The following is a 720810-nucleotide window of genomic DNA, read 5'->3' as shown; positions in this document are numbered from 1 at the left end:
GTTCGGAGTGTAACCGTGGACGCCACGCCGACCTGAACGCGTCGGAGAATATCGCACAACGGGAGGGTGAACCATGCACGGCCTAACACTTTGGGTGAGGCGAACCGTGCTACCTCGCTGGTTGAATGGCCAGCCGTCGCTGACGCCCGCTGTATGCGGGGAGGAAGGCCCCATTGACAGGGCTACACACGCTGGAAAGCACGTCCTTGGTCACAACTGGACGGCGACCATTGACGGCCCACGCGAAAGCGTACTTGAGGCCCGAGGAAACGCGCAACCTGAATATCCCCTTCGGGGAATCTTCGCCGTTTAGCGCGGGGAGGATGTCAACCCGCTGTCGAGACGATCTTGATGACGTCGCCCTCTTCGAGTTCGTGCTCCTCTCCGATCCGGCGGTTCGCCCGCCCGTCGACCGCGTGGAGATACCCCTCGCCGATGTCCGAGTGAACGGCGAACGCGAGATCCTTCGGTGTCGCCCCAGCCAGGAGCAAGAACGCGTCCGGGAGGACGTTCCCCTGCCCGTCCGTCCACCGCGTTTCATTCTGGACGGGGTACACCGTGATCCGATCGAGGAGGTCGTAGACCGCGTCGTCGAGCGCGGTCTGCACGCCCGTGCCACCCCACTCGGCCATGACCGTCCGAACGCGTTCGAGCCCGTCGCGTTGGGTCTCCGAAATATCGCCCGTGACGGTGAACGTCTCGTCGCCAGGATCGTAGTCGATCGCGCTCGCTTCGACCGCGCCGCGCAGGGCGAGTTCGCCCTCGGCCGTGCACGGGACGACCCGTTCGGCCGCCTCCTGCAACCGTTCGACGTTCCCCGAGGGTGCGACGTCGGCTTTGTTCGCGACGACGACGATCGGTTTCGTCCGGACGCGGACGAGCCGAGCGAGTTCCTCGCGGTCGGCGTCGTCCCAGGCCATCGGATCGTCGACGTAGTCGAGCTCGCGGAGGATTGCCGCGACGTCGTGCTCGCTCGCGCCGACCCCGGTGAGCATCTCCGTCAGCGACGCCTCGATGTCGAAGTCGGGCGAGCGCGACTGCCGTTCGATCGTCTCCCAGTTCCGGTCGACGATGCCCGCGAGCCACAGGTCCATCTCCCGTTCGATGAACTGCACGTCGTCGACGGGGTCGTACGAGCCCACCTCGACCGGCTCGCCCTCCGCGTTCGTGCCGCCCGAGGCGTCGACGACGTTGAGGATGACGTCGGCGTTCGTCAGCGCGTCGAGGAACTGGTTCCCGAGTCCCTTCCCCTCGTGTGCGCCCGGGACCAACCCGGCCACGTCGAGCAGTTCGATCGGCACGTAGCGTTTGCCGTCGTGGCAGTTCTCGTTGCCGCAGCGCTCCTCGAGATCGAGACAGGGACATCGGGTCCGAACGTGGCTGACGCCGCGGTTCGGATCGATCGTGGTGAAGGGATAGTTGCCGATATCGACGTCCGCCCGCGTGGCGGCCTTATAGAACGTCGATTTGCCGGCGTTTGGCTTGCCGGCGAGAGCGACCGAAAGCATACCCCGGCTACCCGAGCCATTCGTATATGTGTCCCGGTCGCAGCCGACCCGTCACCGCCCGTCCGGTCCGGGATCGACTTCCGCGTCGGCGATGATCGCCGCGACGTCGTCCGCTCCGCTCCCGTTCGACCGCCGATCGTCGAGCGCGTCCCACTCGATGTCGTTCTCGCCGAGGGGGACGACCGCGGCGATCCGGTCGGCACCGGGATACACCTCCGCCGCCGTCTTCAGGGTCGCGTTCGAGCCCGACTCCGGCTTTGGAAGCGCGCCGTCGCCGATCGGAACGACCGCGGGCGAGACGGCTCTTTCTGACTCGGACCCGTCGTCCCCATCGTCCGATCCCGCACCGTCTTCGCCGTCACCGTCCACCTCCCGATCGGGCGGTGTCTGAGACGACGCCCCATCGGCACCGGTTTCGACGGCTCTGTTCGGCGGTTCCTCGAATCTGATCCCCTCTCGCGCTCGGATCGTCCCGTCGACGTCGGCGATCTCGGAGAGCTCACACCGGTCACACGAGATGTCGCCGCGGACGTGAACGCCAGGCTCGATGGTCACGTCGCCGCCTCGGGTCGTCACGTCGCCGTGAACGACTGTCCCGTTGCCGATCCGAATCGGACCCTTCGACCGAAGGCTGCCGAACACCTCGGTGTTCCGTCCGACCTCGATCTCGGCGGCGCGGATGTTCCCATGAAGCCGGCAGTCGTCGCCGATCGACGCCGGCGTCGAGACGCGCCACGCGTCGTCGGACACCCGCGATCCGCGCGGAATGGTGGCCGGCTCGGCGTCGCGGTCGTCGAACGCTTCGGCCGCCACCTCCTCTGCGGCCTCCTCCTCGCCGATGTGGAGTAAGTGCGAGAGGTAGACGAACAGGAAGACGATCGTCGGCATCGGGTTTCGGATGACGATCCATCCGTTGGCCTCGAAGCCGCGCTCGATGTCCACGTCGTCGCCGATATCGAGGTCGCCCGAGACGATAAGCTGTCCCGTGATGTGGACGCGCTCGCCGAGGTAGGCGTCGCTGCCGACGAGGACGTTTCCGTCGACCTCACACCACATATCGAGTCGGCAGTCGCCGTCGGCCTCGATGTCGCCGCCGAAGGTGACGCGTTCCCCGGCGAGGACGCTGCCGCCGCGAACTCCGAGTTCGACGACGCTTTGGCCGCCGACCAGCACGTCGCCGTCGGTGACGAGGTCGCGTTCTTTGACGTGCGTCCCGTCTGGGATCGCGAGCGCTTCGAGTGGATCCGACCCGAACACGCTCGGAGTGTGTTCCGCAGGCGTCTTAACCTCTCCGGCGGCGTCTGACGTGGGTCTGACGCGTTCCTCGTCCACTCGTGGCCCTTATATTTGACAGCGACCAACTCGGGGTATGACCGTTCTCTCGTTCGACCAGGAAGGCGTCGATGTCATCTACGAGGGCACCGAGTTTCGCATGGAGAAGACGCTCATCGAGGAGGCCGCGGAGAAGCCGTACCCCGACGTGACCGATCACGAAGTTCTCCAAATGATCGAGGAGAATCCGTCCCTTTCGGGCGAACCGCGGCGAATCACCGAAATCCTCGGCTGACCCCGCCGAATCGCGCCGTGCGGCCTCGCGGAGCGACACATATAAACGAACGCGTTCGCACACTCGTGTATGAACGCCGCCGATCTCAAATCAGAACTCGACCATGCCTCGTTCCGCACCGCGGGGAGCACCGTCGCCGCCTACGTGCTCATCCTGTTGGGGATGACGCTCGTGCTCTTCGGGATCCCGTACCTGATCTTCTCGCTGTTTTAATCCCGCCGTCGTTCGGGATTCACGCGGTCTCCGGAACGCTACTCGAGTGACTTCGCACGGTTTTGAAACTCGCCGCCGCACTCGCACTCACCGGGGTGGGTCTTCGCTTCGAGGAGTTTGCCGCACTGCATACACTCGTACTCTGAAAGCGATTCCGGATCGTTCTCGCCTTCGATGTCTTGTCCGTGGGGCATACACGCCGTTTCAGAATCCACATGAATATCTATTTTGAATTCCAATCGACTATGTAGGCGGCTTACGTTGGCCCCTCGAAAACAGCGGGCGGACTCAGGCGAACGTCTTCGAGATCTCGTCGTCGTCCTCGTCGGTCTGTTGGATCTTCCGCCAGGCCTGCTCGAAGTCCTCGGTGGCGACTTCCAGGCGATCGTCGCGGATCGCGTACATGCCGGCCTCGGTGCAGATTGCCTTGATGTCGGCACCCGACGCGCCGACAGCGAGTTCCGCGAGTTCCTCGAAGTCGACGTCGTCGGCGATGTTCATGCCGCGGGTGTGGATCTCGAAGATCAGCCCTCGACCTTCGGCCTCCGGCTTGGGGACCTCGATGAGCCGATCGAAGCGGCCGGGCCGGAGGATCGCGCGATCGAGCATGTCGAAGCGGTTCGTCGCCGCGATGATCGAGATCTGGCCGCGTTCCTCGAAGCCGTCCATCTCGGCGAGCAGCTGCATCATCGTCCGCTGGACCTCGGCGTCGCCGGAGGTCTTCGATTCGGTCCGCTTGGCAGCGATGGCGTCGATCTCGTCGATGAACACGACGGCCGGCTCCTGCTGGCGGGCGAGCTCGAAGAGATCGCGGACGAGCTTCGCACCCTCGCCGATGAACTTGTGGACGAGCTCGGAGCCGGCCATCTTGATGAACGTCGCGTCTGTCTGGTTGGCGACGGCCTTCGCGAGCATCGTCTTCCCGGTCCCCGGCGGGCCGTATAGCAGGACGCCCGACGGCGGGTCGATCCCGACCTCGTCGAACATCTCCGGGCTCTCGATCGGCATCTCGACGGTCTCGCGGACCTCCTCCATCTGCTCGTCGATGCCGCCGATATCGGCGTAGGAAACGTCGGGCGACTGATCGACCTGCATCACTCTCGCGCGAACGTCCGTCTCGCTGTCGAGCTGCTTGACGATTGATAGTGAGTTGTTCACCGCGACGCGAGCGTCGGGTGAAAGCTCCTCTCGCATCTCCGCTGTGACCTCGGTGAGCGCCTCCTGATTGTTCCCGTGCTGTTTGATGATGACGCCCTCGTCGGTCAACTCTTGGACTGTCGCGACGAACAGCGGCGACTGCTTGAGCTTCTTGTTCTCGTGAGTCAGTCGTTCGAGCTTCTGTTGGTACTTGTTGTTCTCCGCGTTGGCATCGAGGAGTTTGTCCCGCATCTCGTCGTTCTGCTGTTCGAGAATCTCGAGACGCTCCTCGAGCACCTCCACCTTTTGCTGCTGTGACGCACCGTCCTCGTACGGCAGGTCGGCGTCGTCCACAGTGTCGGTCATTACCGGATTGATAGCGCCTGTACTCATAAGAGGCTTCGGGTCATGGGGATGATCGTTTGCGTTGCACACCGTGTTGTCCCGGAGTGGCGGTGTCCACCCGCGCCGCTCCTCCGCCTGCTTGCCGTCTAAAATAACTCACAATGATAAAAAAGGATAGTAAGTATTATTGGTTCTCATGAAGAAGGTGGCACAATGAGTGCAACCGAATTCGAGGTGGACGCCGAACCGGTCGGCTGGGACGCCGTCGCCGATCTCCCACCGAGTGCGAAACTGGTCGCGAAGGTGCTCGAGTACAACGACCGACTCACACAGAGTCAACTGGCCGACGAGACGATGTTGCCGCCCCGAACGGTTCGGTACGCGCTCACGCGGCTCGAAGACGTCGACGCTGTCGACTCCCGGTTCTCCTTTACCGACGCCCGAAAGCGCGTCTACTCGCTCGCCGTCGAGTGAGCGTCCCGGTTTCGGATCGATCGGCGAACGGTTTTTATACAAAGAGGCAACCATCGACGACCACTGTGGTATCCGAGGACCCCGCCGAAACGGTACGACTGAAAACCTCGCTGAGTCGCCTGGCCGGTCCGGACGAAGCGACCGTCATCGAACGCGCCGCCGAGTCCGTCGACGATCTCGACGCCGCGGCGCGGTTCGTCGAGACGATCGGTCTCGGGCAGCTCGAAGCGGCGGTCGAGGCGACGGACGATCCGGAGCTCGAAGCACGGGGACGCCGAACACTGACCACGTACCGTCGGTTTCGTCGGGCCGCCACCGAGTTGGCGACCGACGACCACTTCCACCGCGGTCACGGAACCGATTTAAGAGCAGACGGCGAACGTCCACGCCAATGACACGGGTGCTTCACACCGCAGACACCCACATCGGGTACCGACAGTACCACAGCCCCGAGCGCCAGGTGGACTTTCTCGACGCGTTTCGGCGAGTCATCGCGGACGCGGTCGAGTCGGACGTCGACGCCGTCGTCCACGCCGGGGACCTCTTTCACGATCGGCGACCCGACCTCTCCGATCTCCTGGGGACGCTCGACGTGCTCGAAACGCTTTCCGACGCCGACATCCCGTTTCTCGCCGTCGTCGGCAACCACGAAACGAAACGATCGGCGCAGTGGCTCGACCTGTTCGAGGCGATGGGGCTTGCGACCCGCCTCGGCGACGAACCGGTCGTCGTCGGCGAGACGGCGTTCTACGGGCTGGATTTCGTCCCACGCGCCCAACGGGCCGACCTCGACTACGAGTTCGAATCTCACGAGGCTGAATCCGCCGCACTCGTCTCCCACGGCCGGTTCGAGCCACTCGTTCCCGACTACGGCAGCGTCGAGTGGGACGTGGCGGAGATACTCGATTCCGCGTCCGCCGAGTTCGACGCCGTGCTCTTGGGCGACGAACACGTCCCCACGACGCAGGAGGTTTCGGACGTGTGGGTCACCTATCCAGGTTCGACCGAGCGAGCGAGCGCGGGCGAGCGCGAGGAGCGGGGGTACAACCTCGTCGAGTTCGAGGGGGACGGCGACGTGCGGATCTCCCGTCGAGGCCTCGAAACGCGGCCGTTCGTCTTCGTCGATCTGGAACTCGGCGAACACGAGGGCGTCGAACGCGTCCGCGACCGACTCCGTGAGCACGACCTCGAAGACGCGGTCGTCCACGTGTCGCTCGAGGGGGACGGCGAATCCGTCTCCCCGGCTAGCATCGAATCGTTCGCGACCGACGAGGGCGCCCTCGTGGCTCGAGTGAAAGACCGTCGGGAACTGGCCGATGAAGCGGTTGACGCCGACGTCTCCTTTGCGGACCCGGACGAGGCCGTCAGAGAGCGGCTCCGGGAGATCGAACTGAGCGATGCGGCCCGCGATCTCGACGAGACGATTCGGTCGGCCACGATCGCGGACTCGAACGTCGCAAGCGAGGTCGAGCGGCGTGTCGAGGAACTGCTCGCCGATCCGGACTCGTTCGGGGGGTCACAGGGGGAGGCAGCGTCCGATTCCGCGTCCGAGTCGGCCGCAGCTTCGACCTCGGACTCTCGACTCTCCGCCTCGGAGTCGGACTCCGATCATCCATCTGTCTCCGAGACAGACTCCGCGCCAGTCTCCTCCCCCGAAGCGGACGCGTCGCGCCCAGAATCCGACGACTCGTCGGACGGCCAATCCTCCATGGGTGAGTACCTGTGAAGTTCGAGCATGTCCACATTCGGAACTTCAAATCACACGCCGATACCGACCTCTCGCTCGGGCCGGGCGTCACCGTCATCCACGGTGTCAACGGCAGCGGGAAGTCGTCGCTGTTGGAGGCGTGTTTCTTCGCCCTCTACGGTGCATCGGCGATCGACGGCACGCTCGACGACGCGATCGCGAACGGCGAAGAGGAGATGTCGATCGTGCTCTCGTTCACGCACGGCGGCGCGGACTACCGCGTCGAGCGAGAGGTGAAGGTCAGGGGTGAAACGGCGCAAACGACGACCTGCGTGCTCGAAACCCCAAACGGCCCGATCGAACAGGTGACCGAGGTCGAGGCCCACATCGAGGAGCTCCTTCGGATGGACGCCGAGGCGTTCGTCAACTGCGCGTACGTCCGCCAGGGGGAAGTGAACAAACTCATCAACGCCTCGCCGAGCGAGCGCCAGGACATGATCGACGAGCTCCTCCAGCTCGGAAGGCTCGAAACCTACCGCGAACGCGCTAGCGACGCCCGCATCGGCGTCAAGCGCGTCCGCGATCGAAAGCGCGAGCTGCTCGCCGACCGCGAGGAGACGATCGAGGCGAAGGAGGCCAAGGAGCTCCACGAGACACTCAACACGCTGGAGTCGGAGCTGTCTTCGGTGACCGACGAGATCGAGACGAAAGAGCGCGGCTGTCTCGCCGCCGAGAAGACGCTCGAAACGGCCGAGGGGACGCTCACGGAGTACGAAGCCCGGCGCGAGGAGATCGACGACCTCCAGATGGATATCGAGGAGCTGACCGCGACGATAGCCGAGGCCGAGCGCGAGCGTGAGACCATCGACGACCGCGTTCGCTCGCGGCGCGAAACCGTTGAGTCGCTCGAATCCGATCTCGACGACCAGATCGCGGAGACGGACCTCGACGCGCCGGACCGAAACGCCGTCGCCGAACGCATCGAGGCGATCGACGACGAGATCGATTCGGTTCGTGAGCGGATCGAGGAGCGCCGGCTGGAGGCGAAAGACCACGCGAACGACGCCGAGAACGCCCGCGAGCGGGCCGAGGAACTCCGCGAGCAGAGCGGAGACAAACGGGAGACGGTGGATCGACTCGAAGCCGAAGTCGAGTCCGAACGCCAAACGCTCGACGAACGCGGCGAGCGCATCGGGGAACTGGACGAGCGGATCGAGACGCTTCGCGCCGCGATCGAGGACGCACCGGTCGAACGGGACGAACTCGACGCACACCACGAGTCCGTGCGCGAGGAGCGCTCCGAGCGACGCGAGCGAGTCGCCGAACTGCGAACCGAGTTGAAGAACGCCCGCGAGTCGGTTCGGGAGGCCGAGCGTCTGCTCGACGAAGGGAGGTGCCCCGAGTGCGGGCAGCCGACCGACGGCTCGCCGCACGTCGACGGCATCGAGAGCGACCGAGAGCGGGTCGCCGAACTCGAATCGGAGCTTGAGGCGGTCGAATCAGAAGTCGAAACGCTCGATGTGCGCGTCGAACGCGCCGACGAGTTACGCGAGACGGCGGCCGAACTGGACCGGCTAATCGAGAACCGTGACAACGTCCGGACGCTGATCGAACAGCGCCGCGAGACGGTGCGTGACACGGTCGAGCGGATCGAATCCCTTCGGTCCGAGGCCGAGGAGGCCGAGACGCGTGCCTCCGAGTTCGACGACCGGGCGGCGGAGTGCGAGGACGAAGCCACGGCGTCTCGCGAGGCGATCGGTGAACTGAACAGGGAGAAGGCACGACTCGACGACCGGAGAGACCGGCTCGAACGGATCGACGAGCATCTCGACGAGATCGCCGAGACCGAACGAGACATCGAGACGCTGCGCGAGCGCCGGGCGAACAAGGCCGAACTCAACGAGCAGCGCCGGGAGCGGCTGGCGGACAAACGCGACCGGCGCGAGAAACTCGAAGAGGAGTTCGACGAATCCGCTGTCGAGGCGGCCAGAGAGAACAAGCGGAAGGCAGAGGCGTACCTCTCCGAGTTCGAGCCGTATCTCGAGAAGAAGCGGGTCGAGCGCGACGAACTCCAGAACCGGATCGGGGGCGTCGAGAACGAACTCGACGAACTGTCGTCGCTCAAAACGCAACGCGAGGAGCTCGCGGCGACGGTCGACCGGCTGGAGTCGCTCTACGATGAGGCGATGCAGCTACAGGAGACCTACGGGACGCTCAGACGCGAGCTCAGACAGAGAAACGTCGATCGACTGGAGACGATGCTCAATGAGACGTTCGATCTCGTCTACCAGAACGATTCGTACGCCCGAATCGAACTCGACGGCGAGTACGAGCTGACGGTGTACCAGAAGGACGGGACGCCGCTCGATCCCGAACAGCTCTCGGGCGGCGAGCGGGCGCTGTTCAATCTCTCGCTTCGCTGTGCGATCTACCGACTCCTCTCGGAGGGGATCGAAGGCAGCGCGCCGACGCCGCCGCTCATCCTCGACGAGCCAACGGTGTTTCTCGACTCGGGACACGTCTCGAAACTCGTCGAACTGATCGAGTCGATGACCGAGCACGGCGTCGAACAGATTGTCGTCGTCAGCCACGACGAGGAGTTGGTCGGCGCTGCGGACGACCTCGTTGCGGTCCAGAAAGATCCGACGACGAATCGATCGAGCGTCGAACGATCGGCGACGGCCGAAACCCTACCGTAGGGCTTCGAGTCCCTCGCGTGCCAGTTCGGTCGTGGCGTATCCGCGTTCGCCGTAGTGTTCGGCCTCCCGAACGAGCCCGGCTGCTCGAAGCTCCGCGACGTGGCCGTGGAGATCGGACTCACAGAGGTCGTACCGGTCGAGGAGCTCGCGGACCGATAGCGGGCCGTCGTCGTCGAGTTCGACGAGCAATCCGAGGAGGCGTTCGGAGTGAACCGCCGTCAGGATCCGACGTTGTGGTTCCGGCACGCTTCGAGCGGCGACCGCCAGCGGTGCCTCGCCGGTCACGGTCAGCTCGTCGTTGGGAAGATAGCGCTCGGTACCGGTCTTGGGATCTCGGACGAGGCTCGATTCGCTCGATCGCTTTATCAACAGGTACTGCTCTCCGTCGTGTTCGATCGCTCTCATTTCGCGCCCTGATCGGTCGAGTCGCCCGTTCTGTCGCTGTCGGCGTTTTTTGATCCGCTATACCGACCGGCTTTGACGCCCCAGTAGTACCGGAGGGTGGCGAGTCCGGCGACGACCCCGACCAGCAACACCGGAACGCCGGTTCCGTAGTCGCCGCGGAAGTAGATCAGCATCGCACCGATAGACAGGGCCGCAAGCGCGACGTTGAAGAAGAGAACCGCCGCCCAGAACGCCCGAAAGAGCTCCTCCGGTACGTCGGCGCTCGCGCCGATCGATTCACCGAGGGTCGGCGAGGAATCCGGGATATCGGGCCCGAGACTGTCGGGGTCGAACTCTTTCGGCTCGTCTGGCCACGCATCCGATTCGTCCTCTTCAAGTGGAGTCACGGACGTATCGAGGGGCTTGGGGAGCAAAAATCACGCGGACGAATCGAGGTCGACGACGTGGTCCGAGAGCATCCACGCCAACGGGTTTTCGGCGTCGTAGAAGACCATCCCATCGACGGTCTCGTAGGATTCTATCATCCGGATCGCATCGGCTACCGTCGATGCATCGTTACGCCCGACGTTGCTCGGCCCCATTCCCGCGGTGTTCGTATCGCCCACGATGTGTCACCACCCAGCGGTACGATCTATCACGGTATAGTCGTCGACTCAATGTCGGGCGGTGACACGGCTTCCGAAGGCGGGCGTCGATTTATATACTCGCCCGCGGACCATCGGGTTTTTAGCGCCGAGGAACAAGGAGTGAACCCATGGAGCAGGGAACATTCGGGGACTTCGGCGGGTCGGGCGACGACGGTGGTGAGCGGCCGGCGGCGGAGGCTGCGGCGGTCGCGGGTGGCGACGACGACCACGCGCCCGTCATCGAGATCTCCGAGCGGGAGTTTCCCGACGCCGATGGTGTCGTCGAGTTCGCCGTCACGCAGGTTGATTACACCGTCGACGGCCGCGGCGACGACGAACACCCCGTCCTCCACATCTTCGGCCGGGTTCCCGCAGGCGACGGTAACGGCGGCGACCGGCAGATTCACGCCCGCGTGTACGGCTTTCGGCCATACTTTTACACCCCGCTCTCGGCGCTCGACCTCGCCGTCGACGCCGAAGACCCGCTCACGCAGGCCGACATCGTCGATTCGCGACTCGATCACGAGCGACTGACGGGGCTCGAAACGTACGGTGATCGGGCGGCGGCGGGTGTCGACATCGGCGATCGAGACGACGCGGAACTCGTCACCTACGAGTCGATCCGCGGGGAGGCGCTCGTGAAGGTGTTCGGCCAGACGCCGCGCGACGTCGGGCAGCTCCGGGATCGATTCGACCACTACGAGGCCGATATCCTCTTTCCGAACCGACTGCTCATCGACAAGGACATCACGAGCGGCGTGCGGCTGCCGGCTCGGCGACTCGACGACGGGAGTCTGAAGGTCCACCACACCGACGTCGAACCGGCCGACGTCGACGCCGAGAGCCGCGTTCACACCCTCGACATCGAGGTCGACGACCGCCATGGCTTCCCGGAGGACGGCGAGCAGACGATCATCTGTTTGACGGCGCACGATTCCTACCGGGACGAGTACGTGATCTGGCTCTACGAGGACGCTGACGGGTCGCCCGTCCCGGATTCGGTTCCCGGATACGACCCGATCGGCGAGGGCGAACTCTCTGTGGGCGTTCGAACATTCGATGACGAGGCCGCGATGCTCGTCGACTATCTCGACTACATCGACGCGACCGACCCGGACGTGCTGACGGGATGGAACTTCGACGACTTCGACGCGCCGTACCTCATCGATCGCATTGACCGGCTCTCCTCGCGACACGACCACCTCGATTCCGATCGGCTGTCGCGCATCGACGAGGTCTGGGACTCGGGATGGGGCGGGCCGAACATCAAGGGACGGGTCGTTTTCGACCTCCTCTACGCGTACCAGCGCACCCAGTTCTCCGAACTCGATTCGTACCGCCTCGACGCCGTCGGCGAGGAGGAGCTCGGCGTCGGCAAAGAGCGGTATCCGGGCGACATCGGCGACCTCTGGGGGGACGACCCAGAACAGCTGCTCGAGTACAACCTCCGCGACGTCGAACTGTGCGTCGAGTTGGATCGCAAGCAGAACATCATCCCCTTCTGGGAGGAGGTCGCGACGTTCGTCGGCTGCAAGCTCGAGGACGCGACGACGCCCGGTGACGCCGTCGATATGTACGTCCTCCACGAGATCCACGGGCAGTTCGCCCTCCCCTCGAAGGGTCAACAGGAGAGCGAGGAGTACGAGGGCGGCGCGGTGTTCGATCCGATCTCCGGGGTCAAGGAGATGGTCAGCGTGCTCGACCTGAAGAGCCTCTACCCGATGTGCATGGTCACGATTAACGCCTCCCCGGAGACGAAGGTCGACCCCGACGCCTACGACGGCGAGACGTATCGCGCGCCCAACGGGACGCACTTCCGGAAGGAACCGGACGGCATGATCCGAAAGATGGTCGACGAGCTGTTGGCCGAGCGAGAGCGGAAGAAGGGGCTGCGGAACGAACACGACCCCGGCTCCGACGCGTACGACACGTACGACCGCCAGCAAGCGGCCGTGAAGGTCATCATGAACTCCCTGTACGGCGTTCTTGGATGGGATCGGTTTCGCCTGTACGACAAGGAGATGGGCGCGGCCGTCACCGCGACCGGTCGCGAGGTCATCGAGTTCACCGAGCGGGCCGCGGACGAACTTGATAGGGAGGTGACGTATGGCGACACCGATTCCATCATGCTCGAGCTCGGCGGCGAGATCTCCAAAGCCGAGGCGATCGAGCAGTCCTTCGAGATCGAGTCGCACATCAACGACGCCTACGACGAGTTCGCCGCCGACCTCAACGCCGAGAGCCACCGGTTCCAGATCGAGTTCGAGAAGCTCTACCAGCGATTCTTCCAGGCGGGCAAGAAGAAGCGATACGCCGGCCACATCATCTGGAAGGAGGGCAAAGACGTCGACGACATCGACATCACCGGCTTCGAGTACAAGCGCTCGGACATCGCGCCGATCACGAAGGAGGTGCAAAAGCAGGTTCTCGAGATGATCGTCACCGGCGAGGATCCCGACGAGATCAAAACGTACGTCCACGAGGTCATAGAGCGGGTCGGGTCGGGTGACGTGAGCCTCGACGAGATCGGCATCCCCGGCGGGATCGGGAAAAAGCTCGAGAACTACGACACCGACACGGCGCAGGTCCGGGGGGCGAAGTACGCGAACCGGTTTCTCGGGACGAACTTCAGGCGGGGCTCGAAACCCAAGCGGCTCTATCTCAAGAACGTTCACTCGTCGTTCTTCCGCGAGCTGGAATCCGAGATGGAGCTTGACCCGTCGACCGATTCGCTCTACGGGGAGTTTCGACGGGAGGCCGAAAGCGGCGACGCGGTCATCTGCTTCGAGTTCGAGGACCAGGTTCCCGACGCCTTCGAGGTCGACTACGAGACGATGCTCGACAAGACCCTGAAGGGACCCATCGCCCGTATCCTCGAAGCGCTCGACATCTCGTGGGACGAGGTCGAAAGCGGTCAGGAGCAAACCGGACTCGAGAGCTTCATGTGAGGCCGCGCCGCTCCGATTCGTTCCACTCGATCGACACGTGATAGCTTCCGACGCGAAAAATATTTTGTGAATCAAAAAGGCAAATCACGTGTAACTCGAAACTATTATGCACTTCACGACACCATATTGGGGTAGACGATCCTATGGCCACGTTAGAAATCAAAAACCTGCACGCATCGGTCGCTGAAGAGGGCGGTGAGGAGATCCTCCACGGTGTTAACCTCGAGGTCAACTCCGGGGAAATACACGCCCTAATGGGGCCGAACGGCTCCGGAAAGTCCACGACGGCAAAGATCATTGCCGGTCACCCCGCCTACGAGGTAACCGACGGCGAGGTGCTCCTCCACATCGAGGAAGACGAGTTCGAGGGCGTCGACATCGACGACGACCAGCTCACCTGGAATCTGCTGGAGCTCGAACCCAACGAGCGCGCCGCGCTCGGCATCTTCCTCGGCTTCCAGTACCCCGCCGAGATCGAGGGCGTCACGATGGTGAACTTCCTCCGGACGGCGCTCAACGCCAAACTGGAGGAGCGCGAGGAGCTCTTCGAGGGCGAGGACGGCGACGACGAAGTCGAGGAGGCCGGCTACGACACCTCACCGATGGAGGGCAACGTAGACGACGGCGAGGTCGGCGTCGCGGAGTTCCAGGGGATCCTTCAGGAGAAGATGGAGATCCTCGACATGGACGAGAAGTTCGCCCACCGCTATCTCAACGCCGGCTTCTCCGGCGGCGAAAAGAAACAGAACGAGGTCCTCCAAGCGGCGATTCTCGAACCCTCGATCGCGGTGCTCGACGAGATCGACTCCGGGCTGGACATCGACCGACTGCAGGACGTCTCCGACGGGATCAACGCCCTTCGCGACGAACAGGGCACCGGGATCCTCCAGATCACCCACTATCAGCGAGTCCTCGACTACGTCGAACCCGACCACGTCCACGTGATGCTCGACGGCAAGATCGCCAAAAGCGGCGACGCGAGCCTCGCCGAAGAGCTCGAGGACAAGGGCTACGACTGGGTCCGCGAGGAAGTGTACGAAACCGCGTAACCGCTCACCGTTACGCACAACCCTATAAACACACAGACGTAATTACAACCAATGAGTTCCGAAGAACACCTACAAGAAACCGACACCGAGGCCCGATTCGAGTTCAAGAAAAAGGAGTCCTCCGCGTTCAAGACCGAGAAGGGTCTCACCGAGGAGACAATCCGCGTCATCTCCGAGGACAAAGACGAACCGGAGTGGATGCTGGAGCGCCGCCTTCGCGCGCTCGAACAGTTCCAACAGATGCCGATGCCGACCGACTGGCCCGGTCAGCCGGATCTCTCAGAGGTCGATGTCGACGAGATCGTCCCATACATTCGACCCGACATCGAGACCCGCGGCGGTGCGGAGAGCTGGGAGGACCTCCCTGAGGAGATCAAGGACACCTTCGACAAGCTCGGCATCCCGGAGGCGGAGAAGAACGCGCTCTCGGGCGTCGGCGCGCAGTACGAGTCCGAGATCGTCTACCAGAACATGCAAGAACAGTGGGAGGAGAAGGGCGTCATCTTCTGTGACATGGACAAGGCCGTCCAAGAGCACGAAGAGCTCGTCCGCGAGTACTTCATGACGAAGTGCGTTCCCCCATCCGACAACAAGTTCGCCGCGCTGCACGGAGCGATCTGGTCGGGCGGCTCGTTCGTCTACGTCCCTGAGGACACGACGGTCGACATGCCGGTCCAGGCGTACTTCCGGATGAACTCCGAGGGGATGGGCCAGTTCGAACACACGCTCATCATCGCCGAGGAGAACTCCGAGATGCACTACATCGAGGGCTGTTCGGCTCCAAAATACTCGGCGTTCAACCTCCACTCCGGCGGCGTCGAGGTGTTCGTCAAGGAGGGTGCCCACGTCCAGTACTCGACGGTGCAGAACTGGTCGAAAAACACCTACAACCTGAACACCAAACGCGCGATCGCCGAGAAGGACGCGACGATGGAGTGGATCTCCGGGTCGATGGGGTCGAAAGCGACTATGCTGTACCCATCGACGATTTTGAAGGGCCCCGGTGCGACGGACAACCACATCACCATCGCCTTCGCGGGCGAGGGCCAAAACATCGACACTGGTGCGAAGGTGTATCACAACGCGCCGAACACGAAATCGACGATCGAGTCTAAGTCCATCTCGAAGGACGGGGGTCGCACCAACTACCGCGGACTCGTCCACATCGCAGACGGTGCCGAGAACTCCTCGACGGCCGTCGAGTGCGACGCGCTGATGTTCGACAACGAGTCGACCTCCGACACGATGCCGTACATGGAGATTGAGGAGTCGAAGGTCGACGTCGCCCACGAGGCGACCGTCGGCAAGATCGGCGACGAGGACATCTTCTACCTCCAGTCGCGCGGACTGGACGACGACGACGCAAAGCAGATGATCGTCGCCGGCTTCATCGAGCCGATCACGGAGGAACTGCCGATCGAGTACGCGGTCGAACTGAACCGACTCATCGAGCTCGAAATGGAGGGCTCGCTCGGATAACATGAGCACGCAGGTACACGCATCCATCGACGAGGCGACGGTCAAACAGATCTCCGAGCAACTCGACGAGCCGGAGTGGCTCCTCGAAACGCGTCTCGACGCGCTCTCTGCGCTCGACGACCTCGGCTTCCCGGACGTCATCCAGACGCCCAGCCAGAAGTGGACGAACCTCGACGCGCTCGACTTCGAGCGCCTCGTCGATCCGCTCGAAGCGGCCGAAGAGAAGGATCAGGTTGGTCCCGAGGGTATCGAGGTCCTCCCGTTCGCCGAGGCGCTCGACACCCACGGCGAGCTGATCGAGGAGCACTTCGGGAGCGTCGTCGATCCGCAGACGAACTACCTGACGGCGCTCTCGACGGCGCTGTTTACCACCGGTACGGTCGTCCACGTCCCCGAGGGTGTCGACGCCGAGGACGTGACGATCCGGACGACGATGAACTCCCGGTCGCTGTTCAACTACACGCTCGTCGTCGCCGAGGAATCCTCGTCGGTGACGATCCTCGAACGACAGGAGTCCGGTAGCTCCGTCGATGGCAATCGCTACTACAGCGGAATCACCGAGATCGCTGCCGCCGAGAACAGCTACGTCCAGTTCGGGAACCTTCAGGACCTCGACGAGACGACGTACGTCTACTCGCTCCGGGAGGCCGATATCGACACCTACGCGACGGCCAACTGGATCGAGTGCAATGTCGGTTCGCATCTCACGAAGTCCTCCGTCGAGAGCCACCTAAACGGCGACTCCTCGGAGTCGAAGATCACGGGGGCGTTCTACGGCCACGATGATCAACACTTCGACATCGACGCCCGCGTGTGGCACAACGCCGAGCACACCACGGCCGACCTCGTCACCCGCGGCGTCATCGACGACGAAGCTCGCTCCGTCTACGAGGGCGTTCAGCACGTCGGTCGGGACGCGTGGGACACCAGCTCCTACCAGCGTGAGAACACGCTTATGCTCTCCGACGAGAGCGAGGCCGACGCGTCGCCAAAGCTCATCATCAACAACCACGACACCGAGGCGTCCCACAGCGCAACAGTCGGCCAGGTCTCCGAGACCGACATGTTCTACATGATCTCCCGCGGCCTCAACGAGCGGATCGCGAGAAACATGCTTGTCGAGGGGTTCTACGTGCCGATACTCGAGGAGATCGAGGTCGATGAACTCCGAGAGGACCTGCAGGGACGCATCCAGGATCGACTCCAAGCGCGCGAGTAACGGGACTCAGATCGAACGACCACGCCTTTTTCGGGCCGATGCCGACGGGTACGCTTATACCCGTGGCTCCCCGAAGCATCGGTATGGCTGTTCCGGAGGGACTTCCGACGTGAGCCTCACCCATCCGGTCGCGTCGGATCACCAACTCGCGCGACTCCTCCAGATCGGGATGGTGCTCGAGGAGGTCGTCGAGGCCCGTGCGAACAAACATCACGAGACGCTCGGCGACGATGAGCTCGATCCGGAGACCGTCGCGTTGCTCGAGGGCGCTGCTACCGAATCCGCCGAGCACCGACGGCGGCTCGAATCGCTCGTCGACGAACTCGACGTCGAGCCGGTCGCCTACGAGGAGATCGAGATGCTCGTCGCGGCCCGCTACGAGTCCGACACCGACTTCGATGGCGTGCTGTACGATCAGCTCTGCAACGAGGAGACGGCGTACAAGTTCTACGACGACCTGATCACGGCCATCGAAGGCTCCGAGGTCGAATTTACGATCGAGCGCGAACGATTGCTGAACGTCCTTCGGGAGATTCGCGAAGATGAACGAGAAGGGGTTGAAGAAGTGACCGAACTCATGGAGCGACGAGAATGAACACGCAGGCACAGTATCTCAAGACGATATATCTCGTTCAACAGCAGGAGGACGGCCCGGCCTCCACCGGATCGATCGCCGACAACCTCGGCATCAGTCCGGCGAGTGCAAACGAGATGATCGGTAAGCTCGAAGATCGGGAGCTCGCCGAGCACGAGAAGTACAAGGGCGTCTCGCTGACCGACGAGGGGATCGCCCAAGCGCGCGACGCGCTCCAGACGTACTGCATCATCGAGCGGTTCCTCTGGGAGGTCCTCGAGGTCGAGGAGTTCCAGACCGAGGCCCGCCAACTCGAGAGCGTGATCGACGAGACGGTCGCCGAACGACTCGACACCATCATCGACCGGCACGATTGCTGTCCCGACTGTTTCGACGCCCAGACGGACGCCTGCGGGCTGTTGGAACTCGAACTCCCCTCCGAACCCGCCGACTGAACGGCGACAAAGAGTAAGCCTATTGTGCCGGTGGGGTGTAGCGACGATTGCAGTCCCGTGGTGTAGTGGCCAATCATAGCGGCCTTTGGAGCCGTTGACGGCGGTTCGAATCCGCCCGGGACTATTCTGCTGCGAACATATTCGTGAGCAGCAGATATCCTCGGCGGTTCGAGCCCAGAGGACGAGAGGATTCGAGTCCCCGCGGTTCGAATCCGCCCGGGACTATTTTGCCGCGAGCAACTCCGCGAGCGGCAAATACGCCCAGCGGATTCGAAGCAGGGAGCGAAACGGAGTGGAGCGACCGTGGTTCGAATCCACCCGCGCTTCTAAGACATTGAGACTCCCCGGCTCAGTTATCCCGCAGCGCGGCCTCGCGCTCGGTCGCTTCGAGCGTCTCGGCCTCGACGTCGGTCGCGACGACGGCCGGTTTGTACGCGCCGCCGTCGAAGAGGTCGTGTTCGCTGACGCTCGATTCGACGAAGCGGCTGAACGCCCGCCGTTCCGGCGGGAGTTCGCCGTAGATGATCTCCTCCCCGACCAGATCGTACACCGGGATCCGCGGCGTGAGGAGCGTGTTCTCGCCGACGATGCTCCCCTCGCCGACGACGAATCCGGAGGTGACCCGACAGCCGGCACCCAGCGAGACGCCGTCCTCGACGACGACGGGCGCGGCCTCGACCGGTTCGAGGACGCCACCGATGAGCGTGTTCGCGCCCAGTTTGACGTTGTCGCCGATTTGTGCGGCCGAGCCGACGGTATCACACGAATCGACCAGCGTGCCGTCGCCGACGTGCGCGCCGATGTTGACGAACGCGGGGCTCATCAGGATGGCGTCGCCGCCGACGTACGCCCCGCGGCGGACGACGGTCCCGTTCGGCGTGTTTCGAGTGCCGCGCTCGGGGAGGTCCGCGGTGTCTCGGAGCGGGAGAACGTCGTGATATTCGACGCCGCCGTGGACGTGCGTCTCGATGTTTCTGAGTCCGAAGTTCAACAAGATCCCCTGCTTGACCCAGCCGTTCGCGACCCACTCGCCATCGCGTTTCTCGGCGGCGCGGATCTCCCCGGCCTCGAGCGCGTCGAGAAACTCGTCGAGGAGGTCGAGTTCGTCGGTCCCAATCTCGGCGGCGCTCAGGCCGTCGTCGTAGCGTCGCTGCAGCCGTTCGATGTCGTCGCGGAGTACGCTCATTGTATTCGCGGACGGAAACGAGCGACTTGTCTCTGTTGGAATCGTTGCCCTACTCGGAATCGTCGGACCGCGACCGAGCCCGCTCGAGCGCCTCGTAGTACGTCGACGCGTCGGCCTCGTAGATAAACTGCGCCAGCTCCTCGTGACCCAGATCCTGCGCCGCGAATCCCGCGCCCATGTGGTTGTGTTCGTGGTCGAGCAGATCGGCGTTGAGCACGTCTCGGAGCTGTTCGACGACCGCGTCGGTGATCGGGACGCGACTCATCCGATATACCTCAGGTCCTCCTCGGTCGGGGTCGGACCCTGCTCCATCTGCCGGATCCGCTTGACGACCTCCTCCATCTCCTCGGCGCGTTCGGAGAGCGAGTCGTAGCCGATTTCGAACGGAACGGCCGATTCGAGCACTTCCAGCACGACTCGGGCGCTCTTCGGATCGACGAGATAGCCGCTCGTTTCGCCCATAAGGCAGGCGGCCTCGAAGCCGCGTCGCTCGCCGAGTCCGAGCAGGAGTCCGGAGACGCCGACGATCCCGCCCGCTGGCTCGTTCTCGCGAAACTCGACGTCGACGGCTTCGAGCTCCTCGATGAGTTCGTCTGTGGTCGCCGCGCCGACCACGTCGGGTTCGTCGACCAACTCACCCGTCGGGACGCCGCCGAGCGCGTAGATGCGCTCGACGTCGAACGCGGCCGCGACATCGAGAACCGCCTCGGTGAGCCGGTAGTGGCCCGGCCCGTCGCCCGCTTGATGATCGCCGGTCAACACGAGCAGATCCCGCTCGGCGTCCCGGATCGCGTACACCTCGGCGCAGGCGAGTCGCGTTCGCCCGTCCTCGATCGTGACCTGTGGCGGGAAGTGCTCGGAGTGGATTCGCCGAACCAACTCGGCGTCGAACTCCTCGAGTAAGTGCTCCGCGGCGAGCTTTCCGACGTGGCCGACGCCGGGCAATCCCTCTATCAGTACGGGGGCATCCAACTCGGGATCGGCTGGTCGGTCGATATCGAACTCGTCCATAGCGTCCACTGGGCAGCCACCGACATAAGAACACGGCGATACACGCCCCCGAATCCCGATCCGCGACCGCCTACGCGCGGCGCCGACGCGCTCGCCGCCGGTACTCGCCGTAGGGATCGTTCGGGTTGAACCGGGCCGGCGCGCTGTTCGTCGCGGTCGCACCACACTCCGGACACCGGTCCGAGAGCGTGTACACCGGACGCTCGTGTTCGTCTCGCCACGCCGAACAGACGCGGATATCGGATCTGACCATCCGTCTACTCCTCGTCGGTTCGTCGTTCGCGGTGGAACTCGGCGGAGCCCCCCGTGGCCCCGATCGCCTCGCGAGCGCGTCCGGCGCTCGCTTCGAGCTCGTCCTCTGCGGTCTTGTAGTTCGGTGCCTGCACGCGGATTCGATACTCGGGTGCGCCGACGTACGTCACTTCGAGATCGATCTCCTCCGGAATCTCGCCGTTGCCTTCGGCGGCCTCCAACGCCTCGCGGACATCCTCGACACCGTCGCTGTCGGGCGATCGAAGATCGACGTAGCCCGTCACCGTCACGTACGGGACGGAGACGTTCTCGCGTGCCGTCTCGACGATCGCGTCGATCTCGTCATCGTCGAGATCGGTTCCATCCAGCGCTTCGGGACCGTGAATGGCCGCCTGTTCGAATCCGGCGTACAGCGATCCGTGGCTGTCGATCAGTTCGTTGGCGATGCGGCGGAAATCGTCGTCGTCGATCCCCTCGCTGAAGGCGATCTCCATCCACTTGTCGGCTTTCTGTTCGTTCTTCCAGTCTTGGATCTTGTCGGATCGCTGGTGATCATTGACGTCCTTGATCGACAGGTCGACCTGCTGTGCGCTTTCGTCGACCTCGATCACCTTACAGACGACCATCTGGTCGACGTTCACGTGATCGCGAACGTTCTTGATCCAGCCGGAAGCGACCTCACTGACGTGGACCAGCCCGCGTTTGTTCTCGTACTCCTCTAGATCGACGAAGACGCCGAAGTCCTCGATCTCGTCGACGCGTCCGACGACGAGTTCACCGGGGGTGGGCCAGCCGCTGTATTTCATACGATGAACTATCCATCTGACGAGAATAAAAGCACCGTTGTCGCCCGCCGGTCGATCCTTACCGTGCTTCGACGACTTCGACGACGTCGCCGTGAAGCATCGCCTCGCCGCCGGTCGGGGTTGCGAGCGTCGAGCCACAGACGGCGCAGTTGACGGTGCTCGCCGCTTTCCCGAACAGCACTTGTTCGTTCTCGCAGTCGTCACAGCGGACGCGGATGAATGCTCCCGCCATGATTACTCCTGGAAGATGAGTCGACCGGCGCGCCATCCCTGTCGAAGGTGGGCCTTGCCGCACTCGCTGCAGCGGTACTTCAGATCCGTCTTCTTCGTCGGCTTGTCTCCGCCAGGCACCTTCGAGAAGCGCCCCGCGTTACCGATGACTGCCTTGCCGCGTCGGGTCCGGCGAGCGTCCCATTTCGTCCCCGAGGAGCGCCCGGATCGAACCTTTTCGACCTCGTGTTGGTGATGGGTATGACAGTGCGGGCAGTACGTGTTAAACCGGCGTGGCATTTCCATAGGTACCGATCGGTAGTGGACGGTGGGTTAAAACGGGTTTGGTTTTTATCGCCGACGGCGTTCACGTGCCGGTGCGAAGCGCTTAACCCACGTTCGTCCGAACCCGGCGGTATGAAGAAGTTCATCATCCACGGCGATCCGGGAATCCGGAAAGGTGCTGTCATCGAGCACGACGGCGAGGAGTACGTCTGCTTCGGCATCTCGCGACAGGGTGAGTGGCACGGCCCCGAGGAGGTCCAGTTGTGGTGTACGGTCGGCGCGGCCGACGAGCGCGAGGACTTCGAGCAGCGAAATTACATTCCGATGCGCCTCGACACCGAGGCTGTCGACGCCGAGACGATCACCGTCAAGCAGGCCAAAGGCGACCCCGCAGCGGTCTGAATCCGAATCGCGGGACGCGCTACGTCTCGTTCGACGCGTCAACCGTCGGCCCCTGCCCTTCCCCGTCCGCCGTCTCACTCTCGTCGTCGGGCGTGATCGATTCGCCGTTATCCCCGCTCGCGCCGCCGTTCGCTTCGGTTTTCGGGATTATCACCTGAAGGGTCCCGTTCTGGGTGAGCGTCGCCTCGGCGTGGTCCGCGTCGACGGCCGCATCCGGCGGGAAGGTGACGGCCCCATCGAGAGAGAGCCCCCGACCGGGAAAGACCAGCTCGTATCCGTCGTGAAACGCTCTGAAGCGGTCGATGTGTACGATCAGCGTATTGTCTTCGAATCTGACGGCGATGTCCGTCACTTCCGCGCCCGGCGCGTCGAAGACGGCGAGGTAGGCGTCGTCGTTCTCGAGCAGATCGGCGGACAGCGACCGATGCTCTTGGAGGCTGCTTATTACGCGGCCGACACCGTCGAGGACGGTTCGACTCAGCGATGCCCCCACCTCACGGATCATACCTGTCGCTCCTCCAGTCCGTCGCTCTCCCCGCAGTACGGGCAGGCGAACGATTCGACACCGGTCCCGTCGGGCATCGAGTATCGGTAGTGTAGTTCCATCATGTCGAGATCGCACGCGTCACGCGTACAGACGACTTCGAGCGTTTTCGGCATGCGTCCCCCTACGGGCGAGACGCTAATCAATTCCCCGGCGATGTTCGGGTAGCGCCAGACCCGACGGTCCCCGACTGAGACGAAATCTATATTAAATGACCGCCGAAAGCGTCTGGCATGGTCGAACTACTCGAACTGGCTTGGGGTATCGGATTCGGACTGTTCATCGGTGCGTTCTTCGGATTCGTCCTAGCCCGCGGTGACATCCTCTTTGCCGGCGTCGGGGCCGTCGTCCTCGCCGCCGCCACAGTGATCTACGCGTTCACGCTCGGTCGATCGAGCGACCTCGGCAGCACCCGCCCGAACGCGCACTGATCGGCGAGTTCCACCGACAGCCGTCCTTTCCTCGGACGATATCTCCTCTCGCGCAGACGATCGCATCCGTTTTATCCGTCGATACCCTGGCTTCGCGCATGAAAGATCCGGCGGCTCTCGACGTCACGATCGTCGACGGCTACGTCGACGAGCCGGCGCACTTCGGCGTTCCGCCGTATATCTCGACGTACCCGCGCTTTGCGGCCGGCGCAGCCGTCGACGCCGGCGTTCCCGCCGACTCGATCACCTACCACACCATCGACGGCCTCCGCGAGGACCGATCGAAGTGGCGCGACGTGGCCGATGCCGACCTGTTCGTGTACGTCGGCGGGATGACCGTCCCCGGCAAATACGTCGGGGGCACGCCCGCCGAACCCGACGAGGTCAAAGAGCTCGCGTGGGCGGCCGAGGGGACGAGCGTGATGGGCGGGCCGGTCCGGTTCGGCGTCGGCGAGGCCAACGAGGGTGCGACCGAGACGAAGCGCCAGAACCTCGATTACGACTTCCTCGCTATGGCCGACGTCGAGGCTGCGGTCTACGACCTCGTTCACGGCGGGCTGGAGGGGTTCGAGGACCGCTATCGGGACAACGCCGAACTGGACCGATGGGCCTCGAAGGGTGCGTTCGTCATCGAACAGCACCCCGACCACCCGGACTACCTCATCTGCGAGCTCGAGACCTCGCGGGGCTGTCCGTACCGCTGCTCGTTCTGCACCGAGCCGATGTACGGCGATCCGAGCTTCCGGGCCCCCGACTCGGTCGTCGGCGAGGTCGACCGACTCTCCGATCACGGCGCGAGACACTTTCGGCTGGGCCGACAGGCCGACATCCTCGCCTACGGTGGGAACGGGGAGGCGCCGAACCCCGACGCGCTCGACGCGCTCTACGGCGGCATTCGCGAGGCGGTGCCGGATCTCGGGACGCTCCATCTCGACAACATGAATCCCGTCACGATCACGGAGTACCCCGAACTGTCCCGCGAGGGGATCCGCATCATCGCCGAGCATAACACGCCCGGCGACACCGCCGCGTTCGGGCTGGAATCGGCCGACCCCGTCGTTCAAGAGCAGAACAACCTGCTCGTGACTGCCGAGGAGTGTCTCGAAGCCGTCCGGGTCGTCAATGAGGAGGGTGGTTGGCGCCCCGACGAGGCGGCCGACGGTGAGCGCGCGTACGGTCCCTCCCTCGATCCGAACGCCGACCGACTGCCGAAGCTGTTGCCGGGAATCAACCTCGTCCACGGGCTCGCGGGCGAGCGAACGGAGACGTTCGAGCACAACAAGCGGTTCCTCCGAAATGTCTACGAGGAGGGACTGATGGTCCGTCGGATCAACATCCGACAGGTGATGTCCTTCGAGGGCACCGAGATGGCCGAAACGGGCGCGGAGATCGCTCGCGATCACAAGAAGCTGTTCAAGCGATACAAACGCGAGGTCCGAGAGGAGATCGACAATCCGATGTTACAACGGGTCGCGCCGCCGGGCACCGTCCTCCCGAACGTCTACCTCGAGTATCACCAAGACGGCAAGACGTTCGGCCGCCAACTCGGCACCTACGCGCTGTTGGTCGGCCTCCCCGGCGAGCGTGAACTCGGCCGGACGGTCGACGTGGCGGTCACCGACCACGGGTTCCGGTCGGTCTCGGGAGTCCCGTACCCCCTAGACGTCAACGCCGCCTCGATGGACGAGCTCCGGATGCTCCCCGGCGTCGGCAAACAGCGCGCCGGCAACATCGTCGTGGGCCGCCCCTACGACCGAGCCGACGAGGCGGCCGACGATCTCGAGCTCTCGCGGTTCTGCACGGCCTCCGTCGTCGAAGGCGCGGACTGAAGCCGAACCGACGATCGGCGCGATCCCCGCGCAGTATATAAACTCCTCCGCGAACCGGGTGGCTTTTTATAAACGGGCCGCGCGGCCCCTGCCGTTGAAAAAACGATCGGCGATCCCTCGGGGCGTCACGGACTGCCCCGACGGGCTCACCGGCTCCCGCGCTTGTTGGTGTTCACCCCGAGTACCCGATTGATCACGCACTGCTGTGTGTATCCGGTGATGAGCAGGACCGCCCCGATCACCGCGAGGACGATCGCCGTCAGCGCCTGCGGCGCGGGGCCGACGGCGACGGGTATCGCCCCGGCGTAGCCGGCGACCCCCACGACGACGAGGATCGCCCCGATCACGAACCGTCCGATTCTATCGTATCCACCGACGTTCTTTTCCATTGGTCTCCCTCCGGAGGAGGTTAGTTCTCCACCGATATAATCCCACGGCTCAGCCGTACAGCCGTTTATATCTCGCCCGGGGTCCCAGGCGGTCCGAAGCAATCGATCAATAAACGCTTGCAGCGGTAACTGGATATATACTCTGTGGGGATCACAACTGGATATATAAATAACCGGGTGACGATGGTCGTCGGGTATATAAATTCGCGATCGGGACGACGGGCCAATATTTCCGTACTCCACCGACGCGCTCGCGACGGGGTCCCGCGAGATTCAAGTTCTAGGGGTCGGTACGCACGATCAGTGGCAGTTTCGTTCGATCTCTTCGACACGCTCGTCTCGGTCGACACGCCCGAGGATCCCGCGGCGGCGGTCGCCGCTGAGCTTCGCGATCGCGGCGTCTCGGTCCCGTCGGACTTCGGCGACGCCTACCGGGAGGTCCACATCGACGCGCCGGCAGGCGCGGAGGTCCCGCTCCCGGCTCACGTCGCCGCGGCGCTCTCGTCTCGGGGCGTCGACGCCCCGAACAACGCTCCTCGACGGGCAGTCGTCGCCGCCTTCGACCCCGAGGTCGAGCGACGCCGGGACGCGCTCACGGCCATCGACGCCGCGGCCGAACGCGGCCCAGTCGCCCTATGTTCGAACTGCAGCGTTCCCGAACTCGTCGGCCGGACGCTCTATCGCGGGGGGCTCCGCGGCTCCTTCGACGCGATCGTCACGAGCGTCGGCTGCGGCTGGCGAAAACCGGATGCCAGGATGTTCGAACACGTCGGTGCGCAACTCGATGTCGAGCCGGATTCGATCGTCCACGTCGGCGACGACCCCGAAACCGACGGCGGTATCGAGGCCGTGGGCGGCGAGTTCGTGAACGTCGCCGAGACGCCGCTTTCGGACCTCCCGGCCGCGCTGGAGTCCGTTCCGTGATTGATCCCGGACTCGCGCTCGTCGTCGCAGTCGGGTTCGCCGCCGGCCTCGAAACAGCCGTCGGCGAGCCGCCGGTCCGCGCGCATCCGGTCGCGCTCCTCGGGCGCGCGATCGCGTGGCTGGAGCCGAAGCGCTTCGGCGCCCCCAAACTGAGCGGTACGGTGTACGCGCTTGCCGTCCCGATCGGCTGTGCGCTCGTCACCTACGGGATCGTGCGGCTCGCCGAGACGGCTGTACTCCCGCTTGCGGGCGCGCTCCTCGCGGGGTTCGTCCTGTGGATCTCCTCGAGCGTGCGGATGCTCCTCGGGAGCGCCCGACGCGTCGTCGAACTGAGCGACGAGGACGTCGACGCCGCCCGGGACGCGCTTCTCGCGCTCGCGGGTCGCAACGCAGACGAACTCACGCCGGAGCTCCTACGGAGCGCCGCCGTCGAGAGTCTCGCGGAGAACTTCTCTGATGGCCACCTCGCGCCGCTCTCGGCGTTCGTCGCCCTCTCGTTCGTCTCGATTCCCGCGGCGGCCGCCGGCGCGGCGTTCGTCAAGGGGGCGAACACCATGGACTCGATGCTCGGCTACCCCGGAGCGTTTGGGTGGGCGAGCGCGCGCCTCGACGATCTGGTCATGTTCGTCCCGTCCCGGCTCTCGGCGCTGTTCGTCGGCCTCGCCGCGGGCGATCCGGACGCTCCGCTTCGGGCGCGCCGGTACGCGCACAACACACCTTCCCCGAACGCCGGGTGGCCGATGGGCGCGCTCGCGGCCGGGCTGAACGTTCGGCTCGAAAAGCCCGGCGTGTACGTCCTCAACGATGTTTCGAGCTATCCGACGATCGCCGACGGGCGCGACGCGCTCTTGGCGATCCGTCGAGCCGCCATCGCCGCGTACGGCTGCGCCCTCCTCGTCGGGGTGATGCGATGGCTCTGAGCTCGATCGTCGGCGGGGTGCGAGGCGGCATCGCGTTCCTCACGAGACTCCCGGTCGAGACCGGGGAGGCCGACTGGGACCGGTTCCGATCGTTCCCGGCCGCGTTCCCGATCATCGCATACCTCGTCGGCGCGATCGCGTCACTGCCGTTCTTGTTCGGATTTTCCGCCCCAACGGCTTCGTTCGGCTATCTCCTCGTTCTCGTCGTTCTCGTCGGCATCCCCCACCTCGACGGCGTCGCTGACCTGGGCGATGCGATGGCCGCACACGGCGAGGACGCGACGAGGCGCGCATTGAAAGACACCGACACGGGCGTCGGCGCGATCGTCGCAGTCGTCGTCGTCGCGGGCGGGCTCGTTCTCGCCGGACTCGCGCTCGCGACCCTCCCGCCGCTCGCCGCCGTCGGCCTCGTAGTCGCCGCGGAGGCCGGCGCGAAACTCGGGATGGCGACCGTCGCCTGCCTCGGAACCGCGGCGCACGAGGGGCTCGGCTCGGCGTTCACCGAGCGCGCGGACTCGGGGGTGCTCTTGGGGCCGATCGTCGCCACGCTCCCGGCCGCGCTTTTTGCGCCGTTGCCCGCCGGTCTCGCCGCCGTCGCAGTCGGGCCGCTCGTCGCCATTCTCTCGATCCGGTGGGCGAACCGATCGCTCGGCGGCGTCAACGGCGACGTCTTCGGCGCGACGAACGAACTCGGTCGCGTCCTCGCGCTGCACGTGGGGGTGATCGCGTGGACGCTCTGGTGATGTGCGGCGGCGCGGGGACGCGCCTCGACCGCGGCGAGAAGCCGCTCTTCGAGGTCGGCGGCGCACCGATGATCGACCGCGTGCTCCGCGCGGTCGAAACGAGCCGGATCGACACTGCCCACGCCGTCACGTCACCGTTGACGCCCGAAACGATCCGGCGGCTGGACGGCCGGGTCCCGATCATCGAGACGGACGGTGACGGCTACGTCACGGATCTCACCGCGGCGCTCGACCGCGTCGACCGGCCGGTGTTGACGGTCGTTTCGGACCTGCCGCTCGTGACCGCCGAACTGATCGACCGAACGATCGACGCGTACGCGGACGGCGCGCTGACCGTCTGCGTTCCGACCGAACTCAAACGCCGACTCGGCGTCGGCGTCGATACGACGCGCGCACACGGCGGTCGCGAGCTCTCGCCGAGCGGGCTGAACGTTGTCGGCGAGGACGACGCGGAGACGATCCGCGTGAGCTACGACGCCCGCCTCGCGATCAACGTCAACCGGCCCTCGGACGCCGCGGTCGCCGACGAGTTCGCTCGAATACTCGACGGGGAGGCGATGGCGGATGGATCCTGACAGCGTCGACGGGGCGGGACGCGTTCCGCACGGATCGAGCGACGATCCTGACGTCCTCGACCTGAGCGCGAACATCAATCCGCGCGTGCCCGGCGGAACGCGACGGGCCTATCGTGCGGCGTTCGAGGACGCCCGCTCGTACCCGAACGACGCCTATCCGGCGTTCCGGGCCGCCGCCGCCGATTACGTCGGTTGCGACCCGGAGCAAATCGTTCCGACCGCCGGCGGGCTGGCGGCGATCCGCCTCACGATCGGGGTGACGGTTTCGCCCGGCGATCGCGTCCTCGTGCCCGCGCCCTCCTTCGGGGAGTACGTCCGAGAGGTGGAGTTGGCGGGCGGCGAGGCGGTCGTCGTCCCTCACGGCGAGCTCCTCGATCGCGATCCCGCCGAGTACGCGATGGCGATCGTCTGCACGCCGAACAATCCGACCGGCGAGTGCTACCCGACCGCGGCCCTCCGGGCGTTCGCCGATCGCTGTGAGGCGGCCGAAACGACGCTTTTGGCCGACGAGGCGTTCTTGGGGTTCACCGATCGGCCCTCGTTGGCCGGCCGCCCGGGCGTCGTCGTCGCCCGCTCGCTCACGAAACTGTTCGGCTTGCCGGGCCTTCGGGCCGGGTTCGTGGTCGCGGACGGCGTCGTCGGCGACCGCCTCCGGACGGCCCGGCCGGCGTGGTCGCTTGGCGGCCCCGCCGCCGCGGTGGGCGCACATGCGATGCGGGATTCGGCGTTCGTCGAAGAAACTCGACGGCGCGTCGAGCGCGAGCGGGCGTTCCTCCGGTCGGGGCTCGACACCCGCGGATTCGACGCGTTGCCCTCCGACGCACCGTTCGTCCTTTGCGACGTCGGCGAGTCCCCAGCCGACCTGCTCGCCTCGTGTCGGGAACGAGGCGTCGTCCTCCGCGACGCGACGACGTTCCGGGGCCTCGACAGCCACGTTCGAATCGCGGTTCGGGATCGCGACGCGACCGAGCGGCTGTTCGCCGTCCTCGACGAGGTGCGCTGATGTTCGCCTACGAGCGGACTGACGATCGACTGACGCTCCGCCGCCCCGACACGCGATGGCTCTCGAACGGCTTCGACGGCGGCTACGCCACCGCCGCTGCCGCCCACAACCTGACCGTCGAGGAGGGATTCGACCGGACCGATCTCGCGGCTTACGCGGCCGAGCGGCTCGGATATCGCCCTGTCGGCCCGACGCTTTTGACCGGCGTTCGGCAGACGAACGCCCGCGGCGCGCGGCTCGGTCCGATCGAAGCCGTCGTGACGGCGGGGTTGTCGAACCCCGCAGTGCTTCCAGTGGAGGCGTCGGACGACCCGCGGTCGGCCACCGCCGCGGTGGCTGATTCGGGGGTCGAGCCGGGAACCGTCAACGTCCTCGTCGGGTCGAGCGAACCGCTCACCGATGGAGGGTTGGCCGGATTGCTCGGCACGATCGTCGAGGCGAAGACGGCGACGCTCCTCGAACTCGCGGGCTGTACCGGAACGACGAGCGACGCGGTCGTCGTCGGTTGTCCGGCCGGGGCCGGCGGTGCGGCGTTCGCGGGTAGCGCGACCGAGATCGGGAACGCGGCGCGCGTCTGCGTTCGGGACGCCGTCGCGGCCGCGCTGGACGCTCGATACGGGGACGACCCCCCGCCCGCCCCCCGCGACGCGCCGTACGGCATCGTCACCTCGGAATCCGCGACCGTCTTCGAGCCGTGAGCGCCGCTCACAACTCGTCCATCGCGGCTCCGGCCCCGGCCGCGACGAGTGTCGCGGCCAGCACGAGCGCCAATCCCGGCGCGAACGAGCCGGTCGCATCCCGAAGCGCCCCGATGACCACCGGGCCGAGGAAACCGCCGATCTCCCCGACGGCGAAGACGAGGCCGACCGCGGTGCCGGTCAGCGCGGGCCCAATCCCGTCGAGTTCAGCGGGGATCGCCCGGATCAACGGCGCGAGCCCGCCCATCCCGATCCCGACGATCGCGACCGGGGCCGCGAGCAGAACGGCGATCGACGGCTCGAAGAAGAGTCCGCCGACCCCGATCCCGGCCCCACAGCCACACGCGATCACGGCCCCTCGCGTTCGATCCATCCGCTCGGCGATCGCGGGGATCGCGAGCACGCCGACGACCTGGCCGGCCACGAGAATCGCGGTCACGCCGCCGGCGAGACTCGGATCCACGCCGCGCGCCTCGAACAGCGTGACGAGCCACCCCTGGAGCCCGTGGTTGATGAACAGATACATCATGCCGAGCACGACTAACAGCCTGAGATCGCGGTGGGAGAACACCGCGCGAACGTCGTCGGTGAGCGATCCGAGCGCGAAATCGCCGCTGCCGTCGATCTCGTGGCTCCCGGCCGGGATCGCCCACGCGAGCAGCGCCCACGCGACGGCGAGCGCGACGGTCGCCGCGCCGCTCGCGAGGAACAGCGGCCGCCAGCCGCCCAGCGCGGGACCGATCACCGGTCGCCCAAGCGCGAACGTGCTCGCGCTGCCCGCGTAGGAGGCGACGAGGTAGACCGAGGCCGCCCGCCCGACGAGTTCGGTCGGATACAGTTCGGCGGCGAGCTTCGGCAGCCCGAACGTCAGCCCCGTCGCCCCGACGCCCATCAACAGCGTGAACGCGAGCATGCTCGGGAAGTCGGGGGCGCTCGCTCGGCCGAGCTGTCCGAGCCCCGCGAGCGCGACGCCAACGCCGATCCCGACACGCGCGCCGACGCGGTCGATGACGAGCCCGCTCAGCAGGCCGAGCGGGATGTAGGTGAGCGGAATCGCGCCGGCCAGCACGCCCGCCTGCGTCCCGCTCAGCCCCAGCGCATCGATGATCGGTCCGAGGTACGCGGGCAGCGAAAACCACACGAACAACAGCGCGCCGTACCCGATCCCGCCCACCGATAACAGGGCCGCGTTCTCGATCCTCGTCGGTCGTCGTCCCATCGACTGCGCGTTCACCCCCTCGGCGTAAATGGTCTGCTATCGCCGACCCGTCTAGACTCACATCGCCCGCGGCTCGTGCCGACGGTCTTGTGCAGTTGCAGGTCAAAGCTGCCGTATGGCAGCCCCTTACACGTGCGACGGCTGTGGGGCCTCCCTCGGCTCCGTCGACGACCTCCACCGCGAATCGACCGTGACGGGTCGGCTCTGGTACTGCGCGTACTGTCGGACGCCGGTCCCCTCGATCGTCGCCGAACGACTCGCACACCGCCGAGACGGGTCGCCGACGGATCGTCGCTAATCCCGTAACCGAACGGAGACGCCGGCGAAGCCGCACGACTCACACGATGGTATCGTCCGCTCACCGAGCGTGTACGTCGACAGCGCCGACCCACACCGCGGACAGCGATCGCCAGGCGCAACGCGGCCGTTTTTCACCCCCGCGAGCACCAGTCTGGCGCGGATTCCGTCCGCCATCGAGTCGTCGATCGAGCCGCCCCAGATGACGTGCGCGTTCGGTCCGACGTGTGCTCGAACCGTCGAGACCGCCTCGCTGATGTCCGCGACGGACATGCCGGGCGGCCCCACCAGATCGACGAGGACACCCCTGGCCGGATCAGTCTCGATCCCGGCCGCCAGCGTTCCGAACGCGTTTTCGACCGCCGTCGCCGGATCGCCGATCGAGCTCTCCCCGACGCAGAGCGCTCCCGTCCGTACCGACCGAAACACCGTCTGTGCATCCGCGAGATCGATGTTGACGATCCCAGACTCGCGGACGATCGACACGAGCGCTCCGACAGCCGCGGTCAAATCGACAACGCCGCTTCCGGTCGCCACGATGGTCGCGTCGACGCGTTCTGCGATCGCGTCGAGTGCGGCCTGTTCGCCCGCACTCGGTCGATTCGGGACCGTCACTGCCGCGAGGCACATGGGGGCAGTCGGTGTCTCGGGGAGTTCGACCGCGGCGTTCGCGTCGACGGCGGACCCGTCGGCCGCGACGATGACCGCGTCCGGCGTCTCCGCGGCATCCGTCGCCGGCAGGTCGCCGTCGGCGACCCGAGTTGTCGCCGTCCGGCCGGCCGATCCGTATCCGACGACGAGTATCGACTCCCCGAGCGCGTCGACGGCGAGTCGCAGCTCCTCGTCGGTCGTCATGGTCACAGTATGACCACCGGGCGCTATGACCATTGTGGCTGTGTCCACCGGCGAGGATCGGTCACTCACCGACCGCCGATTCGGGACGGTACCCGCGGCTGACGCGCTTCCAGATGCCGGTTCGGAACCGATAGTAGTTCAGCGCGGCCGGGATCGACGTCTCGGCGAAGAAGGCGAGATACAGTCCGTAGATCCCCAGCGGCGTGGTCGCACCGAGATAGACGAGCGGGATCGACGCCCCGAACGCGCCGACGGCCTGGCTCGCGAACGGCCAGCGGGTGTCGCCGGCCGCGTTCAGCGGCCCCGATGCCCCGCCGGAGACGCCCTGAAACACGATCGCACCGCAGGCGACCCGGACGAGATCGATCGCGATCGGCACGGCCGGAGCGGTCGGATCGTCGACGAACAGCGCGACGATCGGGTCGGCGAAGGCGAAGACGAGCGCCGCCGAGATGGCGTATACCGCGACGGAGAACCGGATGATCTCGCGGCCGTACGCCTCGGCGGTTGCCTCCGAGCCGACGCCGAGCTCTTGGCCCACGAGGCTCGACGAGGCGAGGCCGAACCCCCAGCCGGGGGTGTTCATCAGCCCCCAGATGCGGCGGGCGATGACGAACGCGGAGACCACGTCACGGCCGAAGACGTCGAGGATCGCGAACATCGGGAACTCCGCGACGGTCCACACGAGGTTGCGGCCCATGACCGGCAGCCCGATCGCGACGAGGTCCGCGACGGTCGCGGGGTCGACGTACGTCTCGGCCGGATCGATCGTGACCGGAAACGCCCCGGCTCCAGGGAACCGGCCGGCGGTGAGCCCGATGGCGAACGCCGTCGTCACGAAGACGTTCGAGAGGATGGTCCCGAGCGCCGCACCGACGACACCCATCCCGAATCCGAAGATCAACACGGCGTTCAACGCGACGTTTACCGCCGCTCCGCCGGCGCGGAGTTGCATCGCGGTGTACGCGTCGTCACAGCCGACGAGCGTTCGGCTCGCGACCAGATTGAGTCCCGCGAACGGGATCCCGAAGGCGACGACGCGGAGGTACGATCCCCCGGCGTCGACCACCGCGGGATCGCTGCTCAACAGCCCGATGAGCGCCGGTCCGAACCGCCAGAACCCCACCGTGACTGGAATCGACGCCGCGACGACGAGCAGCGCGCTCGATCGGACCGCCAATCCGAGGTCGTCGCGTGCGTCCGCCCCGTAGCGCTGGCTGACCAGTGCGATCGTCCCGCCCGCGACGCCGCCGCCGACGGCGAAGGCGAGCCCCCAGAACGGCCCGGCGATCCCGACGCCGGCAATGGCTGACGATCCGACCGCGACGCCGACCATCGCGACGTCGACTGCGTTCTTCGACATCCGGGCGATGCCCGTGACGATTCGGGGCCACGCGAGCTCCGTGGTCCGCCGTGCGCGCGCTTCGGTGACGAGTCCGACGCGAGCGAGCGCGAGGCCGATCCAGAGGATTCCCAGCCGGATCGGATTCGGTACGGAGGACACGTCGTATGGATATCTGATCGGTCAGCCGGGCAAAACGCTTTCCGTCCGAGCCGAGACGCAATAATCACGTACCCCCCGTGCGTAGCGCCGATACGACATGTCAGAGAACACTTCGACGTACGGAAAAACGGGTGCTGCGAGTCTCTTTGCGGCCGTTCTCGTGTGGGCCGCCGCCGTCACGCTCGGCGAGACGGGGACGAACCCGGACGTGATGACCCGGAGCATCGGCTACCTCGGCCTCGCGCTGCTCGCGATCGGCGCGGTCGCACTCGCGACGATGCTCGTTGGTATCTACACCGACGCCGACCTGTAACCGCCCCCTTCGAGCGCGGTATCGATCCGCTACGGGCGGTTCCGCACCCGTCCGAGCGCCCCTTCTACGACCCCTATCTCTTTGCTTCGACGCCGATAGGCCGCCGTCAACCGATAAGCGGCGGCGTAGCCGGCCACGGTGAAGAGCACCGCGAGAATCAGGTTGCCGAGGAGGAGCCGAGCGACGACCTCCGGTGCGGCCGACAGCGACAGTGACAGCTCCGAGCGACTCACGCCGTCGACGGGGCCGAGGAGCACCGATCCGAGCCAGAAACTCGTCCCGTAGACGCCCCACTTCACCGCCGGGTTCAACACGATCACCGACGAGAAGAGCGCGAGTTTCGAGACGCCCGAAAACAGGTACGCGATGAGGACGAACAGCAGAAACCCTGTTCCGAGCGTCGGGAGCGCGGTGATGAAGACGCCCAGCGCGAAACTGCCGGCGACCTGCTGTGGGGTGTACTCGCCGTCGAGGGAGGCCTCCAGCTCCCCCTTGAGCTCCGCGCGTATCGAGCGCACGTACGCTCGGAGTCGATCCATTGTGCCACCGTACCACCCCCGAGGGAAAGAATCTATCGAGGGTTACGTCGTCTCGCCGGATTCGACGTCGAGGCTGAGCAGGTACGTCTCGCCCCGGAACCGGACGTCGAGTTCGACGTGCTCGTCGGTCGTTAGGTCGACGCCTGCGTGCGATTCAATTCGATCGCCCAACTCTGCCAGCCCCGTCGACGGCCCGGTTTCGTTCCGACCGGGTTCCCACGATACGCAGCGTTCGACGTGTTCGTCCTCAATCGCGGTCTCGGCGACGACGACGGCCTCCGCCGACAGCGACGCGGGATCGAGCAACAGCGGCGACTCGGCGGACGATATCGGGCGCATCGACACCCGGACGGTCGCCCCGCGACAGCTCGCGCCGGGATCGGACACGCATCCGGCGACCGCGGCGGCGGCGAGCGTACAGACGTCTCGGCGGGTTGGCCTCACGTCCGACCCTGCGGGATCGACCGCGAAGTGCGTTGTGGTCGCGGGAGGTTCCTCACTCGGCGAGATGTTCGAGGACCGCTTCGGTGCTGTTGGCCACCGGTTCGGGATCGCTGCCGGCCGCGGCGGCGGCGTCGGGGTCCTTCAGCAGGTGGCCGGTGGTGAGACAGACGACGTCCTCGTCGGCGTCGACGACGCCCTCCTCGCGGAGCTTTCGGAGGCCGGCGACCGAGGCCGCCGAGGCCGGCTCGACGCCGACGCCCTCCTCGGCGAGGTCGCGCTGGGCGGCCGTGATCCCCGAATCGGAAACGGAGACCGCCGTGCCGCCGGTCGCGCGGATGCCCGGCAGCGCCTTCGGCGCGTTCACCGGGTTGCCGATCCGGATCGCGGTCGCGATCGTCTCGACGTGCTCCCAGCGGCGCGTGTCCTCGAGGCCCTCCTCGATGGCCTCAACCATCGGTGCGGCACCCTCCGCCTGCACGCCGGTCAGCTTCGGCACGTCCTCTTCGGCGAGGTCGCCCCCGGCGACCAGTTCGCGGAAGCACTTGTACAGTGCGGCGGTGTTGCCGGCGTTACCGACCGGGAGGACGATCCGGTCGGGGAACCGACCGTGGTCGTCGCGGAACGCCTCGAGTATCTCGAGCCCGATCGTCTTTTGGCCCTCCAATCGGAACGGGTTTAGCGAGTTGAGGAGATACGCTTCGCCCCGATCGGCGAGGCCCTGGACGATGTCGAGACACGCGTCGAAGTTGCCGTCGACTTCGAGGATTCGTGCCCCGTGGAGGCTCGCTTGGGCGATCTTGCCCGCGGCGACCTTCCCGGCGGGCAACAACACGAGCGTCTGCAGACCCGCCCGCGCGCCGTAGGCGGCGAGCGCGGCGGAGGTGTTCCCGGTCGACGCGCATGCCAGCCGATCGACGCCGAGTTCCTCGGCCACGCGAACGCCGACCGTCATCCCGCGGTCCTTGAACGAGCCAGTCGGGTTCATGCCCTCGTGTTTGATCCGGAGGTTCCGAACCCCGATCGACTCGCGGAGGCGCGGGACCCGGTGTAGCGGCGTGTCTCCTTCGGGAAGCGTGACACCCGCCTCGAACGGCAACGCCACGTTGTACCGCCAGACGCCGCGTCCGTCAAACCCGTCGAACGTCGGGTATCGGTCGTATCGCGCCTCGAGGAGCCCACCGCAGTCCGGGCAGGTGTAGATGATGTCGTCGAACGGCGCGTGATCGCGCCCACACTCGATACAGTGGAGCCACACGCCGTCGTCTGCCACGCCGGGCGCGTCAGGTGCGTCGGGAAGTGCGAGGTCTGCCATTGTGTATCGTCCGTAGCCGAGTCGCAAAAAGGGGCCGCTTTCGGCTCGTCACGTCGAACGGTCGGCGACCGTCAGTTCGGATCGTCGCGCGCGAAGCCGAGATTCTCGATGCACTCGCGCATCTCCTCGGCGTCAGTGTGTTTGTGCAGAATCGTCGGTGAATCACAGTAGTAGATCTCGCCGTCGAATCGCAGCGTTAGCTCTTCGAGCGAGCCCAACACCTCCGTTTGGACGATGAATCGCTTGCCGGCTTGCAGTCCGGAGAGTAGTTCCTCGGCGGTTCGTTCGCCCGGCTCGATGACGGTCGATTCGTTCATGCCTCACGCAAGGAGCCGCTGCTACTTTATTTGATTCCCGCCCGGCCTAAAGGCCGGGATTCCGTCGCTGTTTAAACACGAATGGGTCATGATAACGTTTATCAACCAAGCAGCCGAACTGTTCCGTGTATGGCGACTTCGCCCGTGATCCGCAATGTCCGCACCACTCGAAAACGATCCTGACGGTGACAGCCCGCCCCAACAGGGTGGCGAGTACGTCGAGTTGACGCTCGAAACCGGCGAGATCGTCATCTATCGAGCGGACAACCCAAGCGCGTGGATCCAATCGGACACGGCTGTCGAACTCTCCTCGTCCGCGTGATCGCGCTCGATCCCGTCGATCACGGGAACTCGTCGATCCGCTCGTGGACGTAGGCGGCCCACTCGTTCAGCGTCTCGTGCATCAGTTCGCGGGCCTCCTCCGGCGCGGTCGCTCGATACTGATAGACGTGTCCACCGCTGTCGAGTAGTCGACGGCGGCGATCGACGAGGTGTTTCTCCATGAGCGTCGTGAGTCCACGGTTGACGTTGCTCCGATCGCGATCGACGGTCTCCGCGAGCTCCGCGACGGTGCTGTCGGGGGCGTTCAGGAGTTCGAGATACAGCCGCGCTTCGTGGTCCTGTATGCCGAAGACGCACCGAAGCACCTCCTCGAAGCCGGGCTCCGAGTCGAGCATGAGATCGCGAAAACGCGATGGATCCGGGTCGGGTTCCATGCGACGGATTGCTACCGAAGCCGATAAAGTTCATCCGGTACCGACCGCGGCTGCGATCGGAGCCAACGCTCCCCCGGTACGTCGGCCGCTTTAGATCCATCCCTCGAGCCACGCCACCACGTCGGTGATCTCGTCGGGTATCGTTCCGTGCCCCACGCTGTACGTCTCGAAGCGGACGTCCGAACCGCCGGATTCGAGCAGTTCGGCGGCTCGCTCGGCGCGGACCGGCGGGATGACCTGATCCATCGAGCCGCAGCCGATGAAGACTGGTTTGCCGGCGGCCTTCTCAACGTCGCCCTCGTGTGATTCGGCGAGATAGCCGTTGAGCGCGACGACCCACCGATACGCCTCGGGACGTTCGAGCAGCGCCGACATGCTCGTGATCGCGCCCTGACTGAAGCCCAACAGACCGATCCGGTCGGGATCGAGGTCGTAGCGCGCCGTCGCCGCCTCGACGAACTCGTGGAGGAGATCGAGGCTTCGGCGGAAGCCGTTAGGATCGGGCTGGCTGGCATGTAACCCGCCCGCCGAGAGGTCGAGGTCGTACCACGTGTAGCTGTTCGGGCCGCCCATCGAATTGGGCGCTCGAACGCTCAGCACGTGCAGTTCCTCCGGGAGTTGCGCTCCGATCGACAGGAGATCCCGTTCGTTCGTGCCGCGGCCGTGGACCAACACGACAGCGGGTGCGTTCGACTCGACGGTCCCCGAACGGCTGACGTGTACGAGCGGTAGCTCCTCCGAAGCGTCCATGGCACCTGTACGATCGCCTCTGATAAAAGCCGCCGGTATCCAGAGTGCTACGCCCAGGTCAACTACCTCACCCTGCTTCGCTCACCCCGATGAGTGGCGTGGATCGCGTGCTGCCTCCCGAGGCCGGTGTGTTCGCGCACATCGTCGTAGGCGAGGGGTTGTACGTCGCTCTTCGTGTTGCATTTGTCCCACGCGATGTCAGTGGCGATTTGGCACCCACGCGTCCACTCAGAGATAGTTACCTCAAGCAACTGCCGTTGCTCACCGTCTACTGAGAGACGAGTGATCGCTGTCCGACGCACGTGGTCGTATTCTGGGCTTTGGTGAGAATCGTTTGAGCCCCCGTCTCGACCGTCTCCTTGAGATCGGCGGTGAACCGCTCGTGCCAGTTCCGCCACAGTGTCGATTGGTCCGGGATCGTCTCGAACTCCAGGTGCCCACAGAGTTCAGGACGGTTCCTGAGGTGGCCAACTAGTGCTGTTTCGTGTGCCCATCCGTGGAGTTCTTTGACCAGAGTCGAGAGCCAAGGACACAACGAGACCCTCATAACACAATCGTCAAGAGCCCATCCACCTGGCCGGTACGGGGACTGCGACAAGCCACTTCATTTCTATCAAGAGAAATACTATGTGTCTTCACGAACAGCATAACGTATGAGCTCAGCTCCATCTCTCACACAGGTTCGGGACGTGTTCGAGGCGCTTGGGCCGCCTGGCACACCGTTTACGACGCCTGAGGTCGCCACAAAATTCGACTGTACTAACCGAACGATCTACAACAGACTCGAGACGCTCGTCGAAGATGATGTGTTGGAGACAAAGAAAGTCGGAGCTCGCGGTCGTGTCTGGTGGCACCCGGTAGAAAAACACAACGCGGAACGGGGCAATGAGCAACGGCTCGGAGCCTTGGTCAAAGCCACCATGGAAGGGGTTTATCGGGTAAGTCCTGATTGGTCCGAAATATACCAACTTGCTGGAGAGGGCACTGTCTAGTTAAGGATTTTTTCAGCTGGTGTTCGATTTTCGAGTGATTGATGCGGCCGTTGGCGGTTGTAATAGTGTACGAACTGTTCAATACATTTTCGAACGCTCCGCTGACTGCCCACCCACGAGTGATAGAAGCGGTCGATACGTTGTTTCAGAGTTTGAAACCACGTTTCGATGAGGTTTCGGTCGGTATAATTCCGCCGACCGCTCAGCCCTAACCGGGCAAGTGCAGTCTCATAACCGAAGCCGTCGACGAGAAACACGGTCTCGGAGAGATCGTGTTTCTCGGCAAGGCGATGAAGAAACGCAGCCGCCGGGTCAGTGCCATGGCGTCCAAACAATTCAGCATCAATAATAAGCTTTGAGTCAAAGTCTATTGCAGCATACACCCAACACAGCTCGCCGTTAATGTTGACAGCGGTTTCGTCGACGGCGACCCGCGTCGGCTTCGCCTCAGGCGGGTCGGGAACGCTATCAGCGACCTGATGAACCCATTGCCAGATCGCTTGATGAGAGCGTTCCACGCCGAAGAGTCGAAGAATTTCTTATGTCTCTCTGAGAGAACAACCAGTCGTGTGGAGCCGGACGGCGAACGCCCTGACGGGCGTCCTCAGAACGCTTTGCGTTCTGATGGGCTGCACAAGAGCTCCGCTCTTGTGAACGTCGCCGTCCGCTCTCGCTCCCAACATTCAAGATTCGTGGTTTCTGACGTCTCTCTGAGCAGTTCTTCGTTGAGCATGAACACTTAAACCATTGATCTGCTCACTTCTCAAACTGGCTTAACTAGACAGTGCCATCTTATTTTAGTTATCTTCTACTTGGTACTTGCTTAGTACAGAGGCCTGTGCATCGACGAACTCAACATTCGTAATCTCAAACCGTGTTCCGTCGTCCGCCCCATCTGTAACACGAATGTGCCAATCGTGGGCAGTGACGATCTGTTCGACGATACGCAGTCCGAACCCGGTTCCGTCAGTCGACTTCGAGTAGCCGGCCTCGAAGACAGCATCGCGCTCGTCGGACGGAATCCCTGGACCATCGTCCTCGATGTAGAACCCGTCGTCTAGTCCCCCAACCGTCACAGTCACGTCCGTCCCGCCGTGTTCGACTGCGTTCCGAAACAGGTTCTCAAACACCTGTTTGAGGCGACTTCTGTCTGCCCGAACGCCTCGATCGATAGTAGTGATTACTCTTGCCTGATTCGTCTCGACGTTCTCCCAGCACTCGTCGGCTATCATAGCGAGGTCGACCGGCTGAGCGTCGGTCACCTCTTTGCCTTCCCGGGCTAGCGTTAGGAGCTCATCGATCAGCGCCTCCATCCGGTCAAGCGCATCTTCGAGGTCGCCGAGGTGATCGCTGTCGCACTCCTCGGCTGCCAGTTCGAGCCGCCCGGTGGCAACGTTCAGCGGGTTTCGGAGATCGTGTGAGACAACGCTCGTGAACTCTTCGAGCCGCTCGTTCGCACGCCTGACCGACTCACGTTCGCTGATGTCGATATACATCGCTACCGTTCCGATGATCTCGCCGTCGGTCCTCCGGCGCGGAACCGCACGCAGAAGCGCTTCGATGACCTCACCGTCGATAGTTAGTAGCTCGCGTCTCTCTCTGGTAAACTGTCCGTCAAGTGCCTGGCTGTACCCCTCCGATTGCAGTCTTTCAGCATATTCGGGTGTGTAGAACTCCGCGAGTTCACTGCCGATTATTGTATCCGCATCGTATCCAAGGGTCTCGACGAACTGGCTGTTACAGTCATCGATGATCGGTCGGCCGTCCTCGGATCGCGTGAGAATCGTCATCACCGGGGCCTCCTCAAACAGTGTTCGGTACTGGGTTTCGTATTTCGTCGCCAGTTGCTCCAGTTCCTCAGTTTTGTGTTCCAGTTGCTGTTCGTGTTTTATCTGTTCGGTAATGTCGGTTGAAACACCGGTGAGCTGCGACGAGTCGCCGTTCTCGCCAGTAATCGCGTCGAGGCGTGCCTGCACCCACCGCACACCACGGTCGGGGTGGTCGATACGAAACTCCTGTTCGCGTGACCAGTCGGACGTTTCGTCCTGCTGGGCTTCCATCTCCGCAAGTAACTCGTCCTTGTCGTCGGGATGGACGTGTCGGAGCCATGCCATTGAGTCGTCGTATGCCTCTTCCGGGGTGATCCCGTAGATCGTTTCCACTGCCGGATTCACGTACTCGGTTTCGGAGTAGTCGGTCGGCAACAGGAAAAACGCGTCCTCAACGTTGCTCGCGAACCGCTCGAACCGTTCGCGGACCATTCGAAGCTCCTGCTCGCGCTCCTTGCGCTCGGTGATGTCCTGAAACGTCCCTTGAACGGCGATGAGTTCATCATCCTCATATACCGGTTCTCCGAGCGCGCGAACCCAGCGCACGTCGTCGTCGACTGTGACGATCCGCAATTCCACGTCATACGGTTCGCCCTCGGATGTTAGACGGTCAACAGCATCCCGAATCGTGTCTCTATCGTCGGGATGATAGAACTCGATGGCGTCTTCAATTCTCACATCGGCATCCGGTGGCAGTCCGTGGATCCGATACACTTCGTCTGACCACCGCAGCGACTCAGACTGCACGTTATATTCCCATCCACCGATCTGTGCGACTTCTTGTGTCTCTTGTAGGAACTGGCGGCTCCGGTCAAGTTCCTGCTTTCGCTGCTTGCGTTCTGTTACATCACGATATAGCCACAGGTGTGCCTCGCCCTCGGGCAGGGTGTACGGCACGTAATCGCGTTCGAGCACACGACCGTCTGCCAGGGGGAGTTCCTCGTTTTGAGCCGGCTCTCTCCGTTCGATCCGTCCGGTAACCCCTTCAATAAATCCCTCAGGATCGGCGAACAGGTCCTTGAGTTCTTCAGCCGTCGCGGCGCAGTCACGCCCAGTGAGTTCATCACCGCCGATCGGTCTGCCAAACGTCTCCCCCAACAGGTCATTTGCCATGAGTATGTCGCGTTCAGCATCTTCGACGAGCACGCCCATCGGCAGGTTTTCGACTATCGTTCGGAGGATGGTGTTTGTCCGACGAAGCTCCTTTTGCCGTTCTTTGCGCTCGGTGATGTCAACGAGGTATCCTAACCGATGGGTAATCTCACCGTCCTTCCGGACGTTTTTCGTGTGATCGAGTACCCACCGAACGGTTCCATCAGGGGCAACAATGCGATACGGTTCGTGGTTGAACTGGTCGGTCTCTCTGTCGCTGTGTTCGGCGACTTCCTCAAATACCCGCTCGCGGTCCTGATCGTGGATGACGTCCGCGTAAGCTACGGCTCCCGACTGGAACTGTTCGGCCGTGTACCCGAGTACGTCCTCGACGTTCTCCGAGACGTGCTCGACAGGCCATCCCTCCGCTTCTCGCCAGTTGAAGACGACTGCGGGACCCTGTGTGAACATATCCCGCTCTTCTTTCAGTTGTTGTTCGTACGTCTTGCGGTCGTCGATATCGAGGTGGATGCCGACGGCCCGAGCCGGCTCGCCGTCTTCGCCTCGCTCGACGACCTGCCCGATGTCTCGGATCCACCTGTAGTCACCGTCGGCAGTCTGCATCCGGTGCTCCGTGTCGTAGTACTCGGCCTCGCCTGCGATGTGTCTCTCAAGGGCCTCCTCAACGCCGTCGAGGTCGTCGGAATGTACGCGTGTTTCCCATGCCTCAAGACGCGGCTCAATCTCGTCGAGAGAGTAACCGAGCAGTTCGGCCCACTGCTCGTTGAACTCCACCCCATCTGTAGTCATATCCCAGTCCCAAATCCCCAGATTGGCACCCCCGACAGCAAGGTCGAGTCGCTCTGTGAGTTTCTGAATTTCGCGCTCCCGCTCTCTACGCTCAGTAATATCAAAAAAAGATGACACCACTCCGACCGGGGTACCGTCGCTGTTTGTCAGGTGGCTGTTCACTCCTCTGGCGTAGAACGTTGACCCATCTGCCCGGACGGCTTCGAGTTCACCTTCCCAACGTCCCAGTTCTTTGACCGTCTCCAGCACAGACCGTGCCTGCTCAGGATTCTCCCACAGATCTATGGCTGAACGTCCGATCACATCGTCTTCATCATCGTACCCCCACATATCGAGAAATGCAGGGTTCACATCGGTTAATTCGCCGTCAAGATCTACTTGTGCAATCCCGCTGAGGGCTGATTCATACGCATACTGGTACTGCTGGAGCATATTCTCACGCTTTTTACGCTCGGTAATATCCATCGAGACACCGAGCACAGCGTCACCGTCTGTCTCAACCGGGTCGTAGGGGATCTTCGTCGTTTCTAAGAGCCGTGTTTCACCGTCTGCGGTCGTCAGCGACTCCTCGGGAATGTACTTGGGCTTGCCGGATTCGATGACGGCCTGATCATCGGCACGGAACTGTTCAATTTCGGCCTTGGAGTCGGCGAAGTCGGCATCTGTGGCTCCCTCAAGATTGCCGACGGTTGTCCCGTACGCCTCAGCAGTAGCCTCGTTTGCTAGCAAGAACTCGCCGGCCTCGTCTTTGACGAAGACGAACTGTGGAAGCAGATCGATGATCTGGCGCAAGCGATTGCGAGTCGCTTTGGCACGCTCCTGTTGGCGGTATCCCTCGACAGCATTGCGAATTTTATTAGCGAGGACGGTATACTGGCTCGTCCCGGATTCTTTTTGTAGGTAGTCCGTCACACCGGCAGCGATCGCATCGCTCGCAACCGTTTCGCTCCCTTTGCCAGTATACAATATAAATGGCAGGTTGAGGTACTTTTCGCGTACGGTTTCGAGGAACTCGATACCGTTCTGGCCGGGCATCTCGTAGTCGCTCACGATACAGTCGAAGCTATTTGCGGCAAGTCGATCCAGTCCCTCACTGGCGTTTATCGCTGTCTCGACGGTAAATTGAGCCTCGTGTTCTGAGAGCATCTCGACCGTCAGATCCGCGAAGGCGGGATCATCATCAACGTGAAGAACTGAGATCCCAGACGCTTCTGTCATATATACGTCAGCCAATGCTAGCGTGCAGTATAGGATTTATGACCTGATTTTCACGTGAGATACTGCCGAATGGATGGGATTCGCATACCGACAGCGTGTCCTGAGTTGGATCCCTGTGAAGTCGTCCGGGACTGGTCGAAACTGAACAAGGTGGGAAACATAACGGCATAAAGCTTTGAGGAACTGATTTCCCTGCTCTATTGAAAATGCGGTACGGCAGTGGGATGATAACGTTTTGGCGAGCTCCTTGAGATTGTTGAGGGTGAACACAAGGACGATTTCACGGAATTGTCGGTACCAGAATCGCGAACGCAGGGTGGAGTCCTGCGTTCGCCTGACCGTCGAGTAGGATGTCTCGGACATCCACCGCTGTGTGTAGCCTTTCGCCCGGATAAGTGCGTTATTCGCGGTTGCTTTCGGTGTTGAACCGCGGTAGTGAACGAGGTACTTGATGTCCAGTGCAGCGATCTCGTACTCGGTGTGTCAGTTTTGGAAGCCATTGTCGGCAGCCACGGCCCGCAGGTCGTCCGCGTTCCGGCGGACGACCCGTGGGCCAGCCTTCGTGTCGTGTTCACGCTCGACACAGCAATGCGCGTCCAGTACCGCCAGCGACTCTGTATCAGTCAGTATTGTTGGTTTGACCGTTTTCACGTTCTGTCCGCGCCGCTGGCGGTAGTACCGCGAGGCTTGGTTGCGTTGGAAAAACGTGCTGTCCAGTGCGGCGGGACCAGACTGCGGGTGTTGCTGCGCATCTCCGCGCAGCGACGCCCACCAGATGTACATCGCGTAACGGTCGAAGGGGTGGTGGAACGTGGTTGGATCAGGCGGCGCGTCCGGGTGGACGCCGAGGCGGTCGCACACAGCTGGCATGAGACTCATTCGATCAACGAGTTCGACGTAGGTTCCCCTTCCTTGCGAACACAGTGTGCGACGATGTGAGCCTCGTGGGCAAGCCCACCCGAGTCGGGCTTGCCCGCTCGTTTCCCCAACGCTTGTTTGGCTACACGTAGTGCTGTCTCAACGAGGTCGAGTAAAGCGACGCCCATAATTGTCTTCTCGACCTCATTTCCTCAAACCGTTACGGAATAGTAATCTCGTTGCTGTCTTCTATTTTCAATAAAGCACCATTTGTCAATTTTGATATGGATACTGTTGGTCCATCTCGTCGAGAAGCGGTAAGGGTCTGACGAACTGGACACGCTACGGTTGATAACTGAACCGAGAGGCGGAGGTCACGCTGATGTATATAGATGATAAAAAGAAGCGCTCTGCAGGTGGCTCCCGATTTGTTGCAACAAAGTACTACAAGCGTCTCTAAACCTGACAAGACGGTAGGGCTTGAACGGCCTGGTTTCGGGTAGTACGGTCGACCCGTGGAATAACTGTTTACGATTTGCACAAGGGATCCAGGAGGTATCTGACGCAACGGACCATCAGGCGGCGACAACAGAGGAAGTTGCAAGCATGGTCGACGCGCTAGTTGCCGATCTCGATGAGGTAGCCGAAGAAGTCGAGACCATTGCCGCAGCGAACGAAGAGCAAACCGCGCAAATACACGAGATTGCAGAGACAGCTAGACAACTCGGCTCGGAATAACACCCTTCTTACCGGCGGAGCATACCAATGTTTATAAATTAAATTGCGTTATAAGTACAATACTCGCTCAGATAATCCTATATATAAACATAACGTACCGAATAGTTTTTAATGTTTGTATGATTTCGCCTTAGTTAATTACACGATATAATCGAGGCAATGTCTTTATCAGATTCATGTTAGCGGTAGTATGTAGATGTCTACGAAAGAGACACTATCTGCGATCGCTCGGTACATCGAGAATACACCGAACGGCACCGAAATCCCTGACGAATCGTTCACTAAACGCCATCGAGGGATCCTGGTTTTTACCACGGCACTTGTGCCGTTTGTGTTCGCCGTCAGCAGGCTAACTGGCGTCCAGTCCGTTACTGGCGCTGAACTTCCAGCAATCCCGCTTGTACACTCGGTTGCCGGAACTGGTCTTATTCTGGGGTTACTGCTTACGGCTGCAGTCCCATTGCTTCCGCGCCGAGCGCGATCCGCTCTTGCCGCGCTCGCGTTTATGACACTCGGCTCCGTTCTTGCATATTTTACTGGTGGCTTTATCGAAGCACACTTTTTGTATTTCATCGGGGTCGGAGTGGTTGCGCTCTATGAAGACTGGGTGCCCTTCGGTATCACAATCGGCTACGTCGCAATCCAACACAGCGTGTTTGGCCTCATCGAATGGTTCACCGTCTACAATCACCAGGCAGCTATGGCCAACCCCGTCGTCTGGGGGGGAATCCATGCGGTCGGTGTCTTGATGCTCGCTACTACGATCACGTTCCTCTGGCAGTCGCTGGCCATCCAGCGTCAACAGGCCCGCGAAAAAATTCAAGAGAAACTCGACGAAGTCGAGGAGGCAAAACAACTCACCGAGAACAAACAACAGGAAGTTGCCCGACAAAAAGAGGAGATGACTGTATTAAACAACGAGTTAGAGGCGACTGCCAGCGAGTTCCAGTCTGCGATGGTGGCCTGCGCTGATGGAGATCTTACACAACGGTTGGATGACTCCGTTGACAACGACGCAATGGCATCCATTGCACGGGCGTTTAACGACATGATCGACGACTTCGAACAGACAGTGCTCGATATCCAATCGTTCGCCGATACCGTCTCAATCGCCAGCGCCGATGTCGCCGATCGATCGACGGAGATCAAACAAACAAGCACTGATGTTAAACGGTCCGTATCGGATGTTGCGACGCGCGCTGAAGAACAGGATGAGCAACTGCAAACTGTTGCTGATGAGATCGGTGACTTGTCGGCTACGGTTGAAGAGATCGCCTCGTCGTCGGAAGAAGTTGCAGCAACGGCCAGTACCGCCGTTGACCTCGGAGACACAGGGCGTGAACACGCTAGTGATGCTACAGCAGAGATTGCGGCCATCAAATCCCAGACAAACGATGTTGCAGAGGAGATCACGGCACTGAACGAACAGATGGACCAAATTGGTGAGATAGCTGACATGATCAGTGACATAACCGAGCAAACCAACATTCTCGCGTTGAACGCCTCGATCGAGGCCGCCAGAGCCGACACTAACGGCGACGGGTTTGCGATCGTCGCGAACGAAGTCAAAGGATTGGCTGAAGAAGCCGCTGATGCGACCGATGAGATTGAGCAACGCATCGAAACCGCGCAAGCGGTGACGAATGAGACGGTTGCGAGCATTGAGGATATGAGTGGTCGTGTCCAGACGGGCGCAGAGACGATCGACGGCACGATCAGTATGTTCGACGATATCGCCGCGGCAATCGAAGAAGCGGAAAGTGGGATCACCGAGATCAGTAACGCGACTGACGACCAAGCCGCGTCTGCAGAGGAGATCGCATCGATGGTTGATGACGTTTCGAAAACGAGTCAGTCAACCGCTCGTGAGTCGACTGATGTTGCCGAGAAAACTGCTGGGCAGGTAGACTCTTTAGATGAGACTACGGCTGATGTCGGGAAACTGGCCGATATGGCGACTGAACTCTCGGAACAGGTCGCCGTATTCACCACAACAGCTGATCACAACGCAAATAACACTGTGAGGAGCCGGGCTAGGTCTACGAACACACAACAGCCGCCAACGGGGTCATTATCCAGGCCACCAGCTCAAGCTGATGGCGGCCACTCAACGGAGTGAAAAGAACTCACCCTACCATGTCCGCTCACCTCCCGTCGCTACTGGCTCGTTTGTCGGTTTGTATTCCGGGACCTACGGCACTAATGACACATATAAAATGGGGTAAGCGGATGGAGCAAGCACGGATTAGAATACTTCATCTCGACGGCGAGCCGGACGTTACGGACCTCGTAAAGACGTTTCTGGAACGACACAATTCTCGGTTCGAGATCACGATAACGGACAACGCAGCCGACGGGTTCGAGGAGATACGGACGGCCAGCGAGAGCCTCCAAAACGGCCAGCTGGATCAGGATATCGACACCGACAAGCCCGGCAACTATGGTCAGATACTGGTCTCGCTCGACGCTGGAATCGGCCAGCTCAACGAGAGCCTCGTGACCGTCCAGCGGATCACCGAGGAGGTCGCTGAAGCCAGCGACGAGACGGCAACGACCGCGACCGAACTCGACGACGCGAGCGCCGAAGTCGCGACATCCGTCGAAGAACTCCAACAGGCAAGCGAGGACGTCGCAAGATCTGTCGAGGAGATCAGCGCCGGTGCCGACGAGCAAAGTGACGACCTCCAGCGCGTGGCCAACGAGATGAACGACCTGTCTGCGGCCGTCGAGGAGATCGCCTCCTCGGCCGAGGAGGTGGGGATGACCACACGGAACGCTGTCGAGCGGAGTCGGGAGGGCCAAAAGGAGGCCTCGGAAGCGACCGAGGAGATTACCGCTATTGAATCGCAAGCGGAGAAAGCGGCCACACAGGTCAAAACGTTGGACGACAAAATCACCGAAATAAACGAGATTGTCGATCTCATCACCAGTATTGCCGAGCAAACGAACCTGCTCGCGCTGAACGCCTCGATCGAGGCAGCCCGCGCCGGCGAAGCTGGCGAAGGGTTCGCCGTCGTCGCCGAGGAGATCAAAGGACTCGCCGAGGAGGTCGGGGAGGCCACGGGCGAGATCGAATCCCAGATCGACGACATCCAGTCGACGACGGCCGAGACGGTCGAAGGGATGGAGACGATGACCGAACGCGTTGATCGGGGCTCAGAGACGATCGAGGACGCGATCGAGATGTTCGACGAGATCGCACAGGCGGTCGACGAGGCCGAATCGGGGGTTCAGGAGATCAGCAACGCGACCGACGATCAGGCCGCCTCGACCGAGGAGGTCGTTTCGACGGTTGAAGAGGTAGCGAGCGTGAGCGATCAGGCCGCGACCGAAGCGAGCACGGTTTCGGCGGCCACTGAAGAGCAAACCTCGTCGCTGTCGGAGGTCGCACAAACGGCCGAACACCTGTCGAACCTCTCGGATGCCTCGACTGCAGAACAGCTCTCGACGGCGGCGGAGACGCTCCGCGAGCAGGTCGCAGCATTCGAACTCGATACTACGGCAACAGTCGATTCAGTACCAACCGACGCATCGAGTGCGACGCAGCCGGTCAGTGCGACGGACGGCGGCGAAAATCGACCACCGGCACAGACTGACGACCAATAAGAGGCGATAAGCGGCGAATATCCACTCCGCAGGATGAACGACAAAGCAGTGCGACAACACATCAGCAAATAATACGCAAGAATGACTGACTCAAGTACAATCCAATTTGATACAAAAAACTACCAGCAAGTACAACGAGAGGATGCTAGATCTACCTTGTGCATAGGGGTAGCTGACGAAGCTGACCAAATCGACGTTCTCCACGTGGATGACGACGAGAGCATCTTAGATTTGTCTGCCACGTTTCTCGAAAAGAATCACGATCTGTTGTCGATCCACAAAAAACTCGATGCCGAAGAAGCGCTCGACTATCTCGAAACGACCGAGATCGATTGCATCGTCTCCGACTACGATATGCCCGGTCTCAACGGTATCGAGTTTCTCGAACAGGTACGCGAGACGCATCCTGATGTCCCGTTTATATTGTACACTGGCAAAGGATCTGAAAAAGTCGCAAGCAGGGCCATCTCGAAGGGAGTGACCGACTACTTACAAAAAGGGACGGGCACAGAACAGTACGAACTTCTGGCTAACCGGATCGACAACGCCGTTGCTCAGCGCCGGTCGGAGCAACGCGCCAGCAGAATCGAACGCTGGCTCATAGAACTCGCTGAGGAGACCACGAACATACTCTGGATCTTCACCGCGGATATGGACGACGTGATATTCATCAACTCCGCTTTCGAGGAACTCTACGGTATCCCCATAGACCGACTCCGCGACGATCCATTGTGTTTTCTCGAGGCAACTCACCCCGAAGAACGACAGCGCGTGGCACAGGCCGTCGAACGGCTTCGAGACGGGCAGACCGTTGAAATTGAACATCGAGTCAATGAAAGCGAGGACTACCAACGCTGGGTATACGTCCAAGGAAAGCCGATCCATACTGACGACGGCGAAGTCACCCGAGTCGTCGGCTTCATCACAGAGATTACCGGGCGCAAAGAACGCGAACAGCAACTCCGAAAGTTCCAGCGTGCCGTCGAATCCTCCGGACATGTCATGTATTTCACCGATCTCGACGGCATCATCGAATGGGTCAATCCGGCCTTCGAAGAAAAGACAGGGTACTCAGCCGAGGAAGCGATCGGGGAGAACCCGCAAATTCTTCAGTCAGGTGAACACGATCAGGCGTTCTACGAAGATCTGTGGGAGACTATTGCCACTGGCCACGTCTGGCGCGGCGAGGTGATCAATCAACGAAAAGATGGCGAACACTACACCATTGACCAAACGATCGCCCCGGTGACCGACGAGTCCGGAGCGATTACCCACTTCGTCGCCGTCAACAGCGACATTACCGAGCAACGAGCCACCAAGCGCGAACTAGAGACTCTCCAGACAGCGATCGACAACGCTCATTCGCCACTCATCCTGACTGATCCGCACAAAGAGGACAGCCCGATGGTGTACGTCAACGAGGCGTTCGAAGACCTCACGGGCTACACAGAAGCGGAAGCGCTCGGCCGGAACTGTCGGTTTCTACAGGGCGACGATACCGATCCCGAAACTGTAGATCGGTTGCGAGAGGCGATCGACAGCGAAAAACCGATCACCGTCGAACTCCGCAACTACCGGAAGGACGGGACGCTGTTCTGGAACGAACTAAGCGTCGCGCCGGTGTACGACGCCGATGGCAACCTCATCCGGTATCTGGGGACGCAGCGAGACATCACCGACCGGAAAGAACACATCCAGGAGCTACGACGCCAGAACGATCGTCTCGACGAGTTCGCAAGCGTCGTCTCCCACGACCTTCGCAATCCACTCAATGTGGCCGACGGACGGCTTCAGCTTGCCAAAGACGAGTGTGAGAGCACGGAGCTATCGCACGTCGAGGGGGCCCTCGATCGAATGGGGGCGCTAATCGACGATCTACTGACGCTGGCTCGCCAGGGAGAAACGATCACTGATTTCGAGTCCATCGAACTTGCGGCACTGGTCGAGAACTGTTGGGCCACTGTCGAAACAACGAGCGCCTCTCTCGTGGTCGAGATCGATAGTGGAACTTCAATCCAAGGGGATGCGAGTCGGCTGAAACAGGTGTTCGAGAACCTGATGCGAAACGCGGTCGAACACGGCGGCCCGGATGTCACGGTGACGGTCGGCGAACTGGACGGCGGGTTCTATGTAGCGGATGATGGGCCTGGAATCCCCGAGGAGGATCGAAGTCAGATCTTCGATGCCGGGTATTCGACGGCGAACGCAGGAACCGGGTTCGGCTTGAGCATCGTCGACCAGATCGTCGGTGCGCACGGGTGGAACATCCAGGTTACCGAGAGTGAAGCGGGTGGTGTTCGCTTCGAAATTACCGGCGTCAGCGGTGCCGGGTCTGCTAGCTATGAACGAGTTGGAGGAAACAATGGGGATAGCCAAGAGTATGACCGCAGCACACCTCCCCCCTCGGATGAAAAAACGGTGATAGAACTCTGCGAAGCACTCGATGAACAGGATGTGGACTTGGACAGTACCCCGTTGCACCAGTATGTTGATCCGGAAGCATTGGAACGAGTTGTTAATTCGCTAGACGACGACTTTGAAATTACCTTTGCAGTCGACACCGTTAGTGTCACTGTGACACCAAATGGTGTTCACACACATTGCCGCGAGTGAACAGTGTAGCTATGACGTCGGGCGATCTGGCTAATTTTCGCCGTAACATGGTTTTATTCGATTGTTTCGTATACAGATAATTCGTATTATGACAGGACGTAATACTTGTAGAGGATCTCCAAACAGGAGATGTAGCAGACTCCTGCTAGTGGCACATGGATTAAAACGACCTGTCTCAACTACTGAGTGCCACGACACAGCCCACCGTGACACAATATACCACAAAGCTTAGTACCGATGTCCTCGAAGTGATATTCGTATGGCGACCGCGAACGACATTTTCGACGAGTTCCTGGACGAACGGGGCCACGAGACCGAGACGCCGTCGTGGGAGCGCGATTATAACAAAAAACGGTGTCCGGACTGTGGCGGCCTTCACGGACTCGACGCGGTGACGTGTTCGGTCTGCGGCTGGCACCCGAACTGATCACCTCGAATGCAAACCGGCTATTTATAGTTGCGGGCGGCATTACGCGAACAATGGCTACGCCCACGCACGTAACACGACTCTTTGGGGGTCCGGGGAGCGGGAAGACGACGGCGTTGCTCGACCGCGTCGACGGCATGTTGGACGACGGGGTCGAGATGAACGATATCCTCATCGTCTCGTACACCCGCGCCGCGGCCGCCGAGGTCCGCGACCGCCTCGGCGAACGGCTCGGTCGGTCGCCGAAGTCACTTCGCGGCAACGTTTGTACGATGCACGCGAAAGCCTACGAACTGTTGAACCTCTCGCGAGGCGACGTCGTGGGCGAGAAACACAAAGCGGAGTTCTGCGAACAGTACGGCATCGAGTTCGAGGACGAGAACAAGGCCGCCCACCGTCGCTCGGCCCGATCGACGACGCTTGGGAACAAGATCATCGCGACCTCCCAGTGGCTCCAACGGACCGAGCGGGACGTCGCCGACTGGTACGACGTGCCGTTCAAGTGGAACGAGGAGGAGATCCGACTGCCGCCGGAGATCGACGAGCGCGCCCAGACCGGCAACAAGTACACGCCCACGTGGCCGAGCGACGACGACCGGATCGATATCCCCGAGGCGATCCGCGGCTGGCGCACCTACAAGGGCGAGGAAGGGGTCGTCGGTTTCGCCGACATGCTCGAACGCGTCCAGCAACGCTCGCTGTTGCCGAGCGTCGATCACCTCGTCATCGACGAGTTTCAGGACATCACGACGCTGCAGTACGGCGTCTATCAGGAGTGGAAACCGCACATGGCGTCCGTGCTCATCGCGGGCGACGACGATCAGGTCGTCTACGCGTGGCAAGGGGCCGACCCGAACCTCCTGTTGGACGAGGAGGTCGACAACGACGTTATCCTCCCGAACAGCTACCGACTCCCATCCCGCATCCTGAACGTCGTCAACACCCAGATCAGCCACATCGAGAAGCGGCAGGACAAGGATCTCAAGCCGCGCAAGGAGGGCGGCTCTGTCGACGCGGTTCGGTCGCCGTCGATGCGCGACCTCGTGCGTAACGTCCGGATGACGCTCGAAGAGGACGAGGACGGGAGCATCATGTGTCTGTTCCGCGCCCGCTATCAGATGTTCCAGTTCATGGACGAGTTCATCGGCGAGGGGATCCCCTTCACCTCCCTGACGGATCAGCGGATGTGGACCGACCGACTGCGAGATTACGTCACCGCGATCGAGTCGCTGGACGAGAGCGAGCCGATCCACGGCCTTCAGGCCCGGCGACTCGGCGAAATGCTCGCCGACAGCGCGTTCGGGACGGGCGAGCGTGACGACTATTTCGACGCCCTCGACGCGCTGCAGGACCGCGAGAGCGTCGAGGACCTCACGGATCTCGAAGTCGCCCCCGGCTTCCTCGACGAGCACGCCCCGTTCGCGCCGGGACCGCGGTCGGCCGCCGACATGCTCACTCGCGTCTCGAACTTCCAGGAGCGCTCCGTCGATGCCTACTTCGGCGGCAAGTACCGCGGGATGGATCCGAACCGCGTCCGCGTCGGGACGATCCACTCCGCGAAGGGCCGGGAAGCCGATCACGTCTTCATCGCGACGGATCTCACGGAGAAGGTGGTCGAGCAGATGGCGGCCTCCGTCGAGGACCCCGAGGCCGTTCCGGGTGCGGAGCCGTTCACGAAGCGCTCCGATCCGGTGCCGACGATGACCGACAACGAGCGCCGGGTGTTCTACGTTGGGATGTCCCGCGCCCGCGAACGGCTGGTCATCATGGAGGACCTCGTCGACGGCGCGCCGACGCTCCCCATCGACGTGCTCCTATTCAACGAACCCGTCGACAAATCGCTGGAGGACGTTCTCATCAGCGCCCAAGAGCAGGGAACAGAGCTGAAAGTTAACTGATCGCTGCGCGGGCGATCGAACCGGTCACTTTTCGCGCTCTCGAAGCCGCTGTCTCGTGAACTGCGGCTGGGCGTCGATCCCCTGCCGACGCCGTCGGAACGACCGCCAAAGCGACACCCCGAACAGCGTCGCGAGCGCGAGCGCGACGGCGGCGGTCGTCGTCGTCGCGAAGGCGTACAGCACTGACGCCGAAATGAGTGCCGCCGTCAACAGCGCCGCGAGAACGAGGCGCTTGGCCAACACGTCGAACGTCCGCTCGTCGGGTTCGAACTCCACTTTGAGCGTGACGTTGCCGCGGTCGAGGTCGTCGAGCGTCGATTCGAGTTTCGGCGGGACGCGGACGAGCGACTCGCCGAACTGTCGGACCTCGTCGGCCCGGTCGGCGACGAAATCGCGGGCGCTCTGCTCAATTAGCCCCTCCTCGCGGAGATAGCCGGTCGCCACGGAGATGAAATCGAAGTTCGAATCGAGCGTGACGCAGACTCCCTCGACGACCGTTGCGACGCGCAGGACCAACGCGAGGTTGGGCGGCAACCGGAGCGGGAAATCGTAGATCGTATCCTCGACCTGCTCGATGATCTGTTGGACGCGATACTGCTCGATGTCCTCGCCGCGGGCATCAGCGATGGCCAGCTCCATGATGTTCGCCATCACGTCACGATCGGCTTCCGGGCTGAGTGTGCCCATCTCGATGAGCGCATCGAGGATCGCATCGGTGTCCTGCGCCGCGATGGCCATGTAGAACTCGATGATCTTCTCCTGGATGAACGGATCGACGCGACCCGACATGCCGAAGTCGTAGAAGACGATCGTGCCATCGTCTCTGACCGCGAGATTCCCCGGATGCGGGTCGGCGTGAAAGACGCCGTCTTGGACGATCATCTGTAGGTACGACCGCTGTAGCGTCTCGGCGAGTTCCGTCCGGTCGATCCCCAGCCCGTCGAGGTCCTCGACGTCGGAGATCTTCGTGCCCTCGACGTACTCCATCGTCAGTACTCGCTGGCTGGAGAGCTCCGGGATGGCCGCCGGGACACGAATCCGCTCGTTGTCGGCGAAGTTCTCACGGATCTCGACCAGCATCTCCCGCTCCCGCCGGTAATCCATCTCCTCGCGGATCGTCCGCTCGAATTCGTCGGCGATCGTCTCCAACGAGAACGAGCGCGCCTGCCCGACGAATCGCATGAGGATCGGCAGCGACCACCGAACGACTCGCAGGTCGGCTTCGACGAGCGGTTCGACCCCCGGCCGTCTGACCTTCACCGCCACCTTTTCGCCGTCGACGCTGGCGACGTAGACCTGCCCGAGGCTCGCGCCGCTTATCGCCTCGTCGTCGAACGTCTCGAACACCTCGTCGACCGGCCCGAGATCGGCCTCGACGACGGCCTTCGCCGCGTCCCACCGTGCCGGCGGGACGTCGTCTTGGAGGCGTTCGAACTCGTCGATGTACTCTGAGGGCAACACGTCGGGTCGCGTCGAGAGCAGTTGGCCGAGTTTGATGAACGTGGGTCCCAGCGTCAACAGCGAACTCAGCAGCGACCGCGCACGCGCCCGTCTGACCTCGGAGGAGACCTGTCGACGCCCGCCGAAAAACACGAATCGTTTTCGATCCCGGGCGTAGGCGAGCAGCAGCGGCAGGAACTGGTAGGCGACGACGACGAACCGTCGGTAGGCTCGAAACATCAGCTACGACCCTCGTACGGACGTGTCATCGGTGACCGATCGCTCCCGTCACGAGATGGGGATCTTCATCCCGCCGTCGGCGGACGATTTCGGAAGGGTGAGCGTCAGTACCCCGCGCTCGATCCGTCCCTCGGCGTCGGCCCCCGTCGCGTCGCTCGGGAGCGGCAGTTCGGCGTCGAGAAAGAGGTCACGCTCCTCGGAAACGTACCGGAATCCCTTCGGAACGGCCTTTTCGCGTCGGGCCTCGATCGTCAGCCGCCCACCGTCGACCGTGATATCGACCGTTTCGGCGGTCGCCCCCGGCAGGTCGACGATGAGGAGGTAGGCGTCGTCGTCCTCCAACAGATCGGCGAACACCGTCTCCGGGAGATCGTCGAGCGCCTCGCGCAGTTGCATGTGCCGCGGTACGAGCGCAAGCGCGTTAAAGCCCCCGATGCCGGTCATCGAGCGCTGTCTCGTGCGGTGGCGATCCCTCCACCGCCACAACACCCATGTTCCGACCGGCCCGAGGCGTATCCATATGTCCTCCCGCCCGGAGCGCGCGCTCGATCGCCCGACGTCCGAATCAGGACCGCCGTCCCCGTCCATCGTGGCTCGCCCGGACGCCGACTTTCGGTCCGCGTTCGGGGTTCACCTCAGCGTCATCGCCGTCGGATTCACGCCGTCCGTCGCGTCGACGACCGGAATCGCCGGTATGGACCGGCTCTATCCGCTCACGCTTGCGGTCTTCTCGGTCGTCGCCGTCCTCGGGTGGTACGCCATCGGCCGCTGGCGAGGTGTCCCCGAACGCCTCGGCTCGACCGCGGCCCGGTATGGTTTCGCGGCCGTTCCCGTCGGCTGTTTCGCCGCGCTCGTCGTCGGAGCACCCGTTTTCCACACCCCGTCCTCGGGCGTCGGGGGCGCGCTCTTCGGCGGCACGGGATCGTTTTTCACCGGGCTGCTGCTCGCGATGATGGCTCGGAGCCGATACGTCGCGGCGATCTGCGACGACCGGGAACCGCTGGCGGCCTGGCGAGCCAAGACCGCACCGCGGGCGCGTCGCCGCCACTCCGTGGTCGGCGGTCTCGGGTTCGCGCTCGGGGTCACACTCGCGATCGTGGGGTCGTTCTTCGACCATCCGATCGTCGGCGCGGGCGGCAACCTCCTCGTGGGCACGAGCGCTGCGACCGTCGGGGCGATCGTCCGAGACGACACCTTCCGCGCCCACGCGTTCGGCCTCGAGATCGTTCCGCCGATCGGCCGACGGTTCCTCCCGTGGGATCGAATCGTCGGCTACCGGCTCACAGACGACGAACTCCGACTCGAACGTCGCTGGCGACCGGCGTACCGATGCGATCGCACCGAAATCGAGGATGTCGATGCGGTCGTCGCCGCCCTCCAGCGGGTTCTGTGACGCGCGTCACTCCGTTCGGCGTGCGCGTCCGGTCACGTCGCCCTCGTATACCACGCCCCGTTCGCCGTCGACGGTGACGACCGCCCCGTCCTCGGTCGTCGCCGGTACGGTGACGCCTGAGACCATCGGGACGCCCAGCTCGCGGGCGACGATCGCCGGATAGCCGGTCAATCCGGAGTCGGCTGCGACGATGCCCGCGATCTTCGACACGTCGCCGTCGAACTCCCCCTCGAAGTCGGCAGGGAGGACGAGGATCGACCCTCCGGAGATCTCGCTCAACTCGCCCCGTTCGCTCCTGACGATTGGGGCCGCCACCTGTCCGGCGACGACCGCCCGGCCCGTCGCGATCGTCTCGGCGACGACGTGTACCTTCAGCGTGTTCGCCACGTCCGCCTCCGGGAACTCGCTCATCATTCCGGCGAGAACGACGATCGTGTCGCCGCTCGCCGCGACGCCGGCGTCGACCGCGCTTTCGACCGCCGTCTCGATGATCTCGTCCGCGTCGGCCGCGTACGCCGCATAGCGCGCGTCGATCCCCCACGAGACGGCGAGCTGTCGCCGCACGTCGTCGTTGGGCGTCGCAGCGACGATCGGCACCGACGGCCGGAACTTCGCGGCCTTGCGGGCGGTGTACCCCGATTCGGAAACGGCGACGATCGCGCTCGCGCCCACGTCGCTCGCGAGGTAGCGCGCGGAGCGAGCGACGGCGTCGGTTCTGACGCCCCGATCGGCCGCCGGGACTCGGCTGTCACGCGTGTCAGCGTACTCGCCGCTCTCCTCGATCCGCTCGGCGATCGCCGCCATCGTCTCGACCGCCTCGACGGGGTGTTCCCCGACAGCGGTCTCGCCGGAGAGCATCACGGCGTCGGTTCCGTCGAAGACTGCGTTGGCTACGTCCGAGGCCTCAGCTCGCGTCGGCCGCCGCGACCTGATCATCGACTCGAGCATCTCGGTCGCCGTGATGACCGGTATCCCGGCGTCCACGCACCGCCGGATGATTCGCTTCTGGATGATCGGCACGTCCTCCAGCGGACACTCGACGCCGAGGTCGCCACGGGCGACCATGACACCGTTCGCCGCGTCGACGATCCCGTCGATGTTGTCGATCGCCGCCGCGCGCTCGATCTTCGCGATCACCGGCGTGTCCGGCGCGCCGAATTGCTCCAGTGCGTCCGCGATCTCGTAGACGTCGTCGCCGTCGCGGACGAACGACGCTGCGACGAGATCGACGCCCTCCTCGGCGGCGAGTCGGAGGCTCGCCTCGTCTTCGGGGCCGATGAGTTCGAGGTCGAGGTCGACGCCTCGCGTCGTCACACCCGACCGCGAACCAAGCTCGCCGCTCGAATCGACGCGCGCGAGGACTGTCTCGCCGTCGACGCGCTCGACGGTCGTCTCGATCCGACCGTCGTCCAAGAGCACCGTGTCCCCCGGTTCGACGGCGGCGATCGAGTGGCTGAGACCGATTCGCTCCGGGGAGACCGTCGTTCCCTCGACGAACTCGACGGCGGTTCCGGACGCGAACTCGGTCGGGGCGTCCGTCTCGGCCGTCCTGACCTCTGGGCCACGCAGGTCGAGCATGACCGCGAGCGGCGTGTCGGTCCCCTCGTCCACCGAACGCACGTCCGCGACGAGCGCTCTGCGACCGGCCGGGGTGCCGTGGCTCGCGTTCAGCCGGGCGACGGACATCCCCGCGTCTGCGAGGCGACGGATCGTGGCTCGATCGTCGGAGGCGGGTCCGAGCGTGGAGACGATCTTGACGTTTCGCATACACCGTCTGATGCGACTGAGGATAAAAATCCGAGGTTCGGTGACCGTCGCACTGTACGTCGTCGCTGCCCGGCGCTATTCGCGGAAGCGCGTGATCGCTTCGAGCTCGGCTTCGTCGACGTCCTCGAAGGCGTCACGGGCGATGACGTGTCGGTGAACCTCGTCCGCGCCGTCGACGAGGCGGAACTGGCGGACGCGCTCGTAGAAGTCCGAGATCGGTAGGTCTTTTGCGATCCCGTTGCCGCCGCAGAACTGGAGGGCGGTGTCGATGGCTTCCTGAGTGGCGTTCGCGGTGAACGTCTTCGCCATCGAGACGCCGACGCGTGCCTCGCCACCGGCGTCGATCTCGTCGGCGACCTGCCGGACGAGCGCTCGCGCCGCCGCGAGCTCGGTTCGCCGGTTGGCGATCTCGTGTCGCGGGGCCTGCTTGTCGGCGATCGGCGTGCCGAACGCTTCCCGCTCGGACATGTACGCCTTGGCGATGTCGAGCGAGCGCTGTGCCATCCCGGAGTAGCGCATGCAGTGGGTCAGGCGAGCGGGGCCGAGCCGCTGTTGGACGTGCGTGAAGCCCTTGCCCTCCTCACCGAGGAGGTGCTCTTCGGGGATGCGGACGTCGTCGAACGTGATCTCGGCGTGGCCGTGAACGTCGATCGCCGCGCCCATGTGCGGAATGTTTCTGACGACTTCGACCCCATCGGCCTCCGCGGGGACGATGAACATCGAACAGCCATCGTAGGGATGGGCCTCCTGATCGGTGCGGGCGAACACGAGGAGAAAATCGGCGCGGATGCCGTTCGTCGTCCACCACTTGTGGCCGTTGATGACCCAATCGTCGCCGTCCTTCTCGGCGGTCGTCTGCAACATTTTGGGGTCGGAGCCGCCGCCCTGCATCGGTTCGGTCATGCAGAATCCGGAGACGAGCTTACCCTCGACGAGCGGTTTCAGGTACTGCTCCTTTTGCAGCTCCGTTCCGAGGAGTTCGAGCGTGTGCATGTTCCCCTCGTCGGGCGCGTCGACGTGCATCGCCTCCTCGCCGAGGATGCTGCGGCCGGCCTCCTCGAACAGCGGTAACGCGTCGCGGAAACTGTACCCCATCCCGCCGTACTCCTCGGAGATCTGCGGACAGTACACGCCGTAGTCGCGCGCCGCGTCCCGGAGTTCCTCGATCGTCCCCTCGGAGACTGACATGCCGCCCTTTAGCTCGCGTTCCTTCGGGAGGACGACCTCTTCCATCAGTTCGTGGGCCCGCTCGGCCAACTCGACGGCCTCGGGTGAATCGTCGTACGATAACATACCGTCGTCTACCGCCCTGCTGGTAATAAACATGTGGCATATAGCTCACAATGTTAGGTCGTCGACGAATCGGCCGATAAAACGGTAACCGTCGAACCGGTACTACCGGTTCGACCCGTCCGACGCGCGCGCCCGACGGCCGTCGATCAGAACACCGAGTCGGCCGTCGCCGCCCCCACGACGCTGAACACCGACCCAACCGCGATCGCTTTCGCCGTGACCACCAGCCGTTCGAGCCCGGAGAGGGCTGCGAGGAACGTCCCCGGGGCGCCGAACGCGAGCGCCAGAACGATGACGGCCCCGTAGGCGACCAACATCAACGAGAGGAACCGCGCCGGGATGCCGCCGACGTCGAACTCGTCGTCGGGGTCCCGGCCGGCCGCCTTGTACAGCGCGGCGTAACCGACGCCGAACACGATCATGACGGTCACGAGCGTCTGGACGGTCGACATGTTCTCCGCGAGCACCCACACCTCCTCCGTGACGACGAACGGTCCAGCGAGCAGGAAGCCGCCGACGATCTGTTGGGCGGAGTCGGCGATCCGGAACGGGCGCCGAGAGAACCGTCGCATACGCCGCCGAACGGCGTCGGCGTTTATATCCGTTGTCGTCTCATCCCCGCGTTCCAACGCCGAAAATCGATCACAGCTCGATCCGTTCCAGATCGAGTTCCAACTCGGCGACGTGGTCGTTGTAGGCGTCGACGAATCCCGAAAAGCGCGACGCGTACTCCCGGACGTCGGTCGCCGACGGCGGCCCGTACTGCGAGAGCAGATAGACGCCACCTGAGCCGCCCGCCCGGAGGTACGACACCGTATCTCGCTCGCGCTTCAGCTCCCACCGTGTCGCATCGACGCGGGCGGCGAAGGTCCCGTAGTCGGTCCCCTCGTAGCGGTAGAGTTCGCCAGCCATCTGATCGCAGCACGCCTCGATCCGATCGACGATGCGGTTGCGCTCGGCGACGACCGATCCGGTCGATTCGACGCTCGGGAAATCCGCGTCCACACCGTCGAGGACGCCGTCGAGCGAGGCCACGTAGTCGTTGTACGCCGCGACGAACGGCGCGTAATCTTCGAGCGCGCGCGCCAGCGCCTCCGGTTCGGCCGGCGACTGCGTCGAGACGACGTACGTCTCGCCACCGCCGCGGGGATCGTAGCGGACGAATTCGATGTCGCCCGCCTCGTATTTGACCGTCCACTCGCCCCGATCGGTCGAGAACGATCGTCGGCCGTAGTCACCGCCTTCGATGCGCGCGACGTTGTAGGCGATCTGCCCGGCGTGATCTTTGATTGCGGCGAGCAGTTCGTCCCGTCGTTCGGTGACGGCCGCGACGTCCGCGGCATCGAGATCCAGTTCCGACAGTAGCGTCATTGGGTGGATCGATGCGCGCCGTCGGGATAACCGATCCGAAGCCGACTCCCCCGTATCTGTCGGCCCCGGAGCAGGTTCAGCTACGAATATATAGTACCTTGGTGTACATTCACGAATGTCAGTAGGACAGGAGTTGTTGGACGTACCGCTTCCGGAGATGGTCGCGAAGTTGGGTGCCGGAATCGCCGACGCCCAACACCAACTGGATATGAACTCAGTCGAGGTCGCGAAGACGCTCGCCGAAACCGAGATCGAAGTCGTCCCGGCGATCACCCGGACCATCAGCGCCGACGGAAGCGTCGACTACTCCGCCGCCGAGCCGATCGACGTCTCGCTCCTGCAGGCCGGCCTGTTTCCGACGTTCTATCAGTTCTCGGAGGCGACGATCGAGGTCGAGATGGACATCAAGACGACGACCGAAACCGAGACGAGCATCGACGTCAGCACGGGTGGGAGCGTCGGATTCGGTCTGTGGAGCGCCCGAATCGACGTCGACGTGAGCCACAACCGGAAGTTCGGCAAGGAGGTCCACGGGACGAGCCGCCTCAACACGACGATGGTCCCGGTACCACCACCGCCGTATCTCTTCCCCGAAGTGGAGACCGTGGACAACCGATCGACGGACGAGTGACCGCTATGTCACACTACGCTCGCCGTGCCGGGAGGGGGCCCGCCGCCTGAGATGCCGATCAGACCACGCGATCTCCGCACACGCGGCGTCCCGTCCCGAAAACCGGTCCGTCCGGAGCGAGAGTTGCCGTTCGACGATATGCTCTATCTGCTGGCCGAGAGCGTCGCGACCGCGCAGGCGAAGCTCGATCTCTCGACCGCCGAGGTTCTGGAGACGCTCGCCGAGACGGAAGTCGACGTCGTCCCACAGCTCACGCGCCGAATCGACGGTGAGGGACGCGTGCGCACGGACGCCGCACCGGCCGAGTCGAGGTCTTTGCTCGATCTCGGTTTTACCCCGACGCGGTATCAGTTCTCGGAGGCGACGATCGATATCGGACTCGACATCAGCGTTACCGAAGCGGAGACGACCGACTCCGAATCGAGCGGCCGGGAACTCGGCCTTCGGGCGGGGACCTACGAACTCACAGAACAGCGAAAGTTCGACCGAAACGTGACCGCGAATGCACAGATACGCGCCGTTTTGCAGCCGGTCCCGGTCCCGATCGGTCTCCAGCCGGCCGAATCGAGAGACGACGGCGGTGAGTCCTGATGGCGACCGAACGGTGGCTCTCGCGGCCGCTCTCCGAACTCGTCCGCAGCGTCGCCTTCTCGGTCGCCGAGAGTCAGGAGGCGCTCGATCGACGGTCGGCGCGGGTCCAGCGGGACCTCGAACGCGCCCTCGCCGACGACGAACTCGACTACGCAGTCGACGCTTCGTGGCTCCGGTTCTCGGAAGTCGAAGCGGACCTCCGAATCACCGTCTCGATCGAGGGGGAAGAGATCACCGACGACCGGGGCACAGTCCGCGGATATCGACCGAGACTCAACGCGGCCCCGCTCTCGCCGCGAACCCGGTCGGCCCATGATGTGAATGCGGAGATCGCGAGTGACGTTCGGTTCCGGCTCGCGCCGAGCGTCCCCGAACGGATCGATCCGACCGGCCCCGGACCGGAACGCACCGAGCCATGACGTGGGATCTCCGAACCCGCGATCTCGCCCTCGACGAGTCGGCGTTCACCGTCGAGGAGCTTCCGTACCTCGAAACACAAAAGCTCGACCTCGCCGAACGGGCGGCGATCGAACGTGCCGTCATCCAGCGCGAACGAGTGATTACGGACCTTCAGCGCGGCGTCCTCGAACTCCGCAGCGAGCGTGACACGCTCGCGGACCGCCTCTCACAGCTCGAATCCGAGCGGTCCGAACTCCGCGATCGCCTCGACGAATTGCGGGCCGAGCGACCGGCGATCGAGCCGAAGCGACTGTTCTCGAGCTTCGAATCCGCGTTCGACGGGCTCGACGCCGACATCGGTCACCGCGGCCTCTCGATCGGCGATATCGACGTCACGCTAAAGGCGAACGTCACCGAGTCGGACGGCGACGTTCGCTTTTACCTCCCGTCGCTCGACGAGCGGTCCGCGACCGAAAACCTCAGCCAACTGTCGTTCACGATCCGTAGCGACGCGTCCGACCGATCCGACGATCCTGGGTACGTCGACATTCCGGACCTCGTGGGCACGTCGCACGACGTCGCGGCTCGCCGACTGACGGCGGCCGGCTTCGACGTCGGCGAGATCACGGTCGTCGACGATCCACGCCTCGCCGTCGGCACGATCGTCGACCAGTTCCCCAAGCCGCTGGCGGTCGCCCCGCCCGGTTCGCCGATCGACCTGACAGTCGTCGGCGAGCCCAGCGACGGCGGCGAGTCCGATGACGGCTCAGCGCCCGAACCGAACGCATCCGAGACGACGGAGGAGCGACCGCAGGACGGTGACGAGGATATCGAGAACGGCACGCCAATCGAGCGCCGTGACGAGCCCGTCGTCGGCGAGGATGCCGATCTGCTGTCGGCGTTCAAGCGGGCCGTCGAGCGCGGTCGGCTCGATCCCGAAACCGAGTTCGCGGCCCGGCTTCGCGATGTCGGCATCAACGATCTCGGCGGGATCGCCGAGCGCTCACCCGAGGAGCTCGCCGATGCGCTCGGTCTGTCTCCGGAACCGATCGAACCGCTCACCGAACGGATCGATGAAGCGCGGCGAAACGAGTTGTCCGTCGAGGCGATCCATGGGATCGGGCCGACGTACGCTGGGCGGCTGGCGGACGCCGACGTTCGGTCCGTTGGCGAGTTCGTCCGCCTCGATCCCGAATCGATCGCTCGGCTCACGAAGGCGTCCGAAAGTCGTGCCGAGGGGTGGCTCGAACAGGCCAAGCGGCTGGTGGCGTAGCGATGGATATGGCCCAAGCGTTCGGCGCGACCGTCTCCGTCGAGGGACCGCCGTCCGACGCCGAGGGATACGTCTTCGTGAAGCGTCGCCCGGAGGTTGATCACGAGGTGTTCATGGTCCGACTGCTCGCCGACATCGGCGCGCCGGATCGGCTGCTGTTGCATCACCGCTCGGGATTCGCCGTTGTTCGGCTTCCCTTCGGTCGAATCAAGCGACTCCGATCCGATCCGCTCGTCGAAACGGCCGGCGGCATCCAGTTCGACGCCGAACGGTTCGCGGCCGTGACCGGGTCGGGGCCCTGATCGTCGCGTCCGGGTCGGTCACCGCCGATAGCCGGCCAGCGACTCGAAGATCGCGTCGTTCCTCTCGATCGCCGCGGCGAGTCCCTTCACGCCGTCTTTGTCCGCCCGCGTCTCGTCGGCGACGACGGTGACGCGTTCGGTTCCGCAGGGGACGAACCCCATCCCGAGCGTTTCGGCAGTCGCGCGCAGTCCCAACCCGGCGTCCGCATCCCCCGCCAGAACCTTTCTGGGTGGCGATTCGTGCGCTCGAACAGCGATCCCGTAACCGCCGATCGCGTCGGTCAGTTCGCGTCGGTCGACGCCGCGCTCGGCCGCGAGATCGTCGAGCGCCGCGTCGAGCGTCGAGCGCAGTCCGGCGTCGGTCGTCCGGTTGACGAACCGCACGTCGCCGTCTACGAGGGCTGCGAGGCCGTCGATCCCGTCGGGATTGCCGGCGGGAACGACCAGCCCCCACTCGCGGCTCCAACTGCCCAGTTCGGTTCCGTCGGGAAGCGATTCGCCCGTCACGACCGCCACGTCGGTGACGCCGTCCCGGAGCCGTCTGCGCCCTTGCCGGCTGCCGATCGCGAGATAGCGCGGCCGGTCGACGCGATCGAGCAGTCGCGACAGCGCCGGGTCGTCCTCGCCCGCGCCGAAGACGGTCGGTGGGCGAACGTCGGGCGAGAAGAGTTGCACATCGACGCGCTCACCGACATCCAAGTACTCGACGTCCGGCGGGACGGAGACGATTCCATCGGCTTCGACGAGGCTCGTCGTCGCGCCGCTGCCCTTGTCGACCGGGTAGACGAGCGTCTCGCCGTCGCCGTCCATGACGAGCCCGACGGGCATGTATCTGAGCCGACCCTCGCTGTACCGCTCGCGGTGGGCCATCCGCCCCTCGACCGTCGCCGTCTCGGGCTCGGGGACGCCCGCCGCCCGCCTGATCGCCGGGGCGACGAATGCCTGAAAGATCGTCAGCGCCGAGACCGGATACCCCGGCAGCCCGACGTAGGCGCTCCCGTTGAGCCGCCCCACGAGCATCGGTTTGCCGGGCTTGACCGCGACCCCGTGGAGGAGGAGTTCGCCCGTCTCCTCGACGACGCGGTAGATGACGTCGACCGCCGACGCCGAGGTCGACCCCGACGAGAGGACGAGATCGCACTCCGCGGCCGCCTCGCGGAGCGTCGCCTCCATCGCGTCGTAATCATCGCCTGCGTGGGGGTATAGTCGCGCCTCGCCGCCGGCGTCCTCGACCGCGGTCGCGGTCGTGTAGCTGTTGACATCGTATATCTGTCCGGCGGCGCTATCGAGCGGGTTGCCGGGACGGACGAGTTCGTCGCCCGTCGAAACGATCCCGACGGTCGGCCGCCCGCGGACCGGCACCGACTCGACCCCGATCGCCGACAGCAGTCCGATCTCTCGCGGCGTGATCGTCGTCCCCGGCCCGAGCGCGCGCTCGCCGGCGGCGATGTCAGCCCCCGCGAACATGACGCGATCGCCGGGCGCGAGCGACGTTCTGACGAGGATCGTCTCGCCGTCAGCGGCGCTGTCCGTCCGTTCCACCATCACGACTGCGTCCGCGCCCGGCGGCAGGACGGCCCCCGTGGAGATCTCCGCGCACTCGCCGGGACCGACGTCGACGGTCGGTTCTACCCCCGCGTGGACCTCGCCGATACACCTCAATTCGGCCGGATCGGCCTCGTCGGCACCGAACGTGTCGGCCGCTTTGAGCGCGTAACCGTCGACGCTCGCTCGATCGAAGCCGGGCACGTCGAGGTTGGCGTCAACCCGTTCGGCGAGGATGCGACCGCGGGCTTCCCGGAGCGGGACTGTTTCGGCGTCGGATTCGAGGTCCAGCGAGGCGATCGCCTCCCGGGCCGCCTCGGGCTCAGCGAGGTCGCGAAACTGTTTTCTATCCATTGTACTCCCAGTTTTCGACTGCGACGGTCTCGCCCGCCGGAATCCCCTCCCGACTCTCCTCGACGACGACCCATCCATCCGCGAGGGCGACGCTCGAGAGAACGCCGGAGCCGCTGGCGCGCGTCGGGGTGGCTTTGAAGCGCGTCCCGTCCGCATCGTCGCCCGCTTCGAGCGTGACGCGCACGAACGTCCGAACGCCCGGTTCGCTGCGGATCTTCCGTGCGAGCGTCGCCTCCCGCGTCGGTAACGGCTCCGGATCGGTCCCACCGAGGTGTTTGATCAGCGGCCGGAGGAACTGGACGGCGTTGATGATGGCGGCGACCGGATAGCCGGGGAGCATGACGACGGTGATGCCCTCGACGCGGCCCAACGCAACCGGATGCCCCGGCTTCAGGGCGACGCCGTGGACGAACACCTCGCCGAGATCCTCGACGACCTCGGGGATGAGATCGCGCTCGCCGACCGAGGAGCCGCCGGTCGTGACGACGACGTCGCGGACGAGATCTCGCTGGATCGCTGCCCGGAGCGCGTCGCGGTCGTCGGTGACGATCCCGCGCCGCGTCACGTCGGCACCCCATCGCTCGGCGAGCCGGGAGATGGTAAACCGGTTGGTCTCGACGACCTCGCCGGGGTCGGGATCGGCCTGCACGAGCTCCTCGCCCGTCGGGATGACGGCGACCTCCGGGAGCGCAGCGACCTCGACGGTGTCGATGCCGGTCCCCTTCAGCAGGCCGAGGTCCGAGGGCCGGAGTAAATGTCCCGGTTCGTAGAGCCGCTGGCCGGCCTCGACGTCCTCGCCGACCGGGGCGACGTTTTCGCCCTCGCCGACGGCGTCGAACACCTCCAACTCGTCGCCGACCCGTTCGGTCTCCTCGATCATCACGACCGCGTCCGCGCCGTCCGGCAGTTCACTCCCCGTGTGGACGCGGACGGCCCGGCCTGGGCCGATCGTCTCGTCAGGGCGAACGATCGCGGGTGAGCGACCCGACGCGCCGAAGGTGTCCTCGGCGCGGACGGCCCACCCGTCCATCGCCGCGCGGGCATAATGTGGAACGTCTCGGAGCGCGTCGACCGGCTCCGCGATCACGCGGCCATCCGCCACGGACAACGAGAGCCGCTCGGTCCGATCGATCGGCGGGACATCGAGCAGCGACTCGCGGGCGTCGGCCACCCGGGTCCGCTCTTTGAACCCTGCTGTGCGTAGATCCGTCATAGGTTCACTCGGTGCTCCGTCGGCAAAAAGGGTCAGTTCCAGCCGCGTCCGCTCTCCCTCGTCTTCGTCGCACCTGACACACGAAGATACTGCCTCCCGTCATCAGACAGAGAGTCGGCTGTCTTCGCACGCCGCAGGTCCGTCACTCCGCGGCCGAAAGCTTACCACACCTCCACACCACGTGACCGTGTGGAGCGAGTCGAAGTCAGTACCGTCGTCTACGTGCCGCCCGAGGAGGTCTATGAGTTCCTGTTGGCCTTCCGCCGCTATGCGAACTACTCGGAGCATCTCCGATCGGTCAGACAGTTCGGCGATGGCGGGCCGGGCACCGAGTACGAACTCACGTTCGCGTGGTGGAAACTCACGTACACCGCTCGCTCGAAGGTCACCGAAGTCGACTCGCCGAACCGCATCGAGTGGGGAGTAACGAAAGATATCGACGCCGCTGGCCGGTGGCTCGTCAAACCGCTCGTGGACACCGACGGCGAAGCCGAGGAGGTCGAAACCGAGGTAACCTTTGTCGTCGAGTACGCCCCCGGTTCGACCGACGACGGAATCGTCGACCTCCCGCGATTCGTCTCGCTCGGCTGGGTCGTCGAGAAGATCAAACCGAAGATCCGCGCGGAGGCCGAACGGATCGTCCGGCGGGTGGTGGCCGATCTCGAAGGCGAAGAGCGCGACGTCGAGTTGCGGATCGAGACGCGTTGAGTCGGGCCACCGCGGGTTCTCAGCGCTCACTACCCGTCCGGGGGCGGTGACTCTGTCGCGCTATCCGCCACGGTGACTTCCCCGGAGAGCAACTGCGCAGAGGGGGGTGCGATCGTGATTCCTTCCTCGTCGAACCGATGCTTCACCGCTCGGCGGAAGTCGGAGCGAACCACGGGGACGTCTCTGCGTCGCGGATCCCCGATCCAAAACGCCGCCTGCACCGTGATCGCGTTCTCCCCGAGTTCGAGAATCCGCGCGTTCGGCGCTGGCTCGTCGAGGATCGACTCGTGGTCGATCGCGACCCGCTGGAGCTCCAGCAGCGCCCGCTCGGTATCTTCGTAGTAAGCGACGTACACCCGCTCCGTAATCCGATACCGATCGCGTCCGTAGGGTCGGGTGATCGCGTTGCTCGTGAGCTCCGTGTTGGGTACCGAGACGGTCTCGTGATCCGGCGTTCGCACTCTGGTGACGCGGAAGTCGACCGCTTCGACGGTCCCCTCCCCGCCCGGCCACTCGATCCAGTCGCCCACGTTGAAATCCGGGTCGGCGACGAGGAACATCCCGCTAATGAGCGATCCGAACACCTGCTGTCCGGCGATCCCGAGGACGAACGTGAGTGCCGCGATGATGACCGCCGACTCCGAGAGCACCCGTCCGTAACCGGCGGCGATGATGCCCGTCAGCGTCGCGAATCCGATCACGACCACCCGAAAGTACGTTTTCGTGGCCGTCTCGATTGTGGGGTTGTTTCGGTTGCGCGATCTGACCACTCGGGTGGCGAACGGGATGAGAAACACCTGGCCGACGAAGTAGATGATCCCAAACCCCACGACGAACCAGAACAGCTCCGACAACACCTGATCGTACGCCGATAGGATGCCCGCGAGCCAGTCGGGCGGGAAACTCTGGCCGATCATGTACTGAGGTTTGAACGCACCTATAAAAGTAACCCACCGCCGACCGCAGTCACGATGGTTTTTAACCGGGGGCATCGAACCCCCATCGATGCTCGCGGGCACAAACGTCGCCTTGGGCGTGTCGGGTTCCATCGCGGCGGTCAAGACGGTCGAGTTGGCCCACGAACTCCGGCGGCAGGGCGCCGAGGTTCGGGCCGTGATGACGGACGCTGCACGGGGGATCATCCACCCGTGGTCGCTGGAGTTCGCGACCGAGAACCCGGTCGTCACCGAGATCACCGGCTCGGTCGAACACGTCGAGCTGTGCGGCTACGACGGCTGGGCCGACGTCCTCTTGCTCGCCCCCTCGACCGCGAACACGATTGGGAAGGTCGCCGCCGCCGTGGACGACACCCCTGTGACCACGACGGCGACGACGGCGCTCGGGGCCGACGTGCCAGTCGTCGTCGCCCCGGCGATGCACGAACCCATGTACGACCATCCGGGCGTCCTGGAGGCGATCGAGCGCCTGGAGTCGTGGGACGTCGCGTTCGTCGAGCCGCGGATCGAGGAGGGGAAGGCCAAGATCGCGACCGAGGGGGCGATGGTGCTCGACGTCGCGCGGGCGGTGGGCATACGACCGCTCGCCGGGAAGCGCGTCGTCGTGACCAGCGGTGCGACGACCGAGGCGGTCGATCCGGTTCGCGTGCTCTCGAACCGGGCCTCGGGACGCACCGGACGGGCGGTGGCGAAGGCCTGCTACGTCCGCGGCGCGGACGTGACGCTCGTCCACGACGGCGCGGCGGTGCCGTACGCCGACACGATCGCCGTCGAGAGCGCGACCGAGATGCTCGACGCCGTGCGGTCGGCGGTCGAGGACGGGGCTGACGCGCTCGTGTCGGCAGCCGCGATCGGCGATTACACGGTCGACACCGCGGCCGAGAAGATCCGCTCCGGGCGGGAACTCACGCTCGATCTCGAACCGACGCCGAAGCTAATCGACACGATCCGAACCGAACATCCGGAGCTCCCGATCGTCGGGTTCAAACTCGAGACCAGCGGCGACGACGCGATGATCGAGCAGGCCAGAAAGACGCTCGACCGCGCCGAATTGACGTTCGTCGTCGCCAACGACGCCAGCGTCATGGGATCGGATCGGACGCGCGTGTTGTTCGTTTCAGCCGACGATGTCGCCGAACACGAGGGCGACAAGGAGGCTATCGGCGAGCGGATCGCGGACGCGCTGGCCGACGAGTTGGCGTGATCGGGTGCAGGCGATCGTCGTGGTGCCAGGGAACGTCCGGTCGCGACTACCACGATCGATTCCGTTCCGCCGACCGACTCGTCCAGCTCGACCGCCAGCAGCGGTGCGCCGGTCTTCAGCGTGTACGTGTGCTCTGTGACCGTCCCAACTCGCGGTCCGCCGTCGACCGAGACCCAGTCGCGGCGTCCGTCCATACGCGCACTTGTCGCACCGTCCCGGTGTACCCATCGATCTAAGCTCGATTGGTTCGCCCGCATCTACCGTTTCCGCGGCTGAAACGACCCAAACCGCTATCACCGGGTCTTCGGTACTACGGGTATGGCGACGGGATCGGCAACCGACGAGACCTCCGAGCGATTCGGACGGGTACCGTCGGTTCGAGCGGGTGGCCGGGCGCTCCTCTCGGCGCTCGTGTCGGCCCCCGGACGGAGCACGGCGACGATGCTCGTGGCGGTTCCGTACCTGTGGTTGGGGTACTACGTCGTCGGCACCGTCAGCGGTCGACTCGGCGACGTCATCGTGGGCGGCGATTGGTTGACGCTCATGTTCACGGCGTACGCGCTGTTTTCGTCGCTCGCGCTCGCACACCGAATCCTCCAGATCGGGCTGACGGGATTGACCGTCGAGTATCTCCTCGATACCGTCGTCCTGACCTGGCTCACGGCGTTTTATTTCGTCTGGATGCTAGCGCGGGAGCCGGTCGCCACGAGCACGTCGGTGACGGAACTGTACGCGCCGATCCTCGCTCGGGAGGGGGCAGCGGTCCTCTTTGCGGGTACCGCCGGTCTTACTGCGATCGTCGCTGCCGGAATCATCCTCGTTCCCCGCCCCGAGAGCCGACCGTTCAAGAATCAGTTCCGGACCGCGCTCGTGACGTACCCCGTCGCCGTCACGGCGCTGGTGTTGCTGTTTCGGCCGGGGGCCGAGTCGTTGCTTTGGCCCCTCGTCGTCGGGATCTTCATCGGGACGCTCGTCGGTGGCGTCGGACGAATTCACGCGATCACGGGCGCGATCGCGAAGGGGAGCTTTGCGGCGCTGTCGCTCGGCGTGTGGGCCGTCGGTGCGCTCGGGTGGCTCGTCGTCTACCGGCGACGGCCACCGACGGATCACGTCATTCTCGACCACGCAGGATGGGGGCGCGAAGACACGACCGACCGTCGAGAGGACCCCCGTAGATGACGGCGCTCGACATTCACGCCGAGCGCCATCGACTCAAACAGCTCACCGACGACGGCGACGGAACGCTGTTCGAAAACCGTGACGGCGTCGACTGTCCCGCGTGTGGCGCGCAGTTCGTGCGGATGTTCGCCACCACGCGGCGGACCGTCTCGTTCCCGGAGAACGACGGCTCGCGGTTCTGTTTCGTCAGGAGCGACGAGACAGTCCAACTGTTCAGACATTGAGCGATCACCGTGTCGATTTATACGCTTGGGCCGCAGTAAGACGGTCGACGGAGTTCGCCGATTGCACCGATAAATCGGCATACTGCAGCCCTGTCTAACTTCGATTTCATCGGCGACACGGGCGCCGAAACGCCCCAAACTTAATTAGTGGATATGGACGTACGCGAAAGCAGCACGGCCATGGGCGACCCTCCCCCGTCGGGATCCCCGACGCGGGCGTCGTCCACGGGGTGGTATCGGCACAGAACCGAACCGGCCCGGGCTACACGAGGAACTCACAATGATCGATAATCTACTCGGCGGCGGCGATGACGACGATGATCCCGGAGAGAGCGACGTCGACGACATGGACGGTGGGCTCTTCGACGACGGCGACGATCTGATGGGTGACGGGGACGATCTGATGGGTGACGGGGACGATCTGATGGGTGATGATGATGAGTTGATGGGCGACGACATGGGATTCGACGACATGGACGGTGGGGGCGCAGCGACGTCGGCGGAGGTCGACAACCGGATCGACGAACTCGAAAACGAAGTCGCGTCGCTATCTTCGACGGTCAACACGGTCAAAAGCGAGAACGAGCAGATAAGCGAGTCGGTCGGTAACGTCGAGGAGAACGTCCGAAAGCTGCTCGAGGTGTACGAGATGGTGACGCGCGGCGTGAACCCTTTCATCGACGAGAGCGACATGGGCGATGGCTTCGGCAGCGGAACGATCGGTGACGGCTCGATGGGGCTGTTTGGCGACGACGAGGAGGAATCGGAGATCGACAGCTCGGTCGCGGATGCGAGCGCAGACGAGTTCTTCGACGAGGATTTCGAGGACGGGGAGGAGGACGACTTTGATGACTTCGATGATTTCGACGATGACGGGGGGTTCGACGACGAACTGGAGGACGACTTCGACGGGGATTTTGAAGATGACTTCGACGAAGAGTTCGAGGATGATGAAAGCGAAGACGGCGGAAAGTCCTTCGAGGAACTCAAAGCGGAATACGATTCAGGGGAGGCTGAGTGGGACGACGAAGCGGCAACGGACGCTGACGAGCTGGACGATACTGAAACGGACGATCCGGAAATCGGTGAGGATAATTCGGATTTCGATACATCGGCCTCCGACCCCGATCCGAATCTCGATGACCGTAATGACGAGGGAGATATCGACGCCACCGACAATGACGAGGGAGATATCGACGCCACCGACGATGACGAGGGAGGTATTGACGCTATCGACGACGAAGCGGACTCGTCGACGGTCGGTACCGATTCGCCGATCGACGGCGGGAAGCCCTACCTCGAAGCGTTGCCGTCGGGGTACGCCGCCGATATCGTCGTCATGGACTGGCTCGAATTCCTCGTCGAAGAGGCTGGCGTCGACGGGGCGGCTCGAACGATCGCGTACTACGAGACTATAGAGTGGATCGACACTGTGGCCGCCGACGCGCTGCAGACGTTTTTGAACGGCTTCGGTGGCGGAGTCGAGGCTGCCCCCGACCCGCAGTCCTCGTTGACTGTAGAACACCACAACGCGAGCCTCCGATACATCAGCCGTATCGCGAACCCGGACATGGGGATGGTCGCCTTCGACGAGCGAACCGATCGAGGGGGACCTCACGCGAGAAGCGGTATGGGGCGAAGTGGGAGGTATGCCGAACGATCGTTCGATCCGAGCGGACGAGAGCCTGCGAACCGGGAAGTCGAATCCGACGGCGGGCGTGAGATCGACGGATCGGATGACCCCCGAATCATGCGACACTGTCCACCGGATCGCTCCGAGCACGACGAACGGAACGCCGGGGGATTCGACTGGCGCGACGACAACGTTGAGTGACGCGACATCATGCAAAATACACGAAACATACGATCGCTCGGACTCGACGATCACGACCGACTGAACAAAGAGCTCGGCGGGGGGATTCCGCGCGGAAGTATCGTCCTCATGGAGGGTGATTACGGTGCCGGGAAGAGCGCGATCTCTCAGCGGATGGCCTACGGATTCTGCCAGGAGGAGACGAGCGTGAGTGTCCTCTCGACGGAACTGACCATCGGGGGCTTCCTCGACCAGATGAACTCGCTGTCGTACGACGTCGTCGACCACATCCTCAACGAGCGGCTGTTGTTTCTCCACGCCAACCTCGATACCGGTGGCGTCCTCTCCGGTGGTGGCGAGGAGAATCGAATGGATCTCCTCACCAGACTGATGGAAGCAAAGACGATGTGGATGGCCGACGTGGTCGTTATCGATACCTTCGATGCGATCCTTCGAAACGACCCGACGTTCGAGGCGTTGATCCGCAAAAACGAGGAGCGACAAGCCGCACTGGAGATCATCTCCTTTTTCCGCGACATGATCTCCGAGGGGAAGATCATCGTCCTGACGGTCGATCCCTCGACCGTCGACGGTGATGCGATCGGACCGTTTCGAGCGATCGCGGACGTGTTCTTCGAACTGGAGATGGTCGAAGTCGGCAACGACGTTCGGCGACAGATCTCGGTCAAGCGGTTCGCGGGAATGGGCGAGCAGGTGGGTGATTCGATCGGCTACTCCGTTAGATCGGGTACCGGAATCGTCATCGAAAGTCGAAGTGTCGCCTGATAATGACCGAACATGGAACAGCCCAACCGTCCGACGAACTCAGACAGGCCGCGGCAAACAGACCGCACCTCTGGGAGCATCTGAAGAAATTCAAACAGATAACCGGGGAGTTTCCCCTGTTCATAGAGGAGGCTGACGGCGAGTACGAGACGAATCGGCCGAACGTTCTCTACCCGGTCGGGGGGCCGATATACTGTCACATCTACGGTGACGTCGGCCGCGACATGAAGTACTACGCGATCGAGCCGACTCTCTCGGGGGACGAAATGCAGATCTTCGAAGGGGTAAAAGACGAACTGCTGCGGCGCAGCGTCACGAAGAAGGCTCCGACGGGGGAGTCCGAATACGGCGACCAAATCGAGGAATTGCTCGCGGAGTCGACGCGAGTGGATGGGCGGGAGCCAGCGGACCTCCTCGAACGAATTCGGTTCAAGATCGACCCGAATATCACGGAGGTCTCACAGGCGACGTTCGAGAACATCCGATACCGGCTGAACCGTGATATCGTCGGCCTCGGTCCGCTCGAACCGGTCATGCGCGATCCGGCTAACGAGGACATTCACGTCATCGGTCCCAGCGAGTGTTACGTCGATCACGAGGTCTACGGGATGGTGAAGACGACGGTCGACTTCGGAACAGAAGCCGAGTTCGACAGCTGGCTGCGAAACATGGGCGAGCGGATCGGCGATCCGCTGAGCGACTCCGATCCGATCGTCGACTCGACGCTCCCCGACGGCTCCCGGCTGAACGTCATTTACAGCGATGACGTGAGTCTGAAGGGCCCGAGCCTGACAATCCGACAGGGGAGCGAGGTGCCGCTGTCGGTCAACCAGATCACGAACTGGGGAACGCTGTCGCCCGAACTCGCGGCATACCTGTGGCTCTGTCTGGAGAACGAACAGACGGTGTTCGTCGTCGGCGAGACGGCCTCCGGGAAGACGACGACGCTGAACAGCATCATGTCGTTCATCCCGCGGGACTCGAAGATCTACTCGGCAGAGGACACCGCGGAAGTGATGCCGCCACACGACACGTGGCAGCAACTGCTCACCCGCGAGGGCGGCGGCGAGGACTCCCAAGACGTCGATATGTTCAATCTCGTCGAGGCTGCGCTTCGATCCCGCCCCGAATACATCATCGTGGGCGAGGTCCGAGGCGAGGAGGGACGAATGGCGTTTCAGGCCGCCCAGACCGGCCACCCGGTGATGTTGACCTTCCACGCGTCGGACATCGTCTCGATGATCCAGCGTTTCACCGGTGAACCGATCAACGTCCCTGAGACGTTCATGGATAACGCCGACGTGGCGTTGTTCCAGAACCGAGTCAAGCAGGGTGACGACGTGCTTCGGCGAGTGACGAGCGTGCAGGAGATCGAAGGGTACTCCAAGGAGATGGAGGGCGTCGTCACTCGGCAGGTGTTCTACTGGGACCCCGTCGAGGACGAAATCGTCTTTCAGGGGATGAACAACTCCTACGTGTTGGAGGATCAAATCGCCGAGCTACTCGGATACCCGGACACGCGGAAGATCTACGACGATCTCCAGTACCGCGCGGACATCATCGAGCGGATGATTCAAGAGGACATTCTCGGGTACCACGAGGTCAACCAGGCGATTGAGGCGTTCCAGCGCGACGGAATCGAGGGACTTCCGTTCACGGTTCCGCGGAGGGACTGACGGATGGGCACTGCCGGACGAACTGTTCAGGTGACCGAGCTCGTCAGTTCGATCCTCGACGCGTACGATCGGATGGAGATGGAGTCGCGGACGTACGTTCTCGCCGTGCTCCTTCCCACGACAGTGCTTTTCATCGGAACGATCACGCTCGCGATCGTCTGGGAGACGTTGTTTATCGTCCAGGTGTTGTTGCCCGTCCTCGGGGCGGTTTTTCTTCTCACCGGCGTGGCGTATCCGAAACTGGCGGTCGATCGGCGGCGGATCGAGATGGAGAATCGGTTCCACCTGATGGTCACGCACATGACCGTCCTCTCGACGACGAATATCGATCGCATGGAGGTGTTCCGCAAACTCGCGAACGAGGATGAGTACGGGGAGTTAACCGTCGAGAACAGACGCGTCGTTCAGCTCGTCGATACGTGGAATCAGAGCCTCGACGACGCCTTGAGACGGCGTGCTAAGGAGGTCCCGAGCGATTCGCTGACCGACTTATTCGACCGACTCGCATACACGTTGGGGGCGGGCCAAGAGATGTCGGATTTCCTCTTCGAAGAGCAGACCGTCATCATCGAGAACTACTCCACGATCTACGAGCAGTCCCTGGAAAATCTCGATGTAATGAAGGATCTCTATCTGTCGATGGTCCTCTCGATGACGTTCGCGTTGGTCTTCGCCGTCGTGCTCCCGATCCTGACCGGAACGAACCCGACGTGGACGGTCGCGGCGGTCATCGCCATGTTCGTGTTCGTCCAGATCGGGTTCTTTCTCGTCATTCGTGCGGTCGTTCCCTACGATCCGCTCTGGTATATCGAGGAGGGCTACAGAACGCGGTCGAAGCAGCTGCTCGTCGGGAGCTCGGCCGTCGCAGTGGCCGGGTTTTTACTGATCGTACTCTCGATGCTCGCGAGCACGTTCGGCGTTGCGCCGTTTACCACGTTGGTACCGATGGAATCGATCCCGACACCGCTGTATCTTGCGATTCCGACGCTTCCGTTTCTGTTTCCGGCGCTCGTCTTTCGGCGGGAAGAAAAGGCGATCGTAGATCGGGACACCGAGTTTCCGAGTTTTATCCGCGCTCTCGGAGCTAGCGAGAGCGCGAAACAGTCGACGACCTCAGTGGTGTTGAGAACCCTCCGAAAGAAGGACTTCGGGGCGTTGACGCAAAACCTCAACGACCTGTATCGACGGCTGAACATGCGCATCGACACCGAGAGCGCGTGGCGATATTTCGCCGAGGATACGAACTCGTACATCATCCAGAAGTTCAGCGAGATGTACCTTATCGGCCGCGAGATGGGTGGTAATCCGAAAGTACTCGGCGAGTTGATCAGCCAGAACATGAATCAACTCGCCCAGCTGAGAGAGCGACGGCGACAGGTGACCGTGACGCTAATCGGGCTGTTGTACGGCATCAGCGCAGCATCGGCGTTCGCGTTCTTTACCGGGCTCGAGGTCGCAGTGATAATGTCCGGATTCGACATCGACATTGGAAGCAGCGCCGCCAGCTTCGGGCAACTCCTGCACACGGACATGTATAACGTGCCGCTTCTCAGATATCTGTTGCTCCTCATTTTACTTTTTAACGGAGTTATCTCCTCGCTGACGATCCGAACCGCCGACGGCGGACACTACGGAAACGCGTTCCTCCACTTCGTCGCGCTGATATGGGTCGGCTGCCTCACGGCCGTCGCGACCGAATCGCTGATTAGCGTGCTCCTAGATGTGGACGTATGAGCGGGGACGAACGCGCCGTCGCCGATTTCGTCGGGCGATTTGTGAGGAACCCGTCGGCCGGGTCCATCGAACATCCCGAGACCGGTCGTATCGTGATGAGCCAAATGCGGCTCGTGATCGCGGGTGACGACGAAAAGCTAACGACCCCACTATCGAACGTTGTCGATGTCGTCGTCGGGAACGCTCCACCGGATCTCCGGGATATGTTCGACTCCGCCGTGACCGTCGGATACCGGGCAGACGGAGACAGGGTCGAAACGGTCGTCATCGAGGGGGGCTCGGAGACGATCGAACGGTTCCGGACGGTCCTGTTCAGATGTCTCCTCGGTGGGACGAAAGCCTATATCAGGCATCCAGCTCAGGTTGGCGGGCGCGTAACCGATACCCCAATAAAAAAGGCGAAGTTATCCATATCGTCCGACGGCGTCGCATTCAAAACGGGGACGGCGACGTTTCGGATCGCGATCGAAAACGTCATTGGCTTCGAACGCGCCGATCGATCGATCGGCGGTGGAGACGGCCCGACGCTACTGATCAGACACGCCGACGACGGAGAGGTGACAACCTCGCTCGTCTCCCCGCTTTCGACCCGACGACTGAACATTCTCGGCCGATATCTCCGTATCGAGTACGGGACGCTCCTGAGCGACGTAGCCGAGATTGATCTCAGCGAGTCCGAAACACGGTTGTTGGTCGCCGTGTACGCAACCGGCGGCGATATCGACTTCGCGAGCGTCCTCGACGGGGATGCCGCCCGAGCGACGAACGCCGTGAACGCCCTCCGCGAGAAGGAACTGATCGAGGACGGGCCGACGGGTCTTTCGCTGACGACGCACGGCCAAGTCATGGTGAACCAGCGACTCGAGGACGTAAACGTCTGACTTTCGCGACGAGGTCGGAATGCTATGGCGATGAAAAACGCGGCGGTCGTCCCGGATCGGGAGCGTTATTGCTGGTTCATGGATTCGCTCGCGATGTTTCTTCCCCGTGGCTTCAGCGCGACTTCGCGCCGAATCCGGACCTCCTGGAGCACGTCTAACTCGACGAGTTCTTCGTAGATCGATTCGACTTCGTCGGGGTCCATATCGAGAAACTCCGGGACCTCGAAGGACGAAACACCCGAATACAGCGCCATCAACACCTCGGTTTCGGCCGTGCTCAGATCGATCGACGAAGAGTTCCGATCGGCACCGCGACGGAGCACCGACCCCAACACCGAGCAGTGTTTTTCGTTCCCTGAGAGGTACGTCTCGACGCTCGTTCCGTCCTCCGTGTGTTCGGCCTCGAGAACCGGACGCTCCTTCGATCGAACGGATCTGGAATCCCGCTCGACGGTCCCGACGTCGTCGATTTCTATCGGGATGAATGAGCCGTCCTCGACGGCGAGGTTGACGGCACCGTCACCGAGTTTCACGCGGGCTTTCTTCCAGTTGACGCTCTGGACGACGCCCCCCTCGATGGCCGGGTGCTTGACGAGGACCATACTGCCGTCGACGATCGTCTTGTGCAGCGTACGCTCGAACTCTTCGGAGTCACCGGTCGAAACCACGTAGACGTCTCGGCCGACCCGAATACTCACATAGTTTGAGACCTGTGCAATCGCCTTGTTGACGTCGTATCGTCCCTCGACCGTGTCGATATTCGAGACCGAGACCGTCCGCTTTCCGTTCGCCCCAGCGAGGATGATCCGCCGGTTAGAGAGGAGTATTCGCCCATCCGTCCAGTCGACGTCGGTGGTCTTCGAGCCGTCCCGAACGACCTGTGCGAACCGTCCGGTCGTATCGAGCAGTTTTCGCTCCGATCTGCTCACTGGCGACCACCTCCGCCGAGCCCCCCGAGTTTCGAGAGCGCCGAAAACGCCCCCTCGCGGAGCTCGTCGTGTTCGGTGCTGTCGACCAAGTCCTCGAGCTCCGATCGCGTTTTCTCTCCGCCGATTTTACCGAGGACGAAAAGCGCCTTCGACCGCGCTTCGAGGGGCGCACTGGGATCGATACACAGCTCCAGTAGCTCGGATTCGAGTGACGGACCGGAAAGCCGTGCTAGACTCGTCGCCGCGAACTGTGCCGTCATCGTATCGTCGTCACTCAGCGCGTCGACGAGCGCCGTCCGAGCCGTTGGCTCGTACTCGTCTCCGAGGACGCGACCCAGGAGCCACGCGGCGTTCCGTCGTTGTGGCGCGCCCGAGCTCTCGGTCAGTATTTCTGCGAGCGGCGGTATGACATCGTCTGCAGTCGCCGAACCGAGTCGATCCGCGGCGGCGTTTCGCACGTCATGACTCTGCTGTGGGGGAGCGTTTGACAGAGTCTCGACCAACGAGAACATCGCGGTCCGGCGGACCGTCTCGTCGTCGTCTCCCAGTAGCCTGACCAGTGTGTCGACGGGCGTGACGTTGCCAAACTGTCCGAGCGCATCCGCGACGACGCGACGGATCGTCACAGTTTCATCGTCGGCTGCCTCCAGCAGGACGCTCAATGCGCCCTCCGTTCCGATCTCACCGAGGGCGTCCGCCGCGCCCCGCCGAACGTCGACGCTCGGATCGTCGTGAAGGCGGTCTTCGAGCGCTTCGACGGCCTGTGGATCGCCGATGCGGCCGCAGGCGACAGCCGATCGAGCCCGCACCCGTGAATCGGGATCCGAGAGTCGTTTTACCAGCGCGGGCGTCGCCTTCGAGTCACCGATTCGCCCCAGTCCGCTCGCGGCGGCCATCCTGAGCTCGGGGCGGTTATCCGAGAGCGATTCGACGTACGCCTGTGCGGTAACCCACTCGGCCGCCGACCCCAGATCCGTCTCGGAAAGCTCATCGATCACCCGCTCGAGCGACTCCGCCCCGTGTTTATCAAGTGCATCGATCGCCGCCGCTCGAACCTTCTTGTTCGAATCGTCGGTGACCGTAGAGACCAGTACGTCGATGACGGAAGATCGATCTGAATCCCCCTCGTTCAGTTCCGGATCGGTCGAAATCGATGTATCCTCACCCACCAAGAGGTCGTCATTGTCGAAGTCTTCGGACTCGAACAGGCCGCCGATAATCTGGGCGGCTCGAAGCCGGATGGAGGGATTCCCGCTCCGCTCCAGCGTCTCGGTGAGGGTCTCGAGGTCACCGTCGCGCTCCAACTGATACAGCGACATCTCAGTCCCTCCGGTAGATATGCGCCCCTCTGTCGTACGCCTCGTAGTGTTCTCTGAACGAGTGCGGGAGCGTCTCGGATTTGCCGATCGTCAAGAATCCGCGATCGTTGAGGGCGCTGGTAAGCATCTCGAAGATCGGCTCCTTGTACGACCGATCGATGTATATCAGCAGGTTCCGACAGAGGACGAGGTCGTAGCCGCGCTTTCGGGGGCCGCTTATGAGATCGTGCTGTTCGAACGAGACCATGCGTTTGACCGACGGCCGGATGGAGAACGACCGGTCGCCGTCGATATCGACGTGTTCAGCCGGGGACGAAAGCGACGCGAGTTGGCTCTCGATGTCCGTCGTCCGGGTTGATTCGTACACGCCAGCGCGGGCCGTTTCAAGAATCTCAGCGTCGATGTCCGTGGCGGTAATTTCGATCGATTGCTCCCGGATCTCGGGGTCGTCCCGCGCCAGCATCGCGATCGAATACGGCTCCCGGCCGTCTGCGCAGGCTGCGCTCCAACACTGGACGGTACGTTTCGACGCGGTTAGCTCGCGAAGCACGTCTCGGAGGCGCTCCCACACCTCGGGGTTTCGGAAGAAACTCGTGACGTTGATGCTCAGCGCGTCCAACAGCGCCTCGCGTTCGTCGCCGTCCGTCGAGAGTACGTCGAGGTACCCCGTGTACGCCGAGCAGTCGGTCCGTCGCATCCGCGCCGAGATCCGTCGGTCGAGATACGACTCGTTGTACGAAGAGGGCTCGAACGCCATGCTGTCGTCGATATATTCGATGACGGCCGACAGCCCCCGATCGGTTCCGGTACGGTTCATTCTTCGAGACTCACCACGTCGAGGATCGGAACGATGTTTCCGTCGCCCAAGATGGCCGTGCCGCCGATACCGGGTATCCCGCTCAGTGGTCCTTCGAGCGGCTTGACAACCACCTCCTCCTGATCACTGAACGAATCGCACCGAAGCGCAACCGGACGGACCGACTGCCGGATGCGAACGAGCATCTCGTCGTCGTCATCCGAGGCTTCAGCGAGCGTACCGCCGTCCGCGGCCAACGTTTCGCCGTCGGCGAACGCCGCCTCGCCGTCGAGATGGAGGGCGTCTCCCAGTTCGATGACCGGATACACCTCGTCGTCGTGTCTGACGACCTCGGTGCCGTGGACGGTCTCCGTCTCCGCCGCGTGCGTCAGCTCGTCGATGTTCTTGATCGGAATGCCGTACTCCCGGTCGCCGACCGCGACGAACAGCACATCGACGATGGCGACCGAGACGGGGAGTCGGAGTTCGACGGTGGTCCCCTCGCCGAGTGCGCTCTCGACGTTCACCGTCCCGTCGAGCTGTTCGACCGTGCTGTGAACGACGTCCATACCGACGCCCCGCCCGCTCACGTCGGTGACCTCTCCCGCGGTCGAGAACCCGGGATGGAAGACGAGATCGTACGCCTCGTCGTCCGACAGCGTTTCGGCCTCGGATCGGGGGATGACGTTCTCCTCGGCCGCCTTGGCTCGCATCTCGTCGGGATCGATTCCACCGCCGTCGTCCGACACGGCGATCGTCACGTGGTCTCGCTGTCGCGACGCGCGCAGTTCGATCGTCCCCTCGCGCGGTTTTCCGGCCGCTTCGCGTGCGTCCGGCGATTCGACGCCGTGATCGACGGCGTTTCGCAGGATGTGGATCAGCGGGTCCTCGATCTCGGTCAGGATCGACCGGTCGAGCTCGATGTCCTCGCCACGCATCTCGAAGGAGACGTCCTTGCCTTGGCTTCGCGCGACGTCACGGACGACGCGGGGGAGATTGCTCACGACGCGCCGAAGCGGGATCAACCGCATGTCCATGACGGTGTTTTGGAGCCGGGACGTCATCTTGTCGAAGTCGTTCAGGCTCGTCGAAGCCATCTCGGTGTCCCCCTCCTCGATCGCGCGTCTGATCGTGATTCGACCCGTCACCAGTTGCTCGACGAGCCCGTGCAGTTCGTCCAGTCGGTCGACGTCGACGCGGACCGACGAGATGTCGTTACCGCCGGTCGAACTGGTTGTGCGCTGATTCTCCTCGTCCCCGTCGTCGCCGGGTGGCGCGCTGTCGGGGGCGTCGGTGTCGGTCCTCGGCGTCCCCGTCGACACCTCGAACGACTCGACCGCACCGATACCGTCGAGCTCCTCACCGAAGGCATCGGCGGAGACATCGGGGACGAACACGTCGAAAGATCCGTCGTACGCCCCTTCTTCGACCTCATCCCGTGGCGGCACCGTCCGGAATTCCCCAAACGCGTCCGCAAGCGCTTCGAGGATCAACAGTGCGTCGACGCCCAGCATGCCCTCCGGATCGACACTGATCCGGCCGTGGGCGAACTTATCCGCGTCATCCATCGGCGGCGGTGAAACGGCGCTCGAAGCGCCCACTTCGGCCCCACTCGTCGAGTCGCCGGTATCGCTAGCAGCCTTGTGGGCGGCCCCAGCGTCGATCGCCGCCCGAAGTCGCGCCGTCGTCTCCACGGGGTCGGTCGCCGATTCACCGTCCCGATCGATCTCGCCGACGATCGTCTCGATTCGGTCGACGCCGTCGAACGCGGCGTCCATGATGTCGGGCGTGACCTCGATCTCGCCGCCGCGTATCTCGTCGAGGAGGTCCTCGAGCACGTGTGCGAGTTCGCTGGCGTTCGAAAAGCCCATCGCGCCGAAGTTCCCCTTCAACGTGTGCGCCGTTCTGAACACCGATTCGATCGCCTCGTCGTCGTCCGGATCGTCTTCGAGGGCGAGAAGCGCGTTGTTGAGATCGGTGATGTTCTCGCGACACTCGGAGACGAACGCGTGTATGTGGTCGTCGTTCATCGTGCCTCCCGCGTTGTGATGGTGTTCACGATCCCGGTAACGAGTTCCTCACGCGGCCGAACGTCGTCGGCTGCGCCCGTCTCGATGGTCCGCTTCGGCATCCCGAACACCGCCGATGTTCCCTCGTCCTGTGCGATCACCGCTCCGCCGGCCGCGCTGACCGCCCGCGCGCCCTCGGCACCGTCGGCGCCCATACCGGTCAGGATGGCGACCGAGAGTGGCCCGTCGACCCGCTCGGCGGCAGTGCGAAGCGTCACGTCCACCGCCGGTCTGACGCTGTGTACCGGCTCGCCCTCGGTGAGCGAGACGCGAATCCGTCCGCCACCGTAGCCCGAGACGCGGAGATGTTTGCCGCCGCGCGCGAGCAGTGCCTCGCCCCCACCGATCCGATCGCCGTCGGACGCCTCCCGAACCACGTACTCGCTGGCCTCGTCGAGCCGTTTGGCGAACCGACCGGTAAAGCCCTCCGGCATGTGCTGGACGATCAGAATGCGTAGATCGGCTTCGATCGGGAGTCCCGCGAGTACCTCCTCGACGACCGTCGGACCGCCGGTTGAGGCTCCGATAACGAGCGTCGGTCGTTCGAGGTATCGGGCTGAATCATGCGGGTCAGTCGATACGCTCACCCCCGACTCGACGGTCCGCTCCGGCGCAGACACGTCGACGCTCGCGACCGATCGAACGGTCGAAACCAGCACTTCCCGTTGTTTTTGTAGCCCGACCGACACCTCGCCGCTCGGTTTTTCGAAGAAATCGACCGCACCATTTTCCAGAGCCTCGAATGTCAACTCGGCGTCGTCGGCGGCGTATGCCGAGAGTATCAGTACGGGCGTCGGACACTCGGCCATGATCCGTTCGACTGCCTCGATGCCGTCGACGTCCGGCATTTTTAGATCCATCGTGACGACATCTGGGGCGTGGGCTTTGACGGCCTCGACGCCGCGCTCACCGTTCGATGCGGTCTCGACGACGGTGATCCCGCCCGCGTCGAGCATATCCGAGATCAGCGTTCGCATGAACTGGGAGTCGTCGACAACGACGGCTCGGACGCCGCGGTTTGACCTCGGTTCTGCGGCCTTCGTGGAGGTCATCTCTCCGGAAACACCGTGATTCTCGATGAGCGCGATTCCGCGATCCATTTGCGACGAATTCGTCCGCGAACCCCTGTCTCCGGGCGACACGTTCCTACCGACTCAATCATACCGGAAAGAGCCCCGGTACATATATGAACGCTGGTTCGAACTCACCGTTCGTCACGGGTGCCGATAGTCGGTCTCGGGACCGTCCCACGACGTCCGGTCGAAGCGGCTCGTCGACCGTGGCGTAAGCTATTGGACCGGTGGCGACGAACGATCCGTATGACCACGTTCGAGGTGGGCGACATCACGTTGCGGGAGATCCGCGAGCACGTCTGGGAGATCCCGAAGGAGGGCGATATGCGCGTTCCGGCGCGGGTGTTCGCGAGCGAGTCCCTCCTCGAGGAGATCGCCGAGGACAAGACGATTCAGCAGTTGCGCAACGCGACGCACCTCCCGGGAATCAAGAAGTACGCGCTCTGTATGCCGGACGGTCATCAGGGGTACGGATTTCCGGTCGGCGGCGTGGCCGGAATCGACGCGGAAGACGGCTGTATCTCCCCCGGAGCGATCGGCTACGACATCAACTGCGGGATCAGGATGGTGAAAACGAACCTCACGTACGACGATCTCAACGGGCGCGAAGAAAAACTGGTCGACGCGCTCTTCGAGGCGATCCCGTCGGGGCTCGGCGGCGGCGGCGTCATCGAGGGCGACCACGGCGAACTCGACGCGGCGCTCGAACGCGGCGTCGAGTGGTGCGTAGAAGAGGGATACGCCGTCGAGTCCGATCAGAGCCACTGCGAGGACAACGGATTTCGAGCGGACGCGACACCCGAGACGGTTCCACAGAAGGCGAAAGACCGCGGTCAAAACCAGATGGGATCGCTCGGCTCCGGCAACCACTTCCTCGAAGTTCAGCGCGTCGCGGACGTGTTCGACGAACCGATCGCCGAGGCGTACGGCCTCCACGCCGATCAGGTGGTCATCCTGATCCACTGCGGCTCGCGGGGGCTCGGCCACCAACTCTGCACGGAGTATCTCCGCGAGATCGAGAAGGCGCACAGCGGACTGCTCGCACAGCTTCCCGACCGGGAACTCGCCGCGGCACCCGCCGGGTCACAACTCGCCGAGGACTACTACGGCGCGATGTGCGCGGCGATCAACTTCGCGTGGGTCAACCGACAGCTCATCACTCACCGAACTCGGTCGGTGTTCGAAGACGTGTTTGGGGAGCCGTGGGAGGATCTGGGAATGGAACTGCTCTACGACGTGGCGCACAACATCGCCAAAAAGGAGGTTCACGACGTCGACGGGGAGCCGACCGAGCTGTACGTCCACCGAAAAGGTGCGACCCGGGCGTTTCCCGCCGGACGGCCGGAGGTCCCCGACGCGTACCGAAACGTCGGTCAACCGGTCATCGTCCCCGGGAGCATGGGCGCCGGTTCGTACGTACTCTGCGGCGGCGAGAACTCCCTCGATGTCTCGTTCGGCTCGACGGCCCACGGGGCTGGGCGACTGATGAGCCGAACGCAGGCGAAACGTGAGTTCTGGGGCGAAGACGTGCAGGACGAGCTCCGCCGGCGGAAGGTGTACGTGAAGGCCCAAAGCGGCGCGACGATCGCCGAGGAGGCTCCCGGAGTGTACAAGGACGTTGACGAGGTCGTCCGTGTCTCCGACGAGCTCGGGATCGCCCGCACGGTCGTCCGCGTCGAACCGATCTGTAATATAAAAGGGTAGCCGATGAGGACCATCCAGCTACCGTTCGGTGCCAGGGCGATCGATGTCAAGCTATCGGACTGTGCCGTGACCGTCGCGGAGCCCGCCGGGGGCGAGCCGATCGACGTGCGGAGCGCGGCGAAAGCGGCGCTCGACGATCCCGCTGCCCCGGCGCTCGACGAGTTAGCCGAGCCGGACGACACCGTTGCGATCGTGGTCACCGACGTGACGCGCGCGACGCCGGACGGCGAATTGGTCGATCTGTTGCTCTCAACGCTCCAGTCTGCGGGCGTCTCACGCGATCAGGTAACCGTCGTCGTCGGACTGGGGCTCCACCGCCCGATGACCGACGCCGAGTTGGAGACGATGCTCGGCGAGCACGCGAATCTCGCGATCAACCACGACCCGGCCGAGACGGTCGGCGTCGGCGAGGTCGACGGCGTCACGATCGAGTGCAACCGCCGGGTCACCGAAGCTGATCTGGTCCTCGCGACGGGCATGGTCGAACCGCATCAGTACGCCGGCTTCTCCGGCGGCGGGAAGACGGTCGCGATCGGTGCGGGTGGGGAGTCGCTCATACGGTACACTCACGGCCCGGAGATGCTTTCACGACCCGGCGTTCGCCTCGGTCGAATCGAGGACAACCCATTCCGGGCGGCGGTCGATGCGGCCGGCGAGCTCTGTGGGCTCGATTTCTGCGTCAACGTCACGCACGGCCCAGCGGGGATTCTCGATGTGGCCGCTGGGAAGCCGCAAGCCGTCGTCCGGGGGCTCGCCGACAGCGCCCGAGACGCGCTTTCGGTCGAGGTCGAGGACGAGTACGACGCCGTGCTCGCCGGTGTCGGCGCGCCCAAGGACGCCAACCTCTATCAGACGACCCGCGCGGCCACGTACGTCGCCTTGGGGGCGAAGACCCCGCTCCGAGCGGGCGGCCGCATCGTCATTCCCGCAGCGCTCTCCGAAGGAGCCGGCGAGGGGACGGGCGAGCGGCGCTTTTATAAGTGGCTCTCCGAGGCCGAGAGCGCCGAGGAGCTTTACGAGCGAATGCGGTCGGGCTACGAACCGGGGGCTCAGCGGGCGTTCGTCGTCGCCCGCGCCCTCAGAGAGCACGACGTGTATATCACGAACAGCGAGGCCTCGGACGTGGTCGACGACTGCTTGATGCACGCCCACGATCGCGTCGAGGACGCGATCGAACCCGGAAGCGACGTGCTCGTCGTTCCGGACGCGTTAAATACACTTCTCGTCTGATGCTCGGACGATCGGTCCGGATCGCGTTCGTCGCGATCGGTGCGGGGTTCCTCGCGGTGAGCGTGTTTCTCGCGGTGCGACTCGGGCCCGCAGCGGCAGCGTCGGGAGGCCCCGTCGGCGGCGCAGCCATCGCCATCGTCGTGTCGGCCGGATTCGGCCTCTTTTTCCTCGTGAGCGGTATAAAAGGAACGGTGGAGTGAACGGCGCATCGTTCACGCAGCGAGTACGCAGTTCACCGCCGGTCCTTATAAGCAAGCGCGGAGAAGCGTACAACCATGGCAGATCGAAGTCCCTCCACTAGCGACGATGACGCTTCGGACATCCGGATCGATGGATCGGGCGGACGGCCGCTCGGCGTTCACATCGCGACGCGGCTGTTCGGCCTCGGCATCGTCGTATTTATAGGATATCTGACTCGACCGCTGTGGCACGGATTCGTCTACGGAACTCTTTATTCCCCTGGCTTGTTGGTGTTCGGTGGCGGAACGGCCCTCGCAGCCGTCGCTCTGTGGCTCGCCCCACCGTTCGACTCCGAGACGACATCGGAGTACTCGGTCGGACGCGTGCTCAGAGAGGCGGAGAACCCCGTTGACGTGCTGTTGGGCCTTCAGGGTTCACCGGGGCGAAAGATACGCCTTCTCGTCACCGCCGTCGTTGTATTGGGTGCCGTTTCCGTACTCGTGAGCGTCCCTGCTGGAATGTTCGAACAACGAACGTTGGCCCAACAGACGATGGCCGACGCGACCGAAGTCGACGAGTTTCCGCAGGCGAACCCGGATAATCCACGAGTCGTCCCCAGACAGGTGGCGGACATCACGACACGAGGGTCAGTCTCCTATCGCCAACACCGACTCGGGACGAGTGACATCGCCCGCACCGAAGAGGGCTCGTTGGCCTGGTCGTACGCGATCCAACCGGACGGGTTTCGAAACACCCTCATCGAACACCAACGCGGCGTGCTCGTCACGGATATGACGCGGATGGACGACAGACAGATTGCGGTCTACGAGGAGGACTTCGTGTACGGCGAGGGCATGTTACTGCACCGATCCGCCGACTGGAACCTGAAGAAGACGGATTACTTCGCGAAGTACGACGACGACGCCGTCGAGTTCAGCCACGACGGTCGGCCGTACATGTACTACCCGAAAACCGGCCACGAATGGCATCTGACTCCGTTTCCCCACACGACACCGACGTGGGACGGCGGAGCCCTGGTCCATCCGGACGGGACGATCGAGCATCTCAGTCCCGAGGAGGCGCGATCCAATGCGATACTCGATGGTCAGCGGCTGTATCCGCTCACGATCACCCGCGATGAGATGGGGTCGCTCGGCTATCGGAACGGAATCATCAACCAACTGCCCGTCGTCGGGGCGCACGAGGGTGAGATCGAGATCGCTCGGCTCCCCTCCGGAGCCGACAACGCACAGCCGTTCGTCATCGATCTGGAGGGCCAACAGATGTCGTACGTGACCGCCATGGAACCCTACGGCGAGGACACGCGGGGGCTCGACGAGGTGTGGTTCGCCGACGCCGATACGGGCGAATATCGGTACTTCGGGACCGGCGACGAGACGCTGACCGGACCGGAGCGCGCGATGGGGATCGCACGCTCGGCCGACTCACGAACCAACTGGGGCGAGAACTTCGTCGTCACCGAACCGGTCCCTGTCACGATCGACGGCGACCTGTGGTGGCACATCAAGGTCACGCCGATCGATTTCACCGACGTGACGCGTAACGTGTTCGTCAACGCCGACACGGGGCGCACGATCGAGATACGGGACGACGACGCGGTCAGGTCGTTCATCCGCGGAGCGGTAACCGAAGACGATCTCGATCCCGTCGATGGGGACGACGGGGATCGGGACATCGTGTACTACGTCCTCATCACGGACGGGGACGGCAACGTGATCGAACGGATCCCCGTCGAGCGCGGCCAAGATGCGACCATCGTCGGCCCGAGCGACGAGCGAGCGCGAGACAACGCAACGGCAACTACTATCGGGTCGCGACCGTCGTGATTAGCCGTCGGTATCCGAACCACCGCTTTCGCCCCTGGCTTCGCCGCCGATCTCGTTCATCACGCGATCGTGGAACGCCTGCAGGACGGCGGAATCGTCCTCTGCGAGGACCACGTCGCTCGCCATAAGCGTCGCGAGACCGAACGCGCGCGGTGACGGCGAGCCCACCCGAGCGACGAAAAGGTCCATCTCCCCGGCTTCGAGCGCCGAAAGGAACGCCGATATCGCGTCGACGTTCAGTTTGTCCTCCAAGATCTCGCGGTAGGTCTCCTCCATGACGGCGAACCCGTCCTTGTCGTCGGCGAAGCCGAGCAGCATCTCGCTGGACACCTGCTGTTGGCTCGCCGACTTCTCGTACCCCTTGTACCGCTTGAGGATCATGAGCGCCCGCGTCGCGTTGATCCGGAAGTACCGCTTGAGGAGATCGGTCCCCGAGAGCGCCGCGCGGAGATCGGGTCGCACCTCGTCGGGAGCGATCTCTCTGACGATGCGATCGAAATCGACCTTTCGGTTCAGCGGCATCGAAAGCGTGAACCCGTTGTCGGCGACTGCGACCTTGACGTTCGCGTTGGCGCGTTGGGCACACCGGTAGGCCAGCAGCCGCGAGAACCCATCGTTGAACCGCCGGCCATAGTTCGAGTGGACGTGGTAGTTCCGCCGGTAGTCGTCGCGGTCGAGTTCGACTTCGATGGCGAGTCGCCGATCGGTCGAGACGCTCCCGTCGCCCGCGTATCGTCGCTGGGCGTCGAACATCCGCGTCACGGCGCGGACGGTGTTCTCGTCGAGCGGGAGCGTCCTGAGCCACCGCCGGACGCCGGGCGGTCCGTCCGCCTCGAAGCGATCGAGTAGCTCCCGTTGAAACCGCAGGATCTCCCGACCGAGGTCGTAGCTCAGCGGCAATCGCTCGGAGAACCACGAGGGGACCGTCGGGCGGGCGCTCGTCGGATCGACGTACACCTTCGAGCCCCGGCGGTACCGGTACTCGTAGCGCGCGCCGCCGAGCACGAACACGTCGCCGGCTTCGAGCGTATCGAGATACGACTCGTCCAACTGGCCGATCCACTCGTCACCGGAACGGGTGAACACGTCGCAGCTGAACGAGTCGGGGATCGTTCCGATGTTGGTCATGTAGATGACGCGAGCCAATCGGCCGCGCTTGCCGACGAGTGGCGTTCCAGGCGCGAAGTCGTCGTGGTGGTGTTCGCCGCCCGGCGGGTCGTTCTCGTCGCGCCACACCTTCGCGTAGACGTTCTTTTCTTCCATTCCGTCGTAGTCTGCGGTGAGATACCGGAACAGCGACTCGTACTCGTCGCCGGTGTAGTTCCGATACGGGTAGGCACCTCGGAGCGTCTGGCGGACCTCGGCCTCCGGAAGCGGGCCGTTGATCGCCATCCCGTACACCTGTTGCGCCGCGACGTCGTGGGCGTTCTCGGGGATGAACACGCGATCGACGAACCCCTCTTCGGCCTTCTTCAACATCACCGCACACTCGACGAGCTCGTCTCGATCCAGCGCGATCACTCGCCCCTTCACCGTCCGGCCGAGTCGGTGGCCCGCCCGGCCGACGCGCTGTAACAACGCCGCGACGCTCTTCGGCGAGCCGACCTGCACGACGAGATCGATGTACGGCATGTCGATACCGAGTTCGAGCGACGTCGAGGTCGTCACCACGTCCAACTCGCCGCGTTTGAGCCCCTCTTCGATCTCGGTCCGGCGGTCTTTCGAGAGCGACCCGTGGTGACACCCGGAGTTCGACTCGTCGTAATCGCCGCGCTCGCGGAGGTTGTGGAGGACGCGCTCCGCGCCGGACCGCGTGTTCGTGAAGACGAGCGTGTTGGTGTGTTCGGCGACGAGTTCGTCGAGTTGGGCGTAAAACCGGTCCGTGATCACGCCGCGAGGCGTGTGTATCAGATCGTCCGTCGGACAGCGCAACTCGATGTCGAACCCGCGGACGAACCTCGCGTCGACGATCTCGAACTCGCGGGGCTGCCAGCCATCGGGGGTCAGTGTGCCGCCGACCAGAAACTTTCCGACGGCGTCGAGCGGTTCGACAGTCGCCGAGCACCCGATCCGGGTAGGGGACCGATCGCAGAGCCGTTCGAGCCGTTCGAGCGACACCGCCAGATGCGTGCCGCGTTTGTTCGCCGCGAGCGAGTGGATCTCGTCGACGACGACGTATTCGACGGTCTCGAGTTTCCGCTTGAACTTCGGGCTGTTCAGCAAAATCGCGAGCGTCTCCGGCGTCGTGTTGAGGATATGCGGCGTCTCCTCCAGCATCCGCTGGCGATCCGCGTCGCTCGTGTCGCCGTGTCTGATCGCGTGCCGAATCTCGACGGATTCGCCCCGCGCTTCCAGCCGCTCGGAGATCCCCTCCAGTGGTTCGGTCAGGTTCCGATGGATGTCGTTCGCGAGCGATTTCAGCGGTGAGACGTACAGACAGTAGACGCTGTTTTCGAGGCCGTCGTCGCGCTCCTCGGCGCGCTCGAAGAGGTCGTCGATGATCGCGGTGAACGACGAGAGCGTCTTCCCGCTGCCGGTCGGCGCACAGACGAGGGTGTTCGTCCCCTCGTCGATCAACGGGATCGCCCCCTTCTGCGGGGGCGTGAAGAGGCCGCCGTTCTCGGGGACGAACTCGCCGAACTGCTCGATCCACCACGCTCGCACGTCGGGGGAGAGCCGACTGAACGCGTCGGCGTCGTCGATGTCGATCGCCTCCGAGTCGTAGTCGAAGCCGCGTCCCGAGAGCTGTTCGCGAACAAACGTCTCGGCCGAGCCCTCGACGGCCGACGATCTCTCTCCCATCCGTTCTCAGGTACGTCCCGCACGGTCAAGTGGGTTTGGCCTGCCGAACCGGACGCGATCCGGCGGGTCGGTGTCCAAGAGGGGAGACCGAAACGACGCTTTGAGGTATCCCAAGCGTTACCCACGCACCCGTCCCACGCTCGATATGGGCATCGACGACGAGAGCGGAATCGAGCGCGAACGAAGCGGCCTCCCGACGGGTCAGTCCATATTTATCGGGGCTCTCGCCGGCGTAACCCACGGAATCGTCGCGCTAGCTCTGTGGGAGTTTTTCGGGTTCGAGCGTCCCGAACGAACGCTCTCGACCGAACCGCTGTTCGTGGTGTACACGCTCCTCGGTATGTTCGCGCTCGGATTCGTCCCCGGGCTGCTCTATGAGACGTGGCGATCCGTCTCCCCCGGACTCGTGATCGGCGGACTGCTCTGTCTGTCGAGCTACGGGACTTGGACGACGGTTCGAAGCGGTGCAACGCCCGTCGATCCCACGCCGTTCGGCTGGTACGCGCTTTTGTGGGTTGGGATCGCGATTCCCGCTGCTGGAGCGGGGGGGCCGAACAGCGGTGGCGCACGTAAGCGAGCGTATATCAACATACTTCCCCGAGGACGCCGATCGCTCCGCCATGCGCGTGACCTTTCTCGGCACGGGATCGGCCATGCCGACCGGCGAGCGGTTTCAGACCGGTCTGTTGATCGAGGACCCCGACGGCGACGCTGAACCGCTGCTCGTCGACTGCGGCAGCGGCGTCCTTCACGGCCTCGCGTCGACGAACGTCGGCTACGAGGGGATATCGACCGTCCTGTTGACTCACCATCACCTCGATCACGTCTCCGATCTGATGGCGCTGTTGAAGGCCCGGTGGTTGGCCGGCGAGACCGAGTTGACGATCGTCGGCCCCGATGGCACCGAATCGCTCCTCGACGGCCTCTTGGACGTTCACGAGTACATGCAGGGACGGATCGACCTCACTGTCCGGGAGGTCGGCCCCGGATCCACGACTGTCGCCGGCTACGACGTCCGTGCCGTCGAGACGGTACACTCGATGTACTGTCTCGCTTACCGGTTCGAGAGCGAGGACGCGATCTTCACGTTCTCGGGCGACACCGAAGCGATCGATGCCGTCGCGGATCTCGCCGAGGGATCGGCCGTCCTCGCTCACGACTGTTCGTTCCCCGACGAGATCGACGTGGAGAACCATCCGACGCCGAGCACGCTCGGATCGGTGCTCGCGGGACACGAGATCGGCCGCGTCTACCTGACGCACCTGTATCCCCACACGGACGGGCATCACGAAGAGATGATCGAGGCGGTCGAGGAGCAGCTCAACGGCGACGTTCGGATCGCAAGAGACGGGTTGACGGTCGATCTGCGTCGGACGAACGGATGATCACCGACGGTGGGAACCAAGCCTCAGTCGGCGTCCGGACGGGGCATCGATTCGAGTTCTTTGATTTCGCCGGTTCGCTGTACGCGAGCATACTGCCGTTGCCACGCGTCTTCGGGGAACAGATCGTTTCTGTCGAACAGTTCGCGGGCGTCGGACGTCAGTCGATAGAACTTGTACGGATAGCCGCGGATCCGCTCTCCCGGTTCGACGACGAGCGCTTCGACTACGCCGACGTCCTGAAGGATGCTGAGGTGACGACGGATGGCATCCGCCGCGAGTCCCGGATTCATGTAATCGAGCTCCCGGACGCTCGGTGCCCCCTTCGGATGACCGACGATGTCCGCGATCACGTTCGCTCGCGTCCTGTCGGTCGATTTCTGGAGTGCGGCCCAGGGTTCGAACCCGCTCGCCCCGTCGTCGACACCGCCGCCAGTAGTTGGCATCGATTTCGGTTTCATGCGACCCAGTACGGCTGCAATGGATATAAACACTTGGTGAATGGAATCAACTAATAATATAAACAATTGCACAAGCAATATTCAAAGTAGTTTTTCAATCGATATCACTAATATACCTCGTAAGCGACGTGAGACACACGATGACCGGCGCCAATCCCCGGGACGACGACCCCCCGTTCGGCGGCGTCGACGAGAGCGAACTGTACGGCGAAGATCAGCTGAATCCGACCCCCGAGCAACACGAACGGCTGAAAAACGGATTGCACGGCCCGCTGTTTGACGATATCAGACGAGCCGAGCGCCGATACCTGGTCGTCGGTAGCGGCACCGGCGAGACGGGGGAACGACGGCGAGCGGTGTGTAATCGATTGGACCGGCGTCTGGATGCGATCGCGTTCCGTCTGGAGGACTTCGGGTTCACCGGCGACGAACTCGACCTGTGGGCCCCCGCGTTCGACGTCCTCTCGGGGATGGCCTCACATATCGTCGGCGTCATCGAAGATTACGACGGCGGGCACGTCTGGGAGCTCGGGTTTCTGTATCACCAGCAAACGACCGTCCGCGATCACCTCTGGGTTCTCAAACGGATCTACGACGACGAGACGGTACATCGCGAGCGATACGACAACGGGATGGCCGCCTCCCATTTGACGGCGCTCGAAAACGCCGTGGGCGAGCGCGTCCTCACGTGGCGAGACACCGACGAGCTGTTCGACGCGATCGATTCGCTTCCTTGAGCCGGCGGCTTAGCTCAACCGGTACCGAAGCACCGCCGCGATCCCCCCGAGGTTCGCGAGTTGTTGTCCCGGGTCGAACTCGTGGGAGAAAACCGTCACCTCGCCGCCCTGTCGCTCGACGTTCGCGATGATGTCGTTGACGTCGAGGTCCCACTCGCCCTCGCCCGCCCGCTCTTCGCGGAGCCGTTCGTCGAGCACGAGCAGCGTTTCCACGGCCCCGAACTCGGCGGCTTTCGCCACTTCGTCGATCCCGTAGGCGGCCTTGGCACCTTCGGCAATCTGCGCCATCAACTCGTCGATGAGCTCGGCTTCCTTCGAGATGCGCGTCTCCGTCTGGATACGGTCGACCGCCCCGCGTTTCAGTACCTCGTGGACGCCCCGGTCGCCGACGCTCGCGGTGTCGACCATCTGGATCTTCTCGGCGGCTTCGGGTGCGGCGTCCTCGATATGATCGAGCGCGTCCTGTTTCGTGAAGCCGGGGCCGGCGAGGATGATCGCCTCGACGTCGAGCCGTCGGACGATCGACGCCAGTTCGTCGAACAGTTCGTCTCGACCGCGGGCGTACTCGCCCTTCCCGGTCGTCCCGGTGATCGTCGCGCGTTCCTCGACGCCGTACTGGGCGACGGTGTGGATGTGCGCTTCACCTTCCTCGACGGAGACGATGGCCACGTCGGGCTGTTCAGCCGTTTCGACGGCCTCTTGTAGGCGTTCGAGTTGGTCAACCTGCCAGACCTTCTCGATCGTCAGTTCGTCGTGTCCCTCCACGTTGAACGTGTGGTGAAAGCCGAGCTGGTCTTCCCGCGAACAGTCGACGATCTCGCCGCCGACGCGGAGCCGGTTCGCGAACTTGGCGAACTCGACGTCCGTCACCTCCAGTTCGATCCACATCGGTTCGCGCTGGCCACCCGTGTCACGCGTCATGTCGTCGTCGCGTTGGATGCGGCGAGTGGTGTCGGCCGAGACGGCGTCGCCGGGTTCGAGAACGTAGGTGAGATGCCACAGATCGTCGAGGCTCTCGGGGACGACGGTGATCCGTTCGCGTCCCCCCTCGACACTCGTGCGGTCGGCAATACGCATACAGACGCTCGGTCCGGCAGCGGTAAGTGCCCTGCCATTTGGGCGTCAGAGAGCGATCATCGTTCCCGGCGGGCGGGCCACGAGCCCTCATCGATCCGTCTGATTGCCGGGGCGAGTTCTTGATTGCTCGAACGGTGTCCGAACCGCTTGGCACGCGTCGCGTCGTCGAGCCGCGTTACTGCTGGGCGAACCTTCCAATCGCTCGGATCCTGCCGTTCGTGCGACGCCGGCACCGGCTCCAACCCGAGCGCCGCGCCGACGCCCTGCCCGTAGCAGTACCGGACGCCCGACGAGACGAGAAACTGCAAGAAGAAGCCGACGAGGAGGATTCGAAAGAGGAACGCGATCGGCAACAACAGCGCCTGTAGGACGATCGAAACCCCCCACGCGATGGCGTAGTCCTCGGTCGTCGCACCTGCGACGACGGTTCGAAACTCGAACGCGGCCCTAAAGTCGTCGGTGTGAGCGAACCGAGCGACAGCGACCGGAAGCACGTAGAACGCTCCGATGAGAAACATGAACGCGACGATAGCGAGGACGCCGGCGATGGAGACGACGACGAGCGACACCGATCCCGGAATCGACCCGGGAAGGCGTGCCGCGAGGTCGAGTTCGAACACCTGGATCGCGATCAGCGGTCCGAGGACGGCGACGCCCGGCAGCAGATAGACGGCCGCGATGCATATCGCCGTCGCGCCGTCCCTCAGCAGTCGGCGAACGTCGTCGAATCTTGGCGGCGTCGGGCGGTCGCGACCGATCGTCGTGCGGACGACCCGAAGGTAGTAGCCGCGGACGAGCAGCCACGGGAGAAGCCCGAACACGGCGAGATACGCGTAGGGCGGTTCGAGCCCGGTGACCGCGACGAAGGCGGCGACGACGATGAGCGTCAGCCCGCCGAGGATGACCGATCGGCCGCCTTCCGTCGGCCGCGTCGGATAATCGAGCGCCTCCCGGAACATATCCTACTTGACACGCCCGCCCCGTTTATATTTCCTGAAGGCGGCGATGCATCCGATTCGACCGAGGCGAGGACCTCCCGCGCCTCACTCGTCGATCATTCGACTGCCGCCGGGCGGACAGAACTCCTGAATCCGGTCTGCGCTCGCGATCTTGCGCACGAAACTCGTGTCTTCGAACCGCTCGCGGAACGTTCGATAGAGCCGTTTCGCGATGTCGTTTTGGGCGTACTGGCCCGGTTCGAGCCGGATCGACGTCTCGGTGATTGGCTCGATCGCCGACGGCGGGCCGCCGACAACGCGCGTGTCCGGTTCGCACGTGATGCCCACCGCGACGCCGACGGCCACGTCGCGGTAGTACTCGCGATCACCGCGGATGACGAAGCTCCCTTTCTCGATGTACTCGCCGCTCTCGGGCGTCTTCGACACCTGATCGGCACCGACCTCGTAGACGTCGCCCTCGAACTTGCCGTCCTTCCAAACCGACGAGTACGACACCGCGAACTGCGCGGCCTCGCGTTTGCTCCGATCCGGGATGTCGACGTCGCGCGCCGGCTCGTCCGGTTCGGTCGCTTTCAGTATCGTGACCGGCGCACCGTGGGCCTGTGCGTGGAAGAACCGATCCGACGGGTCCATGTACTTCTTGACGAGCTCCTCGTTCTGGTCGGCGTTGCGCCCGCCCAACACGAGGAAGCCGTCGCTCGTCCGGAACCACCGGAACCGCTCGAACCACTTCTCGTCGTATCTGACCGGAACCGAGGCCATGGCCGTGTAATCTGTCTCGAACGCCTCGCCGTCGTCGTCCGGCTCCTCGTCGCCGTCCTCGTTCTCCCACTCCTCGCGACGGCGTTTGACGTCCGCAAGATTCTCTCGCGTGTCCTCGATCGCGGCCTGTGCGCCCTCCTTTTTCTCCCGAACGCGCTTGGCCTCGGTGTAGAGCCGATCCGCGTTCTTTTCGACGCCGACGAACGGGTCGAGTTCGATGTGTCCCTCGCCGAGATCGATCGTCACCGTTCCCTCGGCGGCGGCGATAGATACGACGGCTTCGGCGGCCTCGATTCCCTGCTCAGCACCGGTTTCGAACGTCGCTTCGATCTCGTCCCACGGAACGCCCTCGTCGCGCGCGCCTCGGATCGTCGAACAAATCTCGTCGACGAGATCGTAGTTGCCGTAGAGGGATTCGGCTTTTTGCTGTTCCTCGTCGGCCTGCTCGTCGTACGCCTCGATCGCGCCCTCCTGCTGTTCGATGATGCGCTCGTACTTCTCGATCTCCGATTGGAAGTCGGGGCCGTCGTCGCCGGTCGCTTTGGGCTCGTCCGACTCGGTTTCGAGGCGATGGAAGTACTCGTCGATCGCGCCGTTGAAGCTCTCGAAGGCGGTCGCGACGTAGCCAGCCGCCTCGTGCTCTTCGAGGGGCAGCGGCGTTGCATCGACGACTCGCTCGTCGTCCTCGTAGAGCCTCGGTTCGGTCCGTCCTTCCAGGATCGGCTCTCGAAGCCGCTCGAGCGCGCCGAACAGCGCCTCGTAGTGCGCCTCGGTCGCCTCGGCGATATCGACGGTCTTCTCGACGCCGGCTCGGGTACATAGCTCCTCGGCGTAGAGGCCGCCGAAGTTGAGCTGCGTCGCGAGCGTCCGAACGAGATCGGTGTCCGATTGGGCCATCTTCGCGGCGAAGGCCTCGTAGTCGCAATCGAGGGGACTGAACCGCTCGTCTGGATAGTCGTACTGCGAGCCAGGGGCGACGGTCCGAGAGGTCAACCGGACGGTGTCCAGACAGTCGATCACCTCGCGGTCCTCGTTCATGACCGCGACGTTGCCGTCGCCGAACAGCTCCGCGACGATGAGCGTCGTCGCGTCCTCGCGCTCGAACCGGAAGGTGAGGATCCGATCGAAGCCGTACTGCTCGACGCCTTCGAAGTTCGCGCCGGCGATGCGGTTTCGGAGCATCATCGCGAAGTTCGGCGGCCGTCCGGGGGCGTCGGGGACGTACTCCGGGACGGCGACGTGCGCGCGCTTCGGATCGCCCGTCTCGATGACGAGCTCGATCCGCCCACGATCGTAATCGCGCATCTTCAGCCGGACGAAGTCGTCGCCGTAGAGGTACGCCTTGTCGACGACCGCGCCGGTGTACTCCCGCAGCTCGCCGACGAGGGCGGCGAGGTCGACGCTCGTCATCGCCCGCTTTTTGTCCATACGGATGGTTCCAAGCGGCCCGAAGAAATGCCTACCGCCTCGTCACCGCGAACGGACGAAGGGGTCGGCTTCCGATCGGCACCTATCAGCTCACTGCGGCAGCGCTTTCAGTCCGTACCGGGGTACGTCCTCCTCGACGTAGATCCGTCGGGGGACGGCGCGAACCGTCTCTCCGACAGACGTGCCGCCGACGACCTGTATCGGGAGCGACACCTCGCCGTCCCCGGCGGGAAACCGGACAATCGCGACGCCGAACGCGCCCTGTTTGGCCTGCTGGTCCGCGAACTCCGGCGGCGCGCCGCCCTGTCCGATCGTCGTCGCCGCGTCGATCGTGCCGGTCAGTTCGGGTGTTACGGGCTCGAACTCGACCAGTTCGAGACACTCCGGACACGCGCCTTCGGGCGGAAAGACAACCGCTCCACACGCCGAGCACATCCCGGACTCGTGACGGTGCCGTTGCGCCGCGGCCCGGCGCCACGTCGGCACGGGGACGTGCGCCGCGCCGCCGTCGGGCTTCTCGCCGACGATGTCGCCGCGTCTGCGCAGGTACGCCGGGTAATCGAGTTCCGAGTCCCCGTCGAGGGACGCCTCCACCGGGGCGGTCCCTTCGACGACGAGCGCCGTCGCGCCCGCGCCGGAGCCCCACCCGACGGCCAGCGTCCGGCCGTGATCGGCCTCGAACGCGGCCGCGAGCGACAGCGGCGCGCTCGCAGCGGCCGTATCTCCGAGTGACGAGACCGTCTCGACGGCCGCGATGGCTTCGTTGTCCAGGGCCGCTCGATACGGGAGCTTCCCGTTCGGAGCCTGCAGGGCGATCGCGTCGAACTCGTCGGCATCGGCATCGAGCGCGTCGACGGCGGCCGAGACCGGTTCCGTGAACGCCGCTCGGTCGTACGTCCCGGTGTCGAGCCCCGTCACATCTGCGTCGCCGTGGCTCCTGAACCGCGTTCCGGGCCGAACGTCCGTCTGGGAGGCTCGATCGGTGATCGTCGTGGGCGCGCCCTCGCTGACGAGGAAGGCGACCGAACCCGCCCCGGCGGCGTGTTCACGGCTATCGTCGGGCTCGCCTTCGGGGCAGTCCGAGGCGATCACGAGCGTCGAACCGTCGGCGTCGACCGCGTCGAGCAACGCGTCGACGCCGACGCGGGTGCTGCCGGTGTACGTCCGCCGATCGGCATCGGCCGGCACGTGCAGATACGAGCCGATCCGCGCGGTGAGGTCTTCCTCGGCCAGCGGCGGCGTCGTGGTCGCGAAGTGTACGCGATCGACATCAACGCCAGCACCGTCGCCGGCCGAGAGCGCACGACGGCCGGCCTCGACGGCCATCGTCAGCGCGTCCTCGTCCGCGTCCGGGACCGCCTTCGTCTCGACGCCGGGCGCGTCGAATCGGCCCCACGCGTCCGAGAATGCTTCGGCCGAAACGCGGTTCTCTGGAGCGTACGCGCCGACACCGGCGATTCCGCGGCTCATGCGTCGATCACCTCGTCGTCCCGTTCGAAGACGTGAACGACGGCGGCACCGCCCGAGCCGCCGACGTTGTGCGTCAGGCCGATCTTCGGGTCATCGAGCTGCCGATCGCCGGCCCGCCCGGTCAGCTGATCGAACGCCTCGACGACCTGTCCGGCACCGGTCGCGCCGATCGGGTGGCCCTTCGATTTGAGGCCGCCGGAGGTGTTGACCGGCAGCTCGCCGTCGGGGCGGGTCGCGCCCGATTCGATGTACGGGCCGGCCTCTCCGGCGGGACAGAAGCCGAGGTCTTCGTAGGCCATCAGCTCCGCGATGGCGAAGCAGTCGTGGACTTCGGCGAAGTCGAGGTCGTCGACGGTGATCCCCGCCTCCTCGTAGGCTGATTCGCCCGCGGCCTTGGCTGCCGGGACGGAGGTGTAGGTGTCGCGCTGGAACAGCCCGACCCGGTCGGAGGCAGCGCCGACGCCCGCGACGCGGACCGGCGTATCGGTGTACTTTTCGACGACGTCCTCGCTGACGATGAGCGCCGCCGCCGCGCCGTCCGTCGTGGGACAGCAGTGATACAGATTGAGCGGATCGGCGACGGGCGGGGCGTTCACCGCATCCTCGAGAGTGCAGCTGAACCCGAGATGCGCCTTCGGGTTCTTCGCGCCGTTGGCGTGGTTCTTGACGGCGACGTGGGAGAGCTGTTCGGTCGTCGTCCCGTACTCGCGCATGTGCGCTGAGGCCATCTGCGCGTAGACGCCGGCGAACGTCGTCCCGCTCATCCGCTCCCACTCCGTCTCGCCCGACACGCCGAGCCAGTAGCGGACGGCGTCCCCGGAGAGGTCCGTCATCACCTCGACGCCGCTGGCGAGGGCGACATCGACCATGCCGGACCGGACGGCCATCACGGCCTGTCTGACCGCGTATCCGGAGGCTGCACAGGCGTTTTCGACGCGGGTCACCGGAACACCGGCGATCCCGACGTGCTCGGTGACCGCCGGCCCGGGGAGGCCGAGTTGCCGCCCGCCTACCCCGAGGGTCCCGACGTAGGCCTCGTCGACCTCCGAGGTTTCGATCCCGTGGTCGACGCTCGATACCGTGTTCTGGACGGCCGTCTCGAACAGCGACCGATAGCTTTCGTCGGGAAAGGAGCCGTACTTCGATTGGCCCGCACCGACGACGTACGCATCACGCATATCGAGGGCTTAGAGGGGGACGGCATAAACGCAGCGACACCGGTGTCTCGATCTCCCACGATACCGGTTGTCGCACGCTCTCTGACCGGTGGCGAGGCTCGTCGAATCACCCGTGTAACTGACGACGGGACGGACGATGGGCGGACGATCGACAACCGACCTACTCCCCCGCGGCCTTGATCGCGGCCACGACGACGTCGGATCGGCTCTCGTAGCCCGGTGACAGGCGGAGCCGATCCATCCGTGCGAGGAGCCCGTCGTCGAAGGCGACCTCGATATCGACTGACTCGTTAGGCGATGACATACAGCCCCTCACACCGAGTGAAGTTAAAATGGTATCGGCCCGACGCGGCGAGGCTATTCATCCGAGGCGAGCGCCGTCCACGCCGCGTCCGACAGCGTTCGCTGAACGACCTCGGTGTCGACCGCCTCTGCGAGCGTTCGGAACCCGGCCTCCTCGGCGCGGTCGTCGGCGTTCGCCACGAGTCGAGAGACGATGAACTCCGGCGTCGATCGGCCCACCGCGCCGAACCGCGGCTGGTAGTCGACCTCGAGCTCCAGATCGTCGGTCAGCCCCTTCGCGAAGATCCCGTCGATTCGAGCCGTCTGGGGCAGCGGTTCGAGGTCGTTCGCGAGGTGGGTGACGAAGGTGCCGATCGCCCCCTCAGTGATCGTCAGGCGGACGAGCCCGCCGAGCAGATCCGCGGCCCGTCCCGGCTCCGTGATCGCCTCGAACTCGTCGACGAGCATGAGCGTCCGGTCGCCAGAGACGAGCGGCGGGACGACTGACTGTAGCGTCGATTCGAGTACGCCCGCGTTGAAGCTCGCGTGTCGTCGGTGGAAGACCAACCGATCGAGCGTCGAAAGCTCCGCCGCGTCGGCCGCGACCGGCAGTCCCATGTGAGCGAGAATGGCGATCTCACAGAGCGTTTCGAGGAGCGTCGTCTTGCCGCCGCTGTTGGCTCCCGTCAACACCGTCACGCGCTCGCCGACGGGCGCGTCGATCCCGTGGTCACCGATCGCGTAGGTGATCGGTTGGATCTCCGCCCCGCCGTCGAGCATCGAGAGGTTTCGCGCGCCGACGACCGCGAGTCCCTCCCCGTCGACGTATGCCGGCCGTTCGAGGTCGTAGGCCGCCGCGAACCGGCCCAGGGAGAGCTCCCTGGCGACTGTCGTCACCGCCGGTCCGGCCCGATCGACATCCTCGCCTGCGGCGTCGATCGCCAATTCCAACTGGGCTCGAACCTGTTCAGCTCGTCGGTCGATCGACTCGTCAAGCTCCGTGCGGAGCGATCGAAGCGTCTCCGAGACGAACCCTGTGGCGTCGACTGCATCCTGCGCCATCGCCGACCGAACGCGTGACGCGTCGATCGTCGTCTCCTCCCTGAGGAGTTCGACCAGCCCCTCGCGGAACGCGGCCGTGTCCTCGACGCCGCCGGATCGCAGTTCCTCGAGAACCGCGTCGGCGTTCGAGGCTCGCCGATCGACCGCCTCGCGAGCGTCGCGTAGCCGATCCAGTTCCTCGTCGGCACCTCTGTCGATCCGATCTTCGCCCAGTGCGTCGAAGGCAACCGCGGCGTCGGCCAGCGCCTCGGTGTCGAGGTCGTCGATCGGGTCGAAGACGGCGCTTGAAACGCCGATGTCGGCCAGTTCGACCGCCGTTTCGACCGCCGCGAGCCGTCCGTCTGGCGCGTCGTCGTACCGCTCGAACGCGTCGAGGACAGCGACTCTGGCGTCGTCGTCTAGTGCATCCCACCCGGACTGTCCCCGTTCGACCGCGTCGAGACGCGTGTTCATCTCGCCGCGATCGATCAGCGGTGTCAGCGTCCGAAGTCTATCGGCGGCAGCCTCGCTCACCGCGTGCGACGCGATCGTTTCGAGCAGCCCCTTGTAGACGAGACGTGCGTCCCGCGTCGCCAACAGCGCCATCCCCTCCGCGCTGTGGGCGTGCCTGAGTACGCGCGTCACTCGACTCCGGTCGACGCCGGCCTCGGTGAGCGTTCGTACGTCTCCGGATTCGATCGCCCCGATCGCCGCTTCGGTCCCGATCGAGGATTCGAGCGCCTCGCGCGTCTTCGGACCGATCCCCCAATACGCCTCCAGTTCCATGGGCGTGGAACGGCCAGGGACGGTATTAGACTGACGGACGATGCTACCACCGGCCGGAGCGGACGTAAAGAGTTTTGTTCGGGTTGCTCGAAACTGGTGTCATGACCGACTACACCGTCGAGTTCGTCGGGACCGGCGAGACGATCACGGTCTCGGACAAACAGACGATCCTCAAGCGATGCATCGAGGAGGGCATCGCCCAGGAGTACTCCTGTCGCGTCGGAATGTGTCTGGCCTGCTCGGCCGAAATCGTCGAGGGCAAGGTCGCACAGCCGGCAGCGCGCGGGCTGACCGAAGAGGAGCGCGAGTCCTACGCGCTGACCTGCATGGCGCGTCCACAATCGGATCTCAAGCTCGATCGTGGGAAGTACCCACCGAGCATCGAGGACACGGTCGCCGCCGACGGGACCGACGCGGCCGCGGCCGACGACTGAGGCGCGGGTCGACAACTGCGGCTCGTCCCCGGTTCCGGAGCTTTTAAACGACTCGCTGGCGCAGTTACGACAATGGCTTTTGAGGAACTACTGAACGACCCGGTGATTCAGAAGTACCTCCACGAACTCGTCGGGCCGACGGGGATGCCCGTCGCCGCCGCGCCGCCGGATGGCGAGGTGACCGACGAGGAACTCGCGGAGGAGCTGGGACTCGAACTCAACGACGTGCGCCGGGCGCTCTTTATTCTCTACGAGAACGATCTGGCCTCGTATCGTCGGCTGCGCGACGAGGACTCGGGATGGCTGACGTATCTGTGGACCTTCGAGTACGACTCCATCCCCGAGCAGCTCGAATCGGAGATGCACCGTCTCCTCGACGCGCTGAACGAACGTAAGCAGTACGAGCAGGACAACGAGTTCTACCTCTGTGGGCAGTGTCAGCTTCGGTTCGAGTTTGGCGAGGCGATGGAGTTCGGCTTCGAGTGTCCCCAGTGCGGGAGCCAACTCGAGACCATGGAGAACTCCCGGCTCGTCGACGCGATGGAGCGGCGGATCGAGGAGCTCCGCGAGGAGCTGAACATCACCGACGAAACGGACGCAGACGAGGTCACAGACGCGTAATGGTCGTTCTCGCCACCAAAGTGTACGTTCTGGGCGAGGGCCGTCGGCGGGCGATGGACTCGCTCGAATCGCTCGTCGAAAACGAACTCGGCGAGCTCGAGGTCGAGTTCACCGTCGGGCTCCGCGACGACGGGTTTCCGTCGGTGACGGTGACCGGCGAAGACGCTCCGGTCGCGCGGAACCTTCTCGAGGCCGAGTGGGGTGCGATCACGCCGCACCGAACGTCTGGCGAAACGTACGTCGGAACGCTCGAATCGTGGGACGACGACGGATTCGTTCTCGACGCCGGCGAACCGGTTCGAATCCCGGCCGACGAACTCGGTCTGGGCCAAGGGACTCCGGCGCAGATCCGTACTCGGTTCGGCCTCGTTCAACACATGCCGCTTCGGTTCGTCGAGGGCGACGAGGAGCCGAATCGCCTCGCGGACGAGGAACGGGACCACCTCTACGAGTGGACTCGCGGTACGGGGCGCGTCAACGCCAACAGCATAACGCGAGCACAACTTCGGGCCACGGTCAACCGAGCGGGCCACGCGGATGATATCATCACCGTCGAACGGCTCGGGTTGCTCGAATCGAGCATCATCTGTAAAGATAACACGGACGCTCCGGGGCTGCTCGCCGATATCGGCCCCTATTTAGAAGCTGAACTGCTCGCAGTCGTTCCATAGATGTCATGAATCGCCGCCTGCTCGCTACGCTCGCGTTCGTCTTCCTTCTCGCCCTCGCCGGGTGTACGACTATCCTCGGCAATGACGTGGGCGATCCGGCCTCCCTCTCGGCGGACGCGCAGTACGACTACGATACCGAACGGGACGCTTCCATCACGATCAACCGGGAGAACTACACCGCCGTCTACAACGTGTCGGCGAAAGTGACGGGGGACAACGAGACGATCGAACTGTGGCGGACGAACGCGCTAACGCTCGAGACACCGCTCGAGATATCGGCGCTGCAGTTCCGCTATCCGAACGGGACAGTCGTCCGGTACGTCGATGGGGAACCGGTCGCAATCCACGAGGACGGAACCGAGGAGACGACCGACGCGCTCGCCGTCAACACGACCCGACAACGAACGATCGTTCACCTTCCGGCTGAGGAGGGTCAACTTGCGTTCACGGCACCCAAGACCGGCAAGGAACTGATCATCAGGCCGGCCGTTCACGGGAGCTACGAGATCGCGTTACCCCCCGACCGAGACGCACAGATCCCGCTGTTGTCGCGCGTCCGACCGCCCAACGACGACCGAGTGGTCGTCGACGGTCGCGTTCACCTCCGGTGGGAGCAGCTCGACTCACCCGCGATCGCTGTCCAGTGGTATCTCGATCGCGATCTGTGGCTGTTCGGCGGCTTGGCTGCCGTCGCCGGCCTCGTCGGCGTGCTCGGCGTGATCTACTACTATCGGAAGATACAGCGGGCCGCAAAGCGCCGCGACGAGGAGGGGATCGACGTCGACTACGAGGACGACCGGAAGGGGCCGCCACCCGGTATGCGGTGACGACTCGTCCGATAGCTCCCCGTCGTCACCGCGTCATTGCACTTATTCGCGCCGGGGCCGAACGCTGGACATGAACGTCGCGTTGGTATCGGTCGGTGACGAACTGCTATCCGGGGATACGGTCAACACGAACGCCGCGTGGCTCGGCGAGCGACTCACGAAGCGGGGCGCGTCGGTCGAGCGCGTCACGGTCGTTCCGGATCGGGTCGCAGATATCGCTCGCATCGTGAACGAACACGCCGCCGAGTACGACGCGGTCATCGTCACCGGCGGGCTGGGACCGACGCACGACGACCTGACGATGGAAGCCGTCGCCGCGGCCGTCGGACAGCCGCTCGAACGATCGGAAAAAGCGCTCGAATGGCTCGACGAAAACGGCGGGTACAGCCGCTCGGAGCTCACGAAGGGGACCGCCGATCTGCCGGCCGGCTCTCGACCCCTGCACAACACCGTCGGAGTCGCCCCCGGTTGTGCCATCGAGAACATCTACGTGCTCCCGGGCGTCCCCGCGGAGATGCAGGCCATGTTCGAATCGATCGCCGACGTGTTCGAGGGCGAGCCACGGCACGTCGAATCCGTCACCCTCGACGAACCCGAGAGCGCGCTGGTCGACAGACTTCAGGAGCTACAGGAGCGCTTCGAGGTCAAGGTCGGGAGCTATCCGGGCGAGAACGTGCGGGTCAAAATCGAGAGCACCGATCGAGCGGCCGTCGAACGCGCTGCCGGGTGGCTACGGGAGAACGGGATCGTCGCGAAAACGGAGTCGTAGCCGACTACCGGTAGAGATACCAGAGCCACCCAACGGTGATGACGAGGCTGGCGAGCAGCACGACCCAGCCCATGGCGTCGATGATGAACGGGCTGTCTTCGAGAGCCTGCATGATGAGGTTCATGTACCGCCGTTGCCGCCCAGGGGTTATTAATCGGTTCCTTTCGCTCGATCCCCATTCGATCGGGACTCTCACGGCCACGGGTACGTGCACACCGGTCGGTTTTTCCCTCGGCGACGCCCAGACGGGGTATGCGACGCGTTGGGCTCGTAGTGAATCCGATCGCCGGCATGGGGGGCAGAGTCGGGCTGAAGGGGACCGACAACAAGGTCGAGGAGGCCCGCCACCGCGGCGCGGAGCCGCGCTCGCCGGATCGCGCCCGCGAAGCCCTCGAACACCTCAAGAACCAGCCGGAGTCGGTGGCGCTGTACACCTATGGCGGCGCGATGGGTGAGGACGAATCGGTCGCCGCGGGGTTCTCGCCGACGGTCGTCGGCGCGCCCGAGCGCGAGGAGACGACCGCGGCAGACACCCGCACCGCAGTCCGTCGGTTCGTCGAGGAAGGCGTCGATCTCATCCTCTTCGTCGGGGGGGACGGAACGGCGGTCGACGTCGCCGAAACGCTCGAAGCCCTCGACGACGAGACGCCGATCCTCGGCATTCCTGGTGGGGTGAAAGTGTACTCGTCGGTGTTCGCTGTCACGCCGCGGGCAGCCGGTCGCATCGCGACGGCGTTCGATCGCACCGAGGTTCGCGAGGTCAACGACATCGACGAGGACGCCTACCGGGGCGGGGACGTCAACACCGAGCTGAAAGCGCTCGCGACGGTCCCCGTCGGCGACGAGGTCCAGTCCTCGAAACAGATCGGCGGGGGAACGGTGGAGTCGCTCGCGGCCGCCGTCGCTGCCGAGATACGCGAAGACGACGCGACGTACGTGTTGGGTCCGGGGTCGACCGTCGACGCCGTCAAAACTGAACTCGGGATCGATGGCTCGCCGCTTGGCGTCGACGTCTGGCGTGACGGAAACGTACTGGCTCGCGACGCCGGCGAAGCAGCGATCGTCGAGGCGCTCGGCGAGCGGAACGTGATCGTGGTCTCTCCGATCGGCGGGCAGGGCTTCATCTTCGGCCGCGGAAACGACCAAATCTCGCCACCGATCATCCGCCGCTCGGAGATCGAGGTCGTCGCGTCCAAACAGAAGCTCTCTGATATCGGCGTGCTGCGCGTCGACACCGGCGATCCGGAGCTCGACGAGTCGTTGCGGGGCTGGCAGCGCGTTCGGGTCGGAAAGTTCGAACGACAGCTGTTGAAAGTCGTCTAGCGCCCGACCGGCGAGCGCGCACCGCAGGCCGTGCAGTGACGGATCTCTGCGCCGTTTTCGGTTTCTAGCCGCGTGTCCGGGAGGCCACACGCTGGACAGAGCACGTACCTCTCGGCGTAGGCTTCGATGGCGGTCTCGATCCGGTCGTGACCAAACTCCCCCGTCAGTCGGAGTCGTCCCCGATCGTCGATGGTTGCGCTCGTCCCGAGTTCGGTCTGGATGAATTTCATGAGGTGTGTGGCCTCACGATCGAGGGCGTCGAGCGTCGACTGGAAGTTCTCGTACACGGTGACGTTTCCCTCCTGACGCACATCGGGATCGGGAATCGAAAACCGCCCCGTCGATCCCTCGACGTCCGACGTCGATTCGATCGCACGGTCGAGCCCGTCTTCGTACTCCATACATACAGTTGACTAGCCGGGAGGAAAAATGTTGAGCAGTGCGCGACATCGGGCGGGGCGGCCGGCGTGAACCGGTCGAGCCCAAACTATCGAATGTTGCCGCGTCGGGGCCACAGAAACGTGTTAACTTGTGTCAGGATACTACTATATGCCCTGAGTCGCTACGCGAAGATGACCATGAAAAAGCAGGAGCTCATTCATCTCCACGGCCTGCTCGCGGAGGTATGTAACCACTACGAGCAAATGGCAGAGTGCAACGTAGAGCACGCAAAATACACCGAACTCGGTGTCCGACCGACCTCGATCCACAAATCGAAAACCGATCACAAAACGGCTGTTTTTGCCCTTGCGGACGGTATCACTGACGAGATGGAGCGCGAGACGGAGCCGGCCGTCTCGGCTGCCGCCGACTGAATCGCCGATCGCGTCGTTCTGCGAACCGCAACACAACCCACCAACGAGCGACGGCGCTGTGGCTCGGCGAGTGTAGCCAGACGAAACGAGCCGCGTCACCGCCGATCGATCACTCGTCCAACAGATCCTCGAACTCCGGTAGCACGTCGTTTTCGTCGTCTTCGGCGTGCTGATCCGTCTCCGAATCATCCTCGTCGTCGTCTTCGATCACTTCGACCTCGATCACTTCGAGCGGGATGTTTCGGAGCCGCTGTCCGATCTCTTTGCGCGCGATTCGCGACGCGTGTTCGTCGTGTTCGACGTTGAACACGGTCATCTCGAGCTCCAGAGCGACGAGCCCTTCGTCGGCAGCGATGAACGCCGGCTCCTGGGATTCCCCGCAGTGTGGACACGTCCGTTCCCCCATGTTGATCTCGACGTAGTTGAGATCGGGGTTCAACATCTCACCCGTCTTCGAGATCGCAATACGAACCGCCTCGTCGGCCGTTCCGACGTCGTACACCGGGACCGCAGCTTCGACGACAACTCGGCAGTCCATGGTACGGTGTTGCGTCCCCTGTGACAAGAACCTTCGCACTACCGCTAGACGCGTCGGTATGCTGACATCGAAATCGGTCCGCGCGTCACTTCGAAAGGTGAAACATCACTCGACCCGAGAGGCGGATATGGAGACCGGCAGCCGCCCGATCGAGTCCTTCGACGGTGGATTCGACCTCCGAACGACGCTCGAAAGCGGCCAGTCGTATCTGTGGCGACGCGACGACGACCGGATGTATCGCGATTCGTCGGCCGACGCACCGTGGTACTACACCGTCCTCCCGGAGACGGCGACGGAGACGAACGAATCGGAGATCCTCCGCGTTCGGCAGACGGATCGACGACTCGAGTGGGAATCGTCGACCGCGAACGCGTACGAGCGGTTGGAACACCTGCTTCGACTCGACGACGACCTCGATTCGATCATCGACTCGACGCCGGAGGACCCGCTCATCGACAGCGCCTACGGCGCACATCGGGGGATGCGGCTGGTTCGGGACCCGCCGTTCGGCTGTCTGATCTCGTTCATCTGCTCGGCACAGATGCGCGTCGGGCGGATCCACCGGATGCAGATCGCGCTCGCCGAGGCGTACGGTGAGTCGATCCGGTTCGACGGGGCCGAGTACAGCGCGTATCCGACGCCCGATCGGCTGGCCGAGGCGACCGAATCGGAGCTTCGCGACCTCTCGTTGGGCTATCGCGCGCCGTACGTCCAGCGAACAGCCGAGATGGTCTCCACGGGCGAAGCGCATCCGAACGACGCCGTCGGACTCAAGTACGAGGCTGCCCGCGAATCGCTGACCCGGTTCGTCGGCGTCGGCGACAAAGTGGCCGACTGCGTACTCCTGTTCTCGCTCGGCTATCTGGAGGCCGTCCCGCTCGACACGTGGATCCAAAGCGCGATAGAGGAGCACTACCCCGACTGCGAGTGCGGGAGCTACGCCGAGACGTCCAGGGCCATCAGAGCGCGGCTCGGCGGGACCTATGCCGGGTACGCGCAGACCTACGTCTTTCATCATTTGCGGACCGGCGGCGACGTCTAAGCATCGCACCTTGCCGGACGCTCACAGCTGCCGGAGGAACTTTGCCTTCGACCCCGAAACGGGATACGTATGGCCGATCGAATTCGCGCCCACGTGTTCATCTCCGGCCGCGTACAGGGCGTCTACTATCGGGCGACGACGCGGGGCACCGCACGCGAGACCGGCGTCGACGGGTGGGTCAAAAACCTCGACGACGGCCGCGTCGAGGCGGTCTTCGAGGGTGACGACGACGCGGTCGAGGCGATGGTCGAGTGGTGTCACACCGGAAGCTCGAACGCGCGGGTCGACGACGTCTCGGTCGAGTACGGCGACCCGGTCGATCTCGAGGGGTTCGAAATTCGCCGGTAGTCGATCCGCGGCGTGCTGCTTCGACCCGACCGCGACGGCACAACGGTTAGTGCGCTTCGGTGAGAACGTCGATGCATGATTTCGAGCACCGAGATGGCCGTCGTGGACGAGAACGCCGAGGCGCTCGGCGTGCCGCGAAAGCAGTTGATGGAGTCGTCGGGGAACGCCGCTGCGCGCGCCGTTCGCGAGATCGCGGATCCGGGGGCGTCCGTCGCGTTGGTCTGCGGGCGCGGGAACAACGGGGGCGACGCGTTCGTCGCGGCTCGGTTTCTGTCGGCGTACGACGTGACGGTTCACCTCCTCGGTCGACCGGAGACGATCTCGACGGAGATCGCACGGGAGAACTGGGTGGCGCTCGAACGGGCGGAGATCGACCGTCGGACCGTCGAGGATTCGACCGCCATCGACCTCGCTACTCCCGATATCGTCGTCGACGCGATGCTCGGAACCGGCGTGACGGGAGCGCTCAGGGAGCCGGAAGCGACCGCGGCAGAAACGATCAACGCCGCCGACTGTCCGGTCCTCGCGGTCGACGTGCCCTCGGGGATCGACGCCGACACGGGTGAGCGCGAGGGCATCGCCGTCGAGGCCGACCGGGTCGTCACGTTTCACGACGAAAAACCCGGGCTCCGGGACCTCGACGCCGACGTGACGGTCGGTGATATCGGTATCCCCGACGCCGCGGAGCGGTTCGTCGAGCGCGGGGACCTCCGTCGACTTTCGCGGGACTCCAACGCACACAAGGGGGACTTCGGGCGCGTCCTCGTCGTCGGTGGCGGCCCCTACACGGGCGCGCCGGCGCTGGCAGCCCAAGCCGCGCTCCGTTCGGGGGCCGATCTGGCCTACGTCGCCTGCCCGGAGACGGTCGCGAGGGAGGTACAGGGATACAGCGAGAATCTGATCGTCGAGCCACTGGCCGGCGAGCGCCTCGATTCGTCGAACGTTCAGCAACTGTTGGCAGTCGCGTCCCGAATGGACTGCGTGGTGTTCGGTCCTGGCCTCGGGGACGCGACGAAGTCCTTGGACGCGGTCGAGGCGTTCCTCGAAGCGTTCGCCGGAACCGCGGTCGTCGACGCCGACGCCCTCCAAGTAGTTCCAAACGTCGAAACCGAGGCGACGCTCGTGTGTACGCCACACCAAGGTGAACTCGAATCGATGGGTGGAACGACCGCCGCGGATCCCGACGACCGCGCCGAACTCGTCGAGTCGTTCGCAGCCGAGCTCGACGTGACGCTTCTCGTGAAAGGGGCGTACGACGTGATCTCCGACGGGACGCGGACGAGGCTCAACCGAACGGGCAATCCGGGCATGACCGTCGGAGGCACCGGCGATGTCCTCGCCGGCGTGACGGGCGCGATGGCCTGCGTCCTCGACCCGATCCACGCGGCGGCGATCGGGGCGTACACAAACGGTCGTGCCGGGGACATCGTCGTCGAGGACAATGGGTACGGGCTGGTGGCGACGGACCTCCTCGGCGCGTTGTCGGCGGCGCTGTGGTCCGAGTCGGTCGCATGAACCGCGGTCGCCCCGGTGGTTTCTTCGCCACGCGGCCGAAGGGACACGCATGAGCGACGAACCCGACCTCACGCACGTCACCGACACCGGCGACGCACAGATGGTCGACGTCGGCGATAAACCGGACAGCGCGCGAAGAGCAGTCGCCCGCGGCCGAATCGAGCTCGCTCCATCGACCGTCGAGGCGATTCGGGCGAACGAACTGGAGAAGGGAGACGTCCTCTCGGTTGCCCGCGTCGGCGCGATCAACGCGGTCAAACACACGTGGGAGACGATCCCGATGTGTCACCAGATTCCGATCACGAACGTCGAGACCGAGTTCGTCGTCGACGACGCGAGCGTCGACCTCACCGTCGCCGTCGAGACGACCGGAAAGACCGGCTGCGAGATGGAGGCGCTCGAAGGCGTGACGACTGGCTTGAACGTCGTCTGGGATATGGTGAAAGCCGCCGAAAAGGACGCGGACGGTCAGTACCCACAGACGAAGATCACAGGCGTCGAGATTCTCTCGAAACGCAAAGCGGAGCCGTAGGCGAGGTCACTCGACCGGCGCGACCGACAACTCGCTCGCCTTCGCGCGCGCCTGCTCGACGATCGCCAGCCGGGCTTCGAATTCGAGGAGAACCTCGTCGCCGTACTCGACATCCTCGACGTGCGCGTGATCGTGCACCCACGACACCAGGCTCATCGTCTCGTCGATCATCGGGACCACGAGCCGTTCGCGGCGCCACGCGGGGAGTTGCTCGTCGATTCGGGTCCGCAGTTCGTCGATCCCGATGCCCGCCTTCGCGCTGATGACGATCGGGTCCGGTGCGAGCGCAGAGAGCGCGTCGCGTTTCGTCTCCAACTCCTCGTCGTCGACGAGATCAGCCTTGTTCAACACGGTGACGATCGGCGCTTCGTTGCGCTCGTACAGCGTGTCGTGGCACGTGACGAGTTTCTCTCTGATCTCTTCGACCGGATCGGACACGTCGACCACGAGCAACACGAGGTCGGCTCGATACACCTCCGAGAGCGTCGATTTGAACGACTCGACGAGCCAGTGCGGGAGATCGGAGACGAAGCCGACGGTGTCGGTCACCAACACGTCGCGTCGGTCGAACTCAGCCCGGCGGGTCGTCGTTCCGAGCGTGGTAAACAGCTCGTTTTCCGACTCCGCGGTCGAATCGAGGTCCGGGTGGAGCCCATCGTTTTCGTCGATCGAGAGATCGCTCGCCAGTCGCCGCAACAGCGTCGACTTCCCGGCGTTCGTGTAGCCCGCCAGCGCGACGAGGTCGAACCCCGACTCGCGACGCTGTTCGCGGCGGTGGGCCTCCGTCTGCTCGATCCGTTCCAATTCGTCGCTGATCCGGCTGATCTGTGCCTTGATGTCCTGCTCGCGGGACTCGTCGTACTCGCCGAGCCCCATGAATCCCGGCCGCTCGTCGCGTTTGGCGAGCGACGCCTTCGCCTCGGCTCGCGGCAGCTCGTACCGGAGTTCGGCGAGCTCGACCTGGAGTTGGGCCTTCTTCGTCCGGGCGCGCTGGCCGAAGATATCGAGGATGAGCCTGAATCGGTCGATAACCTCGACACCGTCCGGTAGCTCGGTCCCCAGATTGAACGTCTGGTACGGCCCGAGGCGATTGTCGAAAATCACCGTCCTCGCCTCCGTGTCGACGACGATGCTCGCGAGTTCGTCGACTTTCCCCGCCCCGAGACAGAGCGCCGGATCCTCCGCGCGTTCCTGTGTCACCTCGCCCACGACCGTGTAGCCGGCCGCTCGGGCGAGGTCCCGTATCTCCGTCGTGTCCGGGTAGCCGTCGTCGACGCGCTTTGCGACGACCGCCCGGCCGTTCGTTCCAGTCACTCGGTCGATCTACGTCGTCACGCTATTTAACGTTCGGGCGAGTCGGTCGACGCGCGTTCCGACCGCCACATCGGCTCGGTTATCGCGTTCCGATCTCGTCTTCGTCCTTGACGATCCGGGTTTCGGCCTCGCCGCTCGTGTGCTCGTTGACGAGGTCGTAGAACTCGTTTTGTAGCCCGGCGGGAAATCGGACGACGCCGACCCACGACCCGTCGGACTGCCACTCCTCACGTTCGAGTTCGCCGAACTGTCGGACCTGTGCCTGCGCACTACCCGCGTACTCCGCCGGCAGTTGGACGGCCATCACGATCTCGTCGAACCGGATGGGGAGGACCGGACGAAGCGCGTCGAGCGCGTCGTCGACTTGGTTTTCGACCGGCTCCATTGGATCGATCTTGAATCCCGCCTCCTCGAGGGCGCGCTCGATCCGCTCGGGGGGATGCGGCGCGTCGTCCATCTGCGGATTGACCGCGTTTCGCGAGATCGTGTTGACGAGCTGTCTGTGTTTTTGCTCCTGCATCTCACGGCGCTGCTCGGCGGTGATCTGTATCTCACCGCGGGTGATGACCTCAGGGATGATCTCGAGCGGATCGGTCGTATCGAAGACCTCTACGAGCGAGTCCTCCGGCGGTCGGTCCCCCGTCGACGCGTCCTCGAAGACGTCCTCGGCCGCGATCACGTCCTCCAGTTCGCCGTCGAACTCCCCGCGTTTGATCGCGAGCGCGGCGTCCGGATCGACGAGCACTTCGAACCGTTGGCCGTGGGATTCGAGCCGGGCCGTCACCGCCTCGTCAAGAGATATCATACGTACTGGTAGGCGGGATGGAAAATAAAAGATGTTCCCAAAACGTCTCGCAGCCGTGTCGCTATTCGTCGGTGTCCGTCTCCTCGTCCGCTTCAGCGGCGAGGAGTCCGTGCTCCGAGAGATACGCCTCGATCTCCTCGTCGGTTCGCTGGCGGAAGCCCTCTTCGCCGACGGAGATCGTCGCGAGTCCGATCCCTTCGGGGGTGAGCTCACCGTCGTTGACGGATGCGAGCGCCTCCAGTGCGAGGCCGACCCCTGCGTCGAGATCGATCTCTTCGCTGTAGTGTTCCTCGAGGTAATCTTCGATGTCACCGCGGTCGGCACCGACGGCCAGCGCCTGCCACTCATACGGCGTTCCGGACGGGTCCGTCTCGTAGAGCCGTGGTTCGCCGTCCTCGATGCCGCCGATGATCAGCGCGACGCCGAACGGCCGTGCGCCGCCGACCTGCGTGTACTGTTGGATGTGGTCGGTGACGGCCTTTGTCAGCGTTTCGACGCCGATCGGCTCGTCGTAGCGAAGTTGATTGACCTGTGCCTGACGGCGCGCGAAGTCGATCAGTTGGCGGGCGTCTGCGACGTGGCCGGCGCTCGCGATACCGATATGGTTGTCGGCCTTGTGGATCTTCTCGACGCTGGTCCGCTCCATGAGCGGCGAGCGGATGCGTTTGTCCACGACCAACACGACACCGTCCTTGGTCCGGATGCCGATGGACGCCGTGCCTCGTTTGACCGCCTCTCGCGCGTACTCGACTTGGTACAGACGGCCGTCCGGGGAGAAGATGGTGATCCCCCGATCGTACGCCTGCTGCTGCGATTGTCCCTGCATTGTTAGTTGTCGCGGATATCGAGTGCTGTCGCACCCACGGGGCCGTCCGGAAGCTCCACGTCGATCCGGTCGTTCCGGATGACGGCGGGCCGGGAGGCGTCCGCGAACGCGACGGTTCTCTCTTTAGATCTTATCTGCGGACGCCGTATATACTTTTCTTCACAGGCTCGAACCGTCCCGCTAACGCCGCGGACGAACAGACCGATCGGCTGTCCGTCAATCTCGTCGATGCTCGCCAATACGGCCCGAAGTCGGTCGACTTCGCCACGACGAACTCGGATGACCGCGGTCCCGTCACCCTCCTCGAATCGAAACCCGAACAGGTTCGTATCGAGCGCTGCACTCCCGACGTCACCGATGAGGTTCTGCGTCGCGAACCACAGCGTGCGCTGGAACGAACGACGGTCGATCTCCGTGTCGGGGTGCGATTCGAGCTCGATCGCGAGATACCGCCACCGCGGACGCACGTGCTTCGGGAGGTGTTTCACTGGATGGCATTCGAGGACGATAAACAAAGCTTCGGCGGTCGACGAGGGGCGACCGACTGCCGCTGATCTACCTGTCGTCCTCTCTCTGGACCGTTCGAACCCCGGGTTCGACGAACGCGTCCGATTGTCGCTCCCGATTTCGCGATGCGATCTCGCCCCATGCTCGCAGTCCGGTGACCATCGCGTCCTGGTCGAACCCGATCGTCTCCCCGAGCGCGATCAGTTCGCGCGGCCCGCGAAGTTCGAGATGCGAGCGCGCATCCGCGGACACGACGTAGGGCGCGCCGTACTGCTCGACGAGCTCGCGAAGCTTGCGGAGATCACCGATCGCCTCGACCCGAGGACCGCCGTCGGCTCGGAGCACTCGGGAGAGATTGAACTCCACGTGAACGCCGTTCTCGGCCGCGCTCTTCGCCAGGACGTGGTTCACGTCGCCGCCGTCCATCGGGTGGGCAAGTACGTCGACCTGCGGTTGCTCGACGGCGAATCGGTTCAACGCGCCACCGTGGACGCAAACGACAGTCCGCTTCGAGCGATAGTTTCCGATCAATCCGCTCGCCTGTCCGGGGTCGTTGGTCCGTATCTCGATTCCGGGAACGATCTCGATTCCGTACGCTTCGGCGATGCGGTCGGCGTCGTAGGTTGTCTGTGCGTTCCCGTGGTTTCGAACCACGATACCGTCGTACCCGTACCTCGCTGCGGTCTTCACGAGGCGGGCGACCGTCGCCCGTCCGTCTGGATAGGCGTGGACGGCTTCGTACATACGGTCCCGTGGACGCTTCGGCCCTTTGCTGTTGTGTCTCGTCGTCCCGCTAGGCTGTGAAGCGAAGAATCAGTATTCGAGATCGACGGTGTAGCGGTCGAGCAATAAGACGGCGACCACGCCGAGGACGGCCGGGACGACGACGACGAAGACTGTCGTCGATGAGACGGCCGCAACGTTGTCCGTTACCTCTCGGATCGGGAGTCGAAGCGCGCCGACCATGAGGCTCACGAGAAAGACGAACGTGTCCTCGCGATACCTGTTCAGCGCGGCGCGGACGGCGTAAGCCACCGAGAACAGTCCGACAAGCGCACCGGAGACGAAGACGACGAACGGGACGAGCGAGTCCACGAGCGGATCGACGTTTCCCCCGAGCGCGTCGAGAAGCCCTGCGAACACTCGTCTCGGAATCCCACTCACGTACTCGTATTGGCCCATGAGGAGGAGTAGGAACGCTCCGGAGATCCCGGGGAGGATCATCGCCGAGATCGCGATCGCACCCGCAGCGAACAGAACCGGCAGTGTCGTCGTACTCGTCCCAGCGAGCGATGGATCGGTGATCGAGAACGCGACGAGAAACCCGATCGCGGCCACGGCGATCCGTCGCGGCGTGCCGATCTCGACGTACCGGTAGAGAACGATCGCTGACGCGCCGATGAGTCCGAAAAAGAACGCGTACGTCGGGGCGGGATACCGCGTCACCGCGACGTGCATCACGGTCGCGACGGTCGCGGCGGCGGAGAGCGCACCCGCGCCGAGTGCGAGGAGAAACGGAACGTCAGCACGACGAAGATCAGCGGCGAGCGCCGACCGGCCCTCGGTCGTGTGGAGCGTCGGGAGATGACGCACGATGGCGGGGTCGAGCGCCGTCAGCGCCGCGATCAGCCGCTCGTAGATACCCAAGATGACAGCGATCGTGCCGCCGGAGACGCCCGGGACCGTGTCTGCAGAGCCCATGCAGACGCCCTTGAGATAGATCGCGAGCCACGCGCGGAGTCCCGTTGGACGGCTCATTCAGCTGTCCGAACGGTCCGGCTCGATCGGGTATCGCCGCCGGATCCGCCGTCACCGTCGGTCGAGTTGCCCTCATTGTTGCCGCCGCTCGGCTGGATCTGAGGCGTCTGGAGTTCGACGGTGACCGGCGTGTCGTCGTCACCGACGACCTGCGCCTCGGTCACGTCCGCGGTCCCGATCGCGGGTGCCTCGGGCGCGATGAACTGATAGCTGCTGTTGGCTCGAACGTCGACGTTGGTGTGGCCGTTCTCAGGGCCGTACTCGTCGTAGCCGGTCGTCGAGTACGGGAGGGTCATTTCGAAGCTGCCGTCGGCGTCCGTTTCGGCGTACTGGGTGTAAATGAACGTCTGCCCGGTCGAGCGGATCTCCATCTCGACGGACGCCTGCACCTCGGTGTTGGCCGGGCCGGTCCCCTCGACGGTCGCCCCGTCGACACGTTCGAACGTCTTCACCCACTCGTCGTACCCGTTGACCGGCTGTTGGCCGAGGACACGGTCGAACGGCGACGACGCGACCGGTCCGCCGGCGTGGACTAATCGGAAGTGTTCGAGCGCCTCGACCCGTTCGGACGGCTGACCCAAGACGCCGCCGCGGAAGACCGTCGGGTCGTTCTCGGCGGCTTCGCGGGCCGCCTCGACGCTGTCGTGCTGTTCGTAGATGTCATCGACGGTCGTGGCGTCCTCCGGTAGCGTGGCGACGCCGCCCTCTTCAGAGTACTGGCCAAAGTTGAGCGTGATCGTCCCTGGCTCCCGTGCGCTGCCGTGGAATTGGTACATCCGCACGCGCATGCTCTCGTAACCGCGCTGGGTGTGCGCGCCGTACAACGGTTGGAACTGTCCCGTCTGGGGGTTCTGCTGTCCGACGCTGATACCGACATCGCTACTCGACACGTTGTGACGCGATTCGAACGCCGTCGGAGCGCCGTACTTCCGCGTCCCGGCGTAGCCGAGCTGGTAGTCAACCATCACGTACCGGACGCTCTCACCCTCGGGTTGGTCCTCTTCGAGGATCTCAATCGCTTCGTCTTCCTCGTCGGCGAGCAGGAAGTCGGCCGACTCGGTCGCGTGTTGCTGGAAGGGGTTCGCGACCGGGACACGCTCACCGCGGGTCGTTATGTAGTGGCCGTAGTCCCACCACGCCAGCACGCCGTACTCGCCGGCCTCGTACTCGAAGTCGTCGGTATTCTCGTAGGTGCCGTAGAAGTCGAGTCTCGGATCATCTCCGCTGCCGTACGATCCGACCTCGGGTGTCTCCTCGGAGAGCCAATCGAGGCTCTCGGTCCACTGGCCCATCTCGCCGGGCTGGGATGCCCTGTCGACCGTCGTGACCGTCGCGCCCGTCGCGACGAGCGGGCCAGCGATGACGAAGAGTATCGCGACGACGATCAGTGTTTGATACGGTTTGACCGTTCTGATGTCCTCACGAACGTTGTCGAGATCGACGAACTGGTAAATCCAGCTGACGACGTAGGCGTTACCGGCACCGACAGCGATAACCAGGTAGTAATCGAACCGGAGTTGCGTGAGCGTAAAGAGCAGCATGATCGCCGCGAACACCGTGATAAGTACGTGTTCCGCCCGGGGGCGTTCGTCTGCGAGCGTGCGGTACGAGAGTAAAAGAAACCCGCCGATCGCGGTGTACAGCGCGAACCCGTAGTTTCCGTAGAAAAACGAGACGGGATTCGACGGCGACTGTGCTTCCCCTATCGTCGCGGCAGTGTCCGTCGTCCCCAATCCGGCGACGCGCCGGAACTGACTGACGAAAAAGTCGAACACGTCCGGAAGCACGACGGCGACGACGGCAACGCCGACGAGTCCCATACCCACAATGCCGACAGGGTAGGCGATCCTCGGGAGATCTCGACTCTCCCACAGCCTTGCGATCCCGGCCATGAACGCCGCACCGCCGGCGACCGCGAGCGCGAAGAGCGGGTGGAGGAGCGAGTAGTCGGTCACATCTAATCCCATCGAGACGACGAACGGAGAGACGAGCACGGCGAAGACGACCATCGCGATCGCGGACGGAATCGCGACGTGATCGGGGCTGTGGCCGCGAACGAACTCGACCGAGAGGTGGACCAAGAGGAACACAGCGAATATACCGAACAGGAACACGGCGGGCGGCCAGACCAGCACCGCGACGACAAGCGACGCGCCGAACGCGGCGGCCCACTTCAGCGAATCACCGATCGGTTCGAACTCGCGCGTGCGGAAGAATTCGTATATCGGACGGTCACGCTGTGCAACCGTCACCATAACCATCCCGAAGACGAGGGCTACGAGCGTCGCAAGCACCTCGGCGACGTGGTGATCGTAGGTTCCCACGACGCTCCGAGTGAGGAACTGACCGGCCGACAGCGCCAGGACGACGACCGCGATGATGCCGCCGAACCGGCCACCGAGCCGACGGCCGATGACGTACATCGGGATCGCACACAGCGTCGCGATGACCGGTGCGGTCAAAAGCGTCGTTGCGATGATTGTGCTCTCGGATGGTGAACCGAGCCCGACGATCATCGCGGCCGTCGCCACTACCTGATCGAATATCGTCCCGAACTGACCGGCACGAGTCCCGGCGTCGAAGCCGGTCCACGGATCGAACGGCATGGTGAACGGGTAGTGCTCGACGACGTATCGGGTCGACCGGTAGTGGTAGTAGGGATCGTTCCCCCGATAGAGCGGTCTGCCGTCCGAGCCGACGTGATTCGAGTAGTGTCTCACCCGGATCCACAGCATGAACGCCATGAGGGCTGCGAGGACGGGGATGTGATACAGACGATATACAGTGTCGATCTGCGACTCGTAGTCGTCGAGCCGCTCTTCGATCGCCTCAAACCGCTGGCTCATTGAGCGGACACACTGTCAAAACGCGCATAAGCCTTTTCCATTACGCTTCAAAAGGGGGTAGCCCATCGGCCGTGCAGCGCTCACGCATCGTGGTCACCACTTCGGTGGCTCGAGGCCAGCCGCTTCGAGCAGGTCCTTCCACCTGTTTTGTACGGTGAGTCTGGAAACGCCGACGGCGTCCGCCACGGCCGATTGTGAGCGGCGGTTTCCCGCGATGAGCGCGCCTGCATAGAGACTGGCCGCCACGGTCGCTCGCTTCGAGCGGTCCGCCACGGGAACCGTCGAGAGAAACAGATCCGTGGCGCGAGACTTCGCCTCGCCACCGAGGTCGAGTCGCTCGGCCGCGTCGTCGATGGTCGCGAGCCACTCCTCGTTTTCGACCTGATCTCGGGCGCGGTACATACGTCACGTTGGGACGGAGACGTATATAAATGATTCCGGCCGGGGCGAATCGGACTCGGTGCCGCTGCGGCAAACCGGACGATGCACGCGCAAACCCGCGCTCTTTTATACTCGCCGAATGAATCGGGATGCGTACGCGAGATGACCGACGAACGTGGTAGGCGTGGGATGGCAGCCGTTCCGTGGGATTCCGCGGCGCTGTATCTGATACTCGCGAGTTCGCTCATCGGGGTCATGGGCGTGTCGCTCATCAGTCCGATCCTGCCGGAGCTTCGAACCGCCTTCGATATCTCCGACTCGCAGGTCGGCCTCGTCATCACCGTGTACACCCTTCCCGGCGTATTTTTGACGCCGTTCGTCGGCCTCCTCGCCGACCGGATCGGCCGACGCCGAGTCATCATCCCGCTGTTGATGATATTCGGGATCGGCGGGGCGGGGATCGCCTTCACCGAGAACTTCGCGCAGGTACTCGTCCTCCGATTTCTGCAGGGAGTCGGTGCGGCCGCTCTGGTCACGCTCGCGATGACGCTCATCGGCGATTTCTACGACGGCACACAACAGAACGCAGTGATGGGGCTCAACTCGAGTACGATCGGGACCGGCGCGGCGATGTACCCCCTGATCGGCGGCGCGCTGGCCGGCATCCGGTGGAACGCGCCGTTTCTGTTCTACGGGATCGGCATCCTCGTCGGCCTCGTCGCCGTCGCGTTCCTCCCCGAGCCGGACGGGAGAGAAGCGAGCGACGTTCGGACGTACCTCGCCGGGCTCCGTGACGTCGCCGTCGATCCGAAAGCGCTCGCCGTGTTCAGCGCGATCTTCGTCGTTTTCTTCGTCTTCTACGGTGCCGTCCAGACCGCCCTCCCGCTGCTTTTGAACGACGAGTTCGCGCTCTCGCCGGCCGAAATCGGTCTCCTGCTTGCGATGGTGTCGATCGCCAGCGCGGCTATCTCCTCGCAGTACGGCCGAATATCGGAGTGGCGCAGCGCCCCCGAACTGATCGCGCTCGGGTTCGTCGCCTACGGGTGCAGCCTGCTCGGTGTCTGGATCGCCCCGTCGCCGATCGCCGTCGGCGGCTCGCTGCTGGCGTTCGGCGTCGGATTCGGCCTCGTGATGCCCTCCATCGACACCGCGATCATCACCGCCGTCTCCGGGCGACTTCGGGCTGGGATGATGGGGGTGCGAACGAGCGTCCTCCGGCTCGGACAGACGCTCGGCCCGGTGTCGTTCACGTACCTCGCCGAGGAGGGATTCGCGACGCCGACCCGTGGGTATCGCCTGCTCCTCGTTCTGTGCGGCGTCGTGATCCTCCTCGTGGGAGCGAGCGCGTATCCCATCTTACGCAGCGGATCCTGACAGCTGAGTCGAACGGAGTCGAAAAGTTCGGGCGCGCGGGGAGGATGGGGAAATCCGAGGCCGTCGGAGCGCGCCCAGCGGAAGGACGGTTCCAACGGGCATAAATCCACGTCAGACGGGCGCGTGACCCGCGTACGATGGCGTCTTGAGAGAGAAGAACGCACCAACCAACGTAACCGTATTCAGGCACTCGAATGCGTGAGAGAAACGTATACAACTTCTGAAAATACTCTTGTTCAACCGAATTCAACTGAACACGTGGCACTTTCGTCGCGTCTCTCGCCGTTTCGGACGTTCGAGATCAGCACCGGAGAGCTGACCGGCGCGATAGGAGATTCGATTACGGTGCTCCCGCTCGTCGTCTCGCTGGGGGTGTTGACGCCGGCCTCGCTCCCGCATCTGCTCGTCTGGTTCGCCGTCTTTCGGGTCGTCTGGGGAATCCTCTACGGCGTTCCGCTGTCCGTCGAACCCATGAAAGCGATCGCTGGGCTGGCGATCGTCGGCGGAATCACGTACGGTGAACTCGCCGCCGCGGGGTTGCTCGCTGGAGGTGTGTTGCTCGTCGTCGGCTGGCGAAACTGGCTCGAACACATCGACGGCGTCATCGGCGAACCGGTGGTCCGGGGCGTCCAGTTCGCCGTCGCGTGCATGCTCGTCGTCGCCGCGGTCGAACTGGTCGTCGCGGCCCCCGCGGTGGCCGGTGCGGGGCTCGCCATCGCCGTGACAGTGGCTCTCGTCTCGCGTCGTGCGGTCGCGCTCGTGCTCCTCGTCGTTGGTGGGGTGTGGGCGGCCGCGACCGTCGGCGTTCCGCAGCCGACGCTGCCGGAGATGGGGCTCTTTCCGACCGGCGAGCCATCGGTTTCGATCGCTGCCATCGAGGGGCTCACCGCGCAGCTCGCGATGACGGTCGGCAACGCCGCGATCGCCACCTCGCTCCTCCTTTCGGACCTCTACGACGCGGACGTGTCGTCGGACAGACTCGCCGGAAGCATGGGCGTGATGAACCTCGCGGCGGTTCCCTTCGGCGCGCTGCCGATGTGTCACGGGTCCGGCGGGCTCGCGGGAAAGCACGCCTTCGGTGCGCGAACGGGAACGGCGAACCTCGTCGCGGGCGCGCTGTATCTCGGGCTCGCATTCGTCGCCGACCTTCTCGTCGCGTTTCCGATGGCGCTCCTTGGCGTCCTCCTGTTGGTGGTCGCCGCCTCGCTCGCCCGCGTCGCGCTCGGGGCCACCGATCGGCCGCTGTTCGTCCTCGCGATCGGCGGCGTCTCGATCGTCACGAACGTCGGCGCAGCGTTCGTGGCCGGCGTGGTGTGGTGGCGACTCCGCGGGTGAAGTTTTTGTTCCGTCCGCGACTCCGTGTTCGTATGTCGTGGACGAAGCTGTTCGAGCGAGCCGACGCCTACGGGACCGACCTCGACGAGATACAGCGTGTCCTTCGGGAGCGTCGCGACCGTGCGTGACGATCGCGAGGCCGATCCGACGCGCATCGTCGTCGATGCCGACGTGCTCGCCGCCGATCTGCTCGTCGGCGGAGCCGCACGGGCGGTGATGGACGTGCTTCGAACCCACTCGTGGCTCGAACTCGTCGCGACCGACCCGCTTCTCGACGACGCCGAGGCGGTCATCGAATCCCTCGCGGATCGGGAGCTCGCGAGAGCGTGGCGAGAGGAGATCGAGTCGCTCGCCGTCGTCGTTGAACAGCCCCCCGAGGACCATCCGGCGCTCGCGGCCGCCTACCGGGGACGCGCCTCGCACGTGGTCACGTTCGACGAGGGGCTTCGCAGCCCCGAGGCGGGAGCGAGCCTCCGCGGCGTCTTCGACGTGAGCGTCCGTTCCCCCGACGCGTTCGTCGCGGTGGTCGATCCGGCTGCGATCTACGAACTCGCCTTCGAAGACGAGTATCTGGGCCCCGACCGAGACGGTCGGTGATCGCGGTCGGTACGGGCGTCGGTTCGGCCGACGCCGCTCAGTTCGATCGACCGCTCGATCGAAGGGCGGTCCAGACGCACAGTCCGCCGAGAACGCCGAGTAGCCCGAACACGAACAGTGCGGGACGGTAGCTACCCTGCGCCTCGAACCAAAGCCTCGCGGCGGGCGGCGAGATCAGCCCCGCGACCGCGAACGAGGACGACAGGACGGCGAACAGGGTGTTGATCGACCGATTTCCGAAGAGGTCGGCGGTGACGGCACCGATGAGGCCGCCGCTCCCGGCGTATCCGAGTCCGAAGAGCGCAACGGCGATGAGGAAGGGAGCCGCTGACGACGCCACGGCCAACGCCGCGGTCGAGCCGCCGAGAAGGAGGCTACTCGCGATAAACGTCCGTGGGCGTCCGAACCGATCCGAGAACGGACCGACGCCGAATCTGGCGACGCTCGTCGCGATTCCGATCACGGCGATCGACAGGACGCCGACCGATCGCCCGATCCCTGTCTCCGAGGCGTGAACGACGATGTGACCGAAGATAACGTACATCGGCGCGAAAATCAGCGTCCATCCGACGAAGACCAACAAAAACCGCGAGGAAGTCACGATGGCGAAGACGTTTCGGTCGGGTGCCGCATCGGTCTCGACGTCGGAACGGTCGCCGAACTCGCGGCTCAGGTCGGCACCGACGTCGTCTGGATCGGTGGCAAAGAGAACCACGGTGACGATCGAGACCAGGGCGATGAATCCGGCGAGTACGACCACCGCCGTCCGCCATCCGAACGCCGAGATCAGCGCATCGGTGCCAGGTGGGATGACGACCAGCCCGATTCCGAGGCCGGCCGAGGCGACTCCGGTCGCAGTCCCGCGACGGCGATCGAACCACTGGGGGAGCGTGGCGTAGCTGACGTTGTAGAGGCCGGCCATCCCCAGTGCGGCGACGACGCCGAACGACGCGAGTAACTCGACGTACGACTCCGCCGTCGCCGTCCAGAGCAACCCGACGACGAGTAACACCGAGGAGAGTGCGAGGATTCGACGCGAGCCGTATCGCTCGACCAGACGGCTCACGACGACGCCCGCGAAGTACAAAAGTGCGGTCTGGATGCCGAACACGACGGCGAGGAGTGTCTCTGAGCTCTCGAACGCGGTAATAAAGGAGTCGTAGAAAACGCCGAACGCGTAGGTCGTTCCGAAGACGATCATCGACGCCAAGAAACATCCGATCACGATGATCCAGCCGTAGTAGACGCGCCGGGCGAGCGCGCGACGCGGATCGCCCAGCACGTGATCGGAGTCGAGTGTCATCGACACGCGAATGGCACTCCGGCGGGGGTGATAGGCCTTCGGCTTTCGGTGGGCGATCACTCCGACTGGGAGGGTGTTTACCGCCCGGCGAACCACTCAGCGAACTTCCCGAGCGCTCGACCCCGATGGGAGATGGCGTTCTTTTCGGCCGCCGTCATCTCCGCGAACGTCGTCCCGTCGTGTTCGAAGATCGGGTCGTAGCCGAACCCGCCGTTTCCTCGGGGCTCGACGATCCGACCGGGAACCGCACCGGTGAACAGTTTGACCGGGAGGGCAGTTCCGGCGATAGTGTCGTCCGTCGTCGCCGTCGAGCGCGCCTCGGCGGAGAGATCGTGGCCGCGACGGTCGTCGAGGTCGACCGGCTCGGGCGAGGCGTCGAACGGCTCGCCGTCGCAGTAGGCGATCACACACCGGAACGCGGCTCGCGGCTCGTCCTCGCGGCGGGCGAGACGGCCGACGCGCTCGACGCCGAGGGTGTCCTCGACGTACGCCGAGTACGGCCCCGGAAAGCCGTCGAATCCGTCGAGAAACAGCCCCGCGTCGTCGACGATGACCGGCTCGCCGACGTGTTCGAACGCCTCGCGTGCGCCGTGAGCGGCGACCGCTTCCAGCGAGTCCGCCTGAATCTCTGTGTAGTCGTACTCGAACGCGTCGACTTCATCGCGGAGGTACTCCTCGGCCTCGCGAACCTTCCCCTCGTTCGTCGTCACGTACCGAAGCATGCGCGGCGCTTCGACGTCACCAGGAAAAGCACCATCGGTACGTCGCGGCGGCTACGCGCAAAAACAGTCGGTGCCGCGTCAGTTCCCGACGTCCATCGCGCGCTCGACGACCGCCTCGTCGTACAGTTCGGCGAGGTCGTCGTGCTGGTCCGGGCGATTCTCGTAGACGTCCTGAAACAGCGTGATCGGGGTTTGAAGCGCCTGATACGTCGCCTCGTCCCACATCCGATCGCGGCTGACGTCGACCTGCACGCCGTCGATCTCGACCGTCGCCGACTGGGTCATCGCGATCGCGCCCTTGCCGGACTCCTTTGCGGCCTCGAACTCTTCCATGGAGTCGACGATGTCGTCGAGGCTCGGGACGTAATCCAGCAGGTCCAGCAGTTCCTCCTGCAGTTCCTCCTCGCTGACCTCGAGGTCGTCTGACCCGACAGAGAGAACGTAGCCGTCGTCGGTCTCTTCGAGGGAGACGCGGTTCCCGCTGTAGACCTCGACGCCGTCCTCGCGTTCGAGTTTGACCTCGCGGCCGTCAGCGTCGAGGAGCCAGTAGCCCGCCTGCGGCGGGAGCGGGGACGTGTTGGCTTCGACGACCTGTCCGGGCGTGAGCGACCAGATGCCCAGCATGCCCTTCGCCTGATTCTCGGTCATCCGCTCGCGGTAGCCCTCGACGTCGCGGATGTCGTCGTAGGGGCCGTCGACCGCAATGAGCCCGTTCGCGCTCGCGCCGCGGGAGGTGTTGTGTCGCAGTTCCGGCCACGCCGGAAGCCCGCCGGTCGGCGTGATCGCGCGCATGTCCTTCGTGTAGTCGACCTCGCCGTCGACGAGGAGGAACATCCGCTGGAGGTTGTTGGTCGGTTTGCCCATCTCGTCGCGGAGCTTGCCCATCGCCAACTCGGCGGCCCCGCTCTCGATGATGACGGACATCTTGAGGCTCCCCTCCTCGAGGCCGTGCTCGTTCTCGATGATTGTGAAGAACTCGTCGGCTTTCTTCCAGTCGTCGATGTCGCCGACTTCGGGGATGACGAACCCGTCGATGTACTCGACCGCGCCGTTGTCCGGATCCGTGATCTCGAGCATTCGCTGAAAGCCCTGATACCGTGTCGACGGACTGTCGCGGTGCCAGACGACGCGCGGATGGATCTCGCCAGGGTAGTCGGGGCCGTACTCCGAGACGACGTCGATGATGTTCTGTGCGCCCTCGTCGCGCATGTTCGGCGCGGTGGCGTCCTCGTTGTCCGGAACCCAGACGTCGGGGGCCTCCATCCCGCTGAGTCCCGCGGCACCTTCCAGCATTTTCGCCGAGTCGTCCTCGCCCTCGACGGCCGTCGGGGTGGTAAAGAACGTCCGGACGAATTTTCGCTCGTGTGTACGCTTGTCGATTGCAGCCATGAGTCGTTCGTACCGACTGAAGGGTGCATATTAAAACTGGCCGAATCGATCGTTCGTGCGGCTTTTAGACTCCATAACGCCGGTTTAATGCGTCTATCGGGGCGCTATCCATCACATTCGATGCTGTAGGTTGCCCGCGGTGCGTTCGCAATGATGAAACGCGAGACGGCGGGTGTTCGATTCGGTCCCACACAAACTCCCCAAAAGATGTGTTCGGCGCATCCCACCACCCCACGCCCAGCCGAGCTCCGATCTCAGTCGTCGCCCGAAGTCAGCGGATCGCTCTCTTCCTCTGTGAATCCGGCGGACTGCTCCATTCGTGCCTGTGCCTCCGGATCGAACTGCGCTTCGATGTTCTGGAATCGCGAGACGAACGAGAGTTCGTGGTGGCTCTCGGTCGGGTGGTCGAGATAGCGGCCCTCCAGGTCGAACTGGGCTTCCTCATCGTTCTCGGCGATGTTGGCCATATCCTCGTAGACCGCGTGTGCGCCGGAGTGGAGCGCGTATAGCGTGATGAAGATGTACTGGTAGCCGAGGTCACCGAGCTCTTGGAACGTGAGCGGATCCTCCTCTTTCGACCACGCGAAGGAACTGGAGTAGTTGAACGCGAGGTCCAGTTCGGGGTGCGTCTCGTGGATCGTCTCGGCGTAGTTGACGGCGTCCTCGCGGGACGGATCGGGCATTTCGGGCCAGACCAGATCGACGCCCGCGTCGGCGTAGATGCGCCCGCGCTCGAGGTGTTCCTCCCAGTCGCCGTTCGCGGAGCCGTACGCGTCCGTCCGGGCGATGACGATCGTATCCTCGGACTGCTTGGCGTCGACGGCGGCGGAGAAACGCGCTTCAGCCTCGTCGCGCGGGATGATCTGCTTGCCGGCGATGTGTCCGCAGCGCTTCGGCGTCGTCTGGTCTTCGATGTGGACTGCGGCGACGCCGGCTTTTTCGTACTCGCGGACGGCACGGCGAACGTTGTGAACGCCGCCGTACCCGGTGTCACAGTCGGCGACGACCGGAAGGTTCGTCGCTTCGACGATCCGCTTTGCGTTCTCGACCATCTCGGTCATCGTGACCATCTCGAGGTCCGGGAACCCGAACTGGCCGAGCACCGTCGAGTAGCCGGACATGTACGCGGCGTCCAGCCCGGCCATCTCCGCGAGCCTCGCGTCGAGGGCGTGGTAGAGACCGGGGGCAAAGGTGAAATCCTGCTCGTCGAACTTCTGACGGAGTTCGCGCGCCGCGGGGTTGTCGACGTCCCTGACGATCGATTCGGTGTTCTGAACGCGACTGGCGACTTCGTCGGTTCCGTCGTTGTCCTGCGTCATTGGTGTGCGTTTGGGAAGAACGGCGAGGGGTATAAATTCTTTATGAACTATAATGATAATATTAAATATACTGTTTCTATTCCTTGGTGGCACTTAACCTATATAATGGATTGTCAGTATCTAGCATGAACGATCGTGTAGTACAGGTAGTGTTGGCGGTACAACTATGAGAGTCGCGCGCGAGGACACCGACGGAACGATGGCTACGAAGACGGACTCCGAAACGGGGCGAATCTCGCGGCTCGGGCGAATACTGTTCGGACTCGGACTGGCGCTTCAGGCATCCGAGGACTTTCGCGATATGGACGACACCGTCGAGTACGCGAAGTCGGCAGGCGTGCCGATGCCAGAACACGCGGCACCGTTCGCTTCGGGGATGATGGTCGTCGCCGGGGCGGGGATCGCCCTGTGGCGACTCCCGAAGGTCGCGACCGGCGCGGCGACGACCTTTCTTGCGGTCGTCACGCTAACCATGCACGATTTCTGGAACGCCGATCCGGACGACCGCGACGGCGAGCGACTTGCGTTCTTCGGAAACCTCGCGATGTTCGGGGCGGCGCTCGCGTTCCTCCGCGAAGCGTATCGGTAGCCGCGATACGAAAACGTCCACGTCGACGACGGTGGTCTAGCTCAGATCGGGGGCTTTCTGCGTCCCCGGCTCCTCGAGCGGACCCGGATTTGGGAACTCCGCGAGATCTTGGGTTTCTTGATACAGCGCACACCAGTCCTGCGACCGAACGCGTCCCTCGACGATCGCACACGCGCCCACGTCCTTTTTGTCGTCGGTTTCGTCCGGTTTCCCCGGAATGAAATACCGGCAGTTCGCGCAGAGTTGGTACCCCTGTGGGTGACACTGATAGGCGGCCTCGCTCCGCGGCGTCATGTCGTCCGGGTCACGGACGATACCGTCGATGCTCTCGGCGGTCAAAAACACTTCCGGGACGTCGGTGTTGTTCTCCTCGACGCACCAATCGTCGGCTCGACCCGAGAGGTCCCCGCTACCGTCCGATGATCCACCGAAGCCGAGACATCCCGCGGTCGCGGTGACCGAAGCGCCGCCCACCAACCCTAGCAGTCGTCGGCGGCGGATGGTTTCGACGGTCCCCTCGTTTCCCGTACCCTGTGAGTCGCTGTCATCGACCATTTACGCTAAACCGTTCACGCCCCATGGTGATAATAGTTGTCCGAACATCGAAACGTCGATCCAGTCGCTCCGTTAGCCTCGGTCCAACAGCCGCTGAAAAAGGATTCGATCCTGCTGGCTGTAAACGTGGTACGCCGACGCCGCCATCAGTCCAAGACAGAAGACGCCGGCGAGGGCGGTCGAATCGATTGCCGACGCGCCGGGGACGCCGATCCGAACCGCAACCACCGCCAGTATCCCCAACAGTCCCCAGCCGAAGTAGAACTCACCCCACGACAGGCCGTACGCCGGGACGACCTCCATGTACACTTCGACCTCCCGAACGCGATCGAGCAATCGAACGTGCCCGCAATCCGAATTGTACGCCACGATATCCAGCGAATTGAGTTTGGGGAGGTGCGTCTGATGCAGCGAGACGTAGACCGATTGGCGCTTGTTCTTCGGTGGGGGATCGTCTCCAACCTCGCGGGCGGCGACCACCTCCGCGAGATCGCCGACCGTCGCCGTTCCGTCCCCCTGTTGAAGCGCCTCGATAACCAGTCGGCGGCGATCGTTCCGAAGCACGTCGTGAATCGTGGCCTCATCGAGATCCTCGGTCGCCGACTCGTCCCCCACAGTCCTTGCCACACCGTCCGTTACAGAGCGAGTCTATTGAAATTATGGAATTCTGCGGTCGAAAGAAGATGCGAACGGACTCCCGAAGCGGCGGGACGGCGGAAACGAACGCCGAAGGGGACCGATCGACCGTCGTCTAAAGCCACTCGTCGGGCTTCGTGTCGTAATCGACCTCGGTAGCGGCGATCTCCTCAACCTCCGCGTCCGACAGCTCCTCCTCCTCGAACGATTCCCCGTCGAACCGGATGAGGATTCCCCGCTCGATCGGCTCCGGTTCTCGGCCGCGTCGTCTGGCCACGTCGACGTCGTGTTGGTCGAACTCCTTTCTGATCGTCTTCAGGGCGACCGGCCGACCCCACAGCTCGAAGACGCGTTCCAACGTCTGTTTGGCCTCTCGAACGTCGAGGTGGACGCCGTTGTAGTGGTGTGCGAGGAGCAGCTCGTTTCGGTTCCGGAAGTTCGCGTCGTGAATCGCGACGGTCGGTTTGCCGAAGTTCGTGAACTGCAACATCAGCTTCTTTTTCACGTCCGCGGCGGCCGTCGACGTAACCCTAAAGTCCTCGGTCATGCGGCTGTACTCGTAGGTGAAGTAGTCGTTTTCCTCGACGAACTCGTCCGTGAGGAACGCGTCGAGGAACGTCACGTCGTTGTGGCTCTCGCGGATCTCGAACATCCGCTCCCATCCCGCCGTCCGATCGACCGCCGTGACGGCCTCCTCGACAGAACCGTACCGTTCGGTATCGAACAGATACCGGGCGATCCGTTCGAGTTCGGCCTGCGTGACCCGCTTGAGGAACCCGCGATTCGACCGCTTCGTGAGCGAGTAGTGGCGTTCGGCCATGCCCTCGTAGGTAAGCAGTTTCCACGCCCGTCGGCTCAGGTCGGACAACGCTCCATTCCGAGCTCGTTCGAGCGCCTCCGCGTCGATCCGCGGATCGCTGGAATCGAGCGAATCGAGGTTGCCGACCGGATCGGCGACGATCGGATCCGGCTCCAGATGCTCCAACACGAGGTCGAAATCGACCGTCTCAGCGAAGTTCCGCCAGGTTACGCCGTCGACGCGGAGCAGGTGTTCGATCACCTCGCGGCGGTTGCGGCGGTTCTCCACGTACTGCCAGAGTTCGAAGCCGAGTTTGTACGGATTCAACCCCGGCGAGCCGAGAACCTGCGCCATGTGATCCGCGTAGGAGACGAACTCGTCGTCGCCCGCGAAGTTCTCGTCAGCCATCATCCGCGATTCGTGGTAGACGGCCCACCCCTCGTTCATCACCTTCGTCATCTTCTGCGGCGCGAAGTAGTACGCCTCCTTGCGCAACAGCTCCAACACCTCCCGCTGCCACTCCTCGAACTCGACCGCTTTCTCCGACTCCTCGTCGTAGGCCATCCCGTGCGAGGCGAGGAAGGCAAGTAGGTCCCGTTCGGGATCGGCCGGAAACCGCGCGCCGTCGCGTTCGTCGGCCATCGAATCCACCCACGCCTCGTCGAACACTTCACGACGAACCTCCTCGGACAGATCGAGTTCGCCCAACCGCTCGTCGAGATCCGCCGTCGTCGCCGAGGAACCGTCCCACTCGCGCGTCGCCGTGAACGGCCGGTGTTGATCGATGTTGTCCTCCAGACAGAGGACGTGATCGATCCACTCCTCGACGGCCTCCCGCGAGACGTCCGGATTCTCCATGTACTCGGCGATCGCCTCTGCGTGTCGCTCCAGCATGGCGGCCGCGTTCGGCGACTCGCCGAACATCCGGAACCACTCGTTGTGCTTGAAGAAATCCGAGTGGGCCTCCACGTGCGTGATGACGGCCTTCTGATCGGCCAGCGAGTTCGATTCTTGCAAGAACGCGTTCGAGGGGTCGTCGTTGTTGACGATCTCGAAGGCCTTGCCACCGAGGAACTGCCGCTGTTTGCGCTGGCGATCGTAGTTCATCCCCCACCGCCAGTGGGGGTACCGCCGCTGGAAGCCGCCGTAGGCGATGAGTTCGTTCATCTCGTCGTAGTCAACGATCCAGTAGTTCACTTCGAAGGGATCGAGCCCCAGCTTGCGCGCGAGTTCGTTCGCCTCGCGAGCCGGCGTTTCGAGCCCCCTCGCGATACGCTGCTTGTGGAATCTGTCGTCGGTGCTCATGAGTCTTCCTCGGTGCTGAGTATCGTGTATATCGCGTTCACGACGTCCTCGGGTCCCTGCACGTACGCGACGGCGACGTTCGAGTCGTCGGCGAAGTGGCTCTCGACCTCCGAGGCGTGGGTCGCGTTGATCGCGTTGCCCGATGGTTGCGTCTCCACGTAGGCGTGGAGATTCGCCGGGATGGATTCCATCAGCGGGATCACCCGGTCGTCGGTGTCGTTCGAGGAGTTCTCCGAGTCGCCCGCCGCGAACACGTATCGGTTCCAGTCGCTCCACGGGTACGCCTCCTCCAGTATCTCCGCGGCGAGTTCGTAGGCGCTGGAGATACGCGTCCCGCCGCCCGAGCGGATGCCGAAGAACTCCTCACGTTCTACCTCCCAGGCGTCGGCGTCGTGGGCGATGTAGACGAACTCGGCGTTATCGTACTTGCCCGTCAGATACCAATCCAGCGGCGTGAACGTCCGCTCGACCAGTTCGCGTTTCGCCTCGCGCATCGAGCCCGACACGTCGCGAATGTTGACCACGACCACGTTTCGCTCGCGCTCCTCGACGATCTCGGGGAAACGGTATCGCTCGTCCTCGCGTCTGAGCGGAATCTCGTCGATCCCGTCGCGACGGATACGGGTCGCTGTGGACTCCCGCTCGACGTTCTCGTTCATTTCCTCGATCGACGACCACCGTGAGCGCTCTGACTCGGGAATGGATTCGTAGGCATCCTCGATCCACGCCCGCGAAACCGGGATGCGTTCGCCGCGCGCCCACTCGAAGACCGTCGCCGGTCCCCACCCGTTCACGCGGAGCGCCTCCTCGACGTACGATTCGTCGAAGTCCATCGCCAACGTCCGCTTGAGTCCCTGCTTGAATAGCCGTTCGAAGTCGAGGGTGCTCGCTGGACCGGTACGGGTGATGTCGGTGTAATCGCCTTCCTTCTCCTCGATTACCTTCTTGCCCTTCGGATCGAGGTCGAGGCCGAGTTCCTCGTCGAGTTCCCGAGCGAACTCCTCGGGATCCATCTCGTAGTACTCGTGCTCGCCGCCCTCTTCGCCCGGGTCGCCCGACTCGTCGCCGTCCCCATCGCCGTCACCGGGTTGCGGCTCGCCAACGGGGTCGCCCACGCCCGGCGTCCCGCCCTGTCCCTGGCCGACGCCGCCCAGGTCTCGCGGGTCGTAGACGAACGCCGGCAGGTCGACGATTTTGATCGGGATCTTGATCTCGTCGGGACGGGAGTTCCCGAGGTCGCCGTACTGGATGAACTCGGCGAGGTCCTGTCGCTTCGCCTCGCCGACTTCGCGATACCGTTCGAGGTCGTCTTTACGTCCCATGATCACACACCGTCAGTCCCATCTGTAGCTCACCTGGCCCATGACGTGCCGGCTCGTCAGCTCCGCGGAGGCCGCGGAGTAGCCGAACATCTCCTGGAGGTTCCGCAGCGTTCGCGCCTTGATCGCCTCCGTCTCAGTCCCCGAGGGCGGGTCGTCCCACTGATCCGGGTCGAAGTCCTCGAACGTTCGACCGACGGCGTCCCAATCGTGGCTGCCAAGCACGGTTCTGATGACCGGGATCTCCCTTGGATCGACGTCGGACACGCGGAAGTCCTCGTCGCGGTTCCGCCACGCGTGGCGGTTCAACGCCGTGATGATCTTCTCAGCGCGGAACGCTTCGACGTCCTCCGTCGGCTCGGAGCCGTCGTAGTCGCTCCCGTCGAATCGGCCGAGGTGTTCGATCTCGAACACCTTCATCTTCAGCGGATCCGGATCGACGGTCTCGCCGCGGTCGTTCTCGATTCGTTCGCCCTCGACCCACGCGTACACGTGTTCGATGTACTCCTCGACGGTCGCCTCGTCGACTCGCTTCTCGCGCATGATCGCGTCGATGACATCGGCTTCCTGACAGCCGAAGACGTGGTTTTTCACCGGGACGAGCCGGTTCTCGTACTCGGTCCGTTCGTTCGGCGAGAACACCGGCGCGTCGTCGAGCCCGTCGACCATCGCGTTCAACACGTCCCGCGGCATGATGACGTCCTCGACGGCGAGCGACGGGTGCCGACGCTCGGGGTCCTCGTGGAGCAAGTCGGCGAGGACGTCGCGCGTGTACGTGACTGGGATGCCGCGGGTTCCGTCGTCGGGCGCGCCGAAGTCGAACTCCTCGCGGTAGCGCCGTTCGTCGCCGTCTTGTAGGTAGCCTCGGTCGTAGAGCAGCGCCTTGTCGACGAGATCCACGCCCGGCGGCAACACCTCGATGTCGAGACGCGAGCCGACGGCGTACAGCGCCGCCGCCTCGATGGCGTGCGGGGCGAGTTCACGGTTACGGACGGTGCCGTCGGCCCCGCGGACGGATATTCTAACGGGTTCGCGGACCATCGATTCGAGTTCCTCGTAGCTGTCGGCCTCCCAGATCGACGTCTCGTTCGTGAGCTCGCGACGGAGCAGTTCCGCTTCTAACGAGAGGTTCGTCAGATAGGCGAACTCGTGTTTGTCCAGCCGGCGTTTGAGCGCCTTCAACGGATCGGACCCCTCCATGCCGGTGTGTTGGTTCAGCTGCGCTTCGAGATCGGGGTTCGAGATGATGACCATCTGGGTGTCGAGATCCATCCCGATCCCCTTGTCGAGCTTCACCGTCCCTTCGTCGGGGACATTCAACAGCTTCTGGAGCAGATCCGCGTGTTGGGCGGCGTCCTCGATGATTGTGAGGAGCCCGTTCCCCTGTGAAAGGACGCCGTCGTAGCTGAACGCCTGGGGGTTCTTCCGGCCCCTCGAATCGAGCTGTTGGAGCATGCCGGCCATCCACGAACCGACCAGTCGCTCCTTCGGCGAACCGTCGTCCTCGCTGTGGAGGACGCCGATCCCTTGGCCGACATCGACGACGTAGTTCTTCACCCGGAGGTGTCGCTCGTCGGTGACCGCGGAGAACAGCTCGTCCGTGTTTCGCCGGCGATACTGCTCTTCGAGGTGGTCGTAGGCTTCGCGACTGAACGGATCGAGACGGGTGTCGAGGTGGATCGGGATGTGGTCGTCGAGAGCGTCGTTCAACTCCGCGAGGAGCTCGTCGCGGACCGACTCCGGAAACACCGAAAGCGGGTGTGACTGGACGGGCGAGACGTACCAGTCGTCCTCGTCCGGCGCGGAGACGTCACCGTAGGTCATCCCCGGCGACGCGTCGGCACCCGCGATGTTCCACTCGACCGTGTAGCGACGGCCGGGATCGGTCTTCGAGTACTCGCGAAGCCCGTTTATCAGACAGCGTTTGAGTTCCGATTTGCCGGTCGCCGTCGGGCCGTCGAGCCAGAGGATCTTCTCCTCTTTGCCCCGGCGTGCGGCGATCGACCGGAGGTCGTCGACGAAGGCGTTCAGCACCTCCGTGTTGCCGAGGATGGCGTGTTCGCCGTCGTTGTGCGGATCGTCGAAGAAGCGATAGCGCTCCTTTCGTTCGCCTTCCTCGACGACGGTGCGCGTGCCCGCGGCTTCGATGGCCGCCAGGAGGTACTTCGAGGCGTGGGCGGCCGATCCGGGCCGCTCGATGACCAGATCGACGTACTCGGCGAGCGACATCGGCGGTTCGTAGGTCTCCTCGAGCGCCTCGTCCGCACGCCGGACGTACGCCTCGCCGCTCGTTCGTCGTCCGTACTCGCCGCTCATTCGTCTTCCATCTCCGCTTTCGCGACTTCGGCACCGGCGAACTCGAGCACCTCCTTCGCCCCGTCCGTGCTGTACCCCTGCTCCTCGAGCGCGTCGATCCAGGCGTTCCGTTCGTCGTCGTCGAGGTCGCCGCTGGAGACGAGCGCCGAGAAATTGATGTTGTGCTTTTTGTCCTCCCAGAGCTTCCGTTCAAGGGCCCGGCGGAGCCGATCGTTGTCCTGCGGTTCGAACGTCTCCCCCTCGCGGGCGCGTCGGCTGACCCAGTTTGCGACCTCCTGTCGGAAGTCGTCCTTCCGGTCGGCCGGCACGTCGAGTTTCTCCTCAACGGCGCGCAGGAACGTCTCGTCAGGCTCTTGATCGCGGCCGGTGATCGAGTCCTCGACCGTGTCGTCGTCGATGTAGGCCATGACGTGGTCCATGTACTTTTCGCCCTGTCTCCGGATCTCGTCGAGATCGTACGCGAGGGCGTGGCGAACGTCCTCGATCGCCCGGTCTTTGTACTCCTCGCGGACCGACTCGAGGTATCGGTAGTAGTCCTCGAAGTTCTCTTCGGGGATCGAACCGTGATTCTCGAGGTTGCCTTCGAGGTGGTTGAACGCCGTCAGCGGCGAGAGGAACAACCGACCGCGATGCATCGAGTCCATGATCGCCTCCGCGATCTCGTCGCCGATGAACCGCGGTGAGACGCCGTCCATCCCCTCGCCGATGTCGGCGGTTTCGGCGCCCTCGTCGCGGAGCTTCTTCACGTCGATATCTTCGCCCTCGTCGATCTCGCCGTTGTAGGCTTTCGCCTTCTGAACGATCGAGACGGTGCCGCCGTCGGGCTCTTCGATCCGGGTCAACACGCCGAACAGGCCGGCCATCTCCAGGGTGTGCGGCTCGACATGTATGTCCGGCACGTCCGCGTTGTTCAGCATCTTCCGGTAGATCTTCGCCTCTTCCTCGTATTGGAGGACGTACGGGAAGTCGATCCGCTTGGTCCGGTCGTTGAACGCCTCCATCTTCTCGTCGCCCTTCTTGTCGCGGTACTCCGGCATGTTCGTCCGGCCGACGATCACCTGATCGATGTCGATCCGGGGATTGTTCTTCGGCTTGATAGTCTGCTCTTGGGTGGCGTGGAGGAAATCGTAGAGGAACTCCCGCTGGAGCTTCAACAGCTCCTCGCCGGAGAAGATTCCGCGATTGGCGTTACAGAACGCCCCCGAGTAGTCGAACGCCCGCGGGTCGGATTCGCCGTAGACGGCGATCTTCGAGTAGTTGACGTCGCCGGTGAGCTCGGTTTCGTCCTGGTTCTTCTTGTCCTTCGGCTCGAACGTCTCGACGGCCTGTCGCTTATTCTCGTCGGCCAGCAGTCGGATCACCTCGACGTGGTTTTCGAGGACGGCCTGCAGGTCGTCGTCGTAGTGCTCCAAGAGCGCGTCCATGTAGAACTCGCTCGCCGGATCGAGCGACTGCTCGTTTCGGATCGTGTACGGCGCGTCGAGCACCTCGTTCAGATCGTCGATGACTCGCTGGCGGCCCTCGTGGGGAAGGAGGACGATCGGGTCCTGGTTCATCGGCGAGCGCACGACGTCGTCGGCCGGGTCCTGATCGGGGAGCACGTCGCAGAGGCCCGTCCAGCGGAAGGTGTACATCCGGCCCGCGTCGGTGGTCGTGTAATCCTCGAAGTAGCGTCTGATCTGCCGGTCGAAGTCGGACTTCCCGGAGCCGACGGGGCCGAGCAGGAGCTTGATCCGCTTTTCCGGGCCCAATCCCCGAGCGCCGGATTTCACCTTGTTGGTGAACTCGTGGATCGCCTCGTGGATGACGCGGCCGTAGAAGGTGTTCTGGCCGTCGCCGAGCGGATCCGCGGAGGCGATCTCGTACTCGACGATTCCGGCCTCCTCATCGTATGAGGTCCCGTAGTGGTCGAACATGTCCGCCAACCGCTGGTGGGCGTTGCGGGCGACCTTCGGGTCCTCGTACAGCTCTTCAAGATACCATCCGAACGAATGCGTTCGACGGAGGTCCGATGGGATCGTACTTCTGTACTCCTTGCTGAGTTCCTCGAGGGTTTCCATATCGCTCATTCTATCACGGAGACGCACAGGGCGTCCCACCCGGGATTCCGGGCTGGCCGCAGCGATATCGAATCACGCTCGCCGTCTGGACGGACTCAGCCTTAGGCGACGTGACGACGCAACAACGACCGACGGCAGATGGCGATTCGATACCGGTACCGTCTTGTACATGAGTACCGGATACATTTAAGTATTGTTACCGCTGGACATGACATCGAAGACCAATACGGCGTGAAAACCGGCAAACGAAGCCCGTTTTTTCTCCGGCCTGACGATCGCTGATTTGACGAGCGTCGACGGGGATTTATAAACCACGAACGTGATACGCCGTCGTATCTAAGAAAGCCCATGTTCGAGGACGCGACGCTTGGAACCGGCTGGCAGGTCTGGAACGCCGATGACGAACGGGCAGTCCTCGCGTACCGACCGGACGTGTTCGACGGCTCGACGTTCCCCGCCCCGTGTCTGCCGACGGTGTACGTCAGTCGCGGCCGCCTGACGCGTCGGCCCGAAGGGAACCGGAACCTCCCGCCGGACGCCCCGTGGCTCGTCAGGCTTCGTCTGGAACCGGACGTCGAACGCGCGCCCGATGCGTACGAATCGAGAGGCGACGCCATCGAGGGAACCGAGCGACTGACGCACCGATTTTCGACGGGCGAGATCGACTACCGCTCGCTGTACGAGGTGCCTCGTGAATCGTACCTCGACGCGCTCGATGCGCTGCTCGACGGGTGAGCCGCGGTCAGGTAGCTTTATCCAGCCGCCGCGTAAATCCGCGGACATGACGTGGGATACCGTCGATCTCGAGTGGAGCGGTGACATCGCAACGGTGACCGTCGACCGTCCCGAGGCACTCAACGCGCTGAACGTCGAGACGATCGAAGCAATGGGTGAAGCCATCGCCGAGGCGAGGACCGAGGAGGCGCGGGTGCTCGTCGTCCGCGGGGCGGGTGACGACGCCTTCATCGCCGGGGCGGACATCAAGTACATGAAAGACCTTTCGACCCCCGAGGGGCAGGCCTGGGGTGAACTGGGTCACAGCGTCGCGAACGCGCTCGAACGATTCCCGGCGCCGACGATCGCCGTGGTCGACGGCTACGCGTTCGGCGGCGGCTGCGAGATGGCGATGGCCTGCGACATCCGGGTCGGCAGCGAATCCGCGCTCATCGGCAACACCGAGATCGATCTCGGCATTATCCCAGGCTGGGGCGGCACCCAGCGGCTCCCGCGACTCGTCGGCGAGGAGACGGCGAAGCGGATGATCTACCTCGGCCAGCGTCTCGACGCCGAGACCGCCCGCGAGGAGGGGCTTCTCGGCGAGGTGGTCCCTGACGACGAGATCGACGACCGCGTCGCGGAACTCGCCGCGGAACTCGCCGAGAAACCCGCCTTCGCGCTCCAGGCCGCGAAAGACGCGATCGCACAGGGGTACAGCGACATCGGTGGGCTCGACTACGAGAAACGGACGTTCGGCGGTCTGTTCGGCACGCCCGATCAGCGCGAGGGGATGGACGCGTTCGTCGAGAACCGCGAGCCGGACTTCGAGTAACCGTTCTTCGACGATCGCGACGATTTCCCGTAAAAAAGCCGTTTCGAGCCGCTACCCCTGCCCGACCATCGAGTCCTCGTCCTCCCACTCGCGCTCTCTGAGTTCGTACTTTTGGACCTTGCCGGTCGCCGTCGTCGGCAACTGTGCGACGAACTCGACTCGGCGGACGACCTTGTAGCTCGCGAGGTTGTCGCGGGTGAACTGCGTGAGCTCGTCCTCGGAGATGCCCGGATCGTCCGGATCGCCGCTAGCGGGGACGACGAACGCCTTCGGCGTCTCACCCCACTCCTCGCTCGGGGAGGGGATGATCGCCACGTCGGACACCTCGGGGTGTTCGAACAGCGTGTCCTCGAGTTCGATCGAGGAGATGTTCTCGCCGCCGGAGATGATGATGTCCTTCTTTCGGTCCTGGATCTTGATCATCCCGTTCTCGTCGACTGCGGCGAGGTCGCCCATGTGGTAGTAGCCCTCGATTCGGTCGTTGAACGCCTCCTCGGTCGCCTCGGGCTTGCCAAGATAGCGGTCCATGACCTGGTTGCCGCGAACGACGATCTCACCGATCGTCTGGCCGTCCTCGGGCACGTCGTTGCCGTCCTCGTCGACGACGCGGACCTCGGTGCCCAGGTAGCCGATCCCCTGGGTCTTTTTGACCGCGAACCGGTCCGGCGAGTCGTCGTCGAAGTACCGGCGGGCGTCCGATGTGGTGATGAGCGGCCCTGTCTCCGTCGCGCCGTAGACGTGTTTGAGATACCAACCGAACTCGTCCTCGACGGTTCGGATGGTCGCCTCCGGCGGCGCGCTACCGGCCGTCGCGACGCGGACATCGGCGTCGCCGCTCGTCTCGACGTCGTGGTCCCCATAGTAATCGAGGAGCATGTTCAACACCGTCGGCGCGGCGCAGAGATACGAGACGTCCTCCGATTGGATGGTGTCGAAGATCCACTCGGCGTCGATGCCGCGCGTGCAGACGTGTCTCGCGCCCAGCCCGGTGACGGCGTAGATGTGCCCCCAGCCGTTGACGTGGAACATCGGCAGCGTCCACAGGTAGGTGTCGTCGTCGCGGATCTCCTGGTGGATCGAGACGAGATACGCGTGGATCGTCTCCGTTCGGTGGGTCCGCATGACGCCCTTCGGATCGCCGGTCGTCCCCGACGTGTAGTTGATCGTGATCACGTCGTCCTCGTCCATCTCAGGGGCGTCGTACGTCGGTTCGACCTCACCGATGACCGTGTCGAAGTCCTCCCACTCGCCCTCGACCGCGTCGCCGTCGTTCGTGATGAACACCTCGGTCGGGACCGAGTCGCGGACGGCCTCGACCTTCTCGGCCAGCTCGTAGTCGGCGATGATCGCCTGCACGTCGGCGTCGTTGAGGATGTATTCGAAGTCCTCGGGCAGCAGCCGGTAGTTCAGCGGCGTGTGGATCGCGCCCAACTGCATGATCCCGTAGGCCGATTCGAGCTGGTAGTGGGTGTTCGGGTCGAGGACGGCGACCGAATCGCCCTTCTCGATGCCGCGTTCCTGCAGCGCCGCCGAGAGGCGGTCCGCGCGGTCACCGACTTCCTCGTAGGTGAAACGCTCTCCGGTCGTCGCCACGACGGCCTCGTGATCGCCGTAATCGCGACGTGCCCGGTCGAGAAACTGCGTCGTCAGTAGTGGTTTTCGCATACACCGCACGTCTCGGAGTCCGCCGTAATAATTCATGTAGGTACTCGCTCGCGGAACGCCGATCGTTTGACCAAAGAATTATCGGAGGGCGATCGGTATCGCGTGACACGATGGCACAACCAGTAATCGCTGCCGTCGGCTCCTCGCCGATCGGCCGATCGGAGCTCCCCGGCCGCGATCTGTTCTCGATCGCGCTCGCGGAGGCGTTTGACGGACTGCCCGATCCGGCTGAACTCGTCGAGGCGGTCTACGTCGGCAGCCAATCCGAGAGCTACGAGCACCAGATCATGTACGGTACGCTGTTGGCCGAGTGGGCCGGCGTTGGGACGGTTCCCGCCGAGCGCGTCGAAGGCTGTGCCGCGGCGGGCGCGCTCGCGCTTCGACACGCGGTCAAGGATGTCCGGAACGGCGAGCACGACGGCGTCCTCGCCTGCGGCGTCGAAAAGATGACCGCCGGCGGAACGGGCGGCGCGACCGACGCGCTCTCGGCGGCCTTCGATCGCGCGATCGAACAGCGGTCGGGCGTGACCGCGCCGAGCCAGTACGCGCTCCTCGCCCAGCGATATCTCCACGAGACGGACGCGACCGAGGAAGACCTCGCGAGGATCGCGGTCAAGAACCACCGCAACGGAGCCGCGAACCCGCGGGCGCAGTTCCAACAGGAGATCGACGTCGAGACGGTGCTTGACTCCCCGCCGGTCGCACCGCCGATGAAGCTGTACGACTGCGCCCCGGTCGGCGACGCGGCCGCGACGGTGCTCGTGACGACCGCCGAGATCGCCGACGAGCTCGGCCTTCCCGCGGTGACGGTCGACGGGACCGGCGCGGCGGCGAACAACATCGCCGTCGCCGAACGGAACTTGACCGATATCGAGGGGGCGGCGATCGCCGCCGAGACCGCCTACGAGGAGGCCGATGTCGGGCCGGCAGACATCGATATCGCGGAGGTCCACGACGCGTTCACCGTCAGCGAGGCGCTTTTGGCGGAAGCCGTCGGGTTCGCGCCGACGGGCCGCGGCTTCGAGAGCTATCGGCCGGCCGGCGAACGCAGCGACGGGTGGACCGACGTCGAGATGAGCACGAGCGGCGGGCTCAAGGCCCGCGGCCACCCGATCGGGGCGACGGGGCTGTTGCAGGCGACCGAGGCGTACGAGCAACTGACCGGGGCGGCGGGTGATCGTGCGGTTCCGGGCGCAGAGCGCGCCTTGCTGCTCAACGAGGGCGGCGTCGCGGACGCGATAACGGTTACGCACGTCCTCTCGGCGGAGGGGGTACGATGAGCGACAACGACGTCGCGCTCGACGCCGACAGCCCCCTCACGCTCCCCGGCTTCTTCGACGCGCTCGCCGACGGCGAGCTCCTGGGTGGCGTGTGCGCCGACTGCGGGCAGGTGTTGCTTCCTCCGCGTCCCGCCTGTTACAACTGCGGAAGTCGATCGATCGACGTCGAGGCACAACCCCGAACCGGGCGGATCTACACCTACACCGAGGTCAACACGCCTCCACCGGCGCTGGAAGACGACGCGCCGTACACGATCGCGATCGTCGAACTCGACTCCGGCGGCCGACTTACTGGACGGGTCGACGCCCCGTACGACGCCGTCGAGATCGGCGATCGGGTCGAACTGCGTGTCCGCGAGCAGACAGAGGGGGAACGATCGCTCGCGTTGGAACACGAACAGGAGTGGCCGTTCCACGTCTTCGAACGCGTCGAGTGAGCCCTGGACCGGAGCCGCTCGGCGACGGTCTTAACACGTCACCACCGAAACGGGGGGTATGGCGAAGGTCACGCTGCTCGGTGAGCATCTCGCGTCGGTGGGGACCGAGTTCGTATACGGCGGCGAGTCGACGGCGTGCGAGGGCTGTCCGTACCGAAATCAGTGTCTCAACCTGACCGAAGGACGGCGATATCGCGTGACCGAAACCCGCGATTCCGGAACGCTCGAGTGTGCGGTCCACGCGACCGGCGTGACGGCCGTCGAAGTCGAGCCGGCACCGGTGCTCGCGAACGTCGCCTCCAACGCGGCCTACGCGGGGAGTAAGGCCGAACTGCAAGGGCCGTGTCCCTACACCGAATGTCCGAGCCACGACCTCTGTGAGCCCGCGGGTGCGGAGTTCGACACCGAGTATCAGATCGCGGAGGTAATTGGCGAACCGCCGCACGACCACTGTATGCTCGACCGAGAACTCACGCTCGTCGAGTTCGCGCCGGAAGGGGAGTAACGCGTGAACCGGCGTCAGCGCGTTCCGCTCTCGACCTGCGCTGACGTGCCGTCAGCCCGGTGCGCTGGCGGTTCGCCGTCGAGTCGCCCGACGAGCGAGCCCCTGTATCCGAACACGTTCCGGTAGCCGTACGCCGACAACAAGATGGGGTAAAACGGGGACTCGGCGACCAGCGGTTCGCCATCGATCGCGGCGAACCGTTCGCCCGTCGCGACCCGTTCGAAGTTCTCGACGAAGACCTCGTACGCGTCGGCTTGGCGTTTGGGGATCTGTTCGTCGAGCCGAAAGACCGGAAGCGGGTGGTGTCGCGGCGGTGTCGACTCCCCGGTGAGCGCTCCGACAGCGACGAGGAACTCCCTGACGAGTCGGGTCGCGTTATCGGCGGCGGCGGCCGACTGCTGGAGTCCACACTCGAGTTCGACGACGTCCGGATAGGCGATCAGTCGTCCGTCGCTGTACTCTGCCGTCTCTACCAGCGCTTCGACGGACAGGTACGGACAGACCGCTCGCGCGTGGCCGTCGAGCTCGTCGACGAGCGCGAAGGGGGCCGCGTGGGAACGCGTCGAGTGCAACGAGAGGATCTCACAGCCGCGAAGCTCCGAGAGCAGTTCGTGGGCGAGACGCCCCTCGTACGTCTCGGCGTCGGGCGAACCGGGGAAGGCGCGGTTCAGGTCCTCGTCGACGTATCGGACGCCGCGCTCGAGGGCGCGTTCGTTCGCGATGATCAGCTTGACGGGGCGCTCGACATCCGGTTTCTCCTCGGCGAGCGTTTCGACGGCGATCCGACCGCAGGGCTCGTCACCGTGGATTCCCCCGACGATCGCGAATTCGGGCTCGCCGTCCCCCAGCGTCTCGACGCGCATCTACGCGGTCGTAGCGTCCCCGACTGTATGAACCCCCCGCTTTGGGTCGGACTCGGCGGGAGCAACAATCGCGAAAAGTGCGTCCGAGACGTCTACAGCTTGCCGGCCTTCTGCAGCTTCATCAGGTCCTCGGTGTCGAGGGTTTCGCCTTCCTTGAACTTCTGGTAGATCTCCTCTGCTTCCTCCTTTGCGGCCTCGCGCTTCTCGGCGCGCTCGTCCTTGCGCTCAGCTTCCTCTTCCTTGTCGAGTTCGCGCAGCCGCTTTTGCACGCGGACGAAGTCCTCGTGGTGGCGGTCGGCGGCCTCTTGGGCCTCGACGAACTTGTCGTGCCACTCGTCGGCCTCGTCGCGGATGTCGTCGGCCTCGCGGTAGGCCTCGATCATCTTGTTGTGGTGCTCTTGGGCCTTGTCAGCCAGTTCGGTGACCTTCTGGTGGTGGGTCGACGCTTCGGCGCGGACCTCCTGTGCCTCGGATTTAATCTCTTCGAGATCGCCGCCCTGATCGAGCTTCTCCTTTCTGTCGGAGAGCTTCTCGCGTTTCTCCTCGATCTTCTCGATCAGTTCGCGCTCGTCCTCGCTGGAGAGCACCTCGGTCTGCTGTTTGAACTCCAGATCCTCGATCTCCTCTTTGAGCTGGTCGACGCTTTTGCCCTCATTGAGCTCGAGGTCGTCCTTGAGTCCGTCGACCTCGTCGAAAAGCTCGTTTGCCTTCGCGTTGAGCTCGTTGCGCTGTTCTTTGTGCTCTTGGACTTGCTCGTTGAGCTCGTCGCGCTTCTCGCGGTGCTCTTGAGCCTCGTCGACCTTCTCTCGCGTCTTCGCGTTGAATTCGTCGCGTTTGGAGGCGCGCTCTGAGGCCATCTGGTTCAGCTCGTTTCGCCGGTCACGGAGCTGGCCGGCTTTCTTGATGAGCTGGCCCTTGGATTTGTTGTCGAGGTCGTCGTCTGTCAGTTCTACGTTGTCGGATTTGTCAATTGACTCTGCCATGGTTGATCACGTTACTCCATTACCGCTCCGGCCGCGGACAGCAACCGCTGCTGAAAAATCGGTCGCCGTATGAGGAAGGTTCCCTGTCATTCTGGTCGGCTGACGATGCTGCCGAACGCCGGATGCGTTCTGGTGTATGGGCTTATGATATATTTGTATTTAAATATTTTGGTGGCCAGAACCCCGTGTAAACAGCAACCACAGTGGGAGAGACGCCTTCGACAAGGTTTCACACACCCCTTCCACGAGTATATAAATGAGACTCCCGTTCGAACGGTCATGGAACAACGGATTCGGGCGCTCGGCCACGAACACGTCAGCGCCGAGCACACGAGCACGTTCGAGTTGACGAGCGACGATTGGTTGACACCCGCCGGGGACTGCATCCTCGGCATCGGGGCCGACACGACGCCGGTGGCGTTCGACGACGCGTTCGTGGCCGCGTGTCGATCGCACGAGGCGGCGATCACCGCCACACTCTGCGCGGGCGAGTTCGAGCAGACGATCGAGGGGCACGGCCACCCGGACCTCCGCTTCGAGAACGATCGGAGCATGGTCGTTCGAACAAGCGAGTACGTCGACGACAGGACCGTGATGGTCGGTGCGGATACCGCCGCGGCGGAGATCGATCGCGACCTCGTCACCGAACTCGAAGCCGGCGCGGAACTGGAGTGCGTCCTCCGAGTCGACGTCGAGTAGCGTCGAGCCGACCGGCACGAATGCGTATTGGTACGGAGCGCTTTTTCGGGAGGGAACACAACGCCACGCATGGACGACGAACCAGCCGAGAACATCTCCGGGGGAGAATCGGGCGGCGGCGCGGTCGCCCAGTTCGATTCCGCGGGTTCGAGGACGCGAGCGGAAGCCGTCGTGGATCGGCTCGGCGAACTGTACTGGCGGAAGCGCTACGGCGGCCGCGACGGTTTCGAGTGTCTCGTCCGGACGATCCTCAGCCAGAACACCTCCGACGTGGCGAGCCAACCGGCCCACGACGCGTTGATGGACCACTACGGCCACGACGACCTCGCAACCGCGCTCGCCGAGGCAGTACAGTCCGAACTCGCCGAGACGATCTCCTCGGCCGGGCTGTACAATCAGAAGTCCGAACGGATCATCGCGATCGCCGAGCGCGTCGTCGACGAGTACGGAAGCACCGAGGCGTTCGATCGCTTCGTTCGCGAGGAGTCGCCGAGCGAGGTCCGGGGAACGCTGCTCGACATGAACGGCGTCGGTCCCAAGACGGCCGACTGCGTGCTCCTCTTTGCGGGCGGGCGTGGAGGCGTCTTCCCCGTCGATACACACGTTCACCGCATTGCGCGCCGGATGGGACTGGCGCTAGCCGACGCCGACCACGAGGGGGTTCGCGAAGCGCTCGAAGCCGCCGTTCCGGCGGAGGAACGTCACGCCTCATCGAGCCAGTATACCGACGTACACCAAGAGGAGTTCTCGAATGGCGGGACGTACGACGTTGGCGGAGCGGAGATCACGTTCGCTCATGGCGGTGTCCCTCCGGAAAAATGCGGATTCGGGCATACGGCGACGATACAGTTCGGACGGGAGTACTGCACTGCCCGTAAGCCGGCCTGTCTCGACGGACCTGAATCCTGCCCGCTGTACGATTTATGCGACCGCGTCGGTGTCTACCCCGAGACTGGCGAGGTCTTCGACCCTTCTGAAACGAAAATAACCGACTGAGTGCCGGATATTCATCGTTCGTTGTAGAGGGATGGTCGACTGCGGCGGTCAGTCTGTGATATCGGACCGTGAGCGTGGTCGCGACAGCGTCGACGGTCCCCAGTAGGCGACGACTGCAGCGGTCGCCGCGGCGAGTGCGATCAAGAGCGTAACGCTCGCTGGGTCTGATTCGAGCACCGGGAACATTCCGTTCGCCCAATTGAACGCCGTGTGCATGAGGAGGGCAGGCAAGAGGCTGCGATTGGTGTTGTTGTACAGCCACGTGTGGAGGACCGAGAGGAAGGCGGTGGAGACGAAGAAGCCGAACATTGGGACGTTGTAGTAGATGGTCTGACTCGGAATGTAGAACAGCGGAAGGTGCCAGACGGCCCAGACGAGACCGATGGAGAGGCCGGCGACGGTAGCGCCGAGACGGTCCTGGAGCGGGTCCAACAGGTATCCCCGCCAGCCGAACTCCTCCTGGACGGGGCCTCCGAGGAAGAAGATGAAGACGAACGCGATGGGCAAGACGCTGGGCGTCTCTGCCCATGGGTACGATGGCTCTGTGCCCGTGACGTAGGCGACGGCGAGTGCTGCAGCCACGACGCCAATCGGGAGCAGTAGGGCAACCGCCAGCCACCGTGTGGGATAGTCAACCTGGACGGCGCGGGCAAAAAGGCGGCCGACACCCATGATCCCGTCTGCGTATGCGACAAGTACGACCGCTGCGACAGACGGGCCGAACGCACCGAGTTCTGGCAGGACTGGCAGGCCGTCTAGAAGACCGAGGCCCGCGAGTGCCTTCGGAACCCAGAACGCCCAGGACCAGCCGAACGCGAGCGCGAGGAACGCCGCAATGGCTCGCCAGTCCGCCCCGTCGCCACGATTCGGAGCAGGTTCCATAAGGGCGATTTCGGTGTAATCGACAAAATATGTCGGTTTCGACAGAGTCCCGATAGTCGGCTCGATTCAGCGGTCGGTGGTCGGTTTCCGAGTGAACGGTGTCAGGACCGAAACAGAACCCTTTCGAAGTGAGGCTTCGGCCACACGGCGAAGATACAGACACCTGTCCGATGGCGGACCTCCGCGACCAGGTCGGCGTCTCCCCCGAGAGCGGAGAAGTCGCCGGTCCGGTCGACGCGCCCGAATCCGGCCGATGACGTCAGTCTGAGTGTCCGACGCTCGCAGTCGAGCTGCTCGGACCGCTCCCGTAGGCCGCATAAAGTATCAACCCGGCGATGACGAAGTCGATCGAGTGGGCGATCAGGTGGTGAACGGGCATCGAAACGGCCCCGGAGACGGTACCCAACCCGACGATCGACCGGAAGAACAGCATTCCGATGGCGAGGGTGACGAGCGCGTACGTCCGTGTCCGGCGGCGGTTGTAGACGACGAGCGAAAGCACCAGGAGAACCCCGGTCCCGATCCCCGCGAGCGCGAGGACGGCGAACAGCAGCACGGACTCCGGGTACTCGATCCAGTCGCCGGCCGCCTGGAGGGGCAGTGCGATCGATTCCATATCCGAGGTACGGGCCGACTTGGATATCAATCCACGGGCGACCGCGGCAGTCGCAGTCGGTCCTCGTCCCGCGGCGTTTTTGTCCACCCGCGACCGAACGCCGGTATGCTCACCAAGGACCTGCTCCGCGTTTCGCGGGCCGGCGGGGGGTACCAGCCCCGATTCACCGACCCGTCCGACGAGGCACTCGCTGCGCGGGTCCTCGGCGTCTATCAGGGGCACGTCGGCGAGTCGAAGCGCGACCTCGACGACGCGCTCGCCGAACTCGAACGGGAAGCCGACGATTTCAAGCTGGTCCGGGGGTTCGCGAAGCTTATCCACCGCGACGCACGGTTCGCCGTCGAGGCCCCCGTCTCGCCGCGGCGCGCGCGAACCGCCGCCTTCGAGGCCGCTGAGGCGGTCGGCGTCGTGACAGATGCGGATCGAACCGAGGCGCTCGCCGCGGCCGCCGACCGGCTCGACGCGTCCCCGGACGAGGTCGACGCGTCGCTGTTCGCCGATCGGGAGATCGAGTCGGTTCTTTACGCGATCGAAACGAACTACGATCCCGAGTCGCTCCGCGAGCAGTACGACCTCTCGCTGGCGCAGACGGCGCTGTTCAACGCTGTCTCGGTGCGGGTCGAAACCTCGGAGCCGAAGGCGCTCGTCTCGGCGATCAAGCGGCTCCGGCTGATGTACGAGATCCGACGAACCGACGAGGGGCGGACCGTGATCGTTACCGGTCCCGACGCACTCTTTCGCCGGTCGAGGCGCTACGGGACGCGGTTCGCTCGGCTACTCCGAACGGTCACGAAGGCCGCCGAGTGGACCCTCGAAGCGACGATCGACGATCGAGGCACCGAGCGGACGCTCCGGCTCGACTCGGACGATCTCACCCATCCGACGGCCGAACCGGTCGTCGAACCGACCTTCGACAGCGGCGTCGAGTCGGACTTTTACGCCCGATTCGATGCGCTCGATCTCGATTGGCGACTCCGTCGGGAGCCAGATGCACTCGAGGCCGGCGAGTTCGCAGTGATCCCCGACTTCGCCTTCGAGTGGCGCTACGGCGACTTCCGCGTCTTCTTCGAGATCATGGGGTTTTGGACGCCGGAGTACGTGGAAAAGAAACTCTCGCGGTTCGAGGCGCTGGAGGACGTTGCCTTCCTCGTCGCCTACGACGAGTCGCTCGGCGTCGGCGAGGCCATCGAGGCGCTCGGCCACCGCGCGATCCCGTACACGGGGACGGTTAGCGTCGCCGACGTTCGGGACGCCTTGCGTTCCTACGAGTCGGAACTGCACGCGGAAAGCGCCGCGACGCTCCCAGCGCGGATGACGCCCGACGCTGACGTGATCGCCATCTCCGTGTTAGCCGAGGAACGCGGTGTCCCCGAGCGCGCGATCGAGACCGTCGATTTTCCCGACCACGAACGCGTCGGCCGGACGCTCCTCAGGCCCGCAGTGTTGGAGACGCTTGCCGAGGAGCTGGAGGCAGGGATGGATCTCGACGACGTGGAGACGGTGCTCGGCGAGCGCGGCATCGAGGAAACCAGCGCGGTTCTCGCCCGCCTCGGGTACCGGGTCGAGTGGGAGGGGCTCAGCGGCGGGACGATCGCCGAGCGAGATTAGAGGTCGCGCTGCCGCCCTTTCGGCATCTGCGATCGGAGCTCGTCGTAGATGTACAGCCCGACGCCGATCGGTTCGATCGCTCCCGCGATCCGGTGGGCCGCGATGAGGTAACCCCAGTCGCCGTCCCACTCGGGCTCGGTGTCCTCGCCGCGGAGGAAGGCTCGCGCGTCCTCGTCGTCGAGGACGACGACGTTCTTCGTCGCCCCGCGACCGAACCGCTGGACCGCGTCCGTGGTGGGTTTCCAGTGTTCCTGTCTGGTTCGGAGAAAGGTCATCCCGAGCCCCTCGACTTCGGCCGGCGAGTCGATCTCACCGGCGAACGCCCAGATCTTCCCCGACCCCTTCTCCCAGAACGTGTGCCCCGCGAACCGCTCGGGGTCGAGATCGAAGCGTTCGACCCACCAGCCGACGACCGCCTCGCGGGTCGCTCGGCCCTCGACCTCGCGGTCGGCTGCCGTTTCGGGCAATCGATCGAATCGTTGTCCGACGTTGCCGTCGTCGTCAGTTCCGCCCCCGTCGCCACCGCTCATTCTCCCACCTCCAGTTTCGCACAGAAGAATCCGCCGGTGTCGTTGTGGTGTGGGTAGATCCGCTTGGCCTTCCGCATCGACTCGTCGAACGTCTCGTCGTCCCACTCGACGAGTCCCGAGACGTGTTCGAGCGGGAGGTCGTACTCGACGAGCCGACAGCCGGTGCGGTCGAGCGCGTACTGGAGCACCGCCTCGTTCTCCTCGGGAGCGAACGTACACGTCGAGTAGACGACGGTGCCGCCCGGCCGGGTGATCTCGATCGACCGTTCGAGGATCCCCTTCTGGACGCCGGCGATCCCCTCGACGTGATCCATCGACCAGCTGTCGACCGCGTCGGGATTCTTTCGGATCGTCCCCTCACAGGAGCAGGGCACGTCGACGAGCGTCCGATCGAACGGCTCCGCACCGAACGGTTTCAACGAGAAGTTCCGCGCGTCCTGTCTGGTCACGACGAGGTTCGTCACGCCGCAGCGTTCGGCGTTCGACCGGAGCGCAGACAGGCGTCCGAGGTTGTTGTCGTTGCCGACGAGCGTGCCGCGGTCGTCCATCCGCGCGGCCAGTTGCGTGGTCTTGCTTCCCGGTGCCGCACAGCAATCCAAGACGCGTTCGCCCGGTGATGGGTCGAGCGCGATCGCCGGAACGGCGGACACCTCCTCTTGACCGTACACCCAGCCGTGGACGAACGGCCAGGAGTTCCCGGGCGACTCGCCGTCGCCGAGTCGAAAGAGGCCGTCGTGCCAGTCGACGGGGGCGTACTCGACGTCCGCCTCGTCGAACGCCCGTCGAACCCGATCGGGCGTCGCCTTGATCTCGTTGACCCGGACGACCGACGGCAACGGGCGCTCACAGGCGGAGTGAAACGCCGACGGGTCGCCGACGATGGGGTCGTATCTCGAAAGCGGCTCCATGCGCACAGTCGACCCCGAGGTGGTTTGTCGGTGTCGATCACGGATCGCGTGGAACGGCGATCCGGCGTGGCGATGCCCTGATCGGCTCACTATTATGATGCTCGGTCACGTCGGTCGGCGTATGGCACGCATCCAGATTATCGACGAGGGGATCGAACTCGAGTCGCCGACGCTCATCGAAGGCCTTCCGGGTGCCGGTCTCGTCGGGAAGATCGCCGCCGATCACCTCGTCGATGAGTTCGACATGGCGTACTACGGCGCGCTGCTCTGTGAGGGGCTGCCGCGCGTCGCCGTCTACGGCGGGGACTCGCCGGACCTGCTGCCGCCGGTGCGGTTGTACGCCGACGAGACGCGGGATCTCGTCGTCCTCCAGAGCGACGTTCCGGTGTCGCCGAAACAGGCGACCGAGTTCGCCAGCTGCGTCACCGGCTGGATCGACACGAGCGACGCGTTTCCGCTGTACATCAGCGGGCTGGCCGAGGAGAAAGCCGACGTTCCGAAACTCTACGGCGTCGCGGCCGGAAACGGTGCGTCGATGCTCGATGACGTCGACATCGTCCCACCGAGCGGCGGTGGCTTGATCTCGGGGCCGACCGGGGCGCTGTTGCACCGAGCCGTGGAGACGGAGCTCGATGCAGTCGGCCTCATCGCCCAGACCGATCCGCGGTTCCCCGATCCGGAGGCCGCGCGGGTCGTCCTCGAGGACGGGATCACGCCGATCGCGGGCATCGACGTGAGCACCGACCGACTGGTCGACCAAGCCGACGAGATCCAAGCGGCCAGAGAGCAGTTAGCGAAGCGGCTCCAAGAAGTCGATCGCGACGAGAGCACGCAGGCGCAGCCGATCCGCGGCTTCCAGTAGCCCGCGACGCCGCTGGACGCCAAGACATATAGCCGACGCGGGACGAGTCCGAGTATGCGACCGATCCATGCGGCTCAGCGCGTTGCCGTTCTCGCGGACTCACAAAATCTCTATCACGCGGCGCACAGCCTTTACTCGCGTAACGTCGATTACACCGCGATGCTCGACGCCGCCGTCGACGACCGCGAACTGGTCCGGGCGCTCGCCTACGTGATTCGGGCCGAATCGCCCTCTGAGGAGGACTTCTTCGACGCGCTCCGCGGCATCGGATTCGAAACAAAAATTAAGGACATCAAGACGTTCGCCGACGGCTCACAGAAAGCTAACTGGGATCTCGGAATGTGTCTCGACGCGGTCACGCTCGCGGGGAAGATCGACACGTTCGTCCTGTGTAGCGGCGACGGGGACTTCGCGCGGCTGTGTACGCACCTCCGGCACGAGGGCGTCCGGACGGAGGTGTTCGGGTTCGGCGGATCGATGGCCGAGGAGCTTGTCGAGGCCGCCGATTCAGTCGTCGACATGAGCGACGATCAAGAGCGATACCTGCTGTAGCTACGGCCGCGTCTTCGAAGCCTCGACGATCGCCTCGGTGAGGACGTCGACGCCCAGCGTGAGCGAATCCTCGTCCACGTCGAACGTCGACGTGTGGTGACCACCGGGGTGGTCGGTTCCGATGCAGGCGTACGTCGCCAGCCCGCCGTGTTGCTGGACGCGCTGCATGAGAAACGTCGCGTCCTCGCTCCCGCCGATCGAGCCGCGTCGGGTCGCGCGCTCGACGTCCGGGTGCGCTCGGGCGGCGTCGTGGATCGACTCGACCAGTTCCTCGTCGCTTTCGGCCGAGGGGGCCTCCCCCTCGATGGTCACGTCCGCGCTGCAGTCGTGGGAGATGGCCGCACCCTCGAAGACCTGTTTGGCCCGTCTGAAGGTGTAATCGCGGATGTCGGTCGTCTCGCCCCGAACCTCGCCGTGGATGAACGCCTCCTCGGGGATGATGTTCGTCGCGGTGCCGCCGCCGACGCGACCGGCGTTGACGCGCGATTCGCCCTCGCTGTGGCGCTCGATACCGTAGAGGTTGCCGATGGCCGTCGCCATCGCCTGCACGGCGTTTCTGCCCTCCTCGGGGCGCGCGCCGGCGTGGCCCGGATGCCCCTCGAACGTGGTGTAGAACTGGGTGACTGCAAGGAAGTCGTCGATCCCGCCGATGATTTCGCCGGTCGGATAGTCGAGGCCGATGTGGATCGCAAAGAGGTAGTCGACGTCGTCGAGGTGGCCGGAATCGGCCATCGGCTTGCCGCCGCCGATGATCTCCTCTGCGGGCTGGAAGAACAGCTTGAACGTCCCCGAGAAGTCGCTCTCTTTGACCGATTCGAGGACGCCGAGGCCGATCGTCGCGTGCGCGTCGTGGCCGCAGGCGTGCATCGCGCCCGTCTCGGATCGGAAGCCCTCACGTGCGGGTTCGTGCCGCTCGTCGGTCGACTCTTCGCGGGGGAGCCCGTCGATGTCGACCCGCACCCCGACGGTCGGGCCGTCGCCCTGATGCACCACCGCGACGGCACCGGTCCAGCCCCCAGAAAGTTCGTCCAGCACGTCGGGGTCGGCACCGGCCTCACGGGCGCGGTCCATCCACACCTCCAGTTCGTCCTTATCCGGAACCGCGAGTCGTTCGTCGGCCAGCGCGTCGCGGCCGACGTGGAGTTCGTCGACGCCGATCCGTTCGACCTCGGAGACGATTTTGGCGGTGGTCCAAAACTCCCGCCAGCCGGGCTCGGGGTGACGGTGAAACTCCCTACGCAGTTCGACCAATCGGTCGCGTTCGACGCTCATGGAGGGAGGTGGTTCCCGCACAGTATAAGCCCCCGCGGTTCGGCACCCCCGAGCTAGCGACTGCCGGGGGCGGAGACGCGTTCGACGTCGACGTCGAGGTGAATCCCCTCGGGGAACGCCTGTCCGGCGACATCGCGGGCGAACTCGTCGTGGCCGACGATCTCCATGCGGCGTTCATAAACCGTATACGCCCAGTGTCGAAACGACCGCCCGCCCGCGTCGAGTCGCTTTGACTGCGGAACCGAGATATCCGCCGGTGACTCGGCGTGTGGGCCGCGGAGTTCGACTCCTTTACGCTCGGCTCGGTGTTTTATATCCCCGACGATCCGTTCGAGGACGTCTCGATCTCCGCTTTGGAGCATCAGCGTGGTGACGAAAGGCATGTGCATCCGTGGACGCTCGACCGCTAAAAACGCATCCATCGTCGTTGGCGTGTCGATGGCGATCCGAATCACCGTCACCACGGCCCTCCGACACCCATTTATAACATGACCGTTTACGACTGGGTAATGATAGAGGCCACGAGCGCGGGAGCCATCCTCTTTCGCGATACGCGTGGCCGGCGTGAGTACCTGCTACTCAAGTCCCGACCCGGTGATTGGGAGTTTCCCAAAGGCGGCGTCGAGGGCGACGAGGAACTACAGCAGACCGCTATCCGCGAGGTGAAAGAGGAGGCCGGAATCGACGACTTCCGGCTATTGAACGGCTTCCGTGACGATTACGACTACGTATTCGAAGCGAACGGCAATACGATCCACAAGACGGTCCACCTGTTCATCGCGAAGTCCTACGAGGCGTCGGCCGAGCTCTCGTCGGAACACCGCGATCTGCAGTGGCGCGACTACGAGCAGGCGATCAACACGATCACTCAGGACGGACCGCGCGAGATACTCGAGGGGGCACACGAGTTCATCGACGAGGAACTCGAGGAGTAGCGCAGTCGGTGCAGCGACGGCCAGCGCCGACAGCGACGCGTTTCGACTCAGGCCGCATCATTTATACGTCCGAGCGGCCGTATTTAAAACGGCCATGAGGAGACTCGTGGAACGACATTCACCACCATCGCCCGGAGACGGGCAGTTCATCAATGCAAGACACAGCGAAATATCTCGTACACGCGGATATCACGGCGGAGGGGATCGTCGAGCGCTCGGACGTCGTCGGGGCGGTCTTCGGACAGACCGAGGGCCTCCTCGGCGACGAACTCGACCTCAGGGAGCTACAGGACGCCTCGAAAGTCGGCCGGATCGACGTCGAAATCGACTCCCAAAACGGGCAGTCGTTCGGCCGAATCACGATCGCGACGAGCCTGGACCAGGTCGAAACGGCAATCTTGGGGGCGGCGCTCGAAACGATCGACCGAGTCGGTCCGTGCCGATCGACGATCGAGGTCCGAAAGATCGAGGACGTGCGAGCGGCCAAGCGCCGGGAGGTCGTCGAGCGCGCGAAATCGCTCCTCGGAAGCGCATTCGACGAATCCATGCGTTCCAGTCGGGACCTCGTCGAGGAGGTCCGTGAGTCGGTCCGAATCGAGGACATCACCGACTACGAGGGGCTCCCCGCGGGCCCCCGCGTCACCGACTCGGACGCAATCATCGTCGTCGAGGGGCGCTCGGACGTGCTCACACTCCTCCAGTACGGCATCAAAAACGCCGTCGCCGTCGAGGGGACCGACGTTCCGGACGCGATCGCGAAACTGACCGAATCGAAGACCGTTACCACCTTCCTCGACGGCGATCGCGGCGGCGAGCTCATCCGGCGGGAACTCGCCCAGGTCGGCGACATCGATCACGTCGCGTCCGCCCCCGAAGGACGTTCCGTCGAGGACCTCGCCCGGCACGAGGTGATGACCGCGCTCCGCGAGAAGATTCCGTACGACCAACTCGAACAGTCGGACGCGCCCTCGGAGCCCGAAGGCGACCCCGAAGGCGACGAGCAGGAGCCGATCGAAGCGGATGCCGAATCCGACGATACGGGGGCTACCGAATCGACCGTCGAAGCCCTCGGTAACGTCGGCGACGGAGAAACCGACGGGATGGTGGACGCGTCGCACTCGGGGACGCTTCGGGAGCACACGCGCGCCGTTATCGGCGAGGAGACGGGGCGCGTTCGACTCCTCGACGAAGAGTTCGGCGTGATCGCCGACGGTGACGCGGCGGACGCGTTCGATCTCGTGGTCGAGGAAGCCACGGTGCCGACGGCGATCGTCGTCGACGCCGAGTTGAGCCAGAAACTCCTCGACGTCGCCGCCCAGCGCGGCGTCGATCACGTGGTCGCGGCGTCGATGGGCGAGTTCGTCAAGCGTCCGACGAGCGTCCGGATCCGGACCGTCGATCAGCTACTCGCGCCGAGCGAGGCGTAACGCGTCCGCGCCGTCGGCGTAAAATCCGTCGCACGTGGCGTCGCACTCGAATCCGAGTCTCCGGTAGAACCGTCTCACCCCGCGGTTTCCGGTCGGTGTCGTGACGACGATCCGGTCCGTATCGATCGCAGAGACGACCGATTCGACGAGTTCTCGACCGTGTCCCTCCCGACGGGCGTCGGGCGCGACGACGAGTTCCGTGAGGGTCGCCGGATCGCCAGGGAACGCGAGGGCGTATCCGACGAGCCAGTCGCAGGCGACGGCAACGCGACCGAGAAACGGCCCGCGAACTGCGGCGTCGATGCAGTCCGGATCCGCGTACTGAAGATGGCTTTGTAGTGCCCGGACTGTCGGACGATCGGCCGGCTCCAGCGGGCGAATCATACGAAGCGAACGAGTGCCACCGTCGCGCACCCGAGTCCGGCCGAGAGCGTCGCGAGCAGATTGACCGTCTGGTTTCCAACTCGATCCCCCTCGAGTGTCGCGCCCAGAAGGCTATCGACGACCATCCCGAGGACGCCCGCACCGAAGACGGTGAACGTGGCCAAGGGGCCGAAATCGAAGAAGAACAGCGCGAGCGCAGCGATGAGGCCCGAGCCGGTCGCCCCGGCGACTGCGCCCTGCCACGTGACGCCGCCGTCGGTCCCCGGGGCGACGGGTTCGAGCGTCGTGATCAGCCGTGGGGAGTCGAAGAGGCCGCCGAACTCGCTGGAGAACGTGTCGGCGAGCGCGGCCGCGACCGCACCGGCGAAGGCGAACTGGAAGACGACCGGGGCTATACCCATTCCCTCTGCGGCGACGTACGCGACCACGGCGACGAGGGCGACCGCGGAGTTTGCGAGTACGTTGCTGCCTCCGCGCGCACCCTCGTTCTCCTGTGCGATACCGCGGGCGAGTTTTTCGTCGTATCGATACTTCGACGCCAGCCCGCCGAGGCCGAAGAACGTGATAAGGAGCGCGAACCAGCCGTAGCCGCCGAGGACGATCGCCCAAAGCGAGAGCAACACCCCACTCAGGGTACCGGTGACAGAGGCCGTCCCGAGCGCGTAGGCCACGTATCCCAGCGCGATCGTCACCGACAAGCCGATTGCCAACCGTTCGAGGGACGGCTCGACACCCAGTCCGAGCAGGAACCATATGACGAGCCCGACCGACAGCAACACCAACGAATCGTCGAACGGTGACAGCGTCGTCCGAACGAGCGCACCGATGAGTGCGCCGCTCGCGACGACGAAGAGGACGGTCGGCGATGTGGGCACCGTCCCACCGAGCCGTCCGGCGGCGAACACCGCCGCGGTCGCGGCGACCGTTCCGAGCGCCGCGAAGGCCGAAGCTCCCGCGACGGGTGTGGGAATGCGAGAGACCACGACGCGTTGTCCGAGATTTCCCGCAGTCAGGACGAACACCGCGGCGACGAAGGCGGCGAGTGGAAGATCGAGCGCGACGAAGAGGAACGCCAACGCCGCGACGGCGAAGCAGAACGATGCGAGACTGTGTAGCCGGTCCTCGTCTCGATCGCCGTCGCGGGCGAAGAGTTCGAACAGCGGTCCATCAGTCGAAACGAGCGCGACGGCTGCGAGCAGCGCGAAGGGAGCGATGGTCCCGATGGCTGCGATCGTTTCGTGTACTCGCCCGTCCAAGACCGGAGCGAGGAGCGTCGCGCTCCCGACGAGGAGGTAGCCGATGGCGCGCGCTATGTCTCCGGTCACGCACCGAGATATCCCCGTTGATCACTTAACCTTCCCGAAGAGCGGACCGACACGTTCAGGCCGACGGGGACGAACGTCCGCTCGTGGGACTGTACGATCGCTATCTCGCCGCACGGATCCGCCTGAGCGACGGTGGGGTTCCGAAACGGATCGCGCTTGTCATCACCGAGCACGACCTCCTCGAACAGGGCGCGTACGACACGCTCGCGTCGTTCCTCCGGTGGGCGTTCGAGATTGGCGGCGAGGAGGTGTTGATTTATGTCAGCGTGCTCGACGAGGCGGTGATCCCGACGCTTCGAGCGGCGCTGTCGAAACTCGACAGTCCGCGCAGCGTCGCGATTCGCGAACCCGGCGCGGAGAGCGTGGCCGACGCACCGGTACAGGTGAGTATCGGACTCGGCGGTCGCCAGGAGTTCGCCGCCGCAGTCCGTCGAATCGCGAGGGACGCGGCGGACGGAACGTTGGATCCAGAGGACGTGGACGAATCCGAGATCGAACGGCGGCTCGTGTTTCAGTCGCCACCGGATCTCGTGATCAAAACCGGCGCGGAACGATTGTCCGATTTCCTGATCTGGCAGTCGGTGTACTCCGAGCTATACTTCACCGACGTCAACTGGCGGGACCTCAGGCGGCGCGACTTCTTGCGTGCCGTCCGCGAGTTTCAAGAACGGAAGCGTCGGTTCGGCCGGTGACTGCCGATCAGATGACGGAGGAATCCGGATCGGTCGGGTCCTCGATCTCCTCTCCGCCGTGCGTCGCGTCGTCGAGCCCGGTAGTATCGTTACGCTCGATATCACCGGCCGCCCGGATAAGCGCGGCCGCCCGCTGAGCGCGCGTCTGCCGCCAGGATTCCTGTCGGGACTCGTACGTCCGAATCGCCCGCAGGAAGTCCACGCGCGAGAACTCGGGCCAGTACGGGGTGCAAAAATACACCGCAGCCTCGTTCCCGTTCGCGTGCCACGGCAGGAAGTTCGACGTTCGCTCGTCGCCGCCGGTCCGGATGATGAGATCGACCACCCGCGTCGGCCCCGTCGTCAGACGAGCTTCGATCTCCGAAACGGTGACATCTTCGGGGTCGCACGCGCCGCTCGCGGCTTCGTGGGCGATCTCGCGGGCGACGCCGAGTAACTCGGCGCGCCCGCCGTAGGCGAGCGCGACGTTCAAGCGGAGCGAGTCGTAGCCTTCGGTGCGCTCCTCGGCGTAGGTGATCGCCTCGCGAACGCGTTTGGGGAGCCGCTGTATCTCGCCGATCGCGCGGATCCTGACCTCGCGGTCGTGCACTTCGGGGCGGTCCGCGAACCCGCGGAGTTTCTCTGAGATCAGATCGAAGAGCGCCTCCCGCTCCTCGCGGGGGCGGTCGAAGTTCTCCGTGGAGAATGCGTACAGCGTCAACTCCTCGACGCCGAGATCGGCACACCACTCCAGCATCCGTTCGGTCGTGTCCGCACCGGCGCGGTGTCCCGCCGTCTTCTCCTCACCGTGTTCGCGCGCGTATCGGCGGTTACCGTCCTGAATGACGGCTACGTGCGTCGGCACGCCGGATACCTCGCGCTCGAGCAGTCGTTCGTAGAGCCGTCGAACCGCTCCCCGGAGCCGGTGGCGCATCTATCCGGCCTGAGGGCGGGCGAACGGATGAGTGTTGTTTTTCGTCGGTTGTGCGGGGCAACATACCGTCACCGTCGCGACTGCCGCAGAGTTTTTATATCATAACGCCGTCCGTCCGGACGCAATGGCGAAAGGCGTGGTTGATTTCTTCAACGATACTGGTGGTTACGGCTTCATCGAAACCGAGGACTCCGACGAGGACGTGTTCTTCCACATGGAGGACGTTGGCGGCCCCGATCTGGAGGAGGGTGACGAGGTCGAGTTCGACATCGAGCAGGCCGACAAGGGCCCGCGCGCGAAGAACCTCAATCGGCTGTAAGGCGGCGTTCGACCCCAGTAACGGCACAGCACTTCGATAGCGGCGCGGTGCGGGCAGTACCGCCACGGACCGTGACCTGTATTACTCCGGATAGCGATGGGTTCGGTATGAGCGAGGCCATCGACGACGATCTGTATCAGCGGACGAAGGCGCTGTTGGAACCCGGCGATATCCGGCTCAACGGCGTCATCGTCGACACCGAACTGACGAACGAGGAGGAGCCAACACTCCACCAGGCGACGCTCGACATCGGCGACGTCATCGCCGAGGCCGCAGGCATCGAGCCGACGGACACGTACGTCTATTCGGGGAACGACGACGATCGGTTCGGTGTCAACCAACACCAAGGGCTCACGCTCGACGGCGAGGAGTTCGTCTGGGAGTGCCAACAACTGATTCGCGACTCGACGTACGACATCGTCTTCTATTACGAGGCCGACGCCGATCAGGCGGCGATCGTTCGCGGCGTCGAGGAACTCGGATTCGGCGCGACGGGCGTCGAGGGCGAGTAACCCTTCACACGTCACGATCGACGACGAACTCGGCGAAGGCGGCGAGCTTCGACGCCGGTTCGGGTTCGAGATCGAGCCCCTCGAGGCGGGCTTTCGACGACTCCGAGAGCTCTTCGGCGACCGATCGGGCGTACTCGACGCTCCGCACCGACTCGAATATCTCGACGACCTCGCGGACGTCCTCGTCCGTGTTCTCGTCCGCCCACAGAATCTCCTCGAGGCGCGCGGCGTCCTCTGGGGGTGCGTTCTCCGCAGCGTGGATCGCCATCAGCGTCTTCTTTCCCTCCCGAATGTCGTTCCCGACGCCCTTACCGAAGTCGCCGCCCTCCTCGAGGGCGTACTCCACGTCGAGCACGTCGTCGGCGATCTGGAAGGCAATAGCCATGTCTTCGGCGTACTTCGCGACGGCCTGCTCGACGCCCTGATTGTCGGTCACGATCGCGGCCAGTCTTGCCACGATGCGACTGAGACAGCCAGTCTTGCACGCGCACATTTCGAGGTACTCCGCGTCGGTGATCTCGATCTCCTTTTGATTGTGCCACCGGATGTCCATCCCCTGGCCGAGGTGAGTTCGGTTGAGTTCGTACATCAGCATCTCGTAGGCGTCGAGCCGAACGTCGGCTCTGAGATCGCCTGGATTCCGCGTGATGATCTTCAGCGGCAGAAAGTACATCGCGTTACCGGCGTTGAGCGCGATATCCATCCCGTGAGTGTGGTGGAGCGCCGGTTCACCCCGTCTGTGCGTCGCGCCGTCCTCGACGTCGTCGACGATGATCGTGCCGTTGTGTAACACTTCCGGGATCACGGCGTATTCGAGATACGCCTCCGGGTCGTCCCCCAACGCTTCGACGAACAGCAAGAATAGGATCGCACGCCAGCGTTTTCCCCCCCGATCGAGGAGCTCCCAGATCGGATCCGAGAGCGCCCCCTGCAATGCCGCCGAATCGTACGAGTAGGTCGGCTCACCGAAGAAATCCGCGAGATAGGCGTCGTCGATCGTTCGAGGAAGCAACGACTCGATGGTCTCGTCGACAACGGGCCGCCACTCCTCAAGCACGCCGTACATGTCACGAGGCTTGCGGTGACAGAATAAAAACTCTCCCGTGTCACCGTGGCCGCGAGCGAGGCGCAAACGCCCCCCGGCATCGACGGAGAGACTTTTCATCCCCCCGACCCTCGGTCGGGTCGATGAGCGGACAGCGCGTCGGGATCGTCGGCAGCGAACGAGTGACCGAGGCCATCGAAGCCGCGGGGGGAGAGCCAGTCGACGACGACAGAGCATTCGATACCGTGGCATTCGTCGTCGCGGAGACGGAGTCGGCGATCACCGATCTCGCCAGAGACGGCCTCGATGCCCCGATACTGGCGGTCGAGGTCGAGGGGATTCCGTCGGTCCCGATCGATCGCCTCGAAGCGTCCATCGAGCGCATCCGTCACGGATCGGTGCCGACGATGCGTCATCCCGTCGTCACCGCCGCTGGTTCGTTCGATCCGATCGGAGCCGTCTTCGACGTCGCACTTATGGCCGCCGAGCCGGCCCGGATCTCGGAGTTCTCGGTTCACTGTGCCGGTGAGGAGATCTCCAGATTCCGAGCGGACGGCGTCGTCGCGTCGACGCCAGCGGGAAGCGTCGGCTACAACCGTAACGCCGGTGGGCCGACCGTCGCACTGGGTACCGGCGTCGCCTCGATCGTGCCTATCGCCCCCTTCGCAACGGCGGCCGGCGACTGGGTCCTTTCGATCGACGACGTCGAACTCCGCGTCGAGCGCGACGAAACGCCGGTCGAACTGCTCGCCGACGGACGCCGGGAGCTGCCCGTCGCGGCCGACGATGCGATCGCGCTGTCGACGGCCGGAACGATCGAGACGTACGCCCCTCCAGGGGCGACGGGGGCGTTCGGGGATTGGACCGGGACGGACGGGGACTGACGGGGATCGACGTGTGGCGCTCGCCGATCCGTCGCAAGCGGGAACTGTAGCCGACACGAGTTCGTCCGACGCGCGACGACTGCGTTTATCACCCGCGGGATCGCAGCGTGTCGTATGTCTGGCGACTTCGATTTCGATCACGAACTGCTCGCGGACCTCGTCGAAACGCCGGGCGTCCCGGGGTACGAAGACCGCATTCGGGCGCTCGTTCGCGCCGAACTCGAACCGCACGTCGATCGAATTCGCTCCGACGCGATGGGCACCCTCGTCGGAACGATCGAGGGGGCGAATCCGGCGTACGATGTCGTCGTCGCCGCCCACGTCGACGAGATCGGGTTCATCATCAAGTACGTCGACGACGAGGGGTTCCTCGAACTCGACGCGCTCGGCGGCTGGGATCCGCGGATCCTCCGCGCTCAGCGCGTCACCGTCCACACCGACGACGAACACCTGCCGGGAATCATCGGCGCGGTCCCGCCGCACACGCTCACGGAGGAACAAAAGGAGTCGAAACCGGAGATCAAAGACGTCCGTATCGACCTCGGACTCGACGCCGAGGCGGTCGCAGAGCGCGTCTCCGTCGGTGACCTCGTCACGATGGACGGTCGGCTCGCGCGCGTTGGCGAGTTCGTCACGGGAAAATCGCTGGATAACCGCGTGTCGGTACTCGCGATGATCGAGGCCGCGCGTCGCCTCGACGCCCCGGACGTCACCGTGCACTTCGCCGCGACGGCTCAAGAGGAGGTGGGTCTCCGCGGCGCGTCGGCGCTCGGTGTCGATCTGGACGCTGACCTCGTGCTCGCGATCGACACCACGGTCGCGAACGATGTCCCCGGGTTCGAACCAGGCGAGCGCGTCACCCAACTCGGAGAGGGGGCCGCGATCAAGCTGAAGGACTCGAGCGTCATCACGAACCACAAGCTGCACCGCCGGATCCGCCGAATCGCCGAGGAACGGGATATCGACTACCAACTCGAAGTGCTCCCGGCCGGCGGCACGGACACGGGAAGCCTCCAGCGGGCCGGGGGTGCGCGACCCGCCGGTGCGATTTCCGTGCCGACGCGGTATCTGCACACGCCGACCGAGAGCGTTCACCGTGACGATCTAGCGGCGACGATCGACCTCCTCGTCGCCACCCTCGAAACCGAGGACGGCACGCACGACTACACACTCTGAGCTCCGTCCCGTTCACTCGGCGTTGCTGCCGTTCCCGCCGCCCTCATTGCCGTTCGATCGCGGCCGAATCAGGTCGGCGAGCGTGACGACGAATCCGAGGAACCACCCGAGCGGGGTCGCGATGCCGACCCACATCAGGACAACGCCGATCCCTTCGAGGCTGAAGTTCGCTCGGAGATACTCGTTGGCGTCGTACACGTACAGGAGGTTGTCGAGGAGGAAGATCGCGAGCGACTCGCTTCGTTGGAGCACGCCGCTGAGCGAGGGATCGTACAGCGCCGCGACGACCGGGGGGAGGAAGACGGCGTTCATCGCGAACGGATAGCCGAAGACGACCGTCGTCCCGCGCCCGCCGACGCGGGTGAAGATGGCGGCCAGTCCCGCCGACACCACGGCGACGGCGCTCGCTGCGCCGACCGCGAGAAAGCCGTCGAATTCGAGCCGTACGCGAGCGAGCGCCGTCAGTCCGCCCCACAGCAGCGCCGTGAGGAGCACCACGCCAACGACGCCGAGTCGGGTCGTGGCCGTGTTGAAGCGGCGCGCGTTGAACCGCGCGGCGAAGCCGACGAGCAAGAACGGGTACAACAGCGCGACGAGCGGGACCCCGATCGCGGCCCAGATCCGATACTTGATCGCGTCCCCCCGCGTCCGAGGCTTCCACTTGCCGAGCACCCGATGGACGGCCGTCCGCTGTCGGGGGAAGACGAGTTCCATCCAGGTCTCGTGGAGCCGCACGACGTCGATCTTCAGTCCCTCGATGAGGCCGCCATCGGTCATACTACTTCCTTCCGTGGGGCGTAAAAATAGGTTCCGGCCTCCTCACTCGGTGGATCGTCCGAACGCGCTCACGCCTCGAGCGGGCTACCACGCGCTCGGACCGAAGTCGGGATTGACTTTCCGGCGCTCGGTGTCGATCGAATCGATGCGTTCGATCTCGTCGTCGCTCAGTTCGAGCGATAGCGATGCCCAGTTGTCGCGGATGTGATCGGAGCCGGTCGCTTTGGGGATCGGCGTCACTGCCTTCTCGCGGAGCCACGCGAGGCTGACCTGCGCTTCGCTGACGCCGTTCGCGTCGGCGATCTCCGACAGTACGTCGACGTCGAAGACGTCGCCGCGGGCCAGCGGCGAGTACGCGACCAGCTCGATTCCCGCGTCGGCACAGATCTCGCGGAGTTCACGTTGTTGGAGCAGCGGGTGCATCTCGACCTGATTCGCAAAGATCGGCGCGTCGATGGCGTCGCGGGCAGCTTCGAGATGCTCCGGTTCGAAGTTCGAGACGCCGATCCGCTCGATGCGGCCGTCGGCTTGGAGTTGTTCGAACGCCGACAGCGTGCCCTCGGGATCGTACTCGCCGGAGGGCCAGTGGACGTATAGCAGGTCGAGGTAGTCGGTCCCGAGGCGTTCGAGGCTCTCTTCAGTCGACTCGATCACGTCGTCGTGTGCGAGCTTGTTGGTCCACACCTTCGTCGCCAAAAAGATCTCCTCGCGGTCGACGTCCGCCGCGGCGAGGCCGCGACCGACCGCGGCCTCGTTGCGGTAGATCTGGGCCGTATCAACGTGTCGGTACCCGATATCGAGCGCGGTTCGGACCGACTCGGCACAGGCGTCCGGGTCGTCGTTCTGCCACGTGCCGAGGCCGAATCCCGGCATGCCGTTCCGATCGGGTATCTCGCGGTGTTGATTTGCCATAGGGAAAGTGGGGCCGTCGGTCTGAAAACGATTGTGGATACGGGACGATCGGTTCGAACGGACCACTCAAACCGGCGAGATGACGAGAGGACCGAAAGGGTGTTTCTCGCGGGCGGGAAACGTGGGGTGTCGTGCAGTATCGATACGTCGCCTTGGCGCTGTGCACCCTCGCGTTCACCGCGACGATGGTCGCCCGCCTCGTCATCAGTCCGGTCGTCCCGCAGATCACGGCTGACTTCGCCGTCTCGAAGGGGGCCGTCGGCCTCGCGCTGTCGGGGATGTGGGCGGCGTATGCCGTCTCGCAGTTCCCGAGCGGCATCCTCTCCGATAGACTCGGCGAGCGTCGGGTCATCCTCGCCGCACTCGGGCTGACCGCCTCTACGAGCGTCCTGTTGGCTCTCGCGCCTTCGTATCCGGTGTTCGCGATCACGGCGGTGGTTCTCGGTGCCGGTGCCGGCCTGCACTACAGTGTGGCGACCTCGTTTTTCGCCCGACACTTCGATCAGGTGGGTCGGGCGATCGGAATCCACGTGACCGGGGCCCCAATCGCCGGACTTGTCGCGCCCGTCGCGGCGGCGGCGGTCGGCGTGCGCTACGGGTGGCGGCCGGCGCTACTGTTGGGCGCGGCGGTCGCGATCCCGATCTTCGCGCTGTTTTGGCTTCAAATCGACCGGACGCCGCCAGCACGACCCGACGTTCGAATGCGCTCGCAACTCGAGATCGGCCCGCTCCGCGAGCTACTCGGCCGACCGCAGATCAGATACACGATGCTCCTCTCGGTCGGTGGCGCGTTCTCCTGGCAGGCGACGGCGTCGTTCCTCCCCACCTTTCTCATCGAGCATCACGGATACTCGGCGGCGGGCGCGAGCCTCCTGTTTTCGGGGTATTTCGTCGTGCACGGGGCCACACAACCGCTCTTGGGAACGCTCTCGGATCGATTCGGCCGCGACGGGATCGCCGCGCTCGCGTTCGGAAGCGGCGTGGTCGGCTACGGATCGCTCGTGGCCGGCGCGGAAGCTGTCGTGCTTGCAGCTATCCCACTCGTGGGGATCGCGATGTCGTGGGGGGCGCCGGTCCAATCGCGATTCATCGACGTCCTCGGTGCCAGCGAACAGGCCACCGGGTTCGGACTCGTCCGAACGGGTTACATGATGGTTGGCGCGCTCGGAAGCGTCGTCGTCGGGACGCTCGCGGACGTGTTCGGGTGGCAAGCCGCGTTCGGTGCGGTCGTGGCCGTGTTGGTGTTCGAGTGTCTGCTCGCGGTGCTGTTGACACTCCGCGACCGACCGTGAGTCGACCCCACAATGAAACGTCGATAACGGATGGGTTATTTATGCCAGACCGTGTAATCCGACAATATGTCCCCCGAATCGTACGACATCGTCGTCGTCGGTGGCGGAACATCCGGGTGTTTCGCCGCGGCGACGGCGGCCCAGAAAGGCCTTGACGTGGCCGTCCTCGAGCGGAAGACAGCCGAAGAAGGTGGCCGAATCGCCTGTGGCGATGCGATCAAAGGAACCAGTACGTTCCCCGACGTGATCGATCTCGACTACCTCCGCGAGGAGTCGTTCACCAACGAGGGGATCACGCTCGCGCGCTTCGAGAACCCGAAGACGAACGAGAACCTCGATATCGGCTTCCGTGGCGGAAGCGGCGCGATCGTCGACAGAAAGCGATACGGCGAGGTGCTCTTGGAGGAGGCCGAACGCGCCGGCGCGGAGATCCACTACGAGACCGTCGTCCAGGACGTCGTCCAAAACGGCGCGGTTCGCGGCGTCACGGCGACGAAGCGCGGCTCGGTCGTCGAGTACGAAGCGGACGTGGTGATCGACGCCGCCGGATCCCTGTCGCTCCTGCAGGACAAGGCCGATTTCGACGGGACGACGTTCGACACGAACGTCAACTACCAGCAGTTCTGTTCGGCCTATCGCGAAGTGATCGAACTGGACGATCCCGTCGATTGGCACAACGCGATCGTGTTCAAACCGACCGCCGAGCTCGGCTATCTGTGGTACTTCCCGCGCACGCCGACTGAAATCAACGTCGGATTGGGCTTTCAGATGAACAAAGAGCCGATGGAGCTGGTCGAACACCTCAAACGCGATGTCCAAAGCCGCGAGGAGTTCGAGGGCGCGACGGTGAAGGACAAACTCGGGGCCGCCCTCCCGACCCGTCGCCCGCTCGATTCGGCGGTCGCACCGGGCTACATGGCGGTCGGCGACGCGGCCGCACACGTCAATCCCTGTACCGGTGGCGGAATCCCGGGCGCGGCGAAGGCCGGGACGTGGGCCGCGGAGGCGGCGATGGAGGCCATCGCCGACGGGACGACCGACGACGAGGACGCACTCTGGGAGTACAACCGTCGCGTCCAGACGGACTTCGGCAAGCGCTTCGCCGCGATGGATCTGTACAACATCTGGGGCGGCACCTACGACGTCGACGAACTCGTCGACATCGTGAGCGCGATGCCGGGCCAACAGCTCGCTGACGCGCTGGCGCTCGAAGGAACGGCCTCGATGAGTTGGCCGCTGAAGATCAAGACCGCGGTAAAGACGTTCGGCCACTGGGGAACGCTCTTCGAGCTGAAAAAGCTCAACGACCTCGCGACCGAACTCAAATCGGTGTACGACGACTATCCGACGACGAGCAACGGATTTGACAACTGGCAGTCTCGGCGGGATTCGCTCATGGACGATCTCTACGAGTTGACCGGCGCTGACCCGAAGTACTGACTGAGTTCATCGACCCGACGCTGGGGTGGGCGAATTCTCCGAAACCCACGCCGCGAGATCGTCGCCGCTGATGAATCCATCCGCGCGCCGAGCCGCCGGTGAACCGTCTACGAAGAGGACGAAAAGTGGGACGCTCCGGACGTCGAACCGTTCGACGAGGGGCGGATCATCTCGGGGGTTTATCAGGCCGACTGCGGCGTCGAGTTCGCGGGCGAGGTTACCGAGCACCGGCTCCATGCTCCGGCAGATGCCACATCCCTCCGTGTAGAACTCGACCAACGCGACGTCTGACCCCGAAATGAAGGCGTCGAGGTCGTCTTCGTCGGTGATCCTCGCCGGCCGATCCACCGACGACGGTCGCTTCGCGGACTCACTGTTGCCCATTGTGTACAATACTACGCGGCGAACGCATATAAATGCTCGTCGGAGGTTCGCGCGTCGAGTCGGCTGCGAACGCCGTCACGGGTAGACGCTCAACACGCCGTATCCGATCGCGAACGCGAGGAGGAACGAACCGATCCACGCGCCGACGGTGACGCCGATCTTTCGCTTGCCGATGACGTCGGAGCCGCCGACGGCGACGCCGGCACCGACGATCGCGCTCACGACGATCTGGTTGAACGAGACGGGGATCCCGTACAGGACGGCGACCTGAGCGATGGCGAACGAGGGAAACAGCGCCGCGATTGACCGACGCGGTCCGAGCGACGCGTAATCCTGTGCGACCGCCTTGATCATCCGCGGGGCGGCGGTCCACGAGCCGAGGAGCAACCCAACACCGCCGCCGGTCGCGAGCGCCGTCACCGTGATCATCGTCCCGTCGACCAACGGCACGAGCGGTCCGACGGCGAGTCCAACCTGGCTCGCGCCAGCCGAAAAGGCGACGAGACCGCCGAGGACGAGCAAAAACGACCGGAGTCCGTTGTCGATGGCGACGGCGATGCGCCAGTAAACGACCGCGAGCGCGACGCCCGCGGCCGCACTCGTAACCACGATCCAACCGATCCACGGCGTTGGAAACGCGGTCCCGACGGTGGCGGCCACCGACGCCATCTCCTCGCCGGACGCGAGCAGCGCGAACTCGACGTTGACGACAATCGCGCCGACGGCGGCCGCGAGTATCGGAACGCTGAACCGCTCTGGAACGTCGTCTCTCGGGAGAATACGTGCGATCCCGAACGCGAGTCCGCCGCCGACGATGGGAGCGAGCAGCCACATCGTCGCGATCTCGGCGTACTTCTCCCACGCTGGATCGCCGCCGAGCGCGAGCCCGGACCCGATGACGACCCCCGTGACGGTGAAGGCGGTCGCTATCGGGTAGCCGGTCACGATGCCGATGGCCATCAACCCGGCGGCGGTCACCAACACGACGATCACCGCGACGGTCGGGAGTGTCAGCCCGACGATCAACTCGCTGCCGACCGCTTCGGAGACGCTCGCCCCCTGTAGGCTCGCGCCGGCGAACCCGAGAAAGCCGACGAGAAACGCCGCGCGCATGATCGAGATCGCGTTCGCGCCGACGGCCGGAGCGAACGGCGTCGAACCGCTGGAACCGGCGCCGAGCGCCCACGCCATGAACGCGCTGGCGACGAGGGCGATTGCAAACGGGAGGATGAACCCCGTCATTCGGTACGGCCCCTCCCGCCACAGTATGAGCGGACGTGTTCGTCGGCGGGTCCCGTGTCCGTGACCTCACCGCCGCTATCGACCGGTGGCATAGACGCTCGTCTCTCGCTACTCATGTCGAAAATGAAGATGTTCGCTGTCAGTCGTCGCTTGGAACGGCGGCGTTCGTGGTCACGTTCCGGCTCCGCCAGACGCCCTGGGCGTACGCACCGAGGAACATCCCGCCGATCGCGTAGAGGATCACCCAGTTGCCGACGCCGAGGCTGGCGTAGGCCGCGCCGGGGCAGATTCCCGCCAGTCCCCAACCGACGCCGAAGACCGACCCGCCGATCAGGACGTTCCGGTCGAACGGCTTCAGCCGGCGTCCGTACGGTTTGCCGGTCAGCGGCGCACTGTCCCGAAGCCGCGGGAGGGTCCAGAAAGCGATTCCGGCGACGATCGAACCGCCGAACATCACGAACAGCAGGCCGAAGTCCTCGAACGTCAGGAAGTTGATGACGACCTCCGGACGCGCCATGTGGCTAAATCCGAGTCCGAACCCGAAGATCAGCCCGCCGACGAGGATCAACAGCATGAACAGCGGATTGCGATCGGATGTCATGGCGTCACCCCCGCGGCCGCGACGAGGTTCGCGGTGATAATCGCGACGATCAGGAAGGTCGCGACCCCGACTAGCGAGGTTCGAGAGACCGATCCGACGCCGCAGATCCCGTGACCGGACGTACACCCCTTCCCGATCCGGGTTCCGATGCCGACGAGGATCCCGCCGAAGAACAGCCGCCACGGCTGTATCTCGGTGACCCACGCGCTGCCCGTCAGCGACCACGGCTCACCCTGATAGATCAGGGCGTAGATCGCCGCGCCGCCAATGATACCGATCGTGAACACGACCCGCCAATCGCGGGACGGTCGATACTGCTGGAACCGCTCTTGATCCGAAACGTACGACAGCGTCGATTCGAGAAACGTGCTCGCCCCGGCAGCGATCCCGGTGCCGAAGTAGATCAACGCGGTCGCTGCACCGACGAGGATCCCGCCGACAGCGTAGCGGTAGATCCCGTTCGGAAACAGCGTCTCGACCGCCCCGGATCCGAGGAGTTGCGTGATCATCGATGTGCACCCATCTTAGCCGTCATCGGTATCGCGCCCTCAGTCACTCGTGAGCGCATCCTGGCTTGCGGCGCAGTTGTTCGGCCCCAACTCGAGCGTGAACGCTTCCTCGTCGTCGATCTCCTCTTGGCCGAGGTTGGTCGCGATGATGTTCACGTAGTTGGCCGGGCGGGGCGGCATATCCGAGAGTACCAGTTCGACGAAGTCCGCTTCGTCCATCGAGAGCGCATCCATCCGTGACTTCAGCTCGCCAATCGGTGCCGTGTAGGTACCGTCTTCGGCCGCTTTTGCGGCGTCGCTGAAGTGGGCACCGCCGACGAGCACGTCGTCGTCGAGAGTGAGGACGCGATTCTGCAGGGAGTCGTACAGCATGCGCGCCGCGTCGGGTGCGCCCTCGTCGCCGTCTTCAAGGTCAGGACGAGCGACGCTCTCGATGAAGAGGCCGTCGCCGGTCGCGAGTAACGATCCGTCGACGAGGTAGGAGGTCATCCCGGTCGTGTGTCCGGGGGTGAACACCGTCTCGATGGTCGCGTCGCCGACTTCGAAGGTGTCGCCGTCGGTCGTCAGCGTGACATCGTCCGCGTAGGTGACGCCTCGATCGGCGGCGGCTTCGGGGAGGACCGCTTCGACGCCCGCTGCACCGAGATTGCGAAGTCCGGAGATGTGGTCGGCGTGAATGTGGGTGTCGAAGGCGTATTTGAGCTCGACGCCGAGTTCCTCGGCGTCCGCGAGATAGCGGTCGGTGAACGCTCGAAGCGGATCGATCACAGCGGCCTCGTCATCGTCGTAGACGAGGTAGCCGAGACAGCCGCTCGAGGGGCGTTGGTACTGCAGGAGCGTCCCACTACCGTCGTACTCGGAGACCTCGTGGGCCTCGTAGATCGACGCCCAGCCGTTCATGCCTTCCTCGAGGTGATCGACGTCGTATCCTCGGTCCGCAAGCGCACCCGCGACGTATTCGCTCGCGCCGCCTTTCGCACAAAGAACGGTCACGTGCTCGTCGTCGGGTATCGATGCGAGCACGTCATCATCGATCTCCTCGTCGAGGAATTCGAAGTACGGAACGTTGATAGACTCGACGGTCTCGCCGTCGATTCGCCACTCCTCGTAGTCGCCCGCCATGCGCGCATCGAGGACCGTCACGTCCTCGCCGCGATCGATGCGTGCCTTGAGTGATTCCGGCGTGATCGATTCGACGTTCGATTCGGGGGTCGGGAAGTCCATCGCTTCTATGTCCATCTGTACTACCCAGTATTCACCAGACCAACTTAAGAGTTTGCATAGTTATTCAACTACTCCACAATACAACATCCCATTACTGTCGCGTTGAGCCACTCTTAGAGCGCTCGTGCGTGAGTATACTACCGGACAGCTGGTAGCAGTATATTTTGGTTGTTCAAATACTCTGCAAACATCGACACACTTATGACGGCCGAGCCGATATTGTGCAATAACCCCAATACAGGGGAATCAGAACAATGAGTACGGAAACCACATCCGAGACGCTCGACGTGAAAGGACAGAACTGCCCGATGCCGGTCATCAAGACGAAAGGCGCCTTCGAGGAGCTCGCTGCGGGCGAGTCCCTCGAAGTCGTTTCAACGGACTCCGGAAGCATGAGCGACATCGCCGGATGGGCGAACTCGACCGACGACGCCGAGTTGCTCGATCAAGTCGAAGCGACCGAGGGCGGCGAATCGGTGTACAAACACTACATCCAGAAGGCGGAGTGAGCATGAGTACGGACACACAACCGGGATCGGACGCGACGCTTTCGGCCGAGGAGGTCGCCGAACTACAGGCCCGCGTCGACGATCTCGAATCCGAGCTGTCGGACGTTCGAACGGCGGTCGACGACGACACGAAGAAGATGGTCATCATCGCGACGAAGGGAACGCTCGACATGGCGTACCCGCCGCTCATCCTCGCGAGCACAGCCGCCGCGTTCGGCTACGATGTGACCGTCTTCCACACGTTCTGGGGGCTCGAGATCCTTCACGAGGAGAACTCGAAGGACCTCCAGTTGAGCTCGGTTGGGAACCCGAACATGCCCGTCCCGAACGCGATCGCCGCCCTTCCGGGGATGGACCGGATGACTACCCGGATGATGCGGAATAAGATCTCCGACAACGAAGTCGCGAGCGTCGAGGAGCTGATCGATATCTCCCTCGACAGCGGCGTCGATCTGCAGGCCTGCCAGATGACGATCGATCTGCTTGGCTACGACGAGAACGACTTCTACGACGGCGTCACGACCGGCGTCGGCGCCGCCTCGGCGTTCCAAGAGATGGTCGACGCCGACATTCAACTGCTGGTCTGAGCGGACTTTTCGAACCGTTTGTTTTCCACCGCCGAGAGCGCCGCTTCGAAGTGAGCCGACCCGATCTCGATCTCGGTGGCCCGCTCCGTAGCCGCCTCCGGGCCGACTTCGTCAGCCAGTTCGCGGATCGCTCGCATGGATGCATCGCGGACGAGCGATTCGAGCTCCGCCCCCGAAAAGCCGTCCGTTCGATCGGCCAGATCGTCGAACGACACGTCCTCACCGATCGGTTTTCCGGCGGTGTGAACCGCCAGTATCTCGCGTCTGGCATCGACGTCGGGGGTCGGAACCTCGACGTGTGATTCGAGTCGACCGGGACGCAACAGCGCGTGATCGAGCGCGTCGCGACGGTTCGTCGCCGCGATGACGACGACGTTCGGGTTCTCGGAGAGCCCGTCGAGCTCCGCGAGCAGCTGCGAGACGACGCGTTCAGTGGCTTCGCTCGCGTTGCCTCGAACCCCGGCCAGCGCGTCGATCTCGTCGAAGAAGACGATCGCCGGGGCCGCCTGGCGCGCGCGGTCGAACACCTCGCGGACGGCCTTTTCGGACTCGCCGACGTACTTATCGAGCAGTTCCGGCCCCGCGACGGAGACGAAGTTGACGTCGCTCTCGCCCGCGAGCGCTCGGGCCAACAGCGTCTTACCGGTCCCGGGCGGCCCGTACAGCAGGATCCCGGAGGGTGGATCGGTGTTCGTCGCCTCGAAGAGCGCCGCGTACGAGAGCGGCCACTCGACCGCCTCGGTGAGGACCCGCTTGGCTTCCTCGAGCCCCCCGACGTCCTCGAACGTCGCGTGCGGCGTCTCCGCAACGTACTCCCGCATCGTCGACGGATCGACGGCCGTCAGCGCGGCCTCAAAATCGGCCCTCGTGATCGACAGTTCCTCGCGAGCGTCCCGATCGCGGAGCGCGCGCATCGCCGCCTCGGTGGCGAGCGAGTGGATGTCCGCACCGACGAACCCGTGCGTTCTAGTGGCTAGATATTCGAGGTCGACGTCGTCGGCCAGCGGCATCGTGCGGGTGTGCACGTCGAGGATCTCACGTCGCCCCCGCTCGTCGGGCGCGCCAATCTCGATCTCCCGATCGAATCGACCGCCGCGCCGCAACGCGGGATCGATCGCGTCCACCCGATTCGTCGCGCCGACGACGATGACTTGGCCCCGATCATCGAGCCCGTCCATGAGCGTCAACAGCTGGGCGACGACCCGATTCTCCATGTCGGCGTCCTCGTCGCGGGTGCCGGCAATCGAGTCGATCTCGTCGATGAAGACGACCGCGGGCTGGTTCTCGACCGCGCGCTCGAACACCTCTCTGAGTCGCTCTTCGCTCTCGCCTTTGTACTTCGAAACGATCTCCGGGCCGTCGATAACCTCGAAGTGCGCGTCGACCTCGTTGGCGACGGCCTTCGCGATGAGTGTCTTGCCGGTCCCGGGCGGCCCGTACAGAAGCACGCCGGACGGCGGCTCGACGCCCAGTTTCCGGAACAGCTCGGGTTCGGACAGCGGGAGTTCGATCATCTCGCGGACCTGTTCGAGTTCGTCGTCCAGACCGCCGATGTCCTCGTACGTGACGTCCGAGGTTGGCTCGGGGGCGGCACGCTCCGCCGCGTCCGTCTGCACGCGATCCGTTTTGGCGTCGTGTGGGGGTCGTTCTCGTACTCGTACGGAGGTTTTTCCTGTGACGCGGACGGTTCCGTCCGGTGCCGCCTCGACGACTGTCGCCCGAACGCCGGGGCGTTCGAGGCGGATCGTTTCCCCCGTCCGAAGCGGTCGATCACGAAGATCGCTCGCGATCGCATCGAGCAACTCGTCGTCGGCGCTCACGGGGATCTCGACGACGACCCGGTCAGCCTCGGCGATCGAGACGGGGGCGACGGTCACCGTCTCGCCGATTGTGGCGTCGGCGTTGGCGCGCGTTTCGGCGTCGATCCGTACGATCCCGTCTGTCCCGCCCGCGGGCCACACCTTCGCAACGGTCGGTCGACCCCCCTCGATGACGACCGTGTCACCACTCAAGACGCCGAGCGAGCGCCGCGCGGATTCCGGCAGGCGGGCGACGCCGCGCCCCGCATCCCGTTTTTCCGCACCCTTCACCGTCAGCGTGACCTGCCGGGCCATGCAAGTCACTCCGTTCGCCGGACGCTTTACCGTTCCGCCGCGCTGCAGCCCACTACCGCTCGGTCAGACCGGGCGTCGTCGTCGCGCCGTCTCGGGGCAACGGTTATACGGGATCATATCGCACCATTAGATATGGTCGCGACCACAGAGCGGGACGGTTCGACGTGGTACGAGTGCGAAAAGTGCGGACTACTCTTCGACGACCGGACGGACGCAGCACAACACGAGGAGAACTGCGACGCCGAGGGGCCGAGCTACATTCAGTGACTCACCGAGAGGCCAATCGATCGCGGTGTTCGTCAGCTAGGCGCTCTGCTTCCGCGCGGTTCTGTGTCGTTTGCCACCGAACCCGTCGTCCGTCCCCGTAGGCGAGCGCCTCCTTCAACTCGTCGCGCAACGGGCCGTGTTCGACGGCGATGACGACGCCGTCGTCATCCCCGAGTTCATAGACACCGTACCGGTCGGGAACTCCGGCGACCGTCGATCGTTCGAGCGGCTCCCAGGCCTTTTTCAGCGGCATTACGCTTCCCCCGTCGTCTCGATCGTGTCGTTGGAGTCGGACGCTTCAGCCCCGTCGTCCGATGCGACGAGTTCGTAGGACGCCTCCCCGGTCTGATCCTCCGCGAAGACGAACACGCGACCGCGGGCAACCGTCGGGTCGGCAGTGACCTCGATCCGGTATCCGTGATTCGCCGCCTCGACGCCCGGAAAGAGCGAGGTCTCCTCACCGCGTTCCAGGATGACTCGCCCGACGCCGGTCGATTCGAGGATCTCGTCGTGGGTGCTTCGATCGTTGACGTACACCATGACACCCTCCGTCTCCGCGGGGGACGTGACGAGCACGTGCACGTCACGACCGGGTGGGCAGACGACGCTTTCGTCGCGTTTCTGTGGGACGCCGTGGTAGAACACCGATCGGCCGTCGAGATACTCCACTTCGACGCCTTCGGGTTCGAGGGAAACGTGAAGCGTCTGCGGTGCGATGTCGCTTCGCTCGGTCATTGCGTCAGGGTTCGCCTCGCCCGGACAAAAGGGAGGCGATACGACTCAGTTTCGAAAGCCCAGCAGTCGGAGGCCGTTCAGGGAGGCGAGAGCGGTCGATCCCTCGTGCCCGACGACGGCCAGCGGGAGCTGGATGCCCCGGGTGAGTATCGCGACCACCATGATCGCGCCGGAGGTGATGGCGAGAGTGGTCACGAGCCGCCGTCGGGTTGCGCGACGCAACCCGAACGCCGACGGGATCCCGTCCAGCTCGTCGGACATCAACACGACGTCGGCGGTTTCGAGCGCGACGTCCGTGCCAGCACCGCCCATCCCGATGCCGAGCGTGGCGGTCGCCAGCGCCAGCGCGTCGTTGACGACGCCGCCGACCATTGCGACCGCGCCGTAGCGGGCGATCAACTCCTCGATGCTCGTGACCTTCTGCTCGACGAGCAGTTCCGCACAGACCTCGTCGACACCGACTTACTCACCGACCCGTCTGGCGACCCGCTCGCTATCGCCGAAGCCGATCGTCAGACTCCACGGCGACCAACACGCTCGCCTTCCCCTCCGCTCGAGCGCGATGGCGCACGATTCACAGCTTCGACTGCCCATCCCATCGACGTGCATCGTGCAGTGGGCGTCTCGATCAGTCGCGACCGTCGCCATTCGCCGAGCGAACTGTTCGACATCCCCGCTCGTCAGGTGTGTGGAGTCGTACGCGACGGAGATTCGACCACGCTCCGTGTCCACTTCGACCGACCCGATTCCGGGAGGCATCGAGCCGTCGCCGCAACCGGCGGCCGTTCCCGACGAGGCGTCGTCGGGAGCGGAACCGGACGGCTGACGCATGAATGGCGGTCAGTTGTCAGGAGTTCCGCTTGAACGCCTCGGTGGGGTGTACGAGGAGGGAACGAAACGGGAAGGCGTTCACCCCGGTGCGACCGGGGGCGTTCGATTCGAGTTAAATTCGGTCTGAAACGTCTCGTCAGTAGTTTATATAACCGAACAACAAAAGTGGGTCGGACCGGAGTTGAACCGGTGACCTCCGCCGTGTGAAGGCGGCGTCGTAACCGGGCTAGACCACCGACCCAGCGGTCGAGAGTATCGCCGCCCCAGACTTAACCCTTTTCAAGCGAGGATCGGGCGTCCGATCAGGCGTCGCTTCGGTCGCCGCGGTAGCTGTCGATCCGCTGGCGAGCGTCGGCGATGGCTTCGCGGGTCTCGCCCTCCGCTTTGGCCTGTAGCTCCTTGAGATCCTGTCGGACCTCGTCGAAGCGCCCCGGTTCCGGCTCCTCTTCCTCGCGGTCGACGAGTTCGTCGACCCGTTCGCGGATCGGTTCCAGTTCCTCTGAGACGCCCGCTTTGGCGGTCTCACCGGCCCGTTTCAGGTAGTATTTGGCGTCCTGGAAATGTTTATTCATAATACGTGCAGAAATACGACGAGAACGAATAAAACGGTTGTGGCGGCGTTGACGTATCGTATCGATCGAACGTTCGGCACTCTCGCGTCGGTGGGCGTTAGTGTTATTGACCTCGCCACTATACAGTGGGATATGAGCCAAAGCGTCCAGCCGGACGACCCCGTATCCGTGACCGAGGCGGCGGCCGATCAAGCAATCTCTCTCATCGAAAACGAGGGGTACGACACCGACGAGGCCGGGCTCCGCTTGTTCGTCCAGCAAGGCGGCTGTGCCGGACTCTCCTACGGACTTCGCTTCGACGTAGAACCGGAGGAAGACGATGCCATCACTCGCCACCACGGGCTCAGAGTGTTCGTCGATCCGGCGAGCCAAAAGTACATCGACGGTTCGGTCCTTGACTTCGAGGGCGGTCTCCAGGGCAAGGGGTTCAGCGTCGAGAACCCGAACGTCGAAAGCGAGTGTGGGTGCGGCGAATCGTTCCGGACCTGAACAGTCGTCACGTCTCGTCGACCGGATCGACTTTTTTCCCGGTCTCCTTCGGAACGACCCGATGGGTCGCGTTCTCCCACTCGCGCGCTAACTCCTGGCCTTCGAAGAGCCGATCGAGAAAGACCGCCAGCCCCGCCACCTCCGAGTGCGGTTGGTTGGTTACGCTGACGTTGTACTCCGCTCGTTCGTAGACGTCGAAGGGAACTTTCTCGGCACCGACGACGATCAAAAGCGGCCCGTCTGTGAGGTCGCGCCGAACGTCGTCCTCGATGTCCTGTATCGGCAGTCCGTACATCGTCAGATGAACCGTCGTCCCGCCCCACTCGCGGATCACTGCCCGTGGACTGTCGGTCAGTTCGACGTCGAAGGGGCCGCCGAACCGATCCGTGATGTCCTCGATCGTCTCTTTGGACCCTGACGCCGATCCGGCGATGACGACCCGGTCCGCGCCGAGCGCCCGAGCGGTCAGACCCACGTGGGTCGTCATCCGGTTGTCCCGCCCCGGACGATGCCCCAAACGAAGGACGACGACCTCGTGTTCGGCTTGCATGGGCTCCCTTTCGCCGGAACGCGTTAGGGGGTTTCGGTCGGCGGGCACACACACCGTCGCCGAAACCGACTTACCAGCGCCAAGGGAACTCACGCCAATGGAGAAAACCGGGTCGAGCGTTTGCATCACGGGCGGCGGCGGATTCGTCGGATCGCATCTGGCAGATAGACTCGCCGCGGACGAGGAGGTCCTGGTCGCTGATCACTTCGAAAACGGCCGGCGCGAGTGGGTTCCCGACGGCGTAGCGGTCGTCGATGGCGATCTCGCGGAGTCGGCCGTTCTGGACGCGGCGATCACGGAGCAGACGGACACCGTCTTTCACTTCGCCGCCGACAAGGCCGTCGACAGCGACGATCCGAACGCGCAGTTCCGCGAGAACACGTCGATGACCGCGTCGGTCCTCGAACGCATGCGCGAGGTCGGCTGCGATCGGATCGTGTTCACGTCGTCGTCGACGGTGTACGGCGAGGCCCCGCGCCCGACGCCGGAGGACTACGCCCCGCTGGAGCCGATCAGTATGTACGGGGCCGCAAAGCTCGCCGAGGAGTCGCTGCTGTCGGTGTACGCCCACAGCTACGGGTTCGAGGTCTGGAACTTCCGCTTCGCGAACATCGTCGGGCCGAGACTGCAACTCGGCGCGGTCATCCCGGACTTCATCCACAAACTCCGCGAGGATCCGACCGAACTCGAGATATTGGGCGACGGCCGCCAGGAGAAGTCCTACATGCACATCGAGGAGTGTCTCGATGCGATCGAACACGTCGTCGAACACGCGGACGCCCCGATGAACACGTACAACCTCGGCACGCGAACCACGACTTCGGTCCGCCGAATCGCCGACATCGTCGCCGACGAGATGGGCGTCGAGCCGACGTATCAGTTCACCGGCGGCGAGCGCGGCTGGGTCGGCGACGTGCCGAGAATGCGGCTCTCGATCGAGAAGCTCGCGGCGACCGGCTGGACCCCGGACCTGTCGTCTGACGACGCCGTTCGACGGGCGGTTCGCGAACTGCTCTGATGGGGTTCACACTGAAAAGGGCGTTCGAGCGGACACCGCTCGCTCGCGGACTCGCAGCGTCGCCTCAGCGGTGTAATCGCCCGGCGTTGGGTCGGGCCACACCTCCTCGAAGGCCGCCGTCTCGCCGGGCTGTAGCTCCGCGTCGGTGAGCGTCTGGGCGAACGCGCGTCCGTCGCTGTATCGCCAGACTTCGACGCCGTCGGCGAACACCGCGAAGTCGGCCCTGCACGCATCGGCGAAGGTGAGTTCGATGGGCGTATCACCGGCGTTGACGATGGAGAAGCGAAAACTGACGCCATCGCCGACGGTCACCTCCAGCGCCGTCTCGAGCATAACGCCCATTCGAGCCGTCGAGCAAAAGGATTGCCCCGATTCGGGAACGGTCGGCAGCAACCGATAAACCGTTCGGTCGACTAGGGAGATCACGTGCAGATCGTCGGCTACGAGACGGGCGCTGGAACTGACCGGGAGCCGTCGCTCGTCGTCTCGAACGGCGGCGATATCGAACACGAGTCGCTCGCAGTCGGTCACGAACTCGCCTACACGCTCGGCGATCGCCACTGCGCCGGAGCAGTGGACGGAACCGGACACGTTTCGTGTGACGACCCGGCGGCACCGTACTGCGAGTCTCACGACTCGACGTGGATCTGTGCGCGCTGCACCGGGACGTGTCTCAAGGCGGAGATGGACTGCTATCGCGAGCACGCGATATACATCGCGGCGTTCGCCCCCGCAACGTTCAAAGTCGGCGTGACCGGGCGCTCCGATCCGACCGTTCGACTTCGCGAGCAGGGCGCGGATCGAGGCGCGATACTCCAGTACGTCGAGGACGGTCGGATCGCGAGAGAGATCGAAGCCCGGATCGCCGCGGAGACCCCGCTTCCGGACGCCGTCCGCGTATCGAGGAAGATCGACGGGATGAGTCGCTCGATCGACGAGGACGCGTGGCGGCGTCTTCTCGACCGGTTCGACGTCGAGGCGATCCACGACTTCCAGTACGGCTTCGATCTCGACGCCGCGCCCATCGCCGAAACGCTCGCGTCGGGGACGGTCCTCGGAACGAAGGGGCGTCTCCTCGTGCTCGAACGATCCCGCGCGCGGTTCGCCGTCGACATGCGGTCGTTGGTCGGCCACGACGTGGAGCCCGGAGCGACGCCGCGAGCGCTGCAATCCGACCTCGGATCATTCGGTACGTAGCCTGCCGGTTCCATAACCTGTGGACTTTTTTATCGTGAGCCGAAAGGGAGGGCTATGACGGACGAGGAAAAATCAGAGACCGACAGCGAAGGCGAGGAGAAATCGTTCCGCGAGCGCGTCGAGGAGATCCGACAACAGCGAGCCGAGGAGGGCGAAGGCGAGGACGGCGAGGAGCTGAGCCGTGAGGAGAAGATGCAGGAAATGATGGGCGGTGGCGGCCCCGGCGGCATGGGCGGCGGCATGGGCGGAAGCCCCTTCGCACAGATGATGGGCGGTATGATGGGTGGTGGCGGCCCCGGCGGCATGGGTGGCGGCCCAGGTGCCCCCGGCGGTCGTCCCGGCGCAGCCGAAGAGGAAGGCGGCAACGAGGAGGTCGTTCGGGAGGTCCGGAAAGTTCGAGACGAGCTCCACGACATCCGGCGAGAGATCCAGCGGATCGCCGACGCCCTCGAGGAGTAGTTGTTAAACCCGTCGAGAGACTCAACAAGGTGTTTTTTGTTCTCCGCTAGCACAGTAGTAAATAGCCGGAAGTGAGGTATCTATGTCAAAGGGGAAGCTGGGGATGTCGGGGATCGAAGCGCTCCAAGCCACGCCTGATCTGGCGTGTATCGTCGATCGTAGCGGACGGTTGCTGTGGTGGAACGGCCGTTTTGAGACGGTGACTGGCTACGAGGCGGACACGCTAGCCGACGGCGACGTCTTCGATCTCGTCACACCGGATGACGAAACGGTCGTCCGCACCGCCATCGACCGGATCGACGAGGAATCGCCGGGTCGAACGGTCGCGATCGACGTTCTCACGAAGGACGGCGACCGACGACCGTACGAGTTCAGCGGACGACCCATCGAGACCGCTCGCGGCTCGGGAATCATCTGCATCGGTCGTGAACTCACCGGCCGAGACAAGCGCGAAATCGAGATACGTCGACAAAGGGACGAACTCGAGACGCTGAACCGGATCAGCGAAACCGTGTACGAGGTAATACACGCGGTGATCGAGGCTGCGGACCGTGACGAACTCGAGGCGGCCGTCTGTGAGGGCCTCGTCTCGTCGGATCTATACCAGTCCGTTTGGATCGGTCGAAACGAACCCAATTCGGAGATCGAACCCACCACGGGCGTGGGTCCGTCGGACGATTTTCTCTCCCGAGTGGAATCGATCAACGAACTCGACTGGGAACGTCCAGCACAGAGGGCACTCCGGACGGGGATGACCCAGACCGTGCGGGAGATCCCGGATAGTGAGCTGCCGGAGGAAATAAAGGATATCACGGACGACTTCGAGATCAGGTCGGCGATCTGCGTTCCGGTCAGGTACAATGAGACGCCCCTCGGCGTGCTCGTTGTCTACTCGACCCGGTCGCGTGCGTTCAACGAGCGCGAACGGGCCGCGTTCGAACGGCTCGGAGAGATCATCGGCTTCGGCATTCACGTCATTCGGACACAACGGGTGGTGCTCGCCGAGACGGCGACGGAGCTGACGCTTCGGACCGAAAAGCTGGAGACGCTTCTCGGGGAACTGTCGTTGGAGGCGACGGGCGAGTGTACGTACGAGTGGTCGCAGTCGACGGGCGTCGGCACGTATCGACATCTGATTACCGTACGTGGACTGGAACCTGACAGAGTCCTCGAAATCGCCAGAAGCCGGCCGGATGTCGAGGAGATCTCCCACGTCTCGGGGGACGGCGAGGAAGGGATCTACGAGTTCGTTCTGACGAACCCGCTCATCGAGCAGTTCTTCGATGCCGGCGCGGTGCTGGCTTCCATCACCGCACAGGACGGTGTGGCGACGTTCGTCGTCGAATCTCCCGGCGACGCGGACACTCGAACGTTCGTCGAGATGGCGCAGTCCCGCTACGATGCGACCCTCGTTTCGAAACACGACCTCGATCGGCCCGTGCGCACGGCTGGAGAGTTCTGGAAGACTGTCTCGGATCGGCTCACCGAGCGGCAACGAACCGCACTCCGGCACGCGCATCTTCGCGGATATTTCTCGTGGCCGCGCGATGCGACCGCTGAGGAGATCGCCAGTTCGATGGGCATCAGTTCGCCCACGTTTCACTACCACATCCGGAACGCACAGCGGGCGCTCGTCGAGGCGTACTTCGATAATCTAGAAGACTAGAGCGACGGTTGATACACGTCCGAGACGCATCGATACGTGGGAGGGCGTGAGCCTGACGCCCGTCGGGACGCATCGTCATCGATCCGCCTGACGCGGCGAAGACTTCCGCCGACGGTCCAGTGAGGGCCGGGGATGCACCACCCGCGGCATCGATCGAGTGGCCATTCGGCGTCGGACCGGCCGGTCGATCGGCGGCGCTGCGGATCGTTCTTTACAGGTATCCGGCGTCGGCGAGTCGCTCGACGCCCTCGCGAAGCCGTTCCTCGCTGGCGGCGTAGGAGAGTCGCGCGTAGCCCGGCGTCCCGAACGCGCTGCCGGGGACCGTCGCGACGTGCGCCTCCTCGATCGCGCCCTCACACCACGCCTGATCGTCGTCGCCGACGGGGAGCATCATGTAGAACGCGCCGTCCGGAACGGGAACGTCTATTCCGTGTTCGGCGAACAGATCGACGAGCATGTCGCGACGGCCGTTGAACGCATCGCGCATCTCCGCGACCGTCTCCTCGGTGTTTCGCAGCGCCTCGATACCGGCGTGTTGAACAAAATTGACCGCACAAGAGACCGAATGCGAGTGGAGCTTGCCGGCCTGCTCGATCAGCGGTTTCGGCGCGGCGAGATAGCCGAGCCGCCAGCCGGTCATCGAGTACGCCTTCGAGAACCCGTTGATCGTGACCGTGCGATCGCCCATCCCGTCGAGGGAGCCGAGCGAGGTCTGCGCCGTGTCGTACGTGATCGCGTCGTATATTTCGTCGGAGATGACCGTGATATCGTGGTCGACGGCGAGGTCTCGTACGCCCTCGAGCGCCGCGTCGGTGAAGACGGCCCCCGACGGGTTCGACGGCGAATTGATCACGAGCAGTTCGGTGTCATCCGAGACGGTCTCCGCAAGCTCGTCGAGTGCGGGTTCGAGTTGGAAGTCGGTTTCCGAGAGGTCGACACGGGAGAGGCTGCCGCCGGCGAGTTTGGCCATCGCCTCGTAGCTGACCCACGCGGGATCGAGCAAGACGACCTCGTCGCCGTCGTCGATGAGCGTCTGGAACGTCTCGTAGAGCGCCTGCTTTGCGCCGGGCGTGACGATGAGTTCGTCGGTGCCGTAGTCGAGCCCGTCGGCGTCGAGTTTCTCGACGATCGCTTCTTTCAGTTCGGGGATGCCGTTCGACGGCGTGTAGCCGGTGTGACCCGCGTCGAGGGCGTCTTTGGCGGCTTCGACGACGTTTTCGGGGGTCGGGAAGTCCGGTTCGCCGACCGAGAGATCGACGACGTCGACGCCGTCGGCTTCCAGTTCCGATGCGAGGTTGCTGATCGCGAGCGTCGCGCTGGGTTCGACCCGGCCGACGCGCTCCGTGAATTCCATTGTCATTGTGTATCGAGTTCCTCCGCAAGTGAAATAGCGCTTCGGACGGCGCTCGCGCCGTGGTCGACCCGCTCTTCGGCCTCGGCCTGACTCATGCCGGGGCCGATGATCCCGAGCGTGACGGGCGTATCGCGGTTCAGCGACACGTCCGTGAGTCCGGCGGCGGCCGCGTCGGCGATCACCTGATCGTGGTCGGTGTCACCCGTGATTATCGCGCCGAGAACTGCGACGGCGTCGATATCGTCACGACGCGCGAGCCGATCCGCCGCCAGCGGCGTGTCGTAGGAGCCGGGGACCTCGATCGTCTCGACGATCTTCGCATCGGCCTCGGCCGCCGCGTCGCGGGCGCGAGACGCCATTTCGCGGGTCACCGGCCGTTCTTTGTTGAACTGCGCAACGACCAGTCCGAGCGCTACCATACCGGACGGTCGGTTTTGCCACGTAAAAGAAGTGCCGAAACGCGCCCCGCCGAGACCACCTGTTCGACGTGATCCGGGGGAGGGGCCACAAAAACGCCCGTTCCGTTCGCTTTTTACGCCGTTTGTCTCGGCTACGCTTCAGGCTCTGCCTCAGCGAAGTCACAAAAACACTCGCTTCGCTCGTGTTTTAAGCCGTTTGACTCGCTCAGGCTGCCGCCTTCGCTCCGTCAAACGTATCGTCGAAGTCGCCGCGCTCGAGCCGCTCGTTGAACGTTCGGGCATCCTCGCCCTCGACCGTGACGCCGAGAGAGGCACAGGTACCAGCGACTTCCTTCGCCGCGTTCCGCGCGTCGTACGCCAGTAGGTCGGGGAGCTTCTGCTCTGCGACCTTCTTCAGTTGTTCGGCCGTGATGTCGGCGACGAAGTCCTCGTTCGGTACGCCGGAGCCGGTCTCGAAGCCGACTTCGTCCTTGATGAGCGCGGCCGTCGGCGGGACGCCGACCTCGATCTCGAAGGAGCCGTCGTCATCGTACGTGACGGTCACGGGGACCTCGGTGCCGTCGAACGCCGCAGTCTGTTCGTTGATCTCGTTGACGACCGCCTGCACGTCAACCGGTGTCGGACCAAGCTCGGGGCCGAGCGGCGGCCCAGGGTTGGCCTGCCCGCCGGGGACGAGCACTTCGATAGTTCCAGCCATACACCGACCGAGTGTCGCGGCGAGTTTAAGCGTTACCGATTCGCCTCGGCGTGGTAGCCACTCCCCCGCGACGCACAATCGAACGCCTTTTTCGGTATCGGCGACACGTCACACCTAATGGGGCTCAAAGAGGAGATCGAGGCGATCGAAGAGGAGATCGCCAACACCCCGTACAACAAATCGACCGAACAGCACGTCGGTCGGCTGAAGGCCAAGCTCTCGGAAAAAAAGGAGACACTCGAACGTCAACAGTCCTCCGGGAGCGGCGGCGGCGGGTACGCGGTCGAGAAACACGGCGACGCGACGGTCGCGCTCGTCGGCTTTCCGTCCGTCGGAAAGTCGACGCTCCTCAACGCCCTCACGAACGCCGAGAGCGAAACCGGCTCCTACGAGTTCACCACGCTCGACGTCAATCCCGGGATGCTCGACTACCGTGGGGCGAACATCCAACTGCTCGACGTGCCGGGGCTCATCGAGGGGGCGGCAGACAACCGCGGCGGCGGCCAGGCCGTTCTCTCCGTCGTTCGAACCGCTGACCTCGTGCTCTTCGTCCTCTCGGCGTTCGAGATCGACCAGTACGAGCGGCTCCGCACGGAGCTGTACAACAACAAGGTCAGACTCGACACCGAACCGGTTCAAGTTACGGTCAGAAAGACCCACAAGGGCGGGATCAATCTCACCACCTCCGACCGGGTGACGCTCGACGACGAGACGATCATGGCGGTGCTCAGACAGTACGATTACATCAACGCCGACGTGACGATCCGCGACGACCTCACGATCGACCAGCTCGTCGATTCGCTTCAGGACAACCGCGAGTACCTCCCCTCCGCTGTCGCGGTCAACAAGGTCGATCTCATCGATCCGAGCTACGTCGACACCGTCAAAGAGAACCTCCGCGCTCACGACATCGACCCCGAAAAGGCCGTCTTCATCAGCGCCGAGGACGGGCGGGGCCTCGATTCACTCAAGCAGACGATCTGGAACAGACTCGGACTGATCCGGATCTACATGGACAAACCGGGCCGCGGCGTCGACTACGACGAACCCCTCATCCTGACCGAAACCGAGAACACTGTCGACGACGCGCTGCGGAAACTCGGCGGCAGCTTCGACGACCGGTTCCGATTCGCCCGCGTCAGCGGACCCTCCGCGAAGCACGACGAACAGCAGGTCGGGCGCGGCCACGAACTGCGAGACGAGGACGTGTTGCGAATCGTCGCCACGAAGTAGGCGTCAATCGTCCGATCCGGACCGGGCGATCGTGCGGACACACCGCCACCGACAATAAAGCATATACGGATCGTTGCGCATCTTTTCGGTAATGGCGTTCCCGCTGCAGTCGCTCACCGAGTTTTCGGTGCTGCCCTACACCGACGTGCTCGCGTGGATCATAATGGCCGTCTTCGTCGGCGGCGTCATCGCTGACCGGCGCGGACGACGGGACCTCGCACTCCGCGTGACGACCGCCGCCTGGGGGCTGTTCGCGATCTTTTGGTTCCTCTTGATTCATCACTTCGCGTTCATTCATCGAAGCGCGATCCAGACCGTCCTCATCGTCATCGCCGTCCCGGCGTGTCTCTACGTCGGCTGGCGCGTCTACAACGGCCGCGACTCGCTTTTGACCCTCTCTCGGGCGATCGCGTTCATGACGATCATCTACCTTCCCTTCGAGACGTCCGCGTTCGCCCGGACGATGTTGATCGAGACCGTCGCCGTCCAGACGTCCGTCGTGATCGATCTGCTCGGGATCGGCGATGGGATTCAATTTATCCAGGACCCTGCCCCGGGTTCGACAGTGATGAACACCTTCTGGGTCCCCGAGACCGGCCAGGCGTCGCGGATCGTCTTCGCGTGTACGGGTATCGAAGCGATGGCGATCTTCGGCGGCCTCATCGGGGCCGTCGACGCGTCGCGGCGCAAGAAGGCGATCGGGATCGCCGTCTCGATCGCGATTATCTGGGTGCTCAACATCGGCCGAAACGTCTTCATCGCGGTCGCGAACGGCTACCAGTGGTTCGCCGGCTCGTGGCTCGAAGGGCCGGTGATGTTCCTGTTCGGCATCTCCGATCCCGCGCGCGTCTCGTTTTTCGTCGCGGATCGGGTCATCTCCCAAGGGCTCGCAGTGTTCGCGCTCGTCGGGATCGCCTTTCTCGTCTCGCGGTGGGTGCCGGAGCTGCTCGACGTCGGCGAGGAACTCCTCTCGGTGCTGTTGGGCCGCAACGTGACGCTCCGATCGCCAGAGACCGCCCCCGATGGGGGTGAACGAGAGTCGTGAGCGAGGATCGAGCCGACGGGACGGACGGTCGCGGCAACGGCGGGAACGAGGCCGATGAAACCGACGACGGCGAAATCACTCGGCGACGGATGCTGCTTGGCGGCGGCGCGTCGCTCGCCACGATCGGGGGAGTGCGGGCTATCTACAACACGATCCTCGGCTACGGCCAGTTGGGGATGGGCACGAACCTCGAAGACCAGGATATAGAGTCGGTCGCAACGGAGCATCTGACGCCGCGGTACGACGAGGAGATACAGGGGACACGGGTTCAAGCGGACACCAACGCCGTCTTCGTCGGCGACGAGTGGGTGTCGTTCGAAACGGGGACGGCGGACGAGGCCGCCGACCTTGATGTCGAGTTCGGCCTCGACGGCCGGTTTCAGTCGCTCTTCGCCGATCTCTCGGCGTTTCATGCCGACGAGTACGCCTTCGAGTTCCACGATCCGGCGACGTTCTTCGAGCGCTTCGGTGACGGCGACCCACGAGTCGAGGTCGTCACCGCGATGCGGCGGTACGCGGATCGGACGGTCGATCCAGCGGTCGTCGAACGTTTTACCGGCGAGGATCCGGCGGCGATCGACGCGCTCGTCGAGGGACTCGTCAGGGGCTTTCGAAAACACACCGACTACGACGTCCCACGCTACCTCGCCGGATCGGTCGAGGACAACGTCATCTTCGGGGCGGTCGATCTCCGGAAGTACTTCGAAGACGACGTTTCGTTCGAGGCGCTGTTGGATGCCGGCGAAACCGGCATCTTCTGTTGGGAGTTAGTGTACCGGTCCATCGAGGCGTTACAGGCGCTTCGGCCGATCGAGCAGTCGGTCCCCGTCGCGGCCTGCTACGTGAGCGACCGGCGGCACAAACACGCCTTCACCGGGCTCGTGGGCGCGCTCAGAGTGGACGGCGACCTCCGGTTCCCGATGACGTTTCTCGACTACACCCACACGACGATGTACGACGACTTCCGGCTGACCGGGATCTTGGGCGAGGGACTCGCGGCGTACGACGACAGCCACCGCGCGGACGAGATCTACTGGTGAGTCGATAGAAGTCCTGAGACGACGGTCCGAAAGCGTCAGACGGGGTCGGGAAGTGCAGACGTGGGTGCGCCGGCGAGTTCGGCGAGGGCGTCCCGTTCGATAACGTGGAGATCGCCGGGGAGTATCAGCAGATGCAGCGGCTCGCCGAACGCCCGACCCGCGAGCGCGGAGAGTTGATCGGCGGCGACGACCGGATTCGGACTCCCCGCCCGGGCAACGGCCACGCCGAGCGCATCGAGTTCGTCGGCCAGCCGGCCCGCCGCGTGGTCGGCGGTCATGTACTCCTCGTGATCGGGATCTCGCCCCTTCGGGCCGATTCCGACCTTGATGTCGAGGTAGACGAGCGTGTGGAGGCCGCGATCGCGGTTGTCAGTGACGGTGTCGACGACGCTCCCGGGAACGCCGTCGCCGCCGTGGGCGTAGGCGAACGGCAGCGTCGTAGCCTTCCCGAATCGGTAGTTCTGCAGCCCAGTCAGCGAGGCCGCGGCCGCCTCGGCGGTCGTCCCGTGGATCACCCGGGTGTCGATTCCGCGCTCGGCCGCCCGGAGGCGCAAGTCGACGTGGGTCGTCGAGATCATCGTATCCCCGGCCGTGAGAAAGACGGCGTTGCCGTCGGCCGCGGCGTCGAGGATCGGCTCGGGATCCTCCTCGACGCCTGGGCGATCTCGTACTTCGATCGCGGTGTCGTGGTACGATTCGAGATCCTCGACGGTCGCGCCGACGAGTTTGCTGGTGTAAAACTCCGCGAAGACGCGGTCGGCGTCGGCGACGGCCTCGCGGCCCTCGACCGTGATCGACCGCTCGTCGTAGAGTCCGAGGCCGACGAACGTGAGCATACGTCCGTTCGATCGGCGGCGGGCAAAAGCCCCGCGTTTTTCGAGTCGGTTGAGACGCCGAGACGGAGCGGTACACTTACCGCCCACGCTCTCTGACGGATCGGTATGCCGGTTCGTTGCGTTCGCGCGGCCCGCGAAGACGGCGAGGAGATCCGCCAGCGGCTCGTCGAAGTGGACGCGCTGTCGGCGGAGTACGAGATCGAAGTCGTCGACGGCGAGATCTACATCCCGCTCGATCCGGCAGCCGATCCCAGGTCGATTGACCCCGATCTGGAGGTCGTCGAGCGCGACCTGGCGCGCCGGCAGTCACAGACGTTTCCGGCGGATATCCTCGGCTTCGAGCCCTCTTACGAGCGCCTCGGCGACATCGTCATCGTCGACGAGGACGACGACGCGACCGCCCGCACCATCGCCGACGCGATACTGGCGTCGGACGTGCGAGCGAGGACGGTCGTCAACCGAGCGTCGCCGATCGAGGGTGAACTCCGCGTGCGCCGGTGGGACGTGCTGGGTGGCAACGGGACCGAAACCGTCCACCGCGAGTACGGCTGTGAGTTCGAACTCGATATCTCCGAGGTCTACTTCTCGCCGCGGCTCGCGACCGAGCGCCACCGCGTGATCGAGCAGGTCGCCCCTGAGGAGCACTTCTTCGACATGTTCGCCGGGGTCGGCCCGTTCGTCGTTCCGGCAGCGAAGCGCGACGCGGAGTGCGTGGGTGTCGATCTGAACGCGGCGGCGATTGAGTATCTCCGACGAAACGCCGAACGAAACGGGGTCGCCGATCGAGTGAACGTGATTCACGGTGACGTTCGGTCGATCACCGGCTACGACGGCTGGGCCGAGCGGCTCGTGATGAACCTCCCCCACAGCGCGGACGAGTTCCTCGATACCGCCGTCGAACTCGCTGGCGACGACTGCCGGCTTCACTACTACGACATCCAACACGATGCGGACCCGTTCGGTCCCGGCGAGGCGGCGATCCGCGACGCCGCGGAGCCCGACTACGACGTCGAGATCGAGACGCGACACGAGGTTCGTTCGTACGCCCCCCACGAACTAAACGTCTGCCTCGACGCTCGATTGCGGCAGCGATGACCCGAGGGCGGCCGGACGAGTTCGCAACCCTTATTTGGCGTATGCCCCCAGTGTCGAATACGTGCCGGAGTAGCTCAGCTGGCAGAGCGAATCCTTCGTAAGGATTAGGTCGAGGGTTCAAATCCCTCCTCCGGCTTGCGTAAAAGGGTTCAAATCCTCCTTGCGATTCGGATATATGAACAGCGGTCGCCATCGGTTTCGATCGATCCACTTGCAGAACTCACAAAAGTCCTTCGCGCCGGCGTCCGCAGCGATTCCGCGAAGCGTCCCGATCCGCACGCGATCGTGAAGCGGGACACTCACAAAGGTGCAAGGAGGAAGCCCACGGCTTCAGCCGTGGGGGGAATCCGACACCCACCACGACCAAGAGGAAGTATTCTACGTCCAATCGGGGGAAGCGACCTTCGAGGTGACCGACGCGCCCGACACCGAGGCGGCCGAAGCGGTCAGCGTCGGTGCGGGCGAAGTGATCCGGTTTCCCGCCGGGGAGTTCCAGACGGGATACAACGAGGAGACAAACGATGAGCCGGTCGTCGGGTTCGCCCTCGGCGCGCCGGCACCGAAACACGACTGGGACGAGATAGAGGCGGCGATCCCCTGCCAAGCGTGCGGCGAGGAAACCGGTCACGGCGTCTCGCTGAGCGACGGGGGAGCGTTCGAGTACACCTGTCTGACGTGTGGCAACCAGTTTGCGATCTAAGCGAAGATCCATCCCCCCGACGTCACACCGATCGGACCACCGGGACGTATGGTTCACGGGATGGGGAAAGATATTTGACACTCTCTTCGAGAGTGTATGGTATGCCACACTGCCGCAACTGCGACGCGTTCGTGACGGACAACTACGTGCGCGTGTTCGCTCCGCAGGGAATGTCGACGGTTCGCGTCTGTCCGAATTGCGAGGATAAACTTCGAGACGGTGCGGAAGTCCGAGAGGCCCGTTCGACGCGGCAGAACTGACCGACCGTTTTATTGTGGCGGCGTCGGCTCGGCCATCATCGAGCCGACCCGATCGAGTAGATCGCGCTCACCGACTGCGTGGACCCCGATCGGGGGATCAGAAACCTCTTCGAGCGCGAACACCGGACTCGACATCTGCACGAATCGTTCGTTCGGGCCGTCGAGCGACCCCGCGACGACGGTCGCGTCAGCCGACGCGACGTGTGACTCGACGGCCGCGAGGCGGTCGTCGGGGATCGGTTCGAAGGCCGGTGCCGTGACGACGTCGCGGGCGAGGCCACGAGCGGTGATCGCGGCGACGTCACCCTCGGGGAGCACGCCGGCCGTGACGGACACGCCCGTATCGACGAGTCGGCCGATCGTTCGCGCCGCCCTCTCGCCGGCACCGAGAACGTGGACGTGCGTGTCCCCTGGCGGCTCGTCCGAAAGCGGCGTCACCGCTGGCGTCCCGGTGACGGGATTCGTCGCGATGGCCGTCCGAACGTCGAAGGCGGCCTCGAGTCGCCCCGACGTGAGCACCGTCTCGGGCGATCCCTCCGCGAGAAGCGCCCCGTCCGAGAGGAGGGCCATCCGGTCACAGAAGCGCGCCGCGAGTTCGAGATCGTGAATCGCCGCGACGACCGTTCGCCCGTCGTCGGCGAGCGCTCTCGCCAGCGCGAGCATCCGGACCTGATGATTGATATCGAGACTGGCGGTCGGTTCGTCGAGGAGCAGTATCGGTGCGTCCTGTGCGAGCGCGCGCGCCACCATAACGCGCTGTCGCTCGCCGCCGCTCAGTTCCTCGACGGACCGTTCGGCGAAGCGCACCGTGTCCGTTCGTTCGAGCGCGTCGTCCACGGCTGCGCGGTCAGCGTCGTCCGCCGGTTCGAACCGCGATCGATGCGGCGTCCGGCCCATCTCGACGATGTCGGCGACCGGGAACTCGAACGCGACCGTCGTCTCCTGTGGGACCGTCGCGACCAACTGTCCGATCTCACGGGCCGAACACTCGGCGACGGGTCGGCCCCCCACGTAGACGTCGCCGCGATCCGGCGAGAGCAGTCCGTTGCACGTTCGCAACAGCGTGGTTTTCCCCGCGCCGTTCGGCCCGACTAACGCGAGGAATTCCCCCCCGTCGACGAACAGTTCGATGTCGTCGAGGACGGTTACGCCCCCGAAATCGACGCCAACATCGTCGAACTCGATCACAGCGCGTGCACCTCCCGCTTGCGGAGCAGATACAGGAAGAACGGCGCGCCGAGCGCCGCGGTGACGATCCCGACGGGGATCTCGGCCGGCCCCGACCGGGCGACCGTGTCGGTCGCCACGAGGAACGTCGCGCCCGCGAGCGCGCTCGTCGGGAGGAGAACCCGGTGGTCCGGTCCGACGACGAGTCGCATCATGTGCGGGACGATGAGTCCCACGAACCCGATCACGCCGGCGACCGCGACCGCCGCCGCCGTGACGACGCTCGACGTCGCGAGCAGGACCCGCTTCGTCCGTTCGACCTCAATACCAAGGGTATGGGCGTCGTCTTCGCCCAACAGCAAGACGTTGAGGTCTCGCGCATACGCAATCAGAATCGCGAAGAGGAGCACGACGACGGGCAGCGCCAGCCGAACACGACCCCACGTGCTGTCGTGGAGATGGCCCATGAGCCAGTAGACCGCTGTTTCGAGGTTGTCGCCCGCGTTCAACAGCAGAAACGAGATGACCGCCCCGAGGAACGTCTGGAGGGCGACGCCAGCCAACAGGAGCGTCGCGACGGGCGTCCGGCCGCCTTCGGTGGCGATGGCGTACACTGCGAAGGCAGCGACGAGCGCGCCGCAGAAAGCGAATGCGGCTCGACCGAACGGCACGGAAAGCGGAAGCACGATGAACGCGACGGCACCCACGGCCGCGCCCGAGGAGACCCCGATGATGGAGGGATCGGCCATCGGATTCCGGAAAAAGCCCTGCATGACGGTTCCCGCGAGTGCAAGTGCGAAACCGACGATCGCCCCCAACACGATTCGCGGGAGCCGAATCTGCCGAACGATGAGCGCGGTCGACGATGCGACCTCGAAGTGGAACGGCCGCGTCCACACCGGCGACGTTCCGTCCAGCCCGGGGAGCCGAATGGCGTTCAACAGAACGTACGCGACCTCCAGGGGGCCGATATCGGCATACCCGAGGGCGGCGCTCACGACGACGACCGCGACGAGCAGCGCGCTCAACGCACTCGACCAGATGAGCGTCCGCGGAAGGGACATGTTCGCAACTGCGTTTGCATTAGTCAAATACTTATTGTCCTCGTCGCTGTGTCCGAACGATGCGTTCTCGAACCTCGCTGCTTCTCGTCTCGATACTCGTTGTCGCGTCGATCGCCGCAACCGTCCCGATGGCGGCCGCCGACACGCACGCGTCGGCCTGTTCGTTCCCGGTGTCGGAGACCGACGCGACCGGCGAAACGGTGACCGTTGAGGAGCGCCCCGAACGAATCGTCGTGTTACAGCCGAGTGCCGCACAGACCGTCTGGGAACTTGGTGCCCAAGGTCGCGTCGTCGGTGCTCCGGTCGCGCCCTACACGGACTACCTCAAAGGGATCGACGAGAAACAGAACGTGTTGAACCTCGACGAGTTCAGCGTCAACCGCGAGGCGGTCGTCGAGCTGGACGCCGATATCGTGCTCGCACCGAACATCGTTCCGAACGAGACCGTCGAGCAACTCCGAGGGGCGAATCAGACCGTGTTCAAATTCGGGGTCGGAACGTCGCTGGAGTTCATCGCTGACAAGACCGAGTTGACCGGGCGACTGATCGGCTCCTGCGAGGAGGCCGCCAACGTGAACGAGGCGTACTGGGATCGCATCGAATCTGCGCGGGCGGCTACCGAGGGCGGCGACGCCCCGCGCGTACTCCACTACACGGACAACTTCACGGCCGGGTCGGGGACGTTCATTGACGAGATCATCGCGGCCGCGGGCGGCGAAAACGTCGCAGCGAAAAACGGCATCGAGGGCTACGGACGGGTGAACGACGAAGCGGTGGTTCGGTGGAACCCCGAGGTCATCCTCGTCGCGGACGACGGACCGGGCGTCCCCGAGACGGCCGCGTTCGAGTCGACGTTCGCCGTCAGAAACGAGCAGGTCGTCGTCGTCGACGGCAACTACCTGAGTCAGCCGGGACCGCGGATCGCCATCGCGATCGAAGAACTCGCGACAGCTTTGAGCGACGCGACACTCGAAAGCGACGATGCCGCGGAGACCGACGCGATCGACGACCGGACATCGACGCCGACGCCCATGGCTTCCGCACCTGAAGACCAGACCGGGTTCGGCGTCCTCTCGGCGCTCGTCGCGCTCACGGCGCTCGGGCTGTTCGCCCGGCGTCGATAGCGCTCGACGGCGACCGCGGACCGCCCGCTTTTTAGGTTCCCAACGCGCAGGCTCGGATATGGTCGAAAACGTCATCTGGCCCGCCTACCTCGACGCCGAGCGCTCTCGGAGCGAGGGGAGACGGGTCCCGCTGGATCTCGCCGTCTCGGAGCCGACCGTCGACGAGATCGCGAGCGCGGTCCAACAGGTCGGCTACGACGCCGTCATCGATCGGGATCGAACGTACCCCCGAGAGTACGAACCGCGCGGACGCGTCGTCGTCAAGGGGGCCGACGACGCGTCGAAGTCCGATCTGCTCGGGGCGGTCGCCGCGTACGTCGCCGCCCTCCGCGAATGAAGCGCGTCGGCGAGGTCGTCAGGACCGCACAGGGACTGGCCATCGTCCGGTCGCCGGACGACTCACACCCGAAGATCGGAACGGAACTCCTCAGTTCGGACCTCGACGCCGTCGGTCGCGTCGTGGACGTGTTCGGCCCCGTCGATCGCCCGTACGTCGCCGTCTCACCGGATCGGAACGTCGCGCTGGCGACGTTGCTCGGCGAGAAGCTGTACGCCAGGTGACCTTCTCCTCGCGGCAGCCGGCGGGACTTCCCACTGCACCGCACCGCTGGGTTGGGATGTTTGCTGGTTTAGGAGCTGTCGGCATGACGGGCCGATGGCGGGGCCACACCGCCGGTACTCCTCTCCCGGCTGGGGACTCGGAGGTATTTTGATGGAGACATCACAGCGGTTCGGGAGGGTGTCTCGAACGTTCTGGGCCTCGGAGTCCCGATATTGTGCATTTGAGTGGGCGGTCTGACCGCTTCGGTGTACGTCATGGTACCTAACGATTCCACGTACCTATCCGTATTGCTGTTGAACAAGGTTCGTGTCGGCGTTGTCCGATTCACGCCCGTCGTGAACGACGGGGTTCTCTCCTTGAACAAAGATAGATAGGGGTTGCTCTCAGAGTCGCCGCTGTCAAATAGTTTTACACAATCGGCGTATAAACCCTAGATAAATTACCCTTCGTCAGAATCCCAATTCGACTGCTGTCCGTCGTTTATCCCGTGTTGATTTTGCTCTATCTTGTTCAGTTCGATCAGCAGCCGAAAGATCGCCTTCACGAGGTTCGCGTCCACGTCGAACTGTTCGGCGTTCGCTCCGGCCCGTTCCATTACTGCTTCCTCCTGGGATTCGTCCGTCGTCGGCAGCCCCTTTTCGCGTTTGACTGCGGCGATGCTCTCGGCGACGTACGTCCGCTGGGCGATCCGTTCGACGATCTCTTGATCGATCGATCTGATCTCGTCTCGGAGTTCGTCGAGATCCATCTCCGCGGGATCGTCGCGCATCATCGTCTCGTTGCTCCCGTCCGTTGTGTCGTTGTTAGCCATGTGTGTCCCTCTCGTTGACTCCAGATCGCAGCCAGTTCCTCGAGCGTCTCGCGGTCGCCGACCGCGGTGTAGCTCGGTCCGGTCCCCGACAGCGAGGCGGCCGCGTCGGGCAGTGCCTCGACCAGCGGTTCCGGAGAGTGGTCCAGCGCCGCACAGAAAGCGAACCCGTTGACGCACATCGCGTCGAGATACGCCCCATCCATCGCGAGGTCGTAGACGACGTCCGCCATCGGCGCGATTCGCTCACACCGCGAGACGTCCGCGTCGGCAGAAAACCCCTGTTCGTCCGGCGTGTACACGAGCACGTCCCAGTCGGGCTCCTCGCGCCGGAGCAGTTCGTCGGTCGTGTTGTCGGTGACGGTCACGCCGCCGAGCATCGACGCCGACGCGTCGTCGAACGCGCCAGTCACCGTCACGCCCACCTCCCGCGCCGCGTCGACGCCGATTCGACAGGCGTCCTCGCGGTCGAGATCAACGTCGAGCGCGTCGAGGGTCGCGAGCACGGTGGCGTTGGCGGCCGCGCTGGAGCTTTTCAGCCCCGACGCCATCGGGATCTCGCTCTCGGTTCGCACGTGGCCGCCCTCGCCGTCCCCGACCCGCTCGATCACCGATTCGACGCAGCGTTCGACGAGTCGGGTGTCGCCGTCCGGTTTCCCCGCGATTTTGGCGGTGATCGCTCCCGTGTCGTCGAGTTCGACGGTCGCCTCAGTGTAGGCGTCCTCGATCGCGAACGCGGAGCCGTAGCCGTTCGCGAGCGCATTCAACACGGTTCCGGCCGCCGGGGCGGCTGCACGACCAACCATTGTATCCCTCTCTCCGTGGGGGCTACAAAGCGGTGACGGTCGTCGGTGTGGATCCTAGGCACGTTGGTACATCGAGAGCACGCACCAGTAGCAACTGACCACCGATAGCCGCGAGGCTCCAGAAAACGGTCCACCAAAGATGTGGATGCTCGCTAGGGGATTTGAACCCCTGTCATCGGCTCGAAAGGCCAATATGATTGGCCGGGCTACACCAAGCGAGCGACGTCTTCGAGTCCGGTTTGGGACGGTATAAAACTGTCTGTATCGATCTGCGAATCGGACGCTTGCGCGGGATCTGGTGCGCCTTCGCACACCACATCGGGGCGTCCCTCGTCGGGGATACCGTCGCCCATCATTCACACGTCGAAGACGACGTAGGCGCGCCATCCGGACGGAGTCCGTTCGAGTGCCATCTCGGAGTACGTCACCGCCTTGATCTCGCGGGCTTCGATGTCTCCGACGGGGACGCCGCGGGCCGACGCGTCGAGCGTGAGTGTCCCGTCTTCGTCGATCGAAACACGGTGGTCGACCGGCAACACCCCTCGAACGTCGCGTTGATAGATGAGTTCGTCGAGATAGTCGAAGAGGAGCGCCTCCCTCGATTCGGCGCACACGGTCACGGTGAACCGATCGCCGGTTTCCGGGATCGACTCACAATGAGCGGCCGAGAGTCCGCTGGCGACGGCCTCGAAGACGTCAGCGAGCGCTTCGCCGGTCGCTTCGACGGCGACATCGGCCGTGTGGTCGCGTAACTCGAAGGTCATGGCTCCCCGTTGTTCGACTCCCCTGACGGTGACTCAGTTCGCTTATGATCGGATCGACTCGCTGAGACGATCGACCCGGTGCCGGTCCGCCGTATCTCCGAACCGTCGACGTACTCCGCGTTGGCGATGACACCGAGGACGATCGAGATCACGAGCAGCGTCACAATGAGCGACAACAGAATCGTCAACCCGCGGAGGAACGCCTTCCGGAGTTCCTTCGTCATCTCCGCTCGCAACCGAATCGATCTCCCCCGGTGTGTACGGGCCATTGCGTTCGAACTCACGCTGCCCGGCCGAAAACCTTGTGCCGACGCTCGCGGGAGGGCGGTGGAGTTATATTCGACCGAATCGTACGCTGTGGCAGTGAGTGTCACCATCGATCTGCGCGCGTTCGGCCCCGGTGACGACGCGTTCCTCGAGGAGGCGTGGGCGCTGAAAGAGCGCATCCGGAAGCGGGAAAACGTCCTCAAACAGCGCCGCGGCTTCTTCACCGACGCCTATCGCCGCTCGAAGGTGTACGCGCTCGTCGAACCGGGGTACGATTCAGAGACGCTCGTCGGCTTCGCGTCGACGCGGCGCGACGGGTATATCCTCTTTTTGGCGGTCGCACCGGAGTACCGCGGCGAGGGGTTCGGCCGACAGCTCGTCGCGGCGGTCGCCGACGAACACAGTTCTGTCACGTGCCACGCGCGATCCACGAACGACGGCGCGCTTGCGTTTTACGAGCGCATCGGCTTCGAGATCGAACGCCGGGTGGAGAACTACTACGAGGACCGCGGCGACGCCTATTACCTTCGACTCGGGGACGGCGGGCTGGCGGCGAAACTCTCGCGGTTCGTCCCCGGTGCGTAGCCCCGACCGGACGGCAACGCTTTTTCACCCCCCTGTCCAAACCGGGGTATGGACGGCCGGACTCGCGAGTATCTCAAGGGCCGCTTCGGCGACCACTACCGCCGAGCGACGATCTCGCCGCCGCCGGCCGGCAACGAACGCGAGTGGGGCTACATCACGTGGGGGGCGGGCGGTACGACGATGGTTCGACACAACTCGTTTCTCGATCTCGCCGGTGGCGGCAGCATTGAGGGGTTCTTGGCCGGCGAGCGCCCGCGTCACGTCTACTTCTCGGCGGGGCGATACGACGATCCGGGCGCGGGATCGATGGGACAGAAGGGGTGGCGTGGTTCGGATCTCGTCTTCGATCTCGACGCCGACCACCTGCCCGGCGTCGACCCCGAGACGACGAGTTACGAGGTAATGCTCGACGCGTGTCAGGACGCACTCCGTCGGTTGCTCGACCTCCTCGAAACGGACTTCGGCTTCAACGACCCCGAGATCGTCTTCTCCGGCGGCCGCGGATACCACGTTCACGTCCGGCGAGACGATGTCGCCGGATTGAGTCGACGCGCGCGAAGGGAGATCGTCGAGTACGTCCTCGGCGAGGGGATCGAGTTCGGGGACATCGTCTCGACGCGGGCCGTCAGCGGGAGCGCCGGCCGCAGCTCGCCCGCGCAGAAACGAACGCTGCCGGACGGCGGGTGGGCCGGACGAACTCGGCGCCGACTCGACGAGTTCGTCGACGACTTGCTCTCGATGGACGAGTCCGAGGCGATCGCCAGACTCCGGGAGTTCGACGGTATCGGCGAGGGGAAAGCCAACGCCGCGCTCAACGCAGCGCGGAACAATCGGGAGGAACTCGCCCGCGGAAACGTCGACGTCCACCCGGCGATCCACAGCGTCGCCCGCCTGCTGTTCTCGGAGGTCGTTCGGACGCAGTCGGCGCCGATCGACGAGCCGGTGACGACCGACATCAACCGCCTCATCCGGCTGCCGGGGAGCCTCCACGGAGGGACGGGACTCGAAGTCGTGCGCATCGACCGCGCGGCGCTCGACGGGTTCGATCCGCTGGTGGACGCGGTTCCCGACACGTTCGTCGGCAACGAGATCAGGGTGTACGCCAGCGAGGCAACGACGGTCGACCTTCGGGGCGAAACATTTACCATCCAGGAGGGAGTGAGTTCCGTCCCGGAGTACGTGGGTATCTTCGCGATGGCCCGCGGACACGTGAGCAAGGCAGGAGAATGAATCTCGACGAACTTCAGTCCGCGCAGGCGCGTGAGCGCCAATCGAGCGACCTCCAGCACCTGCGCTCGTCGTTCTATACGGAGGTCGGCGACTTCATCGGCGAACTCAACGACGAGCGCGCGCGAGTCGTTGAGGCGGCGGACGATCCGTTCTCCGAGCCCGAGGTCAGACGCCTCACAGACGACATCGAGACCGCCGAGGGAACCGTCGAGGCCATCTACGAACGCCGCGTGGGAAAGGTCGTGAAAAAAGCCTCCATTGCGGCGGCGGGGATGCCGGTCGAGGAGGACGGCTTGACCCGAGAAGAAGAGGCGCTTTTCACCGACCTCGTCGCCCGCATCGAGCAGAACCGCGAGCAGGTTCTCTCGGTGCTCGACGGCGAGATGGCGACAGTCTCCTGTACGATCGACGACGAAACGACCGACACGGCACCGGATTCCACCGAGCCCGATCCGGAGACGTCTGACCGGTCGCCCGCGGACCGATCACCGGTTACTGACCCCGACTCGGCTTCGAACGTCGATTCCGGTGTTTCGGCCGATAGCGAGGGGATAAACGCGGCCGACCTGATGGGCGGCACAGCGGACGGCGGCACCTCGGATTCGGCTCCTAATCCCTCAGGAACGACCCCGCCGGACCCGTCGACGGCGCCGTCGGCTTCGCCGGTCGACTCGACGCCCGGGCGGAACGGTGGCCCGTCCGGCGAAGCCGTTTCACCGGACCCATCACCGGTCGACACCGGATCTCAGTCCCGATCGGCCGGCAGCGCTGACGTGAACCCCGATGCGATCCCCGGTCTGCCGCGAACGACGGTGCGGATCACGGCGGATGTCGGCGAGATCGTCGGGGCTGACGATCGCGATTACGACCTCGGTCCCGAGGACGTCGTCACGCTTCCGGAGCCGAACGCCGACGTGCTCGTCGAGAAGAACGCGGCCGAGCGGCTCTAGTCCGTCGGCTGCCGTCGAGTGCTCACCGCCGAGCTACCACTTTTCGTACGGTCCGTTCGAGAATCGTAGCAGCAAACTGGGGTGTGAACCGCAATTCTACCGAACGTCTCGCAGGCGCTCTCTGCTTGCGGTTTGGGAAGAAACTTTTAAATAATTTGGAGACTAACTCGTAGTTAGTATGACTGAATATACGCAGTCGATTCGCGGCGATATCGACGCGGTGGCTCGTCACTACGAGTACGACGACAGCGCCATTATCGTCGCCGATTTCGGGTTCGTCACCGGGAGCGTCGACGTCGTCGACGGCACCGCAATCGTCGTCATCGACGACGACCAATACGAGTTCGACGTCCCGGCCGGCGTCGACCGTGCGGTTATGAACAACGGGGTCGTCAGTATCGAGGTGGAGCGATAATCCATGAAGCTCACCGTCAAACCGTTGAAGCAAAAAGACGCCGGCCGAGGGCTGGCGGCGATCGACCGGGCCGCGATGGACGAGCTGGGTCTCGAAAACGGCGATTACATCGTCATCGACGGCGGTGAATCGCGCGCTGTCGCCCGCGTGTGGCCCGGCTATCCGGAGGACCAGGGTCGCGGCGTCGTCCGCATCGACGGTCGGCTCCGACAGGAGGCCGACGTCGGCATCGACGACAAGGTGCAGATCGAGCCGGCGGACGTGAACCCCGCCAAACAGGTCACCGTCGCGCTGCCGCAGAACCTCCGAATCCGCGGCAACATCGGCCCGCACATTCGTGATAAGCTCAGCGGCCAGGCAGTCACGACCGGACAGAACGTGCCGTTTTCGCTCGGCCTCGGGCCGCTGTCCACCCAGAGTGGCCAGCGCATTCCACTTCGTATCGCCGAGACAGATCCGAGCGGGACCGTCGTCGTCACGGACTCCACAGAGATCAAGATCAGCGAAAAGCCGGCCGAACAGATCACGCACGCCGGCTCCGGTAGCGGGCGGGCCGCAAGCGGCGGGACGCCATCGGTGACCTACGAGGACATCGGCGGCCTCGACGACGAGCTCGAACAGGTCCGTGAGATGATCGAACTGCCGATGCGCCACCCCGAACTGTTCCAACAGCTCGGCATCGAACCGCCGAAAGGCGTCCTCCTGCACGGGCCGCCTGGCACGGGGAAGACGCTCATGGCGAAGGCCGTCGCCAGCGAGATCGACGCCCACTTCACGGATATCTCCGGTCCGGAGATCATGTCGAAGTACTACGGCGAGTCCGAAGAACAGCTCCGCGAGGTGTTCGACGAGGCTGCCGAAAACGCGCCCGCGATCGTCTTTATCGACGAGATCGACTCGATCGCGCCCAAGCGGGGCGAGACGAGCGGCGACGTCGAACGCCGCGTTGTCGCCCAGCTTCTGAGCCTGATGGACGGCCTCGAAGAGCGCGGCGACGTGATCGTCATCGGGGCGACGAACCGCGTTGACGCTCTCGATCCCGCGCTGCGACGCGGCGGGCGCTTCGATCGCGAGATCGAGATTGGCGTCCCGGACAAGGACGGCCGCAAGGAGATCCTGCAGGTCCACACCCGCGGGATGCCGCTCGCCGACGGAATCGACCTCGATCAGTACGCCGACAACACCCACGGGTTCGTCGGGGCCGATCTGGCAAGTCTGACGAAGGAGGCGGCGATGAACGCTCTCCGTCGCATCCGCCCCGAGCTCGATCTCGAGCAGGAGGAGATCGACGCCGAGATCCTCGAATCGATGTCCGTCACCGAGGGCGACTTCAAGGACGCGCTGAAGGGGATCTCCCCCAGCGCGATGCGGGAGGTGTTCGTCGAGGTGCCGGACGTGACGTGGAACTCCGTCGGCGGTCTCGAGGACACGAAAGACCGACTCAGAGAGACGATCCAGTGGCCGCTCGACTACCCCGAGGTGTTCGAAGCGATGGACATGCAGGCCGCCAAGGGCGTCCTGCTGTACGGCCCGCCGGGGACCGGGAAGACGCTGATGGCGAAGGCCGTCGCTAACGAGGCCAACTCGAACTTCATCTCGATCAAGGGTCCCGAACTCCTCAACAAGTACGTCGGGGAGTCCGAGAAGGGCGTCCGCGAGGTGTTCGAGAAGGCCCGCTCGAACGCCCCGACGGTGGTGTTCTTCGACGAGATCGACTCGATCGCGGGCGAGCGCGGCCAGCGGATGGGCGACTCCGGCGTCGGCGAACGCGTCGTCTCACAGCTGTTGACCGAACTCGACGGTCTCGAGTCGCTCGAAGACGTCGTCGTCATCGCGACGACCAATCGACCGGACCTCATCGATTCGGCGCTGTTGCGCCCCGGCCGCCTCGACAGACACGTCCACGTGCCCGTCCCCGACGAGGACGCTCGACGCGCGATCTTCGCCGTTCACACGCGGAACAAACCGCTCGCCGACGATGTCGACATCGACGAACTCGCGGCGGAAACCGACGGCTACGTCGGCGCGGACATCGAAGCGGTCTGCCGGGAGGCCTCCATGGCGGCGACGCGGGAGTTCATTCACAGCGTCTCGCGTGAGGAAGCAGCACAAAGCGTCGGTAACGTGCGGATCACTCGAGAACACTTCGAGGAAGCGCTCGACGAGGTCGGTCCGAGCGTCGACGACGAGACCCGAGAGCGCTACGAGCAGATCGAAGAGGAGTTCACTCCCGGCGACGAACCGACCGAACCCGAGATCAGCCGAACATTCCAGTAGGGTTCGGGTCCGCACTCGTCGGTTTCGGACGCGAGCGCCAGCAAACATTTATTCGTCGATCACCCAGTACCAAGTAATGACTGACGAACCACTGCCTCCAAGCCGAGACACGCTCTCGAAGGCCACGCTCTTTTGTCTGGCCTGCGACCGGACGGCACCGATCGACGACGCCTGGTCGCTCGCGAAACGCGACGGCCGAACGGATCTCTCGTGTCCCGACTGCGGAGCCGTGATCGTGAGCCAGCCGGACTTCGACGCGGACGAGTCGAAACGCCTCCTCGCCGCCTGACGCGTCGACGGGCGACGAACTATCCCTCTCCCATGCCAACCACGTGTGAACTATGCCGCCGCATCGTCCCCCACGAGCGGATCGACGACCCACAGGTCGTCCAGGAGCACCACCTCCGTCCGGAGGAGCGCGCCGACAGCCCGACCGCCACGCTCTGTCGACCCTGTCACGAACAGATCCACGCGACCTTCAGCAACGAGGCGCTCCGCGAACGCTACGACACGATCGAGGCGCTCCGGAACGCGCAGGCCATCTCGGCGTACATCGAGTGGATCCGCGGGACGAACAAACTCGATATCAAGGTGTGTCGGGGTGACTGACACGGATGCGGCCTGCTCGATCGCCGGACGGTTTGAATCCTCATGGGGCGCTCCTCACGTCCGACGCGATTAACCCGCTCGACACCGGCGCATCGACTCGATGACCGCTCTCCAGCCTCTCGGAACACTCGCCTGTCTGGGCGGGATCGCCGCCGTGTTCGCCGTCGCGACGCGGCGGGACAACGTTCCGGCGATGGTCAACGCGACCATCTCGCTCCTGTTGGTGTTCGTCCCGATCCTCGTCGACCTCACCGCCACCCGAGCGTACGGCGTTTCGCTCGGACTGGCGCCCGAACTTCCGCTGTGGGTCGCCGTCGCCGGACTGATCCACTCGTACGGGATGCTCGGCATGTACGACGATGTCTGGTGGTGGGACCACCTCACCCACACGCTGTCCGCCGCGCTGATCGCGGCCCTGTTGTACGCAGCGATCCTGGCCACGATCGATACCACGGCAATCTCCGTGGGACGGGATGTCGTCTGGACTGTCGTCGTGTCGGCGACGCTTCTCGCTGGCGTCTTCTGGGAACTGGTGGAACTGCTGGCCCGTGACCTCGCGCGTCAGTTTCGCGTCCCCAGCGTGCTCGACCACTACGGGCGGCGCGATACGGTCATCGATCTCGGCTTCGATGTCGTCGGTGCGCTGCTCGTCTTGGTCGTCGACGTTCGGGTGTTCGTCCCGATGGCGACCGCCTCACCGACGGGCACGGTGACGGCGCTCGCGTGGGTACTCGGGCTGTTGACAGTCGGCTCGCTCGTCCTTTCGTTGGTCGTCGTCGTCCAATATGCCGAGTGAGCCCGCGCGTCCCCGCAGGCTCTCCGGTCGGCTCGGCTCACACCGTGGCGTCAGCGTTTATTATGATGGCACCTGAACTATCGGTATGGAGTTCTCGCTCGTCGGTCCCGTCGTCCTGATCGGGATCCCGCTCTTTTGGCTCTGTGTGATGACCGGGTACGCCTACGTCGATGCACCGACCCACGGAATGTCTCCGAGGAAATGGGCGGCTGTCTCGTTTTTCGTCCCGCTGTTCGGGTTCTTCGCGTATCTCTTCGAGCGCGAGGCGCGCACTGAGTCCCCAAACTCGACCACGTTCGTCGGCGGATTCGAGATCCACGAGTCGAAAGCCGACGATATCGGGCTCGATGGTCCCACTCACAGTGAGCGCGACGACGTCGGCGACGCTGACGACGACGCTCGATGAGAGGTGGTTACTCGATCCGTTCGATCCCCGACTCCGTTATCACCGCATCGAGCAGGTGGAGCGGCGTTGTGTCGTAGGCCGGATTGCCGATGTCGAACCCCTCCGCCGGTTCGCGCATCACCTCCGAGGAGGATCGGAACTCGTTCTCGAAGATGAACCCGTCCTCGATCCGCTTTTCGCTCGCGCCCACGACCGACACTGGGACGGCGAACTCGGCCGCCGTCGCCGCGATCGGCAACGTTCCGACCCGGTTGTACAGCTCGTCGTCGACGATCGATGACATGCCGAGGAGGACCCGATCGCAATCGTCGAGATAGTGGCCCGCGGCCCCGTCGACGATGAGCGTGGTGTCGACGCGATCGATCTCGGCGAGCGTTCGAGCTGTTTTCCGGCCGAGATATCGCGGGCGAGCCTCCGTGACGTACACGTCGAGGTGGTGGCCCTCGCGAGCAGCGAGTTCGATCGCTTCGACGACCGTCGAGGAGTAGTCGTGCGTCAACACCGTCGCCCCGTCGGGGAGGAACTCGACTGCGTTCGCCGCCGCGCCGTGTTTGGCGGTTTCGACCGACTCGACGACGGCCTCGATCGCCGACTCGGTCTCGGTCTTCGCCGCCTCGATAGTCTCGAACGCCCCGTCTTCGACCCTCGAGACGATCTCTCGCTGGGTGTTGTGTAGTGATGCGTGGGATGGCTGGGCGCGTCGAAGGGCGCTCGAGTTCCGACTCAGCGAGCGGACGTACTCCTCGACGGTCGCGAAGTCCCGATCCAACAGCTCGCGCAGCGCCTCGGCCGCCTTGACTGCGACAACCGACGACGAGTGCGTCTGCATCTCTCGTATTTCGTCGACCGTTTCGTCGATCATGCCGGTAAAATCGGCCGGCGGCGGCATATGCCTTCGGGCACGTCTCACGCGTCTGCCGCATGAACGTGCGCTATCTGAATCCCACTCGCATCCGTCTCCGGTAAGGGCCGGGCGTCTCGGGTCCGAACGAGCCGTTTATTCCGTTGGCGACGCTACGACAGTCGATGACCGATGGGGTCGCAGCGGCCGATGAGATGGACGCGTTTTCGTACCTCCACGCCGACGTTCGCGCGGCGCTCTCCGAACGGGGTTTCACCACGCCGACGGAGCCACAACGAAAGGCAATCCCGCAGTTGGCCGACGGCGATCACGGGCTGATCATTGCCCCGACCGGTTCCGGAAAGACCGAGACGGCGATGTTGCCCGTCTTCTCGGCGATCCGCAGCCGCGAGCCACGACACGGGATACAGGCGCTCTACATCACGCCGCTTCGGGCGCTGAACCGAGACATGCGCGAACGACTCGACTGGTGGGACGAGACGCTCGGGATCGAGGTCGCGGTCCGACACGGCGACACCACCGATTACCAACGGCAAAAGCAGGCCGACGATCCGCCGGACGTGCTCGTGACGACGCCGGAGACGCTGCAGGCGACGTTCACCGGCAAGAAGCTCCGCCGGGCGATCGCCGACGTCGAACACGTCGTGATCGACGAGGTCCACGAACTCGCCGCCTCGAAGCGGGGCGCACAGCTCACGATCGGGCTCGAACACCTCCGCGAACACGCCGGATCGTTCCAGCGGATCGGCCTCTCCGCGACGGTCGGCGATCCCGAGGAGGTCGGGCGATTCCTGACCGGCGATCGGGGCTGTCGGATCGTCGAGGTCGAGGCGGGGTCGAACATCGACGTGTCGGTGCTGACGCCGGAGATCACCTCGGCGGATCGGAAGGCCGCCGGCGAACTGCTGACCGACGCGGAGGTCGCGAGCCACGTCCGGGCCGTCGACGAGCTCGTCGCGGCGCACGACTCGACGCTCGTGTTCGTCAACACGCGGCAGACCGCCGAGGGGCTCGGCTCGCGGCTGAAGTCATACGGCACCGACGTCGGGATCCACCACGGCTCGCTGTCGAAGGCCGCCCGAATCGACGTCGAGGACCGATTCAAGACGGGCGAGCTGGACGCGCTGCTGTGTACCTCCTCGATGGAGCTCGGGATCGACGTCGGACGAATCGACCACGTCGTCCAGTATTCGAGCCCCCGAGAGGTCAGGCGGCTCCTGCAGCGCATCGGGCGCGCTGGCCACCGTCGTGACGAGATCTCCTCGGGAACGATCATCGCGACGACACCCGACGATGCCTTCGAGACGCTCGCCATCGTCGATCGAGCCGAGCGTGGTGAGGTCGAATCGGCCGGCATCCACCACGCGAGCCTCGACACGGTCGCGAACCAGATCCCGGGGCTGCTCATGGGGTTCGGCGAACTGTCCGCCGCCCGCGCGTACGACATCGTCACGCAGGCGTATCCGTTTCGAGACCTTTCCGAAGCGCAGTTCAAGGCGGTCGTTCGGGAGCTCTCCGGCAATCGACTCCTCTGGCTCGACGAGGATGCCGATCGGATCGAGAAATCCGGCGGGACGTGGCAGTACTTCTATGCGAACCTCTCGATGATCCCCGACGAGGCCAACTACGTGGTCAAGGATATGGCCTCGGGGGACTCCGTCGGCACGCTCGCCGAGCGGTTCGTCGTCACCTTCGCCGCGCCGGGCGAGACGTTCGTCCAGCGCGGGGAGATGTGGCGGATCACGGAGATCGACGACGAAACGGAGGAAGTGTTGGTCTCGCCGGTCGGCGATCCGACGGGCGAGGTCCCGTCGTGGGTCGGTCAAGAGATCCCGGTCCCCTGCGACGTGGCCCAACACGTCGGGCGGACGCGAGCGGAGGCCAGAGCCCGGTTCGACGACGGGGTGGGGCGTGCGCACGTCGCCCGAGCGCTCGCGGATCGGTTCCCGACGGACGAGCACACCGCAAGCGAGGCGCTCGCCCCGGTCGAAGCGCATGAAGGGCCGGTTCCCTCCGACCGCCGGGTCGTCGTCGAGGGGTTCGGTCGCGAGATCGTCATCAATGCCGCGTTCGGACACACGATCAACGAGACGTTGGGGCGACTGCTGTCGGCGCTCATCGGGCAGCGGACCGGCTCCTCGGTCGCGATGGACGTCGACCCATACCGGATCGAACTCGAAGTTCCCCCGGGAATCACCATCGGCGACGTCGTCGAGATACTGGAGACGACCGATCCCGATCACGTCCCGACGCTCGTCGAGTTGAGTCTGAAGAACGCCGACGCGCTGAAGTTCACGCTGGCGCAGGTCGCCGCGAAGTTCGGCGCGCTGAAACGCTGGAAGGGGAAGGGGTCGAGCCAGAACCGGTTCGGGAAGGATCGGCTGCTCAAAGCGCTCGAAGACACGCCGATCTACGACGAATCGGTCCGGGTCGTCCTGCACGAACAGCTCGACGTGGACGGCGCAAGCCGGGTGCTCCGACGGGTTCAGGTGGGCGGCATCGACCTCCAGACGGTTGGCGAACGGACAGCTTTGGGTCGAGCCGGCCGTTCGTCGGGTAAGGAGCTGCTCTCGCCGGAGCACGCCGACGCATCCGTCGTCGAGACGGTCAAAGAGCGGATCATGGAGGATCGCGTGCTGCTGGCGTGTTTGCACTGCGACGAGTGGGATCGAAGGCAGACCGTCGATCGCGTTCCGGAGAAACCGGAGTGTCCGAACTGCGGCTCGACGCGGATCGCGGCGCTGAACCCGTGGGCCGATGAAGTGCTGCAATCCGTTCGGACCGACGAACGTGAGAAGGACGACGAGCAGCGAAAGCAGACCGAGCGAGCGTACAAGGCCGCGAGTTTGGTCCAGAGCCACGGCAAGAAGGCGGTGATCGCGCTTGCGGCGCGGGGTGTCGGCCCCCGAAACGCCGCTTTGATCATCAACAACCACCGCGAGAACGAGATGGATTTCTACCGCGACATTATCGAGCGCGAACGCCAGTACGCCCGAACGAAATCGTTTTGGGATTGAGTTTCTCGGTCACTCGGCCGCAGAGGCGTGTCGACTGTGCTTCGCTCGGAGTGACAGCACCGAGGTGTAGAGGATCGCCGCGGCAACAATGACGGCGGCTCCGATGACCATGATCAGCCCGGCCATCTCCAGCAGCTCGCTGCCGATGTACGTGCCGACCTCACCGATCCCGACCGCGATCGAGCCGACCAACAGCATCCCGCCGAAGTAGATCTTGATGCCGTCGGCGTCGACGACCGCGGTCGCGGCCGACCCGATGCGGGCCCCGAGCGCGCTGCCGAACAACAGCGGGGCGACGATCGAGAGATCGACGCCGCCGCCCTGTCCGTACAGATAACTCCCGATCCCGCCCGAGAAGACGATCTCGAAGAGGTCCGTCCCAACGGCGACGGGAACCGGCACGCCGATCGCGTAGATCATCGCGGGCATGCGGATGAACCCGCCGCCGACGCCGAGGAATCCCGACAGCAGTCCGGTCAGGAACGCCACGGTCGTGATGACCCACAGCGAAACCCGAACGTCGCCGCGGAGCGTCACCATCGGCGGGATTCGGACCGTCTGTTGAATCCGCTTTGCGATGTCGGGGACCTCGTAATCGCTGATGTCCGCGTCGGCTGCGTCGTGATCGATTCCACCCCCGCCGCCTTTGAGCGCCTCCTTGGTGACCAGCAGACCGATTCCGCCGAGCAGTACCACGTACGCGACGCTGATGACACCGCCGGCAAGCCCGATCGATTCGAGGTAGAAGACGCTCGCGCGCCCGACCTCGATCCCGAGGGTCGTCCCGGCAATCATGATCGCGCCGAGTTTGTAGTCGACCTGCCCGAGGTCGTGGTGTTTCAGGGTGGCGATGACAGCCGTCCCGAAGACGAACGCCATCCCGCTTCCGACCGCGACGCGGGCCGGATAGCCCATCATCAAGAGAGCGGGCGTGACGAGAAAGGAGCCGCCCATCCCGAAGAAGCCGAACAGGATGCCGACGACCAGCCCGAAGCCGACGAAGAGCGCCAGCAGTTCGGGTGACCCGCCGATGGCAGCGAGGCTACTGTCCAGCATCGCTGTCACCCCCAACGAGGACGTTCATCAGTTGCGGACCGACCAACCGTTCGAGGCCGGCGTACCCGACGTAGAGGACGACCGCCTCGATCAGGATGGTCCCTATTAGGAGCGCAGTCTCTGGGTCCCACGTCGGTACTTCTAGTCCTGCCATCGTTCCCCCGTCCGATTCGTCCGTTCGGTTGTTTGGAGTTGATCCATTTTCGCTCAATATATCGTACCCGCTGGGGGAATATAACGGTTGTGTCTATATCGTACAATACTATATTCCCGTAACCCCTGTCTCGCCATAGGTAACTTCTGCATAAGTTATCGGTCGACATCGCATTTTCGCGTCGCTCTCTAGAGAGAAATCACTATGTCGCGAGCGCCCAAACTTCGGTCATGCGAGCGCTCTGTGCGACCGACCTTTCGGCGGCCAGCGAGGTGGCGATTCAAAATCAGACGTGTCTGGACTGCCTCGGCCGCATCGGCGTCGACGAGATCCACCTCGTGACTGTCGTCTCGTCGAACGTACACGCGGGGATGCCGGGCATCGATTTCGAGAGTCGGCGAGGGGCGGCGCTCGACCGATACTGCGACGTGATCACGCGGGCCGGATTCGAAGTCGAGACGCACGTCGTCCGGGGGACGCCGCACCGGCGGATCAACGGGATCGCCGAGGCGATCGTCGCAGACCTCGTCGTCGTCGGCTCTCGCGGGAAGAGCCCGCTGGAAAATCGCGTCATCGGCTCGACCGCCCGGAACCTGGCGCGGACGACGGTCGTCCCGCTCGTCGTCAACCGCATCGAGCGTGGTGACGAGGATCTCGCCCCCGTCCGGAAACACCTCTTTCGACATGTCCTGTACGCGACTGACTTCTCAGAGAACGCGTCACGCGCCTTCGAGGCGTTCACGTATCTTCGACACGCGACGCGTCGCGCGACGCTCGTGCACGTCAGAACGCCGAAGGACCCTGAGCTGACGGCGGCGGAACACCCCTCGGCGATGGATCGGTTGCGGGAACGAGCCGAGACGCTCGAGGAGTGGGGCATCGAAACCGAGATCGACGTTCGCGAGGGTGATCCGGCCGGTGAGATCCTCCGGTCGGAAGCCGCCCACTCGCCGACGATAACGCTCGTCGGGTCGCGCGGCCAGAGCCGGATGCGCCGACTCCTCTTGGGAAGCGTTTCCGAGCAGATCGTCGCGGAGGCGGACGCGAACGTGTTGCTCGTTCCCCCGTCGAGGGCCTGAGGCGGCATTCCTCTCCGGACGCTGCGTCCGCCTCCACCGCTGCGACGTATTGCATAGTATTGTGTGAGATATCCAAAACTATTATACGCTCGCGATCCCTACCCAATACCGTATGAGTTCCAACGCAGAAGCCGTCCCGACCGAACCGATTCAGCTGACCGATGCGGACGGCCTCGACGATGCCGTCTCGAGCTACGACGTCGTCCTCGTCGACTTCTACGCGGACTGGTGCGGCCCGTGCCGGATGATGGAGCCAACGATCGAGTCGATCGCGAACGACACCGACGCCGCCGTCGTCAAGGTCGACGTCGACCGATTGCAGGGGTTGGCATCCCAGTACGGTGTCCAGGGAATTCCCACACTGCTCCTCTTTGCGGACGGCGAGAACGTCGAACGGATCGTCGGCGTGCAGTCGGCCGACCAGCTCTCTGACCTGATCGGGGGATACGCGGCGTAAATGTCCGCCGACACCCGCGACATCGTGATCGTCGGCTCCGGCGTCGCCGGTCAGTCGGCAGCGATCTACGCCGCTCGCGCCGATCTCGATCCGCTCGTGTTGACCGGCGACGAGCCGGGGGGCCAGCTCACGCTGACGACCGGCGTCGAGAACTACCTCGGATTCCCCAACGGCGTCGGCGGTCACGAACTGGTCCGGCACGGGCGCGAGCAGGCCGAGTCGTTCGGGGCGTCGTTCGAACACGCTTCGGTGGTCGACGCCGACCTCGAGGACCGGCCGTTTCGGCTGTCGCTCTCGAACGGCGAGACGATACCGACGCGCGCCGTCGTCCTCGCGACCGGCGCGAGCGCCCGCACGCTCGGTGTCCCGGGCGAGGACGACCTCATGGGATACGGACTCTCGACGTGTGCGACCTGCGACGGCGCGTTCCACCGCGATCACGACGTGGCCGTGGTCGGCGGCGGGGACGCCGCGATGGAGGAGGCAATCTTCCTCACCAAGTTCGCCGACAGCGTGACCGTCGTCCACCGCAGAGACGAGCTTCGGGCCTCGGAGATCCTGGCTCGACGCGCCGCGGAGCACGACGATATCGAGTTCCGGTGGAACGCTGAGCTCGCCGAAATCCATGGCTCGCAATCGGCGGGTGTCACGGGCGTCACGCTCGTCTCCCATCCAGACGGACACCCCGTCCGACGCCGCGCCGAGGGCGACGAGCACGTCGAAGTCGAGCAACTCGACGTGCAGGGAGTCTTCTACGGGATCGGCCACGAGCCGAACACCGGTTTCCTCGTCGACACCCCTGTCGACCTTGGCGAGAACGGATACGTGCGAACCGATCCGCGAACCACCGCGACGGCGGTCGACGGCGTGTTCGCCGCAGGCGACGTCGCCGATTCGCGGTACCAACAAGCCATTACGGCGGCCGGAACCGGCTCGATGGCGGCGCTCGACGCCGAAGCGTATCTGGACGAACTGACCCACGAACCCCAACTCCTCGCATGACGCCCGAGGACGTGCCCGCACTTCACGAACCAACGTACCTCAACTCTACCCCGACGGCTGCCGACGTGGATCCGGTTTTCGACGCCACCGGAGGTCGCCTATGACGGAGACGACTCGGGTTTGGATGGTCGAACGGACGTACTCCGACGACGAACAGAACCTCATCATCCTCACGTACGCGACGCTCGACGGCCGCCGATACTTCCGGAAGGAGCGGGCGCTGACGAGTTTCACCGGCGATTCGAGGACGACGCCGGCGAGCCTCGATGTCGACACGTCGAACCTCGGGGACGTCGATGAGCCCGAGACGCGCCAGCGATACGCCGATGAGGCGGCCAGAATGGCTGAAAAGTACGATCCGGACGAGACACTGTAACGGCCGGGAAGGCGGCGTAATTTCGGGTGAAGCAACGGTATTTATGCGGCTTCGGTCGCCTTGGCTTGTATGGGTGCCGACAATCAAGAACCGATGGCTCGACCGGCGGATCCGCCGGGCGACCCGTCGCCGTTCGAGCGAGTGCCGGGGAAGACCGTCTCGGCGTACGTCGATCTCGCGTCGGATCTCGAGGCGGCCGTCTCCGGTGCCGTCCGATTCGACGAGTACGCGCAGATCCTGTACGCGACAGACGGGAGCATCTACCAGGCGCGGCCGGCGGGCGTCGTCTACCCGACGGATATCGACGACGTCCGCGCGGCCGTCGAGATCGCCATCGAGCACGAGACGCCGATTCTCCCGCGCGGTGCGGGGTCGTCGCTCGCGGGCCAGACCGTCGGACCGGGCTGTGTCGTCCTCGACATGTCCCGACACATGGACGGGCTGCTCGAGATCGACGCCGAGGCACAGCGAGCGCGAATCCAGCCGGGAATCGTCCAGGACGACCTTGAGGACGAACTCGCCGACGTGGGGCTGAAGTTCGCCCCCGATCCGGCCTCCTCGAACCGCTCGACCGTCGGTGGCGGGATCGGGAACAACTCCACCGGTGCGCACTCCGTCCGGTACGGAATCACGGACGCCTACACCGAGGAAGTGAAAGCCATCCTCCCCGACGGCTCGCTGTTGCACGCCCGCGAGATCGTCCTCGACGGCGACGAGTACGACGAGATCGTCTCGAAAGACGACTGCGAGGCCGAGATCTACGAGACCGTCCGCGGGCTCATAGAGGAGAACGAAGCGGCGATCGAGGCCCGCTATCCCGAACTCAAACGGCGGGTCAGCGGCTACAATCTCGACCGCGTCATCTACGAGAACGACGACGGCGAGACGGTCATCAATCTCTCGAAGCTCTACGTCGGCAGCGAGGGGACCCTCGGCGTCATCGTCGAGGCGACTGTTGGGCTCGTGACCGTCCCAGAGGAGACGGCGCTCGCGCTGTACTTCTTCGAGGACCTTGTCGACGCCATGAAAGCCGTCCCGGAGGCGCTCGAGTTCGACGTCAGCGCCGTCGAGCTGATGGACGACGAGGTGTTCCGGCTGGCCGCCGAGTCCGACGGCTACAGCAAGTACGCCGAGCCGATCCCCGAGGGGACGGCGGCGGCGCTCATGCTCGAATACGACTCCGAGCTGCACGACGACTTCGAGGCGGCGGTCGAGACGACGAACGCCCACTTCGTCGAGGACGGCGACGCCTTCGACGTCCTCGAAGCGTACACCGACGAGGACCAAACGGACATCTGGTCGCTCCGGAAGGCCGCGATTCCGCTGTTGATGGGGCTGCAGGGCGATCCCAAGCCGTACCCATTCATCGAGGACGCGACGGTGCCGCCGGAGGAGTTAGCGGAGTACGTCGTCGGCTTCGAGGAGGTGCTGGAGGATCACGACACGTCGGCGGCGTACTTCGCCCACGCGGGAAGCGGAACGCTGCACATCCGACCCATACTGAATCTCAAGGAGGAGGAGGGCATCGAGAAGATGCACTCGATCACCGACGACGTGACTGATCTGGTGTTGAAACACCACGGCGCGTTCTCCGGCGAACACGGCGACGGGATGGCCCGAACCGAGTTCAACCCGAAGATGTACGGCGAGGACCTCTGGAACGCGTTCAAGCGGGTCAAGACGGCGTTCGACCCCGAGTGGTTCATGCATCCCGGAAACGTCGTCTACCGCGACAGCCCCGAGGATGTCGGCCCTGACAACGACCGCGGCGTCGGCGCTGACATGCGCGAGAACCTCCGTTACGGACCGAATTACCAATCCCTGGAGCCGCAGACGAAACTGGACTTCTCCGAAGAGGGCGGCTTCTCGCACCTCGTCGAACTCTGCAACGGCTGTGGGACCTGCCGACAGACCGACGAGAACACGATGTGTCCGACGTTCCGCGCTTCGCGCGAGGAGGTCCAAGCGACCCGCGGCCGCGCGAACACGCTGCGTGCGGCTATCAGCGGCGAGCTCCCGGAGGACGAGATCTACTCCGACCGCTTCCAGAAGGAAGTGCTCGACCTCTGCGTCGGCTGTAAGGGGTGTAAGTCGGACTGCCCGACCGGCGTCGATTTCGCGAAGCTGAAAGCCGAGGTCAAGCACAAATATCACGAAGAGGAGGGGACGAGCCTCCGATCGAAGCTGTTCGGCAACGTCGACCGCGTCAACGCGGTCGGCAGCGCGCTCGCCCCGGTCTCGAACTGGGCGCAGCGCCTCCCCGGCTCCGACCTGATTGCCGAGAAGGTGCTCGGGATCGCGCCGGAGCGCGACCTCCCGACCTTCTCGAACGAGACGCTCGTCGGCTGGTTCGAATCCCGCGGGCCACAGGTCGCCGAGGCCGACGCCGAGGATACCGTCCTCCTCTTTCCCGACACCTACACGAACTACAACTATCCGGCCCCTGGCAAGGCCGCGGTCGAACTGCTCGAAGCCGCCAACGTCCACGTTCGCGTCGCCGACAAGAACGAGGTCGCCGCGAGCGGGCGGGCGGCCTTCTCGATGGGGCTGCTTGACGAAGCGGAGGAGCGCGCCCAAACGAACCTCGACGCGCTGCTGCCCTATGTCGAGGACGGCTGGTCCGTGCTCTTCGTCGAGCCCTCCGACGCCGTGATGTTCCAAGACGAGTACGTCGATCTGCTCTCGGACGACCGCGTCGAGGACCTCGCCGTCGCCGCCTACGGCGTCTGCGAGTACCTCAACACCTATCGGGTCACCGACGACGTCGAGTTCGATGCCCCCGGTGAGTATCTGACGTATCACGGCCACTGTAATCAGAAGGCGCTCAATCGCGACCACCACGCCGCAGCCGCGCTGTCGGCGGCCGGCTACGAGGTCGACGCGCTCGACTCCTCGTGTTGCGGAATGGCCGGCTCGTTCGGCTACGAGGACGAACACTACGAACTCTCAAAAGCGATCGGCGAGATCCTCAACGAGAAAGTTCGTGAGAGCCCCGGGAGCGAGGTCGTCGCCCCCGGTGCGTCCTGTCGATCCCAGCTGTCCGACGACGACTTCGAGGGCGAACGCCCCGCCCACCCCGTCGAGAAGCTCCACGAAGCGCTGGCCTGATCGGCTCGAGATTCGCGTCGGCCTTTGCCCCGAGACGCCACGCTTTTAGCCCGATCGACGCCTACCCGACGGTATGCCCAGACCACGCGAGGAGTTCGACGACCTCCGCGAGTTCGAGTTTCGCGACCCCGAGGAGGTACTCGACGCCGAGCAGTTGTACACCGTCTACGAGATCGCCCGCCTGTTACAGGGGCTCGCCCCCGGCACCGATCTCGACCCCGCGACGGAGGATATCCTCCTCGATTGGGCGATCCCGTGGATGCTCGACCACAGCGAGTCGTTCGTGTTCGCCGAACCCGAGGCCGACGACGAACCGGGGTACTACGGCCTCCGATGAAACTGCTCGTCGCCGGTAGCGCGGAGGTCGACGCCGGCAAGACGACGTTCACCACGGGGCTGATCGAGCGGACGGGGGTCCGCGGCTACAAACCGCGCGCCGGGAACGGCTACTGGTACGATCAGGGCGACTACCGGCGCGCCGTCGACGAGGGGCGACTCTACGGCAAGGACGCGAAGAAGATCGCGGCGGCGAACGGTGACGTGCGCCCCGAGGCGATCAACCCCGTTCACCGACTCTGGCTCCCCACGCCCGGTCGGGGAAAGGGGATCTTGGGCCGCGACGGCCGACGTTTTCTGTTCGATCGCGTGACGCGTGATTCGGACGACACGTACGTCGTCAACGGGCAGACGGAGATCCCGCCGGCGGCCGAACGGGCGTTTCCGCTCGACTCGGCACCCAACGTGGGGTCGCTGTCCGAGCTCAACGAGCTAATGGCCGATTGTCACGCGCCCGCACTCGGTGCGCTCGCCGAGGAGATCGAAACGCGCGACGGCGCGATCGTCGAGTCCTACGCGGACATCGCCCGCCCGCTCTCGGCGTTCGTCCCGGACGCCGTCGCGGTCGTCGAGCCGCGTCGATGCCGGATATACGACGGCGGGCGGTACGCGAAGGCCTGCGACGTGGCGAGCGGCAGCGCCCACGAGGGCAGACTGGAGGAGCGTGTCGAGTCGGTCGTCGGGCTTCTCGACCCGGAGGCGTCGGTCACGTTGCCGGCGCTGTCGAGTGAGGAACGGGACGATCGGACCGTCATCGCCGACGCGTACCAAGACGCCTACGATGCACTTCTCGCGTCGGTCTGACGGTGAGGCGACGGGCACGCCGCGGCCCGGTTCGACGCTCTTAAGTAGCTCATTCCCGTCGCTGCGAACGAGACAGGCGTAGCCTGTTTCACGCCGTAGTAGCTCGTAAGGCTCCAACTACGGAGGTGAACGATGGCAGATTCGATAGAGGACGCAGTATCCCGCGCACTAAGCGATGCACCCGAGCGGAACTTCCGCGAGACGGTGGACCTCGCTATCAACCTGCGCGACATTGACCTAGCAGACCCCAACAACCGGGTGGACGAGAGCATCGTCCTACCATCGGGTACGGGCCAGGACACGCGTATCGTTGTCTTCGCGGAGGGCGAAACCGCCCTCCGAGCCGAGGACGTCGCAGACGAAGTACTCGACAGCGACGACCTCGAAGACCTCGGAGACGACGATAACGCGGCGAAAGATCTAGCCGACGAGACGGACTTCTTCATCGCGGAGGCCAACATGATGCAGAACATCGGTCGCTACCTCGGGACCGTGCTCGGTCCCCGGGGGAAGATGCCGACCCCGCTGCAACCCGACGACGACGTCGTCGAGACGGTCAACCGGATGAAGAACACCGTTCAGGTCCGCTCCGGCGAGCGACGCACGTTCCACACGCGCGTCGGCGCCGAGGACATGAACGCTGACGATATCGCCACCAACATCGACGTCATCCTGCGCCGACTGTTCACGGACCTCGAGAAGGGCCCCCAGAACATCGATACGGTGTACGTGAAGACGACGATGGGTCCGGCGGTGGAGGTGCCCGCATGAGCGCCGAGGCGGAACGCAAGACCGAGACGATCCCACAGTGGAAACGCGAGGAGATCGACTCGATCGTCGAGTTCCTCGAGACCTATGGATCGATCGGCATCGTCGACATCACGGGGATTCCGAGCCGCCAGTTGCAGGACATGCGCCGTGAACTTCACGGCACTGCGGCCCTGCGCGTCTCGAGGAACACCCTGATCGTGCGAGCGCTCGAGAACGTCGACGGGCTCGAAGACCTCGTCGAACACGTCGAGGGACAGATCGGGTTGATCGGCACGAACGACAACCCGTTCGGGCTCTACCAACAGCTCGAAGCCTCGAAGACCCCCGCCCCGATCAACGCCGGGGAGGTCACGCCGAACGACATCGTCATTCCGGAAGGCGACACTGGCGTCGATCCGGGGCCGTTCGTCGGCGAACTCCAGACGGTCGGAGCGAACGCTCGGATCGACGGCGGGTCGATCAAGGTCGTCGAGGACTCGACGGTGCTCTCGGCCGGCGAGGAGGTTTCGGCCGATCTCGCGAACGTCCTCAGCGAACTCGGTATCGAACCCAAAGAGGTCGGACTCGACCTCCGTGGCGTGTTCTCCGAAGGCGTGCTGTTCTCGCCGGAGGAGCTCGACATCGACGTCGACGAGTACGTCGCGGACCTCCAGTCCGCATCCAGCGCCGCACGCAACCTCTCTATCAATGCCGAGTATCCGACGACGCGAACCGCGCCGGCGATGCTCGCGAAGGCGGCCGGCGAGGCGAAGTCCGTCGGTCTGTCGGCGGCGATCGAAAGCCCCGACCTGGCCGACGATCTCGTCTCGAAGGCCGACGCGCAAGTTCGCGCGCTCGCGGCCGCGATCGACGACGAAGAGGCGTTGCCTGAGGAACTCCGCGGCGTCGAGGCCGCCGCTCCCGCGGCGGAGCCGGCCGACGACGATGACGACGCGGACGAAGACGGCGATGCCGACGCAGCAGACGAATCGACTGAAGAAGACGACGCCGAGGACGACGCCGACGACGGCGGCGATGCGCTCGGTAACATGTTCGGGTAACTACCAATGGAATACGTTTACGCAGCACTCATCCTGCACGAAACTGACGAAGAGATCAACGAAGACAACCTGACCGGCGTGCTCGAAGCCGCCGGCGTCGACGTCGAAGAATCCCGCGTCAAGGCGCTCGTCGCCGCGCTAGAGGACGTCGACATCGAGGAGGCCATCGAGACGGCCGCCGCGGTTCCGGCCGCGGGTGCCGGCGGTGCCGCCGCGGGCGGTGCCGACGACGGCGACGCAGAGGCCGAGGCCGAAGAGGAGGCTGAGGAAGCCGACGCTGAGGAAGAAGACGAAGAGGAAGACGACGACGGCGGCGAAGGTCTCGGCGAGCTGTTCGGCTAAACGCGGCACTCGACGTTTTATTTTATTTCGAGCGCGTAGCGGCGCGGCTTCGGTCCCGGCCGGAGAGCCGAGGACGCCTCCGAGTTTCATTTGTTGAGAACCCCCGACGGTACTGAAATCGTACGGCGGTGAATGGCTATATGTGCGATACGATAGCGTGTGAACGTACATATGGCACGCGTTCGTACTGTACGTATCGACGGTAGACGGTGCCCCCGTTGACTCTCCCGCATAACATGAGTGGATTGATTCGCCGGTATCTGGTCGTTTGCCTGCGGTTTCTCCCCTTTTCGCTCGCGTTTCTCAGGGATCGCCGACGATACGTACTGTTCGGCCCCAGACGGAACGTCTCCGACGGGGAACACCGACGGAGGGCCGAACGGATCCGCGACACGATGCTCGAACTCGGCCCGACGTTCATCAAGATCGGACAGGTGCTCTCGACGCGCCCCGACATCGTCCCGCCGATCTACGCCGAGGTGTTTCAAACGCTCCAAGACGAGATCCCCGAAGACGCGGGGGGAGATCCCAAGCAGATCGTCGCGAACGAGCTCGGCACCGAACTCGACCCGTCGACACTCGACCCGATCGCCGGTGGGTCGCTCGCGTACGTCTATACCGCCCGCTACCGAGAGGAGCGAATCGCGCTGAAGGTACGCCGTCCGGGCCTGAAACCCCTCATCGAGCGCGACCTCCGGGTCGTTCGTGGGCTGATTCCGCTGGTCGGTCTCTTTGCGGCCGAACGCCAGCAGTATTCGGTCCGGAACGCTGCCGACGACTTCGAGGAGATCATCTCGAACGAGCTGGACTTCGACCGGGAGCGACGGATCATGGACGAAATCGGAGCGAATCTCGCCGCCGACGACCGAGTCGTCATTCCGGACACCTACGAGCGGCTGTCCTCGGAGCGAGTGTTGGCGATGGAGTATCTGACCGGCCGAAAGGTCACCGACGAGGACGCGTTCGACGACCTCGACGTCACGCCACACGAGATAGCGACCCGAATCCTCGAAGTGTACTTACGGATGGGTCTCGTCGATGGTGTCTTCCATGCAGACCCCCATCCCGGCAACCTCGCGGTCACCGACGACGGTCGCCTCCTACTCTTCGACTTCGGTATGAGCGAATGCATCACGGCCACCGTCCAAGAGAACATCGCCGGGCTCTACCGGGCGCTCGTTCGCCGCGACGTCGATGGAATGACCGACGCGCTCATCGCCCTCGACGTTCTCGAACCGCACGTAAACCGTGCCAAAGTCAGCCGGGTACTCGAACTCGTCATCGAGAACCTCGAGGGACGAGCGGAGATCACCTGGCGGACTATCATCACCGAGCTGACGACGAGGCTCCGGGCGTTCCCGTTTCGCATCCCGCCGGACGTGATGTTACTCATCAGGGTCGGAACCGTCGGGGAGGGCGTCTGCCGGCAACTCGATCCGGAATTTGACTTCCTCGCGGTCGTTCGCTCGTTCCTCATCGAATACGGTTTTCTCGAGAGCGAGCTCGATGCGATCCTCGAAGCGACCTGGGCAGACGTGCAGCAATCGTTTCCCGCTCTCGTTCGGCTTCCGACGCGCGTCGACCGGACGCTCTCCCGCCTCGAACGCGGCGAGTTGACGCTTCGAGCCGACCCCACCGTCGAAACTGGAGTCGGCGATCGAAACCTGGGATATGCGGTCCTCGCCGGGTCGACTCTCGTCACGGCCGCTATTTTGGCGTTCCACGATCGCCCCTACGAGATCCCCGTCCTCCTCGCCGCCATCGCGTTTCTCATCGTCTACCTCGCCCGTCGCCGAACGTCGACGTGACGGGGCTCGCGTACCACGGTCGCGAGGGTCACTGGCGTACACCGCTCTCGCCCCCCGAGACGGCGCGTGTCCGGACCGCCCAGATCCGCCCAATTTCACCCGAAGCTTGACAACTGGATGTGGAGTACCCACGAGGTGGGATGGTCGAGATCGTCGGCTCACTCTTCATTCGTCTCCTCGTCGCCGTCGGCATCGGGGCGCTCATCGGACTGGAACGAGAACAGGCGGAGTCCGGCGGAACGTTTGCGGGCAGTCGCACGTTTCCGCTTCTCGCCCTAATCGGCGCCATCGTACAGGCGTTCTTTCCCGGACTGCTCGCCTCGGCGCTGCTCGTCACCGCGATCCCGCTGACGGTCGCGTACATCGCGAAGGTCCTGACGGAAGGCGATATCGGACTCACAACGGTGGTCGCTGCCGTGCTCACCGTTCTCCTCGGAGCGCTCACGGTCGCCTCGGAGCGCGGAACGCTCGTCGCCATCATCGTCGGTGGGATCGTTACGGTACTCCTGTCCGCGAAGCCGACGATTCATCGGCTGGTCGACCGGATCGACGAGCGCGAACGCCGCGCCTCGATGAAGTTCATCCTCGTCGTCGTGGTCGTTCTACCGCTCCTGCCGGATCGCGAACTGGAAGTCCTGTACGGGCTCAATCCGCGATTCATCTGGATCATGGTCGGATTCGTCACGGGACTGAGCTTCGTCGCCTACATCTTGAGTCGGGTCGTCGGCGCCAAACGTGGGATCGCTCTGACCGGCATTCTCGGTGGGTTCGTCTCCTCGACCGCGACGACCGTCTCGATGGCCGGACGGACGCGAGAGAGCCCCGATCTCTACGGGATCGGGACGTTCTCGATCGTCGTCGCGTCGATCGCTATGTTCCCTCGAGCGCTCGTCGAGGTCGCCGTCGTCAACCCCTCGCTGCTCCCTCGACTCCTCGTCCCGCTCGGGGCGATGACCGGTCTCGGAGTTCTCGTCTCGGCGGTCGCGTACTGGGACTCACAGACAGACTCGGGAACCGAGGCCAATCTCGAGAATCCGTTCCGACTCCGCCCGGCGCTGTTTTTCGGCGCCGTCTTCGCGATCGTCCTCTTGGTGTCCCAATCGGCTCACTCGTGGTTCGGCGTTTCGGGGGTCTACGCGACGGCATTCCTCTCGGGGCTGGCCGACGTGGACGCGATCACGCTCACGCTGAGCACGCTCGAGGCCGACGGCGAGATATCCGCCTCGGTCGCGACCACGGGTATCGTCATCGGCGCCATCGCGAACACGCTCACGAAGATCGGACTCGCGTGGCTGTTGGGAACCGCGGCGCTCGGCCGGCGAGTGACGGTCTCCCTCGGGGCCGTTTCGGCCCTCGGCGTCGCCGCCGTCGCCCTCTGATCAACCGTCACGACCGCGGACGTGGCCTCACGGCGCATGTCGGTCATTCAGCGGCTCGGGGGCTGAACGACGTCACCCAGCATTTTCATCTCGCCCCACGGTGCGTGGTAAGACGTTCTAAGTTGCTGAGAAGGACCCTTACGGTACTTGTGCTCACGTACCGAACTCTGACGTGGAGGCAACAGCAATGCCGATTCAAGATCTTGCCCGAGAAGACGTCATCCGATCGACCCCCGAGACACCGGTTTCGGAGCTCGCCCAGCAGATGCGAGACGAAAACGTGGGAAGTGTGGTCATCGAGAACGAGAACAGTCCGGCCGGGATCGTCACCGATCGCGATCTGACGACTCGCGTACTCGCCGAAGAGGTGAACCCTGACGACCAGACCGCCAACGACGTCATGTCGACGGACCTGTGTGCTGTCGGCCCAGACACGGGTTTTTACGAGGCTGCACAGATGATGAGCGAAAACGGCGTGCGTCGCCTGCCCGTTTGCGACGAGACTAACGAACTCGTGGGGATCATCACTGCCGACGACCTGACCGAACTCCTCTCGGACGAAACTCAGCAGCTGGCGTCGGTTATTCGAGCACAACGACCCGAATACTAGCGGTCGCACCCGCGCGTGGCGGGCCGCCGCCTCGATTTTCCCGTGGCGTATTGCGGATGCCCGTCGGGGTGTCAGCGGGACGCTTTGATCCCGACGAAGGAGCCCTCGCCGTACCCCGAGTCGATCGGCTCGGGTTCGTCGGTCTCGTCCGGCCGGTGGTAGATCGTCTGCACGAACTCGAACGCCGAGAACCCCGCCGTTTCGAGCGCCTCGACCAGTTCGTCGGTCGAGACGAACACGGCGTCCCGATAAAACGGGCTTTCCGACTGCTCTTCTTGGTACATCCGACCGACGGGGCTGTCCCTGTCGATGTATCCGATGACGAGCTCGCCACTCGGACGCAGGATCCGTCGCGCCTCGGCCAGCGTCTGGGGGATATCGTCGACGAAACAGATCGTCGTGACGATCAGCGCCGTGTCGAACGTCCCGTCGTCGAACGGGAGGCGTTCGGCGACCCCTCTGACGACTTCGATATCGCGTTTGCGAGCCAACGAAAGCATGCCAATCGCCGGGTCGAGTCCGACCTGCATTCCGAGCGGGGCGGCGAACCGGCCGCTCCCGACGCCGATCTCGATTCCGATCCCCGGCCGTGGGATCAGTCGCTCGAGCGCCTCGACCTCCGATCGGTAGGCCGCCTCGTGCGCGTCGAACCACCCCTCGTATCGTTCGGTGTATCGCTCGAACGGCTGTGATTTCGGCATGGTGGTCTTTGGATCGACAGGCCCTTACGAGTACTGGCGGCCGCGCAGTCGCGAACGTTCGCGGAGCCCCCGTCCGTGTGTCGCGTTTCACCCATCCACATCAGTTAGCACGGCTCGTCGTCGCCACGGTTTATATACCACGACGCGGCCACTTCCCTTCGATGGAGGTGACATTGGCCCCGGCGGCGACCGCAGTTGCGCTTTGTTTCGTCGCTGGCGGCGTCGCGCTCGGGGCGATCAGCGGACTCGTGCCTGGCCTGCACGCGAACAACATGGCGCTGCTGTTAGCTGGCGTCGCGCCGTCGATTCCGGGACCGCCGCTGTACGTCGGGATGGCGATGCTCGCGGCCGGCGTCGTCCACACGTTCCTCGAGATCGTCCCGACGCTCGCGCTCGGCGTGCCCGATCCGGCGATGGCGGTCGCGGCGCTGCCGGGACATCGGCTCGTGTTGGAGGGTCGCGGTCGGGAAGCGTTGCGGCTGTCGGCACTGGGTAGCGCCGCGGCGGTCGCCCTCGCAGCCCCGCTCGCGATCCCGATCACCCGCGCGATGGTTCGGCTCTGGCCGACGCTTCGAGCGAATCTGCCGCTCGTCCTCGGGTGCGTCGCCCTGACGCTGATCGCGACCGAACGCGGCGTCGCGTCCAAGGTCGTCGGTGCCGTCTCGTTCGCGTTGAGCGCGCTGTTGGGGATCGGAACGCTCGATATCTCCCCGGAGGCGCCGCTCGCGGCCGGCGGGATGCTCGCGCCGCTTTTCGCCGGGCTGTTCGGCGCGCCGGTGCTCATCGACGCGATCGGCGGCGACGGCGTCCCGCCGCAAGACGGGGCCGGAATCACCGCCTCGAAACGGAGCGTGTTCGGGCTGTCGGGGCTTGGCACAGTCGCCGGCGCGATCGTGGGGTACGTCCCAGCGGTGTCGAGCGCCGTTGCGGCGACGCTCGCGCTCCTCGCGGTTCCGGGGCGCTACGGCGCGAGGGGCTTTATCGTCGCGACATCGGGCGTCAATACGGCCAACACCATCTTCGCCCTCTTCGCGCTCGTCGCGCTCGGATCGCCGCGAACCGGCGTGCTCGTCGCCCTCGAATCTGCGTCGGTGCCGCTGTCGATTCCCCATCTGCTCGCCGCAGTCGTGATCGGAGCGAGCGCCGGGCTTCTGGGCGTCGTAACGCTCGGTGACCGGTATCTCGTCGCAGTCGGTCGATTGGATCCCACCAGCCTGTCCGTGGCGCTGCTTTGTGCGCTCGCCGGCATTTCGTTTCTGTTCGCGGGGGGTGTCGGCGTCGGTGCGTACGCCGCCGCGACTGTCGTCGGGCTCGTCCCGGCGCGGTTTCGCGCCCGACGAGCGAACCTCATGGGGGTGCTCATCGGGCCGATCATCGTCGGGTGACGTCTCTGCGACGATCAGAGCCGATACGTCGGGCCGTCGTCGGTGTCTTGGACCTCGACGCCGAGGGCTTCGAGATCGTCGCGGAGGTCGTCGGCACGGTCGTAGTTGCCCTGCTCGCGCTCGCGCGCTCTGAGTTCGAGCACCAATTCGACGAGTTCACCCGCGAGCGTCGCCTCTCCCTCCGCGCCCCCGTCGAAATCGAAGCCGAGGACGTCCCCGCCGAACGCCTCGAACGCCTCGATCGATCGCCGGAGCCCACGGTAGTCGTACTCGTCGGCCTCGTCGAGGTGGCGGTTCGCCGCGGCGGCGAGATCGAACAGCGCCGCCAGCGCCTTTCGCGTGTTGAAATCGTCGTTCATCGCGTCGGTGAACGCCGCTCGCGCCTCGTCGACGGCCTCGCAGAGTGGCGATTTGACCTTCGTTCGGGCGTCGGGGCCGTCGGCCGCGGCGACGATCCGGTCGTAGGCCGTCTCGAGTCTGTCCCACCGTTCGAGCGCCTCCTCGATCGCGGCCTCGCTGTAGGTCTGCGTCGAGTTGTACGAGGCTGAAACGAAGAACATCCGGAGCGGGTTGACGCCGAAGCGCTCGACGGCCTCGCCGACGGGGATGAAGTTCCCGAGGCTCGAGGACATCTTCTCGTCACCCATCTGGAAGAGATCGGCGTGCAGCCAGTACCGGGCGAACCGCTCGCCGGTCGCCGCCTCGCTCTGAGCGATCTCGTTTTCGTGGTGCGGGAAGACGAGATCGCGGCCGCCCATGTGGATGTCGATCGAACTGTCGAGGTGCGTCATCGACATCGCCGAACACTCGATGTGCCACCCCGGGCGACCTTCGCCCCACGGCGAGTCCCAGGTCTCGCCCTCGGGCGCGTCGCAGTCGTACTCGCGGTCGTCACGTCGGTGCTCGGCGACCGCGCTCTCGGAGACGCCGTCGGCCTTCCACAGGGCGAAATCGGACGGGTGGCGCTTCTCGGAGCGCTCTTCCTCGATGCCTTGGGCCTCGACGTCCTCGATCGACTGGTTCGAGAGCTTCCCGTAGTTGGGGAACTCCGTCACGTCGAAGTAGACGGAGCCGTTCGACTCGTAGGCGTACCCGCGGTCTTCGAGCGTCTCTATGAGCTCGATGATCTCGGGAATGTGCTCGGAGACGCGGGGGTACACCTCGGCGCGCTCGAGATTGAGCGATCGCATGTCCGCGAGCAACTGCCCGATGAACGTGCGAGCGACGGCCGATTCGTCGTTGCCGAACGTTTCGCCGTCGCGGCGCTCGCCGATGCGAGCGACGATCTTCTCGTTCACGTCGGTGATGTTCTCGACGTGTCGGACGCCGTAGCCGAGGTGTTCGAGCCAGCGGTGGATCACGTCGACGTGGACCCACGTCCGAGCGTGGCCGAGGTGGGCGTAATCCGACACCGTCAGGCCGCAGTAGTAGAGGAGAACGTCGTCGGGGTCGGCCGGTTCGAACGCCTCACGTTCGCCCGAGAGCGTGTTCGACAGACGGAGCGTCATTGTCGGAGCCTCGCTCGGCGTCGGTTTCAATGCGTCGCTTACGGGTTCGAAAGTGCGTCCTCGACGAGGCGGACGGCGTCCGGTCCCGCCCGCCGCTCGACGACGACTGCGACGTGGCCGTCGGTGCCGGCGGCCGCGATAGCGTTGATTTCGGCCGTTCGAAGGCGACCCAACACCACTTCGAGGTCTGGGAGTTCGACCTTACCGACCGCGACGATCGCCGTCAGATCGCCGCCGTCATCGACGAAGGTCCGATCGCCGATCGACAGCAACCCGCCGTTCGCTTCCTCACCGCTGTCCTCGTCGACGCTCTCGACCCCGGATTTCATCGAGACGCTGACGCGTCGCGTCGTTCGTTCGAGCGCGTCGAGTTCCTCCGCGTACCGACGGAGGGCAGCCGCGACGGCTTCGATATCGCCGACGCCGAGAAATCGCGCCGCGGCGGTGTAGTTGACGATGTTCGCTCTGAGTGCAGTGTGTAAGAACGGGTGTTCGCGGACGGCGGCCCGCGTCTCGGCGGCGACGGTCATATCGAGGCCTCGCTCGCGGCGTTGAAGGGAGTGTCGGTCGCACGTGGGACGGGCTGCAGTCGTCGGAATTTCCCGAAGGCCCTAAGGCCGTCCTCGCCCACTCATAACGCATGCAAGCGCTCGTTATCGTCGCCCACGGATCCCATCTGAACCCCGACGCGAGTACCCCGACGTACGATCACGCCGACACGATTCGGGAGACCGGCGTCTTCGACGAGGTACGGACGGGCTTTTGGAAGGAGGAGCCGTCCTTTCGCGAGGTGCTTCGAACGGTCGAGAGCGACGAGGTGTACGTCGTCCCGCTTTTCATCTCGGAGGGCTACTTCACCGAGGAGGTGATCCCCCGCGAACTCCGGCTCGACGGGTGGGACCTCGACGAGTGGGACTCCGACGGCACGAGCGCGACCCACGCCACCTTCGAGGCGACGGACGTCGGCAAGACGGTCCACTACTGCGGGCCAGTCGGCACCCACGACGCGATGAGCGACGTGATCGTCCGGCGCGCCGAGAGTGTGACCGGTGATCCGGACGTCGGCCCCGGCTTCGCGCTGGCGGTCGTCGGGCACGGCACCGAGCGCAACGAGAACTCCGCGAAAGCGGTCCACCTCCACGCCGACCGGATCGCGGATATGGATCGCTTCGAGGAAGTGAAGGCGCTGTTCATGGACGAGGATCCCGAGATCGACGATGTGACCGAGTTCTTCGAGACGACGGACGTCGTCGTCGTCCCGCTGTTCGTGGCCGACGGCTACCACACCCAGGAGGACATCCCCGAGGATATGGGGCTGACCGACGACTACCGGACCGGCTGGGAGACGCCAGCCGAGGTCGACGGCCACCGGATCTGGTACGCCGGCGCGGTCGGCACCGAGGCGCTGACCGCCGACGTCGTCATCGAGCGGGCGGCCGACGCCGGGGCGGACGTCGGAAGCGCGATCGAGGACGTCCGCCGTCGGACCGGCGAGGCGACGCCCGACACCGAAGCGGGGGCGGGTGACTGACGTGAACGACGAACAACTCGATGCCCTGGTGATGGCCGCCGAGTCGGGCGTCGCGTGCGACGGCTTGATCGTCGAGCGCGAGGCCGACGGCTATCGATTCGAGACGCCGGATGCGACACACACCGGGCTCTCTGAACCCGAACTTCGGACGATCGCGTCGGAGAACCCGTGGTTCGTCTCGAACTGGCACGTCTGGAACCGAACCGACCGGCCGGACACCGAGCGGGCGTTTCTCAGACATCTCGAGGGGGCGGACGAACGTTCCGTCCCGGCGCGTTACGAGACGTTCGCCGACGGCGCAGTCGTCGCGTCGTGGGGGCAACTCCGGATCGATATCGGCCTCGCGTCGGATGGGAACCGAACCTACACCGTCCGAAATGAGGCCGACGGCGACCGGCGACCGGAGTCGCTCGACGTGTTGACCGATCCGCTCGACGCACGAGAACTCATCAAAACCGACGATCGGGGGCGATACCGGCCGCTGAAAACCGCGCCAACGCTGCCCACTGGGTGGGCGTTCGTCGACCTCGATGGTCGCTCGCTCGCCGAGACCGTCGAGTACGTCTACCCCGCGACGATCGCCAACTGGTATCTCGAACGGCGGGGGGAGTTGGATGTGAGTAACTGGCGCGAGACGATGGAACGACAAAGCGGCATCTACGGCGTGATCAAGACCTGGGACCGCGGCGAGGGCCACGAACACGTCGAGTGGGTCGCCGAAGCCTGCTGTGCGGACAGTCAGTGTCTCAAGCGCCGCGAGTGGCAGTACGACGACGACACCGATCTCGCGGTCGACGGTGGCGACGGGCAGTTCCCCTGCCGCGAACCGTGTTCGCTCGTCGTCACCGCGGCGCGCAAGTGGACGCAGCTCGAGGCCGAACGGGAGCGGACCTACGAGTTCGATCTGACGCCGAGCGAGAAAGCGCAGATCGAGGCGATCATCGACGCGGTCGCCGACGGCGAGGCAGACGATATCCGCGAGGCGGACATCTACGAGGGTGCCAATCGCTACCGGACGAGGTTCCTCCGAGCGAAGCGATTCGACGAGGAGGGGCGGCTGTGCGGCGTTCCGACCGGCGAGGACTAACCGAGCAGGTAGTACGCGGCCGCCGCACAACAGGCGGCGGCGACGATCGACAATCCCCCGATGACGACGTCGATGCCGCCGCCGGTGAACACCGCGCCGACGGCGAGGACGAGCGCGACGCTGCCGAGCGCGACGACCGGGACGAGTTTGGCCAACGGCGGTAGCTCCGGCTCTGAGTCGCGGTTCGGTTTGCCGAGTTCTGGATCGACGCGGACCGTTCCGTTCGCGGCCGTCCGGTCGACCGTCACGTCCACGTAGTGCGTCTCCTGGCCGTGACCGACGACGACTTTGAGCTTGCCGCGGATCGTATCGCTGGGCCATCTAGACGGCTCTCTCGTCTCGACAGTTATACTGCGGCTCTCACCGGCTTCGACGTAGTGGTTCGTCGCCCCGATCCGGGCGATCTCCGAGAGTCGGTCGTCGAGGTTGAGATGGACGTGTGCCGCCTCGCCGTGGTTGTGTACCCTGACGGCGAACGGGCCGCTGGCTTCGAACTCCGTCGGGACGGCGAGCGTGTGTAGCCCGTCACGGTTGACCGCGACGGCGAGCGAATCCGTCACGTGGTCACACACTCCCGGTGAGTTTAAAAAGTGTACTGGTCGTTTCCTACGCCGTCGCCTCGTCGCGCATGTCCGGCGGGAGGAGATTCGGGATGCCGTCCTCGATCGGGTACTCCTCGCCGCACTCGGTGCAGATGAGCCGCCCCTCGAGGATCTCTTCGTCGTCCTCGCGGATGACTTCGAGTTCGAGTTCGGCCTTGTCCAGGGGGCAGCACAGAATGTCCAAAAGCGTCTCCTTCATACCCACGTCTCCGGCGGCGGCGATGAAAAGTATGGCGGGTCGCTGCTCGTCGTCCGCTTCGACCGGATCGCCGGCCGACACCGTCAGCTACTACACGCCGTCGGCGCAACCGTCGGCCGTGACTGGCGGTACCTACACACTCTGTATCGACCTGCGCTGGCCCGTGACAATCGAGATTGGCGCACTCGGGGAACACCGGCTCCCGGCCGGCACATACGCCTACACCGGCAGCGCATTCGGAACCGGCGGCTTCAGTCGCGTCGATCGTCACTACGATCTCGCGGCCGGAAAAAACGAGACGCGTCACTGGCACATAGACTACCTGCTCGGGCACGACGCCGCCACGGTCGCCGGGGACGTTCGGACGCCGGAAGCGGACGTCGAATGTGCCGTCGCGGACCAGCTACCGCCGTCACCGGTCCCGGGATTCGGCGCGTCCGACTGCGACTGTTCGACACATCTCGCCTATGATGAGGACGGGGATCGGCTTCGCGAGGCCGTCGCGTCGGCGCATCGTCGCGCGAAGGCGGGCGAGTGAGGGCTCGCTAGGCGCGCGCTGCGGCCGTCACGTAGATCCCCGCGAGGACGACGAGTCCGCCGGCGACCGTCGCTGAGCCGGGCGTTTCGCTCAGCAAGAGCAACGCGAGGATCGTCGCCCCGACGGGTTCGCCTAACAACGAGACGCTGACCACCGAGGACTCGACGTGTTCGAGCGCCCAGTTGATCACGGTGTGACCGAACAGTCCCGGACCGACCGCGAGGGCGAAAAACAGGAGCCACTCGCGACGGCCGTAGCCGGTCAACGGGAGGTCCTGTGCGACCGCAACGGCGAAAAGCGTGAGCGCGCAGGCGGTGTAGACTACGAGAACGTACGGAACGACGGCGACGCGCTGGCGGAGCGATCGCCCCGCGAGCACGTACACGGCCGCCATGAACGCCCCGAGGACGGCGAGTCCGTTGCCGTAGAGCGGCCGGGACCCCGCCACCGCCGCGCCGGCGAGAAACTCTCCGGCCGACATCGCGACCATGCCGGCGATGGCGACCGCGATGCCGAGCGCCTTTCGCGTCCCGATTCGCTCGTGCAAAAACGCCGCCGCGCCGACGGCGACAAAAAGCGGCTGCGACTGCACCAGCGTGACGCTCGCGGCGACGCTCGTCCACGCGAGGCTCTCGAAGTACGCCGCGAAGTGAATCGCGAGGGCCGCGCCGGTCAGCGTCGCGACGAGGACATCCCGTCGGTCGAACGCCGAGAACGCCCCGCGGTATCTCGTGAACGCGAACGGGGCGACGAGAAGCGTCGTCAGGAGGACGCGGTAGAGGGCCAACACGACCGACGGCGCGTCGCTCCAGCGGACGAGGATCGCGCTCGTCGAGACGGCCACCACGGCGACGGCCAGCGCGACCGTCGGTGGCGTTCGCGCTTCGAGAACATCGAGCACACGACGGCTGCGGCGGCCACCGGCAAATCGGTTTCGCAAGCTGATCGATCCGGTCCGCCAACCGCCACAGCTATTTTCCGCCGTCTCGAAGTATCTGGCGAGTCAATGTCTCGCAAGGTGTCCGAGGATCAGGCGGCCGGTACCGGCGATTCGCCACTCGACTTCGATCCGGTCGAAATGGCGTTTTTGCTCTTCACGCTGGCGCTCGCCGGTATACACCTCTATCTTGGGCTCTTTGATCCGACGGTGGCGGGTGACCGGAGCGTGCAGTTTCTCCTCATCGGCGCGGCGTTTCTCGCCGGCTTCGTCGCCCGAATAACGCCGTACTGGCATCCAACGCTGTATCTGCTGGGTGCCGCGTTCGCGGTCGGCCTCGGTGTCCTCTGGCTCCTCGGTGGCACCGACCAGTTCACCCTCGGTATCGCAACCGGGGCGGTGGCGAGCGCGTTCATCGTGGTGGCGCTGTATCTGTTCGTTCGCGACGAATCTCGCTCCGTTCGGCGGTGACGGTGGTCGTTACTCCAAGAGTCGCTTCGTCGTCCGATGGCGGCCGCGAAACATCGGGGCGAGACCGATCCGTCCGAGCGGCGAGAGCGCCCGGCCGACCCGCCCGCCGGGGAGGCTGTACTCGACCCGATCGACAAGCACCGTCTCGTCTCCGTCGGCGAAGAACTGATGTGTGTGATCCCACGAGGCGAACGGCCCCACCTCCATCGCGTCGCGAAACATCCCGGCTTCGTCATCGAGCGTTCGCTCGGTGATGACCGAAACCATCCGCTGTCTCGGACCGATCCCGAAGGGTTGGATCGAGAGTTCGATTCTGGAGCCGGCGTCGAGCTCATCGGGATCGGCGTCGCCGTCCGGTCCGGTCACACGTTCGACTTCGAGACGCATGAAATCCGGAGTCAGCGCCTCGAGACCATCTGTCGTCGAGTGAAACCCCCACACCTCATCGAACGGAGCCTGAATACGTGTCTCGCGGCGATACGTGGCCATACGTCCGATACGGTGGCTGTGGGGAAAACTGCGTGGGTGGCGGAGACGGAGTCGGGTAGACGTTATTTGAGCCGTTCTTGAAGGAAAGACGGATGGGCCGCTTCGACGCCCTCGATCGAGAGGATCCCGTCCCGGATGATCTCACCCACTTTATCGCCGTCCGCGGCCCGGACTTCGGCCATCAGCATGTGGTCGCCGCTGGAGGTGTACAGCGATTCGACGGCGTCGAGCTGTTTCAGCTTCCCGGTGACCTCGACGTAACGTTCGCTCGCGACGTCGATGCCGACCATCGCGATCGATGTGCCGGCAAGCTTTTTCGGGTCGATGTCCGCCGAGTAGCCGACGATCACACCCTCGGATTCGAGCTTTTGGATGTATTTTCTGGCTGTCGGTTTCGATACGTTTGCTCGTTCTGCGATCTCGGTGTACGAAGCCTGGGCATCGTCCTCGAGGACGGCGAGAATCCGATCCTCCGTCTCCACGCTCATACCATATGGTTTTACGTCCGTGAAAAAATATCTTCCGAAGTGAAAAACTTCGTCCGAATGCCTCGATATCAGCGTTTCGAGGCCGCACCCGGCGCGTGAACGGTCAACCGCGATCCCACTGCACCCCGTCGATGATCGCATGGGGCACGCTTAAGACGCAGCCACCGACAGGATCGAACGTATGTCCATGGATGACATCGGCCACGTGGCCGTTCTGGGGGCTGGAAATATGGGCCACGGGATCACCGAAGTCGTCGCGCTCGCGGGGTACGACGTGGCGATGCGTGACGTCGAGACGGAGTTCGTGAACGAAGGGTACGAGAACATCGAATGGTCACTAAAGAAGCTCCACGAGAGCGGCCGGCTCGAGGAATTGCCGGACGAGGTGTTGGCGCGGATCGAGACGACGGTCGATCTCGAAGCCGCGGTTTCGGACGCCGATCTCGTCATCGAGGCCGCGCCCGAGGATCTCGATCTCAAACGCGAGATCTTCGCCGATCTCGACGAGTACGCCCCCGACGGGGCGATCTTGGCATCGAACACCTCCTCGCTCCCGATCACCGACATCGCCGCTGCGACCGATCGCCCCGAGTCGGTCGTCGGGACGCACTTTTTCAACCCGCCCGTGAAGATGGATCTCGTCGAGGTCATCTACGGCGAGCGCACGTCGGAGGAGACGGCCGAAACCGCCCAGGCGTTCGTCGAATCGATCGACAAGACGCCGATCTACGTCCGAAAGGATGTCCACGGGTTTGTCGTCAACAACGTGCTCGGCCCCCTCGGCGAGGAGGCGGCCTGGATGGTCAGCGAGGGTGTCGCCGAGATTCGCGAGGCCGACGCCACGATGGTCCACGAGCGAGGCTACCCGATGGGACCGTTCGAACTCGGCGATCTCACCGGGATCGACGTCAGCTACCGGGTTCGCGCCGAGGCCGGTCGCCCCGTCCCGCCGATCCTCGAATCGAAGGTGGGCGCGGGCGAACTCGGCAGAAAGACCGGTAAGGGGTACTACGACTACGAGAACGGCGACGGCGTCGATTACACCCCCGAAGACGCGTCGGAGGACTTCGACTGGCTCCGCATCGAGGCGCGGATCCTCAACGAGGCGGCCAAGCTGATCGACGACGACGTGGCGACCCCCGAGGCGATCGATACCGGGCTCAGACTCGGTGCCGGCTTCCCCGAGGGGCCGTGTCGGCGCGCCGACGAGGTCGGCCTTGACGCTGTGCTCGAGAAACTCGACGAACTGTACGAGGCGTACGGCGAGGATCGCTACGAGGCCTCGCCGTACCTTCACGACCTCGTCGAGGCGGGGCGAACTGGCAAGACGACCGGCGCGGGCTTTTATCAGTACGCCGAGACGGACGGCGGTACCGACGCCGACGAGAGCGGCGTCTTCCACGAAATCGAGGTCGGCGACACCGACGTCACCGACGGTCGGACGATCACGGAAGCCGACGTGGCGAACTTCGCGGGCGTCTCGGGGGACTTCAATCACATCCACATGGACGAAGAGCGGATGCGCGAGTCGATCTTCGGCGAGCGCATCGCCCACGGGATGCTCGTGTTGAGCGCCGCGACGGGGCTCATCTGGCAGTACCGCTCGATCGAAATGCGCGATTCGGTCGTGGCCTTTTACGGCCTCGACGACCTTCGGTTCCGAAAACCGGTGTATATCGGGGACACGATCCACGTCGAGATGGAAGTCGTCGAGACGACGCCTCGGCCGGAGGGGGCCGGAAACGGGACCGTCACGTTCGCCCTCGAGATCAAAAACCAGCGCGACGAGGTCGTCATCTCCTGTGAGATGACCTCGCTGTTGGAGTAGCGAGGGATCGCTCCGCGGTCAGTACTCCTCGTACGCCAGCGTCATGACCCACTGGGAGAACGCGTCGCTTTGGGGATCGATCTCCTCGTCGCCGACGAACGGGGAGAGCAGATCACCGGCCATTAAAAGCGAGAAATCCAGATCGCGCGGATCGAGGATGGGCGTGATGTGGTAGGTGTTGTGGCCCTCGTAGACGGTTTCGCTTCGCTCGACGAGCCCAAGATCCTCGAGTTTGTCGAGTATCCGGCTCCCCTTCCGCGAATCGACGTCGAGTTCCTTCCAGAAGTCGCTCTGGTGGATGCCACCGGTCGTCCGTATCAGTTCCAGCCCTTCGCGCTCTACGTCCGAGAGATCGGCTTCGGCGGCGGTACTCATCGTATCGAGGTTGACCAGCGAGCGATTTAAATCATTGCTTGTCCGTCCGCCCCGATCCTCTCGCGAGGGCTCCCGAACCGCTTTGCGCTCACCGCGAGGGACCCAAAGCTACTCTTTTTTCCGGGACGGAGCGTGGGTATGTCAGACGCCACGACGTCTATAGATCTGCCGTCGACCGCCTCGCTGTCGGCGATGGTGACGCCGTTCGACGCGGACGAGTCGGTCGATCACGACGCCCTCGCCCACCTCGCTGCGTGGACGATCGACGGGGGAATCGACGGGCTCGTTCCCTGCGGAACGACCGGCGAGTTCGCGGGTCTCACCCGCGAGGAGCGGCGGGCGGTCATCGAGACGACGGTGGAGACGGCAGACGGCCGCGTCCCGGTCGTCGCCGGGACAGCCGCCACGACCGTCCCTGACGTTCTCACGTTCGTCGACGACGCGGCGGCAGTCGGTGCTGACGGCGCGTTGATCACGCCGCCGTACTTCCACGCGGCGAACGATCCGGCTGGCAACCGATCCTTCTTCGAACGGATCGCCGCCGACAGCGCGTTGCCGATCTACCTGTACAACATCCCCTCGTGCACCAGCGGTCCGCTAACGCCCGAGACAGTCGAGGCGCTCGCGTCCAACGACGCCATCCGCGGGATCAAGGACACGAGCGGCGATTTCAGCACGATCGAACGGTTCGTCGCACGTACGCCGGACTCGTTTCGGGTCCTGCAGGGCTACGACGACCACTTCGTCGGCGCGCAGGTGATGGGCGCGAGCGGCGGGATCAACGCACTGGCCGGCGTCCTCCCCGGCGCGTTTCAGTCGCTCTGTGGGGCGATCGACGACGGCGACATCGGCCGGGCGAGGGGCGTTCAGCGTGATGTCCTCTCGCCGGTGTTCGAAGCTACACTCGAGTACGGCTTCGCACCGGCGGCGAAGGCGGCGCTGTGCGAGCGCGGCGTCCTCGATCGCGCGACCGTCCGTCCGCCGCTCGTCGAACTCGACGAGTCGGCGCGGGCGGCCGTGGCCGAGGTCGTCCAAACGGCTCTCTCGTCGCTTAATTGATCGGCCACTCCGAACTCAGACGCGCTCCTCGACTCGGCGGAACGGCGTCTCGCACGGCGGCCCGTCGGCGTACTCGAAGACCCGGTCGTTCCCCAGTCTGAGCAGCGACGAGGACCGAGTGCCGAACCCGTCGCCGTGGATACAGACGCCGTAGTCGTGATCGCCGAGGATCGATCCCGCCCGTTCGGTCCACTCGGCAGCGGTTTCGCCGGGACGGGGCCGGAGCTCCTCGTCCACTCGTTCGGCGTTCGCCGCTTGCTGGCGGCCGACCTCCGGCCGCAGTTCGGGGACGAACCACTCGCCGTCGAAGCCCACGTTGACGACGACGTGGACGCCGGGAGACAGCCGGTGGGTTCCGTCGCCCTCCGAATCGTGGGCGACGAGCAGACAGCGTTCCTCGTCGGCGACGAGCAGGTGAAACGGCGCGTACTCTCGCGCTTCCAGTTCGGCCTCGATCCGGTTGATCGCCTCTTCGGCCGATTGCGCCCCGAGTGCGTCGTCGACGAGCAATCCGCGAGAGCGCTCGCCGTCCCCCGGGACCCAGCGGTTGGTGACCGCGGCGAGCACGCCCTCGGCGTTGTAGCCGATCCACGTCCCGCCGGCACGCTCGTCTCGGGGGGCGAGGACCGGACGATCGCCCTCCCGGACGCGCGGCGGAGACGATGGTCGGTCGGTCGCCTCGTCACGGTTCGCGGCGACACAGACCGGCGCGTCGTCGAAGACGCGCCAGGCGACGATGAGGGTGCACACGAATCCGCCTTGGATCGACGGCGAAATAAAACGGTCGCGTGGTGGCGGTCACGCCTCGCCGTCGCGAAGCCGATCGACGACGGCGTTTCGATCGACGGTTCCCGAGGCCGTCCGCGGTAGCGCCGTCTCGAAGCCGATCGTCCGCGGGATCTTGTACCCCGCGAGACGCACTCGACAGTGCGCGTCGAGCGCCTCGATCGACGGATCCGCCCCGTCGGCCGGAACCACGAGCGCGCCGACGCGTTCGCCCCACTCCTCGTCGTCCAGTCCGACGACGCTACAGTCGGCGACGTCGGGGGACGCTCGAAGGACAGCACGTACTTCCTCGGGATCGACGTTCTCGCCGCCGGTGACGATCGTTCCGTCGGCGCGCCCCAGCACGTACACCCGTCCGTCATCGTCTCGGTATCCCCTGTCGCCCGTGCGGAGTCCGCCGTTCACGAACCGCTCTGCCGTCGCTTCGTCGTCCAGATACCCCGGCGTGACCATCGGCCCGGAGACGACGAGTTCGCCCGACTCGCCTGGTTCGCACGGCGCACCCAGGTCGTCGACGACGGAGAGTTCGGCGAACATGAGCGGGTGACCGACCGACTCGGGTGCTTCCTGTGCATCCTCGGGGCGGGCCGTGGCGATCTGGGAGGCGGCTTCGGTCATCCCGTAGGTCGGCGCGACCCGAACGTCGCGCCGCTGGGCGCGTTGTAGCAGTTCGGGCGGACAGGGCGCGCCGCCGAGGAGGACGAAGCGGAGGCCCGGCACCGAGCCGGCGTCGAGCAGTCGGCCGAGCATCGTCGGGACGAGCGACACCGCGGTCGCGTCGGCCGCCCGGAGCGCTTCCAGCGTCGCGTCGGGATCGAACTCGCGCTGCACCGAGAGTGCGGTTCCGTACAGGACCGAGCGATACACCGGAGCGAGGCCGCCCATGTGATACATCGGCAGCGGATCGTGCCAGCAGTCGTCCGGTCGGAGGCCGAGCCGGAACGCCGACGCGGTCGCGCTGGCGAGGACGTTCCCGAGCGTCAACACGACAGCTTTCGGATCGCCCGTGGTCCCCGAAGTGAACATGACGACGAGCGGGTCGTCGAGTTCCCACTCCGGGAGGTCGAACGGTTCCGGCGATCGCTCGTCGAGCGCCGTCGCTTCACCCACTGGTTCGTCGAACGACAACACCGTTCCGTCGGTCACCGTCTCGACCGTCGCCTCGGTTGTCCGTTCGCAGACGACGACGGTCGGCTCGATGCGCCCGAGTCGACCCTCCATCTCGGCCGGCGTGAGGCGGGCGTTGATCGGGATCAAGACAGCACCGAGTCGCTGGACGGCGTGGACCGCAGTGACGAACTCCGGTCGGGTCTCCGAACAGATCGCCACCAGATCGTCGACGCAGACGCCGACTCCCGCGAGCCGACCGGCAAGCGTCTCGACGCGGTCGTTCAACTCCGCGTAGGTTCGGTCGGTATCCAATGCCCCCGCGGCCCGGAGCGCCGTTGCTTTCGGCGTCGAGTGAGCACGGACGGCCAGCCAGTCCCGCATCGTTCCGTCCGCCCCTTCAGCGTGGTGGGATATTGCCTTTTCCCTGTGGAACGGCGATCCACCCGTCTGCGGCGGACTCGACCGCGTCCGTGAGGTCGCCGGCGAGCAGCTCCCCCGTCGCGAGCCCGCAGGGCCTCATCTTCGGGACGGAGGCGGCCAGGTGGACGGCTGCCGCGCGCGCGATCGACCCGTCGATCGTCGTCGTGACGAGCCCATCGATCCCGAACTCGCGCGCGGTGTCGATCAAGCTCCGTGCGACGTCGACCCCGCCGAGCGCCATCGGCTTGCAGACGAGGAGGTCGGCCGCCGCCGCGTCGACGACCGCTCCGACGCCGCATTCGACGAGCGATTCGTCGAGGGCGATCTCGACCCCGCGATCGCGCAACCGGGCGTGCGCGTCGAGTCGGTCGGCGGCGAGGGGCTGTTCGACGACCGCGACGTCCAACGCCGCGAGCGCCGGCAGTACTTCTTCGGCCGTGGACTCGTCCCATGCGCCGTTCGCGTCGACTCGTATCTCGACGTCGGGACAACGCGCCCGGACTGCTTCGAGCCGAGCGAGATCCGCGGCGGGCCCCCGGGCACCGACCTTGACCTTGATCGCCGGAAAGCGCTCATCGACAGCATCGACTGCGGCGTCGGCGGTCGCGGTCGCTGATCCGTCCCCGATCGTCGCGTTGACCGCCACCGATTCGACGCGCTCGTCTCTCCCCAGATACCGATACAGCGGTCGACCGGCCGCCCGCGATCGGGCGTCGAGCACCGCGAGGGAGACGCCGTGACGGGCGGCGGGTACGTCGGCCAGTCGACCGCCGTCGAGCGCCGAGGCAGGATCGTCGACGGCTCCCAGCGCCCGCTCACAGTCGGCGAGCGACTCGGTCCACCCGGGTAGCGGCGTCGCCTCTCCAACCCCGACCGTTCCGTTAATCTCGACTCGAACGCGGAAGCCGCGGCGCATCTCGATCCGTCCCGCGGCGGTCTCGAGCGGCCGCGAGAGCGGGAGCGAGAACGAATCGATGTGCATCGGCGCGACCATCGTCAGAGCAGCGCCGGTGCGGCGAGCCCCGCCGCGAAGAGCGCCGAATGGGCGAACAGTAGCTTCCCGGTTCGTTCGAGCGCGGGATTCAGCGCCTCGCCGTCGGATCGACGCCAGACCGTCGCGCCGATTCGGACGGCCAACGGTGCGGTCAGAATAGCCAACAGAACGGCGACGTGGTGGCCGTCAAGCCAGAACACGACCGGAATCACGTAGGCGAGACCCACCATCGCGGTCCATTCGATCCGACTCGCCCGGTAACCGAGGAGCACCGCGAGCGTCCGCTTGTCCGAGGCGGCGTCCGTCTCCCGATCTCGGATGTTGTTGACGACGAGGATCGCCGTCGAGAGTCCGGCGGCCGGAAGTCCGGCCACGATCGCGGCCGCCGGGACCGTTCCGTCTGGGATCCACAGCGGGAACTTCCCTGCGACACCGACGACCGCCTGCACGTAATACGTGCCGGCGACCGCGACGAGGCCGAAGAAGACGAACACGAACAGGTCGCCGAGTCCGCGATATCCGTAGGGGAGCGGGCCGCCGGTGTAGGTGATCCCGGCGACGACGCTGGCGAGTCCGACGATGAGGATCGGCACGCCGCCGACGTAGACGAGATATGTGCCGATCAGGATCGCCAGCCCGAACGCCGCGTACATCGCGCGCTTGACTGACTCGGGGTCGATGAGTCCGCCGGCGGTGACGCGGGTGAACCCCTCGCGGTCCTCGGTGTCCGCGCCCCGGACCGCGTCGTAGTAGTCATTCGCGAAGTTCGTCCCGATCTGCAAGAGGAGCGCGCCGACGAGCGCGAAGGCAGCTGGAATCGGCTCGAAGACGCCCGCATCGATCGCGAGCCCGGTGCCGACCAACACGGGCGCTGCCCCCGCCGGAAGCGTCTGCGGACGCGCCGCCATGAGCCACGCCTGCCGCGTGGATACCGCCGCTGTCATTGCCGGATGTCCGGGCGGATACGGTATAAGTGCGCGGTGTTTGCCCCTGCGGTCGCTCGTCGTCCGGTCAGTCCGTCCTGGAGTATCAAAGCCGTATTTGTGCTTTGCAGGACGTTATGTGGTAGGCGACCCGCGTTCCGGTATGCGCCGCCGATCACCCCTCTGCGCGCTCGGAACGGGTGAACTCGCCGGCATCGCCGGCTGTAGCGCGTTCGGCTCCGACCGCGACCCCCTCGAGGAGGAACGGACGGTCGATCCCGCGAGCAGCGAACTGTCAGCTTGGGGATTTCAGGCGGTCGCCGCCGAGACGCACGACGGTTACGCGGCTGGTGGCGTGTGGGGGCGCGGCCAGTCCGAACCCGACCACGAACTCGATTTTCGGGGTGCGTGGTCTGTGACGCTCCCGCACCGAGACGGGGCGACGTCCGATCACCTCCTCGCGATGTACGCCCTGCCGCCGGCCCCCGATGGGACTCGATCGTCACAGGTGTGGCTCTGGAGCGGCCTCGATCCGGCCGACTGGACGTGCGTCCACCGGCTCAGCACGGGTATCTCGCTGTCCGGGGACGACTCGAGTCTGGGAATCTACTCGCCTGCGCAGGATTACGACGCCGACGACGTATCGAGCTATCGCGTCGAGAGCGGCCGCCTGGACGCCGCCACGCTGGCGGCGACGATGCCGCTCTCGAACGGTTGGATCGGGATCGACGAGCGAACGCGGATCGGCGACGGCGGCGCGTACGTCCCCGTCTGGACGGGCGAGAGCGAGACGCCGCAATCGCTCGCTGCCACCACCGAAGTCAGGTGGCCGGCGGACGGCGACGTCGAACTCACGTGGACGGTCGCGGCCGAAACGTCCCGGTGAGCGGCGTCGACGGTACACCTTTTTCTCGCCCCGGTCCGCATCCTCGACAATGGTCTCGAAACTGTTCGACGCGTCCCGCTGGGAACCGATCACTGACGAGTTCGAGGACCTCACGTATCACCGGTCGACGGAGACCGGCGCGGTCCGGATCGCCTTCGACCGCCCCGAGGTCCGCAACGCCTTCCGTCCGGAGACCGTCGACGAACTCTACACCGCTCTCGATCACGCGAAGCGGCAGACCGACGTCGGCTGTGTCCTGCTCACCGGAAACGGCCCTTCCTCGAAGGACGGCGGTTGGGCGTTCTGCTCGGGCGGCGACCAACGCATCCGCGGGGACGCGGGCTACGAGTACGAAGACGAGGATGACGGAGACACTCCCGAGGCCGAACAACAGTCCGCGCCGCGGCTCCACATCCTCGAAGTGCAGCGGCTCATCCGTCACATCCCGAAACCCGTCATCGCCGTCGTGCCGGGATGGGCCGTCGGCGGCGGCCACTCGTTGCACGTCGTCTGTGACATGACGCTCGCCTCCGCCGAACACGCGAAGTTCCTCCAGACCGATCCGGACGTGGCCTCCTTCGACGCCGGGTTCGGCTCGGCGTATCTCGCCCGGCAGGTCGGCCACAAGAAAGCCCGCGAGGTGTTCTTCCTCGGCAAGACCTACTCCGCCGAGGAGGCCGTCGAGATGGGGATGGCGAACGAAGCCGTCCCCCACGGGGAGCTCGAATCCACGGCCCACGAGTGGGCCGAGACGATCTGCTCGAAGTCGCCGATGGCGATCCGCATGCTCAAGTACGCGTTCAACATGGATTCGGACGGCCTCGTCGGCCAGCAGGTGTTCGCCGGGGAGGCGACCCGACTCGGCTACATGACCGACGAGGCCAAGGAGGGCCGCGACGCGTTCAACGAAAATCGCGATCCGGAGTTCCGCAAGTTCGAGTGGCACTACTGAGAGAACCGTTCGGTCGAGACGACTGTCGCGTATTTTCGGTGGTGCGTAAAAACCCATCCGTCCGGACCACCAACCCCGACCATGCGTTTCGGCCGCGTCTTCGAGGCGATCCACCGGTGGCAACGGCTGTTCGAACGGGCGGACGCGATGGCCACGGCCCGGATGGATCGGTGGGGCGTACCGGTGTTGCGGGCCGCGCTCGGGATCGTCTTCGTCCGGTTCGGGGCGCTCAAAGTCGTTCGGCTCTCGCCGGCCGACGAACTCGTCGCGGCGACCGTCTACGTCGTGTCGCCCGAGGTGTTCGTCCCGGTCCTCGGCGTGTGGGAGGTGCTCATCGGGCTCTGTCTGCTGTATCGCCCGCTGATCAGGCTCTGGCTGTTGTTGCTGTTCTTTCAGCTACCGGGGACCTTCCTCCTGGACGTGGTCTACACGACGTTTCCCTACGGACTCACGATGGAGGGACAGTAGATCATCAAAAACCTCGTCATCATCGGTGCCGCGCTCGTGATCCGCGGGACGGTTCGATCCGACGATCGTTCGGTCAGCCGGGTGTAGCGATCGGCGGCGGTGTCGTCCGATGTGGCGGATCAGTCGCCGCTCACGGCCACTTCGGACGCCGAACCGTCCATCGAACGCTCGTCGAGATCGATCGACTCATCGCTTCTGACGGTCACCTCGTACCCTGCGTAGGCGAACGAGACTGTACCGTTCGACATCCGGTCGACGAGCGCGTCCAGCGCGTCCGGATCGATGGCGTCGTACAGCGGTGGGAGTTCCACCGGATCGCTGTCGGCCTCCGTCGCCACCGTCCGAACGATTCGCTCCGATGTCCCCATCCTCTTTGTCGCCATGCGCTCACATAGCCACGGTCTTACATAAAAGCGCGTCAGACGTATATAAATTATTTGATATATATAATGCGTCCGTACGTGCTCCGAACTATCGGCGGACCGTGTCCGTGTTCGTCTCACTTCTCGCGGCCTAATATCTCACGTTCGGCGCCCTCGCCGCTGGTCTCAGTGACGGAATCACCGAAAGGCAAACCTCTAGAATAAGTATTCATGTATTTGCTTTTTACTTGAATATATACGAATTTGACACGAGATACACCTGCCGATTGTCACTCTTCGCGAGAGGTGCGATTCACCTCCTCCGATTCGTGATCTCCGGGCTTCCGAGTGTGGTCTCACGCCTGGACGGTCGTATCGATCTGGCCCGAATCGGCGTCGTTCGAATCGCCGGTGATCGAGCGTGAGTACGAGCGGGGTCGGATCTCGTTACCTGCGATTATGGTCGCCGTTCGACGGCGATGGATGTCCGTACCTGTTCAGGTTAATCTCCGCCTTTCCACTCTTCGTATCAAATTATTTACCTCATTTCGAGGGAGAGATATATGCCATTTCAGCCGCCTCTTTGGCCAATTATGGCCGGTATATACAAATTTTGAGATGCTTATTATAATTTTTAATATATATTAAAACCCGTCATCGCTTAGACGGATTCTAACTAATAGTCCAAAAGACCAGAGTGGCGATAATGCGTAAAGCCGAACGTAACCAGGGCGTTGGAGGAGGGACTACCGTATCGGACGGTACTTCAGTTACCACATCGAACGACGTTAGACACCATCGTTCGCTCTCGTCGTTGGCGACGTCGGAGGAAACGATTCCACGCGACCTCTGGTTCATGATCGCGTTCTTCGCGTCGGCCGTTATACTGCCGCTCATATACCTCGATCAACCGCTGCACTTCGACGAGGGTATCTTTCTGACCATCGGGAACCAGTTGGCGTCCGGCGAGACGCTGTACGCAGATATCGCGGATCACAAACCGCCCGGCGTATTCTTCGTCGCCACGGCGGTGTATCACCTGTTCGACGCCCCCGTCGTCGCCGCTCGCTTATTCACATACGGCGTCATCGCTGGTTCCGGACTGCTGGTGGTCCGTCTCGGACAGCAGTTCCGCGGTCGGCTGGAGGCGCAAGTGGCTGGCGTACTTTTCGTCGTCATGTCGTATCTCCCTCACTTCGACGGATTCTACTTCATGACCGAACCCTACGCCGTCCTGGCAATGCTCGTCGCCGCCGTGTCGTTCACCCGCGACTCGGCGATCTCGAGGGTCGGTGCCGGCGTCGCGCTGGGTATCGGGGTCCTGTTCAACCAGACCGTCTTCCTGTTCGGCGCCACGATTCTACTCTATCACCTCCTCAAATTGCGGTTTCCGGAGGCACGCACGCGCGACCACGTCGTGGAGACGACGGAACGCATACTCACAATCGGCGCCGGATTCCTGGCGACGATGGCGGCAGTCGCGACGGTGCTTTACTCCTGGGGTATCCTCCGCGAAACCTTCTACTACGCGCTCGTGGTCCCGTTGACGAACTACAGCACACCGTTCGATCTGTGGGGACACATCCTCGCCTTTGCGACGCTGCTTCCCGTCTGGCTACTCGCCGGCGGAATGGTGCTTCTGGTCGGCGCGGCGGTGGTTCGCGGCGTCGCGGTCGACGACCGACAGCTGTTCGTCGCCCTCTGGGCCGTCGTGATGAGCATTCCCGGCGCGAGGGCGTTCTCCGGCGATCACAAACTCCTGTTCGCCTTTCCCGCGCTGGCGCTTCTCACCGCCATCGCGTCGACCGAGATATACCGTGCGGCGGTGCGGAATCGAGACCAGTTCCGGGATGTGCGCGCCGGGTTGCCGGATCGATCCGCGCTTCTCGCAGGGCTGTTGATCGTGGTCGTGTTCTCGACGACGTCGGTCGCCGGTGCCGGGACCGTCTACTACGCGTCGAACGTCTTGGAGGACGACATCGCGGAGGAGCGAACGGCGGCGGAAAACGCCCTTGACGGGATCGATGGACCCGTGTACGCGTTTAACGTCGAAGCGAGCCTGTACGTCCACACCGACACCGAGCCCCGGACCACCTACCTCGGAACCATATACAGCGACCGGATCGCCAACGACAAGATATCGGATCTCCAGCGAAACGACGTTCGGTACGTAGCGGTTCGCGAGTTCCACGTCACGGACGGGAACGTCGTTAGCGATCGGTACTGGTCCGACCACAAGTCGATAATGACCGACTACCTCAATCGTAACTACGAGCCCGTCGATACGCGGGGAGGGTACGTGATTTTCGAGCGAGTCAAGGGTGAGGGAGGGCAGCCTCGGCGATGACCGACCGTTCGACGCCGACCGCAGATCCAACGGGCAGAGCGAATCCATCGATCGGTATCACCATCCCGGCCTACGATCCGGATATGCTGCGGCTCGAACAGTTTATCCACGACATCGAGGAAGTGCTCGACCCGGAGATCGTTCGCATCGAGATCGACGCCCCGCGGCGGACGCACGTCGATCGCCTCGAGGACGCCGTCGACGTCGTGAACGTCTCGAACGAGCGGCGGGGAAAAGGGGGAGCCATCACGGAGGGATTCGACGCGCTGGAGACGGATATCTTCATGTTCGCCGACGCCGACGGATCCGTCCCTGCCTCGTCGCTACGACACGTCCTCCAGCAAACGATCGACGGGACCGCTGACGTGAGTATCGGCTCGCGTCGACACCCGACCTCGAATATCGTAGCCCACCAGACGATCGCCAGACGGTTCCTCGGCGACACCTTCGCCTTCGTGGCGCGAAAGATGCTCCCGACGGAGTGTCGGGATTACCAGTGCGGCGCGAAGGCCGTCCGGCGGGAGGCGTGGGAGAAGATCGGTCCGCACTGCTACGAACCGGGGTTCGCCTGGGACCTCGAGTTCATCTCGGTGGCCGGCGCGCTCGGGTACGAAATCGCGGAAGTGCCAGTCGAGTGGGAGGATCATCCCGATTCAACGGTCGATCCGATCTCGACGCCTATCGAGCTGGCAACCGCGCTCGTCGACGTTAAGCGTCGGACCGGCGCGATCGCGACGAGCCCTCGATTCCGCGAGATCACGGAGACCAACCGATCGACGCTGACGATGCTCGAGGACGACGATTGATCGCCCCGACGGTGGCAGCCATCTCCTCAATCGCTCACGCGGTTCGTGCCGAGTCGATTCGATCTCGCTGCCTGAGCCGAGAGGCCGTCATCCCGAGAGGTAATCGACGACGGCCCGTTCGAGCCGTCGTCGTTCCTCGTGGTTTCGCCCGCTGTCGGTTCGGACTTCGATCAGTTGGGTTCCGTCGCGCTCGACCGAGTCGGCGTACCGCTCGCGGAACTCACCCCGATCGTCGGTACGGGCGAACGCCAGATCGTACAGCGCGGCCGAGTGCTCGAACTCGAGGCCATGCGGCGTCCGGAACCACTCCTCGAACGTTTCGTGTTCCTCGATCGGCAGGAGGTGGAAGATGCCGCCACCGTCGTTGTTGACGCAGACGATCGTCGCGTCGACGCCCGCCCGCGAGACGGCGAGCAACCCGTTCATGTCGTGGTAGTAGGCGAGATCGCCCGTGACGAGCACCAGCGAATCGTCCGTCCCGTAGCCCGCGCCGAGCGCGCTCGACGTGATCCCGTCGATCCCCGAGGCCCCGCGGTTTCCGAGCGCGGTCACGTCGGCGTCCCGGGGGCGGCCGAACCGATCGAGGTCTCTAACCGGCATCGAGTTCGAAACGAAGAGGGTCGTCGGATCGGGCGCGAGGGCGACAGCGTCGGCGAGGATCGCCCCTTCCGGCGGTTCTGACCCCGCCACGAACGACCAGTAATCGTCCTCTGCCGCTGCGAGCGCGTTCGCGTACGCTCCCCGCTCGCGGTCGACGGCGTCGGCCAGATCGACCGCGAACCGCGTCTCGTCGGCGACGACGAGGTCGGTCGCGGTGAACGTCGCCTCGCGCCACCCGCCGGCCGGGTCGACGACGAACTGTCTGGCTCCCGAGTCACGGAGGTAGCGTCGGAGCGGCTTCGACGTGGGCGACGCTCCGAACCGGATGACGACGTCTGGGATCGTCTCGATGGCCGAGAGATAGCCGTCGTAGCCCCCGCAGATCGTCACGCCCGCGTCGTGCGCTCCAAAGCGGTGTCCCGAGAGCGGATCGGCGAGGACGGCAAAGCCGGTCGAGCATGCGAGCGAGTCGAGGGCCGCCCGCGTCAGTCCCCCGTCGTCGGCCGGTCCACAGACGATGAGCCCGCGTTCGGCCCGCTCGACGGCGTCGGCGATCCGCCGGCAGTCAGCGTCCGAGAGCCCCGCCCGCCCGCGAACGGTTGCGACGAACGGGCCGTCACGGTCTGCGAGGCTCGCCCGATCGCTCCCCTCGAACTCCTCCGGGAGCGCGCCGTCGGGAACGCCCTTCGGCACCGATTCGGCGGTCGCGTTCGGCTCCAACGGCTTTCGAAGCGGCACATTGAGATGTACCGGGCCGGGCATCACACCGGTCGCGGTGCCGACCGCGCGCGCGACCGTTGTCCGAAGGGATCGGAGCTTCCTGTCGGCCGCTTCGGGCTCCGGGAGCGTTCTGTAGGCTCGAACAGAGTCGCCGTAGAACTTTTCCTGATCGATCGTCTGATTCGCGCCGCTGTCGGAGAGTTCCGGCGGCCGATCCGCGGTGAGCAGCACCATCGGCACCCGCGCCGAATCGGCTTCGACGACCGCGGGATGGAAGTTCGCGAGCGCCGTCCCGGAGGTGCAGACCAGCGGTGCCGGGGCTCCGGTTCGCTTCGCGTAGCCGAGCGCGAAGAAGGCGGCCGACCGCTCGTCGAGGTGCGACGCCGTCTCTATCGCGGGATGCTCCGCGAAGGCGATCGTCAGGGGCGTCGAACGCGATCCCGGAGCCAAGACGGCGGTCTCGACGCCCGCCTCGGCGAGTTCGTCGGCGATGAGTCGGCCCCACAGCGCGTTGAGTTCCCCGACCACCGAATCACTCCAGTGCGTCCAAAATGGGGCGGTATTTGAGCTGTACCTCGTCCCACTCGCGGTCGGGGTCGGAGTCGGCGACGATGCCGACGCCGGCAAAGAGCGTCGCGGTGTCGTCGCGAGCGACCGCCGAACGGATCGCGACCGCGAACGAGCCGTATCCCGCCGCGTCGAACCACCCGACTGGTGCCGCATACCAGCCGCGCTCGAACGGCTCGGTGTCGCGGATCGTCCGGAGCGCCTCCTTCGGGGGGAGCCCGCCGACGGCCGGCGTTGGATGCAGCGCTTCGACGAGCTCCAGGACGTGTACGTCGTCGGCGAGTTCGGCGGTAATCGGCGTCTCGATGTGTTGGACGGTCGCCAGCCGCCGGATCGCTCGCTCGCCGGCGCGTATCGAGGCTGCGTACGGTTCGAGTTGGGTCCGAACTGCGTCGGCGACGAGTTCGTGTTCGTGGACGTTCTTCTCGTCCGCCAGCAGTTCGGCCGCCAGCCACTCGTCCTCCTCGGGCGTTTCGCCCCGTCCGGTCGTCCCCGCCAGCGCGCCCGTCTCGACGGTTCGGCCGTGACGACCGACCAGCCGCTCCGGGGTCGCTCCGAAGAATCCACCGGCTCCGTCGTCCGGTTCGATCAAAAACCGATAACAGTCCGGATATCGCTCTCCGAGTCGAGAGAGCGTGTCCGAAAGCAAGAGCGGTCGGGCCAAGGTGACCCGAAGCGCCTGCGCTAGAACGACTTTCCGCAGTTCACCGGCGGCGATCCGGTCGGTCGCAGCGGTGACGCTCCTGCGCCAGTTGGCCTCCGAAGTGGTTCGAGTCCGGTCGACGATCCCCGGCGGCCCCCCGCCAGCGTCCGGGGAGGAGATCGAACGCAGGCGCTCTACCTCGGCGTCGAGACGACGCTCGACGCGTTCGGCATCCGTGTCGACCGCGTTCACGGTCAGCCACGTCCCGTCGTCGGTGTACGTGAGCTGCGTTCGGGGGAGGTCGAACTTCGCTCTCGGGTACCCTCCCCAGGGCCCCGCGCTCGCGTGCTCGTCGTGAAACGAAAAGCCACCGAACAGTCGAGGACGGGCCGCGAGCGCTCCGGCGTGGACGTCGCCGGCGGAAAACAGTTCCCGGGCGGCGTCCTGCACCGCCTGGAACCGATCGCGGCCGTCGGCGCGGATCGTCGTCGCCGATCCGCTCCCGACGACGGTCGCCTCGCCGGGAGCCGCCCAGAACGTCCGCGGTGTCTCCGCGGTCGCCAGCGCGACGCGTTGATCTGGCGCAGCCGTTAGACGGATCGTCCGACTCGTGAGCTCCCTGTCGAGTGGAGCCGTCTCCTCGCTACCCAACGGTTCCATTATTTCCAGTTGTATCTCCACCGTCTTAGGTTGCGTGTTCGCCGGTCGCGGGGGCTGAGCTACAGCTTGGATTCGGTGTCCTCGGCGAGTTCCTCCATCCGCTTTCCGATCCGACCGGCGTCGGAGAACTCGTCGTCGGCCATCACCTCTGCGAGGGCGTTTCCGAGGACGAACACCGCGTGTTTGTGCTCGCTCTTCGATTTGTGGACGTCGTCCGGCGTCACGTCGAGTTCGTCGTAGACGTCGAAGACCGATCCGTCGATCTCGTCCATGCCGCGGAAGTGCTCCATGATCGATACCATCTTCGCGTGTAGCTCCAGAAGCTCGTCTTTGTGCATGTTTGTGTGTATTACAACCGACTGTTTAACCCTTGTGCGAGACTGAGGCGCACGCGCCGCTAGGCGTGTGCTATCGACGCTAGCGCCCGATCGCCACGGGCGGACACCTCTGCTTGGGCGCGCGGTTTGTGGCGTTTTCAGCTCTCTTCAGCTGGTCAAAAATTTCGTAGCGCGGCGGCTGTCGAGCGGAGTGGCCGTAACGCACTCTAGAAGACGTACTCGTCGTCGTGTCCCATCATCCCGTCCTCCTCGAACCCCGGTTCGTCGTCGTCGATCGGGCCGCTCGTCTTGTACGCTCGGAGTCCCGTCGATAGCAGTTCCTCGATCGCTTCCTCGCGATTGACGAACTCGCCGTCTTCGACGAGTTGTGCGATCTGCATCTCGAGATGCTCCGGAACGATGAGTTTGACCTTCGGCATCGGAACATCCGGATTTCGGGGATGGGGTATTTAACCCTGTCGAGGGGTTTTTGCACCGAATAAATTCGTTGCGGTACACCGGAAGGATATTTTCGCATTTACCACCTGTTTTGTCCGATCGGACGAACCCGCTGACGGAACGACAGGTCTACCTGCTGGCCGACGTAGACCGGCGTATGAGAGATGTCACGGGGCTGTACGAGGAGTTCGGCGACGAGCGACTACCGCCCGGACAGCGAGAAACATCGCATTTTCCGGTTCTCTCGAAGGGAGAGACACCGTCCGTTCCGGCCGATTCGACGCTCGACGTGTGGGGTGCAGTCGACGACGAACTCTCCCTGTCGCTCGACGAGCTCAAACAGCTCGAAAGCGAGCGCCAGCGCCAGGACTTTCACTGCGTAACCGGGTGGTCGCGCTTCGATTGTGTCTTCGACGGCGTCCCGTTTCCCACTCTCGCCGAGCGCGCTGGCGTTCACGACGACGCCGTCCACGTGCTGTTTCACGCACACGACGGCTACGCGACGGATCTGCCGCTGTCCGATTGCCTCCGAGAGGAAGTCCTCGTGGCGTGGGAACTCGACGGCGAATCGCTCCCAGGGGACCACGGCGGACCGCTTCGCGTCGTCACGCCGCACAAGTACGCGTACAAGGGTGCCAAGTGGCTCTCCGGTGTCGAGTTCCTGATCGACGCCGAGCGCGGCTACTGGGAGAAACGCGGTTACTCGACGACGGCGAATCCCTGGAACGAGGAGCGATACGTCTAGTCGTAGAACCAGTCGTTCAGGACGCCGATTCGGGCGGAAGGATTATCTTTTCACAAATCGGGGTTCGAATATGGCCGGTCCCACGCGCGTGCTACTCGTCGACGACGACCCCTCCCTCGCCGATCTCATGGCGGACCAACTCGGCGAGCTTCGCGAGGAGTTCGTCATCCGGGTCGAGACCGACCCGAACGACGCACTCGACGCAGTCGAGACCGGACGGATCGACTGCATCGTGAGCGACCATCACATGCCACAGATGACCGGCCTGGAACTGCTCCGATACGTCCGAGAGATGGACCCAGACGTCCCGTTCATCCTGTTCACCGCCCGGGGGAGCGAAGAGATCGCGAGCGACGCGGTTTCGGAGGGCGTGACCGACTACTTCCGAAAGCGGCGGGGATCCGATCAGTGGCACGTCCTCGCGAACCGGATTGAGAACCTCGCCGCGAGGTACCGCGCCGAAGAGGCGGTACAGCGGCGCGAATTTGCGCTCAGACAGCTGACTCGGACGGTCATCGACAGCGTCTCGACGCCGATCGAATCGCTCTGTGAGCTCGGTTGTGAGACGCTCGAGGTCGAGTACGGCGCGCTGGTTTCGGAGGACACCGATTCGGAGGACCCCGTCGAGATACTCGTCGAAACCGTCGAGAGAGACTTGCCGTTCGATACCGCCCATGGGGTGCCGCTCTCCGACAATATCGGCGATCTGACCGTCGAGGGGAACGGCATCGTCGCCGTCACCGGGGGTGTCGACACCAGCGATGCCGGCGGATTCTCCTCGTACATTGGGGCTCCGGTGTACGTCGGCGGGCGTCGATACGGAACGCTCTGTTTCTGTGACCGCGGCGATCGGACCGAGTTCACGGGCTGGGAACGCGCGTTCGTCGAACTGCTCGGCGACTGGCTCGGTCACGAACTGACGAGCGAATGGGCTCGCGACCAGAGCGAAACCGTCGCCACGGCGCGGACCCGCCTCCGGTCCGCCGTAGCGATGCTCGATGACGGCGACGATATCCGCGAGGAACTCGTCGCGATCGCGGAACTACTCGATCGCGAACCGCCGTCGACCACGCCGGTTTCGATCGAACTCTCCTGAGCTAGTCCCGACGCTCGCGTTCTTCCGCTACACAGTCCTCCAACGGACCCATGAGCTCGTCGGCGATGGCGTAGGGGTCCGTCTCTCGCGCCACCACCCGGTCGACGTACGCGTCGAGGCCGCCGCGGGTCGACAGCTCATCCTCGAGAAGCGACGCCGTGTCCTCCCTGAGGAGCGTCTTGATCTCGGCCTCGTAGCGCTGTCTGGTCTGCGCTTCCAACTCGCCGCTCTCGACGAGCCACGCGACGTGCTCATCGACGGTGTCGAGGAACCCCTCGATCCCCTCCCCGGTTTTCGCGATCGTTTCGACGATCGCCGGCTTCCATCCCTCGTCGTCCTCCTCGCCCTCCTCGGGTCCGTGGTCGAAGACGTCCGCACCGTGGTGGCCGGCCATCGGCGACGCGTCGCGCATCCCGACCATCTCGCGCAGTTCCATCACCGTCCGGTCCGCGCCGTCCATGTCGGCTTTGTTGACGACGAAGATGTCGGCGATCTCGAGGATCCCCGCTTTGAGCATCTGGATGTCGTCACCCGATCCCGGCGGCACCAACACCGCGACGGTGTCCGCGGTCTTGACGATTTCGATCTCGTTTTGGCCGGCGCCGACGGTTTCGACGATGACCTTGTCCTTGCCGAACGCGTCGAGCGCCTTCACCGCGTCCGTTGTCGCGGTCGAAAGCCCGCCGAGCGAGCCCCGCGCGGACATCGATCGGAAGAAGACGTCCATGTCGCCGACGTTCGACGCCATCCGGATCCGATCGCCCAGGACGGCCCCGCCGGTGAAGGGTGAGGAGGGATCGATTGCGATGACGCCGACCGTCTCGCCGCGCTCGCGGTAGGCGGCCGCCATCTTGTCGACGAGCGTCGATTTGCCGGCTCCCGGCGAGCCCGTGATGCCGATGACTTCGGCGTTGCCCGTGTGCTCGTGTAACTGTGAAACGAGCTCACGATAGCCGGGCGAGCGGTTCTCGATCTTCGTGATCACGCGGGCGAGCGCTCGGTGTTTACCGCCCAACAGTTCGTCGATGAGCGTGTCCTCGGACATCTATCGCTTGGGTGCGTTCTCGCGGACGAACTCGATCGTCTCCTCCATCGAAGCGCCGGGGCCGAAGATTTCGCTCACGCCGGCCTCGTAGAGTTCCTCGCGGTCGTCGTCGGGGATGATCCCGCCGACGAGGACGAGCGTGTCGTCGAGGGCGTCGTACTCGTGAAGTCCGTCGAGAACCCGCGGGACGAGCGTGTCGTGCGCCCCCGAGAGGATCGAGATGCCGAGGACGTCGACGTCCTCCTGGACGGCCGCCTGTACGATGTCGTCCGGCGATTTGTGTAGCCCCGAGTAGATGACCTCGAATCCCGCATCGCGGAACGCCCGCGCGATGACGTGGGCCCCCCGGTCGTGGCCGTCGAGGCCGACTTTCGCCACCAGACATCGAACGGTTCGCTGCTCGTGCTCCGTGCTCATACTCCACAATACCGGGGGTGGGTGTTTGAGTGTAACGGAGCCTGATCGCTAACTCGGTCGATTTGGGCTACTGCAAGCGTAGTTGTATTCGAGTGCGAGGAATACGCACGGGCCCCGCCGCTTCGATGGGTTTATGAATCGTCTCGGGATACTAACGCTTGCAATCGAGGGCTCGTAGATCAGCGGTAGATCACTCCCTTGGCATGGGAGAGGCCCCGGGTTCAAATCCCGGCGAGTCCACTTCTTCCCTCACTTCGTTCGGTCAGTCGTGGCCTCGCCGACCCTCGCGAAGCCTTCGGCTTCGCTCAGTCCCGGCGAGTCCATAGCAGCAAAAGGTTCAGGTGGTTTTGTTTCCTCAATCACGCATTAGTCGTATCCTGTTGCCGGTCGGGTACACCGACGGTGAGGAGAGTATCGAGCGCGCCTCTAGTCGTGCGGTATCCTTTGAGCTGTTTTGCTCGCCCGACTCGTCCGGTGGCAGTATTTCCAACGGACCAATCGGTCGAAAATCGGAGTGTCGATTGCGATATGGTCGGACATAACATCCAGCGTATCACACGTCCTCGTGTGAGGGGGCCACCGCTCGGTGTCCACGCTACGTGTGTAGAGTCGCCAGTCCGAGCACAGCTCAGTCCGTTTCGTTAGTCACCGCATAAATTTCTGAGACACTATGTACGTAGCGTCAACAGTCAAGTCGACCCCCGAACGCTGGTTTGACGTGTTCAACCCGATCGAATTCCGTAGACGTGACGTCCTCTCCGGCCTTTCGGTCCTCGGAGCGATGTCGCTTGCCGGCTGCTCAGACGTGACGAAACAGCAATTCGAATCGACCCCACTCGAGTTGCCGCCCTCCGATCAAGAAGGGCTGCTACTGGGTGAAACAGCCCGTGATTCCGCGAGCGTCTCTCGAACTGGGCTGAACGGGGACTTCGAAATCACCGTCACCAGTCACTTCGCCTCTTACAGCAGAGAAAAAGGAGTCGCTGAGAACGGTGCGGTACGAACGGCGGTCGGGCAGTACGTGAAGAATCTGAACGGCGGACAACTCAGGGACGGTGCGACGCTCACATCCGGGAGCGACCTCGATTCGGGCGACCAGACCGTCTCAGTCTTCGGGTCGGACGTCGAGATCGATCCTGCCGCGATCGCGCTCCTCGCGCCCGCTGGATTGCGTTCCGAGGCGAGTGGGAGCCCGATTTCGGTGTTCAGCGGGGGCGCTCTCGAGCGAGAGACCGTACGGCTCGAGGAACTGGGTGGTGTGACCGCGTTCGAAGTCCCGGGACGAAACTTCTATCCGGGGAGCATGTGGCTCACGGACGAAGAACTGTATCCGGGTAGCATGTGGTATCCGGGTAGCATGTGGTATCCGGGGAGCCAGTGGTATCCGGGAAGTATGTGGATCGCGGAGACTGGCTGGTATCCCGGGCGGACGTGGGTCCCCCGCTCACAGACTGAGGGCTCTGTGACCGCATCCGGGTCGTCCGACGAGCAAGAGCGGGTTGCGGCTCCGACGCTCGTGTTCCTTCGGGAAAGTCAGTCGTTCGCCGACGTCTTCGGCGTGGATCTCGCTGCCGTCGGGGGACGTCCCGTCGAGCCTGGAGAAACGTTCGACGTGCAAACTCTGACCGTCGCGAGCGTCGGGGACGCACTGTTCAGTTGGGAATTTCCTGACGGGTACGGAGTGCTGTTCAGGAACGGTCGCCCGGCCGCGCTTGGGGGTGCCGTATTCGATCTTGGCGTACTCTCCACGCCGTCGGCGTCAATCGGGGGCGCCGAAGCAAACCCGATCGTTTCGATGGATTCGAAAACGTTGCTAACGGACGACACCGCGCGAACGCTCCTCGGAAATGCTGGCGTTTCCGATGTGGACGACGTTCGATGGATCGACGGTCCGAAACGGCTCTCGCGGGAGGGTTATCTCGCTCTTGACGCGGAGATTGCGGACAACGCGCCTGAATCGTTGCGGCCAACGGAGCCGTCGATCATCGACGAACCGACGGCCATCGAGACGTACGCGGGCGTGATCAGCGGCCGGAATGGACCCTGGGCTGTCGGCGTACACATCGTACGCGCGACACCGGACGATCACGTGATGGCTGTCGGTACGCAACGAGCACCGCTCGAATCCGTCGGTGGGAATACTGACGGGGAGGAAGTAGAACCGCCGATACCGTTCCCGATCATCAGTTGGAAAAATTGGTATCTCGATGCCCGAGCAATGATGCAGGTCGTCGTTCCACGGATTACCGCCCGACGTGATTGACAACACATGAACAGACACGCACCCTCGCAAATGGCTACTCCGACCGGTCACGAACCACTCGCGCTCGGCGTTACTGCCGTGGAGCGTTATCGATAATGCCCCGAAGCTGGCAGGTGGTGTTTGTCGGGTTCCTTGCCCAATTAGGGGTTGGTGGTGTGCTGCTCGGTTCGGAGATGACCGGTACGCCCGAGAACGCGAGTGCCATCATGCGACTCTTTCTCGGAGGAGGCATCCTCGTCGTGACCGCGGCCGCGTTCCTCGTGACACTCCCCGCGATCTATCTCCTGTATCGCGAATCGTATCGGCTCGTTGCGACTACAATCCTACTCATCGTTGGGGCGCCGTTCCTCGTCGGCAGTGTCGCATCCCCCGTCGTCGCGATTCTCCCCGCGTTTCTGTTCATCGGGGCCGTACTGTCGTGGCGTGAACGGGGAGACTCGTAAGTCCAATCTACCCCCGTCGAAGTGTGTTTTCTCTCACCAGTGAGTCACCTCAGGAACTCCCATCTTGGAGGGGGAGCTCAATCGGCAGCCTCTGGATCGAACAGATCGGCCATGATCTGATTTTCGGCTTTCCTGAGGTGGGCGTGGAGGGTCGATGCCGAAATGTCAAGAACGCCAGCAACTTCCTCGGCCGTGGAGTCTCGTGGCCACCCGAAGTAGCCGGCTCGATAGGCCGCTTCCAGCGCTTCCGCCTGCCGGTCCGTGAGATTCTGTAGACTGTGCTCGGAAATTTCGTCGGCACGTTCGACGGGATGAGTGCGTTCCCGTTTCGCCACTATCCACGTGTCGGGGAACTGCTTCTCGACCGCGTCGACCAGTGCTCTGACGTTCGACTCGGAAGCGATTTCGAGGGTGTAGCTGGCACGACCATCCTCGACAGTGGCATGCTGGACGTTCGCGCCGATGCCGACGAGCATTCCGAGGAGTGTGTCGCCTCTTGTCTGCCATTCGAGGACCCCGTCTGTCTCGCCATCGTGGATTACTCGCACTTCGCCCGATTGCTCGAGTTCGTCGGCGACCATCGAGATGTCGCCATCCTCGAGGCGGAGATAGGCGACGTGACCCGCCTCACCCCCCGGAACGAGACCTGCGAGTTCGAGGTGGCACTCTGCGGCAATCGACACGAAAATGAGCGAGTCGCTATCGTCAGTACTCTCCAGTTCGACCTCGGTAACTGCCTCGGCCGAGAGGAGTTGGCGCACCTCGGCGGAATTGAGAGCGTAGCCGACGATTTCGCCGAGTTCACCAAGGACCGCTCGCTCACGGTCGCTAATTTTCCCGCGGTCGGTGTAGAAGCCGAGGACCCCATGCACAGTACGGCCGTAGACGACAGGAATAATTGCCCAGGTACCGTCCCCGGTCGTCGACTCGGGTGCTATAGTCTGCTTTTCGCTCCGTTCGAGTGCCCCGTTTTCAATGTAATCATCATCAAGAGTAGGGGGGGACAGATCGACCTGATCTCCTGCGACGAGCCAGCGATCGGCCTTGCCTGTCCACGTGGTGACATCGGCGACACAGGCGGTCCGGTAGAGTTCGGAATCGGCGATCCGCTCGCAGACGGCGCGTTCGACAGCTTCCCGGCTGGACGCCGAAACGAGTGCCTGGTTGACGCCACGAATGACAGCGTTCAGTTCGTTGACAGTAGCAAGTTCATTACGTTGCTCAGCCAGTTCCCGTACCCGCCGCTTTCTGTCGGTGATGTCGTTGATGATGAACGTGTGGCCGATCTGACGGTCAATCTGGTCGGTGATCGGTGAGGTTCTGACTTCGTAGACGTTCGCGTCGATTTCGAGTTCCGCAAGGGCGTCTTCAGTCTCGAAATCAATCACGGTGCTGTTGACGAGTGACCGAATATCGTGGCCGAGTACATCAGCACGTTCGCAGCCGATCACGTCGACAGCAGCCCCATTGGCGTAGACGATGCGGCGGGCGTTGTCCACGATCACGACCCCCGTGTCGAGCTGGCTGATAGCTGCGTTTCGGCCGAGCTGTCGGGTTGCGGGGACGAGATCGAACAGCTGTCGGCGAAAGAGAGCGTACCCGAACGTGAGGCCGGTCACCGTGAATGCATACGGCGTTGGGTCAATGAGAACGTTTGACGCCCAGAAAAAGTTATCGGCGACGTTCCCGAGCAAAGGTGTGACGATTCCTACGAGGAGGAGTGCCGACTGGTCGGTGTACAGATAATCAGATTGGAAAACAAGGCGGAGCAAGAGAACCATCGCAATCGTGATCAACGTGTACCCGTATATGATGTCCACCCAAAAAATCGGTCCATAGGTAAAATCGATCAGCGCAATGCCGTCTACGACTTTCACCTGGGCGGTACGCCAGAGGAGATGGTGGAGCGGATTCGTCCACGCGCCAATGATGGCGAGTAACGGAATAATAAAGAAGCCAATAAGATTCCGTTTAGTGATGAATTCGTCGTGGCCGGTGTAGGAGAGCGCGAACAGGAACAACCAGACGTAGACAGTCGCGACGCCAAACCACTGCACGCGCGCCCAGAACACCCGCCAGATTGGGTCGAACGTGATGGCGCCAACGGCGTAGCAGCCGGACCAGATGGTCAACGACACCATCAACATACCAAACCACGTGGCACCTGGTTCCTGGCGGTTGTGGAAGGCGTAGACCGCCAGGGCGGTCGTCGTTACCGCGGAGAGTGCGAGCAGGCTAATCTGGGCGAGGATACCGCTACCTACCATGTCCTCACCATTTGGCAGGATCGATCAGTAGCGTCCCACCACGTGTCCGTGTTCATGTATCAATCGATGTGAGTGTCACCCGATGATAAGTGAGCGAATAAATATCGAGAGTGCAAATTAAACCTTTGCAATTGCGCTCCTGAGAGATTTCCTGGTAACTCCTCGGGCTCTGCAAAACCGCTACCCTCGAATTTCCCGCGAAACGAAACGGACGCCACGGGTATAACCTCGACTGTGTTTGCTAATAGCCTATCTCGAGTCCCACAGTCTAGCTACGCGAACGAGAAGGTCGTCTCGGGATTTGCGCCGAGCGATTCGACCATCGCCACGACCATGTCGTAGTCCGGTCGTGGCTGGCTGTCACAGGTCGTTTTGAACGTTGAGACGAACTCCACGTGGGCCAGACGCTCCCCGTGGGTGACGGTAGCGTGGGCGGCGGTTCCGTAGGCTGCCGAAGACGGCGACGAGACGAGGGCGGTCCGATCCCCGTCGTCGTACTCGTAGCCCACGTGGTCGCAGTTGCCGCTGGTCCGCATCTCCTCGAGGAACCCCTCCTCGGGGTATTCATCGCTTGCCTCATGCCTGGACACTGCCCTGGCTATGGGAGCAGATTTTCCCATCGAGTCATCACGTTCTTTCCACCAATTTCAGCGATTTTCAACAGGGCCTCCGAAATCGTCTTCCAATGGGGAATCAGGGGGCGATCGTATCGAGTTTGGCCGTTAACTCGCGATCCATCGCCGGAGTCGTCCATGCGGTGACGGCCACCATCGCCGCCGAGAGCGGTCTTCTCCCAGGCCCCCGCGGTGATGCCACGCGTGACCCGTGAGTCCACCCGAAATCACTGCTGCGATGGACAGCAAAAATACGTGGAATCGAGCCGGGGTGAACATAGCGGGAAGACGAATTAATGTCATATTAAATGTCAGACAGTTGTGGGAACCACCTCTGGTGTTTCTCCGCGTAGGATAACGCTAATCACGTAGCGCCCCCCTCTTTATCGAGATCACCCGGAGAGACGTGTGTATGTTACCGCACCAAGAAAACGGTCGCTTGACGAGCGACTCATCATGACTTACGATGGAACTACACTGCGGACGGGGTCGAGACCGATCTTACGGTGGCTCGCCGTCAGTGCGATGGTTATCAGTCTACTCGTCAGTACCCTGTTTGGCGCAGGTGTCGGGGTCGCATTGGCGGACGAGTCGGACGCGAAGATCGAGGATACAACAATATTCAACAGGGAAGACGTAGATGGGGATGGCTACGTGTCCTCGTTCCAGATCAGAGTGGAAGCCGATACGGACTTCCCCGAAGTCGGCGGAGTGGGGAAAGCGAATCCGGTGATGGAGGTCGTACTGCATCTTGAGGACGGCGGAAGCTCAGTCGCGAAGAAAGCACCCGTCGGGAGGGACCGCGACGGGACGTTTATCTTCCAGATTGACGGTGACGAGGTCTTTGCGCAGGGCGGCGGCGACACCGATCCGATAGCTGTCAATCCCACATTCTCGGTCGTGGAGGTACGATTGCTCGATGAGGACGTGCTCACCTACCAGAGCGTCACTAGTCTGAATCACCTGCTTGTGTCCGATCCGCTCAAGATCGAACGACCGTCCGATGACGAATACAGAGACGTGACGGTGACCTCAAACGTGGACAGTGCGGACGTCTACGTCGATGGCGAACGACGGGGAAAAACGCCGTGGACGGGGTCGTTCGCTGTCGACCACGGTGATCGATACGGTGATACGCGGATCGAAGTACGCAAGGACGGCTATGAGACGGCGGGCAAGCGGGTAAAACTGGACTCATCGCAGGTTAGCTTCACCATGGAGAAACGGACCAGGCCAGTTGCTGTCACGTCGGAACCGGACGGATCGACCGTCTACGTCGATGGACAGGCGGTCGGGACAACACCCTGGATCGGCGAGTTCTGGGTAAAAGGTTCGCACACCGTTCGAGTCGAGAAATCGGGATACCACAGCCAGGAGTTCACGAACGTCTCACATTCCCGAACGATCCACGCCTCGCTGCTGTCGTCGAGTCCGCAACTCTCGAGCGTTTATTACCCGAACGCCGTCTATACAAACGTCACTTTCGACAACAGTTCGGACACGAACGATTCGAGCGCGTCGCAAAACGAGAGACAGGTCATCGACACCGGTGCGCTCGATTCGTCGCCGATCGTCACCGGCAGTTCGACGGTCGATCTCCCCGAATACCTCCCGCGCATCGTCGACACCACGTCCGCGATCGACGACGCGATCAGCGCCAGTGTGACATCTACTCCCGCTGAACCGCTTTCCTCGGAGACCGTTACCTTCGATGCGTCAGACTCGTATTCGCTCTTCGGGTCCGTCGACAGGTATAGCTGGACGTTTGGAGACGGGACGACTGATCGCGGGCGGCGTGTCACTCATAGCTTCGACACACCGGGGACATACGACGTTGAAATCGAGATCGAAGACACGGAAGGGAACCGGGACACGGTCCACGACCGGATCACAGTCGAAGACAGATCTCCGAATGCAGTGTTCGTCTCTTCGCACGGGACTGTCGAAGCCGGCCAGCAGGTACGGTTCAACGGTTCCGGATCGTTCGATCAAGAGGGCTCGATTACGAGCTACGAGTGGGACTTCGGAGACGGCACCGTTCGCAATGGGGCGACACAACGTCACAGCTACGCGTCCGCTGGAGACTACGACGTTACGCTCACCGTTGCCGATTCGAGCGGAACCACGGCGACTGTAACGAGAACGATCTCCGTCCGTGTGCCGAACGACCCACCCTCCGCATCGTTCGACGTGTCGAAGGCAGACTCGGGAGCCGACTCACGGATCGAGTTCGACGCATCGAGTTCAGTCGATCCCGACGGGAAACTGCAGGCGTACGGCTGGGAGTTCGGGGACGGGACAAACGCGACTGGAGAACGTGTCGTCCACGAGTTCGAATCCCCAGGCACGTACACGGTCGAGTTGAGCGTGAGAGACGACCGCGGGATCGTTCGGAAGACGAAAGAAGAAATAGATGTGAGCACTCCCTCGAGTTCCTCGAACGTAGCCGACGAGTCTGAGACCCCCGACGAAAGTGGCAGTGTGCCCACGTCAATCGTGATTGCGGCAGGTGCCGCGGTAATCCTGCTCGGTGGCCTAGGGTTCCTCCGGCGCTGAGCTGCTCCGAAACCGCTCGAGTTAGTTAGGTGGCTCAAACGTTTCTGTTTCGACGTGCGTGCTGAGCAGTTCGAAAGCCCCTGACTGTCGAGGGGAAACAATCACGCGGAGCGCGTATCTATAACCGAATCGCGCCGATCAGAACAGTCCCGACAGCGACTTCACCACGCTGACGCCGACCTTCACCGCGCCGATCTTCACTCGGTTCGTGACGCCGACGCCGGTGACCTCGATGTCGCCGTTCTCGTACGCTTGGTTGAACGTCGCAGCCGGATCGTCCGAGGTGATAACGTCACACGTCGTCGACTCGTCCGTCTCCACGCGGACCGTCGGATCCTCGGCGACGGCCTCTTCGAACTGTGTTACGCGCCCGTCAGAATCGGTCGAGACGGCGAATCGCCGCTCCCCGTCGGCGGCGTCTATCCGAACGTCGATGCGTTGATCGGAGAGTTGCCCCTTGACGAGCCCGGGCACCTGATCGAGATTCTCGTTGTACACGTCGACGAGCGGATTCAGTTGGTCCGCATCGAGACTGCACTCTTGGGCGGACACCGTCCCCACGGGAAACATGAGCAGCGTCATCACCAGCAATCCGCTGATGATCACGGTTCGTCGGTTAGGCATGGTATGTGTACCGTTTGCCATCATATTTATTTATTGGCCGGACTCCCCGGCTGGCGTGTAGATCGCGTTAAAAATGATGTCGAACCGAATCTGCCAGACGTTGCGGATGGTGGTCGTTCCGTCACTCCTCGCCGGGTGCGGCGTCCTCGGGGACGGAGCCGTCGAGTAGCGACTCGTCGGTGTAGCTCTCGCGAATGTCTTTCTTCGAGAACTTGCCCGTCGCGGTCTTGGGAATCTCGTCGATGTACTCGATGGCGTCCGGGAGCCACCACTTGGGGTACTCCTCGCGCAGGAGGGCCATGATCTCGTCGTCGAGCGTCGCCTCGTCGGCGCGCTCCGTCGGAACGACGAACGCGACCGGTCGTTCCTGCCACTTCTCGTGGGGAACGCCGACGACGGCCGCTTCGGCGACGTCGTCGTGCGCCATGATCGCGTTCTCGAGTTCGACCGAAGAGATCCACTCGCCGCCGGATTTGATGACGTCCTTCGCGCGGTCGACGATCTTGATGTACCCCTCCTCGTCGACCGTGACGACGTCGCCGGTCTTCAGCCAGCCGTCCTCGAAGTCCTTCTCGTTGGCGTCGGGGCGTTTGAAGTACTCGGTGGTGACCGAGGGGCCGCGGATCCACAGTTCGCCGAACTCCTCGCCGTCCCAGGCGGCCTCGTTGCCGTCCTCGTCGACGACGCGCATCTCGAGGCCGGGAACGAGGATCCCCTGCTTGGATCGGTGTTCGAGCTGGGTCTCGTAGTCGGCGTCCTCGAGGTTGTGTTTGAGGTGCGCCGCCGAGCCGATCGGCGACATCTCAGTCATCCCCCACGCGTGGAGGAGTTCGACGTCGCGGTCGTCGAACCAGCGGATCATCGATTCAGGAGCCGCGGAGCCGCCGACGATGACGGTATCGAGCGAGGAGAGATCGAGATCGTTGTCCTCGGCGTAGTCCATGAGGCCGAGCCAGACGGTCGGGACGCCGGAGGTGATGGTGACGCCTTCCTCTTCGATGAGCATCGCGAGGTCCTCGGGGTTCGGCGACGGGCCGGGGTAGACGTGCTTCGATCCGGCGGCCGTCGCGGTGAAGGGCATCCCCCACGCGTTGACGTGGAACATTGGGACGACGGGCATGACGACGTCGTCGTCGTTCATCGGGATCCCGTGCGGCGAGAGGGTGGTCATCGTGTGGCTCCACAGCATCTGCTGGGTGTACTCGACGCCCTTCGGGTTGCCGGTCGTCCCGGAGGTGTAACACATGCCGGCCGGCTGGTCCTCAGAGAGTTGCGGCCAGTCGTACTCGGTCGAGTGCTCGCCGACGAACTCCTCGTAGGGGGTCGCGTCGATCGCGTCGACCGCCGTTTCGCCCATGACGACGAAGTCGACGCCGTCGAACTCCGGCGCGTCGGCCGCCGCCCCGGCGAGTTTCGGCGCGAGCGACGGGTCGACGAAGATCAGCTGATCGTCGGCGTTATCGACGATGTACTGGATGTGCTCGTCGGGCAACAGCGGGTTGATCGTGTGCAGCTGCGCGCCGATCGAGGGGACCGAAAAGTACGTCTCGAAGTGACGGTGGTGGTTCCAACAGAACGTCCCGACTCGGTCGCCCTCCTCGATGCCGTACTTGTCGAGGGCGTTTGCCAACTGCGCCGTCCGGTCGTCGTACTCGCTGTACGTGTAGCGCTCGATCCCGTTGTGGGTTCGCGAGACGATCTCGCGGTCCGGATAGAGATTTGCCGCACGCCACAAGAACGGCCGCAACGTCTGGTCTGTTCCTCCTGGCATACTCGGCGAATACGGCCAACGATGACTTCATTCTTTACAAAATATGCCGTGATTCGTGGGTCACATTTCCCCGAGAGAACGCTGCCAAAGGGTGCTGCCTTCCGACGTTGTGACCGCCAAGCGATACTTGCGGATGGTCGATTCGGCTGTCCCGCCGTGATCAGGCCACGCGCCGGCTGACCGCGAGCCCTTCTCCGAGGGGCAAAAGCGTGGTCTCGAACGCGTCTGCCGACCGGACGTGATCGAGATACGCGGCGACCCCTCGCGCCGCGCCGACGTTCGGATCGTCGATCCCGTCGGCATCGACATCGTCGACCAACGCCGAAAGCGCCTCGAACTCGAAGGGGCCGCGAACCGCGTTGTCGGCGACCACGATCCCGCCGATCGGTATCTTCGATCTGATGGCCTCGAACGCCTCCGTGTACCGGCGCTTCTCGTTGTCGATCAACGCGATGTCGAACGGCCCATCGTACTCGTCGATGATCTCGATCGCATCGCCGTGTTCGAATCGGGCTCGCCCGGCGACCCCGCCACGCTCGAGGTTGCGTCGGGCGTCGTCGAGCTCCTCGGAGTCGATCTCCGTAAGCACGATCTGTCCGGATTCGTTCATTCCGCGGAGGAACCAGTACGCCGAGTAACCGAAGCCGGAGCCGAACTCGAAGACCCGCTTGGCACCGAGCAGGCCGGCGAGCTGTTGGAGCCAGCCGCCGATCGCGGGACCGACGGTCGGAAAGCCGGTTTCCTCGGCGCGCCGATCCATCTCCACGAGGACCTCGTCCGGTTCGGGACCAACGGTCGCGGCGAATGCTTCAACGGCGTCGGGAACGGCCATACCGTAACACGACGCCCGGCGAATTTATACTCTGCTCCCGACCGGGCGTCGGCTGCGACCGAGCGGCAGCTCGTCCGGATGGTCGTTCGAACGTGGGAGTGATCCGCTCTCGACGGCCGTTTTCACTCGCGTCGCTTGATCGAACAGCCGCGCGACGGCTCGAAGGTCACCTCGGGCGTCTCACCGGCGAGGACGGAGTCGATCGCGTCGCGCATGTCCAGTCCCGGCTCGCCCGACGGCTCGTCGTCCGGGTTCAACGCGTCGTCGAACCGGCCGTGGTACGCCAGCCGGAAGATATCATCGTCGTTGCGAAGCAAGAACGGGTCGGGCGTACAGACCGCGCCGTACGCACGCGCTACATCGCCCGTCTCGTCTCGGAGGTACGCCGTGATGTCGATCTCCCCGCGCTCGACGTACTCGATCATCGTCTCGAAGGAGTCCTCCGGATACTCGGTGTCGTCGTTGGGATTGATGCCGACGACGGCGACCCCGTCGTACCCGGCAGCGATCTCGTTCATCGTCTCGAACTTCGCCTTCGCGTACGGGCAGTGGTTACACGTGAAGACGATCAAGAGCGCGTCGTAATCGTCGAAGTCACCGAGCGAGTACGTCCGTTCGTCGGTTCCCACGAGTTCGAAGTCCGGCGCGCGTTCATTGTACTCCAACACGTCCGGTTCGGATTCGAGTGCCATGTGGTACCGTTCGCGCTCCGTGGAGAAAAACTACCCCTCGAACGTCGTCAAAAAGACCGCGACGAGCGCGAGGGCGACTCCGGCGATCTTTCGGGCGGTCAGGGTCTCGTCGAGAAAGGCGATTCCGACGACGGAACTGGCGACCAAGAACAGTCCGAAGATCGGCACGACGACGCTGACCGGTCCGGCAGCGAGCGCCCGATAGTACGCGATGATTCCGACGGTGAGACAGATTCCGGCGGCGTACATATAGGGGGCGTGCTCGTGGGTCAACGCCGACGCGACCGGCCGATCCGTCGCGATCACGAGCGCGAGCGCGGAGACCGCGAGCATCCCGTTCGTCACGAACGCGACGGTGTCCGAGGGGATCTCTTGGGTCGCGAGCTTCGTCAGCGGCGCGACCAGCGTGTAGGCGAGGAGGGCGACCAGCGCGTACCAGAGATACTGCATACCGGTCGTGACGCCGGGACGCGAAAAGCAGTATCGATCGGCGTCGCCCTTTCCGAAACCGTCAAACCCGGACGTGGCCAATTCGTATCCAACGAATGACGCTCACGAAACGGATCATCCCCTGCATCGACGTCGATCTCGACGACGACGGGAACGCGGCCGTCTACACCGGTGTCAACTTCGAGAACCTCGAGTACACGGGCGATCCCGTCGAACTCGCGAAAAAGTACAACGAGGCGGGCGCCGACGAGTTCGTCTTTCTCGATATCACCGCGTCGGCGGAGGGGCGGGAGACTATGCTCGACACCGTCTCGGCGGTCGCAGACGAGTGTTTCATCCCGCTGACGGTCGGCGGCGGCATCCGAACGAAAGCCGACATCAAGGAGACGCTCCGCGCCGGCGCGGACAAGGTGTCGATCAACACCGGAGCGATCGAGCGCCCCGAACTGATCGAGGAGGGCGCGGCGGCGTTCGGCAGCCAGTGTGTCGTCATCTCCGTCGACGCTCGCCGGCGGTTCGACGGGGACGGCGAGTACTACGCCGAGGTCGACGGGGAGTCCTGCTGGTTCGAGTGCACCGTCAAAGGGGGTCGGGAGGGAACCGGTATCGATGTCGTCGAGTGGGCCCGAGAGTCGGCCGACCGCGGTGCCGGCGAACTGTTCGTCAACTCGATCGACGCCGACGGGACGAAGGACGGCTACGACATCCCTCTCACGAAGGCGGTCTGCGACAACGTCTCGACGCCCGTCATCGCCTCCTCGGGGTGCGGATCACCGGCGCACATGGAGGAGGTGTTCAGCGAGGCGGGCGCTGACGCCGCGCTCGCCGCATCGATCTTCCATTTCGAGGAGTACTCCGTCGACGAAGTGAAACGATACCTCGCCGAGCTGGGAATCCCGATGCGCCTGTGAGCGTCCACGTGCGAAAGCCTTTATTCTCCCGTAGCCCCTCCGGTGAGCCGTGAAGTGGCGGTGTGCGTGGTGCGGCCGTGAGTACGACGCCGAGGTCGACGCGTGTGACACCTGCGGTCACGAGCGCGTCGAGGCGGTCTCGGAGGATTCGGATTCGACGTCGCCGTTCGACGCTGACGCGTTCGTGTGGGTCTGTAGGAGCTGCGGCCGCGAACACGTCAAACACTCGCCACCGTGCGCCCGCTGTGGCAACCACGATCTCGAACGCCGCGAAGCCGCGGACGTCGAGCCGGGAGAGCTGTCGATCCCGAGCTACCTCGCCGTCGGCAAGCCGTACATCCTCGGCGTCATCGCCGTCGTCGCGCTCGTCGCGCTCGCCCTGACGGGCGTCATCCCAATCCCAGGGCTCTCCGGGCCACCCGCTCCGCCGGACGCTCCCGGCGATGCGGACCGAAGCGCCGGAGTGGAACTCGCCGCCGTCGAATCTGAGCTTTACGATCGCTTCGAGGCGGCCCGAACCGACGCCGGTTCGACGGGCCGTGAGCGCGACGCCGGACTTGACGCGTACGCCGAGTACGCGACGCGACATCACGTCGCCGAGCGGTACGACCCCTCCTACGACGGCTCGGTACCCGAACTCGATGCGTTCGACCCACGGTGTACAGTCTCGCCCGCGTTCGGGATCGCGGAACCATCCGTCGACCTCTCGGAGCACGACGACGCGGCCGCCGCCGATACGTTGGCCGAGGCGCTGTTGGGCGACGAGCGGTTTGCGGAACTTGTCGTCGACGATCGTCGGTCGGAAGGAATAGACGTTCACGCCGGCCCGAACGGGACCGTGTTCGTCGGCTATATCGCCTGTTGATCGGGATCATCGTAGGTATTCGTGGATCTCCGTGAAGAAGCAGACCCTGCTACTTAAGAACACGTATCGGGCCTCCGGTTAGCTACGATACTCCCGATGAGTCACGCCGCGGACTCGAAGGAATCGCGGAAGGCGTCGGTCTTCGATTTGACGCCCGCCGCGCCGGCTTCGAGCGCGTCGAGCGGGTCGATGCTGCCGTCGGTCTTGATAGTCACGACGGGATCGGTCTGGCCGCCAGACTGCTCGGGGTTCATGTCGTAGGTCGCAGTGGTGACGCCGTCGACCTCCAAGAGCGCCCCCTTTAGCACGTTCACGAATGTGTGATCCTCGCCCTGAATCTCGATCGACAGTTCGTTCTCCAGGTTCTCAATGACGCGTAGATCCATTATCGAACCGTATGTGTATCGCCCGTATGAGCGTTACGGAGCCGCGACGATACGTGAGGAGTCGTCCTGCCACGCCGGTGTTGCGTCCGACTGCGACACCCCGGTAGCTCCGTCGGGAGGGACCGTACGAACTTTTGCATCCCGATCCGAGGCGCAGGTATGGAACTCGATCTCTCCGGTCGGACCGCCGTGGTGACCGGCGGCTCGCGGGGCATCGGACGCGCAATAACGCTCGGTTTCGCCGACGCGGGGGCGAACGTCGTGCCGCTCTCGCGGACGGAGTCGGACGTCGAAGCCGTCGTCGGGGAGGTCCGCGAGCGCGGCGTCGACAGCCGCGTCGAGACGCTCGACGTTGCCGACACCGACGCCGTGGAAGCCTGTTTCGATCGGATCGACGACAACCTCGGCATCGACGTGGTCGTTAACAACGCCGGGATCAACCCCGCCAGCGCGCTCGGAGATCCTGAGGACGTCTCAGACGAGGGGTTCGAACTGGTGACCGACGTGAACCTAGACGGCGCGTTCGCCTGCGCCCGCGCCGCCGAATCGCCGCTGAAGGCGTCCGGCGGCGTGCTGATCAACGTCGCGTCGGTCGGCGGGCTCGTCGGCCTCCCGCGACAACACCCCTACGTCGCCTCGAAACACGGGCTCGTCGGGTTGACGAAGAGCCTCGCGCTCGATTGGGCTCCGAACGTCCGGGTCAACTGTCTCGCGCCAGGGTACGTCGCGACGGACCTCACCACCGGCCTGCAGGAGAACGACGATCTGCGGGCGTCGATCGAACGCCGGACGCCGCTCGACCGGTTCGCCGACCCCGAAGAGATCGCCGGCCCGGCGGTCTTCTTGGCGAGCGATCTGGCCTCGTACGCGACCGGCGAGACGTTCGCCGTCGACGGCGGCTGGACGGCACGGTAGGTCTCGAACGCGAGGCGTCGACCGTTCAGCGTCGACCCCCCGCCACTAGTAAAGAGTTTTGCGCCCCCGGCGTTGAAACACGGACATGACCACATTCGAGTACGATGTCGCCATCGTCGGGGCGGGGACCGCCGGCTGCTACGCCGGGGCGACCCTCGCCGACGCCGGATACGACGTCGTCATTGTCGAGCGCAAGGACGAGGCCGAGGCGGGTCACATCGCCTGCGGCGACGCGCTCAAGGGTGCCGACAAGTTCCCAGAATCGATCCCCAAATCGCAGATCGAAGACTCCTTTACCAACACCGAGGTCGACCACGGCCAGTTCGAGATCCCCCAGGAGAACGCCGTCCTGGACATTCCGGTGCCGGGCGAACTCGCCGTTATCGACCGCTACGCCTACGGCCGGCGGATCATCGGGGGTGCCGAGCGCGCCGGGACGGAGTTCCACTACGACACCGTCGTCCAGGACGTCCTGCAGGACGACGACGGGCGGGTGTACGGCTTCGAGGCGACGAGGAAGGGCGACCACGCACGATACGAGGCCGGGGTCGTCCTCGACGGCGCGGGCGCGCTCTCGCTATTACAGGACAAAGCCGACTTCGAGGGAACGACGTTCGACACGAACGTCCGGTACTCGCAGTTCTCCTCGGCGTACCGGGAGATCATCGAGGTCGACGAACCGGTGGAGTGGTCCGACGCGCTCGTGTTCAAACCGACGAAGCGATCCGCCGGCTACCTGTGGTACTTCCCGCGAACGCCGACGGAGATCAACGTTGGATTGGGCTTTCAGATGAACGAGGAGCCGATGCAGCTCATCACCGACCTGCGCGAGGACATCAGCCAACGGCCCGAACTCAAGGGGGCGACGGTGACGGACAAACTCGGTGCGGCGCTGCCGACGCGCCGTCCCTACGACTCGGCGGTCGCGCCCGGATACATGGCGATCGGCGACGCCGCCGCTCACGTCAATCCGGTCACAGGCGGCGGGATCGCTGGCGCCGCCTACGCGGGTCAGTACGCGGGCGAACAGGTGATCGAGGCGATCGAGTCCGATGACGTGAGCGAGAACGCGCTGTGGCGGTACAACGAGCGCGTCATGGATCACTACGGCGGGCGGTACGCCGCGTTGGACATCTACAACATCTTCTCGACGGCGTACGATCTCGACGACCTGCTCGGGCTGTTGGCCGCCCTCCCCGCCGAGAAGCTCTCGGACGCGCTCTACTCGGGCTCCGCGAAGGTCGGACTCGGTCTCAAACTGCAGGTGCTAATAAAGAGCTTCGGCCACTGGGGAACGCTGAAGAACCTCTACGACACGAAATCGCTCGCCGACCGCCTGCTCGATCACTACGGAACCTACCCCTCCTCACCTGACGGGTTCGACGCGTGGCAGCGCGAGCGCGATCGCATCATGGACGAAATCTACGCCAGAACCGGCGCCGACGCGAAGTACTGAAGGCACCCCCCGCGCCGACCGGAGCCACCCGGTATGCTAAAGGTTCGGGCGCGTTTGCGGTCGGTATGGTCGTCGATGGGGTGACCACCGGCGTGGTGGTCGTCCTCTGTATCATTCTCGCGGCGCTCGCGCTCTTCGTCTCGGAGGTGATCCCGAACGACGTCACGGCGATCGGCGTCATCGGGGCACTCGTGATCTTCGAGCCGTGGACGGGCGTCGGAGCCCGGGCAGCGATCTCCGGGTTCGCCAACCCTGCGACGGTGACGATCGTCGCGATGTATATGCTGAGCGCGGCTATCCAAGACACCGGCATCGTCCACCGGCTCGGCGTGTACCTCGCCGACTTCACCGCCGGAAATGAGTTCAGAGCGCTCGTCGCGACGGTCGGGACGACGGGGCCGATCGCTGGCTTCATCAACAACACGCCAGTTGTCGCCGTCTTCATTCCGATGATCTCCGATCTCGCCGACGAGGCGGCGGTGTCACCCTCGAAGCTCCTCCTACCGCTTTCGTATGCCGCCATCCTCGGCGGCACCCTGACGCTGATCGGCACGTCGACGAACATCCTTGCGAGCGAGTACGCTCGAACGCTGATCGACGGTCGATCCGGAATCGGGATGTTCGAGTTCACACCGCTCGGGATCGTCATCCTCGCCGTCGGCCTCGCGTACCTGTTGACCATCGGCCGTCGGCTCACGCCCGCCCGAATCCCCGCCGAATCGGATCTCGTCGAGGAGTTCGATCTCGACGATCACCTCGCCGTCGTCTCGGTCTCGCCCGACTCACCCGCCGTCGGGATGAGCGTCGAGGCGTTCAGCGCCGAGTATCTCGTGGAGACACGGATCCTCCAGATCAGGCGCAACGGAGAGGTGTTCGCGGCACCGCGCACCGACCAGCGGATCGAGGCCGGCGACCAGCTCGTCGTTCACGGCACCCTGCAAGCCGTCAACCGACTTGGCAAAGTTACCGGCCTCAAACAGATCCTCAGAGAGGACGTCACCGAGGAGACGTTCATCGAACCGACGGTCGACGAGACGCTCGCGCGGGCTGTCGTCCCTGAGGAGTCCGCCTACGTCGGCGAGACGATCGCCGAAGCCCGGATCGCGGCGTTTCACGACACGACGGTGCTCGCGATACGCCGCGGGGACGAACTGCTTCGGACGGACCTCGACGAACGGACGCTCCGCCCCGGGGACCTCCTCTTGGTGTGGACGACACCGACTTCGATCGAGTACTTCACCGACTCAGGCGAACTCGTGATCGCCCACGAGGAGGCTTACGACAAGCTCGCCAAAGCCGATGTGGCAAATATCGCCCCACTGTCGTCGAAGACGCCGATCGCCGTGGGGATCATGGCGGGCGTCGTGGGCGCGACGGCGCTCGGTCTACTGCCGATCGTGATCGCCGCTCTCGTCGGCGTCTTCGCGATGATCGTCACCGGCTGTCTCTCCGCACCCGACGCCTACGACGCCGTCTCCTGGAACGTGATCTTTCTGCTGGCCGGCGTGATACCGCTCGGAGTCGCAATGGAGGCGACAGGCGGGGCGGCGTTGCTGGCGGAACTGGTCGTCGTCGCCGCCGGGTTCGTCCCGCTTCTCGCCGTGTTGTTCCTGTTCTATCTCGTGACGGGGCTGCTCGCCAGCGTCATTACGCCAGTCGCGACGATCGTGCTGATGATACCCGTCGCCGTCGACGCCGCGGTCAGGCTGGACGCCAACGCGTTTTCCTTTGTCCTCGCCGCGATGTTCGCCGCCGCGACATCGTTCATGACGCCGGTCGGCTACCAGACCAATCTCATGGTGTACGGCCCCGGTGGGTACCGATTCAGCGACTTCCTGCGGGTCGGCGGGCCGCTGCAACTCCTCATTTCGGTCGTGACGACTCTCGGCATCGCCTTCCGCTGGGGAGTGTAACCCCGAGCGTCTGTTTATGCCCGTTCGGGCCGTAGATGCGCGTATGGCGTACCGATTCGTCCGAGCGCGACCGATCACGGACCGACTGGCCGAGTTACGCGAGCGGTTGGACAGCGGCGAAATAGCGGAGATGAAGCCGTTCGGAACGGGGATGACGACCGCGTTGAACGACGCCAAGTACGATCCCGACACCGGCGACGCGGTCTGGATCGAGGAGGATTACTGCACGCCGCCGCTCGCGATGGAGCGGGAGGCAGTGCTGGACGACCACTTCGGGGCGATCACGATCGTCGACCCGGATGTCGACGAGAGTGCCGGGTGGGAACGCATCGACGGGCTGCCGTCGTTGTGGGAGCGGGTTGAGGCCAAGCCGTAACGCGTGACCCAGTCGCGGTGGCCCCACCGTCGCCTCGAGACGAGAGTATACGTCGGTGTGCGGACGACCCGCGTGCATGGACTCGGAACTCGCGGATCGATTCGAGATTTAGGAGCTGAAACACGAGTACTGCTACGCGACGGACGACCTCGATGTCGATCGGATCGTCGCGACGTTCACCCCCGACGGCGTGTTGGATGTCCCGATCCACGAGCACATCGAGGGACACGACGGGCTCGCGGCGTACTTCGAGTGGTTCGCCGAACGGGAGTACCAAACTCGGGCGCACAACGTGTTCAACCACGTCATCGACGTTGACCGCGACACGGCCACCGGGGAGTGGTACTACATGGTCTTGTACACGCTCCCGGGAAGGAACGCCGAGACGAGTCACGGGCACGACGACGTCGAGTTCGTCCGGACCGATGATGGGTGGAAGCTCTCGTCGACATCGGCGAGACGGCGCATCACGCGGGAGGTCAGCGCCGACGCGATCGAGTGAGCGCTCTGCCGACAGAGCGCGGGTGAGGAATTATCAACGCCTCGCTCAAACGGCCCGTATGGACATCGGAACCACGCTGCCGACCGGCTGTACGGGGGACTACCAGGTCGCCCCGGACGCGCTTCGAGACTGGGCGACCGCCGCGGACGACGCCGGGTTCGCCGGACTGTGGACGCTCGATCACCTCGTCACGCCCGAGCCCTACGTCACGAGCGTGCTGAACCCGCTCGTTGCGCTGTCGCACGCCGCGGCCGTCACGGACGACATCCCACTCGGAACGTCGATTCTGCTGTTGCCGCTTCGCGGGGCCACGAACACCGCCGACGCGGCGCTCTCGCTGCAGTATCTCGCGGAGCGTCAGGTCACGTTGGGGCTCGGCGCGGGCTACGTCCCCGACGAGTTCGAGGTCACGGGCGTCCCCCGAAACGAGCGCGGCCCGCGGCTCTCCGAGGGGATCGATGTCCTCCAGGAACTGTTCTCCGGAAACGGCTCCTACGACGGCCGATTCCATCAGTTCGAGGACATCGCGATGGACCCGGTCTTGGACGACCCGCCGCGCGTTCTCGCCGGCGGCTCCTCGCTGTACACCGGCGGCGAGATGCCCAAGCCGATGTTGGATCGCATCGTCCGTTCCGACGGCTGGATCGCCCCACCGCTCGCCCCCGAACGGGCCGAGAAAGACTGGGCGGCGATCACCGCCCACGCCGAGGAGCGCGGCGTGGACCCGGACGGCCTCGACCGCGTCACGCTCAACTACTGCTACGTGGTCGACACCGAGGACAGCGAGGCCGCGTACGAACGCCAGCGCGAGGCCTCCGCCGAGTTCTTCAGCCCCGAGCGGGGGTTCGATCACGCCCGCGAGAACTGCCTCACCGGCTCGCTTTCGGACATCCACGAGCAACTGACGGCGTACGAGGAGTTCGGGTTCGATCAGGTGATCGCTGGTACGCCGGCTCACGCTCCCGACGACCTCGCGGCCCAGATGGAGCTACTCACGGCGGAACTGCTCGACGCGTGGGGCTGACTCGACCGGGACGCTCATTACCGTCCCCGTATGTACGTGATACACAATGTCACTCGAAGGTACCGAGGCGGCGGACGTTCAGCCGCGCGAGGCGGTCATCGAACTCGTCAGCGAGGCCGAGGCGACCGGACGCGTCGACGAGCTGTACCGGGAGATTCGCGAGGCGCGCGACGGCGAGCTCGAGGAGGATCTCAGCCTCAGCAAGCTCTGGTTGATGTACGGCAACGACGCTGATCTGCTAGATATCGTCTGGCAGCACATGGACTGGACGTACAACCGAGGATCGCTCCCCTTCGAGCTCAAATCGAAGATCTCGCTGGTCGTCGCTTCGGTCCTCGAGTGCGAGGGGTGTCAGTTCTTCCACGAGTCGGCGCTCTCGGAGCTGGGCGCGGACGCGGCGGAGATCGACGCGCTCTCCGAACTCGAGATCGCGGAAACCGGCTTCGAACCCGCCGAGGAGATCGTTCTGCGCTTCTCGCAGAAGGCGGCCACCGATCCCCACGCCATCACCGACGACGACTTCTTCGCGCTCCGGGAGTTGGGGTTCTCCGAGCCGGAAATACTCGAAATCATCGACTGCATCGCCCTCCACGTTTACACGGCGTTCATCCAGGGCATGTCAGGGATCGTCTACCCCGGAATGAGCAAGGAGACGTGGACCGAGCCGGTGTAGCTACCCGCGATTCGAGCTGACGACTACCAGTTCCACGGACCGTGATCCGGATCGATGATCCGCTCGTCGTACTCGAGTGAATCGATCGTCGCGATGTCTTCGTCGTCGAGGGCGAGGTCCGCAGCGGCGAAGTTCTCGCGCTGGTGGGCTTCGCCGCTGGATTTCGGGATGACGGCCACGTTCTCCTTCGAGAGGAGCCACGCGAGACTCACCTGCGCCGGCGTCGCGTCGTGTTTCTCCGCTATGTCCTGTATCTCCGGCACGTCGTAGACCTTTCCGCGGGCGATTGGGCAGTAGGCGACGAGCCAGTGGCCGTGTTCTTGGGCGTATTCAAGCAGCTCGTCCTGTTGGAGCAGCGGGTGGAACTCGACTTGGTGTGCGGTGAGCGGCGCGTCGAGGATCTCTCGCGCCTCGTCGAGCAGTTCCGGGGTGAAGTTGCAGACGCCGACGCGGCCGATGACGCCGTCATCGCGCGCGGCGTCGAACTGCGGGAGGACGGTCTCCGGCTCGTAGACGTCGCTCGGCCAGTGGACGTAAAACAGATCCACGGAGTCGAGGCCGAGGCGATCGACGCTCTCGTCGATGGCGTCGCGGACGCCCTCCGGCCGATCGGGTCCGTCCGGGTAGACCGTCTTGGTTGCGACGAACACGTCATCGCGATCGACGGCGGAGGTTCGAATACCCTCCCCAACGTACGCCTCGTTGTCGTACATCTGGGCGGTGTCGATGTGGCGGTAGCCGATATCGAGCGCTGTCCTAACGGCCTGGGTCCACTCGGGCGGGTCGTCCGAGACCGTTCCGAGTCCGATTTGTGGAAGTGCGGAATTTGCCATCGCGCCTCAAAGGCGGAGCGAGAACTTTGTTCTACCGGGAAGCTGAGACGGGCCGCTCCGCGTTCACAGCTGTGATTCGATCGCCTGAACGATGCCCGAGTAGCCGAGTCGACCGTCCGGCGCGGGATTTTCACCGTTGACGAACACCGTCGGTGTGCCTCCGACACCGCGGTCGATCCCGTTATCGCGATCTGTTTCGACGGTCTGCCGATAGCGGCCCTCGGAGACGGCCGACTCAACGACATCGCCGTCGACGCCGACTTCAGCGGCGAGATCGACGTACGTTTCCATACCGAGCGATCCCTGATTCGCGAAGAGCAGCTCCGAATACTCGAAGAACGTCTCGGAGCCCGCCTGCTTCATCACCGAACGAGCGGCCTGCGGTGCCTGCCACGAAACCGTTTCGTCGACGGGAATCGGGAAATCGTAGTGTTCGTAGGCGACGTCGCCCGGTTCGACGTACTCGGATACGAGTTGGGGTGTCACGTCCTCGTTGAACGTCCGACAGTGCGGACACGCGAAGTCCTCGTACACCGCGACCGTCACCGGGGCGTCGGAATCGCCGAGCGTGGGTCGCTCGGTCGTTTCCTGTTCGCCGTTGCCGGTGCCACCGTTGCCCCCACCGAGACAGCCAGCGATTCCCGAGACGCCGAGCAGTGCTCCCGTCTGCAAGAGCCGCCGCCGGGACAGACGCGTCGTCCCGCGTGAACGTTTCATGATCCCGCTAGGGCCCCGTGGTACATAACCGTGGCACTTCGACGACCGGTCGTGTGTCCCCGACGGTCGGTCGTCCGAGACCGACCCCAACCGTCAGTAATTTGCATCCGACCCCGATTAGAGACGGTATGAGACGACGCCGCGTTCTGGTCCTTCTCTCCATATTCCTCCTCTGTGCTGCCGCCCTCGGCGCGCTCGCAGTCACCGCGGACGATCCGGTCGAAATAGACGGCGACGAGAGCGAGCGGTACCCTGGCGACACGCTGATCACGGTCCAGTCGTACGGTTGGTTCGGCAATCACAACGGTGACGCATTCATTGTCGGCGAGAGCGGCGAACGGGTCTGGGAGTACCAACCGGATGACGCGACCGTCTTCGACGCGGAAATCGTCGGCGACGGTAACGTAATGGTCTCCTACGGGCAGCGGATTCCCGCTGCAGACTGCCCCGAGGCGTTCCGAGGCGGCGTCGCGGACGATCACTGCATTCGAAACGTCGTCGAGGAGGTCGATCGGGAGACGAACGAGCGGGTGTGGGCCTACACCTGGTACGATCACTTCATGTCCTACCACGAGGTCCACGACGCCGACCGACTCGACAACGGCGAGACGGTCATCATCGACATGGGCAAGCACCGGACGTTCATCGTCGACGAGTCCGGCGAGGTCACGTGGGAGTGGTCCGCGACCGAACACCTCGACGAGGGAACGGAGTTTTGGGCGTCACACGTCGAGGGGACCTCCCGCGAGGACCACCACTACACCGGGGGGAGTCAGGACTGGACGCATATGAACGACGTCGACCGACTCGACAACGGCAACTTCCTCATGTCCATCCGGAACTTCGACGTCCTCATCGAGGTCGATCCCGAGACCGACGACACCGTGCGGGTGATCGGCGAGCCGGGGAACCACTCGATCATGCACGAACAGCACGATCCGAACTACCTCGAAGCGCACGATCACGTGATCGTCTCCGACAGCGAGAACAACCGGATCGTCGAGTACGACGTCGACACGATGGAGGAAGTCTGGCGCTACGAGGGAACCGGGCCCGGCTCGCAGGAACGACTGCAGTGGCCGCGCGATGCCGACCGCCTCCCGAACGGTAACACGCTGATCGCCGACTCCAGACGATTCCGGGTGATCGAGGTGAACGAGACGGGGTCCGTCGTGTGGGGCCACGACCTCGGCGACGAACGGGGAATCATCTACGATGTCGATCCACTCGGTCCGAACCGCGAGCTATCGGAGGAGCCCGAAGCCGTCCCGGCTGGTGACGAACTCGACGGCACGAACTACAGCGGCGGCGTCTCCGAGCGAGCCGCGTTCGCCGAGTCGTGGCTCGGCTTCGTCCTTCCGCAATGGGTCGGACTCCCTGGCGTCGCCGTTATCGCCGCCATGGTCGCGTCGCTTCTCGGGCTCGTCTGGGAGGGTATCTGGCTGTATCGAAACGAGTGATCCGGGCCGGCGAACGGGGAGTTCACACGACCAGATGTCCGCCGACGAGATAGAGCCCGGCGAGGATCGACTGAAAGGACAGCGAGCCGAGCGCTGAGAGGACGACGAACGAGCGAGCGTTCATCTCGGACAGGCCGGCGGGGATCGTGAGCAGCCCGCGGACGAACAGCATCGTGTTGCTGCCGGCGACGGCCACCGCACCCCAGCGATCGAACCAGCCATCGAACCGATCGAGCCGCGACTCCGTCGCCGGGAACCACCGCTTTTGCAGGACGTACTCCCGTCCAGCGCACCGAACGAGACTGAACAGGAGGAACTGTCCGATCGTCGTTCCGACGACTGCGATGACGACGATCGCGATCACCTCCGTGGTCGAGGTGCCGATCAGCGCCAGCGCGCTCGGGACGACGAGTTCGCTCGGCATGAACCGCAGCATCATGATCCCCTCGAGAACGCAGAGCCCGAACAGGACGGCGAACGCCAACTCCGAGGCGAAGAACGATTCCGTCCAGGACGGAATCCGTCCGATTTGCAGCGGGACCATCACCGAAGGGTAGACGCTATCGAGTATAAGAGTTGGTGGTGGAGAGCGGAGCGTGGCGATGGGAATCGACGGCCGCGCTCGAACGGTTGCGCGTCGTCACACCGCCCTGATGCCGAGCACCGAGACAGTCGTGCCGCCGATCACGACCGGCATCCAGTAGATCGCCCCCCGAAAGATGAGGACGGCGGCGGTGATCGACGCTGCGCCGATACCTGTCGTCGGTATCAAGAGGGCTATGAACGCGGCTTCGATCCCACCCAACCCCCCCGGAAGCGGCGCCGCTCCGGCGAGGTTTGCGAGCGGAATGACGAACACCAACACGGAAAGCGGGACGCTGTATCCGACCGCGTCGAAGGCCGCCATGAGCGCAGCCGCTTGAAAGAGCCAGCCGGCCAGCGAGAGCGCGACGACGACGGTGACGTTGCGCCGGTTCGTCGCGATCCGCTCGATGTTCTCGAAGAACCGCTGCAGCCGATTGGTGATGTCGGCTTCGACGGTCGCGGTCTCAACGCGCCCCCGCCTTATCCGCCGGATGTACGGTGCCAGTCTGCTCGGTAGACGCTCGACCAGGACGTGGCGATATCGCCACACGAGCACCATGGCGAGGGCGATGGCTCCGATGAGTACGATCGCTGAACCGACAGCGGTTTCGACTCGATCGCTCACCGCGGACGCCGTCGCGTAGTAGCCGACCCCGACGAGGATGAGCGAGATGGACGGCACGACGTTGAGCACGTCGACGCTCGCGATACTGACGAGCGCGGTTTCGTAGCGCGTCCCTGACACCTTCGAGATGAGCGCCGCGGCGACCGGTTCGCCACCGGCCTGCCCGAACGGGGTCACATTGTTGGCGAAGACCGCGCCCGTGTAGACGAAAAACGACTCCGGGATCGAGATCTCCGCATCGAGGGTGGCCAGCACCGTCCGAAGCATGAGGCTCCACGCCGCCAGCCAACAGAGCGCCAAGAGGAAGGTGAGCGCGACCGTCGTCGGCTCTGCCGAGTTCAAAGCACTCAAAACGCGATCAACGCCGATAACGGCGGCCAACACGACGAAGATGAGAATCGTGCCGAAGAGCCCGGTGACGAATGCCCGCCGTTTTCGTCCGTCCATGCTACGTGTATCGCACTCCAGGGCTTGAAACGTCTGATTGCCGTCCATTAGGGAGGTCGTTCGCCACGGACTCCAATCGTTTTATCTGGCTGGCTCTGGCTATGCCTAGCGATGGACGATTCTCGTCAGTCCAACGTACTCTTCGTCGTCCTCGATACGGTTCGGAAGGACCGCCTCGGGCCGTACGGCTACGACCGGGACACGACGCCCGAGCTATCGGCGTTCGCCGAGGAGGCGACGGTGTTCGGCTCCGCGGTCGCGCCCGCCCCGTGGACGCTTCCGGTTCACGCGTCGCTTTTCACCGGGCGCTATCCGAGCCAACACGGGGCCGATCAGGGGAGTCCGTACCTCGATGGCCACACCACGCTGGCCGCTATCCTCTCAGCGGCCGGGTACGATACCGCGTGTTACTCCTCGAACGCCTGGATCACGCCATACACCGGGCTCGTCGACGGCTTCGACGATCACGATTCGTTCTTCGAGGCACTCCCCGGTGACGTCCTCTCGGGACCGCTGGCGAGCGTCTGGAAGACGATCAACGACAACGAGTACCTGCGAACGCTGGCGTCGAAACTCGTCCGACTCGGGGCGGTCGCCCACGCCAAACTCGCGAGCGGGGAGAGTGCCGACTCGAAGACGCCGGCGGTCATCGACCGAACCAAGGCGTTCATCGACGGGAGCGAGAGCGAGGAGGGGTGGTTCGCGTTCGTCAACCTGATGGACGCTCATCTCCCGTACTATCCGCCGGAGACGTATCGCGAGCGCTTCGCGCCCGGCGTCGATCCCGATGAGGTGTGCCAGAATTCGAAGGAGTACAACTCGGGAGCGAGAGGGATCGACGACGAGGAGTGGGACGCCATTCGCGGGCTCTACGACGCCGAAATCGCGCACATGGACGCCGAACTCGGCCGGCTGTTCGAGTGGCTTCGCGAGACGGGCCAGTGGTCGGAGACGACGGTGGTCGTCTGTGCGGACCACGGCGAACTTCACGGCGAGCACTCGCTGTACGGCCACGAGTTCGCCCTCTACGACGAACTGATCAACGTTCCGCTGTTGATAAAACACCCCGACATCGAGGGGGATCGACGCGACGACCTCGTCGAGTTGCTCGATTGCTACCACACCGTCCTCGACGCTCTCGGCGTGGATGCGAACGCTGTCGAGATCGCCGGCGACGCCCTCGACCGCGACCCGACGCGTTCGCTACTCTCCAAGTCGTACCGCGAGTTCGACGACGCCGGGTCGGCCGACCTCGATCCGGGGCAGCGAGCGGTCGTCGGCGGCGAGCGCGATCACGCGTTCGTCGAGTACGCCCAGCCGGTCATCGAACTCCACCACCTCGAGCAGAAGGCCAGCGAGGCGGGGATCGAACTCCCCGACGACCATCGGGCGTACGCTCGCCTCCGCGCCGCTCGAAGCCTCGACGCGAAGTACGTTCGGGCGGATCGGATCCCCGAGGAGGGGTATCGACTCGACGAGGATCCCGACGAGTCCTCCCCGATCGACGCGGCGGACGACGACCTCGTCGCCGACGCAGAACGCTCCCTCTCACGGTTCGAAGCGGCCGTCGGGGGCGCGTGGGACGGCCCGACGGACGCGCCGTCGGACGGGGAAGACGTGCTGGCCGAAGCCGACGAGGGGACGCGCGACCGGCTCCGAGAACTCGGGTATCTCGAGTAACGCTCCGTCCGATTCGGTCCAACTCGCCCACGCCATCTCGTTGAATCCACATCGAACGCGGCCGTGTTCACGGGTCGCAGGGAGTATCAATACACATAAAATACGCTGCCACAAACTGCGACCCAAGTGATGGACGATCAGGACTTTCTGGGTTCGGACTGGGATCACTGCATCGTGTTGGATGCGTGTCGGTACGACACCTTCAGCGACGTGTACGACGAGTATCTCGACGGGACGCTGGAAAAGCGCCGGAGCACCGGCTCGTCGACCCCAGAATGGGCCTACCGAACGTTCACCGGCGACCACGACATCGCGTACTTCTCCGGAAACCCGTTCATCAACAGCCTCGGAATCCCGCTGAACGAGCTCAAGTGGGGGGCAAGCTGTGATTACGAGTGGACGGCGACGAATCACATCAGCGACGTGTTTGACGTGTGGAAGACCGGATGGGACGACGATCTCGGAACCGTCCCTCCAGAGAGTCTCGAAGCGGCGTATCGTGCCAATCAGGACGCCGTCGAACGCGCGGACAGAACCGTCTTCCACTACATGCAACCGCACGCACCCTATCTCTCTCGTGGCAAGGGAAAGAAGCTGAAACAGATCCAGAAGGGGATCCGAAGACAGGACGAGGCGGAGACGGCCGCCGCCCGCGGGAAGCGCTCGTCGATCGGAGCGTCGATCCGGCAGAGCGTCGAGAGCGCCCTCGATTCGAGCGAACTCGCCCAGAAGATCGGCCTCTGGCTCGAACTCGACCCGACCGACCTGCTCCGAAACGGCACCCGAGAGGCCGCACTGGAGCTGTACGAGGAGAATCTCCGAATCGCACTCGATGCGATCGCAGATCTGTCTTCGGAGCTCGACGGGCGAGTCGTAGTGACCGCCGACCACGGTGAAGCGTTCGGCGAACAGGGTGTTTGGGAACATCACATCGAGACGCACATCGCACCGCTCATGGAGGTGCCATGGCTCGAACTCGATTGACGGCCGGTGACAGTCACGCGACGACAACGCCCCGGATCGGACGCCAGTATCGGATTCATCCATGAGTTTGGAGCGCTCGGACACCGGGTCGATACCCCCCGATCACGCACCGGTCGTAAGCCATTATCTAGAGTTCGAGTCCCACGTCACCGGCGGTATCCGAGAATCGGTCGCCCACCAGCGGAAAATGCTCGACGAACTGGGCATTCACTACACGACCGATCCATCGCTCGATGTCGACGTGTTTCACTGCAATCTCGTGGGGCCCCGATCGCTGTGGTACGCGAAACGGGCCCGATCGAACGGAATCCCAGTCATCGCACACACGCACGTCACTGCGGAGGACTTCGGAGACAGCTTCCGGTTCACAAACGCCATCTCGAAGCCGCTGAAACCCTATCTCGAATGGGCGTACGGACAGGCGGATCTGTTGGTCTGTCCGTCCGACTACAACCGTCGGTTGATCGAAACGTACACCGATACGCCGACGACTGTCATCTCCAACGGGGTCGATCTGGAAAAACTCGACGGCTTCGAGTCGCTTGCCGACGAGTATCGTCGACGATACGGGCTCGAACCGCCCGTCGTCTTCCTCGTCGGCCACGTCCTCAAACGCAAGGGGCTCGAAACCTTCGTCGAACTCGCCCGTCGCCGCCCGGAGATCGATTTCGCGTGGTTCGGTCCGCTCGATTTGGAGATGAAAGGTCGAGACACCACCCGATTGATCCGCGAGTCGCCGGACAACTGCACGTTCACGGGCTACGTCGACGACGTTCGCGGCGCGTACGCGGCGGGCGACATCTTCTGTTTTCCCACCCACGAGGAGAACGAGGGCATCGCGCTGTTGGAGGCGATGGCGGCCGGAAAACCGATCGTCGTCCGCGACATCGAACCGTTCTCGTGGCTCGACGACGGCGAGGAGTGTCTCAAGGTCGATGCCCCGTTCGGAGACCTCGACCCGTTCGTGGACGCACTGGAGCGACTCGACGACCCCGAGCTGCGCCGTCGGCTCGGCTCGAACGCCGCCGCTCGGAGCGAATCGTTCTCGCTCGAATCGATCGCAGCGGAGTATCGAACGCTGTACTCGGAGGCGGTCTGAATGAGGATCGGCTTTTTCACTGACAGTTACTTTCCCGAGATCGACGGCGTGACGTACACGATCAAACTGTGGCGTGAGGCGCTCGAAGGCGAGGGCCACGAGGTGTACGTCGTCTACCCCGACGGCGACTACGCCCCCAGCGATCGAGAGCTCCCAGTTCGGTCGGTTCCCAACCCGTTTTATCCGGGGTATCGGATCCCGCTCGTTCGGCGTCCGTCGACGCTTCCCGAACTGGATATCGTCCACTGTCACGGCCCGGCAACTGTCGGTCGACTCGGACGATACTACGCGAAAAAACGCGATCTGCCGTCCATCTACACTCACCACACTCCGATCGAGGAGTACTTCTACCAGAACGTCAGGTTCGAAGCGGTCGCGAACGCCCTCAAGCGGCTTTACGTCCCCGTCGAAACGTCGTTTCTCCGGAGTTTCGACGTCGTGACGGCGTCCACGGATCGGATCGACCGAGACGTACCGCACGTTCGACTCCCCGTGGGGATCGACACGGAGTTCTTTTCGCCGACCGCAAAGGACTGGTATCCCGACCGCACGGTGATCGGCTACAGCGGGCGGCTCAGCATGGAGAAGAACGTCGAGGAGATCCTTCGTGTCGCGGAGACGCTGCCGGAACACGAGTTCGTCATCGTCGGAGAGGGTCCCCGGCGAGCCTGGATCGAGGGGAACGCACCGTCGAACGTCGAGGTTCGCGACTTTCTTCCCCGCGAATCCCTGCCGGTGTTCTACTCGTCCATCGACGCGTTCGTGACCGCCTCAACGGCCGATACGCTCGGGTTGTCGCCCTTGGAAGCGAACGCCTGTGGAACCCCGGTTGCGGCGGCCGACGTCGCGCCGTTCGATCAAACGATCGGATCTGCCAACGGCCGGCGGTTCGAGTACGGGAATCTCGAATCGATGGCCGACGCGATCCGAGCGTGCCTCGATTCGACGTCTGATCCGAGGGCGGCTATCGACCCCTACGACATTCGCCACACGGTGTCGAACCTCATGTCGATCTACGACGGCGTCCGTTCGTCGCCCGACCACGCCCCAACGGTGAGCGCGGATCTGGAACTTGCCGACGAATAGCGGCGTTCTTCGGAGTGATCGTCAGTCTAGGATCGAGCGACAGCATGCTCGTCCGGCGAACGTGGTTCCCAGAGGTACTCCTCGTCGAGCCCAGCGTCGTCGGTCGCTGCCGCTTTTGTCGACTTTCGCCGCCGCAAGGGCTACCATCCGTGCACAGTCACGTGGGGCGGAGCCGAACTCCGCTGGTGGCTCGCCTCGACTGGCGTCAGGGTTCGCTCGCCCCTCCACCGCGGGGACTCAGAAGAATAAGCCAGGGGAGGGATTTGAACCCTCGAACTCCCGATTACAAGTCGGGTGCTTGAACCACCCAAGCTCCCCTGGCGCTGCGCATTAACCGCTATCGGACGTGACGAGGTCGTCGTTGATGGGCTTTTCGAGTTCGATCCGGTGGGCCGCATAGCCGTGTCGGTCGTAAAACGCCCGTGCGTCGGCGTTGTCGGCCATCGCCTGCAACGCGACGATGTCGACTCCCATATCACGTAGCGCGTCCTCCGCCGCGTCCAGCAGGCCGCTGCCGATCCCCTCGCTGCGGTCGGGATCGCGCACGTAGATGTTGTGAACGATCCCGCGGACCGCATCTTGGCGGTAGCGTCCCGTCTCCACCCCGAACGTCACGAACCCGACGAGGTCGCCGTCACGCCGCGCGACGATCGCCGTGTCGGTGGCGACGTGATGCCGCATCGCCTCCAAAATCCGTGATCCGTTGTCGGCCGCGAGCAGATGCGAGCCGTATCGACGCTGATCAGCCGCGAGTTCGACCCACAGCTCGGCGAGTGTGTCGACATCCGAAGCGTCCGCCGGTTCGATCGTCACGTCGGTCGGGTGCTGCATACGGCTATCGGTCGAGCGCTTCAACGCCCACCAGCGTGTCGCCGGTCAGCATCTGTAGCGCGGCGCCGCCCCCCGTCGAAACGTGGTCGAACCCGTCCAAGAGCCCGAGCTTTCGGAGCGCGGAGGCGGTGTCACCACCGCCGACGATGCTCGTTTCGGCCCGCGTCGCCGCTTTGTACAGTTCGAGCGTTCCGGTCTCGAAGCGGTCGTCCTCGAACACCCCCGCGGGGCCGTTGAGTATCGCGGTGCCAGCGTCCTCGAGAATTTCGGCGTACGTGGCGACGGTTCGAGCGCCGATGTCCATCGCCGAACTGTCGCTCGGCAGTTCTTCGAGGTCGAGTTCGCACCGTTCGCCATCCCGTTCGATGGCGACATCGCGGGGCATGTAGATGCGATGGCTGAAGTCGTCGAGGAGGTCACCGGCGTTCTTGACCGCATCGTGACTCCGTTCATTGACGACCGCTGCCGACGCCGCCCCGAGTGAGACGCCGTCCGCGAGCAAGAACGCGTTACCGACGATCCCCGCCGTCAGGACCGCGTCCGCGAGACCGCGTTCGAGCACGGATCTCGCCACGTCGATCGAGTCGTCGACCTTCGCACCGCCGAGGACGTAGATCCGCGGTTCGGGGCTCCTCGCAATGTTCCCGAGCACGTCGAGCTCGCGTTCCATCACCCGACCGGCGAACGACGGGAGTCGCTGGGGGAAGCCGATGATCGACGGCTGCCGACGATGAGACGTCGCGAAGGCGTCGTTGACGTACGCGTCGAGTGCGGGGGCGAGTCTGCAGACGAGGTAGGTGTTCACAGCGTCGTCGGGGGTGAACGACATATACTCCTCCGAATAAAAGCGAGTGTTCTCCAACAGCACCGCCGTCCCAGAATCGAGCGCATCGATCCGTGCTCGGGCGTCCGACGAGAACGTCGAATCGCAGTACTCGATCGGCGCATCGACGAGTTCGTCGAGGCGTTTCGCGTGGGCGCGTAGTTCAGTAAAATCCTCACCGCCCGGTCGTCCCTGATGAGCGAGAAGCGCGACGCGCGCCCCACGCCGACACAGTTCGGAGATCGTATCGACGTGCGCGAGCAGCCGCGCATCGTCGGCAAGCCCCCCGTCTTCGCCGATCGGGCTGTTGATGTCAACGCGGACCCCAACCGCGGCCCCCTCGGCATCGAGATCGTCGAGCAACCGTATCATGCTCGGAGTTCCCGACGGACCGAGCAAAGTCCTTTCCGTTCGGATTCCGCCGTCGAAGCGGAACAAAGAGTTATTTACTCTTGGGTGTCCCACCACCAGCAAGTGACGCGCATACATGGGCACAACTGAATCAACAGTCACCGGGTCGATACGGGAACGGCCGGGGCTCGTCGTCGCTGTGCTGTTCGGCGCACTCCTTCTCGTCGATCTCGTGGCGAAACTCGCCGGAATCGAGGTCGGGCCGATCGGCGGCGCGCTCTCGACGGGGCGACTCAGGTCGAATCTCTGGAACGGCATCGTCATCGGGCTCGTGATCGGACTGGCCGGAATCGGGCTCTCGATGACGTACAGCATTCTCAACTTCGCGAACTTTTCTCACGGCGACCTCATCACGACCGGCGCGTTCACCGGCTGGGGCGTCGCGTTCGTCGTCGCCGCCGGGAGCGAGATCCCGCTTCGTGCGCTCTTGACGGTTCGCGGCGCGGGCGATGCGACGCCGGGCGATATCGGCGCGCACATTCTCACCACGCCCCTGGCGATCTTGCTCGGCTTGCTCGTGGCGTTCGTCGCCACCGCGCTCATCGCGCTCGCGCTTGATCGGGCGTTCTACAAGCCGATGCGAGACCGGAGCGGCATCTCGATACTCATCGCGTCGATCGGTGCCGCGTTGATCGTCAGATACCTGCTCCAGTTCGTCTACGGCGCCAGCAGCCGCGGGGTCACCGCGAGCGTCGAGGCGTCGAACCTCGCCTTTGCCCCTCTCGGACTGTCGGTCAACGCCCACCAGTTGACGCTCGCCGTCTCAGCCGTCCTGTTGATGCTCGCGATGCACTTCATGCTACAGAACACGAAACTCGGGACCGCGATGCGGGCGATGGCGGACAACAAGGACCTCGCGCTCATCACCGGGATCCCGGCCGAACGGGTCGTCACGGCAACCTGGATTCTCGGCGGCGGGCTCGCGGGTGCCTCCGGGTATCTCTACGTGATGTTGCGTGGGACGATCCAGTTCGACTTCGGGTGGCTGCTCCTCTTGCTCATCTTCGCGGCGGTGATCCTCGGCGGGATCGGGTCGATCTACGGCGCGATCGCCGGCGGGCTCGTTATCGGGATCGTCTTCACCACCTCGACGATCTGGCTCCCCTCGGACTTCAACGACGCCGCCGTCTTCGCGGTGATGATCCTCGTGTTACTGTTCCGTCCGCAGGGCATCTTCGGAGGTGTTTCGACGGCATGACCGACCGGGACGAACCGACGAGCGCGACGCGCGCCCTGTGGAACGCTGTACAGGAGAGCAGTCTTGGGGTCGTCCTCCTCACGCTCGGACTCATCTACGTCGCCGCGACGCTTTTGACCTTCACGAACGGCCTCAACAGCGTCGTCGGGCTGATGCGGACGCTCACATTTCTCGGGTTGGTGTACGCACTCTCGGCGCTCGCGCTCAACCTCCACTGGGGCTACACGGGCCTGTTCAACATCGGCGTCGCCGGGTTCATGGCCGTCGGCGTGTACACGATGGGGATCGTCGTCCGACCACCCGATCCGGCGTTCGGTCCGCCGGGTCTGGGGCTCCCGTTGCCGGTCGGGATCGTCGCAGGCATGGCGGTCGCGGCGCTCATCGGGTTTTTCGCCGCTCTGCCGGCGCTTCGGCTGCGGGCGGACTACCTCGCGATCGTGACTCTCGGCCTCTCGGAGATCATCCGCCTGACGCTGCAATCGGCCACGTTCGACACCTTCCTTCGAGAGACGTTCAACGTCGGAACCGGGGGCGGTGGCGGCATGGGAATGCCGAGGAATCCGGTCCGCGAGCTGTTTCTCGTCGACGGACAGGCCGGAACCCCGACCGCGCTCGGAGAACTCGTCTTCGGGACGCTCGGTCAGGACGGGCTCGGTATCTCGAACAACATCCTCATCGGCTGGGGATACATCTTCGTCCTCGCCGCGTTTGTTGTCGCCTTCTACGTCATTCTCGAACGGCTCGGGAAATCGCCGTTCGGTCGGATTCTCAAGGCGATTCGGGAGGACGAACTCGTCGCGGACTCGCTCGGGAAGAACGTCGATCTGATCAAGATCAAGGTGTTCATGATCGGCTGTGCGCTGATGGGACTCGCCGGCATCCTCTGGTTCGGCAGCCAGGGGAACGTCTCGCCGACTCCGCAGTTCATGCCGCTGTTGACGTTCTACATCTTCGTCGCCGTCATCATCGGCGGCTCCGGCTCGAACACGGGGGCCGTTGTCGGCGGGATCGTCTTCGCGGCCGTCCTCTTCGAAGGGCCGCGGCGCGTCGGGTCGGTCGTCCGGGACACGATCGATGCGCCGACGCCGAACTCGTTCGCCGACGCCCTCGCCTCGCTCGACCCCGTGGCGTTTCTGGCGTTCGCGACTGACAACATCGCGCCGCTGCAGTTCGTCTTTCTCGGCATCGTCTTGATCTTCATCATGCATCGCCGGCCCGACGGGCTCCTCGGCCACCGAATCGAGACGGCGGCGGCGGTCGATCTCTCCGAACGGTCGCGTTCCAACGGAGGTGACGGCGATGAGTGATCCGAGCCCGGAGGCGAAATCCCCGGACGAGCTCCCCGAAACGGAGGACTCACTCACCGAGGAGGCCGCCCAGACGACGCCGCCCGGACTCCCGCTCCGCGTGGACGGTCTCGTCAAGAAGTTCGGCGGCGTCACCGCCGTCGACGGAGCGACCTTCGAGGTCGAGGAGGGCTCTCTGACCGGGCTTATTGGTCCGAACGGGGCTGGGAAGTCGACCACGTTCAACTGCATCACCGGCGTTCACGAACCGACGGCGGGCCACATCTACTTCAAGGACGAAGAGATAACGGGACTCGATCCCTACCAGATCGCTCGGAAGGGGCTGGTCCGTACGTTCCAAATCGCCCGCGAGCTCGGCGAGATGACCGTCCTCGAGAACGTGATGTTGGCACCGAAGAACCAACTCGGCGAGTCGGCCATTCGGTCGGTGACGCCGTGGCTTCGAGGGGCCGTCGTCGAAGAGGAGCGCGCGCTTCGAGAGCGCGCGTGGGAGATGTTGGAGTTCTTCGAGATCGACCACGTCGCCACCGAACACGCCGAAAACCTCTCCGGCGGGCAGCGGAAACTCCTCGAGATGGCTCGAGCGCTCATGACCGATCCGGAGGTGGTGCTGCTCGACGAGCCGCTCGCGGGTGTCAACCCGACGCTCGAGGAGAAACTCCTCGAACGGATTCACGAGTTGCGCGAGGACGGATACACGTTCCTCCTCGTCGAACACGACATGGACGTCATCATGAACAACTGCGGGCACATCATCGTTATGCATCAAGGAAGCGTGTTGGCCGAGGGAACCGCCGAGGATATCCGAAACAACGAGCAGGTCATCGAGGCGTACCTCGGGGAGGACATATGAGCGCTGAATCGACGGGACGATCCGATGATTCCGAAATCGTCGCCGGCACGACTCACACCATCGACGAGGACGCGCTCCTCCGGATCCGCGACCTCGACGCCGGATACGGCGACCTCCAAATTCTCTCAGACGTGGATCTCGACGTCGCGAACGGCGAGTACGCAACTATCGTCGGCCCGAACGGTGCCGGAAAATCGACGGTGATGAAGACGGTGTTCGGCCTCACGACCTACATGGCCGGCACGGTCGAGTTCGCCGGTGAGTCGATCCACGGGCTTTCCCCCGAACAGATCATCAGCAAGGGGATCGGGTTTGTCCCGCAGAACGACAACGTCTTTCCTGGACTGAGTGTCCGGGAGAACCTCGAGATGGGAGCGTACATCCTCGATAGCGTTCCGGAGGATCAGATCGAGGCGATCTACGACCGGTTCCCCATCCTGCGCGAGCGTGAGCAGCAGAAGGCCGGCACCCTTTCTGGCGGCCAACAGCAGATGGTCGCGATGGGTCGGGCACTGATGCTCGATCCTGACTTGCTGCTCCTCGACGAGCCCTCGGCCGGGCTCGCACCCGATCTCGTCGCCGACATGTTCGACCGTATCGATCGGATCAACGACTCGGGGACGGCAATTCTGATGGTCGAACAGAACGCGAAGGAGGCCCTTCGACGCTGCGATCGCGGCTACGTCCTCGTCGACGGCGAGAACCGCTACACCGACCGCGGGGACGTACTGTTGGGCGACGACGACGTTCGACAGGACTTCCTCGGCGGCTGAGAACCTGATCGCCTGCTGATTTGTAATAATATCGTCAATTCAATGGTTTGTTTCTCAGGTAGAGAAGCGCCGCTGCCGTCGTATCCGTCCGCCGATCATCATGAGGACATTGCCGGGGGGCGGTCGCTTTTGCGAGAACCACTCCGACACCGTTTCGTCGTTCCTCATCGTTGTCTGTGTCGATGCTCCCGATCGATCCGATCGTCGTCGCGATCATACTGTTGCTCGTCGGCATCGTCGCGAGCTTCGCGCCGCTGATTCCGGGAGGTGCGGTGTCGACACTCGGGGTTGCATACTACTGGATGGTAACAGGGGACCTCGGAACCATCGCGTTTCTCGGGTTCGTCATTGTGGGCGTCTTAACCGTCGCCGTCGATCTCCTCGAAAGCGCACTCTCGGCACAGATCGGCGGGGCATCGATGCGAACGACCATTGTCGCCGCTGTCGCGGCGATCGGACTCCTGTTCGTCCTGGGTCCGCTTGGCGCGCTCCTCGGGGTCGTCGGGGTGGTGTTCTCCTTAGAGTATCTTCGACACGGAGATGTCCGTCGAGGGGCCCAGACTGCGGCGGTCACAGCCATCGGGATGCTTGCGTCAACGGCGATACAAGTCCTGCTCACCGTCTCGATGCTCGTCGGGTTTCTGCTCCTCGTGTGGGTCTAGGTAGTTTTCGCTCAACGTGTGATCTGTCTGTCGTGGGCGCTTCGACAATTCCCATCGACGTTCACTCCCGTGCAAGATACGCGCCCTGTATCCAGCAGGGCTCCGCCAAACTAACAGCGGCTGAGGGTTTCAACAGAGCGAAAAAATCGGGTCGCGTTCGTCCGAGTCGCCTCTACAGTTCCAGCACGTTCGTCCACTGGCTCGAGTAGGACGGCTGCTCGGGTTCGAAAGAGATGCGCTCTCGAACCTCGCCGCCCTCCTCCTCGAACGCGGCGGAGTACTGCTCCTCGAGCGCCTGTCCGTAGGCGTCGTTGAGGTACATGGTGCCGGAGCTTTCCGCGCCGACGCGGTCCCCGCGTGCGAGTTGGGCCATCGCCGGACCCTGCAGGAGGTCGGACGGACACGTCCGGTAGATGAAGTCGTTGTCGTCGAGGTTGGTCACGTCGGGGTCCGTCGAGGACGGCGAGATACCGACGACGGCGTTCGGGATGAACACCTGATCGGCCACCTGAAGGTTGACGTTCGACGCCGCGGGCCCGACGACGGCGGGGTAGCCGGCGTTGACGAGCGCTTCCGCCCCGGAGATCCCGGCCTGCGGATCCGTCTGCGTGTCCTCGACACGGGTGTCGACGGTGACGTTGATGTCCGCGTTGTTGACCTGCTCCGCTGCGAGTAGCGCACCGTCGCGGATCGGTCCGCCGAGCGGACCGAGGTCGCCGGTCTCGGGCATCAGGACGCCGACCATCGCTTCGAAGCTGTCGACGCCGACGGGGGCTTCGGCCGTCGCGTTCTGATCTTCTTCGGTGAGTCCCGCGCCGAACTCGAGGGTTTCGAGGGTCTCCAACTCGCCGTCCTGGAAGTCGATGACGTCGTAGGCGGCGGTAGCGATGTCACCGTTGACATCGAAGTTGACGCTCGACGACGCGCCGATGTAATTGATGTCGTCGCCGGCAGCGACGGCCTCGACCGCGCCGACGAGGTTCTCAGGACCGAACTCCTCGCCGTCGGGATTCGCGACGGTTCTAACGCGATCACGGATCGCCGTGCCGTCGTTCTCGCCGGCAGCCGTCGCCGCGAGGACGTTGACCGCCATCGCGTCGTACGCCTGCGCGGTGAATACGCCCGGTTCAGAGTCATAGGTGGCTTCGTACTCGGACTGGAAGAACTCCGCACCGGGACCGGCCGCGGAGGGGGCGGTCCCGATGACGTTGTTCATGTCGTTGTCGACCTCACCAGGGAGTTCGGAGTCGATGAGTCCGTCGGGGACGACGATATCGAGATCCGGCACCTGGTCGGCGAAATCAGAGTAGAAATCGCGGAACAGTTGGATTCCGGACTGCGGGAACCCGACGACCATCACGGCGTCTGGCGCGTTGGCACCACCGTTGCCGTTGCCATTTTCGTTCCCGCCACTTCCGTTTCCGTTCCCGCCGTTTCCGTTCCCGTTTCCGTTTCCATTCCCGTTGCCGCTGCCGTCGTCGGTCGTACACCCGGCGATGGTGGCGATTCCCGCAGCACCCGCACCCTTGAGTACGTCTCGACGTTGGATCTTTCGGACCATGCTGTGGCCTCCTACCATATCTGTGGGTATAAATGTATTCACATTCCGAGCAGCCACGGGAGAAATAAATCTCAGATACTCCGAAATAGTTGCAAAAACCGAAATATATACACGCACGTCCACCCATCAGCGGAGCGTGTGCTACGCCTCTCGCCTGACGGATCACCGCCGGTCGAGTCTCAGGCGAATTCGACGTCTGTCCGCTCGTCCCGACAGGTTTCGAGCGCGTGTTTGGCAGCCATCCCGGCTGCCTGTGCGGTCCGATCGGTGCCGACACCGACCTTCAGATCGACGCCGACGGCCTCGCGGACGTGTTCGATCGCGTCGAGATATCCGGTTTCGTCGACCGCATCGCAGACGACGATGATGTTGTCACCACCGACGAAAAACGAGAGCGAGTCGTGCGCTCGCCGCATATAGCGCATCAGCTCGGCGTACCCCTGTTCGATGTTGATGAACGAGTCGAACTCGTTGAGCTGATCGGTATACTTGCCGGTCGCGTCGTTGACGTCGAAGTGCGCGATCTGAACGTCGTCGTCGGTCCGGCGTTCGGGTGGGAGCGGTTCTCCTCGTAGAACCTCGGTCCGTTCGCCGTCTTGGGCGCTTCCGGCGTCCTGTAGCTGACTCGTCGCGGTCCCGAGCGCCGCCGCGGGGGCCGGATCGACGGCGATACTGAGGCTCACCGTCACCGGATAGCGGTTCCCGACGGATTCCTGTATCAGGGCATGTGCGTCGGCGTCGAGCCCGTTGGTGACGGCGACCATGTTGTCGAAACGAGTGAAGAAGACGTAGCCCTCGCGGTTGCCGAACAGCTGTGAGAGGTCGGCGTACAGCCGCGATTGAAGGGTCTGCAGATCGACTTCCCGGCGCGGTTCGGGGGTGACCGTCCACGGCCCGTAGTTATCGATCTGGATGAGCGTTACCTGCGCGTTTGTCACGCGTGGTGGTTACGCCCCGGTCAATATTTGCCTTGCCATCGACGACGGGGCTACCGACTCGGGGCGAGCGCGGCTCAGGCGTGGGCGTCGACGTCGATTTCCCACATATCGGCCGCACGCATCGCGCGACCGACGGCCTTGTGAAACGCGACGATGTCCTCGAACTCGTCCTCCTCGACGTGTTCGAAGATGTCGGCGACGCTGACGACGCGAGCGTGGTTCAATCGAACGGGTTCGTCGCCGTGCTCTTCGACGAACTCCGCCGCCGAGAGCGGAAATCCCTCCTCTTCGTCGAGCTTCTTCGCCAACACGGCCTGTCCGTACTTTCGCATTCCTTCGGAGCCTTCCTCTCCGTCGGGATCGTGGGGCCACTCCATGTTATCCAGTCCGGCACCCGGGATCAAAGCGTTTCCGCTCTCGGCGTATCCAGCGGTGAAACGTTCGCAGGGTTAAGTACGTCCCCCGACGAAGGGCGGATAACCGAACTCGTGCGCCCGCCCGTCGATTCTCTGGGATCGGCAGCGCGTGAGCCCCCCGAAAACGATGACTCCAGAACAGACCCAACACACGGACGCGGAACAGGTGCTCGAATTTCGCCTCGGCGATGAACGCTACTGCGTCAGTATCGACGCCGTTGTGGAGATCGTCGACATGGGCTCGGTGACGCCGGTCCCGAACGCCCCGTCGCACGTCGAGGGCATCATCGATCTCCGCGGGACGACGACGTCGATCATCGATCCGAAGGTCGGCCTCGACGTCGACGGCGACCTCGGCGATCGAGTCGTCATCTTCGATCCCGCGATTTTCGATGACGAGCGCTCGATCGGCTGGGCCGTCGATCGTGTCGAGGAGGTGGCCGAGATCGGCGACAGTCCCGTTGACGACGCCCCGATCGACGGCGACTACATCCGCGGACTCATACGGCGCGAGTCGGGATTCGTCGTCTGGATCGATCCACGACACCTAGACGACGTGCTCAACGCGACCGAGGGTGCGGCGATCAGCGTCGGTCAACAGTAGTCGGGGCGCGCTTCGAGACGCTCCATCGCGGAGGAGCGGCAGCGATTACAGCTCCGACTCGTCGGCGTGCGACCGAACCCACAGCTCGCCGATGCGCGAAAGCCTCGTCCGATAGGACTTGCCGTGCTCCTCGCGCTCGATGTAGCCCTTGCCGCCGGGACCGAGCCGATCCACGTTGTAGATGACCTTCGAACGGAACGCGTCGGTGTACTCCTCCCCGAGCTCGCGCGCGAGCGTTCCGGCCAGCTCGGAGACCGATTCGAACTCGCCGTGATCGCCGAGCGTGAAGAGGATCAGCTCCTCGAACGGTTTGACGTTCGAGAAGGAGGCGACCGGGAGCTCGATGATGTGGCCGTCGCCGAACCGCTTGGCTCCGATCGTGGTCCCGCGTTCGTCGAACTCCGCGAGCAGTTCCCGATTGCTCTCGAGCCGATCGGCGATTCGCTCCTCTTCGACGGTACCGTCGAGAAGTTCCGAGAGGAGTTCACACTGGCTTCGGAGCTCCTCGGCGAGTTCCGTTTCGAGGTACTTCTCGGGGACCGTATAGTAGGTGTGGATCCGGTCGCGGTCGCCCTCGCGTTCGACCATGATCGAGTGGGCGGCGGTGGCGAACGCGAAGGAGACCGTCCGCGGCATCGCCGAGACGTTGACCCACACCTCGCTGCCAGTGTCCAACTCGCCGTTGATCAGGTCGTAGGCCTGCTCGAACGCGGCGTCGTAGTCGTAGACGTCCTCGACGACGTACTCCTCGGTTTCGGCGCCCAGTAGGTTCCGGAAGTCCTTCTTGAGCTTGCTCGCGAGGTTTTTCGAGTACTCGACGTTCGCTTCGCTGCCGACCGCACCCTCGAGCAGGACGACCCGGTCGACGTCGAGTTGATCGCGGACCAGCGGCGCGATGAGCCGGTCGTAATCGAACCCGACCGGGACGATGTGGGTCTGCATACGCGAACGAGCGACGCCCACTCACAAAAAGGGTCAGACTCCACCCCGCGGGAGTGGGGTAGTGTTCAAATAAGCTGATTCCATGCGAAGCTGAACGATCTGAGCCAGTCGTCGGCAGTTTCCGCGTTGGTGTTGCTGAAACAGTTTGAGATGCTGGTCGTTCGACGTTTTATCTCTCGAAAGACACGTTCGACGCTGTTCCGATTTCCGTGTTTTTCGTATCTGAAATCGAGGCCGTGACGACGGCAGGCGCCTTTCAACGAGTGTGAGCCGTCGATGAGAAACACCGCATCAGAACCGTCGTGTTTCTCGCGGAGCTCGGCAAAGAACGCGTGAGCGAGAACGTTTGTTCTGGTTGCTTCAAGCTTTGCGTGGAGTAATTCATTTGTTTCAGGATCGACAGCGGCGTACAGCCAGTAGCGTTTATGGTTGATGGCGTCGGAATTCCCGACGACGGAAAGGAGATGCTCAACGATTCCGAGAGGCGCTATGAGGGTCGCTCCGGGATTGGGACAGGGCTGTACCTCGCGACGTCCGTGCTCGAACAGGTCGACGGCGAGATCTCGTTCGCTGACGATTACCCCCGCGGAACGGAAGTGACCGTGGGGCTTCATCCAGTGACGGAATCCGAGTAGCACGTGGATGAACGGGCTGGCAGGGACGGCGAGGATATCCGGCTGAGTTGACGCGAGACAGACGGTGACTACGAAGAGAGTGGATATGTAGTGACATCCTCCCCGTCGTGAATCGTGGGTCGATATAGGGATATTTGATGTGATTTAGTATATATTTCCACCACATCAGATATATGTTCTAGTGGCGTGTACTCGTGAGTATGACCACGGACACAACCGACGACGCAAGTGGGTCGATGACTCGTGGCGAACGGATTCGGGCCGCTGCCCGAACGCTTCGAACCCCGCGAAGTGCTTCATGGGTCGCCGACGAAACCGAGGTATCGATGAAGACTGCCCAGAAGTACCTCGACCAACTCGTCCAGGACAACGTCCTCCGACGCATCGAACAAGGTGGACAAACCCTCTACTGTGTCGACCAGTTGATGGCCACCTACCGTGAGGTCGCCTCCCTCCAACGGGAGCACGACCGCGAATCGCTCACCGATGCCCTCGAATCGATGCGCAACAAAATCACCGAGTGGAACGCCACCTACGACGTCGAGACGCCGGGAGAACTCCGCGGCAGTATCGCCGACCTCGAAGGTGCCGACGAAATCGCACGGCGGCGGGAGATATCCAGCGAGTGGGAACACCTCGCCGACCGCATCCCCGTCGTTCAGGCAGCGCTCAACGAATACGACTGGGCCGACGAACGCGACAGCCTCCCCGCCTAGCGCAGATGGGGCTATCAGGAACCACAGACAGTTCAGTCTACGAGGGACTCCGAGATGTGCTGAAACGCCATCCTGTCACCACGAACGTCGTCTACAAGCCAGATAGTATCGCCAAACGGTATCTGCAGGCCGAAGTCGATCCCGACCGTGTCATTCCGCCCGCCGGACCTGAGACACCGACGCTGGCTGTCGAATGGCGATTCACCGGTGAGGAAGCGTTCTATCGGGTTCACTACGCCAATCCGAATACCGGATTCAATTGTGGGTGGCACCGAGACGACGACCATCCAGAGCTTGGCCCACTGCATTTCCAATACGAGAATCCGCAGAACGGCGACGACGGCCACGAGCGGGCGCGGTTCAGCAAAACAGTTCCAACGGAAATCCTCTGGACGGCACTTGACCGGCTGTTCGAGGAGCGAATTCCGACTCTCACCGCCAAATCGTGATTCAAGGAGCGTGACTGGGGCTGACTCGCGGCTGTATATTACCACTATCAAGAAAGTTTCACCGACGAGTGCGCCAACGCCGCCGTTGACCGAACGGTGGGCCATCTCCTCGAATGCGTCGACTGCAACTGAACTAATCGTGACTAATGGCTTTGTATTCGTCCCAGAGGCGGCTGGCTCATAGCTGCTTTCACCTCCTACCCCGCGGTCAGAGCCGAGTGCGAGGCGGCAGGCTACTCGTGGGTTGACGGCGTCGTCACGGACCGAAACCTCGTGACGGGGCAGGCGTGGCCGGATCACCCCGAGTGGCTCGCGGGGTTCATCGAACTGCTCGGCGACGAGGTGACCCACGGGGAGGCGGTCGCGGCGGCCGACGACTGACCCCGGTCGAATCGACGCTCGGGAGCGCGTTCCCACCGCGTCGCATCCGGGACAAGCGATATATCCGGTCGTCGATTAGCGCCGCTGTGCACATTCTCTTTCCATTTCGCGTCGCGCCGTCCGGCGAGGGCGCGCTCCGATACCTCGTGGAGACGTACGGCGACGATCCGTCGGTGACGGTCACCGCGATCCACTTCACCGACCGGGATCCGGATCCACCCGCGGACGTCGCGACCAAGGAGATCGAATCGAAGAGCGACAAACACGCGTTCGAGGTCGAGACGGTGGTGAAACGGTTGTCGAAGGAGACGAAAGCGAGCGTCCGCGACGGCATCATCGCCGAGACGAACGCCAGAGACTCCGATCTGGTCGTGCTCGGACACGAACTGTCGTCGTTTTTCGACCGGGCGCGGGGAAAGCGGGTCGAGGATCGACTGCTCGAGGAGTGTCGAGTGCCCGTGACGATCGTTCCGAAGCCGTAGGTCTCTTGTTCCGGTTCTCAGTCGGCGCGTAGCCCCTCGAAGTATATCTCGGTGTCCGACGCTGCCGTCTGCGACGTCACCGCGGAGACGAGGACCGTCACGACGAGTCCCACCAGCATACCGTAGATCGAGATCCCCCAGCCGAGATAGGTGTCCGAGAACAGGACGACCGAGCCGACGGCGGTCTCGGGGAGGAAATTGAACGCGAGATAGACGACCTGCGAGACGACGATCCCCGCGGCGAGTCCGCTCCGGGTCGTTCGCCGCCAGTAGAGGGCGACGATCACGGGAAGGGCGAGCTGGGCGAACCCGCCGAAAGCCAGATCGCCGATCTCGACGAGGATCGAGCCGACCGTCGCCGCCCCGAAGGCCTCGGCCTCGGCCCAGATACTCGCCGCGAGCGCGCCAGTGGCGAAGACCACGACACCGATCCGACCCAACCGATCTTCCTGCGATTCGGTGATCCCATCCTCGACGAGCGTGCGGTACACGTCGCGCGTGAAGTACGACGACCCAGAGAGCAACATCGAGTCCGACGATGACATCATGGCGGCGATCGCGCCGGCGACGACGAGCGCAGCGAACCACGCCGGGGTGAACTCCGCCAGCAGGACCGGCAGAATGCTCTCGCCGGCTCCGACCTCGGCCTCCAACCCGAGTCCGCGGGCCCACGTTCCGAGGAGGAACGCGGGCACGAAGAGCAACAACACGAGGACGGGCCACAGCGCGAACGAGCGTTTGAGCACGGTCTCCGAGGACGCGGCGAAAAAGCGCTGGTTGACCTGCGGGAACATCGCCACGCCGAAGGCGATCGAGATGGCGAACGTGAGCATCGTGCCAGGCGTGTAGAAGTCGCTGCCCAGCGCGAGGAACTCGGGATTCGTCGCTTCGAGTCCCGCGTTGATCGTCCCGAGCCCCCCGTCGACGGCGACGAGCACCCACAGGAACGCGGCCCAGACCATCGTCATCATGAACGCGCCCTGCAGCGTGTCAGTCCAGGCGATGCCGCGCATTCCGGCCAACACCACGTAGAGGATCATGAAGACGGTCACGAGTGTCGCCCCGGCGGCGAAGGGAACGGCACCCTCGGTCAGCGCGGCCAACGCCCCGCCCGCCCCGATCTGCTGGAGCATCACATACGGGAAGAGCCAAAACAACGAGACGACGGCGACGAGCGCGCGGATGGCTCGCGAGCCGAACCGATCGCCGAGCATCTCACCCAGCGTGACGTAGCCGTATCGCTGACCGAGCAGCCACTGTTTGTATCCGACGACGTACCAGAGGACGGCGAATATGACCCCGTCCATGAGCCCCATCACGAGGATCCACTCGGGGCCGAACGAGTAAGCGGTGTCCGGTCCGCCGAAGAAGGTGAACGCCGACAGAAGCGTCGCAAAGACGGTGAAAAGCAACACCACGGTTCCGAACGTCCGACTCGCTAGGTAGTAGTCCTCAGCGACGCGCTCGGTGACCCGGTAGGCGGCCAGCCCCACGCCGAGCGCAAGAAACAGGTAGCCGACGATGATCGCCAGCTGGATGGTCGCGCTCATGCTTTCTCCCCTCGTTCGTCGACGATCCAGACGCCCCACGCGTGCCGTGTGAATAGCCAGAATACGGCCGAAGCGAGAACCATCCAGCCGACGTGCCACCACAGCCACAGCGGTAGTCCGAGCAGGAGTCGGGCGTCACCCCAGAGGAACCAGGGGATGGTAAATGCTATTAATAAAGCCATCAACGCAATCCATCCATAACGCTTCACTTTCGAACTCATATATTGAAGCTAGTTCACAACTCATTGAACTTAACAATGTCGATAACTCATCTTAAAAGACTATTGAAGAATTATTTTTATCAAAACGACCCGGTGCGGTCACGGCGTGGTAACCACCGGTCCAGCCACGATCATCGATGACGACTCAGCGACACCCAACTATCTGGAGAACGAAGTCCCGTGGCGGACGGGATCGGTCCGCTATCCGTCGATGTGGTCGTCGCAGTCGTGTCGAGGAGCCTCCCGCGGCCATTCAACGGCTATCTCAACGGTCATCTGAATCTCGACTTCGGAGCCCCTCTTCACATCTCCGCTTCGGCCACCAGCCGCTCGGGATTCTCGACGTGTCCAGCGAGCGATTCGAGGAACCGTCCGGCGTCAGCCCCGTCGACGATTCGGTGATCGAAGGTTAGGTCGACGTTCATCGTCGACCGGAATTCGACCCCCTCACCGGTCGAACGAGCGCGCTCGCGAATCCGGTTCACGCCGAGGATAGCCACCTCCGGTGGGTTGATGATCGGCGTGAACGAGTCGACGTTGAGGACGCCGAGATTCGTGACCGTGATCGTCCCGCCCCGGAGGTCGCTCATCGAGTGATCATCGGCCTGCACCAGTTCCGTCAACCGACGCCGTTCGCGGGCGATCTCGGCGACTGACATCGAGGCGACGTCCCCGAGAACCGGCGTCACCAGTCCCGCGTCGATGTCGACGGCGACGCCGACGTTGTGCTCTACGTATCGACGGTGAACGCCGTCCTCGAACGTGGCGTTGAACTCCGTGTGTTCGTCGAGCGTCTCCGAGAGCGCTCCCAACAGAACGTCGAGCACCGATACGTCGACGTCGAATCAGTTCTCGGCGGCCTCGGTGGCCGTCAAAAGCGCCTCGACGTCGAGTTCGCGACTCACCGTCACGTGGACGGCCTCCCGGTAGCTCTCCTGGAGACGTTTAGCGATCGTCCGGCGCATCGGTCCCAGCTCGCGCTCGTCTCTGAGCGTTCGCGGGGCGGGCGCGGTGCGGCTCGCCGTCGGCTCGGTTCCTGCGTTCGAATCGGTGTCGTCTGCGGTCATGGATCGGTGGCTCCTGAAATTCGATTGAGGTCGCTCATTCCGAACGAATCCACGCGAGCGTGTCGCCACGGCCGAACTCCGAATCTTCGCCGCGGACGACCTCGACGAGCTCGCCGCTCGCGGGCGCGAGCACGTCGACGCTCACTTTCTCGACCTGGATCTCACAGAGGGTGTCACCCTCCTCGACGCTCGCGCCCTCGCGGACGAACCAGTTGACCACGACCCCCTCGTCCTCATCGGTGTCCTCGGGCCAGATGTCGTCGACGGCGACGGCGACGCGCTCGTCGCTCATCCTTGGACCATGCGAACGGCGTCCGCGATGTCCTCGACGCCGGGGATGACCTCGTCTTCGAGGGGCCGCGAATACGGGATCGGCACGTCGGGGAGCGCGAGTCGCTCGACCGCTTCGAGATCCGCGAGCGCGTCTTCGGCCACGGTCGCCACGATTTCGCCGGTGACGCCGTACGATCGGTAATCCTCGTCGACGACGACCAGCCGCCCCGTCTTCCTGACGGACTCGAGTACGGTATCGGTGTCGAGCGGTTTCAGCGTCCGGAGATCGATCACTTCGGCGTCGATCCCGTCATCGGCGAGCGTCTCGGCGGCATCCAGAGCGCGGTGGACGTGCAACCCGAGCGTCACGACGGTCACGTCGCTCCCCTCGCGTTGCACGCTCGCCTCGCCGAACGGAATCGTGTAGGGATCCTCCGGTACGCCCGTCTTCGGTCCATCCGGGGCAGGCATCCAGCCGATCCCCATGAGCCGCTTGTGGAACATGAAGACGACCGGATCGTCGTCGCGGATGGCGTTGTGCATCAGCCCCTTGGCGTCGTAGGCCGTGCTCGGGACGACCACCTTCATGCCCGGGAGATGCGCGAAGGTTCCGTACAGCGTCTGGGAGTGCTGGGCGGCGTCGTTGTAGGTACCGCCGACGGCCGTCATCAACACCATCGGGACGCTGAACGCCCCGCCGGACATGTAGGTGTTCTTCGCCATGTTGTTGTAGATCTGATCCATGCAGACGCCGAAGAAGTCGGCGAACATCAACTCGACAATCGGTCGCATTCCCGACTGCGCCGCGCCGACGCCGGCCCCGATGAACCCCGTCTCGGCGATCGGGACGTCCATGATTCGCTCGTGACCGAACTCATCGAGAAGCCCCTGCGTGGAGTCGAAGATGCCACCGTAGTCGGCGATGTCCTCGCCCATCACGAACACCTCCTCGCTCTCGCGCATCTCGGTCGCGATCGCCTCAACCATCGCCCGGCTCATCGTCAGTTCGCGCTCGGCCGACTGGGTCTTCTGCGCCATCACTCGTCACCCCCCGTGGCTTCGAGCATCGGCTCGATCTCCTCGACGCCCGACGGTGAGTTCGTGAACACGTCCTCGTAGGCTTCCTCAGGGTCCGGTTCGGGTTGGTCCTTGGCCCACTCGATGGCCTCGTTGACGCGGTCGTGCGCCTTCTCGCGTATCGATTCGATCTCATGGTCCTCGACGCCCTGCTCGCGCAGATCCGCTTCTATACGTTCGATCGAATCGCGTTCCGTCGCGCGCTCTTTGTCCTCGTCGGGACGATACGCCTGCGCGTCGCCCATGAAGTGTCCCATCCGCCGGTGGACTTGCACCTCGATGAGCGTCGGGCCGTTCCCGTCCCGTGCGCGGCCGATCGCCTCTCCGGCGGCCTCGTAGACGGCGACGGCGTCGTCGTGGTCGACCCGAACGCCCGGCAGGTCGAACCCGTCCGCCCGTCGGGAACCGTCCTCGACGTCGGTGACGCGCGATTTCGGCATGCTGATCGCCCAGTCGTTGTCCTCGACGACGAACACGACCGGCAGCTCTTGGACGCTCGCGAGGTTCAGCGATTCGAAGAAGCCGCCCTGATCGATTGCTCCTTCCCCGAGGAACGCCACGGCGACGCTGTCCTGATTGCGCTTTTTCGAGGCCAACGCGGCCCCCACCGCCGGCGGACAGCCCTGGGCGATGATCCCGCTACAGGCGAAGTTCACGTCCGGATCGAACAGGTGCATGTGGCCGCCTTTCCCCTTTCCGAGGCCGGTCTGTCGTCCGAATATCTCGGCGGTCATCCGCTTGAGATCGACTCCCTTGGCGATCGCGACGTGGTGTGGCCGATGCGGCGCGGTGACCGTGTCCACATCGCGAAGGTGCCGGCAGACGCCCGCCCCCGATGCCTCGTGACCGGCGGCGAGGTGGAGTTCCCCCGGAATCGGCCCCGCCGAGATGTCGAACGCCGGCTGTTTTCCCTCCAGGTACTCCTCCTGTAAGCGCTCCTCGTAGTATCTGGCCGTTACCATGTCGTCGTACATCCCGGTGAGTACTGCTGTGCTTGGCATTGTGTCTCTCCCGTTGGGGAGAACCACAGCCCCTGTCGAGATATATCGCTCCGACGTTCTCACGCCGTGATACTGATGGAAACAGACAGGTCGTCGGTCGATTCGTCGTCAGGTTCGCCCAGGTGTGAATACCGAGTGACCGGTTCGCGTTCGAACGCCCGTCCGTTCGAAACGCCACGGGGGCGATCACAAACGAAGCAGTTCGCCGCTACACCACCCTCGAGATCAGTTCACCCAGACGGTCTTTCGGTTGACGAACTCCTTGATCCCGGGTTCGGAGAGCTCCCGCCCGTAGCCCGACTCCTTGATGCCGCCGAACGGGACCCGCGGGTCGGATTTCACCAGTTCGTTGACGTAGACGCAGCCCGCGTCGATCCGTCGGGCGATCGCCTCGCCGCGGTGGCGGTCCTCCGTCCAGACGCTCGCGCCGAGCCCGAACTCGGTGTCGTTGGCCTTCTCGATCGCGGCCGCCTCGTCGTCGACCTCGTAGACGGACGCCACCGGGCCGAACGTCTCCTCGGTGTCGGCCGGACAGCCCTCGGGGACGTCGGCGAGCACCGTCGGCGGATAAAACGCCCCGTCGCCGTCGAGCGGTTCGCCGCCCGTCAGCACGGTCGCGCCGGCCTCGACGCTCGCTTCGACCTGCTCGTGGAGCTCCGTCATAAGCCCCGCGCGGGCCTGCGGCCCCACGTCGGTGTCCTCGTCGGTCGGATCGCCCACGACGAGCGCTTCGACCTCCGAGACGAACCGGTCGACGAACGCGTCGTACACGTCGGTGTGGACGATGAAGCGCTTCGCGGCGATACAGGACTGTCCGCCGTTCAGGTTTCGCGCCCACGTGCCGGTCTCGACGGCGGCCTCGATGTCGGCGTCGTCGAGAACGACGAACGGGTCGCTGCCGCCTAACTCGAGGACGGTCTTTTTCAAATTATCGCCCGCGGTCGACGCGACCGCTCGACCAGCGGGGCCGCTCCCGGTCAGCGTGGCGGCCCGAACCCGGTGGTCAACGAGCACGTCCTCGACGGCGCTCGACGGGATCAACAGCGTCTGGAACACACCCTCGGGGAACCCGGCCTCCCGGAACACCTCCTCGATCGCGAGCGCCGAGCCGGGGACGTTCGAGGCGTGTTTCAAGAGGCCGACGTTCCCGGCCACGAGGTAGGGGGCGGCGAACCGAAACACCTGCCAGAGCGGGAAGTTCCACGGCATCACCGCGAGCACGGGGCCGAGCGGATCGTACACCGTTTTGACCCGTGTTCCCGGCGGACTGGGGTGGCCGTCGGGTTCGAGATACGCGCTCGCGTGTTCGGCGTAGTGATCGCACACCCACGCGCACTTTTCCACCTCGCCAATCGACTGGGAGATCGGCTTGCCCATCTCCTCGGTCATCGTCTCGGCGTACTCGTGTTTGTTCTCGCGCAGCACCTCGCCGGCGCGCGCGAGGAGCTCCTCGCGTTCGCGGAGCGGGCGATCCCGCCACGTCTCGAACGCGTCGGTTGCGCGATCGAGTTTGGCTTCTACCTCTGCGCTGCTGTCAGTTTCGTACGTCTCGACTGTTTCGCCGGTCGCGGGGTTGACGACGTCCATAGACGTGGTTCGGCAACCGGGCTGATAGTGTTTCTGACGACGGCGTTTTCGGCCAGTTTCAATCGTTTTGTTGTGGTCTCGTGTAGCATGGGGTGCTACGGGTTCGGTGAGATGCCGTCCCCGAGCCACAAGGGGTGGCGAACCAGCGGTGGTTCGTACGGCAATGACACGGATTCCGAGGGGTCGTCCGAGAGACGGAGTCTCTCGTGGTCACGAACATCTCTGATTTTCGAACGACCTCTTTGAGCGGGCCACAGCCCTATACAGGGGAGGAAACGAGAGTTCCTCGGGTGTGCTGCCGGTTCCGCTTGCGTGCGGGTTGGTACCTCGAACGCCACACTCGGCGGAACTCCGGTGGCCGGATCCCACGTCGTTCAGGGCGTCGAGGAGGTCAAGTTACCCACTTCGTTCGGTAGAAGTGCGCCATCCGGGATTCTCGTGAGTGAAACGAACGAGAAGTCGGACGGCAAACGGCTGGGGGGGATTGCGCCAGCCGGGATTCTCGTGAGTGAAACGAACGAGAAGTCGGGCGGTAAACGACCGAAAGAAGTGCGCCGTCCGGGAATTGAACCCGGGCTATTGGCTTGGGAAGCCAATGTCCTACCACTGGACCAACGGCGCGCACTCGAACGATACCGACCGGCCGTACTTGAACGTAGCGTCTCGGCGTTAGGGCACCCTGCCGGCAGCCGAACCGGACGGGCGTCCAGAAAGATTGCGCGAACGATAGGGTATTAGTGCCGAGCGGCCGAACTGGTTGGCAATGACGGATTCGAAAGCCTTCGTGGAGAAAACGGGGATCGAACTGCGCTTTTCCGACACCGAACTCGAAGCATATCGCGAGCACATCGTCCAGTTCATCGCTGATCTCGTCGAGGACGCCGGCGCTGACGGCGCGGTACTCGGACTGTCGGGCGGGATCGACTCGACGACCATCGCCTACCTCGCAGCCGAGGCGCTCGGTGCGGAGAACGTTCACGGACTCGTATTGCCGAGTTCGGTCAACCCCGACGCGGACGAGACGGACGCCGAGCAGGTCGCCGAGACGCTGGGTATCGAATACGACACGATCGAGATCGGCCCGATCGTCAATGCGTTCGTCGAGGCGGCGCCGGAGCACGCCGCCGAAGACCGGATGGCGCTCGGCAACGTTCGAGTCCGCACTCGTGGGGTGTTGAACTATTTCGTCGCCAACGCCGAGAGTCGGCTCGTCCTCGGGACGGGGAACCGATCCGAGGCGGCGACGGGCTACTTCACGAAGTACGGAGATCAGGCGGTCGACTGCAACCCCATCGGCAACCTCTACAAGTGTCAGGTTCGCCAACTCGCCCGCGATCTCGGCGTGCCGGACGACCTCGTGACCCGAACACCCACGGCGGCGATGTGGGAGGGCCAGACCGACGAGGAGGAGATGGGACTGAGCTACGACGATCTCGACGCTATCTTGGCGCTGCACGTCCACGGTCCGCTCTCGAAACACGCGACGATCGAGACGCTCGACGTGCCCGAAACGGCGGTCGATCGCGTCGTCGAACTCCACGAGACGAGCGCGCACAAGCGATCGATGCCACCGGCCCCGGAGCCGCTGTAAACCGACCGTCCCGTCACTCGCCGAACTGCTGGAGTTTCTCCGCGTGCGTCTCGACGAGCGTCCGGAATGACTCGATCTCCGCAGCCTCCTTGTCCTCCTTATCGCCCCGATCTCGGATCCGAGCTTTGATGTGACGGAGCGCCGCCGGATCGTTGTCGGCGACTTCCTCAGCGACCGAGCGAGGATCGTCGACGATCCGCGAGATGAGGCCGATCCGGAGCGCCTCCTCCGCGTCCAACACCCGACCAGACAGGGAGAAATCGAGCGCGTCTCCCATACCGACGATCTCGGGCAGGCGAACCGTCCCGCCCCACGACCCGAACAACCCGAAGGTCACGCCCGGTTCGCCGAACGTCGCATCGAGGGTCGCCACCCGCAGGTCGCAGGCGAGCGCGAGTTCGATCCCGCCGCCGCGAGCCGCCCCGTCGATGCCGGCGATGACGGTTGCGGGGCTGCTCTCGATCGCGTCGGCGGTCCGCTGCCCCTGCCGAACGAACGGTTCGACGCCGCCTTCGGTCGCGAGGCTCCCAACGGTCTCGAGGTCGGCACCGGCACAGAACGCCACACCCGAACCACGGAGATAGATGACGGGCGTCGGTGGGTCGCGCACCGCGACTTTGAGCGCTTCGAGGCCAGCCAGCGTGATCGCGTTCCGTCGGTCGGCCCTATCGAGGGTGACGACGCGAACGTCGCCCTGGTCGTCGATGTCGATCATTACCACAAGGCCGACGGTGAGGAGGGTAAGTGCTACGATCCGTCCGGTCTCGTCGGCCGATCGATGGGCCGTCCGTGCGATCTATCCGGCAATCGACGCATCAACGCTTTCCAAACTGATTTGGCTCTCCCGTCCCTACACGGCGATAGATGGACGAAACCGCGCACGCTCGGGCCGCGTTCCGCGAGGGGATCGACGACATCGGTCCCGACGCCCTCCGGATGCGGCTCGAGGAGGTGCTCGAGTCGGCGTCGATGACCCCCGGTGCGCTCACGGTGCTGACCGCGATGACGCTCGACGACGCCGTCGAACTCGACGTGGCCGCACGTCGCAGTGCCGGCGTCCAGATGAGTTACGAGGGGCTCCGACTCTCACGCGAGCTCATCCACACCGACCCGTGGACGACCGGCGATCGATCCGAGGGCGATCTGAACGTCATCGCCGCCGAGGTGCTCGTCGCCCGCGGATTCGAGTATCTCGCCCACACGGGCGTCGCGATGGATGTCGTCGAGGCCGTCCGGCAGTTCGGCCGCGACCAGACGCGCCGCGAGACGGCCGCCGAATCCGAGCGTGCGTCGCTCGACCGACGACTCGAAGCCGACTTCGTCCGTACCGCGGTCCGTGCGGGAGCTGACGTCGCCTTCGGGACGATCACCGATCCGATCGACGCGGTCGCCGACGGGCTCGCCGAGGAACTGGGGACCGATCCGCTTCCGGGCTCGGAAACGGCGCTCGTCGGCGTTTCCGAACGACTTTCGACCGCGGTCGCAAGCCCCGACACCACCACGCCCGGCGAGTTCTCCCAGTCCTCGGGGACGTAGTGTGAGTCCCTGGCGGTGGCGAAACCGTCTCACGGCGCGCGGGAATCGAAACGACTAACAATAAAACCCGGCTACCAGAGAGTGCCTGCCTGGGTAGCTTAGCGGTAAAGCGCGTCCTTGGTAAGGACGAGAGCCCGGGTTCAAATCCCGGCCTAGGCTTGCGCCTGCGGCGCAGACTGTAATTCACAGACAGCGCCCTTCTATCATAACTCTATCGCCGATAAGAGCCGCGAATGCCACCCGTTTCTCGGCGTGTTTTGCCGGTGAATAGCGTCTGGAAAGGAAGCCCGTAAGCGCAATCCCCCGTGTGCGTGCGGCGGTTTCGGAAAATGACGAAAAGTAACTCCAAACGGTCTACTTGATATTACTGCGGAGCATCCTGCACAGGGGCGGTTCGTCAATCCCCGAAAACAACCGAATCGGGCGGGAATCTTCGCCACAACATCGGCTAGAATCTCGATGGAGTCACCCACGGTTGCCCGAACTGACCGTCACCGATGAGGAACTGGGTTTATCATAGGGTTTCACTGGGTCGATAACGGTAGTAAGCTTGTCCCGATCTGAGAGTCTAGCACAGCGGGAACTCGCCGCGTCCACGAGTTCGTCAATCCGAATCCTGATCGCCGTGATTATTCCGATAGAACACACCGAGGGACGCCCAAATCCCGGCCTTCCCTCTAAGGGGTTCCCACCTCATCACCCTCTTTCCGCCCTATCGAATAGCCGGGGGTATATATAGGGTCTCCTGCCGAGTCTGTAAGGCCCCTTCTACGTGAGGAATTGGGCTTGGAACTTGGTATACTCGCTGGCAATTTCTGACTCAGTAAATCCCTCCGTGTCGGCAAACCAATTACAGACAGCGTCACGGCGATCTCGGGGCTGATTCGGGTGGTAGTTCCTGTCGCAATAGTCGCCGTGATGCATAATCACAGTAGCGACAGAGAAGGCCGTGAGACCCGCAAACACACCCTTATCGCCAAGATTGAGCCGCAGAAATTCCGCGTGGACACGCTTGCGGAGTAAACGCGGGAGTTCAAGTTGGGAAGTGACAGCTCGGATGAGGTGACGGTTGAACTGCCAATTTATTCGCGCTGTGTCGTTCCACTTGAGGTTAATCCCGCTGTTGTAGAGGTCAAGACGTTTCCACTTCTTTGCGTTTTTCTGATCTTTGAATCCCCCTTCTGGGACGATCTTGGTGGCGTTGTTAGTATCTGGGCGGTATATCGGATTTCCGAACCACTGAATTATCTTGTCGTTGGTCGGTGCGTTCCCGCCAACTAGGGCGCTCCAATCTCGAAAAACCGGTTGCTGGTCGCTGGTGCTCATTGTGAATTAAGGAGGACTGGTCGAATCCGACCCCCCATCCCGACCGCGTCAGATAATATAACCTTACCGCCTAAGGCAACCAGAGGCACCCAATCAGTACGTCGAACCGGTACTGTCTTATCGGACGAGAAGCCCTTCCTGATGCTTATATTGCTCCAAGAAGCCCTTACGCGCCCGGTAAACAGCCCATCTCCGCGAGGCAGGTAACGTTGATTCGGAAGACCTCTTCCAGATTCATGTTACAACCGGCAGAGAGCGTTCCCGCTGATTACTGAAACCCGGACGAATCTTTTTGGATGTTCTACTATCAGATACAATAATGGCCACAAGCAGAGAGAAGTTGGAAGAAGTGGAGGAAAAGATAGACCGTCTTGTTGAGGAGATTGAAGAGATAAATAGTACGTTGTATAATCTCGCGCAGGACTCGACTTCTGCGAAGAAGATTAAAACAGACCGAATAGACTGGGGAATTGTTGACGAAGTTGATGAAGAGTATGAGATTTGGTACAACCAAGCCTTAACGTTAGTTTCTGAGTATATGCCAGAAAGGGAGGGAGATTTTAGACGTACTTATTCGGATATGGATGAACTGCTACATTTCGATGGAATGGAGTATACAAAGGCAGACAACTACTGTGGGATTCTCCGACGAGTCATTTCCAAACAAAAGAACATACTCCTTTCAATTCCGTCAAAATTAGAGACGGAACGGCTGAAGGTCAGAAAAGGAATCTCGGATGAAATCATCACAGAAGAATTGTATCAAGCCAAAGACCTCTGGGATGAAGGAAATGTTAGAGCCGCTGGAGTAATCGCTGGAATAGCCCTTGAACGCCACTTACTTACTCTGTGTAATGTATCTGAACGGGATTTGAAATATGAGTATTCGGACGGGATTCGTTCTCTTGCTGAAACCCTATCTGATGCAGGCGAAATTACGAACGCAAAGAGGAGTCAGTTGGGCTATCTTGCGGACATAAGAAACAACTGCGCTCACGCAAATGAGGAAGAACCAGATAAGCGGGAGGTTGAACGGCTGATCAAGCAAGCAGAAGACCTCGTTCGGGAGATATAAGATTCAGCTAATTTTCATTTGGTATGACAGCACTCCTTTGCCTACGAAGGAGTACACAAATGGGTATCGCGGACATTTTAAAATGAAAGACAATACACTATGTCACGATGAGCGAGAATTCTATGCAGGCCGATCTCCCTGACAATACAAATTCTTCTCTCTTAGAAGAGACACAGCGTGTTCTCGGTGAACAAATTAACATAGTGCAAGAACAGCAAGCTCAAGCTACGAGAATAATACGTGTCGCGTTGACCGTGGGCGGTCTGCTTCTGACAGGTATCTCAATATTTGTTTCATCACCCTTGTTCCCCAATCAAGGGAATTTGTCGAATATAGAGACTTCAACCCTTGCGCTGATGTCTCTTATTGGACTCTACCTATTTCTATTCCTTCTTATTATATTCGGCAAAATATTTGCGTCAGCACTAGTTGTTCTTTCACCAGATTCAGGAGGTCTCTCGATACTTATAAATAATCCTGTGGCACCTTTGTTGAGCTTCTATCGTCAATATTTCCTTCCACAACCATTCTCTGACTTCTTAGTTGTGGACGAAGAAGGTGATCAAATGTCACTTCGACCGGGTGTAGATAGTGAGGAAATACAAAAAATACTAAGAAAAGAAGAGTCTGGTGATGCTATCGTTGAGAGAATCATCTCATACAATGCCGGATGTATTCAAGGAAACGAACAACTGATAAATGATAACCGTGATAGACTGTCTGACATTTATGGAATTGGGGTATTTGCAATACTCGTTATTTCGCTAGCAACTCTTGGTGGTTTCAGTTTCATCTTCCTAAGGTTGTTATAGGCACTCATATGTCTTTGAGAAAATCCTTTCTCCTATTCGCCTTCTCTGCACTTGTCCCCTTGTCGTAGTGTTTTTCTAGTACCTTTCCACTCATATTGACCCGTTCTCCTGTTACGTCCTTGGGCTGTCCTGCGTTCCGCGCCGCCGTGACATAGCCCCGACGAAGGGCGTGCGGGCTGACCGAGCCCGGACACTTGCACGAGCCATTCCATGACATGGCCTCGCACTCTTCGGGATTCCGGTCAAACGGGCAGTTCCCGCCGTTGTAGTAGCAGGGACGGGTGGCGGTGTACACGTACCGCTGGATGGTTGTCTCCACGGCGCGCCCGTTCTGTGAGGCGAGGAGCGGCTTCCTGCCGTGTTCGTCTGTCACGTCTGGGCGAGTCTGCTTGATGTAGTCGGAGAGAATACCAGCGGTCTCGGGTGTGATGAGAACGTCCCGCTCGCCCCTCTCCTTGTTCTTGAGTGGTGTCCCAGTGTTGGGTCGGTGGCGAAGTTCGAGCGCTGGCCGTCCCTCATCGAAGTCTTCAATATCGAGTGCCCGGAGCCCGCTCATTCGCATCCCGGTTTTCCAGAGAACAAGCAGAGTGACGTGCCGGTTACTGGCGTACTCGTACTTGTTGAGGAAGTCTAGTACAGCGACCGCCTCATCCCGCGTGAGGAGGTCGTCACAGATCTCGTCGTTCTCGCTGACCGAGGGTATCCGAACCATATCGGCCATCCCACGCGGGACGGCGGCAATGTGTTCGCAGAACTCGATGAACTGCTTGACGGTCATCATATCCTGTCGTGCCGTAATGACCTTGACCTTGGACAGCCGGAACTCCTTGTACCGCTGGATGAGTTCGCTGTCGAGGTTGCTCAGGTTCGTGAGTTGCTGGTCGTCCAGCCAGTCGCAGAACTGCCGGAGACTGGTACGGTAGTTCTTGAGCGTCTTCCGGGTAACGCCCGGCTTCTTGTCGTTGAGGAATCGGTTCTTGGCTTCGTGCGGCGGCGTTGGTTTTAGGCTCATTGTGGCTGTCTGGGTACAGCCTGCGTAAATGGCCCGTCCGTTGGTGACTCAGGGCGTGAAACGCCCGGTGGACGAGACCCCGGATTCAAATCCCGGCCTAGGCTTGATTCGCCGACACATCTTTTATACACTCATCCTCCACCCTTCCGACGAAGGTCTTCCTCATTCATATATACTTCTCGATCATTCCTCGGTGAATACTCTTCAGCTGATGAACATCTCCGCAGCTCGAGCCGTTAAGCTCGACATTCTCCAGTTATGGACTGACTTCGCATACATAGATTTATTCCGACAGGTGTCCATATTTAGCCGGGTTGATCAACAATGGCAAATAAAACCGCTGAGGAGACGACCGACCGAGACATCGAAACCGATCACACAGCGAGCGGCTTGGAACCGAACCTCGCCGGCGCGCTGAGCTACCTGCTCGGCCCGATCACCGGCATCCTGTTTTACCTGTTGGAAGACGAGGACGAGTTCGTTCGATTTCACGCCGCACAGAGCACCATCGTCTTCGGGGGGCTGTTCGTGCTCTCGATCGTGCTGTCGGTGGTCGTGACCGTCTTGGCGTTCGTCCCCGTCGTCGGCTGGATCTTCGGGGCGCTCGTCGGCCTCGTGACGACCGTTCTCTCGCTGATCGGCCTCGTGGCGTGGCTTTTCTTGATGTACAAAGCCTACTCGGGGGAGACGTACGAGGTGCCGTTCGCCGCGCCGCACGCGCACCGATACGCCGAGAAGTGAGCCGCGCCGAGACGCGTCGCCGGGTCGCGTCCGGCCGCGATCGCGTTATTCGTACCCCATCTCGGCGTCCAGTTCGACGCGGCTTTTCGCGAACGTACCGGTCCCGCGAGCCAGTTGGGTTCCCTCGTCGTCGTAGAGAACGCCGTCGGCGATGAGCTGCTTCGGGTGATCGTTGACCACAGTCGCCTCCGCGACGAGGTCGCCCTCGGTGACCGGCTGGGTGAGCTGGAGGTGAACGTCGGTCGTCAGCACGAACACGTCCTTGACGAGCGAGTTGGCGGCGAAGAACGTCGCGTCGTCGAGCGCCTTGAAGTAATACGAGCCGTGGACGCCGCCGGCGGCGTGGTGGTCGGATCCGTCGACGCCCAACCGGATTTCGGCCTCGCCGGCATCGGTCACGGAGAGCGCGATGTCGAGGTGATCGTTACACCGTGAGCCGTGGTACATCCGTTCGAGCTTCCGGTAGTGATCCATGCCCGGATTCGACCGCCGCGGACCGTATCGGTTCCCGTCCACCGCCAACTTTGTGCGTTCCCGTCCGCTGCTATCGACCGCTCGAACTGCCACGATGGTTTATACGGCGACCGCCCCAATGTCCACTATGCGAGTACTGGTCGTCGGCGGAACCGGATTCATCGGTGCGCATCTCTGTCGGGAACTCCACGAACGCGGCCACGAGGTGACGGCGCTGTCGCGGTCGCCGGAGGACGATACCCTTCCCGCGGACGTTCGAACGGCGATGGGCGACGTGACCGCATACGACTCGATCGAGGGGGCTTTTGAGGGACAGGACGCGGTCGTCAACCTCGTCGCGCTGTCGCCGCTGTTTCGGCCCTCGGGCGGGAACGAGATGCACTACCGCGTTCACGAGGAGGGCACGGCGAACGTCGTCCGCGCGGCCGAAGAACACGGCGTCGGGCTGCTCGTCCAGATGAGCGCGCTCGGCGCTGATCCGAACGGCGAGACGGCGTCGATCCGTGCGAAGGGGTTGGCGGAGGGAATCGTTCGCGAGTCGGATCTGGAGTGGGTCATCTTTCGCCCCTCGGTCGTCTTCGGCGACGGTGGCGAGTTCCTCCGGTACACGAAACAGCTCGCCCTTCCCTACCTCACCCCGCTCCCCGGCGGCGGTAAAACCCGGTTTCAACCGATCTGGATCGGCGATATCGTCCCCATGCTCGCCGATGCCGTCGACGGTGGTGAGCAGGGCGCGGATCGAAGCGACGGCGCAACCGGCGGGAATCCGCACGTCGGCCACGTCTACGAGATCGGCGGCCCGGAGGTCCTGACGCTCGCCGAGATCGCCGAACTCGCACACGGTGCGGACGGTCGATCGGCCGAAGTCGTCTCGATCCCGATGCCGATCGCATCGGTCGGCCTCAGATCGCTCGATTTCGTCCCCGCCTCGGTGCTCGATGCGCTCCCTGGAGTTCCGCGAATGGGATCTGACCAGTACCGATCGTTGAAGTTCGATAACACCGTCGACGAAAACGACGTGACCGCCTTCGGCGTCGCTCCGGGTGAACTCCTGACGCTGGCCGCATACCTTGCGGACAGCGCTGCCGAGTGAACCAACCCGTGCTCGTGAATGACTGTGTCGGCTCAGCGTCTGACGTTAGCCGAAAGCTTATCAGTTCCGTAGGTCGGTATTTGCACAAGGACTGATATGAAACTTGCAATGATCGGCTTCGGGCAGGCCGGCGGGAAGGTTCTCGACCGGTTCCTCGAGTACGATTCCAGCCGAGGGACCGGGATCATCGGCCACGCCGTTGCGGTCAACTCGGCGAAGGCGGATCTGATGGGTCTCGACTACGTACCGAACGAAAACCGGGTGCTCATCGGCCAATCGGTGGTGAAAGGACACGGCGCGGGTACTGAGCCTGAACTCGGAGAGGAGTGCGCGACCGAGGACATCGAGGAGATCCAGACCGCGATCGATCGAATGATCTCGAGCGAGATCGACGCGTTTCTCATCATCGCCGGGCTCGGCGGTGGGACCGGCAGCGGCGGCGCGCCCGTGCTGGCCGAGCATCTCCAACGACTCTACGTCGAACCGGTATACGGCCTCGGGATTCTCCCGAGCCGGGATGAAGGGGGCATCTACAACCGCAACGCCGCCCGGTCGTTCCAGCGTTTCGCCGGATCGGTCGACAATCTGTTGACGTTCGACAACGATGCGTTCAAAACGGGGGGTGAGAGTCTCGACCAGGGATACTCGGAGATCAACGACGAAATCATCACCCGATTCGGAGCCCTCTTCTCGGCCGGCGAGGTCGAGGCGCTCGGCGACAACGTCGCCGAAAGCGTCGTCGACGCCTCCGAGATAATCAACACGCTCGGTGACCACGGGATCACGAGCGTCGGTTACGCGAGCGAACTCGTCGATCCCCACAACGAGAGCAAGGGGCTGCTCGACCGACTCCGCGGCCGAAACGAGGACAACGGCTTTGCCACGCCGGGCGATGCGACGAATCGGATCACCTCGCTCGTCCGGAAGGCGACGCTCGGGAAGCTGACGCTTCAGTGCGAGGTCGACAGCACCGAGCGGGCGCTCCTGTTAGTTTCGGGACCGCCGGAGGCGCTCAACCGGAAGGGGATCGATAAAGCGCGCAAGTGGCTCGAAGACCAGACCCAATGCATGGAGGTTCGGGCCGGAGATTACCCGCTCCCCAACGAGCAGAAGGTCGCCGCGATCGTCGTCTTGGCCGGCGTCACCGACGTGCCGCGCGTCAAGGAGATGCAGCGGATGGCGATTGAGGCCGAAGAGCGGCGCAAGGAACTCCAGTCACAGAGCGAAGGTGATTTAGAGGACCTCTTGGAATACGGCGACAATGAGCAGTAGGAAGTCTTTTGCCGTCGTTCTCTTTGCCGTGCTGTTGTGTAGCGCGCTGTTCGCCGGTCCGGCGGCGGCAGTCCAGAGCGAGCCAACCGACCTTCCCGAGGAATCGGAAGTCGGATCCGATTTCGAGGCGACGTTCGAAGTAACCGAACTGTTCGACGAGTTCGAACGGTGGACGCTCGTTTCGAGCACGGAACTCGAGAACGCAACGTGGACGATCAGACAGTACAACCAGGCCGACGACGAGCTCTCTCGCGAGGATATCGACGGCCAGAACGCGACCCAATCGGTTGACATCGACGACGGAACGGCCCGAATCGAGGTCCGCGTTACCGGGACGACACCCGAGATCGAGAACTTCAGCTACGATCCGCCGGACCGGTTCACCGCCGCCGCGTTCACGCTGGAGCGCGAGGGTGGCACCGAACAGCCGGTCGACTCCCATGAGAGTCACCACTTCACCCAAGAGAGTGACGACGCGCGAAACGCGATCGACAACGCGCGAGACGCCGTCGAGGGATCGGGATCGGACGAAGCGCAATCCTCGCTCGACAGCTCGATCTCCGCGTACGAGAGCGGGAACTTCGAGAACGCGATCAACAACGCCGAACGGGCCCAAGGCGAGGCATCACAGAGTCAACTCGTCCGGAACGCGCTCCTCGGTCTCGGTGCCGTGATCGTCCTGGCGCTTCTCCTCGGGGGCGGCTACTGGGTGTACAAATCCAGACAGCAGGGACCGAGCCGGCTCCGGTGATGGACGCCCTCGTCCCGTTCGCGGCCCGCGAGCCGAAGACGCGACTCGCGACCGTTCTCGAACCGGACGAACGAGTCGAATTCGCCCGCACGATGCTCCGCGATGTCTGTTCTGCGATCGATGCGACCGACGCGTCGCCGACGGTGCTCTCGACGGACCCGATCGACAGCGAATGGCCGGTCGTCGTCGACGATCGACCGTTGACCGCCGCGGTCAACGACCGACTGGACCCCCCCGTCGCGGTCGTCATGGCCGACCTCGCGCTCGCGACGCCGGACGCGCTCTCGCGGCTCTTCGGAGCCGAGGGCGAGGTCGTTATCGCACCGGGACTCGGCGGCGGGACGAACGCGCTCGTCGTCCGGGAGCCAGACTTTCACACCGATTATCACGGTGCCTCAGTGGCCGATCACCGGCGCATCGCGTCAGAAGTCGGCGTCGAGGCGACGGCGGTCGACTCGTTTCGGCTCGCCGTCGACATCGACGAACCCGAGGATCTCGCCGAACTGTTGTTACACGGCTCCGGTGAATCCGTCGAGTGGCTCCGATCAGCCGGCTTCGAACTCTCGACCCCCGACGGACGCGTAACCGTTCGCCGCCAAGCGCGGTAGCTCCGAGCGCCCTCGGATAGCGATTCTTTTAATGTCCCCTCCCCCCGACTGGGAGACGTGTTTGGCGCGGAGGACTACGGGGTCGATATCGAGATTCCGACGGCGGACGTGGATCGGTTGGTAGACGTGACGCCGTCGGCGGTCGAGCCTGCGGACGAACTCTCCTTCGCGCGAAACGTGTTCGTCCCGCTGACGACCGCGTGCCGGTACACCTGCACGTACTGTACCTACTACGATCCGCCCGGAGCAGCGTCGCTGTTGTCGCCCGACGAGATCAGCGACATCTGCGAGCGGGGCGCGGCTGCCGGCTGCACGGAGGCGCTTTTCACCTTCGGTGACGATCCCGACGATCGCTACACCGAGGTTCACGACCAGCTCTCGGAGTGGGGGCACGATTCGATCCACTCGTATCTCCGGGAGGCGTGCGAAATCGCCCTCGAGTGCGGACTCCTCCCGCACTCGAACCCCGGCGATCAGACCCGCTGGCAGATGGAACTCGTCGCCGACGTGAACGCCTCGATGGGCGTCATGCTCGAAACAACCGCCGAGGTGCAAGCCCACGGCGGCCCGCGCGCGAAGGATCCGGGACAGCGGCTCGCAACGATCGCGACGGCCGGCGAGTTGGGGATGCCCTTCACGACGGGGATCCTCGTCGGGATCGGCGAGACGATGCGCGACCGCGCGGAAAGCCTGCTCGCGATTCGGGAACTGCACGAACGCTACGGGCACGTCCAGGAGATCATCGTCCAGCCGGTCGTCCAGAACGAGCGGTGGCGCGAGGACTCGCCCGACCTCGAAACGATTCGTCGCGTGACGGCCATGGCTCGGGTCGCGCTGCCCCCGGAGATCAGCATCCAGTCGCCGCCGAACCTCGCGCCGGTCGAAGACCTTCTCGACTGCGGCGTCGACGACTTCGGCGGCGTGTCGCCGGTCACTGACGACCATATCAACCCCGAGTACGCCTGGCCGGCGCTTCGGGAACTCGAGGATATCGCCGAGACGGCCGGCGTTCCGCTCTCCGAGCGCTTGCCCGTCCACGAGCGATACGTCTCCGAAGCGTGGCTCTCGCCGCGAATCGAGGCGGCGATCGAGGCCGACGGACCGGCCGGCCGGCGCTATCGCGCGCTGTTGGATCGCGCCGACTAAATCGCGCCGTCGCCGCGGACCAGCCTCCGAGAACATCGGAATACACGATTCCGTTGAGTGACCTTTTCGGACTCGCCCATTCAAATCGAGTGGTAGAATCAGCTTTCGTCGACCGGCTTCGTCATTCGGTGAGCGGCAGCACGATACCGAACACCACCACCGAGAAGAATCCACTGACGACACCGAGGACTTCGTAATAGAAGAATAGCTTCCCCTCCCACGTCGGTATCGGTTCAAAGAACGTATGTCCGATGATTTCTGTTGCACAAGACACACTCCCTCAGCAGATATGCTGGCCGATTCAACCCGAAACGTCGTCGACGGCTACGGATCTCAACAGGTCCGAACACGCTTGCGGCAGTTCACGCGTCGATCGAAGGGGTCCGCACCGTCGAAGGAGTTATAAAAGCGGCGTGCCGTCGGCTTTCGGCCCGAGCGTCGGCCCGAACGGCCCCGCCTTCGGATCGATCCGGCGACGCATCTCATAATCGGTCGATCGCTCGACCGGCACGCGCCCGATGGAGGTGATCATGTCTACGTACTCGCGGACGGAGCGGAACTCGCCGAATTCGCCGCCGGCGCGTTTCGTGATCTCCTCGGAGAGGATCGTCCCCATGAAGTCGTCCGCGCCGCAGGTGAGCATCTTCAGCCCCTGCGCGTCGCCGTATTTAACCCACGACGACTGGATGTGGTCGATGTTGTCGAGATACAGCCGCGAGACGGCGATCATCAGCTCGTCCTCGTGGATTGACGCCCCGTCTTCGACCATCCCCTGTTCTTTGAGCGGCGTCTCGTGATGGATGAACGACAACGGTACGAACTCGGTGATTGCGTCAGTTCTGTCCTGTAGCTCGCGGATTCGATCGAGATGCAGCGCCCGGTGGGCCTCGTTCTCGACGTGGCCGTACATGATCGTCGCCGTCGTCCCGAGGCCCACCGACGCGGCCGCTTCCATCGCTTCGAGCCACTCGTCAGTCCCGATTTTCCCGGGGCAGATGACCTCTCTGACCTCCTCGACGAGGATCTCGGCCGCGGTGCCGGGGACCGAGTCCAGCCCCGCGTCGCGCAACCGCTCGAACACGTCCTCGTAGCTCCAGCCGGTTCCGCGGCGGGCGTGATAGGCCTCTTCGGGCGTCATCGAGTGGACGTGAACCCCGTCGACGCTCATCGCGTCGATTTGTTCGAGATACGTGCCCGGATCGACCTCGTAGGCCGCCGGCGGCTTGTAGTTGTGTTCGCCGTCGAGCCCAGAGAGGATCTCGTGGTGTTCGTCGTCGAGCGCCAGCGCTGGGTGGAGCCCCGATACCGACGTGACCTCGTAGACGCCGCGTTCGACCGCGTCGCGGACGATCTCACGGGACTGACCGGGGGTCTTGGTGAACCCCTCGTTCTCGCCGTCGTGGCTCGATTCGAACCGCTGTGCCGCATCCTTGAAGTTACAGAACAGACAGCCGACGTTGCAGGCGGTGGTCACGTTGTTGTTGATGTTCGTGACGAAGGTGACCTCTTCGCCGACGACCTCGGCGCGGCGGCGGTCGGCCGCTTCGAGCACCTGCTCTTTCCGCACGAGATCGATCCCAGCTGTGTCGGTCCCCGTCGTCAGCAGTTCGATTGCGTCCTCGACGTCGAGCCGAATCCCTGATCGCGCCTTCTCCAGAGCGTTCTCGAACGGCTGGTCGGTCTCGGGCCGGTGGTCGAACTCGAATCCAGCTCGCGGGACATTGGTCGACGCCTCGAACGCATCCATACCACCCCTCCCAACTGAAAGGTAATAGAGATTATCGTCCGCACAGGTTTCTTCCGGGGTCGAGTCGGTCAAAAATCCCCAAAGTCGGTCTGCTCCGCCGACGCTCGGATCGAATCGCACGTCGCCCACGACCGACGGGTCGGCGACGGGAACTCGCCGTGTTCTCCGAAGTATCGGGACAGAAACGCTCGCGTCGTTTGATCGCTCGGATAGCCGCTGCCGATCTCACCGAACCGATCCCGAAGCGAATCGACGTGCGCTTCGCGTTCGCTCTTGGCGATAATGCTCGCCGCTCCGACGAGCGCGTCCGACTCGTCCGCACGGTGAACCGCGTCGACCGCGACGGACGTCGATATCCGTGCTTCGACCCGCGACCCGAACCGATCGGCATCGACGTCCCCTGCGTCGCAGAGCCCCGCGTCGCCGGCTTGAACGACTGCGTCGGCCGCCTTCGCGTGCGCCGAGACGACAAGTTCGTTCATGTTGCCGGCGTCGATCTGTTCGGGCGTGATCTCCGCGACGCCGATTTCGACGTTCGGATTCTCGCGCAGACGAGCGGCGAGGTCTTCACGCCGTTGCATCGTCAGCCGCTTCGAGTCGCCGATCCCGTCGGGCAGCTCCGCTCTCGATGCCCGTATCGCCGCCGCAAACATCGATCCCAACACTGGCCCCTTGCCGGCTTCGTCGACGCCGAACTCCATGGCTGCAGTTCACACAACGGCACTAAAACCGTTGTTCAACGGTTTCGGGTCGCTCGTCGTGATCGGTCACCTCTGGCGGCGCGGAACGAATATCCAGCCGACAAGCCCGGTGACGGCGAGCAACGCGAGGAGCGCCGCCGTCGGCCGATCGGGTATCGATCGAACGATCGAAACCGCGCTGTCGTCGGCTGACTCCCGTGTACTCTCGTTCGCTTGTCTCGTCGCGTTCCCATCGGCTCCACCGGTGTTTTTGTGGGGTGAGGTCTCAGTCGACTTGCCCGATGTCGCGGTTCGTGCGGGGGCGACCGATCCGGCGATGACGAACTGCGAAAACCCCGGCGTCTGGGCCTCGACGAGGATACCGTCGTCGACCTCAGTGGTTTCCGTCGGCAGAGGTTGCCACTCGGCCGTCCTTTTGGGGAGCCGATAGACGGTCAGTTCGCCCGCTCGGAGGCCGTTTGCCGCCAGCCATTCACGATCGACGGTCGCCCGAACGATCGCCGGATCGTCCCGGTGGACCGGTGGAACGGTGATCAGCGACACCGAAGCGATCCGAAGGTCGTTCGGGAGCGGCGGCGACCCGTCGGCGAGCGAGTCGAACTCCCACACCGACAGCTCGCCGCTCGCCGAGCCGTTTTGCAGCACGATCTCGTGGAGCGGTGGCTCGTCAAAGGCGACGGTGGTCCCAGACGCATTCGGTGCGTCGTCGTCGATATCGAACCTTTCGTGGGTGATCGGGTCGTCGGGAATCTCGAATCCACCGCTCGTTTCGTCCCCGGGAGAGCGCGCTGGGATCGACTCCGAGTCCGGCTCTTGATCGCCACCGTCGGATACGGATCCGCTGCTCGACCCGCCGCTCGATCCTCCGGTCGACCCGCCGCTCGATCGCGCTGCCGACTCCCCACCAGTCGTTTCACCGCCGGTTGAACCACCGCCGGTCATCCCGTCACCAGCCGAGGCCGATTCGCTCGACGCACTCGGCGCTTCGGGCGTCGGGGTCACCTGCGTCTCCGTCGTCCCGCCGCTGTCGCCTTCGATTCCGGAACCACCCCCCAGCTCGGAATTCGAACCGTCGCCGGTGGCTGCTGTCGTTTCGAGCGTCGGATCGACGTCGAACGTCGTGTGTGTCCCGTTCGTTCGCTCGTCTCCGTCAGTAACCCGAAGTTTCACGTCGTACGTACCGCTTTCGTCGAACCGTCCAGACACCACCTCTCCACTGAGCGTTGCGACGTCCTCGCCGTCCCGCTCGATCGACCATCGGTACGTTTCGATTCCCGCCCCTCCGTAGGCCGTCGAATTGGACCCATCGAGCGCGATCTCCTCACCCGGGGCGACCGCCGTCGGTTCGGCGTTCGCGACCGCATGCGGATCGACGTACTCGACGGTAGCCGCGGGAAAGGTCAAGTTCCTCTCGAAGACGCCGGGGTGCAGTTCGACCGATCCGGCGCTCGGGCCGTCCGAATCGGCAAATCGGAAGGTCACTCTGTCGCCGGCCGCGCTGTCGATTCGCAGCTTGTCGTCGAAGGCTCTCTCACCGCCGTACTCGCCGGCTGGCTCGACGGTGATCGTTCCCTCCGATTCGCCGTTTACCACGGCGACGATTGTGCTTCCGGCGGGCAGCGCGTCTCCGTTCTCGTCGACCGCCGTGCCGAAGAACGATGCCGGCTCTCCCGGTGCCTCACCGCTGGCTCCCACGACCTCGGGGGCGACACCGATACCGAGCGCAGCGACGATCACGAGACACACGAAAAGACACCGGAACACGGCGGCTTTCCGACGCAGACGCGACTCGCTCGTCCAATTCACTCGTCTCCCCCCTCGCTCCTCGAGTACGTCGGGGAGACGATCCGTCGGACCAGGGGATCGTCGGTTTCCTCCACCTCGATCCAGTAGGCGTCGTCGTGTCCGATCGGTTCGTCGGCGCCGTCGATTTCGATCCCCGACGTGGTGTCATGAAGCCGATCGGTTCGGTCCTCGTCCCAGATGACGAACGCGTCGTCCGCGTTGCCGAACGTGTCGTCGACCCAGTTCGCGTCGCGTTCAAGTCTTCGCGTCGCATGCGTCGAAACACCGTAGTTCGAGCTCCCGAAGTGCCATCCCGGTTCGAGTTCTATCGAATCGGTGCCGATCGCCTCGTCTGCGGTTGTGACGTACTCGAAGCCGATTCGAAGCGAACCGGATTCGGCGTACGCGTACATCCCCCGATGCAACTGTTCGTGTCCGATCCGGTGGGATTCGAGCGTATCCGAGGAGCCGTTCGCCGAGATCCCGACGTAGGTCCCCGTTTCGGGGTTCCACTGGGCGAGATCGCGCGACCCTTCCGCATCGACGTACAGCGTCGCGGGTTGGCTGATCGATCCGGTCCGCCACGCGCCTCCGGAACGCTCTATCGCCCGGTGGACCAGCGTGAGATTCGTCCGATTTCGCTGCGTTCCGTCGGCGACCTCGACTGTCACCTCGGCGTCGGTCCCGATCTCGACCGCACCGCCGTCGATCGTCGTCGGATCGACCTGCACCGTGGTCGACGATTCACCCGCGACCGGACTGACATCGCCGATGTCAGTGTTTCCAAGCCCCACCGGTACCGCCTCGTCGGTGTTGGTTATCGCGTTCCCGTTCGCGTCCTCGAACCCCTCGAACTCGACTCGGACGCCAGCTCCCTCGTCCGCGTCGACGCCGACGAACTCGTGACCGGATCGCACCGAGACGTTCGAGACGGCGTCGATCGATCCGGTGGCCACGATCTCCGTCCGATCCCGATTCGCCCCGCCGGGGTCGGTGGAGAGCGAGGTTGCCACCTTCGATGCGTCGGGCACGAGGCGACCCTCGGACGGCATCACCGCGACGCCGATTTCGTATCGGTCCGCCACGTCGGCGTCGAGGACGTACCGCCGGGTGCCGCCGTCGAAATCCGCCGCCGTGAGATCGCGCTCGATCATCCAAGCGTTCTCCTGTCCGAGGTGTCCGTCGCCCCCGTAACCGGTCTCTTCCCACGGATCGGTCGCCGTCGGCGCGCCGCCGTCGCGCTCGAAGCGCACGGTCCCGTTGCCGCCCTCGCGGCGCAGTTCGAGATCGAGCCGATCGATGCGTTCGTCCGAGACGCCGAGATCGACTTCGACCTCGATCGTGGCGTCACCGTCAACGTCGAAATCGCGATACTGCGTCGTCGTCTCGAGCGTCACGTTGTCGGGATACACGCCGACCCCTGACGCGCGCTCGGTGACGTCCGAGCCGGTGTTTCGCGACTGCGTGGCCGGCCCCGGTACGTCGATCACCTCGACGGACAGATCGAACGCACCGACCGGAGCGTCGAGCGCTCCGTCCTCACCGACGACTATCCCGTTCGTTCCATCGGTCGCCGTCCAGACCCCGTCGTACGTGTACGTCTCGTGACCACTCAGCGTGATATTCACCTTCGCGCGTGGAATCTCGTTCCCGAAGCGGTCGTCGACCCCGTCGATCGAGAGTCTCCGGCCCTCCCCGATGCCGAACTCGTCGCCCGACTCGATCCCGTCGAGTTCGAATCCGTCCGATCCCGCTTCGCCGGGATAGATGTTCAAGACGACCGGTGATTCGGTCCGTACGTCGCTATTTTTCGTCAACGCGGCGTTGTCCTCCCCCTCGACGTCGACGGTGAGAAAGTCGGCATCGCGGTAGCGATCCGCAGCTCGCTTCATCGATTCGGTCTCGACGGCCAGTTGGACGCCGACGGCGACCGCTTCGCCCGACACCAGCTTCGGCTCGCCGTCGACGGTGTTGACCGTGATCGTGATCTGGTCGTCGTGTCCGTCGAGCACGTTGGCATCGCCGGAGGTGGCGACGTCGATGCTGCTTATGTTTTGATCTAAAGTAGATCTTTCAGCAGCATTTACAATTCTAAGACCATCCTCATCACCTTCGCTAATAATTTTCGGGTTGACTGAGAGATTGATCGTGTCTCCGTCGTCCACCAACACCGAATCCTCAGAAAATGTTAAAACAAACTGATCGCTGTCAAGTGTTTGCAGATTTTCCCCAATCAAATCTTGATCAATAGTGTCCGCGTCGAATTCGATCTCGGCCCGCCCGTCGACGGTGACGCGCATGACGGCGTCGCCGACGAGATCGCCGCTCGTCTCGTCGGCCGTCACCGACGCGATCGGGGTCGCATCGTACGTCGCGGCACGACCGGCGACGGCGTCCGTGGCGGTGAGTTCGACGTCGACCGAAACGTTTGTGTCTGAGAGCGCGTCTTTCCCGCGCAGATCGGTGAGCTCGATCTCGATCGCGTCGGTCGTCGCCGCGGGCGAAATCCCGATGTCGTCGCCGGTCGCGTCGGTGACGCCCGACACGTCGAACCCCGGATGATCCCCGTCGAGTTCGATCCGGAGCGTGTCGCCCTCTTCGGCGTTCCCGTTCGGCGTGAGCGTCAATCGGGCGCTCCGCGTTGCGGAGTCGTCGATCAAGAGGTCGCTGGCGTCGTATTCGTAGTCGGCCGTCTCGACGTTCGCCGCTGCCGCTGTGGCGGCGGGCACAGAGACCGGGACGGCCACGGCGAGCACGCTGAAACAGAGAAACAGGACGCAGATCCGAACGCCCGGATGGGGGGGACTCATCGACCGCCGCCCAATCGTCGATCGTCGCGATCCGATTTCACGATCGGACTCGGATTCGACGTCGGTTCGGCCGGAGCGACGGGTCTTTTGGTCCGGAGTCGAACGCGGGCATGGCGTCGTTTTTTCGCGGTTGAGTCACGTCTCACTCGAGCCTTCGAGCGTTCACGCAGCGAGTCTGGCATCATCGAATGTAATAGTATATACTTATAATACCTACTGTTAGTATATATTCTCGAAACGAGACGTGAATTGGTGTCATCGTTCCCCGAATGATCGGTACAGAGGCCACGAGGCGTCGTCAGGTCGCTGTCTTCACCCACAGTCGTTCGGGGGGTGCCGGTCGGCGGTGCGTCGATCCGACTCAGTTCTCGAGTTTCGATTCCAAGAGCGCCTCGAAGTCCGTCTGTTCGTCGTGGTACGCCTCTCGGTGTCGGTTCGCGAGCTTCCCTTTTTCGGTGATCTCGTAGAGCCCGCTGTTCGGGGCCGGACCGATGCGTTCGAGCAGTCCTTGATCGGCGAGGATCGGCAAGCGGGTGTTGATGTATGCGCGGTCGCGATCGATCTCGATCGCGATGTTCGCCGCCGTGTTCCGCTTTCCATCGGAGAGCGCCTCTAATACGTCGAAGTCGGTGGGGGATGCCAATTTCATCGTCGGGGGTGATGTCTGTTCGGGCGTCCCGGCTTTTATATTATCGGCCGTCTTGTGATCACCGATCGTCCACGAACGCGTTCGACTCGATCTCCGCTGCGGCCAATTCCAACTGTTCTATGACCTGTTCGTGGTGTTCGATCGATCGCTCGAGAAACGAACGGATCCGCTCGGAATCGCCGACTACGTCGGGGTGCGTCGCGACGAGGAGGTACTCTTCCATCGCTCGCATCGACGCACCGTTGGCCGCCTGAATAGATTTCAGGACCGTCCAATCGACAATCTCGTCTTCGTCTCCATCTTCATCTTCGGAACTCATCTGTACGTACTGTTGGATGCGAACGCGTCTCTTTAAAAAGGTTGTTTTCTCAGCCGTGTGGACGTAATTATCACCGCATCAGTCGTATCATTCGGCCGCCGTTTCGTCGGGCGATGCCGCATCGGGAGCACTCGCCGGCTCACCGTTCGGGTCGAGTCGGAATTCGGGCAGCAAGAACGGCTCGTCGACGCCCTCGACGTCGACCACGTCGAGTGCCGAAACCGTCGCTTCGACGCCGAGAAGCCCAGCGAGGCTCGGCTCCGTTCGCCCCTCGTCACCGCTGACGAGTTCCTTTATATACAGCCCCCCCTCGCCGTGGACCTCCACCGTCGCGGTGTACTCGTCGGTCAGCGATCCATCGATCCCGATGACGGTCCGCTCCCTGACGAGATCCGCCCGTCGGTGATCGACGCGGTTCGGGGTCCGCTGCTGGATCGTCGCGCCTTCGAGCGCGTCGACCGCGGCCTCGAACGCCGATTCGTCGACTGGTTCGAAGAACTCGACCGTGGCCCGATAGGTCTTCGAGGCGTCGTGTTCTTTGACGCGCTCGATCATCTCATGGGTGGCGAACGCCAACGCCTCGATCTCGACCTTTCCGTTGGTTCCGCCGTTCACCGCCGCCTGCAGTTCGTCCAGATCAGCCATCCGACGGCGTGGTTCCTTGATTTCGAGGACGAACGGCCGACCGGACCCCAACATCAGTGCGTCGACGTCCTCCCGACCGGCACCGTGAAAGACCGCGTCGGTGCCGCGGAACGCGCTCAAAAACGGCGGCGCGACGAGTTCCTCGACGCTCTCGTCGAATTTGTCCCATTCGGTCTGTGGGATGTCGCGTTCGAGCTTCCGGTAGCGGCCGTAGATCGAGACGGAGTTGCGTTGGACCTCGATCGAGTCGGACTCCACGTCGACGAGAAACTGCACATCCGGGCGGTGAAAGTCCACCTCGACACCGAGACGGCGACCGATCCGTCGGCCGACCTCGCGATTGAGTTCGCTTCCCAGATCCTCGCCCGCGTCCGGTTCGAATCCTGCGTCGATCCGGAGCAGTCGATCGTTTTCCTCGAGCAGCGGCGGGATTCGACTCCCCACTTGGTAGGTGTACAGCTCGGTGTCGCCGAGCGCGTCGATCGCGCGCGTCGCGAGTTCGTCGAGCCGCTCGCAGAGCTCCTCACACACCCAACACGGTTCGTCCGGTTCGACGTACGGTTCGTCGTCGGCCAGCGCGACCGTCGTCCGCACCGCGCGCCCGCGATCGGCGTTCGTCAGGCCGAAACTCCGATCGGCGACGGGCCGACCCAGACAGGCATTACAGAGCGGCCCGGTCGCCAACAGGGCGCGCGTATCGTCGATAAGACTCATTGGGTACGCTCGCCGCCGTGTGGCCTTCGGTGTTGTGTTCTCGGGCGACCGTGGTGGTCCCGGCTAGGATGACGCCGGCAACGATCCCGACAAACGTTCGGATACGTCGCTCCGAACGTGATAATCGTCTTTTCGCCGCCCGTCTGCCGATACTTTCATCCCCCGGCGGGCGGTGGATTACGTATGGCGATCACCACAGGAATCGTCCTCGCTGCGGGGGAGGGGACTCGACTTCGGCCGCTCACGGTGAATCGGCCGAAGACCATGCTTCCGGCCGCCGATCGGCCGATACTCGAACACGTTCTCGACGTCCTCGTCGAGTGCGGAATCGAACGGCTCTGTCTCGTCGTCGGCTACCGTCGCGAGCGCGTGCAGGAGTACTTCGGCCACAGCTACCGGGGCGTGCCGATCACCTACGTTCACCAGCGAAAACAGCTCGGTAGCGCCCACGCGCTCGGGACCGCGGCCGACGCTGTCGAGGGCCCTGTCCTCGTTCTCAACGGCGACCGTGTGATCGAAGAGCGGATCGTCGATGACGTCCTCGACGGGTTCGATGGCGACCCTACGCTCGCAGTCTTGGAACACTCGACGCCCTCCGAGTACGGGGCGGTACGGATCGAGGGCGAGCGGCTGACCGAGTTCGTCGAAAAACCGAACTCCGACGATTTCAGGCTGATAAACGCCGGCGTCTACGCGTTCGATTCGTCGGTCTTCGACGCCATCGATCGAACTCCACGCCACGAGGGAGAACTGACGCTTCCGGACGTCATCGAAGCGCTGATGCACGATGGGACGGTCCACGCGGTCACGACCGACGGATTGTGGGTCGACGCGACGTACCCGTGGGATCTCCTCTATCTCATGCGCGAACTACTCTCGAGGGGGCTGGTATCCCAGCCGAAAGTCGATGCACAGGTCTGGGTCGCCGAGAGCGCTCGGGTCCATCCCGATGCGACGCTTCAGGGACCGGTTGTCGTCGGTCCCGACTCGGAGATCGGTGCCGGCGCGGTGCTCGGGCCGAACGTCGCCGTCGGTAGAAACGCCACGGTCGGCGCGAACGCGACGCTCCGGGACGTCCTCTTGGACGGGGATTGTCGAATCGAGGCGGGGGCGACCCTGCTCGACTGCGTCGCCGGCGAAACCGCGACCGTGGGCGCTGGCACGGTGGTTCCGGGCGGCCCCGGAGACGTTCGCGTCGGGGACACGGTCTTCGAGAACCAACGACTCGGCGCGGTGCTCGCCGACAGAGTGTCCGTCGGCGGCGGCGTCACCTTCTCCCCGGGAACGCTCGTCGGCGCGGGCGTCGACATCGCTCCCGGCGTGTACGCCACCGGAACGATCGCCGACGGGACGGAGGTTGTCCGCTGATGTGCGGGATCATCGGTTGCGTCGGCCGCGACGACACGCTCGACACGCTCATTCACGGGCTTTCGAAGCTCGAGTACAGGGGCTACGACTCCGCAGGGATCGCGCTCGCGGGAAACGGCGCGCTCCACATCCGTAAACGGGCCGGCGAACTCGACCGCCTTCGCGAGTCGATCGACGGTGAGGACGGCCTCTCGGGGACGATCGGTATCGGACACACCCGGTGGAGCACCCACGGCCCACCGACCGATCACAACGCGCACCCCCACGCCGACTGTACGGGTACCGTCGCGGTCGTCCACAACGGGATCATCGAGAACTACCAGGCGCTCAAAGACGAACTCGAAGCGGCCGGCCACACCTTCGAAAGCGATACCGACACCGAGGTCGTCCCGCACCTCGTCGAGGCCGAACTCGCCGCGGGTGCCGCTCCAGGAGAGGCGTTCCGAGCCGCGATCGACCGGCTCGACGGCAGTTTCGCGATCTCCTGCGTGCTCGACGACAGCGACTCGGTGTTCGTCGCGCGAAACGACTCGCCGCTTGTCCTGGGCCTCGGCGACGACGAGACCTACCTGGCAAGCGACGTGCCCGCGTTTCGGGCGTTCACCGATCAGGTCGTCTACCTCGCCGACGGCGAGTTCGCCGAGCTGCGACCCGACGGCTGGCGCGTCATCGATGCGTCGGGCGAACCGATCGAGAAGTCGGTCGAGACCATCCAGTGGGACGCCGAAGACACCGGCAAGAGCGGGTACGACCACTTCATGCTCAAGGAGATTCACGAGCAGCCGCGTGCGTTGCGCCAGTGTCTCCGCGGTCGCGTCAGCGAACTCGACGGCGACGTGACCGTTCCGGAACTCGGGGACATCGAACTCGAACGTGTCCACCTGGTCGCCGCCGGAACGAGCTATCACGCGGCCGTCTACGGCGCACAGCTGCTGTGCGACGCCGGAATCTCCGCACAGGCGCACTACGCACACGAGTACGCGATCTCGCCGCCCCCGATCGAGAACGCGACCGTCGTCGGCGTCTCCCAGAGCGGTGAAACTGCCGATACGCTCGCGGCGACGCGGGAGGCCAGACGGCTCGGTGCCGAGACGCTCGCGCTCACCAACACAGTCGGCTCGACGATGGCCAGAGAGTGTGATAAGGCGTTTTATATCCGATCCGGCCCGGAGATCGGCGTCGCGGCCACGAAGACGTTCGCGGGCCAACAGACCGCCCTCAATCTGCTGGCCGAGGCCGCCACGCCCGGAGCTGGTGATCGCGATCTGGTGTCGGCGCTTCGGGACCTGCCGGGAAACGTCCAGGAGATCCTCGATGAATCCACTGCCGAGTCGGTCGCCGAGGCGTACATCGACGCCGACTCGTACTTCTTCATCGGGCGCGGGCTGAACTTCCCCGTCTCGCTCGAGGGGGCGCTGAAGATGAAGGAGATCAGCTACGAACACGCCGAAGGGTTCGCCGCGGGCGAACTCAAACACGGCCCGCTCGCGTTGGTCACCGCGAACACGCCCGTGTTCGCGACGGTCACGGGCGACGGCGAGTACGCGAGGAAGACGATCGGCAACGTCAAGGAGGTCGAAGCCCGCGACGCGCCGGTCGTCGCCGTCACCGACGGCAGATCGAACGTCGGGCGATACGCCGACCACGTCCTCGATGTGCCGCAGACGCATCCACGGGTCGCGGCGATCCTGGCCAACGTGCAGCTCCAGCTCGTCTCCTACTACACCGCCGCGATGCTGGGTCGATCGATCGACAAGCCGCGAAACCTGGCAAAAAGCGTTACTGTAGAGTGAATCCGCCGGGGCGTCACGAATGGGAGATGCCCTGACGCGCGGTCGATCACGCGTCAGTCGATTCCTCGCTTGAGCCCCACGATTCCTCGACCGCTTCCGACGATTCTTCGAACTCGACGTCGACGATGGCCATCCCGTGCGGCGAGAAGATGTCGACCGATTCGGCGAGGTTGTCGCGGACGTGCGCCGTCCACGTCGCCATCGCCTCGTCGAGCCACGCCTCGATCGTGGCGTCGTCCGGCTCCTCTTCGTCGAGCTCTTCGATCGCGAGCCGCCGCGTCGGGCGTTGGTCGATCACCTTTCGTCCATCGAAGACGAGCCTGAACGGCCGGAGGTGAATCTCTCCTTCTTCCTTGCTCTCTCTCGAATCGTCTTCGAGGTGGCGAAGCGCCGGTTCCATCGTCTCGGTGAATGGCGGGGTGAGGCTGAACACCACTTTCCCCTTCCGGCCGATCTCTTCCTGTCCGTTGTACGCGAAGCTCCGCACGAGTTCGTCCGGATCGAGCACGATCCGCTCGATGTTCGAGATCGACGCCGGATCGTACTCCTCCTCGTCTTCCCCGTCTCCCTCGTCGGCCGTATCGGGCTCGTCGCCTGATTCGTCGTTCCCCGGGTGGTCCCCGTCGACGTCGGTCGGATCATCCGTCGCCTCATCCACCTCCGCGGGCTCGGGAGACGCCTCCGTGTCGGCTGGGGTGCCCGATTCGCTGTCGGCGTCCGTTGCACCGGTGTCGGCCGCCCCCCTCCCGACCGAGCCGGAATCGTCGTCGAATGAATCGTTCGGTGGCATACCGATCGGTAGGGTCGAGAGACACATAAATCGGCTGCACTCCGGCCAGGTCCGCCGGTCGCCGCGGTGACACGGAAAGGTTGGACTTATCCGGGTGCCCGAATTTTGAGTAGCCATGAGCCAAATCGTCGTCACGTTACCGGACGGCTCCGAACTCGACGTCGAGGCCGGGTCGTCCGTCGAGGACGTGGCCTACGAGATCGGGCCGGGGCTCGGTTCGGATACGATCGCGGGTATCGTCGACGGGGAACTCACCGATAAGGACGAACCCCTCTACGAGGACTGCGAACTCGTCATCGTGACCGAGCAATCCGAGGAGTACCTGCAGGTGCTCCGCCACTCCGCGGCCCACATCTTCGCGCAGGCACTCCAGCGACTCCATCCGGACGCCAAACTTACCATCGGCCCGCCGACCGACGAGGGCTTTTATTACGACGTGACGGGCGTCGAGCTCTCCGAGTCCGATTTCGAAGCGCTCGAATCCGAGATGGAGGCAATCATCGATGCCGACTACGAGATCGAGCGCGTCGAGCGCTCCCGCGATGAGGCACTGGAGCTCTACGCCGACAACGAGTACAAGCGAGAGATCCTCGAGACCGAGGCGGCCGACGAGGAGACTGTCTCCTTCTATGTGCAGAACGACTGGCAGGACCTCTGTCGCGGCCCGCACGTCGACTCGACGGGCGAGGTCGGCGCGGTGAAACTGCTCTCGATCGCAGCGGCGTACTGGCGCGGCGACGAGGACAACGACACCCTCACGCGCGTGTACGGAACCGCCTTCGAGAGCGAGGCCGACCTCGAGGCGTATCTCGACCGGCGCGAGCAGGCGAAAGAGCGGGATCACCGGAAGCTCGGTCGAGAGCTGGACCTGTTTTCCATCCCTGACGTGACCGGTCCCGGACTCCCGCTGTATCATCCGAACGGGAAAGCGATCCTCCGCGAGCTGGAGGCGTTCGTCGACGGGCTCAACGACGCCCAAGACTACGATTTCGTCGAGACGCCACACCTGTTCCGCACGGAGCTGTGGAAGCAATCGGGCCACTACGAAAACTACGTTGACGACATGTTCCTCCTCGACGTGAACGACGAGGAGTACGGCCTCAAGCCGATGAACTGCCCCGGCCACGCGACGATCTTCCAGCAGGGCAGCTGGTCGTACCGCGACCTTCCGATCCGCTACGCCGAGAACGGGAAGGTCTACCGGAAAGAACAGCGCGGCGAGCTCTCGGGGCTCTCTCGCGTGTGGGCGTTCACGATCGACGACGGCCACCTCTTCGTGCAGCCCGAATCCATCGAACGGGAGGTAAACGTCGTCATGGACCAGATCAACGCGGTGCTCGAGACGTTCGACCTCGACTACGACGTCGCCTTGGCGACCCGCCCCGAGAAGTCCGTCGGCTCCGACGAGATCTGGGAACAGGCCGAATCGCAGCTCCGGGACGTGCTCGAAGCGAGCGGGATGGACTACGACGTCGAGGCGGGCGACGGCGCGTTTTACGGCCCGAAGATCGACTTCTCGTTCCGCGACGCGCTCGGCCGCAACTGGGACGGTCCGACGGTACAGCTCGATTTCAATATGCCCGAGCGCTTCGACCTCTCGTACACGGGCGAGGACAACGAGGAGCACCAGCCGGTGATGATCCACCGCGCGCTCTACGGCAGCTACGAGCGCTTCTTCATGGTGCTCATCGAGCACTTCGACGGCAACTTCCCGACGTGGCTCGCCCCCGAACAGGTCCGAATCCTCCCGGTCTCGGACGACAACATCGGCTACGCGAAACAGCTCAAGAACCGCTATCTGGGCGATTTCCGTGTCGAGATCGAGGACCGGTCGTGGACGGTCGGCAAGAAGATCCAGGCCGCCCACGACGACCGCGTCCCCTACATGCTCGTCGTCGGGGACAACGAGGAAGAAGCCGGGACCGTCTCCGTGCGGGATCGGTTCGAGGAGGAGGCCAAGGACGTCGACATCGAAACGTTCCGCGCACATCTCGAAGGTGAAGTCGACGAGAAGCGAATCGAACCGGATTTGGTCGAGTAGATCGATCAGTTCCTACTCGTCGTCGTTTTTGAGTTCATCGAGTTCGGCTTCGATCTCGGCGTCGGTCCCTTCGGTTTCGGTCTCCTCGTCGAGATCGACTGCGACGTCGTCGCCGTTCCCGTCGTCCTTTCCGGCCTCGGCCTTCAGCGTCTCGAGTTCGGCCTCGACCTCGCCGCTTTGGCGCATCTCCTCCAGTTCGCGGTCGAGGTCGTCCCCCTCGGAGAGAGCGTTCTCGAACGCGCCGCTCTCCTCGAGTTCGTCCATCGCCGCGGCGCGCGCCTCCATGTCCTCGGTTCGTTCTCTGGCGCGCTCGATCGACCGGGAGATGTTGCCCATCTCGTCGCCGGCACCCGTCATCGCCTCGCTGACGCGGGCGCTGGCTTCGGCGGCCTCGTAACGGGCCTTCATGCTCTCTTTTTCTGTGCGGAACTCCTGAATCCGGTTCTGCAGCTCGTTTTTCTTCTCGACGAGGTTGTCTTGGGTTCCCTGCAGGTCCGCGATCTGCGATTCCAAGTCCTCGATCTGGTTCATCTTCTGTTTTTTCTTCTCGAGCGCCTGGCGCGCGAGGTCGTCGCGGTCCTGCTCGACGGCCTGTCTGGCCTGTTGATTGTGCTTTTCGACGTTGTCTTCGAGTCGGCGTTTTTGAATCTCGAGTCGCTTTTTCTGCGTCGTCAGGTCGGCGATGCCCTTTTTGACGTCCTGCAGCTCGTCTCGGAGCTGTTCGTAGGAGTAATCGAGCGTTTCGTGGGGGTCTTCGGCCCGATTCAGGACGGAGTTGACTTTCGATCGAATGACGTACGACGCCCGCGAGAGGATACCCATATGCCTCACGTTTGTGGCCGGAACCCTTAAAACGCTACTCCGCTTCGCGATCGGTCCACCCTCGAGTGGACGACCTCGCCGTCGACGACCGTCATTTCGACCTCGACGCCGGCGATCGTCGACGGATCGACTTCCCACGGCGACTCCGAGAGGATCACGAAATCGGCGCACATGCCTGGAGCGATCATCCCGAGCCGGTCCTCGTCGTGGCCCGCGTAGGCCGCGCCCGACGTGTAAGCTCGAAGCGCCTCGGTGACCGACAGCTGCTGGCTCTCTCGCGGTGCAGTAACCACTTGTTGGACTCCGTACAGCGGATCGAGCGGCATGCAGTCGCTCCCGAACGCGAGTGGGACGGCCGCGTCGAGGACGTCCGAAACCCGGTTCGAGGCGGCCGTCCGTTCGTCCCCGAGGCGGGTCTCGTAGAGGCCGCCCTCGCGGGCCCACCGCAAGAAGTTCGGCTGCATCGAGGCGACCGCGTCGAACGCCGAGAGGTCGTCCGGGAGCAGCTCCGCGTGTTCGATCCGATGTCGGAGCGCGGTGTCGGCCGGCAGCGCGTCGAGCGTCTCGGCGATCGCCTCGTCGCCGATCGCGTGGACGGCCAGCTGAAGATCGAGTGCGGTCGCCCGTTCGACGATTCCGGCCAACTCCTCCGGGGGGACGACCCACTCGCCGGTCCCGTCGCGGTCGGCGTAGGGCGTCGAGAGCTTCGCGGTCCCCGCGCCGATGGATCCGTCCGTGAAGGTCTTGACCCCGCCGACCTCCACGTACTCGTTGCCACCGTTCGTGACGAGGCCGAGTTCGTCGATCGCGTCGAGGTGATCAGCCCAGTAGTAGAGGCGAACTCTGAGATCGAGATCGCCGTCGCGCGCCAACTCGCGGTACGCGGCCGGCGCGTGGGAGCGCCGAACCATGTCGTGGACGCCCGTTACGCCGCGTTCGTGCGCGTGGTCGCGGGCGGCCTCGACCAGCCGTTTTGTCTCCGCGCGATCGGGCGCTGTTTCCGCTCTGAGGAACTCCGCGGCGTCATCGGTGATCACGCCCGTCGGTTCGCCCCTTTTGCGTTCGACGCCCGATTCAGGTAGCTCGTCGGCGTACCGGTCGAGAACGACGGAGTTGGCGGACGCGGTGTGTAGATCCTCTCTGAACGCGACCACCGGCCGTTCAGTCGAGACGGCATCGAGTTCATTGCGGGTTAGGTACCACCGATCGTCCCACGTCGATTCGTCGTAGCCGTAGCCGAGAACCCACTCGCCGCTCGATTCTGCTCTGAGGAGGTCCAGTGCTTCCCCCCGACCGGTCGCCGCGCCGAGGTCCGCATGAAGCAGTCGCCGGCCGACGACCTCCATGTGCGTGTGCGCATCGATGAACCCGGGTAGCAGCGTCCGCCCCGCACAATCGATCACGTCGGTTTCGACGCCCTCCAGGAACCGAACCTCGTGATCGCTGCCGATCCGAACGATCCGCCCCTCGTATACAGCGACGGCGTCGAACGACTCGTCCGTCGGACCGAGGGTGTGGCCGTCGGCGTTCTCGAAGATGCTGTCCGCCGCGTGTGTCATACCGGAACGGCGGCGGCCAGCGCCTTGAATCCAGCCGTCCGACCCGATCCGGTTTCGACGGCCGACGGAAACCCCTTTGTCATCCGACACCGACCCGCCGGTATGGATGTCGACGCGCTCGTCGCCGCCGTCAGGAACGGCGACGTGCGGTTACACGAACTCGAACAGCACGCCGACGCAGACGACGCAGCAGCGGCCAGACGGCGACTTCTCGCCGAAGAGACCGGCGCAGAACTCGAAACCGTCGGCGCGTACGCCTTCGATGCGGCCGTCGCCGAACCGAACATCGAGAACATGTTCGGCGCGGCGCAGGTGCCGATGGGGATCGTCGGCCCCATCGCCGTCGACGGTGGCGCGGTCGACGGACCTGCGCACCTCCCGCTCGCAACGACTGAGGGGGCGCTTCTCGCCTCGGTCAACCGCGGCTGCGCCGCGATCCGGGCGGCCGAGGGCGCGACCGCCCGCGTGTTGAAAAACGCAATGACGCGCGCGCCAGTCTTCCGGGTCAGCGACGTGGCGGAGGCGAGCGAAACCGCCGCGTGGGTCCGCGAGCACGTCGATCGGCTCGCAGAGGTCGCCGAATCGACGACGAGCCACGGCGAACTGCGCGGCGTGACGCCGTACGTGGTCGGCGACAGCGTCTTCTTCCGGTTCGCCTACGACACGAAGGATGCGATGGGGATGAACATGGCGACGATCGCCACCGAGGCCGCCTGCGAGACGATCGAGGCCGAGACGCCAGCCGAACTCGTCGCGCTTTCGGGCAACCTCTGCAGCGATAAGAAGCCGGCAGCGATAAACAGCATCGAGGGCCGCGGGCGAACGGTTGCTGCCGACGCGTTGATCCCGCGCGAGGTGGTTGAGAGCTACTTCGGCACCACGCCGGAGGCGATCGCCGAGGCGAACACGAGAAAGAACCTGGTTGGCTCGGCGAAAGCCGGCGCGCTCGGTTTCAACGCCCACGTGGCCAACACCGTCGCCGCCGCGTTCCTTGCGACCGGCCAGGACATCGCACAGGTCGTCGAGGGATCAAACGCGATCACGACCGCCGAGACCCGCGATGACGGACTCTACGCCAGTCTCACGATCGCCTCGCTCGAAGTCGGGACCGTCGGCGGCGGGACGAAACTGCCGACCCAGCGGGAGGCGCTCGACATCGTCGGCGTCCGCGGCGGCGGCGATCCGCCCGGTTCGAACGCCGACGCGCTCGCGGAGATCATCACGACTGCGGCGTTGGCTGGCGAACTCTCGCTACTGGGTGCGCTCGCATCGAATCACCTGGCGAGCGCGCACGAAGAGTTGGGGAGATAGCGCCGGCCGATCGTCCCCGTTTCGGTTACTCCTCGTCCCCGTCTCCGTAGACACCCTCTCGAACGAACAACACCGGGCACGACGAGTTCATCATGATCCGGTGGGAGGTGCTCCCGAACACCGCCTTTCCGGTCGGCGACCGCTTTCGACCGCTTATAAACAACAGATCTCCGTCGACCGCCTTGGTCGTCTGCAGGATCGTCTCTCCCTCCGCGCCGATCTCCCCTCGAACGTCGTAGCTGATGTCCGCGGCGCTGAGCGCTTCCGAGAGCAGGTCGATCCCCTCGAGTCGCTTGGCGAGTTCGTCGGGTGACGGCGATTCTTCCGGGTCGAACCCAGCCTCTTCGATCCCCTCATCGTACGCCCGTTCGCTGAACGCGTGGAGGAGGACAACGCTCGCGTCGGCCGGAACTGCCACGTCGAGGACCGCTTCCGCCAACTCGTCAGTCCGGGTGTTGTCGTTCGGTCCGACCGCTACGACGAGTGTCTCCAGAGCCATACGAAACGCACACACTCCTGGCTAAAATACCGCGCGGTCCCGCGGCTCCGATAGGAGGTATTTTCTGGCATGCCGGTGTAGTGGAGAGTACCTCAATGGACGACGAACAGGTTTCTTCGGGGGAAGAATCCGTCCGCGATGCGGTCGAACGATCCAGAAGCGGTGCGCCGGCGGTCGGCGAAGTCGTCCGCGACCGTTTCGACACCGACGAGGTGTTTCAACGGATCATCGCGGCGGCCGACGAGGAGATAGACACCGGGACGCGCGAACTGTTTTTCAGCGCGCTCGCGGGAGGGTTCGCGATCACGCTCACCTTCTTGATCTACTCCTCGATGAACGCCAAGACGGACAGTCCAGTTATCGCCTCGCTGCTGTATCCGATTGGGTTCATATACATCATCCTCGGCGGCTATCAGCTCTACACGGAGAACACGCTCCCGCCGGTCGCGCTCGTGTTGGAGCGGCTGGCGAGCTTTCCGGCGCTGATGCGAACGTGGGTTATCGTCGCGATCGGGAACTTCGCCGGCGGCGCGATCGGCGCGCTCGTCCTCGCGTACACCGGCGTCTTCTCACCCGAGGCCGCCACCGCGGCGATCGGACTCTCACAGAAAGGGATCGAAACTGCGCCGATAGACCTCTTCTTTAAGGCCTGCTTCGCCGGGCTGATCGTCGCCGGCGTCGTCTGGCTCGATTTCGCCGCCCGCGATACGATCTCGCGGTTTTTCTTAGTGTACATCGCGTTCCTCATGATACCGCTCGGGGATCTCTTTCACGTCGTCGTCTCCTTCACCGAGCTCATGTATCTCTTTTATGTCGGTGAGGCGGCGCTCGCCCCCGGCCTCTTCGGGTTCGTACTCCCCGTCTTCCTCGGGAACACCATCGGCGGCGTCCTGCTCGTGACCATCGTCAACTACTTCCAGACCACCGAACGCCGCCTCGAATCGGCTCGCGAGGACGGCATCGAACGGCAACTCTCCGTGCGGGAGTGGCTCGGCGGCGGTAGCGTCGGCCGGACGTACGTGCCGGTCGACAAACCGCGGCGGCGCGACGACGAGGACGAGTGATAGGAATTCTCACCGGGGCGACGCTGACGCTCGGTCGCCGGATCACCCGTGAGAATCGGATTCGTTCGTAGTCGTCGGTTCGATCGGGAACACGCGCGTATCTGGCGCGTCCAGCGGTATATATATTCCATGTTCTCGTCCCCGGAGTGGAGGCTAAACAACGAGCTCGCGATTGCCGACGGCGCGTCTACCGACCGGTTGTTTCAGGCTGATCGCACACCGCTAGAGGATCACACGCTCGTAAAAATCGTCCGACGATTTAAAACGGCGCTTCGAGCCCGTCGTCGCCAGCGTCCGGATCGGCGTCGACGCCGAGTTCGTCGGCCAACTCGCCTCGCTGGTGGAGCTCTTCGAGGATGTCGCTGCCGCCGATGAACTCGCCGTCCACATACGTCTGTGGGATCGTCTCCCAGCCGCTGTGTTCTTCGAGGGCGGCTCGATAGGCGTCCAGCGCCGGAAGCACGTCCTCTGTGATGATCTGTTCGCTGTCGTGGTAGCGACCGAGGATGTCGAGGGCTTTCTGGGAGTACCCACACTGGGGCATCAGCTTGTTCCCCTTCATGAACAGAACGAGCTCGCTCTCCTCGATGAGTCCGTCGACGCGGTCCTGTACGTTCTGGGGGTCGACACCGCCGCTGGGATCGAATGTCATGGAGGCGAGTTGGGACGCGAACGGCAAAACAGTTGTGCAGCCGACCGACTCGAGCCGAGTCGCGACCTCACTCGTCGGTTTCGAGTGCGCCGCCCTCGCGCTCCCACTCGGTGAGGCTCCCCTCGTAAAACGACACCTCGGGGTAGTCGAGCGCCCGAAGCACGGTATAGGTGTGGCTGATCCGGCGGGCGGTGTTGCAGTACAGGACGATCCGCTTCTCGGGGTGGATTCCGCGCTCCGCCAGCAGTTCCTGAAGCGCCGATTCGGGCCGAATCGTTCGCGCATCGGTGTCGACGAGTTCGCGCCAGTCGAGCCGAACCGCGCCGGGAATGTGCCCCTCCTCGTACTCCCACCCCTCGCGGGTGTCGACGATGACTGCGTCCGGGTCGCCGACGGCGTTCTCGACCGTCTCGCGCTCGATCAGCGGGCCGTCGACGCGGAATTCGGCCGGATACTCGGTCGGCTCCCGGTTCGGTGTCTCGGTCGTCGTCGGTTCGGCGCGGTTCCAGACCGAGTAATCTCCGTCGAGGAGGTGGAGTCTGTCGGGGTCGTGTCCGTACAGTTCCGCCGTCACGAGGAGTCGGGCGGCGAACACGCCGTGGGTATCGTCGTAGGCGACGATATCGTCGTCGGGAGCGACCCCCGCCGATCCCATCAGCTCGGCGAACGCGTCCGCACCGGGTAGCATCCCGGCCTCCGCCGCGCCGTGCTCGTCCGCCCGAAACGTATCGAAGGGGACGCTGATCGCGCCCGGAACGTGTCCGATCCCGTCGTACTCCCACGCGTCGCGGACGTCGACGACGGCCACTCCGGGAGTCCCGAGTCGTTCCGCGAGCCACTCGACGCCGACGATTCGATCGTTCATTGGCGAAGCGTTCGGGGCTGCGGGCTAATAGGGATTCTCGTCCGTCATCGATCTCCAGCCGGAGGGAACGCCGGGGGATTATCCCCCGCATAACTATTCGCCGGCTGAATCAGGGTCTGGTATGCGATCGTGGGTCGTCGTGATACTCGTCGCCCTCGTCCTGTGCGTCGGCTGGTCGGCGAGCGCGGCCGCTAACGACGAGGTGTCGCTCACGGTTTCCGTCGTTAATCAAAGCGGAGCCGGTGTCGGCGACGCCACCGTGATCGCGACGTGGGACGGCGGCGAGGCGACCGGAACGACGGCGAGCAACGGCAAGGTGTTCATCGACGTTCCGAACGGCGCGGACGTGGAACTCGACGTCGACGACGACCGCTACGTCAGAAATCGCCGGCTCTCGATCTCGGACGCCGACGAGCGCGAGATCGAACTGCCGGTCGTTCCGCAGGGGACCGCGACCGTGACCGTCACTGATTCCGACGGGCAACCGCTGTCGGACGCGACCGTCCGACTCCGGCAGGACGACGAGACGGTCGCCTCGGGCGAAACCGACGGGAATAGGGCGTTCCGAACCGACGCCATCGAACGCGGCGAGTACCGGTTGTCGGCGGTCAAACCGGGCTTTTTCCGGAACGAAACCGATCTCACCGTCGGCCTCGAGACCGAAGCGACGGTGGCTCTACAACGGGGCCGCGTCACGCTCGATATCGAGGTTGTCGACGATCACTTCGAGCCGCCGCGGACGCTGACCGAGGTTCGCGTCCGTATCGGGGCGGACAACTTCGACGCCAACGTGAGCACGAGCGACGGGACCGCGTCGCTGAACGTGCCGGCCAACACCCGGTACCGGATCGTTGCGACGAAGGACGGGTACGAGAGCACCCCGAACGTACAGACCGTCCGCGAGGCGTCGGCGTCGGTGATCGTGGCGGCGCAACGGATTCACGAACTGACGGTCACGACGTCGAACGATCGGGTGATCGTCGGGGAGACGACGCGGATCGAGGTAACGAACGCCTACGGGGAGCCGGTTCAGGGGGCGAGGGTCCGGATCGATGGCGAAGGGGTCGGTGAGACGGACGACCGTGGCGAAATGACCATCGAGATCGAGACGGTCGATGAGCGGACGATCGACGCCACCGATGGACAGGTCGACTCGGAGCCGATCACCGTGACCGGGTTCGACCCCGACGCCGAGACGGGGACGTCCGAACCGACGCCGACGGAGGCTCCGGCGGAGACGCCCGGGTTCGGCGTCGTGGTGACCGTCGTCGCGTTGGCCTTCGCGTTCGCGGTGCGAGCGGCGCGGCAGCGGCGACGAAGCGTCGAGTGAGATCGAGACACTGCACGTCACTCCGCCCGAAGAATAAGCAACAATGTCCGGAATATGCGAACGGATTGCCCGTCTCCGACGGCCGTATCCCGCACTCCTAGAGCCATACTGCTTGCGTACGGCTGAACGTACGAGTCGTCTCGTCACCTAAGTAGGGGCGTACGTTGCCGTGACCGGTGAGGTGCGGCGGAGTGTGCCGTCACGAACGATCGTATATGTGTGGCCGTCGTACGTGCGAACGCAATGAGTAATTCCGATTACGCCAACGACGTACTTGTCTCCGCCGACTGGGTCGCGGACAATCTCGACGACTTCGAGGGCGACGATCCCGCCTATCGCCTGATCGAGGTCGACGTGGACACCGAAGCCTACGACGAGTCACACGCGCCGGGAGCGATCGGCCTCAACTGGGAAACCGACCTCCAAGACCAGACCACGCGCGACATCCTCGACAAGGCAGACTTCGAGGCACTCCTCGGCTCACACGGCGTCACCGAGGACTCGACGGTCGTCCTCTACGGCGACAACGCGAACTGGTTCGCCGCCTACACGTACTGGCAGTTCAAGTACTACGGCCACGAAGACGTGAAGCTGCTGGACGGTGGCCGCGAGTACTGGCTCGAACACGACTATCCGACGACCGACGAGGCCCCCGAGTTCTCCACGGTCGAGTACGAAGCCGCCGGTCCCCGCGAGTCAATCCGCGCCTACCGCGAGGATGTCGAGAACGCGATCGAGCGGGGCCTGCCGCTCGTCGACGTTCGCTCGCCCGAGGAGTTCAGCGGCGAGGTGCTCGCCCCACCGGGACTCAACGAGACGGCCCAGCGCGGCGGCCACATCCCCGGCGCACAGAACATTTCGTGGGCGGCGGTCACGAATGATGACGGGACGTTCAAGGACGCCGACGAGCTCCGTGAGCTCTACGCCGAGCGCGGCATCGATGGCGACTCGACGACGGTCGCGTACTGCCGGATCGGCGAGCGGTCGTCGGTCGCATGGTTCGCGCTGCACGAACTGCTCGGCTACGACGACACGATCAACTATGACGGCTCGTGGACCGAGTGGGGTAATTTGGTCGGCGCGCCGATAGAGAAGGGCGAGGCTGAGTGACGCCGGAACGAAGCCTCGAAGCGGAGCGGTGACGAAGGAGCCGCGTAGGAAGGGCGAGGCTGAGTGACGCCGGAACGAAGCCTCGAAGCGGAGCCGATGAATGACCTTTTCGACGAACGACTACTACGATCAACAGCCGTCGATTCGAGTCGACGACCGCTGCATACAAACCGGATACGACCGTAGCGAGCATATGAACACCGACGAATTCCTCGACGCCGTCCGTGACGAGAACCAGACCGCGCTCTCCCGGCTCGGCTCCTCGAAGTCCCTGTACGCCGACACGGACGGGGAGATGGAGACCGAGACGGTGCTCGCCGCCGCCGCAACGGCCGAACATCACGCCGCGGAGACCTACGACGCGTGGGCCGACGCCGAGACGGGCGCGGTCGCCGACGCGTTCGCCGAAACCACGGGCGAGGAGCGAGACCACTACGAGACCGTCGTTGGCAGACTCGATTCGCACGAACCGGGCGACGTACCCGCGATTCAGGCGTATCTCCGTGATCTCGACGACACCGTCGAGCGACTCGGCGGGTTCGTCGGTCGGACGCTCGCCGCCGAGCAGTCGAAAACGCAGCTCACCGGCTTTTTCGTCGGCAACGCCGATCCGAAGACTGCGTCGCTGTTCCGGGGGATGGGCGACGATCTCGACGCCCAGCTCGAACGGGCCGGGGAACTGCTCGCCGCCGAGTGCGGCGACGACGAGTCGTGTTGGAAGCGCGCGATCGCGGCCGCGACCGGCGCGATCGAGGCGGCGTACGGCGAGTACACCGAATCGCTCGAATCGATGGGCGTCAATCCGAAGCCGGTCTGTTGAGCGGGGCCACGCCTCGCGACGCGGACGGACGCGTTCTGCATCCACGTTTATGGTCTCGCGCCGAGAGAATTGACCATGCGAGCCGTTCGAATCGCCGATCACGGCGGCCCCGAGGTACTGCGCGTCGAAGAGCCCGATCGACCCGAGCCGGGCGGACACGAACTCCTCGTCGAGGTCGAGGCGGCCGGCGTCAACCCCGTCGACACGTACTTCCGCGACGGATCCTACGTGCCCGTCGGATTGCCGTTCACGCCAGGAGTTGACTTCGCCGGCACGGTCGCCGGCGTCGGCGAGTACGTCGACGGGTTCGAGATCGGCGACCGCGTGTACGGAACCGGGATCGGGAACGGTGATCATCAGGGATCCTATACGGAGTATGCGACTGTCCCGGACGATCGCGTCGTCGAACTCCCCGATGGCGTGGATATGGTACAGGCCGGCGCGGCGGGCGTCGTCGCCTGCACGGCCTGGCGGGCGTTGGTCGACCACGCCGATCTCGGTCCCGCCGAACACTGTCTCGTTCACGGTGGGTCCGGGGGCGTCGGCCACGTCGCGGTCCAGATCGCGGCGGCCGTCCACGCGCGCTGTATCACTACCGCCAGCCCGGACTATCACGGCGAGTTGGCTGCGTTCGGCGCGGAGACGGTACTGGACTACGGGCGTGAAGATCTCGCCGATGCGGTTCTCGAGGCGTCCGACGGCGGCGTCGACGTGATCTTGGACCACCGGCTCGACGACTACCTCCAGTTCGACGCCGACGTCGCGGCGACGGACGCGACCGTCGTCGGGATCGGGGAGAACGATCCCGCCCCCGGGTTCTCGGCCGTGGCCGGTGCCCGCGCGAAGGACGTCGGCTACAAGATGATGAGCATGTTCAACACGCCCGACCTGCGAGTGCCGCTCCGGGGGGTCGCACACCTGATGGACGCCGGTGCGCTCGAAATCGAGGTCGCCCGCACGTACGACCTCGGCGAGGCCGACGACGCGCAGCGCGACGTGATGGAGGACAGCTTCTTCGGCAAACTCGTCGTCGAACCCTAAGCCCGAACGATCGAGTACCACACACGCCATGATCCCCGATTACGGCCCAACGTACGACTCGGAGGCGCTCTTTTCGCCGATGGAATCGGTTTCGTCGACGGAGGGCGTTCCGGAACTCCCGCCTGCGGTCATCCTTGGCGTTCAGGAAATCCTCCACGAGGCGGCCCAAGATATCGGGACGCCGATCGACCCCGTCACACAGCGCCCGTTCGAGTACCACGCGCTGTCCGATTCCGTTGGATTCGTCCCCGTTCAGCAGATCGGAGTGGGTGCCCCTGTCGCTGCGATCGCAACGGAGAAGGTGATCGCCGCCGGTGCCGAGTGCGTCGTCATGCTGGGCGGAAGTGCGGCGCTACAGCCCGACTTCTCACCTGATGCAGCCCTGTTACCGACGCGAGCCGTCAGAGACGAGGGGGCGTCGTATCACTATCTTCCGCCCGATAAGACGCTGTGTCCGACTCCGGAACTGCTGAACGGACTCGGGGAGACGTTCTCGGAGCACGGGGTCGAGACCCACCGCGGTCCGACGTGGACAACGAGCGCGCTGTTCCGCGAGACGATCCCACAGCTCGAGCACTACCGACGGGAGGGATTCGTCTCGCTGGATATGGAGACATCGGCTATCTGGGCCGTCTGTCGGTATCGGGGTGTCGATACCGCCACCATCCACGGGATCGACGGGTACGCCGTCCCGGGCGAACAGGTGCCGACGGAGGCGCTGACACGCCGCCTGCCGGCGCTGCTCGACCCGACGGTCGAAGCGCTCGAAGCGCACGTCGAGCGGGGCTGAGTCGGAGGCGACACCGAACCGCATCGAGGAACGCCTATACGTGCCGAGAGTGAGGGGTGACCATGAGCGAGAACACCCACGCGGGGTGGTTCAGCGGCGTCGATCCGGACGACCTCGACGGTGCCCGCGAGGCGATTGAGGGCGGCTCCGCCGACGAACCGCGGGCGTGGCCGGCGCTCGCGGTCGAATCCGGATTCGCCGCCGACGAGGACGAGTACTACGAACGCCTCCACGAGGCGACCGTGTACGCGACCCGCGAGGCCGTCAGAGAGGCCGAAATCGCCGATGACAAACAGCTCATCCACGCCGTCAGAGCGATGGACGACTGCGAGCGCGTCGCGAACGAGCTGGCCGAACGCGTCGCCGAGTGGGCGGGAAGCCGCCGCGAGGATGCCGGAACGGGGATCGAGTACGCGAGACGGCTCGCGCAGGACGACGCTTCCGACGATCCGCTCGTCTCGCTCGCCCGTCGGGTTCGGGATCTCGCCGACGAGACCGACGCGCTTAGATCCCACGTCGAACGGACCGCCCCCGAGGTCGCGCCGAACCTCGCCGCGCTCGCGGGCCCGGTGCTCGCTGCACGCCTCATCGCCCTCGCGGGTGGGCTGGAGCAACTGGCTCGAAAGCCCGCGGGGACGGTACAGGTGCTCGGCGCGGAGGAAGCGCTCTTCGCGCACCTCCGCGGTCGGGCCCCCTCGCCGAAACACGGCATCATCTTCACCCACGAGGCCGTGAGCGGAACCCACTCCCAACACCGCGGCTCGGCCGCGCGGGCGCTCGCCGGAAAACTCGCGATTGCGGCGCGTATCGATCACTACGCGGGCGATCTGCGCCCCGAACTCGAAGCCGAGTTGCACGGCCGGATCGAGACGATACAGGGGCGTGACACCGAATGAGCCTCCCGGAAGGTGTCGAACGGCGCTCGTTCGGCGGGAACGAATGGCTCGCCACGGAGGGTGAACCGGTCTACGGGGAGCCGACCGACGGCTCGTGGCGGCGGTGGGATCCGCGGCGGTCCAAACTCGGCGCGATGTTCGAGCTGGGGATAGATACCGGACTCGACGGTGACGAGACCGTGCTGTACCTCGGGGCCGCCGCCGGAACGACAGTCAGCCACGTCGCGGATTTCGCTGGGCCGACCTATGCCGTCGAGTTCGCCGCCCGCCCCGCGCGAGAGCTGCTCGACGCCGCGGCGCCTCGCGGGAACCTCTTTCCGCTGTTGAAAGACGCACGGAAGCCGGAAACGTACGCCCACGTTGTCGAGCCGGTCGACGCGATCGTTCAAGATGTCGCGACTCGTGGCCAGGCGAAGGTCGCGCTCGCGAACCGTCGCTTTCTCGAAGACGACGGACGTCTGTTGTTGGCCGTCAAGCCCCGAAGCGAGGACGTAGTTCAGGACCCGTCCGAGGTTCGCGCCGAGGTCGTCGAGACGCTGGAAGCGTGCTACGAGATACTCGAAACCCGATCGCTCGAGCCGTTTCACGGCGATCACTTCGGGATCGTCGCCACGCCACGGTGAGTCGTCGGTTTCGGCCGCTGTCACATGGTATTTAACGGCGCACGCTGAAGTGCTCGACGATGGATCTGGGTTCGCGCGACGCCTTCGACCGGATGGGGACGCTCGGCATCGAGGAGGAGTTCTTCATCGTCGACGCCGACGGACGCCCGACCTCCGGGACCGACGAACTCGTCTACGGGAGCGAGCCGCCCGAACTACTCGACGGGCGGCTCGATCACGAGCTCTTCAAATTCGTCATCGAGACCCAGACGCCGACGATCGACTCGCTCGACGAGGCGCGCGAGGCGCTGACGGCGGTTCGCTCCGCGCTCGTCGACCACGCGAGCCGCCACGGCTTTTCGATCGCCGCCGCCGGCTTGCACCCGGCCGCGAAGTGGCGAGAACTCGATCACGCCGAAAAGCCCAGGTATCGAGCCCAACTCGACCGGATACAGTACCCACAGCACCGGAACACGACCGCCGGACTGCACGTTCACGTCGGAGTGGACGACGCCGACAAGGCGGTGTGGATCGCCAACGAGCTCCGGTGGTATCTGCCGATCATGCTGGCGCTGTCGGCGAACTCCCCGTACTGGAACGGCTTCGACACCGGGTTGCAGTCGGCGCGGGCGAAGATCTTCGAGGGGTTGCCGAACACCGGCGTACCGACCGCCTTCGAGGATTTCGAGACGTTCCAGCGGTTCGAGCGAACGATGGTCGAGACCGGTTCGATAAACGATCGGGGGGAGCTGTGGTACGACGTTCGACCGCACTCATCCCACGGCACTGTCGAGGTCCGGACGCCGGACGGACAGGCCGACCCGGAGCGCGTCTTGGCCTTCGTCGAGTACACCGAGGCGCTGGTCGAAGACCTCGGCGCGCGGTACGACGACGGCGAATCGGGACACGATCACCGACGGGAGTTCCTCGACGAGAACAAGTGGCGCGCGCTGCGACATGGTCATGACGCCGAACTGCTCTCGAGGGACTTCTCCAAATCGATCCCGTTGGGCGAGCTCGTCGATCGAGAGCGAAGCCGGCTCGGCGTGTCGGGGATCGGTGGAATCTACGACGAGGGGAGCGGTGCGGAACAGCAGCGTCACCTCCGGGACGTGGACGGGATGGATACCCTCTGTGAATCGCTGCTGATCGGTTGATCCGGTCGCGAGTCGTCTCTCTCGCTACCTGCTGTTATCACGGCTCATTGGTCCGAGAAATAAAAGATTATCACCGATGCGGCCGGTAGATTTATTATCACATGTACGAACGCAGATCGGTATCCGGTTGGTCCCCGGCACCTCCATGCTCCTACAGAACGGACCACAGTTGGCGGGATAACTGATGCACAGAACCAGAGCGCTCTCCGTCGCTCTCGTTGCACTGCTCGCCGTTTCGATCGTCGGCCCCACCGTCGCGTTCGCACAGACGAACGACCCGCTGTTCGTCCAGGGCGAACCCGATCTGACCGTCGACGTTCCCGACGCGACGGTGACACCAGGATCGGTCTCCGAACTCGGCCTTCAGATCTCCAACGACGGCCGGATCATCCGCGGTTCGCCGGCCAACCGTGAGATCGTCACGTTGGCGCGAAACGTCCGCGTCGAGGCCGATATCGAGGGGCCACTTGAGGTCGAGACCGGCCAACAGTCGGTCGGAACGGTCACCGAGAACCAACCACGAAGCGCCCCCATCGCGGTTACCGTCCCCGACGACGCCGACCCCGGCACGTACGAACTCGAAGTCGAACTCCAATACCGTCACACCTCACAGCTGTATCAGCGGACCGGGATCACGAACGAACGGCGTCGAACCGTCACGCGGACCGTCGACGTCGAGGTCGACGACGCGCCACGGTTCGAACTCAACTCGACGTCGACCGACACGCGGATCGGCGACAGCGGCGTCATGGAAACCACGATCGAAAACGTCGGCAGCCAGCCCGCGACAGACGTCCGGCTCTCGCTGGAATCGACGAGTCCGCTGTTCGCCTTCGGGAGCGGTTCGACCGGCTCCGTCCGCGCCGGATCGCTCGCCCCCGGCGAGAACGCGACCGTCAGGTTCGATGTCGTGGTCGACCCGAGGGCCTCCGTTCGAGAGTTCGCCCTCGACGGAACGGCTCGGTACTCCGATCCCGATGGGGTCCCCGGAGTCGACGAGGGGCTCTCTACGGGCATCGAACCGGCACCCGAGCAGCGTTTCAGTTTCGAAACCGTCGAGTCGACGCTTCGGGTCGGCGAGGAGGGCGAACTTCGCGGCACGGTCAGGAACGACGGCCCGGCCCCGGCCCGGAGCGTCGTCGTCCAGTTCGCCGACCAGTCGCCGAACGTCGTCCCGATCGAGTCGTCGGTCGCGGTCGGGTCGCTCGCCGCGGGCGAGACAGCCGAGTTCCGACTGCCGATCGAACTGACCGAGGAGGCCGAACCGATCCCGCAGAACTTCGATATGGCTGTCGCGTACCGAAACGAGGAGAACGAACGCCGACTGTTCGAGGACATCGACGCGTCGGCGAGCGTCGAACCGAACCGCGACGAATTCCTTCTGGAGGTCGAAGACCGAGAGATCGCCGCCGGGTCGTCGACGATCGTCGAGGTGAACGTGACGAACAACCTCGATGAGCCGGTTCGGAACCTCGAATCGAAACTGTTCACTGACGATCCGATCGCGAGCGACGACGACGAGGGGTACACCGAGTCGCTCGCGCCCGGCGAGACGACGACCGTCTCGTTCAGCGTGAGCGCCGCGTCGGGCGCGACGCCGCGCACCTATCCGTTGCAGTTGGACTTCCGCTACGACGACGAGAGCGGCACGAGCAAGATCTCGGACACGTACCGGACCGCGGTCATCGTCACCGACGCTGAGGAAGGCGGGATCCCGTGGTTGCTCATCGTCGGCGCGGTCGTCCTCGTCGTCGTCGTGGGCGGCGCACTCTACTGGCGACGGCGGGACTAATCCCCAATGGCACCCGGTTCGTCCTTCGACGCGCTCGTCGACCGAGTGAACGAGACGGCCCTCCAGCGGCCGGTCGCAGTCTTGGCTGTGTTCGCCCTCCTGACCGCGGTGATGTTCGGCGGGTTGCCGCTCATCGTCGTCGATGAGGAGGCCACCGAGGCGTTCACCGAGGGGCTCCCCGAACAGGAGGCGCTCGACGCGATCAACACCGAGTTCGGCGACCGGTTCGAGGAGGACGGCGCTTCGACGCAGCTCATTCACGTCGGCGATAACGTCCTCGCCAAGCACGAACTGATCCGGAGTCTGACGGTTCTCGAGCGGACCGATCAACGCGCGTCGCTCCGATACGAGGGGGCCGCCGGTCCGGCCGTGCTCGTCGCGCAGGCTATCGATCCGACCGCCACGACGCCGGCCGAGCAACGCCGCGTCCTCGAACGTTCCTCCGAGAGCGAGGTTCGGACCGCCGTCCGGGGGCTGGCCGACGAACCGCGGTTCCGGTCGCTTCTGTCCGAGGACTTCAACCCGACCGCTGCCTCGGCGTCGGCGTCGATCACGGTCGTGAACCACGACGTGCCGGCGGGCGGTTCCCAGGGACCGAACGGCGGTGGTGGCGGCCAGATACAAGAGATTCAGGTGTCGATGCAGTCGATCACCGACGGCGTCGGCGGCGACATTCGCGTCTTCGGCTCGGGGATCATCAGCGAGGAGTTCGGGAACATCATCGGCGATTCGCTGACCATCGTCGTCCCGGTCGTCCTCCTGTTGATACTGGCGTTTCTCGTCGTCGCCTACCGGGACCCGATCGATCTCGTCCTCGGGTTGGTCGCGCTCTTGATGACGCTCGCGTGGACGTTCGGGACGGTCGGCTACGTCGGCATCCCGTTCGATCAGAACATGATCGCCGTGCCCGTGTTGCTGCTCGCCGTGGGGATCGACTTCGGGATTCACATCATCAACCGGTATCGCGAGGAGCGCGTCAAAGGGATCGCCGCTCTGCCGGCGATGACCGAAGCGAACCGGCAGCTGATCGTCGCGTTCCTCATCGTCACGGTCACGACGGTGTTCGGGTTCGGCGCGAACGTCATCAGCGATCTCGGTCCGATCAGCAACTTCGGGCTGGTCGCGGCGATCGGGATCTCCTACACCTTCTTCATCTTCGGCGTCTTCCTGCCGGCGCTGAAGGTCGTCACCGATCGCGTTCGGATTCGGCTGTCCGTTCCGACGTTCGGGACGAATCCGATCTCCTCGGAGGATTCCACGTTCGGTCGGGTGCTGTCCGCGGGCGCGACGGTGTCTCGGGTCGCTCCAGCGTTTTTCGTCGTCCTCACGCTCGTGATCGGCGGGGGGGCGGCGGCGTACGGGCAAGACGTCGATCGATCGTTCAGCACCGACGATTTCCTCCCGCCCGAGGAGCTTCCGTCGTACATCGCCGCGCTGCCGGAGCCGTTCGCCCCCGGCGAGTACACCGTCACCGGAAACCTCAATCTGCTCGAAGAGCGCTTCGGCGCGAGCCAACAGGACACCGCGATCCTCTACGTCGTCGGGCCGTTCGAGGAAGATCACGCGCTGGAGTCCATCTACAGGACCAATCAGGATCCGCCCGACTCCTTCGTCGCGACCGAGCGGCGAGCCGACTCACAGAGCATCATCACGGTGATTCAATCGCGTGCCGAACGAGATCCCGAGTTCGCCGCGCTCGTCGCGCGCAACGATCGCTCCGGAAACGGCATTCCCGATCGAAACCTCAAGTTGATCTACGACGAACTGTTCGCAGCGGACGGCGGCCGGGCCGGGGAGTTCCTCACCGAAGACCGGCGCGCGGCGAAGATCGAGTACACCATCGAGAGCGACGCCGACCAAGCGGAGATCGCGTCCGACGCCCGCGAGTTCAGCGAGGAGTTCCGGTTCAGCGCGACACCGACCGGCGGCGTCATCGTGTTCAGCGCAATCTCCGACACGATCTTCTCGTCGGCCATCGAGAGCCTCGTGATCGCGGTCCTGCTCACGACGATCTTCTTGATCATCGTTTACGGCGCGCTCGAGCGTCGGCCGCTGCTCGGTCTCGTCAATCTGTTTCCCATCCTCGTCACGGTCGCGTTGCTTCTCGCGACGATGCGGGCCATCGGGCTCCCGTTGAACGCTCTGACGGCGACCCTTCTCTCGATTACCATCGGGGTCGGCGTCGCCTATTCGGTCCACGTCACCCACCGATTCATCGACGAGTACAACGAGACCGGAGACACGTATCGCTCCCTCTTGATCACGCTCAGCGGTACCGGCGGCGCGCTGACCGGCAGCATGCTTACCACGTCGATTGGGACCGGTGCATTGGTGTTGGCGATCACGCCGGTACTGGGTAACTTCGGGCTGTTAATGGCGGTGAGCGTCTTCTACTCGTATCTCACTTCGATCCTCGTCCTGCCGGCGACGCTGCTCGTGTGGGGCCAACTCGCGACTGAGTAGCCGCCCCCACGGGCCGACCGTCACAGAGTTTATATCCGGCAACACCTTGTCTCCGGCTGAATACAACGCATGTCTACGGATGATCCTTCCGGGGACGGCCACGAGACGGCCGCTGAGGAAGACAGAGAGGGGGTACGGGACAGACTGGAACAGGAGGCCGACCGGGCCGTGGAGGGGTTCGACGACGGGATCGTCGACATCCTCTCGTGGGTGCTCGACACAGAGACGAGAGCGCGTATCTACGTCTACCTCCGTCAGAATCCGGGGAGCACGAGCGAGGAGATCGCGGACGGAACCGGGCTGTATCCGAGCACGGTCCGGGAGGCGCTCGCGGCGCTCACTGAAGAGGGGACACTCGACCGTCGAAAGCGGGAGTCCGATGGGGCCGGTAACAACCCCTACGAGTACACCGCGATGGCGCCGAGCGAGCTGGTCGGCAGCGTCGTCGGCGAGATTCAGGAGGGTCTAAACACCGTGTTCAACCTCGACTGTCACCTCGGTGTCCGAACTGACGAGAACGATGATCCGGTCCAGATAACGGTCGAGGACGACGAGCGCGATTCCTGACACACGCGCGGTCCGGGCCGATCGCCACCGAAGCCACTAAACCGCGGCCGATCGACTCCGATCATATGGATGTCGTATTGGGCGGGACGTTCGATCCGGTGCACGACGGCCACCGGGCGCTGTTCGAACGCGCGTTCGAACTCGGGAACGTAACTGTCGGTCTGACGAGCGACGAACTCGCCCCCAAAACGCGGAGCATCGATCGGTTCGTCCGTCCGTTCGACGAGCGGCGCGCCGACCTCGAAGCGGAACTTCGGACGCTTGCTGACGAGTACGACCGCGAGTTCGAGATCCGAGAGCTGAACGAACCGACCGGGATCGCGACGGAACCGGGATTCGACGTCCTTATCGTCTCGCCCGAGACGAGAGCCGGCGGGGAGTTGGTCAACGACGAGCGGATGGAAAAGGGGCTCCCGCCGCTCGACATCGAGGTCGTCGACCACCGATACGCCGACGACGGCGACGTCATCTCCTCGACGCGCATCGTCGCCGGTGAGATCGACGAACACGGAAACCTCACGCCCGACGCCGACGGCAGATCGCCGGTCCGAGATCAACGTCGGTGATGCCGACCGAACCCGCTGTTTTTTCACCTCCGGTGTCGCACGACCTGACGATGCCTAACCGCACGGACGTCTGTGTTCTCCTCCCGACGCTCAACGAGGCCGAAACTATCGGCTCCGTTGTCGATGGTTTTCACGACGCGGGCTTCGAACACGTTCTCGTCATCGATGGTAACTCCAGCGACGGGACGCGAGACGTTGCGGCAGAACACGGCGCTCGCGTTCGCGTGCAGTCGGGGAAGGGGAAAGGGCAGGCGGTTCGCGAGGGCGTTCGAGCGGTCGATCGACCGTACGTGTTGATGGCCGACGGCGATGGTACCTACCGGCCCGAGGACGCCGACGCGATGCTCGAACCGCTGTTCGATGGGCGGGCCGACCACGTCATCGGCGATCGGTTCGCCGACATGGAGGCGGGCGCGATGACGCGACTCAACGCGGTCGGGAACTCACTGATAAACCGGCTGTTCGCGGCCGTGCACGGCCGGGACCTCCGCGACATCCTCTCGGGGTATCGGGCGTTTACCCGGTCGTCGTTCGAGCGGTTCAACCTCGACGCCGACGGCTTCGGTATCGAGACAGAGTTGGCCGTCGAATGCGTCAGACAGGGCGTCTCGACCGAAGTGGTCCCGATCCGATACGAGGCGCGTCCCGGGGGATCGGAGACGAACCTCAACCCGATCGCCGACGGCGGACGGATCATCCTGACGCTGTACACGCTCACGAAGACGAACAACCCGATCTTCTACTTCGGAAGCGTCGCCGCTATCGGGACGCTCTCCGGATTCGTCGTGGCGGCGTTCGTCGCGTATCGGTACTTCGTCGTCGGGATCTCCCACGAGGTGCTCGCGTTGCTCGCGGCGTTTTTGATCCTGCTTTCGGTGCAACTGCTCATGCTGGGCGTCCTCTCGGACATTATCGTCTCGGTGAACAGAGAGCAGACGCGCCGTCTGGAGGAAGTCGCGGACAAACTACGGGACCTCGAGAAGTAACTGCGCGAGCGCTATCGTTGGGCAACGACGTGTGAAGCGTCGACCCCGCCCCGCTGTCCGCAGCGATTTAACACGTGTACCACGGTTCGGTCGTCTCGTCCGGATGTAGCGTGAGTCCGATATCCTCCCGTTCACAGTCGAAATCCACCGGCAGATCCGGGTCGTACCGCCACGTGTGGTCGACGCCAGTCGAAATGAACGCCCGCACACTCGTTGGGTCGTCTCGATAGCCCCGCGCAAAATGATCGTCTCGACGTCGAGATGCGTGAGTCTCTCCGCGACCGGCCGATGCGCGGTTGGAGGGCTTCGCCGTGTACGTGGTCCCTCGACGAGATAATACTACTGGCTCACGCACGGCGAACGCTTTGGTAGCCGCAGGGATCGATCGCCCCGCCGCGGCTACCCTGATCCGAAAGGCAGGAGCGACCGAAGTTGTCCGACGAGGCTGTTGTTCGCGCGTTCGCGCCGCTCCTCGAAGACCGGATGAAGCGCGTTCATGCATTCCTGTCGCGTCTCGAACGTCGAGTGCGGCGTCGCGTCGAGCGCCTCTGACAGCCGCATTTCGCTCCCCGCCGCGTCGTAGGGAACGCTCGGATCGCCCAACGTTTCGAGTAGTTCATCGCTGGCCATCGGGAAGGTAACATCGGCCCGTTCGAGGTGTTCATCGAGCGCCGCGATGCCGAACGCAACGATCTCGGGACCGCCGTCATCGCGCTGTGGTGGTGGCCGGACTCCCATTGTCGTCCCGTAGAGACCACAGCCACCTAAAGACCCCCGTCTCGACGGCGGTAGACAGACATATTCGCCTCGATCACGACTGGACGAGTATGACCGACTACACCACGGTTTCGATCCCGAAGGCGCTCTCCGAACGCGTCGAGGAGACGATCGAGGGCACGAGCTTTTCGTCGACCAGCGATCTCGTCCGGTTTCTGCTCCGGAGCATCGTCATTCAACACGAAAAACAGGGATCGCTCACGGAGGCGGAGTTCGACGAAATAACCGAGCAGTTGCGCGATCTCGGCTACCTCGAATAGCTCACTCCGAAAGGTCGATCCCGTCGGACGGCGGTTCGGCGTCGACGATCACCATCGATCGCCCGGCCCCCGATCGATCGAACGCTCGCACGTCGTCGATCCCGTAGGGCGGGACCGCGACGAACACGACCTCGTGGAGGTCGTCGGCTTTCGTCACCGCGAGCGTGCCGTCCGGATGCGTGATGAACCGACCGGCCGCTCCGGGCGTCGACAGATCCATCCCGAAGACCGCGGTCACGGATCCACCCGTTTCGGGGAGGTACATGTCGGTGAACACGACCCGATCCGACGGCAGCGCGGCGTCGAGTTCGCTCGCCGGCGTCACCGCGAGCGAGACGGTCACGGAGGCCGGATCGCGATCCTCGGCGAGTTCGAGAAGCGCCGTCAGGAGCGCTCGCGTGATGTGGACCACGGCGACGGTTCGGCCGTCGCGAATATAGGGGTACCGTCCGCGCAGTTCGGTTCAGGCCAATCTGTCGACGGCGCTCTCACCGTCGACGACGAGGTTGTACGCGCCCTCGTCGTCGTTCCAGAGCACGAGGACGTTCTCGAACAGGAGCAGCGAGCCGTAGGGCGCGTCCGCGAGCGTCTCGTTGAGCGCGGAGCGGTCCGTCAACACGGCGTAGTGGTCGACCGCTTCGGAACCGTCGCTGATCTTGAACAGCGGGTGCCCGTCCTCGGCGAGGTCGGGCGACAGTTTCAGCGCGGCGAGGTCGATCCGTTCGGTGACGTGTCGTTCCATCTCCGCCATCTTCGCCACCCGATCGGGGTCGGGTTCGTACTCGATCGCCCGCTGTCCGTCCTTCCGGAGCAGCAAGTACGCGAACTGAACGACCGATTTCGTGTAGGTTCCGTCTCCCGGCGTCGAGTCTCCGTCGACCGACCGATCCTCGTCGAGGCGACGCTGGAACGCCGGCACGTCGACTTTTGGTTTGCGGGTGAACGTCCAGCCGCAGTCTGTCGGTTCGTATCCGTCCCACAGCCGGATCGTCGGGGCGTAGACGGTCAGGTCGGCATTGCGATCGACGACGTCCCGCTCGATCCGCCGAAGCCGCGTCGCGGTCCGCTCCTCAGCCGGCGCGATGGCGAGGACGGTCCCGTCCGGGGCCAGCGAACGGAGATACCGCCCGACGACCTCGACTGGCGACGACAGCTCCGAGAGTACGTTTCCGAAGACGATCAGGTCGTACTCCCCCTCGGGGTCGAACGCCTCGGCGGTTTCGCGGTGAACGGTCGTCGCGAAGCCGCTTCGAGTCCCATCGAGCATCGCCTCGAACACGTCGGCAGCCGCGCTCGGTTCGACGGCGTGGTACTCGACGAGCGTGTCGTCGGGGAGGTAGTCGTGTATCCCGAGCGCCGGTCCGCCCGTGCCAGCGCCGATCTCCAACACACGAAGGTGGCAGGACAGACGTCCGGCGCGGCCGAGTTCGTCGAGCGCGTACTGAATCGCAGCGTAGTAGTCGGGGAGATGATACAGCGCGTACGCGAGCGCGGTCTCCTCGTCGTACGTGACGGACTCGTCGGCGAAGTACGAGACTTTCAGCTGATCGATCAGTTCGCGGAGTCGATCGCCCGACTCGCTGCTCGGCCACCCCGGCCCGTACCGCTCGACGAGTAGCTCCTCGAACCGCCGCGCGTACGCCTCCGGAAACGCCGTGACGCCGCGGAAGGTCGGTCGGATCGTGCCGTCCTCTATCGGGACGAAGGTGCCGTCGTCGCGTTCGCGGATGCCCAATTCGAAGGCGTGCTCGCGCAGCGTCTGTCTGACGACCGCCGGGTGTGGCGTCCTCTCGACGTACTCGAAGATTTCGTCGGGATCGATCGGGCGGACGTTGCGGAGGTACTTCGCCGTGTCGACGATCGACTCGTCGGTCGTCACTGTCCGGCCTCCTCGTACAGTTTGATGAACGTCTCCCGATCGGCCTCGGCGATTCGCGCCGCGGCCTCGGCGACCGAGGTACCGCCGTCGAACCGCGCTTGGATCTCGGCGTACACCTCCGGCGTGTTCCCCACGACGCCGTCGACGAGTTCCGAGAGCGGCCCCGAAAGCGACGTGTGAAATCGTGGATCGACGTCGTCAGCGGCCAGCGCGTACGCCAACACGGCTGTGTGCGCTTTCGCTTGGACGGTCTCCATCGCTCGGTCGTGCGCCGACGGCGTCGTTTCGAACACGTCGTTGCCGGCCCCCGCGAGGGATTCGCGGATCCGATCGATCGTCTGCCCCCCTCGATCCACGACGACAGGGACGTTTCCTGGCGCGTTCGAGGCCGAGAACAGCGGGTGAAAGCTCGCTCGCTCGCGCCCCTCGGCGTGTGATCGCAGCGCGGCCACGGAATCTCGCATCTCGCCGGAGACGTCGACGACGGCTTCGGTCGCTCTGTGGGCGTGCTCGGCGATCGCCCCCGGAACGGCGGACATCGGGACGGCGACACAGACGACGTCGAACGCTTCGTCGGTGTCCAACGGCACGGCGCGTGCGCTCTCGATCGTCGTCGCCGCGGCCCGCGCCGTCTCGGGCTCGCGATCGGCGAACGCGACCGCGGTGGGGCCGCTGTGGCGGGCGAACCATCGGCCCATCTCCCCGGCCCCGACGACCAACAGTTGCATGCACCTCGGTTACTCCCGGTCGTTCAAAAGGAGTTCGTCTTGTTACCCCAGGGTATCCACGCTCGGTATCGGAATGGCGGCTCAGAGGTGGGCGTCGTCACACGGGGCTCGGAGCGGGGGTAAACGCGTCATCACAGCCGCCGCGTGTCGGTACGCGACGGCGGGGTTTGTAGCTTACCGACTCTCGACTGCGAGCGCTTTCGGATACTCGGTCAGGTTCTCGTGGCCGTCCTCGGTGACGACGACCAGATCTTCGATCCGGACGCCCCCGACCGCTGGATCGTACAGCCCCGGCTCGACCGTCACGACGTTTCCGGCCTCGAGTTCGATCGGTTCCTCGGAGATCCGCGGATACTCGTGGATGTCGAGCCCGACGCCGTGTCCCGTCGTGTGGATGAACCCGGTTTCGGTCGTCTCGTCGGCTCGAAGCGTCGGGAGGCCGGCCGCTTCGTACACGTCGCAGACGGCGTCGTGTACGTCGCTCGCCGAGACGCCTGCCTCGATGGCGTCGAGCGCCGCAGTCTGCGCTTCGAGGGTGAGATCGTACCACCGCTCGATGGTGTCGGAGGGCTCGCCGACGCAGAACGTCCGCGTCATGTCGGCGTAGTAGCCCGTCTCCTTCGAGCAGGGGAAGATATCGACGATGATCGCCTCGTCGGGTCGAAGCGGACCGGAGCCTCGATCATGCGGGTCGGCGGCGTCCGCACCGCAGGCGACGATCGTCTCGTCGAGCGCGCAGTCGTTTCGAAGGAGTTCGATCTCGATCTCTCGCTTGACGCGCTCTGCGGTCAGCGGTTCGTCGTCGAGAGATAGCGTTCCGTCGACGGTCTCGGCTGCGGCGAGCAGTTTCTCCGCGCGAGCCATGGCCGATTCGTTGGCCCGCTGAGCCGCTCGGATGTGTTCGACCTCCTCAGCGTGCTTTCTCGCCCGGATCTCCCCGAGTACGCCGTCGATGTCCGCCTGTACGGCCACGTCGCAGCGTCGGAGACCGTCGGCGGTACCGATCGGGAAGTCGGCCGGCACTGCGACCGAGCCGGCGCCGTGAGCGTCGAAAAACGCCGCGAGGGTGCGATACTTTCCCTCGTGAGAGCCGTACTCGGCGACGTTCGATCGGTGGTCGTAGTCGGCGTGTCGCTCGACGGTTTCGGCTCGGGCGGTGCGCTTGGCGCGACCGTACTCCAGCGCGGAGACGAGGAGATGCGTCTCCCCCGTATAGAGCGTGACGAACGGATCGGGCGCGGTGAAACCGGAGAGGTACCGCTGATCAGCGGCGTCGCCGTCGGCCTCAATCAGGTAGCCGTCGACGTCGACCTCGTTGAGGAAGCCGTCGAGTTTCGATAGATCGGGATCCATACGGGTACCCCGCCCGGCGAACACAAAGCGCTTGCCCGAGTCGGCAGGCATTTGCCGGCCGCACGCAACGCGGCGAGTATGGACCTTCGGATCTCACCCTCGCGCGTTCGCGGCACCGCACGCGCCCCGCCATCGAAGAGCTACACGCATCGGGCCGTCCTCGCGGCCGGCTACGCCGATGGCGCGCTCGTCACTAATCCGCTTTTCAGCGCCGACACGAAGGCCACCGCTCGCGCGGTCGAGGCGTACGGTGGGTCGGCCGAACGCCGCGACGGCGACTGGGAGATAACCGGCTTCGACGGCGCTCCTGAAACGCCGGCGGACATCATCGATTGTGCCAACAGCGGCACCACGATGCGGCTCACGACCGCGACCGGCGGGCTCGTCGACGGGCTCACCGTTCTGACCGGCGACGGGTCGCTACGGTCGCGCCCGCAGGGGCCGCTCCTCGACGCGCTGGATCAACTCTGCGTCCGGGCGGATTCGACCCGTGAGAACGGACAGGCACCGCTCGTCGTTGGGGGCGGCACCTCGGGCGGCGACGTGTCCATCCGGGGCGACGTCTCCTCGCAGTACATCACCGGCTTGCTGATGGCCGGCGCTGTCACCGAGGACGGGGTCGCTATCGATCTGACGACGGAGCTCAAATCCGCGCCGTACGTCGACATCACGCTCGACGTGCTCGACGCGTTCGGCGTCGAAGCGACGGTCGTCGGCGGCGACGACTCGGAGATCCGCGCCTCGGGTGCGGACGGCTTCGAGATCGAGGGCGGACAATCCTACGCGCCCGACGGCGGCAGCTACGACGTGCCGGGCGACTTCTCGTCGATGTCGTACCTGCTCGCCGCGGGGGCGATCGCGGGCGACGACGAACTCACCGTCGAGGGCGCGTATCCGAGCGCACAGGGTGATTCGAAGATCGTCTCGATCCTCGAATCGATGGGCGCGGCTATCGAGTGGGATCGGACGGCCGGAGCGATCGCGGTCGGTCGATCGTCCCTCGAAGGCATCGAGGTCGAGGTCGCCGACACGCCAGATCTCTTGCCGACGATCGCCGCGCTCGGCGCTGCAGCCGAGGGGACCACGCGGATCACCGATTGCGCGCACGTTCGACTGAAGGAGACGGATCGGGTGGCCGCCATGGCGACCGAACTCGAACGGATGGGTGTCGAGACGGAGGAGTACGAGGACGAACTCGTCGTTCACGGCGGCGGTCTGACGGGTGCCACGGTTCGCGGTCACGAGGACCACCGGATCATCATGTCGCTCGCGGTCGCGGCGCTCGTCGCCGACGGCGAAACGACGATCGAGGGTGCCGAGGACGTGGACGTGTCGTTCCCGAACTTCTTCGACGTGTTCGCGGCGCTCGGCGTCGAGTGTACCGAGGCGTAGCCCCGACTCGGCCGGCGCGCTCCTGTACCCGCTCGGGTTCGTCTGCACCATCATCGGCGGCTATCAGCTGTACACCGAGAACGCGCTCCCGCCGGTCGCGCTGACCTTACAGCGGCTGGCGCCGATCCCGACCCTGCTCCGCCACTGGCTGATCGTGCTGGCGGGCAACTTCGTTGGGGACGGTCTCGGTGCGCTTGCGCTGGGGTACGGCGGCGTGTTCGACGACGCGACCCCCGAGGTCGAACTCCTCCACGTCGTCGAGGCAACGACCGATCGCCTGGCGGGCGAGCGGTTCCTCACAGAGTAGGCCACCGATTACGAACTGGACGACCCGACAATAACTGTCGGCGATTCCGGGAACATCGACCGGGCGATAAAACGGCGTACGTCGGATTGTAGGATGCTGTTGCTCGGCGTGACCGAGCAGGGACTGCTCTCGCGGTTGGTGTACGACTCGCTGCACTTCGACGTCGTCAAGTAGGCCGATTGCTCCGTGCTCCTCGCCGAGCGTCTCTCAAAGCGATCCCTCCGCGATCGGCTGTTCGGTCAGGGTGCCGGCGAACAGCGCCCCGGCGAAGCGTTTCGAGACCGGACCGAGGACGCCGTCGCGGAGAACTGATCGCTCTCCCCGGTCGGTCACAAAGGTGCAAGGAGGAAGCCCACGGCTTTAGCCGTGGGAGGAATCCGACGTGGTTATCTCGTCCGGGCGAAGCCGTGCGCCCCGTTTCGACCCGCCGTGGTTTCACGCACTTTCATGAACTCGGCGTTCCCTCTGGCGGTCTCGAGGTCTCGGGCACCGCCGTAGGAGAGCCCGGACCTGATCCCCGCCGCGAACTCCCTGAGTCGGGGACCGGCGGGACCGACGTACTCGGTGACGGCCTCGACGCCTTCGGAGGCTTCGACCGTGCTGTCTTTATCCTCGCGGTCCTCGGCGGCGGCGGCGGTCGACATCCCCCGCGAGCGCTTGTACCGCTGGCCATCGTTCTCGATGATCTCTCCGGGCGACTCCGCGCAGCCGGCGAAGTAGCCACCCATCATCACCGCGTCCGCGCCGACGAGGAGCGCCTTCACGGCGTCCCCGGAGGTCCGGATCCCGCCGTCGGCGATCATCGTGACGCCGCACTCCCGGGCCGCGGCGGCACACCGCTCGACCGCGGTGAACTGCGGGACGCCGAACCCGGTGACCTCCCTGGTCGTACAGTGCGACCCGGGGCCGACGCCGACCTTCACGCAGTCGGCCCCGGCGTCGGCCAGATCCTTCACGCCCGCTTCGGTGGCCACGTTGCCGGCACAGATCGACGTGTCGGGGAACGCGGCCGCCAGTTCGGCCGTCGCCTCGATCGTGCGCTCCATGTGTCCGTGAGCGACGTCGAGGACGAGCAGCGCGGCCCCGGCGTCGACGAGCGCCGCCGCGCGGTCGAGGTGGTCCTCGGCGATCCCGATCGCGCCGGTCGCCGGAACGTCGTCTTCGACGACCTCCCTGACCATCCGCGCCTGTTCGTCGATCGGGAGGAACCGGTGGATGACGCCCAAACCGCCGGATTCACCGATTACGCGCGCCATCTCGGCCTCGGTGACGGTGTCCATCGCGGCGGTCACGACGGGAACCGAAAGTTCGAGGTCGTTCGCCAGTTCGGTCGTCAGATCGACGTCGTCGCGGCTCCCGACGGGCGAGCGCTGTGGAACCGCCAGCACGTCGTCGTAGGAGAGCCCCGTTTCGTATGACATGTGCAAACCCTCACAAGGTATCGGTTCCACTGTGATAAGCGCGTCGGTCGTCACGTGGCGTGTTCGCTCTCGCGGCACACGACTGCACAACGATTTTGACTCCGCTGACCGATTCGCCAGCGATGAACGACTCGGCCTCGCTCTCGACGATGCAACTGTACGGTGCGACGATCGCGATCGTTTCGGGACTCTACTCGGCGTATTTCTCGGTTTCCGGAGCGCAGATGAGCACGGGCGCGTGGTTCATGCTCGCGCTCGGTCTCGTGGTCATCGCCCACGGGATTGTTCTGCTGACTCCCACCGCGACCCGGCTCGGCGCTGCGAGCGGTCCGCTCATGCTCGGCTACGCGGGACTCATGCTCCTCAATCAGCTTCGGCTCTCGATGAGTTGGACGGTCGCGGGGATGGGCGGCGGTGGGATGGATGGAATGGGTTCATCGAGCATGCGAATGGACGGGATGGCTCCCGCCAGCGAGATGGCGATGATGGGTGCCGACGCGGGGATGGTTGCCATCGCCGTCATCATGCTCGCCAGCGGCCTCATCATGACCGTTCGACGCGGGATGATGGCGACCGGCGAGTGAGCGTCCGGCGCTCGTCGGATCTCACGAGTAGAAAACCTAAACCGTCCCCGTCCGTACGGTCCGGTAATGAACGGAAATCGATTCGGTCAGCTCTTTCAGGTGACGACCTACGGCGAGAGCCACGGCGAGGCGATGGGCGTCACGGTCTCGGGCTGTCCGGCCGGCGTCGAACTCGGCGAGGACTCGATTCAGCACGAACTCGACCGGCGAAAGCCCGGCCAATCGAAGATCACGACGAGCCGCGGCGAACCCGACGAGGTGACGGTCAACTCCGGCACGCAGGACGGCTACACGACCGGGACGCCGATCGGGATGGTCATCCAGAACAAGGACGCCCGCTCGGGCAAGTATGAGCCGTTCATCACGGCGCCGAGGCCGAGCCACGGCGATTTTACCTACTCCGCGAAGTTCGGAACCCGGAACTGGGGCGGCGGTGGTCGCTCCTCTGCGCGCGAAACGGTCAACTGGGTCGCCGCGGGCGCGGTCGCCCAGCAGGTGCTCGACCAGTCCGACCACGACGTACAGATCAAAGCTCACGTCAACCAGATCGGCGATATCGAAGCGCCCGACGTGAGCTTCGAGGAGATGCTTGAACACACCGAGGAGAACGACGTTCGGTGCGCCCACCCCGAGACGGCCGAGCGCATGCGCGAGCTGATCGACGAGTATCAGAAAGCGGGCGATTCGATCGGCGGCTCGATCGCCTTCGAGGTCCGCGGCGTCCCCCGCGGCCTCGGCGCGCCGCGGTTCGACTCGTTCCCGTCGCGGCTCGGGCAGGCGCTGTTCTCCGTCCCCGCCACGACGCACGTCGAGTTCGGCTTAGGCGCAGACGCCCGGACGGTCGCCGGCTCCGACAGAAACGACGACTGGACGTTCGACGAGGGCGACCACCCCGACACGGTCAGCGAGGCGGGCGACCCCGTGCCCGTCGGCAACGACCACGGCGGCCTGCAGGGCGGCATCACGACCGGCCAGCCGATCTGGGGCGAGGCGACGTGGCACGCGCCGACTTCGATTCCCAAAGCCCAACAGACCGCCGACTGGGAGACCGGCGAGATCGTCGACGACGCGCAGGTCATCGGCCGCCACGACCCCGTGTTGCCACCGCGCGGCGTCCCGGTCGTCGAGGCGATGCTGTACCTGACCGTGCTCGACTTCATGCTGTTGGGCGGCCGGATCAATCCCGATCGGATCGACGATCGTCCGGGCGAGTACGACACCGACTACCACCCATCGAGCCCGCGAAACGAGTAGACCGACCGCGAACGGCACGGCCGCGTGAGCGGTCGGTCACGGTACCGCACAGTCTCGTTCTCGCTGATGGATAACTCGCCTACACCGTTTATACCGCTTACTGCGAACCAGTCGTCGGATGGGGCCGCTGGAATGGATCATCGGGTCGACGATCGGGATCAGCCTTACCGCGTGGGTCGGCGTTTTGACGCTGTTCTTCCGCGAGGAGTTGCTCGACAAGGTCCTGTTGGGACTGGTCGCGCTGGCCGCCGGCAGCCTCCTCGGCGGGGCGTTCATTCACCTCCTCCCCCGGGCGATCGCCGAAGCCGGGACCGCCGATACGCTACCGCTGTTTCTGTACCTCCTCGGTGGCTTCTGTCTATTTTACGTGCTCGAACAGTTTCTCCACTGGCAGCACCACCACTCGGCTTCGCACGAACGCAAGCCGGTTTCGTATCTCGTGTTGGTCTCCGATACGTTGCACAACTTCATCGACGGCCTCGTCATCGCCGGCGCGTTCCTTGTCGGGACGCCGCTGGGGGTCGTCACGACGCTGGCCATCGCGTTACACGAGATCCCACAGGAGATCGGTGACTTTGGCGTCCTCGTCTACGGCGGGTTCGAGCGGCGTCGGGCGCTCGTTCTCAACTACGCGACGCAGTCGACAGTCATCCTTGGCGGGATCGTCGGCTTCTGGCTCAACGACGTGCTCACCGGGCTGCCGGTGGTCCTCCTCCCGTTCGCGGCGGGGAACTTCATCTATATCGCGAGCTCCGATCTGATCCCCGAGATCAAATCGGAGGCGAACGTGATCCGATCGACGCTGTACTTTCTCGTCTTCCTCGTCGGTATCGCGCTCATGCTCGGCGTGCGGCTGCTTCGCGGTGCGATCGGGTGACGGGGCGGGCGTTTCGACGGTCGTTCACAGCAACTCTTCGAGCGCGGACAGCACCTGCCGATTCTCCGCAGGTCTGGCCGTCGTAAGTCGCATGAACCCCGACCCGAGACGCGCGTCGTCGAGCGGCTTGACGTAGATATCTCGCTCGCGGATCTTCGAGGCGATCTCGCTCGCGTCGTGAGGGGCGAAATCCGCGAGGAAAAAATACGTCTCGGACGGGAACGTCCGAACGCCCAACGCCTCGATCTCCGTTGCGAACTCCTCTCGCCACGCGCGCAACCGGTCGATCCGATCGCGAATCGTCTCCTCGTGCCGTAGCGTCGCGACCGCGGCCGCTTGACTCGGACGGGTGAGCGGGTAGGCGTCGTTACGTCGATCGAACTCCGCGGCGACCGATTTCGGAAAGACGCCGTACCCGACCCGAAAGCCCGCCAGGCTGTGCGCTTTCGAGAGCGTTCGCGTGACCAGCAGGTTCCGGTGGCGAGGGACCAGATCGACGACGGATTCGCCCGCCACGTCGATGAACGCCTCGTCGACGAGAAAGCGGGTGTCGGGGTGGCCCTCGAGCAGTGCCGGGAGCCGCGCCATGTCGAACGTCCCGCCGTTCGGATTGTTCGGATTGACGATGACTGCCAGCGTGGTCCCGTCCGGCACTTCGAGTCGACCGAGATCGTACCGAAAGTCGTCTTCGGGCCGGAGTCGGGTTTCGGTGTAGCGTTCGGCGATCTCCGGAAACAGCGGGTACGTCGGGGTGAGTAAGTGGACGTGTTTTCCGAAGCGATCGAACAGCTGTCGCAAGATCAACTCCGAACCGGCGTTGACGTGGAGGTTCTCCTCGGGGACGTCGAGCTTCTCGGCGAGGAGCGTCCGAAGCGGCTTCGAGTGCGGTTCCGTGTAGTAGTTGCTCCTCGGCACTTCGTCGACAGCGGCGTCGATAGCGGCCTCGATCGGCGGTAACGGGTTCTCACAGAGCAGCAGTTTGATCCCCTGGAACGTTCCACCCCCCTTCTCGATCGTCGATGGGTCGTCCATACGCATACATTGGTGGCTGGTAGCAAGTAGCTAGTCCCGAACTCCGGGGCGACCGGCGCGGCGATTCGGATGGCTGGTTTGATGTAGCGAGCCGCTGAATGCCGAGCTATGTCATCACAGACGAGCCGCGACGTGGTGTTACCGTTCGGCCAGTACGACGACGTGTCGGGTCCCGTCGAACTCGCCCAGTACGCCGAGGACCTCGACTACGGCTTCGTGACGACCGGGGAGACGACCGGCTGGAACGTCCCGATGATCCTTGGAGCCATCGCCCGCGAAACCGACGAGATCGGCATCACGAACGACGTGATATCGCCGTATTCGCGGTCGCCGTCGCTCATCGGCCAGACCGCCGTGACGATGCAGGAACTGAGCGGCGGCCGATACAGACTTCGGATCGGCGCATCCTCGCCGGCGCTGGCCGAGCAGTGGCATGGGCTCGAGTTCGACCGGCCGCTCCGTCGGATCCGCGAGGCGGTCGAGATCGTGCGGCAGGTCCAATCCGGCGAGCGCCTCGAGTACGACGGCGATATCTACACGCCCGACGGGCTGGCGCTGAGCTGTGAGCCCCCCGATGAGCCGGCCCCCGTCGACGTCGCTGCCCTCGGCCCGAAATCGACCGAGATGGCGGGGCGATTCGCCGACGGGTGGGTCCCCCAACTCATCCCCTACGACGGCTTCATCGACCGACTCGACGACCTCGAGCGCGGGGCGGAACTCGGAGACAGAAGCGTCGACGACATCCGAGTCGCCTACACGATCCGATGCTGTGCGCTCGACGACGGCGAGACGGCGCGTGACTACGCCCGGTCGCAGGTCGCGTTCATGATCGCGCTGTACGGACCCTTCTACCGGCAGGCGATCGCCGACGCCGGGTGGGAGGACGTGGCGGAGACCGTCCGCGAAACGTGGCTCGACGGCGACAAAGCCGAGGCGATCGCCGCGGTCCCCGACGAACTGTTGGATCAGGTAGCCGCCGCCGGAACGCCCGAGCGCGCGAACGAACTGATCGAGCGCTTCGAGGCGATCGACGCAGTCGACGCGGTGCAGATCGGGTTCTTCGACGGAATGGACGAAGACGAGCGACGGCGGACGCTCGACGCGCTCGCGCCCTGAGACGCCCGTGGATCCGGGTGGATGTATCATCTTCCGCTGCGCCGCCGCTTCGTCGCGTGCGTCTCGGCGACCACCGTTCGCCCCGCGGGAGACGGCGGGGCTTCCCACGCCCGCACCGCAATGCGCTGGTTTGGGAACGTACGTTTACGACCCGACGTGCCGATGGGAGTGCCACGCCCCCGTTACTCCTATTCCGTAGGGACTCGGAGGTACCTGATTGTTTAACGTCGGTCTGGTTGTCCGAAGGCTTACTTTTTGATGAGGCAAAGACCAAGTCAACTGCCAGTTTGCGGACAGTCAATCACGATGAAGAACCACCGCAACGACAATCCCAGAAACGCAGTGTGGGCACTTGTGCCTTTAGTTGCTCATTCGAGCCGCTTGCAGCGCGAGTTCGACGTGGTGAATCGGGTCGGCGTCGACAGTGGGACCGTGCCCGACATACATCGTCGAGAGCGAGCCGTCGACCGCCGACAGCAGGTACTCGATGCTTTCGATCAGTTTGGTGTGGTCGCCCTCCGGCAGATCCGTCCGACCGAAGCCGCCGTTGGCGAACACCAGATCGCCCGCGAAGAGCGTGCCAGCGGCCGGCGAGTGCAAACAGACGTGGTCGTTCTTGTGGCCGGGCGTGTGGAGTACGTCGTAGCGGTCGTCGCCGATCGCCACGGCGTCCCCGTCGGCGATCGCGTGATCGACGAGGTCGCGGTCTGGGTCGAACCCCCAGACGGCCACCTCGAACGCGTCGACGACCGATTCGACGTTGCCGATGTGATCCGGATGTGTGTGCGTGAGGACGATCGCATCGAGCGCGTCGACCGCGTCGCCGATCCGATCGACGGCGTCGAAGTTGCTCCCGGCGTCGACGAGGACGGTCCTGTCGCCCTCGACGAGAAAGGCGTTGCTGGTGAACGAGTGGACGCCGCGCGCGATGTTTCGAACGGTGGGCATACGATGGGTATCGAGCCAGTCCGCTTTTGTGTTTCCACTGACGGTTACGCCGAGCGGAGCCGCGCGATCGGAACGGAGAGACCGAGGGCGGATGCGGCGACTGCGGCGATCGCGACGAACGCGGCACCGACGCCGACCGTTTCGATGACGTAGCCGAACACCGGCGGGGCGACCACGCCACCGGCCGAGATCCCGAGCGTGATGAGCGCGAAGTTCTTTCCGACATCCGTCCGCTGCGATGCCATGTCGGTCAGGGTCGCCCGTGCTGGGCGGGAGAGATCGACCGTCGCCGCCAGAAGCGAGACGGCAGCGACCGCGGCCAACATGGGTAGCCGTCCGATCCCGACCACCGTCGTGAGCGCGACGAGCGCACTATACCCGACGAACAGCATCGCCATCGGCCCGACTCGATCGGCGAGGTACCCGCCGCCAAGCAGCACGACCGCCCCGATGACGAGCATCGCGGTCACGACGGTGTTGGCAGCGCCGGCCGAGAGGCCGTATCCGAGATCCAACAGCGTCGCGGCGTAGGTTCGGATTCCCCAGATCGAGACGCTATTGACGAACCACAGCGCGGTGAGAAGCAGGACGAGCGGCGACGAGACGAGCGTTCGGCCGTAGCTTCCGAGCCGACCGCTGAGCGTCTCTTCGTCCGACGATCCGGTCTCGTCGGCCGCTCGCGCGTCCGCCCCCGCGTGGGAGATCGAGCGCGGGATTCGTCGAACCGCGAGTACCGTCAGGAGAGTGTATACGAGGCCCAGCGCCGCGACCGCCGCGACCGCCGCTCGCCACCCGAGTCCGATGGCGACCGCCGCCGACACGACGGCAAACGGGAGCGCCAGTCCGAGCGCACCGGCGAATCCGTGAATACTGTACGCGCGCGATCGGTATTCGTCGGTGGTCGCCGCCGCGATGAGCGGGTAGTGCGCTGGGTGGTGACCCGAGACGCCGAGACCGATGACGACGGCCGAGGCGATGAGCCACTCGTAGGTCGGCGCGATCGCAGCGAGGACGCAGCCGACGGTACCGACAACGAGCGAGCCGACGAGAACGGCCGTGTGGCTGTACGTATCGGAGACGTACCCGAGCGGGAGCTGGCCGGCCGTGACAGCCATGTTCACCACCCCGAGTGAGAGGCCCACCGCGGCGAGCGAGACGCCGAACTCGGCGCGCAGGAGGGGAAAGGCCGGCGCGAAAAGCAGCATGTACGCGTGGTTAACGACGTGAGAGCCGGCGACGAGCCCGATGACGAACTGGACCGGTCGGCGTGTCACGACGGTCGTTCGAAACGGCCGGACAAATCGCTTCGGATCTCCGTGTCGGGGCCAGGTCGATCCGATCTAGTGGGCAGTAACGGACACCCGTTCGACGGATGTTCTGGTGGGCACGACCGTGCCCCCGGCGCGACGGACGGCACGGCGAAGACGATCGGGGGTGACGCCAGCTTGGCTGGCCGCCGTCTGCAGATCCAGTGTCTCGCCTTCGTACAGTGCCATCGCGGTCTGCAACGCGTGCTGTTTCATATCCACACTGACGATCGTGGAGATTATAATAGTATCGAGAGATAATATATCAACCAATGACATTATATTTCAAACTGTATTATAGATCATTATATTAATACTGCCGCGTGTTCGGGCCTCGACTACCCCACGGTGGCTCGCAACGTTTTAGTTGGCGCTGCGTTCGTATTCTGTATGGAGCACGCCGACGAACTGTTGGAGCTTCTGTGTGAGAACGCCCGATACGAGACGTCAGATCTCGCTCGACTCACCGATCTCTCGGAGGCAACAGTCGAGGAGACGATCGCGGAGCTCGAAGCAGACGGTATCATCCAGGGGTACACGGCAGTCGTCGATTGGGACGCGGTCAGCGACGACCGCGTGCAGGCGCACGTCGAACTCAACGTCACGTTGGATCGCGAGACCAGCTACCGCGATGTCGCCGAACGCGTCGCCGGGTTCCGCGAAGTGCAGGGGCTCCGGCTCGTCTCCGGCGACTACGATTTCGCCCTCGAAGTCGAGGGTGAGAACATGCGCGAGGTGTCCCGGTTCATCAGCGACAAGGTCGCCCCGCTGCCGGAGATCACCCAGACGGTCACCCACTACATCATGGAGACGTACAAACAGAGCGGTCATCGTTTCGACGACGGGGACGACGACGATCGTCTCTCGGTCACGCCATGAGCCTGACGCCGTCCGAGCGGGTCGTGGACGTGCCGCCGTCGGGGATCCGCCGCTTTTTCGAACTCGCAGAGGAGATGGACGACGTCATCTCGTTGGGGGTCGGCGAGCCGGACTTCTCCACGCCGTGGTCCGCTCGCGAGGCCGCGATCACCTCGCTCGAACGCGGGCAAACGTCCTACACCGCCAATCGAGGCAAGCGCGAACTCCGCGAGGAGATCGCGTCGGACGTGCGACGGTGGAACCTCGAGTACGACCCGGACACCGAGATCCTGGTCACCGCCGGTGCGAGCGAGGCGATCGACCTCGCGTTCCGCGCGCTGGTCGATCCCGGCGACACCGTCGCCGTCGCGCAGCCGTCGTACGTCTCGTACGTCCCCGGTGTCACGTTCTCGGGCGGCGAGGTGCTCGACGTCCCCACACGCGTCGAGGACGAGTTCAAACTCACCCCGGAGGTTCTCTCGGCGGCCGGCGCGGAGGTGGCCGACCTGCTCGTCTACTGCTATCCGAACAATCCGACGGGGGCGACGATGAACCGCGAGGAACTCGCCGCAGTCGCCGACTTCTGTCTCGAACACGACGTCGCGGTCCTCGCCGACGAGATCTACGCGGACCTCACCTACGAGGGCGACCACGTCTCGATCGCCGAGTTCGACGGGATGCGCGAGCGAACGGTCGTGTTCAACGGCTTTTCGAAGTCCCACGCGATGACCGGGCTCCGACTCGGCTATGCGCTGGGGCCCGAGCACGCCATCGCCGCGATGAACCGGGTCCATCAGTACACGATGCTCTCGGCCCCGACGACGGCCCAACACGCCGGCATCGAGGCGCTTCGCAACTGTCGGGAGGACGTCGTCGATATGCGGACCCAGTACGACCGCCGTCGCCGGTTCGTGCTCTCGCGCTTTTCGGAGATGGGGATCGACTGCTTCGAGGCGACCGGCGCGTTCTACGTCTTCCCGGAGTGCCCGGGCGACGACGCCGAGCAGTTCGCCGAGGATCTCCTCGAAGCCGAGTCCGTCGCGATGGTGCCCGGTAACGCCTTCGGCGTCGGCGCTGATGGTCACCTCCGGGCCTCCTATGCGACCGGCCTCAGTGATCTCAAAGAGGCGATGGATCGCCTCGAACGCTTCGTTTCGTAGCGTCGAAGTCGAGTAAAACACCGCCTTTTGAACGACTCACGTATCGATTCCGAGTCAACCCTTTTTCAACGAGACGGTGAACAACGAGCATAATGGCGACTAACGATTCGGACGAGGGAGCCGACGGGAACTCGCTCCCCGAAACCGGCGAGGGACCGGCGTCCGAATCGACCGAGGAGGGGACGTCTTCGACTGTCTCCGACGACCCCGACGCGGACGCCGCTGCGGGCATCGACCAAGACGTTGACGAAGATACTGACGAAAACACCGACGCCGATTCCGCTGCGATCGACCCCGATACCGATATACAGTCCCACTCTGACTCCGACACCGAAGACGACGCCGAGGACGACACGGATACCGAAGACGAGGACGATCTCCTGCCACCTGTCACCGTCGGCCGCTACGGCTGGGAGGCGTTCAAGCGCGAGTACTACTACGACGAGGAGGGGAATCCGCCCGAGGAGGGAAAGCCATCCGAGGTGGTACCCTTCGACCCCGAACCGTATCTCGGGTTCGACCCGGCCGAGACGGAACCACGACTCGGGAGCGGCGCAACTGCGTCCGAACTGCTCGCAGAGATCGAAGACGAACGCACCGTCCGTGTCGACCCCGATCTCGACGAGGACGAGTTTTTTTCGAACGCCGACGGGACCACCACCGTCGTCACCCGGTACGATCTGGAGAAAGCCGTCCCGAGCGAAAAAAAGGGACACTTCCGCGAGGTCGACCGGTACTGGGTTCACAAGCCGTACGCGTTCGTGGTCATCTTTCACTCCGAAAAGGAGAACGAGAAGAAGTACTACCTCGTCGACCCGTATCTCACCGACATCGAGTCCGAGCTGCGGGAGTTCCTCGTCGGGAAGCTCAAGACCGCGATTAAGTACTCCGACGACGACGTCGTCGTTCAGGGCGATTCTGACGCTAGAGCCGAGGTGATCGAGACCGAGACGCACACGCTCCTCGAACGGTATGGACTGTACGCCGAGGAAGCTCGTCCGGACTCCGGCGGCCTGCTCGATTCGGCCCGCGACCTCGTCGGATTCGGCTGCGAGGAGGAGGACGCCGAGGACGGGCCACAGGAGCTACAGGGTATTTCGGTCCGTCCCGAGCCCGCGCTCATGGAGGAGGATTCCCCAACGCTCACGGAGCACCAGATCGAGAAGCTCTCTTACTATCTCAAACGTGATTTCGTCGGCTTCGAGCGGATCGACGGCATCAAACACGACATCAACGTCGAGGACATCTCCTGTGACGGATACAACTCCCCGGTGTTCGTCTACCACTCCGAGTACGAACAGATCATCTCGAACGTCTATCACGGCGAAGATGAACTCGACGAGTTCGTCGTCAAACTCGCTCAGCGGTCCGGAAAAGGGATCTCGAAGCGGAGCCCGCAGGTCGACGCGACGCTGCCGGACGGCTCGCGGGCCCAGCTCACGCTCGGCCGCGAGGTCTCAGACCACGGAACCAACTACACGATCCGGCAGTTCAAGGACGTCCCGTTCACGCCGATCGACCTGATCAACTGGAACACCTTCTCGCTCGACGAGATGGCCTTCCTCTGGCTCTGCATCGAAAACCAGAAGTCGGTCGTCTTCGCCGGCGGGACGGCGTCCGGGAAGACCACCTCGCTGAACGCGGTGTCGCTTTTCATCCCGAGCAAGGCGAAGATCGTCTCGATCGAGGACACCCGCGAGGTCGAACTCCCGCAGCGAAACTGGATCGCGAGCGTCACCCGCCCGTCGTTCAGCGACGACGACAAGGGCGACGTCGACGAGTTCGACCTCCTCGAAGCCGCGCTCCGACAGCGCCCCGAGTACATCGTCATGGGCGAGATCCGGGGCGATGAGGGTCGAACGCTGTTTCAGGTCATGTCCACCGGCCACACCACGCTGACGACGTTCCACGCTGACTCCGTCGGCGAAGTGATAAAGCGGTTCACCACCGAGCCGATCAACGTCTCGAAGACGATGTTCACCGCGCTGGATCTCGTGTCGATCCAGACGCAAACCCGCGTGCAGGACAATAAGGTCAGGCGGAACAAATCGCTCACCGAGATCAACCACTACGATCCCGAAAACGACGAGATCAACGTCCAGGATGTCTACCAGTGGCAGGCGGAGACGGACGAGTACCTCAAGATGGGCCAATCAAACACCCTCGACGGGATCGCCTTCGATCGCGGGTGGCGCTACGATCGACTCGAGAGCGAACTGCTCGTCCGCGAGATCGTCCTCGCGTACCTCATTCACGAGGGACTAAACACGTACACGCAGGTCGCGGCGACCCTGCAGGCGTTCCTCAACGACCCCGAGACAATCCTGACGCTCATCGCAACCGACGACCTGGAGCGCTCCCTCGAGGACCTCCGCGAGATGGAGTCCGTCGAGATCGACATCGACCCTGACAAGGAGGCGATGGTCCCGCGACCGGACGCGAGCGAGGAGATGCTCGAGGAAACGAAGAGGATCCTCGAAAGAGCCGATCCGGTCCTCGAGGAGTATCGCGGCCCCGAGCCCGGGGTCGACATCGTCGATGCACTCGACATCGACGCTGTTGACGACATCGAGGTGGGCGGGTTCGGCGACGACAGATCGGAATCGGCCGACGACGGCTTCGAGTCCGGCGCGGAATCGGATCTGCGGACGGAGTTCGATCTCGATTCGGGATTCGGCGCCGAGTCGGACGTCGACGCGGGGTCGGACACTACCTCCAATCCGGGTTCACCGTTCGGCGCTGGATCGGAGTCCGCCGACGGATCGGACATCCCTAACCTCGATGATCTCCGCTCTGGTGGGGACGACGACACCGACCCATGAGCGTCGAATCCGCACCGCGATCGAGGTGGATGGACGTCCTCGCCGACGTGTGTTACCCGCTCACCCGGCGACTCTTCGACGACGGGAGCGACTTCGTCGGCAACCTCGAACGGAAGCTCGCGGAGGCACGGATCGCTCAGACCGTCGAGTTGTATCTCTCGAAATCGCTCGCGATCGGGCTCATCGCGGGCGGCGTTCTGTGGCTCCTCGGGACGCTTCTCGGGTGGCTACTCGTCACGCTTGTCATCACCGAGCCGCCCGTCCTCCTTGGATTGCCGTTTCCGGAGCCGTACCTCTCGATTGTCAATTCGTTAAAACTACCGCTGTTGATCGTGTTCTCCGGGCTCGTCTTCGGCTCGATCGGGTTCGGAGCGGGGTTCGGTGGGATGATCGCCAAACCGTACCTCGACGCCGACGCCCGAAAGCGCGAGATCAACGTCCTGCTCTCGGACTCGGTCTCGTTCATGTACGCGCTGTCGGTGGGCGGGCTCAACCAACTCGAGATTCTTCAGTCGATGGCGCGCGCCGACGACACCTACGGCGAGGTGGCAAAGGAGTTCCAGTCGATAGTCCTCGAGACCGAGTATTTCGACACCGACTACCGGACTGCGGTCCGGAATCAGGCGATGCAGACGCCCTCGGATGAGCTGAGCCAGTTCCTCACGGACATGCTTTCGATCATCAACTCCGGCGGCGACATGGAGCGATTCCTGGAGGATCAAAAAGAAAAGCACATGCGGACCTCGAAACAGGAGCAGGAGGTCGTCCTCGAGACACTAGAACTTTTCGGGGAGATGTACATGACGCTGTCGCTGTTCCCGCTGCTTCTCATCATCATCCTCGTCATCATGTCGATGCTCGGTGAGGCACAGGATACGCTGCTATACGGTACGGTTTACGGACTCATCCCGCTCATCGGAGCCGGCTTTCTGGTACTCGTCTCGACGGTCGTCGCCGACGAGGTCGGCGATGGCTACCTCCGTGGGGACGACGATGCTCCCGCCGAGGGGTCCGGCGGCATGTTCTCGCTCGGCCTCGTCGAGGCGTACGCCGGTCGGTACTCGGTCTTCGATCGGATCAAGTCCCGGGAGGGCACGTACGTCACGGGCAAGATCCTCAAACAGCCGCACCTGTTCTTCCGGGATCACCCCCTGGCGGTGCTCGCGATTACGCTCCCACCCTCGCTCGTGCTCGTCACCGTGTCGGTCACCGCTGGGGCGGCCCCGACCTCGGTACAGGGGATGATCGACGAGCCGATCCTTGGAACGTTTCTGTGGGTCTACCTCCCGCTGTATCTCAATCTCATCCCGCTCGTGGCGTTCCACGAGTGGAACGTCCGGTCGCGCCGGAGGGTCACCAACAACCTCTCGGACAACCTCCGGAAGCTCTCGAGCGCCAACGACACCGGGATGACGATCCTCGAATCGCTGAAGATCGTCGCGGACACCTCGTCAGGACGACTCTCGAACGAGTTCCGGATGATGTACGCGAAGGTGAACTACGGAACGAGCCTCCGGACGGCGCTCCGGGAGTTCAACAACCGATACCACATCCCGCGACTTGCCCGGACCGTCAAACTCATTTCGAAGGCCCAAGAGGCCTCCAGTCAGATCACCCAGGTCCTCTCGACGGCGGCGCAGGCCTCCGAGAACCAGGACGATATCGAACGCGATCGGAAGTCCAGAACGCGGATGCAGATGGTCATCATCATCATGACGTACGTCACGCTGCTCGGCGTGATGGCGCTTCTCAAAGTGGAGTTCCTCGATACGATGGCCGCGCTGGTCGACAGCACCGGTGGTGGAGGCGGCGGCGCGCCGGGGGTCGGCGGCGGATTCGGCGGCGGCCTCGACATCGACGAGCTAACGATGCTGTTTTTCCACGCCGTCACGATACAGGGGATCATCTCAGGCGTCATCGCGGGCTACATCCGCGAGGTGAGCATCCTGGCCAGCCTGAAGTTCGTCGTCGTGTTGCCGACGCTCGCGCTGGTGGTGTTCATGTTCATATGAGAGGACGAGCGCGCGGACAGACGACGCTCGATTTCGCTGTCGGAACCGGCGTGTTCCTCCTCGCCGTGCTCTTCGTCGTCACCTACGCGCCCACGATGTTCGACCCCTTCACGAGTGGGACGGGGACGAAGCTCATCGTCGCCGATCGAGCGGCGACGACGCTCTCGGGCGACGTGCTCGCCACCTCGACAGCGGCCCCCGGAACGCTCGCGCTCGGTTGTGTCGCCGAACTCTTCGATGAGTCCGTCGACGGGGCGACCTGTTCTGCGACCGCCGACTTCGACGATCTCGATGGGCTCCTCTCGCTCGACGGGCGGCACGCCGAGGTGACGATCCACGAACTCGGGAACCCGATCTCGACGCCGGCATCGCCCGGCTGGGCGACCGGCGACCTCCAGCGGGAGACTGACGATTCGACGCCGACCGACGCTGCCGTCGCGGCGCGGACTATCTCGATCGACAGCCACCGGTATCGACTCACGGTTCGGGTGTGGTAGCATGCGCGGACAGGCGCATACGCTCGAGGCGTTCACCGCCGCGGTGTTGATCATCGGCGGACTGCTCTTCGCCACGCAGGCGACGGCCGTGACGCCGCTCTCGGCGAGCACGTCCAATCAGCACATCGAGAACCAACAGCAGGCGTCCATCGAAGGATTGCTTTCCGCGACGGCGGCCAACGGGACCCTCTCGGAGGCGGTGTTGTATTGGGACGCCCAAAACGAGACGTTCGCCGGGACGCCAGATCGCGGCACCTACGCAGAGGGGCCGCCGAACGCGTTCGGTGAGGCGCTGAACGATCTGCTCTTGGATCGCCGGATCGCGTTCAACGTCAACGTTCGATATCCGGCGCCGAACGCCGAAGATGAAACCGATGTCGAGGAGATGGTTCGGATGGGCGAACCGAGCGCGAACGCGGTGGCTGCGACCCGATCGGTCGGCCTCTACGACGGCTCGAACCTGTCGGCACCGGACGACGATCGGTCGCTCGAAGCCGTCCAGTCCGACCCCGACGCCGAGTTCTACGCCCCCGAAACGGACACTACGAGCCGGCTATACACCGTCGTGGAAGTGGAGGTGGTCGCGTGGCGAAAGTGAACGGCGCACGACGCGAGCGCGGACAGATGATCCTCGTCGCGGGGATCGTGCTCGCGCTTCTCTTCGTCGCGCTTGCGCTGCTCGTCAACGCCGCGATATACACCGACAATCTCGCGACCCGCGGCGGTGATTCCGCCGCGGAACCACTCGAATATCGGGCCAGCGTCGTCGATTCGGTCGGTGGGTTGATCGACGCCGAAAACGCCGCACAGACGGATCTCGGAATCATCACCTCGAACGTCACGAACGGGACCGAGGCGATCGACGACACCCTCCGTCAGTATCACCTCAGACGGGGCGCAACGACGAACGCGTCGGTCGTTCCGGGAAGCGTCAACGACGGACTCCTGATCCAGGAGACTGAGACCCCCGGATTCACCAGTTGGAGCGCAAACGCGAGTTCGGTCAGAAGTTTCGCGATCGAACTTGACACGACGGAGATGGCTGCCGGTTCCCCGTTCGTGATCGATATGAACGGAACCACCATCGACGTGGCGGTAAGCGGAGACGGCAATATAACCGTAACCGGCGGGACCGAGAACGTCGGATGTGAGGTCCCACCCGATGCCAACGGCATGGTTCGACTCGACGTGACGCGCGAGCGACTCGGTGGCGAGCCCTGCAAGTTCGGTTGGCCGACGCTCGATAGCGACAGCGAGGTCGGATTGACGAACGCGGCGAACGGCGCTGGCTCCTACGAACTGACGATCGATTCGGCCGATTCGACTGGGGAGTTCCCGGTCGGAATGGACGTGAAAGAGGCGCTCTACAGCGTCGAGGTCGCTCTACGAATGGACACGGCGAAACTGCGGTACGAAACGACGGTGCGAATCGCACCGGGTGAACCCGATGTATGACGACGAGCGGGCCGTCTCGATAACCGTCGGCTACGTGTTGAACCTCTCCGTGGCCGCGCTGTTGATCTCCGGGCTGCTCGTCGCCGGTGGCGGGCTCATCGAGGGACAAACCCAGCAGGTGACTCGGGACGAACTGGCGGTGACGGGCCAAATGCTCGCCGAGGAGCTCTCCAACGCGGATCGCCTCGCCCGTGCGGGCAAATCGACGCCGTCGACGCTTTCGATTCGCGTCGATCTCCCACCGCGAACGGCGTCGGGGGGCTACGCCATCGAGATCGAACACACCGGTCCCGAGGGAACGATCGAGCTTCGGACCACGAGCCCGGCGGTCTCGGTGAAGATCCCGTTTCGAAGCGAGACGGGCGTCAACGAGGTGACTGTCGACGGCGGGCCCGTCCGGATCGAGTACGCGGGCGGATCAATGGAGGTGACCTCGACGTGAGCGCGCGTCCCGGCGGCCTCGAAATCGATCACCGCGGCGTCAGCGACGTCGTCAGCTACGTCCTCGTCTTCTCGCTCATCACCGCCTCGGTCGGCGTCGTCACGGTCGTCGGCTTCGGGGCGATCGACGACCGACAGGCCGCAGAGCGGGTCAACAACGTCGAACGGGCCTTCGACGTGTTCGCCGCCAACATGGAGAACGTCTACCGGGACGGCGCACCGAGCCGGGCGACGGAGATGCGGTTGGCCGGCGGCTCGCTCGGCCTCGGCGATCCGGTCGTCATCACGATCGAGGCCTCGAACGGCGACAACGTCACCGTCTCGTCGAATCCGCTCGTCTACCGCGACGGCGACACCGAAATCGTCTACAGTTCTGGAGCGTTGCTCCGATCGGAGGGGGATTCGTCGGTGATGCTTCGGGATCCGCCGTTCCGGACGGACACAACCACAGCCTCGTTTCCGATCGTCGATACGTACGTGTCCTCGGGAGCGACGACCGTCTCTTCGGACGGGCCCATCCGCGTCTCGAGTGCGGCCCGAGGTGTCAACACGACCGTCCCCTCGTCGTTCGGAAGTTCGGGAGCGTACAACGTTACGGTCGAATCCTCGCGTAGCGATGCCTGGGAACGGTACTTCGATGCTCAGCCGAACACGAACGTCCGCGTCCACGACTCCGACCGCGTCGTCGCCGAGGTCACCACGGCCGGGATCGTCGCGCCGCGATTTCCGGTTCGACTGCGTTTCTCGCAGTGAGGTGAGACACGTCGGTCGGCGGTCAGTCGAACTCGATCTCGACGGTATTCTCGGTAACGTGGAGGTAGGTGAGCGGACGGTCGCCGCCGCCGATCTGGTATTCTTCGAGTTCCGGGTCTGGTTGGAAATCGAACTTGTTGATGCTCCCCTTGATGTCCATATCTTCGGCGACGAGCGCCCCCGTGTACGAGATGGCCGGCGCACCGTTGAACCGCATGTCCGACTTCGGCGCGTAGATGATGCCGGTGTAATCGGAATCCCCGTCGAATCTGACAGATCCGTCGGAGTGAACGAGCGTAACGAGTTGTGTCGCGCTCCCCCCGTCGTTCACCATCGAATCGACCGTGAGTTCCCCTCGGACGTACAGCGTGACGTTGCCGCTCCCTGTGATCGTGATGTCGTTGAGCTCGACGTCCCCGTCGGTGACCACCGTGATGTCACCGTCGGTCGTGTTGAACGTCTTTCCATAGAGCGCGGTCGTCCCGGAGGCGTCGTACGCGCCTGAGCTGAGTTCGGACGCCGATACGTCGGCACATCCGTCTGTGGCGCACGATTCGAGCTCGGCTTCGACTTCGGGACTGATCGAGGGTGCGATCGTGCCTTCGGTCCATCCATCGGGGATCTTTTTGCCTCCTCCCGGTCCACCACCTCCCGTTGGATTGATCGTCTTGGCTATCACTGCATCCTCACCACTGATGGTGAACGGCACGGTTAGATCGACCACGAGCGTGTCGTCCGCTCCACACGATTCGGTGATCGAGCCCTCGGATCGCTCGGTGAAAAACGCCTCCCAGCCCGCACAGTAGCGGCTCTCGACCTCGACGAGAATCGTCCCGTTCTCCAGCGGATTCGACCGAGTTTCGCTACCTTGTATGGGATACCAATCGCTGGACTCATGGGTCGAACGCACCGTACCGCGCACGCTGCCGCTCGACCCGCCATCTCCGTCGACGGTCATGATCGGAAACGTGAGTGTCTCCAGTCGGTAGTGGTACTCCGGCGGCGAGAGCATCCAATTCGATTCGCCACGCCGTTGCCAGACGCCGCCGCCCTGATACGCGATTTCCGTGTCGCCGTCGCGGTAGACGACCGCTCCGAGCGCGGTACTATTGAGTTCCTCCCTAGATCCACCGTCCTTCTGGAGGTACAGCGTCACGCGCCCCCCGTCCGGTCGCACCTCCACGTCGCCTTCGGAGACTCGCCCCAGCGAGAACCGCTGGTTACCGGACTCGCCCAGCCCGACGAGGCTCGCCTTTGAACTGAAACTCGACATGGCGTTCTCCATCTGCGATCGCTCGGCGTCGGCGCGCGTCTCGTCGATCACCGTTCCACCGACCACCATCAGCGCGCTCACGGCGGCGATCGTCATCCCCAAGAGGAGAACGACACCGATGGTACTAGAGACGGCGCGATCGTTCATTCGGAACCGCTACGCCCGATCGTATTATCAATGTCGGCACCGGTTCACGGATCGAAATCGGCCGCCTCTCGGTTTGTCTTTATTTATAAGCCCGCGAGATTGAAGGGGATGGCCCCCACCTAGCGGTGTATGGAGCTCGACACTGACGAACTGTTGGCGTCGTTGACGCCGCGCGAGGAGAACCCGGCGATCAAGACCTACCAGAACACGGTTTCGGTCGCCTGCCCGGCGTGTGAGAAACCGTTCGACGATCTCGTCGTCTGCAAACAGAACCCGACGAGTCTGAATCTCTCGAAACAGCTCGATCTCTGCGTCGGCGTGGAAGACGAGCAGGCGTTCATCTTCACGCACAAACCCTGATCAGCCGTCCTTCTGCGGGTCGGATTTCGACGGCGTCGCCCACGGCCCGACTCCGAAGAGTCGGCCGACGGTCCATCCGGCCAACAGCGGCGTGACGACGACCAGCCCGATGACCCCAACGTATCGCACTGGTGGCTGCTGCAACGCCAGATACAGGAGGTACGCCGACCCCACGAACGGCCACGCAGCAGAGAGGATCGATCGAACGGATCCGAGCATACCCACCAGTGCCGGCGCGTCGCCCTGAACGTTCCGAAGCCGACCGGTGGGTCTGGCCCGTGATCGAACCGACGCTACTGGATCGGCAGCTCTTGGCCGCACTCCGGACACTCCTCGTCGACGATCCTCACAAAGGTGCAAGGAGGAAGCCCACGGCTTTAGCCGTGGGGGGAATCCGACAAGCCTTGAATCAAACCACGAACGATAGCAGGCCGACTCCCCATGATAGTCGAAGAACTTATAAAGAGACAGTAAAATATGTGAAACACAGATGGAGGACGTGATTCGCACCGTCAAAGTCAAACTCGATGTACCCACAGAGCGGTGCGACGACCTTCATCAGACGAAAAACCAGTTTCTCTACTGTGCCAATACGACGGCCGCGTGGGCATGGAGGCACCCGAACGACTACTGCATAACCTCGAAACAGAACGCCGAAAACGCCCTCTACGAGCGACTTCGCGATGAAACGGAGTTGACCGCAAATCTCGTCCAGAAAGGGATTCGACGCGCTATCGAAGCGACGAAAAGCGGTGTCGCCCGACTCAAAAAGGGAGATACCACCAGTCAACCCTACTTTAACGCGTGGAGCGTCGTCTACGACAAACGCTCTGCGACGTTCCACCGCGACCACGTATCTCTGTCCACGGTGAACGGTCGTGTTGAGTGCGACTACGTGCTTCCCGACGACCCTGAGGGAACGCCGATCGGTGAGTACCTGCTGAACGAAGACTACGAGTTCCGTATGTCCACGCTCCAGTACGACCGCTCCACGGAGTCGTTCTACCTCCACGCACGGATGCGCCGAACTGAAAGCGACGAGCAAGAGCAGTCGACGGCTTCTTTTGATGCCAAGCACAGAACAGTCCTTGGCGTTGACCTGAACGTGGACGGCTCGCTCGCCGTGACTTCGACAGGCGCGTTCATCGGAAACGCCGACGAGATGAACCATCGACGCCGAGAATTTGAGAAGACTCGCGGGTCGATGCACCAGACAGGAACGCGGTCGGCGCACCTGTCGATGCAGTCGATGAACGACCGCGAACACCGCTGGATGCAGGATGAACTCCACCGGGCGTCAAACCAGATTCTCGACGAAGCCCGTGCCCACGACTGTACGCACATCGCGTTCGAGAATCTGACCGACATCCGCAAGCGGATGGCAGGTGCGAAACGCTTCCATGCATGGGCATTCCGACGCTTGTACCAGTACGTCGAATACAAGGCCGAGATGTACGGCATTGCGGTCGAACAAGTGAGTCCGGCGTACACGAGTCAGCGGTGTTCGATGTGCGGGTTTACGCACGAATTGAATCGACGATCGAAACACCAGTTTGTATGTCAGAAGTGCGAGTACGAACTGAACGCGGATTATAACGCGAGCAAGAACATCGCTCGGAAACTGCTCAAACGACTCCACTCGGGGCAGACGTCTTCGAGTGGAGGCGCACCCTGTCAGTGTGCGCTGACGTCAGGGACGCTGAACCTGAACGGCGAGTTCCACGCCTCCGTCGATTCGACGGCAGAAGGGGAGTCCACTGACAAGCCCACGAGTTCACTCGTGGGTCACTGACCTGCGCATCACAGTCCGGACACATCGCCCGATAACAGGCCCTCTCGCCCGTGCGTCGAAATGTACCGGAACACACGAAAAACGATGGGCACCGTTCAGTAATTCGGCTGTGGCGGCCCTCGTCCACGCTTCGCGTCGAGAAATTCCTGCTCGGCCGTCGAGAGGTCACGCGATCGATACTCGTCGAGGCCCTCCTGATACGTCTCCGTCGAGCGGGTCGCCGGGACTCGGTCGGCCGGGCGTTCCAGCACGAGTTCGGCGATACCGGTCGTTTCGTCGGTAAAGGAAAATCCGGCCCGGTAAAGCGCCTCGTAGGCGAACGGATTGTTCACCGCGATTCGCACCCGGTCGTACCCCCGATCGTCCGCTCGGTCGACGGCGAACCGGCAGAGCCTCGCGCCGAGCCCCTCACCCCGTCGATCATCCCTGACGGTGACGAAGCGGAGCCACAGCGTCGTCGAATCGGTTCGGTCGGCGTTGAACGCGACGGCTGCCAGCACGTGGTCGTCGAACTCACTATTCGCTGTCCCCGATCGCTCAGGGTCGCGGATGATCGCCTTTCCGGTGTTCGACATGACGAACTTCCCCGCGTAGCTGAACCGTCGATAGTCGAGTCGGAGCGTCGGCCCGTCGGACGGCCACCCGAGGAGGACGGGATCCATACCGATCGGTGGAGGGCAACGGTGTTATGTCCGGCGCTCGATACGCTCCCATGCGCTGGGACGTGCGAGCGTTCGATCTGTTCGCGCCGCTGTACGATCTGGTCATGCCGTCGGCCAACGAAGACGCCGTTAGAAAGGGCTTGTTCGTCGCCGACAGGGAGCTCTCGCGGGTCCTCGAAATCGGCGGCGGATCGGGTCGAGTCGCGAGCACGGTCGGCGCGACCGTCGTCGATCCCGCTGCGGGGATGTTGCGCCGCGCGCGCCGCCGGGAACTCGAAACGGTGCGAGCGAGCGCGACCGATCTCCCTCACCCGGACGATTCCGTGGACGCGATCCTCGTCGTCGACGCCTTCCATCACTTCCCCAAACAGTGGCGGTGTCTCGAAGAGATGGCCCGCGTGCTCGCTCCGGGCGGCATCCTCGTGGTTCGGGAGTTCGACCGCGACACGCGACTCGGCCGAGGGCTGGTCGCCGCGGAGAAGCTCGTCGGGTTCGATTCGACGTTTTACACGACCACGGAACTGGAAGCTGCGATCGAAGCGGTCGGCCTCGACGTCAGGCCGATCGACTACGGATTCGAGATGACGATCGCCGGGGTCAAACCGGTTACCGGAGCTTGAAGTACAGGAGCCGCCAGATAGACAGGGCGAGCGCCCCGCCGACGAGCATGATGACGGCGAACACCACTTCGACGCCGCGGTCGGGGAGCGCGAACTGCCGGATCAAGAGGCCGACGATCGCCGCGGGGAGCCACGACCGTATCGCGAGCGGGATCGAGGAGTTCGGCGCGGAGCCGCCGCCGGGCGAGTACGCCCCGACCAGCGGCGCACAGAGCAGCCACCCGACGATGAACGGTCCGGCCGCGAGGAGATAGATCGCCGGGTCGGCGCTCAACTGCTCGACGCTCGAATGCTGGAGCGTCCCGACGAGCAGGAAGGCCATCAGGGCGACGAGATCCCCGGCCGCAATCGGCCAGGTACTCGCGTCGAGACGCTGTTCGAAAAACGACTGATCTGCCATGCTACCTAGTCGTTCGACGGCGCCCTTTCAAATCCTTGCGGATTCGATCACGCGTTCGGCCCCGCACCGTCTGGAACAGCTCCCGACGGCGGGCGGAGGACGAGCGCCGCGAGCCCGGCCGCGAGGGCGAGCGCGCCGCCGAAGGCCACCGTCGGAACCCAGCCGAACGCGGCTACGAGGACCCCGACCACCGTGCCTGCGAAGACGCCCCCGCCGACTTTCGCGGTGTACAACACCGCGTAGTTGCCTGAGGAGTGTTCGGCCCCGTAGTAGTCGGCGACGACCGACGGGAAGTAGACGTACAGCGGCGACGAGAAGAACATCGAGCCGACGACCATCGCGACGAACGCGATCGGTGCGCCGGCCGTCCCGGCCCCGACCAACCCGAATCGAAAGATACCGGCGAGAACGAACGAGGCGGCCATCACGTGAATTCGGCCGAACCGGTCCGAGGCCTCGCCGAGTATCATCCGCGAGACGCCCGCGGCGAGCGGCAGGAGGGTTGCCGCGGCGGTCGCGACGACGGCGGCGAGCCCGAGGTGTTCGGCGAACCGGACGACGTTCGCGATGACGATGAGGTCCGCCGCGGCGGTCGCAACGAACATCGCGTACAGGAGCCAGAACTGCCACGTCCGAAGCATCTCGGCCGGTTCGTAGGCTCGTCCGCGGAGCGACACGGCGAGATCACGCATCGCCGTTCTGTTCGTTCGTCCGTCACCGTCGAGCCAGTCGTCCGGCGGATCGCGAAGTACGACGGCACCGACGAGTAACACGACGAGGATGGCGAGCCCGACGGTTCGGAGCACGTCGGGGTAGCCAGCGACGGTGGCGTTCGCCCGAACGTACGGGACGACGAGCGCGCTTCCGCCCGCGAACGCCATCGTCCCGAACCCAGTTGTGAGCCCCGTTCGATCAGGGAACCACTTGACCGCGGTGTTGACGGCGACCGTGTAGATGATCCCGACGCCGATCGCGCCGAGCGAGTAGAGGACGTACAGCTGCCAGACGGTCGTTGCGTACGCCAATCCGACGTATCCACCACCCGCCAGAACCGCCGCGAGGTAGGTGAGATGGCGGGGACCGCGTCGGTCGCGCCACCAGCCCGCCGGAAGCTGCGATAGCGACTGGAAAACGACGTAAAATGAGAAGACCGCCCCGAGTGCTGGCAGACCGATATCGAGCCGTGCGGCCAGCGGCCCCTCGATCGAGGACCAGACGTACTGATAGGGACTGACGGCGGCCATCATCGCCCCTGCGGCGACGATCTGCCACCACCGCGAAACGCCGAGAATCTCCTTTGCATGTTCGGCGTAGTCGACGCTCCGATTCTCCTCCATTGGTCTCGGCTTCTCGTCGGGGCATGGTTAAACTGGCTGTCTCCGTCGCCGATCCCGTCGCTTCTATAACTTATGAAGTACGTATTCAAATGTCACCCATAATAGTCATTTATGTGTCGAGTAAAGTATCAGCACGCGATAAAAAAATTTTTATGTGAAATTCTATCGTAGCTTCCGTTGGATCATGACTGATTACTACGACATCGTTTTGGCGCTCATTCCCGTATCGCTTGCCGGCCTGACCGCCCTGCTCGTGTCGCTCGGGATGTCGGTGTCAGTCTCCATCGCGCTGGCGTCGACCGTCACGCTCGGACTGATCGCTCACGCGATGTTCATCAACGGGCCGACCGTTACGCAGACCGGCTCCGAGGTCGGGGCCGATGCCTCGGCGGATTCGGCGAGACACGACGGGAACCCGCAGAGGAACCGCCTCTCCGTCGAGTAGCCGGAGCGACTATACCGAGCGCGGACGAAACGCAACCATGACCGACGTTTTGTTCCTCCAGAGCGACGAGCTTTCTGGCCTCGCGACGCCCGCGGAGTACGTCTCGGCAGTCAGGTCGGGGTACGAGAGCTACGGAAACGACGGGAGCGCCGAGCCTCGAACGAAACTCGCGTCCGAGGAGCCGCCGGGGATGTGTACCGGCTATCTCGCGATGCTCCCCGAACTCGGCGCGATGGGCGGATACACCTACGCCGCCGGCTTCGGCGACGAGGACGCCCACTTCGCGCTGCCGCTCTTCGACGCCGACACCGGGCGCATGCTCGCGCTGTTGGATGGCGCGTCGATGAACCCGTTCAAGACCGGCGCGACGGGCGCGCTCGCGGTCGACGTGTTGGCGCGCAACGACGCGACGACGTGTGCGGTCATCGGGTCCGGTGCGCAGGCGCGCGGCCAGCTCCGGGCGACCGCAACGGTCCGAGACTTCGAGGCGGTGCGCGTCTTTTCCCCGACAGCCACCAGTAGAACGGCGTTCGCCGAGGAGTTCGACGACCGGCTCGCCGCCGACGTGACGCCCGAATCGAGCGCCGCCGCGGCCGTCGAGGACGCCGACGTCGTCATCACGGCGACGACCGCGACCGACCCGGTCGTTCGAAACGCCGATCTCCCCGACGGCGTCCACGTCACCGCGATGGGCCAGTACGACCGCGGAAAGCGGGAACTCGACGCGGAGACGATCGCCCGCGCCACGTACGTCCCCGATCTCCGTGCCCGGGCGTTTCAGGATGCCGGGTCCTTTCTTGCGGCCCGCGACGCCGGGCTCGTCGACGACGACCACGTCCACGCCGAACTCGGAGAGATCGTCGCCGGACACAGGCCCGGACGGACCGCGGCCGACGAGGTCACGGTCTTCGACAGCGGCGGAACCGGCATCGAGACCGTTGCCGCCGCGTGGATGCTCTACGAGCGGGCGAAAGAACGGGGGATGGGCGAATCGATCGAGTTCGCGCCCGCCAGTGAAGCGCTGACCGGCGAGTGATCAGACGTACGGCGCGAGTCCGAACGCATCGACCAGCGCGATTCCGGCCGCCATCGCCCCGATGAGGTAGCCGGTGATTGCACCGCTATTCAACAGCGGTAATCCGGCGTGTGCGCGCCCCTTCATCACCATCCACAGCAACGCGATGAGCCCACAGAGCGTTCCGACCATTGCGCCGAGCGCGGGGACCGTGATCGCGATGCCCGGCACGTCCAACAGCGCCGCGTCGCCGGGGCGGAACACGGCAACGGATGCGACGAGAACCGTCGGGATGACCGCGTCGCCCAGCCCGATGAAGAATGCGTCGCGGGCGAACGGATCGTCCGGTTTGTCGGGGGCATCCGTTTCGTCCCCCTCGTCGCCATCAGCTAGGGCCTCCCTGTCTTCCCCGCTGTCGAGCGTCTCGGGCCCGGTTTCGGCGAGGAACGAATACGAGAGCGTCAGTGGGATCACGAGCACGACCGGGAGTCGAAGATCCATGACGCCGGAGGCGAGCGTGAGCATGTGCTCGGTCCCGTAGACTGAGATCGCGTCGTAGACCGCCAACACGACGAGCAACACGAGCGCGGGCAGGGGGCCGAAACTGATGCCGAAGAGGCCGGCCGCGCCTGCGCCCATGATGATTCCCGCGGTGTCGATCACGTACCACTCTGGGTACACGAGGAGTCCAACGCCCAGCGCGAGCGCCGCGACGACGGCGGGGACGTTGATACCGGCCACGAAGACGATCGGCGGGACGACGATAGTGAAGACGTAGAAGGCGAGAAACACCGACGCGAAGACGATGAGTCCCTGGAGGAGCCGATCGACGCCGAACTTCATCGCCGCGAGCATCACGGCCGTGGCGACGAGAATCGCGCCGATGTACAGCAGGCTGTTCGTCGGATCGGAGGGGTCCTCGACGGTCTGGTAGCCGGCGTCGATGAACGGCTTGACCAGCGCGAGCGAGCCGAGTTGGATGAGGGCGAAGAGCCCCACGGTGGCGACGACGGCAACGGCGGCCCGGTTCATACGATACCGTTCTTCGGTGGTCGTTTGGAGGTTGCGGTTCGGAGATGACGGAGGGGCGACGACGGATCTGGATCTATCTTTGTTCAAGGAGAGAATCCCGTCGTTCACGACGAGCGTGAATCGGACAACGCCGACACAAACCTTGTTCAGCAGCAATACGGATAGGTACGTGGAATCGTTAGGTACCATGACGTACACCGAGGCGGTCAGACCGCCCACTCAAATGCACAATATCGGGACCCAGCCTATCGCCCCTCAAGTATTGTACCCACGGCTCGTTCCATGACTTTCGACTACGGAACCACGTCGAAATCCAGTGACGACCGAAATGAGGAGCCATAGACCGAAACTCGTGATCCTGGTCATACTCGTACTCTGGACGCCAGTTATTGTTCCAGAGGACCTGTACGATCCCTCATCGTTGCACGTCTAGTGGATATTGGTCAACCCCGCCAACTCACGCGGCAGTTTCGGAAGGTTGCGAGTCGAGATCAGAGGAACGTTCTTCGAGCGCTTCCTGTAGACGTGTGAGGAACCAGACCGCGGCTGGATTGTGCAGCGGTTCGTTGTCATCGCCACAGTTTTCCTCCATCGAGCAGGCGGGGCATCCAGTCACTTCACCGCAGTTACAGCCATCAATGAGCTCCTTTGTCGTCTCTGAGAGGAGTTGGAGGCGGTCGTAGATAGAATGGGAGAATCCCACCCCACCCGGAACACCATCGTAGATGAACAGTCCAAGTGCAGACATGGTCTCTGGGTGATTAATGCTGCTGAGCCCGCCGAGGTCGCGCTTGTCCATCATCATTGTGAGCGGAGCAGCACCTATCATTGCGTGTTCTGCAGCGTGCAGGCCACCGAGTACGATATCGGTTTCAACGGTGGTCGGCATCTGACGAACGCCTTCTTCGTGAGCGTCAAGCGCGAAGGGACTGTCTTCTGTTCCGAGTTCTTTGATGCTCTCCGGTTCGGCGAATTCGCGAAGCATCTCGCGACCGACCTCCGCAGTTGGCTCGGCCCACATGATGTGCGTCTGCATCGCAAGCGGAGGGTTCCCTGTCTGATATCGTCCTAGACGGGCGTTGTCTTTGATACGGCGCTCTTCGTAGGTGCTGAGATGGGTGACGACTTCAGCATTCCCCCGGTGGATGATGAAATCACCAAGTTCGATGGATTCGACTGATTCGAGATCGTTTACCTGAACGTCGCGCTGTGTTCGTGTGTAGTAGGTGATGTTTTGTTGCTGAGAGAGAAGGACGTACGGTTTGACCGTATCCTCGTTTAGCTCCTCAACGACGTACTCAAGTCCGTTGTGGAGGACGACTGCGCCTTCGTGGAAGTCACGGTACGCCCGCGTTCGCTCGATGGGGTCGTGGTCGATGTCTCCGTCCTCGACGCGCACTTCGAACGCCTCGTCGCCACCTGTCGTGTAGAGGTCCACGTCTGACTCTGGACGGCCGTTCCGCGTGTACTGGACACCAGTGTCGAGCGTTCCAGTGAGTAGACCGGCAGTCTTCCACATCTCCGTAACTTGTTCAAGCCGTTCTTCGTCGCCGAAGTCATCGGCATCCCCCCATGTGAGCGGTGATTCGTTCGCTGCACAGAGGATGTGTTGGGCGTAGACCTTGTTGTTCTCGAGGTCGATGACGGCGTTCTCGACACTCTCCTCGAAGATGTACTCGGGGTTCCGGACGATGTACTGGTCAAGCCCCGTGTAGTCAGCGACAAGGATACTCATTGACCGGTCTGTGCCCCGTCCGGCTCGTCCGATACGTTGCCAAAAGCTCTGTCTGGTGCCAGGGTAGCCCGCGAGAACAGTTGCATCGAGCCCGCCGACGTCGATACCGAGTTCGAGCGCGGAGGTACTGATGACGGTATCAATAGTCCCGTCTCTAAGCCCTCGCTCGGTCTTTCGGCGTGTTTTCTGCCCATGCCCCGCGTGATACGACTGAACGGAAACCCCCGCCTTGCTGAGCGATTTGACACGCTTTAGCCCGACCTCTGTCATCGTTCGGGAGTCCGTGAATAGAAGTGTCTGTATCCCCTTGCTGGCGAGAATTGACGTGAGTTCGTTCGAGACGAAGCTCGTTGACGCACCGGTATCAGAGTCTTTGGGGTCTGGTCCGGCTTGCGGGTCGAACGGTGGGTTCCAGAAGATGATGTCACGCTCTCCCTGTTCGCTTCCATCGTTGTCGACAAGCTCTGCATCCTCACCGGTGAGCTGTCGGGCGTGGTCGATGGGATTTCCGGTGGTTGCAGTCGTCAGAACGTACTGTGGATCGCCGCCGTAGTTTCGGACGATGCGCTTGAGGCGGCGAAGGATCCACGCGACGTGCATCCCGTGGATACCGCCGTACTGGTGGCTCTCGTCGATGACTATGAGGTCGAGATTTTGGTAGATGCGTGCCCACTTCTGGTGATGGGAGAGATAGTGGTTGATACCGGCGAAGTTCGTGAGGACAACGTTGCAGTTCGCGCGAATCTCTTTCTTCCGCTCGGTGCTCGTGTCTCCGTCGTAGACCCCGATGTCGATATCCAGTCCGAGCGTGTTGTTGAGCAGGTCGCTGATGTTGTCGAACTGATTGCGCGTGAGTGCACGCATCGGGTAGACAAACAGGCCGGTCACGACCGGATTATCGACATACCGGCGTGCGATGTCGAGCGCGTAAATGAGGGTCTTTCCGGACGCTGTTGCCGTGGAGACAGTAACGTTCTCGCCCTCACTCAGTACATTAAGCCCGTTTGCTTGATGGGCGTAGGGGTCGAACGAGAGCTTATTGGCCAACTCCGGGGGAAGGACCTCGTCGACAGGTACTCGTTCAGCGGGCTTCTCTGGCTCCGTTCGGCTGAACGCGATGTCATCTGTGTAGTTGAAGCGTGATTCGTAGATTCGCCGGAGTTCGGTGGAGTCGATGCTGGCCATTAGTAATCGAACAAGGTACCCTGCTGTGTGTTTTCATCGGTAGGGCGGTCGGTATTCTGTTCTGAGAGCACGCGCCCCGAGTTGAGCAAGGCTTGGTACACGTGATGGAGTGCCAGCACGTCTTCACGGCAGTACGTGGTGTGGCGGTCCCAGTCGAGTTCGGTCTCCCCACAGGGGTTCTGCATCCACCGCTGGTAGGCGTGTGCTGTGGTCGCCCCATCCAGTCCCGTGTGTTCACGCTCGTAGCCCACCGCATCAGCGACAGCCTCGATGCCGTTCCCTCTGCTTGGAAATGCAGCGTGTCCTTCGCGGACGACCCAGTCGTACGGGTCAACTTTGTAGGTGCTTTCCCACGTCTGGCTGTACTCCGGGGCGCACTGGTGGAAGAACTCCGTTAGATGCGGGAAGTCGAATTTCCACCCGTTGTACGCGACGACTGCCCGGCCATCGAGGTTGTTTCGGAGCCATGCTCCGAACTCACGGAGAATCTCTCCCTTCTGTGTTGAGTCCTTTTGCAGGAACGCATAGGTCTCGTCTGCGCGGGGGTCGTACAGACCAATCTGCCAGATGATACTTGGGTTGAGCCCGTCGGTCTCGATGTCGATGTGGACGACATCCTGTGGAAGCGACTCGTCGTCGGTGAATCGAACTACCTCGCGTTCAACGAGCGCGGTGGATTGCTTGGTGAACTGCTCGGCGCGATGGTCGCTGACGCCCTTGATGCTGAGCAGGTCAACCATCTCGGCTCGGTAGATATCCTCAACGGTTTTGTAGCCTGCTTGCTTGAACCGGGCCGCATAGGTCTCACCCATGCCGGTGAGAGCACGAATCCCAAGTTTACCTTCAGCGAGTGATTTGACCGTAACAACCCCGTCGGAGCCGAGGTAGAAGCAGGGGATTTTGACGTTCCCTTGTTTGACGACGCCAAGCCCGCGGAGGTCAATGCCGTCATGGTCCACCCAGTAGTCAGAGGCGAGTTGCCCCGAGAAGACGGTAAGTGGCGTATCGTGGCCACCGTAAGGGTCAAGTCCATCGACGGAGGCCGTGAGGGCTATCATGTCCATCTCGACGCTGACAGCCTCTGTGAGGACGTAGGTGTGGCTTCCGTCCCCGGGAAGGTATGATTCGACCTGTTGCGTGGACAGCTCATTCGGAGCGATGAGGACCGTTCCAGCGTCGGTTGTAACGGTTCTGGGGTCGGATTCAGCAATAGCGTGGAGCCCGACACCGTCGGGAATGACCCGTTCAAGTTCATAGCGAACCTGTTCGACGGTGAACGCGGGTGCGTTGCCGCGGATGAGGACGACACCGTCCGGGTCGAAATAGTCGATGAGGTCTTCTATCTCGTGAGAGTCGAGTCTGTTGACCCGAGAGGCTTCGAGGACGACGACTGCGTATGACTCATGTCCACTCATTCGTTTGGATGCAATTCCACGTACAGGAACTGCCTACTAGGTGAAATGACTGGTAGGCAATAATAGATTGCATCGTTGTCTCCCAGACTACAGATGAGTGCAGAATTGTTAGCTGACGACTCTATTCGCTACTTATCAACGTGAAATCAGTGAACGCTGCTTACCGGCTGCCGGACCGTGTAGTCGCTTCATTACTGTGTTAGAGAGTAGATACACGGACGCTTAGGTGTCCGTTCATGAGTGGATCCGAAGAACTGAAAACACAAGTAGAGGAGACGAACAGACGGGTGTTCAGCAACGGCGAGTTCGAGTGCATCGACGACGTCTACGCCGAGGACATGGTGATGCACAACGTCGCCCACGGCGAGGAGTACGAGGGGCGAGAAGCGTTCAAGGGGTGGGTCGAGGGGCTCCGCGAATCCTTCCCCGACTTCGAGGTCGAACTGTTAGAGACCATCGTCGAAGGCGATACGGTCGTGACCAGATACCGCGCCCGAGGTACACACGAGGGGCCGCTCCCCCCATTCAACCTCGAACCGACCAACGAGAAAGTCGAGTTCGAGGGAGTCTCGATCCACAAGATGGACGGCACGAGGGCGACGGAGGCGTGGTGGTGCTACGATCAACTCACTACTCTCAGCCAGCTCGGACTCGTCCCCGAGACGCCCCGATGTGAAGGGTAGTGTAACCGTTCGCCACGGTCCGCCGCTCCGCTCGGAGCGGTCGATCGAGATCGTCGAAGTGAGCGTCGGTGAGCTGCTCGATCACTCTCGTCTTCGCGCGCCGGTCTCGAAAAGTGGAGTGTGCGATCGTTCGCGAGTTCGGGGGCGAGCACCGAGTCGAACGATCGGTAGCGACAGCTATTTTTGCGTGACTCCGGTACGGTAGGGTGCGCGCGGGTTGCCGAGCCAGGCCAAAGGCGCAGCGCTTAGGACGCTGTCCTGTAGAGGTCCGCCGGTTCAAATCCGGTCCCGCGCACTCAACCCTTACGCAGTCTCGTGGTTTTGCTTGTGCATACAATCATGACAGCCAAGCGAAACGGACGCTGTGACATTCAAATCGAGCCCGGTCGAACGATAAAGTTAGTCCCTGAGCCGAACGCCGAGTACCTCAACGATCAGCAACTGGTAGACTATTCGGACCACCGAGATCGATTCATCCAGTGGATGAGAACTCGCGGAAAAACTCCTGAAAAGGGAGTGGGCTACAGCGATTACACTACGTACGAAACCGCGTACCGCACTGCTCGGTTCGACCGGTGGGTATGGGCCCGCCATGACCGATACTCAATCCCACCCGAACCCGCGCGGGCGACAGAGTACATCGAAGAAGACGTCATTTATCGAGACGTGAGCAACGCTACGAAAGGCAAGACCGAGGAAGCACTCGCTCGGTACTACCGGTATCTCGAAGACAACCACCCCAATTGTGAGTGGGAGCACGACCAACGGTTTTCGTCGAGTGGCGACGACGCCCCACGCGACTACCTTACTCGGCGCGAACGCAGGCTGATTCGTGAGGCTGCGCTCGCAACGGAGAGTTGGCGCGAAGCGACAATCATCCTTACAAGTCTAGACGCCGCGCTCCGTCCCGTGGAGGTCTCTCGTGCCCGGCCAGGATGGGTTGATATCGATAATCGGTTGCTACGTATCCCCCGGGAAGAGTCGAGTAAGAACACAGATAACTGGCGCACAAGCTTGACAAGCCGCACTACTGACGCATTGACCCAATGGCTGGAAGAGCGGGCCGAGAATCCAGCTTACGACGACAGCGACCGATTATGGCTTACGAGGGAAGGAACACCGTATTCGTCCCGATCACTCGCCCGGCTCCTCCGGCGATTATGCGCTGATGCGGGTATCGACACGGGCGGTCGCACAATGACCTGGTATAGTATCAGGCATAGTACAGGTACTTTTCTCGCAGCGGAACGAGACCTCAAAGCGGCTAAGGACCAACTCCGGCATCAAACTCCTGTCACTACAATGAAATATGATCAGGTTCCCGCAAGTCAGAGACGCGACGCGCTCGATAAAATGTGATGAAGCTGAAAGCACCGAGTCTGAAAATGACTGCCAACAGCCGCAAAAATAACCCGGGCGACGGGTCAGCCTCATGAACGAACTATCGGACAGAGTGTAAGAGGACTCTTACACTACCCTGGATAACATCCGAACCACCGAATATATTCTAAGTCGCTTAGAACTCTTAACACTGCTTAGGAAGTGAGAAAGCGGGATCTCGACAGCTTGTTTCTTGACGCATTTTACACTCATCGAAGGGTATGCTATTCTCGGATCTCTCCTCCTTCTTCTTCAAGGGCGGTTGAGATGTAGCGGGCACACGCCTTTGTGAGATTCAGAGCAAATTCACTATCTCGCCGGAGTGCGGGGGTGATGGCGGTTTTCTCCTCAGCATGAGCCAGACCGCCAGCGAAGCCTTTCTCGAACTTTCCCATTATATCGTCCAGATCGTCGTACTTGCGTTTGTGGAGTACGTCGCTGGTTTCCTCGATGGTACGAAGCGCCTCAATCGCTCGACGACACTCGACAACAGTTGATGGGTAGTCGCCTGTATCATGCTTCTGCTGTGCCCGTTCGATTTTCCCATGGGCCGTAACTAACCGGTCTCGGATGCGAGGATTCTCGACACCGAGGTTTAGCTCGACATCCCGTTTATTGTGATAGTCAAATGCGTCGAGTATCCGGGTCCACTCACCATCGATTAGTCCCTCAGTCAACTCGAATCGGCCTTCCTCCCGGTTGTCGTTCCGGTCCCCAACAATCCAGAGGTTCAACTCCAGTTCGATGTCGCCGCCTTCGCGGTATTCCTCGATGGTATCGAGTTCTTGGCGCGAGAACTCGATGAAGAGTTTGAACGTCGACCCTCGGCGCTCGAATTCAGAGGTCTGAGCGAGTGGAACCGTTGGAATCGAGCCTTCAATATGCTTGTTGTTCTTTGGGAACCGAAACGTCACCTCTGGCGAAATTTGCTCAACCAGTATGTCATTGTTGTTGGATGGACCAGCTGATATCTCGACATCCAACCGAGGTCTTGTAGTTCCATGCGCTGGCGAGACGTCTTTGACATTGAGGTCCAGACGATTCGGAAGATCGCTCATACTCCTTCCCTTTCATTGGAGGGTAAATAGAAGGTTGGTATCTTCTAGCTTGTGCGAGATTCGTGCGCTCGAACCTGCACGCATTGATCTCGGTGACACCGTCTAAGAGGAGATCAGTGATTGAGATGATCAGGGAACACGCCAAACAGCCATCTCAAAGCGGTCGAATGTCCTGCAGGGCGTCGAGGGTCCAGGAATCGATTCAAGCTCAAAGGCATCGCGGATACATGGTAGTTCGATGGGTTCGTCAACGTGGTCGCAGTGCGTTGTCGTCTACTTCACGTTCAGCCAGAGCAGAATCACGTTTTAGCGGAGAATGAAGCGCTCCCGAGAATGGCGTGTCGAGAACCGTGGCGCGGTACAGCGAGCCAACACGGCACCATGTTCAACGAATCGGAGGAGGCGTGGCTTCGGGAGGGAATCCATCTCTCCTCCGCTACTGACTGGTTGTGTTTTCAGCAAGGGTTCAGCAGGGCCGATCTTTCAGGAGATGGGTTATGACGCCCCGACGTTCATAGATGGGGTGAACAGTTGAAATGGGGAAAGCGGTATCGGTGGAGTGGCTCAACTGATCTCCAGACAGAGTATCAATAACCCAAATAAACCGGCCAACTTACGATATTTACTGATGGGAACAGGGTGACCAGACTATTCTACGGGTACAGAGTCATGTCAGTTTCAGTCGTGAATAGGTGTGAGAGAATTATTTCACCAGGTTTATCCTGTGTGTTAAAGGATAGTATTTGGATTATGCAATCCTGAACCAATCCTCCCATTTCCGGAGCGTAACCGTCGTAAAACAGGGTTTTTGTCATTCATCTTATGGTGGCAGATGCGGGCATGTAAACGGCGGTATTTTCCCTGTTACACTGTTCAGTTGGTTTGTTTATATAATAGTGCCGATGATATAGATGGCGAAATTACACACGATTCATTGAAGATTTACATTGAGGCTACGTGTTGCGATCACGCATCATTCATCGAGAATATACAATAAGCGAAATTTCGTAGCGTCATGCGATTCTTACTATTCCATCGGAGATATACAACATGGACTTTCTCCCAAACCTATCTGAATACTTAGTAATAGAAAACACGGTTAATAACTGAGCCGAACTGGCACTAATTAGACCCTCCACCACAGCTCGCCTGAAATCTCACGTCCTTTGATTCTAGATTATCCATCGCACAATTACATTAAACAATAACCCGGCCTCATCTTGCGGTTCCGCCTAACTCGATGTGTTATTCTATAGATTAATAACACGTGAATTCTGCAACCACTTTCGCCCTAGTTCCCGCGAAAGCCTCGAACACGAGAAATCCCCAAATCTACCCCGTCCACGCACTGCGATTTCTACCGGATCATGGTAGAATTCTATAGAAAATAAGCACAATAACGAGCGCAGAGATCTCATGACGATTTACCCGCATAGCTTCTAAGAGCTTTAGAAGCAGTGCGAAGCAATTTCCCACCGTAGCTTGGAACTCGCACAGCTCTATACCCCCTCAAAATTTCCAAAGAGGGTAGGTCTAATAGATGGCTGAGAGGGATTTACCCCCGTAGCCTATATCGCAGGTGCCGATGGGGCAACCACTTTCAAACGCCATGTGGCCAGGCTTGACTACAGAATACTTATCAATTTTAGTATATTACTGTGACAACTGTACACGAGGGGACCGGTACGGATTATTTCCTTGTGGAGTTCGGAGGGAACCCCGAGGGTCGTGTGGTACAGTAAAGCTTGGTCGTCGAGCCAGAAACGAGCGGTAATCGTAACTGCCCCCAATTTTTTCTGTGTGATGGGTGTGAGAATAATACCCTTCGCCATAGGTGCGTGCAGAGGAGTACATAGCGGAGAGGACCGACCCCACGACATGAACGCCGGTGAGCAAAGAGGAGGGATTGGAGAAACTCGCTCTTCCGGTGCTTAGAGTACTATCACGAACCGATCGCTTCGTCGGAAAGTACTGCACGGAAGGTAACTGTGGTAGCCTCAGTGCATAGGATACTGACGCTACCACAGGGACCGGGCGTGCGGACTGTGCCGGACGTAGCTTGTCCGCGACAGTTCCCTACCGTTCCTTGTGCAGCATAGGTAGCGTTCGAGCCTATCAACACTCACGTACCTCCGTCAGTTACAGCGCCTTATGCCACTACTCCAACACACGTTCGTGAGCCGCGAGCACTGCGTTCGGTGACTCACGTACCTGATCCACCTATTGTTCAATATTCACGTGAGTTACGAACTCTACCGAACGCACCGCATGTCCAGTAGCCACCTGACTGGAAACAGGGAGTCGTGCCGCTCGTCGATGTTAGCACGGTGTTCTGACATGCTTGTTGCAGCAAATCAATCCTGCGCAAGTCACGAGCGACCGTGACCAGTGATCGGGTGATGCCGAATGAGATCCCTCACCACGCGCGCAGTCGCTCAGCTCATATACTGATAGACTGCCGTCGGGATACGGGTCGCTTACCGACTACGCATGCGTGACGGGGGTTCGCGCTTTCATTCCATCAGGACAGCTCACTGCTGACCGTACCGCATTCCGGATGCCCCCCCTCGCTCATCAGGAGGAGGAGGCCATGGTCGAACTGTTCCGTCCTCCAACAGCGTGGAGACCGCCACACTGTTGCCGCTGCCGCGCCGACGGCGGTTCGAGAGGGCTACAGGATCCCCTCAATCCTCCATGAGACTACACGACGACCGGTAACCTCCCTCGTGACGTTCGTTTCTCTTGACGGTGATTAAGGTTGATTCGCTGCCACTTCGGGACCGGTTCTATCGGACGCACTCTCCAAGGGCGGGACAGGGGGTTTTCCGTGCGTCGAAACTGGTGACAACGAGGTCGTGACGGTCAGAAAAACCGGCGTTAAAGACGATGAGAACCGTTTCTTCGACCATGACTTCGGGCACAGACGAGCGGAGGTGGATGATGTGGTCTTCACCACGAGATCGAGTGAGAGCATGGGCTTTGACCGACGATGCGCCGCGGTCAGCGACCGGGATCGCTCTCTCAACGAATGTCCGCGTGGACCGGACAAGACAAATTCTCGCCAACCTCGTCGCTGAAGGTGTAGTCACTCGTGCCGAACGCCACGGAGTCGTCCGGTTCGGTCCTGACCGTGAGCGTATGCAAAGCGAGGCTGAGGAGGTACTTGCTGACGCTGACGGTGACGAAGAGAAGCTCCGCGATCGCCGCGACACATTGGTACAACGTCTCCACGATACCAATGACCCGGTCGTGGAACGGTTGGCCGTGTACTGGTTGCGGGTCCTTGACATCGCTCTCAGGAACGCCGAATCCGGGAAATGGGCTTGACAATTGTCGAGGCTCAACTATTCACCGGGCCGAAGGTTCCGAATGCAGCGGAGGTCATGAAGTGATCCTTGGATATTCATAGGTTGGGTGGTCTCTCGCCAAAGGCTTCCTTTTTTACAGGACCAGAATATCGGTGGAAGGAATCTGTTACACGCTCCTTCCATCCTCTGTCCATGACTGAGAAGTCCTCAAAACTTGGTTGCTGCTCGGACTGTGGTGAGCGTATCCCTTCCGCATGAGTCCTTATCGAGTACCAGAAAGATGACGGAGCAACAGACATGTGGGCCGAGTGTCCGAACTGTGAAGAGGTTGTGAGCCTGAAGTGATGGCGTGTCTTTGTGACGGGCTTGAACTAGTGCTCTGTCAATCGTAGAGTGATGGCTTTGGAATCGCCCTATCTGAACTAGTGGGTCAGCGGCATTTCTCTTACCGCGGGCAAGATTCAGAGAGTAGATGCACTACGGTGAGAGTGTTCTATACAGATAGGTACGACTGGATCATCCGTGAGGTGGCGCTGGCAATCAAGAAATACGTCCACCGATAGACCATCTCGTCAAGCAGCTACGATTGAATTACAAGCTTCTATTCCACTGTGGAGCCACTAGTCTCGTATGCCGGATGATGTAACAATCTTCGCCGGAAATCCCAAGCAGTTACGGATTCTCAACTATCTCTCGAAGGGAGGCGCGGTCACATGCTATCTTGTTGTGTCCAGTCCGCTGCACTATACGCCCGTCGTGTTGAGTGACGAACTTCCCACTGAGTGTGATCACGATCGACCACTCGATATCGTACACGACGCCCATCGGTATGTCCCCGGTGCCGAAGAGTACATCCTCTACGTGGCGGATTACCGTGTGTTCGTTCCATGGCCTGGCGATATGAGCGACAAATCTCAGATCCATGCTGTTGATGAGGCAGGCGAAATAGAGGAGTACGCTGAATATGAGTTACGCGTGGAACGTATCGATTAGTCGTATCACTCTATATCGAACGATTCCAACGCCCACGCTCGGGAGCAACTGAATTGCGAGACCTGGACGTTGTATCCATCACACCGGTTCTGACAGATAGAAGTTCGTTCGAGTTCCGTGGGCAGGGCAAACAGCCCACCGAACTCATCAATCGACGGTTGACGAACCACTAGGGTAGCTGGCTTCAGACAGCAGAATCAAGTACGCAGGCCCGCGTATCCGGTGGATGAGGTCTACTAATGGAGATCTCGGATCAACTTCGTTGTGTGTTTTCTGCACAAATTGAAGATCAGGGCGGATCCTATCGATTGGAAGTGCCGGAACAAGAAATTCTACTCGGCGATATCCAACCTGGCGAAACGTATCGAGTTGCCATTGTATCCTCGCCCTCAAACGATAGTAATGAGGACACAGGAACGGAACCTGAGCGTGAACGTGGCCCACCAGAACCACCTGTCGAACAGGGTGAAACGCGCGACGTCGAGATAGAAGATATCGGAGACCAAGGTGACGGTATCACCCGTGTTGAACGCGGGTTCGTCGTCATTGTTCCCGACACTGAAGAGAGCGAACGGGTGAGTATCGAGATCACTGACGTGAGAGAAAATGTCGCGTTCGCTGAGGTGGTTGATCGGCTGAGCTACTACGACTGATTGATGAGTTCGAGGCTGTTAGGAAGTGGGAGGATTATCGACCCAAAACAAAGACGGAGAGAGGACCGAGAAAGACACGGCGACTGATAGCATGGTGAACCGATTGACAGCACGACCGTATCGTCGAAAACGCGGTGTTGAGTTTGTGATTCCGTCAATCAATATCTGACCTGCGAATCGTATCCCCTCCTCGTAATAAGACGTTCTTGGCAGCTCTATTCACGATCTGTTCGAGGTCTGATGCCACCGCACCTTCCGTTGCGCCGGCTAAGTCTTCGATATCTGTCTCTGAGAGGTTGTGTTTCCTGTCGGTCAGCTGTGCACGGAGAATAGCTTTCCGCGCCTTAGCGTCTGGTTTACCGACGTGGATTTTTTTATCGATCCGGCCGGAACGAGTCCCCGCTTCATCGAGGGCTTCCATGCGGTTAGTCGCACCAATGAACACGATGTTGTGGTCTTTCGTGTCTTGAAGGTGGGAGAGGAACTCGTTGACGACCTTGTTATCCTCTTCGTGCGAGCTTTCGCTCCCGGCCCGGTCTTTGAGCACCGAGTCTAACTCGTCGATGAAGACGACCGCGCCGCCTTCTTTCGCGGCCACACGTCGCGCTTCGGTGAACAGGTTGTTGACCTTGGATGCGGACTCGTTGATCCATTTCGACGTGACGTCTGCGCCGCTGAGCTTGGCGAACGGGAGCCCAAGTTCGGTGGCTAACGCTTCGGCTGTGTACGTCTTTCCGGTCCCTGGTGGGCCGTGAAATACGATATTCGGTGCTGACACGCCAAGTTCCTCGGCCTTCTCACGGTTTTCCAATGGCGTAATTACCTCTGCACGGAGCTCGTCCTTCAGGTCGTCCATACCGCCGATGTCATCGAACCCCACATTGGTTTCTACCCGCCAGTGGAACTCCATCTCTGACGTGTCAAGACCTCGGCTCCCTTGAGCAGGTCGGGGTCCTTTCTCACTTGGGTCAGTGTCGGTCTGTCTTTGTTCGGATTGGGATGAGTGGTTCTGACCGCGTGCGCTGGTGGGTGGATCTTGTCCTGGAGGGAACGCCGGATTGACCGCGGCTTCCTCAGACCATCTTTCGGTGCGTTTCTTCACAACTTCGGCGTCCATATTACGGGTATCGTTGACCCGTGTAGTGGTCGGTACTGATATCGAGTGGGAGATCTTGTAGCCAGCGTACGCGATAGGGGCCGCGAAAGCCGTCAGTACAATCACCGACACTCCAGTTCCGAGTGAGCCTATTCCACCGAATAGTCCGGTACCGACGACAGCGATCGCGGTCGAAACGACAACGACAACCGTCGCAGTCCGGACTGACGAGCCTGATTCAACCATGGCAGACCTGGACTAGCGGTGGCAGTGTCAGTTCCTCCGGGTCGACGACGTAGTTCTTGCGGGTGCCCGGATGCCGGTACGGCGTTTTGGATTCTACCTGTTCCTGCGTCGCGTAGCCGTGGACTCGGACTTGAGCACCGCCTGGACCCCAATTGATGATATGGGCTACAAAGTACAAGTCTGCAGAAAGAGGGTTGTCCTCGCAGATCAGAAGTTGTGGGTACTGCATTTTATTCGTTGTTGTCGATTTGACATCAGCAGAAGCATCCCACAAATCGAGGTCGACTCCCCCGTCGCCGAATTCGTACGTTTCAGCATCTATATCAGTAGCGTAGAGTTCGGCAACGGCCATCTCTCCGAGGATACCGGTCTGATGGCTTGTCAGCGCGTCATTGTTTCCGAAAACGGTGCCTCCGTCGATATTCCGATAAGACTCGTTGCGGTCGAGTGCTAATTCGCTGGAGCGGCGGATGTACTCAGCGTTGAGTTCAACGACGGGCAGTTGGTTGATCGGGACAGCGATTGGAGAGATCGTGCCGAGGGTTTTTTCTCGGTGCGAGCTTGAAGTTGTCATTGCTGTTTGCTTTCCGGCGAACAGCCCGGTCGCGTGCTACTACACGCGGCCCTTCTGTGACGACGTCACCAGGGCATCAGGCTGTATGAAACCGTAGGACATCTAGTTAAAAGTACGTATGTATTTCTACTCAGCTACCCCCGATTCTTCCCCAAACTTGTCTTTAAGAATAGCGGTTGAACTCACAGTTCAGTGTCGCCAGACTCAGAGCGATTTACGAACGACATCGTCCAGTTCGATCAGGATTTGCTCGGGAACGAACTGCTCAAACGTCACACGCCCGTCGGGGAATCGAATCGTCACGCGTGGATGAAGTCGTTCGCCGTGCTCAATCGACTGAACCGTGGTAGGGATAGATACCAGTCCTCCTGCTTTTTCTAGTTCGATGTCCCCCCGCTGTAGCAAGTCTTCAACGATTGCATCAGGACGGACATCAGATACGTTTCTATCCCCGGATTCTTTGGATCGCACCTCTATCTCCTTCGTGTTGGCCGAAGTGGTTGTATGGCGAAGCTGAACCGTGGAATAACCATCGACACACGCATCCTCGAACCTTTCACGGAATCCGTCGTCCAAGAACGAGACCCTAGAGGCATCCTCTAATCCGAGATAACTCAACACAGCCTGAGCTGTTGCATCTGCAGTGCCGTCATCAGGGGAACGGACTGCGAGAAGTTGCGTTCTCGGTTTGAAGGTGGCAACGGTTGTTGGACGGTCATCTTTCGAGAGTGTGAGCTGTGTCTGCGATCCAGTCTTGGGTACATTACAGACGACGTAGATCCGATTGTGCTCTCTGAGAGCTTTCTGAACTTCGGGGCCGTATGCCCCCGGAGAGCCGACGTCCCCGACACGGCCGACCGCGCCATCCGGTGAAACCTGTTGGAGGTCCTCAACACGATAGTAGTAGATCGTCCTGGCACCTGCGAAGCGTAGCTGTGATGCCGCTCGCCGGAGTTCGATTTGAGAGAGTTCTTCCAGCATCTCAGTGAAGCTCTGGTCGTCAACGTCAATGGAAAGGTCCGCTGCTTGGAGGACTCGACGGCGAGCGGCTTTGGAGGGGAGTTCCTGGATAAGCTCTTGCGGTGATAAGTCGTTTTCAGTTGGATCGATTGGGAGATTCATTATCTGGTTATCGGAGGGGTCCTCTGCTGATTTGCTACCTAACGAAGTACTCGCTCGCTTTCGTCAATTTGTTCAGTCACCTCAATCATCGGTACTGCTGCTGACGTACCGATCTATGAGAGTTTTCTTGATCAGTTCCTCCCGTCTTTCAGTGAACGCCGAATAATTCTCTGGTGACATCTGAACGTCGTCCGGGTACAGATTGGATTCCCGGTATCGTCTCTGTTCACCCTCAGAAAGATCACCAAGCCAATCTAGTGGCCACTGAGTTCCTTTTTCGTTGTTATTGACTCTGTGATGAAGCAGTTGGAGATTTCCAAGTCTGTGAATGTTCACCTCGTCACCGGCTTCTGCTTCAACCTCATCAGCGCGACTGGAAGGGAAGATATGGTCAACCTCGTAGTCACTGACGTTTCTATCTCCATACACACCATCAAGTAGGCCGAGAACCGCAGCAACGTTCCGGCTGGTGAAGGTAACCGTGCCTGTGGCATTCGGGTTGTATTCCGCGTGTTTGACTACTCGTTCGATATCTTCCCGAGCCGGACTAACTCCTAACGTATTGAAGAGCTCTAAAGCGGGGAACGTGGAAAGTTCACCTTTGTTTTCAGAGAGTACCGATAATGTGGTGCGCGCTTTCGTCCGTCGAAGCAGCCCATGGCTCTCGTTCAGCAAAAGTAGAATGGCAAAAAACTTGAAAATGTCATTACGAATTTCAGCTGCGGTATGGTCAATAGATGGGTTTTCGTAGAAGAACTTTGCAAGAAGTGCAATGTGACTCTTTGAACCCATCGTATACTCTGAAAGCCCGATATCGATCAGGCTCTGTACGGAGTTCTCCATGGCTCGGGGGAACCACTCAAACGGTGCAAACGAATATTCTTCAGGACCATCCATCCACTTCGTTCGTAGGGTCTCCAGATCCGATTCAGAGAGATTGTTGACGGATGACTTGCCAGCAAGGTCGTCATCAAGAAGCATGTAGGAATACCGCATGAAGAGGTCTCGGTCTATCTCGGTCTCGTACTCTGAAAACTCGCGCTTGAAGTCCTCGATCCAGTTCTCAACCTTCTGTCGAGGATTGAACGGTCGGTCTTCCATATACGGCCACGTGCTCATCAACTTAGACAGCATGAGTTGATACGGTCGTGGCTCTTCTCCCTGGATATTGATACGCTGAAAAATCTCCTTGATGTGGTGGTTGTCCTTCTTGATCGTCTCCACTGGCAGTTCGCTTTTCATCACGTTGTGATAGAACTCGTCCATGACCAGCGAAGCCGAGTCCTTCAGGGCATCACGCGTATCCTCGTCCGCTTCCATTGTTGTCGAACGAACCCGGTCCTTTGCTGCTGCTCTGAGGTCGGATTGCTCTAACAGAAGTCCATCATTGGCGATAGCAGCAGAAAGTGGGAACCAGTAGCGATGTGTGCTTCCGCGGTGTTCATAGCCGAATTCGTCTTCCTCCGCGAATAGATCTGATTTCTTGAAACTGAACTCGTAGTCACCCGATAGCCCATCCCGGTCATGCTGCGGGTGACCGAAGAGGTTCACACAGAGTTTCTTTTCATCCCAATACCGGGACTCTTCCCTTGTCCTCCCGCTACCTCCGGTATAGGTTGCAATGCTACCGTATAGTCCGATGTAGAGTGAATTGAGTCGTTGTTGTCCATCGATAATTAGTGAATCAGCACCGGAGTCATCGACCCCCTCATTGTTTCGCGCGAATCCCTGATCAGTAATTGGTCGAGGAACACCGCCGTCGTCAGCGATGTAGTTCGGAATGAATTTGTAGGCATAGTAGTCGTCCCGAGCACGACGGATATCCCATTTAAGCAGCACCCCAATCGGATAGCCCCGTATGAGTGAGTCAAAGAGCGTCTCTATCTGGTTTGGTGACCAAACGAATTCACGCTGAAGACCCGGAAGAAAGACATCTGTATTGATGTCTGCCAGAAGGTCTTCAATTGTTTCGGACATACCGACCGTGTCTCAGTCAAACAATGTGAATATTACTCTTGAATGAGGGTAGCCACAGTTATTGGATATGTGATATTCTAGTTGTCTTCGCAACAATCGAATTCAGTCCTGTTCGTCGTCATCAGGCAGAAGGTTTCGATGGGAACTCATCTAACAACTCGATTGCTTGCTCTAACTCGCTCTCTGACTGCGGATAGACCGGTAACGGCCTCTCGCTCTCCGGTGCAACCGGGACCTTGACTTCCTCTCCGTGTTCGAAAATCCCGAATCCAAACAGTCGAAGCTGCTCTGACTCACTCGGCTGAGACCACTCGATATACTTGTAGTCAGTAATCTCACTTCCGTTGCCGTAGCAGTCGCGGTAGGTCTGAACCGTGTGGTCGGTGCGTGAGTTCTGCTGCGCACCGAGGGAATCTGCTCCGTCAGTACCCGATGTAAGACGCTTCTCTAGCTCATCTTGCCATCGGTCGCAAACCGAGTTATCACCGTCTTCCACACTCGCGTCCGGCGAGGAGAGTACATGGTCAACTGTGGCCTTCAGCAAACGAAGGGACTCGTAAAGTTCCGTAACCTCAGATCGAGGTGGAAGGGCAACAGGAAAATCATTGAGGCGCTCCGCTGGAAGTACGATACCGTCATCGACGTCGTATCGTCGCTCCACCTCCATCGTTGTTAGCGCAGCAAAACCGGCGGTACCGATTCCAGGGCTCCAAACCCTATCAAGTTCAGCAGAGAGATCATCAGCGATCTCTATCGGTTTGTCGCCTGGAATGCCGAAGGTAAACGTATCCTCGGTTGGGGTCTTGAGATAGACGAACTTGTTGTCAGCCCCGAGTACCTCTCGTTCGCGTTCTTGGCCATCATCGACATCGAACGTCGCTACTTCACGAAGATATCGGATCTGGAGATCTGCACAGAGAGCGATCTCTAGTGAGTTCCCGCCGTCGTGAACCAGCTTGCTGTACTCCAGGATGGTTTCAAAACTGTATCCGGCTGATTCCGCGATATCCTCTACCAAAGGCTGTAGGGTTGCTGTGGACTGATCAAGGATAGAGCAGACCCATTTCGCCGTTTCACCGGTGTACAGTTCCTCGACTCCGTGGGTCTGGACGATTTTTCTCGCCACCTGAACGCGGTCTTCTACAGAGAGAGCTTGGTATACCTCACTTGGTAGGTCTTGGCCGATTATCTCGCCACCGGTCTCACCGGAGTTTTTCGTCGAGAGGTGACCGAGGTCGTAGAGTAGGAAGAATAGCTGGTCTGGAAAGAATTCACCGAGTTCCCGGCCGCTACTTTTGACGATCTCGGCTCCCCGGTCAGTGACCTGGAAGGTGTTGATCGGATTTTCGTCGCCGGAGGCATGGAGGTAGTAGCCCCCGTCTTTTCGCCGTTTCAGTTTCGGCACGTGTCTAAATGGTAACTACGGAAGATAAACTTGGGGCACCGGGCCACATCGTCAAAAGCGAGTAGATGGTCTGCGGCCGAGTTTTGGACAGCAGTTACGTATTTTTATAAGGTTCCTGCGGAAATGCCTGGTAAGGCTGACTCATGTCTAAGCAGGATCAATCTGAGAAGTCGGAGGGACGTCCTGAACTCCCCATCGAGCGTGGATTTCCTATTGAAAAGATAAATAAAATCGCCGAGAAAGAAAGTCGTGCCAAACAGTACTATCGCCCAATCTATACGATGCATAAGTGGTGGGCACGTCGCCCGGGTTGTCTTTTTCGTGCGATCTCTCTATATTCACTACTAGATGATGATACGAGTCTTGAAGAAGTAGAAGTCTATGAACCCGGTGAGAATGAGACCCTCGGACAAAATGGCCTTAGTAAGCAAGACATCATTGATGCAATTAGCGAGGTGGATATGGATGATCCGGAGCCTCTGTGGGACTTCTATCCGAAAGATGTGCGAATCAAAAATAAAAAGATCCTTGATCCATTCATGGGCGGTGGTACATCGCTTGTAGAAGCCTCTCGTTTCGGTGTTGAGACTCATGGTATGGATCTCAATCCGGTCGCATGGTTCGTCACAAAGAAACAGCTTGAGGCAGGGCAAACTAGTGTGGATGATCTGGAAGATGCATTTGAACAGGTAAAGGCCGACGTCGCGGATGAGATCCTGGAGTACTACCGGACTCCCTGTCCGAATGGCGATCACGAAGCGGATGTGATGTATGACTTTTGGGTCAAGGAGCTTGATTGTGTCTCTTGTGGGCACACCGTTCCGCTTTTCAAGGATTATCGGGTGGCGAAGGAGAGATACAGTGACGAACCAGGCTATAACGTCCTATGTCCAGGTTGTGGAGCCGTAACTCTCGTTGATGACTGGCAAGATGATAGCGACTGTAAGGAATGCGGCAACTCCTTTGTTCCAAAGGAAGGGAACGTAAGCCGAGGCGGATATTACAACTGCCCGAAGTGTGGCCAAAAAGAATCTATAACAGATGGGATCCAGGATCAGGGTGGGTACAATCTACGGCTATATGCCGTCGAATATTACTGTGAGGAGTGTGACCAACAGGGCTTGGAGAAGAGTGATCACAAGGGGTACAAGCAAGCTGGAGCCGCTGATAAGCAACTCTTCGAAGATGCGAAGCGAAAATGGAACACCCGGACTGATCTCCACGATTATGTTCCGGATGAAGATATCCCGCCAGGTCATATGACGTCCGAGCGGAATCCGGTGTTTGATCATGGCTATAGCCAGTGGACAGATATGCTCAATGAACGTCAGCTACTATGTCTATCAAAGATTTTGAAATCGCTGTCCTCGTTGAATGATCAAAATGCTGCTGAGTACCTGTTACTTGCTTTAACAGACGGGCTACGGTATAATACAATGATGGTAGGATATCATCAAAGTAGAAATCATATTGATAATCTAATGCGCACGAATTCTTTCGATCCACCAATGTATCCTGCAGAGAACAATATATGGGGGATTGAGCATGGATCTGGAACATTCACAGCGATGTTTGATCAAGTCAAGAATGCCGTGGAATATGCTGCTGCCCCGACCGAACGGTATATCGATGATGGTGACACCATAGAAACTTCAGAGTTCGCTCAACCTATTGGTCTGAATTCAGAGGTTCGACAAGGAGATATGCGGAATATATCTTCAGAGGATACCTATGATGCAGTTATCACTGATCCCCCATACTATGACAATATCATTTATTCAGAAGTCGCCGACTTCTTCTATGTCTGGCAGAAGATTCTTTTAGAAGATGTCCATCCTGGCTTTGACCAAGAGAAGACACCAAGAGCCGAATCAATCGTAACAAATCCATTTCTCGACAAGACTGCCGAAGACTTCGAACATGAAATGGGCGAAGCTCTTGCCGTTATCAACCGGGCTCTCAAAGAAGACGGCACGCTCACTTTCACTTATCACCACAGTGACGAGGAATCTTGGGGCGAACTTCTTGAATCGCTCTGTAACAATGACTTTGAGGTAACAGCGACGTATCCAATCAACTCCGACCTGAACAAATTCATCGGCGGAGAGGCAGTGTCATTCGACATTGTCATCGTTGCTCGCCCGACGGAAGAACGCACGCCGATCAGTTGGCGGAATCTCAAAATAAATATTATAAATCAACTTGAAGAGATTCAAGAAAGCCTCGAAGAGAACCGAGACCTGACCGAGGGTGACATCGGCGTGGTTGAGATGGGTGCGTGCTTCTCAGAATATTCGAAACATCATGGCGCAGTACACCGAAGTGGCGATATCATGAAAGCGAAGGAGGCTGTCCAAGAAATCTACGGTATCATCCAGGACAACGCGCTCGGTGAGCAGGATCTCTTCCTCGCCCTGCAACGGAACCCATCGCCAAGCTACAACGACTTCAACAAGCTACTCCGGCGGAGTGAAGCCTCCGAAGAAGAGATGCGAGAGAAGGCACTATTCCGTATGGACGGCGACGACTTTATCCTCGGCGACTGGAACGATAAACAACGTCAAGCCTACCTTCAGACCAAAGTCGCGGAGGGGAACGGATCCCTCACAGTCCTGGACAAGGCCCATTTCCTTCGCTACTACTACCAGGAAGGTAAATCGACCAAAGAGTACCTTGAGGACTGGTCGACTGATGATCTCGAAGAGCTATGTGAAGGGCTTGCAGAGGCCACGCAGGACGAAACCTATCTGAAGATGATCGGTGTCGACACCTCGCTTTCGGAGTTCTCCGACGACTAGTCCTCTTCCCGCGTCTTCTGGCAGTTGAGCCCATCAGTTGATAATGCTCACTTTCATAAGCCAGTCAGCCATCCCTTTGGACATACATGAGTGCGGAAGGAACTCTCGATACTGAGATCGACGATATACTGACGCTCAGTCAGGAACTCACGGAAGGTGACGGCCTCATTAAGGGCCAAATTCGCCTCTACGACGTCGATAGCGACGAAGATACACTGGAATCTAATCCTGGCCGGTTTTTCAATCGTACACTGCTGACCGACGGCTTAGAGGACTCTCTCAAGCGATTACGAGACACGCTCCAGGGCGAGGACAACACGCGCATCCACGAGATGTACGGTCCGTACGGGACCGGGAAGTCCCACCAGATGGTGGCAATGTACCACTGTTTCAATTCGCCCGACGTCGTCGAGGAGTGGGCCGACGGCCGGGTTGAGGGGCTCGACGGAACTCTCCCACGGGACGCGCTCCCTGTCGTTGTTTCTCTTCAGAAGGAACAGTCCGAGTATCTTTGGGAACCGCTATTCGACGCGCTGGACTACGAGGTTACTGAGGAAGACTACGACGAAGAGGGTGGCTACCCGACTATCGACGTGATCGAGGAGGCTGTCGGCGATCGAACTGTCGCCTTCTTCATGGACGAGCTGGAGGACTGGTTCGGAACCCTCGAAGGACGCCGTGAGAGCGCCAACAAAGGGTTCCTGCAGGCCCTCTTGGAAACTACCTCTCGCACGAATCTCTACGCTATCGTCTCGGTGCTACGCGAAGGATCGGCCGTCCACGACATTCTCTCTCGACAGACCCGAGTCGAAGTGAACATGTCCAACCAGGTGGATATCAAGGACGTCCTCCGCCACCGGTTGGTCGAACCCGATTCCATCGATATGCGTGCCGTTGAGACGCTCGTCGACAAATACATCGATGCCTATCACGGGACGGACTATGTCGATATGCCTGACGGCCTCCGGGAGGAGATGCAGGAGACGTACCCGTTCCACCCGGAACTTATCGAGTCGCTCAAAACGCGATACTTTGCCGAGACAGAATCCGGTGCGACTCGCGGGATGCTCTACCTCTTTGCGAAGGTGCTCGTGGACAAGCACCAGAAGACCGATCTCATCACCCATGGTGAGGTTGATGCAGTCGAGTACAACGACGAAATCGGACGGATCAATGTTGCTCATGCCCGTGCCGACCGGTGTTACGACGACATCGTCGACCGACTGTCCAATACCGATATCTCGTTCGGCCGTCCGATTCTCAGCACGGTTCTCATCTATTCGCTCACCCCTGGACTTGCTGAAGGAGCGACGACGTCGGACATCATCATCGGAACGTACCACGTTGGAGATCGCATCAACGACATCATCGTCGACCTCGAACGCCTGCAAGGCGAGGTGTACCACCTCTGGCGTTCGGACGAGCGCTTCGTCATACGAGAGGACGAAAATCCCCGGTCGTTAGTGAAGAACGCTGCCCGTGACGTCGAAGACGAGGATGCGATGCAGCTTATCGGCGATACAGTGGAGTCTGTATTTGGCTCGGGTGCGTATGCTGTCGGTTTCAATACCGATGGTGAACTGGAGAGCGTCCCGGACAGTCAAAATATCAAGGTGGTGGTGAAGAATGGCCCCTGGAGCGAGGACGAGGTCGGCGAGATCATCAAAAATCAGCCGGCGGGTCGCCAGTGGCGGAATACGCTGGTGTTCGTCCAGCCGAAAAATGAGAAGACGATTTCGACGACCAAGCAGCAGGAGAAATTCCTCGGCAAAGCGAAGGAGGTTATCGGCGCGAAGCTCCGACAGGACGATCCGAGTTTGTCTGACGAAATCCAGTCCGAAATCAAGAAGCTCCAAGGTGAATATGCAGATGACCTGGAAGACAGACTGGAGAGTGCCTACGGAGAGGTCATTGACGGTGACAATCTACTGAGTGCGTACGACGATGCGGCGGAAATGTCGCTGGAGAACTTCACGGCGGCAGAAGACGAGCTAAACGCTAGTAACATAGCTGCGGCAGCCGAAGCCGACCCCTTCGATCTTCAACGGAATGTCTGGAGTATTGTCCAAGACCGGCTGAACAGTCGGTCAGAGACGACGATCGATGACGTTTACGAGAAGTTCCTGATGGACCCGACGTATCCGATTCCGGGGAGTGTTCAGGCCGTTGTCGACGCAGTCGAGGACGGACTTGAAGAAAAACCTGTCCTTGCTCACGATGGGACGGGATTCCAGAGCGAAATGGACAATCTCGATCCAGATTCAGTTCTGGTGCTCAGTGAGAATGTTGACCGGTGGTCGGTCGACGATATCGAATCGGAACTCCAGCGGAACTTCAGTGGCGGCACGAAGAAAGTAGATGTGGGAACGTTCGAACTCGAAGTGCTAAACCGAACGGACGTGTGGGTCGACAGTGACGACCCTCATGACGACATTATGCGGGCAGTCGGACGACTTGCCAACGAGGATCAATACGTCCTTGTCAGCGGGAGTGAGGTAATCACGAAAGCCCGATCGGACGCCACACTTCGTGATGTCTCAAACGCGAAGAGGATTGGCTCAGGTGAGGTTCAAAGTCGTATCCAGGAAGCAATCGAGGATGCCGACGAAGCCGATACTGGTCAAGTCCTAACTGCGATCCGGAACGATGTCGAGGTCTATCTCCCGTCCGAAGAGACTAAAACAGCGTTTACGGGAGCTGTGAGTTCGCTCCTCGGCGACGGGTATCGGATCAAAACGATGGGCGACTATGTGAGTTCTCTCGGTGATCGAGACCCACGGTCTGTCGTAGTTGCTCCGATGGTGCCTGACGAAGTTGGGGATAAAATACTCGACTATATTGGGGATCTCGATGTGGAGGACACGTTCGAAGTCGGCGATATACAGGCCGAGTGCGCACCTGAGGAGTCTGAAGCTGCGATTCGGCATTTCCTGTTGGACAATCTCGGTGATGACGATCCCGAGTACGAATTCAAGACAACGAGGACACAAGATCCGACTGACTGGTTCCGGGGTATTGGTTTCCGGATCCCCGATGCCGACGAATGGGAGTTCCTCTATGAAGGAGAGAGTTTGTCAGACCTCCTCTCAAAGTGGCAGAGTTCACATGAGTCCGGTACTGTCACCTATGGATCAGTGTCGTTTACTGCCCAAAATGCCGACGCAGCCCCCGAGAAGCTCCAGAACGTGGCGAGCTTCGAGATAGGGCACACGGAACTGCAACTGACAGAGGGACAGTCGCACGAGACAGTCGCTGACTTGTTAGAGAAGATTCCGAGCAGTGCGACTAACATCGATATCACGATCGAGTTCGAATGAGCCTGAGGTTCAAATACGAGTACACGGCCATGAGACGGTATGTCTGATTCAAACTCCGATGTCCCGAGGGAACGCCCGATAGAGCGTGGATTCCCAATCGAACAAGTGACAGAGTTAGCTACCCGTGAAGGGCGTGCGAAGCTCTACTACCGACCGTTAACCACGATGCACAAGTGGTGGGCTGGAAAGCTCGGGAGTACCTTCCGGGCGGTTTGTCTCTACACGCTGCTAGACGATCCTGACCGGGTGACCGTCCAAGATGAAACAGTCGGCAACGCATCACTCTCGGCATACACATCCGGTGATGACAAGAACGAGTACGATCTGAGGGAGCTAATTCAGGCGGTAGATTTGGAGAATCCCGAGGCACTTTGGGATCTCTATCAGCGGGACGTGCAGGTTGAAGACGTCGAAGTACTCGACCCGTTCATGGGGGGCGGGACAAGTCTCCTAGAAGCCTCCCGATTCGATGCGTCTGTTACGGGAGTCGACCTGAACCCGGTCGCGTGGTTTGTGACGAAGAAAGAATTCGAAGCACACGAGGTTGAGATCGATGCACTTCACTCGGCGTTCGAGCGCGTTGAAGACGAAGTTGCTGCGGAACTCGCCACACAATACGAGACCGACTGCCCACACAATGACGAGCACATCGCTGATATCGTCTATGCCCTTTGGGTTCGGACTCTCGACTGCATCTCATGTGGCGAGACGATCCCACTGTTCAAGGACTACCGGGTGGCAAAGGGCAGATACGCAGACAGTGACGGATACCATGTCCTTTGTCCCGATTGCGGTGGGATTTCTCTCACAGATGATCTTTCGACGAACTCAGTCTGTTCAGAGTGTAGCTACGAGTTCGTTCCAGAGAATGGCCCGGTTTCACAAGGAGGAAAGTATGGTTGTCCCTCCTGTGGACTGAAATACCCAATTGTCGATGCGATCGCGGACGGTCAGTCGTACTCGGAGAAGCTCTTTGCAGTCGAGTACTACTGCACGGAGTGCGATGATGAGGGGAAAGATCGTGCAGTCTACAAGGGATTCAAGAAACCGTCAACTGCGGACAGAGAACAGTATGAATCCGCTTCAGATCAGTGGCAGACTGACGACAGTCTCCAAGAATACGCACCGGAGGGCCCTATTCCAGAGGGGGCAATAACAGCTGCATCTCGAATCAGCGGAAACGACATTTTCCAGCACGGCTTTCAAAAATGGCGGGATATGTTCAACGACCGCCAGCTCTACTGCCTTTCAACGCTGCTCCGGGCAATCGACGATATAGATGACCAACAGATTAAGGAGTATCTCCTGTTAGCGTTTAGCGACTCGTTATTGTTCCAGAACAGCTTTGGCCGGTATAATAGCGCAGGGCGCAAGATCGAGGGTATACTCGGCCGAAACTCGTACACGCCACGAGGGACCTACGCGGAGAACAACGTATGGGGGACACGGGCGGGGCGAGGAACCTTCACATCGACGTGGGAAAAGATCAAAAACGGAGTTGAATTTGCCCACCACCCGACAGAACGGTACTTGAAGGATGGAGAGCTGGAGGAGACGAATCCATTCGAGAAGTCAGTTAGTGGTGACTACACCCTCCATCAAGGGGATATGCGCAATGTTGACCTCGATACAGAGTATGATGCGATAATTACCGATCCACCGTATTACGAGAACGTCATCTACTCTGAGGTTTCTGACTTCTTTTACGTCTGGCAGCGTGTTCTACTATCCGAAGATTACGACTGCTTTGAAGAAGAGACGACTCCACGCCAGGAGAGTATCGTGTCGAATCCTGCAATCGGGAAAGATGACGATCAGTTCGAATTGGAACTCGGGGAGGCTTTCGCTCGAATGCGTGAGGTGCTGTCTGACGATGGCATCTTGGCATTCACGTACCAACATGGTGGGGCGGAATCGTGGGGGGCACTCCTCGACGGACTCTGCGGATCTGGATTCGACATCGCTGCAATGTACCCGGTTTCGGCAAACGCCAGTGAGCTATTCGGGGACGATAAACTCAACTTCACCGTGGTGGTCGTCGCCAAGCCCGCTGACTCCCGGGAACCGATTAGTTGGTCGTCGCTTAGACGTGAAGCCCATCGCTCCGCGACTGAAGCCCGCAACCAGCTCGAAAATAGTGACCAATCTATTTCAGAAGGCGAAATGGGAATTGTTGAGCTAGGCCGCTGCTTCAGGGAGTATTCACAGTACTATGGGAAGGTTCATCGTGAAGGTGGCGTGTTAGATTCTACAGAGATTGCTGCTGAGATGCATGGACTCGTGGCCGGGGATGTAACGCCCGACGAAATTTATCTCACTCTGCTTGGGATGGATGATCCGACTCAAACTGACCTCCATCGTCTCTGCTATGGCACCGATGTCTCTCCCGAGGAGGTTCGAGAGAAGGGCCTGATCCGGGACGAGGATGAATTTGAGATACTGGATTGGAACGATGAAGACCGTGTTGCGTATTTAAAATCCACCACAGAATCGGATTTAACAGCTTTAGACCGGGTTCAGTTGCGCCGTTGGTATGCCGCGCAAACGGGGGAGATTACCGGTCAGCAACAGGAAATAGAAGAAACGAGTGAGATGGTTGAACTCACAAACGACCTTGCAGCGCTTACTAATGATGAAGGATACCGATCTCTGCTCCATGACTAATCATCCGAAACAGTTCCGAAGGTGTTCCGAGACATGAATGAGATCGATGCAGTTGCCGGGATGTACAACGTCATGGAACGAGGCAAGTGGAAAACTGCGGACTACCAGCTTCCCATCGAGGAATTCGTATCCAGTCTCGATGAGCGAGACTTGCCGAAGGAGGTTTGTGTTGTCGGGTTAGAGATGGCACTTGCCGAAGAGGAAGAGCTTCGTGAACGCCTCGTTTCAGTTATGCGAGCTGAGATGGACTATCTCAACAACCAGCATCCGTTGCCGACGATACAGTTCACCCTTGGTGGAAACTTCCAGAGTGTTGGGGACACATTCGAAGTAGCGATCGACAGTGAGTCCTACTCGCTCCAGACTATCTTTGGGCGACAGATCAAACGTCGACGTGACGGGTGGCTAGTCACCCCGTTCAGAGTGTGAAGACACCGATTATATAAGCGAAAGCGATTCTTCGAGTTTAGTTATCAAGCCATCCTCTTCTTGTCTGAAGAAATTCAACGTGATCGTGCCATGGCCGGTATCGCCATCGGGTGTATAGACCGGAACACAGGTGGTCTGATCTTGTGGATACATTGGACGATCCTCATCGTCCTTCTTGTTGCATCTCTCAATAATTCGGGATTTTGTCCATCCCCCGCTGTTCTCTAGCTCTAATTTCCCGGGCCCATGGGTCGAGAATGAGATCGCCGAAATCACTTTCGACGCGAACGTAGACGGGTTACTAATTCCGAAGGGGCCCTCAACCTCTGTAATGGCCGCAAGGTCTTCCTCTGAGACGCCTTGGAGACAGAGCATTCCCTCCCGGACTGAATTGAAAACGCCGATTTCAGGATACCGTAGTTCAATCGTCTCAAGGAGATACTCGTGGAGTAAGGATTCATAGGATTCACAACTAAATCCACCATTTGGAGAGAGAATATCGACCGATGCATCGATGTTATTCACTACTAACGTGGTCCGGTGGAATTGTGGGCAAAGAAATGCCATCCGATCGGTCTCGGTGAGATAGGCATAGGAAAACATTCGGGACCGAGAGTTCGTTTCATTGGCGGGATTTTTTCCTTCCTGGTAATACTTCGAATCCAGCACCGCAAGCGTCACATCATTGTCGACGACCAGGTGGTCTGGATAATAGCTCGCCTGATTGTTTCCTTCAAAAGGCTCTAGCGGCGGCTCTGCATCGATTTCGAGGTTCGTGAGCTGGTCGAGGTGATCTATCTCTGCAATGGATTGGAGGCCACGCTCCAGAACCTTTTGTGAATAATCCTCGAAAAGAGCGTTCATGCTTAGTGCATAGTCAACAAGTAGTTCTTCGGGGCCACTTCCAGTCTGTGCAAGTAGCGTAGACGCTAGAACGGAGTGTGCCGTGTGAAGCGCGCGCTGGTAATAGTGACGTTGCCGAGGAAGGGCATTCAGCGTCAGTTGCCTGTACTCGCCTAACCGTTGCTGTCTGCTCCCGATTCCAAGGTCTTCCATCCTTTCGACCTCTTGATGAACCATAGAGAGAAGCGCCCCATGGCCAGGATGCTGCTCCTCCTCAGAGTCCCGGTGAAGGAGACGAAGAAGGAGCTTGCCCGCCATATGAATTGCTTCGTTAACGACGTTGCTGTAATCCACCTGCGACTCAATCCAAGCAGGTTCCGGTTTCCCGGTCGCTTGGTTCATCAGCGTTTGTGACATATCGATAGATCCGATCCCCTCGAAGCCATTTCGTCGCTGAATGTTGAGATCGCGGATGAATCCTTTTCGTTTGATCGTCCGAACACCGTGGACATAATTGATAGCCAAGATAGCGATAATGCGGGACGCTTCAATGCCACCTGAGGTCAGCTCTTCGAGCGGAATTCCGTATGGCGTTTGTGTCCGGTCAATATCGTAGACCGTCAATAACATCCGAACAACATCGCCCCACTCAATTTTCGGCTCGATCTGTACACTCATCCCGGGCACGAGACCGACTATACCAATGACGTCTGAAGGCTCGACGTGGAGTGTGTCCTCCGCCACCCGGACCGCGAGTACCTGTAGTGAATCGTCCTCATCATCCGATGCATTTGACCGCAATCTGGCACGGCGCTTAACAAATCGGGCATCATTTCGCTGAAAATTCGCCGCTTCGAGTTCTTCCCGGATCGTAGCCGGGTCACAGTTCTCAACGACTAGTTTTTGGTCCTCTTGAACCGTGCACAGGGATGTCCCGTACTCGTACCTAACTGCATCACTCATAAGCGTTGACGCCCATCTCACGCTCCTCTGCTTCGGCTTGCCGACGAGCAAGATCGGCAGGGGCACTCAAATCGAAGGAAAACTGATCGTCAAGCGAATCGTAGTGGCTTGCCAACCGGTTAATCTGTGGTAGTGAGGCGGTGTTCAGAAGCCGTGGCGCGATATAGGTCGCAAATGCTTGTCCGACTGCCAGGCTCGCCTCTCCCGAGTATGGCCCGCTTGGCTTGCAGGCGTGCTTCAGGAACTTTGTCACGTCGATATAGTGCATCGGACCGAACTCCATAATCCCACCTTCGGCACTCGTCGTCGTCCCCTCATTGATTCCTCGATGATGGCGCTCGAACAGTGTATGTAATTTTCTGAGATCGATATTTAGGTCCGGGCCTGATTCTAATTCTCCAATCCAGTCATCGAATAACGCTGCCCGATCATCGTCGTCGTAACGACTCAACTCGATCATTGCGAACCGACGGGTAATGGCGTTGTCAAGCTCATTGACAGTCCGGTCAGACATATTCATCGTGCAAATGAGCTTCAAATCATCGGTCAAGGTGAGTCCGTCTCCATCGTCATCACGGAAAATCACCTGTTTATCGTCCTCGATAGCCGTGTACAACGGACCGAAGACTTGTGAGATGTCGGCGCGGGTGATCTCGTCGATAATGACAGCGTAGTTGTCGCCGTATCGCTCTGCCTCTTGGATTCCTCGGGAAACACAGCCTGCTCGCCGGTGGTACGTAATCTCTCCGTCATCCGTCTCAGGCTGAATACTCCCCGTGATATCCGCTGGCGTCCACGTCGGCGTCGCGGTATGCACTTCGTAGTCGATACAGGTTTCCAGTGCAAGTTGTTTGGCAAAATACGTCTTTCCAGTTCCTGTCGGCCCATAGAAAACAATTGGCTTGCCGACCGCAAGAGCGGTTCGGGCATTGCGCTCGACGGTTTCTGGCACAATAATGTCGTCCAGGTCTACGTTGCGTTGTGCGACGGTTTGCTTCACATCGAGCGGTGCTGTCTCAGAGGTGAGGATAGCTTCCTTTATCTTGGTGCCAGCGCCAGGGACGTCGACGTCGATCGTATGTGTTTCAACTAGATAGCGGATTGCCTTCGGGTCGGTTGTCTGCTTGATGAAGTCCTCTGCAGTCGGCGCGTTCGTCAGGAGGAATCCGCTATATTCTTCCGCTTCATCGCGGTCGTACTCTTGAAACCGCGGCTTCCCGCTACTCATTTGCTGATTAATGTGACCCTCTACTAATAAAAACCCGCCTAAGACGAGAGTTAGAATGACAAAACCTCTATACCATTCGACAGGGTTCTTCTACTATATGGATGAGCAAGACCTCGTCGATATTGAGGTCACGCACGACAACGCAGAGGACATTGTTGATTCCTATTCTTCTGGAGTTTCGGATTTTTCGTTCCACCGGCAGACGGTCGTTGCAAATCGGCTCTTAGTTGGCCAACCAGACACCGAACTCCGATCGCTCTCCCACGTTGACGAGGAGCAAGTCAAGCTCCTCGAACATCAGGTGGACGCGGCCTATCGAGCACTCTTCGAGATGGACGGGAAAGCGCTCCTCGCTGACGAAGTCGGCCTCGGGAAGACCATTGAGGTTGGCATGATTCTGAAGGAGATGCACTACCGTGAGACCAATGACTCTGTATTGATTCTCACTCCCGCACAACTGGCAAAGCAATGGCAGGCCGAAATGAGGGAGAAGTTCGGTCTTGAATTCGTCTGCAACTATGATAGCGAGTTTGGTGGTTTCGATGCTCACGACTACATTATTGCCAGCATCGATACGGCCAAGAGCGACAGATTCAGGCACACTGTTCTCGCCCGGGAGTGGGACGTGCTTGTGCTCGACGAGGCTCACTACGTCAAAAACGAGGAGACAGACCGCTACGATCTCATCGACAAGCTGACGTACGATTACGCGTTCTTCCTCACCGCGACACCGATTCAGAACGAACTCACTGACCTCTACAATATCGTTTCTCTCCTCCGACCCGGGTTGTTTGGAAGCCGGGATACGTTCCACCACTACTTCGTAAACCGAAACCAGAAGACGCTGGTAAACCGGGACGAGCTTCAGAATCGGTTGGGGCAGGTGATGATCCGCAACCGGCGTGAGGATGCAGACATCGACTTCACCGACCGTATTATCGACACGCGGACGTTCGAACCATCGGCTGCCGAGATGGACCTATATAATTCGGTCTCAGACTATGTCCGTGAGGCTTACAGCCAAGATCAAGGTCAGAAGTTGGTGTTGATGCTTCTTCAGAAGGAGGTCGTAAGCAGTCCAGCTGCGCTAGAACAGACAATCAGGATGCAGCTGGAGGAGCGCAACGAGCTGACGCACCGCGATGAACTCCGGACGATCCTTGAAAAGATCGAGGCCATCGATACCGTCACGAAGCAAGAGCGGCTGTTCGACATCGTCGAGGAGGCCCGAGTGCACGTGGACATGGGGCGGGTGATCGTCTTCACACAGTTCCGGCCGACCCAACGGGAAGTCATCAAGGCATTAGATAAGCAGGGATACACGACTCACGCCTTCCATGGTGGTCATTCGAGTCAAGAAAAAGAGGACATCGTCGAGCGCTTCGAAGAGAAGGGCGGTGTACTCGTATCCACTGATGCGATGAGCGAAGGTCGCAATCTTCAATTCTGTAACATTATGGTGAACTATGATCTGCCGTGGAATCCGATGCGAGTCGAACAACGGATCGGTCGCATCCATCGCATCGGGCAGAAACGAGAGGTCTACATCTTCAATATGGGACTGAAAAACACTATCGAGGAGTACGTACTCGACAGGCTCTACCATAAGATCGATTTGTTCCAACAGACAGTGGGAGAACTAAGTACGATACTGAGCAGACTCGAAGATTCCGGCAGGAGCTTCGAAGATGAAATCTTCGAACGGTTAGTGAACGCGGGTTCAGAAGTCGATTTGGAGAACGATTTTGACGCAATGGCGGTTGATCTTGAGGAACAGAAGGAACTGGCACAGAAGGTTCAGAACTTCAATAGTGGTGTCTTCGAGGGTTTTGACCTAGGGCCAGACGATGACTGATGCATCGCATCCAGTGACACAGCGGGTTATAAAGGGGTTCACGAAGTCCTATTTGCGAACGATCGGTGCCTCGATTCGAGACGAAGGGCACAGGTGGCATATTCAACTTCCCTCTCATGTAGAACTTGACTTCCTCGAAGAGAAGGAATTCGACCTGCTGATCGAAGTTGAAGAGACCGAGGCTGGTGAGGGTGAATGGGCTCTCTCACCGGATAGCCGATTTGCACAGCAACTTCTTTCTGAGGTGGCCGATCAGTTTCCCGTCGGAACGATAACCGTCACCACCGAACAGGTTGAGGGAGACTATTTGTATCCTGACTGGATACTGGAAAGTGACGCGCAGGTTGAGTCAGCGAACTTCGTTCCATACTATGACAGAACGGCGCTCTTTGTACTGGTCGAGATCGGAGTAGAAACAGTCAGCGAATATCAGAGGGATTTACTTGAAGCCGTCACTGTCGATACGAACTCCTCAGAAGTTCTGCCGAACTTGACAACTACAGTGTCGGAACTCATGTTTGACCTTATCATGGACCCACTGGAGCCGACATCCGAGGACGGCGGTTCGGAAATCTCGATTGAGTCATTAGAAAAACCACTCAAGGACGCGCAAGATATCGCTTTAGACGCTGTGGAGGAGGTACTACAACAAACCCGAGAGGAGGCGACACGAGCTGCGGAAAGAGAATTTGAAGAATACCGTCAACTCCAAGAGCAACGACTTGACGACGTCCAAGACGAGATTTCCTCGCTCACAGATCGGGTCCAAGATTTAGCCAGAGAAATCAACGACGTGACCGAACAGCGAAAACGGGTCGAACTCCTCCAACAGCGCAACGAACTCCAGTCCGAACAAGAGTCCCTTGAATCAGACCGGGAACAACTCCTCGAAGAGAAGCAAAATGGGTATCGTGAGAAACGAAACCAGATTTTTCGACGGCATTCGCTAGAAGTGAGTACTGTTCCCGCTACGGCGACTATCGTTACCTACGAACGTGGGGAATTAGATATTCATCTCCAGCAAAGAAACCACTCCAAGTCGATTCGTGTACCGTATGCTGTCGGCGAAGGAGTCACAGGATCGGTCGCTTGTGAGAACTGCGGGGAACAATTGAATGGGATGAATCCAATTCGGCTTACAACCGAATCTTCCGGCTGTAACTCCTGCCAGTAGATGTTTTCCTCCGGCTACTATATTTGTATTTTCTACCACTCATAGAGGATGAGTTAGAGACCCTACTTAAGGACTTCCTCGGTCATGTCTATAACAACGTCTACGTCTGCTTCACCTCGTTCAGGGCAATCCTCTTAGCGGAAGTCACCTACAGGGATGCGCCAGTCCCTGAAACCGAATGGGGCGTGCATGATCCCCGTCCGTGAGCAGTCGAAGTGCCGCCGAATCAGTACAACAGGTATTGGGATTATACAAGATCTATCACGATCCCCCGACCAAGCCCAAGACGCCCTTCGAAGCAGCACAGGAGATGGCGGTGCCAAGTTCGGAGAAGGACCTGCTGATTCATAGGGAGGTTCGTCACCAGGTTCTTCAGTGGAATCTGATCCTGTGGAGTTGTCTGAAGGCCAGTCGAATAATAGCGACTCGTGGCCGGACTGTCCGTTAGATCAGGAGGAACTTGATCGCCTCCAGGACATCATTGAGCTGGCTCCGACCAGTAACAATGAACTCGCGGACCAGTGGGGATATGAGTCTGGTTCAGACGTCTATCAGTACCTCTCGACCAAGCTTGATGAATACTACACTCGAAATGCTGAAAAGTTTATTTTCCCGATAGAACCGTGCCGAGAGATCATTAAGGAGATGTTCTGAGTGCAAATATCAAGAATGGTTGAGATCAATGCCGATAACCCGACTACCGGCTAACTTAACCAACTCCGCTCACATTTCCCTTTAGGACACATACCAGAGAGACGTGAGTTGATCACACATATATGAACAAACCCTCCAAAGTATGAGTAATTTAATTAACACCCCGTGAGGGGCTATCTACATGACTCCCGATGAGGAATTCAGCGATGCGGATGTTGAGGATCGGATCGTTGGCGAGTTTATGCGGCAATTGCAGGAGTCTGATGTTGATTTTGAGATTGTCGAGGAGATGGAAGGGTTGCTTGACGAGGAGGATTTCGGCGGTGAGGAGCGTATCATTGAGAGAGTTGAGGAGAGTGTTTTGAACGATGAGGATTGAGAGCCTCACAATTTCGAACTTCCGAGGCATCAACGGCGAATTCACACTTGATCCGGAAAGAGAGAATGTAGTTCTTGTCGGGCCTAATGGCTCAGGGAAGAGTTCGGTGATTGCTGCTATTGATTTTCTGCTTACTGGATCGATTCGTGAACTTTCAGGGGAGGGGTCACAGTCACTTACTGAGCGGCGGCATGCGCCCCATATTGATGCTGACCCCGAAGAGGCATGGGTAGAGGCCGAAATCGCTGTAAACGGTGACCGAGGGACGATACGGCGAAGCGTCGAAGGCCGGACCGACCCGTCTATTGAAGATGACACCGGTGATCTGGAATCGGTATTCGAGTCGGTAGAAAGCGCGGCTGATCGCGGCCTTCATTTACTTTCTCGGGATGAAATTCTGGATTTCATTACTGCAAAGGAAGGAGATCGTTCAGAGAGCATTCGCTCGCTTCTCAACCTTCGTAACATCAAAGATCGGCGGCTGGCCCTTGGCAACGCAGCGGATCACTTTGACAGTGAGGCGAGTAGACTTGAACGGGAAGCGAAAAGTCGCCGTGACGGCCTTTATTCTGCCTTAGAGGTTGATCAAGATTCTGGCGCGGTGCTCTTGGAAAAAGTGAACGAACTTCGGGAATGCCTCAATGGAAATACGATTGATGAGTTAGAGGAGGAGTTTGATAGAGGGATAGAGTCACCCTCACGGAGAGTCGTTGCATCCCCGTTGCTCAGGACGGATGGTCGCCAGCGGATTGACGAACTGCAAGAGTGGTTCGGAAGTGGTGCAGAGGAGTTTCTCGAAGCGGCCGAGTCGTTCCTTGAATCCTGCCGAGAAATCGAGGCTGACGAAGATGTACTGAGAGATCTTGAGCGGCAGCAACTCATCGAACTTGGTAAAGATGCTATCGATCCTGAAGCCGGACGGTGCCCTCTGTGTTGGAAGGATTGGGATCCGGGAGAGCTCAATGAGTTTCTCTCTGACCGGATCGACCAGGCTGAGGAATTACAGTCGAAACTCAAAGCTCTTGAAGAAGAACAAGAAGGAGTACAACAGTTGTTAACTGATGTCCGTGTGACTGCTGAGTCACTCCGTGAAACACTCAGTGACGTTGATGGATTTAATTCAGGCTCCCTCACAGCGTTCGTAGAGTCTCTAGAGGAGTGGGAGGAAGAGTACAACAATGGTGCGTTATCACCCCCTCAGCAAGCGAATTTAACGGATGATGAACGAGAGGCCCTGGTTCAACCAGAGCAGGTCGAAGCAATGCTTGCGGATCTTGAGGAACACATTGCGGACGGACCTGTGTTAGACGAGTTAGAAGAGGCGTGGCAGACACTTCAAGCAGCGCAGGAACGTTACGATGAGATGATTTCGTTGAGCCGGCGTGCTGGTGAGTCACGACGAGTAGCCAGTGACATGGAATCCGTTCATGAGCAGTTTATCTCGGCTCGTGACTCCGTCTTAAACGCGATTTATGACGAGATAGAAGACCAGTTCGAAACATATTATACTGCTATTCACGGGGATGAGTCCGATTTCGACGTTGGGTTGGACCCGACAGAAACAGGGTTAGATATGCAGGTTGATTTCTACGACCGAGGGCGCCATCCACCGCATGCTCTCCATAGCGAAGGCCATCAAGATAGTATGGGCATCTGTCTCTATTTCGCACTGTTTGACTGGCTCCAGGATCAGGAGGAACTGTCTGTAATGATGCTTGATGACGTTGTAATGTCTATCGACGCGGAGCACCGACGGCCATTAGCTAGATTGCTAGCGTCAGAAATAGCAGGTGAGGACTGCCAGATGTTCATTACTACGCATGATGACCTTTGGCATCGTCATCTCCGCTCCTCCGGAGTAGTCACCTCTGATAATGCAATTCAACTCTCTGGTTGGGATATTGTAGAGGGTCCACAGACGCTCGGTCGGCCAGAAATGGAGTGGGAAACAATAGAGGCAGAACTTGGTGATGGTAACGTCTCGATTGCAGCTCACCAGACACGGCGGATGGCTGAATGGTTCTTACGAGAAGTATGTGACAGAATTGATGCAAAAGTCCCTTTCAAGGCAAATAGCCGATGGACACTAGGAGATTTTCAACAGGGTGTGATCTCTCGATACAAATCGTTAGTGAGAGAAGCAAAAGCCGCAGAGCAATCATGGGGACGGGACATTGCCCATTTTGAAGATCTTGATGACGAGATGACTAATATCGCCGATAGAATAGCGACAGATGGCACAGCGCTTAATCCGAACATTCACTGGAATGAATCTGATCGTGATTTTGCGAATTGTACACCCGCAGAATTAGAACCAGCAGTAACTGTGTATCGGGACTTGTTTAATCTACTTTGGTGTGAAGACTGCAACTCCTGTATTAGCACCGTGCAAGAAGGCAATTCAGACGTCAGCGTCCGGTGTAACTGTTCTTCGATTAATTGGAACCTGAATAGGGCAGACTAGCTATAACTAAACAGAGGTGAAATTAGTCGAGCTTGGCTTCGCAAAGGTATTTCAAGTGGTCGGTATTATGTCACTACCACTGTCGATACTTACTTGAATTAACAGTATGTGGTGCTCCGGCGGTTTTATACGATTACCAGATAGTTGTGAGTCTATGGTTCTGAAGGACGAGGGACAAATCCGCGATGTTTGGGATGCGTTTGCTGACGCAGGGTTTCAGTATGCGTCTGATAGTGGGGAAGTGTTTGCGTTAGGGACTGCGAATGAGGAACGGCGAGAGCGGCTTCCGGTTCGACGCAGATTCCTGCAGGAGTTTCTTGATGGAGAAATGGGGGCCGAGGACCTTCGGAGTGAAATGGCGAGCGAGTCGGGACAACACAAGCTGTGGGGGTATTCCGGAACGAGCGGAGGGATGTTTTTCAATATGCTTCTATCAGCGGCTGAGTCTGAGGACGACATCGATCTGCAGGGAGTGCTCAGAGAGGTGCTCGTGGCTCCAGGAGATGGTGAGACGGCACTGGAGTACTCACAACAATTGGAGGAGGTCGTTGAGGAGTTACGGGCGCGGGTTGCGAATCCGCAGCAAGCCCCGCAAACAGGGTACATTCCATATTTCCTCTCTTACTTTTGGCAGTTGCAGGAACCAGACACGTACCCGATTTATTATCGGTCGATGCGGGATGCACTACGGGATATCGGCGAGTGGACGCCAAGCGGGGATATTGCTAAGGATTACGTTGCGTTTTGGGAATTGAATGAGGAGATTCGGTCAGTCCTAGACGATCACGCTGAACGAGAGATTCACTTGTGGACGATCGAGCGGATGTTTTTATTTTGGAATAGTCGAGAGGATCTGACCGACACGGAGTTGACGGACGAGCAGGTTGAGATTCTTCGGCAGTGGGTTACTGCTGCAGGGCAAGTGAGTCAAGCGCGGCACTTTGACTTCGTAGACAAATACACGCCGTCGGATGCTCGTGATCGAGCAGCGGAATTTGTGTCGTCACCGGACCGTGAGACGTTTGAAGCGTTGTGGGATCCGATGCACAGCGCACAACGAGCCGGTTCTGCTGATGTCATTTATCAAAAATGGACTGACGAGTATGGACGGTCTGCAGAGGAATTAGCAGAGGTGATTGGGGAGATGCGGGCAGCTGAGGAGTATGATGAGTCGTGGGAGCAGAGACTCGGCGCGAAGCGAACCATATGGGAGTTATTCGGGTTACTGCACATCGAAGAGTTCCCGATTCTGAACGGGTCGACTGAGCGGGGATTGGGATTTTTCGGGTATGATTGCCCGCGGGACTATGAAGGATGCGTTGAGCAGTTCAATACGTTCAAATCAGAATACGGGCAGATGGTCGGACGAGTGACTGAGGGGACGGCATATGAAGTGCCTTTGAATTATGAGATTGATCAATTGTTAAACGTAATTGATAAAGTCGGTAAAGGGGATCCGGCGGAAGAATCGCACTCCGCAGCAGCTGAACTATACAAGACTGTCCTGGAGGCGCAGTCCATTGGTTCGGCTGCGGAGTACGATGGGATTGAGGAGGCGGTGACGGATATTCGTTCTCGGCTGTCGGTTGACGGAGTGAATGAGAATTGGGTTGGGGAAATTATCCTTGGTTCGGTGGTCCGTGAGTGGACGGAGGTGTTCCGGCGGAATGACCTCGGTGAGGGAGACATTGCGTCGGGGGATGTGTCGACGGTGCGGCGGATCCTTGAATTGTATAGAAATAATGAAACCCGTTTGGAAGAGCAGTCTGAGGAACTCGGATCAGGGTGGGTGCCGCCTCTAACGAGAGCCCAAACGCTGTTCGTGGTGTTGCTTCGTGAGTTGCAATCACAAGCCGGGGTTGAAAGCCCCAATTTTGACCAAGTTCAAATGGCAGGGATCCTCGACGGTGGATTCGGTGAAGACACGCCGGAACCACTCGCCGCTTCGCCGACTCGGCCGGCTGATGCCGAACGAATCGAGCGGCAACTCAAGCAAGCCCATCAGCTCGTGTTTCACGGCCCGCCAGGCACGGGGAAAACGTACACAGCGCAGCGGTTTGCGCGATGGTGGCTTTCCAAGGAAACCGAGCATCCGACAGAGTCACAATTAGAAACTGTCACGTTCCATCCGTCGTTCACCTACGAGGATTTCATCGAAGGGTTGACCGCTGAGAAATCAAATGGAGGTGTCGAATACAAAATCAAAAGCGGTGTATTCAAGCGAATTTGTGACCGGGCTCGGTCAGCGTATCAAGATGCCGGGGCCGATGCGAAGCCATACGTCTTAATCATTGACGAGATCAACCGTGGGAACCTCGCTCAGATTTTCGGAGAGACGATCACGTTACTAGAGAATGACAAACGCCTCGGCGCAGAGAATGAAACGGTGGTGACGCTCCCACACTCAAAAACTGAGTTCACTGTTCCACCGAATATCTACGTAATTGGGACGATGAACACTGCGGATCGCTCGATTGCCTTGGTTGATGCGGCGCTTCGACGTCGATTCCGGTTTATCGCTTTCCCACCAGATTATGAAGTGCTATACGACGAGTATGGGTTTGGAGGCGAAAAAGCCGCAGAGACGGCTGCATCGTCCAATCAAGACTTGGACACAGTTCTTCAAGCCTTATCGATCAAAGCCCTACACACTGTGAATGAGGCGATTCTGGATGCGCCTGACTTAGGCAAAGGAAAGCAAATCGGGCATTCATATCTACTTGGTGTCTCCGGGCCTCAGGAGGCGGTGGACGCATGGAAGTATGACATCTTGCCGCTCTTAGACGAGTATTATTTCGGGCAGTTCGAACGAATCCGACAAGACATCTTTCACGGTGCTGGAACCGAACTCTTGGATTGGGAGCGGGAACGCATTCGTGACTTTGATGCTTTCGATTTGGTTGAAGCGTTGGCTACTCTAACAGACGTTGAACCAGAAGGGTCGTTACAGATTGCGTCGTCCTCGGAGGGCGAATCGGAATCGTACTCGACGTATCCCGGTGCCCTAGAGGCGGCGCAGTCCGAAATATTCCCACGGATCAAAGACATGCTCCACGCAGATGTCGTGTCGGAAGTATCGTCAACGGAATACGATCGTCGCGCACTGGAATTCACGTCTCAACACCCGGATCACCCTGAGGAGATAACGTATCTGTTTAAGCCTGCACCGGAACGGAGCGGATCGCTTGCTGTCCGGTTGCACACAAAAGGAGAGGACGACCAACACTTCGACTTCATCACCCAAAACGCGGGTCAATTCGAAGAGGAGGGGTTCGATGTCCGACCTCCGGAGGACTCTGCGACGACATACCGCGTAGTAACGAAAGAATATGATATCGAGGATGTCGATCGTGGTGAGGGACCGCGTATCGTGGAAGAATTACGCGGCTCAGAACTGTTCCAGAAAGCAATCGACGATGTCGTGGACCTGGTCGAGATCACCCACTCGCTGTACACCGAGACACAGGGCCGTAAAGTTGAGAGTGATGACTGACACGCGGAGGTCCTACTCATGAGCATTGACCGACGTACCGACCCGGACGCTGAGACAGATCACTCTGCGGAGCCCCTCCAGACGGACTTAACGATGTCTGAATGGAGTGAATCGGAGCCACTCGATTTGACAGATCGTGACATCGAGATGATCGAGTCAGAAATTAACAAACAGCGTACTCGGCTCAATTATAATTACACCGCTGACGGGTCAGTTATTCTCGGGAGTACGCATTACGTGGGCATATTCTCGCTTCCGGACGGTCCGACGGTGGAAGTCCGACCAAAAGCAGCCGGGACGAACCTTCTTCATCTTTACAGGTATGCCCGCGGGGTTGCCGCACCCCCGCTGGACTCCCAAAGCAGTGTCGTGGCGGGACGGCGATTCGTGGATGCACTTGCAACCTTATATTTGGAAGAGTTGGAGACAATTTGGCGGTCAGGCCTCCATACCGGTTATCGCCATGTCCAGGAAACAGAGGAGCATCTTCGTGGCCGATTAAATTTACAGCGTCAATTGCAACGCCAGGGACCAACGGGGATGGAGTTCGAGTGCGACTACGACGAGTTGACCGCTGATACAGTGGAGAACCGTGCCGTGTTATATGCTACGAGGATACTGGCAAGTCTAGTCCAGAGCAACGGTCTACGCCGTGAACTCCAACAGCATGTAACCCGATTCCGGCGACGAGTAACCCTCGTTCCGGTCCAACCACATCAACTGGATCAGATCGAGCTCACACGGCTTAACGACCACTACGAAGATGCACTCCGATATGCCGAATTGATTATTAACGGGATTTACATAGACGATTTCCAAAGCGGAACGCGTCCAACCCTTGCAGTCCTGATAGATATGAACCGGATCTTCGAAGCTGTTGTAGAACGTGCTGCGCGAGAGGCAATACAGGATATGGACGGGCTTCGAGTGAGGGGTCAAGGTAAGGTGCGTGGATTGGTCACAGGTGGGAAGTTCCCGGTTCGAATGCGCCCGGATTTTGTGATTCGAAACCACACGGACGAGGTCGTCTTCGTCGGTGACGCAAAGTGGAAAACCGGCTCACCGAACCAAGCCGATCTGTACCAACTGACTGCCTATCAGCTTGCAGACGACGTGCCCGGGATCCTCGTCTATCCGTCTCAATACCAGTCCATCGAGACTGAATACACTATCCAAGATACCCACTCTCTCCGACTGGTAGAACTGCCCACAGCTGAAGGGGATAGAGATTATCGTGAGTTTGTTGAGGACTTCAAAACCACTCTTTCTGGCCACCTCGAAGACCTGATCCAATAGGGAAAGAGCCCTTAGCGGATTTTAATCAGAAGTTGTACTGTCCTCTCTCCGTTGATGAGCATGCTGTAACCAGTGCTGTTCACAAGCAGAAATCACCCCGCCGATTTCGCCAGCGATCGTAGAGATTAGATTCCGAAAGCATCAGTTTCGCTCCTGCTCCCTCATAGAGACGCTTCTTACGAGGTCCCGTAGTCGATCCTGTGAAAGCGGTTCGATAAACTCTCGCTCGCCTTCCGCCGTGTAGAAGAGACTCGTGGTCACGGTCTTGTCCGGGAAACACTCCAATAGGACGTGATAGTAGGCGCTGAGTTGCTTTCGATACTCTGGTTGGCCGCGCCTTGTCCGGTCGGTTTTGAAGTCAATGATCTCTATCTCCGTGGGTGTTTCGTGGACGAGGTCAACGATGCCTGAGATCGTTACGCGCTCATCGTCTACCTCCAAGGGGAGTACGGCTCGTTCCTCGACGTGAAGCTCGCCCGGGAGACTGTCGAGAAATGCTTTGACGTGTCGCTCGTCGTCGGCGTCGTCAATCGCCGGCGTGACGTCCTCGCCGAGTGCATAGGCCTCTGCGAAGTCATGGATTCGTGAGCCAAAGTCCCGACCACGGAACTCGACTGCCTCGGTCTCTGTACCATCGTTGGCGAACACGTTGCTGTCCATAAGGGTGTGTGGCGTGTGGCCTGTCGGGCCGTCCGGCTGGACGATTGAAAACGGGAGTTGGGTTTGGGCTGTCGCGGTTCGATCTACTGTTTCAACTGTCGGGTCAGCTTCGCGTGTGGGGCAGGGAAGTTCCTCGAAGAACGTGTTTGGATCCTCGCCGCCAGTGAACAGCACGTGGCTCTCGGCTCGCGTGATGGCGACGTAGAGGAGACGTCGTTCCTCGTCGTTGTCACGAGAGAGGCAGTGACGGACGACGTCGTGACGCCAGTTGTCGTAGACGTGTGGATGCTCGGCCACAGTGGCGTACTGCTTGCGCTGGCGGAGTCCGACCGGCTCAGAGTACTGGATGACACTCGACCCGCCGCCGTTGGGCGGGAACTTCCCGCTGTTCATATTCGCAAGAACGACGATCGGGTACTCCAGCCCCTTCGCCGAATGGATCGTCTGAACCGTGACCGAGTCGACACCGGCGCTCGTGAACACGTCGTGGGTGCTGCCATTCTCGATGCCGCGCTCGATGAACCGAATCAGGTCGCCACGGGTGAGCGTCGAGGACTCGTGGACCGACTGGATCGTGTGCAAGATGACGTCAGCGTATTCGCCGCTGAACCCGTAACGGTCAAACACCGCTCTGGCCACTGCCCCGACCGCAGCTCGCTCGTCGAGCTCGTCACGAAATGTGGCTATATTCGCAGGGTAGTCACCCGTATTAAGGATGTGGTCGATTTCGTCGAGCACATAGCCTGCTTGTTCAAGGACGACCGCCCATCCCCTGTCAGCATCCGCTTCGAGGATTCGGAGCCAGGCGAGCAGCAATTTCGCCTGGTCAGTTCTGAACAGTTCTATCCCTCCGTCGTAGGCCATCGGGAAGTCGTACTCGTCGGCGACGGTCAACAGTTCCCGACCGAAATCCCGCGTTCGCGTGAGGATAGCAATGTCGCCGTACGTCGGCGTCCGCTGGTGACCGTCTTCATCTTCTACGGCATACTCCTCGTTCCCGACGACATCCTGGATCGTCGAGAGGACGGCCTCGTGTTCGTCGGGATCGTGCACCCCTTCGATGGTGGTGTTGTCGAACGTAGCGTTGGAAGAGAGCGAGACAACGTCATTCAGCACTGAGTCGTCAACGTCGTCTCGATCGGTAGCGGGGACGACGAGCGCTTCCTCGGAGAAATCAAGTACAGTCTGTGTCGACCGGTAATTCTCGGTCAGCTCGATCCGTTCGATCTCGTCCACCTCAAACTGGATGCGCTCGCGTTCCTCGTCGAGGTCATCGGTAAACCGATCGAGACGTGCTTCAAATTCGCGGATGTTGTCGACGTCGGCGTACTGGAAAGAGTAGATGCTCTGTTTCCAGTCGCCCACGACGCAGATGTTGTCAGTCCCTGCAAGCAAGAGTGCGAGTTTGAACTGGATCTCACTCGTATCCTGGAACTCGTCGACCATCACGTAGTCGTACGCCACGCGTTCCCGGAGCACGTCGTCCTCGCATAACAGGACGAACGCGAACAACTGGAGGAATCCGAACGTCAGATAGTTACGACCGAGCGCGAAGTCGAGGTATTCGATGTAGACGTCGTGGATGAACGCCTTGAGGCCCTCCCGGTCTTCGTCAAAGACCAGTTCGGTGACTCGCGCAGGGACCTGTTTTGTGCCGTCGCCTCGCAACTCCGCTTTGGCCGGTGCTTCGGGGAGGTACGTCTTGTTGCGCCCGTAGCGATTGAGTTTGCTTCGGAGTCGGGACTGTTTGCGGCCGTCGTTGCGTGGTTGGTTGACGTCGTCGAAGAGCGATTTGAACGCGTCGAAGTCACCGTCGAGGGCAGTTTCGCCGTCTCGGTACCACCCTTCGGTTGTCGGGAAGACGCCCTTGGACGCGAGTTCAGACACAACATCGAGTAGTTCGAGCGGGGCAGACAAAGCGCGGAATACGTCGGCGTACCCGGGGTGGGTGTCGCGGAACTGGTCGATGAACTCGCGGAACAGTTCGTTCTCGACGAGTTCGTCCTCGACGACGCGTGTCGAGCCAGTGATCCGCTCGTCCAGTCCGAGGTGTGTCGGTGCTCGATACCCGTGCTCCTGCAGGATGTCGAAACAGTGTGAATGAAAGGTCTGGATAGATCCGTCGGCAAGTTCCCGCAGGGAGTATGTGGAGTGGTCGACTATGCGTTCTTTCATCTCGGTCGCTGCACTCCGCGTGAACGTCACGAGTAGGACGTCCTCGGGTTCGACCGCCGGTTGATCGACGATCTCCGCGTATCGATGCGTGATAGCGAATGTTTTCCCGGTCCCGGCACCGGCGTCGACGACGTAGATGCCGTCAGTGTTCTCGATGAGTTGCTGTTGGGCAGGATTGGGCGTCGGTTCAGTCATCGCTAGTCCCCTCCAGAAGCAGGTCGCGGTGGTCGATGCGACGGTAGTTCGGTTCACCGCCGATGCCCTCGACCGGGAACCGGTCGTCACCGCGCCGATAGCTGTTCAGCTCTTCGATCCGGTTGTCGACGAACCGCTCGATCGCGTCAAGATCCTCCCGGAAGAACGACTTCTTGCGAACCCCGTTGAGCTCGCGGATTGCCTGGTCACAACCCTTCTCCGCGTTGATGTCGTCGCCTGTCCGGTCGTCGACGGCCGCGGTGAACCGGGCGGCGAAGTCCGACTCCCGGAGTTCCGCTTTCTCGGTCGTGTCGGGGAACGACAGTCCCCCCATGATCTCCGTGTACGCCTCGAATCCCAAGTCCTCGAACGTGGCCACGCAGTCGTTGTACCCGTCGAGTAACGTGTCGTAGGCCTCCCGCGACCCGACGTGTTCGTCGAAGGTCCACGGATAGTACCGGACAGTCGTGAGCGTATCGTCGAGGTCGGCGTCGCCGGTGATGACGTCGTCCAGCGTTTCCAGAAAGTGAAAGAAGGTGAATGCGATCGGTTCGTCAGGGTGTTTCGTCCGGTAGTGGCAGAGGTACAGCGCAGCCTGAAAATTCGGCGTATCGTTTGGCGGATCGATCGCGGCCTGTTGAACGACTTTGTGCCGTGATTTTTTCCGACCGCTCTTGAAATCGAGCAGGTGGTCCGGCGCTCTGACGAGGTCGATCTTGCCCTTGATGCCGAGTGACGTGTTGTCGAACCAGCGTTCCGTGAGTGGTGAATCGATTGGTTCGTCGAAGTACTCCGCGAAGAAATTCCGCCCCCACCCGGACGCTGGCGTCAGAAAGTCCTGAGCCTCGGGACCACGGGCATCGAGATACTCGACGATCGTCTCAAGGCCGATCAGGTAGGTCCGGCGGCGCAACGGCTCGTCGGTCCCCGCGAACAGTGGCCGCGCTTCCTCGACCATGACGTCTACCACGTCCACGAGAGCATCGGCGTCAACGACGTCCGGATGGTTCACGTAGAACTCGGCGAAGTCGTGGAACAGGTTCCCCTCGGTGAAGTAATCCTTGTCGGGGCCGTCGACCAATCGGCTGAAGAAGTAGTCCCGTGGACTGTTGACGTAACTGTTGAGACTCGACTGGCTGATCGCTTCGACTGTCTCGGCCTCGACGTCGGTCTCCTCTTTCTGGAACCCCGTCTCTCCGTCGACGACTGGCCTGCGGTGGGAGACAGCATCGAGATCGCTGAACTGGTCATAGTCATCGTCCAGTAGTTCGCCGAAGTACAGACACGGGGTGACCGGCTGGCCGCCCTGCGTGTCCTGGACGAGATAGTACTGCTCGACGCCACTCTGGATCAGAAGCTGGAACTGGTCGAGATACCGCTGGAACTGTCCCGCGGTGTCGACCCACGGCCGCTGTGGCGGAGAGTGAGTCCAGTCCTCGTCTAGACCGACGTGGAACACGACCGGTCGGTCCACGTAGCCTGCGGACTTCGCATCGGCGAGCAACACGCCCTCGTTCTCCCGGTCGACCGGGACCTCGTAGGTCTGGAGGTAGTACGCGAGTTCGTCGACCGTGTCTGCAGCGACCGGTGTGTCGGCTATGCCCAATCTGGCGAGTTCTTCCCGGAACGACGTCAGAGTGGTCTCGGTCTGTGACTCGTATGCTTCGAGTGCGTCCGCGAACGTGTGTGCGGTAATCGACTGGCAGAATTCACGAATCCACGTTGTTTCCGGGATCACTGTTTCGTAGAGCCGCTTGTTGTCGTGATCGATGGGGACGTCGATACCCATCTGCGTGAGCACGGGTTTGACGTCTCCGACCGTCGTCTCGCCCCCACGAAACCCTGTCCGACAAAGGTTGAGAAACGCACGATGGTGGGGCTCGTCGACGAATCCCGGTCCACCGTAGTAGGGAATCCCGGCTGTGTCAAACGCTGCTTCGATGAGCGACGAATATCGACTACTGGCGTCCAGCACAACAGCGACATTACCTGCTGTCGTGGCGGTGACGGTGTCGAGAATCGCATCGACGATGTCGGCAGACGAGTCGAAGATGTTGAACGACGGATAGTCGAACGTATCGGTCGTGAAGAGGTCTACCTGGTCGTACTCCTTGGGGAGGATCGCTCGCTCCAGTGTCGTCAACTGTTGTTCTCCGATGACTGCGAGCGACTCCGCGTCGATAGTGTACTCCGTCAGCGACCTCGATGTCGACTGGAGCTCCGCCATAATCTCGACGACGTCACCGGTCTCTTCGTCGACATAACTGTCGTGTTCGAGTATCGATTCGATGGTTCCCTGGTGCTCCCAACACTGCAGAACGTTCCCGATGGCGTAACTGATTGATTTCCAGTCGTGGTCAGTGCAGTCGATGACTTCGAGAAACGCGCTCCGGTCTTCGGCTTGTTCTCGCCGACCTGCCGCGAGCCGTCGCGGCGTTGTCGCAAACGTCCCGAACTGCGGGACGTCTACCCGACGGTTGATCGCACTCGCCAGCGGCGCGTCCGGGGTGAGGACTAAATCGTAATCTGCGACATCCTTGTAGAGACTTTCGACCGGCTTGGCGCGCTGAATAGGCACACCTCTCTAATGCGCAACTATCTGGTAAAAAGTTAGTGTCGATGAATAACATCAATGGATGAACTAGTCACTCGTTTACCCTACTCTATGTTCCTCGTATGATTCGACGATCGAGAGATCGCCCTCCAACTTCGAATCGAGCGTCGGACTGCGTGCATCTACTTTGACACGCTCGTGTTGCCAGTCCAGCTCGTTTTTCCCGCGCCAGACACCGTAAATGGTCGCGCTCGGCACCTCGATGATACCGAACACGATAGCGAGCATGTAGAGGAGGATCTCAATTTCTCGCCAGCTTGCTGTAGCCGTATCCGGGAATTCATTGGGGAGGTCAACTCGCTGGCCGAGCATCCGGTGGGCCCGCGCCCGTTCGACGAAATTCCGGTCGTTACTGAACAGTAAGATGTCGCTCCGGTATTCACGGTCGTACTCGTCGTACGCATCGATGATCGCCTCGTCCCCCTCAGTACTTTGAATCTCGACTGCCTGTTCGATGTCCCGAATCCGTCGATAGGTAAGCAGGCCGATCCGTCCGATTCGCGCCGAACCGAGTGGCTGGTTCCAGTAGTCCTTGTAGACGTCACCGAATGCGTTGACGAACGGATCGGTATCGTGGCACTTGTAGTCCCAATCGAGCTCGTCACGAACGCCTGTTGCGAGCGCGAACCCGTTGACGTACCCAATTCCCTTGTCAGCATCGTGGAGCCCGAGGATGCGATCGATCCGCCACGGCATCAAGTTCGTATCGAAGCCAGCAATCGCGGGCGGATGCCCCGCCATCAGGTCGGGATCCCCGTACCGTTCCAGAAACGTCTTGATATCGTCCTGATTCGCGGGTTCGAGAATCCCACTGGACAGTACCGCATTCCGGAATTCCGATGCATCCGGGAGGTCCTCAACAACCGTCTCGACATATTGTCGCCTGACGTCATCTCGTGCGTCGGCATAGCCCTCAATATCGGTACTAAACGTGATCGTACACGCGTCGTAGTCCCCGAGTTCGATGCGGAGGAGCTCACCGATTTCCCGAGACGGGTGTTCGACCGCGATTACATCGTCACCGCGGTCGTACAATCGGTTCAACAGGACCGTCAGATGCTGGCGGTGGATTCGCATCAGACCACCTCCGTGAAGTCAATCAGATTGATTGCTGTCCGGGGAATCGTTGGATACGTTTCCCCGAAATACTCCTCGGTTTCGACGTGTGAATAATAGAGGTGTTCGACATCGTGCGTGAGACCAGCCTGAAAGCTGATGACTGACCAGAATCGCCGGCCGGGCGTGATGTCGACCGCGATGTCGGCATTCGCGTCGTCACCTGCTTCAATTGCCGACTGGAGGTAGTCAGTAATCGCCTCGAAGTCAGTCTCTTCACCGATCGTTTTGATTGTGATAGACGGTTCGTCGTTACCATGTGCGGTAACGACCGTCTTCATCAAGGACGTTGCAGCGTCCGTGACATCATCGATGATTGGATTGTTGAGGACGTAGATATCAGTCGGAGCGTAGCCGTCATGACATGCAGCGATGAGTGGATTGACGACCGGAGCGATCCGTGTCGACCCGTTCGTGATCCAAACCCGATCCATAGTGCGTGCTCAAACCATTGATGTATCAATCTAGGGGGAACTCGGTTTGGCTCAGGGGCTAGGTAATTTGCACAGCTTAGGACGAGTCAAATACTTGCGTCAGTTTCCAGGACTGCCAAAGATGGGCGGCAGCAACGTTCCACACCCCGATGTCTTCGCCAGCAATCGCGCAGGTGGTGACGAGAATCTGCACGGCGCGTCGTTGAAACAAGGAACCCTGCCTCAAAGAATGAGTGAGGATACCCACAATTGAGTGGGCAGGGTTAGTTCACAGTGGATCTTCACCTTGTGTGTCCAGCCCGTATGGGAGAAGACTTCGGTGGCGAAGTACATCGGCATCTACTGTGAAGACAACTAACATATGCGCGTCCCAATCCATTATCAATCCGTCTTCCGCCTCTATCCACAGGCAGTACTGTACGATATCGCCAGTTTCATCCGCATACTGATGCGCCGCATTCACGAAGTCGAAGACTGGTCTTGCACTGGCTTCGCATTCAAGAAGGTACTCTCCTGAGCGACTTGAAACGCCGAGAATACCTGACGCTTTGGGATCCTCGTTATCTGAATGCAGTCGGAATGTAACCTGAGCTGGATCTGGCCACAGTTGTGCTAATCCAGTTTCTTTGAGGAATCGCAAACATTCTGAACTGTGGCCTTTGAAGGAGATCCGCAGTGTTGGCTGCTTTGGCTGGTGATTATTTCGAGCCCATTCTGTGTTTTTTGTACTAACTGACCAGGGGTTCCCGTGTATTTTTACCATGGATTTGGGTCAATATGAACTAATGACGGGGGGAGAGTTTTGATGGTGTGTGAATAGGAAATGCTGCTATGAGATTTTGAGAATGGTTATCCATGAGATCCAACCGACTACACCGGATAGAGTGTGTAATCCCCACCATTCTATATGAAAATTAATAGAAACTCGTTTATATACTTGTTGTGCGTGCGAAGTTATTAGCGGAGGCTATCTAAGTTCCGGACGTTCAACATCCGCACAATCAAGACAGAGCGATACTTCTTCGAGATTCGCTGTCCATACCTCACCGAGATCAGAACCACACTTCGAACACTTATCCGGGGCTTTCGGGGATCGATATGCATCGAGAATAGCGAATGACTCCCGTGCAGAGGCAATCTTCGTCTTCGCCGATTCAACACTACTTAGCGAAAAGGATCGCTCCTCAACCCCACGTTGCCCCTCAATGACGTAGCGAATATATGCTTCAGCCTCCAGCGACGATAGAAACCCCGCATCCACAAGTCCACTGATTGCTTCTTTCCGTCGAGGCCGAGCTGGATTCTCAAACACATCCTCAGGGTCTAAGGATTCAACAAAAGACCGACTTTGACGATTTGAACCATATCCATGGGTTCGCACGTGTTCACTGTCGTCTGCCCTACTAGTGGAATTCTGTTCTGGCATGTCGTATGTTTTCACTCTTCTTTTTTAAACCCTCGTGCTACAACCAGCAGGAAAGCTGTGGAACTGCATAAGGACACGGCAGCCGCATTTCCATCCAACTTCGATTCTCGTGACGTTCCACCAGAAAATCGTAGTTAACGAAAAGACTCCTCTTGTGTTTACGGGATGAACGGAGGAGATCAGATCATTACCTATCTCTCTAGGGCTTCACATTGACCGTGGAAGCCCTGCATCTCATGAATTCATCGAATTCATCCAGTAATTCATCGAATTCAAGATGCGATGCCTCCTTCTGGTCGGAGCCAAATTCGGTACTGTCAGTGACAAGCCACAATGCTGTGAAATCAGCAACAGATCACTGTTTCACGAATCAGTCCCCCATGTGCCTGGCACCAGGTGCCAACTCTGGCACTATGTGCCAGTTTGTCACCGAGATCGAAGGAGGACGGCACCACTCGTTGTCGACGACCTGGTGGAACCATCACTTCCCTATTGTTCGGATCACCAATGCAGGAAATACTCGCGTCTACACGCTATCGCCGTTGGGGGAGTACTGCCGTCCGCAAGTGTACTCTGAGCTCCTTTCGCTATACACAGCCGCTTCTGGAACAAGTGCTGAGCGTCGGTTGTGGAATCGTGATTTATCGTGGCAGCCAGGTCCGATGATTCCATAGATTCCATTGTTATTGCTTTGTCGTGTCAGCAGTCGCCTCATGCCGGACTCTCATTCTGGAGAACTATCCGCGGGAATATAGGGTGGAGCAGGCGAGTCCCCCGTATCACTGGAGTCGAAACTGCCTGCGCACCGCTATGCAACGAGGGTTTTTAAATATGTGAAAGATAAGAGAGGTGGATGATCCGAATAATCGACCGCAAACCGTACGATACTGAAGAAGCAGAACCGCTCGCTCAGTTCATGCCGAATACTGTACCCGGGGCAGTACCTGGCTTGAGAGAAACTCTCTACAAGAGGAGCGAGGACGATTACTTCCTGCATGTGGAAGAGTGGAACACAGCAGAACACTACGTCATCAACTATGACGAAATGGACCCGTCGTTTGAGTCGATCGTCCCGTTTACAGACGAAGAAGCAGTAGACTGGTGCGAGGACCGAGTAATCAACGGAGAAATCGTCATTGAGGAATTTGATAACGTACTTGACACGTAGCCGCTGAATTTTGTCACGCCCTCAGAATAGAAACTGCACGAGCGGGTCTCTCACGTTGCGTGGAGGGTGATCGTATTGCGCGTGAGCTAGGATTCCGGCCGAAGTTCGGCAATTAGTGGAGCGTGATCGCTACAGCGAAAGCCGTCGTGATCGTACCAGCACGCCTCCGGATGCAGGTCGTGTGAAGCGATCAGGTGGTCGAAGCGTTTCCCTTCCACATCCGCTGGTGGAACCGCCAGTGGATCATCTGTCTGCGTGGCGTGACTCACATCGAGGATGTCGAGGTCTCCATAGCCGTGTTGCTCACGGAACACATCGACCATGCCGTTGTCTTCCAATCCACGCAGGATATTCCGCTCCGCTGTGACCCACTTATCTGCGATGTCTCCCCCCTGGTCGTTTCGCCATGGAATGAGCGTTCCGTCTGCCAGTTCCCGGTCGGGAGCATTGAAATCGCCTGTGAGCAGACACGGTGACTGGCAGCCTCTCCGGATCCTGTTGTACGTATTATTCAGAATCTTGATTTTCTCTTCTCCATGCATACTTCCTGGAACCGCCCGGACGTTCCAGATATCAAGCGTCGAATCGGCCAGCTCCACGGTCGCGTGCAGAATTTTCTCAGGCATATTGGTATCCCAATCTTTCAGATCTGCCCCATCCCATGGTCCGTTACGAATGCTCGGAGACAATCGAGTCAGAGAATGCACATGAGATGACTTATGGACCGCGGTGAGATTTCCATTTACGTGGTTGAAATCTTGGTGGGGCGGTACATCGCTCTCTCCTAATTCTTCAGCCCAATCAAGCGTGTGAACGAGTTCCGTGTACCCGAGGTCCGTTAACTCATCTACCCACATATCACGCCTGAATCGATTGACCTCGTTCAGTGCGATGATATCCGGATACTCAGCCGACTCCCGAATATACTGAATCTGGTTTTCAATACGCTCAATCGGCGTGTAGTATGGAAATGCTCCCTGGACGTTCCATGACAGTACTTTCATTGTATTGGTGGATAGATTGTCTGACTCTCGAACATCTGTCGGTTAATAGTATGTCGTAAATTAGATATCCATACGTTTTTCTTTAAAACTATACTATGACTGAGTATGCGTGACACTCCGGTTGCAACTCCGTTCACAGACACAGAATACAAATCGTTCGTCGAACATATTATTGATCCTTGGGAGCCATCTCGTCATCCAGAACAGCAACACGACATTGTGATAGATCATCCTGATGGCCGTCAAATCCGAATTGATAGTGCCCATTACCGTATTTCCTACCGGTATCGCCCGGATGATCATTGGGGGCTTCGGGAGAAGAAAGTCTCAGATCTAGAGGGCGCAACGGAGAAATTGATGACCGTAGCGATGTTTATAGATATGGTTGAGATCCGGCTTCTCGGGTTAGATGGCCATCCAGAGAAACCGGAGGAGGCATCGATTGAGTAACGTCTGTGGATTAGCTGATAGGAAATAAGTCTACGGACAACGCTGACAGCTACCTTAGAGCAGCGATCATCACGAACGAACAGCCCGGAAAACTACTAGGCGGCGTTTTCATGGCTATAGCTAACCCACACGATATCTCCGTTACGGAGTCGTGCCTTGGGGGGCTGGTTCAATAGGCCAAGGAGCGATTTGATATCGAGCAGTATGCGGCTGAACTTCGCGGAGTTGGTTTCATCCGTGATTCGATGAACCAGTCATTAGTAGAGTGTGAGAATTGAACAATAGCCGGCGTTCTCGGGCACCGCCTATGAACATTTGACCCTGTCCTCATGTCATCTTGAATCTCGCTGTTCTCTGTCGCCCGTGGACTTTTGCTCTGTGCGGCGAACTAACAGATATGCCGCTCAGCGCAACGTGGCACAATCTGCTGGATACTGCCGAGGAACTGCCAGCTGATGCAACGCTGCTCACGCCGCTGTCTCGCACGCCGTTCCGGATTACGGACGTGCAGGAACATCGGATTCTCATCACGTACCGAGACGATGACGGGGTGATCCCTCTGCAACGCGAGCAGTTCGAAACGCTATTTCAGCGGGTCGAAGACGCCACCGGTGGGTTCGATCTTGACCGCCTCCCACCCGACTCCGAACCGTACGCAACCGTGGTGAGTCTTCATCCACGGTTCGAGCTTGACGACCACGAGGGGATACTCCAGAAAACTGAGACGCCGTCAAGCTCCCCCTTGGTTGACGCCCACGAGGTAGCCAGCGAGACAGGAAACGGCGACCGGGAAGAACCAGACATCCCCATCTACGCTGATGCACTGCTCTTGATTGACGCGCTCGAACGGAACGACCCATCGGATCTCGACGGGATGGACACGCCCGCACTCGTGAACCTCTACACGTTGCTCTCGGATGTACAACGGAACGCTAACGACCTGCGGCAAGACGCCCGGAGCGTCCTGCTCGACCGGCTCCACCACGACCAGCCCGTCAGCGGGCAGTACGGGTCAGTCCAGCGTACGTCGCGGCGGAACCGCTCGCTTAAGGACGAAAAGGAAGTGCTGGAGCGACTGGAGGCCGTCGGGATTGACAGAGAAGACGTGACCAGCGTGGACGCGAGCAAGGTCGATGACGCGCTAAACGTGACGGAACTCGCCGAATCAGACGTATACGAGATTGAAGAAAGCGAATATGTCCGGAAGGCCGAGGTCAACGATGAACAGAAGGAAACGCGGCTGCAGGGGTTGAAAGACAAACTCGCGGCGACCGACGAGGATACCGAACAGCTCCAACAGGAAATCGAGGAACTGGAAACCCGGATTGAGGAACTCACCAGCTTCGATGCTGCTTCTCGATTATAGACCGGTACAGCAACGCGTTATACGCCGTTCAGCACCTCCCACGGACAGGGCCGGCGGTCGATCCGTGCCGTCCCCCCGGGTTCATCGGTTTTCGATGAAATAGGTGGCGGCTGACGCGCTCGTAGCGGGCTGTCCTAAAGAACCTCATCACAAACTGCGTAATAACCCCGACTGAGATCGGCCTCGTTGGTCGAATTGCAATGCAACGAAAATTCCAACCGATCAGGGCGGTGAACCCCACACAGGGCGACCCGCTCCAGTTTCGTCACGACGCGCTGTCGTGTCGTCCGCCATTGAATCAGTCCCCTACGCGCGTGGCACTAGGTGCCAGTTCTGGCACCATGTGCCAACAGGTTGCCGGGTCGAGGGAGTACATCACTACTAGATGCCGACGGTCCGGGGGACGCATGCCTGATCCTGGCCGAGAGGTCAAAGAAGAATTGGGTTTCGACAAGCGGGGCGAAGTCTCAACTCACGTACGAAGGTACCGAGACAATCGTGCCGAGGTTGAGTTGCTCGCAGATCACGGGTCCGAGATATGACTGACTACGAACCTGCGGACAGCGACCAGGATCCGCACGCCGGCCAGGTCGTCTTCGAAGTGGTAACCCTGACTCATGGGTCCTTCCGCGCTGGCTACTCGCCAGAGTCGGCATTGGCGCTGGCTCGGGACCTCGACCGTGCGACGACGATCGTCGCCTGCCGGGAGGGGCACGATATCATCCCAATCACTGGTGGTATCCCGAAGCGTGAAATGCCGCGTTGCGGTCGCTGTAACCGTAAAGCGGTTGGCGTCGTTAAGGTTGAGGTGGTGGCTGTACCAAACAGCGACGATGATGAGAGTGTAGAGTAACGCTCTTTCGCTCTTGGGTAGACTGGCGGAATTCTCTGTTAACAAGCCCAACTAGGCGTGTGTGACGGGCTGAGACGCCGGAATTCGTGAGGAAAGAGATTCATCACCCCATTCCTAGAACCAGTTCCGCTGTACTGCCGAAGTGCGTGTTAATTTGAGGCGCGACAGAGACGAGTTGGATACCGTTCAGTATCGCCCGCGGTTAGGGTCGGCAGCTGAACCATGCCATCTCGCCCGGTTCATCGGATTTCGATGAAATATGTGGCGACTGGCGGGGTGGTAGCGGGCTGTCTTAAAGAACCTCATCGCTAACTACGTAATAATCCCGACCGAGGTCGGTCACGTTGGTCGGGTTGAAATGCAACGAGCATTCCAACCGATAGACTCGGTCGAGGCGGCGAGCGCCAAACGGGGCGACCCGCTCCAGTTGCGTCAGGACGTGAGGTCGTATCATCCGTTCTCGAACCAGTCCCCCACGCGCGTGGCACCAGGTGCCAGAACTGGCACCACGTGCCAGCACATTGCCGAACTGGAGAGGAAACAGCACTACTCGATAACGACTGCTCGGAGGGGAGCATGACTGATCCTGGCCGAAAGAACTTGCGACTGACCGAAGACGTGTGCGAGCGGATTGAGGAAGTCGCAGAGCAACGAGGTCTCGCGCAGAGTGAGTTAGTCATTGAGATCATCGAGAAGACGCTCGGAGTTGACGAAGACAGCGAGGCGTATCTTCGTCGCCGCAGCGAAACCCTGGCTGATAGAGAGTCACGGCTCCGTGATCAGATTCAGACACTCGTCGGAGAGTTACAAGACGTCCGGCAGGAGCACCGTGAAATTACGGAGCGGTTGCAGCGGATTGAGGAAGAGCGCAGGGACCTCACTGAGATATTCGACATCATATTGACCGACATGGACCAGAATCCGAACAAGACGATCGAGGCCTACAAGAGTCGCATTGAGGACGCAATTCGCGTGAAGCATGATTCCGGGCCATCGGAGACAAAGCGTGACGACATTATCGCAGATATCCGGGCGCGAGCGTCTGCCCATGATGATATTAGTGTCGCCCCGGAGCGTCTGAGGCGTGGCGTTGGTGGCTCGCAGCAATCGACAGATGTCGGAGCCAGTAGTCAAAAACACGAGTTGAAGAGCGCGCAGAAGCGCAACGGTGGTGATTCTGATGCCCGATAATCCGATAGATCGGACTGTATCTGCACAGATTGCAGACTTTCTTGAGGAGACGCATCAGGTTGAGATTGACGCCCTCATCGAACAGTGGGCAGACGGCTACCGGTCACTGGTTATCGACTGCGGCCAAGTCGCACGCTTCAATCAGGATCTCGCAGATGATATCGTGCAGTTTCCGAATTGGATGCGTGACCACTTCGTTGACGCGCTGCAGATGTTAGACGCAACCGACCCGATCGACGGGGATGAGATCTCCAGCGGGGTTACGATACGGTTCAGGAACGTCCCGAACCAGCGAGAGGTTGGTTGTTATCGACCGGAAGACACGGGGACGGCAATGACGGTCGTCGGCCAACTCGCACAAATAACCGCTGTCAAGCCAGTGTTGCTCAAAGGTTCGTTTGTCTGCCAACGGTGCGGTACTACAACGCAGATTTCTCAACCGAAGCAGAATGACCGGCTGACGGAACCCCACGAATGCCGGGGTTGTGAACGTCAAGGGCCATTCAAGGTAGATTATGAGAGCTCGGAATTCCGCGACCGACAATTGGTCCAGATCAAGACCCCTCCTGAGGATGCTACTGATGGCGAAAGTCAGATTACAGCGATAGTGAAGGGTAGGTTAGCTGGTGAGTATACAGGCGATGTCGGGTCGCGTGTAGCAGTTACTGGCGTCCTCACGCTTGATGGGTCCAACCCCGAGTCAACGGAATACCCGTATCTCTTGGATGCAGAGGACATCGAGCTGCGTGATGGAACCGGTGACAAGGACGTGAGTGACGAGGAACTTGCCGTGCTTACTGAGTCAGACACGCCGATTGGAGACCTGAAAGCGTCATTGTTACCGGGAATCCAGACAACGGACAAGCTCGAACTGATTAAAGAAGCGCTCGTGCTACAGTTGGTTGGCTCACCGCGAGCAGATCACGAGGACGGGACACGGATTCGCGGTGATTGGCATATGTTGCTCCTCGGTGATCCCGGAACGGCGAAGTCAGAAACCGTTGATGAGGCCCATCAGTTGGCCCCACGGTCAGAAATAGTCGGCGAACGGGTCACAGCTCCCGGCATGACAGTGTCGGCGACTGATGATGGCTTTGGGGGGTCTCAGTGGTCGATCAAGGCGGGGGTGCTGGTTCGTGCGAACGACGGGCTCTGTGCTATCGACGAGATCGATAAAATTAGTGATGACGCAATTAAGGCGCTCCATAACCCGATGGAACGACAGAGAGTAGATGCGTCGTTAGCAGATCAGAGCGTATCACTACCCGCCTATACGGCCATTCTAGCAGCTGGTAATCCCAAGTATGGACGGTTCGATAAATACGAACCGATTCCTGATCAGATTGACTTCAAAGGGACGCTGTTGTCACGGTTCGATCTCATCTTCTTGCTTCAAGATGAGGTTGACGCTGAACACGATGCTGCGGTCGGCGAGGCCATTGCGAAGAGTTTCCTCGGGTCATTAGAGATAGAAGCGACCGGAGAGACTGACCGTGATAGGGCTGAACGGAACATCTCGTCACGAATTATTCGTGGATACATCTCGCGTGCACGAGAGCTTGTCCCGACAGTCGAAGACGAGCGTGTGTGGAAGAAAGGGGTCGCAGCTTATACAAATCTCCGCCAACAGGGTGATGACGACGGAAATCCGAATGCTGTGCCGGTAACAGCGCGGAAGCAAGAAGGAATTTTCCGCCTGGCTGGATCGTCAGCACGTGCCCGACTATCTGAGACGATCGAGGTTGAAGACGTCGAGCGGGCTGTGAAATTAATCCGGCAGTCACTGGAAGATGTCGGAATCGATCCGGAAACTGGAGAATTTGATGCCGATGTCATAGAAACCGGGACTTCGATGAGTCAGAAGGAACGGATGAAATCTGTCAAGCAGGTTGTCAAAGAACTCAATGATGGGAGTGCTGGCAATGGCCCGACTGTCGAGGAGATCGCTGCAGAACTAGATGTCCCTGTTGAAAAAGCAAACAAGGCCTTGGAGAAGTTAGCTCACCAGGGCGAAGTGTTCACTCCCCAAACAGACCACTACAGAACAACGTGATAGGCTGATTGACTGAGACAACGGCTTAGGGTTGGGCCGTAGAGGATTATCTTCAATCAATCCAACAGCAGATCGTGTGTTATTCACCAATCTCTTCATATAAGACCTAGTAATTGTACGATGTTTTCGTTGAATGCCGTATTCGATTTATAATACTTCGCTTCTGTTTTAACTCATGTCAGCTACATCACCTTCAAAATCTTTGTAGTCCTTTAGATTTTTATTAGCCGTCTCATGGCGCGCAGAGATACGCTCGTGGATTTGACGTTGAATCATTGCCTGCAAGAAGAAGGCAACATCGTCATGATCTCCGATATCACCGGGTGATTGCTTGTTAATCTCTCTCCATTGATCGGTCTCTAGCTCTGCCCGGATGTCCTCATCATCAGGAAATTCGAATAGATAGGCATTCGAAGCCACAGTGACGATATCTGGCGGTTCTTCCTGTGGATTTTCGAATTCAGACTTTCCTCTTGCAACACCGGTGGTTAATGCGTTCCGGAAGGCAAGGAATCGCTCCACTGAGGTCTCTTTAGGGCCAGCTGCAATATGGTTCGGATCTGTTGTTAGATCGCTGAACCCCTTGTACAAGAACTCAATTACCGAAGCAGCCTCATCTGCCCCGTGTGATTCTGATTCTTTGGAGAGTCGTTCAAAAATTTTCCGTCGATCATCTTCAGGTAATTCGTTAGCTAGGAGCTCGAAGTCAGTTAACGATTGAAACACTCGTTCTCTGATATTCCGCCTCTTATTGCTCTCAGTTTTATTACCCGCGTACTCTTTTTCACCTCGGAGGAATTCTCGCTCTGTCTCAGTTAGGATTCGATCCATGGCACCGATTTCTAAGTACGTTTATTTAAATTCCCCATGTCAAGCGACCTCTTCACTTAATTGAGCCCTTCATAGAGTCCGCTCAAATGGCGAAAGTGGTGGGTATTCTACGTAGAGACGGAATGCAACGAGAAAACGACCTTGATCCGAGAGTTTACCAGGAGGGCACCAATGCCTGACGTCGACGACCACGTGACCGACACCGTAACAGTCGGCGATCTAGAAGCGCATTACGAGGGAGGTGACTTCACCGCCGCGGATCCATCGAAAGACCATTTCATCTGTGATGGATGCACAACGGGCGTGCCCTACACGACGAGCGACCGAGTGAGTCAGTACATCGTCAACAACGTCATTAACGACGAACACCCGATCTGGCAACAGGCCATCGTCCGCTCAGGCACCCGGCCGTTCACACCGATGGCGACCTACTGCGCAGATTGTACAACGCGGCTACTGTTGCTTCCCTGTGAAGGCTACACCGAAGTACGCCTTGCGTTCGACATGGGCGATGACCGCACCTACCGTAACGTGGAAGTCACAGACTTCTCCCCTGAAAAAGACGGGATTCCGTGGAACCCCGCAGAACTATCCGAACAAATAACGGGCGTCCCCTTCCACAAGAACGCACTACTGGCGGCATCCCTAGGTGCCGATCTATGGGCCCCCGAAGACATAGTACGGGTGTTCCAGTCAATCGGGCCGCACCTCGACATCCGCAGTGCCATCCGCGCAGACGGCTCTTTCAACCCCCGAGAACTAGACCGAGCGCGAGAAGCATATGACGAATTCGCCCAAAAGTTGCAGCGCAACGACTTCTCACGGAAATGGTTCCGCGACCACACACGCCAAGATAATTAGTAACAACACGCTCCACACAGCCAGTATCGGCCGTTCACGGGTGACTGGAGCAGGCATTGCGAACTTCTATGACACGCTCTCTTTACTGCTGAGAATCACCGGACTCTTCCCCTTCATCATCCTCGTCGCTCTCTTCGTCATTATCTTCGTCAATAAACGAGTCAAGATCCATCTGTCCCTCTTCCTGGAGATACCCTTCCACGGGTTGTTCACGTACTGTCTCCACAATTCCTAAGATCTCATTCATATGTTCGACCGAGAATGAATAGACGTGGTCCCGGTCGTTGTCAGAGACATCGTCGCACGCTTCAATCTCACTGAGGAAATACAGTACCCGCTTGATTCGTCCCATGGGGATCGCATGGCGTGGTGCGAAGTGTGATCGAATGTCCGAGGGCGTAACCTCAACAGGGCCTGAGGCAGCATCGTACCCCCAAATCTGACAGACTGCGACTGCCAGACTCTCTTTTTCCCATCCTTCAGTGATGGCGAACTCCTTTTGTGGAGTTTCGGGGAGCTGTATTCCTCGTTCGAAGAGGGACTGAAGAACAGACGAGTCGAATTCTCCAGCGAGAAGCTGTAGTGAGTCACCCGCGCTTTGTCCAAGGATTGCTGTTTTCTCTTCGAGTTCTTCGAGTTGTTCACTACAGTTAGGCCACTCGTGACGGCACTTTTCAATATAGCCTTCGTCCAGCCCTGCGTAGGAGATGCAGGTCTCTACTTGGCTAACATCCCCATTATAGGACGTTTTCTCTTGGACTTCCGCATCTTTCAGGTATGTCTCGGCACGCTCGATAGTGACCCGATTACATTCCTCCATCTGCTCGATATGCTCATCTTCGATATTGTCGCCTTGCTTGACTTCTACCAACAGGCAGATTTCTCCATCGTAGAGCAAGAAATCAGGGTGCGCTTGAACATTCTCTCGTTGTCCTTCGATTTCCGGGAAGCTTACGGGTGCCTCAAACCCTTGCCGGGTAAGTGGAGGGTCAGCGCGAGCGGTGAGTGCCGAAAAGAAGACATTATACGACTGGATCTCGCGTTCTTGTCGGCTCCAATGGTTCTGCTTCCCTGTCATCCTACTACCCGGCTATCCTGTTTTGCCGCTTCTGAACCGAATAGGTCGAATCAAACTCATCAATGATATTCTGGCAGAAACTTCGGAGGCTAAGTGCCGAAGTTGACTCGCGGGCATATAGGATAATATCCGGTGGTTCAAGCCCCACTTCGAAGATTTCCTGATGTTCTGAGTCGTGAACGAATATCGTGTCTTCTCCCCACCGGCCCATATCATACTGATTGCTGCTCAAGATTTCCTCCTGGAGTTCAGCTGCGAGATTGGGCGCTGAATCACGGTCAGGATCCGTGAGTTCGATAGCTGTGAAGCCGTTTACTGAGAATCCACCGTCCTCAAGAACAGTTCGTTCTGCGGGATACTCGACTTCGAATGTTTCGCGGTCCTTGTTTTGGAACTCTTCTGAGAGACCGATGAGCGTGGCAACAGCTTTTGCTTCTGAGCCGTCTTTGACGCTCTCTATGGAGAGTTCGCCATCGTTAGCTTGGGAGCCCTGGATAGCAGCTGCAGGGGAGTTTGTTTGGTCGAATTCGATACGAGTTGGCCTGGCTTGAAAGGCCTCCTCGGCTTTGTCTAGATCGTTTTCCTCTGCACCGTGGAAAACAAGCGTTGCATCGCGGGTGCGGTTAGGGGAGTGGTACTTAGCAGTGAACCCACTCACGTATGCATCATCGAGATCCTCCACCATATCTTCCAGAGCTTCGGAGGACAGATAGAGTCGCTCGACGTCGGGCAGATACTTGATGAGGTTTTCAACCGTCTTTTTCGCCCATTCTTTCCGTTCTGTAGTGAGTATCCAGAGGTACCCGTTGTTTTGGATGAAGATGAAATCATCAGTACGGTTTGCTGAGGGGGTGCTAATTTTGACAAGGGAGATGTCCTCACTGACCTGGTTTTCGTCGATAACGTGGTCCGCGATGAAGCTTTTAGCGTTCTTGCCGGTATTGTCACTAGAAGAGAGGAACTCGATTGTCGGATTGAGTTGTCCGATTTCGAAGCCCTGGTTGTCTAGGAGATAGAGTTTGAGGTCCGTCGTTTTTCCGCCACGTGTCTCCTTTTCCTCGACCTCTTCTTCTGTCTTGACGACGTGTTCGACGAGATCGTGGATGATCTCCTCTTTATCCTTGTCTGTGAGGTTATCGAGGCTGATGTCCATGAATACTCTCTCCTGGTGGCGGTGTGGATGATGGCGCGTTCGGTTGGTATCTGTCAGACGTCTCTCGCAACTGGTTAATAACACTAACTAAGTTAGAATGATAGGTAAGCATCAGATCACTCCATTCGAACCCAAATTACGCTACGTTTCCCCGGTTTCTTCTTCCGGATCCTATTATTCTCGGCCAGTTGGTTCAGATAATGGAGAGCTGTCCGGTGAGGTAGTCCAAGTCGATCGGCGATCTCATTCGTACTATAGGGTTCCAGTGGCTCCATCTGCTGGAATACATCATTTGGTGATGCACTCGCCTGGAATCGACCCTTGTCATCGCGCGTTCGGTCGGGTTGAGCGTCGCTCATAACTAGGTGTTCAACAAGGGTGCAGATAAGCCCTTGCCCTTTGACGCATGGGCTGCCAGAACAAATTCAGAGGGCCTATCGGTCGTTATTCGCAGGGGACTCTTCAGATGTCTCCTCTTGGAGGTTCATCCTGCCGCTCGGAGGTGCATGGTAACACCCAATCATGTCTTCCTCGGCGCTGGCCGACCCAAATGAGATCGTCTGTGTGAACTTGGCGAGGAGATAGTGCCACTCGTTATCTCTGAACTTCAGTTAGTGTCTTCGGGCGTGGATCCTCGGGATCGACATTATTCTCGGTCATACTTCGTTCGTCTCTTGTAGGTATCGCTCACGGCGGTCCCATATGTTCCGAGCCGTATCCTTGTGGACGCCGGTCCGCTCAGCAATATTTCGCCAGGAGACGCTGTCTCGCCGGTGCTTGATGACGTCCAGTGCCTGCTGGAAGTCGCTTACCTCGCCGTTCTCCGTCTCTCGGTCAGGAACCCACCGCTCGCCAGCGTCGTCGTAGGTGAGGCCGTAAGGCGGTCTGCCTTGATCGTGTCCTTGTTCCTGTCGCTCCGCCATGGCTGCCCGCGACTTTTCGATCTCGCGGCGCTTGACATCGCTCTCAACTGCGCGCTGGACGCGGAATGTGAGGCTATCCTCAGGAGGCTCCTCAACAAAGGCCAGCTCGCACCCACCGAGCAGCGCAGCACGCTTCAATTCCCAAAAGAACTGGTCGCGGGCGAGACGTGTGTCGTCCCACGCACAGAGATAGTCGTACTCGCCGGCGCGGAGTCTCTCTAACAGGGCGAGGACATCCTCATTCGTGTCGATCCGCTCCTTACTATCTGGCCGCATGTGGATGCTAAACCCGGTGTGAACGCCGAGGTCCACCTCCTCAACCTCGTCCGCAAGGTCGGTGGCGAGGTCGCCTACACGGTCTCGCTGCAATTGGAGAGAGACGTCATCCTCGGTACCCTGCGACTTCCGGTAGAAGGCGACCGCTCTACTCATCTACCCGCTCCAGGGAGAGTTTCGATGAGGACTCGATACCCCACTCCACCTCTTTACCGGCGAGGTCGAGAGCGTCTCCCATTGCCTTCGGAATCGTGACCTGATACTGACCATTATCGTTCTGAGAGACTGTCGTAGTGGTCCGTTTCGGCATAGTTGCCACAAACGTTATTCTGAATGTTAATTCTAACGTTAATTCGGGGTGTGGCTAAAAGGGGGGTATCTAAGACACTACGGGTCGTTTTCTTCCGAGGACGTCCCTGCGGACTTATGCGGCCGCGTCAAAGTGACTCGCCGCTGGAGATGTGAGCACGAACTAGATGCCACTCGAATCCCGTCCCGTCGTCACAAACCGAAGTATTACTAGGGGAAATTAATAGGGTATCATAGCACAGTTGGCGTACCTGTACTGCCTTCCCGAGAATCACTCAGCGTAGGAGATCAAGGTATCACATCACAGGCGAAAATGGCCCTGTTGAAACCCTGAGTCGGTGATAGGCTTCCGCGACCCTGCTGAATACACAGCGCGAATCTCGCACGGTAGCAACCCCTGAGCGTGGACAGTAGATCCGGTAAAAGCGAAGGGGACAATTCAAACCGGAACAACCTTACGCAGGATCGCTGAGACGGATCGTTCCGTCACCGTTCACGGATACCGCCACGTTCTCGTACTGGAACGTGACCACTCCCTTCAATCTCCGGCCGGTCCTGGACGGGTCGAAGAGGGCATCAAGTGCGTCCGAATCGATAACCGAGTATAGCGGGTCGATATCTGTAGATTCGACTTCGTAGAACGTGGCGACGGCTTCGACAACTCGTAGAGACACGGGACCATCCGTCGGGTCGAATGCTGACTCGAAAACCACAGCCTCCGTATCGTCGTCAGCGGATGCCATACAACCCGAAGGCGGTAGCCGGACTTATACCTGTTCGGTCGGCGTGCCGGTCCCGAGATCCGCCTGGCGTGCCGGCTCAAGGAAAGGGTCAAGAGAGTCGGTGTCGTCGGTAAGGGCGATTTCCCCGGGGTTGGCCTCGTAGGTGATGACGCCGAGATCGGCTAGCTTCGGCAGGTGCACGTGATACAGGGCTGTGCGCACCTCGGCGAGGGTTTCGTCGTCGACGGCGTCCGGTTCGCTGTCGGTGTCCCAAGCAGCAGCTTGAGTGGTGAGGCTGTCGAAGCTGACCGGGGCCTCCTGGTTTGTGAGGTAATACAGGACGTACCGGCGGACGGGGTCTGTCAGCGCGGTGAAGGCGTCGGTTACTGCCCCGGTTGTTTCGGTCATAACGTGGCATGGGGGGTACTACCGGAAAAGCCCTTCTTTGAAGAGAATTGGGGTGTTTGAATATTCCAATACTTTCAGCAAATTCGTGGGTATATTGAAACCAAATTCGAATAGAAGCCCCTCAAGAAGCCGTTTTATTTGAATATTTCAAGAGTTCGGCCTGCTATTCTTGATCGGTGGGCGACTCGTCGTCGTTGTCGTCTTGGCGCGCGTCGGGGCCCGCCCGTGGATAGAAATGATCCCATGGCTGGACCTGCGTCTCGGAGATGATCTCGGAGCTGTTAATCGTCAGGCCCAAGTTAGCCACTTCGTTGCGAATCTCTTCGATCTCGTGTACCGTATCGGCGACGACCTCGGCGTGGAAGTTCCGCTCGCCTCCGAGCATCTCCCGGGCGCTTACGACCCCGCGAATGTCGAGGCTCTGTTCAGCCACCGAATCTAGCTCGTTCGGGTCGACCGTGCAGACGAACAGGACGTGGAGGGGATACCCCGCGCGCTCGTAGTTGATCTCGGGGTGGTAGCCCCGGATCACGCCCCCGTCTTCGAGTTTGTCGAGGCGGTTCCGGACCGTCGTGGAGGTCACCTCCACCTCCTCACCGATTTCAGTATCGGTCTGGCGGGCACTGAGTTGCAGTTGGTGCAGTATGCTTCGGTCCACGTCGTCTATCGAAGGATCGTCCATACCGTGTCCTTGGACGGGGCGAATGAAAAGTCTGCATGGGCCATTCATCGAATTCGCTCGATATGGCAGTTCGCGTGATGTTGAGAATCTCGCGCCGTTGTGCAACCCCCACTACGAAGACTACTGGCACATGTTCACAGAATCCTTGTCCCACCAGAGTGGGCCAAGATCCGCAGTGCGGACTAGCGAGAAATCGCTACAGAACGTCGGGCTCAATAAGCCTACAGTTTCATCGGCGTATCGAGCTGTGAATCGGCATCAAGAATCGTAGACAGGGTCAGCTACACCTGATCGAATTGCTCGGTCGGTACCACAAGCTGTTTCTCAGGATCATAGTTTATGAGTCCTTCTGAGGCCAACTTCGGGAGGTGGACATGATATAACGAGAGGCGAATCTCTGTTAGGACATCCTCAGACGCCTCTGTAAGTGGCGTCTGATGATTGTACTTGAGGACGGCCTCCGTAAGGTCGTCGAGCGTTAGAGACCGCTGTTCTCCTGCGAGTGTCCCAAGCACGATCCGCCGGTGCTAGTGTTGACACAGATCGAGTACCGAATCGAAGGCGAGAGAATCCACACTCATCATCCTAATACAGCCGACCGACGAGAATCACGGTGACTCTTTCATACACAAACCGTTTAAGCACCCTATCAGGGTCGGACTGTAAGGGCGGAGAGCGTGTTCCCGAGGACGTGCTTGATCCCCCCTCGGAGGCGGGAACCGACGGCCTGCTGTGAGATGCCGAGTTCTTCGCCGAGGGCTTCCAACGTGACCTCGCGGGGGGACTCGAAGTACCCACGCTCGTAGGCGAGCACCAGCGCCTCTTGCTGCGTGTCAGTGAGAAGGGATTCGGTCGCCGTCTTAACCGGCGTAAGTGCGTTCAACGTCGTCAACGTGACCGGGATATCCAGCTCTCGACACCGTCGTTGAAAGGCAGCAATGCCGCTTCGATCATCACCGCGGATTTCGAACGTCCACTGTTGTTTGGTACCGGTGGCCTCGATCAGTGGAACCGCTGTCTCTGCCAGGACGGTTAGCACGTCGCCGTAGTCCAGCGCCCACTCGACGCGTAACAGGTACTCGTCCTCGACAGAGTCGACGAGCCGAATGTTCTTCACGCCCGGGTGCTCGGTGAACGCGCTCTCGATGTCGTCGACTTCCGTTCCCCGCACCCAAAAATAGGGGATCACCACGTCCTGTGCGGGGATAAGTCGCTCCAGCGTGACCGTCACGTCCGGCAGTTGGTGGAACACTGTCCTAAGGGGAACTGGTCTGACGAAACCGTGAACGTCGCCTCGGTAGCCATCGTTCGTATCGTCGGCTTCCAGCTGTAAAGGTCTGCTATTGCTTGTTCTGTGTTCATGCCGCCACTGTGCCCGGACACCTGATCTGTTGGCCCAAGAATGGGTGCCAAGTGCATCTTGACCCACACAATGGGATCACCGATACGCGTCCAAGGTCCTTGCCAGCATCCTCTATACGTAACACCGAAGGCTGAGAAGGTCGGGTGACTGCGCGCCCTGTGTTCGGCAGACCCCTGGCCGACCTACCTGATTTCTGCCAGGGGTGGAGTGCTGACTACAGAGGATGAGTTTAGCAGGAAACGCTTCGCCTCACAGGATGTCTACAACCCGCGAACCGTGAACTTTGCCGCCTTGTCCTATACTATTTTGATTATTTGGGTGAAAAACGGTTCACATAATTTTGCCCGGCACGAAGTGCTCTTGTGGAGTACGAGATCGGCGCGGACGAATCGGTGAGCACGGCCGTGGTACGTGCGGTCAGCGCTATCGAAGGTCGTGAGCCGCCTTCCCTGCGCCCACTTTCGGACGTGCTTGATCCAGATGCCCTAGACGCCCTATTCGAACCGCGGTCCAACGGACGACCACGGATCGGTGGCCAACTCTCGTTCATTTACTCCAACTGCGTGGTCACCATCGACAACGGCGAATATCTCACCCTCGACCTGCTCGAAACGGCACAGTACGAGAGGCAGGAACGGAAATCGAGTCACCGTCACCCCGACTGACTATCGGATTCGATGGTCGTCCGTTACGAATCATGTTCCGGGGTCACGAGCGGTCAATAGTCCTTGGGCCATGAGCCTGCGCGCGATTACGATGAGACCGTTCCCGAATCCATCACCGAAGATCGCCTGTTCCTCCTTTGTCTCGGGCATGATCGAGCTCACCAGGATTGTCGATCGGTCGACCAAGACGAGCCGACCGATCGCCGTGTCGTCTTTCATGGCCTCCTCGCCGTGTAACCACTCCAGACCCGAGATGAACGTTGTTGCGTCCGGCACCTCGTCCTGAATCCGGTCCTGAATGGATTTCGTTAACGCGCCGATGACCAGGTTTACCCCATTACCGACCTGATTCAACACGTCGACGAGATCGGGCGTCAGGAGTGACTCATCACCGATGACCAGTACGACCTCGTCAGTCGCCTCTGAAATAAGCTGGTCCGTCCGGTTCTCGATCGCCGTCCGCCCGGACATCGCCCACACCTGCTGGATGGCTGAGTCGTCGTCCGAATCAATGATCTCGACCGGGTCTAACGCATCATGGAGGCGTTGGACGCGGGCCTCGTACTGATCCCGGAGTGTTTCGGTCGCCTCGTCAAGCGGGACAGCGCGAAACCGTTGTGGACTCGAATGCTGGATTTCGACGAGCCCTTGCGCCTCCAGCACCCGAATCGCATCGTAGATGCGCGTTCGAGGCACCTCGGTCATGTCGCTGAGTTGCTTTGCTGTTCCCGTCTCTAGCTGTGACAGGCCCACGAAGCATCGTGCCTCGTATTCTTTCAGCCCGAGTTGCTGGAGGACTTCGATCGCTTCCTCCAAATTATCTGTTGTAGCCATGTGTCCCAACCCCGGAGTATCCGGGTCTTCTCTGAAGGGAGAACCTCGGGATAGAAAGGTATTGTCACTACCGCCATGACGATTGACGAGCGGGAACCAGGGTTATACGGTCCGACGCTGTTGGTTTATCCGGTCGCCAGAATCGACGAAGAAAGTGTGTTATGAGATTCGTTACAACAGTATCGAGCTGCGAAAACACAGAATAGAACTCCGCTGGCCGGGAAACGTAGATTGTCACCCGTTTAATCACAAAACCATTATGCCCGGGGACGTCCTATCGTTCGACAGGCATGCAGTCAAGTTCTGTGTCCCAACCACCTTACTTCTGCATGCCGACTCGCCACCTCCCGTGGCGGGGTTCGGGACAAACGGAATCCATAGATGAGTAGTGATCCGAGCGAGGACCCACAGGCTGCTGCGGTCGAACAGCTCGAACGGTTCGGGTTGAGTAACTACGCTGCGCGGACGTTCGTTGCACTTGCCAGCCTCGGCACGGGGACAGCGAGGGACGTAAGCGAGGTCTCGGAGGTGCCCCGTACCCGCGTGTACGATGCTATTGACGAGTTACACGACCGGGGTCTCGTCGATATTCAGAACTCCTCGCCCCGGAAATTTTGGGCGATCTCTGCCGAAACTGCAAGTCGATTGTTCGAACACGAACTGCAACATCGGACGGAGCTCCTCCGGACGGCTCTCGGTGAACTCGAACCCGTCGAGCGAAAGGCGGAACAGCGCGGTGTCTGGACGGTCGACGGGCAAATGCCAGTTACGACACGAGTCCTGGAGTTCTTCGACAGCGCGGAGGAGGAGATCGTCTACATGACCGTCGAGGACCTCCTCACTGAGGAGCTAATCGAGGGGTTAGCAGACGCGGCAGACCGCGGTGTTTCGATCAAACTCGCCGGGATTTCACAGGAGGTCCAGGACCACATTCAGGATACTATTCCCGGTGCGACGATGTTCGAATCGCTGTGGGTGTGGTCGGATACGCCGGCCGGCCGGCTCATGATGGTGGACGGGAAGAAGACGCTCGTGAGCGCGCTCGTCAACGGGGCGGAAGCGAGCCCGTCTGACCCGCGGTCGGAGACTGCCATTTGGGGTGAGGGTGAGTCGAACAGCCTGGTCGTGGTCCTGAAGGCAATCTTCACCTGGCGACTCGATAACGTCGATCCCGACTAGAGAGAATCAGACGGTGAGTACCACCAACTTCGTTCACATGAATCCAGAACTAATACTAACCGCCTCCATCCAGGACGGGTATCAGACATGACTACGGCAGATCGACCGGATGAACCCGACACTCCGCCAGGGAAGGACGGCGCGATTCGGACCAAATACGATTGGACATCCACGACGCCGAGTACCGCAGTTATTGAGACGGTCGCGGTCGCTTCCGATCGTGAGCCGGTGGGAATTGAACCGCTGTACGAGGTCATCGATCCGGACGCGTTGGACGCACTCGTCTGCTCGAATGGGGACGAGCCAGCGGGTGACGGAGTTACTGTTACGTTCGAGTTTGGAGGGCAGTCCGTGACCGTTCACGATGGCGGTTCGGTGGAGGTCCGACCTGTTGAGCCACGATCGGAAGCCTAAGAACGAGCGAGACAATCGGCGTCAATCGGCTTTCCCAAGCTAATCAGGAGCGGTCGATTCAGAAACGGGTGACGTGTTCGTTCAGGGGTTGGCAAGCGACGGTTCTTCGGGAAGCCCCTCTAACACAGTCTCGATCTGGTTGTCGGGCCGATACTTGATGGTTTCGCGTTCATGATTGTGTTCGATGACGCCGTGATCTGCTAACTTCGGCAGGTGGGAGTGATTGAGTTGAATGGCGAGTTGGTCCCGATTCATCTGTCGATCATCGGCGGCGGCCAGTTCGGCCTGGTACAATTGATCGACGAGGTCATCGATCCGCACCTCCCCGTTTCCGTTGTGCCGTAGGTGTTCGAGGAGTCTTCGCCGGCGTCGATCAGCGACGAGTGTGAGACATGCATCGAGACTGGTGCCATTCATGGTGTTCTTTTCCATGACTCCTGAATCCTTTAATGAGCGACATTTTCACACTCCAGGGGATTTTGATTATTCGAGTTACAGCGTGGCGGAGTGTATTGGTCATACTGCCCGTAATCAAGCGCTAGCATGAACGAGGGCCACACAATAACTTGGGTTGGCCCTTTCCATCGTCGGTCTTAAGCAACGGTGGTTACTCTAGCGGAGGCGCGCTCAATGGTTCTGCAAAATAAGCACGTTGTATCATCACGACCAATCCATCAGCTACAGGAGGATACATCGGCCAAGTGTATGAGAAATTCTGCTAACCCTAATCCCTATTAGTAGCTTGTGAGCGCTGCTTTCGCTGACTGCGGTTCTCCGTGAACGATTTTCTCCGCGTCATCCAGCGACTCGACGACTCTCCACTTCACCGCGACTGCCTGTCGGGTCAAGTCGTCGCGGAACGCTGATTCTTGCTGAGCCCCCATCGCTCGCATCGTCACACGCTCCATGATATCGTTCAGTCGTCGCTGCAGTTGTTTCCCGTCACTGATGTCTTCGTTGAATGGGACGATAATGGGGAGTGCGCGGTTTCCTTTGTATTCCGTCGTCTCTTCTATCAACACGAGTGTTTGGTCGCGTAGCGGGCGATAACGACCGTGAATCGGGATGCTGATGTCTGCAGCTCGCGTCGGATCCTTCTCACGGATCCACGCGTCTACCTGCAGGATTCTCCGCGCGGTGCGTTCGACGTCGTCAGGGAGTTGATCAGTGATATCATCGAGGTGTTGTTCGATGACCGCGGGGTCCGTGACTCGGTTGGTTGACAGCATGCCTTCTGTCCGCGCGATCCTTGTTTCGTTCTCGGTAGCGGTAAGGTCAATGTGGGTGTCGTCGTTCAGGGTGATGCAAACGTTCCCACGCCCACTGTCGAGTGGTTCGTGGTCGATGTTGGTGACTCGGGTCACTCTTCGCCTCCGTCGGTCATGACGGCATGCTGTGGGTCCGTGCGCCCGTCCACACTTGTCTCCGTATCAGAGTCCGTGTGCTCGTTAAGGAGTGTCTGAGCGCGCTCAGACCGCGCAACGACTTCTCTGTCAGTTGTGATGAAGTCGATCCCGTCTGACCGACCGGTGAGGTAGTAGATCGTCTTCCGTGCGGTTGTGTCGATGTACGTTACGTCAACTTCGAGCGCGTCACCGTGAGGGATGTCGATGACTGCAGTGCCTGATTTGTCGATGCTTCCCGTAGTCTTATTGTTCGTTGAGTTCGGATGCGTCATTGTGTGCTTCCGTGCTTAAGACGGCACACAGGCGGCGCGGTAGTGACGCGCCGTCATTCCTTACTTCCGAGGTTCAGGTCTGGAGACCGCCGTGAGCGACTGTCTTACCTGGATTTATCTACCAGTCACGTAAGTAACCTTGCCGTCAAGTTAGTCGAATCTAAACACGACTTCCGAACCTCTTCGCAGGAAATATAAAATCGAGTTACCGTCAGCCCTGATGGGGCGTCGGGATGTCACTCCGCTCGTAAACACCGTCGAACGCTGCCCGGAGCACGCGCCTCTTCTCGACTTCACGCCGGTTGAAGTTATCCGACGTGGCGCAACACTAGACAGGGGCAGACGGTTATTCACCGAAACAAATACACGAAATTCATCTATATCATCCAAGCGATTGAGGTGAGAGAGTATGGCAACTGATGAACCCATATGGACACGGAAGAAGCCTTCCATTGGCAACTGAAGCGCCTTGTCAACGAAGCCGCTTCGAAGGGGATCGACGTTGAGGGGCCTGGCCCGTCCTGAATGACGAACCGGATCTCCCGGATTGGGGCCTCGAAATTATGGCATTAGCCAAGTCGGAGGAGTAGTCACCGAGATCTGTGTGCCAGATAAGTGCCCTGTCTTCAACAGACCTCTGTCCTCGCATAATACAGCTGGAATTCCAAGCGGTTATCCCGGTCGACTCTATCGATTTTCAATACAATAGTGTCTATTAGTGATTTCTGGATGTGGAACGCCCGTATTCTAGCCTTTCCACCTCTGAGATCTTATTCTATAACCCCCGAAATTAGACGCTTCACGGCTAAATGAACGACTCGTTTGACAGTCGAACCGGTACCCGCAGCGCGATTCGACTGTGGAGAAGACGAGTGCCAGCGAGTCTTCTAGGTTTCAAATCGATCCTGTTCGCTCCGCTCCTCAGTGCGCGGGACCGGTTTCGAACCGGCGGATTCCTGCGGGACAGCGTCAAACACGTCCGGGCAGGCAAGCAATTTGACCGCGCGAGTGGTAACATCGCAGAACGCTGTGCCGGGCCTCGTATTTAAGTGGATGGCGTGAGACCCGGACATTTACAGGCAAAGCTCACGCGACGCTAAGGTCCGAGAACGCGGGCAAGACCGGCGCACGAAGTGCTTCAGCGGCGATTCGTGCTTCCAGACGCGCACGACGCTGGACTGCCAAGACCTAAGCGCTGCAAAGCAGCGCTTAGGACGCTGTCCCGTAGGGGTCCGCCGGTTCAAATCCGGTCCCGCGCACTGAGCGAGTTTTCGAGCGGAACGAGAAGCCGAGCGAAGGAGGAGGACCGATTTGACCCCCGCCAGACGCACACAGCGAGCACGTCTGAGTCCGGTTCAAATCCGCTCCCGCGCACGAGCGACCGTCGAGGGCGAAGCGGCGCCACGGGTGTCTCGACACACGCGTCGGCCAGGGAGATGTTCTCGCGTCACAAGCAAGTAAGGAGCGTTTACCGATCTACTCGAATACAAGTGCAAACGCGAAGGCACGCACTTCGTGGAAGTCGAGCCGGCTGGAACGACCAAAGAGTGTGCGTCCTGTGGCGTCGAAACGGACAAACCGCTGTGGGTGCGTGAACACTCCTGTCCTGCCTGTGGGTTCGAAGCCGACAGAGATGCAAACGCGGCGTGGAATATCCTTTCTCGCGGACTCTCGCAACTAGGAGTGGGTCACTCCGAAGGAATGCCTGCGAAGACTGCGCTCCCTACGGGAACTGCGGTTGTTCCTGCAAAGCGAGTCGTTGAACCAGGAAGCCCCTGCCTCAAGGAGCCGCCGAAGGCGGCGAGTAGGCAGGGGTAGTTCACTTTTCGGCGTGGAGGTTCGTGACTGTCATCACGGATTCGAGCGGTTCGGTCTCGAAATCGCCGTCTGCGACTACGTATTCGTCCCCGGTTGATCGGGCGGTTGCGGCGATCATGGCGTCCCGGTGAGAGAGTTCACTCCCGTCTTTGATCGATGCGTCTTGTAGTCGTGCAGCTTCGAGGGCGAGTTGTTCGTTGAATTCGAGCGCTCGAACACCGCTGAATTTCTGTCGTTCTTCGATCGGATCGAAGTTCGGAGATCCTACGGGGCCGTTCAGTACCTCGAAGATGCAGATTGTAGAGGTCCACCACGGCTCTCGCTTGTCTAAGTAGTCGATAACGGTTTGATTGTTGCGTAGGTACTCGATAATCGTCGAACTATCGAGGAACGTCATCGCCAATTCTCTCGCGACTTGCGGATGGAAGCTTTCGCGCGGTCTGCCTGCTCGTCGGACCACGCACCGGCTTCGATCGGTTCCTCGGTCGTCGTAATCCGCTCTAAGAATTCGTCCCACGTCTCGTTATCTCGCTTCAAGCGGTCTAACCGCTCTTTGGTGGTCGAATCGACAGGGATCGAAGTTCGGCTCATATGAATTCGTAGTGAATTCATCAATGTAGGTGTTTCGCCGCCATCGCTTCGCCGATCCGCTTCTCGGTCGGCTCTGCGAGGTACGGTTCAATCGCTTCGTAGTCGGACCAACCGCCGATGCTCATCATGGTTCGAACATCTACCTGCCGCTCTACGAGGTGGTACGTCGCCCACGAGCGCCGGAGGTTGTGACTCGATACGTTCAACCACCGTTCATCTCCTGTCTCCTGTGCGACCGTCTCAGCCGTTTCTTTGACCCACCGACGTATGGACGGCGTCGAAGCGTCGACCCACCTATCGGTTGCGACGAGGCCGCGCTCACGGCTGTACTTATGCACGTCGTCGGCTACGTCCTCCGGCATCCACACATCGCGTATCTTCGGGTCGCCGCCTTTCGTGTTCTTTCCACGAACCTCGAATAGCCATATGTCGCCGTCCTCGGACCAGCGAAGGTGCTTGTCGGCCGGGTAGCTCACCTCGGACGCTCGAAGGCCACAGCGTCCCATCAACTGCATAGCGATCTCTCGATTCCAACCGTCGTGCCCGGCGGTCCGTTCGAACCGGTCGAGTTCGTCAGGTGAGAGCCAGCATTTCGTGACGCTCGCCGAATCGTCGAGTCTAACTATAATCGAATTTTTCGAAGTTACAAGGCTAAAACCCCGTCCTTCAGGGCGGGGATACAGCCGACAGTTCCTCCACTAACCACGTTCGATGGTATAATCGGATATTCCACGTCCCAGTCGTTACTTTTAATACCCTATTTTTTATAAGTGCTTATGAACACAGTCTGATGCTGGAGACAACCCGCACCTATCGAGCGAAAATCGTCAACCACCAACAGGTGAGTGACGACCTCGATGACTGCGGGCACTCAGCCTCGAAACTGTGGAACGTCGCACGCTCCCACATCCAACAAGAGTGGGATGACACTGGCGAGATTCCGTCCGAAGCCGACCTCAAGCGCGAGCTAAAAGACCACGAACGATACAGTGACCTCCATTCTCAGTCAAGTCAGCGAGTTCTCGAAGAGCTTGCTGAGTCGCTCAACGGCTGGTTCGAAAAGCGCAAGAACGGCGACACAGACGCGAACCCACCCGGCTACCGCAAGCAAGGCGACAATCACCCACGCTCCACCGTGACGTGGAAGCAGAACGGCATTAAGCACGATTCGAAGCACAACCAACTCCGTCTGAGCAAAGGGTTCAATCTCAAGAACCACCGCTCGGACTTCATCCTCGCAGAGTACGAGACTCGACCGGACGTGACCGTGGAGAACATCCAGCAAGTTCGGGCCGTGTGGAACGGCGATTACTGGGAATTTCACCTCGTCTGCAAAGTCGAGATTCCCGTCGAGGACGCACCCGGCGACAACACCGCTGGAATCGACCTCGGTATCAGCAACTACCTCGCTATCGCCTACGATGACGGTGATGCAGAGTTGTACCCGGGGAATGTGCTGAAGCAGGACAAGCATTACTTCACCCGCGACGAGTACGACACCGAGGGCAATAACGGCCCGTCACGCCGTGCGCTTCGCGCCCGGCAAACCCTCTCGCGTCGGAAAGACCACTTCCTACACGCCCTCGCCAAGCACACCGTTGAGCAGTGTATCGACCACGAGGTCGGTCGCATCGCTGTTGGCGACTTGAGCAAGATTCGAGAAGACGAAAATGGTGACGCTCGGAACTGGGGCAAGCGTGGGAACAAGAAACTCCACGGCTGGGAGTTTGACCGCTTCACCACGTTGCTCGAATACAAAGCCGAGGAACACGGCATCCTCGTTGACCGAACGAGCGAACGAGATACGTCGAAGGCGTGTTCGTGCTGTGGTCGGAAGCAGGATGCGAATCGCGTGGAGCGTGGTCTGTACGTCTGTGAGTCGTGCGGTGTGACGATAAACGCAGACGTGAATGGTGCGGTGAACATTCGCAGAAAGATAACTCAGAATCCTCCTACGGGGGATACGAGTAACGGTCGTTTGGCACGGCCAGTAGCCTACCTGTTCAATCAAACCTCGGGGCGTTTCGCACCGAGCGAACAGGTGGGTTGCGAATCTTAATATCCCAACGCTCGGGAATCCTCGCCCTTTAGGCCGGGGAGGATGTCAATAGACTCTAACTTTGCCTCGTATTCGCGGGGAGAAGAAAGCCAATTACTAATGCGTTCGAACATGTTACAAACACATTCTTTTTTAGGTTACTTAATTTTGAGGGGGAGTACAGAGGTACGAGATAGGTGATATTACAGGATCACAGCAGCGTACCGATGAAGTAGCCGACCAACACGCCCCCGAGCGCGTACCACGGTTCCTCTCGGATCTCGCCGGCCGCTGGGATCTCGTCGGTCTCTCCAGACAGCCGCCCGATCTCGACTGCGCTGTTCGTTACGAGGTCGATTCCGCGGCGGATGACGGCGCTCTTGCTCACGTCGTTCTCGTCAAGGTACTGGTTGAACCGCTCGCGTCGAGACCCCGAGAGGCGAGCGCTCACTCGCTCGTAGTTCTCGTCGGGGGATTCCATCCGCGGCATTCAGTATCCCTCCCGTATGACAGACGCGACGTTTTTATGACGCCATCGAACCCGCATACGGTGGCGGGATTCGGGGGTGTGACCGGAGTATGTATGACGCCCCCCACGGGGTGCGCTCGCCGAACTCGCGCGAGCGGGCGGGTGCGTGCGTGCGCGATTCACCGGCGGATCCTCCGGGCGCCGTCGGCGCGGACCGTCTCCATGTCGTCGTGGTGGTCGGCAAGCTCGTCGTCGAGATCGCGGTTGACCCGCTCGATGCTGACGGGGGTTCCGTTCACGTCGGGGTAGCCGATCGTATCGGCCTTCCTGATCGTGCAGAGATGGGCGCACGGTCCCTCGTTGTACTGAAAGCCCTCGCAGGTACAGCGGCCGATGTAAACGCCGTAGTCTTGAATGAGAGTGACGTGATGGGTGCCGTCGCCGTCGGGAAGTGAGACGGTCCACGACTGCGGTGATCGCTGCTCGATGAGCGAGGCCGTCGGATCGGCGCGCTCGAAGCTCGTCGTCTCCTGCTCGCGTTCGGCGGTGAAGTTGAGCGGGCGGCTCGCGGTCATCGGACGGTCACCTCGGGGAGCATCGCTCCACAGCGAGCACAGTAGCGGCCGCCGGACTCGTCGTACCGGGCGGTCGGGGCGTACTCACAGCGGCAGGGGCTCATGCTGCACCCCCGGTTTCGGCTAAGAGAATCGCACGACGTGAGGGGTGGGCGTTAGGTTTGCTGTTGGGATCGGGTGAAAAGCGGCGCTGCTCGAAAGGTGGTATCGCCGGAAATTGGTTGGCTGGGGAGGTCTGCGCCCGTTTTGTGAACGGCCAAAGACCGTTCGGAAACGTGATGGGCCAACTCGGATTTGAACCGAGGACCTCCCGGTTATCAGCCGAGCGCTCATACCTAGCTGAGCTATTGGCCCGTTGTTGGGCGCGTTTCACCGTAGCCGCGTGGGTCGTTTAAACGTTTCTTTTCGGTCGAAGTTCGTCGGGCCGTGGCACGATTATCGCCGGGAGAATCCGTCGCCGGTGGACTCGGCGTCGGAATCGTCGTCGTCGGCGTATCCATCGTCCGAGACGTCCTCGAATTCGTAGTCGTCCTCGCCCATGTCGACCGTCTCCGCGCCGTCAGAGCGTCCCGCGTTGGGGCCAGCGCCGGGCCCCGATGCGCCGCCGAAACCGCCCTGAAAGCCGCCGCCTTCGCCGTCGCCGCTCGGAAAGCCGCCGATGTAGACGTTGCCGGTTGCGAAGCCACCGGTTTTGCCGTCGAGGTACGGCGTCACAACGTAGCGCTTGACGACCAGTCGGATCGGGTAGCGCGTCGGGGGGAGCACCAAGAGCAGTCCGATCAGGTCGGTGATCAGTCCAGGAGTGAGCATCAACGCCCCGGCGACGAGGAGGAACGCGCCGTCGAGCAGCGCGTTCGTCGGCGGCTCCCCTTGGGCGAGTTGGCGCTGAATCTTTCGAACCGTGTGTCGACCCTCCGCGCGGACCAAGAGCAGTCCGAGCAACGCGGTCAGAACGACGATCGCGACCGTCGCCGCAGGGCCGAGGGTGACCGGTCCCAGCCCCGTCGCGAGGACGACGAGCAACAAGACGTCCACGAGCGGGACGAGCAGGAAAAGCCCGATGAGCCGCAGGTACATACCCCGGGCTACCGGCCGACCCGGGAAAACGTTTCCGAGAACCGAAGCGCCCGATCGCGCGGACGTTCAGAAGCGATATCGCCTTAGGTAGGCCGCCGCTTGCCCCACGTAATGAAAGCCGCGCTTGTGATCCTCGACGGCTGGGGCCTCGGCGACGGCGGCGAGAGCGACGCCGTCTCGGCCGCCGAGACGCCGGTGTTCGATCGACTCCGCGAATCGGGGGCCTTCGGAACGCTCGAAACGCACGGGAGACGCGTCGGCCTCCCCGAGGGCCAGATGGGCAACAGCGAGGTCGGCCACCTCAACATCGGTGCCGGCCGCGTCGTCAAACAGGACTCTACGCGAGTGACGGACGACATCGCCGCCGGCGCCTTCGCCGACAACGAGGCGATCGGCGGGGCGTTCGACCACGCGAGCGCCCACGGCGGTCGGGTGCATTTCATTGGGCTCGTGAGCGACGGCGGCGTCCACTCGTATCAAGCACACCTACACGCGCTGATCGAACTCGCTGCTGGGCGAGGCGTCAATGCGGTGACGCACGCGTTCACCGACGGGCGCGATACGGCACCGAAGAGCGGAGCCGACTTCCTCGCCGACCTCGAGGCGACAGTGGCCGAGCACGGGACGGGAGACGTCGCCACGGTCTGTGGCCGCTACTACGCGATGGACCGGGACCGAAACTGGGAACGGACGAGGCGCGCGTACGACGCAATTGTCCATCGAGAGGCACCGTACCGCGCAGATTCGGCGGTCGACGCCGTCGAAGCCGCGTACGAGCGGGGCGAGACGGACGAGTACGTCGAGCCGACGGTGGTCGGTGACGACGCGGCCGCGCTTTCGGACGGCGACGCGGTCGTCTTCTTCAACTTTCGAGCAGATCGGGCCCGACAACTCACCCGGCTGCTCGCGGACGTCGACCCCGAGTGGCCTTTCGAGACGGACCCGCGCGCGGTCGAACTCGTCACGATGACCGAGTACGACGAGACGTTCGATCTTCCCGTCGCGTACCCGCCGCTCGCACCCGAGCGGACGCTCGGTGAAGCGCTCGCCGAGGCCGGACTGACGCAGCTTCGGGCCGCCGAGTCTGAGAAGTACGCCCACGTAACGTACTTTTTTAACGGCGGGCGCGAGACGGCCTTCGAGGGCGAGCGGCGTGAGATCGTCGACAGCCCCGACGTCCCGACGTACGACCGGAAACCGGAGATGTCGGCCGCTGAACTGACCGACGTCGTGATCGACGCGATCGAGCGAAACGATCCGGACGTGCTCGTGTTGAACTACGCCAACCCCGACATGGTCGGCCACACGGGCGACTTCGACGCCGCCGTCGCCGCCGTCGAGGCGATCGATACGCAGCTCGGCCGCCTCGAGCGCGCCGTCCGTGAGGCGGGCGGGCACCTCTTCGTCACCGCCGACCACGGCAACGCCGACGACATGGGAACGCCCGAGCACCCACACACCGCGCACACGACAAATCCGGTCCCGTTCGTCTACCTCGCGAGCGACGGCACGGACGGCGGCCGAACGGTTAGAGCGGGCGGGACGCTCGCCGACATCGCGCCGACAGTCCTGTCGACAATCGGCGTCGCGATCCCCGAGGCGATGAGTGGGGAGTCGCTGCTCGAATGAGCGAGTCCGTCGTCGTTCCCTCGGATCGGGACGTGCGCGGGACGCTCGATTCGCCCGAAGGCGATCGCTGCGTGGTCGCCTGTCCGCCGCATCCGCAGATGGGCGGCAACCGGAGTGATCCCCGACTCCGGGCGGTCAGCGACGCGCTCGAGAGTGCCTGCCTCCGGTTCGACTACGGGCCGTGGGACGAGGGTCGCGGCGAGCTGGCCGACGTCCGAGCCGCGTACGCGTGGGCGGGCGGAAGATACGATCGCGTGAGCCTGTTCGGCTACAGCTTCGGCGGCTGTCTCGCGCTGGTCGCCGCGGCCCGCGAGTCGGCCGCTGGGACGCCGCCCGAACGGGTCGTCGCGCTGTCGCCGGCCGCACGACTCTCCGAGGGGATCGACGCGGTCGCCGCGGTCGACGAGATCGACTGCCCAGTCGGGATCGTCTACGGCGAGCGGGACACGACCGTCGACGCCGAGGCGGTCGCAGCACGGGTCCGAGCGCGTGGCGGTCGCGTCGAAGTGATGAGCGCGGACCACCACTTCGTTGGGCAGACGCCGAAGGTCGGCGAACTGGTGGCGGAGCTGTTGAGTATATAAACGGACGATCGGGTGTATACTCGGCCGAGAATATAAACTGAACATCCACACGGGGACGACCCGAACGCGATCCCTTCATGTACAAGCCGAAAGAGTATATAAACAATCACGCCAACTCGTTAAACATGGAACGGCGAACGGTTGCCGGCGTCGATTGGGCCGGAGGCACGTGGTTGGCGATCGTATTCGACGGCGGGTCGTATTCCGACTGCGTCGTGGAAGGCGATTTTTGGCGGTTCTGGGAACAGCACCGACCCCTTGATCACGTATTCATCGACGTCCCGATCGGCCTTCCGGAGGACGATGAGACGGTCATTGAGCGCGAAACAGTCGATTCACTGGCCCGCTCTATCACCGGCCGGCCATCCAGCGTCTTTCCGGTTCCGTCGCGAACCGTCGCCACGGAGGTATATGAAAACGGGGCCCAGTACGACGAGGCCGCAAAGCAGAACGAATCTGATATCGGTAAAGGACTGTCCTCCCAATCGTACCACATCACCGATGGGATCGGCGAGATCGATGCGATACTCCGAGGGGACGAACAGTTAAAAGGAGTGATACTCGAATCACATCCAGAAGTATGCTTCCGCGGGTTTCTCGGCCGAGAACTTCAACATTCGAAGAAAACTGCCGCTGGCGTCGGCGAGCGTCTGGAGGCACTCGGCGAGCTGGTGGACGAACCTGGGGCGTTGCTCCGAAGGGTCACGGACGATCTGGCGAGCACGCCGGGCGCGGACGGCGTCGAGGTCGACGACGTGCTCGATGCGCTCGCGCTCGGGATCGCCGCGCACGAGACGGCCGGGGATCCTCGGACCCTCCCCGAAAACCCCGAAACGGACCGTGCGAGATTACCGATGCAGATGGCCTACTGGGCCCGCGAACCGATCCACGAAGAGCTCGAGCCTTGAACTGAACCGCGAGTCTCCGCCGGAGGGCGCCCGACGGTCGCCCGAAGGCGGTTCCTCCGAGCGCGACCGAAGGGAGCGCTCGGCAGCGCGCATTGAATGAAAGCAGCCTCCGGCTGCCGGAGGAGTACGCGCTATTTTTGATCGACGTTTTTGCCGCGAAGGCGGTCGCGCGCCAAGCTGCGCGCGACCACCAGAGCGTGTAAAAACATCGTTCGAAATTGTTTTGTCCGACGCTCGCGCACCGTCGGTATGCCGACGGAGCTTACTGACTACGATCCCACTCTTGGGAGAAAATTCATTTTCGTCACCGGCGGTGTGATGTCCGGACTGGGCAAGGGCATCACCGCAGCGAGTACCGGGCGTCTGCTCGCCAACGCCGGCTTCGACGTGACGGCCGTGAAGATCGATCCGTACCTCAACGTGGACGCGGGAACGATGAACCCCTATCAACACGGCGAGGTGTACGTCCTGAAAGACGGCGGGGAGGTCGATCTCGACCTCGGGAACTACGAGCGGTTCCTCGACATCGATATGACGTTCGACCACAACGTCACGACGGGCAAGACCTACCGCCACGTGATCGAAAAGGAACGGGCTGGCGACTACCTCGGCAAGACCGTCCAGATCATCCCGCACATTACGGACGACATCAAGCGGCGGATCCGGGAGGCTGCGGAGGGTCACGACGTCTGTATCATCGAAGTCGGCGGCACCGTCGGCGACATCGAGGGGATGCCGTATCTCGAAGCCCTGCGACAGTTCGCCCACGAGGAGGACGACGAGGACATTCTGTTCACCCACGTCACGCTCGTCCCGTACTCGAAGAACGGCGAACAGAAGACGAAACCGACCCAACACTCCGTCAAGGAACTCCGCTCGATCGGCCTGCAGCCCGACATTCTCGTCGGGCGCTGTGACGACAGACTCGACCCGGAGACGAAGGAGAAGATCGCCCTCTTTTGCGACGTGCCGGTCGACGCCGTCTTCTCGAACCCCGACGTCGAGGACATCTACCACGTCCCGCTGATGGTCGAAGACGAGGGGCTCGACGAGTACGTCATGTCGAGACTCGGCCTCGACGACGAGGCGATCCCGAAGGCCGACCGGGAGAACGAGTGGCGCGAGATCGTCACGCAGGAGGCGACCGACGAGATCGACGTTGCCCTCGTCGGCAAGTACGCGCTCGAAGACGCCTACCTCTCGATCCACGAATCGCTGAAGCACGCCGGCTTCGAGACGAACACGAACGTCAACGTCCTGTGGGTCGACGCCGACGAGATGGACGACGCCCACGCGGATCGGCTCGAACGCGCCGACGGCATCATCGTCCCCGGCGGGTTCGGGGCTCGCGGCACGAGCGGGAAGATCGAGGCCGTTCGATACGCGAGAGAAAACGACGTACCGTTCCTTGGACTCTGTCTCGGCTTCCAGATGGCCGTTATCGAGTTCGCCCGAAACGTCTGCGGGTACGAGGGCGCACACTCCGCGGAGATGGACGAGACGACCGCCCACCCCGTGATCGACATTCTGCCCGAGCAGTACGAGGTCGAAGACATGGGCGGGACGATGCGGCTCGGCGCCCACGAGACCGACATCGACACCGCGACGTTGGCCCACGAAGTGTACGGCGAAACCTCCTGTACTGAGCGCCACCGCCACCGCTACGAGGTCAATCCGGAGTACATCGAAGAGCTCGAAGCCGCGGGGTTGGTCTTCTCCGGGCGTGCCGGAAACCGAATGGAGATCCTCGAGTTGCCCGACAACGAGTTCTTCTTCGGGACGCAGTTCCACCCCGAGTTCCGCTCGCGGCCGGGGCGGGCCTCGCCGCCGTTCGTCAGCCTCGTCGAGACGATCCTCGGACACGACGATGCAGAGACGGACCACGAGGAGGTGACCGCCTGATGGTCGATACCGAGTCGTTCACCGAGGAGAAGATCGCGGAGATCAGCGAGGCAATCGGCGATTCGAACGCGGTCATCGCTCTCTCCGGCGGCGTCGATTCCTCGACGGCGGCGGCGCTCGCGTACGAGGCCGTTGGCGATCAGTTGACGCCGGTCTACGTCGACACCGGGCTGATGCGGAAGGGCGAAACCGAGGAGATCCGAGAGACGTTCTCCTACATGGAGAGCCTGCGCGTCGTCGATGCCCGCGAACGGTTCCTCGACGCGCTTTCGGGCGTCATCGATCCCGAGGAGAAACGGCACGTGATCGGCGAGGGGTTCATCCGCGAGTTTGAGACCGTCGCCCGCGAACTCGACGCCGACTACTTGGTACAGGGGACGATCTATCCGGACCGCATCGAGAGCGAAGGGACGATCAAATCCCACCACAACGTCGGCGGACTCCCTGAGGTCATCGACTTCGAGGGGATCGTCGAACCAATGCGGGACCTGTACAAAGACGAGGTTAGAGAGGTCGCGCGCGCGCTGGATCTCGAGGAAATCGTCTCGGAGCGAATGCCGTTCCCCGGCCCCGGACTCGCCGTCCGCGTCCTCGGCGAAGTGACGGAGGAAAAGCTGGCGGTAGCCCGCGAGGCGAATCACGTCGTCGAGGAGGAACTCGAAGAACACGAGCCGTGGCAGGCGCTCGCGGCTGTCCTCGGCAAGGCGACCGGTGTGAAGGGCGACAACCGCGTCCACGGCTGGGTCGTCGCCGTCCGGTCCGTCGAGTCGCGCGACGGGATGACCGCCCGGGCACAGGAGGTCGACTGGGCGACGCTCCAGCGAATCCAATCGCGGATCACGGGCGAGAACGAGAACGTCTCCCGCGTCGTCTACGACGTGACGCACAAACCGCCGGCGACGATCGAGTATGAGTGAGGTCGTCGTCGCCGGCGGCGATCGGGACAGGCTGGGAGCCGCACTCGAGGCGGCGGGTGCGACGGTCAGCTACGCCGAGGGAACAGCCGATCGTCCGTCGCTCGAAGCGGCCGGTATCGAGGCGGCGGACGTCTTCGTACTGACCGACGCCGGACTCGCGACGTCGGTGACCGTCGCGCTCGACTGCAACCCCGCGCTCCGAGTTGTCGTGTACACCCGCGACTCGGTTCCGGAGTTCGTGAAGGGACAGATCGGCCACATTGTCGATCCGGCGCTACTCGATCCGGAGACGGTCGCGGAAGAACTGCTTCGATAGCGTGGCGGCCGCTACGGCCGCGGTGCGGCGTTCTGGAGGGCGGTTTCGGCGATGTTGCCGCCGTAGTCGGCGCTTCTCGACAGCGAGTCGACGATCAGCCCGAGCAGCTGCGCCTGTTGGGGTTCGAGCTCTCGAATGGTGTCGTCGACCACGCGTGCGAGTTCGTCGATTCTGGTGACGCGCTGTCGGGCGTCGTTGGCGAGCGTCGTCGCGCGGTCGGAGTCGTCTTGCAAGAGCGCATCGATCGCCATCTCGACGATCTCCGTCGCCTCGGCGTGGAGTTCGGTGATCGCCTCGGCGGCGTCGTCCGGTGGGGCGTCGAGCGTCCCGGCGTGGGTGGCGATCTTGGCGGCGTGGTCGCCGATCCGTTCGAGTTGGCGGGCGCTCGAGTGGTAGTCGAAACAGGTCTCCCGATCGAGGCCGATCCCGGCCACAGCCGACGGATCGCGAAGCACCGATCGGAACACCCGCGAGACCATAGACCAGAGCCGGTCGACGTCGTCGTCGCGCTGGACGACGTCCGCCGCGAGGTCGTCGTCGTCCTCGATGAGCGCCGCCACGGCGTCGGCGAGCATCGTCGTCGAGACGAGTTGCATCCGGGTGATCGCGTTGTGCATCGACAGCTCCGAGGAGTCGAGGAGATCCTGCAATCGAACGCGCTCGGACGTTTCGCCGATGACCTCGAGGCCGACGAGTCCCTGGGTTGCCTCGCGGATCGTCCGGCGCTGTGCGGCGGTCACCTGGGTGGTCTCGAGCGTGATAATGTCGAAGCCGCTGACGTACATTGTCACGACCGCGCGCATCAACTCGTCGCCGTCCAGGCCGGTGATGTCGAGCGTTCCCTCGACTTTCTCCTCCTCCCGTTGGGGCGTCAAGAGGAGCGTATCCTCCTCGGGGTGGAACTCGACGACGCTGCCGCCGTGGACCCCGTTGTCCGTCGCCCATCCCTTCGGGAGTGAAACAGTGTACGTGGACCCACCTGTCACCTGAACTTTTCTCGTTTCCATACGTTGCGTACAAAACCAGTACATAAATATTTGGCGAGATATATAGAAGATGGCGGCCCGTTTGACGCGATTTCCAGCGAACGGTTGGGGTTTCAGGCGATCGATCGGATACTGTCCCGTTGTATAGCCAAAATTATATACTTCTATATATTCAATGTGGGTTCACAGACGTTCCGACAAAATCGCGGCTCCGATGACCCCCAGAGTGGCGCGTGGGACGACGCGCGTCAGACGCTCCCCGAAAAGCCATACAGGAGAAGCGACAAGCGAAACCAATGGCACGCAAAGGATTCCAACAGCAGCTGACGGAACTCCGTGAGAACGTGCTCTACATGAGCGAGATCGTTCTCGAACGGATGCGAAAGGGGCTTCGAGCGCTGGACGAAAAAAACGAGGCGCTCGCGAGGGAGGTCATCGAAGGCGACCACGAGATCAACGAGATTTACCTCGAGTTGGAGCAAGACTGCATCGATCTGTTCGCGCTCCAACAGCCCGTCGCCGGCGATCTCCGGTTCATCGCTGCCTCGTTCAAGATCATCACCGACCTCGAACGGGTCGCCGACCTCGCGACGAACCTCGGCGATTACACGCTGCAGGCCTCCCGGGACATGTATCCCGACGTCGACATTCAGGGGATCGGTGTGGACGTCATCGAAATGGTCGAGGACGCGATGGACGCCTACGCCGAGGAGGACACCGACGCCTGTTTCGAGATCAACGACCGCGACGACGAGGTCGACGCCCGCTGTGAGCGCGCATCCAGCATCGTCGTCCGGGACCTCATCGAAACGGAGATTGACAGCGATTCGTCGGACGCGGAGATCGAGGCGCTCATGGCCGAGGTGTCGCGACTGCTCCTCACCATTCGTGATCTCGAACGCGTCGGCGACCACGCGGTCAACATCGCGGCGCGGACGCTGTACATGGTCGAAAACAGCGACGAGCTGATCTACTGACTCCATCGTAACTCATCGTTCGCACGCGAACGCCCGGACGGGGGACCCGTTGCCCTCCGGCAGCGAGAGCGGGACGGCGAACAGTCGACACCGATCCAATCCGGCGAGGTTCGTCAGGTTCTCTACGATCAGCAGTCCCTCGCCGAGCAGCGCTCGGTGGGCCGGAACCCCTTCCGGCGCGTCGGTGGCGTTCGCACTCGGGGTCGGGTCAGGGTTCAGCGTGTCGATGCCGACGGACCACCCGGCGTCGAGACAGCGATTAACGCAATCGACGCTGAGGTACGGATGATCGAGGTACCGTGAGGTGCCCCAGTGGTCGTCCCAGCCGGTTCGAAAGACGATCATGTCGCCGCCGTCGTCCGGCAACACCGTCGAATCGATCGCTTCGCGCGCGCCGAACGCCGTGCAGTCGACGACGGTCGCATCGAAGACGAACCGATCGAGGTCGAACACGTCGAGCGACTGGTCGAACCCGACGTGGCTCGGCGCATCGATGTGCGTCCCGGCGTGAGAGCCACAGTGAATCTCCGAGACGTGATAGCCGTCGGTTTCGACGGTCGCGGCCGGTTGGACTGAGACGTCAGGATCGCCGGGAAACGTCGTCATACCGGTCTCGATCGGATGGGAGAGGTCGCGATACATCGCGTGGTGAGAAACGTCGAGTATCGGTCGTTACAGGTAGCCTTCTTCCAACAGCAGTTCGCCGTTCAGAATGCTCGCACCGGCCGCACCGCGCATCGTGTTGTGTGCCAAGCAGTTGTACTGGATCCCGTTCGAGGTCGTCTCGATGCCGCCGGCCGAGACGGCCATCCCGCCACCGAGGTTCCGATCGAGTCGAGGCTGCGGGCGGTCGAATTCCTCGAACACCTCGATCAACTGCTCGGGCGAGGAGTGCAGATCGATGCTCGGGTACGAGCGGAACGCCTCGGCGACGGCCGCTGGATCGGGGTCGTCAGCGAGATCCGCCCAGACGTTTTCGAGGTGGCCGTCGAGCGTCGGGACGCGGTTGCACGACGCAGAAACGTCCGCACCGTGGAGTTCGATCCCCGCGCCGTCGAAAGAGCCAAGAAGCTTGCGCGATTCCGTCTCCATCTTGTCGGCCTCGCCGCCGATGTGGGGGATGACGTTGTCGATGATCTCCATCGAGGTGACGCCGGAGTAGCCGGCGCCGGAGACGGCCTGTAGCGTCGAGACGTGGACGCGTTCGAGGCCGAACTCGTCGAGCGCCGCGAGCGTCGGTACCATCGTGATCGTCGAGCAGTTGGGGTTCTTGAGCAGCGCGCCGTCCCAGCCACGGTTGTCGCGCTGGACCTCGATGAGATCGAGATGGTCAGCGTTGATCTCGGGGATGGTGAGCGGGACGTCGTCGTCCATGCGTCCGTTCGAGGAGTTCGAGGAGACGACGTATCCCTCCTCGACGAACGCGGGTTCGACCGAGGCACCGACGTCGGACGGGAGCGACGAGAACAGCAGATCGACATCGTCGGGGACCTCGTCGGGATCGGTGCCGACGACGGTGATGTCGGCGACGTCGTCCGGGATGGGCGTGTCGACACGCCACTTCGCGGCGTCGCGATACGTTCGGCCGGCGCTGGACGACGAGGCGGTGAGCGCGGCGATCTCGAACTCCGGGTGCGGTACGAGCAGTTGGATGAGCCGTTGCCCGACGGCGCCGGTCGCGCCGAGGACACCTACGCGGGTGGACATTGACGGTGGTATGACGAGCCATAGGAAAACGGTTGTGAAAAGCGGCCGCTCTCCGACGGTCGAAAATGAACGATCGTCAAGAATACGGAGTTATGCGGTCTGCGGGACGCGCTGCTTGCGGGTGACGTAGCCGGCGATCCGGTTGCGGACGCCCTTCGATTCGATGTTGGTCAGCTCCTCGACGAGGGCTTTGTTGTGTTCGAAGTCGTCACCGAACGCCTTCGGATAGCGTTCCATGAGCAGCGTCGCCGTCTTCTTGACGTAGGCGGGTTTGATGGCCATTGATACTGCCTGATACTGCTGTGGCACCTAAAAAAGATTCGAAAGGGTGCCGCACGGACGGCGAGCGAGCGATCGGCCCCGATTCGACCGACGAAGGGGACTCAATCCGCCGGATCGTCCGCGGCCGCCGGGGCCGAGTCGACCGCGACCGTCCGTTCGGCCTGTAGTTTGCCGAAGAGGACGGCGACGACGTAGAGGCCGACGGCGACGAGGACGATCGTTCCGCCGGCGGTCGCCTCGTAGTGAAACGAGAGGGTGATCCCGATCAACACTGCGAGTTCCGCGAGGATCACCGAGGCGAGGAGCGCCTCGCGGAAGCTCCGGGCGACCTGCGTCGCGCCCGCGACCGGCACCACCAACATCGCGGCGACGAGGATGACGCCCATGATCTGCATCGCCCCGACGACGACCATCGCCGTGAGCATCGCCACGACGCGGTTGTACCAGGGGACGTTGATCCCCGCGACCCGGGCGGCCGTCTCGTCGAACGTGACGTACAGTAGCTGTTTGTACGTCACCGCGACCACGAGCGAGATCACCGCGAAGAGTCCGAGGAGCAAGATCGTGTTCTCGTTGGACACCGTCGAGAGGTTCCCGAACAGATACTGGTTGACGCCGACGGCGAGGCCACCCGAGTTGAGGCTGATGAGCACCGCCCCGAGCGCGAAGCCGGTCGACAGCACGATCGCCATCGAGACGTCGTTGTACGCGTCGGTCACCTCCGAGATCAACTCGATCGCGAGGGCGGCGAGCATCGCGACGACGACGGCGGTGAGATACGGCGAGATGCCGGTTCCCAGGACTGCGTTGACGAACAGCCCGACGGCGACGCCCGCAAAGGCGGTGTGGGCGAGCGCGTCGCCGATCAGCGCGAGCTGTCGATGGACGAGGAAGGTGCCGATAAGCGGGGCCATCACCGCGATGAGGACGCCGACGAGAAACGCCCGGTGCATAAACCCGTACTCGAGCATGGTGATACCGAACAGATCGGCGAGAATCACCATGAGCCCGCTCCACAGCCCGAGCAGCCACAGCGCCAGCTCGTAGAGCGCTCCGACGACGCTGACGGCCGCGACCGCGCTCACGCGATCGTTACCCCCTCACCACGGCGGACGTTCGTCCCGTAGGCCCGATCGAGGGCGTCGCTCTCGGCGAACTCGACTGGCGGACCGTCGAAGTACAGTTCTCGGTTGAGACAGACCACGCGACCTGCGTGTTCGAGGACGGCACCGATGTCGTGCTCGACGAGCAGGATCGTCATGCCGTCGTCGTTGAGCGCGTCCAGGAGTCCGAAGAACGCGTCGACCGATTCGGCGTCGACGCCAACGGTCGGCTCGTCGAGGACGAGCAGGTCCGCCTCGCCGGCGAGCGCGCGGGCGATGTAGGCGCGCTGGCGCTGACCGCCAGAGAGCTTCGTGATGCGCCGATCGGCGAGATGCTCGATGCCGACCGTCCGGAGCGCCTCGCGCGCGAGTTCCCGGTCCTCGGTCGTGATTCGACCGAAGCCGGCGTGCGGAAACCGGCCCATGAGGACGACTTCTGCGACCGTGATTGGCATCCGCTTGGTGTTCTCCGTGACATCCTGGGCGACGTAGCCGACGCGCGCGCGGTCGACGAACGCGCCGGCCGGCTGACCGAACAGGGTCGCCGTGCCGTCGTCGGGGTCGTGAAGTCCCAAGATGAGTCGGAGGAGCGTACTCTTCCCGGAGCCGTTGGGTCCGATGAGTCCGACGTACTCGCCCGAGTCGACGGTGAGAGAGATATCCCGAATGACGGGGCTCGCCGTGTAGCCGAACGAGACGTTTTCGAGAGCGATGTGTGTCATGGTGGTGTGGATGTTGGATCGTGTCGTGTGATCACTCGAAGTTCCGCCACTCCGCGTCGAAGTCGGGGTCCGGTTCGGCGGCGTCGAGGACGATCTCGAACGTGGGCATGTTGATCTCGCGAGCGATCTCGAAGTACCCCCAGCCGCGGTCGACCCACGTTTGCGTCGTCCCGGCGTACGGCGTCACCGGGTAGTACGCCTCGACGTCGGTCTGATCGCGGAGTTGCCGAGCGGGGCGTCGGGGCTCGAACACCGCCGCGCCGATGTACCGGATGTCGTGTGCTTCGATCGTGTCCTGTGCGCGTCGCATGTCGGCCGGTCGGACATCGTCGTTGGCGGCGAGGTTCGTCACCAGCGGCTGGATCGTCGCCTCGTAGCGCTTTCCGACGTACTCGAAGGCGTTGTGCGCAGCGAGAAAGACCACGTCGCGCTCGGCGGCCCCGAAAATCGCCTCCCACTCGGCGTCAATCGCGTCCAGTTCCGCGTTGACTGCGTCCGCGTTCTCCGTGAACGCCGACTCGTGCGCCGGGGCGATCTCGGCGAGGCCGTCAGCGATGTTGTCGACGGACTGTTTCGCCAGCCCCGGATCGAGCCAGAAGTGTGGGTCTTTCCCGGATTCGACCGCCTCGTCCTCACCGACGGTGTCGGCGAGATCGAGCAAGTTGATTCCCTCGCGGACGTTGATCATGTGCGTGTCCGCCCCGTCGTCGCGGACCGTCTGGATCGCGCGATCGGCCCACGGCTGAAACCCCGGACCGACGTTGACGAACGCGTCCGCGTCGATGATAGCGCGGGTGATCGAGGGATCGGGCTCCCACCCGTGGCCGTGGAGCCCGGTCGGAACGAGATTTTTGACCGTTACGGGCGTCCCGTCGGCCACCTTTCGGGCGAAGTCGTAGAAGGTGAAAAACGAGGCGACGACGGTGATATCGCCGTCTGACCCGTCGTTACCGTTGCCACTCGAAACGCTTCCGACGCACCCGGCGAGTCCGAACGCGAGGCCGCCGGCGCTCGCGAGCGCGAACTGCCGGCGCGAGAGCGACCGAGATCCGGTCGGTTCCGTTTTCATGACCACACATTTGACACGACTACATATTAAGTTTCTGTATCACATCTAAAGATTAGACGCGTCTAAACCATGGGAGGGGATCCGTCCCCGAGGTGACCGAAAAGACGTAGCACGATACTCAGTCCGTGAGATCGACGTGCGAACGCAACCTTCGGAACGCCTCGCGCTCGCGGGGGCCGCCACAGCGCTCGACGACGCGCTCGAAGTACCCGATCCGGTCGTGAAGTTCCGCCGGATCGTAATCGGGCACGTCCAGCCGCGAGGCGGCGACGGTCGCCTCGACGACGGCGTAGTACCCACGGTTCGTCGTCGGGACGGTCCGGCGTTCGATCACCGCATCGGTCGGCGTGAGCGCCCACTCGACCCACTTGGTTTTGCCCTCCGTCCCTCGATCGATCGCCTCGACCTCGACGTTCGTCCAGGCGTCGACGCTCGCCAAGATCGGCTCGTCCTCCTCGCGAATCGAGCAGGCTGCGTCGACGAAGTCTACGGGATCGCTCGAAAACTGGACGTACCCGTCGCCGCGTTCCTCGAAGTTCCGCCTAGTCCGAGTTCGCCCCCACGTCCGAGCCGTCACGGGGTCACCGGCGAACAGACCGAGCGCGGCGACGTTCCAGCGGCCGTTCGGGCCGAGCGTGGTCACGATGGACTCCGTGACACCGCGGAGTTCGACCGGCCACTCGGCGCGCGTCACCTCACACCACCAACCCGCGTTCGAGGGCGACGAACAGCGCCCCGGCGACGATGTCGGCCGTCGTCCCCGGGTTGATGTCGCGGTCGACGAACTCACCGGCGAGCGCGTCGGCGTCCTCCGCGCCGTCGAGAACTGCGCGTGCGCGCTCGGTCGCTTCCGCCGCGGCGTCCGCCCCGTTTCGCGTGACGACGAACGTGTCCTCCTCGTCGGCGAGCAGTCGGAGGAACGTCCGCGAGACGCGCCGGTCGATGGGGCCGCTGTTTTCGAGCAGCCAGGTTGCGGCCTCGAAACTCCGCTCGAATCCCGAGAGCCACTCGGCGGCGACGCCGTCGTGATCGGCGGACCGTTCCATCACGTCGTACAGCGTCATCTCCCGCCTGCGGAGCGTCTCGACGGCCGCCGTGCCGCGTCGAACGTCCAACGCCGCCAGGTCCTCTGGCGGATCGTCGACGGCCACATCGACGTGCTCGAACGCCCGGTAGAACCCGCAGGCGTCGTCGACGGTCGTCCGCCTCACCGTTTCCGCGACGCCTTCGGGCGTGAGACGGTGCGTCGCGGCCGCCCGGACCAGCGGCACGGTGAGCAAGAGCGCGCCGAACTGGGTGTTCCCGCCGGACTGGTCGGCCATCCCCTCGACTGCCCGTTCGAAGGCACGACCGATCGGCTCGCCGTCGGCCGCCGCGCGCAGCCCCTCGAACGCCCCGACCGCACCGGCCATGAACTGCTCGAAGCGGAGGTTCTCGTGGTCGCGGCGTCGGTCGACGTTTCCAGGCTTGGGCGTCCCCGTCACTTCGAGCAACAGCGCGAGCTGTGCGTTCTCGGCCGGGTCACGCATCGGGCGTCACTCCGGGGTCGGCTGGCTCGGTCGCCTCCGCATCGAACCAGCCGTCGACGGCGGCTTGGACGCGCTTCAGGACTGCCGGATCGTCCGAGGGGCGACCTACGGAGACGGCATCTGCACCGTATTCGAGATACTCGTGGGCGCTCCGCCGATCCCGGACGCCGTTGTTGGCGATCACGAACGCCTCCGGGGCGGCCGAGACCACCTCGGTGACGATCGGTTCGCTGTCCATGGCGTCGATATGCAGGGCGTCCGCGCCCGAGTCGACGAGCGCTCGGGACAGGCGGGGCAAGTCGACGCCAGGGACCTCGGCGCGGACCTTGGCGCTGACCGTCGCGCCAGCGTCCGACGCCGCGGCGACCTGTTCGCGGAGGCGCTCCTCGTCCCTGAGCAACGTTTCGCCCGCGTCCGCGTCGCACATCTCCGGCTGCCGGCAGTGGGCGTTCACCTCGAGAATCGCGCCGTGATCGGCACAGACGGCCGCGGCCTCGGCGGTCGCCGCGGGATCGACGCTCCGGACGTTGAACGCCGGCGTGAGGTCGACGTCGGCCAGCGACGAGAGCTGCCGATCGAGAAAGCGGATCGGCGAGTCGGGGAGGAACTCGGTGCGTTCGCGATCGGCGAGCGCTCGGGCGGCAGCGCGCGTGGGGGCATCGAGTGCCAGCCCGCCGAGAAAGGCACAGCCGACATACGGTTCGGCGGTCAGCGCCCACTCGGCGTCGGATTCGCCTGATAGTGAGGCGACTGCGACGCGCGGTTCGAACATCAGGTGACCCCCACGTCGATCGCCTCGAAGGCCTCGCGGACGGCCCGACAGACGCGCAGTCCGTCCTCGGGGTCGCCGAGTTCGGTGTCGGTTCGGACGACCGGCCGGTCGAGCTCCGTCCCGTCGTCGTCGTCGAGGACGAAGGCGTCGGCGAAGGGGTACGCCGCGGCGACGCCGGTCGTCGACGGATCGTGGCCCGTGGCGGCCAGCAGATCGCCAGCCGGTCCGGAGAAGACCCGATCTTCGACGAACGGTGAGACGGCGACGACGGGCGTCGATTCGAGCGCCGACCGAAACGCGTCCATGGCGAGCATCGGGCCGAGACTCGTCACCGGGTTCGAGGGACCGATCACGACGGGCGCGTCGAGGACGGCCAGGGCGGCGTCGGTCGGTTCGGCGTCCTCGGCACCTCGGAACTCGACGCGCTCGATATCGGGGTCGGCCCGCCGATCCACCCAGAACTCCTGAAAGTGCATCGGCCCCTCGTCGGTGTGGACGATCGTGGCGACGGGGTCGTCGCTCATCGGCAGGACCGGGCGCTCGAGGCCCAGCGCGTCCGCGAGCGTCTCGGTCACCTCGGTGAGGGAGTTCCCCTCGTCGAGCAGACCGGTGCGCGTGACGTGAATTGCCCGATCGCGGTCGCCCAGTTCCATGAACTCACCCACGCCCGAAAACCGCCTGTAGCGGGCGATGTCGCGTCCGCTCGTCTGGGCCTCCGGAGGGAGATATCGCGGCCCCCCTGACAGTCCGGCCGCGTCGGTGAGCCGGCGTATCTCCGCGTGCGTCGCCGTGGTGTCGCCGTCGATCCCCCACCACGTCTCGTGGTCGAGGAGGCCGCCTTCGGAGAACAACACGGTGTCGATATCGGGGCAGACGAGGACGCCGCTCAGTTCGACGTCGTCGCCCGTGTTACAGACGGCGGGGGTCTCCTCGGGGGCGAAGACCGGCTTCGATCCCCGGAGGAGTTTCGGCGTCCCCGTACCGCCGGCGAGGAAGGTTACCATACTACCGCTATCATGTGGACGGATTTCAATCTGACCGTCGGGGGTCGGATCGACAGCCACGGATTCGGCGCGACCGTTTTTAACGGATGGCGACGAACCTTGACGCGGATGGTCACGATCAAGGACAGCGTTCACGACCACATCACCGTCGAGGGAGTCGCAGCGGAGCTTCTGGATACCCCTCCGGTCCAGCGGCTCAGACGGCTCAAACAGCTCGGGACCGTCGGGCTGGTGTATCCGAGCGCGAACCACACCCGGTTCGAGCACTCCCTCGGCGTCTATCACCTCGCGGACGCCGCGCTCGACGGATTGGGGATCGAGGGGGCGCAGGCGGAGCGGCTCCGGGCCGCGGCGATCCTCCACGATGTCGGCCATACGCCGTTCAGCCACAACATCGAGTCGATCATCGCGCGGCTGACGGGGCGGATGCACGACGAGGTCGACGACCTCCTCGAGGAGGGCGAGATCGCCCGCGTGCTCGCGCTGCACGACATCGATCCGGGGGCGGTCGCGGACCTCATCGCCGGCGATGGTGAGTTCGGCCAGCTCGTCTCGGGGGAGCTGGACGTCGATCGGATGGACTACCTCGTCCGCGACGCCCACCACACGGGCGTCCCGTACGGAACGATCGACACCGGGCGATTGATCCGCGAACTCCGGTTCGTCGACGGGGAGCTCGTGCTCGGCGAGGGGAACGTGCAGACGGCCGAGTCGCTGCTCGTCGCGCGGGCGCTGATGAACCCGGTCGTCTACAATCATCACGTCGCCCGGATCTCGAAGGCCATGCTCAGACAGGCGACGGAGCGGCTGCTAGAAACCGAGGAGGCGACCGCCGAGACGCTCCGCAGGATGGACGACGCGGCGTTGCGCGTCGCGCTCCGCTCGTGTCCGGAGACGGCGGCGTTTGCGACCCGTCTCGACACCCGCTCGCTGTACAAGCGGGCGATTTGGGCGGAGCTTCAGGACGTTCCGGACGAGCTCCTCGACGCCGATCACGAGGCGCGCGGCGAGTTCGAGCGGCAGATCGCGACGCGGGCCGGCGTTGAGCCCGACGCCGTCATCATCGACGTCCCCGATCGCCCCCGGATGCGCGAGTCGACGAGTCGGGTCGTCGTCAACGGCGAGGTCCGGACGCTGGGCACCCAATCGACGCTCGTGGACGCGCTCCGGCGGGTGCAACAGGAGCAGTGGCGACTCGGCGTGTACGCGCCCGAGGAGGCGACGGACGCGGTCGGACGGGCGGCCGAGGAGACGCTTGGACTGGATCTGGACGCCCTCGTCGTCGACGTTCGCAAGGGGATCAACACGACGCTCGACGAGTTTTGAGCCGCCTGGCCGGACGAAAGCTACAAGCGATTTAACCGGGGGGATCCAGGGACCCGTATGGAGCTTTCGGGAACGATACTCGCCGGCCCCGAGTACGAGCCGGTCGAGGGCCGGGTCGTCGTCAAGGACGGCGAGATCACGGCGATCGAGGAGGCGGAAACCGCGTCGTCGGCCATCATCTGTCCGGCGTTCGTCAACGCGCACACGCACATCGGCGACTCAATCGCCAAGGAGGCCGGCCGCGGCCTCTCGCTCGACGAACTCGTCGCACCGCCGGACGGGCTGAAACACCGGCTGCTTGCCGAGGCCTCGCGTGAGGAACTGGCCGAAGCGATGCGGCGCTCGCTGGAGTACATGATCGCCGGCGGAACCGGCGCGTTCATCGAGTTCCGAGAGGGCGGTGTGGCGGGCGTCGAGGCGCTCTCTGCAGCGGTCGAGACGCTCGACATCGATCCGATCGTGATGGGTCGAGACGAGATTGACGTCCTCGACGTCGCCGACGGCTACGGCGCCAGCGGCGCGCGCGACGGCGAGTTCTCGGCCGAGCGGACCGCGGCGAGAGCGCAGAACAAGCTGTTCGGCATCCACGCCGGCGAGCGCGACCCCTACGACATCAACTCGGCGCTCGACCTCGATCCCGACTTCCTCGTCCACATGGTCTACGCGGAACGGCTGCACCTCGAGCGAATCGAGGACAGCGAAATTCCGGTCGTCGTCTGCCCCCGCTCGAACCTCGTCACGGACGTGGGGGTCCCGCCGGTCGCGGAGCTCGTCGAACGGACGACCGTCGGACTCGGGACGGACAACGTGATGTTGAACAGCCCGTCGATGTTCCGCGAGATGGAGTTCGTCTCGAAGCTGTGCGACGTCTCCGCCCCCGAGGTGTTGCGGATGGCGACCGCTGCCGGCGCGGAGATCGCGGGACTGAACTACGGCGTCATCGAACCCGGACGGGACGCCCGACTCCAGGTCCTCGACGGGGATTCGGACAACCTCTGTGGCGCGCGTGATCCCGTCCGAGCCGTGGTCAGACGCGCCGGCGTCGACGACGTTACGAACGTTATATTGGGCTAAATCGACCGATAGACGGCGCGTGAACGGTCGAAACCGGTTTGTAGGCGGAAGACATATTATCATGTGGTGTGGTACCTATGTTTGATACGATACTCGTCCCGACTGACGGATCGGAGGGGATGGCCCGGGTGATAGACACCGCCTCGGAGCTCGCCGACGTTCACGGTTCGACCGTCCACTTCGTGTACGCCGTCCATACAGCGTCGTTCGCGAACCTGCCGATGGAGACCTCGTGGGAGAGCGTCGGCGTGATGCTCCGCGAGGACGGGGACGCTGCGCTCGAAGCCGCCGAGAGTCGGTCGACGGCCGATCGGGTCGAGACGGCGATGGTCGACGGCCCACCGAGCCGTGAGATCCTGACGTACGCCGAGGAGATCGGCTGTGACCTCGTCGTCATGGGGACACACGGTCGAGGCGGACTCAACCGCCTGCTGCTTGGGAGCGTGGCCGAGCGAGTCGTCCGTTCGGCGACGATCCCGATCATGACCGTCCGGGTCGGCGAACCCATCGAACGGCCGGCGAAAGCCACCGACGAACAACCGGTCACGGCTGATCCATCGGTGACCGAAGCGCTCGAATAGGCCGAAACAAAGCCAACTCTCAGGTCGGGCGGAGGTGTTCGCAATCGCCCGCGGAGACGCGTTCCTCCCCGTCGTCTGTCGCCACGACGAGCGTGCCCGGGAACTCGATATCGAGCGCCTCCCCGACGACATCCCCGCCGGGAGTCTCGACGCGAACGCGCTGACCGAGCGTGGTCGCCGTGTCGCGCCAGGCCGACAACACGGATTCCGGCGCGTTCCGTAGCTCCTCGAACCGCTCGATCAACGCGCGCGTCAGTGCCGCCCGGTCGACGTCGCCGATCAATTCGCGGATCGTCGTTGCCGTGTCCGGCACGGCGTCGGCATCGACGTTCGCGTTGATCCCGATCCCGACGACGATCCACGAGACCCGATCGGCCTCACCCTCCATCTCGGTGAGGATCCCGACGAGCTTTTCGCCGTCGACGAGGACGTCGTTGGGCCACTTGATGCCCGCGTCGACGCCGACGTCGTGGAGGACTTCGGTCGTCGCAACGGCCGCGGCGAGCGTGTAGATCGGCGCCTGTGCCGGCGGGAGATCCGGCCGACACACGAAACTGATCCAGATCCCCCCGGACGGTGACGAGAACTCGCGATCGAGCCGCCCCCGAGCGCCGATCTGCTCGTCCGCGAGCACAGCGACGTTCGACTCGCCCGCTGCGGCCAACTCCCTGGCTCGGTCGTTCGTGCTCCCGATCGAATCGTGGTACTCGATATCGAACGGCGCGTCGAGGCCGTATTCGACGCTGGCACCGCCGAACTCCGGCGTTCCCAACAGGACGTATCCGTCCTCGCGGCTGTCGATCTCGAATCCCCGTTCTCGAAGCGCTTCGATGTGCTTCCAGACTGCGGCGCGCGAAACGTCGAGTTCGTCGGCGAGCGTCGGACCCGAAACCGGGGCCTCGGAAAGCGACTCCAGGATTCGTCGTCGAGTGGCCTGCATATGCGGTGGTTCACGCGGCGCGTACGGATAACGGTCCCGAGAAACGCGCGTTTGAAAATCGTCGTCGGGCTCCGGTCACGCGTCGCGACTACTCGAGGACGACGAGCGGATCGTCCTGATCGACCGAGTCGCCCTCCGAAACGGCGATTTCGGTGACCGTGCCGCCCGTCTCGGTGACAACGTCGTTCTCCATCTTCATCGCCTCGAGAACGCAGATCACGTCGCCGGCGGCCACCTCGTCGCCTTCCTCGACGTTCACCGAGAGGATCGTCCCCTGCATCTCCGCGCGGACGACCTCACCGTCCGCCGAGATCTCGGGACCGTCGTCGCTGCTGTCGCCTCGACCGCGCGAGGGCCGCTGCGCCGTGGGGCTCGACGTCGGGTTGCCGCCGCCGGCCATCGCAGCGAACGCGCCGCTCTCCTCGAGGTTGACCTCGAAGCGCTTGCCGTTGACCTCGACGGTGAACTCCCGCTCGACCGTCTCCTCGTCCGAATCGCTCGATTCGATGTCGCCGCCCCACTTCTCTTGGGCGGTGTCGATCCGCTTGGGGTCGAGTTCGTTGTCGAGATACTTCGTCGTGTGCGTCCCGGCCGCGAACGCCTCGTCCTCAAGCATCAGCCGGTGGAACGGGATGATCGTCGGAATCCCCTCGATGTCGTACTCGGCCAGCGCCCGCTCCGAGCGGGCGAAACACTCCTGACGGTCGCCGGCGTGGACGATGAGCTTCGCGATCATCGAGTCGTAATCCGTCACGAGATCGTCCCCCTGTCGGAGCGCGTCGTCGAGGCGAACGCCGATCCCGCCCGGCGGGTCGTAGGTTTCGAGCGTGCCGCCCGTCGCCGGCGCGAACTCCTCGGCGGCGTTCTCGGCGTTGATCCGGAACTCGATCGCGTGGCCCTCGAGTTCGACGTCGTCCTGCTCGAAGTCGATCTCCTCGCCCGCGGCGACCCGCAGCTGCCACTTGACGATGTCGATGCCGGTCAGCTCCTCGGTGACGCAGTGTTCGACCTGAATCCGGGTGTTGACTTCGAGGAAGTAGAAGTTCGCGTCGGGACCGAGCAGTTCGTCGTCCGCCCGATCCTCCTCTTCGACGAGGAACTCGAACGTCCCGGCGTTGTAGTAGTCGGCCGCGTCCGCGCCGCGGCGGGCCGCCTCGCCGATCTTCTCGCGGAGTTCGTCCGAGAGCGCGGGCGATGGGCCCTCCTCGATGACCTTCTGGTGGCGGCGCTGGAGCGAGCAGTCGCGCTCGCCCAAGTGGCGGACGTTGCCGTGTTCGTCGGCGAGGATCTGGACCTCGATGTGACGCGGGTTCTCGAGGTAGCGTTCGAGGTACACGGAGTCGTTGTCGAAGTACGCCTCCCCCTCGCGCTTCGCGGCGTCGAGTTGGGCTTCGGCCTCTTCGGGGTCGTGGACGATCTTCATCCCGCGGCCGCCGCCACCGCCCTCGGCCTTGATCGCGATCGGGTAGCCGTGTTCGTCGCCGAACGCGTGGACCTCGTCGGCGGACGTGACCGGGTCTGTCGTCCCCGGGACGATCGGCACGTCGGCGGCGTCCATCACCTTGCGGGCCTTCGTCTTCTCGCCGGCCTGCTCCATCGACGTCGAGGAGGGGCCGACCCACGTCACGCCGTTGGTGGCCTCGACGGCCGCGGCGAACTCCGCGTTCTCCGCGAGGAAGCCGTACCCCGGGTGGATGGCGTCCGCACCCGCCTTCTCGGCGGCCTCGATGACGGCGTCGTGATCAAGATACGAGTCGGCCGCACGCGCGGGACCGACGTTGTACGCCTCGTCGGCGTATCGAACGTGGCCGCTGTGTTTGTCCGCGTCGCTGTACACCGCGACGGTGTCTACGCCGAGATCGGCACAGGCACGCATCACGCGAACCGCGATCTCGCCGCGATTTGCGACGAGCACCTTGTCGAACATGTTGTCGAATCGGTGTTACGGCGAGCACCTTATTCTATCGATCGACACCGAACCGAATGTCCGGAAAAGTTAGAATCGGTCGGTGCGCCCGGCGGCCGCCCAGTCGTCGCGCGGCGCGTCGATCGGCGCGCGGACCCGGCGGCTCTGGAGGGCCTCGATCCGGCCGGTGAACCCCCACCGGTCCCGCGGCGGTTCAGTCGAGCCCTGGCTCACCGCCGCCTCGGCTTCCGCAGCGAGCGTCCGGAAGACGGCGGTGATCGCGGCAGCCTCGGCTTCGTCCGCGTCGTCGGGGATGTCGAGGTGCATCGTCACAGCGGGATGTTCCCGTGCTTCTTGTCCGGCTGATCCTTGCGCTTCGATTCGAGCATCTCCAGATCGTGGATCAGCCGCGGGCGGGTGTCCTTCGGTTCGAGCACGTCGTCGACGAAGCCGCGCTCGGCGGCCGTGTAGGGGTTCGCGAAGGTGTCTCGGTACTCGTCGATGAGCTGTTCGCGGCGGGCCTCCACGTCGTCCGCGTCGGCCAGTTCGTCGCGGTAGAGGACGTTGACAGCGCCCTTCGGCCCCATGACCGCGATCTCGGCGGTCGGCCACGCGTAGTTGACGTCCGCTTCGAGGTGCTTCGACGCCATCACGTCGTACGCGCCGCCGTAGGCCTTCCGGGTGATGACCGTCAGTAGCGGAACCGTGGCCTCGCTGTAGGCGTACAGGAGCTTCGCGCCGTGTTTGATGATCCCGTTGTGCTCTTGGTCGGTGCCGGGCATGAACCCAGGGACATCGACGAACGTGACGATCGGGATGTTGAACGCGTCGCAAAAGCGGACGAACCGCCCGCCCTTCAGCGAGGCGTCGATGTCGAGTGTGCCGGCGTTGACGCGCGGTTGGTTCGCGACGATGCCGACGGATCGACCGTCGAGTCGGCCGAACCCTGTCACGAGGTTTCTGGCGTAGGCCTCGGCGACCTCGAAAAAGGAGTCCTCATCGACGATCCGGTCGATGACGTCGACGATGTCGTAGGGCTTTCGCGGCTGATCCGGGACGATCTCCTCGAGTTCGTCGTCGCGACGATCCGGATCGTCCCACGGTTCGACGCGGGGCGGGTCCTCGACGTTGTTCGAGGGGAGATACGAGAGGAGGTATCGGATATCGTCGAGCGCCTCCTTCTCGTCGGCCGCCGAAAAGTGCGCGACGCCCGAGTCGGCGGTGTGGGTTCCAGCTCCGCCCAGCTCCTCGAAGCCGACCTCCTCACCGGTGACCGTCTCGATCACGTCGGGGCCGGTGATGAACATGTGGCTCGTCTCCTGCACCATGTAGATGAAGTCGGTGATCGCGGGCGAGTAGACCGCACCGCCCGCGCAGGGACCCATGATCGCCGAGATCTGCGGGACGACCCCCGAAGCCTTCTGATTGCGGTGGAAGATGTCGGCGTAGCCCGCGAGCGAGTCGATCCCCTCTTGAATTCGGGCTCCGGCGGAGTCGTTGAGCCCGATGATCGGTGCGCCGGTCTCGACGGCGCGGTCCATCACCTTACACACCTTCTCGGCGAACGCCTCGCCGAGCGAGCCGCCGAAGACGGTAAAGTCGTGTGCGAACACGAAAACGGTTCGACCGTCGACCTCGCCGTACCCGGTGACGACGCCGTCGCCGTAGGGCTTCTCGGCGTCCATGTCGAAGTTGGTGCTGCGATGCGTCTTCAGTTGGTCGAACTCCTCGAAGGTGCCGTCGTCGAGGAAGTAGTCGATCCGCTCTCGGGCGGTCAGCTTCCCCTTCTCGTGTTGCTTTTCGATGCGCTCTTCGCCGCCGCCGAGTTCGGCTTCGCGCTTTTTGTCGCGTACCTCGTCGATGCTTTCGTCCATAGTCATGTGTTGGTCTTGCTCGGGAAACGACCAGCACCGAAAAAGGCGTTCCGTTATAGAATCGCCGCGCGGCCGGAGCGACAGATCGACCGTCCGGGGGCAAGATAACTTCCACCCTACGGCGCGGATTTATATACGTGTTTGAACCGTCGAGGTCGTGGTCGGCCACTGCCGGTTCGCGTGCCGTCACGGGGCGATCGAGCGCCGCACCGAGACGACACGCACTTACCGGTTCCGCCCGACACGGCGCGTGTATGCGTCTCATCGCGCACCGGGGATTTCGATCGGCGTATCCGGAAAACACCCTCAAAGCGGTCGAAGCCGCCGCAGCCGTCGCCGACGAGGTCGAGATCGACGTTCGGCGGTGCGGGAGCGGTGAGCTGGTCGTCATCCACGACGAGACGATCGATCGAGTCTCAGACGGCCACGGTCCGGTAGCCGAACACACGCTCGCTGAGCTCGAGGCGCTGGACGTCCTCGGGACCGGAGCGGGCGTCCCGACGCTCGAGGAAGCGCTGCGAGCGATTCCGTCGTACGTGGGCGTCAACATCGAGCTCAAGGAGCGGGGGACCGGAGGGGACGCGCTCGAACTGATCGACGCGCATCACCCACAGGCGATCGTCTCGTCGTTTTCGCGCGACGTGCTCGCGGACTGCCGTGAGATCGACCCGACGGTACCGCGTGCGTACCTGACGGACGACGCGGCGGCCGAGGGGATCGAGATAGCGATCGATCTCGATTGCGAGTATTTCCACCCGTCGATGGAGCGCTGTACCGGTCGGGTCGTCGCGGACGCCCACCGAGCGGGAATGAGCGTCACGGCGTGGTCGATCGACTCGTCCGACGAAGCAGAGACACTGGCGCAGGCCGGCGTCGACGGCGTCATCGCCGATCGACCGGACGTGCTCACCGGATCGATGGCCTAACGCGATGGCGTGATTTGCGGGATCTTCGACGCGACGAGAGCCGATCGGTTCCGGTAATACTAACTCCGGGTCGTTCGAGGTTTCGGGCGAACTAGCGATGAAACTTCACGAGTACCAAGCGAAAGGCGTGTTCGCCGACGCTGGGATCCCGGTTCCGGACTCGCAGCTCGCCTCGACCGTCGACGACGCGGTCGAGGCGGCCGGCGAGATCGGCTATCCGGTCGCAATCAAAGCGCAGGTACAGGTCGGCGGCCGCGGCAAGGCCGGCGGAATCAAACTCGTCGACGATGCCGAGGAGGCTCGCGAGGCGGCCGACGAGATTCTCGGGATGGATCTCAAGGGACTGCACGTCGACCGCGTGCTGGTTGAGGCGGCCGTCGACTTCACCGACGAGCTCTACGTCGGCGTGACGATGGACCGAACCGAGGGCAAGCCCGTCGCGATGGTCTCGACCCGCGGCGGCGTCAACATCGAGGAGGTCGCCGAGGAGGCCCCCGACGCGATCGTTCGAGAGCACATCGATCCCGCGTTCGGCATGCATCCCTACCAGGCCCGAAAGGCGGTCTTCGACGCCGGCGTCGACCGCACGGTCGCGAACGACGTCGCGTCGATCCTCACCCAGCTCTACCAGCTGTGGGACGACAAGGACGCGACGGATATCGAGGTCAACCCGCTCATGGTTACCTCCGACGACGAGGTCATCGCCGCGGACGCGGTGATGAACATCGACGAGGATGCGCTGTTTCGGCAGCCCGATCTCGCGGAGATGGAGGAGGAGGCCGCGAGCGACGAACTCGAAGCCAAGGCAAACGAGTACGGATTCGACTACGTTCGACTGTCGGGCAACGTCGGCATCATCGGCAATGGTGCCGGGCTCGTCATGACGACGCTGGACCTGGTCGATTACTACGGCGGCGAACCCGCAAACTTCCTCGACATCGGCGGCGGCGCGAAGGCCGAGCGCGTGACGAACGCCCTCGACATGGTGTTCTCCGACGAAAACGTCGACAGCGTGGTGTTCAACATATTCGGCGGGATCACCCGTGGCGACGAGGTCGCGAAGGGGATCAACGAGGCGCTCGAACAGTTCGATGAGATCCCGAAGAAGGTCGTCGTCCGACTCGCCGGGACCAACGCCGAGGAGGGCATGGAGATTCTGAACACGGACCTGGTAACGGTCGAGGGAACGCTCGAGGACGCCGTCCAGCGCGCCGTCAGCTACGCGGAGGAAGAACAATGAGCATTCTTGTCGACAACGATACGCGCGTCGTGGTACAGGGTATCACGGGCGGTGAGGGGAAGTTCCACACCGGCCAGATGCTTGAATACGGAACGAACGTCGTCGCGGGCGCGGTGCCCGGACGCGGCGGCCAAGAGGTCGAAGGCGTCCCGGTCTACGACACCGTTCACAAGGCCGTCCGGGAGCAAGACGCCAACGCTTCGGTCATCTTCGTCCCGCCGGCCTTCGCAGCCGACGCGATCTTCGAGGCGCTCGACTCGCCCGTCGATCTCGCCGTCGCCATCACTGAAGGGGTCCCCCAACAGGACATGGCGAAGGTCTACCGAAAACTCAGCGAGACCGACACCCACCTGATCGGGCCGAACTGCCCCGGCCTCATCACCCCCGGCGAGGCCAAACTCGGCATCCTGCCGGGCAACATCTTCGCCGACGGGAACGTCGGACTCGTTTCCCGATCCGGGACGCTCACCTACCAGGTTGTCGACAACCTCACCCAGCGCGGGATCGGGCAGACGACCGCGGTCGGGATCGGCGGCGACCCGATCATCGGAACGGACTTTATCGACGCTCTCGAACTGTTCGAGAACGATTCCGAGACCGAGGCCGTCGTGATGTGCGGTGAGATCGGCGGCGAGGACGAGGAGGAGGCCGCAGCGTTCATCGGCGAACACATGGACACGCCCGTCGCCGGCTTCATCGCCGGTCGAACCGCGCCGCCGGGCAAGCGGATGGGTCACGCGGGGGCCATCGTGTCGGGCTCCGGCACCGGCACCGCCCAATCGAAGATCGACGCCCTGAACGACGCGGGCGTTCCGGTCGGTGACACGCCCAACGAGGTCGCCGACCACATCGAAACGTTCATCTGAGGCCGGATCTCGAACCGGGCGTTCGGTATCCTGGATTTCTTCCGCTTCGGTTCAGACGACGACGAACCCGGCGTTTATTGGTTGGCTCTGCGTAGCATGACGCATGCTCGCTCGCGTACTGGTGCCGATGGACGACTCCGCGCTATCGGAAGAAGCGCTCCGACACGCGCTCGATGCGCATCCGACGGCTGAGATAACCGTTCTGCACGTCGTCGGTGGACCCTCCTCGATGATGGGGGAGGCGGCCAACGTCGCACTCGCCGATGACCCCGAGGCGGAAGCGAGCGACCACGCGAAGAACGTGATGGCGCGCGCCGCCGAGATCGCCGCCGAGCACGACCGGGAGATCGAAACCGAAGTGCGGATCGGGCATCCGGCGAGAACGATCGTCGACGTGGCGGAGGAGTTCGACGCGGTCGTCATCGGGAGCCACAGCGGCACGCTCGCCGAGCGATTGATCGTCGGAAACGTCGCCGAAACGATCGTCCGTCGATCGCCAGTTCCCGTCACCGTCGTTCGGTGAGGACGGAACGTCGACGGGGAGAACGGGCACGGCAGTAAAAGGACAACCGCGCTACTGCGACTCGTCGTCGCCCTCGTCAACTGCTTTTTTAACGGTTTCTTCGACTTTTTCGTCGACGGTTTCTTCGACCGTCTCCTCCACAGTTTCTTCGACCTTTTCGCCAACCGTCTCCTCCACAGTTTCTTCGACCTTTTCGCCAACCGTCTCCTCCACGGTTTCTTCGACCTTTTCGCCAACCGTCTCCTCCACGGTTTCTTCGACCGTCTCCTCCACGGTTTCTTCGACCTTTTCGCCAACCGTCTCCTCGACGGTCTTCTCGACCGTCTCACCGACCGTTTCTTCGACAGTCTTCTCGACTGTCTCACCGACTGTCTCCTCGACTTTTTCGCCCACAGATTTCTCCACTTCCTTGCCGACGGTGTCCTCGACGGTCTTCTCGAACTCCTTGCTCACCGTGTCCTCGACCGTCTTTTCGACTTCTTTGCTCACCGTGTCGCTGACGGTCTTCTCGACTTCTTTGCTCACCGTGTCCCCGACGGTCTTTTCGACCTCCTTGCCGACCGTCTTCTCGACCTCCTTACCGACCGTTTCGCCGACCGTCTTCTCGACCTCTTTACCCACTGTGTCGCCGACCGTCTTCTCGACTCGATCCGCGACCTCTCTCGTCATCCAGTCCGGATCGAAGCGGGCCATCTTCCACACGATGTGGATGACGTACGAGAGGATCACACCGAGCCCGAACGCGATACCGATCCCCGTCTCAACGACGACGATCAGCGCGATGGCGGCGAGGATCGCGACACCGTAGGCGAGATCGACGATGAAGTCGACGCGTTTCGGGTTCATCGGATATCGACCCCTGCCAGTGTAGTCGTTGATGTCATACCCGAACAATCGGTCCCGTGACGGGAAAAGGCCTCCATTCGCGTTCGTGCCCTGACGCGGATGGGGTCGTTTAATAGCGTCCGACGAGTGTTTCTAGTGTGTTCGAACTCCTCTTGCTTGCCGTCGGTATCGTCGTCGCCCTCTTCGTGGGGTTCAACATCGGTGGGGCGACTACGGGTCCGGCCTTCGGTCCGGCCGTCGGTGCGGGCGCGATCTCGAAGACCGGCGCTGCTGCGCTGATGTCGGCCTTCTTTTTGATCGGCGGCTGGACGATCGGGAGACAGGTCGTCGACACGCTGGGGAACGACTTGGTCACCGACCCCGGCGTGTTCACCATCGAATCCAGCATCGTGGTGCTGTTTTTTATCGGCGGCGCGCTGTTCGTCGGCAACTACTACGGCGTGCCCGCGTCCACGTCGATGACTGCCGTCGGCGCGATCGCCGGGCTCGGCGTCGCTACGGACGCGTTGAACTGGGCCGTGATGGGCGAGATCGCGGTCTGGTGGATCGTCGCCCCGATCGTGGGGTTTTGGGTCTCCGGGATGGTCGGACGCTACTTCTACACGCGGATCAACAGATGGGTGGCGATCACCACGACGCCCGGGCCGTTGGTCGAGATCGACCGAACCGGGGTCGTCCCACGACCGACGCCCGGGCCTAACACCACCCGACGGGAACTCACGGGGGCCGTCATCGTCGTCGGTATCGGCTGTCTGATGGCCTTCTCGTCGGGGACCTCGAACATCGCGAACGCCATCGCACCGCTCGTCGGGGCCGGCGTCGACATCGACCTGATGATCCTGCTCGGCTGCGCCGCCGTCGCGGTCGGCGCGTTCACCATCGCCCGACGGACGCTCGATACGCTCGGCAATGACATCACGGAACTGCCGCTGACCGCGGCCATCGTCGTCGCGATCATCTCCTCGACGATCGTCGTCGGGCTCTCGGCGATCGGTATTCCGGCCTCGTTCGTGATCATCGCGACGACGTCCATCGTGGGGCTCGGCTGGGGGCGTGCAACCCGAACATCGACCATCCCAGAGGTCGTCCGCGGAGAGCAGGAAACGAACGTCTCCGTCGGTGCGCTGGCCGCAGAACAGCCCGGGGAGAAAGCGCCGCCGATCGGGGAGGAAGACCCCGCGGACATCCCGGGCGCAGCGGATCTGTTCGACCCCACGACGACCGGGCGCGTGATAATCATGCAAAACGTCGTCCCGATCATCTCGACGGTCGGGGCCTACGTGGCGTTCACCGCGCTGTTTCGGTTCGTCTGGTAGCCCGTTTCGCGACACCGCCCGGCGGGGAGATCAAAACTGGTAGCGGCGCGCGTTGTCGTCGTTGGTACGTCGGAGTTCGATAACACGACACAATTAGTAATCAAAGAGGGTGTGACGACGGTTCATGAGGCCCCCGAAGAAAACCAGCGGCAACTAGAGGAGGGGAGATAGTATGAGCGGATTGCCGACGTGTCCGACTGGAGCGTGATCCGGTCGGCGCTGGGCGCTCGCGGCCTCGGCGTCGGCGCGATCGGTCACCTCCCCGAGGTCGGCCTCGATAAAGTTTAATCGATTTTAATACGGATGGGGGCCGAAAAATAGTATGCTCAAGCGGTTTATGAAGCTTCCGTGGCCGGTGATGCATACGATTTCGTTTCCTATCGCCGTTGTGTTAATAATAGCTTCTAGGATCAATAACCCCATTGGCGAACTGTTTGCCGCAGTCGGGTGGTTGTTTTTTCTTGCTACAGTCGTTTCGGGATTAGCATCATTTTTCACCTACTGGAGAACCGCAGGCGACAATAATATCGCGTGGTCTCAACGGGCGTGGCCGTGGATCATCGGCCAGTTGATCTTCACATCGTGGCCTGTGACCCTCCTGTGGGTCGTCATGCGGTGGTCATCGACAGGGCGAGTGTTCGAGAACTAACCGGTAAAACGAGGTCGGCCTCAAGCAGCTCCCATCAGCAAATAACTAAATCACCGTCTCCTACAATTTTAGATGACTCCAATCAATCCCAATAGCAAGCCATCGGTCTATCAAGTAGATCGGGGCGGCGACAAATGGTGTTATTAAGAAGTGACCGATAGTATAAAGCCACGTTCCCGGCACCCAGTCGGCGTTGTTTTCTTTCATGATTCTGGCTTCGGCATGGTAGCCGATTAATGACCCCCAGACTGCAATAAAAGCCACACCCACCAAACTGAATAGAAGCGTATCGGCGATAGCCACCGGGAGATATGGAGTTATTGCAAGAGCAATAAAAATAGCCGGAATGTACATCGTGATTATAAAATGAAATATCCACCACTTACTCTCCGCGGCTAAGTTTACTCTCTGGGTTGCTGGTTTACCATCTGAGCCGAATTCTTCCCCATACCGATTTTAGTAAAGCGTCAGATTATATATCTTAGGGGTAGCGAAAGTACCGGCGTGCAGTCGTTGTAACCTCTATTCAAGAAGTGAAAAGTAGAGTTCTATTTCGTCGTCTCCTATCGACGATTCATCACCCCCGACTTGCGTAAGGGGGATTAAAAACCGCCAATTTGTACTTTCAGGGATATGGTTTTCAGTAATCTGCCCCGCGTGTGTCACCCACCCAGAATTAAATGTAAGAACCGTTGCCTGAATTGCCGTTTCGCTGTCGCGGTCGAGGGGGGCAATACCCGTAACTCCGGGCACACTTTGATCAATATCAAGTGATTCGACGGGGAGGTCATCCATCTCATATTGAGGGTCAAATTCGACATACCCATCAAAACTATCAGTCTCAAAGGGCACCGAGGATTCAATTTCTATGAGCCATGCAGTTTGTGGAGGGAGAACCGGTAAGGACGCTTGATCACTCCCGATATAATTCCCGTTTGCATCAAACCATTGAACGACCAGCGTTACCCGACCAGCCGGAGCCTCACCGACATTACTTAGAAGGAATTGAGATATTTTCCCGTCAATAATCCATTCAAATTGTTTAATTTCGACATCCCCCACCGGACCGCTCTCTGGTGATTCTTCTTCTGATACGTTTTCGGGGGGGCGAGGATCATCGGGGTCGGGGTCGGGTCCTTGAATTTCATTACAACCCGCGAGGAGCGCCGCCCCCGAAGTCGCCACGAACTTCCGGCGTTTCATACTGCTAATGTACCTTTTAATGGTATTATATTTTGGATTAGAGTAACCATCTGCTCCGAACCCGCCGACTTTGGCCTCGGCGACAGTACCGGCGTTCAGTCGTTGTAGCAAATCCACTCACCCCTTGGTTTTTTATGTTTCATTTCATCAGATAAACCATGTCTCGGGGAAGTAGAAGTTCGCGGGGAACGACGATCCGAAAGGGGACCGGGGAACAGAATTCACGGTCGTGCAATCAATACTTTCGCCGATAGATCCTAGAGGTAATGCGGATGAACCGTATGACCTGCTTTGGGATTTCGTTTTAGAATACGGAGATAATGCCCGTGAAAGAGAAAAAGAGGCAATTGATAATCAAGACGACTAACCTATTATAAATTCTTTCTCGCTGTGTATTGATTCCATATCAGGTTCGGATTTTACTAGCCGAACATTTAGCCGTCTGTGTGTATAAAAGGACAATAACGGGGCAATAGCGGGGGAATTAGACCCCCCGTTCGGGGCAAAAGTGTAAATATTATTAAGATAAGCATTTGAGAGTTTATAAACATATATAAATAGATGTCACTAGGGAATAATCAGCAGCTTGCACGTAAGGTCGCATCAGCAATCGAACACTGGAATCCTTCAAAGGCATATGGCCACGAGTCTAAGTTTCAAAACGAGTTACAGGAGTATTTAGATCAGCGATTAAACGAAGGTAGTTCCATGATGTTTGCAGAAAAAAACGATATTATTGTAGAACGTGAACATGGCAACGTCAATGGAGATGTGGTCGTTAATGGGTCAATTGGTATTGAGCTAAAGCGCGATCTCAATAATAGCCAGACAAAGAAACTGCGTGGACAGATTGAGGAATATAAAAAAGAGTATACCCACGTAATTGCCCTTGCATGTGGAATTGATGATATGGATGGTTGGAGGAAATTAAAAAATGATTATGAAAATGGATCAAACATGGGAATGGATCCAAATTCTGCACCAGTAAAGTTTATTCATAAATCCAAATCGAATTACGGCGAGGGTAAGGCAGCAGACAGTTATTTATCTGACAAGACTGCGGGCTCAGCAGGTGGCCTTGATGACAGTGATGGGATTGAAGAGGTCGCCAAAACAATTGTACGGGGGATAGAGGGATACAATTCACTAACAGGAGACGGGTCTATGGGTTCGGGGGAAGCGGTTCTCGCGATTATACAAGCTACTGTAATTATTGGTGTTATTGTAGTTGGTCTTTTTGCTGTTATTTATTATTTAATACTATAACCACACATAGGCTCAAATCGTTTTAAATTCATATTGTGTGTTGATATGGCCATTTTAATTCTGATGACTAATTCACACCATCTTACACAATCTCTACCAAGTTCTTGATTAAAATGCCTTATGTGGCAAACCTGTGCCACTAGAACCACGCTGAACATAGTTCTTTTATACACATCTTTGTTCGATTACAACTCAAACACAACGCTGAGGATCAGACAATGTTGCTGAATCTGAGCTAACCATTATGAAATTTAATGTTTTATAACAAACAATTGGCTAACGAAGATGGATATATGATCTAAATAGGAGACAGCCGATCGAGGTAGTTTGTATGCTACAAATCGCACGAGAAGCACCACTCTGAGCTATCCGACACTTGCGCAAGGGATTCCACCCTCTCGCGCCAAGCGTCTGTCTGAATTGTTCGACGTGCATTCCGGTGAGTTCGGAAACGTCGTTCAACTCTTGCTCCTCGGTGAAGTCGAGAAATTTGTTCAGTCGATACTGATGCTTGTTCCTCGTGACTTCGATGTTCTGCTAAGTGCGCCTACAGCGGGTTGATCGTTCCATTCGACGTATCGCCCTCGGCAGCCGGCCCGTCGTCCGGGTGGTAGCCCTGTTCAATCGCCATGCACTCGGCTTCGGCCTGCTTCCCTTCGTAATAGTCGCTCTCCGGCAACCGATCCAGATACCCATCCGGCGATTCTAGTGATTCGCGCGCGGTTTTCGGTCTCCATTTCTTCCCGCCACTGGACTAACACTTACACAGTTGGAATACTAATCAACAGATAAGTGTGTGATAAAGAACAAATAAGCACCGCTGATTTGAGCCAAACGCGGTGAATTCGGCTTTTTCAAACCATACGACCCACAGCCACACCGACTACGAAATTATGATTGAACAGCTAGATGAATCCATTGATACTATGATGGCTATCTGGGGCGACTGGCGTAAATCGGTTTACGCATTTTACACCCGTTTTACATGGGGGTGTAAAACGCTATTCGAATTTCTCAACCGCTCTAACCCACGGTATCAAGGGATTAGTGTACCGGTTTACGGATTTTACGCTCTTGTGGCAGAGGCATCTCTGGCACGCGCGGGAACACGCACCTGCAACACATACCCCTCCAACACAGAAGTGTAAAATGCGTAAAGTGGTGGCTTGATTGTATCGCACTGTTGTGGTTTTTCGTTTTACACCCCTGTAAAATGCCGTAAAACACCCCCGTTGAGTTTTACACTGGTGTAGTCAGCGGTTGTTGTTTCTGTTCACTAATCTCTCCGAACCTCCACACCCGGATTCAAAATTGATATCGGCGAGCGTTATCGTCTTGGGGAGGGTATTGTTGTTGCTGTGGTTGTTCGTTGTAAGTATCCATCGTCATGCCCATTAAATACTCGTCGTACGTTACGTCGTAGCCGCTTCGAAGGTGAAAGTCGAGATTGCCGGTGTCGACGGCGGTCTGGAACAGCATGTGGATCGCGCGTCGGACGAGTTCGTCCGTCTCGTCTGGATCGTAGACACTTTCGAGCATCGCCAGTTCGTTCCGCGTTTCGGTGTCGAGTGCCACCGAGAGCTCCTCGCCGAGGTCGGCGTACGTCGCGTCGATATCGTCGGAGAGTTCGTCGAGTCCCATACCCGCGGGTGGGTCGGGCGCGCGGAAGTGGGTTTCGTTCCGCTCGACCGCGGCGACGGAAATGAACGCTTAAGCGTCGGACTCGATAACTCCTGCGTGATGAGGGCTGTCGAGTCGCGGGGGGATCGATGGCGGTGACCGAGCGATGACCGAATGGTTCGAGGTACTCGTCATCGCGTTCGTCGCCCAGTTGGCGGTGCTGCCCGGCGAGAAGGTGCAGTTTATCATCGCCGGACTCTCGACGCGATACAATCCGCTCGTCGTCGTCGCCGCGGCGGCGAGCGCCTTCGCGGGCTGGACCGCCCTCGAAGTCTGGTTCGGCCAGACACTCCAACGCGTGCTTTCGCCGCTCGTCCTCGACGGGATCACCGCCGGGCTGTTCTTTCTCTTCGGCGTCCTGCTGTGGCGATCGATGCCAGAGCGAAACGACGACGGGACCACGACCGACGGCGGACTCCCGGGCGTGGACGGCGAGATCTCCGTCCTCGGTCGTGAGATACCCGATCGGTTCGGGACGTTCCTGCCGATCTTCGCGATGATGGCCGCGGGCGAGTTCGGTGACAAGACCCAACTCGTCACGATCGGGCTCGCCGCACAATACTCGGCCGGATCGGCCATCTGGCTCGGCGAGATGCTCGCGATCATTCCCGTGAGCCTTGCGAACGCGTTCTTCTTCCATCGGTTCGCCGGCCGCTTCGACGTGCGGAAAGCGCACGTTGCGGGCGCGGCGATGTTTCTGTTCTTCGGCGCGGACACGGTGTTGGCCATGACGATGGACGTCTCGGTCTGGGAGACCGTCGTCGCGGCGATCTCGGACGCCGTCACGCTCGTGATCTGAGACGTCCTCGCGATCGACCGCTGTCGGATCGCCACACACAAGCCAGAGACACACCTACCACGGCTCGATGGCCGACGCTACGGACTGGACTCGCCCGGACGACCTCGATGCGATCCGAGAGACGCTCGTCGAGTGGTACGAAGCCGACCACCGGACGTACCCGTGGCGCGAGACGGACGACCCGTACCGGATCCTCGTTTCGGAGGTGATGAGCCAACAGACCCAACTCGATCGGGTAATCGAACCGTGGCGCGAGTTCGTCGAGGAGTGGCCGACCCCCGAGGCGCTGGCCGCCGCGGACAGAGCCGATGTCGTAGGCTTCTGGACGAGCCACTCGCTCGGCTACAACAATCGCGCGAAGTACCTCCACGAGGCGGCGCAACAGGTGGTCGAGGAGTACGACGGGGCGTTCCCAAGGACGCCGACCGAGTTGCAGGAGCTGATGGGCGTCGGCCCCTACACCGCGAACGCGGTGGCCTCCTTCGCGTTCAACGACGGCGACGCGGTCGTCGACACGAACGTCAAGCGGGTGTTGTATCGGTCATTTTCGGAAATCCATAATGCGGACGATCCTGACTACGAATCCGTTGCGAACGCCCTCATGCTGCCTGGAGAGTCCCGAATCTGGAACAACGCGATTATGGAACTCGGCGGTGTCGCCTGTAAGAAGAGACCGAAATGCGACGCTGCGGGCTGTCCGTGGCGCGAGTGGTGTCACGCCTACCAGACCGGCGACTTCACTGCGCCGGACGCACCCACACAGCCGAGTTTCGAGGGAAGCCGTCGGCAGTTCCGTGGACGGATCGTGCGAACGCTCGGCGAGTGCGATGAGATCGGAATCGACGAGTTGGGCCACCGGATCCGCGTGGACTACTCTCCGGACGGTACCCACGGTCGAGAGTGGCTCCGTGAGTTACTGTCAGATCTGGCTGAGGACGGGTTAATCGACGTTGTCGAGGCCGGCGAGGAAACCGCCGCTCGTCTCCGGGAGTGACGCCGTTGCGATCCCGGAGCTGTCGATCCCTGGGTACGAGAAACACGCTGCGCTTTTCCAACGACACCGTGAGCGGAGCATGTAACTCCCCGCTGCCGGTGGCGCGGGAGACCGCCGGATCGGCCACCGGCGGAGCGGCGTCCCGATGCGGCCTCGATTCGATAAACACATCCGCTGCACTCAGCACGCGGGCCCGGTCGCTCACACGGTCGGCGGGTCGATTTCCTCCTCGGCCGCGTCGCGCCACGAGTGCGTCGGCGTCCAATCGAGCAATCGCTCGGCTTTCGACGTGTCGTACACGGACGCATCGCCGACGACGCCGCAGTCGTCCGGTAGACTCCCGTAATACTCCTCCACGAGCTCGGCGAGGGTTTCGCCAAGGGCGTTGTCCGCGGCCGCGCAGTTGAACGCCTCGTGACCGTCGATGTCGGCGGCGAGCGCGGCCACGACCATGTCGACCACGTCGCGAACGTCGACGTACGACCAGAAGTTCCCGGCCCCGGCCGACCGATCCGAGACGTACGAGTCGTCTCTACAGGGGTACGCGCCGGGCTCTTGGATCCACGTGGGGCGAAGCGACGCGATCGAAACGCCGTCGCGTCGGGCGATCGTTTCGCCGATCTCCTCCGTGACGACCTTCGAGAGTCCGTACGGATCTTCGGGACGGCATGCGTGCGCTTCCGGGACGGGGATCGAGTCGGGCACGGGCGTCTCCTCGGCGAAGAAGAACCCGTACGCGCCGTCGGAGGAGGCTTGCACGACTCGCGCGCCGACGCGGCCCGATGCCGTGAGAACCGAGTGCGCCGCGAGGGTGTTGTTCCGGTAGAGGTCGACGCCGGGGTGTGTGCCCGCGACGGGGATCGCCGCCCAGTGGACGACCGTATCGGGGTCGATATCGGTCATCACGTCGAGGACGCTCCCGGCGTCGGTGAGGTCGAGCGCATAGTACTCGACGTCCGAGTGGCCGTCTCCGTCGGGGGGCGATCGATCGAGACAGACGACCCGATGCTCGTCGGCGAGACGATCGACGATCCAGCGGCCGGTCGTCCCACGACCGCCGGTGACGATGATGTCCATATGCAGATCCGTCGACGCCCCCGATAAAAAGTCGGCCGACTCACCGACGCACCGTCGACGACCGAATGCGGAGTCTTTAATCCGATCTGCCGAAAGCTACGCCTATGGCACAAACAGACGAGGACGATCCGCTGTCCTGGGCGCGCGATTACACCCCCATTCTCGCCGCGTATCAAGCGGAGTACGGCGAGACGACCCCGCTCGACGGCTACACGATCGCGTTCGCGTCACACCTGGAGACGAAATCCGGTGTCGCCATCGAAACGCTCCACGAGGCGGGCGCGGACGTGCTGTTCGCACCGAGCGAACCGCAGAGCACCCACGGCCCCGTCGTCGACGCCCTTGACGCCAGAGAGGGGATCACCGCTTTCGCGTGGGAGGGCATGACCGACGACGAGTTCGACAACGCCCAGCACGAACTGCTGGAGGAGGAGCCGGACTTCATCCTCGACGACGGCTGCGAACTCATCGCGAAGGTCCACGCCGAACACCCGGACGTGGCCGCGAACGTCATCGGCGGCGGTGAGCAGACGACCGCCGGAATCACCCGTCTCGAAGCGATGGAAGCCGAGGACGTCCTCCAGTTTCCGGTGTACGGCGTCAACGACACGCCAATGAAGCACTTCTTCGACAACGTCCACGGGACCGGCGAGTCCTCGCTGACGAACATCGCGATTACGTCGAACTCCATCATCGCCGGCAAGGACATCGTCGTCTGCGGATACGGCTACTGCGGCCGCGGCATCGCGAACAAGGCCCGCGAACTCGGCGGAAAGACGATCGTCACCGAGGTCGATCCGCGCAAGGCGCTGCAGGCGCACATGAACGGCCACCGCGTGATGGACATGGACGAGGCGGCCGAGGCCGGCGACCTGTTCATCTCCGCCACGGGCAACCGAGACGTCATCCGCGCCGAGCACTTCGAGCGGATGGACGACGGCGTCATCCTCGCCAACTCCGGGCACTTCGACGTCGAACTCGATCTGGACGGGCTGGAGGAACTGGCCGAGAAAACGACGACGCCGAAGGAGGGCGTGACCAGATACCACATGCCCGACGGCCGTCGGCTGAACCTACTCGCCGAAGGGCGACTCGTCAACTTGACCGGACCGTATAGCCAGGGACACCCGGCAGAGGTGATGGACACCACGTTTGCGATGATGTTCGTGGCGGCCTACGACATGCTCGTCGACGATCCCGAGTTGGAGCCGGGGCTGTACAACATTCCGGACCGCCTCGACCGCGAGGTCGCGAGCATGAAGCTGGAGACGCTCGGCCTCTCGACGGAGAAGATGATCGAGAGCCAGCGCGCCTACGGTGAGGAGTGGGAACACCCTGACAGCAGTTTCTAACGCTCTCCGCGGTTCTGACGCCCCTAAGTGATAAATTATATCAGCGTCCGATGGGTGCCATTCGGCATGGTTTCACGGCGTAACGTGCTCAAAACGAGCGCGATCGGATTGACAGCCGGTGTCGCGGGTTGTACAGGTAACGGCGGCGGCAACGGAAACGGCGGCAATGGAAACGGGAACGGAAACGGTGGAAATGGCGGCGGCAACGGAAATGGGAACGGCGGCAACGGCAATGGGGACGACGCGTCGGGATCGGGCTCCGACGTCAACGTCGGGATGATCTACGCCCTCGGCGGGACCGGCGATCAGTCGTTCAGCGACGCCGCGAATCGCGGCATCAACGAAGCGGTCGACGAGTTCGGTATCAGTTTCCAGGACGCGGGGCCGCAGGACAGCGGCGACTTCGGATCCTATCAGCAGCAGTTCGCACGATCGAGCGATCCCAACTACGATCTCATCATCTGTCTCGGCTTCGAGCATGTCTCGGATCTCGAAGAGAACGCGGCGCAGTATTCCGATCAGAAGTGGGCGCTTCTCGACGATTCGATCGACGCACCCAACGTCGAAAGCTGGGTGTACGCCGAAGAGCAGGGCGCGTATATGGCTGGCGAGGCCGCGGCGAAGCTCTCACAGCAGGAGTTCTCCGCCGGTGGCGCCGAGACCGATCCCGAGAACAAGACGCTCGGGTTTATCGGTGGCGTCGAAGTGCCTGTCGTGCAGGCGTTCGAAGCGGGCTTTCGCGCCGGCGCACAGAGCGTTGACGAGGAGTTCGAGGTCCTGAGCAGCTACGTCGGCGGATTCGCCAACCCGGGCGCGGTCGAGGAAGCGGCGATCTCGATGATCGACAACGGCGCGGACGTACTGCTTCACGGGGCTGGAGCCGGCGGCTCTGGCATGTTCCAGGCCTGCCAGAACCGCGGTCGATTCGCCTTCGGAGCCGACAGTCGACAGTCCGAGACGGCCTCGGAGTTCGCGGACGTCATACTCGGAAGCATCATCAAGGGCGTCGACGCGAGCGTCGTTCGCGCTGTCGAACGCGTCGTCGAAGGTGAGTTCGAGGGCGGTCGAACGCTCGAGCTCGGTGCCGGCGAGGGCGGCTTCGACCTCCCGTGGGGTGTCGAGATCGGCGACGAGATCCCACAGGAGATCAAAGACGAGGCGGCGGCCACCAAGGAAGCGATCGCCAACGGCGAGATCGACGTTTCGGCATAGCCGTAGGCAGGGTCGACGCCTCGGGGTCGACCCCACAGGTGAGAAACCGGCGGTCCAGACCGGCATACAATGCTCCGCATGACCAAGGCAGTCCATTTACAAAACATAACCAAGCGGTTTCCGGGAGGCGTCCTCGCTAACGACGGGGTCGACCTCGCGGTCGAGAAGGGCACGGTGCACGCGCTGCTCGGTGAGAACGGTGCGGGAAAGACGACGCTAATGAACGTCCTGTACGGGCTCTACGAGCCGACTGACGGGACGATCCGCGTCGACGGCGACCCGGTGGCGTTCGACTCGCCGCAGGACGCCATCGAGCACGGCGTCGGGATGATTCACCAACACTTCACGCTCGTGGATCCGATGACGGTCCTCGAAAACGTCGCGCTGGGCTGGGAACCGGTCAAGTACGGCGGGGTCGCGGTCGACGACGACCGCGTCGAGTCGGAGATTCGAGCGCTGAACGAGCGCTACGGGTTCGACCTCGGGGACGTGGTACGCACGCCGATCCAGGAGTTGAGCGTCGGCGTCCAACAGCGCGTCGAAGTCATCAAGACGCTGTACCGCGGGGCGGACGTGTTCATCTTCGACGAGCCGACGGCCGTGTTGACGCCGCAGGAGGCGACCGACCTGTTCCGGATCTTCGAAGAGCTGACCGCACAGGGCAAGACGATAATCTTCATCACCCACAAGCTCGACGAGGCGCTGAGCGCGGCCGACGAGGTCACCGTCCTTCGCGAGGGCAGGAACGTCGAGACGGTCGCCGCCGACGAAACGAACGAGGAGGCCCTCGCACAGAAGATGGTCGGCCGGGACGTCCTGTTGGACGTCGAACCGCGCCAGACGTCGAAGGGGAACGAGCGGCTCTCGGTGTCGAATCTGACCGTCGAAAACGAGCGCGGGATCGAGAAGGTAACGAACCTCGATCTCTCTGTGCATGCCGGGGAGATCCTTGGGATCGCCGGCGTGGACGGCAACGGTCAAACGGAGCTCGTCGAGGCGATCACGGGGCTGCAGGACGTCGCAGCCGGCACGATCGAGTTCGACGGCGACGATGTCACGAACGACTCGCGTCGAACGCGCATGGCGCGCGGACTGTCGTATATCCCGGGCGAACGGCAAGAACGGGCGCTCGTCCTCGATTTCGACCTGGTGAAAAACGCGGTGCTCGGGAGCCAGCGTCGGTCGGCGTTCAGCGACGGGCGGCGGATCGACTGGGACGCGGCCAGATCGCACACTGAGGAGATCATCCGCACCTACGACGTTCGACCGCCGGACCCGACCGCGATCGCGCGGTCGCTGTCTGGGGGAAATCAACAGAAGTTCGTCGTCGGACGTGAGTTTGCCCGCGATCCGGACATCGTAGTCGCGGCCCATCCCACGCGCGGCGTCGACATCGGAAGCATGGAATTCATCCACGAACAGCTCTTGGAGATGCGAGAACGCGGCGTCGCAATCTTGCTCGTCTCGGCGTCGCTTGACGAAGTGACCGGCCTCTCGGACCGGATCGGCGTCATCCACGACGGCTCGTTCGTCGACGTGGTCAGGCCGGACTCGGTCACCGAAGAGCGGCTTGGACTGCTGATGGCCGGCGAACGACCCGAAAGGACGGTGAACACCTCGTGACGTCCGTCTGGGACCGCCTCGAGCGCCTGTTCGATGCGTTGCTCGGACTCTCGGCGAGCGAGCGAATACTGCTGAGTCTGGCCGCCGTCGTCGCGGCCATCGTCGTCGGGATGGGGATCATCCTGGCCGCGGGGTCGATGGCCGCCTGTTCGTCGCCGAAGCTCGTCGTCTTCGGCGTGCAGTTTTGCTACGATCCGATCGAGGTGTACACCGTGTTGATCGGTGGCGCGTTCGGGAACTCCTACAACGTCGCCGCCACGCTTCAGCGCACGACGCTGCTTTTGTGCACCGGATTGAGCTTCGCCATCGCGTACAAGGGCGGCCTCTTCAACATCGGAGCGCAGGGGCAGTTCGTCCTCGGATCGCTGGCGACGACCGTCGTCGTCCTCGCGCTCGCCCCGTTGGCACCGACGGGCGTCGCCGGGGGCGCGCTGCTCGTTTCCGCTGGGGTACTGGCCGGCTGTGTCGTCGGAGGACTGTACGGCCTCTTGCCGGGATTCTTGAAGGTCCAGTACGACACCAACGAGGTCATCACGACGCTGCTTTTGAACTTCATCGCGACGGCGGTCGCGTTCGTCCTCGTCGACCGATATTTCAACGACGAGACGGTGCAGGGAACCGCGACCGAATCGATCCCGGACGTGGCGACGCTCGACCCGCGGGTGTTCCCACAGGGAAGCGAGTTTTCGCTGCCGGTCTTCGTCCTCGCGCTCGTCGTCGTGGGGCTGTTCTTCTACTTACTCACGCGGACGACGATCGGCTACGACATTCAGTCGGTCGGGACGCAGCCAAAGGCGGCCGCCTTCGGCGGCGTCAGCGAGCGGTTCACCACGCTGTTTTCGATGACGCTCGCCGGCGTGATCGCCGGACTCGGTGGTGCGATCTTTATTCTGATGGTGCTCGGCCGGTGGCAAAGCGGCGCGCCGTCGGTGGGGTTCGACGGGATCGCCGTCTCGATCCTCGCCGGAAACAACCCGATCGGGCTGATACCGGCTGGACTGCTGTTCGGCGCGCTCGACAGCGGCAGTCAGGCCATCGAGTTCCAACTCGACGTGCCCGGTGAGCTCATCGGCGTGTTGCAGGGACTGATTATCCTCTTCGTCGCGACGCCGGAACTGTTCCGGATGCTCGGTAGCCACCTCGACCGACGCGGAACGGTCGACCTTCGGAACGAGGGGGCGGACCGATGAGCGTTCTCGGCCGAACGACGCTCAAGTGGGGACTGCTGGTCGTCGCGGCGATCGGGGCGCTGTTCGTCGGACAGTTCCTCGCACCGGCGGGCTCGGTGACAGCACAGGTGTTTGACGCGCTGCTCACGACGAGTTACGCCAGCGCCGTCCTCCGCGTCAGCGTGCCGATCGGCTTCGCGGCGCTCGGCGGCATCTTCGCCGAGAAATCCGGCGTCATCAACATCGGTATCGAGGGATTTCTCGTGCTCTCTGCGCTGAGCAGCGTCGTCGCGTTCCACGGGCTCGCCGAGGCGGGCGTCGGGACGACCGCGGCGCTTTGGACCGCGTTCCTCGCGGGCATCCTCGTGAGCGTCGCCGCGGCGGCCGTGTTCGCCGTCTTCGTCATCCGGTACGAGGCCGATCAGGTCATCGCCGGGCTGGCGATCTGGCTGATCTCCCTCGGCGTCGCGCCGTTCGTCTCGCTCGTGCTGTTCGAGAGCGTCAACAGCCCGTCCGTGGAGACGTTCGGGACGTGGCGGATCCCGCTGCTCGCGGACATTCCCGGAATCGGCCCGGTGTTGTTCGACGCGTCGCCGATGGTGTATCTGCTGCTCGTCGCGACGCCCGTCAGTTGGTACGTGCTCAGACACACGCGGCTCGGCCGGCGAATCAGAGCCAGCGGCGAGAATCCCAGAGCGCTCGATACGGCCGGAGTGAGCGTCAGTCGGACCCGATACGTCGGCGTCTTGCTCTCCGGCGTTCTCTGCGGTATCGGCGGCGCGGGCTTCACGCTCGGCCAGCTCGGCCGGTTCGTCGGCGCGGGCCAGACGAGCATCGACGGCCGCGGCTTCCTTGGAATCGTCGCGTACCTGTTCGGCAACTACAATCCGATCACCTCGCTGGGCGGCGCGCTCCTGTTCGCCAGTTTCGACTCCCTGCAGCTTCGGCTCCAACAGATCTCCGAACTGGACGTCCCGAGCGCGCTGTTCGGCGTCTTGCCCTTCATCGTCGTCATCGTCGTGTTGACGCTCATCGGTGGGACCCGCCTGCCGGCGGCGCTCGGCCAACACTACGACGACGAGGAGTAGCCACCGTGAACGTCTTTGTCCCGACCCGCGAACTGATCACCCATGACCGAGATACGGGTCGCAGCACTCGTCGGCAGCCTGCGTGACGGCAGCTACACCCGGCCGGCGTGTCGGCACGCGCTCGACGAGGCGGCGACGTACGAAGCGGTCGAGACGGATCTCGTCGATCTCCGCGACGTGTCGTTGCCGGTGTACGACGCCGCCGACGACGAGGCGGGCGACGCGGCCGAACTCAGAGCGCGGCTCCGCGATGCTGACTCGATCATCCTCGGGAGCCCCGTCTACCACGGCTCGTACGCCTCGGCGCTGAAGAACGCGCTCGATTACTGCGGCTTCGACGAGTTCGAAGACACGACGGTCGGACTGCTGTGCGTCGCTGGGGGATCGTTCCCGACGACGACGCTCGATCACCTCCGAGCCGTGAGTCGCGCGCTCGACGCGTGGGTCGTCCCGCATCAAGTGGCGATCCCGAGAGCCCATCGCTGCTTCGAGAACGGCGAGATCGTCGACGAGGACGTTCGCGATCGCGTGGAAGTGCTCGGCCGCCGGATGGTCGAGTACGCGAGTATCGAACCGGATCCGCGGACGATCGAGTCGACCCAAAACGTTGGCGCAAACGATCGGTGAGGCCACCGACAGCGGGGCGCGTGGATTCCGACAACCGTTTTAAGCCCCAACTGTTGTGTTCCGCTAATGGGTAACTGTATCATTTGCGGCACGTCCGCCGACGGACCGATCTGTGAGGTCCACCAAGAGGACGTCGTCTTCGAATTCACTGGAAACCAACCGTCGCAGCTGACGCCCGGACGCTTCTATCTCGGGAGCGTCGACGGCTACGCCGATTTCGGTGTGTTCGTCAACATCGGTCACGTCACCGGATTGCTCCACAGAAGCAAGCTCGATCGACGACTCGAGAGCCTCGATTGGGAGGTTGGCGATGAGGTCTGTGTGCAGGTCAACAACGTTCGCGACAACGGCGACATCGACCTCAACTGGTCGATCCGACAGTCGCCGGACGACTTCCGCGGGCGACTCGTCCAGACGCCCGAGGGCGACGAACTCCCCGAGAAGGACGACGAGGACGAGCCGCAAGCGGAACCCGACCCCGAGCCGGACGCTGACGCCGATGCCGACACCGACGACGAACCCACGGCCGGAGAGCCGGGGACGACGGGCGGCGCCGACGAGCAAAGCGGCGGCAACCCGAGCGACGCCGAACTGGCGGAGCTGGCGACTGATTCCGACGCGGCCGAGGCAGCGGCCGAGGCGGCCGACATCGAGCGCGTCGAAATCGACTCACTCGAAGATCGCGTCGGCGAGATGGTTCGGCTCGAAGGGACGCTCGCCTCGGTCCGACAGACGTCCGGACCGACGGTGTTCGAACTCCGCGACGAAACCGGTATCGTCGACTGTGCGGCGTTCATCGAAGCCGGTGTCCGAGCGTACCCGGACGTCGACGTCGACGATGTCGTGCGGTTGGATGGCGAAGTGCAGCTTCGACGCGGCGAGATCCAGGTCGAGACCGAATCGCTCGTCGCGCTCGACGACGAGGCACAGTCGACCGTCGAGACGCGGATCGACGACGCCCTCGAGGACCGCGCGAGTCCCGAACCGTTCGAGCCGATCGCGGACGATCCCGAGATCGCGGCCGTCGTTGATGACGCCGAGGCCGCCGCGACGGAGATCCGTCGCGCGGTGATCGAGTCTCGTCCGATCGTCGTTCGCCACGACGCGACGGCCGACGGCTACGTCGCCGGGGCGGCGATCGAGCGTGCCGTCCTCCCGCTCGTCGAGGCCGAACACGGGACGGCCGACGCGGTCTATCACTACTTCGACCGCCGACCGCTCGAGGACGGCGTCTACGACATGAACGACGCGACGAAGGACGTGACGCGCATGCTCTCCGACCGCGACCGTCACGGCGAGACGCTGCCGCTGTTCGTGTTCGCCGCCGCCGGCTCGACGGCGGCTTCGACGGACGGCCTCGAGCTGTTGGACATCTACGACGCCCCGCGCGTCGTCCTCGACGGACGCAGCGCCGACGAAGCGGTCGCCGAGCGCGTCGACTCGCTCGTCACGGTCGAGGATCGGACCGCCTCGACCGTCGCCGCCACCCTCGCCGCGGCGGTCAACGGCGACGTTCGCGATGACGTGCGCCACCTGCCGGCGGTGAGCTACTGGGCGGACGCCCCAGCAGTCTACGACGAACTCGCCGTCGAGGCCGGCGTCGACGCCAAAGCAGCGAAGCAGCTTCGCGAATCGATCGCGCTGGAGGCGTACTATCAGTCCTACGAGGACAAACGCGAGCTCATCATCGATCTGCTGTTCGAGAAGCGGACCGGCCTCGCCGCGCAGGTCTCCGAACAGTTCGGGACGAAACTCGACGCGGAACTCGACACAGCCGTCCCGAACCTCGACGAGCGGACCGTCGACGGCGTCTCGGTGGCCGTCCTCGACACGGACGCGTACACGCACCGATACGACTTCCCGCCGACGCGACTCCTGCTGGACGAACTCTCCCGTCGGCTCGACTCGGCTGCGGTCATCGGCGTCGGCACCGACGAACTCCACGTCCGAACCAATGGCCAACTGGATCTCGGCGCGGTCGTCGCTCAGCTCGAATCGGCGGCACCGGACGCCGGCATCGCCGACCCCGGCGCTCGCGAGCCGAAAATCGAGTTCCTCGTCGGCGAACGCGACGTGGTCATCGAAGTTGCTGTCGAAGCTGTCGGGGCGGCAATCGCGACGCCGTCGGCGTAACCCCGAACCGCCGGCACCGATCGAACTTTTATCTTTCGCGCTCGTATTCGCGGACATGCACCGTCGAACGTTTCTCGCAGGCGTCTCGGCGGTCGTTGCGGGCTGTAGCAGTCGCGAGGAGCCGGACGTGCTACGCCCGACTGTCACACCGGTCGAGGTACCCTCGGATCCGCGTATGGCGGGCGCTGCGATCCCGGTCGGCGAGTCGCAGTTCGGTGCGGACGTACGCGGACCCGATGGCGTTACCTGCTTTCACCGGCTCGACGACCGATCCGAATCGGCGTACGTCGCGCCCTCTAGAGAACGGTTCACCCCGAAGAATCCGGCCGGGTCGATGTACGTCACGAACGGGAACACGGCCGAGCTCGTGGTCGAAACCGGCTGGGAGCTGCTGAAAGACAGCGGTCATCGGTGGGTGCCGATCAACGCACCACAGGCTGGACGGAGCGAGATCTCCGTGCTCGCCCCCAACGACCGATGGCGACGGGGACACGTCGTACGGCAAGTGTTCGGACTGTCGGTGTTGGGGCCGGGGCGATACGTCCGCGTCGAGTCGGTGCGCCGCAGAGGCGACCGCGAACCGCAGTCGATTGGCGCGCTGTTCGAGGTCAACGGAACGCAGTTCCGCATGGTCCCGAGACGGGAGCCGACCGCCCGCGGTGACGACGTCGTCCGAATCGACACCGGATTGCGGGCCGAGATGGATCTCGTCTTCGAACGGGTGGACGACGCGGCGGACGCCGTCGAGCTCGTGCCGGAGGCGGTCGGCGCGATCCCGATGTTCTGGGACTCGATCCCCCAACTTCGCGACGTGTCGACCGTGCGGTTTCGAAACGCCGGGGCAGATGTGGCGTTCAGATACCTCGACTCGGCGACGGTCCGGGACGAACCCGTCGGTCCCGGGGACCTCCTCGCCGTCGAGGACGTGACCTTCACCGTCCGAATCGTCGAACACAACCGCTAGCCATTTCCCGTCGCGCCCCGTTGTGCCGGTAGCGAATGAGTACCGACGTCGATCCCGCGGAGTCAGAGGCGTTCGAACGCGTCTGTGCGTCGCTCGTCGAGTCGATTCTCGCCGGCGAGATCGACCGCGACGACGTCGAGAGCGCGAAGATGGACGCCTGCCGCGAACACTCCGCGCCGAAAGTGCCGAAGAACACCGAACTGCTCGACTACGCGCCCGACGAGCACCGCGAGGAGCTCGAATCGGTGCTCCAGCGGAAACCGGTCCGGACGGCGTCGGGCGTCTCCCCGGTCGCGATCATGACCTCGCCGCACACGTGCCCGCACGGCAAGTGTCTGTACTGTCCGGGCGGGCCGGCCTCTGAGTTCTCCTCATCGCAGAGCTACACGGGCCACGAGCCGGCGGCGGCGCGGGGCGTCCAAAACGACTACGACCCGTACGGGCAGGTAACGCTTCGGCTCCACCAGCTTCGGGAGATCGGTCACCCCGTCGACAAGGTCGAACTCATCCTGATGGGCGGGACGATGACCGCGCGGAGCCACGACTACCAGGAGTGGTTCGTCAAGCGCGCGCTGGAGGCGATGAACGACTACGACCTCGACGCGTCGCCGGCACCGAGCGAATCCGAGTCGTTCAAGCCGGATCCCAGTGACGCCGAGTTCAGGTACCTCGAGGACGTGATCGCCGAAAACGAGACGAACGAGATCCGGAACATCGGGACGACGTTCGAGACGAAGCCCGACTGGTGTGACCCCGAACAGATCGACCGGATGCTCGCGCTGGGCGGGACGAAGGTCGAGGTCGGCGTCCAGACGACCTACGAGCGGGTCAACCGTGAGATGCACCGCGGCCACGGCATCCAGGCGTCGCTCGACGCGAATCGTCGGCTCCGTAACGCCGGGTTCAAAGTCGGCTTTCACATGATGCCCGGCCAGCCGGGAATGTCGGCGGAGATGTGTTTGCAGGACTTCCGTGAGCTCTTCGAGAACGCCGACTGGCGGCCGGACTACCTCAAGATCTATCCGACGCTCGTCGTCCGCGACACGATCACCTACGACATGTGGCGGCGCGGAGAGTACGAGCCGCTCACGAACGAGGAGGCCGCGGAACTCGTCGCAGAGATCAAATCGATGATCCCGCGGTACACCCGGCTCCAGCGGGTGCAGCGCGACATTCCCGCGGACTTCATCGACGCGGGCGTCTGGAAGTCGAACCTCCGCCAGCTGGCTCGACAGCGGATGGAGGAACACGGCTGGACGTGCGAGTGCATCCGCTGTCGGGAGGTCGGGATGAACGATGCCGAGCCGGACACCGTCGAGCTGGACGTACACACCTACGAGGCCGCCGGCGGGACGGAACACTTCATCTCCGCCGAGGACTTCGAGCAGGACCTCCTGATCGGCTTCTGTCGGCTCCGGTTCCCCGGCGGCTCGCCCGACGAGGGGCCGCTCCCGACGGACGACCCGATCAGGCCCGAACTCGAAGGCGCGGCCGTGGTCCGCGAACTCCACGTCTACGGCAGCGAGGTCGGCGTCGGGGAGGCGAGCGGCGACGACCACCAACACCGGGGCTACGGCCGTCGATTGCTCGAAACGGCCGAGGCGATGGCGGCGGACGCCGGCTTCGAGAAACTGTCGGTCATCTCAGGGATCGGCGTCAGAGAGTACTACCGCGAGAAACTCGAGTACTATCAGGATGGCCCGTACGTTTCGAAGCGGCTGTAAGCCGAGATGTCATCGCGGTTAAATGTCCAAAATCGCGTCCATCAACTTCGACTGGGACGCCGCCAGGTGCTCGGAGAACGTCGAGGTGGTGATCCCGAGTTCGTCGGCGACCTCGCCGGCGTTCGCCCCTTTCGGATGCTCGAAATAGCCCATCGAGTTCGCGGTTTCGAGCACCTCGCGTTGGCGTTCGGTGAGTCGGCTCCGGTCGAGCAACACCAGATCGTCCTCGGGCGCGTCGTGTTCGCTGCGGAGCAGCCGTCGCACGTCCACCGCCGAGTACCGGTTCCGGAGCGTCACGATCGTCTCCTGAAGCGTCTCCATGTCGGTCGCGTGGAAGACGAGGTACAGCGAGCCGTCGCGTGCGTGGAGGTCGACGATCGGGCAGTCGAACAGCTCGACGGTTTCGCATGGACAGCCGCGGCCGCGCTCGCGGCTGAATCGGTACATCGTCTTCGCGCCGTAATCGAAGATTTCGGTCAACTCGACGCTCGCTTCGGGGTCGCCGCCGCTCTCGAGCATGAACTCCTCGTTGACCCGGTCGGGCGCTCCGCCCGTGACGCCGCGCGCGATTGTGTATGACGGCGAACCGAGATCAGACGACGCCTCGACGATCGGGCAGGTCCCGTCGGCGGCGACGCGGATCTCAGCGCGGATCCCCGAACCCATCGAGCGGGCTTGAATCCGGACGCACCTAAGTCTGTCTGCTGTCGCGAATCCCTCGGCCGCGTTATAAAATACCCTCTATACTGAGGGATGGATTACGCCACCGGACAGGACGTTGCGTAAGACACGACAATGGCAGCCGAAGTTCACCCGAGAGATGGCCTACGAGCGACGACGAAGGACCGTTCGAGCGTGGCCGACTGCGGGGCGATCCTGGCCGCGCTTGAGGATCCCGACTGCCGGGCGCTGCTCGAAGCGACGACTGACGAGGCGCTGACCGCGGGCGAGCTGACCGAGCGGTGCGACGTCCCGCGCTCGACGACCTACCGAAAACTCGAACAGCTGACCGAGGCGGGGCTCGTCGAAGAGCGCGTTCGGCTCAGCACCGACGGCAAACACGCGAGCGAGTATCGGCGAACGTTCGACGACGTCACCATCTCGCTCGGGGAGTCCGAGGGCCTGACCATCGGGCTCTCCTCGAGTGTCGCGACGCCAGAGGCGGCCGACTGACAGTGTCGACTTTCGGCGCTTCCGACCCGAATCGCACGAATCGACTGCCGCAGCCGTCCGAAACCCAATCGATATATCACATAGAATGTCGTACACGCGAAACGACCGCACGCCCGGTGGCCGAGATCCGACAATGAGTACGTACATCTTCGTCTGCCCCGACTGCAAACAGGAGATCGAGGTCAACGCCTCGATGCGAGAGGCGATCCTCTCGAGCGGCTGTCCGGTGTGCATCGAGTCCGTGAGGGCGACGCACTTCGAGATGGCGTGACCCGGGCAGCCAGCGCGCGGGCTACTTTTCGCGGGAGATTTCGATGAGACGGCCGCTGAGCGTCTCCGGGTCGAGCCGGTAGAGTTCGATATCGAGTTCCCCCTTCTGTTTCGGCCATATCTCGAAGAGCGGCCGCTTGGCGTCGCCGTACTGTTGGACATCTTCGACGGTCAGTTCCTGCGGGTCAATCCGAACGAGCGTCCCGGTGGCGATGACGCTCCGATACGTGTCGCCGTCGGCCTCGTAGACGACCAACCGTGCGTCCGGATTCGAGTCGAGAAATCGTCGCTTTTCGCTCTCCGGGGTCGAGACCAATCGCGTGTAAAACTGCCCGTTCGACGCATCGTACCCGTACGATATCGGGATCGCGTACGGCTCGTCCGTCCGCGCGAGCGACATCACCCCCGTCTCGTGGGATCCGAGGAAGGCATCGGTCTCCTCGGGCGACATCTTGGTCCGGCGATCGATTGCCATACGCCGAAAACCGTCCCCCAATACTTATCATTGACTTATGCTGGTGGTCAGCGCCACGCCGAGAGCTCGACGATCACTCCTCGGTCAGCGCTGATCCACTGGGTGAGCCGCTCGTCGCCGTCCGCATTCTGCGGGACGAACGTGTACTCGCCGTTCGGATCGTCGGGACCGTTCGGGAGCACTTCGAGGGTGTAAGGGTGTCCCGATGCCCGACCGCGCTTCGATCCGAACCCGCTGGTGGAGTCGGTCATGTGCGACGGTTGGAGGCGCGGCACATAAATCGCCCCGGGGGATCTCAGGCGGCGGGATCGCGCCGTCCGAACGTGTTCGGCAACGGCGTCTCGGGAGGTGAACGGGTAGCCGAGCGTGCATGTCCGGTACCACACTCGACGTTCGAGACGTCCCGCCGGCGGAGCGCCACCCAAAGATCCACTCGGCCTTTGGGGAGTGGTCGCCCGGCGAGACGCTGACGATCCTCGAGGACCACGAACCGAAGCCGTTGTTCTGCGAGTTCCAAGCGGAGGTTGAGGCCTTCGACGCCGAGGGCTACGAGGTCGAACAGCGACATCCGAACGAGTTCGTCGCCCGATTCCCGAAGCGGTAACGGCCTAACGGCTACTCCCAGATCGCGGTCACGGCGCTGTCGTCAGTTTCGATCGTCGCGTAGGTGTATCCTCTGTCATCGAGCTTCGGTAGAGAAACTGCGGCTCTCGGTCGTTGAGCTGTACCACGGTCACGTCGTCGTCCATTTCGGCAGCCGTTCGCGGGCGTTCGCGACCACCGGGGACCCGCTCGCGAGCGATCCGCTTTGCGCGTACGTTCCGGCAGGGTACGACTGCGATCTCCCGGCGGGCGTCGAGGACGCAAACGACCGTCGAGGTCCGATGTACCGGCAACGTCAGGACTGAGATCGGCAAGCACAGCTTCGAGTACACCTTCGAGGGATCGACGCTCCGGGACTTCTTGAAGGTCTTCTTCGAGGAGTACGACGTCGCGGACATGCCCATCGCCGAGACCGAAGCGGACGCGACGACGGGCGGCTGGGCTCCGACCGACGGCGACCCGTCGGGGACCCGGAAGAAGAACCCCGAGGGCGAACGGGCGCGCGCGTTCGCTCGCGTGGCGATCAACGATCGAAGAACGACCCCACGATCGCGGGTGTGACTCCGAGCGCGAACCCGGCGACTGTGTCGATGGCGTGGCTACCGACGACCCGGTACGTTCGGGCCCGGTCGAATGTCAAGGTGAACGCTGACGGACCGAGACTCGGGAAGATGAACGGCCGGCCGCTCGCCCACGGGAGCAGCCCGAGCGCGGTGAACAACACCCCGGCGTAGAGGCTCGTCCCGAGCCGCCGTCTGACCATGGTCGTCCTCCATCGATGAGGGTTCTAATCGTTGGGATACGCCGTCGCGGATGACCGCGAAACCGGTGTTTTAGTGCGTTCGGCACGTCCGGAGAGGTATGCAAACCATCGGGATCGTCGGTGCCGGTGCGGCCGCCGCCGCCGCGGCGTTCACCATCGAACGAACCGTCCCCAAGGCCGACGTGACCGTCCTCGAGAAGTCCGGCGGGCTCTGCGGCCGCGCCGCGACTCGGCGAGGCGACGGCCTCATCTACGACTACGGCGCGAACTACGTCAAATCCGACGACGAGCGCGTCGTCGAACTCCTCACCGAGACGCTGGAAACGGACGGAATCGCGGATATCTCCGAGCCGATCTACACCTTCGATAGATCGGGAGCAGTCTCGCCGGGGCGCGACGCGGACGGTCACAAGTGGAGCTACGAAACCGGCCTGACCCAGATCGCAAAGCGGCTCTTCGAGCGGGCCGAGGCGACGGTTCACCGACGAACGCCCGTCGAGACGATCCGGCGAGATGGCGAGAGCTGGACGCTCGTCGACGCGGAGGGCGGCTCGTGGGGACCGTTCGACGTGTTGTGTCTGAATCCGCCCGCGCCGCAGACGGCCGCGTTGCTCGACGACGCCGAGTGGGACGACGAGCGTGGGGACGCGCTCCGCGAGGCGGCCGCAGCGGTTCCGTATCGGACGATTTGGACGGCCGTCCTTCGGTATCCCTTCCGGCTCGATCGCCCGTACTACGGGCTCGTCAATCCCAAAAAGGACCACGCTGTCGGGTGGATCTCCCGCGAGGAGTGCAAAACGGGGCACGCCCCCGAGGGCGAGTCGGTGCTCGTCGTACAGGCGGGCGGCGAGTGGTCGAGCGAGCACTACGACCGCGACCCCGCCGAGAACGTCGCCGAGTTGGCCGAACTCGCGGCGGACATCGTCGGCGACGAGCGCCTCGGAGAGCCGACGTGGAGCGATCACCAGGGGTGGCGGTACGCGCTGCCCGAGGCTGGCGTCGCGCGCGACCCTGTGCTCGCGGCCGAAGCGGCCGACCTGTACTGTCTCGGCGATTGGGTCGCCGGTGAGGGACGAGTCCACGCGGCGCTTTCGAACGGCCTCGACGTCGGCGAACGAGTCGCGCACTCGATCTGATCCGAGGCCTGGACGTGAGGAGAGCGTCGCCGCCACCCGTCGGTTCAAGACGGCGAGCCCCCTACGTTGTCTATGTCCCTGTCACCGGACCTGAGCGGACGCACGGCGCTCGTGACCGGCAGCGCGAAACGCGTCGGTCGGGAACTACTGCTTCGGATCGCCAACTGTGGTGCGAACGTCGCGGTCCACTACAACGAGAGCGACGCTGCCGCGGAGGCCACCGCAGCGGAAGCGCGCGAGCGCGGCGTCGACGCCGTCACCGTCGGCGCCGACATCACTGACCCGGACGACGTCGACTCGATGTTCGAGGCCGTCGAGTCGGAACTGGGACCGGTCGACGTATTGATCAACAACGTCGGCGACTTCGACGCCCGACACTGGACGAAAATAGAGTGGGAGTCGTGGCGAAACGTCGTCGAAACGACGTTTTACGGGACGGTGCTTTGCTCGCGGCGTGCGCTCCCCGCCATGTGCGAGTCCGGGTGGGGCCGGATCGTCAACGTCGGCTTCGCCGACAGCGACCGGATGCACGCTCACCCGGTGAACTTCCCCTACTTCGTCGCGAAGACCGGCGTGTTGATGTTCACTCGGATGGCGGCCGCCGACACCCAAGACGACGGCGTCACGGTGAACGCCGTCTCGCCGTTCGCCGTCGAGAACACCGTCTCCGACGTGTCGTCGTTCCCGCGTGGGCGGGCGGCCAGCTTCGACGACGTCGCCGCGCCGACGCTGTTTTTCCTGAGCGACGCGGCCGAGTACGTAAGCGGCGAGAACGTCGCGATCGACGGGGGGCGCTTGCCCGAGCGCTGAGGGCTCTGCCGGGACGAGATACGAGATCGCGAGCCATCGGGCCGGAAGACGGAGGCCGCTGGAACCCGTCGTGCGAACATGGCCGAACGCTCCGGGACCTTCCGCGTCTATCGCGTCTTCGAGTCGGTGCCCCACTACAACCTCCAGTCAACGGACGCGCCTACGCTCTACACCGTTTACCAGTCCGGCTACGGCGGGTTGCAGCCATCGGTCGACGAGCTCCGAACCGGCGATCGGATCGAGGCGACCCTCGAGGGCGATCCCGCGGCCGAGTCGGAGCCTTGGCGGCTGACGGCGCTGGAACGGCTCGACCGCGTCGACGCGGGCTTTGCCGTCGGCGTCACGCCGCCCGACGTTGCCCGGGAGGCCTGGGAGCCAGGAGCGACGGAACCCATCTCGGTCACCATGACCGCGGGCGACGACCCGGTCGGGGTCTGCTGTCTGCAGCCCCGCGAACCGCTGCCCGAAGGCGCGTTCGTCCCGAACGTGTTGACTGGGCTGTTGCCGCTCGAGGACCTCTTCGAGTCGATCCCTGGCGTCGGCGATCCGGCCGCCGAGGCGGTGTTCCTCGATCCAGACGAACTGGGCGCGTCGACGCACACGGAGCCCTACGGCGTTCTTCTGCTGTTTTCGGCGGCGGGCCGCGAGCTCGCCGACCGGTTCCGAGCGGAGTACGACTGTCCGCGGGGGACGGACACCCGCCCGTCGTTCGATCCCTACGGGATCTGACCCCGATCCGTCGACGTTGGGTGTGGGGCGGTCACTGCTCCGCAGTCGGGCGCGAACACCGCAGACAGAGCGTGTTCTCGGCGGCCCAGTTGACGTCGGTGCTCCCGCAGTCGGGACAGCGGTGGTGGTCGGTCGAGTACTCCGTCGTCCCGCGGGGGGCGGCGAGGACGCCGGCCTCGGTCACGCGCTCCAACAGCCCCGGGAATCGCTGTCGCTTGTAGGTCGGGCGCGCACCGAGGAAGGCCCCGAGATCGGCGGGGTCGGAGCCGTGGAGGTCCTCCCAGGTGACGGCAATTTCGCCGTTATCCAGGGTTCTGGCGACCTGTTTGATTGGCGCGGCGGCGGCCTCGAAGAGGGGCGTCGTCCCCCAGTACTGTGGCCCCCGCTCGTCCGGCGGCGAGGATTCGTAGGCGTCGGCCGCCTCGTCGTACGCGGTGGCCGCGTCGCCGGTCCCCCCGATCACCCGGAAGTCGGCGACGAACTCCGCGAGGCAGGCCCGCTGGACGGGGCGATCCAGGCCGGCGGCGAGGTCCCGCGCGACGGCGATGCCCTCGACGCTCCGTCGAGTGGCTCGCTCGCCCGCCCCGGCCACGCGGTAGCAGACGGCGGCGGTCGCCAGATACCCGATCCCGATGCCGACCCAGCCCTTCGGGTCGGAGGCGAACGGGTCGACGTCGGGGCGGGGGTCGGCGAGGACGCGCCTCCCGGCGCGGGTGTATCTGTCGCCCGCGGTCCCGTACTCGCGGTCGGCAATAGCCGCGACCGCCTCGCTGCGGTGTCCGCCATCGGATGTACTCATACGTTCGTGTGGGGCCACGGGGTCACAACTGTTGGCTAACCAGACGAACGTGCCGGGATCGCCGGAGGCGTCTCGTCGCTACCGGGTGGGAAAGACCGATACCGCTTGCGATCCAACGGACGGTATGAGCCGCGATCGAACCCGGACTCGGGATCGTTCCGGTGACGGCGATGACGAGTTCCACGCCGAGTTCGAACTCGCCCCGGAGTTCGAGACCGACGCCGACGGACAGCGACCGCGGGCGAGGACCGAGAAGGCGTCGGGAGGCCTCCGTGCCCGCGCCGCCGAGCGCGCCGGGACGCTGTTCGCGCCCCGGATCTTCCTCGCGGCGTTGCTCCTCACCGCGGGCGGCGTCTTCGCTGCGGGCACCGTGATCCCGCTTCCCGGTGCCGGGCTCCTCGGGATCTTCGCCGCAACGTTCCTGTTCGGACTCGTCACCTCGGAGCGCAGATACGCCGAGACAGCCCTGGCGGGCGGACTCGCCGCCGCCGTGAGCACGCTCCTCGACTTCGCCGTCGTGGCTTTCCTCGGCGGCGTCGGGATCTCGCTCGCGGCGCTCGCGGGCGGGATCGGCGCAATCGTTGCAGCGGCCGGGATGTACTTCGGCCGGGACCTCCGAGACGGGCTGACAAGAGAGCTCTGAAGGGCCGGTCAGGGCTCGCCGGCGACGAGTCGCCAGTGGTCGCCGTCGCGGTCGACGACGCCGTGCGCCGAGAGCCCCTCGAGCGCATCGCGGACGATCTCCGGCGGCGCTTCGGCCTTCTTGGCGAGACTTTCGGCCGTTTCCGGGCCGCATGCGAGCCCGCGGAGGAGGTCGCCGTAGAAACGCCCGTCGACCCCCTCGAAGTGTGCGCTGATTCGATCCAGCGTGTCCGTGAGCCGACCCTGCACCCATCTCTGGGCCATCGAGAGCTCGTTTTCGAGTTGTTCGAGCTGTTCGAGGTCCGCAGCGAGGGCGGCGATGTCGCGGTCGTCGGCCCCGCTGTGCGCGTCCTCACGCCCGTCTCTCGCCGCGTTCGCGCGGTCGACGTGCAACGAGACGTGACGCCAGGAGGTGATGTCGAGGTTCGGAGAGGCCGAGTAGGCGCTCTTCGTCCCGAACTCGTACGGCGAGACGTTCACCTCCAGTCGGAGGTTTCTGGCGATCGAGAAATACTTTCGCCGGCCATCGTCGACGTGCGATTCGACTAGCCCGGCCTCTTCGAGCTTTCGGAGGTGGTCGATGACCGCCTTCGGACTCACGCCGAGGTACTCGCTGATCTCCGTAACGTAACAGGGCTTCCGCGAGAGCAATCGCAGGATCCGCCTACGGTTCTCGTTGCCGAGCAGATCGAGCAGTGCGGCGGAGTCCATCTACGACCGCGTAGGAGGCGAGAACGAAAAAGCGTAACGCGAGCGATCGCGGTAGCGGTCGACGGCCGCGTGCTCGGATCCCCGTCGTCCGGACATTGAAACGGTTATATGGCGCGGGGGGCCACAAAGGATAAGGGGCTTTTCTATGTCTGAATCCGACACCACCGACGCCGGAGACGGCACGCAGTTGCGGACGCCGATCGTGGCCGTCCTCGGCCACGTCGATCACGGAAAGACGAGTCTGCTGGACGAGGTCCGCGGCTCCGCCGTCACGGCGGGCGAGGCCGGAGCGATCACCCAACACATCGGGGCGACCGCCGTCCCGCTCTCGACGATCTCGGATATCGCCGGCAGCCTCGTCAACCCGGACGATTTCGACCTGCCCGGCCTGCTGTTCATCGACACGCCGGGACACCATTCGTTCTCGACGCTCCGTTCGCGCGGCGGCGCGCTCGCCGATATCGCCATTCTCGTCGTCGACGTGAACGACGGCTTCCAGCCGCAGACCCACGAGGCGCTCGACATCCTGAAACGCACGCAGACGCCGTTCATCGTCGCCGCGAACAAGATCGACACGATCCCCGGCTGGAACCCCAACCCGGACACGCCGGTGCAGGCGACGCTCGAACGCCAGAGTGATCGGGCGGAGTCGCGGCTCAACGAGAAGCTCTACGAACTCATCGGGGAACTCTCCGAGGAGGGCTTTTCGGCCGACATGTACTGGCGCGTCCAGAACTTCCGTGAGAACATCGGCGTCGTCCCCGTCTCCGCCGAGACCGGCGAGGGGATCCCGGACCTCCTGACCGTCCTCATGGGCCTCTCACAGCGGTATCTCAAATCCGAGATGTCGATCGACACCGAGGGGCCGGGGATCGGGACCGTCCTCGAGGTCAAAGAGGAACGCGGCTTCGGCGCGACGATCGACACCGTCCTCTACGACGGGACGCTCCGGGGCGATGACACCATCGTCGTCGGCGGGAAGAACGAACCGATCATCACGGACGTGCGGGCGCTGCTCCAACCGCGACCGCTGGCGGAGATCCGGACCGAAAAGCAGTTCGAACAGGTCGATATCGTCCGGGCGGCCGCGGGTGTCAAGATCGCCGCGCCGGACCTCGACGACGCGATGGCGGGCGCGCCCGTCCGCGTCGTCCGGGATCGGAACCTCGAGGAGGTCGTCGCGGAGGTCCGCGCCGAACTCGCCGACATCGAGGTCGTCACTGAAGAGCAGGGCGTCGTCGTCAAGGCCGACACGCTCGGCTCGCTCGAAGCGATCGCCGCGGCGCTCGGCGAGGCCGAGATCCCGATCGTCCGCGCGGAAGTGGGCGACGTGGCTCCCCGGGACGTGGCCGTCGCCTCCACGGCCGACGAACCGAAACACGCCGCCATCCTCGCGTTCAACGTCGACGTCCTCGACGACGCTGCTCGCGAGATCGAGCAGGGGAACGTCAATCTCTTCGCTGACGACGTCATCTACCAGCTCATCGAGGAGTACGAGGAACACGTCGCCGCGATCGAGGACGCCCAACAGGAGCAGATCCTCGACAAGATACAACGACCCTGCCGATTCCGCATCCTCGAAGATCACACCTTCAGACAGTCGAACCCGGCCGTCGTCGGCGTCGAGGTTCTCTCGGGGACCCTCAAGCGAAACTCCCGCGTCGTCAAGTGGGCGGGCAACGAGCCCGAGCGCATCGGCGAGCTGAAGTCGCTGCAGGACGCTGGCGAAGACGTCGATTCGGCCCGCGCCGGCGAGTCGATCGCCGCCTCCATCGACGGCCCGACGGTCGGCCGCCAGATCGAGGAGGGCGACGAGCTGTGGACCGAGCTCCCCGAAAAACACGCGAAGATTCTGGAGCAGGAGTTGGCCGACGAAATCCCCGCCGACGAACTGGAGGCGCTGCGGATGTATCTAGACAAACGCCGCAAGCGTGACCCGTTCTGGGGGAAGTAGTCTGTTAGCCGCCATCACCAGCCATATCGGCGATGTTTGCTAAATCGCTACAACGACTCTATAGGAGAACAAGCTATTATTATCCTGTCGGAGTCAAGCCTGTGAAAAATTGCGTATCAAGATGTCGTATATTAGTACGAAGGTATGCCCGACAGTATCAACGCCTCGAAGCTCCGTGAGTCAATCCGGCGGGTCTTCGGAAGAAAGCTTGGTAGCGAGCGTCTTCGCGGTTTCGACACGCTCAGTCGCCGCTTGATCCCCCGTCTCTTTGACGTTTTCCAGTAGCGAGACGATGTGTGTCGCGCGGTTCCGGATCAGTTCCCGATCAGTCGGTGCATCGATAAGATCGGCCGCGATCGCTTCCGCTTCGCCGATATATCTGCTGGGAGTTTGTTCGACGGGTCGCTCCGCTGTTGCGGCTAATTCCTCGTGTAGTTCGAAAATAATCTCTGAGTGATCTGCTTCGTCGCCAGTAGGGTTCTCATCCATATATGCTGTACGAAACGGAAGTGCAAAAGCCGAGTGGCAGACGGGTAATTCGATTTTTATAAGCTGAACAGGCGAAATACCACGCCGTTCACGGCGTGGATACGCTCCGTCACTCTGTGGAACAAACTACCACTACAACTCGTGGGTAAGATCTCTTGTCCCCGCAAGCTAAGAGATAGACAGTATGGACGCCAGTTATTTTCTCGCTCGCCTGAAACGACCGTTGCTCTACGTGATGGCCTTGAGTTATATCATCGCCGGAATCACCCATTTCATCATCCCGGAAGCGTTCGCACAGATCGTCCCCCCAATGCTTCCCTATCCGCTTGTGCTTGCGTATCTCTCGGGCGTCGCCGAGATTGCTCTTGGCGTCGGATTGTTGTCCTCACGGACGCGAAAACTCGCTGCTTGGGGTGTTATCGCCCTCCTGATTGTCATCTTCCCGGCGAACATCTATATGGCCGTCAGTGACGTGACGGTGACGGGTGTGTTTGGTTGGACGCTTAACCCGTCTCCGACCGCCCAATGGAGTCGGCTTCCGCTGCAAGGCGTCCTCATCCTGTGGGCGTGGTGGTACACGCGCTCGATGCCTGGGAAGTAATTGAACTACTGCCTGCTGCACTCCTTGTTCGCTGGCGTTGACTGCGGTACTGTTTAACAAGGAGACGTATCGGCTGCAATCTGCCACTGATCTGCGTCTACGGATTTATATCAGCGTAGAGTCTCCTCTATGGCCCCATTGTGTGGTGTCGGATCTGTCCGAAATGTCTCAGCGAACGTTGAGTAATCGACAACGAACTGTCCTTTGTACATTTCGAGTGTCTCACGCAACTCACGCATTTCAGCTGAGAAGGTTGACACAGCACGGATCATCTGATCTGTGTCATTAGTGCACTCTCGGTAAGAACGAACTCACCGCAGGTGATCAATACGCTGTTTGATCGCGTTCATAATTGTCGAGTAGACTTCGAGCGGATGCACAGACGCAAGTTCAACCTCAATAATGTCCGCTCCTGATGGCGGTTCATGAAAGCGTAATCGGGTTCTGTGGGCGTTTGGGTGCCGATCCCGTTGACACTCCCAGGTGTCGTTATCCGCTCGTGTTTCGACAGAATGAATCGAAAAACCGTCCGTCGCAAACCACCGAATATCGAGGCGTGCAGCAGTCACTGAGTCTGGATACTGGTCAGCATCAGGATGTATTCCAGCGTCATACTGGTAATGTCCAGACCCTTCTTCATCATTCAAGCCCAGTACTATGTATGGACAAGACGCTGATTAGGGAGTTGCTCGCTGACCACTCACGAAATCCCCGGAACTACGGGACGCTTACGGATCCAGATATCGAGAATGAAACGAGCAACCCTCAGTGTGTCGGCCCGACACATCCCGATGGTGATGAAATAGCAATAACGGTGAACCTGTCCGACGAGACACCACCGGTCGTCGAAACGGTCCAGTTCACTGGTCGAGGCTGTACACTCTCACAGGCAACGGCCTCACTGCTCTCCGAGCAAATGATCGGGGCACCGGTCACCGAGATCGTTGAATGGGATAGTGAAACGCTTGAAGACGTAGTCGGGATGGATCTGACACCGTCACGGCTCCGGTGTGCCGAACTGGCGCTTGTCGCGTTCCGAAACGCCGCCGAGGACTGCTAGCCGATCACCAGCGGCTGTCCTCCAGTTCCGGAAATGTGACGACCTGTTCAGCAGACAGTGTGTACTTAACTCTCAAAGCCCTGACTGGGAGTACTGTGCCGAGAGTTCTATCAGATGTCGATCGGCAGAAGATCGATACCAGTGACGACACGCATTTTTACGAGTCACCTCGATTCGTCACTCACGCAGACGATGCATTCACGACTCGGCTAACGACAGTATACGAATCGGAGATGACGCCGGGAGATCGTGTCTTTGATGCGATGAGTAGCTGGGTGTCGTTTCTCCCGGACATCTCACCGGGGTACGTTGTTGCCCACGGCCTCAACGAAGCTGAACTCGAAGCAAACGACTGTCTAGACGAATATTTCCTGCAGGATTTCAATAGCAACCAGACGCTCCCACTCGAAGAAGATTCGTTCGATGTCGTCTGTTGTGCCTTGTCAGTACAGTATCTGCAGTACCCCGGTGACGTGTTCAGCGAATTCGGCCGCGCCCTCACGGCTGACGGCGCTGCGATCGTGAGTTTCACCAACCGAATGTTTCCGACAAAAGCGATTCGGGCTTGGCGAACCCGATCGATGGACGAACGAGCGGCGCTCGTCGAAGAGTACTTTAAGGCTGGGGGATTCGGAGCGACGGAGCGAATCATCGACCAACCGGGGACGGACCCATTTTATGCGGTCATCGGTCGACAGCCGCCGGAATGAGCGAACAGTCCAGTTGCCCGATCCGCTTAGCCTGCGACAGCAATTTGCACGAACGGTCCCAATCCACTACTGTGCTAGGACTCAGATATTTCGTCTGCGAAGGGTGTGAGACGGTGTACGCAGATGTCGAGAAGCCACCACGGTGCAGCAACTGTGATGCCGATCCGATCGTCGAAGTAAAGCCTGAGATCCAAGCCGTTACCTACTTCAGCGGATGGTGAAACTCGTGTTGCCGATCTTCGGTGGGCCCTGAAGGACGGTGACCAGAGTATTGATTTCTTGTCGGTGATGTCTTTTGTCGCGAACGCGTACCAATATACGATGCAGCGGCGTGTACGGCAGCTGCTCCGCACGTTTCACCGGAGGTTCAGACCCATGACACCAACACCAACCGCGATACGCGAGTACGACACGCAGGCACCAGCCAGTGAGCTGACCGAGACAGCAACGTTTGGGGTAGGGTGTTTCTGGGGACCGGATGCGAAGTTCGGCGCACTGGACAGCGTTGTCCGAACACGAGTCGGATGCGCGGGGGCACGAAAACCGACCCGACGTACCATTCGCCTGGCAACCACACTGAAGTGTTTCAACTCGATTTCGACACCGATGTCATCAGCTATTCCGACCCCGTTGATCACGTCTTCCGGAGCCACGACCCTCGCTCGCAGACGCGGAAGACGCAGTATCAAAATATCGCACTCACAGAGATGGCTGCTCAACAGAACGCGCTTGAAGCGTTCCTACAGACACGGGGGCTTTCGACGGACGCAATCGACGCTCGGATCGAACAGCTCTCGCAGTTCTACCCCGCCGAAGACTATCATCAAAAGTACACGCTCCGCTCGAAACGCGTTTTCATGGACGCGTTCGAAGAGCTAGGATACGATGCTACACAACTTCGTGAGTCTCCCGCAGCGGCCAAACTGAACGGATACGCGTCAGGACACGACTCGGCTGTAATTGGCGAGTTAGAGAAGAATAGCGCTGCTGAACGTGATAGTTTCTGACGGCGGCTAACGCAACGCGTTCAGTTGAGACAGATAAACAGCGGTTGTCACCGGAATAACGATTCGGTAGAGTCGTTTGGAATAGTCACAAAGAGACAGTTCAGCTTCTTTCACCACCAGATGTAGAGGACAACACCGAGTCACTCCCCCACGACTCACCGACCCAGATCGACTCGAGCCCCCGCCCTTCTGCGAGAGCGCCGTAGTTCAGTATTTCCTCTCGGCTCAGATCTCCGAACGTGATGCCATTTGCGAGCATATATTGACCACACACGGGTATCGCGGTCCGTTTTTATATTGGTACCGCACCCCGGCGGCCGGCGAGCGGTTCGGGATCTGCCACACGGTCTCCACGCTCGATACGGACTACATCGTCCGTCGTCAATCGCTCACCACGAGCAGCGCCGTGTTCCCCCGTTCGTCGGCGTACTCGCTTCCGGCCGGCGGCTTGACTTCGAACTCGACCGTCCCGTCACCCTGATTCGGGCGGAGTTCGGGCGACAACTCCAGCTCCGCGACGCCGTTTTGGTCGGTCGTCGCCGCCTCGACGCCGTCGAGGCGTGCCGAGCCACCGCGGGCGATGACCGTCGCGCCCGAGATTCCCGAGATCATGTTCATCATCACCGAGAGGCTCGCGACGCCGACGACCAACGCGATGACGAGTCTGACCGGCATCCCTTCGATCCCTCGCGTATCCGAGTTGAACCGCTGTATCCGTCGCATGAGCCATCCGGTCCCGTCTCGATATATAAACCATCGCCCCTGCAGGAGAGTCGTACCCGAACCGCTGTCGTCACACGACGTGGATCGAACTCCCGAGGTACTTCTTCATCGCCCCCTCGACCGTATCCGCCCTGAACGCATCGAGGTTGGCACCGATCGCATCTCGGAACGCGTCGAGATACGCCCGATCCGTCCGGAGTTCGCTGAACGAAATCGACGTCACTGGTACACCGAGGGCATCTTCGGCGATCTCGCGTAGGTACGGTTCGTCCCCCACGTCGCCGCGCCAGAGATGATCGCGGAAGAAGAGCCAGCCGGCTTCCCCCGGAGGGTCCGCCGCCCAGTACAGCGTCGTCTGGAACTCCGCGGGATCGACCGACACCTCCGGTATCAAGGGTTCGACTCGGAACCTGATCTTGAATACGTAACGAGCAGTCCCCGTCGGCGAATCACTGGTGTCCATACCCGTACTTTCGGCTGCGTCTCGAAAAAGGCGGCTCCGGTGAACCATCGCTGATCGATCGCTGTCGGTCGGCTTCTGCGGCGCGTTCACGACGTTCTCGTCGTTCGCCGTCGAGACGGTTCGACTCGCTCGGAGACGCCGCCTCAAAAATCTGGAACGTCGCACGCTGGACAGCCGACCGCATCCGGGACGCAACCGGCGAAATCCCAGATGAAGGAACACTCAAACGGTCCCGACCGATGCCCACCCTGTCAACACTTCCACCGAGTCCACGGACGACAGAGTAATTCCCCAGCTATCTTATACCGTACCGCCAATTGAGGAGTCGCACGGGGAATCAAGTGTGGCAGGAGATCTACTGATCCCGCTTGTTGCAGGTATCATCGGGCTTGGCATCCTTGCCTAGGTGCTTGCTGTTCGCCTCCGGATTCCGAGTATCATCTTCTTCGTGCTTGTCGGGTTGATTATCGTTCGGCTGGGCCCCGGGATCGTCACGAACGCGAGTTTCGGTGACGCCCTCCCAGCAGTCGTTGGCCTCGCAGTAGCGATTATCGTGTTTGAGGGAGCCTTCCACTTGGAGTTTGAGCGGATTCAAAAAACCCCACGTGCGGCCGTCCAGCTCGTTACCATTGGTTCTATCGCATTGGTTGGAACTGCGGTAGCTGTTCGCCTCTTGGAAGGAGTGCCGTGGGGGCTCTCGTACGTGATCGGCGCGCTATTAGTCGCGACGGGGCCGACAGTTATCACCCCCACCCTTGATGTCGTCCTGGTTAGAGATCGGGTATCTGCCGTCTTGGAGACCGAGGGAATCGTCAACGACGTAACGGCAGCGATCACGGCGGTCGTGCTCTTTGAGACGGTGAGTCCAACGGTGTCCTCCGAGGGACTGATTCAGGGGTTTGCTCTCCGTCTCGGCGAAGGACTGCTCGTCGGACTCCTCGTCGCGGCACTCCTCTACTACCTGCTTCGGTGCGTTGATCACTCACCCGGCGCAGCACCCCGGAATGCGCGCTTGCTCGTACTCGCTGGAGCGTTGGCTGCGTATGCAGGCGCGAATCAACTGGCAAGCGAGGCCGGGGTCGCGGCGGCCGCCACTGCTGGGTTAGCTCTAGGGAATTTGGACATTCCCTACAAAGTGGAGATCACCGATTTCAAGGGCGACATCACGCTCCTCGTCTTGGCGTTTGTGTTTATGGCACTCGCCGCCCAACTGCCACCAGAGGCGATATTTGACGTCGGGGTCGCTGGACTCGGTGTGGTCGTCGTGGTCACAGTAGTAATCCGCCCACTATTAGTGTTCATCTCGACTGTCGGCGACCGGTTCACCATTCCGGAGCGATTATTTATTAGCGCGATCGGCCCACGAGGGATCATTCCAGCGTCAGTCGCGACGCTCTTCGCCACCGAACTCAGAACGGCTGCTACGGAACTCAATAACCCAACACTAGCGCAGCAAGCGGACTTGTTACTCGGAACGGTGTTTCTGGTCATCTTTGTTACAGCCCTCGTTCAGGGAGGGCTGGCACGCTACATCGCACAATACCTCAATGTGATACCCATGAGAGTCATCATAGTCGGAGCCGGACAGGTGGGTCGCGCGCTCGCTGAACGCCTCGAAGACCGAGGCGAAAACGTCGTCATCATTGAGCGGGATGAGGCGACTATCGAATCGTTACGAAATGCCGGCTTTAGTGCCCTCATCGCCCCGGTTTCGCTCCATCACTTGATAGAACTCGGTTGCGACGTACTGAGAGGGGAACACGATACGCTCGCCCTGAAGGATCTCTTCGTGAAGCTCAACTGCCCACGGCTCGGCCTCGTTGGCCATGTAGGCCAGTAGTTAGGTATCCAGAATGTCCAGCGTGGCCTCCATCAAAAATCGGGCTACCGGGGAATAGCGGATTCGTACCGTTCGTCGTCACCTGACGAAACGTCACCAACGTCTCGGCGAGTTACGACTGCGTCCGGAGAATCTACTTCCCTATCGAGAAAGCGATGACTGACGCGTCGATTCCGGTCACACAATCCGCAGTAGAAGAGTTTACAGAACGATATATCCGATCGATCGGTCACTGCGTCTATTTTTTACACCAATGATGGAACTTGTCATACTATTACCCCACTCGATACGGCGGCTCTCCGAGAGCTAGTGCTAACACATCGTGCGTTAGTGACCTCCGACTGACATCGTGAGATTCCACTTCGTACCGCTGTGAGAATCGAGAAAGTGGCGACTGAACTAACACCCCACGGCTCCCCGACTTACTCGATGCCACTCGACTATACACACTTCCTCATCAACTTCAAGCGCTACGAGGGGACGGCTGGCGACGCCGGCCTCGACCTCGCGCAGACGATCGAGGCGGTCGGCTCGCGGACCGACGCCACCTTCGCCGTCGCGCCGCAGACGCCCGACGTTCGCCTGCTCGCCGAAGAGACCTCGCTCCCGATCGTCGCGCAGGCGATCGACGCCGTGGAGCCGGGGCGCGGAAACGGGGAGATATCGATACAGGCGGTCGCCGCGGCGGGAGCCGACGGCGTGCTTATTAATCACCCCGAGAGCCCGGATACGCTCACGGACGTCGAGGCGTTCGTCGCGGAGTGTGCGTCCTTCGGCCTCGAATCGATCGTCTGCGTCGACAGCGTCGAGGCGGGGCGGGCGGCGCTGGCGTTCGATCCGGACTGTCTGCTGTTCGAGACGCCCGCGGACATCGCGACGGGCCGCGCGATGACGCGGAGTCACCCCGGGCGAGTCGAGGCGTTCGTGGCGATGGTCGACTTGGAGAACCCCCGGACGCGCGTGCTTCTCGGCGGCGGAATCACCGACGCGGCGGACGTCGCGGACGCGCTCGATAGCGGTGCGGACGCGGCCGGGGCGGCGTCGGCGTTTATGAATGCCGACGACAGGGATGCGTGGCTCTCGGCGGTCGCGGACGCCCTAACGAGCGGCTGAGGGTCGTCGACCGGCCGGTCGGGTGTTTATATACACCTCGTTGGGAGTTTATATAATATATAAATAGTCCCACCGCCGTCACCACGGCACGGCTACGCCGTATACGGCTCGTGCGCCACGTCGTAGCCGTTCTCGACCGCCTCGACCGACCCGATAGTATATAAACGGATCCGCCGCTCCTGCTTCGTCGTGACGGGGACGTCGTAATGCTCGGCGTCGTACGCGAACGTCTCGCCCTCGGCGCGCCGTTCCTCGACGAACCGCTCGTGGCGGCCGAGGCGGGCTTCGGCGGCACGCCGCGAGATCGTTTTTATATCCGCCACGGCCTCCTCGAAGACATTTATAAACCCTTCGTCGAGTTCGTAGCCGACGGAGTTCCGGGCGGCGGCCATCGCGGCGATCGACGTCGTTCCCGTCCCCCAGAACGGATCGAGCACGGTGTCGCCGTAGACGCTGTACATGTGTATCAGGCGCGACGGGATCTCGAAGGGGTAGGCTGCAGAGCGCTCCCGGAGGTCACCGTCGGCTCCCTCGTCTGTCTCGATCGTCTGCACCGTCCCGCGGACGTCCATCCACAGGTCCGAGAACCACTCGTTTCGCTCCTCCCAGAAGTACGCCGACTCGTAGCGCCGCTCGGCTCCCGGCTCGAAGGATCGCCGCTCGGTGCCGTTTCTGAACACGAGGAGGTACTCGTGTTCGAGCGTCGCGTAGGCGTTCGGCGGGAGCATCCCCGATCCCATGAACTTCGCCGCGGAGTTGGCCGGTTTTCGCCAGAGGATGTCGGGCAGCGGCTCGAAGCCCAGCGCGTCGAAGGCTTCGACGATCCGGGCGTGGTTCTGATACACCCGGAAGCTATCCCCGACGGTCCGCGTCGCGTCGCCGACGTTGACGCAGGCGACCCCGCCGTCGACCAGCACGCGGGCGAGTTCGTCCCACACGTCGCCGAGCGCTTCGTGCATCAGCTCGAACGCCCGCCGCCCGTCGCCGTCGTCGAGGGCGTTCCCGACGGCCGGATCGAGCGACCGAAACAGGTCGTCCCACATCTCGATCATCGGATACGGCGGCGAGGTGACCACGAGCTCGACGCTGTCCTCGGAAAGTGCCGTCATCTCCCGGGAATCGCCGACGAAGGCGCGGTGGGACGTCTCCATACCCGAGGCTGTCGGCGGAGCCCCCTATACCCTTCCTTCGACGGCCGTCAGTCGGCGTCCGGGTACGGGATCTCGACGACGTCGCCATCTTCGGGGACGAACGCCTCCTCGCCCGAGAACGCCTCGCGCGCGTTCCGCTCGATCGGGTCGGCGTTGCCGGCGTATCGAGAGGAGATATGGACCAGCGCGAGCCGTTTCGCGTCGGCGCGGTTCGCGATGTTCGCCGCCCGCTCGGCCGTCGAGTGGCCGGTCCGGCGGGCGCGCGTCTCGTGGTCGGCCGCGAAGGTCGCGTCGTGGATCAACAGGTCCGCATCGCGGGCGACTTCGACGGTCCGCTCGGTTGGGCGCGTGTCGCCGGTATAGACCACGCTCCGGCCGGGACGCGGCGGCCCGACGACCTGCTCGGGCTCGACGACCGTCCCGTCGTCGAGTTCGACCGCCTCGCCGGCGTGCAGTTGCTGGAACATCGGGCCGACGGGAACGCCGAGCTCCTCGGCGCGCTCGCGATCGAATCGGCCCTTGCGATCGTCCTCTCTGAGCGCGTAGCCGACCGACGGGGTGTCGTGGTCCGTGCGGAAGGCGGTGATCTCGTAGCCGTCGCCGTCGAGGACGGTGTCGCCGTCGTCGACGCCGTCGATTCGGAGCGGAAACGAGGGGCGGCCGGCCGCGGCGTCGATGAACGCTTCGAGCCGGCTCCGCGCCGCCGTGGGGACGTGTATCGACAGCGCGGCCTCGCGCTCGTTGAAGTCCATCGTCTGGAGCAGTCCCGGAATCCCGAGGGTGTGATCGCCGTGGATGTGCGTGACGAAGATGTGCGAGACGGTGAACCCGGTTCCGAAGCGCATCATCTGGCGTTGGGTCCCCTCCCCGCAGTCGAAGAGCAGCCGATCGCCCTCCCGGCGCAGAAAGATCGAACTCGTGTTTCGGCGGGTCGTCGGCACGGCGCCGCCGGTCCCCAGAAAGGTCACGCGAAGCGACATACACCAACGAACGGCGGCACTGATAAACCGACTTCGGTGTCACGCCACGCGTCGACACCCGATGTCGGTTTTTCGACGGGCTTATACCCCCTCCACGGCAAGACTACTGGGAATGAGTAGCCCCGAACTCGATGTCGTTGAGTTCCTGTTGACTGCGGCTATCTACACCGAAAACCGCGATCTCGACGAACGCGATCTTCCCCCCCGATACCGGCAGGTCTTCTGGAAGGACGGGACGGTCGAACGACCGTTGACGACGACGACCAACACCATCGCCGCGGCGACCGGCGTCGAACGACCGTGGGACGCGATCTCCGGACTGATGTTCACCGACCGCGACGACTTCTCCGGGAAGATCGAGTTCACCGACCGCGAGATGGCCGAATCGTGGTTCCTCGATCGGACGTCCGCCGACGCGCTCGGGGAGAACCCGACGCTCGCGTACGCCTTCGGCGACCGGTTCGACAGCGAGGTCGACTACGAGGCCGCCCGCGAGACGAACCGCCCGATCCACGCCGACCGCGTCTGGATCGACTCGCTGTTGGAGGAGATGTTCGACGAGGACGAAGAGGAGATGCTGGACCTCGTCGAGATCCGCGCGCCCGAAGAGATCGAGATGACGCTCGACGATCTCGTGTTGACCGCCGATCAGGAGAACGAGATCCACAAGATCGTCAAGGCGATCGAACACCGCGACTACCTCGCGGAGATCGGCCTCCGAGAGATCGGTAAACTCCTGTTCGTCGGCCCGCCGGGCACCGGCAAGACCTCGGTCGCCCGCGCGCTCGCACAGGACCTCGATCTCCCGTTCGTCGAGGTCAAACTCTCGATGATCACGAGCCAGTATCTCGGCGAGACGGCGAAGAACGTCGACAAGACGTTCGAGATCGCCAAGCGACTCTCGCCGTGCATCCTCTTCATGGACGAGTTCGACTTCGTCGCGAAGACGCGCGCGTCCGACGAGCACGCGGCGATCAAGCGCGCCGTCAACACCCTGCTGAAGAGCATCGACGAGATCTCGCTGATCCAAGACGACGTGTTGCTCATCGGCGCGACGAACCACCCCGACCAGCTCGACGCGGCCGCCTGGCGACGCTTCGACGAGATCGTCAACTTCCCGAAGCCCGATGCGGGAATGCGATCGGACATCCTGCAGATCGTCACCCGCCGGATGGACGTCGAGGACTTCGACCCCGATGCGCTCGCCGACGAGACGGAGGGGCTGACCGGCAGCGACCTCCGACTCGTGCTTCGTGAGGCCGTCCTCGACGCGCTGACCGAGGAGCGAATCACCCTGACGCAGGCCGATCTGATGGAGGCGATCGCCGGCTTCGAGGAGCGCGATAATCTGAAGAACATGGATATGATCGAGGGTGACGCCGACGTGCTCATCGCCGGCGGGTCGGACGGTCACGACCACGATCACGATCACTGATGGAAGTCACGCTGCTCGGCACCGGGGACACGACCGGGACGCCCACGCCGAGATGCGACTGCGACACCTGCGAACGTGCCCGCGACCTGGGGGTCGAGCGGACCCGCTTTTCGGTGCACGTGCACAACGAGCGAACGGGGGAATCGCTGCTCGTCGACGCGAGTCCCGATTTCCGCTATCAGTTTCTCACGCAGGACGTGTCGCTGCCGGATTCGATCATCGTCAGCCACGTCCACTTCGACCACCTCGACGGGCTCGGCAACGCCTACCGACTGCTGGACGACGTGCCGGTCTTCGCGGCGAACGAGACGGATCCCCAGACGGGACAGAGTGTCGCGGAGACGGTCGACGAAAAGTACCACTACCTCGATACGATAACGGTCCGCCCCAAGACGCCGTTCGAGCCCTTCGAGACATGCGGCTTCGAGGTGACGCTCGTCCCCGTCGAGCACCCGCCGTTGGTCTGTTACGGGCTGGCCATCGAGGATCCCGAAACCGGCGGGACGCTCTCGATCTCCGGTGACACGAACTACGGGATATCCGATGCGTCCCGCGACGCGCTCGACGATCCCGACCTCTGTTTCGTCGACGGGATCGTGCCGGCGAAACACACCGAATATCACCCGCTCGGTGGCGACCATTCCGACGAGAACGGCGTCTACCGGACGTTCGGGACCAAGCACATGACGATCGAGGGCGCGCGGGCGATGGCCGACGATCTCGACGCCGACGAGTACCGCCTCGTCCACCTCTCACACTACATTCCGACCGAGGAGGCCTTCGACGACGACATGGCGGTCGACGGCGAGCGGTACCGGTTGTGAACTCTGACACCACCCGGACGACGCGAACGGCAGCCTTTAGGTCGGAGACACCCGCGGTTTTCGTATGATTATCGATGCGGTGGACGTTCGCCGTCGGTACGGCGAGACGGTCGCCCTCGACGGCGTGTCCTTCTCCGTGGACGAAGGCGAGATCTTCGCGCTCATCGGCCCCAACGGCGCTGGGAAGACGACGCTCGTTCGCGCGCTGTCGGGGACGACCGACGCCGAGGGGACGGTCTCGGTCTTCGGTGGGTCGCCCGCCGAGGTCGCGCGCGATCGGATCGGCCTCCTCCCACAGGAGTTCACGCCGGCCGACCGGCTCACGGCCGGAGAGCTCGTTGCGTACTACGCGGGGCTGTACGACGAGTCACGGGATCCCGAATCGGTACTCGCCGACGTCGGACTCACCGACAGCGCCGACACGTTCTACGAGAACCTCTCGGGGGGACAAAAGCGCCGCGTCTGCGTGGGGACGGCGCTGGTCAACGACCCCGAACTGCTCATGCTCGACGAGCCGACGACCGGGATCGATCCGACCGGCCGTCGCGACCTCTGGGAGCTGATCGAGGGGCTCGCCAACGGCGGGACGACTGTCGTGTTGACGACCCACTACATGGAGGAAGCCGAGGAACTGGCCGACCGCGTCGGGCTGTTGGCCGACGGCGAACTCGTCGCGCTCGGCTCACCATCGGAACTCATCGATCGATACGGCGGTGAGAGCCGCCTCGTCATCGAGGCCGAAGACGACGAGGCCGCCGTCGACGCGCTGACTGACGCCGGCTACGAACTCATCTCCGAGGACCGCCGCGTCGCGGTCCCCGCTGAGGCGACGGAGATCCCGTCAGTCGTCGAGGCGCTCGCCGAATCGGGCGTCGTCTACGAGGGGTTGGCCTGGCGACAGCCGACCCTGGAGGACGTCTACATCGCGCTGACCGGGACGGACGCGGGTTCCGCCGACGCGATAGCCTCGGGGGGAGTGGCGTGAGTCGGCTCGGCCGGATCGCCGCCGAGACCCGAGCGTCGTGGTACGCCTTCGTGCGGCGGCGGACGGCGGTGTTTTTCACCTTCTTCTTCCCGATTATCCTGATCCTCATCTTCGGCGCACTGATCCGAACCGATCCGACGGGCGGCGGCCTGTTCGCCGAGCCGGCGGGCTACTACGTCGCCGGCTACCTCGCGGTCGTCGTGCTGTTCACCCCGCTGTCGCGCGTCGGCAGCGAGGTCGCCCGCCACCGGGAAGGGAACCGCTTCGAGAAGCTGGCGACGACGCCGCTATCGCGCCCCGAGTGGCTCGTCGCGCAGACGCTCGTCAACGTCGCCGTCATCGGCCTCGCCTCGCTCGTCATCCTCGCGATGGTGTTACTCGTCACGGACGCGAGCTTCGTCGCCTCGCCGCTCGTCGTTCCTTACGTCGCGCTGGGCGTCGCGCTCTTCTGTGGGTTTGGCGCGGTGCTCGGAAGCGTCGCCGGCTCACAGGACGGCGTCATCGCGGCCTCAAACGGCGTCGCGATCCCGCTGTTGTTCCTCTCGGAGACGTTCGTCCCGCCGGCGCTGCTCCCCGAGTGGTTCGTGCCGTTCATGCAGCTGTCGCCGTTGACGTACTTCGCGCGCGGGCTTCGGTCCGCGACCTACGGAGCGCCGGCCGATGTGGGAGCGAGCGGGGCGGGACTCGTCGGGACCGATCCGCTCCTCAACCTCCTCGTACTCGCGGGGCTGGCGGTCGGCTTCTTCGCCGTCGGCGCGTACGCGCTCCCGCGGACGGACTGACACGAAACCGGACAGCGAGACGGGAAAGCGAAGCGACCTTTGTTCGGGGTGCCGAAGGGGAGGTATGTCAACCGTACGCCGCCCGCAGTTCGCTCGGGAGCACCCACGCGCGTTCGCGGCCCTCCTGACGGTCGTCGGGTACGTCGTCGTGATCGGGACGCTCTATGGGGATCTCGGGATCTACCCCGAGATTTCCGAATCGACGGTCGATCTGCTCGCACACGCGATCTCGGTCGTCAACGCGGCGACGATCGTCTGTCTCGTTCTCGGGATCCGTTGGATCAAACGCGGCGAGATCGAGAAACACCGCGCGGCGATGCTCGCGGCGTTCGGGCTCATCCTCCTGTTCTTGGTGATGTACCTGCTGAAGACCGGCGGCGGCGGTCGAAAGGAGATCATCGCGGGCGCGCCACTCCGGAGCCTCTATCTCGGTAGCCTCGGTATCCACATCTTCCTCTCGGTACTGGCCGTGCCGTTCGTCCTCTACGCGATCACGCTCGGGCTGACGCACACGCCGGCCGAACTCCGTCAGACCGCCCACGCGACGGTCGGGCGAGTGGCGGTGACAGCGTGGCTCGTGAGCCTCGTGTTGGGACTGCTCGCCTACGGCATGCTAACGTTCTACTACGGTCCCGAACAGATCGAGTTCGTCCGCGGAATAGCGTAGGATGGTCGACAAGGACGCGATCAGAACGCGGCTCTGGGACCGCCTCGAACGCGACGGAATCGCGCGCTTTCCCTTCCCGCCGCACGGCCGCATCAGCAACTTCGACGGCGCGCGGGCGGCGGCCGAGCGAGCGATGGCGCTCCCGGAACTCGCGAGCGCCGCCGCGGTCAAGGCCAACCCCGATGCCCCGCAGTTGCCGCTCCGTCGTCGGCTGTTGAAGAACAGGACGACGGTGTACATGGCCGTCCCGCGGCTTGCCGATGCGGCGTGTTTCGTCGAACTCGATCCCGCCGAGCTATCCGACCTCGACGCCGCACCGACCGTCTCGCATATGGACGACCACGGGACGCGACTCGGGCCGGACGCCCTCCCGAAACTCGACGCGATCGTTGTCGGTAGCGTCGCCGTGGACGCCTCGGGAGCGCGGATCGGAAAGGGCGAGGGCTACAGCGATCTCGAGTACGCGATTCTCCGGGAGTTCGGTCTCGTCGACGGCGACACGACGACGGTGACGACCGTCCACGACACGCAGGTCGTCGAGGAGACGCTCACGACCGACGCGCACGACGTGCCGATCGACGTCGTCTGTACGCCGACCCGAACGATCCGGACCGACGCCGGACCGAAGCCGGCAGGGATCGACTGGTCGGCGCTCGACGAGGCGCGCCGCGAGGAGATCCCGATCCTCGATCGGCTCGCTCCGTGAGGGTTCGGGAGCCGGTCCAGCAGTTTTTGCCGTATTCTTTATCAACAATCATTACATTTAAGACCATGACGGTTGTTGATTGACGTAGATGTCCCGAGACGAGATCGAACCGATGGTCCCGATCATGCCGACAGACGACAGCCCTGCGACGACCGTTCGCGCCGACGGCGGCCAGAAACAGCGCTACGATGTCGGTGAAGTAGCGGCACCGCTCGTCCCGGATCTCCGCTGAGGAACCGGCTTCTCGCGTTCCCCCGATCGGCAGCGACAGCACCGCGACCGGTCCCTTTTTCGCCGCCGCGACCGGATCGATCGACATGCACACGCTCGCGTTCGACGGCCGGACCGGGGCCAGCGGCGACATGATCCTCGCCGCGCTCCTCGCGGTCGGTGCGAACCCCGACGCGCTCTCACCCGTCGAGGCCGCCCTCCCCGTCGAGTACCGGATCGGCGAGACGACGAAGAACGGGATCGCCGCCACGACCGTCGACGTGCTCGTCGAGGAGACGAACGGCAACGAAACCGCCGCAGACGACGGTCACGAACACGAACACGACCACAGTCACGAACATGGCCATCACGACCACACGCACGATAGCGAGGAACACGCACATCACCACGGGCACGATCACAGCCACGAACACGAGCACACACACGCGGAGGGGGCAGGTCCGAACCGAACGTACGCCGAGTGCCGAGAGATCGTCGCCGAGATGGACCTTCCCGAACCGGCCGAAGCGGACGCGTTGGCGATCTTCGAACGCCTCGGCGAAGCCGAATCGCGCGTCCACGGTACCGACCTCGACGCGACGCACTTCCACGAGGTCGGCGCGGACGACGCGATCGCCGACATCGTCGGTGCCGCGCTCCTCGTCGACGACCTCGGCGTCGGGCGCGTCGTGACGACGCCCGTCTCGGCCGGCGGCGGCGAGGCGTCGATGAGTCACGGGACCTACCCGGTGCCGACGCCCGCGGTCACCTACATCGCCGAGGCGGCCGCTTGGACGCTGCGCGGGGGACCGATCGAGACGGAGCTGTTGACGCCGACCGGGGCAGCGATCCTCGCGCACTTCGCCGACGGCGTCGAGTCGCTGCCGCCGCTGTCGATCGATCGGGTCGGCTACGGCGCGGGCGATAAGTCATTCTCCGACCACCCGAACGTCTTGCGCGCGACGGTCGGCGAATCGTCGGGGGGGCTCGTCCGCGACGAGATCCGGGTGCTCGAAACGAACGTGGACGACGCGACGCCCGAAGTCCTCGGCGGCCTCCACGAGCGACTCGCCGACGCCGGCGCGCGCGACGTGAGCGTCGTCCCGACGACGATGAAAAAGTCCCGGCCTGGGCACCAGATCCGGGTGATCGTCAAGCCGAGCGACGTCGCGGAAGTGGCCCGGTCGCTCGCCGCCGAAACCGGAACCCTCGGAATCAGAGAGACGTCGGCCACGCACCGCTGGATCGCCGAGCGTTCGATCGAATCCGTCTCGATCGACGTCGGAGGCGACAGCTACGAGGTATCAGTCAAAGTCGCCAGCGACGACGCCGGGAAGACCTACGACGTGAGCGCGGAGTACGACGACTGTGCGGCGGTAGCCGCCGAATCCGGCGCGCCAATCCGCGAGGTGATCAGGTGCGCCGAGTCGACGTACCGGGAGTCGAACTGAGCGTCACGGTCCCGATCACTCGCCGCCGCGCACGTTCTTCACCCGCCGCAGGCCACCGAGCGTCCGGCTCGTCAGTCGGATGTATATATACTCGCTGACGAGAACGAGGCCGAGCGAGGCGAGGATGAAGAACGCGCCGAGCGCGGGTCGCCCCTCGAGGACGTTGAACACCCCCACCATGCCGATCGGTCCGGCGACGACGAGCGTCGCGGCAAGTTGGAGGGTTCGGACGATACCGAGGGCCATACCGCCAGTTTTCCCTCAGTCCTTATAGGTCTCTTCGTCACGGGCGTCGGAGTCCTCAGTGACGATGTCGGCGACGGTGTCGGCCACGATCCCGTTTACACTCGGTTTGAGGTATCCGCCAACGACGAGCGCGAGCGCGACGAACAGAAAGCCCGCGCCCGCGACGAGCCGCCCCTCGACGAGGAACTCGACGCCGAGGAGACCGATCGGGGCGGCGAGGACGACCGTCCCGAAGAGCGTGATCGTATCCAGCAGCTTCATTTATATACGAGAGGGCGGTCGCGAACAAAAATCCGCCGTTCGATCCGGGAGCGACGATGGCCGTTTCGAGCGGTGAGTTCGATCGTGGGCATATATATGCGGGGATCGATCTGGTGGGTATGGTTGGGGGAGAACTACAGGTATCGGAAGGCGTCGTGCGGGCGGTCGCGAGGAGAACGCACCGAGACGAGACGGAACTTCCGCCGCTGTACGATCAGATCGATCCTGGCGCGCTCGACTCACTTATAAACGGGATGACGGACGGCGAGGTGTCGTTCGCGTACGCTGGCTGTGATATCACGGTCGGTAGCGACGGATCGGTTCACGTCGGGGATCGCCGAACCGTCGGACCCGGCAGCGTCCCCGCGAGCGGCGACTGAACGAAGCGAAGCCGACACACCGCCGCCGGTCGCCGATGACGATAGCCTTTCGGCATCGACGACCCAAGCCGACGGTATGTTCACCGGAATCGTCGAGTCGACGGGCGAAATTGTCTCGATAGAGGACACCGACGAGGGACGGCGGCTTCGCGTCACCGCGCCGTTCTGTGACGAACTCGAGTACGGACAAAGCGTCGCGATAAGCGGTGCCTGCCTCACCGTCGAGGAGTTCGACGACGACACGTTCGAGCTGTATCTCTCGGCGGAGACGCTCGAGCGAACGTACCTCGACGCCGTCGCGGTCGGCGACCGGGTCAACCTCGAGCGCGCGCTTCCCGCAGACGGGCGCTTCGACGGCCACTTCGTGCAGGGACACGTCGACGGCGTCGGCGACGTCACCCACATCGAGCAGGTCGGCGGCGACTGGACGTTCGGCTTCTCCCTGCCGGACGAGTTACGGCGGTACGTCGTCGAGAAGGGCTCGATCGCTATCGACGGCATCTCGCTGACTGTCGCGGCGCTCGACGAGGAGGAGTTCACTGTCGCGATCATCCCGGCGACCTACGAGCTGACGACGCTCTCGGAGAAGTCGATCGGCGATCCCGTCCACCTCGAGGTCGACGTGGTCGCGAAGTACGTCGAGAGCCTGACCGAGGGCTATCAGTAGCGAAAGGGTGCGACTAGCCGTCGAGCTCGTCGCCGATCGAACCCTCGTACTTCTCGCGGTCGGATTCGGGGAGATAGGCGCTCTCCCACTCGAGGACCTCCGGAAACCCCGAGAACTCGTGGAGACTGCCGACTGGTGTCCCTGAGAACGCCTCGTCGACGCGCCGCATCGACTCGACGGGGTCGTCGGCGAACACCGACAGGTCGGCGTGGACGTTCGCGATCGTCGATAGCGTCGAGACGATCGGGAACAGCACGATGTCGAAGCCCCACGACTCGAGGTCGTCGAGATCGACGTACGGCGAGGTCCCGAGGTCGCCGACGAAGTTGTACACGAGAGGGCCCTCGACCGCTCGGCCGACGCGTTCGAGTTCTGCCTCGTCCGTCGGCCCCTCGACGAAGGCGACATCCGCCCCCGCGTCGAGAAAGGCGTTGACCCGCTCGATACCCTCGTCGAGGGAGCCGCCGCCCGTCCCGCGAGCGTCGGTCCGCGCGATGATGACGAACCCCTCGTCACGCTCGTCGCGGACGTCGGCCGCAGCCGCGATCTTGCCGACGGCCTCCTCTCTCGGGATCACCTGTCGGCCCTTCGTGTGCCCGCAGCGCTTCGGGAACGTCTGATCCTCGATGTGGATCCCGCCGACGCCGGCTTTGATGTACTCTCGGACTGTCCGAATCACGTTCGTCGCGTTACCGTAGCCGTTGTCCGCGTCGGCGATGAGCGGCACATCGATCCGCTCTTGGATGTTTCCGGCGTTCTCGATCATCTCGGGCATCGTGATGAAACCGCCGTCGGGGTAACCGATCTTCGACAGCGAGGTCCCGTAGCCGGTCATGTAGATGACGTCGAAGCCGACGTGGTCGGCCACCGCGGCTGTCAGGGGGTCGTGGACGCCCGGACAGACCAGCAGTTCGTCGCGCGCGAGCCGGTCTCTGAGCGTGTCGCCGTACGTCGTCATAGCGTCGATTCCCCCTCGTTCGTCAAACCGATATCGATCGAACCGTCGGCAGTCACGATCCCTCACCGTCCTCGAGGTGGTCGATCACGTCCGCCGACGCGACCACGTCGCCGTACTTCGCGTCGATGTCGAAGAGGTTCGCCCGGTGAGGCTCGTCGGCCCGGTCGCCGACGGCGTCAGCGGGGACGATCGTCCGATAGCCGTGTTGCAGGCTGTCGACGGCCGTCGCCCGAACGCAGCCGCTCGTCGTCACGCCGGTAACGACGAGCGTGTCGACGCCGTCGGTGGTCAGTTCGGTGCTCAGATCGGTGCCGAAGAAGGCGCTGGCGTACTTTTTTAGGATCACCCGTTCGTCGCCGATCGGCTCGACTCGGTCGTCGACCTCGACGGCCTCGGTGCCGAGCCGGAGTTCGCGGAGCGCCGGGACCTTCTCGACGAAGCGACCGGCGTCGCCGTACGAGTCCTCGAAGGCGATCGTGGTGAAGTACCGGGGCAGGTCGTGTGCGCGGAACGCGTCGAGGAGTACGGCGACCCGATCGAGCATGCCTCCGAGCTCGGAGCCGAGATTGGTGTCCGGGTCCGTGAAGGCGTTTATCAGGTCGACGACGACGAGCGCCGGTCTGTCGCCCACTCCGACGCGCTCGCCGAACGCGCCGACCCCGTACCGCTCCCGCACTTCGGCCGTCGTTTCCGGATCGGTCATCGCTTCGCCATCACCGGTCTCCGTCCTCGAACTCGCGGCGTTCGGCGGCGATCTCGGCTTCGAGGTCTTCCTCGTCCGGGAGCGGGCCGTAGTCGAACTCCGGCGGGTCATCGCGGTCGGCGCGGATCGCCTCGCGGCGCGCCTCGGTCGCGTCCGCATCGACCGCGCCGTCGGACAGGACGACGCCGTACGCCGATTCGGCGGCCGATTCGGAGACGAGCCCTCGCCGGACTTCGGTCGCCACGACGTCGGGGTCGCGGTCGAGCGGATCGCCCAGGCCACCGCCACCGGCGGTGCTGAAGACGAGTTTGTCGCCAGCCGCGACCGGGACGTTCTCGACTTTCGACGGCAATGTCTCCTCGGAGCCGTCGGCGCGGACGAGGCGCTTTTGGCTCCGCTCGGCGTGTGTACCGCCGTCGACGCCCCACGGATAGGTGTGTGCGCGGTCGTCCTGGAAGGTGATCGCGCCCGGCTCCTCGAAGGTGTACACCTTCGTGATGCCGTGGCCGCCGCGGAACTCGCCGGGGCCGCCTGTGTCGGCTCGAGTGCTGTACTCGTCGATCGTCAGCGGGTAGTACGCCTCCTGGTACTCCGCGGGCACCGTCCGGAACAGCGGCCACCACGAGTGGCCGTCGAGGCCGTCGCCGCCCGGGCGGGCCGGGATCCCGCCGTAGAGGATCTCGAGCATCTGGAAGTCGTTGCCCTCCGAGTCCGTACCGGCGTAGACGAGGTTTGGCGAGGTGCCGTAGCTGCCGGCCACGGAGAAGCCGTCGATGAGCTTCGAGAACGTCGCCTGCAGCACGTCGAACTGCCGGGCCATCATCGGCAGGCGGTTGCCGAGCGCCGCCGGGAACTCCGGTTGGACGACCGACCCCTCGGGCAGCGTCACCTCGAAGAGGTCGTAGTAGCCGTCGTTGAACGTGAGCAGCGGGTCGAACGCCATGATGAGAAAGACCCCGGTGAACATCTTGAACATCTTCTCGTTCAACAGGAAGTTCACCGTCCCCGGGACCTGCTCGTCCGTGCCGGTCCAATCGAGGTGGACGGTGTCGCCCTCCCGGTAGATCTCGAGGTGGAGTTTGATCGGCCCGTTGCCCATCCCGTCGTCGTCGACGTAGTCCTCGAACGTGTAGCGTTCGCCCTCCGGGACGAACTCGCGGATGAGATCGATCATGCCGTCACGGGTCCGATCGAGGATGGCGTCGCACCCTTCGACGTACGTCTCCTTGCCGAACCGATCGCAGAGCCCGTGAACGCGCGTTTCGGCGGCCTTCGTCCCCGCCGCGAGCGCCTTGATATCGGCCTCGGCGTGCTCGGGTAGGCGGGTGTTGTGCGCGAACGTCTCCAGCAGTTCGGAGTCAAACTCCCCCTGTTTGTACAGCTTGACGGGCGGGAGCCGCATTCCCTCCTCGAAGATCGTCCGCGCCTGGACGGGCATGCTGCCCGGCGTCTTCCCGCCGACGTCCATCAGGTTCCCCCACTGGCTCGAGTAACCGACGAGGTCGCCGTCGTAGAAGATCGGCCGGAGCAACAGCATGTCCGGCGTGTGTGACACCGCGCCGGCGCACATGTACGGATCGTTGGTCGCGATCACGTCGCCGTCCTCTAAGTCGTCGACCTCGAACGGCGAGTTCTCGATGATCGTGTCGATGGCCGAGCCGAACTGCCCCATCACCATCCGACCCTTCCGGTCGGCGATGAGCGGGAACTGGTCGGACTGCTCGCGGATGACGGGGCTGATCGCCGTCGTCTCGACGACCCGGTCCATCTCCTCTCTGGTGTTCGCGAGCGTGCTCTCGATGATGTCGAGTGTCGTCTGATCGATGTCGTGGTCGCCGACGAAGTCGGGCGTGGTGCTCATTGGGACTCACCTCTGTTGATCTCGATGTTCGCGTAGCGATCGATCGTCGCGACGTGATCGGGCTGGACGACGACCGTCGAGTCGTCGTCGACGACGATGGCCGGGCCCGACAGCTCGTTTCCGGGCAGCAGATCGGTTCGGTCGTACACCGGCGTCTCTCGATACTCACCGTCGAAGTAGATCGACTCGGTGCCGACCTCGGCGGCGCTGGGATCGGCGTCGGCGAGCTCGTGTTCGTCGATCGCGACGCCCTCGACGGTCCCCTTGCCGATCACTCTGAGATTGGCGATTTCGAGCGGCGCGTCGAGCGCGAACCCGAACTGGCGCTCGTGACGCGTCTCGAAGTCGTCTTTGATCTCCGCGAGGCCGGTGTCGCTCCGCAGGTTGTCGACGTCGACGGGGATCGACATCCGGATGTCCTGACGGAAGTACCGACACTCCGCGTAGTACTCGAAGGCGTGGTCGGCCTCGTCGACGCCCTCCGAATCGAGCCACTCCGTTGCCTCCTCGCGGAGCGTACGGAGTTCGTCGTGGACGTCCTCGCCGTCGACGTCGAGATCCGTCTCGAGGTAGGTCTCGGCGAACTCGTTTTGGATGTCGGAGGTGAGAAAGCCGAACGCCGACATGACGCCGGGGCCCGGCGGAATGATGAGCGGATACGCGCCCATCACGTCCGCGAGGGCGTTGGCGTGCATCGGGCCCGCGCCCCCGAAGGCCACGAGTCCGAAGTCGCGGGGATCGTAGCCGCGCTCGACGGAGACGACTCGGAGCGCGCCGTGCATGTTCTCGTTGACGATGTCGAGGATCGCCTGGGCGGCCTCCTCGACCGAGGTCCCGCGCTCCTCGGCGATCGTCGCGATGGCCTCGTGGGCAGCGTCCCGATCGAGGTCCATCCGCCCGCCGAGTTGGACCGTCGAGGGGATGCGACCCAGGACGACGTTCGCGTCGGTGACGGTGGGCTCCTCGCCGCCCTGGCCGTAGCAGGCCGGACCGGGGTCCGCGCCCGCCGACTCGGGGCCGACCTGCAGCGAGCCGCTCAGCTGGACGCGAGCGATCGATCCGCCGCCCGCGCCGACGGTGTTCACGTCGACGGAGCGGGATTTGAACTCCCGATAGCCGACCTTGGTCTGTCGGCTCGTCTCGGGGGTGCCGTCCTCGACGAGCGAGACGTCCGTCGAGGTGCCGCCCATGTCCAGCGTCAGCACGTCCGGGACGCCCTTCGTGCCGGCGATCGTCGCGGCGCCGACGACGCCACCACTCGGTCCCGACAGCGCGAGTTCGACGGGGTGGTTCTTCGCCGCGCGCGAGCTCATCAGCCCGCCGTCCGAGCGGACGACGTTCATCTTCGCTGACGACCCCGCGGCCTCCAGCGAGTCGTCGAGGTCGTCCAGATACCGGATCACCTGCGGGCGGGCGTAGTCGTTGATCACCGTCGTGAGCGTCCGTTCGTACTCGCCGTACTCGGGGACGATCTCCGAGGAGATCGACACCGGTAGATCGGGCGCTTCCTCCGCGACGATCTCGCGGATCCGCTCCTCGTGGACAGGGTTGAGATAGGCGTTGAGCAACGCGACGGTCAGCGACTCGACGCCCGAATCCGCGAGTTCGTTGACGGCCTCTCGGACCTCGGTCTCGTCGAGCGATTCGGATACCGCCCCATCGGGGGAGCTGATCGAGCCCGAGACGCCGCGAGTGTCGACCAGGTCCGCCAGCGGGTCCGGCTTCTCCATGGCCATCCAGCCGTACAGCGGTCCGGGCGTCCACGCGCGGGCCAAGTGGAGGATGTCCTCGTGGCCCGCCGAGGTGATGAGCCCGACGCGGGAACCGGTCTCCTCGAGTAGCATGTTCGTCACGACGGTCGTGCCGTGAAAGAGGAGATCGAGCTCCGAGACGGTGGTGCCGGCCTTTTCCGTGGCGGATTCGATGCCCGTGAGTACGCCCTGCGAGGGGTTTTCAGGCGTCGAGAGGACCTTCTCGATGGTGAGGTCGTGGGTGGTCTCGTCGAAGACGATCACGTCGGTGAAGGTCCCACCGACGTCCACGCCGAGGTTGTGTGTCATGTGATATCGTACGCTTTGAAAGACTCGCGAGCGGGGGGTAAGCGTTCTCCCAACACCTGTTGGCTCTTTTTATGGTGTATGCGGTGGGGGCTTCCAGAGACCGAGAGTCGATCGATACGCCGGAACCGGCCGACGGTGAGCAGTTCGGACGATCCGAACGCGGATGGGCCGATTCGCCACCGACGGCCGCAGACTTTTATCCGTTCGCGCCGATGCTTACGGCGACGCACCGAGATGTTCACCGCGACGATCCACTTCGAGCAACACCGCGAATGCATCCTGCGCCGGCTCACGGCCGACGCCGACGACCCCGTTCCGATCGAGATCGAGGAAGTTCGCGACGGCTCGGTCACGTTCGTCCTCCGGGCGGGAGCGGAGACGGACGCGAACGCCTTCCAGCGAGAACTGGAGGCGGCCGACCACGTCGAGCACGTCGATCGGCTCGACGAGACAAACCTGCTGGTGACGAAACCCTCCTGTGGAGCCTACTCGGCGATCTATCGCAACCACGGGACGTTGCGACGGTCGAACACCATCAAGGGCACCCACCGGGAGTACAACGTGTTGCTATTCCGCCGCGAGGACCTCAAGGCGATCATCGAGGACCTGTCGTCGTTCGGGACGGTGACGCTCGGAAAGCTCGAGGAGTTCGGCACGGGGCGAGAGCCGTCGATGACCGACCGACAGCGAACCGTGTTGGCCGAGGCGCTCGATCGCGGCTACTACGAGTGGCCCAGAGATATCAAGAGCGCCGAGCTCGCCGAGGCGCTCGACATCAGCCGGGCGACGCTGCAAGAGCATCTCCGGAAGGCCGAGCGGACGTTGCTCTCGACGGCGCTCGATCGGGACCGCGGGGTACGTGGCCGACGCGCCACGCCGAAGCGGCGGCGGTGAACGCGGTCCGGGCCGCTTAACAGCCTCGGGGCGCTACCGTGCGCAATGAGTTCCGGGTCACGATCGGGCGAGTTCTGTCCGCGCTGTGGCGACGAGATCGAGCGCGCGCCGGAGGTCGACCTCCCCGGCGGGCCGCGCGATCCCGACGCCGTCCTCTGTGACGGCTGTTACTTCGAGTCGTTCGACCTCGTCGACGCCCCCGATCGAATCGAGATCCGAGTCTGCAGTCAGTGCGGCGCGCTCCACCGCGGCAACCGGTGGGTCGATGTCGGCGCGCGCGACTACACCGAGGTTGCCGTCGAGGAGACGGCCGAGCGGCTGTCGGTCCACGTCGATGCCGACGAAGTGGAGTGGGGCGTCGACCCCGAGCAGGTCGACCAGAACACGATCCGGATGCACTGTCTGTTCGGCGGCCGCGTCCGCGAAACGCCGATCTCCGAGGAGGTGACGGTGCCGGTGTACATCGCGAGACAGACCTGCGATCGGTGCGGCCGCATCGCCGGCGACTACTACGCCAGTATCATCCAAGTTCGGGGGACGGACCGCGAGCCGACGCCCGAGGAGAACGACCGCGCGGTCGAGATCGCCGAATCCTACATCGCCGATCGGGAGGCCACGGGCGACAGAAACGCCTTTATTACGGAGACGACGCGAACCGACGACGGCGTCGACATGAAGATCTCGACGAACCAGATGGGCCAGGGGATCGCAAAGCGGATCGTCGCCGAGTTGGGCGGATCTGTCTCCGAAGCGCCGACACTCGTCACCGAGGATGGCGACGGCAACGAGGTCTATCGGGTGACGTTTACCGCACGATTGCCGCCGTACACGCCGGGCGACGTGATCGATCTCGACGACGACGGCGGTCCCGTGCTCGTGCGGAGCGCCCACGGCAATCTCAAGGGGACGCGGCTGGCGACCGGCGAGCGCTACGAGGCCTCGTTCGAAGAGGGGATCGACCCCGAAGCGCGCAAACTCGGCGAGCGCGCCGACGGCGAGGAGACGACGGTCGTGACGGTCGAAGACGAACGCGCCGTGCAGGTGCTCGACCCCGAGACGTTCGAGGCGAAGACGATCCCGCGTCCGTCGTATATGGACCCCGACGCCGACACGGTCAGAGTGTTCAAACACCGAAACGGGCTCCACGTCCTCCCCGACCCAGACGACGATGAGTGATCTGGCGGCGATCGTCCGAAAGTCGCGAACCGAATCGGTCGTCGAGTCGCTCCGCGCCGAGGGCGTCTACGATTCGAGTCGTCGGATCGAGCCGTACGACGACGACAGCACGGCGGTCCCGGTGCTGGACGCGCCGACCGAGGCCGAGATCGACGATCTCGTCGAGACCCACCTCCCGCCCCGCGAGCGCGGCCTCGGTGACCTCCTCAAAGCGCGCGGGACGGCCGACGACGTCGTCGACGCCGCGCCCTCGTCGTGGGCGGTGATCGGCAGCGTCGTGCTGGTCGATTTCGGCGACGTGTCCAACGACGAGACGATCGATCGGCCCGCTCGCGAGGCGATCGGCGACGCGCTCCTCGAACTGCACGGCGAGGCCGACACGGTGGTGGCGCGCGGCGGGATCGCCGGCACGCGCCGGGACCCCTCGGGGGAGGTCGTCGCCGGCGTGGGCGAAACGGAGACGATCCACACGGAACACGGCACGCGATACGCCCTCGATCTCGCCGAGGTGATGTTCTCGCCGGGGAACAAGGTCGAGCGCGCCCGGATGGGCGAGGTCGTCGAGTCGGGCGAACGCGTCTTCGACATGTTCGCCGGCATCGGCTACTTCGCGCTCCCAATGGCCCGCGCTGGCGCGTCGGTGACGGCGGCCGAGATCGATCCCGTCTCGTATCGCTGGCTCGTCGAGAACGCGCAGTTGAACGGCGTGACCGAGAACGTCCGCGCCGTGTTAGGCGACTGCCGGACGGTCGAGACGACCGCCGACCGGATCGTGATGGGGTACTACGAGGCCCACGCGTATCTGGAATCGGCGCTCGACGCGCTCGTTCCGGACGGGATCGTCCACCTCCACGAGGCGACGCCCGAGCCACGGTTTCCCGAGCGCCCCGTCGAGCGGCTCCGGACGGCCGCCGCCGCGGCCGGGCGCACCGTCGACGTGCTCGACACTCGGCAGGTGAAGACCCACAGCGCCGGCGTCCTCCACGGCGTCGTCGACGCTCGCGTGGACTAGCGGCCGAATTACCGTCGGACGGCAGCGGCGAACGAGGCGAGGCCAACGACAGCGACGAGCGCCGCGGCGGCGAACACGGCGCGGACCCCGAACGGCGCGACGAGAGGGCCGAACGCGACCGGCGAGACGAACTGACCGACGTAGCCGGCCATGGCGACGTAGGAACCGAACTGCCCCTGTTGTGCCGTGGGAGCCAGCGACTCGACCCAGACGAACGTCGACGGGAAGACGAGACCGATCCCCACCCCGATCAGGACGACGGGAGCGAACGCCTCGAGGGGGGATGCGACCACAGTTGCGAGCGCGAACGCGACGATCCACAGCCCGAACGCCGCCGCCACCAGCGGGTGGGCGCCGAACTGCCCCTTGAGGCGACCGTAGAGGACGCCCGCGACACCCCCCGCGATCCCGTTCGCCGAGAGATACAGGCCGATTCCGAACGACGAATCGATCCCGATCCCGGTGAGCAGCTGCGGGTAAAAGACGACGACCGCGTACAGAAGCGCATTCGCCGCGAAGTAGAGAAGATAGACGGCGAGGAGCGCGGGGCGACGACGGAGGACGCCGAGCGCGCCGGACCGCTCCGTCGCGGCGCTGAGTCCGTCGCCGTCCGTGGCCACGTCGCTCCCGCCCCGTCCGGTGTTCGGGATCGCCGCCAGCGCCACCACGCCGAGCGGGACCGCGAGGAGATACACCGCGAAGGGGAACTGCCAGGACACGACGCCCAGCGCGCCGCCGACGAGCGGCCAGACGGCCGCGCCGGCGCTGTTCGCCCCGCTCCGGAGTCCCAGCGCGCGGTCCATCCGATCGCCGCGGTACAGGTCGTAGATCAACACTGTGATCGCCGTGTAGACGAACGCGACGCCGACGCCAAGTATCGCTCGAGAGGCCAAAAGCGGGAGGAACGAGTCGATGAAGAGCCCCGCGCCGCCGCCGAGCGCGTAGATCCCGAGCCCGGCGAGATAGGGGCGACGCGGGCCGTAGCGATCGATGAGCGCGCCAGCGATCGGACTCGCCAAGACGATGAACGCGCCGTGCGTCGTGATGATGAGCCCCGCGAGCGATTCGGAGACGCCCACCCCGTCTTGGATCCCCGGAACCACCGGCCCCAACACCGCCCCGGCCATCACTGTCAGCGTCGCGGACGCGACGATCACCGGGAGCGTCGCTCGGGTCGGTCCGTCTCGCATCGATGGATCGTTCCGATGGAACGCCAAACCGCCTTTCGGTTCGGCCCGCCGGATTGAGCGGGGGAATTATATCAACTGGAGGAATACAAGGCGGTATGGACAGACAGAAGATTCTCGCTATTTTCTTCGCTCTGCTGATGGCGATGTGGCTCGTCGCGACGGCGGCGACGCTGTTGTGAGTACCGATTGCCGGGGGCGATGCCGAGGTCGGCTGGTGCCAGGATAGGTCGATCGAGTCGAATCAGTCGGTCGCACCGAGCGCATAGAGCCGCCCATCGTCGCTCCCAACGTAGACCGCCCCGTCAGCCACTGTCGGTGCCGATCGAACCGCATCGTCGGTCGTGAATCGCCACCGCTCGTTCCCGTCGCTCGCACGGAGCGCGGTTACGGTTCCGTCCGTTTGGCCGAAATAGATCGTTTCAGCGGTGATCGATGCGGGCGTGCTGACGGCGGCACCCACGTCGACCTGCCACCGTTCGGTGCCGTCGGTCACATCGAGGGCGTAGCACCGGCCGGCGTTCGCGTCGCTGCCGACGTAGACCGTCCCGTCCGCCACGGCGGGCGTCGCTGCGGTGCCGTTCGTTTCGACGCGCCAGCGTTCAGCCCCATCGGCCGTCGCCAACGCCGCGATCCGCTGGTCGTTGCCGCCGACGAAGACGGTCTCGTTGGCGATCGCCGGTGACGAGAGAACGGGTTGTTTGGTCTCGATGCGCCACCGTTCCGTCCCCTCGTCAACGTCGATCGCGTACACGGCAGCGTCCCAGCCGCCGACGAACACGGCTCTATCCGTCACGGCCGGTGAGGAAACCACACGGTACTCGGTCCGGAACTCCCACCGCGTCGATCCGTCTGCCGCCCTCAGTGCGTACACGCGGCCGTCGGTCGCTCGACTGGCGACGTAGACGACGCCGTCAGCGATCGACGGCGACGCGTCCACTGCCCCGTTCGTCTCGATGCTCCAGCGCTCCGTCCCGTCAGCGGCACCGAGAGCATACACTCGGCCGCCGCGGGTGCCGATATAGACCGTTCCGTCGGCGACCGCCGGCGAGGCGTACACGTCACCGTCCGTCTCGAACGACCACAGCGGTTCGCCGTCGACCGCATCGAGGGCGTACAGCCGGTTCCCGCCGCCGACGTAGACGACGCCGTCGACGACTGCCGGGGACGAGCGGACCTGACCGGCCGTCTGAAACCGCCAGCGCTCGTCGCCGACTCGTGGCCCAGCCGCAGTCGCCCGCCCGGTGTTCGAGCGGTCGTACTGAAACATCGGGACGTTCCCAATCCCCGGATCGAGCGGTTCCCGGCGGGGCTCGTCTCGGTCGTCAGCCCCGAGACAGCCGGCGAGGGCGGCGGACAGTCCCGTGGCGAGGCCCGAGAGCCACCGACGACGGTTCATCGAACGACCCCACGCATCGGCGATTGGCGTTGTGTCGTCTCCACGACGACTGATCGGGACGAAGCGGCATAAACGCTCCCAAGCGAGGCCCCGTCGATCCGGACGCTCCCGGATCGGCGTCCCGTCGTTTCAATACCCTTTTGCCGTCGCGCCCAGTTTCATCGCGTATGGCAGACTTCCAGGTCATCGTCGGCGACGACGACGGGACCACGTACTCGTTCGAGGTTGACGGACAGGACGCGAACCGATTCATCGGGCGATCGATCGGCGAGACGGTCGACGGCGACGCGGTCGGCCTGCCGGGCTACGAGCTCGAGATCACCGGCGGCTCCGATAAAGCCGGCCGACCGATGCACAGCGAGGTCTCCGGCGACAGGACGAAACAACTCCTCTCGACCGGCGGCATCGGTTTCAAACCGACCGTCGAGGGCGAGCGAAAACGAATCACCGTCCGCGGCGCGGAGGTCTCCGACGAGACGCGACAGATCAACGCGAAGATCGCTTCCCAGGGCGACGAATCGATCGAGTCGATACTCGGCGAGAACGAAGACGGCGGCGAGGACGAGTAACGCCGATCGTTATGTTCGATCGCTACACGGAGAGCGCAGCGTCCGCAGGCTCTGGGGGGAGTATCGATGGGTGACGAGGAGGGGGTAAACGAGGACCGGTATGCCGCGTTCCTCCGCGGGGAGCGCCCCGACGACATCCTGATCTACCTCCACGAGGAGGGCGTCGGATCGATCGAAGAACTGGCGGAGATCGGCGTTCGCGTCGACGACGGCGTCGTGTTGGTGCTTCCGGGCGACGACGGACGCGCCGCGTTCCAGCGAGCCACGGGCCTCGACGCGATGGATTTCGCCGGGATGGCGATGAACACGGAGGGCGAAATCGACGACGACTGCACGGGCGGGACGTGCCCCGACGCCGACGGCTCGGACGACCACTACGTCAAGTTCGTCTTCGCGTTCGTCGAAGAACAGAACGAGGCGGTTGGCGGAATCTACGCCGAAGGCGACGTGTGTCACGGCTACGCGGCCTGCGCCTGCGGGACGACCTATTCGGAGAAATCGGTGCTCGACGCGCAGTGAACTGACGGACGATCCCCCGAGGGGCGCCGTCGCCGCCCGGTTCACTCGGCGATCGCGGAGACCGCGATCAGGAGGCGACCGTCGCGATCGTCGTTGCAGGGTTCGCGATCGAGGAGCTTCGATTCCGTGTTGGATTTTCTGGTCGTCGCGACATGATCGCCAAGACGCCGAGGACGAGCCCCGCGGCGTTTCAATTCGGTGTTGTGTTAGACTCACCTGGGTCCGCTCGACATCAGCAGTCCCCTTTCACATCCTCTCCGCGCTGAAGGGCGGGGATTCCCTCGTGGGACAGCACGCCGGTCGTTCCTCCGTCCCCGAAGGCACTCTGACCGAGACCATCGAGGGCTCGGCTGTGGTTCGTGAGTAGTGCGTCGGGCCTCGTTTGAGGCGTGGTGTGCTTGGACATCCGCTTGTACCTCACTGGCCGTGCCATCGACCTGACTCGACCACGCTGGTCGAGTAGAACATCCGACGCAGGGTTGCTTTGTGCCAGTGGAGACCCCAATCCAACTCCAATTTTCGTCCGATGTGCTTACCCAACGATGTGCTGTCAGGTATTATAAAACTCGTGGAGAGCGTCCCTATCGTCGGATTCATCCCCGCGATAACGCACGGGGCTTTCTCCTCGATCCTCCGTAAATCCGGACGTGGACGACGTAGTGTTCGAGAACGAGGGGTAACCGAGTATCAGTCCTTTCGCTTGACGACGTCGCCGAGCGTCGTCCCGCTCGTCGATGACCCGGCCGACCACTCGGCATCGTCGTCGCCGGACCCCCCCATCGTGAGATCGATACCGAGTTCCCGCTCCAACTTTCGCTGGACGCTATCGCTCGGCAACACGTCGCCGCGTTCCAGTTTCCGAATGAGGCTCGCCTTTTCATTGAGCTGTTTTGCGAGCTCCTCTTGGGTCAGCCCCTTCGATTCCCGAGCCGTGCGAATCCGGTCGTCGTAATCCTGGACGACCTCGTCCATCTCGTCGAACATGTCTCGGCGCTGGCCGCTACCACCGCCGCCAGACGTCCCGGACGATCCACGCGACGACGCCGACGATCCCGACCCCGAGGAGGACGAGGTCGAGTACTTCGTCGACGACGACGACGGCTGCTCCGTCCGGACCTCCGTCCCGAAGTCGGCACAGTCGTCACACACCTCGAGTTCGGCCCCCTCGATCTTGACCGTCTTCGGCGACCCCGTTTCGGTGCCGCACATCTCACACTGGACCATATCTGGACTTACCGCGTCGGCACAAAAGGGTTTTCCGCCTACGCCGTCCGGATGCCGTCTCAATCCAGCGCGCGCATCGAACCGTAGAACCGCTGGAGCGCAGTCAAGTGTCCCACGGCCGCTAGGAAGACGAGGAGCCAGCCGACGAGCGTCAAGCCAGCGAACGTGGCAGTGAAGACGCCGGATACGGCCGTCACGACGCCGATGATCGCGAGTCGGTCCGCGCGACCGACCAGTCCGCCGTACACTCGATCGAGCCCGACGGCCTGCGCCTGTGTGCCGAGGTACGAGGTCATTAACACGCCCGTGATCGCGAGAAAGCCGATGAAGAACGATTCGATACCCGCCGCGAGCCCGGCGATGATAACGATGTCGGCGTAACGATCGAGGACGTGATCCAATAGGTCCCCCGACATCGAATCGGTTCCCTGCCGTCGAGCCAAGGCACCGTCGAGGAGGTCCATCCAGCCGTTCAGGAAGACGAAGAACGCGCCGGCGACGTAGAGAGTCGGTGACGGGTCGTAGCCTGAAACCGGTGTCCCGGCGGCGGCGTACGAACCGCCGGCGAGGACGGCGAACCCGAACGCGATAACGCTGATCCCGTCGGGCGTGAGACCGACACGATCCGCTCCATCGACGAAGGGTTCGAGCAGCCGCTCCGCCAGGTGGCGGAGTCCGTCGAGCGTCATAGATACCCGGTGAAATCTACCGTTCCGGCCGACGCCTCGCGTTCGCCGAGCAGCACGGCCTCGATCGACTCGGCGACCGACTCGGGCGATCGATCAGTGGTGTCGATCTCGTAGACTGAGTCGAGGCCGTGGCGATCGACCGCCTCCGAAAGTATCACGTCGATCGCTTCAGCTTCGGCGTTTTCAGCGGCCTTCTCCGCTGACTCTCCGCGTTCGAGCAGGCGCGATTCGAGTGCGTCCGGGCGACAGCGCAACACGATCACGCGGTCGGCGTCGAGATGGTGTGCGAGGTGGGACTCGACGAGCACGTCGTCTCGACCGGCGAGTCGATCGGCGACCGCGTCGAGATCCGCGATGAGACTTCCGCGGTCGGCGTCCGTGCCGCTCGTCAGCCCCTCGTCGCGAACGAGATCGTTCAGATTCACGACGTCGAGCGTGGCGTCGACGCGACCCGTCGCGGTCGTCTTTCCCACGCCCGGCGTGCCCGTGACGGCGACCCTCATACGAGGCCGTTGAACACCTCCACTGCGCGCTTCGTTTCCTCGCGCGTCCCGCAGGTGATCCGGACGCACTCGGGGAGCCCGAACGACGTCGTATCGCGGACAATAATCCCCTCTCGCTGGGCCGCCTCGGTCACCGCGCCGCCGTCACCAACCTCACAGAGAACAAAGTTCCCGGCACTCTCCCAGGTCGGCCCGTCGAACGTCTCGTAGATGTACGCTCTGGCCCACGCGGCCGTTTCGATGGTCTTTTCGATGTGCTCGTCGTCGTCGAGCGCGGCGAGGCCGGCCCGACAGGCGATCTCGGAGGCCGCGAAGGGCGTGTTGACGCGGGCGTACGCATCCGCCCACGCCTCGGGCACGACCGCAAAGCCGAGCCGGAGTCCAGCCAGCCCGTACACCTTCGAAAACGTCCGAATGACCGCGATGTCGTCGCGGCCGTCGATGAGTTCGATCGCCGAGGGTGAATCGGAGTACTCGACGTACGCCTCGTCGACGACGACGAGCGTCTCCTCGTCGGTGTCTGTCGCGATGGTCTCGACGTCCGAGGCGGACATCTCGCTGCCGGTCGGATTGTGCGGACTCGTGAGATAGACGATCCGTTCGCCGTCGTAGTGGTTCAAGACGGTTTCGGCCGACTGCTCGAAGTCCTCGGCCTTTCGGATCGGATACGTTCCCACCGATCCGTGGTGATACCGCGAGCTCATCCCGTAGTAGGCGAAACCGGGATCGGGGACGAGAACCCCGTCACCGGGGCGGATCATCGCTCGGGAGAGACAGTCGATGGCTCCGTCGCCGCCGTTGGCGAGCCATATCTGTTCGGACGCGACGTCGTGACGCTCGGCCAGCCGCGCTCTGAGATCTGCGGCCGAGGACTTCGGATAGCTGTGTACCGACGGCGCGCGCGCTTTGATCGCCTCGATCGCCTTCGGTGCGGGGCCGAAGGCGTTCTCGTTCGATGAGAGTTTTATTAGGTTCGCGGGATCGATGCCCAGCTCGCGGGCCACCTCCTCGATCCCTCTACCAGCCTCGTAGGCGACGTGCTCCGACAGATCCCGTGTGTGCATGGATTTAATAAGCGGGTCACAGGCCTTAAAACGTGCTCAACGAACCGAGAGCCAACCGTTCGGTGCCAACGCTTATCACTCGTCCATCTAACCGTCGGGTATGTCTGTGACGGGGGACGACTCCGCCCCGACGATCCGGGTGTCGGCCGACACGCCCGACAGGACTGTCGTTCTCGAGGCCGCCGAAGCGGCCGCCGAGGGCACGGTGTCGGTGCTCTCGGTCGGCCCGACCGGGTCGCCGAGTTCGCTGGGGCTATGTACGATCGACGGAACGACCGCGTTTCACGCGACCCCAACGCCCGAGGAGGCGTTCGACCTTGTCACCGCCCTTGCGGCTGGCGACGTGTCGACCGACGCCGCCGACGCGGTCGTCGAACACGATCCCGAAATTAAAACGCTCCCAGTTCCCGACTCGGGACCGCTCTCAGTCGGTACTCGGCAGATTCTCGGTCCGTGCGGGTGGATCGCCCCGACGGAGACGCCGCGACCGACCGCCGACGAGCACGAACCAGACACGATCCGCTCGCGAGTCACCGCGGCGGGGCTTCTCGGACGCGGACGCGCGGACGGAGCACGGGATGCGTCCGTCTCAGATCTGTGGGAACGCGCTCGGAACGCGTCGGGCGACCCGGTCGTCGTGGTACACGCGGCCGATACGGACGCCCCCGCGGACGAACTATTGTGTCAAGGGGCGGCCGGACACGTTCTGGACGCCGCGTCGATCGTCGCCGACGCCGTCGGCGCGCCGGACGTCGTCGCCCTCGCGAGCGACGGAGCGAGTGAGCCCCTCGACGCCGTCGAATCCGAGGTCACGATTCGGACCGCGCCGGCGTCCTTCCGCGTCGGCGAGCCGACGATGGCGCTCGAAGCGCTGGAGGGGAGCGACCGAATCGAAGCCAGACGGCGGCCGCCGGGGCCCGAGAAATGGGGCCTATACGGTCGGCCGACGATCGTCCACACGCCGCGGACGCTGTTACAGATCCGCGCGCTGCTGGCGGACGACACCGCCTCGGTCAGCGATACTCGGCTGTTCACGGTTCGAGGTGCCGTGTCGACGCCCGCGGCGGTCGAACTATCGTCGAATTGTCCACTTTCCGACGCGCTGGACGCCGTCGAGACGGACGGTGATCGGTACGTGATCGGCGGCCGCTTCGGCGGCGTGACGGAGACGCTCGACGTTCCGGCGAGCGCACCGGCGCTCGAGGCCGCGGACCTCGGAACGGAGGGCGTCATCGAGGTCCTCGCCCCCGACGACTGTGTCGTCGCGACGGTCGGGGAGCGCGCGGCGTTCGCCCGCGAGGAGAACTGCGGGCGGTGTGTTCCCTGTCGGGAGGGCTCGAAGCAACTGCACGGTGCGCTCCGTGAGATCTACGACGGCGACTTCGACGCCGACGGACTGCGGACGCTCGCCCGCGTCATGCGGACGACGAGCCTCTGCGCGTTCGGGGCGGCGGCCGCTCGCCCCATTCGAACGGCCCTGGACGCCTTCGAACCGGAGTTTCGAGCCCACGCCGAGGGACGCTGTCCGACGGGATCCTGTGAGGGGTTCAGATGAGCGCCGACGAGCCAGTCGACGCGCCGATGCCGGGCGTTCCGGAACTCAACGACTCCCGCTCGGGAACGCCGCTGACGGAGACGTTCCGGTCGGGGACCGCATCCGACCCGCCGCGGCCCGAGCGCCGGGACGACCGGCGTCCGGGAGCCGACGCCCCGGTCACGCTCACCGTCGACGGCGAGACGGTCGTCGTCCCGTCGGATGCGACGCTGCTGGATGCGATCGAAACCGCCGGACGAGACGTGCCCGCGCTCTGTCACTACGACCGCAACACCGAGGCCGCCGAGGAGATCGGCCCGCGATCGACCTGCCGAACCTGCGTCGTCCACCTCGACGGCGAGGGTATCGTCGCGGCCTGTTCGACCCCGGCGACGGACGGCGCGGTCGTCGACACCGAAGCCCCGGCGGCCGCGGAGGCGCGGTCGGTCAACCTCGATCTCGTCCTCTCGGATCACAACCTCCGCTGTACGACTTGCGGGAAGAACGGGCGATGCGAACTGCAGGACACGGCGATCGAGGCGGGCGTCTCACACCCCAGATACGGCGTCTTCGACGACCGCGACGCGTACGAACCGCTCGACGCGACGGCCGCGATCTACATTGACCGCAACAAGTGTATCCTCTGTAACCGCTGCGTCGACGCCTGCAACGACGTGCAGGTCGAGGGCGTCCTTCGCCTCGAAGGTTCGGGGGAGGACACGCGGATCGGCTTTCAGACCGACGCCGAGACGATGGCCGATTCGGAGTGTGTCTCCTGTGGGCACTGCGCCACGGTGTGTCCGACCGGCAGCCTCGTCGAAGACGGACTCGTCGACGCGACGACGCTGCCGCTGCCGGGATTTACGCAGCGAAATTCAGTCGGAAGCGAACTGCGGTCCGAGCGGGATCGAAAGCGAGACGCCGAGGCCGGCGAGCCGGCCCCTACCGGCGTCGCGGGATTCATGCACCGAGCGAAAGACACCGTGGGATCGATCGCCCGCGCAGCCGGCGATCGCGCCGTCAAAACGGGCGAACACGCCGCCGAGAGCGTCGCCGCCGATGTCTTTTCGGAGGGGATCCTCTTCGGGATCGCAAAGCGTGTCGGCGACGCCAGGCTGCACCGACTCGATCGGACCGAGACGACCTGCGGGTACTGTGCGGTCGGCTGTCGGTTCGAACTCTACAGCGACGACGAGCGGGTTCTCGGAGTGCGGGCGACCGATCCCGACGCCGCCCCCGCAAATGACTTCTCGACCTGCGTGAAGGGGAAGTTCGGCTACGGGTTCATCGAGCGGGACGACCGGCTCGACACGCCGCTGATACGCGACGGCGACGGCTTCCGCGAGGCATCGTGGGCTGAAGCACTCGACAGGGTGGCGTCGGAACTCGAAGGGGCGCGAGACGACTACGGTCCCGACTCGATCGCCTGCTTCGCCTCCTCGAAGTGCACGAACGAGGAGGACTACCTAATGCAGAAGTTCGCCCGCGCGGTGCTCGGGACGAAGAACATCGACAACTGCGCGCGGCTGTGTCACTCCTCGACGGTGGCGGCGCTCCTCGGTACCGTCGGCTACGGCGCGATGTCCAACAGCATCGAGGACGTCTCGAACGCCGACTGCTACCTGTTCTCTGGGACGAACACGACGGAATCACACCCCGTGTTGGCGACGAAGGTGAAACGGAACGTCCGCGACGGCGCGGAGCTCGTCGTCGTCGATCCGCGGAAGGTCGGGATCGCCGAGCACGCCGACCAGTACCTGCGACCGAAGCCCGGCTACGACATCGCCTGGATGAACGGGATGGCTCGCCACATCATCGAGGAAGGCCTTCACGACGCCGAGTTCGTCGAGGCGAACGTCCGCGACTTCGACGCGCTCCGATCGAAAGTCGAGCCGTTCACGCCTGAAGCGGTCGAGGAACTGACCGAGATTCCGGCCGACGAACTGACCGAGGCCGCGGAACGGATCGCGACCGCAGGTTCGGTCGTCTTCGGGTGGGCAATGGGGCTCACACAGCACTCTCACGGCACGAACAACGTCCGGGCGATGGCGAACCTCGCGTTGCTCACGGGCAACGTCGGGAAGCCAAACGCCGGCCTCTCGCCGTTCCGCGGGCACAATAACGTCCAGGGCGGCGGCGGGGACATGGGAACGCTGCCGAACACACTGCCCGGGTACCAGGACGTGACCGACGAGGCGGCGCTGGATCGGTTCGAGGACGCGTGGGGCGTTCGACCGCCGGACGAGGTCGGTCTGAAGGTCACGGAGACGTTCGAAGCGATCCACGACGGCGACGTTCGCGCCCTCTACGTGATGGGCGAGAATCCGGCGCTCTCGGAGCCCGATATCACGCACGCCCGTGAGGCGCTCGACACGACCGACTTCCTCGTCGTGCAGGACCTGTTCATGACCGAGACGGCTGAACACGCCGACGTCGTCCTACCGGCCGCCGCGTTCGCGGAGAAATCGGGGACGTTCACCAACACCGAGCGACGGGTCCAGCGGGTCGGCAAGGCGCTCGACCCGCCGGGAGGCGCGCGGCAGGACTGGGAGATCCTCCAGTCGCTCGCCGACCGGATCGACCACGACGGCGATCGTTGGGACTATCGGAATCCGACGGAGATATTCGACGAGCTGACCGACCTCACGCCGATCTACGGCGGAATGAGCCACGAACGGATCGAGCGCGAGGGCGGGATTCAGCGGCCCTGTCCGGACGCGGATCATCCGGGGACGCGGTTCCTCTACGGGGACGGCTTCAACTTCCCCGACGGGAAGGCGCGGTTCGTCCCCGCCGACATGGGCGAACCGGGCGAACTCCCCGACGAGGAGTACCCGCTGACGCTGACGACGGGGCGGCTGCTGTATCACTTCCACACGGGGACGCTCACCCGTCGCGTCGAGGAGATCACGGACCACGCTCCCGAGAGCTTCGTCGAGATCCACCCCGAGACGGCGGAGGCGTTGGGCATCGACGACGGCGAGACGGTCCGCGTCGAATCCGAGCGCGGGCACATCGACGTGCGAGCAACCGTCACGGATCGCCCCGGGGAGGGCGTCGTCTTCGTCCCGATGCACTTCGCAGACGGAGCGGTCAACACGCTGACCGGCGAGCGGTACGATCCGACGAGCGGGATCCCCGAGTACAAGATCGCGAGCGTGCGGATCGATCCGATCGAAGCCGACGAAGCCGGAGCAGACGGATCATGACTCGACGGAGTGGCGTAATCGTCGCCGGCGGACGGTCGGTGCGAATGGGCGAACCTGAAAAGACGGTCGTGAGCGTCGCCGGCACACCGTTGATACGACGCGTCGCGGATCGGCTGGCCGCGGTGACCGACGAACTGATCGTCAATTGTCGCGACGACCAGCGCGAAGCGATCGCCGAGGCGCTCGACGGACTCGACGTAGAGACGCGATTCGCCGTGGACGACGTTCCCGACCGCGGCCCCGTCGCCGGTATCGAGCGGGGGCTCGAAGCCGTCGAAACCGAGTACGCCGTCGTCGTCGCCGCCGACATGCCGTTTCTCGATCCCGACCTCATCACGCACCTCTTCGAGCGTGCGACCGGACACGACGTGGCCATCCCGCGGCCGGATGAGTGGTTCGAGCCGCTCCACGCCGTGTATCGGGCAGAACCGGCCGTCGAAGCGTGTGACCGAGCGTTACAGCACGAAAATCCGCGGATCATCGAGCCGATTTCGTCGCTCGACCGAGTGGTCGTCGCTCGCGATGAACTGCTCGAATACGGCTCACTCGACAGTTTCGACAGCGTCGACACCCCCGAAGACGTCATGTGGGCCGACGGTCGGCTGTCGTAGCCGCACGTCCGGCTATTCGACGACATCGACCGCTCGTCCTCGATCCATCCGTCCGAGTACGACCCGGTCGATCCGTGGGTGCGAGAGAAGCTCGGTAGCGACCTCACGCCCCGTCGATACCAGCGTCTCATCGTCGACCATGTTTATCAGCGGGACGACCCGAGCGTCCGACGGAACGTGTTTCAGACCGCCTCGATCGTGCGTCAACACCGTGACCAGATCCTCAGCACGAACCGACTCACCGACCGTTCGTCCGGTGATCGCCGCGACGCGCTCGGGGCGATGGACGCGCCGCGCGTCGAGTGACTCCCCAACGACTCGAGCGCTCGCGACCGGAATCACGAGGTCGGTCGTCGACGGGATCTGCGGCTCGTCGTCGTTGGGCGCTTTGAGCCACCGGGTTCGCGCTCCGTCAGCTTTGAGCAAAATGGGCGCGTCGGTCGCCGACGCAAGCACGTCGACTGTTTCGAGATCGTATCCGAGGTACCGCTCGCGGTCGTCGTCACGTCCGGGAACGACGCCGAGGGGCCACGCGTCGTTCGTCCGGACGGTTCGCGCGGGGTCGCCTGTGACCACGAGCCGCTCGACTCGATCGTCGAAGACGGGAATTCGGACCGTCGCGGTGACGACGGCGCGCTCCAACTCCGAGGCGAGCGCGTACAGCGTCGATTTCTTCCCGCCCGCTCCGACGATCGAGACGACGCCGCTCGGGCCGAACGCGTCCCGGAGGTCCATACCGAACGATGCGAACCGTCGCATAAAAGCGCCGCGGGGCGGTTCCGAGACGATGGCTTATAAGATGGTCCCGGACGCGGACCTCGTATGGTTGTAGATACTGCGATGTACACCGTCCACACCGCCTTCGCGGCGCTGTGGGCTGGATCGGTTCTGTTCGTCGCCGCGGCAGTGCTTCCGCTCGCGATCGACGGTGAGCTCTCCCCCGAGGCGTTCGGTGGGGTCGTCTCGAAGCTCCAGTGGGTCACGCGGATCAGCGCACTCCTGTCGTTCGTCACTGGCGGGCATCTCGCCGGCACCCTGTACTCGGCGGAGACGCTGACCGGCACGCCGAGCGGCTACCTCGTGTTGACGATGCTGGCGCTGTGGCTCGGTCTCGCTGCGCTCGTCGAGATCGGGAGCGCCAAGGCGAACCGCGGCGTTGCCGAAAAGAAGATCCGCGAGCCGGCGCGAAACGCCAGACCGTTCTACCGTCTCGCCGCCCTCTTTGCCGTCGGACTCCTCGTCGTGGCCGGACTGCTCGGTAGTCCCGCTCCGCTCTTCTAGCGGCCTGAGATGCTCAGGGAATTCGAACCTGATTTTCGAGCGTCCCGACGCCCTCGACCTCGATCTCGACTGTGTCGCCGTCCGCGAGCGGACCGACGCCCTCGGGCGTCCCCGTCGAGATGACGTCGCCGGCTTCGAGGGTCATGTACGCCGTGATCTCCTCGATCAGTTCCGGGACCGAGAAGATGAACTGGTCACGCGAGCCGTCCTGTCTGAGTTCGCCGTTGACGCGACAACGGACCGACGCGTCGTCCGGCACGTTTTCGGGGGCGGCGATGACTGGACCGATCGGTGCCGAGTCGTCGAACGATTTTCCCCTGACCCAGTTCGTCTCGCGCCGCTGGTCGTCGCGGTTCGAGATATCGTTGACGCAGGTGTATCCGGCGATGACGCCGTCGGCGTCGTCGGCTGAGACGTGCCGACAGCGCTCGGCGATGACGACGCCGAGTTCGGCCTCGTGGTCGAGCGTTTCGATGCCCGTGAGGAGTTCGACCGTCGACCCGTGGCTCGCGACCGCGTTCGGTGATTTGAGGAACAACAGCGGCCGGTCGGGGATCTCGTTGCCCATCTCTTCGGCGTGATCGGCGTAGTTCCGCCCGACACAGACGATCTTGGAGGGATCACACGGTGGGAGAACCTCGATCGACTCCATCTCGAACGTCTCGACCGCGTCCGTGACGCGACCTGTCCGGATCGGATCGGCACGGATCGTCCCGTCGTCTATCAGCTCACCGTATCGAACGTCGCCGTCCGGATCTCGGAAACGAATCTGTCGCATACCCGGGTCGACGGACGGCGCACTATAAGTACTCCCGGGCGACTCGACCAGTCACCGAAGCACCTTCGTCATCTCTCGATGCGGGATGCCGGCGTCCTCGAACTCCTCGCCAACCGTTTTGTACCCGAGTTCCGTGTAAAATGAGACGACCGGGACCTGTGCGTGTAACACGAGCTTCTCGTATCCGATCTCGCGCGCGGCGCGCTCGACGGCGCACATCAGATCGCGACCAATACCCTCCGCGCGACGCGCCTCGATGACGGCGACCCGCTCGATTTTGGCGGTCGAACGGTCATCCCCATCGTACCGACGGAGACGCGCGGTCCCGATCGGCTCGTCGTCGTCGTACGCGACGAAGTGCGTCGCTTCTGCGTCCATCCCGTCGAGTTCTCTGTGCTCGGGAACTCCCTGTTCGTTTATAAACACTGTTCGACGCACCGAGAGCGCGTCCTCGAGTTCGGCGTCGCTGTCGACCCGTCGTATTTCCATACGCGCCCTCTCGTGGTCGTCGGTTCTAACTCCGACGGTTACGCCCCGATGTACGGCCCGGCACCTACTATTAAGGCGATGTGTGGAGTAGTTCGGTCCGTGATGGAACTCACTTGGCACGGCCACTCAACGTGGTACGTCAGCGTCGATGGCACCGATCTACTCATCGATCCGTTCTTCGACAACCCGAAGACGGAGCTGGATCCGGACGACGTGGACGAGCCCGACTACGTCCTCTTGACGCACGGCCACGCGGACCACATCGCGGACGCGGACGCCTTCAGCGACGCGACGCTCGTCGCCACGCCCGAACTCGTCAGCTATGCGACCGACAACTTCGGCTTCGAGGACGCCGTCGGCGGTATGGGGATGAATCTCGGTGGAACCGTCGAATGCGGCGACGCGTGGGTCACGATGGTTCGAGCCGACCACTCGAACGGCATCGAAACGGATTACGAAAGCTCCGCCGGGATGCCGGCCGGATTCGTCATCTCCGATAAAAAGCCAACACAGGAGTCCGACCCCGATAGCACGGCGTTCTATCACGCTGGCGACACTAGTCTCATGGTCGAGATGCGCGAAGTCATCGGCCCGTTCCTCGAACCCGACTTCGCCGCGTTTCCCGCCGGCGATCACTTCACCATGGGCCCGGCGCAGGCCGCGATTGCGGCGGACTGGGTGAGTGCCGATTACGCCGCGCCGATGCACTACGATACGTTCCCGCCCATCGAGATCGACACCGAAGACTTCGAGCGGGAACTGAAAGCTGCCGGTGCCAAGGCGGAGCCCGTTATTCTCGACGGCGACGAATCGTTCACGCTCGAGTAGTCGGACGAGCAACGCGTCCCGTTGGCGTCGCGCGTCGATCGCGTCGATCCGGCGTATCTTTTTATGTGTTCGCCGAGCATAGACGGTTGCTATGGCCGATATCGAGACGACCACCGTCAACGAAGAGAAGTATCACGCACTGAGCCGAGCCGGCGAATTCGAGCTCAGCATCGACGCCACCGGGGGAGACGGGCCGACCCCGAACGAAGTGTTGGTCGCCGACTACGCCTCCTGTTTCTCGTTCGCCTGCAGAGCGGGGGCGAACCGACGGCTCGACATCGACCTCGGGAAGATCGAGACGTCCGCGGAGGCGGATCTCAACGACAGCGACGACCTCACCGGCATTCGGTTCCACATCTACGTCGAGGCGGATCTCACGGACGAGGAGGTCGACGACGTGATCGAACTCGGCGAGGAGATCTGTCACATCCACGACGCGGTGAAGGAGTCGCTTCACGCCGAAATAGAACTCACACCGGACGCGTTCTGAGCCCCGACAACGCACGGTCGCCCCTCGCGATCGGGTACTCCGTGAACGACCATTTTTATACCAAAACGCGGCCAGATCCGGTATGCCCGACTCAGCGGCTGTCCGACATTCGACCTAGCGTGGCCGTCGGACAGTCTCCGCGCCACCTGTTCGCCCACGATTCGCTCCGGTAGCTCGCTCCAGAGCGCCCGACTATAAGACCACGGGGGAACTACGCCGTCGTATGACCGATTGGCAGGACATGGTCGTCGGCGATCGGATGACCGTCGACGGCGAGTTCGCATCGCGGATCGAGAGTTCACCCTTTACCCGTCAGGAGTGGGGGCTCATCATGACCGCGACGACGTTCGAAATCGAGAACCCGGAGGACGAGGACGCGGCGGAGATCGTCGCCAGAACGGATGAACTCCGTGGGATGATGCCCGAAATCGAGAAGGTCGCGAACATGACCCCGATGGGAGCGCCGGAATCCGAATCCGGCTCCGATGGCATACTCGGATCGATCCGAGACATGCTCGGACTCGACGGCAACGGCGGCTCCGGCGGCGTCGACGAGGACCGGTTAGAGACCGCGAAGCGACTCGTCTCCGAGTATGCGGCCGAACTCCAGGCACACCTCGAATCGCAGGGTCGCTGGGACGAGGTTAGAGCTGCTGCAGCTGACGACTAGTAAGATCAGATCAAAAACGTCTTCGAACGTCTACAGCTGATCGACGATCGCCGCCGTCACGTCCGTCGTCGAGGCGTCGCCACCGAGGTCAGGCGTCCGCGGACCGTCGGATAGGACGCCTTCGACCGCCGCGGTGACCCGATCGGCGTCTTCACCGTAGCCGAGATGATCGAGCAGCATCGCCGCCGAAAGCACCGTCGCCGCGGGGTTCGCGATCCCCTGTCCGGCGATGTCGGGTGCCGAACCGTGAACCGGCTCGAACAGCGCGTTCTCCTCGCCGACGTTGGCGCTCGGAAGCAAGCCGAGGCCGCCAACGAGTCCGGCCGCGAGATCCGAAAGCACGTCCCCGGCGAGGTTCGGACAGATCACGACGCCGTACTCCTCCGGCCGGAGGAGGAGGTGCATCGCGAGCGCGTCCATGAGCGCGTCGTCGTACTCGTATCCCTCCTCCTCGGCGACGGCGACCGCACTCTCGAGAAACTGACCGTCCGTCATTCGCATCACGTTGGCCTTGTGCGCGACCGTCACGTCGTCGAAGCCGTTCGAATCGGCGTATTCGAAGCCGTACCTGGCGATCTTGCGCGACGCGTCGTCGGTGATGACGCGAGTCAGCGTCGTCACGCCCTCTGCGATCTCGCTCTCGATGCCGCTGTAGACGCCCTCGGTGTTCTCCCGGATGAAGACGAGATCCGTCTCCGGACGAAGCGAGTCGACTCCGGGGTACGCCCGGGCCGGCCGGACGTTCGCGAAGGAATCGACCGCCTCGCGTAGCGGCAAAATGACGTCCGCCGCGGTCTCGCCCGCCGCGCCAAACAGCGTCGCATCGGCGTTGGCCGCGAGTTCGTAGGTCTCCTCCGGAAGCGCCTCACCACGAGCTTCGAGGACCGCATCGCCCGCGTCGCCCTCGACGAACTCGAACTCGACGTCGAGCGCTTCGAGCACCTCAACGGCGGCCGGGACCACTTCCTGGCCGATCCCGTCACCGGGGATGACGGCTATCAGCTCAGTCATCGGCGGCCTCTTTGTTCACCTCGCTGCCGACGTACGGCAACGACGCCGCGGTCTTCTCGATGGCCTCCGTGTTAGATTTCATCAGCGCCGTCGTATCCCAGATCCCGTCGACGAGGGCTTTTCGCTGTGCCTCGTTGACCGTTACGTCGATCGTCTTCCCACCGTAGGTGACAGTCTCGTCCGCAACGTCGACCTCGATGGTCCCGTCCGGATTCGCTTCGATCCACTCCTGGAGCGCTTCGATGGTTTCGCTGTCGGCCGTGACCGTCGGAACGCCGAGCGCGAGGCAGTTGCCCGCGAAGATCTCCGCAAACGACTCGCCGATGATCGCATCGATGCCCCACCGAACGAGCGCCTGCGGGGCGTGCTCGCGCGAGGAGCCACAGCCGAAGTTGGCGTTGACGACCAAGACGTTCGCGTCCTGGTACTTGTCATCGTTGAACGGGTGCTCCTTCTGGTTGTCGTCGTGGTCGAATCGCTGATCGAAGAAGGCGAACTCCCCGAGACCGTCGAAGGTGACGACCTTCATGAACCGGGCGGGGATGATCTGATCCGTGTCGATGTCGTTGCCGCGGACCGGAATACCGCTTCCCTCGACGTACTCGACGCTCGGGATCTCGTCACTCGTCATGCTTTCACCTCCGCCTTCGGTAGTTCACGAACGTCCGTGACCTCGCCTTCGATCGCTGCGGCGGCGACCATGACCGGGCTCATCAGGACGGTGCGACCGTCCTTCGACCCCTGCCGTCCGACGAAGTTGCGGTTCGAGGAGGAGGCCGACGCCTCGTCGCCGACCAGCTGGTCGTCGTTCATGCCGAGACACATCGAACAGCCGGCGTCGCGCCAGTCGAACCCGGCCTCGATGAACACGTCGTCGAGTCCTTCGCGCTCGGCAGCCGCTTTGACTCGCTGGCTCCCCGGAACGACCATCGCCCGAACCGATTCGTCGACCTGCCGCCCCTCGACGATTTCCGCTGCCGCTCTGAGATCGGGCAGCCGCGCGTTCGTACACGAGCCGAGGAAGGCGACGTCGATATTGTACCCGTCCATCGTGTCGCCGGGTTCCACTCGCATGTGTTTCTGTGCGCGCCGAGCTGTCTCTTGTTTATCGGCCGGCAGGGAATCAGGTTCGGGAATCGGTTCGGAGATTCCGATACCCTGCCCGGGCGTCGTTCCCCACGTGACGACCGGCTCGATCTCCGAGCCGTCGATCGTCACCACATCGTCGTACTCGGCGTCGGCGTCCGAGGCGATCGACTCCCAGTAGGCTTTCAGCTCCTCGAATCGCTCGAGGTCGTCTTCGAACTCGTCTGTCTCCGCCAGCCACTCGTAGGTCGTCTCGTCGGGATTGACGTACCCCGCGCGAGCGCCACCCTCGATCGACATGTTGCAGATCGACATTCGACCCTCCATGTCGAGGTTCTCGATGGCTTCACCGGCGTACTCGTAGACGTATCCGACGCCGCCGTCGGTACCGAGGCGGCGGATGATCGTCAAGATCACGTCCTTCGCGGTGACGCACTCGCCGAGTTCGCCCGTGACCTCGATTTTTCGGACCTTCTTTTTGTCCATCGCGATGGTCTGGGTCGCCAATACGTCGCGGATCTGTGAAGTGCCGATCCCGAACGCCAGCGCGCCGAATGCACCGTGCGTCGCCGTGTGGCTGTCACCGCAGACGATCGTCATGCCCGGTTGGGTGAGCCCCTGCTCCGGGCCGATGACGTGGACGATCCCCTGGTTGCCGGTCGTCGGATCGTCGAAATCGATGCCCGCTGCGTGGACGTTTTCCTCGAGCTCGGCCATCATCTCCTCGGCCGCGTCGTTCGCGAACGGTCGGTCTCGGGCGTCGGTCGGGACGATGTGATCGACCGTCGCGTGCGTCAGATCGGGTCGAGCGACCTCGATATCGCGCTCGCGAAGCATGCCGAAGGCCTGCGGGCTCGTCACTTCGTGGATGAGGTGCAGCCCGACGAACAGCTGATCCTGTCCGTTCGGGAGCGTCGTCACCCTGTGGTTCTCCCAGACCTTGTCGTACAGCGTTCCCTCGCTCATTCGGACTCACCACGGTCGAACGTGCGTTGTACCCCGTCCGTCCCCTCGGCCGTCGTGTGGGGGACGTCGGCCAGCGTCTCGGATTCGTCGCTCGAATCGGCCTTACCGCCGTCGGCGGCGACGACTTTCCCGCGTCCGTACGTCTGCGTCTCCCCGAACACCTGTCCGGTGTACGGGTTGGTGTGGCTGATCTCTTCCAGTGTCTGTGAATCGTCTGTCATCGCTTGGTTACTCTCCGCCCCACGCGAACAGCGCGCGCAGGTCTTCCCCGACGTCCTCGATGTCGTGGTTTTTCTCGGCCTCTCGGCGCTGTTTGTAGCTCGGTCGGCCGGCCTGGTTCTCGGTGATCCACTCGCGCGCGAAGGTCCCGTTTTGGACCTCCTCGAGGATCTCCTCCATCTTCTCTCTGGCGTGGTCGTCGACGATCCGATCGCCGCGGGTCAGGCCGCCGTACTCGGCGGTGTCGGAGACCGAGTTCCACATCTCCATGTTGCCGCCCTCGTACATCAGGTCGACGATCAGTTTGAGCTCGTTGAGACATTCGAAGTACGCCATCTCGCGGCTGTACCCGGCGTCGACCAGCGTCTCGTAGCCGGTCTTGACGAGCGAGGTGACGCCGCCGCACAGCACCGCCTGCTCGCCGAAGAGGTCGGACTCGGTCTCCTCGCGGAACGTCGTCTCGATAACGCCGGCCCGTGTACACCCGATCGCCTTCGAGTAGGCCAATCCGATATCGTGGGCGTCGCCCGTGGCGTCGCGGTAAATCGCGAGCAGTCCGGGCGTCCCCTCGTCGCTCTCGTAGTTGCGGCGGACGAGGTGGCCGGGCGACTTGGGCGCGACCATCGTCACGTTGATCCCGTCGTCGGGCTCGATCTGGCCGTAGTGGATGTTGAAGCCGTGAGCGAACTGCAGCGTGTCGCCTTCGGTGACCACGTCTCGGATCTCCTCGTAGAGGTCCGGCTGGACCGTGTCGGGGACGAGCACGCTCACGATGTCGGCCTGTTCGGCTGCGTTTCGCGGCGTCGCCACGTCGAGTCCATCCGCTTTCGCGGCGTCTCGGGAGGACGAACTCTCCCGAAGGCCGACGACCACGTCGACGCCCGAGTCGTCGAGGTTTTGCGCGTGGGCGTGCCCCTGGCTCCCGTAGCCGAGGATGGCGACCGTCTTGTCGTCGAGTACTGTGCTGTCCGCGTCGCCGTCGTAGTAAATCTGTGTGTCTTCGTCCATGTGTGTTATGTGTGTCTCTCGTCGACTCTCGCCGTCTCCTCTTCGCCGCGCGCCAGCGCAGCCTGTCCCGTCCGTGCGATTTCGCGAATGCCGAACTGCTTGTACGCATCGATCGCGTCGTCGATCTTGCCCTCTTCGCCGGTGATCTGAACGGTGATCGTTCGGGGTCCCGCGTCGAGCGTTTGTCCGTCGTACATCTCCGTGATGGCCTGCACTTTGTCCGGCTCGTCGCCGTCGACTTTGAGCAACACCAGTTCGGAGGCGACCGGATTCGAATCCAACTCCCGAACGTGAACGACCGGGACGATCTTGCTCAATTGCTTTTTGATCTGATCGATCCCCGGATCGGGTTCCTCGACCACGAGCGTGATCCGCGAGTACCCCTCGTTCTGCGTCGGGCCCACGGTCAGCGACTCGATGTTAAACTGTCGGCGGTGGAACAGCCCGGACACCCGCGCGAGCACGCCGGGCTCGTTATTCACGTACGCGGAGATCGTCGTACGTCGCGGTTCGTGTTCGGCTTCGATCTCCGGATCGATTCGGATTCCCTGTGAGTTCCGCCGGCCGACGGGGCGAAGTCGCTCCTCCGGTGGTGGCCCTTCGAGGCCGGTCCGGTGGACGTTCTGTCGACGGCTCATAGCTGTCCCTCCGTGAGGGCGAACAGTCCGTTGTCCCCGCCGCTCGGGACCATCGGATAGACGTTCTCTCCGGGATCGATGTGGACGTCGATGACGCTCGGCCCGTCGTAGCCAAGCGCCGCTTCGATGACCTCCTCGACCTCGTCGTAGGTGTCGATCCGGAAGCCGCGCGCGCCGAACGCCTCGGCAAGCGTGTCGAAATCCGGGATCCACGGGTACTCCGAGGCCATGTGGCGCTCGCCGAAGAAGGCGTCCTGCCACTGGCGGACCATCCCGATCGCGCTGTTGTTGAGTACGACGACCGTGATGTCGAGGTTCTCTCGGACCGCGACGGACAGTTCCTGACACGTCATGAGGAACGAGCCGTCGCCGTCGAAACAGACGACGTCCTGCTCGGGCGCTGCGAGCTTCGCACCGATCGCCGCGGGCAACCCATAGCCCATCGTCCCGAGCCCATGGGAAGTGACCCACGTTCGGGGCTTCGTCCACGTCCAGTACTGCCAGGCCCACATCTGGTGTTGACCGACGCCTGTCGTGACGATCGTGTCGTCGTCGGTCAGCTCGTCGAACCGCTCGACGATGTACTGCGGTTTGACCGGCTCGTCGTCGGGGGCCGCGTAATCCATCGGGTACTCCGATTTCCACGTCTGGCACTGCTCGACCCACGACTCCGTCGCGGGCGAACCGACCATCGAATCGGCCAGCTGGTCCAACACGACCTTCGCATCGCCGACGAGCGGGTGATCGGCCTCGATGTTCTTCGAGATCTCCGCGGCGTCGATATCGACGTGGATAATCTCGGCGTCGGGGGCGAACGTCTCGACGCCGCCCGTGAGGCGGTCGTCAAAGCGCGTCCCGACAGCGAGCATGCAGTCGGTCACCGTGATCGCCATGTTGGCGTATCCGGTGCCGTGCATGCCGGCGATCTCGAGTGAGAGCTCGTGGTCCTCGGGGAACGAACCGGTCCCGGGCATCGTCGTGATGACCGGAATCTCGTGCTCCGTGGCGAAGGCGCGCAGTTCGTCGCTGGCTTCGGCCTTGATCACGCCGCCGCCCGCGAGGATGACTGGCTTCTCCGCGCGTGCGAGCGCCGTGGCCGCCTCCGAAACCGCATCCGAATCGGCTTTCTCCGGTGGGGCGTACGTGTCGGGTAACTCCGGGGCACCCGGATCGTCCGTCGTCTCGCCGTTGGTCACGTCCTTCGGGAGATCGACGAGCGTCGGTCCCTGCCGCCCGCGATTTGCCAGCGCGAACGCCGTGCCGACGTCGCCACCGACGGAGGTCGGATCGTCGGCGAAGAAGTTCGCTTTCGTCACCGGACTCGTGACGCCGACCGTGTCCGTCTCCTGGAAGGCGTCGTTTCCGACGAACTCCGTCGGCACCTGTCCGGTCAACGCGACGAGCGGGTCGGAGTCCATGTTCGCGTCGGCGATCCCCGTCACGAGGTTCGTCGCGCCCGGACCGGACGTCGCCATGCAGACGCCCGGATCACCGGTGACCGTGCCGTACGCGTCCGCGGCGTGGGCCGCTCCCTGCTCGTGGGCCATCGTGATGTGCGCCATCTCTGAGTGGTACAGGGCATCGTAGACGGGCATGATCGCGCCGCCCTGGACGCCGAAGACGTGTTCGACGCCCGCGTTTTCGAGGGAGCGAACGACCGCGTCGGCTCCCGTCTCTATCTCTTTGGGAGTCGTGTCGGTTTCTGTTTCGGGTGGTGATTGCGCCTGTTCCCCGCTCATCGTTCCGCCCCCGTTCGATACCGTCGATTGGTGTCTCGTGTGTACATTGTTTCAGCTGTGGAGTGGTCTACGTCCGATGCGAACCGCGATCGTGAGAAGTGTGGTATAGGGGCTAGGCGGCCCCTACAATAATGGTCGCGAGGCTGACGGCGCCAGCGAGTGTGGCCGTTCGAACCGTCGCGTCCGTCATCACTGTGATCCTTGTATCGCGGATATTCATAAACGTTCCGCGTCACGGGTCCGCCGGCCGTCGCAACGCCTTCGACCACTGGTCGCTGTGGGCGGGAGCGAACGGCCGAGGTCGGCATCCTTAGATTCGAACCTCCTCGCGTCGGACCCCGACCTCTCGGGCGAACTCCTTGAGGCGCTCGAAGGTGACCTGCTCCTTTTGCGCACCGTGATCTTTGACCAAGCGTGTCACCTCGCGAACCTCCGCGTCGGTCGGTTCGAATCCGGCGTCTTCGAGCCGCTCTCGAACCGAGTGTGTACCGGTGTGTTTGCCGAGCACCAGTTGACGGGTGGCACCCACCATCTCGGGCGTCATGACTCCGGGTTCAAACGTGTCGGAGTTCTCGATTACGCCCGCGGCGTGAATTCCAGACTCGTGAGAGAACGCGTTGCTTCCCACGATCGGCTTGTTCGCCGGGATCGGCATGTCGCTTTTCTCCTCGACGACTTTGGACAGTTCGGTGATCCGCCGGGTGTCGATGCCGGTGTCGACGTCGTACAGCGATTCGAGCGCCATCACGACCTCCTCGTAGGCCGCGTTACCGGCGCGCTCGCCGATTCCGTTGACCGACACCTGCGCCTGCGATGCCCCTGCTTCGTACCCGGAGATGGCGTTTGCGGACGCCAACCCGAAGTCGTCGTGGGTGTGGACATCGACGCGCGCATCGGTGTGGGCGACGACGTTCTCGACCATGTCGTAGAAGCGTCTCGGCGTCGCGACACCGACGGTGTCAGGTAGGTTGATCCAGTCCGCTCCGGCCTCGGAGACGGCCTCGACAACCTCGTTCACGAACGATTCCTCGGTACGCGTGACGTCCATCGGCGAGTACATGCAGGTCGCGCCGGCCTCCTTGACGCGCTCGACGGCATCGACCGAGCGTTCGAGCGCCTCCTGGCGGGTGGCGTGCATTGAATCCTGCAGCTGTACGTCGCTGGTGGAAGCGAACACGTGTACCATCTCGACGCCTGAATCGAGGGCGGCGTCGATATCTTTGTCCACGACGCGGGCGAGCCCGCACACCGTGGTCGACGTCGCGTCGGCGATGTCTCGGACGGCTTCGAACTCCGCGTCGGAGTTCACCGGGAAGCCAGCCTCGATGACGTGGGTCCCCATGTCATCGAGGATGGACGCGATCTCCCGTTTGTCCTCGTAGGAGAACGAGGTTCGGGGGGATTGTTCGCCGTCGCGCAGCGTCGTGTCGAAAATTCGGGCCTCACTGATCTCTGAGGTACTATCTAGTGTGCCCTGGAAGAACTCGATCCGCCGGCGAAGCCGACGAACCCTCGTGCTGTGTCATTGCAGTTCGTCCAAGCGTCTTCGAGCTATTTAAACTTGCCTGTCGAGTGTCCGCAATCTCGGACCGAACGGTCATCGAATCGAACAGTTGGCTGACGTAGGACCATCATACTCCCCCAAAGCGTGCGTCGAACCGACCCGAAGCGTCGAAGTGGTGGCTGGTAGACGAAACCTACTATATCCGTGCACCTGAACGTATCAGGAAATGGGTGGCGAACCGACCGTCGTGATCGCCGAGGACCAACCCGATCTCAGAAAGCTCCTGGTGTACACGCTCGAATCCGAGGGGTACACCGTGGAGGCGTTCGGAGCCGGGGACGACTGTCTGAAACACCTCCAGGCTGAGCCGGTTCCGGCGCTCGTCATCCTCGACATCATGATGCCGGGAATGGACGGCGTCGACGTTCTCGAGCGTATCCGCGAGGACGATCGACTCGCGGATATCCCAGTGGTCCTTCTCAGCGGACGCGGACGGGAGTCCGATGTCGTCGCCGAGTTCGAGGCGGACGCCGACGATTACATCACGAAACCGTTCAGTCCGAGCGAACTTCGGGCTCGCGTCGCCCGCCTCCTCTGATCGTGTCCGCCGCCTCGCTCTCGAAGCCGGCTCCGAGACGGATCGTCCCGTGAGAAACAGCAGGCGCTCGGCTGGCAGGTGTTGCTCGAGGAATCGCTTTTTGATGCTCGCAGGGGGGCTCCGGTCCTTCGCCGACCTCGAAACCCATTCGGGGAGCGATTGAGCCACCCGCTCTTTCGCGAACGTTTACCACCGGGCGGTCCGTCGCTCGCCGTATGATACGGAGTTTCGACGGATACGAACCGGAGATTCATCGGGACGCCTACGTCGATCCGGCCGCCGTGATCATCGGCGACGTGACCATCGAGGCGGACGCGAGCGTGTGGCCGAACGCGACGATTCGCGGCGATCACGGTTCGATTCGGCTCGCGGAGGGTGCGAACGTCCAGGACAACGCCGTCCTCCACGAAGGCGTCGAGATCGGCCCGTACGCGACCGTTGGGCACTCAGCGATCGTTCACACGTCGACGGTACACGCGCGAGCGCTCGTCGGGATGAGTTCGACCGTTCTCGACCGATCGGTGGTCGGCGAGCGGGCGATGGTGGGGGCGAACAGTCTGGTCACCGAGGACACTCAGATCGAACCGGAGACGCTGTACGCCGGCGTCCCCGCCGAGTTCATCAAGAACGTCGAGTCGTCTCCGTGGACCGAAGCCGGCGATCGATACGTCGAACTCTCGCGGAAACACGCCGAAACGTCCGAACGTCTCGATTAATCGTTCGCCGGGTGAACGGTGTCCCGGATCGCGGCGATGGTGGCGAGATTTGTGCCGGGGATCGCTCGAATCGCGTCCGAAGCGACGAGGAGGGCGACGAGGAGTCGGCGGACCATACAGCTCGTCGACACCGTGTATATGTATGTTTTTTCCACCGGTACGGATCGCCGAACTGCTCACCCACCCGATCGCTACCGGGGAACGGTTCATCGGGATTTTATATCCGCCCGCCGAAGCTTGATCCATGAAACGGGGGATCCTCGACACGATCGGGTCGCCGCTGGTACAGGTCGAATCGCCGCCGGGATCCGTCATCGCGGCCAAGATCGAATCGAAGAATCCGGGTGGGTCCGCGAAAGATCGGCCGGCCCTGGCGATGGTCGAGGCCGCCGAAGCGGCCGGTGAACTCGAAGCCGGCGATCGGATCGTCGAACCCACCTCGGGGAACACGGGGATCGGTCTCTCCGTCGTCGCCGCGGCGAAGGGGTACGACATCACGGTCGTCATGCCGTCTTCGAAATCGCCCGAACGGCGGCAGATAATGAAAGCCTACGGCGCCGACCTCGACCTCGTCGACGGGACGATCTCGGACGCGAAGGACCGCGCCGACGAGCTCGAAGCCGACGCTGGGATGGTCCAGCTTCGGCAGTTCGAGAACCCGGCAAACCCCGAAGCGCACTATCGGACGACCGGCGAGGAGATCCTCGAACAGGTCGGCGACCGGCGGATCGACGCGCTCGTCGCCGGGATCGGCACCGGCGGGACGATCTCGGGAACCGCAAGACGGCTCACCGAGGCCTTCCCGGAGATGGCGGTCGTCGGCGTGGAACCCGACGAAAACGCGGTCCTCTCCGGTGGCGAGTCGGGCGACGACGACTTTCAGGGGATGGGACCGGGATTCGTCTCGCCCAACCTCGATCGGGATCTCCTGACCGACGTCGAGACCGTCGACATCGACGCCGCCGAAGCGGAGTGTCGGCGACTCGCTCGCGAGGAAGGGATTCTCGTCGGCCAGTCGTCCGGTGGGTCCCTCGTCGTCGCAAAGCGCGTTGCGAGACGACTCGCCGCAGAACGGGGCGTCGATCCGGATCGGTGTCCCGGCCCGAACAACGAGGTCGGCGTGCTCAGCGACAGCCCACCGCAGGAAGCGCCGATTGACGACGACTGCCCGCTCGTCGTCACCGTCTTTTGGGACTCCGGTGAGCGTTACATGTCGACCGGACTGTTCGACTAGCCCGTCTTTCGAGCGCTGTATCGGACCGGGGAGTTACTACGTAGCCATACGCGCTCGGCATATGGATCGCGTAGGAACGCCGGGGGCGGCACCATCGCCTCGAGTCGCTCGATGCATCCGAGATCGTCCGACCGCCGAGCGAGCCGTGCGGAATAGCGCCCGATGAGAATCGCCATCCGGCATCTCGAAGCGTACAACCGTCTCGCAACGAACGGTGCGAGACAGGCCGCTCGGGCACTCTCGCAGATGATCGGCATCCGGATGACACACGACGTGACGGACGTCAGTCTCATTACAAACGACGCGCTCTCGGACGTGTTTGGCGGCCATCGTCACGTCGCCGTACAGGTCGGGCTCTGCGGCGGTCTGTCCGGGGAGACGGTGTTGATCTTCGATCCGGACTCGGTCGGCCGGCTCCGGAAACGGCTTCGATCGACTGGCGGGCGGAGTTCCCTCGCCGGCGGCCCGTTCGCCGAACTGGGCAACATCATGATCGGCGGGTTCATCGACGGCTGGGCGAACCACATCGACGCGCAGATCGACATGACCCCGCCGACGTACATCGAAGCGACCGGGACCCGTATTCTCCCAAAGATCACGAGACAGGACGCGGCCGAAACCGGCGTGTTTCTGTTCAAGAGCGAACTCACCGCGACCGATCGCGAACTGACCGTTCCGATCTACCTGATCCCCGAGTACAGCGAGTTCGTCGATCTGCTCGGGACACGGTCGGACCGGCTCTCAGTGCCGGCCGAAAAGCTCCTCGTCTTCGACGGGTTCGCGACGCGAAGCGCGGAGCGGGCGTCGAGACAGATCGCACAGATGACCGGACTCGCAACCGACGTCTCGGTGAGCCAACTCAGATTCACATCGTTTTCGAATATCGCGGCTCACGTCGGGGACGACGAATACGTCAGTACCATCTTCGAACTGAACGGGGCGCCAAGCGGCTTCTTCGTCGCGCTGTTCGGCGAGCGATCGGCCGACCGTATCGCATCCGCGATGCTGCCAGCCGGGACCGATCTCGGGGACGAGATGGCGGACGGGGCGATAACGGAGTTGGGAAACATCATCACCAGCGGGTTCATCGACGGCTGGGCGAACACCCTCTGCAGCAGCATCGAGCACACGCCGCCGGAGCTCATGCGGGACTCGGGGCAAAACATCGTCCGAGCCGTCCAACGGCGGATCTCGGGGGAACAGGAGTACGCCTTCACGATCGATACGACGATCGAACTCGACGATCGGGAGGCCGAGGTTCGGCTCTACGTGCTCCCGAAAACGGCCGAATTGACCGAAGCCCTGAATGCACTACCGGCGCCTCGGCCGTGACGAGGGCGGGTGATCCGGTGTTCTCCGAAGCAGAGGAACTTTACCGTGTTAACGGCGATCTCGAATCGATGACCGACGACGTTCCGAAAATACCGATCGTGTGTCCGGTCTGTGAAACGCGAGCGAAGATCCCGTTTTCTAACGTCGAGGAGACGGTCACCGATCACAACGAACGGCTCCACGACGGCGACCCGGTTGCGGCGGTCGACCCGGATGTTTTCGATCACCTCGCAGATCAGGTCGCGGTCGATCTGGGACTGCTCGAAGGGTGATCGGCGACGCATCCCCAGCGATCCCCATAGCCACCGTCGATTGACGGGGAAGCTTCGAACCGCGTCGTTGCCGAGCGTCCCGCTATTGTATATATATGTACTCCGGTCGTGCGGCTGTGTCGTCCGATCGACGGACCATTAACTCGGTTCGACGAGTCGTCGGAATCGATGGTAGATCCCAAATCGGCAGTCACATCCCTCCCGCCGAGTGCTAAACTCGTCTACAAGACGCTCCAGTACGAAGGGCCGATGACGCAGGCCCAGTTAGCGGATGCGTCATTGCTCCCCCAGCGAACCGTTCGGCACGCCCTGAAAAAGCTCGAAGACGTCGACGTCGTCGAGGAGTCCGTCTATCTCATGGACGCCCGAAAATCGAACTACCGACTCGCGGGGGACGACGCGGCCGCGGAACCGCCGCTTGTCTGAGGATCCCCGGGTTACCGTGCCGGTCGATCGTCACCGGAGGTCAGCCGTTCCACCTGCGCGGTCAGTTCGTCTATCGCGACGGTTTGGGTTTCGGCTTCCTCGACGATCTCATCGGTCTCCGAAGCGACCTCAAGCGCGTTTCCTCGCACGCTGTCGACCGTCGCGGTCACCTCTTCGACGGTCGATGCCTGTTCGTCGTTCGCTCTCGCGACCTCGTTGATGCCCGCAGCCGCGTCGTCGACGCTCGTCGAGACATCGCTCAGCGCCGATAGCGCGCGGTCGATCCGCTCGTCGCTCGCTTCGATCCGCTCGTGGGCGCGCTTGACCTCCGAGACGGTCTCGTCGGTCCGTCCCTGGATGGCTTCGACGAGATCACCGATCTCCTTGGTGTGTTCTTGGGTCTCATTGGCGAGTGTCTTCACCTCTTCAGCGACCACGGCGAACCCGTCGCCACCCGCATCGACCCTCGCCGCTTCGATGTTGGCGTTCAACGCGAGGATGTTCGTCTGATCTGCGACGTCCGAGATGATCTCGACGACGTGTTCGATCTCCTGCATACGGTCGTCGAGTTCGGTGACGGAGTTCACCAATCGTGCGCTTATCTCCCGTACGTCGTCGGTCGCTTCCCTCGCGTTTTTACCCGATTCGACGCCCGATTCAACGCTTTCGAGGGCGTCCTCGGCCGCGGTTGCGACCTCGCTCGAACTCGTGGCTACCTCCTCCATCGTCGCGGAGAACGATTCCATCTCCGCGCTGACCTCCTCGAGCGCTTCGTGTTGAGCGTCGACTCGCTCGTCGATGGCATGGGCGCTATCGGCCGCGCGATCGATAGAGACAGATAGGGCGTCGGTCTTCTCCTCGACTCGGCCCACGAGCGCTTCGAAGCTTTCGGCCATCTCGTTGACTTCGTCGGTGACGCTCAACAATTCCTCACTGACGACGCCGTATTCGTCCTCGTACTCGGCGCGGGCCGAGAGATCACCCTCCCCAATTCGTTCCAGCGTGTCGGTGATCGCCGTCACGAGATCGGTGATCGCCTGCTCGTGGCGGACGTCCGCGGACCGATCCTCGATGAGTTCGAGAACAGCGAGCAGCTGCCCCGAATCGTCAAACATCGGGATCGCAAGGAACTCGATGTGAACCGCCTCTCCCCGCGTGTTTACTGAGACGCTACTATCCCCGTACACCGGCCCGTCGTCGAACTCGAAATCGTCGTCCAGCCGTTCGATGTCCCAGTTGGCTTCGGGGTCGTGCGGCGTCTCGACGATCTTGTCTGCGAGCGTCTTGTGCCGCGAATCGTCCGTGTACGTTGCGGCTGCGATCGTGTCCCGACAGTCGAGTCCGATGTACTCGCGGTGTCCAGATTCGAGACCGAGTTGCTCGTTGATGTTCGAGTTGTACTCGAGAACGGTGTTCTCGTCGTCGATGAGGAATGCCGAGTACGGGAGCGCTTCGATCAGCGCGCGAGTCGTCAGTACGCTCGAGGCCCGTTCGTCCGTCGGGGCGTCAGCAGCGCCCTCTGTGATGAACTCGTCGACGCCGAGCTGCGCATCGACCATCGCGGCTCGCATCGTGGTTCGGAGCGACGTCTCGACGTCGTCGGCCGACTCACCCGCTCGGATCTCGTCGAACGCGCGTTCGACCGCCTCCTCGAACAGCGGCACGAACGAGGCGACGTACGACGACGGAGGGACGTGTGCTTCGGCCAGTTGGCTCGCGGCCGAGGTGACCCGACGCGCTCGGTCGAGATCGATCGGCCGTTCGTTCACTTTCGACCGATTTCTCGCCTGCTGTGCGAGCGCCTGTCCCGCGGTCGAGTCCGGATAGTAGCGCTCGAGATCGACGGCGGACACGTCGAAGGGATCGCCGCCGTCATCCGCCGCGGCGGCGTCGATCCCCACGGCGTTCCGTGCGCGCTCTACGCGCTCGTCCAACCGGTCGGTACCGGGAGAAACCGTCGTAGGCGCTTCCCCGGTCTCTTGAGGGCTCGAACGACTGCCGACCACGCTCGCCAAGTGGGGAATGAGGCTATCAAACATGGAGTTACCCGTCGATCGATACCGGAGACATATGATTGTACGGGCGGTTTGAACGCATATATTACGTGATGGATTTAAATATGAGTGGGTCTGCAGACACCGTTCAGAACGGGTAGTCTGGAGCGAACGGGCCGCAGAGAACGGACGTGGCGGAATTCGAACCGCGGTCGGACGTGCTCGCTCATCTTGTTCGCTGTACGCGACCTCCCTGCTTCGAATCCCTCAGCCCGTTTTCACTGCTCACTATCGTTCGAAGGAAAACGGACGTGGCGGGATTCGAACCCGCGATCTAGAGGTTAGGAACCTCTCGCCCTGATCCGCTAGGCCACACGCCCGCAGGTCCAGAACGATCGATCACCGGTTAAGCGGTGCGGTTCAGTTCGTCTCTTCGTCCGCCTCGGCGTCGTCGATATCGAGTTCTGTGTCGTCGTCGGAGTCGACCGCATCGTCGTCGTCGGTTTCGATCTCCGGCTCCGACTCGTCGTCGGTTTCGATCTCCGGCTCGTCGGCGGCCGTCTCTGGAGCGCCGGTGGCACCCTCGCGCATATCCTGTAACTCCTGTTCGACCTCTTCGCGTCCCTTTTGGAACTCACCCATCGCCTCGCCCGTCGACCGCGCGAGTTGCGGGATCTTGTTCGCGCCGAACAGCAGGACGGCGATGAGCAGGATGATCAGAAGCTCCGGTCCGCCGGGGATCCCGAACTGGAGGGGAAGTGTGGATGCCATTGCTACCGGACGCTAGTCCAGTCGTGATTATAGGCTTTTTCCTCGGACGCGGCGGCGATGGTCGACAGTAGCGTGGGTACGAAGCGGGCGAGAGAAACGGGCTGTGCGAGTCGATCTACGCGCCGGATCGATCGGGGTCGGCGTCCGACTCCAGCTCGGCGTCCGCATCTGGCTCGAGTCCGGGTTCGGGCTCGTCCTCGACTGTCGGTTCGTCCGACGGCTGCGCGCCCGAACGCATCTGTTCGAGTTCGCCCTCGACCTCTTCGCGGCCCTTCTTGAACTCGCCCGTGGCGGTTCCCATCGACCGCGCGAGCTTCGGCAGCTTGCTCGCGCCGAACAGCAGGATGAACACACCAGCGATCAACAGCAGCTCCGGCGGACCCAATCCACCGATGAACAGCGGCAATGTCATACTTCGTCGTTCGCGCGGGTACTTGTATGCCTTTCGCCGTCGGCCCCGGAGACGACGAGCAGACCGGTCGGAACCGTCTCGAACCGAAAGTAACACAATATTACCACCCATCGTTGGAGATATGGTACAAGTAGGCGACACTGCACCCGATTTCACCGCACCGATGCGAACACCAACGGGCGAAATCACGGAGTTCACGCTCTCGGACGAACTCGGTGACGGCCCCGTCGTCTTGGCGTTCTTCCCCGGTGCGTTCACGAGCGTGTGTACCGGCGAGATGACGACGTTCCGCGACCGACTCGACAGCCTCGCCGACGCCGGTGCGTCCCTCTACGGCGTCAGCATCGACTCGCCGTTCTCGCTCGGCGAGTTCGCCGAACAGAACGAACTCAACTTCCCGCTGATCGGCGACACGAACAAGGAGGTCATCGAGGCGTACGACGTCGTGATGGACTTCGCGGACCTCGGGATCTCCGGCGTCGCCAAACGATCCGTTTTGGTCATCGACGACGACGGCGAGATCACGTACGCGTGGATCTCGGACGACCCCGGTGTCGAACCCGACTACGACGAGGTCGAATCGGCGGCCAACGACGCGTAAATCGTCGGATCCTTTTTGCGGTCGCCCGGCGACGCAGTTCACATGAGCGATGGCACCGATTCGAAGAACGGCCGACACTACGATCCGAAGGCAGAGCATTGCTTCCCTGATGGGCCGCTCAACGACGTTCTCGAACTGATTCGAGCCGACGAGGAGATCAACGCGTACCTGGAGGCACAAAACGTCAACCCGGTCGCACGGATGGGCTACAACGATCACGGCGCGAAACACATCGAGATCGTTCGAAACGCTGCGCTCCGTCTCTACGACCTGTTGAAGGCCGGCAACGTGGCGTTCAACGGTGCGCTCGGGCAGGGCCTCGAGGAGGCCGACGAGTCGGTCATCATCGCGCTCGCGGCGACGTTACACGACATCGGACACGTCGTCCACCGGGAGGATCATTCATACTACTCGATTCCGCTCGCGGTGGACATCCTCGACCGAATTCTTGACGAACTGAACCGATACGATGTCGCAGACCGCGTCAAGCTGAAGGGAGAAGTTCTCCACGCGATACTCTGTCACCACGCGGAGGAGACGCCGCTAACGCAGGAAGCGGGCGTGGTGAGGGTCGCGGACGCGCTCGATATGGAGCGCGGCCGGTCGCGGATCCCCTACGAGAAGGGTGGGCGTGGCATCAACACCCTTTCGAGTCAGGCGATACGGCGGGTGTCGCTACAGCCGGGAGACGAGACGCCCGTGCTGGTGGAGATCGAGATGACCGATGCCGCAGGCGTCTATCAGGTCGACGAACTCCTCCAGCACAAACTCCTGGACTCAAGGATCGAAGAGTACGTCCGCATCGTCGCGATCAACACCCACAGCGGTGGCGACTTGGTCGAGCGGATCGAAATGTAGGGATGGCAGCCAGATCGTCTGCCCTACGGCTCGAATCCCGTCCCCGCTATCGACACGCCGCTCTCGTCGATAGACGCCTCACAGTCGAACACCGCACGGATCGTGTTGTGCGCCTTCTCCTCGTGCATCGTCGGATCGAGCGAGAAGGCACCGAACATCCCACCTGATCTGATTCGGGCGGTGAACACGTGTAAAAATCGGAACATGGTCCGGAGTTCGGTGTACATGAGTGCGGTTGATACCGATATGATACCGACGCGCGCTCGAACGGATTGGTTCCCGCTGTCCTGATCGAGTAGTTTCGCGAACTCGAGGCTGATCCCCGTGAGATCACCGGGCGAGTTCAACTGCCGAACCGGGACGCCCTCGACGTTGCTATCGGCGTTCGTGCAGTCGATGATACCGATCTGGTCACGTGCCACGCCACGACGTTCGAGTTCTTTAACGACTGTCTCCGCGCCCGTCGTCATCGTGATGACGATCACCCGTTCGTCTGCTTCAGGGGTGACGACGTCGAGAACGACCTCATCGGTCAGCGTGGACGGGCCGGTGAGCAAAAGGCTCACTCCGCTGTCGAACGACGAGATCGCCTGCAGGTCGTCTACTCGATAGCTCACCGATCGTCACCCTCGATCGTCGAGGATTCGTCTCGCGGTCGGTCGGCCTCGATGTCGCGTACCATCGCGACGAACTCGTCGTCGTTCATCTCCGGCAACGTCGTATCCAGATCGTCGCGAAGTTCGCGGATCCTCCCTTGCAACTGTCCGAATTCGTCGTTGTCCTCGAGTTCCTCCTTCGGCTTCGATGCGCGAAGTGCGGCCTGCTTCGACGAGAGCGCGTAGAGTTCCTGCTCGATCTCGTCGAACTGCGATCTCGAGAGCAACCGTTGGATCGTATCGAGCAATTCCTCGCGTTCGACGGGTTTCGTCAGGTAGTCGTCGAATCCCATCGTGATGACGTCGAAATCGGGTTCGACAGCGGTCACCATGGCGACCTTACAGGTCGACGCCCGTGATCGAATCTCCCCCAACACCTCGTCGCCGCTCATCCCAGGCATCAGTCGATCGAGCAACACGACATCGACCTCGGAATCGAACGTTTCGAGTGCTTCCTCACCACCACCGGCGGTCAAAACCGTATACTCATGATCTAACCACCGAACGTACAGTTCGATGAGTGCCTGCTCGTCCTCGACGACGAGAATCGTCGGCTGGTCATCTCGATCGGCCATTCTCTACGACCCCTTTTTGTGCGTCTGTGTGATATGTATTCCGGCGTGTCGCTGTCCGTCGATCTATTCGGACACGAGGTCGGTGGCGGATCGAGCGTCGAGCGCGTAGTACACCGCGAGAACTGACGTTACGATGAGGCTCAACTCGAGACCGTGTCCGAGGAGGTGGAACAGCCCGTGTGCGTGGGTTCCGAGCGCCTCCACGCCGACTCGTGTGCCACCGGCGATCATCGCCGCGCCGAGGAGTGCGCCGACGCGCGACCACCCGTCTCTCGTGAGTGCGAACGCGCTCGCAAGCACGACGACCGCGAATGTGAGGATGAGTACGGATTCGTAGAACTGGTGCCCCGAGTGCAGCAGGTACATACACCACGATGCGCGTGGGGAAGCTACAACGTTTTGATCCGTTTCTGTTTCACCCGCTATCTGAACGACGGGATTCCGACCACTTCGCAGTCTCGATGGACCCCCTATCTTTCTGCGAGGGCGTACTCATTGTAGCTCGCTCGACTGTTGGAAATTTTGACATAAATGGGTCTTCTTCTGTGGTATTTGTCTCGATGATTCGGTAAATACGTCCGACTTAGATACTTTACAGCGACTGGTGTTGGGTATTTCGAAATGTGAGTTTTCGACGGAAGTCCTACTCCCACACCCCGTTATCGATTTGTTCGATTAACCACTGTAGTGCGGTTTTACATTTTATAAGTTATAAATACCTGAATTTGCCCTTGTGACACAACCCTCAACCCCACCGTCTCAATGTGGAACAAATCGATAACGGGGTGTGTCTCTGGTTGATAACTATCTATGTCTCCAGAATCTTTTCCCTTGTCTCGACACACGTATTATTAGGTCGGGCCGTCAAAAGTCAGCCAGTACGCATTGCACATGCACCCAACTGACTCGTTACCGTATCGCGCTTGGGGTGGATTCTGATGAAACGGTTCCTCCGATATGTCTTCTACCGGGAGCTGTACAAGTGGCTTCGGAACGTTGGAAAAGACGACGCTAATTCGACTCAGCGTGATTCAGCGGGGACCACGAACTCGCCTGCGGGGCAGATTGAGGAATTACCGCTTGATGAGGGCCCGATTGAAAACACAGGGGAGTTGAAAACGGTCCTCCAGCAGATGGATCCGTACGACTTCGAGCACTTCATCGCGGACCTCTGGACTCGAATGGGCTGGCAAACCGATGTCTCCACTGCGTCGATAGACAAAGGTGTGGACGTCACTGCTCGCAAACAACAGCCATACGAGCAGACGACGCTCATTCAGGCGAAGCGGTACGGGCCAAACACGACCGTTGGGTCCCCTGATATCCAGCAGTATGCGAGCCTCAGTCAGCAGTACAACAACGTCGATAAGGTCGTCGTGGTGACAACGAATGAATTCACGAACCAGGCTCGTGAACTCGCTGACCAACTCAATGTAAAACAGATTGACGGGGATGATCTCGCGTCTTTGGTGGTTGAACAAGACGCACTTGATCTCGTTGATGATTATCTTGAGTTCGTGACGATCGCTGAGTCCGATCAGCCCTGTGACCAACCGCAGCAGGGTACCGACGGAACAGACGGTGAACAGCGAGTAGCAACTGAACCCGGAGCCGACGACCGCGCAGTAACACCAGACAGAGACTCTGTTGCGGTGTCGTCTACCGTGTGGGAGAAAGCGATTATGATCGCTATCCCGGGCTGGCTCGTCGCGTTCTTTGGTATTGAATTTCTCCCTGAAGCACTCTGGGGAATCGTTTTCTTTGCTGTTTGGCTTGGGCTCCCGGTTGCGCTGTTCCTCGATGCGAGATACGTTCGAGAACGTCGAGACTGGCCGCAGTACTGGTGGGCGTACGTCGGTACGTCACTCGTCTGGCTGCTTGCGATCATCCCAGCTGGCCTGTACTTGTGGCGACGTCGGTCTCTCTCGTAATTGCGCACTGGTCACCAACAGAACCGAAGATATCGAGCATATCATCGATGTAAAATCTGTAATGTGAGGAGCAAGGACGGTTCCACTAGAGGCCTTTCAGACCGAGACTGTATTCGAGGGCATCATCGACTTCTTCCATACGGGAGTCAGGAATGGAACCAACATTGTCCGTAATGCGGTGTTCGATAGAGACAGTACGAATCTGACTACAGAGGGCAACTGAGTCTTCTCTCAAGGAGCACTCATCGGCCGAGACTAGAACTTCGAAAGGATACAGCTGGTCTCCACGGGATGTCGTGAATGGGACGACAATCGTCGTCGGGGCGTTCTCGTTCCCAACGTCGTTTTGCACGACGAGACATGGGCGTGTTCCACGCTGCTCCGAACCTTCCGTCGGGTTGAGGTCGACGATAACGATGTCCCCTCGTCGGACGTTCATCAGCTACCAATCCGGCGCATCGCCGAGATATTGATTACTCTCTAGGGACACGCCGGCCATCTCTTCTTCAAGGGCTTCCGACTCTGCTGCGTACTGGCGATAGCCTTCGGCGAGTACGTCTCGGCTTACTGGCTTCTCGATAGTGATTTTCCCGTCCTCCTCGTGGATGATTACCTCGTCGCCCCCGTGAATGTCGAACTTCTCCCGGAGCTCCTTCGGGAGGGTGACTTGCCCGCGTTCCCCGACCTTGCGCTCCTCGCTGCGGCTCATACATACTCATATCATATTCATACTGAAAGCGCTTTCGGCCTTTATTCACGTCCATCACGAATATCGATGCAAGCGGAGGCCGAGTCCATTTGATAGGGGTTAAGCACACTCACGCCCGTTGACAGCACCATGCTTGATGATTTTGAGATGGACCGGTTTGAGTGGTTTCTAGTTCTACAGGCGTTCTACGAAGAGAATCTTGGGTTCGAGATAAGCTACCTGACTACGCCAGAAGAATTATCTCGTTCTCGCCACAGAATCCGAGCGGACAAATCACTCCTCGCCGGTATCACTAGGTTCCAACGGAACCCTCGAAACCTCGATATTCTCGTAATCCTTCTCCGAGGAGAGCACATCTAACCGTCTTGTTTCTGCGGTCGCTGCGTGGAACGCGTCGAACGGAGTCATTCCCTCTTCGTAGTAGTTCACAGCTTTGAGAACTACCTGCTTCTCCTCCTCGTCACGGACGGGAACTAATTCGAGCAGATTGGCCACGAGCGGAACGTAATCGAACTCGTAACGTTCCCGAGCGAGGACGAGTTCGAGATACGAGAACGCCGATGTTTCGACTTCGTGTTCGTCAAGCGCAGCTTCTGCCGACTCCTGTAGCCTATCGGTGTCCTTCGCGAGCGCGAGAAAAAAGCCTGTTTCGACGTACACCGTCATCTACCGCCCTCACTCCGGGCTTCCGCCTCCGCCTCGTCCTCGATATCCTCTCGTATCTCTTCCACAGACGCATCCCGGAGCTCGCCTGCCGCTGCGCGGACAGCCGCGAGCGGGTCGTCTGCGACCGGAATGAGTTCGATTCTATCCTCGTAGGTCACGATGTGGTACCGCTCCCCGTACTTTTCTCGTACCCCTTTGGGGATGTAGAGGCGACCCTGCTTGTCCGTCTCTGCTGACATGGATGAGTGTTGGGTGGCACAGTCGAAAAATCTTTCCACGAAGTTGGGAACAGTATCACTATATTAATTGATTCGAGAAGATGTATCGTGGAATCTATCTACCTGAACAAGGTGGAGCAACGGGAAAGCCGCTGAGGGAGAAGTCGTTCAGTTCACGCTCTTCGAGAGTTCTGCGCCCGTCTTGAATTTCACCTCGTTAGACGCACTCCCAGCGATAACCAAATGAAGCACCGGCGCATCCAACGGACAATGCGTCACCACAACGTCGCCGTCAGCTCCATGGGTGTCTCCGCAGCTACCAGACTCCGCCTTTGAGGAAGACACCTTCCCCCAACAATACACTTCTCCATCCGCCAACACACCAGCCTCAACCAACTCTTCCACCGTGGCCGAATCAATCCGCGCCCCTCGACGAGCCCGCTCACCCGATACGGCTCGCGATAAAAAGTCACTGAGCCCATCACCATCATGGTCGCCACCAACCCCACTAGCGTCCACACCGACCACCTGCGTCTCACCAGCCACCGTCAACGCAGTCACCGACTCCTCGAACAGCCCTGCTTCGTCAAGAACCCACCCACCCGTGTAGACGAGTTGCTCGTTACTCCGACACCGCTTCACGTACAACAACGCCCGAACCGGTACCGGGCACTCCGGCGGCTGTACCATCACCTGACAGACGATAGTCGGCGTCTCCGAACTCTCGCCCGACTCCGAGCCCCACCCGCTCAAGTCCGACGGCTCGTACGCTTCACTATCAACAGGGCACACGAGCGTCGACGGGCCCATATCAGTTTCTGATACCGTTGGCGGGGTATTCACTACGGTTACCGTCACTGTCCCACCACCATTACTCAGAGACACCAGCCCACCACCCGTCTCAACTGGCCCCGAAATCGCAGCCGACAGATGCTCGGTATCCCCACATACCTGCCCCGGATGGATATCAGGGTCCGTATCGTCACAGTCCTCACCGCCATCAGCCGCCTTCGTGTTGTTCCCCCACGCGTACACCTTCCCGTCATCACTAGCCCGCCCCGTCATGTACTCGATGAACCGCTGCGGAGTCACTTCCTGAGCAAGACTTTCGTTTCCACCCGGCACTTCCGTATCAGGCAGACACACGGCGAACCGCTCCCCAACCATCGGCGAGCCATACAGATACTCGACGAGCGCGTCTCGCTCCTCGTTACTGGGGTCGACTCCCGGGGCGACGAGGTAGTCACCGACAAGGATGTCGTTCCCATCTCCACCGACCGCTTCGACTGCCTCACTCCACTGTTCGTCCGCAACGTGTTCTCTCGCGTGGCTCACCTCGTCCTCAATCTCCGCAACGTTCTCTAAAGCCTCGACACAGGACTCATCAGAACATCGCTCTAACTCGGCTCGAAGCGCAGCGAGGTGCTCGTCCATCTCGTCTATCGCTTCTGTAATTTCCTTATCTGTCTCTGGATTCCGTCCTGTTCGTGCACTCCGCTTCGATATCGCTAGGACTGCCCTGTCAGCAGCATCCTGAACCTCGGCTTCCAACTCCAACGCCGTTCGAAACGTCTCGTCGTCTTCATCAACGTCGTCATCGATGATGTCGACTGGTTTGTAGGCCGACCGATTGTTCCGGGGAGAATTGTAGTCCTCGCCTCGAACGTCGTCGTCGGAGTCAACTCCATCTTCGACTCCGTCGTCATCCAAATCAGGGTCGTCTATATCAGCAATCGACCGATTACTCCGTGGACTGTTGTAGTTCTCCATAGCGATGGCCGTGACCCACGCTTCCAGCTCCACGTCCCCCGAGAACAGTCCAGACCCGCCAGATAACGTCGGAGTCAAGCGACTCACGTGCGGCTCGCCGACCGACTCGTCGTCTCCTGCAAACACAGCCGCTGGAGACGCACCTGTATTCGTCACCTGCGACGCCACTCGGCTCGCACAGCCGCTTAGCCCACCAGCCACGACGACGCCGGTCATTGCGAGAAGATGGCGACGACTAATGATACCGCGTGACATTTGATGGGTGCCAACCTCCGGTCTTCGTGGGTTCATAATCATTTACCCGAAGCGAGGTGATAGTATAAGCTTTCTTATAAAATTGGTTCGGCGGTGTCCAACGGGCTTACTTCGGACTTCGTCGTTGGATTCGAGTTCTACCGTCAGAGTCGCGAGGCAGAGCGGAATAGCGACAATATACGCATTCCCTGTTACATCAGTTGGCTACCTGAACAAGGTGGGGCAGCAGACGACTCTGTGAAAAGCTCTTAGCGCGCGCAGCTATAGTCGTCCATGGGCCAATACCGGCAGTAAGTTTGTTATAAACCACGGTAATCTTGACTCTAGCAAATCGCACGACGGAGGAGACCGCGATGACGGGACATAATGAACTCTACTCCAATAGAGGGGAAGAGTTTAAATACACCCCGCCGCCGTCTGTTGACTCCTAGGTGTTATGCGGCAGGATGGGCGCTGCAGGATTTGAACCCGCGGCAACTTGGTCCGAAGCCAAGCACTCTGTCCAGACTGAGCTAAGCGCCCGTACGACTCCGTATCCACCACCGCCGCTTAAGTCCCTTGGTTTGCGATCGGAAAAAGTCGCGGTGCTTATACCGCAGGCCGGGGACGGGCCGGATATGAAAACAGCCCGCGGGGCGATCGAGCTGATGCGGCCGGGGAACGCCATCGCGGCGGGCGGCCTGACGTTCATCGGTGCGTTCGTCGCGGGGGGAGCGGGGACGCCCGTACTCGCGTCACTCGCCGTTCTCGCGACGACATTCGCCACCAGCGGCGGGAACGCGATCAACGATTACTTCGATCGAGAGATCGACGCGATCAACCAACCGAACCGACCGATCCCGCGAGGAGCCGTGCCGCCGAATATCGCGCTCGGATTCAGCGTCGCGCTGTTTATTGGCGCCATCGCACTCACCCTTCTCCTCCCGCTTGCGGCGATCGTCATCGCGGTGATAAACCTGATCGCACTGGTCGCGTACACGGAGCTATTCAAGGGCCTGCCGGGGGTCGGAAACGCACTGGTCGCGTATCTGACCGGGAGCACGTTCCTCTACGGTGGCGCGGCGGTCGGCGGCGACCTCAGGACCGTTCTCATTCTCTTCGTCCTCGCGGCGGGCGCGACGATGGCGAGAGAGATCGTCAAGGACGTCGAAGATATCGAGGGCGACCGCGAAGAGGGGCTGAACACGCTCCCGATCGCAGTGGGGAAACGGCCGGCGCTCTTTGTCGCGGCCGTGTTCGTTGGATTCGCCATCGTCGTGAGTCCGGCCCCGTACCTGCTCGGGACGTTCGGGAGCACGTACCTCCTCGTGTTGGCCCCGACGATCGCGGGACTCGTAGCTGGGATGTACCGATCTTTCACCGATCCGACTCGCGGGCAGTCGTTGCTCAAGGCGTCGATGTTTCTCGCGGCGATCGCGTTCGTCATCGGGCGGATCGCTGTGGTCGTCTGAGCGCTCGGCACCGCGTCGGTGCGGTTTTTATGCCTCCGTTGCGTAGCGTCGGTTATGCCCGTCGAAAGTGACGACGAACTGCGGGAGATCTTCGAGCTCGAAACGATCGCCGTGGTCGGCTGTTCGGCGACGCCACACAAACAGGCCCACGCGATCCCGAAGTTCATGCGTGATCGCGGCTACGAGATCATTCCGATCAACCCCTATGCCGACGAGATATTCGGCGTCGAACCGTACGATTCGCTCTCCGACGTCGAGGCAGAGATCGACATCGTCGATATCTTCCGGCCGAGCGACGAGGTCGCCGAAATCGCCGACGAGGCGATCGAACGCGACGACGTGAAAGTCGTCTGGACCCAACTCGGCATCCGCGATCGAGAAGCCGGTGAGCGCGTCGAGGCGGCCGACAAACGGTACGTCGAGGACCGATGTCTCAAGGTTGAATACCAACGACTGATGGGGTAGATTTAGTCAAGTAGACCGCGAGAGGGAATCATGACGCGTCGGTGCGGGATTCAGCGTCGGGAATCGAATCCGTCGCGTCATCACCCACTTCGTCGCAACCTTCCGGTTCGGCCTCCTCGATCGCGGTTTCTGTGAGGAGTTCGTCGACGTCGATCCCTTCTGAGTCGGCGAGCGCTTCGATGATCGCGGTCTGGCCGTCGACCTTGTTTTCGAGCGTGGCAACGCGTTTGTCGGTCTCTTTGACCGTCTCGTGTACCTCGAGCATCTGCTCGCGGAGTTCGCTGATCCGGCTGTACAGTTCTTCACCCATGTCTGCGACCTTCTGAAGCTTTCTGGTCGCGCCTCCGAGTCCCATACCGCCTGGTTTGTCTCGGCCCGTTGTGTGCCTTGCGGTCGGGTCGGGCGGTCGAACGCGGTTGGATACTGGATAAAGTTTCATAAGTGATATTAACGAACACAAAGTGATGGGTAACACGCCCCGAGACGAGCTAGAGATGGAACTCCTCGCCGAGATGGTCGAGGCGGTCGGCGTCGGCGTCGCGATCTACGACGACAGCGGTCGATACCAGTACGTCAACGAAGCCTACGCTGACATCCTCGGGACAGATCGCTCGTCGCTCACCGGTATCGGCATCTGGAAGGTCGTACCTTCGTTCAGACAGGAGCGCTTCGAGGACTACTGGAGTTCCTTCGAGGACGGTGAGACGCGCCTCGCGGAGACCGAACACCTCATCGATGGAAACTCGACACCGGTGAGCACACTTACGACTCGACGCCGAATCGGCGGGAAAGCGTACAACTTTGGGACGATCCGAGATCGCACCGAGCGGAAACGGCGTGAACAGGAACTAAGCGAGAAAAACGAACGGCTCGAGGCATTCGCCGGGATCGTCTCCCACGACCTCCGGAATCCGTTAAGCGTTGCAACGGGGTATCTCGAATTGCTTCAATCCGACGTTGATCGGGACGAGATCGAATTGATCGAGAGCGCGCTCGATCGGATGGACACTCTCATCGAGGATCTGTTGACGCTGGCTCGCGAAGGCCGTTCGGTGCGTAATACCGAGCACGTTTCCATCTCGGCCGTGGCAAACGACGCTTGGAAGCAGATCGAAGCACGTGACTCGAGTTTCGAAGCCGATTGTGAGGGGACCGTCGTCGCTGATCGGGGACGGATCCAGCAGCTGCTAGAGAATCTCTTTCGGAATTCGATCGAACACACCGACGCTTCGGTAAGTGTCCGGGTCGATCGACTCGACGCCGATGAGGGCTTTTTCATCTCGGACAACGGGCCCGGAATCCCCGAATCGGAGCGCGAGCGAATCTTCGATCCAACGTACTCGACGGACGAAAACGGAACCGGCTTCGGATTAGCCATTGTCACCGAGATCGCCTCGGCACACGGCTGGTCGATTACTGTCACCGAGAGTATCGAGGGCGGCGCGCGATTCGAGTTCCGGACGTCGGAGTCGCCCCAACAGCAGTGACTAGCCGATAAAGATCGAATGAATGGTGGACCCGGGGGGTGCCCGGCCCGCTCGATACGGGGAGTCCCGCGTGCCTCCTCCACCCCGCGACCCTACGGGCGACAGCTGTTCGCGGGCCCGCTGCTCACTTCCGTGCCTGACGGATTACCCGCGGTTAACCGCGCCCGAACGTCCCTGCAGACGCTGGCACACGGACCGCTGCCCTCGTAGGACGAGGCTTCGACGTTAGCTTGCGGGGCCCGCACCGATTGGTCCGGACGTACCCCGGCTTCGGTCCCCGCTAAAGACCATAGCGCGGGTTGTGAGCGGGGCCTAACCGCCCGACCTAGTCCGTTTCGGACTAAACGACTCCGACATAAGGATCTTTCGGCTCCCAACCGGTCGCTGTCGGTCGATCGGGCGCGATACACGCGACGGAAAACGGGAGCGGCTACTCGCCCGCGACCGGACCTTCGGCGATATCGATGCCGCCGGTCAGGGTTCGGTGCGGATAAGGGATATCGATACCCGCCGCATCGAATCGCTCTTTGACCCGCTGGACGTACTCGGCGCGGGTTTTGACGAAGTCGGCGCGCGACGGGTCTTCGATCCAGATCCTCGATTGGAGCCCGACCGACGAGTCGCCCAGTTCCGTCAGCCGAACGGACGGCTCCGGATCGTCCATGATTCCCGGATGATCCCGCGCCTCCTCGAGGATGATGTCCGTCGCGGCCTCGATATCGTCATCGTATCCGATCCCGAAGACGAACTTGAGTCGGAGCTTCTTCGCGTCAACGGGATTCTTGACGACGTTATCCGTGAGTTGGTAGTTCGGAACCGTCAGCAGTTCGTTGTCGAACGTTCGGACTCGGGTGATGCGGAGACTGATGTCCTCGACGACGCCGACATTGTCGTGCCACTCGATCCAATCGCCGATCCGGAACGGCTTTTCCGTGAAGATGAACACGCCCGAGACGAAGTTCTTCAGTACGTCCTGCATAGCGAACCCGATGGCCAGTGTCGCCGCGGCGGCGATCGTGGCGAGCGAACGCAGGAAGCCGTTGTACCCCGCGGCCCCGAACGCGATGGTGATCCCGACGAACAGATACAGAATCCAAGCGAACCGCCGTATCGGCGTCCGGGCGTGTCGGTCCAGGTCTCTCGAATTCAGCAGGCGATCGAGAAGTGGAAGAACCCCCCGCTTGCCGAGCAGATACAGCACGATGAATGCGGTGACGAAGAGAATGCCGCCGACGATCGCGTCACCGGCGGACGCGGCGATCTCCGGCGGGACGCCGAACGCTTCGAGCTGCTCGCCGAGCCACGTGCTTACGCCGTTTTGCAGCGCGATCATCGACTATACACGGCCGTGTGGCCGCGCGTCTGGACGAGTTCGGCGCTCGTCCGCTCGGCGAGTTCTTCGGCGAGCGAGTCGGTCGTGGTTCCGCCCCGAGCCGCTCGAAGGAACTTCACCTTCACGAGGTCCGCCCCCATCAACTGATCCGACAGTTCGTCGGTGACTGGATCGAGCCCGGACTTTCCGACCCAGACGGTTACGTCGAGGTCGTGTATTTTCGCTTTTCGATCGCGCTGCGACATACCCGCGGTTCGGTTCGCGCTCATAAAAATCTGACACATTCGATCGGCTACACGGCGTCGTCGCTGTCCGGCCGACGATACGGGTATCGTGCGTGTCCCCCACAACCACACGTCACGACGACGTGGCCGTCACGGGTCCGAACGCGGGCGTTTCGACCGGGGACGAGATACGCATCACACCGATCGCACGTGAACCGCTTGAACCGGCGCGGGAGCGCAATCCGGTTTCGCTCGGCGATCCGTCGTGCGCGACGCACGTATTGCCGGGCGAGATCCGCTTCGCCAGCGCGGGCCGCATCCCGCGCGAGTTCGGTCAATCGATCGATGCGTTCCTCGGCGACGCTCACGCTCTCGGGTTCTCGTCGGATGCACAAAGACGTTCTGCAACGCCGACAGCGGACTGCAGCGACGATCAGCTCGCGGAGCTGTGGGTGTCTCTGGTGGCGTGTTTCGCCTCGAACACCGCGCTCGCGGCGAGATCGCGTGCCAGCGAATCGACGGCATCGGCGTCGGCGTTTTCCGGATCTATACCCGCCGAAACGACGGATCCAACGGGGGGTTGGACCGCGATCGTGGCCCGGAGCGACCCGTCGTCGCCGTCGGAGATCTCGCCACCGACAACGAACTCATCGGAGAGCAACTCCCGTGTCGACGCTGCGACACTCGCGAGTTCCCGTCGGAGCGTTCGACGACGCTCGGGTGTCGGCTGGGCATCGGCCGTCGGCGAGCCGGCGTATGGCGTGTTCCCGTGCATTGGACGGCTCCGGCTACAGGGGATGTGAATAAAAAGCCGTCGGCTTCACTGTTATTCGGTGTCACGGACACTTAGAGGATCGACCCACTCTCACCGTACACCGCGAGGACGACCGCCGTCGTATGCCGATTCGGGCTCGACTCGGCGACGACGGTCCGCCGCCCGTCGTCCTCGAACGCCCAGTCTCGAAGCTCCCTTCCGGCAGCGAGGCCGGCGTCGATACGGCTTCGAACCGCGTCGGGGTCCGTCCCGGACGTCTCGTAGAAGATTCCCGGGCCATTCGCCTCCCGCGACCAGCCAAGGCTCGCGACCGCCGGCTCTACGTTCCCTGGTGCGATGGTCGATCGTCCCTCGACGACGGTCAGCCGCTCGCCCGGTGGTCCAAGATCCGGTGCCTCGCCGACGACCTCGATCTCCGCGTTTGCCGGGATCACCGACGAGACGGAGACGAGATTGTAGTTGTGGACGTTCGCGGCCGCGAGCGCGGCGTCGTAGGAGGCCATCGCCGTCGGCCCGGCTGCGGTTCCCCAGACGATCCGAATGCGTCCCATTGTCCAGAGATCGGCGACGGGCGAATAAAAACGTCGGGAAACGATCCAGGGACCGTCCCGATCGCGTTCAGCTTCCAGCCGACAGCTTGTCGAGTCCGGCGGCATCGATGTCTTCGCCCCCGACGGACGACCGGAGCGCGTCCATCCCGTCGTTGCGATCGATGCCGAAGCCGTCGGCGTACAGCGCCTGCACGCGGTCGTACTCGTCGTCCGAGAGCGCGGGAACGTCGCTCGCCGCGGCCCACTCGTCGATGTCCTCGCGCGTCCGGAACGTCGGCGTTACTGTCGCGACCGAGTCGTGGTACAGGAGCCACTGGAGCGCCGCCTGTGCCATCGTCCGCTCGCCGTCGCGCTCGAGGAACCGAAGCGTTTCGAGTTTCTCCCACCCCGTTTCGTACCATTCGTCGGGGCGGTACGCGCGGTGATCCCCCTCGCCGAGTTCCGTTTCGGGGCGCACCTGCTCGTTCAACAGGCCCGACGAGTGCGGGACGCGCGGGATCAGACTCGTCGTCGATCCGGTCCGCTCGATCGTCTCGAGAAAGTGGTTTCCGACCTCCTGTTCGAAGGCGTTCCAAACGAGTTGAACCGAGTCGAACTCCTCCTCGATCGCCATGTCGCCCTCCGCGAGCCAGCCGATCGACGGCCCAAGCGCCCAGCCGACGGCGTCGATCCGGCCCGCTGATTTGAGATCGTCGAGCAACGCTAGCACCTCGGCGTCGACCTCGTCGACGTTCGCGTTGTGCAACTGGAGCACGTCGATCCGTTCGAGCCCGAGCCTGTCGAGTGATCTCTCGAAGGCCTCCTCGAGGTAGTCACGATCCATCTCCTTGGGCAACTCGCCGTGTCCGGCCTGCGGGTTGTTGTAGAAGTCGTAGCCGATCTTCGTCGCGACGGTCACCTCGTCGCGAACGCCCTCGAGCGCGCGCCCGATCAGCTCCTCCGAGGCGCCGTGCCCGTACACATCGCCGGTGTCGAAGTAGGTGATTCCTTGGTCGATCGCGTACTGGACCATCTCGATCGCTTCCTCGTCGGTTCTGTCGCCCCACCAGTCGCTACCGACGACCCACGCGCCGAAGCCGATCTCCGAAACCTCGACCCCGGACGTCCCGAGCGTTCGGTGATTCATACGCCCTCATTGGAGGGCGTCCCACTTATCGCTCGTGGTTCGTCCCACGACGCTGGAAACGTTCGGGACCGGGTTTCGTCGGGAAGGCCCATGATTTCCTCGCCCCGGTCGTGGGTACAGTCGGTCGTCCATACCTCGACAGCAATCCATAACAACCACGCAGTCCTCGGGAGAGATATGACGAAGCGCCACGTCTCGCTGCCGGTCGACGCCGAGGAAGGACTCAAGGCGTTCATCTCCGGAGTGGATAACCGGCTGTCAAGCGACGAAGACACGTGCGCCGTCGTCGAGGACGTCCTCGTCGACCTCCACGGCGATCGGGAGGCCTATGAGCGGTGGCAGGCGGGTGAGGATGTTTCGGCGGCCCAACGGGTTCGACTACAGGGATACGACCCGTGTAACGCCACGCTCGAAAGCGAGTACTACGCCGAGAAGGACGAGGACGCGTTCAAGCGGTCGAAGCACCTCCAGTGGCTCTGGCGGCAGTTCGACGCCACGCCGATGGCGGACAACGTCGAGTTCGCGCTCCGGTTTCGGCAGATGCTCGCGAACCATCTCTTCGACGAGTGCGGCGACGGCTGTCGGTTTTTCAAGGGGATCACCTTCACGTACGGCCACAACATCTCCGTCGGTGACAACGTCGTCATCCACGACGACGCCCACCTCGACGACCGCGGCAGATTGACCATCGGTGACCGCGTGTCGATCTCCGACGGCGTCCACATCTACAGCCACGATCACGATATCGTCGACCAGACCGCCGTCGACAACTACCACACCACCATCGAAGACGATGTGCGGATCACCTTCGATGCCATGGTTCGAGCGGGCTGTAAGGTTGGCGAGAACTCGATCGTTGGGGCACGGAGCGTCGTCCAATCTGACGTTCCCGCTCACCACGTCGTCGTGGGGCAACCAGCCCAGAGCGTTCGCATCAAGCCCGGATGGGAAGATGTCGCCGAACCGCTCGACGGAGACCACCCGGACGGCCGCGCGGATCGACAGATCGAGTACGACCTCCCCGACGATCTCGACCAGTTCGACGAGTTCCAGCGGGATCTCGATCCCACGAGCGGTCGCTGAGACGCAGGTCTTAGTTCCCAGTGGTGTGCCGGCTGTTTCGTGTTGCCCCGTGGCTGATCCCCTGTTTCGCGTTATGCGCCGCTCACCACCGACTCAAAAAATACGTCAAAACGGAGTTCGCGTTATTCGAGCTCTTCGGCGATCTCGTCGGCATCGATGTCGGCCTCTTCGAGCGCCTCCTCGATGTCGACATCGTCAGGGACGCCGCCACCGCCCATGCCGCCCATCATGCCGCCCATACCCATTCCCATGCCGGCCCCGTCGAGGACCTCCTGGATCAGGATTCGATCGATGTCGGTGAGGTCGACGAGCTGTTGGGCGATCTGCTGCTTTTGCATCATCCACTGCTGATTCATCGACAACTGCGGCGTCGATTCCACGTAGAGGGTGCGCTTTTCGACGGTCTCGGTGACCGTCTCGGGTTCGTCGTCCCCGTCTTCGTCGTCCTCGTCGGGTTCTTCGACGCGCGTCTCCTCGACCTCGTCGTCCTCGATCCACATCTCGAGATCGATGTCGAGGAACATGTTCAGCAGACCGCGGGCCTGTTCGAGATCATCGTCGACTTCCTCAAGCAGCTCGTACTCGTACTCGATGTCCTCGCCGGCGAGCGGATGGTTAAAATCAACGCGCGCGCGACCGCCGATGATCGTCTCGAGGACGCCCTGCTGGCCGTCGATCTGGACGCGTGCGCCGGGGAACCGGTCATCTTCGCCGATCTTGTCCGCTGAGACGGTTCGGACTTCGGACTCGTCATAGGTGCCGAACGCTTCCTCGGCGGTGACGACGACGCTACCGGTGTCACCGACCTCCTTACCGCGGATGTCGTCTTCGACCGCGGCGAAGAGGTGACCCTCTCCCAACACGATGACGCGGGGACTGAACTCGCCCTGGTCGGCGACGCCCTCCTCCTCGGCGACTTCCTCGTCGGTCGTGTCGACGAGTTGGTCGTCTTCGACCGTCCGGGCGGTGTAGGCGATACGGACGAAATCCCCGTCCTGAAGCCCTTCGACTTCGGCCTCCTCGGACGATTCTTTCTCCTCGGTCTCGGGTTCGGTTACTGCTTCGTCGACCGCTTCGGTCTCCTCGACCTCATCGGATTCATCGCTCATACTCCCCACGACAGCCGTCGCACCCTTAACAATCACGTTTCGACACGATCGAAGTCATTGCACTTTTCAAGCCCTGTAGCGTCGAATTTGGCATGTACGAGGTCGAATTGAAGCTTCGAGCCGACCACGGCGAACTCCGCGAGCGGCTGGCGGCGATCGGTGCCGAGCTGATGGGGACGGTCACGCAGGTCGACACCTACTACGACCATCCCGTTAGGGACTTCGCCGAAACCGACGAAGCCCTCCGGATCCGGCGCGAAACGGACGAGTCCGGCGAGAGCGTAAAAGTCACCTACAAGGGACCGCTCGTCGACAGCGCCTCGAAGACACGTGAGGAACGCCAAACCGGCGTGGGCGACGGGGAGACGATGGCGGCGATCCTCGAGTCCGTCGGATTCGAGCCGGCCGCGACGGTCGAAAAGGCTCGCGAACGGTTCCGCTGTGGCGAGTACACGGTGACGCTCGATCGGGTAGCGGGACTCGGCGAGTTCATCGAGGTCGAAACCGAAGCGGAGGAGATCAATCCGGCGCGCGAGGGCGCAATCGACCTCCTCGAAAGCCTGGATCTGGATCCCGAGTGCGGCATCCGCCGATCGTATCTCGGGCTTCTCCTCGATGCGAACTAAATGCACTGTAGTAATTTAATGATGTAGTTTGGTTTCCGTAAGTTATAGAACCGACCGAAAGCAAGGGGAGGTAATGACTGACCGAAACATTCGCGTCGAGCCGGTCGTCGGTCGCGCGGTCGAAGCCCAGGACGTCGAGATCGTCGAGCGGAAGGGGTTGGGCCATCCGGACTCCCTGTGCGACGGGATCGCAGAGCACGTCTCACAAGCGCTGGCCCGCGAGTACATCGACCGAGTCGGGAAGGTTCTCCACTACAACACGGACGAAACACAACTGGTCGCAGGCAGTTCGGCCCCGGAGTTCGGCGGCGGCGAAGTCGTCGATCCGATCTATCTTCTCATCACCGGTCGGGCGACGAAGGAGTACGAGGGGACGAAGATCCCAGCCGAGACGATCGCTCTCCGGGCCGCCCGCGAGTACATCCACGAGCAGTTCCCCTTCATCGAGTACGGCGTGGATATCATCGCTGACGTGAAACTCGGCGAGGGATCCGGCGACCTTCAAGAGGTGTTCGGCGAGGACGGCAAACAGATCCCGATGTCGAACGACACCTCCTTCGGCGTCGGTCACGCGCCGCTGACCGAGACCGAACGCATCGTCCTCGAGACGGAACGGCAGCTCAACGGTCGATACAGCGACGACAATCCCGCCGTCGGTCAGGATATCAAGGTGATGGGCAAACGCGAGTCGGACACCATCGACGTGACCGTCGCCGTCGCAGTCGTCGACAGTTACGTCGCCGATATCGACGAGTATGACGAAACAATCGACGGCGTTCAGACGTTCGTCGAAACCCTCGCCGCCGACTACACCGACCGCGACGTTCGAGTCCACGTCAACACCGCCGACAACTACGAGGAAGACTCGATCTATCTGACCACGACCGGTACGAGCGCCGAGCAGGGTGACGACGGCTCCGTCGGCCGCGGTAACCGCGCGAACGGGCTCATCACGCCGAACCGTTCGATGTCGATGGAGGCCACCTCGGGGAAGAATCCCGTCAACCACATCGGGAAGATCTACAACTTGCTCTCGACGGAGATCGCTCGGACGGTCGTCGCTGAGGTCGACGGCATTCTCGAGGCTCGGATTCGACTCCTCTCGCAGATCGGCCAGCCGATCGACCGCCCGCACGTCGCCGACGCGAGCCTCGCGACGGACGATGGCATCGAAGTGGGCGATATCGAGGACGATGTCACCGCGATCATCGATTCGGAGCTCGAAAACGTCACCGCGATCACCGAGCGCGTGATCGCCGGCGAGCTGACGACGTTCTGATCGGGGGAACGAAACCGCTTTTTCGGTCGGTCCGTATGTCGATCCATGACGCGAGTGTGTCTCGTCGGCGACGACGACGTCGAACTGCGATACGAACTCGTCAGTCGCGAGACCTCGCGGGACGCGCTCGCGACCTACGACCTCGCAACCCCCTACGAGAACTCGATCTCCCTGGAGACCGTCTCGCTCGGCGCGGCCGTCGCGCTGTTGAACGATCTCAACTGGTATCTGGTCCGATTCGTCAACGAAGCGCTCGTCTTCGAACCGTCGGTGAGCGACGAGGAGTGGCTCTCGCGGGCGCTTGCGATCGCCATTCGCGACGACGAACTCGACCACGCCGATTCCGGACGATTTCTGAAGATCTTCGGCGTCGACGACGGCCGGCTGCTCGAACCGATGTTCGTCGCGCGGACCGGGCCGGAACTCCCAGCGTACGACCTCCACGACGTGAGCGAAACGCTCGTCATTCGGGTCACAGAGTCGGAGTTCGGGGCGTGAGTGCCGATCGCGGTCCGATCGCCTTCGGGCTCGGATCTCGACGCACCCAGTTCAGATCTCGACGCCGCTCGGGATGAGGCTTCGGTCGCGGAGTATCTCGCCGCTCTCGCCGTACACCAACAGCGTCGATTTGTCGTACGCCGCGAGCCGTTCCTCGCCGTCGGTTTCGATCACGAGTCGGTAACCGCCGATCCCGTCGTGATCGCTGCGGTCGGAGGCCTCTGCGGTGACGGCGAAGATCGAATCGGCATCGACGTCAACTTCGAGGATATACTCGCCCGTGACCCGATCCGTAACGGCGAGGACGCCCATCACGTCGGTCCCGGCAGCGTCTCGGATCCGGTAGGTGACATCGATCCCATCGTCGTCGATCACTCGGTCCTCGGGGTCGAGGCGCGTTTCGAGTTCCGACCTCGGCCCCTCGTAAGTCACGCGTATGACTGGCCGTCCCGATTCGTCGGCGGTCGCGCCCGTCGTGCTCAAGGTGAAATAGTCACGGCGCATCCCTGCTTGCAAACGGGTACGTTCGCTGGACGCATGAACGTAACGCCCCCGTCAGGACTCTCAGTCCCCGCGGTGACCACGACGAAAATCCGTACCGGTCAACGTCGATTGTGCGCAGCCGAACGCAGCGGAGCTTTATTTCGTCGGCTCGCATACGGTCCGTTGACCGAGCCGATGAACGGACACGAGCCGTTGAATTCCGACCCCGACCGCGACGAGCGCTCGATTCGCGAGCGACTCGCGCGGTCGATCGAGACACTTCGCGGATCGACGGTCCCGGACGCGCCGTATCGGCCACGAGAACACGGACATGTCGTCGGAGATCGGACGTTCGAGGACCGCGAAGTCGAACGGTACTGGCTGAACGCCCCGTTCTCGTACGCCGCCGTGACGCACGACGACGACCTGAATCAGTACCACTATCACGTCGTCGAGCCGGAGCTCGATCGCTTCGAGCGCGACCTCCTCGAGATGCTGTACGACGACGTTCGGGTATCGCTGCTGTACACCACGCGGGACGGTGACCCCCAGGAGGTGCTCCGGTCTTCGCTTCGGGATCGGCTCGAACGATACGGCGTTGAAGTGGCTGCGGATGGATTCTACCGGCTGTATTACTATCTCTACAGGAGATTTCAGGGGTTCGGAGCGCTCGATCCGCTGATGTACGATCCGCGGATCGAGGACATCTCGTGTGACGGCTACGGGATCCCGCTGTACGCCTACCACGACACCTACCAGGACATCGAGACGAACGTCTCGTTCGAGCGCACGGAACTCGACAGCTACATCGTGCGGATGGCACAGCAGGCCGGGCGACATATCTCCGTCGGCAACCCGATCGTCGAGACGACGCTTCGGGACGGCTCCCGCGCCGAGTTGGCGCTCGGCGAAGAGGTGACACCGCACGGGTCAGCGTTCACGGTGCGGAAATACAGCGACGAGCCGTTCACACCGATCGATCTGATCGACGTCGGAACGTACTCGATCGAACAGATGGCGTACCTGTGGCTCGCGATCGAGCACAACAGAAATCTCGTGTTCGCCGGCGGGACGGCATCGGGGAAGACGACCTCGATGAACGCCATCTCGATGTTCATTCCCCCGCGATCGAAACTGATCACCATCGAGGACACCCGTGAACTGTCGCTGCACCACGACAACTGGCTGTCCTGTGTGACGCGTGAGCGACTCGACGAGGGGGCCGACGTGACGATGTACGATCTCCTGCGGTCGGCGCTCCGGCATCGCCCGGAGTACATCATCGTCGGCGAGGTCCGTGGCGAAGAAGCGATCACGCTGTTTCAGGCGATGAACACCGGCCACACGACGCTCTCGACGATGCACGCGGATTCGGTACAGACCGTCATCAACCGACTGGAAAACGAGCCGATCAACGTCCCCCGGCCGATGGTCCAATCGCTGGACGTTCTCTGCGTCCAGACGCTCGCCCGCGTCGGCAACGATCGCATCCGACGCGCGGAGACGATCGCCGAGATCGAAGGTATCGATCAGCGAACCGGCGAACTCGACTACACGGACGCATACCGGTGGGACTCGTCGACGGATCGGTTCGAGGAAGGTAGCAAAACGCTCACCGAAGAGATACGGGCCGAGCGCGGCTGGTCGAAATCCGACCTCTTGAGAGAACTCAATCGACGGCGGCAGTTCCTCGAGTTCCTCCACGAACGGAACATCTCACAGTATCAGCAGTTCACAGCGATGGTGGATCGGTACTACGCTGCCCCCGACGAGGTGATGGAGCGGATCGAGAACGCCGAATCGGATCCGAACCCGACGAGAACGCCCGACCCCGAGACGGCCTCGGACGGGAAGGGCAGGCGGGGCGGGTGAATGCTTGCGTTGCTACCACTCGCGATCGTGCTCGTCGTCCTCTCGGTGTTCGTTGTGGCAGCGTTCGACGATCGAATCAACGCGTGGCTCGCCCGGATATCAATCGCCGCGTTCGGCGATCGGGGAGCCGAATCCGAGATCAAACGGACCCGTCTCCTTCGGGCCGCGTCGATCGGGACGCCGTATCGCGAGTACGCCGCGAAGACGCGGCTATACTCGGTGGGCGTCGGCCTCTGCGGTGCGATCGCTGGTGTCTACGTGGGTGCCGCGGTGGTCACCATCGTCGGTGCATTCCGAGATGGGCGCGGGCTAATAGTGGAACCGGCGGTGTTCGATGTGTCGTCGCTCGGGGGATCGACGCTCGCGATGGCATCGGTGATCGGGCTTCTCATCGGTGGGATGACGGCGTTCGCGATGTACGCGGCCCGGTGGCGACTTCCGTTAGTTCGCGCCGATGCCCGTCGCCGTCGGATCGAGGCCGGATTACCGCGCATGGTCGCGTTCACGTACGCACTCACCCGGGGCGGCATGTCGTTTCCCGACGTGCTTCGGACGATATCGGCGAACGAGCGAGTGTTCGGCGAGAGCGCGGCGGAGGTGAGGATCGCCGTCCGCAACATCGACCTGTTCAACGTCGACATCGTGACGGCGATACAGGACCTCTCGGACACCACGCCCTCGGAGCAGTTCGGGACGTTCACGGAGAACCTCTCCAGCGTACTCCGAAGCGGCGGTGACGTTTCGGCGTTTCTTCGCGAACAGTACGAGCGCTACCGCGAAGAGGCAGAGGATCAGCAGACGGAGATCCTCAACGTTCTCGCGACGACCGCGGAGGTGTACGTGACCGTCGTCGTCGCCGGGATGTTGTTTCTGGTCACGATACTGTTGATAATCGGACTCACTGTCGGCGATACGTTGATCATCATCCGAGTACTCGCCTACGTCGTCATCCCGGCCGGGAACGTCCTCTTTCTCGCGTATCTGCTCGATATCACGCGACCGTTGCGAGTCACCGGGGACGCGCGACTGGACAGCGACGAGAACCCCGAAACGCGACGCGCCATCCGATCGGTCGAAACCGACGGCGGCTACACGCGGCCGAAATCTGCGGTCAACCACGGTCGATTGATCGCCTACCGGCGACTTCGATCCCTCCGTGAGACGCTCGCTACGCCGCTCGAATCGTTGGTTGCTCGGCCACGGCTCGTGCTGTACGTGACGGTCCCACTCGTCGTCGTCGCGACCGCTGCTCGGTCGCCCGCCGTATTCGCCGATGGCACCGTTGACGTTCGCGTTCTCGACGATTTTCTGGTGCAGGGTGCCATCGCGTTGATTGGAACGTTCGCGATCGTGTACGAGTACAGCAAGCGACGGCTCAAACGGCTCGAGGGGGCGCTTCCGGACCTGTTGGAGCGCCTCGCCAGCCTCAACGAATCGGGAACGTCGATCGCCACGTCCTTCGACCGCGTCCGAGAGAGCGACGTGGGAGCGCTGGACGACGAGGTCGACCGCATCTGGCGGGACATGCGGTGGGGATCAACCGCCGAGCGTGCGCTGTTGCGGTTCGAAACGCGCGTTCGGACGCCATCGATCACCCGTGTCGTCACGCTCATCACGAACGCGATGAACGCCTCGAACGAGATCGGACCGGTCCTCCGCATCGCCGCCGATCAGGCTCGGTCCGACATCCAACTTCGCAGACAGCGAACCCAAGAGATGTTCACGTACGTGGTCGTCGTCTACGTCTCGTTTCTCGTCTTCCTCGTCGTCATCGCGGCGCTCGAGTACGTCCTGATACCGAGCCTCCCGGACGTGAGCGCACTGGGTGAGAGAGCGAGTGCGACACCGATCGGTGGGTTCGCGGACGTCGACCGGGACGCCTACCGGCTCGCGTTTTTCCACACCGGATTGATCCAGGCGGGACTCTCGGGGCTTGTCGCCGGCGTCATGGGTGGCGGCGCGATCGAGGACGGGTTGAAACACGCGGCCATCATGCTCTCGATCACGTACGTCGTGTTGACGGTCTTCGGCTGAGCGGGGCCGACGGCACCCGGCGCGCATCGCCGTGCTCTTATTCGTGGCACCGAAACGGCGGACATGAACGACCGGCCGGGCGTGCGGGACACGTACGATCGGATCGCCGCCCACTTCGCGAAGACGCGAGAGTACCCCTGGCCGGAGGTCGAATCCTTCTGCGCCGGTCGGTGCGCGGACACCGGGCTCGACGTGGGCTGCGGAAACGGCCGCCACACCGAACTGCTCACCGAGCACGTCGACCGGGCTGTCGGCCTCGACGCGAGTCGCGAACTGCTTTCGATCGCACGCGGGCGGGCTCCGGACGCGACGTTCGTCGAAGGCGACGCCGCGACGCTGCCGATCGCGAGCGATACCGTCGGGATCGCCGTTTTTGTCGCGACGCTTCACCATCTCCCGGATCGGCGGCTCCGACGGCAAAGTCTGGACGAAATCGCGCGTGTGTTGACGCCGGACGGTGCCGCGCTCGTCAGCGCGTGGAGCACCGCTCACGATCGCTTCGAGGCGGACGCGAACGCGGACTCGGGCTTCGATACCGAAATCGATTGGACGCTTCCCGGCGGGGAGGTCGTCCCGCGATACTACCACATTTACGCGCCCGCGGAATTCGACGCGGATCTCGATGCGAGCAATCTCGTCGTCGTCGACTCGTTCGTGTCGAGCGGGAACTGCTATGCGGTCGTCGAAGCAGCGTGACCGTAATAAACACGCGCCACGCACCGAAAGTGTGGCGTCGGTCAGTGGAGAGGAACGAAAAGATCCTTATACGGCGTGATGGTACGGCCTAATGTGCGCCGGTGGTCTAGTGGTAGGACCTGAGCCTTCCAAGCTCATGGCCCGGGTTCAAATCCCGGCCGGCGCACTCCCTTCCGGTCGTTTGCCGCCCGACTTCTCGTTCGTTTCACTCACGAGAATCCCGGCCGGCGCATTTCTCGAACGAAGTGAGAGAAATCGCCGAGGGGATTTTGAACTCCGGAAGTCGCAGCCCGCGCAGCGAATGGGGTGCGTTCGCCCACTCGCGACGTAGACTGAATCTGTGACTAGCGTAGGCGACTCCTGGACAGCACGAGTAGGAACCGGAGTAGCCGCCCACAAACGGCCGCTCGACAGAATCTCTGCTCGATATATTACACGTCTTATTTCCCGACATCTGGCTGGGTTTATCAATATTATTTGACAGTCAAGAAGGAAGTGTATAACAAAAAGACTATATCATATATACGTGTAGTTAGGAGGTTTCTAACGGTTATTCAGCCGAATTGAAAGGGAGTCGTTGACATGGCTCAACGGGTGTTTATGTATCCTCAGTCCGTACATTAGGCTTGTATATGAAAGAGTTCAGCCGACGTCGATTCGTACTCGGTACAGCTGCCGCCGCGGCGACTGGTGCCCTCGCGGGATGTTCGGGCAACGGTGGCGGAAACGGGAATGGAAACGGGAATGGAAACGGTAACGGCAACGGTAACGGCGGTAGCAGCGGTCCGACCGGTCGCGCCGAGACGTTCCTCAGCGAGAACGAGGCCAACACCTACGATGGCATGGAAGACATGACCGGTCAAGACGAGGTCATCGTCGACACCGGTGCCGGTGACGGCTTCGCGTTCTCCCCCGCTGGAATCGTCGTCGACGTCGGGACGACGGTCGTCTGGGAGTGGACTGGCGAAGGTGGCGGCCACAACGTCTCATCCGAGATGGACAGCGACTTCGAGTTCGAGAGCGAGCGAACCGACGAGGCTGGTTTCACCTTCGAGCAGACCTTCGACGAGGCTGGTGCCGCGCTGTACGTTTGTGTCCCCCACCGCGCACAGGGGATGTACGGCGCTGTCGCCGTCGAAGAGTAACGTCGATCGACATCCACGCCGTTTTTATTACCCACTCGCCTACTGACAGGTGTGGAGCGAGTAACGGATCGCGTTTCGAACCCCTTCGGTATGCGCGCCCCCGGCGAACCGGCGGTGTACGGCTACGGCGACGCCAACGCGGATTTTCACGTGATCGGCGCTGACGCGGAGACGCACGGCGGAACCGAAACCGGCGTCCCGTTCACCGATTCGCTCGCCGGCGAGCGGCTCCAGTCGGTGCTTCATGCCGTTGGCTTCGCCGCAGAACCCTACAGCGACGCGCCGGAGTTGACGAACTGCTATCTCTCGTATCTCAGGATATCCCCCGGTGATCCCGACGATCTCGAACGGTACATCGACGCCGAGCTGCGCGCGTTGAACGCGCACATCCTTCTCCCGATCGGCGACGAGGCGCTGGAGTACGTTCTCGCGGAGTTCACCACGCAGGCTCGTTCCGTGCCGGCCGACTCGACGCGGTTGCACGCCTCGGAGATCAGAGGTCGTGGGTTCCTCGTCATTCCGGTTCGGGAACCCACAGAGTGGGTTTCCGGTGACGAGGCGGCACTGGCCGATCGCCTCGAAGCGATCTTGGACAGCGACTATCGCCAGACGAAGGGCGTCGCGACGCGAATCGGCTAATCGCCGCATGACCGACGGGATTCCGGCACGCGAAACGTTTTGTGCTATCGAAGTCCCTCTCTTGGGTATGGAAATCACCTTCGAGTTCCGCACGGCGCTTCGAACCGCCATCGACCGGATCGTCGACGAGACGGATCACGTCGGTCCAGCGATGGCGGTGATGCGATGAGCGATCCAGCGCTCGGATTCGAGTTGGGCGTCCTCTCGCTCGGCAACACGGCGTTCGAGGGGAACAACAGCACGTACCTCCTCGGCCTCGAGCCGAACGCCACCACGACACTGATCGATACGGGTATCTCGATACCCGAAACGCGCCAGGAACTTCGCGACGGACTCGGTCGATACGACCTGTCGTTTTCCGATATCGAGCGGATCCTCTTGACGCACCATCACGCAGACCACGCCGGGCTGACGGGCGAGATTCAGGCCGAAAGCGGGTGTCAGGTCTTCGCCCACGAGGCCGACGCACCGCTCATCGCACACGATCCCGACGCGGTAGCCGCGGAGTCGGATCGGATGCAGCGGGTGATCGACGAGTGGGGGATGCCGGACGGAAAGCAGGCGGAACTGCTCGCATTTCTCGACTCGACGTCCGATGTCCGCGGAGCGGCTCCGGACGTGACGACGTTTTCCGACGGCCGGACGTTCGACCTCGGCTCGGTCGAACTGGAGGCGGTCCACATGCCGGGGCACGCGGCTGGACTCGCAGGTTTCGCGTTCGAGGGGCGCGACGGCGAGGAGGTGTTCAGCGGCGACGCGCTGTTGCCGTACTACACGCCGAACGTCGGTGGCGCGGACACGCGCGTCGAGATGGCACTCGAGGCGTACCTCGAAACGCTCGTTCGGATCATCGATCGCGGGTACACGCGCGCGTGGCCCGGCCACCGCGGGCCGATCATCGATCCAGCCGGGCGGGCGGCGGACATCGTCGTTCATCACCGCGAGCGGACCGAGCGAGTGCTCTCGGTGCTCGATGCCGGCTCGGCGACGCCGTGGGAGGTCAGCGCCGAACTGTTCGGCTCGCTCTCGTCGATCCACATCCTCCACGGGCCGGGCGAAGCGTTCGCCCACCTCGAACATCTCGCGGCCGCGGACGTGGTATCGAAAACCGGTCGGGCGTTCGAGCGGGTCGATCCGAACCCGGATCTCGATTCGCTGTTCCCGGACGTATCCGACGCGCTGGGGCCCGCTGGGAGATGAACTACGACGAACTGTTGTCGATCGCTGCGCGCGGGAACCGCAGCTGAAACCGTGTCCCGTTGGGCGAGCGGTCAGACATCGAAATACTGCCGTCGTAACTTTTGACGAACTTTCTCACGAGATAGAGACCGATTCCGTCCCCCGGGCTCACGTCACCTCGGACGCCGGGATCGAAAAGGTCTTCGCGAACGTCGTCCGGGATTCCGACCCCATCGTCCTCGATGGCGACCTCCACCGCGTCGTCGACGACAGAGCCCGTAACGGTGACTGTGAGATCGTCGGACGGGTTGTGAACGACGGCGTTCTCCAGGAGGTTTCTGAACACGTCACCGACGAACCGATCGCATTCGACGTACAGCTCGTCGGTAAGTTCCACGCACAGATCGACGTCGGGGACATCGGCGCGGACGATGTTCGCCTGCTCTCGAATGACCGACGAGAGATCGACGCGGTCGAAGCTTGTATCGCCCGTCTCCGATTCGAGCACCACGTTCGCCGTCTCGAGGAGTCGCTCTATGTTCGCCGCCCGCTCCTCGATCGCCTCGGATGGCGTGGGTGAGGGATCGAAGGTCGACGGCCTGATCGAGCGGGCGTGGTTCGAGATGGCAAAGAGGTGGTTGCCGATGTCGTGGTCGAGCAACCGCAGCAGAAAGACCAGCGTCTCCTCGCGGGTTTCCTTCTGTGAGACGAGTTCCCGATTTCGGATCGCTTGTCCCCGATTCAGTCCGACGAGGACCCCGGCCGCGGCCCCGACGGATCCGATGAGGACGAGTTCGTTCAAGATCCCCAAGAGGTTAGCTCCCGCTCTGAGTTCGGGGAGGGCCCGCCAGACGGCCAGAAGACCCATGAACGCCGCGCCGCCGAAACACCACTTGACGGCGGTGACGCACTGGTGTATGGAAAACTTGTTGCGAGCGATACTGACGCCCGCCATCATGACGACGTAGCCGAACAGCACGTGAACGATGATGCCCAACACGGCCTGATTGAGCGCCGTCGTCTGCGGTCGTATCAGCACGAACCACAGCGTCAGTCCCGCGACGGCGAACGCGACGCCGACCGTCACGAGCAGTGCGACAAAAAACGTTCGCCGCTGGCGATCGAACATCAGCGAGCGAGGCTCCGTGATGGGGGCGCGGAGCGTTGTCTTCGAGCGGAGTCGATGAATCGAATCACGGTTGCTCACCGCTGAGAATCGTCCGTTGGGGGTCGACGTTGAGTGTCGCCCGCCGCTCGAGTCGGCGCGTGCCGATCCGGCGTCACAGCCGACGATCGATCGCCCCACGAGTCGAGCGCCAGCGATTCGTCGGTTCGTTGAATCCGGTTATCGAGAGCGCACGCACACATGAACACCCCTACCGCACGAGGGCATACCGTCGTTGTGCGTAATTCGAGGTTCGTTTCGTCGCTCGAAACGGACCGTGCCCGGTGCGAGTCGCTTCGCGGACGGGTCGGCGGATTCAAACCCCACCCACCCCAATGGGGTCCAATGGGTAATGCGGATCTCAGGCAGTTGGCGGTGATCGAGCCCAAGCCGTTCGCGGAGCTCACCGGTTCGGTCGTGGCGATCGATGCCCACAACTGGCTCTATCGGTATCTGACGACCACCGTCCGGTTCACGTCGAGTTCGATATATACGACTCACCAAGGGGTCGAGGTGGCGAACCTCATCGGCGTCGTTCAGGGACTCCCGAAGTTCCTCGAAGCAGACATGACACCGATCTTCGTCTTCGATGGCGGGGTCACTGAGCTGAAGACCGACGAGGTCGAGAGCCGTCGAAACCAACGCGAGCGGTACGAATCGGAGCTCGAAGCGGCACGGGCGGGCGAAGCGGACGCGGCGGAAATATCGACGCTCGAATCCCGAACCCAACGGCTGACCGAGACGATCCAAGAGACGACCCGGGAGTTATTAAAACTCCTCGACGTTCCGATCGTTGAGGCACCGGCAGAAGGGGAAGCGCAAGCGGCGCACATGGCGCGGTACGGCGACGTCGATTACGCCGGTTCGGAGGACTACGACACGCTCCTGTTAGGCGCGCCGTACACGCTTCGGGGGCTGACAAGCAGCGGTGACCCCGAGTGTATGGATTTCGAGCGGACGCTCGAATCGCTCGAGCTGACCTGGGAGGGACTCGTCGACGCCGCGATCTTGATGGGGACGGACTTCAACGAGGGGATCGCGGGTGTCGGGCCGAAGACCGCCGTGAAGCTCGTTCGCGAGCACGGCGATCTGTACGGCGCACTCGACGCGCGCGGCGAATCGATCCCGCACGCTGACCGGATCCGCGCGATGTTCTTGGATCCGGCGGTCACGGACGAGTACGGCTACGACACGGATATCGACCCCGATATCGACGCCGCTCGAACGTACGTCACGGAGCAGTGGGAGATCCCGGCCGACGAGGTCGAGCGGGGGTTCGAGCGGATCGAGGACGCCGTCGTCCAAACCGGGCTCGACCGCTGGAGCTAATTCCGGTTGCCGACTCGCTCCCGGCGGGCTTTTGGTCACGGCGATCCGAACGCCGCGTATGACTCCAGAAGAAGTTCAGGCTCGAATCGAGGACGCGATCGAATCCTGCGAAGCGACGGTCGAGCGCGCCCGCGGCGAACACGACGACGACCATCTGCGCGCGACGGTCGTTTCGCCGGCGTTCGAGGGGCTCTCGCTCGTCGAGCAACACCAACTGGTGTACGATTCTCTCGGCGACGCGATGACGACCGACATCCACGCGCTGGAGCTCACGACCCGGACGCCGGACGCGTAGGCTCGTTCGTCACGCCGCCCCCGCCTCTGTCCACCTGATCTCGTATTCGAGTTCGTACCGCATCTCGCCGGTTTCCGAGTCAGTCAGGCGCTCGAGTTCGACCTCGAACAGCGGCCGTTCGGGGAGCGCCACACGCTGCCTCTCGCTTTCGTCTTTGAGGTCGACGGTTCCGGACTCGATCTCCTCGGCCGCGGCGACGAGCGCTTCGGCGATCTCGGTACGAGTTCGTCGGGCTTCCGTTTTGAACAGTTGTTCCTCGGGCATCGATCGAATGCACGTGCGCATCGATAAAGATATCCGAGGCAAATCCCAACGAGCGATAACTGCCTCGCCCCGAGCGAGGTTTCGATGCCCTTTACGTATCGGCGTGTGAGCGTTCACCCATGACGGACGAAGACACGGACTACCGGATCGAACGCGACAGTCTCGGCGAGATGAACGTCCCCGCGGACGCCTACTGGGGCGCACAGACCCAGCGAGCCGTCGAGAACTTCCCGGTTTCCGGGATCGTGTTCGGCCGGCGCTTCATTCGCGCGCTCGGCATCGTGAAGAAGGCGGCCGCCGAGGCGAATCTCGAGCTCGGGCTCCTCGAGGAGGACAAAGCCGAGGCGATCGTTGAGGCGGCTGACGAGGTCATCGCCGGCGACCTCGACGACCAGTTCCCGGTCGACGTGTTCCAGACCGGCTCGGGGACGTCCTCGAACATGAACGCGAACGAGGTGATCGCGAACCGCGCCACAGAGATCTACGGTGGTGAGATCGGCACCCGCGAGATCCACCCGAACGACCACGTCAACTACGGCCAATCGAGCAACGACGTGATCCCCACAGCCATGCACGTGGCCGCGCTCGAAGCCGTGGAAAAAGATACCATCCCGGGGCTCGAAGTGCTCGCCTCGGAACTGGCCGAGAAGGAGGATGCCTTCAACGATGTTGTAAAGACGGGGCGAACGCATCTTCAGGACGCGACGCCGGTGCGTCTCGGTCAGGAGTTTGGCGGCTACCGGACACAGATCGAGAAGGGGATCGACCGGATCGAAGCGACCCGCGAGCGACTCGGTGAACTCGCGCTGGGCGGCACGGCGGTCGGCACGGGGCTCAACACCCATCCGGAGTTCCCCGAACTCGCCGCCGCAAACATCGCCGATGAGACCGGCCTCGCGTTCCGCGAAGCCGACAACCACTTCGAGGCGCAGGCGGCACACGACGCGATGAGCGAGGGTCATGGCGCGCTCCGAACGGTCGCCGGCTCGATGAACAAGATCGCGAACGATCTTCGGCTGCTGGCGTCGGGGCCGCGAAACGGCCTGGGTGAGGTCGAGCAGCCCGAAAACCAGCCTGGAAGCTCGATCATGCCCGGCAAGATCAACCCGGTGGTCGCCGAGTCAGTCAATCAGGTCCACAAGCAGGTCGTCGGCAACGACGCGGCGGTCGCGGCCGGCGCCGCACGCGGCGAGATCGACCTGAACCTCTACAAGCCGGTGCTCGCGCACAACTTCCTCGAGAGCGCCGAACTCATCGCCAACAGCGCCGAGACGTTCGGTGAGCGCTTCGTCGGCAAGCTGCAGGCCAACGTCGACCACTGCAAGAAACAGGTCGATCAGTCGATGGCACTCGCGACGGCGCTCAATCCGGCGATCGGCTACGATAAGGCCTCAAAGGTCGCAAAGCAGGCGCTCGCCGAAGGGAAGTCGGTTCGAGAAGTCGCGATCGAGGGCGGTTATCTCACCGAAGACGAGGCCGACGAGGTCCTCGATCCACGCGCGATGACCGAGCGCGTCATCCTCGGCGACGACTGAACCCATAGGGGATCCGTCGGTTATCGAACGTCTTTTTTCGAGACTTTCACGGAAATGTGATAGTCATATATAAATATAGTGGTCCTTATTCCAGCCTTGAAAACGCTAAACTCGCATTATATGGGTAGGGACCATCGGAGGATACATGACGAAGATGACGTCACCAACCCAGATCGGCTCCGAGGACAGCCCCCACTCGATCACCGTTTCGCAGCTCCGCGCGGAACTGAACGGGACCGGACAGACGGACGAACCCGGCACGGCGGCCTCGGAGATCGTTTCCGAGGTCGAATCGTCGCTTTTCGGCTCGGAGTCGTTCTCGTTCGACGAGACGCACGTCAAATCCTCGCTCGACGAACTGCTCCTCTCGCTAGTCGCGCTCCGAACGGCCGACACGCACGGCAAGCAGCTGCTCGACGACCTCGCACAGGAGTTCGACACGATCCTCAGTCCGGGGACGGTCTACCCGCGACTTCACGACCTCTGTGACGCCGACGTGCTGGAACAGCGCGAACTCGTCAAGACGAAGGAGTACACGCTCCACGACGCCGAGACCGCGCGATCGAACGTCGCCGCGGCTGCCCGACAGCACCTCGCGTTGGGGATGGTCCTCCGCGCCGCCCTCGAACGCGGCGATTTCGAGTAGTTCGGTCGCCGATCGGCGGTCGTCGCTCGTTCGACTGGATGGTGTCTTTTTTGACGGTCCGCGCCGCATCGAGTGGTAATGACCCACGACTACGAGGATCTGGGGCTCGTCGCCGGGTTGGAGATCCACCAACAGCTCGACACGGCGAGCAAGCTCTTCTGTGGCTGCCCGACCGAGCGACGTGAGCCCGAGGAATCGGTTCGATCCTTCACCCGCTATCTCCACCCGACGAAGTCCGAACTCGGGGAGCTCGACGAGGCCGCCCTCGAGGAGTCCCGCGTCGATCGGGAGTTCGAGTACCTCTCGTTCGACACCACGTGTCTCGTCGAGGAAGACGACGAGCCCCCGGGACGCCTCGATGCCGAGGCGCTGGAGACGACCCTCGAGATCGCGGCGCTCATGGACTGTACAGTCGTCGACAGCGCCCACGTGATGCGAAAGATCGTCGTCGACGGATCGAACACGTCCGGGTTTCAGCGCTCGACGCTCGTCGCCACCGACGGCGAGATCGAAACCGAGGACGGGTCGGTCGGCATCGCGGACATGCTGTTGGAGGAGGAGTCCGCGGCACGGATCGAAGAACACGACGGCGGAGTGACCTACGGGCTGGACCGCCTCGGTATCCCCCTCGTCGAGATCGGGACGAAACCCGACATCAGCTCGCCGGAACAGGCCCGCGAAGCGGCCGAGCGAATCGGCATGTTGCTCCGCTCGACGGGGAAGGTAAAGCGCGGGCTCGGCACCATCAGACAGGACGTGAACGTCTCGATCGAGGAGGGCGCGCGCGTCGAGATGAAGGGCGTTCAGAGCCTCGACGACATCGACGACCTCGTCGAGGGCGAGGTCGGACGACAGGTTGCGCTGCTCGAAATCGCAGCGGAGTTGCAGACTCGCGACGCGGCAGTCGCGGAACCGACGGCGGTCACGGAGGTCTTCGCGGAGACCGACAGCGGCGTCATCGCCGGGGCCGAAACCGTGTTCGCCGTCAGATTGGACGGCTTCGACGGACTCGTCGGTCGGGAGATACAGCCGGACCGCCGTCTCGGGACGGAACTGTCGGATCACGCCAAACGACACGGTGCGGGTGGCATCTTCCACACGGACGAACTGCCGGCCTACGGAGTCACGGAGGCCGAAGTCGCCGCCCTCCGGGAGGCCGTCGGGGCCGGCAGCGAGGACGCGGTCGCGCTCGTCGCGGACGACGAGGCCACGGCGAGGCGAGCGATCGACGCGGTCGCTGACCGGGCCGAAATCGCGATCGACGGCGTCCCCGAGGAGACGAGGGGGGCGAACGAGAACGGGACGTCCCGCTATCTCCGCCCGCTTCCCGGCGCGGCGCGGATGTATCCCGAGACTGACGTGCCGCCGGTCGAGCCGGACCCGTCGGACGTCGAGGTGCCGGAACTGCTCACGGAGAAGGTCGAACGCTATCAGACGGCCTTCGGACTCGGTTCGGGGCTCGCACGACAGGTCGCCTATGGCCGACACATGCCGACCTTCGAGATGGCTATCGAGCGCGGCGCCGATCCGACCACCGCCGCGAGCACGCTTGAATCGACGCTGACGGAGCTTCGACGCGACGACGTCCCGGTCGAGAACCTGACCGAGGAGCACCTCCTCTCGGTTCTGGAACTCGTCGAAGCGGGCGAGTTGGCCAACGAGGGTATCGGACCGGTCCTCACGGAACTCGCCGAGGACCCACGCCTCTCGGCAACGGAAGGGATCGAGGCTGCGGGCCTGGCCGGCGTCGACCGAGAGAAAGTCAGAGAGACCGTCGTCGAGGTCATAGAGCGGAACGAAGCGCAGGTCCGAGAGGAGGGGATGGCCGCGTTTTCGGGGCTCATGGGCGAGTGCATGGGCGCGCTCCGCGGCAAGGCCGACGGCGAGGTTGTCTCGGAGCTGTTGCGCGAGGAGATCGGCAAGCGATCCGACTGAGGGGAGACGAACGTCGAACTCGGGGAAGCTTATTTGACACCCTCGGTCGATGAACGGGTATATGAGTGAAACGGAAGCCGAGACTGACGAAACCGATACCCACGAGCAGGCGGACACGGAACCGGAACCGTCGGACGACGCCGTCGTCCCGGTCGGCGTCAAACTCGGCAGCACGCGAACCGTCATCGTCTATCCGTCTCCGGACGGCGAGGACACCGAAACTGTTCGAACGCTCACCTGTCTCGCGACCTACGAGGACGTGCTTACCGGCGAGGAACGGATACTCTACGGCGAGGAGGCCGCGACCGAGTACCCCGACACCGTGGAGTTCATGCTCCGCTCGGGACTCCCAGAGGACGAGGAGAGCGCCGAATCCGCGGCGACGTTCTTCACAGAACTGTTAAAATCGAACGACGTCCCGGAGAACAGCGCCGTCGTCTACGCGATTCCCACGATCGACAACGAGGCCGGGCTGGCGAACCTCGAATCCGTCGTCGAGGGAAGCCACATCGGAACGGAGCTCGTCCGCAGCTACCCCGAGTCGCTCTGTGGCGCCCTTCCGGCGTTCGAAGACGGCCTCGGCGCGATCAACGACATCTTCGTGACGATCAACATGGGATCGACCAATCTCGAAGTGTGCGCCTACCGACGCGGCGAACAGCTCGTTCCGCTCTCGACCGGGTCGATCACCGGCAACGAAGTCGACCGTCGAGTCGCGAACTACGTCGAAGAGGAGACGCAGGGACGCGTCAACATCGACCTCACGACGGCACGAGAGTACAAAGAGGAACACGCCGATTTCGAGGCGTTCGAGCCGTTCACCGACGTGATCCAACAGCCCGGCGGCGGTTCCCACGAGTTCACTATCGAACACAGCGTGATGGACGCCTGCGACGAGTACGTCGACGAGGTCGTCGACGAGGTCGCAAACAGCTTCCTCCCCGAACTGGCGAACAGCTACATGAAGGTCTACCAGCTCGCGCTCGATCAGCCGATCGTGGTGACCGGCGGGATGGCGTGTCTCCCCGGAATCGCGGCGGAGATCGAGCGGCGACTGACCGACGAACTCCAGCGCGACGTCGAGATCGTGCGGGCTGACCGTCCGGACCTGGCCGCGGCGGAGGGTGCCCACGAGATCGCCAATCACCTCGCGGACGGGTTGTAAGACGTCCATAACCGGCCCAACCGGGTCGGCTTCGGCGGCCGAAATCGACCGTATCTACTTTTCGCCCGACGCGGAACGTCAGACAAATGAGCCAGCGTTCGGTCCCGACCCCGGGAATCATCAACCGGATCGACATCGATCGGGAGGATCCCGAGCCAGCCGACTGTCTCCCGGCGGGAGAGCCGCCGATTACGACCGCGACGCTCGCCCCGGGCTGGGTTGCGCTCACCGACCTGGCGTTTCTCAGCTATCACCCCGATCGCGATCCGGCTCTGGTGCGGACGCCGAGACAGAACGTCACGGGGATCACGCTCCGACGATCCGGCGGGCGGGGACTCCTCCGGTATGCGCCCGGCGCGCTCTTGTACGCGCTTATCGCGCTCGGAAGCGGCGTACTCCTGTTGATGATTTCACCGACGGATCTCATCGCGGTACCCGACGCCCCCGGCGTCGGCGGGCTCGAAACGATCGTTCAGACACTCGGCTGGGCGAGCCGGTTGCTCGGCATCGTACTCGTGTTCAGCGGGATCCTCGTCGGCCTCGGCGTGGCGGCGATCGTCGGGTACTGGTTCGCCTCCAGCGAGGTCGCGCTCGTGTTCGAGCGCGGTACCGCGGACCCGATCGAGTGTCCGACGGACCGACACACGGGTACGCGGGCGATCAGCACGCTCCGGGACGCGCTCTCGCCGTGACTCCGCTCTCGAAACGACCGTGGGTCTGATGTAGGGGCCGGTCGATCCGACCAGTATGCCTGGTTCATCGTTCTCGGACGACGTCGACGGGACGTTCCTCGCAAACGACCGCGCGATGGGTCAACTCGCGGTTCTCGGCATTCTCCTCGGGAGCGCGTTCGTTCTCGTCGCGGCGCTGGCGGTGTTCATGCTCGCCGGCCCGTAAGCAACGTCTCGCGAACCCACACAGCACAAGCTACATACCCGTCGCCCGGCTACCACGGGACATGACTGACGAGGCCGAACACCGCCGGCTCATCATCGCCGGCTCCGGAATCGCGGGACTGACCGCGGCCATCTACGCCGCGCGATCGAACAACGAGCCACTCGTGCTCGAAGGTCCCGAACCCGGCGGGCAACTGACGCTGACGACCGACGTCGCGAACTACCCCGGCTTTCCGGAGGGGATCGGCGGCCCCGAACTCGTGAACAACATGAAGTCGCAGGCCAAGCGGTTCGGAGCCGAGGTCGATCACGGCGTCGTCGTCGATGTCGATCCGGGGACGCCGCATCGCGTCGAGCTTCAGGACGGGACGGTGTACACCGCGGACGCGTTCATCGCCGCTTCGGGGGCGTCGGCGCGGACACTCGGCGTTCCGGGAGAGGACGAACTCATGGGCTATGGGGTCTCGACGTGTGCGACCTGTGACGGTGCGTTCTTCCGCGACGAGGACATGATCGTGGTCGGCGGCGGCGACGCGGCCTGCGAAGAGGCCGCCTTCCTCACCAAGTTCGCCGATACTGTCTACGTCGTGCACCGTCGCGAAGAGTTCCGCGCGGAGGACTACTGGATCGACCGGCTCCGCGAACTCGAAGCCGAGGGCAAAGTCGAGATCCTCACGAACACCGAACTGCTCGAGATACGCGGCTCGCCGGAGGCGGGCATCGAGGGCGCGTCTTTGGCGCGTCATCCCGACGGCCACCCGACCGAGAAACTCGACGATGCCGACACCGAGCGATTCGAGATGGCCGTCGGCGCGGTGTTCATGGCGATCGGCCACACGCCAAACACCGATTACCTGGAGGGGACCGGCGTCGAGATGGACGAGACGGGGTACATCGAGACGATCGGCGGCGACGGCGGCGGGCAGACGAAGACCGGGGTCGACGGTATCTTCGGCGCGGGCGACGTGGTGGATCACCACTACCAGCAGGCGATCACGGCCGGCGGGATGGGTTGTAAGGCCGCGATCGATGCCGACGGCTATCTCGAGGATCTCGAACGCGCGACGGAGGCGTCCGTCGACACCGCGGCGGCGGACGACGACTGAAGACGCTCGGCTGTTCTACGTAGCTCCGAGGTTGCCGGTGCATCACACCGCAAGGGCCTTCCGTTGGCGTCCGGAACTTGACGTATGGCAGACGATACGATCACGCTACGGATCGAAGGCGACGACGAGACGGACGAGGTCACGCTCCCGGCCGAAATGCTCGACCTGATGCGGGAGAACGACGAGAGCGACCCCGAGATCGTCGGCGACCTCGCGCTCTTTTCGTGCGCCCAACGGATCCACGCGACGGTCCACCACGCCGACGGCGGCGACACCGAGCAGTACCGCGCGATCGAAGAGTTGACCATGGAGCTGTTCGAGGACCGCTTCGGCGCGAGCTACGCCGAACTTACCGGTCACCAACACTAACACGTCGAAATTCTACGAGACGTGCCAGGCGAGAACGACGCCCGAATCGATCCGCTCGACCGACGTCAGTTCGAGTTCGGGGAACGCCTCGACGAACCCGTCACCGTCGGCGAGCGTCGGTGCGTCCCGACCGCCGATCACCGTGTTTCCGATGTAGACAGTTATCTCGTCGACGAGCGCCGCCTTGAACAGCGAGAAGATCAACTCACCGCCGCCCTCCACCATCACTCGTTCGATACCGTGCGTTTCGATGGCAGCGAACGCGTCGGTCAGATCGACTCTCTCTTCTCCCGCCACGAGCGCCGTGGCACCGGCGTCTCGAAGCGCCGTCAGTCGGGATTCGGGAGCGGCGTCGCTCGTCAGGACGTAGGTCTCCGGATCCCCCGCCAGGATCGCCGCGTTGGTCGGCGTCCGACAGGACGAATCGACGACGACGCGGGCGGGCGGTGATGCGGTTTCCCCCCGAATCGACGTCCGGTGCGTCTCGTCGTATCTGACGAGGGACGGATCGTCGGCGAGCACCGTCCCAACCCCGACGACGACAGCGTCTGATTCCGCTCTGAGCCGATCGACGCGGGCGAAATCGTCGTCGCCGCTTATTGCGATCTGTTCGCGTCGTCGCGAGGAGAGCTTTCCGTCGGCGCTCACGGCGGCGTTTACCGAAACGTGCATGTGGTAGCTGTGACGCCCGCGGGCAAAACAGTTGGCTGTCGGCTCATCGATCGCCATCGCCGTCTTGTCCATCGTCGGAGGGGCGGGGGATCTCACCCGTCGATCGCATCGCCCCTCGACGGAGGACGCCGCGCATCGTCCGCGCCTCTCGACCGGTCGGATGCGCGCGCGCGATGAGGCGTCGAAACAGCCGCTCTGTCTTCGGGATCTTCTCACCCGGGTAGCCAACGTCGTGGAGATACTCCGAGAAGGTCGCATAGAGTCCCTCCAGTTCGCGTTCGTCGGCACGTTCGTGGGCGTCGGGCGGGTGCTGGGTCGACTCGACGGTCAGCGCGCGGAGCTCGTAGAGCACGACGGTCGCGGCCTGTGCGAGGTTCAACACGGGGTACGAGCCGCTCGCCGGAATCGAGCAGACCCGATCCAGTCTCGCGAGTTCGTCGTTCGATAACCCGACGCTCTCGCGGCCGAAGACGATACACACGTCGGCGTCGATGTCCCCGATCTCGTCGACCAGTTCCTCCGGCTTCAAGAAGGGATACCTGACGTGGTTTCTCGCGTCCTGATTGGTGGTCGCGGTGCAGGCGACGGTGTAGAAGTGCTCGACGAGGTGGTCGAAATCCACGGTCGTCGCGTTCGGAAGCACGTCATCTCTGGCGTGCCCGGCGAAGGCGTAGGCTTCACCGTCGGGGTCGAGTTCGGGCGGATCGACGAGATACAGCTCCGAGAGTCCGAAGTTCTTCATCGAGCGGGCGATGGTGCCGACGTTCCCGGGCGTCTCTGCCCCGACGACGGCGACGGCGATATCCGACATCGGTTCGGCGGTACGCGGTCGAGTCGTATAAGAGCGTTCGTCTTCCGACCGAACGGTTCCGGTATCGGTCGGTTTTACCCGCGAGCGCGCGAACCGACCGTATGCGAACAGTCGACGCCGCAGGGTTAAAAATCGGTGACGAGTATCCGCCACGAATCATGGGCGTGCTGAACGTCTCCGAGGAGTCCCCGTACGATCCGAGCGTCTTCGACGATCCGAGCGAAGCGGCGGCGTACGTCGACGAGGCACTGATCGACGAGGGCGCGGACATCGTCGACGTGGGGCTCGAATCGGCGAACAAACGCTTCGAGGTGCTCTCCGCCCAGGGCGAACTCGACCGGCTGGAGACGGCGATCCAGACGCTCGAATCGACGTCCGGGGACGCGGTGTGGTCCATCGAAACCCGGTATCACGAGGTCGCCGAGGCCGCCCTCGACGCGGGGTTCGACATGGTCAACGACATCTGTGGGTTCGCGGATCCGAAGATGCCCGTCGTCTGCGAGGAGTACGACGCGGCGGTTTCGAAAATGGCCTCGCCGCCCGACCTCGAACGCCCCGGTGCAATCGAATCGGTCGACGACATCTACGACGCGCTGGCACAAAACGGATTCACGGATAAGACGATCGTCGATCCGGCCTTCGGCGGCTGGTCGGAGGCGAAGACGACGGGCGACGACAGGGAGACGTTGGACAGACTCCGGGAGTTTCGCGGCTACGGGCGGCCGATCCTCGTTTCGATCAACCGGAAGAATTTCCTCCGGGAGGTCGCCGGACGGAGCACCGACGAAGCGCTGTCGGTGTCGCTCGCGGCGACTTCGATGGCCGTCGAGCGCGGCGCACACGTCGTTCGGACTCACGACGTCGCCGAAACGCGTGACGCGGCGCTGATCGGGCACGAATTCACGCGTGAACGAAGCCGAGATTCGGGGCTCGGCGTCGAGGAACTCGACGTGACGACGGATCGGGAGTTCGCTCGGCACAGCCGCCGAATCGGCGACGGAAACGAAGATCCGGCCGTCGTCCCACACGCGGTCGAGTTCACGCTTCCCGGTCCGTCGTCGAGATTTCTTTCGGACGCGGCCGAGCGGATCGAGATGGGCGTCTACGGCGGCGAGAAGGTGTTACTCGTTGGGACGGTCACGGAATACAGAACGCTTCTATCGGCGATCAGCGACGGTCCGAAGCCCGCTATCGATGCCGTAGCCGGGGTTTGCGACGATCTGACGGCGTATGACGAATGACTGACAAACGGCTCACAGTACAAGAAAGCTTATGCCAGATGCCCCGAAAGACCTGGTTGGAAGCCCGGAGGGCACATCTGGGTAGGGGTACCTTGGTGTGCTTCGGGCCCAGTCTTTACACCGCTTAGTGGCCATGCTATTCGACGAGTGGGAACCGGTCTACGAGGCGATACTCGACGACTTCGGCTACGAGAGAGCAGCCGACGAGCGTGCGCGCGATCGATTAGCGGCGCTGGTCGGCGACGCCGATCCGCCCGGGGTCGACGACGTGAGGCTATCGGGGAGTGTCGCGATCTGCGGAGCCGGCCCCACACTCTCCGACGAACTCGACGTTGCGAGACGAGCCGATAGCGTCATCGCCGCCTCGACGGCCGCCGACGTCTGTCTCGACGCCGGGATCGGGGTCGATTGCATGGTAACCGATCTCGACAAGAACCCAGACACCGCGCGAGCGCTGTCCGAAAGCGGGATTCCGGTCGCAGCGCACGCCCACGGCGACAACGTCCCCGAACTGGAACGATACGTTCCCACGTTCGTACTCGATTCCGTCCTCCCCACGACACAAGCGGCGCCGGCACCGCCCGTTAGCAACCCCGGCGGCTTCACCGACGGCGATCGGGCGGCGTTCCTCGCCGACGCCTGCGGGGCCGACCGACTCGTCTTTCCCGGGTGGTCGTTCGACGATCCGTCAGTGAGCGCCGAGAAGGCGCGAAAGCTCCGATGGGCCGAACGATTGCTGCACTGGCTCGAAGAGCGTCGCGGGGAGCGGTTCGACGTCCTCGACGGTCGCCGGGATCGGATCGATCGCCCGTGGGGAGCCGAGTGATCCACCGGCTGTGATCGGAACCAGCCAGCGTTATTACGCGCAGTCTCGAAAAACGGACATGGGTTTTCACACCTTCGATCCAGACCAAGCCGACCGACTCGAGGACGTGAGCCGGTATCGGTGGTGTTCGAACGAGGAGTTGTTCACCTATTTGGCGCCAAGTCCGGACGACGAAGTTGCCGACCTCGGGAGCGGGACCGGATTTTACACCGATTTCGTCGCCGACCACGTCGAGACGGTGTACGCGGTCGACGTCCAAGCCGAGATGCACGAGCGCTACGCCGAGAACGGGATCCCCAAGAACGTCGAAACCGTCACCGCACCCATCGACGAGTTACCCCTCGACGACGACGCGCTCGATAGCGCTTTCACCACGATGACGTATCACGAGTTCTCCGGGCCGGCGGCCATCGCGGAGATCGGGCGCGTGCTCCGACCGGGTGGCCGGCTGGTCGTCATCGACTGGGCGCGCGAGGGCTACGGGACGGACGGCCCGCCGCTCGAATCGCGGCACGATCTCGGACACGCGATCTCCGCGCTGAGCGAGGGCGGATTCGTCGTCGATCGCGCCGAGTCGAGGACCGAAACGTTCGTCTGCGTGGCTCGAAACGAGTCGGACCGGAGATAATCCCCGGAACGCGTCGTCTCGAGCGCTCGCACTCACCCGTGTAACACCGACCGGATCTCCTCGAGCGACGCCTGTTCGGCGATCAGAGCGACGTGGTCGCCCGATTCGATCTCCGTCTGCGGGAGCGGGATCGTCATCGGTTCGCGACGCCGGCCGTGGGCGTACACGCGGGCCCCACCGGGAAGGTCGAGCTCGACGACGCGCCGACCGACGACCGGCGATCCGTCCGGAATCTCGAGACTCGTCGCTGTGAGATGCTCCGTGAGGTCACCGAGAACGTTCAGATCGCCGCCCAAAAGCGCGGTTTTCGCACCGGCAGCCCCCATCCGCTCAGGGTAGACGACTTCGTCGACGTCGGCCGCGTACTTTCGGTAGATCTCCTCGCGGTAGTCCTCGTCGATCCGGAGAACCGTCCGGCAGTCGTGGCCGGCGGCGATCATGCAGGCGGTGAAGTTGACGTTGAGATCGCTCGTCAGCGCGGCGATCGCGTCGGTGTCGTCGAGCCCGATCCGTTCGAGCACTCGTTCGTCCTCGCCGCTCCCCCTGACGACCGTGTGTCCCTCGTCTACGGCCCGCTGTGCCTTCGTTTCGTCCGTCTCGACGACGGTGACTTCGTGCCCCTCGGCCCAGAGTATGTCGGCCGTACGCGCCCCGACGCGACCGTATCCGACGATGGCGAACTTCATTACCCACGGTACGACACGCCATGACAAAAAGCTGACCGCCGCCGGGGACTCGTTCTGTCGCCTCAGGCTCGATCGACGATGCGCGTTTGCTCGTGGGCGGGGAATATCTCCTCGACGGCGTCGCGTCCCCACCGCGATTCGATTCGAGCGCGGAGTTCGGTCTCGTAATCGCCCTTCTGTATCTCCCCGCTCGGCCCCGATCGGACGACCAAGCGATCCTCGACCAACCGGTCGATCGCCCCGCGACCGAATCCCGAGAGCGGTGCGACGTACTCGACGCCGTGGCGATCCTCCACACTCTGTGCGACGGCTCGCGAGATCGTCGGGACGCGATCGTCTCGCCGCGTTCCGTCGGCGACGACGTCGTACTCCGACGCGGTTGCCTCCAGCGCGGCCTCGTGGACGCGCTGGATCCCGGCGCGTGGATACCCGTCGGCGCGCATCCGCTCGACCGCCTCGTCAGCGATCTCCGCGGGCAGTTCGATTCGATCGAAGGGAAATCCGAGTGCCGCGGCCGCGCGTTTGGCGTGTTTCCAATCGTCGGTGATGTCGAAGTGCGCCGTCACAAGCGTTACGTCGTAAAAATCTTCCAACAACAGCGCGGCCAGCGACGAGTCCTTGCCGGCGCTAAACAGCAGTCCGCACTCCATTACCGACGCTGGATGTCGAAGCTCTTGGACTCGGGTTTCATTTCTTGGAGGAGCTCCTTCATTTTTTCCTCGTCGATCTTCCCGCCGAGCCGTCCGCTCTGTGCCAGGGCGACGATCTGCTGTTCGACCTGGTCGCCGAACTCGGGTTTCGACATCTGGACCGTGTTGAGCCGCTTTCTCGCACCGTCGGTCAGCGCCTTCCGGAGGACCGCCTTCTTTTGGGCCTCCGCTTGCTGGCGTTGGGCCTCGGCGGCCTCGGAATTCTCACCGCCCTGCTGTTCTTTGAGCTGTTCCAGCTTCTCCTCGCGAAGCTCTTGCAGTTTCTCGTCTGAGGGGTCGCCACTCATGTGTGATCGTTATCGCCCCAAACACAAAAACCGTTACCACTCTGCTTTTTCACCGCGCATCCCGATGGGTCGGTATGGCCGTTTCCGAGTGGTACGGTGCCCACAACGTCACCGATCCCGAAGATGCCGATCCGCATCTCGCGACGATCCTTCGGTTCCCGATCAAGTCGTTAGACCCAGAGCGACGCGATCGCGCGACGCTCGTGGCCGACGGAGCCCTCTCAGGTGACCGACGGTGGGCGATCATCGATCTTCCGCCCGAGGAACCGTACGACCTCACGACTGCGAACGTCGGCGGAAACGGGGACTACGTCAACGGGAAAAAGACCGACGCGGTCCACCGTCTCCGATCGCGGTACCACCCGCGCGAGGAGGGCGGGCCGGCCGTGACCCTCCGAGCGCAGGCTGCACCGTCGACCGACGAACGTCGGTTCGAACTCCACGACGGCGATCGAAACCGGACCGAGGCCGACGTACACGCCGACCTGAACGCGTGGCTATCGGATCACTTTGGCCGCCCGGTACACGTCCGTCGGGACGAAGTCGGACAACACGACGACCGGGATCGACACGGACCGACCGTCATTTCGACGGCGACGCTTCGAGAAGTCGCTGCATGGTTCGACATCACGACTGATTCGGCTCGGCGGCGGTTCCGAGCGAATCTCGAAATCGGTGGCGTCCCGCCGTTTTGGGAGGACAACCTCTTCGCCGATACCGGTTCGGTCGTCGCGTTCCGCGTCGGCGACGCGATCATCGACGGTGTGCACCCCTGTCAGCGATGCGTCGTTCCCGGACGCGATCCCGACACCGGCGCGACGACGCCGGGCTTCCGCGAAACGTTCGTCCGCAGGCGTCGAGAGACCCTACCGCCGTGGACCGATTGCGATCGGTTCGACCACCCGTTCAGACTGATGGTGAACACGCGGGTGCCGGCCGAATCGGTCGGTCAGCGCGTCGCCGTCGGCGATGCGATCGAGATCTTGGAGCAAAAATCGGTGTGAGAAGACGTTCGGCGTTAGTCTGACTCGTCTACGTCCTCGTCGTCACTCTCGACGTTCGGCACGACGTCGACGCCGGCCACGTGATCGTCGTCGTCGAGGCGCATGACGACGACGCCCTTCGTGTTGCGGCCGATCCGCGAAACCTCGCCGACGTGGGTGCGCATGATCTGACCGGCTTCGCTCATGATCACCAGCCCGTCGCCCTCCGAGACGGCGTTGATCGCGCAGACGGGGCCGTTTCGGTCGTCCGTCTTGATGTCGATCAGGCCCTTCCCATAACGCGATTGCCGCCGATACTCCGATAGCGGCGTCCGCTTGCCGTAGCCGTTCTTCGTCACCGTCAGCAGGTGGCGGTCGTCGTCGGCCGTGGCCGCGACGAGCCCCGCGACTCGATCCTCACCTTCGAGGTCGATTCCGTTGACGCCGCGCGCGGATCGTCCCATCGGTCGGGCGTCCGATTCGGCAAAGCGGATCGTCATCCCCTCTCGCGTGCCGAGGAGAAGGTCGCCGTCCCCCGGCGTCACTTCGACGTCGACGAGCGAATCGTCGTCTTCGAGCCGAAGCGCCCTGATCCCGCCGGAGTGGACGTTCTCGAACGCGGAGACGGCAGTTCGCTTGACGTATCCGTTCCGCGTCGCCATGGCGAGATACCCCTGGTCGACGTCGTCCGTGTTGACGACGGCGGTGATCTCCTCGCCGTCGTCGAGATCGATGATGTTGACCGCCGAGGTCCCGCGAGCGGTTCGACCCATCTCCGGGAGTTCGAACACCTTCAGCCGATAGACCTGCCCCTGATTGGTGAAACAGAGCAGGTAGTCGTGCGTCGAGGCCGTGAACACCGTCGATATGCGGTCGCCCTCCTTCGGGCGCGAGCCAATGATCCCCTTGCCGCCGCGGTGTTGCGGGTCGAAATCCGAGAGCGACATCCGTTTGACGTAGTCCGACTCCGAAACCGCGACGACGACCTGCTCTTCGGCGATGAGATCCTCACGGGTGACGGAGCCGGCGTCCTCGATGATCTCCGTGCGGCGCTCGTCGGCGTACTCCGCTTTAATCTCTTGGAGTTCGTCCTTGATGACGCCCAGCAGTTCGCTCTCGTCGTTCAGGATAGTTTCGAGGCGCTGAATCTCGGCTTGCACGTCCCCGTACTCGGCTTCGATCTCACCGGCCTCCATCGACGTGAGCGATCCGAGTTGCATTCGAACGACGTGTTCGGCCTGCGCTTCGGAGAGTTCGTACTCGGTCCGGAGGCCGGCCATCGCCGCGTCCCGGTCCTCGCTGTCGCGTATCAGTTCGACCACGCCGTCGACGTTGTCCAACGCGATGAGCCGACCCTCGAGGATGTGCGCTCTGTCCTCGGCCTCGTCGAGTTCGAACTGCGAGCGACGCCTGACGACCTCGCGGCGGTGCTCGACGAACTGTTCGAGGAGTTCCTTGAGGTTCAAAACGCGGGGCTGACCGTCGACCAGCGCGAGCGAGATGACCGAGAACGTTCGTTCGAGGTGGTGTTCGAGCAGCTGGTTTCGAACCACGTCGGCGTTCGCGCTGCGTTTGCACTCGATGACGACCCGGATGCCGTTCCGGTCGGATTCGTCGCGGATATCGCGGATGCCGTCGATCTTCTCGTTTTGCACGTCGTCGGCGATGCGTTCGATTCGCCGCGCTTTGTTCTCCTGATAGGGGAGTTCGGTAATGACGATTCGATCGCCGCCGGAATCGGCATACTCAGTCTCGATATCCGCACGAACTCGGAGCCGTCCGCGTCCCTCGGTGTAGGCGTTCCACAGTCCCTCCCTGTTGACGATCTTCGCCCCCGACGGGAAGTCCGGACCCTTGATGTACCCGTCGGAATCAGGCGTGTCGATCAGATCCGCGACCGCGCAGTCAGGGTGGTCGATGAGGTGGATCGCGGCGTCGATCACCTCGCCGAGGTTGTGCGGCGGGAGGTTCGTCGACATGCCGACCGCGATCCCCGACGCGCCGTTGACGAGCAGGTTCGGAACTGCGGCCGGCAACACCGCCGGTTCGGTCAGCCGATCGTCGTAGTTGCCCTCGAAATCGACGGTGTCCTTGTCGATATCGTCGAGGAGCTCCTCGGCGATCGGAGCCATCCGTGCCTCCGTGTACCGCATCGCGGCCGGCGGGTCGCCGTCGACCGATCCGAAGTTCCCCTGGCCGTCGACGAGCGGATACCGAAGCGAGAAGTCCTGCGCCATCCGAGCGAGCGCGTCGTAGATCGCAGAGTCGCCGTGCGGGTGGTAGTTACCCATCGTGTCGCCGACGATCGACGAGGACTTTCGGTGGCTCGACCGCGAGGTGACGCCCATCTCGTGCATCGCATAGAGGATGCGTCGCTGGACGGGCTTGAGCCCGTCTCGGGCGTCGGGGAGCGCGCGCCCGACGATGACGCTCATCGCGTAGTCGATGTACGATTGCTCCATCTCGTCTTCGATGCGGACGGGCTCGACTCGTTCGGCGGGCACGTCAGGTGTGTCGGGGACGTCCGAGCTCATATGTCGATCCACTCCGCTTCCTCGGCGTGCTCTTTGATGAACTGTTTACGGGGGCCGACGGCGTCGCCCATCAGCACGCTGAACATGCGATCGGCCGCCGCCGCGTCCTCGATCGTGATCTGTTTGAGGATCCGCTTGTCGGGGTTCATCGTCGTCTCCCACAACTGCTCGGGGTTCATCTCGCCCAGGCCTTTGAACCGCTGGACCTGCGTCGGATTGCCGTCACAGACCTCCTCGACGATCTTCTCGCGTTCGGCCTCGGTCATCGCGTCGTAGGTCTCGCCCCCGTATCGGATCCGATAGAGCGGCGGTTGAGCGGCGTAGACGTAGCCCGCCTCGATGAGCGGCGTCATGTGCCGATAGAGGAACGTCAACAGCAACGTCCGGATGTGCGCACCGTCGACGTCGGCGTCACAGAACAGGATGATCTTGTGATAGCGGGCCTCGTCGATGTCGAACTCCTCGCCGATCCCGGTGCCGATCGCGGTGATCAGGTTTCGGATCTCGTTGTTCTCGAGGATGCGGTCGAGCCGGTGTTTCTCGACGTTGAGGATCTTCCCACGGATCGGAAGAATCGCCTGGAACTCCGGGTTTCGGCCTTGTTTGGCGCTCCCGCCGGCGCTGTCCCCCTCGACGACGAACAGTTCTGCCTCCTCCGGATCGCGGGTCCGACAGTCCGCGAGCTTCCCGGGGAGCGAAGTCGATTCGAGCGCCGACTTCCGGCGCGTCAGCTCCTCGGCCTTCTTCGCGGCCTTCCGGGCCTTTGCCGCCTCGACGGCCTTTGAGATGATCGATTCGGCCGTGTCGGGATGTTCCTCCAGATAGGTCGCGAGCTCCTCGTGGACGGCGCTCTCGACGATGCCACGAACCTCGCTGTTGCCGAGTTTCGTCTTCGTCTGTCCCTCGAACTGCGGATCGGGATGTTTGACTGAGATGACCGCAGTCAGCCCCTCGCGGATGTCCTCGCCCTTCAACGTCCCGTCGATATCCGACAGCATTCCGTTCGTGGTCGCGTAGTCGTTGATCACGCGGGTTAGGGCGGTCTTGAATCCGGTCAGGTGGGTGCCGCCCTCGCGGGTGTTGATGTTGTTGGCGAAGGCGTGGATCGAGCCCTGAACGCCGGCGGTCGCCTGCATGGCGACCTCGATTCGGATGTCGTCCGCCTCGTCCTCGAAGTAGATGATGTCTCGATGGAGGACGTCACGGGATTCGTTGAGATACGCGACGAACTCCCGGATACCGCCTTCGTACTCGAAGACGGACTCCGATCCGTCCTCGACGCGCTCGTCTCGGAGCGTGATTTCGACGCCGGGGTTGAGGAAGGCGAGCTCTCTGAGCCGCGATTCGAGCGTCGAATAGTCGAACGCCGTCGTTTCAAAGATCTCGCTGTCGGGTAGAAACCGTATCTCGGTGCCGGTCTCCTCGCCGGGATCCATATCGCGGATCCGTTCGAGGTCACCCGCTGGCTCGCCGTGATCGAAGCGGTGCCGCCAGACCGCGCCGTCGCGTTTGATTTCGACGTCGAGCGACGCCGAGAGCGCGTTGACGACCGAGACGCCGACGCCGTGTAGCCCGCCCGAGACCTGGTAGGACTTGCTGTCGAACTTCCCCCCGGCGTGGAGGACGGTCATGATGACCTCCACGGCGGGCCGGTCGTACTCGGCGTGGGGGTCGACGGGGATCCCCCGTCCGTCGTCCCTGACGGTCACCGATCCGTCGTCGTTTATCAGCACTTCGATGGTGTCACAGTACCCGGCGAGCGCTTCGTCGATGGAGTTATCGACGACCTCGTAGACGAGGTGATGTAAGCCGCGTCCGTCCGTCGATCCGATGTACATCGCCGGACGCTTCTGGACGGCTTCGAGCCCCTCCAGTACCTGTATCTGTCCGGCGCTGTATTCGCTATCCTGAGACATCTGATACCTGACTCCGCTTACAGTCCTGCACGCATAAAGCTCCCGCACGCGCGCGAGGCCGCGGCCGGCTTCCGACCGCCGGGGCCCTACTCGAGGTACGTCCATTCGATCTCGCTGTCGGCGTTCAGTAGCGAATTCACCCACGAGGTCGTCCACTCCAGAACCGTGATGACCGGTGAGAGGACGGACTCGACGACCGACACCACGAGACGCGGATCGGTCTGTGACCCGATGGCAGAGCAGAACACAGCCGCGAAGATGTCCCGAACCAGCGCGATCAACGTCTCGATACGTCTGACGTGTGACGTCTGTCCGAACGCCGCACCGACGATGAAGGCGACGATCGCGTCGCTAACACGCAAGGCGAGTCACCCCCCAGCAGGGAGCGCCGTCACGCCGAGGACGCCGAGCAAGAACAGTTCGTTCGAACGGATGTCGAAGGCTCGGTCCAACCACTGCCAACCGTAGTACGCGAGGAGGGTCAAGAGCGCGGGGACGACGGCTGCCTGCCCGAGAGTGCGGCCGAGCGTCGCGACGTCGGCAGCACCCAACAAGACAGCCGACAACACCGTGAAGACGGCCGCCGTGAGGACATTCTCGATGACCACGACCCCGAGGATCGCCTCGCTCTCGAGATTGACGATCCACTCCAGATAGAGGAGCGATTTCGCGATGATGACCGTAGAGGAGTTGAACGTGATAAGTCCGACGAACAGCGATTCGAGACGTTCGAACCCGAAGCCGAATTTGAGGAGGATCCCGAGCGGAAAGCTGGCCAGAACGTCGATAGATCCGGCACGAGCGAACTGCGACCGCTTCCGGATCAGCGACGCCAGACTCAGTTCGAGTCCGACGAAGAACAACAACAGAACGACGCCGAGGTCAGCCAACAGCCGGACGGATTCTATCGAATCGGTGAGGGTGAACGACATGCCGCCGACTGGCGGCGTGAACGTACCGACCAGGGTGCCGACGAGGATGTAGGCCGGGATCACGGATTGGCCGATCCGAGCGGCGAAAAGTCCGGCGACGGCGAGGATCACGGGGAAGATCCCCGCGATTAGAACGGTCCCGATCACGAGTGTATATACCACGGTCGGTGGGAGATTATTGTTGTAGTGCCGTTTCCCCCGAGTACGTGACTCGCAGCGCGCGCCGTTTACTTTCACCCCGGTCCCGACGGGGTTTTACGTTCCGGGGGGTTTAGCTCCCGGTAGATGACTTCGTTTCAGTCGCAACTCGGGGAGGGCGGCGGTGACTCCGTCGCCGAGGAGCTCGCCGAGAGCCAACGCTCCATCTCCATCGCCGAGTTCTTCGAGAAGAACAAGCAGATGCTCGGCTTCGACAGCGGTGCGAAAGCGCTCGTCACCGCGGTCAAAGAGGCCGTTGACAACGCCCTCGACGCAACCGAAGAGGCCGGCATCCTCCCGGACATCTACGTCGAAATCGAGGAGGTCGGCGGATACTACCGGCTCGTCGTCGAGGACAACGGTCCCGGAATCACGAAAGAGCAGGTGCCCAAGGTGTTCGGGAAGCTGTTGTACGGCTCGCGCTTCCACACCCGCGCGCAGACCCGCGGCCAGCAGGGGATCGGAATTTCGGCCGCCGTCCTGTACTCACAGCTCACCTCCGGCAAGCCGGCGAAGATCACGTCGAAAACCGAAAACGGCGGCGGGGCCCGCTACTTCGAGCTCACGATCGACACGGACACGAACGAGCCCGAAATCGAGGTCGAGTCGGACGCGACGTGGGAGCGCCCACACGGGACGAGAATCGAGGTGGAGATGGAGGGCAACATGCGGGCCAGACGGCAGCTCCACAACTACATCAAATACACGGCCGTCGTCAACCCGCACGCCAGAGTCGAGTTCCACGAGCCGAACGACTCGTTCAAATTCGAGCGGGCGACGGACGAACTGCCGCCCGAAACCGAGGAGATCCGGCCGCACCCGCACGGGGTCGAACTCGGCACGCTGTTGAAGATGCTCGACGGGACGGAGTCGTACTCGCTCTCGGGGTTCCTCCAGGAGGAGTTCACCCGCGTTGGCGCGAAGACCGCGACGAGCGTCCTCGACAACTTCCGGGATAGACAGTTCGGCCGCGAAATCGCGTGGCAGCCGCCGCGAACACGCGACGACGCCGACGTCGAAGCCGCCGTCTCAGATGCCGTGGTGAACAAGAGCGCGTCGGCAACGACCGCCATCGCCGAGCGGCTCGCGGACGCGCTCGACGGCCGAGAGCGGATTGCCCACGCCGAACTCGTCGACTCGGTGATCGAACTCGCCGACGAGGTGGAAGCCGAGTTCGACGAGACGTTCGGAGCGACCGTGCGGGAGAACGCGATCGACGCCGCGTGGAATGAGATCGTCGCCGATCGGGCCGCCGACTGTTATCGACTCGTCGACGAGGCGACGACGAGCCGAAAGGACGACGCGGCCGTCGAGGGGCTCGCGCGCCGGTTGGCCGACAAGTTCGACGAGCAAGAGGACGTTCGGAACCGCGTGACTCGCGACCGACTTCGAGAGTTCGTCGATCGGGCCGCCGAGGCCACAGAGGAGTACGACGACGCGACGTTCGGGGAGACGGCGCGCGAGAACGTCGTCGGAGCGGTCTGGGACCGCGCTGTGACCGTGCCGGACGATCCGCCGAAGGTGAAACGGACCGCGGACGATCGCGACACTGCGGCTCGACTCCTCGACGCGATGCGCGAGACGGACATCCTCGCGCCGCCGACGGACTGTCTCGCGCCGATCTCCGAAGAGCTCGTCCTCGCCGGACTGAAAAAGGAGTACGGGGCCGATTTTTACACGTCAGTGACCCGCGACGCCGCCGTCCACGGCGGGGACCCGTTCGTCGTCGAGGTCGGGATCGCCTACGGCGGCGAGATCGAAGCCGAGGGAGGCGCCGAGGTCCTTCGGTTCGCGAACCGCGTTCCGCTCGTCTACCAGCGCGGCGCCTGCGCGACCGTCGACGTGTTGAAGAACGTCAACTGGCGGAACTACGGGCTGGATCAGCCGGGGGGAAGCGGAATGCCGAACGGCCCGGCCGTGATCATGGTTCACGTCGCCTCGACGAGCGTTCCGTTCACCAGCGAATCGAAGGACGCTGTCGCGAACATCCCCGAGATCGAGGACGAACTCCGTCTCGCGCTGCAGGAGGCCGGCCGGACGCTCCAGTCGCACCTCAAGAAGCAGCGGTCGCTCGAAAAGCGCCGGCGCAAGCAGAACGTCATCGCCGATATCCTCCCGGAAATGGCCGAGAAGCTCTCGGAGGTGACTGGCCGGGAACCGCTCAACGTCGGCGATTCGCTGGCGCGGATCATGAACAACGTCCTCGTCGAGCGGACGGTCGAGGACTCGACGGTTCGGCTGTCGATTCACAACTTCGGCGGGACGAACGTCTCGCCGGACGTGACGGAGATCGTCTCCGCTGACCCCGGCGAACCGGCGGACGCGACCGTCGTCGAGATGGACGGCGAGTGGTTCCTGAAGTGGTCGCCAGACGTCGAGAGCGGCGACACCGCGACGCTCGAATACGAGACCGACCCCGACGCGGAGTTCGACGTCTCCGTCGACGGTATCGAAGCCGAAAAACTCACACTCAACGCATAATATGAGCACCGATTCAGATTCAGACGCGACGGACGAACTCGCCCGCGACCGACTCATCGACCTCGCCGGCGAGTTCTACGACCAGTTCGCAGCGGGGAACGTCCCGGCAATGGAGATCCCGACCCGGACGAAGAGCAACATCGTCTTCGACGAGGACAAGGATGTCTGGGTGTACGGCGATCGGACCTCGACCCGGTCGGCCAACAGCGTTCGGGGCGCACAGAAGCTCCTGAAGGCGATCTACACGATCGACTTCCTCGCCGAACAGCTCGACCAGGATCGCTCCTCGACGCTTCGGGAGCTGTACTACCTCTCCGAGTCGTGGGACGAGGAACGCGCGCAGTTCTCCGATCAGGACGAGTCGAACCAGCTCGTCGAGGACCTCGAGATAGTGAGTGAGGTCACCCGCGAGGACTTCCACATGCGGCCCGAGGAGTCCGGCGCGACTATCATGGGGCCGCTGTATCTCCGCGAACAGACCCGACGGGGCGAACGCGAGATCCACTGTCAAGAGGACGTCGGCGAGGGCGGCTACCAGATCCCGAACAACCCGGACACGATCGAATTCCTCGATCACGACGCCGATTTCGTCCTATGCGTCGAGACCGGCGGGATGCGCGACCGGCTGGTCGAGAACGGGTTCGACGAGGAGTACAGCGTCATCGTCGTCCACCTCAAGGGACAGCCCGCGCGGGCGACCCGCCGGATCACGCGCCGGCTCAACGACGAACTCGACCTCCCCGTCGTGGTCTTCTGTGACGGCGACCCGTGGTCGTATCGGATCTACGCGTCGGTCGCGTACGGCTCGATCAAATCGGCGCACCTCTCAGAGTACTTGGCGACACCGACGGCCAAGTACATCGGCATCCAGCCGGAGGACATCGTCACCTACGATCTGCCGACCGACCCGCTCAGCGACTCGGACATCAACGCTCTCGAGAGCGAACTGGACGACCCGCGGTTTCGGGACGACTACTGGACCGAACAGATCGAGCTACAACTGGAAATCGGTAAGAAGGCCGAACAGCAGGCGCTCGCATCGCGCGGACTGGATTTCGTGACCGACACGTACCTCCCCGAGCGGCTCACGGAGATGGGCGTCATCTGAGGCCGCTCTCAGGCGCTGTCGATACCGAGCACGCCCGGCACGTCCGCGAGCGAGTCGACGACGTGGTCGGGCATGACATCGCTCTCTGCGAGGTCCGCGTCGGTCGTGACGCCCGTTCGGACGAGCACGGTCGTCATCCCGGCCCGTTCGCCGAGTTCGATGTCCGTGTTCAATCGGTCACCGACGACGAAGCAACGCTCGGGAGCCAACTCAAGCGCATCGAGCGCCGCGAGCCGCGCCTCGTCGGACGGTTTGCCGAGAATTTTTTCTGGCGCACGCTCCATCGTGCCGCCGACGGCGTTGATCATCGCCCCGGAGCCGGGAACCATTCCGCCGGTGGTGGGGATCACCAGATCTGGGTCCGTCCCGTAGAACGTCGCTCCGGCGTCGAGTGCCCGATAGCCGGCCAGCATGTCGCCGTAGCCGAAGTCGCGAGTCCACGAGACCACCAGCACGTCGGCGTTGGTCGCGTCGCCGACGAGGTCGACGCCGGCGTCGTCGAACTGCGCTTCGAGCCCCGGATCGCCGATCAGGAACGCCGAATCGCCACCGTGTTCGGCGGCAAGAAATCGGGTTGTCACCGTTCCGGCGGAGAGCACCTCGTCCGGCTCGGCTTCGATGCCGAGTCCGCTGAGCCGTTCGACGTACGCAGCTCTCGACTTCGTCGGGTTATTGGAAAAGAAGAGCGGTTGAACGTCGGCCGCTCGAAACGTTTCGATCGTCTCGGCGACGCCGGAGAGTAGTTCCTCGCCGCGATAGACCGTCCCGTCGAGATCCAACACCGCGCCTGCGTATTCCATACCTGGCGTTGGCGTCGAGCCGTGTTAAGCATCCGCTTCGCGGCCGGCGATGGTCGGTTCACCCGTGTGAGATTCAGACCGGCTCCCCGGACGTCTCGTGGAGTTCGGCTTCGATCGAGCGTAGCCGTTCCTTGCGGCGTTGGCTTCGGCGGCGGCGGACCGTCTCTTGAAGCCGGTCGGCGACGGTTTCACGAAGCTCCGCAGCGCGGTCGTCGTCGACGTCGAGCGCCCGCGGTTGTCGGTTCGTGATCCCGCTGGAACCGGCCGTGTCGACTACGAGCGACGAGAGCCGTCGCCCGCGCTGGAAGATTGTCTGAGAGTCCAACACGGTCTGCACCCGATAGTAGGGAACGACGGTGATCGTCCGGGTCCAAAACCCCTCGCGGAGGACGACGTACTCGGACTGCACGTCGTAGCCGAGATTCACCCACTTGAGGTGTGCGGCGACCACCGCAAGCGGGAGGAGTGCGAGCGTGACGTACCACGCGAAGGTGAGCCCGGTGTACCGATCGGCCGCGAACGACACCGCGATCGCGAGCGACGCGACGATCCCGTACCGGACGATGTACCGCTCCCTCGCGCGCTTGGGCGGCCGTTCGAACGAGATGTCGTCGAAGGACTCGATCGACCTCGCGAGATCGAAGACGCGACGTCGGTCCGCGAGCGGGACGGCCGACTGCGATCCCTCGTCGCTCGGCGCGTAGCCGGCTGTTTCGACCGCGAGCGAGGCGTACCCCAACGCTCGGGCGATGACGTTCTCCGAGACCGTCAGCGTCTGTACCTTTTCGAGCGGGATCGTCCCGCTGAACCGCTGGAACAGTCCGCGTTCGTAGAGGAGTTCGTCGTTTCGCCTCGCGAGCCGGAAGCCGTAGTAGTTCGTGAGGGCGAGAACGCCGCTCACGAGCGCAGCGAGCGCGACGATCGCGGCGGCGGCGAGCGGAGCCGTCACCGCGAGTCCGACGAGCGGATCGCCGAACCGCTCGCGAAGCGACGGCGAGATGACTGGGAGGACGACCGTCACGATCGACAGCAGTCGGAGATCGATGCCGATGATCCCGAGGAGGACGAGCTCCTTTCGCGTGACGGCGAACAGTTCACGTTCAGGGGACGGTTCGGTCATCGTCTCGGACGCGTCGCCCCGTTTCAGCCGGCCGATCTCCGACTGCAGCCGCTTGGCCTCCTCGAAGCTGACGTATCGGAGGGAGGCCTCGGTGGACGATCCGCCGGCCGTTTCGAGATTGATCTGCGCGACGCCGAGGGCGCGCTGGACGACGTTGCGGCTAATGTCGACGTTCTGGACGCGCCCGATCGGAATCTCCCGATTCCGCCGCGAGATCACGCCGGAGGCGATGTCGAGCGTCTCCTCTGTGAGTTCGTAGTCGAACCGCTGGTAGTAGACGAGTTGGTAGGCCAGCGCGATCACGAACCCACCGACGACGACGGTCACGAAGCCGGATACGCCGCCGAACGTCGGCGATCCGATGAGGGCGAACACGAGGATCCACGCCAGTCGAACGACCGATTCGCCCGCCCGGACGGGGATCGACAACGAATCGAGCTTCATCAGACTGCGTCGTCACCCTCGGCGGCGATCGCGAGGTGTTTCAGCCGAGTCTGGAGGTCGTCGGCTCGTTCGGGTGTCAACCCCGGAATTGAGACGTCGGCACCCCGAGAGCCCGCCGTGTAGACGACGGTCGTCGCGAGGCCGAAGGCGCGTTCGAGCGGTCCGCGACGGGTGTCGACGTGTTGGATCCGGACGTACGGTGCGACCGTCGTGACACGGGTGAGAACCCCGCGACGCAGAAACAGCGAATCGGCGCGTACCTGGTACATCCAGATCCGGTACTTGAGCGTGGCGAAGACGATTCCCAGCACGAACGCGACGGCGAACACGACGCCGCCGACCCACGCGCCGCCGGGAGCCGTAACGGAAAACACGACCGTGGCGATGACGCCCAAAACGGCGGCAGAGATGGCAGATTGGATCGCCCAGACGCCTTGTACGGCGGGATCGAGTCGCTGTGGATCGCCGGTTAGCGTCTCAGTATCTGGGGGCTGATGACCCGAGGGCTGGTCCGAGCCGACGCGTCGGATCGCCGGCGTGAGATCGTCACCGAACGAACTCATGGTCGTTCGATCGCCGTTGGCGTCGTCCATCGGTGGGGACTCCGGGCGCGACGTATATAGTAGGCCGTGTCCGTGAGCCCGATGGTTCTTGCTATCGAAAGACATGGTTTAATCTCGAAGCGGCCGTTATTTTCGGCATGGAGTTCACCGTCGCTCGAGGTGACATCGCCGAACAATCCGCCGATTCGCTCGTGAACGCCGCGGGAACCAGCCTCCGGATGGGTTCGGGCGTCGCCGGCGCGCTTCGCCGCGTCGGTGGGCGAGGACTCAACGAGGAGGCGACCGCGAAGGGACCGGTCGAGCTCGGTGACGTCGCCGTCACCGACGCGTACGCTCTGGATGCCAACTACGTGATTCACGCCGCGGCCATGCCGCACTACGGAGACGGGCAAGCGACCGCCGAGAGCATTCGGGACGCAACTGGAAACGCGCTCGCGGCGGCCGACGAACGCGGCTGTCGGTCGCTCGTGATCCCGGCGCTGGGCTGTGGCGTGGCGGGGTTCGATCTCGAAGTGGGTGCCAGACTCATCGGCGAGGTGATCGATGACTTCGAACCGTCGTCGCTGTCCGACGTCCGATTCATCGCCTACAGCGAAGACGAATTCGAGACGCTTCGGACGGCGACCGCTGCGTTTCGAGACGAGTGACGGCTGTCGTGTGCCGGGCGAACCCCGAACCGCGTCACTCGTGTCCCGAGATCGGTACCGGCTCGTACGGCTCCTCGAGGTACTCGAGGTCGGTCTCTGAGAGATCGATTTCGAGCGCTTCAACGGCGTCCTCGAGGTGCTCGATCTTCGAGGCCCCGATGATCGGAGCGTCAACCCACTCTTTGTGCAAAAGCCACGCGAGGGCGATCTGTGCCATCGACACGCCCTCGTTGGCCGCGAGCTCGCCGACGCGTTCGTTGATCTCCTCGCCGCCGTTTTCGGCGTACGGGTGGCCGTGGGCGAGTTCGTCCGTTTCGCCACGTTTGGTTGACATGTACTCGTCGTGGGGACGGGTGAGATACCCGCGCGCCATCGGACTCCACGGGATCACGCCGAGCCCCTCGCGCTCACAGAGCGGGAGCATTTCCCGCTCTTCCTCGCGGTAGACGAGGTTGTAGTGGTTCTGCATCGTCGCGAACCGCTCGAGTCCGAACTCGTCGCTCGCGCTGAGCGACTCGGCGAGCTGGTGGGCCCACATCGAGGAGGCACCGATGTGTCGGGCCTGCCCGCGACGGACGACGTCGGTCATCGCCCGGAGCGTCGTCTCGGTCGGCGTCTTGTAGTCCCAGCGGTGGATCTGGTAGAGATCGACGGCGTCCATCCCGAGGCGGTCGAGCGAGGCGTCCAGTTCCTGTTCGACGGTCTTCCGTGAGAGCCCGCCGGAGTTCGGGTCGTCGTCGCGCATTCGGAAGAACAGCTTGGTCGCGACCACGGCCTCCTCGCGGTGCCCCTCGAGCGCGTCGCCGAGGATCCGCTCGCTCTCGCCGCGCGAGTACATGTTGGCGGTGTCGAAGAAGTTGATCCCGAGATCGAGCGCGCGCTCGACGAGTTCGTGGCCGAACTCCTCGCCTCGAACCCACTCGCGCCAGTCGGGGTCGCCGAAGCTCATACAGCCGAGACAGATCCGCGAGACGTTGATGCCGGTCGAACCCAGCGTGGTGTACTCCATGGCGGGGCGACGGCGGGTGAAGACAAAAAGCTATGCCGGGCGAGGAGTGTGCGTGTAGCGAACCCCGCGTTACCGGGCGCGCGACGCGACGCTGAAATCGCCTACCGAGTGGAGGTCGTCTCCGAGTCCCGCACCGTCACAGTCGTCGTTCGGGCAGCGATAATGCCAGCCGTCGCGAGTGGCCCGCCGCTCGGGGAACTGTTCGCCGCAGCGTTCGCAGATGAGCGCTTCGGACGAGCAGACGTCGCGATGCAGTTCGTACTGAAGTTCGTTCGTAAACGTCCGTTTGCAGTGTCTACACGTGTGAGTCATGGCTAGATCTCTACCACCAACCGTATTATAGCTACTCGTTCGTTCATCGGTGATAGAGCAGCTGAGCCCACCGATGGCCCGAAGCGACGCGCCTACAGCCCGACGTTGAGCGCGTACGGCCACGCTACTCCGGCGAGCGCGAGAAACGCCAACGCACCGCCGGCCCCGAAGACGTTCTTCAAGAACGAGGTCATCTCGTTCTGTGCGTCCTCGCCCTCGGCGTTCCAGAAGTCATGCATCGTGACCGCGGAAGCGAGCAGGAACAGGGCGAGCGCGCCTGCCCCGACCGAGGGAACGATCCCCGTAATCACCGAGAGGCCACCGAAGACGAGCAGTCCGCCGCTTCCGAGGACCGAAAGCGTCGGGGCCGGCAGTCCCTTGAACTCCGCGTAGCCAACCATCGGCTCCACGCTCGTGAAGTGATTGAGTCCCATGAACGCCAGAACGCCGCCGAAGAGCACTCTGGCCAGCAGGAACGCGACATCGGCTCCCGCGGTTTCGAACATTATCGCACCTCCGTCAATGGGGTCGTCTTCGAATTGATGCGTTCGGAACGCAGATTTAGTAACATCACACAATCAGGTACGCATTGGAACCGTTATATCACTTCGGCAACATAGGGGTTACCCGGTAACGGTCGGGTTACGGGATCGTTCACTATATGTCCCGTGTGAACACGCTACAGCAGTCCGACCACCCGAACGTTTTATCGGCCGTCTCGCGGAACGACGCCCATGGACACGGCCGAACGGACCGAGCTGGTTACGCGGTTCACACAGGAGGTTATCGAGGAAGCCGAGGTAGCGGCGCTGTTCGAGGGGGAGACCGAGCCGACCGCCTACATCGGCTACGCGCCGACCGGCGAGATGCACATCGGCCACTTCACCACGATGCGAAAGCTGGCCGACTTCATCGACGCCGGGATCGACGTGACGGTGCTCGTCGCCGATCTCCACGCGCATCTCGACGACGCGAAGAGTCCGTTCGGACTGTTGGACGCCCGATCCGACTACTATCAGACGGCTATCGAGTCGATGATCGCCGCAGCGGGCGGCGATCCGGAGGGCGTCTCGTTCGTCCGTGGCACGGAGTTCCAACTCGAGGAGCCGTACACCTTGGACCTCTACCGAATGTTGGCCGAGACAACGCTCTCTCGCGCTCAGCGCGCCGGCAGCGAGGTCGTCCGCCAGTCTGATAACCCGAAGCTCGGCGGCCTGGTTTACACGCTGATGCAAGCGCTCGACGTCGCCGCCCTCGATGCCGACATCGCGTACGGCGGCATCGACCAACGCGGGATCTACATGCTCGCGCGCGAACAGCTACCGGCCCATGGCTACGACAAACCGACCTGCGTGTTCGCGCCGCTTCTGTCCGGGCTCTCGGGCGGGAAGATGTCGGCCTCCGAGGCCGGGTCGAAGATCAACCTCACCGACGACGACGACGACGTTGCGGACAAAATAAACGGCGCGTACTGTCCGGCAGGAGAGACCGAAGAGAACGGCGTCCTCGAGTACCTCCGCTACCTCGTGTTCCCGATCTTCGGCGAGCGCGACCAGCAGTTCGTCATCGAGCGACCCGAGGAGTACGGCGGCGACCTCGTCTACGATGACTACGATGCGCTGGAGGACGACTTCGTCTCCGGCGAACTCCACCCGGCGGATCTCAAACCCGCCGCCTCCGCGGCTATTTCGGACGTAATCGACCCGGTCAGAACGCGGTTGCTCGACGATCCGGCGCTGTTGGCGTCGGCCTACCCCGAGCGACACGGTTGAGACGTCTTTCCGCTCACAATCCGTCGAGCCAGCTGTCGGCCCACGCCTCAATCTCGTCGAACACCGGACAGAGCGACCGCCCCTTCGGAGTGAGCGAGTAGTACGTCGCGACGGGAGCGTCCTCCTCCAGGCGGCGTTCGACGAATCCGGTTTCTCCGAGATCGTCGAGCACGCGCGAGAGCGTCCGCGAGTTGGCGTTCGTCGACCGTTTGATCTCGTTGAACCGCTTTTCACCGTCCTGAAGGTCGTGGAGGACGAGCAGCCGCCACTTCGAGCCGATCTGTTCCATCGACTCGACGACCGGGCAGGCTGCTTCGACCTGTTGTTGGGCGTTCGACATGGGATTCGGTAGGTCGTCCGCCGGTAAATAACCATCCCGTCGTCAGCGTCGAAACTGCCGAGGACGATACATCCAAGCGTCCGATCCCCCTACAGTGAACCATGTACACCGGGCGGACGGAGAAGCCGTGCTGTCTCTGTGGGCACCCCGAGACGGCCCACTGGATCGAGATCCCCCCGCGGACGATCCAACTGCTGAAACACGCCGACCCGATCGCCTGGCGCGACATCGAGGGGTCGGTGTCGCTGTACTTCTGTCGGGACGACTGGGAAACCGTCCGGGATCTCGTCCTCGAAACGGGGATGAGTCCGCTGCCTCGATGCAACGCCGGGAGGGCGTCGTTCGTGCTTCGCGAGGATTTCGAGGCGTTCGTGAACGCGAACCGATCGGAACCGGACCAACGACCGATCGAACGGGACGCCGTTAGAGATGCCGAGGACGTCCTCGAACGACACCACGCCGGCGATCCGCTCGTCGAAGAACGCGATCTCGTCGAAGCGAGAATCGTGACGTGGGCGCTGGCGGATCTCGGATCACCGGCAGTAGCCGACGACTGAGGCGGACTGTTGTAAGGTTTTGTATCCCCGGGGGCATACACACCACGTATGAGCGCCGACGCCGAGCCCGAACTGACCGCACCGGAGTTGACGATCGACGACGTGTTGCGTCCGAACGACTCCCGGTTTCACACCGAAACCGTAGCCATCGTCACCGGCGCAGCATCGGGGATCGGGCGGGCAACGGCGCTCGCGCTCGCCACGAACGGGCTCACGGTCGTCGGGGCGGATATCGACGACGCTGGGCTCGACGAGACGGTCAACCGCGCGTCGGAACTGGGGGTCAAAGGGGACCTGCAGCCGATCACGACGGACCTCACTGACGACGTCGAGGTGCAGGCGATGGTCGACACCGCGGCCGACGCCGGCGATCTCCGATACGTCGCCAACATCGCTGGGATGCAACACATCGCCTCCATCCCCGATTTTCCAGCCGAACAGTACGATCGCCTGCTGGACGTGATGCTCCGAGCGCCGTTTATCACCGCGAAGTTCGCCATGCCGCACATCCGCGGGACCGACGACGGCGTCGGCGCGATCGCGAATATGTCGTCGATTCACGGCCGATACGCGACGAAAGATAAGGCGGCCTACATCACCGCGAAACACGGCTTGAACGGATTGACGCGTGCGATCGCGGCCGAGGGTGAGGGAACCCTCCGGAGCTTTTCCGTCAGCGCCGGCTACGTGCTGACTCCCCTGATGGCCAACCAGATCGAGGACACGGCCCGAGAGCGCGGGATCACGGAGCGAGAGGTCGTCGAGAACGTGATGCTCGGACAGGCCAGAACCACAGAGCTGATGACGCCCGTCGAGGTCGCGAACCTCTTCGTGTTCGGCTTTTCGAGACACGGCAAACACCTCAACGGCGGCGATCTACTCTGGGACGGCGGCTACACTCTGACCTACGAGTGATGCGTTCGACCGCCAGTCAGACCTCGACCGCGTCGAGGTACTTCTCGTTGAACGTCCATTCGCCGTCCTCGTCGCGGACCATGTACTCGCCGTAGTACGGGACGCGCTCGTCGACGGTCGCTTCGAACGCCTCGCGGATCTCCGCTCTCGTCATCTCCCCCATGCTCTTGAGGTCGTCGTTACGGTTGAGACAGCCCTTGAGATACCCCTCGTGCGTGACGCGGACGCGGTGGCAGTTGGCGCAGAAATCGGGATTCCCGACGGGGTCGACGATCTCGACCATGCCGCCCGGCAGCGCCGGATCGTCCTCGCCGACGTAGTACCGGCGTCGACCGTGCATCTCGCGGCGCTCGATTCGATCCGCCTGCTCTTCGAGCCACTCGTGGACGCGGTCGATCTCGATCGCCCACTCCGGACGACCGGCGAGTTCGGGCATGTACTCGATGAGTTGGAGCTGGAGCCCCTCGTTTTCGGCGACGTGATCGACCATCTCGGGGACGTATCCCGCGGTCTGTTCGAAGACGACCATGTTGAGTTTCACCGGCGTCAGCCCGGCCTCGAGCGCGGCGTCGATGCCGGCGAGCACGTCGTCGTAGGCGGCGCTCTTCGTGACCTCGCGGAACGCCTTCGGCGAGAGCGCGTCCTGAGAGACGTTGACGCGTTCGAGCCCTGCGTCGACGAGCGCCTCGGCGCGCTCGGGGAGGAAGGTCCCGTTCGTCGTCAGCGACGTTTCGATCCCGTCGGGGGTTCGTCGCACGATCTCCTCGAGATCGTCACGGAGCATCGGTTCCCCGCCGGTGAACTTCGCCTTCTCGACGCCGAACTCGGCGGCGACCTCCAGAAAGCGGACGACATCCTCTGTCGACATCTCACCGTCGGCCGGTTCCATCGGCCCACGCGTGTCACCCAGCCCTTCGTTGTGGCAGTAGACGCAATCGAAATTACACCGGTCGGTGAGCGAGATCCTGACGCCGGAGACCTCGCGACCGAACCCGTCTTCGAGCATATTCGGGGGTTCGGGTGGAGGTGCTTAAAATCGACGACGTAAACCGGATTTCTGCAACTGTTTTTGGTTACGCACACCCGGGTCGGCCCCGAATCGGCCGTGGAGGGTCACAATCCTTATCGGCGGTTGCGACCCTACCCAACCTATGGACGAACAGGAGATTCTCGACCGACTGTCGGGGATCGAGGATCCCGCGCTTGGCGACGATATCGTGTCGCTCGGCTTGATCAATGACGTACGCATCGACGACGGGACGGTCACCATCGACCTGGCGCTCGGCGCGCCGTACTCACCCGCTGAGACGGCTCTCGCCGGGAGCGTTCGGGACGCGCTCTCGGAGACGGGACTTGAGATCGAACTCTCGGCGAGCGTCGACACCGGACTCGCGTCCGACGAACAGATCCTCCCCGACGTCGAGAACATCATCGCGGTGGCGTCCGGCAAGGGCGGCGTGGGGAAATCGACCGTCGCGGTGAACCTCGCGGCCGGCCTCTCGGCGATGGGCGCTCGCGTCGGTCTGTTCGACGCGGACGTGTACGGGCCGAACGTCCCCCGGATGGTCGAAGCCGGCGGCCGACCGAAGGCGACGAAAGAGGAGACGATCATCCCGCCGGAGAAACACGGCATGAAGCTCATGAGCATGGACTTCCTCCTCGGTGAGGACGACCCGGTCATCTGGCGGGGACCGATGGTTCACAAGGTGTTGACACAGCTGTGGGAGGACGTCGAGTGGGGAGCGCTCGACTACATGGTCGTCGATCTCCCGCCGGGGACCGGTGACACGCAGTTGACGCTCCTGCAGTCCGTTCCTGTCTCCGGTGCGGTCATCGTCACGACGCCGCAGGAGGTCGCGCTGGACGACGCCCGGAAGGGCCTCCAGATGTTCGGCGAGCACGAGACGCCCGTGTTGGGCATCGTCGAGAACATGTCTGGGTTTGTCTGTCCGGACTGCGGCGGCGAGCACGACATCTTCGGTAGCGGCGGCGGGGAGGCGTTCGCCGAGGAGGTCGACATGCCGTTCTTGGGCCGACTCCCGCTCGATCCGGCGGTTCGGGAGGGCGGCGACACCGGTCGCCCGATCGTCCTCGAAGACGACGGTGGCACCGCCGACTCCTTCCGCGAGTTCGCGGAGACGACGACCGACATGCAGGGAATCGTCAAGCGTCGCATGGCGTCTGACGCCGGCCGATGACGGGTGAGGCGGACGCCGAGATCGAGCCGGATCCCGAAACCGCCGCCCTGGTTCGGTCGGTCGCCGAGGACGTCCGCGGGGAAAACTCGGAGCGCGAACAGCTCGCGATGATCCTCTATCGGGTCTCTGACCTGTACGATCCCGGTGAGGAAGCGACCCCCGAGGAGATTCACCGAAACGTGCGGAACATCCTCGAGATCAAGGCGCGCGGTGGGTTACCCGATCGGGACGGATGATACCGCTGAACGAGTATCGTGGCTACGTGGCCGGGTGACACGGGTGCGGGACTTTCGTACAGTTTAAGTACCGGGGTCGGGTATCGACGGTTGCAATAGATGTAGGGGCGCCGGCCCCGAGTCCGGAAGGGCGAGGATACGCGAACGCGAGTCGTGGTAGCCAAGCCTGGCCCAAGGCGCAGGGTTGCTAACTCTGTGGCGCAAGCCTCCGGGGTTCAAATCCCCGCCACGACGCTAACCCAACCACACATGAGCACCGAAGAACCCAACGCGGACGACGACGGCGAAGACATCCAGTACTTCGTCCGAATCGGCCGGACCGATCTCGACGGGACGAAAAGCGTCGAGCGGGCATTGACCGACATGAACGGTATCGGTCGACGCGTCGCTCGCATCATCGCAAACAAGGCAGACGTCGATCGCCGCGACGTACTCGGCGCGCTCGACGAGGAGAAGATCGACGATATCGTCGATCTCGTCGAGGGATACGCCGACGAAGTCCCCGAGTGGCTCACGAACCACCAGCGGGACTTCTTCACGGGTGAGACCACCCACGAAACTGGCAACGATCTCCAGATGAGCCGCCGACAGGACATCAACCGCATGCAGATGATCGACTCCTACAAGGGTGTTCGTCACCAGCGCGGCCAGAAGGTCCGCGGACAGCGAACCAAATCCACCGGTCGAACTGAAGGGACGATCGGCGTCAACATCGAGGCGATCAAAGAAGAGCAGGCCGAGGAGGCCGAGGACGAATAATGGCGCTCGGAAAGAACACCAAGTTCTACGAGACGCCGAACCACCCGTTCCAGGGCGAGCGAATCGCCGAGGAGGGCGATCTCCTCTCTCGGTACGGACTCGCCAACAAAGAGGAACTGTGGCGAGCGCAGTCGGAACTGCGCGATTACCGTCGCGAGGCTCGACGCCTCATCGGTGAGGCGCAGGGTGACACCGAGGCCGCCGAGGACGCGGGACAGGAGTTCCTCTCGCGGCTGAAGCGTATCGGCGTCCTCGACGATGGCGACAGCCTCGACGATGTCCTCTCGCTCGACGAGACGGACATTCTCGAACGGCGACTGCAGACGGTCGCGTATCGGAACGGTCTCGGCAACACGCCAAAGCAGGCGCGGCAGTTCATCGTCCACGGACACATCACCGTCGACGGCGCTCGCGTGGGCGCACCGTCGTACAAGATCGAGGTCGCCGAGGAGGACCTCATCGAGTTCGACGAGACGAGCCCGCTCGCCGACGATCTCCACCCCGAACGCGCGGAGGGACAATAACAATGGCAGACGAAACCACCTGGGGCATCGCACACGTCTATGCCTCGTTCAACAACACGATCATCACCGTAACAGACCTGACCGGCGCCGAGACGATCGTCAAATCGTCCGGCGGCACCGTCGTGAAACAGAACCGAGACGAAGCGTCGCCGTACGCGGCGATGCAGATGGCGGAGGTCGTCGCCGGCGAAGTCCAAGACGCCGGTATCGACGGCGTCCACGTCCGTGTCCGCGGTCCCGGCGGGAACCTGCAGAAGAACCCCGGACCGGGCGCGCAGGCGACGATCCGAGCGCTGGCTCGCGCCGGCCTCGAGATCGGCCGTATCGAGGACGTGACACCGACCCCGCACGACGGTACACGGGCCCCGAAAAACGCCGGGTTCTAACATGACTGACCAGTATGAGGTAACGTTCATAGAGCGCAACGAACGGAGCGCGAAGTTCCTCGTTCGGGGCGTGACACCCGCGTTCGCCAACGGCATTCGCCGAGCGATGATCGCGGACGTGCCCACGCTCTCGATCGATTCCGTCCGGGTCATCGAGAACTCATCGGTGATGTTCGACGAGCAGATCGCGCTTCGACTCGGTCTGGTGCCGCTGACGACGCCGGACGACTACCGACCCGACGACCTCGTCACACTGGCGATCGACGTCGAGGGGCCGGCGACGGCGTACTCCGGCGACCTCGTCTCCAGCGACGAGCAGGTACAGCCGGCCGACGAGAACGTCCCGATCATCGATCTCAAGGAGGGACAGCGACTCGAACTCGAAGCCGACGCACAGCTCGGCTACGGGAAAGATCACGCCAAACACCAAGGTGGTGTGGCCGTCGGCTACCGGCACCTCCAACGGATCGACGTCCACGGCGAGAAGGGCGACTTCGAGGACGACAAGGCCGAGATCATCCGGGGCGTCATCGAGGAGGACGGCGAACTCGTCGAGGCGGAGGCCTTCGACAACGATCTCAGTCAGCGATACCCCGGCAAGGAGGTCACCGTCGAGGGCGTGCCGAACGCGTTCATCTTCGACGTCGAAACCGACGGCTCGATGTCCGTAGACGACCTCGTCCTGAAAGCGGTCGAGACGCTTCGGCTCCGGGCGGACGAACTCGAAGACGCGGTCCGGTTGTAACACAGCGTACGATGACATCCCCACACCCCAAACACACGACGATCGATTCGGACCCGAACGGCGGCACAGCCGCGCGCTCGGCCACCGAAACGATCGAAAAGGGCTTTAGTGGGGATGCAAAACACATCACTGCACGCAGGGATAGCCAAGTCAGGCCAACGGCGCAGCGTTCAGGGCGCTGTCCTGTAGAGGTCCGCAGGTTCAAATCCTGCTCCCTGCATCCATTTCTCAGGAGCAATAACGATGAGTAGCAAGACGAACCCGAGGCTAACCAGCCTCATCGCCGACCTGAAGTCGACCGCCCGCAACGGCGGTGGCGAGGTCTGGAGCGATGTCGCCGAGCGCCTCGAAAAGCCACGGCGCACGCACGCGGAAGTCAACCTGGGCCGCATCGAGCGGTACGCACAGGAAGACGAAACCGTGATCGTGCCCGGCAAGGTGCTCGGGTCCGGTGCACTCCAAAAGGGGGTCACCATCGCAGCCGTCGACTTCTCGTCGACAGCCCAGACGAAGATAGAACAGGTAGGCGAAGCAATCGAACTCGAACAGGCACTCGAAAACAACCCCGACGGTTCCAACGTGCGGGTGATCCGATGAGTTACGCGGAATTCGACGCGGACGTCGTCATCGACGCCCGCAACTGTATCCTCGGCCGTACCGCATCCCAGATTGCCGAGCTCGCGCTCGATGGCGAGCGAGTCGCGGTGATCAACGCAGAGGGGGCAGTCATCACCGGCAGCGAGGAGGACGTCATGTCGGTGTACCGAAAACGCGATGCGGTCGGTTCCGACCGCGGACCGCACTACCCCCGCCGGCCGGATCGGCTGTTCAAGCGGGCCGTCCGCGGAATGCTGCCGTACAAGACGACGCGAGGGCGAGAGGCCTTCGAGAACGTTCGGATCTATCTTGGCAACCCCTACGATGACGGGGACATCGAACCGACCGTCCTCGACGGAACGTCCCTCGACCGACTGTCGAACATCAAATTCATCTCGCTCGGCGAGATCGGCGAGAAACTGGGTGCTAACGTCACATGGTAACAAACACATCTGGAAAGAAGAAGACGGCGGTCGCCCGTGCGACGGTTTCGGAGGGGACGGGCCGCGTTCGGATCAACGCCGAACCGGTCGAGCTCGTCGGACCCGAGCAGGCGCGGCTGAAGATGCTCGAACCGTTCCGCATCGCGGACGATGAACTCCGTGATAGTATCGACATCGACGTCACCGTCTCCGGCGGCGGCTTTGCCGGACAGGCCGATGCCGCCCGAACGGCGATCGCTCGCGGTCTCGTCGAGTACACGAACGACCCCGAACTCCGGGACACGTTCATGTCCTTCGACCGGTCGTTGCTCGTCAACGACGTGCGCCAGTCCGAATCGAAGAAGTGGGGCGGCCCCGGCGCACGGGCACGCTACCAGAAATCCTACCGCTGAGGTGATACACGCATGATGGTACCGGTACGGTGTTTCACGTGTGGTAACGTCGTCGGCGAGCACTGGAAGGAGTTCAAAGAACGCACGCGCGAGGGAGACGAGGACCCAGCGGAAGTTCTCGACGAACTCGGCGTCGATAGGGCCTGCTGTCGTCGAATGCTCGTCTCGCACAAGGATCTCGTCGACATCGTCTCCCCATACCAATGAGAGGAACAAACCGATACGAGAAGGCACGGATTCTCGGGGCGCGAGCCCTGCAGGTGTCCTACGGCGCGCCGGTACTCATCGAGACCAATCAGACGGAGCCGATCCTCGTCGCCGCGGAGGAGTACGACGCGGACGTGCTCCCGTTTACCGTTCGCCGAGGCGAGACATGACGCTCATCACCGAGGTGCGACTGCGACGGATCCTCGACAGTCGTGGCAACCCGACTGTCGAGGCGGAAGTTCGGACCGAAAGCGGCGGCTTCGGACGCGCCGCCGCACCATCGGGAGCGTCGACCGGCGAGTACGAGGCGATCGAGCGGCCGGCGGTGGAATCGATCGCGACGGCGCGTGAGATCGCCGTGCCGCGGCTCGAAGGACAGGTGTACGCCGGCGACCAACGCGGCGTGGATAGCGCGCTTCGCGCGGCCGACGGGACCGACGACTTCTCGGAGATCGGCGCGAACAGCGCGGTCGCGATCTCGATGGCCGCCGCGAAGGCCGCGGCCGACGTGCTCGGTGCGCCGCTGTATCAGCATCTTGGCGGGGCGTTCCGGGGCCGCGACTTCCCGGTCCCGCTCGGAAACGTCATCGGCGGCGGCGAACACGCCGCCGACTCGACCCACATCCAGGAGTTCCTCGCGGCTCCCGTCGGTGCGCCGTCGGTCGCTGACGCCGTCTTCGCGAACGCGCAGGTCCACGGCGAAGTGAGCGACATCCTCGCCGACCGCGGCGTTTCGGCCGCGAAGGGCGACGAGGGCGCGTGGGCTCCGTCGATCGACGATGCAACGGCGTTCGAGATCATGGGGGAAGCAGTCGAGTCGGTCGCTGACGAGGTCGGCTTCGAGATCGGATTCGGCCTCGACGTGGCCGGTGCCGAACTCTACGAGGACGGCGCCTACCACTACGGCGACGAGTCGAAGACGCCCGACGAGCAGGTCGACTACATCGCCGAGTTGGTCGACGAGTACGGGCTCGTCTACGTGGAGGACCCCCTCGATGAGGACGACTACGACGGGTTCGCCGAACTGACCGAGCGAGTCGGATCGCGGACGCTTATTTGCGGTGACGACCTGTTCGTGACGAACACCGAGCGGTTGGCGCGCGGGATCGAATCGAACGCGGCCAACAGTATCCTCATCAAGCCGAACCAGATCGGGACGCTGTCGGACACCTTCGATGCGATCGAGTTGGCGGTCCGAAACGGCTACGATCCGGTCGTCTCCCATCGCAGCGGCGAGACCGAAGACACGACCATCGCACACCTCGCTGTGGCGACCGACGCCCCGTTTATCAAGACGGGAACGGTCGGCGGCGAGCGAACTGCAAAGCTGAACGAACTCATAAGAATCGAGGCAAACGCATGAGCGATAACGAAGAGGGATACGACGCCTCCGAACTCGACGAGGAACTCGAGGAGCTCGAAGACGAGCTCGACGGGGAACTCGAAGACTCGGAAGCCAACCCCACAGCGGACGAAACGCCCGCCGACGACGACGCCAGCGAGGCGGCCGACGCGGCTGAAACGGAAACGGGATCCGATCCCGAGGACGCGGTCGACGAGGAACCGGTCCTCGACGAGGACGTCATGCCCGACGACGAGGCAGACCTCCTCATCCCGGTCGAGGACTACCTCGCGGCCGGTGTCCACATCGGGACCCAACAGAAGACGAAGTCGATGAACCGGTTCATCCACCGGGTGCGGACGGACGGGCTGTACGTGTTGGACGTCTCCCAGACCGATCGACGAATCCGGACGGCGGCGTCGTTCCTCGCGAACTACAACCCGGAGCAGATCCTGGTCGCGTCCTCGCGACAGTACGGCCGATTCCCGGCCGAGAAGTTCGCCGAAGCGGTCGGCGCACGAGCGCGCACCGGACGATTCATCCCCGGGACGCTCACCAACCCCGACTACGACGGCTACATCGAACCCGACGTCGTGGTCGTCACCGACCCGATCGGTGACTCACAGGCGGTCAAGGAAGCGATCACCGTCGGCATCCCGGTCATCGCGATGTGCGACTCGAACAACACGACGTCGAACGTCGACCTCGTGATCCCAACGAACAACAAGGGTCGGAAAGCGCTCAGCGTCGTCTACTGGCTGCTCGCCAACGAGACGCTCGATCGTCGCGGTGCGGAGCCGACCTACGCGCTCGACGATTTCGAGACGGAACCGTAGCGGGCTCGCTTTTCCGGGGCGACACGACGCCTAATTTACATCCGTTGTCCGTCCCGCCCGTCGAGCGGGAGCTCCGAGAGCTGGTCGTAGGCCAGTTCCTCGGGCGGTTCCTCGGCCCACCGGAGCGCCACGGGCGTTCCGTCGGGTGCCACGGATGGCCTTCCAACAGCTGTGGGTTCGCCCCCCGGCGTCTGGCCGCCGTCCGTCCCCGGGTTCGGCCCCGACCCGATCGTGTCCGTCGCCGCGGCGTCCGCGTCCGGAACCGGTGCACCGCTGGCGATCGATCCCCTGAACGCGACGTACGGGCTCGGGACCGGCGGCCGGCCCGTCGGGTCGTCGAGATAGACGAGTTGCACCTGCGCGAGCCGCTCGATCGCGACCTCGGTCCCGGCCGTCTCCCGGACGCCGCGTTTCGCACATTCGGTGTAGGACTCGCCGGGGCGCCGCCCCGCGCCGGGTTCGATCCAGCCGTCGGCGCGCTCGTATCTGGCCAACAGCACCGCCCCGTCCCACACGATCCACACTCCGGCACCGCCGACGACGCCGAACGAGTCGAAAGAGGCGACGACTGCGTCGTGCTCGGCCGGATCGCACTCGACGCGTCGGCGGACGAGGTCGACCTCGCCGTACTCCGCGGCGAAGTCGGAGACGAGCGCGTTGACGTGACGGCGCAGTTCGATCGACACAGGTGATCTGTGAGCGCCAGGGGCTTGTGCGTTGCTGTCGTGCAGTCGCGCGACACGGGATGTAGAGACAGTAAACGACGGGCCCAAGCCGACGCCTGGATCTCCCCGGCCGCGACGACGACTCGACCGTGGTTCGTTGCACGAACGCACCAGATCGTCTTTTTTTGGGGCGTTCATAGCTACATGTATGGTAGACACAGACCGCACGGTGTCGACGCGACGCGACGTGCTCGCGGCGACGGGGGTCGGACTCCTCGTCGGCGTGGCAGGGTGCACCGGCAACGGCGACGCCCCAGCCGACGACGGCGGCAACGGAACCGAAGACGGGTCCGATAGGGGCACCGACGACCGAAACGAGGAGACGGGGGACTCGAACGGCGAGGCCAACCTGGGCAAACCAGTCGCGTTCCCCGAGGACGTCTCCTGTCCCGTCTGCAACATGATGCCGGCGGAGTACCCAAAGTGGAACGCACAACTCGCTCATACGAACGGAGATCGCGCGTTTTTCGATACGTCCGGCTGTCTGGCGGCGTACACCGCCTACACTGACCGGTTCGGCGGCCCCGACGCTGACCTCGAAGCCGCGTGGGTTACCGGCTTCGAGACCGGCGATCTCCTCCGGGCGTCCGATGCGTACTTCGTCCGCGTGACCGACCCCGACCACGTCGACGACGTCATGATGCGGAACCCGACGCCGTTTGCCGACCGGGGCGACGCCGAGGCGTTCGTCGAGGAGTTCGACGCATACGGCGACGGGGACATCATCACGTTTGAAGACTTCGATAAGGACCTGGCGATGTTCTACAGGGAACGTTTCATCCAGGGAGACGGTGGGATGGACGGAGATATGGACATGGATGGCGGCGATATGAACACGAACGACAGCTAGACAGAGCGGACGCAATTCATTCCCGGTCCCCGCTCCGCGTTCTGGCGTGTGAACGAGACGCGAGGTGTCTCGCCGACGCCGTGAACCGCTTCTTTGCCGAACCGGGCGAAACGACCGATCCGAGGCGCGTTCGGGTACTCTTTTTGTTCGGCCCCCACGAGCTACCAGTATGACCACGTCGAGCGCCCCGGGCAAAGTGTATCTCTTCGGCGAGCACGCCGTCGTCTACGGCGAACCGGCCGTTCCGTGCGCCATCGAGCGGCGGGCACGGGTCACGGTTGAGCGGCGCGAGGACGAACGGCTCCGGGTACGGGCGAACGACCTGACGCTCGATGGGTTCACCGTCACCTGGGGCGGCAGCGGGACCGATCCCCGGCCGGACGTCGACGTACCGACGCCGCTCGTCGAGGCGGCGATGGGCTACATCGACGGCGCGATCGAACAGGCGCTCGACGCCGCGGGCGAGGACGGTATCGGATTCGACATTACGGTCGAGAGCGACATTCCGCTCGGTGCCGGACTCGGCTCCTCGGCCGCTGTCGTCGTCGCTGGCATCGACGCGGCGGCGCGCGAACTCGGCGTCGAACTGGACGCCGGAACGATCGCGGACCGGGCCTATCGGGTCGAGTACGACGTACAGGACGGGCAGGCGTCGCGAGCCGACACGTTCTGCTCTGCGATGGGGGGAGCCGTCCGCGTGCAAGGGGACGACTGTCAACGTATCGAGGACGTCCCGACGCTGCCGTTCGTGATCGGTTACGATGGCAATACGGGCGACACCGGGAAACTCGTCGCCGGTGTTCGGGAGCTGAAGGAAGCGTACGGCTTCGCTGCCGACACCGTCGAGTCGATCGGTGACATCGTTCGGTCGGGTGAGATCGCGCTCGACGACGGCGACGTCGAGGAGATCGGCCGGCTGATGAACTTCAATCACGGCCTCCTGTCGGCGCTCGGCGTCTCCGCACGATCGCTCGACACCATGGTCTGGGCGGCTCGCGAGGCCGATGCGCTCGGCGCGAAGCTGACTGGATCCGGTGGCGGCGGCTGTATCGTCGCGCTCGACCGGACCGAACAGACGCACACCGCTCTGGAGTACACGCCGGGCTGTGAGGACGCCTTCCGAGCCGAACTCGACACGGAGGGGGTTCGACGCGAACGATGACGACCGTCCTCAAACTCGGGGGGAGCGTCATCACGGAGAAGGATCGACCGGAGGCCATCGATCGGTCCGCGCTCGAACGGGCAGCAGCGTCGATCGCGACGATCCCCGGGCGTGTCGTCGTCGTCCACGGTGGCGGCAGTTTCGGCCACCACCACGCCGCGACGCACGGCGTCTCGACGACTGACGGGACCCGCGACGCAGACGCGGTTCGGGGGATCCACGGCGCGATGAAGCGGCTCAACGAGGTCGTAGTCGACGCGCTCGCCGACGCGGGCGTCGAAGCGGTCCCCGTCCATCCGTTTTCCGCGGCGAGCCGAAGTGCGGACGGAGCGTTGCGATTGGAGACACATCCCGAAGCGGCGATGCTCGACGAGGCGTTCGTTCCGGTGCTTCACGGCGACACGGTGGTACAAACGGGGGCCGGCGCGACGATCGTCTCCGGAGACGAGCTCGTCGTGGAACTCTCGGCCGCCATGGATGCCGACCGTGTCGGCGTCTGTTCGGCGGTTCCCGGTGTCTACGATGTCGACGGGAACGTTCTCGATCGGATCGAGGCGTTCGACGACGTCGCCGACGCGGTCGGTGAGAGCAATGCGACGGACGTCACGGGCGGGATGGCCGGGAAGGTCCGAGAACTGTTGTCGCTCGACGCACCGGCGTACGTGTTCGACATCGACGGACTCGACGCGTTCGCACGCGGCGAGGACGTGGGAACGAGAATCGGCTGAGCGGGATGCGATGCGTCGCTGCGGCGCTCGCCGGTGGTGGCGTTCTCGGTTCCCTCCTGCTCCAGCGCGCGACCCACGCACTTTTTAACCCCGGCCACCGAAGACTTCGGTAACCGAGCGACGGTCGCCCCGGACTCGGACGGGCGACCGGCATAGTTGCTGACTGGAGACGGCTGAGGGGGCGAGACGCTGGGCCAACCCATCGTACGCCCTCGCGGTTCCGACCGTCGGCGCACCGATTCCATCGGTGTCGCGTCCGTCATAGACGGCCGTGTATATGGCCGGTCGCTCAGCGGCTGAGCCGCGAGCGGCCTCTCGGAGGTAAATAATGGAAGTCGAAATCGCAACAATTGGCGGATACGAGGAAGTCGGTCGACAGATGACAGCCGTTCGTGCCGGAGACGACGTCGTTATTTTCGATATGGGGCTGAACCTGTCGAAGGTTCTCATCCACGACAACGTCGAAACCGAACGGATGCACAGTCTCGATCTTATCGACATGGGCGCGATCCCGGACGACCGCGTCATGTCCGATATCGAGGGCGACGTGCAGGCGATCGTGCCGACGCACGGTCACCTCGATCACATCGGGGCGATCTCCAAGTTGGCGCACAGATACAGCGCACCGATCGTGGCGACGCCGTTTACGATCGAACTGGTCAAACAGCAGATCCAAAGCGAGGAGAAGTTCGGCGTCCAGAACGATCTGATCAAGATGGACCCCGGCGAGACGATGCCGATCGGTGACAAGTGCGAACTCGAGTTCGTCAACGTCACCCACTCCATCATCGACGCGATCAATCCCGTCCTCCACACCCCCGAGGGAGCCGTCGTCTACGGCCTTGACAAGCGGATGGACCACAACCCGGTCATCGGCGACCCGATCGACATGAAGCGGTTCCGCGAGATCGGCCGCGAGGGCGTGCTCTGTTATATCGAAGACTGCACGAACGCCGGCAAGAAGGGCAAGACGCCCTCCGAGTCCGTCGCGCGCGCACAATTGAAGGACGTGATGTACTCGCTGGAGGACTACGACGGCGGCATCGTCGCGACCACGTTCTCGAGCCACATCGCCCGCGTGAAATCGCTCGTCGAGTTCGCCGAGGACATCGGCCGACAGCCGGTTCTCCTCGGCCGATCGATGGAGAAGTACTCCGGGACGGCCGAACGGCTCGACTTCATCGACTTCCCCAGCGATCTGGGGATGTACGGTCACCGAAAGTCCGTCGACAGGACGTTCAAGCGAATCATGAACGAGGGCAAAGAGGACTACCTCCCGGTCGTCACCGGCCACCAGGGCGAGCCTCGAGCAATGTTGACGCGGATGGCTCGCGGCGAGACACCGTACGAACTCGATAAAGGCGACAAGGTCATCTTCTCCGCGCGAGTCATTCCGGAGCCCACCAACGAGGGGCAGCGATACCAAGCCGAAAAGCTGCTCGGCATGCAGGGCGCTCGGATCTACGACGACATCCACGTCTCGGGTCACCTGAACCAAGAGGGTCACTACCAGATGATCGACGCGCTGCAGCCGAAGAACATCATCCCGGCCCACCAGGACATGAAGGGCTTCTCGCCGTACGTCGATCTGGTGAGAAACGAGGGCTACGAACTCGGGCGCGACCTCCACGTCACCCAAAACGGGAACATCATCCAGCTCACGGAATGATGGCCTCAGAACGCGTCGAATCGGCCATCGAGGACCGCAGAGCGATCGTCAACGACGCGATCGCCGAGCAGCTCCCGATACGAAAGCCCGAGCGACTCTACTCGGCATCGCGGTATCTGTTGGACGCCGGTGGAAAGCGACTGCGCCCGACGGTTCTGCTGTTGGTCGCCGAATCGGTGTCGGAGACGGGATCCCCGGCGGACGACTACCGGGCGTTCCCCACACCGCACGGTGAGTCCGTTGACATCCTCTCGGCGGCGGTCTCGATCGAGGTCATCCAGTCGTTCACGCTGATCCACGACGACATCATGGACGACGACGATCTCCGGCGTGGCGTCCCATCCGTACATCGAGAATACGACCTCGAAACCGCCATTCTCGCCGGTGACACGCTCTATTCGAAAGCGTTCGAGTATATGCTCGGAACCGGCGCGCCATCCGACCGAAGCGTCGCCGCGCTCGACGAGTTGGCGACCACGTGTACGGAGATCTGCGAGGGGCAGTCGCTCGACGTCGAGTTCGAAACCCGAACCGACGTCACGACCGAGGAGTATCTCGAGATGGTCGAGTTCAAAACCGCCGTACTCTACGCGGCAGCGGCGTCGATCCCCGCGATTCTGCTCGGGTGCGAACAAGAGACCGTCGACGAGCTTCACGGGTACGGACTCGACATCGGCCGCGCCTTCCAGATTCAAGACGACCTGCTCGATTTGACCGTCCCGAGTGACACGCTCGGCAAACGGCGTGGATCGGATCTGATTGAGGGGAAGCGCACGGTGATCACGTTGCACGCTCGGGATCAGGGTATCGACACGGACTCGCTCGTGCCCGACGATCCGAGCGACGCCGAGATCGAGGCGGCCGTCGAGCGGCTCGAAGCCGCCGGCAGTATCGACTTCGCCCGCGAGTTAGCTAGCGATCTCATCGAAAGCGGAAAGCAGCGACTCGAGGTGCTTCCCGACAACGAGTCCAGCGAACTGCTCGAGGGGATCGCGGACTTCCTCGTCGAGCGGGGCTACTGACCCCGACGTTCGCCGTCGGGGGCGCTATTTTATGTACGATCGCGCGACCAGACAGCCCGTGACGTAGGACGACGCCGACAGCCGATCCGAGCGGTAGCGTGGGCCATCGCTGTCGAACTCTCCCACCGCCCACCTGTTCGCCAACGCAGATCCCACGGGAAAATCCGCGAGGTTTTGGTGCTTCCCACAGTAGTCGCGGCTGATGGACCAAGACCTCCGCGGACGCATCGAGCGCGAGGCCGAGACGGCCGCGCTGTTCAACGCGCTCAAACACGATAGCGACGCACAGGTCGGTGCGATCATGGGCCCGATGATGGGCGAGAATCCTGAGTTCCGGCCGCACGGTGACGAGATCCCCGGCGTCGTCGCTCCCGTGATCGAACGGGTCAACGGATTGTCGGTCGCCGAGAAGCGCGATCGGCTCGAAGCCCTTGCGCCGGAATTGCTGGAAGAGATCGACGCCGAAGACGAGTCTGACGACCGACCGCTTCCGGACCTCCCGAACGTGGACTCTTACGAGGAGGTGCGGATGCGGCTCGCACCGAACCCTAACGGTCCGTGGCACCTCGGGAGCGCGCGGATGCCCTCCGTCATCGGGACGTACAAAGAGCTGTACGACGGGTGGATGCTGTGTCGGTTCGACGACACCGATCCGGAGACGAAGCGCCCAGATATGAACGCCTACGGCGAGATCCTAGACGCGATCGAGTATCTCGGTTTCGAGCCCGACGAGATCGTGAATGCCTCCGATCGCGTCGAACTGTACTACGACCACGCGAGGAACCTCATCGACGAAGGGGGGGCTTACACCTGCAGCTGTGAGGGTGCGTCGTTTTCCGAGTTGAAAAACGCCGGAAAGCCGTGTCCGCATCGCGACAAGGACATCGAGACGACGCGCGCCGAGTTCGAAGCGATGGTCGATGGCGAGTACGAATCCGGGGAGATGGTGCTCCGCGTCCGGACGGACATCGAGCACAAGAACCCCGCGCTCCGCGATTGGGTCGCGTTCCGGATGGTCGACACGCCGCACCCGCGACCGGAGGCCGCGGAATACCGCTGTTGGCCCATGCTGGACTTTCAGTCCGGCGTCGACGACCACGAGTTCGAGATCACGCACATCGTGCGCGGAATCGATCTCCAGGACTCGGCCAAGCGTCAACAGTTCGTCTACGACTACTTCGGGTGGGAGTATCCGGAGCTCATCCACTGGGGGCACATTCAGATCGACGCCTACGACGTGGCGCTATCGACGTCGACGATCAAAGAACTCATTGCGAACGGTGAACTCGACGGCTGGGACGATCCGCGCGCGCCGACGGTGGCGAGTCTCAAGCGTCGGGGGATCCGCGGTGAGGCGGTCGTCAACGCGATGATTCAGCTCGGGACGTCGTCGTCGAACGTCGACCTCGCTATGTCGTCGGTCTACGCCGAAAACCGCGAGTTGGTCGACGACGACGCGGACCGGCTATTCTTCGTGCGCGACGGCGTCGAGATACCGATCTCCGGCGCACCGGATGTCGCCGAGCCGCTCGTCCACCCCGATCACAAGGATCGGGGACGGAGACGAATACCCGTCGGAGACGCGGTGAGCATCGAGGAGGACGATCGTCCGGCGGTGGATACGCGAGTCTGGCTGAAAGGACTCGGACCGGTCCGATACACCGGGGACGCCTTCGAGTTCACGGACGAGGGCATCGAAATCGTGCGCGAGGAGGGCGTCGACGTCATCCACTGGGTGCCCGCGGGCGAGAGCGTTCCGCTCCGACTTCGAACGATCGACGGCGACGAAACCGGACGCGCGGAGCCGGGAGTTCGGAGCTACGTGAGCGACGACATCGTCCAGTTCGAGCGTATCGGGTTCGCACGAATTGACCGACACGACGACGCGGAGACGGTGGCGTACTTTTCGCATCCGTAAGCGCCGCCGCGCCCGGAGAGATCGTCTCAGTCGGACCGATACCGATCCGCTTCCGTTCGTGCGACCTCGGTCCCGTAGCGATCGACGATCGGTCGAAACGCGTCCCCGATCGCCCGCATGCACGGCCGAGTCGAGACGAATCCCCGAGCGGCCGCCGTCTCCTCCCACGAGCGATTTTGGAGCGCCTTCACCACGAGGAGCCGCTCGGCATCGGGATCGTCCAGTATGCCGTCGACGAGCGCACAGAGTGCGAGCCGGCGGAACGGACCTGGGGCCGTATCGTACCGGCCGGGACCGCCGGCCGAACTCGCGACGAGTCGCCACTCGAAATCGGTCAGTCCGGGGTCCGTGTCGACCTCGACGGACGCGAGCGCGGCACGAACGACGTCGGGATCGACGTCGGAGAGGACGCCCGCGAGGACATCGAGAATGCGCCGATGGAACCACGCGGCGTGCCTATCCGTGAGGTCGCGTCCGCCCTCCGAGATCGGTCGGAGCATCACTGCGGAGTGTTCGCCGCTGGTGTCGTTTCTGGTTGCTGAGAGGTGTACCGTTCGATAGCCGTTGGCCGTCCAAAACGAGCACAGTTTGGGTGTCGCGCCGTAGCTCACGCCCAGATAGTCGATCGGACCGAATCGGTCCTGAGCGTCGTACGGATCGGCGTCCGTGGAGCCGATTTCGGAGAACTCCGCTTCGATCCCGTCGAGCAAGCGCGATCCGAATCCGGCGGCCCTGACGGCGTGGTGCGTCGCGATGCGTACCACGCGGATTCCGATGGGAATACCCGCTTCGGGGTCGCGGAGTTGACTCGTCAGGAGGTCCGGAATCAGGTTGCCGCGGATCCGTCCGCCCTCGTACGCCCGCCGCCGCGTGTCGTCGTCGAGTCCTCCCTCTCGAGCCAAGAGGGCGACCGAAACGGGGTGTCCGTCGACGAGGAGGGCGCGTATCGCAACGTCCGGCGCGTCGAGGAGTCTCGCGAGATCGTCCGGTTGCGTCCGGTAGTGGGCGTTGACGAGGAGCCCGAACGCCTCTCGAAGGAGGTTCTCGTCCGCGGCGAGGGAATCCTGCGCCAGTCGTTCGTAGCTCGCGTCTTCGGGGATCGATCCCTCGACGAGTTGATTCGCCGGCGGAGTTGAATCCAACAGAAGGGCGTGGAACACCCACACTTCGATCGGGTCCGCGGCGGCGTAGCGTATCGGCTCCGCGAGAACGCAGTCGACGACCGCACGACTCGTTTCGAGTTCGTCCCGGAATCTGACAGCGAAGCCTCGCCCGGCCCCCTCGTAGCCGCGAACCGTCGTCGCAAAACAGACGCTGGGTACCGCTGCCGACAGCGCTTCGAGCTGTCGAACCGGGAGCGCGGCCGCCTCGTCGACGAACAGCACGTCGGGCGAATCTTCGGCGGCTTCAACGGGCGTTCGAAACCGTATCTCACCTGTCGGCGTTCGAAGAAACGGTTGGGTCTGGCCGTCCCGGCCATCATCCGTTAGGGCGTCGAGAGTCCGGAGCACCTCGGCCGCGCGCTCGAAGAGTTCGGCAGCGTTCCGGTAGCTCGGAGCAGTGACGACGACCTTCGAACCACGCGCGGCCAGTGCGGCGGCTGCGAGCCCGGCCGCGCTCGATTTCCCACGCCCACGATCGGCTTCGAGGACGACGGCCGTCTCATCGTCGATCAAGCGCTCGCAGGCGTAGACCGCATCCAGTTGATCCCCGCTTCGGCACGCCTCGTACACCGCCTCGGGGAACGCATGTCGTTCGGGCGGGACGAGGGGAGCGGCCGGACGCCGCGTCGGCGGATCGGTCAGTCCCCGCTTCGTCCGCACTCCCGTATCGATGTCCACGATGGCGACTCCCCTGTGGGCACGCAGCGTGTCGATCAGTCGTCGTTTGAACCGTGACCCGACCTCGGCGACCGAGAACGGCGGTGGTGCGAGCGTTTCGTCGAATCGCCCGTGCGTCGTTTTCCACGCCGAGAAGTGAGGACACAGGAGGACGAGGAGTCCGCCGCCGTCGACGGCACCGGTCACGCGACCGATGGCGTTCGGTCGGCAGGTGTCGTGGCAGTCGACGAGGAGACAGTCGTACGTCGTCCCGAGCAACCGCTCGGTGCGATCGAAGTCGATCCGATCGCCGACCACGTCGCAATCGGAGACGGTGGCGATAGCCCCCGAAAAATCGACCGACTCGATGGCGCTTCGTGCCTCCTTGTAGCAGTCCGCTTTGTCCCCGTGGAGCACCAGTAGCCGGCGTTCGTCCGTGGCGACCGCTTCGGCTCGGAGCGCCCGAACAGTCTCTCGAACCGTGTTCATGGCCTGTTCACGCGACGGGGCCAGAAGTCACCACCGGTATGCTTGATAAGGGTTAAATGTCGCGCCGACGGACGGTGACGTATGAGTAGCAAATCCGAGGAACGCAGGGAACACACCTGCATCTCCTGCGGGATCAACATCTCCGGTACGTCAGCGGCGAAGTTCGACTGTCCGGAGTGTGGAACCCTGATTTACCGCTGTTCGAAGTGCCGCAAACAGAGCAACCTCTACGAGTGCCCCGACTGTGGGTTCACGGGTCCGTAATCATGGGAAAAGTCGCCGCCAAAATGAAGGTCATGCCGCAGAGCCCCGAGATCGACCTGGACGAGCTCCAGGAGCGACTCGAGAACGCCCTCCCCGAGGGCGCGAAGATCAGCCGCGTCGACCGCGAGGACGTCGCGTTCGGTCTGATCGCGCTGTTCCCGACGGTCGTCATTCCGGACGAAGCGGGCGGGACAGACACCGTCGAGGAGGCGTTCGCCGGCGTCGATGGCGTCGAAAGCGTCGGCGTCGACGAAGTCGGCCGAATTTAAAACCGAGCGATCGCGTCGGGTGAAACGCCGAGGGCAGAGTGGCTAACGCGACCGGAACGCACCTTTTATGTGCCGGACCCGTTTAGACGGGCACAAGAATGCCTAGTTCGAACGGACCACGACAAGCGACCCGTAATAAGCTGAAGAACAGCGCACGCGATCGCGGCGCGTCCCCGCCGCAGCGATCGGTCGAGCAGTTCGAGAACGACGAGAAGGTGCACCTGAAACTCGACCCCTCTGTCCCGAAGGGACAGTTCCACCCCCGATTCAACGGGCGGACCGGAACGGTGGTCGGCAAGCAGGGCCGAGCGTTCAAAGTCGAGATCAAAGACGGCGGAGTGACGAAGACGCTGATCGCCGCCCCGGCTCACCTTCGACGCCAGCAGGAATGACGATATTCAAAGAGGTTCTCGGAGAGGAGTATCTCACGACGGCGGAGGCCAAGGAGTTACTCGCGGAGATTGAGGCCGACCGAGCGCTCGACGAGGATCGGGAGATGCGGTACGAACTCGCGCGGGCCATCGAACACGTCAATCGATTCTCGGTGCTCGACGCCGAGGAGTCCCGAGCGCTCGTCGAGGAGCTTTGCGAACTCGAGAAAGTCGACGAGGCGACCGCGTACAAGATCGCCGATCTCCTGCCGCAGGACCGCGACGAGCTTCGAACGGTGTTCGCGCAGGGCCGATACACGCTGTCCGGCGACGAACTCGACGAAATTCTCGATATCGTCGTCAAGTACGCCTGATCGGGACGTCCGTTCGAGCGCTCTCGTTCGACGCGACGAGAATCAACGAACGCGCCCCGACGACCTGCCGGTGTTTTAAATAGCATCTCCCCGTACGGAGAGGCATGAGCGACGATGGAGACGACGCCGCACCACGGGCCGCGGTTGTGTTGGACTTTCTCCCCAGGGGGCGACCGGACGACGAGCGGCCGCAGTACGAGCGCTCGCCGGTCGCGTTCGCCATCGGTGACACCGACTTCCGGCTCGTCGAGGCGGCCCTGACAGACGACGCGGGGGTCAACATCGGGGACCGGATCGAGATCGACCCACCGGGAGAGAACGTCAAACACCTTCGAACGGCATCGTACGACGATCTCTCGAGCACCGCGAAATCCGAGCTCGAATACGCGATCGACGGGATCATGGACGCAGACGAGCGCCGGTTCGTCGATTTCTACAACAACGCCCAGCCGATCACGACGAGGCTCCACGTGCTGAACCTGCTTCCTGGAATCGGCAAGAAGCTCCGGAACAACGTTCTCGACGCGCGGAAGCGCGGCCCCTTCGAGAGCTTCGAGAACATCGAAGAACGCGTGTCCGGGCTCCACGATCCGAGGGGTGTACTCGCGGAACGGATACTGGAGGAGTTGCGGGAGGAGGATCTCAAGTATCGGATCTTCGTTCGCCGTGACGCGGAGTGACTCGAAAGCGCGAACGATATAGGGGACGGTCCGCTATCGGGTCGATATGCGCGACCCCGACGCGCTCATCGCCAGGGCGGGCGTCCGCGGCGATCCCGAGCGCGATCAACACTTCCTCGTCGACGACCGAGTCCTCGATCGGCTGCCAGGGTATCTCCCGGACGACGCCGACACGAGTCACGTGCTCGAGATCGGTGGGGGGACCGGCGGGCTCACCGACCGGCTGCTCTCGGCGGCAGATCGCGTGACGGTCGTCGAGCGCGATCCGACGCTCGCGGCGTTTCTCCGCGAGGAGTTCACCGAGGAGATCGAGGCCGATCGATTGAGCGTCATCGAAGGCGACGCCTTAGAGATCGAGCTTCCGTCGTTCACCGCGTCGGTCTCGAATCTCCCGTACGGCGTGTCATCGGAGATCGCGTTTCGGCTATTGCCCGCCGGGCGGCCGCTCGTCTTGATGTTTCAATTGGAGTTCGCCGAGCGAATGGCCGCCGCTCCCGGAACCGACGAGTACGGTCGACTGTCGGTCACGGCCGGCCACTACGCCGACATCGAGATCGTCGAACCGATCCCGAAAGCGGCGTTCGCCCCGCCGCCAGCGGTCGAAAGCGCCGTCGTTCGAGCCGTCCCCCGCACTCCGGATTACGAGGTGCCGGACGACGAACGGTTCATGGCGCTCGTACGCGCGGCGTTCACCCAGCGTCGGAAGACGATGCGAAACGCGATCCGGAACACGACACACATCTCGGGGATCGAGGATCCGGAGGCGCTGATCGAGGCGGCCGGCGAGGAACTGATGCGAAAACGGGCCGGAAACGTCCCCCCGAGCGAGTTCGCGCGCCTCTCCCGACTGGCCGCGCGGAGCGATTCGTGAGCCGGACGCGAGCCGAACGTGACCGACGGCTGATCTCCACGTGAGACTTCGATGATCACCCCACTACAACTCCCGTGGTACTGGCAGTCAATCGACGCGATCCAGTCGGCCTTCGGTTCGACGAGGTCGAAGTACGCGGCCACGGTCGGTTCGATACTCGTGTTCGTACTCTTCGTGGGATTCATCTATCGCTTCGGGCGGCAGCTGAAACACGAGTACAACGGCGACGCCGTCTTCGACGTCGTCGAAGAGAGCCTCGACGAAAAAAGAGTCACCGAAGGGGACGTTGACGAGGAACTCAAGGGGGAGATCGATGGGGAGATCGAATCGGGAGTCGACGAATCTGTCACGGATCCACCGGCCGACGAGGACGCGGTTCGATGAAGTTAGCCGACGAGCGCGGGATGACGACGGTGTACGAACCGGCGGAGGATTCGCGGCTCCTCGCCGACGCGGTGCTCGATCGCATCGACGGCGGGCGGGTGCTCGAAGTCGGCGTCGGCTCCGGATACGTCGCCGCGCGGGTCGACTCGGAGACCCACGCCGACGTGGTCGGCTGCGACATCAACCCGGCGGCGTGTGCGCGAGCGAAGGGGGAGGGGATTGAAATTGTGCGGTCGAACCTGACCGATCCGTTCGCGGCCGACAGCTTCGACGCGGTGGTGTTCAACCCGCCGTATCTGCCGACCCCGCCCGACGAGGAGTGGGACGATCCCCTCGAATACGCGCTCTCGGGCGGCGAGGACGGCCGCCGGGTCGTTCGCCCGTTTCTCGCCGACGTCGGTCGGATACTGCGACCGACCGGTCGATGTTATCTGCTCGTCTCCACGCTGACCGACATCGAGGCTGTCGTCGAACTCGCCGAAACGGCCGGCCTCGCTGCCGAGCAGATCGCCGAAGAATCGTTCCCCTTCGAGCGGCTCGTCGTTCTCAAAATTACTCAGAAGAATACCTGAGTAGGAAATATTAAACGCCGTCATCTCGTAGCCGTGCGCAATGACGGAGATACGCTCCACGACACCCGGGCTGTATCCACTGCCTGACTGGGCGAAGGACGACCTCTCGGATCTCAAGGGTCACCAGAAGAACGACCTGATATCCGGCGACGAGACGGGCGAAATCGCCGACGCCTACGACCGCGCGCGAACCGAAGTCGTCGGTCGGCAACTCGAAGCCGGGCTGGATCTGATCGTCGAGGGGCAGCTCCGGTGGGACGACATGCTCGCGCACCCGCTTTGCGTTCACGACAACGTCGAGACGCGGGGAATCGTTCGGTACTACGATAACAACAACTTCTACCGCGAGCCGGTGGTTCGGGGCGACCTGACGCCGGACGGTGACGTGACGGCCGAACTCGACGCCGCCTCGGAGGTGTCACAGGCCGTCCTCCCCGGCCCCTACTCGCTCGCCGAACTCGCGACCGACGAGTACTACGGCGACGGGACGGCGTTTCTCGACGCGATTGCCGAGTTCCTGGCCGCGGAGGTCGACGCGTTCCCCGTGGTCGAGACGCTGTTCCTCCTCGAACCGTCGCTCGTCACGGACGCTCCGGCGGACGGCGAGGACGAGCGCGTGAGCGAAGCGATAGACACCGTCGCGGCCGCGGCCGACGCCGACGTGGTCGTCCACACCTACTGGGGCTCGATTCCGGAGAAGCCATACGCACACCTCATGGACGCCGACATCGACGCCGTCGGGTTCGATTTCGTCTCCGATCACGAGGGAAGCCTCTACAACATTCAGGAGTACGGCACGAAAGACGACGTGGCCCTCGGGGTGGTCGACGGACAGAACACGCTCGTCGAGAGTCCCGAGGAGATCGCAGAGCGGATCGAGTGGGTCGAATCGCAGCTCCCGGTCGCGGAGTTCGATACAATCTACGCGACCTCGAACACCGAACTGTTCTATCTGCCGACGAACAAAGCCGAGGCGAAACTGGATGCGCTCGCCGCCGCACCCGCGGAGGTTCCCCGATGAGCCGCGAACTCCCAAACACCCGCGAACAGTTCCGCCCGGCAGACCACCCCACGGAGCACTTCCTGTTGACGACCGTCGTCGGCTCCTACCCCAAACCGAAGTGGCTCAACCGCGCGAAGGAACTCGCCGAGGAGGACTCCCGCGAGTTCGACGACGGTGACCTTGAGGAGGCAATGGACGACGCTGCGCGGCTCATCACCGAAGAACACGTCCGCGCCGGCCTCGACGCCATCGTCGACGGCGAGATGCGACGCAACGAGATGGTCGAGTACTTCGCCCACCGGATCGAGGGCTACGAGTTCAACGGCCCGGTCAAGGTCTGGGGGCACAACTACTTCGACAAACCGTCCGTGGCCGACGAGGTCGAATACGCCGAGCCGTGGCTCGTCGACGAGTTCGATTTCACGTCGGGCGTCACGGACCGTCCGGTGAAGGTGCCGATCACCGGCCCGTACACGCTCGCGTCGTGGTCGTTCAACGAGCACTACGACAGCGAGGAGGAACTCGCCTACGAACTCGCCGGACTAGTCAACGAGGAGATCGAAGCCCTCGTCGCCGCGGGCGCACGCTACATCCAGATCGACGAACCCGCCCTCGCGACCACACCCGACGATCACGCCATCGTCGGCGAGTGTCTCGAACACATCGCCGACGGGGTCCCCGAGGACGTCCGACTCGGGCTGCACGTCTGTTACGGCGACTACTCGCGGATCTATCCGGAGATCCTCGACATGCCGGTCCACGAGTACGACCTGGAGCTCGCCAACGGCGACTACGAGCAGCTGGACGTGTTCAAATCGCCGACGTTCGATAAGGACCTCGCGTTGGGCGTCGTCGACGTGCACACGACGGAGGTCGAGACCGTCGAGGAGATCAGAGAGAACATCGTGAAGGGCTTCGAGATCGTCCCGCCGGAGCAACTCACCGTCTCGCCCGACTGCGGCGTGAAACTGCTGCCCCGAGGGGTCGCCTATCAGAAGATGGAGAACATGGTCACGGCGGCCCGGGAGGTCGAAGCGGAACTCGACGCGGGCGAGATCACCGTCGGCTACGCCGGCGAGTGATCGGTTCGCGGGACTGAGGGTCGTCAAAAAAGTACTGTCGCGTTTTCCGCGCCGTTACTCGTCGGTGTCGTCGTCCGATCCGCTCTCGCCTTTCGAGCAGCCGCGTTCGAACGCGATCGCGAGTAGTCCCGCGACGGCCAGGAGGACCGCCGTCGATCCGGGTGAGCGGGACATACCACTCGCTGGGTTCGAGTTCCTCGGCGTTTTCGTAGCCGACCAGGACGATTCTCGTCAGGTACTCGAGCGTGCGTTCGGGAAACAGCGCGACGAACGCGCCGTAGACGACTGCGAGGCATTCCAGAACATACGTGACACTACGACGTAGGTGGTGAAAAATCGGCCGATGATTCCCGGCGATCGAGCATCGGTTCGCTCGTTCCGAGCGCGTGGCGGCGACGTTACTCGTACAGCCAGGGTTCGTCGATTCGCTCGTAGTCAAGCAGTTCCTCGTCGTCGAAGAACAGCCCGATCTCGCGCTCGGCGGAGCCCTCCTCGGTGTCCGAACCGTGGATGACGTTCCGACCGAGGTCGAGCCCGAAGTCGCCCCGGATCGTCCCCGGTGCGGAGTCGGCAGGGTCCGTTTCGCCCATCATCGTGCGGACCTGCGCGACGGCGTCTTGGCCCTCCCAGACCATCGCGAAGACCGGGCCAGACGTGATGAAGTCGGCGAGGTCATCGAAGAACGGCTTGTCGACGTGCTCGGCGTAGTGCTCGCGCGCGAGCGCGTCGTCGATCTGCATGAACTTGCCGGCGACAAGTTTCAGTCCGCGGTCCTCGAACCGCGAGACGATGTCCCCGATGAGTCCGCGCTGGACGCCGTCGGGCTTGACCATGACGAAGGTTCGGTCGGCGTCGGCCATTCAAGCTTCGACCTCCTCTTCGGCTTCGTCCGTTTCGGCCTCGTCTTCGTCCGTTTCGGCCTCGTCCTCGATGTCCGCTTCGTCTTCGGATTCGGCGTCCGTCGGTTCGGCCTCGGTTACCTCTTCTTCGGGTTCGGCCGCTTCGGCTTCCGCCTCGTCCTCAGCAGCGACGGCGTCGTCGTCGCCGATCCACTCGAGGTCGCGCGGCTCTCTGCCCAAGAGGTAGTTCTTCTCGCACTTCGAATCGGCGAACCAGAGCACCGTGCCGTCGTTTCTGACGTACATCGTGCCGGTACCGGGTTCGATCTCCTGGCCGCTGTAGTCGCAGGTGCGTTTTTGAACCATTATTGTCCTCCGATGGAGTCGGCCTCGCGGGCCGTCTCGCGAAGCTGTAACACGTCGCCGACACGGACCGGTCCGAGGACGTTCCGGGCGATGATCCGTCCCTGGTTTTCGCCCTCCTTGATCCGGCACTTGACCTGCATGGCCTCACCGTGCATGCCGGTCTTGCCGACGACCTCGATCACTTCGGCAGGGGTCGCGCCGTCCCCTTCGTTTTCAGCACTCATGACGCGTCACCTACCGGAGTTCCTCGAGTTTCTCTGCGATGGACTCGACGTCATCGCTCGCCTCGCCCGAATCGACGATGGCGGCGGCGGCGCTACCGACCTGGAGGCCGGCGGCGTGGCCGATGTCGTCCTGCGTGCCGACGAAGACGTACGGCGCATCCTTCTCGGCCGCGATCTCGGGGAGGTGCATGACGACCTCCTCGGGACTGACGTCCTCAGCGATGAAGACGAGCTCGGCGTTACCGCGCTCGACCGCTTTCGTCGTTTCGTTCGTTCCTTTCTTTACCGAGCCGGTGTCCCGGGCGACCTCGAGGGCCTCGATGGCGTCGTCCTCGAGTTCGGCCGGCACGTCGAAATCTACGTATACTGACATTATTGACTCCTCCTACGCGCGGGCTCGCGCTCCCCCGCCGTCGAACCGATCGACCACATGGTGGGGTCGGTTCTTCGCACCGCCTCGGTGCGTGAGTCCTGTCCGGCTAGGAGCATCACAACCCCGCGTAGGCTGTACACCATCGTACTGCACCACCGCATAAAAGCGCTTATGAACGGACTCGGGCGTGCGAACCGGCCGCAGGGGCGATCCGATCTGACGGATTCTCGCGTGAGTCTGCGAAATAAGCAAAATATAATTACCTGAATAAAAAACTGAATTCTGATTAGTGAAAATATTTAACTCAATAGCCACCGTACCGTTACCTGTATGAGCACCCAAGAGACGATTCGCCGTCGAGCCGGAAGCGTCGAAGAGACCGCCCTCAAAATCGCCCCGGACAACGCGGAGCAGCTCGTCGACGCGTTGAACACGGATCTCGCCGCGACGTACGTGCTGTACCACCAGATCAAAAAGCACCACTGGAACGTCGAGGGTGCGGAGTTCCTCGGCGTTCACGAGTATCTCGGAGACATCGCCGAGGATCTCGAGGAGAGCGCCGACGAACTCGCCGAGCGCGCACAGGCGATCGGCGGCGTCCCGCTTGCCGGGGGCGCGACGTTCGAGGAACACGCGCCGATCGACCCCGAGGGCGAGGACGTCTACGGGGTTCGCACGTCGCTCGAAAACGATATCGAGGCGTTCGGCGTCTTCATCGAATCGCTCCGATATCACATCGCACTGGCGGGCGAACTCGGCGACTACACGACCGAAGAACTCCTCCGGGATATCCTCGAAACGGCCGAGGAACACGCCCACCACCTCGAGCACTACCTCGAGGACGACACGCTCGTGACCGAGTCGACGACGAACTGATCGAGAACGACCCTCGTTCGGTTACGGCCGAACGTCGACCGTGAGATCGGTCGAGATCCACCCGTCGCAGTTGTCCGGTTCGATGAACACCGTTCGGTCGGGGGAAGTCGCGTGGACCCGGAGTTCGACTGCCTCGTCAGCGTCCGGCGTTGCGTTCATTGATTCGTTTTCGGGGACCCCCGAGCTAAAGTTTTTTCGCCGACCTAAACACCGCGGGTCGACCGTAGTGTTTTGCCCGTCCAGCACCCAGCAAAAACATGAACGACCGCGAGCGCGATCTGGCCGAGGCGACGGCCGAGCTATCCGACACCCTCGAATCGCTCCGCACGGAGTTACTGGACGAATCGACGAGTGAGCGGCCGCCGGGACTCCCCCGGCCGCCGTCGCCGTCGAGGCTCCTTCGCTTCACCGAACGCTATACCATTCCGACGACGATCGCCCTGCTGGAGGCCGGGATCCGCTCGCTGGAGCTGTTGGCGGCGGTCATCCGCGCCGTCGACGGCCGGCCGATCGATGCGGTTTCGGGACGGACCGGCGAGCGATCACCGATCGCGGGTCGAGACCGACTCGCCGAGACGAGTCGAGAAACACTCCGCAGACTCGACGACGCCCTCACCGACCTCCAATCGGCCGCTCGCGGGGAACCGTCGAACCCGGAGGTCCAGCGGCTGCTCGCGGAAGCGCGCGAGCTCCGATCCGAGGTCGACGCACGGTTGGCCGAGGCCATCGATCCAGACACCGGTTCGTCGCCCACCGATGAAGACGAGGAGCCGGCCGAAGACACTCTCGAACGACCCGATCCGGAGCGCGTCGAGATCGACGTCGACGAGGAACTCGCCTCAATAAAACGCTCGGTCGACGAGACGTCTGACGAGGCTGAAAAAAGGGGTGATGAGAACGGGGCGCCACCCGAGGAGCCGTAATCGTCGACTTATTCGACCGGCTCGAATCGGTACCCGTCCCACGATTGGCTCTCCGCCTCCCGGATGCCGGCGTCGGGATCTCGAAGCTCCTCGCAGTGGACTGGCCGCACCTCGTCGCCGATCGACACGTCACCTGTCGTGAGTTGACAGAGTGCCCGGACCGCTTGGTCGTCGATCTCGAACTCGACGATCGCCAAGTGATTCGGTTTCCGGACGCCCGGTGGGGTCGCGTGTGAGGTCGTCCACGTGACGACTTCGGCGGTGTGTTCGCTCAGATCGACGGTGTCGACCGGTTCGTCGCCGTTCGGCCCACGCGGATGACCGGGGTAGGTGATCGAGCCGTCCTCGTAGCGGTACGCCTCCATTGTCATTGTCGTCCCTCCATGATAACCGTGGTCACGCAGTTCCCGAACCCGCCGACGTTGCAAGCCAATCCGACGTCCGCGTCGACCTGTCGGGAGCCCGCGTCGTCGACGATCTGTTTGTAGATCTCGTACCCCTGTGCGACGCCCGAGGCTCCGAGCGGGTGGCCCTTCGATTTGAGGCCCCCGGACGTGTTGATCGGGCGTTCGCCGTCGATGGTCGTCGTCCCCGCTTCGATCTCCTTCCACGCCTCGCCCTTCGGCGCGAAATCGAGCCCCTCCATCTGCAGAAATTCGAGGATCGTGAACATGTCGTGGAGCTCCGCCACGTCGATATCGTCGGGACTCATTCCGGCCATCTCGTAGGCCTGTCGTCCGGATTCGACCACCCCGCCCATCGTCGTGGGGTCGACGCGCTCGTGGACGACGTGTGTGTCCGTCGCACCGCCGACCCCCGAGACGACGGCGTACTCGTCGGCATACGATCTCGCCACCTCCGCCGGACAGAACAACAGCGCCGCGGATCCGTCGGTTATCGGGCAGAAATCGTACAGCCGAAGCGGGTCGGCGACCATCGGTGCCTCCATCGCGGTTTCGACGTCGATCTCCTTCCGAAACTGGGCGTGGGGGTTCCGGACCCCGTTCGCGTGATTTTTCACCGCGACCTTCGCGAGGCTCTCTCTCGGCGCGTCGAACCGGTCGAGGTACAGCCGCGCAGCGAGGCCGGCGAACGACGGCAGCGTCACGCCCTGTTTGTACTCGACAGGGTGGGTGAGCGACGCGATGATGTCCGTCGCCTCGCCGGTCGTTCGGTGGGTCATCTTCTCTCCGCCGACCAACAGCGTCATCTCCGACGCGCCGCTGGCGACCGATTGCCACGCGGCGTAGATGCCGGCCCCGCCCGATGAGGAGGTCTGATCCACCCGCTGGGTGTAGGCTGGGATCGCCGCGAGGTCGTGGGCGAGCGCGTTCGGAACGCCGGTCTGCCCCTCGAACTCCCCGCTGGCCATGTTCGATACGTAGAGATGTTCGACTTCGCTGGATTCCACGCCCGCGTCGTCGAGACACTGCTGGCCGGCCTCGGCGAGCAGATCGCGGATCCACGCCTCCCGCTGGCCGAACTGCGTCATCGATGCGCCGATGACTGCGACGTCTGGCATGTGTGGTGACTCACGTGGCTCCGCAGTAAACGTTCGGACTCGGTCCGATTGTGGTCGCTGCGGACGAACGGAAGGGTTTTTGGTCTGCCTAAACGAATAGGGGACAATGATCGTAGGGTCGTCGGATCGGAGGTCCGGAGGTGGTCGCGGTGTCCAGTGAGCTCCAACGGCGGAGCACGCCCGCAGCGCACGACTCGACGGGAGACACCCCGTCGACGAACGCGTCGTCCGAATCGCGAACCGTACTCGAACTCGATTCGATCGACAAATCGTACGACGAGACTACCGTGATTAGCGACCTCTCGTTGACCGTCAACGAGGGGGAGCTGTTGACCCTCCTCGGCCCCTCCGGGTGCGGGAAAACGACGACGCTTCGGCTGATCGCCGGGCTCGAAGAACCCGATGGTGGCGTCGTTCGACTCGACGGCGAAGCGGTCACCGGCAGCGATTTCGTTCCCGCAGAACAGCGCGATGTCGGGGTCGTCTTTCAGGAGTTCGCGCTCTTTCCGCATCTCTCGGCCCGTGATAACATCGCCTTCGGGATACAGGAGCGGCCCGAGGCCGAGCGCGAGGCGCGCGTCGATAACCTTCTCGAACTCGTCGGGCTCGAAGATCACGGCGAGAAGGCCCCCGAAGAGCTTTCAGGCGGCCAACAACAGCGCGTCGCGCTGGCCCGGTCGCTGGCCCCGGAACCGCGGCTCCTCCTCCTCGACGAGCCGTTCTCGAATCTCGACGTCGACCTCAGAGTCGAGATGCGCGAGGAGGTCCGCGATATCCTGAAGGAAGCCGGCGTCACCGCGGTTTCGGTCACGCACGACCAGGAGGAAGCGATGTCGATCTCCGATCGCGTCGCGGTGATGAGCGAGGGGAACCTCGAACAGGTAGGGACGCCCGAAGAGGTGTTCCAGCAACCGGAATCCAAATTCGTCGCCGGCTTTCTCGGACACGCGTCGTTCGTTGCCGGCTCCGTCAGAGAGGACTGCGTGGAGACCGGCGTGGGCTGTGTCCCGCTCGATCGCGTTCACGGGCTCACCGACGACTACCACGGCTCGAAGATCGATCTCATGGTCCGACCGGACGACGTTCGCGCCCGCCGCGTCGAGCCCGAGGAGGCGAACGGGGAGGTCGTCCACCGCCGCTATCTCGGCCCGACCGTACTCTATCGCGTCGAGATCGACTCCGGGGACGTCGTCGGCTGCATGCACAACCACGCGGACAAGGTGTCGCACGACGACCCGGTGTTCGTGAGCCTCGATGCGGAACACGAACTCGCGTGGTTCCCCCGCGGCGAGCGGAAGATAGCCGACGGCGGCACCGATACCGACTAACGTCTCACAGGCCGCGCAGTACCACGACGACCCCGATCGCCGAACCGAGCGCGACGAGAAGGTTGTCCGTCCGCACGGCGACGACAACTGCGACCGCGGCGGCCGTCCATTCTGCGGGGCCGCCGGCGGCGAGTTCTGGCGCGACGATGGCAACGATGATCGCTCCCGGGAGCGCTTCGAGACCCGCTTCCGTTCGTTCGCCGATCTCGATCCGCCCAAGTAGCCACAGCCCGCCCGCTTTCGTCAGGTAGGTGACGATGGCCATCCCGAGGATGACGGCGACGACGAGCCCGTCGAGCTCAACCATGGCGGATCACCGCCACGAGACTCCCCGCGAGCCCGCCGAGCAGGATGTACCAACTGCCCGAGAGCGCGTTCGAACCGGCGACCGCGACGATGACGGCAGCCGTCCAGGGGGCGACATCATCGGTTCCGCGCCAGAGGCCGATCGCCAGGACGACGAAGATCGCCGTGAGCACGAAGTCCAGCCCGAACCGCTCCGGGTCGGCGATCGCGCTGCCGACCACGGCACCGACGGCTGTCGTTCCGACCCAAAGCGACCAGAGTGCGAGTCCGGAACCAAGTAGGAACGCCCCGCGCTTTGCGCCGGTTCGGAGATCGGCGATCGAGAGCGCCCACGTCTCATCGGTGATGAAGAACAGACTCCCGTAGGCGCGACCGGTCGAGAGATGTTTGAACCACGGTCGAAGCGACGCGCTCATTAGCACGTATCGCAAGTTGACGATGAGCGTCGTCACGAGGATGGCGACGACCGGAAGCGGCGACCCCCACAACTCGACCGCGATGAGTTGCGAGGCACCCGCCAGAACGAACGCGCTCATGAGCGTGGCTTCCGCGACGGAGAGTCCGGACTGCCGAGCGATGACGCCGAAGGCGATCCCGTACCCACCCACGCCGATGGCGACCGGCAACCCCGCCCAGAACCCCGCGATCACCCCACTCCGGTCGAACGAAATCGACATACGTACCCGTGATATTCCCCCGGGCTTGTAGGTTCCGTAACGGATCTCTCTCGGGACGTGGCGCGTTACCTCGTCCGCCGAGCGAGTCGCGTTGCCGTCGCCTTCCACGTGATCGCGACCGCTCGCCCCTCGCGAAGTTCGAGCGTCGACGCGCTCGTCTCCGTGACGAGCACCGGCACGTCGATCCCACCGACGTCCACGTGGACCGTTTGCACCGTTTCGCCGCACTCGATCGCTGAGACGCCGCCTGACTGCCGGTTTCGGGCGCTCGTCACGTCCGGATCGGGCGTCGCCTCGATGCCGTGGATCGTGATCGCGTCCGCGCCGATTCGGAGTTGGACGCGATCGCCGACGTCGATCCCGTCGTGGAGGCCGCCGATCTCGCCGATTCTCGTTTCGACGGTCGCCAACTCGCCGTCGAGCACCACGACGACGCCGTCGAGGACGGTTTCCGGGACGCGGGCCGCGGCGTCGAGCGTGATCGATAGCCGATCGTATCGGTCCAACATAGAACGGCCGTTGTCGGTGAGACGGCTTCCGCCGCCGCCGCTCCCACCTCGCTGGCGTTCGACGAGCGTCCCGAACGCCGTTTCGAGCGCTTCGATCCGAGCGAGCGAACGGGCGCGAGACCGACCGAGTTCGGCGGCTGCTCCGGCGACTGAGCCGGTGCGGTGGATCGCATCCAAGAGCGCGCGATCGCGCGCGTCGAACTCAGTTCCGTCGACGGTGATCGCGGCTCGCGCATCTCCTCTCGTTTCGTCCATCGCCCGAATGGTGTCCGCGGCGATATAAAACACGTTCGCACGGTCGAACTCGGAGATAGCGGCCCAGACGGTGACACACCCGGCCGCAGTTGGCCCGTGGCGGAAGGTATATTTAGTATCAGTCCGACGGTGTTTCTATGACGATACAACGGCGGAAGTTCATCGCTGCGATCGGTGCGGGAGCGTTCGCGAGCACCGCAGGCTGTGCCCAGTTCGGAGACGGGAACAACCAGTCCGGGAACGCAAACGGTGAGTCCGGAGACGGCACCGGGCAGTCGAGCGATGAACGGCCGGGAGTCGCCGGTGAGACCCTAACGCTCACAACGACGACGAGCACCTACGACACGGGATTGCTCGACGCGATTCACCCCCACTTCGAGGAAATGTACGGCGTCGAGGTCGACGCGGTCGCACAGGGGACGGGCGCGGCCCTCGAAACAGCTCGAAACGGTGATTCCGACATCGTGATGGTCCACGCCCGAGGGCTCGAAGACGAGTTCATGCGAAACGGCTACGGAGTCAACCGCCGCGACCTCATGTTCAACGATTTCGTCATCGTGGGTCCCGAGAGCGATCCGGCCGGCATCCAGGGGATGGGTTCGGCGACGGAGGCGCTCACCGCCATCGCCGAGGCCGAGGCGACGTTCGTCTCGCGGGGGGACAACTCCGGGACGCACACGAAAGAGCTCAACCTGTGGGAAGCCGCGGGAGCCGATCCGGGCGGGGACTGGTATCAGGAGACGGGAACCGGGATGGGCGAGGCGCTGAACAACGCCAACCAACAGGGCGCCTACACGCTCTCCGACCGCGGGACGTTCATCTCACAGCGCTCGGAACTCGACCTCGTGATCCACGTTCAGGGCCCGATCGAGGGCGGCCCCGAGATACTCGCGAACCCGTACGGAATCATGGCGGTCAACCCCGGCGTACACGACAACGCGAACTACGATCTCGCGATGGCCTACATCGGGTGGATCACCAGTCCGGACGCGCAGGCTGCCATCTCGGAGTATCAAGTCAACGACGAGCAACTGTTCTTCCCCGAAGCTGTCTCCGAAGACTCTGACTTCCAACAGTACGTCCCGGAAGGTTGGAGTAGCGACTCGTCCGACGAGTAAGCGTGCCGCTCGAACCAGTCGCACAACTGTTGCCGACGATCCTCGATCTGCCGTTCAGGGACGGCTACGTCTGGAGCGTGATGTACGTCTCTCTGTACGTGAGTCTCATCGCCGTCACGCTGAGCACGCTGTTCAGCATTCCGGTCGCCATCGTCATGGGATTCACGGAGTTCCCCGGCAAGCAGTTGGTAAAGTCGATCATCAACACGGGGATGGGCTTTCCCAGTGTAGTCGTCGGGCTCGTCGTGCTGTTCGCCGTCTCCAATCAGGGGCCACTGGGACCGCTGGAGCTCATCTTCACCAAGGAAGCGATGATCATATCGCAGTTCGTGCTCGCGACGCCGCCGATCGCGGCGATCTCCCTCGCGGCGATCACCGGGGTGAGCGACGACGTTCGCGCCGCCGCGCGCGTCCTCGGCGGAACGCGCATCGACGTAGCGCTGGTCGTGCTCAAAGAAGCCCGATACGGGATCGCAACGGCGATCTTGGCCGGGTTCGGCCGCGCCATCAGCGAGGTCGGATCCGTCCTCATCGTCGGGGGGAACATCACGAGCGCGGACGGCATCTCGAAGACGCGAACCCTGACGACCGCCATCCAACTCGAGGCCCGTCAGGGACAGTACGAGACGGCGATGATACTCGGGGCCGTCTTGGTGGTGCTCGTGTTGACAGTCAACGCGATCGTCGTCCGGTTCGGCGATCGAGGGGTGCAACGCTGATGCTCCGAACGGTGATGGCGTCGAAGTCCTACGACGGCGACTCCGTCTTCCGGGACCTCTCGATCGAGATCAGTCCCGGTGAGGTCGTCGCCGTCATCGGGCCTTCCGGCGTCGGCAAGACGACGCTGCTACAGATGTTGGCGCTTTCGCTCGAACCGGATGACGGATCGGTCGTCTTCGACGGTACGGACGTGTGGGCCGTCGATCAAGCCGAGCGCCTTTCGTTGCGACGGTGCATCGGGATGGTGTTTCAACAGGCGAGTCTGTTCGACGCCTCGGTCGCCCGGAACGTCGAGTACGGGCTCCGCATCCGGAGATCGTGGACCGATCGGCTCCGGAGCGAACTCCGCTCGATCGTCCGTCCCAACGGAACAGCCGATGCCGTCCGTGAGTCCCTGGAGATCGTCGGACTGAGAGACAAGGTGGACCAACACGGAAAATCGCTCTCGGGCGGTGAGGCACAGCGCGTGTCGTTCGCCCGCGCGTTGGCCTACGATCCGGATATTCTGCTGCTCGACGAGCCGACCTCGGATCTGGACCCGCGAAACACCGCCGTCATCGAGGAGGCGATCGCCGAGGCCCGTAATCGGGGGATCGGAGTCGTCGTGGCGACGCATGACATGCATCAAGCAGAGCGGGTCGCGGATCGAGTCGCCGTGCTGCTCGGTGACGGCATTACCGAGATCGCACCGACCGACGTGATCTTCGAGAATCCATCGGACGACCGGACTCGGAAATTCATCGCCGGAGAACTGATCTACTGATTCGACGGGCGTACCCCCTTCACCGGGTAAACTCCGCTTTCCAAAGTGTTCCGTACCCGAGTTCGCTCTTCACTGGAACATCGTGGCTGGGCTGAAGGCGTGTTCGATCGGCTGTGCGGCCGTCGCCGCCCGAGAAATCGCTTGACGAACCGCTATCACAATTCTCGGTACCGTGAGGCCGGGATCAATTGAAAAGTTCGCCCCATTTGAATATAGCAGCATGTGGTTTATTTGTTGGCTGCCGGGCGGATCGGATAAGAATTAATAAACTTGTTTATTATTTTGAAATCGCCCGATACGCAGTACGAGCCCCAGGCAACACTGCCAACTACGGATCAGCCGACCCGAGCGCCAGCCACCACCCAATTACGATCCCTCCGAAGGCGCTGTGTTCATCAGGTGCTAGCGGTACAGGGCCGTTGCCCGAACTCGCTCGACCCCCAACGTTGGCTCAAGGAGGCCCGCTACCGGCGGGCGAGACACGCTCGCAGGCCTCATCAGTAATTGATTGGAGAGATTCAACAGTCAGACATCGACGAAGGGGACGTTTAGCGGAGCCGAGTACGTGGAGAACACGTACGGCTTCCGAAACGACCACCATCGCGACCGAACCCGTGAGATCCGCCGTGCGTTCGACAGCAGACGAATACACCCACCGGCGTTCGAACTTCCGCTGTGACTCCCCTCACACCAGATCGAACCTCGTTTTGTTAGGCGCGTGCAGGCCATTCCACACCAGAACGCGCCGCAAGCGAACGCCCGGCCCCCTCGTAGACAGCTGAGTATCGACGGCTCTCCATTAATTGTCAGGGCCGTCGAGAGGGAGTTGCGATGCGACCGACGCGTTCCGCGAACGGCGACATCCCACGACCCCAACACTACGGCCGAATCCCGTCCAGCACGAGTTGCGGGCGATAGGCTCAACAATGGAAAGCACTGCAGTCAACATATGTTGGCATGGGGCATAAACTAATTATCGATTTTTATAAACTATAAGCAGATGCTTCAAATTAGATTAATTGATAACTTTACTGGTGTGTGGGAAACGGCGCATTATTTCAATCGATAAAAGCTCTTATCCTCTCGTCTGACGTACATTGATGTAGGAAGGGGACGAACGCGGCTGTATGGCGAAAAGCGGCGATCGCGTCTCAGTGCAGACGTACGTCACATCGGCGCAGCGAAACCGTTGGCAACGGGAGGCCGAGAAACTCGACATGAGCCAGGCGGAATACGTCCGAACGATGGTTCAAGCGGGCCGGCGGGGGTTTGATTTAAATACTGATGGAAATGATTTAAATAGCAGTACCAGTATGGCCGTGAAAGCCGAAACAGCCAACCCAACCCCCAGGGTAGATGACCTCCATAGGCGGGTTCTCGACGTCCTCGACGCGTCGGAGTTCGCGGACTGGGATGCACTACTCGCGGGCGTCACCGACGATATCGAGGAGCGACTCGACGACACCCTCGACGAACTGCAGTCCGAAGACCGGATCAGATACAGCGGCCGACACGGCGGCTACACGGTGGTAGACGATGGGCGTTGACGATCGATCGGTCGGATCCGACCCCGCCGATCCGATCGCGTACTTCCTGCAGGACATGACCTTCCACGGTCGAAGTGAACGGACGAGAGGTGCCTACGAGCGCGTTCTCCGTTCGTTCGAGGCATTCCTCGAAGAGCGGGGGACGGCGCTCTCCAGCACGGATGAACGGGCTTGTATGACCTGGGTACACTCGCTTCGGAGCGATCACGCCGATAGCACCGTAGCATCGTACGCAGCCTACGTACATCGGTTCTACGCGTATATGACGCAGGTCGGTGCGTTCGATTCGAATCCGATGGCACTCGTCACAGAGGAGATGGACGAATCGATCGATACGGACCCTGCACGGCGTGAGATATCGATCGAAGAGATGCGGTCATTTTTCGGGGAGATATCACATCCCCTCGAACGTGCCGTGATTGGGACGCTGTTGAAAACGGGGATGCGCGTCGGGGAGTGCTGTAATCTCGATTTACGCGACATCTACATCGACGATACGGAGGTCGGCGAGACGTTTTCGGTCCCACACCGAGGTGCGCTCGACGGCCGACCGGACTCGATATACGTTTCGAGCGATCCAGCACGAGGCGAGCCGTACAACGGTGAATCGCGGACGGCGTCGAACAAGCGAAAACGCGACACCGTGGTCCCGATGGATGCCGAACTGAAGCGGTTGTTGAAAACGTGGCTCGCGATACGGCCGGACGTCGAATCCCCCGCAGAGCCGCTTTTTTGCTCGACGAGCGAGTGGGGGCGGCGGATCACGCCACCGATGGTCCGAAACATGGTCGCCTCGCACGCGTCCGAGCGGGGGTGGTACCGAAGCGGCGGCGGTGCGGAGGAGAACATCACCCCCCATTACTTCCGACACTTTTTCACGACGCATCTGCGCGATCGAACGGGGGATCGAGGCATCGTGAAGTACCTCCGAGGCGACGTTGCAACGGACGTCATCGATACGTACACCCACAGCTGGGGGGACAGGGTGAGGTCGGTCTACGAAGACAGTATGTACGCGATGTTGTGACTGACCCGGGGCGCCCGAGGCATATATCAGATATATTTCGTATCTTCGAGTCCGATTTCAAATGAATAAAGTGTATATTGCTATATCAAATTCGTGGTACCGGGGGCGAGTGTTTACGCACCTGAATAGACGGAGATCAGGGGTACTCGCGTAGGTAGACTTTCGAGGAATCCGCTCGTATTACCGTCATGGGCGATCCTCGAACGGAGATGACGGACATCAGGTTTGCGTACAGCATCGGGATGACGGACGACGAAGTCACAGCGCGTCTCCGCGGAGAGGCGGTCGGTGTTCTCGCGCTCGCCGACGGCGGCGACAGCTACGCGATCCCCGTCGCCTACCACTACGACGGCGAGCGAATCTACGTCAGACTCGGATTGAATCCCGACAGCCGAAAGACCGAGATGCTTTCGAAGACCCACACCGCGTGTTTTCTCGTTTACGGCGCGGATCCGCTGCGGGACTCCTGGAGCATCATCGCAACTGGACCGCTTTCGGAGATCGGACCGCCGACCGAATTCGACGACGCGTTGGTGAACGCGCTGTTCGTGCCGCTTCGAGTGTTCGACGAACCGATCGAAAACGTCGATCCGACCGTGTTCGCACTCGAGATCGAATCGATCACGGGTCGGCGGTCGACGGAGAGGTAACGCGACCGACGGGCGACACGCCACAAACCGTATGTTACACTATCGAGCGGGCGCGGTTGGCGATCGACGACCGCCGAGACGGGTTCGGTTCGGGAACGCTCGCCCGCCGAGTCACTCGACGATCAGCGCCCCGTGATGCCCCACCGTTCTATGTGCGTCGCAGTAGTAGAGCGCGACGCCGCCATCTTCGAACGTGTACGACCACGTGTGGCCCTCCTCACCGATGAGCTCGCCGCTGGTGTATTCGAAGTCGGAATCGATCTCGGGGTCGCCGTTGACGTTGTGACGGCCACCGCGACCGGTCCACTCCCAAATCACCGTCGTCCCGACGCCGATTCGCGCCGCGGGCGGATCGTACGCGAGTCCATCGTCACCGGCACCGACGAGGATAGTTACCTCGTCCTGTCCGGTCAGGTCCTCGATGCTTCCGTCGTAGAGGTTCGCGTCGTTCTCGGTGAGATACGTGTCGAGGCGCGCTTCCGGTCCGCTCGGTTCGGGTGTCGGAGTGTCGTCCGAGCCGTTGCCGTTTCCGTTCCCGTTGCACCCAGCGAGCGAGACGGCCACCGCGAGGGCCACCGTCGAGGATCGAACGACCTGTCTGCGAGTCGTTTGCATGGAGGACCGTTCGCGCCCCTTGGGTATCCGTGTTACACTCGTTATCGGCGACTGAAAACTATCGACAGAAACAACGAGTCCGGTCAGACGACGAGTACCGGGCGGCCAACGCTCTGTACGACGCGGTCGGTGACGCTCCCGATCGTATTCGTTTCCGTGTGTGACTGCCCCTGATAGCCGAGGACGATCACGTCGGCGTCGATGTCGTCCGCGTACCGCACGATCTCCTCGGACGGCCGACCGTGACAGCATCGGCCAACGAACGGGATTCCGAGGTCCGTCGCGCGCTGTTCGATGTCGCCGAGATACTGCTGTCCCATGTCCTCGACGTCGTTCGTTGCGATCGCCCCGCTTCCGAGTGCGGGATCGTCGAGACGGCTCGTGTCGACGACGAAGATACCGTGGAGCGTCGCTCCGTACTGTTCTGCGTGCTCGAGCGCGTGGACGATCGCACGGTTCGCGTTCGCGCTTCCGTCGGTGCCGACAAGAATGGTATCGTACATACGGGGACGTGCGTCGCTACGTCCAAAGGCGGACGCCATCGTTATCGTTGGCTGAGAACTGAGGGTTATCGATCGGCAATCACGCTGCGCTCACCGACGGCCGTCGGATGTCGAGACGCGTCGATCGGGGATTACTTTTCGGGGATGGATCGTTCGGAACCCCGAATCATCGTGACAGTCACCGCATAGTTGGCGCGACAATTCGGACAGACTGTGCGAGCCGTCTCCGTCTCCACCGGCAGTTCACACCCACAGTCGCACACGATCAGACAGCGCATACGCCGAAACTGCGTCGGTAAGGATGTAGTTATGCGCGGGATAGCGGTTCCGCGAGTAGCGCCCTAATTCCCACTTCTCAGTATGTAGGGGACACATATTTACCTATGGACTGTGTTGGCTGTAACCGCATATATGGGGACAGCAAGGAATGCATCGTCCGGTGGTGAAACCACCGGACGAAATGGGGATGGGGTATCACGGGAGCAACTGAACGACCTCATAGACACCAAACGTGAGGGCGGTGAGCTCCCACTGGATGACGTCTTCGATCTCTTGAGAAATCAACGGCGACGGGGCGTTTTGAGATATCTGCGAGATCAGACAGACGGGAGCGCGACGCTCGATACGGTTGCAGAACACATCGCGGCGAAGGAGAACGATATCGAGATTAAACAGCTCACGTCCAGTCAGCGAAAGCGGGTGTACATCGGCCTTTATCAGTGTCACCTCCCGAAGATGGACGAACTCGGCGTTATCGAATACGATCAAAGCAGGGGAACGATCGAGTTACAGGACATCTCACAGATCGAACCGTTCCTCGAGGGGCTGAACACCGATCCCCGAACGGAATCCACACCGTCAGCGGTTCCGATCTACGTCGCGAGCGCGGTCGGCATCGTTGTCACTGGCGGCGTACTCGACGTCGGCCCCCTGGCGATGGCACCGGCCGCGGCGTGGACAATGCTCAGTATCGTCGCCCTGTTCGGGGTCGCGATACACCAGTACCGGTAGCGGCGCAGTCGCGAAATGAACGCGGCGAGAGTTATTCGGGATGGACGACGTCAGAACAGTTGCGACACTCCGCGTAGACCCGTATCCCGGTCGCGGTCTCGTATTCGATGAGAACCTGGGTGGACGTGATCGGTTCGCCACAGATCGGACACCGCCCGACGCGCCCGGACCGTTTCGTGTTCGTGAACATGTTCGATCGAGGTTTGGACGTCGTCACTCGTGGTCGGTACTCATCTCCGGGGTCGTGATCGCATCCGATAGACCGTCGGCCTTGGCGGCGGCAGTCACGTACTCAGAGAGTGCCGCATCGCATTCGTCATCGAAGTATCGTGACGAGACGAGTTGCTCCTGCGTTTCGACAAACCCGACCGTCCCCGTCACGCGCTCGAAGATACACCGTAGGTGGTGTTGTTGATCGTCCGGTTTCGCGTCGTCGAGAAGCTGTCCACCGTCCGTCGAAATCTTCGCTCGGTTGCCGTCGGCCGGCTTGCGCGCCGCAATCGTACAGCCGAACGTGACCGCCGAACTGTGCGGTTCGGGGATCGAAACGTGAATCGACTCGGCTCGGAGCAGGTACTCGCGGCTGTTTCGTCCCCGCGGTTTGACCCTGATGCGCTCGTCGAGGAGGTCGATGTCGGCGAGACGGTCGACCTTCCGATAGGCGGTCGCCATCGGGATTCCACACGAGTCCACTAGCTCCGAAACGGTTCGCGGTTCGTCGGCGGTCGCCACCAGAATCGCCCGACAGTCGTCGTCGGCGAGTGCGGAGAGGACGGATTCCGGTGAGTCACAGGATTGATGTTGGTCAGTCATTTGTGTCGCAGCTCAGTTCAGTCATTGCGTCGCACCTCGGTGTCTGTTCGGCGCCGATACACCGGTTCGGAACGTCGAGCGCGGCGAGTCGGTCGGAGGTGAGACGATCGGAGTAACGATACTCACTCACGGCTCTTTCCTCCCGGTTGAAGGCGACGAATAGAGCGGCGGTCAGTTTCCGTTCGTCGACCACGCATGGACAAAACAGAACACCACGGTATCGATCTTAGTTATAAAAGTCATAAAACGAATCTCGTCGAGTAACTGCGTGCTACTTTATCACATTGGCTGGCTTCGGATACGGCAGCGCAGAATCCACCTGAACCGTGATCGTACCGTGTTCGGACGGGCCAGCGACAAAAAGGAGCCGACAGTGGGGCAGAGGTGTCCCGTTATGAATCTCATAACGGGGTATGTTGTGAATAACAAACACGTCGCCGCCGCTCCTGTCGCTTACGCACCGAACGAACCGAGCGGGGACCACTCTCAGCAGATCATGACCGAGAAACACACGGACGAGGGGCGTATGCGGCGGATCAGAGCCAAGCAATTCATTACCGATCGAGCGTCGGGCATCGTGGTGGTTCTCGTGCTGGTCGGCGTCGTCTCCGGAGGCATCGGCTACTACACGCACGCGAACCCGCCGGTGGAAACCGAACAGCGAACCGTTTCATCGTGGGAGGAATCGACATCTCTCACCCACCAAGCGACGGTTCAGCGGTCGAACCCGGTGTTCGATCGGGGAGAAACGCTATCCGATCGGGAGGTGTACTTCACGCAGCTGTCACCAGAGTTCACCGGAACACACGCGTACGCCTTTCAGGCAAACGAGAGCGAGCGGCTCGATGTCGAACTCGACGCGATGCTCCGCTATCGGGCGGTCGGCGAGGGGAATCAAACGTACTGGCAACACACGACGCCGCTGAACGAGCGTCGGTACGAGGCGCTCGAGCCGGGGGAGACGGCGACCATATCAGCGTCGATCAACGTGAGCGAAGCCGCTACCGAACTCGATCGGATCCGATCGGAGATCGGCTCGAACACTGGACGTGCGGAGATCGCGATCGTCTACACGGCTCGAGTCGAGGGGTCGGTCGACGGTCGCACGGTAGCCGAAACGCACCGTACCCAACTCGGCGTCGAACCGAGCGGCTCGACGTACGCCGTCGTACCGAGCGGAACCGGACGGAGCCCACACGTGACGACCACAGAAGTCGAGACGGAGGGTTCGTACGGACCGCTTCGAGCGTACGGACCGTTCGTCGTGCTTTTGGGTTCGATACTCGGCGCAGCTGGACTGTGGACACTGAAACGACGAGAGAAGCTGTCGCCGACGGCCGAGGAGTTGACCGCACTCGAGCGCCACCGGGAGCGCTCGGAGTTCGGAGATTGGATCAGCCGCGCTCGCGTTCCCGGACACGCACTAGAGGGGACGCGGATCGACGTGGAGTCCCTCGAGGATCTCGTCGATATCGCGATCGATAGCAACGAACGCGTCATCGAGGATCCATCGCGAGAGCTGTTCTTCGTGGCCGGGGAGCGGTTTCACTACACCTACGCGTTCGAGACGCCAGATGCGGACGACGCCACCGTTGCGGTCGACCAATCGGCGGATTCGGAGCCGCAGCCATCGAGGACGGACGCCGACGCTCGCGCCGAGAGCACGACGGATGCCCCACCGTCGGGCGTGGTCACCGGAGAACCGGACCACCCGACGTGACCGGACTGAGCCCTCGGCCGACCGTCCTCCGAACGACCGGTCCCTCGGCTACTGAGTGTTCGATCGTCGACCGAAAATCCCGACGAGATCCATCCGAAAGACGGTCTCACCGGTCTGTGTCGATCCGATCACGCGATAGGTGAGGTATCCCCGTTCGGGGTTCGATGACGAGACCGATCGGTCCAAGATCTCGATCCGCCCGGTGAGAACGTCACCCGGGTACACCGGGTGGAGCCACTGGAGATCCGATACCCGTTTTCCAGCCATGTGTGACGTTCTCTCGAGAAACCCCTCGGTCAACAGGCGAATGTATATGCACGCCGTTTGCCAGCCGCTCGCGATGAGCGTCTCGAAGATGGACTCCTTTGCTGCCTCCTCGTCGAGGTGAAACGGTTGCGGATCGTACTGCTCCGCGAACGATTTGATCTCCGATTTGGACAGTTCGTACGTCCCCAGCTCCCACGTCGTGCCGACCGAAACATCCTCGAAATACAGCTTGGGCATACGCGTGCATGCGTACCGGATCCCAATATTCTTTCGAATCAGCGAACGAGCAGGACGCGGACGGGCGAGCGAAAGACGACGGTCTCGGTGACGCTTCCGAGCAGCGAGAGATCGTCGTCGTCGCGACCGTGACTCCCGATGAGAATCCCGTCGATGTCGTGGTCGGTGGCGAACTCGACGATCGTCCGGCCGGCCTCCCCCGTTGCGGTCTCTGTCTCGATGGTCGCGTCATACTCCGCGGCAATGTCTCTCGCCTCCGAAAAGAGCTGGTCTGCGAGTTCTTCGGAGCGTTCATACCAGTCCTCGGACCCGTGGAGCGGCTCGGTATCGAGATCGGACTCGATCGGGTAGCTGTATCCAGGTTGCGTCGGATCGATCACGTGCAACACGGTGACGGTCGCGTCGGGATGCTCTTCCAGCGCGATCCGCAACGCCCGCTTCGACAGCGGTGATCCATCCATCGGCACGAGGACGTGTGCGAGTGCCATGCCGAACCGTTCCCCTGCAGGAAGAAAAATCACCAGTGCGGTTCTCGGCTGCCGAGAAGTGTCGGCTCCCGCGGCTCGACGTCGAACTCTCGCGACGAGACGCCGGTCACCGAACGACGGTCACCGGAACCGGCGATCGACGGACGACCGTCTCGGCGACGCTTCCCAGCAGGATTCGTGAGAGCCCGGTTCGGCCGTGGCTCCCGACGACGATGTGGTCTACGTCGGACTCCGTCGCGGACGCGATGAGTTCACGAGCGGGGCCGCCGATCCGAACGTCGGTGTCGATCTCGCGGTCGTGCGCTCGGGCAACGGCCGAGGCGGATTCGAGATGTTTCTCTGCCAACTCGCGCTGCTGTTCGAACGCCGATCCGTCGAAAAATTCGTCGCCGGCCGTCACCGCGACCGGGTTGACGACGCTGATGACCGATAGCTCGGCGTCGGGAAACGCACTGAGCGCGTGTTCTAAAGCGTTCGTGGACTGGTCGGAGCCGTCGATGCCGACGAGTACGTGCCGTCCCATGACCATGGACTCGACGAGCACCCATATATCGGTACCGGCGACTCCGCGCGACTGGGAATGCCCCAACCAGTGTGACGACTTCGGTCGGGGCGCGGAGTCATCTCAAACGAACGGGTAGTTCTCCCTCGGCGAGAACAACCGCGGAAGCTAACACGTCGGCGAATCGAGTGGCTACTGCGATGGTTTTCAAGAAGATCACACTGATCGGCCGGAGTAACGAGAGCTTCGAGGACGCGACGACCGACGCGATCGACCGCGCCGAGGAGACGCTCGAGCAGCTCAAGTGGGCGACGATCACCGACCAATCGGTCGAGCTCGCGACGGCGTCCGAGCGTGAGTTTCAGGTAGAAATAGAGGCCGCGTTCGAACTGCAAGAAGGCGTCTCAGAATAGGTCGACAGCGCGCTTCGAGAACGGTTTCAGTACCACCACGCTACGATCTCCAACCGAAAAACACGCGCGAAAAACACTCGATACTACCACCATGGGATACGAGATCGAAATCCGAGACGAACTGAAAGAGCGCCTCGACGGTCACCTCGAGGACGACGAGACCTACGAAGAGTTCATCGAAGAGCTGCTCAACATCTACGAGAGCACGCGGTTTGCCCGCGAGGGGTACAGCGAGTAATCCCGTTACCACTCCATGCCGCCGTTTATGCCGAGCACCTGACCGGTCATGTAGCTCGATTCGTCACCGGCCAGAAACCGGACCATCCCGACGACGTCATCCGGTTCGGCGAACCGCCCCAACGGGATTCGCTCGAGGATCTTTTCTCTGACGCGGTCCGGAACGCTTCGCAGCATGTCCGTTTCGGTGAATCCGGGAGCGATGCAGTTAGCCGTCGATCCGGAGCTCGCGAGTTCGAGCGCCAGCGTTCGGGTGAAGCCGAACAGGCCGGATTTCGACGCCGCGTAGTTCGCTTGTCCGTAGTTACCCTGCTGTCCCACGACGCTCGAAACGTTGATCAACCGTCCGTTTTCCGCCCGCTCGATATCGTCGAGAAACGCCTTGGTGCAGTTGAACGTTCCGCCCAAATTGACGTCGACGACGCGGTCCCACTCCTCGCGCGTCATGTTCGCGAACGTGCTATCGGCAGTGATCCCCGCATTGTTCACCAGAACATCGATGTTCCCGAACTCCTCGTGGATCGTCCGCGCCATTCGGTCGACCGCCTGCTGGTCCGAAACGTCGGCCTGCACCGTCAAAGCGGTCTCGCCGTTCGCTTCGATCGCCTTCGCGACGTCGTTGGCCGCCGAGGCTGATGATCGGTAGTTCACCGCAACGTCAGCGCCGTATCTGGCGAACTCAAGCGCGATCTCCTTGCCGATCCCGCGGGAGGATCCGGTGACGAGACAGGTCTTGTTTCGAAGCGGTCGGCTGTGCTCCTCTTCGGACGCGTGTATGCTGAGTGCCATTACTCGAACGGGGGGACCGGCGGTACGGCCGGTCGCGAGTCGAACCGACGAACTCGCTCCAGTACCGCGTTCGTCCCTTCCCCAACGACGCTACGGCGACGGGAAAAGTAATCGTACGGAGATTTCCCGCGGACCGAGAACGTCGAGCGAGACGCAGTGGATCGGTCGACGCGCGACCCCGGACGTGTCCCGTGTTCGCGAGGGAGGCCCGCGCTTCGAGTCAGGTTTCACGCGGTGAGAATCGACTTCGGCATTGATATCCGTCCGAGATGAAGCGCTGGCACATGAAATTCGACGAATTCATCGGCGAGATACAACACCGCCTCGAACTCCCCGACACAGGACGGACGCTCCGCGCGGTTCGGGCGACGCTCATGACGCTCGGCGAGCGGATTCCGGCGGGGAACGCGGAGGATTTCGCGGCGTCGTTACCGATCGAGATCGGGTGGTACATGACCGGGGCGGTTCACGAGCACGGCCAACGGTTCGATTGGCGGGAGTTCGTCGAGCGCGTCAGCGAGATCACGAACGAGGACGGCGCGGACGCCGCCTACCAGGCGCGCGTGATCGTCGACTTCGTGCGGGGCGCGGTTCCCGAGTCTGACTTCCGACAACTCCGAGACCAGCTCCCCGAATCGCCGGACGACGAGAACTGGGGGAAGCTCTTCGAACTCACCGACAGCGGCGGATGGGAGGCCCGAGCCGAATCGGACCCCGGCACGGATCGATCGCAATAGCGGTGCGGAATCGACGCGTATCACCGCCAAAACATCGCGTTCCCGAGACAGTATAACAACGCGATCCAGCCGAGAAGCAACCCGGCGATGATCACCAGAAAGTCCGCTAACTTCGTCCCGAAGACGAACTCGTATCCGATGCCGACACTCAGCGTGAGCAACGAGAGAGCTATCAGTACGTGGCACACCCGTTCTGCGCGTGGCTCCATGGCCAACCGATCGGATTCGCCACGTATAGTAATAGAGGACGAAACGTCCGTAGCGAACGAATTCGGTCACAGACCGCCCACGAACCCCCGTCGCCGATCGGTAGGGACGACGTGCGCGGGGGACGAATCGCCGGGGGGGTCTTATATAAAGCGACAGTTAGGATATGGATAACTAGCATAAATTGTGTATTTACCTAACTGCGTTATGTTTGTTAGGTACTGTCGCTGTACGCCGACGCGGACGGTGGACAGGTATCGTCGAGCGTATTATCAATAAAAATATAAATATCTTAAAATAGGCATTGCCACCACATATAAAAAGTGCTGTTTGAAAGAAATATAAAATGTATATAATTATAATATATGTTATGTTTATTCGAACTGACGATCATGTGTGACCCGAATTCGAAGGATCAGGATATATAACCGCGTCGGGAGAGCAGTCGTAATTCGATCCATAAGAGTTACGTTCGTAATTTTAACGGCTTTCTCGAAGGATAGCACAGACGACGCGCGACTGCGTGTTGTGCCCTTCCAGCGCGAACCACCGTGCACCGAATAAATATAAAAATACAGTTATATTCGATTTATTAATATAAATAGACACATACGTTGGCGGCGCCGAAGCCGGCCGGCAGAACGTTCTTGATCTCGTACATATTTGATTGCGGATGTGCGACGAATCGGTCCGCCGGTCGAACGCTCGAGCGTGAACGGGCGAAGCGATCAGACCGGCGTCTCGATACCGCCGACGAGCAGTTCGGCGACAGCCGCCGCCACGTCCTCGTGTTCGGTCGGGTTCTCCAACAGCACCGTCTCGCTCGGGAACAGCCGCTCGCCGACGCTCAGCCCGTGATCACGGGCCGTCGAGCCGGTGACGGTGAGGTAGATCCCGACCCCGATCGAGGCGATCGCAGCTTCTTCGTCGCGGTCGTCGGGGTACCGAAACGACACGCCGTCGGTAGCCTCGGTGCCGAGAACCGCACGAACGAGCCGTTCGTAGCGGGGTGAGATACACAGCGGTCCCTCGTATCCGCGAAGGAACTCCCTGTCGGGGGCGTCGGCCACGTCGGGCATCGAAAGCAACGCGTGATGAACCGTATCGCCGAGCCCGTCGACGACGCGGACATCGGTGTCGTGTGGGTCGATCCGGTCGTTGAGTTCGTCGAGCGACGAGAGCGGCTCGGGCTCGATGCTGACGACCTCTTCGAGGACGAGGTCCGCGCTATCGAACCCGAGTCCGAACTCGTGCTTTCGAAGCGCTCGGAACGGCTCTTCGCGTCCGACCAGATGGAGTTCGTGCTCGCCGAGATCGACGCGCAGCGAGTCGAAGACGATTCGCCTCGGAACCCCCAGTCTGGCGTCGCGCAACAGCGTGTACTCGGGGTGGTATCGATCCGTATCGCTGTACTCCGCCAGCCGATCGTAGACGTCCTCCGCCGGGGTCTGCGTACCCTTGGTGACCGCCTTCTCGTAGCGGAGCGTCGAGGCGATCGAATCTGCCTGCTCCTCGAGATCGGCGACGGCTGCGACCCGATCGAGGACCGCCTCCAGCGGCCTGCCCTTCCGCGGAACGGCGACGGGGATCGTCGTCATTGTCGGACTCTGACGCTCGATGAATAAAATCAGACTGGTTTCGACCGCGTCCACGAACGACCCCATCAGAACGCCCGACAGCGCGTTCGAACAGCCGGGACTACTCGCCGTCTCGACCGTCGGCGTCGTCCCCGCCTTCGGTATCGGACGGGTCGTCGGCGTCCGTCTCACCTTCGGGGATCGCCGCTGGGTCGTCGGACGGATCCTCGGATTCTCCGTCGCTCGATTCGGCGTCGGGGGCCGGGGAGCCGTCGGGATCGATCGCGTCCTCGATGGAGCCGTCGTTCCCCACTGGGTTGTCGCCCCCGTCGTCGATCGTCCCCTCCGCCGTCAGCCCACCCAGCGCCCGGGTGAGGCGATCACGCATCTCGATGACCGCCGAGAGTTCGTCTGAGAACGCCTCGATGTCGGACTCCATTCGCTCGACCTCCGCTCGGAGCTCGTCGATCTCCGAATCGAGTTGGTCGTCGATCGATTCGGCAGACTCGTGGGCGTCCTCGGCGAGCGACTCGACCTCGTCCAGTCGAGTCGTCGTCCCCTCGTACTCGTCGCGGAGATCCTCGAGAAGCCCCTGTGCGTCGCCGTTCTCGTCGATGAACGCTTCGAGCGCGTCGGTGTACGCCTCGAGATCCGCGACCGCCGACTGGAGGTGTTCGATCCGCGCCTCGACGGTCGCTCGCGTCAGATCGATCCCGAGCGCATCGCGGAGTTCGGCGACGGCCGGGTCGTCGGGGTCGGCCGCCTCGATCTCCGCGGCGAGTGTCGAAAGCACGTCGGCGTCACCGGCTCGCGTGGCGGCAGCGCCCTCCGAGTCGCTCGCGCGCCCGTGATCGGTATCGGAGGGGACGATCTCGCCATCGAAATCCTCAGCCCCCATCTCGGAGCCGTTTTCGATCCGCTCGATCGCGGGAACGGCGTTCGAGTCGTCTTCGACGGCCGCGACGGCGGCGTCGACGGCGGCCGAGGCCTCCGCTTCGTCGCCGTCGAGCGGCGGGTCGACGGACTCGATCGACGGCTCACCCAGGAACTTCGCGGGAACGTCCGCGTCGCTACCGCGGAGTCCGTAGACGGTCGTATACTCCTCGCCGCCGGAAAACTCGCGTTCGAAGACGATCTCGTCCCCATCGACATCCCAGAACTCGGCACCGTATTTGGGGTGAAAGCCAACGTTCTCGGGGGCGATGTCGTCGGAAACGGTGTCGACGAGCCGGACGGTGACCGACTCCTCGCGGTCCGAACTGATCGCGAAGGCGATAGCCGGGACGGGGAAATCGTCCGGCTCGAACGATTTCTCGACGGTGATGCCGTCTCTGATCGCGGTTACGCCCTCCTCGTGGTCGACGTCAGGCATACCCACTAGTGTGACGGTTTCGAGATAAAGGTACGCGCTGGCTCGGCGGGCCGAACCGACGGTTACACCGACGTTCGATCGCCGATTTCGAGCACTTCGAGTGTCCGCGGATGCTCGAAGCCACGGACGTGGTCCCGGAGCGCGGATGGGTCCGCCGTGAGCCCCTTCCACATGTCCCAGTGCGTCGGGAGCAGCCGATCGGTCCGGAGCTGATTCGCCGCTTCGGCCGCCATGTTCTCGTCGGCGTACCACTTGGTGTACGTCGGTTCCCGAGTCTGCTTGTCGGGAATCATCCCCGAAGAGCCGAACGCCACGACCGCGAGGTCGATATCGTACCGCGAGCCGATATCCTCGAACGCTTCGCTCGGGCGGGCGTCGCCGCCGTGGAAGAACGTCCCCGAATCGTGCTCGACGACGTAGGAGACCGGATGGTCGGCGTCGGGATCGTGCGCCGGTTCGACGTGGACCGTCAGCGAGCCGATTTCGAGGGTATCTCCCTCCGCGATCTCGGAGATTCCGTCCGCGTCGACGCCGTACTCGTTCGTCCACGCCCGAGCGATCTCGGCCGAGGCGGAGGGACCGAAGAACTCCGCATCCGTTCCGGTGAGAATCGGAGCCTGAGAGGGACCGTGCGTGTGGTCGGTGTGCTCGTGCGTGGCCAAGAGAGCGTCGGCCGAACGCACGTCTTCGGGCGCGAAGGGGATCGGAATCATCCGAACGGTCCGCGGCGGATCGCCGATTCCGAGGTACGGGTCGATGAAGACTGTGGTCTCGTCCGACGTCTTCAACGCGAAGCCGTTGCAGCCCAGATACCACAGATCGAGGCCGTCGGGGTCGGCCTCGGCGACCGCGGTCGGGAGCCAATCGCCCCAATCGGAGTGTACGCTCATGGGTGGCGATGCGGCGGCGGGCCTCAAAAACCCGGGCGGTTCGTCCGCCCCATCTTCTGGTATGGGCGAGCGCGAGAGCCGCGGTGTCACCCGTCGCGATCGGGATGCCATCGAGGGCGGAACTCGAACCGAGCGCCGTGCGGGTCGGCGTCGGTGAGATCAAATTCCCAGCCGTGCGCGTCGGCAACCGCCTCGACGATCGCCAGGCCGATCCCGGTGCCGCGCTCGAGCGTCGAGTAGCCGAAGTCGAAGACTTCCTCGCGGTTGGCCGCCGGGATTCCGGGACCGTCGTCCTCGACGTAGAAGCCGTCGCCGAGCGCGCCGAGGCGGACGGTCACGTTCGGTCCCGCGTGGTCGACGGCGTTCCGAAACAGGTTCTCGAACAGTTGGAGGATGCGGCTCTCGTCGCCGTTGATCGCGCCGAGCCCGCCATCGATCTCGAGGGTCGCATCGGTCGTCTCGACGTTCGCCCACGCGGCCTCGGCGAGCGCCCGAAGCTCCAACTCGACCATGTCGTCGACGGTCTGACCGTATCGGCCGAGCGCCCGGAGATCGGTGATGAGGTTCCCCATCCGGTCGAGCGCGTCGCGAACCTTGTCCAGCGACTCGGTCGACTCCTCCTCGATCGCGACGTCAAGCCAGCCGGACGCGATCGACAGCGGACTGCGGAGATCGTGGCTCACCGTCGCGGAGTACTCCTCGAGCCGCTCGTTTTGCTGTTCGAGCAGCCGTCGGTACTCGCGGCGATCGGTGACGTCGGACACGACGGCGACGATCCGATCGACCGCCCCATCGACGTCGTGTATCGGCGCGGCGTTGACCGAGAGCCAGACGGTGTCCCCGATCGGCGTCTCGATACCGAGTTCGGCATCGAAGACCGGCTCGCCGCGTTCGATGGCGGTGGATACGGGGAGTTCGGGCGTCCGAAGAGTCGTTCCGTCCTCACTGAGCAGCCTCCAGCGGTCGTCGTCGTACGTCCGGTCGGTTATCTCCGCTCGGGTGAGTCCGAGAACGGTTTCGGCGCGCTGGTTCGCGTCCACGATCTGCCCGTCCGCCTCGACGACGACGATACCGACGGGGCTCGTTTCGAACACCTTGGTCAACATATCCGTTTTGCGGCGGAGTTCGAGCCGGTCGGTCTCCCGGTCGGTTACGTCCCTGAGCGCCGAGAGGTGGATCCCCGGCAGGATGACGGCGCTCGCGGCGAACTCGACGGTTCGAACGGTGCCGTCCGGGCGGCGAATCTCGAGTTGACCGCGGGCGTGGCCCTTCTCGAGAAACGCGTTCCACGCCGCCTCGAAATCGACGTCGGCGGAGAGGAAGTCCGCGATCGACTGCCCGACGAGTTCGTCGCTCGAACACCCGAGCAGCTCGCCTGCGGCTTCGTTCGCTTCGATGTAGGTTCCGTCGTCGTCCGCCAACAGGAGTGCGTCGAGCGTCCCCTCGAACATCGCACGGAACAGCCGGTCGTCGGTCGGCACTGCGGCCATATCCACGACAGACACCGACGGTATGAAAAGATTCGTACCGCCCGCCCGAAGATGTTGACGTCTCAGTCTTGACAGCAGCCGCCTGCGGTCTGCCCGAACTCGACGTCGAGCGGTTCGGAGATGATATGATCGATCTCCTGGAGTCGGAGTTCGATGTCCGATTTCGCGCGGAGATACGCGTTCATCGTGGGATTGTCGTGCAGTTCCTCCTGGGCGGCTTGCAGCTCGCGTAGATCCTCGTTCGACGCGGTGCCGGTCTCTCGGGCCATCAGGAACTCCTCGCGTAGCTGCTCAAACGACGCCATCTCGCGTTGGAGTTCGGGGTCGGCCTGGATCGCCGCCTTTGCCTCGACGAACGCCTCGTAAGCGGGGAGTTCGGTGATCGCCTCGCCCAGTTCCTCGGCGAGTTCCGTCGCCTGTGCTTCGGGAGTCATCTCGACGCTCATTGGCAATGGTTCGGAGCGGCCTCGTATAGGCGTGCCGAATGCGGACAGTTGTCGGGATCTACGGTCCCGGAAGCGTCCCGAAACGCGGCTGTTTTAGTCCCTGACCCACAACCGAATGCTAATGAGCCACGAATCGGACGTCGAACGAACACCGGGCGACCTCCGTAATACGGGGATGGCGCTCAAACACGAGCGCACGTGGGATTACGAACTCGACCGGATCGTCGAGGCGGTCGAAGAGCGCGACGCGACGAAGGTCGGCTTACAGTTTCCCGAGGGACTGAAACGCCGCGCCGGCCGGGTCGCGGACGATCTCCGGACGCTGTTGCCCGACGACACGAATGTCCTCATTTCGGGACAGCCCTGTTACGGCGCGTGCGACCTCGATACGTACATGATGCGGCGGACTGACGTGTTCGTTCACTTTGGACACTCGCCGATGAAGGAATCGGACAAGATCATTTACGTCCCCCTGTTCTCGAACGTCGACGTGACGCCGATCATGGAGAAATCGCTGGAGACGCTCGCCTCGCCCGGCGAGGACGACACCGTGGGGCTCGTGACGACGGCTCAACACATGAACAAGTTCGACGAGATGAAGTCGTGGCTCACAGACCGCGGCTACACCGTCGAGACGCGCCGCGGCGACGAGCGGCTGACCCACGAGGGGCAGGTGCTCGGCTGCAACTACGCGTCGGCGGACGTCGACGCCGACCAGATCCTCTACGTCGGCGGCGGGAAGTTCCACCCGCTGGGGCTGGCGATGGAACACCCCGACAAGACGGTGATCATCGCCGACCCCGTGAACAACGTTGTCACGATCGCCGACACGGAGAAGTTCCTGAAACAGCGCTACGGGGCGGTGCACCGCGCGATGGACGCCGAGGAGTGGGGCGTCGTCTTCTGTACGAAGATCGGCCAGGGCCGGTGGGACGTCGCCGAGGAGATCGTCGAGGACAACGAGAACGCCTACCTCCTGACGATGGACGAGGTCACCCCGGACCGGCTGACGAACTTCGGCTTCGACGCCTACGTGAACACCGGCTGTCCCCGGATCACAACCGACGACGGGCCGCAGTTCAAACAGCCGATGCTGACCCCCGGCGAGTACAAGATCGCGATCGGCGAGGAGCCACTCGACAGTCTGGAGTTCGACACGTTCCACGGCACGTGGTAGAACGCTGCTAAAGATCCGTCTCGGAGGGGATATTTGATGTGTTGGTTCAAAATCTCGAACCATTGCACAGGCCAAACAGTCATAGGGCCTCGGCCGAAAGCACCGTCAAATGGCTTCCGCCGACACGGCCGACAGGGATCGACTCGTCGAGCTGTACCGGACCTACATCGGGGAACCGGACCGCCGAACGGATGTGTATCTCGGGTTTACACTCTTCTTCGGCGGGCTCGGGCTCGGGCTCCTCGGTCTGTTCCTGTTCGTCCTCGAACGCGCCGTCCTCGATGGGCTGGTCTTTTGGATCAGAGAGATCGCCTTTGCGATCGGCGCGCTCGGCCTCCCGCTCATCTTGGTCGCGGTCGTCGTGTTGCTTCCGGCCGACCGCCGCGCGCTGTACATCGCGGTTGGCGGGTTCGCAGTGGTCGTCATCTCCGTCGGCTTCTTCGTCACGGTGTATCCGTCCAACTGGAACTACGGCACGCCGGATTACAGTCTCCACGGCGTGACGGTCTACGCCGTCGGCCTGATCAGCACGCTCGCCGCGACCGGTTCGGCACTGGTCGGCTACCATGTCGAACGCGTCGAAGGCGGCCCCGCGACCGCCGAGGGGGAAACCGGTACGGCCGGCGGAACTGCGGGGTCGACCGGCACCGACGATCCGGCGGCCACGGCAGCGAAGGTACAGCAGGACATCGACGAGGCCATGTCCGAGACCGAGGTCAATTGGGGCGGCGTCGAGAAGGTCGAGACGGAACGGCTTCGGATCACGCCCGACGAGAACCTCGACGGCGAGTCACTGAACCAAGAGTCGGCGAAGGTCCACCGGTCGGCGGGCATCGACGACCAGCTCTCGGCGCTTCGGGGGATGAAGGGAGGCGAACAGCGGACCGACAGCGGCAGCGGGGTCGACGAGCAGGCGGCGGCGTTACAGGAGCTTCGAGAGCAGAAGCGACGGGAGGCCGAGGCCGAGGATTCGGGGCTGGTCGATCAGGTGAAGTCGTACTTCGGCAAGTAGCGGCCGAGCGGAGCAGGCGGAGACGTCGACTGCCGAACCGACCGCTACTGTGCGAACGCGACCCATTCGTAGACGACGGGAGAGGAAACGGGGAGTAGTTTTAATACGCCGCCAGCGACGGTCTTGGTATGGCCCGTGGCATTGACGTCGGGACGATGAATCTCGTCTCGGCCAGACAGGACGGCAGCGAAACGGTCTTCGTATCGCAGCGGAACTCCTTCGTCGAGATCGACTACAGCGACATGGCCGAGCGGATGCTCAGTCGATCCGACGTTCTCCACATCCGAAAGGACGACAACGTCTACGTCGTCGGCGACGACGCGTTGAACTTCGCGAACATCTTCAACGAGGAGACGCGTCGCCCGATGAAACGCGGGATACTCTCCTCGGAGGAGAAGTCCGCGATCCCGATGATCAGGCTCATCCTCGAACAGGTCGTCGGCGAACCCGAACGCCCCAACGAGCGCGTCTACTTCTCGACGCCGGCGGATCCGATCGACTCGGATCTCTCGACACTGTACCACCAGAAGACGCTCGAATCGTTCCTCGGCGACATCGGGTACGACCCCGAACCGATCAACGAGGGGATGGCGGTCATCTACTCCGAGCTCGCCGATCACAACTTCACCGGTCTCGGTATCTCCTTCGGCGCGGGCATGACGAACGTCTGTCTGTCTTACTACGCGGTCCCGGTCATGACGTTCAGCGTCGCCCGCGGGGGCGATTGGATCGACGAGCAGACCGCGACCGCAACCGGCGAGAACGTCGACAAGGTCACCTCGGTCAAGGAGGAGGACTTCCGACTCGACTTCACGACGGACGCGGGCGGCGTCGAGGGCGCGTTGTCGATCTACTACGACAACCTGCTCGATTACGTCATCGAGAACGTGGTCAAGGAGGTCAACAACGAGGACGTCGAGGAAGGCCTCGACGTGCCGGTGGTCGTGACCGGCGGCACTTCCAGTCCGCCGGGCTTCGAGAAGCTCTTCGAGGAACGGCTGAACAAGGCCGACATCCCGTTCTCGATCAGCCACGTTCGAAAGGCGGACGAGCCGCTCTACAGCGTCGCCCGTGGCGCGTTGGTCGCATCCAGAACCGAGGAAGGAAGCGGCACCGGAGACGCCGAGGCGGAAGGCGAAGTAGAAGCTGAGGACTGATCACCCGGGCCGGTCGCAGACGAATCAGGAATCGCCGTCTTTTTCACCCGAATGGATCGCGAGGTGACCGTAGAGGCCGCGTTGTGTGTCGAACTCCGCATCGCAGATATCACAGACGAACCGCTCGTCCGACCCGTCCGCCGCCTCGAACGCCGCCGCGAGAGCCGGGTCGGGTCGAGCGACGCGGACGACGGTCGGTTCCGGTGAGGCGCCAGCGCCCGGCTCGTCGTCGAGAATGAGTTCGAGCGCTGGCTCGCCGCCGATCGTCTCGATCGTCACCGATCCGGACGCGGCGGCGTCGGCGTACCGATCGATCGCCTCGTCCCACGATTCGAGCGATCGCCGTTCGCCGCGGTGTTCGACCGGTACGCCGACGTAGCCGCAGCTTCCGCAGCCGACGGCCTCGCGACCCCCGAGGGTGTATCTGTCGAGCTCGCTCTCACAGCGGGGACAGTTCATGGCGAGGCGTTACATCGGCGGTGAAAAGAATGTACTCCCGATGTAGAATAACCCACAATCATATACAAATTTATACCTATACCCACGAGTATTACACAACGATGACAGAGGGGACGCCCGGCGCGACACGACGACGATTGGCCCAGGAGTTGGCGGTCGTCGCGGGCTTCGAAGACCCGCGCGCGCCGCTCGAACAGTACCACACGCCGCCCGATCTGGCTGCCCACATCGTCCACGTGGCTGACCTGCAGGGCGATGTGGAGGGCCAGACAGTCCTCGATCTAGGGTGTGGAACGGGAATGCTCGCGCTCGGCGCGGCGCTTCGGGGGCCCGAACGGGCCGTCGGAATGGATATCGATCCCGCACCGCTCTCGACGGCGCGCGAGAACGAACGCCGAGTCGGCGCGATGACGGACGTCTCGTGGGTTCGTGGCGACGTGACCGCGGTTCCGCTCGCCCCCAACGGGCCGGCGACCGTCCTGATGAACCCGCCGTTCGGCGCACAGTCCGGCAACGAGGGGGCCGATCGAGCCTTTCTGCAGACGGCCGCCGAGATATCGAGCGTCTCGTACTCCGTTCACAACGCCGGCAGCGAATCGTTCATCGAGGCCTTCGCCGGCGACAACGGCGGCACCGTGACGCACGCGTTCGCCGCCGAGTTCGAGCTGCCGAAACAGTTCGATCACCACACGTCCGCCTCCCGATCGATCGACACCGAAGTGTACCGGATCGAGTGGGTGTAGCTCAGGCTGCCCGTTGGGCGATTCGAACCCGCGTTTCGCCCCGTTTGACGAACAGGCTTCGCCCCGCGCGGACGAAGGTGAGCCCGCCCGCGGTCGTCGTCACGTTGTCCGCTGGAATCACCGTCGACCCGACTCGATCGCCCCGATAGAACACCCTCGCTTCGAACCGGTCCCCGACGGGCGCGATCGTGACGTTCCGGCCGTCGACGACGGCGTCCGAGCGGGCGGGATCAGCTCGAAAGACGACGGGTCGTTCCTCGGCGGCCGCGGGCCCGAGGCGGACGTTGTGAGTCGAGTTACCGCCTGCGACCGCCCACGTCTCCCGCGTCACGCGAACGTCCTCCCTCCAAGAGAGGCCGCCGATCCGGATCGTCGCCGCGCCGTTCGTTTCGAGACGCCCGGCCGACACTTCCTCCCACCAGATGTTTCGTCGCTCCGAGACGACGATGACGCCGCTCGCGTTGACGCGGCCGTCGGTCACGTTTTCCTGGCCAGGGATCGGAACGGCAGGGACGAACTGGTTTTCCACGTTCTCGGCGTAAAAGACCGTGTAATCCCTGATCTCGGTCGGCTCGGCGTCTTCCAACCCCGCGGAAGGGTCGTCCACGGCGTAGAGGTTGAGCGGGACGGTGACGAACGAGATCGCCAGGACGACCGCCAGAACCGATCCGAACGCCGCCTCGCGGCGCGAGAGATCGATACGCGGGAGCAACTCGCGGGTCGTCGCGGTCGCACCGCTCGCGACGAGGGCGGCGAGCACGAACACCGACGCCATCCCGAGCGCTCGAAAGAGCCGAAACGTCTCGGAGCCCTCCGGGACGTAGATCGCCCACAGCCCCCGGTCGACGGCGAAGGCGAGCGCCGCGATCCAGACATGTTCCGGCTTCGGTCGAACGTCCCGGCGGTGCAACAGCGCGATACCCGCCGTCGCGCCGAGCAAGAGCCCGAGCGCGTGTCCCTGGATCGCGATTCCTGCCCACCACGGCCGCGAAAACGTTTCGACGGCGGTCCGCTGGATTTCGGGCACCAACACCGCGTTGTACAGCTCCGTGACGATTCGCGTCGAAAGCGCAACGACGGCGGTCGCGATCGGGAACCGAACGAGGGCGAACCCGACGAAAGCGTAGACGACGCCGGAGAAGCCGATCACCGGCCCGAGGCCGAACACGGAGGTGAGCACCGCCGCGACGGCGATCGCGCAGACCCAGATCGCGATCCTGACCAGGGGGTTCGAGAGCGGCGAGGAAAACGAGAAGCTTCCGCGTCGACGCGGGAAGTGACCCCACGCGTACTCCGCGAGCGAGCCGAACACGAGCGTCGAGAGCAGGTTGCCCGTGACGTGGCCGAGCCCCGAGTGAGCGAATCCGGCGGTGAGTATCCCGATCGGATACAAGTAGCTGTACGCCCGAAACGGAATATCGAGCGGATTTCGCGGATTGGCGAGTCCGTCTTGCACGAACAAATAAAACGCGGCTACGGCGACGACCGCGACGAGCGTCCCCCAGGGGACGCCCATGACGAGTCGCTTTCGAGTCGTCAGTCCCCATCGGCCCCTGGGGCGGCTCAGCGACACGAGCACGGCCACGGACGTGGTCACCCCCGCAACGAGAAGGAGATACCACGCGAGGGTCACGGGATCCATATCCGGTTGATGGACCGGACGAACAAATAAGCTCGTGGGTGTCCGGACGCAGGTCGGTTAAATCGTCATGTCGCCGTCGATGATGGCGAGCGCCTGGTCCGCGAGCGCGGGGACGCCGTCACGCATCTTCGGATACATCGGATCGTCGGCGTTTCCTTCGAGATGTCGGCGGAAGAACATCTCACCGAGCCCCGCGAGTTTATACGTCGCAAGCACCCAATAGAACGTTGGGTTGTCGTATTCGAAGCCGGTCTTTCGCTCGTAGCGATCGATGAGTTCCTGACGAGTCGGATAGCCATCGTTCGTCATGAACGGCTGATCGAGCGACGGAATCGCCGGCTCTGGGTCCTTCGGCTCACGCCAGTAGAACAGCATCCACCCGAGGTCGGTGAACGGATCGCCGAGCGTCGACAGCTCCCAGTCGAAGATCGCCGCGATCTTCGGATCTTCGGTGGGGCCGAACATCACGTTGTCGAGTTTGTAATCGCCGTGAACGAGCGTGTGCGGATACTGGTCGTCGCTCGGGACATTGTCCTCGAGCCACTCCATGACCTCGTACAGCTCCTCGACTTCCCGTTCGTCCTCGGTGACCTTGAACGCCCACTTCAACTGCTTGGACCATCGCTTGACCTGTCGGTGAGTGAACCCCGCTGGGTAGCCGAAGTCGCCCTTACTGAGCCCCACGGCGTCGTAATCGACGTCGTGAATCTCGACGAGCCGGTCGACCATCTCGTGGCCGATTCGCTCTCGTTTTTCCGGCGTGGCGAACCGCTCCGGTTCGGTGTCGCGGAGCACGTCACCGTCCTGTCGCTCCATCGCGTAGAACTCATCGCCGATGATCGTTTCATCCTCGCACGCGAGCACGGTTCGCGGAACGCGCACGTCGGTGTCCTGAAGGGCGTGTATGACTTTGTACTCTCTGAGCACGTCGTGGGCGTTTTCGGCGATGTCACCCGGCGGCGGCCGGCGGATGACGAGTTCCGTGTCGCCCCAGGTGACGAACAGCGTTTCGTTCGAGTGACCCTCTTGATGATGTCGGACGTCGTAGTCCTCAACGGACCCCAACTCCGCCGTCAGATACGCCCGTAGCGAGTCTTTGTTGACGATTCGACCGAAGTAGTCGGAGTCGGTCCCCGTCATACCGACTCACCACTCGATATCACTAACATTGTAAGACCACATGTGAGATCGTCTCACAAATATCTGCCGACATCGCTCGAAATACCGCCATACCTCCCGAACGATCGTGTTAGTCAGCGGACGGGAGTTTTACAATGTTTTACCGCGAAGAAGTGGTATGAGATACCACGATTCCCCCGAGGCGACCGAGCTCGCCGAACGCGCCAGCGAGTTCGTCGACGAGGTCGTCATTCCCGAAGAGCGCGGACTGCTCGGCGGTGGCCCGCCCGACGTCGACGTGATCGCGGACCTCCGCGAGGAGGCGAAGGATCGATCCGTGTACTGCCCGCAGATCGACGAGGAGTACGGCGGGATGGGACTCGATTTCAGGGACGTGTTGCCGCTGTTCGAGGAGGCCGGTCGGTCGCTCCTCGGCCCGACCGCGATGCGCGTCGACGCGCCGGACGAGGGTAACATGCACACGCTGGAACTCGTCGGCACCGAAGAGCAAAAACAGGAGTACCTCGCACCGCTCGTCTCGGGCGACATCCGATCGGCGTTCGCGATGACCGAACCGCGAGACGGCGGCGGCTCGGATCCGAAGATGCTTTCGACGACGGCCGAGTTGGACGGGGACGAGTACGTCATCGACGGGCACAAGTGGTGGACGACCCAGGGGCGTCACGCCGACGTCCTGCTCACGATGGCGATCACTGATCCCGAGGCGCACCCGTACAACGGTGCCTCGATCATCCTCGTCCCGACGGACGCCGACGGGCTCGAGTTCGTCCGCGACATCCCCCACCTCGGGCCCGACATGGACGGGCACGGCCACTCGGAGTTCGTCTTCGACAGCGTTCGCGTCCCCCGCGAGAACCTCCTCGGCGAGGAACACGCCGGCTTCACGATCGCCCAACAGCGACTCGGTCCCGCGCGACTGACGCACTGTATGCGCTTTTCGGGGATGGCGTCGCGCGCGCTGGACGTCGCGAAGGCGTACATGTCCGACCGCAACGCGTTCGGAACGAGCCTCTCGAACAAACAGTCGCTCCGGTACGAGATCGCCGACGCCGAGACCGAGCTTCACGGGGCCAGGACGATGGTCCGTCACGCCGCCGCGGAGATCACCCGCGGCGAGGAGGCCCGCGTTCCGGTCTCGATGTCGAAGATCTTCACCGCGAACGTCGCACAGAACGCGATCGACCTCGCGATCCAGTGTTGTGGCGGGGCGGGCATGTCCCGCGACCTACCGCTTGCGGACTTCTACGAGGCCGTCCGCGCGTTCAGACTGGTCGATGGGGCCGACGAGGTCCACAAGCGCGTCATCGCGCGCGACTCGTTCGACGGGGCGGTCGAGCACCTCGACGAACTGGAGAACCTGCCGACGTTCTGAACGGTCCTCAGCGATGAGGGTTATTCAACCGTCGATGCCGACGATTCCCGGTACCTCGCGGAGATCGTCGATCTCGTACGTCGTCTTCGGCCCCGTCGCGTCGGGACCGTAGCCGACAGTATCGATATCGAGCGCCGCCGCCCCGACGATGTCGTGACCGTACCGGTCACCGATCATGAGCGTCGCATCGGGATCGGCCGAAAGCGCGTCGAGCGCGTCTCGAAACATGCGCTCGTCGGGCTTGGTGTAGCCGACCGCCTCGGAGGTCGTGATGTGGTCGAAGCGGTCGCGGACGTCGAGCGCGCCGAGCAGGAGGTGTGCCTCCGGCGTGTCGATGTCGGAGACGATCGATTGATCGACATCGGTCCCCGAGAGACGCCTGATCGTTTCCGGCGCGCCGAGTTTGGGACGCACGGCGGCCGACACCGCCGCCTCCAGTCGCGCCCCCCAGTCGGCCGGCGGGTCGTTGTCGAAGAGTTCCGCCGTCGCCTTCGCATAGCCGTCGCGGGCGAGGCGGTATCGGGGTTTCTCTCTCCCTTTGAAGTGCTCGCCGAGAGCCGATGTCCACCGATCGAGCGCGGGTGACGAATCGAGATCCGCGTCGGCGGCGAGGTCCTCGATGAACGCCGCATATCCCTCGCGGATCGACTTCAGTTCGACGATGACGCCGCCGATGTCCCAGAAGACCGTTCGGTACGAACTCATGTGTGGTATCGTCGGCTTTCGTCGGTGCTATCGCTTTCGAGTCGACCCGTCGCCTCGAGGTGGGCCAGCGCACTCATCGTCTCGGGGATGAGATAGTTGACGTCGCACTCGCCGGCGACGGTGCGGGCGAGTGAGGGGGCCGTTTCGACGCCGTCTGCGACCAGGTCGACGAGGCGATCGAGGCGGTGATCGAGGCTCGATCGGTGGTGATCGACGACGTCAGCGAGGTCGGAGTGAACCGGGCCGTGTCCGGGGTACACCCGATCGACGTCGACCTCGGCCAGCCGTTCGAGCGCGGTGTAGAACGCCGCGAATGCGTCGCGGTACCCGTCGTCGAGTCCGTCGTGTACGACGACCGGCCGAAACGGGAGGATCCCCATGTCCCCGGCGAAAAGCGCGCGTTCCCCGCCGAGTTCCGCCGGATAGCTCAGGTGATCCGCCTGATGGCCTGGAAGGTGGACGGCGTCGACGGTGATACCCCCGACCGACGTCGAGTCCCCCGGTTCGATCCAGACGTCGACGGCTTCCGGGGGCAGTAACTCGGCGTTCCGGTCGAGCGACCTGACGGCCATTTCGACGAGGGTCTCGAGCCGTTCCCCCGAAAACCCCGCGTCGACGCAGTTCCGGCGGACGCGCTCCCCGAGCGCGTCTGACGCCCGTTTGAATCGCTCGCGCACGCTCGCGGGCGCGTGAACGGTGGCGCCGGTCGCCCCGAGGACGTTCGGGACGCCGCCGATATGATCGACGTGGGGGTGCGTGATCAGGACGTGGTCGATCTCGGCGAGCGATCTGCCGTGTTCCGAGAGGGCGGCTTCGAGGGCGTCGTCGCTCTGCGGCATCGCGGCGTCGACGAGAACCGGTTCGGGCCCGTCGACCAGATAGCACGCGACGTGCCCCGGCGGCCACTCGACGTCGAACTCCAGTCGGTGGATCGAGCCTTCCCTGCTCCGTTGGTTCATTCGCCGAAAGGTGGTCTGCCGGGCGGCATAAATCTTTGTTTCACGCTATCGCTTTTTTGTTTACCAATGTTTCGTAAAATTTCTCGGAGCATACCTTTATTAATAATCGCCGAGAACCGCGGACAACATGGCAGGAACGGACCACCGCGAGGAGCGTGAGCGTCGATGACAGATCGCTTTTCGATCGACGGACGGACAGCTGTGATCACCGGCTCGAGCCAGGGGATCGGTGCCGTCACGGCGAGGCAGTTCGCCTCGGAGGGCGCGAACGTCGTCGTGACGTCGCGGTCGCGGGATCGGATCGAGTCGGTCGCCGAGGAGATCAACGAGCGCGACGGGCCGGGCGAGGCGATCGCGATCGAGTGCGACGTGCGTGACCGGGCCGCCGTCGAGGCCCTCGTCGACGAGACCGTCGCGGAGTTCGGCGCGATCGATTCGATGATCAACAACGCGGGCGCGTCGTTCATGGCGAGCATCGACGACATCTCCGAGAACGGCTGGAAGACGATCGTCGATATCAATCTCCACGGGACCTTCCACTGCGCACAGATCGCCGGCAAACGGATGCAACGACAGGGCAGTGGCGGAACGATCATCAACTTCGCGTCGATCGCCGGAACGATGGGATCGAAGTACATGAGCCACTACGGGGCCGCGAAGGCTGCCGTGATCAACTTCACCACGTCGCTGGCCGGAGCCTACGCGGAACACGACGTTCGGGTCAACTGCGTCGCGCCGGGGCTCGTCGGGACGCCCGGCGTCGCTTCACAGATGGGGATCGATCCCGACGGGGTCGATCGGGCGGATATCGCGAAGGAGAGCGGTCTCCCAGCGGAGATCGCCGACATCGTCCAGTTCCTTGCCAGCGACGCATCCTCGTACATCGTCGGCGAAACGATAACCGCGCGGGGGGTCCCACCCCTAGAGGACGAACACCTGTGATAAAATAACAGAACAAGATCTACTCCTCCCGGTTGCCGCACAGCCCAGCGTCGACTCGCTCGTCGACGGCGCACGACTCGGTGAAGACCTCGGGTATGACACGGCGTGGCTTCCCGAGACGTGGGGACGAGACGCCGTCACGACGCCGACCTGCATCGCACGCGAAACCGAGGACATCGACATCGGCACGTCGATCATGCCCGTGTACTCGCGGTCGCCGGCGCTCATCGGTCAGACCGCGGCGACTCTCCAGGAGGTCTCCGAGGGTCGGTTTCGGCTCGGACTCGGTCCGTCGGGACCGATCGTCATCGAGAACTGGCACGGCGTCGAATTCGGGAACCCGCTGCGTCGCACGCGCGAGACGGTCGAGATCGTCAAAGGCGTGCTCTCCGGCAAATAAGTGGCCTACGGCGGCGAATAGTTCGAACTGGGAGGCTTTCGGCTCCGGTGTGAGCCGCCGGATCCCGCTCCAACGGTCGACACTGCAGGGATGGGCCCGAAAGCCGTCGAGTTGGCCGGTCGGTTCGCCGACGGCTGGCATGCCCTGCTTTTCACTCGCGACGGCCTCGAAGATCGGGTCGAAGATTTCGATCGCGGCTCCGAGATGGGCGGTCGGGATCGATCCCAACAGCGGGTCACCCTCTCGTTGACGTGCTGTGTCGACGACGACCCTGCGGTGGCGAAGCGACTCGTCAAACAGCACACCGCGTTCTATCTCGGTGGGATGGGAA

General features: G+C 62.9%; 743 protein-coding genes, 15 tRNA genes, 1 other RNA gene and 20 pseudogenes (1 of these 779 only partly in view). 413 read left to right on the top strand and 366 right to left on the bottom strand.

The genetic code is table 11. From position 1 onward, the window contains the following. Nucleotides 1-326: 326 nt before the first annotated feature. Together DM868_RS04730 and DM868_RS04725 are read right to left on the bottom strand one after the other, a co-directional pair. Nucleotides 327-1508 (bottom strand): redox-regulated ATPase YchF, encoded by a 1182-nt coding sequence (locus tag DM868_RS04730; RefSeq protein WP_137275674.1) that lies wholly within the window; start codon nucleotides 1506-1508, stop codon nucleotides 327-329. A 51-nt stretch (nucleotides 1509-1559) separates the two neighbouring features. Then, entirely contained in the window at nucleotides 1560-2765 is a 1206-nt protein-coding gene (locus DM868_RS04725) for a polymer-forming cytoskeletal protein (RefSeq protein ID WP_137275673.1), read from the bottom strand. A 112-nt stretch (nucleotides 2766-2877) separates the two neighbouring features. On the opposite strand from DM868_RS04725, the gene DM868_RS04720 reads away from it, so the two are divergent. Further along, entirely contained in the window at nucleotides 2878-3075 is a 198-nt protein-coding gene (locus tag DM868_RS04720; RefSeq protein ID WP_137275672.1) for a DUF5800 family protein, read from the top strand. A 69-nt stretch (nucleotides 3076-3144) separates the two neighbouring features. Then, nucleotides 3145-3288, top strand: a complete 144-nt coding sequence (locus tag DM868_RS15050; RefSeq protein WP_170964426.1) for a hypothetical protein — start codon at nucleotides 3145-3147, stop codon at nucleotides 3286-3288. A gap of 38 nt (nucleotides 3289-3326) precedes the next feature. Here DM868_RS15050 and DM868_RS04715 read toward each other — a convergent pair whose 3' ends face one another. Further along, nucleotides 3327-3482: a rubrerythrin-like domain-containing protein gene (locus DM868_RS04715; protein ID WP_137275671.1), complete on the bottom strand. Its 156-nt coding sequence runs from the start codon at nucleotides 3480-3482 to the stop codon at nucleotides 3327-3329. A gap of 94 nt (nucleotides 3483-3576) precedes the next feature. After that, nucleotides 3577-4791, bottom strand: coding sequence for a proteasome-activating nucleotidase Pan1 (pan1, locus tag DM868_RS04710; RefSeq protein WP_137275670.1), 1215 nt, complete (start codon nucleotides 4789-4791; stop codon nucleotides 3577-3579). A 192-nt stretch (nucleotides 4792-4983) separates the two neighbouring features. On the opposite strand from pan1, the gene DM868_RS04705 reads away from it, so the two are divergent. From DM868_RS04705 to rad50, 4 genes are all read left to right on the top strand, one after another. Next, nucleotides 4984-5244, top strand: coding sequence for a MarR family transcriptional regulator (locus DM868_RS04705; RefSeq protein ID WP_137275669.1), 261 nt, complete (start codon nucleotides 4984-4986; stop codon nucleotides 5242-5244). Nucleotides 5245-5309: 65 nt separating this feature from the next. Next, on the top strand, nucleotides 5310-5639 hold the full coding sequence (locus tag DM868_RS04700; protein ID WP_137275668.1) for a hypothetical protein: 330 nt from the start codon (nucleotides 5310-5312) through the stop codon (nucleotides 5637-5639). After that, nucleotides 5636-6970, top strand: a complete 1335-nt coding sequence (mre11, locus tag DM868_RS04695) for a DNA double-strand break repair protein Mre11 (RefSeq protein ID WP_137275667.1) — start codon at nucleotides 5636-5638, stop codon at nucleotides 6968-6970. Before DM868_RS04700 ends, mre11 begins: the two co-directional genes overlap by 4 nt. Further along, nucleotides 6967-9630 (top strand): DNA double-strand break repair ATPase Rad50, encoded by a 2664-nt coding sequence (rad50, locus tag DM868_RS04690; protein ID WP_137275666.1) that lies wholly within the window; start codon nucleotides 6967-6969, stop codon nucleotides 9628-9630. Before mre11 ends, rad50 begins: the two co-directional genes overlap by 4 nt. Here rad50 and DM868_RS04685 read toward each other — a convergent pair. From DM868_RS04685 to DM868_RS04675, 3 genes are read right to left on the bottom strand one after another with little or no spacing between them, the layout of a single operon-like run. Beyond that, entirely contained in the window at nucleotides 9622-10035 is a 414-nt protein-coding gene (locus DM868_RS04685) for a DUF7346 family protein (protein WP_137275665.1), read from the bottom strand. The genes rad50 and DM868_RS04685 overlap by 9 nt on opposite strands. Next, entirely contained in the window at nucleotides 10032-10421 is a 390-nt protein-coding gene (locus tag DM868_RS04680) for a DUF7322 domain-containing protein (protein ID WP_137275664.1), read from the bottom strand. Before DM868_RS04680 ends, DM868_RS04685 begins: the two co-directional genes overlap by 4 nt. Before the next feature lie 30 nt (nucleotides 10422-10451). Next, on the bottom strand, nucleotides 10452-10640 hold the full coding sequence (locus tag DM868_RS04675; RefSeq protein ID WP_137275663.1) for a DUF7331 family protein: 189 nt from the start codon (nucleotides 10638-10640) through the stop codon (nucleotides 10452-10454). Nucleotides 10641-10789: 149 nt separating this feature from the next. Here DM868_RS04675 and DM868_RS04670 point away from each other — a divergent pair, with 149 nt between their 5' ends. The 7 genes from DM868_RS04670 to DM868_RS04640 all read left to right on the top strand — a co-directional run bounded on the left by DM868_RS04670 (nucleotide 10790) and on the right by DM868_RS04640 (nucleotide 18509). Next, complete coding sequence (locus tag DM868_RS04670; RefSeq protein ID WP_137275662.1) at nucleotides 10790-13609, top strand: DNA-directed DNA polymerase; 2820 nt, start codon at nucleotides 10790-10792, stop codon at nucleotides 13607-13609. Between the two features lie 143 nt (nucleotides 13610-13752). Further along, on the top strand, nucleotides 13753-14658 hold the full coding sequence (locus DM868_RS04665; protein ID WP_137275661.1) for an ABC transporter ATP-binding protein: 906 nt from the start codon (nucleotides 13753-13755) through the stop codon (nucleotides 14656-14658). Nucleotides 14659-14709: 51 nt separating this feature from the next. Further along, nucleotides 14710-16137: a Fe-S cluster assembly protein SufB gene (gene sufB, locus DM868_RS04660; protein ID WP_137275660.1), complete on the top strand. Its 1428-nt coding sequence runs from the start codon at nucleotides 14710-14712 to the stop codon at nucleotides 16135-16137. A gap of 1 nt (nucleotide 16138) precedes the next feature. After that, nucleotides 16139-17356: a Fe-S cluster assembly protein SufD gene (gene sufD / locus DM868_RS04655; RefSeq protein ID WP_137275659.1), complete on the top strand. Its 1218-nt coding sequence runs from the start codon at nucleotides 16139-16141 to the stop codon at nucleotides 17354-17356. 109 nt (nucleotides 17357-17465) lie between these two features. Next, a complete protein-coding gene (locus DM868_RS04650) occupies nucleotides 17466-17951 on the top strand; it encodes a ferritin-like domain-containing protein (protein ID WP_137275658.1) in 486 nt (161 codons plus the stop codon). Beyond that, the gene (locus tag DM868_RS04645; protein WP_137275657.1) at nucleotides 17948-18385 is read left to right on the top strand and encodes a metal-dependent transcriptional regulator; all 438 of its coding nucleotides are present in this window, start codon (nucleotides 17948-17950) and stop codon (nucleotides 18383-18385) included. Before DM868_RS04650 ends, DM868_RS04645 begins: the two co-directional genes overlap by 4 nt. A gap of 51 nt (nucleotides 18386-18436) precedes the next feature. Next, nucleotides 18437-18509: transfer RNA gene (locus DM868_RS04640), tRNA-Gln, on the top strand. Between the two features lie 225 nt (nucleotides 18510-18734). Here DM868_RS04640 and DM868_RS04635 read toward each other — a convergent pair. From DM868_RS04635 to DM868_RS04605, 7 genes are all read right to left on the bottom strand, one after another. After that, nucleotides 18735-19571, bottom strand: a complete 837-nt coding sequence (locus DM868_RS04635; protein WP_137275656.1) for a 2,3,4,5-tetrahydropyridine-2,6-dicarboxylate N-succinyltransferase — start codon at nucleotides 19569-19571, stop codon at nucleotides 18735-18737. Nucleotides 19572-19620: 49 nt separating this feature from the next. Further along, nucleotides 19621-19836 (bottom strand): hypothetical protein, encoded by a 216-nt coding sequence (locus DM868_RS04630; protein WP_137275655.1) that lies wholly within the window; start codon nucleotides 19834-19836, stop codon nucleotides 19621-19623. Then, nucleotides 19833-20582 (bottom strand): proteasome assembly chaperone family protein, encoded by a 750-nt coding sequence (locus tag DM868_RS04625; protein WP_137275654.1) that lies wholly within the window; start codon nucleotides 20580-20582, stop codon nucleotides 19833-19835. Before DM868_RS04625 ends, DM868_RS04630 begins: the two co-directional genes overlap by 4 nt. A gap of 70 nt (nucleotides 20583-20652) precedes the next feature. Next, nucleotides 20653-20835, bottom strand: a complete 183-nt coding sequence (locus DM868_RS04620; RefSeq protein WP_137275653.1) for an RNA-protein complex protein Nop10 — start codon at nucleotides 20833-20835, stop codon at nucleotides 20653-20655. Nucleotides 20836-20839: 4 nt separating this feature from the next. After that, nucleotides 20840-21640, bottom strand: a complete 801-nt coding sequence (locus tag DM868_RS04615) for a translation initiation factor IF-2 subunit alpha (protein ID WP_137275652.1) — start codon at nucleotides 21638-21640, stop codon at nucleotides 20840-20842. Between the two features lie 58 nt (nucleotides 21641-21698). Beyond that, nucleotides 21699-21872, bottom strand: coding sequence for a 30S ribosomal protein S27e (locus tag DM868_RS04610; protein ID WP_137275651.1), 174 nt, complete (start codon nucleotides 21870-21872; stop codon nucleotides 21699-21701). A 2-nt stretch (nucleotides 21873-21874) separates the two neighbouring features. After that, a complete protein-coding gene (locus tag DM868_RS04605; protein ID WP_137275650.1) occupies nucleotides 21875-22156 on the bottom strand; it encodes a 50S ribosomal protein L44e in 282 nt (93 codons plus the stop codon). Nucleotides 22157-22267: 111 nt separating this feature from the next. Here DM868_RS04605 and DM868_RS04600 point away from each other — a divergent pair, with 111 nt between their 5' ends. After that, entirely contained in the window at nucleotides 22268-22537 is a 270-nt protein-coding gene (locus DM868_RS04600) for an HAH_0734 family protein (protein WP_137275649.1), read from the top strand. A 19-nt stretch (nucleotides 22538-22556) separates the two neighbouring features. Here DM868_RS04600 and DM868_RS04595 read toward each other — a convergent pair whose 3' ends face one another. Then, nucleotides 22557-23042, bottom strand: coding sequence for an Hsp20/alpha crystallin family protein (locus tag DM868_RS04595; protein ID WP_137275648.1), 486 nt, complete (start codon nucleotides 23040-23042; stop codon nucleotides 22557-22559). Then, nucleotides 23039-23197, bottom strand: coding sequence for a DUF7559 family protein (locus DM868_RS15045; protein ID WP_170964425.1), 159 nt, complete (start codon nucleotides 23195-23197; stop codon nucleotides 23039-23041). Before DM868_RS15045 ends, DM868_RS04595 begins: the two co-directional genes overlap by 4 nt. Before the next feature lie 117 nt (nucleotides 23198-23314). Here DM868_RS15045 and DM868_RS04590 point away from each other — a divergent pair, with 117 nt between their 5' ends. Together DM868_RS04590 and DM868_RS04585 are read left to right on the top strand one after the other, a co-directional pair. Further along, nucleotides 23315-23512 carry a hypothetical protein gene (locus tag DM868_RS04590; protein ID WP_137275647.1) on the top strand — a complete coding sequence of 66 codons (198 nt, stop codon included), beginning with the start codon at nucleotides 23315-23317 and terminating at the stop codon, nucleotides 23510-23512. A 98-nt stretch (nucleotides 23513-23610) separates the two neighbouring features. After that, nucleotides 23611-25341 (top strand): radical SAM protein, encoded by a 1731-nt coding sequence (locus DM868_RS04585; protein ID WP_137275646.1) that lies wholly within the window; start codon nucleotides 23611-23613, stop codon nucleotides 25339-25341. 146 nt (nucleotides 25342-25487) lie between these two features. Here DM868_RS04585 and DM868_RS04580 read toward each other — a convergent pair whose 3' ends face one another. After that, on the bottom strand, nucleotides 25488-25730 hold the full coding sequence (locus DM868_RS04580; RefSeq protein ID WP_137275645.1) for a YgaP family membrane protein: 243 nt from the start codon (nucleotides 25728-25730) through the stop codon (nucleotides 25488-25490). A 303-nt stretch (nucleotides 25731-26033) separates the two neighbouring features. Here DM868_RS04580 and DM868_RS04575 point away from each other — a divergent pair, with 303 nt between their 5' ends. The 6 genes from DM868_RS04575 to DM868_RS04550 are packed head-to-tail and all read left to right on the top strand — an operon-like array spanning nucleotide 26034 to nucleotide 30593. Next, nucleotides 26034-26654, top strand: a complete 621-nt coding sequence (locus tag DM868_RS04575) for an HAD family hydrolase (protein WP_137275644.1) — start codon at nucleotides 26034-26036, stop codon at nucleotides 26652-26654. Then, the gene (gene cbiB / locus DM868_RS04570; RefSeq protein ID WP_246049010.1) at nucleotides 26651-27574 is read left to right on the top strand and encodes an adenosylcobinamide-phosphate synthase CbiB; all 924 of its coding nucleotides are present in this window, start codon (nucleotides 26651-26653) and stop codon (nucleotides 27572-27574) included. Before DM868_RS04575 ends, cbiB begins: the two co-directional genes overlap by 4 nt. Continuing rightward, a complete protein-coding gene (cobS, locus tag DM868_RS04565) occupies nucleotides 27565-28317 on the top strand; it encodes an adenosylcobinamide-GDP ribazoletransferase (RefSeq protein ID WP_137275643.1) in 753 nt (250 codons plus the stop codon). Before cbiB ends, cobS begins: the two co-directional genes overlap by 10 nt. Continuing rightward, the gene (locus DM868_RS04560; RefSeq protein WP_137275720.1) at nucleotides 28317-28892 is read left to right on the top strand and encodes an NTP transferase domain-containing protein; all 576 of its coding nucleotides are present in this window, start codon (nucleotides 28317-28319) and stop codon (nucleotides 28890-28892) included. Before cobS ends, DM868_RS04560 begins: the two co-directional genes overlap by 1 nt. Further along, nucleotides 28882-29895: a threonine-phosphate decarboxylase CobD gene (cobD, locus tag DM868_RS04555; RefSeq protein WP_137275642.1), complete on the top strand. Its 1014-nt coding sequence runs from the start codon at nucleotides 28882-28884 to the stop codon at nucleotides 29893-29895. The genes DM868_RS04560 and cobD overlap by 11 nt, the downstream gene beginning before the upstream one ends. Next, on the top strand, nucleotides 29895-30593 hold the full coding sequence (locus DM868_RS04550) for an adenosylcobinamide amidohydrolase (RefSeq protein WP_137275641.1): 699 nt from the start codon (nucleotides 29895-29897) through the stop codon (nucleotides 30591-30593). The genes cobD and DM868_RS04550 overlap by 1 nt, the downstream gene beginning before the upstream one ends. A gap of 7 nt (nucleotides 30594-30600) precedes the next feature. On the opposite strand, the gene DM868_RS04545 is transcribed toward DM868_RS04550, so the two are convergent. After that, nucleotides 30601-31812: an MFS transporter gene (locus DM868_RS04545; RefSeq protein WP_137275640.1), complete on the bottom strand. Its 1212-nt coding sequence runs from the start codon at nucleotides 31810-31812 to the stop codon at nucleotides 30601-30603. 115 nt (nucleotides 31813-31927) lie between these two features. On the opposite strand from DM868_RS04545, the gene DM868_RS04540 reads away from it, so the two are divergent. Beyond that, the gene (locus DM868_RS04540) at nucleotides 31928-32110 is read left to right on the top strand and encodes a hypothetical protein (RefSeq protein ID WP_137275639.1); all 183 of its coding nucleotides are present in this window, start codon (nucleotides 31928-31930) and stop codon (nucleotides 32108-32110) included. Here DM868_RS04540 and DM868_RS04535 read toward each other — a convergent pair. Further along, entirely contained in the window at nucleotides 32107-32964 is an 858-nt protein-coding gene (locus DM868_RS04535; protein ID WP_170964424.1) for a hypothetical protein, read from the bottom strand. The two genes, DM868_RS04540 and DM868_RS04535, sit on opposite strands and share 4 nt — an antisense overlap. Before the next feature lie 61 nt (nucleotides 32965-33025). After that, a complete protein-coding gene (locus DM868_RS04530; RefSeq protein ID WP_137275637.1) occupies nucleotides 33026-34468 on the bottom strand; it encodes an MATE family efflux transporter in 1443 nt (480 codons plus the stop codon). Nucleotides 34469-34565: 97 nt separating this feature from the next. On the opposite strand from DM868_RS04530, the gene DM868_RS04525 reads away from it, so the two are divergent. Further along, on the top strand, nucleotides 34566-34781 hold the full coding sequence (locus DM868_RS04525) for a hypothetical protein (RefSeq protein ID WP_137275636.1): 216 nt from the start codon (nucleotides 34566-34568) through the stop codon (nucleotides 34779-34781). Between the two features lie 29 nt (nucleotides 34782-34810). On the opposite strand, the gene DM868_RS04520 is transcribed toward DM868_RS04525, so the two are convergent. From DM868_RS04520 to DM868_RS04505, 4 genes are all read right to left on the bottom strand, one after another. After that, nucleotides 34811-35320, bottom strand: a complete 510-nt coding sequence (locus tag DM868_RS04520; RefSeq protein ID WP_137275635.1) for a DUF2062 domain-containing protein — start codon at nucleotides 35318-35320, stop codon at nucleotides 34811-34813. Between the two features lie 42 nt (nucleotides 35321-35362). Further along, nucleotides 35363-35764, bottom strand: coding sequence for a hypothetical protein (locus tag DM868_RS04515; protein WP_137275634.1), 402 nt, complete (start codon nucleotides 35762-35764; stop codon nucleotides 35363-35365). 52 nt (nucleotides 35765-35816) lie between these two features. Then, nucleotides 35817-37076, bottom strand: a complete 1260-nt coding sequence (thrC, locus tag DM868_RS04510) for a threonine synthase (RefSeq protein WP_137275633.1) — start codon at nucleotides 37074-37076, stop codon at nucleotides 35817-35819. 71 nt (nucleotides 37077-37147) lie between these two features. Further along, a complete protein-coding gene (locus DM868_RS04505; RefSeq protein WP_137275632.1) occupies nucleotides 37148-37393 on the bottom strand; it encodes a hypothetical protein in 246 nt (81 codons plus the stop codon). 154 nt (nucleotides 37394-37547) lie between these two features. On the opposite strand from DM868_RS04505, the gene DM868_RS15040 reads away from it, so the two are divergent. Then, on the top strand, nucleotides 37548-37715 hold the full coding sequence (locus DM868_RS15040; RefSeq protein ID WP_170964423.1) for a DUF7331 family protein: 168 nt from the start codon (nucleotides 37548-37550) through the stop codon (nucleotides 37713-37715). Nucleotides 37716-37734: 19 nt separating this feature from the next. On the opposite strand, the gene DM868_RS04500 is transcribed toward DM868_RS15040, so the two are convergent. From DM868_RS04500 to DM868_RS15705, 3 genes and pseudogenes are all read right to left on the bottom strand, one after another. Then, the gene (locus tag DM868_RS04500; protein ID WP_137275631.1) at nucleotides 37735-38109 is read right to left on the bottom strand and encodes a helix-turn-helix domain-containing protein; all 375 of its coding nucleotides are present in this window, start codon (nucleotides 38107-38109) and stop codon (nucleotides 37735-37737) included. A gap of 90 nt (nucleotides 38110-38199) precedes the next feature. Then, on the bottom strand, nucleotides 38200-38859 hold the full coding sequence (locus tag DM868_RS04495) for an alpha/beta hydrolase (protein WP_137275630.1): 660 nt from the start codon (nucleotides 38857-38859) through the stop codon (nucleotides 38200-38202). A 74-nt stretch (nucleotides 38860-38933) separates the two neighbouring features. Beyond that, nucleotides 38934-39161, bottom strand: a pseudogene (locus tag DM868_RS15705) (RNA-guided endonuclease InsQ/TnpB family protein); the annotation flags it as partial. Between the two features lie 351 nt (nucleotides 39162-39512). Between DM868_RS15705 and DM868_RS15425 the strand changes: the two are divergent. After that, a complete protein-coding gene (locus tag DM868_RS15425) occupies nucleotides 39513-39851 on the top strand; it encodes a helix-turn-helix domain-containing protein (protein WP_137275629.1) in 339 nt (112 codons plus the stop codon). Here DM868_RS15425 and DM868_RS04475 read toward each other — a convergent pair. The 3 genes and pseudogenes from DM868_RS04475 to DM868_RS04465 all read right to left on the bottom strand — a co-directional run. After that, nucleotides 39848-40584 (bottom strand): annotated as a pseudogene (locus DM868_RS04475) (IS6 family transposase). The gene DM868_RS15425 and the pseudogene DM868_RS04475 overlap by 4 nt on opposite strands. Before the next feature lie 64 nt (nucleotides 40585-40648). Then, nucleotides 40649-44800, bottom strand: coding sequence for a PAS domain S-box protein (locus tag DM868_RS04470; RefSeq protein WP_137275628.1), 4152 nt, complete (start codon nucleotides 44798-44800; stop codon nucleotides 40649-40651). Between the two features lie 228 nt (nucleotides 44801-45028). After that, a pseudogene (locus DM868_RS04465) lies at nucleotides 45029-45846 on the bottom strand (transposase); the annotation flags it as partial. A 418-nt stretch (nucleotides 45847-46264) separates the two neighbouring features. Between DM868_RS04465 and DM868_RS15630 the strand changes: the two are divergent. The 6 genes from DM868_RS15630 to DM868_RS04445 all read left to right on the top strand — a co-directional run bounded on the left by DM868_RS15630 (nucleotide 46265) and on the right by DM868_RS04445 (nucleotide 54940). Next, nucleotides 46265-46396, top strand: a complete 132-nt coding sequence (locus DM868_RS15630) for a hypothetical protein (RefSeq protein ID WP_281280672.1) — start codon at nucleotides 46265-46267, stop codon at nucleotides 46394-46396. A 196-nt stretch (nucleotides 46397-46592) separates the two neighbouring features. Further along, entirely contained in the window at nucleotides 46593-48515 is a 1923-nt protein-coding gene (locus tag DM868_RS04460) for a methyl-accepting chemotaxis protein (RefSeq protein WP_137275627.1), read from the top strand. Between the two features lie 110 nt (nucleotides 48516-48625). Then, nucleotides 48626-50002 (top strand): methyl-accepting chemotaxis protein, encoded by a 1377-nt coding sequence (locus DM868_RS04455; RefSeq protein ID WP_246049009.1) that lies wholly within the window; start codon nucleotides 48626-48628, stop codon nucleotides 50000-50002. 204 nt (nucleotides 50003-50206) lie between these two features. Then, nucleotides 50207-52615, top strand: coding sequence for a PAS domain S-box protein (locus DM868_RS04450; protein ID WP_246049008.1), 2409 nt, complete (start codon nucleotides 50207-50209; stop codon nucleotides 52613-52615). Nucleotides 52616-52874: 259 nt separating this feature from the next. Next, on the top strand, nucleotides 52875-53042 hold the full coding sequence (locus tag DM868_RS15035; protein WP_170964422.1) for an HVO_0416 family zinc finger protein: 168 nt from the start codon (nucleotides 52875-52877) through the stop codon (nucleotides 53040-53042). 53 nt (nucleotides 53043-53095) lie between these two features. Beyond that, a complete protein-coding gene (locus DM868_RS04445; RefSeq protein WP_137275624.1) occupies nucleotides 53096-54940 on the top strand; it encodes a UvrD-helicase domain-containing protein in 1845 nt (614 codons plus the stop codon). Between the two features lie 24 nt (nucleotides 54941-54964). Here DM868_RS04445 and DM868_RS04440 read toward each other — a convergent pair whose 3' ends face one another. After that, nucleotides 54965-56623, bottom strand: a complete 1659-nt coding sequence (locus tag DM868_RS04440; protein WP_137275623.1) for an ABC1 kinase family protein — start codon at nucleotides 56621-56623, stop codon at nucleotides 54965-54967. Between the two features lie 45 nt (nucleotides 56624-56668). Beyond that, nucleotides 56669-57016, bottom strand: a complete 348-nt coding sequence (locus DM868_RS04435) for an Hsp20/alpha crystallin family protein (protein WP_137275719.1) — start codon at nucleotides 57014-57016, stop codon at nucleotides 56669-56671. Between the two features lie 124 nt (nucleotides 57017-57140). Here DM868_RS04435 and DM868_RS04430 point away from each other — a divergent pair, with 124 nt between their 5' ends. Next, a complete protein-coding gene (locus DM868_RS04430) occupies nucleotides 57141-58013 on the top strand; it encodes a hypothetical protein (protein ID WP_137275622.1) in 873 nt (290 codons plus the stop codon). Nucleotides 58014-58019: 6 nt separating this feature from the next. Here the strand turns inward: DM868_RS04430 and pyk are convergent, their stop codons facing one another. The 4 genes from pyk to DM868_RS04410 form a co-directional block, all read right to left on the bottom strand. Then, nucleotides 58020-59780: a pyruvate kinase gene (gene pyk / locus DM868_RS04425; protein ID WP_137275621.1), complete on the bottom strand. Its 1761-nt coding sequence runs from the start codon at nucleotides 59778-59780 to the stop codon at nucleotides 58020-58022. Between the two features lie 75 nt (nucleotides 59781-59855). Next, nucleotides 59856-61073 (bottom strand): acyl-CoA dehydrogenase family protein, encoded by a 1218-nt coding sequence (locus DM868_RS04420; protein WP_137275620.1) that lies wholly within the window; start codon nucleotides 61071-61073, stop codon nucleotides 59856-59858. A 146-nt stretch (nucleotides 61074-61219) separates the two neighbouring features. Beyond that, nucleotides 61220-61645, bottom strand: a complete 426-nt coding sequence (locus DM868_RS04415; RefSeq protein WP_137275619.1) for a DUF2391 family protein — start codon at nucleotides 61643-61645, stop codon at nucleotides 61220-61222. A 70-nt stretch (nucleotides 61646-61715) separates the two neighbouring features. After that, a complete protein-coding gene (locus DM868_RS04410; protein WP_137275618.1) occupies nucleotides 61716-62444 on the bottom strand; it encodes a hypothetical protein in 729 nt (242 codons plus the stop codon). A gap of 115 nt (nucleotides 62445-62559) precedes the next feature. Here DM868_RS04410 and DM868_RS04405 point away from each other — a divergent pair, with 115 nt between their 5' ends. From DM868_RS04405 to DM868_RS04385, 5 genes are read left to right on the top strand one after another with little or no spacing between them, the layout of a single operon-like run. After that, a complete protein-coding gene (locus tag DM868_RS04405) occupies nucleotides 62560-63075 on the top strand; it encodes a hypothetical protein (protein ID WP_137275617.1) in 516 nt (171 codons plus the stop codon). 51 nt (nucleotides 63076-63126) lie between these two features. Next, nucleotides 63127-63666, top strand: coding sequence for a hypothetical protein (locus tag DM868_RS04400; RefSeq protein WP_137275616.1), 540 nt, complete (start codon nucleotides 63127-63129; stop codon nucleotides 63664-63666). Next, nucleotides 63666-64085, top strand: coding sequence for a hypothetical protein (locus DM868_RS04395; protein ID WP_137275615.1), 420 nt, complete (start codon nucleotides 63666-63668; stop codon nucleotides 64083-64085). Before DM868_RS04400 ends, DM868_RS04395 begins: the two co-directional genes overlap by 1 nt. Next, nucleotides 64082-65338 carry a helix-hairpin-helix domain-containing protein gene (locus DM868_RS04390; RefSeq protein ID WP_137275614.1) on the top strand — a complete coding sequence of 419 codons (1257 nt, stop codon included), beginning with the start codon at nucleotides 64082-64084 and terminating at the stop codon, nucleotides 65336-65338. Before DM868_RS04395 ends, DM868_RS04390 begins: the two co-directional genes overlap by 4 nt. A gap of 8 nt (nucleotides 65339-65346) precedes the next feature. Beyond that, nucleotides 65347-65640: a hypothetical protein gene (locus DM868_RS04385; RefSeq protein WP_222845460.1), complete on the top strand. Its 294-nt coding sequence runs from the start codon at nucleotides 65347-65349 to the stop codon at nucleotides 65638-65640. Nucleotides 65641-65658: 18 nt separating this feature from the next. Here the strand turns inward: DM868_RS04385 and DM868_RS04380 are convergent, their stop codons facing one another. Then, the gene (locus DM868_RS04380; RefSeq protein ID WP_137275612.1) at nucleotides 65659-67539 is read right to left on the bottom strand and encodes a molybdopterin biosynthesis protein; all 1881 of its coding nucleotides are present in this window, start codon (nucleotides 67537-67539) and stop codon (nucleotides 65659-65661) included. Continuing rightward, entirely contained in the window at nucleotides 67532-68752 is a 1221-nt protein-coding gene (locus DM868_RS04375; protein ID WP_137275611.1) for a molybdopterin molybdotransferase MoeA, read from the bottom strand. Before DM868_RS04375 ends, DM868_RS04380 begins: the two co-directional genes overlap by 8 nt. A gap of 189 nt (nucleotides 68753-68941) precedes the next feature. On the opposite strand from DM868_RS04375, the gene DM868_RS04370 reads away from it, so the two are divergent. Next, nucleotides 68942-69460, top strand: a complete 519-nt coding sequence (locus DM868_RS04370) for an SRPBCC family protein (protein ID WP_137275610.1) — start codon at nucleotides 68942-68944, stop codon at nucleotides 69458-69460. Nucleotides 69461-69489: 29 nt separating this feature from the next. Here DM868_RS04370 and DM868_RS04365 read toward each other — a convergent pair whose 3' ends face one another. Further along, entirely contained in the window at nucleotides 69490-70377 is an 888-nt protein-coding gene (locus DM868_RS04365) for a mechanosensitive ion channel family protein (protein WP_137275609.1), read from the bottom strand. 88 nt (nucleotides 70378-70465) lie between these two features. On the opposite strand from DM868_RS04365, the gene coaBC reads away from it, so the two are divergent. From coaBC to DM868_RS04325, 8 genes are all read left to right on the top strand, one after another. Beyond that, nucleotides 70466-71620 (top strand): bifunctional phosphopantothenoylcysteine decarboxylase/phosphopantothenate--cysteine ligase CoaBC, encoded by a 1155-nt coding sequence (gene coaBC, locus DM868_RS04360; RefSeq protein WP_137275608.1) that lies wholly within the window; start codon nucleotides 70466-70468, stop codon nucleotides 71618-71620. A 318-nt stretch (nucleotides 71621-71938) separates the two neighbouring features. Then, entirely contained in the window at nucleotides 71939-72799 is an 861-nt protein-coding gene (locus tag DM868_RS04355; protein ID WP_137275607.1) for a hypothetical protein, read from the top strand. Beyond that, nucleotides 72796-73023: a DUF7385 family protein gene (locus DM868_RS04350; protein ID WP_137275606.1), complete on the top strand. Its 228-nt coding sequence runs from the start codon at nucleotides 72796-72798 to the stop codon at nucleotides 73021-73023. Before DM868_RS04355 ends, DM868_RS04350 begins: the two co-directional genes overlap by 4 nt. A 280-nt stretch (nucleotides 73024-73303) precedes the next feature. Further along, a complete protein-coding gene (locus DM868_RS04345) occupies nucleotides 73304-74857 on the top strand; it encodes a FlaD/FlaE family flagellar protein (RefSeq protein WP_137275605.1) in 1554 nt (517 codons plus the stop codon). Between the two features lie 9 nt (nucleotides 74858-74866). Next, nucleotides 74867-75622, top strand: a complete 756-nt coding sequence (locus tag DM868_RS04340; RefSeq protein WP_137275604.1) for an ATPase domain-containing protein — start codon at nucleotides 74867-74869, stop codon at nucleotides 75620-75622. A 2-nt stretch (nucleotides 75623-75624) separates the two neighbouring features. Continuing rightward, nucleotides 75625-77298: a type II/IV secretion system ATPase subunit gene (locus DM868_RS04335; protein ID WP_137275603.1), complete on the top strand. Its 1674-nt coding sequence runs from the start codon at nucleotides 75625-75627 to the stop codon at nucleotides 77296-77298. 3 nt (nucleotides 77299-77301) lie between these two features. Continuing rightward, the gene (gene flaJ / locus DM868_RS04330) at nucleotides 77302-79032 is read left to right on the top strand and encodes an archaellar assembly protein FlaJ (protein WP_137275602.1); all 1731 of its coding nucleotides are present in this window, start codon (nucleotides 77302-77304) and stop codon (nucleotides 79030-79032) included. Next, nucleotides 79029-79913, top strand: a complete 885-nt coding sequence (locus tag DM868_RS04325; protein ID WP_137275601.1) for a CheF family chemotaxis protein — start codon at nucleotides 79029-79031, stop codon at nucleotides 79911-79913. The genes flaJ and DM868_RS04325 overlap by 4 nt, the downstream gene beginning before the upstream one ends. 65 nt (nucleotides 79914-79978) lie before the next feature. On the opposite strand, the gene DM868_RS04320 is transcribed toward DM868_RS04325, so the two are convergent. Genes DM868_RS04320 through cheB form a run of 5 tightly spaced genes read right to left on the bottom strand, consistent with a single transcriptional unit; the run spans nucleotide 79979 to nucleotide 86078 of the window. After that, nucleotides 79979-80842, bottom strand: coding sequence for a CheF family chemotaxis protein (locus tag DM868_RS04320; protein WP_137275600.1), 864 nt, complete (start codon nucleotides 80840-80842; stop codon nucleotides 79979-79981). Beyond that, a complete protein-coding gene (locus DM868_RS04315) occupies nucleotides 80839-82161 on the bottom strand; it encodes a HEAT repeat domain-containing protein (protein WP_137275599.1) in 1323 nt (440 codons plus the stop codon). The genes DM868_RS04320 and DM868_RS04315 overlap by 4 nt, the downstream gene beginning before the upstream one ends. 1 nt (nucleotide 82162) lies before the next feature. Beyond that, nucleotides 82163-82978 (bottom strand): CheR family methyltransferase, encoded by an 816-nt coding sequence (locus DM868_RS04310; protein WP_137275598.1) that lies wholly within the window; start codon nucleotides 82976-82978, stop codon nucleotides 82163-82165. Continuing rightward, a complete protein-coding gene (locus tag DM868_RS04305) occupies nucleotides 82975-84987 on the bottom strand; it encodes a chemotaxis protein CheA (RefSeq protein ID WP_137275597.1) in 2013 nt (670 codons plus the stop codon). Before DM868_RS04305 ends, DM868_RS04310 begins: the two co-directional genes overlap by 4 nt. Next, the gene (cheB, locus tag DM868_RS04300) at nucleotides 84984-86078 is read right to left on the bottom strand and encodes a chemotaxis-specific protein-glutamate methyltransferase CheB (RefSeq protein WP_137275718.1); all 1095 of its coding nucleotides are present in this window, start codon (nucleotides 86076-86078) and stop codon (nucleotides 84984-84986) included. The genes DM868_RS04305 and cheB overlap by 4 nt, the downstream gene beginning before the upstream one ends. A gap of 267 nt (nucleotides 86079-86345) precedes the next feature. Between cheB and DM868_RS04295 the strand changes: the two genes are divergently transcribed. From DM868_RS04295 to DM868_RS04280, 4 genes are all read left to right on the top strand, one after another. After that, on the top strand, nucleotides 86346-87803 hold the full coding sequence (locus DM868_RS04295; protein ID WP_137275596.1) for an RtcB family protein: 1458 nt from the start codon (nucleotides 86346-86348) through the stop codon (nucleotides 87801-87803). 12 nt (nucleotides 87804-87815) lie between these two features. Beyond that, nucleotides 87816-89033 carry a lactate racemase domain-containing protein gene (locus tag DM868_RS04290; protein WP_394347521.1) on the top strand — a complete coding sequence of 406 codons (1218 nt, stop codon included), beginning with the start codon at nucleotides 87816-87818 and terminating at the stop codon, nucleotides 89031-89033. Then, on the top strand, nucleotides 89033-89233 hold the full coding sequence (locus DM868_RS04285; protein WP_137275594.1) for a hypothetical protein: 201 nt from the start codon (nucleotides 89033-89035) through the stop codon (nucleotides 89231-89233). Before DM868_RS04290 ends, DM868_RS04285 begins: the two co-directional genes overlap by 1 nt. Nucleotides 89234-89308: 75 nt before the next feature. Continuing rightward, nucleotides 89309-91060, top strand: coding sequence for a hypothetical protein (locus DM868_RS04280; protein ID WP_137275593.1), 1752 nt, complete (start codon nucleotides 89309-89311; stop codon nucleotides 91058-91060). On the opposite strand, the gene DM868_RS04275 is transcribed toward DM868_RS04280, so the two are convergent. Further along, a complete protein-coding gene (locus DM868_RS04275; protein ID WP_137275592.1) occupies nucleotides 91061-93862 on the bottom strand; it encodes an ATP-dependent helicase in 2802 nt (933 codons plus the stop codon). 145 nt (nucleotides 93863-94007) lie between these two features. Between DM868_RS04275 and DM868_RS15235 the strand changes: the two genes are divergently transcribed. Together DM868_RS15235 and DM868_RS04265 are read left to right on the top strand one after the other, a co-directional pair. Further along, entirely contained in the window at nucleotides 94008-94577 is a 570-nt protein-coding gene (locus DM868_RS15235; protein ID WP_187349118.1) for a hypothetical protein, read from the top strand. Beyond that, a complete protein-coding gene (locus DM868_RS04265; protein ID WP_137275591.1) occupies nucleotides 94483-95247 on the top strand; it encodes an MBL fold metallo-hydrolase in 765 nt (254 codons plus the stop codon). Before DM868_RS15235 ends, DM868_RS04265 begins: the two co-directional genes overlap by 95 nt. 23 nt (nucleotides 95248-95270) lie before the next feature. Here DM868_RS04265 and DM868_RS04260 read toward each other — a convergent pair whose 3' ends face one another. Next, nucleotides 95271-95705, bottom strand: coding sequence for an ArsR family transcriptional regulator (locus DM868_RS04260; protein WP_137275590.1), 435 nt, complete (start codon nucleotides 95703-95705; stop codon nucleotides 95271-95273). A 140-nt stretch (nucleotides 95706-95845) separates the two neighbouring features. Between DM868_RS04260 and DM868_RS04255 the strand changes: the two genes are divergently transcribed. Then, the gene (locus DM868_RS04255) at nucleotides 95846-96442 is read left to right on the top strand and encodes an aminopeptidase (RefSeq protein ID WP_137275589.1); all 597 of its coding nucleotides are present in this window, start codon (nucleotides 95846-95848) and stop codon (nucleotides 96440-96442) included. A gap of 9 nt (nucleotides 96443-96451) precedes the next feature. Here DM868_RS04255 and DM868_RS04250 read toward each other — a convergent pair whose 3' ends face one another. The 7 genes from DM868_RS04250 to DM868_RS04225 all read right to left on the bottom strand — a co-directional run bounded on the left by DM868_RS04250 (nucleotide 96452) and on the right by DM868_RS04225 (nucleotide 105425). Continuing rightward, nucleotides 96452-97519, bottom strand: a complete 1068-nt coding sequence (locus DM868_RS04250; protein WP_137275588.1) for an mRNA surveillance protein pelota — start codon at nucleotides 97517-97519, stop codon at nucleotides 96452-96454. A 56-nt stretch (nucleotides 97520-97575) separates the two neighbouring features. Further along, complete coding sequence (locus DM868_RS04245) at nucleotides 97576-98478, bottom strand: DUF4013 domain-containing protein (RefSeq protein ID WP_137275587.1); 903 nt, start codon at nucleotides 98476-98478, stop codon at nucleotides 97576-97578. A gap of 84 nt (nucleotides 98479-98562) precedes the next feature. Beyond that, nucleotides 98563-100668: a ribosome rescue protein RqcH gene (rqcH, locus tag DM868_RS04240; RefSeq protein ID WP_137275586.1), complete on the bottom strand. Its 2106-nt coding sequence runs from the start codon at nucleotides 100666-100668 to the stop codon at nucleotides 98563-98565. Between the two features lie 90 nt (nucleotides 100669-100758). After that, nucleotides 100759-102138 carry a zinc ribbon domain-containing protein gene (locus DM868_RS04235; protein ID WP_137275585.1) on the bottom strand — a complete coding sequence of 460 codons (1380 nt, stop codon included), beginning with the start codon at nucleotides 102136-102138 and terminating at the stop codon, nucleotides 100759-100761. Continuing rightward, complete coding sequence (locus DM868_RS04230) at nucleotides 102135-103316, bottom strand: thiolase domain-containing protein (protein WP_137275584.1); 1182 nt, start codon at nucleotides 103314-103316, stop codon at nucleotides 102135-102137. Before DM868_RS04230 ends, DM868_RS04235 begins: the two co-directional genes overlap by 4 nt. 160 nt (nucleotides 103317-103476) lie before the next feature. Then, entirely contained in the window at nucleotides 103477-103620 is a 144-nt protein-coding gene (locus DM868_RS15030; protein WP_170964421.1) for a hypothetical protein, read from the bottom strand. 53 nt (nucleotides 103621-103673) lie between these two features. Then, nucleotides 103674-105425 carry a DNA mismatch repair protein gene (locus tag DM868_RS04225; RefSeq protein ID WP_137275583.1) on the bottom strand — a complete coding sequence of 584 codons (1752 nt, stop codon included), beginning with the start codon at nucleotides 105423-105425 and terminating at the stop codon, nucleotides 103674-103676. A 101-nt stretch (nucleotides 105426-105526) separates the two neighbouring features. Between DM868_RS04225 and DM868_RS04220 the strand changes: the two genes are divergently transcribed. The 6 genes from DM868_RS04220 (at nucleotide 105527) to DM868_RS04195 (ending at nucleotide 110070) form a co-directional block, all read left to right on the top strand. Next, on the top strand, nucleotides 105527-105859 hold the full coding sequence (locus DM868_RS04220) for a 2Fe-2S iron-sulfur cluster-binding protein (RefSeq protein ID WP_137275582.1): 333 nt from the start codon (nucleotides 105527-105529) through the stop codon (nucleotides 105857-105859). A gap of 72 nt (nucleotides 105860-105931) precedes the next feature. After that, nucleotides 105932-106480, top strand: coding sequence for a transcription factor E (gene tfe, locus DM868_RS04215; protein ID WP_137275581.1), 549 nt, complete (start codon nucleotides 105932-105934; stop codon nucleotides 106478-106480). Beyond that, a complete protein-coding gene (locus DM868_RS04210; protein WP_137275580.1) occupies nucleotides 106480-107151 on the top strand; it encodes a DUF2110 family protein in 672 nt (223 codons plus the stop codon). The genes tfe and DM868_RS04210 overlap by 1 nt, the downstream gene beginning before the upstream one ends. Before the next feature lie 5 nt (nucleotides 107152-107156). Then, nucleotides 107157-107978: a DUF5803 family protein gene (locus tag DM868_RS04205; RefSeq protein ID WP_137275579.1), complete on the top strand. Its 822-nt coding sequence runs from the start codon at nucleotides 107157-107159 to the stop codon at nucleotides 107976-107978. A gap of 70 nt (nucleotides 107979-108048) precedes the next feature. Next, on the top strand, nucleotides 108049-108747 hold the full coding sequence (locus DM868_RS04200) for a competence/damage-inducible protein A (RefSeq protein WP_137275578.1): 699 nt from the start codon (nucleotides 108049-108051) through the stop codon (nucleotides 108745-108747). Nucleotides 108748-108999: 252 nt separating this feature from the next. Then, nucleotides 109000-110070 (top strand): ATP-NAD kinase family protein, encoded by a 1071-nt coding sequence (locus DM868_RS04195; RefSeq protein ID WP_137275577.1) that lies wholly within the window; start codon nucleotides 109000-109002, stop codon nucleotides 110068-110070. Here DM868_RS04195 and DM868_RS04190 read toward each other — a convergent pair. After that, nucleotides 110067-110471, bottom strand: coding sequence for a translation initiation factor IF-2 subunit beta (locus DM868_RS04190; protein ID WP_137275576.1), 405 nt, complete (start codon nucleotides 110469-110471; stop codon nucleotides 110067-110069). The two genes, DM868_RS04195 and DM868_RS04190, sit on opposite strands and share 4 nt — an antisense overlap. A 177-nt stretch (nucleotides 110472-110648) precedes the next feature. On the opposite strand from DM868_RS04190, the gene DM868_RS04185 reads away from it, so the two are divergent. Beyond that, nucleotides 110649-110885, top strand: coding sequence for a UPF0058 family protein (locus DM868_RS04185; protein ID WP_137275575.1), 237 nt, complete (start codon nucleotides 110649-110651; stop codon nucleotides 110883-110885). Between the two features lie 109 nt (nucleotides 110886-110994). On the opposite strand, the gene DM868_RS04180 is transcribed toward DM868_RS04185, so the two are convergent. Next, the gene (locus tag DM868_RS04180; protein WP_137275574.1) at nucleotides 110995-111423 is read right to left on the bottom strand and encodes a DUF555 domain-containing protein; all 429 of its coding nucleotides are present in this window, start codon (nucleotides 111421-111423) and stop codon (nucleotides 110995-110997) included. 127 nt (nucleotides 111424-111550) lie between these two features. On the opposite strand from DM868_RS04180, the gene DM868_RS04175 reads away from it, so the two are divergent. From DM868_RS04175 to moaC, 4 genes are all read left to right on the top strand, one after another. Then, nucleotides 111551-112465: a DNA-3-methyladenine glycosylase family protein gene (locus DM868_RS04175; RefSeq protein ID WP_137275573.1), complete on the top strand. Its 915-nt coding sequence runs from the start codon at nucleotides 111551-111553 to the stop codon at nucleotides 112463-112465. A 69-nt stretch (nucleotides 112466-112534) separates the two neighbouring features. Beyond that, nucleotides 112535-112813 carry an acylphosphatase gene (locus tag DM868_RS04170; protein ID WP_137275572.1) on the top strand — a complete coding sequence of 93 codons (279 nt, stop codon included), beginning with the start codon at nucleotides 112535-112537 and terminating at the stop codon, nucleotides 112811-112813. A 75-nt stretch (nucleotides 112814-112888) separates the two neighbouring features. Continuing rightward, a complete protein-coding gene (locus DM868_RS04165; RefSeq protein ID WP_137275571.1) occupies nucleotides 112889-114328 on the top strand; it encodes an NAD(P)H-hydrate dehydratase in 1440 nt (479 codons plus the stop codon). Between the two features lie 49 nt (nucleotides 114329-114377). Continuing rightward, nucleotides 114378-114860, top strand: coding sequence for a cyclic pyranopterin monophosphate synthase MoaC (gene moaC, locus DM868_RS04160; RefSeq protein WP_137275570.1), 483 nt, complete (start codon nucleotides 114378-114380; stop codon nucleotides 114858-114860). A gap of 6 nt (nucleotides 114861-114866) precedes the next feature. On the opposite strand, the gene hflX is transcribed toward moaC, so the two are convergent. The 8 genes from hflX to DM868_RS04120 all read right to left on the bottom strand — a co-directional run bounded on the left by hflX (nucleotide 114867) and on the right by DM868_RS04120 (nucleotide 123318). Then, nucleotides 114867-116174 (bottom strand): GTPase HflX, encoded by a 1308-nt coding sequence (gene hflX, locus DM868_RS04155; protein ID WP_137275569.1) that lies wholly within the window; start codon nucleotides 116172-116174, stop codon nucleotides 114867-114869. 79 nt (nucleotides 116175-116253) lie between these two features. Beyond that, nucleotides 116254-116979 (bottom strand): ribosome assembly factor SBDS, encoded by a 726-nt coding sequence (locus tag DM868_RS04150; protein ID WP_137275568.1) that lies wholly within the window; start codon nucleotides 116977-116979, stop codon nucleotides 116254-116256. A 61-nt stretch (nucleotides 116980-117040) separates the two neighbouring features. Next, nucleotides 117041-117805, bottom strand: a complete 765-nt coding sequence (gene psmA, locus DM868_RS04145; protein WP_137275567.1) for an archaeal proteasome endopeptidase complex subunit alpha — start codon at nucleotides 117803-117805, stop codon at nucleotides 117041-117043. 2 nt (nucleotides 117806-117807) lie between these two features. Then, entirely contained in the window at nucleotides 117808-118293 is a 486-nt protein-coding gene (locus DM868_RS04140) for an Rpp14/Pop5 family protein (protein WP_137275566.1), read from the bottom strand. Nucleotides 118294-118360: 67 nt separating this feature from the next. Beyond that, nucleotides 118361-119056 carry an RNase P subunit p30 family protein gene (locus DM868_RS04135; RefSeq protein WP_137275565.1) on the bottom strand — a complete coding sequence of 232 codons (696 nt, stop codon included), beginning with the start codon at nucleotides 119054-119056 and terminating at the stop codon, nucleotides 118361-118363. Nucleotides 119057-119125: 69 nt separating this feature from the next. After that, entirely contained in the window at nucleotides 119126-120070 is a 945-nt protein-coding gene (locus DM868_RS04130; protein ID WP_137275564.1) for a DUF368 domain-containing protein, read from the bottom strand. Further along, on the bottom strand, nucleotides 120067-122916 hold the full coding sequence (locus tag DM868_RS04125) for an oligosaccharyl transferase, archaeosortase A system-associated (RefSeq protein ID WP_137275563.1): 2850 nt from the start codon (nucleotides 122914-122916) through the stop codon (nucleotides 120067-120069). The genes DM868_RS04130 and DM868_RS04125 overlap by 4 nt, the downstream gene beginning before the upstream one ends. 93 nt (nucleotides 122917-123009) lie before the next feature. Further along, on the bottom strand, nucleotides 123010-123318 hold the full coding sequence (locus DM868_RS04120; RefSeq protein WP_137275562.1) for a transcription initiation factor IIB family protein: 309 nt from the start codon (nucleotides 123316-123318) through the stop codon (nucleotides 123010-123012). Between the two features lie 168 nt (nucleotides 123319-123486). On the opposite strand from DM868_RS04120, the gene DM868_RS04115 reads away from it, so the two are divergent. The 3 genes from DM868_RS04115 (at nucleotide 123487) to DM868_RS04105 (ending at nucleotide 126603) form a co-directional block, all read left to right on the top strand. Continuing rightward, nucleotides 123487-124671: an MFS transporter gene (locus DM868_RS04115; protein ID WP_137275561.1), complete on the top strand. Its 1185-nt coding sequence runs from the start codon at nucleotides 123487-123489 to the stop codon at nucleotides 124669-124671. A gap of 258 nt (nucleotides 124672-124929) precedes the next feature. Then, on the top strand, nucleotides 124930-126006 hold the full coding sequence (locus DM868_RS04110) for a putative sulfate/molybdate transporter (RefSeq protein WP_137275560.1): 1077 nt from the start codon (nucleotides 124930-124932) through the stop codon (nucleotides 126004-126006). 120 nt (nucleotides 126007-126126) lie between these two features. Then, a complete protein-coding gene (locus tag DM868_RS04105) occupies nucleotides 126127-126603 on the top strand; it encodes a DUF7384 family protein (protein WP_137275559.1) in 477 nt (158 codons plus the stop codon). A 37-nt stretch (nucleotides 126604-126640) separates the two neighbouring features. Here DM868_RS04105 and DM868_RS04100 read toward each other — a convergent pair whose 3' ends face one another. The 4 genes from DM868_RS04100 to aceA all read right to left on the bottom strand — a co-directional run bounded on the left by DM868_RS04100 (nucleotide 126641) and on the right by aceA (nucleotide 131336). Continuing rightward, on the bottom strand, nucleotides 126641-127906 hold the full coding sequence (locus DM868_RS04100; RefSeq protein WP_137275558.1) for an MFS transporter: 1266 nt from the start codon (nucleotides 127904-127906) through the stop codon (nucleotides 126641-126643). Between the two features lie 77 nt (nucleotides 127907-127983). Next, nucleotides 127984-128628 carry a non-canonical purine NTP pyrophosphatase gene (locus tag DM868_RS04095; protein ID WP_137275557.1) on the bottom strand — a complete coding sequence of 215 codons (645 nt, stop codon included), beginning with the start codon at nucleotides 128626-128628 and terminating at the stop codon, nucleotides 127984-127986. A 78-nt stretch (nucleotides 128629-128706) separates the two neighbouring features. Continuing rightward, a complete protein-coding gene (gene aceB, locus DM868_RS04090; RefSeq protein ID WP_222845459.1) occupies nucleotides 128707-130017 on the bottom strand; it encodes a malate synthase AceB in 1311 nt (436 codons plus the stop codon). Between the two features lie 254 nt (nucleotides 130018-130271). After that, nucleotides 130272-131336 carry an isocitrate lyase gene (aceA, locus tag DM868_RS04085; protein ID WP_187349117.1) on the bottom strand — a complete coding sequence of 355 codons (1065 nt, stop codon included), beginning with the start codon at nucleotides 131334-131336 and terminating at the stop codon, nucleotides 130272-130274. Nucleotides 131337-131502: 166 nt separating this feature from the next. Between aceA and DM868_RS04080 the strand changes: the two genes are divergently transcribed. Further along, nucleotides 131503-131925 (top strand): DoxX family protein, encoded by a 423-nt coding sequence (locus DM868_RS04080; RefSeq protein ID WP_394347519.1) that lies wholly within the window; start codon nucleotides 131503-131505, stop codon nucleotides 131923-131925. A 36-nt stretch (nucleotides 131926-131961) separates the two neighbouring features. Here the strand turns inward: DM868_RS04080 and DM868_RS04075 are convergent, their stop codons facing one another. From DM868_RS04075 to DM868_RS04050, 6 genes are all read right to left on the bottom strand, one after another. Continuing rightward, the gene (locus DM868_RS04075; protein ID WP_137275556.1) at nucleotides 131962-132480 is read right to left on the bottom strand and encodes a High potential iron-sulfur protein; all 519 of its coding nucleotides are present in this window, start codon (nucleotides 132478-132480) and stop codon (nucleotides 131962-131964) included. Between the two features lie 72 nt (nucleotides 132481-132552). Next, nucleotides 132553-133107: a DUF7344 domain-containing protein gene (locus DM868_RS04070; RefSeq protein WP_222845458.1), complete on the bottom strand. Its 555-nt coding sequence runs from the start codon at nucleotides 133105-133107 to the stop codon at nucleotides 132553-132555. A 124-nt stretch (nucleotides 133108-133231) separates the two neighbouring features. Continuing rightward, nucleotides 133232-135220, bottom strand: coding sequence for a SpoVR family protein (locus DM868_RS04065; RefSeq protein WP_137275555.1), 1989 nt, complete (start codon nucleotides 135218-135220; stop codon nucleotides 133232-133234). Beyond that, nucleotides 135217-136542 (bottom strand): YeaH/YhbH family protein, encoded by a 1326-nt coding sequence (locus DM868_RS04060; protein WP_137275554.1) that lies wholly within the window; start codon nucleotides 136540-136542, stop codon nucleotides 135217-135219. Before DM868_RS04060 ends, DM868_RS04065 begins: the two co-directional genes overlap by 4 nt. Before the next feature lie 12 nt (nucleotides 136543-136554). Next, nucleotides 136555-138855 carry a PrkA family serine protein kinase gene (locus DM868_RS04055; RefSeq protein WP_137275553.1) on the bottom strand — a complete coding sequence of 767 codons (2301 nt, stop codon included), beginning with the start codon at nucleotides 138853-138855 and terminating at the stop codon, nucleotides 136555-136557. Continuing rightward, the gene (locus DM868_RS04050) at nucleotides 138852-140924 is read right to left on the bottom strand and encodes a PrkA family serine protein kinase (protein ID WP_137275552.1); all 2073 of its coding nucleotides are present in this window, start codon (nucleotides 140922-140924) and stop codon (nucleotides 138852-138854) included. Before DM868_RS04050 ends, DM868_RS04055 begins: the two co-directional genes overlap by 4 nt. Nucleotides 140925-141263: 339 nt before the next feature. On the opposite strand from DM868_RS04050, the gene DM868_RS04045 reads away from it, so the two are divergent. Further along, a complete protein-coding gene (locus tag DM868_RS04045; RefSeq protein ID WP_137275551.1) occupies nucleotides 141264-141650 on the top strand; it encodes a DUF5820 family protein in 387 nt (128 codons plus the stop codon). A gap of 46 nt (nucleotides 141651-141696) precedes the next feature. Continuing rightward, nucleotides 141697-142464, top strand: a complete 768-nt coding sequence (locus tag DM868_RS04040; protein WP_137275550.1) for an enoyl-CoA hydratase/isomerase family protein — start codon at nucleotides 141697-141699, stop codon at nucleotides 142462-142464. A 51-nt stretch (nucleotides 142465-142515) separates the two neighbouring features. Here the strand turns inward: DM868_RS04040 and DM868_RS04035 are convergent, their stop codons facing one another. Continuing rightward, complete coding sequence (locus DM868_RS04035; protein ID WP_137275549.1) at nucleotides 142516-144129, bottom strand: long-chain-fatty-acid--CoA ligase; 1614 nt, start codon at nucleotides 144127-144129, stop codon at nucleotides 142516-142518. 110 nt (nucleotides 144130-144239) lie between these two features. Between DM868_RS04035 and DM868_RS04030 the strand changes: the two genes are divergently transcribed. Genes DM868_RS04030 through DM868_RS04020 form a run of 3 tightly spaced genes read left to right on the top strand, consistent with a single transcriptional unit; the run spans nucleotide 144240 to nucleotide 146351 of the window. After that, a complete protein-coding gene (locus tag DM868_RS04030; protein ID WP_137275548.1) occupies nucleotides 144240-145409 on the top strand; it encodes a thiolase C-terminal domain-containing protein in 1170 nt (389 codons plus the stop codon). After that, nucleotides 145406-145846, top strand: a complete 441-nt coding sequence (locus DM868_RS04025) for a Zn-ribbon domain-containing OB-fold protein (RefSeq protein ID WP_137275547.1) — start codon at nucleotides 145406-145408, stop codon at nucleotides 145844-145846. Before DM868_RS04030 ends, DM868_RS04025 begins: the two co-directional genes overlap by 4 nt. A 58-nt stretch (nucleotides 145847-145904) precedes the next feature. Next, the gene (locus DM868_RS04020; RefSeq protein WP_137275546.1) at nucleotides 145905-146351 is read left to right on the top strand and encodes a UPF0179 family protein; all 447 of its coding nucleotides are present in this window, start codon (nucleotides 145905-145907) and stop codon (nucleotides 146349-146351) included. A 14-nt stretch (nucleotides 146352-146365) separates the two neighbouring features. On the opposite strand, the gene DM868_RS04015 is transcribed toward DM868_RS04020, so the two are convergent. Together DM868_RS04015 and DM868_RS04010 are read right to left on the bottom strand one after the other, a co-directional pair. Next, the gene (locus tag DM868_RS04015) at nucleotides 146366-147214 is read right to left on the bottom strand and encodes a succinylglutamate desuccinylase/aspartoacylase domain-containing protein (protein WP_137275545.1); all 849 of its coding nucleotides are present in this window, start codon (nucleotides 147212-147214) and stop codon (nucleotides 146366-146368) included. Between the two features lie 92 nt (nucleotides 147215-147306). After that, nucleotides 147307-148197 (bottom strand): coiled-coil protein, encoded by an 891-nt coding sequence (locus tag DM868_RS04010; protein WP_137275544.1) that lies wholly within the window; start codon nucleotides 148195-148197, stop codon nucleotides 147307-147309. A gap of 279 nt (nucleotides 148198-148476) precedes the next feature. On the opposite strand from DM868_RS04010, the gene DM868_RS04005 reads away from it, so the two are divergent. Continuing rightward, on the top strand, nucleotides 148477-148896 hold the full coding sequence (locus tag DM868_RS04005) for a DUF371 domain-containing protein (protein ID WP_137275543.1): 420 nt from the start codon (nucleotides 148477-148479) through the stop codon (nucleotides 148894-148896). 69 nt (nucleotides 148897-148965) lie between these two features. Beyond that, nucleotides 148966-149892, top strand: coding sequence for an endonuclease III domain-containing protein (locus tag DM868_RS04000; RefSeq protein ID WP_137275542.1), 927 nt, complete (start codon nucleotides 148966-148968; stop codon nucleotides 149890-149892). Nucleotides 149893-149940: 48 nt separating this feature from the next. Here DM868_RS04000 and DM868_RS03995 read toward each other — a convergent pair whose 3' ends face one another. Then, the gene (locus DM868_RS03995) at nucleotides 149941-150774 is read right to left on the bottom strand and encodes a CPBP family intramembrane glutamic endopeptidase (protein WP_137275541.1); all 834 of its coding nucleotides are present in this window, start codon (nucleotides 150772-150774) and stop codon (nucleotides 149941-149943) included. Between the two features lie 149 nt (nucleotides 150775-150923). On the opposite strand from DM868_RS03995, the pseudogene DM868_RS15625 reads away from it, so the two are divergent. Continuing rightward, a pseudogene (locus DM868_RS15625) lies at nucleotides 150924-151031 on the top strand (endonuclease III domain-containing protein); the annotation flags it as partial. Nucleotides 151032-151033: 2 nt separating this feature from the next. Here the strand turns inward: DM868_RS15625 and DM868_RS03985 are convergent. Continuing rightward, nucleotides 151034-151390, bottom strand: a complete 357-nt coding sequence (locus tag DM868_RS03985) for a DUF7471 family protein (protein ID WP_137275540.1) — start codon at nucleotides 151388-151390, stop codon at nucleotides 151034-151036. A 105-nt stretch (nucleotides 151391-151495) separates the two neighbouring features. On the opposite strand from DM868_RS03985, the gene DM868_RS03980 reads away from it, so the two are divergent. Continuing rightward, nucleotides 151496-152998, top strand: a complete 1503-nt coding sequence (locus DM868_RS03980) for a DUF790 family protein (protein ID WP_137275539.1) — start codon at nucleotides 151496-151498, stop codon at nucleotides 152996-152998. On the opposite strand, the gene DM868_RS03975 is transcribed toward DM868_RS03980, so the two are convergent. Continuing rightward, nucleotides 152995-153528, bottom strand: a complete 534-nt coding sequence (locus DM868_RS03975; protein ID WP_137275538.1) for a DUF7122 family protein — start codon at nucleotides 153526-153528, stop codon at nucleotides 152995-152997. The genes DM868_RS03980 and DM868_RS03975 overlap by 4 nt on opposite strands. After that, a complete protein-coding gene (locus DM868_RS03970; RefSeq protein ID WP_137275537.1) occupies nucleotides 153525-154436 on the bottom strand; it encodes an RsmB/NOP family class I SAM-dependent RNA methyltransferase in 912 nt (303 codons plus the stop codon). Before DM868_RS03970 ends, DM868_RS03975 begins: the two co-directional genes overlap by 4 nt. A gap of 121 nt (nucleotides 154437-154557) precedes the next feature. Here DM868_RS03970 and DM868_RS03965 point away from each other — a divergent pair, with 121 nt between their 5' ends. Together DM868_RS03965 and DM868_RS03960 are read left to right on the top strand one after the other, a co-directional pair. After that, entirely contained in the window at nucleotides 154558-155298 is a 741-nt protein-coding gene (locus DM868_RS03965; protein ID WP_137275536.1) for a proteasome assembly chaperone family protein, read from the top strand. 54 nt (nucleotides 155299-155352) lie between these two features. Then, nucleotides 155353-155850, top strand: coding sequence for a LabA-like NYN domain-containing protein (locus DM868_RS03960; protein ID WP_137275535.1), 498 nt, complete (start codon nucleotides 155353-155355; stop codon nucleotides 155848-155850). On the opposite strand, the gene DM868_RS03955 is transcribed toward DM868_RS03960, so the two are convergent. Both DM868_RS03955 and DM868_RS03950 read right to left on the bottom strand, forming a co-directional pair. Beyond that, the gene (locus DM868_RS03955; protein WP_137275534.1) at nucleotides 155851-157122 is read right to left on the bottom strand and encodes an amidohydrolase; all 1272 of its coding nucleotides are present in this window, start codon (nucleotides 157120-157122) and stop codon (nucleotides 155851-155853) included. Between the two features lie 53 nt (nucleotides 157123-157175). Continuing rightward, nucleotides 157176-157586 carry an uS10/mL48 family ribosomal protein gene (locus tag DM868_RS03950; protein ID WP_342776368.1) on the bottom strand — a complete coding sequence of 137 codons (411 nt, stop codon included), beginning with the start codon at nucleotides 157584-157586 and terminating at the stop codon, nucleotides 157176-157178. Nucleotides 157587-157631: 45 nt separating this feature from the next. Between DM868_RS03950 and DM868_RS03945 the strand changes: the two genes are divergently transcribed. Further along, nucleotides 157632-158057, top strand: a complete 426-nt coding sequence (locus DM868_RS03945) for a bis(5'-nucleosyl)-tetraphosphatase (RefSeq protein WP_137275533.1) — start codon at nucleotides 157632-157634, stop codon at nucleotides 158055-158057. 152 nt (nucleotides 158058-158209) lie between these two features. Next, on the top strand, nucleotides 158210-159484 hold the full coding sequence (gene dnaG / locus DM868_RS03940; RefSeq protein WP_137275532.1) for a DNA primase DnaG: 1275 nt from the start codon (nucleotides 158210-158212) through the stop codon (nucleotides 159482-159484). Here the strand turns inward: dnaG and DM868_RS03935 are convergent. Beyond that, nucleotides 159461-159868, bottom strand: coding sequence for a GNAT family N-acetyltransferase (locus DM868_RS03935; protein WP_137275531.1), 408 nt, complete (start codon nucleotides 159866-159868; stop codon nucleotides 159461-159463). The two genes, dnaG and DM868_RS03935, sit on opposite strands and share 24 nt — an antisense overlap. Continuing rightward, nucleotides 159865-161193 carry a DUF92 domain-containing protein gene (locus DM868_RS03930; protein ID WP_137275530.1) on the bottom strand — a complete coding sequence of 443 codons (1329 nt, stop codon included), beginning with the start codon at nucleotides 161191-161193 and terminating at the stop codon, nucleotides 159865-159867. The genes DM868_RS03935 and DM868_RS03930 overlap by 4 nt, the downstream gene beginning before the upstream one ends. Before the next feature lie 83 nt (nucleotides 161194-161276). Between DM868_RS03930 and DM868_RS03925 the strand changes: the two genes are divergently transcribed. Further along, nucleotides 161277-161885, top strand: a complete 609-nt coding sequence (locus tag DM868_RS03925) for an undecaprenyl diphosphate synthase family protein (protein ID WP_137275529.1) — start codon at nucleotides 161277-161279, stop codon at nucleotides 161883-161885. 7 nt (nucleotides 161886-161892) lie between these two features. On the opposite strand, the gene uppS is transcribed toward DM868_RS03925, so the two are convergent. Further along, nucleotides 161893-162798 carry a polyprenyl diphosphate synthase gene (uppS, locus tag DM868_RS03920; protein WP_137275528.1) on the bottom strand — a complete coding sequence of 302 codons (906 nt, stop codon included), beginning with the start codon at nucleotides 162796-162798 and terminating at the stop codon, nucleotides 161893-161895. A 124-nt stretch (nucleotides 162799-162922) separates the two neighbouring features. On the opposite strand from uppS, the gene DM868_RS03915 reads away from it, so the two are divergent. Both DM868_RS03915 and DM868_RS03910 read left to right on the top strand, forming a co-directional pair. Beyond that, the gene (locus DM868_RS03915) at nucleotides 162923-163117 is read left to right on the top strand and encodes a cold-shock protein (RefSeq protein WP_137275527.1); all 195 of its coding nucleotides are present in this window, start codon (nucleotides 162923-162925) and stop codon (nucleotides 163115-163117) included. Between the two features lie 107 nt (nucleotides 163118-163224). Further along, nucleotides 163225-163629 (top strand): DUF5778 family protein, encoded by a 405-nt coding sequence (locus DM868_RS03910; RefSeq protein WP_137275526.1) that lies wholly within the window; start codon nucleotides 163225-163227, stop codon nucleotides 163627-163629. Nucleotides 163630-163633: 4 nt separating this feature from the next. On the opposite strand, the gene DM868_RS03905 is transcribed toward DM868_RS03910, so the two are convergent. Then, entirely contained in the window at nucleotides 163634-164695 is a 1062-nt protein-coding gene (locus tag DM868_RS03905; RefSeq protein WP_137275525.1) for a polyprenyl synthetase family protein, read from the bottom strand. A 122-nt stretch (nucleotides 164696-164817) separates the two neighbouring features. On the opposite strand from DM868_RS03905, the gene DM868_RS03900 reads away from it, so the two are divergent. Beyond that, nucleotides 164818-165558: an NAD(+)/NADH kinase gene (locus DM868_RS03900; RefSeq protein WP_137275524.1), complete on the top strand. Its 741-nt coding sequence runs from the start codon at nucleotides 164818-164820 to the stop codon at nucleotides 165556-165558. Between the two features lie 114 nt (nucleotides 165559-165672). After that, nucleotides 165673-166734, top strand: coding sequence for a M42 family metallopeptidase (locus tag DM868_RS03895; RefSeq protein WP_137275523.1), 1062 nt, complete (start codon nucleotides 165673-165675; stop codon nucleotides 166732-166734). 12 nt (nucleotides 166735-166746) lie between these two features. Here the strand turns inward: DM868_RS03895 and DM868_RS03890 are convergent, their stop codons facing one another. Next, nucleotides 166747-167511, bottom strand: coding sequence for a hypothetical protein (locus DM868_RS03890; protein ID WP_222845457.1), 765 nt, complete (start codon nucleotides 167509-167511; stop codon nucleotides 166747-166749). Nucleotides 167512-167595: 84 nt separating this feature from the next. Beyond that, a complete protein-coding gene (locus DM868_RS03885; RefSeq protein ID WP_394347518.1) occupies nucleotides 167596-168423 on the bottom strand; it encodes an aldo/keto reductase in 828 nt (275 codons plus the stop codon). A 131-nt stretch (nucleotides 168424-168554) separates the two neighbouring features. Between DM868_RS03885 and DM868_RS03880 the strand changes: the two genes are divergently transcribed. Then, complete coding sequence (locus tag DM868_RS03880; RefSeq protein WP_246049007.1) at nucleotides 168555-169715, top strand: MFS transporter; 1161 nt, start codon at nucleotides 168555-168557, stop codon at nucleotides 169713-169715. 66 nt (nucleotides 169716-169781) lie between these two features. Then, nucleotides 169782-171155 carry a geranylgeranyl reductase family protein gene (locus DM868_RS03875; RefSeq protein ID WP_137275522.1) on the top strand — a complete coding sequence of 458 codons (1374 nt, stop codon included), beginning with the start codon at nucleotides 169782-169784 and terminating at the stop codon, nucleotides 171153-171155. Nucleotides 171156-171161: 6 nt separating this feature from the next. Here the strand turns inward: DM868_RS03875 and DM868_RS03870 are convergent, their stop codons facing one another. The 5 genes from DM868_RS03870 to DM868_RS03850 all read right to left on the bottom strand — a co-directional run bounded on the left by DM868_RS03870 (nucleotide 171162) and on the right by DM868_RS03850 (nucleotide 175124). Beyond that, complete coding sequence (locus tag DM868_RS03870; RefSeq protein ID WP_137275521.1) at nucleotides 171162-171539, bottom strand: thioredoxin family protein; 378 nt, start codon at nucleotides 171537-171539, stop codon at nucleotides 171162-171164. Between the two features lie 75 nt (nucleotides 171540-171614). Next, nucleotides 171615-172781, bottom strand: coding sequence for an inorganic phosphate transporter (locus tag DM868_RS03865; protein ID WP_137275520.1), 1167 nt, complete (start codon nucleotides 172779-172781; stop codon nucleotides 171615-171617). Between the two features lie 139 nt (nucleotides 172782-172920). Further along, the gene (locus tag DM868_RS03860; protein ID WP_170964420.1) at nucleotides 172921-173382 is read right to left on the bottom strand and encodes a YeeE/YedE family protein; all 462 of its coding nucleotides are present in this window, start codon (nucleotides 173380-173382) and stop codon (nucleotides 172921-172923) included. Continuing rightward, nucleotides 173379-173891: a YeeE/YedE family protein gene (locus tag DM868_RS03855; RefSeq protein ID WP_137275519.1), complete on the bottom strand. Its 513-nt coding sequence runs from the start codon at nucleotides 173889-173891 to the stop codon at nucleotides 173379-173381. Before DM868_RS03855 ends, DM868_RS03860 begins: the two co-directional genes overlap by 4 nt. A 39-nt stretch (nucleotides 173892-173930) precedes the next feature. Beyond that, nucleotides 173931-175124, bottom strand: a complete 1194-nt coding sequence (locus tag DM868_RS03850) for an MBL fold metallo-hydrolase (RefSeq protein ID WP_137275708.1) — start codon at nucleotides 175122-175124, stop codon at nucleotides 173931-173933. A gap of 245 nt (nucleotides 175125-175369) precedes the next feature. On the opposite strand from DM868_RS03850, the gene DM868_RS03845 reads away from it, so the two are divergent. After that, nucleotides 175370-175624, top strand: a complete 255-nt coding sequence (locus DM868_RS03845) for a sulfurtransferase TusA family protein (RefSeq protein WP_137275518.1) — start codon at nucleotides 175370-175372, stop codon at nucleotides 175622-175624. A 2-nt stretch (nucleotides 175625-175626) separates the two neighbouring features. Then, on the top strand, nucleotides 175627-176211 hold the full coding sequence (locus tag DM868_RS03840) for a DsrE/DsrF/DrsH-like family protein (protein ID WP_137275517.1): 585 nt from the start codon (nucleotides 175627-175629) through the stop codon (nucleotides 176209-176211). On the opposite strand, the gene DM868_RS03835 is transcribed toward DM868_RS03840, so the two are convergent. Next, on the bottom strand, nucleotides 176196-178325 hold the full coding sequence (locus DM868_RS03835; protein ID WP_137275516.1) for an AAA family ATPase: 2130 nt from the start codon (nucleotides 178323-178325) through the stop codon (nucleotides 176196-176198). The two genes, DM868_RS03840 and DM868_RS03835, sit on opposite strands and share 16 nt — an antisense overlap. Before the next feature lie 132 nt (nucleotides 178326-178457). On the opposite strand from DM868_RS03835, the gene DM868_RS15620 reads away from it, so the two are divergent. Beyond that, nucleotides 178458-178592: a DUF7128 family protein gene (locus DM868_RS15620; RefSeq protein WP_281280669.1), complete on the top strand. Its 135-nt coding sequence runs from the start codon at nucleotides 178458-178460 to the stop codon at nucleotides 178590-178592. Between the two features lies 1 nt (nucleotide 178593). Here DM868_RS15620 and DM868_RS03830 read toward each other — a convergent pair whose 3' ends face one another. The 5 genes and pseudogenes from DM868_RS03830 to DM868_RS03810 all read right to left on the bottom strand — a co-directional run bounded on the left by DM868_RS03830 (nucleotide 178594) and on the right by DM868_RS03810 (nucleotide 180730). Beyond that, nucleotides 178594-178845 carry a DUF7508 domain-containing protein gene (locus tag DM868_RS03830; protein WP_137275515.1) on the bottom strand — a complete coding sequence of 84 codons (252 nt, stop codon included), beginning with the start codon at nucleotides 178843-178845 and terminating at the stop codon, nucleotides 178594-178596. Further along, nucleotides 178845-179327: a DUF5796 family protein gene (locus DM868_RS03825; protein ID WP_137275514.1), complete on the bottom strand. Its 483-nt coding sequence runs from the start codon at nucleotides 179325-179327 to the stop codon at nucleotides 178845-178847. The genes DM868_RS03830 and DM868_RS03825 overlap by 1 nt, the downstream gene beginning before the upstream one ends. A gap of 45 nt (nucleotides 179328-179372) precedes the next feature. Further along, a pseudogene (locus tag DM868_RS03820) lies at nucleotides 179373-179828 on the bottom strand (heavy metal translocating P-type ATPase); the annotation flags it as partial. A gap of 496 nt (nucleotides 179829-180324) precedes the next feature. After that, a tRNA-Val gene (locus DM868_RS03815) sits at nucleotides 180325-180399 on the bottom strand. Between the two features lie 61 nt (nucleotides 180400-180460). After that, a complete protein-coding gene (locus DM868_RS03810) occupies nucleotides 180461-180730 on the bottom strand; it encodes a DUF7553 family protein (protein ID WP_137275513.1) in 270 nt (89 codons plus the stop codon). Nucleotides 180731-180862: 132 nt separating this feature from the next. On the opposite strand from DM868_RS03810, the gene DM868_RS03805 reads away from it, so the two are divergent. After that, nucleotides 180863-181219 carry a HesB/IscA family protein gene (locus DM868_RS03805; protein ID WP_137275512.1) on the top strand — a complete coding sequence of 119 codons (357 nt, stop codon included), beginning with the start codon at nucleotides 180863-180865 and terminating at the stop codon, nucleotides 181217-181219. A gap of 7 nt (nucleotides 181220-181226) precedes the next feature. Here DM868_RS03805 and DM868_RS03800 read toward each other — a convergent pair whose 3' ends face one another. Further along, nucleotides 181227-181769 (bottom strand): tRNA (cytidine(56)-2'-O)-methyltransferase, encoded by a 543-nt coding sequence (locus tag DM868_RS03800; RefSeq protein ID WP_137275511.1) that lies wholly within the window; start codon nucleotides 181767-181769, stop codon nucleotides 181227-181229. Between the two features lie 97 nt (nucleotides 181770-181866). Between DM868_RS03800 and DM868_RS03795 the strand changes: the two genes are divergently transcribed. Next, on the top strand, nucleotides 181867-182787 hold the full coding sequence (locus tag DM868_RS03795; protein WP_137275510.1) for an NAD-dependent epimerase/dehydratase family protein: 921 nt from the start codon (nucleotides 181867-181869) through the stop codon (nucleotides 182785-182787). 6 nt (nucleotides 182788-182793) lie between these two features. Here DM868_RS03795 and DM868_RS03790 read toward each other — a convergent pair whose 3' ends face one another. Then, nucleotides 182794-183129: a BsuPI-related putative proteinase inhibitor gene (locus tag DM868_RS03790; protein ID WP_246049004.1), complete on the bottom strand. Its 336-nt coding sequence runs from the start codon at nucleotides 183127-183129 to the stop codon at nucleotides 182794-182796. Nucleotides 183130-183213: 84 nt separating this feature from the next. On the opposite strand from DM868_RS03790, the gene DM868_RS03785 reads away from it, so the two are divergent. The 3 genes from DM868_RS03785 (at nucleotide 183214) to DM868_RS03775 (ending at nucleotide 186109) form a co-directional block, all read left to right on the top strand. Then, nucleotides 183214-183984, top strand: coding sequence for a DUF2797 domain-containing protein (locus DM868_RS03785; protein ID WP_137275509.1), 771 nt, complete (start codon nucleotides 183214-183216; stop codon nucleotides 183982-183984). Between the two features lie 54 nt (nucleotides 183985-184038). Then, complete coding sequence (locus tag DM868_RS03780) at nucleotides 184039-184443, top strand: hypothetical protein (protein WP_137275508.1); 405 nt, start codon at nucleotides 184039-184041, stop codon at nucleotides 184441-184443. An 82-nt stretch (nucleotides 184444-184525) separates the two neighbouring features. Next, complete coding sequence (locus DM868_RS03775; RefSeq protein ID WP_137275507.1) at nucleotides 184526-186109, top strand: bacterio-opsin activator domain-containing protein; 1584 nt, start codon at nucleotides 184526-184528, stop codon at nucleotides 186107-186109. A 211-nt stretch (nucleotides 186110-186320) separates the two neighbouring features. Here DM868_RS03775 and DM868_RS03770 read toward each other — a convergent pair whose 3' ends face one another. The 3 genes from DM868_RS03770 to DM868_RS03760 all read right to left on the bottom strand — a co-directional run bounded on the left by DM868_RS03770 (nucleotide 186321) and on the right by DM868_RS03760 (nucleotide 188579). Then, a complete protein-coding gene (locus DM868_RS03770) occupies nucleotides 186321-187469 on the bottom strand; it encodes a pyridoxal phosphate-dependent aminotransferase (protein WP_137275506.1) in 1149 nt (382 codons plus the stop codon). Beyond that, nucleotides 187466-187882, bottom strand: coding sequence for a 6,7-dimethyl-8-ribityllumazine synthase (ribH, locus tag DM868_RS03765; RefSeq protein ID WP_137275505.1), 417 nt, complete (start codon nucleotides 187880-187882; stop codon nucleotides 187466-187468). Before ribH ends, DM868_RS03770 begins: the two co-directional genes overlap by 4 nt. A gap of 205 nt (nucleotides 187883-188087) precedes the next feature. Further along, a complete protein-coding gene (locus tag DM868_RS03760) occupies nucleotides 188088-188579 on the bottom strand; it encodes a 50S ribosomal protein L11 (RefSeq protein WP_137275504.1) in 492 nt (163 codons plus the stop codon). Between the two features lie 117 nt (nucleotides 188580-188696). Here DM868_RS03760 and DM868_RS03755 point away from each other — a divergent pair, with 117 nt between their 5' ends. The 3 genes from DM868_RS03755 to DM868_RS03745 all read left to right on the top strand — a co-directional run bounded on the left by DM868_RS03755 (nucleotide 188697) and on the right by DM868_RS03745 (nucleotide 191897). Then, a complete protein-coding gene (locus DM868_RS03755) occupies nucleotides 188697-189812 on the top strand; it encodes an OBG GTPase family GTP-binding protein (protein WP_137275503.1) in 1116 nt (371 codons plus the stop codon). Nucleotides 189813-189903: 91 nt separating this feature from the next. After that, nucleotides 189904-190857 carry an archaeosortase A gene (gene artA / locus DM868_RS03750; RefSeq protein ID WP_137275502.1) on the top strand — a complete coding sequence of 318 codons (954 nt, stop codon included), beginning with the start codon at nucleotides 189904-189906 and terminating at the stop codon, nucleotides 190855-190857. After that, nucleotides 190854-191897 (top strand): hypothetical protein, encoded by a 1044-nt coding sequence (locus DM868_RS03745; RefSeq protein WP_137275501.1) that lies wholly within the window; start codon nucleotides 190854-190856, stop codon nucleotides 191895-191897. The genes artA and DM868_RS03745 overlap by 4 nt, the downstream gene beginning before the upstream one ends. A gap of 35 nt (nucleotides 191898-191932) precedes the next feature. On the opposite strand, the gene dph5 is transcribed toward DM868_RS03745, so the two are convergent. Continuing rightward, the gene (gene dph5, locus DM868_RS03740) at nucleotides 191933-192733 is read right to left on the bottom strand and encodes a diphthine synthase (RefSeq protein WP_137275500.1); all 801 of its coding nucleotides are present in this window, start codon (nucleotides 192731-192733) and stop codon (nucleotides 191933-191935) included. Between the two features lie 105 nt (nucleotides 192734-192838). Between dph5 and DM868_RS03735 the strand changes: the two genes are divergently transcribed. The 4 genes from DM868_RS03735 (at nucleotide 192839) to DM868_RS15025 (ending at nucleotide 194788) form a co-directional block, all read left to right on the top strand. Next, on the top strand, nucleotides 192839-193828 hold the full coding sequence (locus DM868_RS03735) for a class I SAM-dependent methyltransferase (RefSeq protein WP_137275499.1): 990 nt from the start codon (nucleotides 192839-192841) through the stop codon (nucleotides 193826-193828). Between the two features lie 63 nt (nucleotides 193829-193891). After that, nucleotides 193892-193964, top strand: a tRNA-Thr gene (locus tag DM868_RS03730). Nucleotides 193965-194135: 171 nt separating this feature from the next. Next, nucleotides 194136-194528, top strand: a complete 393-nt coding sequence (locus DM868_RS03720; protein ID WP_137275498.1) for a cupin domain-containing protein — start codon at nucleotides 194136-194138, stop codon at nucleotides 194526-194528. A gap of 101 nt (nucleotides 194529-194629) precedes the next feature. Then, nucleotides 194630-194788 (top strand): DUF7563 family protein, encoded by a 159-nt coding sequence (locus DM868_RS15025; protein ID WP_170964419.1) that lies wholly within the window; start codon nucleotides 194630-194632, stop codon nucleotides 194786-194788. A gap of 9 nt (nucleotides 194789-194797) precedes the next feature. Here DM868_RS15025 and DM868_RS03715 read toward each other — a convergent pair whose 3' ends face one another. Continuing rightward, a complete protein-coding gene (locus DM868_RS03715) occupies nucleotides 194798-195976 on the bottom strand; it encodes a heme ABC transporter ATP-binding protein (RefSeq protein WP_137275497.1) in 1179 nt (392 codons plus the stop codon). Then, nucleotides 195973-197019: a vitamin B12 ABC transporter permease BtuC gene (btuC, locus tag DM868_RS03710; RefSeq protein ID WP_137275496.1), complete on the bottom strand. Its 1047-nt coding sequence runs from the start codon at nucleotides 197017-197019 to the stop codon at nucleotides 195973-195975. Before btuC ends, DM868_RS03715 begins: the two co-directional genes overlap by 4 nt. Nucleotides 197020-197078: 59 nt before the next feature. Here btuC and DM868_RS03705 point away from each other — a divergent pair, with 59 nt between their 5' ends. The 3 genes from DM868_RS03705 to DM868_RS03695 are packed head-to-tail and all read left to right on the top strand — an operon-like array spanning nucleotide 197079 to nucleotide 198704. Next, a complete protein-coding gene (locus DM868_RS03705) occupies nucleotides 197079-198143 on the top strand; it encodes a PGF-CTERM-anchored ABC transporter substrate-binding protein (protein WP_137275495.1) in 1065 nt (354 codons plus the stop codon). Between the two features lie 58 nt (nucleotides 198144-198201). Continuing rightward, nucleotides 198202-198480 carry a signal recognition particle subunit SRP19 gene (srp19, locus tag DM868_RS03700; protein ID WP_137275494.1) on the top strand — a complete coding sequence of 93 codons (279 nt, stop codon included), beginning with the start codon at nucleotides 198202-198204 and terminating at the stop codon, nucleotides 198478-198480. Further along, a complete protein-coding gene (locus DM868_RS03695; protein ID WP_137275493.1) occupies nucleotides 198477-198704 on the top strand; it encodes an H/ACA ribonucleoprotein complex subunit GAR1 in 228 nt (75 codons plus the stop codon). The genes srp19 and DM868_RS03695 overlap by 4 nt, the downstream gene beginning before the upstream one ends. Nucleotides 198705-199144: 440 nt before the next feature. Here DM868_RS03695 and DM868_RS03690 read toward each other — a convergent pair whose 3' ends face one another. From DM868_RS03690 to DM868_RS03670, 5 genes are all read right to left on the bottom strand, one after another. Further along, nucleotides 199145-199516, bottom strand: coding sequence for a chorismate mutase (locus DM868_RS03690; protein ID WP_137275492.1), 372 nt, complete (start codon nucleotides 199514-199516; stop codon nucleotides 199145-199147). Next, nucleotides 199474-200319, bottom strand: a complete 846-nt coding sequence (locus DM868_RS03685) for a shikimate kinase (protein ID WP_137275491.1) — start codon at nucleotides 200317-200319, stop codon at nucleotides 199474-199476. Before DM868_RS03685 ends, DM868_RS03690 begins: the two co-directional genes overlap by 43 nt. A gap of 146 nt (nucleotides 200320-200465) precedes the next feature. Then, nucleotides 200466-200540, bottom strand: a tRNA-Glu gene (locus DM868_RS03680). Between the two features lie 135 nt (nucleotides 200541-200675). Then, on the bottom strand, nucleotides 200676-201083 hold the full coding sequence (locus DM868_RS03675; protein ID WP_137275490.1) for an archease: 408 nt from the start codon (nucleotides 201081-201083) through the stop codon (nucleotides 200676-200678). Then, nucleotides 201080-201307, bottom strand: a complete 228-nt coding sequence (locus DM868_RS03670; protein ID WP_137275489.1) for a hypothetical protein — start codon at nucleotides 201305-201307, stop codon at nucleotides 201080-201082. The genes DM868_RS03675 and DM868_RS03670 overlap by 4 nt, the downstream gene beginning before the upstream one ends. Before the next feature lie 139 nt (nucleotides 201308-201446). Here DM868_RS03670 and DM868_RS03665 point away from each other — a divergent pair, with 139 nt between their 5' ends. From DM868_RS03665 to DM868_RS03625, 9 genes are all read left to right on the top strand, one after another. Next, a complete protein-coding gene (locus DM868_RS03665; RefSeq protein ID WP_137275488.1) occupies nucleotides 201447-201935 on the top strand; it encodes a GNAT family N-acetyltransferase in 489 nt (162 codons plus the stop codon). Nucleotides 201936-201983: 48 nt separating this feature from the next. Then, entirely contained in the window at nucleotides 201984-203165 is a 1182-nt protein-coding gene (priS, locus tag DM868_RS03660) for a DNA primase small subunit PriS (RefSeq protein WP_137275487.1), read from the top strand. Then, nucleotides 203162-204115 carry a DNA replication complex subunit Gins51 gene (locus DM868_RS03655; RefSeq protein WP_137275486.1) on the top strand — a complete coding sequence of 318 codons (954 nt, stop codon included), beginning with the start codon at nucleotides 203162-203164 and terminating at the stop codon, nucleotides 204113-204115. The genes priS and DM868_RS03655 overlap by 4 nt, the downstream gene beginning before the upstream one ends. A 178-nt stretch (nucleotides 204116-204293) precedes the next feature. After that, nucleotides 204294-204530: a DUF7127 family protein gene (locus tag DM868_RS03650; RefSeq protein ID WP_137275485.1), complete on the top strand. Its 237-nt coding sequence runs from the start codon at nucleotides 204294-204296 to the stop codon at nucleotides 204528-204530. 3 nt (nucleotides 204531-204533) lie between these two features. Then, entirely contained in the window at nucleotides 204534-206807 is a 2274-nt protein-coding gene (locus tag DM868_RS03645) for a CDC48 family AAA ATPase (RefSeq protein WP_137275484.1), read from the top strand. 76 nt (nucleotides 206808-206883) lie between these two features. Continuing rightward, a complete protein-coding gene (locus tag DM868_RS03640) occupies nucleotides 206884-207096 on the top strand; it encodes a hypothetical protein (protein ID WP_137275483.1) in 213 nt (70 codons plus the stop codon). A gap of 32 nt (nucleotides 207097-207128) precedes the next feature. After that, nucleotides 207129-207416: a hypothetical protein gene (locus tag DM868_RS03635; protein ID WP_137275482.1), complete on the top strand. Its 288-nt coding sequence runs from the start codon at nucleotides 207129-207131 to the stop codon at nucleotides 207414-207416. A gap of 100 nt (nucleotides 207417-207516) precedes the next feature. Further along, nucleotides 207517-208212 carry a hypothetical protein gene (locus DM868_RS03630; protein ID WP_137275481.1) on the top strand — a complete coding sequence of 232 codons (696 nt, stop codon included), beginning with the start codon at nucleotides 207517-207519 and terminating at the stop codon, nucleotides 208210-208212. 85 nt (nucleotides 208213-208297) lie between these two features. Then, nucleotides 208298-208618 carry a hypothetical protein gene (locus DM868_RS03625; RefSeq protein WP_137275480.1) on the top strand — a complete coding sequence of 107 codons (321 nt, stop codon included), beginning with the start codon at nucleotides 208298-208300 and terminating at the stop codon, nucleotides 208616-208618. 7 nt (nucleotides 208619-208625) lie between these two features. Here the strand turns inward: DM868_RS03625 and DM868_RS03620 are convergent, their stop codons facing one another. Beyond that, entirely contained in the window at nucleotides 208626-209480 is an 855-nt protein-coding gene (locus DM868_RS03620; RefSeq protein ID WP_137275479.1) for a translation initiation factor eIF-2B, read from the bottom strand. A gap of 164 nt (nucleotides 209481-209644) precedes the next feature. Between DM868_RS03620 and DM868_RS03615 the strand changes: the two genes are divergently transcribed. Beyond that, nucleotides 209645-212497 carry a DEAD/DEAH box helicase gene (locus DM868_RS03615; protein WP_137275478.1) on the top strand — a complete coding sequence of 951 codons (2853 nt, stop codon included), beginning with the start codon at nucleotides 209645-209647 and terminating at the stop codon, nucleotides 212495-212497. A gap of 9 nt (nucleotides 212498-212506) precedes the next feature. On the opposite strand, the gene DM868_RS03610 is transcribed toward DM868_RS03615, so the two are convergent. Beyond that, nucleotides 212507-213553 (bottom strand): sulfite exporter TauE/SafE family protein, encoded by a 1047-nt coding sequence (locus tag DM868_RS03610; protein WP_137275477.1) that lies wholly within the window; start codon nucleotides 213551-213553, stop codon nucleotides 212507-212509. Next, on the bottom strand, nucleotides 213540-213707 hold the full coding sequence (locus tag DM868_RS15020) for a DUF7512 family protein (protein WP_170964418.1): 168 nt from the start codon (nucleotides 213705-213707) through the stop codon (nucleotides 213540-213542). The genes DM868_RS03610 and DM868_RS15020 overlap by 14 nt, the downstream gene beginning before the upstream one ends. Before the next feature lie 230 nt (nucleotides 213708-213937). Here DM868_RS15020 and DM868_RS03605 point away from each other — a divergent pair, with 230 nt between their 5' ends. The 13 genes from DM868_RS03605 (at nucleotide 213938) to DM868_RS03545 (ending at nucleotide 226819) form a co-directional block, all read left to right on the top strand. Continuing rightward, nucleotides 213938-214786, top strand: coding sequence for a universal stress protein (locus DM868_RS03605; protein WP_137275476.1), 849 nt, complete (start codon nucleotides 213938-213940; stop codon nucleotides 214784-214786). Nucleotides 214787-214898: 112 nt separating this feature from the next. Next, the gene (gene trxA / locus DM868_RS03600; protein ID WP_137275475.1) at nucleotides 214899-215243 is read left to right on the top strand and encodes a thioredoxin; all 345 of its coding nucleotides are present in this window, start codon (nucleotides 214899-214901) and stop codon (nucleotides 215241-215243) included. Further along, the gene (locus DM868_RS03595; RefSeq protein ID WP_137275474.1) at nucleotides 215244-216245 is read left to right on the top strand and encodes an NAD(P)/FAD-dependent oxidoreductase; all 1002 of its coding nucleotides are present in this window, start codon (nucleotides 215244-215246) and stop codon (nucleotides 216243-216245) included. Nucleotides 216246-216345: 100 nt separating this feature from the next. Continuing rightward, nucleotides 216346-216621 (top strand): hypothetical protein, encoded by a 276-nt coding sequence (locus tag DM868_RS03590; protein ID WP_137275473.1) that lies wholly within the window; start codon nucleotides 216346-216348, stop codon nucleotides 216619-216621. A gap of 69 nt (nucleotides 216622-216690) precedes the next feature. Beyond that, nucleotides 216691-219729: an FAD-binding and (Fe-S)-binding domain-containing protein gene (locus tag DM868_RS03585; protein ID WP_222845456.1), complete on the top strand. Its 3039-nt coding sequence runs from the start codon at nucleotides 216691-216693 to the stop codon at nucleotides 219727-219729. Between the two features lie 73 nt (nucleotides 219730-219802). Continuing rightward, the gene (locus tag DM868_RS03580; protein WP_137275472.1) at nucleotides 219803-220066 is read left to right on the top strand and encodes a DUF5827 family protein; all 264 of its coding nucleotides are present in this window, start codon (nucleotides 219803-219805) and stop codon (nucleotides 220064-220066) included. Then, complete coding sequence (locus tag DM868_RS03575; protein WP_137275471.1) at nucleotides 220063-220869, top strand: ATPase; 807 nt, start codon at nucleotides 220063-220065, stop codon at nucleotides 220867-220869. The genes DM868_RS03580 and DM868_RS03575 overlap by 4 nt, the downstream gene beginning before the upstream one ends. Nucleotides 220870-221001: 132 nt before the next feature. After that, nucleotides 221002-221640, top strand: a complete 639-nt coding sequence (locus tag DM868_RS03570; protein ID WP_137275470.1) for a 50S ribosomal protein L1 — start codon at nucleotides 221002-221004, stop codon at nucleotides 221638-221640. Then, nucleotides 221637-222680 carry a 50S ribosomal protein L10 gene (locus tag DM868_RS03565; protein WP_137275469.1) on the top strand — a complete coding sequence of 348 codons (1044 nt, stop codon included), beginning with the start codon at nucleotides 221637-221639 and terminating at the stop codon, nucleotides 222678-222680. The genes DM868_RS03570 and DM868_RS03565 overlap by 4 nt, the downstream gene beginning before the upstream one ends. A 6-nt stretch (nucleotides 222681-222686) precedes the next feature. Beyond that, nucleotides 222687-223022: a 50S ribosomal protein P1 gene (gene rpl12p / locus DM868_RS03560; RefSeq protein ID WP_137275468.1), complete on the top strand. Its 336-nt coding sequence runs from the start codon at nucleotides 222687-222689 to the stop codon at nucleotides 223020-223022. A gap of 236 nt (nucleotides 223023-223258) precedes the next feature. Then, complete coding sequence (locus tag DM868_RS03555; RefSeq protein WP_137275467.1) at nucleotides 223259-224830, top strand: ABC1 kinase family protein; 1572 nt, start codon at nucleotides 223259-223261, stop codon at nucleotides 224828-224830. A 140-nt stretch (nucleotides 224831-224970) separates the two neighbouring features. After that, nucleotides 224971-226209, top strand: coding sequence for an MgtC/SapB family protein (locus DM868_RS03550; protein ID WP_137275466.1), 1239 nt, complete (start codon nucleotides 224971-224973; stop codon nucleotides 226207-226209). A 187-nt stretch (nucleotides 226210-226396) separates the two neighbouring features. Further along, nucleotides 226397-226819 (top strand): CBS domain-containing protein, encoded by a 423-nt coding sequence (locus tag DM868_RS03545; RefSeq protein ID WP_137275465.1) that lies wholly within the window; start codon nucleotides 226397-226399, stop codon nucleotides 226817-226819. Between the two features lie 71 nt (nucleotides 226820-226890). On the opposite strand, the gene DM868_RS03540 is transcribed toward DM868_RS03545, so the two are convergent. Then, nucleotides 226891-227520, bottom strand: coding sequence for a class I SAM-dependent methyltransferase (locus tag DM868_RS03540; RefSeq protein ID WP_137275464.1), 630 nt, complete (start codon nucleotides 227518-227520; stop codon nucleotides 226891-226893). A 161-nt stretch (nucleotides 227521-227681) separates the two neighbouring features. Between DM868_RS03540 and DM868_RS03535 the strand changes: the two genes are divergently transcribed. Beyond that, nucleotides 227682-228905 (top strand): tripartite tricarboxylate transporter permease, encoded by a 1224-nt coding sequence (locus tag DM868_RS03535; protein WP_137275463.1) that lies wholly within the window; start codon nucleotides 227682-227684, stop codon nucleotides 228903-228905. A gap of 14 nt (nucleotides 228906-228919) precedes the next feature. Here DM868_RS03535 and cysS read toward each other — a convergent pair whose 3' ends face one another. Together cysS and DM868_RS03525 are read right to left on the bottom strand one after the other, a co-directional pair. Further along, the gene (gene cysS, locus DM868_RS03530) at nucleotides 228920-230413 is read right to left on the bottom strand and encodes a cysteine--tRNA ligase (protein WP_137275462.1); all 1494 of its coding nucleotides are present in this window, start codon (nucleotides 230411-230413) and stop codon (nucleotides 228920-228922) included. A gap of 38 nt (nucleotides 230414-230451) precedes the next feature. After that, nucleotides 230452-230943 carry a DUF7523 family protein gene (locus tag DM868_RS03525; protein ID WP_137275461.1) on the bottom strand — a complete coding sequence of 164 codons (492 nt, stop codon included), beginning with the start codon at nucleotides 230941-230943 and terminating at the stop codon, nucleotides 230452-230454. 110 nt (nucleotides 230944-231053) lie between these two features. Here DM868_RS03525 and DM868_RS03520 point away from each other — a divergent pair, with 110 nt between their 5' ends. Further along, nucleotides 231054-231944: a CbiX/SirB N-terminal domain-containing protein gene (locus DM868_RS03520; RefSeq protein ID WP_137275460.1), complete on the top strand. Its 891-nt coding sequence runs from the start codon at nucleotides 231054-231056 to the stop codon at nucleotides 231942-231944. Between the two features lies 1 nt (nucleotide 231945). Then, nucleotides 231946-233031 carry a DR2241 family protein gene (locus tag DM868_RS03515; RefSeq protein ID WP_222845455.1) on the top strand — a complete coding sequence of 362 codons (1086 nt, stop codon included), beginning with the start codon at nucleotides 231946-231948 and terminating at the stop codon, nucleotides 233029-233031. Here the strand turns inward: DM868_RS03515 and DM868_RS03510 are convergent. Next, nucleotides 233028-233591, bottom strand: a complete 564-nt coding sequence (locus DM868_RS03510) for a DUF7524 family protein (protein ID WP_137275458.1) — start codon at nucleotides 233589-233591, stop codon at nucleotides 233028-233030. The two genes, DM868_RS03515 and DM868_RS03510, sit on opposite strands and share 4 nt — an antisense overlap. A 46-nt stretch (nucleotides 233592-233637) precedes the next feature. Further along, nucleotides 233638-233832, bottom strand: a complete 195-nt coding sequence (locus DM868_RS03505) for a methytransferase partner Trm112 (protein WP_137275457.1) — start codon at nucleotides 233830-233832, stop codon at nucleotides 233638-233640. A gap of 31 nt (nucleotides 233833-233863) precedes the next feature. Here DM868_RS03505 and DM868_RS03500 point away from each other — a divergent pair, with 31 nt between their 5' ends. After that, nucleotides 233864-234370 (top strand): GIY-YIG nuclease family protein, encoded by a 507-nt coding sequence (locus DM868_RS03500; RefSeq protein ID WP_137275456.1) that lies wholly within the window; start codon nucleotides 233864-233866, stop codon nucleotides 234368-234370. Nucleotides 234371-234377: 7 nt separating this feature from the next. On the opposite strand, the gene DM868_RS03495 is transcribed toward DM868_RS03500, so the two are convergent. Then, on the bottom strand, nucleotides 234378-235271 hold the full coding sequence (locus tag DM868_RS03495) for a DMT family transporter (RefSeq protein ID WP_137275455.1): 894 nt from the start codon (nucleotides 235269-235271) through the stop codon (nucleotides 234378-234380). Nucleotides 235272-235376: 105 nt separating this feature from the next. Here DM868_RS03495 and DM868_RS03490 point away from each other — a divergent pair, with 105 nt between their 5' ends. Then, a complete protein-coding gene (locus DM868_RS03490) occupies nucleotides 235377-235778 on the top strand; it encodes a DUF7475 family protein (RefSeq protein WP_137275454.1) in 402 nt (133 codons plus the stop codon). Between the two features lie 9 nt (nucleotides 235779-235787). On the opposite strand, the gene DM868_RS03485 is transcribed toward DM868_RS03490, so the two are convergent. Together DM868_RS03485 and lrpA1 are read right to left on the bottom strand one after the other, a co-directional pair. Next, the gene (locus DM868_RS03485) at nucleotides 235788-236267 is read right to left on the bottom strand and encodes an SRPBCC family protein (RefSeq protein WP_137275453.1); all 480 of its coding nucleotides are present in this window, start codon (nucleotides 236265-236267) and stop codon (nucleotides 235788-235790) included. Between the two features lie 62 nt (nucleotides 236268-236329). Next, nucleotides 236330-236755, bottom strand: a complete 426-nt coding sequence (lrpA1, locus tag DM868_RS03480; protein ID WP_137275452.1) for an HTH-type transcriptional regulator LrpA1 — start codon at nucleotides 236753-236755, stop codon at nucleotides 236330-236332. A gap of 181 nt (nucleotides 236756-236936) precedes the next feature. On the opposite strand from lrpA1, the gene DM868_RS03475 reads away from it, so the two are divergent. Further along, nucleotides 236937-238583: a 3-hydroxyacyl-CoA dehydrogenase NAD-binding domain-containing protein gene (locus DM868_RS03475; protein WP_137275451.1), complete on the top strand. Its 1647-nt coding sequence runs from the start codon at nucleotides 236937-236939 to the stop codon at nucleotides 238581-238583. Between the two features lie 18 nt (nucleotides 238584-238601). On the opposite strand, the gene DM868_RS03470 is transcribed toward DM868_RS03475, so the two are convergent. Beyond that, nucleotides 238602-238958: a helix-turn-helix transcriptional regulator gene (locus DM868_RS03470; protein WP_137275450.1), complete on the bottom strand. Its 357-nt coding sequence runs from the start codon at nucleotides 238956-238958 to the stop codon at nucleotides 238602-238604. A gap of 138 nt (nucleotides 238959-239096) precedes the next feature. Here DM868_RS03470 and dapA point away from each other — a divergent pair, with 138 nt between their 5' ends. Then, entirely contained in the window at nucleotides 239097-240017 is a 921-nt protein-coding gene (dapA, locus tag DM868_RS03465; RefSeq protein WP_137275449.1) for a 4-hydroxy-tetrahydrodipicolinate synthase, read from the top strand. Nucleotides 240018-240032: 15 nt separating this feature from the next. Here the strand turns inward: dapA and DM868_RS03460 are convergent, their stop codons facing one another. From DM868_RS03460 to DM868_RS03445, 4 genes are read right to left on the bottom strand one after another with little or no spacing between them, the layout of a single operon-like run. Beyond that, nucleotides 240033-240767: an NRDE family protein gene (locus DM868_RS03460; protein WP_137275448.1), complete on the bottom strand. Its 735-nt coding sequence runs from the start codon at nucleotides 240765-240767 to the stop codon at nucleotides 240033-240035. Nucleotides 240768-240815: 48 nt separating this feature from the next. Continuing rightward, nucleotides 240816-242294 (bottom strand): o-succinylbenzoate--CoA ligase, encoded by a 1479-nt coding sequence (gene menE / locus DM868_RS03455; protein ID WP_137275447.1) that lies wholly within the window; start codon nucleotides 242292-242294, stop codon nucleotides 240816-240818. Between the two features lie 16 nt (nucleotides 242295-242310). Next, a complete protein-coding gene (locus DM868_RS03450; protein ID WP_137275446.1) occupies nucleotides 242311-243315 on the bottom strand; it encodes a mandelate racemase/muconate lactonizing enzyme family protein in 1005 nt (334 codons plus the stop codon). 14 nt (nucleotides 243316-243329) lie between these two features. Further along, nucleotides 243330-244271 (bottom strand): 1,4-dihydroxy-2-naphthoate polyprenyltransferase, encoded by a 942-nt coding sequence (locus DM868_RS03445; protein ID WP_137275445.1) that lies wholly within the window; start codon nucleotides 244269-244271, stop codon nucleotides 243330-243332. Between the two features lie 142 nt (nucleotides 244272-244413). On the opposite strand from DM868_RS03445, the gene DM868_RS03440 reads away from it, so the two are divergent. The 3 genes and pseudogenes from DM868_RS03440 (at nucleotide 244414) to DM868_RS03430 (ending at nucleotide 246643) form a co-directional block, all read left to right on the top strand. Further along, nucleotides 244414-245136 (top strand): hypothetical protein, encoded by a 723-nt coding sequence (locus DM868_RS03440; protein WP_137275444.1) that lies wholly within the window; start codon nucleotides 244414-244416, stop codon nucleotides 245134-245136. 49 nt (nucleotides 245137-245185) lie between these two features. Next, nucleotides 245186-246088 (top strand): 1,4-dihydroxy-2-naphthoyl-CoA synthase, encoded by a 903-nt coding sequence (locus tag DM868_RS03435; RefSeq protein ID WP_137275443.1) that lies wholly within the window; start codon nucleotides 245186-245188, stop codon nucleotides 246086-246088. An 81-nt stretch (nucleotides 246089-246169) separates the two neighbouring features. Continuing rightward, a pseudogene (locus DM868_RS03430) lies at nucleotides 246170-246643 on the top strand (hypothetical protein). A gap of 32 nt (nucleotides 246644-246675) precedes the next feature. Here the strand turns inward: DM868_RS03430 and DM868_RS03425 are convergent. Next, nucleotides 246676-246939, bottom strand: coding sequence for a HalOD1 output domain-containing protein (locus tag DM868_RS03425; RefSeq protein ID WP_137275442.1), 264 nt, complete (start codon nucleotides 246937-246939; stop codon nucleotides 246676-246678). Nucleotides 246940-247732: 793 nt separating this feature from the next. Between DM868_RS03425 and DM868_RS03420 the strand changes: the two genes are divergently transcribed. Continuing rightward, nucleotides 247733-249265: an ArnT family glycosyltransferase gene (locus DM868_RS03420; protein ID WP_137275441.1), complete on the top strand. Its 1533-nt coding sequence runs from the start codon at nucleotides 247733-247735 to the stop codon at nucleotides 249263-249265. Further along, nucleotides 249262-250071, top strand: a complete 810-nt coding sequence (locus tag DM868_RS03415) for a glycosyltransferase (RefSeq protein ID WP_137275440.1) — start codon at nucleotides 249262-249264, stop codon at nucleotides 250069-250071. The genes DM868_RS03420 and DM868_RS03415 overlap by 4 nt, the downstream gene beginning before the upstream one ends. Nucleotides 250072-250158: 87 nt before the next feature. Here the strand turns inward: DM868_RS03415 and menD are convergent, their stop codons facing one another. The 4 genes from menD to DM868_RS03395 form a co-directional block, all read right to left on the bottom strand. Next, a complete protein-coding gene (menD, locus tag DM868_RS03410; protein ID WP_137275439.1) occupies nucleotides 250159-251919 on the bottom strand; it encodes a 2-succinyl-5-enolpyruvyl-6-hydroxy-3-cyclohexene-1-carboxylic-acid synthase in 1761 nt (586 codons plus the stop codon). A 4-nt stretch (nucleotides 251920-251923) separates the two neighbouring features. Continuing rightward, nucleotides 251924-253261 (bottom strand): isochorismate synthase, encoded by a 1338-nt coding sequence (locus DM868_RS03405; protein ID WP_137275438.1) that lies wholly within the window; start codon nucleotides 253259-253261, stop codon nucleotides 251924-251926. Between the two features lie 59 nt (nucleotides 253262-253320). Further along, a complete protein-coding gene (locus DM868_RS03400; RefSeq protein WP_137275437.1) occupies nucleotides 253321-253599 on the bottom strand; it encodes a UPF0058 family protein in 279 nt (92 codons plus the stop codon). Between the two features lie 206 nt (nucleotides 253600-253805). Continuing rightward, nucleotides 253806-254018, bottom strand: a complete 213-nt coding sequence (locus DM868_RS03395) for a DUF7120 family protein (protein ID WP_137275436.1) — start codon at nucleotides 254016-254018, stop codon at nucleotides 253806-253808. 176 nt (nucleotides 254019-254194) lie between these two features. Here DM868_RS03395 and DM868_RS03390 point away from each other — a divergent pair, with 176 nt between their 5' ends. Together DM868_RS03390 and DM868_RS03385 are read left to right on the top strand one after the other, a co-directional pair. Continuing rightward, nucleotides 254195-254782, top strand: coding sequence for a molybdopterin-dependent oxidoreductase (locus tag DM868_RS03390; protein ID WP_137275435.1), 588 nt, complete (start codon nucleotides 254195-254197; stop codon nucleotides 254780-254782). Nucleotides 254783-254852: 70 nt separating this feature from the next. After that, the gene (locus DM868_RS03385) at nucleotides 254853-255878 is read left to right on the top strand and encodes a response regulator (protein WP_137275434.1); all 1026 of its coding nucleotides are present in this window, start codon (nucleotides 254853-254855) and stop codon (nucleotides 255876-255878) included. Between the two features lies 1 nt (nucleotide 255879). Here the strand turns inward: DM868_RS03385 and meaB are convergent, their stop codons facing one another. Further along, nucleotides 255880-256923, bottom strand: coding sequence for a methylmalonyl Co-A mutase-associated GTPase MeaB (gene meaB / locus DM868_RS03380; RefSeq protein ID WP_137275433.1), 1044 nt, complete (start codon nucleotides 256921-256923; stop codon nucleotides 255880-255882). Continuing rightward, complete coding sequence (locus DM868_RS03375) at nucleotides 256924-257340, bottom strand: cobalamin B12-binding domain-containing protein (RefSeq protein WP_137275432.1); 417 nt, start codon at nucleotides 257338-257340, stop codon at nucleotides 256924-256926. Nucleotides 257341-257508: 168 nt separating this feature from the next. On the opposite strand from DM868_RS03375, the gene DM868_RS03370 reads away from it, so the two are divergent. From DM868_RS03370 to DM868_RS03360, 3 genes are all read left to right on the top strand, one after another. Then, nucleotides 257509-257580, top strand: a tRNA-Ala gene (locus DM868_RS03370). Nucleotides 257581-258058: 478 nt separating this feature from the next. Next, nucleotides 258059-259603: a DUF6517 family protein gene (locus DM868_RS03365; protein WP_137275431.1), complete on the top strand. Its 1545-nt coding sequence runs from the start codon at nucleotides 258059-258061 to the stop codon at nucleotides 259601-259603. Between the two features lie 95 nt (nucleotides 259604-259698). Then, the gene (locus tag DM868_RS03360) at nucleotides 259699-260046 is read left to right on the top strand and encodes a hypothetical protein (RefSeq protein WP_137275430.1); all 348 of its coding nucleotides are present in this window, start codon (nucleotides 259699-259701) and stop codon (nucleotides 260044-260046) included. A 77-nt stretch (nucleotides 260047-260123) separates the two neighbouring features. Here DM868_RS03360 and DM868_RS03355 read toward each other — a convergent pair whose 3' ends face one another. Both DM868_RS03355 and DM868_RS03350 read right to left on the bottom strand, forming a co-directional pair. Next, nucleotides 260124-262313, bottom strand: a complete 2190-nt coding sequence (locus DM868_RS03355; RefSeq protein ID WP_137275429.1) for a histidine kinase N-terminal 7TM domain-containing protein — start codon at nucleotides 262311-262313, stop codon at nucleotides 260124-260126. Nucleotides 262314-262585: 272 nt separating this feature from the next. After that, nucleotides 262586-262903 carry a hypothetical protein gene (locus tag DM868_RS03350; protein ID WP_137275428.1) on the bottom strand — a complete coding sequence of 106 codons (318 nt, stop codon included), beginning with the start codon at nucleotides 262901-262903 and terminating at the stop codon, nucleotides 262586-262588. Between the two features lie 549 nt (nucleotides 262904-263452). Here DM868_RS03350 and DM868_RS03345 point away from each other — a divergent pair. After that, on the top strand, nucleotides 263453-265483 hold the full coding sequence (locus DM868_RS03345; protein WP_170964417.1) for a PKD domain-containing protein: 2031 nt from the start codon (nucleotides 263453-263455) through the stop codon (nucleotides 265481-265483). 138 nt (nucleotides 265484-265621) lie between these two features. Here the strand turns inward: DM868_RS03345 and DM868_RS03340 are convergent, their stop codons facing one another. The 5 genes from DM868_RS03340 to DM868_RS03320 all read right to left on the bottom strand — a co-directional run bounded on the left by DM868_RS03340 (nucleotide 265622) and on the right by DM868_RS03320 (nucleotide 269852). Next, complete coding sequence (locus tag DM868_RS03340) at nucleotides 265622-266107, bottom strand: hypothetical protein (protein ID WP_137275426.1); 486 nt, start codon at nucleotides 266105-266107, stop codon at nucleotides 265622-265624. A 121-nt stretch (nucleotides 266108-266228) separates the two neighbouring features. After that, a complete protein-coding gene (locus DM868_RS03335; RefSeq protein WP_137275425.1) occupies nucleotides 266229-267878 on the bottom strand; it encodes a long-chain fatty acid--CoA ligase in 1650 nt (549 codons plus the stop codon). 160 nt (nucleotides 267879-268038) lie between these two features. Next, on the bottom strand, nucleotides 268039-268710 hold the full coding sequence (locus tag DM868_RS03330) for an O-methyltransferase (RefSeq protein WP_137275424.1): 672 nt from the start codon (nucleotides 268708-268710) through the stop codon (nucleotides 268039-268041). Between the two features lie 122 nt (nucleotides 268711-268832). Next, the gene (locus tag DM868_RS03325; protein ID WP_137275423.1) at nucleotides 268833-269402 is read right to left on the bottom strand and encodes a thioredoxin family protein; all 570 of its coding nucleotides are present in this window, start codon (nucleotides 269400-269402) and stop codon (nucleotides 268833-268835) included. A gap of 30 nt (nucleotides 269403-269432) precedes the next feature. Next, nucleotides 269433-269852 (bottom strand): EamA family transporter, encoded by a 420-nt coding sequence (locus DM868_RS03320; protein ID WP_137275422.1) that lies wholly within the window; start codon nucleotides 269850-269852, stop codon nucleotides 269433-269435. A 95-nt stretch (nucleotides 269853-269947) separates the two neighbouring features. Between DM868_RS03320 and hisF the strand changes: the two genes are divergently transcribed. Further along, nucleotides 269948-270763 (top strand): imidazole glycerol phosphate synthase subunit HisF, encoded by an 816-nt coding sequence (hisF, locus tag DM868_RS03315; protein ID WP_137275421.1) that lies wholly within the window; start codon nucleotides 269948-269950, stop codon nucleotides 270761-270763. Between the two features lie 49 nt (nucleotides 270764-270812). Continuing rightward, nucleotides 270813-271628, top strand: coding sequence for a hypothetical protein (locus DM868_RS03310; protein ID WP_137275420.1), 816 nt, complete (start codon nucleotides 270813-270815; stop codon nucleotides 271626-271628). 101 nt (nucleotides 271629-271729) lie between these two features. Here the strand turns inward: DM868_RS03310 and DM868_RS03305 are convergent, their stop codons facing one another. Continuing rightward, a complete protein-coding gene (locus DM868_RS03305) occupies nucleotides 271730-272014 on the bottom strand; it encodes a DNA-directed RNA polymerase subunit L (RefSeq protein WP_137275419.1) in 285 nt (94 codons plus the stop codon). Nucleotides 272015-272173: 159 nt separating this feature from the next. Between DM868_RS03305 and DM868_RS03300 the strand changes: the two genes are divergently transcribed. From DM868_RS03300 to DM868_RS03270, 7 genes are all read left to right on the top strand, one after another. Then, nucleotides 272174-272929: an SDR family NAD(P)-dependent oxidoreductase gene (locus DM868_RS03300; RefSeq protein ID WP_137275418.1), complete on the top strand. Its 756-nt coding sequence runs from the start codon at nucleotides 272174-272176 to the stop codon at nucleotides 272927-272929. Nucleotides 272930-273014: 85 nt separating this feature from the next. After that, nucleotides 273015-274385, top strand: a complete 1371-nt coding sequence (locus DM868_RS03295; RefSeq protein WP_137275417.1) for a geranylgeranyl reductase family protein — start codon at nucleotides 273015-273017, stop codon at nucleotides 274383-274385. A 65-nt stretch (nucleotides 274386-274450) separates the two neighbouring features. Then, entirely contained in the window at nucleotides 274451-276298 is a 1848-nt protein-coding gene (locus tag DM868_RS03290) for an SLC13 family permease (protein WP_137275416.1), read from the top strand. Nucleotides 276299-276341: 43 nt separating this feature from the next. Continuing rightward, on the top strand, nucleotides 276342-276674 hold the full coding sequence (locus DM868_RS03285; protein WP_137275415.1) for a hypothetical protein: 333 nt from the start codon (nucleotides 276342-276344) through the stop codon (nucleotides 276672-276674). Between the two features lie 115 nt (nucleotides 276675-276789). After that, nucleotides 276790-277176: a nuclear transport factor 2 family protein gene (locus tag DM868_RS03280; protein ID WP_137275414.1), complete on the top strand. Its 387-nt coding sequence runs from the start codon at nucleotides 276790-276792 to the stop codon at nucleotides 277174-277176. 58 nt (nucleotides 277177-277234) lie between these two features. Beyond that, nucleotides 277235-278200, top strand: a complete 966-nt coding sequence (locus tag DM868_RS03275; RefSeq protein ID WP_170964416.1) for an LLM class flavin-dependent oxidoreductase — start codon at nucleotides 277235-277237, stop codon at nucleotides 278198-278200. Nucleotides 278201-278246: 46 nt separating this feature from the next. After that, nucleotides 278247-278873, top strand: a complete 627-nt coding sequence (locus DM868_RS03270; protein WP_137275412.1) for a carboxymuconolactone decarboxylase family protein — start codon at nucleotides 278247-278249, stop codon at nucleotides 278871-278873. A 23-nt stretch (nucleotides 278874-278896) separates the two neighbouring features. Here the strand turns inward: DM868_RS03270 and DM868_RS03265 are convergent, their stop codons facing one another. Together DM868_RS03265 and DM868_RS03260 are read right to left on the bottom strand one after the other, a co-directional pair. After that, nucleotides 278897-279706 (bottom strand): aldo/keto reductase, encoded by an 810-nt coding sequence (locus DM868_RS03265; protein ID WP_137275411.1) that lies wholly within the window; start codon nucleotides 279704-279706, stop codon nucleotides 278897-278899. A gap of 63 nt (nucleotides 279707-279769) precedes the next feature. Next, a complete protein-coding gene (locus tag DM868_RS03260; RefSeq protein WP_137275410.1) occupies nucleotides 279770-280423 on the bottom strand; it encodes a DsbA family protein in 654 nt (217 codons plus the stop codon). Nucleotides 280424-280551: 128 nt separating this feature from the next. On the opposite strand from DM868_RS03260, the gene DM868_RS03255 reads away from it, so the two are divergent. Next, complete coding sequence (locus tag DM868_RS03255) at nucleotides 280552-281883, top strand: arylsulfotransferase family protein (RefSeq protein WP_137275409.1); 1332 nt, start codon at nucleotides 280552-280554, stop codon at nucleotides 281881-281883. Nucleotides 281884-281905: 22 nt separating this feature from the next. Here DM868_RS03255 and DM868_RS03250 read toward each other — a convergent pair whose 3' ends face one another. Further along, nucleotides 281906-282427 carry a DedA family protein gene (locus DM868_RS03250; protein ID WP_137275408.1) on the bottom strand — a complete coding sequence of 174 codons (522 nt, stop codon included), beginning with the start codon at nucleotides 282425-282427 and terminating at the stop codon, nucleotides 281906-281908. Between the two features lie 96 nt (nucleotides 282428-282523). Next, on the bottom strand, nucleotides 282524-283540 hold the full coding sequence (locus DM868_RS03245; protein ID WP_137275407.1) for a lysylphosphatidylglycerol synthase transmembrane domain-containing protein: 1017 nt from the start codon (nucleotides 283538-283540) through the stop codon (nucleotides 282524-282526). A gap of 111 nt (nucleotides 283541-283651) precedes the next feature. Between DM868_RS03245 and DM868_RS03240 the strand changes: the two genes are divergently transcribed. The 4 genes from DM868_RS03240 (at nucleotide 283652) to DM868_RS03225 (ending at nucleotide 288389) form a co-directional block, all read left to right on the top strand. After that, a complete protein-coding gene (locus DM868_RS03240) occupies nucleotides 283652-285220 on the top strand; it encodes a sulfatase (protein ID WP_137275406.1) in 1569 nt (522 codons plus the stop codon). 129 nt (nucleotides 285221-285349) lie between these two features. Then, a complete protein-coding gene (locus DM868_RS03235) occupies nucleotides 285350-286204 on the top strand; it encodes a hypothetical protein (RefSeq protein WP_137275405.1) in 855 nt (284 codons plus the stop codon). Between the two features lie 61 nt (nucleotides 286205-286265). Next, the gene (locus tag DM868_RS03230) at nucleotides 286266-287303 is read left to right on the top strand and encodes a glycosyltransferase family 4 protein (protein WP_137275404.1); all 1038 of its coding nucleotides are present in this window, start codon (nucleotides 286266-286268) and stop codon (nucleotides 287301-287303) included. Next, on the top strand, nucleotides 287304-288389 hold the full coding sequence (locus DM868_RS03225; protein ID WP_137275403.1) for a glycosyltransferase: 1086 nt from the start codon (nucleotides 287304-287306) through the stop codon (nucleotides 288387-288389). Nucleotides 288390-288637: 248 nt separating this feature from the next. Here the strand turns inward: DM868_RS03225 and DM868_RS03220 are convergent. From DM868_RS03220 to DM868_RS03210, 3 genes are all read right to left on the bottom strand, one after another. Next, nucleotides 288638-288711: transfer RNA gene (locus tag DM868_RS03220), tRNA-Thr, on the bottom strand. Nucleotides 288712-288719: 8 nt separating this feature from the next. After that, nucleotides 288720-289220: a GNAT family N-acetyltransferase gene (locus tag DM868_RS03215; RefSeq protein ID WP_137275402.1), complete on the bottom strand. Its 501-nt coding sequence runs from the start codon at nucleotides 289218-289220 to the stop codon at nucleotides 288720-288722. A 4-nt stretch (nucleotides 289221-289224) separates the two neighbouring features. Beyond that, nucleotides 289225-290415: a phosphoglycerate kinase gene (locus DM868_RS03210; protein ID WP_137275401.1), complete on the bottom strand. Its 1191-nt coding sequence runs from the start codon at nucleotides 290413-290415 to the stop codon at nucleotides 289225-289227. A 115-nt stretch (nucleotides 290416-290530) separates the two neighbouring features. On the opposite strand from DM868_RS03210, the gene DM868_RS03205 reads away from it, so the two are divergent. From DM868_RS03205 to DM868_RS03185, 5 genes are all read left to right on the top strand, one after another. Continuing rightward, nucleotides 290531-291652 (top strand): branched-chain amino acid ABC transporter permease, encoded by a 1122-nt coding sequence (locus DM868_RS03205; protein WP_137275400.1) that lies wholly within the window; start codon nucleotides 290531-290533, stop codon nucleotides 291650-291652. Continuing rightward, nucleotides 291649-292959, top strand: coding sequence for a branched-chain amino acid ABC transporter permease (locus DM868_RS03200; RefSeq protein WP_137275399.1), 1311 nt, complete (start codon nucleotides 291649-291651; stop codon nucleotides 292957-292959). Before DM868_RS03205 ends, DM868_RS03200 begins: the two co-directional genes overlap by 4 nt. Further along, complete coding sequence (locus DM868_RS03195) at nucleotides 292952-293812, top strand: ABC transporter ATP-binding protein (protein WP_137275398.1); 861 nt, start codon at nucleotides 292952-292954, stop codon at nucleotides 293810-293812. Before DM868_RS03200 ends, DM868_RS03195 begins: the two co-directional genes overlap by 8 nt. Beyond that, nucleotides 293809-294585 carry an ABC transporter ATP-binding protein gene (locus DM868_RS03190; protein WP_137275397.1) on the top strand — a complete coding sequence of 259 codons (777 nt, stop codon included), beginning with the start codon at nucleotides 293809-293811 and terminating at the stop codon, nucleotides 294583-294585. The genes DM868_RS03195 and DM868_RS03190 overlap by 4 nt, the downstream gene beginning before the upstream one ends. 182 nt (nucleotides 294586-294767) lie before the next feature. Further along, on the top strand, nucleotides 294768-295247 hold the full coding sequence (locus DM868_RS03185) for a DUF456 domain-containing protein (RefSeq protein ID WP_137275396.1): 480 nt from the start codon (nucleotides 294768-294770) through the stop codon (nucleotides 295245-295247). A 172-nt stretch (nucleotides 295248-295419) separates the two neighbouring features. On the opposite strand, the gene DM868_RS03180 is transcribed toward DM868_RS03185, so the two are convergent. From DM868_RS03180 to DM868_RS03170, 3 genes are all read right to left on the bottom strand, one after another. Further along, nucleotides 295420-296808 carry an ABC transporter substrate-binding protein gene (locus DM868_RS03180; protein WP_137275395.1) on the bottom strand — a complete coding sequence of 463 codons (1389 nt, stop codon included), beginning with the start codon at nucleotides 296806-296808 and terminating at the stop codon, nucleotides 295420-295422. A gap of 179 nt (nucleotides 296809-296987) precedes the next feature. Continuing rightward, the gene (locus tag DM868_RS03175; protein WP_137275394.1) at nucleotides 296988-297746 is read right to left on the bottom strand and encodes a GTP cyclohydrolase III; all 759 of its coding nucleotides are present in this window, start codon (nucleotides 297744-297746) and stop codon (nucleotides 296988-296990) included. A gap of 74 nt (nucleotides 297747-297820) precedes the next feature. After that, the gene (locus tag DM868_RS03170) at nucleotides 297821-298123 is read right to left on the bottom strand and encodes a DUF5785 family protein (RefSeq protein ID WP_137275393.1); all 303 of its coding nucleotides are present in this window, start codon (nucleotides 298121-298123) and stop codon (nucleotides 297821-297823) included. Between the two features lie 166 nt (nucleotides 298124-298289). Here DM868_RS03170 and DM868_RS03165 point away from each other — a divergent pair, with 166 nt between their 5' ends. After that, the gene (locus DM868_RS03165; RefSeq protein ID WP_137275392.1) at nucleotides 298290-298766 is read left to right on the top strand and encodes a chemotaxis protein CheW; all 477 of its coding nucleotides are present in this window, start codon (nucleotides 298290-298292) and stop codon (nucleotides 298764-298766) included. A gap of 45 nt (nucleotides 298767-298811) precedes the next feature. Here DM868_RS03165 and DM868_RS03160 read toward each other — a convergent pair whose 3' ends face one another. Beyond that, the gene (locus DM868_RS03160) at nucleotides 298812-299708 is read right to left on the bottom strand and encodes an HFX_2341 family transcriptional regulator (RefSeq protein ID WP_137275391.1); all 897 of its coding nucleotides are present in this window, start codon (nucleotides 299706-299708) and stop codon (nucleotides 298812-298814) included. Between the two features lie 65 nt (nucleotides 299709-299773). Next, a pseudogene (locus DM868_RS03155) lies at nucleotides 299774-300142 on the bottom strand (IS6 family transposase); the annotation flags it as partial. Here DM868_RS03155 and DM868_RS15750 point away from each other — a divergent pair. Then, the gene (locus DM868_RS15750; protein ID WP_394347520.1) at nucleotides 300134-300343 is read left to right on the top strand and encodes an ATP-binding protein; all 210 of its coding nucleotides are present in this window, start codon (nucleotides 300134-300136) and stop codon (nucleotides 300341-300343) included. The pseudogene DM868_RS03155 and the gene DM868_RS15750 sit on opposite strands and share 9 nt — an antisense overlap. Nucleotides 300344-300543: 200 nt before the next feature. After that, complete coding sequence (locus DM868_RS03150; protein ID WP_170964415.1) at nucleotides 300544-301059, top strand: DUF7342 family protein; 516 nt, start codon at nucleotides 300544-300546, stop codon at nucleotides 301057-301059. A 32-nt stretch (nucleotides 301060-301091) separates the two neighbouring features. Here DM868_RS03150 and DM868_RS15015 read toward each other — a convergent pair whose 3' ends face one another. Next, nucleotides 301092-301613: a hypothetical protein gene (locus tag DM868_RS15015; RefSeq protein WP_170964414.1), complete on the bottom strand. Its 522-nt coding sequence runs from the start codon at nucleotides 301611-301613 to the stop codon at nucleotides 301092-301094. An 87-nt stretch (nucleotides 301614-301700) separates the two neighbouring features. Here DM868_RS15015 and DM868_RS15615 point away from each other — a divergent pair. Further along, a pseudogene (locus DM868_RS15615) lies at nucleotides 301701-301889 on the top strand (DJ-1/PfpI family protein); the annotation flags it as partial. An 86-nt stretch (nucleotides 301890-301975) separates the two neighbouring features. After that, nucleotides 301976-302371 (top strand): universal stress protein, encoded by a 396-nt coding sequence (locus tag DM868_RS03135; protein ID WP_170964413.1) that lies wholly within the window; start codon nucleotides 301976-301978, stop codon nucleotides 302369-302371. Nucleotides 302372-302388: 17 nt separating this feature from the next. Here the strand turns inward: DM868_RS03135 and DM868_RS03130 are convergent, their stop codons facing one another. From DM868_RS03130 to DM868_RS03095, 8 genes and pseudogenes are all read right to left on the bottom strand, one after another. Next, nucleotides 302389-303921, bottom strand: a complete 1533-nt coding sequence (locus DM868_RS03130; RefSeq protein WP_137275388.1) for a sodium:solute symporter family protein — start codon at nucleotides 303919-303921, stop codon at nucleotides 302389-302391. Then, nucleotides 303918-304142, bottom strand: a complete 225-nt coding sequence (locus DM868_RS03125; RefSeq protein ID WP_137275387.1) for a DUF3311 domain-containing protein — start codon at nucleotides 304140-304142, stop codon at nucleotides 303918-303920. Before DM868_RS03125 ends, DM868_RS03130 begins: the two co-directional genes overlap by 4 nt. Nucleotides 304143-304444: 302 nt before the next feature. Next, a pseudogene (locus DM868_RS03120) lies at nucleotides 304445-305209 on the bottom strand (2-oxo acid dehydrogenase subunit E2). 34 nt (nucleotides 305210-305243) lie between these two features. Next, nucleotides 305244-305501, bottom strand: a complete 258-nt coding sequence (locus tag DM868_RS03115) for a lipoyl domain-containing protein (RefSeq protein WP_137275386.1) — start codon at nucleotides 305499-305501, stop codon at nucleotides 305244-305246. After that, nucleotides 305498-306520: an alpha-ketoacid dehydrogenase subunit beta gene (locus DM868_RS03110; protein WP_137275385.1), complete on the bottom strand. Its 1023-nt coding sequence runs from the start codon at nucleotides 306518-306520 to the stop codon at nucleotides 305498-305500. Before DM868_RS03110 ends, DM868_RS03115 begins: the two co-directional genes overlap by 4 nt. Next, nucleotides 306520-307533 (bottom strand): thiamine pyrophosphate-dependent dehydrogenase E1 component subunit alpha, encoded by a 1014-nt coding sequence (locus tag DM868_RS03105; RefSeq protein ID WP_137275703.1) that lies wholly within the window; start codon nucleotides 307531-307533, stop codon nucleotides 306520-306522. Before DM868_RS03105 ends, DM868_RS03110 begins: the two co-directional genes overlap by 1 nt. 252 nt (nucleotides 307534-307785) lie before the next feature. Then, a complete protein-coding gene (locus DM868_RS03100; protein WP_137275384.1) occupies nucleotides 307786-309147 on the bottom strand; it encodes an NAD-dependent succinate-semialdehyde dehydrogenase in 1362 nt (453 codons plus the stop codon). A 550-nt stretch (nucleotides 309148-309697) separates the two neighbouring features. Further along, a tRNA-Gly gene (locus tag DM868_RS03095) sits at nucleotides 309698-309768 on the bottom strand. Between the two features lie 142 nt (nucleotides 309769-309910). On the opposite strand from DM868_RS03095, the gene DM868_RS03090 reads away from it, so the two are divergent. After that, entirely contained in the window at nucleotides 309911-310738 is an 828-nt protein-coding gene (locus DM868_RS03090) for an NAD+ synthase (protein WP_137275383.1), read from the top strand. A gap of 13 nt (nucleotides 310739-310751) precedes the next feature. Here the strand turns inward: DM868_RS03090 and DM868_RS03085 are convergent, their stop codons facing one another. Beyond that, complete coding sequence (locus tag DM868_RS03085) at nucleotides 310752-311453, bottom strand: enoyl-CoA hydratase/isomerase family protein (RefSeq protein WP_137275382.1); 702 nt, start codon at nucleotides 311451-311453, stop codon at nucleotides 310752-310754. Nucleotides 311454-311602: 149 nt separating this feature from the next. Between DM868_RS03085 and DM868_RS03080 the strand changes: the two genes are divergently transcribed. Together DM868_RS03080 and DM868_RS03075 are read left to right on the top strand one after the other, a co-directional pair. Then, nucleotides 311603-312274, top strand: a complete 672-nt coding sequence (locus DM868_RS03080; protein ID WP_137275381.1) for a DUF7114 family protein — start codon at nucleotides 311603-311605, stop codon at nucleotides 312272-312274. Between the two features lie 87 nt (nucleotides 312275-312361). Then, nucleotides 312362-312433 (top strand) — tRNA-Thr (locus DM868_RS03075). Nucleotides 312434-313042: 609 nt separating this feature from the next. Here the strand turns inward: DM868_RS03075 and DM868_RS03070 are convergent. Further along, a complete protein-coding gene (locus DM868_RS03070; protein ID WP_137275380.1) occupies nucleotides 313043-313600 on the bottom strand; it encodes a hypothetical protein in 558 nt (185 codons plus the stop codon). Between the two features lie 319 nt (nucleotides 313601-313919). Here DM868_RS03070 and DM868_RS03065 point away from each other — a divergent pair, with 319 nt between their 5' ends. Both DM868_RS03065 and DM868_RS03060 read left to right on the top strand, forming a co-directional pair. After that, complete coding sequence (locus DM868_RS03065; protein ID WP_137275379.1) at nucleotides 313920-314675, top strand: hypothetical protein; 756 nt, start codon at nucleotides 313920-313922, stop codon at nucleotides 314673-314675. Nucleotides 314676-314782: 107 nt separating this feature from the next. Beyond that, nucleotides 314783-315487 carry a hypothetical protein gene (locus DM868_RS03060; RefSeq protein WP_137275378.1) on the top strand — a complete coding sequence of 235 codons (705 nt, stop codon included), beginning with the start codon at nucleotides 314783-314785 and terminating at the stop codon, nucleotides 315485-315487. A gap of 4 nt (nucleotides 315488-315491) precedes the next feature. Here the strand turns inward: DM868_RS03060 and DM868_RS03055 are convergent, their stop codons facing one another. Beyond that, nucleotides 315492-316499, bottom strand: coding sequence for a tyrosine-type recombinase/integrase (locus DM868_RS03055; protein WP_137275377.1), 1008 nt, complete (start codon nucleotides 316497-316499; stop codon nucleotides 315492-315494). A gap of 324 nt (nucleotides 316500-316823) precedes the next feature. Between DM868_RS03055 and DM868_RS03050 the strand changes: the two genes are divergently transcribed. Next, entirely contained in the window at nucleotides 316824-317240 is a 417-nt protein-coding gene (locus DM868_RS03050) for a DUF4870 domain-containing protein (RefSeq protein WP_137275376.1), read from the top strand. A 45-nt stretch (nucleotides 317241-317285) separates the two neighbouring features. On the opposite strand, the gene DM868_RS03045 is transcribed toward DM868_RS03050, so the two are convergent. Beyond that, nucleotides 317286-317714 (bottom strand): PaaI family thioesterase, encoded by a 429-nt coding sequence (locus DM868_RS03045; RefSeq protein ID WP_137275375.1) that lies wholly within the window; start codon nucleotides 317712-317714, stop codon nucleotides 317286-317288. A gap of 127 nt (nucleotides 317715-317841) precedes the next feature. Here DM868_RS03045 and DM868_RS03040 point away from each other — a divergent pair, with 127 nt between their 5' ends. From DM868_RS03040 to cofG, 5 genes are all read left to right on the top strand, one after another. Further along, nucleotides 317842-318807, top strand: a complete 966-nt coding sequence (locus DM868_RS03040; protein ID WP_137275374.1) for a complex I NDUFA9 subunit family protein — start codon at nucleotides 317842-317844, stop codon at nucleotides 318805-318807. Nucleotides 318808-318903: 96 nt separating this feature from the next. Then, nucleotides 318904-320079 carry a tubulin/FtsZ family protein gene (locus DM868_RS03035; RefSeq protein ID WP_137275373.1) on the top strand — a complete coding sequence of 392 codons (1176 nt, stop codon included), beginning with the start codon at nucleotides 318904-318906 and terminating at the stop codon, nucleotides 320077-320079. Next, entirely contained in the window at nucleotides 320069-320830 is a 762-nt protein-coding gene (locus DM868_RS03030) for a hypothetical protein (protein WP_137275372.1), read from the top strand. The genes DM868_RS03035 and DM868_RS03030 overlap by 11 nt, the downstream gene beginning before the upstream one ends. Further along, nucleotides 320830-321438 carry a 2-phospho-L-lactate guanylyltransferase gene (cofC, locus tag DM868_RS03025; RefSeq protein ID WP_137275371.1) on the top strand — a complete coding sequence of 203 codons (609 nt, stop codon included), beginning with the start codon at nucleotides 320830-320832 and terminating at the stop codon, nucleotides 321436-321438. Before DM868_RS03030 ends, cofC begins: the two co-directional genes overlap by 1 nt. A 57-nt stretch (nucleotides 321439-321495) precedes the next feature. After that, nucleotides 321496-322584, top strand: coding sequence for a 7,8-didemethyl-8-hydroxy-5-deazariboflavin synthase subunit CofG (cofG, locus tag DM868_RS03020; RefSeq protein ID WP_137275370.1), 1089 nt, complete (start codon nucleotides 321496-321498; stop codon nucleotides 322582-322584). Between the two features lie 121 nt (nucleotides 322585-322705). On the opposite strand, the gene DM868_RS15885 is transcribed toward cofG, so the two are convergent. From DM868_RS15885 to DM868_RS02985, 8 genes are all read right to left on the bottom strand, one after another. Next, nucleotides 322706-322858, bottom strand: coding sequence for a DUF7860 family protein (locus tag DM868_RS15885; RefSeq protein WP_449289563.1), 153 nt, complete (start codon nucleotides 322856-322858; stop codon nucleotides 322706-322708). A gap of 126 nt (nucleotides 322859-322984) precedes the next feature. Beyond that, entirely contained in the window at nucleotides 322985-324331 is a 1347-nt protein-coding gene (gene cofH / locus DM868_RS03015; RefSeq protein WP_137275369.1) for a 7,8-didemethyl-8-hydroxy-5-deazariboflavin synthase subunit CofH, read from the bottom strand. Nucleotides 324332-324399: 68 nt separating this feature from the next. Further along, nucleotides 324400-325032 (bottom strand): ribonuclease HII, encoded by a 633-nt coding sequence (gene rnhB, locus DM868_RS03010; RefSeq protein ID WP_137275368.1) that lies wholly within the window; start codon nucleotides 325030-325032, stop codon nucleotides 324400-324402. Between the two features lie 66 nt (nucleotides 325033-325098). Further along, nucleotides 325099-326796 carry a PKD domain-containing protein gene (locus DM868_RS03005; protein ID WP_170964412.1) on the bottom strand — a complete coding sequence of 566 codons (1698 nt, stop codon included), beginning with the start codon at nucleotides 326794-326796 and terminating at the stop codon, nucleotides 325099-325101. 38 nt (nucleotides 326797-326834) lie between these two features. Further along, nucleotides 326835-329627, bottom strand: a complete 2793-nt coding sequence (locus tag DM868_RS03000) for a hypothetical protein (protein ID WP_137275366.1) — start codon at nucleotides 329625-329627, stop codon at nucleotides 326835-326837. Between the two features lie 361 nt (nucleotides 329628-329988). Then, entirely contained in the window at nucleotides 329989-330276 is a 288-nt protein-coding gene (locus tag DM868_RS02995; protein WP_137275365.1) for an ArsR family transcriptional regulator, read from the bottom strand. Between the two features lie 58 nt (nucleotides 330277-330334). Then, nucleotides 330335-330595, bottom strand: coding sequence for a hypothetical protein (locus DM868_RS02990; protein ID WP_137275364.1), 261 nt, complete (start codon nucleotides 330593-330595; stop codon nucleotides 330335-330337). Nucleotides 330596-330682: 87 nt separating this feature from the next. Next, nucleotides 330683-331954, bottom strand: coding sequence for a tRNA pseudouridine(54/55) synthase Pus10 (locus DM868_RS02985; protein WP_137275363.1), 1272 nt, complete (start codon nucleotides 331952-331954; stop codon nucleotides 330683-330685). Between the two features lie 183 nt (nucleotides 331955-332137). Between DM868_RS02985 and DM868_RS02980 the strand changes: the two genes are divergently transcribed. Then, on the top strand, nucleotides 332138-333322 hold the full coding sequence (locus DM868_RS02980; protein WP_137275362.1) for a sugar phosphate nucleotidyltransferase: 1185 nt from the start codon (nucleotides 332138-332140) through the stop codon (nucleotides 333320-333322). Then, nucleotides 333322-335115, top strand: coding sequence for a glutamine--fructose-6-phosphate transaminase (isomerizing) (gene glmS / locus DM868_RS02975; RefSeq protein WP_137275361.1), 1794 nt, complete (start codon nucleotides 333322-333324; stop codon nucleotides 335113-335115). Before DM868_RS02980 ends, glmS begins: the two co-directional genes overlap by 1 nt. Nucleotides 335116-335161: 46 nt before the next feature. On the opposite strand, the gene DM868_RS02970 is transcribed toward glmS, so the two are convergent. Continuing rightward, the gene (locus DM868_RS02970) at nucleotides 335162-335905 is read right to left on the bottom strand and encodes a hypothetical protein (RefSeq protein WP_137275360.1); all 744 of its coding nucleotides are present in this window, start codon (nucleotides 335903-335905) and stop codon (nucleotides 335162-335164) included. 115 nt (nucleotides 335906-336020) lie between these two features. Here DM868_RS02970 and thrS point away from each other — a divergent pair, with 115 nt between their 5' ends. Further along, nucleotides 336021-337946 (top strand): threonine--tRNA ligase, encoded by a 1926-nt coding sequence (gene thrS, locus DM868_RS02965; RefSeq protein WP_137275359.1) that lies wholly within the window; start codon nucleotides 336021-336023, stop codon nucleotides 337944-337946. 12 nt (nucleotides 337947-337958) lie between these two features. Here thrS and DM868_RS02960 read toward each other — a convergent pair whose 3' ends face one another. Together DM868_RS02960 and DM868_RS02955 are read right to left on the bottom strand one after the other, a co-directional pair. Further along, the gene (locus DM868_RS02960) at nucleotides 337959-338768 is read right to left on the bottom strand and encodes a PspA/IM30 family protein (RefSeq protein WP_137275358.1); all 810 of its coding nucleotides are present in this window, start codon (nucleotides 338766-338768) and stop codon (nucleotides 337959-337961) included. Between the two features lie 26 nt (nucleotides 338769-338794). Beyond that, on the bottom strand, nucleotides 338795-340327 hold the full coding sequence (locus tag DM868_RS02955; RefSeq protein WP_137275357.1) for an amidohydrolase: 1533 nt from the start codon (nucleotides 340325-340327) through the stop codon (nucleotides 338795-338797). Nucleotides 340328-340429: 102 nt separating this feature from the next. On the opposite strand from DM868_RS02955, the gene hmgA reads away from it, so the two are divergent. Next, complete coding sequence (gene hmgA / locus DM868_RS02950) at nucleotides 340430-341638, top strand: hydroxymethylglutaryl-CoA reductase (NADPH) (RefSeq protein ID WP_137275356.1); 1209 nt, start codon at nucleotides 340430-340432, stop codon at nucleotides 341636-341638. A 25-nt stretch (nucleotides 341639-341663) separates the two neighbouring features. On the opposite strand, the gene DM868_RS02945 is transcribed toward hmgA, so the two are convergent. Then, nucleotides 341664-342137, bottom strand: coding sequence for a universal stress protein (locus tag DM868_RS02945; RefSeq protein WP_137275355.1), 474 nt, complete (start codon nucleotides 342135-342137; stop codon nucleotides 341664-341666). Nucleotides 342138-342232: 95 nt separating this feature from the next. Here DM868_RS02945 and DM868_RS02940 point away from each other — a divergent pair. Next, a pseudogene (locus tag DM868_RS02940) lies at nucleotides 342233-343165 on the top strand (formate/nitrite transporter family protein); the annotation flags it as partial. A gap of 295 nt (nucleotides 343166-343460) precedes the next feature. On the opposite strand, the gene DM868_RS02935 reads toward DM868_RS02940, so the two are convergent. Continuing rightward, complete coding sequence (locus tag DM868_RS02935) at nucleotides 343461-343853, bottom strand: glutaredoxin family protein (protein WP_137275353.1); 393 nt, start codon at nucleotides 343851-343853, stop codon at nucleotides 343461-343463. A 67-nt stretch (nucleotides 343854-343920) separates the two neighbouring features. Next, entirely contained in the window at nucleotides 343921-344718 is a 798-nt protein-coding gene (locus DM868_RS02930) for a sulfurtransferase (RefSeq protein WP_137275352.1), read from the bottom strand. Nucleotides 344719-344839: 121 nt separating this feature from the next. Between DM868_RS02930 and DM868_RS02925 the strand changes: the two genes are divergently transcribed. The 13 genes from DM868_RS02925 (at nucleotide 344840) to aglJ (ending at nucleotide 358838) form a co-directional block, all read left to right on the top strand. After that, nucleotides 344840-346048 (top strand): carboxypeptidase-like regulatory domain-containing protein, encoded by a 1209-nt coding sequence (locus DM868_RS02925; RefSeq protein ID WP_137275351.1) that lies wholly within the window; start codon nucleotides 344840-344842, stop codon nucleotides 346046-346048. Between the two features lie 243 nt (nucleotides 346049-346291). Further along, the gene (locus DM868_RS02920) at nucleotides 346292-347158 is read left to right on the top strand and encodes a sulfurtransferase (protein WP_137275350.1); all 867 of its coding nucleotides are present in this window, start codon (nucleotides 346292-346294) and stop codon (nucleotides 347156-347158) included. Nucleotides 347159-347351: 193 nt separating this feature from the next. Beyond that, a complete protein-coding gene (locus DM868_RS02915; protein WP_137275702.1) occupies nucleotides 347352-347978 on the top strand; it encodes a rubrerythrin family protein in 627 nt (208 codons plus the stop codon). A 75-nt stretch (nucleotides 347979-348053) separates the two neighbouring features. Then, complete coding sequence (locus DM868_RS02910) at nucleotides 348054-349019, top strand: NADPH:quinone reductase (RefSeq protein ID WP_137275349.1); 966 nt, start codon at nucleotides 348054-348056, stop codon at nucleotides 349017-349019. A 28-nt stretch (nucleotides 349020-349047) separates the two neighbouring features. Beyond that, a complete protein-coding gene (locus tag DM868_RS02905) occupies nucleotides 349048-349809 on the top strand; it encodes a nucleoside phosphorylase (RefSeq protein WP_137275348.1) in 762 nt (253 codons plus the stop codon). Between the two features lie 62 nt (nucleotides 349810-349871). After that, on the top strand, nucleotides 349872-350705 hold the full coding sequence (locus DM868_RS02900) for an NOP5/NOP56 family protein (protein WP_137275347.1): 834 nt from the start codon (nucleotides 349872-349874) through the stop codon (nucleotides 350703-350705). Next, nucleotides 350702-351328, top strand: coding sequence for a fibrillarin-like rRNA/tRNA 2'-O-methyltransferase (locus DM868_RS02895; protein ID WP_137275346.1), 627 nt, complete (start codon nucleotides 350702-350704; stop codon nucleotides 351326-351328). The genes DM868_RS02900 and DM868_RS02895 overlap by 4 nt, the downstream gene beginning before the upstream one ends. A 59-nt stretch (nucleotides 351329-351387) precedes the next feature. Continuing rightward, entirely contained in the window at nucleotides 351388-352464 is a 1077-nt protein-coding gene (locus tag DM868_RS02890) for a glutamate--cysteine ligase (protein ID WP_137275345.1), read from the top strand. Between the two features lie 184 nt (nucleotides 352465-352648). Beyond that, a complete protein-coding gene (locus DM868_RS02885; RefSeq protein ID WP_137275344.1) occupies nucleotides 352649-354256 on the top strand; it encodes a COG1361 S-layer family protein in 1608 nt (535 codons plus the stop codon). 6 nt (nucleotides 354257-354262) lie between these two features. Further along, nucleotides 354263-356719, top strand: a complete 2457-nt coding sequence (locus DM868_RS02880; protein ID WP_137275343.1) for an efflux RND transporter permease subunit — start codon at nucleotides 354263-354265, stop codon at nucleotides 356717-356719. A gap of 69 nt (nucleotides 356720-356788) precedes the next feature. After that, nucleotides 356789-357286, top strand: a complete 498-nt coding sequence (locus DM868_RS02875) for a winged helix-turn-helix domain-containing protein (protein ID WP_137275342.1) — start codon at nucleotides 356789-356791, stop codon at nucleotides 357284-357286. A 65-nt stretch (nucleotides 357287-357351) separates the two neighbouring features. Next, a complete protein-coding gene (locus tag DM868_RS02870) occupies nucleotides 357352-357852 on the top strand; it encodes a phosphopantetheine adenylyltransferase (protein WP_137275341.1) in 501 nt (166 codons plus the stop codon). Between the two features lie 50 nt (nucleotides 357853-357902). Continuing rightward, nucleotides 357903-358838, top strand: coding sequence for an S-layer glycoprotein N-glycosyltransferase AglJ (aglJ, locus tag DM868_RS02865; RefSeq protein WP_137275340.1), 936 nt, complete (start codon nucleotides 357903-357905; stop codon nucleotides 358836-358838). Nucleotides 358839-358905: 67 nt separating this feature from the next. On the opposite strand, the gene DM868_RS15010 is transcribed toward aglJ, so the two are convergent. Both DM868_RS15010 and DM868_RS02860 read right to left on the bottom strand, forming a co-directional pair. Beyond that, the gene (locus tag DM868_RS15010; RefSeq protein WP_170964411.1) at nucleotides 358906-359046 is read right to left on the bottom strand and encodes a hypothetical protein; all 141 of its coding nucleotides are present in this window, start codon (nucleotides 359044-359046) and stop codon (nucleotides 358906-358908) included. 191 nt (nucleotides 359047-359237) lie between these two features. Beyond that, entirely contained in the window at nucleotides 359238-359576 is a 339-nt protein-coding gene (locus DM868_RS02860; RefSeq protein ID WP_137275339.1) for a DUF5789 family protein, read from the bottom strand. Between the two features lie 89 nt (nucleotides 359577-359665). Between DM868_RS02860 and DM868_RS02855 the strand changes: the two genes are divergently transcribed. Then, complete coding sequence (locus DM868_RS02855; RefSeq protein WP_137275338.1) at nucleotides 359666-359875, top strand: ribbon-helix-helix domain-containing protein; 210 nt, start codon at nucleotides 359666-359668, stop codon at nucleotides 359873-359875. Nucleotide 359876: 1 nt separating this feature from the next. Here the strand turns inward: DM868_RS02855 and DM868_RS02850 are convergent, their stop codons facing one another. From DM868_RS02850 to DM868_RS02835, 4 genes are all read right to left on the bottom strand, one after another. Continuing rightward, a complete protein-coding gene (locus tag DM868_RS02850; RefSeq protein WP_137275337.1) occupies nucleotides 359877-360287 on the bottom strand; it encodes a hypothetical protein in 411 nt (136 codons plus the stop codon). 51 nt (nucleotides 360288-360338) lie between these two features. Continuing rightward, a complete protein-coding gene (locus tag DM868_RS02845; RefSeq protein WP_137275336.1) occupies nucleotides 360339-361754 on the bottom strand; it encodes a small ribosomal subunit Rsm22 family protein in 1416 nt (471 codons plus the stop codon). Next, nucleotides 361751-362482 carry an NAD(P)-binding domain-containing protein gene (locus tag DM868_RS02840; protein WP_137275335.1) on the bottom strand — a complete coding sequence of 244 codons (732 nt, stop codon included), beginning with the start codon at nucleotides 362480-362482 and terminating at the stop codon, nucleotides 361751-361753. Before DM868_RS02840 ends, DM868_RS02845 begins: the two co-directional genes overlap by 4 nt. Nucleotides 362483-362656: 174 nt before the next feature. Further along, nucleotides 362657-363835, bottom strand: a complete 1179-nt coding sequence (locus DM868_RS02835) for a M24 family metallopeptidase (RefSeq protein ID WP_137275334.1) — start codon at nucleotides 363833-363835, stop codon at nucleotides 362657-362659. Nucleotides 363836-363913: 78 nt separating this feature from the next. Here DM868_RS02835 and aroA point away from each other — a divergent pair, with 78 nt between their 5' ends. Both aroA and DM868_RS15745 read left to right on the top strand, forming a co-directional pair. Further along, on the top strand, nucleotides 363914-365227 hold the full coding sequence (gene aroA, locus DM868_RS02830; protein ID WP_137275333.1) for a 3-phosphoshikimate 1-carboxyvinyltransferase: 1314 nt from the start codon (nucleotides 363914-363916) through the stop codon (nucleotides 365225-365227). 19 nt (nucleotides 365228-365246) lie between these two features. Then, nucleotides 365247-365453, top strand: a pseudogene (locus DM868_RS15745) (formate/nitrite transporter family protein); the annotation flags it as partial. Nucleotides 365454-365741: 288 nt separating this feature from the next. Here the strand turns inward: DM868_RS15745 and DM868_RS15610 are convergent. Continuing rightward, a complete protein-coding gene (locus DM868_RS15610) occupies nucleotides 365742-365867 on the bottom strand; it encodes a hypothetical protein (RefSeq protein ID WP_281280668.1) in 126 nt (41 codons plus the stop codon). 53 nt (nucleotides 365868-365920) lie between these two features. Continuing rightward, complete coding sequence (locus DM868_RS02820) at nucleotides 365921-366955, bottom strand: guanosine monophosphate reductase (protein WP_137275332.1); 1035 nt, start codon at nucleotides 366953-366955, stop codon at nucleotides 365921-365923. A gap of 122 nt (nucleotides 366956-367077) precedes the next feature. Here DM868_RS02820 and DM868_RS02815 point away from each other — a divergent pair, with 122 nt between their 5' ends. The 3 genes from DM868_RS02815 (at nucleotide 367078) to DM868_RS02805 (ending at nucleotide 369670) form a co-directional block, all read left to right on the top strand. Next, nucleotides 367078-367539 carry a hypothetical protein gene (locus DM868_RS02815; RefSeq protein WP_137275331.1) on the top strand — a complete coding sequence of 154 codons (462 nt, stop codon included), beginning with the start codon at nucleotides 367078-367080 and terminating at the stop codon, nucleotides 367537-367539. Between the two features lie 66 nt (nucleotides 367540-367605). Further along, nucleotides 367606-368793 carry a chorismate synthase gene (gene aroC, locus DM868_RS02810; RefSeq protein WP_137275330.1) on the top strand — a complete coding sequence of 396 codons (1188 nt, stop codon included), beginning with the start codon at nucleotides 367606-367608 and terminating at the stop codon, nucleotides 368791-368793. Nucleotides 368794-368911: 118 nt separating this feature from the next. Continuing rightward, entirely contained in the window at nucleotides 368912-369670 is a 759-nt protein-coding gene (locus DM868_RS02805) for a ZIP family metal transporter (protein WP_137275329.1), read from the top strand. Between the two features lie 24 nt (nucleotides 369671-369694). Here DM868_RS02805 and DM868_RS02800 read toward each other — a convergent pair whose 3' ends face one another. Then, complete coding sequence (locus DM868_RS02800; RefSeq protein WP_137275328.1) at nucleotides 369695-370702, bottom strand: pyridoxal phosphate-dependent aminotransferase; 1008 nt, start codon at nucleotides 370700-370702, stop codon at nucleotides 369695-369697. A gap of 108 nt (nucleotides 370703-370810) precedes the next feature. Between DM868_RS02800 and DM868_RS02795 the strand changes: the two genes are divergently transcribed. Beyond that, on the top strand, nucleotides 370811-371818 hold the full coding sequence (locus DM868_RS02795; protein WP_137275327.1) for a TIGR04024 family LLM class F420-dependent oxidoreductase: 1008 nt from the start codon (nucleotides 370811-370813) through the stop codon (nucleotides 371816-371818). Nucleotides 371819-372178: 360 nt separating this feature from the next. Here DM868_RS02795 and DM868_RS02790 read toward each other — a convergent pair whose 3' ends face one another. The 3 genes from DM868_RS02790 to DM868_RS15005 form a co-directional block, all read right to left on the bottom strand. Next, entirely contained in the window at nucleotides 372179-372766 is a 588-nt protein-coding gene (locus DM868_RS02790) for an MBL fold metallo-hydrolase (RefSeq protein WP_137275326.1), read from the bottom strand. A gap of 44 nt (nucleotides 372767-372810) precedes the next feature. Further along, nucleotides 372811-374040, bottom strand: coding sequence for an MFS transporter (locus DM868_RS02785; protein WP_137275325.1), 1230 nt, complete (start codon nucleotides 374038-374040; stop codon nucleotides 372811-372813). A gap of 66 nt (nucleotides 374041-374106) precedes the next feature. Then, the gene (locus DM868_RS15005; protein WP_170964410.1) at nucleotides 374107-374262 is read right to left on the bottom strand and encodes a hypothetical protein; all 156 of its coding nucleotides are present in this window, start codon (nucleotides 374260-374262) and stop codon (nucleotides 374107-374109) included. 201 nt (nucleotides 374263-374463) lie between these two features. Here DM868_RS15005 and DM868_RS02780 point away from each other — a divergent pair, with 201 nt between their 5' ends. The 9 genes from DM868_RS02780 (at nucleotide 374464) to DM868_RS02740 (ending at nucleotide 384071) form a co-directional block, all read left to right on the top strand. Further along, nucleotides 374464-374952: an Lrp/AsnC family transcriptional regulator gene (locus tag DM868_RS02780; RefSeq protein WP_137275324.1), complete on the top strand. Its 489-nt coding sequence runs from the start codon at nucleotides 374464-374466 to the stop codon at nucleotides 374950-374952. Next, nucleotides 374949-376091: a pyridoxal phosphate-dependent aminotransferase gene (locus DM868_RS02775; protein WP_137275323.1), complete on the top strand. Its 1143-nt coding sequence runs from the start codon at nucleotides 374949-374951 to the stop codon at nucleotides 376089-376091. Before DM868_RS02780 ends, DM868_RS02775 begins: the two co-directional genes overlap by 4 nt. Nucleotides 376092-376183: 92 nt before the next feature. Continuing rightward, on the top strand, nucleotides 376184-378913 hold the full coding sequence (locus tag DM868_RS02770; RefSeq protein ID WP_137275322.1) for a type II/IV secretion system ATPase subunit: 2730 nt from the start codon (nucleotides 376184-376186) through the stop codon (nucleotides 378911-378913). Beyond that, on the top strand, nucleotides 378910-380925 hold the full coding sequence (locus DM868_RS02765; RefSeq protein WP_137275321.1) for a type II secretion system F family protein: 2016 nt from the start codon (nucleotides 378910-378912) through the stop codon (nucleotides 380923-380925). The genes DM868_RS02770 and DM868_RS02765 overlap by 4 nt, the downstream gene beginning before the upstream one ends. After that, the gene (locus DM868_RS02760; RefSeq protein ID WP_137275320.1) at nucleotides 380922-381422 is read left to right on the top strand and encodes a DUF7287 family protein; all 501 of its coding nucleotides are present in this window, start codon (nucleotides 380922-380924) and stop codon (nucleotides 381420-381422) included. Before DM868_RS02765 ends, DM868_RS02760 begins: the two co-directional genes overlap by 4 nt. Before the next feature lies 1 nt (nucleotide 381423). Beyond that, nucleotides 381424-382020 (top strand): DUF7288 family protein, encoded by a 597-nt coding sequence (locus DM868_RS02755; RefSeq protein ID WP_137275319.1) that lies wholly within the window; start codon nucleotides 381424-381426, stop codon nucleotides 382018-382020. Next, the gene (locus tag DM868_RS02750) at nucleotides 382008-382877 is read left to right on the top strand and encodes a DUF7261 family protein (RefSeq protein ID WP_137275318.1); all 870 of its coding nucleotides are present in this window, start codon (nucleotides 382008-382010) and stop codon (nucleotides 382875-382877) included. The genes DM868_RS02755 and DM868_RS02750 overlap by 13 nt, the downstream gene beginning before the upstream one ends. Continuing rightward, complete coding sequence (locus DM868_RS02745) at nucleotides 382870-383319, top strand: DUF7266 family protein (RefSeq protein ID WP_137275317.1); 450 nt, start codon at nucleotides 382870-382872, stop codon at nucleotides 383317-383319. The genes DM868_RS02750 and DM868_RS02745 overlap by 8 nt, the downstream gene beginning before the upstream one ends. After that, nucleotides 383316-384071 carry a DUF7289 family protein gene (locus DM868_RS02740; RefSeq protein WP_137275316.1) on the top strand — a complete coding sequence of 252 codons (756 nt, stop codon included), beginning with the start codon at nucleotides 383316-383318 and terminating at the stop codon, nucleotides 384069-384071. Before DM868_RS02745 ends, DM868_RS02740 begins: the two co-directional genes overlap by 4 nt. 22 nt (nucleotides 384072-384093) lie before the next feature. Here the strand turns inward: DM868_RS02740 and DM868_RS02735 are convergent, their stop codons facing one another. Next, on the bottom strand, nucleotides 384094-385491 hold the full coding sequence (locus DM868_RS02735; protein WP_137275315.1) for a DUF7289 family protein: 1398 nt from the start codon (nucleotides 385489-385491) through the stop codon (nucleotides 384094-384096). Between the two features lie 129 nt (nucleotides 385492-385620). Between DM868_RS02735 and DM868_RS02730 the strand changes: the two genes are divergently transcribed. After that, nucleotides 385621-385851, top strand: coding sequence for a DUF7385 family protein (locus DM868_RS02730; RefSeq protein ID WP_137275314.1), 231 nt, complete (start codon nucleotides 385621-385623; stop codon nucleotides 385849-385851). Here DM868_RS02730 and DM868_RS02725 read toward each other — a convergent pair whose 3' ends face one another. Next, on the bottom strand, nucleotides 385852-386070 hold the full coding sequence (locus tag DM868_RS02725; RefSeq protein WP_137275313.1) for a hypothetical protein: 219 nt from the start codon (nucleotides 386068-386070) through the stop codon (nucleotides 385852-385854). 271 nt (nucleotides 386071-386341) lie between these two features. Between DM868_RS02725 and DM868_RS02720 the strand changes: the two genes are divergently transcribed. Beyond that, the gene (locus tag DM868_RS02720; RefSeq protein WP_137275312.1) at nucleotides 386342-387643 is read left to right on the top strand and encodes an RNA-guided endonuclease InsQ/TnpB family protein; all 1302 of its coding nucleotides are present in this window, start codon (nucleotides 386342-386344) and stop codon (nucleotides 387641-387643) included. Nucleotides 387644-387738: 95 nt separating this feature from the next. Here the strand turns inward: DM868_RS02720 and DM868_RS02715 are convergent, their stop codons facing one another. Then, nucleotides 387739-388305, bottom strand: a complete 567-nt coding sequence (locus DM868_RS02715; RefSeq protein ID WP_137275311.1) for a GNAT family N-acetyltransferase — start codon at nucleotides 388303-388305, stop codon at nucleotides 387739-387741. Nucleotides 388306-388355: 50 nt separating this feature from the next. On the opposite strand from DM868_RS02715, the gene DM868_RS02710 reads away from it, so the two are divergent. Continuing rightward, entirely contained in the window at nucleotides 388356-388925 is a 570-nt protein-coding gene (locus DM868_RS02710; RefSeq protein ID WP_137275310.1) for a class I SAM-dependent methyltransferase, read from the top strand. On the opposite strand, the gene DM868_RS02705 is transcribed toward DM868_RS02710, so the two are convergent. Beyond that, a complete protein-coding gene (locus DM868_RS02705) occupies nucleotides 388912-389325 on the bottom strand; it encodes a DUF3054 domain-containing protein (protein WP_137275309.1) in 414 nt (137 codons plus the stop codon). The genes DM868_RS02710 and DM868_RS02705 overlap by 14 nt on opposite strands. Nucleotides 389326-389372: 47 nt before the next feature. After that, nucleotides 389373-390662: an MFS transporter gene (locus tag DM868_RS02700; RefSeq protein WP_137275308.1), complete on the bottom strand. Its 1290-nt coding sequence runs from the start codon at nucleotides 390660-390662 to the stop codon at nucleotides 389373-389375. Between the two features lie 184 nt (nucleotides 390663-390846). On the opposite strand from DM868_RS02700, the gene DM868_RS02695 reads away from it, so the two are divergent. Further along, nucleotides 390847-391107, top strand: coding sequence for a hypothetical protein (locus tag DM868_RS02695; RefSeq protein WP_137275307.1), 261 nt, complete (start codon nucleotides 390847-390849; stop codon nucleotides 391105-391107). A gap of 37 nt (nucleotides 391108-391144) precedes the next feature. After that, nucleotides 391145-392143 (top strand): ornithine cyclodeaminase family protein, encoded by a 999-nt coding sequence (locus DM868_RS02690; protein ID WP_137275306.1) that lies wholly within the window; start codon nucleotides 391145-391147, stop codon nucleotides 392141-392143. Here the strand turns inward: DM868_RS02690 and DM868_RS02685 are convergent, their stop codons facing one another. The 3 genes from DM868_RS02685 to DM868_RS02675 all read right to left on the bottom strand — a co-directional run bounded on the left by DM868_RS02685 (nucleotide 392144) and on the right by DM868_RS02675 (nucleotide 397489). After that, entirely contained in the window at nucleotides 392144-393154 is a 1011-nt protein-coding gene (locus tag DM868_RS02685; protein ID WP_137275305.1) for a presenilin family intramembrane aspartyl protease PSH, read from the bottom strand. Nucleotides 393155-393611: 457 nt separating this feature from the next. Further along, nucleotides 393612-396074, bottom strand: coding sequence for a DEAD/DEAH box helicase (locus DM868_RS02680; protein ID WP_137275304.1), 2463 nt, complete (start codon nucleotides 396072-396074; stop codon nucleotides 393612-393614). Further along, the gene (locus tag DM868_RS02675; RefSeq protein WP_137275303.1) at nucleotides 396074-397489 is read right to left on the bottom strand and encodes a ribonuclease H-like domain-containing protein; all 1416 of its coding nucleotides are present in this window, start codon (nucleotides 397487-397489) and stop codon (nucleotides 396074-396076) included. Before DM868_RS02675 ends, DM868_RS02680 begins: the two co-directional genes overlap by 1 nt. Before the next feature lie 236 nt (nucleotides 397490-397725). On the opposite strand from DM868_RS02675, the gene DM868_RS02670 reads away from it, so the two are divergent. The 3 genes from DM868_RS02670 (at nucleotide 397726) to DM868_RS02660 (ending at nucleotide 399531) form a co-directional block, all read left to right on the top strand. Next, nucleotides 397726-398172 (top strand): ester cyclase, encoded by a 447-nt coding sequence (locus DM868_RS02670; RefSeq protein ID WP_137275302.1) that lies wholly within the window; start codon nucleotides 397726-397728, stop codon nucleotides 398170-398172. A 210-nt stretch (nucleotides 398173-398382) separates the two neighbouring features. After that, a tRNA-Leu gene (locus DM868_RS02665) sits at nucleotides 398383-398467 on the top strand. Nucleotides 398468-398511: 44 nt separating this feature from the next. Continuing rightward, nucleotides 398512-399531 carry a tyrosine-type recombinase/integrase gene (locus DM868_RS02660; protein WP_137275301.1) on the top strand — a complete coding sequence of 340 codons (1020 nt, stop codon included), beginning with the start codon at nucleotides 398512-398514 and terminating at the stop codon, nucleotides 399529-399531. Nucleotides 399532-399776: 245 nt separating this feature from the next. Here the strand turns inward: DM868_RS02660 and DM868_RS02655 are convergent, their stop codons facing one another. Next, nucleotides 399777-400610, bottom strand: a complete 834-nt coding sequence (locus DM868_RS02655) for a hypothetical protein (RefSeq protein ID WP_137275300.1) — start codon at nucleotides 400608-400610, stop codon at nucleotides 399777-399779. Between the two features lie 2886 nt (nucleotides 400611-403496). Between DM868_RS02655 and DM868_RS15880 the strand changes: the two genes are divergently transcribed. The 4 genes from DM868_RS15880 (at nucleotide 403497) to DM868_RS02640 (ending at nucleotide 405564) form a co-directional block, all read left to right on the top strand. Further along, nucleotides 403497-403937: a DUF7342 family protein gene (locus DM868_RS15880; protein ID WP_449289562.1), complete on the top strand. Its 441-nt coding sequence runs from the start codon at nucleotides 403497-403499 to the stop codon at nucleotides 403935-403937. A 245-nt stretch (nucleotides 403938-404182) separates the two neighbouring features. Continuing rightward, nucleotides 404183-404263 carry a DUF7837 family putative zinc-binding protein gene (locus tag DM868_RS15875; protein WP_449289565.1) on the top strand — a complete coding sequence of 27 codons (81 nt, stop codon included), beginning with the start codon at nucleotides 404183-404185 and terminating at the stop codon, nucleotides 404261-404263. Nucleotides 404264-404548: 285 nt separating this feature from the next. Next, nucleotides 404549-404911: a hypothetical protein gene (locus DM868_RS02645; RefSeq protein WP_137275298.1), complete on the top strand. Its 363-nt coding sequence runs from the start codon at nucleotides 404549-404551 to the stop codon at nucleotides 404909-404911. Nucleotides 404912-405150: 239 nt separating this feature from the next. Then, nucleotides 405151-405564, top strand: a complete 414-nt coding sequence (locus tag DM868_RS02640; RefSeq protein ID WP_137275297.1) for a TRAM domain-containing protein — start codon at nucleotides 405151-405153, stop codon at nucleotides 405562-405564. A gap of 154 nt (nucleotides 405565-405718) precedes the next feature. On the opposite strand, the gene DM868_RS15000 is transcribed toward DM868_RS02640, so the two are convergent. From DM868_RS15000 to DM868_RS02615, 5 genes are all read right to left on the bottom strand, one after another. After that, entirely contained in the window at nucleotides 405719-406474 is a 756-nt protein-coding gene (locus DM868_RS15000) for an ATP-binding protein (RefSeq protein ID WP_170964409.1), read from the bottom strand. A 424-nt stretch (nucleotides 406475-406898) separates the two neighbouring features. Then, nucleotides 406899-407480 (bottom strand): hypothetical protein, encoded by a 582-nt coding sequence (locus DM868_RS02630; RefSeq protein WP_137275295.1) that lies wholly within the window; start codon nucleotides 407478-407480, stop codon nucleotides 406899-406901. A 204-nt stretch (nucleotides 407481-407684) separates the two neighbouring features. Then, nucleotides 407685-408602 (bottom strand): hypothetical protein, encoded by a 918-nt coding sequence (locus tag DM868_RS02625; RefSeq protein ID WP_137275294.1) that lies wholly within the window; start codon nucleotides 408600-408602, stop codon nucleotides 407685-407687. An 81-nt stretch (nucleotides 408603-408683) separates the two neighbouring features. After that, a complete protein-coding gene (locus DM868_RS02620; protein ID WP_137275293.1) occupies nucleotides 408684-410579 on the bottom strand; it encodes a DUF262 domain-containing protein in 1896 nt (631 codons plus the stop codon). A 121-nt stretch (nucleotides 410580-410700) separates the two neighbouring features. Further along, entirely contained in the window at nucleotides 410701-411984 is a 1284-nt protein-coding gene (locus tag DM868_RS02615) for a hypothetical protein (RefSeq protein WP_137275292.1), read from the bottom strand. A 143-nt stretch (nucleotides 411985-412127) separates the two neighbouring features. On the opposite strand from DM868_RS02615, the gene DM868_RS02610 reads away from it, so the two are divergent. The 4 genes from DM868_RS02610 (at nucleotide 412128) to DM868_RS02595 (ending at nucleotide 421192) form a co-directional block, all read left to right on the top strand. Next, the gene (locus DM868_RS02610) at nucleotides 412128-414782 is read left to right on the top strand and encodes a DUF1156 domain-containing protein (RefSeq protein ID WP_137275291.1); all 2655 of its coding nucleotides are present in this window, start codon (nucleotides 412128-412130) and stop codon (nucleotides 414780-414782) included. A gap of 86 nt (nucleotides 414783-414868) precedes the next feature. Continuing rightward, a complete protein-coding gene (locus DM868_RS02605; RefSeq protein ID WP_137275290.1) occupies nucleotides 414869-418099 on the top strand; it encodes a DUF499 domain-containing protein in 3231 nt (1076 codons plus the stop codon). 39 nt (nucleotides 418100-418138) lie between these two features. After that, nucleotides 418139-420763, top strand: a complete 2625-nt coding sequence (locus DM868_RS02600) for a DUF1156 domain-containing protein (RefSeq protein ID WP_137275289.1) — start codon at nucleotides 418139-418141, stop codon at nucleotides 420761-420763. A 33-nt stretch (nucleotides 420764-420796) separates the two neighbouring features. Next, nucleotides 420797-421192 (top strand): hypothetical protein, encoded by a 396-nt coding sequence (locus DM868_RS02595; RefSeq protein WP_137275288.1) that lies wholly within the window; start codon nucleotides 420797-420799, stop codon nucleotides 421190-421192. Between the two features lie 9 nt (nucleotides 421193-421201). On the opposite strand, the gene DM868_RS02590 is transcribed toward DM868_RS02595, so the two are convergent. Beyond that, complete coding sequence (locus DM868_RS02590; protein WP_137275287.1) at nucleotides 421202-422998, bottom strand: 5-methylcytosine restriction system specificity protein McrC; 1797 nt, start codon at nucleotides 422996-422998, stop codon at nucleotides 421202-421204. Beyond that, the gene (locus tag DM868_RS02585) at nucleotides 422991-424226 is read right to left on the bottom strand and encodes an AAA family ATPase (protein ID WP_137275286.1); all 1236 of its coding nucleotides are present in this window, start codon (nucleotides 424224-424226) and stop codon (nucleotides 422991-422993) included. The genes DM868_RS02590 and DM868_RS02585 overlap by 8 nt, the downstream gene beginning before the upstream one ends. Before the next feature lie 97 nt (nucleotides 424227-424323). Here DM868_RS02585 and DM868_RS02580 point away from each other — a divergent pair, with 97 nt between their 5' ends. From DM868_RS02580 to DM868_RS02550, 7 genes are all read left to right on the top strand, one after another. Further along, a complete protein-coding gene (locus tag DM868_RS02580) occupies nucleotides 424324-426081 on the top strand; it encodes a DEAD/DEAH box helicase (RefSeq protein WP_137275285.1) in 1758 nt (585 codons plus the stop codon). Then, nucleotides 426074-427255, top strand: coding sequence for a hypothetical protein (locus DM868_RS02575; RefSeq protein WP_137275284.1), 1182 nt, complete (start codon nucleotides 426074-426076; stop codon nucleotides 427253-427255). Before DM868_RS02580 ends, DM868_RS02575 begins: the two co-directional genes overlap by 8 nt. Before the next feature lie 375 nt (nucleotides 427256-427630). Beyond that, on the top strand, nucleotides 427631-427909 hold the full coding sequence (locus DM868_RS02570; RefSeq protein WP_137275283.1) for a DUF5797 family protein: 279 nt from the start codon (nucleotides 427631-427633) through the stop codon (nucleotides 427907-427909). A 181-nt stretch (nucleotides 427910-428090) separates the two neighbouring features. Beyond that, the gene (locus DM868_RS02565) at nucleotides 428091-428288 is read left to right on the top strand and encodes a hypothetical protein (RefSeq protein ID WP_137275282.1); all 198 of its coding nucleotides are present in this window, start codon (nucleotides 428091-428093) and stop codon (nucleotides 428286-428288) included. After that, the gene (locus DM868_RS02560; protein WP_137275281.1) at nucleotides 428278-430752 is read left to right on the top strand and encodes an AAA family ATPase; all 2475 of its coding nucleotides are present in this window, start codon (nucleotides 428278-428280) and stop codon (nucleotides 430750-430752) included. Before DM868_RS02565 ends, DM868_RS02560 begins: the two co-directional genes overlap by 11 nt. A 154-nt stretch (nucleotides 430753-430906) precedes the next feature. Further along, a complete protein-coding gene (locus tag DM868_RS02555; protein WP_170964408.1) occupies nucleotides 430907-434245 on the top strand; it encodes an McrB family protein in 3339 nt (1112 codons plus the stop codon). Between the two features lie 18 nt (nucleotides 434246-434263). Beyond that, nucleotides 434264-435541, top strand: a complete 1278-nt coding sequence (locus DM868_RS02550; protein ID WP_137275279.1) for an McrC family protein — start codon at nucleotides 434264-434266, stop codon at nucleotides 435539-435541. A 141-nt stretch (nucleotides 435542-435682) separates the two neighbouring features. Here DM868_RS02550 and DM868_RS02545 read toward each other — a convergent pair whose 3' ends face one another. The 6 genes from DM868_RS02545 to DM868_RS02525 all read right to left on the bottom strand — a co-directional run bounded on the left by DM868_RS02545 (nucleotide 435683) and on the right by DM868_RS02525 (nucleotide 444161). Continuing rightward, nucleotides 435683-438571, bottom strand: a complete 2889-nt coding sequence (locus DM868_RS02545; protein WP_137275278.1) for a UvrD-helicase domain-containing protein — start codon at nucleotides 438569-438571, stop codon at nucleotides 435683-435685. Continuing rightward, nucleotides 438564-441149 (bottom strand): PD-(D/E)XK nuclease family protein, encoded by a 2586-nt coding sequence (locus DM868_RS02540; protein ID WP_137275277.1) that lies wholly within the window; start codon nucleotides 441147-441149, stop codon nucleotides 438564-438566. The genes DM868_RS02545 and DM868_RS02540 overlap by 8 nt, the downstream gene beginning before the upstream one ends. 75 nt (nucleotides 441150-441224) lie before the next feature. After that, nucleotides 441225-442262 carry a hypothetical protein gene (locus DM868_RS02535; RefSeq protein ID WP_137275276.1) on the bottom strand — a complete coding sequence of 346 codons (1038 nt, stop codon included), beginning with the start codon at nucleotides 442260-442262 and terminating at the stop codon, nucleotides 441225-441227. Next, on the bottom strand, nucleotides 442262-442735 hold the full coding sequence (locus DM868_RS02530) for a hypothetical protein (protein WP_137275275.1): 474 nt from the start codon (nucleotides 442733-442735) through the stop codon (nucleotides 442262-442264). The genes DM868_RS02535 and DM868_RS02530 overlap by 1 nt, the downstream gene beginning before the upstream one ends. A 268-nt stretch (nucleotides 442736-443003) precedes the next feature. Next, on the bottom strand, nucleotides 443004-443498 hold the full coding sequence (locus DM868_RS15740; protein WP_222845450.1) for a DUF5793 family protein: 495 nt from the start codon (nucleotides 443496-443498) through the stop codon (nucleotides 443004-443006). A 204-nt stretch (nucleotides 443499-443702) separates the two neighbouring features. Beyond that, nucleotides 443703-444161 carry a hypothetical protein gene (locus tag DM868_RS02525; RefSeq protein ID WP_137275274.1) on the bottom strand — a complete coding sequence of 153 codons (459 nt, stop codon included), beginning with the start codon at nucleotides 444159-444161 and terminating at the stop codon, nucleotides 443703-443705. A gap of 853 nt (nucleotides 444162-445014) precedes the next feature. Between DM868_RS02525 and DM868_RS02520 the strand changes: the two genes are divergently transcribed. Beyond that, nucleotides 445015-445329 (top strand): hypothetical protein, encoded by a 315-nt coding sequence (locus DM868_RS02520; RefSeq protein ID WP_137275273.1) that lies wholly within the window; start codon nucleotides 445015-445017, stop codon nucleotides 445327-445329. A gap of 86 nt (nucleotides 445330-445415) precedes the next feature. On the opposite strand, the gene DM868_RS02515 is transcribed toward DM868_RS02520, so the two are convergent. After that, nucleotides 445416-446333: an endonuclease/exonuclease/phosphatase family protein gene (locus tag DM868_RS02515; RefSeq protein WP_137275272.1), complete on the bottom strand. Its 918-nt coding sequence runs from the start codon at nucleotides 446331-446333 to the stop codon at nucleotides 445416-445418. Between the two features lie 105 nt (nucleotides 446334-446438). Here DM868_RS02515 and DM868_RS02510 point away from each other — a divergent pair, with 105 nt between their 5' ends. The 5 genes from DM868_RS02510 to DM868_RS02490 all read left to right on the top strand — a co-directional run bounded on the left by DM868_RS02510 (nucleotide 446439) and on the right by DM868_RS02490 (nucleotide 452246). Next, the gene (locus DM868_RS02510) at nucleotides 446439-446783 is read left to right on the top strand and encodes a hypothetical protein (protein WP_137275271.1); all 345 of its coding nucleotides are present in this window, start codon (nucleotides 446439-446441) and stop codon (nucleotides 446781-446783) included. A gap of 397 nt (nucleotides 446784-447180) precedes the next feature. After that, nucleotides 447181-448149, top strand: a complete 969-nt coding sequence (locus DM868_RS02505; RefSeq protein ID WP_137275701.1) for a hypothetical protein — start codon at nucleotides 447181-447183, stop codon at nucleotides 448147-448149. Nucleotides 448150-448687: 538 nt separating this feature from the next. Continuing rightward, nucleotides 448688-449002 (top strand): hypothetical protein, encoded by a 315-nt coding sequence (locus tag DM868_RS02500; protein ID WP_137275270.1) that lies wholly within the window; start codon nucleotides 448688-448690, stop codon nucleotides 449000-449002. Nucleotides 449003-449578: 576 nt separating this feature from the next. After that, nucleotides 449579-450193, top strand: a complete 615-nt coding sequence (locus DM868_RS02495) for a hypothetical protein (protein ID WP_137275269.1) — start codon at nucleotides 449579-449581, stop codon at nucleotides 450191-450193. Beyond that, a complete protein-coding gene (locus DM868_RS02490; RefSeq protein WP_137275268.1) occupies nucleotides 450183-452246 on the top strand; it encodes an ATP-binding protein in 2064 nt (687 codons plus the stop codon). Before DM868_RS02495 ends, DM868_RS02490 begins: the two co-directional genes overlap by 11 nt. A 168-nt stretch (nucleotides 452247-452414) precedes the next feature. On the opposite strand, the gene DM868_RS02485 is transcribed toward DM868_RS02490, so the two are convergent. Continuing rightward, nucleotides 452415-453077, bottom strand: a complete 663-nt coding sequence (locus DM868_RS02485; protein WP_137275267.1) for a hypothetical protein — start codon at nucleotides 453075-453077, stop codon at nucleotides 452415-452417. 171 nt (nucleotides 453078-453248) lie between these two features. Between DM868_RS02485 and DM868_RS02480 the strand changes: the two genes are divergently transcribed. Then, nucleotides 453249-453938: a hypothetical protein gene (locus DM868_RS02480; RefSeq protein WP_137275266.1), complete on the top strand. Its 690-nt coding sequence runs from the start codon at nucleotides 453249-453251 to the stop codon at nucleotides 453936-453938. A gap of 82 nt (nucleotides 453939-454020) precedes the next feature. Here DM868_RS02480 and DM868_RS02475 read toward each other — a convergent pair whose 3' ends face one another. From DM868_RS02475 to DM868_RS02435, 9 genes and pseudogenes are all read right to left on the bottom strand, one after another. Further along, nucleotides 454021-455016: a hypothetical protein gene (locus DM868_RS02475; protein WP_137275265.1), complete on the bottom strand. Its 996-nt coding sequence runs from the start codon at nucleotides 455014-455016 to the stop codon at nucleotides 454021-454023. A gap of 4 nt (nucleotides 455017-455020) precedes the next feature. After that, nucleotides 455021-456169: a hypothetical protein gene (locus DM868_RS02470; RefSeq protein ID WP_137275264.1), complete on the bottom strand. Its 1149-nt coding sequence runs from the start codon at nucleotides 456167-456169 to the stop codon at nucleotides 455021-455023. Nucleotides 456170-456825: 656 nt separating this feature from the next. Continuing rightward, nucleotides 456826-457524, bottom strand: coding sequence for a recombinase family protein (locus DM868_RS02460; RefSeq protein WP_137275262.1), 699 nt, complete (start codon nucleotides 457522-457524; stop codon nucleotides 456826-456828). Next, nucleotides 457517-457678: a hypothetical protein gene (locus DM868_RS14995; protein WP_170964407.1), complete on the bottom strand. Its 162-nt coding sequence runs from the start codon at nucleotides 457676-457678 to the stop codon at nucleotides 457517-457519. The genes DM868_RS02460 and DM868_RS14995 overlap by 8 nt, the downstream gene beginning before the upstream one ends. A gap of 454 nt (nucleotides 457679-458132) precedes the next feature. Continuing rightward, nucleotides 458133-458420 carry a HalOD1 output domain-containing protein gene (locus tag DM868_RS02455; RefSeq protein ID WP_137275261.1) on the bottom strand — a complete coding sequence of 96 codons (288 nt, stop codon included), beginning with the start codon at nucleotides 458418-458420 and terminating at the stop codon, nucleotides 458133-458135. Between the two features lie 24 nt (nucleotides 458421-458444). Beyond that, on the bottom strand, nucleotides 458445-458807 hold the full coding sequence (locus DM868_RS02450) for a DUF7344 domain-containing protein (RefSeq protein ID WP_137275260.1): 363 nt from the start codon (nucleotides 458805-458807) through the stop codon (nucleotides 458445-458447). Nucleotides 458808-458970: 163 nt separating this feature from the next. Beyond that, nucleotides 458971-459489 carry an Lrp/AsnC family transcriptional regulator gene (locus DM868_RS02445; protein ID WP_137275259.1) on the bottom strand — a complete coding sequence of 173 codons (519 nt, stop codon included), beginning with the start codon at nucleotides 459487-459489 and terminating at the stop codon, nucleotides 458971-458973. Nucleotides 459490-459770: 281 nt separating this feature from the next. After that, nucleotides 459771-460070: pseudogene (locus DM868_RS15735) on the bottom strand (DUF7344 domain-containing protein). Nucleotides 460071-460138: 68 nt separating this feature from the next. Then, nucleotides 460139-460794: pseudogene (locus tag DM868_RS02435) on the bottom strand (helix-turn-helix domain-containing protein). A 420-nt stretch (nucleotides 460795-461214) separates the two neighbouring features. On the opposite strand from DM868_RS02435, the gene DM868_RS02430 reads away from it, so the two are divergent. Continuing rightward, on the top strand, nucleotides 461215-461517 hold the full coding sequence (locus DM868_RS02430) for a HalOD1 output domain-containing protein (protein ID WP_137275258.1): 303 nt from the start codon (nucleotides 461215-461217) through the stop codon (nucleotides 461515-461517). A gap of 30 nt (nucleotides 461518-461547) precedes the next feature. Here the strand turns inward: DM868_RS02430 and DM868_RS02425 are convergent, their stop codons facing one another. Continuing rightward, nucleotides 461548-462351: a TrmB family transcriptional regulator gene (locus DM868_RS02425; RefSeq protein WP_137275257.1), complete on the bottom strand. Its 804-nt coding sequence runs from the start codon at nucleotides 462349-462351 to the stop codon at nucleotides 461548-461550. Between the two features lie 381 nt (nucleotides 462352-462732). On the opposite strand from DM868_RS02425, the gene DM868_RS02420 reads away from it, so the two are divergent. Together DM868_RS02420 and DM868_RS02415 are read left to right on the top strand one after the other, a co-directional pair. Further along, nucleotides 462733-463530: a TrmB family transcriptional regulator gene (locus tag DM868_RS02420; RefSeq protein ID WP_137275256.1), complete on the top strand. Its 798-nt coding sequence runs from the start codon at nucleotides 462733-462735 to the stop codon at nucleotides 463528-463530. 87 nt (nucleotides 463531-463617) lie between these two features. Continuing rightward, a complete protein-coding gene (locus tag DM868_RS02415) occupies nucleotides 463618-463944 on the top strand; it encodes a HalOD1 output domain-containing protein (RefSeq protein WP_137275255.1) in 327 nt (108 codons plus the stop codon). An 81-nt stretch (nucleotides 463945-464025) separates the two neighbouring features. Here DM868_RS02415 and DM868_RS02410 read toward each other — a convergent pair whose 3' ends face one another. The 3 genes from DM868_RS02410 to DM868_RS02400 all read right to left on the bottom strand — a co-directional run bounded on the left by DM868_RS02410 (nucleotide 464026) and on the right by DM868_RS02400 (nucleotide 465622). Next, on the bottom strand, nucleotides 464026-464361 hold the full coding sequence (locus tag DM868_RS02410) for a DUF7344 domain-containing protein (protein WP_137275700.1): 336 nt from the start codon (nucleotides 464359-464361) through the stop codon (nucleotides 464026-464028). Between the two features lie 317 nt (nucleotides 464362-464678). After that, complete coding sequence (locus tag DM868_RS02405) at nucleotides 464679-465308, bottom strand: hypothetical protein (protein WP_137275254.1); 630 nt, start codon at nucleotides 465306-465308, stop codon at nucleotides 464679-464681. Next, nucleotides 465305-465622 (bottom strand): hypothetical protein, encoded by a 318-nt coding sequence (locus tag DM868_RS02400; protein WP_137275253.1) that lies wholly within the window; start codon nucleotides 465620-465622, stop codon nucleotides 465305-465307. The genes DM868_RS02405 and DM868_RS02400 overlap by 4 nt, the downstream gene beginning before the upstream one ends. A gap of 1467 nt (nucleotides 465623-467089) precedes the next feature. Between DM868_RS02400 and DM868_RS02390 the strand changes: the two are divergent. Further along, nucleotides 467090-467440, top strand: a pseudogene (locus DM868_RS02390) (RNA-guided endonuclease InsQ/TnpB family protein); the annotation flags it as partial. Nucleotide 467441: 1 nt separating this feature from the next. On the opposite strand, the gene DM868_RS02385 reads toward DM868_RS02390, so the two are convergent. From DM868_RS02385 to DM868_RS02375, 3 genes are read right to left on the bottom strand one after another with little or no spacing between them, the layout of a single operon-like run. Next, on the bottom strand, nucleotides 467442-467837 hold the full coding sequence (locus DM868_RS02385; protein WP_137275252.1) for a PIN domain-containing protein: 396 nt from the start codon (nucleotides 467835-467837) through the stop codon (nucleotides 467442-467444). After that, a complete protein-coding gene (locus DM868_RS02380) occupies nucleotides 467834-468031 on the bottom strand; it encodes a DUF7557 family protein (RefSeq protein WP_137275251.1) in 198 nt (65 codons plus the stop codon). Before DM868_RS02380 ends, DM868_RS02385 begins: the two co-directional genes overlap by 4 nt. Before the next feature lie 20 nt (nucleotides 468032-468051). After that, nucleotides 468052-468657, bottom strand: coding sequence for a site-specific integrase (locus DM868_RS02375; RefSeq protein ID WP_137275250.1), 606 nt, complete (start codon nucleotides 468655-468657; stop codon nucleotides 468052-468054). A 164-nt stretch (nucleotides 468658-468821) separates the two neighbouring features. Between DM868_RS02375 and DM868_RS02370 the strand changes: the two genes are divergently transcribed. Next, nucleotides 468822-470090, top strand: coding sequence for an RNA-guided endonuclease InsQ/TnpB family protein (locus tag DM868_RS02370; RefSeq protein ID WP_137275249.1), 1269 nt, complete (start codon nucleotides 468822-468824; stop codon nucleotides 470088-470090). A 190-nt stretch (nucleotides 470091-470280) separates the two neighbouring features. Here DM868_RS02370 and DM868_RS02365 read toward each other — a convergent pair whose 3' ends face one another. From DM868_RS02365 to DM868_RS02350, 4 genes are all read right to left on the bottom strand, one after another. Next, nucleotides 470281-470559 (bottom strand): hypothetical protein, encoded by a 279-nt coding sequence (locus tag DM868_RS02365; RefSeq protein WP_137275248.1) that lies wholly within the window; start codon nucleotides 470557-470559, stop codon nucleotides 470281-470283. A gap of 158 nt (nucleotides 470560-470717) precedes the next feature. After that, nucleotides 470718-471113: an SWIM zinc finger family protein gene (locus tag DM868_RS02360; protein WP_137275247.1), complete on the bottom strand. Its 396-nt coding sequence runs from the start codon at nucleotides 471111-471113 to the stop codon at nucleotides 470718-470720. 279 nt (nucleotides 471114-471392) lie between these two features. After that, a tRNA-Ile gene (locus DM868_RS02355) sits at nucleotides 471393-471467 on the bottom strand. Nucleotides 471468-471548: 81 nt separating this feature from the next. Beyond that, nucleotides 471549-472190, bottom strand: a complete 642-nt coding sequence (locus DM868_RS02350) for an FxsA family protein (RefSeq protein ID WP_137275246.1) — start codon at nucleotides 472188-472190, stop codon at nucleotides 471549-471551. 111 nt (nucleotides 472191-472301) lie between these two features. Here DM868_RS02350 and gpmI point away from each other — a divergent pair, with 111 nt between their 5' ends. The 6 genes from gpmI to DM868_RS02320 all read left to right on the top strand — a co-directional run bounded on the left by gpmI (nucleotide 472302) and on the right by DM868_RS02320 (nucleotide 478446). Continuing rightward, nucleotides 472302-473819 carry a 2,3-bisphosphoglycerate-independent phosphoglycerate mutase gene (gene gpmI, locus DM868_RS02345; RefSeq protein ID WP_137275245.1) on the top strand — a complete coding sequence of 506 codons (1518 nt, stop codon included), beginning with the start codon at nucleotides 472302-472304 and terminating at the stop codon, nucleotides 473817-473819. Then, nucleotides 473816-474403: an alpha/beta hydrolase gene (locus tag DM868_RS02340; protein ID WP_137275244.1), complete on the top strand. Its 588-nt coding sequence runs from the start codon at nucleotides 473816-473818 to the stop codon at nucleotides 474401-474403. The genes gpmI and DM868_RS02340 overlap by 4 nt, the downstream gene beginning before the upstream one ends. Nucleotides 474404-474528: 125 nt before the next feature. After that, nucleotides 474529-475311, top strand: coding sequence for a DUF429 domain-containing protein (locus DM868_RS02335; RefSeq protein WP_137275243.1), 783 nt, complete (start codon nucleotides 474529-474531; stop codon nucleotides 475309-475311). Between the two features lie 249 nt (nucleotides 475312-475560). Continuing rightward, nucleotides 475561-477213 carry a glutamine hydrolyzing CTP synthase gene (gene pyrG, locus DM868_RS02330; RefSeq protein WP_137275242.1) on the top strand — a complete coding sequence of 551 codons (1653 nt, stop codon included), beginning with the start codon at nucleotides 475561-475563 and terminating at the stop codon, nucleotides 477211-477213. Beyond that, nucleotides 477213-478130, top strand: coding sequence for a glutamine-hydrolyzing GMP synthase (gene guaA / locus DM868_RS02325; RefSeq protein WP_137275241.1), 918 nt, complete (start codon nucleotides 477213-477215; stop codon nucleotides 478128-478130). The genes pyrG and guaA overlap by 1 nt, the downstream gene beginning before the upstream one ends. Beyond that, the gene (locus DM868_RS02320) at nucleotides 478123-478446 is read left to right on the top strand and encodes a DUF7126 family protein (protein ID WP_137275240.1); all 324 of its coding nucleotides are present in this window, start codon (nucleotides 478123-478125) and stop codon (nucleotides 478444-478446) included. The genes guaA and DM868_RS02320 overlap by 8 nt, the downstream gene beginning before the upstream one ends. Before the next feature lie 11 nt (nucleotides 478447-478457). Here the strand turns inward: DM868_RS02320 and DM868_RS02315 are convergent, their stop codons facing one another. Further along, the gene (locus tag DM868_RS02315) at nucleotides 478458-479453 is read right to left on the bottom strand and encodes a phosphate uptake regulator PhoU (RefSeq protein ID WP_137275239.1); all 996 of its coding nucleotides are present in this window, start codon (nucleotides 479451-479453) and stop codon (nucleotides 478458-478460) included. A gap of 275 nt (nucleotides 479454-479728) precedes the next feature. Here DM868_RS02315 and phoU point away from each other — a divergent pair, with 275 nt between their 5' ends. Beyond that, nucleotides 479729-480409 carry a phosphate signaling complex protein PhoU gene (phoU, locus tag DM868_RS02310; RefSeq protein ID WP_137275238.1) on the top strand — a complete coding sequence of 227 codons (681 nt, stop codon included), beginning with the start codon at nucleotides 479729-479731 and terminating at the stop codon, nucleotides 480407-480409. 12 nt (nucleotides 480410-480421) lie between these two features. Here phoU and DM868_RS02305 read toward each other — a convergent pair whose 3' ends face one another. The 10 genes from DM868_RS02305 to cofD form a co-directional block, all read right to left on the bottom strand. Next, a complete protein-coding gene (locus DM868_RS02305; RefSeq protein ID WP_137275237.1) occupies nucleotides 480422-481051 on the bottom strand; it encodes a cyclase family protein in 630 nt (209 codons plus the stop codon). Nucleotides 481052-481081: 30 nt separating this feature from the next. Further along, a complete protein-coding gene (asd, locus tag DM868_RS02300; RefSeq protein WP_137275236.1) occupies nucleotides 481082-482116 on the bottom strand; it encodes an aspartate-semialdehyde dehydrogenase in 1035 nt (344 codons plus the stop codon). Between the two features lie 90 nt (nucleotides 482117-482206). Continuing rightward, nucleotides 482207-482398 carry a 30S ribosomal protein S17e gene (locus tag DM868_RS02295; protein WP_137275235.1) on the bottom strand — a complete coding sequence of 64 codons (192 nt, stop codon included), beginning with the start codon at nucleotides 482396-482398 and terminating at the stop codon, nucleotides 482207-482209. Between the two features lie 101 nt (nucleotides 482399-482499). Further along, nucleotides 482500-483402: a metal ABC transporter permease gene (locus DM868_RS02290; RefSeq protein WP_137275699.1), complete on the bottom strand. Its 903-nt coding sequence runs from the start codon at nucleotides 483400-483402 to the stop codon at nucleotides 482500-482502. Nucleotides 483403-483479: 77 nt separating this feature from the next. Then, nucleotides 483480-484223 (bottom strand): metal ABC transporter ATP-binding protein, encoded by a 744-nt coding sequence (locus DM868_RS02285; protein WP_137275234.1) that lies wholly within the window; start codon nucleotides 484221-484223, stop codon nucleotides 483480-483482. Nucleotides 484224-484254: 31 nt separating this feature from the next. Next, nucleotides 484255-485292 carry a metal ABC transporter substrate-binding protein gene (locus DM868_RS02280; protein ID WP_137275233.1) on the bottom strand — a complete coding sequence of 346 codons (1038 nt, stop codon included), beginning with the start codon at nucleotides 485290-485292 and terminating at the stop codon, nucleotides 484255-484257. Between the two features lie 118 nt (nucleotides 485293-485410). Then, nucleotides 485411-485986 (bottom strand): DUF447 domain-containing protein, encoded by a 576-nt coding sequence (locus tag DM868_RS02275; RefSeq protein WP_137275232.1) that lies wholly within the window; start codon nucleotides 485984-485986, stop codon nucleotides 485411-485413. Nucleotide 485987: 1 nt separating this feature from the next. After that, nucleotides 485988-486821 carry a triphosphoribosyl-dephospho-CoA synthase gene (locus tag DM868_RS02270; RefSeq protein WP_137275231.1) on the bottom strand — a complete coding sequence of 278 codons (834 nt, stop codon included), beginning with the start codon at nucleotides 486819-486821 and terminating at the stop codon, nucleotides 485988-485990. Continuing rightward, complete coding sequence (locus DM868_RS02265) at nucleotides 486814-487593, bottom strand: tRNA-dihydrouridine synthase (RefSeq protein WP_137275230.1); 780 nt, start codon at nucleotides 487591-487593, stop codon at nucleotides 486814-486816. Before DM868_RS02265 ends, DM868_RS02270 begins: the two co-directional genes overlap by 8 nt. Then, nucleotides 487593-488597 (bottom strand): 2-phospho-L-lactate transferase, encoded by a 1005-nt coding sequence (cofD, locus tag DM868_RS02260; RefSeq protein WP_137275229.1) that lies wholly within the window; start codon nucleotides 488595-488597, stop codon nucleotides 487593-487595. Before cofD ends, DM868_RS02265 begins: the two co-directional genes overlap by 1 nt. Nucleotides 488598-488705: 108 nt before the next feature. Between cofD and DM868_RS02255 the strand changes: the two genes are divergently transcribed. From DM868_RS02255 to DM868_RS02245, 3 genes are all read left to right on the top strand, one after another. Further along, a complete protein-coding gene (locus DM868_RS02255) occupies nucleotides 488706-489923 on the top strand; it encodes an HD domain-containing protein (protein ID WP_137275228.1) in 1218 nt (405 codons plus the stop codon). Nucleotides 489924-489980: 57 nt separating this feature from the next. Next, the gene (locus DM868_RS02250) at nucleotides 489981-490997 is read left to right on the top strand and encodes an amidohydrolase family protein (RefSeq protein WP_137275227.1); all 1017 of its coding nucleotides are present in this window, start codon (nucleotides 489981-489983) and stop codon (nucleotides 490995-490997) included. Nucleotides 490998-491074: 77 nt separating this feature from the next. Then, on the top strand, nucleotides 491075-491578 hold the full coding sequence (locus DM868_RS02245; protein ID WP_137275226.1) for a universal stress protein: 504 nt from the start codon (nucleotides 491075-491077) through the stop codon (nucleotides 491576-491578). Nucleotides 491579-491597: 19 nt separating this feature from the next. On the opposite strand, the gene DM868_RS02240 is transcribed toward DM868_RS02245, so the two are convergent. From DM868_RS02240 to DM868_RS02225, 4 genes are all read right to left on the bottom strand, one after another. Next, nucleotides 491598-492518 carry a biotin--[acetyl-CoA-carboxylase] ligase gene (locus tag DM868_RS02240; protein ID WP_137275225.1) on the bottom strand — a complete coding sequence of 307 codons (921 nt, stop codon included), beginning with the start codon at nucleotides 492516-492518 and terminating at the stop codon, nucleotides 491598-491600. Between the two features lie 88 nt (nucleotides 492519-492606). After that, nucleotides 492607-494445 carry an acetyl-CoA carboxylase biotin carboxylase subunit gene (locus DM868_RS02235; RefSeq protein ID WP_137275224.1) on the bottom strand — a complete coding sequence of 613 codons (1839 nt, stop codon included), beginning with the start codon at nucleotides 494443-494445 and terminating at the stop codon, nucleotides 492607-492609. A 69-nt stretch (nucleotides 494446-494514) separates the two neighbouring features. Continuing rightward, nucleotides 494515-494751, bottom strand: coding sequence for an acc operon protein (locus DM868_RS02230; RefSeq protein ID WP_137275698.1), 237 nt, complete (start codon nucleotides 494749-494751; stop codon nucleotides 494515-494517). A 2-nt stretch (nucleotides 494752-494753) separates the two neighbouring features. Beyond that, a complete protein-coding gene (locus DM868_RS02225) occupies nucleotides 494754-496304 on the bottom strand; it encodes an acyl-CoA carboxylase subunit beta (RefSeq protein ID WP_137275223.1) in 1551 nt (516 codons plus the stop codon). Between the two features lie 248 nt (nucleotides 496305-496552). Between DM868_RS02225 and DM868_RS02220 the strand changes: the two genes are divergently transcribed. From DM868_RS02220 to DM868_RS02205, 4 genes are all read left to right on the top strand, one after another. Further along, on the top strand, nucleotides 496553-497224 hold the full coding sequence (locus tag DM868_RS02220; protein WP_137275222.1) for a glycerophosphodiester phosphodiesterase: 672 nt from the start codon (nucleotides 496553-496555) through the stop codon (nucleotides 497222-497224). Between the two features lie 97 nt (nucleotides 497225-497321). Then, nucleotides 497322-498464, top strand: a complete 1143-nt coding sequence (gene sucC / locus DM868_RS02215) for an ADP-forming succinate--CoA ligase subunit beta (RefSeq protein WP_137275221.1) — start codon at nucleotides 497322-497324, stop codon at nucleotides 498462-498464. After that, nucleotides 498461-499330 carry a succinate--CoA ligase subunit alpha gene (sucD, locus tag DM868_RS02210; RefSeq protein ID WP_137275220.1) on the top strand — a complete coding sequence of 290 codons (870 nt, stop codon included), beginning with the start codon at nucleotides 498461-498463 and terminating at the stop codon, nucleotides 499328-499330. Before sucC ends, sucD begins: the two co-directional genes overlap by 4 nt. Nucleotides 499331-499433: 103 nt before the next feature. Further along, nucleotides 499434-499853 (top strand): universal stress protein, encoded by a 420-nt coding sequence (locus DM868_RS02205; protein ID WP_137275219.1) that lies wholly within the window; start codon nucleotides 499434-499436, stop codon nucleotides 499851-499853. Between the two features lie 51 nt (nucleotides 499854-499904). Here DM868_RS02205 and DM868_RS02200 read toward each other — a convergent pair whose 3' ends face one another. Continuing rightward, the gene (locus DM868_RS02200) at nucleotides 499905-500699 is read right to left on the bottom strand and encodes a hypothetical protein (RefSeq protein WP_137275218.1); all 795 of its coding nucleotides are present in this window, start codon (nucleotides 500697-500699) and stop codon (nucleotides 499905-499907) included. 137 nt (nucleotides 500700-500836) lie between these two features. On the opposite strand from DM868_RS02200, the gene DM868_RS02195 reads away from it, so the two are divergent. Further along, entirely contained in the window at nucleotides 500837-502015 is a 1179-nt protein-coding gene (locus DM868_RS02195) for an inorganic phosphate transporter (protein ID WP_137275217.1), read from the top strand. Between the two features lie 1171 nt (nucleotides 502016-503186). On the opposite strand, the gene DM868_RS02185 is transcribed toward DM868_RS02195, so the two are convergent. After that, on the bottom strand, nucleotides 503187-503867 hold the full coding sequence (locus DM868_RS02185; RefSeq protein WP_137275215.1) for an FxLYD domain-containing protein: 681 nt from the start codon (nucleotides 503865-503867) through the stop codon (nucleotides 503187-503189). 561 nt (nucleotides 503868-504428) lie between these two features. Here DM868_RS02185 and DM868_RS02180 point away from each other — a divergent pair. Next, nucleotides 504429-505133 (top strand): hypothetical protein, encoded by a 705-nt coding sequence (locus tag DM868_RS02180; protein ID WP_137275214.1) that lies wholly within the window; start codon nucleotides 504429-504431, stop codon nucleotides 505131-505133. 547 nt (nucleotides 505134-505680) lie between these two features. Here DM868_RS02180 and DM868_RS15605 read toward each other — a convergent pair. After that, on the bottom strand, nucleotides 505681-505812 hold the full coding sequence (locus DM868_RS15605; RefSeq protein WP_281280667.1) for a hypothetical protein: 132 nt from the start codon (nucleotides 505810-505812) through the stop codon (nucleotides 505681-505683). A 626-nt stretch (nucleotides 505813-506438) separates the two neighbouring features. After that, entirely contained in the window at nucleotides 506439-506774 is a 336-nt protein-coding gene (locus DM868_RS02175; protein ID WP_137275213.1) for a hypothetical protein, read from the bottom strand. A gap of 145 nt (nucleotides 506775-506919) precedes the next feature. On the opposite strand from DM868_RS02175, the gene DM868_RS02170 reads away from it, so the two are divergent. After that, complete coding sequence (locus DM868_RS02170; protein WP_137275212.1) at nucleotides 506920-507612, top strand: TMEM165/GDT1 family protein; 693 nt, start codon at nucleotides 506920-506922, stop codon at nucleotides 507610-507612. 67 nt (nucleotides 507613-507679) lie between these two features. Beyond that, a complete protein-coding gene (locus DM868_RS02165; RefSeq protein WP_137275211.1) occupies nucleotides 507680-508606 on the top strand; it encodes an A/G-specific adenine glycosylase in 927 nt (308 codons plus the stop codon). A 201-nt stretch (nucleotides 508607-508807) separates the two neighbouring features. Here DM868_RS02165 and DM868_RS02160 read toward each other — a convergent pair whose 3' ends face one another. Beyond that, entirely contained in the window at nucleotides 508808-509683 is an 876-nt protein-coding gene (locus tag DM868_RS02160) for an NAD-dependent epimerase/dehydratase family protein (protein ID WP_137275210.1), read from the bottom strand. A 104-nt stretch (nucleotides 509684-509787) separates the two neighbouring features. Here DM868_RS02160 and DM868_RS02155 point away from each other — a divergent pair, with 104 nt between their 5' ends. The 9 genes from DM868_RS02155 to DM868_RS02115 all read left to right on the top strand — a co-directional run bounded on the left by DM868_RS02155 (nucleotide 509788) and on the right by DM868_RS02115 (nucleotide 521575). After that, nucleotides 509788-511035 carry an adenosylhomocysteinase gene (locus DM868_RS02155; protein WP_137275209.1) on the top strand — a complete coding sequence of 416 codons (1248 nt, stop codon included), beginning with the start codon at nucleotides 509788-509790 and terminating at the stop codon, nucleotides 511033-511035. A 66-nt stretch (nucleotides 511036-511101) separates the two neighbouring features. Beyond that, entirely contained in the window at nucleotides 511102-512247 is a 1146-nt protein-coding gene (locus tag DM868_RS02150) for a BMP family lipoprotein (protein WP_137275208.1), read from the top strand. Nucleotides 512248-512325: 78 nt separating this feature from the next. Then, nucleotides 512326-513870, top strand: a complete 1545-nt coding sequence (locus tag DM868_RS02145; RefSeq protein WP_137275697.1) for an ABC transporter ATP-binding protein — start codon at nucleotides 512326-512328, stop codon at nucleotides 513868-513870. Then, nucleotides 513867-515060, top strand: a complete 1194-nt coding sequence (locus DM868_RS02140; RefSeq protein ID WP_137275207.1) for an ABC transporter permease — start codon at nucleotides 513867-513869, stop codon at nucleotides 515058-515060. The genes DM868_RS02145 and DM868_RS02140 overlap by 4 nt, the downstream gene beginning before the upstream one ends. Beyond that, nucleotides 515057-516127 carry an ABC transporter permease gene (locus tag DM868_RS02135; protein ID WP_137275206.1) on the top strand — a complete coding sequence of 357 codons (1071 nt, stop codon included), beginning with the start codon at nucleotides 515057-515059 and terminating at the stop codon, nucleotides 516125-516127. Before DM868_RS02140 ends, DM868_RS02135 begins: the two co-directional genes overlap by 4 nt. Before the next feature lie 42 nt (nucleotides 516128-516169). Beyond that, the gene (locus tag DM868_RS02130; RefSeq protein ID WP_137275205.1) at nucleotides 516170-516754 is read left to right on the top strand and encodes an NADPH-dependent FMN reductase; all 585 of its coding nucleotides are present in this window, start codon (nucleotides 516170-516172) and stop codon (nucleotides 516752-516754) included. 66 nt (nucleotides 516755-516820) lie between these two features. Continuing rightward, complete coding sequence (locus DM868_RS02125; RefSeq protein WP_137275204.1) at nucleotides 516821-518887, top strand: OB-fold nucleic acid binding domain-containing protein; 2067 nt, start codon at nucleotides 516821-516823, stop codon at nucleotides 518885-518887. A gap of 55 nt (nucleotides 518888-518942) precedes the next feature. Continuing rightward, a complete protein-coding gene (locus DM868_RS02120; RefSeq protein WP_137275203.1) occupies nucleotides 518943-519851 on the top strand; it encodes a hypothetical protein in 909 nt (302 codons plus the stop codon). Nucleotides 519852-519886: 35 nt separating this feature from the next. Further along, nucleotides 519887-521575: a tRNA uridine(34) 5-carboxymethylaminomethyl modification radical SAM/GNAT enzyme Elp3 gene (locus DM868_RS02115; RefSeq protein WP_137275202.1), complete on the top strand. Its 1689-nt coding sequence runs from the start codon at nucleotides 519887-519889 to the stop codon at nucleotides 521573-521575. Between the two features lie 18 nt (nucleotides 521576-521593). Here the strand turns inward: DM868_RS02115 and DM868_RS02110 are convergent, their stop codons facing one another. Beyond that, entirely contained in the window at nucleotides 521594-522241 is a 648-nt protein-coding gene (locus DM868_RS02110; RefSeq protein WP_137275201.1) for a helix-turn-helix domain-containing protein, read from the bottom strand. A gap of 129 nt (nucleotides 522242-522370) precedes the next feature. Here DM868_RS02110 and DM868_RS02105 point away from each other — a divergent pair, with 129 nt between their 5' ends. Together DM868_RS02105 and DM868_RS02100 are read left to right on the top strand one after the other, a co-directional pair. Beyond that, nucleotides 522371-522748 carry a winged helix-turn-helix domain-containing protein gene (locus DM868_RS02105; protein WP_137275200.1) on the top strand — a complete coding sequence of 126 codons (378 nt, stop codon included), beginning with the start codon at nucleotides 522371-522373 and terminating at the stop codon, nucleotides 522746-522748. A gap of 133 nt (nucleotides 522749-522881) precedes the next feature. After that, a complete protein-coding gene (locus DM868_RS02100; RefSeq protein ID WP_137275199.1) occupies nucleotides 522882-523019 on the top strand; it encodes a DUF7560 family zinc ribbon protein in 138 nt (45 codons plus the stop codon). Nucleotides 523020-523040: 21 nt separating this feature from the next. Here the strand turns inward: DM868_RS02100 and DM868_RS02095 are convergent, their stop codons facing one another. Beyond that, the gene (locus DM868_RS02095) at nucleotides 523041-523493 is read right to left on the bottom strand and encodes a pyridoxamine 5'-phosphate oxidase family protein (RefSeq protein ID WP_137275198.1); all 453 of its coding nucleotides are present in this window, start codon (nucleotides 523491-523493) and stop codon (nucleotides 523041-523043) included. 47 nt (nucleotides 523494-523540) lie between these two features. Further along, nucleotides 523541-523744 carry a DUF7511 domain-containing protein gene (locus DM868_RS02090; RefSeq protein WP_137275197.1) on the bottom strand — a complete coding sequence of 68 codons (204 nt, stop codon included), beginning with the start codon at nucleotides 523742-523744 and terminating at the stop codon, nucleotides 523541-523543. 119 nt (nucleotides 523745-523863) lie between these two features. Between DM868_RS02090 and DM868_RS02085 the strand changes: the two genes are divergently transcribed. Further along, nucleotides 523864-524097, top strand: coding sequence for a DUF2249 domain-containing protein (locus tag DM868_RS02085; RefSeq protein WP_137275196.1), 234 nt, complete (start codon nucleotides 523864-523866; stop codon nucleotides 524095-524097). Between the two features lie 236 nt (nucleotides 524098-524333). Then, on the top strand, nucleotides 524334-524657 hold the full coding sequence (locus DM868_RS02080) for a pterin cluster protein (protein ID WP_246049013.1): 324 nt from the start codon (nucleotides 524334-524336) through the stop codon (nucleotides 524655-524657). A gap of 7 nt (nucleotides 524658-524664) precedes the next feature. Here the strand turns inward: DM868_RS02080 and DM868_RS15700 are convergent. After that, nucleotides 524665-524859 (bottom strand): annotated as a pseudogene (locus tag DM868_RS15700) (HPP family protein); the annotation flags it as partial. A gap of 98 nt (nucleotides 524860-524957) precedes the next feature. On the opposite strand from DM868_RS15700, the gene DM868_RS02070 reads away from it, so the two are divergent. The 3 genes from DM868_RS02070 to DM868_RS02060 all read left to right on the top strand — a co-directional run bounded on the left by DM868_RS02070 (nucleotide 524958) and on the right by DM868_RS02060 (nucleotide 527534). Then, complete coding sequence (locus DM868_RS02070; RefSeq protein WP_137275195.1) at nucleotides 524958-525995, top strand: NAD(P)/FAD-dependent oxidoreductase; 1038 nt, start codon at nucleotides 524958-524960, stop codon at nucleotides 525993-525995. 72 nt (nucleotides 525996-526067) lie between these two features. Beyond that, complete coding sequence (locus DM868_RS02065; RefSeq protein ID WP_137275194.1) at nucleotides 526068-526805, top strand: SDR family NAD(P)-dependent oxidoreductase; 738 nt, start codon at nucleotides 526068-526070, stop codon at nucleotides 526803-526805. Nucleotides 526806-526883: 78 nt separating this feature from the next. Beyond that, the gene (locus DM868_RS02060) at nucleotides 526884-527534 is read left to right on the top strand and encodes a hypothetical protein (protein ID WP_137275193.1); all 651 of its coding nucleotides are present in this window, start codon (nucleotides 526884-526886) and stop codon (nucleotides 527532-527534) included. Nucleotides 527535-527565: 31 nt separating this feature from the next. Here the strand turns inward: DM868_RS02060 and DM868_RS02055 are convergent, their stop codons facing one another. Continuing rightward, nucleotides 527566-528333, bottom strand: a complete 768-nt coding sequence (locus tag DM868_RS02055) for a hypothetical protein (protein WP_137275192.1) — start codon at nucleotides 528331-528333, stop codon at nucleotides 527566-527568. 124 nt (nucleotides 528334-528457) lie between these two features. On the opposite strand from DM868_RS02055, the gene DM868_RS02050 reads away from it, so the two are divergent. Then, nucleotides 528458-528976: a hypothetical protein gene (locus DM868_RS02050; protein WP_137275191.1), complete on the top strand. Its 519-nt coding sequence runs from the start codon at nucleotides 528458-528460 to the stop codon at nucleotides 528974-528976. 8 nt (nucleotides 528977-528984) lie between these two features. Here DM868_RS02050 and DM868_RS02045 read toward each other — a convergent pair whose 3' ends face one another. Beyond that, a complete protein-coding gene (locus tag DM868_RS02045; protein WP_137275190.1) occupies nucleotides 528985-529686 on the bottom strand; it encodes an ArsR/SmtB family transcription factor in 702 nt (233 codons plus the stop codon). Between the two features lie 145 nt (nucleotides 529687-529831). On the opposite strand from DM868_RS02045, the gene infB reads away from it, so the two are divergent. Next, a complete protein-coding gene (gene infB / locus DM868_RS02040) occupies nucleotides 529832-531640 on the top strand; it encodes a translation initiation factor IF-2 (RefSeq protein ID WP_137275189.1) in 1809 nt (602 codons plus the stop codon). 180 nt (nucleotides 531641-531820) lie between these two features. On the opposite strand, the gene DM868_RS02035 is transcribed toward infB, so the two are convergent. Then, the gene (locus DM868_RS02035) at nucleotides 531821-532129 is read right to left on the bottom strand and encodes a hypothetical protein (RefSeq protein WP_137275188.1); all 309 of its coding nucleotides are present in this window, start codon (nucleotides 532127-532129) and stop codon (nucleotides 531821-531823) included. 184 nt (nucleotides 532130-532313) lie between these two features. On the opposite strand from DM868_RS02035, the gene DM868_RS02030 reads away from it, so the two are divergent. The 4 genes and pseudogenes from DM868_RS02030 to DM868_RS02010 all read left to right on the top strand — a co-directional run bounded on the left by DM868_RS02030 (nucleotide 532314) and on the right by DM868_RS02010 (nucleotide 535507). Next, on the top strand, nucleotides 532314-532730 hold the full coding sequence (locus DM868_RS02030; protein WP_137275187.1) for a DoxX family protein: 417 nt from the start codon (nucleotides 532314-532316) through the stop codon (nucleotides 532728-532730). A 661-nt stretch (nucleotides 532731-533391) separates the two neighbouring features. Further along, nucleotides 533392-533790: an iron-sulfur cluster assembly scaffold protein gene (locus tag DM868_RS02020; RefSeq protein ID WP_137275186.1), complete on the top strand. Its 399-nt coding sequence runs from the start codon at nucleotides 533392-533394 to the stop codon at nucleotides 533788-533790. Between the two features lie 95 nt (nucleotides 533791-533885). Continuing rightward, nucleotides 533886-534500: a class I SAM-dependent methyltransferase gene (locus DM868_RS02015; RefSeq protein WP_137275695.1), complete on the top strand. Its 615-nt coding sequence runs from the start codon at nucleotides 533886-533888 to the stop codon at nucleotides 534498-534500. A gap of 288 nt (nucleotides 534501-534788) precedes the next feature. After that, nucleotides 534789-535507 (top strand): annotated as a pseudogene (locus tag DM868_RS02010) (peptide-methionine (S)-S-oxide reductase). A gap of 381 nt (nucleotides 535508-535888) precedes the next feature. Here DM868_RS02010 and DM868_RS02005 read toward each other — a convergent pair. Both DM868_RS02005 and lwrS read right to left on the bottom strand, forming a co-directional pair. Beyond that, a complete protein-coding gene (locus DM868_RS02005; RefSeq protein ID WP_137275185.1) occupies nucleotides 535889-536230 on the bottom strand; it encodes a DUF7382 domain-containing protein in 342 nt (113 codons plus the stop codon). A gap of 70 nt (nucleotides 536231-536300) precedes the next feature. Further along, nucleotides 536301-536693, bottom strand: a complete 393-nt coding sequence (gene lwrS, locus DM868_RS02000; RefSeq protein ID WP_137275184.1) for an LWR-salt protein — start codon at nucleotides 536691-536693, stop codon at nucleotides 536301-536303. A gap of 61 nt (nucleotides 536694-536754) precedes the next feature. On the opposite strand from lwrS, the pseudogene DM868_RS15400 reads away from it, so the two are divergent. The 4 genes and pseudogenes from DM868_RS15400 to DM868_RS01985 all read left to right on the top strand — a co-directional run. After that, nucleotides 536755-536823 (top strand): annotated as a pseudogene (locus DM868_RS15400) (camphor resistance protein CrcB); the annotation flags it as partial. Nucleotides 536824-536842: 19 nt separating this feature from the next. Next, nucleotides 536843-536920 (top strand): annotated as a pseudogene (locus DM868_RS15730) (transposase); the annotation flags it as partial. 179 nt (nucleotides 536921-537099) lie between these two features. Then, a pseudogene (locus DM868_RS01990) lies at nucleotides 537100-538395 on the top strand (cation:proton antiporter domain-containing protein); the annotation flags it as partial. A gap of 567 nt (nucleotides 538396-538962) precedes the next feature. Further along, the gene (locus DM868_RS01985; protein WP_137275183.1) at nucleotides 538963-539646 is read left to right on the top strand and encodes a triose-phosphate isomerase; all 684 of its coding nucleotides are present in this window, start codon (nucleotides 538963-538965) and stop codon (nucleotides 539644-539646) included. A gap of 92 nt (nucleotides 539647-539738) precedes the next feature. Here the strand turns inward: DM868_RS01985 and DM868_RS01980 are convergent, their stop codons facing one another. Both DM868_RS01980 and rnz read right to left on the bottom strand, forming a co-directional pair. Next, the gene (locus tag DM868_RS01980) at nucleotides 539739-540797 is read right to left on the bottom strand and encodes a DNA-methyltransferase (RefSeq protein WP_137275182.1); all 1059 of its coding nucleotides are present in this window, start codon (nucleotides 540795-540797) and stop codon (nucleotides 539739-539741) included. 47 nt (nucleotides 540798-540844) lie between these two features. Continuing rightward, nucleotides 540845-541777 carry a ribonuclease Z gene (gene rnz / locus DM868_RS01975; RefSeq protein ID WP_137275181.1) on the bottom strand — a complete coding sequence of 311 codons (933 nt, stop codon included), beginning with the start codon at nucleotides 541775-541777 and terminating at the stop codon, nucleotides 540845-540847. 112 nt (nucleotides 541778-541889) lie between these two features. On the opposite strand from rnz, the gene DM868_RS01970 reads away from it, so the two are divergent. The 8 genes from DM868_RS01970 to larC all read left to right on the top strand — a co-directional run bounded on the left by DM868_RS01970 (nucleotide 541890) and on the right by larC (nucleotide 548837). Next, nucleotides 541890-543212 (top strand): ATP-binding protein, encoded by a 1323-nt coding sequence (locus DM868_RS01970; protein ID WP_137275180.1) that lies wholly within the window; start codon nucleotides 541890-541892, stop codon nucleotides 543210-543212. Beyond that, complete coding sequence (locus DM868_RS01965; RefSeq protein ID WP_137275179.1) at nucleotides 543212-544036, top strand: MBL fold metallo-hydrolase; 825 nt, start codon at nucleotides 543212-543214, stop codon at nucleotides 544034-544036. Before DM868_RS01970 ends, DM868_RS01965 begins: the two co-directional genes overlap by 1 nt. A 64-nt stretch (nucleotides 544037-544100) precedes the next feature. Then, nucleotides 544101-545021 (top strand): ABC transporter ATP-binding protein, encoded by a 921-nt coding sequence (locus tag DM868_RS01960; protein WP_137275178.1) that lies wholly within the window; start codon nucleotides 544101-544103, stop codon nucleotides 545019-545021. Next, on the top strand, nucleotides 545018-545803 hold the full coding sequence (locus tag DM868_RS01955; RefSeq protein WP_137275177.1) for an ABC transporter permease: 786 nt from the start codon (nucleotides 545018-545020) through the stop codon (nucleotides 545801-545803). The genes DM868_RS01960 and DM868_RS01955 overlap by 4 nt, the downstream gene beginning before the upstream one ends. 64 nt (nucleotides 545804-545867) lie before the next feature. After that, nucleotides 545868-546470 carry a DUF420 domain-containing protein gene (locus DM868_RS01950; protein WP_137275176.1) on the top strand — a complete coding sequence of 201 codons (603 nt, stop codon included), beginning with the start codon at nucleotides 545868-545870 and terminating at the stop codon, nucleotides 546468-546470. 1 nt (nucleotide 546471) lies between these two features. Next, nucleotides 546472-547176: a 5-formyltetrahydrofolate cyclo-ligase gene (locus DM868_RS01945; protein WP_137275175.1), complete on the top strand. Its 705-nt coding sequence runs from the start codon at nucleotides 546472-546474 to the stop codon at nucleotides 547174-547176. 88 nt (nucleotides 547177-547264) lie between these two features. Then, nucleotides 547265-547408, top strand: coding sequence for a hypothetical protein (locus DM868_RS14990; RefSeq protein WP_170964406.1), 144 nt, complete (start codon nucleotides 547265-547267; stop codon nucleotides 547406-547408). An 85-nt stretch (nucleotides 547409-547493) separates the two neighbouring features. Beyond that, entirely contained in the window at nucleotides 547494-548837 is a 1344-nt protein-coding gene (gene larC / locus DM868_RS01940) for a nickel pincer cofactor biosynthesis protein LarC (protein WP_137275174.1), read from the top strand. A 15-nt stretch (nucleotides 548838-548852) separates the two neighbouring features. Here the strand turns inward: larC and DM868_RS01935 are convergent, their stop codons facing one another. Both DM868_RS01935 and DM868_RS01930 read right to left on the bottom strand, forming a co-directional pair. Continuing rightward, nucleotides 548853-549083 (bottom strand): DUF7533 family protein, encoded by a 231-nt coding sequence (locus DM868_RS01935; RefSeq protein WP_137275173.1) that lies wholly within the window; start codon nucleotides 549081-549083, stop codon nucleotides 548853-548855. Between the two features lie 15 nt (nucleotides 549084-549098). Continuing rightward, on the bottom strand, nucleotides 549099-549344 hold the full coding sequence (locus DM868_RS01930; RefSeq protein ID WP_137275172.1) for a DUF7533 family protein: 246 nt from the start codon (nucleotides 549342-549344) through the stop codon (nucleotides 549099-549101). Between the two features lie 119 nt (nucleotides 549345-549463). On the opposite strand from DM868_RS01930, the gene DM868_RS01925 reads away from it, so the two are divergent. Together DM868_RS01925 and DM868_RS01920 are read left to right on the top strand one after the other, a co-directional pair. Then, nucleotides 549464-549724: a HalOD1 output domain-containing protein gene (locus DM868_RS01925; RefSeq protein ID WP_137275171.1), complete on the top strand. Its 261-nt coding sequence runs from the start codon at nucleotides 549464-549466 to the stop codon at nucleotides 549722-549724. A 76-nt stretch (nucleotides 549725-549800) separates the two neighbouring features. Beyond that, nucleotides 549801-550391 (top strand): riboflavin synthase, encoded by a 591-nt coding sequence (locus DM868_RS01920; RefSeq protein WP_137275170.1) that lies wholly within the window; start codon nucleotides 549801-549803, stop codon nucleotides 550389-550391. A gap of 13 nt (nucleotides 550392-550404) precedes the next feature. On the opposite strand, the gene DM868_RS01915 is transcribed toward DM868_RS01920, so the two are convergent. Genes DM868_RS01915 through DM868_RS01900 form a run of 4 tightly spaced genes read right to left on the bottom strand, consistent with a single transcriptional unit; the run spans nucleotide 550405 to nucleotide 555973 of the window. Beyond that, nucleotides 550405-551349 carry an isocitrate lyase/PEP mutase family protein gene (locus DM868_RS01915; RefSeq protein ID WP_137275169.1) on the bottom strand — a complete coding sequence of 315 codons (945 nt, stop codon included), beginning with the start codon at nucleotides 551347-551349 and terminating at the stop codon, nucleotides 550405-550407. A gap of 52 nt (nucleotides 551350-551401) precedes the next feature. Further along, nucleotides 551402-552052 carry an isochorismatase family protein gene (locus DM868_RS01910; protein ID WP_137275168.1) on the bottom strand — a complete coding sequence of 217 codons (651 nt, stop codon included), beginning with the start codon at nucleotides 552050-552052 and terminating at the stop codon, nucleotides 551402-551404. A 10-nt stretch (nucleotides 552053-552062) separates the two neighbouring features. Continuing rightward, on the bottom strand, nucleotides 552063-553913 hold the full coding sequence (locus tag DM868_RS01905) for a hydantoinase B/oxoprolinase family protein (RefSeq protein ID WP_137275167.1): 1851 nt from the start codon (nucleotides 553911-553913) through the stop codon (nucleotides 552063-552065). Continuing rightward, nucleotides 553910-555973, bottom strand: coding sequence for a hydantoinase/oxoprolinase family protein (locus DM868_RS01900; RefSeq protein WP_137275166.1), 2064 nt, complete (start codon nucleotides 555971-555973; stop codon nucleotides 553910-553912). The genes DM868_RS01905 and DM868_RS01900 overlap by 4 nt, the downstream gene beginning before the upstream one ends. A gap of 234 nt (nucleotides 555974-556207) precedes the next feature. On the opposite strand from DM868_RS01900, the gene DM868_RS01895 reads away from it, so the two are divergent. From DM868_RS01895 to DM868_RS01885, 3 genes are read left to right on the top strand one after another with little or no spacing between them, the layout of a single operon-like run. Next, nucleotides 556208-556867: a helix-turn-helix domain-containing protein gene (locus DM868_RS01895; RefSeq protein ID WP_137275165.1), complete on the top strand. Its 660-nt coding sequence runs from the start codon at nucleotides 556208-556210 to the stop codon at nucleotides 556865-556867. A 45-nt stretch (nucleotides 556868-556912) separates the two neighbouring features. Beyond that, the gene (locus tag DM868_RS01890; protein WP_137275164.1) at nucleotides 556913-558043 is read left to right on the top strand and encodes a 60S ribosomal export protein NMD3; all 1131 of its coding nucleotides are present in this window, start codon (nucleotides 556913-556915) and stop codon (nucleotides 558041-558043) included. Next, on the top strand, nucleotides 558036-559055 hold the full coding sequence (locus DM868_RS01885; RefSeq protein ID WP_137275163.1) for a class I SAM-dependent methyltransferase: 1020 nt from the start codon (nucleotides 558036-558038) through the stop codon (nucleotides 559053-559055). The genes DM868_RS01890 and DM868_RS01885 overlap by 8 nt, the downstream gene beginning before the upstream one ends. An 8-nt stretch (nucleotides 559056-559063) precedes the next feature. Here the strand turns inward: DM868_RS01885 and DM868_RS01880 are convergent, their stop codons facing one another. Beyond that, the gene (locus DM868_RS01880; RefSeq protein ID WP_137275162.1) at nucleotides 559064-560245 is read right to left on the bottom strand and encodes an MFS transporter; all 1182 of its coding nucleotides are present in this window, start codon (nucleotides 560243-560245) and stop codon (nucleotides 559064-559066) included. A gap of 241 nt (nucleotides 560246-560486) precedes the next feature. Beyond that, the gene (locus DM868_RS01875) at nucleotides 560487-561641 is read right to left on the bottom strand and encodes an outer membrane protein assembly factor BamB family protein (RefSeq protein WP_137275161.1); all 1155 of its coding nucleotides are present in this window, start codon (nucleotides 561639-561641) and stop codon (nucleotides 560487-560489) included. Nucleotides 561642-561808: 167 nt separating this feature from the next. Between DM868_RS01875 and DM868_RS01870 the strand changes: the two genes are divergently transcribed. Both DM868_RS01870 and DM868_RS01865 read left to right on the top strand, forming a co-directional pair. Continuing rightward, on the top strand, nucleotides 561809-562210 hold the full coding sequence (locus DM868_RS01870; protein ID WP_137275160.1) for a 30S ribosomal protein S6e: 402 nt from the start codon (nucleotides 561809-561811) through the stop codon (nucleotides 562208-562210). Between the two features lie 66 nt (nucleotides 562211-562276). Then, entirely contained in the window at nucleotides 562277-562729 is a 453-nt protein-coding gene (locus tag DM868_RS01865) for a DUF5807 family protein (protein WP_137275159.1), read from the top strand. Nucleotides 562730-563416: 687 nt separating this feature from the next. Here the strand turns inward: DM868_RS01865 and DM868_RS01860 are convergent. From DM868_RS01860 to hisC, 4 genes are read right to left on the bottom strand one after another with little or no spacing between them, the layout of a single operon-like run. Further along, nucleotides 563417-563953: a multiprotein bridging factor aMBF1 gene (locus DM868_RS01860; protein ID WP_137275158.1), complete on the bottom strand. Its 537-nt coding sequence runs from the start codon at nucleotides 563951-563953 to the stop codon at nucleotides 563417-563419. Nucleotides 563954-564012: 59 nt separating this feature from the next. Next, complete coding sequence (locus DM868_RS01855; protein WP_137275157.1) at nucleotides 564013-564642, bottom strand: CDP-alcohol phosphatidyltransferase family protein; 630 nt, start codon at nucleotides 564640-564642, stop codon at nucleotides 564013-564015. Further along, a complete protein-coding gene (locus DM868_RS01850; protein ID WP_137275156.1) occupies nucleotides 564639-565145 on the bottom strand; it encodes an adenylate kinase family protein in 507 nt (168 codons plus the stop codon). Before DM868_RS01850 ends, DM868_RS01855 begins: the two co-directional genes overlap by 4 nt. After that, nucleotides 565142-566209 (bottom strand): histidinol-phosphate transaminase, encoded by a 1068-nt coding sequence (hisC, locus tag DM868_RS01845; RefSeq protein ID WP_137275155.1) that lies wholly within the window; start codon nucleotides 566207-566209, stop codon nucleotides 565142-565144. The genes DM868_RS01850 and hisC overlap by 4 nt, the downstream gene beginning before the upstream one ends. Nucleotides 566210-566309: 100 nt before the next feature. Between hisC and DM868_RS01840 the strand changes: the two genes are divergently transcribed. From DM868_RS01840 to mobA, 3 genes are read left to right on the top strand one after another with little or no spacing between them, the layout of a single operon-like run. Further along, nucleotides 566310-567764: an NADH-ubiquinone oxidoreductase-F iron-sulfur binding region domain-containing protein gene (locus DM868_RS01840; RefSeq protein ID WP_137275154.1), complete on the top strand. Its 1455-nt coding sequence runs from the start codon at nucleotides 566310-566312 to the stop codon at nucleotides 567762-567764. Further along, the gene (fdhF, locus tag DM868_RS01835; RefSeq protein WP_137275153.1) at nucleotides 567761-570952 is read left to right on the top strand and encodes a formate dehydrogenase subunit alpha; all 3192 of its coding nucleotides are present in this window, start codon (nucleotides 567761-567763) and stop codon (nucleotides 570950-570952) included. The genes DM868_RS01840 and fdhF overlap by 4 nt, the downstream gene beginning before the upstream one ends. Continuing rightward, a complete protein-coding gene (gene mobA / locus DM868_RS01830) occupies nucleotides 570949-571563 on the top strand; it encodes a molybdenum cofactor guanylyltransferase (RefSeq protein ID WP_137275152.1) in 615 nt (204 codons plus the stop codon). The genes fdhF and mobA overlap by 4 nt, the downstream gene beginning before the upstream one ends. Nucleotides 571564-571575: 12 nt before the next feature. Here mobA and yqeC read toward each other — a convergent pair whose 3' ends face one another. Next, nucleotides 571576-572298 (bottom strand): selenium cofactor biosynthesis protein YqeC, encoded by a 723-nt coding sequence (gene yqeC, locus DM868_RS01825; protein ID WP_137275151.1) that lies wholly within the window; start codon nucleotides 572296-572298, stop codon nucleotides 571576-571578. An 87-nt stretch (nucleotides 572299-572385) separates the two neighbouring features. On the opposite strand from yqeC, the gene DM868_RS01820 reads away from it, so the two are divergent. Next, entirely contained in the window at nucleotides 572386-572844 is a 459-nt protein-coding gene (locus tag DM868_RS01820; RefSeq protein WP_137275150.1) for a transporter, read from the top strand. Between the two features lie 13 nt (nucleotides 572845-572857). Here DM868_RS01820 and DM868_RS01815 read toward each other — a convergent pair whose 3' ends face one another. After that, complete coding sequence (locus tag DM868_RS01815) at nucleotides 572858-573622, bottom strand: fumarylacetoacetate hydrolase family protein (RefSeq protein WP_137275149.1); 765 nt, start codon at nucleotides 573620-573622, stop codon at nucleotides 572858-572860. A gap of 51 nt (nucleotides 573623-573673) precedes the next feature. Next, nucleotides 573674-574111: a GNAT family N-acetyltransferase gene (locus tag DM868_RS01810; protein WP_137275148.1), complete on the bottom strand. Its 438-nt coding sequence runs from the start codon at nucleotides 574109-574111 to the stop codon at nucleotides 573674-573676. A gap of 102 nt (nucleotides 574112-574213) precedes the next feature. Here DM868_RS01810 and DM868_RS01805 point away from each other — a divergent pair, with 102 nt between their 5' ends. From DM868_RS01805 to DM868_RS01795, 3 genes are all read left to right on the top strand, one after another. Next, nucleotides 574214-574939, top strand: a complete 726-nt coding sequence (locus DM868_RS01805; protein ID WP_137275147.1) for a metal-dependent hydrolase — start codon at nucleotides 574214-574216, stop codon at nucleotides 574937-574939. A gap of 91 nt (nucleotides 574940-575030) precedes the next feature. After that, nucleotides 575031-575429 (top strand): OsmC family protein, encoded by a 399-nt coding sequence (locus DM868_RS01800; protein ID WP_137275146.1) that lies wholly within the window; start codon nucleotides 575031-575033, stop codon nucleotides 575427-575429. Nucleotides 575430-575652: 223 nt separating this feature from the next. After that, nucleotides 575653-576099: a DUF5799 family protein gene (locus DM868_RS01795; RefSeq protein WP_137275145.1), complete on the top strand. Its 447-nt coding sequence runs from the start codon at nucleotides 575653-575655 to the stop codon at nucleotides 576097-576099. Between the two features lie 30 nt (nucleotides 576100-576129). On the opposite strand, the gene DM868_RS01790 is transcribed toward DM868_RS01795, so the two are convergent. The 8 genes from DM868_RS01790 to DM868_RS01755 all read right to left on the bottom strand — a co-directional run bounded on the left by DM868_RS01790 (nucleotide 576130) and on the right by DM868_RS01755 (nucleotide 584255). Beyond that, a complete protein-coding gene (locus DM868_RS01790) occupies nucleotides 576130-577110 on the bottom strand; it encodes an isocitrate/isopropylmalate family dehydrogenase (RefSeq protein ID WP_137275144.1) in 981 nt (326 codons plus the stop codon). After that, nucleotides 577103-577741, bottom strand: a complete 639-nt coding sequence (leuD, locus tag DM868_RS01785; RefSeq protein WP_137275143.1) for a 3-isopropylmalate dehydratase small subunit — start codon at nucleotides 577739-577741, stop codon at nucleotides 577103-577105. The genes DM868_RS01790 and leuD overlap by 8 nt, the downstream gene beginning before the upstream one ends. Continuing rightward, the gene (leuC, locus tag DM868_RS01780) at nucleotides 577738-579162 is read right to left on the bottom strand and encodes a 3-isopropylmalate dehydratase large subunit (RefSeq protein WP_137275142.1); all 1425 of its coding nucleotides are present in this window, start codon (nucleotides 579160-579162) and stop codon (nucleotides 577738-577740) included. The genes leuD and leuC overlap by 4 nt, the downstream gene beginning before the upstream one ends. Next, a complete protein-coding gene (locus DM868_RS01775) occupies nucleotides 579159-579383 on the bottom strand; it encodes a hypothetical protein (protein WP_137275141.1) in 225 nt (74 codons plus the stop codon). The genes leuC and DM868_RS01775 overlap by 4 nt, the downstream gene beginning before the upstream one ends. Before the next feature lie 7 nt (nucleotides 579384-579390). Further along, on the bottom strand, nucleotides 579391-580389 hold the full coding sequence (gene ilvC, locus DM868_RS01770) for a ketol-acid reductoisomerase (protein WP_137275140.1): 999 nt from the start codon (nucleotides 580387-580389) through the stop codon (nucleotides 579391-579393). A gap of 5 nt (nucleotides 580390-580394) precedes the next feature. Next, complete coding sequence (ilvN, locus tag DM868_RS01765; protein ID WP_137275139.1) at nucleotides 580395-581027, bottom strand: acetolactate synthase small subunit; 633 nt, start codon at nucleotides 581025-581027, stop codon at nucleotides 580395-580397. After that, nucleotides 581024-582766 carry a biosynthetic-type acetolactate synthase large subunit gene (ilvB, locus tag DM868_RS01760; protein WP_137275138.1) on the bottom strand — a complete coding sequence of 581 codons (1743 nt, stop codon included), beginning with the start codon at nucleotides 582764-582766 and terminating at the stop codon, nucleotides 581024-581026. The genes ilvN and ilvB overlap by 4 nt, the downstream gene beginning before the upstream one ends. A gap of 310 nt (nucleotides 582767-583076) precedes the next feature. Continuing rightward, nucleotides 583077-584255: a LeuA family protein gene (locus DM868_RS01755; protein WP_137275137.1), complete on the bottom strand. Its 1179-nt coding sequence runs from the start codon at nucleotides 584253-584255 to the stop codon at nucleotides 583077-583079. Between the two features lie 241 nt (nucleotides 584256-584496). On the opposite strand from DM868_RS01755, the gene DM868_RS01750 reads away from it, so the two are divergent. The 6 genes from DM868_RS01750 to DM868_RS01725 all read left to right on the top strand — a co-directional run bounded on the left by DM868_RS01750 (nucleotide 584497) and on the right by DM868_RS01725 (nucleotide 588848). Then, a complete protein-coding gene (locus DM868_RS01750) occupies nucleotides 584497-584868 on the top strand; it encodes a response regulator transcription factor (RefSeq protein WP_137275136.1) in 372 nt (123 codons plus the stop codon). A gap of 215 nt (nucleotides 584869-585083) precedes the next feature. Next, nucleotides 585084-585584, top strand: a complete 501-nt coding sequence (locus tag DM868_RS01745) for a gamma carbonic anhydrase family protein (RefSeq protein WP_137275135.1) — start codon at nucleotides 585084-585086, stop codon at nucleotides 585582-585584. Nucleotides 585585-585828: 244 nt separating this feature from the next. Continuing rightward, nucleotides 585829-586818, top strand: a complete 990-nt coding sequence (locus DM868_RS01740) for a PLP-dependent cysteine synthase family protein (RefSeq protein WP_137275134.1) — start codon at nucleotides 585829-585831, stop codon at nucleotides 586816-586818. Nucleotides 586819-586980: 162 nt separating this feature from the next. After that, nucleotides 586981-588150, top strand: a complete 1170-nt coding sequence (locus tag DM868_RS01735; protein ID WP_137275133.1) for a chemotaxis protein CheC — start codon at nucleotides 586981-586983, stop codon at nucleotides 588148-588150. 17 nt (nucleotides 588151-588167) lie between these two features. Beyond that, nucleotides 588168-588422 (top strand): hypothetical protein, encoded by a 255-nt coding sequence (locus DM868_RS01730; RefSeq protein ID WP_342776364.1) that lies wholly within the window; start codon nucleotides 588168-588170, stop codon nucleotides 588420-588422. A 168-nt stretch (nucleotides 588423-588590) separates the two neighbouring features. Further along, on the top strand, nucleotides 588591-588848 hold the full coding sequence (locus DM868_RS01725; RefSeq protein WP_137275132.1) for a helix-turn-helix domain-containing protein: 258 nt from the start codon (nucleotides 588591-588593) through the stop codon (nucleotides 588846-588848). Nucleotides 588849-588859: 11 nt separating this feature from the next. Here DM868_RS01725 and DM868_RS01720 read toward each other — a convergent pair whose 3' ends face one another. The 4 genes from DM868_RS01720 to DM868_RS01705 all read right to left on the bottom strand — a co-directional run bounded on the left by DM868_RS01720 (nucleotide 588860) and on the right by DM868_RS01705 (nucleotide 592025). Next, complete coding sequence (locus tag DM868_RS01720; RefSeq protein ID WP_137275131.1) at nucleotides 588860-590887, bottom strand: methyl-accepting chemotaxis protein; 2028 nt, start codon at nucleotides 590885-590887, stop codon at nucleotides 588860-588862. A 261-nt stretch (nucleotides 590888-591148) separates the two neighbouring features. Then, a tRNA-Arg gene (locus DM868_RS01715) sits at nucleotides 591149-591222 on the bottom strand. A 40-nt stretch (nucleotides 591223-591262) separates the two neighbouring features. Further along, nucleotides 591263-591613: a twin-arginine translocase TatA/TatE family subunit gene (locus DM868_RS01710; protein ID WP_137275130.1), complete on the bottom strand. Its 351-nt coding sequence runs from the start codon at nucleotides 591611-591613 to the stop codon at nucleotides 591263-591265. A 115-nt stretch (nucleotides 591614-591728) separates the two neighbouring features. Continuing rightward, nucleotides 591729-592025: a Sec-independent protein translocase subunit TatA/TatB gene (locus DM868_RS01705; RefSeq protein WP_137275129.1), complete on the bottom strand. Its 297-nt coding sequence runs from the start codon at nucleotides 592023-592025 to the stop codon at nucleotides 591729-591731. Between the two features lie 121 nt (nucleotides 592026-592146). Between DM868_RS01705 and DM868_RS01700 the strand changes: the two genes are divergently transcribed. Continuing rightward, nucleotides 592147-592626: a redoxin domain-containing protein gene (locus DM868_RS01700; protein ID WP_137275128.1), complete on the top strand. Its 480-nt coding sequence runs from the start codon at nucleotides 592147-592149 to the stop codon at nucleotides 592624-592626. A gap of 42 nt (nucleotides 592627-592668) precedes the next feature. Then, entirely contained in the window at nucleotides 592669-593484 is an 816-nt protein-coding gene (locus DM868_RS01695) for an HD domain-containing protein (RefSeq protein ID WP_137275127.1), read from the top strand. Between the two features lie 23 nt (nucleotides 593485-593507). Here the strand turns inward: DM868_RS01695 and DM868_RS01690 are convergent, their stop codons facing one another. The 3 genes from DM868_RS01690 to DM868_RS01680 form a co-directional block, all read right to left on the bottom strand. Continuing rightward, complete coding sequence (locus DM868_RS01690; protein WP_137275126.1) at nucleotides 593508-594101, bottom strand: DUF7504 family protein; 594 nt, start codon at nucleotides 594099-594101, stop codon at nucleotides 593508-593510. After that, nucleotides 594098-594715: a HalX domain-containing protein gene (locus DM868_RS01685; protein ID WP_137275125.1), complete on the bottom strand. Its 618-nt coding sequence runs from the start codon at nucleotides 594713-594715 to the stop codon at nucleotides 594098-594100. Before DM868_RS01685 ends, DM868_RS01690 begins: the two co-directional genes overlap by 4 nt. A 63-nt stretch (nucleotides 594716-594778) precedes the next feature. Then, the gene (locus DM868_RS01680) at nucleotides 594779-595081 is read right to left on the bottom strand and encodes a hypothetical protein (RefSeq protein ID WP_137275124.1); all 303 of its coding nucleotides are present in this window, start codon (nucleotides 595079-595081) and stop codon (nucleotides 594779-594781) included. A gap of 572 nt (nucleotides 595082-595653) precedes the next feature. Here DM868_RS01680 and DM868_RS01675 point away from each other — a divergent pair. Then, nucleotides 595654-596646: a restriction endonuclease gene (locus tag DM868_RS01675; protein ID WP_137275123.1), complete on the top strand. Its 993-nt coding sequence runs from the start codon at nucleotides 595654-595656 to the stop codon at nucleotides 596644-596646. Between the two features lie 85 nt (nucleotides 596647-596731). Here the strand turns inward: DM868_RS01675 and DM868_RS01670 are convergent, their stop codons facing one another. The 6 genes from DM868_RS01670 to DM868_RS01645 all read right to left on the bottom strand — a co-directional run bounded on the left by DM868_RS01670 (nucleotide 596732) and on the right by DM868_RS01645 (nucleotide 600786). Next, nucleotides 596732-597085, bottom strand: coding sequence for a type II toxin-antitoxin system PemK/MazF family toxin (locus DM868_RS01670; RefSeq protein WP_137275122.1), 354 nt, complete (start codon nucleotides 597083-597085; stop codon nucleotides 596732-596734). 3 nt (nucleotides 597086-597088) lie between these two features. Next, a complete protein-coding gene (locus DM868_RS01665; RefSeq protein WP_137275121.1) occupies nucleotides 597089-597355 on the bottom strand; it encodes an AbrB/MazE/SpoVT family DNA-binding domain-containing protein in 267 nt (88 codons plus the stop codon). A gap of 273 nt (nucleotides 597356-597628) precedes the next feature. Then, nucleotides 597629-598021: a PIN domain-containing protein gene (locus tag DM868_RS01660; RefSeq protein ID WP_137275120.1), complete on the bottom strand. Its 393-nt coding sequence runs from the start codon at nucleotides 598019-598021 to the stop codon at nucleotides 597629-597631. Beyond that, a complete protein-coding gene (locus tag DM868_RS01655) occupies nucleotides 598018-598260 on the bottom strand; it encodes an AbrB/MazE/SpoVT family DNA-binding domain-containing protein (RefSeq protein WP_137275119.1) in 243 nt (80 codons plus the stop codon). The genes DM868_RS01660 and DM868_RS01655 overlap by 4 nt, the downstream gene beginning before the upstream one ends. A gap of 147 nt (nucleotides 598261-598407) precedes the next feature. After that, nucleotides 598408-600225 carry a hypothetical protein gene (locus DM868_RS15255; RefSeq protein ID WP_222845446.1) on the bottom strand — a complete coding sequence of 606 codons (1818 nt, stop codon included), beginning with the start codon at nucleotides 600223-600225 and terminating at the stop codon, nucleotides 598408-598410. Between the two features lie 486 nt (nucleotides 600226-600711). Continuing rightward, nucleotides 600712-600786: transfer RNA gene (locus tag DM868_RS01645), tRNA-Arg, on the bottom strand. 95 nt (nucleotides 600787-600881) lie between these two features. Here DM868_RS01645 and DM868_RS01640 point away from each other — a divergent pair. Together DM868_RS01640 and DM868_RS01635 are read left to right on the top strand one after the other, a co-directional pair. Continuing rightward, nucleotides 600882-601715 carry a geranylgeranylglycerol-phosphate geranylgeranyltransferase gene (locus DM868_RS01640; RefSeq protein ID WP_137275118.1) on the top strand — a complete coding sequence of 278 codons (834 nt, stop codon included), beginning with the start codon at nucleotides 600882-600884 and terminating at the stop codon, nucleotides 601713-601715. 54 nt (nucleotides 601716-601769) lie between these two features. Continuing rightward, nucleotides 601770-602180, top strand: a complete 411-nt coding sequence (locus DM868_RS01635; RefSeq protein ID WP_137275117.1) for a CoA-binding protein — start codon at nucleotides 601770-601772, stop codon at nucleotides 602178-602180. A 28-nt stretch (nucleotides 602181-602208) separates the two neighbouring features. Here DM868_RS01635 and DM868_RS01630 read toward each other — a convergent pair whose 3' ends face one another. Further along, nucleotides 602209-602535, bottom strand: coding sequence for a DUF5798 family protein (locus DM868_RS01630; protein ID WP_137275116.1), 327 nt, complete (start codon nucleotides 602533-602535; stop codon nucleotides 602209-602211). 109 nt (nucleotides 602536-602644) lie between these two features. On the opposite strand from DM868_RS01630, the gene DM868_RS01625 reads away from it, so the two are divergent. Continuing rightward, the gene (locus DM868_RS01625) at nucleotides 602645-603667 is read left to right on the top strand and encodes a two-component system sensor histidine kinase NtrB (RefSeq protein ID WP_137275115.1); all 1023 of its coding nucleotides are present in this window, start codon (nucleotides 602645-602647) and stop codon (nucleotides 603665-603667) included. 23 nt (nucleotides 603668-603690) lie between these two features. Here DM868_RS01625 and ffs read toward each other — a convergent pair. From ffs to DM868_RS01590, 7 genes are all read right to left on the bottom strand, one after another. Next, an RNA gene (gene ffs, locus DM868_RS01620) (signal recognition particle sRNA) lies at nucleotides 603691-604003 on the bottom strand. A 94-nt stretch (nucleotides 604004-604097) separates the two neighbouring features. Beyond that, entirely contained in the window at nucleotides 604098-605000 is a 903-nt protein-coding gene (locus tag DM868_RS01615; protein ID WP_137275114.1) for a mechanosensitive ion channel family protein, read from the bottom strand. Further along, entirely contained in the window at nucleotides 604997-605245 is a 249-nt protein-coding gene (locus DM868_RS01610) for a YhbY family RNA-binding protein (protein ID WP_137275113.1), read from the bottom strand. Before DM868_RS01610 ends, DM868_RS01615 begins: the two co-directional genes overlap by 4 nt. A 47-nt stretch (nucleotides 605246-605292) precedes the next feature. Next, nucleotides 605293-605592, bottom strand: coding sequence for a ribonuclease P protein component 4 (locus tag DM868_RS01605; protein WP_137275112.1), 300 nt, complete (start codon nucleotides 605590-605592; stop codon nucleotides 605293-605295). 65 nt (nucleotides 605593-605657) lie between these two features. Continuing rightward, nucleotides 605658-605999, bottom strand: coding sequence for a DUF5811 family protein (locus DM868_RS01600; protein WP_137275111.1), 342 nt, complete (start codon nucleotides 605997-605999; stop codon nucleotides 605658-605660). Nucleotides 606000-606070: 71 nt separating this feature from the next. Continuing rightward, nucleotides 606071-606550: a pyruvoyl-dependent arginine decarboxylase gene (locus DM868_RS01595; RefSeq protein ID WP_137275110.1), complete on the bottom strand. Its 480-nt coding sequence runs from the start codon at nucleotides 606548-606550 to the stop codon at nucleotides 606071-606073. 67 nt (nucleotides 606551-606617) lie between these two features. Beyond that, entirely contained in the window at nucleotides 606618-607676 is a 1059-nt protein-coding gene (locus tag DM868_RS01590) for an aldo/keto reductase (protein ID WP_137275109.1), read from the bottom strand. Between the two features lie 177 nt (nucleotides 607677-607853). Between DM868_RS01590 and DM868_RS01585 the strand changes: the two genes are divergently transcribed. Continuing rightward, nucleotides 607854-608759, top strand: coding sequence for an acyltransferase (locus DM868_RS01585; RefSeq protein WP_137275108.1), 906 nt, complete (start codon nucleotides 607854-607856; stop codon nucleotides 608757-608759). A gap of 122 nt (nucleotides 608760-608881) precedes the next feature. Here the strand turns inward: DM868_RS01585 and DM868_RS01580 are convergent, their stop codons facing one another. Next, nucleotides 608882-609868, bottom strand: a complete 987-nt coding sequence (locus DM868_RS01580) for an FKBP-type peptidyl-prolyl cis-trans isomerase (RefSeq protein ID WP_137275107.1) — start codon at nucleotides 609866-609868, stop codon at nucleotides 608882-608884. A 92-nt stretch (nucleotides 609869-609960) separates the two neighbouring features. Between DM868_RS01580 and cyaB the strand changes: the two genes are divergently transcribed. From cyaB to DM868_RS01565, 3 genes are all read left to right on the top strand, one after another. Then, nucleotides 609961-610494, top strand: a complete 534-nt coding sequence (cyaB, locus tag DM868_RS01575) for a class IV adenylate cyclase (protein ID WP_137275106.1) — start codon at nucleotides 609961-609963, stop codon at nucleotides 610492-610494. A gap of 73 nt (nucleotides 610495-610567) precedes the next feature. Next, nucleotides 610568-611773 (top strand): methionine adenosyltransferase, encoded by a 1206-nt coding sequence (locus DM868_RS01570; protein ID WP_137275105.1) that lies wholly within the window; start codon nucleotides 610568-610570, stop codon nucleotides 611771-611773. 45 nt (nucleotides 611774-611818) lie between these two features. Beyond that, complete coding sequence (locus DM868_RS01565; RefSeq protein ID WP_137275104.1) at nucleotides 611819-612271, top strand: DUF5804 family protein; 453 nt, start codon at nucleotides 611819-611821, stop codon at nucleotides 612269-612271. A gap of 51 nt (nucleotides 612272-612322) precedes the next feature. Here the strand turns inward: DM868_RS01565 and DM868_RS01560 are convergent, their stop codons facing one another. Continuing rightward, nucleotides 612323-612775, bottom strand: coding sequence for a DUF5793 family protein (locus DM868_RS01560; RefSeq protein ID WP_246048997.1), 453 nt, complete (start codon nucleotides 612773-612775; stop codon nucleotides 612323-612325). A gap of 174 nt (nucleotides 612776-612949) precedes the next feature. On the opposite strand from DM868_RS01560, the gene DM868_RS01555 reads away from it, so the two are divergent. From DM868_RS01555 to DM868_RS01525, 7 genes are all read left to right on the top strand, one after another. Then, nucleotides 612950-614626: a type II/IV secretion system ATPase subunit gene (locus tag DM868_RS01555; RefSeq protein ID WP_137275102.1), complete on the top strand. Its 1677-nt coding sequence runs from the start codon at nucleotides 612950-612952 to the stop codon at nucleotides 614624-614626. Further along, a complete protein-coding gene (locus DM868_RS01550) occupies nucleotides 614627-616660 on the top strand; it encodes a type II secretion system F family protein (RefSeq protein ID WP_137275101.1) in 2034 nt (677 codons plus the stop codon). It abuts the gene before it with no gap. A gap of 63 nt (nucleotides 616661-616723) precedes the next feature. Next, nucleotides 616724-617356, top strand: coding sequence for a class I SAM-dependent methyltransferase (locus DM868_RS01545; protein WP_137275100.1), 633 nt, complete (start codon nucleotides 616724-616726; stop codon nucleotides 617354-617356). A gap of 95 nt (nucleotides 617357-617451) precedes the next feature. Then, nucleotides 617452-617522, top strand: a tRNA-Gly gene (locus DM868_RS01540). A gap of 466 nt (nucleotides 617523-617988) precedes the next feature. Beyond that, nucleotides 617989-618501, top strand: coding sequence for a halocyanin domain-containing protein (locus tag DM868_RS01535; RefSeq protein WP_137275099.1), 513 nt, complete (start codon nucleotides 617989-617991; stop codon nucleotides 618499-618501). 51 nt (nucleotides 618502-618552) lie between these two features. Further along, nucleotides 618553-619140 (top strand): uracil-DNA glycosylase family protein, encoded by a 588-nt coding sequence (locus DM868_RS01530; protein ID WP_222845444.1) that lies wholly within the window; start codon nucleotides 618553-618555, stop codon nucleotides 619138-619140. Between the two features lie 165 nt (nucleotides 619141-619305). Then, on the top strand, nucleotides 619306-620340 hold the full coding sequence (locus DM868_RS01525; protein ID WP_246048996.1) for an MBL fold metallo-hydrolase: 1035 nt from the start codon (nucleotides 619306-619308) through the stop codon (nucleotides 620338-620340). 1 nt (nucleotide 620341) lies between these two features. Here DM868_RS01525 and DM868_RS01520 read toward each other — a convergent pair whose 3' ends face one another. Next, complete coding sequence (locus DM868_RS01520) at nucleotides 620342-621526, bottom strand: sensor histidine kinase (RefSeq protein ID WP_137275098.1); 1185 nt, start codon at nucleotides 621524-621526, stop codon at nucleotides 620342-620344. Between the two features lie 303 nt (nucleotides 621527-621829). On the opposite strand from DM868_RS01520, the gene fen reads away from it, so the two are divergent. Together fen and DM868_RS01510 are read left to right on the top strand one after the other, a co-directional pair. Continuing rightward, nucleotides 621830-622813 (top strand): flap endonuclease-1, encoded by a 984-nt coding sequence (fen, locus tag DM868_RS01515; protein ID WP_137275097.1) that lies wholly within the window; start codon nucleotides 621830-621832, stop codon nucleotides 622811-622813. Between the two features lie 58 nt (nucleotides 622814-622871). Further along, entirely contained in the window at nucleotides 622872-623108 is a 237-nt protein-coding gene (locus DM868_RS01510; RefSeq protein WP_137275096.1) for a BolA family protein, read from the top strand. 9 nt (nucleotides 623109-623117) lie between these two features. On the opposite strand, the gene DM868_RS01505 is transcribed toward DM868_RS01510, so the two are convergent. Continuing rightward, nucleotides 623118-623372 (bottom strand): amphi-Trp domain-containing protein, encoded by a 255-nt coding sequence (locus DM868_RS01505; RefSeq protein WP_137275095.1) that lies wholly within the window; start codon nucleotides 623370-623372, stop codon nucleotides 623118-623120. A 119-nt stretch (nucleotides 623373-623491) separates the two neighbouring features. On the opposite strand from DM868_RS01505, the gene DM868_RS01500 reads away from it, so the two are divergent. The 8 genes from DM868_RS01500 to DM868_RS01470 all read left to right on the top strand — a co-directional run bounded on the left by DM868_RS01500 (nucleotide 623492) and on the right by DM868_RS01470 (nucleotide 631024). Next, complete coding sequence (locus DM868_RS01500) at nucleotides 623492-624907, top strand: class II fumarate hydratase (protein ID WP_137275094.1); 1416 nt, start codon at nucleotides 623492-623494, stop codon at nucleotides 624905-624907. Between the two features lie 145 nt (nucleotides 624908-625052). Beyond that, nucleotides 625053-625553 (top strand): helix-turn-helix transcriptional regulator, encoded by a 501-nt coding sequence (locus tag DM868_RS01495; protein ID WP_137275093.1) that lies wholly within the window; start codon nucleotides 625053-625055, stop codon nucleotides 625551-625553. Between the two features lie 78 nt (nucleotides 625554-625631). After that, the gene (gene gatE, locus DM868_RS01490; RefSeq protein ID WP_137275092.1) at nucleotides 625632-627488 is read left to right on the top strand and encodes a Glu-tRNA(Gln) amidotransferase subunit GatE; all 1857 of its coding nucleotides are present in this window, start codon (nucleotides 625632-625634) and stop codon (nucleotides 627486-627488) included. A 61-nt stretch (nucleotides 627489-627549) separates the two neighbouring features. Beyond that, the gene (locus tag DM868_RS01485; protein ID WP_137275091.1) at nucleotides 627550-628653 is read left to right on the top strand and encodes a rod shape-determining protein; all 1104 of its coding nucleotides are present in this window, start codon (nucleotides 627550-627552) and stop codon (nucleotides 628651-628653) included. Nucleotides 628654-628739: 86 nt separating this feature from the next. Next, complete coding sequence (locus tag DM868_RS01480) at nucleotides 628740-629345, top strand: hypothetical protein (protein ID WP_137275090.1); 606 nt, start codon at nucleotides 628740-628742, stop codon at nucleotides 629343-629345. Nucleotides 629346-629400: 55 nt separating this feature from the next. Beyond that, nucleotides 629401-629550 (top strand): hypothetical protein, encoded by a 150-nt coding sequence (locus tag DM868_RS14985; protein WP_170964405.1) that lies wholly within the window; start codon nucleotides 629401-629403, stop codon nucleotides 629548-629550. 61 nt (nucleotides 629551-629611) lie between these two features. Next, nucleotides 629612-630655, top strand: a complete 1044-nt coding sequence (locus DM868_RS01475) for an NAD(P)/FAD-dependent oxidoreductase (RefSeq protein ID WP_137275089.1) — start codon at nucleotides 629612-629614, stop codon at nucleotides 630653-630655. Nucleotides 630656-630739: 84 nt separating this feature from the next. Further along, nucleotides 630740-631024: a DUF7545 family protein gene (locus DM868_RS01470; RefSeq protein WP_137275088.1), complete on the top strand. Its 285-nt coding sequence runs from the start codon at nucleotides 630740-630742 to the stop codon at nucleotides 631022-631024. 12 nt (nucleotides 631025-631036) lie between these two features. Here DM868_RS01470 and DM868_RS01465 read toward each other — a convergent pair whose 3' ends face one another. Together DM868_RS01465 and DM868_RS01460 are read right to left on the bottom strand one after the other, a co-directional pair. Further along, nucleotides 631037-631696 (bottom strand): 2,5-diamino-6-(ribosylamino)-4(3H)-pyrimidinone 5'-phosphate reductase, encoded by a 660-nt coding sequence (locus DM868_RS01465; protein WP_137275087.1) that lies wholly within the window; start codon nucleotides 631694-631696, stop codon nucleotides 631037-631039. A gap of 43 nt (nucleotides 631697-631739) precedes the next feature. Then, the gene (locus DM868_RS01460; protein WP_137275086.1) at nucleotides 631740-632507 is read right to left on the bottom strand and encodes an RNA methyltransferase; all 768 of its coding nucleotides are present in this window, start codon (nucleotides 632505-632507) and stop codon (nucleotides 631740-631742) included. Between the two features lie 101 nt (nucleotides 632508-632608). Here DM868_RS01460 and folP point away from each other — a divergent pair, with 101 nt between their 5' ends. The 3 genes from folP to DM868_RS01445 all read left to right on the top strand — a co-directional run bounded on the left by folP (nucleotide 632609) and on the right by DM868_RS01445 (nucleotide 635202). Next, nucleotides 632609-633748 carry a dihydropteroate synthase gene (gene folP, locus DM868_RS01455; protein ID WP_137275085.1) on the top strand — a complete coding sequence of 380 codons (1140 nt, stop codon included), beginning with the start codon at nucleotides 632609-632611 and terminating at the stop codon, nucleotides 633746-633748. A gap of 133 nt (nucleotides 633749-633881) precedes the next feature. Further along, nucleotides 633882-634574 (top strand): 6-hydroxymethylpterin diphosphokinase MptE-like protein, encoded by a 693-nt coding sequence (locus DM868_RS01450; RefSeq protein ID WP_137275084.1) that lies wholly within the window; start codon nucleotides 633882-633884, stop codon nucleotides 634572-634574. 58 nt (nucleotides 634575-634632) lie between these two features. Then, entirely contained in the window at nucleotides 634633-635202 is a 570-nt protein-coding gene (locus DM868_RS01445) for a class I SAM-dependent methyltransferase (RefSeq protein WP_137275083.1), read from the top strand. Nucleotides 635203-635234: 32 nt separating this feature from the next. Here DM868_RS01445 and DM868_RS01440 read toward each other — a convergent pair whose 3' ends face one another. From DM868_RS01440 to DM868_RS01430, 3 genes are all read right to left on the bottom strand, one after another. After that, a complete protein-coding gene (locus DM868_RS01440) occupies nucleotides 635235-635888 on the bottom strand; it encodes a potassium channel family protein (RefSeq protein ID WP_137275082.1) in 654 nt (217 codons plus the stop codon). A gap of 62 nt (nucleotides 635889-635950) precedes the next feature. Next, nucleotides 635951-636538 (bottom strand): DUF7411 family protein, encoded by a 588-nt coding sequence (locus DM868_RS01435; protein WP_137275081.1) that lies wholly within the window; start codon nucleotides 636536-636538, stop codon nucleotides 635951-635953. Next, nucleotides 636538-636885 carry a DNA-binding protein gene (locus tag DM868_RS01430; protein ID WP_137275080.1) on the bottom strand — a complete coding sequence of 116 codons (348 nt, stop codon included), beginning with the start codon at nucleotides 636883-636885 and terminating at the stop codon, nucleotides 636538-636540. The genes DM868_RS01435 and DM868_RS01430 overlap by 1 nt, the downstream gene beginning before the upstream one ends. A 74-nt stretch (nucleotides 636886-636959) precedes the next feature. Between DM868_RS01430 and DM868_RS01425 the strand changes: the two genes are divergently transcribed. After that, the gene (locus DM868_RS01425; protein WP_137275079.1) at nucleotides 636960-637889 is read left to right on the top strand and encodes an MOSC domain-containing protein; all 930 of its coding nucleotides are present in this window, start codon (nucleotides 636960-636962) and stop codon (nucleotides 637887-637889) included. A 14-nt stretch (nucleotides 637890-637903) separates the two neighbouring features. On the opposite strand, the gene gyrA is transcribed toward DM868_RS01425, so the two are convergent. The 4 genes from gyrA to DM868_RS01405 form a co-directional block, all read right to left on the bottom strand. Then, entirely contained in the window at nucleotides 637904-640402 is a 2499-nt protein-coding gene (gyrA, locus tag DM868_RS01420; RefSeq protein ID WP_137275078.1) for a DNA gyrase subunit A, read from the bottom strand. Next, nucleotides 640399-642318 (bottom strand): DNA topoisomerase (ATP-hydrolyzing) subunit B, encoded by a 1920-nt coding sequence (gyrB, locus tag DM868_RS01415; protein WP_137275077.1) that lies wholly within the window; start codon nucleotides 642316-642318, stop codon nucleotides 640399-640401. Before gyrB ends, gyrA begins: the two co-directional genes overlap by 4 nt. Nucleotides 642319-642404: 86 nt before the next feature. Further along, nucleotides 642405-642680: a hypothetical protein gene (locus tag DM868_RS01410; protein WP_137275076.1), complete on the bottom strand. Its 276-nt coding sequence runs from the start codon at nucleotides 642678-642680 to the stop codon at nucleotides 642405-642407. Nucleotides 642681-642686: 6 nt separating this feature from the next. Continuing rightward, complete coding sequence (locus DM868_RS01405) at nucleotides 642687-643397, bottom strand: cation:proton antiporter (RefSeq protein ID WP_170964404.1); 711 nt, start codon at nucleotides 643395-643397, stop codon at nucleotides 642687-642689. Between the two features lie 138 nt (nucleotides 643398-643535). Between DM868_RS01405 and DM868_RS01400 the strand changes: the two genes are divergently transcribed. After that, the gene (locus DM868_RS01400) at nucleotides 643536-645929 is read left to right on the top strand and encodes a DNA topoisomerase VI subunit B (RefSeq protein WP_137275074.1); all 2394 of its coding nucleotides are present in this window, start codon (nucleotides 643536-643538) and stop codon (nucleotides 645927-645929) included. Between the two features lies 1 nt (nucleotide 645930). Next, complete coding sequence (locus DM868_RS01395; protein WP_137275073.1) at nucleotides 645931-647037, top strand: DNA topoisomerase IV subunit A; 1107 nt, start codon at nucleotides 645931-645933, stop codon at nucleotides 647035-647037. Between the two features lie 8 nt (nucleotides 647038-647045). On the opposite strand, the gene DM868_RS01390 is transcribed toward DM868_RS01395, so the two are convergent. The 3 genes from DM868_RS01390 to DM868_RS01380 form a co-directional block, all read right to left on the bottom strand. Then, nucleotides 647046-647837 (bottom strand): HAD-IIA family hydrolase, encoded by a 792-nt coding sequence (locus DM868_RS01390; RefSeq protein ID WP_137275072.1) that lies wholly within the window; start codon nucleotides 647835-647837, stop codon nucleotides 647046-647048. Between the two features lie 73 nt (nucleotides 647838-647910). Next, on the bottom strand, nucleotides 647911-649401 hold the full coding sequence (locus DM868_RS01385; RefSeq protein ID WP_137275071.1) for a PH domain-containing protein: 1491 nt from the start codon (nucleotides 649399-649401) through the stop codon (nucleotides 647911-647913). Further along, nucleotides 649401-649964 (bottom strand): PH domain-containing protein, encoded by a 564-nt coding sequence (locus DM868_RS01380; RefSeq protein ID WP_137275689.1) that lies wholly within the window; start codon nucleotides 649962-649964, stop codon nucleotides 649401-649403. The genes DM868_RS01385 and DM868_RS01380 overlap by 1 nt, the downstream gene beginning before the upstream one ends. Nucleotides 649965-650101: 137 nt before the next feature. Here DM868_RS01380 and DM868_RS01375 point away from each other — a divergent pair, with 137 nt between their 5' ends. After that, nucleotides 650102-650611, top strand: a complete 510-nt coding sequence (locus DM868_RS01375; protein ID WP_137275070.1) for a macro domain-containing protein — start codon at nucleotides 650102-650104, stop codon at nucleotides 650609-650611. A gap of 34 nt (nucleotides 650612-650645) precedes the next feature. Here the strand turns inward: DM868_RS01375 and DM868_RS01370 are convergent, their stop codons facing one another. The 3 genes from DM868_RS01370 to DM868_RS01360 form a co-directional block, all read right to left on the bottom strand. Next, nucleotides 650646-651620: an aldo/keto reductase gene (locus tag DM868_RS01370; RefSeq protein WP_137275069.1), complete on the bottom strand. Its 975-nt coding sequence runs from the start codon at nucleotides 651618-651620 to the stop codon at nucleotides 650646-650648. A 69-nt stretch (nucleotides 651621-651689) separates the two neighbouring features. Further along, nucleotides 651690-651932, bottom strand: coding sequence for an HVO_2901 family zinc finger protein (locus tag DM868_RS01365; RefSeq protein ID WP_137275068.1), 243 nt, complete (start codon nucleotides 651930-651932; stop codon nucleotides 651690-651692). 92 nt (nucleotides 651933-652024) lie between these two features. Then, nucleotides 652025-652438: a DoxX family protein gene (locus DM868_RS01360; protein WP_137275067.1), complete on the bottom strand. Its 414-nt coding sequence runs from the start codon at nucleotides 652436-652438 to the stop codon at nucleotides 652025-652027. A gap of 228 nt (nucleotides 652439-652666) precedes the next feature. On the opposite strand from DM868_RS01360, the gene DM868_RS01355 reads away from it, so the two are divergent. Further along, nucleotides 652667-653704, top strand: a complete 1038-nt coding sequence (locus DM868_RS01355) for a tyrosine--tRNA ligase (protein ID WP_137275066.1) — start codon at nucleotides 652667-652669, stop codon at nucleotides 653702-653704. A gap of 13 nt (nucleotides 653705-653717) precedes the next feature. Here the strand turns inward: DM868_RS01355 and DM868_RS01350 are convergent, their stop codons facing one another. Beyond that, entirely contained in the window at nucleotides 653718-654044 is a 327-nt protein-coding gene (locus DM868_RS01350) for a winged helix-turn-helix transcriptional regulator (RefSeq protein ID WP_137275065.1), read from the bottom strand. 101 nt (nucleotides 654045-654145) lie between these two features. Here DM868_RS01350 and DM868_RS01345 point away from each other — a divergent pair, with 101 nt between their 5' ends. Further along, nucleotides 654146-654601 (top strand): hypothetical protein, encoded by a 456-nt coding sequence (locus tag DM868_RS01345; protein ID WP_137275064.1) that lies wholly within the window; start codon nucleotides 654146-654148, stop codon nucleotides 654599-654601. A gap of 48 nt (nucleotides 654602-654649) precedes the next feature. After that, complete coding sequence (locus tag DM868_RS01340) at nucleotides 654650-655516, top strand: SDR family oxidoreductase (protein WP_137275063.1); 867 nt, start codon at nucleotides 654650-654652, stop codon at nucleotides 655514-655516. 16 nt (nucleotides 655517-655532) lie between these two features. On the opposite strand, the gene moaA is transcribed toward DM868_RS01340, so the two are convergent. Next, nucleotides 655533-656522 carry a GTP 3',8-cyclase MoaA gene (moaA, locus tag DM868_RS01335; protein WP_137275062.1) on the bottom strand — a complete coding sequence of 330 codons (990 nt, stop codon included), beginning with the start codon at nucleotides 656520-656522 and terminating at the stop codon, nucleotides 655533-655535. Between the two features lie 145 nt (nucleotides 656523-656667). Between moaA and DM868_RS01330 the strand changes: the two genes are divergently transcribed. The 15 genes from DM868_RS01330 to rpsB all read left to right on the top strand — a co-directional run bounded on the left by DM868_RS01330 (nucleotide 656668) and on the right by rpsB (nucleotide 664181). Continuing rightward, nucleotides 656668-657714, top strand: coding sequence for an Mrp/NBP35 family ATP-binding protein (locus DM868_RS01330; protein ID WP_137275061.1), 1047 nt, complete (start codon nucleotides 656668-656670; stop codon nucleotides 657712-657714). Continuing rightward, nucleotides 657711-657950, top strand: a complete 240-nt coding sequence (locus DM868_RS01325) for a hypothetical protein (RefSeq protein WP_137275060.1) — start codon at nucleotides 657711-657713, stop codon at nucleotides 657948-657950. The genes DM868_RS01330 and DM868_RS01325 overlap by 4 nt, the downstream gene beginning before the upstream one ends. A 150-nt stretch (nucleotides 657951-658100) precedes the next feature. Continuing rightward, nucleotides 658101-658184: transfer RNA gene (locus DM868_RS01320), tRNA-Ser, on the top strand. A gap of 15 nt (nucleotides 658185-658199) precedes the next feature. Then, on the top strand, nucleotides 658200-658709 hold the full coding sequence (locus DM868_RS01315) for a 30S ribosomal protein S13 (RefSeq protein WP_137275059.1): 510 nt from the start codon (nucleotides 658200-658202) through the stop codon (nucleotides 658707-658709). Next, nucleotides 658709-659233: a 30S ribosomal protein S4 gene (locus tag DM868_RS01310; protein ID WP_137275058.1), complete on the top strand. Its 525-nt coding sequence runs from the start codon at nucleotides 658709-658711 to the stop codon at nucleotides 659231-659233. Before DM868_RS01315 ends, DM868_RS01310 begins: the two co-directional genes overlap by 1 nt. Before the next feature lie 2 nt (nucleotides 659234-659235). Continuing rightward, on the top strand, nucleotides 659236-659619 hold the full coding sequence (locus DM868_RS01305) for a 30S ribosomal protein S11 (RefSeq protein ID WP_137275057.1): 384 nt from the start codon (nucleotides 659236-659238) through the stop codon (nucleotides 659617-659619). Between the two features lies 1 nt (nucleotide 659620). Then, nucleotides 659621-660364, top strand: coding sequence for a DNA-directed RNA polymerase subunit D (locus DM868_RS01300; protein WP_137275056.1), 744 nt, complete (start codon nucleotides 659621-659623; stop codon nucleotides 660362-660364). Nucleotides 660365-660499: 135 nt separating this feature from the next. Further along, nucleotides 660500-660584, top strand: a tRNA-Leu gene (locus tag DM868_RS01295). 23 nt (nucleotides 660585-660607) lie between these two features. Further along, nucleotides 660608-660961 (top strand): 50S ribosomal protein L18e, encoded by a 354-nt coding sequence (locus DM868_RS01290; RefSeq protein ID WP_137275055.1) that lies wholly within the window; start codon nucleotides 660608-660610, stop codon nucleotides 660959-660961. Beyond that, nucleotides 660958-661404: a 50S ribosomal protein L13 gene (locus DM868_RS01285; RefSeq protein WP_137275054.1), complete on the top strand. Its 447-nt coding sequence runs from the start codon at nucleotides 660958-660960 to the stop codon at nucleotides 661402-661404. Before DM868_RS01290 ends, DM868_RS01285 begins: the two co-directional genes overlap by 4 nt. Continuing rightward, complete coding sequence (locus DM868_RS01280) at nucleotides 661398-661796, top strand: 30S ribosomal protein S9 (protein ID WP_137275053.1); 399 nt, start codon at nucleotides 661398-661400, stop codon at nucleotides 661794-661796. Before DM868_RS01285 ends, DM868_RS01280 begins: the two co-directional genes overlap by 7 nt. Nucleotides 661797-661808: 12 nt before the next feature. Further along, on the top strand, nucleotides 661809-662003 hold the full coding sequence (locus DM868_RS01275; protein WP_137275052.1) for a DNA-directed RNA polymerase subunit N: 195 nt from the start codon (nucleotides 661809-661811) through the stop codon (nucleotides 662001-662003). Then, nucleotides 662000-662173, top strand: coding sequence for a DNA-directed RNA polymerase subunit K (locus DM868_RS01270; protein WP_137275051.1), 174 nt, complete (start codon nucleotides 662000-662002; stop codon nucleotides 662171-662173). Before DM868_RS01275 ends, DM868_RS01270 begins: the two co-directional genes overlap by 4 nt. Then, on the top strand, nucleotides 662170-663366 hold the full coding sequence (gene eno / locus DM868_RS01265) for a phosphopyruvate hydratase (RefSeq protein WP_137275050.1): 1197 nt from the start codon (nucleotides 662170-662172) through the stop codon (nucleotides 663364-663366). The genes DM868_RS01270 and eno overlap by 4 nt, the downstream gene beginning before the upstream one ends. Next, nucleotides 663363-664181, top strand: a complete 819-nt coding sequence (gene rpsB / locus DM868_RS01260) for a 30S ribosomal protein S2 (protein ID WP_137275049.1) — start codon at nucleotides 663363-663365, stop codon at nucleotides 664179-664181. The genes eno and rpsB overlap by 4 nt, the downstream gene beginning before the upstream one ends. Before the next feature lie 35 nt (nucleotides 664182-664216). Here rpsB and DM868_RS01255 read toward each other — a convergent pair whose 3' ends face one another. Further along, nucleotides 664217-664867, bottom strand: coding sequence for an NUDIX domain-containing protein (locus DM868_RS01255; protein ID WP_137275048.1), 651 nt, complete (start codon nucleotides 664865-664867; stop codon nucleotides 664217-664219). A gap of 187 nt (nucleotides 664868-665054) precedes the next feature. Between DM868_RS01255 and DM868_RS01250 the strand changes: the two genes are divergently transcribed. From DM868_RS01250 to DM868_RS01225, 6 genes are all read left to right on the top strand, one after another. After that, the gene (locus DM868_RS01250; RefSeq protein ID WP_137275047.1) at nucleotides 665055-665756 is read left to right on the top strand and encodes a nitrous oxide reductase accessory protein NosL; all 702 of its coding nucleotides are present in this window, start codon (nucleotides 665055-665057) and stop codon (nucleotides 665754-665756) included. Between the two features lie 169 nt (nucleotides 665757-665925). Next, on the top strand, nucleotides 665926-666918 hold the full coding sequence (gene mvk / locus DM868_RS01245) for a mevalonate kinase (protein WP_137275046.1): 993 nt from the start codon (nucleotides 665926-665928) through the stop codon (nucleotides 666916-666918). Continuing rightward, nucleotides 666915-667646: an isopentenyl phosphate kinase gene (locus DM868_RS01240; RefSeq protein WP_137275045.1), complete on the top strand. Its 732-nt coding sequence runs from the start codon at nucleotides 666915-666917 to the stop codon at nucleotides 667644-667646. Before mvk ends, DM868_RS01240 begins: the two co-directional genes overlap by 4 nt. Before the next feature lie 328 nt (nucleotides 667647-667974). Continuing rightward, complete coding sequence (locus DM868_RS01235) at nucleotides 667975-669315, top strand: ribonuclease J (protein WP_137275044.1); 1341 nt, start codon at nucleotides 667975-667977, stop codon at nucleotides 669313-669315. Beyond that, complete coding sequence (gene idsA3 / locus DM868_RS01230) at nucleotides 669312-670337, top strand: geranylfarnesyl diphosphate synthase (RefSeq protein WP_137275043.1); 1026 nt, start codon at nucleotides 669312-669314, stop codon at nucleotides 670335-670337. The genes DM868_RS01235 and idsA3 overlap by 4 nt, the downstream gene beginning before the upstream one ends. Nucleotides 670338-670539: 202 nt before the next feature. After that, nucleotides 670540-672255 carry a glutamate--tRNA ligase gene (locus tag DM868_RS01225; protein ID WP_137275042.1) on the top strand — a complete coding sequence of 572 codons (1716 nt, stop codon included), beginning with the start codon at nucleotides 670540-670542 and terminating at the stop codon, nucleotides 672253-672255. A 26-nt stretch (nucleotides 672256-672281) separates the two neighbouring features. Here DM868_RS01225 and tmcA read toward each other — a convergent pair whose 3' ends face one another. Next, nucleotides 672282-674564: a tRNA(Met) cytidine acetyltransferase TmcA gene (gene tmcA / locus DM868_RS01220; RefSeq protein WP_137275041.1), complete on the bottom strand. Its 2283-nt coding sequence runs from the start codon at nucleotides 674562-674564 to the stop codon at nucleotides 672282-672284. Nucleotides 674565-674645: 81 nt separating this feature from the next. Here tmcA and DM868_RS01215 point away from each other — a divergent pair, with 81 nt between their 5' ends. The 10 genes from DM868_RS01215 (at nucleotide 674646) to DM868_RS01170 (ending at nucleotide 680434) form a co-directional block, all read left to right on the top strand. Continuing rightward, nucleotides 674646-674828, top strand: coding sequence for an HVO_2753 family zinc finger protein (locus DM868_RS01215; protein ID WP_137275040.1), 183 nt, complete (start codon nucleotides 674646-674648; stop codon nucleotides 674826-674828). Between the two features lie 2 nt (nucleotides 674829-674830). Next, a complete protein-coding gene (locus DM868_RS01210; protein WP_137275039.1) occupies nucleotides 674831-675097 on the top strand; it encodes an elongation factor 1-beta in 267 nt (88 codons plus the stop codon). A gap of 98 nt (nucleotides 675098-675195) precedes the next feature. Next, complete coding sequence (locus DM868_RS01205) at nucleotides 675196-675489, top strand: 50S ribosomal protein L21e (protein WP_137275038.1); 294 nt, start codon at nucleotides 675196-675198, stop codon at nucleotides 675487-675489. Beyond that, nucleotides 675486-675842, top strand: coding sequence for an RNA polymerase Rpb4 family protein (locus DM868_RS01200; RefSeq protein WP_137275037.1), 357 nt, complete (start codon nucleotides 675486-675488; stop codon nucleotides 675840-675842). Before DM868_RS01205 ends, DM868_RS01200 begins: the two co-directional genes overlap by 4 nt. 104 nt (nucleotides 675843-675946) lie before the next feature. Next, entirely contained in the window at nucleotides 675947-676522 is a 576-nt protein-coding gene (locus DM868_RS01195) for a DUF655 domain-containing protein (protein ID WP_137275036.1), read from the top strand. Between the two features lie 46 nt (nucleotides 676523-676568). After that, on the top strand, nucleotides 676569-677393 hold the full coding sequence (locus DM868_RS01190) for a 16S ribosomal RNA methyltransferase A (RefSeq protein ID WP_137275035.1): 825 nt from the start codon (nucleotides 676569-676571) through the stop codon (nucleotides 677391-677393). Between the two features lie 51 nt (nucleotides 677394-677444). Then, nucleotides 677445-677777 (top strand): hypothetical protein, encoded by a 333-nt coding sequence (locus tag DM868_RS01185; protein ID WP_137275034.1) that lies wholly within the window; start codon nucleotides 677445-677447, stop codon nucleotides 677775-677777. Further along, on the top strand, nucleotides 677774-678349 hold the full coding sequence (locus tag DM868_RS01180; protein ID WP_137275033.1) for a HemK2/MTQ2 family protein methyltransferase: 576 nt from the start codon (nucleotides 677774-677776) through the stop codon (nucleotides 678347-678349). Before DM868_RS01185 ends, DM868_RS01180 begins: the two co-directional genes overlap by 4 nt. A 40-nt stretch (nucleotides 678350-678389) precedes the next feature. Next, nucleotides 678390-679370: a 5-methyltetrahydropteroyltriglutamate--homocysteine methyltransferase gene (locus tag DM868_RS01175; protein WP_137275032.1), complete on the top strand. Its 981-nt coding sequence runs from the start codon at nucleotides 678390-678392 to the stop codon at nucleotides 679368-679370. Continuing rightward, complete coding sequence (locus DM868_RS01170; protein WP_137275031.1) at nucleotides 679367-680434, top strand: methionine synthase; 1068 nt, start codon at nucleotides 679367-679369, stop codon at nucleotides 680432-680434. The genes DM868_RS01175 and DM868_RS01170 overlap by 4 nt, the downstream gene beginning before the upstream one ends. 398 nt (nucleotides 680435-680832) lie before the next feature. Here the strand turns inward: DM868_RS01170 and ndk are convergent, their stop codons facing one another. Genes ndk through rpl7ae form a run of 4 tightly spaced genes read right to left on the bottom strand, consistent with a single transcriptional unit; the run spans nucleotide 680833 to nucleotide 682236 of the window. Then, nucleotides 680833-681294, bottom strand: coding sequence for a nucleoside-diphosphate kinase (ndk, locus tag DM868_RS01165; RefSeq protein WP_137275030.1), 462 nt, complete (start codon nucleotides 681292-681294; stop codon nucleotides 680833-680835). Beyond that, on the bottom strand, nucleotides 681295-681639 hold the full coding sequence (locus DM868_RS01160) for a 50S ribosomal protein L24e (RefSeq protein ID WP_137275029.1): 345 nt from the start codon (nucleotides 681637-681639) through the stop codon (nucleotides 681295-681297). Further along, nucleotides 681639-681863, bottom strand: a complete 225-nt coding sequence (locus DM868_RS01155; RefSeq protein ID WP_015409642.1) for a 30S ribosomal protein S28e — start codon at nucleotides 681861-681863, stop codon at nucleotides 681639-681641. Before DM868_RS01155 ends, DM868_RS01160 begins: the two co-directional genes overlap by 1 nt. A 10-nt stretch (nucleotides 681864-681873) precedes the next feature. Then, the gene (rpl7ae, locus tag DM868_RS01150; protein WP_137275028.1) at nucleotides 681874-682236 is read right to left on the bottom strand and encodes a 50S ribosomal protein L7Ae; all 363 of its coding nucleotides are present in this window, start codon (nucleotides 682234-682236) and stop codon (nucleotides 681874-681876) included. Between the two features lie 330 nt (nucleotides 682237-682566). Between rpl7ae and dpsA the strand changes: the two genes are divergently transcribed. Continuing rightward, nucleotides 682567-683112 (top strand): DNA starvation/stationary phase protection protein DpsA, encoded by a 546-nt coding sequence (gene dpsA, locus DM868_RS01145; RefSeq protein ID WP_137275027.1) that lies wholly within the window; start codon nucleotides 682567-682569, stop codon nucleotides 683110-683112. A 21-nt stretch (nucleotides 683113-683133) separates the two neighbouring features. Here dpsA and DM868_RS14980 read toward each other — a convergent pair whose 3' ends face one another. Further along, nucleotides 683134-683271 (bottom strand): hypothetical protein, encoded by a 138-nt coding sequence (locus DM868_RS14980; protein WP_170964403.1) that lies wholly within the window; start codon nucleotides 683269-683271, stop codon nucleotides 683134-683136. Between the two features lie 98 nt (nucleotides 683272-683369). Here DM868_RS14980 and DM868_RS01140 point away from each other — a divergent pair, with 98 nt between their 5' ends. Further along, complete coding sequence (locus DM868_RS01140) at nucleotides 683370-684035, top strand: DUF7547 family protein (protein WP_137275026.1); 666 nt, start codon at nucleotides 683370-683372, stop codon at nucleotides 684033-684035. An 8-nt stretch (nucleotides 684036-684043) separates the two neighbouring features. On the opposite strand, the gene DM868_RS01135 is transcribed toward DM868_RS01140, so the two are convergent. Together DM868_RS01135 and DM868_RS01130 are read right to left on the bottom strand one after the other, a co-directional pair. Beyond that, the gene (locus DM868_RS01135) at nucleotides 684044-684406 is read right to left on the bottom strand and encodes an OB-fold domain-containing protein (protein WP_137275025.1); all 363 of its coding nucleotides are present in this window, start codon (nucleotides 684404-684406) and stop codon (nucleotides 684044-684046) included. Further along, on the bottom strand, nucleotides 684403-685557 hold the full coding sequence (locus tag DM868_RS01130) for a thiolase family protein (RefSeq protein WP_137275024.1): 1155 nt from the start codon (nucleotides 685555-685557) through the stop codon (nucleotides 684403-684405). The genes DM868_RS01135 and DM868_RS01130 overlap by 4 nt, the downstream gene beginning before the upstream one ends. Before the next feature lie 149 nt (nucleotides 685558-685706). Here DM868_RS01130 and DM868_RS01125 point away from each other — a divergent pair, with 149 nt between their 5' ends. Further along, nucleotides 685707-686885, top strand: a complete 1179-nt coding sequence (locus DM868_RS01125) for an ABC transporter ATP-binding protein (RefSeq protein ID WP_137275023.1) — start codon at nucleotides 685707-685709, stop codon at nucleotides 686883-686885. Nucleotides 686886-686889: 4 nt separating this feature from the next. Here DM868_RS01125 and DM868_RS01120 read toward each other — a convergent pair whose 3' ends face one another. The 3 genes from DM868_RS01120 to DM868_RS01110 all read right to left on the bottom strand — a co-directional run bounded on the left by DM868_RS01120 (nucleotide 686890) and on the right by DM868_RS01110 (nucleotide 688632). Next, nucleotides 686890-687192: an AzlD family protein gene (locus DM868_RS01120; RefSeq protein ID WP_137275022.1), complete on the bottom strand. Its 303-nt coding sequence runs from the start codon at nucleotides 687190-687192 to the stop codon at nucleotides 686890-686892. After that, complete coding sequence (locus DM868_RS01115; RefSeq protein WP_137275021.1) at nucleotides 687185-687868, bottom strand: AzlC family ABC transporter permease; 684 nt, start codon at nucleotides 687866-687868, stop codon at nucleotides 687185-687187. Before DM868_RS01115 ends, DM868_RS01120 begins: the two co-directional genes overlap by 8 nt. A 65-nt stretch (nucleotides 687869-687933) precedes the next feature. Further along, entirely contained in the window at nucleotides 687934-688632 is a 699-nt protein-coding gene (locus tag DM868_RS01110; RefSeq protein WP_137275020.1) for a LysR family transcriptional regulator, read from the bottom strand. Nucleotides 688633-688769: 137 nt separating this feature from the next. Between DM868_RS01110 and DM868_RS01105 the strand changes: the two genes are divergently transcribed. The 6 genes from DM868_RS01105 (at nucleotide 688770) to DM868_RS01080 (ending at nucleotide 694457) form a co-directional block, all read left to right on the top strand. Continuing rightward, nucleotides 688770-689750, top strand: a complete 981-nt coding sequence (locus tag DM868_RS01105) for a substrate-binding domain-containing protein (protein WP_137275019.1) — start codon at nucleotides 688770-688772, stop codon at nucleotides 689748-689750. 80 nt (nucleotides 689751-689830) lie between these two features. Then, nucleotides 689831-690469 carry an ABC transporter permease gene (locus DM868_RS01100; RefSeq protein ID WP_222845462.1) on the top strand — a complete coding sequence of 213 codons (639 nt, stop codon included), beginning with the start codon at nucleotides 689831-689833 and terminating at the stop codon, nucleotides 690467-690469. After that, the gene (locus DM868_RS01095; RefSeq protein ID WP_137275017.1) at nucleotides 690469-691233 is read left to right on the top strand and encodes an ABC transporter ATP-binding protein; all 765 of its coding nucleotides are present in this window, start codon (nucleotides 690469-690471) and stop codon (nucleotides 691231-691233) included. Before DM868_RS01100 ends, DM868_RS01095 begins: the two co-directional genes overlap by 1 nt. Nucleotides 691234-692360: 1127 nt before the next feature. Continuing rightward, nucleotides 692361-692780, top strand: coding sequence for a DUF5805 domain-containing protein (locus tag DM868_RS01090; protein WP_137275016.1), 420 nt, complete (start codon nucleotides 692361-692363; stop codon nucleotides 692778-692780). Next, nucleotides 692770-693807: a tyrosine-type recombinase/integrase gene (locus DM868_RS01085; RefSeq protein WP_137275015.1), complete on the top strand. Its 1038-nt coding sequence runs from the start codon at nucleotides 692770-692772 to the stop codon at nucleotides 693805-693807. Before DM868_RS01090 ends, DM868_RS01085 begins: the two co-directional genes overlap by 11 nt. A gap of 188 nt (nucleotides 693808-693995) precedes the next feature. Beyond that, entirely contained in the window at nucleotides 693996-694457 is a 462-nt protein-coding gene (locus DM868_RS01080; protein WP_246048994.1) for a pyridoxamine 5'-phosphate oxidase family protein, read from the top strand. 111 nt (nucleotides 694458-694568) lie between these two features. On the opposite strand, the gene DM868_RS01075 is transcribed toward DM868_RS01080, so the two are convergent. After that, on the bottom strand, nucleotides 694569-695072 hold the full coding sequence (locus DM868_RS01075; protein ID WP_137275014.1) for a halocyanin domain-containing protein: 504 nt from the start codon (nucleotides 695070-695072) through the stop codon (nucleotides 694569-694571). A gap of 83 nt (nucleotides 695073-695155) precedes the next feature. Further along, nucleotides 695156-695575, bottom strand: coding sequence for a universal stress protein (locus tag DM868_RS01070; protein WP_137275013.1), 420 nt, complete (start codon nucleotides 695573-695575; stop codon nucleotides 695156-695158). Between the two features lie 411 nt (nucleotides 695576-695986). Between DM868_RS01070 and DM868_RS01065 the strand changes: the two genes are divergently transcribed. After that, complete coding sequence (locus DM868_RS01065; protein WP_449289561.1) at nucleotides 695987-696586, top strand: DUF7344 domain-containing protein; 600 nt, start codon at nucleotides 695987-695989, stop codon at nucleotides 696584-696586. Nucleotides 696587-696617: 31 nt separating this feature from the next. Here DM868_RS01065 and DM868_RS15870 read toward each other — a convergent pair whose 3' ends face one another. The 3 genes from DM868_RS15870 to DM868_RS01055 are packed head-to-tail and all read right to left on the bottom strand — an operon-like array spanning nucleotide 696618 to nucleotide 697592. Then, entirely contained in the window at nucleotides 696618-696776 is a 159-nt protein-coding gene (locus DM868_RS15870) for a DUF7837 family putative zinc-binding protein (protein ID WP_449289560.1), read from the bottom strand. A 23-nt stretch (nucleotides 696777-696799) separates the two neighbouring features. Continuing rightward, nucleotides 696800-697399, bottom strand: coding sequence for a winged helix-turn-helix domain-containing protein (locus DM868_RS01060; RefSeq protein ID WP_137275012.1), 600 nt, complete (start codon nucleotides 697397-697399; stop codon nucleotides 696800-696802). After that, complete coding sequence (locus DM868_RS01055) at nucleotides 697392-697592, bottom strand: hypothetical protein (RefSeq protein ID WP_137275011.1); 201 nt, start codon at nucleotides 697590-697592, stop codon at nucleotides 697392-697394. Before DM868_RS01055 ends, DM868_RS01060 begins: the two co-directional genes overlap by 8 nt. Nucleotides 697593-697895: 303 nt before the next feature. Here DM868_RS01055 and DM868_RS01050 point away from each other — a divergent pair, with 303 nt between their 5' ends. Beyond that, complete coding sequence (locus DM868_RS01050) at nucleotides 697896-699119, top strand: DUF5305 domain-containing protein (RefSeq protein WP_137275010.1); 1224 nt, start codon at nucleotides 697896-697898, stop codon at nucleotides 699117-699119. 48 nt (nucleotides 699120-699167) lie between these two features. On the opposite strand, the gene DM868_RS01045 is transcribed toward DM868_RS01050, so the two are convergent. The 3 genes from DM868_RS01045 to DM868_RS01035 form a co-directional block, all read right to left on the bottom strand. Further along, complete coding sequence (locus DM868_RS01045; protein ID WP_137275009.1) at nucleotides 699168-699623, bottom strand: MaoC family dehydratase; 456 nt, start codon at nucleotides 699621-699623, stop codon at nucleotides 699168-699170. A 38-nt stretch (nucleotides 699624-699661) separates the two neighbouring features. Beyond that, entirely contained in the window at nucleotides 699662-700111 is a 450-nt protein-coding gene (locus DM868_RS01040) for a universal stress protein (protein ID WP_137275008.1), read from the bottom strand. 106 nt (nucleotides 700112-700217) lie between these two features. After that, nucleotides 700218-700634: a universal stress protein gene (locus DM868_RS01035; RefSeq protein WP_137275007.1), complete on the bottom strand. Its 417-nt coding sequence runs from the start codon at nucleotides 700632-700634 to the stop codon at nucleotides 700218-700220. Nucleotides 700635-700813: 179 nt separating this feature from the next. On the opposite strand from DM868_RS01035, the gene DM868_RS01030 reads away from it, so the two are divergent. Beyond that, nucleotides 700814-701026 (top strand): dodecin, encoded by a 213-nt coding sequence (locus DM868_RS01030; RefSeq protein ID WP_137275006.1) that lies wholly within the window; start codon nucleotides 700814-700816, stop codon nucleotides 701024-701026. A 91-nt stretch (nucleotides 701027-701117) separates the two neighbouring features. Continuing rightward, a complete protein-coding gene (locus DM868_RS14975; RefSeq protein ID WP_170964402.1) occupies nucleotides 701118-701264 on the top strand; it encodes a DUF7557 family protein in 147 nt (48 codons plus the stop codon). Nucleotides 701265-701269: 5 nt separating this feature from the next. Here DM868_RS14975 and fabG read toward each other — a convergent pair whose 3' ends face one another. After that, nucleotides 701270-702052, bottom strand: coding sequence for a 3-oxoacyl-[acyl-carrier-protein] reductase (fabG, locus tag DM868_RS01025; protein WP_137275005.1), 783 nt, complete (start codon nucleotides 702050-702052; stop codon nucleotides 701270-701272). 284 nt (nucleotides 702053-702336) lie between these two features. On the opposite strand from fabG, the gene DM868_RS01020 reads away from it, so the two are divergent. Then, nucleotides 702337-702789: a DUF2267 domain-containing protein gene (locus DM868_RS01020; protein WP_137275004.1), complete on the top strand. Its 453-nt coding sequence runs from the start codon at nucleotides 702337-702339 to the stop codon at nucleotides 702787-702789. A gap of 20 nt (nucleotides 702790-702809) precedes the next feature. Here DM868_RS01020 and DM868_RS01015 read toward each other — a convergent pair whose 3' ends face one another. The 6 genes from DM868_RS01015 to DM868_RS00990 form a co-directional block, all read right to left on the bottom strand. After that, complete coding sequence (locus tag DM868_RS01015) at nucleotides 702810-702998, bottom strand: hypothetical protein (protein ID WP_137275003.1); 189 nt, start codon at nucleotides 702996-702998, stop codon at nucleotides 702810-702812. A gap of 726 nt (nucleotides 702999-703724) precedes the next feature. Further along, a complete protein-coding gene (locus DM868_RS01010) occupies nucleotides 703725-704594 on the bottom strand; it encodes a hypothetical protein (protein ID WP_137275002.1) in 870 nt (289 codons plus the stop codon). Between the two features lie 100 nt (nucleotides 704595-704694). Next, the gene (locus DM868_RS01005) at nucleotides 704695-705945 is read right to left on the bottom strand and encodes a hypothetical protein (RefSeq protein ID WP_137275001.1); all 1251 of its coding nucleotides are present in this window, start codon (nucleotides 705943-705945) and stop codon (nucleotides 704695-704697) included. Between the two features lie 62 nt (nucleotides 705946-706007). After that, entirely contained in the window at nucleotides 706008-706835 is an 828-nt protein-coding gene (locus DM868_RS01000; RefSeq protein ID WP_137275000.1) for an MBL fold metallo-hydrolase, read from the bottom strand. 86 nt (nucleotides 706836-706921) lie between these two features. Then, the gene (locus DM868_RS00995) at nucleotides 706922-708325 is read right to left on the bottom strand and encodes a PAS domain S-box protein (RefSeq protein WP_137274999.1); all 1404 of its coding nucleotides are present in this window, start codon (nucleotides 708323-708325) and stop codon (nucleotides 706922-706924) included. Between the two features lie 62 nt (nucleotides 708326-708387). Then, nucleotides 708388-708771 carry a YlbF family regulator gene (locus DM868_RS00990; protein WP_137274998.1) on the bottom strand — a complete coding sequence of 128 codons (384 nt, stop codon included), beginning with the start codon at nucleotides 708769-708771 and terminating at the stop codon, nucleotides 708388-708390. Between the two features lie 121 nt (nucleotides 708772-708892). Between DM868_RS00990 and dph2 the strand changes: the two genes are divergently transcribed. The 3 genes from dph2 to DM868_RS00975 all read left to right on the top strand — a co-directional run bounded on the left by dph2 (nucleotide 708893) and on the right by DM868_RS00975 (nucleotide 712117). After that, a complete protein-coding gene (gene dph2, locus DM868_RS00985; protein ID WP_137274997.1) occupies nucleotides 708893-709948 on the top strand; it encodes a diphthamide biosynthesis enzyme Dph2 in 1056 nt (351 codons plus the stop codon). A 109-nt stretch (nucleotides 709949-710057) separates the two neighbouring features. Further along, nucleotides 710058-710960: a DUF7139 domain-containing protein gene (locus DM868_RS00980; protein ID WP_137274996.1), complete on the top strand. Its 903-nt coding sequence runs from the start codon at nucleotides 710058-710060 to the stop codon at nucleotides 710958-710960. A gap of 128 nt (nucleotides 710961-711088) precedes the next feature. After that, nucleotides 711089-712117, top strand: a complete 1029-nt coding sequence (locus DM868_RS00975; protein ID WP_137274995.1) for a hypothetical protein — start codon at nucleotides 711089-711091, stop codon at nucleotides 712115-712117. A 24-nt stretch (nucleotides 712118-712141) separates the two neighbouring features. Here DM868_RS00975 and DM868_RS00970 read toward each other — a convergent pair whose 3' ends face one another. Beyond that, a complete protein-coding gene (locus tag DM868_RS00970) occupies nucleotides 712142-712576 on the bottom strand; it encodes a C2H2-type zinc finger protein (protein ID WP_137274994.1) in 435 nt (144 codons plus the stop codon). A 101-nt stretch (nucleotides 712577-712677) separates the two neighbouring features. On the opposite strand from DM868_RS00970, the gene DM868_RS00965 reads away from it, so the two are divergent. After that, on the top strand, nucleotides 712678-713319 hold the full coding sequence (locus DM868_RS00965; RefSeq protein ID WP_137274993.1) for an METTL5 family protein: 642 nt from the start codon (nucleotides 712678-712680) through the stop codon (nucleotides 713317-713319). Nucleotide 713320: 1 nt separating this feature from the next. Here DM868_RS00965 and DM868_RS00960 read toward each other — a convergent pair whose 3' ends face one another. Both DM868_RS00960 and DM868_RS00955 read right to left on the bottom strand, forming a co-directional pair. Beyond that, a complete protein-coding gene (locus DM868_RS00960) occupies nucleotides 713321-714961 on the bottom strand; it encodes a rhomboid family intramembrane serine protease (RefSeq protein WP_137274992.1) in 1641 nt (546 codons plus the stop codon). Between the two features lie 57 nt (nucleotides 714962-715018). After that, nucleotides 715019-716101, bottom strand: a complete 1083-nt coding sequence (locus DM868_RS00955; RefSeq protein ID WP_137274991.1) for a phosphotransferase family protein — start codon at nucleotides 716099-716101, stop codon at nucleotides 715019-715021. Nucleotides 716102-716258: 157 nt separating this feature from the next. Between DM868_RS00955 and DM868_RS00950 the strand changes: the two genes are divergently transcribed. Beyond that, complete coding sequence (locus DM868_RS00950) at nucleotides 716259-717473, top strand: acyl-CoA dehydrogenase family protein (protein ID WP_137274990.1); 1215 nt, start codon at nucleotides 716259-716261, stop codon at nucleotides 717471-717473. A gap of 24 nt (nucleotides 717474-717497) precedes the next feature. Here the strand turns inward: DM868_RS00950 and DM868_RS00945 are convergent, their stop codons facing one another. Then, nucleotides 717498-718178 (bottom strand): HAD family hydrolase, encoded by a 681-nt coding sequence (locus DM868_RS00945; RefSeq protein WP_137274989.1) that lies wholly within the window; start codon nucleotides 718176-718178, stop codon nucleotides 717498-717500. Continuing rightward, entirely contained in the window at nucleotides 718175-719137 is a 963-nt protein-coding gene (locus DM868_RS00940; RefSeq protein WP_137274988.1) for an MBL fold metallo-hydrolase, read from the bottom strand. Before DM868_RS00940 ends, DM868_RS00945 begins: the two co-directional genes overlap by 4 nt. A gap of 165 nt (nucleotides 719138-719302) precedes the next feature. Between DM868_RS00940 and DM868_RS00935 the strand changes: the two genes are divergently transcribed. Further along, nucleotides 719303-720079, top strand: coding sequence for an SDR family NAD(P)-dependent oxidoreductase (locus tag DM868_RS00935; protein WP_137274987.1), 777 nt, complete (start codon nucleotides 719303-719305; stop codon nucleotides 720077-720079). 4 nt (nucleotides 720080-720083) lie between these two features. Further along, nucleotides 720084-720810, top strand: a pseudogene (locus DM868_RS00930) (TIGR04024 family LLM class F420-dependent oxidoreductase) (it continues 275 nt past the right edge of the window).

This window comes from Natronomonas salsuginis, from assembly GCF_005239135.1.
Taxonomy (GTDB): domain Archaea; phylum Halobacteriota; class Halobacteria; order Halobacteriales; family Haloarculaceae; genus Natronomonas; species Natronomonas salsuginis.
The sequence above is the reverse complement of the archived record's forward strand: the minus strand, read 5'-3'. Positions and strand labels throughout refer to the sequence as shown.

Coding starts and splice junctions, on each gene's coding strand:
- priS (WP_137275487.1), top strand. CDS start 201,984: ATGGACGGCCGGACTCGCGAGTATCTCAAGGGCCGCTTCGGCGACCAC.
- DM868_RS02820 (WP_137275332.1), bottom strand. CDS start 366,955: ATGTCATACGAAACGGGGCTCTCCTACGACGACGTGCTGGCGGTTCCA.
- DM868_RS01615 (WP_137275114.1), bottom strand. CDS start 605,000: ATGATCGCGCTGCAAAACGGCGTAAGCACGTGGCTCGGCGAGCAGCTC.
- DM868_RS02630 (WP_137275295.1), bottom strand. CDS start 407,480: ATGACAACTTCAAGCTCGCACCGAGAAAAAACCCTCGGCACGATCTCT.
- DM868_RS03890 (WP_222845457.1), bottom strand. CDS start 167,511: ATGACCGATGGCGGCCTCATCGAGGGACTGAAGATCGACGTCGTGCGG.
- DM868_RS03675 (WP_137275490.1), bottom strand. CDS start 201,083: ATGACCTTCGAGTTACGCGACCACACGGCCGATGTCGCCGTCGAAGCG.
- DM868_RS02895 (WP_137275346.1), top strand. CDS start 350,702: ATGAGCCTCCCGGAAGGTGTCGAACGGCGCTCGTTCGGCGGGAACGAA.
- DM868_RS04165 (WP_137275571.1), top strand. CDS start 112,889: ATGATTTCGAGCACCGAGATGGCCGTCGTGGACGAGAACGCCGAGGCG.
- DM868_RS02030 (WP_137275187.1), top strand. CDS start 532,314: ATGGACGCCAGTTATTTTCTCGCTCGCCTGAAACGACCGTTGCTCTAC.
- DM868_RS02505 (WP_137275701.1), top strand. CDS start 447,181: ATGCCGCTCAGCGCAACGTGGCACAATCTGCTGGATACTGCCGAGGAA.
- DM868_RS01375 (WP_137275070.1), top strand. CDS start 650,102: ATGGAGTTCACCGTCGCTCGAGGTGACATCGCCGAACAATCCGCCGAT.
- flaJ (WP_137275602.1), top strand. CDS start 77,302: ATGGGCACTGCCGGACGAACTGTTCAGGTGACCGAGCTCGTCAGTTCG.
- DM868_RS02550 (WP_137275279.1), top strand. CDS start 434,264: ATGAGCATTGACCGACGTACCGACCCGGACGCTGAGACAGATCACTCT.
- DM868_RS02305 (WP_137275237.1), bottom strand. CDS start 481,051: ATGTATCGCGACCTCTCCCATCCGATCGAGACCGGTATGACGACGTTT.
- DM868_RS02120 (WP_137275203.1), top strand. CDS start 518,943: ATGCACCGTCGAACGTTTCTCGCAGGCGTCTCGGCGGTCGTTGCGGGC.
- gpmI (WP_137275245.1), top strand. CDS start 472,302: ATGAAAGCCGCGCTTGTGATCCTCGACGGCTGGGGCCTCGGCGACGGC.
- DM868_RS02270 (WP_137275231.1), bottom strand. CDS start 486,821: ATGCGTGACCCGGCCGAGAACGCACAGCTCGCGCTGTTGCTCGAAGTG.
- DM868_RS01695 (WP_137275127.1), top strand. CDS start 592,669: ATGAGCGATGGCACCGATTCGAAGAACGGCCGACACTACGATCCGAAG.
- DM868_RS03795 (WP_137275510.1), top strand. CDS start 181,867: ATGGAGAAAACCGGGTCGAGCGTTTGCATCACGGGCGGCGGCGGATTC.
- larC (WP_137275174.1), top strand. CDS start 547,494: ATGCACACGCTCGCGTTCGACGGCCGGACCGGGGCCAGCGGCGACATG.
- cyaB (WP_137275106.1), top strand. CDS start 609,961: ATGTACGAGGTCGAATTGAAGCTTCGAGCCGACCACGGCGAACTCCGC.
- phoU (WP_137275238.1), top strand. CDS start 479,729: ATGGCACGCAAAGGATTCCAACAGCAGCTGACGGAACTCCGTGAGAAC.
- DM868_RS03125 (WP_137275387.1), bottom strand. CDS start 304,142: ATGAGTTCGAAAGTGAAGCGTTATGGATGGATTGCGTTGATGGCTTTA.
- DM868_RS02385 (WP_137275252.1), bottom strand. CDS start 467,837: ATGACGTTCCTCGATAGTTCGACGATTATCGAGTACCTACGCAACAAT.
- tfe (WP_137275581.1), top strand. CDS start 105,932: ATGGCTTTTGAGGAACTACTGAACGACCCGGTGATTCAGAAGTACCTC.
- DM868_RS03605 (WP_137275476.1), top strand. CDS start 213,938: ATGCGAGCGCTCTGTGCGACCGACCTTTCGGCGGCCAGCGAGGTGGCG.
- DM868_RS04375 (WP_137275611.1), bottom strand. CDS start 68,752: ATGACGGATCTACGCACAGCAGGGTTCAAAGAGCGGACCCGGGTGGCC.
- DM868_RS02770 (WP_137275322.1), top strand. CDS start 376,184: ATGGCGACTAACGATTCGGACGAGGGAGCCGACGGGAACTCGCTCCCC.
- DM868_RS02185 (WP_137275215.1), bottom strand. CDS start 503,867: ATGAAACGCCGGAAGTTCGTGGCGACTTCGGGGGCGGCGCTCCTCGCG.
- tmcA (WP_137275041.1), bottom strand. CDS start 674,564: ATGAACACGGTTCGAGAGACTGTTCGGGCGCTCCGAGCCGAAGCGGTC.
- DM868_RS04405 (WP_137275617.1), top strand. CDS start 62,560: ATGTCAGTAGGACAGGAGTTGTTGGACGTACCGCTTCCGGAGATGGTC.
- DM868_RS01330 (WP_137275061.1), top strand. CDS start 656,668: ATGGACGAACAGGAGATTCTCGACCGACTGTCGGGGATCGAGGATCCC.
- DM868_RS01090 (WP_137275016.1), top strand. CDS start 692,361: ATGGCGAAAAGCGGCGATCGCGTCTCAGTGCAGACGTACGTCACATCG.
- DM868_RS04285 (WP_137275594.1), top strand. CDS start 89,033: ATGCTCGGACGATCGGTCCGGATCGCGTTCGTCGCGATCGGTGCGGGG.
- DM868_RS03900 (WP_137275524.1), top strand. CDS start 164,818: ATGAGCGGACAGCGCGTCGGGATCGTCGGCAGCGAACGAGTGACCGAG.
- DM868_RS02870 (WP_137275341.1), top strand. CDS start 357,352: ATGGATGTCGTATTGGGCGGGACGTTCGATCCGGTGCACGACGGCCAC.
- DM868_RS02085 (WP_137275196.1), top strand. CDS start 523,864: ATGTCCGGTACCACACTCGACGTTCGAGACGTCCCGCCGGCGGAGCGC.
- DM868_RS03355 (WP_137275429.1), bottom strand. CDS start 262,313: ATGGTAGGTAGCGGTATCCTCGCCCAGATTAGCCTGCTCGCACTCTCC.
- DM868_RS03690 (WP_137275492.1), bottom strand. CDS start 199,516: ATGGCTAACAACGACACAACGGACGGGAGCAACGAGACGATGATGCGC.
- DM868_RS03040 (WP_137275374.1), top strand. CDS start 317,842: ATGCGAGTACTGGTCGTCGGCGGAACCGGATTCATCGGTGCGCATCTC.
- DM868_RS02835 (WP_137275334.1), bottom strand. CDS start 363,835: ATGGATCCCGATCTATCGAAACTCGACGGCTTCCTCAACGAGGTCGAC.
- DM868_RS00945 (WP_137274989.1), bottom strand. CDS start 718,178: ATGAGTTCGTACCGAACGGTCTTCTGGGACATCGGCGGCGTCATCGTC.
- DM868_RS04340 (WP_137275604.1), top strand. CDS start 74,867: ATGCAAAATACACGAAACATACGATCGCTCGGACTCGACGATCACGAC.
- DM868_RS02910 (WP_137275349.1), top strand. CDS start 348,054: ATGCGAGCCGTTCGAATCGCCGATCACGGCGGCCCCGAGGTACTGCGC.
- DM868_RS04255 (WP_137275589.1), top strand. CDS start 95,846: ATGACCGGCGCCAATCCCCGGGACGACGACCCCCCGTTCGGCGGCGTC.
- DM868_RS03860 (WP_170964420.1), bottom strand. CDS start 173,382: ATGACATCCGATCGCAATCCGCTGTTCATGCTGTTGATCCTCGTCGGC.
- DM868_RS03035 (WP_137275373.1), top strand. CDS start 318,904: ATGAAACTTGCAATGATCGGCTTCGGGCAGGCCGGCGGGAAGGTTCTC.
- DM868_RS04280 (WP_137275593.1), top strand. CDS start 89,309: ATGGCAGATCGAAGTCCCTCCACTAGCGACGATGACGCTTCGGACATC.
- DM868_RS01585 (WP_137275108.1), top strand. CDS start 607,854: ATGACGAAGCGCCACGTCTCGCTGCCGGTCGACGCCGAGGAAGGACTC.
- DM868_RS02690 (WP_137275306.1), top strand. CDS start 391,145: ATGACCGACGTTTTGTTCCTCCAGAGCGACGAGCTTTCTGGCCTCGCG.
- DM868_RS02110 (WP_137275201.1), bottom strand. CDS start 522,241: ATGGGTTCGGGGATCCGCGCTGAGATCCGCGTCGCCGCCGACGGGACC.
- DM868_RS02765 (WP_137275321.1), top strand. CDS start 378,910: ATGAGCGTCGAATCCGCACCGCGATCGAGGTGGATGGACGTCCTCGCC.
- DM868_RS02985 (WP_137275363.1), bottom strand. CDS start 331,954: ATGAGTCTTATCGACGATACGCGCGCCCTGTTGGCGACCGGGCCGCTC.
- DM868_RS03250 (WP_137275408.1), bottom strand. CDS start 282,427: ATGGTCCCGCTGCAAATCGGACGGATTCCGTCCTGGACGGAATCGTTC.
- DM868_RS02735 (WP_137275315.1), bottom strand. CDS start 385,491: ATGAACGATCGCGCCGTCTCTAGTACCATCGGTGTCGTTCTCCTCTTG.
- DM868_RS03760 (WP_137275504.1), bottom strand. CDS start 188,579: ATGGCTGGAACTATCGAAGTGCTCGTCCCCGGCGGGCAGGCCAACCCT.
- DM868_RS04610 (WP_137275651.1), bottom strand. CDS start 21,872: ATGGCGGGAGCATTCATCCGCGTCCGCTGTGACGACTGCGAGAACGAA.
- sucC (WP_137275221.1), top strand. CDS start 497,322: ATGAAACTTCACGAGTACCAAGCGAAAGGCGTGTTCGCCGACGCTGGG.
- DM868_RS03260 (WP_137275410.1), bottom strand. CDS start 280,423: ATGAAACGTTCACGCGGGACGACGCGTCTGTCCCGGCGGCGGCTCTTG.
- DM868_RS01820 (WP_137275150.1), top strand. CDS start 572,386: ATGGTTGTAGATACTGCGATGTACACCGTCCACACCGCCTTCGCGGCG.
- DM868_RS03585 (WP_222845456.1), top strand. CDS start 216,691: ATGGGTGCCGACAATCAAGAACCGATGGCTCGACCGGCGGATCCGCCG.
- DM868_RS01275 (WP_137275052.1), top strand. CDS start 661,809: ATGATGGTACCGGTACGGTGTTTCACGTGTGGTAACGTCGTCGGCGAG.
- DM868_RS04645 (WP_137275657.1), top strand. CDS start 17,948: ATGAACACGCAGGCACAGTATCTCAAGACGATATATCTCGTTCAACAG.
- DM868_RS02995 (WP_137275365.1), bottom strand. CDS start 330,276: ATGAAATTGGCATCCCCCACCGACTTCGACGTATTAGAGGCGCTCTCC.
- DM868_RS02045 (WP_137275190.1), bottom strand. CDS start 529,686: ATGGACTCCGCCGCACTGCTCGATCTGCTCGGCAACGAGAACCGTAGG.
- DM868_RS01560 (WP_246048997.1), bottom strand. CDS start 612,775: ATGCGCCGTGACTATTTCACCTTGAGCACGACGGGCGCGACCGCCGAC.
- DM868_RS03285 (WP_137275415.1), top strand. CDS start 276,342: ATGGCGTACCGATTCGTCCGAGCGCGACCGATCACGGACCGACTGGCC.
- DM868_RS01240 (WP_137275045.1), top strand. CDS start 666,915: ATGACGACCGTCCTCAAACTCGGGGGGAGCGTCATCACGGAGAAGGAT.
- yqeC (WP_137275151.1), bottom strand. CDS start 572,298: ATGGACCTCCGGGACGCGTTCGGCCCGAGCGGCGTCGTCTCGATCGTC.
- DM868_RS04120 (WP_137275562.1), bottom strand. CDS start 123,318: ATGTACCGCGCCCGAGATCAGGTCGAAAACGAGGAGTGGCTCGCGACC.
- DM868_RS03375 (WP_137275432.1), bottom strand. CDS start 257,340: ATGAGCACGGAGCACGAGCAGCGAACCGTTCGATGTCTGGTGGCGAAA.
- DM868_RS00940 (WP_137274988.1), bottom strand. CDS start 719,137: ATGAACCAACGGAGCAGGGAAGGCTCGATCCACCGACTGGAGTTCGAC.
- DM868_RS04045 (WP_137275551.1), top strand. CDS start 141,264: ATGTTCGAGGACGCGACGCTTGGAACCGGCTGGCAGGTCTGGAACGCC.
- DM868_RS01925 (WP_137275171.1), top strand. CDS start 549,464: ATGGTTGGGGGAGAACTACAGGTATCGGAAGGCGTCGTGCGGGCGGTC.
- DM868_RS01005 (WP_137275001.1), bottom strand. CDS start 705,945: ATGCCTGACGTCGACCACGAGGAGGGCGTAACCGCGATCAGAGACGGC.
- DM868_RS04460 (WP_137275627.1), top strand. CDS start 46,593: ATGTCTACGAAAGAGACACTATCTGCGATCGCTCGGTACATCGAGAAT.
- DM868_RS01915 (WP_137275169.1), bottom strand. CDS start 551,349: ATGACGACGTACGGCGACACGCTCAGAGACCGGCTCGCGCGCGACGAA.
- DM868_RS03565 (WP_137275469.1), top strand. CDS start 221,637: ATGAGCGCCGAGGCGGAACGCAAGACCGAGACGATCCCACAGTGGAAA.
- DM868_RS02955 (WP_137275357.1), bottom strand. CDS start 340,327: ATGACACACGCGGCGGACAGCATCTTCGAGAACGCCGACGGCCACACC.
- DM868_RS01680 (WP_137275124.1), bottom strand. CDS start 595,081: ATGTACCTGCTGCACTCGGGGCACCAGTTCTACGAATCCGTACTCATC.
- DM868_RS01965 (WP_137275179.1), top strand. CDS start 543,212: ATGGAAGTCACGCTGCTCGGCACCGGGGACACGACCGGGACGCCCACG.
- DM868_RS04560 (WP_137275720.1), top strand. CDS start 28,317: ATGTGCGGCGGCGCGGGGACGCGCCTCGACCGCGGCGAGAAGCCGCTC.
- DM868_RS03490 (WP_137275454.1), top strand. CDS start 235,377: ATGTCTCGCAAGGTGTCCGAGGATCAGGCGGCCGGTACCGGCGATTCG.
- DM868_RS15425 (WP_137275629.1), top strand. CDS start 39,513: ATGAGCTCAGCTCCATCTCTCACACAGGTTCGGGACGTGTTCGAGGCG.
- DM868_RS02545 (WP_137275278.1), bottom strand. CDS start 438,571: ATGACTGAACCGACGCCCAATCCTGCCCAACAGCAACTCATCGAGAAC.
- DM868_RS03525 (WP_137275461.1), bottom strand. CDS start 230,943: ATGACCGTCGCCGCCGAGACGCGGGCCGCCGTCCGCGAACACCCGTTC.
- DM868_RS02200 (WP_137275218.1), bottom strand. CDS start 500,699: ATGAACCCGAAACGCGTCGACTTCATCGTCGATCTCGCCTACGGTGTC.
- DM868_RS03800 (WP_137275511.1), bottom strand. CDS start 181,769: ATGCAAGCCGAACACGAGGTCGTCGTCCTTCGTTTGGGGCATCGTCCG.
- DM868_RS03540 (WP_137275464.1), bottom strand. CDS start 227,520: ATGCCGAAATCACAGCCGTTCGAGCGATACACCGAACGATACGAGGGG.
- DM868_RS03270 (WP_137275412.1), top strand. CDS start 278,247: ATGTCACTCGAAGGTACCGAGGCGGCGGACGTTCAGCCGCGCGAGGCG.
- DM868_RS02360 (WP_137275247.1), bottom strand. CDS start 471,113: ATGACCGCGAGCCGCCCGCTCAACTTCACCGCCGAACGCGAGCAGGAG.
- DM868_RS15045 (WP_170964425.1), bottom strand. CDS start 23,197: ATGCCGAAAACGCTCGAAGTCGTCTGTACGCGTGACGCGTGCGATCTC.
- cofD (WP_137275229.1), bottom strand. CDS start 488,597: ATGGTAACCTTCCTCGCCGGCGGTACGGGGACGCCGAAACTCCTCCGG.
- asd (WP_137275236.1), bottom strand. CDS start 482,116: ATGTCCACCCGCGTAGGTGTCCTCGGCGCGACCGGCGCCGTCGGGCAA.
- DM868_RS03970 (WP_137275537.1), bottom strand. CDS start 154,436: ATGGAGCCGCTTTCGAGATACGACCCCATCGTCGGCGACCCGTCGGCG.
- DM868_RS01675 (WP_137275123.1), top strand. CDS start 595,654: ATGAAACGGTTCCTCCGATATGTCTTCTACCGGGAGCTGTACAAGTGG.
- glmS (WP_137275361.1), top strand. CDS start 333,322: ATGTGCGGGATCATCGGTTGCGTCGGCCGCGACGACACGCTCGACACG.
- DM868_RS04630 (WP_137275655.1), bottom strand. CDS start 19,836: ATGAGTCGCGTCCCGATCACCGACGCGGTCGTCGAACAGCTCCGAGAC.
- DM868_RS03405 (WP_137275438.1), bottom strand. CDS start 253,261: ATGGAACCGTTGGGTAGCGAGGAGACGGCTCCACTCGACAGGGAGCTC.
- DM868_RS02990 (WP_137275364.1), bottom strand. CDS start 330,595: ATGAGTTCCGAAGATGAAGATGGAGACGAAGACGAGATTGTCGATTGG.
- DM868_RS03190 (WP_137275397.1), top strand. CDS start 293,809: ATGAGCGCTGAATCGACGGGACGATCCGATGATTCCGAAATCGTCGCC.
- DM868_RS01860 (WP_137275158.1), bottom strand. CDS start 563,953: ATGGTCCAGTGTGAGATGTGCGGCACCGAAACGGGGTCGCCGAAGACG.
- DM868_RS03895 (WP_137275523.1), top strand. CDS start 165,673: ATGTCTGGCGACTTCGATTTCGATCACGAACTGCTCGCGGACCTCGTC.
- DM868_RS03165 (WP_137275392.1), top strand. CDS start 298,290: ATGACTCCAGAACAGACCCAACACACGGACGCGGAACAGGTGCTCGAA.
- DM868_RS03425 (WP_137275442.1), bottom strand. CDS start 246,939: ATGGCGACAAAGAGGATGGGGACATCGGAGCGAATCGTTCGGACGGTG.
- DM868_RS01720 (WP_137275131.1), bottom strand. CDS start 590,887: ATGTTTGATAGCCTCATTCCCCACTTGGCGAGCGTGGTCGGCAGTCGT.
- DM868_RS02535 (WP_137275276.1), bottom strand. CDS start 442,262: ATGCGAATCCACCGCCAGCATCTGACGGTCCTGTTGAACCGATTGTAC.
- cobD (WP_137275642.1), top strand. CDS start 28,882: ATGGATCCTGACAGCGTCGACGGGGCGGGACGCGTTCCGCACGGATCG.
- DM868_RS01495 (WP_137275093.1), top strand. CDS start 625,053: ATGACGAAGATGACGTCACCAACCCAGATCGGCTCCGAGGACAGCCCC.
- leuC (WP_137275142.1), bottom strand. CDS start 579,162: ATGAGCGAGGGAACGCTGTACGACAAGGTCTGGGAGAACCACAGGGTG.
- DM868_RS04445 (WP_137275624.1), top strand. CDS start 53,096: ATGGCTACGCCCACGCACGTAACACGACTCTTTGGGGGTCCGGGGAGC.
- thrC (WP_137275633.1), bottom strand. CDS start 37,076: ATGGCAGACCTCGCACTTCCCGACGCACCTGACGCGCCCGGCGTGGCA.
- DM868_RS02590 (WP_137275287.1), bottom strand. CDS start 422,998: ATGAGTGATGCAGTTAGGTACGAGTACGGGACATCCCTGTGCACGGTT.
- DM868_RS04595 (WP_137275648.1), bottom strand. CDS start 23,042: ATGATCCGTGAGGTGGGGGCATCGCTGAGTCGAACCGTCCTCGACGGT.
- DM868_RS15030 (WP_170964421.1), bottom strand. CDS start 103,620: ATGTCATCGCCTAACGAGTCAGTCGATATCGAGGTCGCCTTCGACGAC.
- DM868_RS03610 (WP_137275477.1), bottom strand. CDS start 213,553: ATGCTGGACAGTAGCCTCGCTGCCATCGGCGGGTCACCCGAACTGCTG.
- DM868_RS01930 (WP_137275172.1), bottom strand. CDS start 549,344: ATGAAGCTGCTGGATACGATCACGCTCTTCGGGACGGTCGTCCTCGCC.
- DM868_RS01225 (WP_137275042.1), top strand. CDS start 670,540: ATGGACCAAGACCTCCGCGGACGCATCGAGCGCGAGGCCGAGACGGCC.
- DM868_RS02155 (WP_137275209.1), top strand. CDS start 509,788: ATGGCACAAACAGACGAGGACGATCCGCTGTCCTGGGCGCGCGATTAC.
- DM868_RS03255 (WP_137275409.1), top strand. CDS start 280,552: ATGAGACGACGCCGCGTTCTGGTCCTTCTCTCCATATTCCTCCTCTGT.
- DM868_RS02775 (WP_137275323.1), top strand. CDS start 374,949: ATGAGCCTGACGCCGTCCGAGCGGGTCGTGGACGTGCCGCCGTCGGGG.
- dpsA (WP_137275027.1), top strand. CDS start 682,567: ATGAGCACCCAAGAGACGATTCGCCGTCGAGCCGGAAGCGTCGAAGAG.
- DM868_RS01010 (WP_137275002.1), bottom strand. CDS start 704,594: ATGACGACGATCCCCGTCGCCGTTCCGCGGAAGGGCAGGCCGCTGGAG.
- DM868_RS03295 (WP_137275417.1), top strand. CDS start 273,015: ATGACCACATTCGAGTACGATGTCGCCATCGTCGGGGCGGGGACCGCC.
- DM868_RS01870 (WP_137275160.1), top strand. CDS start 561,809: ATGGCAGACTTCCAGGTCATCGTCGGCGACGACGACGGGACCACGTAC.
- DM868_RS14985 (WP_170964405.1), top strand. CDS start 629,401: ATGCCTGGTTCATCGTTCTCGGACGACGTCGACGGGACGTTCCTCGCA.
- DM868_RS03790 (WP_246049004.1), bottom strand. CDS start 183,129: ATGGGCGTTATGCTCGAGACGGCGCTGGAGGTGACCGTCGGCGATGGC.
- DM868_RS01140 (WP_137275026.1), top strand. CDS start 683,370: ATGAACGACCGCGAGCGCGATCTGGCCGAGGCGACGGCCGAGCTATCC.
- guaA (WP_137275241.1), top strand. CDS start 477,213: ATGGTCGATACCGAGTCGTTCACCGAGGAGAAGATCGCGGAGATCAGC.
- DM868_RS03915 (WP_137275527.1), top strand. CDS start 162,923: ATGGCGAAAGGCGTGGTTGATTTCTTCAACGATACTGGTGGTTACGGC.
- DM868_RS15005 (WP_170964410.1), bottom strand. CDS start 374,262: ATGGCACTGTACGAAGGCGAGACACTGGATCTGCAGACGGCGGCCAGC.
- DM868_RS02295 (WP_137275235.1), bottom strand. CDS start 482,398: ATGGCCATCAAACCCGCCTACGTCAAGAAGACGGCGACGCTGCTCATG.
- DM868_RS01470 (WP_137275088.1), top strand. CDS start 630,740: ATGGCAGACGATACGATCACGCTACGGATCGAAGGCGACGACGAGACG.
- DM868_RS02880 (WP_137275343.1), top strand. CDS start 354,263: ATGGCACCCGGTTCGTCCTTCGACGCGCTCGTCGACCGAGTGAACGAG.
- DM868_RS03770 (WP_137275506.1), bottom strand. CDS start 187,469: ATGACAATGGAATTCACGGAGCGCGTCGGCCGGGTCGAACCCAGCGCG.
- DM868_RS01815 (WP_137275149.1), bottom strand. CDS start 573,622: ATGCGACAGATTCGTTTCCGAGATCCGGACGGCGACGTTCGATACGGT.
- DM868_RS03810 (WP_137275513.1), bottom strand. CDS start 180,730: ATGAATAAACATTTCCAGGACGCCAAATACTACCTGAAACGGGCCGGT.
- DM868_RS03755 (WP_137275503.1), top strand. CDS start 188,697: ATGGGGCTCAAAGAGGAGATCGAGGCGATCGAAGAGGAGATCGCCAAC.
- DM868_RS03485 (WP_137275453.1), bottom strand. CDS start 236,267: ATGGCCACGTATCGCCGCGAGACACGTATTCAGGCTCCGTTCGATGAG.
- DM868_RS04495 (WP_137275630.1), bottom strand. CDS start 38,859: ATGGACGCTTCGGAGGAGCTACCGCTCGTACACGTCAGCCGTTCGGGG.
- DM868_RS04385 (WP_222845460.1), top strand. CDS start 65,347: ATGGCCCAAGCGTTCGGCGCGACCGTCTCCGTCGAGGGACCGCCGTCC.
- DM868_RS01235 (WP_137275044.1), top strand. CDS start 667,975: ATGGAAGTCGAAATCGCAACAATTGGCGGATACGAGGAAGTCGGTCGA.
- DM868_RS01935 (WP_137275173.1), bottom strand. CDS start 549,083: ATGGCCCTCGGTATCGTCCGAACCCTCCAACTTGCCGCGACGCTCGTC.
- DM868_RS04720 (WP_137275672.1), top strand. CDS start 2,878: ATGACCGTTCTCTCGTTCGACCAGGAAGGCGTCGATGTCATCTACGAG.
- DM868_RS02840 (WP_137275335.1), bottom strand. CDS start 362,482: ATGCAACTGTTGGTCGTCGGGGCCGGGGAGATGGGCCGATGGTTCGCC.
- DM868_RS03435 (WP_137275443.1), top strand. CDS start 245,186: ATGGTCTCGAAACTGTTCGACGCGTCCCGCTGGGAACCGATCACTGAC.
- DM868_RS01315 (WP_137275059.1), top strand. CDS start 658,200: ATGAGCACCGAAGAACCCAACGCGGACGACGACGGCGAAGACATCCAG.
- DM868_RS02470 (WP_137275264.1), bottom strand. CDS start 456,169: ATGGACATCAGCCTCGATAACCTCACAGACAAGGATAAAGAGGAGATC.
- DM868_RS02235 (WP_137275224.1), bottom strand. CDS start 494,445: ATGTTCGACAAGGTGCTCGTCGCAAATCGCGGCGAGATCGCGGTTCGC.
- cheB (WP_137275718.1), bottom strand. CDS start 86,078: ATGACCTCCACGAAGGCCGCAGAACCGAGGTCAAACCGCGGCGTCCGA.
- DM868_RS01185 (WP_137275034.1), top strand. CDS start 677,445: ATGATCACCCCACTACAACTCCCGTGGTACTGGCAGTCAATCGACGCG.
- gyrB (WP_137275077.1), bottom strand. CDS start 642,318: ATGTCTCAGGATAGCGAATACAGCGCCGGACAGATACAGGTACTGGAG.
- moaC (WP_137275570.1), top strand. CDS start 114,378: ATGAGCGACGAACCCGACCTCACGCACGTCACCGACACCGGCGACGCA.
- DM868_RS03170 (WP_137275393.1), bottom strand. CDS start 298,123: ATGGAGTGGCCCCACGATCCCGACGGAGAGGAAGGCTCCGAAGGAATG.
- DM868_RS01450 (WP_137275084.1), top strand. CDS start 633,882: ATGCTATTCGACGAGTGGGAACCGGTCTACGAGGCGATACTCGACGAC.
- fdhF (WP_137275153.1), top strand. CDS start 567,761: ATGAGCGCCGACGAGCCAGTCGACGCGCCGATGCCGGGCGTTCCGGAA.
- DM868_RS02150 (WP_137275208.1), top strand. CDS start 511,102: ATGGTTTCACGGCGTAACGTGCTCAAAACGAGCGCGATCGGATTGACA.
- DM868_RS02730 (WP_137275314.1), top strand. CDS start 385,621: ATGGAGCTCGACACTGACGAACTGTTGGCGTCGTTGACGCCGCGCGAG.
- DM868_RS03225 (WP_137275403.1), top strand. CDS start 287,304: ATGAGGATCGGCTTTTTCACTGACAGTTACTTTCCCGAGATCGACGGC.
- DM868_RS03385 (WP_137275434.1), top strand. CDS start 254,853: ATGGCCGGTCCCACGCGCGTGCTACTCGTCGACGACGACCCCTCCCTC.
- DM868_RS03835 (WP_137275516.1), bottom strand. CDS start 178,325: ATGGCCCGGCAGGTCACGCTGACGGTGAAGGGTGCGGAAAAACGGGAT.
- ilvB (WP_137275138.1), bottom strand. CDS start 582,766: ATGAGCGGGGAACAGGCGCAATCACCACCCGAAACAGAAACCGACACG.
- mvk (WP_137275046.1), top strand. CDS start 665,926: ATGACCACGTCGAGCGCCCCGGGCAAAGTGTATCTCTTCGGCGAGCAC.
- rnz (WP_137275181.1), bottom strand. CDS start 541,777: ATGTCGCTTCGCGTGACCTTTCTGGGGACCGGCGGCGCCGTGCCGACG.
- DM868_RS02365 (WP_137275248.1), bottom strand. CDS start 470,559: ATGCCGCGGATGGAATCCCCCGACGAGAACTACGAGCGAGTGAGCGCT.
- rpl7ae (WP_137275028.1), bottom strand. CDS start 682,236: ATGTCAGTATACGTAGATTTCGACGTGCCGGCCGAACTCGAGGACGAC.
- DM868_RS03615 (WP_137275478.1), top strand. CDS start 209,645: ATGACCGATGGGGTCGCAGCGGCCGATGAGATGGACGCGTTTTCGTAC.
- DM868_RS02675 (WP_137275303.1), bottom strand. CDS start 397,489: ATGAGTGGACATGAGTCATACGCAGTCGTCGTCCTCGAAGCCTCTCGG.
- DM868_RS04550 (WP_137275641.1), top strand. CDS start 29,895: ATGTTCGCCTACGAGCGGACTGACGATCGACTGACGCTCCGCCGCCCC.
- DM868_RS02925 (WP_137275351.1), top strand. CDS start 344,840: ATGCGATCGTGGGTCGTCGTGATACTCGTCGCCCTCGTCCTGTGCGTC.
- DM868_RS02720 (WP_137275312.1), top strand. CDS start 386,342: ATGGAGGACGTGATTCGCACCGTCAAAGTCAAACTCGATGTACCCACA.
- DM868_RS02980 (WP_137275362.1), top strand. CDS start 332,138: ATGGCGATCACCACAGGAATCGTCCTCGCTGCGGGGGAGGGGACTCGA.
- DM868_RS03475 (WP_137275451.1), top strand. CDS start 236,937: ATGTCCATGGATGACATCGGCCACGTGGCCGTTCTGGGGGCTGGAAAT.
- DM868_RS01000 (WP_137275000.1), bottom strand. CDS start 706,835: ATGAGCGTACACTCCGATTGGGGCGATTGGCTCCCGACCGCGGTCGCC.
- DM868_RS03335 (WP_137275425.1), bottom strand. CDS start 267,878: ATGCCAGGAGGAACAGACCAGACGTTGCGGCCGTTCTTGTGGCGTGCG.
- DM868_RS01790 (WP_137275144.1), bottom strand. CDS start 577,110: ATGACTGAGCTGATAGCCGTCATCCCCGGTGACGGGATCGGCCAGGAA.
- DM868_RS04420 (WP_137275620.1), bottom strand. CDS start 61,073: ATGTTATCGTACGACGATTCACCCGAGGCCGTCGAGTTGGCCGAGCGG.
- DM868_RS03230 (WP_137275404.1), top strand. CDS start 286,266: ATGAGTTTGGAGCGCTCGGACACCGGGTCGATACCCCCCGATCACGCA.
- DM868_RS04505 (WP_137275632.1), bottom strand. CDS start 37,393: ATGAACGAATCGACCGTCATCGAGCCGGGCGAACGAACCGCCGAGGAA.
- pyrG (WP_137275242.1), top strand. CDS start 475,561: ATGCCGACGGAGCTTACTGACTACGATCCCACTCTTGGGAGAAAATTC.
- hmgA (WP_137275356.1), top strand. CDS start 340,430: ATGGATGTCGACGCGCTCGTCGCCGCCGTCAGGAACGGCGACGTGCGG.
- DM868_RS04685 (WP_137275665.1), bottom strand. CDS start 10,035: ATGAGAGCGATCGAACACGACGGAGAGCAGTACCTGTTGATAAAGCGA.
- DM868_RS01550 (WP_137275101.1), top strand. CDS start 614,627: ATGCTTGCGTTGCTACCACTCGCGATCGTGCTCGTCGTCCTCTCGGTG.
- DM868_RS04455 (WP_246049009.1), top strand. CDS start 48,626: ATGGAGCAAGCACGGATTAGAATACTTCATCTCGACGGCGAGCCGGAC.
- DM868_RS03875 (WP_137275522.1), top strand. CDS start 169,782: ATGTCCCCCGAATCGTACGACATCGTCGTCGTCGGTGGCGGAACATCC.
- DM868_RS01360 (WP_137275067.1), bottom strand. CDS start 652,438: ATGTTCGAAACCGCGGGAGCCGATGTCGCGTTCCTGCTGGCCAGAGTG.
- DM868_RS01630 (WP_137275116.1), bottom strand. CDS start 602,535: ATGGGACTCGGAGGCGCGACCAGAAAGCTTCAGAAGGTCGCAGACATG.
- DM868_RS03290 (WP_137275416.1), top strand. CDS start 274,451: ATGGTCGTCGATGGGGTGACCACCGGCGTGGTGGTCGTCCTCTGTATC.
- DM868_RS01910 (WP_137275168.1), bottom strand. CDS start 552,052: ATGACCGATCCGGAAACGACGGCCGAAGTGCGGGAGCGGTACGGGGTC.
- DM868_RS02595 (WP_137275288.1), top strand. CDS start 420,797: ATGAATGAGATCGATGCAGTTGCCGGGATGTACAACGTCATGGAACGA.
- DM868_RS01555 (WP_137275102.1), top strand. CDS start 612,950: ATGAACGGACACGAGCCGTTGAATTCCGACCCCGACCGCGACGAGCGC.
- dnaG (WP_137275532.1), top strand. CDS start 158,210: ATGCAAGACACAGCGAAATATCTCGTACACGCGGATATCACGGCGGAG.
- DM868_RS03305 (WP_137275419.1), bottom strand. CDS start 272,014: ATGGATCTACGCGTCATTGAGAACCTGGAGAACGAACTGTCGATCGAG.
- infB (WP_137275189.1), top strand. CDS start 529,832: ATGTCTGAATCCGACACCACCGACGCCGGAGACGGCACGCAGTTGCGG.
- DM868_RS03470 (WP_137275450.1), bottom strand. CDS start 238,958: ATGAGTACCGCCGCCGAAGCCGATCTCTCGGACGTAGAGCGCGAAGGG.
- DM868_RS01510 (WP_137275096.1), top strand. CDS start 622,872: ATGACTCCAGAAGAAGTTCAGGCTCGAATCGAGGACGCGATCGAATCC.
- DM868_RS04345 (WP_137275605.1), top strand. CDS start 73,304: ATGATCGATAATCTACTCGGCGGCGGCGATGACGACGATGATCCCGGA.
- DM868_RS04430 (WP_137275622.1), top strand. CDS start 57,141: ATGTCCTCCCGCCCGGAGCGCGCGCTCGATCGCCCGACGTCCGAATCA.
- DM868_RS01190 (WP_137275035.1), top strand. CDS start 676,569: ATGCGCGACCCCGACGCGCTCATCGCCAGGGCGGGCGTCCGCGGCGAT.
- coaBC (WP_137275608.1), top strand. CDS start 70,466: ATGCTCGCGGGCACAAACGTCGCCTTGGGCGTGTCGGGTTCCATCGCG.
- DM868_RS02745 (WP_137275317.1), top strand. CDS start 382,870: ATGTATGACGACGAGCGGGCCGTCTCGATAACCGTCGGCTACGTGTTG.
- DM868_RS03200 (WP_137275399.1), top strand. CDS start 291,649: ATGACCGACCGGGACGAACCGACGAGCGCGACGCGCGCCCTGTGGAAC.
- DM868_RS03195 (WP_137275398.1), top strand. CDS start 292,952: ATGAGTGATCCGAGCCCGGAGGCGAAATCCCCGGACGAGCTCCCCGAA.
- mobA (WP_137275152.1), top strand. CDS start 570,949: ATGACTCGACGGAGTGGCGTAATCGTCGCCGGCGGACGGTCGGTGCGA.
- DM868_RS04035 (WP_137275549.1), bottom strand. CDS start 144,129: ATGCGAAAACCACTACTGACGACGCAGTTTCTCGACCGGGCACGTCGC.
- DM868_RS15740 (WP_222845450.1), bottom strand. CDS start 443,498: ATGGTAAAAATACACGGGAACCCCTGGTCAGTTAGTACAAAAAACACA.
- sufD (WP_137275659.1), top strand. CDS start 16,139: ATGAGCACGCAGGTACACGCATCCATCGACGAGGCGACGGTCAAACAG.
- DM868_RS04275 (WP_137275592.1), bottom strand. CDS start 93,862: ATGGGAGAGAGATCGTCGGCCGTCGAGGGCTCGGCCGAGACGTTTGTT.
- DM868_RS03235 (WP_137275405.1), top strand. CDS start 285,350: ATGGACGATCAGGACTTTCTGGGTTCGGACTGGGATCACTGCATCGTG.
- DM868_RS01465 (WP_137275087.1), bottom strand. CDS start 631,696: ATGCACGTTTCGGTAAACGCCGCCGTGAGCGCCGACGGAAAGCTCTCC.
- ilvN (WP_137275139.1), bottom strand. CDS start 581,027: ATGAGCCGTCGACAGAACGTCCACCGGACCGGCCTCGAAGGGCCACCA.
- rpl12p (WP_137275468.1), top strand. CDS start 222,687: ATGGAATACGTTTACGCAGCACTCATCCTGCACGAAACTGACGAAGAG.
- DM868_RS03045 (WP_137275375.1), bottom strand. CDS start 317,714: ATGGATCACTACCGGAAGCTCGAACGGATGTACCACGGCTCACGGTGT.
- DM868_RS02410 (WP_137275700.1), bottom strand. CDS start 464,361: ATGAATGGCACCAGTCTCGATGCATGTCTCACACTCGTCGCTGATCGA.
- DM868_RS03955 (WP_137275534.1), bottom strand. CDS start 157,122: ATGAGCGTCGAACGCGACCGATTGGTCGAACTGCGTAGGGAGTTTCAC.
- DM868_RS01365 (WP_137275068.1), bottom strand. CDS start 651,932: ATGACTCACACGTGTAGACACTGCAAACGGACGTTTACGAACGAACTT.
- DM868_RS02035 (WP_137275188.1), bottom strand. CDS start 532,129: ATGGATGAGAACCCTACTGGCGACGAAGCAGATCACTCAGAGATTATT.
- DM868_RS02400 (WP_137275253.1), bottom strand. CDS start 465,622: ATGACGCATCCGAACTCAACGAACAATAAGACTACGGGAAGCATCGAC.
- DM868_RS01195 (WP_137275036.1), top strand. CDS start 675,947: ATGAGCGACGATGGAGACGACGCCGCACCACGGGCCGCGGTTGTGTTG.
- DM868_RS01655 (WP_137275119.1), bottom strand. CDS start 598,260: ATGTCAGCAGAGACGGACAAGCAGGGTCGCCTCTACATCCCCAAAGGG.
- DM868_RS02380 (WP_137275251.1), bottom strand. CDS start 468,031: ATGAGCCGAACTTCGATCCCTGTCGATTCGACCACCAAAGAGCGGTTA.
- DM868_RS03160 (WP_137275391.1), bottom strand. CDS start 299,708: ATGCAGACCCACATCGTCCCGGTCGGGTTCGATTACGACCGGCTCATC.
- DM868_RS04305 (WP_137275597.1), bottom strand. CDS start 84,987: ATGAACGACGACCACATACACGCGTTCGTCTCCGAGTGTCGCGAGAAC.
- cofH (WP_137275369.1), bottom strand. CDS start 324,331: ATGGATGCGTTCGAGGCGTCGACCAATGTCCCGCGAGCTGGATTCGAG.
- DM868_RS02335 (WP_137275243.1), top strand. CDS start 474,529: ATGGAACGGCGAACGGTTGCCGGCGTCGATTGGGCCGGAGGCACGTGG.
- DM868_RS02500 (WP_137275270.1), top strand. CDS start 448,688: ATGACTGACTACGAACCTGCGGACAGCGACCAGGATCCGCACGCCGGC.
- rnhB (WP_137275368.1), bottom strand. CDS start 325,032: ATGGAGTTCGGCGTCGACGAAGCCGGCAAGGGGCCAGTGTTGGGATCG.
- DM868_RS01085 (WP_137275015.1), top strand. CDS start 692,770: ATGGGCGTTGACGATCGATCGGTCGGATCCGACCCCGCCGATCCGATC.
- aroA (WP_137275333.1), top strand. CDS start 363,914: ATGGACCTTCGGATCTCACCCTCGCGCGTTCGCGGCACCGCACGCGCC.
- DM868_RS04185 (WP_137275575.1), top strand. CDS start 110,649: ATGAAAAAGCAGGAGCTCATTCATCTCCACGGCCTGCTCGCGGAGGTA.
- DM868_RS01040 (WP_137275008.1), bottom strand. CDS start 700,111: ATGGCACTCGCACACGTCCTCGTGCCGATGGATGGATCACCGCTGTCG.
- DM868_RS03130 (WP_137275388.1), bottom strand. CDS start 303,921: ATGAGCGCGACCATCCAGCTGGCGATCATCGTCGGCTACCTGTTTCTT.
- DM868_RS01100 (WP_222845462.1), top strand. CDS start 689,831: ATGTACGTCTCTCTGTACGTGAGTCTCATCGCCGTCACGCTGAGCACG.
- DM868_RS03645 (WP_137275484.1), top strand. CDS start 204,534: ATGAAGCTCACCGTCAAACCGTTGAAGCAAAAAGACGCCGGCCGAGGG.
- leuD (WP_137275143.1), bottom strand. CDS start 577,741: ATGACGAGTGACGAGATCCCGAGCGTCGAGTACGTCGAGGGAAGCGGT.
- DM868_RS03885 (WP_394347518.1), bottom strand. CDS start 168,423: ATGGCAAATCAACACCGCGAGATACCCGATCGGAACGGCATGCCGGGA.
- DM868_RS03445 (WP_137275445.1), bottom strand. CDS start 244,271: ATGACAGCGGCGGTATCCACGCGGCAGGCGTGGCTCATGGCGGCGCGT.
- DM868_RS01895 (WP_137275165.1), top strand. CDS start 556,208: ATGTTCACCGCGACGATCCACTTCGAGCAACACCGCGAATGCATCCTG.
- DM868_RS04125 (WP_137275563.1), bottom strand. CDS start 122,916: ATGAGCCAGCGGTTTGAGGCGATCGAAGAGCGGCTCGACGACTACGAG.
- DM868_RS02450 (WP_137275260.1), bottom strand. CDS start 458,807: ATGACCGAAACAACCGGGGCAGTAACCGACGCCTTCACCGCGCTGACA.
- DM868_RS01480 (WP_137275090.1), top strand. CDS start 628,740: ATGAGCCAGCGTTCGGTCCCGACCCCGGGAATCATCAACCGGATCGAC.
- dph2 (WP_137274997.1), top strand. CDS start 708,893: ATGAGCCACGAATCGGACGTCGAACGAACACCGGGCGACCTCCGTAAT.
- DM868_RS15035 (WP_170964422.1), top strand. CDS start 52,875: ATGGCGACCGCGAACGACATTTTCGACGAGTTCCTGGACGAACGGGGC.
- meaB (WP_137275433.1), bottom strand. CDS start 256,923: ATGTCCGAGGACACGCTCATCGACGAACTGTTGGGCGGTAAACACCGA.
- DM868_RS04580 (WP_137275645.1), bottom strand. CDS start 25,730: ATGGAAAAGAACGTCGGTGGATACGATAGAATCGGACGGTTCGTGATC.
- DM868_RS03580 (WP_137275472.1), top strand. CDS start 219,803: ATGCCCAGACCACGCGAGGAGTTCGACGACCTCCGCGAGTTCGAGTTT.
- DM868_RS03855 (WP_137275519.1), bottom strand. CDS start 173,891: ATGATCACGCAACTCCTCGGATCCGGGGCGGTCGAGACGCTGTTTCCG.
- DM868_RS02915 (WP_137275702.1), top strand. CDS start 347,352: ATGAACACCGACGAATTCCTCGACGCCGTCCGTGACGAGAACCAGACC.
- DM868_RS04730 (WP_137275674.1), bottom strand. CDS start 1,508: ATGCTTTCGGTCGCTCTCGCCGGCAAGCCAAACGCCGGCAAATCGACG.
- DM868_RS02800 (WP_137275328.1), bottom strand. CDS start 370,702: ATGGACGACCCATCGACGATCGAGAAGGGGGGTGGAACGTTCCAGGGG.
- DM868_RS03110 (WP_137275385.1), bottom strand. CDS start 306,520: ATGGCGCAGAAGACCCAGTCGGCCGAGCGCGAACTGACGATGAGCCGG.
- DM868_RS03695 (WP_137275493.1), top strand. CDS start 198,477: ATGAAGCGCGTCGGCGAGGTCGTCAGGACCGCACAGGGACTGGCCATC.
- DM868_RS03055 (WP_137275377.1), bottom strand. CDS start 316,499: ATGAGCCTAAAACCAACGCCGCCGCACGAAGCCAAGAACCGATTCCTC.
- DM868_RS01725 (WP_137275132.1), top strand. CDS start 588,591: ATGGTAGATCCCAAATCGGCAGTCACATCCCTCCCGCCGAGTGCTAAA.
- DM868_RS01710 (WP_137275130.1), bottom strand. CDS start 591,613: ATGGCATCCACACTTCCCCTCCAGTTCGGGATCCCCGGCGGACCGGAG.
- DM868_RS02510 (WP_137275271.1), top strand. CDS start 446,439: ATGCGTGACACTCCGGTTGCAACTCCGTTCACAGACACAGAATACAAA.
- DM868_RS01075 (WP_137275014.1), bottom strand. CDS start 695,072: ATGCAAACGACTCGCAGACAGGTCGTTCGATCCTCGACGGTGGCCCTC.
- DM868_RS00995 (WP_137274999.1), bottom strand. CDS start 708,325: ATGGCCGCAGTGCCGACCGACGACCGGCTGTTCCGTGCGATGTTCGAG.
- DM868_RS00990 (WP_137274998.1), bottom strand. CDS start 708,771: ATGAGCGTCGAGATGACTCCCGAAGCACAGGCGACGGAACTCGCCGAG.
- dapA (WP_137275449.1), top strand. CDS start 239,097: ATGTCAGACGCCACGACGTCTATAGATCTGCCGTCGACCGCCTCGCTG.
- DM868_RS02685 (WP_137275305.1), bottom strand. CDS start 393,154: ATGAACCGGGCCGCCGTTGCCGTCGTCGCCACCGTGGGGCTCTTCGCC.
- DM868_RS15620 (WP_281280669.1), top strand. CDS start 178,458: ATGGTCGCGACCACAGAGCGGGACGGTTCGACGTGGTACGAGTGCGAA.
- idsA3 (WP_137275043.1), top strand. CDS start 669,312: ATGATGGCCTCAGAACGCGTCGAATCGGCCATCGAGGACCGCAGAGCG.
- DM868_RS01505 (WP_137275095.1), bottom strand. CDS start 623,372: ATGCCCGAGGAACAACTGTTCAAAACGGAAGCCCGACGAACTCGTACC.
- DM868_RS04315 (WP_137275599.1), bottom strand. CDS start 82,161: ATGTCGCTGTATCAGTTGGAGCGCGACGGTGACCTCGAGACCCTCACC.
- DM868_RS02890 (WP_137275345.1), top strand. CDS start 351,388: ATGGATCTGGGTTCGCGCGACGCCTTCGACCGGATGGGGACGCTCGGC.
- DM868_RS04635 (WP_137275656.1), bottom strand. CDS start 19,571: ATGAGCGTACTCCGCGACGACATCGAACGGCTGCAGCGACGCTACGAC.
- DM868_RS04260 (WP_137275590.1), bottom strand. CDS start 95,705: ATGAAACCGAAATCGATGCCAACTACTGGCGGCGGTGTCGACGACGGG.
- DM868_RS03845 (WP_137275518.1), top strand. CDS start 175,370: ATGAGTACGGAAACCACATCCGAGACGCTCGACGTGAAAGGACAGAAC.
- DM868_RS02490 (WP_137275268.1), top strand. CDS start 450,183: ATGCCCGATAATCCGATAGATCGGACTGTATCTGCACAGATTGCAGAC.
- DM868_RS02095 (WP_137275198.1), bottom strand. CDS start 523,493: ATGGCAATCGATCGCCGGACCAAGATGTCGCCCGAGGAGACCGATGCC.
- DM868_RS01110 (WP_137275020.1), bottom strand. CDS start 688,632: ATGGACGAAACGAGAGGAGATGCGCGAGCCGCGATCACCGTCGACGGA.
- DM868_RS03415 (WP_137275440.1), top strand. CDS start 249,262: ATGACCGACCGTTCGACGCCGACCGCAGATCCAACGGGCAGAGCGAAT.
- DM868_RS02350 (WP_137275246.1), bottom strand. CDS start 472,190: ATGTACCTGCGGCTCATCGGGCTTTTCCTGCTCGTCCCGCTCGTGGAC.
- DM868_RS02755 (WP_137275319.1), top strand. CDS start 381,424: ATGCGCGGACAGGCGCATACGCTCGAGGCGTTCACCGCCGCGGTGTTG.
- DM868_RS04355 (WP_137275607.1), top strand. CDS start 71,939: ATGGCGACGGGATCGGCAACCGACGAGACCTCCGAGCGATTCGGACGG.
- DM868_RS01115 (WP_137275021.1), bottom strand. CDS start 687,868: ATGTCGATTTCGTTCGACCGGAGTGGGGTGATCGCGGGGTTCTGGGCG.
- DM868_RS03205 (WP_137275400.1), top strand. CDS start 290,531: ATGGGCACAACTGAATCAACAGTCACCGGGTCGATACGGGAACGGCCG.
- DM868_RS04175 (WP_137275573.1), top strand. CDS start 111,551: ATGGAGACCGGCAGCCGCCCGATCGAGTCCTTCGACGGTGGATTCGAC.
- DM868_RS04050 (WP_137275552.1), bottom strand. CDS start 140,924: ATGAGCGATATGGAAACCCTCGAGGAACTCAGCAAGGAGTACAGAAGT.
- DM868_RS04435 (WP_137275719.1), bottom strand. CDS start 57,016: ATGCAACTGCGCGAGGCGCTCGACGATCTCCCGGAGACGGTGTTCGCC.
- DM868_RS04040 (WP_137275550.1), top strand. CDS start 141,697: ATGACGTGGGATACCGTCGATCTCGAGTGGAGCGGTGACATCGCAACG.
- DM868_RS02960 (WP_137275358.1), bottom strand. CDS start 338,768: ATGGGTATCCTCTCGCGGGCGTCGTACGTCATTCGATCGAAAGTCAAC.
- DM868_RS15015 (WP_170964414.1), bottom strand. CDS start 301,613: ATGGCCCACCGTTCGGTCAACGGCGGCGTTGGCGCACTCGTCGGTGAA.
- DM868_RS01535 (WP_137275099.1), top strand. CDS start 617,989: ATGAAAGAGTTCAGCCGACGTCGATTCGTACTCGGTACAGCTGCCGCC.
- DM868_RS04180 (WP_137275574.1), bottom strand. CDS start 111,423: ATGGACTGCCGAGTTGTCGTCGAAGCTGCGGTCCCGGTGTACGACGTC.
- DM868_RS02005 (WP_137275185.1), bottom strand. CDS start 536,230: ATGCGACGGATACAGCGGTTCAACTCGGATACGCGAGGGATCGAAGGG.
- DM868_RS01345 (WP_137275064.1), top strand. CDS start 654,146: ATGTACACCGGGCGGACGGAGAAGCCGTGCTGTCTCTGTGGGCACCCC.
- DM868_RS03825 (WP_137275514.1), bottom strand. CDS start 179,327: ATGACCGAGCGAAGCGACATCGCACCGCAGACGCTTCACGTTTCCCTC.
- DM868_RS04010 (WP_137275544.1), bottom strand. CDS start 148,197: ATGGCAGAGTCAATTGACAAATCCGACAACGTAGAACTGACAGACGAC.
- DM868_RS01805 (WP_137275147.1), top strand. CDS start 574,214: ATGGAACTCACTTGGCACGGCCACTCAACGTGGTACGTCAGCGTCGAT.
- DM868_RS02565 (WP_137275282.1), top strand. CDS start 428,091: ATGACTCCCGATGAGGAATTCAGCGATGCGGATGTTGAGGATCGGATC.
- DM868_RS01545 (WP_137275100.1), top strand. CDS start 616,724: ATGAACGACCGGCCGGGCGTGCGGGACACGTACGATCGGATCGCCGCC.
- DM868_RS02415 (WP_137275255.1), top strand. CDS start 463,618: ATGACTACGGCAGATCGACCGGATGAACCCGACACTCCGCCAGGGAAG.
- DM868_RS02920 (WP_137275350.1), top strand. CDS start 346,292: ATGAGTAATTCCGATTACGCCAACGACGTACTTGTCTCCGCCGACTGG.
- DM868_RS04410 (WP_137275618.1), bottom strand. CDS start 62,444: ATGACGCTACTGTCGGAACTGGATCTCGATGCCGCGGACGTCGCGGCC.
- DM868_RS02125 (WP_137275204.1), top strand. CDS start 516,821: ATGGGTAACTGTATCATTTGCGGCACGTCCGCCGACGGACCGATCTGT.
- DM868_RS02050 (WP_137275191.1), top strand. CDS start 528,458: ATGAGCCGCGATCGAACCCGGACTCGGGATCGTTCCGGTGACGGCGAT.
- DM868_RS02160 (WP_137275210.1), bottom strand. CDS start 509,683: ATGGACATCATCGTCACCGGCGGTCGTGGGACGACCGGCCGCTGGATC.
- DM868_RS04545 (WP_137275640.1), bottom strand. CDS start 31,812: ATGGGACGACGACCGACGAGGATCGAGAACGCGGCCCTGTTATCGGTG.
- DM868_RS02935 (WP_137275353.1), bottom strand. CDS start 343,853: ATGACATTCGATCCCAGCGGCGGTGTCGACCCCCAGAACGTACAGGAC.
- DM868_RS03240 (WP_137275406.1), top strand. CDS start 283,652: ATGGACGATTCTCGTCAGTCCAACGTACTCTTCGTCGTCCTCGATACG.
- DM868_RS04130 (WP_137275564.1), bottom strand. CDS start 120,070: ATGAGCCGTCCAACGGGACTCCGCGCGTGGCTCGCGATCTATCTCAAG.
- DM868_RS01850 (WP_137275156.1), bottom strand. CDS start 565,145: ATGAGGGTCGCCGTCACGGGCACGCCGGGCGTGGGAAAGACGACCGCG.
- DM868_RS15040 (WP_170964423.1), top strand. CDS start 37,548: ATGTCCGCACCACTCGAAAACGATCCTGACGGTGACAGCCCGCCCCAA.
- hisF (WP_137275421.1), top strand. CDS start 269,948: ATGACGCTCACGAAACGGATCATCCCCTGCATCGACGTCGATCTCGAC.
- hisC (WP_137275155.1), bottom strand. CDS start 566,209: ATGCACACACGGGATCTGTCGGAGCACGTCGCCTACGAGGCTGGTAGA.
- DM868_RS04350 (WP_137275606.1), top strand. CDS start 72,796: ATGACGGCGCTCGACATTCACGCCGAGCGCCATCGACTCAAACAGCTC.
- DM868_RS03060 (WP_137275378.1), top strand. CDS start 314,783: ATGAGCGAGAATTCTATGCAGGCCGATCTCCCTGACAATACAAATTCT.
- DM868_RS00970 (WP_137274994.1), bottom strand. CDS start 712,576: ATGAACTGTCCCCGCTGTGAGAGCGAGCTCGACAGATACACCCTCGGG.
- DM868_RS01430 (WP_137275080.1), bottom strand. CDS start 636,885: ATGAGTGGCGACCCCTCAGACGAGAAACTGCAAGAGCTTCGCGAGGAG.
- gyrA (WP_137275078.1), bottom strand. CDS start 640,402: ATGAGCTCGGACGTCCCCGACACACCTGACGTGCCCGCCGAACGAGTC.
- DM868_RS01890 (WP_137275164.1), top strand. CDS start 556,913: ATGAGTTCCGGGTCACGATCGGGCGAGTTCTGTCCGCGCTGTGGCGAC.
- btuC (WP_137275496.1), bottom strand. CDS start 197,019: ATGTCCCTTCCGCGGACGCTCATCTGGTCGAGTGCGTTGAGCGCGCTG.
- DM868_RS02670 (WP_137275302.1), top strand. CDS start 397,726: ATGAGTGGATCCGAAGAACTGAAAACACAAGTAGAGGAGACGAACAGA.
- DM868_RS03735 (WP_137275499.1), top strand. CDS start 192,839: ATGCCGGTTCGTTGCGTTCGCGCGGCCCGCGAAGACGGCGAGGAGATC.
- DM868_RS04060 (WP_137275554.1), bottom strand. CDS start 136,542: ATGGGACGTAAAGACGACCTCGAACGGTATCGCGAAGTCGGCGAGGCG.
- DM868_RS04625 (WP_137275654.1), bottom strand. CDS start 20,582: ATGGACGAGTTCGATATCGACCGACCAGCCGATCCCGAGTTGGATGCC.
- cysS (WP_137275462.1), bottom strand. CDS start 230,413: ATGACGCTCCGTCTGTCGAACACGCTCTCGGGCGAACGTGAGGCGTTC.
- DM868_RS03935 (WP_137275531.1), bottom strand. CDS start 159,868: ATGATTCGCCCGCTGGAGCCGGCCGATCGTCCGACAGTCCGGGCACTA.
- DM868_RS01050 (WP_137275010.1), top strand. CDS start 697,896: ATGACCGAGAAACACACGGACGAGGGGCGTATGCGGCGGATCAGAGCC.
- DM868_RS01635 (WP_137275117.1), top strand. CDS start 601,770: ATGCCCGTCGAAAGTGACGACGAACTGCGGGAGATCTTCGAGCTCGAA.
- DM868_RS03620 (WP_137275479.1), bottom strand. CDS start 209,480: ATGATCGACGAAACGGTCGACGAAATACGAGAGATGCAGACGCACTCG.
- DM868_RS02255 (WP_137275228.1), top strand. CDS start 488,706: ATGGTCACGATCAAGGACAGCGTTCACGACCACATCACCGTCGAGGGA.
- DM868_RS02760 (WP_137275320.1), top strand. CDS start 380,922: ATGAGAGGACGAGCGCGCGGACAGACGACGCTCGATTTCGCTGTCGGA.
- DM868_RS15025 (WP_170964419.1), top strand. CDS start 194,630: ATGCCACACTGCCGCAACTGCGACGCGTTCGTGACGGACAACTACGTG.
- DM868_RS03265 (WP_137275411.1), bottom strand. CDS start 279,706: ATGGCAAATTCCGCACTTCCACAAATCGGACTCGGAACGGTCTCGGAC.
- DM868_RS02860 (WP_137275339.1), bottom strand. CDS start 359,576: ATGGGAGTCCGGCCACCACCACAGCGCGATGACGGCGGTCCCGAGATC.
- DM868_RS04100 (WP_137275558.1), bottom strand. CDS start 127,906: ATGACACTCGACTCCGATCACGTGCTGGGCGATCCGCGTCGCGCGCTC.
- DM868_RS03330 (WP_137275424.1), bottom strand. CDS start 268,710: ATGGCCGTTCCCGACGCCGTTGAAGCATTCGCCGCGACCGTTGGTCCC.
- DM868_RS04415 (WP_137275619.1), bottom strand. CDS start 61,645: ATGCGACGGTTCTCTCGGCGCCCGTTCCGGATCGCCGACTCCGCCCAA.
- DM868_RS01460 (WP_137275086.1), bottom strand. CDS start 632,507: ATGTCGGATATCGCCGTCGCCGTCGTCGGGGCAGAGACGCCCGGGAAC.
- DM868_RS04015 (WP_137275545.1), bottom strand. CDS start 147,214: ATGCGCGTCGAGACGCTGGGGGACGGCGAGCCCGAATTCGCGATCGTC.
- DM868_RS02495 (WP_137275269.1), top strand. CDS start 449,579: ATGACTGATCCTGGCCGAAAGAACTTGCGACTGACCGAAGACGTGTGC.
- DM868_RS03300 (WP_137275418.1), top strand. CDS start 272,174: ATGGAACTCGATCTCTCCGGTCGGACCGCCGTGGTGACCGGCGGCTCG.
- DM868_RS04250 (WP_137275588.1), bottom strand. CDS start 97,519: ATGCGTATTGCCGACCGCACGAGTGTCGAGGGGGGACGCGAACGGATC.
- DM868_RS01950 (WP_137275176.1), top strand. CDS start 545,868: ATGTCAACCGTACGCCGCCCGCAGTTCGCTCGGGAGCACCCACGCGCG.
- DM868_RS04115 (WP_137275561.1), top strand. CDS start 123,487: ATGGCAGCCGTTCCGTGGGATTCCGCGGCGCTGTATCTGATACTCGCG.
- DM868_RS04325 (WP_137275601.1), top strand. CDS start 79,029: ATGAGCGGGGACGAACGCGCCGTCGCCGATTTCGTCGGGCGATTTGTG.
- cofC (WP_137275371.1), top strand. CDS start 320,830: ATGGACGCCCTCGTCCCGTTCGCGGCCCGCGAGCCGAAGACGCGACTC.
- DM868_RS03505 (WP_137275457.1), bottom strand. CDS start 233,832: ATGAAGGAGACGCTTTTGGACATTCTGTGCTGCCCCCTGGACAAGGCC.
- DM868_RS02660 (WP_137275301.1), top strand. CDS start 398,512: ATGACAGCCAAGCGAAACGGACGCTGTGACATTCAAATCGAGCCCGGT.
- DM868_RS03570 (WP_137275470.1), top strand. CDS start 221,002: ATGGCAGATTCGATAGAGGACGCAGTATCCCGCGCACTAAGCGATGCA.
- DM868_RS04295 (WP_137275596.1), top strand. CDS start 86,346: ATGACCACGTTCGAGGTGGGCGACATCACGTTGCGGGAGATCCGCGAG.
- DM868_RS02680 (WP_137275304.1), bottom strand. CDS start 396,074: ATGGCCAGCATCGACTCCACCGAACTCCGGCGAATCTACGAATCACGC.
- DM868_RS01350 (WP_137275065.1), bottom strand. CDS start 654,044: ATGTCGAACGCCCAACAACAGGTCGAAGCAGCCTGCCCGGTCGTCGAG.
- DM868_RS01855 (WP_137275157.1), bottom strand. CDS start 564,642: ATGACGCTCGACGGACTCCGCCACCTGGCGGAGCGGCTGCTCGAACCC.
- DM868_RS03065 (WP_137275379.1), top strand. CDS start 313,920: ATGGCCACAAGCAGAGAGAAGTTGGAAGAAGTGGAGGAAAAGATAGAC.
- DM868_RS03780 (WP_137275508.1), top strand. CDS start 184,039: ATGACGGACGAGGAAAAATCAGAGACCGACAGCGAAGGCGAGGAGAAA.
- aglJ (WP_137275340.1), top strand. CDS start 357,903: ATGCCTAACCGCACGGACGTCTGTGTTCTCCTCCCGACGCTCAACGAG.
- DM868_RS01905 (WP_137275167.1), bottom strand. CDS start 553,913: ATGAGCACCACGCCCGACTTCGTCGGCGACCACGACATCGATCAGACG.
- DM868_RS02515 (WP_137275272.1), bottom strand. CDS start 446,333: ATGAAAGTACTGTCATGGAACGTCCAGGGAGCATTTCCATACTACACG.
- DM868_RS03450 (WP_137275446.1), bottom strand. CDS start 243,315: ATGCACATCGATTCGTTCTCGCTCCCGCTCTCGCGGCCGCTCGAGACC.
- DM868_RS02060 (WP_137275193.1), top strand. CDS start 526,884: ATGGCCGAACGCTCCGGGACCTTCCGCGTCTATCGCGTCTTCGAGTCG.
- DM868_RS02805 (WP_137275329.1), top strand. CDS start 368,912: ATGGGGCCGCTGGAATGGATCATCGGGTCGACGATCGGGATCAGCCTT.
- DM868_RS04065 (WP_137275555.1), bottom strand. CDS start 135,220: ATGAGCACCGACGACAGATTCCACAAGCAGCGTATCGCGAGGGGGCTC.
- DM868_RS02055 (WP_137275192.1), bottom strand. CDS start 528,333: ATGAGTACATCCGATGGCGGACACCGCAGCGAGGCGGTCGCGGCTATT.
- DM868_RS01600 (WP_137275111.1), bottom strand. CDS start 605,999: ATGCACGGGAACACGCCATACGCCGGCTCGCCGACGGCCGATGCCCAG.
- DM868_RS02285 (WP_137275234.1), bottom strand. CDS start 484,223: ATGACACACATCGCTCTCGAAAACGTCTCGTTCGGCTACACGGCGAGC.
- DM868_RS02520 (WP_137275273.1), top strand. CDS start 445,015: ATGATCCGAATAATCGACCGCAAACCGTACGATACTGAAGAAGCAGAA.
- DM868_RS02370 (WP_137275249.1), top strand. CDS start 468,822: ATGCTGGAGACAACCCGCACCTATCGAGCGAAAATCGTCAACCACCAA.
- DM868_RS01065 (WP_449289561.1), top strand. CDS start 695,987: ATGGGGACAGCAAGGAATGCATCGTCCGGTGGTGAAACCACCGGACGA.
- DM868_RS02900 (WP_137275347.1), top strand. CDS start 349,872: ATGAGCGAGAACACCCACGCGGGGTGGTTCAGCGGCGTCGATCCGGAC.
- DM868_RS02105 (WP_137275200.1), top strand. CDS start 522,371: ATGGCAGCCGAAGTTCACCCGAGAGATGGCCTACGAGCGACGACGAAG.
- DM868_RS03635 (WP_137275482.1), top strand. CDS start 207,129: ATGCCAACCACGTGTGAACTATGCCGCCGCATCGTCCCCCACGAGCGG.
- DM868_RS04400 (WP_137275616.1), top strand. CDS start 63,127: ATGCCGATCAGACCACGCGATCTCCGCACACGCGGCGTCCCGTCCCGA.
- DM868_RS01920 (WP_137275170.1), top strand. CDS start 549,801: ATGTTCACCGGAATCGTCGAGTCGACGGGCGAAATTGTCTCGATAGAG.
- DM868_RS15880 (WP_449289562.1), top strand. CDS start 403,497: ATGAGAACCGTTTCTTCGACCATGACTTCGGGCACAGACGAGCGGAGG.
- DM868_RS02645 (WP_137275298.1), top strand. CDS start 404,549: ATGCCGGATGATGTAACAATCTTCGCCGGAAATCCCAAGCAGTTACGG.
- DM868_RS03080 (WP_137275381.1), top strand. CDS start 311,603: ATGGACGAAACCGCGCACGCTCGGGCCGCGTTCCGCGAGGGGATCGAC.
- DM868_RS03090 (WP_137275383.1), top strand. CDS start 309,911: ATGACGGATTCGAAAGCCTTCGTGGAGAAAACGGGGATCGAACTGCGC.
- DM868_RS01445 (WP_137275083.1), top strand. CDS start 634,633: ATGGGTTTTCACACCTTCGATCCAGACCAAGCCGACCGACTCGAGGAC.
- DM868_RS04585 (WP_137275646.1), top strand. CDS start 23,611: ATGAAAGATCCGGCGGCTCTCGACGTCACGATCGTCGACGGCTACGTC.
- DM868_RS03670 (WP_137275489.1), bottom strand. CDS start 201,307: ATGACGAAGGAACTCCGGAAGGCGTTCCTCCGCGGGTTGACGATTCTG.
- DM868_RS01120 (WP_137275022.1), bottom strand. CDS start 687,192: ATGGTTGAGCTCGACGGGCTCGTCGTCGCCGTCATCCTCGGGATGGCC.
- DM868_RS00975 (WP_137274995.1), top strand. CDS start 711,089: ATGGCCCGTGGCATTGACGTCGGGACGATGAATCTCGTCTCGGCCAGA.
- DM868_RS04540 (WP_137275639.1), top strand. CDS start 31,928: ATGGCAGCCCCTTACACGTGCGACGGCTGTGGGGCCTCCCTCGGCTCC.
- DM868_RS03345 (WP_170964417.1), top strand. CDS start 263,453: ATGGTTATCAGTCTACTCGTCAGTACCCTGTTTGGCGCAGGTGTCGGG.
- DM868_RS04525 (WP_137275636.1), top strand. CDS start 34,566: ATGTCAGAGAACACTTCGACGTACGGAAAAACGGGTGCTGCGAGTCTC.
- DM868_RS03150 (WP_170964415.1), top strand. CDS start 300,544: ATGACCACGGACACAACCGACGACGCAAGTGGGTCGATGACTCGTGGC.
- DM868_RS03650 (WP_137275485.1), top strand. CDS start 204,294: ATGACTGAATATACGCAGTCGATTCGCGGCGATATCGACGCGGTGGCT.
- DM868_RS02600 (WP_137275289.1), top strand. CDS start 418,139: ATGTCTGATTCAAACTCCGATGTCCCGAGGGAACGCCCGATAGAGCGT.
- DM868_RS01800 (WP_137275146.1), top strand. CDS start 575,031: ATGGCCGATATCGAGACGACCACCGTCAACGAAGAGAAGTATCACGCA.
- gatE (WP_137275092.1), top strand. CDS start 625,632: ATGACCCACGACTACGAGGATCTGGGGCTCGTCGCCGGGTTGGAGATC.
- DM868_RS03320 (WP_137275422.1), bottom strand. CDS start 269,852: ATGCAGTATCTCTGGTACGCGCTGGTCGCCCTCCTCGCCTACACGCTG.
- aroC (WP_137275330.1), top strand. CDS start 367,606: ATGAACGGAAATCGATTCGGTCAGCTCTTTCAGGTGACGACCTACGGC.
- DM868_RS02145 (WP_137275697.1), top strand. CDS start 512,326: ATGACCAAGGCAGTCCATTTACAAAACATAACCAAGCGGTTTCCGGGA.
- DM868_RS02315 (WP_137275239.1), bottom strand. CDS start 479,453: ATGGAAACGAGAAAAGTTCAGGTGACAGGTGGGTCCACGTACACTGTT.
- DM868_RS02220 (WP_137275222.1), top strand. CDS start 496,553: ATGCGTCTCATCGCGCACCGGGGATTTCGATCGGCGTATCCGGAAAAC.
- DM868_RS02575 (WP_137275284.1), top strand. CDS start 426,074: ATGACTGATGCATCGCATCCAGTGACACAGCGGGTTATAAAGGGGTTC.
- DM868_RS03630 (WP_137275481.1), top strand. CDS start 207,517: ATGACCGCTCTCCAGCCTCTCGGAACACTCGCCTGTCTGGGCGGGATC.
- sucD (WP_137275220.1), top strand. CDS start 498,461: ATGAGCATTCTTGTCGACAACGATACGCGCGTCGTGGTACAGGGTATC.
- DM868_RS02420 (WP_137275256.1), top strand. CDS start 462,733: ATGAGTAGTGATCCGAGCGAGGACCCACAGGCTGCTGCGGTCGAACAG.
- mre11 (WP_137275667.1), top strand. CDS start 5,636: ATGACACGGGTGCTTCACACCGCAGACACCCACATCGGGTACCGACAG.
- DM868_RS02170 (WP_137275212.1), top strand. CDS start 506,920: ATGACCGAATGGTTCGAGGTACTCGTCATCGCGTTCGTCGCCCAGTTG.
- DM868_RS03500 (WP_137275456.1), top strand. CDS start 233,864: ATGGCGGGTCGCTGCTCGTCGTCCGCTTCGACCGGATCGCCGGCCGAC.
- DM868_RS01570 (WP_137275105.1), top strand. CDS start 610,568: ATGACTGACCGAAACATTCGCGTCGAGCCGGTCGTCGGTCGCGCGGTC.
- srp19 (WP_137275494.1), top strand. CDS start 198,202: ATGGTCGAAAACGTCATCTGGCCCGCCTACCTCGACGCCGAGCGCTCT.
- DM868_RS01200 (WP_137275037.1), top strand. CDS start 675,486: ATGACGATATTCAAAGAGGTTCTCGGAGAGGAGTATCTCACGACGGCG.
- DM868_RS01810 (WP_137275148.1), bottom strand. CDS start 574,111: ATGGAAATACGACGGGTCGACAGCGACGCCGAACTCGAGGACGCGCTC.
- DM868_RS04025 (WP_137275547.1), top strand. CDS start 145,406: ATGAGCGACAACGACGTCGCGCTCGACGCCGACAGCCCCCTCACGCTC.
- DM868_RS01640 (WP_137275118.1), top strand. CDS start 600,882: ATGAAAACAGCCCGCGGGGCGATCGAGCTGATGCGGCCGGGGAACGCC.
- DM868_RS04225 (WP_137275583.1), bottom strand. CDS start 105,425: ATGGAACTGGAGGCGTATTGGGGGATCGGTCCGAAGACGCGCGAGGCG.
- DM868_RS03870 (WP_137275521.1), bottom strand. CDS start 171,539: ATGGGCAACAGTGAGTCCGCGAAGCGACCGTCGTCGGTGGATCGGCCG.
- DM868_RS01035 (WP_137275007.1), bottom strand. CDS start 700,634: ATGGGACGGCACGTACTCGTCGGCATCGACGGCTCCGACCAGTCCACG.
- DM868_RS02705 (WP_137275309.1), bottom strand. CDS start 389,325: ATGGCAGATCAGTCGTTTTTCGAACAGCGTCTCGACGCGAGTACCTGG.
- DM868_RS03945 (WP_137275533.1), top strand. CDS start 157,632: ATGATAGAGGCCACGAGCGCGGGAGCCATCCTCTTTCGCGATACGCGT.
- DM868_RS01325 (WP_137275060.1), top strand. CDS start 657,711: ATGACGGGTGAGGCGGACGCCGAGATCGAGCCGGATCCCGAAACCGCC.
- DM868_RS03395 (WP_137275436.1), bottom strand. CDS start 254,018: ATGCCGAAGGTCAAACTCATCGTTCCGGAGCATCTCGAGATGCAGATC.
- DM868_RS01565 (WP_137275104.1), top strand. CDS start 611,819: ATGACGCGAGTGTGTCTCGTCGGCGACGACGACGTCGAACTGCGATAC.
- DM868_RS01155 (WP_015409642.1), bottom strand. CDS start 681,863: ATGAGTGCTGAAAACGAAGGGGACGGCGCGACCCCTGCCGAAGTGATC.
- DM868_RS01685 (WP_137275125.1), bottom strand. CDS start 594,715: ATGGCCGATCGAGATGACCAGCCGACGATTCTCGTCGTCGAGGACGAG.
- DM868_RS02875 (WP_137275342.1), top strand. CDS start 356,789: ATGTCTACGGATGATCCTTCCGGGGACGGCCACGAGACGGCCGCTGAG.
- DM868_RS04205 (WP_137275579.1), top strand. CDS start 107,157: ATGAATCGCCGCCTGCTCGCTACGCTCGCGTTCGTCTTCCTTCTCGCC.
- DM868_RS03030 (WP_137275372.1), top strand. CDS start 320,069: ATGAGCAGTAGGAAGTCTTTTGCCGTCGTTCTCTTTGCCGTGCTGTTG.
- ilvC (WP_137275140.1), bottom strand. CDS start 580,389: ATGGACGAAGACACACAGATTTACTACGACGGCGACGCGGACAGCACA.
- DM868_RS04190 (WP_137275576.1), bottom strand. CDS start 110,471: ATGGAGTACGAAGACGGGCTCGACCGTGCGATCGAATCGACGTCGGAC.
- DM868_RS03905 (WP_137275525.1), bottom strand. CDS start 164,695: ATGTACGGCGTGCTTGAGGAGTGGCGGCCCGTTGTCGACGAGACCATC.
- DM868_RS02945 (WP_137275355.1), bottom strand. CDS start 342,137: ATGGCTCTGGAGACACTCGTCGTAGCGGTCGGACCGAACGACAACACC.
- DM868_RS03520 (WP_137275460.1), top strand. CDS start 231,054: ATGCAAGCGCTCGTTATCGTCGCCCACGGATCCCATCTGAACCCCGAC.
- DM868_RS04235 (WP_137275585.1), bottom strand. CDS start 102,138: ATGAGCCGCGGAATCGCCGGTGTCGGCGCGTACGCTCCAGAGAACCGC.
- DM868_RS04020 (WP_137275546.1), top strand. CDS start 145,905: ATGGCGAAGGTCACGCTGCTCGGTGAGCATCTCGCGTCGGTGGGGACC.
- DM868_RS02605 (WP_137275290.1), top strand. CDS start 414,869: ATGAGTGCGGAAGGAACTCTCGATACTGAGATCGACGATATACTGACG.
- eno (WP_137275050.1), top strand. CDS start 662,170: ATGACGCTCATCACCGAGGTGCGACTGCGACGGATCCTCGACAGTCGT.
- fabG (WP_137275005.1), bottom strand. CDS start 702,052: ATGGCACTCAGCATACACGCGTCCGAAGAGGAGCACAGCCGACCGCTT.
- DM868_RS04470 (WP_137275628.1), bottom strand. CDS start 44,800: ATGACAGAAGCGTCTGGGATCTCAGTTCTTCACGTTGATGATGATCCC.
- DM868_RS01590 (WP_137275109.1), bottom strand. CDS start 607,676: ATGAATCACCGAACGCTCGGGACGTCCGGGGTCGAGGTTTCGGAGATC.
- DM868_RS02885 (WP_137275344.1), top strand. CDS start 352,649: ATGCACAGAACCAGAGCGCTCTCCGTCGCTCTCGTTGCACTGCTCGCC.
- DM868_RS02460 (WP_137275262.1), bottom strand. CDS start 457,524: ATGAGTAGAGCGGTCGCCTTCTACCGGAAGTCGCAGGGTACCGAGGAT.
- DM868_RS03685 (WP_137275491.1), bottom strand. CDS start 200,319: ATGGTTGGTCGTGCAGCCGCCCCGGCGGCCGGAACCGTGTTGAATGCG.
- DM868_RS01670 (WP_137275122.1), bottom strand. CDS start 597,085: ATGAACGTCCGACGAGGGGACATCGTTATCGTCGACCTCAACCCGACG.
- DM868_RS01305 (WP_137275057.1), top strand. CDS start 659,236: ATGGCAGACGAAACCACCTGGGGCATCGCACACGTCTATGCCTCGTTC.
- DM868_RS15000 (WP_170964409.1), bottom strand. CDS start 406,474: ATGGAGTTCCACTGGCGGGTAGAAACCAATGTGGGGTTCGATGACATC.
- DM868_RS03910 (WP_137275526.1), top strand. CDS start 163,225: ATGAGCGAGGCCATCGACGACGATCTGTATCAGCGGACGAAGGCGCTG.
- ndk (WP_137275030.1), bottom strand. CDS start 681,294: ATGGCCGACGCCGACCGAACCTTCGTCATGGTCAAGCCCGACGGCGTC.
- DM868_RS01395 (WP_137275073.1), top strand. CDS start 645,931: ATGAGCACCGATTCAGATTCAGACGCGACGGACGAACTCGCCCGCGAC.
- fen (WP_137275097.1), top strand. CDS start 621,830: ATGGGTAATGCGGATCTCAGGCAGTTGGCGGTGATCGAGCCCAAGCCG.
- DM868_RS02205 (WP_137275219.1), top strand. CDS start 499,434: ATGCTCGCTCGCGTACTGGTGCCGATGGACGACTCCGCGCTATCGGAA.
- DM868_RS03625 (WP_137275480.1), top strand. CDS start 208,298: ATGGAGTTCTCGCTCGTCGGTCCCGTCGTCCTGATCGGGATCCCGCTC.
- pyk (WP_137275621.1), bottom strand. CDS start 59,780: ATGCGAAACGTCAAGATCGTCTCCACGCTCGGACCCGCCTCCGACGAT.
- DM868_RS03980 (WP_137275539.1), top strand. CDS start 151,496: ATGCTCACCAAGGACCTGCTCCGCGTTTCGCGGGCCGGCGGGGGGTAC.
- DM868_RS01015 (WP_137275003.1), bottom strand. CDS start 702,998: ATGGAGCCACGCGCAGAACGGGTGTGCCACGTACTGATAGCTCTCTCG.
- DM868_RS04395 (WP_137275615.1), top strand. CDS start 63,666: ATGGCGACCGAACGGTGGCTCTCGCGGCCGCTCTCCGAACTCGTCCGC.
- DM868_RS01970 (WP_137275180.1), top strand. CDS start 541,890: ATGAGTAGCCCCGAACTCGATGTCGTTGAGTTCCTGTTGACTGCGGCT.
- DM868_RS02970 (WP_137275360.1), bottom strand. CDS start 335,905: ATGCCACCGAACGATTCATTCGACGACGATTCCGGCTCGGTCGGGAGG.
- DM868_RS15020 (WP_170964418.1), bottom strand. CDS start 213,707: ATGGCAGGACTAGAAGTACCGACGTGGGACCCAGAGACTGCGCTCCTA.
- DM868_RS01170 (WP_137275031.1), top strand. CDS start 679,367: ATGAGCCGCGAACTCCCAAACACCCGCGAACAGTTCCGCCCGGCAGAC.
- DM868_RS01385 (WP_137275071.1), bottom strand. CDS start 649,401: ATGAAGCTCGATTCGTTGTCGATCCCCGTCCGGGCGGGCGAATCGGTC.
- DM868_RS01290 (WP_137275055.1), top strand. CDS start 660,608: ATGAGTAGCAAGACGAACCCGAGGCTAACCAGCCTCATCGCCGACCTG.
- DM868_RS04390 (WP_137275614.1), top strand. CDS start 64,082: ATGACGTGGGATCTCCGAACCCGCGATCTCGCCCTCGACGAGTCGGCG.
- lwrS (WP_137275184.1), bottom strand. CDS start 536,693: ATGGACACCAGTGATTCGCCGACGGGGACTGCTCGTTACGTATTCAAG.
- DM868_RS03595 (WP_137275474.1), top strand. CDS start 215,244: ATGTCCGCCGACACCCGCGACATCGTGATCGTCGGCTCCGGCGTCGCC.
- DM868_RS03965 (WP_137275536.1), top strand. CDS start 154,558: ATGGCACGCATCCAGATTATCGACGAGGGGATCGAACTCGAGTCGCCG.
- DM868_RS04715 (WP_137275671.1), bottom strand. CDS start 3,482: ATGCCCCACGGACAAGACATCGAAGGCGAGAACGATCCGGAATCGCTT.
- DM868_RS01840 (WP_137275154.1), top strand. CDS start 566,310: ATGTCTGTGACGGGGGACGACTCCGCCCCGACGATCCGGGTGTCGGCC.
- DM868_RS02245 (WP_137275226.1), top strand. CDS start 491,075: ATGTTTGATACGATACTCGTCCCGACTGACGGATCGGAGGGGATGGCC.
- DM868_RS01475 (WP_137275089.1), top strand. CDS start 629,612: ATGACTGACGAGGCCGAACACCGCCGGCTCATCATCGCCGGCTCCGGA.
- DM868_RS04500 (WP_137275631.1), bottom strand. CDS start 38,109: ATGGAACCCGACCCGGATCCATCGCGTTTTCGCGATCTCATGCTCGAC.
- DM868_RS01660 (WP_137275120.1), bottom strand. CDS start 598,021: ATGACGGTGTACGTCGAAACAGGCTTTTTTCTCGCGCTCGCGAAGGAC.
- DM868_RS01745 (WP_137275135.1), top strand. CDS start 585,084: ATGATACGGAGTTTCGACGGATACGAACCGGAGATTCATCGGGACGCC.
- DM868_RS02445 (WP_137275259.1), bottom strand. CDS start 459,489: ATGGACGATCCTTCGATAGACGACGTGGACCGAAGCATACTGCACCAA.
- DM868_RS01880 (WP_137275162.1), bottom strand. CDS start 560,245: ATGCGAGACGGACCGACCCGAGCGACGCTCCCGGTGATCGTCGCGTCC.
- DM868_RS00960 (WP_137274992.1), bottom strand. CDS start 714,961: ATGGATCCCGTGACCCTCGCGTGGTATCTCCTTCTCGTTGCGGGGGTG.
- DM868_RS01875 (WP_137275161.1), bottom strand. CDS start 561,641: ATGAACCGTCGTCGGTGGCTCTCGGGCCTCGCCACGGGACTGTCCGCC.
- DM868_RS03805 (WP_137275512.1), top strand. CDS start 180,863: ATGAGCCAAAGCGTCCAGCCGGACGACCCCGTATCCGTGACCGAGGCG.
- DM868_RS02700 (WP_137275308.1), bottom strand. CDS start 390,662: ATGGAGGAGAATCGGAGCGTCGACTACGCCGAACATGCAAAGGAGATT.
- thrS (WP_137275359.1), top strand. CDS start 336,021: ATGAGCCAAATCGTCGTCACGTTACCGGACGGCTCCGAACTCGACGTC.
- DM868_RS01750 (WP_137275136.1), top strand. CDS start 584,497: ATGGGTGGCGAACCGACCGTCGTGATCGCCGAGGACCAACCCGATCTC.
- DM868_RS02265 (WP_137275230.1), bottom strand. CDS start 487,593: ATGTTCGAACCGCGCGTCGCAGTCGCCTCACTATCAGGCGAATCCGAC.
- DM868_RS01580 (WP_137275107.1), bottom strand. CDS start 609,868: ATGAGCGATGAATCCGATGAGGTCGAGGAGACCGAAGCGGTCGACGAA.
- DM868_RS01310 (WP_137275058.1), top strand. CDS start 658,709: ATGGCGCTCGGAAAGAACACCAAGTTCTACGAGACGCCGAACCACCCG.
- DM868_RS04535 (WP_170964424.1), bottom strand. CDS start 32,964: ATGACGACCGACGAGGAGCTGCGACTCGCCGTCGACGCGCTCGGGGAG.
- DM868_RS02640 (WP_137275297.1), top strand. CDS start 405,151: ATGGAGATCTCGGATCAACTTCGTTGTGTGTTTTCTGCACAAATTGAA.
- DM868_RS04150 (WP_137275568.1), bottom strand. CDS start 116,979: ATGATATCTCTTGACGAGGCGGTGACGGCCCGGCTCGAATCCCACGGC.
- artA (WP_137275502.1), top strand. CDS start 189,904: ATGGCGTTCCCGCTGCAGTCGCTCACCGAGTTTTCGGTGCTGCCCTAC.
- DM868_RS03180 (WP_137275395.1), bottom strand. CDS start 296,808: ATGGTCCGAAAGATCCAACGTCGAGACGTACTCAAGGGTGCGGGTGCT.
- DM868_RS02280 (WP_137275233.1), bottom strand. CDS start 485,292: ATGAAAACGGAACCGACCGGATCTCGGTCGCTCTCGCGCCGGCAGTTC.
- DM868_RS01080 (WP_246048994.1), top strand. CDS start 693,996: ATGGGCGATCCTCGAACGGAGATGACGGACATCAGGTTTGCGTACAGC.
- DM868_RS03555 (WP_137275467.1), top strand. CDS start 223,259: ATGAGTGGATTGATTCGCCGGTATCTGGTCGTTTGCCTGCGGTTTCTC.
- DM868_RS04605 (WP_137275650.1), bottom strand. CDS start 22,156: ATGGAAATGCCACGCCGGTTTAACACGTACTGCCCGCACTGTCATACC.
- DM868_RS01400 (WP_137275074.1), top strand. CDS start 643,536: ATGACTTCGTTTCAGTCGCAACTCGGGGAGGGCGGCGGTGACTCCGTC.
- DM868_RS03050 (WP_137275376.1), top strand. CDS start 316,824: ATGGCAAATAAAACCGCTGAGGAGACGACCGACCGAGACATCGAAACC.
- DM868_RS04380 (WP_137275612.1), bottom strand. CDS start 67,539: ATGGATAGAAAACAGTTTCGCGACCTCGCTGAGCCCGAGGCGGCCCGG.
- DM868_RS04000 (WP_137275542.1), top strand. CDS start 148,966: ATGGACGACGAACCAGCCGAGAACATCTCCGGGGGAGAATCGGGCGGC.
- DM868_RS04265 (WP_137275591.1), top strand. CDS start 94,483: ATGCGCGTGACCTTTCTCGGCACGGGATCGGCCATGCCGACCGGCGAG.
- DM868_RS02485 (WP_137275267.1), bottom strand. CDS start 453,077: ATGGATCGAATCCTAACTGAGACAGAGCGAGAATTCCTCCGAGGTGAA.
- DM868_RS02135 (WP_137275206.1), top strand. CDS start 515,057: ATGAGCGTTCTCGGCCGAACGACGCTCAAGTGGGGACTGCTGGTCGTC.
- DM868_RS14990 (WP_170964406.1), top strand. CDS start 547,265: ATGTCCCGAGACGAGATCGAACCGATGGTCCCGATCATGCCGACAGAC.
- DM868_RS04030 (WP_137275548.1), top strand. CDS start 144,240: ATGGCACAACCAGTAATCGCTGCCGTCGGCTCCTCGCCGATCGGCCGA.
- DM868_RS04665 (WP_137275661.1), top strand. CDS start 13,753: ATGGCCACGTTAGAAATCAAAAACCTGCACGCATCGGTCGCTGAAGAG.
- DM868_RS03545 (WP_137275465.1), top strand. CDS start 226,397: ATGCCGATTCAAGATCTTGCCCGAGAAGACGTCATCCGATCGACCCCC.
- DM868_RS01665 (WP_137275121.1), bottom strand. CDS start 597,355: ATGAGCCGCAGCGAGGAGCGCAAGGTCGGGGAACGCGGGCAAGTCACC.
- DM868_RS02695 (WP_137275307.1), top strand. CDS start 390,847: ATGACTGATTACTACGACATCGTTTTGGCGCTCATTCCCGTATCGCTT.
- DM868_RS04705 (WP_137275669.1), top strand. CDS start 4,984: ATGAGTGCAACCGAATTCGAGGTGGACGCCGAACCGGTCGGCTGGGAC.
- DM868_RS03830 (WP_137275515.1), bottom strand. CDS start 178,845: ATGCCGCTGAAAAAGGCCTGGGAGCCGCTCGAACGATCGACGGTCGCC.
- DM868_RS02525 (WP_137275274.1), bottom strand. CDS start 444,161: ATGCCAGAACAGAATTCCACTAGTAGGGCAGACGACAGTGAACACGTG.
- DM868_RS01440 (WP_137275082.1), bottom strand. CDS start 635,888: ATGAAGTTCGCCATCGTCGGATACGGTCGCGTCGGGGCGCGTACGGCC.
- DM868_RS01885 (WP_137275163.1), top strand. CDS start 558,036: ATGAGTGATCTGGCGGCGATCGTCCGAAAGTCGCGAACCGAATCGGTC.
- DM868_RS03655 (WP_137275486.1), top strand. CDS start 203,162: ATGAATCTCGACGAACTTCAGTCCGCGCAGGCGCGTGAGCGCCAATCG.
- DM868_RS01795 (WP_137275145.1), top strand. CDS start 575,653: ATGACCGATTGGCAGGACATGGTCGTCGGCGATCGGATGACCGTCGAC.
- DM868_RS02165 (WP_137275211.1), top strand. CDS start 507,680: ATGGCCGACGCTACGGACTGGACTCGCCCGGACGACCTCGATGCGATC.
- DM868_RS03840 (WP_137275517.1), top strand. CDS start 175,627: ATGAGTACGGACACACAACCGGGATCGGACGCGACGCTTTCGGCCGAG.
- DM868_RS14980 (WP_170964403.1), bottom strand. CDS start 683,271: ATGAACGCAACGCCGGACGCTGACGAGGCAGTCGAACTCCGGGTCCAC.
- DM868_RS02655 (WP_137275300.1), bottom strand. CDS start 400,610: ATGAGCGATCTTCCGAATCGTCTGGACCTCAATGTCAAAGACGTCTCG.
- DM868_RS00980 (WP_137274996.1), top strand. CDS start 710,058: ATGGCTTCCGCCGACACGGCCGACAGGGATCGACTCGTCGAGCTGTAC.
- sufB (WP_137275660.1), top strand. CDS start 14,710: ATGAGTTCCGAAGAACACCTACAAGAAACCGACACCGAGGCCCGATTC.
- DM868_RS02070 (WP_137275195.1), top strand. CDS start 524,958: ATGCAAACCATCGGGATCGTCGGTGCCGGTGCGGCCGCCGCCGCCGCG.
- DM868_RS03325 (WP_137275423.1), bottom strand. CDS start 269,402: ATGGCACTCGAATCCGAACCGGACGTGTTGGAGTACAATGAACGCGCG.
- DM868_RS02425 (WP_137275257.1), bottom strand. CDS start 462,351: ATGGCTACAACAGATAATTTGGAGGAAGCGATCGAAGTCCTCCAGCAA.
- DM868_RS01380 (WP_137275689.1), bottom strand. CDS start 649,964: ATGAGTTCGTTCGGTGACGATCTCACGCCGGCGATCCGACGCGTCGGC.
- DM868_RS03550 (WP_137275466.1), top strand. CDS start 224,971: ATGGTCGAGATCGTCGGCTCACTCTTCATTCGTCTCCTCGTCGCCGTC.
- DM868_RS03960 (WP_137275535.1), top strand. CDS start 155,353: ATGCGACCGATCCATGCGGCTCAGCGCGTTGCCGTTCTCGCGGACTCA.
- DM868_RS01735 (WP_137275133.1), top strand. CDS start 586,981: ATGAGAATCGCCATCCGGCATCTCGAAGCGTACAACCGTCTCGCAACG.
- DM868_RS02585 (WP_137275286.1), bottom strand. CDS start 424,226: ATGAGTAGCGGGAAGCCGCGGTTTCAAGAGTACGACCGCGATGAAGCG.
- DM868_RS02230 (WP_137275698.1), bottom strand. CDS start 494,751: ATGCACCTCGACATCCCCGACGACGCGGACGAAGCCGAGGCTGCCGCG.
- DM868_RS03340 (WP_137275426.1), bottom strand. CDS start 266,107: ATGCCTAACCGACGAACCGTGATCATCAGCGGATTGCTGGTGATGACG.
- DM868_RS04600 (WP_137275649.1), top strand. CDS start 22,268: ATGAAGAAGTTCATCATCCACGGCGATCCGGGAATCCGGAAAGGTGCT.
- ribH (WP_137275505.1), bottom strand. CDS start 187,882: ATGGTAGCGCTCGGACTGGTCGTTGCGCAGTTCAACAAAGAACGGCCG.
- DM868_RS02480 (WP_137275266.1), top strand. CDS start 453,249: ATGCCTGACGTCGACGACCACGTGACCGACACCGTAACAGTCGGCGAT.
- DM868_RS03865 (WP_137275520.1), bottom strand. CDS start 172,781: ATGACGGGGTTCATCCTCCCGTTTGCAATCGCCCTCGTCGCCAGCGCG.
- DM868_RS01740 (WP_137275134.1), top strand. CDS start 585,829: ATGAAACGGGGGATCCTCGACACGATCGGGTCGCCGCTGGTACAGGTC.
- DM868_RS04170 (WP_137275572.1), top strand. CDS start 112,535: ATGGCCGATCGAATTCGCGCCCACGTGTTCATCTCCGGCCGCGTACAG.
- DM868_RS04220 (WP_137275582.1), top strand. CDS start 105,527: ATGACCGACTACACCGTCGAGTTCGTCGGGACCGGCGAGACGATCACG.
- DM868_RS02455 (WP_137275261.1), bottom strand. CDS start 458,420: ATGGCATCCGCTGACGACGATACGGAGGCTGTGGTTTTCGAGTCAGCA.
- DM868_RS01285 (WP_137275054.1), top strand. CDS start 660,958: ATGAGTTACGCGGAATTCGACGCGGACGTCGTCATCGACGCCCGCAAC.
- DM868_RS03440 (WP_137275444.1), top strand. CDS start 244,414: ATGCGCCGCCGATCACCCCTCTGCGCGCTCGGAACGGGTGAACTCGCC.
- menE (WP_137275447.1), bottom strand. CDS start 242,294: ATGCGGGACTGGCTGGCCGTCCGTGCTCACTCGACGCCGAAAGCAACG.
- DM868_RS00965 (WP_137274993.1), top strand. CDS start 712,678: ATGACAGAGGGGACGCCCGGCGCGACACGACGACGATTGGCCCAGGAG.
- DM868_RS03590 (WP_137275473.1), top strand. CDS start 216,346: ATGACGGAGACGACTCGGGTTTGGATGGTCGAACGGACGTACTCCGAC.
- DM868_RS01340 (WP_137275063.1), top strand. CDS start 654,650: ATGAGCGCCGACGCCGAGCCCGAACTGACCGCACCGGAGTTGACGATC.
- DM868_RS01175 (WP_137275032.1), top strand. CDS start 678,390: ATGACGGAGATACGCTCCACGACACCCGGGCTGTATCCACTGCCTGAC.
- DM868_RS03105 (WP_137275703.1), bottom strand. CDS start 307,533: ATGTACGACGACATGGTAACGGCCAGATACTACGAGGAGCGCTTACAG.
- DM868_RS01045 (WP_137275009.1), bottom strand. CDS start 699,623: ATGCCCAAGCTGTATTTCGAGGATGTTTCGGTCGGCACGACGTGGGAG.
- DM868_RS01215 (WP_137275040.1), top strand. CDS start 674,646: ATGAGTAGCAAATCCGAGGAACGCAGGGAACACACCTGCATCTCCTGC.
- DM868_RS03360 (WP_137275430.1), top strand. CDS start 259,699: ATGCCCCGAAGCTGGCAGGTGGTGTTTGTCGGGTTCCTTGCCCAATTA.
- DM868_RS02100 (WP_137275199.1), top strand. CDS start 522,882: ATGAGTACGTACATCTTCGTCTGCCCCGACTGCAAACAGGAGATCGAG.
- DM868_RS01030 (WP_137275006.1), top strand. CDS start 700,814: ATGGTTTTCAAGAAGATCACACTGATCGGCCGGAGTAACGAGAGCTTC.
- DM868_RS03245 (WP_137275407.1), bottom strand. CDS start 283,540: ATGGACGGACGAAAACGGCGGGCATTCGTCACCGGGCTCTTCGGCACG.
- DM868_RS04615 (WP_137275652.1), bottom strand. CDS start 21,640: ATGAAATACAGCGGCTGGCCCACCCCCGGTGAACTCGTCGTCGGACGC.
- DM868_RS04520 (WP_137275635.1), bottom strand. CDS start 35,320: ATGGATCGACTCCGAGCGTACGTGCGCTCGATACGCGCGGAGCTCAAG.
- DM868_RS03400 (WP_137275437.1), bottom strand. CDS start 253,599: ATGCACAAAGACGAGCTTCTGGAGCTACACGCGAAGATGGTATCGATC.
- DM868_RS01095 (WP_137275017.1), top strand. CDS start 690,469: ATGCTCCGAACGGTGATGGCGTCGAAGTCCTACGACGGCGACTCCGTC.
- DM868_RS02320 (WP_137275240.1), top strand. CDS start 478,123: ATGAGTGAGGTCGTCGTCGCCGGCGGCGATCGGGACAGGCTGGGAGCC.
- pan1 (WP_137275670.1), bottom strand. CDS start 4,791: ATGACCGACACTGTGGACGACGCCGACCTGCCGTACGAGGACGGTGCG.
- DM868_RS14975 (WP_170964402.1), top strand. CDS start 701,118: ATGGGATACGAGATCGAAATCCGAGACGAACTGAAAGAGCGCCTCGAC.
- DM868_RS03000 (WP_137275366.1), bottom strand. CDS start 329,627: ATGAGTCCCCCCCATCCGGGCGTTCGGATCTGCGTCCTGTTTCTCTGT.
- DM868_RS04080 (WP_394347519.1), top strand. CDS start 131,503: ATGAGAGTCGCGCGCGAGGACACCGACGGAACGATGGCTACGAAGACG.
- DM868_RS01250 (WP_137275047.1), top strand. CDS start 665,055: ATGGTAGACACAGACCGCACGGTGTCGACGCGACGCGACGTGCTCGCG.
- rqcH (WP_137275586.1), bottom strand. CDS start 100,668: ATGGACAAAAAGCGGGCGATGACGAGCGTCGACCTCGCCGCCCTCGTC.
- DM868_RS02560 (WP_137275281.1), top strand. CDS start 428,278: ATGAGGATTGAGAGCCTCACAATTTCGAACTTCCGAGGCATCAACGGC.
- DM868_RS04620 (WP_137275653.1), bottom strand. CDS start 20,835: ATGGTCAGATCCGATATCCGCGTCTGTTCGGCGTGGCGAGACGAACAC.
- DM868_RS01270 (WP_137275051.1), top strand. CDS start 662,000: ATGAGAGGAACAAACCGATACGAGAAGGCACGGATTCTCGGGGCGCGA.
- DM868_RS01775 (WP_137275141.1), bottom strand. CDS start 579,383: ATGACAGACGATTCACAGACACTGGAAGAGATCAGCCACACCAACCCG.
- DM868_RS01945 (WP_137275175.1), top strand. CDS start 546,472: ATGGTCGACAAGGACGCGATCAGAACGCGGCTCTGGGACCGCCTCGAA.
- DM868_RS03535 (WP_137275463.1), top strand. CDS start 227,682: ATGGAGGTGACATTGGCCCCGGCGGCGACCGCAGTTGCGCTTTGTTTC.
- DM868_RS04135 (WP_137275565.1), bottom strand. CDS start 119,056: ATGTACGAAGCCGTCCACGCCTATCCAGACGGACGGGCGACGGTCGCC.
- DM868_RS02815 (WP_137275331.1), top strand. CDS start 367,078: ATGAACGACTCGGCCTCGCTCTCGACGATGCAACTGTACGGTGCGACG.
- DM868_RS01130 (WP_137275024.1), bottom strand. CDS start 685,557: ATGCCAGACGTCGCAGTCATCGGCGCATCGATGACGCAGTTCGGCCAG.
- DM868_RS03985 (WP_137275540.1), bottom strand. CDS start 151,390: ATGGAATCGATCGCACTGCCCCTCCAGGCGGCCGGCGACTGGATCGAG.
- DM868_RS02340 (WP_137275244.1), top strand. CDS start 473,816: ATGAGCGAGTCCGTCGTCGTTCCCTCGGATCGGGACGTGCGCGGGACG.
- DM868_RS04075 (WP_137275556.1), bottom strand. CDS start 132,480: ATGGTCGATGACAGCGACTCACAGGGTACGGGAAACGAGGGGACCGTC.
- DM868_RS15870 (WP_449289560.1), bottom strand. CDS start 696,776: ATGTTCACGAACACGAAACGGTCCGGGCGCGTCGGGCGGTGTCCGATC.
- DM868_RS02620 (WP_137275293.1), bottom strand. CDS start 410,579: ATGTCCGAAACAATTGAAGACCTTCTGGCAGACATCAATACAGATGTC.
- DM868_RS04245 (WP_137275587.1), bottom strand. CDS start 98,478: ATGTTCCGGGAGGCGCTCGATTATCCGACGCGGCCGACGGAAGGCGGC.
- cobS (WP_137275643.1), top strand. CDS start 27,565: ATGGCTCTGAGCTCGATCGTCGGCGGGGTGCGAGGCGGCATCGCGTTC.
- DM868_RS02065 (WP_137275194.1), top strand. CDS start 526,068: ATGTCCCTGTCACCGGACCTGAGCGGACGCACGGCGCTCGTGACCGGC.
- DM868_RS02225 (WP_137275223.1), bottom strand. CDS start 496,304: ATGACTATGGACGAAAGCATCGACGAGGTACGCGACAAAAAGCGCGAA.
- moaA (WP_137275062.1), bottom strand. CDS start 656,522: ATGCTCGAAGACGGGTTCGGTCGCGAGGTCTCCGGCGTCAGGATCTCG.
- DM868_RS01435 (WP_137275081.1), bottom strand. CDS start 636,538: ATGGAGTGCGGACTGCTGTTTAGCGCCGGCAAGGACTCGTCGCTGGCC.
- DM868_RS01985 (WP_137275183.1), top strand. CDS start 538,963: ATGCCACTCGACTATACACACTTCCTCATCAACTTCAAGCGCTACGAG.
- DM868_RS00955 (WP_137274991.1), bottom strand. CDS start 716,101: ATGACGGGGACCGACTCCGACTACTTCGGTCGAATCGTCAACAAAGAC.
- DM868_RS04195 (WP_137275577.1), top strand. CDS start 109,000: ATGCGACGCGTTGGGCTCGTAGTGAATCCGATCGCCGGCATGGGGGGC.
- DM868_RS03705 (WP_137275495.1), top strand. CDS start 197,079: ATGCGTTCTCGAACCTCGCTGCTTCTCGTCTCGATACTCGTTGTCGCG.
- DM868_RS15750 (WP_394347520.1), top strand. CDS start 300,134: ATGGTTGATGGCGTCGGAATTCCCGACGACGGAAAGGAGATGCTCAAC.
- DM868_RS15235 (WP_187349118.1), top strand. CDS start 94,008: ATGGGCATCGACGACGAGAGCGGAATCGAGCGCGAACGAAGCGGCCTC.
- DM868_RS02115 (WP_137275202.1), top strand. CDS start 519,887: ATGAGTACCGACGTCGATCCCGCGGAGTCAGAGGCGTTCGAACGCGTC.
- DM868_RS03575 (WP_137275471.1), top strand. CDS start 220,063: ATGAAACTGCTCGTCGCCGGTAGCGCGGAGGTCGACGCCGGCAAGACG.
- DM868_RS02250 (WP_137275227.1), top strand. CDS start 489,981: ATGGAGCTTTCGGGAACGATACTCGCCGGCCCCGAGTACGAGCCGGTC.
- DM868_RS03085 (WP_137275382.1), bottom strand. CDS start 311,453: ATGATCGACATCGACGACCAGGGCGACGTTCGCGTCGTCACCCTCGAT.
- DM868_RS04200 (WP_137275578.1), top strand. CDS start 108,049: ATGAACGTCGCGTTGGTATCGGTCGGTGACGAACTGCTATCCGGGGAT.
- DM868_RS01060 (WP_137275012.1), bottom strand. CDS start 697,399: ATGACTGACCAACATCAATCCTGTGACTCACCGGAATCCGTCCTCTCC.
- DM868_RS02930 (WP_137275352.1), bottom strand. CDS start 344,718: ATGAACGATCGAATCGTCGGCGTCGAGTGGCTCGCGGAACGACTCGGG.
- DM868_RS01960 (WP_137275178.1), top strand. CDS start 544,101: ATGATTATCGATGCGGTGGACGTTCGCCGTCGGTACGGCGAGACGGTC.
- DM868_RS02090 (WP_137275197.1), bottom strand. CDS start 523,744: ATGACCGACTCCACCAGCGGGTTCGGATCGAAGCGCGGTCGGGCATCG.
- DM868_RS01210 (WP_137275039.1), top strand. CDS start 674,831: ATGGGAAAAGTCGCCGCCAAAATGAAGGTCATGCCGCAGAGCCCCGAG.
- DM868_RS04310 (WP_137275598.1), bottom strand. CDS start 82,978: ATGAACCGTACCGGAACCGATCGGGGGCTGTCGGCCGTCATCGAATAT.
- DM868_RS01205 (WP_137275038.1), top strand. CDS start 675,196: ATGCCTAGTTCGAACGGACCACGACAAGCGACCCGTAATAAGCTGAAG.
- DM868_RS03210 (WP_137275401.1), bottom strand. CDS start 290,415: ATGATACGGTTGCTCGACGATCTCGATGCCGAGGGGGCCGCGGTTGGG.
- trxA (WP_137275475.1), top strand. CDS start 214,899: ATGAGTTCCAACGCAGAAGCCGTCCCGACCGAACCGATTCAGCTGACC.
- DM868_RS04055 (WP_137275553.1), bottom strand. CDS start 138,855: ATGAGCGGCGAGTACGGACGACGAACGAGCGGCGAGGCGTACGTCCGG.
- DM868_RS01105 (WP_137275019.1), top strand. CDS start 688,770: ATGACGATACAACGGCGGAAGTTCATCGCTGCGATCGGTGCGGGAGCG.
- DM868_RS01370 (WP_137275069.1), bottom strand. CDS start 651,620: ATGGAGTACACCACGCTGGGTTCGACCGGCATCAACGTCTCGCGGATC.
- DM868_RS15255 (WP_222845446.1), bottom strand. CDS start 600,225: ATGACCGGCGTCGTCGTGGCTGGTGGGCTAAGCGGCTGTGCGAGCCGA.
- DM868_RS01900 (WP_137275166.1), bottom strand. CDS start 555,973: ATGACACACAACCTCGGCGTGGACGTCGGTGGGACCTTCACCGACGTG.
- DM868_RS04335 (WP_137275603.1), top strand. CDS start 75,625: ATGACCGAACATGGAACAGCCCAACCGTCCGACGAACTCAGACAGGCC.
- DM868_RS04095 (WP_137275557.1), bottom strand. CDS start 128,628: ATGCTTCGGTACGTGACGACGAACGAGGGGAAGGTTCGCGAGGCCGAG.
- DM868_RS01610 (WP_137275113.1), bottom strand. CDS start 605,245: ATGTCGCAGCGCGATCGAAAAGCGAAAATACACGACCTCGACGTAACC.
- DM868_RS02780 (WP_137275324.1), top strand. CDS start 374,464: ATGGAGCACGCCGACGAACTGTTGGAGCTTCTGTGTGAGAACGCCCGA.
- DM868_RS01705 (WP_137275129.1), bottom strand. CDS start 592,025: ATGACATTGCCGCTGTTCATCGGTGGATTGGGTCCGCCGGAGCTGCTG.
- folP (WP_137275085.1), top strand. CDS start 632,609: ATGCGAACAGTCGACGCCGCAGGGTTAAAAATCGGTGACGAGTATCCG.
- DM868_RS04365 (WP_137275609.1), bottom strand. CDS start 70,377: ATGATCGGCCAGAGTTTCCCGCCCGACTGGCTCGCGGGCATCCTATCG.
- rpsB (WP_137275049.1), top strand. CDS start 663,363: ATGAGCGATAACGAAGAGGGATACGACGCCTCCGAACTCGACGAGGAA.
- DM868_RS02790 (WP_137275326.1), bottom strand. CDS start 372,766: ATGCCCACCGTTCGAAACATCGCGCGCGGCGTCCACTCGTTCACCAGC.
- DM868_RS03275 (WP_170964416.1), top strand. CDS start 277,235: ATGGACATCGGAACCACGCTGCCGACCGGCTGTACGGGGGACTACCAG.
- DM868_RS04210 (WP_137275580.1), top strand. CDS start 106,480: ATGGTCGTTCTCGCCACCAAAGTGTACGTTCTGGGCGAGGGCCGTCGG.
- DM868_RS01280 (WP_137275053.1), top strand. CDS start 661,398: ATGGTAACAAACACATCTGGAAAGAAGAAGACGGCGGTCGCCCGTGCG.
- DM868_RS01390 (WP_137275072.1), bottom strand. CDS start 647,837: ATGGAATACGCAGGCGCGGTGTTGGATCTCGACGGGACGGTCTATCGC.
- DM868_RS02580 (WP_137275285.1), top strand. CDS start 424,324: ATGGATGAGCAAGACCTCGTCGATATTGAGGTCACGCACGACAACGCA.
- psmA (WP_137275567.1), bottom strand. CDS start 117,805: ATGCAGGGACAATCGCAGCAGCAGGCGTACGATCGGGGGATCACCATC.
- DM868_RS02530 (WP_137275275.1), bottom strand. CDS start 442,735: ATGGATCGGGTTTGGATCACGAACGGGTCGACACGGATCGCTCCGGTC.
- DM868_RS03185 (WP_137275396.1), top strand. CDS start 294,768: ATGCTCCCGATCGATCCGATCGTCGTCGCGATCATACTGTTGCTCGTC.
- DM868_RS03640 (WP_137275483.1), top strand. CDS start 206,884: ATGACTGACGAACCACTGCCTCCAAGCCGAGACACGCTCTCGAAGGCC.
- DM868_RS01625 (WP_137275115.1), top strand. CDS start 602,645: ATGGGTAACACGCCCCGAGACGAGCTAGAGATGGAACTCCTCGCCGAG.
- DM868_RS04005 (WP_137275543.1), top strand. CDS start 148,477: ATGGAACAACGGATTCGGGCGCTCGGCCACGAACACGTCAGCGCCGAG.
- DM868_RS02715 (WP_137275311.1), bottom strand. CDS start 388,305: ATGGATCCCGTCCTCCTCGGGTGGCCGTCCGACGGGCCGACGCTCCGA.
- uppS (WP_137275528.1), bottom strand. CDS start 162,798: ATGCGCCACCGGCTCCGGGGAGCGGTTCGACGGCTCTACGAACGACTG.
- DM868_RS03070 (WP_137275380.1), bottom strand. CDS start 313,600: ATGAGCACCAGCGACCAGCAACCGGTTTTTCGAGATTGGAGCGCCCTA.
- DM868_RS01500 (WP_137275094.1), top strand. CDS start 623,492: ATGACGGACGAAGACACGGACTACCGGATCGAACGCGACAGTCTCGGC.
- DM868_RS03390 (WP_137275435.1), top strand. CDS start 254,195: ATGAGAGATGTCACGGGGCTGTACGAGGAGTTCGGCGACGAGCGACTA.
- DM868_RS01485 (WP_137275091.1), top strand. CDS start 627,550: ATGAGTGAAACGGAAGCCGAGACTGACGAAACCGATACCCACGAGCAG.
- DM868_RS01135 (WP_137275025.1), bottom strand. CDS start 684,406: ATGACAATGGAGGCGTACCGCTACGAGGACGGCTCGATCACCTACCCC.
- DM868_RS14995 (WP_170964407.1), bottom strand. CDS start 457,678: ATGCCGAAACGGACCACTACGACAGTCTCTCAGAACGATAATGGTCAG.
- DM868_RS01865 (WP_137275159.1), top strand. CDS start 562,277: ATGGGTGACGAGGAGGGGGTAAACGAGGACCGGTATGCCGCGTTCCTC.
- DM868_RS03775 (WP_137275507.1), top strand. CDS start 184,526: ATGTCAAAGGGGAAGCTGGGGATGTCGGGGATCGAAGCGCTCCAAGCC.
- DM868_RS01070 (WP_137275013.1), bottom strand. CDS start 695,575: ATGTACGATACCATTCTTGTCGGCACCGACGGAAGCGCGAACGCGAAC.
- DM868_RS04670 (WP_137275662.1), top strand. CDS start 10,790: ATGGAGCAGGGAACATTCGGGGACTTCGGCGGGTCGGGCGACGACGGT.
- DM868_RS01980 (WP_137275182.1), bottom strand. CDS start 540,797: ATGGAGACGTCCCACCGCGCCTTCGTCGGCGATTCCCGGGAGATGACG.
- DM868_RS01300 (WP_137275056.1), top strand. CDS start 659,621: ATGACTGACCAGTATGAGGTAACGTTCATAGAGCGCAACGAACGGAGC.
- DM868_RS01425 (WP_137275079.1), top strand. CDS start 636,960: ATGGCCGTTTCCGAGTGGTACGGTGCCCACAACGTCACCGATCCCGAA.
- DM868_RS01595 (WP_137275110.1), bottom strand. CDS start 606,550: ATGGGACGCATTCGGATCGTCTGGGGAACCGCAGCCGGGCCGACGGCG.
- DM868_RS02610 (WP_137275291.1), top strand. CDS start 412,128: ATGTCTAAGCAGGATCAATCTGAGAAGTCGGAGGGACGTCCTGAACTC.
- DM868_RS02905 (WP_137275348.1), top strand. CDS start 349,048: ATGATCCCCGATTACGGCCCAACGTACGACTCGGAGGCGCTCTTTTCG.
- DM868_RS04590 (WP_137275647.1), top strand. CDS start 23,315: ATGGTCGAACTACTCGAACTGGCTTGGGGTATCGGATTCGGACTGTTC.
- DM868_RS02475 (WP_137275265.1), bottom strand. CDS start 455,016: ATGACAGGGAAGCAGAACCATTGGAGCCGACAAGAACGCGAGATCCAG.
- DM868_RS00950 (WP_137274990.1), top strand. CDS start 716,259: ATGAGATACCACGATTCCCCCGAGGCGACCGAGCTCGCCGAACGCGCC.
- DM868_RS01355 (WP_137275066.1), top strand. CDS start 652,667: ATGGACACGGCCGAACGGACCGAGCTGGTTACGCGGTTCACACAGGAG.
- dph5 (WP_137275500.1), bottom strand. CDS start 192,733: ATGCTCACGTTCGTCGGCCTCGGACTCTACGACGAGCGGTCGATCACG.
- DM868_RS01700 (WP_137275128.1), top strand. CDS start 592,147: ATGGTACAAGTAGGCGACACTGCACCCGATTTCACCGCACCGATGCGA.
- DM868_RS01160 (WP_137275029.1), bottom strand. CDS start 681,639: ATGGTTCAAAAACGCACCTGCGACTACAGCGGCCAGGAGATCGAACCC.
- lrpA1 (WP_137275452.1), bottom strand. CDS start 236,755: ATGAGCGTGGAGACGGAGGATCGGATTCTCGCCGTCCTCGAGGACGAT.
- DM868_RS02020 (WP_137275186.1), top strand. CDS start 533,392: ATGGACAAGACGCTGATTAGGGAGTTGCTCGCTGACCACTCACGAAAT.
- DM868_RS03100 (WP_137275384.1), bottom strand. CDS start 309,147: ATGGACGTCGTCAACCCCGCGACCGGCGAAACAGTCGAGACGTACGAA.
- DM868_RS02290 (WP_137275699.1), bottom strand. CDS start 483,402: ATGGTGATTCTCGCCGATCTGTTCGGTATCACCATGCTCGAGTACGGG.
- DM868_RS02555 (WP_170964408.1), top strand. CDS start 430,907: ATGGTTCTGAAGGACGAGGGACAAATCCGCGATGTTTGGGATGCGTTT.
- DM868_RS02240 (WP_137275225.1), bottom strand. CDS start 492,518: ATGCAGGCCACTCGACGACGAATCCTGGAGTCGCTTTCCGAGGCCCCG.
- DM868_RS15050 (WP_170964426.1), top strand. CDS start 3,145: ATGAACGCCGCCGATCTCAAATCAGAACTCGACCATGCCTCGTTCCGC.
- DM868_RS03215 (WP_137275402.1), bottom strand. CDS start 289,220: ATGCAGCACCCGACCGACGTGACGATCGAACCGGCGGACGCTTCGGAT.
- DM868_RS01020 (WP_137275004.1), top strand. CDS start 702,337: ATGAAATTCGACGAATTCATCGGCGAGATACAACACCGCCTCGAACTC.
- DM868_RS03115 (WP_137275386.1), bottom strand. CDS start 305,501: ATGAGCGACGAGCGCGTCGCCGTCGCCGTCGACGACATCTGGCCCGAG.
- DM868_RS02175 (WP_137275213.1), bottom strand. CDS start 506,774: ATGGGACTCGACGAACTCTCCGACGATATCGACGCGACGTACGCCGAC.
- DM868_RS02725 (WP_137275313.1), bottom strand. CDS start 386,070: ATGCTCGGATCCGTTCGATCGATCCTCTCTGCTGCGTGGCCGTTCGTG.
- DM868_RS02625 (WP_137275294.1), bottom strand. CDS start 408,602: ATGAATCTCCCAATCGATCCAACTGAAAACGACTTATCACCGCAAGAG.
- DM868_RS02180 (WP_137275214.1), top strand. CDS start 504,429: ATGTCACTAGGGAATAATCAGCAGCTTGCACGTAAGGTCGCATCAGCA.
- DM868_RS01180 (WP_137275033.1), top strand. CDS start 677,774: ATGAAGTTAGCCGACGAGCGCGGGATGACGACGGTGTACGAACCGGCG.
- DM868_RS02710 (WP_137275310.1), top strand. CDS start 388,356: ATGCGCTGGGACGTGCGAGCGTTCGATCTGTTCGCGCCGCTGTACGAT.
- DM868_RS03975 (WP_137275538.1), bottom strand. CDS start 153,528: ATGAGCGGTGGCGACGGGGGCGGAACTGACGACGACGGCAACGTCGGA.
- DM868_RS01525 (WP_246048996.1), top strand. CDS start 619,306: ATGAGCGATCCAGCGCTCGGATTCGAGTTGGGCGTCCTCTCGCTCGGC.
- DM868_RS04230 (WP_137275584.1), bottom strand. CDS start 103,316: ATGCGTGATGCGTACGTCGTCGGTGCGGGCCAATCGAAGTACGGCTCC.
- DM868_RS00935 (WP_137274987.1), top strand. CDS start 719,303: ATGACAGATCGCTTTTCGATCGACGGACGGACAGCTGTGATCACCGGC.
- DM868_RS15630 (WP_281280672.1), top strand. CDS start 46,265: ATGGTCGACGCGCTAGTTGCCGATCTCGATGAGGTAGCCGAAGAAGTC.
- DM868_RS02855 (WP_137275338.1), top strand. CDS start 359,666: ATGACCGACTACACCACGGTTTCGATCCCGAAGGCGCTCTCCGAACGC.
- DM868_RS02130 (WP_137275205.1), top strand. CDS start 516,170: ATGACCGAGATACGGGTCGCAGCACTCGTCGGCAGCCTGCGTGACGGC.
- DM868_RS02795 (WP_137275327.1), top strand. CDS start 370,811: ATGTCATCACAGACGAGCCGCGACGTGGTGTTACCGTTCGGCCAGTAC.
- aceB (WP_222845459.1), bottom strand. CDS start 130,017: ATGGCTGCAATCGACAAGCGTACACACGAGCGAAAATTCGTCCGGACG.
- aceA (WP_187349117.1), bottom strand. CDS start 131,336: ATGACGCAGGACAACGACGGAACCGACGAAGTCGCCAGTCGCGTTCAG.
- DM868_RS03995 (WP_137275541.1), bottom strand. CDS start 150,774: ATGGAACCTGCTCCGAATCGTGGCGACGGGGCGGACTGGCGAGCCATT.